The 909203-nt window shown below is 65.9% G+C and carries 799 protein-coding genes, 4 tRNA genes, 2 other RNA genes and 6 pseudogenes; 402 read left to right on the top strand and 409 right to left on the bottom strand.

What is annotated here, in order from left to right; translation table 11 throughout:
* Window positions 1-1958 (bottom strand): chemotaxis protein CheA (locus ACQR13_RS06970; protein WP_434862687.1); only part of this gene is annotated, 1958 nt, incomplete at its 3' end.
* Between the two features lie 243 nt (window positions 1959-2201).
* Window positions 2202-2864, bottom strand: coding sequence for a histidine phosphotransferase ChpT (gene chpT, locus ACQR13_RS06965; RefSeq protein WP_315752676.1), 663 nt, complete (start codon window positions 2862-2864; stop codon window positions 2202-2204).
* 232 nt (window positions 2865-3096) lie between these two features.
* Here chpT and cysQ point away from each other — a divergent pair, with 232 nt between their 5' ends.
* Window positions 3097-3930, top strand: coding sequence for a 3'(2'),5'-bisphosphate nucleotidase CysQ (gene cysQ, locus ACQR13_RS06960; protein WP_315714009.1), 834 nt, complete (start codon window positions 3097-3099; stop codon window positions 3928-3930).
* Window positions 3931-3945: 15 nt separating this feature from the next.
* Here cysQ and ACQR13_RS06955 read toward each other — a convergent pair whose 3' ends face one another.
* Window positions 3946-4452: a YHS domain-containing (seleno)protein gene (locus tag ACQR13_RS06955; RefSeq protein WP_315714008.1), complete on the bottom strand. Its 507-nt coding sequence runs from the start codon at window positions 4450-4452 to the stop codon at window positions 3946-3948.
* A gap of 119 nt (window positions 4453-4571) precedes the next feature.
* Here ACQR13_RS06955 and ACQR13_RS06950 point away from each other — a divergent pair, with 119 nt between their 5' ends.
* The 11 genes from ACQR13_RS06950 to ACQR13_RS06900 all read left to right on the top strand — a co-directional run bounded on the left by ACQR13_RS06950 (window position 4572) and on the right by ACQR13_RS06900 (window position 15885).
* Window positions 4572-5198, top strand: a complete 627-nt coding sequence (locus ACQR13_RS06950) for a DUF1134 domain-containing protein (RefSeq protein WP_315714007.1) — start codon at window positions 4572-4574, stop codon at window positions 5196-5198.
* Window positions 5199-5342: 144 nt separating this feature from the next.
* The gene (locus tag ACQR13_RS06945) at window positions 5343-6629 is read left to right on the top strand and encodes a hypothetical protein (RefSeq protein WP_315714006.1); all 1287 of its coding nucleotides are present in this window, start codon (window positions 5343-5345) and stop codon (window positions 6627-6629) included.
* Window positions 6630-6867: 238 nt separating this feature from the next.
* Window positions 6868-6942, top strand: a tRNA-Val gene (locus ACQR13_RS06940).
* A 171-nt stretch (window positions 6943-7113) separates the two neighbouring features.
* On the top strand, window positions 7114-7479 hold the full coding sequence (locus ACQR13_RS06935) for a hypothetical protein (RefSeq protein WP_315752732.1): 366 nt from the start codon (window positions 7114-7116) through the stop codon (window positions 7477-7479).
* A 95-nt stretch (window positions 7480-7574) separates the two neighbouring features.
* Window positions 7575-7967 carry a FixH family protein gene (locus ACQR13_RS06930; protein WP_315714005.1) on the top strand — a complete coding sequence of 131 codons (393 nt, stop codon included), beginning with the start codon at window positions 7575-7577 and terminating at the stop codon, window positions 7965-7967.
* 76 nt (window positions 7968-8043) lie between these two features.
* Window positions 8044-9468 (top strand): efflux RND transporter periplasmic adaptor subunit, encoded by a 1425-nt coding sequence (locus ACQR13_RS06925; protein ID WP_315826078.1) that lies wholly within the window; start codon window positions 8044-8046, stop codon window positions 9466-9468.
* Window positions 9465-12635: an efflux RND transporter permease subunit gene (locus ACQR13_RS06920; protein ID WP_315826077.1), complete on the top strand. Its 3171-nt coding sequence runs from the start codon at window positions 9465-9467 to the stop codon at window positions 12633-12635. The genes ACQR13_RS06925 and ACQR13_RS06920 overlap by 4 nt, the downstream gene beginning before the upstream one ends.
* A 153-nt stretch (window positions 12636-12788) precedes the next feature.
* Complete coding sequence (locus ACQR13_RS06915) at window positions 12789-13487, top strand: Spy/CpxP family protein refolding chaperone (RefSeq protein ID WP_316200323.1); 699 nt, start codon at window positions 12789-12791, stop codon at window positions 13485-13487.
* 218 nt (window positions 13488-13705) lie between these two features.
* Complete coding sequence (locus ACQR13_RS06910; protein ID WP_315714001.1) at window positions 13706-13984, top strand: metal/formaldehyde-sensitive transcriptional repressor; 279 nt, start codon at window positions 13706-13708, stop codon at window positions 13982-13984.
* Window positions 13985-13992: 8 nt separating this feature from the next.
* Window positions 13993-15063, top strand: coding sequence for a nickel/cobalt efflux transporter (locus tag ACQR13_RS06905; protein WP_316225862.1), 1071 nt, complete (start codon window positions 13993-13995; stop codon window positions 15061-15063).
* A gap of 63 nt (window positions 15064-15126) precedes the next feature.
* Window positions 15127-15885 (top strand): hypothetical protein, encoded by a 759-nt coding sequence (locus tag ACQR13_RS06900; RefSeq protein ID WP_316201371.1) that lies wholly within the window; start codon window positions 15127-15129, stop codon window positions 15883-15885.
* Window positions 15886-16004: 119 nt separating this feature from the next.
* Here ACQR13_RS06900 and ACQR13_RS06895 read toward each other — a convergent pair whose 3' ends face one another.
* Together ACQR13_RS06895 and ACQR13_RS06890 are read right to left on the bottom strand one after the other, a co-directional pair.
* Entirely contained in the window at window positions 16005-16520 is a 516-nt protein-coding gene (locus ACQR13_RS06895) for a hypothetical protein (protein ID WP_315752668.1), read from the bottom strand.
* A 138-nt stretch (window positions 16521-16658) separates the two neighbouring features.
* Window positions 16659-18206: an acetolactate synthase large subunit gene (locus ACQR13_RS06890; protein ID WP_315752667.1), complete on the bottom strand. Its 1548-nt coding sequence runs from the start codon at window positions 18204-18206 to the stop codon at window positions 16659-16661.
* A 278-nt stretch (window positions 18207-18484) separates the two neighbouring features.
* Between ACQR13_RS06890 and ACQR13_RS06885 the strand changes: the two genes are divergently transcribed.
* Both ACQR13_RS06885 and ACQR13_RS06880 read left to right on the top strand, forming a co-directional pair.
* Window positions 18485-19057, top strand: coding sequence for a L,D-transpeptidase (locus tag ACQR13_RS06885; RefSeq protein WP_315713996.1), 573 nt, complete (start codon window positions 18485-18487; stop codon window positions 19055-19057).
* 21 nt (window positions 19058-19078) lie between these two features.
* Window positions 19079-19921, top strand: a complete 843-nt coding sequence (locus tag ACQR13_RS06880) for a DUF2927 domain-containing protein (RefSeq protein ID WP_409998669.1) — start codon at window positions 19079-19081, stop codon at window positions 19919-19921.
* A gap of 267 nt (window positions 19922-20188) precedes the next feature.
* Here the strand turns inward: ACQR13_RS06880 and ACQR13_RS06875 are convergent, their stop codons facing one another.
* The 3 genes from ACQR13_RS06875 to ACQR13_RS06865 form a co-directional block, all read right to left on the bottom strand.
* The gene (locus ACQR13_RS06875; protein ID WP_315752666.1) at window positions 20189-21334 is read right to left on the bottom strand and encodes a M48 family metallopeptidase; all 1146 of its coding nucleotides are present in this window, start codon (window positions 21332-21334) and stop codon (window positions 20189-20191) included.
* Window positions 21309-22442, bottom strand: a complete 1134-nt coding sequence (locus ACQR13_RS06870) for a DUF898 family protein (RefSeq protein WP_315714374.1) — start codon at window positions 22440-22442, stop codon at window positions 21309-21311. Before ACQR13_RS06870 ends, ACQR13_RS06875 begins: the two co-directional genes overlap by 26 nt.
* A gap of 207 nt (window positions 22443-22649) precedes the next feature.
* The gene (locus tag ACQR13_RS06865) at window positions 22650-23822 is read right to left on the bottom strand and encodes an isovaleryl-CoA dehydrogenase (RefSeq protein ID WP_315752665.1); all 1173 of its coding nucleotides are present in this window, start codon (window positions 23820-23822) and stop codon (window positions 22650-22652) included.
* 217 nt (window positions 23823-24039) lie between these two features.
* Between ACQR13_RS06865 and ACQR13_RS06860 the strand changes: the two genes are divergently transcribed.
* From ACQR13_RS06860 to ACQR13_RS06815, 10 genes are all read left to right on the top strand, one after another.
* Complete coding sequence (locus ACQR13_RS06860; RefSeq protein ID WP_315752664.1) at window positions 24040-25335, top strand: cytochrome P450; 1296 nt, start codon at window positions 24040-24042, stop codon at window positions 25333-25335.
* Between the two features lie 183 nt (window positions 25336-25518).
* A complete protein-coding gene (locus tag ACQR13_RS06855; protein ID WP_315713991.1) occupies window positions 25519-26790 on the top strand; it encodes a cytochrome P450 in 1272 nt (423 codons plus the stop codon).
* A 276-nt stretch (window positions 26791-27066) separates the two neighbouring features.
* Complete coding sequence (locus ACQR13_RS06850) at window positions 27067-27606, top strand: thiamine pyrophosphate-binding protein (RefSeq protein WP_315752662.1); 540 nt, start codon at window positions 27067-27069, stop codon at window positions 27604-27606.
* Window positions 27606-28187, top strand: coding sequence for a thiamine pyrophosphate-dependent enzyme (locus tag ACQR13_RS06845; RefSeq protein WP_315752661.1), 582 nt, complete (start codon window positions 27606-27608; stop codon window positions 28185-28187). The genes ACQR13_RS06850 and ACQR13_RS06845 overlap by 1 nt, the downstream gene beginning before the upstream one ends.
* Before the next feature lie 162 nt (window positions 28188-28349).
* A complete protein-coding gene (locus tag ACQR13_RS06840; protein ID WP_315713988.1) occupies window positions 28350-29516 on the top strand; it encodes an acyl-CoA dehydrogenase family protein in 1167 nt (388 codons plus the stop codon).
* Window positions 29517-29525: 9 nt separating this feature from the next.
* Window positions 29526-30638 carry a CaiB/BaiF CoA transferase family protein gene (locus tag ACQR13_RS06835; RefSeq protein WP_315752660.1) on the top strand — a complete coding sequence of 371 codons (1113 nt, stop codon included), beginning with the start codon at window positions 29526-29528 and terminating at the stop codon, window positions 30636-30638.
* 2 nt (window positions 30639-30640) lie between these two features.
* On the top strand, window positions 30641-31489 hold the full coding sequence (locus ACQR13_RS06830) for an FAS1-like dehydratase domain-containing protein (RefSeq protein WP_315752659.1): 849 nt from the start codon (window positions 30641-30643) through the stop codon (window positions 31487-31489).
* A gap of 176 nt (window positions 31490-31665) precedes the next feature.
* A complete protein-coding gene (gene mdlC, locus ACQR13_RS06825) occupies window positions 31666-33288 on the top strand; it encodes a benzoylformate decarboxylase (protein WP_434862686.1) in 1623 nt (540 codons plus the stop codon).
* Between the two features lie 43 nt (window positions 33289-33331).
* Window positions 33332-33607 (top strand): hypothetical protein, encoded by a 276-nt coding sequence (locus ACQR13_RS06820; protein WP_315713984.1) that lies wholly within the window; start codon window positions 33332-33334, stop codon window positions 33605-33607.
* 4 nt (window positions 33608-33611) lie between these two features.
* The gene (locus tag ACQR13_RS06815; protein WP_434862685.1) at window positions 33612-35381 is read left to right on the top strand and encodes a hypothetical protein; all 1770 of its coding nucleotides are present in this window, start codon (window positions 33612-33614) and stop codon (window positions 35379-35381) included.
* Window positions 35382-35774: 393 nt separating this feature from the next.
* Here ACQR13_RS06815 and ACQR13_RS06810 read toward each other — a convergent pair whose 3' ends face one another.
* Window positions 35775-37469 carry an outer membrane beta-barrel protein gene (locus tag ACQR13_RS06810; protein ID WP_434862684.1) on the bottom strand — a complete coding sequence of 565 codons (1695 nt, stop codon included), beginning with the start codon at window positions 37467-37469 and terminating at the stop codon, window positions 35775-35777.
* 510 nt (window positions 37470-37979) lie between these two features.
* Between ACQR13_RS06810 and ACQR13_RS06805 the strand changes: the two genes are divergently transcribed.
* Complete coding sequence (locus tag ACQR13_RS06805; protein ID WP_409977923.1) at window positions 37980-38291, top strand: MarR family winged helix-turn-helix transcriptional regulator; 312 nt, start codon at window positions 37980-37982, stop codon at window positions 38289-38291.
* Window positions 38292-39056: 765 nt separating this feature from the next.
* Here ACQR13_RS06805 and ACQR13_RS06800 read toward each other — a convergent pair.
* Together ACQR13_RS06800 and trhA are read right to left on the bottom strand one after the other, a co-directional pair.
* Window positions 39057-39851 (bottom strand): SDR family oxidoreductase, encoded by a 795-nt coding sequence (locus ACQR13_RS06800; RefSeq protein ID WP_315752654.1) that lies wholly within the window; start codon window positions 39849-39851, stop codon window positions 39057-39059.
* A gap of 24 nt (window positions 39852-39875) precedes the next feature.
* The gene (gene trhA / locus ACQR13_RS06795) at window positions 39876-40571 is read right to left on the bottom strand and encodes a PAQR family membrane homeostasis protein TrhA (protein WP_315826059.1); all 696 of its coding nucleotides are present in this window, start codon (window positions 40569-40571) and stop codon (window positions 39876-39878) included.
* Between the two features lie 191 nt (window positions 40572-40762).
* Between trhA and ACQR13_RS06790 the strand changes: the two genes are divergently transcribed.
* The gene (locus tag ACQR13_RS06790) at window positions 40763-42226 is read left to right on the top strand and encodes a YcjX family protein (RefSeq protein ID WP_315826058.1); all 1464 of its coding nucleotides are present in this window, start codon (window positions 40763-40765) and stop codon (window positions 42224-42226) included.
* Window positions 42223-43248 (top strand): YcjF family protein, encoded by a 1026-nt coding sequence (locus ACQR13_RS06785; protein WP_315752651.1) that lies wholly within the window; start codon window positions 42223-42225, stop codon window positions 43246-43248. Before ACQR13_RS06790 ends, ACQR13_RS06785 begins: the two co-directional genes overlap by 4 nt.
* 6 nt (window positions 43249-43254) lie before the next feature.
* Here the strand turns inward: ACQR13_RS06785 and ACQR13_RS06780 are convergent, their stop codons facing one another.
* Window positions 43255-44760, bottom strand: coding sequence for a glycosyltransferase family 39 protein (locus ACQR13_RS06780; RefSeq protein ID WP_316201392.1), 1506 nt, complete (start codon window positions 44758-44760; stop codon window positions 43255-43257).
* 224 nt (window positions 44761-44984) lie between these two features.
* On the opposite strand from ACQR13_RS06780, the gene ACQR13_RS06775 reads away from it, so the two are divergent.
* The 3 genes from ACQR13_RS06775 to ACQR13_RS06765 all read left to right on the top strand — a co-directional run bounded on the left by ACQR13_RS06775 (window position 44985) and on the right by ACQR13_RS06765 (window position 48626).
* A complete protein-coding gene (locus ACQR13_RS06775) occupies window positions 44985-46712 on the top strand; it encodes an adenylate/guanylate cyclase domain-containing protein (protein WP_434862683.1) in 1728 nt (575 codons plus the stop codon).
* Window positions 46713-46964: 252 nt separating this feature from the next.
* Window positions 46965-47165, top strand: a complete 201-nt coding sequence (locus ACQR13_RS06770) for a cold-shock protein (RefSeq protein ID WP_315713975.1) — start codon at window positions 46965-46967, stop codon at window positions 47163-47165.
* Between the two features lie 252 nt (window positions 47166-47417).
* Window positions 47418-48626, top strand: coding sequence for a CaiB/BaiF CoA transferase family protein (locus tag ACQR13_RS06765; RefSeq protein ID WP_315713974.1), 1209 nt, complete (start codon window positions 47418-47420; stop codon window positions 48624-48626).
* A 1-nt stretch (window position 48627) separates the two neighbouring features.
* Here ACQR13_RS06765 and ACQR13_RS06760 read toward each other — a convergent pair whose 3' ends face one another.
* Window positions 48628-50148 carry a hypothetical protein gene (locus ACQR13_RS06760; protein WP_315752730.1) on the bottom strand — a complete coding sequence of 507 codons (1521 nt, stop codon included), beginning with the start codon at window positions 50146-50148 and terminating at the stop codon, window positions 48628-48630.
* 178 nt (window positions 50149-50326) lie between these two features.
* A pseudogene (locus ACQR13_RS06755) lies at window positions 50327-50506 on the bottom strand (hypothetical protein); the annotation flags it as partial.
* Between the two features lie 2756 nt (window positions 50507-53262).
* On the opposite strand from ACQR13_RS06755, the gene ACQR13_RS06750 reads away from it, so the two are divergent.
* On the top strand, window positions 53263-54123 hold the full coding sequence (locus tag ACQR13_RS06750) for a hypothetical protein (RefSeq protein WP_315752647.1): 861 nt from the start codon (window positions 53263-53265) through the stop codon (window positions 54121-54123).
* A gap of 117 nt (window positions 54124-54240) precedes the next feature.
* Here ACQR13_RS06750 and ACQR13_RS06745 read toward each other — a convergent pair whose 3' ends face one another.
* A complete protein-coding gene (locus ACQR13_RS06745; protein WP_315752646.1) occupies window positions 54241-54885 on the bottom strand; it encodes a glutathione S-transferase family protein in 645 nt (214 codons plus the stop codon).
* Between the two features lie 86 nt (window positions 54886-54971).
* Here ACQR13_RS06745 and ACQR13_RS06740 point away from each other — a divergent pair, with 86 nt between their 5' ends.
* Complete coding sequence (locus ACQR13_RS06740; RefSeq protein ID WP_315752645.1) at window positions 54972-55943, top strand: helix-turn-helix transcriptional regulator; 972 nt, start codon at window positions 54972-54974, stop codon at window positions 55941-55943.
* Window positions 55944-56063: 120 nt separating this feature from the next.
* Here the strand turns inward: ACQR13_RS06740 and ACQR13_RS06735 are convergent, their stop codons facing one another.
* The 6 genes from ACQR13_RS06735 to ACQR13_RS06710 form a co-directional block, all read right to left on the bottom strand.
* Complete coding sequence (locus ACQR13_RS06735; RefSeq protein ID WP_315713968.1) at window positions 56064-56561, bottom strand: TPM domain-containing protein; 498 nt, start codon at window positions 56559-56561, stop codon at window positions 56064-56066.
* Window positions 56562-56578: 17 nt separating this feature from the next.
* The gene (locus ACQR13_RS06730) at window positions 56579-57481 is read right to left on the bottom strand and encodes a TPM domain-containing protein (RefSeq protein WP_315752644.1); all 903 of its coding nucleotides are present in this window, start codon (window positions 57479-57481) and stop codon (window positions 56579-56581) included.
* Window positions 57482-57496: 15 nt separating this feature from the next.
* Window positions 57497-58108 carry a LemA family protein gene (locus tag ACQR13_RS06725; protein ID WP_315713966.1) on the bottom strand — a complete coding sequence of 204 codons (612 nt, stop codon included), beginning with the start codon at window positions 58106-58108 and terminating at the stop codon, window positions 57497-57499.
* A 290-nt stretch (window positions 58109-58398) separates the two neighbouring features.
* Complete coding sequence (locus tag ACQR13_RS06720; RefSeq protein ID WP_315713965.1) at window positions 58399-59415, bottom strand: ABC transporter substrate-binding protein; 1017 nt, start codon at window positions 59413-59415, stop codon at window positions 58399-58401.
* A gap of 40 nt (window positions 59416-59455) precedes the next feature.
* Window positions 59456-60322, bottom strand: coding sequence for an ABC transporter permease (locus ACQR13_RS06715; protein ID WP_315713964.1), 867 nt, complete (start codon window positions 60320-60322; stop codon window positions 59456-59458).
* Window positions 60323-60338: 16 nt separating this feature from the next.
* Window positions 60339-61118 (bottom strand): ABC transporter ATP-binding protein, encoded by a 780-nt coding sequence (locus ACQR13_RS06710; RefSeq protein ID WP_315713963.1) that lies wholly within the window; start codon window positions 61116-61118, stop codon window positions 60339-60341.
* Window positions 61119-61237: 119 nt separating this feature from the next.
* Between ACQR13_RS06710 and ACQR13_RS06705 the strand changes: the two genes are divergently transcribed.
* The 3 genes from ACQR13_RS06705 to ACQR13_RS06695 all read left to right on the top strand — a co-directional run bounded on the left by ACQR13_RS06705 (window position 61238) and on the right by ACQR13_RS06695 (window position 63831).
* Window positions 61238-61903 (top strand): response regulator transcription factor, encoded by a 666-nt coding sequence (locus ACQR13_RS06705; RefSeq protein ID WP_315713962.1) that lies wholly within the window; start codon window positions 61238-61240, stop codon window positions 61901-61903.
* The gene (locus ACQR13_RS06700; protein WP_434841699.1) at window positions 61878-63302 is read left to right on the top strand and encodes a sensor histidine kinase; all 1425 of its coding nucleotides are present in this window, start codon (window positions 61878-61880) and stop codon (window positions 63300-63302) included. Before ACQR13_RS06705 ends, ACQR13_RS06700 begins: the two co-directional genes overlap by 26 nt.
* A 211-nt stretch (window positions 63303-63513) precedes the next feature.
* Window positions 63514-63831: a DMT family transporter gene (locus ACQR13_RS06695; RefSeq protein WP_315713960.1), complete on the top strand. Its 318-nt coding sequence runs from the start codon at window positions 63514-63516 to the stop codon at window positions 63829-63831.
* A gap of 12 nt (window positions 63832-63843) precedes the next feature.
* Here ACQR13_RS06695 and ACQR13_RS06690 read toward each other — a convergent pair whose 3' ends face one another.
* The 4 genes from ACQR13_RS06690 to ACQR13_RS06675 all read right to left on the bottom strand — a co-directional run bounded on the left by ACQR13_RS06690 (window position 63844) and on the right by ACQR13_RS06675 (window position 70146).
* Window positions 63844-64962 (bottom strand): amidinotransferase, encoded by a 1119-nt coding sequence (locus ACQR13_RS06690; RefSeq protein ID WP_434841700.1) that lies wholly within the window; start codon window positions 64960-64962, stop codon window positions 63844-63846.
* 241 nt (window positions 64963-65203) lie between these two features.
* Complete coding sequence (locus tag ACQR13_RS06685) at window positions 65204-66265, bottom strand: linear amide C-N hydrolase (RefSeq protein WP_434862694.1); 1062 nt, start codon at window positions 66263-66265, stop codon at window positions 65204-65206.
* Between the two features lie 387 nt (window positions 66266-66652).
* Window positions 66653-68992, bottom strand: coding sequence for a xanthine dehydrogenase family protein molybdopterin-binding subunit (locus ACQR13_RS06680; RefSeq protein ID WP_315826047.1), 2340 nt, complete (start codon window positions 68990-68992; stop codon window positions 66653-66655).
* 278 nt (window positions 68993-69270) lie between these two features.
* Window positions 69271-70146, bottom strand: coding sequence for a dihydrodipicolinate synthase family protein (locus ACQR13_RS06675; protein WP_315752639.1), 876 nt, complete (start codon window positions 70144-70146; stop codon window positions 69271-69273).
* A gap of 491 nt (window positions 70147-70637) precedes the next feature.
* On the opposite strand from ACQR13_RS06675, the gene ACQR13_RS06670 reads away from it, so the two are divergent.
* Both ACQR13_RS06670 and ACQR13_RS06665 read left to right on the top strand, forming a co-directional pair.
* On the top strand, window positions 70638-71705 hold the full coding sequence (locus tag ACQR13_RS06670; RefSeq protein ID WP_315752637.1) for a J domain-containing protein: 1068 nt from the start codon (window positions 70638-70640) through the stop codon (window positions 71703-71705).
* A gap of 93 nt (window positions 71706-71798) precedes the next feature.
* A complete protein-coding gene (locus tag ACQR13_RS06665; RefSeq protein ID WP_315713953.1) occupies window positions 71799-72935 on the top strand; it encodes a GGDEF domain-containing protein in 1137 nt (378 codons plus the stop codon).
* A 16-nt stretch (window positions 72936-72951) separates the two neighbouring features.
* Here ACQR13_RS06665 and ACQR13_RS06660 read toward each other — a convergent pair whose 3' ends face one another.
* Together ACQR13_RS06660 and ACQR13_RS06655 are read right to left on the bottom strand one after the other, a co-directional pair.
* Window positions 72952-73881: a CobW family GTP-binding protein gene (locus ACQR13_RS06660; protein WP_315826046.1), complete on the bottom strand. Its 930-nt coding sequence runs from the start codon at window positions 73879-73881 to the stop codon at window positions 72952-72954.
* Window positions 73878-75371 (bottom strand): amidohydrolase family protein, encoded by a 1494-nt coding sequence (locus ACQR13_RS06655; RefSeq protein WP_315826045.1) that lies wholly within the window; start codon window positions 75369-75371, stop codon window positions 73878-73880. The genes ACQR13_RS06660 and ACQR13_RS06655 overlap by 4 nt, the downstream gene beginning before the upstream one ends.
* Window positions 75372-75587: 216 nt before the next feature.
* Between ACQR13_RS06655 and ggt the strand changes: the two genes are divergently transcribed.
* On the top strand, window positions 75588-77261 hold the full coding sequence (gene ggt, locus ACQR13_RS06650) for a gamma-glutamyltransferase (RefSeq protein ID WP_434862682.1): 1674 nt from the start codon (window positions 75588-75590) through the stop codon (window positions 77259-77261).
* Window positions 77262-77264: 3 nt separating this feature from the next.
* On the opposite strand, the gene ACQR13_RS06645 is transcribed toward ggt, so the two are convergent.
* From ACQR13_RS06645 to ACQR13_RS06630, 4 genes are all read right to left on the bottom strand, one after another.
* Window positions 77265-78815 carry a GMC family oxidoreductase gene (locus tag ACQR13_RS06645; RefSeq protein ID WP_434862681.1) on the bottom strand — a complete coding sequence of 517 codons (1551 nt, stop codon included), beginning with the start codon at window positions 78813-78815 and terminating at the stop codon, window positions 77265-77267.
* Between the two features lie 85 nt (window positions 78816-78900).
* Entirely contained in the window at window positions 78901-80235 is a 1335-nt protein-coding gene (locus ACQR13_RS06640) for an acyclic terpene utilization AtuA family protein (RefSeq protein WP_434862680.1), read from the bottom strand.
* A 113-nt stretch (window positions 80236-80348) separates the two neighbouring features.
* Entirely contained in the window at window positions 80349-81473 is a 1125-nt protein-coding gene (locus tag ACQR13_RS06635; RefSeq protein WP_434862679.1) for a diguanylate cyclase domain-containing protein, read from the bottom strand.
* Between the two features lie 186 nt (window positions 81474-81659).
* Window positions 81660-82493 carry a glucose 1-dehydrogenase gene (locus ACQR13_RS06630; RefSeq protein WP_315713946.1) on the bottom strand — a complete coding sequence of 278 codons (834 nt, stop codon included), beginning with the start codon at window positions 82491-82493 and terminating at the stop codon, window positions 81660-81662.
* A gap of 128 nt (window positions 82494-82621) precedes the next feature.
* Between ACQR13_RS06630 and xylB the strand changes: the two genes are divergently transcribed.
* The 5 genes from xylB (at window position 82622) to ACQR13_RS06605 (ending at window position 88594) form a co-directional block, all read left to right on the top strand.
* Window positions 82622-84067 (top strand): xylulokinase, encoded by a 1446-nt coding sequence (gene xylB / locus ACQR13_RS06625; protein ID WP_315752631.1) that lies wholly within the window; start codon window positions 82622-82624, stop codon window positions 84065-84067.
* 148 nt (window positions 84068-84215) lie between these two features.
* Entirely contained in the window at window positions 84216-85739 is a 1524-nt protein-coding gene (locus tag ACQR13_RS06620; protein WP_315713944.1) for a sugar ABC transporter ATP-binding protein, read from the top strand.
* The gene (locus ACQR13_RS06615; protein WP_315713943.1) at window positions 85732-86772 is read left to right on the top strand and encodes an ABC transporter permease subunit; all 1041 of its coding nucleotides are present in this window, start codon (window positions 85732-85734) and stop codon (window positions 86770-86772) included. Before ACQR13_RS06620 ends, ACQR13_RS06615 begins: the two co-directional genes overlap by 8 nt.
* 100 nt (window positions 86773-86872) lie before the next feature.
* On the top strand, window positions 86873-87820 hold the full coding sequence (locus ACQR13_RS06610) for an ABC transporter substrate-binding protein (RefSeq protein ID WP_315713942.1): 948 nt from the start codon (window positions 86873-86875) through the stop codon (window positions 87818-87820).
* Between the two features lie 435 nt (window positions 87821-88255).
* Complete coding sequence (locus tag ACQR13_RS06605; protein ID WP_315713941.1) at window positions 88256-88594, top strand: Rieske 2Fe-2S domain-containing protein; 339 nt, start codon at window positions 88256-88258, stop codon at window positions 88592-88594.
* 68 nt (window positions 88595-88662) lie between these two features.
* Here ACQR13_RS06605 and ACQR13_RS06600 read toward each other — a convergent pair whose 3' ends face one another.
* The 4 genes from ACQR13_RS06600 to ACQR13_RS06585 all read right to left on the bottom strand — a co-directional run bounded on the left by ACQR13_RS06600 (window position 88663) and on the right by ACQR13_RS06585 (window position 93583).
* On the bottom strand, window positions 88663-89973 hold the full coding sequence (locus ACQR13_RS06600) for a methyl-accepting chemotaxis protein (protein ID WP_434862678.1): 1311 nt from the start codon (window positions 89971-89973) through the stop codon (window positions 88663-88665).
* Window positions 89951-90472: a PAS domain-containing protein gene (locus ACQR13_RS06595; protein WP_434862677.1), complete on the bottom strand. Its 522-nt coding sequence runs from the start codon at window positions 90470-90472 to the stop codon at window positions 89951-89953. The genes ACQR13_RS06600 and ACQR13_RS06595 overlap by 23 nt, the downstream gene beginning before the upstream one ends.
* Window positions 90473-90916: 444 nt before the next feature.
* Window positions 90917-92434, bottom strand: a complete 1518-nt coding sequence (gene adh, locus ACQR13_RS06590) for an aldehyde dehydrogenase (protein ID WP_315713938.1) — start codon at window positions 92432-92434, stop codon at window positions 90917-90919.
* A gap of 147 nt (window positions 92435-92581) precedes the next feature.
* Window positions 92582-93583, bottom strand: a complete 1002-nt coding sequence (locus ACQR13_RS06585) for a helix-turn-helix domain-containing protein (protein WP_315713937.1) — start codon at window positions 93581-93583, stop codon at window positions 92582-92584.
* 328 nt (window positions 93584-93911) lie between these two features.
* Here ACQR13_RS06585 and ACQR13_RS06580 point away from each other — a divergent pair, with 328 nt between their 5' ends.
* Window positions 93912-96101, top strand: a complete 2190-nt coding sequence (locus ACQR13_RS06580) for a methyl-accepting chemotaxis protein (RefSeq protein ID WP_316201426.1) — start codon at window positions 93912-93914, stop codon at window positions 96099-96101.
* Window positions 96102-96185: 84 nt separating this feature from the next.
* On the opposite strand, the gene ACQR13_RS06575 is transcribed toward ACQR13_RS06580, so the two are convergent.
* Complete coding sequence (locus tag ACQR13_RS06575) at window positions 96186-97667, bottom strand: outer membrane protein (RefSeq protein WP_434862676.1); 1482 nt, start codon at window positions 97665-97667, stop codon at window positions 96186-96188.
* 885 nt (window positions 97668-98552) lie between these two features.
* Here ACQR13_RS06575 and ACQR13_RS06570 point away from each other — a divergent pair.
* Entirely contained in the window at window positions 98553-98696 is a 144-nt protein-coding gene (locus ACQR13_RS06570; RefSeq protein WP_315713934.1) for a hypothetical protein, read from the top strand.
* Window positions 98697-98776: 80 nt separating this feature from the next.
* On the opposite strand, the gene ACQR13_RS06565 is transcribed toward ACQR13_RS06570, so the two are convergent.
* Window positions 98777-99757, bottom strand: a complete 981-nt coding sequence (locus tag ACQR13_RS06565) for a catalase family peroxidase (protein WP_434841707.1) — start codon at window positions 99755-99757, stop codon at window positions 98777-98779.
* 284 nt (window positions 99758-100041) lie between these two features.
* On the opposite strand from ACQR13_RS06565, the gene ACQR13_RS06560 reads away from it, so the two are divergent.
* The 5 genes from ACQR13_RS06560 to ACQR13_RS06540 all read left to right on the top strand — a co-directional run bounded on the left by ACQR13_RS06560 (window position 100042) and on the right by ACQR13_RS06540 (window position 103702).
* On the top strand, window positions 100042-100569 hold the full coding sequence (locus ACQR13_RS06560; RefSeq protein ID WP_316193532.1) for a ParB N-terminal domain-containing protein: 528 nt from the start codon (window positions 100042-100044) through the stop codon (window positions 100567-100569).
* Window positions 100570-100701: 132 nt separating this feature from the next.
* Complete coding sequence (locus ACQR13_RS06555; protein ID WP_410052249.1) at window positions 100702-100950, top strand: DUF4396 domain-containing protein; 249 nt, start codon at window positions 100702-100704, stop codon at window positions 100948-100950.
* A gap of 258 nt (window positions 100951-101208) precedes the next feature.
* Entirely contained in the window at window positions 101209-101571 is a 363-nt protein-coding gene (locus ACQR13_RS06550) for a hypothetical protein (protein WP_315752625.1), read from the top strand.
* Window positions 101484-103139 carry a PQQ-binding-like beta-propeller repeat protein gene (locus tag ACQR13_RS06545; RefSeq protein WP_434862675.1) on the top strand — a complete coding sequence of 552 codons (1656 nt, stop codon included), beginning with the start codon at window positions 101484-101486 and terminating at the stop codon, window positions 103137-103139. Before ACQR13_RS06550 ends, ACQR13_RS06545 begins: the two co-directional genes overlap by 88 nt.
* On the top strand, window positions 103121-103702 hold the full coding sequence (locus tag ACQR13_RS06540) for a PQQ-binding-like beta-propeller repeat protein (protein ID WP_434862674.1): 582 nt from the start codon (window positions 103121-103123) through the stop codon (window positions 103700-103702). The genes ACQR13_RS06545 and ACQR13_RS06540 overlap by 19 nt, the downstream gene beginning before the upstream one ends.
* Window positions 103703-103886: 184 nt before the next feature.
* Here the strand turns inward: ACQR13_RS06540 and ybgC are convergent, their stop codons facing one another.
* From ybgC to ACQR13_RS06505, 7 genes are all read right to left on the bottom strand, one after another.
* A complete protein-coding gene (ybgC, locus tag ACQR13_RS06535) occupies window positions 103887-104336 on the bottom strand; it encodes a tol-pal system-associated acyl-CoA thioesterase (RefSeq protein WP_316165763.1) in 450 nt (149 codons plus the stop codon).
* Window positions 104337-104416: 80 nt separating this feature from the next.
* Complete coding sequence (locus ACQR13_RS06530) at window positions 104417-105337, bottom strand: metallophosphoesterase (RefSeq protein ID WP_434844583.1); 921 nt, start codon at window positions 105335-105337, stop codon at window positions 104417-104419.
* An 84-nt stretch (window positions 105338-105421) separates the two neighbouring features.
* Window positions 105422-106471 (bottom strand): Holliday junction branch migration DNA helicase RuvB, encoded by a 1050-nt coding sequence (gene ruvB, locus ACQR13_RS06525; RefSeq protein WP_315713926.1) that lies wholly within the window; start codon window positions 106469-106471, stop codon window positions 105422-105424.
* Complete coding sequence (locus ACQR13_RS06520) at window positions 106468-106887, bottom strand: cytidine deaminase (RefSeq protein WP_315713925.1); 420 nt, start codon at window positions 106885-106887, stop codon at window positions 106468-106470. Before ACQR13_RS06520 ends, ruvB begins: the two co-directional genes overlap by 4 nt.
* Window positions 106888-106932: 45 nt before the next feature.
* Window positions 106933-107550, bottom strand: coding sequence for a Holliday junction branch migration protein RuvA (ruvA, locus tag ACQR13_RS06515; protein ID WP_008961684.1), 618 nt, complete (start codon window positions 107548-107550; stop codon window positions 106933-106935).
* Window positions 107547-108074 carry a crossover junction endodeoxyribonuclease RuvC gene (gene ruvC, locus ACQR13_RS06510; RefSeq protein WP_315713924.1) on the bottom strand — a complete coding sequence of 176 codons (528 nt, stop codon included), beginning with the start codon at window positions 108072-108074 and terminating at the stop codon, window positions 107547-107549. The genes ruvA and ruvC overlap by 4 nt, the downstream gene beginning before the upstream one ends.
* Before the next feature lie 73 nt (window positions 108075-108147).
* Complete coding sequence (locus ACQR13_RS06505; RefSeq protein ID WP_316201434.1) at window positions 108148-108894, bottom strand: YebC/PmpR family DNA-binding transcriptional regulator; 747 nt, start codon at window positions 108892-108894, stop codon at window positions 108148-108150.
* A gap of 222 nt (window positions 108895-109116) precedes the next feature.
* Between ACQR13_RS06505 and ACQR13_RS06500 the strand changes: the two genes are divergently transcribed.
* Together ACQR13_RS06500 and ACQR13_RS06495 are read left to right on the top strand one after the other, a co-directional pair.
* On the top strand, window positions 109117-110865 hold the full coding sequence (locus ACQR13_RS06500; protein WP_316225849.1) for a methyl-accepting chemotaxis protein: 1749 nt from the start codon (window positions 109117-109119) through the stop codon (window positions 110863-110865).
* A 45-nt stretch (window positions 110866-110910) separates the two neighbouring features.
* Window positions 110911-112341 (top strand): methyl-accepting chemotaxis protein, encoded by a 1431-nt coding sequence (locus tag ACQR13_RS06495; RefSeq protein WP_315713921.1) that lies wholly within the window; start codon window positions 110911-110913, stop codon window positions 112339-112341.
* Between the two features lie 9 nt (window positions 112342-112350).
* On the opposite strand, the gene ACQR13_RS06490 is transcribed toward ACQR13_RS06495, so the two are convergent.
* The 3 genes from ACQR13_RS06490 to ssrS all read right to left on the bottom strand — a co-directional run bounded on the left by ACQR13_RS06490 (window position 112351) and on the right by ssrS (window position 114030).
* Window positions 112351-113175 carry a TIGR00282 family metallophosphoesterase gene (locus tag ACQR13_RS06490; RefSeq protein ID WP_434862673.1) on the bottom strand — a complete coding sequence of 275 codons (825 nt, stop codon included), beginning with the start codon at window positions 113173-113175 and terminating at the stop codon, window positions 112351-112353.
* Window position 113176: 1 nt separating this feature from the next.
* Window positions 113177-113758, bottom strand: coding sequence for a 5-formyltetrahydrofolate cyclo-ligase (locus ACQR13_RS06485; protein WP_315714372.1), 582 nt, complete (start codon window positions 113756-113758; stop codon window positions 113177-113179).
* A 110-nt stretch (window positions 113759-113868) separates the two neighbouring features.
* Window positions 113869-114030, bottom strand: a non-coding RNA gene (gene ssrS, locus ACQR13_RS06480) — 6S RNA.
* A gap of 1058 nt (window positions 114031-115088) precedes the next feature.
* Here ssrS and ACQR13_RS06475 point away from each other — a divergent pair.
* On the top strand, window positions 115089-115544 hold the full coding sequence (locus ACQR13_RS06475; RefSeq protein WP_315826031.1) for a DsrE family protein: 456 nt from the start codon (window positions 115089-115091) through the stop codon (window positions 115542-115544).
* A 116-nt stretch (window positions 115545-115660) separates the two neighbouring features.
* Window positions 115661-116908: a TAXI family TRAP transporter solute-binding subunit gene (locus ACQR13_RS06470; RefSeq protein ID WP_315713918.1), complete on the top strand. Its 1248-nt coding sequence runs from the start codon at window positions 115661-115663 to the stop codon at window positions 116906-116908.
* A gap of 318 nt (window positions 116909-117226) precedes the next feature.
* Here the strand turns inward: ACQR13_RS06470 and ACQR13_RS06465 are convergent, their stop codons facing one another.
* Together ACQR13_RS06465 and ACQR13_RS06460 are read right to left on the bottom strand one after the other, a co-directional pair.
* Window positions 117227-117868, bottom strand: coding sequence for a glutathione S-transferase family protein (locus tag ACQR13_RS06465; protein WP_316193527.1), 642 nt, complete (start codon window positions 117866-117868; stop codon window positions 117227-117229).
* A 3-nt stretch (window positions 117869-117871) separates the two neighbouring features.
* Complete coding sequence (locus tag ACQR13_RS06460; RefSeq protein ID WP_316193526.1) at window positions 117872-119140, bottom strand: serine hydrolase domain-containing protein; 1269 nt, start codon at window positions 119138-119140, stop codon at window positions 117872-117874.
* A 210-nt stretch (window positions 119141-119350) separates the two neighbouring features.
* Between ACQR13_RS06460 and ACQR13_RS06455 the strand changes: the two genes are divergently transcribed.
* Both ACQR13_RS06455 and ACQR13_RS06450 read left to right on the top strand, forming a co-directional pair.
* Complete coding sequence (locus tag ACQR13_RS06455) at window positions 119351-119554, top strand: hypothetical protein (protein ID WP_315713915.1); 204 nt, start codon at window positions 119351-119353, stop codon at window positions 119552-119554.
* Window positions 119555-119715: 161 nt separating this feature from the next.
* On the top strand, window positions 119716-120102 hold the full coding sequence (locus ACQR13_RS06450; protein WP_315713914.1) for an ester cyclase: 387 nt from the start codon (window positions 119716-119718) through the stop codon (window positions 120100-120102).
* 138 nt (window positions 120103-120240) lie between these two features.
* Here ACQR13_RS06450 and ACQR13_RS06445 read toward each other — a convergent pair whose 3' ends face one another.
* A complete protein-coding gene (locus tag ACQR13_RS06445; RefSeq protein WP_284423241.1) occupies window positions 120241-120624 on the bottom strand; it encodes a cell division protein ZapA in 384 nt (127 codons plus the stop codon).
* Window positions 120621-120971 carry a DUF4164 domain-containing protein gene (locus tag ACQR13_RS06440; protein WP_315713913.1) on the bottom strand — a complete coding sequence of 117 codons (351 nt, stop codon included), beginning with the start codon at window positions 120969-120971 and terminating at the stop codon, window positions 120621-120623. The genes ACQR13_RS06445 and ACQR13_RS06440 overlap by 4 nt, the downstream gene beginning before the upstream one ends.
* 268 nt (window positions 120972-121239) lie before the next feature.
* Between ACQR13_RS06440 and tkt the strand changes: the two genes are divergently transcribed.
* From tkt to ACQR13_RS06390, 10 genes are all read left to right on the top strand, one after another.
* The gene (tkt, locus tag ACQR13_RS06435; RefSeq protein WP_316201445.1) at window positions 121240-123225 is read left to right on the top strand and encodes a transketolase; all 1986 of its coding nucleotides are present in this window, start codon (window positions 121240-121242) and stop codon (window positions 123223-123225) included.
* A gap of 213 nt (window positions 123226-123438) precedes the next feature.
* On the top strand, window positions 123439-124446 hold the full coding sequence (gap, locus tag ACQR13_RS06430) for a type I glyceraldehyde-3-phosphate dehydrogenase (RefSeq protein WP_316201447.1): 1008 nt from the start codon (window positions 123439-123441) through the stop codon (window positions 124444-124446).
* Window positions 124447-124550: 104 nt separating this feature from the next.
* Window positions 124551-124694 carry a hypothetical protein gene (locus ACQR13_RS06425; protein ID WP_315713910.1) on the top strand — a complete coding sequence of 48 codons (144 nt, stop codon included), beginning with the start codon at window positions 124551-124553 and terminating at the stop codon, window positions 124692-124694.
* Between the two features lie 26 nt (window positions 124695-124720).
* The gene (locus ACQR13_RS06420) at window positions 124721-125911 is read left to right on the top strand and encodes a phosphoglycerate kinase (protein WP_315752611.1); all 1191 of its coding nucleotides are present in this window, start codon (window positions 124721-124723) and stop codon (window positions 125909-125911) included.
* A gap of 46 nt (window positions 125912-125957) precedes the next feature.
* On the top strand, window positions 125958-126209 hold the full coding sequence (locus ACQR13_RS06415; RefSeq protein WP_315752610.1) for a hypothetical protein: 252 nt from the start codon (window positions 125958-125960) through the stop codon (window positions 126207-126209).
* A gap of 196 nt (window positions 126210-126405) precedes the next feature.
* A complete protein-coding gene (gene fba / locus ACQR13_RS06410; protein WP_315752609.1) occupies window positions 126406-127473 on the top strand; it encodes a class II fructose-bisphosphate aldolase in 1068 nt (355 codons plus the stop codon).
* Between the two features lie 429 nt (window positions 127474-127902).
* On the top strand, window positions 127903-128925 hold the full coding sequence (locus ACQR13_RS06405) for a class I fructose-bisphosphate aldolase (RefSeq protein WP_315752608.1): 1023 nt from the start codon (window positions 127903-127905) through the stop codon (window positions 128923-128925).
* Complete coding sequence (locus ACQR13_RS06400) at window positions 128925-129602, top strand: thiamine phosphate synthase (protein ID WP_315752607.1); 678 nt, start codon at window positions 128925-128927, stop codon at window positions 129600-129602. The genes ACQR13_RS06405 and ACQR13_RS06400 overlap by 1 nt, the downstream gene beginning before the upstream one ends.
* 10 nt (window positions 129603-129612) lie before the next feature.
* Window positions 129613-130695 (top strand): tetratricopeptide repeat protein, encoded by a 1083-nt coding sequence (locus ACQR13_RS06395; RefSeq protein ID WP_315752606.1) that lies wholly within the window; start codon window positions 129613-129615, stop codon window positions 130693-130695.
* 129 nt (window positions 130696-130824) lie between these two features.
* Complete coding sequence (locus ACQR13_RS06390; protein WP_315713903.1) at window positions 130825-131616, top strand: inositol monophosphatase family protein; 792 nt, start codon at window positions 130825-130827, stop codon at window positions 131614-131616.
* A gap of 248 nt (window positions 131617-131864) precedes the next feature.
* Here ACQR13_RS06390 and ACQR13_RS06385 read toward each other — a convergent pair whose 3' ends face one another.
* The 5 genes from ACQR13_RS06385 to ACQR13_RS06365 form a co-directional block, all read right to left on the bottom strand.
* Window positions 131865-132371, bottom strand: a complete 507-nt coding sequence (locus ACQR13_RS06385; RefSeq protein ID WP_434862672.1) for an outer membrane protein — start codon at window positions 132369-132371, stop codon at window positions 131865-131867.
* Between the two features lie 274 nt (window positions 132372-132645).
* A complete protein-coding gene (locus ACQR13_RS06380; protein WP_316172627.1) occupies window positions 132646-135801 on the bottom strand; it encodes a multidrug efflux RND transporter permease subunit in 3156 nt (1051 codons plus the stop codon).
* 6 nt (window positions 135802-135807) lie between these two features.
* Window positions 135808-137004 (bottom strand): efflux RND transporter periplasmic adaptor subunit, encoded by a 1197-nt coding sequence (locus ACQR13_RS06375; protein WP_316172751.1) that lies wholly within the window; start codon window positions 137002-137004, stop codon window positions 135808-135810.
* A 294-nt stretch (window positions 137005-137298) separates the two neighbouring features.
* Window positions 137299-138327 carry an SAM-dependent methyltransferase gene (locus tag ACQR13_RS06370; protein WP_316172628.1) on the bottom strand — a complete coding sequence of 343 codons (1029 nt, stop codon included), beginning with the start codon at window positions 138325-138327 and terminating at the stop codon, window positions 137299-137301.
* 12 nt (window positions 138328-138339) lie between these two features.
* Complete coding sequence (locus tag ACQR13_RS06365) at window positions 138340-139152, bottom strand: DUF1295 domain-containing protein (RefSeq protein ID WP_316172629.1); 813 nt, start codon at window positions 139150-139152, stop codon at window positions 138340-138342.
* Between the two features lie 180 nt (window positions 139153-139332).
* Between ACQR13_RS06365 and ACQR13_RS06360 the strand changes: the two genes are divergently transcribed.
* The 3 genes from ACQR13_RS06360 to ACQR13_RS06350 are packed head-to-tail and all read left to right on the top strand — an operon-like array spanning window position 139333 to window position 141872.
* Window positions 139333-140322, top strand: a complete 990-nt coding sequence (locus ACQR13_RS06360) for a flagellar motor protein MotA (RefSeq protein WP_315826018.1) — start codon at window positions 139333-139335, stop codon at window positions 140320-140322.
* A 42-nt stretch (window positions 140323-140364) separates the two neighbouring features.
* Window positions 140365-141393 (top strand): peptidoglycan -binding protein, encoded by a 1029-nt coding sequence (locus ACQR13_RS06355; RefSeq protein ID WP_315734445.1) that lies wholly within the window; start codon window positions 140365-140367, stop codon window positions 141391-141393.
* Window positions 141390-141872 carry a GNAT family N-acetyltransferase gene (locus tag ACQR13_RS06350; protein WP_315713895.1) on the top strand — a complete coding sequence of 161 codons (483 nt, stop codon included), beginning with the start codon at window positions 141390-141392 and terminating at the stop codon, window positions 141870-141872. Before ACQR13_RS06355 ends, ACQR13_RS06350 begins: the two co-directional genes overlap by 4 nt.
* Window positions 141873-142099: 227 nt before the next feature.
* Here ACQR13_RS06350 and ACQR13_RS06345 read toward each other — a convergent pair whose 3' ends face one another.
* Together ACQR13_RS06345 and ACQR13_RS06340 are read right to left on the bottom strand one after the other, a co-directional pair.
* Window positions 142100-142300: a hypothetical protein gene (locus ACQR13_RS06345; RefSeq protein WP_434862671.1), complete on the bottom strand. Its 201-nt coding sequence runs from the start codon at window positions 142298-142300 to the stop codon at window positions 142100-142102.
* A gap of 147 nt (window positions 142301-142447) precedes the next feature.
* Window positions 142448-144304: an ABC transporter ATP-binding protein/permease gene (locus tag ACQR13_RS06340; RefSeq protein WP_316169477.1), complete on the bottom strand. Its 1857-nt coding sequence runs from the start codon at window positions 144302-144304 to the stop codon at window positions 142448-142450.
* A 223-nt stretch (window positions 144305-144527) separates the two neighbouring features.
* Between ACQR13_RS06340 and rpmE the strand changes: the two genes are divergently transcribed.
* Window positions 144528-144755 carry a 50S ribosomal protein L31 gene (rpmE, locus tag ACQR13_RS06335; RefSeq protein ID WP_012046762.1) on the top strand — a complete coding sequence of 76 codons (228 nt, stop codon included), beginning with the start codon at window positions 144528-144530 and terminating at the stop codon, window positions 144753-144755.
* A gap of 159 nt (window positions 144756-144914) precedes the next feature.
* On the opposite strand, the gene ACQR13_RS06330 is transcribed toward rpmE, so the two are convergent.
* Both ACQR13_RS06330 and ACQR13_RS06325 read right to left on the bottom strand, forming a co-directional pair.
* A complete protein-coding gene (locus ACQR13_RS06330) occupies window positions 144915-145427 on the bottom strand; it encodes a DUF1465 family protein (protein ID WP_315713893.1) in 513 nt (170 codons plus the stop codon).
* Window positions 145428-146041: 614 nt separating this feature from the next.
* Window positions 146042-146233: a DUF1192 domain-containing protein gene (locus ACQR13_RS06325; protein WP_315713892.1), complete on the bottom strand. Its 192-nt coding sequence runs from the start codon at window positions 146231-146233 to the stop codon at window positions 146042-146044.
* An 87-nt stretch (window positions 146234-146320) separates the two neighbouring features.
* Between ACQR13_RS06325 and ACQR13_RS06320 the strand changes: the two genes are divergently transcribed.
* Both ACQR13_RS06320 and ACQR13_RS06315 read left to right on the top strand, forming a co-directional pair.
* Window positions 146321-147319 carry an NAD(P)H-quinone oxidoreductase gene (locus ACQR13_RS06320; protein ID WP_316169478.1) on the top strand — a complete coding sequence of 333 codons (999 nt, stop codon included), beginning with the start codon at window positions 146321-146323 and terminating at the stop codon, window positions 147317-147319.
* Between the two features lie 169 nt (window positions 147320-147488).
* The gene (locus tag ACQR13_RS06315) at window positions 147489-150368 is read left to right on the top strand and encodes an EAL domain-containing protein (protein ID WP_315713890.1); all 2880 of its coding nucleotides are present in this window, start codon (window positions 147489-147491) and stop codon (window positions 150366-150368) included.
* Window positions 150369-150531: 163 nt separating this feature from the next.
* On the opposite strand, the gene ACQR13_RS06310 is transcribed toward ACQR13_RS06315, so the two are convergent.
* Window positions 150532-151011, bottom strand: coding sequence for a MarR family winged helix-turn-helix transcriptional regulator (locus ACQR13_RS06310; RefSeq protein ID WP_315713889.1), 480 nt, complete (start codon window positions 151009-151011; stop codon window positions 150532-150534).
* Window positions 151012-151299: 288 nt separating this feature from the next.
* On the opposite strand from ACQR13_RS06310, the gene ACQR13_RS06305 reads away from it, so the two are divergent.
* On the top strand, window positions 151300-153156 hold the full coding sequence (locus tag ACQR13_RS06305) for a feruloyl-CoA synthase (RefSeq protein WP_434862670.1): 1857 nt from the start codon (window positions 151300-151302) through the stop codon (window positions 153154-153156).
* 165 nt (window positions 153157-153321) lie between these two features.
* Entirely contained in the window at window positions 153322-155307 is a 1986-nt protein-coding gene (locus ACQR13_RS06300; protein WP_316204503.1) for a cache domain-containing protein, read from the top strand.
* A gap of 16 nt (window positions 155308-155323) precedes the next feature.
* Here ACQR13_RS06300 and ACQR13_RS06295 read toward each other — a convergent pair whose 3' ends face one another.
* The 7 genes from ACQR13_RS06295 to ACQR13_RS06265 form a co-directional block, all read right to left on the bottom strand.
* Window positions 155324-156322 carry an ABC transporter ATP-binding protein gene (locus ACQR13_RS06295; protein ID WP_315713886.1) on the bottom strand — a complete coding sequence of 333 codons (999 nt, stop codon included), beginning with the start codon at window positions 156320-156322 and terminating at the stop codon, window positions 155324-155326.
* Window positions 156322-157320, bottom strand: a complete 999-nt coding sequence (locus ACQR13_RS06290; protein ID WP_315826015.1) for an ABC transporter ATP-binding protein — start codon at window positions 157318-157320, stop codon at window positions 156322-156324. Before ACQR13_RS06290 ends, ACQR13_RS06295 begins: the two co-directional genes overlap by 1 nt.
* Window positions 157320-158261, bottom strand: coding sequence for an ABC transporter permease (locus ACQR13_RS06285; protein ID WP_315826014.1), 942 nt, complete (start codon window positions 158259-158261; stop codon window positions 157320-157322). The genes ACQR13_RS06290 and ACQR13_RS06285 overlap by 1 nt, the downstream gene beginning before the upstream one ends.
* Window positions 158227-159186 carry an ABC transporter permease gene (locus ACQR13_RS06280; RefSeq protein ID WP_315713883.1) on the bottom strand — a complete coding sequence of 320 codons (960 nt, stop codon included), beginning with the start codon at window positions 159184-159186 and terminating at the stop codon, window positions 158227-158229. Before ACQR13_RS06280 ends, ACQR13_RS06285 begins: the two co-directional genes overlap by 35 nt.
* Before the next feature lie 43 nt (window positions 159187-159229).
* Window positions 159230-161023 carry a peptide ABC transporter substrate-binding protein gene (locus ACQR13_RS06275; protein ID WP_316172635.1) on the bottom strand — a complete coding sequence of 598 codons (1794 nt, stop codon included), beginning with the start codon at window positions 161021-161023 and terminating at the stop codon, window positions 159230-159232.
* 508 nt (window positions 161024-161531) lie between these two features.
* Window positions 161532-161657 carry a hypothetical protein gene (locus ACQR13_RS06270; protein WP_410051199.1) on the bottom strand — a complete coding sequence of 42 codons (126 nt, stop codon included), beginning with the start codon at window positions 161655-161657 and terminating at the stop codon, window positions 161532-161534.
* Window positions 161658-161745: 88 nt separating this feature from the next.
* Entirely contained in the window at window positions 161746-162003 is a 258-nt protein-coding gene (locus tag ACQR13_RS06265) for a DUF7662 domain-containing protein (RefSeq protein WP_315713880.1), read from the bottom strand.
* 143 nt (window positions 162004-162146) lie between these two features.
* Between ACQR13_RS06265 and ACQR13_RS06260 the strand changes: the two genes are divergently transcribed.
* Window positions 162147-163655, top strand: coding sequence for a sensor domain-containing diguanylate cyclase (locus tag ACQR13_RS06260; protein WP_434862669.1), 1509 nt, complete (start codon window positions 162147-162149; stop codon window positions 163653-163655).
* A 46-nt stretch (window positions 163656-163701) separates the two neighbouring features.
* On the opposite strand, the gene galU is transcribed toward ACQR13_RS06260, so the two are convergent.
* On the bottom strand, window positions 163702-164583 hold the full coding sequence (gene galU, locus ACQR13_RS06255) for a UTP--glucose-1-phosphate uridylyltransferase GalU (RefSeq protein ID WP_316188045.1): 882 nt from the start codon (window positions 164581-164583) through the stop codon (window positions 163702-163704).
* 218 nt (window positions 164584-164801) lie between these two features.
* Here galU and ACQR13_RS06250 point away from each other — a divergent pair, with 218 nt between their 5' ends.
* The gene (locus ACQR13_RS06250) at window positions 164802-166196 is read left to right on the top strand and encodes a lytic murein transglycosylase (protein ID WP_434862668.1); all 1395 of its coding nucleotides are present in this window, start codon (window positions 164802-164804) and stop codon (window positions 166194-166196) included.
* Between the two features lie 139 nt (window positions 166197-166335).
* Window positions 166336-168090 (top strand): DUF459 domain-containing protein, encoded by a 1755-nt coding sequence (locus tag ACQR13_RS06245; protein WP_434862667.1) that lies wholly within the window; start codon window positions 166336-166338, stop codon window positions 168088-168090.
* 133 nt (window positions 168091-168223) lie between these two features.
* On the opposite strand, the gene ACQR13_RS06240 is transcribed toward ACQR13_RS06245, so the two are convergent.
* The 3 genes from ACQR13_RS06240 to ACQR13_RS06230 all read right to left on the bottom strand — a co-directional run bounded on the left by ACQR13_RS06240 (window position 168224) and on the right by ACQR13_RS06230 (window position 170668).
* Window positions 168224-168595, bottom strand: a complete 372-nt coding sequence (locus tag ACQR13_RS06240) for a CsbD family protein (protein WP_315713875.1) — start codon at window positions 168593-168595, stop codon at window positions 168224-168226.
* A 74-nt stretch (window positions 168596-168669) separates the two neighbouring features.
* Window positions 168670-169404, bottom strand: a complete 735-nt coding sequence (locus ACQR13_RS06235; protein ID WP_434862666.1) for an SDR family NAD(P)-dependent oxidoreductase — start codon at window positions 169402-169404, stop codon at window positions 168670-168672.
* 121 nt (window positions 169405-169525) lie between these two features.
* Window positions 169526-170668 carry a PQQ-dependent sugar dehydrogenase gene (locus ACQR13_RS06230; RefSeq protein ID WP_315826011.1) on the bottom strand — a complete coding sequence of 381 codons (1143 nt, stop codon included), beginning with the start codon at window positions 170666-170668 and terminating at the stop codon, window positions 169526-169528.
* 136 nt (window positions 170669-170804) lie between these two features.
* On the opposite strand from ACQR13_RS06230, the gene ACQR13_RS06225 reads away from it, so the two are divergent.
* Complete coding sequence (locus ACQR13_RS06225; protein ID WP_434862665.1) at window positions 170805-171584, top strand: SDR family NAD(P)-dependent oxidoreductase; 780 nt, start codon at window positions 170805-170807, stop codon at window positions 171582-171584.
* A gap of 136 nt (window positions 171585-171720) precedes the next feature.
* Window positions 171721-172608 carry a TauD/TfdA dioxygenase family protein gene (locus ACQR13_RS06220; protein WP_434862664.1) on the top strand — a complete coding sequence of 296 codons (888 nt, stop codon included), beginning with the start codon at window positions 171721-171723 and terminating at the stop codon, window positions 172606-172608.
* Between the two features lie 237 nt (window positions 172609-172845).
* Here ACQR13_RS06220 and ACQR13_RS06215 read toward each other — a convergent pair whose 3' ends face one another.
* On the bottom strand, window positions 172846-173496 hold the full coding sequence (locus ACQR13_RS06215) for a YqgE/AlgH family protein (protein WP_315713870.1): 651 nt from the start codon (window positions 173494-173496) through the stop codon (window positions 172846-172848).
* 136 nt (window positions 173497-173632) lie between these two features.
* Between ACQR13_RS06215 and ACQR13_RS06210 the strand changes: the two genes are divergently transcribed.
* The 3 genes from ACQR13_RS06210 to ACQR13_RS06200 all read left to right on the top strand — a co-directional run bounded on the left by ACQR13_RS06210 (window position 173633) and on the right by ACQR13_RS06200 (window position 176796).
* Entirely contained in the window at window positions 173633-174472 is an 840-nt protein-coding gene (locus tag ACQR13_RS06210) for a protein-disulfide reductase DsbD domain-containing protein (RefSeq protein WP_315713869.1), read from the top strand.
* 112 nt (window positions 174473-174584) lie between these two features.
* Window positions 174585-175961 carry a lipopolysaccharide biosynthesis protein gene (locus ACQR13_RS06205; protein WP_434862663.1) on the top strand — a complete coding sequence of 459 codons (1377 nt, stop codon included), beginning with the start codon at window positions 174585-174587 and terminating at the stop codon, window positions 175959-175961.
* A 175-nt stretch (window positions 175962-176136) separates the two neighbouring features.
* Window positions 176137-176796 carry a L,D-transpeptidase gene (locus ACQR13_RS06200; RefSeq protein ID WP_316188039.1) on the top strand — a complete coding sequence of 220 codons (660 nt, stop codon included), beginning with the start codon at window positions 176137-176139 and terminating at the stop codon, window positions 176794-176796.
* 14 nt (window positions 176797-176810) lie between these two features.
* On the opposite strand, the gene ACQR13_RS06195 is transcribed toward ACQR13_RS06200, so the two are convergent.
* The 13 genes from ACQR13_RS06195 to cysG all read right to left on the bottom strand — a co-directional run bounded on the left by ACQR13_RS06195 (window position 176811) and on the right by cysG (window position 188995).
* On the bottom strand, window positions 176811-177062 hold the full coding sequence (locus ACQR13_RS06195) for a SemiSWEET transporter (protein ID WP_315713865.1): 252 nt from the start codon (window positions 177060-177062) through the stop codon (window positions 176811-176813).
* A 113-nt stretch (window positions 177063-177175) separates the two neighbouring features.
* A complete protein-coding gene (locus tag ACQR13_RS06190; RefSeq protein ID WP_316165792.1) occupies window positions 177176-177967 on the bottom strand; it encodes a 3-hydroxybutyrate dehydrogenase in 792 nt (263 codons plus the stop codon).
* 4 nt (window positions 177968-177971) lie between these two features.
* Window positions 177972-179147 (bottom strand): patatin-like phospholipase family protein, encoded by a 1176-nt coding sequence (locus tag ACQR13_RS06185; protein WP_316172644.1) that lies wholly within the window; start codon window positions 179145-179147, stop codon window positions 177972-177974.
* A gap of 140 nt (window positions 179148-179287) precedes the next feature.
* The gene (locus tag ACQR13_RS06180) at window positions 179288-179803 is read right to left on the bottom strand and encodes a CAP domain-containing protein (protein WP_315714371.1); all 516 of its coding nucleotides are present in this window, start codon (window positions 179801-179803) and stop codon (window positions 179288-179290) included.
* 363 nt (window positions 179804-180166) lie between these two features.
* A complete protein-coding gene (locus tag ACQR13_RS06175) occupies window positions 180167-181204 on the bottom strand; it encodes a sulfate/molybdate ABC transporter ATP-binding protein (protein ID WP_315713863.1) in 1038 nt (345 codons plus the stop codon).
* Complete coding sequence (gene cysW, locus ACQR13_RS06170) at window positions 181194-182102, bottom strand: sulfate ABC transporter permease subunit CysW (RefSeq protein ID WP_315713862.1); 909 nt, start codon at window positions 182100-182102, stop codon at window positions 181194-181196. Before cysW ends, ACQR13_RS06175 begins: the two co-directional genes overlap by 11 nt.
* A gap of 8 nt (window positions 182103-182110) precedes the next feature.
* Entirely contained in the window at window positions 182111-182947 is an 837-nt protein-coding gene (gene cysT, locus ACQR13_RS06165) for a sulfate ABC transporter permease subunit CysT (protein ID WP_315713861.1), read from the bottom strand.
* Between the two features lie 206 nt (window positions 182948-183153).
* Window positions 183154-184146: a sulfate ABC transporter substrate-binding protein gene (locus ACQR13_RS06160; RefSeq protein ID WP_434841722.1), complete on the bottom strand. Its 993-nt coding sequence runs from the start codon at window positions 184144-184146 to the stop codon at window positions 183154-183156.
* Window positions 184147-184357: 211 nt separating this feature from the next.
* Window positions 184358-185083, bottom strand: a complete 726-nt coding sequence (locus tag ACQR13_RS06155) for a phosphoadenylyl-sulfate reductase (RefSeq protein ID WP_434862662.1) — start codon at window positions 185081-185083, stop codon at window positions 184358-184360.
* Window positions 185080-185598, bottom strand: a complete 519-nt coding sequence (locus tag ACQR13_RS06150; protein ID WP_434862661.1) for a DUF934 domain-containing protein — start codon at window positions 185596-185598, stop codon at window positions 185080-185082. Before ACQR13_RS06150 ends, ACQR13_RS06155 begins: the two co-directional genes overlap by 4 nt.
* Window positions 185585-187240, bottom strand: coding sequence for a nitrite/sulfite reductase (locus tag ACQR13_RS06145; protein WP_434862660.1), 1656 nt, complete (start codon window positions 187238-187240; stop codon window positions 185585-185587). The genes ACQR13_RS06150 and ACQR13_RS06145 overlap by 14 nt, the downstream gene beginning before the upstream one ends.
* 9 nt (window positions 187241-187249) lie before the next feature.
* Entirely contained in the window at window positions 187250-187564 is a 315-nt protein-coding gene (locus ACQR13_RS06140; protein ID WP_315713857.1) for a DUF2849 domain-containing protein, read from the bottom strand.
* A complete protein-coding gene (gene cysG / locus ACQR13_RS06135) occupies window positions 187565-188995 on the bottom strand; it encodes a siroheme synthase CysG (RefSeq protein WP_434842664.1) in 1431 nt (476 codons plus the stop codon).
* Between the two features lie 204 nt (window positions 188996-189199).
* Between cysG and cysD the strand changes: the two genes are divergently transcribed.
* The gene (cysD, locus tag ACQR13_RS06130) at window positions 189200-190024 is read left to right on the top strand and encodes a sulfate adenylyltransferase subunit CysD (protein WP_315826002.1); all 825 of its coding nucleotides are present in this window, start codon (window positions 189200-189202) and stop codon (window positions 190022-190024) included.
* 14 nt (window positions 190025-190038) lie between these two features.
* Complete coding sequence (cysC, locus tag ACQR13_RS06125) at window positions 190039-191955, top strand: adenylyl-sulfate kinase (RefSeq protein WP_316165800.1); 1917 nt, start codon at window positions 190039-190041, stop codon at window positions 191953-191955.
* Window positions 191956-192158: 203 nt separating this feature from the next.
* Here the strand turns inward: cysC and ACQR13_RS06120 are convergent, their stop codons facing one another.
* Complete coding sequence (locus ACQR13_RS06120; RefSeq protein ID WP_315713853.1) at window positions 192159-193151, bottom strand: cytochrome-c peroxidase; 993 nt, start codon at window positions 193149-193151, stop codon at window positions 192159-192161.
* 381 nt (window positions 193152-193532) lie between these two features.
* On the opposite strand from ACQR13_RS06120, the gene ACQR13_RS06115 reads away from it, so the two are divergent.
* The 3 genes from ACQR13_RS06115 (at window position 193533) to ACQR13_RS06105 (ending at window position 195492) form a co-directional block, all read left to right on the top strand.
* Entirely contained in the window at window positions 193533-194261 is a 729-nt protein-coding gene (locus ACQR13_RS06115; protein ID WP_315713852.1) for an MgtC/SapB family protein, read from the top strand.
* Window positions 194262-194436: 175 nt separating this feature from the next.
* Window positions 194437-194637, top strand: coding sequence for a hypothetical protein (locus tag ACQR13_RS06110; protein WP_315713851.1), 201 nt, complete (start codon window positions 194437-194439; stop codon window positions 194635-194637).
* 477 nt (window positions 194638-195114) lie between these two features.
* Entirely contained in the window at window positions 195115-195492 is a 378-nt protein-coding gene (locus tag ACQR13_RS06105; RefSeq protein ID WP_315713850.1) for a DUF1493 family protein, read from the top strand.
* A 318-nt stretch (window positions 195493-195810) separates the two neighbouring features.
* Here ACQR13_RS06105 and ACQR13_RS06100 read toward each other — a convergent pair whose 3' ends face one another.
* On the bottom strand, window positions 195811-196164 hold the full coding sequence (locus ACQR13_RS06100) for a hypothetical protein (RefSeq protein WP_315713849.1): 354 nt from the start codon (window positions 196162-196164) through the stop codon (window positions 195811-195813).
* A gap of 1043 nt (window positions 196165-197207) precedes the next feature.
* Between ACQR13_RS06100 and ACQR13_RS06095 the strand changes: the two genes are divergently transcribed.
* Window positions 197208-199370, top strand: a complete 2163-nt coding sequence (locus tag ACQR13_RS06095) for a malate synthase G (protein WP_434862659.1) — start codon at window positions 197208-197210, stop codon at window positions 199368-199370.
* Window positions 199371-199434: 64 nt separating this feature from the next.
* Here the strand turns inward: ACQR13_RS06095 and ACQR13_RS06090 are convergent, their stop codons facing one another.
* A complete protein-coding gene (locus ACQR13_RS06090) occupies window positions 199435-199590 on the bottom strand; it encodes a Thivi_2564 family membrane protein (protein WP_315713847.1) in 156 nt (51 codons plus the stop codon).
* Window positions 199591-199768: 178 nt separating this feature from the next.
* Between ACQR13_RS06090 and ACQR13_RS06085 the strand changes: the two genes are divergently transcribed.
* On the top strand, window positions 199769-201862 hold the full coding sequence (locus tag ACQR13_RS06085) for a methyl-accepting chemotaxis protein (RefSeq protein WP_434862658.1): 2094 nt from the start codon (window positions 199769-199771) through the stop codon (window positions 201860-201862).
* 13 nt (window positions 201863-201875) lie between these two features.
* On the opposite strand, the gene ACQR13_RS06080 is transcribed toward ACQR13_RS06085, so the two are convergent.
* Both ACQR13_RS06080 and ACQR13_RS06075 read right to left on the bottom strand, forming a co-directional pair.
* Window positions 201876-202535 (bottom strand): DUF2865 domain-containing protein, encoded by a 660-nt coding sequence (locus ACQR13_RS06080; protein ID WP_315713845.1) that lies wholly within the window; start codon window positions 202533-202535, stop codon window positions 201876-201878.
* A gap of 15 nt (window positions 202536-202550) precedes the next feature.
* The gene (locus ACQR13_RS06075) at window positions 202551-203300 is read right to left on the bottom strand and encodes a L,D-transpeptidase (protein ID WP_316194811.1); all 750 of its coding nucleotides are present in this window, start codon (window positions 203298-203300) and stop codon (window positions 202551-202553) included.
* Window positions 203301-203519: 219 nt separating this feature from the next.
* Here ACQR13_RS06075 and ACQR13_RS06070 point away from each other — a divergent pair, with 219 nt between their 5' ends.
* The 3 genes from ACQR13_RS06070 (at window position 203520) to ACQR13_RS06060 (ending at window position 205636) form a co-directional block, all read left to right on the top strand.
* A complete protein-coding gene (locus ACQR13_RS06070) occupies window positions 203520-204638 on the top strand; it encodes an AI-2E family transporter (RefSeq protein WP_434862657.1) in 1119 nt (372 codons plus the stop codon).
* 80 nt (window positions 204639-204718) lie between these two features.
* The gene (locus ACQR13_RS06065; RefSeq protein ID WP_315713842.1) at window positions 204719-205090 is read left to right on the top strand and encodes a DUF883 family protein; all 372 of its coding nucleotides are present in this window, start codon (window positions 204719-204721) and stop codon (window positions 205088-205090) included.
* A gap of 102 nt (window positions 205091-205192) precedes the next feature.
* Window positions 205193-205636, top strand: coding sequence for a hypothetical protein (locus ACQR13_RS06060; protein ID WP_316169505.1), 444 nt, complete (start codon window positions 205193-205195; stop codon window positions 205634-205636).
* A 91-nt stretch (window positions 205637-205727) separates the two neighbouring features.
* Here ACQR13_RS06060 and ACQR13_RS06055 read toward each other — a convergent pair whose 3' ends face one another.
* Window positions 205728-206168: a hypothetical protein gene (locus ACQR13_RS06055; protein WP_434862656.1), complete on the bottom strand. Its 441-nt coding sequence runs from the start codon at window positions 206166-206168 to the stop codon at window positions 205728-205730.
* Window positions 206169-206546: 378 nt separating this feature from the next.
* On the opposite strand from ACQR13_RS06055, the gene ACQR13_RS06050 reads away from it, so the two are divergent.
* A complete protein-coding gene (locus tag ACQR13_RS06050; RefSeq protein WP_315713839.1) occupies window positions 206547-207032 on the top strand; it encodes an energy transducer TonB family protein in 486 nt (161 codons plus the stop codon).
* Window positions 207033-207110: 78 nt separating this feature from the next.
* On the opposite strand, the gene ACQR13_RS06045 is transcribed toward ACQR13_RS06050, so the two are convergent.
* Window positions 207111-207914 (bottom strand): response regulator, encoded by an 804-nt coding sequence (locus ACQR13_RS06045; protein ID WP_315713838.1) that lies wholly within the window; start codon window positions 207912-207914, stop codon window positions 207111-207113.
* A 196-nt stretch (window positions 207915-208110) separates the two neighbouring features.
* Here ACQR13_RS06045 and ACQR13_RS06040 point away from each other — a divergent pair, with 196 nt between their 5' ends.
* Together ACQR13_RS06040 and ACQR13_RS06035 are read left to right on the top strand one after the other, a co-directional pair.
* A complete protein-coding gene (locus ACQR13_RS06040; protein WP_315713837.1) occupies window positions 208111-208347 on the top strand; it encodes a NepR family anti-sigma factor in 237 nt (78 codons plus the stop codon).
* Complete coding sequence (locus tag ACQR13_RS06035; RefSeq protein ID WP_006612137.1) at window positions 208348-208896, top strand: sigma-70 family RNA polymerase sigma factor; 549 nt, start codon at window positions 208348-208350, stop codon at window positions 208894-208896. It abuts the gene before it with no gap.
* A 130-nt stretch (window positions 208897-209026) separates the two neighbouring features.
* Here the strand turns inward: ACQR13_RS06035 and ACQR13_RS06030 are convergent, their stop codons facing one another.
* From ACQR13_RS06030 to urtA, 15 genes are all read right to left on the bottom strand, one after another.
* The gene (locus ACQR13_RS06030; protein ID WP_315713836.1) at window positions 209027-210682 is read right to left on the bottom strand and encodes a CHASE domain-containing protein; all 1656 of its coding nucleotides are present in this window, start codon (window positions 210680-210682) and stop codon (window positions 209027-209029) included.
* A gap of 293 nt (window positions 210683-210975) precedes the next feature.
* Window positions 210976-211599: an urease accessory protein UreG gene (ureG, locus tag ACQR13_RS06025; RefSeq protein ID WP_315713835.1), complete on the bottom strand. Its 624-nt coding sequence runs from the start codon at window positions 211597-211599 to the stop codon at window positions 210976-210978.
* A 68-nt stretch (window positions 211600-211667) separates the two neighbouring features.
* Window positions 211668-212390, bottom strand: coding sequence for an urease accessory protein UreF (locus tag ACQR13_RS06020; protein ID WP_316201597.1), 723 nt, complete (start codon window positions 212388-212390; stop codon window positions 211668-211670).
* Window positions 212377-212994, bottom strand: a complete 618-nt coding sequence (locus ACQR13_RS06015; protein WP_316201471.1) for an urease accessory protein UreE — start codon at window positions 212992-212994, stop codon at window positions 212377-212379. Before ACQR13_RS06015 ends, ACQR13_RS06020 begins: the two co-directional genes overlap by 14 nt.
* 42 nt (window positions 212995-213036) lie before the next feature.
* Window positions 213037-213336 carry a putative quinol monooxygenase gene (locus ACQR13_RS06010; RefSeq protein WP_315713833.1) on the bottom strand — a complete coding sequence of 100 codons (300 nt, stop codon included), beginning with the start codon at window positions 213334-213336 and terminating at the stop codon, window positions 213037-213039.
* Window positions 213337-213383: 47 nt separating this feature from the next.
* A complete protein-coding gene (ureC, locus tag ACQR13_RS06005; protein ID WP_316169510.1) occupies window positions 213384-215099 on the bottom strand; it encodes an urease subunit alpha in 1716 nt (571 codons plus the stop codon).
* Window positions 215100-215153: 54 nt separating this feature from the next.
* On the bottom strand, window positions 215154-215693 hold the full coding sequence (locus ACQR13_RS06000) for an HD domain-containing protein (RefSeq protein WP_315825987.1): 540 nt from the start codon (window positions 215691-215693) through the stop codon (window positions 215154-215156).
* A 4-nt stretch (window positions 215694-215697) separates the two neighbouring features.
* Window positions 215698-216003 carry an urease subunit beta gene (locus ACQR13_RS05995; protein WP_315713829.1) on the bottom strand — a complete coding sequence of 102 codons (306 nt, stop codon included), beginning with the start codon at window positions 216001-216003 and terminating at the stop codon, window positions 215698-215700.
* Window positions 216004-216133: 130 nt separating this feature from the next.
* The gene (locus ACQR13_RS05990) at window positions 216134-216436 is read right to left on the bottom strand and encodes an urease subunit gamma (RefSeq protein WP_315713828.1); all 303 of its coding nucleotides are present in this window, start codon (window positions 216434-216436) and stop codon (window positions 216134-216136) included.
* 48 nt (window positions 216437-216484) lie between these two features.
* Window positions 216485-217321: an urease accessory protein UreD gene (locus ACQR13_RS05985; RefSeq protein WP_434862655.1), complete on the bottom strand. Its 837-nt coding sequence runs from the start codon at window positions 217319-217321 to the stop codon at window positions 216485-216487.
* A gap of 58 nt (window positions 217322-217379) precedes the next feature.
* Complete coding sequence (gene urtE, locus ACQR13_RS05980; RefSeq protein WP_316169512.1) at window positions 217380-218075, bottom strand: urea ABC transporter ATP-binding subunit UrtE; 696 nt, start codon at window positions 218073-218075, stop codon at window positions 217380-217382.
* A 3-nt stretch (window positions 218076-218078) separates the two neighbouring features.
* A complete protein-coding gene (gene urtD, locus ACQR13_RS05975; protein WP_316169513.1) occupies window positions 218079-218840 on the bottom strand; it encodes an urea ABC transporter ATP-binding protein UrtD in 762 nt (253 codons plus the stop codon).
* A 4-nt stretch (window positions 218841-218844) separates the two neighbouring features.
* Window positions 218845-220008, bottom strand: coding sequence for an urea ABC transporter permease subunit UrtC (urtC, locus tag ACQR13_RS05970; RefSeq protein WP_316169514.1), 1164 nt, complete (start codon window positions 220006-220008; stop codon window positions 218845-218847).
* Window positions 220005-221618, bottom strand: coding sequence for an urea ABC transporter permease subunit UrtB (gene urtB, locus ACQR13_RS05965; RefSeq protein WP_410051224.1), 1614 nt, complete (start codon window positions 221616-221618; stop codon window positions 220005-220007). The genes urtC and urtB overlap by 4 nt, the downstream gene beginning before the upstream one ends.
* An 88-nt stretch (window positions 221619-221706) precedes the next feature.
* Complete coding sequence (gene urtA / locus ACQR13_RS05960; RefSeq protein WP_316169515.1) at window positions 221707-223029, bottom strand: urea ABC transporter substrate-binding protein; 1323 nt, start codon at window positions 223027-223029, stop codon at window positions 221707-221709.
* A 508-nt stretch (window positions 223030-223537) separates the two neighbouring features.
* Here urtA and ACQR13_RS05955 point away from each other — a divergent pair.
* From ACQR13_RS05955 to ACQR13_RS05945, 3 genes are all read left to right on the top strand, one after another.
* Window positions 223538-224947, top strand: a complete 1410-nt coding sequence (locus ACQR13_RS05955; RefSeq protein ID WP_434862654.1) for a DEAD/DEAH box helicase — start codon at window positions 223538-223540, stop codon at window positions 224945-224947.
* Between the two features lie 24 nt (window positions 224948-224971).
* Window positions 224972-225262, top strand: a complete 291-nt coding sequence (gene infA, locus ACQR13_RS05950; protein WP_315804701.1) for a translation initiation factor IF-1 — start codon at window positions 224972-224974, stop codon at window positions 225260-225262.
* A gap of 301 nt (window positions 225263-225563) precedes the next feature.
* Entirely contained in the window at window positions 225564-225776 is a 213-nt protein-coding gene (locus ACQR13_RS05945) for a cold-shock protein (protein WP_006612155.1), read from the top strand.
* A 196-nt stretch (window positions 225777-225972) separates the two neighbouring features.
* Here ACQR13_RS05945 and ACQR13_RS05940 read toward each other — a convergent pair whose 3' ends face one another.
* The 4 genes from ACQR13_RS05940 to ACQR13_RS05925 form a co-directional block, all read right to left on the bottom strand.
* The gene (locus ACQR13_RS05940; RefSeq protein WP_434862653.1) at window positions 225973-226557 is read right to left on the bottom strand and encodes a TadE/TadG family type IV pilus assembly protein; all 585 of its coding nucleotides are present in this window, start codon (window positions 226555-226557) and stop codon (window positions 225973-225975) included.
* 44 nt (window positions 226558-226601) lie between these two features.
* Window positions 226602-227147 (bottom strand): TadE/TadG family type IV pilus assembly protein, encoded by a 546-nt coding sequence (locus ACQR13_RS05935; protein WP_315713819.1) that lies wholly within the window; start codon window positions 227145-227147, stop codon window positions 226602-226604.
* A 301-nt stretch (window positions 227148-227448) separates the two neighbouring features.
* Window positions 227449-227949 (bottom strand): pilus assembly protein N-terminal domain-containing protein, encoded by a 501-nt coding sequence (locus ACQR13_RS05930; RefSeq protein WP_434862652.1) that lies wholly within the window; start codon window positions 227947-227949, stop codon window positions 227449-227451.
* 134 nt (window positions 227950-228083) lie between these two features.
* Window positions 228084-228911 (bottom strand): sterol desaturase family protein, encoded by an 828-nt coding sequence (locus ACQR13_RS05925; protein WP_316191680.1) that lies wholly within the window; start codon window positions 228909-228911, stop codon window positions 228084-228086.
* 462 nt (window positions 228912-229373) lie between these two features.
* Between ACQR13_RS05925 and ACQR13_RS05920 the strand changes: the two genes are divergently transcribed.
* The 11 genes from ACQR13_RS05920 (at window position 229374) to ACQR13_RS05870 (ending at window position 239623) form a co-directional block, all read left to right on the top strand.
* Complete coding sequence (locus ACQR13_RS05920) at window positions 229374-229538, top strand: Flp family type IVb pilin (protein ID WP_231317342.1); 165 nt, start codon at window positions 229374-229376, stop codon at window positions 229536-229538.
* An 82-nt stretch (window positions 229539-229620) separates the two neighbouring features.
* On the top strand, window positions 229621-229755 hold the full coding sequence (locus tag ACQR13_RS05915) for a hypothetical protein (RefSeq protein ID WP_316172662.1): 135 nt from the start codon (window positions 229621-229623) through the stop codon (window positions 229753-229755).
* Between the two features lie 109 nt (window positions 229756-229864).
* A complete protein-coding gene (locus ACQR13_RS05910) occupies window positions 229865-230389 on the top strand; it encodes an A24 family peptidase (RefSeq protein WP_315734617.1) in 525 nt (174 codons plus the stop codon).
* Between the two features lie 126 nt (window positions 230390-230515).
* Window positions 230516-231316, top strand: a complete 801-nt coding sequence (gene cpaB / locus ACQR13_RS05905) for a Flp pilus assembly protein CpaB (protein WP_315713815.1) — start codon at window positions 230516-230518, stop codon at window positions 231314-231316.
* Window positions 231317-231333: 17 nt separating this feature from the next.
* Window positions 231334-232815 carry a type II and III secretion system protein family protein gene (locus ACQR13_RS05900; RefSeq protein ID WP_315714366.1) on the top strand — a complete coding sequence of 494 codons (1482 nt, stop codon included), beginning with the start codon at window positions 231334-231336 and terminating at the stop codon, window positions 232813-232815.
* Between the two features lie 22 nt (window positions 232816-232837).
* Window positions 232838-233578 (top strand): CpaD family pilus assembly protein, encoded by a 741-nt coding sequence (locus ACQR13_RS05895; RefSeq protein ID WP_315713814.1) that lies wholly within the window; start codon window positions 232838-232840, stop codon window positions 233576-233578.
* Complete coding sequence (locus ACQR13_RS05890) at window positions 233575-234843, top strand: AAA family ATPase (RefSeq protein WP_315713813.1); 1269 nt, start codon at window positions 233575-233577, stop codon at window positions 234841-234843. Before ACQR13_RS05895 ends, ACQR13_RS05890 begins: the two co-directional genes overlap by 4 nt.
* Window positions 234844-234864: 21 nt before the next feature.
* A complete protein-coding gene (locus tag ACQR13_RS05885) occupies window positions 234865-236328 on the top strand; it encodes a CpaF family protein (protein ID WP_434862651.1) in 1464 nt (487 codons plus the stop codon).
* Between the two features lie 11 nt (window positions 236329-236339).
* Window positions 236340-237314: a type II secretion system F family protein gene (locus tag ACQR13_RS05880; protein WP_315713811.1), complete on the top strand. Its 975-nt coding sequence runs from the start codon at window positions 236340-236342 to the stop codon at window positions 237312-237314.
* Between the two features lie 8 nt (window positions 237315-237322).
* Window positions 237323-238297, top strand: a complete 975-nt coding sequence (locus ACQR13_RS05875) for a type II secretion system F family protein (RefSeq protein ID WP_315753445.1) — start codon at window positions 237323-237325, stop codon at window positions 238295-238297.
* Window positions 238298-238381: 84 nt separating this feature from the next.
* Complete coding sequence (locus ACQR13_RS05870) at window positions 238382-239623, top strand: Zn-dependent hydrolase (protein WP_315825980.1); 1242 nt, start codon at window positions 238382-238384, stop codon at window positions 239621-239623.
* A gap of 25 nt (window positions 239624-239648) precedes the next feature.
* Here the strand turns inward: ACQR13_RS05870 and ACQR13_RS05865 are convergent, their stop codons facing one another.
* Complete coding sequence (locus ACQR13_RS05865; RefSeq protein ID WP_316172663.1) at window positions 239649-240458, bottom strand: tetratricopeptide repeat protein; 810 nt, start codon at window positions 240456-240458, stop codon at window positions 239649-239651.
* A 193-nt stretch (window positions 240459-240651) separates the two neighbouring features.
* On the opposite strand from ACQR13_RS05865, the gene ACQR13_RS05860 reads away from it, so the two are divergent.
* The 5 genes from ACQR13_RS05860 to ACQR13_RS05840 all read left to right on the top strand — a co-directional run bounded on the left by ACQR13_RS05860 (window position 240652) and on the right by ACQR13_RS05840 (window position 248629).
* Window positions 240652-242031, top strand: a complete 1380-nt coding sequence (locus tag ACQR13_RS05860; protein WP_316172664.1) for a leucyl aminopeptidase family protein — start codon at window positions 240652-240654, stop codon at window positions 242029-242031.
* On the top strand, window positions 242024-242863 hold the full coding sequence (locus tag ACQR13_RS05855; protein WP_316172665.1) for an NlpC/P60 family protein: 840 nt from the start codon (window positions 242024-242026) through the stop codon (window positions 242861-242863). Before ACQR13_RS05860 ends, ACQR13_RS05855 begins: the two co-directional genes overlap by 8 nt.
* A gap of 1159 nt (window positions 242864-244022) precedes the next feature.
* Window positions 244023-245207 carry a hypothetical protein gene (locus tag ACQR13_RS05850; RefSeq protein WP_316172666.1) on the top strand — a complete coding sequence of 395 codons (1185 nt, stop codon included), beginning with the start codon at window positions 244023-244025 and terminating at the stop codon, window positions 245205-245207.
* Between the two features lie 38 nt (window positions 245208-245245).
* Window positions 245246-247735 (top strand): hypothetical protein, encoded by a 2490-nt coding sequence (locus ACQR13_RS05845; RefSeq protein ID WP_316172667.1) that lies wholly within the window; start codon window positions 245246-245248, stop codon window positions 247733-247735.
* Window positions 247736-247822: 87 nt separating this feature from the next.
* Window positions 247823-248629, top strand: coding sequence for a DsbA family protein (locus ACQR13_RS05840; protein ID WP_316172668.1), 807 nt, complete (start codon window positions 247823-247825; stop codon window positions 248627-248629).
* A 481-nt stretch (window positions 248630-249110) separates the two neighbouring features.
* Here the strand turns inward: ACQR13_RS05840 and ACQR13_RS05835 are convergent, their stop codons facing one another.
* The 7 genes from ACQR13_RS05835 to ACQR13_RS05805 form a co-directional block, all read right to left on the bottom strand.
* The gene (locus tag ACQR13_RS05835; protein WP_316172758.1) at window positions 249111-249392 is read right to left on the bottom strand and encodes a hypothetical protein; all 282 of its coding nucleotides are present in this window, start codon (window positions 249390-249392) and stop codon (window positions 249111-249113) included.
* 39 nt (window positions 249393-249431) lie between these two features.
* Window positions 249432-251069: an ABC transporter ATP-binding protein gene (locus ACQR13_RS05830; RefSeq protein WP_316169637.1), complete on the bottom strand. Its 1638-nt coding sequence runs from the start codon at window positions 251067-251069 to the stop codon at window positions 249432-249434.
* Window positions 251070-251074: 5 nt separating this feature from the next.
* On the bottom strand, window positions 251075-252253 hold the full coding sequence (locus tag ACQR13_RS05825) for an ABC transporter permease (RefSeq protein ID WP_316172669.1): 1179 nt from the start codon (window positions 252251-252253) through the stop codon (window positions 251075-251077).
* On the bottom strand, window positions 252253-253365 hold the full coding sequence (locus ACQR13_RS05820; protein ID WP_315713801.1) for a microcin C ABC transporter permease YejB: 1113 nt from the start codon (window positions 253363-253365) through the stop codon (window positions 252253-252255). Before ACQR13_RS05820 ends, ACQR13_RS05825 begins: the two co-directional genes overlap by 1 nt.
* Window positions 253366-253368: 3 nt before the next feature.
* The gene (locus tag ACQR13_RS05815) at window positions 253369-255354 is read right to left on the bottom strand and encodes an extracellular solute-binding protein (RefSeq protein WP_410051201.1); all 1986 of its coding nucleotides are present in this window, start codon (window positions 255352-255354) and stop codon (window positions 253369-253371) included.
* Window positions 255243-257150, bottom strand: coding sequence for an extracellular solute-binding protein (locus ACQR13_RS05810; protein WP_316172671.1), 1908 nt, complete (start codon window positions 257148-257150; stop codon window positions 255243-255245). The genes ACQR13_RS05815 and ACQR13_RS05810 overlap by 112 nt, the downstream gene beginning before the upstream one ends.
* A 327-nt stretch (window positions 257151-257477) precedes the next feature.
* Window positions 257478-258026 (bottom strand): c-type cytochrome, encoded by a 549-nt coding sequence (locus ACQR13_RS05805; RefSeq protein WP_315825971.1) that lies wholly within the window; start codon window positions 258024-258026, stop codon window positions 257478-257480.
* A gap of 240 nt (window positions 258027-258266) precedes the next feature.
* Between ACQR13_RS05805 and ACQR13_RS05800 the strand changes: the two genes are divergently transcribed.
* Both ACQR13_RS05800 and ACQR13_RS05795 read left to right on the top strand, forming a co-directional pair.
* Window positions 258267-259007, top strand: coding sequence for a 3-deoxy-manno-octulosonate cytidylyltransferase (locus ACQR13_RS05800; protein ID WP_315713798.1), 741 nt, complete (start codon window positions 258267-258269; stop codon window positions 259005-259007).
* Between the two features lie 21 nt (window positions 259008-259028).
* A complete protein-coding gene (locus ACQR13_RS05795) occupies window positions 259029-259889 on the top strand; it encodes a prephenate dehydratase (protein WP_434862650.1) in 861 nt (286 codons plus the stop codon).
* Here the strand turns inward: ACQR13_RS05795 and ACQR13_RS05790 are convergent.
* Window positions 259870-260793 (bottom strand): LysR family transcriptional regulator, encoded by a 924-nt coding sequence (locus ACQR13_RS05790; RefSeq protein ID WP_434862649.1) that lies wholly within the window; start codon window positions 260791-260793, stop codon window positions 259870-259872. The two genes, ACQR13_RS05795 and ACQR13_RS05790, sit on opposite strands and share 20 nt — an antisense overlap.
* A gap of 100 nt (window positions 260794-260893) precedes the next feature.
* Here ACQR13_RS05790 and ACQR13_RS05785 point away from each other — a divergent pair.
* Window positions 260894-261764: pseudogene (locus ACQR13_RS05785) on the top strand (SDR family oxidoreductase).
* Window positions 261765-261846: 82 nt separating this feature from the next.
* On the top strand, window positions 261847-262512 hold the full coding sequence (locus ACQR13_RS05780) for an NAD(P)-dependent oxidoreductase (RefSeq protein ID WP_434862648.1): 666 nt from the start codon (window positions 261847-261849) through the stop codon (window positions 262510-262512).
* A 382-nt stretch (window positions 262513-262894) separates the two neighbouring features.
* Here the strand turns inward: ACQR13_RS05780 and ACQR13_RS05775 are convergent, their stop codons facing one another.
* Window positions 262895-263914, bottom strand: coding sequence for an LLM class flavin-dependent oxidoreductase (locus tag ACQR13_RS05775; protein WP_315713793.1), 1020 nt, complete (start codon window positions 263912-263914; stop codon window positions 262895-262897).
* A gap of 371 nt (window positions 263915-264285) precedes the next feature.
* Between ACQR13_RS05775 and metF the strand changes: the two genes are divergently transcribed.
* The 5 genes from metF to ACQR13_RS05750 all read left to right on the top strand — a co-directional run bounded on the left by metF (window position 264286) and on the right by ACQR13_RS05750 (window position 272261).
* Complete coding sequence (gene metF, locus ACQR13_RS05770) at window positions 264286-265203, top strand: methylenetetrahydrofolate reductase [NAD(P)H] (RefSeq protein ID WP_315713792.1); 918 nt, start codon at window positions 264286-264288, stop codon at window positions 265201-265203.
* Window positions 265203-269069, top strand: coding sequence for a methionine synthase (gene metH / locus ACQR13_RS05765; RefSeq protein WP_434862647.1), 3867 nt, complete (start codon window positions 265203-265205; stop codon window positions 269067-269069). The genes metF and metH overlap by 1 nt, the downstream gene beginning before the upstream one ends.
* 323 nt (window positions 269070-269392) lie before the next feature.
* Window positions 269393-270526: an ABC transporter permease gene (locus ACQR13_RS05760; protein WP_434862646.1), complete on the top strand. Its 1134-nt coding sequence runs from the start codon at window positions 269393-269395 to the stop codon at window positions 270524-270526.
* Entirely contained in the window at window positions 270523-271242 is a 720-nt protein-coding gene (locus ACQR13_RS05755) for an ABC transporter ATP-binding protein (protein ID WP_434862645.1), read from the top strand. Before ACQR13_RS05760 ends, ACQR13_RS05755 begins: the two co-directional genes overlap by 4 nt.
* Entirely contained in the window at window positions 271239-272261 is a 1023-nt protein-coding gene (locus ACQR13_RS05750; RefSeq protein WP_434862644.1) for an HlyD family secretion protein, read from the top strand. The genes ACQR13_RS05755 and ACQR13_RS05750 overlap by 4 nt, the downstream gene beginning before the upstream one ends.
* A gap of 238 nt (window positions 272262-272499) precedes the next feature.
* Here the strand turns inward: ACQR13_RS05750 and ACQR13_RS05745 are convergent, their stop codons facing one another.
* Entirely contained in the window at window positions 272500-273132 is a 633-nt protein-coding gene (locus tag ACQR13_RS05745) for a glutathione S-transferase family protein (protein ID WP_434862643.1), read from the bottom strand.
* A gap of 60 nt (window positions 273133-273192) precedes the next feature.
* Window positions 273193-273786 carry a GNAT family N-acetyltransferase gene (locus ACQR13_RS05740; RefSeq protein ID WP_434862642.1) on the bottom strand — a complete coding sequence of 198 codons (594 nt, stop codon included), beginning with the start codon at window positions 273784-273786 and terminating at the stop codon, window positions 273193-273195.
* Between the two features lie 110 nt (window positions 273787-273896).
* Between ACQR13_RS05740 and ACQR13_RS05735 the strand changes: the two genes are divergently transcribed.
* Window positions 273897-274787 carry an alpha/beta fold hydrolase gene (locus ACQR13_RS05735; protein ID WP_434862641.1) on the top strand — a complete coding sequence of 297 codons (891 nt, stop codon included), beginning with the start codon at window positions 273897-273899 and terminating at the stop codon, window positions 274785-274787.
* A gap of 21 nt (window positions 274788-274808) precedes the next feature.
* Here ACQR13_RS05735 and glpK read toward each other — a convergent pair whose 3' ends face one another.
* The 7 genes from glpK to ACQR13_RS05700 form a co-directional block, all read right to left on the bottom strand.
* Window positions 274809-276311, bottom strand: a complete 1503-nt coding sequence (gene glpK / locus ACQR13_RS05730; RefSeq protein WP_315825959.1) for a glycerol kinase GlpK — start codon at window positions 276309-276311, stop codon at window positions 274809-274811.
* 278 nt (window positions 276312-276589) lie between these two features.
* On the bottom strand, window positions 276590-277363 hold the full coding sequence (locus tag ACQR13_RS05725; protein ID WP_315825958.1) for an SDR family NAD(P)-dependent oxidoreductase: 774 nt from the start codon (window positions 277361-277363) through the stop codon (window positions 276590-276592).
* A 275-nt stretch (window positions 277364-277638) separates the two neighbouring features.
* A complete protein-coding gene (gene pimD, locus ACQR13_RS05720; protein WP_315713781.1) occupies window positions 277639-278781 on the bottom strand; it encodes a pimeloyl-CoA dehydrogenase small subunit in 1143 nt (380 codons plus the stop codon).
* 161 nt (window positions 278782-278942) lie between these two features.
* Window positions 278943-280133, bottom strand: coding sequence for a pimeloyl-CoA dehydrogenase large subunit (gene pimC / locus ACQR13_RS05715; RefSeq protein WP_315825957.1), 1191 nt, complete (start codon window positions 280131-280133; stop codon window positions 278943-278945).
* Window positions 280134-280276: 143 nt separating this feature from the next.
* Window positions 280277-281464 carry an acetyl-CoA C-acyltransferase gene (locus ACQR13_RS05710; RefSeq protein WP_315825956.1) on the bottom strand — a complete coding sequence of 396 codons (1188 nt, stop codon included), beginning with the start codon at window positions 281462-281464 and terminating at the stop codon, window positions 280277-280279.
* A 19-nt stretch (window positions 281465-281483) separates the two neighbouring features.
* Complete coding sequence (gene pimA, locus ACQR13_RS05705) at window positions 281484-283148, bottom strand: dicarboxylate--CoA ligase PimA (RefSeq protein ID WP_316172676.1); 1665 nt, start codon at window positions 283146-283148, stop codon at window positions 281484-281486.
* A 178-nt stretch (window positions 283149-283326) separates the two neighbouring features.
* On the bottom strand, window positions 283327-285420 hold the full coding sequence (locus tag ACQR13_RS05700) for a 3-hydroxyacyl-CoA dehydrogenase NAD-binding domain-containing protein (RefSeq protein ID WP_316172678.1): 2094 nt from the start codon (window positions 285418-285420) through the stop codon (window positions 283327-283329).
* A gap of 212 nt (window positions 285421-285632) precedes the next feature.
* Between ACQR13_RS05700 and ACQR13_RS05695 the strand changes: the two genes are divergently transcribed.
* The 9 genes from ACQR13_RS05695 (at window position 285633) to ACQR13_RS05655 (ending at window position 295588) form a co-directional block, all read left to right on the top strand.
* The gene (locus tag ACQR13_RS05695; RefSeq protein WP_315713776.1) at window positions 285633-286517 is read left to right on the top strand and encodes an IclR family transcriptional regulator; all 885 of its coding nucleotides are present in this window, start codon (window positions 285633-285635) and stop codon (window positions 286515-286517) included.
* A 66-nt stretch (window positions 286518-286583) separates the two neighbouring features.
* Window positions 286584-287381, top strand: a complete 798-nt coding sequence (locus ACQR13_RS05690; RefSeq protein WP_315713775.1) for an ABC transporter ATP-binding protein — start codon at window positions 286584-286586, stop codon at window positions 287379-287381.
* Window positions 287378-288091, top strand: a complete 714-nt coding sequence (locus tag ACQR13_RS05685) for an ABC transporter ATP-binding protein (RefSeq protein WP_315713774.1) — start codon at window positions 287378-287380, stop codon at window positions 288089-288091. Before ACQR13_RS05690 ends, ACQR13_RS05685 begins: the two co-directional genes overlap by 4 nt.
* A 13-nt stretch (window positions 288092-288104) precedes the next feature.
* On the top strand, window positions 288105-288983 hold the full coding sequence (locus ACQR13_RS05680) for a branched-chain amino acid ABC transporter permease (protein ID WP_315713773.1): 879 nt from the start codon (window positions 288105-288107) through the stop codon (window positions 288981-288983).
* A 2-nt stretch (window positions 288984-288985) separates the two neighbouring features.
* Window positions 288986-290002 carry a branched-chain amino acid ABC transporter permease gene (locus ACQR13_RS05675; RefSeq protein ID WP_315713772.1) on the top strand — a complete coding sequence of 339 codons (1017 nt, stop codon included), beginning with the start codon at window positions 288986-288988 and terminating at the stop codon, window positions 290000-290002.
* 10 nt (window positions 290003-290012) lie between these two features.
* Window positions 290013-291236: an ABC transporter substrate-binding protein gene (locus tag ACQR13_RS05670; RefSeq protein ID WP_316172679.1), complete on the top strand. Its 1224-nt coding sequence runs from the start codon at window positions 290013-290015 to the stop codon at window positions 291234-291236.
* Between the two features lie 346 nt (window positions 291237-291582).
* The gene (locus tag ACQR13_RS05665) at window positions 291583-292806 is read left to right on the top strand and encodes an ABC transporter substrate-binding protein (protein ID WP_315825951.1); all 1224 of its coding nucleotides are present in this window, start codon (window positions 291583-291585) and stop codon (window positions 292804-292806) included.
* Window positions 292807-293055: 249 nt separating this feature from the next.
* Window positions 293056-294279, top strand: a complete 1224-nt coding sequence (locus ACQR13_RS05660) for an ABC transporter substrate-binding protein (protein WP_316172681.1) — start codon at window positions 293056-293058, stop codon at window positions 294277-294279.
* A 28-nt stretch (window positions 294280-294307) separates the two neighbouring features.
* Window positions 294308-295588 carry a glycerate kinase type-2 family protein gene (locus ACQR13_RS05655; RefSeq protein WP_316201486.1) on the top strand — a complete coding sequence of 427 codons (1281 nt, stop codon included), beginning with the start codon at window positions 294308-294310 and terminating at the stop codon, window positions 295586-295588.
* 18 nt (window positions 295589-295606) lie between these two features.
* Here the strand turns inward: ACQR13_RS05655 and ACQR13_RS05650 are convergent, their stop codons facing one another.
* Window positions 295607-296113, bottom strand: a complete 507-nt coding sequence (locus ACQR13_RS05650) for a MarR family winged helix-turn-helix transcriptional regulator (protein ID WP_315713766.1) — start codon at window positions 296111-296113, stop codon at window positions 295607-295609.
* A gap of 197 nt (window positions 296114-296310) precedes the next feature.
* On the opposite strand from ACQR13_RS05650, the gene ACQR13_RS05645 reads away from it, so the two are divergent.
* Genes ACQR13_RS05645 through ACQR13_RS05635 form a run of 3 tightly spaced genes read left to right on the top strand, consistent with a single transcriptional unit; the run spans window position 296311 to window position 299846 of the window.
* Window positions 296311-297351 (top strand): branched-chain amino acid ABC transporter permease, encoded by a 1041-nt coding sequence (locus tag ACQR13_RS05645; RefSeq protein ID WP_316174607.1) that lies wholly within the window; start codon window positions 296311-296313, stop codon window positions 297349-297351.
* Between the two features lie 3 nt (window positions 297352-297354).
* Window positions 297355-299124 (top strand): branched-chain amino acid ABC transporter ATP-binding protein/permease, encoded by a 1770-nt coding sequence (locus ACQR13_RS05640; RefSeq protein WP_315825947.1) that lies wholly within the window; start codon window positions 297355-297357, stop codon window positions 299122-299124.
* The gene (locus tag ACQR13_RS05635; protein WP_315713763.1) at window positions 299121-299846 is read left to right on the top strand and encodes an ABC transporter ATP-binding protein; all 726 of its coding nucleotides are present in this window, start codon (window positions 299121-299123) and stop codon (window positions 299844-299846) included. The genes ACQR13_RS05640 and ACQR13_RS05635 overlap by 4 nt, the downstream gene beginning before the upstream one ends.
* A gap of 29 nt (window positions 299847-299875) precedes the next feature.
* Here the strand turns inward: ACQR13_RS05635 and ACQR13_RS05630 are convergent, their stop codons facing one another.
* The 7 genes from ACQR13_RS05630 to ACQR13_RS05600 form a co-directional block, all read right to left on the bottom strand.
* Complete coding sequence (locus ACQR13_RS05630; protein ID WP_316201487.1) at window positions 299876-300682, bottom strand: shikimate dehydrogenase family protein; 807 nt, start codon at window positions 300680-300682, stop codon at window positions 299876-299878.
* Between the two features lie 96 nt (window positions 300683-300778).
* Window positions 300779-301924 carry an ABC transporter substrate-binding protein gene (locus ACQR13_RS05625; protein WP_315713761.1) on the bottom strand — a complete coding sequence of 382 codons (1146 nt, stop codon included), beginning with the start codon at window positions 301922-301924 and terminating at the stop codon, window positions 300779-300781.
* 214 nt (window positions 301925-302138) lie between these two features.
* Window positions 302139-302558 carry an acyl-CoA thioesterase gene (locus tag ACQR13_RS05620; protein ID WP_315825945.1) on the bottom strand — a complete coding sequence of 140 codons (420 nt, stop codon included), beginning with the start codon at window positions 302556-302558 and terminating at the stop codon, window positions 302139-302141.
* A gap of 258 nt (window positions 302559-302816) precedes the next feature.
* Window positions 302817-303581 carry an SDR family NAD(P)-dependent oxidoreductase gene (locus ACQR13_RS05615; protein WP_434862640.1) on the bottom strand — a complete coding sequence of 255 codons (765 nt, stop codon included), beginning with the start codon at window positions 303579-303581 and terminating at the stop codon, window positions 302817-302819.
* 26 nt (window positions 303582-303607) lie between these two features.
* Complete coding sequence (locus ACQR13_RS05610; RefSeq protein ID WP_434841738.1) at window positions 303608-305509, bottom strand: feruloyl-CoA synthase; 1902 nt, start codon at window positions 305507-305509, stop codon at window positions 303608-303610.
* Window position 305510: 1 nt separating this feature from the next.
* Window positions 305511-306314, bottom strand: a complete 804-nt coding sequence (locus tag ACQR13_RS05605; RefSeq protein WP_434841739.1) for a crotonase/enoyl-CoA hydratase family protein — start codon at window positions 306312-306314, stop codon at window positions 305511-305513.
* Window positions 306315-307044: 730 nt separating this feature from the next.
* The gene (locus tag ACQR13_RS05600; protein ID WP_316172685.1) at window positions 307045-307569 is read right to left on the bottom strand and encodes a hypothetical protein; all 525 of its coding nucleotides are present in this window, start codon (window positions 307567-307569) and stop codon (window positions 307045-307047) included.
* Window positions 307570-307822: 253 nt separating this feature from the next.
* Here ACQR13_RS05600 and ACQR13_RS05595 point away from each other — a divergent pair, with 253 nt between their 5' ends.
* Entirely contained in the window at window positions 307823-308149 is a 327-nt protein-coding gene (locus ACQR13_RS05595; protein WP_316172686.1) for a hypothetical protein, read from the top strand.
* 371 nt (window positions 308150-308520) lie between these two features.
* Here ACQR13_RS05595 and ACQR13_RS05590 read toward each other — a convergent pair whose 3' ends face one another.
* The 4 genes from ACQR13_RS05590 to ACQR13_RS05575 form a co-directional block, all read right to left on the bottom strand.
* Window positions 308521-309000: a DUF3237 domain-containing protein gene (locus ACQR13_RS05590; RefSeq protein WP_316206954.1), complete on the bottom strand. Its 480-nt coding sequence runs from the start codon at window positions 308998-309000 to the stop codon at window positions 308521-308523.
* Entirely contained in the window at window positions 309000-310319 is a 1320-nt protein-coding gene (locus ACQR13_RS05585) for a TRAP transporter large permease (RefSeq protein WP_315713755.1), read from the bottom strand. Before ACQR13_RS05585 ends, ACQR13_RS05590 begins: the two co-directional genes overlap by 1 nt.
* Window positions 310320-310325: 6 nt before the next feature.
* Window positions 310326-310835, bottom strand: a complete 510-nt coding sequence (locus tag ACQR13_RS05580; RefSeq protein WP_315713754.1) for a TRAP transporter small permease — start codon at window positions 310833-310835, stop codon at window positions 310326-310328.
* A gap of 231 nt (window positions 310836-311066) precedes the next feature.
* Window positions 311067-312083: a TRAP transporter substrate-binding protein gene (locus tag ACQR13_RS05575; protein WP_315713753.1), complete on the bottom strand. Its 1017-nt coding sequence runs from the start codon at window positions 312081-312083 to the stop codon at window positions 311067-311069.
* 412 nt (window positions 312084-312495) lie between these two features.
* Between ACQR13_RS05575 and ACQR13_RS05570 the strand changes: the two genes are divergently transcribed.
* Entirely contained in the window at window positions 312496-312909 is a 414-nt protein-coding gene (locus ACQR13_RS05570) for a PaaI family thioesterase (RefSeq protein ID WP_315713752.1), read from the top strand.
* A gap of 131 nt (window positions 312910-313040) precedes the next feature.
* Here the strand turns inward: ACQR13_RS05570 and ACQR13_RS05565 are convergent, their stop codons facing one another.
* Window positions 313041-313925: a LysR family transcriptional regulator gene (locus ACQR13_RS05565; RefSeq protein ID WP_315713751.1), complete on the bottom strand. Its 885-nt coding sequence runs from the start codon at window positions 313923-313925 to the stop codon at window positions 313041-313043.
* 120 nt (window positions 313926-314045) lie between these two features.
* Here ACQR13_RS05565 and ACQR13_RS05560 point away from each other — a divergent pair, with 120 nt between their 5' ends.
* Window positions 314046-314678: a pyridoxamine 5'-phosphate oxidase family protein gene (locus tag ACQR13_RS05560; protein ID WP_316201492.1), complete on the top strand. Its 633-nt coding sequence runs from the start codon at window positions 314046-314048 to the stop codon at window positions 314676-314678.
* Window positions 314679-314798: 120 nt separating this feature from the next.
* On the opposite strand, the gene ACQR13_RS05555 is transcribed toward ACQR13_RS05560, so the two are convergent.
* Entirely contained in the window at window positions 314799-315527 is a 729-nt protein-coding gene (locus ACQR13_RS05555; RefSeq protein ID WP_315713749.1) for a glutathione S-transferase family protein, read from the bottom strand.
* A gap of 218 nt (window positions 315528-315745) precedes the next feature.
* Between ACQR13_RS05555 and ACQR13_RS05550 the strand changes: the two genes are divergently transcribed.
* Window positions 315746-316444, top strand: coding sequence for a helix-turn-helix transcriptional regulator (locus ACQR13_RS05550; protein ID WP_315713748.1), 699 nt, complete (start codon window positions 315746-315748; stop codon window positions 316442-316444).
* On the top strand, window positions 316437-316757 hold the full coding sequence (locus ACQR13_RS05545) for a YkgJ family cysteine cluster protein (protein WP_315713747.1): 321 nt from the start codon (window positions 316437-316439) through the stop codon (window positions 316755-316757). Before ACQR13_RS05550 ends, ACQR13_RS05545 begins: the two co-directional genes overlap by 8 nt.
* 23 nt (window positions 316758-316780) lie before the next feature.
* On the opposite strand, the gene ACQR13_RS05540 is transcribed toward ACQR13_RS05545, so the two are convergent.
* The 4 genes from ACQR13_RS05540 to ACQR13_RS05525 all read right to left on the bottom strand — a co-directional run bounded on the left by ACQR13_RS05540 (window position 316781) and on the right by ACQR13_RS05525 (window position 319543).
* Window positions 316781-317173: a hypothetical protein gene (locus ACQR13_RS05540; protein WP_315714362.1), complete on the bottom strand. Its 393-nt coding sequence runs from the start codon at window positions 317171-317173 to the stop codon at window positions 316781-316783.
* Between the two features lie 141 nt (window positions 317174-317314).
* Window positions 317315-317665, bottom strand: coding sequence for a DUF3307 domain-containing protein (locus ACQR13_RS05535; RefSeq protein ID WP_315714361.1), 351 nt, complete (start codon window positions 317663-317665; stop codon window positions 317315-317317).
* 307 nt (window positions 317666-317972) lie between these two features.
* On the bottom strand, window positions 317973-318854 hold the full coding sequence (locus ACQR13_RS05530; protein WP_315713746.1) for a DUF6537 domain-containing protein: 882 nt from the start codon (window positions 318852-318854) through the stop codon (window positions 317973-317975).
* A gap of 20 nt (window positions 318855-318874) precedes the next feature.
* Complete coding sequence (locus ACQR13_RS05525; protein WP_315713745.1) at window positions 318875-319543, bottom strand: Crp/Fnr family transcriptional regulator; 669 nt, start codon at window positions 319541-319543, stop codon at window positions 318875-318877.
* Between the two features lie 294 nt (window positions 319544-319837).
* Between ACQR13_RS05525 and ACQR13_RS05520 the strand changes: the two genes are divergently transcribed.
* The 4 genes from ACQR13_RS05520 to ACQR13_RS05505 all read left to right on the top strand — a co-directional run bounded on the left by ACQR13_RS05520 (window position 319838) and on the right by ACQR13_RS05505 (window position 323399).
* Entirely contained in the window at window positions 319838-320950 is a 1113-nt protein-coding gene (locus ACQR13_RS05520; RefSeq protein WP_315713744.1) for a cyclic nucleotide-gated ion channel, read from the top strand.
* Complete coding sequence (locus tag ACQR13_RS05515) at window positions 320947-321741, top strand: enoyl-CoA hydratase/isomerase family protein (RefSeq protein ID WP_316193496.1); 795 nt, start codon at window positions 320947-320949, stop codon at window positions 321739-321741. The genes ACQR13_RS05520 and ACQR13_RS05515 overlap by 4 nt, the downstream gene beginning before the upstream one ends.
* Before the next feature lie 157 nt (window positions 321742-321898).
* The gene (locus tag ACQR13_RS05510) at window positions 321899-322633 is read left to right on the top strand and encodes a LuxR family transcriptional regulator (protein ID WP_315713742.1); all 735 of its coding nucleotides are present in this window, start codon (window positions 321899-321901) and stop codon (window positions 322631-322633) included.
* 82 nt (window positions 322634-322715) lie between these two features.
* Window positions 322716-323399, top strand: a complete 684-nt coding sequence (locus tag ACQR13_RS05505; protein WP_315713741.1) for an acyl-homoserine-lactone synthase — start codon at window positions 322716-322718, stop codon at window positions 323397-323399.
* 632 nt (window positions 323400-324031) lie between these two features.
* Here the strand turns inward: ACQR13_RS05505 and ACQR13_RS05500 are convergent.
* From ACQR13_RS05500 to ACQR13_RS05465, 8 genes are all read right to left on the bottom strand, one after another.
* Window positions 324032-324679, bottom strand: a complete 648-nt coding sequence (locus ACQR13_RS05500; protein WP_316172756.1) for a nitroreductase — start codon at window positions 324677-324679, stop codon at window positions 324032-324034.
* A 174-nt stretch (window positions 324680-324853) separates the two neighbouring features.
* Window positions 324854-326101, bottom strand: coding sequence for an acyl-CoA dehydrogenase (locus ACQR13_RS05495; protein ID WP_316167346.1), 1248 nt, complete (start codon window positions 326099-326101; stop codon window positions 324854-324856).
* Between the two features lie 123 nt (window positions 326102-326224).
* The gene (locus tag ACQR13_RS05490; RefSeq protein WP_315825935.1) at window positions 326225-327469 is read right to left on the bottom strand and encodes an acyl-CoA dehydrogenase; all 1245 of its coding nucleotides are present in this window, start codon (window positions 327467-327469) and stop codon (window positions 326225-326227) included.
* 156 nt (window positions 327470-327625) lie between these two features.
* Entirely contained in the window at window positions 327626-328753 is a 1128-nt protein-coding gene (locus ACQR13_RS05485; RefSeq protein ID WP_315825934.1) for an acyl-CoA dehydrogenase family protein, read from the bottom strand.
* Window positions 328754-328888: 135 nt separating this feature from the next.
* A complete protein-coding gene (locus ACQR13_RS05480; RefSeq protein WP_316172693.1) occupies window positions 328889-330757 on the bottom strand; it encodes an AMP-binding protein in 1869 nt (622 codons plus the stop codon).
* 41 nt (window positions 330758-330798) lie between these two features.
* On the bottom strand, window positions 330799-331605 hold the full coding sequence (locus ACQR13_RS05475; protein ID WP_316167344.1) for an enoyl-CoA hydratase/isomerase family protein: 807 nt from the start codon (window positions 331603-331605) through the stop codon (window positions 330799-330801).
* Window positions 331606-331759: 154 nt separating this feature from the next.
* Window positions 331760-332518 carry an SDR family NAD(P)-dependent oxidoreductase gene (locus tag ACQR13_RS05470; RefSeq protein WP_315825931.1) on the bottom strand — a complete coding sequence of 253 codons (759 nt, stop codon included), beginning with the start codon at window positions 332516-332518 and terminating at the stop codon, window positions 331760-331762.
* An 82-nt stretch (window positions 332519-332600) separates the two neighbouring features.
* Complete coding sequence (locus ACQR13_RS05465; protein WP_315825930.1) at window positions 332601-333260, bottom strand: TetR family transcriptional regulator; 660 nt, start codon at window positions 333258-333260, stop codon at window positions 332601-332603.
* Window positions 333261-333398: 138 nt separating this feature from the next.
* On the opposite strand from ACQR13_RS05465, the gene ACQR13_RS05460 reads away from it, so the two are divergent.
* The 4 genes from ACQR13_RS05460 (at window position 333399) to ACQR13_RS05445 (ending at window position 338074) form a co-directional block, all read left to right on the top strand.
* Window positions 333399-334571 (top strand): acetyl-CoA C-acetyltransferase, encoded by a 1173-nt coding sequence (locus tag ACQR13_RS05460; protein WP_315825929.1) that lies wholly within the window; start codon window positions 333399-333401, stop codon window positions 334569-334571.
* Between the two features lie 169 nt (window positions 334572-334740).
* The gene (locus tag ACQR13_RS05455; protein WP_434862639.1) at window positions 334741-336279 is read left to right on the top strand and encodes an acyl-CoA synthetase; all 1539 of its coding nucleotides are present in this window, start codon (window positions 334741-334743) and stop codon (window positions 336277-336279) included.
* 242 nt (window positions 336280-336521) lie between these two features.
* Complete coding sequence (locus ACQR13_RS05450) at window positions 336522-337592, top strand: alpha/beta fold hydrolase (RefSeq protein WP_315714359.1); 1071 nt, start codon at window positions 336522-336524, stop codon at window positions 337590-337592.
* Between the two features lie 95 nt (window positions 337593-337687).
* Window positions 337688-338074: a hypothetical protein gene (locus tag ACQR13_RS05445; protein WP_315713731.1), complete on the top strand. Its 387-nt coding sequence runs from the start codon at window positions 337688-337690 to the stop codon at window positions 338072-338074.
* 73 nt (window positions 338075-338147) lie between these two features.
* On the opposite strand, the gene ACQR13_RS05440 is transcribed toward ACQR13_RS05445, so the two are convergent.
* Entirely contained in the window at window positions 338148-338870 is a 723-nt protein-coding gene (locus ACQR13_RS05440) for a hypothetical protein (RefSeq protein ID WP_315713730.1), read from the bottom strand.
* 202 nt (window positions 338871-339072) lie between these two features.
* Here ACQR13_RS05440 and mbfA point away from each other — a divergent pair, with 202 nt between their 5' ends.
* The 3 genes from mbfA to ACQR13_RS05425 all read left to right on the top strand — a co-directional run bounded on the left by mbfA (window position 339073) and on the right by ACQR13_RS05425 (window position 342201).
* A complete protein-coding gene (gene mbfA / locus ACQR13_RS05435; protein ID WP_315713729.1) occupies window positions 339073-340044 on the top strand; it encodes an iron exporter MbfA in 972 nt (323 codons plus the stop codon).
* Window positions 340045-340122: 78 nt separating this feature from the next.
* Complete coding sequence (locus ACQR13_RS05430) at window positions 340123-340653, top strand: cytochrome b (protein WP_316172695.1); 531 nt, start codon at window positions 340123-340125, stop codon at window positions 340651-340653.
* A gap of 78 nt (window positions 340654-340731) precedes the next feature.
* Complete coding sequence (locus tag ACQR13_RS05425) at window positions 340732-342201, top strand: amidase (RefSeq protein ID WP_434841747.1); 1470 nt, start codon at window positions 340732-340734, stop codon at window positions 342199-342201.
* A 188-nt stretch (window positions 342202-342389) separates the two neighbouring features.
* Here the strand turns inward: ACQR13_RS05425 and ACQR13_RS05420 are convergent, their stop codons facing one another.
* Together ACQR13_RS05420 and ACQR13_RS05415 are read right to left on the bottom strand one after the other, a co-directional pair.
* The gene (locus ACQR13_RS05420) at window positions 342390-343478 is read right to left on the bottom strand and encodes a Zn-dependent alcohol dehydrogenase (protein WP_316172696.1); all 1089 of its coding nucleotides are present in this window, start codon (window positions 343476-343478) and stop codon (window positions 342390-342392) included.
* 41 nt (window positions 343479-343519) lie between these two features.
* On the bottom strand, window positions 343520-345304 hold the full coding sequence (locus tag ACQR13_RS05415; RefSeq protein ID WP_316200337.1) for an acyl-CoA dehydrogenase family protein: 1785 nt from the start codon (window positions 345302-345304) through the stop codon (window positions 343520-343522).
* Between the two features lie 110 nt (window positions 345305-345414).
* On the opposite strand from ACQR13_RS05415, the gene ACQR13_RS05410 reads away from it, so the two are divergent.
* Both ACQR13_RS05410 and ACQR13_RS05405 read left to right on the top strand, forming a co-directional pair.
* Entirely contained in the window at window positions 345415-346434 is a 1020-nt protein-coding gene (locus tag ACQR13_RS05410; RefSeq protein ID WP_316172698.1) for a glutathione S-transferase family protein, read from the top strand.
* A gap of 95 nt (window positions 346435-346529) precedes the next feature.
* A complete protein-coding gene (locus tag ACQR13_RS05405) occupies window positions 346530-347231 on the top strand; it encodes an SDR family NAD(P)-dependent oxidoreductase (protein WP_315713724.1) in 702 nt (233 codons plus the stop codon).
* A gap of 250 nt (window positions 347232-347481) precedes the next feature.
* Here ACQR13_RS05405 and ACQR13_RS05400 read toward each other — a convergent pair whose 3' ends face one another.
* Both ACQR13_RS05400 and ACQR13_RS05395 read right to left on the bottom strand, forming a co-directional pair.
* Window positions 347482-348102: a GNAT family N-acetyltransferase gene (locus tag ACQR13_RS05400; RefSeq protein ID WP_316172699.1), complete on the bottom strand. Its 621-nt coding sequence runs from the start codon at window positions 348100-348102 to the stop codon at window positions 347482-347484.
* A 77-nt stretch (window positions 348103-348179) separates the two neighbouring features.
* Window positions 348180-348383, bottom strand: coding sequence for a DUF1127 domain-containing protein (locus ACQR13_RS05395; RefSeq protein WP_315713722.1), 204 nt, complete (start codon window positions 348381-348383; stop codon window positions 348180-348182).
* A gap of 114 nt (window positions 348384-348497) precedes the next feature.
* Between ACQR13_RS05395 and ACQR13_RS05390 the strand changes: the two genes are divergently transcribed.
* The 3 genes from ACQR13_RS05390 to ACQR13_RS05380 all read left to right on the top strand — a co-directional run bounded on the left by ACQR13_RS05390 (window position 348498) and on the right by ACQR13_RS05380 (window position 351441).
* Complete coding sequence (locus tag ACQR13_RS05390) at window positions 348498-349418, top strand: transcriptional regulator GcvA (protein WP_316172700.1); 921 nt, start codon at window positions 348498-348500, stop codon at window positions 349416-349418.
* Between the two features lie 120 nt (window positions 349419-349538).
* Window positions 349539-350849, top strand: coding sequence for an MFS transporter (locus ACQR13_RS05385; RefSeq protein ID WP_315713720.1), 1311 nt, complete (start codon window positions 349539-349541; stop codon window positions 350847-350849).
* 109 nt (window positions 350850-350958) lie between these two features.
* Window positions 350959-351441, top strand: a complete 483-nt coding sequence (locus ACQR13_RS05380; protein ID WP_315713719.1) for a CinA family protein — start codon at window positions 350959-350961, stop codon at window positions 351439-351441.
* Window positions 351442-351655: 214 nt separating this feature from the next.
* Here the strand turns inward: ACQR13_RS05380 and ACQR13_RS05375 are convergent, their stop codons facing one another.
* The 10 genes from ACQR13_RS05375 to ACQR13_RS05330 all read right to left on the bottom strand — a co-directional run bounded on the left by ACQR13_RS05375 (window position 351656) and on the right by ACQR13_RS05330 (window position 362987).
* Entirely contained in the window at window positions 351656-352996 is a 1341-nt protein-coding gene (locus ACQR13_RS05375; protein ID WP_315825922.1) for an HlyD family type I secretion periplasmic adaptor subunit, read from the bottom strand.
* Window positions 352993-354735, bottom strand: coding sequence for a type I secretion system permease/ATPase (locus ACQR13_RS05370; RefSeq protein WP_316172701.1), 1743 nt, complete (start codon window positions 354733-354735; stop codon window positions 352993-352995). Before ACQR13_RS05370 ends, ACQR13_RS05375 begins: the two co-directional genes overlap by 4 nt.
* 194 nt (window positions 354736-354929) lie before the next feature.
* Window positions 354930-355199 (bottom strand): GlsB/YeaQ/YmgE family stress response membrane protein, encoded by a 270-nt coding sequence (locus ACQR13_RS05365; protein ID WP_315713716.1) that lies wholly within the window; start codon window positions 355197-355199, stop codon window positions 354930-354932.
* 124 nt (window positions 355200-355323) lie between these two features.
* Entirely contained in the window at window positions 355324-356307 is a 984-nt protein-coding gene (locus ACQR13_RS05360; RefSeq protein ID WP_316172702.1) for an ABC transporter ATP-binding protein, read from the bottom strand.
* 254 nt (window positions 356308-356561) lie between these two features.
* Window positions 356562-357974: an amidase gene (locus tag ACQR13_RS05355; protein WP_434862638.1), complete on the bottom strand. Its 1413-nt coding sequence runs from the start codon at window positions 357972-357974 to the stop codon at window positions 356562-356564.
* On the bottom strand, window positions 357971-358168 hold the full coding sequence (locus ACQR13_RS05350) for a hypothetical protein (protein WP_009026147.1): 198 nt from the start codon (window positions 358166-358168) through the stop codon (window positions 357971-357973). The genes ACQR13_RS05355 and ACQR13_RS05350 overlap by 4 nt, the downstream gene beginning before the upstream one ends.
* A gap of 28 nt (window positions 358169-358196) precedes the next feature.
* Window positions 358197-359246 (bottom strand): ABC transporter ATP-binding protein, encoded by a 1050-nt coding sequence (locus ACQR13_RS05345; protein ID WP_434842646.1) that lies wholly within the window; start codon window positions 359244-359246, stop codon window positions 358197-358199.
* A 5-nt stretch (window positions 359247-359251) separates the two neighbouring features.
* Complete coding sequence (locus ACQR13_RS05340; protein ID WP_315713712.1) at window positions 359252-360154, bottom strand: ABC transporter permease; 903 nt, start codon at window positions 360152-360154, stop codon at window positions 359252-359254.
* 2 nt (window positions 360155-360156) lie between these two features.
* Window positions 360157-361110 carry an ABC transporter permease gene (locus ACQR13_RS05335; protein WP_315713711.1) on the bottom strand — a complete coding sequence of 318 codons (954 nt, stop codon included), beginning with the start codon at window positions 361108-361110 and terminating at the stop codon, window positions 360157-360159.
* A gap of 230 nt (window positions 361111-361340) precedes the next feature.
* Complete coding sequence (locus ACQR13_RS05330; protein ID WP_409999209.1) at window positions 361341-362987, bottom strand: ABC transporter substrate-binding protein; 1647 nt, start codon at window positions 362985-362987, stop codon at window positions 361341-361343.
* A gap of 218 nt (window positions 362988-363205) precedes the next feature.
* Between ACQR13_RS05330 and ACQR13_RS05325 the strand changes: the two genes are divergently transcribed.
* The gene (locus ACQR13_RS05325; RefSeq protein WP_434862637.1) at window positions 363206-364801 is read left to right on the top strand and encodes an ABC transporter substrate-binding protein; all 1596 of its coding nucleotides are present in this window, start codon (window positions 363206-363208) and stop codon (window positions 364799-364801) included.
* A gap of 85 nt (window positions 364802-364886) precedes the next feature.
* Here the strand turns inward: ACQR13_RS05325 and ACQR13_RS05320 are convergent, their stop codons facing one another.
* The 3 genes from ACQR13_RS05320 to ACQR13_RS05310 all read right to left on the bottom strand — a co-directional run bounded on the left by ACQR13_RS05320 (window position 364887) and on the right by ACQR13_RS05310 (window position 375069).
* Window positions 364887-365918 carry a hypothetical protein gene (locus ACQR13_RS05320; RefSeq protein ID WP_316159349.1) on the bottom strand — a complete coding sequence of 344 codons (1032 nt, stop codon included), beginning with the start codon at window positions 365916-365918 and terminating at the stop codon, window positions 364887-364889.
* 520 nt (window positions 365919-366438) lie between these two features.
* Window positions 366439-368664, bottom strand: coding sequence for a CHASE2 domain-containing protein (locus ACQR13_RS05315; protein WP_316169570.1), 2226 nt, complete (start codon window positions 368662-368664; stop codon window positions 366439-366441).
* Window positions 368665-368772: 108 nt separating this feature from the next.
* Entirely contained in the window at window positions 368773-375069 is a 6297-nt protein-coding gene (locus ACQR13_RS05310) for an Npun_F0296 family exosortase-dependent surface protein (protein ID WP_434862636.1), read from the bottom strand.
* 606 nt (window positions 375070-375675) lie between these two features.
* Here ACQR13_RS05310 and ACQR13_RS05305 point away from each other — a divergent pair.
* The 3 genes from ACQR13_RS05305 to ACQR13_RS05295 all read left to right on the top strand — a co-directional run bounded on the left by ACQR13_RS05305 (window position 375676) and on the right by ACQR13_RS05295 (window position 378906).
* Complete coding sequence (locus ACQR13_RS05305; protein WP_434862635.1) at window positions 375676-376437, top strand: transglutaminase-like cysteine peptidase; 762 nt, start codon at window positions 375676-375678, stop codon at window positions 376435-376437.
* Window positions 376438-376633: 196 nt separating this feature from the next.
* The gene (locus ACQR13_RS05300; protein ID WP_315812507.1) at window positions 376634-377383 is read left to right on the top strand and encodes an ABC transporter ATP-binding protein; all 750 of its coding nucleotides are present in this window, start codon (window positions 376634-376636) and stop codon (window positions 377381-377383) included.
* Window positions 377380-378906 carry a permease gene (locus tag ACQR13_RS05295; protein ID WP_316169572.1) on the top strand — a complete coding sequence of 509 codons (1527 nt, stop codon included), beginning with the start codon at window positions 377380-377382 and terminating at the stop codon, window positions 378904-378906. The genes ACQR13_RS05300 and ACQR13_RS05295 overlap by 4 nt, the downstream gene beginning before the upstream one ends.
* Window positions 378907-378911: 5 nt before the next feature.
* Here ACQR13_RS05295 and ACQR13_RS05290 read toward each other — a convergent pair whose 3' ends face one another.
* The gene (locus tag ACQR13_RS05290; protein ID WP_434862634.1) at window positions 378912-379817 is read right to left on the bottom strand and encodes an alpha/beta fold hydrolase; all 906 of its coding nucleotides are present in this window, start codon (window positions 379815-379817) and stop codon (window positions 378912-378914) included.
* A gap of 110 nt (window positions 379818-379927) precedes the next feature.
* On the opposite strand from ACQR13_RS05290, the gene ACQR13_RS05285 reads away from it, so the two are divergent.
* On the top strand, window positions 379928-380746 hold the full coding sequence (locus tag ACQR13_RS05285) for an MBL fold metallo-hydrolase (protein ID WP_434862633.1): 819 nt from the start codon (window positions 379928-379930) through the stop codon (window positions 380744-380746).
* Here ACQR13_RS05285 and ACQR13_RS05280 read toward each other — a convergent pair.
* The gene (locus ACQR13_RS05280) at window positions 380743-381195 is read right to left on the bottom strand and encodes a cupin domain-containing protein (protein WP_316172711.1); all 453 of its coding nucleotides are present in this window, start codon (window positions 381193-381195) and stop codon (window positions 380743-380745) included. The genes ACQR13_RS05285 and ACQR13_RS05280 overlap by 4 nt on opposite strands.
* Before the next feature lie 327 nt (window positions 381196-381522).
* Between ACQR13_RS05280 and ACQR13_RS05275 the strand changes: the two genes are divergently transcribed.
* Window positions 381523-381987: a DUF4399 domain-containing protein gene (locus ACQR13_RS05275; RefSeq protein WP_434862632.1), complete on the top strand. Its 465-nt coding sequence runs from the start codon at window positions 381523-381525 to the stop codon at window positions 381985-381987.
* Between the two features lie 87 nt (window positions 381988-382074).
* Here ACQR13_RS05275 and ACQR13_RS05270 read toward each other — a convergent pair whose 3' ends face one another.
* Entirely contained in the window at window positions 382075-383331 is a 1257-nt protein-coding gene (locus tag ACQR13_RS05270; protein ID WP_315754977.1) for an aminopeptidase, read from the bottom strand.
* A 1103-nt stretch (window positions 383332-384434) separates the two neighbouring features.
* Window positions 384435-384830 (bottom strand): GFA family protein, encoded by a 396-nt coding sequence (locus ACQR13_RS05265; RefSeq protein ID WP_315825904.1) that lies wholly within the window; start codon window positions 384828-384830, stop codon window positions 384435-384437.
* A 346-nt stretch (window positions 384831-385176) separates the two neighbouring features.
* Between ACQR13_RS05265 and ACQR13_RS05260 the strand changes: the two genes are divergently transcribed.
* Window positions 385177-385743 (top strand): hypothetical protein, encoded by a 567-nt coding sequence (locus ACQR13_RS05260; RefSeq protein ID WP_315752152.1) that lies wholly within the window; start codon window positions 385177-385179, stop codon window positions 385741-385743.
* Between the two features lie 59 nt (window positions 385744-385802).
* Here ACQR13_RS05260 and ACQR13_RS05255 read toward each other — a convergent pair whose 3' ends face one another.
* Genes ACQR13_RS05255 through ACQR13_RS05235 form a run of 5 tightly spaced genes read right to left on the bottom strand, consistent with a single transcriptional unit; the run spans window position 385803 to window position 392304 of the window.
* Complete coding sequence (locus ACQR13_RS05255; RefSeq protein ID WP_315752153.1) at window positions 385803-388976, bottom strand: efflux RND transporter permease subunit; 3174 nt, start codon at window positions 388974-388976, stop codon at window positions 385803-385805.
* Window positions 388969-389952 carry a divalent metal ion exporter adaptor subunit IhpB gene (gene ihpB, locus ACQR13_RS05250; protein ID WP_315713695.1) on the bottom strand — a complete coding sequence of 328 codons (984 nt, stop codon included), beginning with the start codon at window positions 389950-389952 and terminating at the stop codon, window positions 388969-388971. The genes ACQR13_RS05255 and ihpB overlap by 8 nt, the downstream gene beginning before the upstream one ends.
* Window positions 389949-391217, bottom strand: coding sequence for a divalent metal ion exporter subunit IhpA (gene ihpA / locus ACQR13_RS05245; protein WP_434862631.1), 1269 nt, complete (start codon window positions 391215-391217; stop codon window positions 389949-389951). Before ihpA ends, ihpB begins: the two co-directional genes overlap by 4 nt.
* Window positions 391218-391275: 58 nt before the next feature.
* Window positions 391276-391695: a hypothetical protein gene (locus ACQR13_RS05240; RefSeq protein ID WP_315713694.1), complete on the bottom strand. Its 420-nt coding sequence runs from the start codon at window positions 391693-391695 to the stop codon at window positions 391276-391278.
* Between the two features lie 21 nt (window positions 391696-391716).
* Window positions 391717-392304, bottom strand: coding sequence for a LysE family transporter (locus ACQR13_RS05235; protein WP_316167309.1), 588 nt, complete (start codon window positions 392302-392304; stop codon window positions 391717-391719).
* 282 nt (window positions 392305-392586) lie between these two features.
* Here ACQR13_RS05235 and ACQR13_RS05230 point away from each other — a divergent pair, with 282 nt between their 5' ends.
* The 8 genes from ACQR13_RS05230 to ACQR13_RS05195 all read left to right on the top strand — a co-directional run bounded on the left by ACQR13_RS05230 (window position 392587) and on the right by ACQR13_RS05195 (window position 399779).
* Window positions 392587-394062 carry an amidase gene (locus ACQR13_RS05230; protein WP_316169576.1) on the top strand — a complete coding sequence of 492 codons (1476 nt, stop codon included), beginning with the start codon at window positions 392587-392589 and terminating at the stop codon, window positions 394060-394062.
* A 205-nt stretch (window positions 394063-394267) separates the two neighbouring features.
* Window positions 394268-394447 carry a DUF2256 domain-containing protein gene (locus tag ACQR13_RS05225; protein WP_315713691.1) on the top strand — a complete coding sequence of 60 codons (180 nt, stop codon included), beginning with the start codon at window positions 394268-394270 and terminating at the stop codon, window positions 394445-394447.
* 4 nt (window positions 394448-394451) lie between these two features.
* Window positions 394452-394904, top strand: coding sequence for a DUF3429 domain-containing protein (locus ACQR13_RS05220; protein ID WP_434862630.1), 453 nt, complete (start codon window positions 394452-394454; stop codon window positions 394902-394904).
* A 65-nt stretch (window positions 394905-394969) separates the two neighbouring features.
* The gene (locus tag ACQR13_RS05215) at window positions 394970-395719 is read left to right on the top strand and encodes an aspartate/glutamate racemase family protein (RefSeq protein WP_315713689.1); all 750 of its coding nucleotides are present in this window, start codon (window positions 394970-394972) and stop codon (window positions 395717-395719) included.
* 216 nt (window positions 395720-395935) lie between these two features.
* Window positions 395936-397021, top strand: coding sequence for an ABC transporter ATP-binding protein (locus tag ACQR13_RS05210; protein ID WP_434862629.1), 1086 nt, complete (start codon window positions 395936-395938; stop codon window positions 397019-397021).
* 25 nt (window positions 397022-397046) lie between these two features.
* On the top strand, window positions 397047-398093 hold the full coding sequence (locus tag ACQR13_RS05205) for an ABC transporter substrate-binding protein (protein WP_006615317.1): 1047 nt from the start codon (window positions 397047-397049) through the stop codon (window positions 398091-398093).
* Between the two features lie 4 nt (window positions 398094-398097).
* Window positions 398098-398967: an ABC transporter permease gene (locus tag ACQR13_RS05200; protein WP_315713686.1), complete on the top strand. Its 870-nt coding sequence runs from the start codon at window positions 398098-398100 to the stop codon at window positions 398965-398967.
* Entirely contained in the window at window positions 398964-399779 is an 816-nt protein-coding gene (locus ACQR13_RS05195; protein ID WP_315713685.1) for an ABC transporter permease, read from the top strand. The genes ACQR13_RS05200 and ACQR13_RS05195 overlap by 4 nt, the downstream gene beginning before the upstream one ends.
* Before the next feature lie 194 nt (window positions 399780-399973).
* On the opposite strand, the gene uraH (ACQR13_RS05190) is transcribed toward ACQR13_RS05195, so the two are convergent.
* Window positions 399974-400315: a hydroxyisourate hydrolase gene (uraH, locus tag ACQR13_RS05190; protein ID WP_316200373.1), complete on the bottom strand. Its 342-nt coding sequence runs from the start codon at window positions 400313-400315 to the stop codon at window positions 399974-399976.
* A 29-nt stretch (window positions 400316-400344) separates the two neighbouring features.
* On the opposite strand from uraH (ACQR13_RS05190), the gene ACQR13_RS05185 reads away from it, so the two are divergent.
* Both ACQR13_RS05185 and ACQR13_RS05180 read left to right on the top strand, forming a co-directional pair.
* On the top strand, window positions 400345-401538 hold the full coding sequence (locus tag ACQR13_RS05185; RefSeq protein ID WP_316200349.1) for an MFS transporter: 1194 nt from the start codon (window positions 400345-400347) through the stop codon (window positions 401536-401538).
* Window positions 401525-402877, top strand: a complete 1353-nt coding sequence (locus tag ACQR13_RS05180) for an amidase (RefSeq protein ID WP_434862628.1) — start codon at window positions 401525-401527, stop codon at window positions 402875-402877. Before ACQR13_RS05185 ends, ACQR13_RS05180 begins: the two co-directional genes overlap by 14 nt.
* On the opposite strand, the gene puuE is transcribed toward ACQR13_RS05180, so the two are convergent.
* The 3 genes from puuE to ACQR13_RS05165 form a co-directional block, all read right to left on the bottom strand.
* Entirely contained in the window at window positions 402868-404289 is a 1422-nt protein-coding gene (gene puuE, locus ACQR13_RS05175) for an allantoinase PuuE (protein ID WP_434862627.1), read from the bottom strand. The genes ACQR13_RS05180 and puuE overlap by 10 nt on opposite strands.
* A gap of 5 nt (window positions 404290-404294) precedes the next feature.
* On the bottom strand, window positions 404295-404651 hold the full coding sequence (gene uraH / locus ACQR13_RS05170) for a hydroxyisourate hydrolase (RefSeq protein ID WP_434862626.1): 357 nt from the start codon (window positions 404649-404651) through the stop codon (window positions 404295-404297).
* A gap of 81 nt (window positions 404652-404732) precedes the next feature.
* On the bottom strand, window positions 404733-405638 hold the full coding sequence (locus tag ACQR13_RS05165; RefSeq protein ID WP_434862625.1) for a LysR family transcriptional regulator: 906 nt from the start codon (window positions 405636-405638) through the stop codon (window positions 404733-404735).
* A gap of 131 nt (window positions 405639-405769) precedes the next feature.
* Here ACQR13_RS05165 and ACQR13_RS05160 point away from each other — a divergent pair, with 131 nt between their 5' ends.
* From ACQR13_RS05160 to ACQR13_RS05150, 3 genes are all read left to right on the top strand, one after another.
* Complete coding sequence (locus tag ACQR13_RS05160) at window positions 405770-406708, top strand: ring-cleaving dioxygenase (protein WP_316172720.1); 939 nt, start codon at window positions 405770-405772, stop codon at window positions 406706-406708.
* Entirely contained in the window at window positions 406705-407337 is a 633-nt protein-coding gene (locus tag ACQR13_RS05155) for an alpha/beta hydrolase (RefSeq protein WP_316172721.1), read from the top strand. The genes ACQR13_RS05160 and ACQR13_RS05155 overlap by 4 nt, the downstream gene beginning before the upstream one ends.
* A gap of 113 nt (window positions 407338-407450) precedes the next feature.
* Window positions 407451-408656 (top strand): amidohydrolase family protein, encoded by a 1206-nt coding sequence (locus ACQR13_RS05150; protein WP_316172722.1) that lies wholly within the window; start codon window positions 407451-407453, stop codon window positions 408654-408656.
* A 7-nt stretch (window positions 408657-408663) separates the two neighbouring features.
* On the opposite strand, the gene ACQR13_RS05145 is transcribed toward ACQR13_RS05150, so the two are convergent.
* The 4 genes from ACQR13_RS05145 to ACQR13_RS05130 form a co-directional block, all read right to left on the bottom strand.
* Window positions 408664-409896 (bottom strand): carboxylate-amine ligase, encoded by a 1233-nt coding sequence (locus ACQR13_RS05145; protein WP_434862624.1) that lies wholly within the window; start codon window positions 409894-409896, stop codon window positions 408664-408666.
* Window positions 409897-409916: 20 nt separating this feature from the next.
* Window positions 409917-411692, bottom strand: a complete 1776-nt coding sequence (locus ACQR13_RS05140) for an N-acetylglutaminylglutamine amidotransferase (RefSeq protein WP_316169579.1) — start codon at window positions 411690-411692, stop codon at window positions 409917-409919.
* 26 nt (window positions 411693-411718) lie between these two features.
* Window positions 411719-412546 carry a class II glutamine amidotransferase gene (locus ACQR13_RS05135; protein WP_315752171.1) on the bottom strand — a complete coding sequence of 276 codons (828 nt, stop codon included), beginning with the start codon at window positions 412544-412546 and terminating at the stop codon, window positions 411719-411721.
* Window positions 412547-412907: 361 nt separating this feature from the next.
* Window positions 412908-413789: a LysR family transcriptional regulator gene (locus tag ACQR13_RS05130; RefSeq protein ID WP_316172725.1), complete on the bottom strand. Its 882-nt coding sequence runs from the start codon at window positions 413787-413789 to the stop codon at window positions 412908-412910.
* A 110-nt stretch (window positions 413790-413899) separates the two neighbouring features.
* On the opposite strand from ACQR13_RS05130, the gene ACQR13_RS05125 reads away from it, so the two are divergent.
* The gene (locus ACQR13_RS05125) at window positions 413900-414319 is read left to right on the top strand and encodes a CidA/LrgA family protein (RefSeq protein ID WP_316172726.1); all 420 of its coding nucleotides are present in this window, start codon (window positions 413900-413902) and stop codon (window positions 414317-414319) included.
* A complete protein-coding gene (locus ACQR13_RS05120) occupies window positions 414294-415004 on the top strand; it encodes an LrgB family protein (protein ID WP_315825887.1) in 711 nt (236 codons plus the stop codon). The genes ACQR13_RS05125 and ACQR13_RS05120 overlap by 26 nt, the downstream gene beginning before the upstream one ends.
* Window positions 415005-415009: 5 nt before the next feature.
* Here the strand turns inward: ACQR13_RS05120 and ACQR13_RS05115 are convergent, their stop codons facing one another.
* The 4 genes from ACQR13_RS05115 to ACQR13_RS05100 all read right to left on the bottom strand — a co-directional run bounded on the left by ACQR13_RS05115 (window position 415010) and on the right by ACQR13_RS05100 (window position 418135).
* The gene (locus tag ACQR13_RS05115) at window positions 415010-415840 is read right to left on the bottom strand and encodes a type 1 glutamine amidotransferase (protein ID WP_434842631.1); all 831 of its coding nucleotides are present in this window, start codon (window positions 415838-415840) and stop codon (window positions 415010-415012) included.
* A 23-nt stretch (window positions 415841-415863) separates the two neighbouring features.
* Window positions 415864-416694, bottom strand: a complete 831-nt coding sequence (locus ACQR13_RS05110) for a hypothetical protein (protein ID WP_434862693.1) — start codon at window positions 416692-416694, stop codon at window positions 415864-415866.
* Between the two features lie 131 nt (window positions 416695-416825).
* On the bottom strand, window positions 416826-417290 hold the full coding sequence (locus ACQR13_RS05105) for a hypothetical protein (protein ID WP_316169582.1): 465 nt from the start codon (window positions 417288-417290) through the stop codon (window positions 416826-416828).
* Between the two features lie 149 nt (window positions 417291-417439).
* Complete coding sequence (locus ACQR13_RS05100) at window positions 417440-418135, bottom strand: HAD family hydrolase (RefSeq protein ID WP_434862623.1); 696 nt, start codon at window positions 418133-418135, stop codon at window positions 417440-417442.
* Between the two features lie 106 nt (window positions 418136-418241).
* On the opposite strand from ACQR13_RS05100, the gene ACQR13_RS05095 reads away from it, so the two are divergent.
* Both ACQR13_RS05095 and ACQR13_RS05090 read left to right on the top strand, forming a co-directional pair.
* Entirely contained in the window at window positions 418242-418928 is a 687-nt protein-coding gene (locus tag ACQR13_RS05095) for a hypothetical protein (protein ID WP_316169583.1), read from the top strand.
* Between the two features lie 132 nt (window positions 418929-419060).
* Window positions 419061-421085 carry a YgiQ family radical SAM protein gene (locus tag ACQR13_RS05090; RefSeq protein WP_316195705.1) on the top strand — a complete coding sequence of 675 codons (2025 nt, stop codon included), beginning with the start codon at window positions 419061-419063 and terminating at the stop codon, window positions 421083-421085.
* 882 nt (window positions 421086-421967) lie between these two features.
* On the opposite strand, the gene ACQR13_RS05085 is transcribed toward ACQR13_RS05090, so the two are convergent.
* The 3 genes and pseudogenes from ACQR13_RS05085 to ACQR13_RS05075 form a co-directional block, all read right to left on the bottom strand.
* Window positions 421968-422357: a hypothetical protein gene (locus ACQR13_RS05085; RefSeq protein WP_316172730.1), complete on the bottom strand. Its 390-nt coding sequence runs from the start codon at window positions 422355-422357 to the stop codon at window positions 421968-421970.
* Between the two features lie 14 nt (window positions 422358-422371).
* The gene (locus ACQR13_RS05080) at window positions 422372-422647 is read right to left on the bottom strand and encodes a hypothetical protein (RefSeq protein ID WP_316172731.1); all 276 of its coding nucleotides are present in this window, start codon (window positions 422645-422647) and stop codon (window positions 422372-422374) included.
* Between the two features lie 349 nt (window positions 422648-422996).
* Window positions 422997-423300, bottom strand: a pseudogene (locus tag ACQR13_RS05075) (HigA family addiction module antitoxin).
* A 326-nt stretch (window positions 423301-423626) separates the two neighbouring features.
* Here ACQR13_RS05075 and ACQR13_RS05070 point away from each other — a divergent pair.
* The gene (locus tag ACQR13_RS05070) at window positions 423627-424814 is read left to right on the top strand and encodes a TCR/Tet family MFS transporter (protein WP_316172732.1); all 1188 of its coding nucleotides are present in this window, start codon (window positions 423627-423629) and stop codon (window positions 424812-424814) included.
* 38 nt (window positions 424815-424852) lie between these two features.
* Entirely contained in the window at window positions 424853-425068 is a 216-nt protein-coding gene (locus tag ACQR13_RS05065) for a hypothetical protein (protein ID WP_315769653.1), read from the top strand.
* A 245-nt stretch (window positions 425069-425313) separates the two neighbouring features.
* Here ACQR13_RS05065 and ACQR13_RS05060 read toward each other — a convergent pair whose 3' ends face one another.
* Window positions 425314-425754 (bottom strand): hypothetical protein, encoded by a 441-nt coding sequence (locus ACQR13_RS05060; protein ID WP_316172733.1) that lies wholly within the window; start codon window positions 425752-425754, stop codon window positions 425314-425316.
* 326 nt (window positions 425755-426080) lie between these two features.
* Between ACQR13_RS05060 and ACQR13_RS05055 the strand changes: the two genes are divergently transcribed.
* Window positions 426081-426233 carry a hypothetical protein gene (locus ACQR13_RS05055; RefSeq protein ID WP_316172734.1) on the top strand — a complete coding sequence of 51 codons (153 nt, stop codon included), beginning with the start codon at window positions 426081-426083 and terminating at the stop codon, window positions 426231-426233.
* 278 nt (window positions 426234-426511) lie between these two features.
* Here ACQR13_RS05055 and ACQR13_RS05050 read toward each other — a convergent pair whose 3' ends face one another.
* Window positions 426512-427753 carry an NF038122 family metalloprotease gene (locus ACQR13_RS05050; RefSeq protein ID WP_316172735.1) on the bottom strand — a complete coding sequence of 414 codons (1242 nt, stop codon included), beginning with the start codon at window positions 427751-427753 and terminating at the stop codon, window positions 426512-426514.
* 252 nt (window positions 427754-428005) lie between these two features.
* Between ACQR13_RS05050 and ACQR13_RS05045 the strand changes: the two genes are divergently transcribed.
* Both ACQR13_RS05045 and ACQR13_RS05040 read left to right on the top strand, forming a co-directional pair.
* Window positions 428006-428956, top strand: coding sequence for an aldo/keto reductase (locus ACQR13_RS05045; protein WP_315715410.1), 951 nt, complete (start codon window positions 428006-428008; stop codon window positions 428954-428956).
* Between the two features lie 289 nt (window positions 428957-429245).
* Entirely contained in the window at window positions 429246-430409 is a 1164-nt protein-coding gene (locus ACQR13_RS05040; RefSeq protein WP_316172736.1) for a TAXI family TRAP transporter solute-binding subunit, read from the top strand.
* 31 nt (window positions 430410-430440) lie between these two features.
* On the opposite strand, the gene ACQR13_RS05035 is transcribed toward ACQR13_RS05040, so the two are convergent.
* Both ACQR13_RS05035 and ACQR13_RS05030 read right to left on the bottom strand, forming a co-directional pair.
* Window positions 430441-431889, bottom strand: a complete 1449-nt coding sequence (locus tag ACQR13_RS05035) for a sensor histidine kinase (RefSeq protein WP_316172737.1) — start codon at window positions 431887-431889, stop codon at window positions 430441-430443.
* Window positions 431886-432557: a response regulator transcription factor gene (locus tag ACQR13_RS05030; protein ID WP_315715407.1), complete on the bottom strand. Its 672-nt coding sequence runs from the start codon at window positions 432555-432557 to the stop codon at window positions 431886-431888. The genes ACQR13_RS05035 and ACQR13_RS05030 overlap by 4 nt, the downstream gene beginning before the upstream one ends.
* A gap of 414 nt (window positions 432558-432971) precedes the next feature.
* On the opposite strand from ACQR13_RS05030, the gene ACQR13_RS05025 reads away from it, so the two are divergent.
* Window positions 432972-434528, top strand: coding sequence for a glycosyltransferase family 39 protein (locus tag ACQR13_RS05025; protein WP_434862622.1), 1557 nt, complete (start codon window positions 432972-432974; stop codon window positions 434526-434528).
* Between the two features lie 102 nt (window positions 434529-434630).
* Here ACQR13_RS05025 and ACQR13_RS05020 read toward each other — a convergent pair whose 3' ends face one another.
* The gene (locus tag ACQR13_RS05020; RefSeq protein WP_434862621.1) at window positions 434631-434954 is read right to left on the bottom strand and encodes a hypothetical protein; all 324 of its coding nucleotides are present in this window, start codon (window positions 434952-434954) and stop codon (window positions 434631-434633) included.
* Between the two features lie 895 nt (window positions 434955-435849).
* Here ACQR13_RS05020 and ACQR13_RS05015 point away from each other — a divergent pair.
* The 10 genes from ACQR13_RS05015 (at window position 435850) to draG (ending at window position 447727) form a co-directional block, all read left to right on the top strand.
* Window positions 435850-437280, top strand: a complete 1431-nt coding sequence (locus ACQR13_RS05015) for an SWIM zinc finger family protein (RefSeq protein ID WP_434862620.1) — start codon at window positions 435850-435852, stop codon at window positions 437278-437280.
* A gap of 2 nt (window positions 437281-437282) precedes the next feature.
* The gene (locus ACQR13_RS05010) at window positions 437283-438677 is read left to right on the top strand and encodes a DUF5691 domain-containing protein (protein WP_434862619.1); all 1395 of its coding nucleotides are present in this window, start codon (window positions 437283-437285) and stop codon (window positions 438675-438677) included.
* Window positions 438678-438706: 29 nt separating this feature from the next.
* The gene (locus tag ACQR13_RS05005) at window positions 438707-439810 is read left to right on the top strand and encodes an ATP-binding protein (RefSeq protein WP_315715401.1); all 1104 of its coding nucleotides are present in this window, start codon (window positions 438707-438709) and stop codon (window positions 439808-439810) included.
* Window position 439811: 1 nt separating this feature from the next.
* Window positions 439812-442193 carry a DUF5682 family protein gene (locus ACQR13_RS05000; protein ID WP_315715400.1) on the top strand — a complete coding sequence of 794 codons (2382 nt, stop codon included), beginning with the start codon at window positions 439812-439814 and terminating at the stop codon, window positions 442191-442193.
* Window positions 442190-443380, top strand: a complete 1191-nt coding sequence (locus ACQR13_RS04995) for a vWA domain-containing protein (protein WP_315715399.1) — start codon at window positions 442190-442192, stop codon at window positions 443378-443380. Before ACQR13_RS05000 ends, ACQR13_RS04995 begins: the two co-directional genes overlap by 4 nt.
* Entirely contained in the window at window positions 443381-444463 is a 1083-nt protein-coding gene (locus ACQR13_RS04990; protein ID WP_434862618.1) for a M48 family metalloprotease, read from the top strand.
* A gap of 93 nt (window positions 444464-444556) precedes the next feature.
* A complete protein-coding gene (locus ACQR13_RS04985; protein WP_434862617.1) occupies window positions 444557-445111 on the top strand; it encodes a glycine-rich domain-containing protein in 555 nt (184 codons plus the stop codon).
* 2 nt (window positions 445112-445113) lie between these two features.
* Window positions 445114-445935 carry a TIGR04222 domain-containing membrane protein gene (locus tag ACQR13_RS04980; protein WP_315715396.1) on the top strand — a complete coding sequence of 274 codons (822 nt, stop codon included), beginning with the start codon at window positions 445114-445116 and terminating at the stop codon, window positions 445933-445935.
* A gap of 64 nt (window positions 445936-445999) precedes the next feature.
* Entirely contained in the window at window positions 446000-446824 is an 825-nt protein-coding gene (locus tag ACQR13_RS04975) for an NAD(+)--dinitrogen-reductase ADP-D-ribosyltransferase (protein WP_315715438.1), read from the top strand.
* A 12-nt stretch (window positions 446825-446836) separates the two neighbouring features.
* Window positions 446837-447727, top strand: a complete 891-nt coding sequence (gene draG / locus ACQR13_RS04970; protein WP_434862616.1) for an ADP-ribosyl-[dinitrogen reductase] hydrolase — start codon at window positions 446837-446839, stop codon at window positions 447725-447727.
* Window positions 447728-447814: 87 nt separating this feature from the next.
* Here draG and hisC read toward each other — a convergent pair whose 3' ends face one another.
* The 3 genes from hisC to ACQR13_RS04955 form a co-directional block, all read right to left on the bottom strand.
* Window positions 447815-448882, bottom strand: coding sequence for a histidinol-phosphate transaminase (gene hisC / locus ACQR13_RS04965; RefSeq protein ID WP_434862615.1), 1068 nt, complete (start codon window positions 448880-448882; stop codon window positions 447815-447817).
* A 93-nt stretch (window positions 448883-448975) separates the two neighbouring features.
* A tRNA-Arg gene (locus tag ACQR13_RS04960) sits at window positions 448976-449052 on the bottom strand.
* Between the two features lie 271 nt (window positions 449053-449323).
* A complete protein-coding gene (locus tag ACQR13_RS04955; RefSeq protein ID WP_434862614.1) occupies window positions 449324-450799 on the bottom strand; it encodes a sensor histidine kinase in 1476 nt (491 codons plus the stop codon).
* Between the two features lie 501 nt (window positions 450800-451300).
* On the opposite strand from ACQR13_RS04955, the gene rpmH reads away from it, so the two are divergent.
* From rpmH to dapE, 11 genes are all read left to right on the top strand, one after another.
* A complete protein-coding gene (rpmH, locus tag ACQR13_RS04950) occupies window positions 451301-451435 on the top strand; it encodes a 50S ribosomal protein L34 (protein WP_006609582.1) in 135 nt (44 codons plus the stop codon).
* 31 nt (window positions 451436-451466) lie between these two features.
* On the top strand, window positions 451467-451877 hold the full coding sequence (gene rnpA, locus ACQR13_RS04945; RefSeq protein WP_315715363.1) for a ribonuclease P protein component: 411 nt from the start codon (window positions 451467-451469) through the stop codon (window positions 451875-451877).
* Window positions 451878-451899: 22 nt separating this feature from the next.
* A complete protein-coding gene (gene yidC, locus ACQR13_RS04940) occupies window positions 451900-453765 on the top strand; it encodes a membrane protein insertase YidC (protein ID WP_315715362.1) in 1866 nt (621 codons plus the stop codon).
* Window positions 453766-453910: 145 nt separating this feature from the next.
* Window positions 453911-454570: a ribosome biogenesis GTP-binding protein YihA/YsxC gene (gene yihA / locus ACQR13_RS04935; protein ID WP_316192257.1), complete on the top strand. Its 660-nt coding sequence runs from the start codon at window positions 453911-453913 to the stop codon at window positions 454568-454570.
* A complete protein-coding gene (locus ACQR13_RS04930; protein ID WP_315752203.1) occupies window positions 454567-454938 on the top strand; it encodes a DUF423 domain-containing protein in 372 nt (123 codons plus the stop codon). The genes yihA and ACQR13_RS04930 overlap by 4 nt, the downstream gene beginning before the upstream one ends.
* Before the next feature lie 75 nt (window positions 454939-455013).
* The gene (argB, locus tag ACQR13_RS04925) at window positions 455014-455910 is read left to right on the top strand and encodes an acetylglutamate kinase (RefSeq protein ID WP_012047096.1); all 897 of its coding nucleotides are present in this window, start codon (window positions 455014-455016) and stop codon (window positions 455908-455910) included.
* 110 nt (window positions 455911-456020) lie between these two features.
* Window positions 456021-457085 carry a DUF1036 domain-containing protein gene (locus tag ACQR13_RS04920; RefSeq protein WP_316192256.1) on the top strand — a complete coding sequence of 355 codons (1065 nt, stop codon included), beginning with the start codon at window positions 456021-456023 and terminating at the stop codon, window positions 457083-457085.
* Window positions 457086-457305: 220 nt separating this feature from the next.
* A complete protein-coding gene (locus ACQR13_RS04915) occupies window positions 457306-457998 on the top strand; it encodes a pyrimidine 5'-nucleotidase (RefSeq protein WP_316192255.1) in 693 nt (230 codons plus the stop codon).
* Between the two features lie 215 nt (window positions 457999-458213).
* The gene (gene dapD / locus ACQR13_RS04910; RefSeq protein ID WP_015669883.1) at window positions 458214-459059 is read left to right on the top strand and encodes a 2,3,4,5-tetrahydropyridine-2,6-dicarboxylate N-succinyltransferase; all 846 of its coding nucleotides are present in this window, start codon (window positions 458214-458216) and stop codon (window positions 459057-459059) included.
* A 68-nt stretch (window positions 459060-459127) separates the two neighbouring features.
* Window positions 459128-459778 (top strand): DUF805 domain-containing protein, encoded by a 651-nt coding sequence (locus tag ACQR13_RS04905; RefSeq protein WP_316167274.1) that lies wholly within the window; start codon window positions 459128-459130, stop codon window positions 459776-459778.
* Window positions 459779-459795: 17 nt separating this feature from the next.
* Complete coding sequence (gene dapE, locus ACQR13_RS04900; protein WP_315825868.1) at window positions 459796-460950, top strand: succinyl-diaminopimelate desuccinylase; 1155 nt, start codon at window positions 459796-459798, stop codon at window positions 460948-460950.
* A gap of 83 nt (window positions 460951-461033) precedes the next feature.
* On the opposite strand, the gene truA is transcribed toward dapE, so the two are convergent.
* From truA to def, 3 genes are all read right to left on the bottom strand, one after another.
* Window positions 461034-461771 (bottom strand): tRNA pseudouridine(38-40) synthase TruA, encoded by a 738-nt coding sequence (gene truA, locus ACQR13_RS04895; protein WP_434862613.1) that lies wholly within the window; start codon window positions 461769-461771, stop codon window positions 461034-461036.
* Between the two features lie 120 nt (window positions 461772-461891).
* Window positions 461892-462827: a methionyl-tRNA formyltransferase gene (gene fmt, locus ACQR13_RS04890; protein WP_316227020.1), complete on the bottom strand. Its 936-nt coding sequence runs from the start codon at window positions 462825-462827 to the stop codon at window positions 461892-461894.
* A 141-nt stretch (window positions 462828-462968) separates the two neighbouring features.
* A complete protein-coding gene (gene def, locus ACQR13_RS04885) occupies window positions 462969-463496 on the bottom strand; it encodes a peptide deformylase (protein WP_315715353.1) in 528 nt (175 codons plus the stop codon).
* 169 nt (window positions 463497-463665) lie between these two features.
* Here def and ACQR13_RS04880 point away from each other — a divergent pair, with 169 nt between their 5' ends.
* Window positions 463666-464901, top strand: coding sequence for a DNA recombination protein RmuC (locus tag ACQR13_RS04880; RefSeq protein ID WP_434862612.1), 1236 nt, complete (start codon window positions 463666-463668; stop codon window positions 464899-464901).
* A gap of 117 nt (window positions 464902-465018) precedes the next feature.
* Window positions 465019-466404 (top strand): AmpG family muropeptide MFS transporter, encoded by a 1386-nt coding sequence (locus tag ACQR13_RS04875; RefSeq protein ID WP_316167268.1) that lies wholly within the window; start codon window positions 465019-465021, stop codon window positions 466402-466404.
* A 159-nt stretch (window positions 466405-466563) separates the two neighbouring features.
* Here ACQR13_RS04875 and ACQR13_RS04870 read toward each other — a convergent pair whose 3' ends face one another.
* From ACQR13_RS04870 to ffs, 5 genes are all read right to left on the bottom strand, one after another.
* On the bottom strand, window positions 466564-466989 hold the full coding sequence (locus tag ACQR13_RS04870) for a hypothetical protein (protein ID WP_315715350.1): 426 nt from the start codon (window positions 466987-466989) through the stop codon (window positions 466564-466566).
* Between the two features lie 20 nt (window positions 466990-467009).
* Window positions 467010-467609 (bottom strand): recombination mediator RecR, encoded by a 600-nt coding sequence (gene recR, locus ACQR13_RS04865; RefSeq protein WP_315715349.1) that lies wholly within the window; start codon window positions 467607-467609, stop codon window positions 467010-467012.
* A 25-nt stretch (window positions 467610-467634) separates the two neighbouring features.
* Window positions 467635-467955: a YbaB/EbfC family nucleoid-associated protein gene (locus ACQR13_RS04860; protein WP_315715348.1), complete on the bottom strand. Its 321-nt coding sequence runs from the start codon at window positions 467953-467955 to the stop codon at window positions 467635-467637.
* A gap of 103 nt (window positions 467956-468058) precedes the next feature.
* Window positions 468059-469897: a DNA polymerase III subunit gamma/tau gene (locus ACQR13_RS04855; RefSeq protein ID WP_316201553.1), complete on the bottom strand. Its 1839-nt coding sequence runs from the start codon at window positions 469895-469897 to the stop codon at window positions 468059-468061.
* 131 nt (window positions 469898-470028) lie between these two features.
* An RNA gene (ffs, locus tag ACQR13_RS04850) (signal recognition particle sRNA small type) lies at window positions 470029-470125 on the bottom strand.
* Window positions 470126-470270: 145 nt separating this feature from the next.
* Here ffs and ACQR13_RS04845 point away from each other — a divergent pair.
* The 5 genes from ACQR13_RS04845 to ACQR13_RS04825 all read left to right on the top strand — a co-directional run bounded on the left by ACQR13_RS04845 (window position 470271) and on the right by ACQR13_RS04825 (window position 474198).
* Entirely contained in the window at window positions 470271-470690 is a 420-nt protein-coding gene (locus tag ACQR13_RS04845) for an HIT family protein (protein WP_316201554.1), read from the top strand.
* 3 nt (window positions 470691-470693) lie between these two features.
* Window positions 470694-471638 carry an NAD(+) diphosphatase gene (nudC, locus tag ACQR13_RS04840; RefSeq protein WP_315752214.1) on the top strand — a complete coding sequence of 315 codons (945 nt, stop codon included), beginning with the start codon at window positions 470694-470696 and terminating at the stop codon, window positions 471636-471638.
* 130 nt (window positions 471639-471768) lie between these two features.
* Window positions 471769-472269 carry an Lrp/AsnC family transcriptional regulator gene (locus ACQR13_RS04835; RefSeq protein WP_315715344.1) on the top strand — a complete coding sequence of 167 codons (501 nt, stop codon included), beginning with the start codon at window positions 471769-471771 and terminating at the stop codon, window positions 472267-472269.
* Window positions 472270-472381: 112 nt separating this feature from the next.
* On the top strand, window positions 472382-472711 hold the full coding sequence (locus ACQR13_RS04830; RefSeq protein ID WP_316169643.1) for a hypothetical protein: 330 nt from the start codon (window positions 472382-472384) through the stop codon (window positions 472709-472711).
* A 20-nt stretch (window positions 472712-472731) separates the two neighbouring features.
* Window positions 472732-474198: a methyl-accepting chemotaxis protein gene (locus ACQR13_RS04825; protein WP_316167266.1), complete on the top strand. Its 1467-nt coding sequence runs from the start codon at window positions 472732-472734 to the stop codon at window positions 474196-474198.
* Window positions 474199-474251: 53 nt separating this feature from the next.
* Here ACQR13_RS04825 and ACQR13_RS04820 read toward each other — a convergent pair whose 3' ends face one another.
* The 4 genes from ACQR13_RS04820 to ACQR13_RS04805 all read right to left on the bottom strand — a co-directional run bounded on the left by ACQR13_RS04820 (window position 474252) and on the right by ACQR13_RS04805 (window position 480549).
* Complete coding sequence (locus ACQR13_RS04820) at window positions 474252-475751, bottom strand: phosphomannomutase/phosphoglucomutase (RefSeq protein ID WP_315825862.1); 1500 nt, start codon at window positions 475749-475751, stop codon at window positions 474252-474254.
* A 224-nt stretch (window positions 475752-475975) separates the two neighbouring features.
* A complete protein-coding gene (locus ACQR13_RS04815; RefSeq protein WP_315799204.1) occupies window positions 475976-476476 on the bottom strand; it encodes a TIGR02281 family clan AA aspartic protease in 501 nt (166 codons plus the stop codon).
* 161 nt (window positions 476477-476637) lie between these two features.
* On the bottom strand, window positions 476638-479112 hold the full coding sequence (hrpB, locus tag ACQR13_RS04810; protein ID WP_434862611.1) for an ATP-dependent helicase HrpB: 2475 nt from the start codon (window positions 479110-479112) through the stop codon (window positions 476638-476640).
* Window positions 479113-479229: 117 nt separating this feature from the next.
* Window positions 479230-480549, bottom strand: a complete 1320-nt coding sequence (locus tag ACQR13_RS04805; protein ID WP_434842090.1) for a UDP-glucose dehydrogenase family protein — start codon at window positions 480547-480549, stop codon at window positions 479230-479232.
* 151 nt (window positions 480550-480700) lie between these two features.
* Here ACQR13_RS04805 and ACQR13_RS04800 point away from each other — a divergent pair, with 151 nt between their 5' ends.
* Complete coding sequence (locus tag ACQR13_RS04800) at window positions 480701-481753, top strand: acyltransferase family protein (RefSeq protein ID WP_434848911.1); 1053 nt, start codon at window positions 480701-480703, stop codon at window positions 481751-481753.
* Between the two features lie 8 nt (window positions 481754-481761).
* Here ACQR13_RS04800 and ACQR13_RS04795 read toward each other — a convergent pair whose 3' ends face one another.
* A complete protein-coding gene (locus tag ACQR13_RS04795) occupies window positions 481762-482730 on the bottom strand; it encodes a quinone oxidoreductase family protein (RefSeq protein WP_434842088.1) in 969 nt (322 codons plus the stop codon).
* Between the two features lie 99 nt (window positions 482731-482829).
* Here ACQR13_RS04795 and ACQR13_RS04790 point away from each other — a divergent pair, with 99 nt between their 5' ends.
* From ACQR13_RS04790 to ACQR13_RS04775, 4 genes are all read left to right on the top strand, one after another.
* A complete protein-coding gene (locus tag ACQR13_RS04790; protein WP_316201558.1) occupies window positions 482830-483681 on the top strand; it encodes a LysR family transcriptional regulator in 852 nt (283 codons plus the stop codon).
* Window positions 483682-483753: 72 nt separating this feature from the next.
* Complete coding sequence (gene polA / locus ACQR13_RS04785; protein WP_434842087.1) at window positions 483754-486786, top strand: DNA polymerase I; 3033 nt, start codon at window positions 483754-483756, stop codon at window positions 486784-486786.
* A gap of 1007 nt (window positions 486787-487793) precedes the next feature.
* Complete coding sequence (locus ACQR13_RS04780; RefSeq protein ID WP_434842086.1) at window positions 487794-488993, top strand: glycosyltransferase family 87 protein; 1200 nt, start codon at window positions 487794-487796, stop codon at window positions 488991-488993.
* 84 nt (window positions 488994-489077) lie between these two features.
* The gene (locus ACQR13_RS04775; RefSeq protein WP_316193313.1) at window positions 489078-489713 is read left to right on the top strand and encodes a LysE family translocator; all 636 of its coding nucleotides are present in this window, start codon (window positions 489078-489080) and stop codon (window positions 489711-489713) included.
* 222 nt (window positions 489714-489935) lie between these two features.
* Here ACQR13_RS04775 and ACQR13_RS04770 read toward each other — a convergent pair whose 3' ends face one another.
* A complete protein-coding gene (locus tag ACQR13_RS04770) occupies window positions 489936-490562 on the bottom strand; it encodes a glutathione S-transferase family protein (RefSeq protein ID WP_315715332.1) in 627 nt (208 codons plus the stop codon).
* A gap of 168 nt (window positions 490563-490730) precedes the next feature.
* Here ACQR13_RS04770 and pyrE point away from each other — a divergent pair, with 168 nt between their 5' ends.
* Entirely contained in the window at window positions 490731-491288 is a 558-nt protein-coding gene (pyrE, locus tag ACQR13_RS04765) for an orotate phosphoribosyltransferase (protein ID WP_315752224.1), read from the top strand.
* 188 nt (window positions 491289-491476) lie between these two features.
* Window positions 491477-492298, top strand: coding sequence for a DUF2865 domain-containing protein (locus ACQR13_RS04760; protein WP_315752225.1), 822 nt, complete (start codon window positions 491477-491479; stop codon window positions 492296-492298).
* A gap of 95 nt (window positions 492299-492393) precedes the next feature.
* Here ACQR13_RS04760 and ACQR13_RS04755 read toward each other — a convergent pair whose 3' ends face one another.
* Window positions 492394-492825, bottom strand: coding sequence for a hypothetical protein (locus tag ACQR13_RS04755; protein ID WP_316193312.1), 432 nt, complete (start codon window positions 492823-492825; stop codon window positions 492394-492396).
* 138 nt (window positions 492826-492963) lie between these two features.
* On the opposite strand from ACQR13_RS04755, the gene ACQR13_RS04750 reads away from it, so the two are divergent.
* From ACQR13_RS04750 to ACQR13_RS04740, 3 genes are all read left to right on the top strand, one after another.
* Window positions 492964-493212, top strand: a complete 249-nt coding sequence (locus ACQR13_RS04750) for a hypothetical protein (RefSeq protein WP_315752226.1) — start codon at window positions 492964-492966, stop codon at window positions 493210-493212.
* A 218-nt stretch (window positions 493213-493430) separates the two neighbouring features.
* Window positions 493431-495938: a glycogen/starch/alpha-glucan phosphorylase gene (locus tag ACQR13_RS04745; protein WP_316193311.1), complete on the top strand. Its 2508-nt coding sequence runs from the start codon at window positions 493431-493433 to the stop codon at window positions 495936-495938.
* Window positions 495939-496043: 105 nt separating this feature from the next.
* Window positions 496044-496862 (top strand): acyl-CoA thioesterase, encoded by an 819-nt coding sequence (locus ACQR13_RS04740; RefSeq protein WP_316193310.1) that lies wholly within the window; start codon window positions 496044-496046, stop codon window positions 496860-496862.
* 161 nt (window positions 496863-497023) lie between these two features.
* Here the strand turns inward: ACQR13_RS04740 and ACQR13_RS04735 are convergent, their stop codons facing one another.
* Both ACQR13_RS04735 and ACQR13_RS04730 read right to left on the bottom strand, forming a co-directional pair.
* Complete coding sequence (locus ACQR13_RS04735) at window positions 497024-498637, bottom strand: phosphoenolpyruvate carboxykinase (protein ID WP_316201560.1); 1614 nt, start codon at window positions 498635-498637, stop codon at window positions 497024-497026.
* A gap of 680 nt (window positions 498638-499317) precedes the next feature.
* Window positions 499318-500043 carry a HugZ family protein gene (locus ACQR13_RS04730; RefSeq protein WP_316192234.1) on the bottom strand — a complete coding sequence of 242 codons (726 nt, stop codon included), beginning with the start codon at window positions 500041-500043 and terminating at the stop codon, window positions 499318-499320.
* Between the two features lie 218 nt (window positions 500044-500261).
* Here ACQR13_RS04730 and ACQR13_RS04725 point away from each other — a divergent pair, with 218 nt between their 5' ends.
* The 6 genes from ACQR13_RS04725 (at window position 500262) to ACQR13_RS04700 (ending at window position 504995) form a co-directional block, all read left to right on the top strand.
* Window positions 500262-500963 carry a response regulator transcription factor gene (locus ACQR13_RS04725; RefSeq protein ID WP_006611449.1) on the top strand — a complete coding sequence of 234 codons (702 nt, stop codon included), beginning with the start codon at window positions 500262-500264 and terminating at the stop codon, window positions 500961-500963.
* A 222-nt stretch (window positions 500964-501185) separates the two neighbouring features.
* Complete coding sequence (locus ACQR13_RS04720; RefSeq protein ID WP_316174523.1) at window positions 501186-502991, top strand: sensor histidine kinase; 1806 nt, start codon at window positions 501186-501188, stop codon at window positions 502989-502991.
* Window positions 502988-503449, top strand: a complete 462-nt coding sequence (locus ACQR13_RS04715) for an HPr kinase/phosphorylase (protein WP_316169611.1) — start codon at window positions 502988-502990, stop codon at window positions 503447-503449. Before ACQR13_RS04720 ends, ACQR13_RS04715 begins: the two co-directional genes overlap by 4 nt.
* 195 nt (window positions 503450-503644) lie before the next feature.
* Window positions 503645-504046, top strand: coding sequence for a PTS sugar transporter subunit IIA (locus ACQR13_RS04710; protein WP_006611446.1), 402 nt, complete (start codon window positions 503645-503647; stop codon window positions 504044-504046).
* Window positions 504043-504372, top strand: a complete 330-nt coding sequence (locus tag ACQR13_RS04705; protein WP_315715321.1) for an HPr family phosphocarrier protein — start codon at window positions 504043-504045, stop codon at window positions 504370-504372. The genes ACQR13_RS04710 and ACQR13_RS04705 overlap by 4 nt, the downstream gene beginning before the upstream one ends.
* Before the next feature lie 89 nt (window positions 504373-504461).
* Window positions 504462-504995 carry a putative immunity protein gene (locus ACQR13_RS04700; RefSeq protein WP_409998353.1) on the top strand — a complete coding sequence of 178 codons (534 nt, stop codon included), beginning with the start codon at window positions 504462-504464 and terminating at the stop codon, window positions 504993-504995.
* A gap of 47 nt (window positions 504996-505042) precedes the next feature.
* Here the strand turns inward: ACQR13_RS04700 and ACQR13_RS04695 are convergent, their stop codons facing one another.
* Window positions 505043-506647 (bottom strand): glycosyltransferase family 39 protein, encoded by a 1605-nt coding sequence (locus tag ACQR13_RS04695; RefSeq protein ID WP_316201565.1) that lies wholly within the window; start codon window positions 506645-506647, stop codon window positions 505043-505045.
* 116 nt (window positions 506648-506763) lie between these two features.
* On the opposite strand from ACQR13_RS04695, the gene lepA reads away from it, so the two are divergent.
* Together lepA and ACQR13_RS04685 are read left to right on the top strand one after the other, a co-directional pair.
* A complete protein-coding gene (gene lepA / locus ACQR13_RS04690) occupies window positions 506764-508575 on the top strand; it encodes a translation elongation factor 4 (RefSeq protein WP_315715319.1) in 1812 nt (603 codons plus the stop codon).
* 151 nt (window positions 508576-508726) lie between these two features.
* Window positions 508727-510694, top strand: a complete 1968-nt coding sequence (locus ACQR13_RS04685; RefSeq protein ID WP_315752234.1) for a methyl-accepting chemotaxis protein — start codon at window positions 508727-508729, stop codon at window positions 510692-510694.
* 125 nt (window positions 510695-510819) lie between these two features.
* Here the strand turns inward: ACQR13_RS04685 and ACQR13_RS04680 are convergent, their stop codons facing one another.
* A complete protein-coding gene (locus ACQR13_RS04680; protein WP_315752235.1) occupies window positions 510820-511218 on the bottom strand; it encodes a rhodanese-like domain-containing protein in 399 nt (132 codons plus the stop codon).
* A 99-nt stretch (window positions 511219-511317) separates the two neighbouring features.
* Between ACQR13_RS04680 and ftrA the strand changes: the two genes are divergently transcribed.
* Window positions 511318-512349, top strand: a complete 1032-nt coding sequence (gene ftrA / locus ACQR13_RS04675) for a transcriptional regulator FtrA (protein ID WP_316193309.1) — start codon at window positions 511318-511320, stop codon at window positions 512347-512349.
* On the opposite strand, the gene ACQR13_RS04670 is transcribed toward ftrA, so the two are convergent.
* The gene (locus tag ACQR13_RS04670; protein ID WP_434862610.1) at window positions 512323-514542 is read right to left on the bottom strand and encodes a putative bifunctional diguanylate cyclase/phosphodiesterase; all 2220 of its coding nucleotides are present in this window, start codon (window positions 514540-514542) and stop codon (window positions 512323-512325) included. The two genes, ftrA and ACQR13_RS04670, sit on opposite strands and share 27 nt — an antisense overlap.
* A 394-nt stretch (window positions 514543-514936) precedes the next feature.
* On the opposite strand from ACQR13_RS04670, the gene mepA reads away from it, so the two are divergent.
* Entirely contained in the window at window positions 514937-515878 is a 942-nt protein-coding gene (gene mepA, locus ACQR13_RS04665) for a penicillin-insensitive murein endopeptidase (protein WP_315715314.1), read from the top strand.
* 173 nt (window positions 515879-516051) lie between these two features.
* Complete coding sequence (locus ACQR13_RS04660) at window positions 516052-516570, top strand: hypothetical protein (RefSeq protein WP_315715313.1); 519 nt, start codon at window positions 516052-516054, stop codon at window positions 516568-516570.
* Between the two features lie 3 nt (window positions 516571-516573).
* Here the strand turns inward: ACQR13_RS04660 and ACQR13_RS04655 are convergent, their stop codons facing one another.
* Complete coding sequence (locus ACQR13_RS04655) at window positions 516574-518367, bottom strand: potassium/proton antiporter (RefSeq protein ID WP_315715312.1); 1794 nt, start codon at window positions 518365-518367, stop codon at window positions 516574-516576.
* 209 nt (window positions 518368-518576) lie between these two features.
* Between ACQR13_RS04655 and ACQR13_RS04650 the strand changes: the two genes are divergently transcribed.
* From ACQR13_RS04650 to ACQR13_RS04640, 3 genes are all read left to right on the top strand, one after another.
* Window positions 518577-519896: a mechanosensitive ion channel family protein gene (locus ACQR13_RS04650; RefSeq protein WP_315715311.1), complete on the top strand. Its 1320-nt coding sequence runs from the start codon at window positions 518577-518579 to the stop codon at window positions 519894-519896.
* Window positions 519897-519993: 97 nt separating this feature from the next.
* Entirely contained in the window at window positions 519994-520818 is an 825-nt protein-coding gene (gene map / locus ACQR13_RS04645) for a type I methionyl aminopeptidase (RefSeq protein ID WP_315715310.1), read from the top strand.
* A 96-nt stretch (window positions 520819-520914) separates the two neighbouring features.
* Window positions 520915-521718, top strand: a complete 804-nt coding sequence (locus ACQR13_RS04640) for an intradiol ring-cleavage dioxygenase (protein WP_315752320.1) — start codon at window positions 520915-520917, stop codon at window positions 521716-521718.
* Here ACQR13_RS04640 and ACQR13_RS04635 read toward each other — a convergent pair whose 3' ends face one another.
* Both ACQR13_RS04635 and mddA read right to left on the bottom strand, forming a co-directional pair.
* Window positions 521719-522909, bottom strand: a complete 1191-nt coding sequence (locus tag ACQR13_RS04635) for an MFS transporter (RefSeq protein WP_315752240.1) — start codon at window positions 522907-522909, stop codon at window positions 521719-521721. It abuts the gene before it with no gap.
* Window positions 522910-523118: 209 nt separating this feature from the next.
* Window positions 523119-523904, bottom strand: coding sequence for a methanethiol S-methyltransferase (gene mddA, locus ACQR13_RS04630; RefSeq protein WP_315752241.1), 786 nt, complete (start codon window positions 523902-523904; stop codon window positions 523119-523121).
* A gap of 148 nt (window positions 523905-524052) precedes the next feature.
* Between mddA and ACQR13_RS04625 the strand changes: the two genes are divergently transcribed.
* The 4 genes from ACQR13_RS04625 to ACQR13_RS04610 all read left to right on the top strand — a co-directional run bounded on the left by ACQR13_RS04625 (window position 524053) and on the right by ACQR13_RS04610 (window position 527454).
* Window positions 524053-525603, top strand: a complete 1551-nt coding sequence (locus ACQR13_RS04625; protein ID WP_315752242.1) for an alpha/beta fold hydrolase — start codon at window positions 524053-524055, stop codon at window positions 525601-525603.
* Between the two features lie 36 nt (window positions 525604-525639).
* Window positions 525640-525807 (top strand): hypothetical protein, encoded by a 168-nt coding sequence (locus tag ACQR13_RS04620; RefSeq protein WP_315752243.1) that lies wholly within the window; start codon window positions 525640-525642, stop codon window positions 525805-525807.
* A gap of 70 nt (window positions 525808-525877) precedes the next feature.
* On the top strand, window positions 525878-526591 hold the full coding sequence (radC, locus tag ACQR13_RS04615) for a RadC family protein (protein WP_315715434.1): 714 nt from the start codon (window positions 525878-525880) through the stop codon (window positions 526589-526591).
* A gap of 149 nt (window positions 526592-526740) precedes the next feature.
* On the top strand, window positions 526741-527454 hold the full coding sequence (locus ACQR13_RS04610) for a hypothetical protein (protein ID WP_315752254.1): 714 nt from the start codon (window positions 526741-526743) through the stop codon (window positions 527452-527454).
* 11 nt (window positions 527455-527465) lie between these two features.
* Here ACQR13_RS04610 and ACQR13_RS04605 read toward each other — a convergent pair whose 3' ends face one another.
* On the bottom strand, window positions 527466-528326 hold the full coding sequence (locus ACQR13_RS04605) for a DMT family transporter (RefSeq protein ID WP_315715304.1): 861 nt from the start codon (window positions 528324-528326) through the stop codon (window positions 527466-527468).
* A gap of 85 nt (window positions 528327-528411) precedes the next feature.
* Here ACQR13_RS04605 and ACQR13_RS04600 point away from each other — a divergent pair, with 85 nt between their 5' ends.
* The gene (locus ACQR13_RS04600) at window positions 528412-529887 is read left to right on the top strand and encodes a PLP-dependent aminotransferase family protein (RefSeq protein ID WP_316170953.1); all 1476 of its coding nucleotides are present in this window, start codon (window positions 528412-528414) and stop codon (window positions 529885-529887) included.
* A gap of 3 nt (window positions 529888-529890) precedes the next feature.
* Here ACQR13_RS04600 and ACQR13_RS04595 read toward each other — a convergent pair whose 3' ends face one another.
* From ACQR13_RS04595 to ACQR13_RS04565, 7 genes are all read right to left on the bottom strand, one after another.
* Entirely contained in the window at window positions 529891-530220 is a 330-nt protein-coding gene (locus ACQR13_RS04595) for a hypothetical protein (RefSeq protein ID WP_315715302.1), read from the bottom strand.
* A 107-nt stretch (window positions 530221-530327) separates the two neighbouring features.
* A complete protein-coding gene (locus tag ACQR13_RS04590; protein ID WP_315752256.1) occupies window positions 530328-531980 on the bottom strand; it encodes a PAS-domain containing protein in 1653 nt (550 codons plus the stop codon).
* A gap of 159 nt (window positions 531981-532139) precedes the next feature.
* On the bottom strand, window positions 532140-532736 hold the full coding sequence (locus ACQR13_RS04585; protein WP_315715433.1) for an AprI/Inh family metalloprotease inhibitor: 597 nt from the start codon (window positions 532734-532736) through the stop codon (window positions 532140-532142).
* A gap of 92 nt (window positions 532737-532828) precedes the next feature.
* Entirely contained in the window at window positions 532829-533812 is a 984-nt protein-coding gene (locus tag ACQR13_RS04580) for a 2-hydroxyacid dehydrogenase (protein ID WP_315752257.1), read from the bottom strand.
* Entirely contained in the window at window positions 533812-534540 is a 729-nt protein-coding gene (locus tag ACQR13_RS04575; protein ID WP_315715432.1) for an ABC transporter permease, read from the bottom strand. Before ACQR13_RS04575 ends, ACQR13_RS04580 begins: the two co-directional genes overlap by 1 nt.
* An 83-nt stretch (window positions 534541-534623) precedes the next feature.
* Window positions 534624-535424 (bottom strand): ABC transporter ATP-binding protein, encoded by an 801-nt coding sequence (locus ACQR13_RS04570; RefSeq protein WP_315752258.1) that lies wholly within the window; start codon window positions 535422-535424, stop codon window positions 534624-534626.
* Window positions 535425-535449: 25 nt separating this feature from the next.
* On the bottom strand, window positions 535450-536451 hold the full coding sequence (locus ACQR13_RS04565; RefSeq protein WP_315752323.1) for an ABC transporter substrate-binding protein: 1002 nt from the start codon (window positions 536449-536451) through the stop codon (window positions 535450-535452).
* A gap of 122 nt (window positions 536452-536573) precedes the next feature.
* Here ACQR13_RS04565 and ACQR13_RS04560 point away from each other — a divergent pair, with 122 nt between their 5' ends.
* The 6 genes from ACQR13_RS04560 (at window position 536574) to ACQR13_RS04535 (ending at window position 545153) form a co-directional block, all read left to right on the top strand.
* Window positions 536574-537404 carry a creatininase family protein gene (locus tag ACQR13_RS04560; RefSeq protein WP_315752259.1) on the top strand — a complete coding sequence of 277 codons (831 nt, stop codon included), beginning with the start codon at window positions 536574-536576 and terminating at the stop codon, window positions 537402-537404.
* A 146-nt stretch (window positions 537405-537550) separates the two neighbouring features.
* Window positions 537551-537832 carry a hypothetical protein gene (locus ACQR13_RS04555; protein ID WP_315752260.1) on the top strand — a complete coding sequence of 94 codons (282 nt, stop codon included), beginning with the start codon at window positions 537551-537553 and terminating at the stop codon, window positions 537830-537832.
* Between the two features lie 345 nt (window positions 537833-538177).
* Window positions 538178-540163 (top strand): carbohydrate porin, encoded by a 1986-nt coding sequence (locus ACQR13_RS04550; RefSeq protein ID WP_315825484.1) that lies wholly within the window; start codon window positions 538178-538180, stop codon window positions 540161-540163.
* Window positions 540164-540420: 257 nt separating this feature from the next.
* Window positions 540421-541731, top strand: coding sequence for a hemolysin family protein (locus ACQR13_RS04545; RefSeq protein WP_316170956.1), 1311 nt, complete (start codon window positions 540421-540423; stop codon window positions 541729-541731).
* Between the two features lie 371 nt (window positions 541732-542102).
* On the top strand, window positions 542103-543836 hold the full coding sequence (locus tag ACQR13_RS04540; RefSeq protein WP_315752263.1) for an ABC transporter permease: 1734 nt from the start codon (window positions 542103-542105) through the stop codon (window positions 543834-543836).
* Between the two features lie 15 nt (window positions 543837-543851).
* Window positions 543852-545153 (top strand): ABC transporter ATP-binding protein, encoded by a 1302-nt coding sequence (locus ACQR13_RS04535; RefSeq protein ID WP_315752264.1) that lies wholly within the window; start codon window positions 543852-543854, stop codon window positions 545151-545153.
* Window positions 545154-545164: 11 nt separating this feature from the next.
* Here ACQR13_RS04535 and ACQR13_RS04530 read toward each other — a convergent pair whose 3' ends face one another.
* From ACQR13_RS04530 to ACQR13_RS04505, 6 genes are all read right to left on the bottom strand, one after another.
* Window positions 545165-545482 (bottom strand): cupredoxin domain-containing protein, encoded by a 318-nt coding sequence (locus tag ACQR13_RS04530; protein WP_315715292.1) that lies wholly within the window; start codon window positions 545480-545482, stop codon window positions 545165-545167.
* Window positions 545483-545491: 9 nt separating this feature from the next.
* Window positions 545492-546013 carry a DUF4142 domain-containing protein gene (locus ACQR13_RS04525; protein WP_315752265.1) on the bottom strand — a complete coding sequence of 174 codons (522 nt, stop codon included), beginning with the start codon at window positions 546011-546013 and terminating at the stop codon, window positions 545492-545494.
* Window positions 546014-546109: 96 nt separating this feature from the next.
* Window positions 546110-546796, bottom strand: coding sequence for an RNA polymerase sigma factor (locus tag ACQR13_RS04520; RefSeq protein ID WP_315752266.1), 687 nt, complete (start codon window positions 546794-546796; stop codon window positions 546110-546112).
* 81 nt (window positions 546797-546877) lie between these two features.
* Window positions 546878-548503, bottom strand: a complete 1626-nt coding sequence (locus ACQR13_RS04515; protein WP_315752267.1) for an FMN-binding glutamate synthase family protein — start codon at window positions 548501-548503, stop codon at window positions 546878-546880.
* Between the two features lie 216 nt (window positions 548504-548719).
* Complete coding sequence (locus ACQR13_RS04510; RefSeq protein WP_315752268.1) at window positions 548720-550285, bottom strand: acyl-CoA synthetase; 1566 nt, start codon at window positions 550283-550285, stop codon at window positions 548720-548722.
* 210 nt (window positions 550286-550495) lie between these two features.
* Window positions 550496-551269, bottom strand: coding sequence for a ferredoxin--NADP reductase (locus ACQR13_RS04505; RefSeq protein WP_315715287.1), 774 nt, complete (start codon window positions 551267-551269; stop codon window positions 550496-550498).
* Window positions 551270-551557: 288 nt separating this feature from the next.
* Here ACQR13_RS04505 and ACQR13_RS04500 point away from each other — a divergent pair, with 288 nt between their 5' ends.
* The 3 genes from ACQR13_RS04500 (at window position 551558) to ACQR13_RS04490 (ending at window position 555373) form a co-directional block, all read left to right on the top strand.
* Window positions 551558-552511, top strand: coding sequence for an ATP-grasp domain-containing protein (locus tag ACQR13_RS04500; protein WP_316195474.1), 954 nt, complete (start codon window positions 551558-551560; stop codon window positions 552509-552511).
* A gap of 112 nt (window positions 552512-552623) precedes the next feature.
* A complete protein-coding gene (locus tag ACQR13_RS04495) occupies window positions 552624-553763 on the top strand; it encodes an FAD-dependent monooxygenase (protein WP_434862609.1) in 1140 nt (379 codons plus the stop codon).
* Window positions 553760-555373: a benzoate-CoA ligase family protein gene (locus ACQR13_RS04490; protein ID WP_316203041.1), complete on the top strand. Its 1614-nt coding sequence runs from the start codon at window positions 553760-553762 to the stop codon at window positions 555371-555373. The genes ACQR13_RS04495 and ACQR13_RS04490 overlap by 4 nt, the downstream gene beginning before the upstream one ends.
* A 38-nt stretch (window positions 555374-555411) precedes the next feature.
* Here ACQR13_RS04490 and ACQR13_RS04485 read toward each other — a convergent pair whose 3' ends face one another.
* Window positions 555412-555921 carry a MarR family winged helix-turn-helix transcriptional regulator gene (locus tag ACQR13_RS04485; RefSeq protein WP_315825490.1) on the bottom strand — a complete coding sequence of 170 codons (510 nt, stop codon included), beginning with the start codon at window positions 555919-555921 and terminating at the stop codon, window positions 555412-555414.
* Window positions 555911-556543 carry a maleylacetoacetate isomerase gene (gene maiA / locus ACQR13_RS04480; protein ID WP_315752324.1) on the bottom strand — a complete coding sequence of 211 codons (633 nt, stop codon included), beginning with the start codon at window positions 556541-556543 and terminating at the stop codon, window positions 555911-555913. The genes ACQR13_RS04485 and maiA overlap by 11 nt, the downstream gene beginning before the upstream one ends.
* Before the next feature lie 102 nt (window positions 556544-556645).
* Here maiA and gtdA point away from each other — a divergent pair, with 102 nt between their 5' ends.
* Entirely contained in the window at window positions 556646-557683 is a 1038-nt protein-coding gene (gtdA, locus tag ACQR13_RS04475) for a gentisate 1,2-dioxygenase (protein ID WP_316174497.1), read from the top strand.
* A 10-nt stretch (window positions 557684-557693) separates the two neighbouring features.
* Here gtdA and ACQR13_RS04470 read toward each other — a convergent pair whose 3' ends face one another.
* The 9 genes from ACQR13_RS04470 to ACQR13_RS04430 form a co-directional block, all read right to left on the bottom strand.
* Complete coding sequence (locus ACQR13_RS04470) at window positions 557694-558521, bottom strand: ABC transporter permease (RefSeq protein ID WP_316203042.1); 828 nt, start codon at window positions 558519-558521, stop codon at window positions 557694-557696.
* Window positions 558514-559287, bottom strand: coding sequence for an ABC transporter ATP-binding protein (locus tag ACQR13_RS04465; RefSeq protein ID WP_315752273.1), 774 nt, complete (start codon window positions 559285-559287; stop codon window positions 558514-558516). The genes ACQR13_RS04470 and ACQR13_RS04465 overlap by 8 nt, the downstream gene beginning before the upstream one ends.
* 42 nt (window positions 559288-559329) lie before the next feature.
* On the bottom strand, window positions 559330-560331 hold the full coding sequence (locus tag ACQR13_RS04460; protein ID WP_315715278.1) for an ABC transporter substrate-binding protein: 1002 nt from the start codon (window positions 560329-560331) through the stop codon (window positions 559330-559332).
* A gap of 482 nt (window positions 560332-560813) precedes the next feature.
* On the bottom strand, window positions 560814-561296 hold the full coding sequence (locus ACQR13_RS04455) for a hypothetical protein (RefSeq protein WP_315715276.1): 483 nt from the start codon (window positions 561294-561296) through the stop codon (window positions 560814-560816).
* Between the two features lie 107 nt (window positions 561297-561403).
* On the bottom strand, window positions 561404-562096 hold the full coding sequence (locus ACQR13_RS04450) for an alpha/beta hydrolase family protein (RefSeq protein ID WP_434862608.1): 693 nt from the start codon (window positions 562094-562096) through the stop codon (window positions 561404-561406).
* Between the two features lie 58 nt (window positions 562097-562154).
* Window positions 562155-564170, bottom strand: a complete 2016-nt coding sequence (locus ACQR13_RS04445) for a methyl-accepting chemotaxis protein (RefSeq protein WP_434862692.1) — start codon at window positions 564168-564170, stop codon at window positions 562155-562157.
* Window positions 564171-564205: 35 nt separating this feature from the next.
* On the bottom strand, window positions 564206-565183 hold the full coding sequence (locus tag ACQR13_RS04440) for a TRAP transporter substrate-binding protein (protein ID WP_434862607.1): 978 nt from the start codon (window positions 565181-565183) through the stop codon (window positions 564206-564208).
* Between the two features lie 241 nt (window positions 565184-565424).
* Window positions 565425-566069 (bottom strand): nucleoside-diphosphate sugar epimerase, encoded by a 645-nt coding sequence (locus tag ACQR13_RS04435; protein ID WP_434862606.1) that lies wholly within the window; start codon window positions 566067-566069, stop codon window positions 565425-565427.
* A gap of 150 nt (window positions 566070-566219) precedes the next feature.
* The gene (locus tag ACQR13_RS04430) at window positions 566220-568532 is read right to left on the bottom strand and encodes a Tex family protein (protein WP_315752276.1); all 2313 of its coding nucleotides are present in this window, start codon (window positions 568530-568532) and stop codon (window positions 566220-566222) included.
* A gap of 196 nt (window positions 568533-568728) precedes the next feature.
* Between ACQR13_RS04430 and ACQR13_RS04425 the strand changes: the two genes are divergently transcribed.
* Window positions 568729-570789, top strand: a complete 2061-nt coding sequence (locus ACQR13_RS04425; RefSeq protein ID WP_434862605.1) for an ATP-dependent helicase — start codon at window positions 568729-568731, stop codon at window positions 570787-570789.
* Between the two features lie 292 nt (window positions 570790-571081).
* Here ACQR13_RS04425 and ACQR13_RS04420 read toward each other — a convergent pair whose 3' ends face one another.
* On the bottom strand, window positions 571082-572041 hold the full coding sequence (locus ACQR13_RS04420) for a fatty acid desaturase (protein ID WP_434862604.1): 960 nt from the start codon (window positions 572039-572041) through the stop codon (window positions 571082-571084).
* A gap of 14 nt (window positions 572042-572055) precedes the next feature.
* Window positions 572056-573087, bottom strand: a complete 1032-nt coding sequence (locus ACQR13_RS04415; RefSeq protein WP_434862603.1) for an alpha/beta fold hydrolase — start codon at window positions 573085-573087, stop codon at window positions 572056-572058.
* A gap of 926 nt (window positions 573088-574013) precedes the next feature.
* On the opposite strand from ACQR13_RS04415, the gene ACQR13_RS04410 reads away from it, so the two are divergent.
* Window positions 574014-575051: an LLM class flavin-dependent oxidoreductase gene (locus ACQR13_RS04410; protein ID WP_434862602.1), complete on the top strand. Its 1038-nt coding sequence runs from the start codon at window positions 574014-574016 to the stop codon at window positions 575049-575051.
* Between the two features lie 238 nt (window positions 575052-575289).
* Window positions 575290-575676 carry a hypothetical protein gene (locus ACQR13_RS04405; RefSeq protein ID WP_434862601.1) on the top strand — a complete coding sequence of 129 codons (387 nt, stop codon included), beginning with the start codon at window positions 575290-575292 and terminating at the stop codon, window positions 575674-575676.
* A 38-nt stretch (window positions 575677-575714) separates the two neighbouring features.
* Here the strand turns inward: ACQR13_RS04405 and ACQR13_RS04400 are convergent, their stop codons facing one another.
* From ACQR13_RS04400 to ACQR13_RS04390, 3 genes are all read right to left on the bottom strand, one after another.
* Window positions 575715-577820 (bottom strand): tetratricopeptide repeat protein, encoded by a 2106-nt coding sequence (locus tag ACQR13_RS04400; protein ID WP_434862600.1) that lies wholly within the window; start codon window positions 577818-577820, stop codon window positions 575715-575717.
* Window positions 577821-577901: 81 nt separating this feature from the next.
* Window positions 577902-578594 (bottom strand): flavin reductase family protein, encoded by a 693-nt coding sequence (locus ACQR13_RS04395; protein ID WP_315825504.1) that lies wholly within the window; start codon window positions 578592-578594, stop codon window positions 577902-577904.
* Window positions 578595-578783: 189 nt separating this feature from the next.
* Window positions 578784-578860, bottom strand: a tRNA-Arg gene (locus ACQR13_RS04390).
* 394 nt (window positions 578861-579254) lie between these two features.
* Between ACQR13_RS04390 and ACQR13_RS04385 the strand changes: the two genes are divergently transcribed.
* Genes ACQR13_RS04385 through ACQR13_RS04375 form a run of 3 tightly spaced genes read left to right on the top strand, consistent with a single transcriptional unit; the run spans window position 579255 to window position 581762 of the window.
* Window positions 579255-580178, top strand: a complete 924-nt coding sequence (locus ACQR13_RS04385; protein WP_434842313.1) for a spermidine synthase — start codon at window positions 579255-579257, stop codon at window positions 580176-580178.
* Window positions 580175-580792 (top strand): fused MFS/spermidine synthase, encoded by a 618-nt coding sequence (locus ACQR13_RS04380; RefSeq protein WP_315715262.1) that lies wholly within the window; start codon window positions 580175-580177, stop codon window positions 580790-580792. Before ACQR13_RS04385 ends, ACQR13_RS04380 begins: the two co-directional genes overlap by 4 nt.
* Before the next feature lie 25 nt (window positions 580793-580817).
* Window positions 580818-581762 carry a M28 family peptidase gene (locus tag ACQR13_RS04375; protein WP_315752285.1) on the top strand — a complete coding sequence of 315 codons (945 nt, stop codon included), beginning with the start codon at window positions 580818-580820 and terminating at the stop codon, window positions 581760-581762.
* 28 nt (window positions 581763-581790) lie between these two features.
* On the opposite strand, the gene ACQR13_RS04370 is transcribed toward ACQR13_RS04375, so the two are convergent.
* Window positions 581791-583917: a phytoene desaturase family protein gene (locus ACQR13_RS04370; RefSeq protein WP_315752286.1), complete on the bottom strand. Its 2127-nt coding sequence runs from the start codon at window positions 583915-583917 to the stop codon at window positions 581791-581793.
* 370 nt (window positions 583918-584287) lie between these two features.
* Here ACQR13_RS04370 and ACQR13_RS04365 point away from each other — a divergent pair, with 370 nt between their 5' ends.
* From ACQR13_RS04365 to ACQR13_RS04355, 3 genes are all read left to right on the top strand, one after another.
* Entirely contained in the window at window positions 584288-584989 is a 702-nt protein-coding gene (locus ACQR13_RS04365; protein WP_409998663.1) for a hypothetical protein, read from the top strand.
* Window positions 584990-585089: 100 nt separating this feature from the next.
* Window positions 585090-585674, top strand: coding sequence for a YidB family protein (locus ACQR13_RS04360; RefSeq protein WP_315752288.1), 585 nt, complete (start codon window positions 585090-585092; stop codon window positions 585672-585674).
* Between the two features lie 34 nt (window positions 585675-585708).
* On the top strand, window positions 585709-585975 hold the full coding sequence (locus tag ACQR13_RS04355) for a GlsB/YeaQ/YmgE family stress response membrane protein (protein WP_315715257.1): 267 nt from the start codon (window positions 585709-585711) through the stop codon (window positions 585973-585975).
* Window positions 585976-586030: 55 nt separating this feature from the next.
* Here the strand turns inward: ACQR13_RS04355 and ACQR13_RS04350 are convergent, their stop codons facing one another.
* Window positions 586031-586810 (bottom strand): SDR family NAD(P)-dependent oxidoreductase, encoded by a 780-nt coding sequence (locus ACQR13_RS04350; protein WP_434845210.1) that lies wholly within the window; start codon window positions 586808-586810, stop codon window positions 586031-586033.
* A 233-nt stretch (window positions 586811-587043) separates the two neighbouring features.
* On the opposite strand from ACQR13_RS04350, the gene ACQR13_RS04345 reads away from it, so the two are divergent.
* The 3 genes from ACQR13_RS04345 (at window position 587044) to ACQR13_RS04335 (ending at window position 590245) form a co-directional block, all read left to right on the top strand.
* Window positions 587044-588108 carry an acyl-CoA dehydrogenase family protein gene (locus ACQR13_RS04345; protein ID WP_315715255.1) on the top strand — a complete coding sequence of 355 codons (1065 nt, stop codon included), beginning with the start codon at window positions 587044-587046 and terminating at the stop codon, window positions 588106-588108.
* A 19-nt stretch (window positions 588109-588127) separates the two neighbouring features.
* On the top strand, window positions 588128-589285 hold the full coding sequence (locus tag ACQR13_RS04340) for an acyl-CoA dehydrogenase family protein (RefSeq protein WP_315752289.1): 1158 nt from the start codon (window positions 588128-588130) through the stop codon (window positions 589283-589285).
* Window positions 589286-589438: 153 nt separating this feature from the next.
* Window positions 589439-590245, top strand: a complete 807-nt coding sequence (locus ACQR13_RS04335) for an enoyl-CoA hydratase/isomerase family protein (RefSeq protein ID WP_316166228.1) — start codon at window positions 589439-589441, stop codon at window positions 590243-590245.
* Window positions 590246-590354: 109 nt separating this feature from the next.
* Here ACQR13_RS04335 and ACQR13_RS04330 read toward each other — a convergent pair whose 3' ends face one another.
* The 3 genes from ACQR13_RS04330 to ACQR13_RS04320 form a co-directional block, all read right to left on the bottom strand.
* Window positions 590355-591128 (bottom strand): hypothetical protein, encoded by a 774-nt coding sequence (locus tag ACQR13_RS04330; protein WP_434845211.1) that lies wholly within the window; start codon window positions 591126-591128, stop codon window positions 590355-590357.
* 126 nt (window positions 591129-591254) lie between these two features.
* Window positions 591255-592049: an enoyl-CoA hydratase gene (locus ACQR13_RS04325; RefSeq protein WP_434845212.1), complete on the bottom strand. Its 795-nt coding sequence runs from the start codon at window positions 592047-592049 to the stop codon at window positions 591255-591257.
* A gap of 200 nt (window positions 592050-592249) precedes the next feature.
* Window positions 592250-593434: an ABC transporter substrate-binding protein gene (locus tag ACQR13_RS04320; RefSeq protein ID WP_434862691.1), complete on the bottom strand. Its 1185-nt coding sequence runs from the start codon at window positions 593432-593434 to the stop codon at window positions 592250-592252.
* Window positions 593435-593657: 223 nt separating this feature from the next.
* On the opposite strand from ACQR13_RS04320, the gene ACQR13_RS04315 reads away from it, so the two are divergent.
* Entirely contained in the window at window positions 593658-594434 is a 777-nt protein-coding gene (locus ACQR13_RS04315; protein WP_434862599.1) for a thermonuclease family protein, read from the top strand.
* Window positions 594435-594482: 48 nt separating this feature from the next.
* Window positions 594483-595949: a M48 family metalloprotease gene (locus ACQR13_RS04310; RefSeq protein ID WP_315715427.1), complete on the top strand. Its 1467-nt coding sequence runs from the start codon at window positions 594483-594485 to the stop codon at window positions 595947-595949.
* A gap of 15 nt (window positions 595950-595964) precedes the next feature.
* On the opposite strand, the gene ACQR13_RS04305 is transcribed toward ACQR13_RS04310, so the two are convergent.
* The 6 genes from ACQR13_RS04305 to ACQR13_RS04280 all read right to left on the bottom strand — a co-directional run bounded on the left by ACQR13_RS04305 (window position 595965) and on the right by ACQR13_RS04280 (window position 603581).
* Complete coding sequence (locus ACQR13_RS04305) at window positions 595965-596378, bottom strand: hypothetical protein (protein ID WP_315752294.1); 414 nt, start codon at window positions 596376-596378, stop codon at window positions 595965-595967.
* Between the two features lie 172 nt (window positions 596379-596550).
* Entirely contained in the window at window positions 596551-597381 is an 831-nt protein-coding gene (locus tag ACQR13_RS04300; RefSeq protein ID WP_315825512.1) for a CarD family transcriptional regulator, read from the bottom strand.
* A gap of 501 nt (window positions 597382-597882) precedes the next feature.
* Complete coding sequence (gene fdxA, locus ACQR13_RS04295) at window positions 597883-598221, bottom strand: ferredoxin FdxA (protein WP_315715248.1); 339 nt, start codon at window positions 598219-598221, stop codon at window positions 597883-597885.
* A 114-nt stretch (window positions 598222-598335) separates the two neighbouring features.
* Window positions 598336-598641 carry an RNA-binding S4 domain-containing protein gene (locus ACQR13_RS04290; protein ID WP_315752296.1) on the bottom strand — a complete coding sequence of 102 codons (306 nt, stop codon included), beginning with the start codon at window positions 598639-598641 and terminating at the stop codon, window positions 598336-598338.
* A 22-nt stretch (window positions 598642-598663) separates the two neighbouring features.
* Window positions 598664-602233 (bottom strand): helicase-related protein, encoded by a 3570-nt coding sequence (locus tag ACQR13_RS04285; RefSeq protein WP_434862598.1) that lies wholly within the window; start codon window positions 602231-602233, stop codon window positions 598664-598666.
* 571 nt (window positions 602234-602804) lie between these two features.
* Window positions 602805-603581, bottom strand: a complete 777-nt coding sequence (locus ACQR13_RS04280; protein WP_316166456.1) for a DUF3108 domain-containing protein — start codon at window positions 603579-603581, stop codon at window positions 602805-602807.
* Between the two features lie 615 nt (window positions 603582-604196).
* On the opposite strand from ACQR13_RS04280, the gene rpmB reads away from it, so the two are divergent.
* A complete protein-coding gene (rpmB, locus tag ACQR13_RS04275; RefSeq protein WP_172114511.1) occupies window positions 604197-604505 on the top strand; it encodes a 50S ribosomal protein L28 in 309 nt (102 codons plus the stop codon).
* A gap of 340 nt (window positions 604506-604845) precedes the next feature.
* Window positions 604846-606108, top strand: a complete 1263-nt coding sequence (locus ACQR13_RS04270; protein ID WP_316193287.1) for a T6SS phospholipase effector Tle1-like catalytic domain-containing protein — start codon at window positions 604846-604848, stop codon at window positions 606106-606108.
* Window positions 606109-606168: 60 nt separating this feature from the next.
* Here the strand turns inward: ACQR13_RS04270 and ACQR13_RS04265 are convergent, their stop codons facing one another.
* The 3 genes from ACQR13_RS04265 to ACQR13_RS04255 form a co-directional block, all read right to left on the bottom strand.
* Complete coding sequence (locus ACQR13_RS04265; protein WP_315715244.1) at window positions 606169-606417, bottom strand: hypothetical protein; 249 nt, start codon at window positions 606415-606417, stop codon at window positions 606169-606171.
* Between the two features lie 158 nt (window positions 606418-606575).
* A complete protein-coding gene (locus tag ACQR13_RS04260; RefSeq protein WP_315752299.1) occupies window positions 606576-606812 on the bottom strand; it encodes a transcriptional regulator in 237 nt (78 codons plus the stop codon).
* A 136-nt stretch (window positions 606813-606948) separates the two neighbouring features.
* Window positions 606949-607155 carry a cold-shock protein gene (locus ACQR13_RS04255; protein ID WP_315715242.1) on the bottom strand — a complete coding sequence of 69 codons (207 nt, stop codon included), beginning with the start codon at window positions 607153-607155 and terminating at the stop codon, window positions 606949-606951.
* A 458-nt stretch (window positions 607156-607613) separates the two neighbouring features.
* Between ACQR13_RS04255 and rpsU the strand changes: the two genes are divergently transcribed.
* Window positions 607614-607937 (top strand): 30S ribosomal protein S21, encoded by a 324-nt coding sequence (gene rpsU, locus ACQR13_RS04250; protein ID WP_315715241.1) that lies wholly within the window; start codon window positions 607614-607616, stop codon window positions 607935-607937.
* A 47-nt stretch (window positions 607938-607984) separates the two neighbouring features.
* Here rpsU and ACQR13_RS04245 read toward each other — a convergent pair whose 3' ends face one another.
* The 11 genes from ACQR13_RS04245 to cobS form a co-directional block, all read right to left on the bottom strand.
* Window positions 607985-608173 (bottom strand): hypothetical protein, encoded by a 189-nt coding sequence (locus ACQR13_RS04245; protein ID WP_315715240.1) that lies wholly within the window; start codon window positions 608171-608173, stop codon window positions 607985-607987.
* Between the two features lie 259 nt (window positions 608174-608432).
* The gene (locus tag ACQR13_RS04240) at window positions 608433-610043 is read right to left on the bottom strand and encodes an ABC transporter ATP-binding protein (protein WP_315752300.1); all 1611 of its coding nucleotides are present in this window, start codon (window positions 610041-610043) and stop codon (window positions 608433-608435) included.
* Between the two features lie 3 nt (window positions 610044-610046).
* On the bottom strand, window positions 610047-610886 hold the full coding sequence (locus tag ACQR13_RS04235) for an ABC transporter permease (protein ID WP_315752301.1): 840 nt from the start codon (window positions 610884-610886) through the stop codon (window positions 610047-610049).
* Window positions 610883-611854 (bottom strand): ABC transporter permease, encoded by a 972-nt coding sequence (locus tag ACQR13_RS04230; RefSeq protein ID WP_315735163.1) that lies wholly within the window; start codon window positions 611852-611854, stop codon window positions 610883-610885. The genes ACQR13_RS04235 and ACQR13_RS04230 overlap by 4 nt, the downstream gene beginning before the upstream one ends.
* A gap of 80 nt (window positions 611855-611934) precedes the next feature.
* Entirely contained in the window at window positions 611935-613482 is a 1548-nt protein-coding gene (locus ACQR13_RS04225) for an ABC transporter substrate-binding protein (RefSeq protein WP_315752302.1), read from the bottom strand.
* A 322-nt stretch (window positions 613483-613804) separates the two neighbouring features.
* Window positions 613805-614227: a hypothetical protein gene (locus ACQR13_RS04220; RefSeq protein ID WP_315715425.1), complete on the bottom strand. Its 423-nt coding sequence runs from the start codon at window positions 614225-614227 to the stop codon at window positions 613805-613807.
* A gap of 185 nt (window positions 614228-614412) precedes the next feature.
* Complete coding sequence (locus ACQR13_RS04215) at window positions 614413-615513, bottom strand: LLM class flavin-dependent oxidoreductase (RefSeq protein ID WP_315715235.1); 1101 nt, start codon at window positions 615511-615513, stop codon at window positions 614413-614415.
* A 217-nt stretch (window positions 615514-615730) separates the two neighbouring features.
* A complete protein-coding gene (locus ACQR13_RS04210; RefSeq protein ID WP_434862597.1) occupies window positions 615731-616843 on the bottom strand; it encodes an NADH:flavin oxidoreductase/NADH oxidase in 1113 nt (370 codons plus the stop codon).
* Window positions 616844-616946: 103 nt separating this feature from the next.
* Window positions 616947-618023, bottom strand: a complete 1077-nt coding sequence (locus ACQR13_RS04205) for an esterase-like activity of phytase family protein (RefSeq protein ID WP_315752304.1) — start codon at window positions 618021-618023, stop codon at window positions 616947-616949.
* A gap of 66 nt (window positions 618024-618089) precedes the next feature.
* A complete protein-coding gene (gene cobT, locus ACQR13_RS04200) occupies window positions 618090-619991 on the bottom strand; it encodes a cobaltochelatase subunit CobT (RefSeq protein ID WP_315715232.1) in 1902 nt (633 codons plus the stop codon).
* 144 nt (window positions 619992-620135) lie between these two features.
* Entirely contained in the window at window positions 620136-621134 is a 999-nt protein-coding gene (gene cobS / locus ACQR13_RS04195) for a cobaltochelatase subunit CobS (RefSeq protein ID WP_315715231.1), read from the bottom strand.
* Between the two features lie 295 nt (window positions 621135-621429).
* Between cobS and ACQR13_RS04190 the strand changes: the two genes are divergently transcribed.
* The gene (locus ACQR13_RS04190) at window positions 621430-622086 is read left to right on the top strand and encodes a DedA family protein (protein ID WP_315752305.1); all 657 of its coding nucleotides are present in this window, start codon (window positions 621430-621432) and stop codon (window positions 622084-622086) included.
* 14 nt (window positions 622087-622100) lie between these two features.
* On the opposite strand, the gene ACQR13_RS04185 is transcribed toward ACQR13_RS04190, so the two are convergent.
* The gene (locus tag ACQR13_RS04185; protein WP_315752306.1) at window positions 622101-623324 is read right to left on the bottom strand and encodes a citrate synthase family protein; all 1224 of its coding nucleotides are present in this window, start codon (window positions 623322-623324) and stop codon (window positions 622101-622103) included.
* A gap of 83 nt (window positions 623325-623407) precedes the next feature.
* Between ACQR13_RS04185 and ACQR13_RS04180 the strand changes: the two genes are divergently transcribed.
* Window positions 623408-624496: a citrate synthase/methylcitrate synthase gene (locus ACQR13_RS04180; RefSeq protein WP_315752307.1), complete on the top strand. Its 1089-nt coding sequence runs from the start codon at window positions 623408-623410 to the stop codon at window positions 624494-624496.
* A gap of 54 nt (window positions 624497-624550) precedes the next feature.
* Here the strand turns inward: ACQR13_RS04180 and ACQR13_RS04175 are convergent, their stop codons facing one another.
* A complete protein-coding gene (locus tag ACQR13_RS04175) occupies window positions 624551-625195 on the bottom strand; it encodes a J domain-containing protein (protein WP_315715227.1) in 645 nt (214 codons plus the stop codon).
* Between the two features lie 110 nt (window positions 625196-625305).
* Here ACQR13_RS04175 and ACQR13_RS04170 point away from each other — a divergent pair, with 110 nt between their 5' ends.
* A complete protein-coding gene (locus ACQR13_RS04170) occupies window positions 625306-625575 on the top strand; it encodes a BolA family protein (RefSeq protein WP_315752308.1) in 270 nt (89 codons plus the stop codon).
* Between the two features lie 7 nt (window positions 625576-625582).
* On the opposite strand, the gene ACQR13_RS04165 is transcribed toward ACQR13_RS04170, so the two are convergent.
* From ACQR13_RS04165 to ACQR13_RS04155, 3 genes are all read right to left on the bottom strand, one after another.
* The gene (locus tag ACQR13_RS04165) at window positions 625583-626887 is read right to left on the bottom strand and encodes an HlyC/CorC family transporter (RefSeq protein WP_315715225.1); all 1305 of its coding nucleotides are present in this window, start codon (window positions 626885-626887) and stop codon (window positions 625583-625585) included.
* A 73-nt stretch (window positions 626888-626960) separates the two neighbouring features.
* Entirely contained in the window at window positions 626961-628109 is a 1149-nt protein-coding gene (gene aroB, locus ACQR13_RS04160; RefSeq protein ID WP_434845221.1) for a 3-dehydroquinate synthase, read from the bottom strand.
* A complete protein-coding gene (locus ACQR13_RS04155; RefSeq protein WP_315715223.1) occupies window positions 628106-628771 on the bottom strand; it encodes a shikimate kinase in 666 nt (221 codons plus the stop codon). The genes aroB and ACQR13_RS04155 overlap by 4 nt, the downstream gene beginning before the upstream one ends.
* A gap of 156 nt (window positions 628772-628927) precedes the next feature.
* Between ACQR13_RS04155 and ACQR13_RS04150 the strand changes: the two genes are divergently transcribed.
* The 7 genes from ACQR13_RS04150 (at window position 628928) to ACQR13_RS04120 (ending at window position 636891) form a co-directional block, all read left to right on the top strand.
* Window positions 628928-629074 (top strand): histidine kinase, encoded by a 147-nt coding sequence (locus tag ACQR13_RS04150; RefSeq protein ID WP_315715424.1) that lies wholly within the window; start codon window positions 628928-628930, stop codon window positions 629072-629074.
* A 171-nt stretch (window positions 629075-629245) separates the two neighbouring features.
* Window positions 629246-630202: a site-specific tyrosine recombinase XerD gene (gene xerD / locus ACQR13_RS04145; RefSeq protein WP_315715222.1), complete on the top strand. Its 957-nt coding sequence runs from the start codon at window positions 629246-629248 to the stop codon at window positions 630200-630202.
* Window positions 630203-630420: 218 nt separating this feature from the next.
* Window positions 630421-631383 carry an acetyl-CoA carboxylase carboxyltransferase subunit alpha gene (locus tag ACQR13_RS04140; RefSeq protein WP_434862596.1) on the top strand — a complete coding sequence of 321 codons (963 nt, stop codon included), beginning with the start codon at window positions 630421-630423 and terminating at the stop codon, window positions 631381-631383.
* A gap of 294 nt (window positions 631384-631677) precedes the next feature.
* Window positions 631678-633165, top strand: a complete 1488-nt coding sequence (locus tag ACQR13_RS04135; RefSeq protein WP_434862595.1) for a L,D-transpeptidase family protein — start codon at window positions 631678-631680, stop codon at window positions 633163-633165.
* Window positions 633166-634149: 984 nt separating this feature from the next.
* A complete protein-coding gene (locus ACQR13_RS04130; RefSeq protein ID WP_315825527.1) occupies window positions 634150-634614 on the top strand; it encodes an Rrf2 family transcriptional regulator in 465 nt (154 codons plus the stop codon).
* Window positions 634604-635311 (top strand): class I SAM-dependent methyltransferase, encoded by a 708-nt coding sequence (locus ACQR13_RS04125; protein ID WP_434862594.1) that lies wholly within the window; start codon window positions 634604-634606, stop codon window positions 635309-635311. The genes ACQR13_RS04130 and ACQR13_RS04125 overlap by 11 nt, the downstream gene beginning before the upstream one ends.
* 260 nt (window positions 635312-635571) lie before the next feature.
* Window positions 635572-636891, top strand: coding sequence for a hypothetical protein (locus ACQR13_RS04120; RefSeq protein ID WP_434862593.1), 1320 nt, complete (start codon window positions 635572-635574; stop codon window positions 636889-636891).
* 56 nt (window positions 636892-636947) lie between these two features.
* Here ACQR13_RS04120 and ACQR13_RS04115 read toward each other — a convergent pair whose 3' ends face one another.
* The gene (locus tag ACQR13_RS04115) at window positions 636948-637841 is read right to left on the bottom strand and encodes a hypothetical protein (RefSeq protein ID WP_315715215.1); all 894 of its coding nucleotides are present in this window, start codon (window positions 637839-637841) and stop codon (window positions 636948-636950) included.
* Between the two features lie 320 nt (window positions 637842-638161).
* Here ACQR13_RS04115 and ACQR13_RS04110 point away from each other — a divergent pair, with 320 nt between their 5' ends.
* Complete coding sequence (locus tag ACQR13_RS04110) at window positions 638162-640234, top strand: putative bifunctional diguanylate cyclase/phosphodiesterase (RefSeq protein ID WP_434862592.1); 2073 nt, start codon at window positions 638162-638164, stop codon at window positions 640232-640234.
* A gap of 131 nt (window positions 640235-640365) precedes the next feature.
* Here ACQR13_RS04110 and ACQR13_RS04105 read toward each other — a convergent pair whose 3' ends face one another.
* Window positions 640366-641547, bottom strand: coding sequence for a substrate-binding domain-containing protein (locus ACQR13_RS04105; RefSeq protein ID WP_434862591.1), 1182 nt, complete (start codon window positions 641545-641547; stop codon window positions 640366-640368).
* A gap of 186 nt (window positions 641548-641733) precedes the next feature.
* Between ACQR13_RS04105 and ACQR13_RS04100 the strand changes: the two genes are divergently transcribed.
* From ACQR13_RS04100 to ACQR13_RS04090, 3 genes are all read left to right on the top strand, one after another.
* Window positions 641734-642177, top strand: a complete 444-nt coding sequence (locus ACQR13_RS04100) for a MarR family winged helix-turn-helix transcriptional regulator (protein ID WP_315715212.1) — start codon at window positions 641734-641736, stop codon at window positions 642175-642177.
* Between the two features lie 344 nt (window positions 642178-642521).
* The gene (locus tag ACQR13_RS04095) at window positions 642522-644429 is read left to right on the top strand and encodes an acyl-CoA synthetase (RefSeq protein ID WP_434862590.1); all 1908 of its coding nucleotides are present in this window, start codon (window positions 642522-642524) and stop codon (window positions 644427-644429) included.
* 62 nt (window positions 644430-644491) lie between these two features.
* Window positions 644492-645001 (top strand): GNAT family N-acetyltransferase, encoded by a 510-nt coding sequence (locus tag ACQR13_RS04090; protein ID WP_315715210.1) that lies wholly within the window; start codon window positions 644492-644494, stop codon window positions 644999-645001.
* A gap of 223 nt (window positions 645002-645224) precedes the next feature.
* Here the strand turns inward: ACQR13_RS04090 and ACQR13_RS04085 are convergent, their stop codons facing one another.
* Window positions 645225-646247: a glycerophosphodiester phosphodiesterase gene (locus ACQR13_RS04085; RefSeq protein WP_316203488.1), complete on the bottom strand. Its 1023-nt coding sequence runs from the start codon at window positions 646245-646247 to the stop codon at window positions 645225-645227.
* A gap of 210 nt (window positions 646248-646457) precedes the next feature.
* Here ACQR13_RS04085 and ACQR13_RS04080 point away from each other — a divergent pair, with 210 nt between their 5' ends.
* From ACQR13_RS04080 to ACQR13_RS04070, 3 genes are all read left to right on the top strand, one after another.
* Window positions 646458-647756 (top strand): flavin-dependent oxidoreductase, encoded by a 1299-nt coding sequence (locus ACQR13_RS04080; protein WP_434842297.1) that lies wholly within the window; start codon window positions 646458-646460, stop codon window positions 647754-647756.
* 74 nt (window positions 647757-647830) lie between these two features.
* Window positions 647831-648964, top strand: a complete 1134-nt coding sequence (locus ACQR13_RS04075) for a glycoside hydrolase family 3 N-terminal domain-containing protein (RefSeq protein ID WP_434842296.1) — start codon at window positions 647831-647833, stop codon at window positions 648962-648964.
* A gap of 1 nt (window position 648965) precedes the next feature.
* The gene (locus ACQR13_RS04070; RefSeq protein ID WP_315751946.1) at window positions 648966-650288 is read left to right on the top strand and encodes a caspase family protein; all 1323 of its coding nucleotides are present in this window, start codon (window positions 648966-648968) and stop codon (window positions 650286-650288) included.
* Between the two features lie 142 nt (window positions 650289-650430).
* On the opposite strand, the gene secA is transcribed toward ACQR13_RS04070, so the two are convergent.
* Window positions 650431-653283: a preprotein translocase subunit SecA gene (gene secA, locus ACQR13_RS04065; RefSeq protein ID WP_315751945.1), complete on the bottom strand. Its 2853-nt coding sequence runs from the start codon at window positions 653281-653283 to the stop codon at window positions 650431-650433.
* A gap of 392 nt (window positions 653284-653675) precedes the next feature.
* Between secA and ACQR13_RS04060 the strand changes: the two genes are divergently transcribed.
* Both ACQR13_RS04060 and argJ read left to right on the top strand, forming a co-directional pair.
* Window positions 653676-654575: a peptidylprolyl isomerase gene (locus ACQR13_RS04060; RefSeq protein ID WP_315751944.1), complete on the top strand. Its 900-nt coding sequence runs from the start codon at window positions 653676-653678 to the stop codon at window positions 654573-654575.
* Window positions 654576-654830: 255 nt separating this feature from the next.
* Entirely contained in the window at window positions 654831-656072 is a 1242-nt protein-coding gene (argJ, locus tag ACQR13_RS04055; RefSeq protein ID WP_315751943.1) for a bifunctional glutamate N-acetyltransferase/amino-acid acetyltransferase ArgJ, read from the top strand.
* Between the two features lie 9 nt (window positions 656073-656081).
* On the opposite strand, the gene ACQR13_RS04050 is transcribed toward argJ, so the two are convergent.
* Together ACQR13_RS04050 and ACQR13_RS04045 are read right to left on the bottom strand one after the other, a co-directional pair.
* The gene (locus ACQR13_RS04050) at window positions 656082-656453 is read right to left on the bottom strand and encodes a hypothetical protein (protein ID WP_434862589.1); all 372 of its coding nucleotides are present in this window, start codon (window positions 656451-656453) and stop codon (window positions 656082-656084) included.
* 91 nt (window positions 656454-656544) lie between these two features.
* Window positions 656545-657894: a TadE/TadG family type IV pilus assembly protein gene (locus ACQR13_RS04045; protein WP_315751941.1), complete on the bottom strand. Its 1350-nt coding sequence runs from the start codon at window positions 657892-657894 to the stop codon at window positions 656545-656547.
* Window positions 657895-658074: 180 nt separating this feature from the next.
* Between ACQR13_RS04045 and ACQR13_RS04040 the strand changes: the two genes are divergently transcribed.
* The gene (locus ACQR13_RS04040; RefSeq protein WP_172184528.1) at window positions 658075-658485 is read left to right on the top strand and encodes a (deoxy)nucleoside triphosphate pyrophosphohydrolase; all 411 of its coding nucleotides are present in this window, start codon (window positions 658075-658077) and stop codon (window positions 658483-658485) included.
* Between the two features lie 159 nt (window positions 658486-658644).
* Here ACQR13_RS04040 and ACQR13_RS04035 read toward each other — a convergent pair whose 3' ends face one another.
* Entirely contained in the window at window positions 658645-659493 is an 849-nt protein-coding gene (locus ACQR13_RS04035) for a methyltransferase domain-containing protein (protein WP_315751940.1), read from the bottom strand.
* Between the two features lie 78 nt (window positions 659494-659571).
* Here ACQR13_RS04035 and ACQR13_RS04030 point away from each other — a divergent pair, with 78 nt between their 5' ends.
* The 5 genes from ACQR13_RS04030 to ACQR13_RS04010 all read left to right on the top strand — a co-directional run bounded on the left by ACQR13_RS04030 (window position 659572) and on the right by ACQR13_RS04010 (window position 662606).
* Window positions 659572-660375, top strand: coding sequence for a ComF family protein (locus ACQR13_RS04030; RefSeq protein ID WP_434862588.1), 804 nt, complete (start codon window positions 659572-659574; stop codon window positions 660373-660375).
* Between the two features lie 29 nt (window positions 660376-660404).
* A complete protein-coding gene (grxC, locus tag ACQR13_RS04025; protein ID WP_315715197.1) occupies window positions 660405-660680 on the top strand; it encodes a glutaredoxin 3 in 276 nt (91 codons plus the stop codon).
* Window positions 660677-661555: a carbon-nitrogen hydrolase family protein gene (locus ACQR13_RS04020; protein ID WP_315715195.1), complete on the top strand. Its 879-nt coding sequence runs from the start codon at window positions 660677-660679 to the stop codon at window positions 661553-661555. The genes grxC and ACQR13_RS04020 overlap by 4 nt, the downstream gene beginning before the upstream one ends.
* Window positions 661552-662028 carry a DUF1178 family protein gene (locus ACQR13_RS04015; RefSeq protein ID WP_315751936.1) on the top strand — a complete coding sequence of 159 codons (477 nt, stop codon included), beginning with the start codon at window positions 661552-661554 and terminating at the stop codon, window positions 662026-662028. Before ACQR13_RS04020 ends, ACQR13_RS04015 begins: the two co-directional genes overlap by 4 nt.
* Window positions 662029-662168: 140 nt before the next feature.
* Complete coding sequence (locus ACQR13_RS04010; protein WP_315751935.1) at window positions 662169-662606, top strand: EamA family transporter; 438 nt, start codon at window positions 662169-662171, stop codon at window positions 662604-662606.
* On the opposite strand, the gene ACQR13_RS04005 is transcribed toward ACQR13_RS04010, so the two are convergent.
* Entirely contained in the window at window positions 662607-663506 is a 900-nt protein-coding gene (locus tag ACQR13_RS04005) for an EamA family transporter (protein ID WP_434862587.1), read from the bottom strand.
* 233 nt (window positions 663507-663739) lie between these two features.
* Between ACQR13_RS04005 and ACQR13_RS04000 the strand changes: the two genes are divergently transcribed.
* Window positions 663740-664021, top strand: coding sequence for a GIY-YIG nuclease family protein (locus tag ACQR13_RS04000; protein ID WP_316170998.1), 282 nt, complete (start codon window positions 663740-663742; stop codon window positions 664019-664021).
* Window positions 664022-664123: 102 nt separating this feature from the next.
* Here the strand turns inward: ACQR13_RS04000 and ubiG are convergent, their stop codons facing one another.
* Window positions 664124-664888: a bifunctional 2-polyprenyl-6-hydroxyphenol methylase/3-demethylubiquinol 3-O-methyltransferase UbiG gene (gene ubiG, locus ACQR13_RS03995; RefSeq protein WP_409977941.1), complete on the bottom strand. Its 765-nt coding sequence runs from the start codon at window positions 664886-664888 to the stop codon at window positions 664124-664126.
* Window positions 664889-664935: 47 nt separating this feature from the next.
* Complete coding sequence (locus ACQR13_RS03990) at window positions 664936-665403, bottom strand: PH domain-containing protein (RefSeq protein ID WP_316166266.1); 468 nt, start codon at window positions 665401-665403, stop codon at window positions 664936-664938.
* Between the two features lie 147 nt (window positions 665404-665550).
* Between ACQR13_RS03990 and ACQR13_RS03985 the strand changes: the two genes are divergently transcribed.
* The 5 genes from ACQR13_RS03985 to ACQR13_RS03965 all read left to right on the top strand — a co-directional run bounded on the left by ACQR13_RS03985 (window position 665551) and on the right by ACQR13_RS03965 (window position 672988).
* Window positions 665551-666807, top strand: a complete 1257-nt coding sequence (locus tag ACQR13_RS03985) for an aspartate kinase (protein ID WP_315715188.1) — start codon at window positions 665551-665553, stop codon at window positions 666805-666807.
* A gap of 302 nt (window positions 666808-667109) precedes the next feature.
* On the top strand, window positions 667110-669377 hold the full coding sequence (gene ptsP, locus ACQR13_RS03980; RefSeq protein ID WP_315715187.1) for a phosphoenolpyruvate--protein phosphotransferase: 2268 nt from the start codon (window positions 667110-667112) through the stop codon (window positions 669375-669377).
* Window positions 669378-669439: 62 nt separating this feature from the next.
* Window positions 669440-670525: a peptide chain release factor 1 gene (gene prfA / locus ACQR13_RS03975; RefSeq protein ID WP_315751933.1), complete on the top strand. Its 1086-nt coding sequence runs from the start codon at window positions 669440-669442 to the stop codon at window positions 670523-670525.
* 193 nt (window positions 670526-670718) lie between these two features.
* Window positions 670719-671606 carry a peptide chain release factor N(5)-glutamine methyltransferase gene (gene prmC, locus ACQR13_RS03970; protein ID WP_316226077.1) on the top strand — a complete coding sequence of 296 codons (888 nt, stop codon included), beginning with the start codon at window positions 670719-670721 and terminating at the stop codon, window positions 671604-671606.
* Window positions 671607-672157: 551 nt separating this feature from the next.
* Window positions 672158-672988 (top strand): DUF4167 domain-containing protein, encoded by an 831-nt coding sequence (locus ACQR13_RS03965; protein WP_315751931.1) that lies wholly within the window; start codon window positions 672158-672160, stop codon window positions 672986-672988.
* An 87-nt stretch (window positions 672989-673075) separates the two neighbouring features.
* On the opposite strand, the gene ACQR13_RS03960 is transcribed toward ACQR13_RS03965, so the two are convergent.
* Window positions 673076-673852 (bottom strand): class I SAM-dependent methyltransferase, encoded by a 777-nt coding sequence (locus ACQR13_RS03960; RefSeq protein WP_315751930.1) that lies wholly within the window; start codon window positions 673850-673852, stop codon window positions 673076-673078.
* Between the two features lie 193 nt (window positions 673853-674045).
* Between ACQR13_RS03960 and gloB the strand changes: the two genes are divergently transcribed.
* Window positions 674046-674813: a hydroxyacylglutathione hydrolase gene (gene gloB, locus ACQR13_RS03955; protein WP_316166271.1), complete on the top strand. Its 768-nt coding sequence runs from the start codon at window positions 674046-674048 to the stop codon at window positions 674811-674813.
* Between the two features lie 14 nt (window positions 674814-674827).
* Entirely contained in the window at window positions 674828-675262 is a 435-nt protein-coding gene (locus ACQR13_RS03950; protein ID WP_315715181.1) for a cupin domain-containing protein, read from the top strand.
* Between the two features lies 1 nt (window position 675263).
* On the opposite strand, the gene ACQR13_RS03945 is transcribed toward ACQR13_RS03950, so the two are convergent.
* The 4 genes from ACQR13_RS03945 to ACQR13_RS03930 form a co-directional block, all read right to left on the bottom strand.
* Window positions 675264-677273 carry a putative bifunctional diguanylate cyclase/phosphodiesterase gene (locus ACQR13_RS03945; protein ID WP_316193272.1) on the bottom strand — a complete coding sequence of 670 codons (2010 nt, stop codon included), beginning with the start codon at window positions 677271-677273 and terminating at the stop codon, window positions 675264-675266.
* 227 nt (window positions 677274-677500) lie between these two features.
* Window positions 677501-678373, bottom strand: coding sequence for an aromatic amino acid exporter YddG (yddG, locus tag ACQR13_RS03940; protein WP_315715179.1), 873 nt, complete (start codon window positions 678371-678373; stop codon window positions 677501-677503).
* 153 nt (window positions 678374-678526) lie between these two features.
* Window positions 678527-679252, bottom strand: a complete 726-nt coding sequence (locus ACQR13_RS03935) for a beta-ketoacyl-ACP reductase (protein ID WP_315715178.1) — start codon at window positions 679250-679252, stop codon at window positions 678527-678529.
* Window positions 679253-679523: 271 nt separating this feature from the next.
* Entirely contained in the window at window positions 679524-680702 is a 1179-nt protein-coding gene (locus ACQR13_RS03930; RefSeq protein ID WP_315715177.1) for an acetyl-CoA C-acetyltransferase, read from the bottom strand.
* Between the two features lie 382 nt (window positions 680703-681084).
* Between ACQR13_RS03930 and phaR the strand changes: the two genes are divergently transcribed.
* Complete coding sequence (gene phaR, locus ACQR13_RS03925) at window positions 681085-681678, top strand: polyhydroxyalkanoate synthesis repressor PhaR (RefSeq protein WP_315715176.1); 594 nt, start codon at window positions 681085-681087, stop codon at window positions 681676-681678.
* A 20-nt stretch (window positions 681679-681698) separates the two neighbouring features.
* Here the strand turns inward: phaR and ACQR13_RS03920 are convergent, their stop codons facing one another.
* Window positions 681699-683366 carry an EAL domain-containing protein gene (locus ACQR13_RS03920; RefSeq protein ID WP_434862690.1) on the bottom strand — a complete coding sequence of 556 codons (1668 nt, stop codon included), beginning with the start codon at window positions 683364-683366 and terminating at the stop codon, window positions 681699-681701.
* A 367-nt stretch (window positions 683367-683733) separates the two neighbouring features.
* Between ACQR13_RS03920 and ACQR13_RS03915 the strand changes: the two genes are divergently transcribed.
* Complete coding sequence (locus ACQR13_RS03915; RefSeq protein WP_315715175.1) at window positions 683734-683955, top strand: hypothetical protein; 222 nt, start codon at window positions 683734-683736, stop codon at window positions 683953-683955.
* A gap of 18 nt (window positions 683956-683973) precedes the next feature.
* Here the strand turns inward: ACQR13_RS03915 and ACQR13_RS03910 are convergent, their stop codons facing one another.
* The 3 genes from ACQR13_RS03910 to ACQR13_RS03900 form a co-directional block, all read right to left on the bottom strand.
* The gene (locus ACQR13_RS03910; RefSeq protein ID WP_315715174.1) at window positions 683974-684699 is read right to left on the bottom strand and encodes a hypothetical protein; all 726 of its coding nucleotides are present in this window, start codon (window positions 684697-684699) and stop codon (window positions 683974-683976) included.
* A 187-nt stretch (window positions 684700-684886) separates the two neighbouring features.
* Window positions 684887-685069: a 50S ribosomal protein L32 gene (gene rpmF / locus ACQR13_RS03905; protein WP_006610266.1), complete on the bottom strand. Its 183-nt coding sequence runs from the start codon at window positions 685067-685069 to the stop codon at window positions 684887-684889.
* Window positions 685070-685237: 168 nt separating this feature from the next.
* Window positions 685238-685909 (bottom strand): transglycosylase domain-containing protein, encoded by a 672-nt coding sequence (locus tag ACQR13_RS03900; RefSeq protein WP_315751924.1) that lies wholly within the window; start codon window positions 685907-685909, stop codon window positions 685238-685240.
* 185 nt (window positions 685910-686094) lie between these two features.
* On the opposite strand from ACQR13_RS03900, the gene ACQR13_RS03895 reads away from it, so the two are divergent.
* Window positions 686095-687018: a polyprenyl synthetase family protein gene (locus tag ACQR13_RS03895; protein ID WP_315751923.1), complete on the top strand. Its 924-nt coding sequence runs from the start codon at window positions 686095-686097 to the stop codon at window positions 687016-687018.
* 9 nt (window positions 687019-687027) lie between these two features.
* Window positions 687028-687720, top strand: coding sequence for a DUF1345 domain-containing protein (locus tag ACQR13_RS03890; protein WP_316171004.1), 693 nt, complete (start codon window positions 687028-687030; stop codon window positions 687718-687720).
* Here ACQR13_RS03890 and ACQR13_RS03885 read toward each other — a convergent pair whose 3' ends face one another.
* On the bottom strand, window positions 687721-689616 hold the full coding sequence (locus ACQR13_RS03885; RefSeq protein ID WP_315825546.1) for a caspase family protein: 1896 nt from the start codon (window positions 689614-689616) through the stop codon (window positions 687721-687723). It abuts the gene before it with no gap.
* A 219-nt stretch (window positions 689617-689835) separates the two neighbouring features.
* On the opposite strand from ACQR13_RS03885, the gene ACQR13_RS03880 reads away from it, so the two are divergent.
* Window positions 689836-690210: a nuclear transport factor 2 family protein gene (locus ACQR13_RS03880; RefSeq protein ID WP_315825547.1), complete on the top strand. Its 375-nt coding sequence runs from the start codon at window positions 689836-689838 to the stop codon at window positions 690208-690210.
* Window positions 690211-690240: 30 nt separating this feature from the next.
* Window positions 690241-691848, top strand: coding sequence for a Na+/H+ antiporter (locus tag ACQR13_RS03875; RefSeq protein ID WP_315751919.1), 1608 nt, complete (start codon window positions 690241-690243; stop codon window positions 691846-691848).
* A 143-nt stretch (window positions 691849-691991) separates the two neighbouring features.
* On the opposite strand, the gene ACQR13_RS03870 is transcribed toward ACQR13_RS03875, so the two are convergent.
* The 4 genes from ACQR13_RS03870 to ACQR13_RS03855 form a co-directional block, all read right to left on the bottom strand.
* Window positions 691992-692504: a GNAT family N-acetyltransferase gene (locus ACQR13_RS03870; protein ID WP_315751918.1), complete on the bottom strand. Its 513-nt coding sequence runs from the start codon at window positions 692502-692504 to the stop codon at window positions 691992-691994.
* A 456-nt stretch (window positions 692505-692960) separates the two neighbouring features.
* Window positions 692961-694262, bottom strand: coding sequence for a flavodoxin-dependent (E)-4-hydroxy-3-methylbut-2-enyl-diphosphate synthase (gene ispG, locus ACQR13_RS03865; RefSeq protein WP_315715167.1), 1302 nt, complete (start codon window positions 694260-694262; stop codon window positions 692961-692963).
* 13 nt (window positions 694263-694275) lie between these two features.
* Window positions 694276-695229, bottom strand: a complete 954-nt coding sequence (locus tag ACQR13_RS03860; protein WP_315751917.1) for a DMT family transporter — start codon at window positions 695227-695229, stop codon at window positions 694276-694278.
* A gap of 196 nt (window positions 695230-695425) precedes the next feature.
* Window positions 695426-695917 carry a Fur family transcriptional regulator gene (locus tag ACQR13_RS03855; RefSeq protein ID WP_315715165.1) on the bottom strand — a complete coding sequence of 164 codons (492 nt, stop codon included), beginning with the start codon at window positions 695915-695917 and terminating at the stop codon, window positions 695426-695428.
* A 173-nt stretch (window positions 695918-696090) separates the two neighbouring features.
* Here ACQR13_RS03855 and ACQR13_RS03850 point away from each other — a divergent pair, with 173 nt between their 5' ends.
* The 3 genes from ACQR13_RS03850 to ACQR13_RS03840 are packed head-to-tail and all read left to right on the top strand — an operon-like array spanning window position 696091 to window position 699281.
* Complete coding sequence (locus tag ACQR13_RS03850; protein ID WP_434842289.1) at window positions 696091-696570, top strand: MarR family winged helix-turn-helix transcriptional regulator; 480 nt, start codon at window positions 696091-696093, stop codon at window positions 696568-696570.
* Window positions 696563-697720, top strand: a complete 1158-nt coding sequence (locus ACQR13_RS03845) for an HlyD family secretion protein (protein ID WP_315715163.1) — start codon at window positions 696563-696565, stop codon at window positions 697718-697720. The genes ACQR13_RS03850 and ACQR13_RS03845 overlap by 8 nt, the downstream gene beginning before the upstream one ends.
* 4 nt (window positions 697721-697724) lie before the next feature.
* Window positions 697725-699281, top strand: a complete 1557-nt coding sequence (locus tag ACQR13_RS03840; protein ID WP_315751914.1) for an MDR family MFS transporter — start codon at window positions 697725-697727, stop codon at window positions 699279-699281.
* A gap of 264 nt (window positions 699282-699545) precedes the next feature.
* Here ACQR13_RS03840 and ACQR13_RS03835 read toward each other — a convergent pair whose 3' ends face one another.
* From ACQR13_RS03835 to pcaF, 6 genes are all read right to left on the bottom strand, one after another.
* A complete protein-coding gene (locus ACQR13_RS03835; protein ID WP_316171006.1) occupies window positions 699546-701237 on the bottom strand; it encodes a flotillin family protein in 1692 nt (563 codons plus the stop codon).
* Window positions 701238-701273: 36 nt separating this feature from the next.
* Window positions 701274-701924, bottom strand: a complete 651-nt coding sequence (locus ACQR13_RS03830; RefSeq protein WP_316195399.1) for an OB-fold-containig protein — start codon at window positions 701922-701924, stop codon at window positions 701274-701276.
* Between the two features lie 22 nt (window positions 701925-701946).
* Window positions 701947-703119, bottom strand: coding sequence for a PspA/IM30 family protein (locus ACQR13_RS03825; RefSeq protein WP_316226071.1), 1173 nt, complete (start codon window positions 703117-703119; stop codon window positions 701947-701949).
* A gap of 257 nt (window positions 703120-703376) precedes the next feature.
* Window positions 703377-704441, bottom strand: a complete 1065-nt coding sequence (locus ACQR13_RS03820; RefSeq protein WP_434862586.1) for a phosphotransferase — start codon at window positions 704439-704441, stop codon at window positions 703377-703379.
* A gap of 60 nt (window positions 704442-704501) precedes the next feature.
* Window positions 704502-705395 (bottom strand): dioxygenase, encoded by an 894-nt coding sequence (locus ACQR13_RS03815; protein WP_434862585.1) that lies wholly within the window; start codon window positions 705393-705395, stop codon window positions 704502-704504.
* 131 nt (window positions 705396-705526) lie between these two features.
* The gene (pcaF, locus tag ACQR13_RS03810) at window positions 705527-706735 is read right to left on the bottom strand and encodes a 3-oxoadipyl-CoA thiolase (RefSeq protein ID WP_434862584.1); all 1209 of its coding nucleotides are present in this window, start codon (window positions 706733-706735) and stop codon (window positions 705527-705529) included.
* Window positions 706736-707095: 360 nt separating this feature from the next.
* Between pcaF and mutS the strand changes: the two genes are divergently transcribed.
* Both mutS and ACQR13_RS03800 read left to right on the top strand, forming a co-directional pair.
* Entirely contained in the window at window positions 707096-709840 is a 2745-nt protein-coding gene (gene mutS / locus ACQR13_RS03805; protein WP_434844680.1) for a DNA mismatch repair protein MutS, read from the top strand.
* Window positions 709841-710078: 238 nt separating this feature from the next.
* Complete coding sequence (locus ACQR13_RS03800; RefSeq protein ID WP_316171311.1) at window positions 710079-711236, top strand: IS481 family transposase; 1158 nt, start codon at window positions 710079-710081, stop codon at window positions 711234-711236.
* Between the two features lie 47 nt (window positions 711237-711283).
* On the opposite strand, the gene ACQR13_RS03795 is transcribed toward ACQR13_RS03800, so the two are convergent.
* The 5 genes from ACQR13_RS03795 to ACQR13_RS03775 all read right to left on the bottom strand — a co-directional run bounded on the left by ACQR13_RS03795 (window position 711284) and on the right by ACQR13_RS03775 (window position 715810).
* The gene (locus ACQR13_RS03795) at window positions 711284-712084 is read right to left on the bottom strand and encodes a hypothetical protein (RefSeq protein ID WP_316174433.1); all 801 of its coding nucleotides are present in this window, start codon (window positions 712082-712084) and stop codon (window positions 711284-711286) included.
* A gap of 220 nt (window positions 712085-712304) precedes the next feature.
* On the bottom strand, window positions 712305-712814 hold the full coding sequence (locus ACQR13_RS03790; RefSeq protein ID WP_315715155.1) for an OsmC family protein: 510 nt from the start codon (window positions 712812-712814) through the stop codon (window positions 712305-712307).
* A gap of 57 nt (window positions 712815-712871) precedes the next feature.
* Window positions 712872-713657, bottom strand: coding sequence for an ABC transporter ATP-binding protein (locus ACQR13_RS03785; protein WP_315825555.1), 786 nt, complete (start codon window positions 713655-713657; stop codon window positions 712872-712874).
* Window positions 713657-714508 carry an ABC transporter permease gene (locus ACQR13_RS03780; RefSeq protein WP_315825556.1) on the bottom strand — a complete coding sequence of 284 codons (852 nt, stop codon included), beginning with the start codon at window positions 714506-714508 and terminating at the stop codon, window positions 713657-713659. Before ACQR13_RS03780 ends, ACQR13_RS03785 begins: the two co-directional genes overlap by 1 nt.
* Window positions 714509-714835: 327 nt before the next feature.
* Entirely contained in the window at window positions 714836-715810 is a 975-nt protein-coding gene (locus tag ACQR13_RS03775; protein ID WP_315751904.1) for an aliphatic sulfonate ABC transporter substrate-binding protein, read from the bottom strand.
* Window positions 715811-716006: 196 nt separating this feature from the next.
* Here ACQR13_RS03775 and ACQR13_RS03770 point away from each other — a divergent pair, with 196 nt between their 5' ends.
* Both ACQR13_RS03770 and ACQR13_RS03765 read left to right on the top strand, forming a co-directional pair.
* Complete coding sequence (locus ACQR13_RS03770; RefSeq protein ID WP_315768051.1) at window positions 716007-718802, top strand: [protein-PII] uridylyltransferase; 2796 nt, start codon at window positions 716007-716009, stop codon at window positions 718800-718802.
* A gap of 94 nt (window positions 718803-718896) precedes the next feature.
* Complete coding sequence (locus tag ACQR13_RS03765) at window positions 718897-719262, top strand: DUF1304 domain-containing protein (protein ID WP_315715150.1); 366 nt, start codon at window positions 718897-718899, stop codon at window positions 719260-719262.
* A gap of 83 nt (window positions 719263-719345) precedes the next feature.
* On the opposite strand, the gene ACQR13_RS03760 is transcribed toward ACQR13_RS03765, so the two are convergent.
* Entirely contained in the window at window positions 719346-720287 is a 942-nt protein-coding gene (locus ACQR13_RS03760; RefSeq protein WP_316192330.1) for a transposase, read from the bottom strand.
* A 464-nt stretch (window positions 720288-720751) separates the two neighbouring features.
* Between ACQR13_RS03760 and ACQR13_RS03755 the strand changes: the two genes are divergently transcribed.
* Window positions 720752-721978: an ABC transporter substrate-binding protein gene (locus tag ACQR13_RS03755; RefSeq protein ID WP_316226065.1), complete on the top strand. Its 1227-nt coding sequence runs from the start codon at window positions 720752-720754 to the stop codon at window positions 721976-721978.
* Between the two features lie 255 nt (window positions 721979-722233).
* Here the strand turns inward: ACQR13_RS03755 and ACQR13_RS03750 are convergent, their stop codons facing one another.
* From ACQR13_RS03750 to ACQR13_RS03735, 4 genes are all read right to left on the bottom strand, one after another.
* Window positions 722234-722851 carry an ATP-dependent Clp protease proteolytic subunit gene (locus ACQR13_RS03750; protein ID WP_315715148.1) on the bottom strand — a complete coding sequence of 206 codons (618 nt, stop codon included), beginning with the start codon at window positions 722849-722851 and terminating at the stop codon, window positions 722234-722236.
* Window positions 722852-722894: 43 nt separating this feature from the next.
* On the bottom strand, window positions 722895-723254 hold the full coding sequence (locus ACQR13_RS03745; protein ID WP_315715147.1) for an SRPBCC family protein: 360 nt from the start codon (window positions 723252-723254) through the stop codon (window positions 722895-722897).
* Window positions 723251-723565 carry an ArsR/SmtB family transcription factor gene (locus ACQR13_RS03740; RefSeq protein WP_315715146.1) on the bottom strand — a complete coding sequence of 105 codons (315 nt, stop codon included), beginning with the start codon at window positions 723563-723565 and terminating at the stop codon, window positions 723251-723253. The genes ACQR13_RS03745 and ACQR13_RS03740 overlap by 4 nt, the downstream gene beginning before the upstream one ends.
* 238 nt (window positions 723566-723803) lie before the next feature.
* Window positions 723804-724232, bottom strand: a complete 429-nt coding sequence (locus tag ACQR13_RS03735) for a DUF1330 domain-containing protein (RefSeq protein WP_315715145.1) — start codon at window positions 724230-724232, stop codon at window positions 723804-723806.
* A 154-nt stretch (window positions 724233-724386) separates the two neighbouring features.
* On the opposite strand from ACQR13_RS03735, the gene ACQR13_RS03730 reads away from it, so the two are divergent.
* Entirely contained in the window at window positions 724387-726585 is a 2199-nt protein-coding gene (locus ACQR13_RS03730; RefSeq protein ID WP_315715144.1) for a transglycosylase domain-containing protein, read from the top strand.
* Window positions 726586-726634: 49 nt separating this feature from the next.
* On the opposite strand, the gene ACQR13_RS03725 is transcribed toward ACQR13_RS03730, so the two are convergent.
* The 5 genes from ACQR13_RS03725 to ACQR13_RS03705 form a co-directional block, all read right to left on the bottom strand.
* Window positions 726635-729298 carry an EAL domain-containing protein gene (locus ACQR13_RS03725; RefSeq protein ID WP_316166290.1) on the bottom strand — a complete coding sequence of 888 codons (2664 nt, stop codon included), beginning with the start codon at window positions 729296-729298 and terminating at the stop codon, window positions 726635-726637.
* A 317-nt stretch (window positions 729299-729615) separates the two neighbouring features.
* The gene (locus ACQR13_RS03720) at window positions 729616-730455 is read right to left on the bottom strand and encodes a M48 family metallopeptidase (RefSeq protein WP_315715142.1); all 840 of its coding nucleotides are present in this window, start codon (window positions 730453-730455) and stop codon (window positions 729616-729618) included.
* Between the two features lie 208 nt (window positions 730456-730663).
* Window positions 730664-731992, bottom strand: coding sequence for a polyhydroxyalkanoate depolymerase (locus ACQR13_RS03715; protein ID WP_315715141.1), 1329 nt, complete (start codon window positions 731990-731992; stop codon window positions 730664-730666).
* A gap of 123 nt (window positions 731993-732115) precedes the next feature.
* Window positions 732116-732928, bottom strand: coding sequence for an ABC transporter permease (locus ACQR13_RS03710; protein WP_315715140.1), 813 nt, complete (start codon window positions 732926-732928; stop codon window positions 732116-732118).
* On the bottom strand, window positions 732925-733716 hold the full coding sequence (locus tag ACQR13_RS03705) for an ABC transporter ATP-binding protein (RefSeq protein ID WP_316171018.1): 792 nt from the start codon (window positions 733714-733716) through the stop codon (window positions 732925-732927). Before ACQR13_RS03705 ends, ACQR13_RS03710 begins: the two co-directional genes overlap by 4 nt.
* Window positions 733717-733813: 97 nt before the next feature.
* Here ACQR13_RS03705 and ACQR13_RS03700 point away from each other — a divergent pair, with 97 nt between their 5' ends.
* Together ACQR13_RS03700 and ACQR13_RS03695 are read left to right on the top strand one after the other, a co-directional pair.
* Window positions 733814-735169, top strand: coding sequence for an ActS/PrrB/RegB family redox-sensitive histidine kinase (locus ACQR13_RS03700; RefSeq protein WP_315751897.1), 1356 nt, complete (start codon window positions 733814-733816; stop codon window positions 735167-735169).
* 175 nt (window positions 735170-735344) lie between these two features.
* The gene (locus tag ACQR13_RS03695; protein WP_315715137.1) at window positions 735345-735899 is read left to right on the top strand and encodes an ActR/PrrA/RegA family redox response regulator transcription factor; all 555 of its coding nucleotides are present in this window, start codon (window positions 735345-735347) and stop codon (window positions 735897-735899) included.
* Window positions 735900-735922: 23 nt separating this feature from the next.
* On the opposite strand, the gene ACQR13_RS03690 is transcribed toward ACQR13_RS03695, so the two are convergent.
* From ACQR13_RS03690 to ACQR13_RS03680, 3 genes are all read right to left on the bottom strand, one after another.
* Window positions 735923-736288, bottom strand: a complete 366-nt coding sequence (locus ACQR13_RS03690; RefSeq protein WP_315715136.1) for a hypothetical protein — start codon at window positions 736286-736288, stop codon at window positions 735923-735925.
* A gap of 218 nt (window positions 736289-736506) precedes the next feature.
* Complete coding sequence (locus ACQR13_RS03685; protein ID WP_315715135.1) at window positions 736507-736803, bottom strand: hypothetical protein; 297 nt, start codon at window positions 736801-736803, stop codon at window positions 736507-736509.
* A complete protein-coding gene (locus ACQR13_RS03680; RefSeq protein WP_172115156.1) occupies window positions 736796-737065 on the bottom strand; it encodes a hypothetical protein in 270 nt (89 codons plus the stop codon). The genes ACQR13_RS03685 and ACQR13_RS03680 overlap by 8 nt, the downstream gene beginning before the upstream one ends.
* A gap of 504 nt (window positions 737066-737569) precedes the next feature.
* On the opposite strand from ACQR13_RS03680, the gene ACQR13_RS03675 reads away from it, so the two are divergent.
* The 3 genes from ACQR13_RS03675 (at window position 737570) to ACQR13_RS03665 (ending at window position 738431) form a co-directional block, all read left to right on the top strand.
* Window positions 737570-737707: a hypothetical protein gene (locus tag ACQR13_RS03675; RefSeq protein WP_172115158.1), complete on the top strand. Its 138-nt coding sequence runs from the start codon at window positions 737570-737572 to the stop codon at window positions 737705-737707.
* 117 nt (window positions 737708-737824) lie between these two features.
* Complete coding sequence (locus ACQR13_RS03670; protein WP_315751895.1) at window positions 737825-738067, top strand: hypothetical protein; 243 nt, start codon at window positions 737825-737827, stop codon at window positions 738065-738067.
* 103 nt (window positions 738068-738170) lie between these two features.
* Window positions 738171-738431 carry a DUF1488 domain-containing protein gene (locus tag ACQR13_RS03665; protein ID WP_315715133.1) on the top strand — a complete coding sequence of 87 codons (261 nt, stop codon included), beginning with the start codon at window positions 738171-738173 and terminating at the stop codon, window positions 738429-738431.
* Between the two features lie 156 nt (window positions 738432-738587).
* Here ACQR13_RS03665 and ACQR13_RS03660 read toward each other — a convergent pair whose 3' ends face one another.
* A complete protein-coding gene (locus ACQR13_RS03660) occupies window positions 738588-739070 on the bottom strand; it encodes an MmcB family DNA repair protein (protein WP_315751894.1) in 483 nt (160 codons plus the stop codon).
* 124 nt (window positions 739071-739194) lie between these two features.
* Between ACQR13_RS03660 and ACQR13_RS03655 the strand changes: the two genes are divergently transcribed.
* Complete coding sequence (locus ACQR13_RS03655; RefSeq protein WP_434842550.1) at window positions 739195-740916, top strand: alpha-amylase family protein; 1722 nt, start codon at window positions 739195-739197, stop codon at window positions 740914-740916.
* Window positions 740917-740943: 27 nt separating this feature from the next.
* Here ACQR13_RS03655 and ACQR13_RS03650 read toward each other — a convergent pair whose 3' ends face one another.
* The 3 genes from ACQR13_RS03650 to ACQR13_RS03640 all read right to left on the bottom strand — a co-directional run bounded on the left by ACQR13_RS03650 (window position 740944) and on the right by ACQR13_RS03640 (window position 743751).
* Window positions 740944-741600, bottom strand: coding sequence for a nucleotidyl transferase AbiEii/AbiGii toxin family protein (locus ACQR13_RS03650; protein WP_315825562.1), 657 nt, complete (start codon window positions 741598-741600; stop codon window positions 740944-740946).
* Window positions 741572-741913, bottom strand: a complete 342-nt coding sequence (locus ACQR13_RS03645) for a hypothetical protein (protein ID WP_315825563.1) — start codon at window positions 741911-741913, stop codon at window positions 741572-741574. Before ACQR13_RS03645 ends, ACQR13_RS03650 begins: the two co-directional genes overlap by 29 nt.
* A 239-nt stretch (window positions 741914-742152) precedes the next feature.
* A complete protein-coding gene (locus tag ACQR13_RS03640; protein WP_316174420.1) occupies window positions 742153-743751 on the bottom strand; it encodes an alpha-amylase family glycosyl hydrolase in 1599 nt (532 codons plus the stop codon).
* 151 nt (window positions 743752-743902) lie between these two features.
* On the opposite strand from ACQR13_RS03640, the gene ACQR13_RS03635 reads away from it, so the two are divergent.
* Window positions 743903-744571, top strand: a complete 669-nt coding sequence (locus tag ACQR13_RS03635) for an MBL fold metallo-hydrolase (protein WP_316174419.1) — start codon at window positions 743903-743905, stop codon at window positions 744569-744571.
* Window positions 744572-744615: 44 nt separating this feature from the next.
* On the opposite strand, the gene ACQR13_RS03630 is transcribed toward ACQR13_RS03635, so the two are convergent.
* A complete protein-coding gene (locus ACQR13_RS03630) occupies window positions 744616-746016 on the bottom strand; it encodes an extracellular catalytic domain type 1 short-chain-length polyhydroxyalkanoate depolymerase (RefSeq protein ID WP_434862583.1) in 1401 nt (466 codons plus the stop codon).
* A gap of 134 nt (window positions 746017-746150) precedes the next feature.
* On the opposite strand from ACQR13_RS03630, the gene ACQR13_RS03625 reads away from it, so the two are divergent.
* Together ACQR13_RS03625 and ACQR13_RS03620 are read left to right on the top strand one after the other, a co-directional pair.
* Window positions 746151-746432: a hypothetical protein gene (locus ACQR13_RS03625; protein WP_315751889.1), complete on the top strand. Its 282-nt coding sequence runs from the start codon at window positions 746151-746153 to the stop codon at window positions 746430-746432.
* Window positions 746433-746477: 45 nt separating this feature from the next.
* Complete coding sequence (locus ACQR13_RS03620) at window positions 746478-747719, top strand: LLM class flavin-dependent oxidoreductase (RefSeq protein WP_434862582.1); 1242 nt, start codon at window positions 746478-746480, stop codon at window positions 747717-747719.
* 175 nt (window positions 747720-747894) lie between these two features.
* Here ACQR13_RS03620 and ACQR13_RS03615 read toward each other — a convergent pair whose 3' ends face one another.
* Entirely contained in the window at window positions 747895-748305 is a 411-nt protein-coding gene (locus ACQR13_RS03615) for a response regulator (RefSeq protein ID WP_315825568.1), read from the bottom strand.
* A 289-nt stretch (window positions 748306-748594) separates the two neighbouring features.
* Between ACQR13_RS03615 and ACQR13_RS03610 the strand changes: the two genes are divergently transcribed.
* From ACQR13_RS03610 to ACQR13_RS03595, 4 genes are all read left to right on the top strand, one after another.
* On the top strand, window positions 748595-749413 hold the full coding sequence (locus ACQR13_RS03610; protein WP_434842547.1) for an outer membrane protein: 819 nt from the start codon (window positions 748595-748597) through the stop codon (window positions 749411-749413).
* A 115-nt stretch (window positions 749414-749528) separates the two neighbouring features.
* On the top strand, window positions 749529-749840 hold the full coding sequence (locus ACQR13_RS03605) for a hypothetical protein (RefSeq protein WP_315715122.1): 312 nt from the start codon (window positions 749529-749531) through the stop codon (window positions 749838-749840).
* A 216-nt stretch (window positions 749841-750056) separates the two neighbouring features.
* Window positions 750057-750215 (top strand): hypothetical protein, encoded by a 159-nt coding sequence (locus ACQR13_RS03600; protein WP_213737209.1) that lies wholly within the window; start codon window positions 750057-750059, stop codon window positions 750213-750215.
* 908 nt (window positions 750216-751123) lie between these two features.
* Window positions 751124-752500, top strand: coding sequence for a cytochrome P450 (locus ACQR13_RS03595; protein ID WP_315751885.1), 1377 nt, complete (start codon window positions 751124-751126; stop codon window positions 752498-752500).
* A gap of 173 nt (window positions 752501-752673) precedes the next feature.
* On the opposite strand, the gene ACQR13_RS03590 is transcribed toward ACQR13_RS03595, so the two are convergent.
* Window positions 752674-753516, bottom strand: coding sequence for an SDR family NAD(P)-dependent oxidoreductase (locus ACQR13_RS03590; protein WP_315715120.1), 843 nt, complete (start codon window positions 753514-753516; stop codon window positions 752674-752676).
* A gap of 181 nt (window positions 753517-753697) precedes the next feature.
* On the opposite strand from ACQR13_RS03590, the gene ACQR13_RS03585 reads away from it, so the two are divergent.
* The 10 genes from ACQR13_RS03585 (at window position 753698) to ACQR13_RS03540 (ending at window position 765657) form a co-directional block, all read left to right on the top strand.
* Complete coding sequence (locus tag ACQR13_RS03585) at window positions 753698-754666, top strand: sensor histidine kinase (protein ID WP_315715119.1); 969 nt, start codon at window positions 753698-753700, stop codon at window positions 754664-754666.
* Window positions 754667-754857: 191 nt separating this feature from the next.
* A complete protein-coding gene (locus ACQR13_RS03580) occupies window positions 754858-756636 on the top strand; it encodes a putative bifunctional diguanylate cyclase/phosphodiesterase (RefSeq protein ID WP_315751884.1) in 1779 nt (592 codons plus the stop codon).
* Between the two features lie 133 nt (window positions 756637-756769).
* Complete coding sequence (locus ACQR13_RS03575) at window positions 756770-757963, top strand: substrate-binding domain-containing protein (RefSeq protein WP_315715117.1); 1194 nt, start codon at window positions 756770-756772, stop codon at window positions 757961-757963.
* Window positions 757964-758029: 66 nt separating this feature from the next.
* Window positions 758030-758794 (top strand): ABC transporter ATP-binding protein, encoded by a 765-nt coding sequence (locus tag ACQR13_RS03570; protein WP_315751883.1) that lies wholly within the window; start codon window positions 758030-758032, stop codon window positions 758792-758794.
* On the top strand, window positions 758791-759513 hold the full coding sequence (locus ACQR13_RS03565; protein WP_315715115.1) for an ABC transporter ATP-binding protein: 723 nt from the start codon (window positions 758791-758793) through the stop codon (window positions 759511-759513). Before ACQR13_RS03570 ends, ACQR13_RS03565 begins: the two co-directional genes overlap by 4 nt.
* Entirely contained in the window at window positions 759510-760520 is a 1011-nt protein-coding gene (locus tag ACQR13_RS03560) for a branched-chain amino acid ABC transporter permease (protein WP_315715114.1), read from the top strand. Before ACQR13_RS03565 ends, ACQR13_RS03560 begins: the two co-directional genes overlap by 4 nt.
* Complete coding sequence (locus ACQR13_RS03555) at window positions 760517-761587, top strand: branched-chain amino acid ABC transporter permease (RefSeq protein WP_434841457.1); 1071 nt, start codon at window positions 760517-760519, stop codon at window positions 761585-761587. The genes ACQR13_RS03560 and ACQR13_RS03555 overlap by 4 nt, the downstream gene beginning before the upstream one ends.
* 203 nt (window positions 761588-761790) lie before the next feature.
* Window positions 761791-764892, top strand: coding sequence for a bifunctional diguanylate cyclase/phosphodiesterase (locus ACQR13_RS03550; protein WP_434862581.1), 3102 nt, complete (start codon window positions 761791-761793; stop codon window positions 764890-764892).
* Window positions 764893-765037: 145 nt separating this feature from the next.
* Window positions 765038-765442, top strand: coding sequence for a YccF domain-containing protein (locus tag ACQR13_RS03545; RefSeq protein ID WP_315715111.1), 405 nt, complete (start codon window positions 765038-765040; stop codon window positions 765440-765442).
* A 138-nt stretch (window positions 765443-765580) separates the two neighbouring features.
* A tRNA-Arg gene (locus ACQR13_RS03540) sits at window positions 765581-765657 on the top strand.
* A gap of 406 nt (window positions 765658-766063) precedes the next feature.
* Here the strand turns inward: ACQR13_RS03540 and ACQR13_RS03535 are convergent.
* Window positions 766064-767161, bottom strand: a complete 1098-nt coding sequence (locus ACQR13_RS03535; protein WP_316170073.1) for an IS256 family transposase — start codon at window positions 767159-767161, stop codon at window positions 766064-766066.
* An 814-nt stretch (window positions 767162-767975) separates the two neighbouring features.
* Here ACQR13_RS03535 and ACQR13_RS03530 point away from each other — a divergent pair.
* The 3 genes from ACQR13_RS03530 to ACQR13_RS03520 are packed head-to-tail and all read left to right on the top strand — an operon-like array spanning window position 767976 to window position 776361.
* Window positions 767976-769523, top strand: a complete 1548-nt coding sequence (locus ACQR13_RS03530) for a ShlB/FhaC/HecB family hemolysin secretion/activation protein (protein WP_434862580.1) — start codon at window positions 767976-767978, stop codon at window positions 769521-769523.
* Window positions 769523-774814: a filamentous hemagglutinin N-terminal domain-containing protein gene (locus tag ACQR13_RS03525; RefSeq protein ID WP_434862579.1), complete on the top strand. Its 5292-nt coding sequence runs from the start codon at window positions 769523-769525 to the stop codon at window positions 774812-774814. Before ACQR13_RS03530 ends, ACQR13_RS03525 begins: the two co-directional genes overlap by 1 nt.
* Window positions 774814-776361 carry a sensor domain-containing diguanylate cyclase gene (locus ACQR13_RS03520; RefSeq protein ID WP_316202436.1) on the top strand — a complete coding sequence of 516 codons (1548 nt, stop codon included), beginning with the start codon at window positions 774814-774816 and terminating at the stop codon, window positions 776359-776361. The genes ACQR13_RS03525 and ACQR13_RS03520 overlap by 1 nt, the downstream gene beginning before the upstream one ends.
* Before the next feature lie 787 nt (window positions 776362-777148).
* On the opposite strand, the gene ACQR13_RS03515 is transcribed toward ACQR13_RS03520, so the two are convergent.
* The 21 genes and pseudogenes from ACQR13_RS03515 to ACQR13_RS03415 form a co-directional block, all read right to left on the bottom strand.
* Window positions 777149-777550 carry a hypothetical protein gene (locus ACQR13_RS03515; RefSeq protein ID WP_316202466.1) on the bottom strand — a complete coding sequence of 134 codons (402 nt, stop codon included), beginning with the start codon at window positions 777548-777550 and terminating at the stop codon, window positions 777149-777151.
* A pseudogene (locus ACQR13_RS03510) lies at window positions 777543-777641 on the bottom strand (conjugal transfer protein TraD); the annotation flags it as partial. The gene ACQR13_RS03515 and the pseudogene ACQR13_RS03510, both read right to left, overlap by 8 nt.
* 67 nt (window positions 777642-777708) lie before the next feature.
* Window positions 777709-777900, bottom strand: a pseudogene (locus ACQR13_RS03505) (conjugal transfer protein TraA); the annotation flags it as partial.
* Window positions 777901-778202: 302 nt separating this feature from the next.
* Window positions 778203-778982 (bottom strand): GntR family transcriptional regulator, encoded by a 780-nt coding sequence (locus tag ACQR13_RS03500; RefSeq protein WP_316202437.1) that lies wholly within the window; start codon window positions 778980-778982, stop codon window positions 778203-778205.
* A gap of 12 nt (window positions 778983-778994) precedes the next feature.
* Window positions 778995-780272 (bottom strand): MFS transporter, encoded by a 1278-nt coding sequence (locus ACQR13_RS03495; RefSeq protein ID WP_316202464.1) that lies wholly within the window; start codon window positions 780270-780272, stop codon window positions 778995-778997.
* Between the two features lie 283 nt (window positions 780273-780555).
* Window positions 780556-781914, bottom strand: coding sequence for a sigma-54-dependent transcriptional regulator (locus ACQR13_RS03490; protein ID WP_315715081.1), 1359 nt, complete (start codon window positions 781912-781914; stop codon window positions 780556-780558).
* A gap of 18 nt (window positions 781915-781932) precedes the next feature.
* Window positions 781933-783774 (bottom strand): ATP-binding protein, encoded by a 1842-nt coding sequence (locus ACQR13_RS03485; RefSeq protein ID WP_316202438.1) that lies wholly within the window; start codon window positions 783772-783774, stop codon window positions 781933-781935.
* A 173-nt stretch (window positions 783775-783947) separates the two neighbouring features.
* Window positions 783948-784661 (bottom strand): GntR family transcriptional regulator, encoded by a 714-nt coding sequence (locus tag ACQR13_RS03480; RefSeq protein WP_315825600.1) that lies wholly within the window; start codon window positions 784659-784661, stop codon window positions 783948-783950.
* Between the two features lie 259 nt (window positions 784662-784920).
* A complete protein-coding gene (locus ACQR13_RS03475) occupies window positions 784921-787827 on the bottom strand; it encodes a helix-turn-helix transcriptional regulator (protein ID WP_316170070.1) in 2907 nt (968 codons plus the stop codon).
* Window positions 787828-788529: 702 nt separating this feature from the next.
* The gene (locus ACQR13_RS03470; protein ID WP_315751853.1) at window positions 788530-794169 is read right to left on the bottom strand and encodes a LysM peptidoglycan-binding domain-containing protein; all 5640 of its coding nucleotides are present in this window, start codon (window positions 794167-794169) and stop codon (window positions 788530-788532) included.
* A 266-nt stretch (window positions 794170-794435) separates the two neighbouring features.
* Entirely contained in the window at window positions 794436-795485 is a 1050-nt protein-coding gene (locus ACQR13_RS03465) for an EscU/YscU/HrcU family type III secretion system export apparatus switch protein (RefSeq protein ID WP_315751852.1), read from the bottom strand.
* Entirely contained in the window at window positions 795482-796300 is an 819-nt protein-coding gene (gene sctT / locus ACQR13_RS03460) for a type III secretion system export apparatus subunit SctT (protein ID WP_315751851.1), read from the bottom strand. The genes ACQR13_RS03465 and sctT overlap by 4 nt, the downstream gene beginning before the upstream one ends.
* 51 nt (window positions 796301-796351) lie before the next feature.
* Window positions 796352-796621, bottom strand: coding sequence for a type III secretion system export apparatus subunit SctS (gene sctS, locus ACQR13_RS03455; RefSeq protein WP_315715074.1), 270 nt, complete (start codon window positions 796619-796621; stop codon window positions 796352-796354).
* Window positions 796622-796645: 24 nt separating this feature from the next.
* Window positions 796646-797293 (bottom strand): type III secretion system export apparatus subunit SctR, encoded by a 648-nt coding sequence (gene sctR / locus ACQR13_RS03450; protein ID WP_315751850.1) that lies wholly within the window; start codon window positions 797291-797293, stop codon window positions 796646-796648.
* Between the two features lie 9 nt (window positions 797294-797302).
* Window positions 797303-798370, bottom strand: coding sequence for a type III secretion system cytoplasmic ring protein SctQ (gene sctQ, locus ACQR13_RS03445; protein ID WP_315751849.1), 1068 nt, complete (start codon window positions 798368-798370; stop codon window positions 797303-797305).
* Window positions 798367-798819 (bottom strand): hypothetical protein, encoded by a 453-nt coding sequence (locus tag ACQR13_RS03440; RefSeq protein WP_315751848.1) that lies wholly within the window; start codon window positions 798817-798819, stop codon window positions 798367-798369. The genes sctQ and ACQR13_RS03440 overlap by 4 nt, the downstream gene beginning before the upstream one ends.
* A gap of 32 nt (window positions 798820-798851) precedes the next feature.
* The gene (locus tag ACQR13_RS03435) at window positions 798852-800195 is read right to left on the bottom strand and encodes a FliI/YscN family ATPase (RefSeq protein WP_315729338.1); all 1344 of its coding nucleotides are present in this window, start codon (window positions 800193-800195) and stop codon (window positions 798852-798854) included.
* Window positions 800195-800812: a type III secretion system stator protein SctL gene (sctL, locus tag ACQR13_RS03430; protein WP_315715069.1), complete on the bottom strand. Its 618-nt coding sequence runs from the start codon at window positions 800810-800812 to the stop codon at window positions 800195-800197. The genes ACQR13_RS03435 and sctL overlap by 1 nt, the downstream gene beginning before the upstream one ends.
* Window positions 800809-801471, bottom strand: coding sequence for a SctK family type III secretion system sorting platform protein (locus ACQR13_RS03425; protein ID WP_315751847.1), 663 nt, complete (start codon window positions 801469-801471; stop codon window positions 800809-800811). The genes sctL and ACQR13_RS03425 overlap by 4 nt, the downstream gene beginning before the upstream one ends.
* 63 nt (window positions 801472-801534) lie before the next feature.
* A complete protein-coding gene (gene sctJ / locus ACQR13_RS03420; protein ID WP_434862578.1) occupies window positions 801535-802392 on the bottom strand; it encodes a type III secretion system inner membrane ring lipoprotein SctJ in 858 nt (285 codons plus the stop codon).
* Between the two features lie 2 nt (window positions 802393-802394).
* Window positions 802395-802832: a hypothetical protein gene (locus ACQR13_RS03415; protein WP_315751845.1), complete on the bottom strand. Its 438-nt coding sequence runs from the start codon at window positions 802830-802832 to the stop codon at window positions 802395-802397.
* A 343-nt stretch (window positions 802833-803175) separates the two neighbouring features.
* On the opposite strand from ACQR13_RS03415, the gene ACQR13_RS03410 reads away from it, so the two are divergent.
* The 9 genes from ACQR13_RS03410 to ACQR13_RS03370 all read left to right on the top strand — a co-directional run bounded on the left by ACQR13_RS03410 (window position 803176) and on the right by ACQR13_RS03370 (window position 812097).
* Window positions 803176-803772, top strand: a complete 597-nt coding sequence (locus ACQR13_RS03410) for a nodulation protein NolW (RefSeq protein WP_315751844.1) — start codon at window positions 803176-803178, stop codon at window positions 803770-803772.
* Between the two features lie 61 nt (window positions 803773-803833).
* Window positions 803834-804046, top strand: a complete 213-nt coding sequence (locus ACQR13_RS03405; RefSeq protein WP_315751843.1) for a hypothetical protein — start codon at window positions 803834-803836, stop codon at window positions 804044-804046.
* A gap of 263 nt (window positions 804047-804309) precedes the next feature.
* Window positions 804310-804825 (top strand): hypothetical protein, encoded by a 516-nt coding sequence (locus ACQR13_RS03400; RefSeq protein ID WP_316186535.1) that lies wholly within the window; start codon window positions 804310-804312, stop codon window positions 804823-804825.
* 513 nt (window positions 804826-805338) lie between these two features.
* On the top strand, window positions 805339-806328 hold the full coding sequence (locus ACQR13_RS03395) for a SctD/MshK family protein (RefSeq protein ID WP_316189443.1): 990 nt from the start codon (window positions 805339-805341) through the stop codon (window positions 806326-806328).
* A 54-nt stretch (window positions 806329-806382) separates the two neighbouring features.
* Window positions 806383-808398 (top strand): flagellar biosynthesis protein FlhA, encoded by a 2016-nt coding sequence (locus ACQR13_RS03390; RefSeq protein WP_316189442.1) that lies wholly within the window; start codon window positions 806383-806385, stop codon window positions 808396-808398.
* 76 nt (window positions 808399-808474) lie between these two features.
* On the top strand, window positions 808475-809167 hold the full coding sequence (locus ACQR13_RS03385; RefSeq protein ID WP_315784312.1) for a tetratricopeptide repeat protein: 693 nt from the start codon (window positions 808475-808477) through the stop codon (window positions 809165-809167).
* A gap of 2 nt (window positions 809168-809169) precedes the next feature.
* Window positions 809170-810516, top strand: coding sequence for a type II and III secretion system protein family protein (locus tag ACQR13_RS03380; RefSeq protein ID WP_315784314.1), 1347 nt, complete (start codon window positions 809170-809172; stop codon window positions 810514-810516).
* Window positions 810517-810539: 23 nt separating this feature from the next.
* Window positions 810540-811160: a hypothetical protein gene (locus ACQR13_RS03375; protein ID WP_316166316.1), complete on the top strand. Its 621-nt coding sequence runs from the start codon at window positions 810540-810542 to the stop codon at window positions 811158-811160.
* A 430-nt stretch (window positions 811161-811590) separates the two neighbouring features.
* Window positions 811591-812097, top strand: a complete 507-nt coding sequence (locus ACQR13_RS03370) for a hypothetical protein (protein WP_316166317.1) — start codon at window positions 811591-811593, stop codon at window positions 812095-812097.
* A gap of 13 nt (window positions 812098-812110) precedes the next feature.
* Here ACQR13_RS03370 and ACQR13_RS03365 read toward each other — a convergent pair whose 3' ends face one another.
* The 4 genes from ACQR13_RS03365 to ACQR13_RS03350 all read right to left on the bottom strand — a co-directional run bounded on the left by ACQR13_RS03365 (window position 812111) and on the right by ACQR13_RS03350 (window position 815598).
* The gene (locus ACQR13_RS03365; RefSeq protein WP_316166318.1) at window positions 812111-813307 is read right to left on the bottom strand and encodes an acyl-CoA dehydrogenase family protein; all 1197 of its coding nucleotides are present in this window, start codon (window positions 813305-813307) and stop codon (window positions 812111-812113) included.
* A gap of 105 nt (window positions 813308-813412) precedes the next feature.
* Window positions 813413-814426 carry a formamidase gene (locus ACQR13_RS03360; RefSeq protein WP_316166319.1) on the bottom strand — a complete coding sequence of 338 codons (1014 nt, stop codon included), beginning with the start codon at window positions 814424-814426 and terminating at the stop codon, window positions 813413-813415.
* A 133-nt stretch (window positions 814427-814559) separates the two neighbouring features.
* Window positions 814560-815123, bottom strand: coding sequence for a TetR/AcrR family transcriptional regulator (locus ACQR13_RS03355; RefSeq protein ID WP_434862577.1), 564 nt, complete (start codon window positions 815121-815123; stop codon window positions 814560-814562).
* A 13-nt stretch (window positions 815124-815136) separates the two neighbouring features.
* Window positions 815137-815598, bottom strand: a complete 462-nt coding sequence (locus ACQR13_RS03350) for a DUF1348 family protein (protein ID WP_434862576.1) — start codon at window positions 815596-815598, stop codon at window positions 815137-815139.
* 275 nt (window positions 815599-815873) lie between these two features.
* Between ACQR13_RS03350 and ACQR13_RS03345 the strand changes: the two genes are divergently transcribed.
* On the top strand, window positions 815874-817463 hold the full coding sequence (locus ACQR13_RS03345; protein ID WP_316183728.1) for an ATP-binding protein: 1590 nt from the start codon (window positions 815874-815876) through the stop codon (window positions 817461-817463).
* A 90-nt stretch (window positions 817464-817553) separates the two neighbouring features.
* The gene (locus ACQR13_RS03340; protein WP_316183727.1) at window positions 817554-818114 is read left to right on the top strand and encodes a hypothetical protein; all 561 of its coding nucleotides are present in this window, start codon (window positions 817554-817556) and stop codon (window positions 818112-818114) included.
* A gap of 27 nt (window positions 818115-818141) precedes the next feature.
* Here ACQR13_RS03340 and ACQR13_RS03335 read toward each other — a convergent pair whose 3' ends face one another.
* Both ACQR13_RS03335 and ACQR13_RS03330 read right to left on the bottom strand, forming a co-directional pair.
* Entirely contained in the window at window positions 818142-819503 is a 1362-nt protein-coding gene (locus ACQR13_RS03335; RefSeq protein WP_434862575.1) for a UDP-N-acetylglucosamine-peptide N-acetylglucosaminyltransferase, read from the bottom strand.
* A 152-nt stretch (window positions 819504-819655) separates the two neighbouring features.
* The gene (locus ACQR13_RS03330; protein ID WP_316166325.1) at window positions 819656-819925 is read right to left on the bottom strand and encodes a hypothetical protein; all 270 of its coding nucleotides are present in this window, start codon (window positions 819923-819925) and stop codon (window positions 819656-819658) included.
* A 331-nt stretch (window positions 819926-820256) separates the two neighbouring features.
* On the opposite strand from ACQR13_RS03330, the gene ACQR13_RS03325 reads away from it, so the two are divergent.
* The gene (locus ACQR13_RS03325) at window positions 820257-821078 is read left to right on the top strand and encodes an outer membrane protein (protein WP_434862574.1); all 822 of its coding nucleotides are present in this window, start codon (window positions 820257-820259) and stop codon (window positions 821076-821078) included.
* Window positions 821079-821159: 81 nt separating this feature from the next.
* Here the strand turns inward: ACQR13_RS03325 and ACQR13_RS03320 are convergent, their stop codons facing one another.
* The 9 genes from ACQR13_RS03320 to ACQR13_RS03280 all read right to left on the bottom strand — a co-directional run bounded on the left by ACQR13_RS03320 (window position 821160) and on the right by ACQR13_RS03280 (window position 831698).
* Window positions 821160-822284, bottom strand: coding sequence for an ABC transporter permease (locus ACQR13_RS03320; protein ID WP_315751829.1), 1125 nt, complete (start codon window positions 822282-822284; stop codon window positions 821160-821162).
* A 3-nt stretch (window positions 822285-822287) separates the two neighbouring features.
* Complete coding sequence (gene rbbA / locus ACQR13_RS03315) at window positions 822288-825035, bottom strand: ribosome-associated ATPase/putative transporter RbbA (protein ID WP_315825822.1); 2748 nt, start codon at window positions 825033-825035, stop codon at window positions 822288-822290.
* Between the two features lie 8 nt (window positions 825036-825043).
* A complete protein-coding gene (locus tag ACQR13_RS03310) occupies window positions 825044-826144 on the bottom strand; it encodes an HlyD family secretion protein (RefSeq protein WP_315825621.1) in 1101 nt (366 codons plus the stop codon).
* 152 nt (window positions 826145-826296) lie between these two features.
* Window positions 826297-828243, bottom strand: coding sequence for a tetratricopeptide repeat protein (locus ACQR13_RS03305; RefSeq protein WP_434862573.1), 1947 nt, complete (start codon window positions 828241-828243; stop codon window positions 826297-826299).
* 69 nt (window positions 828244-828312) lie between these two features.
* Window positions 828313-829056, bottom strand: coding sequence for a di-trans,poly-cis-decaprenylcistransferase (locus ACQR13_RS03300; protein WP_315751826.1), 744 nt, complete (start codon window positions 829054-829056; stop codon window positions 828313-828315).
* Window positions 829057-829092: 36 nt separating this feature from the next.
* Entirely contained in the window at window positions 829093-829473 is a 381-nt protein-coding gene (locus tag ACQR13_RS03295; protein WP_315715043.1) for a winged helix-turn-helix domain-containing protein, read from the bottom strand.
* Window positions 829460-830077: a hypothetical protein gene (locus ACQR13_RS03290; RefSeq protein ID WP_315715042.1), complete on the bottom strand. Its 618-nt coding sequence runs from the start codon at window positions 830075-830077 to the stop codon at window positions 829460-829462. The genes ACQR13_RS03295 and ACQR13_RS03290 overlap by 14 nt, the downstream gene beginning before the upstream one ends.
* 144 nt (window positions 830078-830221) lie before the next feature.
* Entirely contained in the window at window positions 830222-830515 is a 294-nt protein-coding gene (locus ACQR13_RS03285; protein WP_315715041.1) for a DUF3551 domain-containing protein, read from the bottom strand.
* Between the two features lie 208 nt (window positions 830516-830723).
* Window positions 830724-831698, bottom strand: a complete 975-nt coding sequence (locus ACQR13_RS03280) for a Bug family tripartite tricarboxylate transporter substrate binding protein (protein WP_316166327.1) — start codon at window positions 831696-831698, stop codon at window positions 830724-830726.
* A 112-nt stretch (window positions 831699-831810) separates the two neighbouring features.
* On the opposite strand from ACQR13_RS03280, the gene ACQR13_RS03275 reads away from it, so the two are divergent.
* A complete protein-coding gene (locus tag ACQR13_RS03275; RefSeq protein WP_315751825.1) occupies window positions 831811-832221 on the top strand; it encodes a VOC family protein in 411 nt (136 codons plus the stop codon).
* Window positions 832222-832239: 18 nt separating this feature from the next.
* Here the strand turns inward: ACQR13_RS03275 and ACQR13_RS03270 are convergent, their stop codons facing one another.
* Together ACQR13_RS03270 and ACQR13_RS03265 are read right to left on the bottom strand one after the other, a co-directional pair.
* On the bottom strand, window positions 832240-833568 hold the full coding sequence (locus ACQR13_RS03270) for a DUF2330 domain-containing protein (RefSeq protein ID WP_315715038.1): 1329 nt from the start codon (window positions 833566-833568) through the stop codon (window positions 832240-832242).
* Window positions 833565-834389, bottom strand: coding sequence for an RnfABCDGE type electron transport complex subunit D (locus ACQR13_RS03265; RefSeq protein ID WP_316226035.1), 825 nt, complete (start codon window positions 834387-834389; stop codon window positions 833565-833567). The genes ACQR13_RS03270 and ACQR13_RS03265 overlap by 4 nt, the downstream gene beginning before the upstream one ends.
* A gap of 155 nt (window positions 834390-834544) precedes the next feature.
* Here ACQR13_RS03265 and ACQR13_RS03260 point away from each other — a divergent pair, with 155 nt between their 5' ends.
* Complete coding sequence (locus ACQR13_RS03260) at window positions 834545-836119, top strand: AMP-binding protein (protein ID WP_434862572.1); 1575 nt, start codon at window positions 834545-834547, stop codon at window positions 836117-836119.
* An 8-nt stretch (window positions 836120-836127) separates the two neighbouring features.
* On the opposite strand, the gene ACQR13_RS03255 is transcribed toward ACQR13_RS03260, so the two are convergent.
* The 4 genes from ACQR13_RS03255 to ACQR13_RS03240 all read right to left on the bottom strand — a co-directional run bounded on the left by ACQR13_RS03255 (window position 836128) and on the right by ACQR13_RS03240 (window position 841637).
* Window positions 836128-837429 carry a cytochrome P450 gene (locus tag ACQR13_RS03255; RefSeq protein WP_316183721.1) on the bottom strand — a complete coding sequence of 434 codons (1302 nt, stop codon included), beginning with the start codon at window positions 837427-837429 and terminating at the stop codon, window positions 836128-836130.
* Between the two features lie 112 nt (window positions 837430-837541).
* On the bottom strand, window positions 837542-838651 hold the full coding sequence (locus ACQR13_RS03250; RefSeq protein ID WP_315715034.1) for an HD-GYP domain-containing protein: 1110 nt from the start codon (window positions 838649-838651) through the stop codon (window positions 837542-837544).
* A gap of 218 nt (window positions 838652-838869) precedes the next feature.
* Entirely contained in the window at window positions 838870-841152 is a 2283-nt protein-coding gene (locus ACQR13_RS03245; RefSeq protein WP_316166332.1) for a xanthine dehydrogenase family protein molybdopterin-binding subunit, read from the bottom strand.
* Window positions 841149-841637, bottom strand: a complete 489-nt coding sequence (locus ACQR13_RS03240; protein ID WP_315715032.1) for a (2Fe-2S)-binding protein — start codon at window positions 841635-841637, stop codon at window positions 841149-841151. The genes ACQR13_RS03245 and ACQR13_RS03240 overlap by 4 nt, the downstream gene beginning before the upstream one ends.
* Window positions 841638-841935: 298 nt before the next feature.
* Here ACQR13_RS03240 and ACQR13_RS03235 point away from each other — a divergent pair, with 298 nt between their 5' ends.
* Window positions 841936-842250 carry a hypothetical protein gene (locus ACQR13_RS03235; RefSeq protein WP_410051220.1) on the top strand — a complete coding sequence of 105 codons (315 nt, stop codon included), beginning with the start codon at window positions 841936-841938 and terminating at the stop codon, window positions 842248-842250.
* A gap of 31 nt (window positions 842251-842281) precedes the next feature.
* Complete coding sequence (locus tag ACQR13_RS03230) at window positions 842282-842953, top strand: dienelactone hydrolase family protein (RefSeq protein WP_316186526.1); 672 nt, start codon at window positions 842282-842284, stop codon at window positions 842951-842953.
* 99 nt (window positions 842954-843052) lie between these two features.
* Here ACQR13_RS03230 and ACQR13_RS03225 read toward each other — a convergent pair whose 3' ends face one another.
* The 3 genes from ACQR13_RS03225 to ACQR13_RS03215 all read right to left on the bottom strand — a co-directional run bounded on the left by ACQR13_RS03225 (window position 843053) and on the right by ACQR13_RS03215 (window position 845105).
* Complete coding sequence (locus ACQR13_RS03225; RefSeq protein ID WP_315715029.1) at window positions 843053-843769, bottom strand: polysaccharide biosynthesis/export family protein; 717 nt, start codon at window positions 843767-843769, stop codon at window positions 843053-843055.
* Window positions 843770-843946: 177 nt separating this feature from the next.
* The gene (gene msrA, locus ACQR13_RS03220) at window positions 843947-844603 is read right to left on the bottom strand and encodes a peptide-methionine (S)-S-oxide reductase MsrA (RefSeq protein ID WP_315751818.1); all 657 of its coding nucleotides are present in this window, start codon (window positions 844601-844603) and stop codon (window positions 843947-843949) included.
* A 184-nt stretch (window positions 844604-844787) separates the two neighbouring features.
* On the bottom strand, window positions 844788-845105 hold the full coding sequence (locus ACQR13_RS03215; protein ID WP_315715027.1) for a hypothetical protein: 318 nt from the start codon (window positions 845103-845105) through the stop codon (window positions 844788-844790).
* A 358-nt stretch (window positions 845106-845463) separates the two neighbouring features.
* Here ACQR13_RS03215 and rpsT point away from each other — a divergent pair, with 358 nt between their 5' ends.
* The gene (rpsT, locus tag ACQR13_RS03210) at window positions 845464-845730 is read left to right on the top strand and encodes a 30S ribosomal protein S20 (protein ID WP_315715026.1); all 267 of its coding nucleotides are present in this window, start codon (window positions 845464-845466) and stop codon (window positions 845728-845730) included.
* Between the two features lie 539 nt (window positions 845731-846269).
* Here the strand turns inward: rpsT and ACQR13_RS03205 are convergent.
* Entirely contained in the window at window positions 846270-846590 is a 321-nt protein-coding gene (locus tag ACQR13_RS03205) for a hypothetical protein (RefSeq protein ID WP_315715025.1), read from the bottom strand.
* A 490-nt stretch (window positions 846591-847080) separates the two neighbouring features.
* Between ACQR13_RS03205 and dnaA the strand changes: the two genes are divergently transcribed.
* The 9 genes from dnaA (at window position 847081) to ACQR13_RS03160 (ending at window position 860744) form a co-directional block, all read left to right on the top strand.
* On the top strand, window positions 847081-848520 hold the full coding sequence (dnaA, locus tag ACQR13_RS03200; protein ID WP_315715023.1) for a chromosomal replication initiator protein DnaA: 1440 nt from the start codon (window positions 847081-847083) through the stop codon (window positions 848518-848520).
* 311 nt (window positions 848521-848831) lie between these two features.
* Window positions 848832-849950, top strand: coding sequence for a DNA polymerase III subunit beta (gene dnaN, locus ACQR13_RS03195; protein ID WP_315751817.1), 1119 nt, complete (start codon window positions 848832-848834; stop codon window positions 849948-849950).
* Window positions 849951-850019: 69 nt separating this feature from the next.
* Window positions 850020-850307, top strand: coding sequence for a GIY-YIG nuclease family protein (locus ACQR13_RS03190; protein WP_315751816.1), 288 nt, complete (start codon window positions 850020-850022; stop codon window positions 850305-850307).
* A gap of 63 nt (window positions 850308-850370) precedes the next feature.
* The gene (recF, locus tag ACQR13_RS03185; protein ID WP_315751815.1) at window positions 850371-851507 is read left to right on the top strand and encodes a DNA replication/repair protein RecF; all 1137 of its coding nucleotides are present in this window, start codon (window positions 850371-850373) and stop codon (window positions 851505-851507) included.
* A 131-nt stretch (window positions 851508-851638) separates the two neighbouring features.
* Window positions 851639-853780, top strand: a complete 2142-nt coding sequence (locus ACQR13_RS03180; protein WP_434862571.1) for a hypothetical protein — start codon at window positions 851639-851641, stop codon at window positions 853778-853780.
* A gap of 282 nt (window positions 853781-854062) precedes the next feature.
* Complete coding sequence (gene gyrB / locus ACQR13_RS03175; RefSeq protein ID WP_315751813.1) at window positions 854063-856498, top strand: DNA topoisomerase (ATP-hydrolyzing) subunit B; 2436 nt, start codon at window positions 854063-854065, stop codon at window positions 856496-856498.
* Window positions 856499-856671: 173 nt separating this feature from the next.
* Window positions 856672-857967, top strand: a complete 1296-nt coding sequence (gene murA, locus ACQR13_RS03170) for a UDP-N-acetylglucosamine 1-carboxyvinyltransferase (protein WP_315751812.1) — start codon at window positions 856672-856674, stop codon at window positions 857965-857967.
* 142 nt (window positions 857968-858109) lie between these two features.
* Window positions 858110-858589: a DUF2867 domain-containing protein gene (locus tag ACQR13_RS03165; protein ID WP_315751811.1), complete on the top strand. Its 480-nt coding sequence runs from the start codon at window positions 858110-858112 to the stop codon at window positions 858587-858589.
* 769 nt (window positions 858590-859358) lie between these two features.
* Complete coding sequence (locus ACQR13_RS03160) at window positions 859359-860744, top strand: MATE family efflux transporter (RefSeq protein ID WP_315751810.1); 1386 nt, start codon at window positions 859359-859361, stop codon at window positions 860742-860744.
* A 5-nt stretch (window positions 860745-860749) separates the two neighbouring features.
* Here the strand turns inward: ACQR13_RS03160 and ACQR13_RS03155 are convergent, their stop codons facing one another.
* A complete protein-coding gene (locus ACQR13_RS03155; RefSeq protein ID WP_315751809.1) occupies window positions 860750-861892 on the bottom strand; it encodes an FUSC family protein in 1143 nt (380 codons plus the stop codon).
* Window positions 861893-862013: 121 nt separating this feature from the next.
* Between ACQR13_RS03155 and ACQR13_RS03150 the strand changes: the two genes are divergently transcribed.
* A complete protein-coding gene (locus ACQR13_RS03150; protein ID WP_315751808.1) occupies window positions 862014-863384 on the top strand; it encodes an MmgE/PrpD family protein in 1371 nt (456 codons plus the stop codon).
* An 8-nt stretch (window positions 863385-863392) separates the two neighbouring features.
* On the opposite strand, the gene ACQR13_RS03145 is transcribed toward ACQR13_RS03150, so the two are convergent.
* Both ACQR13_RS03145 and ACQR13_RS03140 read right to left on the bottom strand, forming a co-directional pair.
* Window positions 863393-864799 carry a serine hydrolase domain-containing protein gene (locus tag ACQR13_RS03145; protein ID WP_315751807.1) on the bottom strand — a complete coding sequence of 469 codons (1407 nt, stop codon included), beginning with the start codon at window positions 864797-864799 and terminating at the stop codon, window positions 863393-863395.
* Between the two features lie 141 nt (window positions 864800-864940).
* Window positions 864941-865993, bottom strand: coding sequence for a helix-turn-helix domain-containing protein (locus ACQR13_RS03140; RefSeq protein WP_315751806.1), 1053 nt, complete (start codon window positions 865991-865993; stop codon window positions 864941-864943).
* Window positions 865994-866131: 138 nt separating this feature from the next.
* On the opposite strand from ACQR13_RS03140, the gene ACQR13_RS03135 reads away from it, so the two are divergent.
* Both ACQR13_RS03135 and ACQR13_RS03130 read left to right on the top strand, forming a co-directional pair.
* Window positions 866132-867049, top strand: a complete 918-nt coding sequence (locus ACQR13_RS03135) for a pirin family protein (protein ID WP_315751805.1) — start codon at window positions 866132-866134, stop codon at window positions 867047-867049.
* 42 nt (window positions 867050-867091) lie between these two features.
* The gene (locus ACQR13_RS03130; protein WP_315715007.1) at window positions 867092-868006 is read left to right on the top strand and encodes a phosphoribosylaminoimidazolesuccinocarboxamide synthase; all 915 of its coding nucleotides are present in this window, start codon (window positions 867092-867094) and stop codon (window positions 868004-868006) included.
* 828 nt (window positions 868007-868834) lie between these two features.
* On the opposite strand, the gene ACQR13_RS03125 is transcribed toward ACQR13_RS03130, so the two are convergent.
* The gene (locus ACQR13_RS03125; protein WP_315751804.1) at window positions 868835-869227 is read right to left on the bottom strand and encodes a nuclear transport factor 2 family protein; all 393 of its coding nucleotides are present in this window, start codon (window positions 869225-869227) and stop codon (window positions 868835-868837) included.
* A gap of 136 nt (window positions 869228-869363) precedes the next feature.
* Here ACQR13_RS03125 and ACQR13_RS03120 point away from each other — a divergent pair, with 136 nt between their 5' ends.
* Window positions 869364-869657 (top strand): Lrp/AsnC family transcriptional regulator, encoded by a 294-nt coding sequence (locus ACQR13_RS03120; protein ID WP_316193237.1) that lies wholly within the window; start codon window positions 869364-869366, stop codon window positions 869655-869657.
* Window positions 869658-870542: 885 nt separating this feature from the next.
* On the opposite strand, the gene ACQR13_RS03115 is transcribed toward ACQR13_RS03120, so the two are convergent.
* Window positions 870543-871073 carry a 2'-5' RNA ligase family protein gene (locus ACQR13_RS03115; RefSeq protein WP_315751952.1) on the bottom strand — a complete coding sequence of 177 codons (531 nt, stop codon included), beginning with the start codon at window positions 871071-871073 and terminating at the stop codon, window positions 870543-870545.
* A 555-nt stretch (window positions 871074-871628) separates the two neighbouring features.
* Between ACQR13_RS03115 and ACQR13_RS03110 the strand changes: the two genes are divergently transcribed.
* Window positions 871629-871766, top strand: coding sequence for a hypothetical protein (locus tag ACQR13_RS03110; protein ID WP_315751802.1), 138 nt, complete (start codon window positions 871629-871631; stop codon window positions 871764-871766).
* 21 nt (window positions 871767-871787) lie between these two features.
* On the opposite strand, the gene ACQR13_RS03105 is transcribed toward ACQR13_RS03110, so the two are convergent.
* Window positions 871788-872246: a hypothetical protein gene (locus ACQR13_RS03105; RefSeq protein WP_315751801.1), complete on the bottom strand. Its 459-nt coding sequence runs from the start codon at window positions 872244-872246 to the stop codon at window positions 871788-871790.
* 250 nt (window positions 872247-872496) lie between these two features.
* Here ACQR13_RS03105 and ACQR13_RS03100 point away from each other — a divergent pair, with 250 nt between their 5' ends.
* Window positions 872497-872892: a hypothetical protein gene (locus tag ACQR13_RS03100; RefSeq protein ID WP_315715002.1), complete on the top strand. Its 396-nt coding sequence runs from the start codon at window positions 872497-872499 to the stop codon at window positions 872890-872892.
* Here the strand turns inward: ACQR13_RS03100 and ACQR13_RS03095 are convergent, their stop codons facing one another.
* From ACQR13_RS03095 to ACQR13_RS03065, 7 genes and pseudogenes are all read right to left on the bottom strand, one after another.
* Window positions 872893-873201, bottom strand: a complete 309-nt coding sequence (locus ACQR13_RS03095; RefSeq protein WP_315751800.1) for a DUF1833 family protein — start codon at window positions 873199-873201, stop codon at window positions 872893-872895. It lies immediately after the preceding gene.
* Window positions 873192-873745, bottom strand: a pseudogene (locus tag ACQR13_RS03090) (IS5 family transposase); the annotation flags it as partial. The pseudogene ACQR13_RS03090 and the gene ACQR13_RS03095, both read right to left, overlap by 10 nt.
* Window positions 873746-873889: 144 nt before the next feature.
* Window positions 873890-874975, bottom strand: a complete 1086-nt coding sequence (locus ACQR13_RS03085) for an alpha/beta hydrolase family protein (RefSeq protein WP_315751799.1) — start codon at window positions 874973-874975, stop codon at window positions 873890-873892.
* Between the two features lie 188 nt (window positions 874976-875163).
* A complete protein-coding gene (locus ACQR13_RS03080) occupies window positions 875164-875841 on the bottom strand; it encodes a nitroreductase (RefSeq protein ID WP_315751798.1) in 678 nt (225 codons plus the stop codon).
* A gap of 121 nt (window positions 875842-875962) precedes the next feature.
* Window positions 875963-876631, bottom strand: coding sequence for an HAD hydrolase-like protein (locus ACQR13_RS03075; protein ID WP_315751951.1), 669 nt, complete (start codon window positions 876629-876631; stop codon window positions 875963-875965).
* Window positions 876632-876635: 4 nt separating this feature from the next.
* A complete protein-coding gene (locus ACQR13_RS03070) occupies window positions 876636-877265 on the bottom strand; it encodes a glutathione S-transferase family protein (protein WP_315751797.1) in 630 nt (209 codons plus the stop codon).
* A 58-nt stretch (window positions 877266-877323) separates the two neighbouring features.
* The gene (locus tag ACQR13_RS03065) at window positions 877324-878007 is read right to left on the bottom strand and encodes a phytanoyl-CoA dioxygenase family protein (RefSeq protein ID WP_315751796.1); all 684 of its coding nucleotides are present in this window, start codon (window positions 878005-878007) and stop codon (window positions 877324-877326) included.
* Between the two features lie 298 nt (window positions 878008-878305).
* Here ACQR13_RS03065 and ACQR13_RS03060 point away from each other — a divergent pair, with 298 nt between their 5' ends.
* Window positions 878306-878908 (top strand): hypothetical protein, encoded by a 603-nt coding sequence (locus ACQR13_RS03060; RefSeq protein WP_315751795.1) that lies wholly within the window; start codon window positions 878306-878308, stop codon window positions 878906-878908.
* A 28-nt stretch (window positions 878909-878936) separates the two neighbouring features.
* Here ACQR13_RS03060 and ACQR13_RS03055 read toward each other — a convergent pair whose 3' ends face one another.
* Both ACQR13_RS03055 and ACQR13_RS03050 read right to left on the bottom strand, forming a co-directional pair.
* Window positions 878937-880430 carry an NAD-dependent succinate-semialdehyde dehydrogenase gene (locus ACQR13_RS03055; RefSeq protein WP_316202455.1) on the bottom strand — a complete coding sequence of 498 codons (1494 nt, stop codon included), beginning with the start codon at window positions 880428-880430 and terminating at the stop codon, window positions 878937-878939.
* A gap of 152 nt (window positions 880431-880582) precedes the next feature.
* A complete protein-coding gene (locus tag ACQR13_RS03050; protein WP_011942561.1) occupies window positions 880583-880903 on the bottom strand; it encodes a hypothetical protein in 321 nt (106 codons plus the stop codon).
* 341 nt (window positions 880904-881244) lie between these two features.
* On the opposite strand from ACQR13_RS03050, the gene ACQR13_RS03045 reads away from it, so the two are divergent.
* Window positions 881245-882438 carry a serine hydrolase domain-containing protein gene (locus ACQR13_RS03045; protein WP_315751793.1) on the top strand — a complete coding sequence of 398 codons (1194 nt, stop codon included), beginning with the start codon at window positions 881245-881247 and terminating at the stop codon, window positions 882436-882438.
* 210 nt (window positions 882439-882648) lie between these two features.
* Here ACQR13_RS03045 and ACQR13_RS03040 read toward each other — a convergent pair whose 3' ends face one another.
* Entirely contained in the window at window positions 882649-883650 is a 1002-nt protein-coding gene (locus ACQR13_RS03040) for an adenosine kinase (RefSeq protein WP_315751792.1), read from the bottom strand.
* A 70-nt stretch (window positions 883651-883720) separates the two neighbouring features.
* On the opposite strand from ACQR13_RS03040, the gene murJ reads away from it, so the two are divergent.
* The 16 genes from murJ to ACQR13_RS02960 all read left to right on the top strand — a co-directional run bounded on the left by murJ (window position 883721) and on the right by ACQR13_RS02960 (window position 899389).
* Complete coding sequence (murJ, locus tag ACQR13_RS03035; RefSeq protein ID WP_315716943.1) at window positions 883721-885280, top strand: murein biosynthesis integral membrane protein MurJ; 1560 nt, start codon at window positions 883721-883723, stop codon at window positions 885278-885280.
* Window positions 885281-885328: 48 nt separating this feature from the next.
* Window positions 885329-886381 (top strand): tryptophan--tRNA ligase, encoded by a 1053-nt coding sequence (trpS, locus tag ACQR13_RS03030; RefSeq protein WP_315716942.1) that lies wholly within the window; start codon window positions 885329-885331, stop codon window positions 886379-886381.
* Between the two features lie 190 nt (window positions 886382-886571).
* Window positions 886572-887066: a universal stress protein gene (locus ACQR13_RS03025; protein WP_315716941.1), complete on the top strand. Its 495-nt coding sequence runs from the start codon at window positions 886572-886574 to the stop codon at window positions 887064-887066.
* A gap of 108 nt (window positions 887067-887174) precedes the next feature.
* Window positions 887175-887744: a NifU family protein gene (locus ACQR13_RS03020; protein ID WP_434841473.1), complete on the top strand. Its 570-nt coding sequence runs from the start codon at window positions 887175-887177 to the stop codon at window positions 887742-887744.
* A gap of 574 nt (window positions 887745-888318) precedes the next feature.
* On the top strand, window positions 888319-889020 hold the full coding sequence (tsaB, locus tag ACQR13_RS03015; protein ID WP_315716939.1) for a tRNA (adenosine(37)-N6)-threonylcarbamoyltransferase complex dimerization subunit type 1 TsaB: 702 nt from the start codon (window positions 888319-888321) through the stop codon (window positions 889018-889020).
* Window positions 889017-889499 (top strand): ribosomal protein S18-alanine N-acetyltransferase, encoded by a 483-nt coding sequence (gene rimI / locus ACQR13_RS03010; RefSeq protein WP_316202458.1) that lies wholly within the window; start codon window positions 889017-889019, stop codon window positions 889497-889499. Before tsaB ends, rimI begins: the two co-directional genes overlap by 4 nt.
* Before the next feature lie 43 nt (window positions 889500-889542).
* Window positions 889543-889995 carry a Fur family transcriptional regulator gene (locus tag ACQR13_RS03005; RefSeq protein ID WP_315716937.1) on the top strand — a complete coding sequence of 151 codons (453 nt, stop codon included), beginning with the start codon at window positions 889543-889545 and terminating at the stop codon, window positions 889993-889995.
* Window positions 889988-890707: an HAD family hydrolase gene (locus tag ACQR13_RS03000; protein ID WP_434841474.1), complete on the top strand. Its 720-nt coding sequence runs from the start codon at window positions 889988-889990 to the stop codon at window positions 890705-890707. The genes ACQR13_RS03005 and ACQR13_RS03000 overlap by 8 nt, the downstream gene beginning before the upstream one ends.
* Window positions 890708-890763: 56 nt before the next feature.
* The gene (gene miaB / locus ACQR13_RS02995; RefSeq protein WP_315751787.1) at window positions 890764-892161 is read left to right on the top strand and encodes a tRNA (N6-isopentenyl adenosine(37)-C2)-methylthiotransferase MiaB; all 1398 of its coding nucleotides are present in this window, start codon (window positions 890764-890766) and stop codon (window positions 892159-892161) included.
* 64 nt (window positions 892162-892225) lie between these two features.
* Window positions 892226-893203 carry a PhoH family protein gene (locus tag ACQR13_RS02990; RefSeq protein ID WP_315716934.1) on the top strand — a complete coding sequence of 326 codons (978 nt, stop codon included), beginning with the start codon at window positions 892226-892228 and terminating at the stop codon, window positions 893201-893203.
* Between the two features lie 63 nt (window positions 893204-893266).
* Window positions 893267-893776 (top strand): rRNA maturation RNase YbeY, encoded by a 510-nt coding sequence (gene ybeY, locus ACQR13_RS02985; RefSeq protein ID WP_315751786.1) that lies wholly within the window; start codon window positions 893267-893269, stop codon window positions 893774-893776.
* Window positions 893777-893778: 2 nt separating this feature from the next.
* Entirely contained in the window at window positions 893779-894948 is a 1170-nt protein-coding gene (locus ACQR13_RS02980; protein WP_315751785.1) for a hemolysin family protein, read from the top strand.
* Window positions 894945-896555, top strand: a complete 1611-nt coding sequence (gene lnt, locus ACQR13_RS02975) for an apolipoprotein N-acyltransferase (RefSeq protein WP_315751784.1) — start codon at window positions 894945-894947, stop codon at window positions 896553-896555. The genes ACQR13_RS02980 and lnt overlap by 4 nt, the downstream gene beginning before the upstream one ends.
* A gap of 232 nt (window positions 896556-896787) precedes the next feature.
* Window positions 896788-897204, top strand: coding sequence for a helix-turn-helix domain-containing protein (locus tag ACQR13_RS02970; RefSeq protein ID WP_006615449.1), 417 nt, complete (start codon window positions 896788-896790; stop codon window positions 897202-897204).
* A gap of 323 nt (window positions 897205-897527) precedes the next feature.
* Entirely contained in the window at window positions 897528-898658 is a 1131-nt protein-coding gene (locus ACQR13_RS02965; RefSeq protein ID WP_315716930.1) for a M20 family metallopeptidase, read from the top strand.
* Complete coding sequence (locus ACQR13_RS02960) at window positions 898655-899389, top strand: tRNA (guanine(46)-N(7))-methyltransferase TrmB (protein WP_316173537.1); 735 nt, start codon at window positions 898655-898657, stop codon at window positions 899387-899389. The genes ACQR13_RS02965 and ACQR13_RS02960 overlap by 4 nt, the downstream gene beginning before the upstream one ends.
* A 21-nt stretch (window positions 899390-899410) precedes the next feature.
* Here ACQR13_RS02960 and ACQR13_RS02955 read toward each other — a convergent pair whose 3' ends face one another.
* Window positions 899411-900487, bottom strand: coding sequence for a DUF2336 domain-containing protein (locus tag ACQR13_RS02955; RefSeq protein WP_434862570.1), 1077 nt, complete (start codon window positions 900485-900487; stop codon window positions 899411-899413).
* A gap of 424 nt (window positions 900488-900911) precedes the next feature.
* Between ACQR13_RS02955 and rimP the strand changes: the two genes are divergently transcribed.
* The 7 genes from rimP (at window position 900912) to rpsO (ending at window position 908919) form a co-directional block, all read left to right on the top strand.
* Complete coding sequence (gene rimP / locus ACQR13_RS02950; RefSeq protein ID WP_315716927.1) at window positions 900912-901679, top strand: ribosome maturation factor RimP; 768 nt, start codon at window positions 900912-900914, stop codon at window positions 901677-901679.
* 14 nt (window positions 901680-901693) lie between these two features.
* Window positions 901694-903316 (top strand): transcription termination factor NusA, encoded by a 1623-nt coding sequence (gene nusA, locus ACQR13_RS02945; RefSeq protein ID WP_315716926.1) that lies wholly within the window; start codon window positions 901694-901696, stop codon window positions 903314-903316.
* 80 nt (window positions 903317-903396) lie between these two features.
* A complete protein-coding gene (locus ACQR13_RS02940; protein WP_434862569.1) occupies window positions 903397-904110 on the top strand; it encodes an RNA-binding protein in 714 nt (237 codons plus the stop codon).
* A 94-nt stretch (window positions 904111-904204) separates the two neighbouring features.
* Complete coding sequence (gene infB, locus ACQR13_RS02935) at window positions 904205-906964, top strand: translation initiation factor IF-2 (RefSeq protein WP_315716924.1); 2760 nt, start codon at window positions 904205-904207, stop codon at window positions 906962-906964.
* A gap of 160 nt (window positions 906965-907124) precedes the next feature.
* Window positions 907125-907541: a 30S ribosome-binding factor RbfA gene (gene rbfA / locus ACQR13_RS02930; RefSeq protein WP_315716923.1), complete on the top strand. Its 417-nt coding sequence runs from the start codon at window positions 907125-907127 to the stop codon at window positions 907539-907541.
* Entirely contained in the window at window positions 907541-908647 is a 1107-nt protein-coding gene (gene truB, locus ACQR13_RS02925) for a tRNA pseudouridine(55) synthase TruB (protein ID WP_434862568.1), read from the top strand. The genes rbfA and truB overlap by 1 nt, the downstream gene beginning before the upstream one ends.
* Window positions 908648-908649: 2 nt before the next feature.
* Window positions 908650-908919, top strand: coding sequence for a 30S ribosomal protein S15 (gene rpsO, locus ACQR13_RS02920; RefSeq protein WP_009025947.1), 270 nt, complete (start codon window positions 908650-908652; stop codon window positions 908917-908919).
* Window positions 908920-909203 lie beyond the last annotated feature (284 nt).

The raw sequence follows: 909203 nt of genomic DNA, 5'->3' as shown, positions 1-909203 counted from the left end.
AGCGAGGTGAGCTGCTCGCCGCCGATGGCGTGATGCGCGGCGTGCTCGTCGGACACCGCCTGCGAGGCCGAGCCGGCGGCGCCGAGCGCTTTCGCAATGCCGTTCGGATCGATGATCATGATCACGGCGCCGTCGCCCAGGATGGTGTTGCCCGAGAACATGTCGATGTGACGCAGCTTGGTCGACATCGGCTTGACCACGATTTCCTCGGTGTGGAACACGCAGTCGACCACGATGCCGAAGGTCTGGTTGCCGACCTGCGTCACCACGATGAATCCGTTCTCCGGATCGGTCGACGAGCCGTCGTCGATCTTCAGGAGCTTCTTCAGATGCATCAGCGGCAGCAGCTTGTTGCGCAAGCGCAAGACCGCGGTGTCCTTGATGCGCTCGATGCGGTGCTCGGAGTTGGCGCGCGCACGCACCAGCTCGACGACCGACAATTGCGGGATCGCGAAGCGGTCGCCGCCGGCTTCGACGATCAGCGCCGAGACGATCGCGAGCGTCAGCGGGATCTTGATGGTGACCGAGGTGCCCTCGCCGAGCACCGACTTGATGTCGATGGTGCCGCCGATCTGGTCGATGTTGGTGCGCACCACGTCCATGCCGACGCCGCGGCCCGAGACCGAGGTGACGGCGGCCGCGGTCGAGAAGCCCGGCTCGAAGATGAACTTGTGGATCTGCGCTTCCGTCATCTTCTCGAGCTCGGCCTCGGTGACGAGGCCGTTCGCCAAGGCCTTGGCCTTGATGCGCTCGGTGTTGAGGCCGCGGCCGTTGTCGGCGATGCAGATGATGATATGGCCGCCTTCGTGATAGGCGGACAGCCGGATGGTGCCCTGCTCGGCCTTGCCGGCCGCGGCGCGCTCGGCCATCGTCTCCAGGCCGTGATCGGCGGAGTTGCGCACCATGTGGGTGAGCGGGTCCTTGATCAGGTCGAGCACCTGGCGGTCGAGCTCGGTGTCGGCGCCGTGCATCTCGAGCTCGATCTGCTTGCCGAGTTCGGTGGCGAGGTCGCGGACGATGCGCGGCAGCTTCTGCCAGGCATTGCCGATCGGCTGCATGCGCGTCTTCATGACGCCCTCCTGCAGCTCGGCGGTGACGTTGGACAGCCGCTGCAGCGGCACCTTGAACTCGGTGTCCTCGTTGCGGCGGGCGATCTCCAGGAGCTGGTTGCGCGTCAGCACCAGCTCCGAGACCATCGTCATCAGATGTTCGAGCGTGTCGACGTTGACGCGGATCGACTGGTTGGCGACCTTGTCGTTCTCGTGCACCTCGCCGTCGGCATTGACCTTCGGCCGCGCCGCCTTCTTCGGCTCGGCCTTGGCCTCTGCTTCCGCCTTGGCAGGCCCGGCCTTGGCGACCGGCGCCGGGGCAGCGGCCTTGGGCTCAGGCGCCTTCTCATGCGCGGGCGGCAACTCGATCGCGGTCTCGCGGAAGGCCCGCTCGAGTTCGTCGAGCGACACTTCGCCCGGACGCAGCGGACGCTCCAGCGTCTGGTCGATCAAGGAGCCGTGCGTCACCGTGGGGGCCGGCGGCGCGGCCGGCACCAGCGGCGGGGCCGCTTCGCCCGCGGCCATGGCCGCCATGCCGCGCTCGACCATCGCCTCGAGCTCGCTGATGAGGTCGCGGTCCTCGCCCTCGGGCTCGGCCTCGTTGGCCTCGAGCTGTCCCAGGATGTCCTTGATGCGGTCGATCGTGGTCAGGATCAGCGTCACGGCCTCGCCGGTCACCGGCATGCCGTCGCGGAACTTGCCCATCAATGTTTCGGCGGCGTGCGCCAGTGCTTCGAGCCGCGGCAGGCCGAGGAAACCGCAGGTCCCCTTGATCGTGTGCACCAGCCGGAAGATGTTATCGAGGATCTTGGCGTTGTTCGGCTCCTGCTCGAACCGCACCAATTGATTGTCGACGGTATCCAGGCTCTCGCTGGTCTCCGTCAGGAACTCACGCAACAGGTCATCCATGAAACTGGCCTTCGCACGCAACGGAACGCGACATGACGCGCCCTTCAAACCGTGGCCAGTTTCGGTGCAAAGCGTTTAATATTAGTTGAGTAAGCGCAAATGAACGGACTCAACAAAGAGATAAGATGCATCCGGACAAGTTCGGACACATCGGCAAGGCTTGATTAACCATGGTGAAGGGATTGTTGCGTCTGTCCCACGACACGAGGCCGCAGGGACTGACGCGGCAGGACGTCCGCCCGATCAGGCCGCCTGCACGACCATCGCATTGCCGTCGGCGGTGAGCGTCACCTTGAGGCCGCAGGCATCGGCGAGCAGACGGGTGTAGTAGGGCTGCACCGCGTGGGCATCGATGGTCGATTGCAAGTCGCCACCGAGCAGATTGACGATGTTCTGCGGCAGCCGGGCATTGAGCCCGGTGGCGGCGACGCGGAAGCTCATGGTCTCGCCATCGCCGATCGGGTCGACGGTCAGCATGCCGCCGCGCGGGATCGTCTGCTGCGCCACCACCATCATGTTGAGCAGCAGCTTGACCCGGTTCTTGGGCAACAGCAGCCGCGGCAGATTCCAGGTGATCGAGGTCTTGGCGTCCTCGATGTGGCCGCGCGCCATGGTCTGGGCGTCGCCGAGATCGATCTGCGCGCCCGCAGAGCCGGCCGCACCAAAGGCGAGGCGGCAGAATTGCAGCCGGGCCGACGCCGTCTTGGCGCTCTTGCGGATCAGCTCCAGCGCGAAGTCGCGATCCTCCGGCTTCGGATTGTCGTCGAGCACCTCGAGCCCATTGACGATGGCCCCGACCGGACTAATCAGGTCGTGGCAGACCTTCGAGCAGAGCAGAGCGGCAAGTTCGAGCGTATCGGGAGCGGGAATCGGATTGGCGATCTCGGGAGAGGACGTGCCGGACATTCGATGTTCCTGAAATCCGCGAACCTGGGCGAATCATGCTTGCGCTAACGCTTGATACACTGCGAAAGCATGGACCGCCACCGAACTGAGAGCGGCACACGGGAAAGTACGTAGCGGTTTTCCCGGCAGCCGCAATGAACGTGCGAACGGCCGTACCCGGATGCGCCGGGCGCCAGAACAGGGATACGATGATGCCAGCTGCGTACGGAATGGCCGGAAGGAGCACCGCGCAATGACGACGGCACCGACTGCAGGAACCGTCGGGGTCGAGGCCGCCGCGGCGCTGATGACGCCCCTGACGGAGCTCGTCGTCGAGGCGGCCTACGCGATCCTCGCCGTCAACCGGCGCGCCATGGCCGTCACCGACAAATCCGACGGCTCGCCGGTCACCGAGGCCGATCTTGCCGCCGACCGGGTCATTGCCGAGGGGCTGGCGCGGCTGGCGCCCGCGATCCCCGCGCTGTCGGAGGAGCGGGTCGGAACGAGCGCAGGACCGTTCGAGGGCAGCTTCTTCCTGATCGATCCGCTCGACGGCACCAAGGAGTTCGTCGCCGGGCGCGGCGAGTTCACGGTCAATCTGGCGCTGGTTACCGACGGCAGCCCGCTGCTCGGCATCGTCTGCGCGCCGGCCATCGGCCAGATCTGGCGCGGCCTGGTCGGCCGTGGCGCCGAGCGGCTGTCGTTCACGGAGGCGGGTCTGGCGGCCGCCGAGCCGATCCGCACCCGGCCGATGCCGCCGCAAGGCGCGGCATGGGTCGCCGCGGTCAGCCGGTCGCATGGCGATGCCCGCACCGAAGCCTTCATTGCGGCGCGTCCGGGCGCGGTGCGCCTGCCGCTCGGCTCGGCCGTGAAGTTCGGGCGGCTCGCCGAAGGTCTGGCCGACATCTATCCGCGGCTCGGCCCGACCTCGGAATGGGACGTGGCGGCAGGCCATGCCGTGGTCGCAGCCGCCGGCGGCACCGTCACCAGCGAGACCGGCGCGCCGTTGCGCTATGGCGAGCGCCCCGACGGCTTCATCGTGCCGTCCTTCATCGCCTGGGGCGACCCGGCTGCGGTGAAGGTTTGAGACAGCGCTGCCGCGCTATTGCGGCAGGTCGCCCTCGAGCGCCGGCCAACGGGCCTCCGCACCCGGCAGATAGCGGCTCGGGTCGGCCGCGAAAGCGTCGCGGCTCTCTTCTCGGTTGAACAGGAACAGCCGTTCCTCGACCACGACGAAGAAGCGCGGGTTGCCGGCCACCGTTACGCCGCGAGCCACATCGGTCGGGTCGTAGCCGCCGAATTGCGGGCCGTAGACCTCCGGATGGGCCAGGAACGAGGCGCGATTGCCCTCGTTGCGAAACCGCCAGACCACTCCACCCTGGGACGCCTCGAAATCCGGCAGCCCCGGCATGGCCCTGCCATCCACGAAATAGGAAACAGGGTCGAAGCCGTCGATCGCCAGCCCGCTGAAGCGGTCGGAGATGATGCGCTGCGTCGTGGCCGCCGGCGCGCCGACCGGCGGCAGCCCAGCGAGCGCGATAGCGGCAATTACAAGGCGAAACAGCGACTTTGACCCGGTCTGGGGCGGTTGTTGCCGTTGTGCGGTCATAGTTGGTGCCGATAACATGAGAGTCGCAGGGGCATCGCCCCTCGCCCGACAATCGCCCGATGTGGTTGGCGTCAGGTTAAGGCGAGGCTCGGGCAGCCGATAGCAGGGGATTTCCATCGATGAGTTTCGCATCCCGCCTTGCCGCCACGACGTTCGCGGCCGTGCTGGCCATGACCGCGTCGGTCGCCGCGCAGCAGGCGCCCCCGCCTGCCGCGCCGCCGTATCAGCAGCCCGCACCCCCGCCGCGCCCTGCGCCGAGCCCGGACAGCTTCAACCCGGACGAGCTCGTCAATGCCGGCCACCGCTTCTTCGGCAACGTTTCGCGCGGCCTCGCCTCGGTGATCGAGCGCGCCGTCAGCCAATGGGGCCTGCCGAATGGCTACATCCTGGGTGAGGAAGGCGCCGGTGCCTTCGTCGCCGGTCTCCGTTACGGCGAAGGCACGCTCTACACCAAGAACGCCGGCGACCTCCGCGTCTATTGGCAGGGCCCCTCGCTCGGCTTCGACTGGGGCGGCGACGGCGCCCGCACCATGACGCTGGTCTACAACCTGCCGGCCACCAGCGCGATCTACCAGCGCTTCGTCGGCATCGACGGCTCGGCCTATATCGTTGGCGGCTTCGGCATGACGGCGCTCACCGCCAACAACATCGTGCTGGTCCCGATCAGGTCCGGCATCGGCCTGCGGCTCGGCGCCAATGTCGGCTACCTCAAGTTCACGCCGAGCGCGACCTGGAACCCGTTCTGAGGCCGCCGCCGATACCGCCAATTGATGCCGCGAGGACACGTTCTCCCGTGACGGATCAAGGTTAACACGGCATTGGGCTGGCGTTGAATCAGCCCGCCGTGCATTGTGATTCCGTTAATCATTTCTGACCGGGAGTTGTGCGTCATGGTCGAGCCGATCATGTATTTTGCGATCGGTTTTCTGATCGCCATGCTCTGTGCGCTGATGATCGTGCCGCTGGTGCACAATCGTGCGGTGCGGCTGACGACGCGCCGGCTCGAGGCGGCGACGCCGCTGTCGATGGCCGAGATCCAGGCCGACAAGGACCAGCTGCGCGCGGAGTTCGCGATGTCGGCGCGGCGGCTGGAGATGAGCGTCGACGCGCTCAAGAACAAGGCCACCGGCCAGCTCGCCGACCTCGGCAAGAAGACCGACGCCATCAACCGCATGAAGATCGAGCTCGGCGAGAAGAACGCCGCGATCTTTGCGCTGGAGGCGCGCGAGAAGGCGCTGAAGGATCAGCTGCGCGCCACCGAGGAAGAATTCGCCGCCAAGACGGAGGCGCTGCGCGCCGCCGAGCAGGCGCTGAAGGAGAAGCAGGCCGAGCAGGTGCGCCTGACTGCCGAGCTCAACGACAAGGCTTTGCTGGCCGACAGCCGGCAGGTCGAGCTGGTGTCGGTCAGGACCCAGGTCGAGGAGCTGCGCAGCCGCGTGGCCGACGCCGAGAAGGAATTCTCCGCGACCCAGACGCGGCTCGCGCTGGAGCGCGACGAATCCGACACCGCGACCAAGGCGCTCAACGACGCCCGCGCGCGGGTCGAGAATCTCAGCCAGCGCGTCACCGAGCTCGACCGCCAGCTGATCGTCCAGGTCAAGGAAGCCGAGATGCTGGCGAGCCGCGTCGCCGACCTCGAGGGCCGGCTGTCGACCCAGGGCAAGCTGCTTGCCGAACGTGATTTCGAGAACAACCAGCTGCGCGAGGCCAACGTGGCCGCCGACCGCGCCTTGAAGGAGCTGCGCGAGGAGCTGGCCGGCATGGGCAGCGGCAAGTCGGCCGCGTTCGAGCGGCTCAAATCCGAGAAGGCCGCCCTCGAACAGCAGCTGCAGGCCGCCCGCGACGAGCGCACCAAGCTGCAGCGCGAGATGAACGCCATCCAGCAGCAGGCCGAGAGCACCTGGGCCCAGGAGCGGATGGAGAACGCGCTGTTGCGCGAACGTATCAACGACATCGCCGCCGAGGTCGCCAAGCTCGCGATGCAGATCGAGGGCCCGAACTCGACGATCGAGGCCATGCTGGCCGCCGAGCCGGCCCCCGCCAAGCCTGCCAACGCCAATGGCGTCGCCGCGGCGCCGGCTGCTGCGGCCGGCGGTGCGCCCCAGGGCGGTACCCTGGCCGACCGCATCCGCGCGCTGCAGTCTCATGCCTCGCGAGCACGGCAGCTCGGGGCCTGAGGCCGCCGGATCGGAGCCGAGTGCGGCGGATATCTGCCCCTCTCTTCAGTATGGAGGCCGGCCCGCGAGAGGGCCGGTTTCGGCCCCGATCGAGGACGGGCCACCGCACCCCGGCAGTTTTCCTCGCCATCTCCGCCGCAAATCCTTGACACCCCCTGCCCGCGCTTCGTAAATCGCGGGCTCCGACGGACTGCTTCGGCGGCTCGCTGGCTCACAGCCACGACCGCCACCGGCAACCGGGCGCATAGCTCAGCGGGAGAGCGTTCCCTTCACACGGGAGAGGTCCAAGGTTCGATCCCTTGTGCGCCCACCATTTGCCGTCGCCATCCTTTTCCTTTCATGCGATCGCTTGTGCTGGTCTGGCCCGTCGTCATGCCTCCGGCGACGCGATGGTCACGCAGGATTGAGCGGGATCAACGACTGCGTCGGCGCCTGGCTTATGTTAGCTGTCTTGCTCTGCGACCGGAAAGGTAACTCCATCTCGATGCGGCTCGTCCGTACCATCCTGGCGTTCGCGATTGCCCTGTCCGTGGCGATGCTGCCGATCGGCGCATCGGCGGCTGTGATGGCGTCGTCGGACGAGATGCAGACGAGCATGCAGATGGACGACGGGGCCGGCATGTCGATGGACGAATGCTGCCCCGACGACATGAAGGGCACCGGCTCCCCGTCGCACAACACCAAATGCAGCATGGGTTTCTGCTGCGCGGGAGGGACGGTTGCGCTCGGCGATGTCAGGGCCGTTGCCTTCGCGCCCCTCGCCGTGAGCGCGACCAGGATCGCCATTCCCGCCGATCAGGTCGCTTCTCTTCACAGCGGCAGTCCTCCGTTCCGACCTCCTCGAGTCTGATCTCGCACGAGCCGACGCGCACAATGTCTGCGCGCCGATGACTGACGTGCGCGCCGCGGGCGCCACGGCCGAGATCCATTCATGAGGACAGGACCATGCTTTCCAGAATCAGCACCGCGGCCCTCGCCGCCACCCTTTCGCTCGCCGCACCGGCCGCCATCGCCGGCGCCGCCGACTACAGCTTCGAGCCCGTCACGGCCGAGATGAAGAAGGGCGACGACGTCACGGTCGCCGTTCGTCTCACCCATAAGCAGACCGGCAAGGCCGTAACTGACGCGGTCATTTTCAAGACACGCGTCGACATGGCGCCGGACGGGATGGCCGACATGGTGTCGGAGGTGGCGCCGCTGCCGTCCAAGGAGCCCGGCGTCTACGCCTTCAAGACCGACCTGCCGATGGCCGGGCGCTACCAGGTCACGCTCTCCGCGAAGGTGCAGGGCGAGCCGGAGACGGTCACCGGCAAGGTCGTCGTCAAGGCGACGAAGTGAGCCTGCGGGGCGCTCCCCGACGAGCGCCCCGCCCTTCCCAACGGATCGCGCGCGTCGCGCGCCTCACGGTGATGTCATGAACACATTGCGTCTGCTCGCGGCCGTTACGCTCGGCGCCGGCCTTGGTTTGGGTGGTCTCTGGTCGATCCAGACATCGCCGCCGTCGCTCCGCCCCCATCTTGCCGCCACGGCGGCGGAGCGGATGCCGCTGTATTATCGCGATCCCAGCGGCGCCCCTGCCTGGTCGGCAGGCCCCAGGAAGGACGAGCGCGGGCGGGACTACCTGCCGGTCTACGACGACGATCAAGCCGCGCCCGCCCCCGCCAAGCCGACGCAGCAGGCGGACTCCTCGCGCCGGATTCTCTACTACCGCAATCCCATGGGCCTGCCTGACACGTCGCCTTCTCCGAAGAAGGACCCGATGGGAATGGACTACGTTCCCGTCTACGAGGGCGACGATGCCGAGGATGGCGTGGTGAAGCTGTCGCCCGGCAAGATCCAGCGGACGGGCGTGAGATCCACGCCGGTCGAGCGGCGCACGCTCCGCATCGCCGTCAAGGCACCGGGAACGATCCAGCTCGACGAGCGCCGAGTCTCCGTGATCGCGATGCGGGCCGAAAGCTTCGTGCAGAAGGTCGCCGACGTGACCACGGGCACGCGCGTGAAGGCGGGCCAGCCGCTGATGGAGATCTACAGCTCGGCGATGGCCGCGGCCGCAGCCGAGTATCTCTCCACCATCAATTCCAGCATCGTCGGCGGCAACGCAACCTACGGCCGCGGCGCGCGCCAGCGCTTGACCAATCTGGACGTCCCGGAGCCGGTGATCATGGCGATGGAGAGGTCGCGCGTCGCACCGATCACGGTTCAATGGTCGGCGCCGCGCGATGGCGTCGTGCTGGAGCGCAATGCGACCGAAGGCATGCGCGCCAATCCGGGCGACGTGCTGTTCCGGATCGCCGACATCTCGACGGTCTGGGCCTTGGTCGATGTCGCCGAACGCGACCTCGGCAGCATCGCCGTCGGACAGCCCGTGACGATCCATGCGCGCAGCTTCGCGGGCCGAACCTTCGCCGGCTCGATCGCAGTCGTCTATCCCCAGGTGAACAAGGACACGCGGACGGCGCGCCTACGGATCGAGCTCGCCAATCCGGACCTCGCGCTGCTCCCCGACATGTATGTCGATGCCGAGATCGACACCGCGGACCCGGCGCCGCTCTTGGCCGTGCCCGCTGATGCCGTGCTCGACACCGGCAGGCGCCAGGCGGTCCTCGTCGACAGGGGCGGCGGCCGCTACGAGCCGCGCGCCGTGACGCTCGGCCGGCGCGGCGCCGGCTATGTCGAGGTGCGCGATGGCCTGTCGGATGGCGAGGCGGTCGTCACCTCGGCCAACTTCCTGATCGACGCCGAAAGCAACCTGAAGGCCGCGCTGAAGAGCTTCGCGGACTCCGACGAAGCGCAATCCGCCGGCAGCGACCACGCCGGCATGGGAGACCACAAATGATCGCCCGCATCATTGCCTGGTCGGCGCGCAACCTGCTGCTGGTCCTGTTCGGGACCGGCTTCGCCGCAGCAGCCGGGCTCTACGCACTCATTCACCTGCCGCTCGACGCAATTCCCGATCTGTCGGACACCCAGGTGATCGTCTACACCGAGTATCCCGGTCAGGCGCCTGAGGTCATCGAAGACCAGGTCACCTATCCCCTGACGACCGCGATGCTCACGGTGCCGAAGTCGAAGGTCGTGCGCGGCTTCTCGTTCTTCGGCGTGTCGTTCGTCTACGTCATCTTCGAAGACGGCACCGACATCTACTGGGCGCGCTCGCGCGTGATGGAGTTCCTGAACAGCGCCGCCTCGCGGCTTCCGGCGGGGGTCACGCCGACGATCGGGCCGGACGCGACCGGCGTCGGCTGGGTCTATCAATACGCCGTCATGTCGAAGGAGCTGAATCTCGCCGACACCCGCACGATCCAGGACTGGAACCTGAAGTTCGCGCTCGCCAAGGCCGAGGGTGTCGCCGAGGTCGCGAGCATCGGCGGCTTCGTCAAGCAGTACAACGTCGTGCTCGATCCGCAGCGCATGCGCGACCGCGGCATCAGCCTGCAGAAGATCCGCGACGCGATCCGCGCCAGCAATGCCGATGTCGGCGGCCGGACGGTCGAGCTGTCCGAGTTCGAATACGTCATCCGCGGCAAGGGCTATCTGAAGAGCATCAACGATCTCGGCAACATCGTGCTCAAGAGCTCAGGCGGCACGCCCGTGCTGCTGCGCGACGTCGCCAATGTCGAGCTTGGCCCCGACGAACGGCGCGGCATCGCCGAGCTCAATGGCGAGGGCGAGGTCGCCAGCGGCATCGTACTACAGCGCTTCGGCGTCAACGCGCTCGACGTGATCGAGAACGTCAAGAAGCGCCTGCATGAGATCGCGAGCAGCCTGCCCAAATCGGTCGAGATCGTTCCGGTCTACGACCGCTCGAACCTGATCTATGCCGCCATCGACACGCTGAAGCACACGCTGCTCGAGGAGAGCATCGTCGTCGCCTTCGTCTGTATCGTGTTCCTGCTGCACGTCCGCAGCGCCCTGGTCGCCATCCTGATGTTGCCGGTCGGCGTGCTGATGGCGTTCGGCGCGATGAAGCTGCTCGGACTCGGCTCGAACATCATGAGCCTGGGGGGCATCGCGATTGCGATCGGCGCCATGGTGGATGCCGCGATCGTCATGATCGAGAACGCCCACAAGCATCTGGAGCGTGCCGAGCCCGACGCATCACGCGTCCAGATCCTGATCGACGCGGCCGCGGAGGTCGGCCCCGCCCTGTTCTTCAGCCTGCTGATCATCACCGTGTCGTTCATGCCGATCTTCACGTTGGAATCGCAGGAAGGCCGGCTGTTCAGCCCGCTCGCCTTCACCAAGACGTTCTCGATGGCGGCAGCGGCGCTACTCTCGGTGACGCTGGTGCCGGCGCTGATGGTGATCTTCGTGCGCGGCAGGATCGTTCCCGAGCATCGCAATCCGATCAACCGCTTGCTGATCTGGATCTACCGGCCGGTCATCAAGGGTGTGCTGCGGGCCAAGACGCTCGTGATCCTCGCCGCGGCCGCCGTGCTCGCCATCACCGTCTGGCCGGCACGCCAGCTCGGCACCGAATTCATGCCGAGCCTGAACGAGGGCACGCTGCTCTACATGCCGACCACCCTGCCCGGCATCTCCGTCACCAAGGCCGCCGAGCTGATGCAGATGCAGGATCGGATCATCAAGTCGTTCCCCGAGGTCGCCTCTGTCTACGGCAAGGCCGGGCGAGCGGCGACCGCCACCGACCCTGCGCCGACAGAGATGTTCGAGACGGTCGTCAACCTCAAGCCCAGGGAGCAGTGGCGTCCCGGCGTCACGATCGACAGCCTCGTTGCCGAGATGGACAAGGCGCTGCAATTCCCCGGCGTCTCCAACGCCTGGACGATGCCGATCAAGGCGCGCATCGACATGCTCTCGACCGGCATCCGCACGCCGATCGGCGTCAAGGTAATAGGCACGGACCTGACCGAGATCGATCGTCTGGCCAAGCAGATCGAGCGGGTGATCAAGACCGTCCCCGGAACCTCCTCGGCCTATGCCGAGCGCGGCATCGGCGGCTATTACCTTGAGATCACGCCCGACCGCGAGGCCCTCGCCCGCTACGGACTCCTGGTCCAGGACGTCCAGGATACGATCGCGGCCGCCCTCGGCGGCCAGACGATCACCACGACCGTGGAGGGCCGCCAGCGCTTCAGCGTGAACATGCGCTATCCGCGCGATCTCCGCGACAATCCGAAGGCCATCGCCGGCGATGTCCTGGTGCCGATGCCCTCAGGCGGCGCCGTGCCGCTCGGCGAGGTCGCGAAGGTCGAGCCGGCCAGGGGCCCCACTTCGATCCGGACCGAGAACGGACAGCTCGCGACATACATCTATGTCGACATCCGCGACCGCGACATCGGCAGCTACGTCGCGGACGCGCAGCGCGCCGTCACCGAGAGCATCCAGTTTCCGGCCGGGACCTATGTACTCTGGAGCGGGCAGTATGAGTATCTGCAACGCGCGACTGCCCGGCTCAAGATCGTCATTCCCGTGACGCTCACCATCATCTTCCTGCTGCTGTATCTGAACTTCAGGGCCATGACCGAAACCCTGATCGTGATGCTGTCGCTGCCGTTCGCGCTGGTGGGCGGCATCTGGATGATGTGGTGGCTCGGCTTCAATCTGTCGGTCGCCGTCGCCGTCGGCTTCATTGCGCTTGCCGGCGTCGCCGCAGAGACCGGTGTCGTGATGCTGATCTATCTCGATCACGCGCTGGCCGCGGTGAAGGCGAGGCGCAGCGTCGAAGGCTGTCCGGTGAATCGGCAGGATCTCCAGGACGCGATCATGGAAGGCGCGGTCGAGCGCGTGCGCCCGAAGATGATGACCGTTGTCGCGATCATGGCGGGCCTGCTGCCGATCATGTGGAGTACGGGCACAGGGTCAGAGATCATGCAGCGCATCGCCGTGCCGATGATCGGAGGCATGATTTCGTCGACCCTGCTCACCCTGATCGTGATTCCGGCCATCTTCGGTCTGGTCAAGGGACGCAGCCTGTCGACCAGAACCGGGACGGCGGCAAGCGCTTCGAGCGGGTCGCAGGACGTGCAAAGGGCAGCTTGATCCACCGACAGCGAGAGGAGAGACGATGAGAAATTTCGCGACAGGAGCTCCGGTGGTCGCGGCGGCGCGGCGAAGGCGCCCGATCACGGTCAGCGACTAGCCGTACCGGCGCTGACAACGAACGATCGTCACCCCTGAGCCCGCCGACCGTTGATGTGGATCAACCTGAATGGCCCACGTCTGGCCATTGTTGATCGCCCCCTGAAGGAGGACTTGGTCATGCAAAAATTGCCCCTGGCTTTTCTGTTGGCGTTTTCTGCTTTGGCGCATCCCGCCTTTGCTCAATCCTCTAGTGACCATTCGGCCCATCATCCTGATCAGAAGGAAGCGCCAGCAACTGATGCCGGCAAATCGACCAGCGGGGCGAGTGGCGGCGGCATGATGAAGATGATGGACGGCATGCCGATGTCCAACATGATGCCGATGATGTCCGGCATGACGCGGCCGTCCGACGATTGTATGGGCGGCATGGAGGTGCTCGATCATGTGGAGGGACGGATCGCGTTCCTGCGGGCGGAGCTCAAGATCACGGACGCCCAGATGCCGGCATGGAACGGCTTCGCCGACGCGTTTCGCGCGCGTGCGAAGACGCTCGGCGATCTGCGGACTGCGATGATGTCGCAGGCCGGCTCGGAGACGGTGCTCGACCAGCTGACCGCACAGGAAAAATCGCTATCGGCTCGCCTCGACGCCACGCGAGCGATCAAGACCGCCCTGAGCGACCTCGTCGCAACCTTTTCCGACGAGCAGCGAAAGGTGGCCGACGAACTGCTCGCGCCCAATCTCGGCATGCCGCCGATGGGGATGCGGGGCGGCCGAATGAGCTCCATGCGGATGCAGCGGGGCCATTAGGAGAGGACCTGCTCCATGAAGCCGTCGACTCCGCCTCCGCCTGGCGGTCGTCAATCCGAACGGGGGATCCGCGGCGCTCGTCGGTTTCGTGCAATGACCGGTTACGACGGGGTTGCCTGGGGCCGATCGGCAAGCGGATACGCCGCGAGCGTCGCATTCGACGTCTGCGGTCGACATGGGAAGTTGACCTATATAGGGTACCCCCCTATATTATCCCGATGTCGCACACCATCAAACACAAGTCCAAGCTCCTCGCACGGGTCCGGCGCATCAAGGGCCAGATCGATGCGGTGGAGCGCGCGCTCGAAGCGGAGTTGGGCTGCGCCGACGTGCTCATGCTCGTCGCGTCGGTCAGGGGCGCAATCGGAGGCCTGACCACCGAGCTGCTGGAAGATCACATCCGGCACCATGTCGTGGACCCCGCGCACGAAAGCGATCCCGACAAGGCCAAGGGCGCCGCCGACCTGATCGAAGTGGTCCGGACCTATCTGAAGTGAGACTGGCATTGACCGATCTGTCTCAACTGCTCCAGCAAGGCAGCGCGCATGCGTGGCTGTTCGTGCCCAGCGCGATTGCCCTGGGTGCGCTGCATGGCCTGGAGCCCGGTCATTCCAAGACCATGATGGCCGCCTTCATCGTCGCAATCCGCGGCACCGTCCTGCAGGCCGTGCTGCTCGGCCTCTCGGCGACCATCTCCCACACCGCGATCGTATGGGTGATCGCACTCGCCGGTCTTCACTTCGGTCAGGAGCTTTCGGGCGAGCGCAGCGAAGCCCTTCTGCAACTGATCTCGGCCGTCGTCATCATCGGCATCGCGGCCTGGATGGTCTGGCGCACCTGGCGGGACCAGAGTGGACACCATGACCATGACCATCATCACCATCACGACGCGCTGCGATCGGTCGCGCTTGCCGGCCACGCGCTGTCGGTGGAGATCTTCGAAGATGGCGTGCCGCCGCGTTGGCGGATCCGGAACGAGACCGGCGCACTCCCACCCGCCGATACGCTCCACGTCACGACCGTTCGTGGAGACGGCCACGAGCAGCAGTTCAGTTTCCGGGCCAGCGGCGACGCCTTGGAGAGCATCGAGGAGATCCCCGAGCCGCACGTGTTCAAGGCACGCATCACGCTTGCTGGCGCCTCCGTCGAGATCCTGTTCGAGGAGCACACCCACGATCACATGGACCTCGGCGACGAGGACGATGCCCATGCGCGCGCCCACGCCGACGACATTCGACGGCGCTTCGCCGGCCGTACGGTCACGACCGCACAGATCGTCCTCTTCGGACTGAGCGGCGGTCTGATCCCTTGCCCCGCCGCCATCACGGTCCTGCTGTTGTGCCTTCAACTGAAGCAGTTCAGCCTGGGCTTCATCCTAGTGCTCTGCTTCGGCATCGGCCTGGCCATCACCATGGTGTCCGTCGGCGTTCTGGCCGCACTCAGCCTTCGGCATGTCGAGCGCCACTGGTCCGGCTTCAGCCGCCTCGCGCACCGGGCGCCCTATCTCTCGGCTGCTCTGATCGTACTGGTCGGGACCTATACGGGTTGGCTGGGACTGCACCAACTGATGACTTGAGGCGAAAGCGCGACCTAAGCCGATGCGGCGCCACAGAGGATTCATGGGCGAATTCGTCCGTGAATGGCGGCCGGACTAGCCTCTCATCGGCAGATCGAACCGCCGCCGATCGATCGCCTCGCGCTCCGACAGTCCCGCCGCCCGCGCAGAGATCCGGCTCTGACAGCGGCCCTCCTGGCTCTCCGTAGCGGCGTCGATGAGATCATCGATGTCGCGCGCAGCTTCCAGGCAGCGCCCGAGCTTGGCGAGAATGCCGAGGTCCTGGTCGTGGGCTCGAGCGACCTCCGCCAGGATCTCGGCACCGCGCTGAGGCCGATTGGCATGACATTCATTCCCATGACGCCGCGAGCCCACCGCATCGCGATGAGAGCCCGAAGCTCGCAGCCGCAGTTGGAGGCTGCTGCGTCGATGCACTGGGCCAAATTGGCCTCGCTCACCCGCGCATGGGCTCCCTGCGTCCGGCACAATCGTCACAGAATGCCCTCGCCGCTGCCCGTGCCGCCGGTGCAAGTCGGCTTTTGCGGGGCGGAACTCTCACGTTTTCCTGATTCCTGCGTCAGAACGCCGCTGGTCGAATTCGCCTATGGTCCGGCGCGTTTCCAACCCACGGAGGTTTTCCGCATGCGTAAACTGATCATCGCTACCGCCGCCCTCGCGTTCGTCTCGTCGGCCGCTCTTGCCCAGTCCACCGAGAAGCCGATGACGACCACCGGCCAGTCGGCGAAGAGCGGCGACGCCATGGGCGGGGGCGACGACATGAAGATGAGCAAGACGAAGAAGAAGTCGGCGAAGAAGTCGTCCGGCGACGCCATGTCGAAGTAAGGCGTGGGAGCGCCTGTCCGCAGGCTCCACATGCGCGACGAGATCGGGCCGCTCCTCTCAGGGGCGGCCCTTGTTCATTCGCGTCGACCGGCGATCGCGCACCTCTTCTGCGAGATGTCTCAGCCGGCGGCGAGTCCCATCTGCTGCAATCGCCCCGCGAACCAGGCCGACAAGACCGGATCGATCCGGGCGCCGACATAGACCTCGGGTGTGATCACGCTCCGGCGGTCGAGAATCACCAGCACGCCGATCCAATACGCAAACCACAGATGCGGGTCGGTCAGCGCCATCAGCTTGTGGCGGTCGTGCGCCAACGGCTGGTGGTTGCCGGCCTTGCGGACCTCGATCGCCAGCAGATTGTCGGGCACGGCGCGCTTGTGGACGACGATGTCCGGGTAGATCGATTTTCCCAGCTCGTCATCGGTCGAGACGATGGTCCCGCGCGGCAGCAGCATGGCGCGGTCGCCGAGCCGGTTGTAGTCGCAATCGACGTCCCAGCCGAGGAAGTTGCGCTCCAGATGCACCGCGAGCCGGTGCGTCAAAGCGCGCTCACCGAGATCGCGGTCGAGGATGAAGCGCTCGCGCGCATAGAACTCCTGCAACGCGGAGATCAGCCGGTTCAATTCGCTGTGCATGCCGCCCAAACAAAACAAACGGTGGAGACGTCACCATCAACACGCGATCGTGCTGAGTCGCCAACCACATAAATGCGGCGATGACGCTGCCATCAACCGGCGGCCGATTTACGGCCGCCGGGTTGCGGGCGGAGGAACCTACATCTGCACTTCGATCAGGCGCGGACCGTATTCGGCGTTCGCCTCGGCCAGCGCGGCATTGAACTCGTCGGCCGAGGTGACGGCGCGGCCGGGGACGCCCATGCCCTTGGCCATGGCGACGAAGTCGAGCGTCGGGCGGTCGATCTTGAGCATGTCCTGGGCGCGCTGGCCGGGCTCGCCGGCGCCGACGCCGTCGAACTCGCCGCGCAGGATCTGGTAGATCCTGTTGGCGAACACCACCGTGACGACGTTGAGGTTCTCGCGCGCCTGGGTCCACAGCGACTGGATCGTGTACATCGCGCTGCCGTCGCCCACGAGGCACATGACCTTGCGGTCCGGGCAGGCCACCGCGGCGCCGGTCGCGACCGGGGTCGAGAAGCCGATCGAGCCGCCCATGTTCTGCAGCCAGTCATGCGGCTTGGCGGCCGCTGTCGGCGGGAAGAAGCCGCGGCCCGTGGTGATGGATTCGTCGACGACGATCGCGTTCTCGGGGATCGCGTAGGCGATCGCCTGGGCGATGGTGGTGTGGTTGAGCGCCCCTAGCGGCTTGATCAGCTCGGCGAGCGGCTGCGGCTTCACGTCGGCCGGCTTGGCGCCGAGATGGCCGGCCAGCGCCTCGAGCGCCGCGGCCGAGTTCTCGCCCCAGGCGGTCATGCGGTGCACCTCGGTGCCCTCGGCCTTGAGCATGCTCGGCTTGTTCGGATAGGCGAAGAAGGCGACGGGGTCGTTGGCCTCGACCAGCACGATGTGCTTGTAGTTCTTCAGGATCGGCAGCGCCTGCTCGATCACGTAAGGGATGCGGTCGATCGAGAAGCGGCCGGCGCCGCGCGCCATGCGCGGGTGATAGGTCTGCCCCATCACGCGGCAGCCGGTCTTGCCGGCGATCTGCTGGGCGAAGGTCAGCGCCTGCTCGGTCAACGCGCCCGCGGTCATCAGCACCAGGGTTTCTGGGCCGTGGGCGTGCAGGATCTTGGCCGCCTTCTCCACCGCGTCAGCCGAATAGCTCGGGCGCTGCGCCTCTCCCGGAACCTGGGCAATGCCGTCGGCCTCGTTCCAGGCGGTGTCGGCGGGTAGGATCAGGGTGGCGATCTGCGGCGGCGCGCTCTTGGCGGCGGCGATCGCGGCGGCGCCGTCGGCGGCCACGGCCTTGGCGCTCGGCGAGGTCCGCACCCAGTCCGACATCGGCCGCGCCAGGCCCTCGATGTCCGAGGTCAGCGGCGCGTTGAAGCCGATGTGGTAGGTGGCGTGCTGGCCGACGATGTTGACGATGCCCGAGCGGGCCTTCTTGGCGTTGTGCAAATTGGCAAGGCCGTTGGCGAGGCCGGGGCCGAGATGGAGAAGCGTCGAGGCCGGCGTGCCCTTCATGCGGAAATAGCCGTCGGCGGCGCCGGTCACCACGCCTTCGAACAGGCCGAGCACGCAGCGCATGCCCTCGACACGGTCGAGCGCGGCGACGAAGTGCATCTCGGAGGTGCCCGGATTGGTAAAGCAGACGTCAACGCCGCCCGCGACCAGGGTCCGCACCAGGCTTTCCGCACCGTTCATCCTATTCTCCTGCTGATTCCGCGCGCCATTTGCAATGCTGGGCAGATCAATCATTGTTCGCCCGCGGCGTCAAAGGGGCTGGCCGCATTGCTGCCATCGCCGCGGTGCTCATGCGCGGGCTTGGCTAACAGGATGTTGGTCCAGGACGCGCGCGATTTTCCGTGGGATTTGGGTCACGGACCGTCGCCACATACCGGCCTCACGCCGCCGTGGGTTGCGAAGTGCAACCGTTTATGGCCTGTCTGCGAACGGAATTTGATGTTTGCCAGGGGATGGAAATGAAGCGCTGTTTGGCTTTGGGAATTGCTGCGGTCGCGTCGGTGGCAAGCGCCGGGATGGCGCGGGCGGAAATGTTCGACACCAGGGACCTCTTCGGCGGCGGGCCGAACTTCTACCAGAGCGGCGTGAGCCCGATTCCGCGCCAGACCGTGATGTTCCAGAGCCAGTATGCGCCCGGCACGATCATCGTGAACACCAGCGAGCGCCGGCTCTATCTGGTCCTGCCCGGCGGCCAGGCGTTGCGCTACGGCATCGGTGTCGGCCGTGACGGGTTCCGCTGGAGCGGAGTGCACCGCATCACCGCGAAGAAGGAATGGCCGGCCTGGACCCCGCCGTCGCAGATGCTGCGGCGCCGGCCCGACCTGCCGCGCCACATGGCCGGCGGCATCGAGAACCCGCTCGGCGCCCGCGCGATGTATCTCGGCTCCACGCTGTACCGCATCCACGGCTCGAACGAGCCCGAGACGATCGGCCAGGCGGTATCGTCGGGCTGCTTCCGCATGACCAATGACGACGTCGCCGACCTCTACGACCGCGTCTCGGTCGGCGCCACCGTGATCGTCAAGAACTGAGAGCCGCACGCGACCACGACGATGAGGCAATGTCACAGCGCGCATCCTCGCCGGCAGCACCGGTGCTCCGGGCGTCCCCTGCGGAGCGCGGTGGCTGCCGCGCTGGCTGCGCTCGTGACCGTGGTGGTCCCGCTGCCGGCGTCGGCCGCCGAAATTCCGGCGATCGCCGCCCGCCAGCGCATCGAGAAGAAGAGCTTCACCGACGCCGAGATCACCGACGGCTTCTTCAAGACCGCCTTCGGCGCCGAGTATCACCTGGCGGGCCGGGTTGACCGCATCCGGAAATACAGCGCGCCGGTGCGGGTGTTTGCCGACGGCCGCCGCGCCGACCGCAAGGCGCAGCTCGCCAAGGTCGTCAAAGATATCGCCGCCCGCATCCGCAACCTCGACATTGCGATGACCGAGACCGACGGCGACGCCAATGTCCGCGTCAAGCTGGTGCGCGACCGCGACCTCTACCACACCATCAGCCAAGCCTATGGCAGCGAGCGCGCGCGCGAGATCAAGACCTCGCTGGATCCGCAATGCCTGTCCGGCTTCCGCAAGAACGAGGCGTTCGAGATCGAGCGCTCCGACGTCATCCTCACCGTCGACAACGGCGATTTCGTCTTCCTCGATTGCGCCTATGAGGAGCTGCTGCAGTCGCTCGGGCCGATCAACGACACCTCGAGCGTGCCCTGGACGATGTTCAACGACAACGTCTCGATGGGCTATTTCGACGTCTACGACCAGTACATCCTCAACCTGCTGTACGACCCGCGCGTCAAGGCCGGCATGACGCTCGCCGACGTCAAGGCGGTGCTGCCGGACGTGCTGGCCGATGTGCGGGCCTGGGTGAGGAAGACCAACAATCTGGCGGAGTGAGCGGTCGGTTGATCCGAACGCGCTTTTGATCGCCTCATTGAGAGCCCGGACGCCGCCTCAGCCTCCGCTGTCGTCCCTGCGAACGCAGGGACCCATACGCCGCGGCCTCTGCAAGTGGCAAGCTGAGCGACGCCCGCTTCCAACAACAAGGTTCGGTGGTTATGGGTCCCTGCGTTCGCAGGGACGACACCGAATGTATGGCAACGCTGTCGGCACAAATCGACGCCAAGCGCAGCCGTCGCCCGAACGCCAAACGCGTCCCAATGCCTAGCGACAAATCCCCTTCAGCGCCCGCCACTCCTCCGCACTGAGCAGCGGCGGGCCGCTCGGCGGCCGGTCCTCGGCGCGCATGCGGGCGAGACGGTCCTCGCTGAGCGGATGACTGGCCCACAGCGACGGGCGCTTGCCGTCCTCCTTGCCGGTGATGCGGAACAGCAATTCGCCCATCGGGCGCGTCGGCCGTCCGAGCTTGTGCATCACCTCGATCGCGAAGCCGTCCGCGGCCGCCTCCGCCTCGCGCGAATAGGACGCGTTGATCATGGCCCGCGAGGCGAAGATCGCCGCACCCGCGCCGGTGACGTCGCCGAACAGCAGGCCGATCAGGAACGAGCTGCCGCCATTGTGGATCATCTGCCGCAGGTTGTCGCGGTGCTTGAGGTGGCCGAGCTCATGCGCCAGCACGCCGGCGACCTCGTCGGGGTCATTGGCCTTGTCGAGCAGCCCCCTGAACAGGAAGAATCGCCCGCCCGGCAGCGCGAAGGCGTTGGGGATCGGCGTGTCCAGCACCTGCGACGCGATGCTGTCGTCGAGGCCGGCGGGGCGGCGCAGCGCCGTGACTAGCTTGGCGAACGCGGCCTGCCCCGCCGCCTCGCTGCAGAGCTTGTCGCCGAACACGGTCTGGATCTGCACCACGGCGGCCTCGCCGAGATGCCGCTCCATGGTCGGCGGCACCAGGGGCGTCAGCCGGTCGGAGGCGAACGGAATCACCACCAGCACGACGGCGACGATCGAGGCGGCGGCGGCCAGCGACCAGCCGACGATGCGCGTGATGGCGCCGCGGGTCATCCTGTTCTGGTCGATGTGGCTGCAGCGCGCGATCAGCTCGGCCGACAGCGCTGCGTCGCGGATCTCCAGCCGCGCCAGCGGCGACGCCGACAGGCAGCTCACGCGCAGCGTGCCGCTCGGCCCATCGACGCGGCGGATGTCGGCATAGGGCCAGGAGACGAAATTGTCGGCGCTGCGCATCACCAGCTGATTGGCAAAGCCGATCGTGACCACCTGCCGCCGGTTGGACAGGCCGTCGAAATAGACCGCAGGGCCGCCGAGCGGAGCGGCAAGCTCGACCGGCGTGGCGGCGGCCGGCGCAGCAGCGCCCGCCGGCCCGGAATCAGAATCCGGCGACGTCGAGTCCATCGGCAAATCCTTCGCCGAGCGCGCTGGCCAGATCGCCCTTGGCGGCGACATTGGCCATGGCCTCGATGCCATGCACTTGAACCGACTGCAGCACGGTCGCCCACATGTCGCGCACCAGATAGAGCCGCATCACGACGTTGAGCGCCAGGATCCAGGCGACGTAGCCCAATCCGACCAGCACCAGCATCGGTATGTTGTCAGACAGCGCCTGCACCTGAGGCAGGCCGTCGCTTCCCGGCCCCAGCAGTTTGATCATCAGCGCGGCGACGCCACTGAAATAGGCGCCGGAGGCGACCGACAGCAGAAACCACCAGCCGATCACCTTCCAATACAGACCATAGAACGCGTTGCCGGGCAGGTCCGATTCCAGACGCACGCCGCCGAAGCGGATGCCCGACAGCCACCAGCGCCACTCGATCGCTTTGAACTGCGCATAGACGAACGGAAACAACGGAAACAGCAGCAGCGCAAACGGCGCGATGACCCACAGATACCAGGCGCGCTTGAAGAACTCCCAGCCGCGTCCCTCGAAGTCGCCGCTGAGATCGCCATAGTGCGAATGCCGCATCTTGTAGCGCTCGAGCGCGGCGGCGCGCCACGGCCAGGCCAGCCCCAGCGTGACCACCGTCAACAAGGTCCACAGCATGGCGCGCCCGGCATAGGCCCAGCCCGAGCCGGTCATCCAGAATCGGATGCCGCGCCAGACCGTGCGCGTCAGGCGGTAGCGGCGCGCGCGGAAGATCGCGAACTGGCCGAAGGCGTAGAAGGCGATCACCAGCGGCACGCTGGCGAAGGCCTTGAAGCGCTCGGCCTCGACGCCGACGAGGAAGTAGGCAAGGTAGATCGGGACCAGGATCGCCATCGCGAACAGGAAGCCAATCAGGAGCTCCTTGCCGCGGCCGGTATATTCGGCGGCATCACCGTCGACGGCCGTGTTGACCCAGAGATGACGGCGGATGTCGGTCGCAAGCCAGAACCGGTAGAAGCCCAGCGTGATCAGTTCGATGGCCGCCCCGCGGCTGACCAGCCGGAAGAACTCGCCACGCGCACCCGAGAAGGTGGCGGTGAGAGGCGGAAGCGGCGGCGGCTGCTCCGGAACGTAGCTCATCTGGTTCACGGCTCAAGCCTCCGACACCCGCAAAAGATCTACAATATACCTCGATGGTTCGTCGCCGGGACGACTTCGAGGTTCGACGTATTTTCTACGCAAGTCGGCCGGAAAAAAACACCGGCCTCGACGAGGATGACTAAAATATCTGCATCCGGCCGGTTGGCGAACGCATGTCCCGCATACGCCAACCGCTTGGTCTGCGCCTCAAGACGTCTTCTCGAACAATTCCCGCCCGATCAGCATGCGGCGGATCTCGCTGGTGCCGGCGCCGATCTCGTAGAGCTTGGCGTCGCGCAGCAGCCGCCCGGTCGCATAGTCGTTGATATAGCCGTTGCCGCCGAGCAGCTGGATCGCATCGAGCGCACATTGCGTCGCCTTTTCGGCGGCGAACAGAATCGCGCCGGCGGCGTCCTCACGCGTCGTCTCGCCCCGATCGCAGGCCTTGGCCACGGCATAGACATAGGCGCGCGCGGCATTCATCGTCGTGTACATGTCGGCAACCTTGCCCTGCACGAGCTGGAAGGTGCCGATCGGCTGGCCGAACTGCTTGCGCTCGTGCACGTAGGGTAGCACCGCGTCCATGCAGGCCTGCATGATGCCGAGCGGACCTGCCGCGAGCACCGCGCGCTCGTAATCGAGGCCACTCATCAGCACGTTGACGCCGCGGCCGACCTGCCCCAGCACGTTCTCCTCCGGTACCTCGCAATCCTCGAACACCAGCTCGCAGGTGTCGGAGCCGCGCATGCCGAGCTTGTCGAGCTTCTGCGCGGTCGAGAAGCCCTTCATGCCCTTCTCGATGATGAACGCGGTGATGCCGCGCGGGCCTCCTTGCGGATCGGTCTTGGCATAGACCACCAGCGTCTCGGCGATCGGACCATTGGTGATCCACATCTTGTTGCCGTTGAGGACGAAGCGGTCTCCCTTCTTGTCGGCGCGGGTCTTCATCGACACCACGTCGGAGCCGGCCTGCGGCTCGGACATCGCCAGCGAGCCGACATGCTCGCCCGAGATCAGCTTCGGCAGATATTTGCGCTTCTGCGCCTCGTTGCCGTTGCGGCGGATCTGGTTGACGCAGAGGTTGGAGTGGGCGCCGTAGGACAGGCCCACCGAGGCCGAGGCGCGCGAGATCTCTTCCATGGCGATGCAGTGCTCGAGATAGCCGAGGCCGGAACCGCCATACTCTTCCTCCACCGTGATGCCGTGCAGGCCGAGCTCGCCGATCCTGGGCCAGAGATCGCGCGGAAACTGGTTGGAGCGGTCGATCTCGGCAGCGCGCGGCGCGATCTGCTCTTGCGAAAAGCTCGCCACCGTCTCGCGAATCGCGTCTGCGGTCTCGCCGAGATCGAAATTGAACATGCGCTGCGCGTTGGCGATCATGGGGCGGCCTCCTGCTAGTCTTCTGCTTTGCAACAATCGCCCAAAGCCATATTCCGTGACGTGGCGCTTGTCACGCCCGACGTCCGGACAAATACCAGCGTTGCGACGCAAGACCGGCCCGGCGGCCCCACTCCGCGCTTGCCCCGCGCTCCCGGGCAGGATGTAATCGCACCCAACATCGCCGGACAGCTCAAATCCGGCCATCAGGGAGACGTCCATGCACGGGACCACCACGACGGCCGAGGCACAGCGACACGCCGCAGCAGGCGAGCGCGTCGACGACGCGGCCGCCCGCCGCGCCGCATCGTTGCCGCTCGCCGAATTCGACCCCGGTCATCCGGAGTTGTTCCGTACCGACACGCACTGGCCCTATTTCGACCGGCTGCGTCGCGAGGATCCGGTGCACTACTGCAAGGAGTCGATGTTCGGCCCCTACTGGTCGATCACCCGATACGACGACATCATGGAGATCGAGACCAACCACGCGGTGTTCTCCTCGGCGTCCGCCCTCGGCGGCATCACCATTCGCGACGTCGATCCTGACCTGCGCCGCGAGAGCTTCATCGCGATGGATCCGCCGCGCCATGCCGCGCAGCGCAAGACCGTGGCACCGATGTTCACGCCGACACATCTCGACGAGCTCGCGATCAACATCCGCAAGCGCTCCGCCGAATGCCTGGACAATCTGCCTGTCGGCGAGGTGTTCGACTGGGTCGATCGCGTCTCGATCGAGCTGACCACGCAGATGCTGGCGGTGCTGTTCGACTTCCCCTGGGAAGACCGCCGCAAGCTGACGCGCTGGTCGGATATCGCGACCACGATCCCCGGCCCCGATGGGCTTGTCGCGACCGAGGACGAACGGCAGGCCGAACTGATGGACTGTGCGCGCTATTTCGCCCGGCTCTGGCAGGAGCGCGTCAACCAGCCGCCGAAGAGCGACCTGCTGTCGATGATGGCCCACAGCGAGGCGACCCGGAACATGGACCCGAAGAACTTCCTCGGCAATCTCGTGCTCCTGATCGTCGGCGGCAACGACACCACGCGCAATACCATGTCCGGCAGCATCTATGCGCTCAGTCAGAACCCTGATCAGTACCGCAAGCTCAAGGACAACCCCGCGCTGATCGACAGCTTCGTCCCCGAGGTCATCCGCTGGCAGACCCCGCTCGCCCACATGCGCCGCACCGCGCTGGAAGACATCGAGTTCCGCGGCAAGCAGATCAAGAAAGGCGACAAGGTCGTGATGTGGTACGTCTCGGGCAACCGCGACGAAGCCGCCATCGAGCGTCCCTACGACTTCATCATCGACCGTGTCAGGCCGCGCCAGCATCTGTCATTTGGCTTCGGCATCCACCGCTGCGTCGGCTTGCGATTGGCCGAACTGCAACTCAAGATCATCTGGGAGGAGATCCTGAAACGATTCGATCATATCGACGTGATGGACGAGCCGAAGCGGGTCTATTCGAGCTTCGTGAAGGGATATGAGACGTTGCCGGTACGGATTGCAGTGTGAACTGATTGCGGTGCAGATCAACTTTGCCGTCATGCCCCGCGCAGGCGGGGCATCCCGTATTCCGGAGAACGATATTGCAATATGATTGACGTCTCGACGTACTGGATCGTCCGCCTTTGCGGAGGATGACGTGAGTACGATCGGTACGGCAGCAAGAAACAGCAGCAAGCAAAGGACCACCCCATGACCGTCCAGGCCGCGCTTCGCTCCGATAAGGCCGATCTGCTGCGCGACGCGCGCCTCGAGGCCTACTCGACGCCGATCGAGGACTTCCATCCCGGCGCGCCCCGGCTGTTCCAGAACGACACGATCTGGCCGTGGTTCGAGCGGCTGCGCAAGGAGGCGCCCGTGCACTACTGCACCAAGGCGCCGATCGAGCCCTATTGGTCGGTGACGCGCTATCACGACATCATGCATGTCGATACCAACCACGCGGTCTTCTCGTCGGACGTCAGCAATGGCGGAATCATGATCCGCGACGTGCCGCCGGGCTATGAGTGGCCGAGCTTCATCGCGATGGACGAGCCCCGCCATGGCGAGCAGCGCAAGACCGTGCAGCCGATGTTCACGCCGGACCATCTCGACGAGATGGCGGTGCTGATCCGGCAGCGCTCGGCCAAGGTGCTGGATTCGCTGCCGCGCAACGAGACCTTCAACTGGGTCGAGAAGGTCTCGATCGAGCTGACGACACAGATGCTGGCGACCCTGTTCGACTTCCCGTTCGAGGAGCGCCGCAAGCTGACGCGCTGGTCGGATGTCTCCACCGCCCTGCCCAAGAGCGGCATCGTTTCGTCGGAGGAGGAGCGCCGCCGCGAGCTCGGCGAATGCGCCGAGACCTTCGGCCGGATGTGGAAGGCGCGTCAGGCCGAGCCCGGCCGCGACCTGATCTCGATGATGGCGCACAGCGAGGCGACGCGGCACATGACGCCGGACAATCTGATGGGCAACCTGATCCTGCTCATCGTCGGCGGCAACGACACCACCCGCAATACGATGACGGCATCGGTGCTGGCGTTGAACGAGAACCCGGCCGAGTATCAGAAGCTGCGCGACAATCCGGCGCTGATCGAGACCATGGTGCCCGAGGTGATCCGCTGGCAGACGCCGCTCGCCCACATGCGCCGCACCGCGCTGGTCGATACCGAACTCGGCGGGAAGACGATCAAGAAGGGGGACCGCGTCGTGATGTGGTACGTCTCGGGCAACCGCGACGGGGAGGTGATCGAGAACCCCGACGCCTTCATCATCGACCGCAAGCGGCCGCGCATTCATCTCTCATTCGGCTTCGGCATCCACCGCTGCGTCGGCATGCGACTCGCCGAGTTGCAGCTGCGCATCGTCTGGCAAGAGATCCTCAAGCGCTTCGACCGCATCGAGGTCGTGGGCGAGCCGAAGCGGGTCTATTCCAGCTTCGTCCGCGGCTATGAATCGCTGCCGGTGCGGATCCCGGGGTGAGTTCCTGTTGCTCCCGCCACTCCACATGACGATCGCGTGGTCGGCCGCATGGGGCCTCATGGTTCGAGACGCGCCGCGAGCGGCGCTCCTCACCATGAGGGTGAGGAGCCGCGCACCGGCGTCTCGAACCATGAGGCCTCCCCAGCCGGACCACGAGGCCCTAGTCTGCCTATGAGAATCCGGCATGGCGGGTTGAACGAGATTCAATGGGCTTCGACGGTCGTTTCTGGCTAAATCATCCGCTGCACCATCGGTGCTCATGAACCTCAGGACGCCATGGCCGCTTCCGACACGCCCACCACCGACTGGCCGCTCGCCATCTACGAGGCGCTGAAGGCGGCCGACGTCCGTCAGCTGTGCTACGTCCCCGACGCCGGCCATTCCCGCCTGATCGGCCTCGCCCATGACGATCCCGCGATCGCCACCACGGTCCTGACCACCGAAGAGGAAGGTGTCGCGCTCTCCGCCGGCGCCTGGCTCGGCGGGCAGCGCGCAGTGCTGCTGATGCAGTCGAGCGGCGTCGGCAATTGCGTCAACATGCTGTCGTTGCTTCAGAGCTGCCGCTTCCCGTTCCTCGCCTTCGTGACGATGCGCGGCGAGTGGGCCGAGTTTAATCCGTGGCAGGTGCCGATGGGCAAGGCGACGCAGGCGGCCTTCGAGATCATGGGCGTCACGGTGTTCCGGCTGGAACGTCCCGAAGACGCCGGCGAGATGGCGGCCGCTGCAGCGAGGCTCGCGTTCGACAGCGATCAGCCGATCGCGGTGCTGATCTCCCAGCGCATGATCGGCGCCAAGAAGTGGACGGAGGCGAAGTGATGGGAGCACCGCTCGACCGCCGCACCGCCGTCAAGGCGCTGCTGCAGAACCGTGGCGACCTGCTGGTCGTCAGCGGCCTCGGCTCATCGTCCTACGACGTGTTCGCCGCGGGCGATCACGACGCCAACTTCTATCTCTGGGGCGCGATGGGCGGCGCGGCCACGATCGGCCTGGGTCTCGCACTGGCGCAGCCATCGCGCCCGGTCGTCGTCATCACCGGCGACGGCGAACAACTGATGGGGCTCGGCAGCCTCGCGACTGCAGCCGCGAAGAAGCCCAAGAATCTCTCGATCGTCGTGCTCGACAACGCCCATTTCGGCGAGACCGGGATGCAGATGAGCCATTCCGGGCTCGGCGCAAATCTCGAGCTGATCGCGACCGGAGCCGGCTTTCCCTCCGTCAGCACGCTCGAGGACAGCGCGGCGCTCGACGCCTTCCGGCCAAAGCTGCACGCGTTCTCCGGGCCGCACTTCGCCCGCGTCGCGATCTCGACCGATCACGTTGACCGCGCGCTGCCCGCACGCGACGGTGTCTTCCTCAAAAACCGTTTCCGCGGTCATCTCGGATTTCCCGTCAGCTAGAACGTCGCCGCAGGCGGCCTGCTCTGTCGCTCCGGCAAGGCTGCTCGGCTGCAACGCTGGCATTCCAAGCTTGCCAAGCGTGACCCGCTTGGTCATAGGCTATCAGGAAACAAGTCCAGGGAGAGAGCCCAGGCCGCGTCACGGCGGCCGGCGGAGCAACACATGACAGACCAGCATCAGCACGACGATTACGCCGATATCCGCGACGCGGTGGCCAAGCTGTGCGCGCAGTTCCCTGGTGAATATTGGCGCAAGCTCGATCGCGAGATGGCCTATCCCTCGGCCTTCGTCGATGCGCTGACCGAGGCGGGCTATCTCTCCGTGCTGATTCCCGAGGAATATGGCGGCGCGGGATTGAAGCTGTCGGCCGCTGCGGCGATCCTCGAGGAGATCCAGCGTGCCGGCTGCAATGGCGGCGGTTGTCACGCCCAGATGTACACGATGGGCACGGTGCTGCGCCACGGCTCCGCCGAGCAGAAGGCGAAGTGGCTGCCGAAGGTCGCCAGCGGCGAGTTGCGGCTGCAGGCTTTCGGCGTCACCGAACCCACTTCGGGCACCGACACGACGTCGCTGAAGACGGTCGCGAAGCGCGACGGCGACAGCTATGTCGTCAACGGCCAGAAGATCTGGACCAGCCGCGCGGAGCATTCCGACCTGATGATCCTGCTCGCGCGCACCACGCCGAAAGAGCAGGCGCAGAAGCGCACCGATGGTCTCTCCGTCTTCATCGTCGACATGCGCGAGGCCAAGAAGGCCGGGCTCACCATCCGCCCGATCCGGACGATGATGAACCACGCCACGACGGAAGTGTTCTTCACCGACATGCGGGTGCCGGCGGAGAACCTGATCGGCGAGGAAGGCAAGGGCTTCCGCTACATCCTCTCCGGCATGAACGCCGAGCGCATCCTGATCGCGGCCGAATGCGTCGGCGACGCCAAATGGTTCATCGCGAAAGCCACCGCCTATGCCAAGGAGCGCGTCGTGTTCGGCCGGCCGATCGGCCAGAATCAAGGCATCCAGTTCCCGATCGCCAAGGCCTATGCGTCGATGCGCGCGGCCGAGCTGATGGTCAAGGAGGCCACGCGCAAATACGAGGCCGGGCTCGACTGCGGCGCCGAGGCCAATATGGCCAAGATGCTCGCGGCCGATGCGTCGTTCGAGGCGGCCAATGCCTGCATCCAGACCCATGGCGGCTTCGGCTTCGCCGAGGAGTACGACGTGGAGCGCAAATTCCGCGAGACGCGGCTGTATCAGGTGGCGCCGATCTCGACCAACCTCATTCTCTCCTACGTCGCCGAGCACGTGCTCGGCATGCCGCGCTCGTATTGAGGTCGGGCCATGCTGCCGCTTGAAGGGATCATTGTCGTCGCCGTCGAGCAGGCGGTGGCCGCACCGTTCTGCTCGTCGCGTCTCGCCGATGCCGGCGCTCACGTGATCAAGATCGAGCGGCCCGAGGGCGATTTCGCCCGCGGCTACGACGCCGCCGCCAAGGGTCAGAGCAGCTATTTCGTGTGGCTCAACCGCGGCAAGGATTCCGTCGTCGTCGACCTCTCAAGGCCGGAAGGTCGCGCCGAACTGGAGAAGCTGATCGCCGGCGCCGACGTGCTGCTGCAGAACCTGAAACCCGGCTCGATGGACAGAATGGGCTTTGCCCGTGAGCGGCTGCGCAAGGACTATCCGAAGCTGATCTGCTGCACCATCACCGGCTATGGCGACTCCGGTCCCTACGCCGATCGCAAGGCCTATGACCTGCTGATCCAGGCCGAGAGCGGGCTGGCCTCGATCACCGGCGGGCCGGACGGCCCCTCCCGCGTCGGCATGTCGATCGTCGACGTCGCGACCGGCGCGACGGCGCATGCCGCGATCCTGGAGGCGCTGATCAGGCGCGGCCGCACTGGCGAAGGCGCCGACATCAGGATCTCGATGTTCGACGTGATGGCCGACTGGCTCACCGTGCCGCTGCTCAACGCGGAAGCCGGCAATGCGCCGAAGCGCATCGGCCTCGCCCACCCCTCGATCGCGCCCTATGGCGTGTTCACCTCGAAGGACGGCAAGGACATCCTGATCTCGATCCAGAGCGAGCGCGAGTGGAAGACGCTGTGCGCCAAGGTGCTGGACCAGCCCACATTGCCGGACGATCCGCGCTTCGCCAACATGGTCGAGCGCGTGCGCAACCGTGCGCTGACCGACGGCATCGTCGCGGAGCGCTTCGCGGCGCTGTCGCGCGATGAGCTGCTGGGCAAGCTCGCGAGCGCCGACATCGCCTTTGCCGAGGTCAACAGCATGGCCGACCTCGCGGTTCATCCGCATCTGCGGCGGATCGAGGTGAACACGCCGAACGGCGTCGTCAGCTATCCCGCGCCGGCGGCGATCGTGGTCGGCGACGACAGGCATTACGGCGCCGTGCCCGCGATCGGCGAGGCCGCCTCGCCGCATCAGCGAAAGGGATGATCATGACGGACACGCTCGATCTCGATCACCTCCGGCAATGGGTCGGCCGCAGCGCCGAGGCGACCGACCTCGTCACCCCGCAGCTCACCAAGGGGCTGCGCGCGACGCTGTTCCAGGAGATCGGCGAACCGACAGCCGGCGACATCGCGCCCTACACCGTGCACTGGTGTTTGGGCCAGCCGGTGTTTCCACACGATCAGCTCGGCCCCGACGGCCATCCGACCCGCGGCGACTTCCTGCCGCCGGTGCCGCTGCCGCGCCGCATGTGGGCGGGCGGCGAGGTGCAGTTCATCGATCCCTTGCGCGTCGGCGATGTCGCGACGCGCGTGTCGACCATCACCGACGTCACCCTGAAGAGCGGCTCGACCGGCCAGCTCTGCTTCGTGTCGGTGGAGCATGTCGTATCGACGCCGCGCGGCGTCGCGATCCGCGAGCGCCAGGACATCGTCTATCGCGACATGGGCGGCGCGCAGGCTGCGCCGGCGAAGGCGCCGCCGCCTCCGCCGGTCGCGCAGCACAGCGAGACGCGCGTCTCCGATGCCGTGCTGCTGTTTCGCTATTCCGCCCTGACCTTCAACGGCCATCGCATCCATTACGACCGCGACTACGTCACCAGGGTCGAAGGCTATCCGGGCCTGATCTTCCACGGACCTTTGCAGGCCGCGCTGCTGGTCGAGTTCGCCGCCAGACTCAAGGGCAAGCCGCCGGCCAAGTTCGCCTATCGCGGCGTGCAGCCATTGTTCGAGGGCAGCGCGTTCTCGGTGAATGCGAATGACAAGGATGGCGGCCTGGAGCTGTGGACCGCCAACGCCGAGCGGCAGCCGACGATGAAGGGCATCGCGAATTGGTGACATAGACTCTGTCGTTCCGGGGCGGTGCGTCGCAACAGAATGGCGAAGCCATTTTGGCGCAGAGCATCGAACCCGGAACCTCGAGGTGAGGGAGAAGAACCGCTCGAGATTCCGGGTTCGATGCTTCGCATCGCCCCGGAATGACGAACCCAAAAAAAGCACCCGAGGGAACGCCTTTGGCCAAAACAACGAAAACAACAACCAAATCCGTCACCGTCAAGCAGGCCACCTTCGAGCTGCTGCGCGCCTTCGGCATCAAAAAGGTGTTCGGCAATCCCGGCTCGACCGAGCTGCCGTTCCTCAGCGACTGGCCCGAGGACATCGACTACGTGCTCGGCCTGCAGGAGGCTTCCGTCGTCGGCATGGCCGACGGCTATGCCCAGGCGACGCGCAATGCCGGCTTCGTCAATCTGCATTCGGCGGCCGGCGTCGGCAACGCGCTCGGCAACATCTACACCGCGCACCGCAACCAGACGCCGCTGGTCATCACCGCCGGCCAGCAGGCGCGCTCGATCCTGCCGCTGCAGGCCTTTCTCTATGCCGAACGCCCGTCCGAATTCCCGCGCCCTTACGTCAAATACAGCGTCGAGCCGGCGCGGCCCGAGGACGTGCCGGGCGCGATCGCCCGCGCCTACTACACCGCGATGCAGCCGCCTTGCGGGCCGACCTTCGTCTCGATCCCGATCGACGACTGGATGCATCCGGCGCAACCGATCACCGCGCGCAAGGTAAGCCGCGAGCTCGGCCCCGATCGCGCCGCCATGGACGACCTGGTGAGCGCACTTGCCGCCGCGAAGAATCCCGCGCTCGTGGTCGGCCCCGGCATCGACCGCGCCGGCTGCGTCGAACTGATGGTCGAGGTCGCCGAGAAGGCCAAGGCCGCGGTCTGGGTCAGCCCGTTCTCGGCGCGCTGCTCGTTTCCCGAGCGCCATCCGCAATTCCAGGGCTTTCTGCACGCCTCGCCCGGACAATTGTCCGACGCCCTGAAACCGCACGACCTCGTCGTCGTGATCGGCGCGCCGGTGTTCACCTTCCATGTCGAGGGCCACGCCGCGATCTTCGACGGCGCCACCACGCTTTATCAGATCACCGACGACGCCGAAGGCGCCGCGGTGCCGCCGGTCGGCACCAGCATCATCGCCACGATGCGGCCGGCGCTGTCGCTGCTGCTGGAGCTGCTGCCGGAGACCAGGCGCGCGGCGCCGAAGGGCCGCGTGCTACCCGATGCACCGAAGCCATCCGATCCGATTCCGGTCGACTATCTCCTGCACACGCTGGCGCAGGCGCTGCCGGCGGGCAGCGCCGTGGTCGAGGAGATCCCCTCGCACCGGCCGGTGATGCACAAGTACATGCCAATGCCCGGCGCGGAGTCGTTCTACACGATGGCGAGCGGCGGGCTCGGCTACAGCCTGCCGGCGGCGGTCGGCATGGCGCTGGGCCGTCGCACCGGCCGCACGGTGTGCCTGATCGGCGACGGCTCGGCGATGTATTCGCTGCAGGCGCTGTGGACCGCCACGCAGCGCAGGCTGCCGCTGACGGTCGTCGTCATCAACAATTCCTGCTATGGCGCGATGCGCTCGTTCAGCCAGGTCATGCAGGTGCGCAACGTGCCCGGGCTCGAGCTGCCCGGCCTCGATTTCGTCAAGCTCGCGGACGGCATGGGCTGCGACGCAGTGCGCGTGAACCATGCCGCCGATCTCGCCGGTGCGCTGACGCGAGCCCTCGCCCATGCCGGCACGAGCCTCGTCGAGGTGATGGTCGACGCCGCTGTCCCGCTGCTCTACGCCCAGAAGGGCTGAGCCGCCGTTCGCACAGCGGACGACTTTCACGGCATATGCGACAATGCGTCGCATCTTCAATGGCGGCGGCATGGCTCGCCGCGAAATGCTCATCGGCCCGCCGCAACCGTGCAACCGGCGTTCCGACTGCAACCGTTTGTTTCAAAAGCTTTCTGTTCCCCTGCGCCATCTCGTCGCGGCCGGCTTGCCGCAAACATCGCGAAATCCTGCCGTCAGCTTGCAGGCAGACGCCTTGCTGCTTGCAAGGTCCGACCATTCTGCAAGCCAAAATCATTTTCAAAAGGTTCCATCATCCAATCCAGCGTACCAAGGGAGTTGAGCTGATGGCGGATAAGAAGAATCTTCAAACCGCGGCGTCGAGGACCGATCTCTATCGCCATGTCAGCGTGCTGGCCCTAATGTCCGCTCTGGCGGTGACGGCGCTGCCGCATCAGGCGGCCAATGCGCAGGCCATGACCACCGCCCTTGCCACTTCGGCCACCACCAACGCCGCCGCGAAGGCGGCGCAGGAGGCGGCGGCGAAGGCCGCGGCCCAGGCAGCCGCCAAGGCGGCCCAGGATGCCGCTGCCAAGGCTGCAGCCGCTGCCGCCGCCAAGGCCGCGCAGGACGCCGCCGCCAAGGCTGCGGCAAACGCTGCCGCCAAGGCTGCAGCGAATGCTGCCGCGAAGGCGGCGACCGACGCGGCAGCGAAGGCCGCAGCCAGCGCCGCTGCGAAGGCCGCCGCCAAGGCTGCGAACACCGCTGCGACCACGGCCGCCACCACCGCCGCGGCGACCGCGGCGAGCACCGCCGCCAAGACGGCGGCCGTAACGACCGGCACGGCTGCGGCCAAGCCCGTCGCTGCCGTCGCCACGGCCGCCGCCAAGCCCGCCGCTGCCGCCACCGCCGCAACGACGACGACCGGTACGGCCAAGACCGCAGCCGCGACCAGCACCACGACAAGCGCGGCGAAGCCGGCCGCTGCGGCCGCCGCGGCAGCGACCACCACCGTCGCGGTCGCCAAGGCCACCGCGACACCCGCAGCCGCAGCGACGCCGGCCAAGGCGGCTGCCGCGGCGTCGAGCAGCACCGATGCCGTCGCCAAGGCCAACGCAGCGGCCGCGGCCGCCGCGCAGACCGCCGCCGCCTCCGAGGCGCAGGTCGCTGCCGACCGCAAGGCAATCGACGTCGCGCGTCAGGCCGAGCAGAACGCACGCGGCGCCGCGATCGAGGCCCAGGAGCAGGCCGAGAAGAACCCGACCGCCGCCAACCAGGCCGCGGCGACCGCGAACGCTGCGAAGCTGACGGCAGCCTCGGCCGCGCTGCAGGCCGCGTTCCAGAAGCTCGACAAGGACATCGACGTCTCCAACGAGGCCAAGGAAGCCGCCAACGCCGCCAAGGACACCGCGCGCGAGACGGCCGAGGCCGCCGGCAAGGCGGCCCAGCAGGCCGGCCAGGCGGCCGGCAACGCCAACAATGGCGGCAATGCCAACAATGGTGGAGCGGCGGCCGGCAACGGCAACAACAACAATAACAACAACCAGCAGAACCAGGCGGCCCAGGAAGCCGCCGAGCAGGCCGCGCTGCAGGCGGCGTTGAAGACCGGCGAGCAGGCACGCGCGGTCGCCCAGCAGAAGACCCAGGCCGCGCAGGCGGCTGCGACCCAGAACCAGAAGACGGTCGAGGCCGCGCTGAACCAGAAGATCGGCACGATCGATGCGACGGTGGAAGCGGCCGAGCAGAAGGTGAACGCCGACAGGCAGGCGCTGGAGCAGGCGCGTCAGGCCGCGCAGCAGGCCAAGCAGGACGCACAGGAGGCCGCCGAGGTCCTCGAACGCGCCAACAATGCGGCCAACCAGGCCGCACTGGCGGCGGCCCAGGCCAAGGCGCAGACCACCGCCAACGCCTTCAACCAGGCCAATGCGACGCTGAATGCCGACAATCAGGCCCTGACCCAGGCCCGCGAGACCGGCGAGCAGCAGGAGCAGGCGCTGCGGGCCGCGGCTCAGCAGCAGATCCAGGCCGGCTACACCGCCGCCCAGCAGGCCACCCAGGCCGCCTGGGCCGAGGCGCAGCAGATCGGCAACGCTGCCCTGGCCGCGCTCGAACAGTGAGACCGCTGCGCTCCGCACCGCCTGTCGGCTTACGCCGGGCGGCGCGGACACGGATAACGATAACAAGACCATCACCAGCCGCATGCCGAACCAATCCGGGACGACCCACGCGTCGGCGACCTGACCTCATCCCGCCGCGTGAAACGCCCGGGTCTCCCCCCACCCGACCGGCATGCATTGCCTTCAAGCCCCGTCCCCTGCGGGGCTTTTCTTTTGCGCGCGACCAGCCGCTTGTGGTCGATGCAGACCAGCCGCGTCGTTCGCAATCCGGTCAGACATCCGTCGCGGCGTCTGGGTCCCCGTCGGCGTCGCACCCGCGCTGTCGCGCGGCTTGCCCGGGACGACGGCGGAGATGCAGGGCGGCGAAGGTGCGCCACCGGACCCGGCCGCTGCTCAATATTGGAATCGCACGCCGACGACGCCGACCACCGTCATGAAGTTGTTGAGCGCGATGTTGGAGCGGGTCCATTCGGTGCGGACCTCGCTCTTGAGCTGAACGTTGCGGTTCATCTTGTAGGTGCCGCCGGCGGCGACGAACATGCGCTGGTCGACGCGGCCGATGCCGACGAACTGATCCTGGCCGTAGCCGCCGCGCAGCGTGGCGATCAGCCACGGCTCGAACTGATGGTCCATCTGCAGGATCACGTCGCGCGACAGGATGCCCGAGACGTTCATCGCCGGCGTCTCCGATGCCTGCGAGCGCGCCACCAGCACGAAGGTCGTGGCGTCGGTCGCGGCCCAAGCGAGCGTCGCATCCGCGATCACGCCGTTGATGTTCGGCATCAGCGGCGAGTCCATGCGGCGCGAGAGATAGCCGACCGAGGCCTCGCCGGTCAGCGATCCCATGTTGACGACGGCGCCGCCGCGCGCGGTGATGCCGCTGGAATCGCGGCGCTGGCCGTTGAAGTCGACCTGCAGATCGTGGTTGCGCCGATCGAAGCTCATGTCGACGAACGGCGAGATGTTCGGCGTGAGCACATAGGTGACGCGGACCTGCGCGCCCGGCTGGGTGTAGTTGCGGTCCTGCGTCCGCAACGGCACGTTGGCCAAGATCAGCGCGTCGTTGAACATGACGCGGTCGGCCGATCCCTTGAATGCGATCTCGGCGGGACCGATCTTCTGCAGCACGCCGGCGCTGCCGCCGAACGTCGTGGCGCGGGGCAGCTTGAGCGCGCCCGGAAGCGCCAATGCATCGTTGACGAAACGCGCCTCGCCGGTGATCGCAGTGCCCTCGGTGACGTCGTAGCGTCCTTGCGCCCGCGCCTCGAACGTCGGATGGCTGAGCGAGCGGACGTTGCTGTCCTCGGTGTAGGCGCCGCGGAAATCGGCGTTGAGCTGATGCCGCTCCCATTGCGAGCGGACCGCGACCTCCGTCGCCACGATGGCGACCGTTGAGCCCTGCCCGCCGTTGCGCCGCGTGGGATTGGTGTCATAACCGGCCTGGATCTCGACGGCCGGTTTCACCAGGAACGACCCGACCGTCACGCCCGTCGGATCATAGGGCTTCGCGTCGGCGGTCACCGGCTGCGGCTTCACCGTATTCAGGTTGCGATCGGGAAGAACGTCACGGTTGCGCAGCACGGCCGCGGGCTGGGCGGTTGCCACGGTCTCGTCTGGCTTGGCCGGCGGCGCCTCGGCGGCTGCCGCGGGCTTTGCCGCGATCTGCCGCGCAGCCGGTTGCGGCGCGGCGCGTTGAGCGTCTCCCGCCGGCTCGGCCGCGGCCATGCGCGCGCCACGGGCGGGCTGAAACGCGGAGAATCCGAAGCTGCCGACCGGCGCGCCGGGCCTGCCCGGCGCGGCCAGCGACGGCGCACCGGCCTCGCGCACCGGACGCAGCAATGCGCTCACGCCACGCGGGTCCTGGCGCATCATCAGCGTCCGGCTGTCGTTGGTGATCCGCGGAACGTTGTAGTAGATGCTGCGCGCCGTCACGTGACGAAAGAACAGCCGGTCGGCGCGTCCCGGGACGACGTCCGTCGGCTTGGCCTTGATGGTCTGCTGCGCGGACGCGCCGTCCACCACCATCACGGTCAGCAGCAGCACCTCGACGAGCGCGAGCGTGACCCCGCGGTGGGATCGCGTCACCATGAGCCGCTTGGTCCGCACCGCGAACGCGCCGGTCTTGTGTGGTGAATGAGCCTGCAAAGCAAATGCCGGGGTATGCCAATATCACGCGACGAGGTCGGGTCAGGGCGCCGTCGCGATGAATACGCAGCGCATGCACGCGACGAAGCCCCTTGCCTTGGAGATAGCCGGCAAACGTCGGCGGAAGTTTTGCCGAGCTGGGAACATTTCAGGCGAGATTGAGAGCTGTTCGCAACGAGCCGCCGCGGAGCGGCGCCTAAGCATCTTCGCGTTCGTAGAAAGCACTAATTAGTTGAAACGGTGACGATCGCTGCGCGGCTTCGCGGAAGCTGGCGAAATTCCGACTTCAGCATGAAGCTGTTTCGACCACGATCGCTCGCGTCCGAGACCGCTCGGCGATCGCGGGCCTTGCGCCATCGGCGACAGCCGACGCCTTTCAGATTCAGACCGCGAGGAAGCCGCCGTCGGCCGCCAGGACGTGGCCGACGACGTAGGGCGACGCGTCTCACCGCGATGCAGCTCGGCGCGGTCCTGCACCTGGAAAAATCCGGCGTCAGCCGCATGGTCCGCAAGCTGATCGACAGCGGCGAGTTGCAGGAGACAATCGATTCCGGCGACGCCCGCATCAAGCCGCTCTGCCTCACCGCGAAGGGACGGAAGAGGGTGGCCACGCTGCACGCCTTCGGCCGCCAGCAGGTCCGCGGCGCCCTGTCGGCCCTGTCGAAGACCGAGCGGCGCACGGTGCGCGAGGGCCTGTTGCTGTACGCCCGCGCGCTCGAAGCCTGGCGCGCGGCAGAGCAGGACATGCAACCGTCGGAGCCATGAGGGCGCCCGACGGGCAGATTGCGCATACACACCATGACGAAACTGCCCGTCGTGTTGAAATGCCGCAGCATGCGGCCTTGCGCCGTCGGGCAAATCAGGACGATCTTTCCGCGCATCCCGCCTCACCACGGAGGGGCGTTGCGCGCGATCGTCACGACACGCGAGGCGGGATGCGATGGCCGTGGCCATGCCGCAGCGTAGCTTGCTACGCGGACGAACGGCGTGGCCGCGGACGTGAAGTCGCAGCGTCCTGACACCCCGATGCTGGTGTTACGTTCGCGATGGCGCTGATGCACCGCGCGGACAATGGTGGCCAACAGCCCGGCGCACCAGGGAGACTGCGTATAAGCGTGAAGACCATCGCGCAGGGAATGCCGGTGATCGGCTGCACCTGTGGTACCTGCCGCCTGCATTTTTTGCTGCAGGCGGGCCATGGGTGAGGCCTTCACCCGGCATTCCCTGCGCCCTTCGAATCTTGAAGGGACAAGTCAACTGTACAGCTCGGGCATGATGTGCCGCGAGAAGGCGCAATGATGTCTATCGATGTCGGATCAAGTCCGCTGCCCATGATGTCCGCACGATCTCTCCTTAGCGTCATTCCGGCGAACGCCGGATCCATACGCCGCGGTCGAAAACCTCGGGCGAGATGGTCGACGCGCGTGGCTCGAACTGCACCCTGGGACTATGGGTCTCCGTGGTCGCGGGGACGACCGCGGAGGGCGTTGAGGCCGGGCGCCGTCACGTCGACCGACGATGGTCGCAGACCTACTTCCCGAACTCCTCGCGCATCTTTGCCTGGATCTTCGCCATGCCGCCGAGCCAGCGGTCGTAATTCTCGGTCTTCTTGCGCATGTAGCCGAGGACCTGCGGATGCGGCAGGATCAGGAAGCTCTCCTCGGCAAGGCCTTTCAGCACGTCCTGCGCGACCTGCTCCGGTGTCAGATCGCCGTCGCCGGATTGCGGGCCCTTCGGAATCGATCGCAGCATGTCGGTGTCGACGCCCTGCGGACACAGGATCGAGACCTTGATGTTGTCGGCCTTGTGCGAGATCGCGAGATTCTCCGCAAATCCCACCGCGGCATGCTTGGTGGTGGAGTAAGGCGCGCTGCCGACCTGCGACAGCAGGCCGGCCGCCGAGATCGTGTTGAGGAAATAGCCGCCGCCGCGCGCCTTGTAGCGCGGGATCAGATGCCGCGCCGCGTAGACATGCGCCATCACGTGAATGGCCCAACTGCGCGCCCACGGCTCGTCGGAGGTGCCGCCGACATTGACCGACAGCGGGTCGAAGCCGCCGCCGATGCCGGCATTGGAGCAGAACAGCGCAATGGGCCCGAACTGCCGCTCGGTTTCCTCGATCACGTGCCGGATGTCGGCTTCCTGGGAGACGTCGCATCTGAAGGCGGCGCCGCCGATGCCATCAGCGACGGCCTTGGCGCCGGCTTCGTCGAGATCGGCTACGATCACCTTGGCCGCACCGGCGGCCGCGAAGGCCTCGCACAGCGCCTTGCCGATGCCGCGGGCTCCGCCGGTGACCACAACAATCTTGCCGGTCACCTGCATGCAAAGCCCTCCTCGTGGAATTTTCTAGGTCAAGACCAGGTCGAGCACTGCGGTATAATGAAAGCCGGCGCCCAGCAACACGAAACCATGCCAGATCGCGTTCTGGAAGCGCAAGCGCCGCCACGAGTGGAAGATGACGCCGAGGCTGTAGAGGATGCCGCCTGTGAGCACGCAGGCCAGGACCGAGGGCGGCATCACCGAGATCACCCGGTCGTACATCATGACGCCGCTCCAGCCGAGCGCGAGATACAGCCCGATCGAGAGCGCGTCGAAGCGGCCCGGCCAGCGCAGCTTCAGCACGATGCCGAAGATGGCGACGCCCCAGACCCCGAGCAGCAGCGCGGCCGAGAACACCGTATCCTTCAGGGCGGCGATGAACGGCGTATAGGTGGCTGCGATCAGCACGTAGATGGCGGAGTGGTCGAAGCGGCGCAGCACCCATTTGGTCGGCGACACCGGCCACAGATTATAGGTTGCCGACAGCGTCAGCATCGAGAGCAGTCCCGCGACGTAGATCGACACCACCACGATGTCGACGGCGCTGGCATAGATCGAGGTCAGCACGACGAGCACGGTTGCGGCGACCAGGCCGGCGGCGATGCCGACGACGTGGACGACGCCGTCCGCGATCATCTCGACCTTGTCGTAGTTCCAACGCATCGCGCCGGTGGCGGCATGGACGGAGGTCGAGGCGAACTGCTTCAGTTGAAATACGGTCATGTCAGAACCTGGTGCCGGTTTTCCGGGACAATTGTGCCGGAAGGATTATGGTTTCCAGTGGTCAACGTTCCGTTCAAAGTCTGGTTCTATCCGGAAACGGGCCGGAATTGTGAGCTTGAATCCGGCGTTTTGCATCGCCACCTGTCAAAAATCGCTCACGCCCTTTTCAACTGGCGAATTCCCCTCCTCCCATGGTGACCTTTTCCGAACTCGTCGAGGAAGCGCGGCTGTCGGCCCGTGCCCTGCTCGATTATGGCGAGAGCTTCCTCAACCCGACCGTCCGCCTTGGCGTCACCGGGCTGTCGCGGGCCGGTAAGACCGTGTTCATCACGGCGCTGATCCACGACCTCGTTCGCGGCGGGCGCATGCCGGTGTTCGAGGCCTTGGCATCGGGCCGCATCGCCCGCGCATATCTGACGCCGCAACCCGACGACGGCGTGCCGCGCTTTGCCTATGAGAGCCATATGCGGGCGCTGGTCACCGAGCGACGCTGGCCGAGCTCGACCGTCGACATCAGCGAGCTCAGACTGGTGATCGAATTCCAGCGCGCCAATGGCGCCGAGCGGACGCTCACGCTCGACATCGTCGACTATCCCGGCGAATGGCTGCTCGACCTGCCGCTGCTGAACAAGAGCTATGAGCAGTGGGCGCGGGAAAGCCTCGCGCTGTCGCGCAGCGAGCCGCGCGCGCATGTCGCCAAGGACTGGCACGCGCATCTGGCGACGCTCGCCCCCGAAGGCCGCGAGGACGAGTCGGCGACACTTGAGGCCGCACGGCTGTTCACCGACTACTTGCGTGCCTGCCGCGACGAGCGCTTCGCCATGAGCCTGCTGCCGCCCGGCCGCTTCCTGATGCCGGGGAATCTCGCGGGCTCGCCGGCGCTGACCTTCGCGCCGCTCGATGTCCCGGCCGACGGCCAGGCGCCGGCCGGCTCGCTATGGGCGATGATGGCGCGCCGCTACGAGTCCTACAAGGACATCGTTGTCAGGCCGTTCTTTCGCGACCATTTCGCCCGGCTCGATCGCCAGATCGTGCTGGTCGACGCGCTGGCGGCGTTCAATGCGGGCCCCGAGGCGCTGCACGATCTCGAGGCCGCGCTGACCGGCATTCTCGATTGCTTCCGCGTCGGACGCGGAAACATGCTGACGGCGCTGTTTCGGCCGCGCATCGACCGCATCCTGTTCGCGGCGACCAAGGCCGACCATCTGCATCACACCAGCCACGACCGGCTCGAAGCTGTGCTGCGGCGCGCGGTCAACCGCGCGGTGGCCCGAGCCGAGAGCACGGGCGCCGCAATCGACGTGGTGGCGCTGGCCGCCGTCAGGGCGACGCGCGAGGCGCTGGTCGCCCGCGGCCGCGACAAGCTGCCGTCGCTGCTTGGCACGCCGGCGGCCGGCGAAAGCGCCAATGGCGAGATCTTCGACGGCGACACCGAGGTGGCAACCTTTCCGGGCGAGCTGCCGGCCGATGCGGAGGAGCTGTTCAAGGGCGGCGCCTATCGCGGCCTGTCGAGCGCCGCCGCCGACGGCACCGACTTCCGCTTTCTTCGCTTCCGTCCGCCTTTGCTGGCCCCCGATCCTGGCGGCGAGCCCGCTTTGCCCCATATCCGCATGGACCGCGCCCTTCAGTTCCTGATCGGAGACCGGCTGCAATGAGCGAACGCGCCAAGCATCGTCGTCCCCAGACCTTCCGGCTCGATGATCCCGACGTCGTCGTGGTCGATGCCGAAGAGGCCGCCCGGCCGGGCCGCGGCACCATCCAGGTCACGCCAGAGGCTGATCCGGCGCAATTGCCGGTGCCGGTCGAGACCGTCCTGCCGGCGCGGCGCAGCTTCGGCTGGGGCGCACTTTTCTGGGGCTCGGTCGCAGGCCTCGTCCTGCTCGGCCTCGGCCTCGGCGTCGTCAGACTGATCGAGGATCTGTTCGCACGCAGCGAGGCCCTCGGCTATGTCGGCGCGGGGTTCGCGGCCGCAGCCGCGATCGCATTGGCGGCCGTCATTGCCCGAGAGACTTACGGGCTGGTGCGTCTCGCCACCATCGAGAAGCTGCACCAGCGCGCGGCCGCGGTGCTGCTGTCCGACGATCGCGCCGAGAGCCGCGAAGTGGTCGCCGAGCTGTTGCGGATCGCACATGCCAATCCCCGCCTGGCGCGTCCGCGTGCCGCGCTCGCCGGCCACGCCGACGACATCATCGACGGCGGCGACATGATCAAGCTTGCCGAGCGCGAGCTGATGGCGCCGCTCGACAGCGAGGCGCGGCGTCTGGTGTCGGTTGCGGCGCAACGGGTTTCCGTGGTCACGGCCGTGAGCCCGCGCGCGCTGATCGACGTGCTGTTCGTCTTCGTGGCAAGCTTGCGGATGATCCGGCAGCTCGCGCGGCTCTATGGCGGCCGTCCCGGCGCGCTTGGCATGATCAGCCTGTTGCGCCACGTCGTCGCGCATCTCGCCATCACCGGCGGCATGGCCGCGAGCGACAGCCTGATCCAGCAGGTGCTGGGCCATGGCATCGCGGCAAAACTGTCGCAGCGGCTCGGCGAAGGCGTGCTCAACGGACTGCTCACGGCGCGGCTCGGCCTCGCGGCCATCGACGTGACGCGGCCGATGCCGTTCGCCGCGCTGCCGCGGCCGGCGCTGGCGGATCTCGCCAAGGATCTGCTGCGCAAGCAGGACGACCAGTAATGAGGCTCAGGCCCGCGGCGTGGAATCGAGGGCGCCGGCGAGCCAGCGCCATTGGTACAATGGCGAGTCCGGTGGCGGCGCCAGTTCGGGAGTCCAGCCCGTCAGCCTGCCGAACGCGTAACTGTCCATGACGCGGCCGCGCCAGCTCCGCTCGACGTGTCCGAGCGGCTCGCGGTGCGCGGTCGTGTCCGCCAGCAGCGGGCCGGTATTGTCCGGCTCGCGCACGACATAGAGGCCGGCATGTCCTGCGATCAGGTCCATGCCAGGATCACGGAAGCCGATGAAGCGGGCCCGCTCGTTGATCTGGAGCACCGGCACGCGGCCGCGAAAGAACCACCGCATCATCGCATAGGTGCGATAGTCGGAGGTCGCGATCCAGGTCGCGCCGGTCTTTTGCAGCTCCTGCTCGACCCGCGCCGCCACCTGCTGATAGCCCGCCTCGGCGCCGATCGGATCGGCCCGCCCGAGAAAATTCCACGGCGCAACGACGTAGTAGAGAAAGATCAGGACCACCATGGCAATGCCGCTGACGACGGCGATCCGCGCCCAGCGCACGGTCGATCGGACGAACCAGGCGGACGCGCCGTCCTGCGGCAGCTTGACGATGTTGATCGCGACCGCCGCAAACCCGATCGGCCACATGAACATCGGCCAGGTGTCGCCGATCCGCAAGGTGAACGATTTCCAGAGGAAGTAGAGAAACGGCACCAGCACCGCCGTCGACAGCAGGATGGCGACCGGCTCACGCGTGCGGTAGCCGCGCCAGGCCGTGAAACTCAGCGCCGACAATGTGACCGGCAGCACGACGAAGCCGACCTGTCCGAACTGCAATCCGAGATAATCGCCAAGCGTCCGCAACGAAAACTCATGCGGCGCGGTGGCGCGAACGAACTGGAAGCGGAACGAGGCCCAGTCGTGCTGTACGTTCCAGATCAGCACCGGCGAGAACACCGCCAGCGCAATCAGTGCTCCGCACCATGGATAGGGACTGAGAAGCCAGCGGCTGCGCCAGGCCGGAACGAGCAGGAACGCCGCCACGCCCGGCAGCAGCATGACCACCGTGAATTTGGACAACAGCGCCAGTCCGCCGAACAGTCCGGCGGCGAGCCACCAGCGTTCATCGCCGCTCTCAGCGAGACGCACCAGCGCCCAGATCACCGCGAGTGCAAACGGGATCGCCGCGACGTCCGGCGCCACCTTGGCCATCAGCAGGCCATAGTAGAGCGCGGCCTCGGGCAGCAGCACCGCGAGGATCACGGCCCGCATATCGTGAGTGGTACGGCGAACGATGTCGGCGAGCAGGAGCTGCGTCACCCCCATCGCGAGGATGCCGGCAAAGCGAACGCCGAGATTGGTATCGCCGAACAGGGCAGTGCCCAGCCGGATGAACCAGGCGATCATGGGCGGATGATCGAGGAAGCAGAGCTGCAGCTCCTTCGACCAGGTCCAGTAATAGGCCTCGTCGGTGCGCAGATCGAGCGTCCCGGCATAGACGATGCGGATGATCGTCATGCTTGCGATCACGGCCGCAGCCATCAGCCACGCAGCGCGCGTGGATCGAGACTTTGGGCTGTCGATGCCTGGGGAAATGGCCGTCACGCGGTGCTTTTCCCCGACTCCACCGGGCGAGTCAACGTTCCCGCGCAGCTCGCGCCGCCGGATGACCGCCGCCACCAGCCCTCTAGGACAACAGGGAATAAATCTCTAGCATTGCGGCTCCAGATCATACGGGCCACATGACCATTTCGATTTACCATCGTTTGCGGTCGACCTGTCGCGGCATCGGTGTGCGGCAGGTGCGGCTGATCTGCGGCTTCATACTCTTCAGCTACCTGCTCAGTCATTTTCTCAACCATGCGCTCGGCAACATCTCGCTGCAGGCGCTCGCCGAGGGCGTGTCCTATCATGTGGCGTTCTGGCAGTTTCTTCCGATCGCCGTGCTGTTCTATGCGGCCGCTCTTACCCATGGCGGGCTCGGCGTATGGGCGCTTTATCAGCGCCGGCAATTCAGCCGCAACACCATGGAGCCGCTGCAACTGCTGCTCGGCCTAAGCATTCCGGCGCTGATCTTCAGCCACATCGCCGGCGTCCGCATCGGACAGACCCTGTACGGACAGGAGAAGCTGTACCCGCAGGTCCTGTACTCGTATTGGACCGGCCCATCCTGGCGGATCTGGTTGATGTCGGCAGCCCTGCTGACGTCATGGGCGCATGGCTGCATCGGGCTGCACTTCTGGCTGCGGCTCAAGCCGTTCTACAAGCGCGCAGCGCCGTGGCTGCTCGCCTGCGCCGTGCTGCTCCCGGCGCTGGCGCTGCTCGGCTTCTATCGTGGGGGCCGAGACGTCATCGCCGCCAACGCAACACCGCGGTGGCGCGCCGAAAATCTTTCATTAAGGCAGACCGGCACGCCATCTGAACAGGCGGTGCTGGAGACCATCATGAACGGCTTCCTGATCGGCTATGGCGGCCTGATCGGCTTGGCGCTCGCCGCGCGCGCCGTGCGCGCGGTGCATGAGCGACGTGGCGGCATGGTCACGCTATCCTACAACAATGGCCGCTCCATCCGGGTGCCAAAGGGTTTGTCCGTGCTCGAGGCCAGTCTGCGCAACAACGTACCGCATGCCAGCATGTGCGGCGGCCGCGCACGTTGCTCGACCTGCCGCATCAGGGTGATCGGAGATCCCGGCGCGCTGCCGCCGCCCTCGCCTCGCGAGGCCTTCGTGCTCGCGCAGATCGGCGCGGCGGACCCGTCGGTCAGGCTGGCCTGCCAGTTGCGCCCCACCGGCGATCTTTCATTCTTCCAACTGTTCATGCCGAACCCGACACCCGGCGAGCGCGGCAGCTCGCGCGCCGGAATCGGGCAGGAGCGCTACCTCGTCAGCCTGTTCGTCGACATGCGCGGTTCGACCGGCCTCGCTGAGAAACGGCTGCCGTTCGACGTGGTGTTCATCGTCAACCGCTTCCTCAGCGCCGTCTCCCAGGCCGTGCTGGCGAATGGCGGGCAGCCCAATCAGTTCGTCGGTGACGGTATGCTCGCGCTGTTCGGACTGGCCACCGATTCACATGTCGCCTGCGGCCAGGCGATCCAGGCGGCGCGTGACATCGCGGCCAATATCGCCGAGCTGAACGCGTTCCTCAGCCATGATCTGCATGACCCGATCCGCTTCGGCATCGGCATTCACGGCGGCGAGGTGATCGTGGGCGAGATCGGTTATCGCGACCACATGGTGTTCACCGCGCTGGGCGACGCCGTCAACGTCGCATCACGACTGCAGGACATGACGAAGACCCTCGGCTGCCAGGTCATCATCTCGGACGAGGTCTACGCGCGGGCGCGACTCGGCTCCGACGTGCTGCCGCAGCGCGAGGTCGAGATTCGCGGCCGCGCCGAGCCGATGCGCGTCAGGACGGCCATGGACGCCGCTGAACTCGCGATGCTCTCGGACGAGGGGACGGCTGCGTGACAAGTTGCGTTGAACCTATTTGCAGCCTGCGCTGTCATACCGAGAACGGTTGCAGCGGGTCCGCGGTGACTGGCGGAACGGTGGCACTGCGGTCAAAAGCCGCAAAGTCGCCACGATATCGATCATTTCGGGCCAAAACCGCCCGCTGTTTGCGCTATCACGCCTGTCACAACCGCAGTAGTCTCGAATTCCGGGCCTGACGGTTTGCGGGGACCGCGGCTCGTACTCGGATTGGTCCCGCGGAGGCGACGTATGGCTAAAGGTACGGTCAAGTGGTTCAACCCGACCAAGGGCTATGGCTTCATCCAGCCCGCGGCCGGGGGCAAGGACATTTTCGTTCACATCTCCGCAGTGCAGAAGGCCGGGCTGGCGACCCTCAACGAGGGCCAGACCATCGAGTACGACGAGATTGCCAACCGCGGCAGGAGTTCGGCCGAGAACCTGAAAGTGTAGCGGATCAATTGGCGCGCCATTCCGCCTCGCGGCTTTTCGGCGCGATCGTTTCCCTCACCAAACCAGCATGATTGTCGACACGTCGAAATAGACAGGAGCGGTGCCCGCTCCTGATCACATCTTTGCGTTTGTTTGTAGTTTCAGCTCCCTCCCCGCCATTGCCTCGCCCGCCCGACCCGGGTCAAATGCGCCTCGAACCGCGCCGTCAACGTAATTCCAGCGCGCGGAAACAAGCGACGGGAGCGACGCAACATGGACGACAAGGGCATTTTCCATGGCCTGAAGGTGCTGGACTGCGCGAGCTTCATCGCGGCCCCCGCAGCCGCCACCGTTCTTTCCGACTTCGGCGCTGACGTCATCAAGATCGAGCCGCCCGGCGCCGGCGATCCCTACCGCAACCTGCCGAACCTGCCGGGCTATCCGCGCAGCGAGCATAACTACGCGTGGTATCTCGAAGCCCGCAACAAGCGCAGCCTCGCACTCGACCTGTCGAAGCCGGAAGCGCAGACCGTGCTGCAACGGCTGGTAAGTGAAGCCGATGTCTTCATCACCAATTTCCCGCCGTCGGTCCGCGCCAAGCTCGGCCTCACCCACGAAAAGCTGGCGCCGCTCAATCCGCGGCTGATCTATGCGTCGTTCACCGGATATGGCGAGAAAGGCGAGGAAGCCGACAAACCCGGCTTCGACAGCAATGCCTATTGGGCGCGCTCCGGACTGATGGACCTGGTCCGTGCCGACGAGAGCACGACACCCGCCCGCTCCGTGGCCGGCATGGGCGACCACCCCTGCGCAATGGCGTTCTATGGCGCGATCGTCACGGCGCTTTACCAGCGCGAGAAGACCGGCAAGGGCTGCCATGTCGCCTCCAACCTGATGGCCAACGGGGTCTGGGCGGCCTCCGTGCTTGCTCAGGCCAAGCTTTGCGGCGCGACCTTCGTCGAGCGGCGGCCGCGCGAACGCGCGCTGAACGCGGTCGCCAATCACTATAAATGCCAGGACGGCCGCTGGATCATGCTGTCGCTCCTCAATGAGGAGAAGCAGTGGCCGATCCTCGCCCGCTGCCTCGGCCGGGAGGAGCTGATCGACGATCCGCGCTTCGTCACCAAGGCCGATCGTCACGCCCGCTCGGTCGAACTGATCCACGAGTTCGACGCGGTGTTCGCGACCAGGCCGCTGGCCGAATGGCGCCGGATCCTCGACGGCAGCGGGCTCGTGTTCGGGGTGGTCGGGATTCTCGACGACATTCCAAACGACAGGCAGATGATCGAGAACGAGGTGCTGGTGCCGTTCGAGAACGACACCATGCTGACGGTCAACAGCCCGATCTTCATCGACGGCCAGCGCAAGGTCACCCCGCGCAAGCCGCCCGGCATAGGCCAGCACAGCGACGAGATCCTGCGCAGCGCCGGCTTCGACGACGAGGCCATCCGCGACCTGCGCGCGCGCGGTGCGGTGGCCTGAGCTAGCGCGTCGCGATGAAGCACATGCCGAACCGCGTCGCCGGGCCGGTCTGACAGGACAGGTTCGCGGCGCAGGTCCAGCTCGAGAAGCTCTTGTCGTTGTCCGCGGCCGCGGCGTGGCTCGCGTAGCAATGCCCGCCCCAGCCGTCATTGTAGACCGTGCCGGCGAGCTCATCGCTGCCGCGCAATTGCGGGCGGCTGGCGAAGCCGCGCGAGAAATCCGGAGTCCGCCCCTCGGCAAAGGCGTTGAGGATGTCGCGTCGGCGGACCTGGTCGCCGAAGAAGTGCGGCGAGCCCGGCACCACGACGGTGTTGGACGGCTTCTCCGCCATCCAGTCGACGCCGGGAAAGTGAAAGCCGCCGATGCCGCGGGTCTGATGGCAGCCGCCGCAGCTCGAATCGTTGAGGCGTCGCTCGAAGCCCGCGACCGACCGGATGTTCTGCAGCACGATGCCCTGCGCGGCCGCCTTCTCCAGCGCACCGACCACGTCGGCCTCGGTGAACACCGCGCCCTGCCCGGCCGCGCTCCCCTGCACCAGCCCGTAGGCCGGCAGCAGATCGGAATTGACGAATCCGACCGGGGTCGGCGCCACCGCAACCTTGGCCAGGAACTGCTCGGGGATCACCGCGGTGCCGCGGTCGAGCTCACCGAGATGGACGGGGTCGAGCAGCCAGGCCTTGAACTCGCGCGCCAGCGCGGCATCCGCCAGCAGCCGGTCGCGATCGACCTGATCCTCCAGCACCGCCTCCTCGAACGTCCCGCTCGCGGCCTGATAGTCGAACACCTTCATCATGTAGTCGGTGCGGAAATCGCGGATCGCCGATTTCGGCGCATGCGCGATCTGCAGGTTGGTCTCGATGCGATGGATGTTCTCCGACCTGATCAGCGCCAGCGGGCCGTCCGGCGCCGTCAGCTTCGCGGCAAGCTCAGGCCCGGTCAGTTGCAGATCGGACGTCGCCAGCCACCGCTTGGCGATCTCGGCACAACTCGGCGAATTGCTCTTGGCCTCCGCATCGCTGCGCGCCTTGAGCACGATGTTGAGCGTCATCGGCAGCCGCGGCGAGGCGACCTCGCCATCTTTGGCCTCGGGCGGCGTGGTCCGCGTCAGGCGGTACAACAGCCGCACCTCGCCGCAATGGTCGGGATCGACGAAGGCGCGATCCATGCGATTGACGACGCCGGCCAGCACGAAGCGGGCATCGGGCGAATCGAGCACAGTGCGGTCGAACAGCTGGAACGCGTAGGACGTACCGATGCCGATGCTCTCGTTCGGCAACGTCGTCTTGTGCTTGTCGACGTAGCGGTCGAACTCCGTGTCGAGCGCCTTGCGTACGGGCATCATCGACGGCAGCGCAAACAACGCCGCGTCGGTCAGCGGCGCATCACTGGCGTGCGCAAGCATCTTCCCGAGGCCGAACGCGCCGTTGTCGAGCTCACGCAGCGCGAACGGCTCGAGGATGGCGGCGCCGCGCTCGACCGGCGGGCTCTCGTCCGCATGAGCGAGCGGGCCGCAGCACAGCATGACAAGGCCGAATACCGACAGTCGCAAGACGCGCCTCCTCACTTCCACGAACAATTGAGGGCCTGCTAGTCCTCGAAGATAGCCGAAAGGCGGGCGGCTTCGGACAATTGTGCGACGAGGCGCCTCACGTCGCGGTGAGGCGCCTCGTCCAGATTCGTCTCCAAAAACAGATAGTCCGTCAGCGTGCGACGACAAGCCCCTTGGTGGTGACGACCACCCAGCGACCGTCCTGCTTGCGAATCGCGTCGACCTTGCCGAGGCCCGGCACGGGATCGCCGGCATAGACCTCGTAGAGGCCACCGCGGCCCTCGATCAGCGCGCCGCCACGACCGACGTCGCGCAACACCCAGCCCTCGACGACCTTGGGCTTGGTGGCCTCCGTGCGGTTCGGCTCGGGGCGAGCGGTCTCCGCCCTGGCCGGCTCGGCCCGGCTCGCCTCGGTACGGACTGCCTCCGTCCTGGCTGCCTCGGTGGTCCTGGCCGCGTCGGCCCGGCTCGCCACGCCCGCGGGCGGCGCCGCCGCATTGATCGCACCCACCGCCTGCGGCGCGGACGCGGCGCTGTCACGCGCGGGGGCCTGCGCGGTCGCGGACGCCTGCGCGGCGCGCAGCCGGTCCACGGCCTCGCTCAGACGCTGCAACTCGCTCGGCTTGGCCGACGATTTCGTCGACAGGTCACCCAGGATCTTCTCGAGCCGGTCGAGACGCTCCGCGGACTTGTTGAGCTCGACGAGGCTCGTCTGATTGGTCTGGTCGAGGCTCGCCTTCAGCGCGGCGACATCATTGTCGATTCGCGCCACGGTCGCGCCAAGCGTGGAGTCTGCAGCCTCGCCGGCCGTCGCATCGGCCGCGTCGCCGCCGCCGGAGCGCGTGACGAATTTGGCCGTGACCAGACCACCGGCAACGCCGCCGACAACCATCGACAGCAGCAGGATCGCAGCCATGGCCGGTAGGCCGAGCCTGCCGTTTGCGGCATGCGGCGGCGGGGTCTGGCCCGGCTGCGGAGGTGGCAGCGTCGCTCCCGCAGCGGCCGTGCTGGCCGCCGTTGCGGCAGCGGCCGCCGGCTTGGACGCCGCATTGAACTTGAAGGGCTCGGTCTTGAACTTCGCTTTGGCCCAGGCCGCGGCCTTGTCGACCGCGGCAAAAGCACCCGCCCTGGTCGCCGGTCCGGCATCCGCCTGGACTGGCGTGACCGGGCGCGTCGCGGACGCCCCGGGTTTGGCCGCGGATGCCTGCTTGGCAACGGGCTCCGACTTGGCATCCGGTTTGGCATCCGACTTGGCAACAGTCTCCGGCTTGGCAGCCGGCTCAGGCCGAACGACGGCTTCTGTCTTGGTGGCAGCCACCGACTTGATCGGCGCGTCCGGCTTGATGGCCGTCTCCGGCTTCGGCGCGGCCGCTGCCATCGGGCCGACTTTCGGCGCATTGGCCGCGAGCATCGACAGCTTTGGTGTCTCGACCTTGAGGAGCTCACCGGCCGCAGCCGTCTTGATCGGGTCCGACTTGACCGGCTCCGTCCTGATCAGATCCAGGATCGTCGAGGGAGGTTTCGCAGCACTCGAGGCCACTGCAGCTTCGACTTTGCCCGGCGCCGCAACGTTGCCCCCCACCGCCTGGGGCTTGGTCAGCTCCGGCTTGACCTTGTCGGATTTGCCCTTGTCGGACTTGACCAGGTCGAGCCGCGCGGGCTCGGGTTTGGCTCGCTCCGGCTTCACCGCTTCGATCTTGGAGGGCTCGATTTTTTCCTGCTCGGCCGTGAGGGTTTCGACCTTGACCTGCTCGGGCTTGACCGGCTCGACCTTGGTCGTCCCGATCTCGGTGTCGGCCATCACCTCGGTCTTGATCTCGGACTGGCTGGCCTCCGGCTGTGGCCCGGGCGCGGTCACCGCTTCCACGATCTTCGCCTTCGGGTCGATGCCCGGACGGTCAGCCGCCGGCGCTTCGTGATCCGGCGCGATCATGGGCGGGGCGACGGTCGCGATCGCAGGCACGGCCAGATCGACTGCATCGGGGACTGCGGATGTCTTCGGCATCGCATCGACACTCGCACTGGCCTTGCCAGCGGTACCGGCCACGCCAAGGCTGGCCCGTTCGGGCTTTTGGTCGCTCACGTTCAGAGTCTCCGCATGACGTTGAGCACTTGGTAACCTTAGTTAGCGTTCGATTGATTGCCAAAATCTTACTTTTGGAAGGCTTACCTGAGTTTTAGGGATTCATACGGGGCGGATTTGCGCCGACAAAGTGGAGCAGATGTGGCGGACGGTGCCCGATTATTCAGCTCTGGCGGACGCGCCCGAGGGCAGCAAGCTCGATCGGCACGCGGCGCAGCGCGGTCGACGCGGCGTCAAACGGAGCCGCTCTCGCGGCGCGATTGCGCCCGAGCTTTGCCGATCATTCCCTCCTCGTCAGTCGGAGGGCGCAGGGAAGGCCGGGTGCCGACTGGCACCCGTGGCCCCCGTGCGGAAAGATTGCACGGGGCAGGAACCACAGGTTCAGCCGGAGCGACCCGGCCTTCCCTGCGCGATGGTGTTACGGCTGCTTCGTAGTCTCCCCGGTGCGCCGGGCTTTCTGGTCACCGTCATCCGCACGAGGCGAAGCCTGCATGCGAACTTGGCATCGGCATCGGGATGCCAGGACCCTACGACTTGACCGTCCGTACCTCGCTTGCTCGCCGGCCCGCTCGCGCAGAGCCCCAAGCCTGATACGGCCACCGCTCCCCGCTGCTACGCCTCGTGACGATCGGCCGAGCCGCCCCTCCTCATCGCGAACGGGATGGCCGGGATCATCGTCGTGATTTGCCCGACGCTGCAAGGCGGCACACATGCGACAAACTGGCTCGACGGGCAGTTGGCGCATGGACGGATTGCGGGAATTGCCCGTCGGGTGGGTGGGCGATGGGCGACTGCAGGCTCGCGAATGTTGTAGTCCTGCAATGCAATCGACAGATGGAAGGCATGAACCGTCAGCGAAATCACCTCCGGCCGAAGCGGCAACCACCGATTGCATAATGTCCCGTGCAGCCCGCCGTTTTCGATGAACGCTCTGGTTGCTTTCGTAGACTAATACTCTGCGTTCGGACTATTTTTTCATTTCCAGCATTTCAAGGGGAGCGCTCATGCGAAAGCTCATTTCTTCGATCGGATTTTTGTGCGCCGCGTTTTTGATCCTTGCCTCGCCAGGGGCTCACGCGCAGGCGACGCGGACCTGGGTGTCCGGCGTCGGCGACGACGTCAACCCGTGCAGCCGCACGGCGCCCTGCAAGACCTTCGCCGGAGCGATCTCGAAGACCGCCGCGGGCGGTGAGATCGACGTGCTCGATCCCGGCGGCTACGGCGCCGTCACGATCACCAAATCGATCACGATCGACGGCGGGGGGACGATGGCCTCGATCCTGGCATCGGCGACCAACGGCATCAACGTGAATGCCGGCGCCAACGACGTCATCATCCTGCGCAATTTGAGCATCAACGGCGCCGGCACGACCCTCGGCCTCAATGGCGTCAATTTCCTGGCCGGCCGAAAGCTCGTCGTCGAGAACTGTACCTTCGAGAACTTCTCGCAAAGCGCGATCTCGGTCGCGCCGACCGGTGCGGCCCAGGTGGTGATCGCGGACTCCTCGCTCAAGGCGTCCGCGTTCGGCGTCACGGTCTCGACCGCGAATTCGAGCAGCGCGATCAGCGTGCTCGTCTCTAACACCAAGGCCATCGAAAATGGCAATGCCGGGATATCCGCCACGGTCCCGGCCGGAAAGCCGGGGATGGGCGTGTTTCTCGACCGGCTGACCTCCGAGTTCAACAACACCGGCGTTCTGGCGAGCGGCAGCGGCGCCATCGTGACGTTGGGAAATTCCGTCATCCAGGGCAATTCCAACGGCGTCGTCCAGACCGGCGGCGGCTCCGTCTCGTCCTTCAAGAACAACGCAATCAGCAACAACGGCGTCGACGGCACGCCGCTCACGGGGATCAGCCTGAACTAGCGACGCCGCCGCGGGAAGCCCGGCATTTGGCGAGCTGCGCCTGCCGGACAACGTGCAATCACATCAGTGAGGTCCCGTTGCCGGCGGGACCTCGCTCGATTGCGTCGATGCTGGCGCTCAAACGCCGGGGGCGGCCGCGTGCTGGGCCGCCATCTCGGCATCCGCGGCGGTGACGCGCTGGAACGCCGGACGCTGGGTGATGCGCTCGGCGTAACGCGCGAACACGTCCTTGCGCGGCACGACGCCGAACATCATGGTCCAGTTGAAGGCGACGCCCCACAACACGTCGGCGGCGGTCATGCGCTCGCCGAGGAGATACGGCCCCTTGGCGAGCTGCTGCTCCAGCGCGCCCAGCATCGTATCGTAGTCGGCATAGGGTGACTGCGTGATCGGAGCCGGTTCGCGCTTCATGAAATGGTCGATCACGGCGGGCTCGAACGACGCACCGTAATAGGCGATCCAGCGCAGATAGGGCCCGCGCATGGCATCATCGAGCGCCGGCGTCAGGCCCGCTTGCGGAAACAGATCGGCGAGATAGATGAAGATCGCGACCTGCTCGGTCACGATCTGGCCGCGATGTCCGATCGTCGGCACCTTGCCGAGCGGATTGACGGCCAGGAACTCCGGCTTGCGCTGCTCGCCCGCCTTCATGTTGAGGACATGCAGATCGTAGGGCGCGCCCAGCTCCTCGAGCAGGACGCGGGTGCCGGCGGCGCGGGTCTGCGGCGAGTAATACAGCGTGATCTTGTCGTCGGCGGTCATGATGGTGTCCTCCCATTGCCGGCTGCGGTGCTGGCTTGTCGCACACCATACCTGACAAGGTGTGTCAGGTATGTTTAAAGAAGGGCATGCGCGCGAGCCGGCTGCTCTCCATCCTCACCACCTTGCAGGCCAAGGGACAGGTCACGGCGCCCGAACTCGCAGGCGCCTGCGAGGTCTCGGTGCGCACGATCTATCGCGACATCGACGCGCTCGCCGCGGCGGGCATCCCGGTCTATGCCGAGCGCGGCGCCGAAGGCGGATTCCGCCTGCTCGACGGCTATCGCGTGCGGCTGAACGGGCTGTCGCCGACGGAAACCGACGCACTGTTCATGGCGGGCCTGCCGGGCCCCGCCGCCGCGCTCGGGCTCGATGGCGCGATGAGCGCGGCGCAGACCAAGCTGGTGGCGGCACTGCCGCAAAGCCTGCGCGCCAATGCCGGCCGCATGCAGGCGCGCTTCCATCTCGACGCGCCTGGCTGGTTCGGCGAGTCCGAGGAGCCGACGCATCTGCGCGCCATTGCCGACGCCCTGCTCCGCGACGTCATGGTCGACGTCCGCTATCAGACCTGGCGTGCCGAGAAACGCCGCCGCGTCGCGCCGCTCGGCCTCGTGCTGAAGGGCGGCAATTGGTATCTCGCCGGGCAGGTCGAGCGCAGCGTGCGCACCTATCGCGTCGCGCGCATTCTCGACTGTGCCGTGACCGACGAGTGCTTCGCGCGACCTGCAGACTTTGACCTCGCCGCCTATTGGCGCGCCGCGACGGAGCGGCTGGAGGCGGAGCTGCATCCGAAGCAGGCGACGGTGCGCCTGTCAGCGCTCGGTGTGAAGCTGCTGGAGGTGTGGAGCCAGCCTTACGTGCGCGCCCGCACGCGCCTCGCCGACGACACCGATGCCGATGGCTGGCGCATCGTGACGATCCCGATCGGAACGACGCTGTGGCATGCCGCCGGCGAGCTGCTGCGCTTCGGGCCCGAGGCCGAGGTGCTCGACCCGCCCGAGCTGCGTGCGAAAATGGCCGAGCTGGCGCGGGCGATGGCGGAACGCTACGGCGGCGCATGAGCCGCGACGGCGTGAGTTGTGGACGTATTTTCCATCCGCATCATTGGCGAGAGGGGTGCGCGCTCACGTCCAGCCAGGATGAGCGCGACCGGCAAGTGAGCGCGACCGGTATGATCGGAGCTAAAGCACCACTGGTGTGTCGGGCAGCTCGTTGGGATCGCCGGCATGCGGCGGGTAGTGCCTGGCGAGCTCGCGTGACACCGCGGCAATGCCATCGACCACGCCCCGCTCAAAGCGGCCTGCGCGAAACTCCGCTTCCATCGCGCGGCAGATCGTCTCCCAGCCTTCGGCGCCGACATGTCGATGAATGCCGCGATCGGCGATGATCTCGACGTCGCGATCGGCCAAGAGCAGGTAGATCAGGACGCCATTGTTGTGCGCGGTGTCCCAGATCCGCAGGTTGGAAAAGATGTCCAGCGCGCGCTCGCGCGGCGGCTGGTCGCGCCACAACGGCCGGCCGTCGAGCGCGCCCTCGACGACGAAGCGAAGCTGGCCGGCATGGGTGCGCTCGCCGTCCTTGATCGCCTGCTCGATGCGTGCCAGCACAGCCGGCGTGAAGATGCGCTTCAGCTGCCAGTGATGATGCAGGAGATGCCGGCCGATCCGCCTGATGCTCATGGTCGCGCGCCTCGTCCTCACCAGTTGCCCGAGGCGCCGCCGCCACCAAAACTGCCGCCGCCGCCCGAGAAGCTGCCGCTGTCGCTCGAGCTGCCGCTGCTCCAGCCGCCGGATGACGAGCCGCTCGACCAGCCGCTGCCGCGGCGCCCGCCCGACGTCGGCATCGACGAGGACAAGCCGCCGGCGATGAAGGCAATGACGATGCCGGCCACGCTGGACAGCAGCGCAAGCGTGATCGATCCCACGAGCACCCAGGTCAGAATCCCCAGCGCGCCGCCGGTCGCAAGCGAACCCAGCAGCCGCCCGAACAAGGCCCGCAGCACGCCACCAATAAAGATCGCACCGAAGAAGGCGACAGGTGCGAACGAGGAGATGGTGTCGATATCAAGATCCGTGCCGTGCGAGGCCTGCGGCTGCGGCACCGGCAGACTCTCGCCATTGATCACGCCGATGATGCGGTCGACGCCGGCGTCGATGCCGCCGGCGAAATCGCCGCTGCGAAATCTTGGCGTGATGACCTCGTCGATGATGCGCCGCGCGGTGACGTCGGTGAGGCTACCTTCGAGGCCGTAGCCGACCTCGATGCGCAGCTTGCGGTCGTTCTTGGCGATCACCAGCAGCGCGCCGTCGTCGACCTTCTTGCGCCCGATCTTCCAGGCCTCGGCGACGCGGAGCGAAAACTGCTCGATGGTCTCCGGCTGCGTCGTCGGCACGATCAGCACCGCGACCTGGCTCCCCTTGCGGGTTTCCAGGTCCTTCAGCTTCTGCGTGAGGCCTGCGATCTCCGAGGAGGACAGCGTGCCGGTCTGGTCGACGACGCGGCCGGTGAGCTGCGGCACCGCGACGTCCGCCAGCACGATCGTCGCGAGGCAGACCAACAGCGTCGCAAGCAGCGCCTTGAGGACGGGCAGCGCGCGCACGATTCCCTGCTCCGGCTATTTCGACGGAGCAGGCGACGGCGCGTTGAAATCGACCTTCGGCGCGACCGATATCTCGCGCTCGTTCTCGACGGTGAAGTTGGCCTTTTCCTTGTAGCCGAAGACCATCGCGGTCAGGTTGTTCGGGAAGGTGCGGATGCCGACGTTGTACTCCTGCACCGCCTTGATGTAGCGGTTGCGCGCCACCGTGATGCGGTTCTCGGTGCCTTCGAGCTGGGACATCAGGTCGCGGAACAGCGCGTCCGATTTGAGCTGGGGGTAATTCTCGGTGACGACCAGCAGCCGCGACAATGCTCCGGTCAGTTCGCTCTGCGCCGCCTGGAACTTCTGCAGCGCCGCGGGATCGTTGACGACGTCGGGCGTGGCCTGCACGCTGCCGACCTTGGCGCGGGCGTTGGTGACGCCGAGCAGCACGTCCTTCTCCTGCTGGGCAAAGCCCTTCACGCTGTTGACCAGGTTGGGCACGAGGTCGGCGCGGCGTTGATACTGGTTGACGACCTCGGACCAAGCCGCCTTGACCTGCTCGTCATTGGTCTGGATGGCGTTGTAGCCGCAATTGGTCAGGCTCAGCGTCATCAGTGCCGCCAGCACGGTCAGCAATCTCCGCATCGCGCGTCCCCCTCTTCATCCGGTTGTACCGCCTTCACACAGCACAGCTTTGGCGACGGCGCAATGACAGCAGCCGGCCGCCGGACATGGGTCGCGGCGGCCGGTGCGTCGGTTCAGGGAGGTTCCGGGTCTGCCGCGGATGCGGGTCATTCGCGCGGAATGACCGGCGGAGAGAGGCAATGTCGTCTTTGCAGCGGGACTCGCGGCTGGATGAATGGGCCTGCGCCAACCACACACTCCGTCATTCCGGGGCATCCGCGCGCCCCGGACGACACCATAGGCGCTTACGCTCAACTGCCCTTGCGGTCGCGTAGCTGGGTCACGAACATGTCCTGCCAGCTCGCCGGCTTGACCTTGATCGAGCCGACGCCGTGCATGAACTCGGCGATCTTCAGCACGCCCTCCGGCGTCGACGAGAACCAGGTGTCCTTGTCCTGCAGCATCTCCAGCACGTCCTCCTTGGTGGTCTTCACCTTGGCGGTGCGGGCATAGATCTCGGCTGCGGCAGCCTTGTCGTTGGCGATCAGCGTGCAGGCCTCGTCGAGCGCATCGAGGAACGCCTGCACGACCTTGGGATTGGCGTCGACGAAGCGCTTGGGCGCGAACACCACGTCCATCGTCATCCGTCCGAGCACGTCGGCGGAATTGGCAACGCGGCGAATCTTCGAATCCTTCAGCTCGATGTAGGAGAACGGCGGCGAGGTGAAATGCGCCGTGATCTCGGTCTTGCCCGAGGTGAGCGCCGCCAGCGCCTCCGGATGCGGCAGGCCGACGGTCATCGGATCGAGCTTGGCGTAGTTCTCCTTGCCGAACTCCTGCGCCGCCATCATCTGCAGCATGACCGCCGAAAGCGAGGTCTTGATGCCCGGCAGGGCGATCTTGTCGCTCGGCTTGAAATCCTTCAGCGACTTGATCTCAGGATTGTTGGTGTTCATCCACAGCGAGGTCGAGCTGAGGCCGCTGACGCCGACCACCTCCACCGCCGGAATGCCCTTGGCCTTGGCCCACAGCGTGATGAAGCCGGGCGCGCCGGTGCCGGCGATGTCGAGCGAGCCGGCCATCATCGCGTCGTTGATGATGTTGCCGCCGTCGAGCATCTGCCAGTTCACCTTGAACGGACCGAGCCCGGCCTTCTCCGCCTGCTTCTCCATCAGCTTCTGATCCTCCATCACGATCAGCGGCAGATAGAGGATGCCGTAGCCCTTGGAGAGCCTGATCTCCTTGACCTCGGCCTGCGAAGCGCCGGTGGCGCCGAGCAGCGCGGTGAGGCCGAGCGCGGCGGCCGTGAATGATTTGCTCCAGGACATGGTCGTCTCCTTCCCTGTTGTTGTGCTTATAACTCGAAGTTCAGTGCTGCATGCCCCAGCGCCGCACCGTCTTGCGCTCGATGGTCGCGAACACGACGTTCTCGACGACGAGGCCGATGAAGATCACGGTGAACAGGCCCGCGAAGACGTTGGCCGTCTCCAACTGGTTGCGGTTCTCGAAGATGAACCAGCCGAGGCCGCCGGAACCCGAGGATACGCCGAATACCAGCTCGGCCGCGATCAGGGTGCGCCAGGCGAAGGCCCAGCCCACCTTCAGGCCGGTGAGGATGGCCGGAAATGCAGCCGGGATCAGGATGAAGCGCACCAGCTTCAACCCGCGCAGGCCGTAGTTCAGGCCGACCATGCGCAAGGTGTTCGACACCGAGCGGAAGCCGGAATGGGTGTTGAGCGCGATCGCCCACAACACCGAATGCACCAGCACGAAGATGATGCTGCCCTTGCCGAGGCCGAACCAGATCAGCGCCAGCGGCAGCAATGCGATCGCCGGCAGCGGATTGAACATCGAGGTCAGCGCCTCCAGCATGTCGGCGCCGATCCGCGAGCCGATCGCGATCGTGGTCAGCACGGCCGCCAGCGCGATGCCGATGCCGTAGCCGATCAGCAGCGTCTCCAGCGACACGAGGGTGCGCGCAGGGATGATGCCGTTGCCGATGTTCTCGAAGAAGGCTGAGAGCGTGTCGGTGAAGGTCGGAAACAACAGGGGATTGCCGAGCCACAGGCCATAGGCCTGCCACAGCGCGGCGAGCGCCACCAGGATGATGGCCTTGCGGACCGCACCGATATGGTAGATGCGTTCCAGCCAGGACAGGCTCGCCTCGACCTTGACGTCGCCGAGGGGCGTGTCTGCATTGACGATTTCGGGGCGCAGCGCCAGCGTCTCGCTCATGGATGCTCTCCTCGTCTCAGTGTTGGCCGAACAGCATGTCGTTGATGCGCCCTTCGAGGGCGACCTGTTCGGGCGAGCCCATCGTACCCGGCGGCACGCTGTTGAGCTCGGCGCGGACGCGGCCGGGATGCGGCGACAGCAGCAGGATGCGGGAGCCGATCTTGATCGCCTCCTCGATCGAATGCGTCACGAACAGCACGGTGAAGCGGGTGTCCTGCCAGAGCTGCAGCAGCTCGTCCTGCATCTTGCGCCGGGTCAGCGCGTCCAAGGCGGCGAACGGCTCGTCCATCAAGAGCACGTCGGGCTCCATCGCCATGCCCCTGGCGATCGCGACCCGCTGCTTCATGCCGCCGGAGAGCATATGCGGATAGGAGTCGATGAACTTGGTGAGGCCGACCTTGTCGATATAGGACTTGGCCCGCTCGTTGGCTTCCGCGGTGCCGAGCCGGCCGCTGGCGGTCAGCGCGAACACGACGTTCTCGCGCACCGTCTTCCACGGCAGCAGCTGGTCGAATTCCTGGAATACCATCATGCGGTCCGGACCGGGCTCGCTGACATCGTGGCCCTTGAGGCGGATGCGGCCCTCGGTCGGCTTCAGATAACCGCCGATCGCCTTGAGAAGCGTGGATTTGCCGCAGCCGGAGGGGCCGAGCAGCACGAAGCGGTCGGAATCGAAGACCTTGAAGTCGACCCGGTAGGTCGCCGTGACCAAGGTGTCCGGCGTCTTGTACTGGAGCGTCACGCCCTCGACCGAGAGCAGCGGCTCGAACTGAGATGGCGATTGATGGACGGTCATCGTCCTCCCCTCCTTTATATTGCAATGCGAAATTTCGCTCGGTGCACTTCGGCGCCCTTATTCGAAGTGATAGAGGAGGAGACTGACGCGAACCTGACTCCGAGGCGGACAACAAGACCTTGCGCATCCTGCTGGTGGAAGACACGCCCGAGATCGGCGCCGCCGTGACCAGCCGGTTCGAACGGATCGGCTATGCCGTCGACTGGGAAAAGGACGGCCGCACCGCGAGCGAGCTGATCGAGGTGCAGACCTATGATCTTATCGTGCTCGACGTGATGCTGCCGAACATGGACGGCTTTGCCGTGCTCAAGCACCTGCGCAAGCGCGGCCTGCGCACGCCGGTACTGGTGCTGACCGCGCGCTCGGCGGTCGACGACCGCATCGGCGCGCTCGACCTCGGCGCCGACGACTACCTGATCAAGCCGTTCGACTATCGCGAGCTGGAGGCGCGGGCGCGGGCGCTGCTGCGCCGGGCCGCCGGCCAGTCCGACAATCTGCTGACCCTGGGGCCGCTGGTGATCGACCGCGCCGGGCGCACCGCCAGCGTCGCCGGCCAGCCGCTGGACCTGACGCGGCGCGAGCTGACCGTGCTGGAAATCCTCGCCGCACGCCCTGGGCGTTACGTCGCCAAGGAGGAGCTGGTCGAGCAGCTCTTCAGCTTCGACCAGGATCCGAGCCCCAACGCCGTCGAGCAGTTCGTCGCGCGTCTCAGGCGCAAGCTGGCGGCGACATCCGTCGAGATCAAGACCGAGCGCGGCCTTGGCTATCAGCTCCACGCTTCGTGACCTCAGGACCTCGCTGCGCGCGCGGCTGCTGATCGCGATCGGCGCGATCCTGGCCGTCGGCGCCGTCGTGCTGAGCCTCGCCGCCCGGCAATATGCCGCCACCGCCGCGCGCGACGCCTATGACAAGCTGCTCGCCGGCGGCGCCGTGCAGATCGCCGAGAACATCTACATGCAGGGAGGCGTCGTGACGCTGGATCCGCCGGCGGCCGCGTTTGCGACATTGTCGGCCTATGACCTCGTGTTCTATCGCGTCACCGATCCGCGCGGCGTCGTCGTCGCCGGCTATGACGATCTCGCCGTCACCGCGCCCGCCAGGGCGCTGCGTGAGGGCGTCGTGCTGCGCGACGGCATCTATCGCGACCAGGCGGTGCGCATCGCGGCCGTGGCGCGCAAGCTCGACGGCGCGCCCGGCGACGGCTGGAGCGAGATCGTGCTGGCGCAGACCTTGCGCGCCCGCGACGCGCTGACCTGGGACCTCGCCTCCAAGGCGATCGGCCTGATCGCTGCGATGAGCCTGCTGGCGCTGGTGGCGACTGCGCTGTGCCTGCGGCTGGTGTTCGCGCCGCTGACGCGGATCGAGGCCGAGATCGTCAAGCGACGGCCGGACGATCTCAGTCCGATCGCGATCACGCCGCCGCGCGAGGTGCGCGCGCTGGTCGGCGCGATCGACGGCTTCATGCAGCGCCTCGCCGAGCGCATCGCGCTGATGCAGCGCTTCATCGCCGACGCCACCCACCAGCTGCGCACGCCGCTGGCGGCGATCGATGCCGAGGTCGAGCTGCTGAGCGATCAGACCAAGGACCCGAGGGCGTTCGACAGGCTGCGCGGCCGCATCGCGGATCTCGCCCGCCTCACCAGCCAACTGCTCGATCACGCCATGATCCAGCACCGCGCCCAAGCACCGCGCTTCGCCGCGGTCGATATCAACGCGCTGGCGAAATCGGTGCTGTCGCAGAGCGTGCCGCTCTCTCTCGATCGCGAGGTCTCCGTCAGCTTCGTGCCATCGGAGGACGAGGTGATGCTCGCCGCCGACGCCATCAGCCTGCGCGAGGCGCTTGCCAATCTCATTCACAACGCGCTGGCGCATGGCGCGCGGACCCGGCTGATGGTGACGGTGGAGCGAGCGGCGGCACATGTCGCGATCGTCGTCTGGGACGACGGACCTGGGATCGCAGCCGACGCGCAGCAACGCCTGCTGACCCCGTTCCAGAAGGGCGACGGCTCCCACGGCTCAGGCCTCGGCCTCGCCATTGCGAGCGAGGTCGCGCAGGCCCATGGCGGCCGTCTGCGGTTCAGCGGAGTGGCAGGCGACTTCAGTGTGCGACTGGAGCTGCCGGTCGATCGGTCGACGGCAGTCGATCCACGTCCAGATTCACAGCTCAAACAGCAGCAGACATGACGTCGTCGTCCCGCGGCGGACCACGCCCGGGTCTTGCGATCGACATGCCCTTTCGAAGATCGAGAGCGCGCAGGGAACGCCGGGAGCCTTCCAGCGTGCACTTGCAAAGTGTAAAGGCTTGGCGGAATGAGTTGGCAGAATAGCGAGACCGTGGAATTCTGACACGAACTCCGTCGAGGATCGTTAAGCCCATCTTTTGGGAGAACCTCTCATGGCCTGGGTGATCTTATTCATTGGCAGCCTTTGCGAGGTGGGTTGGCTGATCGCTCTCAAATATTCCGAAGGTCTCTCGCGCCTGCCGTCGATCCTGGTCACCGTGGGTTTTATGGGCGCCAGCGTCGGTTGTCTTGGCCTCGCCGTGAAGACGATCCCGATGGGCACGGCCTACGCCGCGTGGACCGGCGCGAGCATCGCCGTCGCCACTCTCTTCGGAATCTATCTGTTCGACGAGCCGACGACCGCGACCCGGCTCGCCTCGATTGGTCTCATTGTACTTGGCATCGTCGGACTGCGCCTCGAGTCCGGATAGGCGTGCCAATCCTCAAAAATAGCTCTCGAGCGTCCCGCGCCGCCTGATGTCGAGTGTCGCGCAATGGAATGCTCCGCCAAATGCGGCGTAATGCAGGAATTCGCAGGGGATCGGCTCGAAACCCCATTGCTCGATCGCACGCATCGTTCGCACATGATGCGGATCAACGATGATGCGCTTTTCGTCCACCATCAGTACATTCATGTTGAGCCATTTTCCGCAGAGCGACGTGATATTGAGCAAGCGATCGGTGATCGGATCAGGCTCGGGAGCGACGAGAATGTCCCATTTCTTCAGTATGTCCGGGAGGCGGCTGACGTCGATGTATTCGGGATTGATCAGAAGCCTGCCCGGCCCCAGCGGCAAAATGGTCGTGTCGATGTGCATCGGGCTACGACAGCGGCTCTCGATCTCGTGGATGCGATAGCCGTCGCCGAGATGGCGGCGCAGCCATTCGATGCCGGATGCATTGGTGACATTGCTGAGGGTTACAAACAGATCGCGCCCGCAGCGGACGAAATCGGCAGCGTCGAACACCGGTTCGAATTCAGTCAGAATATACGACATCGGCTCACCGTTTTCGGGCCGTCTGAAATCGGCGTTATACAGTTCGTCCGTGAGTTGCGGCCGTGGCGCGGCAGTCCAGCGGGCGCCGCGACGGAAATAGTCCTTCAGGACCGGACGAAAGGAATGGGTCTCGAAATAGCGGCTGGGCCACGCCATAGGCGTTTCAATGATTTCGTCTCCGATCACCAGCATGCTATCGCGCGGGCAGGAGTTGCAGAAGCCGCGCGAAGACCATTCGGGCGTGCTGAAGCGCTTCTTGAAATCAGCCGGTTCCGGCCGGGTGACCACCACGCCAAGCGACTGCAACAGCGCAATAAAGCCGTCGAGCTCGCGCTGAGCCGGTTCAATCATCATCCTTGGATAGCGGAAGCCCCCGAGCAGCGCTTGCGCCCGTGCAGCCATTCCCGGAATGTTACAGGCGACGACCGGATGAGCGGATGGAATCGTCGCGCCTTCGAGCCTTCCGACAATCACTTCCTCGAGTGGATCCCACTCATTGTGCGAGTTGACCGGAGAAATCCTTACCTTGCGGTCGGAATCCGGGCCGCTGTCGTGCGTGATCATGGCATGACCAAAGCAAGAGGTGCAGATGTGGCACGAATACTCTAATGCGGTAGCATCGCCGGCGCATAGCCTCAGTGCAGCAATGCACCACAATCCGTCCTTAACAAACGGCGCGGCGCTTCCAGCCCAGTGCGGTGGCAGGGCTTCACGGCGAGCGCTCCGCAGTCATGTCGCGCGGCGTGCGAGCGCCACAACGCGGATATAAAGATGACGTTGTATCTGTCCGTAGGGCTCTGCCCTGTCAGGAGCCGCCTTTCTTGAATTCCAGCGGCGCGGCCGGCTTGAACTGGCTGCTCACCTCGCCGACCAGATCCCTGTCCGCCCCGGACAGGTCGAGCTTGCGGATCGGAGCGCCGACGGAAAGGTCCAACAGCGGCAAGTTGACCCAGACGATGTTCGGGCTGAGGGTCGATTCGAAGAAATAGAGCCGGTCGGTCGAGTCGGCGACGGCGCGCCAGATCGTATGCGACGCCTCCGGTCGCTTCGGGTCTGGCCGCACGAAAGGCTGCGCCACGTTGCGCATGACCGACAACATGCGGGCCACGGTCTGGCGAGTGTCCGACGGCTTGGTCTGGTTCTGGATGTAATAGGCGGCGCGGACGAAGCGGTCGGCCGCTTCGCTCGTCCCCGGCAGCGCTTCGGTGCCGCCAAAGACGTGGTATTTCTTCAGATTGGCGAGCTGCTCGGGGAAGGGCGGCGAGTTCGTCATGACCAGATAGCGGCGGTCGTGATGAACGCGCACCTTGCCGCCATCGACGATCTCGATGATCGCCGAATCGCCCGTCGCGTCCGAAAGCGACAGATGCACGGTCGCCGTCGCGTATCCGGGCATGCCGGCGGCGATGAGTTGATAGCGACCGGTTTCGATGTCGGCCACCGCCTCGGCAACGGTGGCAAAGTTGTCGAGGTTGTATTGCGCCCATAGCGACAGCGCGAGGCCGGGGCGCTTGAGATCGCGCTTTCCGTAATCGCTCTCGGAGAGCCACAGCAGGTTGGCGACAAGACCTTTTTCATTCATGCCGTCGGCGATCGCCAGATTATAAACCGCCCCGCCGACGCTGCCGTATTTCGACGTCCAGCTCAGTTCGTTGTCGTCGCCGCTCTCGCCTTTGCGCGCAAGGCCGCGCGGAAAGGCCCAGAGATCGGTGCGCATGTCTTCGGGCCAATCCATGTTGCGCCCGGTGACAACGGCCTGACCATTATCGGCCCAGAGGACGCGCGAACACGCGTCCGCCAGAGATGATCCAAACGCGACGATTGCCAAAGCCATCGCCCCGCTCACCACGCCCGCACACCGCCGCATGGTCACGCTCCTCGTTGTGTTCAATACAATCTAGAGGCGAGTGCGAGTCGGCGACCTTGATCTGGGTCAATCATCGTCGGTCGCGGCGCCGCGACGATTCGCATGAGATCGTTGTCTTGCCGGGCTCGGCGGGGGCGATCCGACAGCATCGTCCCCTCAGGTGCGCAATTGCACCGAAAATCTCGAGATTCTGGATTCAGCCCTGACGGGCTGCCCCGGAATGGCGGGCTATGACGCAGCAAGATCAGTCGCCGCTGCGCATGCAGGGGGCGCGACCAGATGCGGGCGTGACCCTCGCCGCTCTCGTCACTGAACAGCTCGGCGTAGCTCGCGCGTTGAGCGACGCAACAGGAGCACGTCCGGCACGGGAGCGTCCCGCGCGCTCGCTCAGGCCGACGCTTTGGCCTTTGCCGCCTTCGCCTCGGAGATCGCCGCCCACACCTTCTCCGGCGTCAGCGGCGTCTGCAGGTTGGTGATCCCCAGCTCGAACAGCGCATCCATCACGCCGTTGGTGACGCAGGGCGGACCGCCGATGGCGCCGGATTCGCCGCAGCCCTTGGCCCCCAGCGGGTTGGTCTTGCACGGCGCGGAATCGTCGAGCGTGACCACGATCGGCGGCACGTCGTCGGCGCGCGGGATGCAATAGTCCTGATAGGTGGCGGTCAGGAGCTGGCCGTCGGCATCGTAGGCGACGTTCTCGTACAGCGCCTGGCCGATGCCCTGCGCGACGCCGCCATGGATCTGGCCGGCGACCAGCATCGGATTGACGGCGACGCCGACGTCGTCGACCGTGGTGTAGCGCACCACGCGGCTGATGCCGGTCTCCGGATCGATCTCGACCTCGCAGACATGCGTGCCGTTCGGCCAGCTCGGACCGTCGACCTCGCCCTCGCTGTCGACCGACAGCTTGGCGCCCTGCTCCTTCCCGGCGATGTCGAACAGGCTGATGCGGCGGTCGGTGCCGACGACGGTGAGGAAGCCGTCGCGATACTCGATGTCCTCGACCGCGGTCTCCAGCAGGTTGGACGCCTTCTCGCGCGCCTTGGTGATGAGGTCGTTCGACGACACCGCCACCGCCGTGCCGCCGACGAACAGCGAGCGCGAGCCGACGCTGCCGAAGCCGGTGGCGAGATCGGTGTCGCCCTGCACGACGTCGATCTTGTCCAGCGGAATGCCGAGCGTATCGGAGATCATCTGCGTATAGGTGGTCTGCAGGCCCTGCCCCATCGCCATGGTGCCGGAATGCAGGATGACGCGGCCCTCGGAGGTCGCGTGCAGCGATACCTTCTCGGTGTGGGCGCGGCCGCCGGTCCATTCGATGTAGCTGGTCAGGCCGCGGCCGTAGAGCATGCCGCGCTTCTTCGCCTCGCGCTTGCGCGCGTTGAAGCCGTCCCAATCGGCAAGCTTGGACGCGCGCTCCAGCATGTGGGCGAAGGCGCCGGAATCATACACCTGGCCGACGGCGTTGGTGTAGGGGAGCTGCGCCGGCTTGATGTAGTTGGTCTTGCGGATGGCGCGCGGATCGATCCCGATCTGGCGCGCGGCCGCATCGAACAGCCGCTCGACGATGAACACCGCCTCGGGGCGTCCAGCACCGCGATAGGCGCCGACCGGCGCCGTATGCGTCATCACGGTCTTCACCTCGAAATGCACCAGCGGCAGATCATAGACGCCGGTCTGCACGAACGGCCCGAGCACCAGCGGGATGATGTTGGCCGCACCCGACGAATAGGCGCCGGTGGCGCCGATCGAGCGCACCCGATAGGCCAGCACCTTGCCCTTGGCATCGAGCGCGAACTCGGCGGTCGAGGTGAGGTCGCGGCCATGGGTGCCGCCGACGAACTCGTCGGTGCGCTCGGCGCGCCAGCGGATCTTCTTGTTAAGCTTGGTCGCGGCATAGGCGACGATGCCGTCCTCAGGATAGAGGTTGGTCTTCTGGCCGAAGCCGCCGCCGATGTCGCCGACCAGCACGCGCACGCTCTCCTTCGGCCGCTTCAGCACGGCTTCCGCCAGCACGTCGCGTGTCGAGGCCGGGGTCTGCGATTGCACATGGAGCAGCAGCCGGCCGGTCTTCTTCTCGATCTCGGCGATGGTCGAGCGCGGCTCCATCGCCGAGGGCACCAGGCGCTGGCTCGTGATGTCGAGCGAGACCTTGTGCGGGGCGTTGGCGAAGGCCTCCTCGACCTTGGCGGCATCGCCATAGCTCATCGCGGCGACGATGTTGTCGGGCGCCTCCGCCCAGACCACGGGCGCACCGGGCGCGAGCGCCTTCACCGGATCGGTCACCGCCGGCAGCACCTCGTAATCGACGACGATCGCTTCCGCAGCCTCCTGCGCGACCGTGCGCGAGGTCGCGACCACGGCGGCGACCGCCTCGCCGGTGAAGCGGACGATCTCATGGGCAAGCAGGCGGCGCGGCGGCACCGTCATCGGCTTGCCGTCAGGACGCTTGAAGATTGCCAGGGTCGGAATGGTGCCGACATCGTCAGCGACGAGGTCCGCGCCGGTGTAAATCGCCTGCACGCCCGCGATCTCGCGGGCGGCGGCGGTGTCGATCGACAGGATCCTGGCATGCGCATGCGGGGAGCGCAGCACGTAGAGCCACAGCGCGCCGTCCTCCGCCTTGTCGTCGATGAACTGCCCCTTCCCGGTCAGCAGCCGCTGATCCTCCAGGCGCTTGAGGGGCTGCCCCGCACCAAACCGCATATTGTTGGGAAGAATGTTCATTCGTCAGTCCTTGGTCAGTTCAATGAATTTGGCAGGGTCTTAGCGGATCGGCATTGCGGTGGCCAACACGTGTTTAAGCTGGTGCGTCATGACGAACCGTCATTCCGGGGGCGCGCGCAGCGCGAGCCCGGATTCCATAACCACGACCGGTAGTTTGGAGGCTCGATGTCTCCATGTCTGCCCACCCGAGAGGCCGCGGAGTATGGATCCGGGCTCAGCCCTTTGGGCTGCCCCGGAATGACGATGAGGAGAGAGCGGGGGCCAAAGCCGGGGCTAGCTCACCCCAGGCTGCGCAGCACCTCTTCGACGACCTTGCGCTGCTCGGGCGAGAGCGGGGCCTGCGGCGGCACGGGATCGCCGACGTCGTAGCCCTGGATCGACAGGCCGGCCTTGATGCAGGCCGCGAGGTTGAAGCGGGCGAAGGCCTCGTTGACGCGCCACAGCTTCTTCTGCAGCAGCATCGCATCGTCCCAGCAGGACGCCTTGCACAGATTGTAGAGCGCGACGCTCTGGCGCGGGATGATGCAGGCCGGCCCGGCCATCCAGCCCTTGCCGCCGATCAGCATCACCGCGGCCGGAATGTGTGAGGACGCCGCGAACACCTTGATGGCGTCGCCGCAGCGATTGATGATCGACAACAGCCGGCCGGTGTTGGTCGAAGCGTCCTTGATGTAGTTGATGCGCGGATGCTCGGCGAGGCGCGCGATGACGTCGAGCGACAGGTCGGAACGCTGGAACTGGGGATTGGTGTAGATGACGACGGGAACGTCGACGGCATCGGCAATCGCCCGGAAATATGCCTCGATACCGGCGTCGTTGACCGGGAAATAGGCTTCGAGCACCGCCAGGATGCCGGTTGCGCCGCGCTTCTGGTAAGCCTTGGCCTGCGCCACCGCGTCAGCAATCGTAGTCGAGGCCACGCCTGCGATCACGGGAACGCGGCCCTGGGCAGCATCGATGGTTGTCTCCACGACGGTCATGCGCTGGGCACGATCGAGATAGGCGAACTCGCCGGTGGAGCCGAGCGGCGTCAGGCCGTGCACACCGGCAAGGATCAGATCGTCGCAAAGACGCCCCAGCACCTCCGTACGGATCGTTCCATCCGCGCCGATCGGCGAGGCCAGGTAGGGAAAGACACCATGAAATTCAGTCATGCGGCCGGTATAGCGGCCGGGTCGCTGGTTCCGCAAGGCGGCCGCCGAAGCGAGAGGCGCCCTTCTCAGGCCCGGCCTGTTGCCCGCAGCGACATCTGCCTCAGGGACCTGACACCAGCGGACAAGAGCCGGTGTGTAGCAGCGCCACACTGCCGCGATGGAATGCGGGGTGTTGCCGCAAACCGAGCTGCCAATCAGCTCACGTTAAATCCGGCTTCAAACTTTCTCTCCACCATAGGTGCATGTCCCGCGGCGGAGGCGGTCAGAGGGCAGCGATTCAATCTGGGATTGCGCGCACCGTGGCGAAGAAGGACGAGCGCGATGACCTCAAACACGGCAAAAATGGCTACGAACTTCGCCATTTTCAGTCATTTTTCCGCCGGATTGACCAACCATCATGCGAAGCGGAAAGAGTTAGTACGAGTGCTCCAGCGTAAATTCGCCGTAGGAATTTCGATCGGAGACGAGGGAAGCCTGCAGCGAGAACGACGATGAAGACGCTTTACGATTTACTCGGAGCTCTTCCGGACGATGACGCTGACGATATCCGGGCGGCCTTCCGCAAAGCGGTCAAAGAGAGCCACCCCGACGTCAATCCCGGCGATCCGGATGCCGCGCTGCGGTTTCGACAGATCATCCGCGCCAACGACATTCTCGGCGACAAGGAGCAGCGCACGGCCTATGACCGGCTGCTCGGCGCCGCGCAGGACGAGCATCAGCAGGATTCCAAGCTGGCCGTCGTCGCCAAGGTCCACAAGGTCGCGTCCGGCGTAATGGCGCTGGCCGGTGCGTCCGCCGTGGCGCTAACCGGCTACCTGCTGTTCACCCACATGTCGTCGGCTTCCGTCGCGCCGCTCAAGCCGATCGTGGTTGCGACCAACAAGGTCAAGCCGAACGAGGTTCCCGCCAAACCGATCGATAGCGCCACCGACGCGGCGACGACCGGCGATGCGGCCGCGAATTCCGGCGGCGAGACGGCTGCCAGCGCAACGGTCGGCAGCGCATCGGGCAGCAATGCCTCGGTATCCGATCCGCTTCCGCTACGCGTCAGCAAGATCGACACGGTCTATTCTGCCGAGCAGGAGCGTGCGCCCTGCGCGGCAGGCGCGACCGCGCCATGCACGGCGGATACAATGCTCGCCGGGGGTACGGCTTCGAACGAGGCCCAGGCCCATCACGATCGCGGCATGGCCGCGTTCCAGAAGGGCGACTTCGCGGCGGCGCTGGCCGATCTCGACGCGGCGATCCAGCTCGATCCCCGCTACCATGAGGCCTATATCGACCGCGGCATCGTGTTCTATCGCATGCGCAAGTTCGACCGCGCCTTTGCCGACGTCGCGGCCGCAAAGCGCATCGAGAAGACGAACCGCGCCGTACTCGACGCGATGGCGAAGCGTCAGCCGCTGCGGCCGCTGAAGCTCGAGCCGCCAAAGTCCGACATCAAGGCGGAGACGCCGAAGGCAGAGGCACCGAAAGTGGCGGCGGCGGCGCCGATGCCCTCGCGGATGTCGACGGCGACGCCGGTCTATCCAACCACCGACCCCAGCCGCGCCCCCTGAGCGATTGACGAAGATTTAAGGTAACTCCGAACCTTCGTCGCGCGAATCGTTCGCGCCCATCAACTGTTAGGAAAGGTGTCCCATGGTGTTCCCATGGGACATGGGCTGCTTTCCAGATTCATCCATCCGAACCCGGCGATCCGGCGCGAGCTCGTCGATCTGCTGTACACGTCTCTGCCGCAGGTCATGTCGATCAACGCGGCCGCCATCACCGGCTCGGTCACGCTTGCGGTCCTGCACGGCGATCCCGGCTACATCGCGATCACGTTCGCGATCATCGTCAACGCCATCGGTCGCGTGGTCAGCCTGCTGCGCTACAAACAATATGCGGGACGCCTGTCCGATCGCGACGTGATCCTCTGGGAGAAAGTCTACGCCGCGGGCGCCGCCGCCTTCGGCCTTGCGCTTGGCGCTCTCACCTTCCGCGCGTTCCAGCTCAACGATGCTCCGGGCGCATGGATCGCCTTCGGCCTGTCGATGTCCTATTGCGTCGGCATGGTGTCGCGCGCGGCGATCCGCCCGTGGGTCGTGCTGACGACAACCGCCGTGCTGCTCGCCCCGACGCTCATCGCCGGGTTGATGCGCCCGGAGCTGCCCTATCAGCTCGGGGCCGTCCTGCTGGTGCTGTTCTGGTTCTCGATCCGCGAAGCCTCGCGCCATCTCAGCACCGCGTTCATCGAGCGGCTCGAGGCCAAGCACGCGCTGGCCCGCCAGGCCAACCATGATTTCCTGACCGACCTGCCCAACCGGGCGGCCTTCCTGGCTGCGCTCGAACGCACGACCCGGACTGTCGCGATCATTGCCATCGATCTCGACGGCTTCAAGCCCGTCAACGACCGCCATGGCCACCACGCCGGCGACGACCTGCTGCGTCAGGTCGCAGCCCGGCTATCGAGCTGTGTCGGCCAGGGCGGTCTCGCCGCGCGCTTCGGCGGCGATGAGTTCATGCTGCTGAAGCCGGTGACGGGCGGCGCGGACGGACGCGACGAGGCGCTGGCGCTGGCGCGCGAAGCAATCCGCTCGCTGTCGATGCCATTCCTGCTGTCCGACATCCCCGTGGTGATCGGCGCCAGCGCCGGCCTGCTGGTGAACGACCGGCCGCTCACGGACGAGTCCATGGACGAGGTGCTGCGCCAGGTCGACAGCGCGCTCTATGCCGCCAAGCGCGCCGGGGGCGGCTGCTGTACCTGGGCCGAGGCCGCGGACGGCGCATTGCGGCAGGCGGGCTGACGCGCGGCCTTCGATCTCAGGCGACGATCACCTCGTGCAGCAGCGCGTCGATCTCGCCGGCGTCGAGCTCACCTTCGAGTCCGATCAGCACGAGCTGGGCCGTGAGGCCATCGGCGGGCGACACCGGCGACGGCGCCAAGGTGCCGCGCGTCGCCACCGACTGAAACAGGATCGGCTGTCCCGGATGGTCGGTGAACAGCAGGATGCCCTTGATGCGCAGGGTGCGCGGCGCGAGCTTTCCGATCACCTGCTGGAAGCGGGCCAGCGACAGCGGAGCACGGGAGGTCCAGGTGAGGGTTGCGAAAGGTTGCGACATCGTCGGCACCTGCTTGGGCAGCTCTCGCGGCGCGCGAATGTCGCGGCTGAACAGCAGGTCCGGCGCGACGACGCCATGCGCGATCTCGAAGATCGCCGATTGCGGCTTGGTGCCGCCGACGACGGCGCGGGCCGCATCGAGCGCGGCGCGGTCGAGCAGATCGGCCTTGGTCAGCAGCACGAAATCCGCGGCCCGTAACTGCGAGCGCCACAGCACATCCTGTTCGATCTCGGGATCATCGCGCAGCCGCTGCGGGTCGACCAAGGTGACGACGGTCTCGAGCGGCGCCACCTTGAAGATCACGGGATCCATTAGGCTGCGGATGATTTCGGCGGGATCGGAAATGCCCGATGTCTCGATCGCAATCGCGTCGGGTGCCGGATCGCGCTTGATGACGGAGGACAGCGTGCGCAGCAGGTCGCCCTGCAGCGAGCAGCAAATGCAGCCGTTCTTGAGGCTGATCACCTCCTCGGTGACGGTGCCGAGCAATTGCGCGTCGATATCGACCGCGCCGAAGTCGTTGACAACAGCGGCGATGCGCCGTCCGTCCGGATTGGCGAGCAGATGATTGAGCAGGGTCGTCTTGCCGGCACCGAGCGATCCGGCGACCAGCAGGACCGGGACGATCATGACAGGACCGGACGGCGTACCGCCTGCCCCGGCCGGACGTCGCGAACGAGCTCGCCATCGGTGATGACGGCGCGGCCATTGACGAGCAGATGCCGTACGCCCTCGGACGGCCGGTTCATGTTGAGGAAGTCGGCGCGGTCGCGCAGGCTGGCGAGATCGAGCACGGCGATGTCGGCGTCGCAGCCGGCCTGCAGCCGTCCCTTCTTGCGCATCGCGGGCGTCGACGGTTCCAGAATCCGGGCCGGGATCAGCGTGCACTTGGCGAGGCCCTCCATCAGCGGCACCGCCTTGCGGTCCAGCACCCATTCGCGCAGGAATTTCGTGAACGTCGCCGATGAGCGCGGATGCGACACCGCGTCATCCGGCAGCGGCCAGGCGTCGCCGGTGTAGTCCGTGCCGTTGGACAGGATCCACGGCATCGCATCGGAGGCGATGGCGCCGCCCGGAAACAGCACGGAGACGTCGAGCAGGTCGCGGTGGCGCTGGTTGACGGCGACATCGAGGAAATGGATCAGCACCAATGCGCCGGGATCGTCCTGCTGCCGCGCCAGCAATTCGTCACGGCTGCCGAGCCGATGGCGCTCGGCGACCATCTCGATTGCGTCATAGCCGGTACCCATGCGCTGGCAGAACGCGGGATCGGCGAAGAAGCCGGCGCCGACCACGGTCGAGCCGGTGCCGTAGGGATAGGCTTCGGTCGTGACCTTCAGGCCTTGCTTCTGCGCGGTCTGCACCAGCTCGGCGCAGCGCTCGACATCCTGCAGGCTGGTGCTGTTGAAATGGCAGATGTGCATGTGGGCGCCGGTCGAGCCGGCCAGCCCGATCAGCCGCGTGTAGGCATCGACTGAGCTGCGCGGATCGACGTTCGACATATAGGCGATGTGCGTGTAGGTCGGCACGTCGTGCTTGGCCGCCAGGCTGCACAGCTCCGACAGCTCCTTCATGCCGGTGCCGGGCGCGTAGGCGTTCGGGAAGGCAATGCCGAGACCGCCCTGCTCCAGACCCTGCCGCGTGCGCTCGACGATCTCGGCGGTCTCGGCAGCCGTGGCGACCTCCTCGACCCAACGCTTGTCGCGCATCGCCTCGCCCATGCCGGCGATGTTGGACGCGGTCTGCTGCGTCGTCATCGTCGCGATCCGCGCGAACACCCAGCCCGACGCTGCGCCGTAGTTCAGAAGGCGGCCGATCGCCGCCTGCTCGTCATACCAGCGCGCCACCGGCATCACGCCGATCTCGAGCTCGAGCGTGGTGGTGACGCCGTCGAAGGCCTGCATGCGGTCGGCCGGCAACGACTGGCCATGCGCGTGCAGATCGATGAAGCCGGGCACGACGGCGAGGCCGGCCGCATCGACCACCTGATCGGCGGCCCCGCCGACATCGCCCACGGCAGCGATCGCGCCATCCTTGATGGCGACATCGGCCGTGGCGTCGAGCTTCGTTTCCGGGTCGAGCACGCGACCGCCGCGAATGATCAGATCGTAGTGAGGCATGAAATCAGCTGGGCTCGCGAGGTGGAACTGCGCCCAGGCCTAACACAGATGCGCGGCGATGAGAACGCGGCGGGAGAGATCGATGCTCTCCGAGCCATGCGTGGCGCACTTATCAGTTCGTCGAGCTGGGGCGCCGCTCTTCCCCTTGCGCAAGGGATCGGGCAGGATTGCGAAAGACGACCTCTCGGCATCCGCCGTTCGACAGAGGAGACCCGAATGGCTTCGCACATACGGCGCATCGCCGACTTCACCTGCGAGAAGCAGCCGGCGACGGGCTCGCGCGGCATGGTGGTGACCAATCATCCGCTCGCCTCCAGCGCCGGTGCCGAGATGCTGATGCGTGACGGCAACGCGATCGATGCCGCGGTCGCCGCGCTGTTCGCGCTGACGGTGGTCGAGCCGATGATGGTCGGCATTCTCGGCGGCGGGCTGTCGCACATCCGCCTTGCGGATGGACGGCACATCGTGCTCGACGGATTGAGCACCGCGCCGCGGCGCGCCACGCCAGGAATGTATGATCCGGTCTCCGACGAGATCACGCTGGCGCGCGAGACCCGCGGCCGCCGCAACGTCGCAGGCGCGCTCGCGGTCGCCGTGCCCGGCGCGCTGAAGGGATGGTGCGAGGCCCTGTCGCGCTTCGGCCGGCTGCCGCTGGCCGAAGTGATGGCGCCGGCGATCCGGCTCGCTGAGCACGGCTTCATCGCCAGTCCCTATCTCAACGATTGCGTGCGGCTGGTCGCGGACGACCTCGCGGGCGATCCGCATCTGTCGACGCTGTTCGTGCCGGGCGGCGAGCCCGTCAGTCCAGGCACGCGCGTGATCCAGACCGACTATGCGGCATCGCTGCGGCTGATCGCGGAGCAAGGACCGGACGCTCTCTATGGCGGGCCGCTCGGGATCGCGCTGGCCGACTACATGGCCGACAATGGCGGGCTGATCGATGCGAGCGACCTCGCCGCCTACAAGGTGATCGAACGCGCGCCGATCCGCGGCCACTATCGCGGCCATGAGATCATCGGCCCGCCGCCGCCCTCCTCCAGCGGCGTGCACATCGTGCAGATGCTGAACATCCTCGAGGGCTTCGACGTCGGCGGGCTCGGCTTCGGTTCGGCCGATGGCGTGCACGTGCTTGCCGAAGCCTTGAAGATCGCCTTTGCCGACCGGGCGGTCGCCACCGCCGATCCCGCTTTCGTCGACGTGCCAGTCGAGCGGCTGACGTCGAAGGCCTATGCCGCGCAGCGGCGGGCGCAGATCGACATGAGCCGGGCCCGGAGCTTCGGCCCGGGCCTTGCGCCGACGGAGTCCGCCAACACCACCCATGTCACGGTCGCCGATGCCGAGGGCAACGTCGTCGCGGCGACCCAGACCATCAACGGCCTGTTCGGCGCCTGCGTACAGATCCCGGGCACCGGCATGACCGCCAACAACTACATGTACAATTTCGATCCGCATCCGGGCCGCGCGCTGTCGATCCAGCCGGGCAAGCGCGTCTTCACCTCGATGGCGCCGATGATGGCGCTTCGCGACGGCCGCTTGCGCTATGCGCTCGGCCTTCCCGGCGGCCTGCGCATCTTTCCCTCGGCCTTCCAGGCGCTGGTCAACCTGATCGACCACGGCATGTCGCTGCAGGAGGCCGTCGAGGCGCCGCGGCTCTGGACGCAGGGCGGCGTGCTCGAGCTCGAGCCGGCGTTTCCCGACCATGTGGCGCGGGAGCTCGCCGCACGCGGGCACGAGATCAAGCGCGAGCCGGTCGTGGCCGGCGGCATGAACGCGATCGCGTTCGGCGACGACGGCACGCTGACAGGAGCCGCGTGCTGGCGCGCCGACGGCACCCCGATCGCGATCTCCGGCGGGCGCGCCCGCGCCGGGCTTCGCTTCGCCATCGCGTGAGCTCTACAGGCGCTCTCGCATCATCCGCGCGATCGCCTCGCCGATCACGACGGTGGTGAAATGCGTGTTGGCGCGGCAATCGGACGGCATGATCGAGGCATCGGCGACGCGCAGGCCGGCAATGCCCTTCACGCGGCCGTCCGGATCGACCACGCCGTCGCCATCGTCGAATCCGCTCATGCGGCAGCTCCCCGCCGCATGCTGGATGTCGCCGGTGACCTGCCGCAGCAGCGCATCGAGCTCGGCCTCGGGCAGCGCAGCCGCCTGCGGCAGCGTGAACTCCGTATCGCCGAGGCGAATCCAGTCGGCGATGTCGCGCAGCGCCGGCTGCACCGTGATCACGGCCAGCCGCTTCACCGCGTCCCGCATTCGCGCCACGTCGCGCGGATCGGCCAGCATGTTCTCCTCGACGATCGGATCCACGCTCGGATCGGTCGAGGCGAGCCTGAGCGTACCGCGCGAGAAGGCGTTGAACAGTCCGGCGCCGATCGCGCCGGGCACGCCGATGCCCCGATGGTTGAACGCGATCAGGATCATGTCGCGCTTGCCGCCGCCGGCGAGGCCCGACGAGTAGGTGACGCAGCAATTGGTATGGCGCGTGTCGCGGTCGGTCGGACGCAGCGCCTCGCGGAGCTGGATGGTGGTGCGGAACAGCGGATGATCGAAGAAGTGCCGGCCGACCGGAAGATCACGCACGACCGCAATTCCCATCTCCAGCAGATCGGTCGCAGGGCCGATACCCGAGCGCAGCAGGATCGCGGGGCTGTGGATCGCGCCGGCGCACAGCACGACCTCGCGCGCCGCGACGTTTTTCACGCCTTCACCTTCGATGTGGACGCGCACGCCGGTCGCCCTGCCGTCGCTGATCAGCAGCCGATCGACCAGCGCCCGCCCCCGGATCTCCAGGTTCGAACGGCCGCGGGCCGGCTCGAGATAGCCCTCATTGGTGGAGATACGGCGGCCGTTGCGGCTGTTGATCGGATAGCAGGCGACGCCCTCGCCATCGGGCCCATTGAGATCGTCGCACCAGCGATAGCCGCTCGCCAGCGCGGCATCGCGCAAGCCACGATCGATCGGGCCCCATGTGTCAGGCGGTGCGCGAGTGACTGGAAGCGGGCCGCCGCGACCGTGCCCCTCGCGATCACCGAATGCGAGATCGTCCTCGATCACCGCGAACAGCGGCATGATGTCCTTGGCCGACCATCCCTTGCAACCATTGGCCGCCCATTCATCGAACGCATCGGCCACGCCGCGGATCGCGATCTGGCCGTTCATCATCGAGCTGCCGCCCAGCCCCTTTCCGCGCCAGTAGAAACGCATGTCCTGCCCGGCGACGCGGCGGGACATCAACTCCGGCCACTGCCATTTCTCCTGGAAGGCGCGATCATGGATGATCGGAATCGGGTTGGGCGTCACGATCTCCCACGGCGCGTCGTCCGCGCGCCAGTCCGCGCCGGCTTCGAGCAGCAGGACCCGCGTCCGGGGGTCTTCGGACAGGCGCGCAGCGACGACCGCTCCCGCGGAGCCGCCGCCGACCACAATGACGTCATACATGGACTGAATTCTCGCTGTTCTCAGGCACCGCAACCATGACGGCCAGCTTGCGCCGCCGAGAGCGATCCGTGAAGCCCTTGAAAACTCAGGCCGTCAGCATGCCGACGCAGAGCTGCGGCGCATCCTCGGCAACGAGACAGGAGGCGACGGCGATCACCTCGCGCGCCGATTTCCAGGCGCCGCCGCCACCTGCCGGGCCATTGGTGTAGAGCGTCTCGACCTCGTTGCCGATGCGGATCGCCTCCGCCATCGTCTCGGTCCGCCCGGCGACACGAACGCGCACCTCGTAGGGCTCGGCGCCCTGTGCGCGATCGTCGCCATGCAGCGCATTCAACCCGATCAGGTCGCAGCGCAGCTCGTTCACCGCCACGCCGGTGAGCGCGAGGCGCTCCCTGACGACATCGAGCGCAAGGCGGCCGCGCGTGACCGCGCCAGGGCCGGCATAGGAGATCTGACCCTCGCCGATATAGGAATCGAGATAGCCGACCGAGGTCTTCAGCAGTCCCGTCTTCGGCCGGCCGCGACCGCCGACCACCCTGACCCGGTCCGGACCAAGCTCCTCGACGGTCACCTGCGAGAAATCCGCCACGACGTCGGGTTGGAAATATTGCACGGGATCGTGGATCTCATAGAGCAGTTGCTCCTTCACGGTCGCCGGCGTGACGCAGCCGCCGGAGCCCGCGACCTTGGTCACGATCAGTTCGCCATCCTCGCGCACCTCGCCGATCGGAAAGCCGAGCCGGGCGAGATCGGGAACATCCTTCGCTCCGGGATCGGCGAAATAGCCGCCGGTGATCTGTCCAGCGCATTCGAGCAGATGACCGACGACGGTGCCCTGCCCGAGCCGGTCCCAATCATCCAGGGCCCAGCCGAACTCGTGGATCAGAGGTCCGAGAAAGAGCGCCGGGTCGGCGGCGCGCCCGGTGATCACGACATCCGCGCCGGCCGCGAGCGCCTCTGCGATCGCGCCCGCCCCGACATAGGCGTTGGCCGAGACGACCCGATTGCCGAGGGCCCGGATCGTGTCGCCAGTGTCGAGCACGACATCCGCTGTCTTCAACGGCTCCAGAACATCGTCGCCGGTCACGGCCGCGATCTTCAGCCCCGTCAGTCCAAGCCGGCGCGCGATGGTGCGGGTGGCTTCGGCCGCGGCGACCGGATTGGCCGCCCCCATGTTGGTGACGATACGGACGTTGTTGGCGCGGCAGATCGGCAGCACGGCCTGCATGCGCGCCGCCAGCAGCGGATCATAGCCGGCGGCCGGATCCTTCATGCGCGCCTGCTGCGCCAGCGCGATCGTGCGCTCCGCCAGGCACTCGAACACGAGATAGTCCAGGCCGCCCTTCGCCGCGAGCTCCACCGCAGGCTCGATCCGGTCACCGGAATAGCCCGCTCCGGCGCCGATCCTGATGCTCCGCATCGGCCGCTCCTCCTGACATCGTGCGCCGTTCGTCGGCTTCTGCCGGTTACATTAGCGGCCGCGGTCCGAGCTTGCCAGCGTCCGCGTGGAACGGTCAGGCTGCCATCGTGCTGCTAGTCCGCGAGCGCCAGCGTCGGCGCCTCGCTGCTCGCCGTGCATGCGACGGCAACGGCCATGTGCTCGTCGGCCCAGCACCAACGCTGGCCGCCGGCACGCTTGGCCGCATAGAGCGCGCGATCGGCCTGGTCGAGCAGCGCCTCGGTGTCCGCCTGCCGATCCTCGGTGACCAGGATGCCGGCGCTGGCGCCGATCTGAACGCGCGTTCCAGCCAGCGTGAAGGGTTGCGACAGCGCCGTCACCGCCGCTTGCGCGAACACGAGAGCGGCGTCACGTCCCACCGCGGGCAGCAGCAGCATGAATTCGTCGCCGCCGAACCGCGCCGCCAGGCCCGTTTCGCCGAGGCAATCCTGCAGACGTGCGCCGACCTGGCACAGCAGCTCGTCACCGGCCTGATGGCCGAACCGGTCGTTGACGAGCTTGAAGCCATCGAGATCGACCGCGATGATGGCGACGGGGCGATCGCACCGGCCGAGCGCGGCGATGAACGCGGCGCGGTTCGGCAGGCCGGTGAGGAAATCGCGCAGCGCCTGCCGCGCCAAGGCCTGCTGCGCCGTGATCCGCTCGGTGAAGGCGGCCGTGAGTCGATACGACGTGCCGCGCAGCGTGATCCAGAACAGCACCACCATGCCGGCGCCCATCCGGTACACCGGCTCGGGCTGCATCAGGCAGGCCACCACGGTCGGAATCAGCAGCACCGCCGAGGAGGTCATGACGATCCATGGGCTGACACGCGACACGATGCCGACGCAGAAGGCCATCGACAGGCCGAAGCACATCCAGATGCCCGGCCCGTCGCCGATCTGAAACGCGCGTGCCGACAACGCACCGACGGCCAGACCGAAGGCGGCGGCGCCGAGGCCGTAGAGGCGTTCCCAGCGAATGATCGCATCGTGATCGAGCCGATCGAAGCGCGCGGCGAACATCCGTAGCTTGAGAACACGAAGGGCGCCGATCACCAGCAGCACCACCGTGATCGCGGCGTAGCCCGGATCGCGCGCAACCCAGGCCATCACGCTGCCGATCACGACGGCGGCGGCCGAGATCGTCCCGACCAGCGGCATCGAGCTGTACAGCAGATGCGCAAGATCGCGACGAATGTCCAGGTCCAATCGATGCATCGCAATTCCAGTTCGCCAAGCGCGCGCACTCTCGTACCCACGCCTTAACGAAATCTCGCTGCACCCGCGAAGGGCTGCCATGCGCCGCGGATGCTTAAGAGATCCTCACTGCGACGATGACAATGCAAGTGGATAGAATGCGAATGATGGTACGCGCACGCGCGCATGAGCGATGCAGGGCCGGGATCAGCTCGCCCAATTGTCTCGGAATTCGCCGAACAGCGTGATGCCGCCGCATGCATAGATCGTCTGTCCGGTGATGTAGCTCGCTTCGGACGAGGCGAGAAAGGCGAACACGCCGGCGATCTCTTCCGGGCTCGCCACCCGCCCCATCGGAATGTGGGACTCGACCGCCGCGCGCTTGGCCGGGTCCCCGGTCCAGGCCGCGTTGATCGGCGTGTCGACGGCGCCCGGCCCGACCGAATTGACGCGGATGCCGCGCCCGGCGAATTCGAGCGCCAGGGTCCGCGTGAGGCCCGCCATCGCGCTCTTACTGATCGAATAAGCGAGATAGCCGGGCTTCGGAATGATCTGGTGCACGCTTGAGGTGTTGATGATGTTGCCGCCGCCGCGCGTGACGAAATGCGCCAGCGCGTGACGCGCGCAGAGCACGGCACCGTTGAGGTTGACCTCGAGGATCTTGCGATACGTGTCGACGTCGAGCGCCTCGCTGGGCGATTCCCGCTGAAAGCCGGCATTGTTGACCAGGCAGTCGAGCCGGGGCCAGCGCTTCAGCACCGTCTCGAACATCTCGGCGATCTCGGCCTCGACGCCGATGTCGGCCTTCACGGCAACGTGATCACGCGAGCCGTGACCATGCGCGGCAGAGGCGGCCTGCACCAGCGCCAGGGTTTCGTCGCCGGACGGCGACGGGCCGCCGAAATTGATCGCGACATGCGCACCCTCCTCGGCAAACCGCACCGCGATCGCGCGGCCGATGCCTTGCGTTGCGCCCGTCACCAGCGCGTAGTGTCCGACGAGACGCGACGCCCGTTCGGCTGGTTGGTCAGATGGCTCCATGTCTCGACTCCGTGAAAATGATCTCGCCTCAGCACGCTGCGATGACTCGCGTTCGGATGACAAGGCTATCAGGAGTCTGGTATCGCTCCACTCCGTATCCGTCGTTGCGCACGCAGGCGTGAGACGTCATGTATCTCGGCATCGATCTTGGAACATCCGCGGTCAAGACGATCATCGTCGATGACACGCAGCGCGTCGTTGCGAGCCGCAGCCACGCCTTGACGATGGACGTGCCGCGACCGGGCCGGGCCGAGCAGGACCCCGCCGCATGGATCGGCGCGGTATTCGCCACGCTCGATGCGCTGAAGGCGGATCATCCCGGCGCGTTGGCGGCGGTGGACGCCATCGGCCTGTCGGGCCAGATGCATGGCCCGGTGCTGCTCGATGCCGCGATGAATCCGTTGCGGCCCTGCATTCTCTGGAACGACGGCCGGTCGGAGCGCGAATGCGCTGCGCTGGAGCAGCGCTGGTCCGCCTTGCGCACGATCACCGGCAACAAGGCGATGCCCGGCTTCGCCGCGCCGAAGCTGATGTGGATCGCGGCGCACGAGCCCGAGATCTTCGCGGCCACGCGGCTGGTTCTGCTGCCGAAGGCCTATGTCCGGCTGGTGCTGACGGGCGATGCGATCGAGGACATGTCCGATGCGTCCGGCTCGCTCTGGCTCGATGTCACCAGGCGCGACTGGTGCGACGAGGGCCTCGCCGCCACCGGCCTCACCCGTGCGCAGATGCCGCGCCTCGTCGAAGGCTGCGCGCCGGCAGGCCGGCTGCGCAGTAACCTCGCGGAACGCTGGGGCATGACGAAGCGCCCAACCATCGCGGGAGGCGCCGGCGACAACCCGGCCGGCGCCATCGGCATCGGCGCGATCCGGCCGGGCGCCACGTTCATCACGCTCGGCACGTCCGGCGCCGTGATCTCGCCGGTCGACGCCGTCACGGCCAATCCCGAGCGCGTCGTTCACACCTTCTGTCATGCCATCCCGGCGATGTGGCTGCAGGCTGGCGCGATGCTGTCGGCGGCCTCATGCCTCGCCTGGGTCGCGCGGCTGCTCGGCGCGAGCGAGACCGAGCTGCTCGCCCCGCTGGGCGCGGGGCCCGCCGCGCCGTCGCCGGTCAGCTTCCTGCCCTATCTCGCGGGCGAGCGCACGCCGCATGACGATCCCCATGTCCGCGGCCTGCTCGACGGCCTGAGCCACGCCACCGACCGCAACGCCATCGTCCAGGCAGTGCTCGAGGGCGTTGCCTTCGCACTGGCCGACTGCCGCGACGCGCTGACGGAAACCGGGCTCGTCATTGCCGAAGCGGATGCGATCGGCGGCGGATCGCGCTCGGACCTTTGGCTGGCGATCCTGGCGAATGTGCTCGGCATTCCCGTTCATCGGCTGGCCGAGGGCGAGACCGGCGCCGCCTTCGGCGCGGCGCGGCTGGCACGTCTTGCCGTCACCGGTGAGGACATCGGCGCGGTCTGCACGCCGCCGGCGCGCGTGCGGACCTTCGCTCCGGACGTCGCGCTGTCGGCAGCCTATGCCGAGCGGCGGCCGCGCTGGCGACAGCTCTATCGTCGGCCGAGCTAACCGGATCTCCGAAAGGCATTCGTCGCGGCGACGTGTTGCGGCGGCGTCTCTTTCATATTGTATTCGGCAACAGCCTCTAGTTTAATGGCTTCCCGCGCCAGCGATCAACGAGCCGCGGACGACGAGACGACGTGCATTGGGAGGCACGATGAGCGGTCCGATCCTCGAGATGCGCGGGGTGTCGAAGTCATTCTTCACCATCAAGGCCCTGCACAAGGTCGACCTCACCGTCTACGCCGGCGAAGTCCATGCGCTGATGGGCGAGAACGGTGCCGGCAAATCCACGCTGATGAAGATTCTCTCCGGCGCCTATCGCCCGGATCCCGGCGGTGAGATCCGCATCGAGGGCCGGCCGGTGCGCATCGAAGGGCCGATGGGCGGCCGCAACGCCGGCATTTCGATCATCTACCAAGAGTTGTCGCTGGCGCCGAACCTGACGGTCGCCGAAAACATCTATCTCGGCCGCGAGCTGTCGCAGAGCGGCCTGCTCGCGCGCAGCACGATGCGCGAGGGCGTCGGACCGATCCTGGACCGGCTCGGCGCCGATTTCACGGCCTCCACCTTGGTGGCCGAGTTGTCGATGGGCCAGCGCCAGCTGGTGGAGATTGCCCGCGCGCTGCATGCACGATCCAAGATCCTGATCATGGACGAGCCGACCACCTCGCTGTCGGCCGGCGAGAGCGAGAAGCTGTTCGCGCTGATCCGCCAGCTCCGCGCCGAAGGGCTCGCCATCATCTACATCTCGCATCGCATGGACGAGGTCTATGCGCTCGGCGACCGCGTCACCGTGCTGCGCGACGGCCGGCTGGTCGGCTCGCTCGACAAGCCGGAGATCCGCGCCGACAGCATCGTCCGCATGATGGTCGGTCGCGACGTGTCGTCGTTCTACAAGAAGGACCACGACCCGCACGCCAAGCGTGATCGCGCGGTGCTCAGCGCCGTCGACCTCGGCGACGGCCATCGCGTCAAGAATTGCTCGTTGACCGTTCATGCCGGCGAGGTGGTCGGCCTCGCCGGGCTGATCGGCGCCGGACGCACCGAGCTCGCGCATCTCATCATCGGAGCCGCGCCGAAGACGACCGGACACATCGAGCTCGACGGTGAGAAAGTCAGCATCGACACGCCGCGCGATGCGCTCGATGCCGGCATCGCCTATCTGACCGAGGACAGGAAGGCGCTCGGGCTGTTCCTCGACATGTCCTGCGCCGACAACATCAACCTCGCCGTGATCGGACGGGACGCGAAGCCCGGCGGCATTCTCGACCGCGACAAGGCGCGCGCACGCGCCGACGAGGCGTTCAGCGCGCTCGGCATCCGCGCTCCCAATCCTGGCGTCACCGTCGGCGGCCTGTCGGGCGGCAATCAGCAGAAGGTGCTGCTGTCCCGCCTGCTTGCGACCGCGCCGAAGGTCCTGATCCTGGACGAGCCGACCCGCGGCGTCGATGTCGGCGCCAAGTCCGAGATCTATTCGATCATCGACAATCTCGCCAAGTCCGGCACCGCGATCCTGGTGATCTCGTCCGATCTGCCGGAGATTCTCGGCATCTGCGACCGCGTGCTGGTGATGCGCGAAGGGCATCTGGCCGGCGAGTTGCAGCAGAGCGCGACATCCCCCATCACCCAGGAAGACATCATGGCGCTGGCCACCGGGACGGAGCACGTCGATGCCTGACAACAGTTCGTCGCAAGCCAAGACCGCGCCTTCATCCGGCCTGCCGTCCGCATCGGACAACAAGCAGCAGCGGCTACGGCTGATGATCCGCGCCGCCGGCATGCTGCCGGTGCTGCTGATCCTCTGCGTCGGCTTCCACATGCTGTCCGACGGACGCTTCTTCTCAGGACAGAATCTCGGCATCGTGCTGCAGCAGGCCGCCGTGAATACCGTGCTCGCCGCCGGCATGACCTTCGTCATCCTGACCGGCGGCATCGATTTGTCGGTCGGCTCGATCCTCGCCGCGGCTGCCATGGCCGGCCTGACACTGTCGAAGATGCCCGATCTCGGCGCACTGTGGCTGCCGGCCGCGGTGCTGACGGGCCTTGCCTTCGGCGTCGTCAATGGCGCGTTGATCGCGCTATTGCGGCTGCCGCCGTTCATCGTGACACTCGGGTCGCTCACGGCGGTGCGCGGTCTCGCCCGCCTGATGGGTGGCGACACCACCGTGTTCAACCCATCGATTCCCTACGCCTTCATCGGCAACGCCTCGCTGACGATCATTCCCGGCGTCGTCTCGATCCCCTGGCTGTCGGTGATCGCGCTGCTGGTGATCCTGGGCTCCTGGCTGATCCTGCGCCGGACCGTGCTCGGCGTGCACATCTATGCCGTCGGCGGCAATGAGAGCGCCGCGCGACTCGCCGGCATCAAGGTCTGGGCGGTGCTGATCTTCGTCTACGGCATGTCCGGCCTGCTCGCCGGCCTCGGCGGCGGCATGCAGGCGGCGCGGCTCTATGCGGCGAACGGTCTGCAGCTCGGCCAGTCCTACGAGCTCGACGCGATCACCGCCGTCATTCTCGGCGGCACGTCGTTCGTCGGCGGCATCGGCTCGATCTGGGGCACGCTGGTCGGCGCGCTCATCATCGCGGTGTTGTCGAACGGGCTCATCTTGGTCGGCGTGTCCGACATCTGGCAATACGTCATCAAGGGCCTCGTGATCATCGGCGCCGTCGCGCTCGACCGCTACCGGCTGCAGGGCTCGGCCCGCACCTGAGACAACATGGCGGGCGCCACCGGGGCCCGCCACAACGCATTCTTCCACGGCCACTGGTCCGCCGTGCGTAGACGAACAGGAAGGACCAGGGAGGAAACACATGGTCAAGTCGATGTTATCAGCCGGTGCCGCGCTGGCGCTCGTGATGAGCTCCGCGCCGTCATCGGCCAAGGAGCTGAAATCGATCGGCGTGTCGCTGGGCTCACTCGGCAACCCGTTCTTCGTCGCGTTGTCGAAGGGCGCCGAGTTCGAGGCCAAGAAGACCAATCCCAACGTCAAGATCACCGCGGTCGGCTTCGAATATGATCTCGGCAAGCAGGTCACCCAGATCGACAATTTCATCGCCGCCGGCGTCGACATGATCCTGCTCAACCCGGGAGATCCCAAGGCGATCGGCCCGGCGATCAAGAAGGCGCAGGCGGCCGGCATCCTCGTCGTTGCGGTCGACACCGCCGCCGAGGGCGCCGATGCCACCGTGACGACCAACAACGTGCAGGCCGGCGAGATCTCGTGCCAGTACATCGTCGACAAACTCGGCGGCAAGGGTGACGTGATCATCGAGAACGGGCCGCAGGTGTCGGCGGTGATCGACCGCGTCAACGGCTGCAAGAGCGTGTTCGCCAAGGCCCCCGGCATCAAGGTTCTCTCCAGCGACCAGGACGGCAAGGGCTCGCGAGAGGGCGGCCTCACGGTGACGCAGGGCTATCTCACCCGCTTCCCGAAGATCGACGCCATCTTTGCCATCAACGATCCGCAGGCGATCGGCACCGATCTCGCTGCGCGTCAGCAGCAGCGCACCGGCATCATCATCACCGCGGTCGACGGCGCCCCCGACATCGAGGCGGCGCTGAAGGATCCGGCCTCGCAGCAGATCCAAGCCTCGGCCTCGCAGGATCCGTTCTTCATGGCCCGCCGCGCCGTGCAGATCGGCGTCGGCCTGCTCAATGGCCAGAAGCCGGCCTCGACGGTCGAGCTGCTGCCCTCCAAGCTGATCACGCGCGACAATGTCGGCGAGTACAAGGGTTGGACCTCGGAGCGGAAGGAATAGAGTTCGATCGTCGACCCGCATCTGATTGAAAGCATCGAGAAGCGCCGCCCTCTCTGGGGCGGCGTTGTGCTTGGAACCACATTCTGTCTCGTCGGCGTGCCCTCAACGACCGATCGCCGCGGACTCGCGCGTCGATGGCAGATGTGGCAATCAACGTTCTCGACGGCGGAATTCAACCTGCGCTGGTGGCATTGGAGCTGGCGGTTCCTCCCGGGGATGGCTGCCAAGCTCGACGATCTCGGCCGCGGCCTGGTGCGGGCGCAGGGCCTGTTCCATTCCACAGCAGGAATTCCTCGCCGCGCTCGGCCGCGCATAGGACCGCGCTCAATCAGCGCCCTGTCGCGTTTGCGACAAGACTCCCCTGTTTGTCCCCGCTTTCCGCTGGTCCGGAACTTGCGTGGGCCTGCCTGACGGCATCAATCAGCAGGCGATCCGATGGCTTTCACCGCAGTCTGTCCGACAAGCGCCATGACCGAAGGCGGCATGGGCCTGTACCAGGTCGGCAAGAAGAGCGTGCTGCTGCTCTGGCCCCGTGGCGGCGAGCTGAAGGCCTATCGCGGCCGCTGCCCGCATGCCGACGTGCCGCTGGCGGAAGCGACCTTCGACGGCCGGACGATCACCTGCCCGCACCATCAATGGGGCTTCGACGCCACCCATGGCAAGTGCGTCACCCATCTCGTCCGCAATGCGCTGCACGCCTACCCGCTGCAGGTCGAGGGCGATGAGATCCAGGTGGATGTCGGGCCGGTGAAGCCGGCGCGCGCCGCGAGCTGATCGGGCCCAGGCCGGCCGCGGGGCGCTCGACGGTCGCGCGGCAGACACCTGCCCGCACGCCGCCGCAGCTATCCCGTTGCCATCAGCCGCTTCATGAACTGGTCGACCTCGCGACGCAGCGTCTCGACCTCACCATGGACCCGCTCGGAGGCATTGTTGACCCGCGCCGCGATCCGGCCGGTGTCGGCGGCAGCGCTGCTGATCGCGCCGACATTGGACGCGACCCGTGCCGTGCCGGACGAGGCTTCCTGAACGTTGTGCGCGATGTCTCGCGTCGCCGCCGCCTGCTGGTCGACCGCGGCCGAAATGGCGGAAGCGATCTCGTCGATCTCGGCGATCGTTCGCGCGATCGCCTCGACCGACGCGACCGACGTGGAGGTCGAGTGCTGCATCTCGTTGACCTTGGCGCTGATCTCTTCGGTCGCCTTGGCGGTCTGATCGGCAAGACTCTTGACCTCGGCCGCAACGACGGAAAAACCACGCCCGGCGTCGCCGGCCCGCGCCGCTTCGATCGACGCATTCAGCGCCAGGAGATTGGTCTGTTCCGCGATCTCGCTGATCAGCTTGACCACGTCGCCGATCCGGACCGCGGCATCGGCAAGTTCGCGGATCTCCCCGCCGGCACGATTGGCCTCGCTGACCGCACGCCCGGCGCTTTCGGTGGAGCGTGAAACCTGCCGGCCAATTTCGGCGATCGAGGACGCGAGCTGATCGGCCGCGCCCGCCGCCGTCTGAACATTGGACGACGCGCGCCCCGAGGCGGCGATCACATCCTCGGTCTGGCGGCTGGTTTCCGTCGCGGCCGTCGCGACGTGGCCGGCATCGGACTCGAGATCCTCCGCTGCACCGACGAGGCTGACGACGATCTGGTCGAGTTGGGTGCCGAACTGCCGTGCCAGACCCGCAATGTCGACCACCCGGCGGCCGAGGCTGTCGGTGCCCTGGTTGATGATCGCCGCGGACCGGCGGAATGCGCCAGGCAGGCCTCGCGCCATGATCTTGCGGAAATGCTTGCCGCGGCTGGCATAGTCCATAGAGGCCGACGCTTCGCGCACGAAGGCGTCGGTGATGTCGAGCATGTCGTTGATCGATTTCTGCAACAAGCCGATGTCGCCGTGCTGGCGCCGGCTCAGCACCCGCGGCTCGAGGTTGCCTTTGGCCGCGCTGTGACACACCATGGCCGCCTCCGCGACCACGGCAGCCGCCAACCGCAGCTGCCACAGGGCAAGGCCGAGCAGCAGCGCGACCGCGATGAGCAGCGCTCCGCCTGCCGCGGGCGAGGTCGTGCCGGCGACGACGAGCCAGGCCAGCGCGCCGAGTGTCAGCAGCGCCGCCGCCGCGATCGCGATCTGCGCCTTAGAGAGAGAGCACGAACTCATCATATTCAACGCCTTGTTGTTTGATCGCCGCGACCATCATGTCAAAGCTTGCGCGCAGGCCATCCTTGGCATTGGCGTGGCGCGCCTCTTCGTCGCACAGCGCCTTGTAAATGGACTTGAGCCGCTCGATCGGCGCTCGCTCGGGTCTGCGGCGGTTGGAATGGTAGCCGATGATATTGCCCTGGTCGTCCAGCGTCGGCGTCACATGGGCGAGCACCCAATAATGGCTGCCGTCCTTGGCCAGGTTGACGACATAGGCGAAGATCTCGCGCTTGGCCTCCAGCGTGTCCCACAGCAGCTTGAAGACGCAACGCGGCATCTCGGGATGGCGGATCAGGCTGTGAGGCGCTCCCAGGAGCTCGTCATAGCTATACCTGGCCATGCGAACGAAGACGTCGTTGGCGTAGGTGATGCGTCCCTTGCGGTCGGTCTTCGAGACGATCAGGTCTTCTTCGCCGAGCATGTGCTCGATTCCCGTCGGCTTCACAACGTGGGCCATGGCTGGTCCTCCTTGCGGTCATCACGATGCGGGGCGGACAGACGGGATGTCCCGGCCTTCACGGACGGTCCGGTCGAGGCGCTGGCGGAACCGGCGTCGTCCGGCATGCGGCCGGGTGTCGCCGAGACCCCCATCGACCGGCTTTCGTCGGCTCAGGAAAAAGGCTGTCCGCCTCACCGGCCTCAATCTGACGTTAACTGTCAAACATCGCGTTAACCGGGAGGTCCGCCAAACTACAGAGACCGCCCGCGGCAGGGACGGGACGCGCCGGCTCGATGGTCGGCGTTGGGTCTGGACCGCTGGCCGGAGGATCGCATCGGCCGTCGCCTTGTCGGAAGATGTGGCACAAGGACCAGGAGGTGCGTACGTGACGCCACGCAACCTCGTGAGACGCGCACGGGCCGGTCGGGGCGCTCATGCCCGACCGGCCCGGCGCCCCCTGCCTCAGAAGAAGCCGAGCTTCTTCGGGCTGTAGCTGACCAGCATGTTCTTGGTCTGCTGGTAGTGGTCGAGCATCACCTTGTGGGTCTCGCGTCCGACGCCCGACTGCTTGTAACCGCCGAACGCCGCATGCGCCGGATAGGCGTGATAGCAGTTGGTCCAGACGCGCCCCGCCTGGATGTTGCGGCCGAAGCGGTAGCAGGTGTTGGCGTCGCGGCTCCACACGCCGGCGCCAAGACCGTAGAGCGTGTCGTTGGCGATCGCCAGCGCCTCGTCCTCGGTCTTGAAGGTGGTGACCGAGACGACCGGCCCGAAGATCTCCTCCTGGAACACGCGCATCTTGTTGTGTCCCTTGAACACCGTCGGCTTGACGTAATAGCCGCCGGCGAGATCGCCGCCGAGCATGTTGCGCTCGCCACCGATCAGGAGCTGCGCACCCTCGTTCTTGCCGATGTCGATGTAGGACAGGATCTTGGTGAGCTGCTCCGAGGAGGCCTGCGCGCCGATCATGGTGGCGGGATCGAGCGGGCTGCCCTGCACGATCGCTCCGACGCGCTTGAGCGCACGCTCCATGAAGCGTTCATAGATCGATTCATGGATCAGCGCGCGGCTCGGGCAGGTGCAGACCTCGCCCTGGTTGAGCGCGAACATCACGAAGCCCTCGATCGCCTTGTCGAGGAAGTCGTCGTCCTCGGCGCAGACGTCCTTGAAGAAGATGTTGGGCGACTTGCCGCCGAGCTCGAGGGTCACCGGGATCAGGTTCTGCGACGCGTATTGCATGATCAGCCGCCCCGTCGAGGTCTCGCCGGTGAAGGCGATCTTGGCGATGCGGTTCGACGATGCCAGCGGCTTGCCTGCTTCGAGGCCGAACCCGTTGACGACGTTGAGCACGCCCGGCGGCAGCAGGTCGCCGACGATCTCCATCAGCACGAGGATCGAGGCCGGTGTCTGCTCGGCCGGCTTGAGCACGACGCAGTTGCCGGCGGCGAGCGCGGGCGCGAGCTTCCAGGCCGCCATCAGGATCGGGAAATTCCACGGAATGATCTGGCCGACGACGCCGAGCGGCTCGTGGAAGTGATAGGCGATGGTATCGTGGTCGATCTCGGCGATCGAGCCTTCCTGCGCGCGGATCACGCCGGCGAAATAGCGGAAGTGATCGATGGCGAGCGGGATATCGGCGGCGGTCGTCTCGCGGATCGGCTTGCCATTGTCCCAGGTCTCGGCGAGCGCGAGCTTGTCGAGATTGGCCTCCATGCGGTCGGCGATCCGGTTGAGGACCATCGCGCGCTCGGTGACGCTGGCGCGGGCCCAGCCGTCCTTGGCGGCATGCGCGGCGTCGAGCGCGGCCTCGATGTCAGAGGCATCGGAGCGCGCGATCTGGCACACCGGCTGGCCGGTGATCGGCGAGATGTTGTCGAAATATTTGCCGGCGTTGGGGGCCTTCCAGGCGCCGCCGATGAAATTGTCGTAACGCGCAGCGAACGGCGGCTTGAACGCCGCATTGACGTCAACCTTGGTCATCTGTCTCTCCCATTCACGCCGATGCACACGGCGTTGGAGACAGGCTCGATCAAACCGACGCAACAGACCAGAGGCCGGAGCGAGCGCGTCCGAGGAAGTGTCGCAGTTCTGCGACATCTTGGCTGCGATTCGACAGCCGCGGCGCGTTCACCGCTCGAGCCCGAGCCGCTTCATCTTCCGGTGCAGGGTGGCGCGCGACATGTCGAGCTCCTTCGCCGCCTTCGAGACGTTGCCGCCGGCGCGCGCCAGCGCGCGCTTCAGAACAGCACGCTCGGCGGCGTCGATGTCGTCGCCCTCGGTGGTTGCGTCCTTGATCAGGTCGCCGGCTGGCACCGGGCGCGCCAGCGCGGACGAAGAAAGGTTGAGCGCACGGCGCGCCGCCCGTGTGGCACCGATGACGAGGTCGTTGCGATCGACTGCCAGCAGCGAGTTGATCTCGCGCTCGCTGTCCGGCGTGAGCACGATGCGGGCGTGCGGAAAGGCCTGGCGGAAATTCTCCGCCTCGATCAGGCGCGCGGCATCCGCGACGGTGGTCGCGATCAGCCGGCTGAAGCCTTCGGTGAGATCGGCACGACAGGAGGAGACGTCGAGCGCGGCCTTGAGCTGACCGTGCTCGTCGAAAATCGGCGCGGTGGTGCAGAACAGGCGCGCGTTGCGCGACAGGTAGTGCTGATCGCGGTCGATGGTCAGCGGCCGCTTCTCGACCAGGCAGGTGCCGATGGCGTTGGTGCCCTCGTGCCGCTCGCTCCACACCGCGCCGGTCCACAAGCCCCAGGATTCGAAAGTGGCGTCGTCCCCGCGGGCGCCGCGGCGCTCGAGCACGGTGCCGTCGGCATCGGCGAGCAGCACCGAGCAGCCGACGCCCCCAACCGCCAGGAACAGCCGGTCGAGGCTCGCCTGCGCGATCGCGAGCAGCCGCCCGAGCCGCGCGCGCGCGTCCGCGATTTCGGCGGCAGTCAGGCGAGCCGGCAGCTTCGGCGTGGCGGGATCGAGCGCATGGAGATGGCCGGAGCGGCGCCATGATGCCGCGAGCGCCGAGACCGCCGGCGCGCCTCTGTCGGCTCTGCTGTCAGCGTCAGCCTTCGCATCCCCCTTGGCCAAGGCCTCCAGGACGCGATCCGAATGGGCATTCCCGGGCGAACGCCCCATGTCCCTCCTCCCGGCTCTGCCCGCGTTGGCGCAGCTTACTGCTAGACTAGCGCAACTACAGCACCGCGGTTTGACCGGCGTCAAGGAACGCCGACCAGGCTGCAATCCTTCGCTCGCCGCCGGGGCCGCGACCGATGCCTCACTTTCCCCGGACGACTACGGGGGTGTCGCAACACTGCGACACTCCCTCGCCCGAACTGGTCCGTGCGCCCTGAAATGGAGCCGGTGCCTTAAAGCGCATTAATCCTCAGTCCGGATGGTTCCCGCACGCGCTTCGCACCGACGAACGTCATTGCCCGGTGTCGCGAGGCAACCATGAGAGGGAAACATGCGCCTATCCTTTGCGGCAATACGCTCCATCCAGACCAAGATCGCCTTGATCGCCGGCTTCTGCCTGGCGCTCACCTGCGTCATCCTGATCGGCTACGGTCTGTTCTCGACGCAGAGCATGAACCAGTACGTCAACCACGAGGTGATGCAGCTGGTCGATCGCCAGACCAAGGAGAGCCTGATGAACCGGGCCTCCACCGAGGCCAACGTCATCAAGGCCGAGCTGGAGGTCGGGTTCGACGCCGCGCGCACGCTGGCGCAGTCCTTTGCGGTGTTGGCTGACGCCAAGAACGGGACCGCCACGAGCGCCCGCCGCGCGCAGCTCAACGCCGTGCTGCGGCACGTGCTGGAGCTCAATCCCGCCTTCAACGGCACCTATTCGGCCTGGGAGCCCGACGGGCTGGACGGCAACGATGCGGCCTTCAAGGCCAACAAGGAAATGGGCTCCGACCACACCGGCCGCTTCCTCCCCTATTGGACGCGAAGCGCCGGCGGCGCAATCGCCGTGCAGCCGCTGGTCGAATACGACAGCAGCGAGCGCCATCAGAATGGCCTCGTGAAGGGCGCCTGGTACATCAACCCGAGCACCACCGGGAGGGAGAACATCCTAGGACCGCTGCCCTACATCGTCCAGGGCAAGCCGGTGTTCCTGGCCACGATGTCCGTTCCCGTCATGATTGACGGCAAATTCCGCGGTCTCGCCGGCGCCGACTACAATCTCGACTTCGTGCAGAAGCTGGCGGTCAAGATCAACACCTCGCTGTTCGACGGCAAGGGCAAGGTCGTGATCCTCAACGACACCGGCCTCGTCGTCGCCGACAGCGCCGACCAGAACGTCATCGGCAAATCCGCCGCCGAGGCCGACTCGCGCTGGGCCGACAGCGCCGCCATCGTTCGAACCGGCAAGGGCACCGTTCTCGACGAGCCCAACAATCCCAACGTCGACATCTACGCCCCGATCACATTCGGTCTCACCGACACGCCCTGGTCGGTCGTGATCTCCGTCCCGCGCGACGTCGTTCTCGCCTCCGCACGGCAGCTCGACGCCTCGCTCAGCGGCCGCTCGACCAACAACACGCTGTGGCAGCTCGGGGTCGGAACGGTGATCACGGCGCTTGCGATCTTCCTCATCTGGGTGGCGGCACGGGGCATTGCCCGTCCGATCCAGGATTGCGCCGTGTTTGCCAATGGCATCGCCAAAGGCGACTTCAACCAGACCCTCACCATCGAGCAGGCGGACGAGGTCGGAGCCCTCGCCACCTCCCTGAAAGCCATGCAGGGCGACCTGAAGCAGAGCATCGCGCAGCGCGCCGAGGACCAGGCCGCCGCCGACGCCCAGCGTCGCCACGCGATGAGCCAGATGGCGGATCAGTTCGAGGCGTCCGTCGGCGGCATCGTCGAAACCGTGTCGGCTGCCTCGAGCACGCTGGAGACGTCGGCCGGCTCGTTGAGCGCCACCGCGGAGCGGGCGCAGACGCTGGCTACGACGGTCGCCGCGGCATCGGAGCAGGCGTCCACCAACGTGCAGTCGGTGGCGTCCGCGACCGAGGAGATGGCCTCCTCGGTGACCGAGATCAGCCGCCAGGTGCAGCAGTCCGCGCGCATGGCCAACGAGGCCGTCACGCAGGCACGCTCCACCACGGGGCGGGTCGGCGAGCTGTCGAAGGCGGCCGCGCGGATCGGCGACGTCGTCGAGCTCATCAACAGCATCGCCGGCCAGACCAACCTGCTCGCCCTCAACGCCACCATCGAGGCGGCACGGGCGGGCGACGCCGGACGCGGCTTTGCCGTGGTCGCCACCGAGGTCAAGGCGCTTGCCGAGCAGACCGCGAAGGCGACCGGCGACATCGGCCAGCAGATCGCGGGCATCCAGACCGCCACCCAGGAGTCCGTCGGCGCGATCCGCGAGATCAGCGAGACCATCGAACGTCTGTCGGAGATCTCGGCCACCATCGCCGCCGCAGTCGAGCAACAGGGCGCGGCGACGCAGGAGATCTCGCGCAACGTCCAGCAGGCGGCCCAGGGCACGCAGCAGGTCTCCTCGAACATCACGGATGTGCAGCGCGGCGCAAGCAGCACCGGGACCGCGTCCTCCGAGGTGCTGTCGGCCGCGAAGCTGCTGTCGCGTGACAGTGGCCGCCTGAGGGACGAGGTCGGCAAGTTCCTGAGCTCGGTCCGCGCGAGCTGAGCGCCGGCCGACCAAAACCGAAAAGGCCGCCTGGATGAGCCAGGCGGCCTCGTCGTGTTGGATGCAATGCGTCTGCTGCTGATCTCAGCGGCCGCCGCGCGACAGCATCTCGAAGCGGTAGTTGACACCGACCATCGCCGTGTGGAGCTGGGTCTTCTGGCTGACGACGTTCGGCCCTCCGGTGATCGCGGCGGCGCCCGGCAGCGTGCCGGTCACGGTGCCGAAATCGGCGTAATCATATTCCGCGAAGGCCGACCAGTTGCGGGCGAACATCCACTCGACGCCGGCGCCGACCGTCCATCCGCTGCGGTTGAACGCCACGCTCGCCGACTGCCCGGTGGCGGTGTTGACGACCGAAACGTTGGTCCGTGTCCACGCCGCACCACCGCGCACGTAGGCCAGGATCTCAGGTGTCACGAGATAGCCGGCACGCACCGTGGCCGTGTAGAGGTTGCTCGTCCGCGTGTTCATCGTCAGCGCCGGCCCGAGCGGGCTCGACGCGTTGATGATGCCGATATCGGCCATGGCCTGGATGCCGACCACGAAGCGGTCCATCTGATAATCGCAGCCGAGCTGCAGGCCGCCGATGACGTCGCTGCCATTGCTCGAGATGGCGGTCGGAATCTGCACGGCAGCGACGGGCAGCGGCGCCACGTTGCCGCCGCCTGCCACCGGCGGCTGGTTCTGCGGCGGCGGGTTGCCATTGTTGCCCTGCGGCGGCGGGTTCGGCTGGCCGCCGCCATTGTTCGGCGGCGGATTCTTCGGCGGCCAGGGCTTGTCCGGATGATACGGCCATCCGCCATGATGGTCGTTGCCGCCCTGCTGCTGCCAATGATCCTTGTCGGGCTGCTTGTCGCCATAGCCGCCCTTGCCGTCATCATTGTCGCGCGGCTTGCCGCCCCAGCCATAGCCGCCATGCTTGTCGTCGTCGCGTTGATCCGGCTTCAGCCAGGCGTAGCTGTCACGCTCGCTCTTCAGCGGCTGCTTCGACCAGCCGAAACCGAGTGGCTTGTCGTATCCGTCGTCCTTCTTCCCACCCCATCCGGAAGCCGGCTTGTCGTGATCGTCCTGCCGATCACGGTGCAGCCAAGCCGATCTGTCGGAGTAGCCGCTCGAATGCAGCTGCGACCAGCCGCTCGACTTGTCATGGTCGTCGTCGTGATGCTTGTCGAACCAGCCGCCACCATATTTGACGTCGTTGTAGTTGTTGTCCTTGTTCTTGGATGGCGCCGACGGCCAGGACGACTTGTTGTCGCCGCCTTTCGATCCAACCTTTGGCCAGTCGTGATCCTTGTCGCCATACGGCTTGCCGGGCTGCCACCAGCCCTTGTCGCCGCGCTCACAGATCGGGGGCTTTTGCGGCGGCTTATGCGGCGGCTTCCACCCGCCGTTATTCCCGCCGGGGTTGTTCGGCGGCGGCGGGTTCGGCGCAGGGTTTGCAACCACAGGCGGCTTGACCACAGGCGGGTTGTTCGCATTGCCGACCGGTTGCTGCACGGGCTGAACGGGCGCGGCGGCGGCATTGGCGACCTGGCTCCACGTCTGCTGCTGGCGTGACCAGGCCATCCCGGCATTCGCGCCGGCATGGCAGCCACTCCACCTGTAGGCGAAGACGTCAGGCGGCGGGAGCGGGGGAGGCAGGGCGAGATCAGTCGCCCAGACCGATGTCGTACTTCCTGCGAAAGTAGATAGGCAAAGGCATACGCCAAATACGCGACGCATCGAACTCACAACTCCTGAACACGTGCCGCAACAAACGGCGGCCGCATCAGGAGGGTGAGATTGTGTCGCGAACTGAATTGAAAAATGTCATTCGGAAGGAATGCAGATCGGGCCCCCGACGCGATCGAGATTCGGCTTTGACTGTTGCACGCAAGATGCAGGATTCTGGCAAAAAGAAGCAGCGCGCGACACGATTGCGACAAATGGCGCGATGCGCGATGCCGTCGCGGCTCATGAGTTCATTCGTAGACGAACGTGCGCACCGAACTCACTGGATGCGCAGCGCGCGGCCCCGCGCTCGACGGCATGCTTCCTAATCGCGCGCACCTCGCGATCGTCGTCCTTCACATCTACTACACGTCTCGATTGCATCACATCGAGCAGGGCGGCATATCGGCTGCACGGTCGCCATCGTCTTCGACGCGCCGACGCTCGGCGGTCCATGCGTGTCGACAACCCCTGCTCTTGGTTTCGCCGTTATCGCGCAGCCTGTGCGACGTCATCGATCGGGAGAGAAAGCGGCGGACGCCGCCGTAATCGCACCGAATGAGGCGTGGCTCCGTCAACGTTGCGGCAACTCATCGGGGGCGCGTGCCGCGAAGCATCCATAATTGCGGCCGGTTGTGTCGTGCTCACTCGCCGGGCTCGAAGGCCCCGCAGAGGGTGTCGATCCGATCCTGCACTCCGCAGAGATGCACCCATTTCCGCTCGTTCTGGATTGCGATGAGGATGGAACGAAGCAAGGGCACGGCCGATCGCGACCGGAAATACGGATTTGAGCTCGCCGCCAAATCGTCCGGTCATCAGCACAAGCGCCGCCTGCGCCGCCCGCGCATCATGGCTGGGCTCGCCTCGGCCATGACGACAGACTGAGGCCCGTCGGGCGGATCAGCGCAGCGTGATCCGCCGCACCGCGCGGTGCGCACGGCACATAGCGTGTCATGCCACCATCATCACGGATTGCGCCGGGAGAACGAGATGGCATAGGCGCCGTTGCGGATGTCGATCATCGGATCGTCGGAGGCCTCGATGCCGTCGGTGAGCTGGCCCGGCAGGAACAGCAGCTTCTTCTGCGCGGCGTCACTGTCTTCGACCGCCTTGTCGATCGTCAGCACGCCGAGCTCGACCAGCTTGCGATCGTCAGGCCACGGCTTTGCCGGATCCTTGGTGTCGTCGCCGGCCGCGGCGAGCTGCGCCTTGAAGCGGAACGTCACCGGCCCCTGCTTCAGCCGCGCCGGCAGCTCGGCCATCAGGAAGTCCGGCGCGCGTTTCGCCGCGTCCTCCTGGTCGATATGCACGACCTTCTCCGGCAGCATCTGCCAGCGCACCGCCTGCTTCTCGCCGGCCTTGTTGACGAGGACGAAGGCGTTGACGCCGAAATAGGCCTCGTCGGCAAGACTGTCCGGCGTCGCGATGGTGCCGAGCGCCGCCGGCACCGAGGGATGGCTGGCGACGAACTGCTCGAGCCTGGTCGGCTTGGCCGCGTTCGGTCCAGAGTCCGCGATCGCCAGGAACAGATCGCGCAGCTCCGCACCGGTCGAGACGGGGAAGAATTTCAGCGAGTTGATCACGAGGTCCATGTCGCTGCCGTCGGCGAGATGAAACTTCACCGCCATGCCGTGCGGATTGGCGTCGCCGGATCCGTCCGGCAGGTTCGGCACGCCGGTGGAGTCCGAGAACCGCACCGTCACCGGAATCTCGCCGCCGCTGAACAGCGACGCCTTGCTCAAGGTCGCCGCCTCGGTCGACGGCTTGAACTTGCCCTCGACCACGACGCCCTTGGCGTGATTGGCGCGAAAGCCGGCGTGCACGCCGAACACCTTGTTCATCGCATTGACGAGTTGCTCCTCGACCGGCGGTTCCTGCGCGAGGGCAGCGGCGGGCAACGCGAGAGCAATCCCGGCCAGCGCGGCAACGAGTGTGCGTATCGTCATGAGCGGCGTCCTCCTGTATGAGCGATGCAGGATAGCAGCATGAATTGACGCGTGAGCGATTTTCGAGCGCGGCCGATTGGGCGCCCATCACAGCGGCATGATCCACCTTGCGGTCTGACAGGAGCCATCACGCCCCATCACCGCTCCTTGCGGCGAGATGGCGAATGTCTCTATTGTAGCCGCACGTGCCCGGTCTGCCTCCCTCCGCCCTGCGGTGCGGATCCGGGGATCGTGCCCCCTCCGACCCTGACGCCGGACGGCGCGCCCACGACGGAGTTTCGACTGTGTCCGCACCGGAAAGCTTCCCCATCGACAAGATCCACATCCCCGACAAGAAACGCAAGGCGCTGAAGCAGGACGCGGTCGACGCGCTGGCCGAAAGCATTTTGGAGGTCGGCCAGCGCGAGCCGATCCTCGTCCGCCGCGACAAGGACCATTTTGTCCTGGTCGAAGGTCTGCACCGCCTCGAAGCCTGCAAGGCCCTCGGCGAAAGCGCCATCATGGGTCTGCTGATCTCCGCCGAGGAAGCCCGCCAGCGCGAGCTGCCACCGCCGCCCGTCGATCCGGAGCGCGAGAAGATGGAGCGGCTGCGCAAGCTGCGGCTGGAGAAGGAGGAAGCGGAGAAGCTCACAACGGCGCCGAGGGGCGTCTCTGGCGCCCATGCCGCGACGCGCCCGCGCGGGCCGACGGAGACGACGAACCGGAGCAACAGGACTGCCACCGCGAAGCCATCGCGCCCCGGACAAGGATCGTCGCCCCGGACCTTGTCGGATTGGATCAAGCAACAAGAGCGCAGCGGCGGGCGATACTGACGGTTTCAACGCGCGAGTTCCTCCCCGGCCACGGTCTGATTGAGCGGCAGTCCGTCTGGCGGGTCAGCGCAGCGTGATCCCCGGCAGCCTCTCCGATGCGCCTTGCGCAGCGGGTATTTCACGATTGCGCCGATGCGAGGTCTGTCGCTCGGCCAGGGGCTTATCGCGGCCGCCAAGGCCGATACGATTTCGATCGCGTCTTGGCAGGTTGGAATGCACGGCGTCACACTTGCCATTTCCACGGCCTCCGACACGTGCTCGGCACGCGACTGGAGGTCTACGGCTCGTGAAGGTCAGCAGCCCGGAGTTCCGTGCTCCTGGGTTCCTTCCCACCCGGCGAACTGGTGGCTTCTGACTCGGGGCTCGAAGGAGAAGAAGTAGCGACCTCCGCGGCCGATCGAGGCCCGTTTGGTATTGAGCTGCGGATTGTCTCACGCCCCCCGCTATACCGACAGTGCCAGAGATAGTCCGCCATGCGCCGAGGAATTGGGTTGGCAAACCGGATGGGGGCCCTTCTCGGCCCCGAACGGGTACGGATGCGGCGCGTGGAACCCCTGCTTCGACGAGACATTCTTTTCTCGTCCGTTGAATCACCGCCGCTGCCCCGCGCTCGTCGGCCATGAATCTTGGAGCGTTGACTTGACCTCATTTGAGCAGAGGCCGCTCGGCCCGATCATCATCCTCGTGGCAGCCGCCGCCGGCACGCTGCTCGGCCTCTACGACTACCTAGCTCCTTTGACCGGGGTCACTGGCGCCCCGGGCGCGTTGCTCGTCATCGGATCCAGTCTGGCACTCGTCGTCGACGCCTTCGTCCTGTGGTTTGGTCGAAGCGGGTGGCTCTTCTGGGTGTTCTGGTCCCTCGGGCTGCTCGGCGCGCTCGGCACAATAACCGCCGCCTGCTTTCTGCATGCGTGGTGGCTGGCGGCGGCCACGGTCGTCGCACTCGTCGGATTGATTGTGACGCTTGCCGCCCCACCCCAGCCAAGAAGAGCCGTGGCATGAGAATCCGTTCATTCTGCCGTAGCGCCCCATTTGCGGCGCTCACGCTGGCGGTCATGGTCGCGCTGCCGCCGGCGATTGCACAGAACGACACTGCTCATCCGGCTGCCACCCCCGGAAGCATTCCAGGCCCAGAGCAGCATGGGCCTTCGAGCACTGACTCGGAGCAGCCCCACAGCAATGCCGGTCGCGCATCGTCAGCACCGGGCAACGAGCAATCGGGAGCTGCCGACGCAGGCGCTCAGCTGCCGTCCGGCAGCTTGCCCACGCCGAAGCCGATCCCGCTCGTCCCGACCCATGCCGTCTGGAATACGTTTCACGGTCAGCTCAATGCCCAGAAGTACTCTCCCCTGACCCAGATCACAGCCGACAATGTCCGATCGCTGGTAAAGGTGTGGGAGTATCACACCGGCGACGTTTCGGATGGGTCGGGCAAGCTGCCGACCAGCGTCTGGTCCGCCACGCCGATCTTTGCCAATGACACGCTCTACATCGGCACGCCGTTCTATCGCGTTGTTGCGCTGGAGCCCGCGACCGGAAAGGTCAAATGGACCTTCGACTCCAAATCGACGCTCAAGGCCTTGACCCAGCCGGCGCTGAAGAACCGCGGGGTCGCCTATTGGGAGGCAGCGAATCCCGTCGCGGGCCAGCCGTGCCAGAAGATCGTCTATCTCGGCACCATGGACGCGCAGCTCTTTGCCATGGACGCGGATACTGGCAAGCTCTGTCGTGATTTCGCGAACGGCGGCGTCCTCAACGTCGATCAGTGGAACGACGTGAACAACAAATATCCGCTTTCGTTGCTTCAGCCGCCGACGGTCGCGGGCAATCACGTGATCCTGGGCTGGGCCGGCAAGGACTGGGCCTATGCTGAAGCACCGCCCGGCACCGTATTCTCGCTCGATCCGCAAACGGGCAAGCGACAATGGTCCTTCGCTACGCTGCCGCCGAAGATCGCGTCCCGCACCGGCACCGCCAATGTGTGGACGGGCATGTCGGTCGACGAGGGACTTGGATTGGTCTATCTCCCGGTCTCCAGCCCCTCCCCGAACTACTGGGGCGGCAACCGCACCGAGCCGATCCCGTTGGCCACATCGACAACGGCCCTCAACCTCGAAACCGGCGAGGTCGTTTGGTCTCGCCAGTGGGTGCACCATGACATCTGGGACTACGACATCAACTCCGCGCCGACGTTGATGGACATCACCGTCGATGGGAAGCAGATCCCAGCGCTGATGCAGGCAACCAAGATGGGGTTCCTCTTCGTCGTCGACCGACGCACTGGCAAGGACGTCTGGCCGATCGAGGAGCGCAAGGTGCCTGGTGGCGACGGCTCGATCCAGGGCGAAATCTACGCGCCGACGCAGCCGTTTCCGATCAGGCCGGCGCCGCTGCTCGACCAGTCGAAGAAGCCTCCCATCTGGTGGGTCGCCGACGCCCTCGGGCTCGGCCAATGCTCGAGGCTCTGGAAGAGCCTCAATTACGCCGGCATGTACTCGCCGCCGACTCACAAGGACAGCGGCGTGCTCGCCTATCCGACTCGGCCGGCGGCGTGCAATGGGGCGGCGTAGCCTTCGATCCGCGCGGCAAGACCGCGATCGTCAACTTCTCGCACGTGGTGCAATCCATCAAGCTCTACCCCCGGAAAGAATATGAGCAGCGCGCAGCCGGCTCGGGCAACGAGCAAGGCTTCTATCCTCAAGAGGGTGCGCCATACGGCATGTCACTCGACAACGCGCTGAACTGGCTCGGCATGCCCTGCTGGAAGCCGCCATTCGGCGAGATCGCCGCCATCGACATGACCACCGGTGACATCAAATGGCGCCGTCCCATCGGCGCCTCCCAGAAGTGGGGCTTCTACATGCCGGAGTCGATGGGATCGGTGACGATCGGCGGCCCGGCGGTTACGGCCGGAGGCGTGATCTTCATCGGAGCCTCGATGGACGCCAAGGTGCGGGCCTACGCGCTGGCCGACGGCAAGGAGCTCTGGTCCGACATCGTCCAGGCCCCCGCGGTCGCCAATCCCGCCGTCTATGAGTACAAGGGCCGCGAATACGTCGCCTTCATCGCGGGCGGCAACACGATCCTCAAGGACCAGGTCGGCGATCAGGTCGCCGTCTACGCTCTACCGTAGTGCGGCGGTGCTCGCCAGCTGGCTTGCGCTGAACCGTAGCGGAATGGCTTCCGTGCCTACGCCGCGGCGATACAGCTGCCGTCGCATTCGCTGCGCAGATGGCGCGGCCGACTGGACCGCGGCGAGGTCGCGATCGCCGGCGGGCGCATCCTCATCCCTCCGCCCGCCCACCGTTAGGACGTCTTTAGGCGAGGTCCGCCTTCATCAGGTCGCGCAGCGCTTTCGGTATGGGCTGCGCCCTGCCGCCGCTGACGAACGCAACTCTCACGTCGGCCTTGACGAGCACCTCCTCGCCGCGCCTGACCTCCTGCGCCAGCGTGATCGACGCGCCCTTCACCGCCACGGGCCAGGTGACGACGTCGAGCACGTCGTCCATACGGGCCGGCCGCAGGAAGTCGAGCGTCATCGAGCGCACCACGAAGGCGAAGCCCGGGGCCTCGCTTGCCGCCTCCGCGAACAGCGCGTGCTGCTCGGCGCCCATCAGCCGCAGATGATTGGTGCGGCCGCGCTCCATGAAGCGGAGGTAGTTGGCGTGATAGACGATTCCGGAGAAATCCGTGTCCTCGTAGTAGACCCGCACCTGCATGTGGTGGCGGCCGTCGCGGATCGCGCCGTCGAGATGTCGTTGGGTCAAGGGAAGCCCTCGATAGCCGGAAATGGCGATCGTTTCGCCCAGTTCAACGGCCAACGCAAGAGCAGGCCAGCACGAGCCGGCTAGGACGTCACCTCGACGGGTTCCCTGCCGACGTTGACCAGCACGATCTCCGGCGGCATGCCGATCCGGACTGGCATGATGCTGCAGCCGAGGCCGCCGGAGACGATCACGTCGCATTGGGTGCGGATGTGGCCGTAGGCCAGATTGACGCCATTACGCGCGGGAACGGCCGGCGACCAGCCGAGCACGCGGATCTGGCCGCCATGCGTATGCCCCGACAGCTGCAGCGCCACGCGCGGCGGCACCCGGAGCGCGACGTCGGGCTCGTGCGCCAGTAGAATTACCGGGGCGCTGTCCGTCACCTTGCGCAGCGTCCCTGCGAGATCATCGATGCCGATCCGCGGCATCGGCCGGAAGCGCCGCGCTGGCATGTAGGCCAACTGATCGCCGAGGCCGGCAAGCCAGAAGGCATGGCCATTCTTGGTGAGACGCACGACGTCGTTCTCGTAGACGGGAATACCGGCGGCCTCGAGCGCCTTCTGGGCATACGGCGCGCCGCGGCCGTCGCGCTGCACGGTTCGATCATCCCAATAATCATGATTGCCCAGGATGGCGTGCACGCCCAACGGCGCCTTCAGGCCGCCGAGCACCGGCGCCCAGGCATCGGCGTCGATGCGTCCGATGTGATGACGATGACCGGCGACGTAGTCGCCGAGCAGAACGATCAGATCCGGCTGCAGCGCGTTGGTTCGCTGGACGATCCCGTCGATATGAGCGAGCGACATCCAGGGATCGCAGGCATGGATGTCGGCGATGGCCGCGATCTTCAGTCTTAGCCCAGCCGGCCAGTTGCGTGGATGGATGTGATAGTCGGTGACGCCCAGGCGGAGCGGCTCGACGCCGACGCCGTAGGTCGCGGTCGAAAAACCGGTGGCGGCAAGACCGCCTGAGAATGACAGAAAGCGACGGCGTGACAGCATCGATAAACTCCTCGCAGCGGCTCCCTTCTCCCCGATCATTGCAACCGATTTCGGGTGCGTCTGTGCAGATTGTCAGCAGTTTCGTTAATCATCGTCCTCGCTGCCGAACAGGCCGAACTGGCCGGGATCGCGGTTCGAGGGCTCGGCCAGGCCGAGATGCCTGAACGCGTGCGACGTCAGCAGCCGGCCGCGCGGCGTACGCTGCAGATAGCCGCATTGGATCAGATACGGCTCGATGATGTCCTCGATCGCATCGCGCGGCTCCGACAGCGCTGCCGCCATGGTCTCGACGCCGACCGGCCCGCCGCCGTAGTTCAGCGCGATGGTCGAGAGATAGCGCCGGTCCATCGCGTCCAGCCCGGCGGCATCCACTTCGAGCGCGCTCAGCGCGTGATCGGCGATGGCGCGATCGATCGCACTGGCGTTGGCGGCCGACGCGAAGTCGCGCACGCGGCGCAGCAGGCGGCCGGCGATCCGTGGCGTGCCGCGGGCGCGCCGCGCGATCTCGTTGGCGCCGTCGGCGGTCATGCCGACCCCGAGCACGCGGGCACCGCGCGTGACGATGCCTTCGAGCTCCTCCACCGTGTAGAAGTTCAGTCGGATCGGAATGCCGAACCGGTCACGCAACGGATTGGTCAGCAGGCCTGCGCGCGTCGTCGCGCCGACCAGCGTGAACTTCGACAGGTCGATCTTGACCGAGCGGGCCGCGGGGCCTTCGCCGATGATGAGATCGAGCTGGAAATCCTCCATCGCCGGATAAAGGACCTCCTCGACCGCCGGGCTGAGACGATGGATCTCGTCGATGAACAGCACGTCGCGCTCTTCGAGATTGGTCAGCAGCGCGGCGAGATCGCCGGCCTTGGCGATGACCGGGCCCGAGGTGGCGCGGAAGCCGACGCCGAGCTCACGCGCCACGATCTGCGCCAGCGTCGTCTTGCCAAGTCCGGGCGGACCGACGAACAGCACATGGTCGAGCGCCTCGCCGCGCTTGCGCGCCGCCTCGATGAAGATCGAGAGGTTGGCGCGCGCCTGCTGCTGGCCGACGAACTCCGACAGCTGCTGCGGACGCAGCGCAGTGTCGCCGACATCGTCGGAGCGCCGCTCCGGACTGACCATGCGCGCCGGCGGCTTCATTCGTTGCCGCGCCTGTATTTGTTCGGCAGCAATTCGCCGATGGTCACCGCCGCAGGCCCCTTGCCGTTCGACGGCACGATGACGCGCGCCTTGGCATCATAGTCGTGGATCAGCTCGCGGCAGGTGCCGCAGGGCGAGACCACGGCGACCTCGCCGGGCTCGCCGGGCTTGGGATGGCGCACGGCAACGATGGTCTCGATGCCGTGGTCGCCAAACTCGGTGATGGCGCGGCCGATCGCGATGGCCTCGGCGCAGACAGCGTTGCGGCCGAGATAGGCATCGATGTTGACGCCGGTGATGATGCGGCCGTCGCGCGTGCGCATGGCGGCGCCGACCTCCTGCCAATCGTTGCGATAGCGGCTCTTGACCGCTGATGCGGCCGCCTCGATCAGCTCCTTGTCCTTCTTGCTCACCATGGGGAAACGGATGTCCTTCTGCTCGCCCGGCCGGGCGACGATAGCCTATTTCGCCAGCTCCTTGAGGCCGAGGCGAATGAGTTGCGCGGTCTCGGCCTTGTCGCCGGCCGCGCGTGACGCGGCGGCAATGGCGGCAGCCGCCTGCGGCTGGCCATAGCCGAGATTGATGAGCGCGGAGATCGCGTCCGCGATCGGCTGCGGCGCGCGGGATTCTTCGATGGCGCCGGACAGCCTGACGACACCGGGATCGACATCGGCGAACGCCGGCGCCTTGTCCTTCAGCTCGGTGACGATGCGCTCGGCGACCTTGGGGCCGACGCCCGGCGTGCGCGCCACCGCGGCCTTGTCGCGCAGCGCGATCGCATTGGCGAGGTCCGCCGGCGGCAGAGTGCCTAGGACCGCGAGGGCGACCTTGGCGCCGACGCCCTGCACCGTCTGCAAAAGGCGAAACCATTCCCGTTCGACATCCGAGCGAAAACCGAACAGCTTGATCTGGTCCTCGCGCACATAGGTCTCGATCGACAATGTGGCGGCTTCACCGGGCGACGGCAAGGCCTGCAGCGTGCGCGCCGAGCAGTGCACCTGGTAGCCGACGCCGCCGACGTCGAGGATGACGAAATCCTCCGCGTAGGAATCGATCAGCCCCTTCAGCTTGCCGATCATAGCCCGGCCACCTTCATGCGCAGCGCCTGGCCCTGGCGGTGATGGGCGTGGGTGATGGCGATGGCGAGCGCGTCCGCCGCGTCGGCCGACGGCGGCTCGGCCTTCGGCAGCAGGATCTTCAGCATCACCGCGATCTGGCCCTTGTCGGCATGACCGGCGCCGACCACGGTCTTCTTGACCTGGTTGGGGGCGTATTCGGCGACCGAAATTCCGAACATCGCCGGCGCCAGCATGGCGATGCCGCGGGCCTGGCCGAGCTTCAGGGTGGCGACGCCGTCCTTGTTGACGAATGTCTGCTCGACCGCAGCTTCCATCGGCGCGAACCGGCCGAGCACCGCCGAGAGCCCCTCATGGATCGCCAGCAGCCGGCTCGCCAGCGGCAGATCATCGGGCGGCTCGACCGAGCCGCAACCGACATAGATCAGCCGGTTGCCCTCGCTCTCGATCACGCCCCAACCGGTGCGGCGGAGGCCGGGATCGATCCCGATGATGCGGATTGCTGCGCGAATCGGCTGGGCTTTCATGGATTAGAGATAGCCTCGCGCCGCACCGATGGAAACATAAACGGAACACACGAACGACGTGGTTGAGCGTCCGTCAACCGCCCATCTTCGCCATCAGGGCGTCCGAGATCTCGAAATTGGCGTAGACGTTCTGAACGTCGTCGTGTTCGTTCAGGAGGTCCATCAGCTTCAGCAGCTTCTCGCCGGTCTCGTCGTCGACCGCGACCGTGTTCTGCGGCTTCCAGGTCAGCGCCGCCTTGCGCGGCTCGCCGAACTTGGCTTCGAGGTTCTTGGCGACTTCATGGAAACTGTCCGGCGAGGCATAGACCTCGTGGCCGCCCTCGCCCGAGATCACGTCGTCGGCGCCGGCCTCGATCGCGGCGTCCAGCACGGCATCGTCGGAAGCGACGCCGCGGTCGAATTCGATGATGCCGACGCGGTCGAACATGAACGAGACCGAGCCGGTCTCGCCGAGGTTGCCGCCTGATTTGGTGAAGAAGGAGCGGATGTCGGACGCGGCGCGGTTGCGGTTGTCGGTCAGCGCCTCGACGATGACGGCGACGCCGCCCGGGCCGTAGCCCTCGTAGCGGATCTCGGCATAGTTGTCGCCCTCGCCGCCGAGTGCCTTCTTGATGGCCCGCTCGATGTTGTCCTTGGGCATGTTCTCGGCCCGGGCGGCGACCACGGCGGCGCGCAGCCGCGGGTTCATCGCCGGGTCGGGCGTGCCGAGCTTGGCGGCGACGGTAATTTCGCGCGCCAGCTTGCCGAACAGCTTGGACTTCATCGCATCCTGCCGGCCCTTGCGATGCATGATGTTCTTGAATTGGGAATGGCCGGCCATGCGAGGTCTCTTGCAATCGTAGGGGATCAGGTGGGGAAGCGCGGCCTTATAGGCCGGGAATCGTCAAAATCAAAGATTTGAGGTGGTTTCAGGGTGGCTGCCCCCTCCTCGGAGAGCCAGTTGGCTGCCCCGCACCATAAGCCAAATGTTAACCATGGCTTCACAGTCAAGTGCAACGATGCCGCCCCTCTGCACCTTTTCACCCGCACCGGGGCCTACCCCATGGCGTTTGGTTTCTTTGCAAGACGAGCCTCTGCGCCCGAGCCGGTGGCCGAACCGAAGCCGGTAGCCGCGCCGGAGCCGCTGGCGTCGTCGGATGCCGATTCGGCCAAGGCCATCCTCGACCTGCTGGAGCTGGAACTCGGCGGCATGATTCGCCAGCTGGAGCGCGCCGCCGATGCGGTCGCCAGCGGCGCCGAGGCGACGGCGGGGACGCTGACGGACATTCGCCAGCGCGCCGATGCGCTGAGCGGACGCAGCAGCACCGCGCAAGGAACGGCGGCGACGTTCGCCCACGCCGCAGAGAAGGTGACCCAATCCGCCCACGGTATCCGTGCCCAGGTCCAGGACGCCGGCCAGCTCGCCGACCAGGCCAGCGCCGCCGCCTCGGAAGCCCGGGCCAACGTCGACCGCCTGCGCGAATCCTCGGCGGCGATCGGCAACGTCGTCAACCTGATCTCCCAGATCGCGCGCCAGACCACCTTGCTCGCGCTCAACTCGACCATCGAGGCCGCCCGCGCCGGCGAGGCCGGCCGCGGCTTTGCCGTAGTGGCCACCGAGGTCAAGGCGCTTGCCGTCCAGACCCAGAACGCGACCGAGGAGATCACCCGCAAGATCGAGGCACTGCAGAAGGACGCCGCCGGCTCGGCCGACGCCGTCCACCGCATCGCCCAGGCGATCGAGGCGATCCGCCCCGTCTTCACCAACGTCAACGGCGCCGTCGCCGAGCAGAACCAGACCACCGGCGAGATGTCGAACAATGCGGCCCAGGCCTCGCAGTTCATATCCTCGGTGGTCGACAGCGCCGCCGACATCAGCAGCGCCACCCAGCAGGCCGAGAGCTATGGCGAGCGCGTCACGAACGCCGGCCGCGCCGTGACGATGTACGCCCAGAAGCTGAAGGCGCGCTGCGCCGTGCTGCTGCGGCAGGGCGATCGGCCCGTGCGCAGCGGCAGCGAGCGTCTGCCCTGCCACCTCAAGCTCGAGATCAAGTCGGGCGCACGCACGATCGGTGCGCCGGTCTATGAGATTTCCAACGACGGCCTTCTGATCACCGGCCCGGATGCGAGCCGCCTGCCCGTGAACGAGCGTCTCGACGCCGTGCTGGAGGACGTCGGTCCGTGCCGCCTGCGCGTCACCGAGCAGGTCAAGGCCGGCGCCCAGGCGCGGTTCGATGCGCCAAGCGCCGAGCTGCGCGAGAAGATCGAGGACAAGCTCTGGGCGCTGCACGAGGAGAACAACGAGTTCGTCACCCGCGCCATGGAAGCCGGCACCGAGCTGAACCGGATGTTCGAGAGCGCCGTTGCGCGCGGCGAGATCACGCTCGAGGACATGTTCGATACCAACTATGTCGAGATCCCCGGCACCAATCCGCAGCAGCACCGCAGCCGGATCCTCGACTGGGCCGAGCGCGTGCTGCCGTCGTTCCAGGAGGCCTTCCTCGCCAAGGACCAGCGCATGGCGTTCTGCGTGGCGATCGACCGCAACGGCTATCTGCCGGTGCACAACCGGATCTATTCGCATCCGCAGCGGCCGGGCGACACGGCCTTCAACACCGCCAACAGCCGCAACCGCCGCATCTTCAACGATCCGGCCGGGCTCGCGGCAGGCCGCAGCCAGCGGCCCTATCTGATCCAGAGCTACGCGCGCGACATGGGCAACGGCAACACCGTCATGATGCGCGAAATCGACGTGCCGATCCGGGTTCGCGGCCGGCACTGGGGCGGCTTCCGCACCGCCTACAAATTGTGAGCCAAGCCGTGATTTTCTGATCCTTTCAAGCCCGGGAGTCTGGACATGTCGGTCGCGCAACGCGCCATTCTGGAAAGTCACGACGCGCGCACCGGCGCCGAACGGCTGATGGACGAGATCGCCGACCGCATCGGCGGTCTCGGCGTCGAGCTCGCCGATGTCGCCGGCAACGTCCAGGAGGTCGCCAACCGCGTCAGCTACCAGTCGCAGCGGTTCGGGCATCTCCAGGCCACCGCCAAGACCATGGTCGCGGCCAATCACGACATCGCCACCGCCTCGCAGGCGGTGCAATCGGCCACGACCGCCGCGGTCGGCGACATCGCCCAGTCGCGCAACGTGGTCGACACCGCGGTGCGGCACATCGCCGAATTGGTCGAGTCCGTCGAGCGCATCGAGCAGCGGCTCGGCTCGGTCGGCGATGCGCTGTCGCAGGTCGCCAAGGTCTCGGTCGCGATCGAGGCGATCGCCAAGCAGACCAACCTGCTGGCGCTGAACGCAACCATCGAGGCGGCCCGTGCCGGCAGCGCCGGCCGGGGCTTCGCTGTCGTCGCAAGCGAGGTGAAGTCGCTCGCCGAGGCGACGCGGCAGGCCACCCAGGAGATCGGCGATACCCTGCGCGGGCTCGACTCGCAGGTGAAGAGCCTGCTCGGCGAGAGCGGCCAGGCCTCCTCCCGCGCCAAGACCGCGGGTGAAGGCGCCCAGCAGATCGGCGGCATCATCGTCCGCGTCCAGGACGGCTTCACCAGCGTCGGCCAGGAGATCGACGGCGTGGCGAAGGCCGCGACCTCCAACCTCGCGCATTGCGACGCCGTGATCAGCGAGCTCAACGAGCTCGCCAAGGGCGTCGACCAGTCCTCGGTCGAGCTCAAACAGGCCGACAGCCGGATCGCCAAGCTGCTCGATCATTCCGAGGCGCTGATCGGGCTGATCGCCGAGAGCGGCGTACAGACCGCGGACGCGCCGCTGATCAAGACCGTCGTCGACACCGCCCGGCAGATCTCGGCGACCTTCGAAACGGCGATCGACCGCGGCGAGATCACGCTCGCCGACCTGATGGACGAGAGCTATCGCGAGATCCCCGGCACCAATCCCAAGCAGTACATGACGCGCTACGTCGAATTCACCGACCGCGTCCTGCCGGCGATCCAGGACCCGATCCAGGGCAGCGATCCGCGCATCGTGTTCTGCGTCGCCTGGGCGCGCGGCGGCTACCTGCCGACGCACAATCCGAACTACCGCAAGCCGCAGGGGCCCGATCCGGTCTGGAACAACGCCAACTGCCGCAACCGCCGGCTGTTCGAGGACCGCGCGGTGAAGAAGGTCGCCGCCGCCAGCAACAAGCCGTTTCTGCTGCAGACCTACCGCCGCGACATGGGCGGCGGGCAGTTCGTGCTGATGAAGGACCTCTCGGCGCCGATCTTCATCAAGGGCCGGCATTGGGGCGCGTTCCGGATGGGTTTTCGGCTCAAGGCCTGATCCAGGCTCTCATCCTCCCCAGAACGAAGGCTTCGCCGGCGACAGCCGGCCGCCGATGCGCACCGGCGCGATCTTGATCGCAAGCCCGGTGCCGTTGTCGGTCTCGACCGCCACGCCGCTCAACGTCGCCTCGCCGGGGGCCGGCTCGAAGCGCGCCGACGGGATGCCCGACTGGAAGCGGCGCAGCGGCTCGTCCTTCTGCATGCCGATGATGGAGTCGTAATCGCCGGTCATGCCGGCATCGGTCATGTAGGCGGTGCCGCCGGGCAGGATCTGGTGATCGGCCGTTGGCACATGCGTATGGGTGCCGACGACGAGGCTGGCGCGGCCGTCGCAGAAATAGCCCAGGCCCTGCTTCTCGCTGGAGGCCTCGCAATGCACGTCGACCACGATCGCATCCGCCGCCTCGCGCAGCGGGCAGGCGCCGAGCTCGCGGCCGACAGCCGCGAACGGGTCGTCGAACGGCGTCATGAACACGCGCCCGAGCACGTTGACCACCAGCGCGCGGGCGCCGTTCTTGGCGTCGACCAGCGCCGCGCCACGGCCGGGCGTGCCCGCCGGATAATTCGCAGGGCGCACCAGGCGCGGTGCGCGCTCGATGAACACCAGCGCCTCGCGCTGGTCCCAGGAGTGGTTGCCGAGCGTGACCGCGTCGGCGCCGGCATCGACCAGCTCCTGATAGATCGCCTCGGTGATGCCGAACCCGCCGGCCGCGTTCTCGCCATTGACGATGACGAGATCGAGCGCCCAATCGCGGATCAAGCCTGGCAGGTGGTCCGAGACGGCGCTGCGGCCGGCCCGGCCGACGACGTCGCCGACGAAGAGAATTCGCAACTCAATTGCTCCGGAAATCCAAGGTCTCGCGCTCGGTTAGCACATAATCCAGCGCCGCGTCGTGGGCCAAGGCCGGGATCGCCTCGGTTTCCTGCACGGCAAAGCCGAGGCCGACGCCGATGAGGTGATGCGATTTACGCAAGTGCGAGAAGGTGTAGTCGTAGTAGCCGCCGCCGTAACCGATGCGATGGCCGGTGCGGTCGAAGGCGGCGAGCGGGACCAGCATCACGTCCGGCACCAGCTCGGCCGCAACGGGCGACGGCTCGGGGATACCGAGCGAGCCCAATGTCAGCCGATCACCCGGCGACCACGCCCGGAAGGAGAGCGAATGGCCGCGCGCCAGGATGACCGGCAGTGCCAGCCGCGCGCCCTTCGCCGCCAGCACGCGCATCAGCGGCACCGGATCGAGCTCGTTGCGAATCGGCGCATAGCCGGAGACCACCTGGCCCGGCTCCAGCGCGAAGGGGAGCCCGCGCGCCGCGATGGCCTGCGCGGCGGCGCTGCGCGCCTCGTCGCTCAGCGCGTCGCGCGCGGCGAGGGCTGCAGCCCGCAGCTGCTGCTTGGTGTGCTGGACGGCCTTCATCGGCATGCGGCGGGATCTCCGTCAAGAGCTCGCGGACGCGGGCACTCCAACGTTCTCAGAAACGCAGCAGATCGGCAATCAAGGGGACAGAACAGAGGGAGAGAGACAAGCGCGAAGCCGCAATCGCCGTTGAAACGCTCGATCCCGGAGTTCCCTACGAAAGTAGGTGGGCACCATATGTCCAGGTCCACGGACCTGGCCAGGGACAGTTCCCTAAAGGATCGATAAGGCCCCGGGGATATGTTGGTTCCGGACGCGCGTCGCAGCCTCGCTGACGCAATGTAACCATGGCGGGGTGATTTTGCCAGCGGTGGAAGCGGATTGACGCGCGCTGCCGTTGTCCAACCTCGGCGTCGTCGCCCGGCTTGACCGGGCGCCCCCGTACGCCGAGGCAGCAGTGGTTGAGCCGACAGGCCGCGGCGTACCGGATCGCCCGCTTTTCGCGGGCGATGACAGTTGTCGGGTGGTAGGAGCCGGGCCGAACACGGCAGAGCAGATCAGAATAGGCATGGCATCGCGTCCTCGTGGCGCTCGGCGTCCGAGTTGTTCATTTGGCTCGCCCTCTCGACACAGAGGGCACAGGGAAGGCCGGGCGTCGGCTGACGCCCGTGGCCCGCCTGCGTAAAAAATGCAGGCGGCAGGTACCACAGGTGCAGCCGGAAACACCCGGCCTTCCCTGCGCGACGGTTTGAACGGCTGCTTCGCGATCTCCCTGGTGCGCCGGGCTTGTTGGCCACCATGCGCGACAACGCGCTTGCGCGCGTTGCGCGGGACACCAGCATCGGGGTGTCAGGACCACGCGACTTGACCGTACGTGCATCGCCGTTCGTCCGCGCGATCAACTCACGCTGCGGCAATCCACGCCCATCGCATCCCACTGCCAACGCCTCGTGACGGTCGCGACACGCCCCTCATGCGGCAGCAGGACGAGCGGAAGCATCCGCCTGATTTGCCCGACACGGCAAGCCATGCGGCCTGCGACATCGTAACGCGACGGGCAGTTTACGCATGATCGACATGCGCGGTTTGCCCGTCGTGCAGTTTACGACGTGCATCTGCTCCCGTGCCGCCAGCTCAACATTCCGCCGTCGTCCCGGCCTCGCGCGCCCTTGCGCCGAGGCAATTCAGGATCTCTCCGCAGATGCAGCCTGGATTGCTTCGCCTCGCCACTGCGCTCGCAATGACGCCGTGGTGATGACGGCGCTCCCGCGGCAGCGCCGCGTCGGCAGCGCATAGTCTTGCCACGATTCAGGCTCATCGACTTGGAGCTGAGGTTGTGGCAGATCATGCCTACATCCCAATGCCCTGTATCGTACATTGGAGTCCTGGCATGCGCTTCGATCTCAAAACCGTCACGGCCGCCTGCGCGCTACTGATCGCGTCGGCTGCTGCGAGCCTCGCCGCCGACGTCAAGATTCATCGCGTCTCGATCCAGGTCGATCAGAACGATCCGGCGATCATGAATCTCGCGCTGAACAACGCCACCAACATCATGGAGACGTTCAAGGAGAAGGGCGAGGAGGTCGAGATCGAACTCGTCACCTATGGACCCGGGCTGAACATGCTGCGCGAGGATACCTCGCCGGTGAAGGACCGGCTCAAGCAGATCGCCGAGCTCAGCTTTCCCGCCAAGATCAAGTTCTCCGCCTGCAACATCACCAAGCGCGGCATGGAGAAACGCGAAGGACATCCGATTGCGATCGTCACCGAAGCGAGCCTGGTGCCATCGGGCGCCGTCAGGCTGATGGAACTGCAGGAGAGCGGCTGGAGCTACCTGAAACCTTAGGTAGTTTCTGCCCCAAAACTGCCAGCTTTAGGGCTCATTGAGATACGACCTTGGATTGAGCTGTGTCATCAGTCTGCTCGGGGGATGGCGAGCAGACGCGATCGGGGACTAGTCACATGCACAGAGTACTCGCCCGGCCGGCGCTGCTGGCGCTGGCAACGCTTTCGGCTGCCTTGCTCACCCCCGTCGGCGCGGTGCTTGCGCAAGGGCAGTCCGCCGCTCCGCTCTCGATCAAGCCTGCGCGCGCGTCGGAACGGCGGGCCGTCGAGCCTCGGGTCTCCGAGACCCGCGCGCCCGAGCCACGGAGCGCCTCGGACGAAGCCGCCATCAAGACGCGCATGAACCAATGGACCGTCGGCCTGGCCGCGGGCCTGCCCGACGGTGGCTTCGTGCGCTTCGCCAGCGAGATGGCGCGGACCATGGACGACGGCGACAACATGCGCCTGATCCCGATGGTGACGCGCGGCACCACCTCGAACATCGCCGACCTGCTCTATCTGCGCGGTGTCGACGTCGCGATCACCTATGCCGATGCATTCGACTTCTATGCCAGGCAGGCAGGCCTTTCCAACATCAACGACCGCATCCGCTACGTGCTGCGCTTCTTCATCTCCGACGTGCACATCTATGCGCGCGAGGAGTTCAAGTCGCTGCAGGACCTGAAGGGCCAGAAGGTCGCGGTGGGCACGGCGGGCGTGGCCGCCGCCCACACCGGCCCACTGATCTTCCGGCGCCTCGGCATCGACATCGAGCCGGTCGCGGTCGGTGGCCCCGTCGCACTGGAGAAGCTGCACAAGGGCGAGATCGCCGCGATGGTATATGTCGCCTCCAAGCCCGGCGAACTGTTCAGCGGCAAGAAGGCGGATCCTGGATTCCACTTCGTGCCGGTGCCGTACACGCAGCAATTCTCGGACTTCTACTATCCGACCAGCATCAAGGCCGACACCTATCCAGGGCTGGTCGCACCCGACACCGCCGTGGAAACCATCGCCGTGCCGTCGGTGCTGGCCGTCTACAACTGGAAGCCCGGCAGCGACCGCGCCGACCGCGTCAACCGCTTCGTCGACACGCTGTTCACCAACCTCGCGCGGCTGCAGCAGCCGCCGTTCCATCCGGGCTGGAAGGATCTCAATCTCGAGGCCCAGGTGCCGGGCTGGCAGCGCTATCCGTATGTCGACGCCGTGCTGGAGCGGATGAAGAAGGAGGCCAATGTCGGCCTGCCGCCCGCCGCGGCCGGCAGTCTCTCGCAGCAGGAGCGCTTCGATGCCTTTCTCGAATCGCAGGCCAAGGCGCCGACCTCGAAGGCGGAGAAGGAGGAGCTGTATCGCTCCTTCCTGGACTGGAGCCGCAAGCGGCAGAAGTGAGCAGGCGATGGGCTGATGACAGCGGGCGAGGTGGTGGGCTGTCGACCATAAGTTCATTTGCATTCTCGCCCTAACGCTGGCGTGTTGCGAGACGCTGAAAAATAGTGAGACGAGATATGGCGGCTCGGGCAGTCAGCTCTCTCTCCCTGTTCTCGCGGGGAGAGGGTTGGGGTGAGGGGCCGACGCACGGGGAGTGCACGTCGTGAGACCTGTACTCCCTCACCCGGATTGCATCTGACGATGCAATCCGACCTCTCCCCGCAAGCGGGGCGAGGTACACCGAGCAAGCCGCCAAAGCGATCTTCCGACCCGCGACGATCAGCTCAACAACAACGCCATCCCCGGATCCCCCTTGGCCATCGCGCGCTGATAGGCCGGGCGCGCAGCGATGCGGGCGAGATAGGCGCGGATGTTGGGGAAGGGTCCGAGATCGTAGGGCAGGAAGTAGCGCATGGTGGTAAGCGAGAACACGGTCATGATGTCGGCGGTGGTGAGCGCGTTTCCCGCGAGATAATCCACCTCGCCGCAACGCGCCTCGACCAGCGCGAAGGCACGGTCGAGCCTCGCCCTGATGGCGCCGAGAACCGGATTGTCGTCGGGCAGATGCAGCCGGTTGAGGATCATCAGTCGGCCCATCGCCGCCTGCAACGTACCGTTGGCGAAATGAAGCCAGTAGAGGAACGGCGCGAAGCTGGGATCATCAGGCCCAGGCCGCAAGCGGTCTTGGCCGTAGGTCGCGGTAACGTAGTCGACGATCGCGCCGGATTCGGCGAGCACGAGATCGCCATCGGTGATCACGGGCGCCGCGCCGATCGGATGCAGCGCCTTGTACTCGGGCGGCGCCAGCATCGTCCGGGCGTCGCGCGTGTAGCATTTCAGTTCGTACGGAATTTCCAGCTCCTCGCAGAGCCAGACGATACGTTCGGACTGCGACTTGCCGAGGTGATGAACCGTGAGCATGCGCTATTTCACCATCGCGCCATAGACGATGTCCTGCACCTGCTCGCGATAATATTTGCGCAAGTCCCCGGGCGCCGCCGTGCCGACCACGACGACGAGACGCTCCCTGGGATCGCAGAAGAACTGCGTGCCATAGGCGCCGTTCCAGCTGAACTCACCGGGATTGCCGGGCACCGCCGACAGGCCCTCGCTGACGCGCACGGCGACGCCGAGCCCGAAGCTGAAGCCGGCGCGATGCGGCTCCACATTGGCGACGGTGTTCTTGATCTCGGGCCCGAGATGGTTGGAGGTCATGTGGTGCACCGTCTTCGGACTCAGGATGCGCGCGCCGTCGAGCTCGCCGCCATTGAGCAGCATCTGGCCGAAGCGGACGTAGTCGCCGATGGTGGCGAACGAGCAGACGCCGCCGCAGTCCGACTTGGTCGGCGTGTCCAGCAGCTTGATCGCCTGCGGCTTGCCGGTCAGCGGATTGTTCGGAAACGGATGCGCCAGCCGCGGGCGCTGTGCGTCGGTCGGCGCGAACGTCGCATCGGCCATGCCGAGCGGCTTCCAGAGATTGGCCGACAGATATTCCCCGAGCCGCTGCTCGCTGACCTTCTCGATCACGGCGCCGAGCACGTCGATGGAGAAGCCGTATTCGAACTGCGTGCCGGGCTGATGCGCCAGCGGCAGCTTGGTGATGCGCTCGATGAACGCCTGGGTGTCGCCTTCGATCGCAGGCGCGGTGCCGTCGGGATAGAGCCGCGCCACCGCGCTCGAGCTGTCCGGCCGGCCGCCATACATCAGGCCCGAGGTGTGGCGGTAGAGATCATGGATCAGGATGGGGCGGGCCTGCGGCACCAGCAGCAGCGCTCCGTTCTCCTGGGTGACGCCGACCTTCATGTCGGCGAATGCCGGATAGTAGTCGGCGAGCCTGGCCTGCAGCGGCAGCCGCCCCTGCTCCATCAGCATCAGCCCGCCGACCGCAGTCATCGGCTTGGTCATCGAGGCCAGGGCGAAGATCGCGTCGAGCGGCATCGGCGTGCCCTTGACCGGATCGAGCTGGCCGTAGGCCTTGTAATGCACGAGCTTGCCGTCACGCGCGATCGCCACGACGGCGCCGGGCACGCGCTTGGCGGCGATCTCGCGAGCGAAGAAATCATCCATGCGTGCGAGACCCGCCGGCGAGAAGCCGACCTCGTCGGGCTTGGCTTCCGGCAGCGGCGCGGCCGCGAGCTGCGTGATGATCATGGTGAAGGCTGTGGCTACGGCCGCCTTGAGCAGCGTCTTCATGGGCACTCCCTGATGCGCGGGCGATCCCGTTTGTCGCCACGGGATTCAATGGCTCCGCCTGGACAATGAGTAGAGGACACAGGGAGGAACGACAAGCGGTCGCAACACGATCGCATCGCGATGACGTGATCGGCTTCGCTGCCGCACAACGGCGTATCCGCGCGACCAATCGGAGGGGACGGGTGAGACCGCTGACACGCGAGATCACGCATGCTGAGGACAATCGGACTCATCCTTCACACGCTCTGGGCCATTTGTACGCTTGCGACCGGAGCCTTCGTCGGCGCAGCCGTCGGCTTTCACTATCATGGCTGGATCGGCGCCATTGTCCTCGGCGTCATCGGCCTGGGCGTCGGTAGCCTGGCGGCGGCCTACCCGCTGGAGACGATCGCGACGCTGTTGGAGGGTCTTTGACGCGAGGGCCATGTAGCCCGCATGAGCGAAGCGACGCCCGGGAAAGCGCGGGCACCGAGATGGTCTCGGATATCGCTGACCTTCATTGAGGCTACGGGCTGGGAACCGCCATGCCGGCCCCGTGTTGTTCGATGCAACGCGTTCGTCCAAACAGCCGCGCCATGACCGGACCCGAGCTCGCCAATCACTATCGCGGCTATATCGTGTGCCTGAATGCGCAGGCTTGGCCGCAGCTCGGCGATTTCGTGCACGAGCACGTCGTTCACAACGGCCGGCAGCTCGGACTCTCCGGCTATCGCGACATGCTGATCGGAAACTTCGCCGACATTCCCGATCTCCGTTTCAACATCGGCCTGCTGCTATCAGACCCGCCCCGCGTCGCGAGCCGGCTGTACTTCGACTGCACGCCATCCGGCGAATTTCTCGGGCTCGCCATCGACGGCCAGCGCGTCGCCTTCACCGAGAACGTGTTCTACGAATTCCGCGAGCGCAAGATCGTGGAGGTGTGGTCGGTCATCGACAAGGCCGCAATCGAGGCGCAGCTGTGAATGCGAACGCGTGGCGGCACCAGCCGCCCCAATGGGCTCAAGGCCGGGACGACACCTTGGATGAGGCGGCAGGTCAGACAATCGCTGATGGAGAGACCCACAACACGATGATACGTTGTCGCGAGGGCTTGAATCGTCTCACCCGATCGCCACACCACCGCCGATGGTGCGGTTCAGCACCTGTGTGGTGCGCTCGATGCGCTCGGCGGCGGCGTTCAGCGCCTTCGCCACCGCGACCTGCGTGGCACGGGCGCGGTCGCTGGCCTGGTTGCGGACGTTGCGCAGGCCTTCGAGCTCCTGCTCCAGCACCTGGACGCGCTGATTGGCATCGATCAGCTCATCGCACACGGTGAGCGCCGCCATCACGGTGAGTCGGGCGTCGCCGATCTCGCCGAACTTGCCGCGCAGATTGGTGATGCGCGTCTCGAGACTCTCCGCGAGCTTCAGCAGCCGCAGCTCCTGGCCCTCCTCGCAGGCCATGCGATATTGACGGCCGTTGATGGTGACGTTGATGTGGCTCATTCCTCGTCCTCATCATCATGCGCGGCGTCCTGCCCGTCGCCGCCAGCGAGCACCGCGCGGATGGTGCCGATCGCGGTGTCCAGGCGTTCGGCGATCTCGCGGTTGGTGCGCTCGAGCCGGCGCGTCTTCATCAGGGAGCCGTCGAGCTCGTCGGCGAGACGCGAGCGGTCGGCGCCGAGCGCCTGGATGCGCGTCGCCAGCTCGTCCTCGTCACGATCCGCCTCGCGCCGCCGCTCGACCGCGCTCTCCAGCGCGTCGAGGGCCGTCATCAGTCGCCGCGTCGCCGCCTCGAGATCGGCGGCGCCGGGTTCCACCTGGCCGGTAAGATTGGCAGGGTGATCGTTCATGGCACGGATGCGAGGCCCTCGGAGCAAGCGGGATGCGACAAAAGCGCTGTCCGGCAAGCGGTTACGGGCAAAATCTTACGTGGTGGGCGAGCCAAGCGCAACGCTCGGCCGAAACTATGCACTACTAAGCAACTTTTGGGAGGTTCCCGGCGTTGCAGAACCTTTGATTCCCGGAACCGAGGTGCTAATCAGCCCGCAAAATCCCGGCCCGCCAGCAATACCGGCGGCGCTCCTGTCATCAGCATTTCACGTTTGGACGGATTCCAGCATGACGCAGGTCGATCACTCCCGCATGGCCAACGCCATCCGCGGGCTCGCAATGGACGCCGTCGAGAAGGCCAAATCGGGCCATCCCGGCCTGCCGATGGGCGCGGCGGACGTCGCCACAGTGCTGTTCACCCGCGTGCTGAAATACGATGCCGCAGCGCCCGCCTGGCCGGACCGCGACCGCTTCGTGCTGTCGGCCGGCCACGGCTCGATGCTGCTCTATGCGCTGCTGTATCTGACCGGCAACGAGGAGATGACGCTCGACCAGATCAAGCGCTTCCGCCAGGTCGGTTCGCTCACCCCCGGCCATCCGGAGAATTTCCGCACCAAGGGCATCGAGACCACCACCGGCCCGCTCGGCCAGGGCATCTCCACCGCGGTCGGCATGGCGCTGGCCGAGAAGATGCTGCAGGCGGAATACGGCAAGAAGATCGTCGACCACCACACCTATGTGCTGGCCTCGGACGGCGACCTGATGGAGGGCATCTCCCAGGAAGCGATCGCGATGGCCGGGCACTGGAAGCTCAACAAGCTGATCGTGCTGTGGGACGACAACGGGATCTCGATCGACGGCCCGCTGTCGATCGCCGACTCGGTCGACCAGGTGAAGCGCTTCAAGGCGTGCGGCTGGGCCGCCGAGCTGATCGACGGCCATGATCCCGAGGCGATTGCGGCCGCGATCGCGCGGGCGCAGAAGTCGTCGAAGCCGTCGCTGATCGCCTGCAAGACCACCATCGGCTACGGCGCGCCGACCAAGGCCGGCACCTCCAAGGTGCATGGCGAGGCGCTCGGCGCGGAGGAATTGAAGGGCGCCAAGGAGAAGCTCGGCATTTCGCAGGAGCCGTTCTCCGTGCCCGACGACGTGCTCGCCGCCTGGCGCGAGGCCGGCCGCCGCGGCGCAACCGCACGGGCGGAGTGGGAGACCCGGCTCGGCGAGATGGGCCCGCGCAAGCGCGCCGAGTTCGAACGGCGGCTGCGCCACGAGCGGCCCGCCGCGCTGGCGAAGGCGCTGAAGGACCACAAGAAGGCGCTGCTGGAGACCCCGCTCAACGTCGCCACCCGCAAATCGTCGGAGGCCGCGATCGAGGTGATCGCAGCCGCCATGCCGTTCGAGTTCGTGGCCGGCTCCGCCGACCTCACCGGCTCCAACAACAACAAGGCGAAGTCGGCCGTCTCGTTCTCGGCCAAGACGCCGAAGGGCCGCTTCATCCACTACGGCATCCGTGAGCACGGCATGGCCGCCTGCATGAACGGCATCTTCCTGCATGGCGGCTTCGCGCCGAACGGCGCCACCTTCCTAGTGTTCTCGGACTACGCGCGCGGTGCTATCAGGCTGTCGGCGCTGATGGGCGCGGGCGTCGTCTATGTGCTGACGCATGATTCGATCGGCCTCGGCGAGGACGGCCCGACGCACCAGCCGGTCGAGCATCTGGCGGCGCTGCGCGCGATCCCGAACATGCGCGTGTTCCGGCCGTGCGACGCGGTCGAGACCGCCGAATGCTGGGAGCTGGCGCTGAACCGCACCAACGGCCCGACCGTGCTTGCGCTGACGCGGCAGAACCTGCCGCAGCTGCGCACCAATGCGCCGACGGACAATCCGTGCAGCCGCGGCGGCTACGAGCTCGTCGCCGCGCAAGGCGAGGCCAAGGTGTCGCTGTTCGCGACCGGCTCCGAGGTCGAGATCGCCGTGGCCGCGCAGAAGCAGCTCGCCGAGCGTGGCATCCCAGCCCGCGTCGTCTCGGTGCCGTCGCTGGAGCTGCTGCTCGAGCAGCCGGCCGAGGCCAGGGCCAAGATCATCGGCAACGCTCCGGTCAAGATCGCCATCGAGGCCGCGGTGCGCTGGGGCTGGGATGCGGTGATCGGCCAGGACGGCATCTTCATCGGCATGCATTCGTTCGGCGAGAGCGGCCCGGCCAAGGAGCTCTACAAGCATTTCGGCATCACCGCCGAGGCGGCTGTCGCGGCGGCCGTACAGCGGCTGGCGTAAAGCCCACTCGATCCTGCGCGGCGGTTCACCAAATCAGGAGCGCCGCGCGAACATGATTCGCGACGGTTGAGCGAGCGCAAAAAAAGGACTACGAAAGGGCCATATCGTCCGCTCGCGCCCGGCAGAACCGGGCGTCAACAGGTCCAAACCCTCGTAGAGCCCTTGCCAGGGGCCGGCTGCGAGGGACGAGAAACGTCATTGAAGGAGACGAAAATGGCAGTCCGGGTCGGGATCAACGGGTTTGGCCGCATCGGCCGCAACGTTCTGCGCGCCATCGCGGAATCGGGTCGCAAGGACATCGTGGTGGTCGGCATCAACGATCTCGGCCCGGTCGAGACCAACGCCCACCTGCTGCGCTTCGACAGCGTGCACGGCCGCTTCCCCCATACCGTGACCGTCGACGGCGACACGATCGATATCGGCCACGGCAAGATCAAGGTCACCGCCGAGCGTGATCCGTCGAAGCTGCCCTGGAAGGACCTTGGCGTCGACATCGCGCTGGAATGCACCGGCATCTTCACCTCCAAGGACAAGGCCTCCGCGCATCTGACCGCCGGCGCCAAGCGCGTGCTGGTCTCGGCCCCGGCCGACGGCGCCGACGCCACCATCGTCTACGGCGTCAATCACACGACGCTGACCAAGGATCACCTCGTCGTCTCCAACGGCTCCTGCACCACCAACTGCCTGGCGCCGATCGCCAAGGTGCTGAACGACACGGTCGGCATCGAGACCGGCTTCATGACCACGATCCACGCCTACACCGGCGACCAGCCGACGCTCGACACCATGCACAAGGATCTCTATCGCGGCCGCGCGGCGGCGATGTCGATGATCCCGACCTCGACCGGCGCGGCCAAGGCGATCGGCCTGGTGCTGCCCGAGCTGAAGGGCAAGCTCGACGGCGTCGCGATCCGGGTGCCGACGCCGAACGTCTCGGTGGTGGATCTCAAGATCGTCGCCAAGCGCAACACCGATCCGAAGGAAATCAACGAGGCGATGAAGCGCGCCGCCGAGCAGGAGCTCAAGGGCGTGCTCGGCTACACCACCGCGCCGAACGTCTCGATCGACTTCAACCACGATCCGCACTCCTCGACGTTCCACATGGACCAGACCAAGGTCATGAACGGCAACCTCGTGCGCGTGATGTCCTGGTACGACAACGAGTGGGGCTTCTCCAACCGCATGGCCGACACCGCCGTCGCGATGGGCAAGCTGCTCTAACTCTCGCCCAGTCATTCCGGGGCGCCTTGCAGAGAGGCCCCCGGAATCTCGAGATCCGGGTGCGGTCCTGCGGACCGCCCCGGAACGACGGCTGAGGAAGCGCGATGACCCTTCCCAACTGGCTTGGAATCCCCGGCGCGCTGCTGCTGATCGGCCTGATTGCCTATGGTTTCCGCCAAGGCATGCGGGTGACGACGAAGCAGGAAGGCGATCCGCCGGAAAACACCAACGGCTACAATCAGCCCTGATAGTCCCTCGTTCAACGGTGGCTTCAATGAAACAATTCCGCACCCTCGACGACGTCGACGTCAAAGGCAAACGCGTGCTGCTGCGCGTCGACCTGAACGTGCCCATGGAGAATGGCCACGTCAGCGATGCGACGCGCCTGGAGCGCGTCGCGCCGACCATCAATGAGATCGCGACCAAGGGCGGCAAGGTCATCCTGCTCGCGCATTTCGGCCGGCCGAAGGGGCGCGATGCCAAGGACTCGCTGAAGCCGGTCGCCACTGCGCTCTCGCAGGTGATCAAGCGTCCTGTCGCCTTTGCCGACGATTGCGTCGGCGAGCCGGCGGCGACCGCCATCGCCGCGATGAAGGACGGCGACGTGCTGTGCCTGGAGAACACGCGCTTCCACAAGGAGGAAGAGAAGAACGATCCGGCGTTCGTCGCCGAGCTCGCCAAGCTCGGTGACATCTGGGTCAACGACGCCTTCTCCGCCGCGCACCGCGCCCACGCCTCGACCGAGGGCCTCGGCCACAAGCTGCCGGCCTATGCCGGCCGCACCATGCAGGCCGAGCTCGACGCGCTCGACAAGGCGCTGGGACGGCCGGCCAAGCCGGTCATCGCGATCGTCGGCGGCGCCAAGGTCTCGACCAAGATCGACCTGTTGGAAAACCTCGTCACCAAGGTCGATGCGCTGGTGATCGGCGGCGGCATGGCCAACACCTTCCTGCATGCCCAGGGCGTGCAGATCGGCAAGTCGCTGGCTGAGAAGGATCTCGCCGCCACCGCGCTCAGGATCATGGAGAAGGCCGAGGCCTCGAACTGCGCCATCATCCTGCCGGTGGATGCCACCGTTTCGTATCACTTCGCGGCCAACTCGCCGTCCTTCGCCTATGGCCTCGACGCCATCCCGCCGGACAGCATGATCCTCGACGTCGGCCCGCAATCGACCGCCCGCATCCATGCCGCGATCGACGACGCCGCGACGCTGGTGTGGAACGGTCCGCTCGGCGCCTTCGAGCTGACGCCGTTCGACCGCGGCACGATGGTCGCCGCCAAGCACGCGGCCGAGCGTACCAAGGCCAAGAAGCTGGTCTCGGTGGCCGGCGGTGGCGATACCGTCGCCGCGCTCAACCAGGCCGGAGTTGCCTCGGACTTCACCTATGTCTCGACCGCCGGCGGCGCTTTCCTGGAGTGGATGGAAGGCAAGCCGCTGCCGGGCGTCGAGGTGCTGAAGATCTGATTTCTTGAACGTTGTCGGCCATGGATGTTTCTGTTATGTTCCATCCATGGTCGAGACTCCGACAGACCATTCGATCCTGATCAAGATCCAGGAGAGCATTGCTGCGCTCCGGACAGAGGTCGGACAGTTCAGGCTGGATAATCGAGCCGAGCACGAGCGCATGGAAGCCTTGATCCGCAAGCAGCGTCGGGACTCTGCCGGCATGCTGGTGATGATGCGCGCGGCCGCCAGTGACTTCGACGAGCGTGTCACCGAGGTCGAGGAGCGCATCGCTGCTCTTGAAGCCAGGAAGACCTGATCTCCCATCGTTGAGCTACCGGCAACGCGCCGGCCCTACGCGCTAACCCTAGACATATCCTGACCGCCTCCTCCTCCAGGCTGCGTCGCCACTGCCCTTGGAATCCGCCCACCACCGCGTTATGCACGGTGCAGCAGTTTCGGCGCGTGCGCATCCTGCCGCACGGTCCAATCCTTAATCTCAGGGAGTTCCAGCCATGGCTCGTATCACGTTGCGTCAATTGCTCGACCACGCGGCGGAAAATGACTACGGCGTCCCGGCGTTCAACATCAACAACATGGAGCAGGCGCTGGCGATCATGGAGGCGGCCAATGCGGTCGACGCGCCGGTCATCATCCAGGCCTCGCGCGGCGCCCGCTCCTATGCCAACGACGTCATGCTCAAGCACATGATGGACGCGGTCACCGAGATCTATCCGCACATTCCGGTGTGCGTGCATCTCGATCATGGCAACGGTCCCGACACCTGCATGACCGCGATCCAGTCCGGCTTCACCTCGGTGATGATGGACGGCTCGCTGAAGGCCGACGGCAAGACCCCGGCTGACTGGGACTACAATGTCGGCGTCACCAAGACGGTCGCCACCATGGCGCATCTCGGCGGCATCTCGGTCGAGGGCGAGCTCGGCGTGCTCGGCTCGCTCGAGACCGGCATGGGCGACAAGGAGGACGGCCACGGCGCCGAGGGCAAGCTGTCGCACGACCAGCTGCTGACCAATCCGGACGAGGCCGTGAAGTTCGTGCGTGAGACGCAGGTCGACGCGCTCGCGATCGCGATGGGAACGTCGCACGGTGCTTACAAATTCACGCGCAAGCCGGACGGCGACATCCTCGCCATGAACGTGATCGAGGAGATCCACCGCAAGCTGCCGAACACGCATCTGGTGATGCACGGCTCGTCCTCGGTGCCGCAGGATCTGCAGGAGATCATCAACACCTATGGCGGCAAGATGAAGCCGACCTGGGGCGTGCCGGTCAGCGAGATCCAGCGCGGCATCAAGAACGGCGTCCGCAAGATCAACATCGACACCGACAACCGCATGGCGATGACCGGCCAGATCCGCAAGGTGCTGTCGGAGCACCCGGAGGAATTCGATCCGCGCAAGTACCTGAAGCCGGCGATGGAGGCGATGGCCAAGCTGTGCAAGCAGCGCCTGCAGGAGTTCAACACCGCCGGCCAGGCCTCGAAGATCAAGCGCGTGCTGACGACGGCCGAGATGGCCAAGCGCTACGCCAACGGCGAGCTCGCCCCGAAGGTCGCGTGAGCGTTCGTCGTGTAGTTCGACCTTCGCCCTGAACTCGGTGTGCTCCCCTCCCCCTTGCGGGTAGGGCTATCGCATCTGGCGCTTTACGTCTTGCGCCCGCCTTTTTCCACTTCGTCATGGCCGGGCTTGTCCCGGCCATCCACGTCGTCCGGCGACCTTGGAACGACGCGGATGCCGGGGACAAGCCCGGGCATGACGGAGTAGCTCGTTGGCGGCAGTTCGTGCCGCGATTGCCGAATTTCGTCAAATGCGATCGCCCTACCCGTGCGGGGAGGGGAGCCGACTGCCGCTGAGTTGACAAGGTTGCCCCATCAGCAACCTCCCCTTCACCTCTCCGAGAGTCCGCCTCACCTGCGGCCAATGTTTGCTCGGCAACCGCCCGAGAACCGTCTATTTTGATGGGCAGGGCAGGTGCGTCTGGAGCCAAGCATGAACCTCTCCGCACTGAACACCACGGCCCTTGCCATGGTCGCGCCGGGCAAGGGCATTCTCGCCGCCGATGAATCCACCGGGACAATCAAGAAGCGCTTCGATGCCATCAAGGTCGAATCGACCGAACAGAATCGCCGCGACTATCGCGAGATGCTGTTCCGCAGCGCAGGCATGTCGTTCATCTCCGGCGTCATTCTCTATGACGAAACCATCCGGCAGAACGCCGCCGACGGCACCCCGCTGGTGAAGCTGATCGGAGCGGCCGGCGCCATTCCCGGCATCAAGGTCGACGAGGGAACGCAACCGCTGCCCGGCTGCCCCGGCGAGCGGGTCACGGCCGGGCTCGACAGGCTTGCGGATCGGCTGGCGACGTACTACGCGCTGGGTGCGCGCTTCGCCAAATGGCGGGCCGTGATCGATATCGACAAGGACAATATCCCTTCGATGACAGCGATCCATGTCAACGCGCATGCGCTCGGCCGCTATGCCGCCCTGTGCCAGGCCGCGAACATCGTGCCGATCGTCGAACCGGAGGTGCTGATGGACGGCGATCATGACATCGCTCGCTGCTTCGACGTCACGCGCCGCGTCCTGAACGAGGTGTTTCGTGAATTGCGCATCCAGCGCGTCGCGTTGGAAGGCATGATCCTGAAGCCCAACATGGCGGTCCCGGGCAAGCAATCGCCGGACCAGGCCGGGGTGCAGGAGGTCGCCGAAAGGACCGTCCAACTGCTGAAGGAATGCGTGCCTGCGGCGGTGCCCGGCATCGCCTTCCTGTCCGGCGGACAATCCGACGAGAGCGCGACCGCGCATCTCGACGCGATGAACCGGCTCGGTCCGCTGCCCTGGAGGCTGACCTTCTCCTATGGCCGTGCGTTGCAGGCCGCGCCGCAACAGGCATGGGCCGGCAAGGCGGCGAACATCCCCGTCGGCCAGCGGGCCTTCACCCACCGCGCTCGCATGAACGCGCTTGCCAGCCGCGGCCAGTGGACCGCCGCGCTCGAGAAAGAGGCCGCCTAGTGTCCGGCAAGACGACATCCGCGCGGCCCGCGCCGCGCCTGTATCTGGCAACGCCGGTCGTGACCGACGCGGCGGCGCTGGCCGCCGGCCTGCCGGCGATCCTCGCCAGCGCCGATGTGGCGGCGGTGCTGGTGCGGCTGAAGGAGAGCGATCCGCGCAGCATGATCACGACGGTCAAGACGCTGGCGCCGGCGATCCAGGGCGCCGGTGCGGCGCTGCTGATCGACCGCCATCCCGACATCGTGGCCCGCGCCGGCGCCGATGGCGCGCATCTGACCGGCGTCGCCGCGCTGGAAGAGGCGCTGCCCGGCCTGAAGCCGGACCGCATCGCCGGCTGCGGCGGCCTGTCGACACGGCATGATTCGATGCGTGCCGGCGAGCTTGGCGCCGACTATGTGCTGTTCGGCGAGCGCGACCCGCAGGGCCGGCGGCCCTCGCCGGATGCCGTCAACGAGCGCCTGGCCTGGTGGGCCGAGCTGTTCGAGCCGCCCTGCGTCGGCTATGCGATCTCGCTCAAGGAGGCCGCGGACTTCGTCGCCGCGGGAGCCGATTTCGTGCTGGTCGACGACCTCGTCTGGAACGACGCCCGCGGTCCGGCCGCCGCTCTTGACGAGATCAGCGCCGCGATCCGGAGCGCGCATACGGCCGTGCCGGCCGACACGCCGGGACAGAGCTGAACGGCCGCCGATGACGATCCTGCGCCTGACATGTGTTGTTGCTGCGCTCGCCATGGCGACGACGGGCGCGGCCGCGCAGATCTCGTTGACGCCGCCTGCTCAGCAGCCGCCGACGGAAAAGCCCAAGCCGGTCGAAAGGCCGGCGGAGAAGCCCAAGCCGCCGGCAGCGTCCGCTGCGAAGAAACCTGCTCCTGCCCCGCCGGCCAAGCCGGCCGCCCCGGCGCCGGCCGCGACGCCACAGCCCGCCGCCAATGATCCCAATGTCGACGTGGTCTACGGCGCCTATCAGCGCGGCCAGTACAAGACCGCGTTCGATCTGGCGTCGCCGCGCGCCCAGGCCGGCGACCCCAAGGCCATGGCGATGCTCGGCCAGCTCTACGAAAACGCCATGGGCATCCGCCGCGACTACGACAAGGCGGCGATCTGGTACAAACGCGCCGCCGAGGCCGGCGACCGCGAAGCGATGTTCGCGCTGGCGATGATGCGGCTGGCCGGGCGCGGCGGCCCTGTCGACAAGCTCGAGGCGGTCAAGCTGCTGGCCTCCGCCGCCAAGCTCGGCGAGCCCAAGGCGGCCTACAATCTCGCGCTGCTCTATCTCGACGGCCAGACCTTTCCGCAGGACCTCAGACGCTCGGCCGAGCTGCTGCGCCTTGCTGCGGATGCCGGCAACGCCGAGGCGCAATACGCGCTGGCGACCTTCTACAAGGAAGGAACCGGCGTGCCGAAAGACCTCGAGAAGGCCGCCCAATTGCTGAAGGCGGCCGCGATCGCCGACAATATCGACGCCGAGGTCGAATACGCGATCGCGCTGTTCAACGGCACCGGCGTGCCGAAGGACCAGCCCGCGGCAATCGCGCTGCTGCGCAGGGCCGCGCGGCAGAACAGCCCGGTCGCCCAGAACCGACTGGCATGGGTGCTGCTGTATGGAATCGCCACCCAGATGGACAAGGTCGAGGCCTACAAATGGCACCTGGTGGCCAAGACAGCCGGCAAGGGCGATCCCAAGCTCGACGAGAAATTCGCCGACATGCCCCCCGAAGACCGCGCCAAGGGCGAACAGGCCGCCAAGCGCTGGCTGGGCACCATCAAGTGATCGGCCGCTGATCCGGCCTTGACGCGGCGGCCCCGGCAGGGCACCCACAGCCAGCCATTTCACCCGCCTTCGTCCGCTTCCGGGGAAGGCGCGCACCGCGAGGTGCGGTCAGCCCAGCGCATCGAGCTCATGATCCATTCCGCCCTCATCAATGTCATGGTCAAGGCCGCGCGCCGCGCCGGTCGCAACCTCAAGCGCGATCTCGGCGAGATCGAGCACCTGCAGGTGTCGCTGAAGGGCCCGGCGAACTTCGTCTCGCGCGCCGACAAGAAGGCCGAGGAGATGCTGTACGAGGACCTCTCGAAGGCCCGGCCCGGCTACGGCTTTCTCGGCGAGGAAGGCGGCAAGCGGGAAGGCAGCGACAAGTCGCACACCTGGATCGTCGATCCGCTCGACGGCACCACCAACTTCCTGCACGGCATCCCGCAATTCGCGATCTCGATCGCGCTCCAGCGCGAGGACACCGTGATCGCCGGCGTGATCTACAATCCCGCCAATGACGAGCTCTACATCGCCGAGCGCGGCAAGGGCGCGTTCCTCAACGACCAGCGGCTGCGCGTCGCCGCACGGCGCCAGCTCCATGAATGCGTCATCGCCTGCGGCCTGCCGCATATCGGCCGCGGCGACCACCAGCTGTTCCTGCGCGAGATGACCTCGCTGCAGGTCAAGGTCGCAGGGCTCCGCCGCTTCGGCGCCGCCTCGCTCGACCTCGCCTTCGTCGCCGCCGGTCGCTTCGACGCCTATTGGGAACGCGACCTGCAGCCCTGGGACATCGCGGCCGGCCTGATCATGGTGCGCGAGGCCGGCGGCACCGTGTCGGGCATCGACGGCAAGGAGGACGCGCTGGCGACCGGGCACGTCGTGTGCGGCAACGAGGTCATTCACCGCGAGCTCGTGAAGGTGCTGAAGGCGGCGGCGTAGCTTTGATTCTGCGCGGCCACGCCGTTCGCACCGCTCGCTTCACATACGGTGTCGTCCCGGCCTTGAGCCGGGACCCATAACCACCGGCTGTTCTGATGGAGCGAGATGGGGCGACCTGCGCGCCTCAGACATCTCCCTGGGGGTATGGGTCCCGGATCTGCGCGCATACGCGCGCTTCTCCGGGACGACGCCGAGGATGGAGTTGGCGGCCGAGCTCTACCGCCGGAAAGCTATCTACAGCCTGAACACTATCTGCGCCCGCTGGTGAACGCCTGCGGCGTCGCGCCGGGCAATGCCGGGGAATTGATGTCGCTGTCGACGCGGTCGGATGACTGGCCGGCATAGCTGAAGCCGAGCGACAGGCTGACATTGGATGTCGGCTTGAACTCGACGCCGCCATTGATCGCGTAGGCCGGCGTAGACGTCGAGCGTCCGTCGAATGTTGCGAACGGGCCGCCCAGGCCGGGATTGTATTTCAGCGTGTCGAAGCCGCCGTAGAGGCTGACGCCGCTCTTGAACGTGTAGCCGTATTGCGCGCCCTCGGTGGTATACGAGCCGAGTGCCCCATAGCGATTGACGATGTTCGGGCTCAGGCCGACTCCCGAAAGCGCCGCCCAATTGTTCGTCACGCTGTAGCGCCGCGAGAAGAAGCCGCTGTCGCTGCCGTTCGTCGTGAAGCTCGGAAAGTTGCCGTAGGAGTCGAGGCTGCCGGCATCGCTGAAGCCGACCGGCCAGCCCGGCAGCCAGTATTTCACGGGGCCCGACTGGGCGTGAGCCGCGTGGCTGACAAAGGAGAAACCAGCAAGCGCGATTGCGAAGACAGATTTGCGAGAGACCATCGACATGCCGTGACCGTTTACATGCTGTGGGAGCATACACGCGGAGAGTGGCGAACTCCAGCCGGCGTCGGTGGAGTTCCGTTCTCCCGGCACGAGCGGTGTGCTCCCCTCCCCCTTGCGGAGAGGGAAGCGGAGCGCCTGTGAGGCAAGACCGCGGCACAATCCTCCGAAAAGGCCTATTCAACCTCACTCACGGCTTCACCGGCGCCGGCGGCCCATAAGCCTCAAGCTCCGCTACCGGCTCCGTCTTCTCCCGATCCCCCGCGAGCACGCGCTGGACCGAGACGAAGAACACGGGGACCATCAACAGCGCCAGGATCACCACCGCGATCATGCCGCCCATCACGTTGGTGCCGAGCGCCTGCTGGCTGGCACCGCCGGCGCCCGTCGCCATCGACATCGGCAGCACGCCGCAGACGAAGGCGAGACCGGTCATGATGATCGGGCGGAAGCGCAAGGAGCAGGCCTCGATCGTCGCCGCGACCAGCGGCTTGCCGTGGGCGCGCAGATCCTTGGCGAACTCGATGATCAGGATCGCGTCCTTGGCGGCGAGACCGATGATGGTGATCAGCGCCACCGTGAAGTACACGTCGTTGGACAGGCCGCGCAGATTGGCGGCGACGACGGCGCCGAGTATGCCGAGCGGCACGGTCAAGAGCACCGCGAGCGGGATCGTCCAGCTCTCGTAGAGCGCAGCGAGACACAGGAACACGACCAGCGCCGAGAGACCGAGCAGCAGCGGCGCCTGCGAGCCCGACAGCTTCTCCTGCAACGACTGTCCGGTCCATTCATAGCCGAAGCCACGCGGCAGCTTGGCGGCGAGCCGCTCCATCTCCTTGAGCGCATCGCCCGAGGTGTAGCCCGGCTTGGCCTCGCCGGAGATGCGGATCGCCGGATAGTAGTTGAAGCCGGCGATCTGGCTCGGTCCCTTGGCCCATTGGATGGTCGCGAACGACGAGAACGGCACCAGCTGCCCCTTCGCGTTCTTGACGCTGTAGTTGAGGATGTCGTCCGCGTTCATGCGGCTGATGCGGTCGGCCTGCACGACGACGCGCTGCATGCGGCCGCGGTTCGGGAAGTCGTTCACGTAAGTAGAGCCGAGATTGGTCGAGATCGTGGTGTTGATGTCCTCGAAGGTGACGCCGAAGGCGCCGGCCTTCTCGCGGTCGATCATCAGATTGACCTGGGGTCCCGGCGGCAGACCCTCGACATAGACCTTCTGCAGCACCGGGCTCGCATTGGCCTCGGCGATCAGCTGGTCGGCGGCAGCGATCAGCGCAGCATAGCCCTTCTGGCCGCGGTCCTGCAGGCGGAAGCTGAAGCCCGAGGAGTTGCCGAGATTGTCGATCGGCGGCGGCTGCAGCGCCGTGATCTTGGCGTCGCGCAAGCCGGCGAGATCGCGATTGATGTCGGCGACCAGCGCCGCGGCACTGTCACGCTTGCCGCGCTCCGACCAGTCCTTCAGCGAAATGAAGGCCTGGGCGGTGTTGACGCCCTGACCGGCATAGCTGAAGCCGGTCAGGAAGGTGACGTCCTCGATCCCTTCGCGCTTGGCGAGATACTTCTCGACCGCCTCCACCGCGGCCTGCGTCCGCGCGTAGGACGAGTCCGCCGGCGTCTGGACGTCGGTGGTGATGAAGCCCTGGTCGTCGACCGGCAGGAAGCCGCCGGGCAACTGGATGAAGGCGAAGGTCAGCCCGACCAGGAAGATCGCATAGATCAGCATCAGCCGTCCGGTGCGCTTCAGCGCGCCGCCGACCACGCCGGTGTAGCGGTTGCGGCTGTTGTCCATGAAGCGGTTGAACCAGCCGAACACACCCTTCTTTGCGTGGCCGTGGCCGGCCGTGACCGGCTTCAGCAGCGTCGCGCACAACGCCGGGGTCAGCGACAGCGCCAGCAGCGCCGAGAAGCCGATCGCCGCCACCATGGTGACCGAGAACTGCCGATAGATGATGCCGACCGAGCCGGGGAAGAACGCCATCGGCACGAACACCGCCATCAGCACCAGCGTGATGCCGATGATGGCGCCGGTGATCTGGCCCATCGCCTTGCGCGTCGCCTCCTTCGGCGACAGCCCCTCCTCGGTCATGATGCGCTCGACGTTCTCGACCACGACGATGGCGTCGTCGACGAGGATGCCGACCGCGAGCACCATGCCGAACATCGTCAGCATGTTGATGGAGTAGCCGACCAGCATCAGCGTTGCGCAGGTGCCGAGCAGCGCCACGGGCACCACGATGGTCGGAATGATGGTGTAGCGGATGTTCTGCAGGAACAGGAACATCACCACGAACACCAGCACCACGGCTTCGACCAGGGTCATCAGCACCCGCTTGATCGACGCCTTCACCACCGGCGTGATGTCGTAGGGAATCTCATAGCTGATGTTGGAGGGGAAGAAGCGCGACAGCTCCTTCATCTTGGCCTCGACCGCGCTCGCGGTCGCCAGCGCATTGCCGGTCGGCGACAGCAGCACCGAGAGACCCGCAGTCGGCCTGCCGTTGAGGCGGGTGTTGAACTGATAGCTGAGGCCGCCGATTTCGACGCGCGCGACATCGCGCAGCCGCACCGTCGAGCCGTCGGGATTGGCACGCAGGATGATCGATCCGAACTCGTCGGGCGAATCGAGCTGGCCCTTGACCAGCACCAGCGCCGAGGTGCGCTGCGAGGTCGTCGCGGGCTCGGCGCCGATGCTGCCCGAGGCGACCTGCGCGTTCTGCGCGCCGATCGCCTTGGTGACGTCGTCGGCAGTGAGCCCGTAGCCGATCAGCTTGGCGGGATCGAGCCAGACGCGCAGCGAGCGCTCGGTCGAATACAGCGTGGCGCGGCCGACGCCGGGAATGCGCCTGACTTCGCCGAGCACGTTGCGGATCATGAAGTCGCCGAGGCCGACCTCGTCGAGGCTGCCGTCGGTCGACTGCAGCGTGATGATCTGCAGCACGGCGGCGGAGGCTTCCTCGACCAGGATGCCCTGCTGGATGACGGCGCGCGGCAGCCGCGCCTCGACACGCTTGAGGCGGTTCTGCACCTCGACCGAGGCGTCATTGGTCGACGTGCCCGGCACGAAGTTCGCGGTGATCTCGACCTGGCCGAGCGAGTCGCTGGTGGATTCGAAGTTGAGAATGCCGGAGGCGCCGTTGAGCTCCTCCTCGATCAGGCGCGTGACGCTGTTGTAGAGGTTTTCGGGCGAGGCGCCGGGATAGCTGGTCGAGATCGAGATCGAGGGCGGCGCGATGATCGGATATTGCGCCACCGCCAGCAGCGGAATCGCGATCGCGCCGATCAGGCAGATGAACAGCGCGACCACCCAGGCGAAGATCGGCCTGTCGATGAAGAAGCTCGGCATGGCGACTTACCGCGTCGCCGACTTCGATTCGAGCTGCGACGCGGCGCTGACCTCGGTCCAGAGCTGGGGCGCGACCCTGTCGCCGGCGGCGAACTTCTGGAAGCCGTCCACCACGACCTTGTCGCCGGCGCGCAGACCGTCGGTGATCAGCACCAGGCCATCCTGAGTCGGACCGGTGCGCACCGGCCTGGCGATCGCGCGGTTGTCGTCGCGGATGACGTAGACCTCGGACCCGCCGGCCGCGTTGCGCTGCACCGCCTGCTGCGGCACGCCGACGGAGTCGCTGTCGATGCCCTGCTCGATGCGGACGCGGACATACATGCCCGGCAGGAGCTCGCGCTTCGGATTGGCGAACTCGCCGCGCAAGGTGACCTGACCGGTGGCGGCATCGACCTTGGCGTCGGAGAACAGCAGCTTGCCCGGGATCGAATACGGCGTGCCGTCGTCGAGCACGAGACGAACCTTGATCGCGTCGGACGCGATCTGGTCGAGGTCGCCCGACTCGAACGCTCGGCGCAGGCGGTTGAGCTCGCTCACCGACTGGGTGAAGTCGGCATAGATCGGATCGAGCTGCTGGATCGTGACCAGCGAGGTCTCGTTCTGGACCGCGATGGCGCCCTCGCTGACCTGGGCCGCGCCGACGATGCCGTCGATCGGCGCGCGCACGGTCGCATAGTCGAGATTGAGCTGGGCACGCGCAAGATCGGCCTTGCGGGCCTCGATGTCGGCCGCTGCCTCGCGCTCGGTCGAGATCGCCTTCTCGTTCTCGACCGCCGGGGCTGCGCGCTCCTTGAACAGCAGGCTGATGCGGTGGGCCTGCTGCACCGCGCGCTCATGCACCGCCTCGGCCTTGGCCAGCGCTGCCCGGCTCGACAGGATCTCCACCTCGAACGGCTTAGGATCGATGCGATAGAGCGGATCGCCCGCCTTGACCTCGCTGCCCTGGCGGAACAGCCGCTCGACGATGATGCCCGAGACGCGCGGACGGACGTCGGAGACGCGGGTCGGCGCGATGCGGCCGGGCAGCTCGCGCACGATCGCTCGCGCCTTCTGCTCGACGGTCACGATGCCGACGTCCGGAATGACGATCTGCTCATTGGCGGAGGCCTGAGCCTGGATGGGGTCGTTACAGCCGGCCAGCAGCGGCGCGGCGGCCGCGAGCATCAATGCACTGCTGACCAGCGACGCGCGAAAACGTGACATGCGTGGAGGAGCCCCCTCGATGATGATGATGATGATGATGAAAACCAGTCGACTGGATGGCCCAGTCATGGCGCCATTCTGGCGCTCGCCTTGCTGCAACATAGAAAAGAGCTGCTGCGACGCAACGCGAAACCCGGGCGGCTTGATGTCACACGAACTACATAACTGATAGATCAAGCTTTTTCGGGACTCACCTAATTGTGAGTGCTTTGTGGCAGCAGGTTCCCAGCAGGTTCCGCGGAGCGAAACGCGAATCCCCCTCCAGCACTGCGGCATCCCGCCGCAGCGAACAAATTAGTTCGCCGGCCGCAGGCGGTAGTGACTGACGCCCCATTCACGGCCTTCGTCGTGCCCGAACAGACCCGCGGTGGCGAGGAAGAACCAGCGCCAGCGGCGCATCCACAGCGCCGTGTCGTCGCCATAGACCGGCTGCAGCACCTGCAGGATGCGGTTGTAATCGGCATCGAAATTGGCGAGCCAGTCCCGTGCCGTGCGCTGATAATGCGTGCCGCTCCAGCGCCATTCCTTCTCGACCGCGAACAGATCCGCGTACTGCCGGATCAGGCCGTGGCTCGGCATGATGCCGCCGGTGAAGAAGTGCTGCGCGATCCAGTCCTCGCGATCGTTGCGGTCGAACAGGTAGGATCCGGTGCGGTGGGTGAAGATGTGCATGAACAGGCGGCCGTCCGGCAGGAGCCATGACTGGACCCGCGACAGCAGCTCGCGCCAGTTCATCATGTGCTCGAACATCTCGACCGAGACGATGCGATCAAAGCGCGCGTCGGGAGCGAACCCGTTCATGTCGGCGGTGACGACCCGCAGGTTGAGCAGGCCGCGCGCGGCCGCCATCTCCTCGATCGCGCGGCGCTGCGAGTGCGAGTTGGAGACCGCCGTGATCTTCGCACGCGGGAACTGCCGGGCCATGAACAGCGACAGCGAGCCCCAGCCGCAGCCGAGCTCCAGAATGGTCTGGCCATCCTGGAGATCGGCATTGGCGACGGTCTGGCGCAGCGCCTCCTCCTCCGCCTCCCGCAGGGTCGAGACCGGCTCCTTGTAGAAGCAGCAGGAGTATTTGCGGTTCGGCCCGAGCACGCGGGCGAAGAACGCCGCCGGCACCTCATAGTGCTGGCTGTTCGCCGCGTCGGTATGCTCGGCGATGGGCCGCGTCGTCAGCAGGCGGGCGAACTCTGGGTCACCCATCGCATCGGCCCCGCCGAGCCGCGCCGCCGTGCGCGCGCACAATTCGGAGATCGCGGAGCGGATGACGGCATCGGGCAGCGGCACGCGCTCGGCGGCGCCGATGATGGTCGAGATGAAGCTCATGCGGTGGCTCCGTTACTTCGTAAAAGGATTTGGCGGCAGGGGAAAGAACGCGCTGGTGCGCGCCTGATAGGCCCGGTAGCGATCGCCGCGCGAGCGCAGCATCTGCTGTTCCAGCGGCGGGATGCCGGTGACGTGGACCAGGATCCAGTACATGAACAATGGCGCGAGCAGGCTGGCGAGGCCCCACGGATGGTCGAACGACAGCGCGATGAGCGGATAGGACAGCCAGCACACCCACTCGAAGAAATAGTTGGGATGGCGCGACCAGCGCCACAGGCCGACGTCGCACACCTTGCCCTTGTTGGCGGGATCGGCGCGAAACGCCTTGAGCTGAGCGTCGGCGACGCCCTCGCCGGCGATGCCTGCGAACAGCACGAGGATGCCGAGATAGTCCTGCAGCCGAAGCTCGGCGGCCGGCGCATGGGCGGCGACGAACATCGCGAACACCAGCGGGATCGAGCCCCAGGCCTGCTGCTGCAGGAACAGGAACATCTTTCGCGGTGCGGCCGCACCCCATTGCCGGGCAAACTCCGCGTAGCGCGGGTCGTCGGAGATGCCGCGGCTGCGCGCTGCGACATGGCCGCCGAGCCGCAGCGACCAGACCGCCACCAGCACCGCGACCAGCCACTGCCGCGCGTTGGGGGCGGCGCCGCCGGCGGGCCAGATCGCGCCGGCGGCGCCGACCAGCCCGACGGAAAATGTCCAGATCGTGTCGACCCAGCCGGAGTTGCCGGTGCGCTGCTGCACGACCCAGGCGAGCCCCATCAGCACCGACATCGCCACGGCCATCGCCAGCAGCGCCTGCAGATATTCAACGACGGTCATGACAAAGCCAGGGCGTTCCCGTTAGATATGAGCCACGGGACTAACTACGCCGCGGATGCCCGCCGGTTTCAGCCATAGTTCCGCGCAGGGACGGGATTGCGCTGATCGCGGCTTTTTTCCCGCCGCTGCTGTGCCATAGTGGATTTCAGGGACCGGTCCCCGCAACGGATGTCATCGACAATGCCTCAAGGCTCCCCTTCCCGCTCCGCGATGGATCTCGAACCGACCAAGCTGTCCACGCCCCGGATCTTCCTGGTGCGGATGCTGGTCTTCCTGGTGCTGTGCGCCCTGGTCGGTGTCGTGCTGTACAAGCAGATCATCCTGGCGTTCTTCGCCAATCCCGGCCTGAACGCGCTGATCGGGGCGGTACTGTTGATCGGCGTCATCCTGGCGTTCCGCCAGGTGGTCCGGCTCTATCCGGAAGTGTCCTGGGTCAACAATTTCCGCATCGCCGATCCCGGCCTGGCGGTGCCTCGCCACCCGGTCCTGCTGGCGCCGATGGCCGCGATCCTCGGCCGCGAGCGCTCGGGGCGAATGTCGATCTCGCAGCAGACCATGCGGCACCTGCTCGACTCGATCGCCACCCGGCTCGACGAGGCCCGCGACATCTCGCGCTACATGACCGGCCTCCTGGTGTTCCTGGGCCTGCTCGGCACGTTCTGGGGCCTGATCGAAACGGTCGGCTCGGTCGGCAAGGTGATCGAGGGGCTCAAGGTCGGTGGCGACGCCGGCGCGCTGTTCGATACGCTGAAGGGCGGCCTTGCCGCGCCGCTGGGCGGCATGGGCATCTCGTTCTCGTCCTCGCTGTTCGGCCTCGCCGGCTCGCTGATCCTCGGTTTCCTCGACCTGCAATCGAGCCAGGCGCAGAACCGCTTCTATACCGATCTGGAGGACTGGCTCGCCGGCACCGTGCGGGAATATGGCGGCAGCGGCGACACCGGTGCCGACCTCTCGGTTGCCATCGAGCGGCTGCGCACCGCGATGGAGGACGGCTCCAACCGCGGCGCCACCGCGGCGATGGCCAACCTCGCCGAGGCGATCCAGGGCCTGGTCGGGCACATGCGCACCGAGCAGCAGATGATCCGCGAATGGGCCGATGGCCAGGGCGAGCAGAACCGCGAGATCAAGCGGCTGCTGGAGCGGCTGGCGCGGCAGACCGAGAAGAGTTGAGCTGCTCGACCGGCCGGCCGAAGACGAACTAGGAGACGCTGAATGGCGCTTGCCCGTACCCGCCGTGGAGATTCCGGCCTCAACTACTGGCCGGGCTTCGTCGATGCGCTGTCGACGCTGGTGCTGTCGATCGTGTTCCTGCTGACCGTGTTCCTGGTGGTGCAGTTCTTCCTGTCGCAGGAGGTCACCGGCAAGGACAAGGCGCTGGAGCAGCTCAACGCCAAGATCGCGCAGCTCAACGAGATGCTGTCCCTGGAGAAGCTCGGCAAGCTCTCGCTGGACGACCAGGTTGCGCAACTGCGCGCCGGGCTCGCAAGCGCCGAAGCTGAGCGCGACCGCGTCAAGGGCCTCTATGACGGGCTCGCCAATGCCGGCAGCAATGCCGCCGGCCGCGCCAACGAACTCAACCGGGCACTCGACTCCGAGAAGCAGGTCACGGCGCGGGCGCTGGCCCAGATCGAGGTGCTCAACCAACAGATCAGCGCACTGCGCCGCCAGCTCGCCGCGCTCGAAGATGCGCTCGATGCCTCGGAGAAGCGCGACAAGGAATCGCAGAGCCGCATCGCCGATCTCGGCTCGCGCCTCAACGTCGCGCTGGCACAGCGGGTCCAGGAGCTGACCCGGTACCGCTCGGAGTTCTTCGGCCGGCTGCGCGCCATCCTCGGTAACCGTCCCGACATTCGCGTCGTCGGCGACCGCTTCGTGTTCCAGTCCGAGGTGTTCTTCGACACGGGGCAGGCCACCCTGCTGCCCGAGGGCCAGCAGGAGCTGAACTCGGTGGCGACGGCGCTGGTCGATCTCGACAAGCAGATCCCCGCTGAGATCTCCTGGGTGCTGCGGGTCGACGGCCACACCGACGTTCGTCCGATCAACAGCCCGGTGTTCAAGTCGAACTGGGAATTGTCCTCGGCGCGCGCCATCTCGGTGGTGCAGTATCTGATCTCGCTCGGCGTGCCGGCGCAGCGCCTGGTCGCGGCGGGCTTCGCCGAATTCCAGCCGCTCGACCCCGCGAACACAGAGGACGCCTTCCGCCGCAACCGGCGTATCGAGCTGAAGCTGACGGAGCGGTGACGTCGAGCTCCACCCTGCGCCCCTATCGCGCCGACGACGAGGACGCGGCAATCGCGCTGTGGCAGGAGACCTGGCAGCTCGCCTATCCCGCCATCGACTTCGCTGCGCGGGTGCCGTGGTGGCGCGAACGCTGGCGCAGCGAGCTGGTGCCGAAGGCCGATGTGATCGTGGCCGAGGCGGAGGGCGTGCTCGCCGGGTTCGTCACGATCGATGCGACGGGCTATCTCGACCAGCTGGTCGTCTCGCCCGAGCATTGGGGCTCGCCGCTCGCTACTCAGTTGGTCGATGCAGCGAAGGAGCGATCACCTCACGGCATCACGCTGCTCGTGAACAAAGACAACGCGCGCGCGATCCGCTTCTACAAGCGCAACGGCTTCATTGAAGCCGGCGAGGACGTCAACCCGACCTCGGGCCGTCCCGTGCTGCGGATGGTGTGGATGCCAACACAATCTGTTGAATCCGAGATGGTGCCGCAATGACGCTGCGCTCCCTCTCCCCGTTCTTACGGGGAGAGTGTTGGGGTGAGGGGCAGCCACGCGCACCGACCGTGCGGAGAGCCCCCCTCACCCGGATTGCATCTGACGATGCAATCCGACCTCTCCCCGCACGCGGGGCGAGGTGCACCGAGCGCGCCGCGATTTCTATTCACACAATTGCTGGCGCAGGGAGCTAACGACTTCTCTGCTCGACCCGTTTCGTATTGTCCTCAAACGCCGCGAAACAGCACGCCGATCGTCAGCACCACGAACGCGATCGCCAGCGCGTCGAAAGCGTGCGCTGCCGACAGCAGCGGCACCGAAGCATGTATGTAGTGCGCGAGCATCGCGACGAGGGCGAGCACCAGCGCAATTGCGAAGATGACGAACGAGGGCGGCGTGAAGGCAAAACTGCCACGACGATAAGGCATGTCCGTTGCTCCTGTTGGGACCCGGCACGCCTGCTACGAGCGGCGCGCCATCTGTTCCGGCAGGGAACGTACAAGGCGGGAGAAAGGTTGCAGGGGCGGGAACGAGAATTCCGAGGGTGTTGCCGCCCGTCCACGGTGTTGCAGGAACTACACGCCCTCGAACTGCAGCCGGGCCAGCCGCGCATAGAGGCCGTTGGCCGCAACCAGCGACGTGTGGGTGCCCTGCTCGACGATGCGGCCGCGATCCATGACCAGGATGCGGTCGCAGGACAGCACCGTCGCGAGGCGATGCGCGATCACCAGCGTGGTACGGTCCTTCATCAGCCCCTCGAGCGCGGTCTGCACCAGCGTCTCGCTCTCGGCGTCGAGCGCCGAGGTCGCCTCGTCGAGCAGCAGCAGCGGCGCATCGCGCAGGATGGCGCGCGCGATGGCGATGCGCTGGCGCTGGCCGCCCGAGAGCGTGACGCCGCGCTCGCCGAGCGAGGTGTCGAAGCCGTCCGGCAAGCGGCGGATGAATTCGCTGGCATGAGCGAGATCGGCGGCGCGCTCGACCTCGGCGTCGGTCGCCTCCGGCCGGCCGAAGCGGATGTTCTCGCGCGCACTGGCGGCGAACACCACGGATTCCTGCGGCACCAGCGCGATGCGCTCGCGCATCCTGCGCGGGTCGGCCGCGCGCACCGGCACACCGTCGAACGAGATCGAGCCGGAGGCGGGATCGTAGAAGCGCAGCAGAAGATGGAACAGCGTGCTCTTGCCGGCGCCGGAGGGGCCGACGATCGCGACCTTCTCACCGGCGCGGATCGCAAACGAAACGTCATCGAGGACGCGGACATCGGGGCGACCCGGATAGGCGAAGCTGACCCGCTCGAAGCCGAGGTCGCCACGCGCCGGCTCCGGCATCGGGCGCGGCTGCGCCGGCGCCGTGATTTCCGGCTGCACGTGCAACAGCTCGAACAGCCGCTCGGCGGCGCCGGACGCCGCCGACACTTCGCCCCAGACCTCCGAGAGCTGGCCGAGCCCGGCGGCGGCGAAGGCCGCGTAGAGCACGAACTGACCGAGCCGGCCGGCGCTGATCGCACCGGTCAGCACGTCGTGGGAGCCGACCCAGAGGATCGCGACGACGCTGGAGAACACGATGAAGATGATGATCGCGGTGAGCACGCCGCGCGCCTGGGTCGAGACCCGCGCCGCCTCGTAGGCCTGCTCGACCTCGCCGCCGAAACGCGCCGCCGCGAGCCTCTCGCTGGTATAGGCCTGCACCGTCCTGATCGAGCCGATCAGCTCGGACGCATAGGCCGAGGCGTCGGCGAGCGTGTCCTGGGCGTTGCGCGACAGCCGCCGGACCCAGCGCCCGAACGCCACCAGCGGCAGCACGATCAGCGGGATCGCCAGCAGCACGAAGCCGGACAGCTTCGGGCTCGTGATCACCATCATCGCGGTGGCGCCGATGAACAGCAGCAGATTGCGCAGCGCGATGGACACGGAGGCGCCCGCCGCCGATTTGATCTGGGTGGTGTCGGCGGTGAGCCGCGACACCAGCTCGCCGGAGCGCGCGGAATCGAAGAAGGACGGCGACAGCGACATCAGATGCGCGAACACGTCGCGCCGGAGATCGGCGACGATGCGCTCGCCGATCGTCATGACGAGGTAGTAGCGGGCCGCGCTTGCCAGCGCGAGCACCGCCACGACGGCGATCATGACGCTGAAATAGCTGTTGATCAGCTCGATGCCTTTCGGCGTGAAGCCGAAATCGATCATGCGGCGGACCGCGATCGGCACCAGAAGCGTGGTCAGGGCCGCGACCGTGAGCGCGATCAGCGCCAGCAGGGCGCGGCCGCGATAGCGCAGGACATAGGGAGACAGCGCCAGCAGCGGGCGCAGCTTCGAGCGCCGCACAGGGCTTGCCGGCTCGGCCAATGCCTCGACGGCCGCAACGGCATCTCCAACCGGATCCTGCCCTGGGGCAGCGCCCTGCCGCTCGTCAAGCCGTTCCACTGCGCTCATGGGCCACCTGAGAATTCTTCCAAATACCGATCTGCCGTCCTGATAGGCCCGCCGGGCCGGGCTTGGCAAATCCGGAAACGTACCAAGGTGTTCATCCGCGACCTTGGCTTGTTTTGGGCAGAACCTTGGGCTATAGAGCGCGCCAATTGTCCCCCTTCAGTGACGACAGGATCAGGCGCGGCCGCGTCGCATCATGTCTTCGCATCGTGCCGTAGGATCAGCCATGAAAGCCGACATTCACCCGAATTATCATACGATTACGGTCGTGATGACCGATGGCACCGAGTACCAGACCCGCTCGACCTGGGGCAAAGAGGGCGACAAGCTCAACCTCGACATCGACCCCAAGTCGCACCCGGCCTGGACCGGCGGCACCCAGCAGATCATGGATCGCGGCGGCCGTGTCTCGCGCTTCCAGAAGAAGTTCCAGGGCTTCCTCAAGAAGGATTGATGCCTTCTTGCCCTCGGCACCGGCCTTCCTGGCCTGCGCCTGATCGAGAGCTCACAGCAAAACGCCCCCGGAAACGGGGGCGTTTTTGTTTCTGAGCTGGTCGCAACGAGACCTTCGGCTGGGGGAGCGGCCCCGGCGGGGGCCGCCCGATGCCGGGGCCTACTGCTCGAACGCGGCCTTCAGCCGGTTGAGATGCGGCACCAGCGGATTGCCGATCGCGCTCTGGTCCGGCGGCGGGGAATGAATGGTCGAGTCGAGCCGGCGGACCCGCACCTGCAGGCTCATCGAGCGCGAGATCAGGCTCTGCAGCTGCTGCGGCAGCTTCTCCAGCAGATCATCCGGCCCGGGATCTGCGGCGGTGAGCTTGACCTTGGTCTTCTCGCGGTTGGCCTGGCTCAGGGTCATCTCGCCCTCCTTCACCGCGCGGTGCAGGAGCAGCCAGGACGCCAGTTGCATCAGGCGGGTGGTGAGACGCATGCTCTCGGTCGCGTAGGTCAGGCTGACGGCGCGGTCGAGCGCCTTGGCCTCGTTGCGGCCGTCGCCATCGAGATAGGCGGCGGTCTCCTCGACCAGATCCATGCCTTCCCGGAACAGCGCGCCGAATGCAGCAGAATTGGTGAGCCGCTCGTTGAACTGAACCAGAGCGCCATCGCCCAGCAAACGGTCCGACATGGTTAACGCCTCTTAAACGCGACTGTTTACGCAACCCGGCAACGTCGCCGGTATGATGAACAAATCATTGCGCGGCCGGTTTCGAGAGTCCAGCAGCAACGCCTTTTATGGTTTCCACGGCGTGGGCCATGCCGTGCCCTCGTACCATTTGCGACTGCAACACGGCCGATCGCGGCCGAGTCGCACGATCAGCTCAACTAGCAACCATGATCACGGCAATAGTTTGCAGTCGTCGAAACGAGGATCGTCACGCCTGCCGCGGCGCACAGGATTTTCGCGCCTGACCTGCTGGCGACCGAAGACCGGCACGGGCGCAATGAGCCGGCACGACGTTCGTTCCACGATCGCCGCCTGCGCATGGGGGAGCGCGCCACGGGCGACCGCCCGGTTCGCCCGGCTCGGCGCGGGCGCAAAAAAAGAGCCGCCGTTTCCGGCGGCTTTGAAGTTGATAACAGGGAGGCGTCAAACAGAGTGGACAGGAGCCACTCGGTGTCCAAACGAGGACGGTTCCGGTTGTAAACGCGAAAGCTTAATCAACCGTAAATGGCGAAAATTTTTCAATCTTCGTTAGCCATGTCGGCCACTGGCCGACCGCGTTTCTACGGCTGCGAGGTTCACGACTTGAAGATGCTGGCGGCGGCATCACGCGAGGCGCGCTTTTTCGCCACCGCCTGCTCGATGCGCTCGATCTCGGCCCGGAGCAGCGCCACCCGGCTGGTCAGCTCCTCGACCGACAGCATCGACAGATCCTGCCCGATCTCGTGCGAAACGGCCTTGCGGGGCCGATCGTCGTCCTCGTTCGCCATCTCACCCTCCTCCCGGTTGCCAGCCATGCCCCGGCTGGCTTAAGCACGCGGCAGCACCCGCTTTCAGCCCTCGCCGAAGGATTTCTCATGGAACAGCTGCCCGCGCAAATGACCGTGGTCGCCATCAGCCAGCCGGGCGGACCCGAGGTGCTCAAGCCGGAAACCCGGCCCGTGCCCAAGCCCGGCCCCGGCGAGATCCTGATCAAGGTGAAGGCCGCCGGCGTTAACCGTCCCGACGTCGCCCAGCGCTCCGGCAGCTATCCGCCGCCGCCCGGCGCCAGCGACCTGCCGGGGCTGGAAGTGGCCGGGGAGGTCGTGGCGCTCGGCGAGGGCGCCGTCCGGCACAAGCTCGGCGACACCGTGATGTCCCTGGTGGCCGGCGGCGGCTATGCGCAATACTGCATCGCACAAGATGCGCAGGCGATGGCGGTGCCGCCGGCGCTGTCCCTCCTGGAAGCCGGCGCCCTGCCCGAGACCCTGATGACGGTCTGGCACAACGTGTTCGAGCGCGGCGGCCTGAAGGCTGGCGAGACCCTGCTGGTGCATGGCGGCTCCTCCGGCATCGGCACCATGGCGATCCAGCTCGGCAAGGCATTCGGCGCCAAGGTGCTGGTCACCGTCGGCTCGCAGGACAAGGCCGACGCCTGCGTGAAGCTCGGCGCCGACCGCGCCATCAACTACAAGACGGAGGATTTCGTCGCCGCGGTCAAGGAAGCGACCGGCGGCAAGGGCGCCAACGTCATCCTCGACATGGTCGGCGGCGACTACATCGAGCGCAACTACGACGCCGCGGCCACCGATGGCCGCATCGTCCAGATCGCCTTCCTCGCCAGCCCCAAGGCGTCAGTCAATTTCGTCAAGCTGATGGTGAAGCGCCTGACCCATACCGGATCTACGCTGCGCCCGCGCAGCAACGCCGACAAGGCGGCGATGGTGGCGGCGATCGAGGCCAAGGTGATGCCGTTCCTGCGCGAGGGCCGCATCAAGCCATTGATGGACTCGACCTTTCCCCTCGCAGATGCAGCCAAAGCGCATGCACGCATGGAGACGAGCCAACATATTGGCAAAATTGTGTTGGAAATCTAGGCGCAGTCTAAACACAGCGTGTTTGGAAACTCTTTGATTCTCCTCGCTTTCGTGCCAATGATCGCGCACAGCTGAACCGTGCCTGGAACGGCTCCAATTAGCCCGGCGACGACCTCTTTCGATTTGGCTTGTTTCGCTTTGGATTGGTGTCGAACGCGGAGATTTGACATTGCGTCTGATCAGGTGCCTCGCGTCGTTGGCGGCGCTGGGCCTCGTGATGTGTGGTGCCGCTGCCCCCGCTCAGGCCGTTGACGCCGTCAGCGTTCGCAGCGACGCGCCTGCGATCGACCTCACGGGCATCCTCGATCATCAGCGCAGCGAGAACGACCGCATCCAGGTCTCGACCGCGCCCGGCACCGACGGCATCGTCCGCCGCATCGAGGTGCGGGCGCGCGAGGGCGGCCAGAACTGGATCGTGTTCGCACTGGCCAACAACACCGACGACCAGCTCGACCGCCTGATCGTGGCACCGCACTACCGCGTGGTCGGCTCCGGCGTGTTGTGGCCCGATCTCGGCCTGTCGCGCATCGCCACCATCACGCCCTCGGTCGGCGACCTGCCGGAGCGGCAGGAGAGTCCGACCGCCGACGTCTTCCGCGTCACCCTCGATCCGGGCTCGGTCGTCACCTTCGTGGCCGAGCTGCGCACGGACAAGCTGCCGCAGCTCTATCTGTGGGAGCCCGAGGCCTACAAGGACAAGGTCAACTCGTTCACGCTGTACCAGGGCATCGTGATCGGCATCTCCGGTCTTCTCGCCCTCGTTCTCACGATCCTGTTCGTGGTCAAGGGCAGTATCATGTTTCCGGCGGCCGCGGCGCTGGCCTGGGCGGTGCTGGTCTATATCGGCGTCGATTTCGGCTTCTGGGGCAAGGTCCTGGACATGTCGAACAATGCCGAGCGCGTCTGGCGCGCGGCGGGCGAGGCGATCCTCGCCGCGACCCTGCTGGTGTTCCTGTTCGCCTATCTCAATTTGTCGCGCTGGCACGTTCGCTACTCGCACATCACGCTGGGCTGGCTGTTCTTCCTGGGCTCGCTGGTCGCGGTGGCGCTGTTCGACCCGGCGGTGGCCTCGGGCATCGCGCGCATGTCGTTGCTCTTGATCGCCGTGCTGGGCTTTGCGCTGATCGTCTATCTCTCCAGCCACGGCTTCGACCGCGCGGTGCTGCTGATCCCGACCTGGTTCCTGCTCACGGTGTGGGTCGCCGCCGCCGGCATGACGGTCGCGGGCCAGGTCACCAACGACATCGTCGGCCCGGCGCTGCTCGGCGGCCTCGTGCTGATCGTGATGCTGATCGGCTTTACGGTGATGCAGCACGCCTTCGCCGGCGGCGGCGCCACCACCGGCATCGTCTCCGACGTCGAGCGCCGCGCGCTGGCGCTCGCCGGCTCCGGCGACCTGATCTGGGACTGGGACGTCTCCGCCGACAAGGTGTTCACCAGCCCGGAGACCGAGAGCCTGCTCGGCCTCAAGCGCGGCACGCTCGAAGGCCCGGCCGCGAAATGGCTCGAGGTGCTGCATCCGCTCGATCAGGACCGCTTCCGCGCCGCGCTCGACAGTGTCCTCGACCAGCGCCGCGGCCGCCTGGTGCAGGACTTCCGGCTGCGCACGCCCGATGGCCATTTCATGTGGTTCGCACTGAAGGCGCGCCCCGTGGTCGGCTCCGACGGCGAGGTCTCGCGCGTGGTCGGCACCTTGACGGACGTGACCGAGTTCAAGAATGCCGAGGAGCGCCTGCTCCACGACAGCGTGCACGACAATCTGACCGGCCTGCCCAACCGCAAGCTGTTCATCGACCGTCTTGCCGCCGTCGCCAATTTCGCCAAGTCGATGCCGGCCATGCGGCCGACCCTGATGGTGATCGATCTCGACCGCTTCAAGCAGGTCAACGACTCCGTCGGCATCGCGGTCGGCGATTCCATCCTGCTGACCCTGGCGCGGCGGCTGTCGCGCATCCTCAAACCCCAGGACACGCTGGCGCGGCTGGCCGGCGATCAGTTCGGCCTGATCCTGCTGTCCGAGCAGGACCCCGCCCGCATCACCGCTTTCGCCGAGACCATCCGCAAGACCATCCGCGCGCCGATCGCCTTCAACGAGCGCGAGATCTTCCTGACCGCCTCGATCGGCCTCGCTTTGTCCGATCCGCAGACGCAACTGTCGGAGGACATCATCAAGGATGCCGAGCTTGCGATGTATCATTCCAAGCGCATCGGCGGCGACCGCATCGACGTCTACAAGCCGGCGATGCGCGCGCGCAAGAACGACCGCCTGACCCTGGAGAGCGAGCTGCGCCGCTCGATCGAGCGCCAGGAGATCACCATCCTGTACCAGCCGATCGTGCGGCTGGAGGATCGCTCGATCGCCGGCTTCGAGGCGTTGGCACGCTGGGACCATCCGAAGCTCGGCCGGATGTCGCCGATCGAGTTCATCACCATCGCGGAAGAGATCGGCCTGATCGTCGATCTCGGCACCTTCGTGCTCGACCAGACGGCGCGGCAGCTCTCGGTGTGGCAGCGCGCGACACGGCTGCGCGAGCCGATCTTCGCCAGCGTCAACGTCTCCTCCCGCCAGCTCCTGCGCCACGACCTGATCCACGACATCCGCTCGGTGCTGGCGCGCTCTTCGGTGGCGCGCGGCTCGCTCAAGATCGAGCTGACGGAATCGCTAGTGATGGAAAACCCCGAGCACGCCGCGCAGATGCTGGCGCGCATCCGCGAGCTCGGCGTCGGCCTGTCGATCGACGATTTCGGCACCGGCCATTCCTCGCTGGCCTATCTGCAGCGCTTCCCGTTCGACACCTTGAAGATCGACCAGTCGTTCGTGCGCACCACCGCGCGCGGCACCCGTCCCGTCATCCTCAAATCGATCATCGCGCTGGCGCACGACCTCGGCATGGACGTGGTGGCGGAAGGCGCGGAGACCGACTCCGATGCCGTCGAGCTCTATCAGCTCGGCTGCGAATACGCCCAGGGCTACGCCTTCGGCGAGCCGATGGACGCCGACGCCGCGATGCGGCTTCTCACGGAAGAGCGGCTGGAAGCGGCGAGCTGAGGCTGCAATGCATCCAGGACGGCAACAGCCTCAGGATGCATCTTTCATTTTGCTTCGTTTGAGGTAGATTTACCGCGGTACCGCGTAAAGGGTGCCGTGTGAGTGATGACCGATGCGTGCTTGCGGGGCAGAAGGCTCGCGACATGGCCCGTTCGCGACGAGCCTAGTCCGTCTCGAACTGCGACAGCGCCGTGAGCGCGCGGCGATAATTGTCGCCCCCGAGCCGGCGTGCCACCCGCTTCTCGTGCGCGGCGACCAGTGCATTGGCCTTCTTGAGCATCAGGCGGCCACGCGGCGTCAGGCCGAGCGCATGGGCCCTGCGGTCGTGCTCGGAGCGCTCGCGCACGATCAGGCCGGCCTGCTGCAGGTCGTCGAGCAGCGCGACCATGCGCGCGCGCTCGATGCCCAGCGCGCCGGCGATCGCGATCTGCGCGGCGCCGGGATTGGCCGCGATCGTCTCCAGGATCGAATAGAGGATGACGTCGAGGTCGATCGTCGCGAGCGCGGCGTTGACGTCGCGGAAAATCCAGTGCTGCAGGCGGCGGACGAAATAGCCGAGATGGTTCTCGAGCTCACCGAGACCGATCCCGGAATCCTGGCTGGTTGCGTCTCGCTGCGCTCCGGTGCTCGCGCTCTTCGGCATGCTGGCTCGCTGACATGAGGCATCCCTGCCTAGACCGATGCCGTCGCAGGGGCAAGCCGCTCCAATCGGTCACATCCACAATAATTGCAAAGTACAACCATTCTGTTAGTCTCGCGGTCAACGAATACAACATGGGAGGGAAACGCATGCCGTCATCGATGGCGACGGTTGCCTGCACTGCAACCGCAATGCGGCAGCGCATTGCACCCGATCGCGGCGCCCGCCGCGCTGCGTGTTCCTCCCGCACTGCAGCTTCAGCGATCACCTCCCGCATCCCGGAGACACGCCATGGCTGATGCAGAACGCCGCGCCTCCGAGCCTGCGATGTTCGCCAAGCCGTCGATCGAGGCTGTCAGGCGCAACGACGGCGCGATCATCCTGCGCTCGCGCATGCCGCTGCAGCCGGCCGCGCGCTGCACCGGCGAATGGCTGGAGCATTGGGGCCGCCATTTCCCGGATCGCACGTTCCTGGCCGAACGTCGTGGCGACAACTGGACCTGGCTCACCTACGGCGAAACATTGATGCAGGTCCGCGCCGCCGCGGCCTGGATGCTCGCGCAGGGCCTCGGTCCCGAGCGTCCGCTGGCGATCCTCTCCGACAACAGCATCGCCCATGCCGTGCTGGCGCTCGCCGCGCAGCACGTCGGCATCCCCGTCTGCGCGATCTCCCCGGCCTATTCGCTGATGTCGACGGACCACGAGAAGCTGCGTGCGATGATCCGTCTGCTCGATCCCGGCGCCATCTTCGTCGCCCAGCGCGAGCCGTTCGCGCGCGCGCTCGCCGCCGTCGACGGCCTGCATCGGGCGACGGTCATCGCCGGCGACGGCGATGCAACGAGCGCGCTGTCGCTGCAGGCCCTGCTCGCGACAAAGCCCGGGCCGGAGGTCGACCGCGCCTTCGCCGCGGTCACGCCGGACACGGTGGCCAAGCTGCTGTTCACCTCCGGCTCGACCGGGCAGCCGAAAGCGGTGATCAACACGCACCGGATGCTGACCATGAGCCAGCAGGCCAAGGCGCAGTTGTGGACGTTCCTGCGCGAGGTCGAGGGCGGCCCCGTCATCGTCGACTGGCTGCCATGGAGTCACACCTTCGGCGCCAACCACAATTTCAACCTGGTGCTGAGCCACGGCGGATCGATCTACATCGACGGCGGCAAGCCTGCGCCGGGCCTGTTCGAGACGTCGCTCGCCAATCTGCGCAGCCTGGTGCCGACGATCTATTTCAACGTGCCGCGCGGCTTCGACATGCTGGTCGCGGCACTCAGGTCCGACGACGATCTGCGCCGCAGATTTTTCTCCGGCGTCAGGTGCATCCTCTATGCGGCCGCGGCCTTGCCGCAAAATCTGTGGGATGCGCTCAACGAGATGAGCCGGGCCACGATCGGCCGCCCTGCACCGCTGGTGTCGGCGTGGGGCGCCACCGAGACATCGCCGCTCGCGACCGACTGCCACTTCTTCGCCGAGCGCGCCGGCAACATCGGCGTGCCCATCCCCGGCACAGAGCTCAAGCTGGTGCCGACCGGCGAGAAGCTCGAGGTCCGCGTGCGCGGGCCGAACGTGATGCCGGGCTATTGGAAGGCGCCCGAGCTCACGGCCGCGGCTTTCGACGAGGAGGGCTTCTACAAGATCGGCGACGCCGTGAAGCTTGCAGATCCCGAGCATCCGGAGCGCGGCCTGTTCTTCGACGGCCGCATCACCGAGGATTTCAAGCTCAGCTCCGGGACATGGGTGAACGTCGGCGCGCTGCGCGTCGCCGGCATCGCGGCGCTGGCGCCGTTGGCGCAGGACATCGTGATCGCCGGCCACGGCACCGACGAGGTGCACTTTCTCATCGTGCCCAACATCGCAGCGTGCCGCGGCGCTGCCGGGATGACCGAGGCCGTCCCGGCCGGCGACGTTCTGGCGCATCCGTCGGTGCGCACCGCCATCGCGCGAGGATTGGCCAGGCTTCGCACCGAGGCGGTCGGCTCGTCGCGCTATGCGACCCGTGCGCTGTTGATGGCGGAGCCGCCCTTGCTCGATGCCGGCGAGATCACTGACAAGGGCTATATCAACCAGCGCGCAGTGCTCACCCGCCGCGCCGATCTGGTCGCACGACTGAAGGATGAAACCGCGACCGAGCTGATCAGGCCCGACATGTCCTGACCCAGAACTACGCAACTACTCAACTCACTCACAAGACGGCGCCCGTACTACTACGGGAACGCCTCGCGAGTGCGGCAATTGGTTACCATCCACACTTAACCGGGCATCAACTGCGAATCCTTAAAATCACTCGCATCTAGCTCCCTCATTTGCCCGGACCGCCCCATGGCTCAGCCGCGTTTCTCTCTCGCCTTCCGCATCTACGCGATCATCGGCCTGTCGTTCTGTGGACTGGTGGGGCTCGCCGCAACGCAGAGCCAGAACCTCGAGACCGCTCTCAAGGATCAGCGGCAGAGCGAGCTGAGCCATCTGGCGCAGACGGCAGTCAGCATCGCCCGCGAGGAATATGATGCGATCGCGCGCGACAAGGTGGCGCCCGAGGTCGCGCAGAAGAAGGCGGCCGAGCGGATCGGCAAGCTGCGCTACGGCAGCGGTGACTACTTCTGGATCAACGACATGGGTCCGAAGATGGTCATGCATCCGATCAAGCCGGAGCTGAATGGTCAGAACCTCGCTGACAACAAGGACCCGACCGGAAAGCGGCTGTTCGTCGAAATGGTCGACGTCGTCAAGCGCCAGGGCGCCGGCGTCGTCGACTACATGTGGCCGAAGCCCGGCAAGGATGCGCCACAGCCGAAGATGTCCTATGTCGCCGGCTTCGAGCCCTGGGGCTGGATCATCGGCACCGGCGTCTATGTCGACGATCTCGAAGCCCAGATGTGGGAGAGCAAGCGCAGCGTGTTCATTGCCGCCATGCTGGTGATGCTGATCATCGGATCGATCACGCTGATCATCGCGCGGCGGATGTCGTCGGCGCTGGCCGCGATGAGCGGCGCGCTGACCGAGCTCGGCAATGGAAACTTCGACATCAAACTGCCGGGCCAGAACCGCAGCGACGAGCTCGGCGACATGGCGCGCTCGATCGAGCAGTTCAGGCAGAAGACCGAGGAGAAGGCGCGGCAGACCGCGATGCTCGAAGACGAGCAGCGGCAGGTCGCAGAGCGCATCAAGACCAAGGCGCTGCAGGAGATGGCCGAAGCCGTCGAGCAGGCCGCCAGCAGCGCGGTCGGCGAGGTCGCGCAGGGAACCGGCCACATGGCCGACAATGCCAAGTCGATGACCGACAGTGCGCTGACGCTGGAGCGCAACTCGAGCAGCGTTGCGGCGGCGGCCGAGCAGGCCCTCGCCACCACCCAGACGGTCGCCAAGGCGTCGGCCCAGCTCGCCGCCTCGATCTCGCAGATCTCCAGCCAGGTCAGCTCGTCGCGCGAGCTCACGCGCAAGGCCGTTGCCGCCTCGTCCGACGCCCAGGCCACCATCGCGAAGCTGTCGGAAGCCGCCGACAAGGTCGGCGCCGTGACCAGCCTGATCAGCGAGATTGCCGGCCAGACCAACCTGCTGGCGCTGAACGCCACCATCGAGGCCGCCCGGGCCGGCGATGCAGGCCGCGGCTTTGCGGTCGTCGCCTCCGAGGTGAAATCGCTCGCCGAGCAGACCGCCAAGGCGACCAGCGAGATCGCGCAGCAGATTGCCGAGATTCAGGACTCGACCCGCGCCTCGGTCACCTCGATCGGGGCGATCGGCGAAGTCATCCGCAACGTCGAAGCCGTATCTTCCGGCATTGCCGATGCGATCCAGGCGCAGAACAGCGTGACCATCGAGATTTCGCGCACGGTCGAGGAGACGTCCGCCGCCGCGCGCGAGGTCGCCAGCCAGATCGCCGAGGTCTCTCGCGAAGCCAGCGAGGCCGGCCGGCGCTCGACCGACATCCGCGACGGCTCGACTGTTGTCGCCGACAAGGTGCAGCGGCTGCGCACCGAACTGGTGCGGGTGATCCGGACGTCGACTGCCGACGTCGATCGCCGGCTGTCGACGCGGCTCAACATCAACCGCCCGGGCACGCTGCAGGTGAACGGCGAAGCGATCCCTGTCACCGTGCGCAACCTCTCGCTCGGCGGCGCCCTGCTCGAAGCCGTTCCGGTTCGTCTGACGATGAACACGTCGGTGACGCTTGCCATCACCGGCATGGTGTCCGCTCTGCCGGGGACCGTGACCCGCGTCGGCGACCGCACCGCGTTGGTCCAGTTCGCACTGACCCCGGAGCAATCGGCGCGGCTGACGGCGCTGGTCTCGGACCGTCAGGCGGCGTAGCGCGCCGATCTCCGCCTCAACGGAAATGGCAGGCGACGAGATGCCCCTCGGCGCTTGCCTTCAATGGCGGCACTTCCTTGCTGCAGACGTCCTTGGCGATCGGGCAGCGGGTATGAAAGTGACAGCCCGATGGTGGATTGATCGGGCTCGGCACCTCGCCCTTGAGCCGCACGCGCTTGCGCTTGACACTCGGATCCGGGATCGGCACCGCCGACAGCAGCGCCTCGGTGTAGGGATGTTTCGGTGTCGAATAGAGCTGGCGTGACGGCGCGGTCTCGACGATGCGGCCAAGATACATCACCGCGACGCGGCGGCTGATGTGCTCGACGACCGAGAGGTCGTGGGCGACGAACAGATAGGCGATGCCGAACTTCTGCTGCAGATCCTCGAGCAGGTTGATGACCTGGGCCTGGATCGACACATCGAGCGCCGACACCGGCTCGTCGCAGATGATCAGCTTGGGCTCGACCGCGATCGCCCGCGCGATGCCGATGCGCTGGCGCTGGCCGCCCGAGAACTCGTGCGGATAGCGCGTCATGTGGTCGGCCTGCAGGCCGACGGTCTCCAGGAGATGAACGATGCGCGCCTCGTATTGCTGGCGTGAGGTCGCCAGCCCATGGATGGTCAGCGCCTCGCCGATGATGGCGCCGATGGTCATGCGCGGGTTGAGCGAGGCATAGGGGTCCTGGAAGATGATCTGGATGTCGCGGCGAAGCGCGCGCAGGCTTTCGCCGGACAGCGCGATGACGTCCTTGCCCTCGAAATTCAGTTCGCCCGAGCTCGGCTCGATCAGCCGGAGGACGCAGCGCCCGGTGGTCGATTTGCCGCAGCCGGACTCGCCGACGAGGCCGAAGGTCTCGCTCGGCTCGATGTCGAAGTTGACGCCGTCCACGGCCCGCACGCTGCCGATCTGGCGCTTCAAGAGCCCGCCCCGGATCGGGAACGCCTTGGTCAGGTTGCGTACGCTGAGCAGCGGCGCGGGTACGACGGGGGTGGCAATGGCAGCTTCGGTCATCACAGCAACGTCTCTTCGGCGCGGATGCACGCCACCTTGTGGCCGGGCTCGATCTCGCGCAGCAGAGGCTGCGCGGTCCTGCAATCGGGAATGGCGAAGCGGCAGCGAGAGGCGAAGCGGCAGCCCTCCGGCGGATTGACCAGCTTCGGCACGCTGCCGGGGATGCTTTCCAGCCGGCTCTTCCTGACCGCGTCGAGATCGATCCGCGGGATCGAGCGGATCAGGCCCTGCGTATAGGGATGGCGCGGATTGGCAAACAGCCGCTCGACCGGCGCCTCCTCCGCGACCCGCCCGGCATACATCACCACGACACGCTGCGCGACCTCGGCCACGACGCCCATCGCGTGGGTGATCAGCATGATCGACATGCCGAGCCGCTCCTTCATGTCGAGCAGCAGATCGAGGATCTGCGCCTGGATCGTGACGTCGAGCGCCGTCGTCGGCTCGTCGGCGATCAGGAGCTTGGGATTGCATGACAGCGCCATCGCGATCATCACGCGCTGGCGCATGCCGCCGGAGAAATGATGCGGATAGTCGTGCACGCGGGCTTTCGGATTGGGGATCTGCACCAGCGCCAGCATCTCGGCCGCCCGATCCATCGCCGCCTTGTTGGACAGGCCCTGATGCAGCCGGATCACCTCGGCGATCTGATCGCCGACGGTGTAGACCGGGTTGAGCGAGGTCATCGGCTCCTGGAACACGATCGCGATCTCGCTGGCGCGGATCTTGTTCATCTCGGACGAGCCGAGCGGCACCAGGTCGCGGCCCTGCCACAGGATCTGGCCGCCGGCGATGCGGCCGGGCGGCATCGCGATCAGCTTCAGCACCGACATCGCGGTGACGGTCTTGCCGGAGCCGGACTCGCCGACCACGCACAGGGTCTCGCCGCTGCCGATCGAGATGTCGACGCCGTCGACGGCCTGGACCTCGCCCTCGTCGGTGTTGAAATAGGTCTTCAGCCCCTTGATCTCGAGCAGCGGAGCTACGCGCGCGTCCATCACATCACCTTCCGCGGATCGAGCGCATCGCGCAGGCCATCGCCGATGAAGTTGATCGCGATGACCGTGAGGAAGATCGCGCCGCCGGCGAACAGCGCCCAATGCGGCGCGATGTCGAGATAGTCCTTGGCGTCGAACAGCAGCCGGCCCCAGGTCGGAATGTCCGGCGGGAAGCCGAGACCGAGGAACGACAACGTCGATTCCGCGATGATCGCGGCCGCGACGTCGATGGTGCCGGCGACGATCACCGGCCCCAGCGCGTTCGGCAGGATGTGGCGAACGACGAGACGGGTGTTGGAGGCGCCGAGCGCGCGCGCCGCCTCGACGAATTCCTTCTCGCGCAGCGACAGGAACTGGGCGCGGACCAGACGCGCCACATGCATCCAGCGAAAGCCGCCGATCACGAGCACGATGAGCACGAACACGCCGCCTTCCGGGCCGAGCCAGCCCTTGAGGAAATCGCGGAACAAATAGATGATCAGGAGCAGCAGCGGCAGTTGCGGCAGCGACAGAAACAGATCGGTCAGCCACATCAGCGCGGCATCCACCGGTCCCTTGGCCGAGCCGGCGATCGCACCGACGAGAATGCCGACGAACAGCGCCACGCCCATCGCGGCAAAGCCGACCGCAAGCGAGATGCGGCCGCCATAGATCATGCGCGCCAGCAGATCCTGGCCGAGATCGTCCGTGCCGAACGGGTGCTCCCAGGACGGCGGCGCGAGGCGTGCCGTGAAGTCGATCTCGTTGATCGGAATCCGCCACAGCCACGGGCCGAGCAGGATCGAGAGCGCGAGCAGCAGCAGCACGACGATGCTGGCCGCCGCGAGGCGGTGACGGAGGAAGCGGCGGAGCGCGTCGCGGCCCGGCGAGAAACGCCGTTTGGGCGATGCGACGACCGGCACCGTCTCAACGGAAGGAGATGCGTGGGTCAAGCCAGCCATACAGAATGTCTGCGATGAGGTTGAAGAGGACGACGAGGCAGGCGAACACGAAGGTCACCGCCATGATGACCGGCGTATCGTTGGCGAGGATCGCGCTGATCAGGAGCGAGCCGATGCCGGGAATGCGGAAGATCTGCTCGGTGACGATGGCGCCGCCGAACACCGTCGGCATCTGCAGCGCGACCAGCGTCACCACCGGGATCAGCGCATTGCGCACGACGTGCTTGACGATCACCTTGCGCTCGTCGAGGCCCTTGGAACGCGCGGTCGTGACGTAGTCGAGCTTGATGACGTCGAGCACGGCGGAACGGACATAGCGCGTATAGGACGCCGCCTGGTAGAGGCCGAGCACCATGACCGGCATGATCGCCTGCTTGATGCTCTCCCACCACCATTGCCAGCCGGTCGCCTGCAGGTCGGCGCGATAGACGAACGGCAGCCAGCCGAGATTGACGCTGAAGATCAGGATCAGCAACAGGCCGGTGAAGAAGGTCGGCAGCGAGAAGCCGATGAAGGCGAAGGTGTTGGCGATCTGGTCGAAGATCGAATACGGCCGCCGCGCCGCGAGCACGCCCACCGGCAGCGCCACCGCCAGCGCCAGGATCTGCGCGGTGCCGACCACGTAGAGCGTGGTCGGTATCCGCTGCAGGATCAGCGTGTCGACGTTGACGCGGCTGGCGAAGGAGAAGCCCCAGTCGCCCTGGAACATGGCGACCAGCCAGTGGACATAGCGCAACAGCACGGGATCGTTCATCCCGAACTTGATGCGCAGCGCCTCGCGCACCTCGGGCGGCACGTTCGGGTTGCTCGCGAGCTCGCCGAATGGATCGCCCGGTGCCAGCGCGAGCAGCACGAACAGAATGAGACTGATGCCGAGCAGGCTCGGCACAGCGACGATGAGGCGCCTGAGAAGATAGTTTCCCATCGCTCCACCCCTACAATGTCTGGCTGGTCATGCTGGCCGCGCGTCAGCTCGCCCGATACCAGGTGGCGATGAACGCCAGATCGTTGTCCCAGCCGCTCTTGTACAGCACCATGCCGTTCTTCACGCCGATCGCATTGAGCCGGTTGATCTCCGGCAGGACGTAGTTGTCACGCACGACGAGATCGTTGAGCTTGATGAACAGCGCGGCGCGCTTGACCGGATCGAGCTCGCTCTGGGCCAGCATGTAGGTCTCGTCATACTCCTTGTTCTGCCAGCGGCAGATGTTGCGGCCCTGCCACTTGTTCTCCTTGGTCGCGGCCTCGGTGGACACGAACTGGTTCATGAAGAACTGCGGATCCGCCTGCGGCATCGTGGTCTGATACATCTGCATGTCGCAGTAGAAATGCGAGTAGGTGTCGGGGTTCGCGACGTCCGAGGAGAAGAACACCGACGCGACCACCGACTTCAGCTCGACCTCGATGCCGGCCTTCTGGAACGCCTGCTTGATGATCGCCTGGTTCTTCTGGCGCGGGCCGTTGATCGAGGTCTGGAACACGAATTTGAGCGGCTTGCCGTCCTTCTCGCGGATGCCGGAGGCGCCCTTCTTCCAGCCGGCGGCGTCGAGGATCTGGTTGGCCTTCTCGATCGAGAACTCGAAAGTATTGTTCTTGGAGCGGAAGCGCTCGGGGTTGTTGAGAAAGTTGGGCGTCGCGACGCCGGCGCGTCCATAGATGAATTTCTGCACCGACGCACGGTCGATCAGGAGATTGATCGCCTTGCGCACCTCGGGATCGGAGAACAGCGGGTGCTTGGTCTTCAGGCTGGCGCGCTCGCCGTCGACCTCGACATTGGGGTCGGTGACGTTGAGGCCGATATACTCGATGTTGCCGGTCAGCGTCAGCTCGGTCTTGCCCTGGCCGCCCGCCTCGAGCTTGGTCAGGATCTCGTCCTCGACCTGCAGATTGTAGGCGTAATCGTATTCACCGGTCTGCAGCACTGCGCGCGCAGCGGAGACCGCGTCGCCGCCGCCCTTGATCTCGACCGTGTCGAAATAGGGCTGCGTCGGCACGTGATAGTCCGGAAAGCGCTTGCCGGCGACGGTGTCGCCCGGCTTGAAGTCCACGAACATGTAGGGACCGGTACCGACCGGCTTCAGGTTCGCCGGCGCCTCGCGCGACTTCGCGCCGATATAATCCGCGAAGTGATGCTTGGGGATGATGCAGCCGAACGAGGCGACGAAGGCATCGGCCCAGAACGGCGTCGGCTGCGGAAAGATCAGCTTCACGGTCAGATCGTCGATCTTCTCGATCGACTTGACGTTCTTGTAGCTGCCGATCGAGACCGCCGAGGTCTCGGGGTTGTTGGCGTATTCCCAGTTGAAGACGACGTCGTCGGCGGTGAACGGCTTGCCGTCGTGCCATTTGACGCCCTTCTTCAGCTTCCAGGTCACCGACATGCCGTCGGCGGCAAGACCGCCATTCTCCTTGCTCGGAATCTCGGCCGCGAGAATCGGCACCAGATTGCCCTCCTTGTCCCATCCGGCCAGCGGTTCGTAGAACAGGCGGCTGGCCTCCTGGTCCTTGGTGCCGATGGCGAAATGCGGATTGAGCAGCGTCGGCGCCTGCCAGAGCAGCAGCTTGAGCGGACCGCCGCCACCGGCCTTGGTCGGCTTGTAGGGGATGGCATCAGCAGCGACCGCGGCACCTGAGTAGGAGAGCATCGCGCCAGCCATCGGCGCGGTCAGCCCCACGGCAATCATCCGCTGCACAAATTCGCGCCGTGACAGGCGTCCTGCTTTGACATCAGCGATCTGGCTACGGAGGTCACGCTCGTTCATCCATCGACTCCAAAGGTGGTGCTGAATGCCAAAAACGCGTCCCCGTCCTGGATCGATCGGGAACTGCATAAAATTGGATCAGCCTTCGAAGCGACTGTCAAAGCAGAATCCGGGCCAATTCCGCAATAAAGAACGGATCGATTGTCGCACTTCGCAGATGCGGAAAGATTGACTGCGAGTCACATCCCGGAAAATGGAACTACGTCGCTCGCGACGGTCGCCACACACCGGAATGTTCTGCTTCGGAATGAACGCTCTCGATGTGCGCTCAGCTCTCGCGACACCAGTTCGGCAACTGCCAGATGTCATTGTCCCATTCCGAGGAATGGCTCGACAAACCTTTGCGGATGCCGCTGACGCGCGGACCCGGCGACGCCATCGTTGATCATCAGCATCTCCATGTCGCAGTAGACGTGCGTGTAGGTGTCGGAATTGGCGACGTCGCTGGAGAAGAACGCCGAGCCACCACCGACTTCGGCTCGAGCTCGATGCCCGCCTTCTGGCAGGCCTACGTGACGATGACATGGTTCTTCGGCCGCGGGACGTTGGTGGAGATCTGGACCACGAGCTTGAGCGGCTTGCCGCCCTTCTCGCGAATGCCGCTCGCGCCCTTCTTCCAGCCGGCGTTCTCCAAAACCTCGATCGCCTCGTCGACGTTGAGCGCGAAGCACTACCGCCGGAAAATCAGGACACAGCCCCAGTGCCGCGGACACAGATGCAGCTCAGCGCTCCGGCTTCAGCTTGCGGAAGCGGACGCCCTTGCCATCGGGCAGCCGGGTCGCGACATAGCCTGCCGCCAGGCAGGCCTCGCGCTGCGGCATCTTCTCCTGCGGACTTCGCAGGCTGTCCCACCACGAGGCGCGCTGCGCGGCGCGCGGCAGGCCGTCGCCGATCAGCTCCTCGATCTCGTCGAGGCTGAGCACCAGCTCGGGGCGGGTCTGCCGCTTGAGATAGTCTCGAAGCGCATCATAGTCCGGCAAGTCTCGACTCCATCGTACCAGCGCGTGTGCGGCCGCCTTGACGACAGGCGCGGCGAACGCAACGACTCGTTAACCTAACATGCGTTACTTCGGCTTTATCCGTCAGTCTACGGACGGGACTCCACGGGGGACGGGACGATCCGATGCGCTGGACACGCCGAACGGGCCGGGCGACGCAGCCTTGGCGGCTCTCGGCGCGCACGCTGATCACCTGCTCCATCTCGACCATCATCGGTTTCTCCGCCATCTGCGCCAGCGTCATGATCGACCTGCGCCGGAGCGAGGAAGTCCGCGCCCGGCAAGCGCTGGAGAACATGGCCGCCAGCATCGGCGCCGACATCAGCCGCACCGTCGAGCTCTACGATCTCTCGCTGCGGGCGGTGGCCAGCAACATGTTGCTGCCCGAAATCCACGAGGTCAGCAAGCACGTCCGCCAATTGATCCTGTTCGACCGTTCGTCCACCGCGAAGAATTTCGGCACCATCCAAGTCTTTGATGCCCGCGGGCGGCTGTCGCTCGAGTCGTCGACGCTCGACCCGCTGCCGGAGGACCGCAGCGACGCCGATTTCTTCCAGGTGCATCGCGACCGGCCCGACACCGGGCTCTATGTCGGGCGGCCCGCTCAGCATCATGGCCAATATTCCATCGTTCTCAGCCGCCGCATCTCGACGCCGGACGGACGCTTCGCCGGCGTCGTCGCCGGCTCGATCCGCCTCGGCTATTTCCGCGACCTGTTCGCAAGGCTCACGCTCGGGGCAGGCGACAACATCACCGTGCTCCGGCGCGACGGCACCGTCATCGTCAGCGCGCCGTTCGATTCCGGCGCGATCGGGCGCAACCTGGCGCGGGCGCCGGCCGTGACCCGCGCGCTCACCGAGCCGGCCGGCTGGTCGAGCAGCTATGGCGCGCTGGACGATCTGCCGCGGCTGCTGGTCTGGCGCAACGCCAATGAGCCGCTGGTCGTGATCGCCAGCAAGTCGTGGGACAGCGTCTATGCATACTGGCGCAACGAGGCTGCAGAGATCGGGGCGATGATGCTGGCGCTGATCGTGTTCGTCCTGGCCGCGACACAGGTCGCCGCGCGCGAGATCCAGCTCCGGGCGAAGGTCGAATCCAGACTGGAGCAGCTCGCGACCACGGATCCGCTGACGGGCCTGAAGAATCGGCGCAAGTTCGACGAGACCATCGAACTCGAATGGCGGCGGGCGCAGCGCACCGGCGCGCCGCTGGGGCTGCTGATGATCGATGCCGATCACTTCAAGAGCTACAACGACACCCATGGGCACCAGGCCGGCGATCAGGTGCTGGTCGGCATCGCCGTGTGCATCTCCGATTCGGTGCGGCGCGCCGGCGACTGCGCCGCGCGTTATGGCGGCGAGGAGTTCGCGGTGCTGCTGCCGGGGACCTCGGAAGCGGATGCGCTGCGCGTCGCGGAGACGATCCGCAGCAAGGTCAAGCTGTGGGCGGGAGAAGCGTGCACCACCTCGATCAGCATCGGCGCCGCCAGCGTCACGCCGTCGCGCGACACGGACTGGACCGGCCTGCTCAATGCCGCCGACCGCGCCCTGTACATGGCCAAGGCCGCGGGCCGTAACCGCTGCGCCAGCGCAGCGGTGCGTCATCCGTCACCCGCGGCCTCGCTGGCGGCGTGATGCCGCCAACCGCCTCGAAGGCGCGGCATTTCGCGCCGGCTTGGCCTCAGCCCCTGCCTTCGAGATAGCGCTTCATGTCCGCGCGCAGGCCATCGCGCAGGTCGGCTCGCGCCATGGCGAAGGCGATGTTGGCCCTCAGGAAGCCGGACTTCGAGCCGCAATCATGCCGCTCGCCGTCGAAGTCCACGCCGTAGAATTTCTGCGTCTTCGACAGGCCGATCATCGCGTCGGTGAGCTGGATCTCGCCGCCGGCGCCGCGCTCCTGCGTCGCGAGGATCTGGAAGATCTCCGGCTGCAGGATGTAGCGCCCGGTGATCGAGAAGTTCGACGGCGCGGTGCCCTTGGCCGGCTTCTCGACCATGCCGTCGACCTCGAACATCTTGCCGTCGCGCTTGCCGACGCCGCAGATGCCGTATTGATGGGTCTGGTCGGCTGGCACCTCCTGCACGGCGAGCACGTTGCTCTTTTCCGGCAGCTTGCTGGCGGCAGCAATCATCTGCGCCAGGCACCCCGGCGCGTTCAGCACCAGCTCGTCGGGCAGCACCACCGCGAACGGCTCGTCACCGACGATGTCGCGCGCGCACCACACGGCATGGCCGAGCCCGAGCGGCGCCTGCTGGCGGGTGAAGCTGACCGCGCCGGCCTCCGGCTGGTCGCGCGCGAGGATTTCCATCTCGGTCTTCTTGCCGCGCGCCGCGAGCGTCGCGTCGAGCTCGTACATGCGGTCGAAATGATCCTCGATCGCGGTCTTGTTTCGCCCGGTCACGAACACGAAATGCTCGATGCCCGCCTCCTTGGCTTCGTCGAAGACGTATTGGATGAGCGGCTTGTCGACGATCGTCAGCATTTCCTTCGGCATCGCCTTGGTGGCGGGCAGGACGCGGGTGCCGAGACCGGCGACCGGAAAAACGGCTTTGCGGATCTTCATGGGGATGACTAGACCTTGTGGCGATATGAATGCGAAATCGATCGCATTTTAGGTAGCTCGTTTGCAGCCGAGAACAAAGGCGGATGTTGGTCCAGTGTTCCGCTCGACACGGACCGAACGGCTAAATTTCGCTGCGGAAATCGTTAACCTTGTTAATCTCCCGTTAAGCAGGACCGGGCCTCGTGGAGGCCGATCTTCCATGCGATCTGGATCGAGACATGATGCGACGGAACGTGATGCTGACAGCTCTGAAGGCCGGTGCTGGCGCGGCGGTTCTGGTCACGGCGTTGACGGTGGTGTCTGGTTCCGCTGTCGCGCAATCCTCAGGCGGGCCGCTGAACTTTCTCGACGGCCTGTTCACGGGCACCCTGACGAAGGGCGACCCCGCCCCCAACCAGCCCCCTGCCGCCGGCGGGCCGCAGCCGTGGAGCGGCCAGGACGGCGCCTCCGGCCATCCGCTGATGACGGCGGCGGCGATCCGCGAAGCCGCCGGCAATTTCGACAATTGCGTCGCCGGCATGTGGCCAGATGCCGCACGGCGCAACATCACGCAGGACAATTTCCAGCGCTTTACCGCCGGCCTGTCGCCGGACCTGCGCATCATGGACCTGCTCGACGCGCAGCCCGAATTCACCAAATCGATCTGGGACTATCTCGACATCCTGGTGAACGACAACCGGCTGGCGAAGGGCCGCGAGGTGCTGGCGAAGTACAAGCCGCAGTTCGATGCGGCCGAGCGTGCCTATGGCGTCGACCGCTACATCGTCGCTTCGATCTGGGGCATCGAGTCCAACTACTCGACCCAGATCGGCGACCGCAGCGTGCTGCAGTCGACCGCGACGCTCGCCTGCATCGGCCGCCGCCAGGCCTATTTCAAGGATGAGTTCCTCTCCGCCCTGGAAATCCTCAATCGCGGCGATTTGCGCCCCGAGCAGCTGCGCGGCTCCTGGGCAGGCGCCTTCGGCCCGACCCAGTTCATGCCGACCGCGTTCAAGCGCTTCGCCGTCGATGCCGATGGTGACGGCCGCCGCGACGTCGTCGACAATCCGGCCGACCTGATCGCCTCGACCGCCAACAATCTGAAGAAGGACGGCTGGCAGAGCGGCCAGAGCTGGGGCTACGAGGTCGTGGTGCCCCAGGGCTTCAACTACATGCTCGCCGACCGCGCCAAGAGCATGAGCTTCGCCCAGTGGGAACAGCTCGGCCTGCGGCGGGCCAACGGTCAGCCGTTCCCGACTGGCGCCGAAAAGGCCTATCTGCTGGCGCCGGCCGGCGCCCAGGGCCCCGGCTTCCTGATGCTGCAGAACTTCCGCGTCATCATGAAATACAACCCTGCGGAAGCCTATGCGCTGGCGATCGGACACTTCGCCGACCGCCTCCGCGGCGCACCGCCGTTCGTTCAGGCCTGGCCGCGCGAGGAGCGAACGCTGTCGCGCGGCGAGCGGCTCGAGCTGCAGCAATTGCTCGCCGAGCGCGGATTTTACCGCGGAACGCCGGACGGCCAGTTCGGTGGCCAGACGCGCGAGGCGCTGCGGAACTTCCAGGCCTCGATCGGGGCGCCGGCGGACGGATTTGCCACCTCGGATGTGCTCGAACGGCTGCGGACGCGCTGATCGCAGCCCAATCTGCCCTGCCGGTAACCTTCTGGGGCGATTACCGGCGCCGTCAACACCATCCGGTGAATGCCCGTTTGCGGCCTGATTCGCGTCCTATTATATGAATCGTCACGATCACGCCGCGCGACGGGTGCGCATGTCAAAGCTGAAGTCCATCCTCAAGCTGTTGAACGAGCCCGGCCCGCTGGTCGTGCTGGCGGTCGTCATCGCCATGCTCGTCGGCATCGCCGGTCCCGCCTCGGCCCAGTTCTTCAACTTCAACCCGTTCGCTTCGCCCCGCCCGGCACCGCGCGGCGGTGGAGGTGGCGGAGGTTGGTTCGGCGGCGAATTCTTCGCTCCGTTCCCGCAGCAACAGCCGAAGAGGGTGATCCAGGACTATTCCAAGGCGCCGCCGCCGGAGAAGCGTGACGGCGCGCCGGACCGCTACGTGCTGGTGCTCGGCGACGCCATGGCCGACTGGCTCGCCTATGGCCTGGAAGAGGCCTATGCCGAGCAGCCCGACATGGGCGTCACCCGCAGGATCAGGACCACGTCGGGCCTCATCAAGTACCAGCCCAGGGGCGAGCCGGCCGACTGGGCCGCCGCCGCCAAGGGCATCCTGGCGACCGAACGCGCCGACGCCATCGTCATCATGCTCGGCCTCAACGACCGCATCTCGCTGCGCGAGCCCGCGATCGAGAAGACCGACGACAAGAAGGGCGACAAGGCCAAGAAGGATGCCAAGGCCAAGCCTGGTGAGACAAAGCCTGGTGAGACAAAGCCCGGTGAGGCCAAGCCGGGCGAAGCCAAGCCGGATGGCAAGGCCGACACGGCGGCCAAGCCCGACGACAAGGCTGCCGATACCGATCTGCCGCAGGACGAGGCCGACAACGACACGCCCGCGGTCGCGGCACCGGAGAAGGCCGCCCGCTCGCCGGGCGGCCTCTACGAGTTCCGGGACGAGCGCTGGGTCGAGCTGTATACGAAGAAGATCGACGAGATGATCGCGATCGCCAAGAGCAAGGGCGTGCCCGTGCTCTGGGTCGGCCTGCCCGCGGTTCGCGGTCCCAAGGGGACGGCGGACACGCTGTTCCTCGACTCGCTGTATCGCGATGCCGCCGGCAAGGCCGGCATCACCTATGTCGATGTCTGGGACGGCTTCGTCGACGAGGCCGGCCGCTTCCTGCAGAAGGGCCCGGACTTCGAGGGCCAGATCCGCCAGCTGCGCTCCTATGACGGCGTCTATTTCACCAAGCCGGGCGCGCGCAAGCTCGCCCATTATGCCGAGCGTGAGATCAACCGGCTGCTCGCGGCGCGTTCCGCGCCGCTCGAGCTGCCGAATGAGCCGGCCACGCCGGACGCCAATGCCGTACCGGGCCAGCCGGCGCCGCGGCCGGTCGCCGGCCCGATCCTGCCGCTGGTGGCGTCATCCGTCGGCACCGATCAGTTGCTGGGCGGCCCCGGCTCCCGACCTGCGGCGGTCGACGCGCTGGCGGCCCGAACCCTGGTCAAGGGCGAGGCGCTGAGCCCGCCGGCCGGCCGCGCCGACGATTTCGTCTGGCCTCGCCGCGAGGTCGGCCGCGAGCAGGCCAAGGAGCCGCCGAAGGAGCCGACCCGGCCCGAAGCGCCGATGGCCGCGACTTCGCCGGCGGAAGCGACGCCGGCAGCACCTGGGCCGGTGTCGCCGCCGCCGCGGCAAAGGCGGCTGACCACGCCGGGGGCGCCCACCCAGCAGCCGCCAGCCCAAACGCCGCAGCCGAATCAGGGCGTTCGTGAGTTTTTCGGCTTCGGCGCGCCTCAGCAGCAACAGCAGCCGGCGCGGCCGCCCGCCGCGCGCAATCCGAACGCGCCGCCGCGGCCGCCAGGATTGGTCGGCCGCTCGGCAGCATCGCTGGAGACCCAGGGCCGCTGATCGCGACCACATTTCGGCGCTGAGGGCGATCGACGCGGATCATTCCGGACCAAGGCGCCAATGACAAACCGGCCCGCATTCGAGAGCGAATGCGGGCCGATTGTCATCTGATCGTCAGCGGGTCTTGGCGGGCTCAGTAGCGCCAGCGCTGCGGCGGCTGCGGCCGGCTCGGCGAGCGCATCAACATCGCCAGCAGGAAGCCGATGCCGCCGGCGACCAGCAGCGCGCCCATCGGATTGTCCTGAACCCGCTTGGTCAGCGCCTGCGTGCCGTCACGCAGCGTCTCGGAGCCGTTGCCGAACGTATCCTTGGCGAAATCCATCGCCGCATCGCCAGCCTCGCGCGCCGCGTCCTTGGCCTGGCCATACATGTTCTGCACGACGCCCGAGGCCTCGCGTGCACGCCCCGACGCCTGCGTGCTCTTGTCGCCCAACATCTCGCCGACGCCGCCTTCGATCTTGCCTGCGACATCCTTGGCCGTACCGGTCAGCCGATCCTGATCCATTGCCGCTCTCCTTCTCTGCATTGTGCGGGATTGCTGGCCTGCTAACCGGCCAGCACGGCGCAGGTTCCGGATGACTACAAAATCAGGCCGCCGTCGACGACGAGGGTCTGGCCGATGATGTAGGACGACAGCGGCGAGGCCAGGAACAGCGCCGCACCGGCCATGTCCTGCGGCGTCCCCAGCCGCCGCAGCGGAATCCGCTGCAGCGCGCCCTCGAGGCGCTTCGGATTGGCGGTCGTCACCTTGGTCATCTTGGTGTCGACGAGCCCGGGCGCGATCCCGTTGACGCGAATGCCATCTTCCGCCCACGCCTCCGCCAGGGTTCGCGTCAATCCCATCGCGCCGGTCTTCGAGGCGTTGTAGGCCGGATTGCCCATGGTCGAATGATAGGCGGCGGTCGACGAGACGATGATGAGCGCGCCTCCGGCATCGCGCAGCAGGCCGTGAAATTTCGTCGCACAGGCCATCAGGCTGATGAGGTTGACCTCGACCACCTTGCGAAAGCCCTCCATGGCGAATTCGCCGCGCCGGTACAATACCGCGCCCTGCGCCAGCACCAGCACATCGAGCCGATCGAGCCGCGGCGCGAAGCTCTCGATCGCGCCGGGATCGCTCACATCGAGCTGATAGTAGTTCACCCCTGCGAGATCGGAGCCCTCACCTTCGGCATAATCGGCGGCGCTCGCCTGCGTGCCGCTGACGTCGACGCGCGCGCCCTGCGCGCGAAACGCCTGCGCGATGCCGTTGCCGATGCCGCTCGATCCGCCAATCACCAGCACCGAGCGTCCCGTGAAATCGAGCGCGTTCATCTCCCCACTCCTTCTCTTGTTGTTTGTCGGATGGTGTGGGGATCGGCGCAGGCCCTGTCAACGGCATCGCGGGCTGTGGCGACCCCGGCATCGGCGCCTTCGCATCAATGCTGCTGCGCAGCTACTTCATCGGTGTCAGCCGCAGCAGGCGGCCGGGCGAGTCGTCCTCGATGACCCAGACGGCGCCGTCCGGCGCCACGGCGACGTCGCGGATGCGCTCGCCCATGTCCCAGCGCTCGGCCTCGTCAGGCTGACCATCGGCCCGGAAGGCAACGCGGACCAGCGCGTGCACCCGCAAGCCTCCGATCAGCGCCGATCCCTTCCATTGCGGAAACATCGGACCATCATAGAAGACCAGGCCGGCCGGCGCGATCACAGGATCCCAATAGAGCGGCGGCGGCGCGAGGTCGGGCCGCGTCGCATGCCGCGGGATCGGCGTGCCGTTGTAATTGTCGCCGTTCGACACCAGCGGCCAGCCGTAGTTCTTGCCCGGCTCGATCAAGTTCAGTTCGTCGCCGCCGCGCGGTCCCATCTCGTGCAGCCAGAGCTTGCCATCTGATGCGAAGGCGAGCCCGTAGGGATTGCGGTGGCCGGTGGTCCACGTCTGGGCCGGCACGCCCTTGTCCTCGGCCATGGGATTGTCCGACGGAGTCGCGCCGTCGAGATCGAGCCTGAGCACCTTGCCGCGCGCCTGCCGTGGATCCTGGGCGCTGTTCGGCTGCATGCGGTCGCCGACGGTCAGGAACAGATGCGTTCCCGACGGATCGAACGCGATGATGCCGCCGGGCTGCCCGCCGCCGCCGGCGGGCGTCTGGCGCCAGATGACGGTGGGGTCGGTCAGCGTGGCGTTGTCATTCGAAACCGACAACACGGCACGGGTCAGGACGAGCCGGCTGCCCTCGCTGCTCGGCTCGGTGTAGGTGAGATAGATCTGCGACGTCGTCGCGAAGCTCGGCGACACCGCAATGTCCAGGAGGCCGTTCTGTCCGCGCGCCGCGACGGCGGGCACGTTGCCGATCTGGATCTTCTGCCCACCTTGCGTGACGAGAAAGATCCGGCCCGGCTTCTCCGTGACCAGCATCCGCCCATCCGGCAGGAAGGCGATGGCCCAGGGCGTATCGAACTCGGCAACGCTCCGCGCCTCGAACGGGCGCACGGCGCTTGCCTTGCGATCGCCGGCATTGATGCTCTCGGCTCGCGCAGCCGTGGTCGCAACGAGTCCCATCACCAATGCCAGGCGCATGAAGGTCGTGGAGAGCACCATGATCACTCCGGTTTGTTGATTTGTGTCGTCGGCAACGAGAATTCGGCCATGCCGGATCGGTGCCTACCGAATGCGTCCGATCAGTGATAATCCCGACGGCGAGCATGCGATCCGCATTTTTCCGTGAGCCGCAAATATGCACCAGCACAGGCAACTCAGCCGCTCGGTCAAGGGATTGACCGTCCTGATCACCGGCGCAGCGTCGGGGATGGGGCGCGCGACCGCGCGCGTGTTCGCCGATGAAGGCGCCAGGGTCGCAGTCACCGATGTCGATGAGAACGCGGCCCGCGCGGTGGCGGCAGACATCGAGGCCAGCGGCGGAACGGCGCGCGCCTGGCGGCTCGACCTCGTCGACCGCAACGCCATCGCGGCCGTCGTCGGCGATGCTGCGACGCATTTCGGCGGGCTCGACGTCATCGTCAACAATGCCGGCATCTCGGTGCATGTCGCGATCGACGACGAAGCCTACGACGAGGCCTGGGCAAGAGGGCTTGCCATCATGCTGACGGCGCAGCAGCGCGTCATCCGTGCCGCGCTGCCGCATCTGCGCCGTTCGAACAGCCCGCGCATCGTCAACATCGCTTCGACCGAGGCGCTCGGCGCAACCGCACGGCACAGCGCCTATTCGGCTGCAAAGGCCGGGGTGACCGGATTGACGCGCTCGCTTGCGGTTGAGCTCGGCCGCGATCGCATCACCGTCAACTGCATCTGTCCGGGCCCGATCACCACGCCGATGACCGCGCGCATTCCCGACGAGCAGAAGGCGGTCTATGCACGGCGCCGCACCGCGCTTGGCCGCTATGGCGATCCCGAAGAAGTCGCGCACATGACCTTGAGCCTGTGCCTGCCGGCGGCCTCGTTCCTCACCGGAGCGGTGATCCCCGTGGACGGCGGGCTGATGGCCCGCAATGCATGACGTCTGACGCGCCGGCATGACAGCCGTGCACGCCGCGATCCGCGCCTTGCGTTGACTTCGCGCATCGCCGGCGTAGCCTCGTCCATCAGAAGAAGCGGACAGGAGTCCGCCCTCTCGAGGACGCGAGGAGGACATCATGGCGATCGCCATCCGGCAGTTGCATCCGCATTTCGTCGGCGAAGTATCCGGTGTCGATCTGCGCAAGCCTCTCGCTCGGGACGAAGTCGCGCAGTTGCAGGCCGCGATCGATCACTACGCCGTTCTCGTATTTCACGATCAGGACGTCACCGACGAGCAGCAGCTCGCCTTCGCGCTCAGCTTCGGCGACCGCGAGCAGGCGCGCGGCGGCACCGTCACCAAGAAGGAGGATTACCGCCTCACCACCGGCCTCAACGACGTCTCCAATCTCGGCAAGGATGGCAAGCCGCTGCCATCAGACCATCGCACGCATCTGTTCAATCTCGGCAACTGCCTGTGGCACTCCGACAGCTCGTTCCGGCCGATCCCGGCGAAATACTCGATCTTCTCGGCGCGGATCGTGAACCCGAAGGGCGGCAACACCGAATTCGCCGACATGCGCGCCGCCTATGACGCGCTCGACCAGGAGACCAAGGCCGAGATCGAGGATCTCGTCTGCGAACATTCGCTGATGTATTCGCGCGGCGCGCTCGGCTTCCTCGACTACACCGACGAGGAGAAGGAGATGTTCAAGCCGGTCAGGCAGCGGCTGGTCCGCACTCATCCTGCCCATGGCCGCAAGTCGCTCTATCTGTCATCGCATGCCGGCGCCATCATCGGCATGAGCACGCCGGAAGGCCGGCTGCTGCTGCGCGACCTCACCGAGCATGCCACGCAGCCCGAGTTCGTCTACGTCCACAAATGGACGCTGCACGACCTGATCATGTGGGACAACAGGCAGACCATGCATCGCGTGCGCCGCTACGATCAGTCGCAACCGCGCGACATGCGCCGCGCCACGGTGGCCGGCACCGAACCGACGGTGGCGCAGCAGGCGGCGGAGTAGTTCGGCCTTCAGCAGAGATGCGCGGCCTCATCCCTCTCCATGTCGTCATTGCGAGGAGCGAAGCGCAGAGGCAATCCAGACTGCATCCGCGGTGGACATTCTGGATTGCTTCCGCCTTCGCTCTCCAAGCTTCGGCGGACAAGTCGCTACGCTCCCAATGACGGCGGAGAGGCAGAGCGCCCCATTAAGCCTTCTCTGATCCCAGCGAGCGCGGGGGCTCCAACCGGACGATAAGGCCTATGCGTGCCCGGCGGCGTTGGACAGCATGCCGGGATCAATGCCGATCTTGCGCAGCGCGAGATCGTATTTGGCGTCGACATTGTCGCCGAAAATCAGCTCCGGATCGGCGTCGCAATGCAGCCAGCCATTGTCCTGGATCTCTTCCTCCAACTGGCCGGCGCGCCAGCCGGCATAGCCGAGCGCGAGGATCGCGTGCTTCGGACCGTCGCCCTTGGCGATCGCCTTGAGAATGTCGATGGTCGTCGTCAGGCAGACGCCGTCGTTGATCTTCAAGGTCGCGTTGGCGATGAAGTAGTCGCTCGAATGCAGCACGAAGCCGCGCCCGGTATCGACCGGGCCGCCGCTCAGCACCTTCATCGTCTCGGCGCTGTCGGGCAGGCTGATCTGATCGCTCTTCTCGATGATATTCAGTTGCATCAGGAGCTGAGGGAAGTCGATGCTGCCCGCCGGCCGGTTCACCATGATACCCATGGCGCCCTCGGCCGAGTGCGCGCAGAGATAGATCACCGAGCGCTCGAAACGGGAATCGCCCATCACGGGCATGGCAACCAGCAGCTGACCGTCGAGGTAACCACCGTGAGAGGTGTGATCCCCGATCCCTGTCACTTTGCGGCGAATGTCGCCCAGCCTTTTTGCCTCAGGATTCATCCGCAAGGACTCTCATGATCATCGATATCCTGATATTGGGATGCGCATCTGTCAATCAAGGTTCAGGTCCTCGCGAGGAAATCTGCTCACAAGCATTTCAATGGTTTGCGCCCGAACCGCACTCTAAAGACGTCTCATGTCCGCCTTGGTTCCTCACCACTCTGCCACACTGCTCGTCGCGACCGTCGTATCATCCTGCCTTGCGTTCGGCGCGCAGGCGCAGGATTCCTCGCCCTGGCAGCGCGACAGCCACTCCGCGGTGCGCCTGCTCGCGGGCTCGCGCAGCGGTCCGGTCATGCTGGGCGGCATCGCCTTCGCGCTGCAGCCGGGATGGAAGACCTATTGGCGAACGCCCGGCGATTCTGGCGTGCCGCCGCGGTTCGACTTTTCCAAGTCGGAGAACGTCGAAGCGGTGACGGTTCTGTGGCCTGCGCCGACAAAGTTCGACGACGGCGCCGGCGGGCACTCGCTCGGCTATCATGATCAGGTCGTGCTGCCGCTGCGCATCGTCGCCAAGAACCCCGACAAGCCGATGACCCTGCGCGCCGACGTCAGCTACGCGGTCTGCGAGAAGATCTGCATTCCCGTCGAGGCAAAGGCCGAGCTCGCCTTCACCAGCGTCGCCAGCACCGAGGATACGGCGCTCTCGGCGGCCCTCGACACGGTGCCGAAGCCGGCCACTGTCGGCGACGCCATTCCCTTGACGATCCGCGACGTCAAGCGCGACGGCCCGAAGGACGTCGTCGTCGACGTCGCCGTCGCCGATCCGCGCGGCGTCCAGCTCTATGTCGAGGGGCCGACGCCTGACTGGGCACTGCCGATCCCGACCGTGCGCGACAGCGGCATGCCGGGCATCAAGCGCTTCGCCTTCGAGCTCGACGGCGTTCCGCCGGGCGTGAAGCCGGACGGCGCGGCCCTGAAATTCACGCTGGTCGGCCCCGACAAGTCTTACGAGTTCAACTTCACTCTGCCGTGACGGCTGTAGCGCCGCGCGACCGACGCGGCGCCGGCCCAACTCAATCTTAACGTTGCGTTGATAGGGAAGCACCATCGCCGCCATCCGCGCGGCCGTGGAGCCGGACCCCGCCGTGGCCGTGATGGATGCCCGCAACGCCCCCGCATCGAGCGGCCTCGCGGCCCGCCTGAAGGCGCGCCTGGCCGCGCTCGGCGGCAGCGGCGAGGCATCGCTGACGCGCCGCCTGGCCGGCACCATCTTCCTGATCCGCGTGCTCAGCGCGGGCCTCGCCTATCTCAGCCAGATCCTGCTCGCGCGCTGGATGGGCGGCTCGGACTACGGCACCTATGTCTATGTCTGGACCTGGGTACTGCTGCTCGGCAGCATGCTGGATGTCGGCATCGCCTCCTCGGCGCAGAAGATCATTCCGGACTACCGCACCTCGGGCCAGCAGGCGCTGCTGCGCGGCTTCCTCTCCGGCGGACGCTGGCTGACGCTGGCGACGTCCACCGCTGCGGCGCTGCTGCTCGCCGGCCTGATCGCGCTGCTGACGCCCTGGATCGACGCCGGCGAGCGCATGCCGCTCTACATCGGCTGCCTCACCTTGCCGGCCTTCGTCGTCGCCAACACCCAGGACGGCATCGCCCGCTCGCACGACTGGATGACGCTCGGCCTGATGCCGCAATTCATCATCCGCCAGACGCTGATCATCGGCTTCACGGCAGGCGCCTTCGTGCTCGGCCTCGATCTCGGCGCCACCGCTGCGATGGCCGCGAGCGCGGCCGCGGTGTGGCTCGCGATGCTCGGCCAGATGCTGGTGCTGAACAACCGGCTCCGCGGCCACGTCGAGCCAGGTCCCAAACAATATGATCTCCGCGGCTGGCTCGCGATCTCGCTGCCGATCCTCTTGGTCGAGAGCTTCTATCTGCTGCTGTCCTACACCGACGTGCTGGTGCTGCAGCAATTCCGCTCTTCCGAGGAGGTCGGCATCTATTTCGCGGTGGTGAAGACGCTCGCGCTGGTGTCGTTCATCCACTACGCGATGTCGGCGACGACGGCGCATCGCTTCGCCGAATACCACGCGCTCGGCGACAAGGCGCGGCTGTCGGCCTATGTCGCGCATGCGATCAAGTGGACGTTCTGGCCGTCGCTCGCAGCGACGCTGGTGCTGCTCGCGCTCGGCAAGCCGCTGCTGTTTCTGTTCGGCGCGCAGTTCACCGCCGGCTACGACATCATGTTCATCGCCGCAATCGGGCTCGTCGTACGCGCCGCGATCGGACCGGTGGAGCGGCTGCTCAACATGCTGGGCCAGCAGCGCGCCTGCGCCATGGCCTATGCGGCGGCCTTCGTCATGAACCTCGTGCTCTGCATCCTGCTGGTGCCGCAGTTCGGCGGCCACGGCGCCGCGGCGGCGACCTCGCTGTCGCTGGCCTTCGAGACCGTGCTGCTGTTCCGGATCGTCAAGCAGCGGCTCGGGCTGCATGTCCTCGCCTTCGGCAAGGCATCTTGAGGAAACCATATTGACGCATCTGTTGCGTCATCTTGGCCTCGCCTTGGCGGAACTGCGAGCGTCGTGCCGCCACGCCTCGTCTCGCCCGGCGATCACGCAAGTGTTGGGTGCAACGCCTTGATATTGGCGCGATCCTCCGGGCACATGATTTGAATGCGCGCTGGGGGAGAATGAGATGTCGAGACTGGGGGTCGCACTATCGCTGGCCGGAACCGTGATGCTGGCCGGCTGCATGGAAGCGACGCTGTCGCCGACGTCAGACGCGGCGTTGACGCCCCGCGACCGTCAGTTGCTGGCGCACGCGCCCTATGCCGAGGCGCAGATCCCGCAACAGTTCCAGCGCCACATCGTCGACTACACCCGGCAGGAACAGCCGGGCACGATCGTCGTCGATACCGATGCGCGCTTCCTGTACTACGTGCTGCCCGACCGCAAGGCGATCCGCTACGGCGTCGCCGTCGGCGAAGAGGCGATGGCCTTCTCCGGCGTCGCCACCGTCGGCAAGCTCGCGGAATGGCCGGACTGGGTTCCCACCGCGGACATCCAGGCGCGCCTCGGGCCGTATCCGAAGCGCGTCGCCGGCGGCCCGGCAAATCCGCTCGGCGCCCGCGCGATCTATCTGTACGAGGGCAACAAGGACACCCTGTACCGCATCCACGGCACCAACCAGCCCGAATATATCGGCCAGGCGATCTCGTCGGGCTGCATCCGCATGACCAATACCGACGTCGCCGACCTCTACAACCACGTCCAGCTCGGATCGACCGTGGTCGTGCTGCCGCCGGGCCAGAGCGTCGCGTCCACCACCGCGAACGTATTCGCCCGCCGCAGCTGATCGGCTGAGGTTTCCTAGCCGTAGCGCAGCTTCAGGCCGAGGATCGCCGCCACCAGGCCGAGCGTGATCGCGTTGGCGACGACCAGCGGCAGGTCGCTGATCAACGCGCCGTAGAGCAGCCACATCGAGTTGCCGGTGGTCTGCAGAACGAACATGCCCATCGAGATGTCATGGGTCGAGCGCGACCGCCAGGCCTTGATGACCTGCGGCAGGAACGAGCTCGTGGTGCAGATGGCGGCGCCGAGGCCGATGATCGTGGTCAGCAAGGTGGAGGGTCCGTGCGCTGGTCGTGGAAACGCACGCTTGTAGAATGGACCGCGCCGAAGCGAAACCCGCCTCGGCGCGAAACTGGCGCCTTGTTCAGCGCTCCCTGCGATCGTTACGCCGCCGTCCAACCGCCGTCGATCGAGAGGTTGGCGCCGGTGATCTGCGCCGCATCGTCGCCGCACAGGAACAGCGCCAGCGCCGCGACCTGCTCGGAGGTCACGAACTCCTTGGTCGGCTGCGCCGCGAGCAGCACGTCGTTGATGACCTGTTCCTTGGTGAGGTTGCGCGCCTTCATCGTATCGGGAATCTGCTTCTCGACCAGCGGCGTCCACACATAGCCCGGCGAGATGCAGTTGCAGGTGATCTTGAAGGTCGCGAGCTCGAGCGCCACGGTCTTGGTGAGGCCGGCGATGCCGTGCTTGGCCGAGACATAGGCCGACTTGAACGGCGAGGCGACCAGCGAATGCGCGGACGCCGTGTTGATGATGCGGCCCCAGCCGCGCTTCTTCATGCCGGGCACCGCGGCGCGGATGCCGTAGAACGCGGACGACAGGTTGATCGCGATGATCTGCTCCCACTTCTCCGGCGGAAAGTCTTCGACCGGCGAGACGAACTGGATGCCGGCATTGTTGACGAGGATGTCGACCGAGCCGAACGTGGTCTCGCCGAGCGCGATCATGCCGGCGATCTCGGCCGGCTTGCTCATGTCGGCCGGCGAGTGCACGGCCTTGACCTTGAAGTCGCTCTCGATCGCCGCACGCTCCTTCTCGATGTCGGCTGGCGCGCCGAAACCGTTGAGCACGATGTTCGCGCCGGCGGACGCGAAGGCGCGCGCATAGGCCAGCCCGATGCCGCTGGTCGAGCCGGTCACGACCGCGGTCTTGCCCTTCAGATTCGTCGTCATTGCTTCACTCCTTCTTGGCGGCAGCGAGACTGCCGTCCTGCGTGAGATCGTAGGTGACCATGGTCTCGCCGGACTGCGGCCGCTCCAGCCAGTCCTTGTGGCGCATCGACTGGTGGACATCGCGCACGCCCGCTTCCCAATGCTCGACCATCGCGACATGGGAAAAATCGTAGTCCTTGGAGGACGTCTCGTAGTTCTTGCTGCGATAGATCAGGTGCACCACCGTGACGGTGTTTTCCTGCGCCGCCTTGCACAGGACCTCGAGCGAGGGATCGTTGCGCAGCTCGTCGGGCAGCTTGGCATAGAGCTCGCGCAGCGCCTTGCGCGTGTTGTGGATCATGCGGTTCTTGTCGGTGTTCATCCGCGTCCGGCTGGAATAGCGGATGTCCTTCTCGCGCTCGGCGGCCTCCAGCAGCGTCCGCGGCAGATCGCCGCGCGCGGAGAACAGATCGACCTGGAAGATCAGCAGATCACGATCGGTCTCGGTATCGAGCACGTAGTCCAGCGGCGTGTTGGAGGCGATGCCGCCGTCCCAATAGTGCTCGCCGTCGATCTCGACCGGCGGGAAGCCGGGCGGCAGCGCGCCCGACGCCATGATGTGCTCGGGCCCGATCCGCTTGCCCTGCTTCCTGAATTCGACATTGTCGAAATAGGTGAAGTTGCCGGTGGTGACGCCGACGGCTCCGACGGAGAGCCGCGTCTTCAGATCGTTGATGCGGTCGAAATCGACCAGCCGTTCCAGGGTCCGCTTGAGCGGCGCGGTGTCGTAATAGCTGACCGATTGCAGCGTGCCTGACGGCCACAGCGGCGCCGGTGGGAAGCGCGGCGTGAAGAAGCCGGGCACGCCGAACGCCGCGATCAGCCCGGCGCTGACTTCGTTGAAGGCCGAGCGGTGATGATCGCCATTGAGCAGCGGCTTCCACGGCACCGGCGACGACACCATCTCCCAAAATTCCTTGAGACGGCCAATGCGTTTCTCCCGGTCGTTGCCGGCGATGATCGCGGCATTGATGGCGCCGATCGAGATACCGGCGACCCATTCCGGTTCGAAATCGAAATGGCACAGTGCCTGATAGGCGCCGGCCTGATAGGAGCCGAGCGCGCCGCCGCCCTGCAGGACGAGCACGCGTTGCGATTCGGCGGGGGTTGCAGGCAGCGGGGGAAATGGATGTTGCGTCATTACCGCGGTCATTAGCAAAGCAAGGCGCCACCGTGGCGTCACTTCGCGGTGACGTCAATCCACCCCAAGGGCTAGGCCGGCCTGACTCGCGCGCGAGCCATGCGCACGCGGCCTGCGCAGGGCGGCGGCAGCCCAGCCTGTCAGGAGGGCTTCTTGCCGTCCGGCGCGGCCAGGATCATGGTCCAGAACACTTTGTACTTGGTGTTCGGAGCATAGCTCGCTGCGATGCCTATTTTTGTGACACCGCTCTTGAGCATGTTGGCGCGATGCGGCGGCGAGTCACGCCAGCCGGAAAACGCTTCCGCCAGCGTGTGATAGCCGGCCGACACGTTCTCGACCGCGACGACAGCGTCATAGCCGGCACCCGTCAGGCGCTTCGCCAGCGGGGCGCGCACGTCATGATCGAGCTTGTTCTTGTCGGCCATCGCCTGCGACTGCGATTCCGCCAGCCGCATCAGCTCGGGGTCGACCTCGACCGTGCCGAGCCCGTTGTTCTGGCGGTATTGCGAGATCATCGTCGCCGCAGCCACCGCATCGAGCTTGGCGCCCGCGACCGCCATATCGGCATACATGGTCGGCGCCTGCACGACCGGCGTCTCGGCCGCACAGCCGGCGAGCAGGAATGCAATGGAGAGAGCGAGAGCCAGACGCTTCAATGAACCAATCCCTATGCCGATGCGAGAGGCGGGTTGTTGCACATCAACCGTGGCTGAAAGGTGAATCGGCGGTAAGTTCCGTCGCGACAATTGCGGCCATTCCTGCCGGCAACCGTTCGTCAACCATAGGAGCAGTTCGGTCAAGCCAGGAACGGCACGACGCCCTCGGTGTCGTCCTGGCCTTGAGCCGGGACCTTACTCCGCAGCGGTCGTGGTGAGACCCGATGCCGCTCCGGCGTGCCTCAAGCAAGCTTCACGGCGTATGGGTCCCGGATCAGCGCCCGCCAACGCTTTCGCGTTGCCGGGCTTGTCCGGGACGACACCGCATGTTTGGCAGCGATCCGGGACGAGCCCGAGCAGCCCCTACCCGGCCGCGAAAATCCGATAATGCCGCGGCTTCAGGCCGATGCGGTCGCCGATGCGGAGCTCGCGGTCGCGGGGGGCGTCGATCTCGATGGTCGAGCCTTCAGTCAGCGCGATCTCGGCGCGCTGCACTGGGCCGAAGCTGCGGACGTGGGTGACGGCGCCGTGCAGCGTGCCGCTGTCCGCGGAGCCGATCAGCATGTCGTGCCGGCGCACGAACAAGGTCGAGGCGCCCGCGGCCACGCCCTCTGCAGCCAGGTCCAGCGGCCGCCCGTTCAGATGCACGGCGCCGCCGGAGATCTCCACCGGCAGCATGATCGATTCGCCGATGAAGCCGTGCACGAAGGCCGTCGCCGGACTGTCGTAAACGTCGCTCGGCGAGCCGACCTGCTCGATGCGGCCCTTGTCCATCACCACGACGCGGTGCGCGACCTCGAGTGCCTCCTCCTGATCATGCGTCACGAAGATCGAGGTGACGTTGATCGAGTGATGCAGGGTGCGCAGCCATTGCCGCAGCTCCTTGCGCACCTTGGCGTCGAGCGCGCCGAACGGCTCGTCGAGCAGGAGGATGCGCGGCTGGATGGCGAGCGCGCGCGCCAGCGCGATGCGCTGGCGCTGGCCGCCGGAGAGCTGGCTCGGATAGCGATCGGCGAGCCAGTCGAGCTGGACGAGGTCGAGCAGCTCCTTCACGCGCGCGCGGATCTCAGCCTCGCTCTTGCGGATGCGGCGCGGCTGCACGCGCAGGCCAAAGGCGACGTTCTCGAACACGTTCATGTGCCGGAACAGCGCGTAGTGCTGAAACACGAAGCCGACGTGACGCTCGCGCGCGCCGCGATCGAGCGCGCTCTCGCCGTCGAACAGGATCTCGCCGGAATCGGGCCACTCCAGCCCGGCGATGATCCGCAGCAAGGTCGTCTTGCCCGACCCGGACGGGCCCAGCAGCGCCAGCAATTCGCCGTCGGCGACCTTGAGATCGACGCCGTCGAGCGCCTTGAACGTGCCGAACGTCTTGACGACACCCCTGACTTCAATGGTCACGCGGACCTCCCTCATCGAGTTGCCGTTCGAGGACGGTTTTGACGACCAGCGTGATCAGCGCGAGCATCGCCAAGAGCGAGGCGATCGCGAACGAGGCGACCATCTGGTATTCGTTGTAGAGGATCTCGACCAGCAGCGGCATCGTATTGGTCTCGCCGCGGATATGGCCGGACACGACCGAGACGGCGCCGAACTCGCCCATCGCGCGCGCGTTGCAGAGCAGCACGCCATACAGCACGCCCCATTTGATGTTCGGCAGGGTGACGCGGAAGAACGTCTGCAGGCCGGACGCGCCGAGCGAGATCGCCGCCTCCTCCTCCTGCGTGCCCTGCTCCTGCATCAGCGGGATCAGCGCGCGCGCCACGAACGGGAAGGTCACGAACACGGTCGCCAGCGCAATGCCGGGAAAGGCGAACAATATCTGCAGGCCATGGCTCTGCATCCACGGACCGAAGAACCCCTGCGCGCCGAACAGCAGCACGAACACGAGGCCCGATATCACCGGGCTCACCGAGAACGGCAGATCGATCAGGGTGATCAGGAACGTCTTGCCCGGAAAGTCGAACTTGGCGATCGCCCAGGCGGCGCACAGGCCGAACACGAGATTGGTCCCGACCGAGACCAGCGCCACCAGCAGCGTCAGGCGGATCGCGTCCCACGCCTCGGCGTCGGCAAGCGCGGTGAAATAGGCCGCGATGCCCTTGCCGAACGCTTCCACGAACACGACGATCAGCGGCAGCACCACGAACACCGACAGGAACGCCAACGCCAGCGTCGTGATAACGATGCGGACCAGGCGCGGCTCGGTGCGCGGATCAGGGCGGCCGGCCTGCGCGACGTGCGGGCTGGCCGCGGACGATGCCACGGATGGCGCCTGCAGGGTCATCTCCACGCTCATGTCGGGTCCTAGTTCAAGGGCGCCCGGCTCTGCGCCCAGCGCTGCAACCGGTTCACGGCAAAGATGATCAGGAACGCCACGACGAGCATCACCACCGCGATCGCGGTGGCATCGGCGTAGCGGAATTCGGACAGCCGGATCACGATCAGCAGCGGCGCGATCTCGGAGACGTTCGGCAGATTGCCGGCGATGAAGATCACCGATCCGTACTCGCCGACCGCGCGCGCAAAGGCGAGTGCGAAGCCAGTGAGCAGCGCCGGCGTCAGGCTCGGCAGGATCACGCGGGCCACGATCTGCCAGCGCCCGGCGCCGAGGCTCGCCGCCGCCTCCTCGATCTCCGGATCGAGATCGATCAGCACCGGCTGCACGGTGCGGACGACAAAGGGGATCCCGATGAAGATCATCGCAACGAAGATGCCGAGCGGCGTGAACGCCACCTTGATGCCCATTGCGGCGAGCGGCGCGCCGAGCCAGCCCTTCTGTGCGAACAGCGCCGTCAGTGCCACGCCCGCCACCGCCGTCGGCAGCGCGAACGGCACGTCGACGATGGCGTCGAACAGGCGGCGCCCGGGAAAGCGGTAGCGCACCAGCGCCCAGACGACGATGGTGCCCATCACCAGATTGACGCAGGCGGCGGCGAAGGCGAGCCCGAACGAGATCTTCAGCGCGCTCAAGGTGCGACGGCTGGTGACGATGCCCCAGAACTGCTCCAGGCTGAGATCGGTCGAGCGGACGAACAGTCCCGCCAGCGGAATCAGGACGATCAGCGACAGCCAGGTCAGCGTCAGCCCCATGGTGAGACCAAAGCCCGGCAAGGTGCTGCGACGTGGTGCAAGTACGTTCAAAAAAGGCCTGGTCCGTTGATGATCGGTGTCGATGGGCTTCAATCGATTGTGGTGTCCGCCCGCCGCCCCCAGCCTCGTCTCGGCAATCGAGACCGGGGACCGCGTCTCATGCGCGATATCGCAGATCGCCGCAACGCCAGCTTCTTGCCTTGTTGTCTCGAAGCCGTATCAGACCTGCGGTCACCAACTCGTTCCTTCTGATTCGATCAATTCTTGTAGATTTGATCGAAGATTCCGCCTTCCCCAAAATGCTCTTTCTGGGCCTTGGTCCAGCCGCCGAACACCTCGTCGATGGTGAACAGATCGACCTTGGCGAAGGCAGCCTCGTACTTCTTGGCCACCTCGGGATCACGCGGACGGTAGGAGTTGCGTGCGGCAATTTCCTGACCTTCCTTTGTATACCAGTATTTCAGGTAGGATTCAGCCACACTTCGCGTGCCCTTCTTGTCGGTCACCGAGTCGACCACCGCAACTGGCGGTTCGGCCAGGATCGACAGCTGCGGCGCGACGATCTCGAACTTGTCCTTGCCGAACTCACGCAGGGCCAGATGCGCCTCGTTCTCCCAGGCGAGCAGGACGTCGCCGACACCGCGCTCCACGAAGGTCACGGTGGCGCCGCGGGCGCCGGTGTCGAGCACAGGGACGTGCTGATAGAGGTCGCCGACGAACTGCTTGGCCTTGTCGGCCGAGCCGAACTTCTTCAGCGCATAGCCCCAGGCGGCCAGGTAGTTCCAGCGCGCGCCGCCGGATGTCTTCGGATTGGGCGTGATGACGTCGACGCCCTTCTTGAGCAGGTCGTCCCAGTCCTTGATGCCCTTGGGATTGCCTTTGCGCACCAGGAAAACGATGGTCGAGGTGTAGGGCGAGGCATTCTGCGGCAGTCGCTTTTGCCAATCCTTGTCGAGCAGACCCTTGCCCGCGATCGCGTCGATGTCATAGGCGAGCGCCAGGGTCACGACGTCGGCCTGCAGCCCGTCGATGACGCTGCGGGCCTGCGCGCCGGAGCCGCCATGCGACTGCTTGACCTCGACGCTCTTGCCGGTCTCCTTCTGATACGCGGCTGAAAACGCCTTGTTGAACTCGACGTAGAGCTCGCGGGTCGGGTCATAGGAGACGTTGAGCAGACTGATGTCCGCGGCATAGGCCGATCCTGCCCATGCCAGGCCTGCGACCGCTGCCAGAAGACGTCGCATCTTCATCCAAGCTCTCCGTTCCATTCACCGCCCAAAATGTTGCAGGCGCGCACTGCAGATCGCCAAATGTTCACGTCGGAGTCAACGGAACCGGATTTTCTTGTTTCCGGCCGGACATAGGCATTTTGCTACGAAGCGCTCGGCGTTGGGATAGCTGTTCTTGCCGCGGCACAATGTCGTCATGGGCTGCCAGGTCAGCCGGCCGGTGAGTTTCGAACTACACCGTCGAGGTCGCGACCGTGTGGATGCCGCATTCGGTCTTGTCGCGACCGCGCCAACGGCCGGCCCGCTCGTCCTCGCCGGAGTCGGCGCGGCTTGTGCAGGGCATGCATCCGATCGAGCGGAAGCCGGCGGCGACCAGCGGATGTTGCGGCAGATTGGCAGAGCGGTAGATCGCCGCGATCTCCTCGCGGGTCACATTGGCGAACGGATTGAATTTCACCCGCACGCCGTCCTGCTCGACGACCGGGATCGCCGCCCGCAAGCCGCCCTGGAAACGCTTGCGGCCGTTGATCCAGGCGGCGAACGGCGCCAGCGCGCGTGCCAGCGGCTCGACTTTGCGGATGCGGCAGCAGGCGTCGGGATCGGAGAACCACAGATCGTTGTCGGCGTCCTCGCGCTCGAGCGCGGCGGCGTCCGGCTTCATCGAGCGGACGTCTTGCAGGCCGAGGATCTCGATGAGCCGGTCGCGATAGGCCAGCGTCTCCGCGAACATGTGCCCGGTGTCGAGGAAGATCACCGGGATCGCCGGATCGACGTCGGACGTCACCTTCAGGAGCGCGGCCGACTCCGTTCCAAACGACGACACCACCGCCAGCCGCTCGCGACCGATCGCCGCGAGAGCAGCGGCAATGACCTCATGCGGCGCGGCGGTGCGCAGCGCGGCGTCGAGCGCCGCGACCGGGATCTCCGCAACGGAAGGCGATGCAGCCAGCGTGCTCACAGCCCGGCACTCTCCGAATGGCGCAGTTGCAGGCGCTGATGCAGCGCCGAGATCCGGCCGTCGCCGGTCGGCTGGTAGAACACCGAATAGCGCTTCACGGTCTCGGTGAAGGCCTCGGCATCCGCCTGCTTCTTGACCTCGAAGGCGTCGAAGCCGGCGCGCAGCATGAACACGAACTGATCGCGCAGCACCTGCCCGGTCGCGCGCAGCTCGCCGCGGAAGCCGTAGCGCTCACGCAGCAGACGCGCCTGGGTATAGGCGCGGCCGTCGCGAAAACTCGGGAACACCAGCGCGACCAGCGCGAGCCGGTCGAGATACGGCACGAGATCGTCGACGTCGCGATTGTTCGGCCAGATCACGCCGAGCTTGCCACTGGAGCGGCTGACCAGCGCGTCGGGGCCGGCGAGAAAACGCGTCTCGGAGACGAGGATCGCGCCCTGCGCCGGCAGCTCGGCATCGTCGGTGAGGCGGACGAACGCGTCCGCAATGATGTGTCCGCCCTTAACGAGTGGCATAGACCCGCTCCCTGAATGGTTCGACCCCGAGCCGCTTCACCGTGTCGACGAACAGCTCCTCAGGGCTCGCGCGCAGCGCAAGATAGGCTTCGACGATGTCCTCGACGACATCGGCAACTTCGGCATAGGGCACCGCGGGTCCGATCAGGGTGCCGAGCACGGCGCCCTCGTCGGCACGGCCGCCGATCGTGATCTGATAGAATTCCTCGTTGTTCTTCTCGACGCCGAGGATGCCGATATGGCCGACATGATGGTGGCCGCAGGCATTGATGCAGCCGGAGATGTTGATGTGCAGCCGGCCGATCAGGTTCGCCGTGTCGTGATTGGCGAAGCGGCGCGTGATCTCCTGCGCGATCGGGATCGAGCGCGCGTTCGCCAGCGAGCAGTAGTCCAGTCCCGGGCAGGCGATGATGTCGGACACGAGGTTGACGTTGGGAATCGCGAGGCCAATGGCCTCGAGCGCCTTCCACACCGCCGGCAGGTCGCGCTTGCGGACATGCGGCAGCGCCAGGTTCTGCTCATGCCCGACCCGGATCTCGCCGAACGAGTATTTGTCAGCGATGTCGGCCAGCGCATCCATCTGGTCGGCGGTCGCATCGCCCGGCGGCTTGCCGATCGGCTTCAGCGACACGGTCACGATGGCATAGCCCTGCACCTTGTGCGGGAAGACCGAGTTCTTGCGCCAGGCCTCGAACTTCGCATCATGCGCGGCCTGCTTCAGCTCCTCCGGCATGTGCGGCAGCGTCTCGTAGGCCGGATAGAAGAAGCGCGAGCGGATGTCCTCGATGATCCCCTGATCGAGCTTGAGCACGCCGTCGCGGATCTGCTGCCACTCCTCCTCGACCTCGGCGGCGAACTTCTCGATGCCGAGCTCATGGACCAGGATCTTGATGCGCGCCTTGTAGATGTTGTCGCGGCGGCCGTACTGGTTGTAGACGCGCAGGATCGCCTCGACATAGCTGAGAATGTCGTGGCCGTGGACGAGCGGCTTGATGGTCTTGGCGATGAACGGCGTGCGGCCGAGGCCGCCGCCGACCAGCACCTCGAAGCCGGTTTCGCCCTGCTCGTTCTTCTTGAGACGCAGGCCGATGTCGTGGATCTTGATCGCGGCACGGTCGTGGTCGGACGCCGTGATCGCGATCTTGAACTTGCGCGGCAGGAACGAGAATTCCGGGTGAAGCGTGGTGAACTGGCGCAGCAGCTCCGCCCAGATCCTGGGATCCTCGACCTCGCCCGGCGCGACGCCCGCCCACTGATCCGAGGTGACGTTGCGCATGTTGTTGCCGGAGGTCTGCATCGACTGGATGCCGACCTCGGCGAGGTCGGCCATCGCATCCGGCAGCTCGGCGAGCTTGATCCAGTTGAACTGGATGTTCTGCCGCGTCGTGAAGTGACCGTAGCCGCGGTCGTAGCGGCGCGCGACATGGGCCAGCCGGCGGAGCTGGTTCGACGCCAGCGTGCCGTAGGGGATCGCGATGCGATACATGTAGGCGTGGAGCTGCAGATAGACGCCGTTCTGCAGCCGCAGCATCTTGAACTCGTCCTCGGACAATTCGCCCGATAGGCGCCGCTTCACCTGGTCGCGGAATTCGGCGACGCGCTCGTTGACCAAGGTGCGGTCGATTTCGTCATAAGCGTACATGACAGGCCTTCAGACTTGAGCCGGGAGCGCGATGGAGGCGCCCGTGAGCCGGATGTGTTCGCGCATATTGCCGGGCTTGACCGCACCGTCGGCGCCCACCTCGACCGGCGCGATGTAGGGACCGATCGCACCGAGATCGTCGGCCACCGCTTCCGACAGCAGGGCGCGCGCCTCGTCGGCGGTGCGGACGATCGCCGCATCGGAGAGCTCATCCGACCAGCTCTTGGTGCCGGTGCGGTAGATCACCGCGCCATCCCAGGTCCGGTTCGCGGTGATGATCGAGGGACCGGTGATCTTGATCTTCTGTTGCAGCGGGGAGGTCATTCAGACGGGTTCCAGGAGTTGTGCGATCACGCCACTGATAGTCTGCTGACGCCACGGCGCGGAGTGCGCCACGACGTCACCGATGATGAGGATGGCCGGACCGCCATCGATTTGGCCGACGAGATCCGGCAACTGATCGAGCGTGCCGACCGCCGCCTGCGCATCGGGGCGCGTCACCTTCGCGAACACACCGACCGGCGTCTGCGGCGAGCGGCCCGCCGCGAGGAGCCCTGCGCGCACCGCCGGCGCCGCGGTCATGCCCATGTAGACGACGACGGTCATCTTGGTGTCAGTCAGCGCCGACCAGTCGACCGCCTCGGCATCGCGCTCCTTGTGCGCGGTGAGGAAGGTGATGCGCAGCGCCTTGCTGCGGAAGGTCAGCGGCACCTCGAACTGCGCGGCGGCGCCGAGGCCGGCGGTGATGCCGGGCACGATCGTGTAGGACACGCCCGCCTTGCGCAGCGCATCGACCTCCTCGCCGCCACGGCCGAACACGTAGGAGTCGCCGCCTTTCAGCCTGACCGCGCGCTTGCCCTCGCGCGCCGCCTCGATCAGGAGTTCGTTGACGGCGTCCTGGCCGATGCCGGGCTTGCCGACCCTGCGGCCGACCGGTACGCGCGCGGCGTCACGGCGGATGCGGTCGAGAATCTCAGGCGTCACCAGTTCGTCGTAGTAGACGACGTCCGCGTCCTGCAGCGCGCGCAGCGCCTTGATCGTCAGCAGGTCGGGATCTCCCGGACCGGCGCCGACCAAGGTCACATGGCCGTTGCTGCGGCCGGCATGATCGGCGCCCGCAAACGCCGTGGGATCGGCAATGCCATGCAGCGCCGCCTCCGCTTCCTGCTTGCGGCCCGCCAGCACCAGTGCACCGATCGGGCCGTCGACGATGCGCTCCCAGAAGCGGCGGCGCAGCGTCATCTCGGCGATCTGCGGGTTGATGGTCTTGCGGAAGTCGCCGATGAAGCTCGCGAGCTCGCCGATCCGCGCCGGCAGCAGCGCCTCGATGCGTTCGCGCACGCGGCGTGCCACGACGGGCGAGGAGCCGCCGGTGCCGATCGCCACCACCACGTCGCCGCGATCGACGATCGCCGGAAAGATGAAGCTGGAATGCGCCAGGTCGTCCATGACGTTGACGGGCAGACCAACGCTGCGCGCCCGCGCCGACATCGCAACGCCGATGTCGCCAGCGCCCGCGCACAGCACGGCGATGACGCCAGTGAGATCGGCGCTCAGCGGGTCGCCTTCGGCGCGCTCGATCTGGCCGTGCTGATCGCGCAGACCCGCGAGATCGAAGTCGCCGTCGGTGGCGAACCAGCGAATCCGTGCGCCCGCGGACAGCAACACGCGAAGCTTGGCGCGCACGAGCTCGCCCGCGCCGATCAGCAGCACGGGGCCGGTCTTCAGATCGAGAAACACCGGCAGATATTGCATTGCGTTCTTCAGCTTCGGCACTTGGGGGTTGACTGGAATTATTTTCTATATAAGTGTCCCGCCTACGACGTAAAGAGAAAATTATTCCTTGGCTCCGCCATAGAATTTTCTCCCAGGTAGGCGATGGCTGATAGCATGCACATTCTCACAAACGACGTTTCCAGAGATCGGTTGCCCTCCTCCGAGATCGAGCAAGCATCTTCCATGCCGCGCGTCCTCAACGCCGCACCGACGATGGACCATCTCGACGAGCTGGAGGCGCAGAGCATCTACATCCTTCGCGAGGCCTTTGCACGGCTGAAGAAGCTGGCGCTGCTGTGGTCGCTGGGAAAAGATTCCAACGTGATGATCTGGCTGGCGCGCAAGGCGTTCTTCGGCCGGGTGCCGTTCCCCGCCATGCATGTCGATACGGCCAAGAAGTTTCCCGAGATGTACGCCTTCCGCGACACCTACGCGAAGGAATGGGGCCTCGATCTCAAGGTCGAGCCGTGCCCGCCGATCGATGCCGTCGATCCCACCCTGCCGCCCGCCGCACGCTCGGCTGCACGCAAGACCGAAGGCTTGAAGATGGCGCTCGCCAAGCATGGCTTCGACGGCCTGATCGCGGGCATCCGCCGCGACGAGGAGGCGACGCGCGCCAAGGAGCGCGTGTTCTCGCCGCGCGGGGCCGAGGGCCATTGGGATGTGCGCGACCAGCCGCCGGAATTCTGGGATCACTTCAACGCCTCGCCGCCGCAGGGCGCTCACTTGCGCATCCATCCGATCCTGCATTGGACCGAGGCCGACATCTGGGCCTACACGGCGCGCGAGAACATTCCGATCATCCCGCTGTATCTGTCCAGGAACGGCAAGCGCTATCGCTCGCTCGGCGATCAGGACATCACCTTCCCGGTCGCATCGAACGCCTCGAACATCCCCGAGATTCTCGCCGAACTCGAAAGCACCAAGGTGCCGGAGCGTGCCGGCCGCGCGCTCGACCACGAGACCGAGGACGCCTTCGAGCGGCTTCGCGTCGCCGGCTATCTGTGAGGGGGGACGAGGCGATGAACATGCGAGTCCCGTCAGCCGCCCCCGCCACGCCGAACGGCACCACCCGTCCGCAGGTCCGCATCGTGATCGTCGGCCATGTCGACCACGGCAAGTCGACCTTGGTCGGCCGCCTGCTGCATGAGACCGGCAGCCTGCCCGAGGGCAAGCTGGAGATGCTGCAGGCCGTCTCCGCCCGCCGCGGCATGCCGTTCGAATGGTCGTTCCTGCTCGATGCGCTGCAGACCGAGCGCGACCAGGGCATCACCATCGACACCACGCAGATCCGCTTCCGCACCAATGCGCGCGAGGTCGTGCTGATCGACGCGCCCGGCCACGCCGAATTCCTGCGCAACATGATCACCGGCGCCTCGCAGGCCGATGGCGCGGTGCTGATCATCGACGCGCTCGAAGGCGTGCGCGACCAGACCCGCCGCCACGGCTATCTCCTGCATCTGCTCGGCGTGAAGCAGGTCGCGGTCGTCGTCAACAAGATGGACCGCGTCGATTTCGGCGAAGACCGCTTCGACGCGATCAAGGCCGAGATCTCGGCGCATCTCGAAGGCCTCGGCGTCAAGCCGGTCGCCGTCATCCCGATCTCCGCGCGCGACGGCGACGGCGTCGCCGAGCTGACCTCGCGGATCGGCTGGTACGACGGCCCGACCGTGGTCGAGGCGCTCGACGGGCTGGAGCCGGCCAAGCCGCTGTCGAGCCTGCCGCTGCGCCTACCGGTGCAGGCGATCTACAAGTTCGACGACCGCCGCATCGTCGCCGGCCGCGTCGAGGCCGGCGAGTTGCGCGCCGGCGACGAGATCGTGATCATGCCCGCCGGCAAGATCGCCAAAATCAGGACCGTCGAGGGCTGGCCGCAGACCCCGGTGACCACGGCGCAGGGCGCGGGCCGCTCGGTCGGCATCACGCTCGATCGCGAGCTGTTCATCGAACGCGGCGACGTCATCGCCCATGTCGGCCGCGAGCCGCAGGCGGCGCGCCGGCTGCATGCCCGCATCTTCTGGCTGCACGACCAGCCGCTGTCGAAAGGCGACAGCATCCTGGTCCGGCTCGGCACCCGCGAGGCGCGCGGCAGCGTCGTCGCGATCGCGAAGGCGGTCGACCCGGGCTCGCTGTCCAACGAAGAGAACGCATCGATCGCGCGCAACCATGTCGGCGAGATCGAGATCGCACTGACCCAGCCGGTCGCCGTCGATCCCTACACCGAGAATGCGCGCACCGGCCGTCTCGTCATCGAGGTGCAGGGCCGCATCGCCGGCGGCGGGCTGGTGCTGTCGATCGCCGCTGGCAAGCGCGCCGCACCGATCGACATCATGCCGGTGGAATCGGCGCTGCAGCCGCAGGAGCGCGCCGACCGCTATCGCCACAAGGGCGCCGTCGTGTGGATGACCGGCCTGCCCGGCGCCGGCAAGTCGACCCTGGCGCGCGCGCTGGAGCGGCGGCTGTTCAGCCGCGGCGGCGCCCCGGTGCTGCTCGACGGCGACACCGTCCGTGCCGGCCTCAACAAGGATCTCGGCTTCACGCCGGAGGACCGCGCCGAGAACATCCGTCGCCTCGCTGAGGTCGCGACCCATCTCGCCCGCAACGGCCACATCGCGATCGTCGCCGCGGTATCGCCCGCGCGCGAGGACCGCGCGGCTGCGCGCCGCGTCGCCGGCGACCTGTTCCGTGAGGTCTACGTCGCGACGGCCGCCGAGATCTGCGAGAGCCGCGACCCCAAGGGCCACTACGCCAAGGCCCGCGCCGGCAATCTGCAGAACTTCACCGGCATCGGCACCGACTACGAGCCGCCGCTCGATGCGGAGCTGGTGATCGACACCGCGACGCGCGGGATTGCGGACGCCACCGACGAGCTGGAGGCGCTGCTGTCGCGGACATCCGTGCTGTTCGACGACATCGCCGATCTCGGCGCGAATATCTGACGTCTGCTTCCAGACTTGTCATGCACTCCGTCATTCCGGGGCAAGGCCGCAGGCCTTGAACCCGGAATCTCGACATTGCCTTGCGCTCAATCCCCAATCACTTCGAGATTCCGGGTTCGATCGTCGACGCACAGCCGCTTCACGGCTGCGCATTGCCGATCGCCCCGGAATGACGGTGAAGCGCGACCCAGCTCAGCCGGACGCTACAGCGCGCCGACATAGGCGGTGAGATCGTCGAGCTCGGCCTCGGTCGGCAGTCGCGTCTCCATCTTCTTGGCATAGAACTCCCACATCAGCTTGACGGCGTCGCGCAGCGACGCCGTGCGGCCGTCGTGGAAATACGGCGCGGTCGACGCGGCCGCATGCAGGGTCGGCACCTTGAACTTGCCGCCGGTGCCGATGTCGTCTTTGCTCTTCTTGTCGAAGCTCGGCAATTGATGGCAGGTGCCGCAACCGCCGTCGCCGATATAGAGCTCATAGCCGCGCCTGACGGCCGCGCTGGCATCCTCCCTCGGCGTGCCGTCCCCCTTGACCTGCCAGTTCGCCGGATAGTTCAGCGTGCGCACATAGGCGACCAGCGCCGCCAGCGTCTCCGGCGACGGCTCCGGCCCCTTCATGCGATTGACGATGATGCCGCGGATGCTGTCCTCCAGGGTCGGCGCCTGGCCGGCCCAGCCGAACACCGCGCGCTCGCCGACGCCCCACAGCGTCGGCGTATTCCGGCCATTGGGATCGCCGTCGGCGACCACGTCGAGGCCGACATAGGTCTTGTTGTTGGTATGCCCGGTCGAGAAGTGGCAGGTCGCACAGGACGCCTTGCTGCCGCCGGAGAGGCTCGCGTCGTTGAACAGCTCCAGCCCCTTGGCGGCGAGTTCGGCTTCGGAGAGCTGGGCCGGTGGCGCCACGGCGGCGCCGACCGTGGTGGGCTCGGCCACCGGCGCCTCGGTCACAGCAGGTGCTGACGGCGCCTTCGGCTGCTTCCTCACCGCCGCGGTGGCGTGGCGGATTCTCGGCCTGTGCTCGGACGGCGCCGCGTGCGCCGATTTCGGCTTCAACGCTGAAGCCAGCATTTGCAGCAAGGTCGGCTTTTGCGGAGCCGCCGCGAGATAGGGCGCCACAGATTTGTCCGCCGCAAGCGCGGGCAGGGCGAGCAGGCCAAGACACAAGACGACTGACCGCAGCCCCGTGAACGACATCGCCCGTCTCCCCCCGACATCCCCTTGATGCAAATCGTTATCGATAGCTTTTACGTCCGAAGTGGGACTGTGCGGGGGCAATGAATCGGCGCAGGCGGGATTGAGCGGCGTCAGTGCGCCGGCCTGACCGTCATCGGCGGACGCGATGCCGGGTGCGTCGAGAACAGCCGGCGCGGCGAATGTGAGAACCTGCCGTCTCCATCGACGACGGCGCGCCGGCGCGTCAGGCGCTGCGCGCATCCTGGCCGGAGAACTACGGAGGAGTGCGCCGGCTCGTGCCTGGACAACAGTTTGCCCACGGCGCGGCCGCCGCATCGGCAAGCAGAAATTAGCACTTGATCCGCACAGTTCACGCCACCCGCAGCAACGCGGTCGAGGCGCATGATGGAGCATCTGGCGGCCTATTGGTCGACGGCCGAACTGGAGACGAACGGGATTCTGCTGCTGCACCTGATGGGTGCGGCGGCCGTCGGCCTGCTGCTGGGCTACGAGCGCACCTATCACGGACGCGCGGCCGGCATGCGGACCTACGCCCTGGTTTGCGTCGCATCGACCTTGCTGACGGCGATCAACGGCTTTCCCGGCAGCTGGTATGGCGGCATGGCGGTGTCGCCGACCGTCTCCGATCCGACGCGCGTGATCCAGGGCCTGATGACCGGCATCGGCTTCCTCGGCGCCGGCGTCATCATCAAGGACGGCTTCACCATCCGCGGCGTGTCGACGGCCGCCTCGATCTGGATGACGTCGGCGATCGGCATCATCATCGGCATCGGCTTCTACGGCACCGCGCTGTGCGCCACGGCATTGTCGCTGGCCGCGATGACCCTGCTCGGCCAAGTCGAGAAATGGCTGCCGCATCAGACCACGCTGTCGCTGTCGGTCGTCTACCGCCACGGCCTGCAGCCGAGCGAGGCCGAACTGCGCGAATGCATGCGGGCCTATGGCTTCGACGTGCTGGACTGGTGCTACGAATACAGCGAGACGAAGCGGCAATTCCATTTCGAGCTGGTGCTGCAGGCCGCCGGCCGGTTCGAGACCGCCCAGATGGCGCGCGATTTGTCGAGCGCGCAAGACGTGGTCGAATTCCGCTTGGCGCCATCAAGAGCGTGAGGGTAGCGCGTAGCCGGGATGAGCTCGGCGACATCCGGGACCGGTCCTGCCGTGTCGCGGCACGCTCAAGCAACACGCCTACGTCACATTCGACAACGCGATCCCTCAATGCCGTTTTATGGTCCCATCGGGCCCCCACCTTTTCGGCTTCAATGTTCAGTTCTATGTTCCCATCATGACAACCGCAGAAGAGATCGAAAAGGCCGTCCAACAGCTCAATCCAGACGAACTCGCGCGCTTTCGCGCATGGTTCGAACGGTTCGATGCTGCGTCATTCGATGCTGCGATCGAGCGTGATGCTCATACGGGGAAACTCGACGCCTTGGCGGACGAAGCTCTTGCCGCGCATCGGGCCGGCCGCTCCCGGCTATTGTGACCCATTTCGCATCCCCGAAATTTTGGGCGGCCTACGAGTTGCTGCCTGAAGCCATCAAAGGCTCGCCGATCAGAATTTCTGAGCTGCTGAAACGCGACCCGCGTCACCCTCTCTGCAGTTTAAGAAGGTCGGACGTTTCTGGTCGGCTCGGGTCGGACTCGCTACCGAGCCCTCGTGACCGAGATCGATGACGGCTACTTATGGTTCTGGATCGGCTCGCATGCCGACTACGACAAGCTCGTTGGATAGCCTAGGCGCGGACAAAGGAAAGCGCCATGCGGATTGATGGTTTGCTATTCATTCAGCGACGCGCCTGCGATCTTTTGCGACCATCGGGTGGGCAAAGCGGCGCGGGCAGGCGGCGCGTGCCCCCCATCTCAAACCGGTGAAGCATGGTGAGCACGGCGCTCCGCGCCTTTGCCCGGCCCACGAGCGACCTGCGCTTGCCTGCAGCAGAAGGTGTCGGATAGTTGGATGATGTCACAGACTTCAGACCAACTCCTTCAGAAGATTCTGGACTTCGTCAGGGCCGAGACCGGGATCCGCGAGCAAATCTCTGACGAGTCCGACATCGCCGGAGACCTCGGCGTCGACGGCGATGATGCGCGCGAATTCATGCTTGCATTCCAGCGGGCGTTCGACGTCGACCTGTCCGGCTTCGAATTCGACCGCCATTTCGGACCGGAGGGCCTGTCGCTGACCCGGCTTGTCCTGACCGTTCTTCGCCTGCGCCGCCCCCAGTTGCCGCTGACGATCGCCACACTCGTCGATGCCGCGAGACAGAAGCGCTGGCCCAATGAAGCGACATCGATCGCCGTCTCGCCGGAAGGCCGCACGGCACCGCCGGAGATGTGAGCCTGACCGCCGCGTTCCAAATCCAAGTCTGCCCCTATTGCGGAACGAGGCTATCGACCCTGGTCAAACCGTCGACCCTCAGGGCGTTCCGCGCATTAGCCCGGCTCTGAGCAGGCATAGCACGGACGGCCCGGATCGACGCAGCGACACGTCTGACGGTCACGAATGGCTTTTTGCATCCGCAAAACCCAACCGTTTCACGAATGCTGGCATTTGGGAGCACGGAGGGGAGTCGCTACCAAGTCAATTCCGGACGCCGCCATCGACCTGAGGAGCGGCCAAGCCCGCTTCCGGACCACGCCTACAGAGCACCCGCGCTCACGAGCGCGGTGCGGAGGTCGATCCGAGCAGCTTCCTCGCCTGGTCAGCGGCGCGATCCAATCTGATCCGGTCCTTGCCCTGGCCGATCTCATGGCGAAATTCCTTTAAGCTCTGAATTCTGACTCCCGTTAGAGTCATCGGATCACGCCCGCGCGGTACATCGAAGCTCACGACAGAATGATCATCGACAAGGATGGTATAGACGTCTTCAGCCTGCTCGGGGATATGCCTCAGCACATGATGGATTGATCCTCCCGGACAGAGGCGATCAATCAGTGTCAGGAGCTCCGCACGACGTGCATCTTCCGGCAGCAGCGCATTGAGTTCGTATCGATCTTTCAGGCGAGCCATCGACATGGGCTCCGTTGTGCGAACACTCTGCCGGCGCGGACGTCATATTCGAAGGTTCTCACAAAGCCAACAGGCAAGACCAGATGGAAGCTCGGTCGGCACTAGCTCGCCAGCTTGCCATGCCCCGAAGTCCACAAAATCTGCCTGCGCCGAAAAGCCGAATTGCTCAGCCCCATCAACCTGATTTGCCCTGTCCAGTCCTTGGCGCAAAAATATTCTTCTTTCTTTTTTTCAGAAATCACGATAGATCTATGTTCATCCCGTCCCACACGAGGGATGTTTCGCGACCGTCACGGACGTCGGGTGCGGGATGCGGTGGGCGCTTTGGGCTGCGGCGTGAGCGATCATGTCGACGGACAGTCCCGAGGCGCACGGCCAAGCCGTGGGGTCCTGGCATCCCGACGCTGATGCCACGCAAGCGGCAGCGCCAACGCGCTGCGCGGGCAACGGTGACCAGAAAGCCCGGCGCACCGGGGAGACCACGGAGCAACCGTAGAGCCATCGCGCAGGGGAGGCCGGATGTCCGGCTCGTACCTGTGGTGACTGCCGCCTGCATTTTTTTCTGCAGGCGGGCCATGGGTGCAGCCTGCACCCGGCCTTCCCTGCGCCTCTCGTTTTCGAGAGGCGGCATCCTGGCAAAGCTCGGACGCGATCATGCGCCGCGAGGCCGTTGGCGATTGTCCGCGAATGCATGATCCTGAGATGGGCAACGAGATGCAACCTCAGGCGTCATTGCGAGCGAAGCGAAGCAATCCAGACTGTTTCCACGGAGGTAGCCTGGATTGCTTCGTCGCTTCGCTCCTCGCAATGACGGCGGAGCCTGGAGCGAGCGTTTGCGGGCCTCAGCAACGTCGGATCGTCCCGCCCTCGGACCACCGCACCCGGAACCACCGGCCCTCCCCCCGACCAACTGCGATACCCCTCCCCCCTTTCGTGGCCCCCGCTTTGGCGCTAAATGCACTGCACACGCCGCCTTCGAGGCGGCCATTTCAGCACGCCCAAGACACGCGCAACGTCGCCCTATTCGAGAGAAACGTCTCATCATGACCCGTATCGACGCCCATGGACTGAAGATCGCCCCCGTTTTGTTCGACTTCATCGCCAAGGAGGCCGCGCCGAAGACCGGGATCGATCCGGACGCGTTCTGGGCCGGCCTTGCCGCGATCCTGCGCGATCTCGGCCCTAAGAACCGCGAGCTGCTCGCCGTCCGCGACGCCCTGCAGGACAAGATCGACGCCTGGCACCTCGCCAACAAGGGCAAGGCCTTCGACCTCGGCGCCTACACCGCATTCCTGAAGGAGATCGGCTACCTGCAGCCCGAGCCGGCCACGCACAAGGTCGAGACCGCCAATATCGACGAAGAGATCGGCAAGATCTGCGGGCCGCAGCTCGTGGTGCCGCTCACCAACGCCCGCTACGCGCTGAACGCGGCGAATGCGCGCTGGGGCTCGCTCTACGACGCGTTCTACGGCACCGACGCCATCCCGCACGATCCGAGCGAAGCGGGCAAGGGCTACAACAAGGCCCGCGGCGACAAGGTGATCGCCAAGGCCAAGGCCTTCCTCGACGCCGCCGTGCCGCTCGCCACCGGCAGCCACACCGACGTCACCGCCTACAGCGTCATTGCCGGCCAGCTCTCGGCCAAGCTGAAGAGCGGCAACGCCACTGCGCTCAAGAACGCCGACCAGTTCGCCGGCTATCAAGGCTCGGCCGACGCGCCCTCCGTGATCCTGCTTGCCAACAACGGCCTCCACGTCGAGGTCGTGATCGACCGCAGCCATGTCATCGGCAAGGACGATCCGGCCGGCGTCTCCGACATGATCCTGGAAGCCGCGGTCTCGACCATCCTCGACATGGAGGACTCGGTCGCCGCCGTCGACGCCGAGGACAAGGTGCTAGTCTACCGCAACACGCTCGGCCTGATGAACGGCACGCTGTCGGCCGACTTCGAGAAGGGCGGCAAGACACTCACCCGCGCGCTGAACAGCGACCGCAGCTACACCACGCCGTCCGGGGGCAGCCTCACGCTGCACGGCCGCAGCCTGCTGCTGATCCGCAATTGCGGGCATCACATGTTCACCGACGCGGTGCTCGACTCCCAGGGCAAGGAGGTGCCGGAGGGCATTCTCGACGCCGCGGTGACCGGCCTGCTCGCGATGCGCGACCTCAAGGGTCTCTCCAAGGTCAGGAACAGCCGCACCGGCTCGATCTACATCGTCAAGCCGAAGATGCACGGCCCGGACGAGGTGGCGCTGACGGTCGAGCTGTTCGCGCGCGTCGAGAAGATGCTCGGCCTGCCCGAGAACAGCATGAAGGTCGGCATCATGGACGAGGAGCGCCGCACCACGGTGAACCTCAAGGCCTGCATCCAGCAGGCGTCCAAGCGCATCGTCTTCATCAACACCGGCTTCCTCGACCGCACCGGCGACGAGATCCACACCTCGATGGAAGCCGGTCCGATGATCCGCAAGAACGAGATGAAGGCGCAGCCCTGGATCAAGGCCTACGAGGATTGGAACGTCGACAACGGCCTGACCTGCGGCCTGCCTGGCCATGCCCAGATCGGCAAGGGCATGTGGGCCGCGCCGGACAAGATGGCCGACATGCTGGCGCAGAAGATCGGCCACCCGCAGGCCGGCGCCACCACCGCCTGGGTGCCGTCGCCGACCGCGGCGACGCTGCACGCTTTGCACTATCACCAGGTCAACGTTCACGCCCGCCAGGCGGAACTCGCGAAGGGCGGCCCGCGCGCCAAGCTCGGCGACATCCTCACCATTCCGGTGTCGCAGTCGAACTGGGCGCCCGACGACGTGCGCCAGGAGATCGACAACAACTGCCAGGGCATTCTCGGCTACGTCGTGCGCTGGATCGACCAGGGCGTCGGCTGCTCCAAGGTGCCCGACATCCACGATGTCGGCCTGATGGAGGACCGCGCCACCTTGCGCATCTCGAGCCAGCATCTCGCCAACTGGCTGCACCATGGCGTGGTCAGCAAGGAGCAGGTGATGGATTCGCTGAAGCGCATGGCCGTCGTGGTCGACAAGCAGAATGCCGGCGACGCGCTCTATCAGCCGATGGCGCCGTCGTTCGACGGCGTGGCGTTCAAGGCGGCCTGCGACCTCGTGTTCGAAGGCCGCACCCAGCCGAACGGCTACACCGAATACATCCTCACGGCGCGGCGCCGCGAGGCGAAGGCAAGCGCCTGATGCGAAAAGCCCCGGCCATCCGCCGGGGCTTTTTTTGATCTGCCGAAGGTAACATGATGCTGGATCATATCACCGCGATGAATCGAAGCAGCGAGATCACGCCGAGCACGATGACGATCACACGGCAGATCTGCTTGGCCCGGCCGTCGATCGGCAGCAGGTTGATCAAATAGAGGATCAGGATGACGACGAGAAAGGTGACGAGAGCACTGACGAGCATGAATGAGCCCCTGAACGAGAGGAGGATGCGCTGGCGGTGATCAGCTAACACGCTCGGCGGCTGGTAGTTCCACTCCCGGAACCTGGGTGCTCAGCGACTGTCTCCGTAGTTCAACGGAGCCAGCCCTCATCCAGATTTTTACGGCTCTGCGGTCAAATGCGGTGAATCGGAGATCAACATGCTGAACCGCCTGACCATTTCCACGACCTTGAAGGCCATCATCCTGGTGACGGCATGCCTGTTTGTCGGCCTGTTCGCCTCGCGGGCCTACAATTCGTGGCAGCAGCTCGAGCTCACCGCGCGCATCAGCTCGATCGTCGATGCCTCCGAAAGCATGTTCAAGGCGATGGACAAGCTGCGGGCCGACCGCTCGACCTCGAACCGCATGGTGACTGTGGACGAGAAGGTCGAGCCAGAGACCGAGCGATACGTCCGCGGCCTGCGCGACGTCGCCATGCCCGCCATGGGCCGCGCGCTGGGCACCCTTCCGGGCATCGAGTTTGCCGACAAGGCGGCGCTGCTCTCGCAATTCCAGCAACTGCTGACAACGCTGAGCGATCAGCAGAAGGAATTCTGGCAGGAGGTCGCCAAGCCGAAGGCGTCGCGCCGATTGGCGCTCGGCAAGGAATACATGCAGACCGAGGACAGGCTGCTGGAGACGCTGGAGAAGATCCAGGCCATTCTCGCGGCCGAGGTCAACCATGCGGATCCGACCATCGATCAGCTGTTGCAGATCAAGCAGATCGCATGGCTGCTGCGCAACACCGCCGGCGACGCATCCTTCCTGGTTTCGAACGGCCTCGCCGCAGGCAAGATCACGCCCGAGGCGCGGCTGAACTATACCAAGGCGGTCGGCGGCGCCGAGGCCGCGTGGAAGGCGCTCGAACTCGCGACCACCGGCGCAAAATGGCCGGCCGCGATGACGGCCGCGCTGGAGGCCACGCGCAAGGCCTATTTCGAGACCGAGTACACGGCGCTGCGGGATCGCCTCGTCAACGCACTCGCGAGCGGCGAGACGCCGGAGATGGTCGCCAACAAATGGAGCCCGTTCACGGTCGGGCGCCTCAATGCGGCGGTTGCGGTCGCCGAGACCGCGCTCGAGACCGCAAGGACCTATATCGAGCAGCAGCATGCGGCGGCCATGCGGACCCTTGGGGTCGAACTCTGCCTCCTGATCGCGGCGACTGTGATCGGCGGCACCGCGCTGATGCTGGTGAGCCGCCGGGTGATCCAGCCCCTCAATAGGATGCGCGATGCCATGCTGGCGGTTGCGGGCGGCGACCTCAGCGTCGAGACGGGCTACATGCAGCGGCAGGACGAGATCGGTGCGCTGGCGGGCGCGCTCGAAACGTTCAAGCAGCAGGCCAAGGACAAGCTCGCGATCGAGGCCCAGGAGCGCCAACGCAACGAAACAACGGTCGCGCGCCAGCGGGCGATCGAAAGCTATGTGAGCGAGTTCGAGGGGCTGGTCCGCGACTCGCTCGAGCAGCTCGGCCGCGCCTCCACCGACATGCAGGCGACGTCCGCCGGACTGACCAACGTCTCGCGGCAGACCAATGCCCGCGCCGAGGAGGCCTCGAAGGCCTCCAGCGATGCGTCGATGAGCGTGCAGACGGTCGCCTCGGCCGCGGAGGAACTGAACGCCTCGATCGCCGACATCAGCAAGCAGGCGTCGCATGCGGCCGGCATCGCCAGCCGCGCGGTGGAGCAGGCCCGCATGACCGACGGCACGGTGCAGGGGCTGGCACAATCGGCCAATCGGATCGGCGAGGTGGTCGGGCTGATCAACAGCATCGCCTCGCAGACCAACCTGCTCGCGCTGAACGCGACCATCGAGGCAGCGCGCGCCGGCGAGGCCGGCAAGGGTTTTGCCGTCGTCGCCTCCGAGGTGAAGACGCTGGCGAGCCAGACCGCGAAGGCGACCGACGAGATTTCCGAGCAGATCGCCGACATCCAGCGCGTCGCCAACGACGCGATCGACGCGATCAAGCGCATCGGCGGCATCATCGGCGAGGTCAACGAGGTGGCGACCGCGATCGCCGCGGCGGTGCAGGAGCAAGGGGCGGCGACGCAGGAGATCTCGCGCAGCACCCAGTTCGCCGCCGACGGCACCAAGAACGTCTCCGACAACATCACCGGCGTCAAGTCGGACGCCGATGCCGCTGCGGCGGCGGCCGACAACGTGCGCTCCGCCTCAGAGACGCTGGAGAGCCAGAGCAGGAATCTCGGTCATCAGGTCAGGGACTTCCTCGGCAAGATCCGCGCCGCCTGACGACCTCGCAGGATCAGTCGGACGCCGTCACCGGCGCGCGCTCGTATTTCGCGCGCAACGCCGCGGGCGCCGGCGAGAAGTTCAGCTCGGCGCGCTTGCCGCTGCCGGTCCGGTTGGCGACCTTGAGGCCGTCGTCGCTGGCGACGACGTCGCCCTTGCGCAGGGTCGGATCGTTGTCGATCGACACCTTGGCAAGGCCGAAATGGTCCTTGCCGTTGCAGGTGCAGCCGTCGACAATCTCGGTGCGATACTTGAAGGCGTTGGGCAGCGCCGAATACGGCTTGCCGCCATCGGTCTCGGCACCGTCGATCGAGCTGCCATAGACAATCTCGGTCTTGGCCGCCGGGCAGAAGCTGTTGCAGGCGGCTTCCTTGCTCTGGTCGCCGGTCGCGCCGAGCGGGAAGTAGCGGCCATCACAGGTGCGGACACACCAGGCGACGCTGCTGCTGCCGCCGCGATAGGTGACGTCGCCCCGCGGGGCCGGCCGTGGCGCCGGTGGCGCCTCGTCGGCGAACGGCATCCGGATATAGGGCGCCTGACGCTGCGGTGCGTTGAAGCCGCCGAACAGCGCCGAGAAAAAATCCTGCGCGCCCGCTGTGGTCGGCGCTGCCAACGCACCCGCGGTTGCCATGGTTGCCACTGCAATGGCGGCGAGTGCACGTCGACCGTTCATCATTCCGCTCCCATATCAATTGACGGCCGAGACGGGCAGCGACATCGCCTGCCGCCCCGACGGCAGCGACGTCACGCGCGGCGTACGGCCGGCATTGGTGCGCGCCTGCAGCGAGCCGGCCTTCGGCAGCACCACGACCTTCGTCCCCACCTGCACGCGGCTGAACAGGTCGGAAACATCCTCATTGGTCAGGCGGATGCAGCCCGACGACACGAACTTGCCGATCGTCGTGGGGTCGTTGGTGCCATGGATGCGATACTCGCTGGACCCGAGATACATGGCCCGGGCGCCGAGCGGATTGCCCGGGCCGCCGGCCATGAAACGCGGCAGATAGGGCTGGCGCGCGATCATCTGCGCCGGCGGATGCCAGTCCGGCCATTCCGCCTTGCGCGTCACCGTCTGGACACCCGACCAGGTGAAGCCCTGGCGCCCCACGCCGACGCCGTAGCGCAGCGCGCGGCCGCCGCCGAGCACGTAGTACAGATAGGTATTGCCGGTATCGATGATGATCGTCCCCGGCGCCTCCCGCGTATCGAGATTGACGATCGTGCGCCGCAACCTGTCGGGCAGCCGGCTGTCCTCGTCCTGCTCCACGGCGGGTGCAGTCGCCTCGTCCGGCGGGAAGGCCTGCTGCTGTTCGACCGACGCATATCCGAGGCTCTGTGCGTGAGACGCGGTGGGACTAGCAACAAGAAGAACCGCGACGCCGGCGATCAGCGAAGCGGTCCGCGCAAAGCTGCGGTGATCGGAAACGAGCTGTGTCATGGAGTGCCCCTGTCAGACGAGCATCGCGGTACGATGCGTGATTGCTTTCCAAACGCCGAACGTCTCGCCGTAGTTCCGGCCCGGTGTGGTCGCCCTGCGTCAGTCAAGCGTATGAGTTCTCACGTTTGCGCGACGGAACCGGATGGCCCCCTCGGTTGTTGGATGACGAGAACGTCACCACGCGAGCTGTGCGCGAACGACTCGATCGGGAGATTCATGGTGCGTGTACTTCCCACCGAGCGGCTGCTCGCCAGCGGGAACGACGATTCAGCCCTGAATGAAAGTCACCAAGAAGCACCGCCCGTGATCAGGCGGGCTGACGTCGTCGCCATCGCTCTCGTCATCCTCACGGCCGTCTGCGTGACGGGTGTCCTCTATGTCGCCCGGGGGTTTTTCCTGCCGATCGTCATGGCCTTCGTGGTCGGCACCATGCTGTCGCCGGCCGCCAACTTTCTCGAACGCCATCACGTGCCGCGCGGCGTCGGCGCCGTGTTGATCGTGATCGCCGTTGCCACCGGGCTCGCCTTCATCATTGGCCTGATTTCGGCGCCTCTGCTCGACTGGACCAATCGCCTTCCCGAGCTTGCCACGACGCTCAAGGCCAAGCTGCACGTCTTCGATCGACCGCTGGCGCTGTGGCACGAAATGCAGGCGGCCGTCGGCGGCGGAAGCGCACAAGCCTCGGCCAGCCTGGAGCTCCCCAAGTTCGATTGGGTTCAGCCAACGATCGAATTCCTGTCGCCGACCTTCACCGAATTCCTACTGTTCTTCGCGACGCTCGTGCTGTTCATCGCAAGCTGGCGCGATCTCCGGCGAGCGCTGATCATGACCTTTGGTGATCACGAGGCACGGCTGCGGACGCTGCGCATCCTCAATGAGCTCGAGCTGCACCTCGGCAACTACCTCCTGACAGTGACGCTCATCAACACCGGTGTCGGTATTGCAGCCGGCCTCGCCTGCGCCCTCGCCGGCATGCCCAATCCCGCCGGCCTCGGGGCGCTTGCGGCAACGCTGAACTTCATCCCCATCATCGGGCCGATCGCGATGTTCGCGGTGCTCGTCCTGGTCGGCGCAATCGCATTCCCGACCTTGAGCGCCGGCATGGTCGCGCCCGCCATCTTCGCCGTGATCACCTTCATGGAAGGCCACTTCGTCACGCCGACCATCATCGGCAGGCGGCTGGCTCTCAACGCACTCGCGGTGTTCATCGCGCTGGCATTCTGGACCTGGCTGTGGGGCCCGATGGGAGCCTTCCTTGCCTCGCCGCTCCTGATCGTCGCCCTCATCGTCAAGGAGCATCTGCTGCCGGACGACTCGCCGCAACTGCCGGCAGACTAATTCGGTTTCCACCGTCGGAACTTCGGCTGAGACCCCGCGTTTGTCGAGCAGACGCAATCACCTTGCTCCGGGAGCTTGCCATGCCACCGACTGACGGTGAGACCGCCCTGAAAGATCTCGTCGACAAAGCGAACTACGAACGCCTGCAGAAGGATGTCCACGCCGTGAAAAACGATATCGCAGCTCTCACCGAACAGATCACCGACGCGCTCAATGCTTTCGCTGGGCAGGCCAGCAAGCAGGCCCGCAGCGGCTATCGTCAGGCACGCGAGAACGTAGACCAGACGTTCGACGACATGTCCGAGCGCGGCACTGCGATGTTTGGTGCAGCCCAGGATGCCGCAAACTCGCTGGAGGAGCGCCTCGAGGACGTGATCTCCCATCGCCCACTCGCCACTGTGGGTCTTGCGCTCGGACTCGGATTTCTCATCGGCGCCGCCTGGAGACGCTGAGGGTTGGCCCCTGAAATCCAGAGGTCGTCTTGTTTCGGCGCCGCGTTTTCGGCGCCGATTTGAGTTTGTTGCGCAGATGAACGAGACGAGGAGGAGAATGACATGCTGCAGCGCCTGATTGCGGACTTCCAGGAATCGACCGGGCATGCCGTTCGGCTCACATCGCTCGCAATCGCTGCAGCGGTCGGACTGTTCGTAACCACGAGCTTTCTGTGCGCCGCAGCTTTTGTCGCCGTCCTGGATCGTTACGGGCTCGTGGCCGCGTGCCTCACAGGTGCCGCCATCTTCTTCGTGGTGACGTTGATGGCCGCAATCAGCTACATGGCGCGCAAGCGCGCAATCGAGAGTCGTGCCGCGCGGACCGCGGAAACGGCGCGGTCGGCAGTCCAATCTGCTTTCGCAGACCCGATGTTGTTGGCAAGCGGCCTGCAGATCGTCCGCATGATTGGCATCAAGCGGCTGATTCCCATTCTGGCTGTGGGCGGTCTGGCGCTCGGATTCATGGTCAGCCGCCCAGCCGCGGAGGAGCAAACTCCCGCAGAGTGAGGACTGCCCCTGACCGTCATCGGACGGCTTTTATCATTTGCCAGGCGTTGATCCGCCGCTTGAGCCGCGGGCCTGGTGCGAGGGGCTGCAACTAAGTCACACACCGTCCCGGTTGCAGGCGCTTGGCGATCTCCGTCAGCACGGACACCGACGGCTCGCACGCCACCGGATGCTTGACGGCCTGCCGCTCGTTGCCGGTGGTGATGAGCTGCGATCCCTGCGGCGATGGTAACGAACTCGCGCTTACACCCGTGGGGTTGAAGGGAAGCCGCACCAAGAAGGAGGTCTCCGCGAAGGCTGCCAGCTTGATCGACACAGTCTGCGACGGCGCCGCAGTACCGTTTTGTTTGGCGCGGTCAGCTTTGGCGGCCCGGTTCACGTCATTCGCGGTTGCGACGATCGTCTCGCGAGCGGAGTTCTGAAGCGGCAGGTTGGCGCCAAGATCATGGCCGGAAGCCAGTTGCATTGCACCCACGAGCATCGCGGAAGCCGCAAGCGAACCCAAAACCATAACCTTCTTGGTCTGCGACATGTCTCTGCTCCCCTCGCCGCAAGGCGATCGGCATACCAACGTAAGTCGCAGGAACTGGGTTCTCGGTCGGGCAAATCACTTAACCGTGTGTAAACTGCGGCGACATTCTTCAAATTCATGGCGTCAAAAAATTCGATCTCACGCGGAACGACTTTTCGGGTCGCGCGTCATCTCGGCAGCCGGTTATTCCCCCTGCCCCATTGACCGGCGACGCGGGGCACCGCCGTGGTGATGCCGGCGGTGCCCCGCATTCTTTTCTGATCCGCCCTTCCGGTCAGATCGCGGCCCCGACATTCGCGGCGCTTTATCCCCTTTTCGTCCCGGTTATATGTTGAAGCAGCGCGGCTGCGTTCATGGTCCGCGCGCGTGGGGGCAGGGATGCTGAGCTCGCTGGATCGCGTCGGCGTATGGAGAGGGTTTGGACTGGCGCTGGTTCTCGTGTGCCTGTTTCCCGGGATTGCAGCGGCCGACGGCGCCAGGGACACTTGGATCAAGAACCTCGTCGCACAATTGAAGGTTCAGCGTCGCTATCCGCTGCAGGCCTCGGATCAGGGCGGGACGGCCAAGGTCCTGTTTCACATCGACCGCGAAGGCCACCTGATCTCGGCGGTGCTGGCCGAAACGACCGGTGACCCCGCGCTCGACCGGGAAGCGCTCGCCATGGTGGAGCGAGCCCAACCATTTGCGCCACCGCCGCCGGAACTGGCGGACGGCGATCTCACTTTTCTCGTGCCGATCGTGTTCGCGCCTCGACGGACGTCCGCAATCATCCGGCTTGAGGAGACAACGTTGAAGCTCCAAGAGACCAAGCCGAATGACGCGACGCTGAAGGCACGGCTCAACGGCGTGTGCCGCGGCTGCTGATCTCGTCTTCGATGCTGCAACGAAATCCGGCGCGCTCCGTGAGGAACGCGCCGGGGCGACGTTGTGCGCGCGGCTTGATCAGGCCGCCGGCTTCGGCATCCTGTTGCGCGAGTTGCGCTGGAAGAACAGAGCCTGGCTGGCGACTGCCGACACCATGGCCGGCTGGAACGGCTTTGAGATCAGGAACGCCGGTTCGGGCCGCTCACCCGTGAGGAAGCGCTCCGGATAGGCGGTAATGAAGACCACCGGCACTTCGAAGGTGCGCAGCAGCTCGTTGACGGCATCCAGGCCGGACGAACCATCTGCGAGCTGAATATCAGCCAGGATCAGACCGGGCTTCTTGTTCTTGGCCAGAGCCACCGCGTCGGCATGGGTGCGGGCCACGCCGATCACGTTGTGACCGAGGTTCTTGACGAGGCTCTCGAGGTCCATCGCGATGAAGGTCTCATCCTCGATGATCAGGACATCGGTGGCGATCTCGGCGGCGAGCTCACGTCCGGCTGCATCCGCCAGCCGGCGGGTTTCCGCGACGTCGATGTCGAGGATGAAGGCCACTTCCTCCTCGGGAAACCCCTCGAGCGAGAGCAGCAGGAAGGCCTGGCGGGGCAAGGGGGTGATGTTGGAGAGGCGCCGCTCCGGCGGCATCGGCAGAGTCGCCACTTCGGCGTCGTCGTTGAGCGCCACCGAGTTCCAGATCTGCGTGAACAGCCGGAACAGCGCAGCCCGCGGGCCATAGCGCTCGTCCAGCAGAGCGGGATCCTGAATCAGCGCCTCGAGCATCGCTCCGACATAGGCGTCTCCGGAACCCTGGCTACCGGTGAGGGCCCTCGCATACCGGCGCAACAGCGGCAAATGTTCAGCAACAAGCTGTGATCGGCTCATCCCCACTCCATTCGGTCATCTGGGCTTCCCGCCCGGGTTCCATGATGGGCTGATTACGCCCGAACCGACGAAAAGTTCCCCAAACGCGTGGAACTTTTATCGCCCCGTCGCATTAGTTCCCGACAGACCCTCTCGGTGGCGAGAATAATTCTTGAAGCTTCAGGGACTTAACTCTCGGGGAAACGTGGAAAAGGTCATGAAAGATGTAAAGTCTCAAGCCAGCAAGAATGCGGCACCGCGCAAGCCCGGCGGACTGAACGCGGAAATTCAATCCAGAATCGGTCATCAACTCCGCGCGATGTACGACGACGTCGTCCGTCAGGGAGTGCCGGACCGCTTCGCGGATCTGGTGCGGAAGCTTGATGCGCCGGCAGCACAGTCCCACGTGGAGAACGGCGGGGGATCCAACGACCAAACCGACGGGAGGGAGTGAATGCCTCTCACTGATTCCTTGCGGGACGATATCCTCGCGGCCGTCCCCAGCCTTCGCGCATTTGCGATTTCCTTGAGTGGTAACAGCGATCGTGCCGACGACCTCGTGCAGGAAACCCTGCTCCGGGCGTTGGCCAACATCGACTCGTTTCAACCAGGATCGAATCTGCCTGCCTGGCTGTTCACGATCCTGCGCAACCTGTTCCGATCCGACTACCGAAAACGCCGGCGCGAAGTGGAGGATGCCGAAGGGAACTACGCCAAGACGCTCAAGACGCATCCCTCGCAGGGCGCGCATCTCGAGTTCGAGGAGTTCCGCGCGGCGCTCGAGAAGCTGCCTCAGGACCAGCGCGAGGCGCTGATCCTGGTCGGTGCATCGGGCTTCTCCTACGAGGATGCGGCAGCGATCTGCGGCTGCGCGGTGGGCACCATCAAGAGCCGCGTGAACCGCGCGCGCTCGAAGCTGGCAGCGCTGCTCTATGTCGAAGGCGCCGAGGATTTCGGCCCGGACGAGACCGTGCGGGCGGTGATCGGCGGCAGCGGCGGCTGATCAGCCAAGCCGTCGCAAACGAACCAGCAAAGAGGCGGCTCGCGAAAGAGCCGCCTCTTCTTGTTGTTGTTGATCACTTGCACTCGGGCATCGTGCGCCCTGGCATCCTGTTTGCCGACGAGCGCTGCGGCTATCGCGCCGGATGCACCGGCGCGGAGAACTGCTCGGTGCGATCGCGCTCGGTCATGTCGATCACCGTCTCCATCGGAGCGGTCAGCTCATACACATAGCTCGCCTCGGTGAAGAAGCGCTTTGACGTGCCGCCGAGCGCCTCCGGTGCCACGCGATCGAGCAGGATCAGTCCGAAATCGCTGTCCGGCCGCCGCGTTGCTTCACTGGTGTTCAATTCCTCCCAACGGAAGTGGAAGACGGCATTCGGCTCCTCGCCGGTCACCTCCCATTTGGCGGTGATGTGCGGGTGCTTTCCCACGAGCGAGAGGCCTTCGTCCGAGTGCGAGGCGAGTTCGAAAAACAGCAGCGACAGGCTCTGCGCGGCACGCGCGCTCACGGTGATGTCGGGTCCGTTGACCGCAATCCTGTCCGCATGCGGGATCGCGCGAGCTTCGAACAGTCCGCGCAATTGCACGCCTTGCCATTGGCTCTCGCTGAGCAGCGTGACGACGTTCGACATCGCATGGATCCGTCCGATCAGCAGCTCGCGTGCGACGTCCATGTCGCTGCCATGACGCAGCGTGCGCGTCACGATGGACTGGATCACCGCCAGGATGTTCTTGACCCGGTGGTTCAGCTCGTCGATGACCGCCGTCAGTCGGCGCTCGAAGCCGATCCGCACCTGGATTTCGCGGCTCAGGCGCAGATTGTTGTAGGCGACGTAGCCGAACAGGCCGCAGATGATACCGGTCAGCGCCATCCCGATGACGCCGACGATCGCCGCGGTCTGTTGCGCGCGCCGGACCGCATTGCCCTTGGCGTAATAGACCAGCGACCAGTCGTGATTGCCGAAGGCCACGGTGCGGGTCGACGACGGAGCAGGATCGTCCGGCCTGCGGGTCCGGCTCGTCACCGCCCCCTGATCGTTGGCAACCAGCTCATCCGAGGCGTTGCGCGGATCCTTCAACGCCACCGAGAACAACGACAGATCGTCATTGGTGAGCAGCAGTGGCCCGATCTCGTAGGAAAACGTCACGAAGCCCGCCGGCGCAGTGGCACCTTGCGGGACGACCGGGGCTGCCAGCACGATCCCGATCGGACCATCGCTCCGCACCAGCGGAGTGGGATCGGATGCGACCGGCTTGCCCTCGGCCATGGCACGCGCGAGCATCGGTCCGACGATCGGCTGCCGGTCGAGTGCGATACCGGGAAGCTTCGAGGTCTCGGCATTGCGTGGCTCGAGATCCATCAGAACGTCCAACGGACGATCGACGTTCGGCCCGAGCGGCATGTCGTCGAAATTGCGAATGGTTGGATTCGGGAAGCCAGCCTGACGCAGCTCGGCTTGCGCGATGGGGAGCTCATCCGGCCGCAGCCGTGCGATCCACGATGCCACCACGAAGTCGGTCTTGAACGCGTAGATCGACGATCGCAGCGGCTCCAGCATATTTGCCTTGATCACGGAGGGAGCGCGGAACAGCCCGGAGGCCACCCGGGCCAGCAGCTCACGTTCGGTCAGCCGGTCCTGGACGAGGCTGGCATGGACGTCGATGGCACGGGCCAGCGCAATGCGATCGAGCGCCAGCTCCTGGTCGTGTACGCGATAGGCGGCCAAGCCGGACAGCGCCGTCCCGACCAGCGCGATCAAACCGATGATGACACCCAGCCGGAGCACTCGTTCACTCTGAAGTAAAGGGTTGGCGAAGGAGGAGACGAGTCATCCAATAACCGGGCCTGCAACTCAAGGACGCACCTCGGGGCGATCGGAAGTGATCGGAGCGATCAGCGGATAGCGATCCCAGGATACCGGTGCATCGGCGCCGAGACGCCTTGGGCAAGGCGCACCCCGGGTCGAGGCAACACCCGAGGGCTCAAGTTGTTCCGGCCGGATGAGGCTTTTTTGCGTCGGTCATTCCAGCAGACGCATCGAGCAACGAAGAGCCGTGCGACGCAGATCCGTCCCCGCGCTCAGGCCGACGGCTTCAGACCGCCCTTGGCTTCGATGAAGCCGATGATCCGGTCAAGCCCCTGGCTCTTCTTCAGGTTGGTCATGACGAAGGGCCGTGAGCCGCGCATGCGCTTGGCATCCGTCTCCATCTTCTCCAGAGAAGCGCCCACATGGGGTGCCAAGTCAATCTTGTTGATCACCAGAAGGTCGGAGCGGGTGATACCCGGTCCGCCCTTCGACGGGATCTTGTCGCCCGCCGCGACGTCGATGACGTAGATCGTGATATCGGCGAGTTCCGGCGAGAACGTTGCGGCGAGGTTGTCGCCGCCCGACTCGATCAACACCAGGTCGAGTCCGGGAAACTTGGCTCGCATGTCGGCCACGGCGGCGAGGTTCATGGACGCGTCCTCGCGGATCGCAGTATGCGGGCAGCCGCCGGTCTCCACGCCGGCGATACGATCCGGAGTCAGCGATCCCGAGCGAACGAGAAACTCCGCGTCCCACTTGGTGTAGATGTCGTTGGTGATCGCAGCGATGTCGTAGTGCTCCCGCATCGACTTGCAGAGCAGATCCATCAACGCAGTCTTGCCGGACCCGACCGGGCCACCGACGCCAACGCGGAGCGGACCGTGAGACGATGCCATGTCATTTATCCTTCTGCCGTGCGCGCGACCGCGCGGGGCCGTGATCGAGCAGCCGTTGCCCCGCTTCATCACGACCGAAACAGCCTTGTATATTGCGTCTCGTGATGAAGGCTTGCGAGATCGGAGCGGAACGTTGCGCCGCCGATGTGATCGAGCGAGGCGAGCAGAGCGCGGTCCGCCGTCGCGGCGACGACCGGTTCCAACGCGGCGAGCACGCGCTGGCTGTCGGTCTGCCCCAACGGTACGAGACGACTGCCGGCGGAAATCCAGTTCGACGTCAGGGCGTGCAGAAAGCCGTGCAGCAGGGGTCCCAGAGGAACGCCGTGAAGCGCGCCGACCAGCCCCACGGCGACCGGATAGACGATGGTCTCACAGCGCGCCACCGCCTCGTCGAGGCCTGCGCAGTTCCAGGCGGACCGCGCGATCTCGATGAAGGCCCGGCCCTGCGCGGTGGTCTCGAGCTGACGCTCGCGCGACGGTACGAACGCGGCCGCAAGCTCGGCCACCTCGCGGAGGCTGGCCATATCGTCGAGCTCGACCGCGCGATACGCGTGCGCGAGGAAAGCCGCGTCGCAGAAGCCGGAGCCGTTGGTCAGCATCGTCGCGAGCCAGCCGCGCAGCTCCCCCGCATCGCCGATGTCGCCTGCCTCCACGGCCCATTCGATGCCGCTCGAATAGGAGAAGCCGCCGATCGGAAACGCCGGCGACAGCCATGTCAGCAGCCGATACAGCGCAGCCGAATCCGCGGCCCTGATTGCAGCCGGCCGAGCCCCCTCCTCATTTGTGCCCATGAGCATGGGAATGACCGTGATCGTGATGGTCATGGCCGCAGTGCTCGTCATGCACGTGATGATCATGTGCATGGCCGTCGTCGTGGCCGTGATGCGCGTGATCGTGCCCGGCATGATCGTGATGATGATCGTGGCCATGGTGATCATGATCATCATGGCCGTGCGCATGGCTGGGCTCGGCGTAGGCGCCGCCTTCCGGATCGAACGGTGCCTCGATCTCGATGACGCGCGCGCCGAGACCCTTGACCATGGCCTCGATCACGTGGTCGCGGCGGATCCGCAGGCTCTTGGCCATGATCTGCGTCGGCAGGTGCCGGTTGCCGAGGTGCCAGGCCAGCCGCACCAGATGATGCGGATCGGAAGCCCGGATCTCGAGCAGCGGCTCGGCCGCCGCCACGACCTCGATCAGCCGGCCGTCCTCCAGCACCAGGGCATCGCCACCGCGCAATGCGGTAGCGTGCTCGAGGTCCAGCAGAAACTCCAGCCCACGCGTTCCGGTCATCACCAGCCGCCGCCGGTGCCGGTCATCGAAATCGAGCAGGACGGAATCGGCGGCAGCCTCCTTCCAACGATGCTGCCCGAGCACGCGTGTCGCGCGGATCATGCTGAAACTCTCATTCTCTTATTGCGCTCACTCTTATTCCGCTCAGCGGACATCGACCTTCTCAGGCGTGATGATCTCGATCTTCGGCGGGGCCGACATGCATTTGACCGCGACGCGCCCGAACGTCTTCATGTGCTCGGTCGCGCGGTGCGGCACCAAGGCCTCGGCGTTCTCCCACTGCTCGACGAAGACCATCTTGCTCGGGTCGGTGACGCTCTCATGCAAATCATAGGCGATATTGCCGGGTTCTTTGCGGGTCCCCGCAATGCAGGCAGCCGCAGCGGCGATGAATTCCGCACGGGTTTCGGGCTTGATGGTCAAGGTGGCAACGACATAGATCACGAACACGTCCTCCCGGTACTTTTCTGGTTCTGGTACCGGGCGGAAGCTTAGTACATGAAGTAGCGCTGCGCCATGGGCAGCACCTCGGCCGGCTCGCAGGTCAGGAGCTCGCCGTCGGCCCGCACCTCGTATGTCTCCGGATCGACCTCGATGTTGGGCGTCGCATCATTGTGGATCATGCTCTTCTTCGAGATCCTGCCGCGGGTGTTCTGTACCGCGTAGAGCTTCTTCGAAAGGCCGAGCTTGCGGGCGAGCCCGCCGGTGATGGCCGCCTTCGAGGTGAAGATCACGGACGAAGCCGTCAACGACTTGCCGAACGCGCCGAACATCGGCTGGTAATGCACCGGCTGCGGGGTCGGGATCGAGGCGTTCGGATCGCCCATGGGCGCGGCGACGATGGTGCCGCCCTTGATGACGCAGTCCGGCTTGACGCCGAAGAAGGCGGGCGACCACAGCACGAGGTCGGCGAGCTTGCCCTTCTCGACCGAGCCGATCAGCTTCGACACGCCATGCGCAATCGCCGGGTTGATCGTGTATTTGGCGATGTAGCGCTTGACGCGGAAATTGTCGTTGTCCTTGCCCTTGTCCTGCGGCAGCGCGCCGCGCTGCTTCTTCATCTTGTCGGCGGTCTGCCAGGTCCGGATGATGACCTCGCCGAGCCGGCCCATCGCCTGCGAATCCGATGACATCATCGAGAGCGCGCCGAGATCGTGCAGGATGTCCTCCGCCGCGATCGTCTCCTTGCGGATGCGGCTCTCGGCGAAGGCGAGATCCTCTGCGATCGACGGGTCGAGATGGTGACACACCATCAGCATGTCCAGATGCTCGTCGATGGTGTTGCGCGTGAACGGCCGCGTCGGGTTGGTCGAGGACGGCAGCACGTTCTTCAGGCCGGCGACCTTGATGATATCAGGCGCATGACCGCCGCCCGCGCCCTCGGTGTGGAAGGCATGAATGGTGCGGCCCTTGAAGGCCTTGATGGTGTCCTCGACGAAGCCGGATTCGTTGAGCGTATCCGAGTGCAGCATCACCTGGATGTCGTGATCGTCCGCGACCGAGAGACAATTGTCGATCGCCGCCGGCGTCGTGCCCCAATCCTCGTGCAGCTTCAGCGCACAGGCGCCGGCCTTGACCATCTCAACCAGCGCGGCCGGGCGCGAGGCGTTGCCCTTGCCGGAGATGCCGAGGTTCACAGGGAAGGCGTCGAACGACTGCATCATCCGCCCGATGTGCCACGGGCCGGGCGTGCAGGTGGTCGCGAAGGTGCCGTGCGACGGGCCGGTGCCGCCGCCGAGCAGGGAGGTGACGCCCGACATCAGCGCGTGCTCGATCTGCTGTGGGCAGATGAAATGGATATGGCTGTCGAAACCGCCGGCGGTGAGGATCTTGCCCTCGCCCGCGATCACGTCGGTCCCGGGGCCGATCACGATGGTGACGCCGGGCTGGATGTCCGGATTGCCGGCCTTGCCGATCGCGCTGATCATGCCCTCTTTGATCGCGACGTCGGCCTTCACGACACCCCAGTGATCCACGATCAACGCATTGGTGATGACCGTGTCCGCGGCGCCCTGCTTGTTGGTCGCCTGCGACTGTCCCATGCCGTCACGGATGACCTTGCCGCCGCCGAACTTCACCTCCTCGCCATAGACAGTGAAGTCCTTCTCGACCTCGATGATCAGGTCGGTGTCGGCGAGCCGGACCTTGTCGCCGGTCGTGGGACCGAACATGTCGGCGTAGACGGAACGCTTGATCTTGACGGACATCGGTGGCCCCCAATTAGCTCTACTTGTCGTGATGTCGAGACGCCGGCGATCCGCTCACAGCGTTCCCCGTGCATTCGCAACCGTCTCATCGAACAGCACATCGAGCCGCGCGTTGACACCGCGGCAGCCGGCGACGACTTGCTCGGCCCAGCCGAGATACTCCATCAGCTCGAGCTGCTGCTCCAGGTCCGGCTCGAAGAAGATGCGGGCGCGGATGTTGCTGATCTTGTCGGCGATCTTGATCTGCTTGGCACCAGCGGACTTGCCGGGCGCGGCGATGACCTGGACCTGGCGCCGCTCGCTCTTCGGCAGGGTCATGTCATCAGTGACTTCCACGACGAGGTCGGCGACACGACGCCCAAAGCGCTCCGCCAGCTCGTCAGCGGCCGTATCGGTGTCCTCGATGGTGTCGTGCAGCCAGCCTGCCGCGACGAGCTCGGCGTCCTCGCCGTCGCAGGTTGCCGACAGGATGTTTGCGACCTCGGCGAGATGATTGATGTAAGGCTCCTCGTCGCGGCCCTTGCGCTGCTGGCCGGCGTGACGGCGCGCCGCCAGCTCGGCGGCTTCGGAGACAAGGCGTAATCCGGTCAGCATCGGCTTACAACTTGCCCATGACGTCGCCGCGAAAGCCGTAGACCATGCGCTTGCCGGCGAGCGCCACCAGTTGCACGTCGCGGGTCTGGCCCGGCTCGAAGCGCACCGCCGTGCCGGCCGCGATGTCGAGCCGCATGCCGCGCGCGCGTCTGCGATCGAACTTCAGCGCCGGATTGGTCTCGAAGAAATGGTAGTGCGAGCCGACCTGGATCGGCCGGTCGCCGGTGTTCGCGACCGACAGGGTCACGGTCTTGCGGCCGGCATTGAGCTCGATCTCGCCGTCTTGGATGAAGAGTTCGCCGGGGATCATGAGTTACCTCGCAGGTTTCCATGCGTCATGGCCGGGCTTGACCCGGCCATCCACGTTTTTCCATTCAGATCGAACAGCGTGGATGCCCGGGTCAAGCCCGGGCATGACGACCGAAAGAGTTGGGCTCGCTTCACCGGATCGGCTCGTGCACCGTGACCAGCTTGGTGCCGTCCGGAAACGTCGCCTCGACCTGGATGTCGTGGATCATCTCGGGGATGCCGGGCATCACTTGGTCACGGGTCAGGACCTGGGCGCCGGCCTGCATCAGCTCGGCCACGGTGCGGCCGTCACGCGCGCCTTCCAGGATGAAGTCGGAGATGATCGCGACCGCTTCGGGGTGGTTCAGCTTGACGCCGCGATCGAGCCTGCGGCGGGCCACGATGGCGGCCATCGAGATCAGGAGCTTGTCCTTTTCGCGGGGAGACAGGTTCATGCGGACTCTCTGGTGATGGTCTTCTGGTAGTCATCAGTTGGTAAACGTCTAGTTGAGCCACAGCCGCGGCAGCGGTCCATTCGAAGCACAGCCGAGCACCGCCATCATGTCGGCGCGCAGGCTTGCGGCATCTTGGGCACAGAAGCGGGCCATTGCAAATCCATTCCAGGCCGACAGCGCGACCTCTCCCCGGAAGGCCGGCAGGCTCTCTCGGATGCGCTCGACCAGCGCGGCGTCGCCCGGCACGATCAGCGCGGTCCCGATGGCCGCGCCGCCGTTGGCGATGGCCGGCTGCGCCAGCTTGTCGCCGATGTCGCCGTCGAGGCGGACCGTCTCGGCGAACACCAGCTTGCCGCCGCGCCGCACCCGCCAGCGATCGACGAACTCGCCCTCGCGCATGCGCTCGCCCATGGCCGTGCGGCCGAGCACGACGATCTCGCACAACAACAGCGAGGCGGTATCGGCAAGGTCGATGTCGATCCGGCGATGGATGCGAGCGCGGTCGAACAGGATGGTCTCCTGCGGCAGCCAGGAGATGTGGGCACCCGCATGGGCGGTCAGCGCGATATCGAGCTCTGCGGGCTTGCCAGCGGCGCGATAGACCTTTTCGGCCGCGGCGCTCGACAGCGTGACGCGGCTGCCCTCGCCGGCCGCGACCTCGATCGCAAAGCGGTCGCCGCCGGCGATTCCGCCCGCGGTGTTGACGAACATCGCCGACAGACCGTCGTCCTCGGGCGAGGGAAAGCGCACCCGCAGCGAGCCGGATTCATGCAGATGATGGCGCCGCGTCATGCCATCCTGCAGCCGCACGTCGAAGCACACCGCGCCTCGGGCGCGGTTGGCCTCGAAGATGTCGGCAGCGGCGCTGGCGGGATCGGCCCGCATCGATCCCCTCCCCTGGGACCAGACGCGGGCGAGACCGCGTCGAGAAGTTACGTGATGATCACAGCGCCATCTGGCGGCTGATCTCGGCCTGATCGAGATCGGCGCGGGTGCAGGTGAACTTCACCGCGCCGCGATCCATGACGGCGAAGTTGTCGCCGAGTTCGCAGGCAAAGTCGAGATACTGCTCGACCAGGACGATCGCGATGTTGCCGAGATTGCGCAGATACGAGATCGCCCGGCCGATGTCCTTGATGATCGAGGGCTGGATGCCCTCGGTCGGCTCGTCGAGAAGCAGGAGCTTTGGCCGCATCACCATGGCACGGCCGATCGCAAGCTGCTGCTGCTGGCCGCCGGAAAGATCGCCGCCGCGGCGGCCGAGCATCGATTCCAGCACCGGAAACAGCGAGAACACGTCGTCCGGGATGCTGCGATCGCTGCGCTTCAGCGGTCCGAAGCCGGTCTTGAGGTTCTCCTCCACCGTGAGCAGCGGGAAGATCTCGCGCCCCTGCGGCACGAAGCCGATGCCCTTGCGCGCCCGTTCATAGGGCTTGAGATGGGTGATGTCGGCGCCATCGAAGGTGATGCTGCCGGAGGCCAGCGGATATTGTCCGACCAGCGCCCGCAGCAGCGAGGTCTTGCCGACGCCGTTGCGGCCGAGCACGCAGGTGACCTTGCCGGGCTCCGCCGCGATCGAGACGCCGCGCAGCGCCTGGGCGGCGCCGTAATAGAGGTTGATGTCCTTGACGTCCAACATCGCCTAGCGCCCCAGATACACTTCGATCACCCGATCGTTCGACGACACCTGATCGATGGTGCCCTCGGCCAGCACCGTGCCTTCGTGGAGGCAGGTGACCTTGACGCCGAGCTCGCGCACGAAGGTCATGTCGTGCTCGACGACCATGACGGTATGATCCTTGTTGATTTCCTTGAGCAGCTCAGCCGTCTGATGCGTCTCGACGTCGGTCATGCCGGCGACCGGTTCGTCGACCAGCAGCAGCTTCGGGTCCTGTGCCAGGAGCATGCCGATCTCCAGCCACTGCTTCTGGCCGTGCGACAGGCTGCCGGCGAGCTTGCGTCTGGCATCCTTGAGCCGCACGGTCTCGAGCACCCGGTCGATCTGCTCGGACTCGCTCCTCGAGCCGCGCCAGAACAGCGTGCCCTTGACGCTGTAATCGACATTGAGCGCGAGCAGCAGGTTGTCCTCGACCGACTGGCTCTCGAACACGGTCGGCTTCTGAAACTTGCGGCCGATCCCGAGCTCGGCGATGCGGGTCTCGTCGAGGCGGGTGAGATCCGTCTTGCCGTCGAACAGCACCGTGCCCTCGTCGGGCTTGGTCTTGCCGGTGATGATGTCCATCATCGTGGTCTTGCCGGCCCCGTTCGGGCCGATGATGGCGCGCATCTCGCCGGGCTCGAGCGTCAGCGAGAGATTGTTGATGGCGTGGAAGCCGTCGAACGAGACGTGCACGCCGTCGAGATAGAGCAGCGACGACGTCGCGCGGGTGTCCATCACGTTCATGCGCTCACTCCGCCATCTTGGGTTCGGTGACGCCGTCCTCGCGGGCGGCGCTCTCGGCGCTCAGCCTCCTGCTGCCGAGCTGATCCCACCAGGAATTGAAGGTGCCGATGATGCCTTTGGGCAGCAGCAGAGTGACGAGCACGAACAATGCGCCGAGCATGAACAGCCAGTAGGGCGCCAGCACGCCCGAGGTGAAGAACGTCTTCGCGTAGTTCACGACGACGGCGCCGAGCGCAGCACCTACCAGCGTGCCTCGGCCGCCGACCGCGACCCAGATCACGGCCTCGATCGAATTGCCGGGCGCGAACTCGGATGGGTTGATGATGCCGACCTGAGGAACGTAGAGCGCGCCTGCGACGCCGGCCATGCACGCCGACAGCGTGAACACGAACAGCTTGTAGGACTCGACGCGATAACCGAGGAAACGCGTCCGCGACTCGGCGTCGCGGATCGCGATCAGCACCTTGCCGAGCTTCGACGACACGACGGCCCGGCAGATCAGGAACGCCAGAATGAGCGCGAGACAGCTCAGTGCGAACAGCGCGGCGCGGGTGCCTTCCGCCTGGACGTTGAAGCCGAGGATGTCCTTGAAGTCGGTCAGGCCGTTGTTGCCGCCGAAGCCGAAATCATTGCGGAAGAAGGCAAGCAGCAGCGCGTAGGTCATCGCCTGGGTGATGATCGACAGATACACGCCGGTGACGCGCGAGCGGAAGGCGAGCCAGCCGAAGCAGAAGGCGAGCAGGCCGGGCACCACGAGCACCATCAAAGCTGCGAACCAGAACATGTCGAAGCCGTGCCAGTACCAGGGCAGCTTGGAATAATTCAGGAACACCATGAAGTCCGGCAGAATCGGATTGCCATAGACGCCCCGGGTGCCGATCTGGCGCATCAGATACATGCCCATCGCATAGCCGCCGAGCGCGAAGAACGCGCCGTGACCGAGCGAGAGGATGCCGCAATAACCCCAGATCAGGTCGATGGAGAGCGCCAGGATCGCGTAGCAGACATATTTGCCCCACAGCGCGACCAGATAGGTCGGCACCTGCAGCGCCGCGCCGGCCGGCAGCAGCAGGTTGGACAGCGGGATCAGCACGCCGCAGGCGGCGACCACGAGCACGAAGATGGTCGCAGCGCGGTCCAGCGACCGGGTGAGGACGTGCGGCATCATGCTTCCACCGCCCGGCCCTTGAGCGCGAACAGGCCGCGCGGGCGCTTCTGAATGAACAGGATGATCAGCACCAGAATCGCGATCTTGCCGAGCACGGCGCCGGCGACCGGCTCCAGGAACTTGTTGGCAATGCCGAGCGTGAAGGCGCCGACCAAGGTGCCCCAGAGATTGCCGACGCCGCCGAACACCACGACCATGAAGGAGTCGATGATGTAGCTCTGGCCGAGATTCGGGCTGACATTGTCGATCTGCGACAGCGCCACCCCGGCGATGCCGGCAATACCGGAGCCGAGCCCGAAGGTGAGCGCATCGACCCGCGAGGTCGCGATGCCCATCGACGCCGCCATGCGCCGGTTCTGTGTCACCGCGCGCATCTCCAGGCCGAGCGCGGTGTAGCGCAGCATCGCCAGCAGGATGGCGAACACGGCCATGGTGAAGCAGAGGATCCAGAGCCGGTTGTAGGTGACGGTGATCTGGCCGAGCTCGAACGCACCGCTCATCCAGGAGGGATTGCCGACCTCGCGGTTGGTCGGACCGAAGGCCGAGCGCACCGCCTGCTGCAGGATCAGGGACAGGCCCCAGGTGGCCAGCAGTGTTTCGAGCGGACGCCCGTAGAGGAAGCGGATGATGGTACGCTCGATCAGCACGCCGATCGCGCCGGCCACCAGGAAAGCAAGCGGGACTGCGATCAGCAGCGAGTAGTCGAACAGCGCCGGGTAGCGGGTACGGATCACCTCCTGCACCACGAAGGTGGTGTAGGCCCCCAGCATCACCATCTCGCCATGGGCCATGTTGATGACGCCCATGACGCCGAAGGTGATGGCAAGCCCGATCGCGGCGAGCAGCAACACGGACCCGAGCGACAATCCGTACCAGGCGTTCTGGACGCCGGACCAGACGGCCAGCGAACCCTGGATCGAGGAGATCGCACTCGCCGCAGCCTTGGTCACGGTTGCCGGCTGATCGCCGCCGCTGATTTCCGTCAGCAGCGCCAGCGCCTCCTGGTCGCCGCGTGACCGGATCGTGGCCACGGCGTCGAGCTTGTCGACCTCACTGGCGTCCGACTTGAACAGCAGGATGGCGGCACGCGCCTCGGTGAGCGCCTGCTTCACGGCGCGATTGGTTTCCTTGGCGAGCGCCGACTCCACCGTCGGCAACGTCGCCTCGTCATGCGACTTGAACACCGATCTTGCGGCGGTCAGGCGCGTGTTGGTATCCGGCGACAGCAGCGTCAAACCACCGAGGGCGGCATCGACGCTGCGGCGCAGCCGGTTGTTGAGGCTGACGGCGGCGGCATTGTCGGGCAGTTTGTCGACGGCGGCGCCGGTGGCAGCATCGATGATCTTGCCGTCGGCCTGCTTGATGAAGACCTTCTTGGTGTCGGCATCGAACATCAGCCGCTCGTCCTGGAGCGCGCTGATGATCGGGAAAGCCAGCGGGTTGCCCGACACGGCGATCTCGCCGACGGCCTCGTCCGTGTCCGAGAAATCATCGTTCGCGAACTTCGCGACGGACTCTTCGAAACTGGCTGCGAAGGCGGGAACGGAAACGGCGATCAGGGCGAGCAAAACAAGCAGACGGCGAATGATCGCCAGAAAAAAAGCAGGCACTGGACAACCCCGGCAGGAGTTCAGGAGGTCAGGAGAAGGCGGCAACATCACCGCCTTCTCCTGTCGTCGTGGTCGCGTCAGGTCGAGATCAGGAGCCCGAGCCCAGGCACTTGTTGGTCTTGACGTTGAAATTGCCGCACTTCTTGCCGACCCAGTCGCCGATCAGGTCCTTCGAGCCCTCGAGCTCCTTCGACCAGGCGTCGCCCGGGACGAGGTCCTTGGTCTTGTAGACGACGCTGAACTGGCCATCGCCCTTGATCTCGCCGATGAACACCGGCTTGGTGATGTGGTGGTTCGGCAGCATCTTCGACACGCCGCCGGTCAGGTTCGGGGCCTCGGTGCCAGGGAGGGCGTCGATGACCTTGTCCGCATCGGTCGACTTCACCTTCTCGACCGCCTTCACCCACATGTTGAAGCCGATCACATGCGCTTCCATCGGGTCGTTGGTCACGCGCTTCGGGTTCTTGGTGTAGGCCTGCCAGTCCTTGATGAACTTCTCGTTCGCCGGGGTCTTGATCGACTCGAAGTAGTTCCAGGCGGCGAGATGGCCGACCAGCGGCTTCGTGTCGATGCCGGCGAGCTCTTCCTCACCCACCGAGAATGCGACGACCGGAATATCCTTGGCCTTGATGCCCTGGTTGCCGAGCTCCTTGTAGAACGGAACGTTGGCGTCGCCGTTGATGGTCGAGACCACGGCGGTCTTCTTGCCGGCCGAGCCGAACTTCTTGATGTCGGCGACGATGGTCTGCCAGTCGGAATGACCGAACGGCGTGTAGTTGATCATGATGTCGTCCTGAGCCACGCCCTTGGACTTCAGGTAGGCTTCGAGGATCTTGTTGGTGGTGCGCGGATAGACGTAGTCGGTGCCGGCCAGCACCCAGCGCTTCACCTTCTCTTCCTTCATCAGGTAGTCGACCGCCGGGATCGCCTGCTGGTTCGGCGCCGCACCGGTGTAGAACACGTTGCGCTCGCTCTCCTCGCCTTCGTACTGGACCGGGTAGAACAGGATGCTGTTCAGCTCCTTGAACACCGGCAGCACCGACTTGCGCGACACCGAGGTCCAGCAGCCGAACACGACCGCGACCTTGTCCTTGGTGATCAGCTCACGCGCCTTCTCGGCGAACAGCGGCCAGTTCGAAGCGGGGTCGACCACGACGGCCTCGAGCTTCTTGCCGAGCACGCCGCCCTTCTTGTTCTGTTCGTCGATCAGGAACAGGATCGTATCCTTCAGCGTGGTCTCGCTGATGGCCATGGTGCCGGACAGAGAATGCAGAACGCCAATCTTGATGGTGTCGTCGGCGGCCTTGGCCGGGCCAAAGCCGGCTGCGCCGAGCGCCAGGCCGGCAGCAGCAGCCAGCCAGCGACGGCGGCTGAACGGCGCCGTTAATTCCTGAGTGAGTCGAGTAAGCATGAGGTAATATCTCCCTGACGCAGACGTGCTTCGCAGCCAAGGCGGCCGGCGGTCTGCGCAGGCAGAATCGCAAGAAGTGTGCCATGCCGTGCACATCTGCTAAGGCATTGACACAAAAGTGGAACTGGGCGTTCTCGTAGAGAGGCGCCGCGGCCTTCTGCTTCCGGATTGAGCAAGCTCGATGATTAATCAGATGGCATACAGCGCAGAATTTATGCACTTTGTTTCGAATGGCTAAATTTAAAGCAGCCGAGTACCACCCGGAAAGCCAATCCGTTGCGCACCGGCCTTGAAAGTGCCGTCCACCTGTTCCATATAGCTGGTAGATCAAGGCGAATCGGCCGGATCTTTGCAAGCCGCGTGTTCTTTAGCTCGACCAGAGCTTCTGGCTTCGCATTCTCACCCATCCAATCTAGGCGCTCCAAACACGCGGGTGTCTCTCAACCACCCACCCGCGTCCGGCTGCCTGCCGACACGGGCCTTATCCTCTTATGGAAAGCCCCATCTTTTGACATCCTTCCAGGATTTTAACCTCGCCGACGCGCTGACGCGCGCGCTGAAGGAAGAGAACTACACCACCCCTACCCCGATCCAGGCCCAGACCATCCCGCTCGCGCTCGAAGGCCGCGACGTGATCGGCATCGCCCAGACGGGAACCGGCAAAACGGCCTCGTTTGCACTGCCGATCCTGCACCGCTTGCTGCAGAACCGGATCAAGCCGCAGCCGAAGACGGCACGCGTGCTGGTGCTGAGCCCGACCCGCGAATTGTCGGGTCAGATCCTCGACAGCTTCAACACCTATGGCCGGCACATCCGGCTGAGCTCGGCGCTCGCGATCGGCGGCGTGCCGATGGGGCGCCAGGTCCGCGCTATCATGCCCGGCCTCGAAGTGCTGGTTGCCACCCCTGGCCGGTTGCTCGATCTGGTTCAGAGCAACGCTTTGAAGCTGACCCATGTCGAGTTCCTGGTGCTCGACGAAGCCGACCGCATGCTCGACATGGGCTTCATCAACGACATCCGGAAGATCGTGGCCAAGCTGCCGATCAAGCGGCAGACGCTGTTCTTCTCGGCCACCATGCCTAAGGACATCGCCGAGCTCGCGGACGCCATGCTGCGCGACCCCGCGCGGGTCGCGGTGACCCCCGTCTCCTCGACGGTCGAGCGCATTGCCCAGCGCGTCATCCACGTTGACCACTCGGCCAAGCCGAACCTTCTCGCTCAGTTGCTCAAGCAGGAGCCGGTCAACCGCGCGCTGGTGTTCACCCGTACCAAGCACGGCGCCGACAAGGTCGTGAAGAGCCTCGAAAGAGCCGGCATCCCCGCCCAGGCGATTCACGGCAACAAGTCGCAGAACCACCGCGAGCGCACCCTGGCGGCGTTCCGGACCGGCGAGATCCGAACCCTGGTCGCAACCGACATCGCGGCCCGCGGCATCGACGTCGACGGCGTCAGCCATGTCGTCAATTTCGACCTGCCGAACGTGCCCGAGACCTACGTCCACCGGATCGGCCGCACGGCGCGCGCCGGCGCCGAGGGCGTTGCGATTTCGCTCGTGGCGGGATCGGACGAGCTGTCCTACCTTCGCGACATCGAACGGCTGATCAAGATCTCGCTGCCGCGCGACGATCGCCGCACGCCCGGCCTCCGCGAGGCCGCTGCACCGGCCAAGCCGCCTCAGCGCGGTGGCCGTCCTGGCATGCAGAATGCGCGGACCAACGAGGGTGGCACCGCCGCAAAAGGCCCTCGCCGTCACCGTCGTTCCAATGCTAAGATGGCGTCTCTGCCAGGCAATCGTCAGGAGCCCCAGCGGCCGTCGCAAGGCGGCGCTAAGGCCGGGTCGATTCAAGGCGTTGCTTTCCTGCATCGCGAGGGCAGACCCAAAAACCACGCTCAAAACCGCAACCAACGGCCAAACTAGACGTCTATCGATCTGGAGAAAGACATGGCTAAGGAAGAGCTGATCCAGTTCGAAGGGCTGGTCACCGAAATCCTTCCCGACGCACGCTATCGGGTACAACTCGACGCGGGGCACGAGATCGTCGCCTACACCGCCGGCAAGATGAAAAAGAATCGCATCAAGACGCTCGCGGGAGACCGCGTGACGGTCGAGATGTCGCCCTACGACCTCGAAAAGGGCCGGCTGATCTTCCGCCACAAGGACGAGCGTCCCAGCTCGCCCGGCGGTCCTCCGCGTGGCGCAGCGCAGCGCGGCGGCCAGTTCCGTCGGCGCTAGGGGCATTGGGGCGGAGCAATGTTCCGCCCGGCCCGGCGGATTGATCAAGCCTTGCGCAATCAGCGACAATTCAGCGCGTCGGCGTCGAGCCGGCGCGTCAAAAAATCATGCACTCTCGCGCAGCTCAGGATTGTTTTGCGCGGGCATTTCCAATAATATATCCCGCAATCGATTTTCGGCCGGACGAGATTAGCTATTACCGGTACAGCCGGTTCAGACGCTGACGACCCTTCCAAAAATTCGATCTAACCAGCCCAGGAGACTGGGCTACGCATTTGGTATCTGAGAAGGGAACTACCCCGTGAGCATGGGAACCGTGAAGTGGTTTAACGCAACCAAGGGCTATGGCTTCATTCAGCCGGACGACGGCGGCAACGACGTGTTCGTGCACATCAGCGCCGTCGAGCGCGCTGGTCTCGGCACGCTGCGGGAAGGCCAGAAGATCTCCTACGAGATCGTGGCGGACCGCCGTTCGGGCAAGTCGTCGGCCGACAATCTCCGCGCCGCCAATTGAGCGACGCCCGGGCGATCGCGTATGCGATTGCCCATCTGGACAACGAAAGGCCGCCTTGCGCGGCCTTTTTTATTGCCTTGATATTTGCCGCCGAGTTCTGCTCGTCCGAAAGACCGTAGTGTCGGCCGCTCCGGTTCGCAGGCGCGTGCGACTGCGGCCCCGGGGCCGGGCGGGCTCCGTTGCGGCAGCCCTCACCTCAGCAGGAGGTCGCCGGGCTATACATCACACAGGTCGACTGCCGCGGGCGGGTATAGGCGACGTCGCTGAGATTGACGCCCGTCTTGCCCATGACGTAGCCGATCGTCGGAACGTACTGGTAGTTCACCTCGCTGAAGATCAGATAGGTGCCGGACACCAGCAATTCAGCCGGCACGCCGACCGTCATGCCGACGGTTCGCGGCGTCGATCCCTTGCTCCACTTCACCGTCGCCTGCTTGGTGGTGGGATCGACATAGAGCTCGGTGATCGTCGCATTCACCGGCGTCGTGGAATACGGGTACATGATGCCGGTCGAGGCGGCGAAGAAGTTCGACATGTCGCTGTCGCCGACCGAGGTCGATTGCGAGGTCAAATCCGACAGGGTGCGCGCCATCAGGGTGACCTTCCGGTCAACGGCGATGGCCGAGCAGAATTCGACCGTGCCGAAGAACATCACCAGCATCAGCGGCACGATGAATGCGAACTCGGTGGCCGCGACACCGCGACGATCGGCAGCGAAGGCGTCGATGCGACGCCACAGGCGCAGGCTCGAAAACATACCCGGCATTCTTCCCAACGGCATGATGAATTCCTGGTGTTCCTCAGACGCAGCTCGCGAGGTCAGTGTTATGAATACGGCTCGTTCTTGAATGCGGCCGTACCCACCAGCAGCCGCTTGCTGCCGCTCAGATTGGCGATGTTGTAGCCGAGCCCCGTCACGAAGATCGGCCATTGATAGAACAGCCTGACGACGACGATGTCTCCGGCGGCGCCCGGGCTGTAGGTCATGTTGTTGACGAAGTTGCCGCTGTTGTCGATCTGGTTGCTGATGGAGACGCTCCCGAACGAGGAGTAGCTCTTCACGTCGATATAGATCTTGTTGCAATCGAACAGCGCGGGAACCTGGGTGCAGACGTAGCTCGCGAACTGCGACTGCGTATAGGCGCCCTGTTGCGCCTGTCCGGTCAGGATCATGCGCGCCGAGTCCTGCGTGATCGTCTCGAGCACCTGGCCGGCAAAGAACATCAGCGCCGTTTCGATGATCGCGAACAGCAGCGCAAAGAAGACCGGCGCGACCAGCGCGAATTCGAGCGCGGCCGATGCCCGCCGGTTGCGCCGGAAGCGGCGCAACAGCCGGCGCATCGAAGCGGTCAAGGAGACGGGGGCTTGCATGGGGTCATCCGGACTGGGAAGGCACATCAACCTGAGTGAAACGAATAGCGGAAACTCCTTGGGAAAGAGTTTCCTACGATACGGACAGTATGGCCCGCCGCATCAACCTCCCGCTAACCATGCTTGGGGTTCGCTCGCAGCCAGCCCTTCGAGGCAGCGCGCTACCTGTCCGCCCCTCGAAACCAAACGAATCGGGCGATCCAGCCGCAGCACCGGCGGCAAGGCTCACCGCGGTGCGGAGGCGCGTGGAGATCCGGTCAGGCGCTGCCATCGACCCGGCCAAGCATGGCCAGGCCAGCGTTCAGTTGGTCTTCGAGGCCGCTGCCGCGTTGCCGCTCGCCGTGCTGGACATCGTTCCAGCCTGGTCGAGCACCGATTTGAAGTAGTTGTCGCCGTCGCCCAAGGTCACCCGGCGCTGGCAGATCGGCATGCAGCTGTAGGTCTCACGATCGACGCCCCGATACACCGTCACGAGCTGGTCGGTGGGTCCGGCGACCTGGATCTGGCGATCGATCAGAACCTGTCCGCCGCGATCCATCGCAATGAAGTTGGTGGCACCGTAGCTCTTGCCGGTGACGACGATGATGCCGCCGCTCTGCAAGGTCACATCGGCGATCATCGGATTGCCGACGACGAGCGTCGCGACCCGGTCGGGCAACTTGACCAGCTTGGCCTGGTCGACATTCACGGCGATGGCGGGATCAGGCTCCGCCAAGGCGGCAGCCGGCCACAGCAGCACCGCGGCGACAGCCGCCCGCAATGCGAGGGAAACACTAGAACGACGCGACACACAGAACGACATACTCAACCCCGGGACATTGACGAGCCGTCTCAAGCGATACGCAGCGGTGACGGCGCCCGACGCGGCAAATCTGCGCTCAATTGGTGAATGATCTGCAAACGTCGCGACGAAGCCTCGGGCGGTTGCAGAACACGTCATCTTCGGAACGGAAACGCGAGCTGACCGCCGAACTCACCGGGCATCGTCGCCTCGTCCTTGCCGTAGGCCATGGGCAACTGCCCCTCCGGCATCCGGAACGTGCCGAACAGGATGTCCCAGATCGGGAACGTGCCGGCGAAATTGGTGTTGCCGCCCTGCTCCATCGACGTGTGGTGCCAGCGATGGAAGACGGGTGTGGCGAGGACATATTTCAGCGGGCCCAGCGTCCAGTTGAGATTGGCGTGGACGAAGGCCGAATGGAACGTCGTGAACGGTCCGACCCAGATCATGACATTGGGCGAGATGCCGGCCATCAAGAGGATGACGTCGACCGCGATCGTGCCGAGGATCAGGTTGATCGGATGGAAGCGGGCCGCCGAAATCCACTCAAGATCCTCCGACGAATGGTGAACCGCGTGGTATTTCCAGAACTCGCCGCCATGGAACAGACGATGCATCCAGTACAGCATGAAGTCGGAGAGCACGAGGAAGAGCACCCCCTGCAGCCATTCGGGAAGCTGCGCCAGCGGACCGTGCCCGTTTTCATAGAAGGCGATCAACTCGTCGGCGTCGCGGATCTTGAAGACAACGCTGGCGCCGAGCACGAGAAAGCCGATGCGGAGCACCCGCGCGAACACCGGCACGAAGAACCAGTAGACCACGTCGGTGACGAGCTCGCGCTTCTGCCACCACGGCTTGCCGGGATTGCAGGCCCAGAAGTGACTGAGCACCGAGAACACCACTGCCAGCATCAAGGTGATCGGCAACACCTTCTCGATGGTCTGGCCGAGCATCAGCGCGACTTCCCATGGCAGACCGGACATCACATTCCTCATCTCATGAACTGTTCCGAGGGGTACTCCCTGGCGCTTAAGGAGCCGTGAACCTGCGCGCCCGCAGAACCGCCCTGCCGATCGGCCCAGCGCGATCGACCTCGAGCCACATGCTCCACCAGCCAGGTCGACACGGCCCCATGAATATCGTGTGGATAGTGTGGAATGCGGAGCAGGCCCGGCGATGGATGGGGCCGGGCATGACGGCCAAAACCCTGCGCTCGTCTTTTCAGCGAGACCGACTGCGGCGTGGCCATGCGTTATTTCGAATGGTCGTGCCGCGCTTCATCCAATGTTTACTCTGCACAATAACAGCCATTTGTCGCCGTGTTTCGGCGACCGAATTAACTACGCCGAAATTCCTGCCCCCTACGGTGGCCGCATGGTCACGGTGCTGAGAACGCCGCAACGACCAGAGTTTGTTCGACCAGCCACGTGTACATGGAGTTACCTATGAAGAATCTTCTTGCTCGCTTCGTGAAGGATGAATCCGGCGCGACCGCGATCGAATACGGTCTGATCGCCGCCGGCATCTCGCTCGCGATCATTGCCGCGGTGAACGGTCTCGGCTCCAGCCTGAGCTCCAAGTTCGGCGCGATCAACACCTCGCTGAAGTAAGCGGTCGTCACGGCCGAGCAAAAAAGGCCCCGGACATCCGGGGCCTTTATCATTTCCACATTCAGCTTCGCGGCGTTCAGTGATGCGTAACCACGTTTTGTCCGCAGCCGCGTCCCGGCCTCCGTCCAGCGGGGCCGACGTCGCCTTGCGCTGGATCTGCGGCGGCCTCGGCCTGTCCATCCTCGCTCTGGCGGCCCGCATCGTCAGCGTCTGGTGAGAACGACAACCAGCCGGCCATTCCGGCTGTTTCCCGATCGTTTATTTCTTGCAGCTAGGCTCTGGCGCAGCGGCGCACCCATGCCCCGCGTCGATGCCATTGAGAGCCCATGACCCTCGATCTCGCGCGCCTTCTGCTGTTTCCGGCCCTGATGGCCTTTGCCGCGGCGAGCGACCTGTTCACGATGACCATTTCGAACCGGGTCTCCCTGGCGCTCGTCGCCGGCTTCCTGGTTCTGGCGCCGCTGAGCGGGATGAGCATGGCTGACATGCTGATGCATCTGGGCGCGGGCGCGACCCTGCTGGTGATTGCTTTCACCTGCTTTGCATTCGGCTGGATCGGCGGCGGTGACGCCAAGGTCGCATCCGCCGCCGCCCTGTGGTTCGGCTTCGCCCACCTGATGAACTACCTGTTGTACGCCTCGATCTTCGGCGGCGTGCTCACCCTCGCCCTCATGCAGTTCCGGCAATGGCCGTTGCCCTACATGCTGGCGGGGCAACCCTGGCTTGCACGCCTGCACGCCAAGGAGAGCGGCGTGCCCTATGGCATCGCGCTCGCCCTGGGCGCTCTGATGGTCTATCCGGAGACCGATTGGGTGAAGGCGATCGACGCTGCGCGCCTTGCATTGCTCTGAACACACCGTGTCAACGCGGTGTTAAGGCGATTTAGATACGCCTCATTAACCATGCTTTGACGAATAACTGCTCAACTCCCATCACGGCGGCGGAAACGTCGCGGCGTCATGTGGAAAGTGAAGCGTATGAATACCGCACGCATTGTGGTTCTGACCATCGCTGTAGGCGCTGGCGGCGTGGCCGCATATCTCGCGAGCGGGTCCGACGACCGGCCGGCTCAAGTCGCCGCGCCCGCGCCGCAGATGCCGACCGTCGACGTTCTCGTCGCCAAGGGCGACATCGCCCTCGGCCAATCCCTCAAGCCCGAAGATCTGCAGTGGCAGAGCTGGCCGGCGGCCACGGCCAGTGCCAGCTTCATCCGCCGCAACGAGCGGCCTGAAGGACAGACGCAGATAACCGGCACGATTGCGCGGGCGCCGTTCATTGCCGGCGAGCCCATCCGCGAACAAAAGCTCGTCAAGGCCGACGGCTCGGGCTTCATGGCCGCGATCCTGCCGGCCGGCATGCGCGCCGTTTCCACCGAGATTTCTCCGGAGACCGGCGCCGGCGGCTTCATCCTGCCGAACGACCGCGTCGACGTGATCCTGTCCAAGCGCGAACGCAATCCGGATCAGCCCAACGCGGGCGACGTCGTCAGCTCCGATATCATCCTGTCGAACATCCGTGTGCTGGCGATCGATCAGGCCCCCAAGGAAAAGGACGGCCAGACCACGGTGGTCGGCAAGACCGTCACGCTGGAGCTGAAGCCGGAACAGGCCGAGACGCTCGCGCGTGCCCGTCAAACCGGAACGCTGTCCCTGGCGCTCCGCAGCATCGCCGACGTCAACGTGGCCGAGCGCCGCACGGACGAGACCAGCCGCAAGCGCAGCGACAGCGTTGCCGTCGTCCGCTTCGGCATTCCCAGCACGATGACGACGCAGAAGTGAGCAAGAGGACCACCCAGATGACCTGCAGCGAAAATCAGCGGAAGATGCGGACCCTGCTGGTCCGCGCGCTGTCGTTTTCGGCCGCCGCTGCGCTGACCCTCAATCCGGCGATCGCGCCGGTGATCGCGGCAGACTATCGCCCGGCGACTGCAGCCGCCGCCGCGGACGGCCAGATCAATGCACGTTTCCTTGCGCTCGGCATCGGCAAGTCCGTCGTCATCGATCTGCCGCGCGACATCAAGGACGTTCTTGTCGCTGATCCGAAGATCGCGAATGCCGTCGTGCGCTCCTCTCAGCGCGCCTACATCATTGGTGCGGCGATCGGTCAGACGAATATCGTCTTCTTCGACGCGCAGGGCCAGCAGATCGCGGCCTACGACATCGCGGTCAAGCGCGACCTGAACGGCGCCCGGGCGGCGCTGAAGCAGTTGCTGCCGAATGCCGATATCCAGATCGAGGGCCTCGCCGACAGCATCGTGCTGACCGGCTCGGCGTCGAGCCAGATCGAAGCCCAGCAGGCCGGCGAACTGGCCGCCCGGCTCGCCGGCGGCGCCGACAAGGTCGTCAACTCGATCACCGTGCGCGGCCGGGACCAGGTGATGCTGAAGGTGACGGTCGCCGAGGTGCAGCGCTCGGTCGTCAAGCAGCTCGGCATCGATCTCTCCGGCCAGCTCAACTACGGAACTGCTGTCGTCAAATTCGCGAACTCCAATCCGTTCACCGCCTACGGTAGCAATCTCGTCTCCAACAACGCCGTGACCGCAGCGTTGGGCGGGGCGACCCCGACGGTGCAGGCGACGCTGCGCGCGATGGAGAACGCGGGCGTGATCCGTACGCTCGCCGAACCCAATCTGACCGCCATCTCGGGCGAATCCGCGACCTTCATCGCCGGCGGCGAGTTTCCGGTTCCCGCCGGTTACTCCTGCGATCCGACGACCCATGTCTGTACGACGCAGATCAGCTTCAAGAAGTTCGGCATCTCGCTCAACTTCACGCCCGTCGTGCTCAGCGAGGGCCGGATCTCGATGCGGGTGATGACCGAGGTCTCGGAGCTCTCAAACGAGAACTCGATCACGCTGTCGCAAGCCGTCAGCTCGACGACGGTCAACTCGTTGACGGTTCCATCGATCAAGACCCGGCGCGCCGAGACCACGCTCGAAATTCCCTCCGGCGGCGCCATGGCGATGGCCGGCCTGATCCAGCAGCAGACCAAGCAGGCGATCAGCGGCATGCCGGGCCTGATGCAGCTGCCGGTCCTCGGCGCGCTGTTCCGCAGCCGCGACTACGTCAACAACCAGACCGAACTGATGGTTCTGGTGACGCCGTTCGTCGTCCGCGCCGTGGCACAGAAGGATCTCTCCCGCCCTGACGACGGCTTTGCGGCCGCGTCCGACCCCCAGGCCGATCTCCTGGGTAGCATCAACCGCATCTACGGCGTACCCGGCCGGGTCGAACCCGGACGCAACTATCGCGGCACCTATGGCTTCATCACGGACTGAGCCGGGACAAGGACCTGCAACGATGACCACCACATCCAGCCCCGCCCGATACCGACGCCTGCCCCTTGCCGCAGCGCTCGCCGGAGCCGCAGCCCTGCTCGGCGCCTGCAACTACACCAGAGACGCCGCCACCACGGCGAGCATCCCCGACGACTACCGGCTGCGCCACCCGATCGCGATCCAGGAGGCCCCGGACTCCCTGGTGGTCTTCGTCGGCCAGGGTCGTGGCGGCCTGACGGCCGAGCAGCGCGCCGACGTGATGGGACTGGCCCAGAGCTGGATTCGCCAAGGCACGGGCGCGATCAGCGCCGACGTACCGAGCGGCACCCCCAACGCACGGGCGGCCGCTGACTCGATGCGGGAGATTCACTCCCTGCTGGCCGCCGCCGGCGTCCCGCCGCACGGCATCACCGTACGCAACTATCAGCCGAAGGACCCGCGCCAGATGGCCGCGATCCGGCTGAGCTATCCAAAAATGTCGGCCACGGTGGGGCCCTGCGGGATCTGGCCGGATGACCTCGGGCCGTCGATCAAGAACAAGAACTGGTTCGACAACAAGCCTGACTGGAACTACGGCTGCGCCTACCAGCGCAACATGGCGGCAATGGTCGCCAACCCGTCGGATCTCGTGCAGCCGCGATCCGAAACGCCGTCCTATACCACCCGGCGCACGGCATTGTTCGACAAATATCGCAAGGGACAATCAACCGCGATCACGTATCCAGAGGCCGATAAGGCCAAACTCAGCGACACAGGCAAATGATCAGCTACGCCCGACAGACCCAAGAGGAGCAGCCTGACGTCGTGCCGCCGCCGGCCGACGATCACATCGCGCCCGCGCCGCGCGTGTCCGTGCAGGCGTTCTGTGAGACGGTGGAAACCGCCGCGACGGTTCAGGCCGCCGGTGAGGACCGGCGCCTCGGCAAGGCCCATCTGAAGGTTCAGATGGGTGGCATGGCGGCGGCGATCGAGGCCTACCGGTCTGCCCCGACCCCGAACGTCATCATCCTGGAGACGGATGCACGCACCGACATCCTGGCCGGCCTGGATCAGCTCGCGACGGTTTGCGACCCGGGCACGCGCGTCGTCGTGATCGGCCGCGTCAACGACGTCACGCTGTATCGCGAGCTGGTTCGGCGCGGCGTCAGCGACTATGTGCTGTCGCCAGTGACGCCGATCGACGTCGTCCGCTCGATCTGCAACCTGTTCTCCGCGCCGGAAGCCAAGGCCGTCGGGCGCATCGTTGCGGTCGTCGGCGCCAAGGGCGGCGTCGGAGCTTCGACCCTCGCCCATAACATCGCCTGGGCGATTGCGCGCGACCTGTCGATGGACTCCGTGGTGGCAGATCTCGATTTGGCGTTCGGCACCGCCGGCCTCGACTACAACCAGGATCCCGCGCAGGGCATCGCGGACGCCGTCTTCTCACCGGACCGGATCGACATCGCCTTCATGGACCGGCTGCTGTCGAAATGCACCGATCATCTGAGCCTGCTGGCCGCGCCTGCGACGCTCGACCGGGTCTACGATTTCGGCGCCGAGGCATTCGATGCGGTCTTCGACACGCTGCGGGCCTCGATGCCATGCATCGTGCTCGATGTTCCGCATCAATGGGCAGGCTGGACCAAGCGGGCGCTGATCTCCGCGGATGATATCCTGATCGTCGCGGCGCCGGATCTCGCCTCGCTGCGCAACACCAAGAACATGTTCGATCTCCTCAAGGCCGCCCGGCCGAACGATCGCATGCCGCTCTACTGCTTGAACCAGGTCGGCGTTCCCAAGCGGCCCGAGATCAATGCGAGCGAGTTCGCCAAGGCGATCGAAAGCCCGCCGATCGCAACGATCCCGTTCGAGCCGCAGATCTTCGGCGCGGCCGCCAACAACGGCCAGATGATTGCGGAGATGTCTCCCAGCCATCGGACGACGGAGATGTTTCTCCAGATCGCGCAGCGGCTCACCGGCCGCAGCGAGACAAAGAAGCCGAAAGGCTCCTTCCTGTCGCCTCTGCTGGACAAGCTGAGGGCGAAGTAAGCACGCGTGGAGTTCTAAGTCGTGTTTGGTAAGCGTAGCGGATTGGACAACGATACCAGGGCCCTCAGGCCGGCCGCGCCGGCGCCCGAGCCGGCGCCGGCTGCACCACGCGCGGCGTCTCCGGCCGTGCCGTCGCCACCTCTGGCTCCGACCCGGCAGGCTCCGCCGCCGCCACCACCGGTTGTCGAGACCCGGCGTTCGGACAGTTACTATCAGGTCAAGGCGACGATCTTCGGGGCGCTGATCGAGGCGATCGATCTCGCTCAGCTGGCCAAGCTCGACGGCGAATCCGCGCGCGAGGAAATCCGCGACATCGTCAACGAGATCATCGCGATCAAGAATATCGTGATGTCGATCGCCGAGCAGGAAGAGCTGCTCGACGATATCTGCAACGACGTGCTCGGCTATGGCCCGCTGGAGCCGCTGCTGTCGCGTGACGACATCGCCGACATCATGGTCAACGGCGCCGGTACGGTCTTTATCGAAGTCAACGGCAAGATCCAGCGCACGGGCATCCGGTTCCGCGACAACCAGCAGCTCCTGAACATCTGCCAGCGCATCGTCAGCCAGGTCGGCCGCCGCGTCGACGAATCGTCACCGATCTGCGACGCGCGTCTCGCCGACGGCTCGCGCGTCAACGCCATTGTTCCGCCGCTGGCGATCGACGGCCCCGCGCTCACCATTCGTAAGTTCAAGAAGGACAAGCTGACGCTCGATCAGCTCGTCAAGTTCGGCGCGATCTCGGCGGAGGGCGCGGAGATCCTGCAGATCATCGGTCGCGTCCGCTGCAACGTGCTGATCTCCGGCGGTACCGGTTCGGGCAAGACCACGCTGTTGAACTGTCTGACCAACTATATCGATCACGACGAGCGCGTCATCACCTGCGAGGACGCCGCCGAGCTCCAGCTGCAGCAGCCACATGTGGTGCGCCTCGAAACCCGGCCGCCCAACATCGAGGGCGAAGGCCAGGTGACGATGCGCGAGCTGGTGAGAAACTGCCTGCGTATGCGGCCCGAGCGCATCATCGTCGGCGAGGTCCGCGGACCCGAGGCCTTCGACCTGCTGCAGGCCATGAACACCGGTCACGACGGATCGATGGGCACGCTGCACGCCAACAACCCGCGCGAGGCGTTGTCCCGCTGCGAATCCATGATCACGATGGGCGGTTTCTCGCTGCCGTCGCGGACCATCCGTGAGATGATCTGCGCCTCGATCGACGTCATCGTCCAGGCGGCGCGCCTGCGCGACGGCTCCCGCCGCATCACGCACATCACCGAGGTGATGGGCATGGAAGGCGACACCATCATCACCCAGGACATCTTCCTCTACGACATGATCGGCGAGGACGCGAACGGCAAGATCATCGGGCGCCACCGCTCGACCGGAATCGGCCGGCCGCGGTTCTGGGAACGTGCGCGCTACTACGGCGAAGAGAAGCGGCTTGCGGCTGCACTCGATGCCGCCGAAGTTGCGAGCAAGGACTGAGGAGAGACCCCATGAAGCTTCAGGCTCTCGCCCTTGCCTTCCTCGCCGCCACCGCGATCGGCGGCATCGCCTGGGTGTTCCTTTATCCCCTGCTGTCGGGTGAGCGGAAGGCCGAGCAGCGGCGCAGCACCGTCGCCAAGTCCGAGCCGGTGGTCCGACAGGCCGAACGCAGCCAACGCTCGCGCCGCGAGCAGGTCGAGTCCTCGCTGAAGGATCTCGAGGCGAAGGCCCAGAAGCAGAGTAAAGTCCCGCTGAACATGCGGATTTCGCAGGCTGGACTCGACTGGACCGTGCAGAAATTCTGGATCGTTTCCGGTGTCCTCGGCTTCGTCGTCTGCGCCGTTGCCTTCTTCGCCGGTGGCGGCCCGCTCGGCGCGCTCGGGCTCGGCTTCGCCGCCGGTCTCGGTCTGCCGCGTTGGATCCTCGGCTACCTCAAGAAGCGGCGCGAGAAGAAATTCCTGGCGGCATTGCCGGACGCCGTCGACGTGATCGTGCGCGGCATCAAGGCGGGCCTGCCGCTGTTCGAATCCATCAAGGTCGTCGCCGCCGACGCGCCGGAGCCTTTGCGCAGCGAGTTCCTCGGGATCATCGAGACCCAGGCGATCGGCATGCCGCTCGGCGAGGCTTGTGCGCGGCTCTATGAACGGATGCCGCTTCCCGAAGCCAACTTCTTCGGCATCGTCATCGCGATCCAGCAGAAGTCGGGCGGCAATCTCTCCGAGGCGCTCGGCAACCTCTCGAAGGTGCTGCGCGACCGCAAGAAGATGAGCGAGAAGATCCAGGCGATGTCGATGGAGGCCAAGGCGTCCGCGGGCATCATCGGATCGCTGCCACCGATCGTGATGCTGCTGGTCTATCTGAGCACGCCCGACTACATCTCGTTGCTCTGGACCCATCCGACCGGCCAGTTGATGCTGGTCGGCTGCGTGATCTGGATGTCGATGGGCATCCTGGTCATGAAGAAGATGATCAATTTCGATTTCTGAGGTGGACCATGGTCGACATTCTGGTCTCCAAGCTGCACGACCCGCACTTCATGACGATGTTCTTCGCCGCCATCGCGGCGACGGCCACCGTCTATACGCTGATCATGCCGCTGTTTGCAGGCGAGAACCTGAACAAGCGCATGAAGGCGGTCGCCAGCGAACGCGAGCGGATCAAGCAGCGCGAGCGCGAGCGGTTGAACGCCGGCGAGAAGGTCTCGTTGCGGCAGACGCCGAAGCAGCTCATCTCTCGTGTGGTGGAGGATTTCAACCTCACCAAATGGCTCGCTCAGGAGGCGGCCCGCGAGAAGCTCATCATGGCGGGCTACCGCGGCCAGGCGCCCTACATCACCTTCCTGTTCGCGCGCCTGGTGACGCCGCTGGTTCTGTTCGTCGGTTCCGTGCTGTACGTCTTCGTGATCGCGCATCTGCAGAAATCGATGCCGGTCAAGATCGGCATCTGCGTCGGCATGGCCTATCTCGGCCTGCAGGCTCCGATGCTGTTCCTGAGCAACGCGATTTCCAAGCGGCAGCTGTCGATCAAGCGCGCGTTTCCCGACGCGCTCGACCTGCTGCTGATCTGCATCGAATCCGGCATGTCGATCGAGGCCGCCTTCCGCCGCGTGGCGATCGAGATCTCGAGCCAGTCGATCGCGCTGTCGGAGGAGTTCACGCTGACCACCGCGGAGCTCTCCTACCTGCAGGACCGCAAGGTGGCCTACGAGAACCTCGCCCGGCGCACCGGCCTCGAAGGCGTGAAGTCGGTCTGCCTCGCGCTCCAGCAATCGGAGCGCTACGGCACCCCGCTCGGGCAATCGCTGCGCGTGATGGCGCAGGAAAATCGCGACATGCGCATGAACGAGGCCGAGAAGAAGGCGGCCGCGCTGCCGCCGAAGCTGACGGTGCCGATGATCCTGTTCTTCCTGCCGGTGCTGTTCGTGGTCATTCTGGGACCGACCGGCATCAAGGTCGCGGCCATGCAGTAGAGGTAGACCGCTCGCGAAAAATTTCGCTTGCGGTCGCGGCTCTACGCTGGAAGCTAGGCGGCGCATGATCGAGGTCTCCGCCTGATGTCCGACAAGCTCCGCCGCGCCGATGGCGCCCGCGTCCTCGCCGATCTGAACGCACTGCGCGCCTTCGGCACCTACAAGACCGGCGTGCACCGGCCGACCTTCTCCGACGCCCATCGTCAATCGCTCGCTTGGCTCGCCGAGCGCCTGCCCGACGCGCAGCTGACGCCTGATATCGACGGCATCGGCAACGTGCTAGGCACCAGCGCCAAGCCAGGCCCCAAGCTGCTGGCCGGATCGCATCTGGAGAGCCAGAACCAGGCCGGCTGGCTCGATGGCCCGCTCGGTGTCGTCTACGCGCTGGAGGCGGCGCGCGTGCTCAATCCCGATCCGTCCATTGTCGGTGCGGTGGAGGTCGCCTCCTGGTGCGACGAGGAGGGCCATTTCGGCAGCATGCTCGGCAGCCGGTCCTATGTCGGCGACGTCAGCGAGGCCGAAATCGATGCTGCCCGCGACCGCAGCAGCCCGCGTACGATGCGGGAGGCGCTTGCCGAGATGGGCCTCGCCGGACGGCCGCGCCTGCAGGCCGAGCGCGGCCGGCATATCGGCTATCTCGAAGCTCATATCGAGCAGGGCGACACGCTCGAGGCGAGCGGGCTCAAGATCGGTGTCGTCACCTCGATCGTCGGCATCTGGCAATACCGCATCACCTTCACCGGCGAGCAGAACCATGCCGGCACGACGCGGATGGCGGTGCGCAAGGATGCCGGGCTCGCGCTCGCCAAGTTCTGTGTGGCGATCGATACGCGCTTTCCGGCCGCCTGCGGCCCGCGCACGGTGTGGACCACGGGACGCATCACGCTCGATCCGGGCGCACCGAGCATCATCCCCGGCCAGGCCGAGATGCTGTTCCAGATCCGCGACGACAATGCCGCCGTCGTCGACCGGCTCGAAGAGCTGCTGCGTGAGATGGCTGCGCAGGCGTCAGCGGCAGGTCCATGCCAGGTCGTGGTCGAGCGCATCCGGACCGGCGCGCCGGCCATGATGGACGGCACGTCCCAGGATGCGATCGAGGCCGCCAGCCGCGATCTCGCCGCCGGCAAGTCGCTGCGGATGCCGAGCGGCGCCGGACACGACGCGCAGGTGCTGGCCACCATCATGCCGGCGGGCATGCTGTTCGTGCCGTCGATCGGCGGCATCAGCCATCACTGGACCGAGAACACCTCCGATGCCGACATCGTCACCGGCGCCGCCGTGTTCGTCGACACCTGCCGCCGCCTGCTGACAGGAGCGACACGATAGGCCACGTCATCAGCGAGGCACGTCGTCAGTCCGGCTGGTTGAGCGCGGCCATCGGCGCGGCATTGCGCGCCTTGCCCTTGCCCTGGCTCTGCCCTTGAATCATCTGCTTGAGATAGGCGACGTTGGCGGCGGCCTCGTCCGGCGGCAGATCGGCCCGTGCGATCTGCTCGGCCTCCGCAAAGCGTCCCTGCAGGCCGACGACGAGCGCGAGGTTCTGGCGCACCCGCGCGTCCGCCCCCTGCGAGCCGTAGGCCTGCCGCAGCACCTCCTCGGCCTTCGGCAGCTCCCGCGTCAGCATGTAGGACAGGCCGAGATTGGACAGCACCGAGGGCTCGCCGGGCACGATCTTCAGCGCGCTATCGTAATAGCGCCGCGCCTCCTCGTGGCGGCCCATCTGGTCAAGCACCGTGCCCTGCACCGACAGCAGCTTCCAATCGGGATTGTCCGGCGAGTGCGCGCGCGACAGCACGTCGAATGCGAGCTTGAAATTGCCGTTGTCGGCCAGCGCTCGGCCATAGGCGGCGAGCACGGTCTTGTTGCCGGCGTTGGCGAGCGTCGCCTGCTCCAGCACCGCAACCGCCTGCTCGCGCTGGCCGTTGTTGCGCAGCGCCTGGCCGTAGGCGACCGCGATGGCCGCATCCTTGGGGTTGGCCCGGTAGCGCTCGCCATACACCTCGACCGCGCGCTGCGGGGTCGCGGGCGGCGGCGGCTCGGCCCGGCTGCGCAGCGAGCCCGTGACGTCGGACATGGTCTGGCAGCCGCCGAGGCCCGCAGCGACGAGCGCGGTGAGGGCAACGGACGCAAGCAGCCGGGGAATGGAAGACGATTGACGCATGTCACGTGGACTCGAACGAGCGAATTGAACGCGCCAGCAATAAACTGTTAACGCTAACAGCCGGTTAATGGCGCGATCCAGGCGCAGTCGTCACATCCGCGTCGGTTTGCGGGCCAGGCGGCCGGCGTGATTGCAGCGGCCTTCAAACTCTGCGAAGTCTGGCTGCCGCGCGCCAGTTAGGGAACCATTAGGCATGCCGTCGATGTTCGAGACCGCCTCCACAACGTCCGCCATCCCGATCACCTTCGTAACGAAGGCGAGCTGGCCGGGGATCAAGGAGAGCCTGTCGGCTGAAGCACGCAACTTCGCCGAGGCCAACGTCTACACCGCAAAGCCAGGCAGCTATCTGGCGTTGCCCGCCGCCGACGGCCACATCGCGCAGGTGCTGTTCGGCCTCGACGACGACGCCAAGCACCGTGACCTGTTCCGGCCGGGCGCCCTGCCCGGCCTGCTGCCCGCCGGCACCTACCGCTTCGCCAATGCGCCGCATGATGCACGGCTCGCCGCGCTCGCCTTTGCGCTCGGCAGCTACCGTTTCGGCCGCTACCGCAAGACCGAGACGCCGGAGGTCCGCCTCGTTCCGCCGGATGGCGTCGACGCCGCCGAGCTGAACCGCCTTGCCGACGCGGCGACATTGGCGCGCGACCTCGTCAACACGCCGTCCAACGACATGGGACCCGAGGAGCTCGAGGCCGCGGCGAAGCAGGTCGCCGACCGCTTCGGCGCGCGCTTCACCAGCATCGTCGGCGACGATCTGCTGCGCCAGAACCATCCGCTGATCCATGCCGTCGGTCGCGCCTCGACCCGCGCGCCGCGGCTGATCGAGCTCGTCTGGGGCGATCCATCGCATCCCAAGGTGACCCTGGTCGGCAAGGGCGTCTGCTTCGACACCGGCGGGCTCGACCTGAAGCCGTCGAGCAGCATGCTCTTGATGAAGAAGGACATGGGCGGCGCCGCCAACGTGCTGGCGCTGGCGCAGATGGTGATGGACGCCAAGCTCAAGCTGCATCTGCGCGTGCTGATTCCAGCGGTCGAGAACGCGGTCGCCGGCAACGCCTTCCGTCCGCTCGACGTGTTTCCCTCGCGCAAGGGCCTCACCGTCGAGATCGGCAACACCGATGCCGAGGGCCGGCTGGTCCTGGCCGATGCGCTGGCGCTGGCCGACGAGGAGAAGCCCGACCTGCTGATCGACATGGGCACGCTGACCGGCGCCGCGCGCGTCGCACTCGGTCCCGATTTGCCGCCGTTCTACACCCAGGACGAGGCGCTCGCCGCGGACGTCGCGCGCTGCGCGGCCGCCGAGAACGATCCGCTGTGGCGGATGCCGCTATGGGCGCCTTACGACTCGTGGCTCGACTCCAAGGTCGCGACCATCAACAACGCGCCCTCGGGCGGCTTCGCCGGCTCAATCACCTGCGCGCTGTTCCTGCAGCGCTTCGTCGAGCACGCGAAGAGCTGGCTGCATCTCGACATCTTCGCCTGGACGCCGTCGGCCAAGCCGGGCCGGCCCGAAGGCGGCGAGTGCCAGGCCGCACGCGCGCTCTACAAGCTCCTGAGCGAGCGCTATGGCTGATCCGCGCCTCACGCCCGCGCGCGGCGACATCGCGGCGAAGCATCTCCAGGGACAGGTGACGGCCGCGCGCTTCGTCGAGGGCGAGGCGCTGGTCGTCATCGATCCGATCGCGCCGCTGCGCCAGCAGCCATATTCGGGCGCCGAGCTGGCGACGCAGGCGCTGAAGGGCGAGCGCGTCATAGTCTACGATCGCAATGGCGAGGGCTGGGCCTGGGGCCAGCTTGCAGCCGATCAGTATGTCGGCTGGCTGCCGGAGGCGGCGCTGGCAACGCCGGCTGCGGCGCCAACGCACAAGATCAGCGCACTGCGCAGCTTCGCGTTCCCGGGTCCGTCGATCAAGCTGCCGCCGGTCGCGACGCTGCCGATGGGGTCCGCTGTCGCGGTGGTCCGCGAGGACGCGAGCTTCGCCGTGACGGCCGAGGGCTGGTTCGTGCCGAAGCCGCACGTGGCGCTGCTCGGTGCCATCGAGCCCGATTATGTCGCGGTCGCCGAGCGCTTCGTCGGTACGCCCTATCTGTGGGGCGGCAAGAGCAGCCTCGGCATCGACTGCTCCGGCCTGGTGCAGGTGTCGTTGAATGCTGCGGGTGTGCCGTGCCCGCGCGACAGCGACATGCAGCTCGCCGCGCTGGGGCGCTTGCTCGACGGGGGAGAGCCGCTTCGCCGCGGCGATCTGATGTTCTGGAAGGGCCACGTCGCCATCGTGCGCGATGCTGACACGATCGTCCACGCCAACGCGTTTCATATGGCCACGCAGATCGAGCCGATCGGCGAAGCGATTGCCCGTATCAAGGCGAGCGGGAGCGATGTGCTCGCGATCAAGCGGCTGGATTGACTCGCCTCATCGCGCTGGCGCGTCCTCCCGATGAGGTTTTGAGACGCAGGCTCCCTCCTCCGTCATTGCGAGCGTAAGCGAAGCAATCCAGAGTCCCGCCCACGACTCTGGATTGCTTCGCTGCGCTCGCAATGACGCGGAGAGAGCGGCGCAAGAGTCCGATATACCTATCAAACAGCAACAGGCCGCGCCAAACAGCAGGGCAAGCATCCGCATTCTCGCGGCCGCATCGGTCCGAGTCCTGCTGCAATCATCCGCCCTCGGCAACATGAGAGGGCGCAGGGAAGGCCGGGTGCCGACCGCACCCGTGGTTGCGTGCAACAAGCACGCGGTAGTCACCACAGGTACGGGCCGAACATCCGGCCTTCCCTGCGCGATGTTTTGCGACTTACTTCGTGATCTCCCCAGGGACCGGCTTTCTTGCCCCTGTCGGCCGCAGGCCTCATCGGCTCCCGCGACCTTGACGCCAGCATCGGGGCGCCAGGACCACACGACTTCGCCGTCCGCATGACGCCGTTCGTCGGTGCGCACATGCACACTGCAACATCATCGCGGCCATCGCATCCCGCACCCGACGTCCGTGACGACGCGTACGTCCCTCTCGTGGGGCAGGACGGGGCGGAGTATGCACGATTTCCGAAAAAAAGAAAGATGAATATTTTTCGCGAGAGGACTGGACAGGCGTTCGCGGACCGCGCCCGTCGGCCAAATCACCCGCAATCGCGTGGGTTCTCGCCGCAGCCCAAGAGAGCTGAGATTCTGACTGTCGGCGCTTTTGGTAATTCGCCCGATCTCGAGAGTATAGCGACAGATTCGTGGCCCGGCAGACGATTGCCGCTTCTGTGAAGGGTTTCGGATGCCGGCCGCACGATTGACGGCGCGGCATGTTCGGGCGGCCGGCGTCCGAAAGCTTCCAAGGGAGGAAGCCGCGCATGGTGGGCAGGACTGGTGCGGAGGCGCTTTCCACCGTGGCCGGTCGATGAGCGGCGGGCACGACGAGCAGCTTTGCAGAACGGCGGTCGTGCGGTGATGAGGTGTCGATCCTGATGGCGCCGGTTGGCGCAGTCGGTCGATGGCGCGGCTGCCGTCGCCTCTGTTGATCTAGCGCAAGGCTGGAATTGAGAAGAACGCCCACGTTGATGCGACAGAGGGGCGGACCATGGTGTGCGCAGGACGCTGGCGGGTTCAAGGAGCGGCCATCGTCGCCGCGATGATTCTGCTGGCATCGCCGGCGCGGGCGGGCTGCAGTCCAGAAGACATCGCGGATGCCTTTATCGGGACGCTGTCCGCCGCATATGAGTGCAAGTCGGTCTATGAGAATGACGCAAGCCGCTACGCAGCGATTGCACTGACCGCAGCACTCAGCGGCGTCGCCTTGTCAGGGTCGGACACGGGGAAAGGGCAAGCCCTGGTCAATCAATTCTGCGCAGAGGCGCAGGGCAACGCCGACCAAGTCGTCAGCAAGCTGAACACGATCTTTGGCAACGCGATCGCGGAAAATGTTCTCGGCGATCTTTCCAAGGAGCTCGCAGCCATTGGCGCGGCCGCAGACGTCGTGAAATGCGCCTGCAAGAGCGAGCAGAGCACCGTTGGATTGGGTTCCGAAATCGGCTCATGTCTTCAGGAGGCGCTGTGCTGGGGGCAGGAAAAGCTTGGCATGCAGTCCTGCGGGGATTGCGAGGTCCTTCCGCCTGTTCAAGCCACATGCGCAGCGATCAACGCGACGTGCGAAAAAGTACCTTACATGGAGTGGTGGAGGTACCCGGAATGTCAAGGCATCGGCGGTCCCGGCTCGATCTTCAGCCCTTCCAGCAAAGGCGTCTATCAGGATCAATACGATCGATATGGCGTGGGCATGGTGGAAACCGGCGACGGGACGCTGGTGGTCACGGATCCCGGCGCCTATGCCTGCCACACAGGGAGCAGTTACTGCACCTGTCCGAAACCGATGGTGCCGCACTGGCAACAGGTCCCCAACCCCGGATCCGGCGATAGCAAGTACGTGTTCTCGTGCGATTGCCCGAAGGACACCCATCCCGGCGCGTTGAAGTCGGACGGGCTCTCCGAGTGCCTGTGCGACGACACCAACCAGGTGGCGGTCTTCGGCTTTGCGCCCTACGGCATGTGTCCGCCCGCGGCCTGCCCGGCCGGACAGACAAGACTCGGCGGCGACAAGAACAGCCCCTGTGTCACGCCCTGCTCCGACAAGAGCCAGGGAATGGCCTTTGACGGGAGCTGCTGCAATCCCGCGCAGATGACCAATTGTGGAGAATGTTGCCCGCCGGACACCGTGCCCAACGTCAAGACCGGCTCCTGCGAGCCGCGGCCCAAGCAGCCGAAATGAGGCGGACCGACATGATGGAGCTTGGCCGACAGACGTCCATGACAGCCGCCGTCCGTGCGATGCGGCACCTCGCCTGGCTGCTGATCCTGCCTCTCGCACTCGGGGGGCCCGCGTCGGCGCAAACGCCGCCCGGCGTTTACACCCCCGGCGATGCTGCAGTCACCGGATTCTCCGGGGCTATTCGCCCGTTCGAGATCGAGCCCGGTCAGGATCCCGACGTTCGGACCATCATCAATCCTGGAGGGCCGTCGCTGCGCATCGTCGATCTAAGACGCATGGGCGGTCCGCCCCAGGCGCAATTGGTCGGTGCGCCGAAACCGTTCACCGTCAGCGCGAAGTCGATCGGGCAGGTGTTTGGCGTCGCTCTGGACGACAGTTCCCCCGCCAACATTTACGTCGCGGCGACATCCGCCTATGGTCTCTCGATCGTCGCGCCGGGACCTGAAGGTCGACCGCAACATGTCAGGCTCGGGACTAGCGGCGCGACCTTCATGCCGGCACAATGGGGTCCGGGCGGCGGTCCGGGATCGATCTGGAAGATCAATGGCGCCACCGGCGCGGTGACGCTGTTCGCGAATGTCACCACGGGCGACAAGGCCAATTCGGGCGCGGCGCTCGGGGGATTGGCCTATGATCCGGCGACCAAGTCTCTGTTCGTCGCCGACCGTGAGACCGGGCTGATCCATCGCTTCGGCCCGAACGGCGTCGACCTCGGTGTCTATGATCACGGCGTCGCCGGCAGCGCAGCCGCGGAACTTCCAACGGCGCCGGCGCCAGCCGGGCCAGGCGTCGATATTACGAGTCCTCAATTCGACAGCGCGCAGCCCGAGACCTGGGGCTACGCGGCACCGGATCGGCGAGTGTTCGGCCTCGCCATTCGCGACGGCCGGCTCTACTACGCGGTCGCCGAGGGCTTGCGGGTGTGGTCGGTCGGGCTCAACGCGAACGGCTCGTTCGGTGCGGACGCCAGAATCGAAGTCGTCGTACCGTCCGCCGCCGGTCCCACCGAGATCTCCAGGATCACTTTCGACGATGAGGGACGGATGTTTTTGGCCGAGCGGCCGGCGCCGACCGGGGCGCAGGATTTCGAGGCCTTGTCCGCGCCGTCGATCGGCCGCGTGCTGCGCTATACGCTGATCGGTGTCACTGAGATCAAGCAGCCGATCTGGCAGCCCTTGCCGGACGAATATGCGGTGGGATTCCCCGAACGTTTCCGCAATGGCAATGGCGGCGTCGCGATCGGCTACAGCTACGACATGGGCGGGACCATGAATCCGGCCTCCTGCGGCGGCTTCGTCTGGACCACCGGCGAACAATTGCGCAACGCCACCGATCCCAAGCTCGTGGCTCAACTCGGCCAGAACGACGCGCTTGCGATCGACGGACTGCAGGGGAATCCGATCTGGCGCATCCGCCGCGGCGATGAGCCACCGCTGCTCAGTTACTTCATCGACTATGCCGACGCGCCGCCCGATCTATCAGCTCGCGGGCACATGGGAGATATCGCCATCTTGCGCGCGTGTACAAGGGAAGCCGCACGGATACGGCTGGCGCCTCGTCCAGCCGGCGCGCCGCCTCCCGCCGGCATGCCGAGGCCGCCGGGTCTGCAGACCTGCAAGACCCATGTCTGCGGTTCGGACGGATCGGTTTGTCCGCCCAATCAGATCTGGATCATCAAGACCAAGAGCTGCGCGTCGAGCTGCGCCCCGCCCAATGTTCTGGTCAATGGCCAATGCTGCTCGCCCAAAGACCTGCAGCCGGGGGGCATCTGTTCGAACAACAATCCGTCGACTGATATCGCCAAGCCGATGTGCGGCGTCAACCAGACGGCGATCGGCCCGAACAATGAATGCTGCGAGAACAGCCAGATCTATTCCGGCCCGATTGGCCAACAACTTTGCTGCGGGACGACCGTGGTGAACGGCGTGTGCGATCCGTTGAAGCCGAAAATTCCGGACTGGAAATGCCCCGGCTGCTGTGCGCCCGGCTATATGAAGATCGCCGGCAAGTGCTGTCTCAAGAGCCAGGCGACATCGAAGGGACAGTGCTGCCCGGCCGGCCAGATTGCGAGCCCCGACGGCACGCTATGCATACCGCTGCACTGGCTGCCGAGACTTTCACAGTGTTGCGCCTCGGGCTTCGTGCCGACTGCGAATAGCAAATGCTGCGCGTCCGCGAATCTGACGACGAGCGGCGAGTGCTGCGCGGCCCCGGTCGACCCAAAGGATCGAAGCCAGTGCTCCAAGACGATCGAGAAGAAGTCCACCACGGTCGTCCCCGTGATTCCGAAGCTGCCGACGACGTGCCAACCTGGTGAGCGGCGCAATGCCGACGGCGTGTGCGTGGCCCGCAAGCCGGGGGTGACGCGGGACCGGCAGGCGCCGGATGTCGGTCGCCCGATCGTCTGCCCCCCCGGTTGGATTCCGGGGCCGCTTGGCGCGCGCTGCCGGCCGACCGGCCGATTTGCGCCGCGCATGCGGGGGGTCAGACCGGTCCCCCCGCCCGGCATGATGATGCCGCGACGATGAAGGAAGCAGCGATGCACGAGGACACGAATTCGCAAATCATTGCTGCACGCCAACTGCGGAAGTCGGCAGCCATATGGAGGATGACCGATGACCAATTTGATCCGTAGCGTTGCCACGGCGGCTGCCGTCTTCACGCTGTCTTTGCTTTGCGTGCAGCCCGGCCGAGCGGAGAGTTCGCGCAGCGACATCGAGGCGATCGTCAAGGACTACATAGCGACCCATCCCGAAGAAATCGAGCAGGTCGTGAAGGACTACCTCGCCAAGCACCCCGAAGCCGTGCAACAGGCCATCTCCGACCTGATCAAGAAGCGGCAAGCCGCGATGCCGGCGGCAGCGCCCGGCTCCGACAAGACCGCACTGGTCAAGCAAAATGCGCCGGCCTTGTTCGCGTCCGCGCACCAGGTCACGCTCGGCAACCCGCTGGGTGATGTCACCCTGGTCGAGTTCTTCGATTACAGCTGCGGCTACTGCAAGCGCGCGCTCGGCGAGATACTCGAATTGTTGAAGAGCGACCCCAAGCTCAAGATCGTGCTCAAGGAATTTCCGATCCTCGGCCCCGGCTCGCTGGAGGCGGCGCGCGTCGCGGTAGCGGTACGCATGCAAGACCCGACGGGCGCGAAATACCTCGACTTTCATCAGCGGCTGCTCCAAAGCAGCGGACCCGCCGACAAGGCGCGCGCGTTGGCCATCGCGCAGACGATCGGTCTCGACGTTGCTCAGCTTGAAAAGGACATGGACAGCCTGGAGGTGCGCCAAAGCCTCGATGAGAGCGGCAATCTTGCGCAGAAATTGGGATTGAACGGGACGCCGAGCTATGTCATCGGCGGCAATGTCATCGTCGGCGCGGTCGGACTTGCCACGCTGAAGGCCAGAATTCAGCAGGCTCGCCAGTAGTACGCTCCGATCGCGAAGATATGCATCGACGCCCGAGGTCTCGATTTGTGCAGCGCGCGAGTCCGCTGCTGTGAAGGGCTTCGGATGCCGGCAGCATGATTGACGGCGCGGCACATTCGGGCGGCCGGCGTCCGAAAGCCTCCAAGGGAGGACACCACGCATGGTGGGCAGGACTGGTGCGGCGGGCTCTATGGGGATTTGAGCGCCGCAGGCGATCTGGCTGATTGAGCTCGAAATGATGCAGCGAGCTTCGCGACGATGGCGCCGCGTTGCGCCTCGCGTGAAGTCGGTCTGCCTCGCGCTCCAGCAACCGGAGCGCTACGGCACCCCGCTCGGGCAATCGCTGACGACGCGTACGTCCCTCTCGTGGGCAGGACGGGGCGGAGCACGCACGACTTCCGAAAATAAGAAACAGAAATATTTTTTCAGGAGGGGCTGGACGGGCTTTCGCAGACACGACCCGTCGGGCAAATCATCACACCTATCCGCCGTCGTCGCCGGCGGCTTGGCTTTGATGGATCATGACTGCCCTGGCCGCGATCAGGCGATCCGCTTCAGGACGACCCGGAAGTGACATTCTGTCGGTGACGACTTCGGTGAGATAGTTCGCGATCGACTCGGCATCGGCACCATCGTCAAGCATGCTGAAGACCTGCAGAGCGTAGCGGTCATATTCGTCTTCGGCGCCCTCGCAGCCCGAAAGGCCGATCGGGTCCCACTCGGACAGCAGAAGAGCTCTGATGAGATCCAGCTTGGATGGCATTGTCTCGCGATTGCTCGGCTGCGGAGGTCCGCTGATCCTCTACGAAGCCGCCGCGCCGTTCCCCGCCGTCTCGTTCCGGAACGCCGCCGCAAACAGCGCGCGAGTGTAGTCGGTCTTCGGCGCCTTGAACAGCTCCACCGCCGGCCCCTCCTCCACCACCTTGCCGTGGCGCATCACGATCAGGTGGCTGGCGAGTGAGGCGACCACGCGCAGATCATGCGAGATGAACATGTAGGTGAGATCGAGCTTGCGCTGCAGGTCGCGCAGCAGCGCGACCATCTGCGCCTGAAACAGCATGTCGAGCGCCGAGGTCGGCTCGTCCAGCACGACGAAGCTCGGCTCGAGCACGACGGCGCGCGCGACCGAGATGCGCTGGCGCTGGCCGCCGGAGAATTCGTGCGGATAGCGGAAGCGCGTCGCCGGATCGAGCCCGACCTCGTTCAGCGCCTTGATGACCTTGGCCTCCCGCTCCTCTTCGCTGAGCCTGGGCTGATGCACGCTGATGCCCTCGGCGATGATGTCGCCGACCGACATGCGCGGGCTGAGCGAGCCGAACGGATCCTGAAACACGATCTGCATGTCGCGGCGGAACGGCCGGACATCCTTGAAGGACAGGCCCTGGATCTCCTTGCCCAGGAACACGATCGGACCGTCGGAGGAGATCAGCCGCAGCAGCGCCAGGCCCAACGTGGTCTTGCCGGAGCCGGACTCGCCGACGACGCCGAGCGTCTCGCCCTTGCGCACGGCGATGCTGACGCCGTCCACGGCCTTGATGTGGCCGACCGTGGAGCGGAACAGGCCGCGCTTGATCGGAAACCAGACCTTGAGGTCCCTGGCCTGCATCACGACCGGCTGATCGGGCCGCGGCGGCGCCGGGTCCGGCTTCGGCTCGGCCGCGAGCAGCGCCTTGGTGTAGGGATGGGAGGGCGCGGTGAACACCTGCTCCACCGGCCCCTGCTCGACGATCTTGCCACCGTTCATGACGCAGACGCGATCGGCGATGCGCCGGACGATGCCGAGATCGTGGGTGATGAAGAGCAGGCTCATGCCGAGCCGCGCGCGGATGTCGGCGAGCAGCGCCAGGATCTGTGCCTGCACGGTGACGTCGAGCGCGGTGGTCGGCTCGTCGGCGATCAGCAGATCCGGCTCGTTGGCGAGCGCCATCGCGATCATCACGCGTTGGCGCTGGCCGCCGGAGAGCTGATGCGGATAGCTGCCGAGCCGCGTTTCCGGCTCGGGGATGCCGACCTGCGTGAGCAGCTCGAGCACGCGCGCCCGCGCCGCGCCGTTCGAGATCGGTCGATGCAGATGCAGGATCTCGCCGATCTGCCGCTCGATCGTGTGCAGCGGATTGAGCGAGGTCATCGGCTCCTGGAAGATGATGGAGATGTCGCTGCCGCGGATGCCGCGCATCTCGCCCTCCGACAGCGGCAGCAGATCGCGGCCGTTGAAGCGGATGCTGCCCGACGGGTGCGAGGCGACCGGATAGGGCAGCAGCTTCAGCACCGACAGCGCGCTGACCGATTTGCCCGAGCCGGATTCGCCGACGAGGGCAACGCACTCGCCGCGCCTGATGTCGAACGAGACGTGGTCGACGGCGGTCGACACGCGGCCCTGCTGGTGGAAGGTCACCGAGAGATCGCTGACCGAGAGCAGCGGCTGGCTGATCGCATCCATGTCGGTCACCTGAACGTCTTGCGCGGATCGAACGCGTCGCGCACGGCCTCGCCGATGAAGATGAGCAGCGACAGCATGATCGCGACCGAGAAGAAGCCGGTCAGGCCGAGCCACGGCGCCTGCACATTGGCTTTGGCCTGCGACAGCATCTCGCCCAGCGACGGCGAGCCGGGCGGCAGGCCGAAGCCGAGGAAGTCGAGCGCGGTCAACGTCATCACCGAGCTCGACACGATGAAGGGCAGGAAGGTCATGGTCGCGACCATCGCGTTCGGCAGGAGATGCCGCCACATGATGACGGCATTGGAGACGCCGAGCGCGCGCGCGGCCTGGATGTATTCGAAATTGCGGCCGCGCAGGAATTCGGCGCGGACCAGGCCGACCAGCGACACCCAGGAGAACAGCAGCATGATCCCGAGCAGCGTGAAGAAGCCGGGCACCAGCACCGCCGACAGGATCAGGAGCAGATAGAGATAGGGAATCGCGTTCCAGATCTCGATGAAGCGCTGGAACAGGAGATCGACCCAGCCGCCGAAATAGCCCTGCACGCCGCCGGCGGCGATGCCGATGATCGAGGAGAAGAACGTCAGGGACAGGCCGAACAGGACGGAGATGCGGAAACCGTAGATCAGCCGCGCGACGACGTCGCGACCCTGATCATCGGTGCCGAGCCAGTTGTATTCGAGATCCCGGCAGCTCTTCAGCCCCTTTCTCTCGACCACCGCCTTGCACTGCGATTCCTTCAGCATCCAGGTCGGCGGCGACGGCGCGGGCGTCGGCAGGTCGAGATTATGCGTGGCGTAGGAATAGCGGATCAAAGGCCAGATCACCGTACCGCCCTTGTCGGCGATCAGCTTCTGCAAATAGGGATCGCGGTAGTCGGCCGCGGTCTCGAAGTCGCCGCCGAATGCCGTTTCCGGATAGGAGACGAACGCAGGGAAGTAAAGGTGGCCGTCGAACTTGATCAGGAACGGCCGGTCGTTGGCGATCAGCTCGGCGAACAGCGACACGACGAACAGGAACAGGAACAGCCACAGCGACCAGTAGCCGCGGCGGTTGGCCTTGAAGTTCTGCCAGCGGCGCTGATTGAGCGGCGACGGCCGGAAACGATGCCGCGTCGGCGGCACGGCCTCGCCGAGCGGGGCCTGCGTCGTGGTCTCGACCGGAGGGGGGGCTGTGATCGTCATCAGACCTCCCGCGCCTCGAAGTCGATCCGCGGATCGATCCACATGTAGGTCAGATCCGAGACCAGGTTGATGGCGAGGCCGAGCAGCGAAAAGATGAAGAGATTGCCGAACACAACGGGATAATCACGATTCAGAATGCTCTCGAACGAGAGCAGGCCGAGCCCATCCAGCGAGAAGATGGTCTCGATCAGCAGCGAGCCGGAAAAGAACGCGTGGATGAAGGTGCCCGGAAAGCCGGCGATCACGATCAGCATGGCGTTACGGAAGACGTGGCCGTACAGCACCTGGTTCTCGCTGCAGCCCTTGGCGCGCGCAGTCATGACATATTGCTTGCGGATCTCGTCGAGAAACGAGTTCTTGGTCAGCAAGGTCATGGTCGCGAAGGCGCCGAGCGCCATCGACACCAGCGGCAAAGTGAGATGCCAGAAATAGTCGATGATCTTCCAGTACCACGGGAAGTCCGACCAGCCATCCGAGGTCAGCCCGCGCAGCGGGAAGATGTTGAGGAACGAGCCGCCAGCGAGCAGGATGATCAGCAGGATCGCGAACAGGAAGCCCGGAATGGCGTAGCCGACGATGATCACGGCCGAAGTCCAGACGTCGAAGCGCGAGCCATCCTGCACCGCCTTGCGGATCCCCAGCGGAATCGAGATCAAATAGGTCAGCAAGGTCATCCAGATGCCGAGCGACATCGACACCGGCAGCTTCTCCTTGATGAGCTGCAGCACTGACGTGTCGCGGAAATAGCTCTTGCCGAAATCGAAGCGCGCGAAGTTCCAGACCATCAGCGCGAACCGCTCCGGCGCCGGCTTGTCGAAGCCGAACTGCTTTTCGAGCTGCTTGATGAAGGCGGGATCGAGCCCCTGCGCGCCGCGGTATTTCGAGTTCAGCTCGCTGCCGGATCCCACCTGTCCCGGCGGCCGCGCGCCGAAATCCGAACCGCTGCCGCCTGAAATCCGCGAGGTCCCGCCGGTGTCGGCGCCGGTCAATTGCGCGATGACGCGCTCCACCGGACCGCCCGGCGCGAACTGCACCACGACGAAGGAGATGAAGAGGATCCCGAGCAGGGTCGGGAGCATCAGCAAGATGCGACGGGCAATATAGGCAGCCATGAACTACTTCGCCTGCTCCAACTTTGCGGCCTTGGCGGCATCGTACCACCAGATGTCGGGAGCGCCGACGCCCGAGGCGTATTTCGGCGGCTTCGGCGGATGGTCGAACTGATCCCAATAGGCAATCGGGTGGGTCTGGCGATACCATTGCGGTATCCAGTAGTGGCCGGCGCGGAACACGCGGTCGAGCGCCCGGCAGGCCAAGGTCAGCTCGCTGCGCGTCTCCGCGGCGATGGCCTTGGCGACCAGCGCGTCGAGCGCGGGATTGCTGATCCCGGCGAGATTGTAGGAGCCCTTGGTCTTTGCCGTGTCCGAGGTGAAGTAAGCCCGGAGGCCGTCGCCGGGGGTCGGCGACATCGACATCCGCTGAATGGCGATGTCGAAATCGAAATCCTCGACCCGCGCGCGATATTGCACGGCGTCGACGATCCGCAACTCGGCGTCGATGCCGAGCGTCTGCAGGTTCTTGATCAGCGTGCCGTGGTGCGGCTTGAACGAGACCTCGTCGATCAGGAACTCGATCGCGAACACCTCGCCGGACGGCAGCAGCCGCTTGCCGTCCTTGACCGGCAGGCCGGCCTGCTGCAGCAGTTGCGTCGCCTTGCGCAGCAGCGCGCGATCCTGGCCGGAGCCGTCCGAGACCGGCGGCACGAACGGCTCGCCGAACACATCGTCGGGCACCTGGCCGCGGAACGGCTCGAGCAGCTTCAGCTCCTCGGGCGAGGGCGGCCCGACCGCGACCATGTCCGAGTTCTGGAACGGCGACACCGTGCGCGCATAGGCGCCGTACATGATGGTCTTGTTGGTCCACTCGAAGTCGAACGCGTAGGTCAACGCCTGGCGGACGCGGGGATCCTTGAACTTGTCGCGGCGGGTGTTGATGAACCAGCCCTGCCCGCCGGACGGCGTCTCGTCCGGCAAGAGCTCGCGCTTGACGCGGCCGTCCTTGATCGCCGGGAAGTCGTAGCGCGTGGCCCAGATGCGGGCGGTGAACTCCTCGCGGAACAGATAGCTCTTGGCCGTGAAGCCCTCGAAGGCGACGTCGCGGTCACGATAGAACTCGTAGCGCACGATGTCGAAATTATACATGCCGCGGCTGACCGGCAGGTCGGCCGCCCACCAGTCCTTGACACGCTCGAACTCGACGTAGCGGTTGATCTCGTATTTGCCGACCTTGTACGGCCCCGAGCCGAGCGGCACGTCGAGCGGACCCTCGTCGAACGCGCGGTTGGCGTACCAGGCCTTGGAGAAGATCGGCAGGGTCACGACATAGAGCGGCACGTCGCGCGCGCGCTTCTCGACGAAGCTCACCACGACGGTCGCATCGTCGATCGCCTCGGCCTTCACGAAGTCGCGCAGCTGAACAACGATCAGTGGATGGCCCTTCTCCTTCAGCGTGTTCAGCGAGAAGGCGACGTCTTGCGCGGTGATCCTGCTGCCGTCATGGAAGCGCGCCTCGGGCCGCAAGGTGAAGCGGTAGGCCAGCTTGTCCGCGGAGATCGCCACGGATTTCGCGACCAGCCCGTACACCGCGTCCGGCTCGTCGCTCGCGCGCACCATCAGGGTCGCGAACGTCATGTCCATGCCCTGCGCGCCCTCACCTTTCAGGACGTAGGCATTGAACGAATTGAAGGTCTGATAGGACTGGTTATAGGCGCGCACCGAGGGGATCAGCGAGAACAGCCCGCCCTTCGGCGCGTCCGGATTGACGTAGTCGAAATGGCGGAAGTCGGCCGGGTACTTCAAGTCGCCGAAGGCCGACATGCCGTGCGACTCGGCACCGAACTCCGCCGCCAAAACCGGCTTCAGAAGGGGAACGCTCAACGCGCCCAGGCCGAGCCCGAGCACGCTGCGACGGGACAGATCGCGATGGGTGCTCAAGAGCGTCCACCCGTCTTGGCCGCCTTCGCAGCGTCCCACCACCAGATGTCGGGAAACCCCGATAGGCCGAACTTGGGCAGTTGATCCGGGCGACCAAATCGGTCCCATCGTGCCGCCCGCAGTTTCGGGTAATTCCATTGCGGCACGACATAGTGATTCCACAGCAGCACTCGATCGAGCGCGCGCGTGGAAGCGATGAGGTCATCACGGCTCTTGGCGAAGATGACCTGTTCGATCAGCTTGTCGATCGCTGGATTCTTGATGCCAATGTAATTTTCAGACCCGCTGGCGTCGGCCGCCTGAGATCCCCAATATTCACGCTGCTCGTTGCCGGGCGAGAGGGACTCGCCCCACGAGTGGAGCGCGAGCATGTCAAAGTCGCGATTGCGCAGGCGATTTTCATATTGGATGGCATCGACGGCGCGAACGGAAACCGAGAAGCCAAGACGCTCGAGCGAAGGCTTGTAGAACAGCGCGACGCGTTCATACGCCGGATCATCGGTCAACGTGAGCAACTCGATGCTCATGGGTTGCCCCGTCTTCGCGTTCACGAGCTTTCGCTCGCGAACCTCATATCCCGCATCCTTCAGGAGGCGCAGGGCCTCCAGAAGGTTACGCCGAACGGCCTCCGGGCTGCCGCCCACCGGATTGCTGTATTCCGTCGTGAAAACCTCCGCAGGCACGTCGCTGCGGACCATCTCCAGAATCTCAAGCTCGCGCCCTTGCGGAAGCCCAGAGGATGCGAGCTCCGTTCCGTCGAAGTAACTCGATATCCTCTTGTAGGCGCCGTAGAAGAGTTGCTTGTTCATCTCCTCGAAGTCGAAAGCGAAATTGAGCGCCCGCCGGACACGAGGGTCCGTGAACTGACTCCGGCGGGTATTCGGTACAAACGCCTGCATCACGCCGGAGCTGCGATTGGGAAACTCCTCCAGCACCACACGCTTGTCCTTGACAGCCGGAAAGTCATAGGCCGTCGCCCAGTTCTTCGCCGAGCTCTCGGTCCGCCAATCGCATTGATCGCCCTTGAACGCCTCCAGTGCCACTAGGCTGTCGCGCACGTAGTCGAAGCGCAGCTCATCGAAATTATAACGACCGACATTGACGTTGAGGTTGCGAGCCCAGCAATCATTCACGCGCTGCAGAACGATCGTACGTCCGGCGACGAACTCCTTAATCCGGTAAGGCCCGGATCCGAGCGGCGGCTCCAAAGTGGTTGCGGAGATATCACGCTTCTGCCCGTTGCTGTTTGACCCTTCCCACCAATGTTTTGGCAGCACCATCAGTTCACCGACAATCTGCGGCAGTTCGCGATTGCCCGGTGCATCGAAAGTGAACTTTACGTCACGCTCGCCAACGGCCTCTGCTCCCACGACATGCTTGTAGTAGGCGCTATAGCGTGGATGGTGTGTCTTGAAGGATTGTAGCGAAAAGATCACGTCGGCTGGCGTGACCGGCCTCCCGTCGTGCCATTTGGCATCCGCCCGCAGACGGTAAATGACCCAGGAGTAGTCGCTGGGGTACTGCGCCGCCTCGGCCAGCAGTCCATACTCCGTGGCCGCCTCGTCGAGAGAACGCGCCATCAAGGTCTCGTAGATGTAGGCCGTGCCGACCCCGAGCGAACCTTTGACGCCCGAAACGACAGGATTGAAGTTGTCGAATGTTCCGGCCGGCGCCAACCTTACGGTGCCGCCCTTTGGGGCGTCCGGATTGACGTAGTCATAAAGCTTAAAGTTCACCGGATATTTGACATCCCCAAACAGCGACAGAGCATGCCGCCAGGCTGGATCTTCGCCGGCCTGCGCCTGCGCGGCGTCGAGCGGGGCAAGGCTGGCGGCGGTGCCGAGCGCCGGGGTCATCGCAGCGAAGACGCTGCTCTGCAGGAGCTGTCGTCGGGTAATCGTCAAATGAGACTTCCTCTGAATAAGACCGCTTGAAGCAGGTGGTCGGCCGTGGCCGCTGCTGCTCCCAGATCCAACGTTCGATCGTAACCCAATTCGCAAGGGCAGGTTTCGCCGGCCTCAGCCAGGGTGCTCCGGCCCCGCGAACCCGTTCCATTCAGGGGACCAATATACGGCAAGGTTTCGACCAATAACCTTGCTTTTTCCTCATGATACCGGGTTGTGAACGAGGTGGATGCGACCAAAGGTCCCAAATGCGGCGAATTTCGTCCCGCAAAGCAAAACGGCCGGGCTTGAGGCCCGGCCGTCGGAAATTGGGGGGTTAGCAGCCGATCACTTGGCTGCGGTCGGCAGCGGCGCCGGATTGTCCGACAGCGAGTTCAGGTAGGCCAGCACGTCGGCGCGCTCCGAGTCCTTCTGGATGCCGGCAAAGCCCATCGCGGTGCCCGGGATGTAGCCCTTCGGATTGGCGATGAAGTGGTTGAGATCCTCGATCGTCCAGGTGCCGCCCTTGGCCTTCATCGCGGCCGAGAAGTTGAAGCCGCGGCCTTCGCCGATCTTGTCGCCGACGATGCCGTAGAGGTTGGGGCCGACGGCATTCTTGCCGCCCTTGTCGAAGGTGTGGCAGGCCGCGCATTTCTTGGCGGCGGCAGCGCCCTTCTCAACCGAGGCGGTTTGCAGCAGCTTCTCGATCGGCTCGGCCGCGGCCGGCGCAGCGGCTTCCTTGCCTGCGCCCTGGGCCTCCTTCACGGCGATCTCGAACCCCGGTTTCTCCGGCATTTTCGGCGCGAAGATCGCGCCAGCGGAGAAGCTCGTGACCAGCACGACCAGACAGGCGGCCAGAACGGCGCCGAGGATTTTGTTCAGTTCGAAGGAGTCCATTTTGGAATCAGGCTCCGAGGGCGGATTTCATTGCTTGGAAGGCCGCGGGGCCGCGACCGTGAATCGCCCCAGGATTCGTCAAGGCATCGAGCGGAATCGAGCCGTCGCGCCTCCCCCTGCGGCAGAAGTGAGATATCGGTTTGCCCGTGCTCTGGCAACCCGTATAAGCGGGCCGCCCCTGCTGTCCCCATCCAGTCCGGCCCGCGCTGTTGCGACCGGCTCCGACCTGCCGTTTCCCGGATGACCAAGTCCAAAATCCTCGTGCTGATCCCTGCCCGCATGGCCTCGACCCGCCTGCCCGGCAAGCCGCTGCTCGACATCGCCGGCCAGCCGATGATCGTGCAGGTGCTCCGGCGCGCGCAGGAGGCCGCGATCGGCCGCGTGGCCGTGGCAACCGATACGCTGGAGATCGCGGACGCCGTGACGGCGGCGGGTGGCGAGGTGGTGATGACCAAGCCCGATCATCCCTCCGGGTCGGACCGCATCTACGAAGCCATGTGCAAGCTCGACCCTGCCCGCGAGGCCGAGATCGTGGTCAATCTGCAGGGCGATTTCCCGACCATCGACCCGCAGAACATCAGCGACGTGCTGCCGCCGCTGGACGATCCCGCCGTCGACATCGCGACCCTTGCCGCGCAGATCCATACCGAGGAGGAGAGCCTCAATCCGAACGTCGTCAAGGCGGTCGGCTCGCCTCTCGGCGGCCGGCGCATGCGCGCGTTGTATTTCACCCGGGCCACGGCGCCGTATGGCGACGGACCGAGGTACCATCACATCGGGCTCTACGCCTACCGCCGGGCGGCGCTGGAGCGCTTCGTCAGCCTGCCGCCGTCGCCGCTGGAGCAACAGGAAAAGCTGGAACAGCTGCGGGCGCTGGAAGCCGGCATGCGCATCGACGTGATGGTCGTCGACGCCGTGCCCCGCGGCGTCGACACCCCCGCCGACCTCGAAACCGCACGCCGGCTGCTGTCCAAGTCTTAAGCTGCTGCTACAAGGCCCCTCATGAGCAAGATCTTGAAAATCGCATTCCAGGGCGAGCCGGGAGCCAATTCCCACATCGCCATTTCCGAGGCCTATCCGACCGCCGAGGCCATGCCGTGCGCGACCTTCGAGGACGCGCTGAGCGCGATCTCCTCCGGCGAGGCTGACCTGGGCATGATCCCGATCGAGAATTCGGTCGCCGGCCGCGTCGCCGACATCCATCACCTGCTGCCGGCCTCCGGCCTCTACATCATTGGCGAGTGGTTCCTGCCGGTCCGCCACCAGCTGATGGCGCTGAAAGGCACCAGGCTCGCCGACATCAAGACCGTCGAGAGCCACGTCCACGCGCTCGGCCAGTGCCGCCGCATCATCCGCCAGCTCGGCGTCCGGCCGATCGTCGCCGGTGACACCGCGGGCAGCGCCCGGGACGTGGCGCAGCGCGGCGACAGGAGCGTGGCGGCGATCGCCTCGCGGCTGGCCGCCGAGATCTACGGCCTCGACATCCTCGCCGAGGACATCGAGGACGAGGCCCACAACACCACCCGCTTCGTCGTGCTGGCGCGCCAGGAGCAATGGGCCGAGCAGAACTCCGGGCCGCTGGTCACGAGCTTCGTGTTCCGCGTCCGCAACCTGCCGGCTGCGCTCTACAAGGCGCTCGGCGGCTTTGCGACCAACGGCGTCAACATGACCAAGCTCGAGAGCTACATGGTCGACGGCAATTTCTTCGCGACGCAGTTCTACGCCGACGTCGACGGCCATCCCAACGACAAGGGGCTGGCCTTCGCCCTGGAGGAATTGAAGTTCTTCTCGCGCGAACTGCGCATCGTCGGCGTCTATCCGGCGCATCCGTTCCGCGCGACCTTCAGCGAGCGGATGGAGTGATCGGACCGTCATCCCGCGGCTCCACATAGGCCGCCAGCTCGGCCGGCGTTCCCACCGGGAATGCCTGCTTCAGATGGTCGAGAAAGGCGGAGACGCGCGCGCTCAACAGCCGCCGCGACGGATACAGCGCCCACAGCGCAACCGCTGGCGCGTCCAAATCGCCCCAATGCGCCAGCCGGCCAGCCGCCAGATCGTGGCTGACGAGCGAGAGCGGCAGGCATGCGGCACCGACGCCGGCACGGACCGCATCTCGCACCATGATCAGCGATGACAACCGCAGGATCGGATCGATCGCGATGCGCGACGATCCCGTTGCAGCCATGACGTCCCACGCTGCGATCTGCTCGGTGCTACGAACAACCGCAGGAACGAACGCGCCGTCCGCCGGCCGCGTCAGGCTTGGGCTGGCCACGACCACCAGCTGATCGCGCAGGAAGATGCGGCCGACGAGGCGCTCATCGGGATCGGGATTGACCCGGATCACCAGGTCATAGCCCTCCTCGACCATGTCGACGGCGCGGTCGTCGGTCGTCACCTCGAGCCGGACCTTCGGATATCTGAGCGCGAATGTAGCGGCGAGCTTGCCCATCGCGGTCTGCGAGAACAGCAGCGGCGCGCTGATCCGCAACCGGCCGCGCGGCTGGTCGCCGCCTGAGGCTATCGCACCGACGGTCTCGTCGAGCTCGGTCAGCAGCGCGCCCGTGCGCTCGAACAGCGCCCGCCCTTCCTCGGTCAGCTTCAGTGTGCGCCCGCCGCGCTCGATCAGCCTGATGTCCAGGCTCGCTTCGAGCTCTGCGACGCGGCGGGACAGCGTTGCCTTGGGACGACCGCTGGCGCGGGCGGCCCGGCCGAAGCCGCCGTGGCGGGCGACGAGCGTGAAATCGGCGAGCGCAAGCAGATCCATTTGTTCCACCAATGAGACGACATGTCCAAATATAGCGCCTACTGGCTCGCATGTGGATCGATATCTTCCGGGTGTCTCAACACCAACCCGGAGTGATCCCATGACCATCCTCGTGACCGGTGCCACTGGAACCGTCGGCCGTCGCCGTCGTCGAACAACTCGTCAGGCGCGGGGCCGATGTCCGCGCCCTCGTCCGCGATCCTGGGAAGGCCAACCTTCCGGCGGGCGTTCAGATCGCCCAAGGCGACCTGCTCGACGTCGATTCGCTGCGCGGCGCGTTCTCGGGCGTCTCGACCCTGTTCCTGCTCAACGCCGTCACGCCTGATGAATTCACTCAGGCGCTGATCGCGCTCAATCTGGTTCGCGAGGCCGGCATCGAGCGCATCGTCTATCTCTCGGTGATCCACGGCGACGTCTACGTCAACGTGCCGCACTTCGCCGGCAAGTTCGCCGTCGAGCGGATGATCGAGCAGATGGGCCTGAACGCCACCATCTTGCGCCCCGCCTACTTCATGAACAACGATCTCGCGATCAAGGACGTCGTGCTCGACTACGGCGTCTACCCGATGCCGATCGGAGCCAAGGGCCTCGCGATGATCGACGTCAGCGACATCGGCGAGATCGCAGCGATCGAGCTGATCCGCAGGGAGCAGTCAGCCGTGCCGCTGCCGCTCGATCGCATCAACCTGGTCGGTCCGGACACGCTGACCGGCGCTGATGCCGCTGCGATCTGGTCTGACGTGCTGGGCCGCACGATCGCCTATGGCGGCGACAACACCGCGCAGTTCGAGACCAACCTCCGGCAGGTCATGCCGAGCTGGATGGCGTTCGACATGCGACTGATGGCCGAGCGCTTCCTGACCGACGGCATGGTGCCGGACGAGGGCGACGTCGCGCGCCTCACCACGCTGCTGGGCCGGCCGCTGCGCTCGTACCGCGACTTTGTCGCCGAGATCTCGGCCACGGCCTGAAGCCGAGCCGCTCATCATCCCCCGAAACCGAATTGCGCGGCGCGCTTCCGCGAATGCGCCCCCTCACACCATGGAGATGGTCATGACCAGTCAAGATAGCAGTGTCACCACACCCAAGTCTAACATCCTCGTGCTTGGCGCCACCGGCGGCACCGGGCGGCTGATCGTGCGCGACGCGCTGGCGCGCGGCCATCACGTCACCGCGCTGGTGCGCTCGCCCGACAAGGCCGGGGACCTGCAAGGCGCGCAACTGATCGTCGGCGATGCGCGCGACGAAGCCACGCTTCGCAAGGCGCTCAAGGGACAGGATGTCGTCATCAGTTCCTTGGGCACCTCGCTCAGCCCGTTTCGCGAGGTCACCACGCTCTCGACATCGACGCGGGCGCTCGTCAAGGCGATGGAGGCCGAGAATGTTGCGCGCCTTGTCGCCATCACCGGGATCGGCGCAGGCGACAGCCGGGGACATGGCGGCTTCGTCTACGACCGGCTGATCCTGCCGCTGCTGCTGCGCAACGTCTATGCCGACAAGAACCGGCAGGAGGCGATCATCCGCGACAGCGGGCTCGACTGGGTCATCGTCCGTCCCGCCATGCTCAACGACAAGCCGGGCGGCCAGACGGTCCGCGCGCTGACGGACCTCACAGGTTTTCACGGCGGCACGATCGCGCGGGCCGATGTCGCGCGCTTCGCGGTGGACCAGGTGAGCGACGACAGCTTCCTGCGCCGCTCTCCGCTGATCACATGGTGAGACCGGCACGGCGCGCTTCGAAGTCCAGATCGCGCCATTGTTCGCCTCAACTCTCTGCACGAACTCCGTTCGTCCAAGTAGGGGCTAGTTCGAGCACACATCTTCGCGGCGACGGGATTTTGCCTCGCCCCGCTTGCGGGGAGAGGTCGGATTGCATCGAAAGATGCAATCCGGGTGAGGGGGGCTCTCCGCGAAGGCGGTGCTCGCGGAGAGCCCCCCTCACCCCAACCCTCTCCCGCAAGCGGGGCGAGGGAGCCCACCGTCCGTGCCTTGAAGTGACTGGATCCGACTTCGAAATGCGTGCTCACGCTAGCCCGTCGGGGAGAGCTGAATCTTGATGCTGCACGATCCAGAACTCATCGGCTGCTGGGTTCGTGCGGGACTACGCCGCCGCCTTCCGCTCCAGGCCAAAGGCGTCGGCAAGCAGACTGTAGGAGCGCTTGCGGGCGTCGTGGTCGAAGGTCGCCGTGATCACCATCAGCTCGTCGGCCTGGCTTGCCGCGATCATCGGATCGAGCTTGGCTCGCACCGTCGCCGGGCTGCCCACGAACAGCCGCGACCGGTTGCGTGCGATCGAGGCGCGGTCGGCGTCTGTATACATGTACGCCGCGGCCTCCTCGGGGCTCGGCAGCGGCAGGAACTGGCCGCGGTCGCGCCTGAGGCGGTTGAGGTCCATCGACGACGCCAGCCGCTCCGCCTCGGCGTCGGTCTCGGCCGTCACCACCGCGACCGCCAGGATCGCATGCGGCTGTGTCCGCCAGCGCGACGGCGTGAAATGCGCGCGGTAGGTTCGCATCGCGTCGACAGCGTCGTGGCTGGCGAAATGATGCGCGAAGCCGAACCCCATGCCGAGCTGCGCCGACAGCTCGCTGGAATAGTCGCTGGAGCCGAGCAGCCAGATCGGCGGCAATGGCGCGTCGTCGGGCATGGCGATGACGTTGTTGTAAGGATGACCGGCAGGGAACTCGCGGGTCTCCCACAGCATCAGCTCATGCAGCCGCTCCAGGAAGTCGTCGCCCTCGCGGCGGTCGAGCCGGCTGCGCAGCGCATAGGCGGTGGTGCCGTCGGTGCCCGGCGCGCGGCCCAGGCCCAGATCGATCCGGCCGGGAAACAGTGCCTCCAGCATCTTGAAGCGCTCCGCGACCACCAGCGGCGCATGGTTGGGCAGCATGACGCCGCCGGAGCCGACGCGGATGTGCTGCGTCGCTGCCGCGATCTGCCCAATCATGATGTCGGGCGACGGGCTCGCCACCGACGGCAGGCTGTGGTGCTCAGCCAGCCAATAGCGGACGTAGCCGAGCTGATCGACATGGCGGGCCAGATCGATGCTGTTGCGCAGTGCCGCCGAGGCAGGCGTGGCGGTGGTCGTGACGGAGAGGTCGAGGACTGAGAGCGGGATCATGGCTTCAACCTAATGACTGCGCGGCGTGCCACAATGGGCCAACCGCGGCGGAGCCCTGCTGGAAATGCAGGGATCGACATCAGCCCGAGTTGGGACACGAACATTGTATACAACATCGTCCTCGACACGTCCCACACTCGATTTCGATCAAATCCGCTCACCCACGGCCAACACACGTTGAAACATCAACATTTTATCTGCCCATCACATAATCGATGATAGCGGACAAAAGTCATCAAAACACATACAAGTGGGCGAAATCCCATTTGGGGTGGGCTGTCTATTGCGACGCACTTCCCTTATCTTCCCACATCCAAAGAGCGATCCCCTCTTGAGTTGAAATTTACGCGCCACCGGGAACCTGCGCTGCCATGACCGACCTCGCCACCGCCATCGCCGACGGCCACTCCGCAATCATCCGGCCGAAGATCTCGTTCGAGTTCTTCCCGCCGAAGACCGAGGAGATGGACCGGACGCTGTGGGCCTCGATCGAGCGCCTCGCCCCTCTGGAGCCGAGCTTCGTCTCGGTGACCTACGGCGCGGGCGGCTCGACGCGCGAGCGCACCCACGCCACGATCGCGCGCATCCTGAAGGAGACCGCGCTGCTGCCGGCGGCGCATCTCACCTGCGTCGGCGCTTCGCGCCACGAGATCGACGAGGTCGTCGACCGCTATCACGAGGTCGGCGTCCGCCACATCGTGGCGCTTCGCGGCGATCCGCCCGGCGGCATCGGCACGCCCTACTACACCCATGCCGAGGGCTATCAGAGCTCGCCCGAGCTGATCGCCGGCATCAAGAAGCGCCATCCCGATATCGAGGTCTCGGTCTCCGCCTATCCGGAGAAGCACCCCGAGAGCCGCGACTTCGACGCCGACATCGACATGCTCGAGGCCAAGGTCGACGCCGGCGCCACCCGCGCCATCACCCAGGTGTTCTTCGACAACGATCTCTACTTCCGCTACCTCGACCGTGTCCGCGCCCGCGGCATCACGATCCCGATCGTGCCCGGCATCATGCCGATGCACAATTTCAAGCAGGCGCGTGGCTTCGTGACCCGCGCCGGCACGACGGTGCCGGACTGGCTGGCCGAAAAATTCGACGGTCTCGACGACGATCCCGAGACCCGCAAGCTGGTCGCGGCGACCGTCGCCGCAGGCCAGGTGCAAAAGCTCGCCAAGCATGGCGTCGACACCTTCCATTTCTACACCATGAACCGCGCCGACCTCGTGTTCGCGATCAGCCATCTGCTCGGCATCCGTCCGAAGTCCGCCAACAAGGCTGCCGCCTGATGTCCACCCCTGTATCTCCAGCGCGTGCCGCCTTCCTTGCCGCTGCAGCCAAGCGAATCCTGATCCTCGACGGCGCCATGGGCACGATGATCCAGGCGCTGCAGCTCGACGAGGCCGCCTTCCGCAGCGAGCGGTTCAAGGACTTCCATCGCGACCTCCGCGGCAACAACGACCTGCTGATCCTGACGCAGCCCGACGCCATCGAGGACATCCACGCGCAATATCTGCGCGCCGGGGCCGACATCGTCGCCACCAACACCTTCTCGGCAACCTCGATCGCGCAGGCCGATTACGACCTCTCCGACATCATCTACGAGCTGAACCGCGAGGGCGCCCGGCTCGCCCGCAATGCCGCGACCCGCGTTGCGGCCGAGGACGGCAAACAGCGCTTCGTCGCCGGCGCAATGGGCCCGACCAACCGCACCGCCTCGATCTCGCCCGACGTCTCCAACCCCGGCTACCGCGCCGTGACCTTCGACGACCTCCGGCTCGCCTATGGCGAGCAGGCGCGCGGGCTCCTGGACGGCGGCGCCGACATCCTGCTGCTCGAGACCATCTTCGACACGCTCAATGCCAAGGCGGCGCTGTACGCCATCGCCGAGCTCTGCGAGGAGCGCGGCACCGACGTGCCCGTGATGATCTCGGGCACCATCACCGACAAGTCCGGCCGCCTGCTCTCGGGCCAGATGCCGGAGGCGTTCTGGAATTCGGTCCGCCACGCGAAACCGCTGACCATCGGCTTCAACTGTGCGCTCGGCGCCGAGGATCTGCGCGCCCATGTCGCCGACATCGGCCGCGTCGCCGACGCGCTGGTGTGCGCCTATCCCAATGCCGGCCTGCCCAACGAGTTCGGCCAGTATGACGAGACGCCGGCCTACATGGCGCGACTGATCGGCGAATTTGCGCGGGACGGCCTCGTCAACATCGTCGGCGGCTGCTGCGGCACCACGCCCGAACATATCGCGGCGATCGCCGCCGCCGTCGCCCCGCACAAGCCTCGCGCCGTGCCGGAGATCGCGCCGCGGCTGCGGCTGTCGGGCCTCGAGCCGTTCGAACTCACGCCCGCGATTCCGTTCGTCAATGTCGGCGAGCGCACCAACGTCACGGGCTCGGCCAAATTCCGCAAGCTGATCACCGCCGGCGATTACACCGCGGCGCTGCAGGTCGCGCGCGACCAGGTCGAGAACGGCGCCCAGGTCATCGACGTCAACATGGACGAGGGCCTGCTGGATTCGGAAGCCGCGATGCGGACCTTCCTCAACCTCGTCGCCGCCGAGCCGGACATCGCCCGCGTTCCCGTGATGGTCGATTCCTCGAAATTCCACGTCATCGAGGCCGGCCTGAAATGCGTGCAGGGCAAGCCGGTGGTGAACTCGATCTCGCTCAAGGAAGGCGAGGAGAAGTTCATTCACGAAGCGAAGATCGCGCGTCGCCACGGCGCCGCCGTGGTCGTGATGGCGTTCGACGAGACCGGCCAGGCCGACACCTACAAGCGCAAGACCGAGATCTGCGCCCGCGCCTACAAGATCCTGGTCGAGCAGATCGGCTTTCCGCCTGAGGACATCATCTTCGATCCCAACATCTTCGCCATCGCGACCGGACTTGAGGAACACAACAATTACGGCGTCGACTTCATCGAAGCGACACGCTGGATCCGCTCGAACCTGCCGCACGCCCACATCTCGGGCGGCGTCTCCAATTTGTCGTTCTCGTTCCGCGGCAACGAGCCCGTGCGCGAGGCGATGCACTCGGTGTTCCTGTATCACGCCATCAAGGCGGGCATGGACATGGGCATCGTCAATGCCGGTCAGATGATCGTCTATGACGACATCGATCCGGAGCTGCGCCAGGTGTGCGAAGACGTCGTCCTCAACCGCGACCCCGGCGCGTCCGAGCGGCTGCTGGCGCTGGCCGAGAAATTCCGCGGCCAGGGCAAGCAGACCAAGGAGGCCGATCTCGCCTGGCGCGAATGGCCGGTCGACAAGCGGTTGAGCCACGCGCTGGTGCATGGGATCACCGAGTTCATCGAGCAGGACACCGAAGAGGCGCGCGCCGCGTCGACGCGGCCGCTCGACGTCATCGAAGGCCCGCTGATGGCCGGCATGAACGTGGTCGGCGACCTCTTCGGCGACGGCAAGATGTTCCTGCCGCAGGTCGTGAAGTCCGCGCGCGTGATGAAGCAGGCGGTGGCCTATCTGATGCCGTTCATGGAGGCGGAGAAGGCTGCCAACAAGGGCCGGGCCAACGAGCGCTCCAACGCCGGCAAGATCGTGCTCGCCACCGTCAAGGGCGACGTCCACGACATCGGCAAGAACATCGTCGGCATCGTGCTCCAGTGCAACAATTTCGAGGTCATCGACCTCGGTGTCATGGTGCCCGCGGCCAGGATCATCGAGACGGCCAAGGCCGAGAACGCCGACATCATCGGTCTCTCCGGCCTGATCACGCCCTCGCTCGACGAGATGGCGTATCTCGCCTCGGAGATGGAGCGCCAGGGCCTGAACGTGCCGCTCCTGATCGGCGGCGCCACGACGAGCCGTGTCCATACTGCGGTCAAGATCGATCCGAACTACCAGAATGGCCCGGTCGTTCACGTCAACGACGCCAGCCGCGCCGTCGGCGTCGCCTCCTCGCTGCTGTCGCCGGAGCGCAAGGATACCTACGCCACGGAGGTTCGCAGCGAGTATCAGAAGATCGCCGCTGCGCATCTGCGCGGCCAGGCCGACAAGAAGCGGCTGAAGCTCGCGGACGCCCGCGCCAACGCGCCGAAGATCGACTTCGCCAAGGCGAAGCCGGTCAAGCCGACCTTCCTCGGCACCAAGACGTTCGTCGACTACGACCTCGCCGAGCTCGTGCCCTATATCGACTGGACGCCGTTCTTCCAGACCTGGGAGCTCGCCGGCCGTTTCCCTGGCATCCTCGACGACGCCAAGGTCGGCGAGGCCGCGCGCGCGCTGTATGACGACGCGCTGAAGATGCTGAAGCGCATCGTCGACGAGAAGTGGTTCACGGCGCGCGCCGCGATCGGCTTCTGGCCGGCAAATGCGGCCGGCGACGACATCGTGCTCTATGCCGACGAGGGCCGCACCAAGCAGATCGCGACGCTGCACACGCTGCGCCAGCAGCTCGAGAAGCGCGAGGGTCGCTTCAACACCGCACTCTCCGACTTCATCGCGCCTGTGGGTTCCGGCGTGCCGGACTATGTCGGCGGCTTCGTCGTCACGACAGGCCTCGGCGAGGATGCCGTCGCCGACCGCTTCAAGAACGCCAATGACGACTATTCCTCGATCCTGGTGAAGGCGCTGGCCGACCGCCTCGCCGAGGCGTTCGCCGAGCGCCTGCATGCCCGCGTCCGCCGCGAGTTCTGGGCCTACGCTCCGGACGAGGCGCTCTCGCCGGACGATCTGATCCTGGAGAAGTATCACGGCATCCGTCCCGCGCCCGGCTACCCGGCGCAACCCGACCACACCGAGAAGGCGACCTTGTTCGAACTGCTCGACGCCGAGAAGAATGCCGGCGTGCGGCTGACCGAGAGCTTTGCGATGTGGCCGGGCTCGTCGGTGTCGGGCCTCTATTTTGCCTCGCCGGAGAGCTTCTATTTCGGCGTCGGCAAGATCGAGCGCGATCAGGTCGAGGACTACGCCGCGCGCAAGGGCATGACCGTCGCCGAAGTCGAGCGCTGGCTGGCGCCGATCCTGAACTACATTCCGGCAAGGGGCGGCCAGCAGGCGGACGCGGCAGCGCGCGCCGTCGCTTCGCCCGCTCCGGCCAACGACGCCGCCCCCGCCGAGCTCGCGAGCCATCCGGTGGGCTGCACCTGTGCCGTTCATCTCGCCTGGCGCAAGAAGGCGGTCGGCGCGAAGTAGCCGGCGCGGTCGCCCCATCCACAGCTGTCGTCCCCGCGAACGCGGGGACCCATACCGCGTGATCTACCCGTCGTCCGCGGGGCTGATATCGCGCAAAACAACATCTCCCTGTGGTTATGGGTCCCTGCGTTCGCAGGGACGACAGCGGTTATGACGCCCCCTGCTCGGCTCACACGCTGCACTTGGACGCCCCTGCCCGTGTCCCCCGCGCCACGGCCGCCGCGAATGACAATGCGCCACAGCCGGCGCCATGCGATGCAGCGTGGACTTATCCCCGCTAACCGGCTGAAATGCCGCCGGGGCCTCCGGGTGGTTTTTCGTTCATGTCGTTGCAGTTCAGGCTTGCGTCCCGAAACCTGTTCCATGACAGGCTTCGATTCATTGCCACCATCATCGGCATCATCTTCTCGATCGTGCTGGTGACCGTGCAGATGGGCCTCTATGTCGGCTTCCGCCGGATGGTCACGACCATGATCGACCATTCCCCGGCCGAGCTCTGGATCATGCCAGTCGGCACCAAATGTTTCGAGGACCCCTCGCTGCTCGACGAGCGGCAGCGGTTCCGCGCGCTTGCTGTTCCCGGCGTGGCGGAGGCGACGCCGCTGGTGATCGGCTATGCGCAATGGCGGCTGCCGCAAGGCACCACGACGCCCGTCTTCGTGGTCGGCTCGGAGCTGCGCGGGCTCGGGCTGCATCCCTGGAACGTGGTGGAGGGGCGGCTGGACGACCTGTCCGTGCCTGGCGCGGTCGCCGTCGACCAGACGTATTTCGAGCGGCTCGGCATCACCGGCGTCGAGCAGGCCGCCGAGCTGCGCGATCGCAAGGTGCAGGTGATGGCGGTGAGCAAGGGCATCCGCTCGTTCACGACGACGCCTTACGTTTTTACCGACGTGGAGCGCGCGCGGACCTATACCGGCATCGCGCCGAACAAGGCGTCCTATCTGCTGGTGAAGCTGACGCCCGATGCCGATCCCGGCACGGTGCAGCAGGCGCTGCGCGACAGCCTGTCCAATGTCGACGTGCTGACCGCAGCCGAGTTCGCGAGCCGCAGCCGCTCGTTCTGGCTGTTCGGCACCGGCGCGGGTGCCGCGCTGTTCGCCGGCGCCCTGCTCGGCCTCATCGTCGGCACCGTGATCGTGGCGCAGACGCTCTATTCCAGCACCAAGGATCACATCAACGAGTTCGCGACCCTGCGCGCGATCGGCTCGTCCAGCCGCTACATCTACACCGTCATCATCTGGCAGGCGCTGCTCAGCGCCATCGTCGGCTTCGCCGGCGCTGCGGCGATCGGCAGGATCGTGGCGGCCGCGACCGCGGAATCGGCGCTGCCGGTCATCATGACCCCGACGCTGACGGTCGCGCTGTTCGTGCTGACGTTGACGATGTGCGTCGGCTCGGCGATCGCGGCGATCCTCAAGGTCATGCGCATTGATCCGACCCTGGTGTTCTCGCGATGACCGACACCGTGCTCGAGGCCACCGATCTCGTGCATCACCTCGGCCAGGGGGCCGGAAGGGTGCAGGCGCTGAAGGGCGTGAGCCTGTCGCTGAAGGGCGGCGAGCTGGCGCTGCTGATGGGCCCCTCTGGCAGCGGCAAGACGACGCTGCTGTCGATCCTGGGCTGCCTGATGACGCCGGATGGCGGTGCCGTGCGGGTTGCCAACCAGCCGGTCGCGGGGCTCGATCCCGAGGCGCTGGCGAAGCTGCGCCGCGAGCGCATCGGCTTCATCTTCCAATCCTATCATCTGTTTCCGACGTTGAACGCCGAGGACAATGTGCGGCTCGCGCTCGACGTGCGCGGCGAACGCGCGCGGGCCGCGAAACTGGCGGCGCGCGAGGTGCTCGAGCGGGTCGGCCTCGGCTCGAAGAAGCGGTCGTTCCCGCGCCAGCTCTCGGGCGGCGAGCAGCAGCGCGTCGCGATCGCCCGCGCCATCGTCGGCAAGGCGCAGGTCATTCTCGCCGACGAGCCGACCGGCGCACTCGATACCGCCAACGGTCAGGCGATCATGACCCTGCTCGCCGATATCGCCAAGGATCCGTCGCGCGCGGTGCTGGTGGTGACGCACGATCCGCGCATCCTGCCGTTTGCCAATCGCGTCATTCACATCGAGGACGGCCGCATCGTCCGCGAGGAGAGCGGCGGCGAGTCCATGAAGAAAGTCTCGCACGCATGATATCGGGAATTCCAGAACGCGCTCACCTGCTCGGGCTCGTCGCCGCGGCTGCATTGGCTATCATCGTCACGCCGACCTCGATTCCACCGACAGCGCGTGCCGCCAATGCCCAGGAGGAACGCTGGCTGGCCGTCGCACCCGGCCGGGTCGAGCCGGCATCCGGCCTGATCAAGCTCGGCGCGCCGGTGGTTGGGCTGATCCAGGAGGTGCTGGTCAGGCCAAACGAGACCGTGTTCGCCGGCCAGGTCCTGGTGCGGCTCAGCGATGGCGAAGCTCGCGCGCAGCTCGCCAGCGCCGAGGCGCAGGTCGCGATGCGCAAGCGCGTGCGCAACAAGGAGTCGACGCCGTCTGGCGCGGGTCCCCGGCGCCGCGCCGAAGACGGCCTCGCCGATGCGCAGGCGGCGGTGTTCGACGCGCGTGCTGCGCTCGACAAGGCCGTGACCGAGCGGCGCGCCGGGCGCGGCACCGATGCCGATGTCGACACCGCACGCACGCAATTGACAGCCGCGCAGGCGAAGCTGGAGCAACAGGCCGACGAGCTGCGCAAGGTCACCGCGGATGCGCCGCTGCCGGTCAGCGCCGAGGGCCAGCTCAACGTCGCCCGCAGCGAACTGCAGGGCGCCCGCGCCACGTTGGAAAGGCTCACCATCCGCGCGCCGCTCGACGGCACGGTGCTGCAGGTCAATGCGCGCACCGGCGAGATCGCTTCGCCGCAGACGACGCCACCGCTGGTGCTGCTCGGCGATACGTCCTCGCTGCGCGTGCGCGCCGAGCTCGACCAGCGCGACCTCGACAAGATCAAGGTCGGCCAGCAGGCGGTGGTCCGCTCCGACGCCTTCCGCGGCCGCGACGTCGCCGGCAAGGTCGCCGCCATCGCCCCACTGGTCGAGAGCAGCCGCACTGCTGCGCTCAGCCAGCGCAACATGACCGACGTCGACGTGGTGGAAGTGCTGGTCGATCTCGCCGAGCCGGGCCCGTTCGCGGTGGGTATGAAGGTGGACGTGTATTTCAAGCCGTGAGGGGCGCGCCGCTCGGCCCACGCCTCGTGCGCTGCTGCCCACCCTCCCCTTGAGGGGGAGGGTCGCTCGCCCGCGCAGCGGGCGAGCGGGGTGGGGCGAAGCCACGAGCACTGCTGCTGATGGAGAGATCACCCCACCCCGCCTCACGTTTCGCTTCGCTCATCGTGAGGCGCCCCTCCCCTCCAGGGGAGGGTGAGCACCGAGCAAGCGGCACGGTCTGGCGTCTCGATGGACTCCATCAATCCCCGCTCGGCGGGGCCAGCGGCTGGACGATCTCCTGGAATGGCGGCAGCGCCTCGCACCTTGCGGCGTGGGCCGCCAGCGCCGGATAGCGCGCGGCGTCGAACAGATGCGGATGCGCCTCGCGTGTGAAGCGCAGCGCGCAGGCGACGGCGATGTCGGCGTGGCCGATGTTGTCGCCATACCAATAGGCGCTCGTCGCATCTGCGCGCTCGGCCTCCAGCATTGCCAGCACGCCGGAGATCTGGGCCTCGCAGCGCGCGACCCACAGCGCGAGGCGGTCCTTGCGCAGCACGCGCTCGTAGATCAGGCTGACGGCCTTGTCGCCGAGACCGGTCGCGAGCGCGATCGTATGCAGCTGCTGGCGGCGCAGCGCGCCGCTCCGCGCCAGCATCGCGCGCTCGGGCCCGACGGTCTCGTCGAGATGATCGAGGATCGCCACCGAGTCGATCAGCGCCTCGCCGTCATCCAGCACCAGCACCGGCACGCGCAGCAGCGGATTGTACGGCGCGATCTTGTCGGCATCGCCGAAGGTCGACCAGGGCTTGTGCTCGAACGGCACGCCGTAGAGCTTGAGCGCGATCGCGGTGCGGCGGACGAAAGGCGAGTCGTATTGGCCGATCAGGAACATCGGTTATCCTCCTGTGCGGCGCATTGAAGCGCCGTTCGGCGCCGTTGTCAGCTCCGATGTTCAGGCCAACAGCGGCACATGCGCTGCGACGTCGCGCGGCAGCGTGCCGTCGAGGCGCGGGTCGGGGGCGATCTCGATCTGCCGCCGGAAGGGACGGAAGCCGGAGCGCTGGTAGAAGGCCAGCGCACGGGGATGATCGAAGCTGCAGGTGTGGACCCAGAGCCGCGTCAGCGGCTGCGCCCAGGCGCGGCGCAGCGCGTGGTTCATCAGCAGCCGTCCGGCGCCGGTGCCGATCAGCTTCGACGTGACGCCGAACAGCGCCAGCTCGCAATCGGTCTTCTTGCGGAAGTCGAGCTCCAGCAGGGCTTCATCACCGCCGCCATGCGCCAAGGTGTAGATCTCGACTCCGTCAGCGCGAATCGTCTTGGCAAGCTCCGCATCGCTCATCCGCGTGCGCTGCGACCACAGCCACTCCCAGCCGACGCGGGCATAGAGGTCGCGGTACCAAGCGAGATCGGGCTGCGCGACGCGGCGAATGCTCCAGTCGCCGATCGGATCGGGCGGCAGCACCGGCGGCGCCAGCATTTCCAGCGAGGTCACCACGGCCGCGACCTTGCCGGGCGGGACGTCGAAATATCCGTCGGGAATGGTCACTCAAGACGACCTGATTGAAGAGTGATCGGCAACCTGCTTACCCCGGACGTAATTGGAACCGCACAGCGGTCCCGGCATGGTCGGCGCATTCAACATCAGGAGCCATGCCCATGCAACGACGAGACGTGCTGCTGACCGCGGCAGCAGCCAGCTTCGCGGCGACGGGAGCGGGCCTCGCCGCCGCACCGACCGCGGCGCGCCCGCGTATCCGCTGCAGCGACGGCGTGACGCTCTATCACGAGGAGTGGGGCAGCGGCCGGCCGGTGCTGTTCGTACATGCCTGGGCGCTGACCAGCGCGATGTGGACCTACCAGATCTCAGATCTCAGCCGGCGCGGGCTGCGCTGCATCGCCTTCGACCGCCGCGGCCATGGCCGCTCCGACGTGCCGGGCAGCGGCTACGAGCTCGACCGGCTCGCCGACGACATCGCCGAGGTGATCGCGCAGCTCGACCTCGATGAGGTCGCGCTGGTCGGCATGTCCATGGGCTGCAACGAGATCCTCAACTACATCGCGCGGCACGGCACGCAACGCATCGCGCGGATCGCGATGCTCGGCCCGACGACGCCGTTCCCGCTGCAGACGCCGGACAATGCGCTCGGCGCGCCCCGTGGCTATTTCGAGCAGTGCTGGGCGGCATGGCAGAGCGACTTCCCGAAATGGATCGAGGACAACAAGCTGCCGTTCTTCACGAAGGACGCCTCGCCGCAGATGATGGAATGGGTCGCGGCGATGATGCGCCAGATGCCCATTCCCGTCGCGGTCGCCACCAACCGCGCGCTGATCGCGACCGACCTGCGGCCGGTGCTTGCGAAGATCGACCGTCCCGTGCTGATCCTGCACGGCGACAAGGACGTCTCAGCGCCGCTCGACATGACGGCACGGCCGACCGCCAAGGGCATCAAGGGCGCCGAGCTGAAGGTCTATCCCGGCGGCCCGCATGGGCTATTCGTGACCCACATGAAGCAGGTCAATGCCGACCTTGCTGCGTTCCTGGCTTAGCTGCTGTGGGAGGCGAGCGCCCTACTCGCCCTCGTCGCTCGCCAGCACCCCCTTCACGGCGCGAGCCCAGCCGGCGAGCTTGCGCTCTCGCGTCGCCGCGCTCATCGCCGGCCGGAAGCGGTGCTCGAGCCGCCAATTGTCGGCGAACTTTTCCGGCTCCGGATAGACGCCCGCGTGGAGGCCGGCGAGATAGGCGGCGCCGAGCGCGGTGGTCTCCTGGATCATGGGACGGTCGACTGGTGCGTCGAGCAGGTCGGCGAGACGCTGCATGGTCCAGTCCGAGGCGGTCATGCCGCCGTCGACGCGCAGCACGATCGTGGCGGCGGACGCATCGGGCCAGTCGGCGCGCATCGCGGCCCACAGATCGTAGGTCTGGTAGCACACGCTCTCCAACGTGGCATGCGCGAGCTCGGCCGGGCCGGTATTGCGGGTCAGGCCGAACAGCGCGCCGCGCACGCGCGGATTCCAATACGGTGCGCCGAGGCCGACGAAGGCCGGCACCAGATAGACCGACTGCATCGAGTCGGACTTGTCGGCGAGCGGGCCGGTTTCGGCGGCATGCTTGATGATGCCGAGCCCGTCGCGCAGCCACTGCACGGCCGAGCCGGCGACGAAGATCGAGCCTTCGAGCGCGTAGGTCCTGACGCCGTTGAGCTGATAGGCGATCGTCGTCAGCAGCTTGTTGTTCGATTTCACCGGCGTGGCGCCGGTGTTGAGCAGCGCGAAGCAGCCGGTGCCGTAGGTCGACTTCATCATGCCCGGCGTGAAGCAGGCTTGGCCGATGGTGGCCGCCTGCTGGTCGCCGGCGATCCCCGCGACCTTGATCGGGCCGCCGAACAGATCGGGCGTGGTGGTGCCGAAATCGGCGGAGGAATCCTTCACCTCGGGCAGCATCGAGCGCGGCACGCGCAAGAGCTTCAGCAGCGTCTCGTCCCACGCACCGGTGTGGATGTTGAACAGCAGCGTGCGCGAAGCGTTGGTGGCATCGGTGGCATGCACCTTGCCGCCGGTCAGCCGCCACAGCAGGTAGCAGTCGACGGTGCCGAACATCAGTTCGCCGCGTTCGGCGCGCTCGCGCGCGCCCGGCACATGGTCGAGAATCCATGCCACCTTGGTGCCGGAGAAATAGGGATCGATGATCAGGCCGGTTTTGGCGCTGACATCCGGCTCGTGGCCATCGGCCTTGAGCTCGGCGCAGATGTCGGCGGTGCGGCGGTCCTGCCAGACGATGGCGCGGTGGACGGCCTGGCCGGTGGCGCGGTCCCATACCACGGTGGTCTCGCGCTGGTTGGTGATGCCGATCGCCGCGATGTCCTTGGCCGTCAGTCCCGCCTTCTCAAGCGCATCGCGGCAGGTCATCACCGTCGAGGTCCAGATGTCCTCCGGCTCGTGCTCGACCCAGCCGGAGGCCGGGAAATGCTGCGGGAATTCCTGCTGCGCGACCGCGGCGATCGAGATGTCGGAGCGGAACACCATCGCGCGCGAGGACGTGGTGCCCTGATCGATGGCCAGCACGAAGGACATGGGTTTTCTTCCCGGTAGGTTGACGACGTTGGGCCGACAAGCAAGCGGATCGGGCGGGCGAGGTCAAGGTGGAGCGGCACGTGTCTATCCACCCTCCCCTGGAGGGGGAGGGTCGCCCGCGCAGCGGGCGAGCGGGGTGCGGTGAGCCACGGGCGATGGCGATTGTGGAGAGATCACCCCACCCCGCCTCACGTTTCGCTTCGCTCGTCGTGAGGCGACCCTCCCCCTCCAGGGGAGGGTGAACACCCGCGATCAGCTCCGCCGCTCGGATACGAAGGCTACACCGCGGCCGTTGTCACGCCGCCGTCGACGACGATGGTCTGGCCGGTCATGAAGGTCGACGCGTCCGAGGCGAGGTAGGCGACCGCGCCGGCGATCTCGTGCGGCTCGCCGATGCGACGCAGCGGGGTGGTGGCGCAGCGCTGCTTCAGGCGGGCTTCGTCCTCCCACAGCGCGCGGGCGAAATCGGTCTTGATCAGGCCGGGCGCGACGCAATTGATGCGCACGCCGTGCGGCCCCCATTCGCCGGCAAGGCTGCGGCACAACGCGAAGTCGGCGGCCTTGGAGATGCCGTAGGCGCCGATCACGGTCGAGCCGCGCAGGCCGCCGATCGAGGAGACGATGATGACCGAGCCCTTGCCCCGCGCGGCCATCGGCGGGATCGCCTTGGCGCAGAGCCAGAGATTGCTCTTCACGTTGGAGGCCATGATCTTGTCGAAGGCCTCGTCGGTGATGTCGAGCAGCGGACCGTAATACGGGTTGACCGCAGCATTGCAGACGAGGATGTCGACCTGGCCGCAATGCTTCACGGCGCCGTCGATCAGCGCGTCGACCTCGGCCCGCCGGGAGATGTTGCAGGGGATGACGTGGGCCTCGCCACCATTGGCGCGGATGGCGCTCGCAACCTCCTCGCATGCGTCCGGCTTGCGGCTGGAGATCACCACCTTGGCGCCGAGTTGCGCGAGCAGCTCCGCCGACGCCCGGCCGATTCCGCGGCTCGAGCCGGTGATGACGGCGACCTGACCGGAGAGGTCGAAGGGATTGGGGGTCATGTCTGCTTCCTCCGCGTCATTGCGAGGAGCGAAGCGACGACGCAATCCAGATCAAGCATACCGCCCTGGATTGCTTCGCTTCGCTCGCAATGACGGCTCGATTGATCAAATCACTCCGGAGCCGCTCGACACCGGCAGCGTAGCCCTCTCAAATCCGTCATGCGCGGGCTTGACCCGCCTGCGGGGCCGAAGCCCCTTCGGCGCGGCGAAGGCCCGCGCATCCATCTTCAGAAAGCGATGGGTTGCCGGGTCAAGCCCGGCAACGACAAAGCTTTCTAGATCAACCCGCCCGCCTCGCTGACGCGGCGCATGTGGTAGTCGGTGTCGCCGAAGGTGCTCTCGATCATCGTCAGACGCTTGAAGTAGTGGCCGATCTTGGCCTCCATGGTCATGCCGATGCCGCCATGGAGCTGGATCGCCTGCTGGCCGACGAACTTAGCCGACTTGCCGATCTGCACCTTGGCCGCGGCGATCGAGGTGGCGCGCTCCTTGGCGTCGTCGAACTCGGCGGCCATGGTCGCGAACATCGACATCGAGCGGGCCTGCTCCAGCGCGACGAACATGTCGGACGCCCGGTGCTGCAGCGACTGGAACGAGCCGATCGCGACGCCGAACTGCTTGCGCGTCTTGATGTACTCGACCGTGGTCTTCAGCGACTCGTCCATCAGGCCGACGGCCTCCGCGCACAGCGCGATGCGGGCCTCGTCGACAACGCGCTCGATCAGCGGCAGGGCATTGACCGGATCGCCGATCGCGGCGTCGGCGCCGACTTCCACACCGGTGAAGGTGATGTCGGCGGCATGCAGACCGTCCTGGGTCGGATAGCCCTTGCGGGTGACACCCTTGGCGTCGGCCGGCACGATGAACACGCCGATGCCCGACTTGTCGCGCTGGCCGCCCGAGGTGCGCGCGGTCACGATCAAGGTGTCGGCGTTCTCGCCGTTGAGCACGACGAACTTTTCGCCGTCGATGACCCAGCCATCGCCCTTCTTCTTCGCAGACGTCGCAACGTCGAACAGGTCATAGCGCGACTGCTTCTCGAGCTGGGCGAATGCAAACGTCCTGCTGCCGTCGATGATCCCAGGCAGATGCGCGGCCTTCTGCGCCGCCGAGCCGCCATGACGGAGGAAACCGCCGGCCAGCACCACGGTTGCGAGATACGGCTCGAGCACCAGCGCGCGACCCATCGCCTCCATCACGATCATGGTCTCGACGCCGCCGGCGCCGAAGCCGCCGTCGTCTTCCGAGAACGGCAGACCGAGCAGGCCCTGCTCGGCGAGCTTGGACCACATCGCGCGGCTCCAGCCGCCCTTCTCCTTCATGTACAGCTTGCGCTTGTCGAAATCGTAGGCATCCGCCAGCAGGCCGTCGATGCTGTCCTTGAGGAGACGCTGCTCCTCGGTGAGATCAAAATCCATGCTCTCTATCCTCGTACCCGGAATTCATCATCGGCGTCATTCCGGGACGCGCCGCAAGGCGCGGGCCCGGAATCCATACTCACGATGGTGGTTATGGATTCTCCGACGCGCAACTGCGCGTCGTAGCTCGCCGCTTCGCGGCGCCCCGGAATGACAGCAACTCAAAGCCCCAGCACCGCCTTGGCGATGATGTTGCGCTGGATCTCGTTGGAGCCGCCGTAGATCGAGACCTTGCGGTTGTTGAAGTAGCTCGGCGCGATCTGCGCGGTCCAATCCATGGTCTCGTTGCTGTCGTCGTCGCCATGGACGTCGTAGGGCGCGGCAAACGGGCCGATCACCTCCATCAGCAGCTCGGTCGTGGTCTGCTGGATCTCGGAGCCCTTGATCTTCAGCACCGAGGACGCCGGATTGGGCTTGCCCTTGCCGTGCTTGCCCTCGTCGGCGACGACGCGCAGTTGCGTCAGCTCGAGCGCCTTCAGCTCGACCTCGCAGGCCGTGAGCTTCTCGCGGAACGACGGGTCCTCCAGCACCGGACGGCCGCCGGATTCGATCTTGCCGGCGAGCTCCTTGATGCGGCGGATACGCTCCTTGGAGACGCCGACACGGGCGATCCCGGTGCGCTCATTGCCAAGCAGGAACTTGGCGTAGTCCCAGCCCTTGTTCTCCTCGCCGATCAGGTTCTCGATGGGCACCTCGACGTCGTCGAAGAACACCTCGTTGACCTCGTGGCCGCCGTCGATGGTCTGGATCGGACGCACCGTGACGCCCTTCGACTTCATGCTGAACACGATGAAGGAGATGCCCATCTGCTTCTTCGCGGACGGATCGGTGCGGCACAAGCAGAAGATCATGTCGGCGTGCTGCGCGAGCGTGGTCCAGGTCTTCTGGCCGTTGATGATCCACTTGTCGCCGCGGCGCTCGGCCTTGGTCTTCAGCGATGCGAGGTCGGAGCCCGAGCCCGGCTCGGAGAAGCCCTGGCACCACCAGTCGTCGACATTGGCGATGCGCGGCAGATACTTCTTCTTCTGCTCCTCGTTGCCGAAAGTGTAGATGACGGGGCCGACCATGCTGACGCCGAAGGCGAGCGGCTGCGGCGCCGGATAGGCCTGCAACTCCTCGTTGAAGATGTAGTGCTGCACCGAGGTCCAGCCGGTGCCGCCATATTCCTCCGGCCAGTGCGAGACACCCCAGCCCTTCTTGTTGAGGATGCGCCACCAGGTCACCATCTCGTCCTTCGACAGATGGCGGCCTTCGATCATTTTGCGCCGGGTCTCCGGCGGGACATTGTCCTTGAAGAACTGCCGGACTTCCTCGCGGAACGCCTGCTCTTCCTTCGTGAATGCAAGATCCATCGGATCCTCCCGTGTGTATATATTCGTCGACAAATCGAGCTGTCATTCCGGGGCGCCTCGAAGAGGCGAACCCGGAATCCATAACCACCATCGTGAGTATGGATTCCGGGCTCGCGCTCCGCGCGCCCCGGAATGACGAAGACCTATTGCAGCACCTCGAACAGGCCGGCGGCGCCCATGCCGCCGCCGACGCACATCGTCACCACCGCGTACTTGGCCTTGCGGCGGCGGCCTTCGATCAGCGCGTGGCCCGTGAGCCGCGCGCCCGACATGCCGTAGGGATGGCCGACCGCGATGGCGCCGCCATTGACGTTGATCTTGTCGGGGTCGATGCCGAGCTTGTCGCGGCAGTACAGCACCTGCACGGCGAACGCCTCGTTGAGCTCCCACAGGCCGATGTCGTCGACGGTCAGGCCATGGCGCTTCAATAGACGCGGCACCGCGAACACCGGGCCGATGCCCATCTCGTCGGGCTCGCAGCCATGCGCGACGAAGCCGCGGAAGATGCCGAGCGGCTGCAGGCCGCGCTTCGCCGCGGTGGCGTCGCTCATGATCACGCAGGCGGAGGCGCCGTCGGAGAGCTGGCTGGCATTGCCGGCGGTGATCGAGAAGCCGTCGCCGCGCACGGCCTTGAGGCCGGCGAGACCTTCGGCCGTCGTCTCGGGGCGCGGACCTTCGTCCTGCGACAGGGTGACGTCCTTGAACGAGACGTTGCCGGTGGCCTTGTCGGTGACCGCCATCTTGGTCGAGATCGGCGCCAGCTCGTCGTTGAACTTGCCGCCCTGCTGCGCGGCAGCGGTGCGGCGCTGGCTCTCCAGCGCATATTCATCCTGGCGCTCGCGGGAGATGCCGTAGCGCTTGGCGACGATCTCGGCGGTGTCGATCATCGGCATGTAGACGTCGCCCTTGATCTCGAGCAGCGCCGGATCGGTGGCCTGGAACGTGTTCATCTTGTCGTTCTGGACCAGCGAGATCGATTCGCCGCCGCCGCCGACTGCGATCTCGACACCGTCGAAGATCACCGAGCGCGCCGCGAGCGCAATCGCCTGCAGGCCGGAGGCGCACTGGCGGTCGATGGTGGTGCCGCCGACCGACACCGGCAGGCCGGCACGCAGCAGCGCCTTGCGCGCGATGTTGCCGCCGGTCGAGCCCTGCTGCAGGGCTGCGCCCATCACGACATCCTCGACCTCGGCCGGATCGACCTTGGCGCGCTTGACCGCCTCGCCGATGGCGTGGCCGAGCAGCGTCGCGCCGCCGGTGGCATTGAGCGCGCCGCGATAGGCCTTGCCGATCGGCGTGCGGGCGGTGGAAACGATGACGGCATCGGTCATGGGCGACCTCCTGTTGTTGTTACGGATGTTTGCTGTGAGACGTGGGTGATTGCTGCTGGCGCAGTTCGTGACGCGACAGCTTGCCGACCGGCGTGCGCGGCAGCTCGTCGACGAACTCGACCGCCGCCGGCAGCTCGTGCTTGCCGAGCTTGCCGGTGAGGAAGGCGCGGAGATCCTCGACCGGGAACGGCGCGAAGCCGTCGCGCAGCTTGATGAAGGCCTTGGCCGCCTCGCCGCGATAGGCGTCGGGAATGCCGATCACGATGACCTCCTGCACCGCCGGATGGGTGTAGATCGCCTGCTCGATCATCTGCGGATAGACGTTGAAGCCGCCGGAGATGATCATGTCCTTCTTGCGGTCGACCAGGAAGTAGAAACCGTCGGCGTCGACATAGCCGATGTCGCCGGTCAGGAAATGATCGCCGACGAACGACTGCGCCGTTTCGTCCGGCCGGTTCCAATAGCCCTTGGTGACGTTCGGCCCCTTGATCCGGATCTCGCCGACCTCGTTCACGCCGAGCACCTTTGCGGGATCCTCGAGCGACACGACGTCCATCTCGATGCCGGGCAGCGTGATCCCGATCGAGCCGGGCTTGTCCGGGCCACCCTTGGGATGGGCGGTGCCGGGCGAGCAGGTCTCGGTCATGCCCCAGCCGCTCTTCAGCTTCATGCCGACGCGGCGCTCCAGGATGCGCGCGACCTCGACTGGCAGCGGCGCGCCACCGGAGCCAACGCTAGTCAGCGACGACAGATCGCGCGTGTCGAGATCGGGCAGGTTGGCGATCGCGATCCACATCGTCGGCACGCCGGGAAAATAGGTCGCGCGCTTGACCTCGATGTCGCGCATCACGGCTTCCAAGTCGAAGCGCTGGTGCAGCGAGATCAGGCTGCCGAGACGCAGCGAGGTCAGCAGCACCACCGTCAGTGCATAGATGTGGAACAGCGGCAGCACGCAGATGACTCGGTCGGAGCCGTTGCCGTTCGCGCGCGTCGCGCGGCCCCAGATTTCGGCGATCGACACTGCCGAGGTGAGATTGCCATGGGTCAGCATCGCGCCCTTGGGCAGGCCGGTGGTGCCGCCGGTATATTGCAGCAAGGCGACGTCGTCGGGCGAGATGGCCGGCCACGCTGCCGGCGCCACGGCGCCCTCGACGAAGGCACGATGGGTGGTCACGGCGGAGCTATCCGGCAACGGCGTCTGTGACGTACCGACCTTGCCCCAATGATCATCCTCGCAGACGATCAGGCGGTCGAGCAGGCCCTTCTCGAGGAACTTCAGCGCCGTCGGCAGCAGCGCCGACAGGTTCGAGGTGACGAGAATGCGTGCGCCGGAATCGCTGAGCTTGTGCGACAGCGCGATCTCGCCATCGAGCGGCGACAGGTGCACGACGCGGGCGCCGGCCTTGAGCGCGCCGAAGAAGTTGATCGGATGATCCGGCGTATTGCCGAGGAACAGCGCGATCGACGCGCCCTTGCCAAAACCGGCTCGCAGGAACGCGGCGGCAGCCTGGTCGACGAGCGCCGCGAGTTGCTTGAAGGTGACGGGGCGGTCGCGGAATTCCAGCGCGTCGCGATCGCCGAAGTCACTGACCGCCTTTGCCAGCAGATCTGGCAAGGTGCCACGCGCGATCGGCGCGTCCCAGCGGACGCCTTCGGGATAGAACTGTTCGCCAGGATGGGTCATGCGGACTCTGTGTTTCTTGCCGTAAGGCGGCCCCGCTCTTCCCGTTCCCTCTCCTCTTGTGGGGGAAGGCCAGGGAGGGGGGTGGCTCCGGGCGAGACTGCCGTTGCGGCCCCCCACCCCCAACCCCTCCCCGCAAGGGGGAGGGGGGCGCAGCTGTGCACGGAGCTAGGGCAAAGCCTCAAGCGGCCTTCCCCTGCGCCAGCGAGGCGAACGTCTTGCCTTCCTCCGCGAGCTGCTTCAGCAGCGGCGCCGGCTCGAGCGAGGGATCATTGGTCTCCTTGGCATAGAACGCCAGCCGCTCGGCGATGTGCTTCAGGCCGACGCTGTCGGCCCAGTACATCGGGCCGCCGCGATAGATCGGCCAGCCATAGCCGTACAGCCAGACCACATCGATGTCGGACGGACGCGCGGCAATGCCTTCGGCGAGGATCTTCGCGCCCTCGTTGATCATCGGATACATCATGCGCTCGAGGATCTCCTCGTCGCTGACCGCGCGCCGCTTGAGGCCGAGCTTGGCGAGCGTCTCGTCGATCAGCTTCTCGACATCGGGATCCGGCAGCGGCGCGCGCGAGCCCGCCTCATATTTGTAATAGCCCTTGCCGGTCTTCTGGCCGAAGCGGCCGGCCTCGCACAGCGCATCCGCGATCTCGCTCTTGATGCCGCGGTCCTTGCGCGAGCGCCAGCCGATGTCGAGACCGGCGAGATCGCCCATCGCGAACGGGCCCATCGGCATGCCGAACTTGGTGACGACCGCGTCGACCTGCTGCGGCAGCGCGCCTTCGAACAACAGCTTCTCGGCCTGCTTGCCGCGCTGCGCCAGCATGCGGTTGCCGACGAAGCCGTCGCAGACGCCGACCACGGCCGGCACCTTTGCGATCTTGCGCGCGATCGACACCGCGGTGACGAGCGCATCCGGCGCCGTCTTCTCCGCACGCACGATTTCGCACAGCTTCATGACGTTAGCCGGCGAGAAGAAATGCATGCCGAGCACGTCCTGCGGCCGGCTGGTCTCTGCGGCGATCGCGTCGATGTTCAGATAGGACGTGTTCGAGGCCAGCACCGCGCCCGGCTTTGCATATTGATCGAGCTTGCCGAACACTTCCTTCTTCACCGCCATGGTCTCGAACACCGCCTCGATGACGAGGTCGGCGTCCTTGACGTTCTCGAGACCGACCTTGCCGTCGATCAACGCCATGCGCTTGACCGGTGCATCCGCCGGGATGCCGCCGCGCGCGGCGGTCGCCTCCCAGTTCTTCTGCATGACGCCCATGCCGCGCTTCAGCTGCTCCTCGGCGGTCTCGATCAGCGTGACCGGAATGCCAGCATTGGCGAACGACATCGCAATGCCGCCGCCCATGGTGCCGGCGCCGATGATCGCGACGCGCTCGACCTTGCGGCCCTTGGTGCCCTCGGGCACGCCGGCGATCTTGGCGGCCTCGCGCTCGGCGAAGAACGCATAGCGCTGCGCCTTGGACTGATCGCTGGTGAGCAGCTTGAGGAAACCTTCGCGCTCCTTCTTCAGGCCCTCGTCGAACGGCAGGTCGATCGCATAGCCGACCGCGTCGGCCGCTGCGAACGGCGCCTCGAGCCCACGCGACTTCTTGGTGATCGCCGCCACCGCACTGGTGAAGATCGTGCGATCGGCCTTGGCGGCCGCCAGCTTGGAATCGTCATCGCGCAATTTGCGCAGCGGACGGTTCTCCGCCACCACCTTGCGCGCGAAGGCTTCGCCGCCCGATGCCGGCCCCTCGACGATCTCCTCGATCAGGCCCGCCTTCAGCGCTTCCGCTGCGCCGATCGGGTCACCGCCGACGATCATCTTGACTGCGAGCTCGGGGCCTACGGCGCGCGGCAGGCGCTGGGTGCCGCCCGCGCCCGGCAGCAGGCCGAGCTTCACCTCGGGCAGTCCGAGCTTCGCCTCCTTGGTGGCGACACGATAATGACAGGCGAGCGCCACTTCGAGACCACCGCCCAGGGCCGTTCCATGAATCGCCGCAATGACCGGCTTGGGGCTGTTCTCGATCGTGCTCAGCACGTCGTTGAGCGCCGGCGGCTTCGGCGGCTTGCCGAACTCGGTGATGTCGGCCCCGGCGATGAAGGTACGGCCGCCGCAGGTCAGCACGATCGCCTTGATCGCGGGATCGGCGATCGCCGCCTTGACGTTGTCCAGGATGCCGCCGCGAACTGCGGCACTCAGCGCATTGACGGGCGGGCTGTCGATGGTGACGATGCCGATGATGTCATGACGGTCAAGCTTTGCCACTTCGCTCACGCGTAAGCTCCTTGGATGTCGTTTCTTTGCGGCCGGTTAACGCACCGGCCAATTCTTGGCTCTTCATTTGCGCAGAGTATCAGCCTTGCTTGCGTCTACCCGCTGCCGAACATCAATTCCGCAGTGCGAAATCTAATTCCACATCTTGACATCCAGGGTTATTTTGAAGCACGAGCGTTGTCAACGAGGCTCATCAATCAACAGCCGATGACATGAAACGCCCAGGGAAGAAACCCGCGACCGATCGGAGCTTCGTCGTCGCGCTGGCGCGCGGCCTCGACGTGCTGCGGGCGTTCCGGCCGAATGACGGCCTGCTGGGCAATCAGGAAATCGCCGCGCGCACCAACCTGCCGAAGGCGACGGTCTCGCGCCTCACTTACACGCTCACCAAGCTCGGCTATCTCACCCCGGTGCCGCGCTTCGAGAAATACCAGCTGGCCCCAGCGGCGCTGGCGCTGGGCTACGCCGCGCTCGCCAATCTCGGCATCCGCCATCTTTCCGAGCCGTTCCGCGAGCAGCTGATGCGCGAGACCGGCGGCGCGGTGGCCATCGGCGGCCGCGACCGGCTGAGCATGATCTATTTCGGCCAGAGCCGTCACGGCGTCATCAACGTTCAACTCGACGTCGGCTCGCGCATTCCGATTGCAACGACCGCGATGGGCCGCGCCTACATCTGGGCGCTGCCGGACGAGGACCGCGCCGCGTTGATGCGGGAGATGCGCGAGCATTACGGCAGCCGTTGGCCGAAGATCCGCGACGGCATCGAGCGCGCCGGCGAGACCGTTGCGAAATATGGCTTCACGATCTCCGCCGGCGAATGGCAGGACGACGTTCATGCGGTCGGCGTCGCGTTGCGGCTGAACGACGGAACCGGTCCCTACGCCGTGAATTGCGGAGCACCGGCATTCCGCTTCACGGAAGAGCGCTTGCGCACCGACATTGGACCTCGTCTCGTCGCGATGGTAAGGAACATCGAAGCGGCGCTCGGCGGCCTCGCGCCGTCAACTAATCAAACAAGCAGCCCATCAAACAAAGAACTCAATAAAAAGCCGAAGCCAGGAGGAAAAGTTGCCCGTGTTGCCGAGGGTATCAGATAGCCTGCATCATCGCGGTCGGCTGGCGCCGCGTCCTGACCTGAACGATTTGGGGAGGGGCGAGACGAGATGACGCAGGCACAACTCGCCCAGACCAACGATCCGCTGCTCGTCGTCCGCGACGTCAGCGTCGTGTTCGGCGGCATCGTGGCGCTGAACGGCGTCTCGTTCGAGATGCGCGAGGGTCAGATCCTCGGCCTCATCGGCCCGAACGGAGCCGGCAAGACCACCCTGTTCAACTGCCTCAGCCGGCTCTACCAGCCGAGTTCCGGCGACATCCTGATGGAAGGCCACAGCATCCTGAAGCGGCCGCCGCACCGCATTGCCGAGATCGGCATCGGCCGCACCTTCCAGAATGTCGCGCTGTTTCCCAATCTCTCCGTGCTCGACAACGTCCGCGTCGGCACCCATGCGCGCACCTCCAGCGACATCATCTCGGATTCGCTGCGTCTGGCCTGGGTCCGGCGCAGCGAGAATTCCGTCAACACCAAGGTTCACGAAATTCTCGCCTATCTCGACCTCGAGGAGGTCGCGCACAAGACCGTGTCCGGGCTGCCGTTCGGCACCCAGAAGCGCGTCGAGCTGGCGCGCGCGCTCGCCGCCGATCCCAAGATCCTGCTGCTCGACGAGCCCGCCGGCGGGCTCAATCATGAGGAAGTCCATGTGCTGGGCGATCTGATCCGGCGCATTCGCGACGACCGCAAGGTGACCGTGCTGCTGGTCGAGCATCACATGGGACTGGTGATGTCGATCGCCGACCACGTCGTGGCGCTGAATTTCGGCCGCAAGCTCGCCGAGGGCACGCCCGCCCAGGTGCAGGCCGATCCCGACGTCATCAAGGCCTATCTCGGGAGCAAGGATCAATGACGCCGCTGCTCAACGTCAAGGACCTGCGCGCCTATTACGGCCAGGTCCAGGCCCTGCACGGCCTCTCCTTCTCCCTCAACGAGGGTTCGCTGACGACCCTGCTCGGCGCCAATGGCGCCGGCAAGACCACCACCCTGCGCGCCATCTGCAACATGGTGCGCTCGACCGGTGCGATCGAGTTCGAGGGGAAGCCGCTCAACAACAAATCGACCGAGAGCATCGTGCGCTTCGGCATCGCGCACGTGCCGCAGGGCCGCGGCACCTTCACCAACATGACGGTGGAAGAAAACCTGCAGCTCGGCGCCATCACGCGCAGCGACAAGGCGGGCATCGTCGCCGACATCGAGCGGATGTACTCCTACTTCCCCAAGCTGAAGGAACGCCACACCCAGCAGGCCGGCACCTTATCCGGCGGCGAGCAGCAGATGCTGGCGGTGGCCCGCGCGCTGATGCTGCGACCCAGGCTGATGCTGCTCGACGAGCCGTCGTTCGGCTTGGCACCGCTGGTGGTCCGCGACCTTTTCGGCATCCTCGGCAAGATCAACCGCGAGGAAAAGGTCTCGATCCTCGTGGTCGAGCAGAATGCGCAGCTCGCGCTCGAGCTCGCCGATCGGGCCTATGTGATCGAGACGGGCCGCATCGTCATGTCGGGCGCGGCCTCGGACATCGCGAAAGACGAGAACGTCCGCAAATCCTATTTGGGCTACTAACGGAGGCGGGACAATGGAGCTCTTCACCAACCAGGTCCTGGCCGGCATTGCGACGGGCGCGATCTACGCCTGCATGGCGCTCGCCGTCGTGATGATCTACCAGGCCATCGACCATCTCAACTTTGCGCAAGGCGAGATGGCGATGTTCTCGACATTCATCTCCTGGCAGCTGATGCAATGGGGCCTGCCCTACTGGGTCGCCTTCGTGGTGACGCTGGCCTTCTCCTTCGCCGGCGGCATCGTGATCGAGCGGGTGCTGTTCAAGCCACTGACCAAGGCGCCGATCCTGACCCAGGTCGCCGGCTTCATCGCGCTGTTCTCGATCATCAACTCCTGCGCCGGGCTGATCTGGGACTTCACCATCAAGCAGTACCCGACGCCGTTCGGCTCCTCGCCGTTCCTGGGCAGCCAGCTGATCTCGACCCATCAGGCCGGCATGATCGGCATCACCCTGCTGCTCCTGATCGGGCTGTACTTCTTCTTCCAGTACACCCGTGTCGGACTTGCGATGCGCGCGGCCGCAGCCTTGCCGGAATCGGCGCGGCTGGTCGGCATCAACACCTCCTGGATGATTGCGCTCGGCTGGGGCATGGCGGCCGCGATCGGCTCGATCGCCGGCATGCTGATCGCGCCGGTGGTGTTCCTCGAGCCCAACATGATGGGCGGCGTGCTGATCTACGGTTTCGCCGCGGCCGTGCTTGGGGGCCTCACCAGCCCCTTCGGTGCGGTGCTCGGCGGCTTCCTGGTCGGCATCTTCGAGAATCTCGCCGGCACCTACATTCCCCACGTGGGCAATGAGATGAAGCTGCCGATCGCACTGGCCCTCATCATCTCCGTCCTAGTCATCAAACCGGCCGGCCTGTTCGGCCGCAACATCGTGAAGCGAGTCTGATCATGAGCGCAGTCGAGGACATCGCATCCCAGGCGCCCGCGGTCGATGCCGTTCCGAAGCGGGCCATGACCTTGAGTTCCGGCACCACCTTCGTCGTCGTGCTTCTGCTTCTCGTGGTTCCGCTGTTCGTCAAGAACTTCATCATCTTCCAGATGACGATGCTCCTGATCTACGGACTCGCCGTGCTGGCGTTGAACATCCTGACCGGCGGCTCCGGACAGTTCTCTCTCGGGCAGAGCGCGTTCTATGCGGTCGGCGCCTATACGTCGGCGATCCTGATGGAGCAGTACAATGTCAACTACGCGCTGACCCTGCCGGTCGCCGGCGTCATCTGCTTCGGCTTCGGCTTCCTGTTCGGCCAACCGGCGCTGCGGCTCTCGGGCGTGTATCTCGCGCTCGCCACCTTCGCGCTCGCCACCGCGATGCCGCAGATCCTCAAGCTCGGCTTCTTCGAGGAATGGACCGGCGGCGTGCAGGGCCTCGTCGTCACCAAGCCGGACGCGCCGTTCGGCCTACCGATGTCGCAGGACATGTGGCTGTACTACTTCACGCTGGCGATCACGATCGCGATCTACGTATTCTCGGTGAACCTATTACGCTCGCGTTCGGGGCGGGCTTTCATGGCGATCCGCGACAACGAGATCGCAGCGTCCGCCATGGGCATCGACGTCGCGACCTACAAGACGCTGGCGTTCGGCGTCAGCGCCGGCATCACCGGCGTCGCCGGCGGCCTCGGCGCCATCGCCGTGCAGTTCGTGGCACCCGACAGCTACACGATCGTTCTCGCGATCTCGCTGTTCCTCGGCATGGTCGTCGGCGGCGTCGGCTGGCTGCCCGGATCGTTCGTCGGCGCGGCCTTCATCATCTTCGTTCCCAACATCGCCGAAGGCATTTCGAAGGGCCTGTCCGGCGCGGTGTTCGGCGTGCTGCTGTTCCTCGTCATCTTCCTCGTGCCGCACGGCTCGCGGCAGGTGGCGATGGTGGCGCAGCAGCTGCTCGGCAAACTCAGAAAGAACTAAGGAGGAACTCTTGCAGGTCGTTCAACAACTACGAATCGCCGCGATCGCGACGGCGGTCATCGCCCTCACCTCGGGCGCAGCACTCGCCCAGAAGAAATACGACGCCGGCGCGTCGGATACCGAGATCAAGATCGGCAACATCATGCCCTATAGCGGGCCGGCGTCCGCCTACGGCGTGATCGGAAAGACCGAGGAGGCGTATTTCAAGAAGATCAACGCCGAGGGCGGCATCAACGGCCGAAAGATCAACTTCGTCAGCTATGACGACGCCTATTCGCCGCCCAAGGCGGTCGAGCAGGTGCGCAAGCTGGTCGAAAGCGACGAGGTCCTGTTCGTCTTCAACCCGCTCGGCACGCCCTCGAACTCGGCGATCCAGAAATATCTCAACGGCAAGAAGATCCCGCAACTGTTCGTCGCCACCGGCGCAACCAAGTGGAACGACCCGAAGAACTTCCCCTGGACCATGGGCTGGCAGCCGAGCTACCAGAGCGAGGGCCGCATCTATGCGAAGTACCTGCTCAAGGACAAGCCCGGCGCCAAGGTCGGCGTGCTGTTCCAGAACGACGATTTCGGCAAGGATTATCTGAAGGGCCTCAAGGATGGCCTCGGCGACAAGGCCGCGTCCATGATCGTCATGGAAGAGAGCTACGAGACCTCCGAACCCTCGATCGACGGCCACATCGTCAAGCTGAAGGCCTCCGGCGCCGACGTCTTCTTCAGCGTCACGACGCCCAAGTTCGCGGCGCAGGCGATCAAGAAACTTGCCGAGATCGATTGGCATCCGACGCATCTGGTCGTCAACGTCTCGGCCTCGGTCGGCAGCGTGATCAAGCCGGCCGGCTTCGAGAACTCGCAAGGGATTCTTTCGGCCGCCTATGCCAAGGACGCTGCGGATCCGCAGTGGAACGATGATCCCGGCATGAAGAAGTTCTTCGACTTCCTCGCGCAGTATTATCCCGACGCCAACAAGCTCGACAGCTCGACCGTCTATGGCTACGGCGCCGCACAGACGCTCGTGAAGGTGCTGCAGATGTGCGGCGACGACCTCACCCGCGCCAATGTGATGAAGCAGGCCGCCAGCCTGAAGGACTTCGCGCCCGACACCTTGCTGCCGGGCGTCAAGATCAACACCTCGGCTACCGACTTCGCGCCCATCGAGCAATTGCAGATGATGCGGTTCAAAGGCGAGAAGTGGGAGCTGTTCGGCGAGGCGATCAGCGGCGCCATCGATTAATCGTGCAATCGAGCATCGCCGCCGAGAGCGGTGCCGATCTCAACCTCGCCCTCCGCGCCATCCGCGCGGAGGGCTTTTTCGTAGGTCGCACCGACGATGCCATGAACGGTGGACAGACACCGTTTGGCTGATCTCAGGCTGTTCTCGCAGAGCAATCACCCGCCCAAATTGTGCGCACTTCTCGCAACTGCGCAGATGTTGCGCGGACGCGGACCGATAAAACACGGACCGTGCCGTGATGTCGCAACCACGCCGCGGCGGCTCTGCTATAGTCCCCCGACACACGAGAGCTTCCGTCAAGGAGGCCACGGCACGTCATCCAGAACCAACACGGGAGAAACGCACCATGATGATCACGCGACGGGCCGCCCTTGCCTCGGCTGCCGCCATCGTCCTCGCCTCGAGTTCCGCGATCGCCGCCGACAAGAAGTACGACACCGGCGCCTCCGACACCGAGATCAAGATCGGCAACATCATGCCCTATAGCGGGCCGGCCTCTGCCTACGGCATCATCGGCAAGACGGAAGCGGCCTACTTCAAGAAGATCAACGCCGAGGGCGGCATCAACGGTCGCAAGATCAACTTCATCTCTTATGACGACGCCTATTCGCCGCCAAAGACGGTCGAACAGGCGCGCAAGCTGGTCGAGAGCGATGAAGTGCTGTTCATCTTCAATTCGCTGGGCACGCCGCCGAACTCGGCGATCCACAAGTACATGAACTCGAAGAAGGTCCCGCAGCTGTTCGTCGCCACCGGCGCCACCAAGTGGAACGATCCGAAGGATTTCCCCTGGACCATGGGCTGGCAGCCCAACTACCAGAGCGAATCCCGAATCTACGCAAAATATCTGCTGAAGGAAAAGCCGGACGCCAAGATCGCGGTGCTGTATCAGAACGATGATTACGGCAAGGACTATCTGAAAGGGCTGAAGGATGGGCTTGGCGCCAAGGCCGCCTCAATGATCGTCATGGAGGAGAGCTACGAGACCGCCGAACCCTCGATCGACAATCACATTGTCAAACTCAAGTCCACCGGGGCCGACGTATTCGTGAACATCACCACGCCGAAATTTGCGGCGCAGGCGATCAAGAAGGTCAAGGAGATCGACTGGAAGGCGCTGCATATCCTCAACAACGTCTCCGCCTCCGTCGGCAGCGTGCTGAAGCCGGCCGGCTATGAGAATTCGCAGGACATCATCTCGGCGGCCTATCTCAAGGACGTCTCCGATCCGCAATGGAAGGATGACGCCGGGATGAAACAGTTCCTCGACTTCATGGCAAAGGATTTCCCCGAGGGCGACAAACTCGATGGCGGCACCGTCGTCGGCTACAGCGTGGCCCAGACGCTGGTGCAGGTGCTGAAGCAATGCGGCGACGACCTCACTCGCGAGAACGTCATGAAGCAGGCCGCATCGCTGCGCAACTTCCGCACCGAGATGCTGCTGCCTGGCATCACGATCAACACCTCGGCGACCGACTTCGCACCCGTCAGCCAGCTGCAACTGATGCGCTTCAAGGGCGAGAAGTGGGAGCTGTTCGGCGACGTGATCTCCGCCGACGTCGGCGGCTAACGACGAGACGCAGTTGAAACCGCCGCCTGCGGCCTCGCGCCGCAGGCGGCGCTCTCTCCAAGCATCTTTGCTGTCTTTGCCAAGAATTTCTTAAGCTAGGAGTTGAAAGAGAGGCGGTCATGCAGCGGCGGCGGTTACGCCGAGTGCGCGGCTGCGCTATGGGGACTCGTCCGGAGTGAAACGAGTCGCCCGCCTTGCGGGCGGATCCAACAACAAGGCCAAGCTCCAAGGCCGAGAAGGAGTCCCCACGTGACCACTGCCCTCACCCGCCGCACGCTCTCCAGCATGCTCGGTCTCGCCCTGGCTGGCGCAGTTGCCGGCAGCGCCCATGCCGACAAGAAATACGACACTGGCGCCAGCGACACCGAGATCAGGATCGGCAACATCGTGCCCTATAGCGGCCCCGCCTCGGCCTACGGCTCGGTCGGCAAGGCGATGTCGGCAGTGTTCAAGAAGGTCAACGACGAGGGCGGCATCAACGGCCGCAAGATCAATTTCATCTCCTACGACGACGCCTATTCGCCGCCAAAGACCGTCGAGCAGGCGCGCAAGCTGGTCGAGAGCGACGAGGTGCTGTTCCTGTTCGGCGTGCTCGGGACTGCGCCCAACACGGCGATCCAGAAATACATGAACGCCAAGAAGGTGCCGCAGCTGTTCGTCGCGACCGGCGCCACCAAGTGGAACGAGCCCAAGACCAATCCGTGGACCATGGGATGGCTGCCGAGCTATCAGTCGGAAGCCCGTATCTATGCCAAATATCTCACCGCGCAGCAGCCGACCGGCAAGATCGCGGTGCTCTACCAGAACGACGACATGGGCAAGGACTATCTGAAGGGTCTCAAGGACGGCCTTGGCGACACCTCCCGTGTGGTGCTGGAGGAGAGCTATGAGATCGCCGAGCCCACGATCGAGTCGCACATCGTCAAGATGAAGTCGGCCAATCCGGACATCGTCGTGCTGTTCACCACACCGAAATCCGGCGCACAGGCGATCAAGAAGCTCGGCGAGATGAACTGGAAGCCGCTCACCATCATCTCGAACGTCAGCGCCTCGACCGCGGCGGTGATGCGGCCGGCCGGCGTCGAGAACTCGCAAGGGGTGATCTCGGCCGCCTATGCCAAGGATGCCTCCGATCCGCAATGGGCCAACGACCCCGGTCTTGGCGCGTTCAGGGAGCTGCTCGCCAAATATCTGCCGGAAATCAACCCCGTGGATTCGTCGGCGCTGACCGGTTACAACATCGCCACCACAATGGTCGAGGTGCTGAAGCGATGCGGCGACGAACTGACCCGCGCCAATGTCATGAAGCAGGCGGCAGGCCTGAAGCAGTTTGCGCAGGGCGGGCTGTTGCCCGGCATCACGCTGACCACCGGTCCGGACGACTTCCAGCCGATCGAGCAGCTGCAGCTGATGCAGTTCAAGGGCGAGCGCTGGCAGTTGTTCGGCGAGGTCATGAGCGGCGAGCTCAAATAGGCTCTGCACGGCAGACGGGCGGCGCCGCATGACCAGCCGCCGTCCGTTGTTGCGCTCGATCTTCGATGCCGCCGTCGCCGCGGCGCATCCCGACATCGTGCTGCCGGCATTCCTGCCGGCGGCTCCCAAAGGACGAATCATCTGCCTCGCCGCCGGCAAGGGCGCGGCCGCGATGGCGCTCGCGGCCGAGCGCCATTACCTGGACACGCTCGGGTTCGATCCCGCGAAGCTGACCGGCATCGCAACCACCCGCCACGGCCATGGTGTGCCGACCCGGCGGGTGAAGGTGATCGAGGCCGGACATCCGATGCCGGACGAGGCCGGGCTGAAGGCCGCCGACGAGACGCTGCAATTGGCGGCAACCGCCGAGCCCGGCGACCTGATGCTGGTGCTGCTCTCCGGTGGTGGGTCCGCCAATTGGGTCGCGCCGGTGAACGGTGTCAGCTTCGCGCAGAAGCAGCAGCTGACCCGCGCGCTGCTCCGCTCGGGCGCACCGATCGGCGAAATGAATACGGTCCGCAAGCATCTGTCGCGAATCAAGGGCGGCCGGCTGGCGCGGGCCGGGCAGAATGCCGAGATCGTGACGCTGGCGATCTCCGACGTGCCGCATGACGATCCCTCGGCGATCGCATCGGGTCCGACGGTGCCCGATCCGACCACGCTGGCCGATGCCCGCGGCATCGTCGCCAAATACAAGCTCGAGGTCGACCCGGCGATCGGCCGGGCGCTCGATGATGCCGCCAATGAGAGCTGCAAGCCCGGCGATGCCGCCTTCGCCCGCGCCTCGTTCGAGCTGATCGCGCGCCCCGCCAGCTCGCTGGAGGCGGCCGTGGCCAGCGTCAAGGCCGCGGGCTACGACGTGCTCGATCTCGGCGCCGATCTCGAGGGCGAGGCCCGCGAGGTCGCGGCCGATCACGCCAAACTGGCACGCGAGGCCCGCGCGCTCGGTCGCCGCATGGCGATCATTTCCGGCGGCGAGCTCACCGTGACGGTGCGCGGCCAGGGCCGCGGCGGCCCGAACCAGGAATATGCCCTGGCGCTCGCCGGCCTCCTCAAGGACATGGAGGGCGTCGCGGCGCTCGCCGGCGACACCGACGGCGCCGATGGCGGCGGCGGCAGCGCCTCCGATCCGGCCGGTGCGCTCGTCGATGCCGAGGTCATCGCCGCGATGCGGGCGCAGGGGCTGAATCCGCAGGCCTATCTCGCCAACAACGACGCCACCGCGTTCTTCGCCGCGACCGGCGGCCTGCTGCAGACCGGACCGACGCTCACCAACGTGAACGACGTCAGGGTCATCCTGGTCGATTGAAGGGCGCGACTGCGTCCTTCAGAACTCCTCCGCGATCTTGGTGAGCATCGCCAGCAGCGCGTCGCGACCATCCGGGCCCAGCAGCTCGTTGAGCCGCGCCTCATGCTTCGACACCACCAGCTTCTTGGCGCGGGCCAGCACGGCGCGGCCCTTCTCGGTCAGCATCAGGATGTGCGAGCGCCGGTCGTTGGCCGAACGCACCCGCGCACACAGGTCGCGGCTCTCGAGGCTGTCCAGCAAGGACACGAAGTTCGGCCGCAGGATGCCCAGGGTGTTGGCGATCTCGGTCTGGTTACGGCCCGGATTGGCGTCGAGCAGCAGCAACACCGAGAACTGGGCCGGCGTCAGTTGCAGCGGCGCGACGCAGCGCAGGAAGTCCTCGAACACCTTCAACTGCGCCCGTTTCAGCACATAGCCAAGCAGATCCGACAGCTCGCCGAGCTGGACCGCTTGCGTCTCGTCGGCCGCTACGGCAGCTTCCTTGCGGCTTTCCCTCTTGCTGACGGGCTTGGCGCTATCGGCCATCACGGTCCGCCAAATTCATCGCATTTGCTTCCATCCCTGGTCTCGAATGCCGCAGCCGGAACAGCGGCCTTGAGATTATAATCGATAATTGTTATCCACTATATCAAACACGGGCAGCCCAATTCAACTGCCCAAGACCGGCGGACGGCGCAGGGCGCCGGCCGCGCCCGGTCACCACAGAGGGGGAGCGTCCTGTCTTGAACACAACGATCTTGCTGTTCCTGTTGCAGGACGGCATTACCAATGGCGCGATCTACGCGCTGCTCGGGCTGGCGCTCGTGCTGGTGTTTGCCGTCACCCGGGTGATCCTGATCCCGCAGGGCGAATTCGTCACCTACGGCGCCCTCACCTATGCCTCGCTCGCGGCCGGCCAAATGCCGGGCACCGCGAAGCTCGCCGTCGTGATCGGGCTCGCGGCCTTCGCCTTCGACCTCTACGCCATGCGCAAGACGCTGCACGCGCCGAAGATCGCGCGCACCTTCGGCCTCAACGTCGCCCTCCCTGTCGTCATTCTGCTCGCCAGCATGTGGGCGGCGAACCAGCGCATGCCCGCCGGCGTCAGCCTGGTGCTGTCGCTGCTGATCGTGGCCAGCATCGGCCTGTCGCTCTACCGCATCGTGTTCCAGCCGCTCGCGCACACCTCGGTGCTGGTGCTGCTGATCGCCTCGGTCGGCGTTCACCTCGCACTGCAGGGCCTCGGCCTGCTGTTCTTCGGCGCCGAGGGCCAGCGTGGCCCGACCCTGCTCAATGCCACGGCGACGCTCGGCTCGCTGCGCTTCACCGGGCAGGGCATGGCGGTCTACGGCATCACCATCGCCTTCATCGTCGGCCTCTGGCTGTTCTTCGGCCTGACGCTCTACGGCAAGGCGCTGCGCGCCACCGCCGTCAACCGGCTCGGCGCCCGCCTCGTCGGCATCCGCACCACGCTGTCGGGCCAGATCGCGTTCCTGCTGGCCTCCACCATCGGCGCGCTCTCGGGTATCCTGATCGTCCCGATCACGACGCTCTATTACGACACCGGCTTCCTGATCGGCCTCAAAGGCTTCATCGCCGCGATCATCGGCGGCCTGATCAGCTATCCGCTGACTGCGGTCGCCGCGCTCGTCGTCGGCATCGTCGAGGCGTTCTCCTCGTTCTATGCCTCCAACTTCAAGGAGGTGATCGTCTTCACGCTGCTGATCCCGGTTCTGCTGCTGCGTTCGCTCGCCGCGCCCGCGGTCGAAGAAGAGAAGGATTGAGCCGTGCGCGAGCGTTGGCCTCTCATCATCTTTGCCGTCATCGTCGCGGCGATCCCGTTCATCCCGGGCATGCCGCCGTTCTGGATCGTGCTGCTCGACAATATCGGCCTGTCGGCGCTGGTCGCGATGGGGCTGGTGCTGCTGACCGGCGTCGGCGGTCTGACCTCGTTCGGCCAGGCCGCTTTTGTCGGCTTCGGCGCCTACACCACTGCGGTGCTGTCGGCCAATTACGGCGTATCGCCGTGGCTGACCCTGCCGCTGTCGCTGCTGGTGTCGGGCCTCGCCGCCGTTCTGCTCGGCCTCGTCACGGTCAGGCTGTCCGGCCACTATCTGCCGCTCGGCACGCTCGCCTGGGGCCTCGGCCTGTTCTATCTGTTCAGCAAGCTCGCCTTCCTCGGTCGCAACGACGGCATCTCCGGCATCCCGCCGCTGTCGATCGGCAGCCTCAAGATGCTCGATCCCGGCACGATCTATTTCGCGATCTGGGCCGCCGTTCTGATCTCCGCACTGTTGACGATGAACCTGCTGGACTCCCGCACCGGCCGCGCCATTCGCGCGCTGCGCCGCGGCCACATCGCGGCGGAAGCGTTCGGCGTCTATGCACCTCGCGCCAAGCTGCTGGTGTTCATCTACGCCGCCGTGCTCGCCGGCCTCTCGGGCTGGCTCTATGCGCACTTCACCCGCGCCGTCAACCCGACGCCGTTCGGCGCCCAGGCCGGAATCGAATATCTGTTCGTCGCCGTGGTCGGCGGCGCCGGCTATGTCTGGGGCGGCGTGCTCGGCGCGGCGATCGTCGTCGTGCTGAAAGAGGTGCTGCAAAGCTACCTCCCGCTGCTGCTGCATGGCGAGGGCCAACTCGAGACCATCGTGTTCGGCATTCTCCTCGTCACGCTTCTCCAGCTCGCCCCGACCGGCCTGTGGCCGTGGCTGACGGCGCGGCTGCCTTTCAAGCCGGTTGCCAAGCAGCCGGACACGTCGGTCAAACTGCCGGCGCGGGAGCGATCTGCGACGACTCCAAACGTGCTGCTCCAGGTCGACAACGCGCGTAAGCAGTTCGGCGGCGTGGTCGCGGTCAACAACGTCTCGTTCGATGTCCAGTCCCGCGAGATCGTCGCGCTGATCGGCCCGAACGGCGCCGGCAAGAGCACGACCTTCAACCTGATCACCGGCGTGCTGCCGCCGACCTCCGGCAACATCTCGGTGCTCGGCAAGGCCGTCGGCAACGCCCCGCCGCAGGACGTCGTCAAGCTCGGCATTTCCCGTACCTTCCAGCACGTCAAGCTGGTGCCGGACATGACGGTGCTCGAGAACGTCGCGATCGGCGCGCATCTGCGCGGCCATTCCAACGCGCTCACGAGCATGTTCCGGCTCGATCGCGGCGACGAAGCCAAGCTGCTCGCGGAAGCCGCGCGGCAGATCGAGCGCGTCGGGCTCGGCGACCAGATGCACCAGCTTGCCGGCTCGTTGTCTCTCGGCCAGCAGCGCATCGTCGAGATCGCCCGCGCGCTGTGCGTGGATCCGATGCTGCTGCTGCTCGACGAGCCGGCCGCCGGCCTGCGCCACATGGAGAAGCAGCGCCTCGGCGCGCTGCTGCGCGACCTCCGCGCCGGCGGCATGTCGGTGCTGCTGGTCGAACACGACATGGGATTTGTCATGGACCTCGCCGACCGCATCGTGGTGCTCGATTTCGGCACCAAGATCGCCGAGGGCACACCTGCCGCGATCAAGACCAATCCGGAGGTCATCAAGGCGTATCTCGGAGCCACCGCATGAGCACGCTGCTGGAAGTCACCGACGCCCATGTCTCCTACGGCAAGGTCGAGGCGGTCCGCTCGGTCTCGCTCACCGTGGCCGAGAACGAGATCGTCACCATCATCGGCGCCAATGGCGCCGGCAAGACCACGCTGCTCAGTGCCATCATGGGCGTGTTTCCGCTGAAGGGTCGCGTCTCCTTCCTGGGCGAGGACATGGCCCGGCTGGAGATCGAGGACCGCGTCGCGCGCGGTCTCTGTCTGGTGCCGGAGCATCGCGAGCTGTTCGCCACCATGAACGTCGAGGACAATCTGCAGCTCGGCGCTTTCAGAATGTCGAAGGCCCACGCCGCACGCGGCTTCGAGCACGTCTACACGCTGTTTCCGAAGCTCAAGGAGCGGCGCAAGCAGCTCGCCGGCACGCTCTCCGGCGGCGAGCAGCAGATGCTGGCGATGGGGCGCGCGCTGATGGGCGCGCCAAAGATGCTGATGCTGGACGAGCCCAGCCTTGGCCTGGCGCCGATCATCGTCGCCGGCATCTTCGAAATCGTCGCCAAGCTGCGCCAGGAAGGCGTCTCGGTGCTGCTGGTCGAGCAGAACGCCAAGGCCGCGCTCAAGGTCGCCGACCGCGCCTATGTCATGGAGCTCGGCGAGTTCGTGCTCAACGGCAAGGCCAGCGAGATCGCCACCGACGAGCGCGTAGCGGCGAGCTATCTCGGCTTTGCCGAGGCGGCTGCGAGCTGAGCCTGATGTCGATGGGGTGAGGCGCTGCTTCAGGAGGGCGCCTCCTTCGACAGCAGGAAATCGACCATCACGCGCTCCAGCGCCCGGTACATGTCGGTGCCGGTCGCCGTCAGGCAGCCGCGCTGGCGCGCAGCGGCGATGAAGGGCGAGACCTCGGGCCGGGTGATGACACAGCCGCAATAGGCCGACGGGCTGACGGTCGTCATGTCGACCGGCAGAGGATCGCCGGGCTGCATGCCTGCCGGCGTGACGTTGGCAACCATGTCGAAGCCTGTTGCGTTCATCGAGCCGACAAAGGCGCGGCCTTTGCCCCGCTCGTTGAGGCGCGCGATCAGCACATCGCGGCGTCCGGCATCGCTGTCGTGAATGGCAAGCTCGCGCACGCCGGAATCGATCAGCGCCAAAGCGATTGCCGAGCCCGCACCGCCCGCGCCAATCTGTAGCACGCGGCAGCCTGCAGGATCGAAGCTCGCCCCCTTCGCAGCGCCGATGAAGCCAAGGCCGTCGACCATGTCGCCATGCCAACGGCCGTCAGGACCACGCCGCATCAGATTCACGGCGCCGATGAAATGCGCGCGCTCGGTGGCCGTCGCACAGGCGCGGTAGCAGGCGAATTTGTGCGGGATGGTCGCGACGATGCCGTCGAGATTCTTCACCCGTGTCATCGTCGCCAGGAAGTCAGTCAGGTCACCCGGCGCGACTTGGACCGCAACCAGGATCGCATCGCTGCCGCGCTCCGAGAACGCCTGGCTGACGCCGGCCGGCGCGCGCACCTGCGCGACGGGATCGCCGATGATGATGTGGAGCCGCGTGGCTCCGCTGGGGGCGGGAATCATGGTGGGGCTTCCAAAACGACAAAGATCATCGTCCAAATGGCCGAAAGGCCGGCTCACCGAGCCGGCCTTCCTCACTCGAAGATATCGTCCGTCCGGTTACTTCGCCGGGACGTATTTGCCATCCTTCACCGTCAGGATGATGCGGGCGCGGTCGTCGAGGCCGGAGCGGTCCTTTTCGGTGAAGTTGTAGACGCCCTGCGAGGCCGCCAGGTCCTTCTCGGTCAGCAGCGCCTGGCGGATGGCCTCGCGGAACTCCGGCGTGCCGGGCTTGGCGGTCTTCAGCGCCACCGGGATGATGCGCTTGAGGATCTCGAACGCGTCGAACGAATGGCCGGCGAACTGGCTGCGGCTGTTCGGGCCATACTTGCCCTCATACGCCTTGTTCAGCTCCATGCCCGGCTTCTTGGTCAGCGCGCTGTCGTCCTGCGTCTCCGGCGACATCACCGGACCTGACGCCATGATCACACCCTCCGCCGCCTTGCCGGCGATGCGGATGAAGTCCATGCTCGCGGCGCCATGGGTCTGATAGATCAGGCCGGTGTAGCCACGCTCGCGCAGCTCGGTCTGCGGCAGCGCCGCGGCGGTGCCGGAGGCGCCGACCAGGATGGCGTCCGGATTGGCGGCGACCAGCTTCAGCACCTGGCCGGTGACCGAGGTGTCGGGACGCGCAAAGCGTTCCTCGTCGGCGATGGTGATGCCCATCGGCACAGCCTGATTCTTCAGATCGTTGAACCAGAGGTCGCCGTAGGAGTCGGAGTAGCCGATATAGCCGACGGTCTTGATGTTGTGCGCCTTCATGTGCTCGTACAGCACCTTGCCCATGATCGGCACCGGCTGCGGCATCACAACCGACCATTTCATCCGCTCCGGCGTGACCGGGAACGGCGCCAGGCCGAAATGCGGAATGCCGGCCTCGTTGGCGACGTTGGACACCGCGATGGTCGGCGGCGTCAGCGCCGAGCCCATGATGATATCGGCCTTCGATTCCGTCACGAAGCGACGGGCGTTGGTCGTGGCCGTGGTCGGATCGCCGCCGTCGTCGAGCACGATCACCTTGAGCGGCACGCCGCCGATCTCCTTCGGCACGAACTCGAGCGCATTGCGCTCGGGGATGCCGAGCGCCGCGCCCGGCCCCGTCGTCGTCGTGGTGATGCCGATGGTGATCTCGCTGGTCTGCGCCAGCGCCGGCGCTGATGCCAGCATCGCGATGACGCCAGCCGCCGCCAGATAGGCCTTCCTCATAAAATCCTCCCTCAATCTTTTCGGTTCAGCTCGTGATCCGCCGATCCTGTTTGCAGTCGCGCCCCCGTCTGGGGCATCTTCCAACACGACCGGCCGATATGTGTCCAAACGTGATCATAGCATTGAACACGAGAAGATCACTCCTCACCAGTCGACCAAAGCACGACAGCTGAACATCCTTAAGACGGCCGCATGTCGCACCCATTTCCGCGCCTCATTCCCCGAGAAACTTGGCTCGCATCTCCTCCGGGAAAGGTGCCGATTTCAGCTTGTCCGGGTCGGCCGGATCGCGCCCGACCAGCACCCGGGTCTCGAACCCTTCGATGGCCAGCGCCTCACCCTTGAACACCTTGTGGGTGACGTCGAAGGACGAGCGCTTGATGCTCTCGATCCGGCTCTCGATCGTGATCCAGTCGCCATAGGTCGAGGGGATGTAGAACTTGGCGCGGGTGTCGACCATGGGGATGCCGACCAGGCCGTAGCGGCGGACGATGTCCTGCTTGGAGAACCCGGCCGCCTCGAACATCACCGAGGTCGCATCATCGAACATCGCGAAATAGCGCGGGTAGTAGACGATGTTGGCGGGATCGCAGTCGCCCCACTGGATCTGCACGTCGCGGCGGTGAACGAACATGTCTTGAAAGCCTCACACCATCGCCGATAGCGATCTGGAGAGTGGGCAACGGCGCGCAGCGCCGAGCCCACCATTTTCAGCGGCGGTGGGCACGCTACGCTTTGCCCACCCTCCGTTTCTCTACGTCGTCATTCCGGGGCGCGCGGAGCGCGAGCCCGGAATCCATCTCTCAGCAGTGCTAGACGCCGAATGGATTCCGGGCCCGACGCTGGCGCGTCGTCCCGGAATGACAACCACGTGGACGTCGGCGCGCGGCACTTACTTCGGCGCCATGCGCAGCGAGCCGTCGAGGCGGACGACCTCGCCGTTGAGGTAGGCGTTCTCGACCATGTGCAGCGCCAGCGCGGCGAACTCATCGGCATGACCCAGACGGCGGGGGAACGGGATCGCGGCGGCGAGCGAGTCCTGGGCCTCCTGCGGCAGGTTGGCGAGCAGCGGCGTCAGGAACAGGCCCGGCGCAATGGTCAGCACGCGGATGCCGAACTGCGCGAGCTCGCGCGCGATCGGCAGGGTCATGCCGACGATGCCGCCCTTGGAGGCCGAATAGGCCGACTGTCCGATCTGGCCGTCATAGGCGGCGACGGACGCGGTGTTGATGACGACGCCGCGCTCGCCGGTCGCCTGCGGCTCCAGCTTGGTCATGCCGTTGGTGACCAGACGCAGCATGTTGAACGAGCCGATCAGGTTGACCTTGATGACCTTCTCGAAATCGGCCAGCGGCATCGGGCCGTCACGTCCGACGACGCGCTTGGCGACGCCGATGCCGGCACAGTTCACCAGCACGCGCGGCTGCTGGCCGAGCGCCTCGACGGCCTTGGCAACGGCCGCTTCCGCGCCGGCGGCGTCCGAGACGTCGCAGACCACCGGCACGCCCTTGATCTCGGCCGCGACCTCCTCCGCCAGCTTGGCATTGAGATCGAACACCGCGACCTTGGCGCCCTGCGCAGCGAGCTTGCGGGCGGTGGCGGCCCCGAGGCCGGAGGCGCCGCCGGTGACGATGGCGACCTGGTCCTTCAACAACATTGTCGTTTCTCCCTTGGATGCGTCGATCAGCCGGCGATGATGATGTCGTCGTCCGGCGTCGCGGCGTAGATGCGTTCGATCAGGTCCTTGCGGTTCTCCAGCACGGCGCGCTGGTTGATCGATCCCTTGTCGGTGACCTCGCCCTTGTCGATCGACAGCGGCTCGCCGAGCAGGACGGCGCGCGTGATGCGCGTCGACGAGCCGGTCGCGGTCTGCAGGAATTTTGCGAAGCGCTGACGGAAGGCCTCGATGATCAGCGGATCAGCCGCCGTGGCGGCGAGGTCGTCGAACGGCAAGGTCGCGTTGATCAGGCGGCAACCATCGAGATCGAGCACGACGATTGCGGCGATCTCGTCGCGGTTGATGCCGGCGATGATCACGTCGCGCGCCAGCGGCGCGCACGCAGCCACGAAGCGGGCCCGCAACGGGCCGACGGAAACCCAGGTGCCGCTCGCCAGCTTGAAGTCCTCGGCAACACGGCCGTCAAAGTCGAAGCCGGCATTGAAGTCGTCGGGATCGACGGGCTTCAGCGCGTCGCCCATCTTGTAGTAGCCTTCGTCATCAAAGGCCGCGGCCGAGACCTCCGGCAGGCGCCAATAGCCCGGCGTCACGTTCGGCCCCTTGGCGCGCACTTCCATCTTGCCGTTGTTGGGAACGAGCTTGGCCTCGTTGCCGGAGACCGGCAGGCCGACATGGCCGGAGCGGCTGGTGCGCGGATTGACCGACATGAAGAACGGCGCGGTCTCGGTGGAGCCGAGGCCCGTCAGCATCGGCACGCGAGTGCCCGTCTCGGCCACCGAGAGCTCGTCGAGCTCGTTCCAGACATGCGGCGCCAGTGCGGCACCGGAGAAGAACATCGCGTGCAGCCGCTGGAAGAAGGACTTCCGCAGCGCCGGGTCCTCGCGGAAATAGGGCAGCAGCGACTCGTAGCCCTTGGGGACGTTGAAATAGACCGTCGGCGAGATCTCGCGCAGGTTTCGCACGGTCTCCTCGATGCCGCCGGGCACCGGCTTGCCCTGGTCGAGATACATCGAGCCGCCGTTGAACAGGGTCAGGCCGATGTTGTGGTTGCCGCCGAATGTGTGATTCCAGGGCAGCCAGTCGATGATCACAGGCGGCTCGTCCTTGAGGAAGGCGAGCGTCTCGCGGATCATCACCTGATTGGCGCAGATCATGCGCTGGGTGTTGATCACGGCCTTCGGATTGCCGGTCGAGCCCGAGGTCAGCAGGAATTTCGCGATCGTGTCCGGGCCGATCTTGTCATGGGCGGCGTCGAGGCCAGGAAACAGCGGCGATGCGATCAGATCGGCGAGCATCGTGATCTTGCGGCCCGGCACCGAGCCGAACGACGCCACGATCTCGGTGCCCTCGGGCACGTTGGCGATGAGCGCGTCGGCGAACTTGTCGGCGTCGTCGACGAAGACGAGGCCCGGCGTCAGCAGCTTCATCAGGTAGGCGAGCTTGCCGTAGTCGCGCGACACCAGCGAATAGGCCGGCGACACCGGACAGAACGGCACGCCGGCATAGAGCGCGCCGAACGCGACCAGCGCATGGTCGATCGAATTGCCCGACAGGATCATGACCGGCCGGTCTGGCGACAGCCCGCGCGCGAGCAGCCCGGACGCGATGTGCCGGCTCGCCGCCAGCAGCGTGGCATAGCTCAGCTCGCGCCAGCCCTCCGGGCCAACGCGCTCGGCCATGAACACGCGCTCGGGCGTGGCTTTGGCGAAGTGATGCAGCCGGTCGGTGATCCGCGGCGGATAGTCGCCGAGCGGCTGCTTCGGACGGAGATAGATGGTGCCGTCGTCTCGGCGGTCGACCGTGACGACCGGGTCGTTGAACGAGATCGCGCGCAACGGATGAACACTGGCGCGGCGCGCCGTGTCGTCCGTTCCTCCCTGTGTGCTTGTTATTGTTTGTGCGGTCATGTCACGTCGGCTTCACTTTGGCGGTCTTGTGATCGAGGAAGGCGCGGATGCGATTCTTGGCCTCCTTGTCGCTCTGCGCGACGGTGGCCATCAGCGATTCCATCAGCAGGCCGGTCTGCGGATTGGCCTCGGCGATCATCGGCAGCGCCTGCAGCACCGCGAAATTCGTCAGCGGCGCGTTGTTCGCGATCTTCGCCGCCAGCTCCATCGCCTTGGTCATCGAGGCGCCGGCCTCGACCAGATATTGCGCGAAGCCGTAGGACGAGCCTTCGGTCGCCGAATAGACCCGGCCGGTCAGCATCATGTCCATCATGCGGGCGACGCCGATCAGGCGCGGCAGCCGCACCGAGCCGCCGCCGCCGACGAAGATGCCGCGCTGGCCCTCGGGCAGCGCGAAGTAAGCCGACGGCTCGGCAACACGGATATGCGCGGCGCAGGCGAGCTCGAGACCGCCGCCGATGACGGCCCCCTTCAATGCGGCGATCACCGGCACGCGGCAATACTGGATGCGGTCGAACACGCGATGCCACATCTGCGAGTGCACCAGGCCTTCGGTGGCGTCACGTTCGCGCAGCTCGGAGAGATCGAGGCCGGAGGAGAAATTGTCGCCGATCCCGTGGATCACGATGCAGCGGACGCCGTCAGGCAGGCTGGTGAAGCACTCGCCGATGGCGAGGATGATGCCGTCATTCAGCGCGTTGCGCTTGGCCGGGCGGTTGAGCCCGATCGTCAGGACGGCGCCCTGCTGTTCGATCTGCAGCAGAGACGGATCGCCCGCTGGCGTGGCGGTGTCGGCGTTTCCCATCGCTTGATTGTGTCCTGTTCAGAATAGTTATGTTTTATAACGATCTCGGCAGGAGTCAATAAGCGGTGGCCGAGATCGTATTGTGCAATGCGAAACGAACGGCGCCGGAATGAACGATGCGGGGGCGGCGCATGTCGCATCGTAAGGCGCGTCAGCACAAAGGCAAATGACGTGATGCGGCGTTCCCGCGGCGGATTCGCGCCCGGGGCTTGCTGATCACGTTCACCCTCAAATGCAGAGGGCGCAGGGAAGGCCAGGCGCCGGCTGACGCCTGCGGCCCGCCTGCTGAAAAAATGCAGGCGGCAGGTACCACAGGTGCAGCCGGGAACGCCCGGCCTTCCCTGCGCGATGGTCTTCACGCTTATACGCAGTCTCCCTGGTGCACCGGCTTGTTGGCCACCATGATCCGCGCGGCGCGTTGGCGCCATCGCGAACGTAACACCGGCAACGGGGTGTCAGGACGCTGCGACTTCACGTCCGCGACACATCGTTCGTCCGCGCGCCCGAAGACACGCTGCGACATGATCGCGGCCACCGCTCCCCGCCCCGCGTGTCGTGACGATCGCGCGCTACGCCCCTCGGCTTGGGACGGGATGGCGGAGATAAGATCACAAATTCTGAAAATACGCAAGGCCTTTTCTTTTTTGCAGAATCGAACTCAGCCATAGCGGCCGTTCGCACTGCGTCGGATTCGCGATCCGTCGCTCCGTTCGATCGCGAGCGCAGTAGATCAGCTTCTGGCCGCCGCCGCGCGACACCGTGCCAAGTCTTGCAAGAGTTGCTGCGTCGTGACCCGCTGCTCGCCCGCCTCGGACGAGTCCAGAACGTCCACGATCAGAACCGACTCTCCATCGGCCTGGAGGGACAGTTCAAAGCGATTGAACTCGAAGTGCCATCGAGATGCCGAAGCCTCGGCCATTGCGCGCGTCAAAAGATCCTTCACATGGGGTGTGCATTCATCCGTCAGAAACTGCTCGAGGAGACTAGGGGGGCCTTTGATCTGCCTGAGCATCTCAGCGGCCGACTGTTGTTCATCACAGTCGCGCTTCGGGCCGAGTTCAGTTGCAAGCTTCCTTGCCATCTCGACCGACCCGCCTGCATGGAATAAGACGGATATGCGCTCATCTTCCCACGCGGGTCCATTGATATAGACGGCCCAGCGCCATTGCCCGTCGTCACAGGTCCCGATGATGCGTCGTCCATTGATTGGGTGCGTGACGCATAAGGGCCCCTCCCACCAGATTTCGTCTTGCATCGCGCGACCCGCCGATTGAGATCGTTCTTATAGCATCTCGCTCCGACGATGTCGTCCGCCTGCCCAGGTCGCGTGGATGCCGATTCCGGATGTCCAGGCGGAAGACCGCTTATCGCGGCCCACCGCTCCGCAGTCCTCATGCTGCAGCAACGCGATGTCAAAAGTGAACGGCCGGCAACGTCGCATTCAGCGTGGCTTCAAAGCACGCGCTGTAGAACGTTGACCGTCACCACACTTCGCAATGGAGGGGACCATGGTTTCGCTGAAGACATCTCTCGCCGGCGGCGTTGCCGCGCTCGCCGTGACCGCAACCCTGTTCGCCGGCGCGGCGCCCGCTCAGGCGCATGATGGCCGCAACGCGGCGCTCATCGGCGGCCTGGTGGTCGGAGCTCTCATCGGTGGTGCGCTGGCGTCGGACGCGCAAGCCTATGAGCCCGCGCCGGTCTACCGATCCCACTACCGCGACGCGGCGTATGACGGCTACGGTTACGAGCGCTACCGTTACGTGCCGGCTCGCCACTACCGCCCTTGCGACCACGACGGCTACGGCCGGACGTCGAGCTGGGACGACGAGGACTAGTCGTCAACCTCACAGGAATTCGGGCGTCCCGGTTGTCTTGCTGAACGCCGGGGCGTCCGGACGGCGCTGCTCCAAGCTCCGCCGTCGTTTGTGGCGACCGCCCGCGGCCACAAATTCCGCTGTCGTCCCTGCGGACGCAGGGACCCATACCGCGGAATTTATCGGTGAAGCATAACTGCCAGTCATCGTCCCATTGAAGCCAGTGGTTATGGGTCCCTGCGTCCGCAGGGACGACGGCGGTGATTGGAGCGACATCTCGCGGCATACCGTCATTGCGAGGAACGCAGCGACGACGCCATCCAAGGCTCGGGTGGGATTCTGGATTGCTTCGCTGCGCTCGCAATGACGGAGTTTGTCGCAGGCAGCCGGGCCTACAGCACCACGTGCACGTCGATGATGACGCGATCCGCGTGCCGCGCGGCGGAGCCGACGAAGACGTGCTCCATCAGCCAGCGATACTTCTCGTGGCCGGTCTCGAAGCGCGGGTGGGTGCGGAAGTAGATCAGCCTGGGGTCCACCGGCTCGCCGCGCTTGAGCTTCTGCAGCAAGTCGACCGGCCCGAAGCGGATGCCGCGGTTCTCGACATAGATGGTCGCGCCGTCGTCGGTCTCGAAGGCGTATTTGGCCTCGAGGTCGATCAGCTCGTTGGGGCGGATGATCTGGAAGTCGGCGCCGAAGTTGCAGATCCTGCCGCTGATGCCCTCACCGGCGCGGCCGGGGCCCTTCACCTCTCCGCCATGGATCGGGATGATCCGGCGCACGCCGATGCCGGTCTCGCCGGCACTGGTGACGTCGCCGATCATCACGGTGAGGGTGAAGACGTAGCGAGTCTCGAGGATCGGAGTCGTCATCAGCGGGCCATCATCTGTTGCGGCAGCCAGGTGGCGAGGAGCGGGAAGGCGATCAGGATCACCAGCCGGATCAGGTCGGTCGCGACGAACGGCAGCACGCCCTTGAAGATGGTCGAGAACGACACGTCCTTCACCACGCTCTTGATCACGAACACGTTCATGCCGACGGGGGGATGGATCAGGCCGAGCTCGACGGTCATCACGATGATGACGCCGAACCAGATCGGATCGAAGCCGAGATGCGAGATCACCGGGAAGATGATCGGCACGGTCAGGATGATCATCGCCATCGCGTCCATCAGGCAGCCGAGGACGAGGTACATCACCATGATCAGCGCCAGCACCCCGTAGGGCCCGAGGCCGAGACCGGTGAGGAACTCCGTCACCTTCTGCGGCGTCTGCGTCACCGTCAGGAAGTAGCCGAAGATCAAGGCGCCGATCAGCACCGTGAACACGGCCGCGGCGGTGCGCGTCGCCTGCAGCAGCGAAGCCAGGATCTTCTCCTTGTTCAGCCGGCCGGTGAACACGCCGATCAGGAACGCGCCGGTGGCGCCGACGCCGCCGGCTTCCGTCGGCGTGAAGCGCGGCAGGAACGGAAGACCATAGAGACCGCCGATCACGAACAGGAACAGCAGCACCGGCGCCCAGATGCCCTTCAGGCCCGCGATGCGCTCGCGCCACGGCGGCGCCTCGCCCCTGGGCAGGAAATCCGGCCTGACACGGCCGATCACCGTGATGGTGATCATGTACATGGTCATCGCCAAGAGGCCGGGGATGATGCCGGCGATGAACAGCTTGCCGATGTCCTGCTCGGTGATGATGCCGTAGACGGCGAGCACGGTCGACGGCGGCAGCATCGCGCCCAAGGTGCCGCCAGCGGCGATGACGCCGGTGGCGAAGGATTGCGGATAGCCGAAGCGGCGCATCTCCGGATAGGCCACGGCCGAGAAGGTCGCGGCGGTCGCCACCGACGAGCCGCAGATCGCGGCGAAGCCGCCGCAGGCCGCCACCGTGGCGATGCCGAGCCCGCCGCGCAGATGGCCGACGAAGCCGTTGGCGGCGCGGAACAGCTCGCGGCTCATGCCCGAGTTGGACACGAACGTTCCCATCAGCAGGAACATCGGGATCACGCCGAACGTGTAGTCCGTGACCGTGCGCATCGAGGTCTGGCCGACCAGCTTCAGCGCCGCCGTACCGTTGACGAGATAGGCGAAGCCGGACACGCCGACGAGTCCCATCGCCATGCCCACCGGCACGCGCAGCAGCATCAGCGCAAACAGCGCAACGAAGCCGATGACGGCAACCGCATCCGTGCTCATGCGGCACTACTCCGTGGGCTTGACTTGAGGGTCATGAATCTCCTCGGGGTGGAAGATCAGGCGATAGGTCCGGATGGCGATCAGCAGCACCGCCGAAACGTCGCCGATCCAGGCGACGGCGAAGAACGGCCAGGTCGGCATGTGCAGATCGAAGGTGAGGACGTTGTCCTCATAGGTGCCGCGCACCTTGTCGAACAGGGTCCAGGTCTGCACCGTGACGACGAACAGCAGTACCAGCGTTGCGAAGATGTCGATCCAGCGCTGATAGCGCGGGCCGACATTGCCCCAGATGAGATCCACGGTGATGTGGGTGCCGCGGTATGACGTCGCAGCGATGCCCCAGAAGATCAGGATGCCGAGCAGCATGCGCCCGATGTCGAAGGAATCGGGGATCGAATAGTTCAGCGTGTTGCGGAGTAGCACCGACAGGAAGATGTCGAGCGCGACGATGCCGACGAAGAACGCGGCGATCCACTCGATCCCGTCGATGATCCGGTCCATGAAGGCGCGCTGCATGGCGTCCCCGTGTCAGAAAGCTTGGTGGTTATGGTGGATGCGAAGCGAGCTGCTGCGTAGCAGTCGGTGGGCCCCCTCGCCCCGCTTGCGGAGAGAGGGTTGGGGCGAAGAGGTACAAGTCTAACGGACGACACCACCCGTGCGTCTGCCCTCACCCCGGCCCTCTCCCCGTAAGAAACGGGGAGAGGGAGCGCACCGTCCGCCGCGCAAGAGCTTGGGTATGAAAAGAAGCTACTGTGCCAGCGCCTTGTACTTGGCGAGCGAGGCCTTCAGCTCGGTCATGGCGGCCTCGGCATCGACGCCGGTCTTCTTGACGCCATCGGCCCAGGTCTTGAACAGCGGCTCGGAGGCCTTTTTCCACAACGCGGTCTGCTCCGGCGTCAGCTTGTAGACCTCCTGGCCGGACTCGGCCTTGATCTTGTCGACGCCGGCATCCTCAAACTTGCCCCAGGGCTCGCCGACCTTGCCGGCGGCCTCCGTGTTGCAATTGTCGTCGATCGCCTTCTTCTGCATCGCCGACATCTGGTTGTACTTGTCCTTGTTCATGACGAACACGAAGGTCGTCACGTAGAACGGCGCATCCATGTGGTACTTCGTGACCTTGTCGACTCCGAACAGCACCAGCGAGCCCGCCGGAAAGGTGACGCCGTCGGCGACGCCGCGCTCGATGATGTCGCGCACTTCCGGCGCCGACGACTGCACATTGGTCCCGCCGAGCAGGGTGACGAAATTGGCGATCGTCGCATCGGCCGGGCGGATCTTCATGCCCTTGACGTCCTCAGGCACGACGACCTTCTTGGTGCGGGTGTGGAAGGCCGACGGCGTGTGGACGAAGGCGAGGCAGTACTTGACGTCCTTCATCTCCTTCTCGGCATATTTGCGATACCACGCGTCCAAACCTTCCGAGCCGCCCTTGGCGTCGGAAATCAGGAACGGCAACTCGCCGGCGCCGATGATCGGGAAACGGCCAGGCTGATAGCCGGGATTCACATAAGTGACATCGGCGATGCCGTCGCGCGCCATGTCATAATGGTCGAACGCCTTGCCGAGCTGCTGGGCCGGGAACACCTTGCCCTTGATGGTGCCGCCCGAGGCCTTTTCGACCGACGCGGCCCAATCCTCCAGCGCCTTCTGCAGCGGATGGCTCGCCGGCACCCAGTGCGAGATCTTCAATTCGAATGTCTTGTCCTGCGCGAGCGCGGGGGTCACACCGGCGGCCAGAGCCAACGCCAGAAGCGTCTTCCTCATCGGGATCGTCTCCTCCATCAGTGGGCCTTCGAGGGCCCTTTGCTTCATTGTTATAGCATATAAGCATCATTGCAAGCGCGGCAGCAGGTTGGCCACCAGTGCACGCGCCAAGCGGAGCCTAGCGCGCCCGCCAGCGCAAGTCTGGCAGACGAAAGTTGCAGGCCCGTGGCCATTTCATTAACACGTTAAGGATCTCGCCTGCACCCGAAATTGCACGGCGGGAGCATCGCACCACGAAATTGCCGCAGGGCCGCACCGGACGCCCGGCGACATCGCGCGCGACCCATCCGCGTGCATCCGATGCGCAACGTGTCAAACGCCCGCGCAAAAGACGTTTGGAACTTTGTAGGCGGTGCAAAATCCGCGCTGATGTCGTTGACTGCGGACATCGCCAGCAACGATCGAGACACTCATGAGCAGCGTCCCCGCCGGATTCGAACCGCATTTCCGCAAGAGCCCGTTCACCGATCCCTGGGAGCCGCTCTACGCCAAGAAAACCGACAAGGCCGTCATCCTCGGCCTGCGGCTCGCCACGCCGCACACCAATTCGCGCGGGCTGATCCATGGCGGGCTGATCGCATCGCTGGCCGACAATGCGATGGGCTATAGCTGCGCCCAGGCGCTTGGCTGGAAGGCGTCGCTGGTGACGATCAACCTCGCGGTGGACTACATCGGCAGCGCCGGGACCGGACAGTGGCTCAGCGTCGAGAGCGACGTCATCAAGAGCGGACGCACCGTCTGCTTCGTCCAGAGCCTGGTGCTGGCCGACGACGCCGTGATCGCGCGTGCAAACGCGACCTTCCGGGTGGTGCCGAAGAAGGGGTGATCGAAACCGCCGTTCTTTCGCATCAAGACCAGTATCGCACCAAGGTCGGCGCAATCGCATCCACTCGTCATTCCGGGTTCAAGGCCTTCGGCCTTGCCCCGGAATGACGGGGTGTGGCGTCGTAGTCGCTTTCAGTCGAAACGCCAGTCGCAGGTTGCGGTGATCAGGTCGATGAAGGCGCGCACTTTGGCGGAGAGCAGGCGGGAGCTCGGAAATACGATGTGGATCGGGAGCGGCGGAGGCTCGTATTTCGCCAGCACCCGCTTGAGACGGCCGCCGCGCAGCGTGTCCGCGGCCTGATAGGCCATCACCCGTGTCACGCCGCCGCCCGCCTCGGCATACTGGATCGCGGCGTCGGCATTGTTGGTGACGAGCCGCGGGCTGACCGCCATCCGCAGTTCCCTGCCGTCCTTGACGAAGCGCCATTCGTCGGACGGACCGAACTGGATGGTCTGGTGCTTCGTCAGCGCCTCGGGCGTCCGCGGCTCACCATGGACCTTGAAGTAGGCGGGAGCTCCGACCACGATCCGGCGCATGCTGCCGACCTGGCGGGCCACGAGCGACGAATCGCCGAGATGCCCGATACGAACGGCACAGTCGACGCCGTCCTCCACCAGATTGATCTGGCGGTCCTCGAGGCGCAGCTCGGCCGCGACCTCGGCATAGCGGCTCAGATACGCGGCCATGACCGGACCGACATGGAGCCGGCCGAAGCCGACGGGCGCCGAGACCACCAGCCGCCCCACCGGCTGCAGGCGCTCGCTCTCCGCGGCGCGCTCCGCCTCCGCCAGATCGGCCAGGATGCGGCTGGCGCGGTCGAGATAGCGTCGTCCGGAATCGGTCAGCGTCACCGAGCGCGTCGTCCGCTGCAGCAGGCGGACGCCAAGATGCGATTCGAGCGCGGCGACCAAACGGGTGACCGCCGATGGCGACAGCTTGAGCCGGCGCGCCGCCGGTGCGAAGCCGTTCAGCTCGGCGACGGTGACGAAAGCCTGCATGGCATCGATGCGGTCCATGGGATTATTGCAGCATCTGCAACGATCCAATGTCAACTGGCCAGATTATTTCCGAAGAGGATTGGGACCATATTGGCTCCACGGCGGCAGTCACTGCCGCAGCGACAAGGAGTCATTGCGATGACCCAGACAACCATCCAGGCACCCGGCGACGTCATGTTCTCACCCGCCGCCAAGGCGATCCAGGCGCGCAAGGGGTCGCGCGAGAGCTACGCGCATGTGGAGCAGAGCCGCGGCTTTCGCCACGAGGTCGACGCCGATCTCGCCGGCCGCCTCGCCGAGGCCACGAGCTTCTATCTCGCGACCGCCTCGGCCGACGGCCAGCCCTATATCCAGCACCGCGGCGGACCGAAGGGCTTTCTCAAGGTGCTCGACAGCCACACGCTGGCCTTCGCCGACTTCAGCGGCAACCGGCAATATATCACCCAGGGCAATCTGTCGGAGAACCCGCACGCCTACATCTTCATCATGGACTACGCGCATCGCCGCCGGGTGAAGATCTGGGGGACGGCGCGGGTGGTGGAGGATGATGCCGCGCTGACGGCCTCGCTGATGCCGAGAGGCTACAAGGCGCGGCCCGAGCACGTCATCCTGTTCACGATCAGCGCGTGGGACACCAACTGCCCGCAGCACATCCCGCAGAAGTTCGACGCGGCCGACGTCGCGGAAGCGCTGGCCGTTCGCGATGCTCGCATCGCGGAGCTCGAGGCCGAACTGGCGCGGTTGAAGGGCGAGAGCAAGCCCTCCGCCTAGGTCCTGCGCGCTGCGGGCCGCGCCTTTGGCTTGTTAGTCATTCCGGGGCAGTCGCCAGTGCGCAGCGGCGCACTGGCGATTGAACCCGGAATGACGGTGAGTGGGACTCGACTGATCAGCTCACGCCGCCTCGGCCGCCCTGCCCCATTCGAACTCCGGAAAATATTGCGCCATCATGCGCTCGGCATAGGCGACCAGATTGCCGAAGCTTTCGGTGCGGCGGCGTAGCTCGGACTCGAAGAACGGCGTGAGGATGCCGGCGACGACGGCGAACGCCGTCGCGTCGGTGCCGCAAGGACGATCGCCCATCAGATAGGGCCGGTCGCCGAGCTGCACCGACAGCGCGCGCAGCGAGCGTGCGGCGAGATCGACGTCCTCGTCCGGCGCGTGGCGGCCGAGCCCGGAGATCAGATAGTTCTCGGCGACGCGAAACTGCGCGTCCTCGCGCAGCTTCTCGCGCTTGTCGGCCGGCACGCCGTCGAAGAAGTGGGCCGGCCCCTTGGCGAAGTTGACCGGATCGACCCAGCGCGCCCCGACCAGCGCGAAATACAGGTGATGCTCGATCATACGCTCGAACCCCCAGGCCTGCGCCCGCGCGCGCACGTCGAGCCCATGATCGAAGTCGAAGCCATATTTGCGCTCGACATGGGCGCGGATGAAGGTCGAATCGGCGATCAGCTCGCCGCTGTCGTCGATGAAGGGCAGCTGCCCCTTCGGCGATGCCGGCGGCATCGCCCGCTGCTTCCGAAAAGCGAGGCCCGCCATCTTCAATTGCACCTCCGTCTTGGTGACGAAGGGGCTGATCTCCGGCAGGCCGAAGCCCGCGCCCAAACCGAACAATGTGATCATGACAGCACTCCCGACTTCCTGAGCAGACGCCGGACGCTACGAGCATGCTGCTGCCACCATGGTGTCAGCAGCGGCAGTAGCGTGGTGGCAAGGCCAAGGCCATAAAACATCATCATCGACATCACCCCTTCAATCTCGTTGTTGGCCCGGTATAAGGACAGGCTGCTGCCAGCATCCTGTCAGCATCGGCGGGGGTGCTCGCCCATGCAGGACACACCATGAGACGCGCCGACCGGCTATTCCAGATCATCCAGGTGCTGAGACGCACGCGCCGCCCATTGACGGCGGATGCGATCGCGGCCGAGCTCGAGACCTCGAAGCGCACGATCTATCGCGACATCGCCACCCTGATCGGCCAGCGCGTGCCGATCCGCGGCGAGGCCGGCATGGGCTACATCCTGGAGAAAGGTTTCGATCTGCCGCCCTTGATGCTGACGCCGGACGAGATCGAGGCGGCGGTGCTTGGCGCGCAATGGGTCGCGGTCAACGCCGACCCGGTGCTGGCGCGCGCGGCGGAGGACCTGATGGCCAAGATCGCCGACACCGTGCCGGAGCGGCTGCGGCCATTCGTGCTGGAACCGGCGAGCCGCGCGCCGCGGCCGTGGATGCGCGAGCCGGACCGCATCGACATGTCGCGCACGCGCTCGCAGATCCACGAGGGACGCAAGATCAGGCTGCGCTATCGCGACGAGCAGGGCCGCGACAGCGAGCGCGTGATCTGGCCGATCGCGATCGGCTATCATGACGCGGTGCGCATCCTCGCCGCCTGGTGCGAGCTGCGCCGCGACTTCCGCAGCTTCAGGACCGACCGTGTCGTCGAGGCGGATTATCTCGACGATAAATATCCCGAAAGGCGCGAGGCGCTGCGCGCCAAATGGCGGCGCAGCCTGGTGTGGGAGGTTCCCAAGGATGTCTGAACCGATGTCTGGCGAGACTGACAGCAGCCCCTGTCAGAGCTGCGGCGCGTGCTGCGCCTATTCGTCGAATTGGCCGCGCTTCACGATCGAGGAGGATGCCGCGCTCGACCTGATCCCGGCCGAGCTGGTCAACGAGCGGCTGTCGGGCATGCGCTGCGACGGCAACCGCTGCTGTGCGCTCGATGGCGAGATCGCGCGCGCCGTGGCGTGCCGGATCTACGCGATCCGCCCCGAGGTGTGCCGCATTTGCATGCCGGGTGACGCCGAATGTGCGATGGCCCGGCGCAAGTTCGGGCTGCCCGTGCTCGCCTGAGCAGAGGCAAGGAAGACGGGGAGTCAGGCCGTGACCGGCTCGGGGCTGTCGTCGAGATCGTCCTCGAACGGCTTCATCACCGAGAGTGGCTTGGTCGACAGCGAGATCGGCTTGCGGCTCGAGGTCGCGCCGGCCGGACCCGCCCGACCGCCGCGGGACTGCGCATACAGCGCCGATCCGACCCGGCCACCGAACTGCGACAGGACCTGCTCGCTGCACGTGGATGCAATCGCAAGCGCCAGCGGGTGAAGATGCGTGCGCCGGTAACAGAATAGCGCCAGCATGGCCCTCACATCGGCGGAGACGCTCTCGACCAGCGCGGGTAGCCCGTTGGCGTCGGCACGGTAGAGTTCACCGAGAAGCTCGTCGCCGACCGGGCACGAATCGCTGTCGAACGCATCGCGGCTTTGAAGCATCGGTTTGATTGCCATGACGCGACGATGCAGCGCGAATCGCTAATGACCGGTTAACCAAACCGAACGGTCGTCCCACCCCCGGCTTGACACGGGACTGCCGCGGTCGGTGCGGCTTCGCCGCGACGCACCGTGGCCGAACGCTCAGCCATTTGCGGCCATGAAGATCGAGAGCCCGAATCCGGTGAGGTGATGCAGCGCCTGGTCGACGCCGATCAAGGTCCAGAACCAGGGGTGCTCGGTGTTCATGCCGAACCGCGACGAGCAGATGCCCTTGATGCGATCGATCGTGATGTGAATGGCGAAGTCGATCACGGCGACGAACCAGAATCTTGGCGCGACGATCAAGATCAGGACCATGGCGACGGCGAGATGGATCAGGCAGTGCACCAACAGCGGCAGCGCCCAGCCCTTCCGCTGGTCCTTGCCATAGGCCATCCAGGCGTTCTGCAGCACGAAGTCGCCAATGATGTGCTTGAAGGTCAGCAGCAGCATCCAGCCGACCAGCGCACCAACCGGAACCTGCGACGACAAAGAGGGAAAAGACAAAGCTGACGCTCTCGCTACGACTAACCCTTGGAACCAACCTTGGACGCACGGGGAACTGGAGGCGTTCAGCGCAATCTGATGAGAATACCCGGCCAATTCGACGCGTATGCGACGCTTATGACATCTCCGGTAGCGAATTGCACGCGAAAGGGAACTTCAAATCGCACCTTGCTACCCTTCGCGGCAATCCCGCCGGGGGTAAGGTTACCCACGCCGCGCGGCGCATCCGGCGGCAACCGTCGCAGCGGCGGCGTCATTCCGCGGCGTTGGTCTTCGGCACTGAGAGCGCCCTCGCCCGGATCTGCGCGATGGTCCGCTTCAGCGCCCCCTGTCCCGGCTCTGCCAGCGCAACGGCGCGCGCCTCGGCGATGGCGGAGGCGAGATCCGAGATCGGCAGGACGCCATCGAAGGTGGGCTTGGCCAGGCCATCGATGATGGCATGCCAATCAGCGAGACCCTGCCGGTAGCCGTCGCCCTGCCCCTGGATCATGGTCGCCGTCGCGATCACGGCGGGCGCCGCCGCAGGCTGCTTGTCCAGCGCGCGCGCGATCATGTGCAGCCACCGCTCGGCCCAGGCGCGCTCCTCGCCATAGCGCACCGACTGCAGCCGCCAGCGCCGCAGGCCGGCCATCAGCTTGAGGCGGCGAATGGCCAACCGCGATCGGACCGAAAAGCGGACCTTGACCCGGCGCCGACCTAACCAGCCGATCTGCTCGAAGGCTGCCAGCAACGATTCCGCCACGGCTTGCGGCAGCGCACCGATCAGCTCGTCGAGGCGAAACCTCCTGACGTCGTCGCTCTCGCGTCCCTCCGGCCGCTTCCCCATGTCGAGGCTGATCAATCTGAGCTGGGCGATCCGGATCGGATCCTCGTAGGCCATGCGGGCAGCCAGCAGCTGCGCGATCTGAGACAGCATGCCGGCATCGACGTTCGATCTGCGCACGAACCGCTTGATGCGATCGACATAGAGCTGCGCGTAGCTCGCGCCCTGATACTCCATCAGCAGATGGATGCCATCGCTCACCGCCGGCACGGCGGCGTCAGGAAGGCCCTGAGGCAGAAAAGGCGGCTCGCCATCGTCGACGCCGATGACGTCGGCGAACAGATATCGCAGCGAGGACCGGACGCTTTCCACTGGGCTTCAGGCTCCCCGGATCACGCCGGCTTGGCGACGGGCGCCGGCGCGGTGGTCTGTTGCGCCAGCCGCCGCTCGAGCGTTTCGATGTTCTGGAACAGCCGGGCGCTGGCGAGGCGCAGGAAGTAGAAGGCGAAGGCGGGGTTCTGGACGTAGAGCTGCTCGACCTGGTCGTAGGAGACCGACAGGATCAGACCGCCCTCGACGCATTCCAGCGTCTGCGTGCGCGTATTGGACGGCGAGATCATGCCGAACTCGCCGACGATCGCACCGACCGGCAGCTCGATACCGGATTCGACCAGGCGGAAGCGGCCGCTGACGATGTAGTACATGCTGTCGGCCTTCTCGTCCTTGTAGAACAGCACCTCGCCTGGACCGCATTTGCGCTCGGTCATGAACGGCTTCAGCCATTCCATGGAGAGGTCGCTGTTGACCGACTGCTTCACGTCGCGGACCAGCTGCAGCATCTGGTGGAGCCGGTAGCTGTTGAGCGGCAGCAGCACCCCGTGCAGGATCAGGACCGGGTAGTTGTGCATCGGCACCGCGGTCGCGATCAGGACGATATTGGTGAGGATGGCGAATACCCGCAGCGGAATCATCGTCCGCATCGACAGCGTGGCGACCACGAAGATCGAGGCGAAGAGGCTGCCGGCGGCGCCCGCATGTTCGACCAGGTGTGAGGTATCCATCGGGATCAACCAGACTCTTGGGACGCAGGAGGGCGGACGCTCGGTTCCGAGCCTCCTTTTGCCTAATTTAGCGTGTCCATGCCGACCTCTGATATACGGCGAACAGACGACGTTTGAACCGGTATTTGAGCCGGTACGGAAAAATTCCCCGGTCGAAGTAGAACGGTTGGACCTGCCGGATGACGCTGCAAAACCGATCCACCCGCATCGTTGACGGGATTCCCCCGATCGGGGCACCTTGACGCCGCCGCGATCTCCTGCGGCTCTGAGATCAGCGACTGACGCCCGCCCGCAATGACCAAACCGCAGCACCCTGCCCTGGCGGCATTCGTCACCGCGCTGACCGGACGCAACATGACCAGAGCGGCCTATGTGGCCGTGGCGCTCGGCATGAGCGCCATGGTGTTGTTGACGATGGACCCCGCCTACGAGGCCGGGGGGCGCTGGATCATCGCCCTGCTGTGGGGATGCCTTGTCTTTTTCGTCGTCGAATGGGCCGCTCGGGTTCAGCAGGCGGTGCGGGCGCATCGCGCCGCCACCTACCTGATGTCGGGCCGGGGACTGCTGGACACGCTCTCCGCCCTCGCCGTGCCGGTTGCGCTGGTCTCGGGCATGGAGTCGCGCGCCGCGTGGCTGCTGGCGGTCATCTGGGTGCTCAAGGTGATCCCCGGCGTGCCTGGCCTGCGCCAGCTCCGCCGGGTGCTCGTGGTCGAAGCACGCCCGCTGCTGTCGGTGCTGGTGCTGTTCCTGCTGGTGCTGTTTCTCGGATCGGTCGCCGAATACGCGCTCGAACATGACGAGCAGCCGGCCACCTTCGGCACCATCCCCTCCGCGCTATGGTGGGCCGTCGTGACCCTCACCACCACGGGCTATGGCGACGTGGTGCCGATCACGCCGCTCGGGCGGGTGGTTGCCGCCACGGTGATGATCTCCGGCCTCGGCGTGTTCGGCCTATGGACCGGCATCCTGGCGACCGGCTTCGCCGCGGAAACCCGGCGCGACAACTTTCTGAAGACCTGGGAATCGGTCAGCAGGGTACCGTTCTTCGCCAGCCTCGGGCCCGCCACGATCGCCGACGTCGCGCAGATGCTGCGCACCATCGACCTGCCGCCGCGCGCCACCGTGATCCGCAAGGGCGAGCCGGGGGACTGCATGTATTTCATCGCCGCCGGCGAGGTCGAGGTCGACCTTCCCGGCAAGAAGGTCCGGCTCGGCGAGGGCGCGTTCTTCGGCGAGATGGCGCTGCTCGGGAACAACCTGCGTTCGGCCGACATCAGCACGACCGGACTGTCGAAGCTGCTGGTCCTCGACCTCGTCGATTTCCGCGTGCTGATGGCACGCCACCCCGATCTGGCGCAGAGCATCGATGCCGAGGCCAGGCGCCGAACCATGGAGAACAGGACATGACGACAGGACGGACCACCCAGGCCGATGACGCACCGAGCATGCCGCTCCTGACCATCGACGGCGCACGCGCCACCATTCGGCTCAATCGTCCGCAGCATCTCAACCGGCTCCAGCCGGAGGATCTCGGCGAGCTGCTGGCGCTGTTCGACCGGGTCGAGGCCAACGCCGCCTTGCGCGTGCTGGTCCTGACCGGCACCGGGCGGGCGTTCAGCGCCGGCTTCGACCTTGGCGCCATCGGCGCAACGCCGGCGGATACGGCCGAGGCTTCCAGCCCGGCATTCGAGGAGGTCGTCGACCGGCTGGAGGACCTCGCGCTGCCGACGATCTGCCGGCTCAACGGCGGGGTCTATGGCGGCTCGACCGATCTGGCGCTGGCCTGCGATTTCCGGATCGGGGTCGATACCAGCGAGATGTTCATGCCGGCAGCGCGGCTCGGGCTGCACTACTACCCGAATGGCATCAAGCGCTACGTGTCCCGCCTTGGTATCGACAATGCCAAGCGTCTGTTCCTGACGGCGGAGAAGATCGACGCGGCCGAGATGCTGCGCATCGGCTATCTCACCGGCGTGGCGACGGCCGATGCGCTCGACGCGGAGGTCGACCGGCTGGCGGCCATTCTGGCCGGCAACGCCCCGCAGGCCATGCGCGGCATGAAGCGCGCCATCAACGAGTTTGCACGCGGAGCCCTCGACGATGCGGCGGCTCGTCGCAGGCATCGGGACAGCATGAGCGGCGCCGAAATCCAGGAAGGCATGAAATCGTTTGCAGAGAAGAGAACGCCGAAATTCTGAGCGCAGCCGCGCCCCGAACTGATAAATTTTGCATGCAAACGTCTGTATCCAGCCGGTGTTCTGACACACGCTCAACGAACTATCGACCTGAATCTCCAATTTGCGGTTGACAGCCTTTTGTCCGTGGCTAGCTTGAACCACGGGCGGAGACTTTCACATGCAAGTGATGGACGCGTATTGGGGACGACGAGCTCTGGAGTACGTCGATGCGATCGAAGCGTCGAAGACCAGCGCGAGCGTGCTCTCCCAGTTCGAGAAGATGATCAGCAACCTGGGCTTTCACGCCTACATCATGGCCGGCGTGCCGACCTCGGGCCAATCGCTGCAGCAAACCATTCTCGCCAACGGCTGGCCGCGGGAATGGTTCGACATGTATGCGCGCGAGCAGTTTCACCGCTGCGATCCGATTCCGCGGCACTGCATCTCGACATTGAATCCATTTGCGTGGTCGGAGGCTCCCTATGACCGCGAGGACGAGCCCGGCGCGCACGAGGTGATGACGCGCGCGAAGGACTTCCGATTGAACGAAGGCTTCTGCGTTCCCATCCACTACGACGATGCCGTGGGCGCCGTCAGCATTGCAGGCGAAAATCCGAATCTCGCTCCCGATGCGCGGGGCGCGCTGCACCTGATCAGCATCTTCACGCACAGCAGGCTTCGCGCACTGGCGCGCTCCGCCGCGAGCAACCAGAGCCGACGCCTGTCGCGAATCGAGGCCGAGGTGCTGGGCTGGGCGGCGCGCGGCAAGACCGCGTGGGAGACGGCGCGCATCCTCGGTGTCTCCGAACGCAACGTCCGGTGGCATCTGGAAGAAGCACAGCGCAAGCTAGCAACCAAGAACAAGACGGCGACGGTTGCGACCGCTCTTGTCAACGGCGAGATCTCGATCTGATCTGTCGTTTCTCCCACTGGATCAATTCGAGCGCATCGGCAATCTGCAAACCCCAATTTGATTCAGACGACCGGGGGTTTCGATGCCTGAGATTCATGTCGTTCGAAAAGATAATCGCGCTCTGTACGAGAAATATTTCGATCCGTATTACCGGCTGCGCCACGAGATCTACGTCAAGCAACGCAAGTGGATGGCACTCGATCGTCCCGACGGGCGCGAGATCGATCAGTTCGACACCGAGGATTCGGTCTATCTGTTCTGCATCGACAACGGCCAGTTGATCGGCTCGATGCGCGCGGTGCCGACGCAGTTGCCGACGCTGATGAGCGACATCTTCCCGTATCTGAATCTGCGCGGCCCGATCCAGCGCCCCGACGTCTACGAACTGTCGCGCATCTTCGTGATCCCGGAGCGCCGCGGCGAGCATGCCGGCCCGCGGATCGACATGCTGCTGCTCACCGCAATCATGGAGTACGGCATCTCGATCGGGTTGACCGGCTTTTCGATCGTGCTCGAAACCTGGTGGCTGCCGCGGTTCGAGAAGTGCGGCTGGAAGGCGCGGCCGCTCGGCGTACCTCACATGATGGACGGGATGTCGGTGATGGCCGTGCTCGTCGACTGCGACGAAACGACATGGAAGTCACTCTGCGAGCAGATCGGCCTGACGCGGCCAACCCTCACGTGGCAGGGGCTCGAAGACGTCAGCCGCCAGGCCCTGCCGGATATCTTTCTTCATCTTCCACCAGCCGCTCAGCCAGCGCAATGATCTGTTCCCTGTGCCGCTTCAGCCTGAGCTTATGGAAAGCCTTCAAGAGGCGGTGACCAAGGAGCGTCGCCTCGTCCACCTCGAGGGCATAAAGGTTGGACGGCGTGTTCATGGAATCCATCGCTGACACTTCAGGTTTTGAGCCGTGACTGAACCTTCAATCGAGAAGATCATCGAGCGTCTGCAATTTTGCATCGTTGACGCTCGGGCGATGCAACTCAAAATGTTAGAGAGAATTTTGTCAATATCATTGCTTGAAGCCCACGAGCTGAAGGAAAAGTGCGCGCCCAATTCGACCAACAGCAGCCATTAGCGCTCCTGCACCGACTCTCGCAACACGTCCGGTCCTGCAGCGGCGCGTCTCGACTGGTGCATCGCAGACACAAACTGTTGATTTCAGGGCGGCTTTCGATGTGAAGGTCGGACAGGAGAGCACGAGCATCGTTGCCGAAACGCGCTCGCCGAACGTGGACGACACCTCGGCAAAATCATGGCGCCGCCGCCGGAGCTGCTCCCTGTTCAGCAAACTCGGTTTACAAAAATGGACTCGTGGGGCGTCTCGCCCCTCCGGAGTCCCGGATAACGGAACTCCGCCGGCAACAAATACGCGCGTGCGACCGACGGACGGGAAGTCATTCGTCGTGAAAGCGGACCGTTTCGGCGACCGTGGCGCGGCTGGTGCGGTAGGAGTTGGCCTTGTCACCGAGATCGGGACAACCGAACGAGATGCCGCAGACCACCTTGCGGTCGGCGCCAAGCCCGAAGTGCTGCCGCACCACGTCGGAGTGAAACGCGAGCGCCGCCTGCGGCACGGTGGCAATGCCGAGCGCCTGCGCCGCCAGCATGAAGCTCGTGACGTAGCCGCCGCAATCGATCGCGCCATAGGTGCCGAGCGCCTCGTCGCTGTGGATGACCGCCACATGCGGCGCGCCGAAGAAATTGTAGTTCTCCAGCGCCTGCCGGGCATAACCCGCCTTGTCGCCGCGCGGGATGTCGAGCGCGTTGTAGAGCTGGAAACCGCTCTCGCGCCGCCGTTCCAGATAAACGCCGGTGTATTCGCGCGGGAAAGGAAAGTCGCCCGACGCCGCCTTGCCGCTGGAGGCCGCCGCATACATCACCTTCCGGAAAGCCTCGGTCGCCGCACCAGAGGTGATCTCGACACGCCACGGCTGGCTGTTGCACCAGGACGCAGTTTTTTGCGCCGCCGTCAGGATGCGCTCGATGGTCGCGCGCGGCACGGGCTCGGGCCGGAACCTGCGGCAGGAGAAGCGCGCGGCCATCAGCTCTTCGAGAATGGTGATGGGATCCTGCTCTGACTTTGGCGCCGCAGATGACATGACAACCTTCCGTACGACCGGCGACGCTCGCTTTGTGCTCGCCCTCCACCCCCCGTCTTTCCGGACCGGTCGCCACAGCGACCGCCCCCGGAAGACGGCCGTCGTGATGCCGTCGGATCAGCTGCGCCCCTTGGTCGGCACCTTGTTGAACGGCACGTCCTTGTCGACCCGGATGTCACCGGGCAGACCGAGCACGCGCTCGGCGATGATGTTGCGCAAGATCTCGTCGGTGCCGCCGGCGATGCGCATCGAGGGCGAGGTCAGCAGCATCTGCTGAAACTGGCCCTGCGTCACCGTCTCGTCCGCGCCGGTCAGCACGCCAGCGCCGCCTTCGAGATCCATCGCGTAGGTTGCGATATCCTGCAGCATGACGCCGGCGACCAGCTTGCCGATGGAATTCTCAGGTCCGGGCCGCTCGCCCTTGGACAGCGCCGAGATCGCGCGGTAGCTCGTGTATTTCAGCCCGCTGGCCTTGACCGCCCACGACGCCAGTTTCGAGCGCGTGGCGCGATCGTCGATGGCGAGTCCGCTCTCGGTCATCAGATTGGCGCAGAACTCGAACATCTCCGGGAAGCCGGTGGCGAGCCGCGCGCCGATCGACATGCGCTCGTTCATCAAGGTGGTCAGCGACACGTTCCAGCCGTCGCCGACCGCGCCAAGGCGCTGCGAGTCCGGGATCACGACGTCGGTGAAATAGACCTCGTTGAACTCCTGCATACCGTTGGCCTGCTTGATCGGGCGGACCTCGACGCCCGGGCTCTTCATGTCCAGGAAGAACATCGTCAGGCCCTTGTGCTTGGGCACATTGGGATCGGTGCGCGTGATCAGCAGGCCGTAATCCGAGTAGTGCGCCCCCGACGTCCAGATCTTCTGGCCGTTGATGAGCCAGTCGTCGCCGCGCTTCTCGGCGCGGGTGCGCAGGCCAGCGACATCGGAGCCGCCGGCGGGCTCGGAGAACAGCTGGCACCAGATCTCCTCGCCGGAAGCGAGCTTCGGCAGATAGCGCCGCTTGTGCTCTTCGCTGCCATAGGCCATCACGGTCGGGCCGCACATGCCCTCGCCGATCTGGAACGGCTGCGTCAGCTTGCCATAGACGCCCTCCTCCTGCTGCCAGATCACCCGCTCGATCGGCGTCGCGCCGCGGCCGCCATACTCCTTCGGCCAGTGCAGGCAGGCCCAGCCGGCATCGGATTTCTTCTTCTGCCAGGCCTTGCCGACCTCGACGATGTCGGCGTGCTTGAGCCGGATGCGGCCGAGCGAGGAGCTCGCGAGCTCCTCCTCCAGCTCCCTCGGCGCGTTGGCCGCGATCCAAGCGCGCGCGGTGTCGCGAAAAGCGGCTTCCTGCGGGGTGTCGTCAAAGTTCATGCCTGACCCTCACTTGATATGCGTAGGGCGGGGGTTGGCCGAAGGCGTAACCCGCCACTTGATCAGCGTTGTACGAGCTAGCGGCGGGTTACGCTGCGCTAACCCGCCCTACGACTGCACTTGTTAGCTTCGTCCCTTGGTCGGAACCTGGTTGAACGGCAGGTCCTTGTCGACGCGGATGTCGCCAGGAAGACCCAGCACGCGCTCCGCGATGATGTTGCGCATGATCTCGTCGGTGCCGCCTTCGACGCGGGTGCCGGGCGCGCGCAGCAGCATCGCCTGGAATTTTCCGGCGAGCTCGGCCTCGGGACCGCTGAGCACGCCGGCGGCGCCCTGCAGGTCGAGCGCGTAGGTCGCGACGTCCTGGATCATCGGTCCTGCGACCAGTTTACCGATCGAGTTCTCAGGTCCCGGCCGCTCGCCCTTCGACAGCGCCGAGATGGCGCGGATGCTGGTGTATTTCAGCCCGCTCGCCTTCACCGCCCAACTCGCGAGCTTCGAGCGCACGTTGCGGTCCTCGATCGCGGGACGATCGTCCAGCATCAGGTTGGAGCAGAAGTCGAACAGCTCCGGGAAGCCGGTGGCGACGCCGGCGCCGATCGACATGCGTTCGTTCATCAAGGTGGTGAGCGCGACGTTCCAGCCGTCATTGACCGCGCCGAGACGCTGCGAGTCCGGGATCACGACGTCAGTGAAATAGACCTCGTTGAAATCCGAGTGCCCGCTCGCCTGCTTGATCGGCCGGACCTCGACACCCGGGCTCTTCATGTCCAGGAAGAACATGGTGAGGCCCTTGTGCTTCGGCACCGTCGGATCGGTACGCGTCAGCAGGATGCCGTAGTCGGAATAATGCGCGCCCGAGGTCCAGATCTTCTGGCCGTTGATCACCCAGTCGTCGCCGCGCTTCTCGGCGCGGGTGCGCAGGCCGGCGACGTCGGAGCCACCGGCCGGCTCGGAGAACAGCTGGCACCACACCTTCTCGCCCGAGGCCAGCGGCGGCAGATACTCTCTCTTATGCTGCTCGGAGGCATAGGCCATCATCGTCGGGCCGCACATGCCGTGGCCGATGATGAACATGCCGGACAGCTTGCCGTAGGGCCCCTCCTCCTGCTGCCAGATCACGCGCTCGATGGGTGAGGACCCGCGACCGCCATATTCCTTTGGCCAGTGCAAGCAGGCCCAGCCGGCCTCGGCCTTCTTCTTCTGCCAGGCCTTGGCGACGTCGAGAATGCTGGCGTTCTTCAGCGCGGTGCGGCCAAGCGAGGACGCGCGCAGTTCGTCCTCGTACTGCTTCGGCGCATTGGCGGCGATCCACGCGCGCGCCTCGGCGCGAAACGCGGCCTCCTGCGGAGTGTCATCGAAGTTCATGAGAATTCCTTTCAGATCGTCATTCCGGACGACCCGCAACGCGGGTCGATCCGGAATCCAGAGGTGAGTCATCTCGAGATTCCGGGTTCGCTCACTCCGCGCAAAATGGCATGGTCATTTTGTCGCGCGCGAGCGCCCCGGAATGACGGGCTTGGGTCACGCCGCATTGCGCTTGCGCATGCGGTCGATCAGTTGGTCTTCCCAGTAAGAGAGGCTGCCGAGGCCGAGCGCGAGCGCGTTGGCGCGTCGGTAGTACATGTGACAGTCGAACTCCCAGGTGAAGCCCATGCCGCCATGGACCTGGATGTTGTTCTTGGCGCAGTGTTGAAAGGCTTGCGTCGCGCTGATGCGCGCTGAGGCCGCGGCCTCCGGCAATTCCGGCGCATTGGTCGAGAGCGCCCAGGCGCCATAATAGGAGTTGGAGCGCGCCAAGGTCGCCGAGACGTACATGTCGGCCAGCATGTGCTTGACCGCCTGGAACGAGCCGATCGGACGGCCAAAGGCGATCCGGTCGAGCGCGTAGTCGCGGCCCATCTCCAGCGCGCGGTCGGAGCCGCCAACCTGCTCGAACGCCGTCAGCACCGCGGCGCGATCGAGCACCTGGGTGATGATGCTCCAACCCTCGCCGGCGGCGCCGAGCGGCTCCGCCTTGCAGTTCTTGAAGGTGAGCTCGGCCTGGCCGCGCGTCGGATCGAGATTGGTCAGCGCCTTGGCTTCGACGCCGCCCGCCTTGGGGTCGACCAGGAACAGCGAGATGTCGCCGTCGCGGCCGGTCGAGCCGGTACGCGCGGCAACGATGATGAGATCGGCGATGGCGCCGTCGGCGACCGGCTTCTTGGTGCCGTTGAGCACGCCGTTGGCGGCCTCACACTTGATCGCTTTGGGCGACGGATTGCCGGTGCCCTCGAACAACGCCAAGGTGCCGATCGCCTCGCCATTGGCGATCTTCGGCAGCCAGGCCTGCTTCTGCGCATCGCTGCCGGCCAGCATCAGGGCCTCCGCGGCAAGATACACGGTCGACGAGAACGGCACCGGCGCCAGCGCGCGGCCGACCTCTTCGGCGATCACGCAGAGCTCGAGATGACCGGCGCCCGCGCCGCCGTACTCCTCAGGAATGGCGACGCCGAGGAAGCCCATCTCGGCGAAGCCTTTCCACAGCGCTCGGTCATACGGCTCCTTGCCATCGAGCACGACACGCACCGCCTTGGGCGGACACTTCTCGGCGAGGAATTTCCGCGCCTGGTCCCGCAACTGCTTCTGGTCGTCGGAGAAATCGAAGTTCATGGCCTCACCTGCTTCCTGATCGTCATTCCGGGGCGATGCGCAGCATCGAACCCGGAATCTCGATCTGATTTATCTCTGGATTCCGGGTTCACTCGCTTCGCGAGTGCCCCGGAATGACGGTTTCAAAATGCGTCGTCACAGCACGATCACGTCGCTGTCGGGCTCGGCCGCGTAGAGCCGCTCGACCAGCGCGGCACGGCGTTCGAGACCGGCGCGCTGGTTGATGTAGCCCTTGTCGGTCAGCTCATGGCCGTCGATCGAGGGCGGCTCGACCATCAGCATGGCGCGGCCGATGCGCCGGCTGGTCGCGCCCTCGCACTCTTTATTATGGGCTTCGAGACCACGGCGGACGCAGTCGATGACGGCCGGATGCTTCACCACGTCCTCGAACGTCGCGTTGGGATCGCCGACCAACTGGCGGCAGGCGTGCAGATTGGGCCAGGCCAGGAGACCGACATATTCGCGGTCCTGCCCGGTCACCAGTGCATCGTGGATCGCCGGCGTTGCGGCTGCGATCGCATCGGTGCGAAGCGAGCCGACATGGACGAAGGTGCCTGTCGTGAGCTTGAAATCCTCGACCACGCGGCCGGCGAAGATGATGCCTTGCGCCGGGTCATTGGGATCGACGAACACGCCGGCATCGCCGATGCAGTAGAACCCTTCCTCGTCGAACGCCTTCTTCGTCAGCTCGGGCTGGCCGAAATAGCCGGGCATCACGTTGATGCCGCGCAGGCGCAGCTCGTATTTGTCGCCGGTCGGCACCATCTTCAGCTCGACGCCGGGGAACGGCAGGCCGATGAGCCCGACCCGCTCCGTGTTCCAATAGGTGCCGGTCGAGGTCGGCGCCGTCTCGGTCGAGCCCCATCCGGTGTAGAACACGATGCGCTCGCCGGTGGTCTTGACCGCCAGCGCCTGCATCCGCTCGTACAGATCGTCCGGCAGCCGCGCGCCGCCATAGGCCATGATGCCCAGATCCTTGAAGAAGGAGCGGCACAGCGCATCGTCCTTCTCCATCGCCGCCGCCAGCGCCGCATAGCCGGCGGGCACATTGGCGTAATAGGTCGGCGACACCTCGCGCAGGTTCCGGATGGTCTCGTCGAACATGCCGGGCATCGGCCGGCCGTCGTCGATGTAGAGCGTGCCGCCCTCGATCAAGAGCGGATTGAACAGCGCATTGCCGCCCATGGTGTGATTCCATGGCATCCAGTCGAGCACCGTCGAGATCGGCGCATCAGGCCCGCGCGGCCGCGTCTGCATCATCATCGCTGCATTGGCGCACATCATGCGCTGGGTGTTGATGACCGCCTTGGGCATGCCGGTCGAGCCGGAGGTGAACAGGAGCTTGCCGACCGTGTCCGGTGTGATCTGCGCAATCGACGCGTCGACCGCGCCGGTGACCGGCGTCGCGGCGAGATCAGCGAAGCTGATGCTCGCAATGCCCTCGCACGGACGCGCGACATGAACGACGGTGACGCCGTCGAGATCGAGCGCCTTGAGCGCCTTCTCGAAGGTCGGGCCGTCCTGCACCATGACCACGCCCGGCTTCACGAGGCCGAACAGATATTTGAGCTTGAGATGATCGTGGCTCATCAGGGAATAGGCCGGCGACACCGGAGCGGCCGGCGAACGGGCCTGCATCGCGGCCATGGTGATGAGCGCATGCTCGATCGAATTGCCGGAGAGGATGGCGACGGGGCGGCCGTCCAGCTTCAAATCGAGCAGGCCCTGCGTCAGCCCATCGACGGTGCGCTTGGCCTCGGCATAGGACAGCTTGCGCCATTGCCGCTCGGCTCCGCTGCGTTGCGCGAGCCAGGTCCGCGTCGGCGCCTCCTTAGCCCAGCGGGCGAGCGGCGCCGCCAAATGCGGCTCATAGGCCTGCAGCGGAATGCGCGATTTGATGACGATGACGCCGTCACCGCGTCTCTCGATATCGATGTCGCGCGCCAGCCAGTTGACCTTGCGGAATGCCGGCTTCTCCAACACCTTCGCTGCCGTCCCGTCCATTTTGCGTCTCCCGAAATATCGTCCTTTGCGGATCTTGATATCTAGCGGTTGGTATAGACCGGCTTGCGCTTCTCGAGGAAGGCTTGAATGCCCTCCTTGAAATCCTCCGAGCGGCTGCACAGCACCTGGTTGCGATCTTCCATCGCGATGACGGCTTCGATCGACGACGCATCGACGCTCATGTTGAGACATTCCTTTGAGAGTCGAAGTCCGACCGGCGAGGCCGTCATCATCGCATCGACGAAGGGCGCAGCCGCGCCCTCGAGCATATCGTCCTCGACGATTTCCGACACCAGCCCGACCATGAGCGCGCGCTCGGCTCCGATGAAGCGGCCGGTGAGGATCAGCTCCGATGCGACGGAGACGCCGACGAGGCGCGGCAGGAAATAGCTGGTGCCGATGTCGCAGCCCCCTAAGCCAAGCTTGATGAAGGCACAGTTCATCCGCGCCGAGCGGCTGGCGATGCGGATATCGGCCGCGAGCGCCAACGCAAAGCCGCCGCCGGCGGCTGCGCCCTGCACCAGCGCAATGATCGGCTGCGGGCAACGCCGCATCAGCATCACGATGTCGGCGATGCGGCGCTGCGAGTCCAGCGACTCGGTCACGCTGGGCGGCTCATTGACGCCGCCGCGCCGCTGCATCGCGGCCTTCAGATCGAGCCCCGCGCAGAAGTTCTTGCCGGCACCCTTGAGCACGACGACTCGCGTGGTGCGATTGCGCTGCAGGCTTTCGAAATAAGTGTTGAGCGCGTCGATCAGCGCCGGGTCGAGCGCGTTCAGGCTCTCCGGGCGATTGAGCGTCACCCGGTCGACGCCATTGTCGTGTTCGATCAGCAGCGGTTGGGACATGGCGCGCGCTCCACCCTCAGTGTCATCCCGGCGAACGCCGGGATCCATAGCCACCGGCTTGATTGGTAAGAGTGCGGCGTCTGCCAGTCTGCCTATCACAGACGCCGCGGAGTATGGGTCCCCGCGTTCGCGGGGACGACGGCGGAGGTTGCCGTCAGCGCGGGGCCATGCGGATGGCGCCGTCGAGGCGGATGGTTTCGCCGTTCAGCATCGGGTTCTCGACGATGTGGACGGCGAGGTTACCGTACTCGGAGGCGTCGCCGAGCCGGGCCGGATGCGGCACCTGGGCGCCCAGGCTCTTGCGCGCTTCTTCGTTCAGTCCCATCAGCAGCGGTGTCAGGAACAGGCCGGGCGCGATGGTGTTGACGCGGATTTTCTGGCTGGCGAGATCGCGCGCAGCGGGCAGGGTCAGGCCGACGACGCCGCCCTTCGAGGCCGAATAGGCGATCTGGCCGATCTGGCCTTCATAGGCCGCGACGCTGGCGGTGTTGATGATGACGCCACGCTCCTCGCCGACCGGCTCGGCGGTGACGAGGCGCTCGGCAAACAGCCGCAGCACGTTGAAGGTGCCGATCAGGTTGACGTTGATGATGCGCGCGAACTTGGCGAGCGGATAGACGCCGTCCTTGCCGACGATGCGCTGCGAGCCGCCGATGCCGGCGCAATTCACCAGCACGCGGGCGATGCCGTGGGCCGCCTCGGCCTTGGCGAGGCCGGCCTTGACCTGATCCTCATTGGTGACGTCGGCATGCAGCGCGACGCCCTTGATCTCGGCGGCGATCTTCTCGGCGTTTTCCAGGCTCTGATCGAGCACGGCCACCTTGGCCCCCTTGGCCGCCATGGCGCGCGCCGTAGCTGCGCCGAGACCCGAGCCACCGCCGGTGATGAGAACGGCAACGTTGTTCAACTGCATGTCAGGTTTCCTCCCTAGACGTTTTTGCTTGCGAATAGCGAATAGGGAGTAGCGAATAGAGGCTTCCCCCATTCGCGACTCCCTATTCGCCACTCGCCCGTTTCAATATTCCACCGCAGATCAGCGCCTCCATATGGGCGATGTACTGACGGCAGACATCATCGGTGACCGGGCCGACGCCGATCGCGCGCGACATCGCGTGGCGGCCGAAGAACAGGTGATCGCAGGCGCCGATCAGGCTGGTGTAGAACAGCACCGGATCGACGGCGCGAAACTCGCCCCTGGCGACGCCCTCCTCGATGAGCCGGCGATGGAAATCGAGCAGCGGCGCCACGAAGAACTTCGACACTTCGTCGGCCGCCTCCGCGCTGCTCTCATGCAGCAGATAATGGATCAGCCGGTTCATGTAGGGAAACCGGTGATAGGCGCGGATGATGCCGCTGATGTGCAGCTTCAGCTTCGCCGTCGGCGGCAGCGGCTGCGCCAGGAGATATTCGAGATTGGCCACCTCGGTCGCCGCGTCGCGGGCGAGCAGCGCCAGCAGCAGGCCGTCCTTGTTGCCGAAATGATATTTCACCAGCGCTGCATTAGAGCCGGACTTCTGCGCGATGTCGCTGAGCGAGATTTCGATCGAGGACCTCGCGATCATCAGCTCGCTGGCGGCGTCCAGCAGCTTCTCCGCCGTCGCATTCCGCCCCGCGGGAAGTTTCTCTGGCACGCTGTTGTGAAGCTGAGGTCCCAAGACATGTCTCGCGCTTGATCGAGGCAGATAAGCCGAAGCCGGAGTTGATCTCAAGAGTTAATTGATCGATTGACTAACGCTCGATCGGGCATTTAAATCGCCGCCAATCACGAACACCAAGTCTAGGGAGGATACGTCATGGCGGAAGCCTACATCGTCGCGGCCGCACGCACGGCCGGCGGCCGCAAGGGAGGACGGCTGGCCGGCTGGCATCCGGCCGACCTCGCGGCGAAGGTGCTGGACGCGCTGGTCGATCGCTCCGGCGCCGCGCCGGACCAGGTCGAGGACGTGATCATGGGCTGCGTGATGCAAACCGGCGAGCAATCGAACAACATCGCGCGCAATGCGGTGATGGCCTCGAAGCTGCCGGAGAGCGTGCCGGGCACCTCGATCGACCGGCAGTGCGGCTCGTCGCAGCAGGCGCTGCATTTCGCCGCGCAGGCAGTGATGTCGGGCGCGATGGATGTCGTGATCGCCGCCGGCGTGGAGTCGATGACCCGGGTGCCGATGGGTCTCTCCTCCACGCTTCCGGCGAAGAACGGCTTCGGGCACTACAAGAGCCCTGGCATCGAGAGCCGCTATCCGAACATCCAGTTCAGCCAGTTCACCGGCGCGGAAATGATGGCGGAGAAGTACGGTCTCTCCAAGGATGAACTCGACGAATATGCCTATAACAGCCATCAGCGCGCGATTGCCGCCACGCAGGCAGGCCACTTCAAGGACGAGATCATCCCGCTCGAGATCACCCGTGCCGACGGCTCGACCGACACCCACCACATCGACGAGGGCATCCGCTTCGACGTCAGCCTCGACGGCATCAAGAGCGTCAAGCTGATCGCCGAGAACGGCAAGCTGACGGCGGCCACGGCCAGCCAGATCTGCGACGGCGCGTCCGGCGTCATGGTCGTCAACGAGCGCGGCCTGAAGTCGCTCGGCGTCAAGCCGCTGGCCCGCGTCCATCACATGACCATGATGGGCGGCGACCCCGTCATCATGCTGGAGGCGCCGCTCCCGGCGACGCAGCGCGCGCTGCAGAAGGCCGGCATGTCGATCGACGAGATCGATCTCTATGAGGTCAACGAGGCGTTCGCTTCCGTGCCGACCGCCTGGCTGAAGACCATCGGCGCCGATCCGAACCGCCTCAACGTCAATGGCGGCGCGATCGCGCTCGGCCATCCGCTCGGCGGCTCCGGCACCAAGCTGATGACCACGCTGCTGCATGCGCTGAAGGCCCGCAACAAGCGCTATGGGTTGCAGACGATGTGCGAAGGCGGCGGCATGGCGAATGTGACGATCGTGGAGCGGCTGTAGATCGCGCAACAACAACGGTGTCGTCCCCGCGAACGCGGGGACCCATAACCACCGCGCTACGTTTTGCGCGAGCTGTTGCGGCAGCTCGTTATCACCACAGGATCCTGTGGTTATGGGTCCCGGCGCGAGGCCGGGACGACACCTTGTTCCTGATCAGCGGTGAGCTCTCATGACCCACCCCTCCATTCACGCCCGCAGCCATCCCGACAAGATCGCCTATCAGATGGCCGGCACCGGCAAGGCCATCACCTATCGTGAGCTCGACGAGCTCTCGAACCAGGGCGCTCATCTATTCCGTGCGCTGGGGCTCAAGGCCGGCGACCATATCGCCTTCCTGATGGAGAATCGGCTGGCTTTCATGGAAATCGCCTGGGCGGCGCAGCGCTCCGGCCTGTACTACACCGCGATCAGCCGCTATCTCACCAAGGACGAGATCGCCTACATCATCAGGGATTGCGGCGCCAAGGTCTTCATTACCTCGCCGAAATGCGCCGAGCAGGTGCGCGATCTCGTGAGCGCCACGGACGGCCCGCTGTTCTTCATGGTCGACGAGCCCGAGCCCGGTTTCCGCTCCTGGGACAAGGAGGCCGGCGCCCAGCCCAAGACGCCGATTGCCGACCAGGTCGCCGGCTACGACATGCTGTATTCGTCGGGCACCACCGGACGGCCGAAGGGCATCAAGAAGGATTTCGAAGGCAATCCGATCGATCAGCCGAACCAGTTCCTGCGCGTGCTGTGCGCCGACATGTGCGGCATGAATGCCGAGAGCACCTATCTGTCGCCGGCGCCGCTCTATCATGCAGCTCCCTTGCGCTTCAACATGATGGTCTCAGTGCTCGGCGGCACCTCTATCATCATGGAGCATTTCGACGCCGAAGACTTCCTGAAGCTGGTCGAAAAGTACAAGGTCACGCAGTCGCAGCTTGTGCCGACCATGTTCGTGCGCATGCTGAAACTGCCGGAGGATGTGCGCAAGCGCTACGACGTGTCGACCCTGAAGAGCGCGATCCACGCCGCTGCGCCCTGCCCGGTCGACGTCAAGGCCAGGATGATCGAGTGGTGGGGTCCGATCCTGATCGAGTATTATGCCGGCTCCGAAGGCAACGGCGTCACCGTCTGCACCTCGAAGCAGTGGCTGGAGCATCGTGGCAGCGTCGGACGCGCCGTTGTCGGCAAGATCAAGATCCTCGGCGAGAATGACGAGGAGCTGCCGACCGGCGAGATCGGCACGGTGTATTTCGCCGACGCGCCGGTGTTCTCCTATCACAACGATCCGGAGAAGACGAAGCGGGCCTACAACGACAAGGGCTGGTCGACGCTCGGCGACGTCGGCTATCTCGACGCCGACGGCTTCCTCTATCTGACCGACCGCAAGTCCTACATGATCATCTCCGGCGGCGTGAACATCTACCCGCAGGAGACCGAGGACGTCCTCATCACGCATCCCGACGTCGCCGATGTCGCCGTGTTCGGCGTGCCGAACGAGGAGATGGGCGAGGAGGTCAAGGCGGTGGTGCAGCCGCACGACATGGCGCGCGCCGGCAAGGCGTTCGAGGAGCAATTGATCCTGTTCTGCCGCCAGCATCTGTCGCCGATCAAGTGCCCGCGCTCGATCGATTTCGAGCCGGAGCTTCCGCGCACGCCGACCGGCAAGCTGGTCAAGCGCCACCTGCGCGAACGCTACTGGCCGAAGAAGGGCGCGGCCTAGCACGCGATCATTCCGCAAAATTCAGTCATGCCCGGCCTTGTGCCGGGCATCGGCGTCTTTCAAGCTGGCACAAGAGAAGACGTGGATGGCCGGGCCTTCGCCGCGCTGAAGGGGCTTCGGCCCCGCAGGCCGGTCAAGCTCGGCCATGACGAGGAGACGTTCGAATGTCGACTTCCCTTCCCCCGCTTCCCCTCCCACCCACGATCCGGTCCCGCTTCGTCGACGGCATCAACGGCCTGCGCATGCACGTGCTCGAAGCCGGCTTCGAGACGCCCGGCCGTCCCTGTGTGCTGCTGCTACACGGCTTTCCCGAGCTGGCCTATAGCTGGCGCAAGGTGATGCCGGCGCTGGCCGCCGCCGGCTACCACGTGCTGGCGCCGGACCAGCGCGGCTATGGCCGCACCACAGGGTGGAGCGCCGACTATGACGGTGATCTCGCGCCGTTTCGCTTCACCAATCTGGTGCGCGATGCGCTCGGCGTGGTCTATGCATTCGGCCATCGCCATGTCGCGTCTGTCGTCGGCCACGACTTCGGCAGCCCCGTCGCGGCGTGGTGCGCGGTGATCCGCCCCGATGTCTTTCGATCGGTCGTGATGATGAGCGCACCGTTCCCGGGGCCACCCGCAGCACCGTTCGACATCGCCAGCCATCCCCTCGCGGCGCAGGAGGATCCCGTGCATCGCGAACTGGCTGCGCTGCCGCGTCCGCGCAAGCACTATCAATGGTACTACGCGACGCGGCAGGCCAATGCGGACATGCATCATCCCCCGCAGGGGCTGCATGAATTCCTGCGCGCCTATTACCATCACAAGAGCGCAGACTGGGCGGCCAACGCCCCTTCTCCTCTGCAGGCCTGGGACGCGGCCGAACTCGCCAAGCTGCCGACCTACTACGTCATGGACCTCGACAAGACGATGGCCGAGACCGTCGCCGAGGAGATGCCGGATGCGGCGGCGATCGCGGCGAATCGCTGGCTGCCGGACCATGAGCTCGCGGTCTATACCGCCGAATATGAACGAAACGGCTTCCAGGGCGGGCTGCAATGGTACCGCTGCGGCACGTCTGGTCTATTCGACGCTGAATTGCAGACCTGGTCGGATCTCACGATCGACGTTCCGTCCGCATTCATCTCCGGCCTGCAAGACTGGGGCATCTACCAACGGCCCGGTGTGTTCGAAGCGATGCAGTCCCGAGTGTGCACCAACATGATCCTGTGCGAGCTGATCGATCGCGCCGGACATTGGGTGCAGCAGGAGCAACATGAACGAGTCAATGAGCTCCTGTTCACGTTCCTGAACAAATCGACAGCCTGATTTCGGACGCCGTTCCGACGTATTAGGCGAATCGAGGAACGAACATTCGGGGTTGACGTTTTTGCATCCGGGCAATGCGCATCAGGAGAAGATTTATGGATAAGAAGATCGCAGGCTTGTTGGGCGCGGTCGCCGCTGTCGGCGCGCTCGGCACGGCGCAGGCGTCAGCGGCTCCGGCCCCGAGCGACGTGCTGAAGGCCAACTCCTACGCCGACCTGCTCGAGCCGATCCCGAATGCGGCCAAGGTGCTGCAGGCGCTCGACGAGCAGGCGCCGCCGGAGGCCGAACCGAAGGTGCAGCTGGCGCAGTGGTACCATCACCACCACCATCATCACCACCATCACCATGGCTACTGGCGCGGCTATGGCTACGGTCCTGGCTATGGGTACGGCTACGGCCCCCGGGTCTATGTGGTGCCGCGCCGGTACTACCATCACCACCACCATCATCACCATCACCACTGGTACTACGATCGCTACTGATCGTTGAGAGGTGAAAGCTCGGGGGGCGCCGACCGTGAGGTCGGCGCTCTTTCGTTTGAGAAAGACGGAAGCGTCAGGACTTGCGCGCCTTGTCCTTCGCCGCGCGATGCAGGTGGCGGTAGGTGCCGTCGAACACCGTGTCGGTGCTCGACACCCATTCGGTCTCCTTGGCGAGCACCGGACGGCTGGCGTGGATGCGGCGCGACTGCAACTCGCGCTCGGCCGCCTCGTCCGGAGTCATGGGCTCGACCGTGAAGTTTGCCTCCTCCGGAATCACGATCACCTGAGCGAACGGCTCGCCCGGACGGAAGATATGCGTCCGCCCTTCCGCGGGCGCCTTGAACACGCAGAAGAACAGCATCGGCCAGAAATTGCGCACCAACGCCGGCACCGCGATCGGGCAGGTATCGCTGCGGTCGGTATAGAAGCGCGGATGCGGCTCGGTCCGGATCGCGAAGCCGTTGGGCACCTTGAGATCGAGCAGGATCTGGTAGGTGTAGAAGGCATCGCCAAAATTGCGGAACGGCGGCCATTGCAGGCTCGGGCTCGGCGGCTCGCCCCAGTCGCCGGACAGCTCCAGCTTGCCGTCGCGCGTGGTGACGTGCAGCTCGAAGTCGTACGGATAAAATAGCTCGATGCCATATTGCGCACCTTCCGAGAATGGTACGCAATGCCAGACCTGCTCATGCGAGCCATTCGCTCGTGGCTGGCGTTCGCCTGCCCAGCCCGGGATATCCATCCGGGTGCGGCGCGGCGCCAACCCTGGATCGTTGAGCCGATATTTGACGCTATCCATGAGAACTCCTTAGGTGGCTGAGCGGAACGCGAACGACGGACTATCCTCGCAGTTCCATGACTGGAGCTTGAATGCGCTGTCACCGAAGGGTTTCGCGACCAATCAGCGGCCGGAGTTTGACCGCGGTGCGGCAAATCCATATAGACTTTAGAACCGTTCTAAACACTCGAATGTTGAGAGCGAGAGATCCGGGGACCTTGGAATGAAGAACTTCGCCGACCTCACCGAGCGCGAGATCCTGGCAATCGCGATCTCGGCCGAAGAGGAAGACGGCCGTATCTATATGAGCTTCGCGGAGGATCTGGCGGAACGTTATCCGGATTCAGCCAAGCTGTTCGAGCAGATGGCCGAGGAGGAGAAGGGCCACCGCCACATGCTGCTCGAACTCTATGAGGAGCGCTTCGGCAAGAACCTGCCGCCGATCCGGCGCGAGAACGTCAAGGGCTTCATGCAGCGCCGGCCGATCTGGCTGACCAAGAACCTGTCGCTCGACGCCATCCGCCGCGAGGTCGGCACGATGGAGTTCGAGGCCGAGCGCTTCTACGCCAAGGCGGCCGAGCAGGCCAAGGACGTCGGCGTGCGCCGGCTGCTCGGCGATCTCGCCGAGGCCGAGAAGGGCCACGAGAAGGTCGCGGCGAAACTGACCGACAAGATCCTCAGTCCGGACGTCCGGCACAAGGAGGACGAGACGCGGCGGCGCGTGTTCGTGCTGCAATATGTCCAGCCCGGTCTCGCCGGCCTGATGGACGGCTCGGTCTCGACGCTGGCGCCGCTGTTCGCCGCCGCCTTCGCCACGCATCAGAACTTTCAGACCTTCCTGGTCGGCCTTGCCGCCTCGATCGGCGCCGGCATCAGCATGGGCTTTGCCGAGGCGCTGTCCGACGACGGCTCGCTGACGGGCCGCGGCTCGCCGTGGCTGCGCGGCGCCGTCTGCGGCGCGATGACGACGCTCGGCGGACTGGGGCACACGATGCCCTATCTCGTCCCGGACTCCTGGACCAACGCGTTCTGGATCGCGACCGCGATCGCGAGCCTCGTCGTGTTCTTCGAGCTGTGGGCGATCGCCTATATCCGCGCGCGCTATATGGACACGCCGTTCCTGCAGGCGGTGTTCCAGATCGTGCTCGGCGGCATCATCGTGCTCGGCGTCGGAATTCTCATAGGAGCGGCCTAGCATCCGCACCCCCGCGTCTTGCGAAACGCTCAGCCGCGAGGCTGATGGCGCCGGACCGATCACAACGGAAAACTCGTCATGACGCCACGCCTGCAATACGGCACGCCCGCGAAGATCCTGCACTGGCTGGTGGTGGCGCTGCTCGCCATCCAGTATCCGATCGGCTGGCTGATGCCGGACCTGCATGCCAATACACCCCCCGGCGCGCCGATGATCCTGCACATTTCATTCGGCCTCACCATTCTGGCATTGATCGCCGTGCGCTTCGTCTGGCGGCTCACCCATCCGGTCGCACCGGAGAGCTCGCTGCCGCCCTGGCAGCGGCTGAGCTCGGAGGTCGTGCACTGGATGCTCTATGTGATGGTGCTGGCGAGCACCATCACCGGCTGGCTGTTCGCCTCCTTCCGCGGCTGGAGCGTATCGTTCTTCTACCTGTTTCCATTGCCGATGCTGGCCGCGCGCAACCCGGCCGGTAACCGCGCCATCGACGGGCTGCACCAAGCCTCCGAATGGCTGCTGCTGATCCTGATCGTCGTTCACGTCGCCGCCGCACTCGCGCACGTCTTCATCTATCGCGACCGTGTCATGCAGCGGATGCTGCCGGGCTAGAATCCGCAATTTTGGTCAAGCGATCGCCATCCGCATCGGTTAGGACTCCCGGCAAACATCTCACCGGGAGGATCGACCTTGGCCGCACCGCAATGGACGTTCGCAACCGCCGTCGACACGGCGAAGGCGTTGGCAGATCGTGAGATCTCGTCGGTCGAGCTGACCAAGCTCGCCATCGACCGCATCGAACGTCATGACCCCGAGATCAACGCCGTCTGCGTGCGCGATTTCGAGCGCGCGCTCGCTGCCGCCGACGCCGCCGACGCCGCGCTGGCGCGCGGCGAACGGCGGCCCCTGCTCGGCCTTCCGCTCACGGTGAAGGAATCCTACAACGTCGCCGGCCTGCCGACGACCTGGGGTTTTCCGCAGCACAGGGATTTCATCGCGGCCGAGGATGCGCTGACGGTGACGCGCGTGAAGGATGCCGGCGGCATCGTGCTCGGCAAGACCAACGTGCCGCTCGGGCTCGGCGACTGGCAGAGCTACAACGACATCTACGGCACCACCAACAATCCCTACGATCTCGGCCGCACGCCGGGCGGTTCGTCAGGCGGATCGGCCGCGGCCCTCGCGGCGGGCTACGGCTCGCTGTCGCTCGGCTCCGATATCGGCGGCTCGCTCCGGGTGCCGGCGTTTCATTGCGGCGTCACCGCGCACAAGCCGAGCTACGGCCTGGTGGCCTCGCGCGGCCATACGCCGCCGCCGTTTCAGCCGCTGCCGGGCGAGGCCGACCTCGCCGTCGTCGGCCCGATGGCGCGCTCGGCCGCCGATCTGTCGCTGCTGCTCGATGTGATCGCAGGCCCCGACCCGCTCGAGGCCGGCAAGGCATATCGCCTCGACCTGCCGCCGCCGCGCCACGGTCGCCTGCAGGATTTCCGCGTGCTGGTGGTCGCGAGCGATCCGCTGCTGCCGACCGACAGCGCCGTGCGCGGCGCGATCGAGCGGCTGACGGCCGACCTCGCACGGGTCGGCGTGAGCGTCACGACGGACAGCCCGCTGCTGCCGGACTTCGCCGCATCGAGCCGGCTCTACATGCGCATGCTGCTCGGCTTCATCGGCGCCACCATGCCGGCGGAGGTCCACGCCGGCGCCAGTCACGCGGCCGCGCAATTGCCGAAGGAGGCAGCGAGCCTCGCGGCCGAGCGGCTGCGCGGCATCGCGCTCAGCCATCGCGACTGGGTGCAGGCCGGCGGGGCGCGGGCGCGGCTGCGCGCGCAATGGCGAACGCTGTTCGAGCAATTCGATGCCGTGATCTGCCCGATCATGCCAACGCCGGCCTATCCGCACGACCATTCGCCCGACCAGGAGCAGCGCCGCATCAGCATCGACGGCGTCGAGCATTGCTACACCGATCAGCTCGCCTGGCCGGGCATCGCCACCTTGCCCGGACTGCCCGCCACCGCGATTCCGCTTGGACTCGCCGACGGCCTGCCGGTCGGGGTGCAGATCGTCGGCCCGTTCCTCGAGGACCGCACGCCGCTCAAGCTCGCCGACCTGATCGAGCGCGAATTCGGCGGCTTCGTCCCGCCGCCGCGGTTCGCGAACTAGTTCGCGATCGGGCTTATTCAACAACGCCTCGCCAAATTCCGCCGTCGTCCTACATCGTCATGGCCGGGCTTGACCCGGCCATCCATCTTGCAGAGAGGCTGGATGCCCGGGTCAGGCCCGGGCATGACGGGTAACTAATAGGCAGACCCGCCGAACCTCATCACCTGCCTCACACCCGACCACCCACCTCACGCATCGAACATGATCACGCTGCGCAGCGTCTTGCCTGCCTTCATGTTGGCAAAGCCCTCGTTGATCTCCGACAGCTTCAGCTTGGTGGAGATCCAGTCCTCCAGATGCAGCTTGCCGCGCAGATAGAACTCGACGAGGCGGGGCATGTCGACGCGGAAGTGGTTCGAGCCCATCGACGAGCCCTGGATGCGGCGCTCGCGCAGGAAGTCGAAGCCGTGCAGCTCGATCTTCTGGCCGAACGGGATCATGCCGACGATGGTCGCGGTGCCGCCCGGCGCCAGCATCGCGAACGCCTGCTCGGCGGTCTCCTTGCGCCCGAGCACCTCGAAGGCGTGGTGCACGCCGCCCTTGGTGAGCTCGCGCACCTGGGCCACGACGTCGCCCTCAGTGGGATTGATGATGTCAGTCGCGCCCAGTTTCGTCGCAAGCTGCAGCTTGGCCGGATTGGTGTCGATGGCGATGATGCGGCCCGCGCCCGCGATCTCGGCGCCGTTGATCGCAGCCATGCCGACGCCGCCGCAGCCGATCACGGCCACCGTCTCGCCGGCCTGCACCCGCGCCGTGTTGACGACCGCGCCATAGCCGGTGATGACGCCGCAGCCGATCAGCGCCGCGAGATCGAGCGGCATGTCCGGGCGGATCTTCACGATCGCGTTCTCGTGCACCAGCATCTGCTCGGCGAAGGACGAGAGGTTGAGGAACTGGTGCAGCTTCTCGCTTCGTCCCCATGACAGCCGGTTGGAGGCGCCGGGCGGCATCTTCACCGTCGTATCGGTGCACAACACCGGGCGGCCCGTGGTGCAGTTGTCGCAGGTGCCGCAGAACACGGACAAGCACGTGACGACGTGATCGCCCGGCTTCACATAGGTCACGTCGGCGCCGACCTGCTCGACGATCCCAGCCGATTCATGGCCGAGCACGGCGGGCAGCGGATGCGGATACAGGCCTTCGATGAAGTGCAGGTCGGAATGGCAGAGACCGGCAACCGCCGTGCGGATCAGCACTTCCCGCGGCCCCGGCTTGGGCACACTGATGTCCTCGATCACCAGCGGCTTGTTGACCTCCATCAGCACGGCGGCTTTCATTGGCGTTCTCCCGATCTTGTTTGTTGTTGGTCGCGGCAAGCCTACGCCGCTGACAGCAGTTCGCCAACCTCCTCCATGTCAGCGGTACGTTCGCCGAGCAGCAGTGTCGCGATGGCATCATCCATCCTATTTTCCGCGAGCCGGAACGGATCGGACGGCGTCAGCCGGTGCGCGACGATGAGCTTCGCCAGCAACAGCCTGCGCGCGTCGCCGCGCATCGCGTGGATGCGCCCGCTTTCCCAAGTCGTCGAGACGGCGCTTGCCACGTGATACAGCAGGCTGGTGGCGCGGCGCGCTTCGGACTCGTTGTCGGCGCGTCCCGCGACCTCGCGCGCAAAGCCCACGGCACGATCCACGAGTCGATGCAGCTGATCGCGCCAGGCCTGCGGCACGACGGCGCTGTCGTCGAGCCGCGCATGCAGGTCGGCTGCCAGCGCGGCCTCCGCACCGTGCCGGCCCACGGCGCGCTTCAGCGCATCGAGCGCGACGATGTTGCCGGTGCCTTCCCAGATCGAGCCGAGATGGGCGTCGCGCAGCAGCCGCGCGGTCACGAACTCCTCGACATAGCCGATCCCGCCGCGCATCTCCAACGCATCGCCGCAGACCTTGCGCGCGTCGCGCGTGGCGCGGAATTTCAATGTCGGCGTCAGAATGCGCAGCAGCGCCGCGGCATCCTGGCTGCCGGCCTCGGCACGGTCGAGCGCGTCGGCGGTGAGGAAGCTCAGCGACAGCGCCTGCTCGGTCGCGAGCAGGATCTTCAGCAGTTGCCGCCGGCCGAGCGGCAGGTCGACGATGCGTTTTCCGAACACCACGCGGTTGCGCGCGACCGTAATTGCGTCGTGCCAGGCCCGCCGCATCAGCGCCGTCGACTTGACGCCGTTGGAGAGACGCGACGAGTTGACCATCTCGGCCATCTGCACGAAGCCGCGATCGAGCCTCCCGACCGCATAGGCGACGGCGCCCTCCAGCTTGATCTCGCCCGAGGCCATCGAGCGCGTTCCGAGCTTGTCCTTCAGGCGCACGATCCGATAGTGGTTCTGGCTGCCGTCATCGAGGAAGCGCGGCATCAGGAACAGGCCGACGCCGCGCGTTCCCGCTTCGGCACCTTGCGGCCGCGCCAACAGCATCACGACTTTCGCATCGGCATTGGAGCAGAACCATTTCTCGCCATGCAGGCGCCAATGGTCGCCCTCCGGGACGGCGACCGTCGTCAACGTGCCGACATCGGAGCCGCCCTCCTTCTCGGTCATGAACTGGCCGCCCTGGGTCAGCTTTCTCATGTCGGTCTGCGTCAGGCCATCGAGGTACTTGGCCTTGAGCCCGTCGCTGCCGAAGCTCGCCAGCAGCTTGGCGCATCCGTCGGTGACGTTGATCGGACAGCCCAGCCCGAACTCCGCCTGGTTGAACAGGTAGGTGAAGGCGTGCTTGGCCGTGACCGGATACTTGGTCGGCCAGCCGAGAATGCCCTTCCGGATCGACATCGCGTGAATGCCGAACTCGCCAAAGGCGGCGCGCTCGAGCTCGCGATAGGCCGGATGGTACTCGACCCACTGCACGTCGCGGCCGAAGCGGTCGCGCTGGTGCAGCACAGGGCCATGGCGGTCAGCCAAGCGGGCGCATTCGTCGAGATAGGAGCCGGCGAGCTCGCCGAGACGGTCGAGATGCGGCACGAGGTGCCGAAACAGCGCTTCGGGCAGATGGATGCGCAGGAGATCGGCGAGCGCGGGGTCGGCGCGATAGAAGTTCAGCCCGGTGGTATCGGGCGCCAGCAGCTCCGGCCTTGCGCCGCCGGTCATCACGTCATCGCGCCTCAGGAACTGATGCATGATCGTTAAGCCCTCGTTCGTTTCCGCAAGTCTCTGATGGACTCTTCGACAGGTTGCGCCTGATCGGATACACAACAGGCAGCGGCGTGCGCCGAACCGGGAGCAGATCCATGACCAATCAGCCGACGGAGGTTTATCGCATCTTCGGGGCGGAGATGTCGCCCTATTCGGTCAAGGTGCGATCGTATCTGCGTTACAAGGGCATCCCGCATCACTGGATATTGCGCAATGCGGAAAGCGAGGCGGAGTTCGCGCGGCACGCCAAGCTGCCGATCATTCCGCTGGTGGTCGCCCCCGACGAGGTGCCGATGCAGGACTCGACGCCGATCATCGACGCACTGGAGCTCGACTTTCCGCAACCCACGATTCATCCCGGCGACGCGCTGACGAGCTTCATCTCGGCCTTGATCGAGGAGTTCGGGGACGAGTGGGGCAACAAGTGGATGTTCCATTATCGCTGGGCGCGCGATCTCGACCAGCGCGCCTCGGCCGGACGCATCGCCCGCATCCGCACCCCCAGGGCGGACGAGGCCGAGTTGGGCGAGCTGGCCGAGAAGATCCGCGCGCGCATGGTCGAGCGGCTGTGGTATGTCGGCTCCAACGAGATCAACGCGCCGCAGATCGAGCAGGGCTTTGCCGAAATGCTCGACCTGCTCGAACGGCATCTCTCGGTCAGGCCATATCTGTTCGGCCACCGTCCGGCCTACGGCGATTTCGGACTGTGGGGCCAGCTCTACGAGCTGTGGACCGATCCGACGGCCGGCGCCCTGATCGAAGGCCGCGCGCCGCATGTGCTGGCCTGGATCCACCGCATGCTATGGCCGCGCGCCGAAGGTGAGTTCGAGCTGTGGCCGGAACTATCACTGACCTTGATGCCGATCCTGACCCGCCAGGTCGGCGCGCTGTTCATGCCATGGACGCTCGCCAACGAGCAGGCGCTGGCCGAGAACCGCAGCGTCTTCCGCGTCCAGTTCGGCGACTTCACATGGATGCAGAAGCCGCAGAAATATCACGCGCGCTCGCTGGCGATGCTCCGCGGCAAATACGCTTTCCTGCACGATCGCAGCCGGCTCGATGTCGTGCTGGAGGAGATCGGCTGCCTCGCTGGATTGCAGCCGCGTCCCACCTGAGGACGCGCGGCAAAAATGTGGGGACGAGCCGTAGGAAGTCGGCCGCCGGTGCACTAGCTTGATGTCTGCGGACGCTTTGGCCCAAGGACATGCCCATGGACATCCCTGCCTACAAGATCGCCCTCATCGTCGGTGCCGGCGAGGGGCTCTCGGCCTCGCTGGCGAGGCTGTTCGCGCGCGAGAAGATCCGCGTGGCGCTTGCCGCCCGCAAGATCGAGAAGCTCGGCGCGCTCTGCAACGAAACCGGCGCCCGCGCCTACCCCTGCGATGCGACCAATCCGGAGGAGGTCGAGCGGCTGTTCGGCATCGTCGAGCGCGAGATCGGCGCGCCTGATCTCGTGGTCTACAATGCCAGCGCGCGGGCGCGCGGAGCGCTCACCGATCTCGTGCCGGCCGACGTGCAGCAGTCGATTGCCGTCAGCGCCTTCGGCGGCTTCCTGGTGGCGCAGCAGGCGGCACAGCGCATGCTGCCGAACAAGCACGGCGCCATCCTGTTCACCGGCGCCTCCGCCAGCGTGAAGGGCTACGCCCAGTCGGCGCCGTTCGCGATGGGCAAGTTCGCGCTGCGCGGCCTCGCCCAGAGCATGGCGCGCGAACTGTCGCCGCAGGGCATCCACGTCGCGCATTTCGTCATCGACGGCGCGATCAAGAGCGCAGAGCGTCAGGAAGCCGCGGAGCGCCCGAATTCGATGCTCGATCCGGATGCCATCGCCGCAAGTTATTGGAGCGTGCTGCAGCAGCCACGGAGTGCCTGGAGCTGGGAGATGGAGCTGCGGCCGTGGGTGGAGACGTTTTGAGAAGTTGATGTTCCGTATGACGTGGGCAAAGACGCACCACGATCACCGTCATTGCGAGCGAAGCGAAGAATCCAGGGCGGAGCAAGGACTCTGGATTGCTTCGCTTGCGCTCGCAATGACGCGGATCGGTGGTCGCCTCATAGCAACTGTGATCGCCCGGCTCGACCGGGCGATCCAGTACACGCAACTGACAGCTGGTGACACGGTGAGGCCGCGGCGTACGGGATGCCCCGCCTTCGCAGGCATGACGTCATTTGATCTCGGACGTGGCGACTTGCGGCGCGCGACCGACCACGCGCAAATCTGGCCCCACTGAATGAGTCACCACTCCGCTTAGACCCTTCTCGAACCGCACCAGGGTCCAATCGTCCGCATGCGGCTTGATCGTGAAACCGGCCTTGCGGGCCAATGCAATCATTACGTCGTTGGTACGCAGCGCATCGCCCGAGAGGGTCACGCCACCCAACGCGAGCGCGCGTCCTTCCAGATTCGCGATGAGCGCCGGGCCGATGCCGTGGCCTTGCCAGCGGTCATGGACCGACAGGCCAAACTCGACACGACCGACGCCGCGATCGAATGCGTAGCGCGCCTCGGCCACGATGGCTTCGACACCTTCATGGTCCATCGTCGCGATCAGGCTGTAGCGGTCGTTGCGGCCGAGCGCGACGAAATCCTCGAGCACCGCCTTTGGCAGCTCGTTGAGTGCGCCGAGGAAACGCTTGTGGCGCGAGCGTTGGCTCAAGGACCGGACATAGCTCTGCAGCGCCTCGGCGTCGTCAGATGTGACGAAGCGCAGGCGCACCTCCTCGCCACGCCGCGTGTGAATGATGTTGGAGCCGGCAGCGAGATCGGCAATGGCGGGCGTCGGCATGCGCGGCTCCAACCGGGAAGCTTGCCGGCGCCCTCCTTTGCGGAGCGGCACCGGCGCGGCGGGATGAGTAAGGGGGATCAACCCCGCCAGAACGGCTTGTCGATCTCGGCGGCGATATCGCTGCGGGACAGACCGAGGTCGTGCAGGTCGCGCTCCGACCATTGCGCCAGCTCGTGCCGCGTGCGGTAGCGGAAGCGCCAGGCGGCGAGCAGCTCCACGACGCCGGACCAGAACCCCGGGCCATGATGTTTCGTCATTGACGAGGAGACGTAGATGGACATGAAGGCCTCCTGAAAATTCCTTGAGGCTGCAATATCGAGCGCTTGCGCTTCATCCACAAACGACATTTACTACCGTTTCGGATGAAATAACGTCATGAACCGGGGAGGCCGTGAATGGCCCGACTGCCGTCGCTGAATGGATTGCGGGCGTTCGAGGCTGCGGCGCGGCATCTGAGCTTCACCCGCGCGGCCTCCGAGCTGAACGTGACGCAGACCGCAATCAGCCATCAGATCAAGCGCTTGGAGGACGAGCTCGGGCTGCGCCTCTTCGTCCGCCAGAACCGTAGCCTGGCGCTGACGCCGCAGGCCCGCGACTATCTCCCGCTGGTGCGCGCCGCGTTCGACGATCTCCGGCTGGCAACGGAACGGCTGGTCCGCAAGGACAACGCCAAGGTGCTGACGGTTTCCACCATCGCCTCGCTGGCCGCCAAATGGCTGCTGCCGCGGCTGACGGCCTTTCAGGAGGCCCATCCCGGCATCGACGTGCGGATCACGACGTCGACCGGCCTGGTCGATTTTCGCAAGGACGACGTCGACGCCGCGATCCGCTATGGCCGTGGCCATTGGCCGGGCGTGCGGGCGGAGTGGCTGATGGCCGACGAGCTGTTTCCGGTGTGCAGCCCGGCGCTGCTGCAGGGCGACAAGCCACTACGCTGTCCGGAGGACCTCGCACATCACACGCTGCTGCAGGTCAGCGGCGGCTATGACGACGACTGGCGGCTATGGCTGACCGCGGCGGGTCTGCCGGTGGAGATGTCGAGGCAGGGTCGGCTGAGCTTCGACCTGTCGCTGATGACCGTTCAGGCCGCGATCGACGGGCTCGGCGTCGCGATCGGGCGTACGGCCTACGTCCAGGACGACATCGCCAAGGGCCGGCTGGTGGTGCCGTTCAAGATGACGCTGCCGAGCGATGCCGGGTTCTATCTGGTGACGCCGGAGGGCCGGACCGATCCGCCGAAGCTGAAGGCGTTCCGGCAATGGCTGAAGGGTGCAATGCAGCAGAAGTCGGCCGCCGGCAATTCTGTTCAGGCCTAGGGCGCCTTGAGCGCAAAGCTATTGGCCGCCAGGGCTTGGCGTGGCAGATTGTCGCACCTTTCCCCTCGGCCGGCGTAGAAATCCTCCGCACGAGCCTCTCGACGGTAGGAGTTTCCCCGCGTGTCCTCAACGTCAATCCCGCAGCCGGCTACGATCCATTCGCGCATCGGCGCGATCCTGCGCGCCACCAGCGGCAATTTCCTCGAGCAGTTCGACTTCTTCCTGTTCGGCTTCTACGCCCCGATCATCGCCAAGGCGTTCTTCCCATCGGAGAACGAGACTGCATCTCTGCTCAATGCCTATGGCGTGTTCTGGCTCGGCGCCCTGATGCGACCGGTCGGCGCCATCGTGCTCGGCGCCTATGTCGACAAGATCGGCCGGCGCCAGGGCCTGATCGTGACGCTCGGCATCATGGCGATCGGCACGATCGTCATCGCATTCTGCCCGACCTATGCGACGATCGGCATCGCGGCCCCGATCATCGTGCTGCTCGGGCGGCTGTTGCAGGGCTTCTCGGCCGGTGTCGAGCTCGGCGGCGTGTCGGTCTATCTGTCCGAGATCTCCACGCCCGGCAATCGCGGCCTCTACACCTCGTTCCAGTCGTCCAGCCAGCAGGTCGCGATCTTCGTCGCGTCGGTCATCGGCTACGTGCTCAACCAGGCCATGCCGGCGGACATGGTGGCCGCCTGGGGCTGGCGCATTCCCTTCTTCATCGGCTGCCTGATCATTCCGCTGATCTTTTTCCTGCGCCGCACGCTGGAGGAGACGCCGGCCTTCCTCGCGATGAAGAAGCACCCGACCGCGCGCGAAGTATTCGCCTCGGCGCTGGAGAACTGGCGCATCGTGATCCTCGGCATGATGATCGCGGTGCTGACCACGACGATGTTCTACTTCATCACCGTCTACGGTCCCGGTTTCGGCAAGGAACTGAAGCTGTCGGCGGCGGATTCACTGCTCGTCACTTTGCTGGTCGCCGTGACCAACTTCTTATGGAATCCGGTCGGCGGCGCGGTGTCGGATCGGATCGGACGCAAGCCGGTGCTGGTGACCATCGCGGCTCTGGCGTTGCTGACCGCCTATCCCGCCTTGCACTGGCTCGCGGCGGCGCCGAGCTTCGGCAAGCTGCTCGCGGTCGAAATGCTGTTCTCCTTCTATTTCGGCGTCTATAGCGGCACCATGCTGGGCTGCCTGGTCGAGATCGTGCCTGCGCATGTCCGCACCACCTGCTTCTCGATCGCCTTTGCGCTGGCGGCTGGGCTGTTCGGCACCGCGACGCCGGCGGTATCGACCTGGCTCATCAACAAGACCGGCGACAAGGCCTCGCCCGGCTACTGGCTGATGTGCGCCGCCGTGCTCGGTATCATCGCAGCGATGACCGTCTATCGCGGCGGCCGCCAGGCCGTCGCGGCGCGCGAGCCGATCATTGCGTGATCGCTGCGAGGGGCAGCGCCTTCCTTGGCGCGCGCTTTCGGCGCATGATGGTGGGGAATGAACAGCAGCCGGCAGCGGCGGGTGTCGACGCTGCCGAAGGATGACCGCCATGCAGCACCTCATCGCTGTCGCCGAGAAGGTCGCGGCGCGGCTGATCGCCAAAAAGCAGACCATTGCCGTTGCGGAATCCTCCGCCGGCGGCCTGATCGCGGCGGCGCTGCTCGCGGTGCCCGGCGCATCCGCCTATTTCCTCGGCGGCGCCGTGGTCTATACGCGCGACGCCCGCCGCGTGCTGATGGACATTCCGGACGAGGCGATGAAGGGCATCCGCTCGGCGTCGGAGCCTTATGCGGAGCTGCTGGCGCGGCAGATCAGGACGCGCTTTGCGACTGATTGGGGAGTGTCGGAGACCGGTGCCGCGGGTCCTGCCGGCAATCGCTATGGCGACGCGGCGGGACATGCGTGCTTCGCTGTTGCGGGGCCCGCGACCGCAGTCGTCACTCTGGAGAGCGGCCACAGCGACCGTTTTGCCAACATGCAGCTGTTCGCGAAGAGCGCGCTGGAGCTGTTACTCAAGAAACTCGACGAATAAACCGCTGTCGTCCCGGGCAAGCCCGATGACGCGCAGCGTCGGCGGGCGCCGACCCGGGACCCAAACTCCGCAGCAGAAATGGGGCGCGACGCGAGACGTCACGAGCATCTCGCGCCACGACTGCTCCCTGTGGTTATGGATCCCCGCGTTCGCGGGGATGACAGCGAGATTGGAGCGCTGCCCGCGGTCTCCGCAGGGACGGCAGCCGGGCCCCTCACTTCTCCCGGAACGCACGCATCAGCTGGTCGTGCAGCGGCTTCATCAGGTAGGAAATGACAGTGCGGTCGCCGGTCTGCACGAATGCCTCGACCGGCATGCCCGGAATCAGCTTGACGTCGCCGAGCCTCGCGATCTCCTCGGGCGGCATCGAGACGCGGATGGTGTAATAGCTCTGGCCGGTGCGCTGGTCGGTGGTGACGTCGGGCGAGACGCGGCTGACGACGCCGTTCAGCTCCGGCGTGGTGCGCTGGTTGAAGGCGGACAGCCGCAGCAACGTCTTCTGGCCAACCTGCAGCTTGTCGATGTCCTGCGGATTGACCTTGGCCTCGACCTGGAGATCGTCGCTCTGCGGCACGATCAGCATGATGGTGTCGCCGGCGGTGATGACGCCGCCGACGGTATGGACGCTCGACTGCAGCACCATGCCGTCCTGCGGCGCGCGGATGTCGACGCGGCGAAGCTGGTCCTCGGCGGTGACCTTGCGCTCGACGAACTCGCCGATCTTGTCGGTGGTCTCGCGCAGATCCTTGGACACCTCGCTGACCATGTCCTTGTCGACCTGGATGATCTGCAGCTCGGTCTCGCTGATCTTGCCCTTGGCCTGGGCACGCGCGGCGATGAATTGCGCGCGCTCGCCGTTGAGGCGGGCGGCGTCGCGCTCCAAGGTGGTCAGGCGCGACAGCTGCACCAGATGCTGCTCATAGAGCTGGCGCACGCCGTCGAGCTCCTTCTGGACCAGCGCGATCTCCTGGTCCTTGGCGCTGACCTGCGCCGCGAGTCCCTCGATCTCCTCGTTCAGTTGGGTGACACGCTCGCGCAATTGCGCTTTCTGGCCGATCCGGCCGTTGACACGGACCTCGAACAGCTTGGTCTCGCTCGCCGTCAGGCTCTTGACCTCGGGATCGCTGATGCGCTGCAGTAACTGCGGCGGAAACAGGATCTTGGCCCAGCCGCGCTGCTCGGCCTCCAGCCGGGCGGCGCGCGCCTGCAGCGCATCGAGGTTCTTGGTGACGATGGCGAGACTTGCCTTGGTCACGGTGTCGTCGAGCCGCACCACGATGTCGCCGGACTTGACGACGTCGCCGTCGCGCGCCCGAAGCTCGCCGACCACGCCGCCGGTCGGATGCTGCACCTTCTTGACGTTGGATTCGACCACGATCTGGCCGGGCGCGATCAACGCGCCGGAAATCTGCTGCGTCGCGGCCCAGCCGCCAAGCCCGCCGGCGACCGCAACGACGACGCCCATGCCGATCAGCAGGTGGCGGCGGATCGACTCGCGCACGCTCTCCGTCTTGCGGCCGCCAGGAAGTGGACCGGCAACGACCTGACTGCTCATGGCTTTGCCACTCCGGCTTCCGAGACGATCTTGATCGGCGACGGCGCACGCGGCTGCAGCACCTGCGCCAGCACCGTCTCCTTCGGACCGAACGCCTGGGCACGGCCGTCCTTCATGACCAGCACCTGGTCGACCGCCTCGATGCCGATCGGCCGGTGCGCGACGACGACCACGATCGCGCCGCGCGCCCGCGCTGAGCGCACCGCGCGTGACAGCGCCTCGTCGCCTTCGGTATCGAGATTGGAGTTGGGCTCGTCGAGCACGATCAGGAACGGATTGCCATAGAGCGCGCGCGCCAGCGCCACGCGCTGCGCCTGGCCTGCCGACAGCGCGGCACCCTGCTCGCCGATCTCTGTGTCATAGCCGTCGCGCATCTTGATGATCATGTCGTGCACGCCGGCTTCCTTGGCGGCGGCGATGATGCCGTCGGCGGAGGCCTGCGGATCGAAACGGCAGATGTTCTGCGCGACGGAGCCTGCGAACAATTCGACATCCTGCGGCAGATAGCCGATGTGACGGCCGAGCTCGTCCGTCGACCATTGGTCGAGCGCCGCACCATCGAGCCGGACATGGCCGCGCACCGGACGCCAGACACCGACCAGCGCCCGCACCAGCGACGACTTGCCCGACGCGCTCGGACCGATGATGCCGAGGCCATTGCCGGCCGACAACGCGAAGCTCACGTCCTGCACGATCGCCTTCTGGTCCCCCGGCGCGACGATCGAGATGGCCTCGACCGAGAGCTTGCCGACCGGCGGCTGCAGCAGGGTCGGCGCCGGTCGCTGCGGCATCGTCTGCAACAGATGGCTGAGACGGCGCCAGCTCTGGCGCGCGGCAACGAAGCTCTTCCAATGTGCGATCGCGAGATCGACGGGCGCCAGCGCCCGCGCGCTCAGGATCGAGCCGGCGATGATGATGCCCGCGGTCGCCTCCTGATGGATCACGAGATAGGCGCCGACCGCGAGCACCGCGGACTGCAGCATCATGCGCAGCACCTTGGCGATGGCGCCGAGGCCGCCGGCGACGTCGCTGGCGCGCTGGTTGCCGGCGAGATATTTTTCGTTGGTCTCGCTCCAGCGCGACAGCATGCGCCCGGTCATGCCCATCGCGACCAGGACCTCGGCGTTGCGGCGACTTGAGGTGGCGAGATCGTTGCGGCGGGCGGCGAGCCCCATCGCCTCCTTGGCCGGCGTGCGGGTGAGGAATTCGGTGATCAGCGTCAGGGCGACGAGGATGATGGCGCCGGCCAGCGCGGTAACGCCGAGCATCACGTGAAAAGCGAAGCAGATCGCCAGATACAGCGGCAGCCACGGCAGATCGAAGAACGCGCCCGGCCCCTGGCTGCCGAGAAAGCTCCTGATGTTATCGAGGTCGCGCAGCGGCTGCAGGCCCTCGTTGCGGCCGCCGGCGGACAGCGGCAGCCGCACCACGGTGTCGAACACCCGCGCGTTCAGGCTCTCGTCCAGCGCGGTGCCGATCCGCCCGAGAATGCGGCTACGGATCATGTCGAGCGCGCCCTGGGCGGCGTAAAGCCCCGCGGCGATGATGATCAGGCCGATCAGCGTCGGCACGGACCGGCTCGGCAGCACCCGATCGTAGACCTCGAGCATGAAGATCGAGCCGGTGAGATACAGCAGGTTGATGATGCAGCTCATCACCCCGACGCCGATGAAGGCGCTACGGCAACCGCGCAAGGCATCGCTGAGCTCGGATTGCCTCACGTGAGGTGCAGCCGCCATCACCACCATCTCTTCAATTGATCAAATGAGCTACGTGGCCGCCGACCAAAAGCACAAACTGGCGGCAAACAAGGCGAAATATACTGATTCCCGCGGTGAGCGTCCAACGATGCTCACTTTAGCGTAAATTAGCTATGTGCTGGGGTATGTCGCGTGGCGCGGTGCAAACGTTCAGCCACGCCGGATCGCAAGTCCTAGAGCCGCCCGCCGGTCCGCACCAGCCGCACCACCAGCAGGAGAATGATGGCGCCGAGCGCGGAATAGACGATTTCCGACACGAGGCCGGTGCCGATCCGGACGCCAAGCCGCGGGAAGATCAGGCTTGCGACCAAGGCGCCGAGCACGCCGATCACGATGTCGCCGACCAGCCCGAAGCCGGTGCCGCGGACGATCTTGCCGGCCAGCCAGCCTGCAACCAGGCCAACGAACAGAATGACCAGGATACCTTCGTTCGATACGTGCATGGCGTGTCCTCATCCAGCGCGGACGATCGGTCCCACGCGTGGCAGCACCTTAGCGAGGCCGTTGCGACGCTTCGACACGCGATGGACGGTTTCGGCCGGTGAGGAGCGCGTTTCGGGCGAACCGTTACGTTGCCGCCACACTTGCCGGCGCCTCGGCCAGGACGCAGCGCGCCAGCCGCTGTGGTCCGAGCGCAATGTTCGGCGGCATCGCCTCCGAGCAGCGCGGCTGCGCCAGGCCGCAGCGCGGTGCGAACGAGCAGCTCCGCGGCGCCCGGTCGAGCGAGGGTGGCGTGCCCGGAATGGTCTGCAGCCGCTCGCCGCGCCTGGCACCATGGATCGTCGAAGCCAGCAGGCCGCGCGCATAGGGGTGCACGGGTTGGCGCACGATTTCGCGCAAGCTGCCCTGCTCCACGATCTCTCCGGCATACATCACGGCGAGGCGGTCGCAGATCTCGATCGCGACGCCGATGTCGTGGGTGACGAAGATGACGGACATGCCGAACTCGCGCTGCAGTTCGCGCAACAGCAGCAGGATCTGGATCTGGACGGTGGCGTCGAGTGCGGTGGTCGGCTCGTCGGCCAGCAGCACTTTCGGCCGGCACGCCAGCGCCAGCGCGATCATCGCGCGCTGGCGCATGCCGCCGGACATCTCGTGCGGATAGGACTCCAGGCGACGCTTCGCCGAGGGAATCCTGACGACGTCGAGCATCTCCAGCGCCCGCGCCTGCGCTTCCGCAAAACTCCTGCCCTCGTGCCGCATGACGGTCTCGGCGATCTGCCGGCCGATGGTGTAGACCGGATCGAGCGCAAGCCCCGGCTCCTGGAAGATCATCGACACGGAGCGGCCGCGAAACTGCGACAGCTCGTCGTCGTTCATCGCCAGCACGTCGCGGCCCAGCACCTTGACACTGCCGGAGATCTGCGTCCGCTTGTTCGGCAACAGCCGCATCAGCGCCCGCATGGTCACGCTCTTGCCCGAGCCGGACTCGCCGAGCAGGCCGAGCACCTCGCCATCGCCGAGCGACAGGCTGACATCGTTCACCGCATGCACGGTGCGCTCGCCGGTGAAGCGGATGGTGAGATTGTCGATCTCGACGAGGTTGGTCATGGGGAGGCTATCTCACCTTGCCGTCAGGAACACCGTGGCCAATTGCGAAGTGAGCTGCGACCCTCCCCTGGAGGGGGAGGGTCGGCTCGCATGAAGCGCAGCGGAATGCGAGACGGGGTGGGGTGACAGCCCCTCCATGGACTTGCTTCCAAGGGGAGAGACCGTCACCCCACCCCGATTGCGCATGAGATGCGCAATCGACCCTCCCCCTCCAGGGGAGGGTGAGACCGTCGGACGGTATGCACAGGTCTCCCTCATGGCAGCGTCGGCACCCTGGCGTGGAAATCAGTCGCGCGCTGGAAGGCGGCGCCGATGGTCAGAATCGTAGCCTCATCGAAGGAGCGGCCGATCAGTTGCATGCCGACAGGAAGCCCCGTCGACGTGAAGCCGGTCGGGATCGCCAGCGACGGCAGGCCGAGATAGTTCACCGGGCGGGTGAAGCGGGTGATGCGCTGGATCACAGCTTCCGCACCCGGCGCGCCGCCGACATCGCTCTCGGCGATCGAGGGCGTCACCAGCGGCGACACCGGCGCGATCACGGCATCGACGCCAGAGGTTGCCGCGACATGCGCCGCCAGCGCCGCACCGCGCCAACGCAGCGCTTCGAGATAGGCGACGCCGGAGACGGCCAGAGCGTTCTGCAGCCGCATCAGCACCTGCGGGCCATAGTCCTGCGGACGCTCGATCATCCAGCGCTTGTGGAAGGCGGCCGCCTCGACCGCTAGCACGAGCTGGCAGGCTGCGGTGAGCTGGCGCTGATCCGGCAGCTCGACCTGAACCACATCGGCGCCCTCGGTCTTCAGCACCGCGATCGTCGCATCGAGACAGCGCGCCACCTCAGGATCGAGGTCGTCGACATAGAACGCCTTGGGCACGCCGATCCTGAGACCCTTGATCGAGGCCTGGGTGGCGGCGACATAGTCCGGCACGGGTGCCGCGCTGGCGGTAGGATCCTCGGAATCGGGACCAGCCATCAGCCCAAGGATCAGCGCACAATCCTCCGCGGTCTGCGCCAGCGGCCCGACCGTGTCGAGCGACTGCGACAGCGGCATCGCACCGGCGCGGCTGACGCGGCCCCAGGTCACCTTCAGGCCGGTGACGCCGCAGAAATTCGCGGGCATGCGGATCGAGCCGCCGGTATCGGAGCCGAGTGCCGCGAAGGTCAGGCGCGCGCCGACCGCCGAGCCGGAGCCGGACGACGAGCCACCGGTGACGTAGCCGAGCTTCCAGGGATTGTGCACCGGACCGTAATGCGCGTTGTGTCCCGTCGGGCCATAGGCGAATTCGGCCATCTGCAGGGTGCCGAGCCGGATCGAACCGGCATCCTTCAGCCGCTGCAGCGCGGTCGAGGTCGTCGTTGCGACGAAGTCGCGCCGAATCAGCGAGCCGCAGGTCGAGATGTGGCCGGCCTTGTAATACATGTCCTTGTGCGCAAGCGGAACGCCGTGCAGCGGGCCCTTGGGGCCGTCCTTGGCGAGCGCTGCATCGGCTTCGGCGGCGGCCTTCAGCGCCGGCTCGGATTCGATCGCCATGAAGGCGTTCAGCTTCGGCTGCCACTGCGCGATGCGATGCAGGCAGGAGCGCGTCACCTCGACCGAAGAGAGCTTCCTGTCCGCAATCGCCTTCGCGACGTCGGTCAGGGTCATCAAGGCAGGTTCGGTGCTCATCGGCCCACCTTCAGCGTCTGCGCCAGGACGTAGCTCGCCGGCTCCAGGTCGAATGGGAGTGTACCGGCAACCGCGGCGAAGTTGTCGAAGGCCGGTCCGATCGAGTCGGCGATGCGGGTGGCAACCTCCTTGTCGACCGGCAGGCCGGAGGCCTCCGCGATGGCACTGACTTGCTGGGGCGTGGGTCTGGTCATTCCGCTTCTCACTGCTGGTGTCTGCCCGTCAGGCGGCCGGCGCCCGGCTGTGTCCCGAGCCTGGGATCGCCATGTGGCAGGCGGCCTGATGGCCCATTGTATCCAGCTCCGTCAATCTTGGCGCGACATTCGCGCATGGCGCCTCGGCAAATGGACAGCGGGTGTGGAAGCGGCAGCCGGCGGGCGGATCGATCGGGTTGGGTGGATCCCCAGACAGCGGCGGCTCCTCCGTGCGCCTGTCGGGATCGGAGGACGGCATCGCCGCCAGCAGCGCCCGTGTATAGGGATGCGCCGGCCTGGCCCAGACCTCCTCGACCGGACCGAGCTCGACGACCTCGCCGAGATACATCACCAGCACGCGGTCGGAGATGTAGTTGATGACGTTGAGGTCGTGGCTGATGAATAGATACGTCAGGCCGAACTCGCGCTTCAGGTCCATCAGCAGGTTCAGCACCTGCGCCTCGACCGACTTGTCGAGTGCCGACACCGCCTCGTCGAGGATCACCAGCCGCGGCGACAGCGCGAGCGCGCGGGCGATGTTGACGCGCTGGCGCTGGCCACCGGAGATCTCGTGCGGATAACGGTTGGCGAAGGTTTCGGGCCTCAGGCCGACCTTGCCGAGCAGCTCGCGCGCCAGCGCACGCGCCGCAGTGTCGGTCATGCCGTGCACCTTCGGCCCGAATGCAATCGACTCCTCGATCGTCAGCCGCGGATTGAGCGAGGCATAGGAGTCCTGGAACACCATCTGCATGCCGCGCCTGAGCTCGCGCAACGACATCTCGTGGCCGACCTGCCGGCCGTCGAAGATGATCTCGCCGGCATCGCGGTCCATCAGATGCATCAGGAGCCGCGCCGTGGTGGACTTGCCGCAGCCGGACTCGCCGACGATGCCGACCGTCTCGCCCTTGCCGATGACGAACGAGACGTCGTCGACGGCGCGCACCGTCTTGCGCACACCGAACAGGCCGCCACGGACCGGGAAGTGTTTCGTCAGGCCATCGACCCGCAGCAGCGGCTGCGCCTTGCCGCCGAGGTCCTCGATCGGCTGCAGTCCGGTGACTTCCGATGCTTCATTCATGCCTCTCAGCTCCGGATGTCCATCGCGCTGCGCAGGCCGTCGCTGAGCAGGTTGAAGCAGATGGAGACAGCGAAGATCATCACGCCCGGCAGCGCCGCCACCCAGGGATTGACGTAGATCGCCGTACGCAAGGTGTTCAGCATCAAGCCCCATTCCGGCTCCGGCGGCTTGGTGCCGAGACCAAGGAACGAAAGACCGGCCGCGAGGATCATCGACACCGAGATCAGCCCCGTCGCATAGACGAAGATCGGTCCGAGCACGTTGCCGAGCATGTGCGCGCGCATGATCGTGAACGCGTTCGCGCCCGAGGCGCGCGCGGCCTCGACGAAATCGCGATTGCGCACGCCCGTCGTGACGCTCTCGGCGACGCGGGTGATCTGCGGCACGAACACGATGGTCAGCGACACGATGGAGTTGGTGATCCCTGCGCCGAGCGCGCCGGAGATCGCGATCGCCAGCAGCACCGAGGGGAAGGCGTAGAACACGTCGATGGTGCGCATGATCGCGGTGTTGACCCAGCCGCCGACATAGCCGGCGACGAGGCCGAGCATCGTGCCGATGCCGAAGGCGAGAATGACCGGCGAGATGCCGATCAGCAGCGACAGCCGGCCGCCATAGATCAGCCGCGCCAGCATGTCGCGTCCCAGCTCGTCGGTGCCGAGCGGATAGTTCGGCGTGCCGATGTGGCGCAGGCGCCGAATCATCGAGCCCTGATAGGGATCCGCGAGATGCAGATAGGGCGCGAGCAGCGCGGAGAGAAAGATCAGCAGCAGGATCGCGACGCAGACCATGCTGAGCTTGTCGCGGACGATCCGGCGACCGACGGTCGCCCAATAGCCGCGTGCGTTCGCGATCGGCGCGGCCTGCAGCGAGGCGTCGTTGAGGGCGCCGGGGGTACTGACGCTCATCGTTAGCCTCGCTTGATGCGCGGATCGATCGCGGCCTGCGCGATGTCGACCACGAGATTGAGGATGACGAAGAACATCGCCAGCACCAGGATCGTGCCCTGCAAGAGCGGCAGGTCACGCTGGAAGATCGCCGAGTTCAACAGCAGACCCGAGCCGGGCCACGAGAACACAGTCTCGATCAGGATCGATCCGCCCAGCATGTAGCCGAGCTGCAGGCCCATGACCGCCAGGGCGGTCGGCGCGGCATTCTTCAGCACGTGGCGGAACACCTGGGTTTCGCGCAGGCCCTTCGCGCGCAGCGCCTCGACGAAATCCTGGCTGAGGATGTCGCCGGTCAGCGCGCGCACGGTGCGCGTGATGATGCCCATCGGAATCACCGAGGTGGTGATCGCGGGCAGGACCAGGAAGCGGATATGGGCCCAGTCCCACGACCATGCGCCCGAGCCGGACGGACCGGCGCCAACCGCAGGCAGCCAGTTCAGCTCGACCGAGAAGATGATGACGAGCACCATGCCGAGCCAATAGTGCGGCAGCGATACGCCGGCGATCGCAATGGACGTCGCCACCTTGTCGATCCAGCTGTCGCGGAAATAGCCGGCGACGAGGCCGAAGAACAGGCCGAGCGAGAATCCGATGATGGCGGCTGCGATCGCCAGGGTCACGGTGTTGGAGACTGCGCGCAGCACCTCGGCGAGCACGGGACGGCCGGTGGCGATCGAGCTGCCGAGATCGCCATTGACGGCGCGCCACAACCACAGCCCGAACTGCACCGGCAGCGGCTTGTCGAAGCCATAGGCCACGCGCAGCTGCTGTGCCAGCTCCTGCGACGCGTCGGCCGGCAGCACCGCAACGAGCGGATCACCCGGCGTGATGTGAACGAGCATGAAGCAGACGAGCGCGACGCCGATGATGATCGGGATCGCATAGACCATCCGCCTGGCAGCATAAGAGAGCACGAGTCACCTTCATAAGCCTCTCCTCATCGGCGGAGAGTCGCGAGATACAAGCGGCACCAAGAAAGCTCCCCTCCCCCTTGCGGGGAGGGGTGGGGGGTGGGGGTCCACACAAAAACTGCCGCCGGAGTACCCCCCTCCCCACCCCTCCCCCACAAGGGGGGAGGGAGCGCAGCGGGGCAAGCGGCGAGATCAGCCTGCGAACGTGGACAAATACTCCACCACGCGAACGGCTACTCCACCGAGATCGGCGAGAAGTCGATGAACCAGCTCTTCGGCTGCACCACGCCCTTCACCTTCGGGCTCATCGCGCGCGGGCCGACGTCGTGCGCCACGTAGAGGAACGCCGCGTCATCGACCGACGCCGCATGCAGCTCCGCCAGCGCCTTGTCGCGCTCGGCCGGATCGAAAGTCTGGCGCGCCTTCTTCACCAGCTCATCGAACTTCGGGTTGTTGATGAAACCCCAGTTGTTGGAGACCGGCGGCGCCATCGAGGACTGCAGGAAGCGCACCAGCGCAAAGAAGGGGTCCATCGCCGCGTAGGTGACGTTGGTGGCGCTGGCGCCGTTGGCGGACGGATCCTTGGCGCCGCGGCGCCAGTTGGTGAACAGCGTGTTCCACTCGATGACGTCGAGCTTGACGTCGAAATAGCACTCGGCCAGTGCCTGCTGCAGATATTCGTTCATCGGCAGCGGCTGCATCTGGCCCGAGCCCGACGCCGACGTCTGCGTCTTGACCTCGAGCTTCTTGTTCGGGCCGTAGCCAGCCTCCTGCATCAGCTTCTGCGCGGCCGCCTTGTCGTACTTGATCTCGAAGGTGACGTTGCCGCGCCAGGGATGGCCCTTCTCGAAGGTTCCGGTCGCCGGCACCATCAGTCCGGCAAGCAGGCCGTCGCGCAGGCCCTCGCGATCGATGCAGAGGTTGGCGGCCTTGCGAACGCGGATGTCGTTCCACGGCGAGCCTTCGACGCGCGAGAACTGCCAGGGCCAGACATGCGGCTGCTCGTTGGCGTAGAGCTTGAAGCCGCGCTGCTTGATCTCCGGCAGCGCATCTGGCGCCGGCGCCTCGACCCAGTCGACCTGTCCGGACAGCAGCGCCGCGGTGCGCGCGTTCGCCTCGGGCATCGGCAGCAGGATCATCTTGTCGGCCTTGGGCACACGCGCCTTGTCCCAATAGGCATCGTTCTTGACCAGCTCCAGCCGCTCGCGCGGCGTGAACTTCGCCATCTTCCACGGACCGGTGCCCGAGGCATCCTTGGCGAAGGCGGCCCAGGCGGCTTGCGACTTCGCCTTGTCGTCGGCGCCGGTCGCGGACTCATAGAGTTTCTGCCACTTCGTCGGGCTCGCCATGAACAGATTGGTGAGGTTGATCGGCAGGAAGCTGTCCGGCTCCTTCGTCGTCAGCTCGACGGTGAGATCGTCGATCTTGCGCGCCGATGCCAGCGTCGGCATGCGCGAGGCGGTGACGCCGACCTGGCTCGGATCGAACTGCGGCGCGTCCTGCTTCAGCACCTTCTCGACGTTCCACACCACGGCGTCGGCATTGAACGGCGCGCCGTCATGGAAGGTGACGCCGGGACGCAGCTTGAACGTCCACTTGGTCTTGTCGGCATCGTCGACCTTCCACTCGGTGGCAAGGCCGGGAATGACGACGCTCGGCTTGTCCTCCGACGACAGGTCCCACATCGTCAGCGCGTCGTACATCGTAAGGCCGGTGAAGCGGTTGCCCTCGAAGCCCTGATCGGGCTGGCCGAGCGTGCGCGGAATGTCTGCGGCAGTCATGCCGATGCGCAATACGGTTTCCGCGCCCGCCTGCGCCGGCAGCACGAGGATGGCAGCGCTGGTCATCATGGCGGCCGCAACGGCCACGCGCGTCGTCATTGAGGTCGCAATACGCAAAAGCACGATCAAGGTCTCCGATCAGCTGGCTAAATTCTGGGCAGCATTATGCAACGCCTATGCCAGCGGTGCTCCCGATCTCGTGCCTGCGACGCGAGGTCACAACCGTTTGTGCTCGAACGATCCGGTCAGAGGCTTGGCACCCCGATTGCAGGTCTTGCGCGTCGAATTTGATCCGGTTTCAACGGAGCTTCATCTTCATGCGTATCCGATTCTCATTACTCGCCACTGCGCTCGCGCTCAGTCTTTCCGCGGTCGCGGCGCGGGCCGAAACGGTTCTGCGCTACGGCATCTCGATGGCGGACATTCCGCTGACGACGGGCCAGCCCGATCGCGGCGCCGGCGCCTATCAGTTTACCGGCTACACGATCTATGATCCGCTGGTGGCCTGGGACATGAGCATCGCCGACAGACCGGGCAAGCTCATTCCCGGCCTCGCCACCGAATGGAAGATCGACGAGGCCGACAAGACCAAATGGCGCTTCACCCTGCGCAAGGGGGTCAAGTTCCACGATGGCAGCGACTTCAATGCCGATGCGGTGATCTGGAATCTGGACAAGGTGCTCAACGATAAGGCACCGCAGTTCGACAAGCGGCAGAGCGCGCAGGTCAAAACACGCCTTCCCTCAGTCGCGAGCTACGCCAAGATCGACGACTCCACGATCGAGATCACGACCAAGACGGTCGACTCGTTCTTCCCGTATCAGATGCTGTGGTTCCTGATTTCGAGCCCGGCGCAATATGAGAAGCTCGGCAAGAATTGGGACAAGTTCGCCAGTCAGCCCTCCGGCACGGGACCATTCAAGCTGACCAGACTGGTGCCGCGCGAGCTCGCGGAGCTCACCAAGAATTCCGAATATTGGAACAAGGACCGGCTGCCGAAGACGGACAAGCTCGTGCTCGTGCCGATGCCGGAAGCGCTGACCCGCACCAACGCGCTGCTCGCCGGCCAGGTCGATCTGATCGAGACGCCGGCGCCGGACGCCGTGCCGCAGCTCAAGGCGGCCGGCATGAAGCTCGTCGACAACGTCACACCGCATGTCTGGAACTATCATCTCAGCGTGCTGCCGGGCTCGCCCTGGACCGACATCCGCCTGCGCAAGGCGCTCAATCTCGCGATCAATCGCGACGAAGTGGTCGGGCTGATGAACGGCCTCGCCAAGCCCGCCAAGGGCCAGGTCGACCCGTCGAGCCCGTGGTTCGGCAAGCCGAGCTTCGAGCTGAAATACGATCTCGCCACCGCCAAGAAGCTGGTCGAGGAAGCCGGCTATTCGCCAGCCAAGCCGCTGAAGACGACCTTCATCATCGCGCAGGGCGGCACCGGCCAGATGCTGTCGCTGCCGATGAACGAATATCTGCAGCAGAGCTTCAAGGAGATCGGCATCGACATCGACTTCAAGGTCGTCGAGTTGGAGACGCTGTACACGCATTGGCGCAAGGGCGCCGCCGACGAGATGAACGCCGGCATCACCGCCAACAACATCGCCTATGTCACATCGGACCCGCTCTACGCGATCGTCCGCTTCTTCGCCTCCGACCAGATCGCGCCCGTTGGCGTCAACTGGGGCGGCTACAAGAATCCCAAGGTCGATGCGCTGATTGCTGAAGCCAAGCAGACGTTCGATCCGGCCAAGCAGGACGAGTTGATCGCGCAGGCGCATGCGGCCGTGGTCGACGATGCGGTGCTGGTCTGGGTCGTGCACGACACCAACCCGCACGCGCTATCGCCGAAGGTCAAGAAGTTCGTGCAGGCGCAACACTGGTTCCAGGACCTGACGACGATCGGGGCGGAATAACTGACCGGGCCGGCTGCCGTCGCGCTCGCAAAGAAAGAAGCCCGGCGTTTTGCCGGGCTTCCTCTTCAGCACGATAGCCAGTATTTCATTTCCCGAAGGCGCCCGAGTCAAACTTGTAGGAGGCCTGGAGAAAGCCGCCGTACCGCTCGTAGCTGAAGGTCGTGGGCGACCCCGGGACTCCAGGAAATTGGGTGGTCCCACTGGTCGTCCGGGCGTACCAATAGCGGCCACCGACGCCGACGCTGAAATTTCTCGTCACGTCGTATGACACAATGCCCTCGAGTTGGTAGCCCCAGCCATTTCCAGATTGCGGAAGCGGATTGATGTCGGGGCGCAGCCAGTGATTGTCGAATCCGCTCAGCCGGACATAGGGCAGAACGGCGCCATCGAGGGTGACGTTCCAGTTCTGGCCGAGCTTGAAGACGCCGTTCAACCCCACACGGAGCGAATCCCAGTTCTCGGTCTTGCTGAGCACCAGCACGCCCCCCGCAACAGGATCGAGACCACAAATAAACGGATTGGTCGCGACCTGGGTACATCCGTATGCGTTGACGGTTTCGTAGAAATGGTTGTAGCCGACGAAGCCGCCGACCTTGAACGCCGGCCCCCTCCAGAAATTGTAGCCGGCGTCGATCGTGCCGTACCAAAGCCTGCCGCTGTTCACGCTGCTGTCCGTATTCGAGTACGGAATGACGGCCGGCGGGAAGTCTTCGTCGTTGAGCCTGCCGCTGAAGATGTTGCCACCGCCCGCAAAGCCCTTGGCGAAGAAACCCAAACTGTGATCGGCCCTGGCGAACCCCTCGCCGGCATGGCTGTTGAGATTCTTGTAGGTCAGCAGAGAATTGGTTTGGCCAGCGACGAAAGGATCGCCCAACGTGTAGCGGGTGCGGCCCGAACTGTAGAAATAGCGGGCGCCGACCTCGAACTCCCACAACGAGACCGGCGGAGGCGGCGCCTTGACCGGGAGATCCGCGGCCGACACCGCGCCCGCCCCGAGCACACAAGCCACAGCAGCAATGAGGCTGCCCGCAACTGGTAGAGTGAAACGCTTGATCGCACCCCGTGCCGGCCTGCCCTGCGTCAAACCGGCCGCACTCCCGTCCTCAGAAGACTGCATCGATGCCCCCCATCTGCATGCACTTTCTATCTTGAGTAGAAAAATGCTACAAGCACGCGCAGATTCATGCAATCGACGTCACATGACACAAGTTGCTTCTTATCCCGCTGTTGCAACCTCGCAACAAACGCGATGCGCTCGACGCCTGCTCGATTGCGCTATCCTTGTACCCGTCCCGCAGACTGGAGCGCGCTATCGTTCGGTCAAGCTCGTCATCCTGTCGCTCGCATTCATCGGCAAGCTCGCGGCGGTGGACGCCCAGACATCATCCAATGGGCCTGTAAACCCCTTCGTCCCATCGTCATCGAAGCAGGATGCGGGCAAGCTGCCGCGTGCCAAGCGAAGTCTCCCGCCACGGCATTCCACCCGCCCCGTCCCCGGCACGGATGAGCGCAGCAAGCGTTGCCCGCCCTATTCGGCTTATGTGGTCTGCAAATGATGAGCATACTCATCGCGCGGGCACCGGACCAAGCCAACGAGGCCGCCGCGACATGATGCGAACTCGGGAACGGACCACCGGCTACTTCGTCAGCAGTGCGTACGCCCCGTTCCAATCCTCGGGCGGCGGATTGACCTGGTAGTTGCGGATGCGTGCGTCATAGAGATCATAAAGCTTGGCCAAGTCTTGTCCCTGGTCGCTCTTGCGGCCGCGCTCGATCGCGGCCAGCGCCCCTTCCCAATCGCGGCTGCGATAGCTCGCCAGCATCTCGATGGTGAGGTTGCGGAGCAACTGGAAGCGCTCGGAGTACATCACGTCCTCGCGGCCGGCGATGGCGTAGATCACCTCCGGTTCGGTCTTACCCTTGACCATGATGAAGTCGAGCTCGAGAATCGCGAGCCGGTCCTTCACGGCCATCGCAGTCGCCGAGCCGACGATGATCGGAAAGCCGTACTCCTTGGTCTGGCCCTCCAGGCGCGACGCGAGGTTGACGCTGTCGCCAAGCGCCGAATAGTTGAACTTCAGGTCGGAGCCCATGTTGCCGACCACGCCGATGCCGGTGTTGAGGCCGATGCCGACCTTGAGCGGAATGTAGACGTGGCCGCCATGCTCGGCCTCCTGCTCGCGTTCGCCGTTCACCTGATCGATCCGCTCGAGCATGTCGAGCGCCGCCTCGCAGGCATTGATCTGATGATCCTTGTCGGCGAGCGGCGCGTTCCAGAACGCCATGATGGCGTCGCCCATGTATTTGTCGACATAGCCCTTGCGGGCGATGATGGCGTTGGTCAGCGGCGTGAGGAAGCGGTTCATCAGCTGCGTCAAGCCCTGCGGATCGTGCTTGTAGCTCTCCGAGATCGTGGTGAAGCCGCGCACGTCCGAGAACATCACCGTGATCTCGCGCTCCTCGCCGCCCAGCGTCGGCGGCGATTGGGCAAGCTGCTCGACCAGCACCGGCGACAGATATTGCCCGAACACCGAGCGCATCTGCCGGCGCTGATTCTGCTCGCGGACGAAATTGGCGAAGATCAGCGTCAGATAGATCGCCGTCGTCGACAGCATCGGATAGGTGAAGTCGATCAGGAGCCGGTGCTGGGTGTAGAAGTACCAAGACAGGCCAAGCAGCGCGCTCGCGAACACCGCTCCCACGATCACCAGCGTAATGGCGCCGAGCTGCGGAGCGAAGACGATGACGAGCAGCCCTAGCAGGAGCGCGCCAAAGAACTCGACCACGACGCCCCAATAAGGCCGCGCCAGGATCGACCCGGTGAGCACCGACTCCAGCACCTGGGCGTGCACCTCGACGCCCGGCATCGCCGAATAGACAGGTGTTGTCTTGATGTCATTCAGGCCAATCGCGGATGGCCCGATCAGGATCAGCTTCCTCGCGATCTTCTCCGGTGGTACGCGGCCCTCGAGCACGTCGATGGCGGAGACATAGATGGATGGGTCATGATTGGCGTAATGGACCCAGATCTTGCCGTTGCCGTCAGTCGGAATGTGAACGCTGCCCAGCCCGATGCTGGTGATACCGCCTGGATCGGCCTTGACCAGAACAGTGCCGGACCCGGTCAGGACCCGCAGCATTTCGAAGCTCAGCGCCAGCATCTTGATGTCCTGGGCTCGCATGACCATGGGCACCCGGCGGACGATGCCGTCGCGCTCCGGCTCGATCGTGAACAGGCCCCGGCCGGCCGCCGCATGCTCGATCAGCGGCACGTTGCGCAACAGCCCCGGGAACGGCTCCATGAAGGGGATGGGCTCCCCTACCATCGCAAATCCGGTCTCCGGCAGCGTCTTGTCGGGTTCGGCCCGCACGTCGCGGCTCGCCGTCTCGCCGAGGACGACGCGCGACCGGCGCAGGGAATCGGCGAGCACCTGATCGTTCGACGGCAGCGCCCTCAGCTTTTCGCGCGTCGCTTCGTCGAGGCTGGGAAAGGTCTCAGCTGCAATCGCGGGATTCAGCCGGTCCGGCTCGGCGAACACGACGTCGAAGGCGATGACAAGCGCGCCGAGCTGCGTCAGTTTGTCGACGATCTCGGCGATTCGCGTCCGCGGCCATGGCCACTGACCGAGCTTGGGGTCGGCGACACTCTTCTCATCGATGTCGACGATGGTGACCGGGCGCATCGTCTTGACCCGGGGGCTGAACGCCTGGAAGTTGTCGAAGGCGCGGAGGCGTAGCTCCTGCATCGGCGCGGGATCGGCAGCGCGCAGCGCCGCGAAGGCGACCAGCAGCACCAGGCACATCAGGCGCGCAAAGCCGAACTTGCGTGCGAACCATCGAGGAACTGCTCTCAATCGCTTCATGCAGCATCCGATATCACGCCGAGGCGGGCGATCCGAGGCGTCTGATCGTCTCCAAAGAGCGCTCGGCTTGGCAACGCCGGCGCCCGCATCGCAGACGGACGTGCGGGCTCAGACGAGGTGGAAACCGTCGTGATGCGCCTTGAATTGATCCAACGTCACCCCCTTGAGCGTGAGCGTATCATGCACCGCATCGGTGATGACGGTGTCGTGGCCGCCATTGGCCGACTGCGCGGCAGCGACCACCGCTTCGACGCTGGCAAACAGCGAACGATCGAGCTCGACGATGTCCTTGTTGAGATCGAAATCGCCGATCGTGGCGCTGCCGAAATGCGGGTTGAAGACGAAGGTGTCGTTGCCGTCCTTGCCGAAGATCGTCACGCCGCCGCCGACATTGACGAAATTGTCGTTCTGGTCCGTGCCGTTGATCGTCGATGCGCCGTTGCCGGCCAACGTGACGGTCAGCGCCTTGGTCGCAGTTCCGCCTCGGCCGTCGCTGACGTCCGCCTGATAGGTCACGGTCAGCGTGTCACCGGGATTGAGAAAATCCAGGTTCACATCGGCCGGATGATATGTCCAGTGCAGCACCTCGGAGCCGCCATCGGATATCGCGCGGTCGAAGGTGATCGCGTGGGCATCGGCCAGCGCCTGGACATGGGCGTTCGAGGGCAGGCTCGGCAAGCCATTGTATTTGATCACGCCGTTCTGGACCACCGAAGCGGTCAGCGTGTCGCCGACATCCCTGTCGAGCACCGTCAAGGTGCCGGACATGCCGCTCGTCAATTTCACCGGCTGATCGGCGATGAAGCCGGCCGAAACATTGTCGAGCTCGAACGCATTCTGGCTGCTGGCGAGCACCACCTTGTTGAACGGCGACAGGCCGAGAAACTCGACATAGCCGTTCGAGGCCAGCGACGCCTGCCCGCCATTGGCGAGCAGCGGCGCGACGTCGCTGCCCGTGTAGGACGCCACCAGCTTGTTGCCGTTGTAGAAGGAGATGCTGTTGTAGCTGTCGACCGAGCCCCAATACAGCCCGAAGCTGTTCTTGACGCTGTCGAAGGTGATGGTCTCCTGCGCGTGGCTGCCGACGCTGAGATAGTTGGTCTTGTCGGCGCCGTCGGCCATGTAGGGCGCCGCCGACACCGGGGAGGAGCCGTGCACGATTCCCGCATTGCCGCTGGCCGTGAAGGTTGCGTGCAGCGCCTCGCTGTAGAAGCTGCCGTGACCGCGCCCGTTGTCGGAGATCGAGCCCTCCGACACGCGATCGAACGTCTCGGTCGGCATGCCCTCGGCATTGGTCTTGGCGGTGCTCGCCAGCACGGTCGCCCGCTCGGCCAGGACGACGGTCTGCACGGTCGGATTGGTCTCGCCGGTGATGACGGGCGCGTCCTCGGCGCCATTGACCGTGATGGTCACGGGCACGTTCTGAACGCCGCCGTGGCCGTCGGCGATCTCGATTGTGTAGGTCAGCGTCACGTGCTGGCCGGCTCCGAGATAGTCGAACGCCTTGTCGCTGGCAGCGAAGCTCCAGGCCTGCGATCCCGCACCGTTGCCGGACTCGGTGAGCGCACCGAGTGACAGCCAGCTCTTGAGCACGGTCATGTCCGACGGCAAGCCGCCGTCGTTGCCCGAGGTCGCGACGTCGCCGATCACCTTCAGGACATGCGTGTCGGTGACATCCGCGTCCGTGAAGGTGATGGTGCCGCTCGCGGTGTCGGGCAGATCCGAGCCGGACTTGGCCGCACGCTCGGCGACGTCGGCCGCCTGCGCATCGCTCGTCACGACCGGCAGATCGTTGGTGCCAGTGATGGTGATCACAATGTCCGAGGCCACCATACGGCCCTGGTGATCATCGACCTGAACCGTGGTGGTCACCATAACGGTCTGGCCGGCGCCGAGAAAATCCAGCTTCCCGTCCGCAATGGCATAGGTCCAGTCGATCTTGCCATTGTTGGCGTTGCCGCCCTGGCTGAGCTGCAGGGCGTGTTCGAGCGCAGCGATCTGATCCGAGTTCAGCTGATTCGACAGATCGGTCTGCTGGTCAGACGCAGTCCAGGTCACGCTTTGCGTACCGATCGATGCGGTCGGCCGATCGGTCAGGTCGACATCGGCGAAATGAATGCTTCCGCTGGCGCTCTGCGGATCGGACGCGCCCGTCTGCGCTGCCGCTTCCGTGATCGCACCCGGCCGGCCGGCATCTGTGATCACCGGCGCAGTGTCATCAGCGATCAGGGTGATCAGAGTGCCACCATTCGCGTCTTTGCTACCGGCGAAATGCAAGTCGCTGAAATCGCCGACAAGTGTGAGGGCGATGCTGTGCCCTTGGCCATCGACGACGGTAAGCACGCCCGTGTCCGCATCGTAAGACGCCGTCGTGGCCTCCGTCCATTTGATCGTCTGCAGGTCGATCTTGTCGCCTACTCCGAGGCCGGCGAGTTTGGCGGAGAAGCTGGCGTCGTCGATGACGATCTCGCTGCTTCCCTTGCTGCTGAAGTCGATCGTCTGTTCGATATGGCCGTCGATCTTCAGGATGGCGTCGGCATCGACCTTGATCTGGCCGGAGCCTTGGACATCGCCAGTGATCTCGAACGTACCGCCCGTGATCTCGATCGTGCCGTCGTTGTAGATCGTTCCACTGAGGCCGCTCGTGCCGCTCGCCGTGATCGTGCCATGGACATGCAGCTCACCATCGCCGCTCACCTTGGTGTCGGCGAGATCGAGGTAAGCGCCGAGATCGACGGTGAAGACGTGGAGATTCTCGACGTCTACCCCGCTCAGCGTCACGTGACCGGCGATCTCCAGCGTGCCCGCGATCTGGATCTTCAAGGTGCCGCCCGTGAGCGTCGTGCTCCCGTCGAGCACCAGCGTCGACGGGACCGGCATCTCACCATCCTCATCGATGATGATCTGACCGTCCGTGTTATCGATGGTGACATTGTCGAACGTGGTCGCCACCGCAGTCTCGACATGCACGATGCCGTGGTTGACGAGATCGCCGCCGGTGATCGTGCTGCTCTCGATCACTAGCACCGCGCCGTCGTCCACCTGGACTGTGCCGGAATTGTCGACGGTGACACCGGCCAGGGTCGCGGTCTCGTCTGCAGCGACCTCGAGCGTCGAGCCGTCGCCGATCGTGATGCCGACGTCGGTCAACGACGCGCCGCCCTGAACGGTCAGGATCGCCGTCATTTCCGCAAGCGGACCGGTCTCGCCGATCAGCAGTTCTCCGCCAGCGACGGCGCTGCCGTCGATCGTGCTGTCGCCGTCGACGGAGATCGTCCCATGGCTGGTGATAGCGCCGCCGGCGATGCTCGTGCCGCTCAGAGAGAGAGCACCAGCCAGCGCAATGGTGATCGCGGCGGCGTTCGCATTGGTGATCGTCTCGTCCTCGAACGCATTGCCGCTGCCGGACACGGCGATCGTGTCGAAATTGTCGAGCGTCCCGCCGATCAGCGCGGCGTGGCCGATCAGGGCCACCGCTCCGCCGGACTCGTTGATCAGCGTGCCGCCGCTGACGCGCGCCTGTGACAGGGTCAGCGTTCCGGCGTCTTCGACCGTGATCGTACCATCGGTATTGTCGATGCTGGTGTCGTTGGCGAGCGCGAGCGCGCCACCCGCCTTGATGTCGATCAGGCCGACGTTCGTGACGATCTCGTTCGAGATGGCATTTCCGGCGCCAGACACATCGACCGCGCCGAAATTGGTCAGCTGGCCATTGCTGATGTCGGCTCCGCCTTTCAGGACGAGCAGACCGTTGGCTTGCGGCGGCGTTTGCCCGTCGTTCTCCAGCGTGCCAAAATTCTGAACGATCGGCATTCCCTGGATCAGAATGGTGCCGCCATCGATGCTGCCACCCTCCAGGGTCAGCGTCGCGCCCTGGTCGACCTGGATGAGGCCGGAGGAGTCCTCACCGCCGTTGGTGACGTCGCCGTGCACGGTCAGCGTACCGCCGGACAGCTCGATCGTTCCGGTGTTGAAGATGCCGGCGCTCGCCCCGAACACGCCGCCACCAGCCAGCAGCACGGTGCCGGCATTGTGAAACTCGCTTTGCTCGAGGATCTGCACCGAGCCGCCGACGGTGATCGTCGCACCCGAGAAGTTGTAGATGAGCGAGTCGGCCTTGGCCGTCAGCGCGCCGCTGATCGTCAGCGTGCCGTTATTGTCGAGCTCCGGAACGGCGCCGCCGCCGAAATCATTCAGCGTGACCGATTTGGCATAGGCGTAGGCGTCGTCATCGATCGTCACCGGAAAGGCCGGCGTCAGGCCGTGCAGCTGATCGGTGATGATGATGACGTCATCATCGGCGGTCGGAGCCAGACCGGTTGCCCAGTTCGCGCCGTCGCTCCACAGATGAACCTGCCCCCCGCTGCTCTCGCCAGGCTGCGTCGTGGCGATCCAGACCACCGCCGGATCGTCGGTGCCGGTGATCGTCACCGTGACCGTCTGCGTCGATGTCGCGCCTTGCGAGTCCGTCACGGTCACGGTGTAGGTGAGCGTCAGCGTCTGGCCTGCGGGAATGAAATCCGCGACATAGACCGGCAGGTTGGCGAAGCTCCAATTGATCTTGCCGGTGCCGCTTCCGGTGCTGTCGGAGGCCAGAGACGCAGTCAGGGCCTGTTCGAACAGCGCGAACGGGGCCGGCGGAATGCTGCCGCCGCCCTCCAAAACCGCGCTGGTCAGCTTCGCCGAGACGGTATGGCTGTCCGTGAGATCAACGTCCGTGAAGGTCAGCGTGCCTGAGGTCGGATCGTCCGATGTCAGCGGGCCGCCGGGCACGCTGGTGCCGCCCTCGAACGCGATGGTCTGGACGCTCGCGACGATCTCGGGCTTGTCGTTGGTCCCCGTCACGGTGATCGTGATCGGGACCAGAGCGAATTCGTTGGACGGCGCAAAGTTGTTGTCGACGCGGACGATGTAAGTCAGCGTCAGCGTTTCACCTGCCGCCAAAAAATCGAAATACTTGTCGGGAACGCTGTAGGTCAGCGTCGCCGTGCCGAAATTCTTGTTGTTCGGATCGGGCGTGACCGTGATCTTCACCGCGGTCGCCAGGACGTCCTGCAATTGTAGGGCATTCAACGAGGCCGTGACGTCGGCCTGCTGCGCGCTCTTATAGGCGTAGGAACTGAAACTGACGGACACCGTCGGCCGGTCGATGCCATTGACGTCGACGAAATTGACGCGACTGAGCACGGCGTCGAGATCGGCGCCGTTCCCGGTCTGACCGGCGCGCTCCATAATTCCGAAAGCCGTCGTCAGCCGGCCGCCGGTATCGAGAATCCTGACTTCCGGCGGACCCGGGATGTGCGACAGCTGCTCGCCGGTCTGGCCAGTCCCGGTCGTCGCGCCGGTGTCGTCGACCACGCGGATGATCGGCGTCGCGCTGGTGCCATTGGGCAAGGTCAGCGGCGTCAGCGTCTGCGGCACCCCGATGTCGGTGAAATGGGTCGTCGACTTCGGATTGCTGTTGTCGGTGAACTTCAGCGTGAAGACGTCATTGATGAGCTTCTGGATGTCCGGCGTGAGCGGGACAGCGCTCTGATTCACGATTCCGTTGCTGATCTGGATCTGCTGTCCGGCCTGATTCACCACAGCGATCGGCTGCAGCGTCGTCTTGTCGAACAGAACGTAGGAGCCGGTGTGGCCATCGGGCTCGACCAGCACCTGGAACTTGGCATCGGGCAGACTGCCCTGCCCCGGCACCGTGAAGTCGATCTCGACCAGCACGGCCGTGCCGCGAATGCCCATGGTCGCCACGGGCGTGTCGACCTTCATGTCGCCATGCTTGGCGGTCTCGCCGGCCACGAACGAGATCGTGCCGGCGACGAGGCTGATCAGCGAGGAATTGTTCGACCCGTTGGGGTCGTACACCATTTCATTCAGCACCATCCGCGCATTCGACGACAGGCCGAACACGGTGCCGTCGATGAAGGTGATGCCGAGCGTCGAATCCGAGCCGGACTGGACGACGTCGCCCTTCTCGACGTTGTCGCCGTTGTGAAGGAGGATCGAAACGCCGTTGCGGATGACCGTCGCGGTGCCCTGCAGCTTGGTCACATGGCCGATGACCTTGCTCACGCTCGCGGCCGCCCCGGCCTGGCTGACCTGCACCGCGCCGGAGAGCGCGTTGACGAGGTCGCCGTTCAGATGCGCGCCGTCCGGCGAGGCCAGCGGCGCGCGTTTCTCGCCCTTGAAATAGTCCGGCAGCACCATCTCGCGTCCGTCGGACGACAGGATCAGGTCGAGACCAGACCGCTTGAAATCGGCATTGAACAGAAAATGCGCGTCCGGAACGACGATCGCGTCGGTCGGCGCATGGGCATGCGGCGTCTCCAGCCGCACGTGACCGTGCGAAGAGGCGCCCCGGCCTTCGGAGAAAAGCGCGGCGTCAAAATTGCCAGCGTAATTCAAGGGGCCACCGACTATGGTTAATGAATACATAAGAATGAGTGTTCAAGGCGTGCATATCACTGGCAAGTGTCTGGCGGAACCACCTTCAGCTTGTGCTTCAGGTGGCCAAAAACGGCGGCTTCCGCGGGATCGCTACGATGTTGTCGAGTTTCTGCCCTCTTTAAAGCTGACCCCGGCCGAGACCTGCCAAGTCAAAATTCACGTCGCTTCAGAAAATCAAAGTAATTCTAAGTATTCATAGGCCATCCAATACCTTTGCCGACATCAACATCCGCACCGGCTTACCCCTGACAACGGATTTCAAGTGGAGGACTGCGGGTGGGAGAACAAGAATCGACGAATTGCATCAATTTGGCAGGAGCTGCGGATGGGTTCGAAGCACAACTTCACCGCGAACCCTCCAGACCTTCGCGACCATCGTTCAGCTTTCGCTAGGATTTGTCGCATCGGAGCAACACAACGTTCAGCGTAAATCCTGCGATTTGGTCGCCGGATTGCCGGTTTTAAGCAGAGGCCAAGCCTTCGCACCCATGCTGACCCCCAACAAGCATCCGGTTCCGTCAGGCGCTGCGTCGCGCCGGCCGAGATCCGGGCACGGGGCGTCACATGAATTTTCTCGCGCTGATGCGCGCATCGCTGGCGGTCGCGGCCGCCAGCGCCGCCATATGGATCGGCAGCCCAGCGGGCGCCGGTCCTGTCGCGCAGCCATTGGGGTTCGCAACCGCCATCGAGGATACGGCCGAGCCATTCGGCCTGCCGCGGGTCGGCCTGGAAGCAGGCCCGTTGCGCGACAAATGGTTGGCGCTCGCGCGCAAGCTCGAAGACGAGCGCGTGCAGCTTGCGCTGTGCGATGGCGACCGCGAGCGCTGCGTCTCCCCTGCCGCCCTCAGCCTGCTGGCGATCATCGATCAGGGCCGTCTCCGGGCGGGACGGGCAAGGCTCGGCGAGATCAATCGGGCGGTCAATCTGGCCATCCGGCCGGCCAGTGATCTCGCTCAATATGGCCAGGTGGACGTGTGGGCCTCCCCTCTCGCTACCTTCGAACGCCGTGCCGGCGATTGTGAGGACTACGCGATCGCCAAGCTCGTCGCGCTTCGGATGGCCGGCGTTGCCATCGACGATCTGCGGATCGTGATCCTGCACGATGTCGTCCGGGACGAGGATCACGCCGTCGCGGCGGCGCGCCTCGACGGGCATTGGCTGATGCTCGACAATCAGCGGATGGCGATGATCCAGGACAGCGATGCGCGGCAGGTGCGGCCGTTGTTCGTGATCGACGAGATCGGCATCTCCCGGTATCAGGCCTTGCCCCTGATGGCGGAGGTCCGGGCGCTGTCGCCTGAGGGGACGGCTTCCGTGAACTATTGACGATCGCGCATCGTTGCCGCGTGCCCACAACTTGAGACGTGGCCGGGAGTTCACGGGACGAGGACGGCAGGAATGCGGCCAGTGCGCCGACGGAACCGGCCGGCACCGAAGGACATGATGCTGCGGCTCGTTCACCGCGCCGCAACGAGTTGCATCCACATTGCAGACGCGAACCGAACGAGGCGATAGTGCCGTCATGACCCCAGGCAGCCCCGCCCTCGCCGTGCGAGGACTGACGAAATGTTTCGAGCGGCCGGCGGTCGATGCGCTCGACCTCGTGGTGCGCTCGGGTGAATTCTATGCACTGGTCGGCCCGAACGGCGCCGGCAAGACGACGACGCTGCGCATGGTCGCGGGCCTGCTGCGGCCGGATGCCGGGCGGATCGAGATCTTCGGCATCGATGCACTGCGCGACCCGATCGCCGCCAAGCAGGTGATGGCCTGGGTCTCGGACGAGCCCATGATCTACGACAAGCTCACGCCGCTCGAATATCTCGAGTTCGTCGCCGGACTGTGGGGCATCGATCCGGCGACCTCGAGTAACGCGGCAACCGAACTTCTGGTCTCGCTCGGGCTGGAGCCGCATCTGCACGAGCGCTGCGAAGGCTTTTCCAAGGGCATGCGCCAGAAGGTCGCGCTCGCCGGCGCGCTGATCCACGACCCGCGGCTGATCATCCTGGACGAGCCGCTGACGGGCCTGGACGCGGTGTCGGCGCGGCACGTCAAGGGCCTGCTCGCCGAGCGCGTCCGCCGCGGCGGCACGGTGATCATGACCACGCACATTCTCGAAGTCGCCGAGCGCATGGCCGACCGGATCGGCGTGATCGCCGCCGGGCGCGTCGTCGCCGAAGGCACTCTGGCCGAGCTGCGCCAGCAGAACGGTCGCACCGACACCAGCCTGGAGGAGTTGTTCATCGCACTGGTCGACGTCGAGTCCGCGGCATGACGCGGGCGGCGACGCTCGCCTGGTTCGCCCGTCACGAGCTCCGGCTCGCCTGGCGGGAATGGCTCGGCATGATCACGGCCGGCAGGCGCCGCCGCACGCGGGCCGCCATCATCGGTCTCGTGCTGTTCGGCGCCCTCATGCATCTGCCGGCCTGGGTCGTGGTCGGTCGCTACGCCGATCTCGAGCTGCCGCTCGACAAGACCGCGCTGATCGTCATCACCGCGACCATCATGCTGTCCTGGGCGCTGATGCTGTCGCAGGCGATCGAATCCGTCACACGCGTGTTCTACGCCCGTGCCGACCTCGATCTCATCATGTCGTCGCCGGTGCGGCTGGCCGAGATCTTCTCCGTCCGGATCGCGGCGATCGCGCTCTCCGTGACCAGCATGGCGCTGCTGCTCGCGACCCCCTTCGTCGACGTGCTGCTGATCGAGGGTGGCACGCGCTGGCTCGCGGCGTTCGTCGTGGTCGCGGCCGTCGGCCTGTCGGCGGCCGCGGTCGCCATTGCCATCACGATCGTCCTGTTCCGCCTCATTGGTCCGGCGCGAACGCGGCTGGTCGCCCAGATCCTGGCGGCCGTGATCGGCGCCGGCTTCGTCATCGTGCTGCAGATCGCGGCGATCGTGTCCTATGGCACGCTGTCGCGCTTCGCCATCCTCACCTCGGATGCCGCGGCCGCCATCGCGCCCGATCCCGACAGTCTTGTTTGGCTGCCGGCTCGAGCGGCGCTCGGCGACGGCCAGGCGCTGCTGATTCTGCTGGCAGCCGGACTGTTGTTGCTCGGCGTCGTCATGATGGTGTTCTCGCCGCGCTTCGCCGACACCGCGATCAGCGCCGCGGCCCAGGGCATCTCCAGCCGCGCCGGCGCACGCCTCAGGTCGTTTCGGGGCGGCTCGCGGCAGCAGTCGCTGCGGCGCAAGGAGTTCATGCTGCTGCGGCGCGATCCCTGGCTGATCTCGCAGACGCTGATGCAATTGCTCTATCTGGTGCCTCCGGCGCTGCTGCTGTGGCGCAGCTACTCCGACAGCTCGCAGGCGGTGTTCCTGATCACGCCGGTCGTCGTGATGGCGGCGGGCCAGCTCGCGGGCGGCCTCGCCTGGCTCACCATCTCCGGCGAGGACGCGCCCGAGCTGGTGGCGACGGCGCCGCTGCCGGCGACGCGCATCGTGCGCGCCAAGGTCGAGGTCGTGCTGATCACGATCGCGATGATCTTCGCTCCGCTCGTGCTTGCGCTCGGTTGGGGCGCACCGGCGCAGGCGGTGGTCACAGCCGTTGCCGTTCTGGTCGCGACCGTCTCCTCCACGGCCATCCAGCTCTGGTTCCGGATCCAGGCGCGTCGCAGCCAGTTTCGCCGCCGCCAGACCTCGTCGCGGCTGGCGACCTTTGCCGAGGCGTTCTCCTCGATCGGCTGGGCGGCGACCGCGGCGCTGGCGCTCGCGCTGCCCGAGGCCGCCATCGTCTGCGGCCTGATGACCGCGGGCCTGTTGCTCGCGGCCTGGAAGCTGAGCCCGGCGCGGGCCTGAAGCGTTCAGCGCAGCAGCTCCGTCACGGCGGCGGCGAACGCCTCCGGCTCTTCCTGCGGCAAATTGTGGCCGGCCCGCGCGATCACGCGATGGCCGATCCGGTTGCCGAACTTCGCAGCATGCGCCTGGCCGTCCGTCGCCGGGATCACGCCGTCGGCGTCGCCATCGAGCGTGATCGTAGGCACGGTGATGACGGGCAGGGTCGCCAATCGCCGCTCCAGCTCCTGATAGCGCGGATCCCCATCGGCCAGCCCGTAGCGATGCCGATAGCTGTGGATCACGACATCGACGTGATCGGGATTGTCGAACGCGTCCGCCGCGCGCGCGAAGGTCGCATCGTCGAAGCGCCAGTGCGGCGACCATTGCTGCCACAGCAGCCGTGCGATGTCGGCGCGGTGGGCGGCGAGCCCGGCGCGGCCGCGCTCGGTCTGGAAGTACCACTGATACCAGAACGCGAACTCGCGCGGCACCGGCGCCGGCTCCAATGCCCGCGCGATGTCCTGGATCAGATAGCCGTTCACGGAGACCAGGCCCGTGCAGCGCTCGGGCCACAGCGTCGCGCCGACGCAGGCGGCCCTGCCACCCCAATCATAGCCGGCGAACACGGCGCGCGGGATCGCCAGCGCATCCATCAGCGCGACCAGATCGGCGCCGACCGCGGCCTGCTGGCCCGAGCGCGGCGTCGATGCGTTGCGGAAACGAGTGGGTCCATAGCCGCGCAGATAGGGCACGATGACGCGGCAGCCCTGCGCGGCGAGGCGCGGCGCGACCTCGACATAGGAGTGGATATCGTAGGGATAGCCGTGCAGCAGGATGACGACGGGGCCATCGGCCGGCCCGCTCTCGACATAGGCAATGCGGAGCACGCCTGCGTCGATCTCCCGCAACGGCTGCAACACCCGATCCGTCATGCCATCTCTCCACGTCGTCGCGCCGCGCTCTCGAGCCGGGCGTTGCGCCGAGGATAGTTCTGATCCGGATTCCCCGCTACACTCACACGCGCTGTCGAAGGGGAACTGCCATGCTGCGCTCGCTGGTCTCGCTGCTTGCCGTCCTGGTCGCGTTCGCATCGCCCGCTCTGGCGCAATCGGGGCCGCGCACCAGCGAGTGCCTGGCGATGGCCGGCGACCAACCGCGCGCGATGCCGGTCAGCCTGCGCCGGACGGCGTCTGCCGGCAACGAGGTGACGATCACCTATGCCGGCCACTCGACCTACTTCATCGACACGCCGATGGGCATCCGCATCGCGACCGACTACAGCGGCGCCTATCAGGTCGGACGGCTGCCCGACGTGATCACCATGAACCGCGCGCATTCGACGCACTACACGCTGGCCCCCGATCCGCGCATCCCGCATGTGCTGCGCGGCTGGGGCGACGACGGCAAGCCGGCCCAGATCTTCGAGCGAATCGGCGACGTGCTGATCCGCAACATCACCACCGACATCCGCCGCTATTTCGGAGATTCCATCGGCATCGACATGATCAAGGACGGCAACTCGATCTTCATCTTCGAGGTCGCCGGCCTGTGCATCGGCCATCTCGGCCACCTGCACGTCAAGCTCGACGAGACGCATTTCGCCGCGATCGGCCGGCTCGACGTGGTGATGGTGCCGATCGACGGCACCTACACGATGTCGCTCGACGGCATCTCGGAGATCACCAAGCGTCTGCGCGCCTCGGTGGTGCTGCCGATGCACCGCTTCGCGACGCCGCTCGACGAGTTCATGCGCAAGATCGGCCAGCAGTTCGAGATCGACCGCCGCGCCGAGCGCACCTTGAAGATGTCGCGCGAGCTGCTGCCACAGGTCCCGACCGTGATCATCCTCGACGGCGTCTAGGCGCCCGCAAGGCTGGTGCCGCGGCGGCCTTCCGGCGTCAGGAACATGCGCTTGAGCTTGTTGATGATCCGCACCGCGAGGCCGAGCACGTAGGGCTGCGTCTTCAGGCAGAAAGCGAGCTTCTTGACGTGGCCCTCGACATGCCATTTGGCATGCGCGCCGTCGCGGAAGAAGATCACGTCGCCCGGCCCGTAGCGCTTCGCCGGCATGCCCTCGCTCTCCAGCGTGATCGCGCCTTCGAGGATCAGGATGGTCTCGTCGAAATCGTAGTACCAGTTGAACTTGCCCTCGGTGCAGTGCCAGACGATGGTCGAGCCCAGCCCGTCGCTGCTGCGCGCGATGGTGCAGGAGGTCGCGGTCGGATTGCCCTCGATGATCCAGGACGGCTCGATCGGAGCGGGCGCCAGGTCGACGGCGAGATTGGCGGTTTCGATCAAGGACGGAGACATCTTGGACCTCAAATGCATGGGACTGAAATGACCGGGCGAACGCCGGCACGAGCCTGCGACCGTAGCCGATTGCACCTAATGGCTGCTTTCCGCGATCGTTAAGATTTGAACAGACCACCGCGACCAGCCGTCGCATCACAAACACGCAAGCGCTATAAACTTCACGCGAACGCCGCAATTTGTTCGCGGCCTCGCCAAACCTGCTGATCTACTGTTTGCTCGCACTGCAAGATGCGGACAGGCGCCCCTCCGGTCGCCCTGCCTATCCTGCGCCGTGCCGTCACCTTTAAAGATTTTCCGCCTTCGCAGAGATAAGGATTTCCCAGGATGCGCCGACTGAGCCTCGCACTCGCCCTCACGCTGTCCGCCGCCGCCCTTGCAACCAGCAGTCTCGTCATGGCGGGCGAAACGCCCGCCCCCGAAAACGCCAAGGCCTACTTCATCAACCTGAAGGACGGCGACACCGTCTCCTCGCCGGTCCTGATCCGCTTCGGCCTGTCCGGCATGGGCGTCGCGCCGTCCGGCACCGAGGCTCCCAACACCGGGCACCACCACCTGCTGATCGACGCGCCCACGCTCGAGGGCGACGCACTCAACGAGGCGATCCCGGTCGATGCCGGCCACGTGCATTTCGGCAAGGGCCAGACTGAAGCCTCGGTCAATCTCACGCCGGGCAAGCACACCTTGCAGCTCGTGCTCGGCGACTGGAGCCACATCCCCCACAACAAGCCGGTGATGTCGGAGCGGATCACGATCGACGTGCAGGCCACCACCGGCAGCGCCAAGCAGTAGGCAGGTTCGATCGACGACGACACCGCCGCGAGCATCGCTCGCGGCTCGCTTCGGGCCGGTGCACGCGTGGCGCCGGCCCGTCATGCGTCAGGCCCACTCGCCCTTGCGGAACACCGGGACGCGGCGGCCATCTTCATGGAGGCCGTCGATGTCGGTGTCGGCCGCGCCGATCATCCAGTCGATGTGGATCAGGCTCTGGTTGCCGCCCTGGGCGGCGATCTGCTGCGGCGACAGCGACGTGCCGTTGACGAAGCATTTGGAGTAGCACTGGCCGAGCGCGATGTGCGAGGCCGCGTTCTCGTCGAACAGCGTGTTGTAGAACAACAGGCCGCTCTTGGAGATCGGCGAGGAGTGCGGCACCAGCGCGACTTCGCCGAGCCGGCGCGCGCCCTCGTCGGTGTCGAGCACTTTGTTCAGCACCTCCTCGCCCTTCGAGGCCTTGGCCTCGACGATGCGGCCCTCCTCGAACTTCACCTGGATGTTGTCGATCAGCGTGCCCTGATAGGACAGCGGCTTGGAGCTGACGACGTGGCCCGACACGCGACGGCAATGCGGCGTCGTGAACACTTCCTCGGTCGGGATGTTGGCGTTGCAGGTGATGCCGTTCTTGGCGGTCGAGGCGCCGCCCTCCCATTCATGGCCGTCGGCGAGACCGATCGTCAGGTCCATGCCGGGTCCGGTGTAATGCAGCGCGCTGAAGCGCTGGCCGTTGAGCCATTCGGTGCGCTCGCGCAGCACCGCGTTGTGGCGCTCCCAGGCGGACACGGCATCCTCGCGGTCGACACGCGACGCTGCGAAGATCGCGTCCGCGAGCTTCGCCACCGCGACCTCCTCCGGCACGTCCGGGAAAACCAGCTTGGCCCAGGACGGGCTCGGATAGGCGATGATGTTCCAGTTGGTCTCGAAATTGGTGATCTTTTCCAGCGCCGGCTGATAGGCCTTGGAGTTGGCCTTGCTGGCGCGCGCCACCTTGGCCGGATCCTGGCCGGACAGCAGCATCGGATTGTCGCCGACGATGGCGAGCCGCGCGGTGTTCTCCGAGAACGCCTTGGCCATGCCCTGATAGAGCCAGTCGGCGGCGCGATCGAAGCTGTTGTCACGGCCAAAACGGTAGCGCGCCAACGTCAGTTCCTCGTCGGAGAAGAACGAGGTCACGATCCCAGCGCCCGCCTTGTAGGCGTGTTCGGCGACCTTGCGCGCCAGCGGCAGCGCCATCGAGGGCGCAGTCAGCAGCAGATCCTGACCCGGCTGCAATTGCAGGCCCACCTTCACCGCCACCTCGGCCAGGCGGTCGAGCTTCACGGGATCGATGGCGGTATCGAAGCTGCTGAAATGTGCGGTCATCAGGGGATCCAGTTCCGTTTCTTTGCGGTGTTGAAGAGATAGGCCAATCGATGGGGCGGTCAATGGCGAAGGGGAGACGGCTCCTGCATCGCCTCTCCGCCCTCGTCGCCGTGCAGGGCGTGGCCCGGACAACTGCCGTGAAGGTGTTCGGAAACATAGCCGACACCTCAAAACGGGCCCTATGGATCCGCATCAGTCGCTCTCCAAAGCTAAGCCGCGAGCTCGGTGCCCGCCCTCCCCTGGAGGGGGAGGGTCGCCTCGTGGTGAGCGAAGCGAAACGTGAGCCGGGGTGGGGTGATCTCTCCACGTGCACAAGCGCTCGCGGAGAGATCACCCCACCCCGCTCGCCCGCTTCGCGGGCGACCGACCCTCCCCCTCCAGGGGAGGGTGGGCACCGAGCCATTGGCGCCGTCGTGATCAACAATTTTGAGGCATATGGGATGTGCATATGGGGATGTGCGTCCTTAGCCTCGCGGCGCCCAGGCGTCCGAGTGATACAGTGGTCTCACCCTCTTCAAACGAGAGGGTGCAGGGAAGGCCGGACCTCGACTGAGGCCCGTGGCCCGCCTGCTCGAAAAACGCAGGCGGCAGGTACCACAGGTCCAGCCGGAACGATCCGGCCCTCCCTGCGCGATGGTTTTCACGGCTGCTTCGCGTTCTCCCCGGTGCGCCGGGCTTGTTGGTCACCGTCACCCACGCGGCGCTGTCAGCGCCGGCGCAGGCTTGATACCGGCATCGGGGTATCAGGACCACGCGGGGTATCAGGACCACGCGACTTGACCGTACGAGCCGGTGTTGTTCGTCGGCGCGAATGACCACGCTGCAAACCGGCCCGCCCATCACATCCCGCACTCCACGCTTCGTGACGACCGCGCAGCGCCCCTCGTCGATGAGGCGGGACAGCGACAAACAATCATGATTTTCCGAAATCGCCAAGCAGGATATTTTTTCTGCCGGGACTGGACAGCCCAAATCAGCCTGAACTTGCTCGTGAAATCGGATTCCGGACGCAGCGGCGGTCGGGCGGATATGAAGCCTCGACAGGCTTGTCCGATCTCGGCGTGAGGGGCATGAGTCGCCCGACGAGCGGCATTCTGATTGCGTCAGTCCTCGACGCGCAGCCCGTCACCATCAACGTACCAGTCGGCACGTGACGCCCAATGCACGTGTCGATCGGGAGCGGCGCCGAGCGGCTCGTCGAAGCTCCCGGCGGGAATGATCACCTCGCGGCCGCTGCGCGTCAGATGCGGCATCGGGCTGCCGCAAGTGCTGCAGAAGGCGGTGGCGAAGCTGCGCGCCTGCGGCAGGTCGAACCGTGTGACGTTCGCCTTGCCCCGCATCCAGCGCAGCGCCGACGCCTTGACGATGACCTCACAGGAGTGCGCCGTGCCGCTGGCCTTGCGACAGCGCGAGCAATGGCAATTGAGGAAGTTGTCGAACGGCCCATCGACCTCGAAGCCGACCCGGCCGCAGAGGCAACTGCCGCGGAACGTGGTCATGACGATCTCCTGTCGTGGTCTGGAACGGAATGCCCAAGAGCGCGGCACGCGTGGAGGATGTTACTTATCCTGATTGCATCTTTGTGGCTATTAGGACGACTGAAGGCCAGCCGCGGTCGCCGCGCTGTTAGTAGGTAGTCTGATCTTCCCAAGGCGGAACATTCATTTGTTGTGAGTCATCCTCGACGCCGAGAGTCAATCATTTCGAATGATTTGGAACCAGTCCGAGCGGGCAGCGCCGTCCCGCATTTGCATGGCTCGGGGGCGATTCGGTCACTTTGAGGACATGTTTGGACGTTGATTGGCGCGCGGCAGGGGGATTTCACAGTGTACAGGAGTCCTCCGAATGTACCGCGTTGTAATTGTCGTCGCCGCATTGCTGGCTCTCTCCGTTCAAGCCGAGGCCCGTCCTCGTCACAATCATCATCACTACTCGTACCGACACCATCACTCCTTCATGAACGCCATGGCCTCGATCCCCGGCGAGGGCCGCGTCGTCGGTGGCCGGCCGTCGGGATGCCCGCATGCCTTCTGCGGCTGCGAAGCGTCGCTCTACACGTTCGGCCGGGTCATTCCCGAGTTGAATCTCGCATCCAACTGGCGTCGCTTTCCACGCGCGGCTCCCGCACCGGGCATGGCGGCGGTCCGCTCCGGCCACGTCATGATCCTGCAGCAGCAGGTCGCCGGCAATGTCTGGTATGTGCATGACGGCAATTCCGGCGGTCACGTCACCCGCGAGCATCCGCGGTCGATCGCCGGCTACGCGATCGTGAACCCGAACGGCGGTTCCACGATGTTCGGCGCAGCGGCTCGTGTCACGCGCGAGGCCCGTGCGCCGAGATATCAGCGGTTCGCCCGCAATGCACGCTCCGACGGCTGGATGGCCAGCGCGGCGCCGATGGCCTTCAACTAGGTCCCGACGCCGTCGCGGGCGGGCGGCATGCAGCTATCAAGTCGGGAACTGCATGCCGCTTATGCCGACGCGGACCGCGCCTCGCGTCTGAACAGCACGTAGAGCGCCGGCAGCACCAGCAGCGTCAGCATCGTCGACGAGATGATGCCGCCGATGACGACGGTGGCGAGCGGGCGCTGGACCTCGGCGCCGGCGCCGGTCGCGATCGCCATCGGCACGAAGCCGAGCGAGGCGACCAGCGCCGTCATCAGCACCGGCCGCAATCGCGCCAGCGCGCCCTCCTCCACCGCGGCCCGCACCGAGCGTCCCTCCCGGCGTAGCCGTTCGATGAAAGCGATGATGACCAGGCCGTTGAGCACGGCGACGCCTGACAGCGCGATGAAGCCGACGCCGGCCGAGATCGACAGCGGCAGGCCGCGCAGCAGCAGCGCCGCGATGCCGCCGGTCAGCGCCAACGGCACGCCGGAGAACACCAGCGCGGCATCGGCGAACGAACCCATGCTCATGAACAGCAGCAGGAACACCAGCGCGAGCGCGATCGGCACCACGATCGTGAGACGCTTGGTTGCCGACACCAGTTGCTCGAACTGTCCGCCCCAGCCGATCCAATAGCCTGGCGGCAGCTTGACCTTCTCCGCGACGGCGGCCTGCGCCTCGGTCACGAACGAGCCGAGGTCGCGGGCGCGAACATTGGCTGACACGACGATCCGCCGCTTGCCGTTCTCGCGGCTGACCTGGTTCGGCCCCGGCGCCGAAGCCACGGCCGCGACCGACGACAGCGGCACGTAGCGCGGCTGTGCGGCCGAGGAGAAGGCGGTGCGCAGCGGCGCGGCATTCGCCTCCTCACCCGCCGGCAGTGGAATCGGGATCGCGCGGATCGCATCGAGATTGCCGCGCAGACGCTCGGGGAGGCGGACGACGATGTCGAAGCGGCGGTCGCCGTCGAACAGCTTTCCGGCCGCCTTGCCGCCGATCGCGATTTCGACCACGCTCTGCACCTCGGCCACGCTGAGGCCGTAGCGCGACAGCGCCTGGCGGTCGATCCTGACCGTCAGGATCGGCAGCCCCGCGACCTGCTCGGTCTTGACGTCGGTCGCGCCATTGACGCCGCGGATCGCGGCTTCGACCTGGCGCGCCGCGCCCTGCAGGATATCGAGATCGTCGCCAAAGATCTTGATACCGACGTCGCTGCGCACGCCGGAGATCAGCTCGTTGAAGCGCAACTGGATCGGCTGCGAGATCTCGTAGTTGCTGCCGGGGATCTCGTCGGCCGCCGCCTCGATCTCGGCGACGAGCTGCGCCTTCGGCTTCGCCGGGTCGGGCCACGCCTGGCGCGGCTTCAGCATGATGTAGCCGTCACCCTGCGACGGCGCCATCGGATCGGTCGCGACCTCGGCCGTGCCGATGCGGGTGAACACGTCCTTCACCTCCGGGATGCGTCGCAGCCGCGCGTCCAGCGCCTTCTGCAGGTCGACCGAGAGGGTGAGGCTCGTTCCGGGGATGCGCAGGGCCGCGAGCGCGACGTCGCCCTCGTCAAGGCTCGGAATGAACTCGCCGCCCATGCGCGTCGCGGCAAAGCCGCTCGCCGCGACGATCACCACGGCCAGGGCTACGACCATCAGGCGGTGCGCGATCACGCCGCGCAGCAGCGGCGCGTAGACCCGCCGCGCGCCGCGCATGATGAGGTTCTCCCGCTCGGATACCTTGCCGGTGACGAAGATCGCGACCGCTGCCGGCACGAAGGTGATCGAGAACAGCACGGCGGCACCGAGCGCCATCAGCACCGTCAGCGCCATCGGCGTGAACATCTTGCCCTCGACGCCGGTCAGCGTCAGCACCGGAAGATAGACCACGGCGATGATGCCGGTGCCGAACAGGCTCGGCCCGATCACCTCGCGCGCGCCGCTGATGATGGTCTGCAACCGCTCGGCGGTCGTGAGCAGTCCGCCCTTGCGATGCTGCGCCTGGGCCAGCAGCCGCAGGCAGTTCTCGACGATGATGACGGCGCCGTCGACGATGATGCCGAAATCGATCGCGCCGAGGCTCATCAGGTTGGCGCTCACCCTGCTCTCGACCATGCCGGTGATGGTCATCGCCATCGACAGCGGGATGATGCAGGCTGTGACCAGTGCGGCCCGGATGTTGCCGAGCAGGAGGAACAGCACGACGACGACCAGCGCGGCGCCTTCGAGCAGGTTCTTCTCCACGGTGCGGATCGTCGCTTCGACCAGATGGGTGCGGTCATAGAGCGTGCGCGTGACCACGCCCTCGGGCAGCGACTTCGCGATGTCGTCGAGCCGGGCGGCGACGCGGCGCGCAACGGCGCGACTGTTCTCGCCGATCAGGAGCATCGCCGTGCCCAGGATCGCCTCCTCGCCGTTGAGCGTCGCCGCCCCCGTGCGCAGGTCGCGCCCTTCGGTCACCTCGGCGACGTCTCCGATGCGCACCGGCGTGCCGCCGCGGGCGCCGATCACGATGTCCTTCAGCTCGGCGGCGCTGCCGACCTGGCCGGGCGCGCGCACCAGATATTGCTCGCCATTGCGCTCGATATAGCCGGCGCCGACATTGGCATTGTTGGACGCCAGCGCCGCGATCACGTCACGGAAGCTGATCTTGTAGGCCATCAGACGGCCGGGATCGGGCAGCACGTGGAATTGGCGCTCGAAGCCGCCGATCGTGTTCACCTCGATCACGCCCGGCACGCCGCGCAGTTGCGGTCGGATGATCCAGTCCTGGATGGTGCGCAGATCGGTCGGCGAGTAGTCGGTGCCATCAGGCGTCTTGGCGCCGGGCTTGGCTTCGACCGCATACATGAAGATCTCGCCGAGCCCGGTCGAGAGCGGTCCCATCGCGACCTCGACGCCCGGGGGCAGCTGATCCTTGATCTGCTGGATGCGCTCGTTGACGAGCTGGCGCGCGAAATAGATGTCGGTGCCGTCCTGGAACACGACGGTGACCTGGCTCAACCCATAGCGCGACAGCGAGCGCGTGTAGTCCAGCTTCGGCAGGCCGCCCATCGCGGTCTCGACCGGAAAGGTGATGCGCTGTTCGGTCTCGAGCGGCGAGTAGCCGGGCGCCTTGGTGTTGATCTGCACCTGCACGTTGGTGATATCGGGCACGGCGTCGATCGGCAGCCGGGTGAAATTCCAGGCGCCGAATCCGGCGGCGGCGAGCGCAACGATCAGCACCAGCCAGCGCTGGCGCACGGCAAATCCGAGGATCGCGTCAATCATGCTCGGCCTCCCCCTTGCCCATCTCCGCCTTCACCACAAAGCTGTTCTCGGCAACGTAGTGTTCGCCGGCGGCGAGGCCATCGCGGATTTCGACATAGGTCGGGTCGGACTCGCCGGTGACCACGGGGCGCGCCTCGATCTTGTCGCCCTCCTCGCGCACGAACACGACGGTCTTGTTCTCCAGGGTCTGGATCGCGCTCGCGCGGACCGCCACGGCGACGCTGCGCTTGGCGAGAACCAGCCGCGCGGTGACGAACAGGCCCGGGCGCAGCCGGCCGTCGGGATTGGCCAGCACGACGCGGGCAAGCGCGGTCTGCGTCTCGCTGGCGCCGACGGGGGCGATGTAGGACACGTGGCCGCGGATCGCGCCGCGTCCGTCATCTGGATCGATCAGCACCTCGTCGTCGAGGCGGACGCGCCGGAGATCCTGGCGATAAATCGACAGGTCGACCCAGATCGTGGAGAGATCCGCGACCACGAAGGCCGGCTTCTGCTCGGAGGCGTATTCGCCGAGCGAGATCTGGCGGTCGATGATGGTGCCGCCGATCGGCGCCTTGAGATCATACGAGGTCAGGCTCTGATTGCTCTCGATCGCGGCGAGCAGCTCGTCCTTGGCGACGGTGTCGCCGATGCGCTTTTTGATGGCACGGACGATGCCCGGAAAGCGCGGCGTCACCTGCACCAGCGCTTCCTGATTGGCGCGCAGCACGCCGTTGAACGCCAGCGTATCCGACAAGGTCGCAGGGCCGGCTTCGGCGAGCGCGACGCCGGCCGCGGCGAGCTTCACGTCGCTGATGCGGATGCGGTCGGCGCCATGCTCGTCCTGCTCGACATGGTCCTTCGGTGCCTTCTCGGCATGATCGGCATGGCCGACGGTTGCCTGGGCCTGCGGCTCCGCCTCGACCAGCAGGCGCGATGCGCCGGCGCCGGCGGCGGCCGCCAGGATGACAATGAGGATGACGGTGGATGGTCTCATCGCGCAGTCTCCCGTTCCAGGGTGAAGGGACGGCCGACCAGGCCTTCGATCGTCGCCACGGCGACATGGATGTTCTGCAGCGCCTCCTGCTCGCGCAGCCGCGCCTGCGCCACGCTCGCCTGTGCGTCCAGCACCTCGAGCAACGAGAAGCGGCCGGCGCTGTAGCCCTGCGCGATCTCGTCGGCGGCCTCCTGCGCCTTCGGAATTGCGATCTCGCGCAGCACGGACAATTCCCGCAGCGAGCCCTGCAGCGAGTCGTAGGCGCGGCCGGCGATCACCAGCAGCGCGTTGCGGTTGGCCTTGCGCTCGGCTTCGGTCTTGGCGAGGCTTTCCTGCGCCGAGAGGATATTGCCCTGGTTCTGGTCGAACACCGGGATCGGCACGGAGACGCTGAGCCTGACGGCGTCGTCCTGCGTGTCGTTGAAATGCCGCCAGCCGGCACCGATGCGGACGTCGGGGTACCGCTTCAGCCGCGCCAGCAGCAGCTCGGCATTGCGCTGCGCGTAGACCGCGGTCCAGCGGACGAGCTGCGGATTGGCATCGATCGCCGCGATCACGGTCTGGAACGCCGGCGGCTGGCCGGTCGCATCGAACCGACCGGTGACGGCCGGGAGCTTCGCCGAGCTGTCGCCGATCAGCACGGCGAGCTCGCGGCGTGCGCTCGAAAGCGTCGCCTTGACGCGCTCGCGATCGGCGCGCACCAGCGCCGAGGCGACCTCGGCGCGGCCGGTCTCCGCCGGCGACGACGCGCCCGCCTCGACGCGACGGCGCAGCAGCGGCGTCAGGCGATCGAGCGCTGCGACCTGATCGTCGAGGATCCGGATGCGCCGCTGCGTGGCGAGCACCGTCACGAAGGCGATCGCGGTCTCCGACAAAATCTCCAGCCGCACCGCCTGGCGCTGGATCTCGGCGACGCGCACACCGGCCTGGCCGGCGGCGATGCGGGCGTCGCGCTTGCCGAACCACTCGAACACCTGGCTGATCTGCAAGGTCGTCTCGGCCGATCGCGTGCCGCGATATTGACCCGAGCCGAATGAATTGTCCTGCTCGTAGGACAGCTCCGGATTGAGCAGCGCGCCGGCCTGGAGCCGCTGGCCGGAGGCGATGCCGATGTCGCGGTCGGCGGCGGATAGCCGTGGATTGGCGGCGAGGGCGCGCGACAGCGCCGCGCGGAGGGTCAGCGTCTGCGCCGCGGAGGCGTGCACGGACAGAGCGAGCAGGGCTGCGGCGCCGATGGCACGCGCAGCCATCCCGGGGAATGGCATGAGATGAACCTGTCTGGACGGGCAAGGATGGACGGCATCGGCCGTCCGGCACGTTGCGTCAGCTCAGGCGTTTTGGCGGCGGAGACTCGGACTCGGGGAGGACGCCTGCACTGAGCAGGGGAACGGCCCAGCCGGTTGCGGCGACGACCTCGGCCGGGACGGCGGCGAACTGCGGCTGCGGCACGGCCACCGAGAAGCAGCCATGGCAATGATGGTCGGCGATGCCGCGCTGATCGGTGTGGCCCGCTCGGTCGAGCAGCGACGCGATCTCCGGCTTGCCCGCGGAGGGATGGGCGACGTCGATGTCACAAGCGCCGTGCAGCGCGCCCGCGAGGACATAGGCGAGCATCAGGCAGGCAGCCACGATCCGGCGCAGCATGCGCGGACGGCTCGTGATGTCTCGTTTGCCAATGCTGCGCACCGCGCCCCCTGTTCGGCGAGCGGATAGCACGTGGCCGGCGCGGTTGTCGATCAGCAACAATGTAACAAGCGGAACCGCTCACGGCGCGCCAAGGGCGGGCGCCAGGATCACGCAGGCGAGCAGCGCCAGGGCCGCAGCGCTGCAGCGATAGCCGAGCCACGCCGGCACGACATGTCCGAGACCGCAGCGCAGCGTCGCGCCGAGCACGATCCAGGCTCCTCCGATCGTCGCGGTCGAGAGCCCGAGCACGACCAGGAACGGCCATAGGCTCGCCGCATCGCCTTCCGGCGGCAGCAAGGTGAAGGCGAAGATGATGGCCTTTGGATTGAACAGCGTCGTGATGAACACGCCGCGCAGGGTGACCGGCGCCGCATCGCTTGCGCCGCTGCTGCTGCCATGGCGCCAGAGCGCGGCCGCGAGGTGCAGCAGATAGAGGACGACCACGACACGGAGAGCATGTCCGACCAGCGGCGCGGTCGCAACGAGCGGACCGAGCGTGATGCGCAGCGTCGCGATCGCGAGCAGATAGCCGGCAAGCTCGGCGAGCAGCAGATGAACGGAGGCGCGCACGCCACGACTCGCACCGGCAGTGGCGAGCAGCGTGTTGGTTGGGCCGGGCGTGACGAGCAGCGCGGCGCCCGCCGCGCCGAAGGTCAGGATATCCATGACCGCATCAAGCACGCGCGCCATGCGCCGGCCTTGACGAGCGTCAACGTCCGGCGCCGCGGGCCGCAGTCCCGTTTTCCGGAACGGCTCGTATGTCGGCTTCATTGCGGACGATGGTCGGCCGCGCCGCATGATAGGATCGTATGGCAGCATGCAGGGCGATTGATTGACTTGGCTCTCGTGCAAACTAAGGTTCGCGGCGCCGGAAGTGGAACAGCGCCTGATCATCGCACCGTTCGGACGCGTAGCATCGATGGTCGGCGCGCAAGGATCGGAAGACAGATGACGTTGGCGATGAGCTGGGACGAGTGGGCCCGGCATGATGGCATGGCGCTGGCGGCGCGCGTTCGCAGCGGCGAGCTGACGGCGGCGGAGCTGGCGCGGCAGGCGGCTGAAGGCATTGCCCAGGTGGATCCCGCGCTATCGGGCGTGGTCGAAGTCTTCGCCGACGCCGTCGAAGATCCCATCAAGGCGGGCGCCAATGCCGACGGCGCCTTCGCCGGCCTGCCGTTCCTGATGAAGGATCTCGGGCCGACCATGGCCGGGCGCCTGCAGGAGCAGGGCTCGCTGTTCATGCGCGGCAACCGTCCCGCCGCCGACACGCACCTGACGGCGAAGATGCGCAAGGCCGGCCTCAACCTGATGGGCCGCACCACCACGCCGGAGTTCGGCGTCTGCAGCTCGGCCGAGAACCCGGCCGTCTATGTCACGCGCAATCCGTGGAATACCGACTACACGACCTGCGGCTCGTCGGCCGGCAGTGCCGCCATGGTCGCGGCGGGCGTGGTGCCGATCGCGCATGCCACCGATGGCGGCGGCTCGATCCGGATTCCCGCGGGCGTCAACGGCAATATCGGGCTGAAGGTCTCGCGCGGCGTGTTCTCGATCGCGCCGCATCTGTCGGATCTAAGCGGCCTGGTCTCGATCCAGGGCTGCCAGTCGCGCAGCGTGCGCGACACCGCGGCGTTCGTCGACCATTGCCGCGGCGGCGCGCCGGGCGAGTTCATGCCGTACTGGACCACGCCGGAGCCTTACGTCGAGCTGATCAAGCGCGATCCCGGCAAGCTCAGGATCGCGCTGTCGCATCAATGGGGCGACTATCGCGCCGCGCCGCACATCGCTTCAGAGCTGGCGCGTGTCGGCAAGTTCCTCGAGGGCCTCGGCCACCACGTCGACTACGCGCTGCCCGACCTGGATTATCGCGCCGCATTCGCGGCGCAGACCACCTGCTACATCTCCAACTTCGCGATCGTCATCAACAACCTGCTCGCGTCGCGCAAGCTCGAGCGGCCGCCGGCCGAGCTGATCGAGCCGATCAACATCCGCATCTGGGAGGCCGGCCGCGATACCAGCTTCGCCGAGCGCGCGGCGATGCAGGCGGTGTTCAACACCACCTCGCGCGCCTTCGGCGCCTTCTTCGAGGACTGGGACATCATCCTGACGCCGATCACGGCGCTGCCGACCCCGAAGATCGGCACCACCGAATATCTGACGATCAGCGACAATCCGGACGTGCTCGACTGGTTCGAGAATCTCTGGCGCAACTTCGCGTTCACGCCGCTCGCCAACCTCTGCGGCATTCCGGCGATCTCGCTGCCGCTCGCGACCAACGAGCACGGCCTGCCGCTCGGCATCCAGGCGATCGGCAAGCAGGCCGACGACGGCCTGCTGCTGCAGTTGGCCGCCCAGATCGAGCGCGCGATCGAGGGCAAGTGGAACGGCGGTACCACGCCCGCCGTCCACGTGACCAAAGCCTGAGCCGCAACCACGAGCGCCCCGCCGGCCACTGATCCGGCGGCGCCCATCGATCGTTGTTCAGCGTGGACGGTGCCGGCCGGAGCCGGCGCGTCGCACTGATCGGCGAGGGCGAACGTGACGGACGAGCGGACCGCGACGCGTTCCGGCAGGGAGGCGGCAGATGCCGCCCTGCCCCGGCGCGGCATGCGGGTCCCGTGGTGACGCCATGCCGAAGATGCGGCGCAAGGCCGACTTGCCGACCAGGATATGCGCTGCGTGCGGCCGCCCGTTTGCGTGGCGGCGCAAATGGGCACGCGACTGGAACGAGGTGAGATACTGCTCGGACCGCTGCCGATCCGACCGCGGCCGGACGCCCACTGCGATCGCCAGGAGCCGCGGAGGCTAGCGTCATGATGTCCGGCGTCCCCGCTCCGATGCGCATTCTCGGCCTCGCCGGGCTGATTCCGTTCGCGGGCCTCGCCGGATTGGTGATTGCAGGTGACGATCCGATCCGGCTGGCCGCGCTGCGCGCGCAGATCGGCTATGGCGCGGTCATCGTGAGCTTTCTCGGCGCGATCCATTGGGGCGTCGCCGTGCAGACGCCGGCGCTGGCAGTCTGGCCGCGCATGAGCTGGGGGGTGACGCCGTCCCTGCTCGGCTGGGTCGCGCTGTTGCTGCCGCCGCTGCCCGCGTTGGTGCTGCTCGAAGCCGCGCTGCTGACCGCGTTGGTCTACGATGAGTTCAGCTTCGGCGGCGACGATCGACGAGCCTGGTTCCTGAAGCTGCGGCGGCTGCTCAGCCTTGGTGCAATACTGTCTCTGCTCGCCACGCTGATAGGCATCGTGGTCAAGGGCGCGCTCTGACGGCCACCGTTGTGGACAATGCGGCAATCCCTCGGGCAAGCTCGCATATCCACTCGCGAGGCGCCATGAACATCCTGCTGCTCAATCCCAACATCCGCACCGACATCACCGACCTGATGCTGCAGGTCGGCCGGGAGGCTGCTGCGCCCGGCACCACCCTGATCCCCTGCACCGCGCCGCGCGGCGTGCCCTACATCGCCACCCGCGCCGAGGCGCAGATCGGCGGCGCCGTCGCACTGGAGATGCTGGCGGAGCGTCACGGCACCTTCGACGCTGCGATCATCGCCGCGTTCGGCGATCCCGGCCTGTTCGCGGCGCGCGAGCTGTTCGACGTGCCGGTGATCGGGCTTGCGGAGGCCGCGATGCTGACGGCCTGCATGGCCGGACGGCGCTTCGCGATCGTCACCTTCGCGCAGGCGCTCGGCCCCTGGTACGAGGAGTGCGTGCGCATGCACGGGCTGATGGAGCGCTGCGCCGGCATCCGCATGCTCGACGGCAGCTTCAAGCAGATCTCCGACGTGCAGCACGAGAAGGAGGAGCTGCTGGTCGAGCTGGCGCTGCGCGCGGTCGAGGAGAACGAGGCCGACGTCCTGATCTTCGCCGGCGCGCCGCTGTCCGGCCTCGCGGCCCGCGTCGCGCATCGTATCCCGGTGCCGGTGGTCGATCAGGTGATCGCGGCGGTGAAGCAGGCCGAAGCACTGCTCGCCTTGAAGATGCGCAAAGCCACCGCCGGCACCTTCCGCCGCCCCGCCGCGAAGCCGACGACGGGCTTGCCCGCGGCGCTGGCCGCACGGCTGGAGCATCGCGACGGTTAGCTGGACGGCACTGTTAGTGGGCTTGCTCGATCCGTGCCTCTCCCCGCAAGCGGGGCGAGGGAGCGCATCGCCGTCGGCGCACGCCCGTGCCTCCTAGCTGGAATGGCATCTTAATACTGGCGTACCTGTCACACCCTCTTTTGTACACAAGCAGCCGCCACTGCCTGAAAAGGCGGCACGCTTCTTGCTTTTTCAAACGAATAGAGCAGGAAGCCCATGGCCAGCGTATCGGAAGCCAAGTCGCTCGTTCTGGATCGGATCACGCACCGCTTCGCCAGCGGCACGATGGCCGTCTCCGACATCAATCTCGATGTGAAAGGCGGCGAGATCATCGCCCTGCTTGGGCCCTCGGGCTGCGGCAAGACCACGCTGCTTCGCATCATCGCCGGCTTCATCGGCCAGAGCGAGGGGCGCGTCATCATCGGCAACGACGTCGTCGACGCGCTGCCGCCCAACCGCCGCGCCGTCGGCATCGTGTTCCAGAACTACGCCCTGTTTCCGCATCTCTCGATCACCGAGAATGTCGGCTACGGCCTCGCCGCGCGCGGCGTCGACAAGGCGACCCGCAACAAGGAAGCGCAGCGGCTGCTCGACATGGTGCAGCTCGGCCCGTTCGGCGAGCGGCTGCCGCGGCAGTTGTCCGGCGGACAGCAGCAGCGCGTGGCGCTGGCGCGCGCACTGGCGATCAAGCCGTCGATCCTGCTGCTCGACGAGCCGTTCGCTGCGCTCGACAAGAATTTGCGGCTCGACATGCAGATCGAGGTCAAGCGGCTGCAGCGCATGGCGGGCACCACAACCTTGATCGTGACGCACGACCAGGAGGAGGCGCTGTCGATGGCCGACCGCGTCGCCGTGCTGAGCCATGGTCATTTCGAGCAGTTCGGCACGCCGTCCGAGATCTACGACCAACCGCAGACGCTGTTCGTGAACAGCTTCGTCGGCACGGCGAACAAGATGAAGGGGACCGTGATCGCGACCGACGCGGGCAGTGTCAAGGTTGGTCTGGAGGCCGGCGGCGAGATCATCGCGCGCGCACCGCATCCGGTCAGTGCCTCAGACAAGGTCACCGTCTGCCTGCGTCCCGAGCACCTCACCTTCGTCAGCGACGACACCGGCTTTGCGGGCGAGATCGGCATGGCGTTGCCGCTCGGCGCCACCGTCGTCCACGAGATCAAGGCCAAGGACGGATCCAGCATCAAGATCTCGCAGGCCCGCACCGGCGGCACGCCGCTGCGCGAGGCCGGCGCCCCGGTGCGGGTCGCACCGATCGCACCCGGCCTCGCCACCGTCTTCCCGCAATAGACCAACAGACACATCGGAGTGGAACATGATGCTTGATCGCCGCCGGCTCCTGACCAGCGCCTTGACGCTGGGAGCCATGCACGCCTTCCCGGGCTTGAGCCTCGCGCAGGCGCGGCCGCTGGTGTTCGCGACCTTCACCGGCAGCTGGGAAGAAGCACATAAAGCCGTGCTCGTCCCTGCCTTCCGCAAGGCCAACGCCGATGCGGCGATCGTGCTCGATCCGATGCTGTCGGTCGACCAGATCGCCAAGGTCAACGCCGCCAAGGCCAATCCGCCGATCGACGTCATGCTGCACGACCCGGGTCCGGCGCTGGTCGCGATCGGCCAGGATCTCGTCGAGCCCTACCCAGCCGACAAGAGCACCTATTTCAAGGACCTGATTCCGGAAGCGCAGGACGCGATGGGCCCGGCGCCGTTCTTCCAGGTCGTCGGCCTCACCTACAATCCAGAGACGGTGAAGACGCCGCCGACCTCGTGGGCCGATCTGTGGAAGCCCGAGTTCAAGGGCAAGGTCGGCATCACCAATCTGAACTCCACGCTCGGCACCGGCTGGCTGGTCGAGATCGCGCGCATGCGCGGCGGCTCGGAAGCCAATGTCGACGAAGGCTTCAAGGCGCTGGAGGAGCTGAAGCCGAACCTCGCCGCCGTCGCCGCCAATCCCGGCGCGCTGGCGACCCTGTTCCAGCAGGGCCAGATCGACATCTCGCCCGGCAACTTCAACGCCATCCAGATCCTGAAAGCGCGCGGCGTGCCCGTCGAGTTCGTGGCGCCCAAGGAAGGCGCGATCGCCTTCAAGACCACGATCCACATCGTCAAGAACTCACCGAACAAGGAGCTTGCCTTCAAGCTGATCGAGGCGGCGCTGTCACCGGAGGTGCAGACCACGCTGATGAACTCACCGTATCTGATCGTGCCGACCAACACCAAGGTCGCGATGTCCGGCGAGATCGCAAAGGTGCTGGCCAAGGACACCGCGGAGCTGAAGAAGAAGTTCGTGTTCCAGGATTGGAAGAAGATCAACGAGCAGCGCGCGTCCTGGATCGAGAAGTTCAACCGCGACATCAAGATCTGACGCGATGAAGAGCGCCACGACCGCACCTGGAGACGTGACCAGCTTCAGCCTAGGGCTTGCTCTGCCCTTGGGCCTGGTGTTCGCGATCTTCTTCGTGCTGCCGCTGGCGCAACTTCTTTTTCTCTCGCTGCACAACGACACCGCGGCGACGGTGTGGGGGCTCGGCCAGTACGTCAAATTCCTGACCGACCCCTTCAGCCTCGCCGTGCTCGGCTCGACGCTTCTGCTCGGCGCCGAGGTGACGCTCGCCTGTCTCGTGCTCGGCTATCCCATCGCCTGGCTGTACCAGCGCTCCGGCAGCCGGGTGCAGACCCTGATCATCATGATCGTGCTGCTGCCGCTGCTCACCAGCGTCGTCGTCCGCACCTTCGCCTGGATCGTGATCCTGGGCCGGCAGGGCATCATCAACTCCGTGCTGCAATCGCTCGGGCTGATCGGCACGCCGCTGCGCATGATCTACACGCAAGGCGGACTGGTCGCGGCGCTCGCGCAGGTACAGATGCCGCTGATGGTGCTTCCCCTGATCACCGCGATCGGCCGCATCGATCCCAATCTCTCCGACGCCTCGGCCTCGCTGGGCGCCGGAAGCTGGCGCACCTTCGTCAAGGTGATGCTGCCGCTGTCGATGCCAGGCATCATCGCGGGCTGCACCCTGACCTATGCGGCTGCGATCACCGCTTTCATCACGCAGTCGCTGGTCGGCGGCGGTCAGATGCTGTTCATGCCGATGTATCTGTATCAGCAGGCCTCGACCTTGCAGAACTGGCCGTTCGCGGCGGCGATCTCGATCATCTTCCTGTTCGCAGTGCTCGCCATCGTCGCGCTGTTCTCGACACTCGGGCGGCGTGCGCGCGGCTATGGAGACGCCAGATGAGCCAGCGCCAGCGCAACTGGGAAGCGCTGAGCTTCCAGATCGTGATGACGGTGGTTGCCGTGCTGGCGCTGATCCTGATCGTGTCGCCGTCGCTGGTCGTGGTGATCGTCTCCTTCACGTCCGGCTTCTCGCTGAAATTCCCGCCGCCGGGCTATTCGACCCGCTGGTACGTCGAATTGTGGAACGCCTGGCAGCTGCAGTTCGCCGCACGCAACAGCGTCGTCGTCGCGCTATGGTCGACGGGTCTGTCGATCATGCTCGGCGTCGCCGCGGCGCTGGCGATCTCGCGCTCGAAGACGCTCACGGCGAAGCTCCTGGACTCGTTGTTCATGTCGCCGCTGGTACTGCCGGCACTCGCCTTCGGCTTGGCGGCGCTGATGTTCTTCTCGCTGATCGGCCTACCGGTGTCGCTGCTGACACTGGTGATCGGCCACACCATCGTCTGCGTGCCCTATGTCGTCCGCAACACCGTCGCGGCACTGGCCCAGCTCGAGCCGACCCTGCTGGAAAGCTCGGCGATCCTCGGCGCCTCCAGGCTCTACACGTTCCGCCGCATCGTCTTGCCGCTGATCCGCCCCGGCATCATCTCCGGTGCCTTCATCGCCTTCATGTCATCGTTCGACAACGTGCCGGTGTCGCTGTTCCTGCGCGACGCCGCCACCGACATGCTCCCGATCCGCATGTGGCAGGACCTCGAAGGCAAGCTCGACGTCACCATCGCCGCGCTGTCGAGCGTGCTGATCATTGCCACGATCGCGCTGATGACGATCATGGAGCGCACCACCGGACTGTCGAAGCGGCTGACGGGTTGAGGCTGAGTGCCCGTTCCTGAAATTGGGAGTTCGTGCCCGTCCAACTCCAAGCCGTCATGGCCGGGCTTGTCCCGGCCATCCACGTCGGCCGGCGATCGTGGATGGACGTGGATGCCCGGGACACGGGCATGACGAGTATTTCCTTGGCAGGCAGGATCGTCCAACCATCAGCGTACGACGGCGCGAGCTGTACCTCAGGCCCCACGGAAGATCGAATAGCCCCAGGGAGTGAATTTGAGCGGCAGATGAAAGTGCTCCTCGACCTTGTCGATCGCGAAGCGAAACGGCACTGTGGTGAGGAATTTCGTCTGAGCGCCAGTCCCGAAGAACTCGCCGACATGAAACAGCACCTCATACTCGCCGGCGGTCACGCCGTGGCCCTCGACGACCGGCGCCTGCAGAGTGCCATCGGCGCCGAGCTGTCCCTCCGCGAGCAGCGTGCGATCGGGCGTCACGCGCCAGATCGCGACGCGCAGGCCACGCGCGGGGCGCCCGTTCGCCACATCAACCGCATGAACCGAGATTCCACCGGCCATTTCGTGCTCCGCCATCAGGTTGTCGCGGCATGATAGCCGCGAAGCAAGCATCAACGCCAGCGCCGCCGCTGTGGCCTGCAGTCGCTGCGATGACCGCGCTGCAGGCCCTGGTGTCGCTGGCGCTGTTCGCGCCGGGCGTCGTGGCGCCGCGCGCTGGACTGAGCATCGAGCAACTGTCGCTGTTCTCCACCACAGCCTTCACCATCAGCCTCGTCTCCTCGTTCTGGGGCGGCACGCTGGTCCAGCGCGTCGGCTCGCTGCGCGTGGCGGCCCTGTGCGCGGTCGCCGTCTGCGCTGGCATGTCGCTGGCGCTGTTGGAGAGCGGATGGGCGCTGCTCGGGGCCGGGCTGATGCTCGGCCTTGCGGTCGGACCGGAGACACCGGCAAGCTCGGCGCTTCTCGGACGGCTCGTGCCGGCCGAGAAGCGCGCGATGGTGTTTTCGATCCGGCAGACCGGCAACCAGATCGGCGCCGTCGTCGGCTCGCTGCTGCTGCCGCCGATCGCCGTGCTGCTGGCGCCGAGCTCCGCCTATGCCGCCGTGATCGTCTGCGCCGCCATCGCCGTCGCCGGCTTCGAGCGTCTCAGACCGGCCTATGCCATGACGCCGCCAACCATGCCGCGGCTCGGCCTGTTCGATCGATTGCGACTGATCAGCGCCGACCGCCGCATGGCCGCGCTCGCCGTCGCCTCGATTCCGTTCAGTGGCATGCAGGTCATCCTCAATACCTGCTTCGTCAGCTTCGGCACGTCAGAGCTCGCGCTGAGCCATGTCGAGGCCGGCTGGGTGCTGGCGTCGGCGCAAGGCGCCGGCCTGATGGGACGGCTGGGCTGGGGCGTGGTCGCGACGCGCCTGCGCTCGGCGCGCGCCGTGCTGGTGATGGCGGGCGTGGGCATGGCCGTCTGCGCGATGCTGCTCGGTCTCTGCGGGCCACTGCTGAGCCGATCGATCCTGATCCTGCTCACGATCGTGTTCGGGCTGACGGCGAGCGGCTGGAACGGCGTGTTCATCGCCGAGATCGCCAATCTCGCCAAGCCCGGACGCGTCGCCGAGGCGACAGGCGCAGTGCTCACCGCCTCGTTCCTGGGCCTTGTCGCCGCACCGCTGCTCGTCGCGCTGCTGACTCCCCGCGTGGGACTCGGCGGCAGCTTCGTCGCACTCGGATTGACGGCGGCCGCAGGCACAGCCGTACTGCTGATGGAGCGATCCCATGCGCGCAAGTGACATCGCACGCGCCGTCATGGCGCGGCAAAGCACCGCCAGAGAGATGGCCGAGCAGGCGCTGGCGCGGATCGCGGCGGCCCATGACCTCAACGCCGTCGTCACCACAGATCCGGCGCGAACGAGCGCCGAGGCCGATGCCGTCGATGCGCGCGTGGCCGCCGGCGAAGCAATGCGGCTCGCCGGCGTGCCGATCGTGGTCAAGGACAACATCTGGGTCGAGGGCTGGCGCATCACGCAGGGCTCGCGGCTGTTCGCTGATTTCATCGCGCCCGAGGATGCGATCGCGATCGCGCGGTTGCGCCGCGCTGGCGCCGTGATCGTTGGCATCGGCGCAACTTCCGAGTTCGCCTGCAAGGGCGTGACGACCTCGCGGCTGTTCGGACCGACCGTTCATCCGCAGGACCGGCAGCTCACGCCCGGCGGCTCGTCGGGCGGTCCCGCCGTTGCGGTGGCGGCTGGGCTCGTGCCGCTCGCGATCGGCACCGATGCCGGCGGCTCGAGCCGCCGGCCGCCGGCCCATGTCGGCGTGGTCGGCTTCAAGCCGTCGTTCGGCGCCATTCCCTACGGCCCGGGATTCCCCGAGCCATTCTGGCGCATCTCGGTGATTGCGCCGATCGCGGCCGATGTCGGCGATGCCAGGCTTGCGTTCGAGATCATGGCCGGCGCCGACCCGCGCGATCCTGATACGTTCGATGTGGCCGCGGCGGATCATGCAACGCCGCCGCGCGTGGCGTTCTCGCCGCGGCTCGGGCTGGACGTCGCGGTCGATGACGACATCAGCGCTGGCCTGCGGCGGGCGGTCGACCGCCTCCGCGCCGGCGGCATGCCGATCGTCCACAAGGATCCCGTCTGGCCGGCCGGCCTTGCCGAGGACGCGGTGATGCCGCTCCAGCATGCCGGGCTGGCCGCGCTCTACGGCGATGCCTTCCACAATGATCCGGCGCAATTCGATCCAGATATCGCCAAGCAGATCGAGCGCGGGCTCGGCCTGAGCGGCGCCGACGTCGCGCGTGCGCTCGAGGCAAGCGCGCAGATCGCGCGGGCCTTCGCAAGCTTCTTCACACAGGCCGACGTGCTGCTGGCGCCGACCGTGCCCTGCGTCGCCTGGCCGTTCACGCAGCTCGGCCCGTCCGAGATCGGCGGCAAGCCGGCGAGCCCGCGCGCGCATGCGGTGTTCACGCCTTACGCCAATCACGCCGGCGTGCCGGCGATCTCGATCCCCTGCGGCGCCAACGTTCACGGGCTGCCATTCGGTCTGCAACTCATCGCGGCCCGCGGCCACGACCGCCTGCTGCTCGATGTCGCTGCCGACGCCGAGCGGATCCTTGCTCAGTCCTGATCGAACTTCTTCGCCAGCCGGGCCCGGGTGATGTGACCGATCTGGTCGATGGCGTTGGCGATCTCGGTGTCCGGGTCGTTGCCGATGCGACGCTCCATCTCGGCGATGACCGAGGGGCGGTCGGCGTGCAGCGCCAGAGCGACGATCAGCGGCATGCCGAACTTGTCGCGATAGCGGCGGTTGATGTCGGCGACGCGCTCGAACTCGGCGCGCGACAGCGAGGTGAAGCCGAGCCGACCCTGCTCGCCGATCGAGTCGTTCGTCATCTCACCCGCCAGCGCCTCGCGGCCGGCGAGCTCCGGATGGGCGCGGATCAGCTTCAGCTTCTCGTCGCGGCTCATGGCACGGACGACGTTCATGAGCGTCGTATGCAGCGCATCCGCGGCGTCGTCGAATGCGGACAGGCCGGCGCGATAGGCACGGTCGGCAATCTCCGGGGAGTGCTCGAAGATGTCGCCATAGCGCTCCACGAACAGCACGCGCGACATCTGCGAGGGCCGCCACGCACCGGCCGGCGGATGCGTCCGGATCCAGTGCCGGGCGATGTCGAGCCGGGTCGCGACCCAGACCTTGTCATGACCCGTGATGTAGTCGAGGAAGCGCGCCAGCGCGGCCGCGCGCCCGGGGCGGCCGACCAGCCGGCAGTGCAACCCGACCGACATCATGCGCGGGCTCTCCGCGCCCTCCGCGTAGAGCGTATCAAAACTGTCCTTCAGATAGGCGAAGAACTGGTCGCCGGAATTGAAGCCCTGCGGGGTGGCGAAGCGCATGTCGTTGGCATCGAGCGTATAGGGCACGATCAGTTGCGGGCCGTGCGGCCCTGCGATCCAGTACGGCAATTCGTCCGCATAAGAATCGGCGCTGTAGACGAAGCCCTGCTCGTTCAACACGATGTCGAGCGTGCGCTCCGACGTGCGGCCCTGGTAGAAGCCGAGCGGCCGCTCGCCCGTCAGCTCGGTATGGAGCCGGATAGCCTCCTCGATATCGGCGCGCTCGTCGACCTCGGGGACATCGCGGTAGTCGATCCATTTCAGGCCGTGGGAGGCGATCTCCCAGCCGGCTTCCTTCATCGCAGCAACAGCATCCGGATTGCGCGCCATCGCGCTCGCGAACACCGTCACCGGCAGCTTGCGCGCGGTGAACATCCGCCACAGCCGCCAGAAGCCGGCGCGCGAGCCGAACTCGTAGATCGACTCCATGTTCATGTGGCGCTGGCCAGGCCACGGCTGGGCGCCCACGATCTCGGAGAGGAAGGCTTCGGAGGCAGCGTCACCGTGCAGGATGTTGTTCTCGCCGCCCTCCTCGTAGTTGATCACGAACTGCACCGCGATGCGGGCATCGCCGGGCCAGCGCGGATGCGGCGGCGTGCGGCCGTAGCCGACCATGTCGCGCGGATAGACGTCAGCACTCATCCGGATCAGCTCCCGCGATAGGTCTGGTAGCTCCAGGGAGTCGCGAGCAGCGGCACATGATAGTGCGCGCCGGCATCGGCGACGGAAAAGCGGAGCGGGATCAGATCGAGAAACAGCGGGTCGCCCAAGGCGAGGCCATGGGCCTTGAAATAAGCTCCCATATGGAAGGTCAGCATGTAGGTGCCGATGGCGAAGTCATCGTCCGCCAGCACCGGCTGGTCGGTGCGCCCGTCGGCATTGCTCCGGACCTGCTTGACGCGGCGCCAGGAGCCGTCCGGCTCGAGGACATCGAGATCGATCGCGACGTCGGCCGCGGGCTTGCCCCTGACCGTGTCCAGAATATGCGTGCTCAGCCGCCCCATGCATCGTTCCCTCTGCTGCCGGTTCGGAACACTATCAGCGCCCGGTTAAAGGTTCGAGGCGATTTGCAGTTCAATTGCAGCCTACGGGCTGGTCACGTCGCGCTCCTTGCCGAAGCGCTCGACCAGAAAGTCGATGAACAGCCGCACCTTCACCGAGAGGTGCCGCGTCGGCGGATAGATCGCATAGAGCGCGAGCGGCGGCGCGGCGTAATCGGCGAGGATCGCGGTCAGCGCGCCGCTCTCGAGCGCGTCCGCGGCGATGAAGCGCGGGATCAGCGCAATGCCCTGTCCCATGATGGCGACGTCGCGCAGCACCTCGGCATTGTTGACGCACAACGACCACGCCGGCTGGACCCAGTGGTCGCCGTCGCGGCCGGTGAGCTTCCACTGATTGCCAGTCAACAGGAAGCCGTAGGTCAGCGAGGTGTGGCGGCGCAGCTCCTCCGGGCTGCCAGGCGTGCCGTGCCGCGCCAGATAGGCCGGCGCGGCGCAGATGACGCGCTCCACCGGCATGATCCGCCGCGCCACCAGGCTCGACGATTCCAGCTCGGCGATCCGCAAGGTGACATCGAAACCGTCCTGGACCGGATCGAGCAGGTCGTCGCTCAGCACGATCTGCAACTGCAGCTCGGGATAGCGGGCCATGAAATCGGCGACGACGGGACCGAGCCGCATGGTGCCGAACGACATCGGCGCATTGACGCGCAAGAGCCCGCGCGGCGCGGCCTGCGACTGGCTGACGGCCTGATCGGCGGCGTCGAGCTCGGCGAGAATCGAGACTGCACGCTCGAAATAGAGCTGGCCGGTCTCGGTCGGGCTGGCATGGCGGGTGGTGCGGACGATCAACTGCACGCCGAGGCTCTGCTCAAGCTCGCCGATATATTTCGAGATCGCCGAGCGCGACAGCCGCAACTGCCGGCCGGCCTCGGCGAAGCTGCCGCTCTCGACCACCTTCACGAAGGCCCGCAGGCTGCTCAGCTTGTCCATAGGCCCGCCATTGTCGCCAAATCGTAGACAGAGACGTCACAAGAGCACGGATTGTCTCCAAATCAAAGCCGGCCAATATTGTGCCCAGGAAATCAACGGCCCTTTCGGCGGCCCATCGACAGGAGACCCACATGCCCGGACTGCACCACGTGACTGCGATTGCCGGCGATCCGATCCGCAATTTCGGCTTCTACACCCGCGACCTCGGGCTGCGCTTCGTCAAGAAGACGGTCAATTTCGACGATCCCGGCACCTATCATTTCTACTACGGCGATGAGACCGGCCGCCCCGGCACCATCCTGACCTTCTTCCCCTGGGCCGGCGTGCGGCCGGGCCGCCGCGGCGTCGGCGAGACCCACCAGACCGCGTTCCGGGTTCCGCAGCGCTCCCTTGGCTACTGGACGCAGCGCCTGACCGAGAAGGGCATCGCCTATGAGGCGCTGGAGAAGCGCTTCGGTGAATCCGTGCTGCCGTTCGCCGATCCGGACGGCATGGCGCTCGCGCTGGTCGGCGTCCCCGGCGCGGAGAACGAGCCCGGCTACAGCAATGGCGACATTCCGGCCGAGCACGCGATCCGCGGCTTCCACGGCGTGACCCTGCTGCTCGACTCCGCCGAGAAGACCGCCGCCGTGCTGACCGATGTGTTCGGCTTTGCAGAGCAAGGCCGCGAAGGCTCGGTCATCCGCTTCAAGGCGCCGGGCGACGCGCAGGGCAGCGTGGTCGACATCTACGAGGCCAAGGGCTTCCTGCGCGGCGCGCAGGGCGCCGGGTCGGTGCATCACATCGCCTTCCGCGCCGCCGATGACGCCGCACAGGGCGTGATGGCGCAGCGGCTGGTCGATCGCCACGGCCTGCATCCGACCGAGCAGAAGGACCGCAACTACTTTCGCTCGATCTACTTCCGTGAGCCTGGCGGGGTGCTGTTCGAGATCGCGACCGATATCCCGGGCTTCGCGGTCGACGAGCCGGTCGCCGAGCTCGGACGAAACCTGAAGCTGCCCGCTTTCCTCGAATCGCACCGCAAGCAGATCGAAGGCGCGCTGCCCAACCTCGAAGAGGCCGCATCATGACCGTGGCATTGTCCTTCACCCACCGCTTCCAGCCCGGACGCACACCGGGAGCAGCTCCACTGCTGCTCCTGCACGGCACCGGCGGCGACGAGAACGATCTGCTGCCGCTCGGCGCCACGCTGTCGCCCGGCGCCGCCCTGCTGTCGCCGCGCGGCCAGGTGCTCGAGCATGGCATGCCGCGCTTCTTCCGCCGGCTTGCCGAGGGCGTGTTCGACGAGGACGACGTCCGCCGACGCGCGCTGGAGCTCGGCGCCTTCATCGGCGAGGCGCGTCAGCACTACGGGATCGGAGCGCCGGTCGCGGTCGGCTATTCCAACGGCGCCAACATCGCCGCCGCGCTGCTGCTGCTGCAGCCGGAAGCGCTGACCGGTGCAGTGCTGTTCCGCGCCATGGTGCCGCTGGCGCATCCTCCGGCCGCCACGCTCGCGCGCCGGCCGGTGCTGATGCTGTCGGGGCTCGCCGATCCGATCGTACCCGCCAGCAATTCGGCGAAGCTGTGCACGCAGCTCACCGAGGCCGGTGCCGACGTGACCCACACGACGCTTCCGGCGGGGCACCAGTTGTCGCAGGCGGATGTGACGCTGGCGCGCGACTGGCTCGCCGGACTGCCGCAGGCGATCGCCGCCTGAAGACGCTTGCGGCTGTCGCGGCTCCTGGCCAAGAATGTGGTCTCATCGGCACCAGCATCGGACCGCCCTCCGGCGGCTCCGATGCTGGCGGATAGATGGGAAGGATGTTGCGCATGGCCGTCGACAAGCTGTTCATCAATGCGCGGCTCGACCGCGGCGCGCGCCATGCGATCACGGTCGACGGCGGCCGCATCAGCGGGCTTCTCGCTGAGACCGAGCGCCCTGAGGCGCGCGAGGTGATCGATCTCGGCGGCGCGCTGGTCGTGCCCGGCTTCGTCGAGGGCCACGTCCATCTCGACACCAGCTTCTACGGCGATGCCTGGAAGCCGCACAAGCCCTGCACCAACGGCTTCGACGTGCATGAGCGCGTCACGTTCCAGGCGCAGAACATGGCGGCGGCGGCGCCGATGGACGTGCGCGCCCGCAACCAGCTCGATCTCTGCATCGGCCACGGCACGACACGGATGCGCAGCCACGTCATGGTCGACGGCTCCGTCGGCCTCACATCGCTGGAAACGATCCTGCGCGTCCGCGACGAGTATCGCGAGCTGATCGAGATCCAGCTCGTCGCCTTTCCGCAGAGCGGCATCCTCAAGAGCCCGGGCACGCGCGAGCTGCTCGACGAGGCCATCAGGCTCGGCGCCAACCTCGTCGGCGGGCTCGATCCCGCGAGCTTCGACCGCGACGTCGAAAAGCACCTCGACGTCGTGTTCGGCACAGCCCACAAGCACGGCGTCGATGTCGATATCCATCTGCACGATCCGGGCATGCTCGGCCTGTTCGAGCTGGAGCAGATCGCGGCGCGCACGCGCGCCCTCGGCATGCAAGGTCGCGTCGCGGTCAGCCACGCCTACGCGCTCGGCGACCTGCCTGCTGACCCGCTGAAGAAGATTGCCGACGTCCTGGCGGCGTCTGGCGTCGCCATCATGACCAACGCTCCGGGCGCGCGGCCCTTCCCGCCGGTGGCGGTGCTGCGCGCGGCGGGGGTCACCGTGTTCAGCGGCAACGACAACATCCGCGATTCCTGGTGGCCCTATGGCGACGGCGATCTGTTGAACCGCGCCATGATGGTCGGCTATCGCTCCGGCTTCTATGTCGATGACGAGTTGCGGATGGCCTTTGACCTCGTCACCGAAGCCGGCGCCAAGGCCTTGAGGCTTGCGGACTACGGCCTGCGCGTCGGCGCGCGGGCCGACTTCGTCACCCTCGATGCCGAGCACGTGCCGGAGGCCGTCGTCGCCGTGCCAAAGGGCCGCTCAGTCTACAAGGACGGCCGCCTCATCGCGCGCGACGGCCGTGTGATCAGGCAGCCGACCTAGGCCCGCGTCATTGTGCCGGCTCGACCGGTGCCTGTGAGCGCGGCGGCTCGGCGCGCGACACCGTCGCGGCCTCGATCCAGCGCGTCACGGCCGACAACTGTCCGCCGGACTCGCGATAGGCCTGCAGCTGATAGTCGGCCGAGCTGCCGAACTGCATGATGATGCGGCAGTGCTCGACCTCGGCGAGACATCCAAGAGCCTCCGCATGCGGTGCGACATCCGCGATCATGCGGTTGAGGATCTCCTGGCCCGTCACGGGACCGTCCTCGGTCACGAACAGACAGTCGGTGCCATAGCGCTGCGCCCGCCACTTGTTCTCGACCGCGATAGCGCGCTCGACATTGCCGACGGTCTCCGCAAGATCGGGATTGAGATAGAGGTAGCGTGCCAAAGCGCGATAGAGCGAGGCAATCGCCACGGCGTCATCCATCGACGTGCAGACGTCGGGCGCACGCAACTCCAAGGTCGGATGCCGCAGCGACGGCCGCATCGCCCACCAGACATGGCTCTCGTCCGGCATCACGCCGGACTTCGTCAGCGCCGCGACATAGCGATCATATTGCTGCTTCGAGGTGAAAAGCTCGGGCAGGCCGCTGCGCGGCAGCTCGTCATAGGCGGCGAGCCGATAGCCCTTCAGGCCCGTCTCGCGCGAATTCCAGAACGGCGAGGACGCAGACAGCGCGACGAACACCGGGATGTGAGGGAGCATCGCCCGCATCACCGCGAAGCGCAGGTCCGGGTCCGGCAACTGGACATGCACGTGCATGCCGCATAGCATGTTGCGCTGGCCGACGATGCGGAGGTCCTCCATCATCTCCGCGTAGCGCGGCTTGGGGCTCGGCTGTGAGCTGCGCCACGTCGCGGTGGGATGCGTGGAGCAGGCCAGGATGGTCAGGCCATACTGACTCGCCACGCTGGCAACCTCGCGCCGCAGGAATTTCAGCTCCTCGCGCGCATCGCCGACATCGACATGCACGTTGGTGGCGACCTCGAGCTGCGCCTGCAGCATCTCGCGCATGGCCTGCCCGCCGGTCGACCAGTTGGCGGCCTCGAACAGATCGTCCGGCGTGCGGATCGCGACATCGCGCGTCTGCGCATCGACGAGAAAGTACTCCTCCTCGATGCCGAACGAATATTCCGTGACTTCCTCGCTGCCGGTGGCCGAGCGGATCACCAGACGACGCTCGTCATCGCTCAGGCCGAGCCGCAGCTTCTCCAAGATGCGTGGATCCAATCCCATGTGATCAATCCTGTCAGACGTCAAATGCCGTGAGTCTGAAGCCATGCCTCGAGCAGGGCCGCCTGCCACAGCCGCGAATGTCCCTTGGGGCTCATCTCGGTTTCGGGGTTTTGCAACATGTGGTCGATAAAGTCGCGCTGGTAGAGACCGCGTGCGCGCGCCTTCTCGTCGTTGAGCACGTCGCGGACATAGTCGAGAAACGGGCCGCGCAGATAGCGCAGCGACGGCACCGGAAAGTATCCCTTGGGACGGTCGATCACCTCCGCCGGCACGCAGCGGCGGGCCGCCTCCTTGAGAATGTGCTTGCCGCCGTTCTTCACCTTCAGCTCGGCGGGCATGCGCGCGGCGAGCTCCACCACGTCGTGATCGAGGAACGGCACGCGGGCCTCCAGCCCGAACGCCATCGTCATGTTGTCGACCCGCTTCACCGGGTCGTCGACCAGCATGATCTCGGTGTCGATCTGCAGCACCTTGTCCACCGCCGAGGCGCCAGCGTGAGCTGCGAAGAAGCGCTCCACGAATGCCAGGCTCTCGTCGTCTTCGCCGAGCAACTCCGGCGCCAGCAGCCGCTGCAGATCCGAATGCGTCCAGTCGAAATAGGCATTTTGATATTGCTGAACGGGATCGTTGGCCGAGAGAAAGCCCGGATACCAGCTGTACCCGCCGAACACCTCGTCCGCACCCTGCCCGCTCTGCACCACCTTGACACGCTTGGCGACCTCGGACGACAGGAGATAGAATGCGACCGCGTCGTGGCTGACCATCGGCTCGGACATGGCGGCGATGGCATGGGGCAAGGCGTCGAGCGCGCAGGTGCCGCCTATCCTGATCTGCTCGTGGTTGGTGCCGAACGTCCGTGCAATGATGTCGGAGTAGTGGAATTCATCGCCGGCGTGCTTGCCCACAGCGTCAAAGCCGATCGAGAAGGTGCGGATGTCCTCGTGGCCCAGCTTGGACAGCAGCGCGACCAGCAGCGACGAATCCAGCCCGCCCGACAACAGCACACCGACGGGCACGTCGGCGACGCGGCGACGGTCCACCGCCGATGTCATCGCGTCCAGCAATGCATCCGACCATTCTTCCTGACTCATGGCACGATCGGTGGAGCGCGACGCGCCGACGCTGAACTGCCAGTACCTTTCGCGGCGCTGCGTTCCATCGGGCTCGATCGTCAGCAACGTCGCCGGCTCGAGCTTCTTCACGCCATTGAGGATCGTACGCGGCGCCGGAACGGCGGCGTGAAAACTGAAGAAATGATGCAGCGCCGTTCGGTCGATCGAGGTGTCGACATCACCACCGGCGAGCAGCGCCGGCAGGGACGAGGCAAAGCGGAGGAAGCCCGGCCCCTCGGTGTAGTACAGCGGCTTGATGCCGAGACGGTCGCGCGCGATCACGACGCGTCCGCTGTCGCGCTCCCACAGCGCGAAGGCGAACATGCCCTTGAAGCGCTGAACGCAGGTCTTGCCCCAGGCATGATAGGCCTTGAGGATCACCTCGGTATCGCCGTCGGAGAAGAAGCGATAGCCCTTCGCCTGCAGCTCGGCGCGCAGCTCGCGGAAATTATAGATGCAACCATTGAACACGATGCCGAGGCCGAGCGCGGCATCGATCATCGGCTGCTGCGCGGCGGCTGATAGATCGAGAATGCTGAGACGACGGTGGCCCAGCGCGATTCCGCCCTGCACGTAGAGGCCAGCGGCGTCGGGACCGCGCGCCTGCATCGCATCGTTGACGCGGCCGAGCGCCGCGAGCGCGGGCTGTCCGGAAATCCTGACTTCACCACAAATGCCGCACATCGCGGATCATCCAGTTCCTGTTGTTCTTAGGTGCCGCCGACAACCCTCTGTCTTCGTTTGTGTTCCGCGGCGAAACCGGCAGAGTCTGCGTCAAATAGCGGAACGATTTCAGCGCGTCTGGACGCGCGCGCGACCAGCACGTGATCGGGCGGAACCTCGATCCAGTCCGGCTCCTTGTCAAAAGGCTCGGAGACGGCGATGACCTGATCACCATCTTCCCGGTAGTAAAGCGAGTTGGCGCGATCATTCGCAGCGAAGCGAAATGCGTAGAGATCGTGGCCGTTCGACAGGGCGGACGTGAAGCGCAGGTGCTCACGCAGACCGTCCTCGTTGACCAGCTGGCGGAGCGCGCGCAGCACGTTCGATGTCGCACCGATCGGGTCCTGATCGATGCCGGCGCCGACGATGGCGAGGAACACGGCTTCGGAATCGGTGGTGCCGAGCCGCGATGGATACAGCGCGTCCGGAATCATTGCCTCGACCTTGCGGCGCAGCCTGTTCCAGCTACCGACGAAGCCGTTGTGCATGAACAGCCAGCGGCCGCAGGCAAACGGATGGCAGTTCTGACGGGTCACGGCCGTGCCGGTCGCTGCGCGCACATGCGCGAAGAACAGATGTGAATGCAGGTGTCGGCAGAGATAGCGGAGGTTCTCATCGGACCACGCCGGGCGTGTCTCGCGATACAGGCCGGGCTCAGGATGATCCCCATACCAACCCAGACCGAAGCCATCGCCATTTGTGCCTGCGGTGGATTCCAGCGCGCGGATGCTCTGCGTCACCAGGGAATGTTCCGGCTCGGTCACATAGTGCTCGAAGGCGGTCGTCTCACCGCGGTACGCGATCCAGCGGCACATCCTGCCCCTCCGGTTCAATCAATGGGCTCGCGGCACGCCTGCGCGTGTCACGTTCTTTCGGAGCAGGCGGAAACGCGTCAAAGCACCACTGGTTCCCGCGCACTCAGTTACGCACGGGACGTCGGCCTGTGGGAGCGCAGATCAACGAGTCAGCGCGCAGAGGCAACCTTCGTCAGCTCCTGCCGTTCCCATCCGCACGTCCGAGGGTCGCCTCTACTGGCTCGCGCTTTCGCGGCGTTGCGACAGGTGTTCGATCGTTGCGCGTTGTGCGTAGAGCTCAGGTCCTCGCCAATCGCCATGGCGACACCGACCGTCTCGCTGCACGTTCCTCACAGATGAAGCGACATCGTCGCACTCATGTTCACGCCTCGCCGCGCTCGCGCACCAGCCGGAGCCACGCCGCCGCGGCCGGCGAGAGATAGGCGCCACGACGCCAGGCCATCGCCAGCGTCCATTCGGTGCCGGGCTCGTCGAGCAGGACGAGACTGATCGGCACCTGCGTGCGCTGGGTCGCGATCATGCGCGGCAGAAAGGCAACCCCGAGACCGGCACCGGCGAGTTCGGCGATGAAATCGATCTGCGTGCTGCGCGCGGCCACGACCGGCTCGAAGCCGTTGCGGCGGCAGGCCTCGCGGAGGATACGGTTGAGCGCGAAGCCGGCCTCGAACAGCACGAACGGCGTGTCGCGCAGCTCGGCGAGCATGATCGTCTCGCGGCGGGCCAGCGGATGCTCGACGGAAACGAGCGCCATCAGCGGCTCGCGGCGCACGATCTGCGCGGCGAACTCATCGGCGATCGGCGGCAGCAGGCCGGCAAAATCGATGTCGCCTGCAGCCAGCAATTCGCTGAGCCGGTCGCTGCCGTGCTCCACCAGCCGGATCTCGATCTCCGGATGAAGCTGGCGGTAGAGCGCGAACAATGGCGCGAACAGCGTGCTCGATCCGATCGGCGGCAGGCCGAGGCGCAGCACGCCGCGCTTCAGGCCGCGCAGCTCGGCGAGCTCCGCCTGCAGATCATCGCGCTCCGTCAGCAGCCGGATCGCACGGCGATAGACGATCTCGCCAGCCGCTGTCATGCGGCTCTTGTGGCCGAGCCGGTCCAAGAGCGGCAATCCGAGCTCGTCCTCAAGCTGCTTGACGGCCTTGCTCACGGTCGACTGGGTCGCAAACACCACCTTGGCGGCCTGGGAGAAGCCGCCTTGCCGGACGACCTCGACGAAGGTCCTGAGGGTACGGAGTTCCATAATCGCCCCTTAGTATTCCATTTTGGACTTATTATCATTCAATCAATTCGCTTTCTACATGCTGCGATGCGACATACCTTGAAGGCGCAATCACTTCTCGGACGCGTCGCATGATGCATCGCAACATTTCCATTGGGGTCCATCGCCTGCTCCGCCGCAACCGACTGGTGCAGATCGGCCTGCTCGGCCTGTTCTGGGCTGTCGGCGAGGCGCTGGCCCGGACGACCGGCCTGCCATTGCCCGGCGGCATCATCGGAATGGCACTCGCGCTCGCCCTGTTCCTGGCCGGCGGGCTGAAGGTCGCCAGCATGAAGCGCGGCGCGAACTGGATGCTCGCCGAGATGCTGCTGTTCTTCGTGCCGGCGGTGCTGGCGCTGCTCGACCATCGCGAGCTGTTCGGCCTGCTTGGCCTGAAGATCTTTGCCTTGATCGTCGTCAGCACCACCGCCGTGATGTGCGTGACCGCGCTCACGATCGACCTCTGCTACCGTTGGACCGAGCGTCATGACCCTCGCCGCGCTGTGGCGTGAGCCGCTGATCCAGGCGGCTGTCTGGTCGCTCGCGACGATCCTGCTCTATGTGCTCGCCAAGCGCATGCACCGGCGCTGGCCGCGCTGGTGGCTGATGCCGCTCGCGGTGGCACCAGCACTGCTGATGATCGCAGCGCTCGCGCTCAACGTCTCCTATCGCGACTACATCCGCGGCACGCATTGGCTGGTGGCGCTGCTCGGCCCGGCCACCGTCGCCTTCGCCGTGCCGATCTACGAGCAGCGGGCGCTGATCCGCCGCCGCTGGCCGCTGCTGCTGGCCGGCATGGTCGCGGGGAGCCTCACCGCGGTGGCGACCAGTTGGGCACTGGCCTATGTCCTCGGCATCGATGGCGAGCTGCGTCTGAGCCTGTTGCCGCGCTCGATCAGCACGCCGTTCGCGATGGAAGTCTCCGGCGAGATCGGCGGCATCCCCGATCTCACCGCCGTGTTCGTCGTGCTTACCGGCATCATCGGAGCCGCGGTCGGCGACCTCGTGCTCGCGCGGCTGCCGCTGCGCTCGACGCTGGCCAAGGGCGCGCTGTTCGGCGTCGGCGCGCACGGCGCGGGCACCGCGCGCGCCAACCAGATCGGTCGCGAGGAGGGCGCGGTCGCCGGCCTCGTGATGGTGCTGGTCGGGCTGATGAACGTGGCGCTGGCGCCGCTCATCATTCAGTTCATGCGGTAGCGCGCTCAGCCCCGTGCGAGCGAGGCGATCCAGTTGCTGATCTCTGTCTGCCGCATCCCGTCATTCGCCACGTCCTGGTCGAGCCCCAGCCGCCACAGAATGTCGCGCCGGGCACGGTCGTGGTGCAGGATCGCGAGATCGGCGGCGTAACGCTCGAGCTCGGCCGGAGCGGCGAAGAAGCCCTCCTCGACCAGCGGCTGGCCGATGCGGCGGAGCACCCAGGCGACGTCCTGCAGGCTGAATTCGGGATGATACTGCACGCCCCAGAACCGGCCGCGGCCGCTGCGGATCTCCGCGGCCTGCACCTCGCTCATCGCGTTGCGTGCGGTGACCGTCGCATCCGGCGGCAGCCTGGTGACGATGTCGCTATGGATCGCCGGGGCATCGAACACGGCGCCCCGCGCCGCATGCATCGGATGATCGCGGCCCGCCTCCGTCAGCGCGATCTTGCGCGCGAAGCCGACCTCGCGGCCGGCCGGATTGAGCGACACCTCGCCGCCGGCCGCGACGCAGGCGAGCTGAAGCCCCCAGCATGAGCCGAACATCGGCACGCCCTGCGTGAAGATCGCGCGCACCAGCTCGATCTGACGCAGGGATTCCGGCTCGCGCTGATAGATATTGAGCGTCGATCCCGTGATGACGATGCCCTGATAGGCCTCGATCGGCTGCGGCAGGCGCGCATCGGCATCGGCGGGCGTGGCGATGTCGATCGCCGCGTCCGGCGCGAGTGCGCGCAGCACGGCCGCGTAGCTCTCCGACGGCGTGGCGCCTGCGACCTCGGCCCAGCGGCGCCGGCCGTCCAGCGAGTTGCCTTCGAGCACGAGCAATCTCAGCACTCGTCAAACCTCCGCCCGCCCGATCACGGATCCAACACGCCGCGCAGGAATCGCGCGCTCCGCTCGTGCACCTCCGGCCGGTTCAGGATCGTATGGACGTCGGCATCGATCACCATCACCTCCGCCTTCGCATCGTCCTTGAGCGCGGCGGCGCAGGAGCCGGTGACGGCGCGGTCCTTGTTCCAGGGATTGGCGGCCGAGAAATAGGGATCGCGCGCCGAAATCGCGTTCAGCACCGGCTCGGTCGGGCCGATGCCGAGCCCGGGCGCGGTGACGAAGTAGTTGTCCTCGCACGACCACGAATAGATCAGCCGCGCCGCCACGTCCTTGCCGGCGTAGCGGCCGACCGCCACCGCGCCCTCGCTGGTGCCCGCCAGCACGATCCGCAGCCGGTCGACCCAGCTCCAGTCGCGCGACGCCTTCAGCGCGTTCTCCAGCTCGGCCAGCCGCAAGGCGTGGACGTGCTCATAGGTCGCGACGTCGACCGGCGAGGTGTAGGTCAGCCGGTCGGGAATCGCGAGGCTGTCGGGCGCCACCGATGCCACTCCGAGCTCGTCGGCGAGCCAGGCCTGGAACTCCTTCACCGCCGGCGCGACGCCGCTCGACCCGTGCATCATGATCACGAGCGGCGCGATCCCGATCACGTCGGGCGCGTCCTCCGCACGGCCCTCCCAGCGCCGTCCGCCGGCGAGTGTCGCCGGCAACACCAGGTTGGCCCGGCTCCAGGTCAGCGCAAGATTGGCCGGCGACGGCTCCAGCACCGTACCCCTGGTGTCGCCGGGCTTGTCGGCCGCGAGGGCGGCGGTCGCGCAGAGAAAGGCGGCGGCCATCGGCAGGAAACGCGCCACGAACATGATCGATCCGTCCTCCTGCGAGGCGAGCACAGCGAGCCTGGCGCGCACCGTCCGTTTCAATCACGGCATCGGGCTGCGGACAAGCAAGGTGCGACGGACGGTGCATGCAGGGCACCCATGCGGTGATGCGATCAGCAGGCGCGCAACCGCCGGCGCTGGGCACGCGGCGTCTCCATCGACCGGACGTGATGGCGCGGCGTGGCCGCAGTGCAGACCATCGCATTGAGCGCGCCGGCCGGCACGGCGGCGACCTCGCGCGCTCCTCCGCAGCCGCTGACGGCGCGGAGCCGCGGCACAACCGGCGACATGTCCCGCAAGGCCTCCTGCCGTACGCTCACATCGCTCCGGATCTCCACGGGAGAGAGCGCCAGCAGCGTCGCCCGCAAGCCGCGAAGGATGGCGGCCATTGCGCGCGACGGCCGCGCCCAGCGAAACGGCCGGGCCGAACGCTTGGCGCGGCCATCGGCGCGCTTGGCTCGCCCGGCTCCGCTGGCGCGACGGCCGCGCTGATTGGATGCTGATCCCTCGTCATCGACCTGCAACATCAGCCGGAACGGCTGTTCCGAGGGGCCGGCCGCGATCAACAACTTGCGCATGCGTCTCACCTTGATCTCGTCACGGCCAACCCGGCGGCCGCGTTCATCGACACCATGGCGCAAGCGCGGTGACCGCAAGCTGTTGCCGGATGTCAGCGACATGTCAGCTCCGCCGCAGGCGGCATTATCGCCGGATGGCGACGCGTCGCTCACAATCTCCCTCCCAGCCGCGCCATCACCAGATCCAGCACGTCGGCGTCGTCGAACGCCGCCGCGGTCAGCGCCGCGCCGGCCGCGATCAGCTCGTCGTGACCGAGATTGGTGCGCATGCCGACGGTGGCGATGCCGGCCGCCGTCGCCGCCGCGATGCCGGCGCGGGAATCCTCGAAGGCGACCGACCGTTCCGGCACGGCATCGATCGCGCGCAGGCCTTCCAGATAGGGCAGCGGGTGCGGCTTGCCGTGCGGCAGCTCGTCGCCGATGACCACGGCGCGAAACCGGTCCATCAGGCCGAGCCCGTGCAGGATCAGCTCGGCATTGGCCCGCGGCGCGTTGGTCACGGCCACCACTGGAATCGCCGCCGCCCCGGCCCGATCGAGCAGCGCCATCAGGCCCGGCAGCGGCTGCACCGCGCCGGCGGCGAGGCTGCGAAACACCTCCTCCTTCTGCGCCATGACCGCCGCGCGCCGATCGGGCGGCTGATCGGGCAGAAATTGGGCGGAGATCGACAAATTGGATCGGCCGAGCAGTTCGCGTGCCGCCCGCGCGCGGTCGAACACATGACCATATGGCCCGAACACCGCGTTGAAGGCCTGCAGATGCAGCGCATCGGTATCAGCGAGCGTGCCGTCGATGTCGAACAGCAAAGCCCGCCCCCTTTTATTGATAACGCCTCGCATCAGCAAATTGACCTCAACTCATCCGGATGTTGACGCGATCTGATCCAACTCTCGACCAGACCAGCTGTCGTTATTCCTCAAACGGCGTGAAACCGCGACGGGGGAAATTGCGATGATCGGCCAGTTGAGCGCATTGCCTGTTTTGACATCGTCGAGGCTCGGAGCGGCCGCCGCGCTGGTCTCCGTCATCTGCATTGCCGCGCCCGGCGCCGCGCAGGCCGGCCCCGCCAACGGCGACATGGTCAACGGCCAGTACTGCAACGATCTCTGCAAGGCCTATATGGCCTGGTCCGACCGCATGCTGGCCGTCACCCAGCCGGCGTCCTACTCGCGGCCGCAGGTGCGGGTCGCGGTGCCGCAGAGCATGACGCCGAAGAAGATGGACAAGGCCGAGAAGCCGGACCGGATGGCGCAGCACGGACCGAAGCCGCATCGGCCGGCGAACCTGAACTCCTTTGCGCAGCTGCCCTCCGGCACCCAGGCCGCGCAGTCTTCGATGGAGCCGCCGCCGAGCGACCTCGCCGCGTCCGACGCGCCGGCGACAGGTCGGCTGTTCGCCGCCGACCCGCTGCCCCACTCCGCCATCGCCGACATGCGGCGCGCGACCGACGCCGCCGGCCTGCGGCTGGTGTCGATGACCGAGCCCGGCATGGCCCCCGTCACGGTCGGCGAGGCCGGCGGCAGCCCGCGCTCGAAGATGCCCTCGATGTGGATCATGCTTGCCGCAGCCGCGCTGCTGGCCTATTTCGGCCATGGCTGGCTCAAGCGCCGCAACGGCGCGTCGCATCACCTCAACTGAGACGGCAGGAACCGCGACGTCAGGTCGCCCGCGCAACGCCGCGGGAACCATTCCGGACAAATTGACCACCTGCCCTCGCCTGCGACCGGGGCTTCGGTTGAACTCGCAGCGCTGCGGCTCTATGCGTGGGCGATGAACATCGCCCTCACCGCCCCACCGCTGAGTTCCTGGCCGCGCCATCGCGCGGACCTCAAGCCTGCGCCGTTCCTGCCGATGAGCCGCAAGGAGATGGACGCGCTCGGCTGGGACGCCTGCGACATCGTGCTGGTGACCGGCGACGCCTATGTCGACCATCCTTCTTTCGGCATGGCGATCATCGGCCGGCTGCTCGAGGCCCAGGGCTTTCGCGTCGGCATCATCTCGCAGCCCGACTGGCACTCCGCCGAGCCGTTCAAGGCGCTCGGTAGGCCGCGCGTGTTCTTCGGCGTCACCGGCGGCAACATGGACTCCATGGTCAACCGCTACACGGCCGATCGCCGCATCCGCAGCGACGACGCCTATACGCCCAATGGCGAAGGCGGCAGGCGGCCGGACCGCTGCACGCTGGTCTATGCGCAGCGCTGCCGCGAGGCGTTCAAGGACGTGCCGGTCGTACTCGGCGGCATCGAGGCGTCGCTGCGCCGCATCGCGCATTACGACTACTGGTCCGACAAGGTTCGCCGCTCGGTGCTGGCCGACGCCAAGGCCGACATCCTGATCTACGGCAATGCCGAGCGTGCGGTGATCGAGGTCGCGCATCGGATCGCCGGCGGCGAAGCGCCGAAGGACATCCAGTCGGTGCGCGGCACCGCGCTGTTCCGGAAAGTGCCCGAAGGCTTTGTCGAGCTGCATGCCGACGATCTCGACTCCGCCGACGAAGGCGCTGCGCGCGAGAAGGGCGACGTCGTGGTCCGGCTGCCGTCCTGTGAGCAGGTCGAGGCGGACAAGGAAGCCTATGCCCGCGCCTCGCGCGTGCTGCACCGGGAGAGCAATCCGGGCAATGCGCGTCCCCTGGTGCAGCGTCATGGCGACCGCGACCTCTGGCTCAACCCGCCGCCGATCCCGCTGACCATGGCGGAGATGGACAGCGTCTACGATCTGCCCTATGCCCGCGCGCCGCATCCGTCCTATGGCGACGCCAAGATCCCGGCCTGGGACATGATCAAGTTCTCGGTGACGATCATGCGCGGCTGCTTCGGCGGCTGCACCTTCTGCTCGATCACCGAGCATGAGGGCCGCATCATCCAGAGCCGCTCGGAAGGCTCGATCCTGCAGGAGATCGAGCGCATCCGCGACAAGACGCCGGGCTTCACCGGCGTGATCTCCGACATCGGCGGCCCGACCGCCAACATGTACCGTATGGCGTGCAAGGACCCCAAGGTCGAGGCCGCGTGCCGCCGGCCGTCCTGCGTGTTTCCCGAGATCTGCCCGAACCTCAACACCTCGCATGACGACCTCATCCGGCTCTATCGCAAGGTGCGCGAGGTCAAGGGCATCAAGCGCGTGATGGTCGCCTCCGGCGTGCGCTACGACCTCGCGGTCGAGAGCCCGGCCTACATCAAGGAGCTGGTCACGCATCACGTCGGCGGCTATCTGAAGATCGCGCCGGAGCATACCGAGCGCGGCCCGCTCGACAAGATGATGAAGCCGGGCATCGGCACCTATCACCGCTTCAAGCAGATGTTCGATGCGGCCGCGGAGCAGGCGGGCAAGAAGTACTACCTGATCCCCTATTTCATCGCCGCGCATCCCGGCACGTCAGACGAGGACATGATGAACCTCGCGCTGTGGCTCAAGCGCAACCGCTACCGCGCCGATCAGGTCCAGACCTTCCTGCCGTCGCCGATGGCCACCGCGACGGCGATGTACCACACCGGCGTCAACCCGCTGCGCGGCGTGCGTCACGGCGGCAGTGACAAGGTCGAGGCCATCAAGGGCCTCAAGCAGCGAAGGCTGCACAAGGCGTTTCTGCGCTATCACGATCCGGACAATTGGCCGGTGCTGCGCGAGGCGCTCCGCGCGATGGGCCGCGCCGATTTGATCGGCTCGCGCCCCGAGCAACTGGTGCCGGCGCATCAGCCGCCGGGCACCGGCAAGGCCGCAACGACACGGCGGCCGGTGCGCCCGGAGCAGCGACCGCAGCGGTTCACGACCAAGGGCGTGAAGATCATGAAGTAGTTGGTAGGTCGCGGCCTTGTCATGGAGTCCCGCCCTAACATCCTCTCCGCTGTCGTCCCGGGCTTGACCCGGGACCCATAACCACAGGGAGACGTGTTGGGCGCGCCCTGAGCCACTTGCCTGCCTCACACCTCCGCCGGTGGTTATGGGTCCCGGCTCAGGGCCGGGACGACATCGAGTTTGTCGTGAGGCCGTTCCAACTCACAGGCGTGATGCGCATCGCTTAATGCGTGCACCTCCGCCTCCGTCCACTCCACGATCTTCCCAAACAGCCCGCCGCAGCCCCGCGACGCACCCGCGCCCGGGTCATGCTGCCGACATCGCCCTCGACAAACGAGAGGGCGCGGGGAAGACCGGACCTCGACTGAGGCCCGTGGCCCGCCTGCAGAAAAAAATTCAGGCGGCAGGTACCACGGTTCAGCCGGACGACCCGGCCTTCCCCGCGCGCTGGTTTTAACGGCTGCTTCGCGATCTCCCTGGGGACCGGGCTGTCTTGCCCCCATCACAGGCGAGACGCGTCTGACGCATCATCGACCGGCTTGACCTCAGCATCGGGAGGCCAGGACCACGCGACTTGACCGTACGCACCAGGCCTGCTCGCCGGCTCCGCAAATGCAGAGCCCCAAGCCCGACACGTCCACCGCTTCCCGCTTGCTACGCTCCGTGACGATCGGCCGAAACGCCCCTCTTCATCGCGAGCGGGATGCCCGGAAACATCGTTCTGATTTGCCCGACGGTGCAAGCCGGGAAGCGTGCGACAAACTGGCTCGACGGGCAGTTTGCACATGCGGGGATGCGGGAAATGCCTGTCGGGCAGCGACGGCGCCAAGGCTTTAAGTCCAACAAGACAGTTTTCGCATACTGTCCCTGTAACAAAGGCATCTAAAAAGGGGCAGACTGTTTTAGTGGACCGGTCAACGCTACAACACTCTTGATCTCACTCGATGGAATATATGCTACTCTGTCATTTACATAGATAAGAAAGCCGCTCGATGACGAGCGCAATATCTTGGCATTTGCAAATACACGCTCTTTTGTCGCAACTTCGAAGACCTCAGTACTCTTCATTTGAAGAGTGCAAACCCACGCACCTATCAAAACAAAAAACAGCATCGCTGCCCAAGATGAAAAGAAGATGCCACTTGAGTTTACCGACCCAGCACTGACCAAATCATCATAGCTAAATGCGGCCATGTAGATCGAAATAGCTGCCACCCACACGATGGCCGACGGCAAGGTGACGCCGTAGATATGACCGGCCATCATGCCCAATGGCGCACTCAAGATTAAAAGAGCCGCAAAAACCTTACACCGATCCCTCTTTTCCTTAGTTGCGCCATCACGCTGGGGCCGGACTCCTGAATAACTCCAAATATCGTTGGCCCAAGAAGAAGAATCAGAACAATCACCAAACCGAAAGAATAGGCAATGTTGGTGATGTCCACAATTCCGATGAAATGAATGCCAATTGGCATAAAATAGCCGATGTTGAATAGCGATACGATTGCGATCGCAATCGCGGTGAAGATTGGCCAATGTTTCGAGATGCGTTCAAGCACCATCTTCCCCCATTCGCCGGATTTGCGCTACGCCGAACCATAACACGGCGCGACGCCGGTCCCATCGACAATCACACAAGATTCCGTAACAGGCGAACCTTGTATTGCAGGCCGTCATGCCACGGTCCTCAGACCCTCGACGACAACTGCTCAAGCTTACCTCAGCTATCATGTACACACGCCGGACCCACAGTTGCCGGATTGCCGCTCGCCGCCGTTCAGGCCGCGACGGCTAGTCTCAAGGAACTGCGATGACATTGTATATGGCAAAACGCCTTGCCGGCTCATGACCCGCTGGGCAGGAGCCGGCAAAGGCACCACCGTCGCCAACAGGCCTATGTCGTCTCCCGAGCTAGACCGCTTGCGGCTTATTCACCGTCTCGATGCGATCGAGAACCCTGCCAAGCTTTCGCTTGGCGATCTAGACATCATAACCCGTCTGCAGATTGAGCCAGAGCTCCGGCGTCGTAGCGAGCGCCTTGCGAGCGGGAGCGCGGTGTCGGCCGTGATGCCGGTCTGCTCGCTGGCGATCCGCTCGATGCGGGTTCGCGGCAGGCCGCAGACCTTGGCGACAGCACCGGCCGACATTTCGATCGGAATAAGGAATTCCTCGCGCAGAACCTCGCCAGGATGCGAGGCTTGAGCTTCTTGGTCATCGCCGCGGCCGATCTCGGCGACTTGAGATCGCTCCCGGCAGTCCCTGCTCCGGCGGAGGCGCCCACTGACCGGCCTTCGCTCGACTATGCATTGAATGCACCGATCGTCGTTCGGAAAAGGCGGCTTGCGCCGCCCGATCTCGGCGTGTAGACGGCGCCTGTCGCGAAAAGCGGTCGTTGCCTGCGGCCGAGTACAAGCCGTCCATCTGCCTTTTGGCATGGACCGGCCCAGCGTCTCCCACACATCGATCGCCTGACGGATCGTCAGGCTCCAGCGAGCGGTCGCGCGTGTTTGCGCCATCGGCTCGCGTGGACCGGAGCGCGCCATGACCAGGGCTGTTGCCGTCATCTATCTCACCATCGTGCTCGATGCCGCCGGCATCGGGCTGATCTTTCCGATCCTGCCGTCGCTGCTGCACGACGTGACCCACACCGACGACGTGGCGTTCCTTCTCGGCGTCATGACGGCGCTCTACGCCGCGATGCAGTTCATCTGCGCCCCGGTGCTGGGCTCGCTGAGCGATCGGCTCGGCCGGCGCCCGCTGCTGCTGGTCTCGCTGGCCGGCGCCATCGTCAACTACCTGTTCCTGGCCGCTGCGCCCGATCTCTGGATGCTCCTGCTCGGCCGCGCCATCGCCGGCGTCACCAGCGCCAACGTCTCGGTGGCCACCGCCTACATCACCGACGTCTCGCGCGAGGACGAGCGGGCCCGCCGCTTCGGCCTCCTCAATGCGATGTTCGGCATGGGATTCATCATCGGGCCCGTGCTCGGCGGCGCGCTCGGCGACCATTGGCTGCGGCTGCCGTTCGTCGTGGCGGCGGCCTTGAACGGATGCAACGTCCTGCTGGCGTTGCTGATGCTGCCGGAATCGCGACCGCCGGGCCCTGGCAAGATCGAGATCGCAGTTCTGAACCCGCTGCGGCCACTGCGCTGGGTGTTCGCCGTCAAGAGCCTGCTGCCGGTCGTTCTCCTCTTCTTCCTGTTCAGCGCGACCGGCGAGGCCTATGGCGTCTGCTGGGCGCTGTGGGGCGGCGACACCTTCCACTGGAGCGGTCTTTGGATCGGCCTGTCGCTCGGCACCTTCGGGGTGTGCCAGATGCTGGCCCAAATATTCCTTCCCGGTCCGGCCGTGAGATTGCTGACCGAGCGCGGCGCCATCCTGACCGGAGTGACCTGTGTCTGCACGGCCCTCACCGCCATGGCGTTCGCCAACCAGAGCTGGATGGTGTTTGGCGCGATGCCGCTGTTCGCGCTCGGCGGCATGGGCATGCCGGCCCTGCAGTCGATCGCCACCCGTCAGGTCGACGCACATTTGCAGGGCCAGTTCCAGGGCGTGCTCGCCGCCACGGTCAGCCTCGCCTCGATCGTTGCGCCGCTCGGCTTCTCGAGCCTGTACTTCGCCGTCAGGGACGAATGGCCCGGGGCGATCTGGCTGTCGGTCGTCGCCATCTACGCGATCGCCATTCCCGTCGTCGTCACGCTGCGCCCGGCCAAGCCGGCGTCTGCGCCCTGATGCGTCGGAACCATCGCCGTCGCCGCTCGTTGGCCCGGATGCCTGAGATCGAACTCGCAAAGCCGCTCGTTCGAGCGATGCAGATCTATCGTCGCGTGGCCAGACACGATCTGGACCAGGGAGCGCGGCGCGCCCTGGCGCGGCATATCCGCGGACTGGCCGAACAAGGCGTGCATGATCCCGGCCGGCTGACCGTGTGCGGCCTCAGCTATCTGCGCAAGCTCGACCGACAACGCGGCTCCGACCAATCCTGATCTGCCGTGCCGGGACGCGGCGGGCGATCGGCCAGCTCGCCGCCCCGCGGTCACGGTGACAGTGCACGAAGCTTGAGATCCCCCTGCCCGCCGACACGCCAAGCCTCCGGTCCTCAAGCCGCCCGGAATCTTGGCGAGAGCGCCCGCTCACATCTCGAGCGTAACCAGGAACTCCTCGCGCAGAACTCTCCGGGATGCATCGGCTCGAGCTTCTTGGTCATTACGGCAGCTCTTGAAGCTCGGAGCTAGCAGCTCGAGTCCCCACCGGCCCAGCGGTAGATACGGTCGCTCAGGGGGCCTGCTCCCATGGGGTTGCTGACCTTGATGGTGACGCGCGAGCCGGAGCCGGACTTTTCGATGCGCGCCGCGACGAAGTAGTTCATCCGGACCCCATAGCTGCCTGCGACCAGGCGAAACTCCGCAAAGCCGCGGTCGCGGTGTAGCTCGCCTTCAGATTCGATCTGTCCCCCGCCCGGGTTGCCCGGATTGCCAAAGACCCGGACGGGCGGATAACAGCGCTTGCCGGTCTCGCTCAAGCGGCGGAAGATCTCCTCGTAACTTTCGGAAAAGCTTTTGCTGTCGGCGACGTCGCGCGAATTCAGGCCCTCCGGCGACATCGCACATCCACCGAGTAGCGCCATGGCAGCCCCCATCAGCGCCGCACGCAAAGCGAACTTCATTTCCATGAACGATCCCCCAGCGCCCAACGATCGCCTCGCCCCCGAGTAATCACCGTCGTATTCGCGCTACCTGAAAGATACGCGAGTTCCCGTGAACCGTGCAATATGCGACGCGTCCAGACTTGGTGCTTTTGCCCCGGAGATGTCCTGACATGGCGGTCGGAGACTGAGGTCGAGGTCAACCCGCCAGCAGGGGTCGTCGTCTATCGGTAGGAGCCGAACGCGGGGACCATCCGCATCGTTTGCGCGTGAGCGAAAATCAGCGGCGCACCAGTTGGCTCCGATGATGGGCCGGCATTCGGAACGATCGCCGCCAGCTTCCGTTGACTTCGATGCCTCGGATCGAACTTGCCAAGCCGCTCTCGCGAGCGATGCAGATCTATCGCCGCATGGCCAGACACGATCTGGACCAGGGGACGCGGCGCGCGCTGGCGCGGCACATGCGCGGGATGGCCGATCAGGCGTGCATGATCCCGGCCGGCTGACCGCCTGCGGCTTGAGCGATTTGCGTCAACTCGACCGACAACGCGACCGCGAGCGATCCTGACCTGTCGCGTCGGACACATGGCGATCGATCGTGAGCAGACCGCACCTCCGATCCGCCCGATCGCCTGGCTACATCACGCCTTTCAGTTCAGGCGAGTGCGACGGAGATGGCCGGGGCAAGCCCGGCCATGACGACGATGAAATGGCGGGCATGACTTAGATCGACTACGCGATGGCCTTCTCGCGCCCAATCAATCCTCTGCTGGTAGCGACCGCCTCAGTTCGCACTGATCGCGTGCAGATGCATCGCGAGCATCATCGGATCGTGGTGCGGCTCGGCGGAATAGGACGCATGGGCCGTTGCTTGGTCATGGTTCGCGCCGGCATCGGCGCCATTCAGCGCAGCAGCGTCGGCCTGGACATTCGCCAGCACCTGCGCGGCGCCGGCGGCATCACCCAGCTTGGTGAGGCTGGCGGCCGTCTCGGCGGCCACCGCGGAGGCGATCGCGACGGCCTGCTGCGGCGTCTGCACCGGTGCGGCGACCCCGGCGGCGTGCGGGATCTGGGCGAGCAGGGCCTGCGTGTCGGGAGTCGAGATATTGTAGCCGAGCGTCTCCAGCACCACGAGATCGATCGGCGACAGCGTCTGCGACGTGGTCGGATTGTAGAATTCGTTCAAGGGATCGCGGGCGCCCTGGATGCCGGTGTTGAGGAAGTCGGCCGGGTCCGACATCTGGCCGTAATCGGCGATCTTGGTGAGCCCGCCGTCGAGCGAGAAATACGCGGGAGGCGCCGAGCTGATGCTGTTGTTGATCAGATGCTGCCCCGGCTTGGTGAAGTCGAACAGGTCGAAGATGTCGAGATTGCCCGGCGACGGCACCCGTCCCAGCGCATGCGACAGTTCGTGCAGCGCGACGCCGACCAGCGACTGCGTCGGGATGTCGGTGTTGAAGACGGCGAAGCCGTCCTCAGTCGTCGTGCTGTTTGGATCGATGAGCCCGAGCACCTTGGCCTGAGCATTGGCGACGAACACCTGGGAATGGCCCTGCACTGCCCGCCCCGTCGGCAGGTTGTCGAACACCGTGTCGCCGGCCGCCGCGTGGTCCTGCAGATCGGTTCGGAGCTGCGCGTAGCTGGTGAGCACGCCATTGGAGACATTGGCGCCGGCCCCGCCGCCGGTGCCGGCGAAATCGATCGCGAGGTTGACCGTGGCCTGATCGGTGATCGCCGAGGACAGGATCGCCGCCGCCTGCTCGACGCCGGCGCGGAAGCTTTCGGGCGCGGCCGCGGCGGCGGCATCGAAGGTGAGGTTGAAGGTGAGCCCGCCGGTGTGAACCGAGACGGTCTCGGAGCCGTCGGCGTGTACCACCGGATCCGACACCGCGCCGGGCGGCAGCAGCACGACAGGCGAGGCAGCCGCAGCCATATTGGTCGTCGTGTTCTTCGCCGCCGCGGCCGGATCGGGCATCATGAGGCCATCTGAGCTCAGCCCGAGCTGGTCATGGGTCAGCGTGTTCATCAGACGGACTCCTTGATCATGGCCCCCCGCGTCTCCAGCTGCGAGGCGTTCGCAGGCTGCGACCATCATCGGCAAGTGAGTGAAAAGTCTGACGCTGCCGGACCCACTTCGGGGCAGCCGTGCCACGGTTTGGATGCGGCCGGGCGGGCCCGCCATGCTCCTGCCGCGCTGGTCTCGCGCGACGAATGACGGCAATCTGCGGCAGGCGTCCGCGACGGATGCAGCCAACATCATTCAGATCGAGAGCCTCCCATGAAGATGCGCCCGCTCGGCCGTTCCGGCCTCAACGTTCCGCCCCTCTGCTTCGGCTGCAACGTGTTCGGCTGGACGGTGGACGAGGCGGCCTCGTTCCGCCTGCTCGACAAGGTGCTGGAGTCCGGCATCAACTTCCTCGACACGGCGGACGTCTATTCGCGCTGGGTGCCCGGCCACAGCGGCGGCGAGTCCGAGACCATCATCGGCAAATGGATGAAGCTGCGCGGCAATCGCGATCGTGTCATCCTCGCCACCAAGGTCGGCATGGACATGGGCGACGGCAAGGTCGGGCTGAAGGCCGACTACATCGCGCGCGCGGTGGAGGACAGCCTGCGCCGGCTGCAGACCGACGTGATCGATCTCTATCAATCGCACAAGGACGACGAGACGACGCCGCAGGAGGAGACGCTGGCGGCCTATGACAGGCTGATCAAGGCCGGCAAGGTGCGGGTCATCGGCGCCTCGAACTTCTCGGCGGAGCGGCTGCAGGCCGCGCTCGAGCTGTCGGCGAAGAGCGGCTTGCCGCGCTATGAGAGCCTGCAGCCGGAATACAGCCTCGCCGAGCGCGCATCCTACGAAGGCGCGCTGCAACGCGTCTGCGAGAACTACGGCGTCGGCGTCATCACCTTCTTCTCGCTGGCCGCCGGCTTCCTCACCGGCAAGTATCGCTCGGAGGCCGATTTCGGCAAGAGCCCGCGCGGACAGCGCGGCATCCCGAAATACATGAACGAACGCGGCATGCGCATCCTCGCCGCGCTGGACGCGGTCGCAAGGGAGACCGGAGCGCAGCAGGCCTCGATCGCGCTGGCGTGGCTGCTGGCCAAGCCCTCGGTGACGGCGCCGATCGCCAGCGCCACCAGGCCCGAGCACGTCGACACGCTGGTGGCGGCGACGGAGCTCGCGCTGACCGCGGACCAGGTCGCGCGGCTCGACGCGGCGAGCGCGTGAGCGCCGGCGCGCGGCGCCACCATTCAGCGCCGAGCGTGCGACGTTTCGACACGCACGCAGGACGGTCGTTCTCCACCGAACACGGCCTGTGATCGAGGATTCGGCGCGCTCAGCGCCGGTCCTCGATCGCAACACTCGATCACGCTCCTGCACCGCATTTTCAGCACAGCGGTGAAGCGGGCCGGGCGACTTTGCAGCATCTCGCGGATCGCCACCTCACGGCCAAACTTCGGCCGGGATCGAACTGCTAAGTCCACTGTCAATTTAGAATGTATCGAGGAAGCGTTCGGTGAATCGTGTCGCGCGCGTAACTGTTGGCGCATTCGTATTTGCATGTGTTCTGTCATCCCTCGTGGCGCTGTCTGGCAGCGCCCGAGCGCAGCAATTGCCGCAGCGCCCGCCGACCGGCGGCGCCGTCGGTACGCTGCCGGACCGCGAGGCGCTGAACTCCGGCACCGTCACCGTGATCACCGCGCCGATCGGCGGGCCGATGTCGGTCATGGGCTCCGACATGGCCGCGGTGCTCGACGAGGGCGAGAGCCTGCGCGTGCTGCCGATCCTCGGCAGGGGCTCGGCGCAGAACCTCATCGACATCATCATGTTGAAGAACATCGACATGGGCTTCGTCACCACCGACGCGCTGGAATTCGTGAAGACGGAATACAACATTCCAGACATTGCCCAGCGCGTGCGCTACATCGCGCAGCTCTTCCACAACGACGTCCACATCGTCGCGCGGCGCGAGATCCGCTCGCTGGAGGATCTCAATGGACGGCGGGTGTTCGCCGAGCGCTCGATCGGCCTGCCGGCGGCGCGCACGATCTTCCGCCGGCTCGGCATTCGCGCCGACATCGACTCCCAGACCGATCCGACCGGCGGACTGCAGAAGCTGATCGACGGCCAGGGCGACGCCTGGATCGCCTCGGTGTCGAAGGACGCGCCGATCATCAAGGGCATCAAGAACGAGGGCGGCCGGCTGCATCTCTTGACGATCCCCTATGACCACGCGCTGCAGGACATCTATCTGCCGTCGTCGTTCTCGTCCGAGGAATATCCGAACCTGGTGCCGCCGGGCACCAAGGTCGAGACCGTCGCCGCCTCGACCGTGCTGATGGTCTACAATTGGCCGGAGAACAGCGAGCGCTATCGCCGCACGGCGCGGTTCGTCGACGCGCTGTTCGGCAAGATCCAGGTGCTGCAATCGCCGCCGCGGCATCCGAAATGGCGCGATACCGTGCTGTCGGCGCCGGTGCAGGGCCTGGTCCGCTTCAAGGCGGCGCAGGAATGGCTCGATGGCGCTCGCGCCATGCAGTCGCCGGGCCAGGATGCCAACCCGGCCGAATTCCGCAAGTTTCTCGACGAGCGCAAGGCGCAGGCGAGGATGTCGCCGGACGAGGCCGCGCGACTCTACAGCGACTTCCTGAAGTGGCAGCGGAGCAGGGAGCCGCGCTGAGCGCCGAACCGCCGGAAGGAATGTCTCGACATCAGGAGCGCGGCGGCAATCCCGCCTGCTCGGCCGTGCGCCGGACGGCCGGCAATGTCGCATCCGCAGCGCCGCCTTGCGAAGGCGCGGCGCGCGCGAAGCTGAGCTCGACCGTGGTGCCGCCGCCCGGCGTCTCGCGCAGCGCGACGCCGCCCTGATGCGTCGCCATGACCTGCGAGACGATCGAAAGCCCGAGCCCCATGCCTTCGCCGCGAGCGTGGCCGCGCTCGAACGGCCGCAGCAGGCGTTCGGGCTGATCGGATTGCAGGCCGGGCCCCGAATCGATCACGCGCAGGCGCGCCGCGGCGTCGACCTCGACGAGGATCGGACCGCCCGCGCCGGCATGCGCGACCGCATTCCTGATCAGGTTGGAGAGCGCGACCGCGATCGCTGGCTCCGAGCCGCGGATCCGGACCGGCGCATCGCAGCCGGCGAAGCCGATCTCGAGCCCGGAGTGCAGCGCCATCGGCACGTGCTCGGCGGTGACGCGCCGCGCCAACGCGACCAGGTCGATCTCGCCCAGCTCGTCCGGCTCCAGCGAAATCCGCGCCAGTTGCAGCAGCATGGTGACGATCGACGACAGCTTCTGGTTCTCGCCGACCAGTTTCGCGCGCAGGCCGGCATCCGGCACCGCCTCCAGCATGGTGCGGGCGTTGGTCAGCGGGGTCCGCAGCTCGTGGGCGGCATTGGACAGGAAGTTGCGCTGCGCCTCGGCGGCGTGGTCGATGCGCGACAAGGCGCGGTTGAAGGCGGTGACCAGCGGCAGCAATTCGGCCGGCGCGTCCCGCTCGGGCAGCCTTCGGCCGTCGGGCACGCCGTCGATCATCTCGGCCGCGCGTGCGACCGCACGCACCGGGCGGGCGATCAGCGTCGGCACGAACAACAGCGCCGCCAGCACCGTCGCGACCAGGACCAGGATGATCGGAAGCGCGACGATGGTCGCGTCGGTCAAGGTGCCCGTCATCAGCTGCGTCGACGTGTAGGCGACGCCGCCGGTCTCGATCAAGACCTCGCCGACCGGCGTATTGCGGACCGCCATCATCCGTTTCAGGCGCCGGGTCTCGCCGTCGATCGCATAGGCCAGGAAGCTGGTGCCGTTCTGCGACGACGGACCCTTGTGCGGCCGCCATTTCGGAATCGGCCCGTAGCTCACCTCGCCGCTCTTGTCGGAGACGACGTACCAGAACGTCGGGAAGTCCTGCATGATCGTGTCGAGCCGGGGCGTCTGCTTCACGAGCAATTGGCCGCCAGCATCGCGAGCCACGGCCTCCTTCAGCGCATCGGCAACGTCGGCCGCGCCCCACGTGCCGTCATCGTCGCCGCCGAAGCGGATCAGCAAGGCAGCGGCGCAGATCAGCATGATGGTGGTGACGACCGCAATCAGCGTCGCGGAGAGCAGCGTGATGGAGCGGCGGATACGGCTGAGCTTCTGCCACCTCACCTGCGTCACTCGCCGCTCAGGAGATAGCCGAGGCCGCGCACCGGCCTGATCGTCGCCCTGCAATTGGCTTCGCGCAGGCGGCGGCGCAGCCGCGACACATGGGCCTCGATCGCGTTCGACTGGATCTCGTCCTCGAAGCCGTAGGCCGCGGTCTCCAACGTCTCGCGCAGCACCACCCGCCCGCTGCGGCGAACCAGCGCCTCGAGGATCGCCAGTTCGCGCCTGGGCACCACGATCGGCGCCTGGTCGACGCAGACCGCGCGATTGACGATGTCGAAGCCCAGATTGGCGATCGAGACCATCGCGCCGCGGTCGAGAAACAGCCGGCGCAGCACCGCCCTCGCCCGTGCCACCAGCTCGATCGGCTCGAACGGCTTGGCGACGTAGTCGTCCGCGCCCTCGTCGAGCGCACGCGCGATGTCGGCGGGATCGTCGAGCGCCGTCAGCACCACGGTCGCGGGGCTCGGCTTCTGCTGCCGCAGGTCCGGCAATAGCGCCAGCCCGTCGCCGTCCGGTAGTCCGCGGTCAATCACCACGAGCTCGAAATTGCGCACCGCGATCGCCGCCCGCGCCTCGTCGAGCGTCGTGACGATGTCCGACGAGCCGAACGCCGTCGCGAGTGCATCCCGCAGCCAGAGCCCGAGCTGGGGATCGTCCTCAACGACCAGAACGCGCACGCCATCCTCCCGCAACATCGACAATCGGCTGTTCCTATCATTACAGACGGATTACAATAGGATTACGTCGACGGCATTTTGATACCGTTGTTTTTTTCAGCGCTCAATCGAAGTCGACCCGATCTGCTAGGGCTGATCGAGCCTCCATCGCGATATCTCAGTTGCAAGCTGAACGACTTCTCGGCCGGCGCGATTGCAGTGGTATGACGTGCCATGCCGCGATGATCCGATTTTCGACGTCAGCCTTTCGTAATCGTCTCGGCCTAGACTGGCATTCAAATACGCGCCGAGGATTCGCCCGCATGAAGCCTGCCGCATGATCGACCGGACATACCGGGCGATCCGCCATTCTTTGTCGGCCGCGGCTGCCGATCGCGCGTCACATCCGTCGCCTCATCATTGATCAACATCGACATGTTCCATGGCTTTGCGTTCTCGACCGTCGCCGAACGGTCGGACTGTCATCCGGCGGCCTGGCGCCGTCCGTTCCTGCGCTGGCTCGACGGCATCGAGGCCGGCTGGGCCGTGCCGCTGCTGCTGGTGTGCTTCGTGGCCGTGTGGACGGCCTATCTCTCGATCGCCTATGCCGGCGCGGGCCTGCATCCCGACGTGATCGAGACCTGGACATTCGGACGGCAGTTCGCCTGGGGCTACGACAAGCATCCGCCACTGATGGGCTGGATCGCCGGCGCCTGGACCGCCGTCTTCCCTCTTTCCGACTGGTCGTTCCACCTGATGGCGATGACCAATGCGGCGCTGGCGCTGTGGTTCGTCGACCTGATTTCGCGCCGCTTCGTCGTCGGGGACAAGCGGGTGATCGTGCTGCTGCTGCTGATGCTGACGCCGGCCTATCAGTTTCACGCGCAGCGCTTCAACGCGAACTCGGTGCAATTGGCGACGTGGCCGCTCGCCACCTACTGCTTCCTGCGCGCGTTCGAAACGCGAACGATGCCCTGGGCGGCGGCCGCCGGCCTGACGGCCGCGCTCGCGCTGCTCGGCAAGTACTACTCGATCTTTCTGGTGATGAGCTTCGCATTCGCCGCCATGGCGCATCCGCAGCGACGCGCCTATTTCACCTCGGCGTCGCCATGGATCTCCACGGCCGCAGGCCTCGCCGCGCTGTCGATGCATCTCGACTGGCTCGTCGGACATGACGCGGCGCCCATCCAGCACGCGCTGATGCACGCGCGCTCCACCCTGGCGACATCGTCGCGGGATGCCCTGTTCTTCGTGCTGGGGCTCGCGGCCGCGATGGCCGTGCCGGCTGCCACCTGGCTGATCGTCGCCGGCGCCAGGATCAGGTCTTTCGCCACGGAGATGGCCGCGCTGAACGGCGGCCTCCGGCTGTTGTCCTATATCGCCATCGGCACGGTCGGCCTGCCCGTCGTCAACGCGCTGATCATGGGCACCGACCTGCCGTCGCTATGGGCGCTGCAGGGGCTGTTCCTGTTCGTCGTGGTGATCGTCTGCGGCGCAAGCTATCCGATCGCGCGCTTCCACACCGTCAACATCGCGGTGCTGACGGCCGGGATCGCCGTCCTGGCTGCGATCGTCGCGGCGCCGCTCCACGCCTTCTACCGCAACAGGCACGGCTATGAGGAAGGTCGCACCTTCTACCAGCAGACCGCGCGGGAAGCGACGCGCCAATGGCGGGAGTTGACGGGGAAGCCGCTCGAGCATGTCGGCGGCACCGAGAGTCTCGCGCTCGCAACCGCCTTCTACAGCGCTGATCATCCCGCTTACGGTCTGCCCGTCTCGATCCACGAGACCGGTGCGGACTCTGGCAGCGAAGGCTGGATTTCGTTGTGCTTCCGTGACCAGGCGGATTGCATCGGCGCCGCGGAAGCGGTGGCCGCCCGATCCGGCACCTACGTCAAGCGCGAGTTCGCGGTGCAGGCGCGGCTGCTCGGCTGGACAGGATGCACACGAACGGTGGTGGCATTCCTGGTGACACGGCCGAAGGAACCATAGGGTTGAGGCAACGCTGGACGCGGCAGCCTCGTCAACGGATCCGAACATTCGGATCAAGGACAAGGTCCCGTATCGGCGGGACCTTGCGCTCGGGCGGCGGTCTCAGTCGTTGTCCCAGGATCCGTCGGAATAGCCGTCCCGGTAGCCGGACAAATAGCCGTCGCCATAGTTGCCGTATTCCGCGTCGTACTCATAGACGCGGTGACGACGATAGACGACCCGCGGCGGCGGATAGTCCTCGTAGCTGTAGACATAGGTTGGCGCGGAACGGGCGGTTGCCGCCGAACCGATCAGGGCTCCGATCGCCAGACCTCCGACGACGCCGGCGGCGACCGCCGCTCCGCGATTCCCGCCAGCGTTGGCCGGCGTGGCGATCGTGCCTGCGATGGTCGAGGCCATGATCATAAGCGCGCAAATTCGTTTCATTGGGTTCTCCTTGCGATCGGCTCGGCCGTCGCTGCGAGAGCCTCGTGGCTGCGGCTTACCGCATCATTACAGACGGCGGATGGCAGATGCACAACGAACATGTGAGCGCGAGCACCGCCCCGAGCTCCATCATCGCAGGCCGTTCGGACGTGTGGGGCTGGGACACAAACCGAACGGCCTGCTCACTGGACTCCGACGACGTTCGAAGCCATGCGGCGCCAGATCATGATGGAAGGTGCCGCAGGTGGGACGGAGCCGACCTGATCAGGCCGGGCTTTCGGGTCTGCGGCGGCGCTCCAATGTCCTTCCGATCGAACGCCACATCGAGAGACGGCGAGCAATGGCTCATCATGACACGCTGTCGATGGCAAACCGATCTGACCTCGATCAAGGACGCGTTGAAGCTAGCGTCACGGCCTTACCGCAGGATTACAGTACGACGCGGATGATCCGGGCATCTCACCAGTGCATGGCCGGGAAAAATTCCAAGGGCGGCCATGCTGATGGCCTCCGTGCTGAACACAGCGCGCGCGAGCAGCGGGGTTCGATGTGATGGAAGACAACGGGCCCGACAGCGCGCTGATGTGCTTCACGGACGAGCCGTTCCGACGGCGAAACGGCGATGTAGTTCCGTATGAGCGGCGGCGATTTCAGAGCGTCCGGTGCGCGAGCTCGCCGCGGCGTCGGAGATATCGCGCCCGCCTCATGCCCGCCCAGGAAACTCCGCAGTTCCGCCGGCGTGCGCGTGACGCGACGAGCGTTGCGCAGATCGCTCAGTTTCTTTCCCGCGCGACGCGAAGCGAAATCAGCAGGCATCGCGCTGGAATTGTTGTGCGGCTCCGCCGCCATCTGCTAGGGAGTGCGGCATCGCGCGATCAGCCGGTTGGGAGAGTGGGTGTCTCTGACACGCGAACGAATCGAAGGGCTCGCGCCTGATCAGGCCTCACTCGCCGCAGCGCTGAAGCTCGTGAAGCCTGCCAACTGGCCAATGCTGGCCGCGAGCAGCGATGCCGAGGTGCTGTGGGGCGAATGCCAGGGCTCCGGCGCGACGCCGTATCGCGTGGTCGCCGCGGCCGACGGCAGCGGCTACAAATGCACCTGCCCGAGCCGCAAGTTTCCCTGCAAGCACGTGCTGGCGGTGCTGTGGCAGCGGGTCGACAAGCCCGAGCGGTTCGAGACCACCAACCCGCCGCAATGGGTCGAGGATTGGAGCGCGCGGCGGCGCGGCTCGAGCGGCCGCGCGCCGGGCAAGCCCAAGCCGGAGGGCGACGATGCGGGCGCGCCACCGTCGCTCGATGCTGCCCTGGCAGAGGCCGCGACGATTGCTCCCGCCGACCCAAAGGCTGCCGCGCGCGCCGAGGCGCAGCGCGAGCGGATCAGGGCCGAGCGCGAGGCGGCGATCCTCGCCGGACTCGACGAGCTGGAGCGCTGGATCGCGGATCAGCTCACCCAGGGGCTTGCCGATTTCGCCGCCCGCGGCGCGTCCGCCGCGCGCACGCTGTCGACGCGACTGGTCGACGCCAAGGCCGGCGGCCTCGCTGCGCGGCTCGACCAGCTCTCATCCGAACTGTATCGCGTCGGAGAGGATCGCCGCGCCGATCTCGCCATCGAGCAGCTCGGCATCATGTCCCTGATCGCCTCGGCCTACCGGCATCAGGACCGGCTGCCGGCACCGCTGCGCGAGGATGTCCGACGCGCGGTCGGCTGGTCGCTGCGCCGCGAGGAGCTGCTGGCGGACGCCACGGCCCCGCGCGCGAGCAGCGTGTGGATCGTTGCCGCCAACCTGTCCGAAGTGCAGCCGGACAAGCTGCGCAGGCTGGAGACGTGGCTCGTCAACACGGGCGATGACCCCGGCCAGCCGCGCGCCGCGGTGCTGATCGATTTCGTGCCGGTGTCCGGCGGCGGCGCCGGATTTCCGTTCGCGCCGGGGGAGATCATCGACGGCGAGGTCGTGTTCTATCCGTCGGCCGCGCCGTTGCGCGGGCTGCTGGCGAGCCGCAAGACGGCGGCGACCGCGACCTGGCCGCGGCCATCGCCGGGGCTTGCCCCAGCGCTGCAGGACTACACGGCGCGGCTCGCCGCGCTGCCGTGGCTCGATCGCTGGCCGCTGCTGCTCGCGGGCGTCACGCTTCACACCGCGGGAAAGGGTGCGCTCGTCATCGCCGACAAGGCCGGAGCTGCGATCGCGGTGGAGCGCGGCCAGTTCGACCAACTGACGCCGCTGCTCGGCCTCGAGGACCTGTCGCTGCTGTGTCTGTGGGACGGCCGCATTGCGCAGGTGCTGGCCGCCGAAACGGCGCTCGGCCGCTGGCATCACGAGAGCTGACGATGGCGAGCGCGATCGATCCCCAGAGCCATGCCCGCCTGCGCCAATCCTTCCTGCTCGGCCTGGCGCGGCAGCCCTTGACGACGCCGCCGGCGCTGGCCGAGCTGTTGCCACGAGGACGCGAGCCTGCTCTGCCACTGCTGGCGCTGGCCGCACAATGGCAGCGCTTCGCCGGCGCGACGGCGCCCGTCGCCGATCCCGTCCCGGACGCCGCCCTGCGGCTGCACCAGGACGCGCGGCCCATCCTGCCCGAGGCGGCGCGGCGCGCGCTCAAGGCATTGGCGCGCAGCGTCGAGAAGTCGCTGGCGTCGAGCGCCTTGCCGCTCGCGCTGCGCCGTATCCAGGCCGCCGGCTGCCGGCTGCATCCGTTCGATCTGCCGGATTTCGTGCCGCACATCAAGGCCAATGCCGAGGAGCAGGGCCTCGCCGAGCGCGCCTATCTGGCGCTGATCGCCTCCGACGCCGATGACGATGCCACCAAGGGCCTGTTCTTCGAACGCATCACCATGGAGAACTGGACCACCTTCCCGAAGACGCAGCGCCGCGCCTTCGTGGCGGAGCAGCGCCGCAACAATCCCGCCGACGGCCGCGCGCTGATCGAATCGGTCTGGAAGAGCGAGCCCGCGCCGGTCCGCGCTGCGCTGCTCGATGCACTGATGGTCGGCCTCGGCCCCGATGATCGGCCGTTTCTGGAGAGCCTGAGCGCCGATCGCGCCGACAGCGTCAAGCAGATCGCCGCACAGCTCCTGACCCGGATCGCCGAACGCACCGAGCACGGCGCCCGGCTGACCGAGGCCGCGCGATGCTTCCAGCGCGCGGGCTCGTTGCTGGCCAAGATCGGCCTCGGCGCGGCGTCGACAGTGACCTTCAAGCTGCCGGCCGACGGCCTGAAATGGCAGGAGGCCGAGGCGTTGCGCGAGCGGCTGTTCGGCGGGCTGCGGCTCGCCGCGCTCGCCACGGCGGTCGGCGCGCCGCCCGAGGCGCTGATCGCTTCACTGCCGCCGTCCGAGCACCGCGTGCTCACGCTGCTGATGGATGCCGCCGCGGCCGAGGGCGATGACGACACCGTGCTGCGCATCATCGGCGCGCGCCTCTGCGGCGGTGACGCACTGCACGGATATGCGCTGATGTCCTTGGCGGCGAAGGCCCGCCAGCCACTCGCGCCGCAGGTCGCCGAACGCGTGCTCGCATCGCCGGCCTGGCAGAAGGCGATTCAGGACCTCGCCGACGCGACGACGCCGGCGGCGCAGAAGGACGACGGCCGGTTGGTGCTCATGGCTGCGCTGATGCCGCGCGCGACGATGCCCGCCTTCGTCGCCACGCTCACCCCGCTGTCCCCCGCGACCGCGCGCGCGGCCAAGGATTTCACCGACCTCGTTCTCGCGTTGCCGACGTAACGCACCATCAAACAGTCCGGAGCACGCCCATGACAAACGCTGATGCGAGCCCAAGCGACGGCCAGCTGCGCCGCTCCGCGGAAGCATTGCATGCCCACGAGCTCGAGGCGCTGGCGCAGGAGGACACGCGGGCGCGGCCGGCGCAATGGCGGCTGTCGCCACAGGCGGTCGTGACCTATCTGATGGGCGGCCGCACCAAATCGGGCGTCGAGATCACGCCGAAATATATCGGCAACCGCCGGCTGATCGAGACCGCGGTGGCGACGCTCGCGACCGACCGCGCGCTGCTGATCCTCGGCGTGCCCGGCACGGCGAAGTCGTGGGTCTCCGAACATCTCGCCGCCGCGATCTCCGGCTCGTCCGAGCTGATCGTGCAATGCACGGCCGGCACCGACGAGAACCAGATCCGCTACGGCTGGAACTACGCGCTGCTGCTCGCCAAGGGCCCCTCGCGCGAGGCCATGGTGGCGACGCCCTTGATGCGCGCGATGGAAGCGGGGCGGATCGTACGCTTCGAGGAGCTGACCCGCATGCCGTCGGACGTGCAGGACACGCTGATCACGGTGCTGTCGGAGAAGCTGATGCCGATCGCGGAGATCAACGACGCCGTTCACGCCCGGCGCGGCTTCAACATGATCGCGACGGCGAATGCGCGCGACAAGGGCGTCAACGAATTGTCCTCGGCGCTGAAGCGGCGCTTCAACGTCGTGGTGCTGCCGCTGCCGGCCGACCTCGATGAGGAGGTGAGGATCGTCACCAAGCGCGTCGGCGAAATCGGCGGCGGCCTCGAGCTGCCGAAGATCGCGCCGGCCGACCAGGAGATCATGCGCATCGTCACGGTGTTCCGCGAGCTGCGCGACGGCCAGACGCTCGACGGCCGGCTCAAGCTGAAGTCGCCGTCGGGCTCGCTGTCGACGGCGGAGGCCATCGCGGTGACCATCGGCGCCTGGGCGGAAGCCGGCCATTTCGGCTCCGGCGTGATCGATGCGCAGAGCATGGCGGCGAACCTCGTCGGCGCCATCGTCAAGGATCCGGTGCAGGACAAGGTCGTGCTGCAGGAATATCTCGAGACGGTGGTGCGCGACCGCAAGCCGTGGGCCGATCTGTACGGCGCGATCCGCGACGTGATCTGACATGGCCGCGCCGCAGCACGATCGCCTGCATCTGCTCGGCATCCGGCATCACGGGCCGGGATCGGCGCGCGCCGTGCTATCAGCGCTCGACGCGGCCGATCCGGCCGTGGTGCTGATCGAAGGACCGCCGGATGCCGATGAGCTGATCGCGTTCGCCGCCTCGCCCGCGATGGTGCCGCCGATCGCGCTGCTGGTCCACGCCCAGGACGATGCCGCCAATGCGAGCTTCTTTCCGTTCGCGCTGTTCTCGCCCGAATGGCAGGCGATCCGCTGGGCGCTGGCGAGGGGACGGCCGGTCCGCTTCATCGACCTGCCGGCGTCGTACCGCCTCGCCGAGCGGGCCAAGCCGAAGCAGCCGGAGGGCAATGAAAGCGAGGCCGCGCCGGAGGACACTCGTGCGCCTGCGCCAGATGAGCCGGACACGGTCGATCCTGAGCTGGCGCAGATCCGGCGCGATCCGCTGGCCTATCTCGCCACCCTTGCCGGCTATGACGACAGCGAGTCCTGGTGGAATGCGATCGTCGAACAGGGGGCGCATGGGCCGGAGATCTTTGCCGCGCTGGAAGCCGCGATCGCGGCGTTGCGCGAGAAGATCGATCCGCTGCCCTACCAGCCTGCCGATGAAGCCCAGCGCGAGCTGCGCCGCGAAGCGCATATGCGCCTGGAAATCGCGGCGGCGCTCGGCGAGCAGGACGGGGCCGTCGCCGTCATCTGCGGCGCCTGGCACGTGCCGGCGCTGCGGCGGAAAGTGGCGCTGAAGGACGATCGCGCGCTGCTGAAGGGGCTGCCGCAGGTCAAGGTCACCGCCACCTGGGTGCCGTGGACGGAGACGCGCCTCGCCGCCGCGTCCGGCTATGGCGCCGGCGTAATTTCGCCGGGCTGGTACGCGCATCTGTGGCAGGGACTGCAGCACGGCCAGGCCGCCGCGCTCGACGCCACCGGCTTCACGACCCGCTGGCAGGCCCGTGTCGCGGAGCTGCTGCGGCGGAACGGGCGGCCGGCATCGACGGCATCTGTCATCGAGGCGTCCCGGCTCGCGATCACGCTGGCCGCGTTGCGCGACGTCGCTTTGCCGGGATTGGCCGAGATGCGCGAGGCGAGCCTTGCGACGCTCTGCGAGGGCGAGACGGCGCCGTTCCGCCTGATCGAGCAGCAGCTCATCATCGGGCAACGTGTCGGCGAGATCGACGACAGCGTGCCGCAGATGCCGCTCGCCGCCGATCTCGCGCGCTGGCAGCGCAAGCTGAAGCTGAAGCCCGAGGCTCTCGACACCGACATCGCGCTCGACCTGCGCAGCGAGGCCGGGCTTGCCAAGTCGCAGCTCCTGCACCGGCTGGGCCTGATCCAGGTGCCGTGGGGACGGTTGCAGGGATCGGGACAGAGCCGCGGCACCTTTCGCGAGAACTGGCGCCTGCGCTGGGAGCCGGAATTCTCGGTGCGTCTCGTCGAGGCGCTGGTGCACGGCACCACCGTCGCGCAGGCTGCGGGCAATGCCGCCGTCACCAACGCACAGGCGGCGACCTCGTTGAACACCGTCGCGGCCATCGTGCGCGGCTGTCTCGAAGCGGGTCTGAGCGAGGCGGCCGAGACGACGATCGCGCTGCTGCAGCAACGCTCGGCCGCGACAAGCGATGTTGCCGATCTCACCGAGGCCGTGCCGCCGCTCGCCGAAATCCTGCGCTACGGCACCGCACGGGCGCTGCCGACCGAGACGCTGCGCCTGCTGGTGACCAGCCTCGTCGAGGCGATCTGTGCCGGCCTCGTCTATGCCTGCCGCAGCCTGCAGGCCGACGTCGCCGCCGATCTCCGCGGCAGGCTGGCGCGGCTCGACGTCGCGATCGGACTGATCGAGGATCGCGGCCTGCGCGACGGCTGGAGCCGCGCGCTGTTGCACGTCGCCGCCGATGCGGCGGCGCATCCGCTGTTGAAGGGCCTGGCGAACCGCGTGCTGTACGATCAGGGCATCGTGTCACCGGAGCAGACCGCGCTGGCGCTGTCGCGCGCGCTGTCCCACAGCGTGCCGACGCTGGAGGCCGGCGACTGGCTCGACGGATTTCTCGGCCAGAGCGGCCAGGTGCTGCTGCACGACCAGATGCTGCGCCGGATCATCGACGGCTGGCTGGCTGCGATCGACGACGAGGCGTTCAACAACCTGCTGCCGGTGATGCGCCGTGCCTTCGCGAGCTTCGACCGCAACGAGCGGCGGCGCCTGCTGGACGAACTGGCCAGGCAGCGGCCGCTGGCCGTCGGCTCCACCTCCGACGCCAGCCCGCTGCTGCCGCCCGCGCCGCTGCCGGCCACCGCCGCCGGCTTCGACGCGGCCGTGCCCTTGCTGCTGACCATCCTCGGCGCCGACCGGCCGATCAAGGAGGCCAATCGATGAGCGACGACGCTGATGCCGAGCGCAACCGCCGCTGGCGCCTCGTGCTTGGCGGCGACGACCAGGCCGGCCTGTCCGATCGCGATCGGCGCCTCGATGCGGCGCTGGCCGGACTCTATGACGCCGGCTCCGGCGGCAAGCGCGGCGGCGGCCGACGCGGCGGTCTCGGCGGCTCGGCGCCGCGCGTCGCGAGCTGGCTCGGCGACATCAGGGAGTTCTTTCCGGCACCGGTCGTGCAGGTGATCCAGAAGGACGCTTTCGAGCGGCTCGGCCTGAAGGAGATGCTGCTGCAGCCTGAGTTTCTCGCAGCCCTCGAAGCCGACGTGCATCTCGTCGCCGACCTCATGGCGCTGCGCTCGGTGATGCCGGAGAAGACCAAGTCGACGGCGCGCCAAGTCGTCGCCAAGGTCGTCAAGGAGCTGATGGAAAAGCTCGATGCCCGCACCACCGAGACGATCCGCGGTGCGGTCGACCGCCGCCGCCGCACCCGCCGACCGCGCGCCGGCGACATCGACTGGCCGCGCACGATCGGCAAGAACCTGCGCCACTGGCAGGCCGAGCATCGCACCATCGTGCCGGAGACATTGATCGGGCACGCGCGCGCCGCGCGCCGGACCAATCTTGAGGAGGTGATCCTGTGCGTCGACCAGTCGGGCTCGATGGGCACCTCCGTCGTCTACTCCTCGATCTTCGCCGCGGTGCTGGCCTCGATCCCGGCGATCGCGATGAAGCTCGTGGTGTTCGACACCAACATCATCGACCTCACCGAGGAGCTGGCCGATCCGGTCGAGGTGCTGTTCTCGGTGCAGCTCGGCGGCGGCACCGACATCAACCAGGCGCTGGCCTATTGCGAGCGCCTGGTGCGCGAGCCGGCGCGCACGCACATGGTGCTGATCAGCGACCTCATCGAGGGCGGCATCGCCGAGCAGATGCTGGCCCGCGCCAGGGCGCTGGTGTCGTCGGGCGTCAACCTGATCGTGCTGCTCGCGCTCAACGACGACGGCCGCCCGGCCTACGACGCCAAGCACGCCGCGATCCTGGCCGCGCTCGGCTGTCCGGTGTTCGCCTGCACGCCGCATCAGTTTCCGGAGTTGATGGCAACCGCGCTGAAGCGCCAGGACATCTGGTCGTGGGCCGCAGCACAGGACATCAAGCTGGTGCGGCCGGAGGACGGCGTACCGGGCGTGTGAATGAAGCGTCTCGTTCTGTCATGCATCCTGCTGCTCGGGCGCTACGCTGTTCTGCCGGTCGTCGCGCTGGCCGCCGGATTGCTGTTCATCTGGCTGATCACGCTGGACGACTACACGAGAATTGCGCTCATCACCGCCCCCATCATGTTCTGCGTGGTCGCGGCCGCCGTCGCGCTGGCGCTCGGAATTCTTTTCGTGCCGGCCCGGCGCGAGCGGAGCAACGTCCTGGACGAAGCAATGGCGCCCGCGCTCTGGCGGATCTGGCAGGAGCTCGATCCAGCCTTCGCCAAGCCGGCGCGCACGCTGCGGTTCGACGCCGAGTTCAATGCGTCGATCAGCGAAGCGCGCGGCTATGCCGGCATCTTCCGCCAGCACGTCACGATGACCGTCGGACTGCCGCTGCTGATGATCCTCGACGAGCGGGCCATCCGCGCCACCATCGCCCACGAGGTTGCCCATGCCGAGCTGCGTCACATCACCGGCGCCGGCAATCTGTTCGACTTTCTGCGCGCCTGCGAGAACGTTCTGCATTATGCGAACCCCGATCGCACCATCACCGGCCGGATTGCAGCACGGCTGCTGCGTGCAGTGCTTGGATGGGTCAACAGGGAGTATCTCGCACTCTCACGTCAGAATGAGCTGGCCGCCGACCGGCGCGCGGCCGCGCTTTTGGGACCATCCGAGATGGCGCGATCGCTCGTGCTGATCGCCGGTGGCGTGGCGCGACTGCGCGAGCTGGTGTTCTCTCCCTTGGAGACCGACATGCTCGGCGCCATCAGCCTGCCGGCGACGCCGCTGCAGCGCATGTCGACCCATCTCGTCGACATCCGCGACCATGATGCGCTCACCGCTGCTGCGGCCAAGACGATCGAGGAGGAGTCCATGGAGGACCCGAACTCGACCCACCCGCCGCTCCGTGCGAGCCTTGCCAATCTCGGCTGTGCCACGCTCCCCGCAGTCGATCCGATCGAGGCCCCGGCCATCGAGCGACTGCTCTCACCGGATGCGGCGCGCGACCTTTCGGCCCAGCTCGACGCCGAGTGGCGCAAATTGGCACAGACCAGGGTCCGTCTTGGAGGCTGATATTCAGCACACCTGCCGGCGACGCCTGCCCCCGTGGAACTCGGCGCGCATCTATGCTAAGGTGCTGCCGTGCACGATCTCCGGGAGCCTTCGGTGCGACGCGCGCAGGTCAAGGTCGATGTCCAGGCCGACGAGCCGGACTGGGCACCTGCGCGACAGGACTTATGGCAGCGCATTGCCGCGCATGATTTCGAGCCGGATACGCCGTTCAACTTCACCCAGCGGTTGGCGCGCGACCATGGCTGGAGCCTCGATGAGGCCCGGGCCGCGATCGAGGCCTATCGCCGCTTCTGCTTTCTCGCGATGGTTTCGCCGACGCCGGTGACGCCCAGCGAGGTGGTTGACGAGGTCTGGCACCAGCATCTGATCTATTCGCGCGACTATTGGGTGATCTGGTGCGGCGAACGGCTCCAGGCCCCGCTGCATCATGATCCGACGCCCGGCGGACCGCATGCGCAGATGACCTACCGCCGGCAATATGCCGAGACGCTGGCACTGCATGAACGCTTCTTCGGTCCGCCCAGCACCGATCTGTGGCCTGCGACACACATCCGCTTCGCCGGACCGCGCTATCACGTCACCGACCTCACCCGTTGGCTCATTCTGCCCCGGCCCCGCGCATGGCTGCGGCGGCTGTTCAGGAGATGAATATGGCGCTCAATCCGTTCGACTGGACGGCCGGCCCATTCCTACTCGTCTACATCGTTCTCGGCGCCATCATTTTCCTCAAGGCCTTCGCCCTACGCGGCACGATCGGCCCGGCCGCGGCCAAGCCCCAGCCGCCTTTGAACGAGCTCGAGCTGGCCTATCTCGCCGGCGGCGCGCCACGTTTCGGCGATACCGTGCTGCTCGGCTTCGCTGCGAACGGCGCAGCAACCTTCACCGCCCGCGATCACAAGATAACAGTGACTGATCAGACGGCGCTGGCGGCGCTGATGGACCGTCCGCCGCGGCTTGCATTCCGCCCGGAGATGACACGGCAGGAATTCCAGCAGGCGCTTGCGCCACTTACGGCGCGCATTCAGGCGCGGCTGGAGGCTCTCGGCTATGCACCGACCGACAGCCAGATGGTGGCATTCCGCAAGACCGTGTTGCCGTTCGTCGGCGCGCTCATCCTGTTCGGACTGATCAAGGTCCTCGTCGGCGCTTCGCGGCAACACGACGTAGGCTTTCTAATACTACTACTCGGTCTTACGGCGCTGGGCGCGGCGATGATCGCAAAGGCGCCCTCCCGCACATACGCCGGCAACGAGGTGCTGCGGAGCTATCAGGCGACCCATGCGCGCGCAGCCCGCGCCCCGCGCGAGCATGAATTGCTACTGGCCGTCGCACTGACCGGCGCGGCGGTGCTGTCCGGCACCGCCTACGCTTCGGTGCTGGCAACATCCAAGGCGCTGAGCAGCAGTGGCGGTGGTTGCGGCGGTGGCGGTTGCGGAGGTGGTGGTGGCGGCGGCTGCGGCGGCTGCAGCTGACAATCAATCGCTCTTCGCCGGTGTCACCGCCGTAGGCTTTCCTGTTCGCATCCGACGCGGCATCATGCGCGTCATGAACGACGAAGCACGGCGCGGCATCGGCCATTCGACCAATCTCGTGGGACGTCCCTCGGAATGGCTGGCGAGCTGCGCCTTCAACGACAGCGCGGTGCCGCTGCACATCTGGGGCGTCACCGAGATGAACCCCAGCCTGTTCACGATGCTCGCGCAGGCGGAGCATCTCAACGAGGCCGGCCAGGCCTTCTCGACCTACATGATGGCGATGTTCGGCCTCGATCCCGAGCAACGCGCCGCGACGTCCGGCGGCCAGCGGCGTTTCCGCTCGTCCTTCCTGCGGCTGATCCAGGGCTGGGGCTTCGACAGCAACGGCCCGGAGGGCGCCGTGCTCAAGGGCTGGGTCGAGAGCCGGTTCGGCCTCGGTCCGTCCTACCACAAGGAGATCATCGAACGCGTGGCAAGCCGGGCCTGGACGACCTATGTCCAGGAGAAGATGTCGAGCCGCTTCCACAACAATGCGATCTGGGTGCAGCTCGATCTGCTGTTCGAATTCTGCCAATGGGCGATCCGCCGCTTCGCCTTTCCAGGCGAGACGCATCTGACGCTGCATCGCGGCGTCAATTCGTTCGACGAGCATTGGATCGTGGCGCGAACAACGCGGCGCGAGGCGGTGGTCCGGCTCAACAACCTCGTCTCGTTCTCCTCCGACCGCGACACTGCGGGCTGCTTCGGCGACATGATCCTCACCGCGAGGATTCCCGTCAGCAAGATCGTGTTCTTCAACGGCCTGCTGTCGTCACATGCGCTGAAGGGCGAAGGCGAATACCTCGTGATCGGCGGCGACTACCGCGTGAGCGTCGACTATGTGTGAGCGGATCGCAGCATGACCGCACCCGATGTCGAGGAACGCGCGCTCGCGGCCTATCTCGGCTTTGCCATCGGCGACGCGCTCGGCGCCACCGTCGAGTTCATGACCCGAGGCGAGATCGTCGCGCAATACGGCGTGCATCGCGACATCATCGGCGGCGGCTGGCTCAAGCTCAGGCCGGGGGAGGTCACCGACGACACCGAGATGTCGCTGGCGCTGGGACGCTCGCTGATCCGCAAGCGCGGCTTCGACGCGCGCGACGTCTGCGAGGAGTTTGCCGCCTGGCTCCGGACCGGGCCGGCCGATGTCGGCAACACCTGCCGCCGCGGCATCCGCCGCTACGTCGTGCACGGCACGGTCGAAGGCGTCTACGCCGAAGGCGACGCCGGCAATGGCGCGGCGATGCGCGTGCTGCCGGTGGCGCTCGCGACGTTGGAAGCACCGGACAACGCCGAGACCTGGACGCTGGCGCAGGCACGCGCCACGCACCATCATCCGCTGTCGGACGACGCCTGCATCGCGCTGGTGCGCATGACTCACGCCTTGCTGCTGGGTGAGGGCCAGGACGCCGTCCGCCGCGAAGCCGATGCTCTGATCGGCAAGCACCGCGCCTTCAGCTTCGTCCCCTATCCGGGGCAGAGCTCGGCCTTCGTCGTCGACACCATGCAGACCGTGCTGCACCACTATCTTGCCGCCAACTCGTTCGCCGAATGCCTCGTGCAGACCGTCAACCAGGGCGGCGATGCCGACACGACGGGTGCGCTCGCGGGCATGCTGGCCGGCGCCACCCATGGGCTGGCGGCGATTCCTGCGCGCTGGCGCGACAGGCTCGACCGCGACGTGGCGGCGGACATTGAGGTGCAGGTGCCGCGGCTCTTGGCGATTGCGCGCGCGATTCGGGCCTGATGTCTTGGAGCAATGGCATCCAGACGTCGCAGAGTGTGCCGGCTGTGGCGGATCGGCTCCGACCGATCGTCGTCTCAGCCACGGCCCTCAACCATTCTGCGCCAACACCTCGCGCAGCGCGTCCGTCAGCCGCGCGAGCTCCGTCTCCGAGCCGATGGTGATACGCAGATAGTCCACGATCCGCGGGGCGATGAAATGGCGGACGAGCACGGCGCGCTGGCGCAAGGCTGCGGACAGCGCCTGGCCGGAATGGCCCGGATGCCGGGCGAAGACGAAGTTGGCGCTGGACGGCAGCACCTCGAAGCCGAGACGAACCAGCGCGGCGGTGAGGTCCGCACGGTTCTTCATGATGACCGAGCGCGCCTGCTGGAAATGGGCGTCGTCCTCGATCGAGGCGATCGCGCCGGCCTGGGCGGGGCGGCCGAGCGGGTAGGAGTTGAAGCTGTCCTTGACCCGCGTCAGGCCTTCGATCAGCGCGGCGTCGCCGATCGCGTAGCCGACGCGGAGTCCTGCGAGCGCGCGCGATTTCGACATCGTCTGCACTACCAGCAGGTTGGGATGCTCGGAGATCAAGGGGATCGCGGTCTCGGCGCCGAAATCGACATAGGCCTCGTCGATGACGACGGCCGCGTCGCTGCGGGCAGCAACCAGCCGTGCGATCTCGGCACGCGACAGCGCAATTCCGGTCGGTGCGTTCGGATTGGCGATGATCACCGGGCCGGGACGGCCGACATAATCGTCGATACGCACGCGCATCTCGGCATCGAGCGGAACGGTCGTGGAGTCGATTCCGAGCAGCCGGCAGTAGACCGGATAGAAGCTGTAGGTCACGTCAGGGAACAGAAGCGGCGCCGGCTGCTTCAGGAGCGCCGCGAAGGCATGCGCCAGCACCTCATCCGAACCGTTGCCGACGAACACCTGCTCGGGTGAGACCTTGTGATAGGCCGCGAGGGCCTCGCGCAGCCGCGTTGCCTGGGGATCGGGATAGAGACGCAAGGTGTCGGCCGCGGCGGCCCGTATGGCCCCGATCGCCTTCGGCGAGGGCCCGAACGGACTCTCATTGGTGTTGAGCTTGACCAGGCCCGGGATCTGCGGCTGCTCGCCGGGCACATAGGGCGACAGCCCATGAACGAACTCGGACCAGAAGCGACTCACGATTGTTCTCCTGCGCACCCGAGATCCGCCGATCGACGCATCGATCGGAAGCGATGGACGTGCGAACTGAACGTGGTGTGGATCATCGGCAAATGGCGCGCCCGGAACGATTCGAACGTCCGACCCTCAGATTCGTAGTCTGATGCTCTATCCAGCTGAGCTACGGGCGCGTTTTTCGCATTTGGCAGGCTCCAGGCCAGGGGCCGGATCCCGGAAGGCCGGAGCGGCAAACGCCGGCAGGCCTCGCGAAGGGCCCCTGACTAACGGCTCGGAGACCGCTTGGCAAGGCTGGAGCGGGACATTTTGCGACCATTTTTCCGCAGACGCGCCGGCGCGGTTCGGCATGGCCGGAGCGGACGGGCTTCGTTCCGACACGCCAGGAGTTCCGGGCTCGACGCCTGCGGCATCGCCCGCCGGAATGGCAGGTGAGGCCGATCGGGTTCAGGCGCTGGCGCGCTCGGTCCAGAAGGTCTGCAGCTCGACAGGACGGTCAGGGATCGTGATTCGGAAGGTCGCCCCCAGGGTCCCTTCGACCAGTTGGATGTCGCCATCATGGGCCCGGACCAATTCGGCCGCAATCGCAAGGCCCAGCCCCGAGCCGCCCGGACGACCGGCACCGCGGAAGGCCTCGAACAGGTGCTCCCGCACCTTCGCCGGGACACCGGGACCCGTGTCCGAGACCTCCAGGATCGCCACCCCGCCCTCGCGGCGGCCGGTGATGCGGATCTGGCGCACGCCGGCGTCCGCCGCGAGGCTGTCCAGGGCCTGGGCGGCATTGCGCACCAGGTTGAGCAGCACGCGGAACAGCTGGTCGGGGTCGGCATCGATCTTCAGCCCGCGCTCGATCGCCGCGATCCAGGTGATCGATGCATCCGGCGACAGGCCGGCGGTCTCTCGCACCTCGGCGACGACGGGCTCGACCACCACCATGCGGCGGTCCGGCGCCGGCTCCTGTACCTTGCCGTAGGACAGCGTCGACTGGCAGAACGCGATGGCGCGCTCCAGCGAGCGCATCAGCTTCGGCGCGAAGCGCTGCACCCGCGGATCGGGAACGCTGGCGAGCTGATCCGACAGCAGTTGCGACGAGGCCAGCAGGTTGCGGAGGTCATGGTTGATCTTGGACACGGCGAGGCCGAGCGCGGCGAGCCGGCTCTTTTGATGCAGCATCGAGACGAGGTCGCGCTGCATGTCGGCGAGCTCGCGCTCGGCGACGCCGATCTCGTCGGAACGCTGGCTCGGCACGATGATTCGCGCCACGCTCTCCGGATTTTCGTGGAAGCCGACGAGGCTCGCGGTGAGGCGCCGCATTGGCCGCACGAACAGGAAATGCAGAGCAAGATAGACCAGCGCCGCGGTCAGCACCGCCAGCAGCAGCGACACGCCGAGCAGATTGCGCGAGAAGCGATACATCGCCTTGCGCAACGGCTTCTCGTCGGTCACGACCTCGATGAACTGGGCGCGGCCCGGCGACGGCCCGATCACGCGCATGGTGTGATCGCCGGTCTCTGCCATCATCGTCAGCGAGTTCACGATCGACGACCACACCGTCATGTCGCGCATGTCGAAGTCGTGGTCGATCGAGGCGGGCAGGTCGGCGCTGGCGAGCAGGCGGCGCTGCTGGCCCATCTTGATGGCGACGCCGCGCGCGTTGATGGAGGTGAGGATCTGCCGCGCCAGCGAATCCGGCACCATGCCGGACGGCGCCGCATCAAGCACCAGCGCAGCGGTATTGGCGGCCGCCAGGCGATCGTTGAGCCGGTTGGTCCAGAAATTGGCGATCGCCGGCACGTAGATCAGCACCTCCGCGATCATCACCAGCGGAATGGTCAACAGCAGCAGCTTTCCAGACAAGCCGAGCCGGCGCGACCTTTTCGGTCGCAGGCGCTCCAGGATTGGCTGGTTGTCGCTCTCGGTCACGTATCGCCCTTGTAAGAGACACCCCCACCCTTACGGGACCGCAAGATGGGACTGCACCGGAGTCCGGTCAAATTACGGATCGCTCATGTTCCGGTTTCCAAATCGTTCATAATGGAACCCAGAACTGCACGACCTTTGACGTTTTCAACCCCGCCGTGCCGAGGCTATTCTTGCCCTCGTCTTGCGCCCAGGGTCTTGCGTTCTCGTCTTGCTTCGTCTCATTCGCCACGCCGACGCACGGCCGGTGACGAAGGTCTTTACGAGATCTTGGCGCCGTCGATCGCCTGCACCGCCTAGGACGCCTTGCCGCGATTGACGAAGGCGGGACGCTCCCTTATAAGCCGCGCCAACCGTCCGCGATGACCCGGCCCGCCCGGGAGCGGCTCGATTTCAGGGCCGGCAGCGGTCCATTTCGGGCCCGTAAACATCACCGGACATCAATCGACATTTCAAGCAGGCAAGTTGTCAACTGGCAAATTGCCCGTCAGCGGAGAACGACCCGTGAAGCGGACTTATCAACCCAGCAAACTGGTGCGCAAGCGCCGTCACGGCTTCCGCGCCCGCCTCGCCACCACCGGCGGCCGCAAGGTCCTTGCCGCGCGTCGCGCCCGGGGCCGCAAGCGTCTCAGCGCCTGAAGCCAGGGCGTCTGTCCCGGAGATTTCCATCATGGATCGGCTACGGCAGCGGGCGGACTTCCTCGCCGTTGCCGATGGCGTGCGGGCGAACAGCCCTGCCTTCGTCGTCCAGCGCCGGGAACGGCCGGACCGGGGCCCGGTCCGGATCGGCTTTACCGTCACCAAGAAGAATGGCACCGCCACGGAGCGTAATCGCATCCGTCGGCGGCTGCGCGAGCTTGTGAAACGGCTCGATCCCCTGTCGATGCGGCCGCACACTGACTACGTGCTGGTCGGCCGGCGGGATGCCTTGTCACGCGACTTCCAGACCATGCTCGCCGATCTCCAGGCGACGCTCCGCCGCCTCGACCGGCCGCAGGCCAAGCCGCAGCCGCGCAAGCCGTCGGATGCGGACAAGCCAAACGCTCCCGCACCGGACGCGCATTCCCGCAAACCGGATTGAACGACGAGACGATAAGAAAACGATGACCGACAATCGCAACACCATCCTCGCCGTCATTCTGTCCGGCCTCGTGCTGATCCTTTGGCAGGTCTTCTACAACGGACCGCAGATGGAGAAGCAGCGCGCGCAGGCCCAGATGCAGGCCGAGCTCGCCAAGAAGCAGGCGCCGGCAACGCAGCCTGACAGCGCCGCGCCGTCGGCCACCCCGCAGCCGGGTGCGGCCGCGACCGGCAGCCCGAGCGCGCCGGGCGGCGCCGTGACCAGCACCGGCGTGATGCCGCGCGACACCGCCATCGCCGCCACGCCCCGCGTCAAGATCGACACGCCGCGGCTGACCGGCAGCATCTCGCTCAAGGGTGCGCGTATCGACGATCTGGCCTTCGTGCAGTACCGCGAGACGGTCGATCCGAAATCGCCGGCGATCGTGCTGTTCTCCCCGTCCAACACCGCCGAGCCCTATTATGCCGAGTTCGGCTGGGTGAACGCCGCCGGCGCCAAGGTGCAGGTGCCCGACCAGAACACGGTCTGGCAGCAGGACGGCTCGAATGCGCTGACGCCGTCGACCCCGGTGAAGCTGACCACCACCAACGGCGACGGCCTGACTTTCCAGCGCACCATCAGCGTCGACGATCACTATCTCTTCACCATCAAGGACGACGTCACCAACGCCGGCAACGCACCGGTGACGCTGTATCCCTACGGCCTGATCTCGCGTCACGGCACGCCGCACGTGTCAGGCTATTACATCCTGCACGAAGGCCTGATCGGCTATCTCGGCGAGAAGGGCCTGCAGGAATTCACCTACAAGAAGATGGACGACGAGAAGGCGGCGAAGTTCGACGTCACCAATGGCTGGCTCGGCATCACCGACAAATACTGGGCGGCGGCGCTGCTGCCGATGACCGATGCGCGGCTGCAGGCGAACTATTCGTCGAAGCTGGTCGACAACCAGCACCGCTACCAGACCGACTATGTCGAGACCCCGCAGACCGTGCCGGCCGGCGGCTCGGCGTCGGTCTCCACCCGGCTGTTCGCCGGCGCCAAGGAAGCCGGCGTGGTCGGCATCAACTTCCCGATCGGCGGCCTCGGCGGCTACAATCAGAAGCTCGCGCTGAACCATTTCGATCTCCTGATCGACTGGGGCTGGTTCTACTTCCTGACCAAGCCGATGTTCCTGGCGCTCGACTTCTTCTTCCGCTTCTTCGGCAATTTCGGCGTCTCGATCCTGCTGGTGACGGTGCTGGTGAAGGCCCTGTTCTTCCCGCTGGCCAACAAGTCCTATGCCTCGATGGCCAAGATGAAGGCGATCCAGCCGCAGCTCCAGGCGCTGAAAGAGCGCTATCCGGACGACCGGATGAAGCAGCAGCAGGAGATGATGGAGATCTACAAGAAGGAGAAGATCAACCCAGTCGCCGGCTGTCTCCCGGTCGTGCTGCAGATCCCGGTGTTCTTCTCGCTCTACAAGGTTCTCTTCGTCACGATCGAGATGCGGCACGCGCCGTTCATCAGCTGGATCAAGGACCTCTCGGCGCCGGATCCGACAAACCTGTTTACGCTGTTCGGCCTGATCCCGTTCGATCCGACCCAGCTGCCGCTGTTCGGCCACTACCTCGCGCTCGGCATCTGGCCGATCATCATGGGCATCACGATGTGGTTCCAGATGAAGCTGAACCCGACGCCGCCCGACCCGACCCAGGCGATGATCTTCAACTGGATGCCGCTGATCTTCACCTTCATGCTCGCGGGCTTCCCGGCCGGCCTCGTGATCTACTGGGCCTGGAACAACACGCTTTCGGTGCTGCAGCAGGGCTTCATCATGCGCCGCAATGGCGTGAAGGTGGAGTTGTTCGACAACATCCGCGGCACGTTCAAAAAAAAAGCGGCGTGACGAGTAAGGCGGCGTGAGCCGCTGAAGCAACCAACCATCTACCGTCATGGCCGGGCTTGTCCCGGCCATCCACGTTTTGATATCCCGCGCAATGGGCGTGGATGCCCGGGTCAAGCCCGGGCATGACGAAGAGCGAGGCCTTGTCATGACCACCAGCCACGACACCGACGAGCGCCTGATCGAAAAAGGCCGCAAGCTGTTCGCCCAATCGTGGCGCTTCACCCATGCATCTCCCTCGATCGAAAGCCTGCCGCCGATGGGGGCGATCGAGGTCGCCTTCGCTGGCCGCTCCAATGTCGGCAAGTCCAGCCTGATCAACGCGCTGACCGGCCAGAACGCGCTCGCGCGCACCTCGCATACGCCGGGCCGCACCCAGGAGCTGATCTTCTTCGAGGGGCCCGAGCATGCGCCGCTGCGGCTGGTCGACATGCCCGGCTATGGATATGCCGCCGCGGCGAAGACCAAGGTCGCGTCCTGGACCGAGCTGATCCACAAATTCCTGCTCGGCCGCGCCTCGCTCGCCCGCGTCTATGTGCTGATCGATGCCCGTCATGGGCTGAAGGAAGTCGATCAGGAGATCCTCAAGACGCTGGACCGGTCCGCCGTCAGCTATCAGCTCGTCCTCACCAAGGCCGACCAGATCAAGCCGGCTGAGCTCGCAAGCCGGATCGCCGAGACCGAGGCCGCGCTCGCCAAGCATCCGGCGGCGTTTCCTCAGGTGCTGGCGACGTCGTCGCGATCCGGCACCGGCATGCCGGAGCTGCGTGCCGCCATGGTGCGGCTGCTGGAAGAGCGCAGCACATGATGACGCCGTGGCGAATCCTGGTCGCAATGGCCGGGCTGATGGGCGCCGCCGGCGTCGCGCTGGCGGCCAAGGCCGCGCACGAGCCCGACGCAGCGCGGCTCGCGACCGCCTCCACCATGCTGCTGTTCCACGCCTGCGCCCTGCTCGGCACCATCGCGCTGGCAGAGCGCGGCGTGGTTCATCGGCGCATCGGCCTGGTCACGGCGATCGGCTTCGTGCTCGGCCCGGCCCTGTTCGCCAGCGACCTCCTGATGCGGCAGTTCACCGGCGACCGGCTGTTTCCGTTCGCGGCGCCGATCGGCGGTAGCTTGCAGATCGCGAGCTGGCTCGCACTCGCGGTCTGCGCGCTGTGGCCGCGGCGGGCGTGATCCGGCGCTTTGCGCCGCGGGCGGCAATCGGCTAGAACGCGGCGCGACGCCCCCGACAGCCGAGACCTCCCAGACATGACCGACGCGACCACCATCAGCCCGCTCGATCAGGCCCGCATCCTGTCCGAAGCGCTCCCGCACATGCAGGAGTACGACGACGAAACCATCGTCATCAAATATGGCGGCCACGCCATGGGCGACGAGGACACCGCAAAAGCGTTCGCGCGCGACATCGTGCTGCTGGAGCAGACCGCGATCAATCCGGTGGTGGTGCATGGCGGCGGCCCGCAGATCGCGACCATGCTCAAGCGCCTCGGCATCGTCTCCGAATTCGCCGCCGGCCTGCGCATCACGGACGCGGCGACGATCGAGATCGTCGAGATGGTGCTGGCCGGCTCGATCAACAAGCAGCTGGTCGGCTACATCAACGAGGCCGGCGGCAAGGCCGTCGGGCTGTGCGGCAAGGACGGCAACATGGTGCGCGCGGTCAAGGCGACCCGCACCATGGTCGATCCCGACAGTCACATCGAGAAGGTGGTCGATCTCGGCTTCGTCGGCGAGCCGGACAAGGTCGATCTGACGCTGCTGAATCAGCTGATCGGCTACGAGCTGATCCCGATCCTCGCACCGCTGGCGACCTCGAAGGAAGGCCAGACCTTCAACGTGAACGCCGATACGTTCGCCGGGGCCGTGGCCGGTGCGCTGAAGGCCAAGCGCCTCCTGCTGCTCACCGACGTGCCCGGCGTGCTCGACAAGTCGAAGAAGCTGATTCCGGAATTGTCGGTGAAGGACGCACGCAAGCTGATCGCCGACGGCACCATCTCCGGCGGCATGATCCCGAAGGTCGAGACCTGCATCTACGCACTCGAACAGGGCGTGCAGGGCGTCGTCATCCTGGACGGCAAGGTGCAGCATGCCGTGCTGCTCGAGCTGTTCACCAACCAGGGCACGGGCACGCTGATCCACAAGTGAGCACTTCCCGCCAACTCTCTCCGTCATGGCCGGGCGAAAGCGCGGAGCGCGTCTTCGCAATGCAGACAGCCCGGCCATCCACGTTGTTCGGCGAGTTCGGAGCGAGAAACATGGATGCCCGGGTCAAGCCCGGGCATGACGATGGGGAGAGAGCGGGGCGTATCAAACCCTTCCGGACTCGCGCTCCGCTCAGCCTCACTGTGATCCTTCTGGCCTTGTTCGCCTCCCTCACCCCCGCCCGCGCCGACCTCAAGCTCTGCAACCGAATGAGCTACGTCGTCGAGGCCGCAATCGGCATCGACGAGAAGGCGGCAACCGCGACCCGCGGCTGGTTCCGGCTCGATCCGGCGACCTGCCGCGTGGTGCTGCAGGGGACGATGACCGCCGACCGCATTCTCCTGCATGCACGCGCGCTCAGCCTCTACGGCGCGTCGCCGCTCGCCGAGAACGGCAACGATCAGCTGTGCGTGGCGGCGGACAATTTCGTCATCGCCGCCGCCCGCCAGTGCCGCACCGGTCAGACGCCGGCGGCGTTCACGCAGGTGACGCCGAGCAAGGCCGACGACGGCACCCTGATCGCCTATCTCGCCGAGAGCGCCGAATATGACGACGAGCAGGCGCGGCTCGCCGGCATCCAGCGGCTGCTCGGCATCGCCGGCTATGACGCCTCGCCGATCGACGGCGTCGACGGGCCGAAGACGCAAGCCGCGCTCGCGGCGTTCCTGAAAAGCCGCGGGCTGTCATCCGACGTCGTGTCGCAGCCGAATTTCTTCGCGACCATGGTGGACGCGGTGCAGACGCCCTCACCCACCGGGCTGACCTGGTGCAACGACACCCCGCACAAGGTCATGGCGGCGGTCGGCACCGACGACGGCCGCACCGTGGTCAGCCGCGGCTGGTACCGCATCGATGCCGGCAAATGCCTGCATCCCGACATCACCGGGCAGCCGAAGAAGGTCTACAGCTTCGCCGAGGCGGTCGACGATGAGAACCGCACCATCAAACTGAAGAACAAGCCGCTGAACTGGGGCGGGCTGGTGCAGCTCTGCACCCGCGAGAACAAGTTCGAGACATCAGAGCAGGGCGACTGCCCGAGCCGCGGCTTCACCGCCACCGGATTCACCGCCGTCGACATCACCCGCGGCGGCAAGACGCTGCGCTTCGGGTTGCCGTGATGGGCATAGCGATGTTGCCCACGTTGCCACCACACCCACAGCTGTCATCCCGGCGAACGCCGGGATCCATAACCACCGGCCGAGGTTTGGGCCATCGGCATCAGCCATCATGCCGCAAGATAGCTTCCGCGGTATGGGTCCCGGCGTTCGCCGGGACGACAGCGGAATATGCCGCCCTAGCCGGGCATGATGACCGAAGGCAGGATGGACCGACGCCCACATGACAAAATCCCCTCGCGCCTTCGATCACGTCGACACCTGGGTGTTCGACCTCGACAACACGCTGTATCCGCATCACGTCAATCTGTGGCAGCAGGTCGATGCCAGGATCGGCGAGTTCGTCTCCAACTGGCTCAAGGTCGATGCGGAGGAGGCGCGCCGCATCCAGAAGGACTACTACCGCCGCTACGGCACCACGATGCGCGGCATGATGACCGAGCACGGCGTGCACGCCGACGACTTCCTCGCCTACGTGCACAAGATCGACCACTCGCCGCTGGAGCCGAACCCGGCGATGGGCGCGGCGATCGAGAAGCTGCCGGGGCGCAAGCTGATCCTGACCAACGGCTCGCTCGACCACGTCGACGCGGTGCTGGCGCGGCTCGGCATTGCCGCGCATTTCCACGGCGTATTCGACATCATCGCCGCCGAGTTGACGCCGAAGCCGGCGCGCGAGACCTATGACAAATTCCTCAAGCTCCATGACGTCGATCCTGCCAGGGCCACGATGTTCGAGGATCTCGCCCGCAATCTCGTCGTCCCGCACGACCTCGGCATGACGACCGTGCTGGTAGTGCCCGACGGCACCAAGGAGGTGGTGCGCGAGGACTGGGAGCTGGCGGGGCGCGACGATCCGCATGTCGATCATGTCACGGACGATCTGACCGGGTTCTTGCAGCGGCTGGTGGGGTGAAACCCGCCACGCATTGAGCTGTCATTCCGGGGCGATGCGAAGCATCGAACCCGGAATGACGGAGCATGATAAGCCGCACCTCCCGCGCGGACGGCCCCCGCCACCGATGCGTCCTTGACTCTCCGGGTCCAAATCCCGAAAAAGCCGCCCTGCCCACCATGCTCGTACACGGCCGTCCCCGGCTTTCTGCCCAGGGACCAAGCGAGGATCGACCGATGTCACTGTCCGCCCTGGAATCCACCATCAACAGCGCCTTCGATGCCCGTGATGGCGTCTCGACCACGACCAAGGGCGAGGTCCGCGACGCCGTGGAGAGCGCGCTCGAGCTGCTCGACAAGGGCGAGGCCCGGGTCGCTGAGCGCGGCACTGACGGCAAGTGGAGCGTCAACCAGTGGCTCAAGAAGGCCGTGCTGCTGTCGTTCCGCCTCAACGACATGAGCGTGATCCCCGGCGGCCCCGGCCAGGCGTCGTGGTGGGACAAGGTGCCGTCGAAGTTCGAGGGTTGGGGCGAGAACCGCTTTCGCGACGCCGGCTTCCGCGCCGTGCCCGGCGCGATCGTGCGCCGCTCGGCCTTCATCGCCAGGAACGTCGTGCTGATGCCGTCCTTCGTCAATCTCGGCGCCTATGTCGACGAGGCGACCATGGTCGACACCTGGTCGACGGTCGGCTCCTGCGCCCAGATCGGCAAGCGCGTGCACATCTCCGGCGGCGTCGGCATCGGCGGCGTGCTGGAGCCGCTGCAGGCCGGCCCCGTGATCATCGAGGATGACTGCTTCATCGGCGCGCGCTCGGAGGTTGCCGAGGGCGTGGTCGTCCGCAAGGGAGCGGTGCTGTCGATGGGCGTTTTCCTGGGCGCGTCGACCAAGATCGTCGACCGAGAGACGGGCGAGGTTTTCGTCGGCGAGGTGCCGGAATATGCCGTCGTGGTGCCGGGCGCGCTGCCGGGCAAGCCGATGAAGAACGGCCAGATCGGCCCGTCCACCGCCTGCGCCGTCATCGTCAAGCGCGTCGACGAGCGCACCCGCTCCAAGACCTCGATCAACGAGCTGTTGCGCGACTGATTGAACCGCGGCTGCGGCCGCAGCAACGAATCTCCGGGCCGGCCAAGCCATCGGTCCGGAGGACGTCCATGGACTGGACCTGGTTTCTGTTTCGCTTCCACGGCCGGATCAACCGCGCCAAGCTCTGGCTGTCGTTGCTGGTGGTGCTCTGCTGGATGGTCTTTGCCGCCGCGCTGGCGGCGGGCGCGAGCAGGCTGCTGGGCGGCCCGACGGCCTTCAGCTTCAATCTGACCGACATCTTCGCGGTCCTCGACCCGGACACCTTTCGCGGCCTGACCCGCGCCGATATCGTCCACGCCACCTTCCACGTCATCCTCACCCCCGTGTTCGTCTGGGTGTTTGCCGCAGGCGCCATCAAGCGGCTGCATGACCGCGACAGGAGCGGCTGGTGGACGGTTCCGTTCTTCGTCGTGCCCGGGCTGGTCAACCAGTACGCGGAGCGCATTCCCGGGACGGTCATTCCCGCGATCGTGGGCGGCGCTGGTGCGCTGCTCTCGCTGTGGGCCTTCATCGAATTGTACTGCCTTGCCGGCGATCCCTGGACCAATCGCTTCGGGCCCAATCCGTTGCCGAAGGTCCGATCCAGCGAACGCTCCCGCCAGCCAAGACCGCCCGCGCCCGCCTGGAACCAGCACAAGGAGCTGGAGTTCACCCCGCACGTTGCGAGCCCGCCGCGAGGGGAAGCGGCAATCGGCAGCACTAGCCCGCCGGCAAAATAGCATGTTAAGCGAAAGGCATGACCGATGCCCTCGCCATCACCCGCGACCTGATCCGCTGCCCCTCCGTGACCCCGGCCGATGCCGGCGCGCTCGGCGTGCTCGAGGCCCTGCTGAAGGACGCGGGCTTTACCACGCATCGCGTGACGTTCTCCGAAGCAGGCACCGCCGACATCGACAACCTCTATGCCCGCATCGGCACCGACGGGCCGCACATCACGTTCGCCGGCCACACCGATGTGGTGCCGCCCGGCGATGAAGCGGCGTGGAGCCTGCCGGCGTTCTCGGGCGAGGTGAAGGACGGCTACATCTATGGCCGTGGCGCCGTCGACATGAAGGGCGGCATCGCCTGCAGCGTCGCGGCTGCACTCGACTATCTGCGCGATCACAGCGGACAGCCGAAGGGCTCGATCTCGTTCCTGATCACCGGCGACGAGGAGGACGTCTCGATCAACGGCACCATCAAGCTGTTGAAGTGGGCGGCCGAGCGCGGCGAGCGGTTCGACCATTGCGTGCTCGGCGAGCCGTCCAATCAAGAGGTCATGGGCGACTGCATCAAGATCGGCCGCCGCGGCTCGCAGTCCGGCACCTTGATCGTCGAGGGCAAGCAGGGCCACGTCGCCTACCCGCACCGCGCCTCCAACCCGGTGCCGGACATCTCGCGCCTGATCGTGGCCTTGTCGGACGAACCGCTCGACAACGGCAGCGCGCAGTTCCAGCCGTCGAATCTCGAATTCACCACCGTCGATGTCGGCAACACCGCCAGCAACGTCATTCCCGGACTGGCGCGGGCGAAGTTCAACATCCGCTACAATGACTGCCATACGCAGGAGACGCTGCGCGCGCTGGTCGAGGAGCGGCTGACGAAGGCCTGCGGCAATCGCATCCGCGCCCGCATCGACTGGCTGCCGTCGAACTCCAACGTGTTCCTGACCAAGCCCGGACCGTTCACCGACCTCGCGGTTGCGGCGATCGAGAGCGTGACGGGCCGCAAGCCGGAGCTCTCGACCACCGGCGGCACCTCCGACGCGCGCTTCATCTCGAGCTACTGCCCGGTGATCGAGTTCGGCCTGGTCGGCCAGACCATGCACCAGATCGACGAGCGCGCCTCGGTCGCCGACATCGCCACCCTGACGAAGATCTATCGCGGCATTCTCGATCGCTACTTCGCGTGACCCCCTATCTGCGCATCATTGCGAGCGCAGCGAAGGAATCCAGGACGTCTCCGCGGCAGCGATATCGAGTGGAGCGGCCGCAATTAGTAGTCGACCTTCACGAGGTAAAGCCCTTCCGGCGGCGCGACGACGCCGCAGGCGGCGCGATTGCGCGCGGCGAGCGCGGCGGCGAGATCATCGGCGGTCCAGCGACCCTGCCCGACCCACACCAGTGAGCCGACCATCGAGCGGACCTGGCTATGCAGATAGGAGCGGGCGGAGGTGAGGATGGTGATCGCATCGCCGTCCCTCACGACGTCGAGCTGATCCAGCGTCTTCTCCGGCGATTTCGCCTGGCATTCGGTATCGCGGAACGTCGTGAAGTCGTGCTTGCCGATCAGCCGCTGCGCGGCTGCATGCATTGCATCGGAATCGAGCCGCTGCGGCACCCGCCAGACGCGACCGACCTCCAGCGCGAGGTTGGAGCGGCGATTGACGATCCGGTAACGGTAGTGCCGCCTGCGCGCGGAGAACCGCGCTTCGAAGGTGTCGGGCACGATCTCGGCGGCGAGCACCGCGACCGGGTTCGGCCTCAGATGCGAGTTGAGCGCGTCGCGCAGCTTGTCCGGGCGGAACTCCTTGGCGATGTCGCAATGCGCGACCTGGCCGGTGGCGTGGACGCCGGCGTCGGTGCGGCCTGAGCCGTGCACACGCGTGGGCACGCCGCAGGTCGCCTGCACCGCGGCTTCGAGCGCGCCCTGCACCGACGGCAAGGTCTCCTGCAGCTGCCAGCCGCAGAACGGCGCGCCGTCATATTCGATGGTGAGCTTGTAGCGGGGCATTCGGTCTATTGCTGCCGTCATCGCCCGCGCAGGCGGACGATCCAGTATTCGCCGACGTCTCGGCGCGACAATGCACGTCTCGGCGTACTGGATACCCCGCTTTCGCGGGGTATGACAGCGTTACGAAAAACGAGCACCGCGATTCAATGGGGTGCCGCGCAGGAAATCCGCGGCCTTCATCGGGCCCTTGCCGGCGCGCTGCAGCTCGGTGATGCGGATCGCGCCGTCGGCGCAGGCGATGGTGAGCTGCTCGTCGAGCACGGCGCCCGGCTCGCCCGCGCCGCTGGCGAGCGCGCAGCGCAGGAACTTCAAACGCACCGCCTCGCCATCGAGCGTGACCTCGCTCCAGGCGCCGGGGAACGGCGACAGGCCGTGGATGTGCCGCAGCACCGTATGCGCCGGCTTCGTCCAATCGATCCGCGCCTCCGCCTTCTCGATCTTGGCAGCGTAGGTGACGCCCTCCTCGGCCTGCTTCGTCAACGTCAGCCCGCCGCGCTCCAGCGCCGCCATCGCGCGCACCATCAGGTCGGCACCGATCCGCGAGAGGCGATCGTGCAGATCGGACGCCGTCATCGCGTCAGTGATGGGTAGACGCTCGGCCATCGCAACGTCGCCGGTGTCGAGACCGACATCCATCTTCATGACCATCACGCCGCTTTCAGCGTCCCCTGCCATGATGGCACGGTTGATCGGCGCGGCGCCGCGCCAGCGTGGCAGCAACGAGGCGTGGAGGTTGTAGCAGCCGAGTTTCGGTGCATCGAGAATCGCCTGCGGCAGGATCATGCCATAGGCGACGACAACGGCGGCATCGGCCTCATGGGCGCGGAACGCAGCCAGCGCGTCCTCGGTCTTCAGCGTCTTCGGCGTGAGCACGGGAATGCCGAGCCGGCGCGCCTCGGTCTCAATCGGCGTCGGCACCAGCGCCAGGCCGCGGCGGCCGCCGGGCTTCGGCGCGCGCGTATAGACCGCCGCGATCTCGTGGCCGTGGCCGGCGAGTTCGAGCAGGGTCGGCACGGCGAAATCCGGCGTGCCCATGAAGATCAGGCGAAGCGGCATCTGGTGGAAGATCCTGCATTGCCGAATCCTCCGCGTCATGGCCGGGCTTGTCCCGGTCATCCACGTCGAGCTGCCTGTAACGCGCGGCGCGACGTGGATGCCCGGGTCGAGCCCGGGCATGACGGAGGAGAGAGTTGATCGTTACTCGCTGGCGCGCTTGGCGGCCTTGGCGAACTTCTTCATCACGCGGTCGCGCTTGAGCTTCGACAGATAGTCGATGAACAGCACGCCGTTGAGATGGTCGATCTCGTGCTGGATGCAGGTGGCGTAGAGCCCCTCGGCATCCTCCTCGCGAACCAGCCCGTCGAGATCGGTGAAGCGCACGCGCACGCGCGCCGGCCGCTCGACCTCCTCGTAATATTCGGGGATCGACAGGCAGCCTTCCTCGTAGACCGACAGCTCGTCCGACTTGGCAACGATCTCCGGATTGATGAAGACGCGCGGCTCGCGCTTGCCTTCGCCGTTCGCGTCGGGCTTGGCCAGATCCATGGTGATGACGCGCAGCGGCTGCGCGACCTGAATCGCTGCGAGCCCGATGCCAGGCGCGTCGTACATGGTCTGAAACATGTCGTCGACCAGCTGCCGGATCTCCGGCGTGACCTTCTCGACCGGCTTGGACACCAGCCGCAACTGCCGGTCCGGCAGGATGATGATTTCTCTTAGGGACATGGCGCGCGATTTAAGCCGCGGAACCGGCGCGGTCAATGTGATGGCTCGCGGTTAAGACTTCGCTAACCATGAATTTCAATGCCTTGTTAACCATGATTCTTAACCCGGCCTTAACCATAAATGTTCTCTCTTCGTTCGCGAGCTTGTGCGAATCGGATAGACGGGCGTGATGACCGCCGCCAGCCAGTCCCTCAATCCTGTCGTCATCATGATCGGCGACCTTCCGGTCCGCGCCAGCGATGCGCTGATCGGATTTGGCTTGCTGGTGGTGCTGCTGCTCGTGATGATCGTGGCGGCCGTGGTGCGTTCCGGCCGGCGCGGCGCCGAGCTCGCGGCCCAGCAGGCGATGCGCAGCGATGAGATCGAACATCGGTTCAGCGAGATGATCCGCGTCCAGAGCGAGGCCTCCGGCCGGGTCGACGCGATGGCGCAGCTGCTCGCCGGCCGGCAGGTTGATCTTGCCCGCAGCGTCAACGAGCGGCTCGATGCGGTGACTCATCGCGTCGGACAGTCGATGGAGCAGAGTACGCGCCACACCATGGATAGTCTGCGCGTGCTGCACGAGCGGCTCGGCATCATCGACAATGCCCACCGTGATCTCAGCGAGCTGACGACCCAGGTCACGACCCTGCGCGACGTCCTCGCCAACAAGCAGTCGCGCGGCGCGTTCGGCCAGGCGCGGATGGAGGCGATCGTGCAGGACGGACTTCCGAAGGGCAGCTACGCGTTCCAGTACACGCTCGCCAGCGGCAAGCGGCCGGACTGCGTCGTGTTCCTGCCCGACGCGCGACCGCTGTGCATCGACGCCAAGTTTCCGTTGGAAGCCGTGACCGCGCTGCATGATGCGGAGACGGACGAGGAGAAGCGCACCGCCGCACAGCGCCTGCGTACCGACGTGCTGCGTCACGTCAACGACATCGCGGAGAAATATCTGGTGGTCGGCGAGACGCAGGACACCGCGCTGATGTTCGTGCCGTCGGAATCGGTCTATGCCGAGATCCATGATGGCTTCGACGACGTCATCCAGAAAGCGTATCGCGCGCGCGTCGTGCTGGTGTCGCCGTCGCTGCTGATGCTCGCGATCCAGGTCATGCAGCAGATCATGAAGGACGCACGCATCCGCGACGCCGCCGACCAGATCCGCAACGAGGTGATCCATCTCGGGGACGATCTCGGCCGCCTGCGCGAGCGCGTGCTCAAGCTGCAGAAGCATTTCGGCGATGTCGGCGAGGACATCCGCCAGATCCTCATCTCGGCCGACAAGATCGAGAAGCGCGCCGCGCGGATCGAGGAGCTCGACTTCAGCAAACAAGACACGCCGGTGGAGTCGCCACGCATCGCGCCAGCTACGGGCACCGCGCCCGATTTGTTTCCGCTGGCGGGACGCATGCAGGCGGGGGAGTGATTGGGTAGCTCGCCCTTGTCGCAGCTTGAATTTTGCCAAGACTGTCATCGCCCGGCTCGCGGACGATGACAGCTGAGATGGGGAGCGTTTCTTGCGCAAATCTGCTACCACCCATCCATGACCGTACCTGAGGCTTCTTCCGACATCACCGCGACCGGCGCAAAGCCCGAGGCTGCGCCAAAAGCCCCCACCTGGCGCGAGAGCATGGCCGTCTATCTGCAGCCGCGCGTGCTCGTGGTGCTGTTCCTCGGATTTTCGTCGGGGCTGCCGCTGGCGCTGTCCGGCTCGACCTTGCAGATCTGGATGCGCGAGCTCGGCGTCGACCTCGGGACCATCGGGTTGTTCGCGCTCGTCGGCACGCCCTACACGCTGAAATTCCTCTGGGCGCCGCTGGTCGACGCGCTGCACGTGCCGCTGCTGACGCGCGCCTTCGGGCGGCGGCGCGGCTGGCTGGTGTTCGCGCAACTGCTGCTGATCGCCGCCATCCTGCTGCTGGCGTTGACCGATCCGGCGCACGCGCCGTTCATGGTGGCGCTGGCCGCGCTGCTGGTCGCCGCGATGTCGGCGACCCAGGACATCGTGGTCGACGCCTTCCGCGTCGAGAGCCTGCCGGAGAGTGAGCAGGCCGCGGGCATGGCGGCGTATGTCGCCGCCTACCGCATCGGCATGCTGGTCTCGACCGCCGGCGCACTGGTGGTGGTCAGTGCATTCGAGAACTCGGGGCTGACGCGTCCGTCGTCCTGGATGTGGGGCTATGTTGCGATGGCCGGACTGGTGCTGATCGGCACGATCACGGCCCTCGCGGCGACCGAGCCGGCCCAGTCGCAGCAGGCGGAGGCCGCGATGGGGGCGGACACCGCGCTCACCCGCGTGATGCATGCGGCTGCCGGGGCCTTCGTCGAGTTCCTCGGCCGACGTGATGCGCTCACGGCGCTCGCCTTCGTCGTGCTGTTCAAGTTCACCGACGCCTTCTCCGGCACGATGACCGCGCCGTTCGTGATCGATCTCGGCTTCAGCAAGGTCGACTACGCCGCGATCGTGAAAGGCGTCGGCCTCGCCGCCACGCTCGCCGGCGGCTTTGCCGGCGGTTTCGTCGCGCGGCGCTATTCGCTCGCCATCAGCCTGTGGATCGGCGGCATCGTGCAGGCGCTGGCCAACCTGTCGTTCTCATGGCTCGCCATCGTCGGCGTCAATCAGTGGGCGCTGGCGCTGGCGATCTCTGCGGAGAACCTCACCAGCGCGATCGGCACCGTGATCTTTGTCGCCTATCTCTCTGCGCTGTGCCAGAACCCGCTGCACACCGCGACCCAATATGCGCTGCTCACCGCGCTCGCCGCGGTTGGACGAACCTATCTGTCATCGGGCGCGGGCTATGTGGCGAAAGCGACCGGCTGGCCTGCATTCTTCGTCATCTGCGTGCTCGTCGCGATCCCGAGCCTCGTGCTGCTCGCTTGGCTGCAACGGCGTGGGCATTTCGATGATTTGGGGCCGGTGAAGTTGTAGCTGCCGCCTCACCGTCAACTGTCGTCACTCGCGAAGGCGGATGACCCAGTATTCCAGAGACGTCAGCTATCAACCGAGGGCCGCGGCGTACTGGATCGCCCGGTCGAGCCGGGCGATGACTGCAGAAGTCAGGAGGCGGCGCTCGCAGCGTCCCAAGTGTCACCGCTTCACCAAGCTCCACTTGGTCACGACCGCCTCGCTCATCTGCCCCGCATCCTGGGCGCAGGCGATCTCGTCGACCTTGACCGCGATCTGCTTGCCGAGCAGGCCCTTGAGCTGCGAGGCCTGCGCCGTGTTCGCGGTGACGAGCTGGAACGTCTCCGGTCCGGTCTCGAGATTGCACAGCCCGCTCGGCGGCGGCAGGCGGCGCGGCTCGCTGGTGATCTGATAGGCGGCGGAGGGCTGGCCCGATTTGGCGCCTTTCAGCTTCAGCGCCGTCAGCTCGCCCGACAGCACGTCACCGGCATTGAGCGGACGCCCCGCCTTCTGCGGTGCCTCGCTTTGCTGCGCCAGCACCGACGGCGCCGAGAGTGCCGCCAGAATCGCGCCCAAAGCCAGCCGTTTGCCGAATCCGCGTTTCGTCATCAATTCACTTCCGTCTGTGCTTAGAACAAGGTCCGCTGCCGCATCGCGGCCGAGAGCGTGCCTTCGTCGAGATAGTCGAGCTCGCCGCCGACCGGCACGCCATGCGCCAGCCGCGTGACCTTGACGTTCGCCTCCTGCAGGAGGTCGGTGATGTAGTGCGCCGTCGTCTGGCCGTCGACCGTCGCGTTCAGAGCGAGGATGATCTCCTGCACCTCCGGCGCATGCGCGCGCTGCACCAGCGCGTCGATGGTGAGATCCTGCGGACCGACTCCGTCGAGCGGCGACAAGGTGCCGCCGAGCACGTGATAGCGGCCGTTCGAGGCCTTGGCGCGCTCCAGCGCCCAGAGGTCGGCGACATCGGCGACGACGACGATCATCGCGGGATCGCGCCGCGGATCGGTGCACACCGTGCAGGGATTCTGCGTATCGATGTTGCCGCAGGTCTTGCAGACCTGGATGCGATCGATCGCGACCTGCAGCGCCGAGGCAAGCGGCACCATCAGCGCCTCGCGCTTCTTGATCAGATGCAGGGCGGCGCGCCGCGCCGAACGCGGCCCGAGGCCGGGCAGGCGCGCGAGCAGCTGGATCAGGCGTTCGATCTCAGGACCAGCGACGGCCATCAGTTCACGAATGTCATCAGGTCAACTAACCAAAACCGAAGCCGGGCGGCAGGCCGAGCTTGCCGGTGATGGCCTGCATCTTCTCCTGCATCGCGGCTTCCGCCTTGCGCCGTGCATCGCCATGCGCGGTCACCAGCAGGTCCTCCAGGATCTCGGCCTCCTCCGGCTTGAGCAGCGACGGATCGATCTTGATGCTCTTCACGTCCATCTTGGCGGTCATGCGCACGGCAACCAGACCGCCGCCCGAGATGCCCTCGACCTCGACGTTGCCGAGTTCCTCCTGCATCTCCTGCATCTTCGTCTGCAGCTGCGCCGCCTGTTTCATCATGCCGAGAAAGTCAGCCATCGGAGCACCTCATCATCAGCCACCTTGTTGAGCATGATCTCCGCGCAAACGCCTCTGGCGTTTGTCGCGAGGAAAACCGGTTTCCACTTTTCCGGATCATGCTCTAGAAATCATCATCGTCGGACTCGTCGGGCGGCTCGACAGCACTGGCGTCCGATTCGGGCGGCTCGGGGGCGAGCCGGCGCACTTCGACCACCTTGGTGCCCGGGAACCGCGCCAGGATCTCCTGTACGCGCGGATCGGCCTCCGCCGCCGCCTCTCGCTCGCTCTTGGCGCGCAGATTCTGCTCGCGCAAGGTCGCCTGACCCGGCTCGTTGGAAACGATCACCGTCCAGCGCCGGCCGGTCCAGTCTTCCAGCTTGCGGCCGAGGTCCGAGACAAGCGAGCGCTGCGCCGTCCGTTCCAGCGCGATCTCCAGCCGTCCCTCCTCGAAGCGGACCAGCCGCACGTCCATCTCCAGCGCGCTCTTGGTGATCAGGTCACGATTCTTGCCGGCCAGCGCGACGAGTTCCTGAAAGCTCGCGATGCGTAGCGCGGGCTGGTCGTGTGTTGCCGGCGCCGGCTGTGACGACATCGCCTGCGGGCGCATCGAACCGCCGACCGCGGCGAGCGTCGGGCCTTGCGCGCGCGGCGCCTGCATCGGCGCCGACGTCATCACAGGCGGCGTTCCCGCGCTCATGGTGGATGCCGGCGCAGCACGCGCTCCGCCGCCGTTCGTGACAACGGGAGATCCGCCGCCGTTCTGGTCGATCATCCGAATGGCTTCGTCGGGCGTCGGCAGATCGGCCGCGTAGGCAATCCGTACCAGCACCATTTCCGCGGCGGCGGCCGGGCGCGTCGCACCTTGGGTCTCGGCGATGCCCTTGAGCAGCATCTGCCACATCCGCGACAGCACCCGCATCGACAGCTTGGTGGCGAAGTCGCGCGCGCGCAGCCGCTCGGTCTCGCTGAAGGCGACGTTGTCGGCCGTGGCCGGCACGACCTTCACCCGGGTGACGAAGTTCACGAACTCGGCCAGATCCGACAGCACGACCACGGGGTCGGCGCCGACGTCATATTGCTCGCGGAATTCCTTGAAGGCGGCGGCGATGTCGCCGCTGGCGAGATGGTGGAACAGGTCGATCACGCGGGTGCGGTCGGCGAGGCCCAGCATCTGACGGACATCGTCGGCGCGGACTTCGCCGGCGCTGTGCGCGATCGCCTGATCGAGCAGCGACAACGAATCGCGCACCGAGCCTTCGGCGGCGCGCGCGATGATGCCGAGCGCCTCGGGCTCGATCGTCACGCCTTCCTTGGTCGCGATGCCCGAAAGATGCTTCATCAGCACGTCGGCCTCGACGCGGCGCAGATCGAAGCGCTGGCAGCGCGACAGCACCGTCACCGGCACTTTGCGGATCTCGGTGGTCGCAAACACGAACTTGGCGTGCTCCGGCGGCTCCTCCAAGGTCTTCAGGAAGGCGTTGAACGCCGCTGTCGACAGCATGTGGACTTCGTCGATGATGTAGACCTTGTAGCGCGCGCTGGCCGGCGCATAGCGGACGCTGTCATTGATCTGGCGGACGTCATCGACGCCGGTGTGGGACGCCGCGTCCATCTCGAGGATGTCCATGTGCCGGCTTTCCATGATCGCCTGGCAATGGGTGCCGAGCACCGGCATATGGATGGTCGGCCCCTTCACCGAGCCGTCCGGCAGCTCGTAATTCAATGCGCGGGCGAGAATGCGGGCGGTGGTCGTCTTGCCGACGCCGCGGACGCCGGTCAGAATCCAGGCCTGCGGAATCCGGCCGGTCTCGAACGCGTTCGAGACGGTGCGCACCACGGCCTCCTGGCCGATCAGATCTGCGAAGCTGGAGGGGCGGTATTTGCGCGCCAGCACCCGGTAGGGCTTGGCGGGAGCGTCGGCGCTGTCAGGCGGAACAGGTGGGGCGCCAGCGTCGGTCATCGAGCGATCCGCAAGTGAGCATTCCAGGCCGGCATCGATCGCGATCGTCGACGCAATCAGCCGGAGCGCGGTCGAGCGCCCGCCCTGCGCGGGGTCCCCGCCATCTTTGCGCGATTCGCTCGAGAAAACAGGTAGGAGACTGACGAGCGACCCGATCCGGACCTCGTTAGGGCTGCTTCCTTCCGGACCTGACCCGGTTGGCGAGTGGCTCGTCCACCGCCAATCTCCCGCTGCCTATTTGGGGCCAAATGGTCCGGAAAGCAAGCGCGAGCTTCGCCGGCCTAGTCTACCGCCCCGCGGGCTTGTGCCGCAGCTCGGAAAGGCTTTAGGTGCCCGCGAGCTCCCCACCTGACCATCCGCCAGGAACCGCCGCATGCCCGAATCATCCTGGTCGCTGCATCCGCAACTTGCGAAGGATACGATCGACATTGGCGACCTGCCGCTGTCCCGCGTGCTGGTGATCAAGGACGCGAACTATCCTTGGCTGCTGCTGGTGCCGCGGCGCGAGGGCGCGGTCGAGATCATCGATCTCGACGAGGTCGCGCAGGCGCAGCTGATGACCGAGATCACGCGGGCGTCACGCGCGCTCAAAGAGATCACCAAATGCGACAAGCTCAACGTCGCCGCGCTCGGCAACATGGTGCCGCAGTTGCACGTCCACATCATCGCGCGACGCACAAGTGACGTGGCCTGGCCGCGACCGGTGTGGGGCGCCGCGCCGCCTGTGCCCCACGATGCGCAGGAGGTGCAGCAGTTCATCAGCGCTATCAGGCGCAAGATCTGGCTAGGGTGAGAGATGTCGCCATTCGACTTGTTTCCGTTGGGCAAGCCGGCCTTCGTCGGCCATCCGATCGATCGCGCCGCCCATCTGCGCTTCCATGACGAGAGGCTGCTCGGCTTCGAGAGCAAGCCGTCGACGCGGGCCTATGTCGTGCATCGCGATTCGCTGGTGCTGAAGCGCGAGGGCGACAAGCTGCGCGCGCTGCTGTCGATCGACGAGGCGCTGAAGTTCGGTGCCAATCCGGGAACGATCTTCCTCGGGCTGCAGGACGGCGCGGCGGTGTTCGGCATGGGCATCTCGCCGGCGGCCGTCGAGAAGCTCGCCGGGCGCGACGATGTGGCGGTCACCGAGCTGCGCGGGGTGGCGATGCAGGGCGCGATCCCGGTCGACCAGTTGGCGACGATCGCGATGGCGAAGTCCCTGGTATCATGGCATCAGCGCCACGGCTTCTGCGCAAATTGCGGCGCCAAGACCGCGATGCGCGAGGGCGGCTGGAAGCGCGAATGCCCGAGCTGCAAGACGGAGCATTTCCCGCGCACCGATCCGGTCGTGATCTCGCTGGTCGCCTCGGGCGACAAGTGCCTGCTCGGGCGGCAGAAGCAGTTTCCGGCCGGCATGTATTCCTGCCTCGCCGGCTTCGTCGAGGCGGCTGAGACGATCGAGGACGCCGTCCGGCGCGAGGTGTTCGAAGAATCGGGCATTCGCTGTACCGACGTGACTTATTACATGACCCAGCCTTGGCCCTATCCGTCGTCGTTGATGATCGGTTGCAGCGCCCGAGCGCTCAACGAAGACATCGTCATCGACCGCACCGAGCTCGAGGACGTGCGCTGGTTCAGCCGCGACGAGGCCCGGCAGATGCTACTGCGGCAGCATCCGGATGGCTTGGCGGGACCGCATCCGTTCGCCATTGCTCATCATCTGGTCGGCCGCTGGCTGAAGGAGAACGACGAGCGGTAACAGGAAACCAGCCCGGCCCTCTGCGGAAACGGCCAGACCCGGCCGCAAAGGGCTGAACGGCCGATCCTTGCCTTGGAACGATTTTCTCTATATGAGGGTTTTATAGCCTTCCTATGGAACAAGTTTCTCCATGACCGATGTCGCCGCCCAAGGCTCCGAGGCCAATCGCCGGCTCGATGCCATTGACCGCAAGATTCTGATGGTCCTGCAGGAGGACGCATCGCTCTCCGTCGCCGAGATCGGCGATCGGGTCGGATTGTCGTCGACACCGTGCTGGAAGCGCATCCAGCGGCTGGAGGCCGATGGCGTGATCCTGCGCCGGGTGGCCCTGGTCGATCAGAACAAGATCGGGCTCGGCATCTCCGTGTTCGTGTCGGTGGAGAGTGCCGACCATTCCGAGGCCTGGCTGCGCAAATTCGCCGAGGCGGTCAGCTCGATGCCGGAGGTGATGGAGTTTTACCGGATGGCCGGCGACGTCGACTACATGCTGCGCGTCGTCGTTGCGGACATGCAGAGCTACGATGTCTTCTACAAGAAGCTGATCAGCGCGGTGCCCCTGAAGAACGTCACCTCGCGCTTCGCCATGGAGAAGATCAAGTCGGTCACGGCGCTGCCGGTGCCGCCGGTCTGAGCCGAGCATTCCGGGCCGCTTGGACGTTGCAGCGCCGGCGTCCCGAACTCCAGTCGTCATCCCTAACGAACGTTTACCGGAAGTTATTCCCATCCCTCTATTCTTGGATGTGATGACGTCCGGTGCAACCATACCTCCGTCTTCGCGCCCGTGGCTCAATGCCACGGCGCTTCTGATCGCGAGCTTTGTCGCGGTCGCAGCGCTGTCACTCCAAGTGCGCGCGGGGAGCGAAATCGTGGCCGTCGCTTTCCCACCTTGGTGGAGCGCGCAACACGCGATGCTCGCTGCGGCCTCGGCTGACGCCGCGCTCGTGCGCACAACGACCATTTCATCGCTGCTGGTCGTTCGTCCCGGCGAACACGACGGCTCGGCGCGGCTGCGCGAGGCCGGAGCCTGGCTCATCATCGATCCGCAGGCGGTCTCCGCCTGCCTTGCAAAATGATCTCTTTGGGGGAATCGGAAATGAACGTCGAGACCAGCGATCTGGCAACCCTCCGGCACACGACCAGCAAGCTTCTGCTGGCGGTACTCTGGGTTCACGTTCCGCTCTCCCTCATCATCGGGCTGTCGCGCGGCGACTGGCTGATGCCGACCATGCTCATGGTCGTCATGGCGGTGGTGGCGACCCTTTCCTGGCGCAGCGCCGGCGACACCTTGTCGACCCAGCTCACGGTCGCGGTCGCCGTCATGGGCGGTGTATCTGTGCTTGTCTACCAGATGTCCGGACATGCCTGGCAGATCGACATGCACATGTATTTTTTCGCCGCGCTCGCCTGTCTGGTCGCATATTGCGACTACCGGCCGATCCTGGCCGGCACCGTCGCCGTCGCGCTTCACCATCTGGTCCTGAACTTCGTCTTTCCTGCAGCGATCTACCCGGGCGGCGCTGATTTCGGCCGCGTTGTGCTGCATGCGGTCATCCTGCTGATCGAGGCCGGTGTTCTCATCGCCCTTGCGCTCAAGCTGACGCAGTTGTTCGAAACCAGCGCGCGCAAGACCGCGGAAGCCGAATCGGCGATCGCTGCCGAGGCGCGCGCCACCGCCGAGCGGTTCGAGGCCGAGCAACGCGTCAAGCAGCAGGCTGATCTTGCCCGTCGCGAGCTTGCGGAAGGCTTCGAGCGCAAGATCGGCGGCATCGTCGAGGCGGTGGCCGTCGCCGCCAACGAGATGCAGAGCCTGTCCTCGTCGATGAGCCGGAGCAGCGCGGAGTCCTCGCGCCAGACGTCGGCCGCGGCCGGCGCCTCGCAACAGGCGTCGACCAATGTCGAGACGGTCGCTGCCGCAACGGAAGAGCTGACTGCGTCGATCAACAGTATCTCACAGCAGGTGACGCGGTCGGCGGAGATCGCCGCGAAAGCGGCGGACGAAGCTCGCCGCACCAACACCGTGGTCGCGAGCCTGGCTGCCGGCACTCAGAAGATCGGCGAGGTGGTGACGCTGATCCAGACGATCGCCAGCCAGACCAACCTGCTGGCGCTGAACGCCACCATTGAGGCGGCGCGCGCCGGCGAGCACGGCAAGGGCTTTGCCGTCGTGGCAAGCGAGGTCAAGGCACTCGCCAACCAGACCGCGAAGGCCACCGAGGAAATTTCCAGCCAGGTGCAGAGCATCCAGAGCGCAACGGGTGACGCCGTCTCCGCCATCCAGGCGATCGGGGGAACGATTGCCGAGATCGACGACATCTCCAAGGAGATCGCCACCGCGGTCGAGCAGCAGGGCCTCGCCACCGGAGAAATTTCCGGCAACGTGCAGCAGGCGGCCGAAGGCACGCGGCTGGTCAGCCAAAGCATGGGCAGCGTGACCCGTGCCTCCGACGAGACCGGCAGCGCCGCCTCGCGCCTGCTGGAGTCCGCGACCGGACTCACCTCGCAATCGACCCGGCTCAAATCCGAGGTCGATCAGTTCCTGAGCTCCCTGAGGGCCGCTTGATCCCATCGAGTAGGATGGGATCAGCGCCCTAGCGCGACATCATCGACGCGGCCTCAGATCGTCTGGTTGTAGGCGCCGACTTCGGGATGCGTCCGCAGCACCTCGTTGACCGCCTCGAACATGTCGTGCATGCGCTGCTCGGACACCGGGCTTTCGACCACCACCACGAGCTCGGGCTTGTTGGATGACGCTCGCACCAGACCCCAGCTGCCGTCCTCGACGGTGACGCGGACGCCGTTGACGGTGACGAGATCGCGGATCTTCTGCCCCGCCACCTTGCCGCCCTGCTGCTGCAGCGCCTGGAAGTGCTTCACGACAGCGTCGGCGACGCCGTATTTGACCTCGTCGCCACAATGCGGCGACATGGTCGGCGACGACCAGGTCTTTGGCAGCGCGTTCTTCAGGTCGGCCATCGACTTGCCCGGCGCCCGGTCGAGCATCTCGCAGATCGCGATCGCCGAGACCAGACCGTCGTCATAGCCTCGCCCGAACGGGCGGTTGAAGAAGAAGTGGCCCGACTTCTCGAAGCCGGCGAGCGCACCGAGCTCGTTGGTGCGGCGCTTCATGTAGGAATGGCCGGTCTTCCAGTAGGCGGTCTTCGCGCCCTGCGCCTGCAGCACCGGATCGGTCATGAACAGGCCGGTTGACTTCACGTCGACGACGAACTGCGCGTCCTTGTGGATCGCCGACATGTCGCGCGCCAGCATCACGCCGACCTTGTCGGCGAAGATCTCCTCGCCGGTATTGTCGACCACGCCGCAGCGATCGCCGTCGCCATCGAAGCCGAGGCCGACATCGGCCTCGTGCGCGAGCACGGCATCGCGGATGGCGTGCAGCATCTCCATGTCTTCGGGATTGGGATTGTATTTCGGGAAGGTGTGATCGAGCTCGGTGTCGAGCGGGACAACCTCGCAGCCGATCGCCTCCAGCACCTGCGGCGCGAACGCGCCCGCGGTGCCGTTGCCGCAGGCCGCGACCACCTTCAGCCTGCGCTTCAGCTTGGGACGGCTGGTGAGGTCGGCGATGTAGCGCGCCGGATAATTCTCATGGAACTGATAGGAGCCGCCGCTGCCATTCTTGAACGCGGCCTCGAGCACGATCTCCTTGAGCCGGGTCATCTCTTCGGGGCCGAAGGTGAGCGGGCGGTTGGCCCCCATCTTCACGCCGGTCCAGCCGTTGTCGTTGTGCGAGGCGGTCACCATGGCGACGCAAGGCACGTCGAGGTCGAACTGGGCGAAATAGGCCATCGGCGTCACGGCAAGGCCGATGTCATGCACCTTGCAGCCGGCGGCCATCAGGCCCGAGATCAGGGCGTATTTGATCGAGGCGGAGTAGCCGCGGAAATCGTGCCCGGTCACGATCTCCTGCTTGACGCCGCGTTCGGCGATCAGCGCGCCCAGCCCCATGCCGAGCGCCTGCACCCCCATCAGATTGATCTCCTTGTTGAACAGCCAGCGCGCGTCATATTCGCGGAAGCCCGTCGGCTTCACCATCGGCTCGGATTCGAAGGCGTAGGTATTGGGAACCAGGACGGGCTTGGGTTTCGGAAACATCTGGAGACGGCCTCGGCAATATCACATCAATGGAAGAAGGCATTCGTGCTTAGCACGACGTCAGACAACAGTGTCAGAAGGCAGAGGAATGCAGGCAACAATCGGGCAGGACCGCTCGAGTAGGCCACCCGACGAACTATTCAATGACTGCGACTCGGGATCGGCCTGCCTGCCGGTATGTGGGGGCCGGTGACGCGCGAAACAACATTCCGCTTCGGTGCAGCCTACTGCTCCAGCACCATCTGGCCGTTGGCGTAGGCGAAACGCTTCAGCTTGGACAGGAAGGACAGGCCGAGCAGATTCTCCGACAGCGCCGTATCGGGCAGCACCAGGGCATCGACGTCACGCACGGTGAGCTCACCGAGCTCGACCATCGCAAGCCTGGCCCGGGCGGCCTTCACGGTGCCGTTGGCCGTGGTGACGGTGGCGGTGTAGTCGCCGCGCGCCGGACGCAGGCCGAAACGGGCGGCCGAGCTCTCGTTCAGCGCGACCATCGAGGCGCCGGTATCGACCATGAAGCTGATGCGCTGACCGTCGATGCGGCCATCGGCGCGGAAGTGACCGCGGCGGTCGGTCGGAATGCTCAGGCTGCGCTGGCCCGCAGCAGACGGTTCCGCCGTGGCAACCCGCGCGGACGGCGTCGCGGATGCCGACGCGGGGGTCAGGCGATCGGCCAGTTGCGCCATGAAGGTGCCGAGACCGACGAGAACGGCCGCGAAGATCATTATGTTACGCATGACGCAAACGCCCGACTTTACCCCGCAACCGATTTGACCATCAAAGCCGCTGACGGGCGACTGCGAGCGACCGGCTGCCGCCGCCATTTTGGCGAAAACGATGAGTGAAGCGTTAACGACAACGACGGCGGCGGTACAATTTGCATGAGCTACGTCCCCCGCGGCTTGGCCCGCCGGGTCGGCTCGGCATGGGCCGGATCGTCGGGCCAAGGATGGCGCGGATAGCGGCCGCGCAGGTCGGTGCGGACCGCGGCATAGGAGCCGCGCCAGAAGCCGGGCAGATCGCGCGTCACCTGCACCGGCCGCTGCGCCGGCGACAGCAGCTCCAGCACCAGGGGCACCGCGCCGCGCGCGATCGAGGGATGGACGTTCAGGCCGAACAGCTCCTGCAGCCGCACCGCGATGGTGGGCCCCTGCTCGGCCTCGTAGTCGATCGCCAGCATGGTGCCGGTCGGCGCCTCGAAATGGGTCGGCGCCTCCCGGTCGAGCCGGGCGCGGAGATCCCAGGGCAGCAGCGCCATCACGGCGTCGGAGACGTCGCCGGGCGAGACATCCTTGAGCGAGGTCTTGTCGGCGAGCAGCGGCACCAGCCAGTCCTCGCGCCGCTCGGCGAGGCCCGCCTCCGACAGGTCCGGCCAACTGTCGCCTTCCGCCTTGCGCAGGAAGGTGACGCGGTCACGCCACTGCCTGGCGGCCTTCGACCAGGGCAGCCGGTCGAGCCCAGCCGCGCAGATCCCCTCCGCGAAGATGCGCGCGGTCTCCTCCGACGGCGTCAGCGCGACTGGCGCATCGGCCATGGTGATCGCATGCAGCTTGCGCCGGCGGCGCGCCCGCAACGCCATCGCGTTTTGATCGAAGCTGACCTCGTCTCTCGCTTCGATATGTGCAGCAAAGTGCCGCTCGATATCCTCGATCGCCAGCGGCGCCGCCAGCAGGATGCGGCCGCTGGCCGCCGTTCCCGTCAGCTCACCGACCGCGATATAGGGCACGCGCGCCAGCGACGAGGCGGGGTCGACGGCGGCGCCGCGGCCATTGGCGAGCACGAAGCTGCCATTGCCGCGATTGCGCGCGACCCGGTCGGGAAAGGCGAAGGCGAGCATCAGGCCGGTGGAGATGTCCGCGTCTCCGGCGCGGGCGGACGCGGACGACACCTGCTGCGCCCACCGCCGCGCCAGATCGCGGGCACTTTGCGCGCGCGGCGAGCGGTCGCGGCGGAACTGATCGAGCCGCACCTCGAGATCAACGCTGTCGCCGCCCAGCCCGCGCTCGGTCAGGATGGCAGCGATGTCGGCGGCCTGCGCCGCCGCGCCGTGGTCGGCGGCATCGACGATCATCCGCGCCAGCCGCGGCGGCAGCGCCAGCGCCCGCAGCCGCCGGCCCTCGTTGGTCAGCCTGCCATCGGCATCGAGCGCATCGAGCTCGCGCAGCAGGTCCCTTGCCTCCTTCCAAGCCGGTTGTGGCGGCGGATCGAGGAAGCTCAGCGCGGAGGGGTCATTGACACCCCATTGCGCCAGGTCGAGCACCAGCGAGGACAGGTCGGCGCTGAGGATTTCCGGCTGCGTATAGGCCGCCAGCGAGGCCGTCTGCGGCTCGTCCCATAGCCGGTAGCAGACGCCAGGCTCGGTGCGGCCGGCGCGGCCGCGGCGCTGATCGACAGCGGCGCGCGAAGCCCGCACCGTCTCCAGCCTGGTGAGGCCGATGTCCGGCTCGTAGCGCGGCACCCGGGCGAGACCGGAATCGACCACGATGCGCACGCCCTCGATGGTCAGCGAAGTCTCGGCAATCGAGGTCGCCAGCACCACCTTGCGCTGCCCGTTTGGGGCGGGCGAGATGGCACGATCCTGCACGGCGGCATCGAGCGCGCCGAACAGCGGCACGATCTCAACGCTGGCATCGTGGACGCGCTCGGCGAGCATGGTGTGGGTGCGGCGGATCTCGGCGGCGCCTGGCAGGAAGGCGAGCACGGAGCCGGCATCGGCGCGCAGCGCGCTGGCGATGGTTTCGGCCATCTGGCGCTCGACCGGCGCATCCGGCTTGCGGCCGACATAGCGGGTCTCGACCGGATAGGCGCGGCCCTCGCTCTCGACCACCGGCGCATCGCCGAGCAGTCTGGCGACGCGGGCACCGTCGAGCGTCGCCGACATCACGAGGATACGGAGATCCTCGCGCAGCCCCTGCTGCGCATCGCGCGCCAAAGCGAGGCCGAGATCGGCATCGAGCGAGCGCTCGTGGAATTCGTCGAACAGCACGGCAGCGACGCCGGTCAGTTCGGGATCATCGAGAATCTGCCGGGTGAAGATGCCCTCGGTAACGACCTCGATGCGGGTCGCGCGCGAGACCTTCGAGCCGAAGCGCACGCGATAGCCGACGGTGTCGCCTACGCGCTCGCCGAGCGACTTCGCCATGCGCTCGGCCGAGGCGCGGGCCGCGATCCGGCGCGGCTCCAGCACGATGATCTTCTTGTCCCCAACCCAGACTGCATCACGCAAGGCCAGCGGCACCCGCGTGGTCTTGCCGGCGCCGGGCGGCGCCACCAGCACGGCGGTGTTGCTGCGTTCGAGCGTGCCGGACAGTTCGTCCAGCACGGCATCGATGGGCAGCGGTGTGTCGAAGCGAAGGGGCAATAGCAGTAACCCGTCATCACCCCGCGAAGGCGGATGATCCAGTAAGCGCAAATCTCGCGGATCACGAAGATCGGGCGTACTGGATACCCCGCCTGCGCGGGGTATGACAATGCCATGTCAACCGCCCTTCACCGACGGCCTGCCGACGCTCTCGTAGACGAAGCCGTGGGCGGCCATCTCGTCGGGGCGGTAGACATTGCGCAAGTCGACGACGACCGGATGAGCCATCACCTCCTTGAGGCGATCGAGATCCATGGCGCGGTACTGCACCCACTCGGTGACCAGCACGATCGCATCGGCGCCGGTCGCGCACTCATAGGGATCGTCGTAGTAGGCGATCTCCGGCAGCTCCTTCTTGGCCTGCTCGATGCCGACGGGATCATGCGCGCGGACCTTGGCGCCCATGTCGAGCAGACCGGTCACCAGCGGGATCGACGGTGCCTCGCGCATGTCGTCGGTCTCCGGCTTGAAGGTGAGGCCGAGCACCGCGACCGTCTTGCCGCGCAGATTGCCGCCGACGGCATGCGCCACCTTGCGCGCCATCGCGCGCTTGCGGTTGTCGTTCACCGCCAGCACGGATTCGACGATGCGCAGCTGCGTGTCGTAGTCCTGCGCGATCTTGATCAGCGCACGCGTGTCCTTCGGGAAGCACGAACCGCCGAAGCCCGGACCGGCATGCAGGAACTTGGAGCCGATGCGGTTGTCGAGACCGATGCCGCGCGCCACCTCCTGCACGTCGGCGCCGACCTTCTCGGCGAGATCGGCGACCTCGTTGATGAAGGTGATCTTGGTGGCGAGGAACGCATTGGCGGCGTATTTGATCAGCTCGGCGGTGCGGCGCTCGGTGTACATCATCGGCGCCTGGTTCAACGACAGCGGGCGATAGATGTCGCCGAGCACCTTGCGGCCACGCTCGTCCGCGGTGCCGACGACGATGCGATCCGGCCATTTGAAATCGCGGATCGCAGCACCCTCGCGCAGGAATTCCGGATTGGAGGCGACGACGACATCGGCCGTCGGATTGGTCTCGCGGATGATGCGCTCGACCTCGTCGCCGGTGCCGACCGGCACCGTCGACTTCGTCACAACCACGGTGAAGCCGGTGAGCGAGGCCGCGATCTCGCGCGCGGCGGCATAGACGTAGGTGAGGTCGGCGTGTCCGTCGCCGCGCCGCGACGGCGTACCAACCGCGATGAAAACGGCGTCGGCCTCCGCGACCGGCTGCTTGAGGTCGGTGGTGAAATCGAGCCGCTTGGCCTTGACGTTGGCCGCGACCAGCGCATCCAGGCCGGGCTCGAAGATCGGGATTTCTCCGCGATGCAGCGCGGCGATCTTGCTCTCGTCCTTGTCCACGCAGGTCACCTGGTGACCGAAATCGGCGAAGCAGGCACCGGACACCAGACCCACATAGCCCGTGCCGATCATCGCAATTCGCATCGAAACCCATCCTTCAAGGTTAATACTTTCGCGTCTTAAACCATTTGCGGTTCAAGGGGAATTTAGAAAACGGCATGACGTTTGGATGACAAGGAGGAGTATTAACGGCTCTGCCCGACAATGCGGCAGCTCCGCGCCAAAGAGGGACAGCATGACCGCGAATGGTACGCCGAAAACGGCCGGAACCGAGACGCGCATCGACTGGGTGGACTACGCCAAGGGTATCTGCATCATCATGGTGGTGATGATGCACTCGGTGCTCGGCGTCGAGCTCGCCGCCGGCGAGACCGGCTTCATGCACGCCGTCGTCGCCTTCGCCAAGCCGTTCCGGATGCCCGACTTCTTCCTGATTTCCGGCCTGTTTCTGCCACTGGTGATCGACCGGGACTGGCGTACCTATCTCGACCGCAAGGTGGTGCATTTCGCCTACTTCTACGTGCTGTGGGTGACCATCCAGTTCGGCTTCAAGGCGCCCGGCTTCGCCGCCGCGTCCGGCTGGCCGCACGCCGGCTACCTGTACCTGGAATCCTTCATCGAGCCGTTCGGCACGCTGTGGTTCATCTATCTGCTGCCGATCTTCTTCGTCGTCATCAAACTGACACGAAAGCTGTCGGCGCCGGTGATCTGGGGCATCGCGGCCGGCCTCGAAATGGCGCACATCGTCACCGGCTGGACCGTGATCGACGAATTCTGCGCCCGCTTCGTCTACATCTATTCGGGCTATCTGTTCGCGCCTGCCATCTTCGCGCTGTCGGATCGCGCGCGGGCGCAGCCGATGCTCGCCATCGTCGGCCTGCTCGCCTGGGCGGTGATCAACCAGTCGCTGGTGAACCTCGGTGTCAGCGAGTGGCCGGCTGTCTCCCTCATGCTCGGCTATGCCGGCGCCGTCGCCATCATCATCGCCGGCACGCTGCTGGCGCGCGCGCAGCTCCTCAACGCATTGCGGTTCTGCGGCGAGCATTCGATCGTGATCTATCTCGCCTTCTTCCTGCCGATGGCGGCGACGCGCACCTTGTTGCTGAAGACGGGCGCCATCGCCGACATCGGCACGATCTCCCTGCTCGTGACCGTCGCCGGCGTGCTCGGCGCGCTCGCGATCTGGCGCCTCGCGCTGCGCCTCGGCGCACGCTTCCTGTTCGAGCGCCCGATCGCATTCTGGATCGCGCCGCCGAAGCCAAGAGCCGTGTTGCAGCCGGCGGAGTAGCGTCACCGTCAGGGCACCAGAAGCAGCGCGCCACGGCTGCGGCCGCTCTCCAGATCGATATGGGCCTCGACGACCCGCGCCAGCGGATACACGGTGCCGTGGCCGACGAGATCGCCATTGGCGAGCGCGGCGAGAACCGTCGCCGCATCCCTGCGATAGTCGGCGACATCGTTGACATGGGCCATCACGCTCGGGCGTGCCAGCGACAGGCTGCGGCGCGGCCCCAGCTCCTCGACGGCAAGGCTTGGAATTGGACCGCCGGACTGACCGATGCTGGCGACCGTCCCGAACGGCCTGACGCAGGCGAGCGTTTGCGCAAGCGTCTTGCCGCCGACGCCATCGTAGGCGACATCGACGCCGCGCCCGTCGGTCAATCGCTTCACGGCATCGACGAAGTCAGCATCCCGGCCGACGATCAGATGGCGCGCGCCGGCGGCACGCGCGAGCTCCGCCTTGGCCTCCGAGCTCACCGTGCCGATGACGGTCGCGCCGCGCAGCCGAGCCAGTCGCGTCAGCACCTGGCCGAGCCCGCCGGCGGCACTGTGCACCAACAGCGTCGTTCCGGCTCCGACGGCATAGGTACGATTGAGCAGCATCACCGCGGTGATGCCTTTCAGCAGGGTCGACGCAGCGCTCGCTTCAGACACGGCGTCGGGCAGCGGCATCGCGCGCCAGGCGGGCAGATTTCGCTCCGAGGCATAGGCGCCGACCGGGGCGCCGGCATAGGCGACGCGGTCGCCGACGGACAACTCTGTCACGTCCGCGCCTTTCGCCGTCACGATCCCCGCCCCTTCGACCCCAGGAATTCCATCGGGCAGCGGATAGAGGCCGCTGCGCTGATAGATATCGATGAAGTTCACGCCGATCGCGGTGTGGCGCAGCCGGATCTCGTTGGCGCACGGCGCCGGCAGCTCAACATTCTCCAACACCAGATTCTCCGCGCCACCCGGTGCCTTCAGTCGAACGATAGCAACCATGCCCGTCTCCACACATCTTGCCTTGATCCGGACAGTGTGGTCAGCGTTGGCATTCTGCGGAATTGCCCAATTTGGCTCCCCTATTGTGAATATTCGAACATGCGGATCGACTGGACCGACCTTCACCACTTCGTGACCCTGGCCCGCGAGGGCACGCTGTCGGCCGCCGCACGTGGTCTCGGCGTCGATCATGTCACGGTGGCCCGCCGGGTCGCGGCCCTGGAACGGGCCACCGGGCTGAAGCTGGTCGACCGCCGAGCGCGGGCCTATGAGCTGACCGAGGACGGCCGCCGCCTCGCCGCGGCCGCCGGCCCGATGGAGCAGGCCGCGTTCGCGATCGAGCGCGCCGTGGTCGCATCGCGTCCCGGTCTGGCCGGTGAGGTCTCGGTCAGCGCGCCGCCGACGCTCGCCAACAGGCTGATCGCGCCACGGCTGGTCGAGCTGCACCGGCGGCATCCCGCCATCATCATCAAGCTGATCGGCGAGAAGCGCAGCGCCTCGCTCAACCGACGGGAAGCCGACGTCGCTCTGCGACTGTCCCGTCCCGACGAGCCCGGCCTGATCGCACGCAAGATCGGCCGCTTCGGCTTCAACCTCTACGGCGCGCCGCACTATCTCAAGGAGACGCCGCAGCATGCGCTCGGATTCATCGCCTATGATGCCAGCATGGACTCGGCACCCCAGCAGCAATGGCTGAAGGCGGTCGCCGGGCAGCGCCCGATCGTGTTTCGGAGCAGCGATCTCGAGAGCCAGGCCGCAGCAGCGCGCGCAGGGCTGGGGCTCGCCGCCCTGCCGCATTTTGTCGGCGATCATGATCCCGACCTCACCCGCTTCGAAGCCGGCGCGGCCATCAGCAGGGACATCTGGCTCATCGTTCATCGCGACCTCAGGCGCACGCCCCTCATTCGCGCCGTCATGGAGTTCCTGACCCGCTGCGTCCGACCGGACTGAGGGGCGGAAAAATCCGGTGCGCATGGCGTCGTCACGGCTGTCAATGCGAGCGAAAATCCCTACATTGCGGCCATGCCCAAAGCTCCCCAGAAAGCCGCCGCCACGCCCGCCGCCCCTGTGCCTGCCGCCGCCAAGAATTTGGCGAAGGGCGCGGCCAACGGCGACCATGTGTTCCTGGTCGACGGATCGTCCTACATCTTCCGCGCCTATCACGCGCTGCCGCCGCTCAACCGCAAGTCCGACGGGCTGCAGGTCAATGCCGTGCTCGGCTTCTGCAACATGCTGTGGAAGCTGCTGCGCGACATGCCCGAGACCGACCGACCGACGCATCTGGCCATCGTGTTCGACAAGTCCGAGGTCACGTTCCGCAACAAGATCTACGCCGACTACAAGGCGCACCGGCCGCCGGCGCCCGACGACCTGATCCCGCAATTCGCGCTGATCCGCGAGGCCGTCCGCGCCTTCGACCTGCCGTGCCTGGAGCAGTCGGGCTTCGAGGCGGACGACCTGATCGCGACTTATGCGCGGCTTGCCTGCGAGCGCGGCGCCACCACCACCATCGTGTCCTCCGACAAGGATTTGATGCAGCTCGTCAACGACTGCGTCACGATGTACGACACGATGAAGGACCGACGCATCGGGGTCGCCGAGGTGATCGAGAAGTTCGGCGTGCCGCCGGAGAAGGTGGTCGAGGTGCAGGCGCTGGCCGGCGATTCCACCGACAACGTGCCGGGCGTGCCCGGCATCGGCATCAAGACCGCCGCGCAGTTGATCACCGACTATGGCGATCTCGAAGGCCTGCTGACGCGCGCGGGCGAGATCAAGCAGCCGAAGCGGCGCGAGGCGCTGATCGAGAACGCCGAGAAGGCGCGGATCTCGCGCCAGTTGGTGCTGCTCGACGACAAGGTCGTGCTCGATGTGCCACTCGACGACCTCGCGGTGCACGAGCCCGATCCGCGCAAGCTGATCGCCTTCCTCAAGGCGATGGAGTTCACCACGCTGACGCGCCGCGTCGCCGAGTATTCGCACATCGATCCGGCCGACGTATCGGCGGATGAGCAGTTGAAGGTGGGATCGAGTCCGGCCGCAGCCCCCACCCCGCCCTCCCCCGCAAGCGGGGGAGGGAGCACACTGAGCAAGCCAGCCGCCGCTCCTCGCAGCGGTGACCCGCGCACCGACAAGTCGGCGATGAGCAAAGGCACACCCGCCAGCCTCGCCGAGTCCAGGGCCGAGGCGGCCAAGAGCGCGCGGATCGATCGCGATAAATATCAGACCGTGCGCACCGTACCGGAGCTGAATGCGTGGCTCGCCCGCGTCCATGACTTCGGTCGGGTCACCATCGACGTCAAAGCCAGCTCGATCGATCCGATGCAGGCCAGCCTGTGCGGCATCGCGTTGGCGCTGGCGCCGAACGACGCCTGCTACATCCCGCTGGCGCATCGCCAGGCCGGCGATGGCGGCGGCCTGTTCGATGCCGGGCTCGCACCTGGCCAGATCAGGGACAGCGAGGCGCTCGCTGCCCTGACGCCCATCCTGGAATCGGCCGGCCTGCTCAAGATCGGCTTCAACATCAAGTTCACGGCCGTGATGCTGGCGCAGGCAGGCATCACCCTGACCAACGCCGACGACGTGCAGCTGATGAGCTACGCGCTGGACGCCGGACGTGGATCGCAGAAGCTCGACTCGCTGTCCGAGCACGTGCTCGGACACGCCATGATCAGTGAAGGTGAGCTGATCGGGAGCGGCCGGAACAAGCTGACCTTCGAGCAGGTCGCCATCGATCGCGCGACCGCGCATTCCGCGGAAGCCGCCGATGTCATCCATCGGGTCTGGCGCGTGCTGAAGCCGCGCCTCACGGCGGAGCGCATGACCGCGGTCTACGAGACCCTGGAGCGGCCGCTGGTGTCGGTGCTGGCGCGCATGGAGCGGCGCGGCATCTCGATCGACCGCCAGGTGCTGTCGCGCCTGTCCGGCGACTTCGCCCAGACCGCGGCGCGCGTCGAGGCCGAGTTGCAGGAGCTGGCCGGCGAGCCGATCAATGTCGGCAGCCCGAAGCAGATCGGCGACATCCTGTTCGGCAAGATGGGCCTGTCGGGCGGCACCAAGACCAAGACCGGCGCCTGGTCGACCTCTGCCTCCATCCTCGATGATCTCGCCGAGCAGGGCAACGATTTCGCGCGCAAGATCCTGGAATGGCGCCAGGTCTCGAAGCTGAAATCGACCTATACCGATGCGCTGCCGACCTATGTCAACCCGCAGACGCATCGCGTGCACACCACTTACGCACTGGCGGCGACCACCACCGGCCGGCTGTCGTCGAACGAGCCGAATCTGCAGAACATCCCGGTGCGGACCGAAGATGGCCGCAAGATCCGCCGCGCCTTCATCGCGACGCCGGGCCATAAGCTGGTGTCGGCCGACTACTCGCAGATCGAGTTGCGGCTGCTCGCGGAGATCGCCGACATCCCCGTGCTGAAGCAGGCGTTCAAGGACGGGCTCGACATCCACGCGATGACGGCATCCGAGATGTTCGGCGTGCCGATCAAGGACATGCCGAGCGAGGTGCGCCGCCGCGCCAAGGCGATCAATTTCGGCATCATCTACGGCATCTCCGCGTTCGGCCTCGCCAACCAGCTCGGCATCGCCCGCGAGGAGGCCTCGGCCTACATCAAGCGCTATTTCGAGCGCTTCCCCGGCATTCGCGACTACATGGACGCGACCAAGGAGTTCTGCCGCAAGCACGGCTATGTCACCACGTTGTTCGGCCGCAAGTGCCATTACCCCGAGATCAAGGCCTCCAACGCCTCGGTGCGCGCCTTCAACGAGCGCGCCGCGATCAATGCGCGGCTGCAGGGCACCGCGGCCGACATCATTCGGCGCGCCATGATCCGCGTCGAGGAGGCCCTGGCGCAAAAGAAGCTGTCGGCTCAGATGCTGCTGCAGGTGCATGACGAACTGATCTTCGAGGTACCGAACGACGAGGTCGCCGCGACCTTGCCGGTGGTGCAGCACGTCATGCAGGACGCCCCCTTCCCGGCGGTGCTGCTGTCGGTGCCGCTACATGTCGACGCGCGGGCCGCCGACAATTGGGACGAGGCGCATTGAGCTGATCGCGGTGATCTCTGCTTCGTCATCGCAAGCGCCGAAATCCGTCCACGAGCGAGATGCCACCCTCCCCTGGAGGGGGAGGGTCGATCGCACGCGAAGCGGGCGAGCGGGGTGGGGTGAGCCGCGGGCGCTGGCGCCTGTGGAGAGATCACCCCACCCCGCCTCCCATTCGCTGCGCTCATGAGAGGCGACCCTCCCCCTCCAGGGGAGGGTGGGCAGCGTGCCTCGCAACGCAGCCCTCATACGCATCCGTTTGATGCTCCCCAATACGATGATCATTGGCTGCAACGCGAGCCGTAGACATGCCTCAGCCTTCTCGCAGCATGATTTTGCTCGAGGGATGCATGTCGTTCGCCCTCTGAATTTTGCAGAGGGCGCAGGGAAGGCCGGGCCTCGGCTGAGGCCCGTGGCCCGCCTGCTCAAAAGAATGCAGGCGGCAGGTACCACAGGTTCAGCCGGACAGACCCGGCCCTCCCTGCGCGATGGGCTTAACGTCTGCTCCGAGCTCTCCCCGGGGACCGGCTTGTTTGCCCCCGTCACCAGCGCGACACGTGATGTCACGCAGGCTTGGCGCCAGCTTCGGGGCGCCAGGACCACACGGCTTGAACGTCCGCGAGCTGCCAATCGTCCAGCGCATCAGCACCTGGCAGGCCCGCGGCCACCGCTCCCCGCCTCAACGTATCGTGACGACGCGTACGCCCCTCTGCATGAGGACGGGATGGCTGAATAGAGCATGACTTCGGAAAAATAGCAATACAAATCTTGACGAGCGCGTTGCCCGATGCGGAGCGATGACGCCGTCCCCTGTTCACGGTCACTCGGAACGCGGCGATTTTACCCCTCGTTAGGCACGATGAGATCGCGCCTGGCCGGATGGACGGACGGTAACACGACGTGCAGCGCACCCTGGCAAGGTTGGAGAGGCACCGCACGCGAGCGATCGCTGACAGCTCCGATCATCCCCCATGCCACGACTGCGCCGAGGGCGCAGAACGAAGAGCTCCATGACCGCGACCTCATCCGCAGCTCACCCCAAGACGCGCGACCGGCGCGCGGTGCTGATCCTGCTGGTCGCGATGGCGCTCTACAACGGCGCCTATCTCGTCGGCTGGGCGCTGTCGTCGCCGCAGCCGGCGTTTGGCGACTTCTTCGGGCTATGGTCGTTCGGCAGATTTGCCGCGCTGTCCGGCGCCAGCATCTACGATCCGGTTGCGCTCGCGCGCTATCAGCAGACGCTGGATCCGACGCTGGGCGGCGGCGGCTTTCCCTATCCCTATCCGCCGACCTTCCTGCTGGTGCTGATACCGCTGGGCATGCTGGCGCTGCCGGTAGCCTATGTCTGCTGGATCTCGGTCACCTTCGCGCTTTATGGCTTGGCGACGCTGGGGCGCGATTGGCGCTCGTTAACCTCTCTGGCGCTGCTCGCGGCGCCGACCACGCTCATCAACGCGATCACCGGCCAGAACGGTTTCCTGTCGGCGGCCTTGCTGATCGGCGGATTGCGCCTGCTCGCGCGCCACCCGATCGTTGCCGGCACGCTGCTCGGCCTGCTCGCCTACAAGCCACAATTCGTGCTGCTGATGCCGGTCGTGCTGCTGGCGTCACGCAACTGGCGCGCCATCCTCTCGGCCATCGCCACGACCGTGATCGTCGCGGTCGTCACCAGCGCTGCGCTCGATCCGTGGATCTGGCTCGAATGGATCGTGAAATTTCCGAGCTATCAGGCGCAATTGCAGGCCAACCAGGTCAGCCTCGATCACATGATGCCGACGGTCATCGCTGGCTTGCACGCGCTCGGCGCGCCGCCGCCGATCGGCTACCTGGTTCAGCTCCTGTTGTCCTGCTCCGTCGTCGTGATGGTCTGGGATGCCTGGCGACGCGGCTCAACGCAGCAGGCGATCGCGCTGGTCGCGGTCGGCAGCATCATCGCCACGCCCTATGCGATGATCTACGACATGCCGATGGTGGCGGCGGGGATTGCGATCCACTGGAAGGCGCGGAGCGACGCCGGCGAGCCGATCGCGCCGCTGGAGATCGGCCTCGTGATCGCGCTGGGAGCCTGCCTGCTCGCCATGATCGGGCACTCCGTGCCGTTCGCGGCGGCCATTCTGCTGGTCCTGCTGGCGTTGAGCATCGCCGGTGTGTTCGACCGCTCCGGCCGGAGCGCGCCTGCATTGAACATGACGCCGCCCGCCGCGGGTTGATTGTTCTCGGTGCAATTGACCGGATGACGATCGGCGATCGGCTGCGCTAAGCAGGCGGAGGAGATCCCCATCGTCACGCCGGTCATGCCCCCCGCATCTTCCCTGCTCGCTTTCGCCCTCGTCTCGCTCGGCATGGTGCTGACACCAGGGCCGAACATGATCTATCTGATCTCGCGCGCGATCACGCAGGGTCACGTCGCGGGCCTGGTCTCGCTCGGCGGCGTTGCCGTCGGCTTTCTGGTCTACATGCTGGCGGCGGCGTTCGGCATCACGGCGCTGCTGTTTGCCGTGCCGTTCGCCTATGACGCGCTGCGCCTCGCCGGCGCTGCCTACCTGCTCTATCTGGCGTGGCAGGCGGTGAAGCCGGGTGGACGCTCGCCCTTCCAGGTGAGGACGCTCGCCATCGACAGCCCACGCCGGCTGTTCCTGATGGGGCTCGCCACCAATCTGCTGAACCCGAAGATCGCGATGCTGTATCTGGCGCTGCTGCCGCAGTTCATCGATCCCGCTGTCGGCAGCGTACTGACGCAGTCGGTGGTGCTCGGCGCGATCCAGATCGTGATCAGCGTCAGCGTCAACGCCATGATCGCCATGGCGGCAGGATCGATTGCCCTGTTCCTGGCGACACGGCCGAGCTGGGCGCTCGTGCAGCGCTATCTGATGGGCACGGTGCTCGCGGGACTTGCGGTGCGCATGGCGCTGGAGGCGCGGCGGGGGTGATTTCCATCGGCTCCCCCGCCTTGTCCGCCGAAGCTCCTTTTGGCGGCGGCGGGAATGGAGCAGGTCGGCTCACCCGCCGGCATGAGACGGGTCGGGGCGTGTTCTCGCTAAAGCGGTACGGTCGGGTGTGGCTCCTCTCCCCAGCCCTCCCCCGCAAGCGGGAGAGGGAGCGCAGCGCCAACGCGGAAGACAGCGCCGCCATGATCGACGGAGCAGCAGTCGTCAGTCCAGCTTCGCCTCCATGCCGCGCTTCACGGCGGGGCGGGCCATCAGGGTGTCGTACCAGCGCTTGACGTTCGGAAAGTCGGCGAGATCCACCTTGTGGCGCGGGTGGCGCCAGGCCCAGCCGACGATGGCGAAGTCGGCGATCGAGAGAGCGCCTGCGACGAACTCGTGCTGCGCCAGCCGGCGGTCGAGCACGCCATAGAGCCGGACCGTCTCGGCCATGTAGCGCTTGAGCCCGTAGGCACGGTCCTGTTCGTTGGTCAGCGCGATGAAATGGTGCACCTGGCCGGGCATCGGGCCGAAACCGCCCATCTGCCACATCAGCCATTCATAGACCGGGATCCGCTCGGCGAGGGATTTCGGCAGGAACTGGCCGGTCTTCTCAGCCAGGTAGAGCAGGATGGCGCCGGATTCGAACACGCTGACCGGCTTGCCGTCGGGGCCGTCGGGATCGACGATCGCCGGGATCTTGTTGTTGGGGCTGATCGCCAGGAATTCCGGCGCCATCTGGGCGCCCTTGGTGATGTCGACCGGAACGACGCGGTAGGGCAGCCCCATCTCCTCCAGCGCGACCGAGATTTTGCGCCCGTTTGGGGTGTTCCAGGTGTACAGCTCGATCGTCATGCGGGGCATCCTTCCCAACCGTCCTTGCTTGGTCGCGGGCTCCCATTAGCTCGAAACTGCATCCGGCTTCAAACGTACCGTTGTTGATGGGACATCGTGGCGGCTGGTCTCCGCCGCCCGCCCCCGATAGATTGCGCCACCCAAGAATCCACCCTCAGGGGAAACGCCGTGTCCAAATCCGCCTCCCGCGCCCGCCTCCTCGAGATCATCCGCAGGCGCTCGTTCGGCCGTGGCGAGGTCACGCTGGCCTCCGGCCGCAAGAGCGATTTCTATTTCAACCTGAAGCCGACCATGATGGACCCGGAGGGCGCCACCTTGCTCGCCGAGCTCACCTATGAGGCGCTGAAGGACGAGGGCTTCGATTATATCGGCGGCCTGGAGATGGGCGCGGTGCCGCTCGCCGGCGCGATCGCCCAGATCTCCTGGATCAAGGGCCATCCGATCGCGGCCTTCTTCGTCCGCAAGAAGCCGAAGGAGCACGGCGCCAGGCTCGCGATCGAGGGCCTGACCCGCGACGAGACCCTGGCGGGAAAACGCATCGTCGTGGTCGAGGACGTCACCACCACCGGCGGCTCGGCGATGAAGGCGGTGGAAACCCTGCGCGAGGCCGGCGCCGAGGTGGCGCTGGTGTTCACCATGGTCGACCGCGAGGAAGGCGCCGCCGAGACCTTCGCCCAGGCCGGCCTGCCGTTCCGGGCGCTCTACAAGGCGCACGAATTCCTCTGAGGCGCCTGGCGCGCGGCGCAATTCGCGACCCGCGCATACCGCTCATTTACCAACGCCCGTTAAGGTTACCGCAAAGCTGATGGCGCCATGCCTTGGGCAAGGCGCGTTCGATCGCACATGATCGAGCGACGCGGGTTGCCGCGTCACGGCGTGGCTTTGCGGTGAAGATCCTGGCGATGGAGCGGGCGTTGCGTAGCGTGTTGTCGTTTCGGCGGAGGTCCCGCCACGTCGCTGTCGCGGCGACGGTCGGCCTCGTCGCGGCCGGCGCGCTGGCGCCGCGAATGGCGTCGGCCCAGGGCCTGTTCGACTTCCTGTTCGGCGGCTTCAACAAGCCGCAATCGCAGCGGCCGGCGCAAGGCGGCTTCTTCGCCGATCCGTTCGGCACCAACCCGCAGGCCCCCGCCCAGCCGCGCACCGCGAGCGGCGGATCGGGCGCGGCGTTCTGCGTGCGCACCTGCGACGGCCGCTATTTTCCGTTGACGCGGGGCCTCGCCTCGCCGGCCCAGATGTGCCAGGCGTTCTGCCCGGCCAGCCCGACCAGGATCTATTTCGGCTCCAACATCGACTACGCCACGGCGGCGAACGGCGAGCGCTATGCCGACAGCGAGAACGCGTTCGCCTATCGCCAGGCGCTGCGCGCCGACTGCACCTGCAACGGCCGCGATCCGGCCGGGCTGGCGCCGGTCGACCTGTCGCTCGACACCTCGCTGCGCCCCGGCGACGTCGTCGCCACCAGCGACGGCCTCGTCGCCTATTCGGGCACGCGCGGCAGCGGCGGCCAGCCGGCCGATTTCAAGCCGGTCGCCTCCTATCCCGGGCTGAACTCGGACATGCGGGCCAAGCTGAGCGAGATGAAGGTCGCACCGGTGCGCGCCGAGATGCTGGCGGCCGATGCGCTCGCCGCGATGCCGCCGCCGGAGGCCAGCGCCAGCAATGTCAGCGTCGCGCCGCCGCTGACGATCGCGCCGAAGCCGGCCACCGGCCGCGCCAAGCGCGCGGATGTGGATTGAGCCCGGACTCGTCATTGCGAGCGCAGCGAAGCAATCCAGAGTCCCGCACACCACCCTGGATTGCTTCGCAGCGCTCGCAATGACGGAATGCTGACCTAGCGCGCGACGATCACGCCGATGACGTTCGGCGCTTCCAGATATTTCTCCTCGATCGCCGCCCGCGCGGCGGCGCGGTTGTCCGGCGTCAGCAGGCCGCGTTTCTCGGCCAGGATCATCCAGCAGAAGCCCCACCAATCGGTCAGCATGCCCTCGTCGTCGACCAGGTCGTAGCCCTGCTCGGCGGCGAAGATGCGCGCCCGCGCCTCGTCGAGGCCATCGAGGAAGGTGTGGTCGGTGGCCGAGAACAGATCGTCGGAAATGTCGTCGGTGGTGTAGCCCCAGACCGACATGCAGACGGCGTTGAAGGCGCGGTCGATCTGGTCGTCGTCCACCGCCCGCCGGCGAGCCGTCTTGTGCAGCCGCGTCAGGCTGCGCGCAAAATCGGCAATGCGGGTCAGGGCCAGGGGATCGAAGGCGATATTGGACATGGGTGTCCTCGCGGGATGCACTGATGCCGGGGGCTGGCGGATCGAATCGCTGTCAGGATAAACGATCGCTTGCTAAATTGTTCTTAATTTGTTCCTAGCCGATTGTCCATCCCTTCTCAAAGGAGGCGCGCCGCTCTCATGGAGAATTCCAACACCGAAACCGATGCAGCCCTGCGCAAGCGTCTCGACTGGCTGCTGCGCGACCTATGCGTGGACTGGGGCTTTTGCAGCCGCCTCACCGCGGACGACCTGATGCTGGACGGCCAACCGCCCTCTCCGCAGGCGTTCGCCGCGGCCGTGCTGCGGGCCGAAGGCATGAACGCGGAGTACGAGCCGGATTGGCGCCGTCGGATCGAGCAGATGTTCGTCGCTCGCCTCACAACGTGAGTCTGGATCCCGGCTTTCGCCGGGATGACGATGGGGAGAGCCCTCAACTCCACGACGCACCTGCACCATCCTGGCGCGTTCCGCCCCCGGAACTCCGGCCCCGTTTTTGCATCATTTTCCATCACCTTGCTGTGCGGACCAGCCTTTCCCCGGGTTTCGGACCGCGCGCAACCATCGTATGCTTTTACCGGTTCCTCGTAGCATCACAGGTTTCCAAGGTGACAGATCAGCCGTCCCAGCGCAGCTTCGTAAGCACCGGCCAGCCCGTCGACGAATTGGCGGTCGCGGAGATCAAGAGCGACATCCTGGCCAAGCTTCGCCTCGCCATCGGCAAGGAGGCGAGCCAGGCGACGCCGCAGGACTGGTACCACGCCGCGGCGCTGACCTTGCGCGACCGCATCGTGCATCGCTGGCTGACCGCGGACAAGGAGAGCTACGACGCCGGGCGCAAGCGGGTCTACTATCTCAGCCTCGAATTCCTGATCGGCCGCCTGTTCACCGACGCGCTCAACAACATGGGCCTGATGAAGGTGTTCGAGACCGCGCTCGGCGATCTCGGCGTCGGCCTGATGGACCTGCGCAAATGCGAGCCGGATGCCGCGCTCGGCAATGGCGGCCTCGGCCGGCTTGCGGCCTGCTTCATGGAAAGCATGTCGACCTTGCAGATCCCGGCGATCGGCTACGGCATCCGCTATGATTTCGGCCTGTTCCGCCAGGTCATCGTCGACGGCTGGCAGCACGAATATCCCGACGTCTGGCTGTCGTTCGGCAATCCCTGGGAGTTCCAGCGCCCCGAGGTGGTCTATCACGTTCATTTCGGCGGCGGCGTCGAGCACATCGACGACAAGGGCCGGGCCCGCGCGATCTGGCATCCCGGCGAGACCGTGCAGGCGGTGGCCTATGACACGCCGATCGTCGGCTGGCGCGGCCAGCACGTGAATGCGCTCAGGCTATGGTCGGCGCGCTCGCCCGATCCGCTGAAGCTCGACGTGTTCAACTCCGGCGACTATCTCGGCGCCTCGGCGGAAGAAGCGCGCGCCGAGGCGATCTGCAAGTTCCTGTATCCGAACGACGAGAGCCCGGCGGGACGCGAGCTGCGGCTGCGCCAGGAATATTTCTTCGTCTCGGCTTCGCTGCAAGATCTCGTCAAGCGCCATCTCGGCTCCGACGGCCAGTTGCGCAGCCTGGCGCAGAAGGCCGCGGTGCAGCTCAACGACACGCACCCCTCGCTCGCCGTGGCCGAGCTGATGCGGATCCTGGTCGACCTGCACAATTTCCGCTGGGACGAGGCGTGGAAGATCACCATCGCGACCTTGTCCTATACCAACCACACGCTGCTGCCCGAAGCGCTCGAGACCTGGCCGGTCGAGCTGTTCGAGCGGCTGCTGCCGCGCCATCTCGAGATCATCTATCGCATCAATGCGCAGCATCTCGCGCTCGCCGAGCAGCGCGCACCGGGTGACATCGACTACCGCGCCTCGGTGTCCCTGATCGACGAGAAGAGCGGCCGCCGCGTGCGCATGGGCCAGCTCGCCTTCGTCGGATCGCACCGCATCAACGGCGTCTCGGCGATGCATTCCGACCTGATGAAGGAGACCGTGTTCCACGATCTCAATCATCTCTATCCCGGCCGCATCACCAACAAGACCAACGGCATCACTTTCCGCCGCTGGCTGATGCTGGCCAATCCCAAGCTGACGAACCTCTTGCGCGAGGCCTGCGGCGACGCCGTCGTCGACGATCCGACCTTGCTCTCGAGCCTCGAGAGCTACGTCGCCGACGCCGGCTTCCACCAGAAGTTCCGCGCGGTGAAGCACCACAACAAGGTGCAGCTGGCGCGTCTGATCGGCGAGCGCATGAACGTGCGCCTCGATCCGGGCGCGCTGTTCGACGTGCAGATCAAGCGCATCCACGAATACAAGCGCCAGCTCCTGAACATCCTCGAAGCGGTGGCGCTGTATCTGGACATCAAGGACGACCCGCAAGCCAACTGGGTGCCGCGGGTGAAAATCTTCGCCGGCAAGGCGGCGGCGAGCTACCGCTATGCCAAGCTGATCATCAAGCTGATCAACGACGTCGCGGAGGTCGTCAATAACGATCCCGCGATCGGCGGCAAGCTGAAGGTCGTGTTCATGGCCGACTACAATGTCAGCCTGGCGGAAACGATCATTCCTGCGGCCGACCTGTCCGAGCAGATCTCGACCGCCGGCATGGAGGCGTCCGGCACCGGCAACATGAAGCTGGCGCTGAACGGCGCGCTTACCATCGGCACGCTGGACGGCGCCAATATCGAGATCCGCGACAATGTCGGCGCCGACAACATCGCGATCTTCGGCATGGAGGCCGACGAGGTCATGCTCCGCCGCAAGCAGGGACTGGACGCGTCCGACGTGATCCACCAGTCACCGCGGCTGGCGCGCGCGATCGATGCGATCGCGTCCGGCGCGTTCTCGCCGGACGAACCCGGCCGGTTCGAGCCGATCGCCCATGCGCTGCGCCATCTCGACCACTACATGGTCTCGGCCGATTTCGATTCCTACTACGAGGCCCAGCGCGGCATCGATGCACGCTGGCAGACCGTGCCGGCCTGGACCCGCGCCTCGATCCTCAACGTCGCGCGCATGGCCTGGTTCTCCTCCGACCGCACCATCCGCGAATATGCCGACGACATCTGGAACGTGCCGGTCGGACTGGCGATGGCGCCGGTGCAAGCGCAGCGGGCGTGACGGGCCCTTCCCCTCGCCTTCAGCAATGACCCATGACGTCATTGCAGAGGCCTTCCATTGCGTTTCATCTGACGGCCATCATACGATGACCGTCGGGAGGAATGCATGACCGAACCGCCAGCTCACCTGTTCGACGAGGCCACCCGCGTCACCGCCGGCGACAGCCGCTGGCAGGGACGGACCAGCCCGGATTACTGGGCGTTCGTCGGCCCGTTTGGCGGCGTCACGGCGGCGACCGTGCTGCGCGCGTTGATCCAGCATCCGCAAATTCAGGGCGATCCGCTGGCGGTGACGGTGAACTATTGCGCGCCGATCGCGGAAGGGCCGTTCGATCTCGACGTGCGGCTGGTGAAGGCCAACCGCTCGTCGCAGCATTGGTGCGTCGAGCTGAGCCAGGGCGACTCTGACGCGGCGACGCTCGCCACCGCCGTGTTCGCCGAGCGCCGGCCGTCCTGGTCGCATCAGCCGGCCACAAAGCCCGAGGCGCCGCCGTTCGATCAGGTCAAGCGACATCCCGACACGAACATGTCCTGGACCAAGCAGTACGATTTCCGCTTCATCGAGGGCCGTCCGGCGTTTGGCGCATCGTCGTCGGGGGAGCCGCACAGCAGCTATTCCCGGCTGTGGATCTCCGACCGCAAGCCGCGCAAGCTCGACTGCCTATCGGTGCTGTCGATGTCGGACGCCTTCTTCGGCCGCGTCTTCCACGCCCGCGGCGAGCTGGTGCCGTTCGGCACGGTGTCGCTGACGACCTATTTCCACGTCAGCCGGGAGGAGCTGGCGACCGAGGACATCACGCATGTGCTCGCGACCGCCGACGCCAAGATCTTCAACCGCAGCTATCAGGACCAGCATGGCGAGCTGTGGTCACCGTCCGGCCGGCTGCTCGCGACGACGACGCAGATTGCGTATTTCAAGGCGTGAGGGCCGGGACGCAAGCCAAGAAAACGGCGTCGTCCCGGCCTTGAGCCGGGACGACAGCTGTGGGTATGGCTTGAGCTCGCGCCTCTCGTGCATTGAACGGGGCGGAGCGGGAAAATGTGGGGTCAGCCGCAACGCGACCGCCCCCCTTGACGTTTGCAGCCCTACTCCGCCGCCAGCTTCAGATCCGGCGCGGCGGCGCGGACCTCGGCGTCGACCTGGGCTTCGAACTTGGCGAAGTTCTTCTGGAACATGCCAACCAGCGCGCGCGCGGTCTTGTCGAACTCGGCCTTGTCCTTCCAGGTATTGACCGGATCGAGGATCTCGCTCGGCACGCCCGGCAGCGCGGTCGGCACCGCGAAGCCGAAATATTTGTCGGTGCGGAACTCGACGTTGCGCAAGCTGCCGTCGAGCGCCGCCGTCAGCAGCGCGCGCGTCACCTTGATCGGCATGCGCGAGCCCGTGCCATACTTGCCGCCGGTCCAGCCGGTGTTGACCAGCCAGCAGTCGACATTGTGCTCGGCGATCAGCTGCCGCAGCATGTTGCCGTAGACGGACGGATCGAGCGGCAGGAACGGCGAGCCGAAGCAGGTCGAGAATTCCGGCTGCGGCTCGGAGCCCAAGCCGCGCTCGGTGCCCGCGACCTTGGCGGTGTAGCCGGACAGGAAGTGGTACATCGCCTGCGCCGGCGAGAGCTTTGCGATCGGCGGCAGCACGCCGAAGGCGTCGGCGGCGAGCATCACGACGTTCTTCGGATGCGGCGCGCGGCCGGTGCGCGAGGCGTTCGGGATGTAGTCGAGCGGATAGGCCGAGCGGGTGTTCTCCGTCTTGGAGCCGTCGTCGAAATCGGGAACGCGCGTATCCTCATCGAGCACGACGTTCTCGAGCACCGCACCAAACCGGGTCGACGCCGCATAGATCTGCGGCTCGGCTTCCTGCGACAGCTTGATGCACTTGGCGTAGCAGCCGCCCTCGAAGTTGAACACGCCGGACGGTCCCCAGCCATGCTCGTCATCGCCGATCAAGGTGCGGTTCGGATCGGCCGACAGCGTCGTCTTGCCGGTGCCGGACAGGCCGAAGAAGACAGCGGTGTCGCCGTTCGGCCCGACATTGGCCGAGCAGTGCATCGGCATCACGCCGCGCTCGGGCAGGTAGTAGTTGAGCGTCGTGAACACGCTCTTCTTCATCTCGCCGGCATAATAGGACCCGCCGATCAGGACGATCTTGCGGGCGAAATCGATCGCGACGACGTTCTGCGAGCGCACGCCGTGGCGTTTCGGGTCGGCACGGAAGCTCGGCATGTCGATGATCGTGAGCTCCGGCACGAAGGTGTCGAGCTCGATCTTCTCGGGGCGGATCAGAAGCGTGCGGATGAACAGCGAATGCCACGCGAGTTCGGTGAAGACGCGCGTCTTGATGCGGAAGCTCGGATCGGCGCCGCCATAGAGATCCTGCGCGAACAGGGTCTTGCCTTCGGCGTGCTTGATGAAGTCCTGATGCAGCGCCTCGAACTGCTCGGGCGTGATCGCCTGGTTGCCCGCCCACCACATCTTTTCGGTGGAGGCGTCGCGCACCGTGAACTTGTCCTTCGGGCTGCGGCCGGTGAACTCGCCAGTATCCGCGCACAGCGCCCCGTCGGCCGACAGCACCGCCTCGCCCGCCGCCAGCGAATACTGATAGAGCTGGGGAGCGCCGAGATTCCAGTGCACCTGCTTGAGGTTCTTTAAGCCGAACTTGTCGGCACCGAAGGCGCCGTTGCGAATACCCGTCTCTTGCACGAAGATCCCTCCTGAGAGCCCGCATCTGTTGCGCGCAGTCGCGCGCGTTGCGCGGTGACCGTTGCCGTTACATCGCCTTATCGAAGCGCGGTCGCCGACCTAATACTGATCAACGCTGGTCTTGCCAAGACGATCCGGCCCAATTGGTTATTGGCAAACCGTGATGTACGTAGCTCATGTTTTGCCGCGCCATGCACATTCCAGCAGCAGCCGCCTGCGCCCCGCGGAGTTGCTGCAACGCAACAGATATATCAGCGCGGTTGGGTTTCACGAGAACGACGAACGACGCTCAAATCGACGAATTCGCGCGGGCAAGCGAAGACCAAGGCGAAGACCGAGCATCCGGCCAACGCCCGTCGCACCGCCTCGCTGCTACCGATCAAGGGACGCCGCCCGAGCCGACGGAATGCGTCGGTGATCAGCCGTGTCGCCGCCACACCCGATCAGCCAGCTTCCATTCACGATTGCCTCGCGCTTGCGGGATCACTTAATCCGATTCTCCCGGCCGCGACGTCAATGAGCTCACTCGCGCCCACGCCATGGGTTTGCGCGGCGCTCACCTTCTGCTGGACGGGGAGCGTGCACATCGAGCTTCACCGCAACTGCGTTCATGCGTGAACGTCGTCGTCTTTCGTCACGAGAGGATGAGCACAGCCATCAAAGCGGGCTCGAACTACACCTCACTTCGCGCGTGCCTCGTCAGCAAGCCGCACAAGCATCTTGCGCAACGCCCCGGGCGTGGTTACGCGCTCGGGAAACCCGAGCCGTAGCGTCTTGCCGTCGGCCATCAGATCCAATCCTTCCGGGTCACAGCCGCTACACCGCCACTCCGCGGCTTCGGCGCCGAGCAGCTTCGTCGCGTAGAGGGCGAGCGCCTCACGGTGATCTTCGTTCATGTGATCGACAGCGCCCTGCTCTGCCAGAATCAGTTCATCAGCATCGGAGATATCCGTGAGAAACTGCTCGGGCTTGAGATCGACGATGCGGCCGAATCCGGCGACGAGATGCGCGCCTGACGGACGAATCACGAAGAACGAGAAGTCGGCGAAATCCGCATAGTCCGCAGCGGACGGATGCGCATTGAGATACCGACGGCGCATCATCTCGCGATTGTCGTCGGTGGCCTGCTCGGCCTTGCCCGACAGCATGATGCGAGTTCCCTCGAGCGGATCGCCCGGCGCCCGTTCATCGAGCATCAGCGATACGCGCGAATCGGCAAGTACATTCCTGGTGTGTACAGCTAATCGCGAGATCAGGATGATCGGAGCACCATCGGACGCGGTGGCGACGTTGACGAGGGAGCAGTAGGGATCGCCCGTACCAACCATCAAGGTCGCAAGTGCGCCCTGCCGGCTTCGGCGCAGCAGGGATTGCGTCACGCGGTTAGGGTTAAAGCTCGCAGACATCGTCTTTTCCCTCGTCCATCCAGTTGCAATGAAGGCCTTTTTTCGGCTAAACGGGCCACAAACCTGGGCGCGGCACAAGACTTTGCCATGGTATTTGTGGAACTCGGTCACACTTCAGCCCAGCTTGCATTGCTCGTTGACCATGTTCGAAGCCCAAATATGCGGCCCTTATCTTGATTCTCGAAGTCTCGGCGTAACCAGACTCTGAAAGCAGGCTCATGCCCACAATCGCCTTGGTCGATGACGACCGCAACATTCTGACATCCGTCTCCATCGCGCTCGAGGCCGAGGGTTATCGGATCATGACCTATACCGATGGTGCGTCGGCGCTCGACGGTTTTCGGACCAGCCAGCCTGACCTCGCCATCCTCGACATCAAGATGCCGCGCATGGACGGCATGGAGACGTTGCGGCGGCTTCGCCAGAAGTCCGACCTGCCGGTGATCTTCCTCACCTCCAAGGACGAGGAGATCGACGAGCTGTTCGGCCTGAAGATGGGCGCGGACGACTTCATCCGCAAACCGTTCTCGCAGCGCCTGCTGGTGGAGCGCGTCAAGGCCGTGCTGCGCCGCTCGCAGCCGAAGGATCCGACGGCGCTGCCGAAGGAGAACGACGCCAAGGCGCTCGATCGCGGCCTGCTGCGCATGGATCCGGAGCGTCACACCTGCACCTGGAAGAACGAGCCGGTCACGCTGACCGTCACCGAGTTCCTGATCCTGCAGGCGCTGGCGCAGCGTCCGGGCGTGGTCAAGAGCCGCAATGCGCTGATGGACGCGGCCTATGACGACCAGGTCTATGTCGACGACCGCACCATCGACAGCCACATCAAGCGGCTGCGCAAGAAGTTCAAGATGGTCGACGAGGAGTTCGAGATGATCGAGACCCTCTACGGCGTCGGCTATCGCTTCAAGGAAACCTGAAGCCCTGCAGCAAGGGACCTGAAGCATTGCCTTGCGCGACGTCATGCGAAATTGCGCGCTGACGTCGCGGTCTCGATTGGATAGGCTACGCCTCCTGCGCGTTTGTCCGAGCGCAGATGCCGGAACGGGGCCATTGTTGCGGCGAATTCGGGTGCGGCAAGTCGAGTTCTCGCGGGAATTCGCCGCACAACCCCTACGAAATTCGGAATCGGAGCACTCACATTGCTCGATCGCACGCAGCTTGACCCAGCCGTGAATGCCCACGACGCCGCCGCCGCGATCGCGTCCGAGGCGGCGGACGAGACCCCGCACGTCTCCGGCTGGCAGCGTCCGCTGAGCTGGCTGCGCCGCGCCGGACAGTTCCTGTTCGCGCTGTCGTTCTCGAGCCTCACCCGCCGCATCGTCTCGCTGAACATCGCCGGCCTGCTCGCACTGGTTGCAAGCATCTTGTACCTGTCGCAGTTCCGCGCCGGCCTGATCGATGCGCGTGCGCAGAGCCTCCTGGTGCAGGCCGAGATCATCGCCGGCGCCATCGCCGCCTCGGCCACGGTGCAGACCAACACCATCACCATCGATCCCGAGCGCCTGCTCGATCTCAAGCCCGGCGAGAGCTACGGCGCGCCGGACGAATATTCGCCGCTCGACTTCCCGATCAATCCGGAACGCGTCGCGCCGGTGCTGCGCACGCTGATCTCGCCGACCAAGACGCGCGCGCGCATCTATGATCCGAATGGCGGGCTCCTGCTCGACAGCCGCAACCTGGAGAACGTGCTGCGCTTCGACCTGCCACCGCCGTCGAGCGAGAAGCCCGGCTTCGTCGAGCGTGCGCTGATCTCGGTACGCACCTGGCTCAATCGCGGCGACCTGCCGCTGTACCGCGAATATGGCCCCGAGAACGGCAACGGCTACGAGGAAGTCGCCGACGCGCTGAAGGGCCAGAAGCGCAGCATGGTGAGGGTCAATTCGCGCGGCGAAGTGATCGTCTCGGTCGCGGTGTCGGTGCAGCGCTCGCGCACCATCCACGGCGCCCTGATGCTGTCGACGCAGGGCGACGACATCGACCAGATGGTCACCGCCGAGCGTCTTGCCATTCTGAAGGTCGGCGGCGTCGCCTCCGCCGTCATGATCGTGCTGTCGCTGCTGCTCGCCAGCACCATCGCCGGTCCGGTGCGCCGGCTCGCCGACAGTGCCGAGCGGGTCCGCCGCCGCATCAAGACCCGCGTCGAGATCCCCGACTTCACCCGCCGCCGCGACGAGATCGGCCATCTCTCCGGGGCGCTGCGCGACATGACGGACGCGCTCTACAACCGCATCGAGGCGATCGAGATGTTCGCCGCCGATGTTGCCCACGAGCTCAAGAACCCGCTGACCTCGCTGCGCTCGGCGGTCGAGACGCTGCCGCTGGCGCGCAACGACAACAGCCGTGCCCGCCTGCTCGCCGTGATCGAGCACGACGTGAAGCGGCTCGACCGGCTGATCTCCGACATTTCCGACGCCAGCCGGCTCGATGCCGAGCTGCAGCGCCAGGACATGACCCTGGTCGATCTGCGCCGGCTGCTGAACACGCTGACCTCGGTCGCCAACGAGACCAAGCTCGGCACCGACGTCACCGTCGAGGTCCGCTTCGAGGGCCGCGGCGCCAACGACACCTTCTCGGTGCCCGGGCATGATTCGCGGCTCGGCCAGGTGATCTCCAACCTTCTGTCGAACGCGCAATCGTTCTCCGCGGCCGGCGGCAAGGTCCGCATCACCTGCCGGCGCGTGCGCTCGGAGATCGAGATCACCGTCGATGATGACGGCCCCGGCATTCGCGAGGACGCCCTGCAGCGCATCTTTGAGCGGTTCTATACCGACCGGCCGCACCAGGGCTTTGGCCAGAATTCCGGGCTGGGCCTGTCGATCTCCAAGCAGATCATCGACGCCCATGGCGGGCGGATCTGGGCCGAGAACCGGCCCGGCCCTGTTGACGCCGACGGACATCCGACCTCGGCCGGGGCTCGCTTCGTCGTCCGGCTGCCGGCGTCGTGACGAACGAAACGGCGAGCATCCATGCGTCTGCCGTCCAGGTTGGGGAGCAGGCCGTCCTGATCCGGGGCCCCTCCGGTTCCGGTAAATCCCGACTCGCCTTCGATCTGATCCTCGCCGGACGCGCGGGACAGCTGCCGCCAACGGTTCTGGTGGGCGACGACCGTGTTCATCTCGCCACACGCGGCGGGGAAATGTGGGTGAGCCCCGCGCCCGCTCTGGCCGGGCTGATCGAGATCCGCGGCCTTGGAATCCGCGCCTGCGACCATGTGTCGGAGGCGAAACTTGGGCTTGTGGTTGACCTGATGGCCGAGGACGCTGCCCGCCTGCCGAACGCCGAATCGCTTCGGATTCATCTCAACGGTATCGAATTGCCACGGATACCTGTCGGCCCGGGTTTCTCACCCCTCCCGCTGGTTGTAGCGGAACTAATTACCACTCAAGCTTTCATGTTCCGGTAATCTTTCGGCCGATTGTGTGGGGCAAATTGGTAACCATATCAGCCCCACTATCGCGACCGAGTAGACCGCCGCCCCCTCCCATTCTGTATGCCAGAATCCGGGAGACTCGCGAATATGCCCTCTTGCGCGAGGGCTCCGGATGGTCAAAGTGGCGCGTTCGTGCGGTGCACCCAAGGCGCCCGCGAGGAGTATCCGATGATTGGCCTGGTACTGGTGACCCATGGGCGCCTCGCCGACGAGTTCAGGGCGGCGCTGGAACACGTCATGGGTCCTCAAAAACAAATCGAAGCGGTCACGATTGGCGCCGACGATGATTCCGATCTCTGTCGCAGCGACATCATCGAAGCCGTGAACCGCGTCGACACCGGCGACGGTGTCGCCATTCTCACCGACATGTTCGGCGGCACGCCGTCGAACCTCGCCATCTCCTGCATGAGCCGGCCCAAGGTCGAGGTGCTCGCGGGCATCAACCTGCCCATGCTGGTGAAGCTCGCCAAGGTGCGCGAGGAGCGCTCGCTGCCCGACGCCATCGCGATGGCGCAGGAGGCGGGACGCAAATACGTCACCATCGCCAGCCGGGTGCTCGCCGGCAAATGAGCGACGAGGATGCTCAGCAGGACAACGTCGCCGGCCCGGCTGTCCCTGCCGGAGCCATCTCGCGAGAGCTGCTGATCACCAACAAGCGCGGCCTGCATGCGCGGGCCTCGGCGAAATTCGTGCAGATGGTCGAGAAGTTCCAGGCCGAGGTCTGGGTGACGCGCGGCGGCGAGACCGTCGGCGGCCGCTCGATCATGGGCCTGATGATGCTGGCGGCGGCGCCGGGAACCAAGATCCTGGTCTCCGCCACCGGGCCCGAGGCGGAGGCCGCGCTGCAGGCGATCACCGACCTGGTGAACGACAAGTTCCACGAAGAAGGCGTGTAAGGGCCTCCCGAAACGCGTTTCGCCATGCCGCAATGGGGCATTCTACCCGATTTGCGCCTATCCTCGCATAGCGACGCGGTAAGGATGGCATGTCCAGTAGCACTATTCGGCTGAGCGAGGCAGACCTGCGAGCCGTGGCTGAATACGCGGCCCTCTCTGCACATCCGGCGCTGGCGATCTTCGAACGCGACCGACCGGATGATCTTCGTGCACGAGCCGCAATACAGGCCGCCCGAAGCTTTGCGAGCGGCGGGAGTCGGAGCAAATCCCTACGGGATAGCGCGTGGGCGGCGCAGCGGGCGGCAATCGAAGCCCGCGATGAAGGGTTGCGCGCGGCCTATGAGGCCGCTCGCGCCGCCCTTGCCGCGGCGGGCGCGGGCTTCCTTCATCCCCTCGCGAACCCTTCCCAGGTCAAGCACATCCTCGGAGCTGCCGGCCACGCGGCGCGAGCTTTCGAAATCTCGGCCGGAGACGTTCCCGCCGTCGGCGCTGACTACCTCGCGCGATCACGGCTCCTTGCTTCTCGAGAGGTCGTGGACGTCCTCAGGCGTTATCCTGGTCCGCCGCCCGGAGGAGGCCGGGTCGGAGAGCTGATCCGCCAGCTCGATTCCCTGCTCCGGTGATCGGGAGGCCTCGCGCGCAGGAGCGCTTGGCCGGGACGACCGCGGAGCTATCCCCCCGATGCCTGAATATACACCTTCCAAACGATTGCAGGGCCCGCCTGGCCGTGGAAGAAGCGCTGCGTGGTCATAACCAGCGGCTCGGCTGTCGGGGCCTCCTTGGCCATCCAGGCATCGCAGGCCGCGATCCGGTTGTCGGTGGTGTCGCAGATGCCGATGAACCCCTCGCGCTTGAGGTCCTCCAGCGCGCTCAGGCCGGAACTCCAGGTCTCCTCGGGCGTGGTGGGCACCGTGAACGGCCTTGGGTGGTCCGGGCTGTAGAAGGTCATCGGCGTGTTCATCTCGGCAAAGCCGGCCACCAGCGGCCAGGGCGAGCCGAATCGGGCATGCCAGGCCTTGGTCAGCTCCCGCGCCAGCTCCGAACGGGCGCCATAGCCGGTGGCGCCGTTCGGATTGGCGGCCATCTCGCGCCGGGCAATCCAGGGCGAGGCGATCAGCGTGAGCAGCGACAGCACGAGCCAGACGGCGGCGAGCCGCGGCAGCATGACCGATCGCAGCCGCAGCGCGGGAATTGCGACCAGTGCCAGCGGCACCAGGAAGAACAGCGAGATGCCCCAATCGGTCTTCATGTAGATCGTGAAGGCGAGGCCGCCGAGCGGCGGCCCGACGGCAACGATCGCCTGCACCAGCCAAACATTGATCGCCTGGCTTACATTCACGCCGGGATTGGGACCGCCGCGCCAGTTGCGGAAGGCGAATCGCGGCGGCCAGGCCATCACCAGCGCCGCCAGCGCCACCGGCAAAGCCAGCAGCGCAAGATTGTGGCCGACATAGCCGAGCACGAGCTCGGCGGCGCGGCCGCGGTCCGACAGCGTATAGACATCCCCGGCATAGGTGATGGCGACGAAATCGACCCGCCACAGCCACACCAGATGCGGGATCATCGCCACCAGCATGGTGACGATCGCGACCCACGGCGCGGGCGACGCCAGAAAGCGCAACCGTTCCGGGTGCAGCAGCGCCGCAAGGCCGATGGCGCCGATCATGGTCAGCACCCAGTATTTGGTCATCAGCGCCGCCGCGCCGGCGAGGCCGAGCCACAGGCCGGAGGCGGCGCTGCGCTTTTCGAACGCGTTGAGATAGGCCAGCACCAGCAGCGGCAGGGTCAGCAGCTGGACCAGGTCGGCGTTGTACTTGAAGCCCTTGAAATTGAAGATCGGGTACAGCGCGACCATCACCACGACGAAGAAGGCGCGGCGGCGGTCGACCACCTTGAGGCTCGCGAGCCAGACGATGACGAGACCGCTGCCGTTCACGGCCATCGCCAGCGCATAGGTCGCCCAGTCCTTGACCGGAAACACCGCGAACCACAGCCCCGCGATCCAGCCCGACAGCGGCGGATGCTTGCCGTAGCCGAGCAGGAAGCGGCTGCCCCAGGCATAGGCCTCGGCGACGTCCATATGGACGTCCTGCGCCGCCTTCAGATTGGTCAGGATCGCCGTCCACAGCACGGCATGGACGACCGCGAAGGTGACGACGACCCAGAGCGACGTTGCCGGCGCCGTGGCGCGCGCCACCAGCCAGGCGGAGATTCGCCGCGGTCCGAGACGGCCGCGCATGCGCGCCGCGAGAGGCGGAAGAGAGGTACTCGACATCCGCCCTCGGTAGCCTGTTTTGGCGGCGCGGGGAATCAGCTTGCCGTGAAGAAAGCCCCTGGAAATTCAGCAATATGGTTGCTGGTGAGGGGCTTGGGGTGCTATCTGCGCGACCCATGACGACCGCCCCCATTCCCAACATCCGCAACTTCTCCATCGTCGCCCATATCGACCATGGAAAGTCCACTTTGGCCGACCGCCTGATCCAGATGACGGGCGGGCTGTCGGACCGCGAGATGGCGGGCAAGGAGCAGGTGCTCGATTCGATGGACATCGAGCGCGAGCGCGGCATCACCATCAAGGCGCAGACCGTGCGCCTGCGTTACCATGCCAAGGACGGCAAGGATTACATCTTCAACCTGATGGACACGCCCGGCCACGTCGACTTCGCCTACGAAGTCTCCCGGTCGCTGGCGGCCTGCGAGGGCTCGCTGCTGGTGGTCGACGCCAGCCAGGGCGTCGAGGCGCAGACGCTCGCCAACGTCTATCAGGCGCTCGACAACAATCACGAGATCGTCCCGGTCCTCAACAAGATCGACCTGCCGGCGGCCGAGCCCGAGAAGATCAAGCAGCAGATCGAGGACGTGATCGGTATCGACGCCTCCGACGCGGTGATGATCTCCGCCAAGACCGGCCTTGGCATTCCCGACGTGCTGGAGGCGATCGTCACCCGCCTGCCGCCGCCCAAGGGCGACCGCGAGGCGACCCTGAAGGCGCTGCTGGTCGACAGCTGGTACGACGTCTATCTCGGCGTCGTCGTGCTGGTGCGCATCGTCGACGGCGTGATGAAGAAGGGCCAGCGCGTCCGGATGATGGGCACCGGGGCCGCCTATGACGTCGAGCGCGTCGGCTTCTTCACGCCGAAGATGACGCAGGTCGACGAGCTCGGGCCCGGCGAGATCGGCTTCATCACCGCCGCGATCAAGGAGGTGGCCGACACCCGCGTCGGCGACACCATCACCGACGACCGCAAGCCGGTCTCGGAGATGCTGCCGGGCTTCAAGCCGGCCATCCCGGTCGTGTTCTGCGGCCTGTTCCCGGTCGATGCCGATGATTTCGAAACATTGCGCGCCGCAATGGGCAAGCTCCGGCTCAACGACGCCAGCTTCTCGTTCGAGATGGAAACCTCGGCCGCGCTCGGCTTCGGCTTCCGCTGCGGCTTCCTCGGCCTCTTGCATCTGGAGATCATCCAGGAGCGTCTCTCCCGCGAGTTCGATCTCAACCTCATCGCGACCGCGCCGAGCGTCATCTACAAGATGAAGCTGACCGACGGCGAGGAGATCGAGATCCACAACCCGGTCGACATGCCCGACGTGGTCAAGATCGCCGAGATCCAGGAGCCCTGGATCGAGGCGACGATCCTGACGCCGGACGAATATCTCGGCAGCGTGCTCAAGCTCTGCCAGGACCGCCGCGGCAATCAGAAGGAGCTGACTTACGTCGGCAGCCGCGCGATGGTCAAATACGACCTGCCGCTCAACGAGGTGGTGTTCGACTTCTACGACCGGCTGAAATCGGTCTCCAAGGGCTACGCCTCGTTCGACTATCATTTGACCGACTACAAGCCGGCCGATCTCGTCAAGATGCAGATCCTCGTCAACAACGAGCCGGTCGATGCGCTGTCGATGCTGGTGCACCGGACCCGCGCCGAAGGCCGGGGACGCGCCATGGTCGAGAAGATGAAGGACCTGATTCCGCCGCACATGTTCCAGATCCCGATCCAGGCGGCGATCGGCGGCAAGGTGATCGCGCGCGAGACCGTGCGCGCGCTGCGCAAGGACGTCACCGCGAAGTGCTACGGCGGCGACATCACCCGCAAGCGCAAGCTTCTGGAGAAGCAGAAGGAAGGCAAGAAGAAGATGCGGCAGTTCGGCAAGGTCGACATCCCGCAGGAAGCCTTCATCGCCGCCCTCAAGGTGGATAGCTGAGGCGCGGGCCCGCCCCCTTCTCTGGTTTCATCAGCACGATAGGCTGAAGAAAATCCGGATTCCAAAGCGGAACCAGCGCTCCCGTGCAACTACGGTATCTGTTCCTTAATGGTATCCTGAGACCCTTGCTGCAAAGCAAGGAATGCCCCGAATGTCCCGCCTCCGGTCGATCTCCGCCCGCCTGATCATCGCGCTCTCGCTGACCGTCGCCATCGCCTGTGCCGTGCTCGGCACCTTCTCCGTCATCCAGCAGCGCGCTCTGACCCGACTGGCGCTGGAGCAGCAACTCAAGCTGCAGTTCGACAGCGTGTCGGCCGGCATCGACTATGAAGGCCGCGCCGCGCTGGCGGTCAGCTCCACCCTGGCGGCGCTGCCCCCGATCGCCGACGCCTACCTCAAGGGCGACCGCGACGCGCTTGGCGCCCTGCTCGGCGGCGCCATGACGTCGCTGAAGGCGCAGGGCATTCCGCTGGTGAACGTATGGGCGCCGCCGGCCACCAATTTCTATCGCGTGCATGAGCCCAAGGTGTTCGGCGACGACACCTCGAAGCGCCGCATCACCGTGGTGCAGGCCAACCAGACCGGCCGCCTGATCGCCGGCGTCGAGCAGAGCCGGCTGTCGCTCGGCATCTTCGGCATGACCCCGATCGTGCGCGACGGCAAGGTGATCGCGACCGTCGACGTCGGCGCCGCCTTCGGCAAGGAATTCGTCGAGCGCGCCAAGCAGCGCTTCGGCATCGATCTCGCCGTCTACTGGATCAACGACGGCCAGCCGAAGCGGCTGTCCTCGACGTTCGGCGACGAGACCGTCGCCACCCCGGACGAGGTGCTCGCGGTGTTCAAGGGCACGGCGCTGCTGCGCGATGCCACCCTGGCCGGCAAGCCCGCCGCGGTCTATGCCGGGCAGATCAGGAACTACGCCGGCGACCCGATCGCCGTGCTGGAGCTGATCAAGGACACAACCGCCTATGAGGCCGCCGCCGCCAGCGCGCAGCAGCAGCTGATCATCGGCACGGTCGTAATCCTGCTGCTCGCCGTCATCGTCGCGCTGTTCGTCGCCCGCGGCATCTCGCGCCCGCTGGTCGCCATCACCGCCGTCATGCACCGGCTGTCGAGCGGCGACACCGAGGTCGCGATCCCCGGCGGCCAGCGCAAGGACGAGCTCGGCACGATGGCGCAGGCGGTCGACGTGTTCCGCCGCAACATGATCGAGACGGCCAGCCTGCGCGAGGCGCAGGAGGCGACGCAACACCGCGCCGAGCAGGAGAAGCAGGCGCTGCAGCGGCAGATGGCCGACCGGTTCGAGGCCGACGTCAAGGGCGTGGTGTCCTCGGTTGCCAAGGCCACGGCGGACATGGAGCGCGTCGTCCACGAGATCACGGTCAGCGTCAACGGCACCTCGCAGCGCGCAGCGGCCGCCGCTGCTGCGTCCGAGGAAGCCTCGAGCGGCGTGTCGACCGTCGCTGCGGCCTCCGAGGAGCTCGCCTCCTCGGTGACCGAGATCGGCCGCCAGGTCGCGCATTCCAGCAAGGTGGCCGATGCCGCGGTCGTCAAGGCGCGCCAGACCACCGAGATGGTCGGCAGCCTCGCCGCAGCCGCCGAGAGGATCGGCGACGTGTTGCGCCTGATCGACGCGATCGCGAGCCAGACCAACCTGCTGGCGCTCAACGCGACCATCGAGGCGGCGCGTGCCGGCGAGGCGGGCCGCGGCTTCGCGGTCGTGGCAGCCGAGGTCAAGGAGCTGGCCGGACAGACCGCCAAGGCGACGGAGGAGATCGCCGGCCAGGTCACCTCGATCCAGGCCGCGACGTCCGACTGCGTGACCGCCATCGGCGGCATCAGCACAACGATCCAGGAGATCAGCGGCATTGCCGCGACCATCGCCGCCGCCGTCGAGCAGCAAGACTCGGCGACGCGCGAGATCGCGCGCAGCGTCCAGCAGGCGGCGTCCGGGACCAACGAGGTGTCGCAGAACGTCGTCGGCGCCAGTGACGCCGCCGAGCAGTCACGCGAGCTCGCCGACCACGTCATGGTCGCCACGCGCGACCTCGGCAAGCGGGCGAACGACCTGTTCAAGAGCGTCGACACCTTCCTCGCCGGCCTGCGCAAGGCGGCGTAGCGGGCGACTTTCGCCATCCCGCCCTCTTGGCTCGCAGCCTTCCAAGGCGGCGAGCTCCAAAATCGGTGTCGTCCCCGCATTCGCGGGGACGACGCTGGTGATGAGGTAACAGCCGGGCCTCCGCTTCAATCGCCGGTCGCGAGTGCAAAGCCCTCGTCGAGCCAGCCGGTGATGCCGCCGATCATCATCTTCACGGGCCGTCCCAGCCGCGCAAGCCGGATCGCGGCGCGGTTGGCGCCGTTGCAGTGCGGGCCGGCGCAGTAGACCACGAACAGCCTGTCCTTCGCGTACTCGGCCATCCGCTCCGCGGTCATGGTCCGGTGCGGGATGTTGATGGCGCCGGTGATGTGCCCCTTGGCAAACGAGGCCGGGCCCCTGACATCCACCAGGATGAAGTCCGGAGCTGCTGCATGCAGACTCTCGTGCACGTCCCAGCAATCGGTCTCGAATGAGAGCATCGCCTCGAAATGGGCGAGCGCCTGGGCTGACGGGGCTGCGGGCACCTCGGTGACATGGGTCGTCATCGTCTCTCTCCTGCGACGTTGCGTGAGCTCCTCCAATCTCGCGCGCTACGCGGGGCGACCCAAGTGACGGATCGGACAAAGTTCGGTAAGTTTCCGCCAATGCCCCGCGCCGCAACCCATGCTCCACACCCGAATCCGGGATTGGTCGCCGTCATCACCTATGACGGGCTGTGCACGTTCGAGTTCGGCATCGCGGTCGAAGTCTTCGGGCTGCCGCGGCCGGAGTTCGACTTCCCTTGGTACCGGTTCACGGTGGTCTCTGCCGAAGCGCGGCGTGCCCGCGCGACCGGCGGCATCGTGGTCGAGGCCGGCGCGCCCCTGTCACGCCTGAAGCAAGCCAGCACGATCATCGTTCCAGGATGGCGCGATCGCACCGAGCGGCCGCCCCAGCGCCTGCTGCGCGCCATCGCGCAGGCGGCCGCGCGCGGCGCGCGGTGCTTGTCGATCTGCTCCGGCGTGTTCGTTCTGGCCGCCGCTGGCCTGCTCGACGGCAGGCGCGCCACCACGCATTGGCGGCACATTCCCGACCTGAAGCGGCTCTATCCGAATATTCGCGTCGAAGAGGACACGCTCTATGTCGACGAGGGCAATGTCATCACCTCGGCCGGCAGCGCTGCGGGCATCGACGCCTGCCTGCATCTGGTCCGGCGCGATTTCGGCAGCAAGGTTGCGAACAGCGTTGCCCGGCGGCTGGTGATGCCGCCGCACCGGGACGGCGGGCAGGCGCAATACGTCGTCGCACCGGTCCAGGCCCGCCCGGGACGGACGATCGGCGCCGTCATGGATTGGGCACGGGGGCGACTGGCGCAGCCGATTGCGGTCAGCGCGATGGCAAAACGCGCCGGGATGAGCGAGCGGACCTTGCTGCGGTCGTTCCAGGACAGCACGGGCGCGAGCCCTACGGCCTGGCTGCAGCAGGAGCGCATGACGCGGGCGCGGGAGCTGCTGGAGAATGCGACGCTCTCCCTGGCGGACATCTCGGCGCAGTGCGGCTACCGGTCGCTCGAAACGTTTCGCGTCGCTTTCCGGCGCATCGTCGGAACGTCGCCCGCGGCCTATCGGCGGCGCTTCGAGGCGCGTCCAACAGCGGCCAACGTCGCTCGCTCAAGCCACCAGCGCGTTGCCGGGTGAGGTGCCGTCCATGGCATCCCGCTGCGCCTGCAAGAGCCGGACGATGTCGACATTGGGCCGGGGCCGGCTGAACAGATAGCCCTGCCCTTCATGGCAGCCCTCGGCGCGCAGACAGCGCAGCTCCGCCTCGGTCTCGACGCCCTCGGCCGTGATGATGACGCCGAGCCCCTTGCCCAGGCTGACGATCGAGCGGACGATCGCCTGCGCCTCGCGATTGGCCGCGAGACCGCGGATGAAGGACTGATCGACCTTGATCTTGTCGAACGGAAAGCTGCGCAGATAGCTCAGGCTGGAATAGCCAGTGCCGAAATCGTCCATCGAGATGCGCACGCCCAGCGCGCGCAGCGCATGCAGGGTGGCCAGCACCTGGCCGCTCTTCTCCAGCACCAGCGTCTCGGTGATCTCGAGCTCGAGTCGGCTCGGCGGCAGGCCCGACTGCTTCAGCACGTCCATCACCAGCGACAGCACGTTGCCGACGCGGAACTGCAGCGGCGACATGTTCACGGCGACACGGACGTCGTCCGGCCATTTCGCGGCGTCGTTGCAGGCGTGCCGCAACATCGCGCGGCCGAGCGCCGAGATCAGGCCGGTCTCCTCGGCGACCGGGATGAACTCCGACGGCGGGATCATGCCGCGCTCTGGATGCGGCCAGCGCGCCAGCGCCTCGAAACCGGTGATGCGTCCGGTCGAGAGGTCGATCAGCGGCTGATAATGCGGCTGCAGCACGTCGCGCTGGATGGCCTCGCGCAGCTCGGATTCGATCTTGCGCCGGCTCTGCGCCCGCGCATCCATGCCGGATTCGAAATAGCTGAAGGAGCCGCGCGTCTCGTTCTTCGCGCGCGACAGCGCCATGTCGGCATTCTTGAGCAGCTTCTCGGCGTCGTCGCCATCGTTCGGCGCCATGGCGATGCCGATCGTAGCGCCGATCGTCACCGAGCTGCCGTCGATGAGATAGGGATCGGCGATCGCCTCCAGCAGCCGGCGGCAGAGCTGGGCCGCATCCTCCGGCCGCGCCTGCCCGCCCTGCACCACCGCGAACTCGTCGGAGTTCAGTCGCGCGACGATGTCCTCCTGACGCAGGACCGAGCGCAGCCGCTTGCCGACCCCGCGCAACAGCCGGTCGCCGACCGCGTGGCCGAGGGTATCGTTGATCGACTTGAAACTATCGAGGCCGAGCACCAGCACGGCGATCTTCTCGGAGCCGCGCCGCATCTGGGTGAGCTTGTCATCGATCTTCTGGCGCAGCAGGTTGCGGCTCGGCAGGCCGGTCAGTGCGTCGTGCTGGGCCAGGAAGGCGAGCCGCGCCTCGGCGCGCTTGCGTTCGGTGATGTCCATCAGCGCCAGCAGCACCGCGGGCTGGGCGTTGTGGACGAGATGGCGCGAATAGATCGCGAGATCGATCAGGGCGCCATCGGCGCGGACATGCTTCCAGGTGCGCGCCGCCTGCTCCTCGCTGGACTGCTCGCCTGCCCAGGGCGGCTCGCTATCATAGGCCTGCAGGCTGCGGATGCTGAGCCGCTCGAAGGCGTCCCGGCTGTAGCCGTAATGCTGGGCCGCCGCTTCGTTGACGCCGAGCACGCGCCCGTCATCCGTCGCGCAGACGATCATCGGCACCGGATTGCCGTCGAACAGCAGGCGGAACGACTCCTCGCGCTGCTTCAATTCGGTGATGTCGACGCGCAGGCCAACGATGCCGCCATCGCCGGTCAGACGCTCCTCGATCAGGATGGTACGGCCGTCCGACAGCTTCTGCTCATGGCGACCGCTCGGATGAAACAGCTTTTCGAGCCGCTCGGCGATCCACTCCTCCTCGCGGCCCGCGGCTTCCGGATAGTCGCCGCGGGCAACGCCGATCCGGATCGTATCCTGCAGCCGGGCGCCGGATTCGAACAGGTCCGAGCTGCGGTTGTAGATTTCGGCGTATTTCTTGTTCCAGAGAATGTAGCGGCCGTCGGCGTCGAGGAACACGATCCCCTCGGGAAGAATGTCGATCGCTTCGATGAGCCGATCATGCGCCTTCTTCGCCTCAGCCATCGCCACTTCGGCGCACTTGCCGCCGATCTCATCGACGGGGGCGAGCTTGCGCAAATTGTGCCAACGCAATCTCGGGCTTGGCTTGACCGGGTGAACTGCATCGCGGGCGCTTGGCACGCGATTGCGCTTTTTTGCCGTGGGTGGCCGAACGGGCCGCATCGCGTGCCTCACTCTCCTTCTCGAACGGCAGTTTTCGGCCACGTTTCTGAAAAAATGGTATCTTGATGCAGGGCGCGACAGCCACTGGTTACGGGAACAGGTGGATGCACTCGCGCATTTGGAGAGTTGAGACTTGCGCGGAGGATCAACCAAGGGCTGCTGTACAACCAGCGATAAGTGACGTCGGTTGCCACGGGCCAGAAAAGACCCGCATACCGTGCAATGGCCCTGCGCTTATTGTTCATTTACCGAACGAACTCACGCAATTGAGCCGTGTTCAGCCGGTTCCGCCAATCCGGCAGCAGGGTTAGAGCCAGGTTAAAACGGCCCGAATGACCCGCTGTTGACGTAGAATTGGGCAACTCGGCCGGTCGGCAGACGCTACACTGGCGCCATGCATGTCCGCCTGATTCTGGTCGCCATCATCAGTTCGGCCGTCATTGCCGTGGCGGCCCCGGCCCATGCCCAGGACAAGGGCAGCGTCGAGCCAAAGGCCCTGCCGCCATTGGCGCATCCGGACGATCCGAATACGCCGGCCAAGGAGCTGTTCGCCCGGAGGATCCTGCCGTCGGCGCAACCGACCAGGGTGATCGGCACCTATAACCGCGGCTGCATCGCCGGAGCCGAGCGAATGCCGGTCAACGGCGAGGGCTGGCAGGTGATGCGGCTGTCGCGCAACCGCAATTTCGGCCATCCCAACCTGATCGCGCTGCTGAAGCGGCTGGCGACCCGCGCGCACAAGGATGCCGGCTGGCCCGGCATCCTGGTCGGCGACATCGGCCAGCCGCGCGGCGGACCAGCGCTGTCCGGCCATGCCAGCCATCAAATCGGGCTCGACGCCGACATCTGGCTGACGCCGATGCCTGACCACAGGCTGTCGCGCAACGAGCGCGAGGAGATGTCGGCGGTCATGATGGTTCGGCCTGATCGCCTCGATGTCGATCCGCGGGTGTTCACGAAGGGCCACGTCGCCGTGATCCGCGCCGCGGCCCAGGAGCCGTCGGTGCAGCGCATCTTCGTCAACGCCGCGATCAAGAAGGCGCTGTGCCGGGACGCGAGGGGGGACCGTAGCTGGCTCACCAAGGTGCGGCCGTGGTGGGGCCACGACTATCACTTCCACATCCGCATGGTGTGCCCGCCGGGCAATCCGGACTGCCACGGCCAGACCAACCAGGAGGGCGGCGATGGCTGCGGCGACCTCGACTATTGGTTCTCGGATGCGGTGCTGCATCCGCTGCCGCCGAAAGAGCCCCCTAAGCCGCCGCAACCGCTGACGATGGCGCAACTGCCGCCTGGCTGCCGAGCGGTGCTGCATGCGCCGGACGCCAAGAATTGATTCGGCCGACGCTGCCGTGATTGGGAGTCGCAGCGGCGGGACGATTGCCATAGGATGATATTGCTCGCGCCGTCAGCGCGGCGATCGAAGGGGATGACGGTCCCTCCACCTCCTGTTATCGCGGTATCAAGATGCCGCGCGCCGCTGCGCGGCGTAACAGTCGCGAGTCCGTCATGATCCTGATCCGTCCCGCCACGACCGCCTTCCTCGTTACGGTGGCCGCGAACTCGGCTGCGGTTGCCGCCGAACCGAGCGGCTGCGACAAGTTCAAATGGGACATCGCGCGCGAGCACGCCGCGCTGACCGCAGCCGACCGCGAGAAGCTCGTATCTGGCGCCGAGATGGCCGTTATTCCCGCGACCGGGATTGTGCTGGAGCTGCGTCCGACGGCTGACGCCAAGCTGGCGATGCCGCCGGAGCGCGCGCCCAGGGACGGCAGCTTCGCCGGCCTCACGCGGATCGCCGGAGCGCCCAAGGCCGGCGTCTACACCATCAGCCTGTCGGCCGCGGCCTGGATCGACGTGGTGCAGGACGGCAAGATCCTCAAGCCGGCCGGCTTCAGCGGCGCCACCGATTGCGACGGCATTCGCAAGACCATGAAGTACGAGCTGGGATCAAAGCCTTTCGTGCTGCAGGTCAGCGGCGCGCCGGAGAATGCGATCTCGATCGCCGTCCTGCCGGCGGCAGAATGACGCTCACACCCCTGCGACCGACGACCAGACACTGGCCAGCTTGCGCTTCATCCGCTCCTTGCGCGTCAGCACCGGCACATCCTCCTCGTCCTCCGGCAGACGCAGTCCGACCACGTTGACGCGGCCGCCGGAGATCGAGCGGGCGACAAGCACGATGGTGTCGAGCGCCACGGTCGCGCCTTCCTTCGGCGCGTTGTCGAGATGGATGTCGAAATAGTCGGCGAGCGTCAGCTTGTCCTCGCCCTCGCCGAGCTTGACGCCGTAGATGCCGGCGACCTCGTCGAGCGTATGCTCGGCCGAGACCATGAAGTCGCCGAGCAGATGCGGGTCGGGCGCGGCCGACGGCGGCATGTCGACGAAGAAGCGGTCGAGCGACTCGGCCTTTTCCGGCGGCGCCAGCAGATAGAGATAGTCCCCCGGCGCGATCGGCTCGGCCTCGGGCGGCGACAGAATCTGCTCGTTACGGATCACCAGGGTCGGCTTCGACCAGGACGGGATCAGGCCGCGGCGGAAGTACAGGCTCTTGGAGCGGATCGAATAGCCGACCAGCTGCTGCTCGAGCTGGCCGGGCAGATCGAGCTCGATGCGGCGCGGGCCCCGATCCGTGCGCGGCAGCGCCACGTGCAGCTTGCGCGCGGCCACGCCGAGCGTCCAGCCCTGCGCCAGCAGCGAGATGATCACGACCACGAACGCGACGTCGAAATAGAGATAGGCGCTGGACAGGCCGACCAGCAGCGGGATCGAGGCGAGGAAGATCGCGACCGCGCCGCGCAGGCCGGTCCAGGCGATGAACGCCTTCTCCCGCCAGTTGAAGCGGAACGGATAGAGGCAGACAAACACCGCAACGGGTCGCGCCACCAGCATCAGCATCAGCGCAACAGCAATCGCCGGCAGGAGGCTGTCGAGCAGCCGCTGCGGCGACACCAGCAGCCCGAGCAGCACGAACATCACGATCTGGGCGAGCCACGTCGCGGCGTCGAGGAAGGTGACGACAGAGTTGTGCGCGCGGGTCGGCCGGTTGCCGACGATGAGGCCGGCGAGATAGACCGCGAGGAAGCCGGAGCCGTGGGCGATCTGCGCCATGCCGAAGATCACCAGCGCGGCCGTGGTCACGAACGGCGCGTGGAGGCCCTGCGGCAGCGCGACCTTGTTGAGGCCGATGACGACGAGGCGGCCGCCGACGATGCCGAACAGCGTGCCGAGCACCGCCTCGCGGATCAGCTCGAACACGAAATGTCCGAACGACCCGTGACCGACCGAGATCAGCTCGACCAGCATCAGGGTGAGGAACACCGCGAACGGATCATTGCTGCCGGACTCCGCCTCCAGCGTGGCACCGACACGCGGGCGCAGCCGCAGGCCCTGGGCGTGGACCAGCAGGAACACGGCCGCCGCATCCGTCGAGGCGATGACGGCGCCGACCAGCATCGCCTCGGTCCAGCCGAGGTCGAGGGCATATTTCGCCACGGGCGCGGTGATGAAGGCGGTCATCAGCACACCGACGGTCGCAAGCACCATCGAGGGCGCCAGCACGGTGCGGATGCTCTGGAAGCGCGTACGCAGACCGCCGTCGAACAGGATCAGCGCCAGCGCGACGGAGCCCACCAGATAGGTGGTACGGACGTCCTGAAATTCGATATGACCAGGGCCGGAATCGCCCGCCAGCATGCCGATCACCAGGAACACCAGCAGCAGCGGTGCGCCGAAGCGCAACGCCAGCAGGCTCGACAGGATGCCGGCCATCACGAGGACCGCACCGAGGAGGATCGCAATGCTGACGGCGTCGAGGGATGACATGAAAAAACGTTGATGGATCCGAGTTTTACATCCTTATCGTCGCCACACTTGCACGCCAACCGGATTTGCTCTTATCGCGGCGATATGCCCATTTTTCCATCCTTGCCCGCGTTCGGGGTATATTTCGCGGCAATCGCCTGTGACGAAAACGAACTAAATTCCGCTGATCCGGCCAACCCGCGCCACTGTTCCCCTCCGAGACCCCGCTGATGGACCTCGACCTGAAAGACGTTCTCGACTTCCTGCAGACCGTTGGCCGCTCGATCGGCGCCGAGGTCACCTCGCCGTGGTTCTATCTTCAACTCGGACTGGTGCTGAGCGGCGCCGGCATCGCCTTTGCGGCGAGCGCCGCCGTGCGTGCGCGCATCGACCTGACTTCGCTGGCGATGGGCTGGCCTGGCCCGCTGCGGCAGCTGCTACGGGTGCTGCTGGAGAGCGTCACCACGGTCGTGTTCGTGATCCTGATGCGGATCGCCCGCACCGGCATGTTGCTGTGGACCTGGCCGAGCCGCAGCTACCTGCTCGCCGTCGCGCTCAAGCTGGCGCTCGCCTGGCTCGTGATCCGGCTGATCACCTCGGTGATCCGCAGCACCTTCATCGTGCAGATCGTGTCGATCTCGGCCTGGCTGGTGGCCGCGCTCAGCATCATCGGCCAGCTCGACAACGTCGTCGACGCGCTCGATTCCATCTCTGTCGTGCTCGGCGGCCTCAGGCTGACGCCGCTGCTGGTGATCAAGCTCGGCGTGCTGCTGCTCGCGGTGCTGTGGCTGACCAACATCGCCAGCAATTTCGTCGAGAGCCGCATCACGCGCTCGACGGACCTGACGCCGTCGATCCAGGTGCTCCTGATCAAGATGGTCCGCATGGGCCTGATGATCCTCGGCGTCGCGATTGCGATCAGCGCCGTCGGCATCAACCTGTCGGCGCTCGCGATCTTCTCCGGCGCCGCCGGTGTCGGTATCGGCCTCGGCCTGCAGCGCATCGTCGCCAATTTCGTCGCGGGCATCATCCTGCTGGCCGACAAATCGGTGAAGCCGGGCGATCTCGTCACCATCGGCGACAGCTCGGGACGCATCAGCGCGATGAACACGCGCTACATCTCGGTCGCCGCCGGCGACGGCCGCGAGTTCCTGATCCCGAACGAGGACCTCGTCACCCAGAAGGTGACCAACTGGACCTACACCGACAAGAACACGCTGGTGAAGGTCAATTTCGGCACCAACTACGACGCCGATCCCCGGGTCGTCTGCAAGCTCGCCACCGAGATCGCGGCCGAGACGCCGCGCACCTTGAAATCGAAGGCGCCGAACTGCCTGCTGACCGAGTTCACCGAGGCCGGCATGAAGTTCTCGCTGACCACATGGATCGCCGACCCCAGCTACATGGACAGCGTCAAGAGCGAGGTGATGCTGGCGCTGTGGGAGGCCTTCAAGCGCGAGGGCATCAGGGTGCCGTATCCGGTGCGAGAGCTTCGCGTTCGCGGAGGTGCGCTGCCGGTGGAGACCACGCTGGAGGTGCCGACCGGCTAGGCGGCAGATCCGGCCGTGCACACCCGGCTTGCACCGGCCGGCACGATCATTAAATTAGGCGATCACCCTGCGACACCCCTGAGAACGAAACAGGCCCATGAACTATATCGAAGCGACCGACACCGCTGCGCGCAAGAACGGCCAGATCAAGCTGCACGGCCCGAGCGGCTTTGCCGGCATGCGCAAGGCCGGCGCGCTGGTGTCGAAGTGCCTCGATGCGCTCACCGACATCGTCAAGCCGGGCGTGCCGACCTCGCGGATCGACGATTTCGTCCGGGACTTCGCCTTCAGCCACGGCGCCTATCCGGCGACGCTGATGTATCGCGGCTATCGCTACTCGACCTGCACGTCGATCAACCACGTGGTCTGCCACGGCATGCCGAACGACCGGCCGCTGAAGGAAGGCGACATCATCAATGTCGACGTCACCTTCATCGTCGACGGCTGGTACGGCGATTCCAGCCGCATGTATGCGATCGGCCCGATCGCGCGCAAGGCCGAGCGGCTGATCGAGGTCACCTACGAATCGATGATGCGCGGCATCGCCGCGGTGAAGCCCGGCGCCACCACCGGCGACATCGGCCACGCAATCCAGAGCTTCGTCGAGCCGCAGGGCATGAGCGTGGTGCGCGACTTCTGCGGCCATGGTCTCGGCCGGCTGTTCCATGACGAGCCGAACATCATCCATGTCGGCCGTCCCGGCGAGGGCGTGCTGCTCAAGCCCGGCATGTTCTTCACCATCGAGCCGATGATCAATCTCGGCAAGCCGCATGTGAAGATCCTGTCCGACGGCTGGACCGCAGTGACGCGGGACCGCTCGCTGTCGGCGCAGTTCGAGCATTCGGTCGGCGTCACCGCCGACGGCGTCGAGATCTTCACGCTCTCGGAGCGCCATGGAGAGAAGCCGCTGACGCAGGTGTGAGCGGGCTCCTGGCCGAATGGCCGCCGGGCGTCCGATTGTTGCCATGCCCGGCTGATCGACTGCCGCTTCCGTCGCATGCGACTGCGGGAGGCTGCTCTGACCAACGCAACACGCCGTGGCGTTCTCGGCCTGCTCTCGGCGGGCGCAGCGCTGCTGACGCCGCCGGCGCGCGCAGCGTCGGAGACAGCTCCCGCATCGGCGAATGCCGACGACGCCTGCATCCTGACGCCGCAGTCGGAATCCGGTCCCTATTATCTCGATCCCAAGCTGGTGCGCGCCGAGATCGCCGAGGACCGGCCGGGCGTGCCGCTCAGGCTGCGCCTTCGCGTCATCGAGGCCGGCTCCTGCGCGCCACTCCCCGGCGCGCGCGTCGACATCTGGCACTGCGATGCCCGCGGCATCTATTCGGGCTATCCCGGCCAGAGCGACACTCACAAGCTCGACCAGAGCGGAAAGACGTTCCTGCGCGGCACGCAGATGGCCGACGCCGCCGGCTGGGCCGGCTTCAGGACCATCTATCCCGGCTGGTATGCCGGCCGCGCCACCCACATCCACTTCAGGGTGTTTGTCGACGAGGCCACGGTGCTGACCGGACAAACCTTCTTTCCCGAGGCGCTGAACGAGTTCATCTACACCAACGTGCCCGACTACACGGGACGGCCGAAGCAACGGCTCGTCATCAATGCCAACGACCGCGTCGCGACCGAGGCCGATCCCGAACACCGCGCGCATTGCGCGGTGAAGGAGGAGCGCGATCACTATCTGGCGACCCTCACGTTGGCCGTAAGCCGTAACCCGGCCGCCGCCGTCGAGATGCCCACTGGCAAGTTGCCGCCCGCACCCTGGATCAAGGACCGGCTGGCGGCGCTGGTGCCCGGGCTCAAGCGCAGCCCGTTCTGATCATTTCGGCTCGGTGAACTGATAGGCCAGCGCCGCGAGCGGCAGCGCCGTGCCGAGCGCGGCGGCGGCCGTCCAGCCGCCATGCGCATATGCCCAGGCACCGAGGCCGGAACCCGCCGCCCCGGCGACGAAGAAGGTGGTCATATAGAGCCCGTTCAGCCGGCTGCGCTGGCCGGCGCCGAGCACGAACAGCACGCGATAGCCGAGGATGAGGCTGAGCTGCGCGCCGCAATCGATGGCGATGGCGGCGATCACCAGCGTGGCCAGCGACCCGTTCGTTCCGAGTGGAACCGAAAGCGTCAACGCGAAGCCGATCGCGCACATCAGCATCGATGCGACCGTCGCCGGTCGCGTCCAGCCGCGATCGGCGATGCGGCCGGCGACCGGCGCCATGATCGCCCCGGCGACGCCGGCCAGCGCGAAGAGGGCGATGCCGGTCTGCGACATCCGGAAATCGGACCCGGCCAGCAGCAGCGGGGACGTGGTCCAGAACACGCTGAAGCCGCCGAACAGCGCGGCCTGGTAGAGCGCGCGGCGGCGCAGCGCCGGCGTGTCGCGATAGAGCTCGACCATCGAGCCGAGCAGCTGGCCGTAGCTCAGCCGCGCCTGCGGCTCACGCGGCGGCAGGGCGAGGCGCAACACCCCGGCCAGGATCACCATGGCGAGCGCCGAGGCCGCATAGATCACGTGCCAGGAGGCATGCGCCGCGACGAAGCTCGCGAGCGGCCGTGCCAGCATGATGCCGAGCATCAGGCCGGTGGTGACGTTGCCGACGGCGCGGCCGCGGATCGCCTCCGGCGCCATGTGCCCGGCATAGGGGATCAGGATCTGCACCGCGACCGAGCCGAAGCCGATCAGCAGCGCCGAGAGCAGGAATGTCGACGGGCTCGTCGCCAGGGCCGCACAACCGAGCGCGGCCGCGCCGACGATGATGGTCATGATGACGAGCTTGCGGTTCTCGATGAGATCGCCGAGCGGCACCACGAACAAGAGACCTGCGCCGTATCCGATCTGGCTCATCGTCACCAGCAGTCCCGCGAGCTGCGGCCGCAGCCCAAGCTCGGCGCTGATCGGCCCAATCAGCGGCTGCGCGTAATAGATGTTGGCGACGATCAGCCCGCAGGAAAAGGCCAATAACAGCGTGATCCAGGCCGACAGCGAGTCGCCGGAATCGGACGTGATGGTGGTCAACGCGGATCTCTCTCGGACTGAACAGGCAGGCCATAGGGCCTTATGAGAACGGAGGCTGTCGAGCTGTGATTTTGCATCGCAGCATTCAAGCCCGACATAGGTGCTGAGGTCCCCGCACCAATTCACGTCTGCGTGGGCGCGGCACCGGGCAAGCCGTGATCAAAAGCGAGCGTGCCCGACGAGCCCTGCGGACGTCGAGCCGGCGCCGGCTACTGCGCGCCGCGCGCCTCCGCCTCCGTCTCCGTCTCGGCGGTCCGCCGGCCGCCGATCAGTCGCGGCAGCAGCATCGGCACCCGCCGGCGGTAGCGCTGGTAGGTGTCGCCGAACTGGGCGATCAGATCGCGCTCCTCGAGCTGCAGCCCGACCAGGATGTAGGCCGTGCTGAGGGCGGCGAACAGCAGGTGGCCGACCGACATCTCCGGCGTGGCCCAGAAGGCGAGCAGGAAGCCCAGCATCAGCGGGTGGCGCACCAGCCGATACAGCAGCGGCGTTCTGAAAGGCTGCGCCGTCCCGGCGCTGCCGCGGAGGGCGAGCACGGCCTGGCGGAGGCCGAACAGATCGAAATGATCGATCATGTAGGTCGAGGAGAGCGCGATCAGCCAGCCGAGCCAATGCACGCCGGTCAGCACGCCCGCTGCGACACCCTCGACGTGCCAGACCGGATTCGGGATCGGACGCCATTGCCAGAACAGCAGCAGCAGGATCAGGCTGGACAGCAGCACATAGGTGCTGCGCTCGGCCGCCGCCGGAATGATGCGCGTCAACGCGCGCTTGAACGCCGGCCGCGCCATCACGCTGTGCTGGATCGCGAACAGCGCCAGCAGCAGCGCGTCGACGACGACGGCCTCGGTCACGGCGCTGGACACGCCCACATCGATCGACTTGGCCGTGAGATAGTTGTAATTGCCGACGAAACCGACCGCCCACACGAACGACCCAAGAAAGACGGCATAGCTCGCGACGGCGTAGAGCATGATGAGGAGACGCCCGGACATGAAGGTTTCCTTGTTGCTGCGAGGACGGCGTGGCCGTGATCGAGACGCCAGATCCTGGGATCGGTCGCGTCTCGCGCGAGCCTGAGCCCTTACCAATCGACCGTCCCCCGAGCGTCCCCCGAACGCAGCCACCCAGGTCGCACCCCCGATGGTTCAGTTCCGCGTCCGGACATTAGGCTTTCCCGAGCTGCATCGCGACGGCCAGCCGTGCCCGCTGGCGCTGCGCAAGGGCCTCGCTCTGCTGGTCTATCTGGCGGAGGCCAAAGGCCCTGTCGCGCGGGACGTCCTGGCGACGATGCTCTGGCCGGAGTGTTCCGAGGAGGTCGCGCGGGCGCGGCTGCGCCGCCTGCTGCACCGGCTCCAGCTCACACTCGGCGACGGCTGCCTCACCATCGATCGCGCGACGATTCGGTGGGCGGAAGCGGTCGAGCTGGAGGTCGAATCCCGGCTGTTCGAGGCGGCGTGCGACCGCGGCGAATTCGAGCTGGCCTGCCGCCTCTATTCCAGTGACTTCCTGGACGGCTTCGCGCCCGGCGACTGTCCGCAGTTCGAGGAATGGGCGTTCTTCCGGCGTGAAGCCTTGCGCGGCCGGGCGGTCCAGGCGCTGGAGCGCGTGGTGCGGGATCGCAGCGCGGCCGGCGACCATGCCGCGGCGGCGGTCCACGCCGGACGCCTCGTCGCGTTCGACCCGCTCAGCGAGGTCTATGGCCGCGCCCTGATCCGCAGCCTGATGCTGGCCGGCGACCGCGCCGCCGCCCAGCGCCATCTCGACGCCCTGACGCAGCGCCTGCGCGACGAGCTCGGCGTCGCCCCCGAAACCGACACGCTGGCGCTGCTGGCGCAGGGCGTTGCGGCGCAAGGCGACAGCGCACCGCCGACGCGCTATGTCCTGGGCGACGGCGTTCATCTCGCCTATCAGACCTACGGCACAGGTCCGCAGGACATTCTGCTGCTGCCCGGCTTCGTCTCGCATGTCGAGCGGATCTGGGAGGAGCCGCACTGCCGGGCCTTGCTGTCCGCGCTCGCCAGAATCGGCCGCCTGATCCTGTTCGATCGCCGCGGCATCGGGCTCTCCGACCGGGTCGGTTTCAGCCCCAGCGTGGAGGCGACGGCGCGCGACATCGCGACCGTGCTCGACGCCGCCGGCAGCCGGCGCACGGTGCTGCTCGGCGCCTCCGAGGGCGGACCGGCCTGCATCACCTTCGCGGCCGACCATCCCGAACGAGTCGCCGGGCTGATCCTGTTCGCCTCGCTCGCCAAGGGCAGCGCCGCGCCCGGCTATCCGCATGCGCTGCAGGCCAGCCAGTACGGCATCTGGCTGCGGCAGCTGGTGGCCGAATGGGGCGGCCCCGCCGGCATCGAAACATTCGCACCGAGTCTGGCTGGCGATCCCCAGGCGCGCGCCTGGTGGGCCGGACTGCTTCGCGCGGCATCCAGCCCCGGCGCCATCAAGGGCCTGCTCGAAGCCTTCAGGGATACGGACGTCCGCCACCTGCTCGCCCGGGTCGCTGCACCGACCCTGGTGCTGCACCGTCGCCACGATCGCGCCGTGCTCGTCGGGGCCGGGCGGCATCTCGCCAGCCATATCCGTCACGCGCGCTTCGTCGAGCTCGACGGCGCCGACCATTGGATGTTCGCCGGCGACCAGAGGCCGGCCCTCGCCAGCATCGACGCCTTCATCGGCAGTCTGCAGCCATAAGCAGGATCGCCCGACGGACGAGAAGGACGTCGTCCGGTGCTGCTCACGCTCGTGATCCTGTTCGGCCTCGGGTGGGTGCTGTTCTGGCTCGGCTATGCCAGCGGCGGCGCGGGCCGCGCCTTCGGCTTTGCGCTCACCTTCTACCCCACCGCGTTTTCTCTCATCGTCGGCCTCGCCATCGTGCTGACCGGACGCGCGGCCTAGCAAGGCGCGCCCTGCGGGGCGCGAGCACTTCGAGGTTGCAAAAATGCGGCGTCACGGCATGCTGACGCCGATGCCCGAGAAAGCCCCTCCTCCCAACGATACGCCGCCGGACACGCCGCACTATCACGGCCACCGTCAGCGGCTGCGCGAGCGCTTTCACAGCGCCGGTCCCGACGCGCTCAACGACTACGAGCTGCTGGAGATGGTGCTGTTCGCCGCGCTGCCGCGGCGCGACGTCAAGCCGCTGGCGAAGGCGCTGCTCAAGACGTTCGGATCGTTCGCCGAGGTGATCCACGCGCCGGAGCCGCGGCTGCGCGAGATCGACGGCGTCGGCGACGCCTCGATCACCCAGCTCAAGCTGATCGCCGCCGCCGCGCACCGCATCGCCAAGGGCGAGGTGCGGCAGAAGCACGCGCTGGCGTCATGGCAGGACGTCATCACCTATTGCCGCACCAGCATGGCGTTCGCCGACAAGGAGCAGTTCAGGCTGTTGTTTCTCGACAAGCGCAACCAGCTGATCGCCGACGAGGTGCAGCAGACCGGCACCGTCGATCACACGCCGGTCTATCCGCGCGAGGTGATCAAGCGCGCGCTCGAATTGTCGGCCACTGCGATCATCCTGGTGCACAATCACCCTTCGGGCGATCCGACGCCGTCGCAGGCCGACATCCGGATGACCAAGACGATCGTGGAGATCGCCAAGCCGCTGGGCATCACGGTTCACGACCACATCATCGTCGGAAGGAATGGCCACACCAGCCTGAAGAGCATCGGGGTGATGTGAAGGCGCGACGCCGACGAGACGACGCATGCAGCGTGCTGCGGTCGGAGCTGCCAAAAGATCGCCGCGGGATGGACGAAACGTCGGGCCGGTTTGAACCGGACGTCTTCCCGCGCCGGCTAATGCGGGCGAAGCGTGGAGAGGAATGACGGATGCGCGCGCCCTTCATCGGACTGATCCTGAGCGTCCTGACCGTCACGGCGGCGGCTGCCTACGACGCCAACGATCCCGCCAATTGCAATGGCATCGGCTGGGACGATGCGCGGCCGCTCGTCGTCGCCAAAGTGAGCGGCCAGCCACGCGTGAACTTCGTCAAGAGCCCCTATGACGATGACTTCAAGGCCGCAGGCTGTCCCGCTGCGACCGACGCCTGCCGGAAGAAGGCTTACCTCGTCCGCGACGACCTCGTGCTGATCGGAAGGACCCGCGGCGATTTCGTCTGCGTCAGCTACCAGCAGCCGCATGCGAAGGCCCAGATCTGGACCACCGGCTGGTTGCCGCGCGCAGCCCTCACCGCTGTCGAGCCGATGGCCGCGCCGGCGACGGCCGACTGGTCCGGAAGCTGGGAGCACCCTGGAGGGGGACTGACGATCAGGAAGGAGGCCGGCAACCGGCTCAGGATCGAAGGCGATCAGGTGTTGCCGGCCGGGCGCGAGTTGCGCAACGGATCGCTCGGCGCGACGGCAGAGCCCAAGGGCGGCCTGATCGCCTTCGTCGACGACGGCAGCACACCGTTCGAGCGGCCGAATGCCGGCGACGAGTGCCGCGTGCGCCTGCAGCGAATCGGCGCGCTTCTGCTGGTCGAGGACAACAATGATTGCGGCGGTGCCGGCGTCAGCTTCACTGGACTCTATCATCGCAAATAGCCGCCGACGGCTCATGCCCAGCGGCGCGCCATTGCCACACAGAGGACGACGATTCCGGCTGCGGCAATCATCGTTGCCGACACCGGCTCATGCAGCAGCAGGCTCGCGAAACCGAGGCCGAGGAAGGGCTGCAGCAGTTGCAGTTGGCCCACCGTCGCAGTGCCGCCGCGCGCGAGCCCGCGGTACCAGAAGGCGAAGCCGACGAACATGCTGAAGACGGAGACGTAGGCGAGGCCCAGCCACGCCGCGGCCGTGATGTCGTGTGACGCGCCGGGCAGCGTCAGCACCGCCATCGACAGCATCAGCGGTGCAGACAACAGCAGCGCCCACGAGATCACCTGCCAGCCGCCGAGCCGGCGGGTGAGCATGGCGCCCTCGGCATAGCCCAGGCCGCAGACGACGATCGCAGCGATCATCGCGAGATCGCCGATCGGCGCCGCGACGCCGTCCCGCGACAGGGCGAAGCCCGAGACCGCCGCAGCGCCAAGTGCTGCGAACAGCCAGAACAACGGCCGCGGCCGCTCGCCGCCGCGCAGCACGCCGAACAAGGCGGTCGACAACGGCAGCAGACCGACGAACACGATCGCATGGGCCGAGGTGATGTGCTGGAGCGCCAGGGCGGTGAGCAGCGGAAAGCCGATGACGACACCGAGCGACACGACCGCCAGCGACATCAGGTCGCGCCGGCCGGGAAGCGGCTGCCGCAACAGCGTGAGACAAAGCGCGCCCAGCACGGCCGCGAGTGTCGCGCGTGCGCCCGTCAGGAACAGCGGCGAAAAACCCTCCAGTGCCGCCCGCGTCGCCGGCAGCGAGCCGCTGAAGATCGTCATGCCGATGATGCCGCTCCCCCAGCCCTCGATCGATCCCTTCATGCACGGCTCCTCCTTGCAGATCCCATAGCCCGATCGGGCTTGTTGCGGCAGCGACAGACCGATACAATTTTGACAATCTGTACTGATGCAAAGGGCAACACACTTGGGACCAGGGACGCCCGATTCCCGCCGAGGCGGCTCGCGGACCATCGCCGTGGTCGATGCGATCCGGCAGCGTCTGGCGACGCGCGCGCTCAGCGCCGGCCAGCGCCTGCCCTCGATCCGCGCCTTCGCCGCGGCGATGGGCGTGTCGCCGGCCACGGTGGTCGAGGCCTATGACCGGCTCGCCGCCGAGGGCGTGATCCGTGCCCGGCGCGGCTCCGGCTTCTATGTCGCCGACACGGCGCTGCCGCCGCTGGCCCTCGCCGATCGCGAGCCGCGCCGTCCGCGCGCGGTCGACCCGTTCTGGGTGTCGCGGCAGTCGCTCGACGCCGGACCGGGAACGCTGACGCCCGGCTGCGGCTGGCTGCCGGCCGAGTGGATGCCGCAGGACGCGCTGCGGCGCGCGGTCCGCGCGCTGGCGCGCAGCGCCGGCCCTGTTCTGAGCGATTATGGCGGAGCGCGAGGATCGCCGGCGCTACGACGGCTGCTGCAGGGCCGCCTTGCCGGCATCGGCATCGACGCGTTCAGCGAGCAGTTGGTGCTGACCTCGTCCGGCACGCAGGCGATCGACCTGATCTGCCGCATGCTGCTGGGTGCCGGCGACGCCGTGCTGGTCGACGATCCCTGCTATTTCAACTTCCTCGCGCTGCTGCGCGCGCATCAGGCGCGGATCATCAGCGTGCCGATGACGCCGGGCGGACCCGACATCGCGCAGTTCGAGGCGATACTCGCGGCCGAGCGCCCGCGGCTCTACATCACCAATTCCGGCCTGCACAATCCGACCGGGGCGACGCTGTCGCTGCAGACGGCGCACCGGCTGCTCAACGCCGCGTCGGCGCATGACACGATCATCGTCGAGGACGACATCTACGGCGATTTCGAACCCGAGCCGTCGCCGCGGCTCGCCGCACTCGACGGGCTGACGCGGGTGATCCTGGTCGGCAGCTTCTCCAAGACACTGTCGGCCTCGGTGCGCTGCGGATACATCGCGGCGCGCGCGGACTGGATCGAACCGCTGATCGACCTGCAGATCGCGACCGGCTTCGGCGGTCCCGGACAATTCGCCGCGGAGACCCTGACCCAGGTGCTGACCAGCGGCAGCTACCGCAAGCACGTCGAGGAGCTGCGCGCACGGCTTGGGCGAGCACGGCCGCGCGTGGCGGCACGGCTGCAGCGCATCGGTATCGCCCCATGGCTGATGCCGCGCGGCGGCTTTCATCTGTGGTGCAGGTTGCCGGACGGCTGTACGGCAATCGAGGTGGCCCAGGCCGCGCTCGATGAACACGTGGTGCTCGCGCCCGGCGACGTCTTCAGCGCGGCGCAATCCGCCGCGACGATGATGCGCTTCAACGTCGCGCATTGCGAGGATCCGCGCGTCATCAACGCGCTGGAGCGCGCGACAAAGCCACCGGCCGCGCGTTCGTTGCGCCGCCAAGCGGCCGATTCGACCGGCGGATAAGGCTTAGTAGCAGTAGCGCGGGTGTGCGCGGACCCATGAGCCGTCGCCGCGCTGCAAATAGCAGCCATTGCGATAGGAATAATAGCCGCCACGACGGCGCTCGCCATCGGCCGCGATTGCAGCTCCGGTACCGGCCCCGATCACGGCGCCGATCGCAGCGCCCCGGCCGCCGCCGATCGCGCCGCCCAGGATCGCTCCGCCGGCGCCGCCGAGGATCGCTCCGCCGAGTACGTCCTGCGCGGCAGCCTGATGCACCGGCGCGACGACGGCGAGCGTGAGCAGCGCCGCAGCGCCGAGGCGGGTAGCAAAGGGAATCCCCAGACGTCGGATCATGGACAGGCCTCCGTTCCGGGCACGCTAGTCCGCCCGGCGTGGCCGTTCTTGATGCAGATCAAGGCGACGTCAAGGCAGGGCAATCCACGGCCTTGCCACGTGACGCATCATGCCGCCACGCGCTGATCCTGGGTGCGGTCCTCGATGATGCTGAGGAGATATTTCGGCTCGCCCTCGCCGATCGAGACCGGCAGCCGGCGCACGACGATGTCGCGCGGACCGTTCCCGGGTGTGAGGATGCTATGGGCTCGCGGCTCATCGTCGCCGCGCCCTGCGAGCTGGTCGCGGGCGGCTTCCTCGAGGATTGCGCCGGTCGGCGCGGAGAACAGTTCGCCCGGCGTGCGGCCGATGATGTCGGTGCGTGGCACGCCGAACAGGCGCTCGGCGGCGCGATTGACGAACATGTAGCGCAGCGACTGCGCATCCTTGGCCAGCACCGCCTGCGGGATGTTCTCCAGCAATGCGGCGAGGAAATATTCGGCGCGCGCGAGCTTGCGCTCGGCACGGCGCTGCGCGGTGAAATCCTCATGAGTGGCGATCCAGCCGCCGCCGTCCATCGGACGCTCCGAGATGCGGATGATGCGGCCGTCGGCGAGCTCGACCTCGACGATCTCGGCCCGTCGCGCCTTCATGCGCTCCCGTAGCGCGGCGAGGAACTCCGACGGCTTCTCGCGCAGCAGGCCCAGCTTGGCGCGATGTGCGAGAATCTCGCGTACATGCGCACCGGGCTTCGCAACCGAGGCAGGAAGGCCGTAGAGCATGCGGTACTGCTCGTTGACGATCAGCACGTAGCCGAAGCTGTCGAGCATGATCAGGCCCTGGGCCATGTTGGCGACCGCGGCATCCAGACGCTGCTGGTTGCTGAGCGCGCCCTGCTCCAGCCGCTCGTGCTCGCGCAGGATGTCGGCGTGCTGGCGCTCGATCTCGACCTCGTGCTGCTCGAGCTCCTGAATCCGGAAGGCGCCGTTCTGGAAAGTCTCCACCGCATGGGCGACCCGTCCGATCTCGTCATGGCGCCGCGCATGGGGAATCTTGAGCTTGATGCGGCCGGCGGCGATGCGGTCGGTGACGCGGGCGATGTCCAGCAGCGGCATCAGCACGCCCCAGCGCAGCGCCAGCGCCGCGGCCGCGATCAGCACGATGATCACCGCCCCGAGCGCGCCCAGATAGAACGCGGCCATGCCGCGCGCGTCGGCCGCCTCGCCGAGCTCGCGGGTGCGGTCGGCATAGAGCCGCGACAATTTCTCGAGGTCCTCGTTGAGCGCGGTGCGCACCGCGCGATTCTCGTCATTGTCGCCGAGCTCGCGCGCCGCCGACGATCCGACCGAGATCGTCTGCCGCGCCATCTCGGTGCGGAATGCGACGAACTGATCGATCCGCTTCCTGAACGGGGCGAACAGCGCGGCGTCGTCATCTGTGACCCGGCTTTCCCATTCGTCGACCACCTTGCTCAGCTGCGCGATCTTCGCAAGCTGCGAATCGGCGTAGCGCCGCGCGACGGTGCGGTCCAACGACATGTAGATGCCGCGCGATTCCATCACGACCGCGTAGATCAGCGCGTTGGTGCGCTCGATGTTGCGGGCTGCAATGGAAAGCGCTTCGAGCCGATCGTAGAACAGGCGCTGCTCGCGCAGCGCCGACAGCGCGCCCAGTGTCGACAGCATCACCAGGACGGCGAACGCGGCCGCAGCCGCAGAGATCTTGTCGTTGAGGCTGAACGACGGCAGCGACCTGTTGAACCGGCGCAACAACTCACGCATGGCGGTCCCCCTCGATGGAGTACAACCATCAGACGCAAGATGCGTAAACAACAAGTTCCAATCAGTGGAACAGGCGTGTAACCGGCCGTTAACCAAATCCGATGCCGGAAGAAGCTTGCCCGCCGCGCGGCAAGGGCGCTCAACGGCGCGCGTCTCGTCCTACTGCCTGAGCATGATCAGCGGATTGGCGCTGTCGGGCACCAGCCGCCACTGCGCATTGTCGTCCGCCTCGAACCGCCAGGTCTCGCCGCGGTCCGACATCAGCATCATCTGGCCGTGCTCGAGCCGCCACTGGCTCGGCGCGAACGCTGCGATCATGGGGTCGCATTTCGGCTTCACGAACACTTGGAAATTGTCGTGGCCGGCGTCGTTGTTGGTCAGCACCAGGCTGCAGATCGTGGCGCCATTGCCGCGGACCATCGCCCAGTCGCCGATCATCTGGTCCATCGATTTCGCCAGCGACCGCGCCGCCGCCAGGTTCTGCAGGATGTAGACGCCTTCGCCCTGGCGCAGTCCCTCGAAGATGCCGGCCTCGACCTCGGTGAAGTCGATCACCGCTTCGCCATTGGCGGCCTGGAGACTGACGATGTCGAGGCCCTTCACGTTCCAGCCGGCGATGTCCTTGGTGAAGGGCAGCGCGGCGGCGCAGCTCGGCTCCAGCTCGAGCTTCTGCCCGCGCGGCGCCGCGTCCGGCTTCAACGTCACGACGCAGGTCTTGCTGCGCTCGGTGGTCGCAAGCTCCCACTGCCCGATCATCGCTTTCTTCAGGCCGGCGGCGTCCTGCGCGACGGCAGGGACGCTCGCCACTGACGACAGCAGCGCGATCAGCATTGGGAGCGAGCGTTTCATCAGCGGCCTTTCACCGGCGTTTCCGGAACGGGCGTCAGCGGCGGCTTGCCGGCAAACCAGACCTTGAGATTGTCGACCACCAGCTGATCCATCGCGTTGCGGGTTACGATGGCAGCCGAGCCGATGTGTGGCAGCAGCACGACATTGTCCATCGCCTTGAGCTCGTCGGGTACCGCCGGCTCCTTCTCGAACACGTCGAGGCCGGCCCCGAGAATCGTGCCGGACTTCAGCGCCGCGACCAAAGCCTGCTCGTCGATCACCGAGCCGCGGGCGACGTTGACGACGACGCCCCGCGGCCCCAGCGCCTTCAGCACCTCGGCGTTGACGATTTTGTTGGTGCCGGCGCCGCCGGGCACGATCACGATGAGCGTGTCGACGTCCCTGGCCATCGCGAGCAGGTCGGGATAGTGCTTGTTGGTGACGCCCGCCGCCGGGTTGCGCGAGTGATAGACCACCGGCACCAGCGAGGCTTCGAGCCGGCGCGCGATCGCCTGGCCGATGCGGCCCATGCCGACCATGCCGACGGTGCGGTCGCGCAGCGAGCCGACGCTCAGCGGATAGGGCTTCGACATCCACTCGCCGGAGCGCACGAAGCGATCGGCCTTGATGAACTCGCGGCAGGTGGCGATCAGCAGGCCGAGCGCGACGTCGGCGACCTCCTCGGTCAGCACGTCCGGCGTGTTGGTGACGATGATGCCGTGCTGGCCGGCATGGGCGGCCGCGATATGGTCATAGCCGACGCCGAAGCTTGCGATCATCTCCAGCTTCGGCAGCATCGCCATCACGGCGGCATCGGTCTTCACGGTGTGGAAGGTCACGGCGACGCCGCGGATCCGCCCTTTCACGTCCGCCGGCAGCGCTTCGAGATCGGCCTGCGTCGTCGCATGGTGCACGGTGAAGCCGTCCGGGAACCCTTTCTCCAGGATCGGCCGCAGCGGCCCATAGATCAGAACATCGATCTTGTCAGACGAAGTAGCCGCCATCAGTTGTCCTTTCCAAGCGCGCTCTCGTGCCAGCGCCGCAAAACGAGGTGCGAAACTAGCGCCAGCAAGCCATAGATGACAATCCCGGCGACCGACAGCAGCACCAGCGCTGCGAACATGCGGGGTATGTTGAGACGATAGCCGGATTCGGCGATGCGATAGGCGAGCCCTGAGCCCGCGCCGGCGCTGCCCGCGGCGATCTCGGCGACGACGGCGCCGATCAGCGACAGGCCGCCGGCGATGCGCAGACCGCCGAGAATGTAGGGCAGAGCGGCGGGCAATTTCAGATAGCGCAAGGTCTGCCAGCGCGAGGCGCCGTAGAGCTGGAACAGGCCGGCGAGATTGCGATCGACCGAGTTGAGCCCGAGCGCGGTGTTGGACAGCACCGGGAAGAAGCCGACGATCCAGGCGCATACGACCACCGCGGTCTGCTGCGGCAGATAGATCAGGAGCAGCGGCGCGACCGCGATCACGGGGGTGACCTGCAGCACCACGGCATAGGGAAACAGCGCCCATTCCAGCCATCTCGACTGGTTGAACAACAGCGCCAGCGCGATGCCGCCGAGCGCGGCAGCGATGAAGCCTTCGAGCGTGGTGACCAGTGTCGTCAGCAGCGACTGCGCCAGAATGTCCCAGTCGGCAACCAACGTCTTCAGGATGAGCAGCGGGCCCGGCAGCACATAGGGCTGGATGCCGTTGACGCGCACCACCAACTCCCACGCCGTCATCGCTGCGACGAAAACCAAGGCCGGAAAGGCGAGGCTCGCCAGCCGCTCGCCCGCAACGGATGTCGCTCGCTCGGAGGCACCGCTCACAGCGCATGCACTCCGGTGTAGGCCGGCGCCAACGCGTCGGAGACGCGACGGCAGTATGCGGCGTAGTCCGGCGAGGCCCGGAACGCATCATCGCGCGAGTCGACGTCGATCCGGATTTCGGCACTGAGCCGGCCGGGCCGCGCCGTCATCACCAGCACGCGCTGCGACAAGTAGACCGACTCGAACACCGAATGGGTGACGAACAGGACGGTCATGTTCAGGCTGCGCCACAGCGCCAGCAGGTCGTTGTTGAGGCGAAAGCGCGTGATCTCGTCGAGGGCCGCGAACGGCTCGTCCATCAGCAGGATGTCGGGCCGCGTCACCAGCGCCCGCGCCAGCGAGGCGCGCATCTTCATGCCGCCGGACAATTCGCGCGGGAAAGCATCGGCAAAATCCGACAGGCCGACCTGCGCCAAGGCCGCATCGATCCGCGGCCGCGCCTCCATGGCCGGGACATGCGCAAGCTTCAACGGCAATCCGACATTGTCGCGCACGCTGGTCCAGGGCATCAAGGTCGGCTCCTGGAACACGAAGCCGATGCGATGGCCCGGATGCGTCTCGGACGCGGACGCCGCGACATCGACCGCGCCGCCGCTCGGGCGCGCGAGGCCTGCGATCAGCCGCAGCGCCGTCGACTTGCCGCAGCCGGAGGGGCCGAGCAGCGAGACGAACTCGCCTTTGGCGATGGTCAGATCGATCGGCCCCAGCGCGGCGACGCCGGACTCGTACACCTTGGTGACGCCGCGCAGGCGTACCGCGGTCGCGACGGCGCGCTCGGACGAAAGGGGTGAGCTCATTTGCTGAAAGTGCCGCTCAAGCGTCCTACTTCTTCGGCCGGAGATCGATGCCGACGCTCTTGTTGACGAAACGCAACGTGTAGGACTTGCGATAGTCGATCGTCGACTTGACCACGCCGGCCCGCACCATCTTGTCGAAGAAGCTGGCGATGCGCTCCTCCGTCATGGCGCCGATGCCCTTCTCCACGCTGTCGCCGGAATCGACGATGCCGTACTCCTTCATCTTGGCGACCGAATAGGCCAGCAGGTCGTCGGTCATCTCCGGGTTCATCTTCTTGATCAGCGCATTGCCCGCGGAATTGTCGCCGTAGATGTAGTTGTACCAGCCGATGATCGAGGCATCGACGAAACGCTGCACCAGGTCCGGCTTGCTCTCGATCAGGTCGCGGCGCGTCTCGATCAGGGTCGAATAGGTGTTGAAGCCGTTGTCTGCGAGCAGGATCACGCCGGGCTTGAAGCCGGCGGCGCGCTCGACCGCGAACGGCTCCGACGTGACATAGCCCTGCATTGCGCTCTGCGGCGTGGCGATGAAGGGCTGCGGATTGAACGTGTAGGGGCGGACGTTCTTCTCGGAGAAACCGTATTCCGATTTCAGCCATTGATAGTAGCTGGAGATGCCTTCCTTGGAGACGAACAGGGTCAGCGGCTTCAGCTCGTCGAGCTTGGTGATCCTGGACTCCGGGTGGGTCAGGAACACCTGCGGGTCCTTCTGGAACATCGCCGCGATCGACACCACCGGCACGTTGTTGGCGACCGCGTCGAACGACATCAGCGTGTTCGCGGCCATGAAGAACTCGATCTTGCCCGAGATCAGCAGCATGCGGTTGTTCTCGTTCGGACCGCCCGGCACGATCGTCACGTCCAGACCGTAGCGCTTGTAGGTGCCGTCGGCGACCGCCTGGAAGAAGCCGCCATGCTCGGCCTCGGCGACCCAGTTGGTGCCGAACGAGACCTTGTCCAGAGTCTGGGCATGGGCCGCCGAGATCATCCCGCCCAAAGTCCCGCCGAGGACCAGCAATGCCGCCATTAACGTTCGCGGCAGAAGCGCCTGCGCCATGTCTGGTCTCCCCGGTTCTTTCTGGCTGAACATGTTAAGATCGTTCGAGCGATACCTACCCTGCCCCACGGACGAAGGAAACTGCCCGCGCGATGACCCTGCCGCCCCGCGACTGGACCGAGCTGCACTGGCCCGCTTTGGCAACGTCCGAGGCGGGAACGCCCGAGAGCGCGCGCTGGATCGCAGTGCTGCCGCTCGCCGCCACCGAGCAGCACGGCCCGCACCTGCCTCTCGGCACCGACGTCTACATCGCCGAGGCCTATCTCGCCCAGGTGCGGGCGCTGTTGCCGCCGGCGCTGCCGGTGACGGTCCTGCCGGTGCAGCCAGTGGGGATCTCGACCGAGCATATCGACTATCCGGGCACGCTGACCATGCCGACCGAGGTCGCGCTGCGGAGCTGGCGTGCGCTCGGCGACAGCGTCGCGCGCGCCGGGATCAGGAAGCTCGTGATCGTCACCAGCCATGGCGGCAACAGTGCCGCGATGACCCTGGTCGCACAGGATCTGCGCGCTGATCACCGCATGCTGGTGGTGACGACGTCGTGGTCGCGCTTCGGTGCGCCCGACGGCCTGTTCTCGCCCGATGAGCTGCGGCACGGCATTCACGGCGGCGCCGTCGAGACCTCGATCATGCTGGCCCGCCATCCCACGCTGGTGCGCAGCGATGCGATCGCCGCATTCTCCTCGCGCGGCGCTGAGATGGAAACGACCTACAAGGTGCTCTCGACGCAGCGGCCGGCGCCGATGGCCTGGCAGACGCAGGACCTGAATGCGGGCGGCGCGGTCGGCGATGCCACGCAGGCGTCGGCGGAGAAGGGCGAGCGCGTGCTCGACCACGGCGCGCGGGCGTTCTGTGCGCTGCTGGACGACATCGATAACTTCGACGTGAACGCGCTTGGCCGCGGCCCCCTGTCGGGCGGCTGAGCCAGAGATAACACTCTGGATCTTCTGATGAATCTTCGAACGGCGTCGATCGCGATCAGGCGATTCGAACCGGTTTCGAAAAGGCTCCGTCCAATTTGGCAAGCGGCCGACGCCGGCCGCCGCAACAACAAACAGGAGCCTTCACCATGTCGATCAAGACCAAGATTGCCGCCCTCGCGCTGACCGCTCTCGCCGTGACCGGCAGCATCGCCGCAACGTCGACGCCTGCCGCGGCCAACGGCTTCCATCATCACCATTGGGGCTGGGGCGTCGGTGCCGGCCTCGTCGGCGCCGCCGTCGTCGGCAGCGCCATCGCCGCCAGCAACGACGGCTACTACTATGGCGGTGGCTATCGGTACTGCCGCTGGGTGCCGCAGTACAACGTCTACGGCCAGTATGTCGGCCGGGTCAGGGCCTGCGGCTATTGATGCTGGGCTTTCGTCGCGCCCCGCCCAGCCGCGGCCAAGGCTCGCCTCGCCAAATTCGCCAAGGCCGGGCGTCTACCTGCCCCGATCTGCGATCTCGACAGCCCGCCCGGCCGCCCGGGCGGGCCGATTGTTGCGTGGGCGCAACACCCTCGATCAGAAACCGGGTCAGATCGCCCCACGCTTGCTCTTGCGAATTAATCGCAATATAAATCATCCCTGAATTGCCGCGTGTCATCCACACTTCCGATCAAACATCGACGACTCCGTAATCTTCTCGTGACTGTGCGCGGGCAATCAGTTGTGACGTTGCCTGTGTCGTTTGCCTTGCCTTGGGAATCCGCCGCCATGATCCGTTCGAACTGCACCCGGGAAGTGATCGCGGCCGGCGCCATGATCGCCGCGCTCGCTGCCCCCGCCGCTGCCGCCGACCTGCCGGTCAAGGCCCGGATGGCGCAGACGGTGTTCGACTGGACCGGCCTCTATGTCGGCGTCCATGCCGGCTATACACGTGACCACGGCCGGGCGACCCTGACGGACCCGAGCGGCACGGTCAGCACCGGCAGCCCTTTCAGCGGTCTCACTGGCGGCGTTCAGGCGGGCTACAACTGGGTCACCCGCTCCGGGCTCTTGCTCGGGCTCGAGGGCGATTTCAGCTTTCCGAACTATCTCACCTCCAACCACACCGTCGCGATGCTCGGCACGCCCGGCTCGAACGTCTCGGAGCTGTGGGACTATGTCGCCACCGCCCGCGGCCGCGTCGGCTACATCAGGGGCGACTGGCTGGTCTATGCCACCGGCGGACTTGCCTGGACCGGCGGCCGCTTCATCAACACCAATGCAGCCGGCGACACCGAGAAACTGCTGACGACGCGGCTCGGCTGGGCCGCCGGCGCCGGCATCGAACGCAGCTTTGCGCCGCATTGGAGCTGGCGCCTCGAATATCTCTACAGCCATTTCGAGAACGGTGGCGTCCGCTTCTCCAACGGCGCCAGCTACAATTCGCAACTTGACTTCCAGACCCTGCGGGTCGGGCTCAACCGGAAGCTCGACTTCGCCAGCGGTCCCGACCTGAAGCTCAAGAGCGATCCGTCCGATCCCGAATCCGACCGCTGGGAGATCCACGGCCAGGCGACCGTGATCGGCCAGGGCTATCCGGCGTTCCGCGCCGCCTACACCGGCGCCAACAGCCTGACACCCGCGCGCCAATTCCAGGAGACCTGGAGCAACAGCCTGTACATCAACGCGCGGCTGTGGGACGGCGGCGAGGTCTACTACAATCCCGAGCTGCTGCAGGGCTTCGGCCTCAGCAACACCGTCGGACTCGGCGGCTTCCCCAATGGCGAAGCGCAGAAGTCCGACTTCCCCTATCCGCACTACAACACCTCGCGGCTGTTCCTGCGCCAGACCTTCGGCTTCGGCGGCGAGCAGGAGCAGCTCGGCAGCGGCCAGCTGCAGCTGTCCGGCAAGCAGGACATCTCGCGTCTCACGGTGCAGATCGGCAAATTTCCGGTGCTCGACGTGTTCGACGGCAACGCCTACGCCAAGGATGCGCGCAAGGACTTCATGAACTGGTCGATCTGGGCGCCCGGCGCCTTCGACTACGCCGCCGACAAGCTCGGCCTGACCTATGGCGCCACCGCCGAGCTGAACCAGAGGAACTGGGCGCTGCGCGCCGGCTATTTCCTGGTCGACGCCACCTCGAACTCCAACAATTTCGACACGAACGTGTTCAGGCGCGGCAGCTATGTCGTCGAGCTGGAGACGCGCTATCAGCTGTTCTCGCAGCCGGGCCACCTGCGCACCATCGGCTTCTTCAACAACACCTTCTCCGGCAGCTACCGCGAGACGCTGGACAATCCCGCGCTCAATGCCGACATCACCCAGACCCGCCGCGGCCGCCCCAAATACGGCTACGTCGTCTCTTTCGACCAGGCGCTGTCAGACGAGCTCGGCCTGTTCGGCCGCTGGAGCTGGAACGACGGCAAGACCGAGATCATGGCCTTCACCGACATCGACAACAGCCTGTCGTTCGGCACCTCGATCAAGGGCACGCGCTGGGGCCGTCCCGATGATACGATCGGCCTCGCCGGCGTGACCAACGGGCTGTCGCGCGACCACCGCGCCTTCCTCGCCGCCGGCGGCCTCGGCCCGCTGATCGGCGATGGTGCGCTGAACTATCGGCGCGAGAACATCATCGAGGCCTACTACGCCTACTCGATCAACAAATACCTGACCTTCACGGCGGACTACCAGTTCGTCAACAACCCCGCCTACAACGCCGACCGCGGCCCGGTGTCGATCTTCTCCGGGCGGTTGCACGGAGATTTCTGAGGGCGACAGGCTGCGCCGCCGTCGAGGCCTGCAGTCGAGCGCCGATGAGAGCCACAATTCGCGCCAAGAATGGGTGTCGTCCGGGCTCAAGGCCGGGACGACAGCGGAGGATGATGCGCCCGTCGGTGCGCCAAGCTGACCTGCCGCCAGGGTGCAGTCCCCCATGCGCTTACCGCAATGCGGCATTGGGCGCTTGCCATCCCCATATGCTAGGACCTGTCTCCATTCCCCGCCCCTTCGGGCGCTCACAGGTCGAAATGCTCTCAGTCGAACTCGCCATCATCGTCGTCCTCATCGTCGTCAACGGGCTGTTGTCGATGTCCGAACTCGCGATCGTCTCGTCGCGGCCGGCCCGGCTGGCCATGCTGGCCGAGAAAGGCGTGTCCGGCGCGCGGCGGGCGCTGACGCTGGCGTCCGACCCGGGGCGGTTCCTGTCGACGGTGCAGATCGGCATCACCCTGGTAGGCGTGCTCTCCGGCGCGTTCTCGGGCGCCACGCTCGGCCAGCGCCTGACGCAATCGCTGCTGGAGCTCGGCCTGTCGGCTTCCGTCGCCGACATCGTCGGCGTCGGCCTGGTCGTCACCATCATCACCTATGCCACGCTGATCGTCGGCGAGCTGGTGCCGAAGCAGCTCGCGCTGCGTGATCCCGAGGCGATTGCCGTCCGCGTCGCGCCGGCCATGCAGGTGCTCGCCAAGGTGTCGCTGCCGCTGGTGGTCCTGCTCGACCTTTCCGGCAAGCTGATCCTGACGCTGCTCGGCCGTTCCGGCGAGGCCGAGGAGAAGGTCTCGGAGGCGGAGATCCATCATCTGGTGCGCGAGGCCGAGACTGCCGGCGTGCTCGAGCCGGGCGAGAAGGAGATGATCGCGGGCGTGATGCGGCTCGGCGACCGCCCGGTCGGCGCCATCATGACGCCGCGTCCCGAGGTCGACGTCGTCGACCTCAACGACGATCCCAAGACCATTCGCGAGCTGCTCGCCAGGAGCCCGCATTCGCGCCTGCCGGTGTCGGACGGCGAGCGCGACCGTCCGATCGGCGTGCTCCAGGCCAAGGACCTGCTGGCGGCCTATCTGCGCGACGAGACGCCGGACCTGCGCAACCTCGTGCGCGAGGTGCCGATCATTCCCTCCACCGTCGATGCGCGCGACGTGATCGCGATCCTCAAGGTAGCGCCCGTGCATATGGGGCTGGTCCACGACGAATACGGCGCGTTCGAAGGCGTCGTGACCGCGGCGGATATTCTGGAGTCGATCGTCGGCGCATTCTCGTCCGAGCAGGGTCCCCCCGAGCCCGCCTGCGTCCGCCGCGACGACGGCTCGCTGCTGGTCTCCGGCTGGATGCCGCTCGACGAGTTCGCCGACGTCCTCGCCATCGAGGTGCCGCCACATCGCGGCTATCACACCGTCGCCGGCCTGGTGCTGCAGCACTTCGGCAGCGTGCCCGAGGTCGGCCAGAGCTTCGAGCTGCAGGGGTGGCGCTTCGAGATCATCGACCTCGACGGCCGCCGCATCGACAAGATCCTGGCGACCAGGCTCGCGCCGGAGGGCGGCGAGCCGAATGTGGGGTAGCTGAACCCGTGCTGTCGCCGCAACGACAGTGCGCCCCGCCGGAGCATTCTCGCACCCGCTTCGCATCTGCCATGCGATGCGACCTCCCTCGCACGCGGCGGAGGCGCAGATCGAGCGAGTGGCGCGCGATCAGGCATACCCCGGACAGCCGATGTCGCGGGAACGTGAAGACGCGGCCTGCGTATCCTTTGATAGGCCGACATGTGGTACCGGATCCCGGCCGCCGCCGCTTGATATCAAACCATCACACAGGGCACTTAGGGTACGGATTCGGTCGGCAGCCCCAGCCGGCGCGAACCAGCCCATACGCCATGACAAGCACCGTCCGCAGCCACCGCCGATGGCTGCGGACGACGAGACGAGACACGCCGATGATGCTTCAGGAGCTCCGGACCACAGTGCTGCGCGACGCCGTCCGTCCCAACATCTGGGACGTGGTCGCGCTGGTGATCGTGGTGGGCGCGATGGTGCTGATCGTCTATGGCGGCGAGCAGACCACCCAGCCGCTGTCGGCGCTGGATACCGCCCCGGTGTCGCTCGATCCGGCCAACCTTCCGCTCTACGCGCTGCGCACGACCTTGCGCATGCTGCTCGCGATCGCGTGCTCGCTCGTGTTCACCTTCGTCTACGCCGCGCTGGCGGCCAAGAGCCGGCGCGCCGAGATCGTGCTGATCCCGCTGCTCGACATCCTGCAGTCGGTGCCGATCCTCGGCTTCCTCACCTTCACCGTCGTGTTCTTCATGAACCTGCTCCCCGGCAAGGTGCTCGGCGCCGAGCTCGCCTGCGTGTTCGCGATCTTCACCAGCCAGGCCTGGAACATGACCTTCAGCATGTACCAGTCGATGCGCAACGTGCCGAAGGATCTGGAGGAGGCGACGCGCAGCTTCCACCTCTCCGGCTGGCAGCGCTTCTGGCGGCTCGACGTCCCCTATGCGATGCCCGGCCTGATCTGGAATGCGATGATGTCGATGTCCGGCGGATGGTTCTTCGTCGTGGCCTCCGAGGCGATCACGGTCGGCAACACCACCGTCACCCTGCCCGGCATCGGCTCCTACGTCGCGCTGGCAATTCAGCAGAAGGATCTCGCCGCGATCGGCGCCGCGCTGCTGACCATGCTGCTGGTCATCACCGCCTACGATCAGCTGCTGTTCCGTCCGATCGTGGCCTGGGCCGACAAATTCCGCTTCGAGCAGACCGCCTCGGGCAATCCGCCGAGCTCGTGGATGCTCGACCTGTTCCGGCGCACCCGCGCGCTGCGCTCGCTGTCCGTCCCGTTCGCCGCGGTCAATCGCGCCGTCTCGAACCTGCGGATCAACTGGCCTAAAACCTGGAGCGGCCCGGCGCGGCACGCGCCACCGTCGCAGCTCGTCGACGGCCTCTGGCTCGCCGTCGTCGTTCTCGGTTGCGCCTATGCCGGCTGGAAGACGTATCTCTACCTCTCGGCCACGCTGGCGCCCGCCGATGTCCTCTCCGCCATCGGCTATGGCCTGATCACGCTGATCCGCGTGGTGGTGCTGATCGGGCTGGCGTCGCTGATCTGGGTCCCCGTCGGCGTCTGGATCGGGCTGCGGCCCAAGCTCGCTGAGCGCATCCAGCCGCTGGCGCAGTTCCTCGCCGCCTTCCCGGCCAACCTCGCCTTCCCGGTGTTCGTCGTGCTGATCGTGCGCTTTCGCCTCGACGCCAATGTCTGGCTGAGCCCGCTGATGATCCTGGGCACGCAATGGTACATCCTATTCAACGTCATCGCCGGTGCCAGCGCCTTCCCGACCGACCTGCGCGAGGCGGCCGCGAGCCTGCACCTGACCGGCTGGCGCTGGTGGTTCAAGGTCGTGCTGCCCGGAATTTTCCCCTATTACATCACCGGCGCCATCACCGCCTCGGGCGGCTCATGGAACGCGGCGATCGTCGCCGAGGTCGCGAGCTGGGGCGACACGCATCTGACGGCGTCGGGGCTCGGCGCCTACATCGCCGCGGCGACGGAGCGCGGCGACTTTCCGCGCGTGGTACTCGGCATTGCCGTGATGTGCATCCTCGTCACTCTGTTCAACCGGCTGCTGTGGCGGCCGCTCTATGCCTTCGGCGAGCGCCGGCTGCGGCTCGGCTGACCGGGAGAGATCATCATGCGCGACCAGGTCAAGGACACATCGCTGATCGAGATCAAGAGCGTCAGCCGGCTCTTCCCGAAGGGCAGCGGCGAGGATCTCGTCGTGCTGGAGAAGGTCGACCTCACGATCCGAGCCGGCGAAATCGTCGGCCTGCTCGGACGCTCCGGCTCGGGCAAGTCGACCCTGCTGCGGATCATCGCCGGCCTGGTGTCGCCATCCTCAGGCGAAGCACGATGCCGCGGCGAGATCATCGCCGGCCCCCCTGTTGGCGTCGCCATGGTGTTCCAGTCGTTCGCGCTGTTTCCCTGGCTCACCGTGCTGCAAAACGTCGAACTCGGCCTGGAGGCGCTCGGTGTCGACAGTGCCGAGCGGCGCAAACGCGCGCTGGCCGCGATCGACCTGATAGGTCTCGACGGTTTCGAATCGGCTTTTCCGAAGGAGCTGTCCGGCGGCATGCGCCAGCGCGTCGGCTTCGCCCGCGCGCTCGTCGTGCATCCTGACCTCCTGCTGATGGATGAACCGTTCTCGGCGCTCGACGTGCTCACCGCCGAGACGCTGCGCACCGACCTCGTCGATCTCTGGACCGACGGCCGGCTGCCGATCAAGTCGGTGCTGATGGTGACGCACAACATCGAGGAAGCGGTGCTGATGTGCGACCGCGTCCTGGTGTTCTCGTCCAATCCCGGCCGCGTCGCCGCCGAGTTCAGGATCGACCTGCCGCATCCGCGCAACCGGCTCGATCCCGCGTTCCGCCAGCTCGTCGACAGTCTCTATGCCCGCATGACGCAGCGGCCCGAGCCGAAGCTGCCGAGCACCGCCAGCGCCGGCGTCGGCATGGTGCTCAACCACGTGTCGTCGAACTCGATCTCCGGCCTGATCGAGACGCTAGCCGGCGAACCCTATAATGGGCATGCCGACCTGCCGGTGCTGGCGGGCCATCTGCAGCTCGAGGTCGACGAGATCTTTCCGCTGGCCGAGGCGCTGCAGCTCTTGCGCTTCGCCCAGCTCAGTGAAGGCGACCTGACCTTGACCGAGGACGGACGGCGGTTCGCCCATCAGGAGACCGACGAGCGCAAGAAGCTGTTCGCGAAGCATTTGATGGAGAACGTGCCGCTGATGGGGCTGATCCGCCGCGTGCTCGACGACCGCCCCTCGCACGCCGCCCCGGCTGCGCGCTTCCGCATCGAGCTCGAGGACTACATGTCCGAGCACTACGCCGACGAGACCTTGCACACCATCGTGTCATGGGGCCGCTATGCCGAGCTGTTCGCCTATGACGAGCAGTCCGAGACCTTCAGCCTGGAGAACCCGCATTGAGGCCAACGGCGTCACGGCGCGATGGTCAGTGTCGCCTTCATGTTGGGATGAAAGCGGCAGTAGTAGTCGACCGTGCCCGCCTTCTTGAGGACCGAGCTCACCGTCTTGCTCGGCGGCAAAGTGACATCGAAGGCGCCATCCCGCGCCGTGGCCGTATGAGCCAGCGCATCCTTGTTGACCCATTCGACGGTATCGCCGACCTTGGCCGAAGCCGCGGCCGGCGAGAATTCGAGCTTGTCCACCAAGATCCGGATCGTGGCAGCGCGCGCCGGAACGCTCATGGCGGCGAGCACAACCACACTCACGAGAGTGATGCGTCCTGACAGCATCGGATCGTCCTACTTCAGATCCGCCGCGACATGCTCGGCGTGCTGCTCGTGGCCCTGGAAGAGCTTCAAGCCGGTCTGCAGCAACTCCTTCAGCTCGGCGTTGGTTGCGGACGGAATGAGCTGCGTCTCCAGCGCGCCGTTCACCGTCTTGTGGTAGGCGACCTCGTTGGCGATATAGGCCTTGTCGAATGCCGCGCCCTTGAGCTTGCTGAGCTCGTCGAGCTTCTCGCTCGCCTGCTTCGACAGCGCGCGGCTGGTGTCGTTGTCTTCCGGCGTCACTTTCAGCTTCTTGACCAGGGCGAGGGCCTGCTTGTTGACCGCCTCGTGGTCCCGCACCATGCCTTGCGCGAACTCCTTGACCTCCTTGCTGCCGGACTTGTCCAAGGCCTGCTTCGCCGCCTTGATGTCGATTTCGCCGGCGGTGTAAGCGATATGCGCGATCTGCGGATCGCTGAGCTTGGCGCCCTGCGACAGGGCGACGCTGCTCGTGAGGCAGAGCGCGAGGGCGATCGTACCGATATGCTTGAACATGGTTCTGATCTCCTGTGCCGCCGGACCTCGTGGCCGGCGGGTGAATGACTGCACAGGGATTGGATGAAAAGCGGGAGCCGACGTTCCCGGGAATCTTCAGGTCGGACGTCGAAGACGATCGAGCACGGCCTCGGTCAGCCGCTCGCAACGCGGGCCGGCGAAGGGAAACGCGTCCAGAAGGACGGGACCGATCTCTTTTTCGACGTTCTCGCGCAACATGCCGCGGGCGCGATGCAGGCGCGTCTTCACGGTCTCGGGCTTCAATCCGAGCAAGTCCGCCGTCTCGTCGATGCTCATCTCCTCGATCACGCGGGCGATGAACACCAGGCGAAACGGCTCGGACAGGTCATCGATCGCCCGCTCGACGACGGCCTGGATCTGGCGCTGTGCCACCGACTTCTCCGGATCGCTCGACGTGGCGGGAAATTGGATCACCTCGGCCCGAGGCTTGTTCTCTCGCTCCGCATCCAGTTGCAGTGCCGGTCGCCGCCCGCGCAGCCGCCCCATCGCCTCGTTCATCGCGATGCGAACCAGCCACGTCGACAGGCTGGACTGGCCGCGAAACGCGTCCAGGTGGGTGAGTGCCCGGACATAGGTTTCCTGCACGACGTCCTCCGCCTCGCTGTCGTTGCGCAGGATGCCGCGGGCGATCCGGAACAGGCGGCGGTTGTTGGCCTGCAGGATGGCCCGAATGGCCGCCTCGTCGCGGGCTTTCGCCCGTCGGATCAGGTCATCCTCGCCGCTCGTCGCCGCGGAGACCGTGGTCGCTGTGGTCCAAGGCATTGTCGATCATCCAAGCTGAGTACACGTGGCTTAGATGGAATTGGAGCCGGAAAGTTCCCAAGAACGATCACGCAAGGCGTTTCACTGCACCGCCGCAAACGTATCGGCTCGCGCCATCGCCCAGGCGTCGCGGAAGCGGACGTCCTGGGTGCCCTCGAGCAGTTCGCCCGGCCGCAGCGATGGATACAGCTTGGCAAAGGAGGAGACATCGGTGGTCGACGTCCGCTGTGAGAAGTGGATGGGCCGCAGATCCTGCGGATGCTCGAGGCCGGCGGCGGCGAGCAGCTCGGCCAGCGCATGCAGGGTCGCGTGATGATAGTTGTAGACGCGGTCGAGCTTGTGCGGCACGACCAGCGCGCGGGCGCGCGTCGGATCCTGCGTCGCGACGCCCGTCGGGCAGCGGTCGGTGTGGCAGCTCAAGGACTGGATGCAGCCGAGCGCGAACATGAAGCCGCGCGCCGAGTTGCACCAGTCGGCGCCGATCGACATCGCGCGCGCCATGTCGAAGGCGGTGGCGATCTTGCCGGAGGCGCCGATCTTGATACGATCGCGGACGTTCAGCCCGACCAGCGCATTGTGCACGAAATTGACGCCCTCGCGCATCGGCATGCCGAGGTGGTCCATGAACTCCAGCGGCGCCGCGCCGGTGCCGCCCTCATTGCCGTCGACCACGATGAAGTCGGGATAGATGCCGGTCTCCAGCATCGCCTTGCAGATCGCAAGGAACTCCCAGGGATGGCCAATGCACAGCTTGAAGCCGGCCGGCTTGCCGCCCGACAGCCGCCGCATCTCGCCGATGAACTGCATCATCCCGATTGGCGTCGAGAACGCGCGGTGCGCCGCCGGCGAGATGCAGTCCTCGCCCATCGCGACGCCGCGGATCTTGGAGATCTCCTCGGACACCTTCGCCGCCGGCAGCACGCCGCCGTGGCCGGGCTTGGCGCCCTGGCTGATCTTGAGCTCGACCATCTTGATCTGCTCGGCGGCTGCGACCCGCGCGAACGCGTCGGGGTCGAACGTGCCGTCATGGCGGCGGCAGCCGAAATAGCCGGATCCGATCTCCCAGATGATGTCGCCGCCCATCTCGGCATGGTACGGGCTGAAGCCGCCCTCGCCGGTGTCGTGCGCGAAGCCGCCGCGCTTGGCGCCACCATTGAGTGCGCGCACCGCATTCGGGCTCAGGGCGCCAAAGCTCATCGCCGAGATGTTGAACACCGAGGCGGAATAGGGTTTTGCGCAGTCGGGGCCGCCGATGGTGATGCGGTATTTTTCCTCCGCACGCGGCTTGGGCGACATCGAATGGTGCATCCATTCATAGCCCTCGCGGTAGACGTCTTCCTGGGTGCCGAACGGGCGCTTGTCGAGCACCATCTTGGCGCGCTGATAGACCACCGCACGGGTGTCGCGCGAGAACGGCATGCCGTCCTTCTCGCTCTCGAAGAAATACTGCCGCATCTCAGGCCGCATCTCCTCGAGCAGGAAACGCAGGTGTGCCGCGATCGGGTAGTTGCGCAGCACCGCGTGGCTCTTCTGCATGAGGTCGCGCACGCCGAGCAGGGTGAGCGCGCCGAAGATCAACAGCGGGATCAGGACGAGATCGAAGATCTTGCGGTCGTAGATGCCGAGGATCAGCAGCAAAGCGGTCGCCGTGGCGCAGATCGTCAGCACGATGAAGCGCGGCGAAAACGGGAGCAGCAGCGTATCCATGGAAGGCCTCGGGGCGGCTCGTGGAAGATCGATGATCACGATACTACTGATATCGCGAAGCAATCGTTACACAAGCGCGCGCAATCGGCCATCGATCATATCACAACGTCGATAGCCGCCTTCTATCGACTGCCGCGCTGCGGGATCGAGCCGCAGCGCCGGGCCGGCCTCCGGGACTCCCGGCGCCGCTACGCGTTGCTCGACGACGGCAGCCGCTTACCCCTGCGCAAACAGCCCCGAATGCGTCTCGCGCAACTGCCGCTTCAGCAGCTTGCCGCTGGGGTTCTTGGGCAGCGCATCGACGAACACGATCCGCTTCGGCGTCTTGAACGAGGCCAGCCTGGCCGAAGCCTGCTCGAGCACGGCCGCCTCGGTCAGCTCACAGCCGGACTTGACCACGACCATCGCCACAACGGCCTCGACCCAGCGCGGATGCGGCAGGCCGACGACGGCGACCTCCGACACTTCCGGGATCAGATAGAGCGCCTCCTCGACCTCGCGGCTGGCGACGTTCTCACCGCCGGTCTTGATCATGTCCTTCTTGCGATCGACGATGGTGATGTAGCCTTCCCCGTCGATGGTCGCGAGATCGCCGGAGTGAAACCAGTCGCCCTGGAAGGCGGCGGCGGTGCGCTCGTCGTCGTGGAAGTAGCCGAGCATCAGATGCGGCGAGCGGTGCACGACCTCGCCGACCTCGCCTGGTGCGACATCATTCATGTCGTCATCGACGACCCGCGTCTCGACGTTGAGCACGGCGCGGCCGCAAGAGCCCGGCTTGCGCAGTTGATCCTCGGGTCCGAGCATCGTCGCCAGCGGAGCGATCTCGGTCTGGCCGTAGAGATTCCACAGCCGCACCTTGGGCAGCCGCTGCGCCAGCTCGCGCAGCACCTCGACCGGCATGATCGAGGCGCCGTAATAGCCCTTGCGCAAAGTGGATACGTCGGTGGTCTCGAACAGCGGCGAGCGCAGGATCGAGATCCAGACGGTGGGCGGCGCGAAGAACGATGTGATCCGATATTTCGCGATCAGCGGCAGCAGATTGTCGGGCGTCGGAAACGCCGTGATGATGTTGGTCGCGCCGACATAGATCGAAGGGCCGAAGAACACGTCGAGCTGCGCGCAATGATACAGCGGCAGCGCGTGCAGGGTGACGTCATCGGCGGCGATGCCAGCATCGACGATACAGCTCACATACTGCCAAATGACGGCGTCATGGGTGAGCATGGCGCCCTTCGGCAGCGACTCCGTACCAGAGGTGTAGACGATCTGCGCGACGTCGCTTCCGGCGATCTCGACGGCAGGCACCGTCGCCGTCGACGCCGCGAGCTCCGCAAAGTCGATCATGTCGCTTTGCCGCTCGCTCGGACCTTCCGACGGCAGCCAGATCATCTGCTCGACCGCCGGCACCAGCGTCTTGGCGGCGCGGGCCACGCCGGCAAAGCCGCTGTCGGTCGCCAGCAGCCGCGCGCCGGCATGCTTGAGGATGTAGGCAACCTCCTCGGGCTTGAGCATGAAGTTGATCGGCACCAGCACGGCGCCGAGCCGCGCCAGCGCGAAGCGCAAGGCCGCGAAGGCATGCGAATTGCGGGCGAGGATGGCCACGCGCTCGCCCTTGCCGACACCGCGGGTGGCGAGGCCGGCCGCGAGGCGGTCGACGATGGCGTTGAACTCGGCGTAGGTCCAGCTGACCTCGCCGCAGATCACGGCCGTCTTTCCCGGCGTGCGCGCCGCGCTCCGCCGCAGGAGGTCACCGAGCGTCTGCCTGCGAACGATGGAATCCATGGCCGTACCCCTTATTGTATCGGGGATGGCCGCCGCTCAGGCAATCCAAGTCCCCTCCCTGTGTCGCGCCGGACGTCTGCAGGTCCGGTCTTGCTGCCGAAAATCGCACAGCCGCTTCGAAACGCGCAAGGAGGATATTGCCAACGAAAAGAGCGCCCCGATTGCGTCGAGGCGCTCTTTCAGAAAAGTCGGAGACGAAGGGGCGACGGCTCAGCGCTCGACGAAGGCCTTCTCGATCACGAAATGGCCCGGCTCGTTGCCGCTGCCTTCGAGGAAGCCGCGCGACTCGAACATGGTCTTGAGCTCCTCCAGCATCGCCGGGCTGCCGCACATCATGATACGGTCCTTGGCGATATCGAGCTCATGCTGGCCGATATCGTTGAACAGCTGCTGCGACGAGATCAGGTCGGTGATGCGGCCACGGTTGCGGAACGGCTCGCGTGTGACGGTCGGATAATACTGCAGCTTGCCGTCGAGCAGTTCTCCGAACAACTCGTCCTCGCGCAGCTTGGCGACGACGCTCTCGCCATAGGCGAGCTCGGCGACCTGGCGGCAGCCATGGACCAGCACGATGCTCTCGAACCGCTCGTAGACGTCGGGGTCCTTGATCAGGCTGGCGAACGGGGCAAGGCCGGTGCCGGTCGACAGCAGCAGAAGCCGGCTGCCGGGCAGCAGGTTGTCGGGGATCAGCGTGCCGGTCGCCTTGCGGCCGACCAGGATGGTGTCGCCTTCCTTGATCTTCTGCAGCCGGGAGGTCAGCGGGCCGTCTTGCACCTTGATGCTGAAGAACTCGAGTTCCTCCTCGTGATTGGCGCTGGCCATGCTGTAGGCGCGCAGCAGCGGGCGGCCCTCGACCTCGAGGCCGATCATCGCGAACTGACCATTCTGGAAGCGGAAGCCCGCATCGCGGGTGGCTCGGAAGGAGAACAGGGTGTCCGTCCAGTGGTGAACGGAAAGAACTTTCTCTTTATAGAACGCGCTCATGTCGTTTGTTTTTTCACGTGGGCTGAAGTTGGAAGAAACAAGTCGTGACGGAGGCAGGACCGCAAAACCCCTATAGATCCAGCGATTTCGGCGCCTGATGTACGTGAAAACAGCGAATAATCAACCCGCATGGACGCACCATTGATCACGATCAAATGCATGCCGGCTGATGTCCGGATTCGCCTCGATCGGCTGTTCGTTCGTACACAAACGATATGGGTAATTTACTTGCCGATATTCCGATTTTCCAGCACTTTAATTCCGCATCTCTGGCCCAATCCTTGAGCAATGATTAACCATCCGCAGGCCCAGCTCGCCGCCATCACCCGCTACTGCGCCGAACGAGGCATCGCGCTCGACGTGCGGGAGGACGGCTGGCTGCTGGTGCTCGAGGATGCCACCCGGCGTCACCTGATCTTCGGCTATGATCTCGGCCTGAACAGTGCGGTGGCGCACAGACTGGCCTGCGACAAGGCGGCGACCTCGGCGCTGCTGAGAGCCGACGGGATTGCCGCGGTTCCACACGCATTCTTTCTGGCGCCGGCCCTCGGCGGCCAGTCCGGGCAGACGGCTGAGGCCGCGCTGGCGCTGCTCGAAACGCATCCGCGCGGGCTGGTGGTCAAGCCCAACGAGGGGACCTCGGGACGGTCGGTGGTCCGCGTCACGGCGAAGGATGACCTGCTGCGCGCAGCGAACAGCATCTTCGAGACCGGCGCGAATGTCGCGATCGCGCCGCTCATGGACATCGTCGACGAAGTTCGTGTCGTGCAGCTCGATGACGCGTCCCTGATCATCTACCGCAAGCAGCGCCCCATCGTGACCGGCGACGGCGTGCAGCCGCTCCTCGACCTCGCGCTGGCGGCCACTCCGGCCACGGGGCACGCGCAACTCCTGCGACGCCTCGATGCGGAATTCGACGCGTCGGCCTTGCGCGCCGTCGTGCCGCGCGGCGAGCAGCGCCTGCTGAGCTGGCGGCACAATCTCGAATTCGGAGCTCAGCCCGTGCTGCTCGAACCAGGCGCGGAGCGGGACCTTTGTGCCGCACTCGCCACCGCGGCGGCAGGCGTCATCGGCATCCGCTACGCATCGGTCGACCTCGTGCTGGCCGATGGACGCTGGCAGGTGCTCGAGATCAATTCGGGCGTGAAGATGGAGGCGCTCGGCCGGCATGCGCCGGAGCTGGTCGAAAGCACCTATTTCGCCGCGCTCGACGCGATCTTCGGCAGAGGCCCGCCGAAATGACCTGCGGCCGGCGACCCGATCTCCAGCAATAAGATTTCCCTGGCCTCGATCGAGATGAGGGATTAGTCTCCGATCCAAAATAAACAGTATACTGTCAATTCGGAGGACGCCCTTGCGCATCGCCGTGCTCGGCGGCGGCCCTGGCGGGCTGTATTTCGCCTATCTTTGGAAGAAGCGGCACCCCGCCGCCGTGGTCGATCTGTTCGAGCAGAATCCGGCCGGGGCGACCTGGGGCTTTGGCGTCGTGTTCTCCGATCAGGCGCTCGAATTCCTGCGCGCCGACGATCCCGACACCGTGGACGCGATCGCGCCGCACATGGAGAGCTGGCGCAACATCACGCTCAATCTGCGCGGCGAGACTGTCGAGATCGACGGCGTCGGCTTTTCCGCGATCGGCCGGCTCGAGCTGTTGAAGCTGCTGCAGGCCCGCGCCGAGAGCGTCGGCGTCGTCGCCCGCTACGGCACGACCATCCAGTCGCTGGACCAGCTCGCAGGCTACGACCTCATCATCGCTGCCGACGGGCTGAACTCGCTGGTTCGCCGCAGCTTCGAAGGCGATTTCGGCTTCTCCGTCTCCTACTCCAGCAACAAGTTCGCATGGTACGGCACGTCGAAGACCTTTGCCACGCTGTCGCAGACCTTCGTCGCGACCGACCGCGGCAGCTTCAACGCGCACCATTATCGCTATTCGCCGGACATGAGCACGTTCCTGGTCGAATGCGATCGCGCCACGTGGCACGCCCATGGCTTCGCCGAGATGTCGGTCGATGAATCCCGGCGCGTTTGCGAGCAGGTGTTCGCCGCCACGCTCGACGGTCACGCGCTGGTCTCCAACCGATCGGTATGGCGCAATTTCCCTTGGGTCTGGAATGAGCACTGGTGGCACCGGAACATGGTGCTGATCGGCGACGCGCTGCATACGGCGCACTTCTCGATCGGCTCCGGGACGCGGCTGGCGATCGAGGACGCGATCGCGCTCGCCAAGGCGCTCGATGCCGAGACCAGCCTCTCGGACGGCCTCGCCCGCTATCAGGCCGAGCGCCAGCCGATCGTAAAGAAGCTGGTGACGGCGGCCCGGACCAGCAGCGACTGGTATGAGTCCTTCCCGGCTCACATGACGCTCGGCCTGTTGGATTTTGCCCACAGCTACATCACCCGGTCCGGGCGCATCGATGATACCAGGCTGCGCGCGATGGCTCCGCGGTTCATGGCCCGCTACGAGGCATCTCGGAACACGGGAGCGCGCGCATGACCAGAGAGATCGCCGACCAGGTTCCGCGCGACAGCGCCGGCGCGCGCGAGATCGGCTTCGCAATTCCCGCCCGCTACAATGCCAGCCGCGTGCTGTTCGACAACCTCGCCAAGGGCAACGCCAACAAGACTGCGCTGATCGGTCCGGCCGGCCAGCGCAGCTATGCCGAGCTGTGTGCCGACGCCTGCCGTTGGGGCAACGGCTTCACCGCGCTCGGGCTCAGCCGCGGCGACCGGGTCCTGCTGTTCCTCGACGATACACCGGCCTATCCGGCCGCGTTCTTCGGCGCAGTGCGCGCCGGCTTCGTGCCGCTGCTGATCAACACATTGACGCCGCCGGATCTGCTGCAATTCTATCTCGCTGATTCCGGCGCCAAGATCGCGGTCGCCGACGCCGAGTTTGCCGCACGGTTCGACGCACAGGCCTGCGCCGAGACCGCGCTGCGCACACTGGTCGTCGTCAATGGCGAGGCGCCGGCCACCGCCGTCGCAACGACGGTCGCGGTCGATGCGTGGCTGTCCAACTTCACCGATCAGTTGGCGGAGGCCGACACCCACCGCGACGAGATGGCATTCTGGATGTATTCGTCCGGCTCGACCGGACGCCCCAAGGGCATCGTCCATCTGCAGCACGACATGGCCTATAGCGAGCAGGCGTTCGCCCGCAACGTGCTGCGGCTCAAGCCGGACGACATCTGCTTCTCGGTGCCCAAGATCTTCTTCGCCTACGGCTTCGGCAATGCGATCACTTTTCCATTCTCGGCCGGAGCGACGACGCTGCTGCTGCCCGGCCAGCCGAAACCCGCCGCCATCTTCGATGCGATCGGCCGCTTCCGACCGACCGTGTTCTTCGGCCTGCCGACGCTCTACACCGCGCTCACCAAGGCCGAGGGTGCGAAGCAGGCCGACGTCTCGTCACTGCGGCTCGCGGTTTCCGCGGCCGAGGTGCTCTCGGCGGAGGTCTTCAACGGTTGGAAGAGCCTGACCGGCTTGGAGATCGTCGAAGGTCTCGGCTCGACCGAGGTTCTCCACGTCTATCTCTCGAACCGCGAGGACCGCAAGAAGCTCGGCGCCGCCGGACTGCGCGTTCCCGGCTACGAGATCGCGCTGCGCGACGGCGAAGGACGCGAGGTCGCCACCGGCGAAGAGGGCATTCTCTGGGTACGCGGCGACTCCAACACGCCGCTCTACTGGAACCGTCCGGACAAGACCGCGGAGACGATCCGCGATGGCGGCTGGATCTACACCGGCGACCGTTTCGTGCGCGATGCCGACGGCTTCCATTTCTTCCGCGGCCGCGCCGACGACCTGGTCAAGATCTCCGGCCAATGGGTCTATCCGCTCGAGGTCGAGCTCTGCCTCGCCGAGCATCCCGATATCAGAGAATGCGCCGTGTTTGCGCACGAGCTGCCGGATCGTCGCATGAGCCTGAAGGCCGTGGTGGTCACCAACGGCGGATCCCCCGACCAAATCCCGACCGTCAAGGCGCTTCAGGACTACGTGAAGACGAAACTGCTGCCCTACAAATATCCGCGCGAGATCGTCTTCATCGACGAATTGCCGAAGACGGGCACCGGCAAGATCGATCGTCAGGCGGTGATGCGGCTGTGAGCCTACGCCTTGCGCCCGACAACCGCGGAGTTCCGCGATCAGCCGGTCTTGCCGAGATGCTCCAGCGCATCCTCGGCGCGCAGCGGCACCCGCGACACCTCGTTGTTGAGATCGACGAGCTGCGCCAGCAAAGCCATCAGCATCTTGCGATCCGCGGCCTTCAGCGGCGCCAGCATGCGTGCCTGGGCGCGATCGACCGCCGGCATGATCGCACGGAGCAGTGCTCCGCCCGCCCTGGTCAGATAAAGCAGCTTGACGCGCTTGTCCTCGGCCGACGGCCTGCGCTCGATATGGCCCTTGCTCTCCAGCCGCTCGATCACGCTGCCGAGCGTCGAACGGTCGAAGGCGATCACCGCCGACAGCCTGGTGGCATCGATGCCCGGATGCGTCTGGATCGCGACCAGCGCTGCATATTGCACCGGCGTCAGGTCGAACTCGCGGCACTCCTCAACGAAGATGGACACGGCAATCTGCTGCATCCGCCGGAACAGATAGCCCGGCTTGGTGTAGACTGCGTCCATCGTGATGTCGGGCGGCCTACTCGGCATCGGGCTGACGCTCCGGAGCAGCAGCGGCGAAGGCCGGCAGCGCCTTCGCCGCGGCTTCGGCCTGCAGCAGGCGCGGAAACGCTGCGACATCGACGCCAAAGCGGCGTGCATTGCCGAGCTGCGGCACCAGGCAGAGATCGGCCAAGGTTGGCGCCGCACCGAAACAGAATGGGCCAGGCTCATGCTTGATCAGCGCTTCGCAGGCAGCGAGCCCCTCGCGGTTGGCCCAGCCGGCCCAGGCCGTGACCTTGTCCTCGGGCAGGCCGAGCTCCCGGAGCCGCGCCAGCACCTTCAGGTTCTGCACCGGATGGGTGTCGCAGGCGAGCACCTGCGCGAAGGCGCGGACCTGGGCGCGTCGCAACGGATCCTTCGGCAGCAGCGGCGGCTCGGGATGAGTCTCGTCGAGCCATTCGATGATCGCAAGCGACTGGATCAACGTGGCGCCGCTGTCGTCCTCGAGCGCCGGGACCAAACCCTGCGGGTTGAGCGCGAGATAGGCGGGCGCGCGCTGCTCGCCCTTGCGGAGGTGATGCGGCAGATGCTCGGCCGTGAGACCCTTGAGGTTGAGCGCGATCCTGACGCGATAGGATGCGCTGCTGCGGAAATAGCCGTGCAGCTTCATCATGGCAGTCCTCCCGATGCGACAGCTCTGGTTGTATTTGACGGTAATCAAATTGGCAGTATACTGTCAATCAAGAACGACATCTGATCATGGGAGGCGCGCATGGCCGCGGTTTCGACACCGGAGCGCGAGGCGTTCTACAAGAAGATCGACGGCGAAAACATGACGGCGCTGTGGACCGTGATGAGCGATCTCATCACGCCCGAGCCGAAGAGCGCCTGCCGCCCGCATCTGTGGCAGTTCGCGGCGATCCGCGACTACATGGTCGAGGCCGGGCGGCTGATCACGGCGAAGGAAGCCGAGCGGCGCGTGCTGATCCTGGAGAATCCGGGACTGCGCGGGCAGTCCAAGATCACCACATCGCTCTATGCCGGCGTTCAGATGGTGATCCCAGGCGATGTTGCGCCCGCCCATCGGCACAGCCAGTCCGCATTGCGCTTCGTGCTGGAAGGAAAGGGAGCCTTCACGACCGTCGAGGGCGAGCGCACCCTGATGGAGCCGGGCGACTTCATCATCACCCCGTCGATGACTTGGCACGATCACGGCAATGAGACCACCGAGCCGATGTTCTGGCTCGACGGCCTCGACATTCCCCTGGTGCAGTTTCTCGACGCGTCGTTCGCGCAAGGCGCGCAGGAGGACCAGCAGAAGGTCGCGCGCCCCGCGGGCGACAGCTTCGCCCGCTACGGCCACAATCTGCTGCCGGTCGATGCGAAGCGCAAATCCAGGACATCGCCGATCTTCAACTATCCCTACGCCTATACGCGCGAGGCGCTGGAGAACGCGAAGCGGAGCGAGGAATGGGACGCCTGCCACGGGCTGAAGCTGAAATTCTCCAACCCGGAGACCGGTGATTTCGCGATGCCGACGATCGGCACCTTCATCCAGCTGCTGCCGAAGGGCTTCAAGACTGCGCGCTATCGCTCGACCGACGCGACCGTGTTCACCGCGATCGAAGGCAGGGGCCGCAGCCGCATCGGCGACCATACCTTCGAATGGGGCCCGCGCGACCTGTTCGTCGTTCCGAGCTGGCAATGGGTCAGCCATGAGCCGGACGAGGATGCGGTCCTGTTCTCGTTCTCGGATCGCCCGGTGCAGGAGAAGCTCGACTTGTTCCGGGAAGACCGCGGCAACGCCTGACACCGCCGGATCAGCGCCAGCGCAGGAGCTGCGCTTCGAGCATGCTGATCAGCCGGCCGACGGCGAGACCGAACAGCGACAGGATCAGGATCCCCGCCATCAGCTGATCGGTCTGCATCAGATTGCCGGCCTGCAGCACGAAGGTGCCGATGCCGGTCTCGGCGCCGATCATCTCCGCCGAAACCACGAGCATCAGCGCGACCGACGCGGTGATGCGGAAACCGGCGAGGATCGACGGCAGCGCGCCGGGCCAGATCACGCGGCGGACGATGGTCGGGAATGGCACGTTGAAGCTCTGCGCCATGCGGATCAGGTTGCGCGGCACCGCATCGACGCCGCTATAGACCGAGATCGTGGTCGAGAAGAACACGCCCAGCGCGATCGTCGCGATCTTCGGCTGCTCGCCGATGCCGAGCCAAAGAATCAGCAGCGGCAGCACGGCGATCTTCGGAATCGGAAACAGCGCAGAGACGAACGTGATGCCGATGCTGCGCGCAATGCGCCAGAGGCCGATCGCGAAGCCGACGACGATGCCGGTGGCCGTGCCGAACGCCCAGCCGGATACGATGCGCACGAACGAGGCCGAGACATGCTGCCAGAGCGCGCCGCTTTCGGCCAATCGATACAGGGTGCGCAGGATCATCAGCGGCGCCGGCAGGAACAAGGGATTGACCAGCCCGAGGCTGCCGATCAATTGCCACAGGCCGAGAGCCGCCGCGAGCGCGAGCCAGCCGGCCCATCGGCTTGCGGCCGGCGTGAAGCCGCCGCCCCGGAACGGCACTTTCCGGCTCTGCTTGCCGACGACCTCAGGCAGTTCAGCCGGGGAGCGCTCAAGCATTCTGAACCTCGCGCTCGGCATCGATTGCCTCGGTCCGGATCAGCCCCCAGAGCTCGTTCTGCAGGTCCAGCAGTTGCGTGCGTACTACGGCATCGCCGCGGCTGCGCCGCGTCGCCGGGATGCTGACGACCTTCCGGATGCGGCCGGGACGACGCGACAGCACGACGATGCGGTCGGCGAGCCGCACGGCCTCCTCGAGATTATGCGTGACATAGACCGCGCCCATGGTGCCGTCGGCGAGCAGATCGACGAAGTCCTCCATCAGCAGCTCGCGGGTCTGCGAGTCCAGCGCCGACAACGGCTCATCCATCAGCAGGATCGCCGGGCGGACCGCCAGCGCCCGGGCAATCCCGACCCGCTGGCGCATGCCGCCCGACAACTGCTTGGGATAGACGGTCCGGAAGTCTGCCAGGCCGGTTCGCCGCAACGCATCGTCGACGGCGGCGGCGCGCTGCTGCGTCGACAGAGATGTATGGAGGAGCGGAAAGGCAACATTGTCGGCGACGCTTGCCCACGGCAGCAGCGCGAAGTCCTGGAACACGAACGTCAAGGGGTTGAGGCTGCCGGGCGGCGGAGCTCCGCGCAGCACCGCCTGTCCCTTGCTTGGCTGCAACAACCCTCCGAGGATTGCCAGCAGCGTGCTCTTGCCGCAGCCGGACGGCCCAACGAGGGCGACCACCTCGCCGGCTCCGACCGTGAACGACACGCCATCGAGCACATCGAGCGCGTCGAAACGGTGGCTGATGGTCTCGGCGATCAGGTCCATATCAAGCGATCCCGCTGCAGGCCCGCGCTGCGCCTGCCTTCATCAATCCGGCTTCACGAAGTCTTTGGCGATGATCGCGGCCGCATCATAGCCCTGGTCCGCGAACCCCTGAGCCTGCAGCCATTTGATCTGGCTCTCGATGTTCTTCACATCGAGCTTGCCGTCGGGATCGATGTAGGCGCAATTGCCCACGACCTGCTCGACCGGCAGGTTCGTGTACTTGCCGATGATCTCGAGCAACGGCTTGGTCTTGTCGTCGATGGCGGCGGTGCCGTCCTTGACCGAGGCGAGCACGACATCATGATACTCGCGCTCGGCGCGCTGAAGCGACGCCAGCAGCTTGCCGACCAGCGCCGTGTTGGCAAGTGTCTTCGGCCCCGCGAACACGCCGCTGACCTGCCACGGCGTCTCGTCGCCGACCCAGCCAAGATGCTTGACGGCGCCCTCCTCCATCAGCTTGCGCGCCACCGAAACCGGCATCAGCGCCGCGTCGACGGTTTCCCCTTTGATGGCCGCCGACATGTTGGACATCGACTGCAGCGGCACGATCTTCACGTCGGCGAGCTTGAAGCCATATTTATCGGCCAGCAGCCCCACCGAATAGTGAAAGCTCGACCCGACCTGGGTCATCGCCACGCGTTTGCCGGCAATGTCCTTCGGCGTCCTGAGACCTGCCTCATAGGCCTTGTTGCTGGCAAAGTAGCCAATCAGCGGAAAGCCCGGGCGGTCACGGCTCATGCCGGCGATGATCTTCAACGCGCCCTTGCCTGCGAGGTTATACAGTCCTGCGGTGAAGGCGGTCACCCCGACGTCGACGTCGCCGGTGGCCGTCGCCACGGCGATCGGTTGCGCTGCATCGAAAAACTTCAGCTCGACGTCCAGTCCAGCTTCGCGGAAGTAGCCTTTGTCCAACGCGATGAACACTGGCGCGGACGAGGACAGCCGGAGAACGCCGATCCGGAGCTTGGCGTCGTCGGCCAGCGCGGTGCTGATCGATACGAGGCTCCAGAGCAGCCCCAGGACGACGCCAACGTATCGGAACATCACACTCTCCAAGATCTGGCGACCCACACACCCGGCCTCACCCACGACGCCGACTTGTTGCAATATTTCGCGCTTGATGTCGCGCCAAATTTTCGGGAGTCGGGAGATCGCAGCCTCAGAGGCGGGGCGTCTTGCTCCAAGCCGCCTCCGTCCATCACTGGAACGCGTATTGAGCTAAACGCCCTTGCAATCGGCGGTCCGGTCCTTTGCCGCGACCGTGAGCTTCCTGCAGGGGCCGTGAAACGTCTCGATCCCCTTCAATCCGTCCTCTACACGGACCGACATGGCCGGCAGGCTCGCCGCGCCGAGGGCCAGCAGCCAAACGGATGAAGCTGTCTTTCTCATCGCGATCTTCTGACAAAGTGGATATTGCCGAGCGGGCCGGATTTGCCGCGTGGACTGTACGATGGCGAGTGACGACCGGCGACGCCGCGACGAACTCTCCTGCTGGCCCATCCTGCTTGTGCACAGGGGTCACGGCCTCAGAAGGTCTGCATCACCGGCTTCTCGCCATTGGACAGAAATAGCCCTTCAAAACGGCCGATCTCGCTGTCGGCTGTGCATTCGAGCAGGTCGGGTCCCTTGAATGGATTGCCGTGGCGGCATTGCCCCTTGGCCGTCACCTTGTTGATCGTCTTGCGACTTTGGCCAATGATCATCATGTCGACCGGCGTGACGAACTTGTCAGGCCCCGGTTGCTCTTGCAGATCGCCGCGGTTCGAGAACGTGACCACGCTGCCGTCGAGCAAGGTGAAGTAGAAGCCGGTGCGCTGATCGTCATAGTCGGTATTGAGCAGCGCGCCCTTGCATTCCGAGCTACGATCCTTTCCCGCGACGATGAGCTTCTGGCAAGTTCCCTTCACGACCACCATGCCGGTCAGCCTGGCATCGGCGAGCGATGGAGCTGCAGAGATCATCAGCACGCCAAGCGCGCACACCGATAGCGCCACCACTGCTGACTTCATCGAACCCCCTCCCTACCTTTCAATATGACTATGCCTCAACCTCCGGTGACAGAAAAGTTCTGTTTTTGTTCTCATGCCATTTTTCTCCGAAGGAGGCGCTCGGCGCGTCAGCCGGCACACGCTTCGAGAGTCTCCAGCCACGCCGCAAACGCCTCCGTCAGGTCCTCCATGACGGCCTGATCATTCCGGCCGGAGCGCGCAGGCACGTGGAAGGCGTGGTCGGCCTGATCGATCCAATGCAAGGTCGCGCGCGGTCCCAGCCGCTTCACGACGGGCGCGAGCAGCTCCATCTCCGCCAGCTTGTCGCGCGTCCCCTGCAGGAACAGCATCGGGACCTCGATCGCATCGAGATGATCGGCGCGCGCGATGGAGGGCTTGCCGGCGGGGTGAAGCGGAAAGCCGAGAAAGGCGAGCCCGGCTATGCCTGGCAGCGGCGCTGCACTCTGCGCCTGCGACGTCATGCGCGCCCCGAACGACTTGCCGCCCGCGACGAGCGGCAGCCCCGGACAGAGCCGCGCGGCCTCCGCCACGGCAGCCCGCACCGCGGCGTGGGCGAGCGCGGGCGGATCAGGGCGCTTGCTGCCCTTCTCCATGTAGGGAAACTGGAAGCGGAGCGTCGCGATGCCGCGCGCGGCAAGGCTTGCGGCCGCTTGGTTCATGAAGACGTGGGTCATGCCGGCGCCCGCGCCATGGGCGAACACGAAACAGGCGCGCGGCCGCGGCGGGGCCATGAACAGCGCGGACACGATGTCCGCGCCGTCGACGGGAAACGCAAGGGAACGCGGCTGGTGCTCGGTCATGCGCCAGAGTGTGAGCCTGCGTCCCCTGCGTCAACTCCACTCGCCACCGGTTTGCGGCTCACGCCGCCGTTCGGATCGTCTGCAGGAAGTCGGCGACATTGCTCTTCAGCGAAGCGGCCTGCTGCTGCAGCGCCGCGGCCGCCGCCAGCGCAGCTTCAGCGCCGGCATCGGTCTGCCCGGCCACGTTGCGCACGTCGCCGATCTCCTGCGTGACCGCCGCCGTACCGCTGGCCGCCTGCTCGACGTTGCGTGCAATCTCGCTGGTCGCCGCTCCCTGCTGCTCCACCGCGGCGGCGATCGCATTGGAGATCTCGGCAATCTCCCGCACGGTCGTGCCGAACTGGGCGATCGCGCCGACCGTGTCCTGCGTCGCGCTCTGGATGGTCGCGATCTGGCTCGAGATCTGCTCCGTCGCCTGCGCGGTCTGCGACGCCAGGTTCTTCACTTCGCTCGCGACGATCGCAAATCCGCGGCCGGCCTCGCCGGCGCGCGCCGCCTCGATGGTGGCGTTGAGCGCCAGCAGGTTGGTCTGGCTCGCGATCGCCTGGATCAGCTGCACGATGGTGCCGATCCTCTCCGCCGCGCTGGACAGCCCGTCGATCAGCTCGGATGTCCGCTGCGTCTCGTGCGTCGCCCGGGTCGACACCGTGACCGAGCGCTGGACCTGGGAGGAGATCTCCCTGATCGAGGCCGCGAGCTCCTGGGTCGCCGAGGCCACGGTCTGCACATTGACGGAGGCCTGCTCGGCCCGGCTGGCGACCGCTTCCGCAAGGCCACGGCCGCGTTCGGCGACGCGCGCCAGCTCGCTGGCGCTCTCGCCCATCTCAGTCGCACGCCCGCCGACGCCGGTGATGACACCCTGCATGCCCTGCTCGAATCGACCAGCCAGATCGGACATCATGCGGGCGCGCTCGGCCTCCGCAGCTTCACGCTGTGCCGCAGCCTCCTGCTCCATGCGGCGCACGGCAAGCGCGTTGTCACGGAAAATCTCCACGGCGCGCGCCATCCGGCCGATCTCGTCGCGCTGCTCGCCGCCGGGAATCGGCTGATCCAATTCGCCGGCCGCCAGCGACTGCATGCGGTCGGTCATGCCGCGGATCGGGGTCGACACGCTGGCGCCGATCAGCCAGGCCAGCACCGCTCCGAATATCACCGCTGCGGCTGCGGTCACGATCACGGTCTGCTTGGTATCTTCGACCGCGACGCCGGTCCTCGCGGCCTGCTCTGCACGCGCGGTACCAAGCTGCCGGTTGATCTGGCTGACCTGGGTATCGATCGAGGCGCTCGCCTTGGCGAGCTCCGCCTGCTTGGCGCGCAGGTCAGCGGCCACCTTGATCACCTCCTCGAGCGCGGCGGCATCCGCCGTGAGAGCCTCTTTCAGCGCAGCAACCAGCGCATTCAGCTTGGCATCATCGACACCCGCGATCTCGGCCTCCGTATCGGCAATCGCGAGCTTCGCATAGACGAAGGTGAGCCTGGCATCGTCGGCATCGCCATTCGATAACGTGTTGGTATAGCGCATCACCGCGATGCGAACCGCGTCGACGACGCTGGCCAGACGTAACGGATTCATCAGCGGCTCGCTGCCCGCACGATTGGCAAGGGCAACCTGGATGCCGCCCATGTTGATGCCGGCAACGGCGCCCAATGCGTCGGTCTTGGTCGTCGCCGCCCGCAGGCGGTCCACGGCCTCGGCCGCGGCAGCGAACGATGAGCGGTAGGCCGCCAGCGCGCTCCGTACCGGCCCAACGCCGTCAGCCAGCACCTTCAGGCTGCCGGACTGCTTCTCGACCTGATCGGCGAGACCGCCGACGGCGTCGATGGCCTTGCTGGCCGCATCCTTGTCACCGACGTTCCAGGTCCGGACGAATCTCTCGACCGCGCCGTTGGCGCCGAGCAGCGCGGCACGCACCTGCGACATGCCGGCGTCCCCGGCCGCGCTGGTAACGAGTTCATCCACGGTGCCGCCGATGCGGCCGACCTGGACCATGGCGAAGCCGCCGAGCAACACCAGGAAGCTCAGGATCAGGGCGAAGCCGCCGAAGATGCGCGGGCGGACGCCGATCCAAGACATCAGAGAAGACAATTTCATCGGTTTGCCCGGCTGTTTCACGGAGTGGACCTGATGGTGGCGAGCAGCTCCTTGCCGAAGCGCTTCTCGAAGTCGGCATCGAGCGGCCTGACCGCATCGACGAAAGTCTTGCGGTCGAACGTCTCGATCACCTCCATGCCGGTCTTGCGCAACTCATCGAGCTTCTGCGCATCGAGCTGGGCCTGCCAGGTGACTTCCGCAGCCGCCTTGGCGGCGGCAACCAGCGCATCTCGATCCGCCGCATCGAGATGGTCGAACATCGCGCGGTTGGCGACGAAGGCGATCGGCGCGAAGAAATGCCCGGTGAGCGTCAGATATTTCTGCACCTCGTCGAAGCGATTGGCCGCGATGGTGGCAACCGGATTTTCCTGGCCGTCGAGCCGACCGTCCTTGAGCGCGGCATAGACCAGCGGGAAATCCATCGGCATCACGTCGGCGCCGAGCGCCTTGAAGGTCATCTGGTAGACCGGATTGGGGATCACGCGGATCCTGAGGCCCTTGACGTCATCGACGGTACGGACCGGGCGCTTCGAGTTGGTGAGATTGCGAAAGCCCTGCTTGCCCAGCGCCAGCAGCACCAGTCCCTTGTCGGCGAACTTGGCGCCGATCGCGGCGGCGACCGGCCCTTGCGCAACCGCCTTGGCATGCGCGGTGTCACGGAACAGGAACGGGATGTCGAAGACGCCAAGCTCGGGGACCACCGCGCTGGCGATGCCGCCGGACACCACGGCCACGTCCACCGCGCCGCTCCGGGTTGCAGTCAGCACCGCCGCCTCGCTGCCGAATGCGTTGCCCGCACGCTCATCAATGATGAGCCGCTTGCCGGCCAGCGCCTGCAGCTTCACGCGAAATTCGTCCGACCCGACCTGCTGCGGGTTCTGAATCTGCGAGTTGTAGACCAGCGACACCATTCGCGGAGACGCCGTCGCCGCTTGGGATCCGAGCAGGGTTCCCACCAATGCCAAGAAACAAAATTCAAGCAGCTGTCTGCGCATGAAACACCGGGCTGTTTTTCCTCGATGCACAACTAACAGCGAGATATGGTTAAGATGTTAAGATGCGATTCCCGTCTTGCCCGCTCCAGCCATTCACTCGCTGATAGTCGTATGCGAGAGAGCCGTAAAACTACGGAGGGGCGTCGACCAGTCGATCCGAGCCTGAGGCGCGGCGCGATATCAGATTTCGATTTATCGTAAATAGCGAGACCCGGCCGCTACGCAAGAGCGGCAGGCTCGATCATCGGCGCATGGCCCCTGACAGCATCACTCGCTTGCCGGCAACCGTAGGAACAGCCATCAGCAGCGCGTTGGCGACGTCCGCCGCCGCGATGGGCTTGTAGTTCGCCGGGATCAGGAAGCCGATGATGTTGTTCAGCCTGTTGCCCCATTCCTCGCCCGGACGACTCGGCTGTCCGAGCTCCTCCCGCGGGCCGACCAGCAGCGAAGGCCGCGCGATCACCAGTCCCTCGAAGGGCAACGCGGTCAGATCGTCCTCGAGCTCGCCTTTCACCCGGCTATAGAAGACGCGCGACCTGCTGTCGGCCCCCATCGCGCTGACCAGACCAACGCGCCTGGTGCCGCTCGCGAGCGCGGCCTTGGCGACGGCGAGGTTGGCGTCGTGATCGATGGCGCGGAAGGCGGCCTGGCTTCCGGCCACCTTGATCGTGGTCCCGAGAGCCAGATAGAGCTCGTCGGCCGGCGGCAGGGACGGCAGCGCGGTGAAATCCACGACATGCGCCGTCAGCTTGGGCGAATGGTCAGTCGGCGCGCGGCGGCCGACGACATGCACATGATCCACGGCCGGGTCGGCAAGCAGACCGCGAAGCAGCTCCCGTCCCACCAGCCCAGTCGCGCCGGCAATGATCACGGTCCGGTTCGTCATGCGCGGTCCCCACTCACAACTCGCCGCCCAAGGTAAGCCTGGCCGCGGAGATAGGGAAGACCGCAACGACACGACGCCGAATGCCATGGCGCCGCAGATATGACGCCGCAGACGAGACATTCCCTCCGCGGCGCCTCGTGACCATTCGCCTCAGGCGCCCTTGCGCCGCTCTGCGGCCTTGGCCATCGCCGCGGCGAACGCGCCGCCGCCAGACGGCTTCTCCTCACGCGAGGTCATGCGCCCCGCGGGCGGCCGTGCGCTGGTCCGCTTCTCGCCCTTGGCCGGCAGCGGATCGGACAGCCGAAGCGTCAGCGAGATGCGGTTGCGCGGCACATCGACGTCGAGCACCTTGACCTTCACGACCTGCCCCGGCTTCACCACCTCGCGCGGATCGTTGATGCGCTTCTCCGACATCGCCGAGATGTGGATCAGGCCGTCCTGGTGCACGCCGATATCGGCGAAGGCGCCGAAGGCCGCGACGTTGGTGATGGTCGCCTCCAAGATCATGCCGGGCTTGAGATGGGTGATCTTCTCGACGCCCTCCTGGAAGGTCGCGGTCTTGAACTCCGGGCGCGGATCGCGGCCGGGCTTCTCCAGCTCCTTGATGATGTCGGTCACGGTCGGGACGCCGAAGCGCTCGTCGGCGAATTTCGCCGGATTGAGCGTCTTCAAGGTTTTGGTGTCGCCGATCAGCACCTTGATGTCGCTCTTGGTCGTCTCGAGAATCTTCTTCACGACCGGATAGGATTCCGGGTGGACGCCGGAGGCATCGAGCGGGTTGTCGCCATCGCGGATGCGCAGGAAGCCGGCGCACTGCTCGAACGCCTTCGGTCCGAGCCGCGGCACCTCCTTGAGCTTGTCGCGGGTCGGGAACGGACCGTTGGCGTCGCGATGCGCGACGATGTTCTGAGCCAGGCTCTCGCCGATGCCCGACACCCGCGCCAGCAGCGGCGCCGAGGCGGTGTTGAGATCGACGCCGACGGCATTCACGCAGTCCTCGACGGTGGCATCGAGCGCGCGGGCGAGCTCATACTGGTTGAGGTCGTGCTGATACTGGCCGACGCCGATCGAGGCCGGCGGCACCTTGACGAGTTCGCCGAGCGGATCCTGCAGGCGGCGCGCGATCGAGACGGCGCCGCGGATCGAGACGTCGAGATTGGGGAATTCCTTCGCGGCGAACTCCGAGGCCGAATAGACCGACGCGCCGGCTTCCGACACGATCGCCTTGGTCAGCTTGAGATCCGGCTTCAGCTTCATCAAATCGTTGACGAGCTTCTCGGTCTCGCGCGATGCCGTGCCGTTGCCGATCGCGACGAGATCGATGCCGTGCTTCACGCAGAGCTGCGCCAGGGTCAGCATGCTTTCGTTCCACTGCCGCTGCGGCTCGTGCGGATAGATCGTGGCGTGATCGACGAACTTGCCGGTGCGGTCGATGACCGCGACCTTGACGCCGGTGCGGAAGCCCGGATCGAGCCCGAGCGTGGCGCGGCCGCCGGCGGGAGCTGCGAGCAGCAGATCGCGCAGGTTCGCGGCGAACACGCGGACCGCCTCCTTTTCCGCCTCCTGCCACAGCCGCATGCGGATATCGAGCGCCAGCGAGGTCTTGATGCGGGTGCGCCAGGCCCAGCGCACGGAGTCCGACAGGAACTGATCGGCCGGGCGGCCCTGGCGCGAAATGCCGAAGGTCACGGCGATACGGTTCTCATACAGCGTCGGATCCTTGGAGTCCTCCGGCTCGCCATCGCCGAAATCGAGCTGCAGCACCTCTTCCTTCTCGCCACGCAGCATCGCGAGGATGCGGTGCGACGGCAGCTTGGTGAACGGCTCGGAGAAATCGAAGTAATCGGCGAACTTCGCGCCCTCGGTTTTCTTGCCATGGCGAACGGACGACTTCACGGCGCCGCGGGTCCACATCTCCTCGCGCAGCGAGCCGACGAGGTCGGCATGCTCGGCGAAACGTTCGACCAGGATCGCGCGGGCGCCGTCGAGCGCGGCCTTGACGTCCTTGACCGGGTTGTCGCCATCCTTCTTGATGAAGGCCTTGGCCTCGACCTCCGGCGCCTTCATCGGATCACCGATCAGCATGTCGGCGAGCGGCTCGAGCCCGGCTTCCTTCGCGATCTGCGCCTTGGTGCGGCGCTTCTCCTTGAACGGCAGATAGATGTCCTCGAGCCGGGCCTTGGTGTCGGCGGTCGCCAGCGCCAGCTCGATCTCGGGCGTCATCTTGCCCTGCGCCTTGATGCTCTCGATGATCGCGGTGCGCCGTGCATCCATCTCGCGCAGATATCGCAGCCGTTCCTCCAGCGTACGCAGCTGCGTGTCGTCCAGCATGCCGGTCGCCTCCTTGCGATAGCGCGCGATGAACGGCACGGTCGCGCCGCCGTCGAGCAGGTCGATCGCGGCCTGGACCTGGGCATCCTTGACTGAGAGCTCAGCAGCGATGATGGAGGCAAAATTCGACACGGTGTTCTTCCGAGATTCGTGACGGGGCTGATTGGATAGGAGTGCACGCGCGCCAGCGCAAGCGGCTGGCAGACGCTCTGTGGGCAACCGTGACAAAAAAGACCGGTTGCGAATCATGTAAAACGCTGCCGCGACCGGGCCATCGCGTTGCACATGCGGCGCAAATCACTGATTCTTGCAGGCTGAGGGACGATTCGTGCAGGCCACGGCTGCGACATATCTTGACGATCTCAATCCGGAGCAGCGCCGCGCCGTCGAGCATGGCGGTGCCTGCGCCGCGCCCGGCCCGCCGCTGCTGATCATTGCCGGCGCGGGCTCGGGCAAGACCAACACGCTCGCGCATCGCGTCGCACATCTGCTCGTCAATGGCGCCGATCCGCGCCGTATCCTGTTGATGACGTTCTCGCGCCGCGCGGCGAGCGAGATGAGCCGCAGGGTCGAGCGCATCGCCCGCAAGGTGCTGGGCGGCAAGGCCGAGCCGATCACGGCCGCGCTCACCTGGGCCGGCACGTTTCATGGCCTGGGCGCGCGGATGCTGCGCGACTACGCCGAGCGCGTCGGCCTCGACCCTGTGTTCACGATCCATGATCGCGAGGATTCCGCCGACCTGATGAATCTGGTGCGGCACGAGCGCGGCCTGTCCAACACGCAGCGACGCTTCCCGACCAAGGGAACCTGCCTTGCGATCTATTCGCGCTGCGTCAACGCCGACATGCCGCTCGACGAGGCACTGGTGCGGCATTTTCCGTGGTGCGCGGAATGGGCCGGCGAGCTGAAGGGCCTGTTCGCGGCCTATGTCGAAGCCAAGCAGGCCAATGCCGTGCTCGACTACGACGACCTGCTGCTGTACTGGGCGCAGATGATGGCGGACGAAACCATCGCACGCGAGATCGGCGATCGCTTCGACCACGTGCTGGTCGACGAATATCAGGACACGAACCGGCTGCAGTCGCAGATCCTGCTCGGCTTGAAGCCCGACGGCGCGGGACTGACGGTGGTCGGCGACGACGCGCAGTCGATCTACGCCTTCCGCGCCGCCACCGTGCGCAACATCCTGGAATTTCCCGATCAGTTCAGTCCGCGCGCCGACATCATCACGCTGGACCGCAACTACCGCTCGACGCAGCCGATCCTCACGGCCGCCAACGGCGTGATCGGGCTGGCGCGGGAGCGCTTCACCAAGAATCTGTGGACCGACCGCACGAGTTCGCGCAAGCCGCAGCTCGTGACCGTCAGCGACGAGACCGATCAGGCGCGCTACATCGTCGAGCAGGTGCTGGCGAAGCGCGAGGAAGGCATCGTGCTGAAGCAACAGGCCGTGCTGTTCCGCACGTCGTCGCACAGCGGTCCCTTGGAATTCGAGCTCACGCGCCGCAACATCCCGTTCGTGAAGTTCGGCGGGCTGAAGTTCCTCGATGCCGCCCACGTGAAGGACGTGCTGGCCTGCTTGCGCTTCGTGGCCAATCCGCGCGACCGCATCGCCGGCTTCCGCGTGCTGCATCTGATCCCGGGCATCGGCCCGGCGTCGGCGCAGCGTCTGCTCGATGCCATCAGCGCCAGTGCCGATCCGATCGCGCGCCTCTGCGAGCAGTCCGCACCGGCGCGCGCCGGCGATGACTGGACCGCGTTCGTGCGCACATTGGAGCAGCTGCGCGTCTCGGAATGGCCCGGAGATATCGAGCGCATCAGGCACTGGTATCAGCCGCATCTCGAGCGCGTTCATGAGGATGCGGAGGCGCGAACCGCCGACCTGCTGCAGCTCGAGCAGATCGCGAGCGGCTATCCGTCGCGCGAGCGTTTCCTCACCGAGCTGACGCTCGACCCGCCCGACGCCACCTCCGATCAGTCCGGCGTGCCTTTGCTCGACGAGGACTATCTGATCCTCTCCACCATCCATTCCGCCAAGGGCATGGAGTGGAATTCCGTGCACGTCCTCAACGTCGTCGACGGCTGCATGCCGTCCGATCTCGGCGCCGGCTCCAGCGCCGAATTGGAGGAAGAACGGCGGCTGCTCTATGTCGCGATGACCCGCGCCAAGGACGATCTGCATCTCCTGGTGCCGCAGCGGTTCTTCGTCCACGGCCAGCCGGTGCGCGGCGATCGTCACGTCTATGCCTCGCGCACGCGGTTCATTCCGGAGGCGCTGGTGCCGCTGTTCGAACGCGCGAGCTGGCCGCGGGTGCAGCCGGGGTCGGCATATGCGCGCTCCGGGCCGCGCATCGATCTCGGCGCGCGGATGCGCGAGCGATGGCGGTGAGCCAGCGTCGCTGCGACCATATCAACACGACGCCAATCACTGCACTTCTCCCACAAGGGGCGTGCCGGGAGGACGCGCACCGGTCGGGCACGATGGCTTGCTGACATCCCTGGCGACGTGGTCGGTCTGCGCCTCCCCCGCTTGCGGGGGAGGTCGCATCGCATCGAGAGATGCGATGCGGGTGAGGGATGCTCTGGAAAGACTGCCGTTGTGGCGCCCCCACCCCAGCCCTCCCCCGCAAGCGGGAGAGGGAGCGCACCGGCCGAGCGGCGATAACTCGGATCCAAACTCATCATGGATGAGACTTCGTTTCCTTCCACTGCGCGCGAAACCACGCCCAGGTCTGCCGCGTCACGGCGACGTATCCCTGCCCGCGATATTTGATCTCGCCGTCGACGATCGCGTGCAGCTTCGGCAGCGCATGGAACGGCACCGCCGGATAGGCATGGTGCTCGACGTGATACGGCATGTTCCAGGCCAGCCAATGCACAAACCGCGTGGTGAGGGTGGTCCGCGTGTTCTGGAAGGCGCTCCTCGCATGATCGCAGCCGGTGTGCTCGGCGTAGAGATAGGGCCGCAGGATCAGTTGTCCGACGAGCAGCGGCAGCACCCAGACCCACAGCAGCAGCGCGCTGTGCAGCGCCAGCGAGGCGATGAGCAGCAGTGCATAGCCCGCGACATAGGCGCGCGCCTCCCGCACGACGATCGCCCGGCGGCCCGCGGGGACCCACGGCACCGTCACCTCGCCGGTCACCGCATGTTTCAGCAGCAGCCTGAGACGGCCGGCCACCTGGACCAGGCCGGAATAGGCAATCGCGAGTTGCGTCTCCGAGCGCGGTTTGGGGCCGACGATCAGCTCCGGATCGCGCAGGGGATCCTGGGTGTGGCGGTGATGCTCCCAATGGAACAGGCAGTAATATTCATAAGGCAGTCCGATCAGGAAGCCGGAGAGATAGCCGACCGCGAGGTTGAGTCTGCGGCTGTCGAAGGCGGTCTTGTGCGCGGTCTCGTGCACCGCCATGAACAGGAACGCGATGAGCACGCCCTGCACTGGCAGCAAGGGCAGCGCCCACAGCACACCATGCGTCGATGCGATCGCTCCGATCAGCGCACCCACGCCGATGATCGCGCCGTAATGGCTGAGCGTGCGTAGCGCGCCCTGCATGTTGGAGCGCGTGCAGAGCTGCTGCAGCACCGGCGGTGTCAGCAGCTTCGGACGGGGCGCGAATTCGTCGGTGGGCACGTCGGTCATGTCGAACTCAAGTGTCAGCTCTGGAGAAGGGCGGAAACGTTGGCTTTGATGAAGTCGCGATCGGCCGGGATGCGGACAGGATTGCCGGCCCGGTGGCCGTGGATCGACGGAATCGGCCGCAGCACGGCGGAGCGCGCGTTGACCAGCCCGGGCAGTTCGCGCTCATTGTCGCGCCAGTCGAAATAGCGGTCGGTCCGGCCCGGCATCAGCAGCATGTGCGCGGCGATCGCCGACAGCGCCCGATCCAGATCGCCACCGAACGCCGCGCAGTTGCTGATATCGCCGCCCTGCCAGATCGCGATCTGCGCCAGCAGGTTGTCGGCATCGCGATGCGCGAAGGCTAAGTCCCAGGTGGCGGCGAGATAGTCCTCCTGCGAGCCAAAGCCCTGCTCGCGCCAGACCTCGTCGCGGTAGAACTCGTAGGACATCGCCCAGCCCGCATAGATCCGCCCCATCGCGCGCAGGCCGGCCACCGGCTTCTCGGCGAAGCGGCCGTTGCGAAACGCGGGATCGGCCATCAGCGCCGCCTTCACCGCGTCGAGAAACAGGTGATTGTAGGGCGAGCAGCGCGCGCTGCCGCACACCAACGCCGCACGCTCCACCATGTCCGGATGACAGGCGGCCCAGTGATAGGCCTGCATGCCGCCCATCGACCAGCCATAGACCAGCGCGATCCGGCTGATCCCGAACTGTTCCTCAACGAGCCGGCGCTGCACCGCGACCGCGTCGTGATAGCTGATGGCCGGGAACGGCGCATCGCCGAACAGCTCGCGCGTGTTCGAAGGCGACGACGACAGCCCATTGCCGAACAGGTTCGGAATGATGACGAAGTACTTGGTGGGGTCGAGCGCGCCGCCGGGCGCGATCAGCCATTCGGTGTCGATATGCTGGGCACCGAACGAGGTCGGATAGAGGATGACGTTGTCCTTGGCCGCATTCAGCGTGCCGTAGGTCTTGTAGGCGAGCCGCAGCGACGGGAACGTCACGCCCGATTGCAGCACGACGTCGCCCGCCTCGAAGATCTGATAGTCGCTGCCCGCCGCCATGCACGTGTGTCCGGGTGAGAGGTGCCTTGAGCCTACGTGATGCGTCACCGGCTCACACGCCCATTTTTTGGCATGGCATGACCGCGCAAGAGGCGCGGGCGGCAATCGCATCAGCCGAGGCCATGGGTTCGTACCCTCGCGGCCGCTCAAGCCCGAGCTTTGTCCGGATCGCGTGCCCTCTGAAACGTGAGGCGCAGGGAAGACCGGGAGCTCGCCGCCCCCATGGCCCGCCTGCGAAAAAAAATGCAGGCGGCAGGAACCACAGGTTCGGCTGGGACATCCCGGCCTTCCCTGCGCGATGGTCTTAACAGCTGCTTCGCGCTCTCCCTGGGGACCGGCTGTGTTGCCCCCATCGTCGGCGTGATGCGCTTCCGCACCATCATCCGGCTTGACCTCAGCATCGGGAGGCCAGGACCACGCGATTTGACTGTCCGCATCGGATCGTTCGTCGGCGCGACACCGCGCTGCGACCCGCTACGGCCACCGCATCCCTGCCTCGCGTCTCGTGACGACCGCGCGTACGCCCCTCATCGATGAGGCAGGATGAACGCAGTAGAGCATACTTTCTGGAAAAACGAAAGCAAAATTTTTGTCGGTCGTCCGGACAGTCTGATCCGCCCGGTATCACGACCACCGTCATTCCGGGGCAAGGCCGAGAGGCCTTGAACCCGGAATCTCGATATTGTCTTGCGTCCGTTCTGAACGACTTTGAGATTCCGGGTTCAATCGTCAACACGCCGCCGCTCCGCGCCTGCGCATCGACGATTGCCCCGGAATGACGGAGAATGGCGACGGCCCAACCTTCTCATGATGCGCTCAAGCTCACGGAAACCTTGTGTTTCGCTTTCCTCCGCTTGCAATCCGGTGCGGCCCCTTCCAGCTGACGAGCAGAGGCCGTATGACGGCCCGACGCAACGGAATGAGACATGAGCACAGCGATCGAATTCGGCCTGGACACGTTCGGCGACGTCACCCGCAACGCGGAGGGCGCGATGGCCGCCCATGCCCAGGTGATCCGCGACGTCGTCGGGGAGGCGGTGCTCGCCGACCAGCTCGGGCTCGATTTCATCGGGCTCGGCGAGCACCATCGCGGCGATTTCGCGATCTCGGCGCCGGAGGTGGCGTTGGCGGCGATCGCCGCGCGCACCACGAAGATCAAGCTCGGCTCGGCGGTGACGGTGCTGAGCTCGGATGACCCGATCCGCGTGTTCCAGCGGTTTTCGACGCTGGACGCGGTCTCGAACGGCCGCGCCGAAGTCATCCTCGGCCGCGGCTCGTTCACCGAGTCCTTCCCGCTGTTCGGCTTCGATCTCAAGGACTACGAGGCGCTGTTCGAGGAGAAGCTCGATCTGTTCGTCAGCCTGCTGCCGCAGCAGCCACTGACCTGGCAGGGCCGGTTGCGCCCGCCGCTCAGGGATCAACTGGTCTATCCGCCGGTCGAGCATGGACGGCTGAGGGCCTGGATCGGCGTCGGCGGCAGTCCCGAGTCCGTGGTGCGCGCCGCGCATTACGAGCTGCCGCTGATGCTCGCGATCATCGGCGGCGACCCGAAACGGTTCGGGCCCTATGTCGAGCTGTATCATCGCGCGCTCAAGCAGTTCGGCCGCGAGACGAAGCCGATCGGCGTGCATTCGCCGGGCTATGTCGCCAACACCGACGAAGTGGCGCGCGAGGAGCTGTGGCCGGACTACAAGACCATGCGCGACCGCATCGGCCGCGAGCGCGGCTGGCCGCCGATGGGCCGCGACGAGTTCGTCCAGGAGGCCGATCACGGCTCGCTCTATGTCGGCTCGCCGGAGACCGTGGCGCAGAAGATCGCCGCGACGATCAAGGCGCTCGGCCTGTCGCGGTTTCAGCTGAAATACTCAGCCGGTCCGCTGCCGCATGCGAAACTGATGCGGAGCATCGAGCTGTATGGCAAGGTGGTGGTGCCGAGGGTGAGGGAGTTGCTGGGGGAGCAGTAGGCCGGACACGCGGTCCTTTACCATGTCCGCAACCGCGCCTGGCCCTTGCATCACGGGACCTGGATCAAAGGCGCGAGCAAAACGGCTCGTTCAGGACAATCCAAGCGAGCCGATTAACAGAGCCTTCGTGACACGCATCGTAAGCTCGATGTCGCGCGTGCCTGCTCCGATCAAGGGGGCGCAATCCGATCGGTTGCCCGGAGGCAGACGACAAGCTCGCGAGCCTGGGAACGAACTGATGTTGCTGAAGATCGTCGCGGTGGTCTACGGACTCTGGTTCGTCCAGGCCGCGTTGGAGCCCGGCTTCTACGACACGCCGTCTCACATGGCGAGCTCGACGCTCGCGCTCGGCGGATTGCTCGCGCTGTTCGATCACGCCTTCAGGATGGGCTGGCTGTCCACCAACATCTGGCGGACCGTCGCGCTTGTCTACGTCGCCGACGGCCTGGTCCACGTGGTCCCGAGCGCCAAGGCCCTGATCGAGGCACAACGTTTCGAGGTGCTGGCGGGCGCTGCGGCGATCAGCTTCGTTTTCCAACTCCCGATGCTCTTCAGCTTGTGGCGATTGTCGTTTCCGTCCACGCGCTCGGATCAGACCGGTCTCGCACGCATGGCCATGCGATAAGCGTCAGGCCCTGTCAGCCTTCGACATCGCTCACCGCCTCATACCAGCCCGGGCAACAACGGCCCGCGCTCACCTGCCGCCAGCCGCGCAAGCTCCCCTGCCGTCCGCGCCAGCACACCGTCCCAAGCCATGGGCTTCTCCTGCCTGAATAGCCGCATGGTCGGATACCACGGGGTGTCGGCGCGATCGCGCAACCAGCGCCAGTCGAGCGCATAGGGCAAGAGCACCCAGACCGGACGGCCGAGCGCGCCGGCGAGATGCGCCACCGACGTGTCGACGGAGATGACGAGATCGAGCGCGGCGACGGCGGCCGCGGTCTCGGCGAAGTCGCTCAGCAGCGGCGCGAGATCGATGACGTCGGTGCCAAGCTCGGCGAGCCCTAGCGCATCGTCCGGCCGCGGCTCCTTCTGCAAGGAATAGAGCTGCACGCCCGGCATCACCAGCCGCGGCAGCACCGCCTGCGCGGTGAGCGAGCGCTGGCGGTCGCCCTTGTGCCTGGGATTGCCGGCCCAGACGACGCCGACCTTCAACGACGGCGCGCGCCCGAGCACGTTGCGCCACGCGGCCATCTTGATCGGATCGGCCGCAAGATAAGGCACCTCGGCCGGGATCGTCTCCAGCGTGGTGCCGAAGATGCGCGGCAGATCCATCAGCGGTGCCTGCAGATCGAATGGCGGCAGCGGCGCGCCGCGTGGCACCACGGTCACGCCCTCCAGACGGCGCAGCAGCGGCGCGATCGCCGGCTGCACCTGCAGCACGACCGGTCCCCCCATCATCCTGACGCGATCGATGTAGCGCACGAATTGCAGCGCATCGCCGATGCCATATTCGGCGAACAGCAGCAGCGTGCGTCCGTCGAGCGGCGCGCCCTGCCATTCCGGCGCGTCGAAGCGCGGCATGCCCGCGGAGAGGTCCGGACAGTCGCGGCCCCAGCGATGCTCCGCAAAGCCGTTCACGAGGTCGCCGCACATCAGCAGGAAATGCGCGTGATTGTAGCGGGCGAGCGCATTGTCGGGCGCCAGCGCGATCGCACGATGCGAGGCGGCCAGCGCCGCGTCGATGTCGCCGGCGTTGCGCAGCGCCACCGCGAGGTTGGCGTGACCCTTGGCGTAACCGGGATCGGAGGCGACGGCGCGGCGATGCGCCGCGACGGCCTCGATGGTCTCGCCGCGCATCTCATGGATGATGCCCAGATTGGTATGCGCCGGGGCGTGATCGGGCTGCAGCGCCAGCGCGTGCTCGCAGGCGGCAATCGCCGCATCGAGCTGGCCTGTCCCGCACAGGCAGGCTGCGAGATTGCTGAGCACGACCACATCGGCGGGATCGAGCATGGCGGCGCGCCGATAGGCCTCGACGGCCTCGGCCGGACGGTCGGCCTCATGCAGCGCGTGCCCGAGCAGCCGTGCAGCGTTGGCATCGCCGGGCGCGAGATCGCAGGCCTGACGATACTGGACCGCGGCCTCGGCAAAGGCGCGCTGCTTGTAGAGCACATCGCCCAGGCTGAGATGCAGGCCGGCATCGGCCGGCTGCGCCGCCAGCGCATGCAGATAGGCGGGCACGGCCTCGTCAGATCTGGCCTGGTCGGCGAGCACATGCGCCAGCGCCCGGCATGCACCGGGATAGGAGGGCTCGCGCTCGAGCAACGCGCGATAGGCTGCTTCCGCCTCGGCAAGCCGCCCCTGCCGGTTGAAGGCGAGCGCGAGATTCCAGCGCGCGTGCAACAGCGCCGGATCGAGCGCCAGCGCGTGGCGATAGGCGGCCTCGGCCTCGGCGAAGCGCGACAGCTCGAGCAGCGCGCTGCCGAGCCTGCTGTGAATCGCCGCATCGAGCGGCCGCAAAGCCGCTGCGCGCGCGAACGCATCGGCGGCGCCCTTGCGCTCGCCTTTCACGGCGAGCGCATCGCCGAGCGTGACATAGGCCGGCGCATGGTGGGGATCGCGGGCGAAGACGCGCCCGAGCAGCTCCGCACCCTCCGCCATGCCGCCGTCGGCGAAGGCGAGGATCGCGGACAGATGCAACGCCGGCAGATGATCCGGCACCGCTTGGAGGATGTCGCTGCACAGCGCCTTGGCCGGACCGGCGCGCCCCGCATTGTAATGATCAGCCGCCTCGATCAGCAGCCGGTCGACAGCCACAGCCCCCATGATGTCCCCACCTCTCGCACTCGAATGCAAGCTTCAACGTGCGGCCGGGCGATTTCAGGCGAGACTCCAGGCCGAGCCGGCTCAGCCTGCCGCCACCTCCATCCGCATGGCCGCCTCGCGGGCGCGCTCGACGTCGGGCGTGCGATAGGCCGCCTCCGGAATGGTGCCCAGCCGCGACTCGTGAAGGCGCGCGCCCAGGCCATAGAACTGCTGGAAGCTCATGATCAGCGGCCGCCATTTGTCCGGGTCGATGCGGTCACGCGTACCGTCCATCAGGATGGCCTCGTCGACATGGACCCGCTGCACCCGCACCTCGAAGCACTGGATGTGCCCCTTCAGGATCGCGTCGTCGGCGGCGATGCCATGCACCGACTCGATGCGGGCTTCGAGCTGCACCGCGCATTCCGCGACGCGCGGAGCCGCAACGGTTTCCGACGCCGTTGCGGTCAGCCCGGCGGCGGCGAACTTGTCGGACACGTGGCGATAGCCCTTGCGCTGCTTCATCGCCGGCACCGGGTCCGATCCCGTGGTCAGCGCCAGGCGATCGACCGCGGCGACGAGATCGACCGACGGCAGGTTCAGCACGCACTCGCCGGTGCGGCGCATGTTCTGCGGCGTCTTCGATCCGGCGGCGAGGCCCAGCATGCAGCGCCAGCCGAGCCAGAATGCCGACGACATCGGCGCGAGATTGAAGCCGCCATCCTCGTTGACGGTGCTGATGAGGACGACCGGCGTCCCGAAATAGAGGATGCCCGGCTCGATGGTCGTATGCATGGAAAGCTCTCCAGGGTGATGCATCTCGGCGGCGATTGCGCGCGCCGCGCGGACGGGGCTCAGGCCGCCGTCTCACCCGAAGAAGTTCCTCGATGGCAGCGAAGCGCTCCACCCGATTCCCGAACGGGCCGGATCAGGCGCGCCCTGGGTTTGATCTGGAGATGTCTGCGCGTGCAAGGCTGCGGCAGATGGCGATCCCGGCATGACTCGAACATGCGACCTACGGTTTAGGAAACCGCCGCTCTATCCAGCTGAGCTACGGGACCGGAGCCTGCACCGAAGTGCACCTGCTTCGCCGCCTCCATAGCAGACCCGGCCACCGACCGGAAGCCTCTCCGGTCGGAGCCTGGACCGGGCGGCCGACCGGGGCACAACGATGTTCGGGTCCCCTGAGGGGACGGCGACGGGAACGCAGCCGCGCGATCCCGGTTAGAGCGGGGCCGCTCATGCCCGATCACACCCCCGTTTGGGAGGGGCGGTTTGACTATCCGGACGGCAGCCGATGGTCTAAGAGAACGGCGCCAATCCGGAACCCGGCCTCGGGATTGCCGTATTGGTCGTGCCTGAGCGCATCTCGTGGCCGGGCCAGGCGTCCGGCGCCACGAGATCCGCTTGATTCAGCGCGCCTGCCCATTTCAGCCGAGGGACACAGACAAGTCGATGCTCATCCGGTCGGTCATTTCAGGCGTGTTCGCAAGCTTCCTCTCCATCGCCGCCGCAAGCGCGCAGGACACCCGCCACCTGCTGGAGTCGAAGGAGTCGCTCTACAACAACATCTATGTCTATGAGCAGGCGCCCTACCGCAGCATGACGTTCGGTCACAACCGGCGCATCTATACCGAGAGCGTCTACAACACCCAGGACGAGCTCGATCTGCCGGTCGACTATACCCGCTTCATGACCGCGAGCGTCATGTACGCAAAGAATGTCGGCTCGGTCCTGGAGATCGGCTTCGGCGGCGGCCGCACCGCCTGGTACCTGCACCGCTTCCTGCCCAAGGTGCAGGTGACGTCGGTCGAGCTCGACCCGACCGTGCTGGAGCTCGCCAAGAAATATTTCGGCATCAAGGAGGAGCCGAACTTCCACGTCGCCAACCGCGACGGCCGGCTGTTCGTGCAGGAATCCAAGGAGCGCTACGACATCATCCTGATCGACGCCTATCGCGGGCCGTTCGTGCCGTTCCACCTGCTGACCAAGGAATTCTACCAGCTCGTCAAGGAGCATCTCGCCGAGGGCGGCGTGGTGGCGCAGAACGTCGAGCCGTCGACCATGCTGTTCGACGCCGCGGTCAAGACCATCCACAGCGTGTTCCCGCAGGTCGACTTCTACGAGGCCGGCGGCAACATCGTGATGGTCGCCTATCCCGGCGACGAGCGGAAGCCCGAGGATCTCGCCGCGACAGCGCAGGAGCGCGACAAGGAATTCGGCTTCCGCTACAAGCTCGCCGACATGCTGGCGCAGCGCAAGCGCATCGACATCGATAACGGCCAGGTGATCGACGCCAAGGCCAAGGTGCTGACCGACGACTTCGCGCCGGTCGAGGCGCTGAAGAGCATCGAGCGCCACAACAAGAAGCTGCCATGAGCGCGCCGGTGTCCCGCGCCGGCATGCTGGCGATCTATCTCTGTTCGTTCCTGGTCGGCTGCGTGCTGATGGGCTTCGAGATGCTCGGCAGCCGCTACCTCAACCCGTATTTCGGCAGCGGCATCGGCGCCTGGGCCAGCCTGATCTCGACCGTGCTATGCGCGCTCGCGATCGGCTATTTCGCCGGCAGCGCCATCGTCGATCGGCAGCCGACGACGCGCACCATCGGCACCATGATCCTGATCGCCGCCGCCTACATGGCGCTGGTTCCGGCGACCGCCGACACCGTCATGGCCGACATCCTCGACAGCATCGGCGACGGACCGATGGCGACGCTGATGGCCTCGACCGCGCTGCTGCTGGTGCCGCTGACCCTGCTCGGCACCTTCTCGCCGATCGCCGTCAGCCTGTTGACGCGCTCGGCCGGCGAGGCCGGCCGTGTCGCCGGATTGGTCTATGGCGTCTCGACCATCGGCAACGTCGTCGGCACGCTCGTCACGACGTTCGCGCTGATTCCGACGATCGGCTCGCGCGCGATCACCTATTATTTCGCCGTGGCGCTGGCTGGCTGCGCCGGCATCCTGTTCATTCCCTTCGGCAAGAAGACGTCCTGATTTTCATCATTGAAGAGCTTTGCGGATGACTGAGTTCTGGCCTCGCCTCGCCGCCACCGCGACAGCGGCCGTATTGCTGCTGATATCGCCGACCGCCTACGCCGCGGACGCGCAGATCGAATTGTGGGACGGTCAGCGCGCAATGGCTGTCATCGCCGATCTGCTGCGGTTCACGCCGCGATCGATGGGCGAGCCGGGACATCAGAAAACGATCGACTACATCAAGGCAGCGATGGCCAAGAGCGCGGCGGACGCCGTGCTCACGCAGAGCTTCACCGCCAAGGGCGATGACGGCAAGGCGATCCCGCTGACCAACATCATCGCCCGCTTCCAGGTGCAGAACCCGCGGCGCGTCATCGTCGCCACCCATTACGACAGCATCATCAAGGCCTATCGCGATCCCAAATCGCCGGACGCACCGATGCCGGGCGCCAACAACTCCGCCTCGGCGGTGGCGCTGCTGCTCGAGACCGCACGCGTGCTGTCGCTGTCGCCGAAGCCCGACGTCGGCATCGACATGATCTTCTTCGACGGCGAGGAGGGGCCGAAATCGCTCGGCGCCGGCGATCCGACCTGGCGCCCGCTGGGCTCGCCGCATTTCGCGGCCAACCTGAAGACCTATTATCCGACGCACAAGCCGGAGAAGGCAGTCGATTTCGACATGGTCTGCGACAAGGATCTCAAGCTGCAGCCGGAGCCGTCGTCGCTGGCCTCGGCGTTGCCCGAGGTCAAGAGGTTCTGGAGCATCGGCAGCCGTATCGCGCCATCGGCGTTCTCGCCGGAGCCCACGGCGTATCCGATCAGCGACGACCACACGGCGCTGCAGCAGGCCGGCATTCCGAGCTTCCTCGTCATCGACTTCGACTACGAGCCCTATTTCAACACCACGCAGGATACGATCGAGCAGTGCTCGGCGCAGAGCCTGGAGACCGTCGGCCGCACCCTGCTGCGCTACCTCTATACGCCTTGATACGCCCGAGCTGCGGCAGGCGCCGCGCTCAGGCCGCCCGCGGCCGCGCCGTCACCGCGTCCGACGCGACTGCCGATGCGCGCGCCAGCAGACCCGGCACCAGCGCCTCGGCCGCCTCCGCGCCCGAGATCACCACGGCCTCGACGCCCGCTCCGGCATTGCCGCCGCCGGCGATGACGAGATTGCGCACCGGCGCCTTGGCGCCCTTCAGCCGTCCCGACTGCGCCACGCCATAGATCGCGCCGGCGCTGGCGAGATCATAGCGTGCATAGGTCACCGGGCTGGCGTCGGTCCGATAGACGATATGCCTGGACAAGTCGGGAATGACGGTCGCGGCAGCGGCAACCATGGCATCGCCGAGCTGCTGCTTGCGGGCCTCGTAGTCCGGCGAGCGCCGCCACGCCTTCCAGTCGTCGCCGCCCTCGCCCGGAAACCAGCGCGTGGCCTGATCGTGCGGCACGAGGGTGATGATCGTCATCGTGGCATGGCCTTCGGGCGCCGCCGACGGGTCGAGCTTGGACATCACGGCAAGGCCGATTCCCATCGGCGTATCGAGATGCGTGGCGGGCGCGATGTCGGGCACGATGTCGAGGCCGAGATGCACCGAGAAGCACGACGTCGCCGGCGCGAGGGTGCGGGCACGCTCGCGAAAACCGGCGGGCAGATCGTCGGGACTCAGAAGCTCGGTGAAGGTACGGCCGAGATCGGCATTCGAGACCACCGCCTGCGCGCGAACCGTGCGGCCGTTGCCGAGCACGACGCCAACGGCGCGGCCCTCCTCGACCAGGATGCGCGTGACCCTGGATTTCAGATGCACCTCGCCCCCCCTGGCGGTGACCGCCTCGGCGAGCACGTCCGCGAGGCGGCCGGAGCCGCCGACCGGATAGAAGCCGCCCTTGAAATAGTAGCCGAAGATCGGGACCATCTGGGCGCAGCTCAGCGTCTCGCTGCCGTCGCCGAGATAGCCCGACAGCGCATTGAGATAGGCGATGAGTTCGGGATCGGAGACATGGGCGGCGACGAGCTCGTCGAACGGCCGGTTCATCCACCTGAACGCCTGCGGATGCTTGCGCGGGAAGGCCAGCATCTCCTCCAATGTGGCGGGCATGCCGGGAATGCCGCTGCGACCCTGCCCCGTCGCGTACATGCTTTCGAAAATGGCATGGATGGTGTCGAACAGCCGGGTGAGCCCGTCCGCGCTGGCGGGAAACATCTCGCAGAGCAGTCGGACATAAGCACGCCAGTCCGCTGGCACGTCGACGCGGCGGCCGGCGAGACGGTAGGAGTGGGTGACCCGCCGCCACTGGATGCGGTCGGCGACGCCGAGCCGGCGCAGCACGCTGTCGACAGGCCCGCCCGGCCAGACGCCGGAGAAATCGTGCGGCCCTGCATCGAAGCGATACAGCACCGGCTTGTTGTCGTGGTGAGCCTTGCGAAGATAAGTGTGGCAGAAGCCGCCCGGCACCACGTGGTGATCGAACACCTTCACCTTCAACCCGGACTCCGCGAGCAGGGCGGCGGCCGTCAGCCCGCCGATTCCGGCGCCGATCACCGCGACGTCGCAGTCGACGCCGGCCGCGGGGGTGAAGCCCGGTGCCGGCCAATGGCACTCCTCGCGCGCGGCCCGCATGCGCAGCAAGGCCTGGCGAATTGCGAAGCGCGGGCCGAAGATCGAGATCAGCGCGCCGCCGACGACGATCATCGTCGCGATCCAGGAGGCGACGCCGGCCCAGCGGCACAGGCCGAGGACCAGGAACAGGACGCCCCAGAGCCCGGTCATCATCATGTTGATCAGGTGGAATTGGGGCGTCGAGGCGCTGTCGGCATAGGCCGAGCGGGAATAGTCCGCGGTCCAGGGACGGCCGACGGCGAGCGAAGCGAAGCTGATGAGGCCGAGCCCTGCGAAGGACAGCCACAGCGCGTTGCCGGCCGTCCAATTCGGCGCGACGTCGTTGGCGATCGCCAGCACGACGAAAAGGGCGAGGCTTCCGAGCTCCAGCAGCGCGAGCTCGCTCCGGGAGGCTCGCCAGACGTTGGCGGCGAGCGCCAGGGCCAGCGCGGACCACACCGCCCATGCCGGCTGATGCCAGGCCAGCAGGGTCCAGAACGCGACGAACGGCAACAGCGCCAGCTTGACCGTGAGGAACACTTTCATCGCAGCCTCTCCTCCGCACCGGGCGGCGCAGCTCATCTTTCCATTGTCAAGATATTCATAGGAGCGCTTGCCCGGTCTCGTCAACACCAATCTTTCCAACGTCAAGATTAGTTTCGTCAACTACGGCGGGATGAAAATGGTGGAAAAATGCTGCGTATCGTTCCGGCGCCACAGCAAGGCGCGATTCACGAACGGCGCTGCCGTCATTGCCGGCCCGACTGTGGCAACGAGATCACGGAACCACGGCAGATAAAGAAGAAAGTCTCAATTTACGCAGCATTGGAGTCACACCCCGCCGCAAAATGGCGACAATCTCCCGTCATCTGAGGCGGGGAGCCGCTGAGGATTACCGTTCGTGTACCCACCCCGCCTGCCAGTACTGGTCTTTGCAGCGATCACCTGCCTGCCTGCCGTGCAACCTCAACGCGCGCATGCGGAATGGTGGAGCCGCTCCCCGACGGATTTCGAGGAGTGTGCCGACGCTGCCGAGAAGTCCGCCTCCAAGGAGGAGAAGACGGCGGCGCTGGCGCAATGCAACGCGAAATTTGCCGGGAGACGGAAGCCGGGCGGCGGCTACGTCTATTACGACTTCATGCAGGATCGCAGCTTCGACATCGCCGGCCCCAATCCCACGGCCGAAGAGCAGAAGTTCATCGACCAGCAGTATACGCAATACCTCGAGCGCCAGCGCCACGCCAACATGAGCTCGGCGATGATGTCGCGGCCGCAAACGCAGGACCTCCAGCCCTCGCTCCGGGACATGACGGCGCGGGCCGCGATCGAGCCGCCGAAGCCGGCCATGCCGGCCCCGCCGCCGCAACGGCCGAACAAGCCCCCGGCCGCGACCGCGCAGGGCGGATTGCCATCGCCGGCGTCGAACGTGGAGGCACGCGCCCGCATCAAGGCAGCGCAATGCGCCAAGGACGGCTGGCGCCGCGATTCGTTCTCGTGCAACTTTCCAGTCCTGTCGGAGAAGCTCGACGAGCTGAAGCGGATGTTCACCGGCCCGAGCCAGGCCGCAGCCGCACCGCCCGGAGCCAAGGCGCCGAAACGGGCCGAAGCCCGGAACTGAGCCGCGCGCGACACGTTCCCCTGTGCGACGAATCTGACCGCGGCTTGTAACGCCGCGTGCAAGCCCATAGGTTTGTCGGCGCGGGGCGCAGGAGCAGGTCATGGGTCTACTCGATATCCTCAACGGCATGCAGAACGGCCCGAGCGGGCCGAGTCATCCGACCACGCAGAAGAACGGCGGCATGTCGCCGATGACGATGGCGATCCTCGCTTTGCTGGCGTGGAAAGCGGTGAAGCATTTCTCGCAGAATGGACAGCAGCCGAACGCGGCGCCTGCGCCAGTCCCGCCGCCCCAGCCGACCGGGAATCAAGGCGGACCGCTCGGCGGTGCGCTTGGTGGCGGCCTCGGCAACATCATCGCCGGCGGCCTGGGCGGCCTGCTTGCGGGCGGCGCGGCCGGCAGCGTGTTGTCGGGCGGGCTCGGCGATCTCCTGCGCCAGTTCCAGGACAAAGGCCATGGCGACACCGCGAACTCCTGGGTCTCCCCCGGCGAGAACAAGCCGATCTCGCCCGGCGATCTCGCCAATGCGCTCGGCGCCGATCAGATCGATCAGCTCACCGCGCAGAGCGGGCTGTCGCGCGACGAGCTGTTGAACGGGCTGAGCCAGTACCTGCCGAAAGTGATCGATCAGCTCACGCCGGACGGTCGGCTGCCGACCGAGCATGAGTTGGCGGGCCGGATCTGACGCTCCGCGATCGTTGACGGGAAGGACGAGACTCATGCTGCACATTCTGATCGTCGGGCTGGTCGCCGGCTTCCTGGCGCGGCTTCTATCGCCGGGTCCCAACAATCCCTCCGGCTTCATCCTGACCATCGTGCTCGGAATCGTCGGCGCGTTCATCGCCACCGCCATCGGGCAGGCCATCGGCCATTACAGCCCCGACCAGGGCGCGGGCTACGTGACCGCAACCCTCGGCGCGATCGTGGTGCTGTTCATCTGGAACAGGCTGGTCGCGAGCGGCACGATCCGCGATTTCAATCGGTAACGGCCTCGCGCCACGTCATCGCGAGCCACCACAGCGGCCGCTCGCCATGACGATTTCACCCCAACAGATGCATCCCCGCATCCATGCGCACGACCTCGCCGGTCATGTGGCCTGACGCCGGGCTCGCCAGGAACGCCACGAGCTGCGCGATGTCCTCAGCGGATGAAGCCGCGCGCAGCGGCACCCGCGCGACCACCGCATCGCGCACCTGCTTGGCACCGGCCTCGCCGCGGCCCTTGGTGAACCAGGGCGTATCGATGTAGCCGGGGCAGACGGTGTTGACGCGGATCGCAGGCGCCAGGGCGCGCGCCAGCGATAGCGTCATCGTGTTCAGCGCGCCCTTGCTGGCGGCGTAGGCGACCGACGAGCCGATGCCGCTGATGCCGGCTACCGACGAGACGTTGACGACCGCGGACGCACGCGCCGTCGCCTTGGCCGCCGCTTCCAGCAGCGGCCGCGCGGCGCGCACCATCTGGAAGGGGCCGATGGTGTTGACTGCGAAGATGCGCTGGAAATCCTCCGCCGAAAGGCCATCGAGCTGATTGTGCGGCACGTGCTTGGTGGTGCCGGCATTGTTGACGAGGGCATCCAGCCGGCCCCAAGCCGCAGCGGCGGCGACGATCTTGCGGCAATCCTCATCGCGCGACACGTCGCCTTGAATGACGACGACCTCGACTCCTTCCTTGCGGCAGAGATCAGCGGTCTGCTCGGCTTCACTCTTGCTGTTCGAATAGTTCACGACGATGCGCATGCCGGCCTTCGCCAGCAGCAACGCGGTCGCGGCTCCGAGGCCGGACGCCGACCCCGTCACGACCGCGCACAGACCTTCAGCCATTCCGCACCTCCCTGTTTGCCTTGCTTGTTCTTAGCCAACATCGCTGCATCTGCAAAATCGGCACAATCTCCGCAGCGCGGAAATCGCTCGCCTCCATGCGGCGAGCGGACGGGGCCCTGCAGCGGGCTACGCTTGTCAGGGCCGTCGCTTGCGCTCATCATGCCGGCAAAACATCGCCGGCGCGCGCAGGACATGGCGCGCCGAGACCGACGACAACGAGGGCGAGGAGCGCTGTGGCGGAAGCTGAGAACATCGTCGTTGCGACCGCGGAAAGGATCTTCGCCGATCTCGCCGACCCGCAGACGATCAACCACGACAAGGACGGCCGCTGGACGGCGCCGCTGTGGCGGGCGCTGAGCGAGGCCGGCCTGACGCTCGCCTGGGTGGGCGAGGAGTTCGGCGGCGCCGGCACTGACCTCGCCGATGGCTTTGAGATCATCAATGCCGCCGGCCGTTTTGCGATTGCGGTGCCGCTGGCCGAGACGCTGCTCGCGGGCTGGCTGCTGCAACAAGGCGGCATTGCCTCCCCCGACGGCGCCATGACGATCGCGCCGGCTCATCCGAGAGACCGGATCACGCTCGACACTGACGGCACCTTGTCCGGCCGTGCCCGCGGCGTGCCGTTCGCAAGGACGGCGCAGCACGTTGCCGTGCTCGCCGAGGGCGGAGACGGCGTGTCGATCGCGCTGGTCGAGACCGCGCGGCTGCGCATCGACGCGGGCCTCAACCTCGCCAACGATCCCAGCGACACGGTGACGTTCGACAAGATCATGCCGCTGGCATGCCGGCCGGCACCGGCCGGATTCGACGCCACCACCTTGATGCTGATGGGCGGCGTCGCCCGCGGACTGCAGATCGCCGGCGCGCTGGATCGGCTGCTCGCGATCAGCGTCAACTATGCGGGTGAGCGCGTCGCCTTCGAGAAGCCGATCGGCAAATTCCAGGCCGTGCAGCACAACCTGGCACGGCTGGCCGGTGAGAGCGCCGCCGCGAGCGCGGCCGCGACATCCGCCGCGGATGCGATCGCGCGGGCCGCCGCATTCGACGAGGCGGTGTTTCTCGAAGCCGCCGCGGCCAAGATCCGCTGCGCCGAGGCCGCCGAGAAGGGCGCGGCGATCGCGCATCAGGTCCACGGAGCCATCGGCTTCACCACCGAGCACATCCTGCACCGCTTCTCGCTGCGCGCGCTGGCCTGGCGCGACGATTTCGGCTCCGAGAGTCATTGGGCCGTCGAGCTCGGCAAGCGCGTCGCTGCGCGCGGCGCCGATGAGCTGTGGCCGCTGGTCGCCTCGCGCTGACCACGAAGAGGATTGTTGCATGAGCGCACTTCGTTTCGATCCGATCCGGCTGCCGAGGGAATGCGAGGAGCTGCGCAAGGAGGTGCGCGCCTTCCTCGCTGATGAGATCGCGGCCGGCACCTTCAACCCGTACCAGCCCAAGCGCGAGGACGCCGACGCGCGCGAGTTTGCAGCCCGCGTCGGCGCGCGCGGCTGGATCGGCATGACCTGGCCGAAGCAATATGGCGGCCACGAGCGCTCGTTCCTGGAGCGCTACGTCGTGACCGAGGAAATGCGCGTCGCCAACGCGCCGGTCAGGCGCTTCTTCGTCGCCGACCGGCAGAGCGGGCCGATCCTGCTGCGCTACGCGCCCGAGCATATCAAGATGGACATCCTGCCGCGCATCTGCCGCGGCGAGCTGTGCTTCGCGATCGGCATGAGCGAGCCGAACTCGGGCTCCGACCTGTTCGCCGCCAAGACACGCGCGACGAAGACCGAGGGCGGCTGGCTGATCAACGGCTCGAAGATCTGGACCACGTCGGCGCACATGGCCGACTACATGATCGCGATCTTCCGCACCTCGCCGTCGACCAAGGAGAACAGGCGTCATGGCTTGACGCAGTTCCTGGTGAACATGAAAACGCCCGGCATCAAAGTGAACCCGATTGGGCAGATCACCGGGCAGAAGGAGTTCAACGAGGTCGTCTTCACCGACGCCTTCGTGCCGGACGATCATCAGCTCGGCGAGATCGACGGCGCCTGGAAGCAAGCGACCTCCGAGCTCGCCTATGAGCGCTCGGGACCGGAGCGCTTCCTCGAAACCTATTACGTGCTGACCGAGCTGGTGCGCGCGGTCGGTCCCAACCCCGACACGCGCAGCGCGGAGGGCATCGGCCGGCTGGTGGCTCAGCTGCACACGATGCGGCGGATGTCGGTGTCGGTCGCCGGCATGCTGCAGGCCGGCAAGGAGCCGGTGGTCGAGGCCTCGATCGTCAAGGACGTCGGCACGATCTGGGAGCAGCAGCTGCCGCACCGCGTCCGCGACCTCGCCGCGTTCGTCGAGGAGAACGCAGGAAATCGCGAAACCTTGGAGAACCAGCTGACCTTTGCGATGCAGACCGCGCCGAAGCTGACGATCCAGGGCGGCACCACCGAGGTGCTGCGCGGCATCATCGCGCGCGGGCTGGGATTAAGGTGAGGGTCGACGACACGCCGCGATCATCGCAGCCGCACGCGCGGGGAAGTAGCTCCGTCATCGCGAGCGCAGAGAGCGATCCAGGACCGCACCAACAGTCTGGATTGCTTCGCTGCGCTCACAATGACGCTGGAGAAGCAGAATCGGAGACCCACCATGACCCACTTCCCTGACATCGGCGTCGAGATCCACGGCCATGTCGGCCTGATCGAGATTCGCCGGCCGCCGCTCAATTTCTTCGACATTGCGCTGATCAACCAGATCGCCGACGCGCTCGAAGGCTTCGACCGCGACATCGAGATCCGCGCCTCGGTGCTGGCGGCGCAGGGCAAGGCGTTCTGCGCCGGCGCCAATTTCACCGATCCGGCGCGCCAGGCGCAGGAAGCGGCCGGCGCCAAAGGCGATCCGGCCGACAGCCTCGGGGCGATCAACCATCTCTACATGCAGGCGGTGCGGATCTTCCGCTGCAAGAAACCGGTGGTCGCCGCCGTGCACGGCGCCGCCATCGGCGGCGGGCTCGGCCTCGCCGTCTCGGCCGACTTCCGCGTCACCTGTCCGGAAGCGCGCTTCTCCGCCAATTTCACCAAGCTCGGCTTCCATCCCGGCTTCGGGCTGACGGTGACGCTGCCGGAACTGGTCGGCAAGAACAACGCCGAGCTGATGTTCTACACCAGCCGCCGCGTCACCGGCGAGGAAGCGCTGAGGATGGGCCTCGCCAATGAATGCGTGCCGCAGGACCAGGTGCGGACAGCTGCGATGAAGCTCGCCGCGGAAATCGCCGAATGCTCGCCGCTCGGCCTGCTATCGACCCGCGCCACGATGCGCGCCAATCTCGCCGACCGTGTGATGACAGCAACCGAGCACGAGCTCGCCGAACAGACCCGGCTGCGCGCGACCGAGGATTTCAAGGAAGGCGTCAAGGCAACGGAGGAGCGGCGCTTCGCGAACTTCAAGGGGCGGTGACCAACCGCGAGCTCCGATCGACGTCATGGCCGGGCTCGTCCGGCCATGACGTCTTGATACGAGGAAAGAAGAACGTCGTTGCCCGGTCAAGCTCGGGCATGTCGATCGACTAATTGGCGACCGCCCCCTGCAACGCGAAGGCAACGCCGCCAGTTGTGAAGCAACTGCTTGAAACCGCATAGCCACGGGCGCGCGCAGCGTCGGCCACACGTGCAGCATCGGCGACGCGGAACGTCAGGCCGCTCATGAGCTCGCGCTCGCCGGGTTCGACACGGATACGGGCGTTCGGCAAGTACAACTGCTCAACACCATCGCTGCCGGCCGCCGGCACCACATCGAGAATGCGCCCCCAATGCGCGGCAAGTGAAGCCGGCGCGGGGCTCTGCAGCACCACCTCGGTCAGCGCCGACGTCACGTCGCTGCGGATCGCGCGCGTCCAATCCGGCCCGGCGGGCGGATACGGGCCGAGCACATCGTCGCTGCCCTCGGTGTGATTGAGCTCGATGAAGGCGGCGCGGCAGTCGCGGGGATGCAGTTGCACCCCGTGATAGGGCGGATGATCGATGGCGTTGGCGGTCCGCACACCCATCTCGTTGGCACGGGCGGCACGGCCATCGGGATCATCGCAGGCGAAGATCGCCATGTAGCCACCGCGGCCGCCGGTCTTGTCCAGGAAGCGTCCCGCCGCGGTGTCCTCGCGGGTCGGCGCGATCACCTCGAGCAGGATCGGCCCGACCGGCAGCAGCGCATTCTCCAGCCCGTATTTGCCGACATGCGGATCGCGGTAGCAGACCTCCAGCCCCATGATCGCGGCGATGTCCGAGACCACCGGCTCGAGCCGGGGCGCGACCAGGCAGATCTGACGGAGGTGGAGGTAAGCCATCGCAGCCCTCTTTGCGGAATCCCCTGTTCACACGAGCCCGCGGCGTCATTGCGAGCGACGCGAAGCAATCCAGAGCTCAGGCCATAACCCTGGATTGCTGCGCTCGCAATGACGGAGAACGCGGAGCTATCGGCCCTGAAACACCGGCGCGCGCTTCTCGACGAACGCCCTGGCCGCCTCCTTGTGATCCTCGGTGTCGCTGCAGCGCGAGTGATGCATCGCCTCGGCGTCGAAACAGGCCTCCAGAGTCATCGTCTCGGCATTGTTGATGTTGCGCTTGATGTAGCCGAGCGTCACGCTCGGCCCCTGCGCCAGCGACATCGCCAGCGCGCGCGTGGCCGCTTCGACCTCGGCGTCGGGCACGACCTTGGTGACCAGGCCCAGGGTGAGCGCCTCCTGCGCCGTCAGGACTGGCGAGGTCAGATACAGCTCCCGCGCCTTGGCGCTGCCGAGCAGTTGCGTGAGGAAATAGGTGCCGCCGAAATCGCCCGACAGCCCGACCTTGGCGAAGGCCGTCGTGATCTTGGCCGACTCGCCGGCCACCCGCAGATCGCAGGCCAGCGCGATCGACAGGCCGGCGCCGGCGGCCGCGCCGTCGATCTGCGCCACCACCGGCTTCTGCATCTGGTGCAGCAGCCGCGACACCTCCATGCGCTCGCGCAAGGTCGTCACCTTGGTCTCGAACGAGGGCGCGGTCTTGGCTTCGGCCATCGCCTTGACGTCGCCGCCGACGCAGAACGTGCCGCCGGCGCCCTTGAGCAGCACCGCGCGCACATCCGGATCATTGGCCGCACGATGCGCCGCCTCGACCAGGCCCTTGGTCAGGTCGCTGTTGAGCGCGTTGCGCCGCTCCGGCCGGTTCATCGTGATCGTGAGCAGGCCGGACTCGAGGTGCTGCAGAACTGTGGTGTTGGTGGTCATGGCCGGCGCTCCTTGTTGTTTCCCGGTGTTATGTCTCCGTCATTCCAGGGCGACGCGTCAGCGTCGAACCCGGAATCCCGAGCTGATGGACTCACATCGAGGTTCCGGGTTCAACGCTGCGCGTTGCCCCGGAACGACGGATGTCGCGGCAGCGTTTGCGCCTTGCTCAGGCGCGCCCCGGAATGCCGTCGCCCCGGCCGTCACTTCTTCACCAGCGGGCAGCGCGACGCTTCCAGCGGCTGGAACGCCTCGTTGCCAGACACGGTCGCGAGCAGCTTGTAGTCGTCGGACCTGCTCTTCGATTCCGATGGCTGCTTGACCTCGAACAGATACATGTCGTGCACCATGCGGCCGTCCTCGCGGATGCGGCCGCCCTTGGCGAACATGTCGTTGATCGGGGTCGCCCGCATCAGCTTCATGACGGCGTCCGCATCCGTGGTGCCCGCGGCCTTCACGGCTTTCAGATAGTGCGTGACGGAGGAATAGACGCCGGCCTGGGCCGAGGTCGGCACGCGCTTGGTGCGCTCCATGAAGCGCTTGGTGAAGGCGCGGGTGTCGTCGTTGAGATCCCAGTAGAACGCTTCCGCAACCAGCAGCCCCTGCGCCGTCTCGAGCCCGACGCTGTCGATGTCGGAGACGAAGGCGAGCAGCGGCGACAGCTTCTGGCCGCCCTTGGTGAGGCCGAATTCGGCGGCCTGCTTGATCGCGTTGATGGTGTCGCCGCCGGCATTGGCGAGCCCGATCACCTTGGCCTTGGAGGCCTGCGCCTGCAGCAGAAAGGAGGAGAAGTCCGAGGTGTTGAGCGGATGACGCACGCTGCCGAGCACCTTGCCGCCCGACTTCACCACCACGGCGGTGGTGTCCTTTTCCAGATCCTGGCCGAACGCGTAGTCCGCGGTCAGGAAGAACCAGGTGTCGAGGCCAGACTTCACCGCCGCCAGGCCCGTGACGTTGGCCTGCGCAAAAGTGTCGAACACGTAGTGCACGGTGTACGGGCCGCAGGCCTCGTTGGAGAGCCTGACAGAGCCGGGGCCATTGAAGATGATGATCTTGTTGCGCGCCTTGGCGATCTCGCCGGCGGCCAGCGCGGTGGCGGAGGCTGCGACATCCCAGATCATCTCGACGCCCTGGTTGTCGAGCATGTCGCGCGCGATGTTGGCGGCGAGATCAGCCTTGTTGAGATGGTCGGCCGCGATCACCTCGATCTTGCGGCCCAGCACCTCGCCGCCGAAATCCTCCACCGCCATCTTCGCCGCGGTCTCGCTGCCGGGACCGGTGATGTCGGCGTAGAGGCTCGACATGTCGAGAATGCCGCCGATCTTCAGCGGCGGCTTGCTCTGCGCATGCGCCACGCCTGCGGACAACGTCAGCGCCGACGCCAGCATAAACAACGACGCCGCCGCGCCGCGGATGGTTCTGCTCATCGATATCCTCCCTGCCGGGCGCTTCGCTACATGGCGACGGCCTCTTTGATAGTTCGCATCATGGCGCACGCTTTCGCATGCGGCAAGCGCTCAGCACGCTCAGCAAAAGCGTCGCCGGTCGCCGCTTTCCGCTCAGTGGAATGGAAATTTCGTGCGATGATGCAGCATGACGAGAGAGCGCAGGATGCGGAGCAGACGGAGGCTGATCGCGCTCGGCGCGAGCGTCGCGACCATCGCGATGATGTCGGCGAGTCACGCCACACCGTGCATGTTCGCGGAGCTCGGCGAAGGCCACGTCAGCGAGATCATCGATGCACGCAGCTTCCGTCTCGACGACGGTCGCGAGGTCAGGCTCGCCGGCATCGAGGTGCCGCCGGAGGAGCTCCGCGTGACGTCGATGGATGCGTTGGGCGTGCTGCTGCGCGGCCGCGACGTCGTGCTGCGCGGAGAGGACGACACCCCTGACCGCTATGGCCGGCAGCGGGCCTTCGCGTTCGTGGTCGGTGCAGACCAGCCGGTGCAGAGCGAGCTGCTCCGGCAGGGCGCCGTGCTGCGCGGGGTCGACCTGCCCGACCGGGATTGCGCCCTCAGCCTGGGCGCGGCGGAAGCCGAGGCACGCAGCGCCGGGCGCGGCCTCTGGAAGATTGGGACCGTCATAAAAAACACGGAAAGTCCAGACGATATTTTGTCTCGCGTAGGGCTATTTACGGTTGTCGAAGGGAAGGTGTTGTCCGTACGACAGACGGGGACAACAACTTATCTGAACTTCGCTCGTAGCTGGACACGGGGCTTCGCGGTGATTATTCCAAAGCGTATGATGGCGGTATTGGAAGGTGCCGGTATCGACGTCAAATCACTTGCGAATCGGCAGGTTCGCGTGCGCGGTTGGGTTGAGGCGCATGCGGGTCCGAGACTGGAACTGACACAGACTGCCCAGATCGAGATTTTGAGCGGAAATTGACCGCTGAGGTACGTGAGTAGCGACGTGAACCTGTCTGTTCGAAAGCGCATGACGGTGATGAACTGCGGTTCGCGGATCGCACCGGCGCTGCTGTGCCTGGGACTGGCGTTGGCCGGTTGCAGCGACATGGGCAAGTTGCAGCAGGCGACGGCGCCGATGCCGACGCCGCGGCCGAAGCCGGCGATGGTGCAGACGACGCCGGCGAGTGATCGCGAGCACGAGCGCATTCTAGCAACCTATGGCGGCGCCTATGAGGATCCCCAGCTCGAGGGCCTGATCGGCAAGATCGTCGACCGGCTCGTGGCCGTGTCCGATCGCCCCGACCAGGGCTACAAGGTCACGATCCTGAATTCCGGTGCGGTCAACGCCTTCGCGCTGCCGACCGGCCAGCTCTACGTGACACGCGGCTTGATTGCGCTCGCCAACGACACCTCCGAATTGTCGTCGGTGCTGAGCCACGAGATGGCGCACGTGCTGGCGCGCCATGCCGCGATCCGCGAGGACCAGGCGCGGCAGGCCGCCGTGGTGACCCGCGTCGTCTCAGACATGGGCAACGATCCGGACCTGACGGCGCTGGCGCTCGCCAAGACCAAGCTGACGATGGCGAGCTTCTCGCGCACTCAGGAGTTCGAGGCCGACGGCATCGGCGTCGGCATCTCCGCCAAGGCGAAGTTCGATCCCTACGGCGCGGCGCGCTTCCTGAGCTCGATGGAGCGCAATGCCGAGTTGAAGGCCGGTAAAGTCGCAATCGACCCGCGCGCGCAGGACTTCCTGTCGTCGCATCCGGCGACGCCGGAGCGGGTGCAGAACGCCGCCGCCATCGCCAAGCAATACGTCTCCCCCGAGGCCAGGGAGCATGACCGCGAGACCTACTTGGCTGCAGTCGACAACATCGTCTACGGCGAGGACCCGAGCGAGGGCTTCGTGCGCGGCCGGCGCTTCCTGCATCCGAAGCTCGGCTTCACCTTCCAGGCGCCGGAGAACTTCACGCTCGACAACACCGCGCAGGCGGTGATCGGCGTGCGCGAAGGCGGCGCGCAGGCGATGCGCTTCGACGTGGTGCGCGTGCCGGCCCAGCAGACGCTCGGCGACTATCTGAATTCCGGCTGGATGGAGAACGTCGACAAGTCGGCGACCGAGGAGCTGACGATCAACGGCTTCCCGGCGGCCTCGACCACGGCGAGCGGCGATCCCTGGCAGTTCAAGGTCTACGCGTTGCGCGTCGGCAGCGACGTCTACCGCTTCATCTTCGCCTCGCGGCAGAAATCCACCGAGAGCGAGCGCAATGCGCGGGAGACGGTGAACTCGTTCCGCCGGCTCAGCCTGGAGGAGATCCAGTCGGCCCGGCCGCTGCGCATCAAGGTGATCACCGTGCAGCCGGGCGATACCGTCGAATCGCTTGCGCACCGCATGACCGGCGTCGACCGCCCGGTCGAGCGCTTCCGCGTTCTCAACGGCCTCGACGCCCGCGCCCAGGTCAAGGTCCGCGACCGCGTCAAGATCGTGGTGGAGTGACGGGGCTGCGGCGGCTCAGCTCGGCCAGCTTTCCGGAGGACGTCGTTCCAGCTGGGAAGTAGGAAAAACCGGCTCACGGCGCCGAATGTAGCCTATCATCTTTACGAGACGAGCAAGCGCGCCGACATCGCAGCCGGAGCCGTGGCCGACCACGAATTCGTCGAGGCGATGTAGAACATCCTGCTCTTCCGCACTGCCTATGGCCACCGGCTGGAGATCGTCCGGGTCCTGCTGTCCGTCGTGGACGAACAGCTCCCGGTGGTGCAGCCCCTCAGCATCGGGCATCCTCGATCGCTGCAGCCAGAGCGCGATCGGCTGACCGTCCACGGTCTCGAAACGGGCATCGTATGAACCGCCGTCGCGATACACGTCGACGAATACGAGCTCAGCAAGAGGGCTGGATGCCAGTCCAAGCACCGGATTTGACATGGCGTCCCCCTATGTCGAGGCAAAGCATGGGACGCCCGCTGCGCAGACACCCCCGCAGCTGACGATCCAAGAACAGTAGCGGGACGTCGTCAAGGCGACACGCCCAAACAAAAAAGCCCGACCTTGCGGCCGGGCTTTCGTAAGCAACTAATTCGAAAACGCAAACGGTCGATCAGGCGGCCTCGTCGGCCACGGCGGTGTCGTCGCCATCGATGTCGTCACCCTCGCCTTCCGCATCACCTTCGGCGACCGCATCGGCTTCGGTCTTGGCACCGCGGCGCGGGCTCTTGGCGAGCTGCGTCTCGATCTCCTTGACGGCCTCGGTCTCGGTCGAGTGCTGCACGACGGCGATCTCGCGCGACAGACGGTCGAGCGCCGCTTCGTAGAGCTGGCGTTCGCTGTAGGACTGCTCGGGCTGCGACTCCGAACGGTAGAGATCGCGCACGACCTCCGCGATCGCGACGATGTCGCCCGAATTGATCTTCGCTTCGTATTCCTGGGCGCGACGCGACCACATGGTGCGCTTGACGCGGGCACGGCCCTTCAGGGTCTCCAGCGCCTTCTTCACCAGCGCCGGGTCGGACAGCTTGCGCATCCCGACATTGGCGACCTTGGCGGTCGGCACCCGCAGCGTCATCTTGTCCTTGATGAAGTTGATGACGAACAGCTCGAGCTTGGCGCCCGCGATCTCCTGCTCCTCGATGGCCAGGATCTGGCCGACGCCGTGAGCCGGATAGACGACGAATTCGTTGGTCTTGAAGCCCTGGCGCTGGGTCGGCAGCTTCTTTTCCTCGACGCGCGGCGCGGCCGCGGCGGGAACAGCCGGCTTGGCGGCGACGGCGGGCTTGGCAACAGGGGCAGCGGCCGCGGGAACGGCGGTCTTGGTGGCAGCCTTGGGCGCAGCGGCGGCCTTGGCAGGCGCAGCCTTGGCAACAGAGTCCTTTGCAAGAGTGGTCTTCGCGGCGGATGCTTTCGCGGCAGTCTTGGCAGTCTTTTCAGGCATTGCGCTTCTTTTGTTCTTGGTGGACTTGGCAGCCGAGGCCTTCGCGGCAGCCCGAATCTCCTTTACAGGAGCCCGGGCACGGCCCTTGGAAACGCTGCGGCTGGCCGCGGCGGCTTTTTTTGTACTCTTGGAAGCACTCTTTTTACGCGTTTTCTGTGACACAGCCTGCGCGCGGAACTGCCACGCCCCTGTTTGATGTTGCGGGAACCTAAAAGGGCGGCCAAAAAAGGTTACGCATGGCCGGGTTCGGCTCTGAGAATGTGCTATATATAGCACATTTGCCGCAAAAATCAATGATTTAGAGGCCGCAGGGGCGGTATTGTGACGGATCCACGAAGTTAGGGTTAAGTGCAACGTGCCGGAATAGAACAACTCATGCAGCGGTTCCCGCTCACCGCATGAGGTGTTCTAGGCCATTGTTTCCGCGCAACGATTTCGATCGGCGCGATGGCGCCCCGCAGGACGGGGCGCGCTGGTGCCGCGCAGGTAGCGAGACGACCGTCAGTCTCCGGCGCCGGGCTTCGACGAAAAATATTTCTGGAACTTTCCATCCTCGCCGTCGTGCTCCTTGGCGTCGGCCGGCGGGTCTTTCTTCTGGGTGATGTTGGGCCAGGACTTGGCATATTCGGCGTTCACGCCCAGCCACTTCTCCAGCCCCGGCTCGGTATCCGGCTTGATCGCGTCGGCCGGGCATTCCGGCTCGCACACGCCGCAATCGATGCATTCGTCCGGATGAATGACCAGCATGTTGTCGCCCTCGTAGAAGCAGTCTACCGGGCAGACCTCGACGCAATCGGTGTATTTGCACTTGATACAGTTTTCGGTGACGACGTAAGTCATCCAAGGCTCCGGAACGGATCGACAATTCGGCTGGCTTGGACTAGCGCAGGACGTGGTGTGCCGCAAGTGAAGCGGGGCGAAGAACTGAACCGGACATTGCTCTGGCGCAATCGATCAGGATCGTCCGCCATCCAGATCATCGTACAGTCCGCGCACCGAGGCAGCATCGCCGCGACGCTCGGCAAAGCCGGTCACCTTGAGAACGCGCACGCTGCGATCGAGCGCGATGGTCAGCACATCACCGGTCTTCACCCCATGGCCCGGCGAGGTCTCGCGCACACCATTGACCCGGACGTGCCCCGACGACACCAGCGCCGCGGCGCTGGTGCGCGCCTTCACCAGCCGCGCATGCCACAGCCATTTGTCGAGGCGCTGGCGCTCTGACGGGGTGTCGGACGTCGGCGTTGTCCTTCCAACCAATCTTGCCAACCGATCTTGCCGCTCAGTCCTTGCGGTTGTTCCCCGCGAGTTGCTCCTTGAGCGCGGCGAGCTTGGCGAACGGCGAATTGGGATCGACCGGACGGTCGCGATCCCGGCCGCCGCCGCTGCTCGATGCGTAGGGCCGCAGCGCCGGGCCGCTGTCGCGCTTGTCGCGCCCCCCCTTGCCGAAGTCGCGGCCGCCGCGCCCCTCGCGGTCACCGCCGAACTTGCCACCCTTGTTGCGATCACGGTTCTGGTCGCGCCCCTTGGCATCATGATCGCGGCGCGGCCCGCGATCCTCGCGCGCCGGAGCCGATGCGCCCTCGGCTGGTGGAGCCGCACCAGCCTCCGGCGGGCCCTTGCGGAAGTCCTTGCCGAACTCCTTCATCCGGTCGCGCCGGCCATGGCCGCGGTGATGGCGCTCACGCGCCTCGCCGCCCTCGGCCGGAGCGGTCCCGGCCGGTGCCTGACCGCCGCCGGCAGCCTGCCCGCGCTCATGCTGCGGACGGTTGGGCCGGCCGCGATGATGATGGTCGTGGCGCGGCCGGCGCTCCTCCGAGCGCCCGCCCGGCCGCCAGACCTCGACCAGGACGGGCTCGGCAGCAGGCGCGGCCTCGGCGGGAGAAGCCTCGGTAGCGGTCGATCCAGCAGCAGTTTCCGCCGCGGCAGCTTCAGCCGAAGCGTCGCCGATGCTCGTTGCCTCGTTCGCGACGGCCTCGGCGGCTTCGGGCTGCGGCGCATCCGCAGCGACGGCGGTTTCCGCCTCGGCGACGCCGCTTTCGGCGGCCGTCTCGGCCCCGGACGCCTCGTCCGCCACATCCGGCGTGACGAAATCGACGGTTGGCAGCGATGCCAGGGCCGACACCGACGCGGTTTCCGCCTGCTCCTCACCAACCACCGCGGGCACGGCGACGGCCTGCTCGGTCACCGGAGCGACGGCGGCCTCCGCGACGGTGGGAACCTGCTCCTCGGCCGGCTCGCCGGCGACAACTGCGAGGTCCTCGGCCGGCACGGCCTGCGCATCTGCCGGCTCAGCAGGAGCGGCTTCCGCAGCGGCAGCCTCCGCGACGGCAGCAGCCTCGACGGGCTTCTCAATCGGCTTGGGCGGCAGCGGCGGGCGCTTCTCCATGCGATAGCCGAGCGCGCGCAGGATCGAGGCGAAGTCCTCGCCGGCCGAGCCGGTGAGCGAGGTCATCGCCTGCGTCACCACGAAGCCACGGCCGTCGAAGGCGCCGGCCGGCTTTTCGCCCGGTGCATTGTCGCGCCAGGCCAGGGCGGGACGAATCAGGTCGGCCAGCCGCTCCAGGATGTCGACGCGCACGGCGCGCTCGCCCGCCTGCTTGTAGCCGAGCACGCGATAGGCATCGCGCGGCAGCGCCTTGTCGACCGGGAACGAGGTCCGGCCCGAGCTCGCCAGATGCTGCGCGCCGGTCAGCGCGGACATGTCGACATTGCCCTGCTTCTCGGCCCACAGCAGCGCAGCGAGCGCGCGCGCGGCGGGCTTGAGCAGCGCCGGGACGTAGATGTGGTAGGCACCGAAGCGGACGCCGTACTTGCGCAAGGTGGCGCGCGACGGCTGGTCCAGATCCTTCATCTCGGCGGCGATCTTGGCGCGCTCGATGACGCCGAGCGCCTCCACCAGCTGGAACGCGATGCCGCGGCCGATGCCGGTGATGTCCTCGGCCTTGGACAACTCGAACAGCGGGCCGAGCAGCTTCTCGATATGCGTCTTCAGCCACAGATCGAGCCGCGCCTGGACCTTGTCGCGCGCAGCACCGGTCAGCCGCTCGTCGGCGATGATGCGCAGGCGCGGATGCAGCGCGTCGTCGGCCGCGACCAGCTTGGCGACCGCGTCGCCGGTCCAGCGCACCGTGCCGTCGGCGGTGAGCACGATGTGCTCGTCGGGCGCGCTGGACAGCTTCTCGGCGCGCGCCTCGATCTCGCCGGCCAGCGCCTTCTGGGCAGCAGCCTGCAAGGCCTTGGCCTCCGAGCCGGCTTCGGCGGCGTCGGGCGCGAAGGTGAATCCATCCAGGCGGCCGATCGCGTGCCCTTCAACGATCACTTCGCCGGTCTTGCCGATTTCCGTATTCAAAACACTGTTCTCCCGCAGGCGCCGCATCAATACACTGGTACGACGATCAACGAAACGCTCCGTGAGCCGTTCATGAAGGGCGTCTGACAATTTATTTTCGAGTTCGCGGGTAATCCCCTGCCAATAATCAGGGTCGCGCAGCCAGTCGGGCCGGTTGGCCACGAAGGTCCAGGTACGGATCTGTGCAATCCGCCCCGACAGCGTATCGATGTCGCCATCGACGCGGTCGGCCTGATCGACCTGGGCCGCGTACCAGGCGTCCGGAATACGCCCCTTCTGCATCAGGAAGCCGAACACGGTGGTCACCAGCTCCGCATGGGCGGCCGGCGACAGCCTGCGATAGTCGGGAATCTGGCAGGTTTCCCACAGACGCTCGACCGCGGCCGCGCCGTGAGCCATGTCGCGCACCTCGGCATCGCGCGCGGCGTGATCGAGCACGCGCAGATCCTCCGCAATCGGCGCGCGCGTCAGCGCCTCATGCGCCGGCGCGACCGCCAGGGAGACCTGAAGCGCGCTCAAGGACGCGAAATCAAGCCGGGAGTTGCGCCATTGCAGCACCTTCACGGTATCGAAGGCATGGTTCTGGAGCGCATTGACCAGCTCGGGCTCGAATGGCGCACAACGTCCGGTGGTGCCGAACGTGCCATTGCGCGTCGCGCGTCCGGCACGGCCGGCGATCTGGGCAAATTCCGACGGCGTGAGCCGGCGGAACTGATAGCCGTCATATTTGCGGTCGGACGCGAAGGCGACGTGATCGACGTCGAGGTTGAGCCCCATGCCGACCGCATCGGTGGCGACGAGATAGTCGACGTCGCCGTTCTGGAACATCGCCACCTGCGCGTTGCGGGTTCGCGGCGACAGCGATCCCAGCACGACAGCGGCGCCGCCATGCTGGCGGCGGATCAGCTCGGCGATGGCGTAGACCTCGTCGGCCGAGAACGCCACGATGGCGGTCCGGCGCGGCTGTCGCGTGATCTTGCGATCACCGGCGAATTCGAGTTGCGACAATCGTGGCCGTGTCACCATCGACGCGCCCGGCAGCAGGCGCTCGATGATGGGGCGCATCGTCGCAGCACCCAGCAGCAGCGTCTCGTCGCGACCGCGGCGATTGAGGATGCGGTCGGTGAAGACGTGGCCGCGCTCGAGATCGGACGCGATCTGGATCTCGTCGACGGCCAGGAACGACACGTCGAGATCCCTGGGCATCGCCTCGACGGTCGACACCCAGTAGCGCGGATTTTTCGGCTTGATCTTCTCCTCGCCGGTGATCAGCGCGACGGCCTCGCTGCCGACGCGATCGGCGATCTTGTTGTAGACCTCGCGCGCGAGCAGCCGCAGCGGCAGTCCGATGATGCCGGAGGAATGCGCGAGCATGCGCTCGATCGCCAGATGCGTCTTGCCGGTGTTGGTGGGGCCGAGCACGGCGGTGACGCCGCTTCCGGGAGCGCGGTCGGACGTGCGCTCGAAAGGCGAGGCAGCCGAAGGGGACGAAAAAGCCATTCGTTAAATGTGGGTCTCGAAGCCGGCGTTGGAAGCGCGCCGTTCACGCGCGACGGATGCGGAATAATCGTGTGTCTGGAGAGGCTGCGATGCTGACCCCTGTCTCACATTGTGACGCATATAGTGACGCAGCTTAAGCTTCGGAACGCCTTGAGAACGAATCGCGAAGGAATCGCTGACTCCGTCGGCTTTCCGGCTTCGTTCACCGCAACATCTCGCGCTCTGCCATCAAGCCAGCACTAGATCAAGTTTTCGCGGGCTCCACAAGCAACGCTTTCGCGATGGAACTGGCGCGCGTTCAGCGCGTCCCGAGTCGAATCAGAATCAGGGAAGAGTCAAACGGATTCACGCGCAGCAGACAGTATCGATAGGGGGTCCCGACAAATCGGAGCTCATGAGCCCGTCAGTCCGGAGATCATGCAGCGCGAACCCCGAATCTCCATCGGATTCAAGCGATAGCGGACGGCATGCCGTCAGACCATCACGCCACGGCCGCTGTCGCGGCCCAGCCGCTGACGGCGCTGTGCCGCAACGACGAGATTCCGATGTGGAGGAGCAGAGAAACGACGCACTACTGGGTCTTGGCGACGTGCGGCGCCGCCTGGGTGATGAACGACGTCGCTTCCAGCATCGCGGTCCCCAGCGGGGTCGGGATCACCATCTTGAACGGCACCAGCACACGGGTGCCGGCGATCGGCACGAAGAAGATCTCCATGTTGCGGGCCTGAGCCAGATATTTGATCACCGGCCGGTCCGGGATGTAGCCCGCGACTGGCGTGAAGTAGATCGCGCAGACCAGCGCCGGGCCACGATAACCCTTGTCTGCCTTGACGTTCTCCATGCGCTTGTAGTCGAGCTTGAGCTCGTAGCGCATGCGGCCGTCGAACACGGGCGCAGCGCCGCGGCACGAGTCCGGCGACAGCAGCTCGCCGTTGCCCGGCACGCGCACCAGAGAGGCCGTCATCGGATCGAGCACGCCACGCTTGTGGGCATCCGTCACCGGAATGCGGTCGGGATCGACCGGAGGCGCCGGCTCGATGGCGAAGTCCTTCACAGTACCGTTCTGCAGATTGATGCGGATCTGCTCGGATTTCTTTCCCGTCGTGGTCGAGGCCTGGTAGCTCTGGCCGACCAGGGCGCCGTTGACGACGCGCCCCTGCACCGAGCCGGTGCCTGATCCTTGCGAGAAGCTCTTGAGCAGGCCGGCGGTGCCGCCCTGAGCCGCGGCACCATACTGATCATCCCCGATCTCGACCGCCCAGGTGCCCTTGCCGACGGGGATGCCAGCCAGGGAAGCCTCGTATTGAGCGTCCAACCGAGCCTGCGCCTGGGCGTTTTGCGCCAGCAACAACAGGCAGAGCGCTGCCCCGGCCGCGGCCAGGCGACAGGAGAGAAATGAGGGAACCGAGATGATGGTCACGTGACGAATGATCCTACCGATCCGCCTGCCTGAGCGCCGGACCGATCCGGCGCGCCGTCCTTGCTACTTAAGCCAAAAACGCCTTCAAACAACGCGAACCGTCCGACAATGGCGGTTTGTCCAGCGCTTTGCGGCTGAACAGCACTCAGACCGTCGTCCGCAACTCTGCCGGAACCGAGCCGCGAACCTCCGACCGCGCCAGCATGCCGCCATTCCGGCATTTCGGACTGTTCGCGGGATATCCATCCATCACGTCCGAATGCGCCCTTTATATGGTCTAAACTATCGGCTATACTATTGATTATACGCCTGCTTTTCTGCTGGTTGGCGATTTCGGCCCGATCAGGAGGATGCACGGGTCGCGCCGTTCGGGTTCGCCGGCCCGGCTCCCTCTATTTGCTGCGTCCTTCAAAACCTTGACGAAAAGCCGCATCCCCCCTATACGACCGCATCTCCCAGAGACGAGCTGGACGAGTTTTGGACCCCCGCGGCCCGCCGACACAGGCGGACGAAGGGTGCGGGGATGAGAGAGGATTTATTGCCATGTCGCGGCGCTGTGAACTGACGGCCAAGGGTCCCCAGGTTGGCCACAAGGTCAGCCACTCCAACATCAAGACCAAGCGGCGCTTCCTGCCGAACCTGTGCAACGTGACCTTCATCTCGGATGCACTCGGCCGCAACGTGCGCCTGCGCGTCTCCACCAACGCGCTCAAGAGCGTCGACCACAATGGCGGCCTCGATGCCTATCTGCTCAAGGCCAACGCCGCGACCCTGTCGCCGCGCGCGCTGGAGCTGAAGCGCGCCATCGAGAAGAAGGCGGCGGACGCTGCCCCGGTCGCCAAGGCGAGCTGAGAGAGCAAGCCGAAATTCAGGATTGATGCAGAAGCCGGACGCGTCACGGGCGGGGCTTCAAGCTGAACGAGATGTCGAAACGGCCGGGTCGAGAGATCCGGCCGTTTTGCTTGCGGATGCCGTGACCAACTGACAACTCTGGACACGGGCAGCAGGCGCGGGGCGGCAGGACACGGGTGACCATCCGTTCGTACAACGGCGCCCTGCAGTCACTTCGCGATGTCCGCCGCGCCGCGCGCAACAGCGACCCAGACGAAGTGCCATAGGGAACCGACCTCCCCAACACCAGCCGGATGCTCTACACTCGTTGCGGTAGCATTATTGCGGACATTCCTTTGCCATGAAGAATATTGTCATCTGCTGCGACGGCACCGGCAACGAGATCAGCGAGAACATCTCGAACGTGCTCAAGCTTTATCGGTGCCTGCGCAAGACCGACAAGACGACACCGCATCAGGTCGTGTTCTACGATCCCGGCGTCGGCACGTTGACGCAGCCCGACAGCTGGCATCGCTTCAAGGCCAATTTCAACATGGTGCTGGGGCTCGCGACGGGCTACGGCCTCGACGACAACGTCATCAACGCCTACTCTTTCCTGACCACGCAGTACCAGGACGGCGATCGCATCTTCCTGTTCGGCTTCTCGCGGGGCGCCTACACCGTGCGCGTGCTGGCCGGGCTGATCCACAAGATCGGGCTGATCTCGCCGGGTCAGATCAATCTCGTCGGCCCGGGCGTGATCGCCTACAAGAAGTACTCCTCCGACAATCCGAAGGCCGGGCGCGGCATCACCAAGGAGCTCGAGAGCACCGAGGAGGACGGGCCGATCCCGGAGAGCCGCGCCGACCAGGCCGCGCAGTTCGCACGGATTACCTCGACGCGCTGGCCGACGATCCATTTCGTCGGCGTGTGGGACACGGTGGCGAGCGTGATCGTGCCGCGCACCGACCGGCTGTTTGCGCTGCCGAGCCTCGAGGAGCTCGCCTTCACGATCGAGAACCCGAGCGTGAAGATCTTCCGTCAGGCTGCGGCGATCGACGAGCGCCGCTGCATGTTCCGGCTGAAGCCGTGGGGGATGCCGCAGACCTTCACGCCGAACCGCTTCAACAAGGCGCAGGCGCGACCGCAGGACGCCAAACAGGTGTGGTTCGCCGGCGTGCATTCCGACGTCGGCGGCGGCTATCCCGAGGTGCGGTCGGCGGCTTCGAAATATCCGCTGCTGTGGATGATCGACGAGGCGGTCGAGGCCGGGCTGACGGTCAATCCGCGCACGGTGAATCAGCTCGCCTGGGGCGTGCAGCGCAAGAACAGTCCATTCTCCTACGTGGCGCCGAGCGTCCAGGGCCCGCTGCACGATTCGATGACGCCGGCCTGGCGGCTGCTGGAATGGCTGCCGAAGGGCGCGACGTACAAGGAGTGGCCGGAGCGCAAGGCGCATTTCGGATTGTACATTCCGAATTGCGAGCCGCGCTTCATTCCCGAGGGCGCGTTCGTCCACGAGAGCGTGCTGATGCGGATCGCGGAATCGCAGGACTACCGGCCCGTCAATCTGCCCGCGTCCTATGAGCGCGTCCCGCTTCCGGTCAAACAGAAGGCGGAGTAGCAGCAACGGCGCGTTGCGCGTCGGGCAGCGTCTTCAGAGGCCCGCGTGTGGCGGATCGCCTCAGATCATGCGCAGATGGATGACGCCGTCGGTCACCTCGCCACGGGCGAACTGCTCGCGCGCCATCTGCTCGAACGCCGTGCGGTTTCGCTGCAGATAGGCGAACGCCTGGTTGCGGGTGCAAAAGCAGGTCTCGAGATGACAGACCTGCCGCGTGGCGCCGATTGCGAGCGCGAATGCGATCGTCTGGCCTCCACGCTGCGTCTCGTCCTTGGCGATGCGAACGTCTGTAGCTGTCGACTTGGCCACGTCAGCCTCCTCGGTACGAAGGTCGGGTCTGTACGCGGGACGCGGTTGAGACGTAATGATCAGGCATGGATCGCCCGTCTGTTCGAGCACCGGCAACGGATCTGAAGTTCCGATAGTTCCACCGGGCAGTCGACGTCGGAAGGCGAGACGAAACCGCGCTAGCGAGCGGCCTTCTTCCGCCGCTTCGGCGCAGGCGCCGCGTCAGAACCCGCTTGCGCAGCTTCCGCTTCCTTGGCGAGCCGCAACACGCGCAGCCGCTCCATGTTCTTGCGGACCGCCGTCGCGCGCTGATCCCATTCGGCGCGCGCCTTCGCCCCGTCCTCGGCGGCGACGCGCTGGCGCTCCGACCGCGCAATGCTTTCGGGGGAGCGTTCTGACATCTTCTTGGTGGCCATCGACTGATCCTTCCGGAAACGCGGGTTACCGTCGAGACGCAGAAAGCCCGCTCAATACAGGATCGAGCGGGCAAACCGGCCATTTCAGTACATCCGTGAAATGGCCCAAGACGTCAGAGACGTCAGATCAGTGCGATCAGACCAGCGCGAGATTTTCTGCGCTGGTTTTACCGCGCATCTTGTCCGTCTTGACCTCAAAACTGACTTTCTGGCCTTCAGCCAGACCGGCGAGACCAGCGCGTTCAACAGCGCTGATGTGAACGAACACGTCGTTCCCGCCATCCTGCGGCTGAATGAAACCAAAGCCCTTCTGGCCATTGAACCACTTGACCGTACCCTGCATGTCTATCTCCAAATCATTCACCGCGCGACCATCACGCGATCTCATTCAACTGAGCGATGACTTTTGGAAATAGCCCACAGGCACATTCAGAAAGGCACAGCGGCTAATCGAACTACCTCAAGGTAGAGATTTTCTGGGGGATTACAAGGCCGAGCGGCAAATATAGTTTGCCGAGGGCCGGAACCGTTGAGTCGGCTGGCGCTGGCAATATCAGCAGATTGCCCTTATCTTCACAGCACCATCGGTAACGGCTTGGCCATCGATGGCTGAGAGACACTCGTGCTCCCGCCTTCCGACGAAGGGGATCACCGTGTCTCGCACGTATCGTGACTCATAACATTGTGAGCAACACGTTTCATTGACGCCGCTCTGCTGAGCGCGCCGCTCTCCCCGCCGCAGCGCCGATCGGCTTTGCCAACCGAATTTCATCGATAGAGATGAAGACAAGGAGGACACTTTTGCAGGTTCTTGTTCGTGACAACGACGTCGAGAAGGCGTTGCGCATCCTGAAGCGGAAGATGCAGCGCGAAGGCGTATTCCGCGAGATGAAGCGCCGCAGGTCCTATGAGAAGCCATCGGAACGCAAGACGCGCGAGAAATCCGATGCGATCAGGCGCCACCGCAAAGTCGCGCGCAAGCAGGCCATTCGCGAAGGGTTGCTGCCGGCGCCGGTCAAGAAGGTACCCGCAGCGCGGCCGGGCGCGCTCCCCTCAACGACCTCGACGCACACCGATCGTGAACGGCCGCGGGACCAGCTTACCGCTACGCCCCCGCGCAGCTGAGCAAGCGACGGCATGCCCGCCGAAATCGACGGGAAGAGGCTGGCGGTTCACGCCAGCTTCTTCGGCTGTTTGCCGGCGCCGTCAGCCGCTTCACGCGCCAATCGCTCGGCCTTCAGTCGCTCGCGGTTCTGATCGAAGGCGCTCTGCGCCTTTTCATAATCGCTTCTCGTCGGCTCGGCCGGCTTGAAGGCTTTTTGAGCCTCGCGCACGGCGGCCGTTGGCTTGCGCTCCGACATGATGAGAGTCCTCGTTGGGATGGTGAACGCCGCTGCGACATCCTGTCGAGACTGGCGCAGCACGGCACGGTTCAATGAAGGCCGCGGGTAGAGGGAGCACGAGCCCGCTGTCTTGGCGCGTACCAGCTCGGGCGACCACCCTGCGGCCCCATCGGGGTCCAGTCTTATTATAATCCAAATACGCCGAAGATGTTGCAAGCATTTGAACCCGACCCGGCACGATGCTCCATGGTTCCGACCGGCGGCCGGCTTACGCAAATCACGCCGTACCGTGCTTGCGGCCGGGAACGGCAGCGAGCAGCTCGCGCGTATAGGCGTGTTCGGGATTGGCGAACAGCGCCGCGGTCGGCTTCAGCTCGACGATCTCGCCCTTTTGCATGACGGCGATCCGATCGCAGATCTGCGCGGCCACCCGCAGGTCATGCGTGATGAACAGCATCGACAGACCAAGGCGCGCCTTCAAATCCTCCAGGAGCCGCAACACCTGCGCCTGGACTGACACATCGAGCGCCGACACTGCTTCGTCCGCGACGATGATCTCCGGATCCAGCGCGAGCGCGCGCGCAATGCCGATGCGCTGACGCTGGCCGCCGGAGAACTCGTGCGGATAGCGGCCGATGGCGCCGGCGTCGAGCCCGACCATGCCGAGCAGCTCCTGGGCGCGCTTCAGCGCCGCGTCGAGCGGCGTGCCGCGCGCGACCATGCCGTCGGCAATGATGCGGCCGACCTTGCGGCGCGGGTTGAGCGAGGCGAACGGATCCTGGAAAATCATCTGGATGCGATGACGCTGCGCGCGCAAGGCGCGCCCCTCCAGCGCCGTGAGATCGACATCGCCGATCCGCACCGTGCCGCGATCGGCCTCGATCAGCCGCATCACCAGACGCGCAACGGATGACTTCCCCGAGCCGGACTCGCCGACGAGTCCGAGCGTCTCGCCCTGGTGGATCGCGAAATTGACCGCATGCGCGGCGCGCGTCTCGCGCTTCGGGCGGAACCAGCCGGTCGGCGTCACATAGGTCTTGTCGAGGCCGATCACCTCCACCGCCCGAGGAGCAGCCTCGCGTGATTGACGCGGTGGCGGGTCGAACGACGGCACGGCCGCGAGCAGCGCCTTGGTGTAGTCGTGCTGCGGCTGGCCGAGCACGGCGGCGGCCGTGCCCTCCTCCACCACCTTGCCATGGCGCAGAACAACGACCTGGTCGGCGATGTCGGCGACGACGCCGAAATCATGGGTGATGAACATCACCGCCATGTTGTGGCTGGCCTGCAGGTTGCGGATCAGCTTGAGGATCTGCGCCTGCGTCGTGACGTCGAGCGCGGTGGTCGGCTCGTCCGCGACGAGCACCGCAGGCTCGAGCGCGAGCGCCATCGCGATCATCGCACGCTGGCGCTGGCCGCCGGAGAGCTGATGAGGATAGGCGCGGATGATCCGTTCGGGATCGGGCAGGCCGACCTCGCGCGCCAGCGCCAGCGCCTTGGCGCGGCGCTCGCGGGGGCTCAGCAGATCATGCGCCTCGAACACCTCCATCAGTTGCTCGCCGATCCGCATCAAGGGATTGAGCGCGGTCATCGGCTCCTGGAACACCATCGCGATGCGGCGGCCGCGCAGATCGCGCCAGCCGTCCTCATCGACGGCAAGCAGGTCGCGCCCCTCGAAGCGCATCTCGCCGCTCTCCACTTTCACCGTATCGGGCAGCAGCCCGAGCAGCGCATGCGCGCACATCGACTTGCCCGAGCCGGATTCGCCGACCACGCAGACGATCCTGCCCGCGGTAAGATCGAAGGAGACGCCGTCGACGGCGTGGGCGCGCTCGGCGCCCGGCGGCAAAGCGATACGGAGGTTGCGGATGGCAACGACGGGATCAGCCACGGCTCACCTGCCCTCGCGCGACAGGCGCGGGTTGAGCGCATCGTTCAGGCCCTCGCCGATCAAATTGAGGCCGAGCACCGACAGCAGGATCGCGACGCCGGGAAACACCGTGATCCACCACGCCTGACGAATGACGGTGCGGCCGGCGCCGACCATGTAGCCCCAGGAGATCAGGTTGGGATCGCCGAGGCCGAGGAACGACAGCGAGGACTCCAGGAGGATCGCCGTCGCGACCATCAACGAGGCCAGCACGATGACAGGCGACAGCGCGTTGGGCAGGATCTCGCGCCAGATGATCCAGGCATTGCTCTGGCCGGTGACGACCGCGGCCTGGACATATTCGCGGGTCCGCAGGCTCAGCACCTCGCCGCGGACGAGGCGCGCCACCGGCGGCCAGCTGACGAGGCCGATCGCGGCGACGATCGAATAGATCGACGGCTGCAGGATCGCGACCAGCACGATCGCGAGCGCGAAGCTCGGGATGGTCTGGAAGAACTCGGTGAAGCGCATCAGCGCGTCATCGACGCGGCCGCCGAAATAGCCGGCGATGGCGCCGAGCGGCACGCCGACTATCAACGCCATCAATGTCGAGACGAGGCCGACCAGCAGCGAGACGCGCGCGCCGAAGATCAGGCCGGCGAGCACGTCGCGTCCCAGCGCATCGGTGCCAAGCGGGACCTTCGACAGCGTGAACGGCGGAACGAACGGCCGCTGCACCATGCGCCACGGCGAGTTGGGAAAGTAGAACGGGCCGGCCACCGCGACGGCGATCGCCAGGGCGAGAATGATCAGCCCGATGATGCCGCTCGGGCTGCGCAGCATGGTTCGCCAGAACTGCCTCATGACGCGTACTCGATGCGCGGATCGACCAGGCGATAGACGAGGTCGGTGACGAGGTTGAAGATCAGCACCATCGCGGAGGAGACCACGAACACGCCGAGCAGGAGATTGTAGTCGCGCTGGATCAGCGCGTCATACATCAGCCGGCCGATGCCGGGCCACGCGAACACGGTCTCGGTCAATACCGCGCCGCCGACCAGCGTTCCGGCGTGGACGCCGGCGAGCGTCACCACCGGCAGCAGCGCGTTGCGTAGCACGTGGCGGCGCAGGATGACGCCGTCACGCAGGCCCTTGGCGCGCGCGGTCTTGACGAAGTCGAGCCGCTTGACCTCGAGCATCGAAGCGCGGGTCATGCGGGTGTAGGTCGCCATGAAGAACAGGCCGAGCGTCGCAGCCGGCATCGCGAGATGTGCGGCGACGTCGAGCGCGTGGCGGACTCCCGTATAGCCGGCACCGACCGTTTCATAGCCGAAGCTCGGCAACCAATCGACCCAGACCGAGAACAGCAGGATCGCGATCAGCGCGATCCAGAACAGCGGCGTTGCGTAGAAGATCAACGCGAGCACGGTAATTGCAGTATCGAGGATCGTGCCGGCGAAGCGCGCGGCGAGCGCGCCGAACAGGATGCCGAGTCCGAGCGAGATCGCGAACGCCGTGAGCGTCAGCAGCAGGGTCGCCGGCAATCGCTCGGCGATCAGCCTGGCGACCGGCGCCTGCTGGCGGAACGAGAAGCCGAGATCCAGGCTGGCGATACCCTTGACGTAGATGAGGAGCTGCTCCGGCAGCGGACGGTCGAGGCCGAATTTTTCGCGCAACTGCGCCACGAAGATCTGGTCCGAGGCACCGGCCTCGCCGGCCATGACCACGGCCGGATCGCCCGGCGCCAGCCGGATCAGGAAGAAATTCAGCACGATGATGGCGAGAAGGACGATGACGCCTTTCACGACGCGCTGGGCGATGAAGGAGAGCATGAAAGGTCCGTGAAGGTCAGCTCGGCAGGACAGCGAAACACCGGAGCGCGGGGATCATGGCCGTGCCCCGGAGTGCACCACTATTTGTCGAGCCAAGCGTCTCGGAAGCCGTCGTTGACGCCGATGCCGGTGGTGATCAGGTTCTTCACCTTGCACTTGGTGATGGTCGGGAACTGGAGCTCGAGCAGCCAGGCCACCGGCACGTCCTCAGCCAATATCTTCTGCACCTTGTCATAGGCCTCCTTGCGTTTGGCGTCGGTCGGCGCCGTGGCGCCCTCCGCGAACAGCTTGTCGACCTCCGGGTTCGAGTAGCCCTCGACATTGTTGAAGAGCTGGCCCTTGGCGATCGCCGAGGTGATGTAGTTGCGGGACACGCCGAGCGCGGGATCGCCGTACTGATACAGATAGGTGAAGGCGATGTCGTAGTCCCACTCCATGATCTTCTGGTTGCCCCCGGGCACGTCGGTCGCAATCGTCTCGATATTCATGCCGACGTCTTGAAGGTTCTGCTTCACCGCCTCGCCCCAGCGCTGCCAGGTCTCGCCATAGGCGAGCGGCAGCATGCGAATCTTTTCGCCCTTGTAGCCGGCCTCCTTGAGCAGCGCCTTGGCCTTGGCCGGGTCGTACGAATATTTCGGCACGTCGTCGGAATAGTACTTGATGGTCGATGCCGAAGGTCCGGTTGCGACCTTGCCGAGGCCGTTCCAGATCACGTCCTTGGCGAAGTCGCGATCGATGGCATACATGATCGCCTGGCGCACACTCTTGTTGGCCAGGATCGGATTGCGGTTGTTGAGCCACATCCACGACAGCGGCGAGAAGAACTCCCAGCCGGCCCCGGTGACGCAGACGCCCGGCAGCTTGGAGACGCGCGGCACGTCGAAGTTCTCGATCGAGCCGCCCGGCAGCACGTCGACCTTGCCGGTCTCGAAGGCAACCGCGCGCGCGGCGGCGTCGGGAATGATCTGCCAGTAGACCTCGTCGAGATAGGGCTTGCCCTTCTCGTGGTAGTTCGGATTTTTCACCATCCGGATGAAGGATCCCTTCTGCCATTCCTTGAACATGAAGGGGCCGGTGCCAACAGGCGCGTTGTTGTTCGGATTGGTCTTGTAGTCGGTGCCTTCATACAGGTGCTTCGGCACCATCGGCATCGAGCCGACCTCGAAGATGCCGATGAAGGGACCGAACGGCTCCTTCAGCGTGAACACCACCGTGAGATCATCCGGCGCCTCGACCTTCTCGACAATTGCGAGGTTGTTGCGAGCGCGCGCATGCGTTTGCTTCAGCATGTCGATCGAGAACAGCACGTCGGCCGACGTGAACGGCTTGCCGTCGTGCCAGGTCACGCCCTTCTTGAGCTTGAAGGTGTAGACCTTGGCATCCGGGCTGATGGTCCAGCTCTCGGCGAGGCCGGGCAGCGGCTCCAGCTTGGGACTGTAGCGCAGCAGGCCTTCGAAGATGTTGCCGGACACCATCTGCGTCGGGCCGTTCTGGACCATCGCCAGCATCAGGCCGGGCGGCTCGGGCTGGATCACCGCGTTGACCACGCCGCCGATCTTCGGCTCCTCCGCTTGCGCCGCGGACAGTCCGCAGCCAATGACCACACCCAGCAGCACCCGTTTCAACATGATGAACTTCCCAAATGTCATTGCCGGCCGCGATGCATCAAGCGCGCCAAGGTGCGCGATATCGCCATGCAGCTTCTGATGTGATGCCTGCTCTGGGCGCATGGACTGTTGGATCGTCCGCGCGCAGCGCTGTAGAACGGCTCCAATACGACTGCGGGCAACGCTTTGGAAACGTCGCCAGGACCTGTGTCAGTCGCGCAATGCGTCCACGAACGACGCGGCATCACAGGTCGAGCCCCTGATGCAAAGGCTCACACGATCATAATCGCCGCCGCAAGATGAAACTCGCGACAGCGTTAGCCCAAAAATTGAACAGGGAAAATCAGCGCCGCAGACGGGCGATCGCGCCGGAAACGATCTGCATGATCACGCCGATGATCCAGCCGACCATGATCAGCGACGTCCAGACGATGTGCGGATCTTCGCGCAGGATGATGATGGCAACGGCGAAGAACGCCGTGAGGGTTGCGAGGAAGGTCCCGAAGGCGCTCAAGAATTCGGCCGTATCGATCTTCGCCTCCGGCGAGTTCTCCTCATGAGGATGAAAAGGCAGTTGCGGCGTGTCGATGCCGAGATAGAAGCCCAGTGCCCCAGACAGCATCATCACGATCAGGAAGCCCTGTGTGGTCAGCAACGGAACGCTGGAGCCGACATGGGCCCCGACGAAGACGCCGCAGGCGGCGCCCGCCAGAGCCAGACCCGAGCGTTCGAGGATATGGGCAAACTTCCTGACGCGAAACCGCATGACCTGCCCCCAAATGTCAGACCCGCCACACGCATGCGGCGGATTCGACGCCTGGATCCGTCCTAACGGCAAGACCGTCACCCAAACGTCAAATCTGAAGCTGCACTCGCGCGAAAATTTTAGCTACATTTCTTTTGACGCCAGCATTGCCCGAAAGGGAGGGTGAATGCTGGCGCCAAGAGAGACTAGGCGGCCTTGGTGAGGCCGGCATTGAGGTGGCTCAATCTCGGCATCACCTCCTGCTTCAACAGGCGCAGCGAGTTGTGCCAGGCTTCCGGCCTGTGCTTGTAGTCGAAGCCGAACACGCACAGCGTGCCGAAGCCGCCGACCTCATGCCAGATCTTCTCGATCTTCTCGGTCACCGTCGCCGGCGAGCCGACGATCCAGTTGCGCCTGGCGCAATAGTCCACCGTCACGTCGGAATCGGGCACGTCGGGTGAGTGCTTCAGATAGTCCTTGAAGCCGAAATGACCGAGCAGGGGCAGGAAGTACTCGCCCATCATCCGTCCCATCATGTCGCCGGAGGACAAACGCCAGGCTTCCTCGTCCGTATCGGCGACGAACACCTCGCGCACCAGCCGCCAATCGCTGCGGCTGGGCTTGCGACCGGACTTCGCGGCGCCGGCCTCGACGGAGTCCCAGTGCGACGACACATAGGCGGGGTTGAGGTTGAGGCTCATCGGGATGAAGCCACGCTCACCGGCGAGCTTCAGCGTATCGGAGTTCTTCGACAGGCCGGCGACGCCGATCGGCGGATGCGGCGCCTGCACCGGCTTGATGTGCGGCTTGAGGAAGTCGAACATCACGTCGGGCTTGGTCACCGTCCAGTACTTGCCCTTGTACGTCCATGGCGCGTCCTCGGACCACATCTTCAGGATGATCTCCAGCGCCTCGCGCGTCATCTCGCGGTTCTGGCCGCTCATGCCGTCGACGTTGAACATCGCCCAGTCGCTCGGCAGGCCGGATGCGGCAATGCCGAAATTGAGCCGGCCGTCGGAGAGGTGATCGAGCATCGCGACGCGATTGGCGAGCTCGGCCGGGTGATGATAGGGCAGCAGGAAGCCGCCGGGCCCGAGCCGGATGTTCTTGGTTTCACGGAAGGCCTGCGCCAGAATCAGGTCGGGCGCCGGATGCGGCTCCCAGGGCGCGGTGTGATGCTCGCCGATCCAGGCTTCCTGATAGCCGAGCTCGTCGAGCCACCGCAGGACCTGCAGATCCCATTCCTGCCCCTCCTTCAATCCGCACTCCGGCGGATGCGAGGGCATCGTGAAATATCCGATTTCCATGGCGCTTTCCTCTCGCGTTTGTATTGCGGCGCATCTTCGTGATGCGCTCATCGTCACGCGAGACGAAACACGACCAGACGAGTCGGCATCGCCGCACGTGGTCTGCGAAGTCTAGCACTTCGTCGGACAGCGACAATCGTCAGCCGTGTCGCGGGCGGAATGATGACCGCAGAATTTTGCAGCGCTGATGCGCAACATTGCGGTCATCAATTGCACGTCAGCGTGCGCCGAACGTCGTCTTGCCGAACAGCTCCTTCTGCGTCGACGGCTGCGAGCGCCAATATTGCGGAGGTGCGGCGACTTGTCCGCCGAGCTCCGCTGCCGCGTGCCAGCCCCAGCGCGGGTCATAGAGCATGCCGCGGGCCAGCGCGACCATGTCGGCCTTGCCCGAGGCCACGATCTCCTCGGCCTGCTGCGCCTGCGTGATGAGACCGACCGCGATGGTGGGAAGCCCCGTCGCCTGTTTCACGGCCGCGGCGAACGGTACCTGATAGCCGGGTCCGAGCGTGATCTTCTGCAACGGCGACACGCCGCCCGAGGAGACGTCGATCCAATCGGCGCCGCGGTGCTTCAGCGCTTGCGCAAATATGATGGTCTGATCGAGATCCCAGCCGCTGTCGACCCAGTCGGTGGCCGAGACACGCATGCCGACCGGCTTGTCCGCAGGGAAGACGGCGCGCACCGCATCGTAAACTTCGAGTGGAAAGCGCATGCGATTCTCCAGAGACCCGCCATAGCTGTCGGTGCGCTGGTTGGCGATCGGCGACAGAAACTGATGCAACAGATAGCCATGCGCGCCGTGGAGCTCGATCGCGTCGATGCCGAGCCGCGCCGCCCGCTGCGATGCGGAAACGAACGCATCGCGAATGCGGGCCAGGCCCGCGAGATCGAGCGCCTCCGGCGCGAGCTCGCCCTCCTTGTGCGGCAAGGCCGACGGCGCGACCGTCTGCCATCCGCCGTCCGCGAGCGGAATCTGCTGTCCGCCATCCCACGGCTTGTGGCTGGAGCCCTTGCGGCCGGCATGGGCGAGCTGCATCGCAACCGCAGCCTTCGAATGTTTGCGAACCGAGGCCAGGATCGGCTTCAGCGCAGCTTCCGTCACGTCGTCCCACAACCCGAGACAGCCGGGAGTGATGCGCCCGATCGGCTCGACATGCGTCGCCTCGATGCAGAACATCGCCGCGCCCGACAGCGCCAGCGTGTTGACGTGGGTGAAGTGCCAGTCATTGGCCGCGCCATTATCGGCCGAGTACTGGCACATCGGCGACACCATGATGCGGTTGGCGAGTTCGAGACTGCGCAGCTTGATCGGAGTGAACAGGGCGCTCATGCTGAGTTCCAGGCTGTGACCGTTGACGCGATGATCTGATGGCCGCGAGTGTCGATCATGGACGAGCCGCGGTCAACGCGAGCCGCCGCAGCGGTGTCGCAGCTCACTCCATCAGCGTGAACTGCAGCAGGAGCGTGCGCTGGATCATCGAGAAGTTGTCGTCGGACACCAGCGTCAGCACGGTCTCGCCCTCCGGCGTCACATGCGCATCGATGCCCTCGAGATTGTCGATCTCCTGGCCGAGATCGGCGGAGAAGATCGCCGGACCATCGACCAGCGCGCCCGGCGCAATCTGCGCCAGCGTCAGCCGGCGGATTCGAATGCCGACCCCGTTGAACAGCGAGAACTTGCGTTCGAGTACCAGAAGATCGCCCGACGGCAGCAGCACGGCATCGCTGACATCGAAGTCGTTGCTGCGAACGATGCTGAACTGTCCCGCGGCCGGTCCGCCGATCAGGAAGGCCAGCAGATTGCCGTTCGGGTCCAGACCGCGCTCGGAGAGCGCGATCAGGGTGCCGGCGAGCGGCAGGCCCTTCGGCACGACCACCAACGCCTCCAGTCCCTTGTTGTGGGGTAGCCGCTTGGCGGCCGGCGGCAGCGGCACGATCTCGCCGCGCGCGCCGGTTCCACCCTTGGCGAAGTCGTAGCGCAAGAGCTGGTTGACGCGTTCGAGGCCGACATAGACGATGTCTCCATCGCGCGCGAGCGACTCGGAATCATACCAACCGCGATCGGTGATGGGACGTCCGTCCAGACCAAGCAGCGGCGCCGCTTCGACATCGGCGAGCCCCGCGATCTCGCGGCCGGAATAGGCAATGCGGCCAGTGAACCAGCCGCCCTTGTCGCTGACCGCGAGGAAGCGTTCACCCTTGGCACCGAGCCGGATGCCGGACAGGCCGCCAAAGCCGGGAAAGGACGAGGTCAGCGCCACGCCGCTGCGATATTGCAGCATCCCGAAGCGCAGATGCGTCCGATCGCGGAGGTCGAACGAGGGCAGCGGTCGCGCGTTGACCTCGATCTTGACCGCCGATGTGACGGAGTGCTCGTCAATGGTGACGCGTCTGCGAACCGGCGCCGGCGCAAGCTGCGCAACAGCCGTCCTGGACCATGCGAATGCCGACACTCCGCCGATGGTCAGCGCAAGAAAGCGCCTGCGGTCAGCAATCGCCTGCAGCGACATCGTTAGCGGAGCCCCCTCCCCCACCTCCTCCGAGCCGGAGGAGGGACGCAGCCGGCCGACGGCCGCTTACGAATGCAGCCTGCGCTTTTGCCCCGGCGCAGGCTGCGGTGCGGCGTGGGTCTCCGTGAACAATTCGGCGAGCTTCTCGGTGATGGCGCCACCGAGCTCCTCGGCATCGACGATGGTCACCGCGCGACGGTAGTAACGCGTGACGTCGTGGCCGATGCCGATCGCGATCAGCTCGACCGGCGAGCGGGTCTCGATCTCCTCGATGATGTGGCGCAGATGCCGCTCGAGATAGTTACCGGGATTGACCGACAGCGTGGAGTCATCGACCGGCGCACCGTCCGAGATCATCATCAGGATCTTGCGCTGCTCGGCACGCCCGAGCAGGCGCTTGTGCGCCCAGTCGAGCGCCTCGCCGTCGATGTTCTCTTTCAACAACCCCTCGCGCATCATCAGACCGAGATTCTTGCGCGCCCGCCGCCACGGCGCATCGGCCGATTTGTAGATGATGTGGCGGAGGTCGTTGAGGCGGCCGGGATTGGCCGGCTTGCCGGCGGCAAGCCACGCCTCGCGCGACTGTCCGCCCTTCCACGCCCGCGTCGTGAAGCCGAGGATCTCGACCTTGACGCCGCAGCGCTCCAGCGTGCGCGCGAGAATGTCGGCGCAGGTCGCGGCCACCGTGATCGGCCGCCCACGCATCGAGCCGGAATTGTCGAGCAGCAGCGTCACCACGGTGTCGCGGAAGGTCGCTTCCTTCTCGCGCATGAACGACAACGGCTGATAGGGGTCGATGACGACGCGCGACAGCCGCGCCGGATCGAGGATGCCCTCCTCGAGATCGAACTCCCAGGCGCGGTTCTGCTGCGCCATCAGCCGGCGCTGCAGCCGGTTGGCGAGCCGCGCCACGATGCCCTGCAGATGCGCGAGCTGCTTGTCGAGATAGGAGCGCAACCGCTCCAGCTCGTCATGGTCGCACAGGTCTTCCGCGGCAATGACCTCGTCGAATTTCGGCGCGAAGGCGTGATATTCGGGGCCGCGCGGCTCGTTGGCGCCGCCGCGGTTCGGACGCGTCGCCTCGCCCGGCGTCTCGTCGTCGCCGAGTTCGCCGTCGTCGAGCGTGTCAGACGCCGAGGCCTGGGCCGCCTCCATCGCGCTCTCCGACATCTCGTCCGACGTCGTCTGCGCCTGGTCGGCGCTCATCTCCTGGGCAGCGTCGGAATCCGGCGAGCCCTCGGCGCCGGACTGCTCATTGTCGCCATCGCGATTGTCGTCGTTGTCCTCGTCCTCTTCCGAATCCGCGTTGCGCTCGTCGCCGAGATCCAGCGCCGAGAGCAGATCGTGAACCAGGTCGCCGAACTTGGCCTGGTCCTCGGTGAAACGGCCGAGCTCATCGAGACGCTGGCCGATCCTGTCCTCCAGGAACGGACGCCAGAGATCGACCACCTTGCGCGCCGCGTTCGGCGGCGCCATGCCGGTCAGCCGCTCGCGCACCAGCATCGCCAGCGCATCCGACAGCGGTGCGTCGGCGCGGTCGGTGATCTCGTCATACTTGCCGCGATGGAAATGGTCGTCGAGCATCGCCGTGAGATTCTTGGCGACGCCGGCCATGCGTTTTGCACCGATCGCCTCGACACGCGCCTGCTCGACCGCCTCGAACACGCCACGCGCCTGCGGATTGCCCGGGATCAGCTTGCGATGGATCTTCGGATCATGGCAGGCGAGCTTCAGCGCGATCGAGTCGGCATGGCCGCGCACGACGGCGGCGTCGCGCTTGGTCATCTTGCGCGCCGGCTCCGGCAGCCGGGCCTTGCCCGGCGCGAGGCCGGGACGCTCGGCCGCGAAGGAGACTTCGAGCTCAGGCGCCCTGGCGATCGCGCGCAGGCACCCCGTGACCGACCTCTTGAAAGGTTCGGTCGGTGCTTCCTTGACGCCAGGACGGGGCTTGTTGCTCGGTGTGGTCATCTGATTCCTGCGGCTATCGTCCCGGCGAACGCCAGGCCCGATAACCACCGGCGTTCGTTTGTTCGCACTCGCTCTTCCGTATCACCCGACGAGAGAGGCCGCGGCGTATGGGTCCCGGCCCGAGGCCAGAACGACGCCGGTGTGTCAGCTCAGCGCCACGTTGATGGAGGATTCCGGCAGCTCCGCATTGAAGCAGCGCTGATAGAATTCCGCGACCAGCGGACGCTCGAGCTCGTCGCACTTGTTGAGGAACGTCACACGGAAGGCGAAGCCGATGTCGCTGAAGATCTCGGCGTTCTCGGCCCAGGTGATCACCGTGCGCGGGCTCATCACCGTCGACAGATCGCCATTGGCGAAGGCGTTGCGCGTGAGGTCGGCGAGCCGCACCATCTTGTTGACGGTGTCGCGGCCCTGTGGGTTCTGATAGTGCTTGGCCTTGGCCAGCACGATCTCGACCTCCTCGTCATGGGCGAGGTAGTTGAGCGTGGTGACGATCGACCAGCGATCCATCTGGCCCTGGTTGATCTGCTGGGTTCCGTGATAGAGGCCCGAAGTGTCGCCGAGCCCGATGGTGTTGGCGGTCGCGAACAGACGGAACGCCGGGTGCGGCTTGATGACCTTGTTCTGGTCGAGCAGGGTCAGGCGGCCCGACACTTCGAGCACGCGCTGGATCACGAACATCACGTCGGGGCGGCCGGCATCATATTCGTCGAACACCAGTGCGACGTTGTGCTGCAGCGCCCAGGGCAGGATGCCGTCGCGAAATTCGGTGACCTGCTTGCCGTCCTTCACCACGATCGCGTCCTTGCCGACGAGGTCGATGCGGCTGATATGGCTGTCGAGGTTGACGCGCACGCAGGGCCAGTTGAGTCGCGCCGCGACCTGCTCGATATGGGTCGACTTGCCCGTCCCGTGGTAACCAGTCACCATCACGCGGCGGTTCTTGGCGAAGCCAGCCAGGATCGCAAGGGTGGTGGCGCGGTCGAAGCGGTAGTCGGCGTCGACTTCGGGAACATGCGGGTCGCTTGCGGAAAAGGCCGGCACCTCAAGGTCGCTGTCGATCCCGAACACCTGCCGCACCGACACCTTCATGTCGGGCACACCGGTCATCTCCTGCGCATTGGTCGTAGCGGCGGTCGTCATTCATCCTCCGAGGTCCCGGGCATTCCCGAAACCAGATTTCATGTTTGGCTGCGGTTGAAGGGCTTCGACGCCAGCCTAGCAGAGAGCACGCGCGGGCAGAAGCCTAAGCCTTGATCAAAGTTCCGTCGTTATATCATCGAGATAGGCATGAGTGGCCGTTTTCGAAAGGCTGCCCTGCGAATCGTGCCACCTTTTCGCCCACCGGCTCTTCCCAGGATCTCGACGTGGCACCCCGAGCCGGGGTTCCTACTTATCGAGGAGCTCCCCGCCCACCCTCTGCACCAACAGGAACCGCGTGGCCCATCTGCTCGATCCCCTCATTGCCTTCGTCTCAGCGCATGCGGGACTGGCTTATCTCACCCTGTTTCTGGCCGCCCTGCTGGAGGCGATCCCGATCGTGGGCTCGGTGGTTCCAGGCACGACCATCATCCTGGCGCTGAGCGCATTGATTCCGGGCGGCGAGCTGACCCTGCAATGGGTGCTGGCGGCGGCGATCCTGGGCGCGGTGCTGGGGGACGGCGGGGCGTTCTGGGTCGGCCATCGCAGGCAGCGCGAGATCTTGACGAGCTGGCCGTTCTCGAACTATCCGCGCCTGGTGGCGCAGAGCGAGGCCCTGTTCCACCGTTTCGGCACCCTGGCGATCTTCTTCGCCCGCTTTATCGCGCCGATCCGCGCCGTCGTACCGATCACGGCCGGCGCGCTCGACATCCCTCCGCCCCGCTTCTACGCCGTGAACATCCCTGCCATCGTGCTGTGGGCCTGCGCCCATGTCCTGCCCGGAGTATTCGCCGTGCAGCTGTTGCACCGTTATGGCGGCATTCCGCATCATAGCCATATCGCCAAGTCCACCTGGATCATCGCGACTGTCGCGGGCACGATCGTGGTCTGGCTCGTGCTGTGGCTCGTGCGGAAGCGACGCGAAACGCAGCTGGCGGCCGGCACGGCGGAATAGGCGGACGGCGGTCGCTAGAGCGTCTCCAGGGTAGCGCCGCGCCCCGGGATGGGTCCGGTGTAGCGGGCGCGCGGCCGGATCAGGCGGCCGAACTGCAGCTGCTCGCAGGCATGGGCGATCCAGCCGACGCAGCGCGCCATCGCGAACAGCGCCAGCTCGCTTCCCGCGGGCAGCCGCAGGCTGTGAACCAGCACGGCCAGCGCGTAATCGATGTTCACGAATTCACCGGTCGCTTCCGCGATCCGCTCGGGCACCTCGCGGGTGAATTTGCGCGGCGCACCGGCGCGCGTCAGCGCCTCCAGGAGCGAGATGGCGCGAGGGTCGCCGTGCTTGTAAACGCCGTGGCCGAAGCCGGCGAAGCGCTCGCCGAGCGCCACCCGCTCGCGGATCAGCGGCGCGACATCGCGATCGATGAGTGCCTTCACCAGTTGCGACGCCAGGACGCCGGCGCCGCCGTGCTGCGGTCCCTTGAGCGCCGCAAGACCCGCGATGACGGCATCGTAGAGGCTGAGGCCCGTCGACGCCGCACAGCGGACGGTGAAGGTCGACGCGTTCAGCTCATGATCGGCCAGCAGCACCAGGGTGCGACGGATCAGGTCCGGCGCATGTTCATGTCCGGGCACCCAGCTCCGCGCGACCTGAACATGGAGCGGATCGGCTGACGCTGGCTGGTTCAACATGGTTGCGACCACAAGCCGAACGATGCGCGCGCCGACCAGCGCCCGACCGTCGGGAGCGCGGTTGAAAGCCGCGGGATCAGCATGTGTCGCCAGCGCCAGTACCGCGATGGCGCGGTCGATCGGCGCCGCGCGCCGCGCAGCATCGGCGATGAAACCCATCTCCTCCGACACGGCCGGAAGGTTGCCTGGCGCAAACGGATCGAGCGCGGTCACGTCCCACAGCAGCGTCGCAGCATGCTCCAGCGTGCCGCGCACGGCCAGGTCGACGCAATTGACGCCGCGATAGATCGGACCGGCTTCGGTGATCGTCGACACGGCGGAATCGAACACGGGGAGGTCCGCATCGAAGCTACGGAAGGCGCGCGGCTCGGGGGCCGGTGCGCGCCTTTCCTTCAGGGCTCGGATGTCCTCGGCGCGATAGCGGTTGCTGCGCGAATTCGGAGACGGCTCGGAGCGGACCAGTCCGCGGCTGACATAGGCGTAGAGGGTGGCCGGCGAGATCGCGAGTTCCGCCGAAGCTTCACGAGCAGATAGGTAAAGACCGCTGTCTTTTTTCATATTGATCAGCTTAATCAAGATTGATCAAGTTGTCGACTGGGCGGATCTTGTCAGCGTGATCATTCTCGAAGGAGACCCTCGCCATGACCATCCAGCTCGGCAAGACCCCGATCGGCCTCGACGGCATCGCCGCCGCCGAGACCGTGCTCAGCCACGTCGACGGCCAGCAGGGGGAGCTCATCATCGCCGGAGCGCGTGTGGCCGATCTCGCCGCCGCCAGCGGCTTCGAGGGCGTGACCGCCCGGCTATGGAGCGCGGCGACGAAGCGCACCGTCGGCGAGGCCGAGGTCCGCGCCAGCCTTGGCCGTGCCCGCGAGCGTGCCTTTGCCCGGCTGCCCGAGCTGCTCGCCGCGACCTCCGGCCTGTCGATCATCGACGGCTTCCGCGCCGCCGTCGCGGCGCTGCGGTCCGAACCCGGGCTCGACGACGAAGCCACGATCGTCGGCGCCTGCCCGGTGATCGCCGGCGCCCTGGTCCAGCGCGCCCAGGGAACACAGCCGATCGCGCCCGACCCTGACGCCGGTCACGCCGCAGACACGTTGCGGATGGTCCGCGGCGACACGCCCGAGAGCGGCGAGGTGGCGGCGCTGGACACGTATCTCGTCACCGTCAGCGATCACGGCATGAACGCCTCGACCTTCGCCGCGCGCGTCGTCGCCTCGACCCAGGCCGACCTGTTCGCGTCAGTCACCGCCGGCTATTGCGCGCTCACCGGCCCGCTGCATGGCGGCGCGCCGGAGCCGGTGCTGGAGATGCTCAACGCGATCGGCACGCGCGACAACATCAGGCCGTGGGTCGACGCGGCGCTCGGCCGTGGCGAGCGGCTGATGGGGTTCGGGCATCGGATCTATCGCGTGCGCGATCCGCGGGCCGACGTGCTCAAGGGCGCGATCGAGCGGCTGGCGGGCAGCGGGGCTGATCTGCCTTTTGCGAGCGAGGTAGAGGCTTACATTCGCCAAGCGCTGCGGCGGAAGAATCCGGAGCGCGTGCTCGACACCAATGTCGAGTTCTTCACCGCCATCCTGCTCGATGCGCTGAAGATTCCGCGCCAGGCGTTCACGCCGATCTTCGCGGTGGCGCGTGCCGCCGGCTGGACGGCGCATGCCCGCGAGCAACAGCGCACCGGGCGGTTGATCCGGCCGAGCTCGGCCTATATCGGGCCGAAGCCCTGATACCTTCAACATACCTTCAACGCGACGTGCGGCAGCCTCGCGCGCTGCCGCGCGTCAGCCCTTCACCACCGTCTTCAGGTAGTTGTAGGCCTTGATGATCTCGATCAGGCGATCCTCGGTGGAGCGGTCGCCGCCATTGGCATCGGGATGGTGCTGCTTCACCAGCGCCTTGTACTTGACCTTGACATCCTCGAGCGTCGCGTCGGGACCGAGGCCCATCACCTGCAGCGCCTTGCGCTCGGCGTTGAAGACCTTGCGCGTCTCGGCCTTGGGAGCCGAGCGCGGATCCGGACGCCAACTGCCGCGGCCGTTGATCTCGGCGAATACGCTGAACGGATCGGCGGCATCGCCGAGATCGCCCTCGGCGCTGCCGGTGCCGCGCTTGGCCGACGTGTTGGCACCCATCTTCCAGGTCGGGCGGTGTCCGGTCAGCGCATCCTTCTGATAGCGCGCGACCGCTTCGGCGTTCATCCCCGAGAAGAAATTGTAGGACTGGTTGTACTCGCGCACGTGATCGAGACAGAAGTGCCAATACTCGCGCGCGTTCTCGCGTCCCTTGGGCGCGCGATGCGAGCCCTTGTTCTTGCAGTCCGGCCACTGACAGGGCTGGGCCTCCTCGCGCACCACCGGCTGCCGCGCAGCCTGCTTCTTGGGCTTGATGCGGATGGAGTCGAAGAATTTGTTTGAATCGATCGGCATGGCGGACTTTGACTACGCAACGCGAAAAGCTTCAAGTCTTGACATTGCGAATACCTCAGGCGGGGACCGCCGATTGACGAAAAATAATTTGATGCGTATTTCCAGAGACCATGCGGACCCGAGATGCTATCATCAAAAAGTTGCGCGAAGCTTTCTCGCCCGAAAGCCTCGATGTTCAAGACGAATCACATCTGCATGAAGGCCATATGGGCCATCAGCCGAGCGGTGAGACCCATTTCCGCGTGTATATTGTGTCGCAGGCCTTCGCCGGCAAGAGCCGTGTCGATCGCCACCGCCTGATCAACGCCGCATTGGCAGCGGAACTTGCCGGCTCGGTGCACGCGCTCGCGCTGCATGCGAAGGCGCCGGGCGAGGCTTGATCCCCAATTAGAACGCCGTGCCCGCACGGCGCGGCCGCGCCTCCTCGGTTTCGCCGCGCGGCACCGGTACGATACGCAGCGCGGTGATGCGATTGCGCTCCCGGCGCAGCACGCGAAAGCGGAAGCCGTGGAACGTGAAGCTCTGGCCGCGCTCGGGGATCGAACGCGCCTCGTGAATGACGAGACCGGCAACTGTCGTTGCTTCCTCATCGGGCAGCGTCCAGTCCATCGCGCGATTGAGATCGCGGATCGGCACTGAGCCATCGACGACGACGGACCCGTCCGGCTGCAGGCGCACACCCGCGACCTGCACATCTTGCTCGTCGGAGATGTCGCCGACGATCTCCTCCAGAATATCCTCCAGCGTGACGATGCCTTCGACCTCGCCATACTCGTCGACCACGAGCGCGAAATGCGTCTTGCGCCGGCGGAACGCCTTGAGCTGTTCCGACACGGAGCGCATCTCCGGTACGAACCACGGCGGGAGCGCCAGTGAAGCAACGTCGATGTGCGACACATCGCCCTCGGCGGCGCGGATCGCACGCAGCAGGTCCTTCGCATGCAGCACGCCGATGATGTTCTCCGGCGTGCCGCGCCACAGCGGGATGCGTGTGTACTCGGTGGCGAGCACCTCGCGCACCAGTTCCTCCTGCGGCAGGTCCGCATTCACCATCACCATTTCGGTGCGGTGGACCATCACGTCGGACACCTGCAATTCGCGCAGATCGAGTAGGCCGCCGAGCATGTCGCGGTCCTGCTTCTCGACCTTGCCTTCATGATGCAACAGATCGACCGCGCCGCGCAGGCGTTCGGTCGGCGACAGGATCGGCTGATTGGCCCCGACCTTGAAGCCGATCAGCCGCATCAGCCCGCGCACGATCGCCTCGATCACGGCAAGCACCGGACCGAGCACGAACACAGTCGCGCGCATCGGCCTGGCGACCGCGAGCGAGACGCGATCCGGCGCATTGATCGCGATCGTCTTCGGCAGCACCTCGGCAAAGATCACGACCAGCGCGGTCATCACGCCGGTCGCGTAGAGCACGCCGACCTCACCGAACCAGGCGGTAAAAATACCGGTCGCCAGCGCGGAGGCGCCGATATTGGCGATGTTGTTGCCGAGCAGCAGGGCCCCGATCAGCCGTTCGCGCATGTCGAACAGGCTCGACACCACATCGGCATCGCGATTGCCCTGCTTCGACAGCCGCAGCATCGAGGCGCGGGAGGCACCGGTCAGCGCGGTCTCGCTCAGCGCAAAGAAGGCCGAGGCGGCGAGGAGGAGGATGACGACGGAGAGTGTGAACCAGTCCATGACGCCGATGTCGCTCTGTAGGGAGGCCGCCGATGATCCGTTGGCACTGCTCAATACGGCGTAAAGCCCGGGATCAGCTTCTGCTGCGCAATTTGGCCTGGAGAAAGTCGCGGACGCGCGCCGGATCGACGTCCTTCGCGATGACGGCGCGGCCGATGGCTTCCATCAGGATGAAGGTGAGCTTGCCGCGCTTGACCTTCTTGTCCTGCGCCATCAAGGCCAAGAGCCGATCGGCGTCGCCGATCCCCTCCTGGGCGAAGCCGGCGATGTCCTGCAGATGGGTCGGCAGACCGACCGCGGCAAGGTGACGCTCGATGCGTGTGACGTCGTCGGGCGGCAGCATGCCGAGCTCGGCCGAGAACTGCGCCGCCAGCACCATGCCGACCGCGACGCCCTCGCCGTGGAACAGCCGGTCGGAGAAGCCGGTCACGGCCTCCAGCGCATGGCCGAAGGTGTGGCCGAGATTGAGCAGCGCCCGGTCGCCGGTCTCGCGCTCGTCGCGGGCGACGATCGCCGCCTTGGCGCGACAGGAGGTCGCGACCGCGTGCTCACGCGCCGCACCGCCCTTGACGATGTCGGCATGGTTGGCCTCGAGCCAGGCGAAGAAGCTGGCATCGCCGAGCAGGCCGTATTTGGCGACCTCGGCATAGCCGGCGCGGAACTGGCGCGGCGACAGGGTGTCGAGCACGGCCGTGTCGGCGATCACCAGCACCGGCTGGTGGAAGGCGCCGAGCAGGTTCTTGCCCTGGGGCGAATTGATGCCGGTCTTGCCGCCGACGGAGGAATCGACCTGCGCCAGCAGCGAGGTCGGCACCTGCACGAAATCGACGCCGCGGCGCAGGATGGCGGCCGCGAAGCCGGCGAGATCCCCGACCACCCCGCCGCCGAGCGCGATGACGAGATCGTTGCGCTCGATCCTGGCAGCGATCAGCGCCTCGCTGACCTTCTCCAGGCCGGCATAGGTCTTGGAGCCCTCGCCCTCATCGACCACAATCGTGGACGCCGGGATGCCCGCCTCCGCCAGGATCGCTTCGGCCGGCTTCAGCCAATGCGCGGCCACGGTACGGTCGGTGACGATGGCGGTGCGCACGCCGGGCCGCAGCGCCGCGATCCGCTGGCCGAGTGAAGCCAGCACGCCGCGGCCGATGACGATGTCATAGGCGCGCTCGCCGAGCGCGACGTCGACGATGATCGGATCGGAATGCTTCAGTGGTGCTGTCATCGGAGCGCGCCCATCGCCTGCGGAGGATCGGGTTGAACTGGATCGGGTTGTGGTCCGGCCGGCCCCGCCTCGGTCTCCGGTGGCGAGAAGAACGCCTGCAGCGCCTCCATGCAGTCCTCGACAACGCGATCATGCGGCACATCGCGCGAGCAGATCGTGAGATCGGCAAGCTGGTAGACCGGCTCGCGCTCGACGAGCAGGCGAGCGACCGTGCCTTCCGGATCGGCGGTCTGCAGCAGCGGCCGGTCGGCCCGCCGCCGGACGCGGCGCATGATCACGTCGGCATCGGCCTTGAGCCACACCGAGACCGCCTTCTCCTGGATGCGCCGCCGCGTCTCCTCGCGCATGAAGGCGCCGCCACCGGTTGCCAGCACGGCCGGACCATTTTCGAGCAGGCGGGCGATCACCCTGGCCTCGCCGTTGCGGAAATAGTCCTCGCCGCGCGACTCGAAGATTTCCGGTATGGTCATGCCGGCCGCGGTCTCGATCTCGGTGTCCGCATCGACGAAGGGCAGCCGCAACCGCGCCGCGAGCCGCCGGCCAACGGTCGACTTGCCGACACCCATCATGCCGACCAGCACGATCAGCCGCTTGCCGAGGCCTGCGAGAATCGCGGCCTCCGGAGCGGCTGGGCTGGGTGCGGGTTGCGTCGTGTCGGTCATCTCCAGGCTTCTAACCCAGCCCCTGCTGCTTTCAAAGGCATCCTGTTCCGTCCCCCCAAGCCAAGGCGAGCTGCCCGGTCTGCCCGACGGGCTTGCAAGGCCGATGCGAACATGTTGGATGAAACTGTTCCCTTTCTGGTGGCCTGCGCGACCGACATGCCCAGCCTGTTCCGCTTCCTGACCGTCATCGCCGTCATCGTCGGCGTGGTCTATGGCGCGATCTACGCGCTGGCGAATTTCGTCAATCCGAAGCCGCGCGAGATGACGGTGACGATCCCGCCCGACAGGTTCCAGAAGAGATGAGCGGCGCCGCTGCGACGAACCGAAAAGCCACAGGGCATTGATTAAGAATTTTGCGGTTGTCTGAGGCGGCCGGGCGCCGCGATATCGGCCAGATTTGCAGTCACCGCTCGCCGTGCCGGCACGAATACCTCGTAGTGATTCGATCGCCTCGGACGCAGCGGATTTCACGACATGAAGGTCAAGGCCTCCGACGCCGGGCTGATGAGCCTGTTCCTCGACATGATGGCCGCCGAGCAGGGCGCCGGTCAGAACACGCTGGACGCCTATCGCCGCGACCTCACCGATCTCTCCGAATTTCTCGGCGGCAAGGCCAACGGCTTCGCCACGGCCGACACCCAGGCATTGCGCGACTATCTCGCCGATCTCGACACCAGGGGTTTCAAATCCTCCAGCGTGGCGCGGCGGCTGTCGGCGATGCGGCACCTGTTTCGCTTCCTGCTGAGCGAGCGCATCCGCAGCGACGATCCCGCTGCCATCCTGTCGGGCCCGAAACGCGGCCGGCCGCTGCCCAAGGTGCTGTCGATCGGCGATGTCGACCGGATGCTGACCCGCGCCAAGGAGCTGAGCGAGGGCGCGGACGCTTCGCCGGCGCAGCGGCTGCGCGCGCTTCGCCTGTATTGCCTGCTCGAGGTGCTCTACGCGACCGGCCTGCGCGTCTCCGAGCTGGTAGCGCTGCCGCGCACCGCGGCGCGCAACGACGCCCGCATGATCGTGGTGCGCGGCAAGGGCAACAAGGAGCGGCTGGTGCCGCTGAACCAGGCCTCGCGCCAGGCGATGGCCGACTATCTCGCCGCCCTGGATGCGCTGAAGCCCGAGAAGAAAGCCAGTGCGACATTCGGCAAATGGCTGTTTCCGTCGTTCGGCGAGAGCGGCCACCTCACCCGCCAGCACTTCGCCCGCGACCTCAAGGAGCTCGCGGTGGCGAGCGGCCTACCGGCCCGGCTGGTGTCGCCGCACGTGCTGCGCCACGCCTTCGCCAGCCATCTGCTGCACAACGGCGCCGACCTGCGCATCGTCCAGACCCTGCTCGGCCACACCGACATCTCGACCACCCAGATCTACACCCACGTGGTCGAGGAGCGCCTCAAGAGCCTGGTGCGGGACCTGCACCCGCTGGCCGAGACCTGACCTCGCTTCACACCTTCCCGAAACCAAATCCGCCGGCGTGACGCCCGGCCGGCTTGACTTCGCGCCCGTCTGCCCCGAAAGAGCGCCATCCTGCCCGCGATCCCGGCGCGATGCCTGGAGGCTGGGCACCGATCGTACCCTAAGCTCCTGAAGTCCTTCGGCTTCGGGTCGAAGGCCGAACCGATTCCGTCTCCCAGCGCTCTTCCTTCAGCTCTTCCATGCCGGATCCCATGCGCAGCTACCTCGATTTCGAAAAGCCCGTTGCCGAGCTCGATTCCAAGGTCGATGAACTCCGGGCGATGGCCGCCTCCGGCACCGACATCGGCGAGGAGGTCAGCCGGATCGAGGAGAAGGCCGGCCAGGCGCTGGCCGAGCTCTACGCCAACCTGACGCCCTGGCAGAAGACGATGGTCGCGCGCCACCCGCAGCGGCCGCATTTCACCGATTTCGTCAGCGGGCTGATCACCGAGTTCACGCCGCTGGCCGGCGACCGCAAGTTCGGCGAGGACGCCGCCTTGCTGGGCGGCTTCGGCCGCTTCCGCGGCGAGCCGATCTGCGTGATGGGCCAGGAAAAGGGCGCCACCACCGAATCCCGCCTCAAGCACAATTTCGGCATGGCCCGCCCGGAGGGCTATCGAAAGGCTGTCAGGCTGATGGAGATGGCCGAACGGTTCGGCATCCCCGTGCTGTCGCTGGTCGATTCCGCCGGCGCCTATCCCGGCATCGGCGCCGAGGAGCGCGGCCAGGCCGAGGCGATCGCCCGCTCCACCGATGCCTGCCTGGCGCTCGGCGTGCCGAACGTGGCGATCATCACCGGCGAGGGCATGTCGGGCGGCGCCATCGCGCTGACCACCGCCAACCGGGTGCTGATGCTGGAGCACGCGATCTACAGCGTCATTTCGCCGGAGGCCGCCTCCTCGATCCTGTGGCGCGACGGCACCAAGGCGCAGGAAGCCGCCAACAGCATGAAGATCACCGCCCAGGACATGCTGCGCTTCGGCGTGGTCGACACCATCCTCAAGGAGCCGGTCGGCGGCGCCCATCGCGATCCCGCGGCGATGATCGCCGCCACCGGCGAGGCGATCGCCCAGGCGCTCGACGAGCTGAAGGGGCTCGACGCCGACGCCATCCGCAAGCAGCGCCGGCAGAAGTTCATCGAGATCGGCCGCAAGCTCAGCTGACCGGGCCGGAGCCGAGCTCCCGGCGCTCGCGGTTTTGTGAGTCTTTCCAGCCGTTTGGCCGCATTTCGGCCCCGCCGGCGGGGTCTGCTGTTTAGGAGTTGTTGACCAAAGCGGCCGGGGCCTTTCGGCATCGCCGGAGCGCGGGTTGCGAGGCTTGGGGTCAAAGGCTACAATTTTAATCAATGGTTTGACGGCATGACGCAGGGTCGACCCGTGATTTATCCAGCTTTCGGGCCGATCGCGTGAGATGAGACTGGGGTGTTGCGGCATGCCGGGTTTGCGGGGAGCTTTGCTTTGATCAACCGCGCTTTCGTCCGGGTTCTGATGACCTCGGCAGTGTTGGCCGCCGGCGCGCTGCTGACGGGTTGCAACAGCGATCAGGTCGCGCTCGCCACCAACGCCAAGGCCAACCAGCCGGTGCCGCCGAAGCTCGTCGCGACGATGGGCGAGAAGGACATGGATCTGCAGTCGCCGATCCTGGTCCGCGTGTTCAAGCAGGAAGCCGAGCTCGAGGTCTGGAAGCAGGACCGCTCGGGCAAGTTCGCGCTGCTCAAGACCTATCCGATCTGCCGCTGGTCCGGCGATCTCGGACCGAAGGTGCGCGAGGGCGACCGCCAGGCGCCGGAGGGCTTCTACTCGATCAATCCGAGCCAGATGAACCCGCAATCGGCCTACTATCTGTCCTTCAACACCGGCTATCCGAACGCGTTCGACAAGGCGCTCGGCCGCACCGGCTCGCAGCTGATGGTGCATGGCGACTGCTCCTCGCGCGGCTGCTTCGCGATGACCGATGAGCAGATCGCCGAGATCTATGCGCTCGGGCGCGAGTCCTTCTTCGGCGGCCAGCGCGCCTTCCAGTTCCAGGCCTATCCGTTCCGGATGACGCCGGTGAACATGGCCAGGCACCGCAACAATCCGAACATGCCGTTCTGGCGCATGATCAAGGAAGGCTACGACCATTTCGAAGTCACCCGGCAGGAGCCGAAGGTCGACTTCTGCGAGAAGAAGTACGTCTTCGACGCCCAGAAGCCGCCGGGCGCGACGCACGATCCGGTATTCGACGCCTCCGCCAAGTGCCCGGCCTACGTCGTGCCCGACGAGATCACCGCCGCCGTGCGCGACAAGCAGCAGGCGGACGAGGCGGAATATGCCAAGCTCGTCGCCAAGGGCACGCCGGTCGCCAAGCTCAACACCGGCATCGATGGCGGCATGAACCCCATCTTCGCCAGCCGCGTGCCAGGGGCCTCCACCGGCCTGTCCGATGCCGGCGAAGCGCCGGGCCTGTCGCTCGCCAATTTCACGCCGGCGCCAGGCACGATCCCCGGTCATGTCAACCCGCCGCGCGCGCCCGGCGCCGACGAGGTCGCCGCGATGCCGGCCGGTGCGGCTCCGGCTCCCGCAGTGGCGCCCTCCACCCGGGTGGCGGCCGTCAGTGCGCCGGAGAAGCCGAGCTTCATGTCGAGCCTCGCCCGCAAGGTCGGGATCGGCGGCAATGCCGCGGCCGACACCAAGGCTGCGACCGCGAAGCCCGAGAGCAAGACCGCGGACGCCAGGCCCTCGGAGATCAAGCCCGCCGAGATCAAGCCTGCGCCCAAGCCGGTCGCGGCGAAGCCCGCCGAGACCCGGCAGGCCGCCGCGCGGCCGCCGTTCAAGCCCGCCGCCGGCGACGCGCCCGCCACCACGGCCTCGGCCCCCGCGCAGACCCAGACCGCGCTGGTCTCCGGCGCCGTACCAGTGCTGCAGTCGAACTCGTTCGACAGCCGGTTCGCAGGATTCAAATAGTAAGCCGTCCATCGAGCGCCGCTTTTTTTGGCGAGATACCGAGGGCCGCCGGACGCTAGCCGCGCGCTCGGGTGCCACCCTCCCCTGGAGGGGGAGGGTCGATCGCACGCGAAGCGGGCGAGCGGGGTGGGATGATCTCTCCACGCATGCTTTTGCGCGCGGAGACATCACCCACCCCGCCTCACGTTTCGCTTCGCTCCTCGTGAGGCGACCCTCCCCCTCCAGGGGAGGGTGAGCATCGCGTTTGTGGTGCCGTCGTGGTCAGCAATCTCAAACTGCATTTGGGGACGCGCGTCATTGTCCTCGCGACGCTCTTGGCGTCCGAGTGATGCATCGATCTCACCCTCTTCCGAAGCGAGGGTGCAGGGAAGGCCGGACCTCGACTGAGGCCCGTGGCCCGCCTGCGAAAAAAATGCAGGCGGCAGGTACCACAGGTCCAGCCGGACGACCCGGCCCTCCCTGCGCGATAGTTTTAACGGCTGCTTCGCGATCTCCCTGGGGACCGGGCTGTGTTGCCCCCATCACCGGCGAGATGCGCGGGGCATCAACAGCCGGCTTGACCTCAGCATCGGGAGGTCAGGACCACGCGACTTGACCGTGCGAGCCGATGTTGTTCGTCCGCGCGAATGATCACGCTGCAAACCGGCCCGCCCATCACATCCCGCACTCCACGCTTCGTGACGACCGCGCAGCGCCCCTCGTCGATGAGGCGGGACGGACGGAATAATTCACGAAATTCCGAAATTGAGAAGCGGCATATTTTTACTGATGGGACTGGACAGCCCAAATCAGCTTGAACGCGCGGGCAAATTCAGTTTTTCCGCGCAGCGCGTTTCTCATCGTTGGGAGGCATGGACCCGCCCGCCGCACGCGGGATGCAGGACCGAATCGCCCGACGGGCAGAGGCGCCAGCGTCGGCGCCCAAGCCTTCATGGCCGGGCCGGCCGGTTGACGGCTGGAATATCATGTCATATTAAAAGTTACATGAGACCCAACAGCCAGTTGTCCGGCATCCTGCACGTCCTGCTCCACATGGCGGAGCACGACGGTCCGGTCACGTCCGAGGCCCTCGCAGCGATGATGCAGACCAATCCGGTCGTGATCCGCAGAATCATGGCGGGCCTCCGGGACAGCGGCTATGTGCGCTCCGAGAAAGGCCATGGCGGCGGCTGGACGCTCGCCTGCGATCTGGCGACCGTCACCCTGCGCGACGTCTACGATTCACTCGGGCGTCCATCGCTGTTCGCCATCGGCCATCGGAGCGAGACTCCCGACTGCCTCGTCGAGCAGGCGGTCAATGCGGCGCTCGACACCTCCATCCGGGCCGCCGAGACCTTGCTGCTGTCCCGTCTCGGCGCCATCACGCTGGCGGCGCTGAGCGCTGATTTCCACGAGCGCCTCGAACGACGCAAGCGACCTCGCAAAGGAGACATTTGTCATGCCGGCTGACATTGCCGACGGCGCTCAGCAGTTCATCCGCGCGTTTTCCGATCCCGAATTCGTCGCGCGCTACACGGATGGTCCACGTCGCTTCGTGCCCGGTCTCGACGGGCTGCACCGGATGACGGCGGTCCTGCTGGCCGAGCGGGCGCCCGAATATGCGAGGGTGCTCGTGCTGGGCGCGGGCGGCGGGCTCGAGCTCAACGCGTTGGCGGAAGCGCAACCATCGTGGACCTTCGTCGGCGTCGATCCGGCGCCGCAGATGCTGCGACTCGCCGAACGCACGCTCGGCGCGCGGACGAGCCGGGTCGAACTGATCGAGGGCACCATCGACGATGCGCCGGCCGGCCCGTTTGACGCGGCGACATGCCTGCTGACGCTGCATTTTCTGGCAGCATCGGAACGGTTGCGGACAGTCCGCGCCGTGCACGACCGGCTCCACCCTGGAGCGCCTTTCGTGGTGGCCCATAGCTGCCTGCCCAACGAGCCAGTCGAGAGGTCGCTGTGGCTGGATCGGTATGCGGCCTATGCCGTTGCGTCCGGCACAGACCCCGAGCAGGCCAGGACGATGCGCGCGACCGTCGATGCCAGCGTCAACATGCTGAGCCCAGGGGAGGATGAAGCCATCCTGCGTGACGGCGGCTTTCGCGATGCCCGTCCATTCTTCACAGCGCTGACCTGGCATGGCTGGATCGGCCACGCCTGAACCGCCGCTGAGCATCACCGATGCCCCCTGAACGAACGCGATCAGGGCCTGCTAATTAGTTGCCCGGCCTGCGCCGGCATCCACGCATGTCCCTTCCCGCGGCCCCCGAAGAGGTGGATGACGCGGCTTGCGGACAAGCTTCGCGCCGGAGCCGTGCCACGTCTCAGCCTGCGTGATGTCGCGCACGGAGCGCGGGGACGCGATCTGCGACAAACGGCGCGTCACCCGAGGCGAGGTGACGCAACCGAGAGGAGCAGGTCATGAGCTTTTGGGATGATATCGGAGATGCCGTCAGTTCCGCCGTGGACGACGTGAAAGACGTCGCGAAGGATGTGGCGGGTGCGGTCGGCGGTGCGGCGGGCGCCGTGGTCGATACGGTCGAGCACGTCGCCGGCGATGCGGCCCATGCCGTGGGCAGCGTGGTGCATGGCATCGGCGCGCTCGGCGGCGAGGCCATCCATACCGTGGGCGGCGTACTCGGCGCGATCGGGCACGGTGCCGAGGCGATCGGCGGCGGCCTGCTTCACACCGTAGGCGACGTCGCGTCGACCGTGGTCCATGTCGGCGGCGACGTCCTCCATACCGGGATCAACGTCGCCGGCGACGTGGCGTCCGGGGTCGGCCACCTGGTGCATGGCGACATCGACGGCGTCATCAACGACGTCAAGCATATCGGCGGCGACATCGTCGACGGCGGGCTCAAGGTCGGTGGCGACGTGGCGCATGGCGCCCTCGACGTCGCCGGCGACCTCGCACACACCGCGGTCGGCCTCGGCGAGGCCGGGCTGGAGGCGGCCGGCGCAGTCGGCCACGGCGCGCTCGGCATGGCCGGCACCATCGTCGGAACGGCCGGCGAGGTCGGCATGGACGCGCTCGACGCTGCAGGCGCCGTGGTGAAGGGCGGCTTCGACGCCGGCGTGGTGGTGGCCGACGGCGCCATCGGCGTGGTCACCGACACGGCGTCGGCGGCGGGCCACCTGATCGGCGGACCGATCGGCGAGGCGATCTCCGGCATCGCCCACGGCGCCGATGCGGTCGGCACCGGCATCGTCGATGGCGTCGGCCATTTCGTCGGCGAGGGTCTCAACGGGCTGGCACAGACCGCCGGCGAGTTGAGCCACTCTCTGGGGCAGCAGCTCGACGCGATCGGCCACGACCTGGGCTCGCTGGTCAACGACCTCAGCCATGGCGATCTCGGCGCGGCGATCGGCGACGTCTTCAAGCTGGCCCAGGACGGCCTGCGCAGCGACGGCAGCATCCAGATCGCTCATGCGGGACAGGACGGCGGCAGCCATGGCGGGTTCTGGGACTCGATCGCGCAGGCGATCCATCAGTCCGCCGACAACGCCCAGGGCGGCCAGGGCCCCGGCCCCGGCTTCCCCGGCCCGTTGCACGGCGAGGGCTCGTCGCACAACCCGATCATCGTCGACAATTTCGGCGACCATGGCCATGCGGGCAACACCGGCATCGTACCGCCGAATTTCGACCACGCGCCGGTGGCCGTGCACGACGCGCCGCACGCCGACTACAGCCACATCGTCCAGATGGACGACGCGCATCACTTCGCGATGCATGGCTGAGGCAACGCGCTCGGCCGGCAGGCATCCCGCCGTGATCGTCACGGCGGGATGTCGCGTCAGGATCGATCGGCGTCGTGCTGGACGATGGCCGGCGGTGCACCGGTGGCCTGCGCGCGATCGCGCGGCAGGGGATCGTTCATCGCCGAGAGCGCGCATAGCGCCAGCGAGCCCCAGACGGCGGCGCTGAAATACAGCGACATCCAGGCGATCTCTTCCTTCCAGTGCTCGAACTCGTGGGTGACGGTCCAACGCGTGGCGGAGTCGCGCAGACCGGCGAGCGGATGCAGGAGTGGCGTGCCGGCGGCGCGCTCGATGCGCCAGCGCTTCACATACATCGGGACGTCGATCACGACCAGGAAGGCGAGATAGCAGGCGATGCCGACGAGGCCCGCGATCAGAAGGCCGCGCACCAGGCCGTCGAACTCCGGCAGCAGCCGGCCGAGGCCGATGCCGACGAACAGGAAGGCCACCGCCCACAGCGAGTTCTCGATCGCGTTGTAGAGGAAATTCCGGGTGACGACGGCGTACCAGGAACAGATCTCCGCGACGACGATCAGCGGCACGATGATGCGGGCCATGTTAACCGCGGTCTCGGCATCGGCGATCGCGCCGAGCTGCGCGAGGATGATGGCCCACTGCGCCGCGAAGGCGATCTCGGCGATGGTCGCGACGGTGCGGCCGATGAACACGCTCGACAGCCAGCTGTCGACCAGGCAGATGCGCTGCACGTCGGCGCGCGGCAGCACCGAGCGGAAGGCGCAGCCGAACACATAGGCCGCCGACAGCGCCAGCATCGAACTGGTCTGGGACGCCTGACCCGACGAACTGCTGCCGCCGTTGAGCTGCCGGTACAGGATGAACCAGAACACGATGTTGGCGAGGCTGACGAGCGTCAGCATCGCCCACCACAGGGCGACCGGGTTCGACAGGGCTCGCGACTGCGCACGCATCCGGGCACTCCAAATTTCATGTGAACGACATCGGATCGTATTAATTCCGTCATGGAGCGGCAACCCATTCCGGCCACGGAGGATCGCAAAAGGCCGTGTGCCGGCGAGCCCTGCGGCCTGCACTGGGAGTTTCGTCACGATGTCCCGAGTTCCCTGCAGCGGGGCGGCCCTTGCGCCTCGATGGTCGGATTCCAAACCTCTTCATGGATCGGCGCGGGCGGAGGTGCTGCCCGCGTTGACGCTTCGCTAACCGCGAATCGCGCGTGCCAAAACCGGTCCCGCCGCGGACCGTAGCTCGGCTGAGCGAGGGTACATTGCCGATGTTGACGATCCTGTCCTGCCTGCCCGCCGATCATGATCTGCGCTACGTCGCCGCCGCACTGCTCGTCTGCGTGCTCGGCTCGATTCTGTCCATGCGGCTGCTCGCGCGGGTCCGTCGCAACGCCGGCCTCCGCCGCTTCCATCTGCTGTTTCTGGCCGGCCTCGTGGCCGGTGGCACGGTCTGGACCACGCACTTCGCCGCGGTCCTCGGCTACGACACGCCAGGATACCGCTCGTTCGAGCCGGCGATGACCGTCGCCTCGCTCGGACTGGCCGTGGCCTTTGCGTGGCTCGGCTTCTTCATCACGACACGCACCCAGCGCGGCCCGCTGATCGAGGCCGGCGGCGCGGTGTTCGGCTTCGGCATCGCCGCCATGCATTACAGCGGCATGAGCGCGCTCAAGCTCGACGGCGTGCTGACCTGGAACGTGCCGATGGTGTGGCTCTCGATCGCGCTTGCAACGGTGTTCGGTGCCGTCGCGGCGAACCGCATCGCGCGTCCCGTCACGCGCTTCTGCAAATATGGCAGCTCGCTCGCGATGGTGCTTGCGATCCTGAGCCTGCACTTCACCGGCATGCTCGCGTTGACCCTGGCACCCATGGCGGCCAGCAGCGCGCCGGTGCAGTCGCTGTCGGACAGCCTGATGCTGGTCACGGTCGTCACCGGCATCGGCCTGATCATGGCGATGGCCGCCTCGGCCTACATGATCGACATGCAGGCGACGCAGGAAGCGGTCGAAGGCTATCGGCAATTGGCGCTGCAGGACCCGCTGACCGGCCTGCCGAACCGCAGCGGCCTCGGCCAGCGGCTCGCGCCGCTGCTGACCGAGGGCGACGAGACCGCGCATCTGGCGGTGCTCGCGATCGACCTCGATCGCTTCAAGGACGTCAACGACGCGCACGGCCATGCCGCGGGCGATGCGGTGCTGACGGTGATCGCACAGCGTATTGCATCGACGCTGCAGCCGGGCGAGTTCCTGGCGCGAATCGGCGGCGACGAGTTCGTCGCCGTCAAGAGCGAGATCTTCGCGCGCACCGAGGCGGCGAAGTTCGCCGAGCGGATGCGCGCGCTGGTGCTGGCGCCCGTCGAGTGGGAGGAGCGCAGCCTCTCGGTCGGCTGCAGCATCGGCATCGCGCTGCATCCCGACCACGGCCTGACCTCGGACGAGCTTCTCACCCGCGCCGATCTGGCGATGTACCGCGCCAAGAGTCTCGGCCAGGGCAAGATCTGCACCTATGAGCCGTCGATGGACGAGGCCAGCCGGCGCCGCGCCGAGCTCGCGATCGACCTCAAGCGCGCGCTGGTGCGCAACGAGTTCGAGCTGCACTACCAAGTTCAGAACGACACGCAGAGCGGCGGCATCGTCGGCTTCGAGGCGCTGCTGCGCTGGAACCATCCGGTGAAGGGCCGCGTGCCGCCGAACGATTTCATTCCGATGGCCGAACAGACCGGGCTGATCGTCGACATCGGCGACTGGGTGCTGCGCACCGCCTGCGCCACCGCCGCGACCTGGAGCCAGCCGTTCAAGGTCGCCGTCAACGTCGCGCCGATGCAGCTCAACCACGACCTGCCGAAGCGCGTCGCCGAGGTGCTGCGCGAGACTGGATTGGCGCCGGAGCGGCTGGAGATCGAGCTGACCGAGACCGGTATCATCGCCGACCGCCAGCATGCGCTGCAGGTGATGCAGGCCTTGAAGGCGATCGGCGTCACCGTGGCGATGGACGATTTCGGCACCGGCTATTCGTCGCTGTCGACCCTGCAGGTGTTTCCATTCGACAAGATCAAGGTCGACAAGAGCTTCATCCAGTCGGTCGAGACCAGCGTGCACGCCGCGGCGATCGTCAAGGCGACCCTGCTGCTCGGGCGCAGCCTCAACATCCCGGTGCTCGCCGAAGGCGTCGAGACCGAACAGCATCTCGCCTTCCTGCGCGAGGAAGGCTGCAGCAGCGTACAGGGCTTCCTGTTCGGCAAGCCGATGCCGCAGGAGGCGATCAGCCGGATGATTCGTGAGGTCGGAGGTACGCCGGCGGCTGCCGTCGACGTACAGGCCAAGAAGGCTGCGGCCGCGTGAGGGCAGATCTTGTCATCGTGATTGCCTTGCGGCTGAACTGAACAGGCGGCCGCGAATGTGATGGCTCACCCTCCCCTGGAGGGGGAGGGTGACCGCGGCACGCAGCCCGGCCGAGCTCGGCGCAGCGTTACTCAGAACGTGCGGATGATCTTGAAGTCCAGCCCGTCGGCCGCGGCGAGATGCATCGCCATGTCGGCGCGGCCCTGCCGGATCGTCACCTCGCCGCGCGCGCCGGAATAGACGATGTTGCGGCCGGCGGCAGCGAGCGGTCGCAGGGACAGCGAGCCGGCGCGCTCGGCCGCCGCCTTGAGAAAGCGCAGGCCCTCGTAGTTCGACTGGCCGACCGATCCGACCGGCGGCGCATCGGCGCCGAACATCGCGGTGTAGCGGCTCATGAACGCGTCATTGGCCTTGGAGCCGATGCAACAGAAATAGCCGGAGGCCGAATACAGGTTCTCGGTGTTGTCGGCGCCGATGCCGAGCAGCACCGTTTCGTCCACCGCGCCGGCGAGACGCAGGGTGGTCGCGGCGAGGCCCGACTCGCCGAAGGCGCGATTGAAGGTAATGCTGTCGGTGCCGATCAGCGAGATCAGCACGACGTCGGGCCTGGCGGCGCGGATCCGCGCCAGATGCGCCTCGTGATCATCCTCGCCCACCGGCACGAACTCCTCGCCGACCACCTGGCCGCCGGCCTCGGTGATGAAGGTCTTGGTCTGGAGGTGCGACTGCCACGGCCAGACATAGTCGCTGCCGATCAGATACCAGCGCCGGGCGCGCTTGTTCTCCGCCAGCCAGTGGATGGCGGGGCGCGTCTGGCTGTGCGGCGTCTCGCCGATCGCCATCACGCCGGGCGTGCGCTCGCCGCCTTCATAGACCGGCGTATACACATAGGGGATGCGTCCGCGGGTGAGCCGGCGCAGCGCCAGCCTCACCGCGCTGATATGCGAGCCCATGAGCACGTCGATGTCGTCGAATTCGAGCGCGTCCCTGGCGCGCTCGGCCACCTCGTCCGCCGGCCCGCCGGAATCGTAGAACGACAACTCGATCTCGCGCCCGAGAATGCCACCGTGGCGGTTGATGTCGGACACCGCGAGCAACGCGCTATTGGTCGCGGCCGGGCCCCAGATGCCGGGTGACCCGGAGAAGGTGAGGAAGTTGCCGATGCGCAGCCTGTTCTGGGAGCCGCGCCGCTGGATACGGTCAGGATCGAAGGGGGCGAGTGCAGGAAGGCCGGCCCGCCGGGGCGGGCTCCTGAACAGCAGGGATGGCGGCAGACGGAGACGCCCGGCCGTGACAGATCCTGTCGAGAGCACACCCACTCCTTGGCCGCAACCGTGTCTGGCCCATTGTGGGCCGGCGGTCATACGCCGTCAAAAATCAGCACGCGTTCGGCAAATATCCTATTCGAAAATGTTGAATGTTCAAGAATTGGGATGCATATAGATCGGGCAGCTACTGCCGGACATTCATTCAAGTCGGGACCGCAAGCGAAGTTCACCGTGGCCAAACCGCCCCATCCCAACAGCCCCCTCACCGAACATCTCGCCTACCTGCTCGCGCAGGCCAACCGGGAGATCAACCGGCAGCTGGAGTCGCGCCTGAGCACCGAGGGCGTGCCCGTCGAGCAGTGGCGCATCCTCAAGGTGCTCTCCGACGGCGAGGGGCACTCGATGGGCGATCTCGCCGACGCGGTCCTGCTGAACCACCCGACCCTGACCAAGATGATCGACCGCATGGTCTCGGACTCGCTGGTCTACCGCCGCCAGGACGCCCACGACCGGCGCAAGGTGCTGATGTTCATCAGCGATCATGGCAAGGCGCTATGCAAGCGGCTGAACTCGCTGGCCGCCAGCCAGGAGGCGCACATCCTGGAGAACTACGGCGACAAGGCCACCGGCGAGCTGAAGCGGCTCTTGGAAAATCTGATCGACGCGGCGAGCTGAGGCACGCTGCGCTGCCGACATTCAGGGCTAAGCTCTATCCTCCCGTCATTGCGAGCGCAGCGAAGCAATCCAGGGCCCCGCCCACCACCCTGGATTGCTTCGCTGCGCTCGCAATGACGCGGAAATCGGAGCGGTCTTCGCGTCGCATTAAGACGACTTGACCACGCCTCGTCTCCTCGCCTGCGGCAAATCGGTCGGCTCGCCCGGCAACGCCGGGATAGACGCAAGACGAATCCTCCCTCATCCTGTCCTGTGACGATCGCGACGAACGGGCCGCATAGAGCCCGCGCGCGGTCGCCGGCCGCAATCGACCGGACGAGGACACGACACAGGGAGGACAGGCCATGGGCATTCACCTGCTCGATCGCGCCATCGGCAGCGATTATCCGACATTCGCAAGCACCGCTGACATCCGCGCCTTCGAGCAGACGCCGTATGGCGAACGGATCGCCGCGCAGAGCACCTATGAGGCGTTGAAGTGCGGCGCCTCGGTCAACCCGGATGCGCCGGCCATCCAGTTTCTGCCCAACGCCGATCCGGCCGACACGCCGGTCGTGATCTCCTATCGCGACTTCATCGCCCGGGTGACGCAGGCGGCGAACATGTTTCATGCGCTCGGCGTCGGCCCCGATGACGTCGTCAGCTTCATGCTGCCTTTGGTGCCCGACGCCTTCGTCACGCTGTTCGGCGCCGAGGCCGCCGGCATCGCCAACCCGGTCAATCCGCTGCTCGAGCCGCACCAGATCGCCGAGATTCTCGATGCCGCCAGGACCAAGGTGCTGGTGGCGCTCGGCCCCCTGCCCGGCACCGACATCTGGCAGAAGGTCGAGAAGGTGCGCGGCGGCCTCAAGCACCTCAAGGCGATCGTGCAGGTGCATGGCGGCGGCGGGGACCCCGCCAACGGCATTCACGCGTTCAATGACCTGATCGGAGCGCAGCCGAGCGACCATCTCGTCAGCGGCCGGCAGATCAAGGCCAGCGACACCGCCGCCTATTTCCACACCGGCGGCACGACCGGCACGCCGAAGCTGGTGCGCCACAGCCATGGCAACCAGGTCTATCAGGCCTGGGGGATCAACCTGGTCCTGAAGGCCAAGCCCGGCGGCACCTTGCTGTTCGGCATGCCGCTGTTTCATGTCGGGGGATCGCTGACCCAGGCGCTGCAGACGCTGTCGGCGGGCGGGTCCCTCGTCGTGCTGTCGGGCGCCGGCTGGCGCAATCCGAATGCGGTGCGCAACATCTGGGGCCTGGTCGAGCGCTTCAAGCCGGAGACGCTGTCGAGCGTGCCGACCGTGCTCGCCGCGACTCTGGCTGTGCCACAAGGCGCCGCCGACATCTCCAGTCTGCGCTATGCCGCGGGCGGCGGCTCGGCGATTCCGGTCGCCGTGGGGCAGGCGATCATGGACAAGCTCAAGCTGCCGGTGATCGAGGTCTACGGCATGACCGAGACCGCGAGCGTGCACACCATGGCCTATCCGGACCAGCCGATCCGGCTCGGTTCGGTCGGCCTGCCGCTGCCCTACGCAAAGGTGCGGATCGTCAAGCTCGATGCCGATGGCCGTTACGAGCGCGATTGCGCAACGGATGAGATCGGCGTCGTCATCATGGCCGGGCCCGGCGTGTTCTCCGGCTATCTCGACGACGCCCACAACAAGGGCGCCTTCGTCCAGGGACATTGGGTCAATTCCGGCGATCTCGGCCGGCTCGATGCCGACGGCTTCCTGTGGATCACTGGCCGCGCCAAGGACCTCGTGATCCGCGGCGGCCACAACATCGATCCGGCGCCGATCGAGGAGATCCTGTTCCAGCATCCGGCCGTGGGCTTCGCCGCGGTGGTCGGTCAGCCCGACGCATATGCGGGCGAGCTGCCGATCGGCTATGTGCAGCTCAAGCCCGGCGCGAGCGTGCAACCGGGCGAGCTGGAGGACTGGGTACGCGCCCGCACTCCGGAGCGCGCCGCGGTGCCGGTGCAGATCATCCCGATCGATCCGATGCCGGTGACCGGCGTCGGCAAGGTGTTCAAGCCGCAACTGCGCTGGGACGCCGCGACGCGGGTGTTCGCCAAGGTGTTGTCGCAACTGACCGACCGCGGCATCGATTGCAGCGTGAAGGTCGGACCGCACGGCAGCCACGGCAGCATCGCGACGGTGACCTTGCGCAACGTGCCGGCGGAGAGCCGCGAGGCGGTCGAGAACGAGGTGCACACATTGCTGGCGCCGTTCGTTATCCGGCACGAGGTGGTGATGGAGTGAGCCGCGATTCCGGGTGAGACAGCCGTCTCGGCATTTGATCGGGACGGTGGTGCTCTGGCACGATGCTGACGCGTTTCGTCACGTTTGCCAGGCCGGGACGGATGAACCCAACCGACATCACCATCGCGATCGAAGATGCCAGACAGGCTGATGTGGCCGACCTCATCGCGGAGGCCAATGCCTTTCTGCGGACGCTATACCCTGCTGAAAGCAATCATCCCGTCGATGCCCACGCGCTTTCGGTGCCCGGGGCCGCATTTTTTGCCGCCCGTCGTGACGGGACGCTGCTCGGGTCGATCGCCCTTCGGCTCATTGGTCCAGGACACGCCGAGATCAAGCGATTGTTCGTCCGCGAAACCGCCCGCGGCTGTGGGCTCGGACGCAGGCTCCTCATGACGTTGGAAGACGAGGCCCAAGGTCGCGGGCTTGGCCGCGTGAGCCTCGAAGTGGGCATCAGACAGCCGCAGGCGATCCAGCTCTATCGCAGCTCCGGCTATCAGGATTGCGGGCCGTTCGGGATCTACCGACTCGATCCGCTCAGCCTGTTCATGACCAAACGGCTGGTGGCTTGACCAGGCTGGCGCGAACGGTGCTTGGGTGTCCGGATGCATCGAACGTGCAGTCAGGGGGAGTGACGACAGGTCGGACAACAAAGTATCCCCGCGCGGCGGCGCCTCACCCCGGCCTCCTCCCTCGTCAGAACGAGGAGAGGGAGCCGACTGTCTATGCCGCGCCTCATCGCCTATGATCCTGTCAGGAGCCACGGATTCCGACGCGTGAGAGCTCTCGGCTCCGCTAGTCCGGATGCGCCCTTGGCTTCGTCGATTGCAGCCGCAGCTCCCCCGTTGGATTTGCCACCCCCTTGTCGGCAGCAACCTTGCGCAGCACATCCGGCCGATCGGAAATGATGCCATCGACGCCGGTGTCGATCAGCCGCGCCATGTCCTCCAGCTTGTTCACGGTCCAGACCACGACCTGCAGCCCGAGCGCATGCGCTTCGGCGACCAACTCCGGCGTGACGTCGGCGAAATAGGGCGACCACACCTTGCCCCCGGCCGCTTTGATCGTGCGCGGCAGCGAGCCGCCGTGATCGGCAGGATTGAAGCCGGCGGTCCAGCGGGTGGCCGCGGTCAACGACACCGTCGGCGCCTTGCCCCGCTGCAGTGACAAATAGACGGTTGGAATCCGAGGTGCGCGTTGCTGTACCAACTGCAGGGTGCGCCAGTCGAACGACTGGATCATGACGCGATCCGCGAACTGCTCAGCATCGATCAGGCCGAGCAGCAGGCTGACGAACCGCGCCGGGTCAGGCGCTTCGTTGGGAAACGCCGGATCGAGCTTGGTCTCGATGTTGAGACGCACATGGTCGTCTCCCGAGCGCCTGACGAGATCGAACAGCTGCTTCAGGGTCGGAATGCGCGGCGGCACGTCGCCTGCGAGCGGCTGCGGCTCCGGAAACTGCCTGGCATAGTCGCTGCCGGGGCGAATCCGGCCGACATCGTAGGACTGCACCTCGGCCAGCGGCAGGTCGATCAGCAGCGGTCCGGGCGGCGCGACGTAGTTGCCGGAAGCGTCGCGGGCGAGATCGGGATTGAGCCGCCGCTCGTGCGAGACGACCAGCACGCCGTCGGCCGTGGCGCCGACATCGAGCTCCAGCGTATCGACGCCCAACGCGAGCGCTGCGGCGAAGGCCTGCAGCGTGTTCTCCGGATGCAGTGCCCGCCCGCCGCGATGAGCCTCGACGTCGAAGGCTGTCGCGGGACTCGCCAGACCGGCCAGCAACAGGGCCGCACAGAGGGAGAGAGTTGGACGGTGCATGGCACCAGCCTACCATGACGGCGCGGATTGCCCATTCCCCTTGTTTCGGCTGGCCTTCTGAATTAGGCCTTTGCCACAGACCGGCGGATAACGCTGGCCACGGATGGATCGAGGGAGGCGATCCGCGCGCTGCACGCGTCGTGCCAGCATCCCTATCGACCCTCCTTTCGAGCTTTGTTTCCCGAGTTCAGGCGCGACGGACCCATGCCCATGACCGACCTTCCTGTCATCATCGCCGGCGGCGGCATCGGCGGCCTGGCGACCGCGCTCACCCTGCAGCAGATCGGCGTGCCCTGCGTCGTCTACGAGAGCGTGCGCGAGATGCGGCCGCTCGGGGTCGGCATCAACCTGCAGCCCAATGCCGTGCGCGAGCTGTATGATCTGGGCATTGGCGCCGACGATCTCGATCAGGTCGGCGTGCCCGCGAAGGAATGGGCGCTGGTCGGGCTGAACGGCAACGACATCTATTCCGAGCCGCGCGGGCTGCTTGCCGGCTACAACTGGCCGCAATATGCGGTTCACCGCGGCAAGCTGCACATGCTGCTGTACAGCCGGCTGGTGCAGCGGGCTGGCGCTGATTGCGTGCGGCTCGGCAGCCGCGTCAGCGGCTATGAGAAGCATGCGGACGGCTCCGTGACCGCACGCGTCGAGCATGCCGATGGGTCGCGCTCCGAGCAGCGCGGGCGGCTCCTGATCGGCGCCGACGGCATCCACTCGGCGGTGCGCGCGCAGATGCACCCGGCGCAGCCGCCGATCCATTGGGGCGGCGCGGTGATGTGGCGCGGCGTCACCTGGGCGAAGCCGATGCGCACCGGATCGTCCTTCGTCGGCCTCGGCACCCATCGCCACCGCGTCGTGGTGTATCCGATCTCGCATCCCGACCCGAAAACGGGGCTGGCGCTGATCAACTGGATCGCGGAAGTGACGATGGACAACACCGAGGGCTGGAAGCAGACCGGCTGGTTCCGCCAGGTGCCGGTCAAGGAGTTCGCGCATCATTTCGCCGGCTGGACCTATGACTGGCTCGACGTGCCCGCGCTGATCGCCGGCGCCGATGGCGCCTATGAGAATCCGATGATCGACCGCGATCCGGTGCCGACCTGGGTCGACGGCCCGGTGGCGCTGATAGGCGACGCCGCGCATGCGATGTATCCGACGGGGAGCAACGGTGCGAGCCAGGCGATCGTCGACGCCCGCGTGCTCGGCGCCTCGCTGCTGGCGCACGGCGTGACCCCGGCCGCGCTCGCCGCCTATGACGAGAAGCTGTGCGGTCCGATCTCGCAGGTCATCCTGCGCAACCGCGGCGCCGGGCCGTTCGGATTGCTCAACCTGGTCGACGAGCGCTGCGGCGGGACTTTTACCAACATCGATGAAGTGATCCCACCCGCCGAGCGCGATGCGTTCATGGCGGGCTACAAGAAGGCCGCAGGCTTTGCGATCGAGCAGCTCAACGCGGCGCCGCGGACGATTGCGGAGGGGGCGAAGGTCGGCAGTCTGGCGACGATCTGAGCCGCTTTTGTCAGCGGCGCGATCCGAACCGGTGTAGACGAGCCGGTCGCCGAAACAGCCGCCCGGGGACCGCCATGCTCCGACGAATTGGCCGACTTTCCCTGGCCACCGTATTGCTGATGGTGTCGAGCCACGCCGGCCTTGCTGCCGGCTGCCACAACACAGCGGCAACGTCGCGGCTCGTTGGCGCGATGATCATGGCCGGCTTCTTCGGGACCAAGGCTTCCGATGCTGGATTTCAGCAGGTCCTGTCCGATCTCGAGGAGGGACTGATCGGCGGGGTCGTCATCCTCGGCCGCAATGTCGGCACCCGCGGTGATCTCGTTGGGATGATCGAGCGGATCCGAGGCTGCAAATGCGCGGCTCCTCCGTTCATTGCCATCGACGATGAGGGCGGCACGGTGGAGCGGCTCGGACCCAACATCGGCGTTGCGGCGACGCCGTCGGCCGCGGAGATCGCCCGCGGCTCCGTCGCGGCGGCGCGCGGGACTTACGCAACTCTCGCCGAGAAGCTCGCGGCGCTGCACATCAACATGAACCTCGCGCCGGTGGTCGACCTCGACACCAACCCGTCGAACCCGATCATCGGGCAGCGGCAGCGCAGCTATGGCAGCGACGCCGGCGCGGTCGCGCGCTATGCGACGGCGTTCATCCAGGCGCACCGGAAGCAGGGCATCATCACGGTGCTCAAGCATTTTCCGGGCCATGGATCGTCCACCGCCGACAGCCACGCCGGCATTGCCGACGTCACGACCACCTGGTCATCGGCGGAGTTGAAGCCGTACAAGCGGCTGATTCGGCGGGGGATGGCCGAGGCGATCATGGTCGGCCATCTCGCCAATACCCGCCGCTGGGGCGGTGTCGCAACGCAGAATGGCGCGCACGCGATCGACCGTCTTCTGCGCCGCGAGCTCGGCTATGACGGCGTGGTCATGACGGATGACCTCGCCATGAAGGCCATTCTCGACGCCAAGCCGCCGGCCACCGCCGCCATCGATGCCGTCAAGGCAGGCGCCGATATCATCATGTTCACCAAGCTGAGCGACGAGGACCAGACGTCCGACGTCGGCCGCGAGATCAACAGCGCGTTGACAGCAGCCGCTTGCTCACGTGAGCTCCCGTTGGATCTGGTCAAACGGTCGTATGCCCGTGTTCGTGGACTAAAGGCGATGAGCATCCAGCGAGATCGAAGCGGGGGGAGTCATTAACTTGTGTCTAAGCGCCAGATTTTTGTTGATCTGCTTAGCGGTATGTGCGTGGTCGGCCGCTGTATGCTCAGTACATGCGCGGCCTATCGAGAGCGATGCTTGGAAACGCTGCCAATCGTCGGATGCCGACCAGCGGATATCCGGCTGCAGCGAAGTAGTCTCTCAAGGTAGAAGTCCTAAGTCTCGGCTTGCCGACGCTTTGGACGGGCGCTGCTGGGCATACCACGTCAAGGGACTGTATGAACTGGCCGTTGCAGACTGCAGGGCAAGCATATCGCTTCGACCGAACTATTCGTACTCCTACAACAATCTGTCCTCGGCTTTCCTGGGATTGAAGAATTTTGGGGAAGCTGCCAACGCCGCGAGGAAGGCTATCGAGCTAAAGCCTCGGTTCTTTTGGTCCCATCTAAATCTGGCCCGATCACTCGCTGGGCTCGGTGAGCTCGATCGAGCCAGAGCGGAATACCAAATAGCTCTCGCTATTGAACCGAGCAGCTCAGAAGCCACCGAAGAGCTGAGAATTCTTTCAGCTCAGACAGCAGAAAAGTTAAATCAACCTTCTTCTTCTGAAACCTCTACGAGGCCTTCCGGTGGCGCCTCTCTACCTATTTGGTCTAAACCCAGCCGTCGGGTTGCCCTCGTGATCGGCAACTCGAAATACAGTTCCGTTCCGGAGCTTCCAAATCCTGTGAGAGACACAGACCTCATTTCACAAACGCTGAAGTCTATCGGGTTTGACGAGGTAATCGCAGGAAAGAACCTGTCGCGCGATGCTTTACACAAGTTGTTGTTGGAGTTCTCGAAGAAGTCTTCGGAGGCCGACTGGTCGGTCATCTACTACTCGGGACATGGCATCGAAGTGGGTGGCGCCGACTACATGATCCCCGTTGACGCTCACCTCGAATCTGACAGAGATGTAGATTTTGAGACCGTTCCACTCTCCTTGGCAATCTCTGCTGCGGACGGTGCAAGGAAGCTGCGCATGGTGATCATGGATGCCTGTCGCAGCAATCCGTTTCTGAGTCAGATGAAACGGACCATCGCCACCCGCTCGTTAGGGCGCGGCTTGGCTGCCGTCGAGCCGGAGCCGGGATCGCTAGTTATATTTTCGGCAAAGCACGGAGAGACTGCCCTCGACGGAGATGGCTCCAACAGCCCGTTTGCGATAGCGCTCGCAAGCCGGCTGAAAGTCGCCGGTCTTGAGGTCCGTCGCTTGTTTGATCTCGTGCGAGACGATGTGCTCCTAGCGACCAATCGCCGGCAACAGCCGTTCTCTTATGGCTCGCTCTCAGGTAACGAAGACTATTTCTTTGTTGCCAAATGAACTGACTGAATCAAGGGCAGTTTCGGAACTCGACGGCTCTTAAATCTAGCTCGATCGGCGGAGCGACATTCGGGTCTTTCCACCCATCCGTCGCTTCGCTCCTTTCACGCGAGCACGTCGAATGTTACTGCCCGGCCCGCGCTTACGCGTAGCGGCCGTGGCAGTGCTTGTACTTCTTGCCGGAGCCGCAGGGGCAGTCCTCGTTGCGGCCAATCTTGCCCCAGGTCGAGGGATCGTTCGGGTTGCGCGCTTCGGCCGGGACCGGGGCGGCGCCCGAAGAGGGCACGAGTGACACGTTGGCGAAGGCCATCTCGTCCTCGCCGGTGCTGGGATCGGCGTGGTGCGCCTGCATCGGCGGCAGCACCGGCTGCTGCTCCTCCGGTGGCACGATCTCGACCCGCATCAGCTGCGCGGTGACGGCCTCGCGCAGATGCGCGATCATCGCCTCGAACAGCGTGAAGGCTTCCGACTTGTACTCCTGCAGCGGATCGCGCTGGCCGTAGCCGCGCAGGCCGATGACCTGGCGCAAATGGTCGAGCATCACCAAGTGCTCGCGCCAGAGGTGGTCGAGCGTCTGCAGCAGGATGGTCTTCTCGACGTAGCGCATCACGTCGGGGCCCCATTGCGCGACCTTGGCGGCCATGCGCTCGTCGGCGTGGGTCTCGATGCGCTTGAGCAGCTCCTCGTCGGCGATGCCCTCTTCCTTCGCCCATTCGTCGACCGGCAGGTCGATGTCGAGCACGCGCTTCAGCTCTTCTTTCAGGCCGGCGACGTCCCACTGCTCGGCATAGGCGTGCTCGGGAACGTGCTTGGCGACGAGATCGTCGATGAAGGCGTGACGCATGTCGGTGATCGTCTCGACCACGCTCTCGTCCTGCATCAGCTCGACGCGCTGGTCGAAGATCACCTTGCGCTGGTCGTTCTGGACGTTGTCGAACTTCAGGAGGTTCTTGCGGATGTCGAAGTTGCGCGCCTCGACCTTCTGCTGCGCCTTCTCCAGCGCCTTGTTGATCCAGGGATGGATGATGGCCTCGCCTTCCTTCAGGCCGAGCCGGGTCAGCATGCTGTCGAGCCGGTCGGAGCCGAAGATGCGCATCAGGTCGTCTTCCAGCGACAGGAAGAATTTCGACCGGCCGGGGTCGCCCTGACGGCCGGAGCGGCCGCGCAGCTGGTTGTCGATGCGGCGGGATTCGTGGCGCTCGGAGCCGATGATGTAGAGGCCGCCGGGCTTGGTCACGGTCTTGGCCGGCTTGGAGCCCTTGGCGGGCTCGATCTCGACCGTCTCCTCGGCCTTCAGCACGATCTCGCGGAAGCGGGCGATGTCGGCCTTGATCTGTTCGATCTTGGCGGCCTTCTCGGCCTCGTCGGTGATCCCGGCGGTCTCCTGCTGCAGGCGCATCTCGAGCGAGCCGCCGAGCTTGATGTCGGTGCCGCGGCCGGCCATGTTGGTCGCGATCGTGATCGCGCCGGGCACGCCGGCTTCGGCCACGATATAGGCTTCCTGCTCGTGGAAGCGCGCATTGAGCACCGCGAACAGTTTCGCGGGCTTGCCGGCGCGAGCCGCCGCATAGAGCTTGTCGAGCGCGCGCTCGCTGCCGAAATCGATCTGCTTGTAGCCGTGCTGCTTGAGATAGGCGGCCAGCACCTCGGACTTCTCGATCGAGGCGGTGCCGACCAGCACCGGCTGCAGGCGCGAATTCGCCCGCTCGATCTCGGCGAGGATCGCGGCGTATTTCTCCTGCTGGGTGCGATAGACCTCGTCGTCCTCGTCGAGACGCGCGACCGGCAGGTTGGTCGGGATCTCCAGCACCTCGAGCTTGTAGATGTCGAACAGCTCGTCGGCCTCGGTGGCCGCCGTGCCGGTCATGCCGGCGAGCTTCTCGTACATCCGGAAGTAGTTCTGGAAGGTGATCGAGGCCAGAGTCTGGTTCTCGGGCTGCACCGGCTGGTGCTCCTTGGCCTCGAGCGCCTGGTGCAGGCCTTCCGAATAGCGCCGGCCCGGCATCATGCGGCCGGTGAATTCGTCGATGATCACGACCTCGCCGTCGCGGACGATGTAGTCCTTGTCGCGGGTGAACAGCGTGTGCGCGCGCAGCGCCTGGTTGATGTGGTGCACGACGGAGACGTTCTCGACGTCGTAGAGCGACTCGCCCTTGAGTTGGCCGGCATCGCGCAGCAGGGTCTCGATCTTCTCCATGCCGGCTTCGGTGAGCGTCACCGTGCGCTGCTTCTCGTCGACCTCGTAGTCGGTCTTGTCGAGCTTCGGCACGAAGGTGTCGATGGTGTTGTAGAACTCCGAGCGATCGTCGAGCGGGCCGGAGATGATCAGCGGCGTGCGCGCTTCATCGATGAGAATGGAGTCCACCTCGTCGACGATGGCGAAGAAGTGCCCGCGCTGGACCATGTCCTCCAGCCGGTACTTCATGTTGTCGCGCAGGTAGTCGAAGCCGTATTCGTTGTTGGTGCCGTAGGTGATGTCGCAGGCATAGGCCGCCTTGCGCTCGGCATCGTCGAGGCCGTGCACGATCACACCCGTGGTCAGGCCGAGGAAGCCGTAGATCTGGCTCATCCAGCCGGCGTCGCGGCGGGCGAGGTAGTCGTTCACCGTCACGACGTGGACGCCCTTGCCGGCGAGCGCGTTGAGGTAGACCGCGAGGGTCGCCACCAGCGTCTTGCCTTCGCCGGTCTTCATCTCGGCGATGTCGCCCTCGTGCAGCACCATGCCGCCGATCAGCTGGACGTCGAAATGGCGCTGGCCGAGGGTGCGCTTGGAGGCCTCGCGGACGGTGGCGAAGGCCGGGACCAGGATGTCGTCGAGCGTCTTGCCGTCGGCGAGCTGCTTCTTGAACTCCTCGGTGCGAGCCTTGAGCTGCTCGTCGGTCAGCTTGGCGAGCTCCGGCTCCAGCGCATTGATGGCATTGACACGGGACTGGTAACCCTTGACGCGACGGTCGTTGGCGGAGCCGAATAGCTTACGGGCGAGCGCGCCGATCATTGCTGAAATCCTGCCTCTATGGGTCTGCGTTGCAGCCGTAACTCATGGTTTGGGTTTGCTGTTCCCGACGTGATGCACCGCAGCACCCGCGCCAGCCTCGACCTTCGGCGCCGGGCGGCGTCCGCCAGATGAGTGGGAGACAGGCAAACCAGGGTTCAACGGCCAAAAACGCAGCAAAATAAGCGCCATCGCCCTTGAAGCGACCGCGCAGAGATATGGCTGGGGGGGAACGTTGTCAACGGCGCCCGACAGCGGGGCCGTCGTTGCCAACCTGTCGCCGATTTCACGAAATTGACAGACTTTTCGCGTTGCCAAGGCACGGCGATTGGGCGAGTGTCCCGGCCGCCCTGAGGCCTCCCCCTCGAGCCCCCTCTTCTCAACAAGGATTTTCCATGACCACGTCGTTCCCGGTTACGAAAACCGGCCTGCGCCTCGGCCTTGCCACCGCTCTCGCCGGAAGTCTCGCGTTGTCCCTGCTTGCCGCGCCCGCACGCGCCGCCGACGATGCCAACCCGGTGCTGGCCAAGGTGAACGGCGCCGAGATCCGCAAGAGCGACGTGACGCTCGCCGAGGAGGAGCTCGGACAGAGCCTCGCGCAGATGGATCCGGCGACCAAGGACGAGAACGTGCTGTCGTTCCTGATCGACATGAAGCTGGTCGCCAAGGCGGCCGAGGACAAGAAGGTCGCCGACAGCGAGGAGTTCAAGAAGCGCCTCGCCTTCACCCGCAACCGGCTGCTGATGGACAGCCTGCTGGCCAGCGAGGGCAAGGCCGCGACCACGCCGGACGCGATGAAGAAGGTCTATGAGGAGGCCGCCAAGCAGATCGGTGGCGAGCAGGAGGTCCACGCCCGCCATATTCTGGTGGAGACCGAGGACGACGCCAAGGCCGTCAAGGCCGAGCTCGCCAAGGGCGCCGATTTCGCCGAACTCGCCAAGAAGAAGTCCAAGGATCCCGGCGCCTCGGACGGCGGCGACCTCGGCTTCTTTACCAAGGAGCAGATGGTGCCGGAATTCGCCAACGTCGCCTTCTCGCTCGAGCCGGGCAAGATCTCCGATCCGGTGAAGACCCAGTTCGGCTGGCACGTCATCAAGGTCGAGGAAAAGCGCAGCCGCAAGCCGCCGGAGTTCGACCAGGTCAAGGGCCAGATCGAGACCTACGTCACCCGCAAGGCCCAGGCCGACTACGTCGGCAAGCTGCGCGAGGCCGCCAAGATCGAGCGCCTGGACAAGCCGGCCGCCGACGCCGCCAAGCCGGCGGACGCGAAGCCGACCGAGCCGGCGAAGAAGTAAGCGGCTCGGCTACTTGGCTCGAGACAGGACATGGTCGCGTCATAAATGGTGTCGTCCCGGCGAAAGCCGGGACCCATACCGCGTGATGTTTGAAACAGGCACGCGGCCGATACCGGGGCTCCCAACTGGACCCTGTGGTTATGGATCCCGGCGTTCGCCGGGATGACAGCAGCGGGTGCAGTGACATCCACTCCCACAACGACGACCGAGATGATACAGAGCGCTTCCCGCTCATTCCTGCCGGAAGCCTCTCCGATGTCCTCAGCCGTCTCCCCGCTCGCCCCCACCGATGTCCCCGACATGCCCGCCGTTGCGGGCGTCAAGCTCGCGACTGCGGCGGCCGGCATCCGCTACAAGAACCGCACCGACGTGCTGCTGGCGCTGCTCGATCCCGGCACCACCGTGGCCGGCGTGTTCACCCTGTCGAAATGCCCGTCGGCGCCGGTCGAATGGTGCCGGGCCAAGCTGAAGGGCGGCAAGGCACGCGCGCTGGTGGTCAACTCCGGCAACGCCAACGCCTTCACCGGCAAGACCGGCAAGCAGTCGACGGCCCTGACGGCGGCGATCGCCGCCAAGGCGGTCGGCTGCAAGCAGGACGAGATCTTCCTCGCCTCGACCGGCGTGATCGGCGAGCCGCTGGATGCGACCAAGTTCGACGGCGTGCTCGAAGGGTTGGCGGGCACCGCGGCCCCTGAGGACTGGATGGGCGCAGCGCGCGCCATCATGACCACCGACACCTTCCCCAAGGTCGCCACCGCCACCGTCAAGCTCGGAAAGGCCAAGGTGACGATCAACGGCATGGCCAAGGGCGCCGGCATGATCGCGCCCGACATGGCGACGATGTTGTCGTTCATCTTCACCGATGCGCCGATTTCGGCCCCCGCGCTGCAGGCCCTGCTCAAGGCCGGCGTCGAGGACACCTTCAACGCGGTGACGATCGACGGCGACACCTCGACATCCGACACGCTGCTCGCCTTCGCCACCGGGGCCGCCGCGGCGAAGGGCGCACCGAAGATCAGCCGCGCCAGCGATCCGCGCGCGAAAGCGTTCGTGAAGGCGCTCAATGCCGTGCTGGCCGACCTCGCCGAGCAGGTCGCGCGCGACGGCGAGGGCGCCCGCAAGCTGGTCGAGATCATCGTCGAGGGCGCCAAGAGCAAGCCGTCGGCGCGCAGAATCGCGATGTCGATCGCCAACTCGCCGCTGGTCAAGACCGCGATCGCGGGCGAGGACGCCAATTGGGGCCGCGTCGTGATGGCCGTCGGCAAGGCCGGCGAGCCGGCCGACCGCGACAAGCTCTCGATCTCCTTCAACGGCATCCGCGTCGCATCGAAGGGCGCGCGCGATCCGTCCTATGACGAGACGGAAGTCTCCGAGGCGATGAAGGCGCAGAAGGTGCAGATCAAGGTGGCGCTCGGCCTCGGCAAGGGCCGCGACCGCGTGCTGACCTGCGACCTGACCAAGGAGTATGTCGCGATCAACGGCGACTACCGCTCGTAGCCGCCGGGATCAGAGCTGCTGGCTGACATGGACGGTGACCTCGACGCCCTTGGTCACCGGCCGATTGAGCATATCGGCCCCGTGCCGGACGTAGGCAAAGTGGTCTTCGCCGACGAAGCCCGGCTTCGAGACGTACACGACCTGCGCCCCCTGCACGGAGACCACGCCGTGGCTCGCAGCAGACAGCACGCGGACGCCGAAAATCGGTCCGCGCGAGTGCAGGACTGCGATCCTGCAGCGCTTGCCGGTTTTAGCGTACATGTGCCCTTGAGCCGTCTGGTTTTCCAGCGTCGAGAACGGCGGTACGATGCAATTGGCGGCCGAAGCCCCCGCCGAGAACGCCACAGTCAGCACACATGCCAGCGCAGCAGCCTTGATCACGCGAACCTCCCATCGGGTCGAGCACCCGATGGGATTTCACCTCAGGTCGTGACGGCGATCAACGCCATTTTTGATTGCAATCCGCGCCAACTCAACCCGCGATCCGTGCGTCGGCGACCGCCCTGTCGAACAATTTTTGCATCGCATCCGAGATGCCCTGGGTCGGCGACACCTCGAAATAGAACCCATCGGACGCGCACGCCTGCATGTTCTGCGCAATCTCGCTGTTCGGCGAGGGGCCGAACGGCCCCTTGTTGAACGGATCGATCCAGTTCATGTACCAGTTGTTCGTCGGCAGCTGCAGGTAGGTCGTGTAGAGCACGGCGATCTTGATGCCGCGGCTCTTCAGCGCCGTGCACAGCGCCGGATTGATCGGCGACTGGCAGCGGTTGCCGCCGGCCTTGGGCTTCAGGCACGCGGCATTGCTCTCGTCGGCGACGCCATCGGAGACGAAGAACAGGTATTTCAGCGGCGAACCCGACGTGCCGTCGCCCGGTGTCGCAATCTCGTTGTTGATCGCCGGCAACACGCTGGTGAACGGCGTATCCTTGTCTGCCGTATAGGAATCGTTGTTGCCATACACGCCCATCAGGTCGATGTTCCCGGCGGCACTCTTGGCGCTGGAGAGGCTCGACGAGAGCGAGAACAGCGACCGCAACCCGATCGTCTTCGACGCCGCACCGAAATCATAGATCGCCATGCGGAACTGGTTCGGATAGGTCTGGGTCTGCTGCGCCTTGTCCATCAGCTGCTGGGTGGCGCTGCGCAGCACGTCGATCCGGGTGGTGACGCCGATGCTCTTCGCGAGGTTATAGAAGTTGTTCGAATCATTGTAGTCGTGGCAGGCAAAGGCGCAATAGCGGTTGCTGCCGTATCTTGAGTCCGATGTCGCATTGACCATCTTGGTCACGTCCGCCGGCGTCGCCGCCACGCCCATCGACGGCGAGTTGTCGAGCAGCAGGTAGAAGTCGATGTATTTCGGCATCGAGGCCTTGGCCGTCGACGAGCCCTGCAGGGTCATGGTCTTGAACCCGACGATGTTCATGAACATCATCGGCACGGTGGCCGTGAACGACACGGTGGCGCTCAGCACCGAGCCGGCCTTCTTCACCTCCGGCGTCAGGCTGGTCAGCGTATAGCCTGAGGTGCCCGACATGTTGCCGTTGAAGATCTTCGCCGCGTCGTCATTGCCGGCGGCGATCACGCCGTCCGAGGTCATCGTGCCTGCGGCGATGAAGGCCGGCGAGGTCCGGGACACCGCGCCGACCGAGGCGGCGTCGACCGCCGCCTGCAGCTTGGCGCGCATCTGGTTGGCGCGGCTGTAGTCGACGCCGCAGCCGACCGCGGTGATCAGCGGGACGCAGACGATCGCGAACGTCACCGCGACGTTGCCGCTGACGTCGTGCCGCAGGCGGCCGAGCAGGCTGGATAAAATTCGCATGAATGATGCCTAACAAACCATGAGGAGGCCATGGCGTTCACCCGTGAAAATACGCGGCCGGCCATTAAGGTTGGCTTATTTCGACCGTGGAAACCGGGCTCGAAACGGCCTAGGTTAAGATTCCCTCAACAGGCGCACCTGGTTCTCGGACCGGCGCATCCCTCTCAAACCGATCGGATCATGCCGGACCTGAAACTCACGCTCGTGGTCGCCTGCGCGCTCGTCGACGCCGACAATCGTGTGCTGCTGGCGCAGCGGCCGCCCGGCAAGACGCTCGCGGGACTCTGGGAGTTTCCCGGCGGCAAGCTCGAGCCCGGCGAGCGCCCCGAAGCCAGCCTGATCCGCGAGCTCGACGAGGAGCTCGGCATCACCGTGCGCGAGGCCTGTCTCGCGCCGCTGACGTTTGCCAGCCACGCCTATGAGACGTTCCATCTGTTGATGCCGCTCTACATCTGCCGGCGCTGGGAAGGCGTGGTCACCGCGCGCGAGGGACAGCAACTGGCCTGGGTGCGGCCGAACAAGCTGCGCGACTACCCGATGCCCCCGGCGGACATTCCGCTGCTGCCGCATCTGATCGATCTGTTGATGTGAGGCGCCGCGATAGCCTCACGCTCACTCGTCATGCGCGGGCTTGACCCGCCTGCGGGGCCGTAGCCCCTTCGGCGCGGCGAAGGCCCGCGCATCCATCTACATTTCGGACTCTTCGAGAGGGATGGATCGCCGGGTCAAGCCCGGCGATGACGAGCGGTTTTATTCCCCGCGCGGGCTCCGCTTCACTGCCGCCTCGAGGCTCGTCGTCGCCGAGCCCGGCTTCAGCGGCTTCTGCTGGCTTTCGTGCGGGGCCCAGCCGGATAACCAGATGATGTCGAAGGTGGCGCGGATGCGGCCGTCGGGATCGGCGAAGCGCTCGGCATAGATGTGGGCCATGCGCAGCAGGGTGGCGCGGCGCAGCGGCGTGCGGCGCCGCTCGACCAGGCTGTTGGTCGCGCCCATGCGGCGGAGATCCTGCATCAGGCCAAGCGCGCTGGCATAGCGGACCACGACGCGGTCGACGTCGGTGACGGGCAGCGCGAAGCCGGCACGCTGCAACAGCCCGCCGATGTCGCGCAGATCGGCGAACGGCGCGACGCGCGGCGAGACGCCGCCCTCGCATTCGGCTTCGGCCGCCGCGAAGCTCTGCCGGAGCTCGGTCAGCGTATCGCCGCCGATCATCGCCGCCAGCAGCAGACCATCGGGGCGTAAGGCCCGGCGAATCTGCACCAGCAGTCCGGGCAGATCGTTGACGAATTGAAACGCCAGCGCCGACAGCGCGAGATCGAGCGATTGCGCGGCCAGCGGCAGCCGCTCATCTGCCGTTTCCGGCGCAGCGATATGTGCGAGCTGCGAGAGGCGTCCCGAAAGATACGGCTTCAAGCCCGCGGCCGGCGTCCAGACGTCGGCAGCCGCGGTGAAGGACCGGTTCACTGCCGCAAGCCGATCCTCGATGTCCTCCGCAACGCGCTCCAACAGGAAGGTCTCCGGCGCTGCCGCAGCCCGCCGCTGCCTGAGCGCGAGCAAGCTGCGATCGAACAGAACGGGAGTGGTGACGGACTGGACCATTGGGGCTGGTTACGCCGATCCTCGCGGCCGGGCAATGGACCGCTTGAGCCGCGTGGCTTGCGGCGCTAGCCTCAATACATGGGTGTGACGTTTGCTCCAATCAGCGTCGGACGACTTCGTGCAGCCGTGGGCGCCCTGCATGGCAGTCTCGCGCACGTTGCGAAGCTCGCACTCGACGTCGCGCTTCCCACCCTGTGCATCGCCTGCCGCGAGCCGGTCGACGGCGAGGGCGTCTGCGCGGCCTGCTGGGGCAAATTGTCGTTCATCGAGCGGCCGTATTGCCCGAAGCTCGGCATCCCCTTCGTCTACGATCCGGGCCCCGAGCTGCTCTCGATGGAAGCGATCGCGGCGCCGCCGGCGTACGCCCGGGCCCGCGCCGCCGTGCGCTATGACGAGGTCGCCCGCACCCTGGTGCATCAGCTCAAATATCAGGACCGCACTGATCTGGCGCCGATCATGGGCCGCTGGATGGCGCGCGCCGGCCGCGAGCTGCTGGCCGAGGCCGACCTCGTGGTGCCCGTGCCGTTGCACTGGCGGCGCGGCTTCAGCCGCCGCTACAACCAGTCCGGCGCGCTGGCGCGGGCGGTCGCCCGGTCCAGCGGCGTCCGCATGCAGGGTGATGCGCTGCGCCGCGTGCGGGCGACCGAGCAGCAGGTCGGGTTGTCGCGCGCCCAGCGCACCAGCAATGTGCAGGGAGCATTCCAGGTATCTTCAGATCGCCTGCATGACGTGCAGGGGCGCCGCATCGTCATCGTCGACGACGTGCTGACCACCGGCGCGACGGTGGATGCCTGCGCCCGCGCTCTGCTGCGCGCCAAGGCGGCCGAGGTCAGCGTGCTGGTTTTCGCCCGGGTTGTCGATGCGCCCCGCGCTCCCATATAATCTATCGTTCTGAAACAGCTGAGCGCGACATGACCGCTGCGATCGAAATCTATACCCGTCCGGGGTGCGGCTACTGCACGGCCGCCAAATCGCTTCTGACCCGCAAGAACGTTGCCTTCACCGAGCATGACGCGGGCAAGGATCCGACGATTCGGCAGAAGATGTATGATCGTGTCGGCCCGGGCTCGACCTTTCCGCAGATCTTCATCGGCCACACCCATGTCGGCGGCTGCGACGACCTCTATGCGCTCGATCGCGAGGGCAGGCTCGACGCCATGCTGGCGGGAGACAAGGCGACATCATGAGCAACGACCGCAGCTTTACCGCCGCCATGGTGCAGATGCGCACCTCGCTCCTGCCCGAGCCGAGCCTCGAGCAGGGCATCAGGCTGATCCGGGAAGCGGTCGCGCAGGGCGCGGAGTACGTCCAGACGCCGGAAGTGAGCAACATGATGCAGCTCAACCGGACGGCGCTGTTCGAGCAGCTCAAGAGCGAGGCGGACGATCCCTCTCTCAAAGCCTATCAGGCGCTCGCCAAGGAGCTGGGCATCCATCTGCACATCGGATCGCTGGCGCTGCGCTTCTCGGCAGACAAGGCCGTGAACCGCTCGTTCCTGATCGGGCCCGAGGGCAACGTGCTGGCGAGCTACGACAAGATCCACATGTTCGACATCGACCTGCCGGGCGGTGAGAGCTATCGCGAGTCCGCCAACTATCAGCCGGGCGAGACGGCCGTGATCTCGGATCTGCCCTGGGGTCGTCTGGGGCTGACGATCTGCTACGACGTGCGCTTCCCGGCGCTGTATCGCGCGCTGGCCGAGAGCGGCGCCTCCTTCATCAGCGTGCCCTCCGCCTTCACCCGCAAGACCGGCGAGGCGCACTGGCACACGCTGCTGCGCGCCCGCGCCATCGAGACGGGATGCTTCGTGTTCGCCGCCGCCCAGTGCGGCCTGCACGAGAACAAGCGCGAGACCTTCGGCCACTCGCTGATCATCGATCCATGGGGCGAGATTCTCGCCGAGGGCGGCGTCGAGCCCGGCGTGATCATGGCGCGCATCGATCCGTCGCGGGTCGAGAGCGTGCGCCAGACCATTCCTTCGCTGCAGCACGGCCGCCGGTTCGGCATCGCCGACCCCAACGCGGGTCCGGACTATCTGCACCTGGTGCGGGGCTCGGCATGATCCGCTATGCGCTGCGCTGCGAGCGTGACCATACGTTCGAAAGCTGGTTCCAGAGCTCCTCGGCCTACGATTCGCAGGTGAAGCGCAAGCTGGTGGAATGCCCGACCTGCGGCTCGACCAAGGTCGAGAAGGCTATCATGGCGCCGCGCATCGTCAGCAAGAAGGGCCGCGAGGCCGTGCCGGTACCGGCCTCACCGACGCCAGCGCAGGAAGTGATTCCGCCGGGATCGACCGCGCTGATGATGGCGCAGGAGCGCGAGCTGCGCGCCAAGCTCAAGGAGCTGCGCGACCACATCGTCAAGAACGCCGACGATGTCGGCGAACGATTCCCGACCGAAGCCCGCAAGATGCATTACGGCGAGACCGAGCACCGGCCGATCTATGGCGAGGCCTCGCTCGACGAGGCCCGCGAACTGATCGAGGAAGGCATCGAGGTCGCGCCGATCCCGGTGCTGCCGGACGACCGGAATTGAGCAATAGAGACGCCCTCTCCGTCATTGCGAGCGAAGCGAAGCAATCCAGCGCCGGGCAAAGATTCTGGATTGCTTCGCTTCGCTCGCAACGACGGGAGAGAGATCTCGGCCTGCACTCTCTCTTTCGCCGGTGTGACGACATGTCCCCCCTCTCCTCGTCCTGGCAGCTCTGGGCCCTCCTCTCCGCGCTGTTCGCGGCCCTCACCGCCATCTTCGCCAAGGTTGGCGTCGAAGGTCTCAACTCCGATCTTGCCACGCTGATCCGCACCGCGATCGTGCTGGTGACGCTGGCGCTGATCCTGTTTGCGACGGGCCAGCTCACCAGCCCGGGACCGATCTCGACCAAGAGCTGGGTGTTCCTGACGCTGTCGGCGCTCGGCACCGGCGCCTCGTGGCTGTGCTACTTCCGCGCCTTGAAGCTCGGACCAGCGACGCTGGTCGCGCCGATCGACAAGCTCAGCGTCGTGCTGGTCGCCTTGTTCGGCGTCGTGTTTCTCGGCGAACGACCGAGCCTGCAGGGCTGGATCGGCATCGCGCTGATCGCGGCCGGCGCCGTGCTGATCGCGATCAAGGGCTGACTACACGGCGACCAGCAGCGCCACGCCGGCGACGATCAGCGTGATGCCGCCGATCTCGCGCAGCGAAACCGGCTGCTTGAACGAATAGTACGACACGCCCTGCGCGAACAGTACCTCGATCAGCGCGAGCGTGCGGACGTTGGCGGCCGCGGTCAGCGCGAACGCCAGGAACCAGAATTGCGATGCGAAGGCGCCGACGAAGCCGGCCATCATCGATGGCCGCCACAGCGACAGGATTCCGCGCAGGATGTCGGGCGCGCGCGCCAGCAGATAGACGGTGAGGAGCGCCGTCTGCACGAATAGGCCCCAGACCAGCGTGTACGACGCGGCGGTGACGAAGGACACGCCGTCGACGGTGATGATGGCGCCGCGGAAGCCGACGGCCGACAAGGCGAACGACGCCGCGGCAACCAGGCCGGTTACGGTCGGCCTCAACTCGGCAAAGCTCTTCTCACCGCCGGGCCTGAGGGCGGTGATGACGACGCCGACGGTGGCGATCAGGATCGCGATCACCTTTGGAAGCGAGAGCGGATCGCCGAGAAAGATGAAGCCGAAGATCGCGGTCTGGATCGCCTCGGTCTTCAGATAGGCCGTGGTGACGACGAAGGAGCGGTCGGTCATCGCCAGCAGCATCAGCCCGGTGGCGATGATCTGGCTGAGCGCACCGAGCAGCAGCCACGGCCAGAACACCGCCGGCGGCCACGGCAGGTGGTCGCCGGTGGCCAGCAGCACCGCGGTCAGGAACACCAGCGAGAACGGAAAGCCGAACAGGAAGCGGATATTGGTCGCGCCCCAGGTGCCGAGCTTCGCCGTCAGCGACCGCTGCATCGCATTGCGCGCGACCTGGCCAGCGGCGGCGACCAGCGTAAAGGGAATCCAGAGCGAGGTGATGGAGAGCATGCGGCACAATGCAGTAGTGAGATTGGCACCGTGACGACCACGGGGCGCTGGGTCAACAGCGGTGAGGCGGTTCAGCCGCATGTCAGGATTGCAGCTCTCGCCGGAAGGGCCAGGACGGATTGCGTCTTGTGGTAACCTCGCGCCACACATCCGGTGTCGTCCCTGCGAACGCAGGGACCCATAACCACCGGCTTCAATTGGGTTAGGCGATCCATCCACGCGATGGTGCGGCGATGTACTATGTCTATATTCTCGCCAGCGGCCGTCACGGTACGCTGTACATCGGTGTGACCAACTCGTTACGGACGCGGCTCGAGCAGCATCGCAAGGGCGAAGGCTCGGAGTTCGTGAAGAAGTACGGGGTGTTTCGGCTGGTCTACGTCGAAATCTACACTGTTGCTGCGGAAGCGGTCACCCGCGAGAAGCAGCTCAAGCGCTGGAAGCGTGATTGGAAAATCGAACTGATCGAGCGCGACAATCTTGAATGGCGCGATCTCAGCGACCTGATCTCCTAGCGTGCCTCAAACCCCTCCCTGTGGTTATGGGTCCCTGCGTTCGCAGGGACGACACCGGTTATGGAGCGGCAGACGGGTCAAGCCGATGAATGGCCGCGCGCGCTACACCATCTGCTCGGCGACCATCATGTAGTTCACGTCCATGTCGGTCGACAGGCTCCAGCGGTCGGCGAACGGGCTGTAGACCACGCCGCTCTGCTCGGTGATGACCAGACGGTTGTCGAGCAGGTATTTGGTCAGCTCGTCCGGCGTGACGAACTTGCTCCACTCATGCGTGCCGCGCGGCAGCCAGCGCAGCACGTATTCGGCGCCGACGATGGCGAGCGCAAAGCTCTTCCAGTTGCGGTTGAGGGTCGAGACCACCATCATGCCGCCCGGCTTCAGCACCGCGGCACAGCGGCCGAGGAAGGCGCTGACGTCGGTGACGTGCTCGACGACCTCCATCGCCAGCACGATGTCGAAGCGCTCGCGCGGGTCCATCTCCTCGATCGTGGTGCAGCGGTAGTCGATCGACAGATGACCCTTCTCGGCATGCAGCCTGGCGGCGGCAATGTTGCTGGCCGAGGGGTCGACGCCGACGACCTGCGCGCCCAGCCGCGTGAACGGCTCGCACAGCAGTCCCGCGCCGCAGCCGATGTCGAGCATGCGCAGCCCCGACAGGCAGTTGAGGCTCTTGGCGTTGCGCTCGAATTTCCGGCAGGCGGCATCGCGGATATAGGTCAGGCGCAGCGGGTTGATCTTGTGCAGGGGCGCCATCTTGCCCTTGGGGTCCCACCACGTCTCGGACAGTTTGGAGAACTTCGCGATCTCGGCCGGATCGACGGTCGAGCCGGAGGGAACAGAAGTGCTGCGGGAATCCTGAGGCATTGTCATCGCTGAATACTCAATGATCGAAGCTGCGGCGCCGTACCGGGCTAACGCGCCGTGATGGCGTTCCGGAACGCCAGCGGCTCCGCGATGGTCGAAATGGTTTCCTTGCCCTCGCCCACACCCAAGATGGTGACATCGCCGTAATTGAGAACCCGTCCCATGATGGTCTGGTTGACGTCGACGCTCTCGACCTTGTCGAGAGCCATCTCGAAGGTACGGCGCTTGATGAAACCGGTTTTGTGCACGACACGGCGATTGGTGACGTCCGTCTCGGTGGTGAGGCGATGGAACCAGGCCCGAACCGTCCAATACAGGGCAACAATGGCGATGACGGCGGCGGTGGCCAGGCACAGCATGACCAGATTGTCGTTCACGGTCATGCGGGAGAGGACGAGCAATCCAAACACGACGATCCAGGCCCCGATCGCCGGCAGGTAGAACATCCAATGTGCATTGGTCGAATACAGCACCTTCTCGCCGGGTTGCAGGATTTCGTCGATGTAACGCGCCATTCCAAAGCCTCTACCTGACCCTGTCACCACAAGGAACCGTCTTGCCCCCAGCCGCGGCGCTATGTATACGCGCGTTTCGGCTGGCGCGCCTCCGGTTTCGCGCCCAGCCGGTCAACTTATCCTCCTGATGGGAATGAGCGCGTCGTCATGGGTCGCCTCGTGCTGAAATTCGGCGGCACATCCGTCGCCAACATCGACCGCATCCGCAACGTCGCGCGCCACGTCAAGCGCGAGGTCGACGCCGGTCATGAGGTCGCCGTCGTGGTCTCGGCCATGTCCGGCAAGACCAACGAACTGGTCGCCTGGTGCACCGAGGCGTCGCCGATGCACGATGCGCGTGAATACGATGCCGTCGTGGCCTCGGGCGAGCAGGTCACGTCCGGCCTGCTGGCGATCGTGCTGCAGAGCATGGGCATCCAGGCCCGCTCGTGGCAGGGCTGGCAGATCCCGATCAAGACCAGCGATGCCCATGCCTCGGCGCGAATCGTCGATATCGACGGCTCCGAGCTGATCCAGCGCTTTCGCGACCGCAAGGAGGTCGCGGTCATCGCCGGCTTCCAGGGCATCAACGCCGAAACCGGGCGAATCACCACGCTCGGCCGCGGCGGCTCGGACACCTCCGCGGTGGCGATCGCGGCCGCCATCAAGGCCGACCGCTGCGACATCTATACCGACGTCGACGGCGTCTATACCACCGACCCCCGGGTGGTGCCGAAGGCCAAGCGGCTCGACAAGATCGCCTTCGAGGACATGCTGGAGCTGGCGTCGCAGGGCGCCAAGGTGCTGCAGGTCCGTTCGGTGGAACTGGGCATGGTGCACAACATGCCGATCTTCGTCCGCTCCTCATTCGACAAGCCCGAGGATATCGACCCGCACGCCAACCAGCCGCCGGGGACGCTGATCTGCAGCGAGGAACAAATCATGGAAAATCACGTCGTGACCGGCATCGCCTTCTCCAAGGACGAGGCCCAGATCTCGGTGCGCCAGATCGAGGACAAGCCGGGCGTCGCCGCCTCGATCTTCGGACCACTGGCGGATGCCAATATCAACGTCGACATGATCGTCCAGAACGTCTCCGAAGACGGCAAGACCACCGATCTCACCTTCACGGTGCCGGCCACCGATTACAATCGCGCGCGCGAGACCATCACCGCGGCCAAGGACAGGATCGGCTATCAGCGCCTGGATACCGCGACCGACGTCGCCAAGGTTTCGGTGATCGGATCGGGCATGCGCAGCCATGCCGGCGTCGCCGCCAAGGGATTCGCCGCGCTCGCCGCCCGCAACATCAACATTCGCGCGATCACGACCTCCGAGATCAAGTTCTCGGTGCTGATCGACGCCGCCTACACCGAGCTCGCCGTCCGCACGCTGCATACGCTCTACGGACTGGACCAGGCCTAGAAAATCCTCCTCCGCGACCACACCTGTCCCGTTCTGTGACAGCGGGACGGGCCGGAGATCGTTCGAAAGCCGTTGACGCCGCCCGCGGTGGCAGGCGTTTTGCTTGGCAAAACAAGCCCTAATTCGCTATACGCCATCGCAGGATGGCAGCCGCAAACTGTGCTCCAGTGATGGTTGTTCTGGTTCGGGCCGGCACTCTGAGCGTGCGATAGTGCCGAATCGAGAAAGCTGTTCGATGCCGCGAGTTTAGCGCCAGATCCGGCCGCGTGCCGGGCTGGCCCCAGGAAGGGGGATTGTGCCACATGCGAAGCGCGTCGGGAGGCCCCCGCGTCCTGCTCAGACGGCTTCGCGAGACCATGGCGGAGCAGGTCTCGGCACAGGAGCGGCTCGACAAGATCGTGGTGCTGATCGCGGCCAACATGGTCGCGGAGGTCTGCTCGGTCTATGTGCTGCGCGTCGACAACACGCTCGAGCTCTATGCCACCGAAGGTCTGAACCGCGACGCCGTGCACATGACCGTGCTGAGCGCGCATGAAGGCCTCGTCGGCCTCGTCGCCAGCGAAGCGACGCCGCTCAACCTGAACGACGCGCAGAGCCATCCCGCCTTCTCGTATCGGCCGGAGACCGGCGAAGAGATCTACCACTCCTTCCTTGGCGTGCCGATCCTGCGCGCCGGCAACACGCTCGGCGTGCTGGTGGTGCAGAACCGCGCCAAGCGCACCTATGTCGAGGAAGAGGTCGAGGCGCTGCAGACCACCGCGATGGTGCTCGCCGAGATGATCGCCTCCGGCGAGCTCGCAGCGCTGGCGCAGCCCGGCGCCGAGCCGGCGGCGCGGCACTCGATCCACAAGACCGGCACGGTGCTGTCCGATGGCATCGCGCTCGGCCATGTCGTGCTGCACGAGCCGCGCGTCGTCATCAACAACTACATCGCCGAGGACCTGCCCAAGGAGATCAAGCGGCTCGACGCCGCGCTGCTCAAGCTGCGCGCCGACCTCGACCGCATGCTGGAGCGCGGCGACGTCGCCGATGGCGGCGAGCACCGCGAGGTGCTCGAAGCCTATCGCATGTTCGCCAACGACCAGGGCTGGTCGCACAAGCTGCACGAGGCGGTGGCGACCGGCCTCACGGCGGAAGCCGCCGTCGAGCGCGTGCAGTCCGACACCCGCGCCCGCATGCTGCGCTCGACCGATCCGTATCTGCGCGAGCGGCTGCACGATCTCGAGGATCTCGGCTACCGTCTGCTGCGTCAGCTCGTCGGCCAGGACCACGCGCCGCGGCGCGAGCACCTGCCGGACAACGCCATCCTGATCGCACGCGCGATGGGTCCGGCGGCGCTGCTCGACTACGACCGCAAGCGGCTGCGCGGCCTCGTGCTCGAGGAAGGCACCGCCAATTCGCATGTCGCGATCGTGGCGCGCGCACTGGGCATTCCCGCCGTCGGCGAGGTGCCGAACGCGCCGGGCATCGCCGATCCCGGCGACGCCATCATCGTCGATGGCACCTCAGGCTCGATCTATGTGCGCCCGTCGTCGGAGATCGAATCCGCCTATGCCGAGCGGGTGCGCTTCCGCGCCCGCCGTCAGGCGCAATATGGCGAGCTGCGCAACAAGCCCTGCGTGACCAAGGACGGCCAGCCGGTCGAGCTGATGATCAATGCCGGCCTGGTCATCGACCTGCCGCATATCGAGGACACCGGCAGCGCCGGCATCGGCCTATTCCGCACCGAGCTGCAATTCATGGTGTCCGCCAGCCTGCCGCGCTCGAGCGACCAGCTGGCGCTGTATCGCACGGTTCTCGACGCCGCCGGCCACAAGCCGGTCACGTTCCGCACCTTGGACATCGGCGGCGACAAGGCGCTGCCGTACATGGAGACCGTGATCGAGGAGAATCCGGCGCTCGGCTGGCGCGCGATCCGCCTCGGCCTCGACCGTCCGGGCCTGCTGCGCGGCCAGATCCGGGCGCTGCTGCGCGCCGGCGGCGGCCGCTCGCTGCGCATCATGTTCCCGATGATCTCGGAAGTCGCCGAGTTCGACACGGCCAAGGCGATCGTCGAGCGCGAGCTGACCTATCTGCGCCAGCACGGCCATACGCTGCCGGAACGCGTCGACGTCGGCACCATGCTCGAGGTCCCGGCGCTGCTGTATCAGCTCGACGAGCTGCTTTCGAAGGTCGACTTCATCTCGGTCGGCTCGAACGACCTGTTCCAGTTCCTGTTCGCGGTCGATCGCGGCAATGCCAAGGTCTCCGAGCGCTTCGACACGCTGTCGACGCCGATCCTGCGGGCGTTGCAGCAGATCGTGCACAAGGCCAAGGCCGCCAAGCGGTCGGTGTCACTGTGCGGCGAGATGGCCTCCAAGCCGATCGGCGCATTGGCACTGATCGCGCTCGGCTACCGCTCGCTGTCGTTGTCGGCCACTGCGCACGGCCCTGTGAAGGCGATGATCCTCGAACTCGACGCCGGCAAGGCGGCGACGAAGATGGCCGAATGGCTGGCCGCGCCGGCCGGCAGCTTCTCGATGCGGCAGAAGCTGACCGAGTTCGCCGAGAGCGAAGGCCTCGCGCTGTAGCGGGTCTGTCGCGGCCTGCGCGTCTTCCGTTCGTATCGTTTGCTCCTAGAACAGATTGCATCATGTCGTCGCTTCCCCAAGCCAAACTGGATATCCTGCTCGCGCATCACGCCTCGCTCGAGGCGGAGCTGCTCGGCCAGGTCAATTCCGACCGCTACGTGCAGATCACCCGTGAGCTGGCCGAGCTCAATCCGCTGATCGACGCGGTCAAGGCCTATCGCGCCGGCGTCAAGGAGCTCGCCGACACTGAGGCGCTGATCGCCGATCCCGCCACCGATGCCGAAATGCGCGCGATGGCCGAGGCCGAGCGCGACGAGCTGATCGCGCGCCGCGGCGAGCTTGAGCAGAAGATCCGCGTCGCGCTGCTGCCGAAGGATGCGATGGACGACCGCAACGTCGTGCTCGAAATCCGCGCCGGCACCGGCGGCGACGAGGCCTCGTTGTTCGCCGGCGACCTGTTCCGGATGTATGAGCGCTTCGCCGCCCTGCAGGGCTGGAAGGTCGAGGTGGTCTCGGCCTCCGAAGGCACCGTCGGCGGCTACAAGGAGATCATCGCCGAGGTGCAGGGCCGCGGCGCCTTCGCCAAGCTGAAATTCGAATCCGGCGTGCACCGCGTGCAGCGCGTGCCCGACACCGAGACGCAAGGCCGCATCCACACCTCGGCGGCGACAGTCGCCGTGCTGCCCGAGGTCGAGGATGTCGACGTCGACATCAAGCCGGACGACCTGCGCATCGAGACCATGCGCGCGCAAGGCGCCGGCGGCCAGCACGTCAACAAGACGGAATCGGCGATCCGCATCACCCATATCCCGACCGGGATCGTCGTGATGATGCAGGACAGCCGCTCGCAGCACAAGAACCGCGCCTCCGCGATGAACATCCTGCGCTCGCGCATCTACGACGCCGAGCGGCAGAAGGTCGACGCGGCCCGCTCGGCCGAGCGCAAGGAGAAAGTCGGCTCGGGCGACCGCTCGGAGCGCATCCGCACCTATAATTTTCCGCAAGGGCGCGTCACCGACCACCGCATCAACCTGACGCTCTACAAGCTGCCGCAGGTGATCGCCGGCGAAGCGCTGGGCGAACTCATCGACGCGCTGACGACCGAGCACCAGGCCGCGCAGCTCGCCGCGCAAGGTGCTGCGGCGTGATGCGCACCGGCGCATTGCAGGAGGCGATGCGACGCTGCCCCGACACAAACGGTGTCGTCCCGGCGAACGCAGGGACCCCTAACCACCGGCCTTCGTGGCTGTCACAGAAGGCAACTCCGACCGCCCGTCCCGCCACGGCACGGCGTATGGCTCCCCGCGTTCGCGGGGATGACGCGTGGAGGGAGTTTGCGCGATGACCGGCCTCATCGCCGGCGTGACGATCGATGCCGCCCGCCGTGCCCTGGCCGCGCGCTTTGCAGATGCGGGCCTCGACTCGCCCGAGCTCGATGCGCGGCTGCTGGTCGGCCATGCGCTGCAGCTCGACCTCACCGGGCTCGTGATGCACGGGAGACGACAGCTCTCCCATGACGACGCGCAGCGCCTGGAAACGCTGGTGCAGCGCCGGCTGGCCGGCGAACCGGTCGCCCGCATCCTCGGCACCAAAGAGTTCTGGGGCCTGGACCTGCGATTGTCGGCCGACACGCTGGTGCCGCGGCCGGACACAGAGACTGTCGTCGAGCTGGCACTGGAACATCTCGCGGCCGGCGGCGACCTGAAGCGTCGCTTGCGCATCGCCGATCTCGGCACGGGCTCCGGCGCGATCCTGCTGGCGCTGCTGTCCGAGCTGCCGCGGGCCTTTGGACTCGGTACCGACATCAGCTTGGCCGCGCTGACCACCGCGCGGGATAATGCGCGCGCGCTCGGATTAGCCGACCGCGCCGGCTTCGTCGCCTGCTCCTACGCCGCAGCGCTGTCTGCGGGTTTCGACCTGATCGTGTCGAACCCGCCCTACATCCCATCGTCCGAGATCGGTGCGCTCGACGTCGAGGTGCGCACTCATGATCCGCTGCGCGCCCTGGACGGGGGCAAGGACGGGCTCGACGCCTACCGCGCGCTGATCCCGCAGGCGGCGGCCCTGCTGCGGCCGGACGGCGCTGTCATCGTGGAGGTCGGGCTTGGCCAGAGTGACGAGGTCGCTGCATTGATGGTGAGGGGTGGCCTGACGGCCGATTCCTCGACGATCCGGGCCGATCTGGCCGGTATTCCCCGAACCGTCATGGGCCTAAAAAAGCTCCGGTAAAGGTCGGGGAATGCAGAAAAAGCTCTTGGAATATCCCCCGGGAGCGACTACGTTCCATCCATAGCACCGGTGCAGGCCACGACGAGCGGTATTCACGGAACACCGCCGCGGTCAGATGCCAGAGAGCCGCGCCGGGCGATAGGTTCCAGAACGCAGATCTGCTGAGCGCGAGAGCCCGGATGGCTGCGCAGCCCGCGACTGCAAAGCGAACGAAAGCCTGACTTTGCACTTGAGGTCTTACGCTAAGCAAACTGGGTCGGTCGTGGCGCATGTCGCCTTGGCTGGCTGAATGACGTGGTTCGCCGGTCCCAGGGGCTGGCGGGTGGGGAACGCGTTTTGAACGCGCTTTTGTCGAGAGAATCGGCTGTCGATCACATCGGCATGGGTCAAACCGGCATGTCGGAACCGACATGGGTCGGATGGGACCATTTGGACCGCGCGCGAGGCGTCCGAGCCCGGCGAAGGTATTTCAATACACTCTCGGTATTCCGATAACAATCAGTGCTCAGACAATCGGTGCTCCTAACGCAGGGTTGGAATAAAGGCAGGACATGAGAAACGGTCAGAACAACAAGCGGATGCGCAACCGGAACAGCGGCGGTAACAACAACAATAACCGGCGCGGCCAGAATCCGCTGACCCGGGTGTTCGAGTCCAATGGACCGGACATCAAGATCCGCGGCACTGCCTCTCATGTCGCCGAGAAATATGTCCAGCTTGCCCGCGACGCCCGCTCTTCGGGTGACCCCGTAGCCGCCGAGAACTACTACCAGCACGCCGAGCACTATTTCCGCCTGATTGCCGCCGCGCAGGAGCAGTTCCGCCAGAATCAGCCGCAGCAGCCGCGCAACACCGAGGACCTGACCGTCGACGACCTCGACGATGACGGTGAGAGCTTCTCGCATTTCGGCCAGGAGCCCGGCTTTGTTCCGGCCCAGCCGCAGCCTCAGCCCCAACCCTTCATGCGCGACCGCGAAGGCGGCCAGCGCGAGCGCGGCGACAACCAGCCCTATCAGCGCGAGCAGCAGCCGCGCGAGCACCGCGAAGCGCGTGAGCATCGCGAGCCGCGCGAACACCGCGAGCCGCGGGAACACCGTGAACCCCGCGAACATCGCGAGCGGGAGCCGCGCGAGCACCGGGAGCGGCCGCAGCCCGTCCAGTACCAGCCGCAGCCGCAACCCCAGCCCGTCATCGCCGACAGCGGCGTCGATCGGCTGCCGTCCTTCATCACCGGTCCGCAGCCGCAGATCGCCAATCCCCCGGCCGCCTTCGAGGGCGCTGCCGAGCGCTATCCGCGGCGCCGCCGGCGTCCGCATGGTCCGCGCGCTGAAGCAGCCGCTGCTGCACCGGCGCCGAGCGAGGACCTCAATCCGGGCGAATAGCGATTACCCTCCATCATGACGAAACGGGTGGGCTCTTGAGCCCACCCGTTTTTTTGCGCGGGAAGCGCGCAGGAAAACGGCCCGGGATCATGCTTCGCGCGACGGCGGACCGACCTCGCGGCGACCGGCGCCACCGGATCCGGGGGCCGACGGTGACGGCGCCAGCACCGGTTCGAGCCGCGGGATCAGCCGAATGCGCTCGCGGCGCGCCGGGATCACCCGGTAGACCTGCTTGGTCGCCTCCACGATGTGGACACCGGCGAACGGCAGCGACAGCGCCGCGCCGACGCGCTCCCAGGCCATCGCCGATTTCAGGAACCAGCCGCCGACCGGAGGCATGAACAGCGCCTCGCCCCAGCCGGTCGGCGTGAACCAGGTCTGCCGCAGCAGTTGCGTGATCTGCGAGCGCGAATAGGGCCGGCCATGGCCGAACGGCGTGTTGTCGGTCCGCGTCCAGACGCCGCGCCGGTTCGGGATCACGATGATCATGCGTCCCGCCGGCGCCAGCACCCGCCACATCTCGCGCAGCAGCCCGGCCGGGTCGTCCGACATCTCCAGCGCATGCACGATCAGGATGCGGTCGATCGCCGCATCGGGCAGCGGCAGCGAGAACTCGTCCACCAGCGAGGCCAGCGTCGGCCGCGCCGTCGGCCATTTCAGCACCCCCTGCGCCGCCGGCATGAAGGCGATGCAGCGTTCGGAATCCTCGCGGAACAGGCCAAGATAGGGCGTGGGATAGCCGACGCCGAGCACCCGCTGCCCGGCCGCGCTCGGCCAGCGCGCGCGGATACCGCGGTTGATCAAGAGCCGCGCGACGATCCCGAGGCGACCCGAATAGAAATTTCGCAGATCGATCACGTCCATGACGTCAATGTATCATGCGAGCGCGCGCTGCCGCGCGCCGAATATTGCGTTGCGCCTCCAGCGTTAACGCCATATCTCTGCGCGGGACATCGGAGGCCGCCCCGCAGCGCTGCGCCCGGGCTCCGCTTCCACGACCTTCTGGCATCGCGAGCGCGACCATCGTGCCTCGCCCGGTCCCGCCGACGGAGACATCATGGCCGCCGACATCCGCGCCTTCACCTGCCTGTCCGACAATTTCGGCTATCTGATCCATGACCCCGCGACCGGTGCGACTGCCTCGATCGACGCCCCCGAGGCCGGACCGATCGTCCGGCAATTGGACGCCGAAGGCTGGAGGCTCACCGACATCCTGATCACGCATCATCATCACGACCATGTCGGCGGCGTCGCCGAGCTCAAGCAGAAATATGGCTGCCGGGTGGTCGCGCCCCACGACAAGACGACGGCGATCGCCAACGTCGATCTGCGAGTCGCCCATGGCGATGTCGTGAAGATCGGCGAGTTGCTCGCGCGCGTGCTGGAAACGCCGGGCCATACGCTCGACCACGTCTCCTACGTGTTCGATGCCGACAAGGCGCTGTTTGCGGCCGACACGCTGTTCTCGGTCGGCTGCGGCCGCGTGTTCGAGGGCACCTATCCGATGATGTGGGACTCGCTTCTCAAGCTGCGCGCGCTGCCGGACGACTTCCGGCTCTATTGCGGCCACGAATACACAGCCTCGAACGTCAAATTCGCCCTCACCGTCGACGGCGACAACGCGGCGCTGAAGGCTCGCGCCGAGGAGGTCACGCGGCTGCGTGCCGCCAACCGGCCGACCATTCCGTCGCTGCTGGGCGACGAGAAGACCGCCAACGTGTTCCTGCGCGCCGACGATCCGGCCGTCGCAGTGCGGCTGCGCATGAAGGGCGCCAGCGCCGAGCAGGTATTCGGCGAGTTGCGCGAGCGCAAGAACAAGTCGTAACGGCGAGGACGACGATGGCCACGCTCTCGGCTGCCGACATCATCGCGCGTCTCGGCCTGCAGCCTCATCCGGAGGGCGGACATTTTCGCGAGACCTTCCGCGATCCGGCCGTCGACGCCTCCGGCCGCGCCGCATCGACCTTGATCTATTTCCTGCTCGCGCGCGGCGAGCGTTCGCATTGGCACAGGGTCGACGCGGTCGAGACCTGGCACTTCTATGCCGGTGCGCCGCTGACCTTGCGGATCGCCGCCGAAGGCCAGGCGCCGCAAACGACGACGCTGGGCATCGACCTCGCAGCCGGCCAGCAGCCGCAGGCGGTGGTGCCCGCCCATGCCTGGCAGGCCGCCGAGAGCGCCGGCGATTGGACGCTCGTCGGCTGCACGGTGGCGCCGGGCTTCATGTTCGAAGGATTCGAGCTTGCGCCGCCCGGCTGGGAGCCGGAGGTCTGAGTCAGGCGCTCGCGCCGGCGACCTTCGCGGCCGGCTCGGCGAAGCGCTGGCGCTCCTGGGCGAGGAAGCCGGAAATCGCGTCGGCCGGCATCGGCTTCGCGAAGTAGTAGCCCTGGATGTAGTCCGCGCCCAGACGTCGCAGGCTGTCGAGCTGCTCCTTGGTCTCGACACCCTCGACGACGCACGAAATTTCCATGTCGGCGCAGAGGCCGGTCAGCGACTTGATGATCTTGTGGCTGATCGGGTTGGCGTTGACGTCGCTCACGAAACTGCGGTCGACCTTGAGCTTGTCGAGCGGCAGCCGGTGGACGTGACTGAGCGACGAGTAGCCGGTGCCGAAATCGTCCAGCGAGATGCCGCAACCGATCGCCTTCAATGCCGCGATCGACTGCTCGGCGCGGGCGAAGTCGAAGGTGACGGCGGTCTCGGTGATCTCGAACTCGATGCGGCGCGGCGGCACGCCGCTGGCATGGATGACCGCCAGCAGCGGCAGGACGCCATCCGGCGAACAGATGTCGTGCGCGGAGAGATTGAACGACACGCGAATGTCGTCCGGCCAGGTCCGCGCGGCGGCGAGCGCCTTGACCAGCAGACAACGCGTCAGGCTGCGGATGACGCCGATCCGCTCGGCGGCCGGGATGAAGCTTGCGGGCGACACCGTACCCAGCTTGGGGCTGTGCCAGCGCGCCAGGACCTCGAATCCGGTGGTGCGCGAATTCATCGCGTCCATGATCGGCTGAAACGCCAGGTCCATCTCGGCGTCGAAATCGGCCGTGCGCAACAGGTGCTCGATCACGCTGCGGCTACGGATCTCCGCCTCGAGCTCGGTCGAGAAGATGATGGCCTGGCCGCGGGCGCGGCGCTTGGCGTGGTAGAGCGCATAGTCGGCGCATTCGTACAGCGCATCCGCAACCATGGCCGAGCGCGGATACAACGCAAAGCCGGTCGAGCACGACAGGCCGGTATGGGTCGTGTCGAACTGATAGGGCAGCTTGATGAGGTCGGTGATCTGCCGTCCGAGGTTGAGCAGATCGTCGTCCGTGGGATTGCCGGCGACCACCAGTCCGAACTCGTCGCCGCCGAGCCGGGCGAGATGGACCTGGCCGCCATGGCCGGCACAGGCGTCGCGGATGCGGCGCGCGGCCTCGATCAGCACGCGGTCGCCGACCGTGTGCCCATAGGTGTCGTTGATCGGCTTGAAGCCGTCGAGATCGATGATGCCGACGGCGAGCCGCGTGCCGTCCCGGTCGGCCTCGGCGAAAGCTTGCGTGAGCTCCGAGAAGAAGCGACGGCGATTGGGCAGATCGGTCAGCGAATCCAGATTGGCGAGGCGGAAGTTTTCATCCGACAGCGCTTGCGTCGCCGCCTGCTCCGCGAGCAGCGATTTGCGGCTGGCGACGAGCGCGGCGAAATCCCGATAATAGATGAACAGCACCGTGACCATCGCGCCGGACACGAGCAGCTGATTGACTGCGATCGCCCGCAGCGCGTGAACGCCCGTGGACATGAAGAAGATGACATAGGGCACGATGACCACGAGGGTCACGATCAGGGCTGCGGAGCGCAGGTGCATCAGGCAGAAGATGATGCCGATGACCGTGACCGCCATGTAGAACGCGACCTGCCCTTTGGCGAATGGGTCGCCGTAGGGGAACAACGCGAAGGACCAGACGACGAACAGCGCCCCGATCGGGCCGGCAATCCGGTTGGTGACACGCAGGTTGCGCAGCACCTCGGCGTCGCTGCTGGCGGCCTCGCCCTGCCGCAGCCACCACAGCATGCGCGCGCCGGTAATCGTCGATAGCAACGCCGGCACCGAAATCGTGAGCCACGTCGGCGCCAGCGGCAGGAATGTGTAGGCGAGCGCCAGGCTGTTGGTGATGAGAATGAAATAGAGCAGCGGCACCTGCTTGGAGAACGCCTGGAACTGCGCGCGCGTCAGCTCGGGACTGTCGGCGGGAACGCGAAACAGCTCCCCTGCGCGGGCCATGTAACGTCTCACGTCCGGCATTGCCGCCCCGTTGTCAGCACCATTTCGCAGGGACTATCGCTCAGCACGGGTAAAGGGCGGGTTAGGTGCAGACCGCGCCAAACTGTAATCGGCGGTTGTAAGCTACCGGCCGGCGTGCCGGTTTTGCGCACGGTTAAGTGCGCAGCAAGGATAACCGGCGGATTCGGACCGCCGTGCCGAGTCCGCATGCGAGCCGGCCCCGCCTGACGTCGCTCGACCTGACGCGGTCAGCGCTTGCGCAGGAGGAACATGTCCTTGGCCGCGACCAGACCGCCGCCGGCAATCAGCAGTGCGGCCACCGCCAGGGCGGCGCTCGGGCGGGCATAGCCGGCAACGATCAGGAAAGCCGTCGACAGCAGCGGCGTCGCATAGGATGCGGCACCGAGCACGCGAATGTCTCCGCGCTTCATCCCGATGTCCCAGGCATAGAACGCGGCGCCAACCGGGCCGATGCCGAGACCGGCAACAGCGAGCCACTGCGTCGGGCCGTCGGGCCAGACCGTTCGCTCGACCGCAACATGGACCAGGGCCGCGAGCGCGGACGTCGCCATGCAGAAGCCGGCGACGGCATCGGTCGGCACCGCCTTCAGACGGCGCGAGAGCACCGAATAGATCGCCCACACGAACGCCGCGACGAAGGCGGCCGCGAGCCCCGGCAACTGGCTCGCAGCGAAGCTCGCACCGTTGCCGAGCAACAGCAGCGCGGTGCCGACAAGCCCGATCACGGCGCCGGTCACGTGATGAACCGCGAGCCGCTCCCCCGGCAGAAAGGCCGAAAATAGCACGATCAGCAGCGGCCAAAGATAGTTCAGCAGCCCGGCTTCTGCCGGCGGCGCGAAGCGCAGCGCCAGGAAGTACAGCGCGTGATAACCGAACAGCCCACCGACGCCCACGGCCCACGCCGTCAGCGGCTGCCGCAGCACCCGTAGCCCGTCCGGTCGGCGGACCAGACTGAGCAGGCCGACCGCGCCGCCGATCGCGAAGGTCATCGCCGCAAGCTGGAAGGCGGGGATCGTGCCAGTTGCCACCGTCAACAAGGCGAGCAGCGACCACATCAGGATCGCGGTCAGACCGATCAGGGTCGCATTGCGCTGGGACATCAGGCGGCAGGCTCCGTCACGGCCGGCTCATGCCGGCCACCCACGCCTGCGTCCGTGCGGGGAGCGTCCAAGACGTGAATGCCCGCGGCGAGCGCGGGCATCAGGTTTTCCTTAACCGCAGATGGTGGCCGGAGGCAACGCCGCCGGCGAGGCTCACACCATGTACTGGCCGCCATTGACCGACAGCGTCGAGCCGGTGATGGCTCCGGCCTCATCAGCCGCGAGGAACACCACGGCGCGCGCGATCTCCTCGGGCTCGCCGAGGCGCCCCACCGGAATCAGCGGCAGGATGGCTTTCTCGAGCACGTCCTTCGGCACCGCCTGCACCATCTCGGTGTTGATGTAGCCCGGGCAGATCACGTTGACGGTGATGCCGGCCTTGGCCGTCTCCAGCGCGAGCGCCTTGGTGAAGCCGATGTCGCCGGCCTTCGCCGCGGAGTAGTTGACCTGGCCGAACTGGCCCTTCTGGCCGTTGATCGAGGAGATGTTGATGATGCGGCCGAACTTGCGCGCGCGCATGCCCTCGATGACCGGGCGGGTCATGTTGAACAGCGAGCCGAGATTGGTGTTGATCACCGCGCTCCACTGCTCGAGCGTCATCTTGTGGAAGGCCGTATCACGGGTGATGCCGGCATTGTTGATCAGCACATCGATGGGACCGAGATCGGCTTCGACCTTCTTGATGCCTTCGCCGCAGGCCTCGAACGAGCTGACGTCCCATTTGTAGACGGGGATCTCGGTCTCGCTCTTGAACTTCTCCGCCGCGGCATCGTTGCCGCCGTAATTCGCCGCGACCTTGTATCCAGCCGCCTTCAGCGCCTTGCTGATCGCCGCTCCGATACCGCGCGTTCCCCCCGTCACCAACGCTACACGTGCCATGTCGAATCCTTCCCTCGATGACTGATCGCACAGGACAACCTCTGGCTGTCGCCGCGCTTGCCGTTGTTATTGGATCATGAACCTCCGCGCGACGATCAACTTGCCGCACGACCGTCCATGCTCGCTCAACTCCATTTTTTTAGTGGTCGATTATGCGACGTGTTTGACGGACATCAAGAACAAAACGCCCGGCGAGATCGCCGGGCGTTGATCTTTAGTTGAGCTGGACGCGATTGCGAAGGCTGAACGGTTCGCAGTCACTGCCGGCTTTTTAGTCGCGTGCAACGCACAGCGCGATGCCCATGCCGCCGCCGATGCACAGCGTGGCAAGACCCTTCTTCGCGTCGCGCTTCTGCATCTCGTGCAGCAGAGTCACGAGCACGCGCGCGCCGGACGCACCGATCGGATGGCCGATCGCGATCGCGCCGCCGTTGACGTTGACCTTGGCCGGATCCCAGCCGAGATCCTTGTTCACCGCGCAAGCCTGCGCGGCGAACGCCTCGTTGGCTTCGATCAGGTCGAGGTCGGCGATGTTCCAGCCGGCCTTCTTCAGCGCCGAACGCGACGCCGGGATCGGGCCGGTGCCCATGATCTTCGGGTCGACGCCGGCCTGGCCCCAGGACACGATCCGCGCCAGCGGGGTCTTGCCCTCCTTGGCCGCCTGCTTGGCGGTCATCAGCACCACGGCAGCCGCGCCGTCATTGATGCCCGACGCGTTGCCGGCCGTGACCGTGCCGTCCTTCTCGAACGCCGCACGCAGCTTGGCCATGGCCTCGATCGTCGCGCCATGACGCGGATATTCATCGGTGTCGACCACGGTGTCACCCTTGCGGCTCTTGACCGTCACGGGTGCGATCTCGTCCTTGAACCTGCCGGCCTTCTGAGCCGCCTCGGCCTTGTTCTGCGATGCAACGGCGAACTCGTCCTGCTGCGCGCGCGTGATCTGATATTGCTTCGCAACGTTCTCGGCGGTGTTGCCCATGTGATAGCCGTTGAAGGCGTCCCACAAGCCGTCCTTGATCATCGTGTCGACCAGATCGAGCGAGCCCATCTTCACGCCGGCGCGCAGATATTGCGCGTGCGCCGCCATGCTCATCGACTCCTGGCCGCCGGCGACCACGATGTCGGAGTCGCCATTGACGAGCGCCTGGTAGCCGAGCGCCACGGAGCGCAGGCCGGAGCCGCACAGTTGGTTGATGCCCCAGGCCGGACTCTCGACTGGAATGCCGGCGGCGATCGAAGCCTGGCGCGCCGGGTTCTGGCCCTGCGCCGCAGTCAGGATCTGGCCCATAATGACCTCCGAGACGCGGCCCGGCTCGACGCCGGCGCGCTCCAGCGCGGCCTTGATGGCCACCGCCCCCAATTCATGAGCCGGGACACTGGCGAAGGCACCGTTGAAACTTCCAACCGCGGTGCGGGCGGCGCTGACGATGACGACATCGTCTGACATGAGCATCTCCTGGGGTTCTTGATCTTGGACGTGAAAGCGAGGGCTTGAGACTCGAGGGTATTTGAAATGAAAATGATCTTTTCAGTTCACGGTCGTGCCGGCCCTCCGCAAGCCCCGGATTGGCGAGTGCGCAACCTTCGTCCTTCATCCTGTTAACGTCGTTGCGACATGTCAATTGGCGGCATCAGCAATTCCTGTTGCAGCGCATTCAAATTGGGATGCTTGGCCGTTTCGTGGGCAAGATTTCTGCTGCGGGATTAACCGTTCCGCACAAAACCGTAGCCGAACTCGCTCGAAAGTGATTACGTTATTGCATTGCGTAGCTCTTCGCCCTGCGGCGACGCCGCCGGGTTCCCTGTTCTCGGTTTGCATGTGTGAGCTCATGGCGAAATCTGACCAACCCACCACAATCAAGAAATACGCGAACCGGCGGCTCTACAATACCGGGACGAGTACCTACGTGACCCTCGAAGATCTGGCCTCGATGGTTAAGAACGGGGAGGATTTCCTGGTCTACGACGCCAAGACCGGCGACGACATCACGCGGTCGGTCCTCGCGCAGATCATCTTCGAGCAGGAGAACAAGGCCGGTCAGAACCTGCTGCCGACCACGTTCCTGCGCCAGCTGATCCGCTTCTACGGCGACAGCATGCAGATGGTGGTGCCAAAGTACCTTGAGCAGTCGATCGATACCCTGACCCGGGAGCAGGAGAAGTTCCGCAAGCAGATCGCCGACACCTTCAGCGGGACGCCGTTCGCGCCGCTCGAGGAGCAGGTGCGCCGCAACATGGAACTGTTCCAGCAGACGTTCTCGATGTTCAAGCCGTTCACGCCGCCGGTGCGCGCCGACGAGAAGGCCGCCGAGCCGGCCCCGGCCGCCGACGACAACATCGACGAGCTGCGCCGTCAGATGAAGGAAATGCAGGACCGGCTCGATCGCATGTCGGAGCCGAAGAAGGACGAGCAGCAAGGCTGACGCCGAAGGCCGGCGGCTGATCAACCCGCCGCCGGCAGCTCCACCCTGCCGTTACCGATCCACGGCCGATCGACCGAGGCGAGGCCAATCACCCGGCCCTGGATGTAATCGCAGCCCCAGTCGCGCAGCAGCCCGACCGACGCCTCGTCCTGCACCCATTCCGCGACCGTCTTGATCTGCAGCCGTCGCGCCAGCTCGACCAGCGTCTGCACGAAGGCGCGGTCGTCAGCCGAGCGCACGAGATTCTGCACGAAGGCGCCGTCGATCTTGACGATGTCGACGCCGAGCTTGCGCAGATTGCGGAACGAGGTGTGCCCGGCGCCGAAATCATCGATGGCGATTCGGCTGCCGAGATCTTTCAGCCGCGTCACGAAGCCGCGGAGATCGTCGACGTCCTGGATCTCGACCGTCTCGGTGATCTCGACGATCAGCCGTTCGGCGACCCCAGGATGGGCGCGCATCATGGACTCGATCGAGGCCCACCAGTCCGGATCCATGGTGGTCTCAGGCGAGATGTTGAGGCTCAGGGTGACGTCGGGCGTGCTCGCGAGCTCCGCCACCACCAGCTCCAGAATGCGGTGATCGACCAGACGGATCAAACCGAGCCGTTCGGCGACTGGGACGACGTCCGGCGCCAGCAAGGCCCGGCCGTCATCCTGGCGCATCCGCACCAGGCATTCATAGAAGGCGGGCGCAAGTGTGTTGGCATTCACCACGGGCTCGAACGCTGTGACGATGCGCCGCTCATTGAGCGCGGTCACGATCTCGTCGGTGACGCGGATGTTGACCTTGCGCTGTGCGTCGCGCTCCACGTTCGGCCGCCAGGTCGAGAACGATCCGATGCGGCGGCGCTTGGCGGCGTCGAGCGTCTCATGGGCGCGGTTGACCGCTTCCTCGACCGAGCGCGCGTGACGGGGAACGCTCACGGCGCCGATCGTCGCGGTGACGGCGACCGGACCTGACTTGGTCGGCACCACCTCGTCGCGCACGGTCGCGAGAAAGCGCTCGGCCGCGGTGGTCATGTCGTCCATCGTGCAGTTCTTCAGGATCAGCCCGAACTTGTTGCCCGAGAACCGCCCGAGCGTGTCGCCACCGCGGAGCCGGCCCCGGATGCGCTGGGCGATCTCCAGCACGACGCCGTCGGCGACGTCGAAGCCGAAGGCGTCGTTGATGCGCGCGAGATGATCGATGCCGACCAGCATGAAGGCGCAGGAGAAGCGGAACCGCTGCGACTCCTCGATCACCTCGGCAAGCGTCGCCAGCAGATGCGTTCGGTTCAGCTCGCCGGTCAGCGGATCGTGCCGTGACAGCTTGAGCAGCTGCTCCTCGCGGGCGTGGCGCTCGTTGTTGATCCGCACAATGCCCTGGGCACGCAAGGGCCGCCCATCGGGGCCGGCGAACCAGCAGCCGGTCTCCTCGACCCAGATCAATGGCGCACCGGCGTGGGTGCGCACGCCATATTCGATCCGGTACGGCGTGCCGGCGGCGCCATGCAGCGGCGCCGCCTGGTGCAGGATCTCGGAGCGGATGCTGCGGTCCGGCTCGATGAGCTTGCTGAATTCGGCGCCGTTGCAGAGTTGCGGCAGCGGAACGTCGGCAAACACCGCCCCGACGTGATCGCTCCAGACGATCACGTCGCTCGCCAGATCCCAGACAAAGGCAGCTTGGCCCAGGGACGCCAGGATCATCGCGGTCTGTGGCAATTCGGATGTCAAGGTCGCCTCGTTTCGGCACAGGCCGGCAGGACCGGCGCTGATTTGGGAACGGCCAGCGCGCATCCGCGCGAGCGGCGGCGGCCGAGTTCGCGAATCAGACTACGCATCTCTGGTTAACGGAGAGCATGCCGAGGCGACGAGCGCGTGTCGGAGACGCGTCAACCATGTTTGGAACATGCAGCGCTCCAGAGCGCTTGGAACGGCATTGCTCTTGCGAGATCGAGGAGCGAAAGGCTCCGGCGTCCCAGAACGTGACAATCGCGCCGGCGGTGGTTGGACAATGTTAACGATTGATCAGGACGGCGATCGCCTGGATGGGTCGGAGGAGACCTCCCGCTCCGTGACGCTGCTGCCGAGCGATGCGAGCCATGACCTTCGCGCGCGGATCGTTCGCGCAGCACGCCCCGACGCCGGCTTCGTGACCCATCTGATCGCGACCGCCGAGCAGCTGCCGCAAACCCGCACGCTCAGGCGCGCGGCGGTTGCCGACGTCCACAGTGCCTATGCGGCGAGGCTTCAGCCGGTCACGCGTGCCGGCGGCCGGACCCGAGAAATGATCTGAGCGGCGCGCTCCTGCGCCTCAGGGCTTCGGCGCGTCGGGTTTGGGCGGCTCTGGAGCGCCCGGAGAGGCGGTCTCGGTCTCCTTTGCCTCCGCGACCCAGCCGGTCGTCGGAGCGGGAGCCGGCCGGGGGACCGAGCGGTCGAGCAGCACGGACTCGGCGACCGAAGCAGCAGCCGGCACGGCATCGATCGGCTCTTCAACGACGGGCGCGGCAGCATCCGCCTTCTGAACCTCCGCCTGCTCAACCTCCGCCTTGGCCGGTTCTTTGACCGATTCTCTGGCCGGCTCCTCGATCGGCTGAGGTTCCGGATCAGGCACGGTCGCTTCGGCCGGCGCGGGCATGGAAGCGGGAGCTGCGACGACTGAGCGGGCGGCGCGCTTGGTGCGCAGCGAGACTCCGCCGAAGAAATCGACCATCGCCAGCAGGGTCAGCAGCAGGAAAGTCGAATTCCCGAACTTCTGCCACATCGCGAATTCCGCCGCGGCGCCGCCGAAGACCAGCAGGGACAGCAGATGATCGGTCAGATATTTCCCGTTCGGCTTCGCCGCCTTGATGATTTCGAGCAGCAGCAGCAGCACGCCCAGGGCCAGCAGCATGTCGCCGAGCGAGATCGTCCAGACCTCGCCCGACGGAAGCTGAAGGCGCAGCAGCGTCTCGCTGAACGCGACCCCCGGCATCAGGAAGACGATCATGTTGTAGATCGCCAGCGGGATCAGCAGCAGCGGGAAACCGACCATGGACATCGGTTGAAGCCTTGGATGGCGCGGGCGGCGGCCCGGCGCAAAATCAATCGGTGCGAAGATGAGACAGCGAGACGGGATCACGCGACACAGATACGCAACGGTCCCGGCGAATCACGTCGCACGGGACCGCTTTCAACCCCATCGATGGCCGAATTCGGGCAGCTTGGAAAGCGGCCCGCGCGGACAATCAGGCGTCTTTCTTCTTCAGGACCTGGCGGCCCTTGTACATGCCGGTCTTCAGGTCCAGGTGGTGCGGACGACGCAGCTCGCCGGAATCCTTGTCCTCGACATAGGTCGGCTTCTTGATGGCGTCAGCCGAGCGGCGCATGCCGCGGCGCGACGGCGAAGTTTTTCTTCTGGGGACGGCCATATCGGTATCCTCTAGGGTATTTTTGCAAGGCATCGTCCGCAAAGGACGGCTGCAGCCATGAAGCTGGCGAGCCCGGATGCCGATCAAGGCCGCGCTTATAGAGGAAGGGGTGCGGCATGGCTAGGGCTCTCCGAGGCATTTTTGGCCAAAATTGCGCCCGCTCGGACCTCACCGCCGCTCCCCCCAGCAGGCCTGCAGGCTGGAGGCCTGGGCCCGCACCATGTAGGTCGCCGACAGCCGCCGCACACCCGGCCCCGGGGCCCGGGCGCTGCGCCGGACGGGGTTCGGCAGGATCGAGGCCATCAGCGCCGCCTCGCGCGGCCCTAAGCCAGCTGCCGAGCGGTTGAACGCGTAATTGGCGCCCGCCTCCACCCCGAACTGGCCGCTGGGACCGAGCTCGGCGATGTTGAGGTAGATTTCGAGGATGCGCCGCTTGCCGAGGACGAGGTCGATCCACAGCGCCAGCGGCAGTTCCAGCGCCTTGCGAACATAGCTGCGGCCCTGCCACAGGAACAGGTTCTTGGCGACCTGCTGGGTGATGGTCGAGCCGCCCCGCGAGACCTCGCCGTCCTCGGCATCGTCCATGACCTCGCGCAGCGCGCCCCAGTCGATGCCGTGATGGCTGCAGAATTTGGCATCCTCCGCGGCCACCACCGAGCGCGGCAAATACGGCGACATCGCCGAGAGGTCGATCCAGTGCCGCGTCACCGGCTGCCCCGTCACCGACCGCCACAGCATCAGGGTCGAGACGGGGTGACCCACGGCATAGAACGGCGTCAGCGCATAGGGCACGAGCAGCACCAGCACGGCGATCACGAGGATGGTTCTGACGGTACGCAAGGGCAGGCGTCGCTCGGTTGGGACCGCCGCGGGGGCGGACAATTGGCCGGGATTATCCGACATCTCGATGTGGTTTCCTGCTTTTTTCCGCCGTTACGGCCGAAAGCCGCCACCGCTCCGGCAATTGACGAAGTCGCCGCCATCAACGATTGTCCGGCGAATTTTGCCCCTGGAGCTCTTGTTAAATGACTGCGACGGCCCTCACCGACTTCACCCAACGCCTGGACAAGACCGCGGAAGAGACCGAAGCCCTGCTCGGCGAGCTCCTCGGCGATGCGCCGCTGGCGGACGAGATCATCAGGCCGAAGCGGCTGATCGAGTCGATGCGCTATTCGAGCCTGAACGGCGGCAAGCGGCTGCGCCCGTTCCTGGTGGTCGAGAGCGCCGCCGTGTTCGGCGTCCCGCGCAAGGGCGCGCTGCTGACCGGCGCGGCGCTCGAATGCATCCACTGCTACTCGCTCATCCACGACGATCTGCCGGCAATGGACAATTCCGACCTGCGGCGCGGGCGTCCGACCCTGCACAAGGTCTATGACGACGCCACCGCGATCCTGGCCGGCGACGCGCTGCTGACCATCGCCTTCGACATCATCACCCGCGACGAGATCCATCCCGATGCCGGCGTCCGCCTCGCTTTGACCCGGGCGCTGGCCCGCTGCGCCGGTGTCGGCGGCATGGCCGGCGGCCAGATCCTCGACCTCGCCGGCGAGGGCCGGTTCGGCGACAGTGGCCCGGTCGACGTCGCCCGCGTCCAGCAGATGAAGACCGGCGCCCTGCTCCGCTTCGGCTGCATCGCCGGCGCCCTGCTCGGCCAGGCCTCGGCGGCCGAGTACCAGGCGCTCGACGACTACGGCCGCGCGCTCGGCGAAGCCTTCCAGATCGCCGACGACCTGCTCGACGTCGAGGGCGATGCCGCCACCCTCGGCAAGCCGGCCGGTGCCGACGCCGAGCTCGGCAAGACCACCTTCGTCACCCAGCTCGGCGTCGAGGGCGCCAGGCAGCGCGTCCGCGACCTGCTCGCCCGCGGCGATGCCGCGCTATCGGTCTTCGGCGCCAAGGGCGACGTGCTGCGGGCCGCCGCGCACTTCGTCGCCGAACGCAAGAGCTGAGGCGAGGCATTGGGCGGAGTCCATCCCGACGATCCGGACCTCGCCCGCTTCACGCGGCTGCCGGCTGCGCTGCGCGTCATCTATGCGCGGCCGCGCACCTTCATATCGCTGGGCCTCGCGATCGTTGCGTTCTTCCTGCTGCCGCCGGCACTCCGCCTGATCACGCGGCTCCTGATCAGCTGGGACATCTTCACCGCGCTCTACCTCGTGCTGGTCGCGGCGATGATGCTGCGCAGCGAGCATCATCACATCCGCCGCAAGGCGGTCATGCAGGACGACGGCCGTTTCGTGATCCTGCTGGTCACGGCGCTCGGCGCCTTCGCCAGCATCGCCGCGATCGTGCTCGAGCTCGGCGCTTCCAAGCGCGACGCTCCGGCGCTGACGCTGGCGCTGCTCACCGTCTCGCTGTCCTGGGCCGCGGTGCATGCGACCTTCGCCCTGCACTACGCCCATGACTACTACCGCGGCGCCAAGCCCGGCGGCCTGCAATTCCCCAGCGGCGACAAGGACGAGCACGCCGATTACTGGGACTTCGTCTACTTCTCCTTCATCATCGGCATGACCGCCCAGGTCTCCGACGTCGGCATCACCGACAAGATCATCCGCCGCACCGCGACCGTGCACGGCATCATCTCGTTCGTCTACAACACCGCGCTGGTCGCCCTGATGGTCAACATCGCCGCCAGCGTAATCTCGTCCTGATCAGTTGCACACCTCGACGCTGGCATTGTTGGCCGGGCCGCCGCCGCCGCGATATTCCAGCCGGCAACCGGGCCTGACGGCGCGGCACAGATAAGCGTCGCAATAGATCTGCCCGCCCGACTTCGGCCGGGCGGCTTGCGTCTGCGGCCTGGTGTAGCCCGGAGCCGCCCCGACGCCGAGACCGCCACCACCTCCGATCCCAACCCCGACGCCCGCACCGGGAGCCGGCATCGGCAGCCCGGCCTCCGGTGCCGCACGGGCGCGGCGGCGCGACGGCACATCTTCGTCGCTGCCATCGCGCTTGGCGACCGGCTTCCTGTCGCGCCGCTTCTCGCACTCATTGTCGTCGTTGACGAACGAACCCTCGGCGCAAACGATGCGGGTGCAGCGGTCGCCGTCCGGCTTGGTGCCATGCTGGCAGACCAGCGGGCAGACGCGCGCCTGCTTGAGCTTGATCGCCTGGAGCGCATCGGCCGAGGCGGCCTGGGTATCGAGCTTGGTGCCGGCATAGCGGTTGAACTGCGACAGCGAGCGGCGCGAGGCCGAGCCCCAGTCGCCATCGGCATCCTCGGTGAGGCAGCCGACGCGGCGCAGCTCGAGCTGCACCGACTTGGCGAGATCGGCGGGCTGCGCGGCCGGGGTGAGCGAGGCGACCTGGCCCTGCTGCGGTGCTGCGGGCGTGGGCGCGCCGGGCGAGGTCGCCGCGCGCGGATTGTCGACCGCCGCGAGCTGCTGCTCACCGCGCTTCTTCTCGGCGTCGGCCGCCTGCTGCTGCGCCACCTGATTAGCCTTCTCAGCGACAATCCGAGCCTGCTCCGCCGCCCTGGCCTCGGCCTCCGCCTTGGCGAGGGTCTCCTTGCGCGCGCCCTCGGCGGCGAGCCGCGCCCGCTCGGCCTCGGTGGCGCGGGCCTTCTCGGAAGCGGCGGCGCGATTCTCCTCGGCGGCGAGCTTGTCGAGCTGCAACTTGGCGAGGCTGGCGTAGAACCCGTCGGGATATTGCGCCAGGAAGGCGTTCAGCGCGCCCTTGTTGCCGACCTGCATCGCGAGCTCGTAGTCGCGCCGGATGTCGGCCTGCGGGCTCGGCGGCGGCGTCACCGGCATCTGTGTCACGACGCGCGGCACGCCAGGGACCAGCGGCACGTCCTCGCCGCCGAGCGAGCCGTACACGAACGGCTCCTGGCGGTTGGCGGTCGCTTTCAGCACCTCGTCGCGGACGAAGCCGAACGCCTTGCGGACGTCGAGGCCGGGGGTCGCGATATGCCGCGACAGCGCTAGCGTGAATGGCGAGTTCTTGCCGTCGCCGTCCTGCGCGGTCGAGCCGGCCTTGGCGGAATAGGCGATCAGCGTATTTGGGCTGGTCGGCTCGACCTTGGCGAGGCCGCGGCCGAGGCTGCGGGTCGCCACCGTCCGCTGCATGTTGCGGGTGAACGGGTTGTCGCGGCAGGCGTCGAGAATGACCAGGCGCAGCTTCTTCGCCGGCTCGACGGCGACCAGAATACGGTCGAGCGACAGCGTCTCGTCATAGACGTCGGTGTCACGCTCGAGCCGGGCGTCGATCGGGATCAGATAGTTCGCCCCTTCGACCTCCATGCCGTGGCCGGCGTAGTAGACCACCGCAATATCGGCATCGCGGGCGGCGTCGGCGAAATCGCGCAAGGCTCGCCTGGTCTCCCGCGCGGTCAGATCGCGCCGGTAATCGACGACATCGAAGCCCGCGCTCTTGAAGGTCGCCGTCATCACCGCGCCGTCATTGGCGGGGTTCGTCAGTTGCGGCACGTTCTGATAGGCGGAATTGCCGATGACGAGCGCCACCCGCTTGTCGGCGAGCGCGGGGTGGCCGACCAGCAGCAGCGCTCCCGCCAGGATGTAACCGCCCAATCGAAGTGACCAAGACATCGTACCTACCCCATACCGCTGGGAGACCTGCTGGGACCTGCCTATCAGAGTGCAGCCCATTGGGCTTGTGACCGGGATCACGCAGATTTATTCCCGATCGACCTGGCCTCGGCCATTATAGTCTGTCGCTGGCGCAATGACGCCAGTTCATGCCTTGCCAAGCGCTGTTTTGCATCGAAAATGCGATCCTTGTTTGTCCAGGTTCCCAGGGAGTTGGCCGTGAGCACAGACCGTTCCACCGTCGAGGCCGTCGTTCAGGGCTATTTCGATGCGCTCTACGAGGGCGACGCCGACAAGCTCGGTGCCGTGTTCCACCCCACCGCCGACCTGCGCTGGGTCGAGAATGGCGAACTCAAGATCCTGACCGTGCCGGACTGGCTGGCCTGGGTGCGCAAGCGCCCATCGGCCAAGGCTGAGGGCAAGCCGCGCGAGGACTTCATCGTCACCATCGATCGTTCGGACGACAAGACGGCCTTCATCAAGGTGCGCTGCCAGCTGCCGCCGCGCTTTTTCACCGATTATCTCGTGGCGATGAAACTGAAGGACGGCTGGCAGATCGTGTCGAAGTCCTACCGCTACGACCTCCGGGATTGACGCCGGCGCGACGACGCCAAGCCCCCAGCCATGGAAGCTCACTTTCAGATATTCCTGATCCTGCTGGCCGTGTTGGCGGGAACCGCACTTCTTGCACGGCGGGCCAACCTGGCGCCGGCGATCCTCCTGATGCTCGCGGGCATCGCGCTCGCCTTCGTGCCGACGATGCCGGCGTTCGCGCTGCCCCCCGAGCTCGTGCTGCTGGTGGTGCTGCCGCCGCTGATCTATTCGTCGAGCGTCGCGATGAGCTGGCGCGAGTTCAAGCGCAATCTGCGGCCGATCGTGCTGCTCGCGGTCGGCTGCGTGATCTTCACCGCCTCCATGGTGGCCACCGCGACCCACTATCTTCTCGGCCTGCCCTGGAGCCTCGGCTTCCTGCTCGGCGCCATCGTTGCGCCGCCAGACGTGGTGGCGCCGCTCGCCATCGCCCGCCGGCTGCACCTGCCGCGCCGGGTCATGGTCATTCTCGAAGGCGAGGGCCTCGCCAATGACGCGACCGCGCTGATCCTCTATCGCTTCGCGGTGGCCGCCATCACCACCGGCGCCTTCTCCTTTCCGGTCGCGGCCGGCGAGTTCGGCCTGATCGTGGTCGGCGAGATCGCGTTCGGCATCGGCGTCGGCTGGCTGATGCTGCGCGCCCGTCACTATGCCCGCGACCCGCAGGTCGAGATCACCCTGTCGGTGCTGACGCCGTATCTGGCGTTCTGGATCCCCGAGCATGTCGGCGGCTCCGGCGTGATCGCGACGGTGGCCTGCGGCCTCTACATGAGCTGGAACGGACCGCTGTGGATCTCCTCGGCGACCCGCCTGCAGGGCATCTTCTTCTGGGACCTGATGATCTACCTCATCGAGGGCATGCTGTTCCTGCTGACCGGCTTCCAGATGCGGCTGATCTACGAGAAGTCGAAGGTCTTTCCGCTCGACGACATCATGATCGCGACCGCGCTGGTGCTCGCCATCGTCGTGATCGCGCGCTTCGCCTGGACCTTCCCGGCGACCATCCTGCCGCGTTTGCTGAGCTCGTCGCTGCGAGCCCGCGATCCCTTGCCGCCCTGGCGGCAGACCTTCATCATCGGCTTCACCGGCGTGCGCGGCACGGTCTCGCTCGCCACCGCGCTGGCGCTTCCGCTGACGCTGTCGACCGGCGACGCGTTTCCCTATCGCGACCAGATCCTGTTCATCGCCTTCGGCGTGATCTTCTTCACCCTGATCGGCCTCGGCCTGACCCTGCCGGCCGTCGTGCGCTGGCTCGGGGTCGGCAACCAGGGTCGCGCCGAGCATCAGCGCGAGCATGAGCAGGAGATCGCGGCCCGGCGCGAGGCGCTCGACAGCGCCTTGCGGTCGCTGGAGACGATGACCAGCGATCGCGAGCTGTCGGACGAGGTGGTGCGGCTGCTACGGGCGCGCCACGAGGTCCGGACCAACCAGCTCCCGGAAGGTCTGAAGCCCGAGGACAACGACGCATCCGCGCTCGGCATCGAGCTGACCCGCGAGCTGATCACGGCAGAACGCAAATTCATCCACGTGATGCTGCGCGACGGCAAGATCACCGACGAGACCCGCCGCCGCATCGAGCGCGATCTCGATCTGGAGGAAGCGAGCCTCGCCAATCGCTCGTATGGTGAGTTGCCGCTGTAGGAGCTGAGAGCTGGTCACGCGGTTGTAGGACGCGATGTTGCGGCAAACGCCGTCATTGCGAGCGCAGCGAAGCAATCCAGAAATCCTTGCGCGGCCCTGGATTGCTTCGCTGCGCTCGCAATGACGTGGAGGGGAGCCTCACGTCACCGTTCGATCATCCAGCGCGTCACCGCCTGGTGGTAGTTCATCGGACCAGGCACGGTCTTGTAGGTCTTCAAGTAGCGGAAGCCGGCCTTCTGCAGCGCGCGGTTGGGGGCGGTATTGTAGGCGTGCGGCTCGCAGAACAGCTGCTTGAGCCGCAATCTCTCGAAATAGAAATCGATGCTGCGGCGGACGCATGCGGTGCCGAGGCCGCGGCCGCGCAGCTCCGGTTCGGTGACGTGCAGGTGCATGTGGGCGCGGTTGCCGTAGACGATGCGGTCGCAGCTGGAAAAGCCGATGGCGCGGCCGTCGAGCCGCCAGATCACCAGCAGCGCCGCGCGCTCGGCCAACGGCGTCTCGTACAGTGTCTGGAAGAGTCCGGCCCACACCGGCCTGGTCGGCATCCGCGTCGGGTCGATGCCCATCAGGTCGAGTTGCTCGATGCTCGACGAATAGAAGTAGTCGATGACCAGCGAGGTCTCGGCAAGTTCCATTTCGCGGATATCGAGATTCATCGAGGCGTCCTCTTCAGCAGGCCTCAAGGTGCTGATCATGCGGGCGGCAGTGGGGCGGCGCCGGCGCGTCCGATTACGTCGGCTGCAGCCGATCCGCGCGCGAAAATTTCAGACCGCGGCGCGCGGCACAAGCAGCCGTCGGTTGCAGGTCGGCAGTCGCTCTCACGGCAGGCCGATTGGACATGGAATCTAGCTGAGGACTCTCAAGCTCCCCGCCTGCGACAGAGCGATCGCATATGACGATCGGAGTTGTGCGCCCGTCTGCTGCCACATCGTCATGGCCGGGCTCGTCCCGGCCATCCACGCCGCTCGGCATCCTCGGAACGACGTGGATGCCCGGGACAAGCCCGGGCATGACGGAGTAACGAATGGTCAGGCCTTCTCGCCGCAAGCAACCGCGCGATCAACCCAGCGGACAGGAGGCGCCGCTGGCTGAGCCGGGACCAGCGTGCCGCCCTACTCCGCCGCGGTCACGTTCTCCGGCGCTTTCGCGCCGCTGCCGTAGCGCTGGTCGATGTAGTCGATGACGAGCGCCTTGAAGTCGGCGGCGATGGTCGGCCCGCGCAGGGTGCGGAACTTCTTGCCGTCGACGAAGACCGGCGCGGCCGGGGCCTCGCCGGTGCCCGGCAGGGAGATGCCGATATTGGCATGCTTGGATTCGCCGGGGCCGTTGACGATGCAGCCCATGACGGCGACGTTGAGCGCCTCGACGCCGGGATATTGCGTCTTCCAGGCCGGCATCTCCTCGCGGATGAAGTCCTGGATCGAGCGCGCCAGCTCCTGGAACGTGGTCGAGGTGGTGCGGCCGCAGCCGGGGCACGCCGCAACCAGCGGCACGAAGGTGCGGAAGCCCATGGTCTGCAACAGCTCCTGCGCGACCTGAACTTCGAGGGTGCGGTCGCCGCCGGGCTCGGGGGTCAGCGAGATGCGGATGGTGTCGCCGATGCCCTGCTGCAGCAGGATGCCGAGCGCCGCCGAGGAGGCGACGATGCCCTTCGAGCCCATGCCGGCCTCGGTGAGGCCGAGATGGATGGCGTAGTCGGAGCGTGCGGCGAGGTCCTGATAGACCGCGATCAGGTCCTGCACGGCCGAGACCTTGGCCGACAGGATGATGCGGTCCTTCGGCATGCCGAGCTCCTGGGCCCGGGCGGCCGACAGCAATGCCGACTGCACCATGGCTTCGCGCATCACCGCGCGCGCATCGCGCGGGTTCGCGGAAGCCGCGTTCTCGTCCATCAGCTTGCTGAGCAGCTCCTGATCGAGCGAGCCCCAATTGGCGCCGATGCGGACCGGCTTGCCGTATTTGTTGGCGAGCTCGATGATGGTCGAGAATTGCGTGTCCCGCTTGTCCTTGAAGCCGACATTGCCGGGATTGATGCGGTATTTCGCCAGCGCCTCGGCGCAGGCCGGATAGTCGGTCAGCAGCTTGTGGCCGATATAGTGGAAGTCGCCGATCAAGGGCGTGGTGATGCCGCGCTTGTCGAGCTGCTCGCGGATCTGCGGGACGGCCGCGGCGGCCTCCTCGCGGTCGACCGTGATGCGGACCATCTCGGACCCGGCGCGCGCCAGCGCTGCAACCTGGGCCACCGTCTGGTCGACGTCGGCGGTGTCGGTGTTGGTCATCGACTGCACCACGATCGGGGCGCCGCCGCCGACGGCGACGTTGCCGACCATGACGCGGGTGGTCCGATGCCGGGGAGCGGGTCCGGCGACATCGGACGCTGAAGTGTTCTCGGTCAGGATCTCGGGCTTGTTCATGGGCGCTCGGATATCAGGTTTTGGTGACATTCAGCAATGGATCAGTCGCGGCCAGGACCACGCGGTTCGGGCGGTTTACGAGAAAAAGCCCAACGATCACAAGCACGGCAGCCAGGCCAAAGGCCAGCGTCAGGGCGTCATGCAGGATGAAATAGCTCGCCACCACCCCGAATAAAGGGGTGATGAAAGTAAATGCCGACAATTTGCTGGCCGAGTAGGCCTTGATCAGGGCGAACCAGACCGTGAACGTGGTCCCGACCACCCAGATCGACTGGTAGGCCATCAGGCCGATCACGAACGGGCTGGGAACCTGGGTCAACCGCTCCCCGGCAATGAGGGCCGCCACGGCCATGATCGGGACGGAGACCGCCACCTGGTACCCCAATGCCCGCTCGGGCGCGATGAAGCGCAGCCGGGTGCCTTTGACGAACACCGTGGTCACGCCCCAGAGCAGGCCGCCGCCGACCACCAGGAGATCGCCGAGCAGCACGCGGCCGTCGACATCGGCCTGGGGAATGCCGATCGCGAGCGCCACACCGGTGAAGCTGAGCGCCAGCCCGCCCCATTGCGCCGGGCCCATCCGTTCGCCGAGGAAGCGGAACGAGCCGAGCGCGACGAAGAACGGCGCGGTATACAGGAACACGATGGCGCGCGACGCCGAGGTCAGCAGCAGGCCCTGATAGATCAGCACGAATTCCAAGCCGAACAGCAGGCCTGCCACCAGGCCGAGCCCCAGCGTGCCGTCGCGCTCGAACATCTTCACGCCGCGCACCCGCGCGAACACCAGCAGCACCGGCAGCGCACCGAGCGAACGGAAGGTGGCCTGCAGCAGCGGCGGAATTTCAGGCAGCGCGAGCTTCACGGCGATCTGGTTGAACGCCCAGGACAGGCACAGCACGAGGATGACGGCGATCGCGCCCAGGCCGAGCGGCCGGGTCGCGGCGGATGAGGTTGGCGTTGCGGACACGAGGACGTTGGCTCCCTGGCGCGTTTCGTTTTCTGGACCGCCATCAAGGTGTGGTCAGCTTTGTCTTGGTCGGTCGGAGATGATGCGGAGGTAGAGCGGCGGTGCTGGCCTCTCCCTGCGCGCGCACCGGTCTCGCGCAGAAACTCGAATACGACGGTCATTCACACGTGTACAGCTTGCGCCGCAGTGAGCGTTCTCACGCCGCCTTCTGGCAATGGGCGCACAGCCCGGTGATCTCGACGACCGACAGTTTCGGCGTGAAGCCCGATGCCGCGGCGGCCAGCTTCAGGCTTTCGGCGATCGGCGCTGCCGGAACCTCGCCGACGGCGCCGCAGCTCTCGCAGATCAGGAACGCCACCAGCGCGGTCTGCTCGTGGTCATGGGCGCAGGCGAGGAAGGCATTGCGGCTCTCGATGCGGTGCACCAGGCCGTTCGCCATCAGGAACTCGAGCGCGCGATAGACTGTGATCGGCGCCGGCCGCGCGGCGACCTTGGCAAGTTCCTCGATGATCTCGTAGGCGCCGAGCGGCCGGTGGCTCGACAGCAGCGCCTCCAACACCTGGCGGCGCTGCTGCGTGAACTTCTGGCCGCGCTGGGCGCAGATGCGCTCGGCATGGTCCAGGGCATCGGCCGCGCAGCGGCCATGGTCGTGGTCCGGCGCCGGGAAGGTGGGCTTTGCGAGGGTCATTGCTGACAATCTAGCATCTCGGGCCGGTCTCGCCAAAGGCCGCGGCCGAGCCATGCATCTGCGGCGGGGCGGGTGCGCTCGGCAGGGCCATCAAATATTCATAAGCTTGCTTATCATATCCGAGGCTCATTACAGCCAAAGCTTAGTTCCCCCTCTTGGAATCGAGATCAGCCATGACCCGCACGTCGGTAGACGTGAACTTCCTGTTTACGCTCGGCGAGCTGCAGCGCCTGGTGCGCGCCTATGCCGACAAGGAGGCGGCGCGCTTCGGCATGACCCGGGCGCAATGGGCCGTGCTGGCGAAGGTCGAGCGCAACGAGGGGATGAAGCAGTCCGAGCTCGCCGAGCAGATGGAGATGCAGCCGATCACGCTGACACGGCTGATCGACAAGCTCGCCGAGGCCGGGCTGATCGAGCGGCGCGGCGACGACAGCGACCGCCGCGTCAACCGGCTCTATCTGAAGAAGGCCGCGCGCCCGCTGCTCGCGAAGCTCGCGGTGCTGCGCAGCGATCTGACCGACACCGCCCTCCAGGGCATCAGCGCCGGTGATGCCGAGCGGCTGATGACCCATCTCGAAGCCATCAAGGAAAACGTGAGAAACGCCCTGCAGTCGCTGTGCGACGAGCAGCGAAAGGAGCAGCGCTATGGCTGAGCCCGCCCTGAAACTCGCCCCCGACCAGAAGGCCAGCCCGGATGCGGCGCCGCCCGCGGCCGCCGACGCGAAGCCGGCGCGCCCCGGATTGCTGCGCCGCTACCGTCGCACGCTGCTGCTGGTCGTGCTGCCCCTTGTCGCCGCCATCGGCGGCCTCGTGCTGTATCTCAATGGCGGCCGCTACGTGACGACCGACGACGCCTATGTCGGCGCCCAGAAGGTGCTCATCACCCCCGACATCTCCGGCAAGATCGTCAAGGTCGTCGTCAAGGAAGGCCAGCAGGTGCAGAAGGGCGACGAGCTGTTCGAGATCGACCCCGTGCCCTATCGCCTGGCGGTCGACCAGGCCAAGGCGGCGCTGGAGCAGGCGCGCATCAGCTACGACAACCTCACCGCCAACATCAAGATCTACGGCCAGATGCTCGATCTCGCGCAGCAGGGCATCGACCTGAAGCAGAAGGACGTCGAGCGCAAGCAGACGCTCGCCAAGAGCAATTTCGGCTCGCAGCTCGACCTCGACAATGCCGCGAATGCGCTGGTGACCGCCGGCGCACAGGCGCAGTACATCAAGCAGCAGCTGTCGAACGCGAAAACGCAGCTGCTCGGCAATCCCGATCTGCCGCTGGAGCAGTTCCCGCCTTACGTCCAGGCAAAGGCCAAGCTGGACGACGCGCAGCGCGACCTCGACCACACCACCTTGCGCGCGCCGATGCCGGGCATCGCGACCCAGGTCGACCAGATCCAGCTCGGCCGCTTCGTGGCCGCGGGCACGCCGGTGTTCTCGGTGATCGACATCAGCAATCCCTGGGTCGACGCCAACCCGAAGGAGAGCGACTTCACCTATGTCGCGGTCGGCCAGCCGGTCGAGCTCGACGTCGATGCCTTCCCCAACCACCGCTTCAAGGGCACGGTCGGCTCGCTGTCGCCGGGCACCGGCGCGCAGTTCGCGATCCTGCCGCCGCAAAATGCAAGCGGCAATTTCGTCAAGGTCGTGCAGCGCGTGCCGGTCCGGATCTATTTCGACAAGGCCGACAGGTTCGTCGCGAAGCTCAAGGCCGGCATGAGCGTCAACGTGTCGATCGATACCGGCCACGAGCGCACGCTGGCCGGGCTGTTCGGATCGGCGCACGCGGCGGACAAGGACGAGTAGCGTCATGACCGCGCCTGCGGCCTCATCAGCAGTTCCGGGCCTCCGCCGGAACATGGTGACGATCTGCGCCATGACGGCGACGATCATGCAGGCGCTCGACACCACCATCGCCAACGTCGCGCTGCCCTACATGCAGGGCACGCTGTCGGCCTCGCAGGACCAGATCAACTGGGTGCTGACGTCCTACATCGTCGCGGCCGCGATCATGACCGCGCCGGTGGGATGGATCGCCAACCGCTTCGGCCGCAAGCGCACCTTCATCGTCTGCTCGGCCGGCTTCACCATCGCCTCCGTGATGTGCGGGCTCGCCCAGGACATCACCCAGATGGTGCTGTTCCGCCTCCTGCAGGGCGTGTTCGGCGCCTCGCTGGTGCCGCTGTCGCAGGCGGTCATGCTCGACTCCTACGCGCTGCATGAGCGCGCCAAGGCGATGGCGATCTGGGGCATGGGCGTGATGCTCGGCCCGATCATGGGGCCGTCGCTCGGCGCCTGGCTGACCGAGACCTATTCCTGGCATTGGGTGTTCTTCGTCAACCTGCCGTTCGGCGCCGTGACCGTGCTCGGCCTGATGGCGTTCATGGAGGAGACCAAGCCGAACGCGGAGCTGACCTTCGACTGGTTCGGTTTCGCGGCGCTCGCCATCGGCATCGGCTCGCTGCAGATCGCGCTCGACCGCGGCGAGGACCAGGGCTGGCTGGAGAGCAACGAGATCATCATCGAGTTCATCATCGCCGCCGTCGGCTTCTATTATTTCCTGGCGCATTCGCTGACGACGCAGCGGCCGTTCATCCAGTTCGCGCTGTTCAAGGACCGCAATTTCGTCGGCGGCTGCGTGTTCATGACGGTGATGGGCCTCGTGCTTTTCTCGACCATGGCGCTGTCGTCGCCGTTCCTGCAGAACGTCATCGGCTATCCCATCATCACCGCCGGCGTGCTGCTCGCGACCCGCGGCTGCGGCACCTTCGTCGCGATGATGCTGGTCGGGCGTCTCTTGCGCTATATCGAGGCGCGCACGCTGATCATCGTCGGCCTGGCGCTGACCGCAGTGTCGCTGTTCCAGATGACGGCGTGGACCGACCAGACTGGCGTGCCCGAGATCATCACCATCAGCATCATGCAGGGGTTCGGCTTCGGCCTCGTGTTCGTGCCGCTTTCGACCGTGGCATTCCTGACCTTGCCGGGCGAGTTGCGGACTGATGGAACCTCGATGCTGACCCTGGTGCGAAATGTCGCAAGCTCGATCGGCATCTCGATCGCGATCGCGCAGCTCACCGAGGGAACACGGCGCAACCACGCGATCCTGGTCGAGCACATCAACCCGTTCAATCACGCGCTGCAGATGCCCAATGTTGCCGGCCTCCTGAACCTGTCCACCGATGCCGGGCGCGCGATGGCCGACGCGATGGTGACCGTGCAGGCGCAGATCCTGGCATTCTCGCACGACTACCAGCTGGTCATGACGTTCATCCTGGTCTCGATCCCGCTCGCGGTCATGATCGGCTCGACGCGCACCGCGTTGCGCGCGCAGTCCGCCCCGGCCGACCACGCCGTCATGGAGTGACCGCTTCCCCCGCGACGGAAAATGCGCGCGCTGTCGAGACAGGGTGGGGGCGGGATAGCAAAAAGGTGACCGCGACGTGATGGATTTGTAACTTCAATCCGGCGCGTTTCCGGCTATCTTCTGCTCACCCCACTCGGTTCTCTGCGTATGAGTTGCGCGCAGGGACTGCACCTCATGAGCGCCCCACTCGTGATGTGCCGGGCGGGGGCGGTGGCTCCTCCAGCGCCGCCCCCAGCCCCGGGGCCTCCCTTTTCACATTTTGGCCTACGGCTTCTGCAGCGGCTCGATCTTCGCCGGTGCGGCAGCGGGCCTGGCCTCGGCCGTCGGCAGGATCACGCCGGCCAGCGCCTGCACCGGATCGTCGCCGGGCTTGAAGCCGGACTGCACCAGGATCTCGTCGATCAAGGGCTTCAGCGCGTGCACGCGCAGCAGTTCGCCGGCGAGGCCTTCGCCGAAGCCGACATTGCCGCCGGCACCGCCGTTGCCGCCGAACGCGCCGCCGGTGTGCAGGATGCGCACGTCCTTCAGATTGGCGATCGGCTTGACCATCTCGCCGAGCGCGGCCGGCATGGTCGCGATGCGCTGCTTGGCGAGCTCGAAATCGATCACGTTGCTGCCGAGCTTGTTCTGGGCTTCGTTCTTCATCAGGATGACCGCGGCTTCCGCCTCGCCGATCTGGCGCACGCCGACGGCCTTGATCTTGTTGGCCTCGGCCTCCGCCTCGGCCAGGGTCTTGGCCGCCTCGCCGCGATCGACCGCGGCGCGCTTTTCTGCCTCGGCGGCAACGGTAATGCCGGTCGAGCGCTGCTCGGCCTCTTTCCGCGCCGCCATGACCGCGGTCTGACGTTCGCGGTCGGCGATTTCGATGGCGCGCGCCGTCGTCACCTTTTCCTCCGCGGAGACCGCAAGCGCCTCGGCCGCCTTGGCGACCGCGCGCGCTTCCGAGGTTTCCTTGCTCTTGGTCGCGATCTGGATGTCGTTGTCCTGCGTCGCGATCTGGATCTCGCGGTCGGCGTCGGTCTTGCGGCGGTTGATCGCGAGATTGCTTTCGATCGCCGCGGTCTCTCGCACCTTCAAGGCTTCCGCCTCGCGCTGCGCGATCTTCTGCTGCGCCTCGATGCGCGCATTCTCCTCGGTCTGCCACGCCGTCTGCGTCGCGCTTGCGACCTCGGCGCGGGTGCTCGCGGTCTTGTTGGCGATGTCGCGCTCCTGGCTGAGCTCGGCCTCCTTCTTGGTGCGCTCGATCTGGAGCGTGAGCTGGCGCGCCTCGAGGTCCTTCTGCGCGATCGCGACCTCATTGTCGCGTACGATCGCGTTGCGGTCGCGGCGCCGCGTCTCGGTGACCGTCTTCAACAGCGTCAGGCCTTCGGCGTCGAAGAAGTTCTCGGCGTTAAAGAACGAGATGTCGGTCTGGTCGAGCTTGGTCAGCGAGACCGATTCCAGCTCCAGGCCGTTGGACTGCACGTCGGCCTCGACTGCGGCCTGGACGTGCTTGACGAAATCCGAGCGCTTCTCCTGCAGGTCCAACAGCTCCATCGTCGCCGCGACCGAGCGCAGGCCGTCGACGAACTTGGCCTCGACCTGGTCGCGCAGCAATTCGGCATTGTTGGTGACGGCGCCGAGCGTCTGCGCCGCCAGTGCGATCGAATCCACGTCGGGCTTCACGCGCACGTAGAACTCGGCGTCGATGTCGACGCGCATGCGGTCCTTGGTGATCAGCGAATCCTTCTTCGAGCGCTCGACGCGGAGCCGCAAGGTCTTGAGGTTGACGCGCGCGATGGAGTGGAAGATCGGCAGCACCACGGCGCCGCCGTCGAGCACCACCTTCTTGCCGCCCAGGCCGGTACGCACGAACGCCTCGTCGCGGGTGGACCGATGGTAGAGAACGGCAAAGACAGTGCCGAGAACGACCAGCAGCACAACGCCGATCGACGCAGGCAGAACCAGATCAAACATGGGATTTACTTTCGGGTTGAGGAAAGTGTCTTGGAACTAAGGTGTCTTGGAGTTCGTGAGCTCGTCGGCTGCGGCGATCGCGATGAAGCGGCCATCCTTGCGGTCGACGAGGAGAACCGACGCGCCCACCGGCAAGGACGGCGAGCCCGGCGCGGCCGAGGCCGTCACCATGTGCCAGTTGCCGTGGACGTCCTTGACGCGGACGCGGCCGGGCAGCCCGCCATCGAGCGGGCCGACCGCCACCTCGCCGGTGCGGCCGACGAGATCGGACAGCCCGACCGCATAGCTCTCATCCTGCGGCACCAGCCGCGCCGCGTAGCGCGTCGAGCGCCGCAGCAGCGGCACCGTGACGACGGCGGCGAGCACGCCCGCGGCCGTTGGCGGCAGCGCCACCGCCACCAGCCGCGCGGCATCCTGGATCAGAAAGCCCGTGATCGAGAAGATGCCGAGCGCGAGCAGGATGCAGATCATCAGCGGCACGCCGCCGACATTGATCCAGGACAGCACGTGGCCGACGCTGGTGCTGTGGCCGTCGTGACCGAGATCGACGGTCTGGCCGAGCAGCTCGCTGATCGACAGGCCGATCAGCATCGAGCCGATCTCGACGCCGCCGACCAGAACGATCATCACGGCGGCAATCGCGAACGGCCGCACCTCGGGTTGCATGAAATGGTCGACGATGGTCATGGGACGACGCGCCCCCGCCCGTTCAATTCTGCGATTTCAGCCGCGCCAGCCGCTCGGCGATGTCCTTGTCACGCTTCAGCTTCGACAATTCGTCGATGTCGGGCGACGGCGGGATGCCTTCCGGCACGCCGGTGGCGCGGGCGATGACGCGGGAGGCGCGCGCGGCCTTGGCGAGGCCGGCATCCGGCCCCTTGCGCGATGTGGCCTTCGGCTGGTCGGCGAGCGCCTCGCTGCGTTCGAGTTCGGCGAGACGCGCCTGCGCGTCCTGCAGGCTCGACAGAATCGCACGCAGGGTCGTCAGCACCGCATCGATGCGCTCGGCATTCTCGTCGATCGCCTTCGACAGCACCTCGAACTGGGCTTCGAGATCCATCTGCCGGGCGATGCCGGCGCGGGCGAGATCGTCGCGGTGCTCGACGATGGCGACGCGGATCTGCTCGGCCAGCACGGTCGTCTCGCGCTCGATCTCGGCGCGGCGTGCATTGAGCCGATATTCCTCCGCGCGCGCATGCGACAGGCTCTCGCGCGATTCGCGCTCGGCCTGCTCGATCTCGCGGATCGCCTGGCTGACCAGCGCGACCCGGTTCTTGTCCTCGGCCTTTTCGATCGCTCCATAGGCGATCCCGGCGATGAGGCGCCCGGCGCGTGACAGGAGCGTGTCGGGAGCCGGCGCGTGTTCGGCGAGCATGACGTGGTCCTTTCGTGGGCTGACTGTTGGGCTGAGACGAGCGTGTGACGTTGCGGTAACGCCGAAATGGACTTCGAAGTCATCTTGGTCCGTGCGCACGAGCTGCGCCGGCGTCGCGTGCGGCCAGCCCGCGACGTAGCCGGTCACCTCGAACGGGATCGCGAAGCGACCGCGCGCGGTGCCGAGCGACAACATGCCGGCATTCCTGACATTCACCAGACGGTCGTCGAGCGGCAGCCGCGGGTTCGAGGCGGCGCGATAGGCGGCACGGTCGCGCAAGCCGAGCGTGACGAGGCGCGACGGCAGCCGCGTGGCCTTGCGGATCGGGTCGTAGGCATGGCCGTGCAGCGTGACGAGATTGGCGCCGATGCCTTTGCCAGCAGCGATCTCGTCGAGCATGTCCATCATCCGGGCATAGTCGGCGAAGGTCGCCTCGATCGCGTCCCGCGCCTCGGGGGAGAGGAGCAGACGGTAGCGAACAGCCTGATCGTAAGTGCTTCCGGCCATCGGGAACGTTAAAGCACAATATCCGTGCTTTAGCAAGCCAGCTCCCGTCCCGAGAACGCCGCTCCCGTCCGTGACCATGTCGAACGCCATGCCCATGCCGATATGTCGCGCCGATGCTGGCCGGCGGTTTAAGGCCGGCGAACAATCTCTGGTGATCGTTAAGGGGGCTGCTAGCGACGCCGGCAAATGCACCGCAGTGACGTGTAGCGACAAAGACCTCGCCGCGCGCGTGCGGCCCTGTCGCGAGGGAAGCGCCGTCAGTCCAGCAATTCGCGGCAGCCGAGATCGTCGAACGCAAGGAAGATGCGCTCGAGATTATTCCACCAGATCACCGGCGGGAGCTGGATCGCCCATTGCCAGACCGGCTGGGCGATGTGCCAGAGCACGGCGAGACGATAGTCCTGATCCAGCGCCGCCCTGTCGTAGCCGGTCACACCGCCTGCGACCAATGTCTGATGATAGCTGTCGAGCAACGGCCGCTCGATCCGCGCCCGACGGTCGGGATAGATTTGCAGCGCGATCATGTAGGCGAGATCGTTCGCGGGCACGCCGATCCGCCACTGGTCGAAATCAAAGGCGCGCACGTCGTCGCTGTCGGCGGCCTTCGGCACCAGAAAATTCCAGACATGCGCGTCGCCATGCGCAATGCTGAGGTTTCGCCGCGACAGATAGCGTTCCGAGAGCCGCGGCGTCGCCGCCATCAGGCGTTCGTAGACCGCGCGCCGGTCCGCGCTCAGGCGGTCTCCCAACTGATCGGCGAAGCGCTGATAGTGGCCGGCAAAGGTCCTGCTGCGCTCGGCGCGCTCGTCCGCGGTCGCGAAGCTGCCGATGGACACGCCGAGCCGCGGATCGTCCCACCACGCCGCATGCAGCCGCGCCAGCGCCCGCACGATCCCCTCGGCCTGGGGCAGCGCGGGCGGCAGCGGCCATGGCGTCGCCGTCTGGTGCGTGTCGGTGAGATCCTCGAGCAGCAAGTGCCAGGTGAGCGCGGCTTCGTCCCACGCGCCGCCGTAAGAGCCGGGCACCAGGCCCGTCGGCATGAGCCGCGCCAGTCCGCGATAAAAATTGACCTCGTGGCGCCCGCCCCGCCACAGCGTCTTGGCGAAGGCCGGCATCGGGATTTTCAGGATCAGCGCCTTCGGCGCGTCCGGGGCCGCGCCGTTATAGGACAAACCAAGACGGATGATGCGCGACACCAGCATCGGCCGGTCGCTGATCACGGCGACGTCGGAGACCGCGCCGGACTGGAGCACACCCGCCTCGCGCATCGTCGCCGTCAACGCGGCGGGCTCGGCGACGGACGGCAAGTCGGTGGAGGACATGTGGGCGCCGTCCCTTCAGGGTTGCAGCTTAGCCCACACTAGCATGGATATTCCGAATCGCTACTTGATCGGCGCGCGCGGCAGCACGGTGTCGCCGATCTCCATCCGGTAGACGTGATCGAGCGAATACCAGGGCGTGGTGACGTCGGCGTCCGTCGGATGCGGCTCGTCGTGGCGGACGAAATTGCCGAGCAGCGCCTTCGTGACGCCGAACTGCACGTCGCTGTCGATGTGCGGGTCGTTGGGGTCGTAGACCTGCGAGATCAGGACCTTGAATCCCGGCTTGACGATCAGCGCATGCAGATGCGCCGGGCGATAGGGATGGCGGCCCTGCGCCTTCAGCAGGCGGCCGACGACACCGTCGGTCGGGATGGGATAGCCGACCATCATCACCGAGCGAAACCAGAAGCGGCCATCGGCATCGGTCACGAGCTTGCCGCGTAGGTTCATGTCGGCCTGATGGGGATCCTGGTTCTCGTAGTAGCCGACCGGCGAGGCGTGCCAGACGTCGACCTCGGCGCCGGCGACCGGCGCGCCGTTCGGATCGACCACGCGACCGTGCACGAACAGCGCCGGGCCTGATGTCGCCGAGCGCACGATCGAGCCGCCGTTATCAGTGCGCGGCGAGTTCAACCGCCAGAACGGGCCGAGCAGCGACTGCGCGGTCTCGGTGTTGCCGCCATCGCCATTGTTGAGCAGGCAGACCAGCGGCGAGACGCCGAGCGAGCCGGCCATCAGCACGACTTCGTTGTGGCTGTCGTTGGTGCGCTGACCGAGTTCGGCGATGATGGCGGCGGCTTCGCGAAATTCGACCTCGGTAAGCCTGACATCGCGGACGAAGCCGTGCAGGTGCTTGATCAGCGACACCATGATCTCGCGCAGCCGCGGGTTCTCGGTGCGCTCCATCACCGCCAGCACCGCCGGCGTGACGTCCTGTTCGCGGGAGATGGTCATCGTCAGGACTCCGTCATTCCGGGGGCGACGCGCCAGCGTCGAACCCGGAATCTCGATATTGCAGGACTCATCTCCAGATTCCGGGTTCAGCCCTGCGGGCTGCCCGGAATGACGAAGCGCTCAGCGCGTCGTCAGTTGATCGTCTCGATCGCCAGCGCGACGCCCTGGCCGACGCCGACGCACATCGTGGCGAGCGCACGCTTGCCGCCGCGGACCTCGAGGCCGTGCACCGCGGTCATCGCGATGCGCGCGCCGCTCATGCCGAGCGGATGACCGAGCGCGATGGCGCCGCCATGCGGGTTGACGAAATCGGCGTCCTCGGCGACGCCGAGCTGGCGCAGGCAGGCGATGCCCTGGGACGCGAACGCCTCGTTCAGCTCGATCAGGTCGAAATCGGTGATCTTGAGGCCGAGCCGCTCCATCAGCTTGCGCACCGCCGGCACCGGGCCGATGCCCATGATGCGGGGCGGCACGCCGGCCGAGGCGAGGCCGAGAACGCGCGCGCGCGGCGTGAGGCCGTGCTTCTTCACGGCGGCTTCGGAAGCGAGGATCATGGCGGCGGCGCCGTCATTGACGCCCGAGGCGTTGCCGGCGGTGACCGTGCCCGGATTGCGCACGATCGGCTTCAGTTTGGCCAGACCTTCGAGCGTGGTCTCGGGGCGCGGATGCTCGTCCTTGTCCACCGTCACAGGGCCGGCCTTGCCGCCGGGCACCATGACCGGCGTGATCTCGGCGGCGAAATAGCCCGAGGCGATGGCCTTTCCGGCGCGCTGCTGGGAGCGGATCGCGAACGCGTCCTGGTCGGCGCGCGAGACCTGGAATTCCTCGGCGACGTTCTCGCCGGTCTCCGGCATCGAATCGACGCCATACTGCTGCTTCATCAGCGGATTGATGAAGCGCCAGCCGATCGTGGTGTCGAAGATCTCGGCCGAGCGCGAGAACGCCTCCGTCGCCTTGCCCTGCACGAACGGCGCGCGCGTCATGGATTCGACGCCGCCCGCGATCGCGAGAGCGACCTCGCCGGCGCGGATCGCACGTCCCGCCGCGCCGACCGCGTCGAGACCGGAGGCGCAGAGACGGTTCAAGGTCTGGCCCGGAATTGAATCCGGCAGGCCCGCGAGCAGCAGCGCCATGCGCGCGACGTTGCGGTTGTCCTCGCCGGCCTGGTTGGCGCAGCCGAAGAACACCTCGTCGACGGCAGCCCAGTCGAGATTGGGATGCTTCGCCTTGAGCGCCTTGAGCGGGGTGGCCGCGAGATCGTCGGTGCGCACCTTGGCCAGCGCGCCGCCGAACCGGCCGATCGGAGTCCGCACCGCATCACAAATGAACACGTCTCGCATCGCTTTCTCCCGAACTTTCGTGTTTCTGGTCAGAATTGACGGCGGTTTTAGGAGTGCGATCGGGGCAGGTCAAATGACGGGAGCGCGGGGTGGCATGCGCGGCGCTGTCGTATGCGACGCTCTCTCAACGCGAGCGGTGCGCCCCCTCCCCCGCTTGCGGGGGAGGGTTGGGGTGGGGGCCGCCCCAAGCGAGAATCCCCGTGAGGAGAGACTTCCCCCACCCGTATCGCATCTCCGATGCAATACGACCTCCCCCGCAAGCGGGGGAGGTGCAACAGCAGGCACCGCTCATCGTGGAAAACCGGGACATCGCCTGCAAAGCGGTAGGACCGTCCGGGCAAATTGGCTAGTTTCCGCGCCATGACGATCCAGCAGCCCATCTCCGCCCCGGTTCCGCAAGAATCAGTGCCTGCGGCCGCGCCCGCCGAGGCGCCGGCCAAGCTCACGCCGATGATGGAGCAGTATCTCGACATCAAGGCAGCGCATCCGGGGCTGATGCTGTTCTACCGGATGGGCGACTTCTACGAGCTGTTCTTCGAGGATGCGGAAGCCGCCTCGAAAGCGCTCGGCATCGTGCTGACCAAGCGCGGCAAGCACCTGGGCCAGGACATCCCGATGTGCGGCGTGCCGGTGGAGCGCTCCGAGGACTATCTGCATCGCTTGATCGCACAGGGCATCCGCGTCGCCGTCTGCGAGCAGATGGAGGATCCGGCGGCGGCGCGGGCGCGCGGCAACAAGAGCGTGGTCAAGCGCGGCGTGGTGCGCGTGGTCACGCCGGGCACGCTGACGGAAGACAATCTGCTCGATGCGCGCGCCAACAACTATCTGCTGTCGATCGCGCGCAGCCGCGGCTCCTCCGGCGGCGACCGGCTCGGGCTTGCCTGGATCGATATCTCGACGTCGGACTTCATCGTCACCGAATGCGCGTTCGCCGAGCTGACGGCGACCTTGGCACGGATCAATCCCAACGAAGTCATCGTCTCCGACGCGCTGTACTCGGACGAAGCGTTCGAGCCGGTGCTGCGCGAGCTCGCCGCGGTGACGCCGCTCACGCGCGACGTGTTCGACGGGGCCACCGCCGAACGGCGGCTGTGCGACTATTTCGCCGTCGCCACCATGGACGGCCTCGCGGTGCTGTCGCGTTTGGAAGCGACCGCGGCGGCCGCCTGCGTCACCTATGTCGAACGTACGCAAGTGGGGCAGCGCCCGCCGCTGGCGCCGCCGGCGCGCGAGGCGACCGGCAGCACGATGGCGATCGATCCGGCGACGCGCGCCAACCTCGAACTGACGCGCACGCTCGCCGGCGAGCGCCGCGGCTCGCTGCTCGACGCGATCGACTGCACGGTGACCTCGGCCGGCTCGCGCCTGCTGGCGCAGCGGCTCGCCGCGCCGCTGACGGAGCCGGTGCAGATCGGCCGGCGGCTCGATGCCGTCAACGTCTTCGTCGCCGACAGCGCCGCGCGCGAGGACATCCGCTCGATCCTGCGCGGCGCGCCCGACATGACCCGTGCTATGGCGCGGCTGTCCGTCGGCCGCGGCGGTCCGCGCGATCTCGCCGCTCTGCGCGACGGTATCGTTGCGGCCGACCAGGCGCTGGCGCGGCTGTCGGCGCTCGACCAGCCGCCGCAGGAGGTGGCGTCGGTCATGTCCGCGCTGGCGCGGCCGGCGCGCACGCTCGCCGAGGAGTTCGCCCGTGCGCTCGACGAGCAGCTGCCGCTGATCAAGCGCGACGGCGGCTTCGTCCGATCCGGCTATGATGCGACGCTCGACGAGACACGCAATCTGCGCGACGCCTCGCGGCTCGTCGTCGCCTCGATGCAGGCGCGCTATGCCGACCAGACCGGCGTGAAGGCGCTGAAGATCCGGCACAACAACGTGCTCGGCTATTTCGTCGAGGTCACCGCGCAGCACGGCGACAAGCTGATGTCGGCGCCGTTGAACGCGACCTTCATCCACCGCCAGACGCTGGCGGGCCAGGTGCGCTTCACGACATCAGAGCTCGGCGAGATCGAGGCCAAGATTGCGAATGCCGGCGAGCGCGCGCTCAATCTCGAGCTCGAGATCTTCGACCGGCTGTGCGCACAGGCGCTCGCGATCGGCGACGATCTGCGCGCCGCCGCGCACGGCTTCGCGATGCTCGATGTCGCCACTGCGCTGGCGAAGCTCGCGGTCGACGACAATTATGTGCGCCCGGAGGTCGACGGCTCGCTGGGCTTCGCCATCGAGGGCGGCCGTCATCCGGTGGTGGAGCAGGCGCTGAAGCGTGAGGGGCAGCCGTTCATCGCCAATTCCTGCGACCTGTCGCCGACGCCGGGGCACAAGAGCGGTCAGCTCTGGCTGCTCACCGGCCCCAACATGGCGGGTAAGTCCACTTTCCTGCGCCAGAACGCGCTGATTGCCCTGCTCGCCCAGATCGGCTCATTCGTGCCGGCGAGCCGTGCCCGCATCGGCATCGTCGACCGGCTGTTCTCGCGCGTCGGCGCCGCCGATGATCTGGCGCGCGGACGCTCGACCTTCATGGTCGAGATGGTCGAGACCGCGGCGATCCTCAACCAGGCCGGCGAGCGCGCGCTGGTGATCCTCGACGAGATCGGGCGCGGCACCGCGACCTTCGACGGCCTCTCCATCGCCTGGGCGGCGATCGAGCACCTGCACGAGAGCAACCGCTGCCGCACGCTGTTCGCCACGCATTATCACGAGCTGACGGCGCTCGCCGCCAAGCTGCCGCGGCTGTTCAACGCCACGGTGCGGGTCAAGGAATGGCAGGGCGACGTCGTGTTCCTGCACGAGGTGCTGCCCGGCTCCGCCGACCGCTCCTACGGCATCCAGGTGGCGAAGCTCGCCGGCCTGCCGCCGGCCGTGATCAGCCGCGCCAAATCGGTGCTGGCGAAACTGGAGGCCGCCGACCGCGGCCAGAACGCCCGCGCGCTGGTCGATGATCTGCCGCTGTTCGCGGTGCCCTCGCGCGCGGCGGTCGAGCCCACCATGTCGAAGGAAGCGGAAGAGCTGATCGCCGCGGTGAAGGCGCTGCATCCGGACGAGATGACGCCGCGCGAGGCGATCGACGCGCTGTATGCGCTGAAGGCGAAATTGCCGAAGTCGTAGCTGGGTGTCATTCCGGGGCGCGCAAAGCGCGAGCCCGGAATGACACCGAGTGTGGCGAGGTCAATCGATCAACAACCGCCGTCATTGCGAGGCGCCTTTGCGCCGAAGCAATCCAGAGTCCCGCCCGCAGCCCTGGATTGCTTCGCTTCTGTTCAGCCCGGGGACATAGCTGACGGGTGTTCGGGGAGATGGTTGACACTTCAAAATCGGCTCGATTCGTCAAGCAGAGGGGCGAGCGATGCCGTGGCGAGAGGTGTCTGTCATGGACCAGCGACGAGAGTTTGTGATGCTTGCCAAGCAGGAAGGGGCGAACCGGCGGGAGCTGTGTCGGCGGTTCGGCATCAGCCCTCAGACGGGCTACAAATGGATCCAGCGGCATGACGCTGGGGACACGGCGCTGGCGGATCGGTCGCGGCGGCCTCATCGAAGTCCGGAGCGCACCGCGGCTGCGACCGAGCAGCAGATTGTCGCATTGCGCGATGCTCACCCGGCCTGGGGCGCGCGCAAGCTCGCACGGTGTCTTGAGCGTGATGGTCAAGCTGTCCCGGCGATATCCACCGTGCACACCATCCTGCGCCGCTACGATCGAGTGGTCGAGCCTGCAGGCGCGCCCGGACAGCCCTACACGCGGTTCGAGAAGGATGCGCCCAATCAGCTGTGGCAGATGGACTTCAAGGGGCACAGTGCGCTGGAGAACGGTGTGTCCTGTCATCCGCTGACAGCGTTGGACGATCACTCCCGCTTCTCGTTGTGCCTGGCGGCTTGTGACAACGAGCGCGGCTCTACGGTCAAAGGACATTTGGAGACGACGTTCCGCCGTTATGGACTGCCGGATGCGATGTTCGTCGACAATGGTGGCCCCTGGGGATTTACCCTCGAAGACCCCTGGACCGCGTTGACGGTCTGGCTTCTGAAGCTCGGCGTTCGAACGATCCACAGCCGGCCCTACCATCCTCAGAGCCGCGGCAAGAACGAACGCTTCCACCGTAGTCTGAAGGCCGAGGTGTTTGCCTTCAGGCGCTACCGTGATCTTCCCGATGTCCAGCGGGCACTCGACGGATGGCGCTCCATCTACAATCTCGACCGGCCGCACGAGGCCTTGAACTTCGACGTGCCGGCAAGCCGCTATCAACCGAGCCAACGTGCGATGCCAGACCGGCTTCCGATCGTCGAATACGACGAGGGTGAGAGCATCCGTTCCGTGTCGAGCACGAAGGCCTACGTCAGTTTCGAGGGGCGGCTCTGGAAAGTCCCGCAAGCCTTCCGAGGTGAGCGGCTGGCTATCCGGCCACTCAGTGCCGACGGAAAGTTCGGAATTTTCTTTGCCGCACATCAGATCGCAGCGATTGATCTGCGCGACCCCAAAACTGTCAACTATGTCCCCGAACAGGTGTAAGCTATGTCTCCGGGCTGAACACTTCGCTCGCAATGACGTGGAGAGACCTATCGGACCGCAGCGACCTTCCGTCGCCCCAGCCACCATAGTCCGAGATTCCAGCCGACGCAGGTCGCCAGCGCACCACTCAGGCCGGCGACGGCGCCCAGATGCAGGCTGCCGAGATGCAGCACGACCACCGCGAGCGAGAAGCCGATCAGGCCGTAGGCGCCGTTGGCCAGCACGGCCGCCGTCGCGGGCCCGCCGATGCGCGGCTGCAGGATCAGCATCATCGAGGTGAAGACGATCGGAAACAGCGCCAGGATGCCGGAGACGCTGGGGCCGGCCCAGCCGGACACCGAGGTGACGGTGGCGACGAGCGTTGCCACCAGCGAAGCGCGCAGCGGCACGTCGTACCAGCGCCGCGTGATCAGCGGCATCTTGGCATGGCGATAGCGCTGCAGCAGCGGCAGGCAGATGGCGAAAGTGATGATGTTGGCGACGATGCCCATCAAGAGCGTCCATTGCACGCTCTTGATCAGCGCGGCGAGACCGAGCCACACCGCCACCGCGGTGGCGCTTGCCACCAGCACGCTGCGGCGCTGCGCCAGCACGGCGTAAGCGAGACTGAGGAAGATCGTCGCGGCATTGATCGGCAGGCTGGTCAGCGCGCCCTGCGCGATGAACGCGGCATCGTGATCCAGCGCCAGGAAGACGTAGGTCGGGCCGGCCGAGATCGGCAGGGTCGCGACCAGCGCGCCGATCACCGGGCCGGTGCGCTCGGCGATCATCGACGCCGACACCACGAACGACGCCGCGATCGCCATGCGCAGAGCCAGCAGCAGCAGGAAGGAGGGATCGAGGGACATCAGTTCATGCTGCGCAGGCGGTGGGCTCCCTCCCCCGCCTGCGGGGGAGGGCTGGGGTGGGGGCGCGGCTCGGGTGGCGATGATGGGGTGTGCCGTGTGGAGAGAAGTCCCCCACCCGCCTCGCATCGGCGATGCGAGGCGACCTCCCCCGCAGGCGGGGGAGGCGCAGACCGAGCGAGCCTTAACAGCTTGTCTCCTCAGCGGCAGCGCCGCCGTGCAACTACACCCGCTTCAAGCTGACAGACACCTTCGGGCCGTTCTTGATGGTCTGATAGACCACGCAATAGCGCTCGGTGAGCTTGAGCAGGAGGTCGAGCTTGTCCTGCGGCGCGTCGGTGTCGACCTCGAAGCGCAGACGGATTTCCTGGAAGCCGACCGGCGCCTCCTTGTCGACGCCGAGCGTGCCGCGGAAATCGAGATCGCCTTCGGCGAACACGTGGCCGCTCTTGAGCGGCACCTCGACGGCGGTCGCGACCGATTTCAAGGTGACGCCGGCGCAGGCCACCAGAGCCTCCAGCAACATGTCGCCGGAGCACAGCTCGAGCCCCGAGCCGCCAGTTCCGGGATGCAGGCCGGCCACCGCCATCGCGCGCCCGGTCTCGAGCTTGCAGGTCAGCCCCTCCTGCCCGACCTCGCCCTTGGCCTTCAAGGTGATCACGGCGGCGGACGGGTCGGCCTTGTAGCGTTCCTTGATCGGCGCCTGCATGGCGCGCAGCTCGGCAGCATCCATTTGTCGTTCTCTCCCGGATTTATTTCAGACGAGATGTACCGGGCCGGGCCGCCAAAGTCACCACCACAGGCCGCCGCCGGGCTCACGCCTGCCCTGCGTGTCCGGCATCGTCCGGTCGAGCGAGCGGTCCAGCGCGGTCAAGACATGCCGCTTGAACTGCTCGAACAAGGGCGCGTTGCGGTCGCGCGGCCGCGACAGATTGATGGTGATCTCCTCGAACAGCCGGCCCGGATGCGGCCGCATCACCAGCACGCGGTCGGCCAGCACCACGGCCTCCTCGACGTCGTGGGTCACGAGCACCAGCGTCGGGCGCGTATCGGCCCAGAGATCGAGCAGATGATCCTGCAGATCCTTGCGGGTGAAGGCATCGAGCGCAGAGAACGGCTCGTCGAGCAGGAGCACCTCCGGCTGCGCCACCAATGCGCGGGCGATCGCGACGCGTTGCGCCTGGCCGCCGGACAGTTCGCGCGGCCAGACCTTGGCCTTGTCGGCGAGGCCCACACGTTGCAGCGCGCGGGCGACACGGTCGCGACGCTCGGCTGCCGGCAGCTCGGACAGGCCGAAGCCAATGTTGTCGGCGACCGTGAGCCACGGCAGCAGCCGCGGCTCCTGGAAGATGATGCCGACCTTGGGATGCGGCGCAATGATCGCCTCGCCGTCGAGCGTCACGGCGCCGGCGCTGGCGCGGTCGAGCCCGGCGATGGTGCGCAACAACGTCGACTTGCCGCAGCCGGAGCCGCCGATGATGGCGATGATCTCGCCGAGCTGGATCCCGGCCGAGAACCGCTCCAGCGCGTGGACACCGTTGGGATAGACCTTGGTGACGGATGCGAGCTGCAGCATCAGGCCGCCCCGCTCTGGCGCGCGAAACTGTCCTGCCAGCGCAACAGCGGCGCGGTTGATATCTCCAGGAGCCAGTCGGTGACCTTGCCGATGATCGCGAAGATGACGATGGCCGCCACGATCTGCGCCGGCTTGCCGAGCTGCTGGCCGTCGATCAGGAGGTAGCCGAGCCCTTCGGAGGCGCCCATGAACTCGGCGGCAACGACGAACATCCACCCCAGGCCGAGGCCGACGCGCAGCGCCACCACATAGGCCGGCAGCACCGCCGGCAGCAGGATGCGGCGGATCATGGCCGGTCCGGACAGGCGGAAAACGCGGCCGACCTCGACGATCTTGCGGTCGACCGAAAGAATGGCACCGGTCAGGCCGAGATAGACCGGGAAGAACACGCCGACTGCGATCAGCGCCACCTTGGAGGTCTCGAAGATGCCGAGCCACAGAATGAACAACGGCACCCAGGCGATCGACGGAATCGCACGCAGCGCCTGGATCGTCGGATCGACCAGCCGGCGCGCGAAACCCCAATAGCCGCAGATGCCGCCGAGCAGCGTGCCGGCGGCGACGCCGAGGCCGAAGCCGATGCCGACGCGGGTCAAGGTCATCGTGATGTGGCGGGAGAGTTCGCCGGAGCGGGCGAGCTCGGCGATGGTGGTGAAGACCTTCGAGGGCGGCGGCACCAGCCGGCCGTTGGACCAGCCGGCCCGGACGGCAAGCTCCCAGGCGAGTGCGAGCGATAGCGGCAGCAGCAGGCCCACCAGCGGCCGCGCGAAGCGTGCGAGCCGCGGCGTGGTAGCGGTCTGGGATGTCGGGGCGGCCGAAGCGGGTGCCTGCAATTCGACGGTCATGGTCATAGTGAGAACAGTGTCTCGCGCGGGAATGCAAGGCGTGGCGTTGGCGGATAGTCGTGGTGGCCGATCAGCATGGTGACCAAGGACGGCGCCCAGCAATCGCTGTCGTCCCGGCCTTGGGCCGGGACCCATACTCCGCGGCCGTCGTATTGAAGCGAGATGCCGCTCCAGCTTTGCCTCACAACAGGCGTCACGGATTATGGGTCCCGGATCTGCGCCCGCCAACGCCATCGCGTTGGCGAGCTTGTCCGGGACGACACCGGTTTTTGATCGCCGGCTCTTGGCATAGGCGATTTGGCGCAGCGGCCTATTGCCCGAGCCGCGCAAGTCCTAATTCGTCGGCAACGGGACCTGGTCGTCGATCAGGGCGTCCAGCGTGGCCTTCACATCCACCTTGGCATCGACGACACCGGCCTGCTGCAGCGCCAGGCCCGCAGCCAGAATCGACTCGCGCTGGGGTGCGCCGATGCGGCTATGGGTCAGCTCGGTGCGCTCCTTGAGCTGCTTGTCGACCACCGTCTCAGGCAGCTTCGTGACGGCGATGAAGGTCTTCTTGAGGTCGTCGTAGTTGGCCAGCGCGTCCTTGCGCGCGACCTCGTAGGTGGCGAGCACGCGGCGGACGATCTCCGGATTATCCTTCAGGAACTGCTCGCGCACGTTCAGGATGCCCCAGGTGTTGGCGTCGGCCTTGCGGTAGAACAGCCTGGCGCCCTCCTCGACCTCGGCCTGCGCCATCATCGGATCGAGCCCGGCCCAGGCGTCGACGTCGCCGCGGATCAGCGCCGCCTTGCCGTCGGCGTGCTGCAGCAATACCGGCGTGATGTCCTTGTCGGTGAGGCCCGCCGACAGCAGCGCGCGCACCAGGAAGATGTGCGGATCGGTGCCGCGGGTCACCGCGACCCGCTTGCCCTTGAGGTCGGCCACGGAGGCAATCTTGGAATCCTTGGCCGTGACCAGCGCGGTCCATTCGGGCCGCGAATAGACGTAGACCGACTTGATCGGGTTGCCGTTGATCCGGGCGACAAGCGCGGCGGAGCCGGCGGTCGAGCCGAAATCGAGCGAGCCGGCGTTGAGGAATTCGAGCGCCTTGTTGGAGCCGGCCGACTGCACCCAGACGATGCTGATGCCGTCCTTGGCGAACTCCTTCTCCAGAAGTCCTTTCTGCTTCAGCACCAGCGACACCGGATTGTAGGTCGCCCAATCCAAGCGGATCTCCTTCACCGGCTCGGCCGCGCGTGCAGCGCCGCATCCCAGTAGAACCACGGCCGCAACCGCAGCAAATCCGCGCCTCGACAATCCACCCATCGTCACCCCTCCAACCCTCAAGAAACATTGCTGTTGTTTCAATGAGTTATGCCAGGGGCGCGCGAGAATTGCTTTTCCTTTCGACGGCGCCGTTCAGAACGATCATCATCCCGTGAGCACCGATGACAGCATGGATCGATTGTTGCATTGGAAGTTTCGTGACAGCACAGGCCTTGTTCGATATCCGGTTGCATCCATGGACAGCGTCGCCCCCCATTCCCACCCTGATAGCCTTTCCGATTTCGACAGCGCCGGCATCGCGGCTGCGGTCGACGCGTTGGCCGCGCAGCATTCGGGACGCGAGGACATGTTCCGCGCCGCCGTGGTGCAATTCCTCAAGGCCGAGCTGGTCAAGGCGCGCGCGGCGGCCCAGGCGCAACTGTTGAAGGACCGCCACGGCCGGCGCTGCGCCGAGCAGCTCTGCTTCGTGCAGGACGAGATCATTCGCATCCTCTACGCCGCCGCCACCCAGCACCTCTATCGCTCGCAGGTGCCGAGCGGCGCCGAGCGCATGGCGGTGGTCGCCACCGGCGGCTATGGCCGCGGCCTGATGGCGCCGGAGTCCGACATCGATCTCCTGTTCATCCTGCCCTACAAGCAGACCGCCTGGGGCGAGCAGGTCGCCGAAGCCATTCTGTACTCGCTGTGGGACATGGGATTGAAGGTCGGCCACGCGACCCGCTCGGTCGACGAGTCGATCCGCCAGGCGCGCGGCGACATGACCATCCGCACCGCCATCCTGGAGACGCGCTATCTCGCGGGCGACCGGCCGCTCTATGACGAGCTGGTCGCGCGCTTCGACAGCGAGGTGGTGCAGGGCACCGCAGCCGAGTTCGTGGCCGCCAAGCTCGCCGAGCGCGAGGAGCGGCACCGCCGCGGCGGCCAGTCGCGCTATCTCGTCGAGCCCAACGTCAAGGACGGCAAGGGCGGCCTGCGCGACCTGCACACGCTGTTCTGGATCGCCAAATACGTCTACCGCGTGCGCGAGACCGCCGAATTGGTCGAGCGCGGCGTGTTCGACGCGCATGAATACCGCACCTTCCGGCGCTGCGCGGACTTCCTGTGGTCGGTGCGCTGCAACCTGCATTTCGTCAGCGGCCGTCCGGAAGAACGGCTGTCGTTCGACCTGCAGCGCGAGATCGCGGTGCGGCTTGGCTACACCAGCCATCCCGGCATGCAGGATGTCGAGCGCTTCATGAAGCACTACTTCCTGGTCGCCAAGGAGGTCGGCAATCTCACCGCCATCCTGTGCGCCAAGCTCGAGGACCAGCAGGCCAAGCCGGCGCCGGTGCTGAGCCGGATGATCTCGCGCCTGACCACCGGCGCCACCTGGCGGCGCGTGCCGGAGAGCGACGACTTCATCGTCGACAACAACCGCATCAACCTCGCCGCGCCCGACGTCTTCAAGCACGATCCGGTCAATCTGATCCGCATCTTCCGGCTGGCGCAGAAGCACAACCTCGCCTTCCATCCCGACGCGATGCGCGCGGTCACGCGCTCTTTGAACCTGATCAACACCGAGCTGCGCGACGATCCCGAGGCCAACCGGCTGTTCATGGAGATCCTGACCTCCAACGATGCCGAGGTCGTGCTGCGGCGGATGAACGAGACCGGCGTGCTCGGCCACTTCATTCGCGCCTTCGGCCGCATCGTCTCGATGATGCAGTTCAACATGTATCATCACTACACGGTCGACGAGCACCTGATCCGCTGCATCGGGTTCCTGCAGGAGATCGAGCGCGGCGGCATCGACGAGTTCACCCTGGCCTCCGACCTGATGCGCAAGATCCGGCCCGAGCACCGCGCTGTCATCTACATCACCGTGCTGCTGCACGACGTCGCCAAGGGGCGGCCCGAGGACCATTCCATCGCCGGCGCCAAGATCGCGCGCCGGCTGTGCCCGCGGCTCGGCTTCAACAATGCCGACACCGAATTGGTCGCCTGGCTGATCGAGGAGCATCTGACGATGTCGACGGTGGCGCAGTCGCGCGACCTGTCGGACCGCAAGACGATCGAGAATTTCGCCGCCGTGGTGCAGTCCGTCGAGCAGATGAAGCTGCTGACCATCCTGACCACCGCCGACATCCGCGGAGTCGGGCCCGGCGTCTGGAACGGCTGGAAGGCGCAGCTCCTGCGTACGCTGTATTACGAGACCGAGCCGGTGCTGACCGGCGGCTTCTCCGAGGTCAACCGCGCCAAACGCATCACCGCGGCGCAGGCCGAATTCCGCAACGCCTTCACCGACTGGCCCGAGGACGAGCTCAACACCTATATCGGCCGGCACTATCCGGCCTACTGGCTCAAGGTCGAGCTGCCGCGCAAGATCCGCCATGCCCGCTTCGTGCGATCGAGCGAGGATGCCGGCCACAAGCTCGCGATCAACGTCGGCTTCGATCCGGCGCGGGGCGTGACCGAGCTGACGATCTTCGCGATGGACCATCCGTGGCTGCTGTCGATCATCGCCGGCGCCTGCGCCTCCGCCGGGGCCAACATCGTCGACGCCCAGATCTACACCACGACCGACGGCCGCGCGCTCGACACCATCGCGATCTCCCGCGAATATGAGCGCGACGAGGACGAAGGCCGGCGCGCGACGCGGATCGGCGAGACCATCGAGCAGGTGCTGGAGGGCAAGCTGCGGCTGCCGGACGCCGTGGCGCGGCGGACCACGCGGGGCAAGCAGCACAAGGCATTCTCGGTCGAGCCGGAGGTCACCATCAACAATCAATGGTCGGAGCTCTACACCGTCATCGAGGTCTCCGGCCTCGATCGCCCCGGCCTGCTGTACGAGCTGACCACCGCGATTTCGAAGCTGAATCTCAACATCGCCTCGGCCCATGTCGCCACCTTCGGCGAACGCGCCCGCGACGTGTTCTACGTCACCGACCTGCTGGGCGCGCAGATCAACGCGCCGACCCGGCAGGCCGCGATCAAGAGCGCGCTGCTGCATCTGCTGGCGAACGACGACGCGGCCGCTCAACCGGCGGCATGAGCGACCATCGCGCGGCCCTGAGCCGCTCGGAGCTCGATTTGAACGAGGGGACCGGCACCAGCGCCGGCCCACGCAGGCTTGGGGGAGCCGAACCATGGCATTGATTGCAGACATCGTCGTCGGGCTGATCGGCCTGCTGCACGTCTATATTCTCGTACTCGAGATGTTTCTCTGGACCAAACCGGCCGGCTTGAGAGCGTTCAACAACACGCCGGAGCGCGCGGAGCAGACCAAGGTGCTCGGCGCCAATCAGGGCCTCTACAACGGCTTCCTCGCCGCCGGCCTGTTCTGGGGCCTGGCGCACCCGACGCCGGCCTTCGCGTTCCAGATCAAGATCTTCTTCCTGCTCTGCGTGCTCGTCGCCGGGCTCTATGGCGCCGCCACCGCCAGCCGCAAAATCCTGTTCATCCAGAGCGTGCCGGCCACGATCGGCCTTGTGCTGGTTTGGCTCGCGGGCTGAGCCGGGCTGTATCTCCATCCTCTGTGTCGTCCCGGACAAGCCGTGACGCGCACAAGCGCGTCGCGGCGCCGATCCGGCAACTGTTATGTTGATGGAGTGATCGCATAAGGTTTTCGGTCGCGCATCATGGCATTCAGGATGGTTAGAAGCTTCCTGGCGACGGCGATGAGGGCGAGCTTGGCGGGTTTACCGGCTTGGCGCAGACGGTTGTAAAAGATCTTGAAGCGATCGGCGCGGCGGACGGCGTTGAGGGCGGCCATGTAGAGGGCGTCGCGGACACGCTTCCGGCCGCCGCCGATCTTGCGCTTGCCACGATACGCCCCGCTATCGCGATTGAAGGGAGCCAGGCCCGCAAGAGCGGCTACCTCCTTTGGCCCGAGATGGCCGAGTTCCGGCATCTGGGTGATGAGTTGCATGCAGGCGACGGGTCCCACACCGGGCACGGAGCGCATCAGCTGTGCCTGCTCCGCAAGCACCGGCTCGGCTTTGATGAGCGCGTTGATCTCGGCCTCGATCTCGACGATCTCGTCATTGAGGACCTCGATCAGGCGGCTGATGCGTTCGGCCATGGCGCGGTCCTCGGCCTCGCTGCGGCGGTTCTTTTCCTGGGCGCGCATGGCAACCAGTTGATCCCGCCGTTTTGCAAGCTTGGCGAGGGCGCTTTGGGCAGGCGTCATGGCCTGCTCGGTGGCTGGCTGCATGGCGCGCCCAAAGGCTGCCAGCGTTCGCGCGTCGATCGGATCGGTCTTGGCGAGTTGGCCGCTAGCGCGGGCGAAATCGCGAGCTCGAGCCGGGTTGATCCGCGCAAAGCGGATGCCCGCCCGACGCAGGGCCTCGCGCAGTTCGAGGTCGTAGACGCCCGTGGCCTCAAAGACCACCAGAACATCGCATCGCCAACGCGCCACCAGCTGTGTGATGGCCTGTGGCCCGTTGGCGATGCGCTCCGGCGCCCCCACGGCTTCATCAAAAATATCGAGATAGGGTTTGCAAACGTCGATTCCGACGCAACGAAAAGGTACGATCACGGTGCCTGTCCCTGTGATGCGAGGTCTGTTGGCGCAGCCTCGTGCAACTGTTCAGGTTGATAAATGGAACGGGCGGGAGACCGAGCCGGCTCACGGCGTCTAGCGCCAAGGACCCAACGGCTTCCCGCCCACCATCATCATGGCAGACTTTCCAGACACAGGGACCCATAATCCCAGGCAGCGTTTTGGGGCAGGATCGCCACGCCGAGCCGTAGCCACACGACGGCCTGTGGCTATGGATCCCGGCTCTGCGCCCGACGTCGCTGCGCGACGCCGGGCTTGGCCGGGACGACACCGAACTTGTTGAGCCAGTTGGGCTCATCATAGCGACATCGACGGAACCGCCGCACCCGTGCTCCCCTCGCCTTGCGTCCGCCCAGCCCTTCCTCCACACTCCCTCCCAGCGATGGCGCCCCGGTCGGGCAGACCAGCCGCATAACAAATCAGGAGGAACGATAGACCCCATGCGACAGGGATATTTCCGTCTTGCAGGGGCGGCCGCTTTGGCCGTCACCCTCTCCGTCACGTCAGCCTCGGCCCAGAAGAAGTACGACCCCGGCGCCTCCGACACCGAGATCAAGATCGGCCAGACCGTGCCGTTCTCGGGTCCCGCCTCGGCCTATGCCTCGATCGGCAAGACCCAGGCCGCCTATTTCAACATGATCAACGAGCAGGGCGGCATCAACGGCCGCAAGATCAAGCTGATCCAGTATGACGACGCCTATTCGCCGCCCAAGGCCGTCGAGCAGGTCCGCAAGCTGGTCGAGGACGACGGAGTTCTGCTGACCTTCCAGATCATCGGCACGCCGTCCAACGCCGCGGTCCAGAAATACCTCAACGCCAAGAAGGTGCCGCAGTTGTTCGCCGCCACCGGCGCCACCAAGTTCACGGACCCCAAGAACTTCCCGTGGACCATGGGGTACAATCCCAACTACTTCACCGAGGGCCGCATCTACGGCCAGTATATTCTGAAGGAGCATCCCAACGCCAAGATCGGCGTGCTCTATCAGAATGACGATCTCGGCAAGGACTACCTGAACGGCATCAAGGCCGGCCTCGGCGACAAGGCGTCGACGATGATCGTGTCCGAAGCCTCCTATGAGGTTTCCGATCCGACCATCGACTCGCAGATCCTGAAGGTCAAGTCGGCGGGAGCCGACCTGTTGTTCTCGGCCGCGACGCCGAAACAAGCCGCGCAGGCGATCAAGAAGCTCCATGAGCTCGATTGGCACCCCGTGCACATTGTCGACATCAACGCGACCTCGGTCGGCGCGGTCATGCAGCCTGCGGGCCTCGACGCTGCCAAGGGCGTCATCTCCGTCAACTACGGCAAGGATCCGCTCGACCCGCAGTGGAAGGACGATCCGGGCCTGAAGCGCTATTTCGATTTCATGGCCAAGTATTATCCCGAGGGTGACAAGAACTCGAACTTCAATACCTACGGCTATTCGACCGCGCAGCTCCTGGTCACCGTGCTGCAGATGTGCGGCGACAACCTGACGCACGAGAACGTCATGAAGCAGGCGGCGTCGCTGAAGGATGTAACCGGCGACTTCTCGCTACCGGGAATGAAGATCAACACCTCGCCGACCGACTATCGCGTCAACAAGCAACTGCAGATGATGAAGTTCAACGGCGAGCGCTGGGAGCTGTTCGGCCCGATCCTGGAGGACAAGGGCGCGGCGGGCTAGCTGCACTCGACGTCGTTCCAGGGCGTCGCGACAGCGACGAACCAACCTCGAGATTCCGGGTTCGATGCTGCGCTTCGCCCCGGAATGACGCGGTCAACATCGATGGTACGGGGCTGCGCGATGGCGCGGCCCCGTTCTGCATTGCGGCACGGGTTGCGCCCGTTCGCCGCTGCGTGCGCTCGCCGACGGTCATTCGACCGCATCGCGGGTGACGACGGCTGTTGCGGCAGGATCCGCCGTCGCGTCGAGGGAGTATCAGTCGTTGATGACGTCACCCAGGTCGCGTTGCTTGACGACGCGGTCGATCAAGCCCCACTGCAAGGCTTCGTCCGCGGTCATGAAGTGATCGCGATCCAGGGTGCGCTCGACGTCCTCATAGCTGCGCCCGCAATGCTCGGCGTAGAGCCTGATCATGCGGTGCTTGGTCTGCTCCATCTCCCTCGCGTGAATCAGGATGTCGGACGCCTGGCCCTGAAAGCCACCGAGCGGCTGATGGACGTGAAGGCTTGCATTGGGCAGCGCCGTCCGCTCGCCGGGCTCTCCCGCCATCAGAAGAAACGAGCCCATCGAACGCGCCGTTCCCATGCAGAGCGTGTGCACCGGTGCTTTGACGAATTGCATCGTGTCATACATCGCCAGGCCGCTGGTGATCACGCCACCGGGTGAATTGATGTAGAGATGGATCGGCCGCTTTGGGTTCTCCGCCTCGAGGAAAAGCAGTTGCGCGCAGACCAGGGCGGAGACCGTATCGTTGACCTCGCCGTTGAGGAAGACGATCCGCTCGCGCAGCAGCCGCGAATAGATGTCGAAGGATCGCTCTCCCCGGCTCGACTGCTCGATGACCATAGGGACGAGTTGCATCGTGTCGCGCATGCGCGAGCTCCCGGTTTCAGTGAGGTGTCGGTGACTTGGAGAATCAGGCCGCGCGCATCAGGCTGCGCCTGTTGCTGTTCGCCGCCGACGGCGTCCGCCGCATCAGCGTCGTGGCGACCAACCCGTGAATGATTCTGAGCCTGGTGCCGCCCTCGGCATTGGGCATGACCTGGAACGTCACGATGCTCTCCAGGAACGGCGGTTCGTGGTCGCGCATCCGGTAGCGGACTTCTTCGCCGGGCGTCGCGGAGATTGGCGCAGCATCGGCGAGGTCGCCGCGCGGCAGCCAGTTCTCGCGCAGCGCAGGAATGCTGATGGCACGCCAGACCTTCTCCGGCGGCGCGTCCAGTTCGTAGTCGAGCACCAGATCGTCGCTCTGCAGGTCAGCCTTGATATCGGTCATTGGTCCATGTCCTTCAGCACGGCCTTCAACGCATCGACCCGCGACGGCCAGTAGGCACGGTACTTCGCCAGCCAGCGCGCGATCTGCGCCAGGCCCTCCGGATCGACCTCATAGTTGACGAAGCGACCCTGCCGTTCTTCCCTCACCAATCCCGCGCTTCGGAGAACCGCGAGGTGCTGGGACATCGCCGGCTGGCTGATCGTCAGACCCTCGCGAAGCGCGCTGGCATTCATGCTGCCGTTCGCCAGCTTCTCGAAGATCGCGTATCGCGTCGGATCAGCCAGGGCCCTGAAGATGTCACTCTCGATCATGCCAACACATAAGCATAAACTTATGTGTCGTGCAAGCGGCACTGGATCAGCATTCGCTCTCACCCAGCCCACTGCCGCGCTCCCTCCCCCCTTGTGGGGGAGGAGGGTTCGGGAGGGAGTAGCCACGGAGACGGTCGCCCGGAGCGCCCCCTCTCCCTAGCCCTCCCCCACACAGGGGGAGGGAACGTACCTTTTGCTTGGCGACTGCGGACTACCAATCTTGCGGGTGTAGTCAGACTTACACCGCCGGCACCTCGCCAAAGTTCTTGCCCACCGGCAGCACGGCGTGGCGGATCAGGCGCGAGTCTTCGACCGCCGCCTGGCGATGCTTCACCGCCTCGCGATAGACGGGATCGCGGATCATCTCGACGAAGGCTTGCACGCTCGGATATTCGGCGATGAAACAGTGGTCCCAACGTTCGTCCTGCGGACCGATCAGCATCAGCTCGAAGCGGCCCTGCCAGACGATGCGGCCGCCGAGGCGCTCGAACACCGGGCCGCTCTCGCGGCCATAGGCGGCATAGGCTTCCGCGCCGCTGACCTTGCGTCCATCGGGATAGGCTGCCTCCCTGCGCAGCCGCACCAGGTTCAGCATGTGGATCGGCCCCGGGCGGTCGTTCTCCCGAAACTGCGCGAACACCTCCTTGGTGGGATCGATATGGCCCATGAACTCCCTCGCCTGTTGTTGTTTACCTTGGCTTAACCATAACGCGGCGTTAGCGGCGCGAAACTCCTAATCACGCGTTAAGGTCTTTCTAACTGCCCCTTAAACTCCGGACGTTACCGTGGTCGGACGGCGGGGTCGCGGGCTCGGGTTGCGTATGGCGCGGGGACGGAAACAGGGCGGCGGACGCAAGGAGCCGCGATTCGGTCTTGCGGCCGCGATGGCCGATCTGCGCCTCGACCCCAAGGATCGCATTCCCTCCGACGACACGCCCAAGAAGTCAGTTGCAAAGACTGCAAAGAAAAGGCCGGTCGAGCCCGACGACGAGGACGATGTGCCGGCGCGCGAGCCGAAGGCCTCGACACCGAAACCAAAGCCGAGACGTGGCAAGTCGCGCTGGGGAATGTCGATCGGGCGCATGTTCTACTGGGCGCTGGTCTGCGGCCTGTGGGGCGTGATCGCGCTGGTCGGCGTCGTGATCTGGGCCGGCGCGCATCTGCCGCCGATCCAATCGCTGGAGATCCCCAAGCGGCCGCCGACGATCGAGATCGTGGGCTATGACGGCACCATGCTGGCGCAGCGCGGCGAGATGGCCGGCGCCAACGTCGCGCTGAAAGATCTGCCGCCCTATCTGCCGAAGGCGTTCATCGCCATCGAGGACCGCCGCTTCTACCAGCATTTCGGCATCGACCCGATCGGCATCGCCCGCGCCGTCGTCGCCAACATCCTGCATCGCGGCGTGTCGCAGGGCGGCTCGACCCTGACGCAGCAGCTCGCCAAGAACCTGTTCCTGACCCAGGAGCGCACGCTGGCGCGCAAGCTGCAGGAGGCGGAGCTGGCGCTGTGGCTGGAGCGCAAATATTCCAAGCGCGAGATCCTCGAGCTGTATCTCAACCGGGTCTATTTCGGCTCGGGCGCCTACGGCGTCGAGGCCGCAGCGCAGCGCTATTTCGGCAAGTCGGCGCGGCAGGTGACGATCGGCGAAGCCGCGATGCTCGCAGGTCTCGTCAAGTCGCCGTCGCGGCTGGCGCCGAACCGCAACCCGGAGGGCGCGGCCAAGCGCGCCCAGACCGTGCTGGCGGCGATGGCGGAGGCCAAGTTCATCACCGAGGCCCAGGCGCAGGCCCAGATCGCGCATCCATCCGTCGCGGTGAAGCCGGCCGGCGCCGGCACCATCAACTACGTCGCCGACTGGATCGGCGAGGTGCTCGACGACCTCGTCGGCCAAGTCGAGGAGTCGATCGTGGTGGAGACCACGATCGATCCGAAGCTGCAGAGCGTGGCGGAAGCGGCCATCATCGACGAGCTCGCGGCGAAGAGCGTCAAGTTCAACGTCAGCCAGGGCGCGCTGGTGGCGATGACCCCCGACGGCGCCGTGCGCGCCATGGTCGGCGGCCGCAATTATGCCGACAGCCAGTTCAACCGCGCCGTAACCGCCAAACGCCAGCCCGGCTCGGCGTTCAAGCCGTTCGTCTATCTCACCGCGCTCGAGCAGGGCCTGACGCCGGACACGGTCCGCCAGGACGCGCCGCTCGATCTGAAGGGCTGGAAGCCGGAGAACTACACCCGCGAATATTTCGGCCCGGTGACGCTGACCCAGGCACTGGCGATGTCGCTCAACACGGTCGCCGTGCGCGTCGGCCTCGAGGTCGGACCGAAGAACGTGGTGCGGACCGCACACCGGCTCGGCATCGCCTCCAAGCTCGATCCCAACCCGTCGATCGCGCTCGGCACCTCCGAGGTGTCGATGATCGAGCTGGTCGGCGCCTACGCGCCGTTCTCCAATGGCGGCCTCACCGTCTCGCCGCATGTGGTGACGCGGATCAGGACGCTCGACGGCAAGCTGCTCTACATGCGCCAGACCGAGCAGCCGGTGCAGGTGATCGAGCCGCGCAACGCGGCGATGATGAATCAGATGATGCAGGAGACGCTGATCTCCGGCACCGCGAAGAAGGCGGAGATCCCGGGCTGGATCGCTGCCGGCAAGACCGGCACCAGCCAGGATTTCCGCGACGCCTGGTTCATCGGCTACACCGCGCATCTCGTCACCGGCGTCTGGCTCGGCAATGACGACAACTCGCCGACCAAGAAGGCGACCGGCGGCGGCCTGCCCGTCGAGGTCTGGACCCGCTTCATGCGATCAGCGCATCAGAGCGTGCCGGTCGCGGCGCTGCCGAACGCGCAGGGCTCGGGCCTGGTCCCGACCCTGGCGCAGATCGCCTCACAGATCACGGCGCCATCTGCGCCGGCACCGAGCGCACGCTCGGCGCCGCCGAGCCGCGGCAACGCGCGACCGGAAGCCGCCGCGGGTCTCGACGGCTGGCTGGTGGATCGCTTGTTCGGTGGAAAGCGCTGAGCCGGCGAAGATGAGGTGAGAGGCGCATCCGCGAGGGGATGCACCCTTCTCAGCTGGCGGCTGCGGCGATGGGACGCGCTGCCGGCTCGGCGGTTGCCGCGCCGGACGCTCGGGCCAGTTTGCGCCCGATCTGCCGCAGCATCAGGCTCGCCCGCAGCGCGCTGTAGTCCAGCAGCCAGCGGCTGAAGGCACTGGCGGCCATCGGCCGCGCGAACAGGAAGCCCTGCATTGCATCGCAACCGAGCTCGGCCAGCAGCTTGCGCTGCGGCTCGGTCTCGACACCTTCGGCGACCACCGCCACGTCGAGGCTCTGGCCGACGCGCACGACCGCGGTCACGATCGCCCGCGTGCCGCTGTCGTTCTCGAAATCGCGCATGAAGCTGCGATCGATCTTCAGCTCGTCGATCGGCAGCTGGGCCAGCCGGCTCAGGCTCGAATAGCCGGTGCCGAAATCGTCCAGCGACAGGCCGACGCCCATGTTGCGCAGCTCGTTCATGGTCGCGATCACGGTGGCGCGCTCGTTGAGGATGACGCCTTCGGTGATCTCCAGCATCAGCATCTTCGCCGGCAGGTCGTTGGCGGCCAGGATCTGCGCCACCATCGCCGCCAGGTTGACGTTCTGGAAGTTGATCGGCGACAGGTTCACCGAGATGCAGGGGATGTCGAGACCGGCGCGGCGCCACGACGCCATCTGCTGGCAGGCCAGCTTGATCGACCACACGCCGATCTGCTCGATCAGGCCGCATTCCTCGGCGAGCGGAATGAACTTGGCGGGCGAGACCTCGCCGAGCACCGGATCGTGCCAGCGCGCCAGCGCTTCCACGCCGTGGATCGCGCCGTCGCGGGTGCGGATCTGCGGCTGATAGTGCAATGTCAGGGCCTCGCTGGCGATCGCCTCGCGCAGCGCGGTCGAATGCATCAGCCGTTCTTCGGCGAGCTTGTCGATGTCGGCGCTGAAGAAGCGGTAGGTCGCCCGGCCGCCGCGCTTGGCCTTGTACATCGCCGCGTCGGCCTGCTTGATCAGGGTCTCGATGTCCTTGGCATTATCAGGATAGAGGCTGAGCCCCATGCTCGCCGACATCGGCACCTGGCGCTTGCCGATCGTCAGCGGCATCGCCAGCGCGGCGGTGATGCGCGCGGCCGCGAGCGAGGCTTCCAGGGCATCGCGGTTCTGCAGCACGATCACGAACTCGTCGCCGCCGAGCCGGCCCAGCATGTCGCCGGGGCGGATCTGCGCTCGCAGGCGGTTGGCGAAGCCGACCAGGAACTCGTCACCGGCGGCATGGCCCAGCGTGTCGTTGACGTCCTTGAAATTGTCGGCGTCGAGGAAGGCCACGGCGACGTGTCCGCCGTCCGGACACGCCTTGATGGCTTCGGCGATCAGCGACGGGATGCGGGCCCGGTTCGGCAGGCCCGTCAGCATGTCGTGATAGGCGACCTGTGAGATCGTCGAGCGGACCTCCTGGCGCTCGATGGCGAGCGCACCGAGCTGGACGCAGGCGGCGACGATCTGCTCGTGCCAGGGACTGGGGCCGCGGCATTCACGGAAGTAGAAGGCAAAGGTGCCGATGACGCGGCCATCCTTACCCTTGATGGGCGACGACCAGCAGGCACGCAGGCCGGCGGCGAGCGGGCCGGCCTTGTAGGGTTGCCAACGCGGATCATTATCGATGTCGTGCGACAGCACCGGCTCGCAGAGATAGGCGGCGGTGCCGCAGGAGCCGACGTCCGGCCCGATCGCGACGCCGTCGAGGCTGGCCGAATAAGCGGGCGGCAGGCTGGGGCCGCCGAGCGGATGTACGTGCCCATCGGAATCGACGTGCAGGATCGAGCAGACGGCGTCCGGAGCGAGCTCTTCGACCCGGCGGCACAGCTGATCGGCGATGGTCGTGATCGAAACGTCGGACGCCAGCGACGCCATGATCAACTGCTGCAGCGAGCGCAACTGCTTGGTCTCCCGGATGTCCGTGAGCAGCCCGAACAGATATCTGACCTTGCCCCGCTTGGTCCGGTGCGCCTTGACATAGGCGGTCGTCCAGATCTCGCGGCCGTCCTTGTCGTAGACCAGCACGTCCTCTTCGATGCCACGGTCGTCCTCGAGGCATTGTCTCAGCCGGTCGACGATGGCGGGATCGGTGCAGGGGCCGATCAGCAGCTCCTCGGCGCGGCGCCCGATCGCCTGTTCAGGCGCGTAGCCGAACAGGCTGGCAAAGGCGGCGTTGGTGTAGAGGACGTTGAGATCGCGATCGGTGACGATGACGGCCCGGTTGGTCCGGTCGGCGACCGACGTCAGCAGCGCATTGCGCTCGCGCATGTCGACTTCGGTGGTCACGTCACGAATGAACAGCAGCGAACGGACCGGCTGATCCTCCCGGCCCGGCGGGAGCGCGCACAGCGACAGGCGGAGGCGGGTCCACCCGCCGTCGGCATGGCGCATCGTCATTTCGCGGGCGTCGGACTGGTCCGCCTCCTGCTGCGCGTCGGTCGTCTCGTCGCACGCGATCGCCGGGATCAGATCCGCGGGCAGACCCAGACTTTCGAGGTCGGCGCCGACCAGAGCGGCCGGCTCACGCCGCAGCAGCACCGACGCCGCCCGATTGGCGTGCTGGACGTGGCCCTGCGCGTCGAGAAAGAGAATCGCCTCGGAAACACCGTCGAGCGCGGCCGAGAGCAATTGTGTGGATGCGGCCGGTTGGAACTCGCTTGCAAGCATCGTTCGATTCGAGGCGCGCTGCACGTTTCGAGAGAAACGATCTGCGCTTTGGTTGCAGCGAACGACCCGGCAGCTCGCTGGGACGTCACCTTGGGTTTGATTGCGGTAAATCTGGCGAGCGCAGCGTTACAGCCACGTTAAAGCGCCGCCGAATTGGGCAATATCCTCCGACTGCAGGCGAGAAGGCTTAAGAATTCGATAGTCCGCAGGCGGGTTCTGAGTTCATCGTTGCAGATTGGAACCCTACGAAGAAATGGCCCGGACCAGACGGCCGGGCCATTGGGATTCACATCGTCGAGCGGTCCGTCGTCGATACCTCAATCGTCGATGCCGTAGCGATGCAGGTCGTTGCCGCAGGTGTCGAGCCACTTCTTGGCGCGCTCGACCGAGGCGCAGATCCGGCCACACACCTTCCAGAACCGCGGCGAGTGGTTCATCTCGATCAGATGCGCGACCTCGTGCGCGGCGAGATAATCGAGCACGAAGGGGGGCGCCAGGATCAGGCGCCACGAGAACGACAGCGAGCCGGCCGAGGTGCACGAGCCCCAGCGGCTGGACTGGTCGCGGATCGACAGCCGCTTGACCTTGACGCCAAGCTGCTCGGCATAGGCGTCGGCCGCCTTCTGCAGGTCACGGCGCGCCTCGCGCTTCAGGAAGTCGAGCACGCGGCGTTCAGTGTGCTCGATCCCGCCGGCCACGCACAGGATCTTCTCGCCACTGTCTCGCGTCTCGGTCCACACCGTGCCGCGTTCGCCCGCGCGATGCACGATCTTGTGCGGCACGCCGCGAAGCGGCACCAACGTGCCCGGCAGGAACGGCGCCGCCTTCGGCAGACGTCCTAGACGGGCTGCGATCCAGGCGCCGTGACGCTGCGCGAAGTCTTTCGCCTCGATGATGGTGCCGCGCGGCGGCATCGTGAGGATCGCCTCGCGATCCGACGGATGAATTCTCAGGGTATAACGTCGCGCACGACGGTGACGCCGCAATCTAATCGAGTAGATTTGCGAGCCATGCTTGACGAGAAGACGCGAGGGTTCGGCGGGCCGCCGATAGAGTAGCGCGCGAGTGGCCATTTCTGTCAGTCCGGGGGGTAAGAGCTCGCCCGGATTTTGCCATATCCACCGCCAGGGAAAGCGCTCGGCGCAAAAACAAATCATTTGCCCAACATACAGGGGTTCAGAAGGTTCCGCACCCTAGCAGTTGGGCCTCGCGCGCCCCCGAAAACATGAATTCAGATTCAAAAGCATCGCTCAAGAAGCGACGCCACATTCACTGCTTGAGTCACTCCTGAGTTTCGGTTTCGACCGTCCCTTCAAAGGGTTACCGCGCAGCCGGATTCGGATGCGCGGTGACCATCGTCTTCGCTCATTCAGCCGCAATGGCGAGCAGCGACTTCGGATCGGCTGCCGACAACATGAAATCGTTGATGCGCGGCACGATCTCCGACTTGAATCGCGAGCCGTTGAACACGCCGTAGTGACCGACACCCGGTTGCACGTAGTGAACCCGGCGGTGATCCGGGATCGACGAGCAGAGTCCGTGCGTCGCCTCGGTCTGACCGAGACCGGAGATATCGTCCTTCTCGCCTTCGACCGTCATCAACGCCACACGCGTAACCTTCGACGGATCGACCAGGGTGCCGCGATGGGTCATCTCGCCCTTCGGCAGCGCGTGCTTGATGAACACCGTCTCCACCGTCTGCAAATAATATTCCGCAGCCAGGTCCATGACGGCGAGATACTCGTCGTAGAAGTCGCGATGCTTGTCGACCTGATCGCCATCGCCCTTCACCAGGTTGGCGAACAGCGCCTTGTGGGCGTCGACATGGCGGTCGAGATTCATGCTGATGAAGCCGTTCAGCTGCAGGAAGCCCGGATAGACGTCGCGCATAACGCCCGGATGCGGGAACGGCACCTTGGTGATGACGTGGTTGCGGAACCAGTCGATGCCGCGCTCCTGGGCGAGATTGTTCACGCCGGTGGGGTTGCGCCTGGTGTCGATGGGGCCGCCCATCAAGGTCATCGAGATCGGCGCAAACGGGTCACGCTCGGCCTCCATGACCGAGACCGCCGCCAGCACCGGCACCGCCGGCTGGCACACCGCCATGACGTGCATGTTGGTGCCGAGAAAGCGCAGCATCTCGATGACATAGTCGATGTAGTCGTCGAGATCGAAGCGGCCTTCGGCCAGCGGGACCATCCGCGCATCGGACCAATCGGTGATATAGACCTCGTGGGTCGGCAGGAACGCTTCCACCGTGCCGCGCAACAGGGTGGCGTAATGGCCGGACATCGGCGCCACGATCAGCAGCCGGGGCTGCGGCGCGCGCAAGGGGCGGGTCAGCTTGCGGTCGAAATAGAGCAGCCTGCAGAACGGCTTTTCCCAGATCGAGCGGACCTCGACCGGGGTCCGGATGCCGTTGACCTCGGTCTCGTCGAGTCCCCATTCGGGCTTGCCGTAGCGGCGTGTGGTGCGCTCGAACAGTTCGCAGGCCGCCGCGACCGATTTGCCCATCTGGGTGTGGGCCCAGGGATTGAGCGGATTCTGAAACAGGATCTTGGTGGCGTCGGTGACGGCGCGCGCCGGATTGAGCGAGGCATGCGCCATTTCGTACATCCAGTACATCGGCGTCGTCAGGACCGGACTGCCTTCCGACGCCAGGGGCGGTGCACCGCCAAACTCACCTATCGGCATTCTCGTTCAACCTCTCTGCAGCGCAGCATACTGCCGAATGCGCAATTATGCGTCAATGCGGTGGTGTACGAGAAGGTGCCTCAAAGCGACGAAAAAGCCCGGAAATCCACGGGAAAAGCGCAATTATTCCCCTGCCGCCAGCAGCGAGCCGGCGCGGCGTGCGCTGCGCAAGAGAGCAATGAATGCCGCAAACGACGCCAGCAGCAGGGCGGCATTGAGCCCGAGCGCGGTCAGCATCAGGTCGGACCGGAAGACGTGATCCGCCAGCAGCGCGCGCATGCCCTCGAACACGTAGGTCGGCGGCAGGGACCAGGCAACCAGTTGCAGCCAGTGCGGCAGCACCTGAACGGGATAGTACACGCAGGCCAGCGGCATCAGCGCGAACATCAGTGTCCAGACGATGCTTTCGGCGCCGAGCCCGTTGCGCAGCACCAGCCCCGACACGAAGATGCCGACCGCCCAGGAGGTGAAGATCAGGTTGCAGAAGAAGGCGATCAGCGGCAGGCCGATGCTGTAGAAGTTGAAGTCGAAGAACCAGACCGCGATCAGGGTCATCGGAATGATGCCGATGGCCAGCCGGATCAGGCTCATCGTCATCAGCGCCAGCAGGAATTCGATCGGGGTCAGCGGACTCATCATCAGGTTGCCGATGTTGCGCGCCCACATCTCCTCCAGGAAGGAGATCGAGAAGCCGAGCTGTCCGCGGAACAGGATGTCCCACAGGATCACCGCGCCGATCAGGGTGCCGCCGGCGCGGGCGAAGAAGCCGGCATTGGCGGCGATGTAGGTCTGCAGAAACCCCCAGGTGATGATCTGCAAGGTCGGCCAGTACATCAGCTCCAGCAGCCGCGGCCAGGACGACAGCAGCAGATACCAGTAGCGCAGGATCATCGCGCCGATCCGGTGCGGGGCGATGCGGAGCGAAAGATCGTTCATTGCGCCGCCTCCCGGTCGCGGCCGCGGGCGACGTCGAGAAAGACCTCCTCGAGCGTCGAGCGGTTGTAGCGCGCCATGATCTGCGCCGGGCTGTCGTCGTCCTCGATGCGGCCGCGCTTCATGATGATGACGCGGTCGCATAGACGCTCGACCTCGAGCATGTTGTGGGAGGCGAGCAGGATGGTGGCGCCGCGGCGCTGTCGGTATCGCTCAAGATGGCCGCGCACCCAGTCGGCGGTGTCGGGATCGAGCGAGGCCGTCGGCTCATCCAGCAGCAGCAGCTCGGGATCGTTGATCAGCGCCTTCGCCAGCGCCACGCGGGTCTTCTGCCCGGCCGAGAGCTTGCCATTGGCGCGATCGATGAAGTCGCTCAGGTCGAGCTGCGCCGCGAGCTCGGCGATCCGCTCCTTGAGGTGGTCCACCGCATAGAGTCGGCCGAAGATGGTGAGGTTCTGCCGCACCGTGAGCCGCATCGGCATGTCGACATAGGGGCTCTCGAAATTCATCCGCCCCAGCACGGCCGCAGCCTCGTCCGGCATCCTGTGGCCGAGCACGGCGACCTCGCCCGAGGTCGGCTGCACCAGCCCCATGATCATCGCAATCGTCGTGGTCTTGCCGGCACCGTTGCCGCCGAGCAGCCCGGTGATGCTGCCCCGGCGGATCGCAAACGAGACGCCGTCGACAGCGGTCGTCGTCTTGTAGACCTTGGTCAGCCGCGACACGGCAATCGCGGGGGAAACCGAGCTGGAATCGGATGAGAGGGTCGGCACTGCGTCATCTTGCGTCATGGGAGGGGTTCATTGAGGCATTGTGCCGCAAACCGCAACAGGCCACCAACGGCGGGCCAGATTTGTCGCCGTGCTTGCGCGGCATTAGGTTCCCGTCATGACCGACGACGCCCTGATCATCGACACGCCCGACACCGACTATCGCCATCCGCGACAGCGCGTCCGGCTCGACACCATCCTGCGGCTGCGCTGGCTGGCCGCGCTCGGTCAATTGAGCGCGATCTTCATCGTGGTGCAGGGCCTGGAGTTCGACCTGCCAGTGGTGCCCTGTCTCGCGGTGATCAGCATCTCGGCGCTGCTCAATCTCGGCCTGCAGATCGCCTTCAACCCGATGCAGTTGCTGGAGCCGGCCCACGCCGGCGGCCTGCTCGCGCTCAACATCATCGAGCTGACGGTGCTGCTCTATCTCACCGGCGGGCTGGAGAATCCCTTCTCCTACATGTTCCTCGCCCCGGTGCTGATCTCGGCGACCGCCCTCCCCGTCCGCCTGACGATCATGCTCGGCCTGCTCGCCGTCACCTGCGCCACCGCCTTGTTCTTCATGCATCTGCCGCTGCCGTGGGAAGGCGAGGAGCCGCTGATCTTCCCGCCGATCTATCTGTTCGGTGTCTGGCTCTCGATCGCGCTCGCGATCGGGGTCACCAGCCTCTATGCGTTCCAGGTGACCGAGGAGGCGCGCAAGCTGTCGGACGCGTTGGCGGCGACCGAGCTGGTGCTGGCGCGCGAGCAGCACCTCACCCAGCTCGACGGCCTCGCGGCGGCCGCCGCGCACGAGCTGGGCACCCCGCTCGCGACCATCGTGCTGATCTCGCGCGAGTTGGAGCGCGCCCTGCAGGACAACAGCCAGGTCACCTCCGACATCAAGACCCTGCGCGAGCAGGCGCAGCGCTGCCGCGACATTCTCGGCAAGATCACCCAGCTGTCCTCGATCGGGTCGATGTACGACCGGATGAAGCTGTCGACCTTGATCGAGGAGACGGTCGCACCGCATCGCGACTTTGGCGTCGACATCAAGGTGCGCGTCGCGGTCACCGCGGCCAAGGAGCCGGTCGGCTCGCGCAACCCCGCAATCCTCTATGGCGTCGGCAACATCCTGGAGAACGCCGTCGATTTCGCGCGCAACGCCGTCGAGGTGAACGCCTGGTGGAACAACGAGACGGTCGAGATCGTGGTGTCCGACGACGGCCCCGGCTTTGCGCCTGATATCCTGAAGCGGATCGGCGAGCCCTATCTGTCACGCCGGCCCAGCGTCGAGGACGGCCCGGGAGGTAACCAGGGCGGCGGCCTCGGGCTCGGCGTGTTCATCGCCCGCACCCTGCTGGAGCGGACCGGAGCCAAGGTCTCGTTCAGCAACCGCACCTTCCCCGACCATGGCGCCGTGGTCCAGATCGTCTGGCCGCGGCGGCGCTTCGAGGCCAGCGAGGACGATGATGGCGAGGCGGAGCCGGAATGAAACCTCCGGGGCAGCCGCCGCTGGCGCGGTCCTGGCATACAGCAAACCGGCCCCGCGCGGCGTCACGCCGCAGACTGCGGCAACCCGCGATCTTGGCAGCGGCGACTCGGCAGACCATATGAGGATGGACCAGATCGTCTCGCAACCATCGAGCCTTCTTCTCAAGGATATGACCGTGGGCGCCATCGCCGAACTGACGAACCATCCGGACCGCTCTCTCCTCATCGTGGAGGACGACAAGCCGTTCCTGGAGCGCCTGTCGCGCGCCATGGAGACCCGCGGTTTCACGGTGACCTCCTGCGAGAGCGTCGCCGAAGGTATTTCACAGATCGGCAAGGCGGCGCCGGCCTTCGCCGTGGTCGACCTCCGGCTGGGCGACGGCAACGGCCTCGACGTGGTGTCGGCGCTGAAGCGCAAGCGTCCCGAAGCGCGCGCCATCGTGCTGACCGGCTACGGCAACATCGCCACCGCCGTGACGGCGGTGAAGATGGGCGCCGTCGACTATCTCGCCAAACCGGCCGATGCCGATGACGTCGTTGCAGCGCTGCTGTCGACCACCAGCGAAAAATCCGAGCTGCCGCAGAATCCGATGTCGGCCGACCGTGTCCGCTGGGAGCATATCCAGCGCATCTATGAGATGTGCAACCGTAACGTCTCGGAAACGGCGCGCCGGCTCAACATGCACCGCCGCACCCTGCAGCGCATCCTCGCCAAGCGCGCACCGAAATAGGCGGATTTTTTGTTCGCCGCGGGTCAATGCGACTTCACGAACGCCTGCAACGCATGGAAGACGGTGCGCCGCGGGTTGCGGCTGCACCAATTGCGCATCCAGCTGTCGACCTCGGTCAGATCGAGCTTGATCTGCCGGCCCTCATCGCCGCGATCCGCGTTGATGGCGGACACGTAGCCCATCATCCACTGCTGATATTTTGAGATGGCGTTGACGTAGGGGCCGTCGCCACTGGTGATGGCCTTGTAGGTGCCGGGTGGCTGCTCCTCGGCGGCGGCGATGAAGCGCTCGCAGGAATCGGCGCCCACGCCCAGGACGTAGAACGCCATTTCCTCCGCGCGGACTCCGGTCGCGAAGAGCAGTGTCAACGCCAAGACCACCCGTCGCATCTGTCGTCCCTGTCCGCACCCCTGGGCTGGATACCGCTCGAGCCTTAAAAATGTTCCGGCATGTTGCGCCCCATGCGGGGCAATTGTCGGGCAGAGCCGGGGAAATTGCCAGGAGGCCGGGACGAGCGGATGTTGTCGCGCGCTGGCAACGGTCCTGAATCGGGCGCGGGCGGATTCACAGGTGGATCTGGAAGGCGCCACGATGCGCCGGCCCGACGTCAGCTCTCCCCCGTCAGCCGGGAGAAATCGGCCAGGACAGCAGCGATCAGCTCCCGATGCCTGGTATCCTGTTCCGCAAGGCTCGCGGCGTAGATGTTCAGGAGATAGCGCGCCTTCGCGGCGGCTTCCGGCCACGACTCGGCCGCGTTGGCGAGCAGGTGCTGCTCGAGAACAGCCTGCCGATCGCGCAGCTCCCGCGCATGACTTTCGGCCTCTGCCAACGCGCGACGGAGGTCCACGGCCTTCTGCGCGCTCATCCCGCGGTGCCTGTCGAGATCGAGCGGCTCGTCAGTCATCCGACGCACTCGCGTCGACACGCTGCGCGTCTGCAAGATCGACCGAGCTGATGGACAGCATCTCGACGGCAGCGGAGCGCGAACCGGCGACCGGGACCATCATCATTGTCGCAACCCGGCGGTAGGCAGCAAAGGACAATCCCTCGATCAGTTCCTCGTCCGTGACCACCTCGTAGGTGCCCTCGGGCAAGAGACGCTCGATGCTCCTGATCCGGAACGGGTGTTTGAATGTGACGAATTCGCGCCGCGAGCGGATGCTCATCTGCGCCTACCTTTCGCAACGGCTGTCGCTGTCGCGACTTCGAAGTCTTTCGAAGCATGCGCCTTGCGGCCGGCAATAGCCACCGCTTTCTCATCAGCACGACGTGATGAGCGGCGTGGCGTCATCGGACCGTGTCGCTGCGCTTTGGTGCTCGCTATTGCAGGAGCCAGGGTGTATCAATGGCGATCACCGCCATTCCGACGGCATTCACCGGTGACTGAGGGTCACGAGCGCTCCCGCCGCAAACCACGCGAGGGGTAGCCAATGCCGCAGTTTCGTCTGAGCGAGTGGATCGTTCCACCCATTATCGTGCCGCTTCTGCTGATCCTTCTCGCGCTCGCAGTTGCCGCACTGCATTCGTAGATCCGACCACCGCGGCGCCCGCATCGGCAACCGGTGGACGACGGCCGCCCGGCCGACCGGCAGTGACGCTGCGCACGCAGGATCGACGGGGCGCTCGTCCGATGCGTTGAACCAGCTCCAACCCGAGTCGAGGAGACCGACATGGCCAAAGGTCAGCAAAAAGGCAATCGCGAAGCCAAGAAACCCAAGAAGGAAAAGCCCAAGAGCATTGCCGCAGCGCCGAGCCAGAAGGCCGGAGCATGGCAGCCGGATTTTTCCAGCGACAAGAAGAAGCGCTAGGGGATTTCCGGTCCTCATCAGTCTGGATGGTCTCCCGCACGCAAGGCCGTGCGCAATCAAGGCCGCGCGCAAGCAGCGACGACGCGGCCGACCGGTAGACAGCCCAAAGGACAGAACATGGCGCGCGAAACGATCTATGTCGTTCAGGCGTTCAGCGCCGGCCGGGGCGGACGCGCGAAAGCCGAGACGCCGATCGCCTGCAAGACGGAAGCGAGCGCGCTCCGGACTGCGGAACGGCTGGTGTCCAGCAAGGCAGGCGTCGTCGCGTTCTCATCCTCGGGCGATCCCGACATGGGCGACTATGACGATGAGCCGACGATCTTCTTCCGCCACGGTGAGTTGCCGTCGGCCTTCGATTGAGATGCGCGCAACCCCTTTGTCGCCGGCGACCATTGCCGAACGACGCCCCTTGGATGACGTCCGCCCTCACCGCGGTGTCCTCCGAACCTGATCGGTCACACACATGATTGAGTTTCCAAATCACAGCCGCTCCTATGACCGCACGCGACGTGCCGTACGGTTCTGGGGCTATGACAGCGCGATGGAAGCGTCGTTCTTCGTCGACGAGGGTGCGTTGAGACGCCTTCAGCCCGACGCCCGCCCCGACGAGTCGGGCTTTCTGACCGCATTCGATTCCAACCGCGAGCGGATCTGCGCCGCCGCCGCCCGGCTCTATGTCCGCGGCAGCCGGGGCTCCTACGATCTCGTCGCCGCCAATTTCTGAAGGCGATGCCTGCCGGCGATCGGCCAGGCCGGCGGTGATGCGGATCGGTTCTCAGCGATGCTGATGTCTCTCATCTCGAGACTCGTGACCTGACGGAGCCTCTGTCACCTACCTAGGCGGGGAAACCCCGTCCAGTGGAGCGCATTTGAGGATTGTCTAGCGGTCCGCGTGGCCCTGCGGGTCGATCAGCCGGTTGATCCGCTGCGCCGCCGCGAGCCCGAAGCGTACCGTCATCAACTTGCGCGTCGGTGCCGGCAATCTGTGCTCAGGCGCCTCGCAGTGCAGGTGGGCGCCATAGGCATCGGCGACGATCAGGCCGGTGTCCTGCGGAAAGATCTCGCACGGCAGATCCTGCGTGAAGGCGAAGAACAGCCGGTCGCAATGGGCACGGTAGTCCTCCCATTTGTGATCCGCGCGCAGATCCTCGACCGACGACTTGATCTCGACGATCCAGATCTCGCCGCGCTCGTTCAGCGCCACCAGGTCGGCGCGACGGCCCGACGGCAGCGGCAGCTCGCTGATGGTGGCAAAGCCGAGCGAGCGCAGCAGGCGCGAGGTGCCGCGCGCGATCGCCAGCGCCGTCTCCGACTGGCGGCGGTCGGTGGGAACGAGGCTGATCCTGGCGGCGGACGATTCCATTGCCGCAGCATAACCGATTCCAGGCGTCGCCCAAGCCCGCCGATCACCCGGGAACCGGAACCTGACGCCGGCCTTCCGCTTAACAAGCCGGCCGCCGGCCGGGCGGCGCAGCGAGGCGCCGTCCATGATCGACGATCTCTGGTACAAGAACGCGGTGTTCTACTGTCTGTCGGTCGGCACCTATATGGACGCCGACGGCGATGGCATCGGCGATTTCAAGGGGCTGACGCGCCGGCTCGACTATCTGCACGGGCTCGGCATCACCGCGATCTGGCTGATGCCGTTCCAGCCCTCGCCGCAGCACGACGACGGCTACGACGTCGCCGACTATTACGGCGTCGACCCGCGCTACGGCACGCTCGGTGATTTCGTCCAGTTCACGCATGGCTGCAAGCAGCGCGGCATCCGGGTGATCATCGACCTCGTCGTCAACCACACCTCCGACCGGCATCCCTGGTTCGTCGACGCCCGCAGCTCGAAGAGCGCCCGCTACCGCGACTGGTATGTCTGGTCGGACAAGAAGCCGGCCAATGCCGACAAGGGGATGGTGTTTCCCGGCGTGCAGAAGTCGACCTGGACCCGCGACAAGGAATCGGGCGCCTGGTACTTCCACCGCTTCTACGACTTCCAGCCCGATCTCAACACCTCCAATCCCGAGGTGCAGGCAGAGATCCTGAAGATCATGGGCTTCTGGATCCAGCTCGGCGTCTCCGGCTTCCGCATGGACGCGGTTCCGTTCGTGATCGCGGCCAAGGGCGCCGATGTCAGGAAGCCGGTCGAGCAGTACGACATGCTCAGGACCTTCCGCGAATTCCTGCAATGGCGCCAGGGCGAAGCGATCATCCTGGCCGAAGCCAACGTGCTGCCGGAAACCGACATGGAGTATTTCGGCGACGACGGCGACCGCATGCACATGATGTTCAACTTCCACGTCAACCAGCATCTGTTCTACGCGCTGGCGGCCTCCGACACGCGGCCGCTGGCCGAGGCGCTTTATCAGACGAAGGCGCGGCCGGCCTCGGCGCAATGGGGCCTGTTCCTGCGCAATCACGACGAGCTCGATCTGGGACGCCTGACCAAGCCGCAGCGCGCGGCGGTGTTCGCGGCGTTCGGCCCGGACAAGAACATGCAGTTGTACGATCGCGGCATTCGGCGGCGGCTGGCGCCGATGCTCGGCGGCGACCGCCGCCGCATCGAGCTCGCCTACAGCCTGATGTTCACCTTGCCCGGCACGCCCGTGATCCGCTATGGCGACGAGCTCGCGATGGGCGACGATCTCAGCCTGGCCGAGCGCAACTGCGCGCGCACCCCGATGCAATGGTCGACCGAGCCGCATGGCGGCTTCACCAAGAGCGACGCGCCGGCGTCTCCGGTGATCGATCACGGCCCCTATGGCTATGATCACATCAACGCCGCCCGGCAGCGGCGTGATCCGAATTCCATGCTGAACTGGACCGAACGCATCATCCGCATGCGCAAGGAGGTGCCGGAAGTCGGCTGGGGCGATTTCGAGGTGATCGCGACCAGGGATCCGGCCGTGCTGATCATGCGCTACGACTGGCGCAACAACTCGGTGCTGTTCGTGCACAATCTCGACGAGAAGCCGCGGGAGATCAGCTTCGATGCCGGACTGCCGGACGATGGCGGGAAGCTGCTGATCAATCTGCTGTCGGAGGATCACAGCCAGGCCGACGACCGCGGCCGCCACACCCTGGTGCTCGAGCCCTACGGCTACCGCTGGTACCGCGTCGGCGGATTGGACTATCTGCTGCGGCGAAGCGATATCGAGACGAAGAGCCCGGTGAAAAAGCGGCGGAAGACGCGGCGGCGATCGACGACCAACTGATGACGGGCGTCTTCAAGGAGAACGGCTTCAGCCGCTCGGCTGCGCATCTCGTTCGTGAACGAGGCGCTGAATTTCGACCAGCGCCTCCAACGCCATTTCGCAGGAGGTGTCGACGAACTGCTCTCCGCGAGCCGTCAAATTGATGAGGTCTCGCATTTCCGCCTGGAACTGATATCTTGCCAGACTTAAACGATTGTGTGCGGCCGATACGACATCGCGGGTCATTGCCGGAGATTGCGCGATCTCGCCGAGCGCCGGTCGATCATAGAGATAGACCGCGGCAAGGTCGAACGTGTCGCGCGCCGTGTAGGTCGATGCACGATAGATCAACTTTTTCGTCGCAATCTCTGCCGGTCGCTCCGCCGGTATAATCCGGCCGCCGAAGCTCAACGGATACGTCGGATGATCCGTAAAGGTGGGCGCATTCAAGAAATCGATCTCACCTACGTCCCGGAGAATCAGCTTCAGATATTTGCCCGGCCATTGCCACGTATCGCAAAGGGCCTTCGTGACAGGATTCATGTTCGGCGCGAGCCGCTTCAGGGCCGTGCTCGAATCCAGAAAGATGTCGACGTCGTAGCTGATGCGATGATCGAAGCTCTGCGCCAGGGCCGTGCCGCCCCCGAACGTCCACGCCCCAGGGCCGCCCTCCAGGCTATCGAGGGACAGCAGCGCCTTCTGCATGAGGTCTTGCCACCTCGAAGGCCGCCATTTCCCTGACCCATCTCTCATTTTCGGACCCCACAACCTGCCAAGTGTCGATCGCCTTCGATAGTTCTTCGAACGTCACAGCCTTGTCGAGGACGAGATGATGGATCACAGAGGCATCAATTTCGTCAAAGAACGCCTGCACGTGGACACGCCATTTCGGCTCCAGTTTCTCGGCTTTGAGGCAGGCCAGCAACGTCGCCTCGCCAATGCGGACCGGCAGCGGCGTATTGATCGTGGTCACGGCCGCGGTGAGACTGTCAGACGTCGTCGGCGGCGGCGTATTCATCAGTTCGAACTCCCGCGAAGTACCGGTTTCGGAGACCAGTACACGTCATCTCCTTGAAGGCCGAAGATTCCCCGGCATCTGTCGCGCAATATGGCGCCGTTCGGTGGGAACCTCAACAATTCCGGGGACACGGCGGCACGGAAGACCCGAGCAATACGGCTGAAGGCGTCCAGCGAAGCCCTGCGATCGGGCCTCAACGACATCGATTGCGACGCGCCGCCCCCTCGCCGGAGAAGTGGCTACGTCCTCCTGCCGACGACCACGCCCTCATTGCCGCGCAGATCCAGCGTGCCGTCGATGCGCTCGCCGCCGCGGTCGAGCCAGGTCGAGAGCAGGATCTCGCCGGTAAGGCCGCCTGCTTCGGTCGCGATGGAAACCGGCTCGCCGCCGAGATTGAGCGCGATGGTCAGCACCTCGCCGTCGTCTTCGCGGCGGTAGAGCAGGAGATCGCCTTGCGCCGCGACCGACCGATAGGACCCGGTGACGAGCACGCGGTGCTGCTTCCGCAGACGAATGAGCGCACGGGTGAGATTGAGGATCGAGCGCCGGTCGGCGGTCAGATTGACGACATTCTCATGCATGTAGTCATCGGCAACCGGCAGCCACGGCGCGGCTTGGCTGAAGCCGGCCTGCGGCAGCGCGCTCCATTGCATCGGGGTGCGGCAGCCGTCGCGGCCGACGCCGATGCCGGGCACGTTCTTCTCGAAGGGATCGCGCACCTGCTCCGGGCTGATGGCGACCTGATGCATCCCGATCTCGTCGCCGTAATACAGCGTCGGCGTGCCGCGCAAGGTCAGCAGCAGCATCGCCGCTACCCGCGCCTGCTCGGGCCCGACACGGCTCGCCACCCGGGGCCGGTCGTGGTTGCCGAGCACCCAGTTGGGCCAGGCGCCCGGTGGCAGCGCGGCTTCGTAGTCGGCGATGATCCTCTCGATCTCGCGCGCATGCCAGGGCGCGGACAGCAGCGCGAAATTGAACGGCAGATGCGCGCCGCCGAGATCCTTGCCGTAATAGGTCATCAGCCGCTCCAGCGGCAGGTAGATCTCGCCGATCAGCACGCGGTCGTCGAATTCGTCGATCACCTGCCGCATCTCGGCGACGACCTCGTGCACGTCCGGTTGGTCGGCGGAGTAGCGCGACAAGATCTGCTCATGCGGCGGCCTTCCGCCGTGATAGTCGGGATTGGCCGGGTTGTCGCGAAACTCGGCGTCCTTGATGAGGTGCCAGATCACGTCCACGCGAAAGCCGTCGACGCCCTTGCGCAGCCAGAACCGCATGACGTCATAGATCGCCGCCCGCACCTGCGCATTGCGCCAGTTCAGGTCCGGCTGCTGCGCCAGGAAGGCGTGATAGTAGTACTGCCCGGTCTGGGACTCGAACTGCCAGGCGCTGCCGCCGAACTCGGACAGCCAGTTGTTCGGCGGCCCGCCATCGGCGGCGGGATCGCGCCAGATGTACCAGTCGCGGTGCGGGTCGTCGCGCGAGTGGCACGCCTGCAGAAACCAGGGATGCTGATCGGAGGTGTGGTTCGGCACGAGATCGAGAATGAGCTTGAGGCCGCCGTCATGCGCGGCCTTCACCAGCGCGTCGAAATCCTCCATCGTCCCGAACAGCGGATCGATACCGGTGTAGTCGGCGATGTCGTAGCCGAAATCGGCCATCGGCGAGGTAAAGATCGGCGACAGCCAGATCGCATCGACACCGAGCGTCAAGAGATAGGGCAGGCGATGGATGATGCCGGTGAGGTCGCCGACCCCATCGCCGTCGCTGTCCTGGAACGAGCGCGGATAGATCTGGTAGAAAATCCCCTCGCGCCACCAGGCGCCCTGCTCCGCCATGTCGACCGCTTTCTGCTCGCAACGTGCGGCCCAACGCAGGAACCGGCGGCAGGTTCACAAGCCCCCCTTGGTCGCCCTGGCCGGGACGTCGAGCCGCCGCCCGCAGGTGTTTTTCACTTGGCGCATTGCGAAAAATCGGCATGCTGGCGCCATGACCGAGCAGAACCAGACCAGGGCGAAGGCCGGCGCGATGATCGTGCCCGTGACGCCGTTCGAGCAGAACTGCACCATCCTGTGGTGCGAGGCGACGAAGAAGGCGATCGTGATCGATCCCGGCGGCGACGTGCCGAACATCCAGGCGGCGATCGCGCAGGCCAATGTCACCGTGGAGAAGATCTGGCTGACGCATGGCCATATCGATCACGTCGGCGGCGCGGCCGATCTGCGCGATCAGCTGAAGGTGCCGATCGAGGGGCCGCATGTCGCCGACAAATTCCTGCTCGACAACGTCGTCGCCAGTGGCGCGCGCTTCGGCATCACGGGCGTGCGCGACGTGACGCCCGACCGCTGGCTCGAGGAAGGCGATAGGGTCGAGATCGGCGAGCTCGTCTTCGACATCCTGCACTGCCCCGGCCATTCGCCGGGCAGTGTCGTGTTCTTCAACAAGGAAATGCGCTTCGCCCATGTCGGCGACGTCTTGTTCAACGGCTCGGTCGGCCGCACCGACCTGCCCGGCGGCAGCCACGACACGCTGATCCGCTCGATCAAGGACAAGCTGCTGCCGCTCGGCGACGACGTCGGCTTCATCTGCGGCCATGGCGCCGGATCGAGCTTCGGCCAGGAGCGGATGACGAACCCGTTCCTGACGGGGACCGTCTGACCCGCGCGTCTCTCGCGCGCGAGCCATGAACGGCTGCGGCGCGTCTACTTCAGGCCGGCCGCTTGCAGGGCACGGTCGATCACGGCGGCGACGTTGATGGTCCGGCGCCGCGGCTTGGCGGTCGCGCCACTGCCGTTGATCGAAGATTCGCCGGTCGACGACTCCAGCCGTTTCGGCTCTGGGGGCTTGGAGACGGCCACGGGCTTGGACTCCGGCGCGACCTTGGGCTGCGGGACCGCAGCGGATGCCGGTGCAGAGAGCAACATGCCGGTCGGCGACATTCGGGGCTCGACCACTTTGATCTCGGCTGGCTTGACGTCGACCGGCTCCGCAGCGGGGGATGGGGCGTCCGCCGCGCGTCGCAAGATCTTGGTCAAGGCCGGCACCGCCGAGATCGGCGACACCTGCGGGATCAGCTTCGTGCTCGGCGACGTCGTGGCCGCCTTGAGCGGACGAATCCAATCGGTGACGCCGAAGAATTTCGCGATGTGATAGGACGAGGAAATGCCGGCCTCGAGCAGGAACGGTCCGGCCTTGCCATAGCGCTTGTCGTTGGCCGCGAGCCCGATCGGCGTGCCATGCGCCATGTTGGAAATCGTGAACGATTCCACGACGGTCTCGCCGTCGGCATTCCACCATTGCTCATGCGGATAGCCGTTCACCTCGGCTGCGGCCATTGGCGCCAACGGCAGATGGTGCAGGTCCAGCCACTGCTTGACGATCTCGCCCGCATTGTCGGGATGCACCGTGTAGTCCGCTGTGCCGTGCCACACCGACAGCTTCGGCCACTTGCCGCGGTGGTTCGAGGCACGGCGAACGAGATCGCCGAGCTCGCCGGCGGGGCGCGCCGGCGGCATCCGCATCTGCAGGATCGCGTCGCGCATGCTGCGCGCGGTGCCGAACGGCAGCCCGGCGATGACGGCGCCGGCAGCGAACAATTCGGGATGCGCGGAGAGCAGCGCCATGGTCATCGCGCCGCCCGCCGACAGGCCGGTGACGTAGATGCGCCTGGGATCGATGGCATAGTCCGCCACCATGCGCGCGATCATCTCACGGATCGAGGCGACCTCGCCCTGGCCACGTGTGATGTCCTCCGACTGAAACCAGTTGAAGCAGCGCTGCGGATTGTTGACCCGCTGCTGCTCCGGCAACAGCAGCGCGAAGCCGAAATGCTTGGCGAGCGTCGACCAGCCGGCGCCGAGATCGTACTCGGCGGCGCCCTGCCCGCAGCCATGCAGCACGACGACCAGCGGCGCCAGCGGCTGACGCTGCGCCGGCACATGGGCGAACATCTTCAGGCGCCCAGGATTGGTGCCGAAATGCTCGATCTCGATCAGCGGAGTCTCCGGGGCGCGACGCGGCTGACGATGAAAATCGGCAAATCCGGTGATGCTGTTCAGCTCGCGCAGCCTTCGCAAGTACTCAACATTTTCAGCGAGGGACAACGGCAAGCTCCTTAGGCATTCACGTATTCACGTCAGCGGGTAGACAATCCACCATCACCCAGATGGTTGCTGCAGTGCAAAAGAAAAAGCCCGCGAGACTGCGGACCTCAGCAATTTGATTGCGAATTTCGTTCTTGCTGCGATCTAAATGCCACGCCGAGGCGGCACTTCACGCAGCAATCACCGAAACGCGAACCGCGGGGCACGTCAATCGCCGCGAACGTGAGAGCGAGGCGCGCCGCAACCAGCAAGACCCGCACCACGCGCTCGACGGCATCATTCTTCATCACATGGCGAATCGCTCCGCGCGAATGAAGTGTGAGCACCGATCGGCGATCAGTAAACAAACAAATGGCAGCCATGCACCGGTCGCCGTGCGCGGCAAGATGATTGCCTCACACCGAGGCGCCAACTAGCCTGATCGGCAAGCAACAACGAATTCCGCTTGGGAGAAAACACACATGGCGCGGCTCAAATTTGGCGCTTTCCTCGCTCCGCATCATCCGATCGGCGAGCATCCGATGCTGCAATTCCGCCGCGACCTCAATCTGGTTTCTCAGCTCGACGAGCTCGGCTATGACGAGTTCTGGTGCGGCGAGCATCATTCCAGCGGCTGGGAAATGATTGCCTCGCCCGAGATGTTTCTCGCCGCAGCCGGCGAGCGCACCAAGCGCATCAGACTCGGCACCGGCGTCATCTCGCTGCCCTATCATCATCCCTACAACGTCGCGCAGCGGATGGTGCAGCTCGATCACATGACCGGCGGCCGCGCCATCTTCGGCTCGGGCCCGGGCGCGCTCGCCTCCGATGCCCACACGCTCGGCATCGATCCGATGACGCAGCGCGATCGTCAGGACGAGGCGATCGCGATCATCCGTCGCCTGTTCAACGGCGAGCGCGTCACCGCCAAGAGCGACTGGTTCACGATGAATGACGCAGCGCTGCAGATCCTCCCCTTGCAGGAGGAGATGCCGTTCGTCGTGGCATCGCAGATCTCGCCGTCCGGCATGACGCTCGCGGGCAAATACGGCATCGGCATCATCTCGCTCGGCTCGATGTCGACGCAGGGCCTGATGGCGCTGCCGCAGCAATGGGAGTTCGCCGAAGATGCTGCGAAGAAGCACGGCACGAGCGTGAGCCGCGCGAACTGGCGCGTGCTGTTGTCCTGGCACATCGCCGAGACGCGCGAGCAGGCGCGCCGCGAGGCGGGCCCCGGGCTGATGCGCTGGCACAACGAGTATACCGTGGGCACCCTGATGCGGCCGGGCCTGAAGCCGTTCTCTTCGCCCGATGAAGCCGTCGACAAGACCGCCTTCGTCGACGGCGCGGCGTCGACGATCGGCACGCCCGACGATCTCGTCAAGACGATCAAGAATTTGATGCAGGTGTCGGGCGGCGTCGGTCACATCATCGGCTTCGTGCACGACTGGGCCAATCCGGAGAACACGCGCCGCAGCTGGGACATGGTCGCGCGCTACGTCGTGCCGGAGATCAACGGCTACATCGACGGGCTGCGCCGCTCGCAGAAATTCGTCATCGAGAACCGCGCCATCTTCGAGCGCGCCGGCCAGGCCGTGATGGCCAAGATCATGGACAACGACAAGGCCGCCGCGGCGCTGTCGCAGACGGGACCCGGCCGCGTCGCGATTCCCGCGGTGAATGCGCCGGACCTGCAGCAGGCCGCGGCGAAGCAGCGGGGGTGAATCAACGACGGTGCGTAGGGCGGATTAGCGCAGCGTAGTCCGCCGACCCTCACGAGAGACTTCATCAGGTCGTCGTCGGTATCACGATCGAGCATCGTATATGCCAGGTGGGCAGGTCACTACGCCGTACCCTGACGGCGGATTACGCTGCGCTAATCCGCCCTACCCATGGCCCTCACCTCACCGCCGCGACCAGCCTCTCGCAGTCGGCGATGGTCGCGATCTGCTTCAGTGTCTCGCGGAGCGCCGGCAGGTCGACGGGCTTCTGGAATTGCGGATAGACGACGAGCCCGAGCACGGTCGCGAGCCGGACGTGCTCCTCGCGCGTGGCGTCCTCGGCGCCGCTGATGAAGATCACCGGCGTGCGCGATTTCAGCTCGTTGAGCAGCAGCAGGATATCGGCGCCGCAGCGATCGCCGAGCGACAGATCCAGGGTGATGCAGTCGAAGGTCCGCTGGCGCAGCACCTCCGCCGCAGCCCCGACCGAGGTCACGCAGGTCGCCTCGTAGCCGCACTGCGCGGCGATCTTGCGCAGGATCGACAGATGCACCTCGGCATCCTCGATCACCAGCAACTGATTGCTCATGCCCTTGCCCTCGTTGTCTGCTGACCAGACGTCAGGTCTGGCCGTTGCTAGATGAGGCCGATGGCCGGGTGGTAAACATTTGGCTCCGTGGATTTACGGGTCAAGAGCACGCGGGGGCCGACCTCGGGCGGGGTGGACCGTCCAACGTCGCTTCGGCCAAGTCGACGTATCCCACCAGCAACACCGCGAACTTTTTGGCTCAGCCGATCGCGATGCAATTGCCGCGTTCGATGCAACCGGCGATGGTGCCGCAACCATGTCGAATCGACGTCGCGCGCTAGGGCAGAGCATGACGAAATCTGGAGTAGCGGCGATTGCGTTCGCGTTCGCGAGCATCGCGCTGGCGGGAGCGGCGAAGGCGGCCGACCTGCCGGTGAAGGCACCGCCGGTTGTCGCCGCGCCGTCGTGGACCGGCGTCTATGCCGGCGTGTCGGTCGGCGCCCGCTGGGCGGACAATGATTGGCGGACCAGCGACATCTCCCCGAACTTCGGTGCCGGCGTGTTCGTGCCGACGGCCGGCACCGGCGGGGCGATGGACAGCGTCGCCGCCAGGATCGGCGGCTATCTCGGCGTCAACTGGCAGTTCGCTCCGTCATGGGTGGCTGGCGTCGAGGGCGACTTCGGCTGGGCCGACAACCCCAAGCGGGCGAGTGCGCTGCCGGGCACGGCCGGGCTGTTCTTCGGCATCCCGCTGGTCGGCCTTCCGTCCGGCTCAGTGAAGGAAACATGGGACGGCAGCGTGCGCGCCCGTCTGGGTTATCTGATCGCGCCATCTACGCTGGTCTATGGCAGCGGCGGCGTGGCATGGCAGCGCCTCGAGCTGAACGCCAGTTGCACCATCGTTCCCGGCAACCCGTTCTGCTTCGGCAGTCCGCACGATGAGACCTACGCCTCGACCCGGGTCGGATGGACCGTCGGCGGCGGCATCGAGCACATGATCGGCGGCCGCTGGCTGGTGCGGGCCGACTACCGCTACGCCGATTTCGGCACCTGGACTCAGCCCTTCTTCGTCGCCGGCGGCGTCGGGGTCGGGTTCGACGACCGCTTCACCGCGCACGTGACGACGCGAACTCATACGGCGACGATCGGCCTCGCCTACAAGTTCTGAGGCGCGGCTGGTCCTGACGCGCACTGTCATGCGCTCGCCGATGAGAGTGAGCACCGTCAAACCATAGGGCCGGCGAGGCTTGGCTCCAAACTGCCCGGGCGCTACTTTGAGCGGCATGCCTGCTGCCAAACCTCAATGCTTTCCACGGCCGCCCGCCCCCGTGTCTGCTGATGAAATCATCTTCATCAAGGACACGATCAAGCGATTCTATGGCGACGACGCGATCGTGCGCAACTTCGGCCCAGACCCGGCTCGCCTACAGCTGCACGTCGAAACCAGCCGCGACATTGGAGCGGCGAGATATGACTGCCTCGGCGTCTTGATGACCCGAATCGACCGCGATCAGATCGCCCTTGAGGTGACGCGGCGGGGCACACGGATATACGGCCACGCGAAACTCGCCTACCGTCATGGCGTCGCACTTTGAAAATCGGCGCCTTGGGACGAACCGACGCGTGCGCGACGCGGCTACGCGCGCAGCCGAGGACGCATCGGCGCTCGGGTGTCACGAGGATTTTCTTAACCCCGGCCTGCCATGTTCGCCGCCAATCGCGCACGGTCCGCGGGGGACCGCTCGCGCGTAGGATGCGCCAGGCAGCCCGCCGTCTCGACCCGGCAGGTTTTTCCGCGAGAAAGGTCGCAAATGTCGCTCTCCTCAGCCAAGAACTACGCGCTGCGCGCCGAACGTTCGCAGGACCCCAAGGAGGCCGCCGACCTCCTGGCAAAGGCGATCCTGGAGCTGGCGGCCTCGATCGAGGCAACCGACGCCAAGGTGAAGAAGATCAACAAATCGGGCGGCTGATGGACTTGGCTCCAGGTCGGAACGCGTGGCGGCTTCTGCCTGCGGCGAGGCTTGCCCGCCTCGAAAGATGATCCGCTGACCCTGCGCGGATTGACCGCCGAAATCGCGGCATCACCGGCGAGCGACAGCAGGACGTATTGGCGACCGTCGGGGCCGACGGGCAAATCGCTTCCAGCAAAGCGCCTTTGAGAAGGCGAAACCGCACCGCGCCGGCCTGTCGATCACAGGCTCATCACCATGAAGCGGTGCGCGCCGAAAAACTCATTTCACGAAACACCTCAATCACATCATCCCTGTCCAGTCCTGCGCGCAAAAATATTCTGCTTTCGTTTTTCCGAATCAAGCATACCTTAACGCAGTCCCGTCTCGATTAAGAGGGGCGCTTCGCGGTCGTCACGAACGTTGAGGCGGGATGCGGTGGGCGTGTCGATGTCGCAGCGTGGTTATCCCGCGCGGACGAACGGCGGCGATGCGCACGGTCAAGTCGCGTGGTCCTGGCACCCCGATGCTGGTGTTACGCTTGCAGCGGCGCTCACGCGTCGCGCAGGCAACGGTGGCCAAAAAGCCCGGCGCACCGGGGAGAACGCGAAGCAGCCGTGAAAACCATCGCGCGGGGAATGCCGGGATGCCTCGGCTGAACCTGTGGTACCTGCCGCCTGCATTTTTTTCTGCAGGCGGGCCATGGGTGCGGCCAGCGCCCGGCATTCCCCGTGCCCTCTGCTTGGGGGGGCAGCAAGTCCAGCAGGACTCGGACGCATGAAGCGCGTCGCGAGATCGCCAACGCGTGCGATGCAGCACAACTACACCGAGACGAAATAACGCAGCGTATTGCATGATGGCTGCAACCGCCCTTCAATGTGTGCCGGCGCGTCGCCGCGCCCCGCCGCCTCGAAAACGGAGCCTCCTTGATGTCGATGCAAAGTGTGGCCACGCCATCGTTCCGCCTGACCTCGCCGCGGCGCAACTCACTGACCCATATCCCCGGCGACGAAGGCTGGCCGATCATCGGCAAGACATTCGAGACCCTCGCCGACCCCAAGGGTCACGTCGAGCGCAACGCCAGGAAGTATGGCCCCGTCTACCGCACCCACATGTTCGGCGAGGTCAACGTCGTGCTGCTCGGCCCCGAGGCCAACGAGCTGGTGCTGTTCGACCAGGCCAAGCTGTTCTCCTCGGCGCATGGCTGGGGCCACATCCTCAACCTGCTGTTTCCGCGCGGCCTGATGCTGCTCGATTTCGACGAGCACCGCATGCACCGCAAGGCGCTGTCCGTCGCCTTCAAGGCCGGGCCGATGAAGTCCTATCTCGCCGGCCTCGACCGCGGCATCGCCGCGCGCATCGCGCAGTGGAAAGCAAATCCGGGCGAGATGCTGTTCTATCCGGCGATCAAGCAGCTCACGCTCGACCTCGCCGCGACGTCCTTCCTCGGCACCGAGATCGGGCCGGAGGTCGACGCCATCAACCGCGCCTTCGTCGACATGGTCGCGGCCTCGGTGGCGCCGATCCGCAGGCCGCTGCCAGGCACGCAGATGGCGCGCGGGGTCAAGGGCCGGCAGCGCATCGTCGCCTATTTCTCCGAGCAGATCCCGTTGCGACGTGCGAAAGGCGATGGCGACGATCTGTTCTCGCATCTGTGCCGCGCCACCGATGACCACGGCGCGTTGCTGTCGACGCAGGACATCGTCGACCACATGAGCTTCCTGATGATGGCGGCGCACGACACGCTGACCTCGTCGCTGACCTCCTTCGTCGCCCAGCTCGCCGCGCATCCACAGTGGCAGCAGAAGCTGCGCGACGAGGTGACGAGCCTCGGCCTCGCCAAGGACGAACCGATGAACTCGGAGCATCTGGAGAAGATGAAGCTGACCGAGATGGCGTTCCAGGAGACCCTGCGGCTGATGCCGCCGGTGCCGTCGCTGCCGCGCCGGCCGATCCGGGATTTCACCTTCAAGGGCTACGCGATTCCCGCCGGCACCGGCGTCGGCATCAATCCGATGTACACCCATCACATGCCGGAGATCTGGCCCGAGCCGGAGCGGTTCAACCCGATGCGCTTCACCGACGAGGCCCAGCGCGGCCGCCACCGCTTCGCCTGGGTGCCGTTCGGCGGCGGCGCGCACATGTGCCTCGGCCTGCACTTCGCCTACATGCAGGTGAAGTGCTTCGCGCGGCACTTCCTCGCCAACCTTGAGGTCTCTTTCGCCCCCGGCTATCAGCCGAACTGGCAGGTCTGGCCGATCCCGAAACCGCGCGACGGGCTGAAGGTGATGCTGAAGGCGGTGTGACCCGCGCGCATTGATACAGCGAGGGCGCCAAGTATCTTGGTTTGTTGCGGACTCTTTCCCCCTCGTCTTCCTCCTCGTCATGGCCGGGCTTGACCCGGCCATCCATCCTGCTGCAACGCGCGGATGAGAGACGTGGATGTCCGGGCATGACGAAATGTATACTTCGCCGTCCCCTACTCCACCGCATCCCCCAGCAGCTTGCGCATCGCCTGATAGCCCTGCTGCTGCTGGCTCCAGTTGCGGCCGCCGGTGATGGCGCCGTCGATGACGAGATCATGGCCGTTGATGAAGCTCGATTCGTCGCTGGCGAGAAACACTGCAGCGTAGGCGATGTCGTCGGGCAGGCCGGCACGCGGAATCGGCTGCGCCGTGGCATAGGCGTTGCGGATCGTCTCCGGCGTCTTCTCGGCCGCCTCGGTCGACAGGCCCAGCGCCTTGCCGAAGATGCCGGTGGCGATCAGTCCGGGCGAGATCGAGTTGACGCGCACGCCGGACTCGCCGAGCTCCATCGCCACGCATTTCGTCAGATGGATCACCGCCGCCTTCGCCGTGCTGTAGACCACCGAGGTGGAGAAGCCGGCGAGCCGGCCGGCGATCGAGCCGTTGTTGATGATGCTGCCGGAGCCTTGCCGCTTCATGTGGGGCGCGGCGTATTTCATGCCGAGCATGACGCTGCGCACCAGCACCGCCATGGCCTGGTCGAACCGATCGGCGTCGAGGCCTTCGATGCCGCCGGTCTGCGCCGGACCGCCCGCATTGTTGAACACGCAATCGAGCCGGCCAAAGCGCTCGACCGCGCCATCGATCAATGCCCGCATCTGCCCGTCGACCGTGACGTCGGTCTGCCGGAACACGCAGCTCGCGCCGAGCCTGCTCGCCAGCGCCTCGCCCTCGGCGCTGCGCCGGCCCGCGACGACGACCTTCGCCCCCTCGGCTACGAAGATTTCCGCCGTGCGCAGGCCGATGCCGCTGGTCGCGCCCGTGATCACGGCGACCTTGCCCTCCAACCGTCCCATTCCCTGCTCCTTCCTTTGCTGCTGCGTGCTCGTTCTGGGCGGCGGAATAACAAGCGCCTGAGTTCCGCCGCGGAACCATCATCCTGCGCGCCAGGTTGCAACACACGCAAGACGGCCTCCATCAACCGGACAAATTACCGCCACGTCGGCCTTAATTTGGTTGCGCAGTTGAGGCTCATGGATGTCCATGACGCGACTCATCGACGACATCAAGCGGATCTGGCGCGGCGAGCAGCAGCCTTCCCTGACATGGAGCTGCATGTTTGCAGCGATGTGCCTGCTCGCAGCCACGGCGATCCGCTACGGCATGGCGCATCTGCGGCCCGACGTGTTCTTCACGCCCTACCTGCCGGCCGTCTTCTTCGCCACCGCGATGGGCGGATCGGGCGTCGGCCTGGCGACGGCGATCGCAGGCGCGGCGCTCGGCCTGACGCTCGATTTTGGCGGCGGTCCGGCCGATGGCGCCCGGCTCGCGCTGATGGCGATGTATATGGTCGTGGCGCTGCTGGTGATCTGGGGCGTCGATCACTACCGGCGCCTGGCCGCCAAGCAGCGCGAGATCGCCCGGCGGCTCACCCAGGAGGAGCAGTATCGCAAGCTCCTGGTCGACGAGCTGCACCACCGGCTCAAGAACAAGACCTCCACCATTCACGCCGTGCTGCATCAGGTGCTGTACGACCAGCCGCAGGTGTGGAGCCGCATCGACCAGCGCATCCGCGCGCTCGCGACCGCGGACGACCTGATCGCGCGCGCCGACGGACAGGGCTGCGACCTGAAGGATCTGCTGGTCTCGGAGCTCGGGCCATATGGCCATGTCCGCTTCGAGCTCCACGGCCCGCCGCTGTTCCTGCCTGCCAAGCTCGCCGTCAGCCTCGCTTTGATCTTTCACGAGCTTGCGACCAATGCCGGCAAGTACGGCGCCTTTGCCTCGCCGCGCGGCTTCCTTCAGGTGTCATGGACGATGCAGGAGGACCGCCTCCATCTGACCTGGGACGAGGCCGCGGGTCCGCCGATCGGTCCGATCGGCAAGCCCGGTTTCGGAAGCAAATTGCTGAAGTCCGTGCTGTCGTCGTTCGATGGCAGGACCGAGACCAGATTTCTCGAATCCGGCCTTCACTGCACCTTGCAGTGTCGCGTGCCACCAAGCTGAACCGGCTGCCGGACGGCCATTCCTGCCTACCACTTTCGCCGCATGCGCGCGGCCGCGTCGCTGCTCCGATTCAGGAACGGTTAATGACGCCGCGGCACAAAGCTCCGTCATTCCCGAGACTTGGCTCGCGCGTTCCGGGTTTCTACGTAGCGCTTAACTAAAATGAAGCGGGAACTTTGCACAATCGGCGCATGTACAGCAGCGACCGATTCAACTTTTCCCCCGGGCCGAACGAGGGGCTGGGCTCGACCGAGGCCGAGCTGCGCTTCCTGCGCAGCGTCCTCAGCCAGCTGCCGTCGGGCGTCACGGTCCAGGACGAGCACGGTCGCTTTCTGCTGGTCAACGATACGGCCGCCGTCCAGCTCGGCGCCGCCGCCAACAGCATCGACGGCCTCTCGGCGCCGCATCTCCATAACCGGCGCACGGCCTGCCGCGAGATCCTCGGCCGGGGTCGAACGGTGATCGGCGAGGAAAAAGTGGCAGGCGAGCGCGGCGCGCAGACCCTGCTGACCGCGCATCGGCCGGTTCGCATCGGCGACCAGGCCGTCCTCATCTCCAGCTCGGCCGATATCAGCGAGCAGAAGGAGTTCGAGGACCAGCTGTTTCGCGCCGCCTATTACGACGAGTTGACCGGCCTGCCGATGCGCCGCGTGGTCGAGCATCGCGCCGACCTGCTGGTCCGGCGCGGCCGCGTCGACGGACGCTTCGCACTCGCCTTTCTCGACCTCGACAATTTCAAGTACATCAACGACTATTACGGCCACGCCACCGGCGATGCGCTGCTGGTCGAGCTCGCCAAGCGCATCAGCCGCGACCTGCGCGAGTCGGACCTGCTGTCGCGCATCAGCGGCGACGAGTTCCTGCTGCTGCTGCATCCGATCGAGCGCGCCGAGGAGGTCGCCGAATTCCTGCACGCGATGCTGGAACGCCTGAACGCGCCCTTCTTCATCGACGGCGCCGAGGTGTTCGCCTCCGCGTCCGTCGGAGTCAGCCTGTTTCCCGAGCACGGCGCAAGCTACGACGTGCTGCGCCAGAACGCGGATCTGGCGATGTACCGCGTCAAGAACAGCGGCAAGGGCACGCTGGCCTTCTTCTCCAGCGCGATGGAGCACGAGGCGCTGGCGCGCATGAAGGTCGAGCAGTCGCTGCGGCTCGCGATCCTGGAGAAGCGCTTCTGCTGCGCGTTCCAGGCCAAGGTCGACATCCGCACCGAGGAGATCAAGGGCATCGAGGCGCTGGTGCGGCTGCGCGACAATGAAGGCGTGATCCAGGCACCCGGATCGTTCATCAACCTCGCGGTCGAGCTCGGTCTCATCGACGAGCTCGCCCATCTCGTGCTCGACGAGATCGTCAAGTCGATCGACCTGATCAACGACGCGTTTGGGCCGGAGGCGACGATCAGCATCAACGTCGCGGCCAAGCAGGCGTCGAACCCGGACTTCATGCAGCCCTTCGCGCGGGCGATCGAGGCGACGGGCTTCCCCAAGCGGTTCATGATCGAGGTCACCGAGGACGCGTTCGTGACCCGCAGCCATTTCCAGGACGAGATCGTGCCGCTGCTGCGCGGGATCGGCGTCGGCATCTCGATCGATGATTTCGGCATCGGCTATTCGTCGCTGTCGGCACTCGCCGACATCACGGCGGACGAGATCAAGATCGACCGCTCCTTCATCACCGACATTCATAAGCGACCGCGCAGCCAGGGCATCCTGCGTGCTATCGAATCCCTGAGCGAGGCGCTGGGCATGACGGTGATCGCGGAGGGCATCGAGTCGTTCGAGGAGCTCGCCTATCTGCAGGCCGCGACCAAGATCCGCTATGCGCAGGGCTACTACTTCTCGCGTCCGATCTTCCTGGAGGAGCTGAAGCCGGCGGCCCCGCTTGCAAGCGAAGCGCGCATCAGTCTCGCCAGTCGCCCTGTGCAGGAAAATCGCCAGGTCTATGCGCGCAGCAGCCGCTATCGGCGCTGAGCTTTTGGAGGACGACACCCTTCGACCCAAGGTATGAGCCGTCACGGGCTGCCGCCGAAAGCGCCTTGACCCAGGCCGAGCCTGCACACTATCAGTTGCAGGCAACAGCCGCCAGTAGCTGGGAGGAAGGCTCGTGAAGACGTCACATATTCTCAAAGGTATTGTTTCATCATTGACCGCCGCCCTGCTGGCGACCGCCGCCCAGGCCGATGATCTGAAAATCGCTCTCATCTACGGCAAGACCGGCCCGCTCGAGGCCTATGCCAAGCAGACCGAAGCCGGTCTCCGCCTCGGCTTCGAATATGCCACCAAGGGCACCAACATGATCGACGGTCGCAAGATCGTCATCATCACCAAGGACGACCAGGGCAAGCCCGACCTGTCGAAGGCCGCGCTCTCCGAAGCCTATCAGGACGATGGCGCCGACATCGCGATCGGCACGACCTCCTCGGCCGCAGCGCTGGCCGATCTGCCGGTCGCCGAGGAGAACAAGAAGATCCTCATCGTCGAGCCGGCGGTCGCCGACCAGATCACGGGCGAGAAGTGGAACCGCTACATCTTCCGCACCGGCCGCAACTCCTCACAGGACGCGATCTCCAACGCGGTCGCGATCGGCAAGCCCGGCGTCACGGTCGCCACCCTTGCGCAGGACTATGCCTTCGGCCGCGACGGCGTCGCTGCCTTCAAGGAGGCGCTGGCCAAGACCGGCGCGACGCTGGGCGCCGAGGAATATGTGCCGACCAGCACCACCGACTTCACCGCCGTCGGCCAGCGCCTGTTCGACGCGCTGAAGGACAAGCCCGGCAAGAAGATCATCTGGGTGATCTGGGCCGGCGCCGGCGATCCACTGACGAAGCTGCAGGACATGGATCCGAAGCGCTACGGCATAGAGCTGTCGACCGGCGGCAACATCCTGCCGGCGCTTGCCGCCTACAAGCGTCTGCCCGGCATGGAAGGCGCCACCTACTACTATTATGACATTCCCAAGAACCCGGTGAACGACTGGCTGGTGGCCGAGCACCAGAAGCGCTTCAACGCGCCGCCGGACTTCTTCACCGCCGGCGGCTTCTCGGCCGCGATGGCCGTCGTCACCGCCGTAACCAAGGCCAAGTCGACCGACACCGAGAAGCTGATCGCGGCGATGGAGGGCATGGAGTTCGACACGCCGAAGGGCAAGATGATCTTCCGGAAAGAGGATCACCAGGCGCTGCAAAGCATGTATCACTTCCGCGTCAAGGTCGATCCGAACCTTGCCTGGGCCGTCAACGAGCCGGTGCGCGAGATCAAGATCGACGAGATGGCGGTGCCGATCCGCAACAAGCGGTGAGATAATGGATCGCGTGCCCGGCCCTCGCGCCGGGCACATTCTTACTGGCAGTGACAAGCTGGCGACATGGCCCTTACCCTCGAAACCCGCGACCTCACCATCCGTTTCGGCGGTCATGTCGCGGTCAACAGCGTCAGTTGCAGCTTCAGGCCCGGTGAGCTGACCGCCATCGTCGGCCCCAACGGCGCCGGCAAGACCACCTATTTCAATCTGATCTCCGGCCAGCTGACGGCCTCCTCGGGCTCCATCCTGTTCGACGGCCGCGACATCACCGGTCTCTCGGCGCCGCTGCGCACCCGCGCCGGCTTGGGACGCGCGTTCCAGCTCACCAACCTGTTTCCCAATCTCAGCGTCGAGGAGAACGTGCGGCTCGCTGTGCAGGCGCAGAGCGGCGTGCACTATGACCTGCTCCGCCCCTGGATGGCGCGGCGCGACCTGATTGCGCGCGCGGACGCGATCCTCGACCAGGTCGCGCTTGGCGGCCGCCGCAGCGTCACCGCGACGACGCTGTCGCATGGCGACCAGCGCAAGCTCGAAGTCGCGCTGATGATGGCGCTGGAGCCGAAGGTCTTCATGTTCGACGAGCCCACCGCCGGCATGAGCATCGACGAGGTGCCGGTCGTGCTCGACCTCATCGGCAGGCTCAAGCAGGACACGAGCAAGATCATCCTGCTGGTCGAGCACAAGATGGACGTCGTGCGCTCGCTCGCCGACCGCATCATCGTGCTGCACAACGGACAGCTGGTCGCCGACGGTCCGCCCGCGGAGGTCATCGCCTCGCCAATCGTGCAGGAAGCCTACCTTGGCGTGGCGCCGCGGAGTGCGGCATGAGCACGCTACTGAAGCTTGCGGGCGTCGAGACCTATATCGGACGCTATCACATCCTGCAGCGCGTCGACTTCGAGGTGCCCGAGGGCCAGACCACGATGCTGCTCGGCCGCAACGGCGCCGGCAAGACCACGACCTTGCGCACCATCATGGGCCTCTGGCAGGCCAGGAACGGCACCATCTCACTCGCCGGCGAGCCGATCGAGAGGCTGGCAACGCCCGACATCGCGCAGCGCGGCGTCGGCTACGTGCCCGAGAGCATGGCCGTGTTCTCCGACCTCACGGTGAAGGAGAACCTGATCCTGGCGGCGCGCAACGGCCCGCTCGACGATGCCCAGCTCGCCTGGATCTTCGGCTTCTTTCCCGCCTTGAAGAAGTTCTGGCTGTCGCGCGCCGGCAGCCTGTCCGGCGGCCAGAAGCAGATGCTGTCGATCGCCCGCGCCATCGTCGAGCCGCGCAAGCTGCTCCTCATCGACGAGCCCACCAAGGGCCTGGCGCCGGCGATCGTGGTGTCGCTGATCGAATGCCTCAAGGAGATCAAGCGCCGTGGCGCAACCATTCTCCTCGTTGAACAGAATTTCCACGCCGCGCGCGAGCTCGGCGACCAGGTGCTTGTGATGGACAATGGCACCATCGTCCATCGCGGCGAGATGGCCGCGCTCGCGGCCGACGTGCCGTTGCAGGAGCGCCTGCTCGGCCTCAGCCTGGAGGCGCATCAATGAGCGAGATCGCTGCGACCGAGGCACTGCCGAAACCGAAGCGCGACATCGCGCCGCTGCTGCTGCCGGTCGTGCTGGCGCTCCTGATGATCCCGCTGGTCGGGTCAGCGAGCTCCTGGGTGACCCTGACGGTCGCGAGCCTCGCGATGGGCATGATGATCTTCATCATGGCCTCGGGCCTGACGCTCGTCTTCGGCCTGATGGACGTGCTCAATTTCGGCCACGGTGCCTTCATCGCCGTCGGCGCCTACGTTGCGACGCTGGTGCTGCTGCCACTGGCGGGCTGGGCCCAGTCCGACTCGCTGCTGACCAACCTTGCCGTCCTCGTTCCGGCGGCGCTGCTGTCGATGGGCGTGACCGGCGCACTCGGCCTCGTGGTCGAGCGCGTGCTGGTGCTGCCGGTCTACGGCCAGCACCTCAAGCAGATCCTGATGACCACCGGCGGACTCATCGTCGCCGAGCAGACGCTGTATGCGCTGTTCGGTCCGCAGATCATTCCCATGCCGCTGCCCGCGGCGTTGCGCGGGTCTTTCATCATCGGCGACGTCGCGATCTCGAAATACCGGCTGCTGGCCATGCTCGTCGGCTTCGCGATCTTCGTCGCCATCGAGCTGGTGCTGAACCGGACCAAGATCGGCCTGTTAATCCGCGCCGGTGTCGAAAACCGCGAGATGGTCGAGGCGCTCGGCTATCGCATCCGCCGGCTGTTCCTCGGCGTGTTCATGACCGGCTCGGCGCTGGCCGGCCTCGGCGGCGTGATGTGGGGGCTGTATCGCGAGCAGGTGCATGCCTCGATCGGCGACGAGCTCACCGTGCTGGTGTTCATCGTCGTGATCATCGGCGGGCTCGGCTCGATCACCGGCTGCTTCATCGGCGCGGTCCTGGTTGCGATGGTCGCCAACTATGGCGGCTTCCTGGTGCCCAAGCTCGCCCTCGTCTCCAACATCCTGCTGATGGTCGCCGTGCTGATGTGGCGGCCGCGCGGTCTCTATGCGGTGACCAGCCGATGATGATCCTGTCCGGCGATCCGCCCCGCAGCCGCGCGCTGTCCATCCTGCTCACCGTCATCATCCTGGCGCTGCTGGCGACGCCCTTCATCTTCCCCGGCGCCAAGGCGCTCAACGTCGCCGCCAAGATCTGCATCTTTGCCGCGCTGGTCGCCTCCTACGATCTGCTGCTCGGCTATACCGGCTCGGTGTCGTTCGCGCATACGATGTTCTACGGCATTGGCTCCTACGCGGTCGCGATCGCGCTCTATGGCCTCGGTCCCAACTGGTCATCGGTGGCAATTGCCGCCGCCGCCGGGTTGCCGCTCGCGCTGCTGCTGGCGCTCGCGATCGGCCTGTTCTCGCTGCGGGTCGAGGCGATCTTCTTTGCCATGATCACGCTCGCGGTCGCCTCGGCCTTCCTGGTGCTGGCATCGCAATTGTCGTGGCTGACGGGCGGCGAGGACGGCCGCAGCTTCCAGCTGCCCGAGCTGTTGCGCCCGGGCACGGTGTTCATCGGCAAGGACTGGTTCGGCTTCCCGATCAACGGTCGCATCCTGACCTATTACCTGGTGCTGTCGGCCTGCGCGCTGATGATCCTGGCCCTGCTGCGCGTCGTCAACTCGCCGTTCGGCCGCGTGCTGCAGGCGATCCGCGAGAACCGCTTCCGCGCCGAGGCGCTCGGCTATCGCACGGTCTTTCATCTCACCTATGCCAACTGCATCGCAGCCATGATCGCGGCCTGCGCGGGGATGCTGAACGCACTCTGGCTGCGCTATGCCGGCCCCGACACGTCGCTCAGCTTCTCGATCATGCTCGACATCCTGCTGATGGTCGTGATCGGCGGCATGGGCACGATCTACGGCGCCATCATTGGGGCTGCCATCTTCATCCTGGCGCAGAATTATCTGCAGGCCCTGATGGGGATCGTTTCGACCGCGGCGGCGGACGCCGGACTGCCGCTGCTGCCCGGCCTGCTGCACCCCGACCGCTGGCTGCTGTGGCTCGGCCTCCTGTTCATCGCCAGCGTCTATTTCTTTCCGACCGGCGTCGTCGGCCGCCTTCGCAACAAGCCGGGCGCGGCGCGCTGAGCTGCAAGTACCCCCGAAATTCTGCGCGGCGGCGCCGGAGCAGCCTCGGCCGCACGGTATCCACATGCGGAAATTATCGTTTGCCGCGAAGTTTCGACGCGCGCTTAAGCGACGGCTAACCGCATTTCCTAACCGGACCGGCACCAGTGCCTTGTTATCAAGCGAGCTTGCAACAAGTCATTTCCTCCCGGGTCGATCAAGGCATGCAAGGCGCAGCAGACACGTCAGGGACCGGCGGTAGCGAGCCGGAATGGATTGGCACGTCCCTCTGGCGCGGTCCGGTGCCATGGCTGATCGCGTGCGGAGCGCTTCTGATCGCAGCCATCGTCATCGGGACGATCGTCATGGCCAGCGGTTTTCGGGCGCGTGCGATCGCCAACAACGAGCGCGAACTCGAAAACACCGTACTGCTGTTGAGCCGGCATTTCGCGCAGCAATTCGAAGACGCCGAGACCGCGGTTTCGCATGCGATCCGCCGCATGCAGCTCGAGTCGATCGGTTCGCCGGAGGCGTTCCGGTCCGAGATGGCAAGACCCGAGATCAGCGAGATGCTGCGCTCTCAGGTCAGCGGCCTGTCCTATATGGGAGACCTCACGATCGTCGACGTCGACGGCAATTTCGTGAACTGGTCGTCCAGCGACCCACTGCCGCCCATCAACGTCGCGGACCGCTCCTACTTCAAGGACCTGCAATCGGCATCGCGGCCGGACAGCTTCGTGATCCTGCCGGTCATGAGCCGCGTCACCGGCGGCTGGGCGACCATCGTCGCGCATCGCCTGAACGGCGCCAACGGGGAATTCCTCGGCTTGCTGACCCGCCGCGTGGATCCGCACACCTACGAGACGTTCCTGGAATCGATGGCTCTCGGGAAGGGCTCGTCGATCATGCTGGTCCATTCCGACGGCGCCGTGCTGGCGCGCTACCCGCACGCCGAATCCCTGATGGGCGCCAGGATAGGGAACGACGAGTTGCTGAAGGGGGGCGCCGAGAGTGGCCTGCGCACGACCCTGCTCACGAGCTCCGTCGACAACCTGGAGAAGATCGCGTCGGCTTCCAGGATCGGGCGCTTTCCGCTCGTCATCTCGGCCAATAGGCCGGTCGACGATGCGCTCGCGGACTGGCGATCGCAGATGGTGCTGATCGTGGGTGCGGCGGTGCTTGCGATCGCCGTCATCGCCGTGACGTTCACCCTGATGATCCGGCAGATCGTGCGACAGGGGCGTGCGGCAACGCGTCAACTGGAGACCGAGAAGCAAAGGGTCGAGACTGCGCTGGACAACATGACGCAGGGGCTGATCTCGTTCGACGCGAACGCATGCGTCGTGATGTTCAATCAGCGCTTCATCGACCTGCTCGGCCTGTCCACGGACGTGATCAGGCCCGGCGCCCACCTCAGCGAGGTCATCGCGCACTGCAAGGCGCGCGGATCCTTCAACGGCGACGTGACCGACTTCTGCGCCGACATCATCGACAGAGCCGCGGCAGGCGGCACGTCGCAGATGATCGCGGAGGGCGGAGCCGGCCGCTTCTTCAACATCATCGACAAGCCGCTGGCCTCGGGCGGATGGGTCACGACGATCGAGGACATCAGCGAGCATCGCAGGCTCGAGCAGGAGCGCGACCGCAACTACGCATTCCTGCGCGAGATCATCGACCACATCCCGTCGCACATCATGGTCAAGGACGTCCGCGACCGGCGCTATGTACTGGTCAACCAGTCGACCGAGCAGCGCTTCGGCGTGCCGCGCGAGGACATCGTCGGCAAGACGGCGTTCGACCTGCTGCCGCGACCGGTCGCGGAAAAGGTGACCGCGGACGACGACCGGGCTCTGGAGCAGTCGGACGGGCTGTTTCTCGCCGAACATCCCTGGCAGAGTCCGGGGCTGGGATTGCGTTACATCACGTCACGGCGCATCGCCATCGCGGATGATGCGCAGCGGCCGCGCTATCTGATCAACGTGATCGAGGACACCACGGAGCGGCGGCTGGCCGACGAGAAGATCGCCCATCTCGCGCATTTCGACGCGTTGACCGAGCTGCCGAACCGCGTGCTGTTCCAGGAGCGCATCGACGAGGAGCTGGAACGCGCGCGCCACGGCACCTTCTTCGCGCTGCTCTATATCGATGTCGACGAGTTCAAGGGCATCAACGATTCGCTCGGCCATCATGTCGGCGACGAGCTGTTGAAGACGATCGCGCGGCGCATCGAGAGCTGTCTCGCGCCGGAGGATATGGTGGCCCGGCTCGGCGGCGACGAATTCGCGGTGCTGCTGACCACCGTTGCGGACCGGGACGAGGTCATCGTGGCCGTGAAGGAGATCCTCGACGCGATCCGCAAGCCCTATAAATGCCTGGGCCACCAATTGTCGACCGATGCCAGCATCGGCATCGCGCTGGCGCCCCATGACGGCGTCGAGCGCGACCAGCTGACCAAGAATGCCGACCTCGCAATGTATGCCGCCAAGGCCGGCGGCCGCCGCACTTTCCGTTTCTTCGAGCCCGCGATGGATGAAACCGCGCGCGCGCGGCTGCAGTTGCAGCAGGACCTGCGCCGGGCGATCACCGAAGGCCAGTTCGAGCTGCATTACCAGCCGCTGCTCGGCTTCAGCGAGAACGTCATGACCGGCTGCGAGGCGCTGTTGCGCTGGCGTCATCCGGAGCGAGGGATGGTGCCGCCGCTCGACTTCATTCCGCTCGCCGAGGACACCGGGCTCATCAACGAGATCGGCGACTGGGTGTTGCGCACCGCCTGCGCCGAGGCCGCGCATTGGCCCGCCGGCATCCGCATCGCCCTGAACGTCTCGCCGGTGCAGCTCAAATCGCCGACCCTGGCGCTGCGGATCGCAGGCGCGCTGTCGGCGGCCGGCCTTGCGCCCGAACGGCTCGAGGTCGAGATCACCGAGGCGGTGCTGATCAGCGACGACGACGTCGCGCTCGGCATCCTGCACCAGTTGCACGACATGGGCGTGCGTATCGCACTCGACGATTTCGGCACCGGCTATTCGTCGCTGAGTTATCTGAAGCGGTTTCCGTTCGACAAGATCAAGATCGACCGCTGCTTCGTCAGCGACATCGGCGCCGGCAGCTCGTCGGCGATCGTCCAGGCGGTGGTGAGCATCGCCACCGCCAGCAACATGACGACCACGGCCGAGGGCGTCGAGACCGGGGCGCAGCAGACGGCGCTGCGCCAGCTCGGCTGCACGGAGATGCAGGGCTACCTGTTCAGCGCCCCGAAGCCGGCGGCCGAGCTGCGCAAGCTGTTCGGTCCGGAAGCGGCGGCAGGGAGCTTGCAGGCCGCCGGCTGAGCCCGCTTTGCGGCGCCGTCAACGCCTGGCCGCCCCGGCCGAGCCTGCGGCGCGAGGCCACGCAGATTTCGACGACCGGCCCGCTACCGGCCTTGGCGCCGCGTTCCTATATCCGGAGCGGCAACAACGGAGTTGGCAGGTCGTCATGCAGCCGGTTTCCATGCTTCTGAACATCCTCTGGATCCTGTGCGGCGGCGCCTACATGGCGTTCGGCTGGCTGGTCGCCGCGGTCGTCATGGCGATCACGATCGTCGGGCTGCCCTGGTCCCGCGCCGCATTCAACATCGCCGCCTATACGCTGCTGCCGTTCGGCTCGCGCGCCGTCCGCCGCGACCAGCTCACCGGCATGGAAGACGTCGGAACCGGCGTTCTCGGGCTGCTCGGCAACATCATCTGGTTCGTGCTGGCCGGCTGGTGGCTGGCGCTCGGCCACCTCCTGACCGCAATCGTGCTCGCGGTAAGCATCGTCGGCCTGCCCTTCGCCTGGGCCCATCTGAAGCTCGCCGGGCTGGCGTTGTGGCCGATCGGCAAGACCATCGTGCCGGCGTAAGGCGGGTCGGCGGGAGCGGTCCGGCCGCGCACCCCGCCGAACTGCCGCCTCGCGGCGCGAGCGGCCCGTCCGCCTGGTCCGGGGAGCATCCAAGGCCGTTGCCGTCGCCCAGGCAATCGGCTAAACGATTTGCCGTACGCACCCGTAGCTCAGCTGGATAGAGCGTTGCCCTCCGAAGGCAAAGGTCACACGTTCGAATCGTGTCGGGTGCGCCAGTCCTGGCTTGGTCCCGTGACGCGGTTGGACAGCCTGCTGGCTTTTGCCTCGCCTGCGCATCGGTCCGCAGCGCATTCTCTCCCGGCCCTGCTCAATATCCCCGGCGAGCATTCTGATCGTCGCGTGCCATTATCGCAGCAGCCCTAGCTAGCTGGTCCAATCGGGTTGCTGGTATGAGGACGACCTCGCCGAAGCGGTGCGTTCCTATTTTCCGGTTACGCACAACGTTGCCGATGGCGCGGGTGGCGCTCCGCTTGCCGGGCTTTTGCAAGAGCGCGCCCGCTTGGCCGGAAAGAAGGTCGGGGTGATTTTGTCGGGCGGCAATATCGATGCGTCGGGATCGTGTCCCATTGCGTGGTGTAGCTAGCGGTGGGGCAGCGCGTTCGCCGGGGAGAGCTGGGCAGGTCAGCTGGCGATCGCCGGAAGGCTGACGGTGGGATCATCGCTCAACGGCGCGATTGTTTCCAGTGTCATGTAGCGGGCGCGCTGGACGGCCCATTCATCGTTTTGCTCAAGCAGGATCGCGCTGATGAGGCGGACGATGGCGTCTTCATTGGGGAAGATGCCGACAACCTCGGTCCGGCGCTTCATCTCGCCGTTGAGGCGCTCGATCGGATTGGTCGAGTGCAGCTTGGTCCGGTGCTGCGGTGGGAACGTCATATAGGCCAGCACATCGGTCTCGACCTCGTCGAGGAAGCCAGCAAGCTTAGGCAGTTTGGGGCGGAGTTGATCGGCGACCTTCCGCCACTGCGCTTGTGCAGCCTCGGCATCGTCCTGGGCAAAGGCGGTGGCGATGAAGGCGGAGACCACGCGCCGGCCGCTCTTGCCGGCATGCGCCAGCGCGTTGCGCATGAAGTGCACGCAGCACCGCTGCCAGCTGGCGTTGAGCACCTTGGCGACGGTGGCCTTGATACCTTCATGGGCGTCGGACACGACCAGCTTGACACCGCGCAGGCCGCGGCGGGCGAGCTTGCGCAGGAAAGCGGTCCAGAACGTCTCGGCTTCAAAGGGACCGATGTCCATCCCGAGCACCTCGCGTCGGCCATCGCTATTGACGCCGACCGCAACAATCACCGCGACCGACACGATGCGCCCGTTCTGACGCACCTTCACGTAGGTGGCGTCGATCCACAGATACGGCCAGTCGCCTTCGATCCGACGGGCGAGGAACGCCTTCACCTTGTCGTCGATCTCCGCGCAGAGCCGGCTCACTTGGCTCTTCGAAATACCGGTCATGCCCATGGCCTGCACCAGATCGTCCACCGAACGGGTCGAGACGCCCTGCACATAGGCTTCCTGAACCACGGCGGTGAGCGCCTTCTCGGCCATCCGGCGCGGCTCCAGGAAGCCGGGGAAGTAGGAGCCCTTGCGCAGCTTGGGGATGCGAAGCTCGACCGTGCCGGCACGAGTCTCCCAGGTCCGGTCGCGATAGCCGTTGCGCTGGGCCAGGCGCTCGGGGGTCTTATCCACGAGCGTGCGCAGGTTCATCATTTCGTCGGTCATCGGTGGTTCCTCGGTTGCGTTGGCGTGTCGCAACCCGATCCTACCGGAGAACTGCCGGTGACCACCGCAAAGCCGCCCGCCCGCTACGGCGCTATCGGAGGCGCGCGTCCGAGCGGCTTTGCTCTACCGAGCTACACCACCACCGGGGACACGACCACGCGCCCCAGCCCATCGCTCAATCGCCGGGTGGTCAAATATGGCATAATGGTCAATCAAACTGCACTTTAGTGAGGCTTACATCTGCGGATTGTTCGCGGCGCCTAACGCCGGTCTCGGCCAGGGCGCCGGCGTCCTGCGAGACGCTCAGCACCCTGCCGTAGACAAGGCCGTAATGGGTGAAGTTGAAGGTGTCGATCTTTATCTCGGCCGCCTCGCCGAAATTGACGAAGCCGAAGTCCCAATGAGATCATGGCTGCGGAATAGCCGTGCGTCTCATGGAGCGTGTACCTGTCGGCGAGGAGGACGGCTTGGCGCTGGCTGGCTCATGATCGCTCCGTGGAATTACTGGCTGGCCCCGCAGAGAGCTCCACTTCAACGTCCCATTAAGCATGAAGCGCTTAGGTCGTTGGGCTGAAAGAAGTGCGCGCGCCTCGGACAACACCGTTGGCTCGCGGAGTGACATGAGTCGAAGCGGCATATGGCGAAGCCTGTCAGCTCCCTTCTATGTGCCGCAGCCAGTATCGGGGCGCTGATGTACTCCTCGTCCGCGCTATCCCAGATCGCAGCTCCCAGTCAGGTGACTCCGCCGAGCCTGCGACCTCAATTCCCGGCGGGCGAGCAGCCGTTGCGACTACCGGGGCCGCTGGAAACGGCCGTGCCGCCCGGTAACGCAGCCATGGCCGTCGTGGTCGGCGAGGCGCAGCTCGATGGCGCGTTTCCCGAGCTTCGCACGCTCACCGACCCCCTGATCGCTCGCGTCAAGGGCCAACGTGTCAGCGTTGCCCAGATCTATGCGCTCGCGACCAACCTCGAAGGCCTCTATTCGCGCGCCGGCTATCCGCTGGTGCGGGTCAGCGTGCCGCCGCAACAGCTGGTCGACGGCGGGACACTTCGCCTTGTTGTCATCGACGGCTTCATCGAAGCGATCGACGTCAATACGCTTCCTGAGCGCGTGCGAAACGTGGTCGCCGGCCGGACCAACTTGCTGCTGGGGCGGCCGCATCTCACGACCGAACAGATCGAGCGTGCGCTGCTGATCGCGGGCGACGTTCCCGGCTTGAGGCTGCGCAGCACCCTGGTGCGCGGCACGCGCGAAGGCGGGGTACGGCTCGTGCTCGAGGGCGAGCATCGGCTGATCTCGGGCTCGGCCGGAGCCGACGATCGCCTGTCGCGTTCGCTCGGCACTTGGCAGCTGCGCGGCACGCTGGCGCTCAACAGCGCGCTCGGCGCTGGCGAGCAGATCTACGGCACGGCCGGACTCAGCACGGATTTGCGTGCGGCCTCGGCAGGCGACGCGCCGGTCTCGCTCTACGGCGGCGGGGCCGTCGTGCCGATCGGAGCGGACGGCATCACGGTCAATCCGGAATACACGCATTCGCGGACGGTCACGAAGCAGACGCCCGGCGCCCCCGCTTCGCTCGGCAGCTTCGACCGGTTCGCGCTACGCCTGCGCGGGCCGATCGAGCTGTCGCGAAAGGCGTCGCTCTACGCCAACCTCGCCGTCGAGGATGTCGAGCAGCAGATCTCGGCGCCGGATTTCGGGGTGGCGCTCAGCCACGATCATTACCGCGTGCTTCGCGGCGGCATCGACTACGCCACGACGTTGCCGTCGCAGGCAGGGCTGCAGCTCGGAGCGCAGCTCTCGAAGGGGCTCGGCGGACGCAATGCCGAGGACGCGATCACCTCGCGCGTGCCGTTGTCGCGGATCGGCGCGACGCCCGACTTCGTCAAGCTTGCGGCCACCGCGCGCCTGTCGCAACCTTTGCCCGCCGGCTTCCGCTTCGATGTCATCGGCACCAGCCAGATCACCGGCGGCAAGGCCATGCTGCGCTCCGAGCAGCTGTCGCTCGACGGAAGCGACGCGCTGTCTGCCTTCGCGTCCGGCACGTTGAATGCCGATGAGGGCTTCACCTTGCGCGGAGAGCTGGCCTACCCGTTCGTGTTCAATGCGTTCGGCACGGGGGCCGCCGCATCGCCCTATCTGTTTGCAGCCGGCGGCCGGGGCTGGATCGCGAGTCCCTCGGCCGTCGAACAAGCCGCCCTCAACGCGGGAGCCGTGGGGACCGGCGTCCGCAGCAGCGTCAGCATTCCCGGCAGCTCCGCCGATGCGAGCCTTGCAGTCGAGATCGCGCGCGGCTTCACCGACGTCAGCGGCGTGCGGCAGGGCTGGCGGGCCAATGTCCTGGGCACGGTGAGCTTCTGATGCGCGCGTTCGACCACGCACGAAACGCGCGAGCGGCGAGCGGATGGCGCAGACGCGCTGCCCTCTTGCTCGGCTGCACCTCTCTGCTCGCCATATCATCGCGCGCGCTGGCGCAGGCCGGTCTGCCGCAGGGCGGCAGCGTCGTGTCAGGTCAGGCCACGATCGGCGCGCCGGCGGGCAATACCCTCACGATCAACCAGACATCCTCCAGGGCGATCGTCGACTGGAACAGCTTCTCTGTCAGTGCCGGAAACAGCGTCAACTTCGTCCAGCCGAACTCGAGCGCAGCCATCCTCAATCGGGTCACGGGGACGACGACCTCGACCATTGCCGGCCAGGTCAGCGCAAACGGGCAGGTGTTCCTGGTCAATCCCAACGGCATCGCAATCACGCCAACTGGGTCGGTGCAGGTTGGCGGCGGCTTCGTGGCCTCGACGCTCGACATCGGCAATGCCGATTTCAACGCCGGCCGCCTGATCTTCACCGGCAAGGGCGCTTCGGCCGCCGTCAGCAATGCCGGCGCGATTTCCGGCGCGAGCGGTGCATTTGTCGGGCTGATCGGCGGGACCGTGTCCAACAGCGGCACGATCACCGTGCCGCTCGGCCGCGTCGGGCTCGGCGCCGGAGAGGCGATCACGCTCAATCCGACAGGCGACGGCTTCCTGCAGGTCGCGCTTCCCACCAAGTCCACCACCGCCGATGGCAAGGCGATCATCGACATCGCCGGCAGGATCAAGGCGGCGGGCGGCGCGATCGAGATCAAGGCGGCGGCGGCCCAGCAGGCCGTGCGCGACGTGGTCAACGTGTCCGGCGTGCTCAGCGCCCGCTCGCTGTCGGGCCGCTCCGGCCGCATCGTGCTCGGCGGCGGAAGCGGCGCGGTGACCATATCAGGACGGCTTGCGGCCAATGGCGGCCGCAGCAATGCCGGCGGCACCATCGTGGTGACCGGGAAGAAGGTTGCGCTGACCGCGACCGCGAAGGTGAGCGCCGACGGCAAGAGCGGCGGCAAGGTGCTGATCGGCGGCGATATGCGCGGCGACCGGGATCCGTCCGCGAAGCTGGTCGCCGATGACGTGCCGACGGCCGAGACCACTTCGGTCGCGCAGGGCGCGACCATCTCGGCGAAAGGCAGTGCCGGCGATGGCGGCAAGGTCGTGCTGTGGTCGGAGCAGACGACCGACTTCCGCGGCAGCGTCGTTGCGACCGGCGCTGATGGCGGCAATGGCGGCGGCGCCGAGGTCTCGAGCCACGGCCTGCTGGACTTCCGCGGCAGTGTCGACCTGACCGCCACGGGCGGCAAGACCGGCACGCTGCTGCTCGACCCCTATGACGTGACCATCTCGACCGCGGCCGATAGCAACATGTCGAGCAGCGGCAACACCTACTCGCCGACCGGCAACAGCTCGGTGCTGTCGGTCGCCACGCTGCAAGGCGCGCTGGCGACGGCAAATGTCACCGTCGACACCGGAAGCGGCGGGTCACAGAGCGGCGACATCACCGTGGCGAACGCAGTGACCTGGGCCAGCGGCCACTCGCTGACGTTGAACGCCGCGCGTGACGTCAACGTCAATGCGGGCATCAGCACCAGCGGCGGCGGGACATTCTCGGTGTCGGCCGGCCGCGACGTGAATGTCAGCAGCAGCATCACGGCCACCGGCGGAGCCCTCAACGTCAATCTGGCTGCGTCCGGAAGCTCGGGCTCGCTCGTTATCAACGGCGCAACCATCGACACGAATGGCGGCGCGCTGACCGGGTCCGCAGTTCAGGCGGGGAGCAACGCGGCTGTCTGGCTGGCCAATAGCACCCTCAACGTCGGCGCTCTGACGCTCACGGGCACCTCGGCCTCCGGCAACGGGGTCGTATTCGCCGGATCGAACGCCATCACCAACACCGGCGGCGGCGCGTTGAGCATCAGCGGAAGCAGCCCCACATTGCCGGCATTCGTGCTGCAGGCCGGTGCGAGTCTGGATACCGCCGGCGCAGTCAGCATCACCGGAACGTCGAACAGCAGTGTCGGCGTCTATCTGCTGGGCAACAACACCATCACCGATCATTCCGACGGTCTGACCCTGAGCGGGACGACGTCATCCAACGTCGGATTCTGGATCAACAGTGGCAACAACACCTTCACCAACTCTGGTGGCGGCACGCTCGCGCTGAACGGCACGGTCACGACCTCATCCGGATCCCAGGGCATCGCATTTAACTCAGGCGTGGGCCTGACCACGTCGGGCACGGTCACGCTCACCGGCACATCGATCACCTCCAACGGTGTCGAATTCCAAGGCTCGAACCTCGTCACCGACACTGCCGGAAACCTTACCGTCAGCGGAGCCAGTACCACCGGCATCGGCGTCTTCTTTACCGCCACACCAACAACGCTGACCAATTCCGGGACGGGAGCTATTTCGATCTCAGGCAGTTCGGCTGCGGGCGCGGGAGGGGGATTTGGCGCGGCCATCAATTCCGACCTGACGACGTCGGGCAACATCTCGATCTCCGGCACCGACACCGGCACCTCCTACGGCCTGTACCTGAACGGCTCCGCGATCACCAGCAACTCGGGCAATCTCACGCTGAGCGGCTCCTCGACGGGTTCGAATGGCGTCTGGGATCAGGGCAACGGCACCTTGGCGCTGACCAACGCGGGGACCGGCACATTCCAGCTGATCGGCAGCACACCCAGCGCCAGTCGTGGCATCCGCTTCAATACCGGCAGCAATCTGACCACCCTGGGCTCCGTCTCACTGAACGGGTCGTCGGGAAGCGGTGAAGGCCTGTCGTTCAAAGGCAGCAACATCGTCACGATTCTGAACGGCACGCCGAGCTTTGCAGGCAGCTCGACCTCCGGCAGCGGCGTCTTCTTCCAGGGCGCCACGACCATCGATAACCAGGGGACCGGCACGGCGACGTTCTCGGGCACGTCAAACAGCGGCTTTGGCGTGAACTTCACCGGGACGAACACTGTGTCCGGCAACGTATCGTTCGCGGGCATCTCGACGGCGAGCGACGGCGTCAGCTTTGGATCAGCCTCGAGCCTCGCCGTAACGGGCGGGAACGTCGCCGTCAGCGGCATCTCCACCGCCACGAGCGGGTCGGGCTCGACGGTCGGCACTTACTTCTCCGGTGCGACGGTCAGTAACTCGGGCAGCGGATCGCTGACCATCACTGGAACCTCCAACGACACGGGGCCGACGAACAGCGGGAGCGCCGGCGTGCTCTTTGCCGGCACCGACGCCATCAGCAATTCCGGCGCTGGCACGCTGGCCATTTCGGGATTCAATCCGTCCGGCTACGGACTCCAGTTCCGGAATTTCTCTGCTGTAACTACATCTGGCACCATGTCGCTGGCTGGAACGTCGAGCACGGGTTATGGCGTGTTGGCATCGCTCGCCAGCTTCACCGCAACGGGAAGTGTGACGCTGACCGGCACCTCGAACAGCAATGTCGGCATGGTCGCCAACGGAGGCAACACGCTGACCGCGACGAGCGGCGCTTTGATCCTGCAAGGCACTTCGGTGTCCGCTGATGGCCTGCAACTGCGCGGGACGCTCGCCACCAGCGGCTCGGGGCTTGTGTCGATCAGCGGAACGAGTAGCGGCGGAAGCGGCATCGCGGTCAACGCCAATGTGACCTCCTCCGGCACCACGTCGATCTCAGGCAGCTCGACCAGCGGCAACGGCATCTATTTGCGGGGCAGCACCACGATCGACAATCTGAGCGGAACCGCCGTGACGTTCGCCGGCACGAGCACCAGCGGGGCCGGAGTGACGATCGATCAAGGCAGCACGCTCACAACCTCAGGCGACCTGCAGCTGAGGGGGACGAGCAGCACCGCATCCGGCCTCGTCGCCAGCGGTAGCAACGCCATTACGGCCAACTCGGGCGCGGTCACCCTTGTAGGCAGCACCTCGTCCGCCTCGGCTGTCGGAATCGACACGTCTGCAGCCGGGGTTGCGATCACCAACAACGGCACCGGCACCCTCATCCTCGACGGTCGCGGCGGCGACCGGCTCGGCGCCACGATCACCTCAGGCGCGGCGCCGGTGGTGATCAGTGACACTGGTGCGGTGAGCCAGATCGGCGGCGCCATCGCTGCTACGGCGCTGCGGCTGTCGGGCGGAACGAGCTACGTGCTTGGCGCCGACAACACTGTCGGCACGCTTGCCGCCAGCGGTATCGGCGCGCTCACCTTCAACAACGCACAGAGTTTGACCATCGGTGCGGTACAGGGGATCAGCGGAATCAGCGCCAGCGCCAACGCGACGATCCTCTCGGCCGGCGACCTGACGATCGCAAGCGGCAGCGCGGTGGTCGCCGCAAGCCCGGTCCTATCGGCAGCTCGTGCCTTCATCAACAATGCCGGCAGCGGCGCGGTGAGCGCGACGTCCGGCCGCTGGCTGATCTATTCGGCCGCACCCGGCGCCGACAGTTTCGGCGGATTGGACAGCGGCAATCCTGCGATCTGGAACGCGACCTACCAGTCGGTGCCGCCGGGGAGCGTGAGTGCGCCGGGCAATCGTTACCTGTTTGCGGCTGCCGCGCCCGGGACGGCCGGCAATGGCTCATCGTCCGCGAACACGGATCTCATTCCGGCCCCATCGACGCCCGCTCTGATTCCCCCCTCGCCGTCCTCCACGCCCGATTCCGGCGTCTTGAACGGCTTTGGAGCCGCAGCTGAGTCAGTGAACAATGGAAGGACCAGCGGCGGTGCTGGAGGTGGCCATGGCGGCTTGGGCGGTGCAGCCTCTGCCTCGAGCGCTTCCCAGAGTTCGGCAGGCCAAGGCCCTGCAGCCGGCCCGGCAAAGTCCGCAGCCGAGCATGCCGCTGCGGCTCCGCCGGCCGCCGCACCCGTGCCGCCGCCGAGCCAACCCGCCCAAGCTGCCCCCGAGCCACCGATCTTATCCGCGCCGCCCACCACGATCGCGCCTGCGCCAGCCCGAAGCATGGTCGATCTTGCGCTGTCGCGCCTCAATCGCGAAGCGCTCGCGACCACCATTGCCGAGGAAATTTCGCGTGTGGCCCGCTCCGCCGCGAGGTCATTGAGGGCCGCCGAATTCACCATTGCGGCCGCAAGCTCGGTCCTGACCGTCGGCTTCATCGCTTGGCTGCTGCGCGGCGGGACGCTGCTCGCCGCGTTCCTGGCCTCGGTCCCGCTGTGGCGCGGCTTCGATCCTTTGATGGTGGTGCTGCGGCCGCGGAGGACGGAAAGGACCCGCGCCACGTCCGAGGTTGATGCGATGTTCGAGGGCGGCCAGGGAGCCAGTCGATCGCTCGCGGACGTCACGTGATGAAGCGATGGCTGTCCCCCAAACTCCAGCTCAGCCTCGGTCTGGTATCCTTGACCGTCAGCCTAATTCTCGTCGCCGCCTCGCTTGGCTTGCTGCCAAACGAGGAGAGAGCCGAGCTGGAGCAGCGCGGCGTCACCGCAACCGCGATGGCGGTGCAACTCGCCGTCCTCGCCAGCCGCAATGACACGGCCGCGATCAAGGACACGATCGACGTCGTGGTCAGCCGCAGCCCAGCCATCCTCTCCATTGCCATCCGCGACGCGCATGGCAATATCCTCGCCGGATCCGATCGCCACCTGACCCACTGGCGCGAGCTGCCCGACGGCAAGTCGACCGCGACGCATATCCAGGTGCCGCTGTTCAATGATGACACGCCTGCCGGTCGGATCGAGATCGCCTTCAGGCCGCTCACCAGCGGAGCGAACCCGCTCGATCTGGGGCCGGCCCTGTTCGCGTTCGTGGGATTCATGGCGGTTACGGGCTTTGCCGGCTTCTACCTGGTGCTTGGCCGCGCCCTGCGCGAGCTCGATCCGAGTCGCACGATTCCGAAGCGGATCGAGGCGGCGTTCGATACCCTCGCTGAGGGCGTGCTGATCATTGACGACGACGAGCGCGTGCTGCTCGCAAACCGGGCCTTCAAACACAACGTTCTGACCGGTGGCGAACTTGAGCTCGGCTCTCCGGCCAGCGGATTGCCGTGGCTTTCGTCGGTGGCGGCTCCGGTTGCGCCAAGCGATCTGCCGTGGCGTGTCGCCCTGGAACATGAGCATCCGGTGCTCGGCGCGGAGCTGAGCATTCGCGATGCCGGCGGCGGCATGCACCGGCTCGTCGTCAACGCGACCCGCATCCTCGACGGCAGCGGGACGGCACGCGGCGCCATCGTCACGTTCACCGACGTGACGGCCTTGCATGAAACCAATATGCGGCTGAGCGCCTCGGTCGAGGAGCTGCGCAAGGCACAGCGGCATATCTCCGATCAGAATCTCGAGTTGCAATATCTTGCCTCGCGCGACCCTCTGACCGGCTGTCTCAACCGTCGCACCTTTTTCGAACAGGCGGAAGCACTGCTGACCGAAGCAATCCGCACTCGGCGTCCGTTCGTCTTCATGATGGTCGACGCCGACCACTTCAAGCGGATCAACGATCGGTTCGGCCATGCCTTCGGCGACAAGGTGCTGGTCGGGCTCTCCGACCAGTTGCAGACATTCTGCGGCGGGCCGCATCTGGTCGGCCGTTACGGCGGTGAAGAGTTTTGCGTCGCGCTGATCGGCCTGAGCAAGACCTCGGCCGAACACGTGGCCGAGCAGGTGAGACGGTCGGTGTCGAACGTCGGGACTTGGCTGCCGGGCAGCGAACGCGTGACCGTCAGCATCGGGCTCGCGCCTCTCGACGATCCGCGCGACAAGCTCCTCGATCTGGTCAACCGCGCAGACAAGGCGCTTTACGCAGCCAAGACGGCGGGCCGAAATCGCGTGGTCGTGGAACGCACTAAGGATGCGGCGCCCACGTCGTGCGAGAGCGGCTTCCCGGGCCGGTTGGCGCTGTGATCCCTAACGAACGACGCAGGCGGTCGGCCTTAGATGCCCTACCGTATCGGGGCGGACGCCGTCGCAGCGCTCGGCCAGCGGGCTCGCCGGACGACGGAATGCCAGCAATGGCTGATACGCAAGCCCTCGCGATCGCCGGTTCGTAGGTCGTGGGCCATGCTGCGCTCATCGGTACCCTTGATGGTGGTGACGCTCGGCGAAACGCCGACGCAGCGGGTCGGCATGGTCGACACCTCAACGACCCGATTTGCGAAATCAAGGTCGTCTTGGATGTTGCACGACGAGCAGTGACCGATGATCGTTCAGATCAAAGCGGTGGTTCTCAAAGAGCCGGGCCCGTCATGGATTAGGACGTTCCGGGATAACGTTCCCGTCCCGATACTACTTTCACATCCCGAGCGCACCAAGCAGGCGCGGCGGGGTCGCCGAAGAATATGCGAGCATGAGCGAGAACTGCAGCGCAAGCTTCGTCGTAAGGCGGACTGAGGTTGCCTCGACTGAAGGACCCTTGCGCCGGAGAGCTCCGTGCAAGCCTACGCCGCGCTTGCCACAACGACTCTCGGTCGAAGGAGTCGACGTAGTTAGTTCGGGTGGAGTTCTTGTAAGATGGCGTTACAGGGTCGTTGGTCAACATTGAACGGCACCAAGTTACGGTGGCCAGGACAGATTCTAGAAACACCGTCCCAACGGCGTTGGGGCGGCCCTGGAGCGCCTGGACCATCCCGAGATCGGCGGACGGCTCCTGAGCATCGTCTGCGCGAGGCGGCGCGCAGACGACTTGCCGATCTCAGCTCAGCCCGATCATCCGTGCGAAGCGGGTTGCTGTCCTCACCTCCGGCTGCTGTTCAATCTCCGGCTGTTCCGACCGGTTCAGCTCCGCCAGGGAGATCAGGACGATCTGGGCGACATATTCGATCACCATCGAGAACAGCTCACCGTCCGGGCTGTGATAGTCGATCCGCGTTGCCTGGCCATCCTGCACGGTCTTGACGACCGTCCAGCCCAGCGGATTGCTGGTATGTCGGATCAGTTCGCCGATGGTGTGAATCTGAAAACGTGATGGGTCCTGCCGCAGGATCTCGCGCGCCTTTGCGTTCATCGTCAGGATGCGCGCGCTCTCGACCCTGTTCTGACCATCCATGACCGGCACGGCCGCGATGATCCCGAGCGGCGATCGGTCCGCGATCATCGCCGGTCAAGTCCACGACACGAGCCTTGACGACGAGGCCGCCGAGTTCAATGAGATGCCGCGTGCGCTTGCGGCGCACGACCTGCCGCATATCATGCCGCACCCTTGCTGCCTGTTGAGGATTGCGCGCCGCCCGGTTGCGCCCGAGAGCCGCCAGCGAAGCGGTCGGCGCGGCGGCCCGAATCGATGCGCAGTTCGGTCTCGAGCTGGAGCGCGCGGCTGGCGCGGTTGACCCGGCTGCCAGCCGCTTCGCGGGCAAGCTCAGCGTTCTTGTAGGCGGCTTCGGCATCGAGCGAGCCATAAGGCCGCACCTCCTCGAATACCCGGCGGATCTTTTGTAGTTCATCAATACCGGCTTAGCTCCACTTCCTCATAGCGCTCCAGGGCCTGGATGCCCGGGATGCTGAGGTAGCCCTCAAACCGCGGCCGCTGCTCGTCGACCGTGAACGGTTCGAGCGCAACCATCAGGAGCGGCTCCTTGCGGTCGGCTGCACACGTCCGCAAACGTCGAGTTAGGTCGGCACGAGACTGCAGCTAAAGACCAGTTTGCCGGTCCACACGAACGCAAACGACCCACCAGCTCGATCGATGGCAACGATCGACCGTCGAACTTCGCGGGCGCCGTGAGCGCGAGACCACCAGGTGGGATGGTTCAGCCTGCAGCGGCGGCAATGGCCCAGCGCGATCTGGCCTCCCGCATCAATTCTGGCAAATTTGCGATCGTTCGGTGCATGTGGGCTTCCAGGCGCGCGCACGCGCGCGCGGCGTTCTGGCTGCGGACGCCGTCCGCGATATCAAGACAGTCACGGAGCTCGGAGTCCGGATCGGCGTCTTGGGAGATGACGAGGCATCGAATATACCGGCTGCGGTCGTTGAAGTTTTTTATCATTCGCAGCATCTCCTCGTTCCTCGATATCTGCGCGATCTGCTCGAACACACCCTCGATGGCGGCAGCATAATGCTTGGCGCGATTCCTTGCCGAATTCGCGGGCGGAAGCGCCGCCACTCTCATCGCGCTTCGGCCAAAGCGTACGGCCGACGACGACTCCAAAGCCTTCCTGAGATTATACGCGAGTACCAGCCGAGCAAACTCATAGAGGTCCTGCAGCTCCGCTGCGTCCGGGACCCTCGAGAAGAAGCCTCGCTTCGGAACGATATCAATCAACCCCTCGCCATGAAGACGCTCGAGAGCTTGTCTCACCGGTGTCGCGCTCGCCCTGACATAGTCAGCAAGCTCGTCGATGCGCAGGTGCTCGCCTGGCAAAATGATCTTCGACTCCGACGTCAACTCGTAATGTGTGACCAATTCCTTGATTCGGGCGTAGGCAACATCGACTCGATTGAATTCGCTGTCCATATCGATACCTGCTGCGCGAGGATTGCTGATCCGGCGGGCTTGAGCCGAAGGCTGCGCGGCGCGTCGCGCGCTCATGCGACGCGCCGCTCATCTCGCTTCCTGCTCACGATCGATCGCCGAGTGCCGCCGGGTGTCGCGCATGGCGAGATAGACGACAAGAGAGGTCGCAATGCAGCCGGTGAGGTAGAAATAGAACCAGCTTTCGTGACCGATCGACTTGAACCAAAGCGCGATCGACTCTGCCGTGCCGCCGAAGATCGAGACGGTCAATGCATATGGCAGCGCTACGCCCGTTGCTCGAATTGCAGTTGGGAACAGTTCGGCCTTGACCACCGCATTGATCGAGGTATAGCCGGATACGATCAACCACGCCGCCGCGATCAGGAGGAATGCGGTAAACGGATCGTGGACTCCCTGCAGCGTGTTCAGAAGCGGAATCGTGAACAGAGTTCCGCCCAGTCCGAACCCGATCAACAGCCATTTGCGTCCGATGCGATCGGAAAGGGCGCCATAGAGCGGCTGCAGCACCATTGCGAAGATCAGGCTACAGGCGGTGACCATGGTCGTTTGATCATCGGTCAGCTTGACGGAGAGCTTCAGGTATTTCTGCATGTAGGTGGTATAGGTGTAGAAGGCCGCAGTCCCGCCCGTGGTTAGTCCAACAACAAGCAGGACTTCACGTCGGAACTGACTCAGCGCACGCAGCGAACTCCCCTGTCTTGCCGCCTTCGCGCGGGTGAATACATCCGTTTCGTGCAGATTGCGACGCATGACGGCGGCCACGACGGCCAGCAGCGCGCCGATCACGAACGGAATACGCCAGCCCCATCCCCGAAGCTGCTCCTCCGTCAGGAGCACCTTCTGCAAGACCAGGAGAACGACGATCGCGCAGAGCTGGCCGCCAATCAAAGTCACATATTGGAAGCTGGAATAGAATCCGCGGTTCTTTTCGTCCGCGACCTCGCTCAGGTAAGTTGCGCTGGCGCCATATTCACCGCCAAGGCTGATTCCCTGCACGATTCGCGCGAAACCGAGCAGGACCGGCGCCGCAAAGCCGATCGACGCATAGGTGGGCGTCACGGCGATGATCAGAGAGCCGAAGCACATCATCAAGACCGACAAGGTCAGGGCATTGCGGCGGCCATGATGATCGGCAAAATGGCCGAATAGCCAGCCTCCGAGTGGGCGGACGAGAAAGCCGGCGGCAAACAGCAGCGCGGCGTTCAACTGCTGCACGACCTCGTCGCCCTCAGGAAAGAACGATTTGGCGAAATACAACGCAAACGCAGCATAGGCGTAGAAGTCATACCATTCCACCAGATTTCCGATCGAGCCGACGAAGATCGCGCGCAAGCGGCTACCCATCCCAAGGCCGTCACGGCGTGCTTCATCGGCGGCCGCAACGAGGGTGGGGTTGATAGCTCGCTCAAAATTCATGGCGTCCTCCGAGTGCACGTTTTCTTAGGCTCTAAGGCCAATCGTGCTCATGCCTGAGCAACCCGCGTGCCAGCCGGCCGCGGCCGCCGACCGCGCCGGCAAACAAAGCGATTTCAGATGGTTGCATTGCGCCCCGCGTGAAACGGGCTCGCGGCGCTCAGCGGAATTCCGCCGATCCGCGTCGGCGTGTGAGCGGGAATCCGCCTCGTGCCTAGCAGGAGGTTCGGCTGGGTCGCAGCAAGCCGTACCTTGCCATTTTTTCGTTGAGCGTCCGCCGTGGCACGCCGAGACTTTCCATGACCGCCACAACCGACCAGTTGTGCTCCAGCAAAGACGCCTCGATCAGCATGCGCTCATAAGCTGCGACACGCTCGGAGAGCGAGCGCCTTGCGCCCGCTCCTTCGGCCCGCCGCAGAATTTCCGCGACGCGGCGACCCGTTGCGGCCAGGCCGAGCGCGTAGCGTTCAGCCACGTTCTTCAATTCCCGAACGTTGCCTGGCCAGTCATGGGTCAGCAGCGCATCGAAATCCTCGGCTCCGAGTGGGGTCAAGTCACGGCCGCTGCGCCGGGCGGCTTCCGCGGCGAAATGCTGGAATAGCAGCAGCACGTCGTTGCCCCGTTCGCGCAGCGGCGGCAGACGGATCTCCGCCGCGGCCAAGCGGAAATAGAGATCGGCACGAAAGCGGCCGCTGCGGCTGTCGGCCGCGAGATCGGCCTTCGCGGCGGCGATCACACGGACGTCGATCGGGATCAGCCGGTTCGATCCCACCCGCTCGACCACGCGCTCCTGAAGAACGCGCAGGATCTTGACCTGAAACGCGTGTGGCATGCTTTCAATTTCATCGAGCAGGAGGGTTCCGCCGCTGGCATGTTCGAACTTCCCGATGCGAGCCCCGCGTGCGCCGGTAAACGCCCCCGCCTCGTGACCCAGCAGTTCGCTCTCGAACAGCTCGGCGGGGACGGCCGCGCAATTCACCGCAACGAAAGGAGCTCGTGCCCGCGGACCAAGGTCGTGCAGTGCGCGAGCGACGACCTCCTTTCCCGTGCCGCTCTCGCCGAAGAGGATCACGTCCCTGTCGTGCTCGGCGAGCTCGCCAACGGACTTTCGCAGCGTGGCCATCGCTGGCGATGTCCCGAGGAGACGTCGCTCCAGCTCACCTTCGGCGCCGAGCCGGCTCGTGAGTTGCCTGAGTTGACGCTTCAATCCTGATTGTTCTGCCGCCCGTGCCAACACGGCAGACATATGATCCGGGTTGGCAGGTTTCTGCAAAAAGTCGTAGACGCCCTCGCGCATGGCCGCTACCGCGAGTGCAACGTCGCCGTGAGCAGTCAGCAGTATGACCGGAATGTCGGGATCGATGCGCTGCACGTCGCGCATCAGTTCGATGCCGGATCGATGCGGCATCCGGAAGTCGGTCAGTACCACGTCGGGCAGCTCGGCCTGAAGCATCGAAAGCGCCTCGTCCGCATTTCGGGCGGTGCGCACGTCGAAGCCGCCCAGCTCCAGCCATTGTCTGATCGAGCTGCGAACGATCTCCTCGTCGTCGACGACAAGAATCGATTTGCTCATCCACATACCCCGATAGATCTAGGCCGGCGCGGACGGCGCCGGCAGGGTCACCCAAAACCGGCTTCCGATTTGCGGTTCACTCTCAACCGAAATCGTGCCTCCGAGCTCCCTCACGATTCCATAGCTGATTGAAAGACCGAGGCCGAGCCCTTCACCGATTTCCTTGGTGGTGAAGAACGGATCGAACAGCGACTTCATGTGATCCGCGGAGATTCCGCTCCCGGTGTCTGCGACCTCGGTCGTAACGGTGCTCCCCGCACGACGGATGGAGACCGTGAGAACTCGGCGCGGGCGATCACGCATCGACTGGACCGCGTTCGAGAGCAGGTTGACGAAGACCTGCTCCAGACGGATCGGGTTCGCTTCGACGTGAGCCGGCTCCGCGGGCAAGTCCAGGACAACCTCGATACCTTCATTTCTGATCCGGTACTGCAGAAGCCGCATCGCATTGCCAAGTGTCACACCGACATCAACTCTGCTGGTTGCCCCTGTCTCCTTGCGCGCGAACATGCGCAAGTGACCGATCAATGCCATCATTCGCTCGGCTATGGACGACATCAAGTCGAGGTTCAAGGCCGTTCGTTCGATCTCGTTGCGCTGCAACAAGACTCGGCTGCTTGCGATGTAAGTGGTGAGTGCCGCGAGTGGCTGGTTGATTTCATGCGCCACCCCGGCCAGCGCCTGTCCAAGACTGGCAAGCTTCGCACTCTGCACCAAGCTCTCGTGGGTTTGTCGCAACTCCTGTTCGGTGCGCGTCCGTTCCAGGACTTCGCTCGTCAGCTGACGATTGGCTTCGCGAAGCTCCATCGTGCGCTCCGCAACACTTCGTTCCAGCAGCTCGTTTGCTTCGCCCTTGGCTTTCATCGATTGCCGCCATTGATAGGCTACAAGTCCAAGCAGCTGTACCGTGAGAACGGCAAAACCGGCTGTGGCGGCGACCGTCATTGCATGCCGTCGCGCGTCTCCGATATCCGAGAAGATCAGGAGCTGCCACCCATGCGCCGGCAGATGCCGCGCACGCAGCGCATATTCGTGGACGTCATTGTCGTCGCCCAGTCCGACCGATACGTTGCCTGATGCCGCCGAGGAATGCAGGATCGGGGCATTCTCGATCGTGTCGCCGAACTGCCGGGACTTGTTGAGACGCGCGACCGCGCTCGAGGGCAGCGTTTGCAGCGGGTGATATTTCCACCGCGCGCGGCTGGCCAGGATCACCACACCTCCTTCATCTTCCATGGCCACCAGATCACCGGCCCTGACCCAATCGGCTTCCAGCGGCGTCAAATCGATCTTCACGACGGCGACCCCGATCGTAAGCTCGCCTTCCGTGATCCGTTGCGACAAGAAGTAACCAGGCAGGCCGGTCGTCACCCCGACGGCATAGAGCTGCCCTTCCCCGTCACGGATTGCGCTCTGGAAATAGGGGCGAAAGTCGTACGCATGCCCGACGAAGCTCTTTGCTCCATCATAGTTGCTTGCTGCCAGCGCCACCCCTGCCGTGTCCAGCACGTAGAGCTCGGCCGATCCCGCGGCCTGATTTAGCGACTTGAGATAGCGGTTAGCGGCTTCGACGACTGCCCCGTCGCCCGGTGTCCGGAACAGCCCGCGCACCGGGTCGGCGAGTGAAAGAACCGTGGGCAGATATCGGAAGCGGGCAACGGTTGCATCGAACGTGCTGCCGATCAACGTGAGCCGATCATCGGAATCGCGGCTCATCTGCGCGAGCCCAGCGCTCAGGGCCAATCGGTAGGACAGCAGCGCGACTCCCACGATTGCCAGGATGGCAATGGCCGCGATAACCGGCCAAGCCCTTGAGAGCTCACGCGGCAGTTCCAGTCGGCTCGAAAACCACGCCGACATTGATACACTCCCGCTCACGCCAGGGCTCGAATGATGGACCTGACCTACGCTTCGGTCACCTCGCGAATTCTCCCCCCGCATGCCGGATCCAGAGCTTCACCCGCAACCGGAGTCTTGGACCCTCTTACAGGTCGAAGGTCGATGTGCCCCAGGCATTACGGTCAAAATGAGATCTATATGGCCGCGGCCATCGTCCAGCGTGACCTGGCCTCCCTGATGAGCTCAGGCAGATCGACGATCATCCGGCACATGTGCGTTTCCAATTTGGCACACGCACCTTTCGGATCTTGATCGCGGAGCAATTCGATCAACTCGAGACATTCGCGTACCTGGGCGCCTTGATCCGGGCTTTGCAGGATCGAGAGGCATCGGACATACCGGCTGCGATCATTGAAGTTCCGCATCATTCTCAGCATCTGCTCGTTTCGCGACAGCTGCGTGATCTGCTCGAAAACGCTTTCGATGGTCATCGCATGATGTTTGACGCACTTCGTTGCCGAGTGGCCCACTGCAACGGCTTCCACTTTCATCAAACCCCGGCCGAGACGCGCGACCGAGGACGGATCGAGTGGCCTCGTGATATTGTGCTCAAGAACCAGCCGGGCAAATTCATACAGGTCCTGCAGCTCGGACGCGTTCGGAACCTTGGAAAAGAAGCCTCGCTTCGCGATGCTGTCGATCAGTCCCTCGCCTTGCAGGCGCTCCAGCGCTTGGCGCACAGGCGTTGCGCTCGCATTGACGCGATCCGCCAGATCGTCAATGTGCAGATGCTCTCCCGGAAGCACCCGGACCTTGCTGTCAGGGACCAGATCATAGTGGATGACGAGGTCCTTGAGCTTAGTGTAAGCGGTGTCTACCTTGCTGATATCCCCGTCTGTATCACGCATGCCACGTCCCCTTGAACCACCCTAGGCGGACGCAACTTGCCGGCCGCAGACGTAGCACCGGAGAGGCGTATGCCTTGTTCCCGGAATGCTCCGACCGCGCCGACGAGCACGCATGAACGGGTTCGGCGACGCCCGACGTCGAACCCTTGCCCTGCTACTCGTTGTCCGCCCATGACTGTCATTTTTTTACACACTGTAAGCTTACGCACTCATTGCAGCCGTCACCATCATAAAAACTATGCAATCGATGTGTACTGGTTCACTGGAGCATGCTGAGACGGTGTCTCATCGCGTAAGCGGTTGCAGCGGCGCGCGAGCTCACGCCGATCTTCATATATATGTTCGCAATGTGTCTGTTGACGGTCGGCACACTAAGGCGTAGTTCCGCGGCAATGGCCTTGGAGCGGCTGCCGGCAGCGAGCTTGCTGAGGATCTCCATTTCTCGCGGCGAAAGATCATCAGGGCCTCGCGCGTATAAGTTGCGCGGCCCGACCTCGACTCCCTCTATCCGTGCTCGATCGACACGCTCCTGCCAGCTTCGCATGCCGAGTGCTACGAACTGCTCGCGTCCCCGCTGCAGCAGCGCATGCGAGGACGGCTTGTCGCCTGAAGTTCCCGTCACGATCGCCTCGTCAAGATCGACGAGCGCTCGGAGGCAGACCTGGCCTGCCCGCTCAAGGTCGCCGCGGGCCTTTGCGAAGTGTGTGCATGCCGCAACCGTGTGACCCTGAAGGGCGGCCAGACGTCCGAGGATGAATTCACGGCATTCACCGGCTGCACCGATCGTGCTTCCGTGTTTTGGAGTGCGGACCAACGCTTCGAACCGGCGCGCGCGCTTGACGTCCTCACGCTGCCAGGCGGCGCAGACCCCGAGCCCAAGTGCATCATCCGACAGTTGTCTGTCGCAATTTGTGTTCTCCAAGGATCGGAGCAGCGCCTCGATGCGAACGTCATATTCGTTTTCGCCAGGCAAGAACGCTTCAGTCAGAGCGGCGAAGCCGAGCACGATCTGTCCAAGGCGCACCGGATGATCCTTGACGATCTGCAGCGCACGCGAAGCGATTCTGCCGATTGCCGTCCAGTCGCCACCATACAAATAGGCCCGCCATGCGACCGCGGAAAGCTCCAGGGCGAGATGCAACCGGTGCCACGGTCCCAGTCGGACAGCCAGCGCACGCGCGTCGCGCAGCGCCGCGTCGGAGCTTGTCAAATGGCCCAGGCTCGCCTCGGCAATCGCGAGAGAGGTTAAGGCCTCGATCTGGCCAGGAAGCGACCCGAAACACTTGGCATCCCGCAACAGGTCGTGCGCAGTTTCGACCCCCATGGCGAGTTGTCCATGCCGATAGATCCAATCATGGGTGACGACCTCTCGAGCCCGGATGATGGCCGCCGGACTCTGCCATTCGGCGGCCCAACGTTGCACCTGCTCTGTCTGTTCGATTGATCGAGGAGCATACAGGTCGAGCGCCGAGGCACGGTCCTCTTCGTCTCCAAGCTGATGAACGAGATCGAGCGCACGCGGATCCGGCGCGTGGTAGATCGTCTCAAACGTCCCGTCATTCCATCGGCATCGCCAGTGCTGTCGGAGCACCTCCAATCGGGCCCAGTGCAAATCTCGGCGAGCACCGCAGGCCTCCAGTCCGCGCTCCACCAGAGGCTGCCACATCTCGGTGGGAGCGCCGGCGTCGCGCAGCCTGCGGGCAATCGTCACCAAGAAACTCATGATCCATGATGGCTGCCGCTCCCAGCATCGGCCGAACAGAAGGCGCGACGTCGCGTCGGCGGCTTCGACATCGAGTGATGCGGCCTGGGCAAGCGCGAGATCACGAAGCATCTCGTCCGAGACAGCATCGCCTGCGAGATCGCAAGCGATCCGAAGGAATGCAGCTTCGTGCTCGCTGATATAGTTCGCTCGCGCGCGCTCGGCTGCCTTCAGTGCGAAGACCCGGCCGATCTCGGCACCCGCGATGCGCTGTGAAGCGTGATACTGATGTGCAATCTCTCCGGGATCGGCATCGAGCTCGGCGAGACGCGTCGCCGCGCGCCGATGCAAGATCGCTCGCCGGTCGGGGTTCAGTTCGTCGTACATGGCACGCCGCAGCAACGCATGCGCAAAGACGTAGCCATCACCTCGCACGACGAGGACCCCGGCCCTCATCGCCTCGTCGATATGGTCGAGAATCGTCTCTTCGGAATCCGATATCAGAAGCTGCAATCGGCCGAGATCGAAGCCTTCCGGAAATATCGCAGCGATCCGTAGCATCCCCAGGGTCGGCCCCGAGAGCCGCGCGAACCGTCGCGACAGCAGCGGACGCAATCCGGCCGGGATGCCGACACCGTTGGTCACGAGATCGGCGGGCCATTGGCCCTGGCGCCCCGGAAATCTTCCCTCCTCGACGAGGTGGTTGAAGAGCTCGCGCACATAGAACGGATTGCCGCCAGTCTCACGATGAATTGCCGTCGCAAGCGATGCGGGAAGCCGCTCGCCAGCCAACGACTCAAGCATGCGCATCGTGTCCGCAGGCTCGAGCGGCCGAACCGCGATCCGGTGAAGTTCGCTCTCACGCGCCATCGCACTGAGTTCCAGCGGCTCGCCACCGGTCTCGTCGGGACGGAGGGTCATGACGGTTAGCAAGGGGAGAGATCGCGTCGAGCGTAAGCAATGCAGCAACATCGACCAGGATTCGCGATCGGCCCAGTGCAAGTCCTCCAGCACGAGCAACAGTGGAGATTCGACTGCAACCGCATGAAGCAGATGAACGGCGGATTCGAACAGCCGAAACCGCTCGTCCGGTCCGGAGAGTCCTTTGAGAGCAGGAAGATCCGCAGCGGCCGCGAACGCCGGCACCAGGCGAGACAGCGGCCGAATCATATCATTGCGAGCATGGTTGAGGAGTGTCGGCTGCTCGCGAGCCCATTGGGAGAAAGTGTCGGCGAACAATCCATAGGGCAGAGGTTCGGCCATCTCGTAGGCGGCCCCCCTCGCGACACAGAAACCGCGCTGCTTCGCAGTTAGGGCCAGTGCCTCGACCAGACGGCTCTTGCCGATACCAGCCTCTCCTATCAGGACCGCGCCGACAGCGCGTCCATTCGTGCTCGGGAGAAGCTCGCGAAGCCGGTTCGACTCCTGGTCCCTTCCTATAAGCGGAACACCGCTATCCTTCATGCGCTAACCAATGGCCAACCTACACGATACTCTTTCATGGCTGCGGCACGACGCACTGCCGCCCGTGCGATTCAACCGTCTCCGACAACTTAAGATTGCTTTGAGAAAATATCAGCTCGGCACGATAATACCAAGCGTCAAATCAATGTTGCGCTGCGCATATGGGACTCATCTCGCGAAGACTGTCGCGCAATCGCGACCGGCGAGACCCGAAGGACTCAGATCGATCACGATCTCCATGGCCAGTTCAGCCAATGATTGCTTGCCCTAAAAGACACACAACCATCATGAGGTGCAACTACAAAACTCAACCGAAGCATGAAACATCATTGAGTCGTTTTCTTGACGAAATTCCCCTGGCCCAACGAGCTGGCGATCGAGGAATCGCGGCGACGCCGTTCTCGACTACTCGGCGTCGGAGGCGACGCACACATGGGCCAAGCATCTGCTGCAACGCCGGAGAGAACCATGCGTTCGCATACAGGCTCAGGAGATGGCGATGGCCTCAGGAGATCGCGGGTCCTTCATATCGTCCAACAACGCACCTTCAGCGTTCGGCGGCTTGGTGCCGAACCCCGACGCGCGAATCATTTCGGAGCGTCGGATTGCGCGCATCGGAGCCGCGGCAAACCAGTGACGAGTGCGGCTTGGCACATGACATCCGGCACGCAGATCTACTGAACCGAATGTCAGAACCGTTCCTTAGGGCCGGAACGATTCGATGTACTTGATCAAACCCTTGGCGCCGAAAGAAAGTCCGGAGGTCCACGCGTCGCGGGGACGGGCCCTCGCCCATTTCTTTGCTGCACCACTCTTCGCAACGGACCCGACCGCTGAACGCGTTGCAGCAAGGCCGACCCCGACAGCGACACCGACATCGGGACCAATGAGCGCCCAGTTCCCCGCGTGAGCGTGTACATCAGCCGCTACCAGATTGCCCGGAACGAGCCCAATCGCGCCGACAAATTGAAGGCCTTTTCCGGATTTGGTTGATGTTTCCCAACTTGACTTGGTGGGAATATTTACAGTTGGAGGAGCCAAGTCCTTCTTGTTTGCAGAGCTGGCCTTATTGTAGCTCATCAATTCTTTCGTCGTGCGCCCCGTTCTCCGCGCCACCTGCACCCATGTCAGCCTGCCCTTCGACGGATCTTGGACGTCACGATTATCGTAGACGCGGTCGACCGAGAGCTTGTCACCGACCCAAGCCCCGGCCCGCGGAAGCTCGTAAGTCTGGGGGATCCAAGTCCGGTTCTCGGACACGATCTTTCTGACTGTTGTGCCATGCTCCTTTGCGAGATCTCTCAGAGATTGTCCCGGCTGGAGATCGACGGCTTGCTTTTGCCCGGGAACGTGCAGATTCTGGCCGCTCATCGACAACAGACGTCGGAGAGGCACACCGGTTTTTTTGGCGATCTGTTCCCATGTCACGGCTGTTGGGTTGCTGGCCGACGAGGCTTGGCCCGGAACGTCAATCCGCAAAGGTGCACGACTGTCCTTGTTTGCCGTGATCAGCTTCTTGATCCCGACACCATGCCTGCGAGCGAAACTCTCCAGTGACTCGCCTGGTTGCAAGCGATCGGTCGTTGCCCCGCGAAGCACGCGGCCACCGCTCGCTGCATCATAAACCCGTCGTGGTGGGATGGACAAACCACGGTGCCCGTTCGCCTCCAACAGCCGCTTCAGGCTGAGTCCCTGATCGGTTGCAAATTCCCCGTAGGTCACGCCATTCGTGACCTGACGAAGCCGCTGAGGAACCAGGATCTCGGCGGGCGCTACATTCTTGGCGTTGGCCTTGGCGATCGATCGCAGCGAGGTGCTGTGGCTGTCGAGAAACTCCTGCGGGCTTTGACCGGCTTGCACGCGTGCGTCATCGACTGCCGGAACGGATGCGCCTGCGGAATCCTTCCGAGCGGGGATCGACCATCCATGCCGATCCAGGTTCAGCGCCACGAGCGTCTTGACATCGACCCCCTCGCGCTTCGCAATCTCGGCCCATGTCGCACCAGAACTGTTGAGAGCGGTAACTGTCGGATTGATGTCTTGAACGCCAGGATTGCTTCGCGTGAGGTCGCGCGGTATGAGGCCAAGCCTTTGGGCAATGCTGACCATCGTATCGCCTGGCAGAACGTCGACTTTCGTCCCGCGCGAGCGCATCAGCGCTTGGGAGCTCACACCATTGCGCAAGGCGAAAGCTGCCTGCCCAAGACCGAGCAAACCGTCCGATATGGCGGCGGCCCTGTCTGTATGCCATCCACTCGCAGCCTTCATGAAATTGATCGAGGCGTTGGTCCCGAAACTCGAGGCGACGACGGCGCGAGCCGCCGCTTCACGAGACGACCCGAGCCACGTCCTAACCCGCGCATGCGCCAGGGGACTGTTGAAAAACGCGCGACCTACTGGATTAAGATCAGCGATGGCCTCGCTCAATGCCGGCGCACCATGCGTGGCCAACACCAGTTCGCCGGCAACGGCTGCCGATGCTGCGGCCGGCGGAGCGGCAGCGACCCATTCTCTCAATCGATTCGCGATGCGCTTGGCGCCGCCTCCCGCCTGAGGTGTCGTCGAGGCGGCCAGAGCCCAATCGGCCGCGTGATCTTGGCTGATTGGCGTATCCTGCAACCCCAAAGCGGTCTGCCGGAACGATGCGAGTGCCGCTGGATCGCCTCCGAAAACCGCCTTGTGGAAGTCGGTCTCCCCCATCCGGTCGCGAATGGCCTCCGCGATCTTTGCCTCCGTCGCATAGGGCGATGTGCCGCGGCGCGGCACGACCTGCGAGGCGAGAAACTCGGTCACACCTTCGTTCAAGTTCGAATGTGGCCGGCTTGAATCAACGACCAAGGTGCTTGCGAGCTTCTTGAACGATTCCGAAGTCAGTGCATGCACCGCCTCGTGCGCGACCACGTCCGGGCTCAATCTGTCGGTCCGCACATAGACGCGATGCCCCCGATCCGATGCGATGCTGAAAGCATCGACGGCCGCCGGATCGTGCTGGCCGCCGGCTTTTTGATATGCACGGGCGAAATCGGCAGGATCCATGGCCTGCTGCCGGATGCCATTCGGCGCTGAGCCGCTCGTCCGACCTTGATAGGCGTCAAACACCTTCCTTCCCGCGTCGAACGCAGCGGGCTGTCCGGCGAGGCCCGCTTCGGTCGCGGTGCGGGATCTGCTCTGCTGATAGTGATGAGAAGCCACACCGGAAACTGTATTGAGTCCGATGGACAGATAGTCTTGCGTGGTCGGCGCCTTGCCTGACAGGAGGCCGGGACCCGCAGTCAGCATGGTGTTCGCGCCCAGCTGGGAGGCTGTCTGATAAAGCGGGTTCGACACGAGGCCATTCGGCCGTGCCGCGCTTGAGGTCCGCACGGCGACCTTGCCGTCGACGAACTTCGTCAGACCGCCAGTCACGCCGGCCATCGCGACATTCTTGAAGTACCCCGAGAATGCGTCCTTCATCTGCGCGTTGGCTTCGTCCTGCGTGAGCCGTCCCTCGGAGAGCTGATACTGGGACTCGACGTAGGTCCCCGCGACGTTGCCGAGGCCCATGACCCCCTGATTGGCGACCATGACCGTTGATCCGGTTGCCAGCTTCGAGACGACCGAGCTTGCAGCCTGGTCGAGGCCGCGCGTAACGAAGGCCTCCGTCGCTCCGCCCGTCAACGCCCCGCCTGCTGCGCCCAGGGACTGCACGCCCGATACGGTCGCATCGACGCCCGCCTGCTTCACTTCATCCCAGCTGCCGCCACCTTGGAAGAAGTTGTTGGTCAGCGCCGCATCGAGGGAGACGTGAGAGCTGCTGTGAATGTCGCCGCCACCGAACACAGTCGCTGCATTCTGGGCCGTGTCGATGGCTTCTGCCGTTCCCGTTCCTACCAAGGTGCCCGCTGCGAGGGCGGCCAAGACAGGCGCGCCGGCTCCGGCCGTGGCCATGGTGACAGCGGTCGCAGCCGCGGCGATCGCGACGTCGCGCACGACTTCCTGTGCACTCGACCAATTGGCGTCGGTCTTGCGCTCGTTCTCGAACATCCGGTCATTCTGGGTGGCCAGATTACCCATGATTTTCAGATACTCGCCGTTGACCTCCTGGGCAGTCATCCCTCCCTGATTTTTCTGCAGGGCCGTGAGCGCCTCTTTCTTGTCCTGCAGATCCGACTCGAGCTCAGACCGGTTGGCACCGAACAGCCCCCCGACCCAATCGCCGCCCTTCTGCAGAAGGCTGCGGTTGCCGAGCGCTTTGTCTTCCCTGTCGATGGCATCCTGCAGCTCATGCAGCCCTTGACCGATATCCACTCGCGCGTTCGCGTCCTTGAGGCTCGCAAGCTGCTCAGCGACCGCGCCATCGCTCAAGGCACCCGGATGCTGCGCAAAGAATGTATTGTACGCATGCGAGAGCGCGCTCTGGTCAGCGGCCGTTTGCGGATCAAGTAGATTTTGCGGCAACGTCAGCCGAAACTGGGAGTCCAGCAGCTGATATTGAGCCAGCTTCTGTTGAAGTTGTGCATATTGAAGCGATTGCTGAGCCGTCGTCAGGGCGCTGCCCGCTTTGGTGAAACCCACAGCCTGTACATTGCCAGCTTGTACCAAATCAGTGTTGGCGGACTGCCGCGCGGTTGCGACCGCCGCCTCGCTCTGTGTGACACGATAATCCTGAACCAGCCTGTTGGTCGTTGCAGCCAGCTCTTTCGTGATCAGGCCGGCCGATGCCGCATCAGTTCTTGCCTGCGCTATCTGCTGCAACACCGGCGAGTTTGAGGGCAAGGGAACATGGCTATAGGTCTGCTCCAGATTAGCCAATGTCGTATTGCGCCGGTCGGCGTAGGCAAGCCCGGTTGCCGACTTGAAGCCCGCCGTCGCAATGTCGGACATTGTCGAGAGCTCGCGCAACTGATGCTGCGCTTGGTTCAGCTTGAGCTCCGTGGCGGCCGTCGGATTCTTGATATAGGCGGCCTGCGCATCCGAGACGGCCTGGTGGCCCTTGATCAGGGCGAGGTCGGTCCCGACTTTGTTCTGATAGGCGCTTGCCTGATCGTAGTCGATCTTCGCCGTGGTAGCGGTCTGCCGGGCTTGCGGGGACAATTTGGCAAGATCGGAGTCCTGCGCTGCCTCAAGATCGGTCTGCGCTGCCGCCGCAAATGCCACTCGGTGCTGAGCCGCGGCCCAGCCTGCATTCTGGTAATCAGCGTTCCCGTTCGCGAGCTTGAGATCGAGCGATGCCTGCTGCGGATCGCTGCCGCGCGTTGCACGTACGGTGTACCCCAATGGATGCAGAGCGTCGTTCACCCGATCCTGGGCATCCTTCGCAACCGTCCCGTATTTCTCGGAATTCGAAGCATAATACTGGAGCTGGGCCTTGCCCTGCGCGACCATGCCGACATCGGCGTTGAGCTTGCTCCGCGCCACGGTGAAGTCGTCATAGGCGCGCAGCTGCGATGGCGTCAAATTCGCCTGGGTCGGATTTTCGTTCTGGTCGATCGTGACACCGGCTTTCTTCAGCGCTGTGGAAGCGCTCTCGAGCTCTTTCTTGTCCGCCGCGGCCTGCTGCCCGTAGACGACGCTTTTCCCTGCCGCAAGGTCGGCGCTCGCGGCATCAAGCTTGCGCTGGTCCGTCGCCAGCTTGTGTTGCTGCGCATCCTGCTGCTGATTCAGCAACGACAGACGGTGCAATGTTCCGGCGCTGATCCCCCGGTCCATCTCGGTGTCCAGACGGCCGAGCTGCGATTTGGTCTGCTCGAGAGCAGCCGTATCGGCGGTGACCTTGGCCTTTCCCGCGGAAACCTGGGCCGAGGCCGCGTCGACGAGCGGGGCAACTTTCCGCGCGACTGGATCTTTCACGGTGACCGGCGGCGGTGCCGGCTTGTAGTTCGCTGCGGCGGCGTCGATGCGTTGTGCAGCACTCAGATTGCTCTTGGCCGAACTCAACACCGCCTGGTCGGCGGTGACTTGCTGCTGAGCGGCCGCAACCTGCTTCTTCAGATCGCTGATATGGGCTTGATGCGCAGCCGCCGCGGCGCCCGCGCCGCGACCGTACCCGATCGGAGCCTTCGTTCCCTGCGCATCATTCAGTTCGGTCTGCAGTTTATGCAGCTTTCCAGCATCACCGTCGAGAGTGGTCTGCGCTTTTGTCTGAACAGATTTTGCCTGCGAAACGGCGTCCGGGACCGGCGCCGCCGGCGCCGGGGCGGGAACTCCCGGACATGTTGCCGCCGCTTTCGGCGGAGCAGGCGGGCCAAGCAACACAGGCGTCGGCTGCAGAACCGGACCTATGAAAGGCCGAAGGGGCTGAAAGAGCGGCGAAGGTGCGGTCGATGATGATCCAACGCTGCGCGCCGAATTGCGATCGAGCATGCCCGACGATGATGCCGCGGACTTCGGCCGCGGAGGTGGCGGGGGTGGGGGCGGAGGAGGAGGCGGACTGGCGACAACCGAGCCACCTGCGTCATCTATCCGCATTCGTGCGTCTCCCCGTTAGCGGCGGCGGCTCTGCTCTGGCAGACGCAGTTCGTCAGCCATGCAGCCCGCTCGGCGATCATGTCCGAGCGACAGTTTAGGGCATCAGCCGGCGGCCGATCCGAAATATATTGTGAAAATACTGTCGGGCAGCACGGCTACACTCAGGATATGCCGCTCGCGCGCAAGGCCGACACCACCGGCTGGAAAAACTCCTCGGTGATGTAATGGTCCTGAGCGATGCGGCGATCGAGTTCCTCTGCGAGGTCTGGATTGCGGAAACGAGGAATGCCAAGCTCAGCCGCAGCTTCGGTGAGATTGTGCGCACGGACGGAACGTCCTTTGCACACGAGCCTTGGGACCTGTGTCTCACCCGGAACATAGCGCAACCCGACCATCACATCGTCGCCCTCAATGACCAGTGTTGCGCTTTCGATTCCTCCCCGCCCTCCCCCGTGCGCCAGCGATTGACGCTGACGGCGTTGTGCGGAGCGCACCTCCGGCAGGCCCTCCTGGTCTCTCCGCTCGCGCTTCGCCTCGCTTCGTGTCATCCGCATCTCGCGCATGAACAGTCCGCGCTGCAAGAGAACGTCGATAAGGCCGCCCACCATCAGCACGACGATTGCCGCGACGACGAGCGGTGCCATCACCGCCCCGATCACCGGCGCGAGGCACGAAAGGCCGCATCCTGGCGTGTGAACCAAGGAGTTGAGCGACATCTCGAGGACGAAAACCGAGATCGTGACGAGCAGGGTCGTCTTGACCAGACTCTTCACCAGCTCGATCAGGCTCTTGAGCGCGAAAATTCGCTTCAAACCCTTTGTGGGATGCAAGCGCTCTGCGCGGGGCTTGATAGGGTCAAGGCTGAAGACGATCCCCTTGGTGACGGCGACGTTGACGACGAGGGACATTAGGACGACGATGGCCGCCCCCCTTGCAAGGTATGGCACGGCGGCTTCGTACATCATCGTTCCGATCGTGCCCGCAGCTTCCCGAAACGGTTGCCCGCCCGCATCGCCCACGAGCATCATGGCTCCCCGTAGCCGCGCGAAAAGCTCCGGCAAGGTCAGCCAGAGATAGAGCAGCATGGACGACAGGCATGCACCGGCGACCATATCGGTGCTGCGAAAGACCTGTCCCTTTTCGCGCGCCTTACGTAACTTCCGCTCGCTCGGAGGCAGCGTCCGCTCCTCAGTGCCGCCATCCTCGCTCATCGCAGGAACTGCCCTAGCTGGTCCAGGATTCCGGTCAACTCTCCAAGCTGAGTACCGAAGTGATCGAGCAGAAAGGCCGCATAGAGCGGCAGAACCAGGAAATAGACCAAGTTGCGCGCCGCCATCGAAAGATCGAACACATTCAACTGCGGTGCGAAACGGGCAATCACCATCAGCGCGAACATCGCAACGAACATGGCCGCCAGCACTGGGAATGCCAGGATCAATGCCAACTGCAGCACGCGGACGAGCATTTCCAGCGCCAATAGGCCGCTCTCCGCGCGTAGCAACGGCGCGAGCTCAATGACCGGCCAGAGCCTGTAGCTGCCATAAAGGGCTTCGACGACGCTATGAAAGCCGTCGGCTGCGACGAACAGAACCACCGCAGCGAGCATAAAAAGCGTGCCAGACGCGGTGGACTCGGTCATGGCGTTGGGATCCTGAAGCTGGGCATCGGGGGCCTGACGTTCGTAGTCGAGCAGGTCGCCCGCGACCTCGGCGGCCCAGAACGGGATCCCAAGCAGCAGACCAAGGAGCCCTCCGATGATCGCTTCCTTGAACCCGACCGCGACCAATCGCAATGTTTGCGTGCCGATCGGAGGAAGCACCTCAACAAGTCCGGTCATGACCGGTAGCGAGATCGCGACCACGAAGGCACCACGAATCAAGCCGGTCAGCCCGAGGCGAACAAACACCGGAAAGGTCATGACGAAGGCGCTGGGACGCGCGATGGCGAGCGCCAACGAAAGAAGATGACGGAAGACGAGATTGGCCCCCGCCTCGATGCTGTCCAACGGCATGAGGTCAAGCCCCATCGCCACTCCGCGTCGCCCATGTCCCTCCGAGCACGATGAAGGGAAGGCCCGTCAACGCGTCAGTGCAGGAAAATCCGCAAGGATCTGATCGGCATATTGGATCAGCGGTGCCGCCAACACTGCGCCGAACACCGCCAGCGTGGCCACGACGGCAATCAGTTTGATCGTCTGCGGCAGCACCTGATCCTGAATCTGGGTTGCGGCCTGAAGAATTGAGACGAAGAGGCCAACAACCATCGCCACACCCAGGGGAGGCATGGCAAATATGAGAACGACCGTCAGACCCCTGACCAGATGATCGACGATTGTCGCTTGGCCCATTGCTTCCCCTCCCCATCTCGCAGGCTATCCGTAACTCAACACCAGGCCATGCATCAGCTTCGACCAGCCCTCGACCATCACGAACAAGAACAACTTGAATGGGACGGAGATCGTCGATGGCGGCACCATCGACATGCCAAGGGACATCAAGACCGCGGACACCACGAGATCAATCGCGATGAAGGGCAGATAGAGCAGGAAGCCGATCTCGAAGGCGCGCTTGAGCTCCGAGCTCATGAAGGAGGGAACGAGGATAACGAGATCTTCGCTCGATAGCTTGGCTCTGCTGCTATCGGGCCACAAGCTGCCAGTGGCCGTGACGAAAAAATCTCGCTCCGCGACCGTCGTGAACCGGCTCAAATGTTCGCGAATTGGCTGGCCTGCCCGCTCAGCAGCATCTTTCCAGTCGGTAAAAGTTTGAAACTCGCTGGGCCGATCATTGACGCGCTCATACACGGCCTGCACCAGCGGCGCGCTGACATAGGCCGTCAGAACCAGCGCAATGGCATAGAGCACGAGGTTTGGAGGCGTCTGCTGCACTCCCAGCGCATTCCGAATCAGGAACAGCACCACGGCGATCTTGACGAACGATGTCATCGTCACGACGGCAAAGGTGACAAGGCCAAGCCCGGCGATGACCGCGAGAACAGCGAACAAATTGAACTGGGTCACGGCTTCAGCTCATTCGTGATTGAACAATCTGTTGATCCGCACGCCGATTGCCTCGCCGATCCTGACGATCTCGCCCTGCCCGATCCGCCGATTCCCCGCGTGAATCTCAATTGCATGTCGCGGATCCCGACCGAGATTGAAGACATAGCCGGGCGCGATCATGCGCAACTCGCCGAGAGGTATCTCGAGCTGGCCGATCTCAAATAGGAGCTTGATCTGGAGGTCGTCCAGGCTCACATCGTCTGCGCCTGTATCGACGCTTTCATGTGCAGTCATGTCCACAGCCGTCCAATGATGATGAAGATCGCCTCTTATCTGGTGCAACGTGTCCACCACTGTCGCGTCGCTTCCCTCGAAGCGACATGAGGTGAGACGACGCTCGCCGAAGACGGCGGCGACGCGTCCATCCGGCATCGCGTGTTCGACGATCACGACGTCTCCCGGCCGTAAGCTCGCAAGCAAGCGGGCGCTGACGCGCGTAGCACCAAGCCGGAAAGCCGCGCAGATCGGAACTCCGGCGGCAGCAGCCGGACCCAATGCTTGAACTTGATTTGCCAAGCGGGATTCGTATGGCTCTGGTAAAGACAGGTAAGCACTGAACGATCGTTCGCCAAACCTGCCGCGACACAGGATTCCAATCGAGTCCGGAACGCTGCCATCGAAGGAAGCATGCGTGAGGATGACGGGGAGGCCGAGCGTCTCCTCGATTGAATCAAGTATGGCGGCGCAGGCGAACTCGATCAGAAGCAGCAGATCGGGCTCGGCAAGCGTAGTTCGAGGCGGACCATCAATCGCCTGCAGCGTTGCATCGATCACCTCGACAGGCAGACTTACGGCGCATGGATCACCGCCGATCGTAAAATGAAGACGACACGCCGGCCGGCTCGAAACGCCCGAGGAGGCGCCCGAGAAGGAAATCCGCAGCGGCAGACCTGCCAACTCGCAGGTGAGTTCAGCCAGCCGCCGACACCAACGACGGGCACGTAGAACATCAGCAATGGATAGCGCGTCCGGATGAAATTCGGTGATCTCACCGTCAGGCGCTCCGCGCCTGCGAGCGGGGAATGGCGCGTTCATGCTTGCCGCCCCGCCGCCCTGCCGTCCGAATTAGCCATCTCCTCTAGCAACGTCTCACGGTCCTCGCGACGGCGACGTGATTGCTGCGATAACTCATCCCACTTGCGACGCCTCCGATGAGCCTTCACGAATTCGAGGCGTAGACCCTGAACTTCGTTACGCGCATGGTCGAGCGTACGGATGCTCGCAAGGCGCTGCTCGGCAAGCGCCATTGCCAGCGACTCGAGGCGCCTGAGTTGCGCGTCAAGTTGGGTGATCTCCCGCGCGGAAATTGGACGCCCTACCATCTGCTGGTAGATCTGACGTTCGCGTGCGCCACGCGCCGCTGCTTGCAACGCAAGCGCATGATTGATCTGCGTCAGTTCTGCAGTCGCTTCGACCTGTGCCTCCACGCCGCGCTGAAGCGCGGAATTCGCCCGCCGCTCCCTCTCTCCGAGAACGATCCGCATCCTGCGTATGCGCGTGAGCAGTGGATCGTACCTCATGACGCGAGCTGCTCGAGTTGATGGATCGTGCGATCCCACGGAACGACCTCGCCGAGGCCCTGCCGCAGAAAGGACTTGATAGCATCCTGCTTGGCGATCGCCTCATCGGCGATCGGATCGGATCCGGCCTTGTACTCCCCAACCTGCAGCAGGAACTCAAGCTCTGCATAGCGAGCTATGAGTTCACGCACCCTCCTGGCTGCAGAGCGATGACGGCTCGTCACGACCTGATCCATGACGCGGCTGAGGCTGGACACGATGTCAATCGCAGGGAAATGCGCCGACTGTGCGAGCTTAGGTGACAACGCGATGTGCCCGTCCAGAATGCTGCGCGTCTCCTCCGCGATCGGATCCGCGGTACCATCCCCCTCAACCAGCACGGTGTAAAATGCAGTGATTGAGCCGGCGACTCCGGGACCGGACCGCTCGAGCAACTCGGGCAATGCCGCAAACACCGACGGCGGAAAGCCCCGGCGCGTCGGCGGCTCGCCCGCGGCCAGTCCGATCTCACGCAATGCCCTCGCAAAGCGAGTGACACTGTCCTGCACTAGGAGCACGCGTGCGTTGCAATCCCGGAAGTACTCCGCGATCGTCACGGCGACATAGGCAGCCGTGACGCGCTCCGTCGGCGGCCGGTCGGAGGTTGCGACAATCACGACTGATCGCGCCCGAGCCGCTCCGGCCAGGCAGCGCTCGACCATTTCTCGAACTTCGCGCCCACGCTCGCCAATCAGTGCGACAACGCAGACGTCGACGTCCGCGTTCTGGACGATCTGGGCGACAAGCGACGATTTGCCCGCGCCGGGTTCGCCATAGATGCCGATCCGCTGCCCCTCGCCGCAGCTGAGCAGACCATCGATCGCCCGGATACCAAGTGACAAAGGGCCGTCAACGAGCCGCCGTGCCAAGGGCGCCGGCGCAGCTCCGCGGACTCGTCGAATCTGGTCGAACTCGGGCCATCCTCGTTCCTGAACGTCGAGAGGGCGCCCGAGCCCGTCGACGACGCGGCCGAGCAGCGCTGGCCCAACCATGATGCCGAGGGCCTGCCTTGTCGAGACGACTTCCGTTCTTGTTGAGAGACCCGCCACGTCTCCGAGAGGCGTCAGCAACGCGACTCCGCCTTCGATGCCCACGATCTCGGCCCGCAGATCAGGCGAGGCATGGGCAGAACGGAGCAAACAGATATCGCCAACACGCGCATCGGGAACGATCGCCCTGATGAGGGTCCCCGACACCTGAATCACGCGCCCGCGGATCGGGCGCAGTTGCGAACGGCCTGCAGCTTCACGCAACTGCGGCAGGATTCGCGCGAGTCGGTGCGTGGCAGAGCCTGCCGGCATCATGGCTCCACGCCCTCGAAACCGGCACGCAGCGCCAAGGCGAGCTGCTCCAGTTGAGCGTCAACGGAAACATCGATCTGCCCGAACTCGCTCCAAAGCATACAGCGCCCCGGCGCAAACTGCGGGTCGGACACGATGGTGAGCTGGTCGGCCCCATCCTCCAGCAGCGTCGCCACTCGTACACGGATGGACTCCATCTCCTGCGGCGCAGTCATCAGCACGAGGGCCGTACCGGAACGGATCTCTTCGAGTGCTCTGGTGATGGCGCGCGCGGCGAGATCGTCCGGCTCAAAACTTCCGAGGATCTCCCTGATGATCTCGACGACGAGCGTGATAAGTTCGTCTTGCAGATCGGCGACGAAATCATCAACCGTGACCTTCGTTTCCGCAATCAGGCGAGCCGCCTCCTCAACTCCCGCGAGACGACCATCCTCAAAGCCTCTCATGCGCTGCTCTTCGAACGCGAGCCGGGCCTGCGCGGCGATCTGCTCGCATTGCCGCCGGGCGTCGGCAAGAGAGGCAGCCGCGGAAAACCAGGTCTCCGCCTCTTCGGCTCGAACCACGGGTCCGAGCGGATGGAACGTGCCGACAGGCTTGTCACTCTCGCGGGCTTTCACGGCACCATCCCATCGGCTAGAACGCGATCAACAATCTCCGGACCAAGCTGCTGGTGTCGCCGCGAGACCGAGGAGCCCAGCGGCGAGTTAATCGGAAATCGAAGAAGGATGCGGCTGCGCAAGGTGGCGGGGAGTCGCCAGATTGCGGCATTGAGACATTGCATCCCATCACCTCGGATGAGGTCCGCAAGCGCAGATGGATTCGGGGGGCGATCGGGTTTGGGCGACAGATCGATATTGGCGAGCGCGACCTTGTGGAGTCGGGAATCGAATTCTCCGAGATGCTCCCGGAGCGTAGTCTTGAGGACCGTGGAACGAATTGCGTGGGCATGCCAAACACCGCCGGCCAGCTCACCGACGCGGCATAGTTGCTCGCAGTCGAGAAACGCAATGCGACTGCGCGTGTCAGCGACGTCGGCTGCCGTGCAGCAATCAAGCTCGTAATGCACAACGATCCGCTCTGAGATATCTCGGTGGAGTCGGTCGCAGGCGAGTATCCGTGCGGCAAGCCCGGGCGAAACGCCCGGTACGCACGCGAGAAATCGTTCAACGTGGATGTAGCGTGCCGGTAATCGACAAAACGTGTCCATATCCATCACCGGCCAATGCCCCACCGGCGCGCCGGGTTCGCAGCCACCGCCGACCTTCGGAGCACGCAAACCAAGGGATGCTCCAGGTTGCACAAGCCTACTCATTTGCCGGCCAAGCCCACTTCAATCGCACTAGGATACGACACGCAGCGGATCACGCGCCGGCATTCGCGCCTCACGACGCGGCGCGTTGCGTTGCGCATATCCCACGCGTGCCCGGCGCCAGAGCTGGAAGATTCCGATCGATCCCAGCAGCCCCACCCCTACCGCGGCTGACACCTGCAGGATGAGCGGACGGTCACGCAGGGCAGATCCGTCGTGAGATAGAACGGATGCCGTCGTCTCGATCGACGTGGAGGGGCTGACTTCGACGGGATCCGAACTGCCACGCACGAAAACCACGGCCACCCTGTCGTACGTCAGTCCTTCGACACTGTTGGCAATGAGGGTCTTGATCTGCGGTAGGAGCACGGCGATTTCGGCGCGCGCGTCGTGCTTGATGAACACCGATGCCGCCGACGACGGAATCTGATCGTGACGCAACGGGTCTATCTTAGGCAGCACCACGTGGACTCGGGCAGAGATGACTCCGTCGATCTCCATGATCGTCCTTGCCAACTCTTGATTGAGCGCGTGAATCAACCTGACTCGCTCCTCTGTGGGTGACGACACCAGACCATTGCTTGAGAATATGCTGCCCATGTCTTCGAACTTCGCGTGCGGCAACCCGGACGCATTCAGCAGCGTCACAGCGTCGGCAAATCGCTCCTGCTCGACCCTGACAGTATTGCTACCGTCCTTTGCCTGGAGTCGGTCGGCGGCGATGCCGTGGTGCAGCAGAAGGGCCACCATCAGATTAGCCTCCTTCTCGCTCAAGCGGCTATAGAGCTCACCCTTGCAACCGCTCAGCATGAACGCCAAGCCCAGCACCAGCGCCAAATTCAATCCGCGCCCTCGAGCGGCCAGCCATTGTTTGCCGCAACCGGCCATTCTCATTGTCCCTTCAAGAACGTGTTGAAGATCCGGGTCGACTCGGTCGAGATTTTCGACATCAGCGTCGCCTCAATGGCAAACGAGAATGCGTGCTCCAGCATTTGCAGGGCCTGACGGCCCGCGTCTGGCTTGTCCGCTCCCAGGGCCGTTCCGCCAATGTTGGAAGACGCTGGACCGGATGCTGCCGGCTCCGGCATGAGATTGAGCTCGGGCGCGACATTGCGCTGGACCCGCTCGTACGAACTCTCCATCCACTCCATCACCTTGCCGCCGAGTTGGTCGACGGCGTGCTCAGGCTCCATAGGCAGTTTAGTGACCGATCTATGCAGAGCGTCCTGAAACGACTGCTGGGCGGCCGCTCCGGGCTCAACGGCTCCGAAACTGACACCAACTGTTCCGGAAGCTGTGACGCCACCCAACGGCGCAATCGTCGTCATGTCACCGCTCCATGCCGTCTCAGGACCCCTCGTGCTCTCGCCATTGCTCACTCCAAACAAATAATGACTCACAAGGACAGCCGGACCATGGCTTGCACAACGGATCAGACAGAGCTTTGCACGGCGCCCAGCGGGGCAGAGCATAATATTTTCCTAATATATTCTCCGACGCACCCGCGACCGCTGTGATTGAATGAGATGAGCTTGATAGCAACAAGTACATGTGAGTCTGCTCGTGGGTACGCGCGATCAACTACACGATTGCCACGATTGTTCCGCGACAAGGCCGCACGAAGGCCACGTTTTCCCATGCGACCCTTTGGCATCTCGGGTTCTGGTCCCATTGCGCAGCGGGGCTGCGATCGCGACCGTCTGCCTGACGCTCTCGGCGGCTGCAATCCACACCACGTCCGCAGACGCGGGTGAACCTGCTTGGCCGACCGAGTCCTACAGGTACACCATCGTCGACCAAGACCTTGGCAACGTTCTTCAGGAATTCGGACGAAATACCGGCCTGCGGTTAGAGGTGAGCCCGGAAGTACGGGGACGTGTGCGCGGGCCTCTGCCTGAACTCAAGGCAAGAGAATTCATCGAGCATCTATCCCGGAACTACGGACTCGACTGGTATTTCGACGGCTTCCGGATTTATGTCACTAGCAACAAGGAAGCTTCGAGCAGGCTCGTTCAACTCGGTGCCGTGCCGCTCCAGCGTCTCGAAGCCGCACTTCGCGATCTCGCGCTCTCCGACGCGCGATTCTCACTCAGATCCATCAAGCAGGCCGACATGGCCCTGGTCTCGGGTCCCCCGCAATACATCCAAGCGGTGGAGCGTACGCTCGCAGCACTGAAGCCTCGAGCTGACCAGCCATCGTCCGTCACCGTCTATCGCGGGGAGCACGTCCAAGTGGTCAAGCTCAACGCCCCAGGCGACGTGCCATGACGCAGATCAACGGGTTCGCAAGTCCTGCCAGATCGACCGGACGGATCAAAGGAGGGTCAGAATGGCCGTAGAAGCATCGAGCATGACGACCGCGATGGCAAGCGCCTCGAGCAGCAGCGAGGCAGTCTCGGCTGAGGATCAAGCAAAGTTCGAGGAGGCGTTTCTCAGCGCAATGCCGCAGGCGGCCGCGTTCATGCTCATGACTGTTGCTCAGGACGGTATTCAGGAGATGGCATCCGTTGGCGACGAGAATAGTGCAACCCCGGATCCGTGACGGAGCCTGCCGACTGACGCCTCGTTAGACCCTTTGCTCAGAACAAGACAGATAAGACATCGGATCGCAAACAAGGAGAGAGTTGCATGTCTAGGGTCAGCTCCCACGCATCATCCTCACGTGAAGCTCACACCGGTCACATGATGGGTCCGCACGGACACGCGTCGTCCTGGCCCGGCTTTGCAGGATTTCAGCCCACGCTCGGCGGGTCGTCAGCTCATCCGGCTCATCGCTGTGATGCGGGGGATTGGTGGCAGTCGTCGATGCCGCCCGCTTCGCAGCAGCAAGATCCGCGGACGTCTTCCATAGCATCGGACGTTCTTGGATTGGTCGCGGACGCAAAGACACCTGCAGACAAGGCGGCTCTGATCTCGGCGGCCATCAGCATCCTGAGGGGCGGACCGAGCCAGTGCGACGCGCGGAACAACGGCCGCGTTGCCAAGATCCTTGGTGACCTGACCCATCAGATCACGAATTCCACTGGGCCCAGCGATCCCGCCAAAGGTCAGCTGCTCGACGGGATCGCGAAGATCCTGAAGCAACTCGTGTCCGGCCCATCCCATCAACCCGGCGCGAACAGCTCGATACTCAAGACGCTGAATCAGCTCGTCAGCCAAGTCTCAGAGGCAAAGGGCCTTGACCAAGCGACGAAGAACAACATCCTCGACAAGCTTTCCTCGATCATTCTGCAACTCGCGGATTCAAGCTCGGGATCGCCATGCGACCGCTCCGCGGGACACCTCTCGGCCGACAACCATATCACCGACAGAGCTGAGTAAAGCAACGAGGCCTCATTCTCGCAACGCGACGAGAGCGATGAGACCAGGACGTTGAAGGAAGCGCGAGAGGCGTACCTCACAAGGTGCGCCTCGGGACGGGATCCAAGCCGCCGCTTCAGCCGAGAGGTGATCAGCGTGGACAACGCTAACGATCACTTCCCGGCTGGAGGGCATTCCCCGACAGCCCAATCCTCAACGCAACACGAACATAGAGAGATAAAGCGATGTCCCATTCAACAGGCTCCGTTTCTTCGACGACGTCATCGAACTCGAGCATCGATAGCGCGATCGCGAAGATGAAGAGTGCCTTCGACGAAGCGATCAAGACGAATGCCGAGATCACGACCAAGAAGACGCACTGGGGATCGATCGAGACGGTCGCGCAGCAGCGCCCGAACGTCGGCTGATCCAGCGATCGCCCTCGGACAGCTACCAACCGCTTACGGCACGGGGCGTTCGTACCGAGCGCTCCGCTGCCAACATGGCTGCTAGGCCCTGATGGAGAGGCAGAGAATGCCGGCATCACCGTCCCCATTCGAACTCACAATCCGATCGGGCCTTCATGCCGGGGTCAGGCAAGAACTCGACGCCGGGACCTATCTGGTGGGTCACTCGATGGACGCCGATGTCGTTCTCATGGATGACTGTCTGGCTCCTTTGCACGCGCGGTTCGCGCTAGAGGCGGACTGTTGCGAAATCGAAGGCACCGCAGATAATGTTCTGCTGAACGGCACCCTGCTCGGTGCCGGAGAAGCACGGATCAGTCGTTATCCGGCCGATGTCGTTCTGAATGGAATTCAGCTCCGCTTCACCCGCAAGCGCAGAACGACCCGCTATACCTTCTTGAGGTATGGACTCGGCACCGCCGCGATCCTGGTCTGTCTAGCCCTGCTTCTGCAGGGATTTCCCGCTGGTGCGGACAAGGTGCCCGGCGATGGCGGCTATGCCACAGCTGAGCGGCTGAGATCCCCCCGCTGCGACTCCGACTGTTCGACGAAATATCCGAGCAGGCACGCGCCCAATTCGCCCGCCCCCACCCTTACGCCCGCACGACTGCCCGGCCAGGACAGAACGGGACGGGCCGGCGCGGAGCCCGGCGCGCCGGTGGCGGATTTGAACAGCGCGGCGGACGCGCTGCGCCAGCGATTGCTGACTGCGGGCCTCACGACCGTCGAGATTGTCAGCGACTCAAACGCCATCACGGCGAGAGGAAGCATTGAACCCGCGGCGTTAGGCAGGTGGCGCGACATTGAGCGATGGTTCGACGGCACGTTCGGCATTGCCATCGTGTTGACGAGCCAGGTCGAGGCGAAATCTGTAAAGCGTAGCGCCCCTTTGACCGTTCAGGCGATTTGGGCCGGAAATGGGCCGTATGTCATTGATGGACGCGGTCAGAAGCTGTTCGCAGGCGCCGTTATCAGCGAAGGGTGGATCGTCGATCGAATTGAACAAGATCGGGTCGTATTGCGTCGCGGCGCAGACCTGCTCGCCGTGAGCTTGTAAGACCATGCCGCTCTGCGTTTCGATCAATGTGACGAAGGTTTCGATCCCGCTTGGATGGAACCGCAGATTATGACGGCCATTGTCGAGAGCTTGACCCGCTGGTCGAACGACAAGCGCGAGCTTCTCGTCGTCATCCTGATCGTCAGCACGATCATGGCGATGATCCTGCCGATTCCGACGGCGCTCGTCGACGTCATGGTGTCCGTCAACATCGGCGCGTCGATTCTGCTGCTGATGGTGGCGTTCTACTTGAACGCCGCGGTCGAATTCTCCGCACTTCCGGCAATCATTCTCATATCCACGGTGTTCCGGCTCTCGATTTCCATCACCATTACGCGCCTAGTGCTCAGCCAGGCCGATGCCGGGTCCATCGTTCAGACCTTTGGCGAGTTCGTCGTTTCCAGCAATGTCGTGGTTGGGCTCGTGGTGTTCCTGATCATCACGATCGTCCAGTTCGTCGTCATCACCAAAGGATCTGAACGGGTCGCCGAAGTTGCTGCCCGATTCACGCTCGATGCGCTGCCGGGGAAGCAGATGAGCATCGATGCCGACCTTCGCAACGGCGACATCAACCAGGCCGAGGCCCGGCGCCGCCGACGCCGGCTGGAGCGCGAGAGCCAGCTCTACGGAGCGATGGACGGCGCCATGAAGTTCGTCAAAGGTGATGCGATCGCCGGTCTCATTATCATCGCCGTCAACCTCGTTGGCGGCATCGTTGTCGGCACCGTGCAGCACAGGCTGCGTATCAGCGAAGCGATCCAGCTCTACTCGTTGTTGACGATCGGCGACGGCTTGGTCTCCCAAGTCCCGGCGCTGTTCGTGTCGATGGCGGCGGGAACGGTCGTGACCCGGGTTGCGACAGAAGCGCCGAGCAATCTTGGTTCCGAGATCATGGAGCAGATCACGTCGCAGCCGCAATCCCTGCAGCTGGCCGGTCTCATGATGCTCGGGCTGGCGTTCGTACCGGGTTTTCCGGCGCCGATTTTCCTTTTTATGGCCACCGTGTTCGGCGGCTCCGGCGTTGCGATGCTCTTGGCTCGACGGCGAGCCCAACGAACCTCCGGCACGGCGCAACCGTCCGACCCGTCAGAGCCCACGAGAAGTTCGCGGATCGCTATCCCGGCGGCCAAGTCTGCACCGATCATGATCCTCGCGGAAGCCGCCTTGTGCGATGAACTGCGGAGAGCCGGCATTCATGATCGGATCAGGCGGACGCGACAGGACGTGGCAGACTGGCTCGGATGCGCCTGTCCAGGGGCGGCAGTCGACGAAAGCAGCGCCCTGGCGCCCGGTCATTTCAGGATCGAGCTGCATGGCGTGCCTCTTCTGCTCTCGTCCGGTGAACTGGATCAGCCGACAACCCGAACGGCGGGGGGAGCGGCCATCTCCGCAGTCGATGCCGAGCTGCGGCGCGTTCTTGTCCGCTATGCGCCGGAGTTCCTCGGCATACAGGAGACCAAGCGCCTGCTCAACCAGTTAGAGGCTGACTACGCCGACTTGGTGCGCGAGGCCTTGCGTGTGGTCCCTACACAGCGCATCACCGATGTCCTTCGCCGGCTGCTCGACGAGCGGGTGTCCATCCGCAATCTGCGGCTGATTCTTGAGACGCTGGCCGAGTGGGGAATGCGGGAGCAGAGCAGCGTCATGCTGGTCGAGCACGTGCGGCTGGCGCTGCGCCGGCAGATCTGCTTCGAAAGCTCAGGATTTGATCGGACCTTGCGCTGCTTCGTGCTTGATCGACAGACAGAGGAAGCGATCCGAACGGCCGTGCACGCCCTCGATGAAAACGCTCAGACGTCTCTCGATCCTGCCGTCAGCACGCGCCTGCTTGATGCGTTGACCCGGCAGCTTGCCGACGTCGATCATCTTGCCGCATCGCCGAGTATTGTACTGGCCTCCGCCGACCTGCGCCGGGTGGTCTGGACGCTGCTTGCGCCGTCCGGTCTCAATGTGGTCGTGCTCTCCTATCAGGAAATCTCAAAGGACTTTCGGGTCGAGCCGATCGCCGTCCTTGGATTGGATGAATCACGCGAGCAGGCTGAACCTTCCCCGATCCCGGCGATGCAATGAACCAGTCAACCCGCGACGACACCTGCGAGGTTTCGAGACCTGAACTATAAGACAGTGCAATATACGTAGGAAGTACATGCGTAGCTCTGAAGGCCGGGAAACCGCGTTCAACAACCATCTGAAACCAAGTGCCGGTGTTTGCAGGCGAATGGCGCTGGCTGGCAGCATCGCCGGTCTGCTCTGCGCCTGTTCGTCGCTGAGCCCAGACATTGGCGGACCGGTGCCGACGCCCACGACCGCACGCGCCTCGGTCGAGGGTCGCAATCTCCCGGCCTCCACGGCAGCCGCAGCAGCTCCCGCCAACCAAGTCGCCGGGATGGAAGACAAGGACGATCGAATCAGAAAAGCGCGAAGCGAGCTCGCCAGACATCAAGCCGAGCCTGCCCTGGCAATCTTTACCAGCGTGCTCACCTCGGACCCCGAGAACATTCCGGCGCTCAACGGCCTCGGAGTGGCTCTCGACATGCTCGGCCGCCATGACGAAGCTCAGACAGCCTATCGTCAGGTGCTCGCAATCGCCCCCGCCGACATGATCGCAAGCAACAATCTGGGCCTGTCGCTTACCTTGACGGGCCGGTACGCCGACGCGATGACGGTTCTGCGGCCGATCGCGCTCGGTGAGAGCGCCTCGCCTCGTGCACGCCAGAACCTCGTGATCGCTATGGCGCTGAGCGGAGATCGCGATGGCGCCGCCAAGCTTGCGCGGGTCGACCTTCGGGAAGAGGACGTGAGGCTCAATCTCGAGATGCTTTCGGCGATGCGGCGCTGACGATGGGACCGTTTCGAATTTCGCCATCCGCCTGGCTGACCTCGATCGTGGTGATCCTTACGATGCTGGTTCATTGCGCGCCGGCATCATCCAACGCGCGGCAACAGGTGCGAATCTACGCGTCTCAGGGCGAGATGCTGACCTTGCCCCGTCCGGCTTCCAAGGTCTTCGTCGCCGAGCCGGCTGTTGCGGACGTCCAGGTCGCGGCCGCCAACCGCGTCTTCGTTTTCGGCAAAAAGCCCGGCCGTACGACGCTCTTCGCGCTCGACGATTCCGGCGCGACCGTCGCGACGTTCCGGATTGCGATTGCCTATGACGAGAGTGATCTACGGCAGCTGCTGCGAGCTCAATTCGCAGACCTCGACGTCAGGCTGTCGCGGACGCCGCGCGGCGCGGTGCTGAGCGGGCTGGTGCCCAACGCCGACATCGCCGAGAAGGTCCGCTCCACCTGCGCGCAGTTCCTCGGCGAGGACGAGGTGCTGCTCAATCAGTTGAAGATAGGCGGTAGCACGCAGGTGAACCTGCGGGTCCGTATTGCCGAAGTCTCGCGCAACGCGGTGAAGCAACTCGGCGTCAACTGGGAGGCCGCAGGCTCGGCCGGTGGCTTCAGCTTTGGGCTCTCGTCGGCGGCCTCAGGGAGGATCAATACGCCGGCAAACGGCAGCTACAGTGTGACTGCCATCGTGGATGCGCTCGCTCAGGAGGGACTGGTTTCAATCCTGGCAGAACCGACGCTCACCGCTGTTTCGGGTCAGAAGGCGAACTTCCTGGCAGGCGGCGAATTTCCGATCCCCGTCGCCCAAGGGCTGGACCGCATCTCGATCGACTTTCGTCGCTACGGCGTGGGACTGGAGTTCACACCGACGGTACTCTCCGATCGTCTGGTCAACCTGCAGGTCAAGCCCGAGGTCAGCGAGCTCTCGAACGAAGGCGCCCTGATCATGAACGGCGCCCGCGTCCCGAGCCTGATTACCCGGCGGGCGGAGACCACAGTCGAGCTCGGCAGCGGGGAGAGCTTCGTAATCGCCGGACTGCTGCAGAACAAGTTCAACACCGGCCTGGACATGTTGCCGGGGCTGGGCGACCTGCCGGTACTGGGCGCTCTGTTCAGGTCGACACAGTTCCGGAAGAACGAATCCGAACTGATCATCATCGTCACGCCGACAATCGTTCGCCCGATCAGCGAATCGGCACGCATACCGGTCCCGACCGACTTCGTCGGGCCGCCTTCCGAGCTTGAGCGCATCATATTCGGCCGTCTTGGAACGACTCGCCCCGGGGCAGGCCCGATCGAGGTGCCGGTGCCGGGCCGGAGATTGCGTGGCGATGCCGGCTTCCTGATCGAATGACGGTCCTCCAAGGAGCGATAAACATGGCACCGATCAGAAGCGGCCTCGCCATTGCCCTCGCGGTGCTGGCTGCAGGCTGCGCTGTGGACCGGACGGCACCGCCACCGCAGCTCGCAGGTGAGACCGTTCATTACGTCTACGATGTACCTGCAGGACGCTGTTCTGCGGCGAGTTCCGGCGTCGAACACTTCGTGGCCGCGACGGCGAATGGCCGCCCTGAAAGCGTCCGTGCCTGGATCGAAGGACCGCCGGGGCCATGCACGGCGGCGATCGAGCATTCCATCATCCGAGCCGGCGTGGATCGCTCCCACGTCAGGCACGACGTTGCCTCGGCAGTGCACCACGCGACGCGTGTTCACATCGATCGCCTGCTCATCAGCTCCGTTCGCTGCCATCTGTCGGATGGCTTCAATCGCGGCATCTTCGCCGACAATGATGCCGATCCGGCCCTCGGCTGCAGCACGGCTGCGGCCTTTGGCGGCATGGTTGCGGATCCGGAGGATCTTCAAGCCGGAAAAGGACGTAGCCGCGCGGAAGGGGAACCGGCCACCCGCGCGGTCGCGAATTTGCGCGGGGAGCAACCAACCCGTGCCGAACCAACCGGCGAGGACCACCCGCAGACCACGGCTCATCCCGCGCAATGATTGTTCAAGCCGGAGAGCTCAGCCAGTCGCCATTCCGACCTGGAGAAACTTCAGCGTCGCACGTTGCTCAAGGATAAAGCGGAAGCGATGGTGCCGTTGATCCGCAGATTTCTTGATCGCAAGCCCTCGGAGAGCTCTAATATTTTCCTGCGAAAGAGGTCGGGGGCGAAGTATCCAGAGGAGGTACGCCTCCGACTTCCACTTGAAGACGCGGTCGGGTTCGAGACAGCGGATCTCGACGTCGCAGCGTCACGGCGCGTTGGCTCAGCTATCAAGTTGTCCGTGTTGGATTACGCGGCTAAGTCGCTCTCTCCATCGGTCTCTTCGAGTTCGCTGCACGAAGACGTCGCTCCCCCCCAAAGGACTCTTTTTCGAGCCTGTCCGCGGCGACATAGATGACATCGGCTTTTGCAGCGGCCTGGATCGGGCTTTGACGCAGCGACCGCCGCGCCACGACATCGTCCCTTACAATCACATGTGTTCGGACCGCTTCTTCTCTTTTCGGCCGGACGAGAGCGGCAGCGCACTGGGCAGCGTCGAGGTGAAGGAGGCACTGGTCTACGATCAGTACATGCGCGGCGACATCGACTTCACGGGCTTCAGGGTGACCATCTCGCTACGAGAGCAGGCCTGCCAAGCCTATCTGAGTCACGTCGGCATGCGGCAACCTGAGCTGCGCGATCGCGAGTCCCGGGATGGCCGCCTTCTCTTCCGCATCCCCTCGCGTCCTTTCGCGTTTCCCATGCCGCGCGGAAACTCCGATCCGTGGACGTTCGGAAAACGGGTGGTCGACCCATTGCAGGCGATCGCCCGGTTCGCCTTCGACGAGATCGAAATCCAACTGCTGCGTGACGACCGAGGCCGCCGCGTGACCATGGGCGAGGCTGCGTGCGACAGAGATCCCGGCTGGCACGCGCCCTTGCGTCTGCGGGCCTGACGCGCAGCGCGCCTCAGCCGCGCACCACGCCGGCCCGCGACTTCAGGAACTCGCGCGCGACGATCAGCTTCTGCACTTCGGTCGCGCCTTCATAGATGCGCAGCGCGCGGATCTCGCGGTAGAGGCTCTCCACGATCTCGCCCTTGCGGACGCCGCGGCCGCCGAACATCTGCAGGGCACGGTCGATGACGCGCTGGGCGGTCTCGGTGGCCGTGAGCTTGGCCATCGCGGCCTCGCGCGTGGTCGGCAGCTTCTGCACGTCGCGGCGCCAGGCCGCGCGGTAGGTCAGGAGCGCGGCGGCATCGGTCTCGGTCGCCATCTCGCCGAACGCCGCCTGCGTCATCTGCAAGTCCGACAACGTGGCGCCGAACATCTTGCGGCTCTGCGCATGCGCCTGCGCCTCGTCGAGCGCGCGACGGCCGAAGCCGAGGGCGGCGGCCGCCACCGAGGCGCGGAAGATGTCGAGCGTCTGCATCGCCAGCTTGAAGCCGCCGCCGGGCGCGCCGAGCCGGCGGTTGGCCGGGATGCGGCAATTCTGCAGGCGGAGCGTCGCCAGGGGATGCGGTGCGATCACCTCGATGCGCTCGGCCACGGAGAACCCCGGATCGTCGGGAAACACGACGAAGGCGGAGATGCCGCGCGCGCCGGGCGCCTCGCCGGTGCGGGCGAACAGCGTGTAGACGTCGGCGATGCCGCCGTTGGAAATCCAGGTCTTCTCGCCATCGAGCACGTAAGTATCGCCGTCCAGCCGCGCCGCGCAGGCCATCGCGGCGACATCGGAGCCCGCCTCCTTCTCCGACAGCGCGAAGGCCGCGAGCCATTCGCCGGCGCGCACCTTGGGCAGCACACTGGCGCGCAGCTCCGGCGAGCCGCCGAGCGCGATGGCGCCGGAGCCCAGTCCCTGCATGGCGAAGGCGAAATCGGCGAGGCCGTCGGCATAAGCGAGCGTTTCGCGCGACAGGCAGATCGCGCGCGAGTCGATCGCGCCGGCATCCGCATCGGGCGCCACGACGGCGCTGTCGAGCAAGCCTGCGGCACCAAGCGCGCGCACGATCTTGCGGCAGGCGGTGTCAACGTCGTCGTGATCGACGTCGTCGAGGACGCCGGAGCCGACGAAGCGATCGAGCGCCTCGCACAGCCGATGATGCCGCGGCTCGAAGAACGGCCAGTCGAGCCAGTCGCGCGGGATGACCTTGGCCGATGCACTCATGATGGATCTGTCCGCCATATTATTTTAAGTATAAAATAATTGGCGATCGATCGGCTTGTCAAGGTTCCGGCAGCGTCATCCGCGACCCGCCGCGTCCGGTGCGCTTCACTCCGCCGCCTTGCCGAGCTTGCCGAACACGCGCGTCGGCGCCGGGAAGCCGCAGGAGGTGCCGTCGGTGATCTTGACATGATCCTCCCACGGCAACCGATAAGTGCCGGCGACCATGTCGTGCATGAAGGTGTAAGGGCAGTCCATCGCGCCACCTTTCACCGCGACATAGCCGCGGTGCCAGAGCTGGTAGATGTTGTTCTCGACGCCCCAGTTGATGCGAGCCTCGCGCACGAGATCGGGGCGCACCTCGGCGGTGATGATCTCGTCGGCGCGCCCCGTCGTGCCGTGCGCGATGATGCTGCCGTCGAAATTGACGATCATGCCCTCGCCCATCGAATCGAACGAGCCGTCGGAGCCGCACATGCAGACATTGGCCGTCACCATCAGGTTCTGGAACGCATTGGCCTGATTGGTGAAGCGCCAGCTGTCGCGGATCGGCGCGGTGTAGCCGGCGGTGCGAATCATGATTTCGGCGCCCTTGTAGGCGCATTCCCGCGCCATCTCCGGGAACATGCCGTCATGGCAGATGATGAGCGCGATCTTGGCGCCGCGCGGTCCCTCGATCACGGGTATGCCGAGATCGCCGGGCTCCCACGGCTCGACCGGAATCCACGGATGCAGCTTGCGGTAATACAGCTTGATGTCGCCGTGGTCGTCGATGATCAGACCCGAATTGTAGGGGTTGCCGTCGGGGTTGTGCTCCATGATCGAGAAGCAGCCCCAGATCTTGTTGTCGATGCAGGCCTGCCTGAACGCGGCGACCTCCGGCCCGTCGAGCCGGCACATGATCTCGGGATTGGTGTCCATCGACAGCCCGTGTAGCGAGTATTCCGGGAACACCACGAGATCCATGGTGCCGAGATTCCGCCGGGCCTTGCCGACCATCCAGACGATCTTCTCGGTCTGCCGCGCGAGGTCGTCCTTGCTCACAACGACCGGCAGCTGCAGCTGCACCAGGCCGATGACCACGCCGTTGTCGGATTTATTGAGACCGCCTAACCCGTTCATGCCGGACCTCCCTGGATGTCGCCGCTGCTCGAGACGTTGCTCGAGACAACCACGATTTCACGAGGGCCGCGCGCCGATATTTCAGCCCGCCATTTGCCGCTTGCTGAGGCAGCGGTCGCCGGCGCTTCGGGAATCAGACGCCGGATGATCGTTGCAGGCGCGCTTGGAACCGCGTCAGCGCGCGGCCGAAAACGGCCGCCTCACCGGTTGCGCGCGCCAGCACCAGTGCACCCTGGATGCCGAGCACCACCTCCTCGGCGCTGTCGGCGGCCTGTGCCGCCGGCCAGCCGTCGCGGATCAGCGCCTCGCGCAAGGCCTCGATCCAGCGCGTGAAGTAGCTGGCGATGGCGGCGGCGAAGCGATCCCGCGTCTCGTCGAGCGCGAACGCCCCGACGAGGCAGACGCGGCGGCCGGAGCGGAAGTAGTCGTCGACGCCACGCCACATCCGCGCGATCGACTGCTCCGGCGGATCATCGCGCAGCGGCGCATAGATCTCGCGATCGAACCAGGCGTCGACATGCGCCAGCACCGCCCGCCCCATCTCGTCCTTCCCGCCTGGAAAGAAATGATAGAGGCTGCCTTTGCCCAATCCCGTCATCTCGGTGATCCGGCTGAGCGAGGTGCCCTCGAAGCCGAACTCGCGGAACACCTCGGCAATCAGCGGGATGACGTCGGCGCGCTCGTTGAGCGTCCGCATGGCTCTCCCTGCGTCAAAGTCCCAAGTCGGTCAGTCCGGGATGATCGTCCGGCCGGCGCCCGAGAGGCCAGTGGAATTTGCGATCGACCGCCTTGATCGGCAGGTCATTGATGCAGGCGTAACGGCGCTGCATCAGTCCCTGCGCGTCGAACTCCCAGTTCTCGTTGCCGTAGGAGCGAAACCAGTTGCCGCTGTCGTCGTGCCACTCATAGGCGAAGCGCACCGCGATCCGGTTGTCGCTGTGGGCCCAGATTTCCTTGATCAGGCGGTAGTCGAGCTCCTTGGCCCATTTGCGGGAGAGGAAGGCGACGATCTCGGCGCGGCCGGTGATGAACTCGGCCCGATTCCGCCACCGGCTGTCGGGCGTGTAGACCAGCGACACGCGCTCGGGGTCGCGACTGTTCCAGCCATCCTCGGCCATGCGCACCTTCTGGGTGGCGGTCTGCAGCGTAAATGGCGGGGCGAGAGTGCTCACGGGACATCTCCTTGTGTACCACTTCGCATATACTGTACCGATTGGTACAGTACGTCAAGCCGCCTATGTCGAACGGAGCTCCCGGCACAAGCTCGGCCGCATGCAATCCGGCGGACGTGCGAAGGCCCATGCCTGCGGTGCCCCTCTACCAAATGTGCGCGTCGCGACAGTCAGGACCCTTGTGTGCTCAACGGAAATTCGATGATCTGCTAAGGGAACCGACCGCGCCGCGGGGGCGACACGGTCCGTCGGCCACACTTTTGGGGATATCGGACATGTCGATGCTCACGCCGCATGGCGAGTGCCTGCTGTGGACACCTGAGCTGATCTGGGTGAACACGGTGTCCGACATCCTCATCTCCTTCGCCTTCTTCACCATCGCGTTTGTGCTCGCCTTCATCGTCTATCGCCGCCGCGACTTTCAGTTCAGCTACATCTTCTGGGCCTTCGCGCTGTGGGTGTCCGTCTGCGGGCTGACACGGCTGATCGAGGTGCTCACGATCTGGGTTCCGGCCTACAGCCTGGAGGCGGCGACCAAGGGCTTCCTGGCCTTCATGTCGGTCGGCATCGCCGCCGCGCTGCTGCTGCTGCTGCCGCGGGTGCTGACGATGCCGTCCCGCGCCGAGCTGCGGAACGCCTATGCGCAGCTCGAGGAGGAGACGCGGCAACGGCGCAGTGCGGAAGCCATGGTCCGGCGGTTCCAGGAGATCGAGGCCACCGAAGCGCAGGTGCGGCAGGCGCAGAAGATGGAGGCGATCGGGCAGCTCACCGGCGGCGTCGCCCACGACTTCAACAACATCCTCACCGTGATCACCGGCACCATCGAGATCCTGGCCGAGGCGGTGAAGGACCGGCCGCAGCTGGTGCAGATCACCAGCCTGATCAACTCGGCGGCGGCGCGCGGCGCCGACCTGACGAAGCACCTGTTGGCGTTCGCCCGCCGCCAGCCGCTGCAGCCGCGCAGCGTCGACATCAACGGCATGGTGGTCGACACCGCGCGCCTGCTGCGCCGGACGCTCGGCGAGCAGATCGAGATCGAATCCATGCTGGCGCACGATTCGGCGCCGGCGATGATCGACCCCAGCCAGCTGTCGACCGCGATCCTGAACCTCGCGCTCAACGCGCGCGATGCCATGCCGAACGGCGGCAAGCTCACGCTGGAAACCAAGAACGTGCTGCTCGACGCCGCCTATGCGCGCATGAACCCGGAGGTGATCCCCGGCAACTACGTGATGATCGCGGTCAGCGACACCGGCGAGGGCATTCCCGCCAACCTGCTCGACAAGGTGTTCGAGCCGTTCTTCACCACCAAGGACGTCGGCAAGGGCGTCGGCCTCGGCCTCAGCATGGTCTACGGCTTCGTCAAGCAATCCAACGGTCACATCAAGATCTACAGCGAGCCGGGGCACGGAACCTCGGTCAAGCTGTACCTGCCGCAGGCCAATGCCGATGCCGATGCCGCACTGTCGACCATCGGCGCCGAGGGCATGGAGCGCGGCGACGAGACGATCCTGATCGTCGAGGACGATTCGCTGGTGCGCGAATATGTCATCGCCCAGATCAAGCGGCTCGGTTACACGACGCTCGCGGCCAGCAAGGCCGACGAGGCGCTGGCGCTGATCGACAGCGCGACGCGGATCGATCTTTTGTTCACCGACATCATCATGCCTGGCGGAATGAACGGCCGCCAGCTCGCGATCGAGGCGCTGAAGCGGCGTCCCAGCCTCAAGGTGCTGTACACGTCGGGCTATACGGAGAACGCGATCGTTCACCACGGCCGCCTCGATGCCGGTGTGCTGCTGCTCACCAAGCCGTATCAGAGCGCCGATCTCGCACGCATGCTGCGGACCGCACTGAACTCTTGACCGTGCGATGCGCGACGCATGATCCGGCCTGCAGGGGCGCGCGTTTCCGGGCCGGTGATGCGCACCTTCTTGCGGAGCTGAGGGACTTGAATGGCTCAGATGTTTTCACGCGGGCTGGCCGCCGTGCAGGCCTATGCGTCGGCCGATGACCCGCAGTCCGACATCGCCGCCAAGGTCGCGCTGGTCATCGTCTCCAACCAGCCGTTCTATCCGCTCTATCTCCATGCCATCGTAGGCACGGCGGCGTGGCCGGCGTGGCTGACGCTGCTTACGACGCCGTTGTTTGCCAGCGTGCCCATGCTCGCGCGGCGCAATCCGTTCGCCGGCCGCGCCCTGATGGTCCTGACCGGCACGGCCAACACGGTGTTCTCCGTCAAGCTGTTCGGCGCGCAGAGCGGCGTCGAGCTGTTCCTGCTGCCTTGCGCTCTGCTCGGCGCGCTGCTGTTCCGGCCAGCGGAGCGCCTGATGTCGTTGCCTTTGCTGGGACTGCCTTTCGTGTCCTATCTGCTGATCGATGCCCGCCTTGGCGCGCCGCTGATGAAGGTCGCCAACTCCAATTACGGGTCGCTCGTCGCAATCAACGCGACCAGCGTCGGCGCGCTGACGGCCCTGATCGGGATCCTCGCTGCCGGACGCATGGCGACGCAGTAAGGCGCAGCAGGCCCGCCTCGTCCCTGCTCAAGACTTCGACGCCCAGATCGGCCCTGGCGCGCCGCCGCTGCTGCGGCGGTGCCACATCTGGTCGTAGAGATCCTGCAGCGACCGGGCATAGGCGGCAGCGTCGAACAGCGGCGCGGCCGGCCGGTTGCGCCAGAGCCTGGCCTTGGCCGCCCGCAGCAGATCCGGCTCGGCGGCGAGCGTCAGCGCCACCGCCAGATAGTCGGCCTCGTCCGATGCAATGAGCTCGGGACATCCGACCGCATGTAACAGGCTGCCAGCCACCCGCGAGGCAAACGTATCCCCGGCGCAGCTCACGATCGGCACGCCGGCCCACAGCGCGTCGCTCGCCGTGGTGTGGGCGCCATAGGGCGCGGTGTCGAGCACGAGATCGGCGAGCTGGAGCCGGCGCAGATGCTCGCCTTGCGTCGTTTCCGGCGCGAACACCAGGCGACCGGGCGCCACGCCGCGCCGAAGCGCCTCGCCGCGCAGATTGCCCTCGGCCCGATCGGACGCCAGCAGCCACAGCACGCTGTCCGGCGTCGCGTCGAGCAGGCGGCACCACAGGTCGAACACCGCGGGCGTGAACTTGTAGGCCTGGTTGAAGCAGCAGAACACGATGCCGGCGTCCGGCAGGCCGACCTCCGCACGGGTCGGCGCCGCGCCCAGCGCCGCCCGGCCGTGCGGCTGGTACGAATGCGGCATGTAGGCAAAACTCTCCGAATAATCGCCCGCAACGGCCAGCGGCGTCATGAACGGATCGGTGATGATGTAGTCGCAGATGTCGCCGCCCAGCGTCCCGGGATAGCCGAGGAAATTCACCTGGACCGGCGCCGGATGCAGCATCAGGATGCCGGTCCGGGCGCCGCGCGTATAGCCCTTGAGGTCAACCAGAATATCGATCTGCGCGGCATGCACCGCGGCCGCAGCGGCGCTGTCGCTCAGCGCGGTCACATCATGGAAGCCGTCGAAGACGGCGTGCAGCCGGCCCCGCATGGCGCCGCGATCGTCGGCGCCGAACGAGAACGCATGCAGCTCGCAGCGATCGCGGTCATGCGCCTCGAGCGCTTCGATCAGCAGATGCGCCGTGGCGTGGTCGTGGAAGTCGTTTGAAAGGTATCCGACACGAAGCTTGTCGCGGAATGTCAGATCGAAGCGAAAATCCAGCCGCGCCCGCTCGGCGCTGCTGGCGGCGATCCGGTCGCGGGTCCACAGCTCGGAGCAAAGGCGATGCTCGCCGGCGCTCATGCCGGGCACCGATAGCAGCAGGAATGGCGGAATTTGCCCCGATCGCGCCTGCGCCAGCGACAGCCGGGCATCGGTCGACGACCGGGCGAAATCGTCCCAGGCACACATGCCGCGGTCGCGCCCGAGCGATCTCATTCAGGTCCATCCATGGCGGAGCTGACATCAGACCCAGCAAGTCCTGCGCCAGACCCCGGCCTTCGGATGAAATGGAGACGCGCTGTGACAACTCCCTCGCTGTCGCTCGGGCGCCGATCGCGCCGCAGGAATGACGCGCTGTGTCCGAAGAACTACGCGGCCGCCATCTGCCGGTGCGACGGCCGGTAGGAGGCCCCGTGATGGCCAATATTGTAGTTGATGTTCGCCGGCGGTTGCGATGGTGCCTGGCGAGCGACGAAATAATCCTCGAGCTCGGCGACCGCACGGCTTTCCCATTCGGCCGCCTGCGCCAGCAGCGAGTCACGCTGATGTGGGCGAAATGCCGCAGTCTGGCGGTACAAGGAGGCGATGGTCCGATAGCGCCGCACGTTCTCGAGAACCGCTTCCCCATTCATCATCATGATGCTCTCCCCTCTCCGTCCCCCAGGACGCGCCGAAGGTGCACGCGCCCGATTTGCGAAATCGTTAGCGGGCAAGACCGCGTGCCCGGATGGTTGGCGAATCCTTGACTAACGCGGTGCGGCCGATTGTCCGCTTCGTCGAAACGGCTCGGTATCAGTTGACCGCCTCGTCGGATTTACAATGACTTAAGGTTAAGACCACACGCGCGGAAAGTGACGTCGTCACAGATACTTACGCTCACGAGTGTTGTAGTTGAACTACAGCCTAATCGGCCGAATTGTGAGAAAAGCTTGTCTCAATGTTGCTGATTTTGATTGAGGATTGTGACCGATGAAGACTCTTGCCTCAGCCGTCTCTTTGCTCCTCGCCAGCTCGCTCGGCGCATTCGCCGCGGATCTGCCGGCCCGCTACACCAAGGCTCCCCCTCCGGTCGCGATCTACAACTGGACCGGCTTCTACTTCGGCGGCAGCGTCGGCTACGGCTGGGGCCGGTCGAACTTGAACACGACGCTGGACCAGACCAGCAGCTGGGCGGTCGAGGGCGCCGCCTTCCAGAATGAGTTCGTCAACATCAGCAACAACCGGCTCAATCCGGCCGGCGTGCTCGGCGGTCTCCAGGCCGGCTACAACTGGCAGAGCGGCGCCGGCGTCTTCGGCATCGAGGCCGACATCAACGGATCGGACCTCAACAAGCGGACTGTCTACACGGCGGCCAACCCGCCCACGACCCGCACCTTCAACGAGAGCATCCGGAACGACTGGTTCATGACCCTGCGCGGCCGCGCCGGTTACGCGGTCGATACGACGCTGTTCTACGTCACTGGCGGTCTCGCGGTCGGCAATGTCAAGGGCAGCTGGGATCTGACCTCGGCAAACGGCTACACCAAGACCGCCTCGGCCAACGAGACCCGGGTCGGCTGGACCGTCGGCGCGGGTGTCGAGCATGCGTTCGCACCGAACTGGACCGTCAAGGCAGAGTATCTCTACACCGACCTCGGCAGCATCAACTACACCTCGGCCTACGTCCCGGGCAGCGCCTTCGCCCCGCCCGGCTCGAACTACGTCGAGCGCCTGTCCCAGGACTTCTCATTCCACACGGTCCGGGTCGGCGTGAACTACAAGTTTGGCGGCCCGGCGGCCGCGCGCTACTGATCGCCGTCATCCATAGCGACGCCATTCAAGGAAGAGCCTCGGCCCAGTGCCGAGGCTTTTTTGTTAGGGTCGAGGGCGGGCTCAGGCCGCCGCGATCGCCGCCCGGAAGCGGCGCAAGGTCAACGCCAGGACCACCGCGCCGATCGCCGCCACCGCTACGAATTGCGGCCAGACGACATCGATGCCGGCGCCGCGATAGAGGATCGACTGGGCGAACGACACGAAATGCGTCGACGGCGACGCCTTCATGATGGTGGCGAGCCACACCGGCTGGCTTTCCACCGGCGTCATCCCGCCCGACAACAGGTTCATCGGCACGGCGACGAGGATATAGAGCAGACCGAGCTGGGGCATCGACCGCGCGATGGTGCCGAGAAACAGCCCGACGGCGGTCGCGAAGAACAGATACAGCACGGTGCCCACCATGAACAGCGGGATCGAGCCCATGATGGGCACGCGCAGATACCACCGCACGACGGCGTAGAGCGCGATGGCGACGGCGACCGCGATCACCAGCGCATTGGCCCAGATCTTCGACATCGCGATCTCGAAGGGCGACAGCGGCATGACCAGCAGATGATCCATGGTGCCATGTTCGCGCTCACGCACCAGCGCCGCGCCGGCCAGGATGATCGCGAGCATGGTGACGCTGTTGATGATGCCCATCACGCCTTCGAACCAGGCCGTCGTGACGTTGGGATTGAACGCGATCCGCGTCACCAGGTTGACCGGGGCGGACGAGGATGTCTCGGAGCGGGCGACGAACCAGGCGACCTCCGTATTGATGATCTGCAGCGCATAGCCGGATCCGATTCCCGCCTGGATCATCGCGGTCGCATCGACGTTCACCTGCACCGACGGCTTGCGCCCGGCAAGGACGTCACGCTGGAAATTCGGCGGGATGTCGAGCACGAACGTGAAGCGGCCGCTGTTCATGAGCCGCTCCACCTCGCCTTGGCTGATGTAGACAGGCGGCTGGAAGTAAGGCAGCTGGAATACGCTGGCGATCCGGCGCGACAGCTCGGAGCTGTCCTCGTCGACGACGGCGATCGAGGCGCGATGCAGCTCCTGCGAACTGCTCTGCGCCTGGCTGATCACCGCCACGGTGAACGAATAGATCACGAGCCCGATCAGCACGACGTCGCCGAACAGGCTACGCAGCTCCTTGGTTCCGAGCCAGAACACGTTGGAGAGCGAGCGCATCATGGCTCACGCCTCCTGCTTCGGCAGCATCGCCAGGCTGAACCCGGTCAGGACGGGAATGAAGATCAAAAGGATCAGGATGTCGGCGCCGACATCGGCAAAGCCCAGCCCCTTGGTGAAGGTGCCGACCGCGATCGGGCGGTAGTACGTCATCGGGAAGACCATGCCGATCAGCTTGGCCACGCCGGACAGCGACGACACCGGGACCAGCATGCCCGAGAATTGCGTGGCCGGCAGCACGGTCAGGATCGCGGTCCCGAACAGGGCCGCGATCTGGGTGCGGCAGAAGGTCGAGATCAGCATGCCGAAGCCGGTCGTGGTGACGACGTAGACCAAGGTGCCGACCATCAGCGGCAGAAAGGCGCCCTTGAGCGGGACTCGGAACAGGACCATCGCCATCACGTACATCAGCGCGAAATTCACCAGCGCGACGGCGATGTAAGGCAGCTGCTTGCCAAGCAGGAATTCGAGCCGCGTCACCGGCGTGACATAGAGATTGGTGATCGACCCCAGCTCCTTCTCGCGCACGACCGCGAGCGCCATCAGGATGGCCGGAAACAGCGCGAGCAGCAGTGCGATCGTGCTTGGGGCCATCGCGTAGATGCTGTCGAAGGACTGGTTGTACTTGAACCTGATCTCGACATTGACCGGCGAGGCCGGCAACGGCTGCGTCGTCTTGACGGCGGGATCGGAGAGATAGAGCTGATGCGTGCCTTCGAGGTAGCCTCGGATGGTCTCGGCGCGGAACGGCATCGCGCCGTCGATCCAGGCCGACACGAAGGCCGGCCGGCCGCGCTTGATGTCGACACCGAAGTTCGGCGGGATCTCGATCGAGGCCTTGATGTCGCCGCTCTTCATCCGCCGTTCGAGCTCGGCATAGTTGGCGAGCGGTGGCCTTTCGACGAAATAGCGCGAGCCTCTGAGCTCCGACAGATAGGCGCGACTCTCCGGCGACTGATCGCGGTCGAGCGCGGCGAAGGTCAGGTTGTTGACGTCCGTGGAGATGCCGAAGCCGATCACGATCATCAGGAACGCCGTTCCGAACAGCGCGAACATCAGCCGGATCGGGTCACGGATCAGCTCGAGACCTTCGCGGATCGTATAGGCGAGCAGCCGCCGCGGGCTGACGGCGGCCTGCCGTTGCTCGTCCCGCGGCCGATCGGCGGGGCGTGGATAGGGTCGCGCCTGGGTCAGCGTGACCGGCGGATCGGCGACGCCGGCATCCTGCTCGAGGAAGGCGATGAACGCCTGCTCCAGCGTCTGCGCGCCCTTGGCGCGGATCAGGCCGTCCGGCGTGTCGGTCGCCAGCACCCGCCCCTCATGCATCAGCGACAGCCGGTCGCAACGCGCCGCCTCGTTCATGAAATGCGTCGAGACGAAGATCGTCATCTCATCTTGACGCGAAAGTTCGATCAGCAGGCGCCAGAACTGATTGCGCGCGACCGGATCGACGCCCGACGTCGGCTCGTCCAGGATCAGCAGATCGGGTCCGTGGACGATCGCCACCGCGAGCGACAGGCGCTGGCGGATGCCGAGGGGAAGATCGGCCGCGAGGCTGTCGATATGGTCGGTGAGGTCGCAGCGCTCGACCAGTTCGGCAATCCGCTTCCCGGCAGCGGCCAGCGGCAGATGGAACAGCCGCGCATGCAGCACCAGGTTCTGCCGCACGGTGAGCTCGCCATACAGCGAGAACGCCTGCGACATGTAGCCGACGCGGCTGCGCGATTCATGATTGCCGGCCTCCATGGAGCGGCCGAAGATCAGCGCCTCGCCGGCGCTAGGAGGCAGCAGCCCCGTCAGCATCTTCATCGTCGTGGTCTTACCGCAGCCGTTGGAGCCGACGAAGCCGAAGATCTCGCCCTTGCGGATCTGGAAGTTCACGCCGTCGACCGCGGTGAAATCACCGAAGCGGCAGGTCAGGTCGCGCGCGACGATCACGGTCTCGTGGCTGCCGTCGAGCTCGGACTTGGCCGGCATCTCGGCGCGGTCGCGCGCCGGCCGGTCGGGCAGCAGCGCGACGAACGCGTCCTCGATCGACGCCGCGTGGGTCTGCGCCTTGAGCTCCGTCGGCGTGCCGGTCGCGAGGATGCGCCCGTCGTTCATCGCGATCAGCCAGTCGAAACGCTCCGCCTCCTCCATATAGGCGGTGGCGACGATGACGCTCATGCCCGCCGCGCTGCGCGCGCGCAGACGGTCGATCAGGTCCCAGAACTGCCGGCGCGACAGCGGATCGACGCCGGTGGTCGGCTCGTCGAGGATGAGCAGATCGGGATCATGGATCAGCGAGCAGCACAGGCCGAGCTTCTGCTTCATGCCGCCGGACAGCTTTTTTGCCGGCCGGTCGGCGAAATCGGACAGCGCCGTCGCCTCCATCAGCTCGGCGATGCGCCAGTCGCGCTCGGACCTCGACTGGCCGAACAGCCGGGCAAAGAACGCGATGTTCTCGCGCACGCTGAGATCGGGATAGAGATTCTTGCCGAGACCCTGCGGCATGTAGGCGATCCGCGGACACACCTGCGTGCGGGCGCGCCGGTCCGCCATGTCGGCCCCGAGCACGCGCGCCTGCCCGTCCTGGATCGCGCGCGCGCCGGCCAGGATCGACAGCAGCGACGACTTGCCGACGCCGTCCGGGCCGATGAGCCCGACCACGCGGCCGGCGGGAATGTCGATCGAGACGTTGTCGAGCGCGATCACGCCGCGATAGCGCTGCGAGACGTTCCTGACCATCGCGACCGGAGACGCATCGCCGATCATGTCGGCCATCATGGCGAGACTTGCAGACGCGCCGGCCATGCGACGTCGGGATTCCACCTGACATACGCCACGCCCGGCAATCCGCTCCTCACGGCATCGGCATGCGCAGCCAGTCTATCCGGATCGACGCGTACACGGATGCGAAACATCAGCTTGTCACGCTCGCTGCGGGTCTCGACCGTCTTCGGCGTGAACTGCGCCTGGCTCGCCACGAACGCAACTTTCGCCGGGATCGGACGATCCGGATAGGCATCGAGCACGATCCGCGCTTCGGTGCCGATCTTGACCTTGCCGACCTCCTCGGTCGGCAGGAACACGTCCATGTAGACATAGCCGATGTCCAGCATGGTGAAGACCTTGCCGCCGGCGGCGAGAACTTCGCCGACATTGGCGAGACGATATTGAATGCGGCCGGGCTTCGGCGCGATCAAGGAATTGTCGGCGATCTGAACGGTGTAGAGCGCGACGTCGTGACGAACCGCTTCGAGCCCGCGTTCGGCTTCGAAAATCCGCGCCTGCGCGCCGGCAAGGCCGGCGGTCGCATTGTCGAGCGCCTGCTGGCGCTGATCGGCCAGCTCGCGTGTGGTCCAGCCGCTCTGCAGCAGGCTGCGGGTGCGCTCCATCTCCTGCTCGGCGAGCGTCTTCTGCGCCTGCAGTTGCGCGAGATTGGCACGGGCCTGGTCGACGACGTGCTGCGCCTGCTCGGCCTGGGCTTGCGCCTTCGACAGCGATTGCTGCAGCTCCTTCGTGTCCATCCGCGCCACGATCTGCCCGGCCTCGACGCGATCGCCGATATCGGCGCGCAGCTCGGCAACGCGCCCGGCATATTTGGTCGCGATGTCGATCTCGTCAGCCTCGATGCGGCCGTTGCTGACGCTGATGCCCACCGGCAGCGGCGGATGCAGGCGCTGCCACCAGACGTAGCCGCCACCACCGGCCGCCCCGACGGCGAGCACGAGCAGCAGAAACGGCCACAACGCCCACCTGCGCCGCGGCTGATGGGACACGGGAACAGACACCGCCGACGAGGGAACGACAGCGCCGGGCGCAGCATGCGTATCCCGAACAGGCCGGATGTCACTGACAAGCTCGGATTCCTGCTGATTCATTCCAAAAACGCCTTCGTCGCTGAAGCAGGCGTACCGTGTGCCATACGCACGCAGAAATCCGTTGACGCAGCTCAATCGCCATCGGGCGGCACGTGCCGGCGGCTCAGCCAACCGATCACGTTTCAGTTATGGCGTCGTTGGTGCTCAAACGTTCAGCACACGCTGACCGTCGCGAGCTGTGCGGCGAGCGCCTCGCGCACGCGCGCGACGACGTCGGCATAGTCACGTCGCGTGTCCTGGCGGAACAGCCGCACGCTCGGATACCAGGGACTGTCGTCACGGCCGAGCAGCCAGCGATAGTCCGGCGTGAAGGGCAGCATGATCCAGGTCGGCTTGCCCAGCGCGCCGGCCAGATGCGCCACGCTGGTATCGACGGTGATGACCAGGTCGAGATTGTCGATCAGCGCCGCCGTATCGACGAAGTCACGGATGTCGGCGGTGAGATCGAGAATGTCGTCGCGCGCGGCGAGCGCGGCCTTGTCGGACGGCCGAGGCTCCTTCTGCAGACTAACGAACCGCGCGCCGGTCTCAAGCAGCGGCGCGAGCGTCGGCAACGAAATCGAACGGTTGTGATCATTGAGATGCGCGGGGTTGCCCGACCAGACCAGGCCCACCCGCAAGCGGTCATGCGGACCGAGTCGCTGTTCCCAGATCGCCCGGCGCGCCTTGGGAGGGCGCGGCAGATAGCACGGCGCAGCAGGGATGGTGTCGAGCCGGGTGGCGAAGGCGAGCGGCAGGCTCGACAGCGGGCAGTGATAGTCGATGGCAGGCAGCGCATCGATGCCGCGGGCAAGGCACTGCGCCACGCCATCCAGGCCGGACAGAAGCGGCTGCAGCGGCGCGTCCACCTCGAGCACGACGCGCGCGCCCTGCGCGGCCACCAGGGTGGCGTAGCGCGAAAACTGGATCGTGTCGCCGAGCCCCTCGTCGCTATGGAGCAGGATCGTCTTGCCGGCGAGGGGCGCGTCCGCAAGCCACAGCGGCGCCTCGAAGCTGCGCTCGACGAAGCCGACGGCGCGACATTTTCGTCCCCATTCGCGCGCCGCCCAGCCGCGGGCGAAGTCGCCGGTCAGCAGCCGGAACAGCGCCGCGTTCCAATGCGCATCGGCCAGATCAGGCTTCAGCGCGACGGCGCGATCGAAGCTTTCGAACGCCTCTGCAAAGCGATGCAGCTCGGCCAGCGACGTGCCGCGATGATTGTGGAAATCCGCGGTCTGCGGCCGGAGCGCGATCGCCTTGTCGAACATGGCGACGGCGTCATCGTGACGGCCGAGATTCTGCAGGATGCATCCATAGCCATTGGCGAAGTCGGGATTGTCAGGCGCCAGCACCTGCGCGCGATGGCCGAGAGTCTCGGCTTCCTGGTAGCGGCGCAGCCGCCGCAGCGCGATGCCGTTCAGGTACAGCACACCCGCCTGATCCGGCATCACTGCCAGCGACTGCCCGAAGCGCGAGATGGCCTGCTCGTAATGGCCAGCATCGAAATGAAGCGCTCCGGCCTTGTTGGCCGCCTCGAGGTGATCGGGCCTGAGCTGCGCCACCTGATCGAAGGCCAGCGCCGCCTCGTCGCGCCGGCCCTGGGCTTCCAGCACCTCGCCGAGACGAAACCAGGTCGCAGCACGATCGGGCGCGAGCTGCAGCAGCCGGTCACAGGCCAGCGCCGCCTCGGCGTGTCGCTGCCTTAGTTGCAGCAGTTCGCCAAGCGCATCCCAGCTCTCGATCGCGTCCGGCTGCAGCTGCAGCGCGCGATCATAGGCCTTGATCGCTTCATCGGTGCGGCCAGCGAGCCGCAGCGCCTGCGCCAGGCCGACGAAGGACTCCGCTGCGGACATGTCCTGCCGAACGGCGCGGGCAAACCACTCGATCGCATCATCGGCGCGCTTGAGCGCCAGGCAGACCTGCCCCATCGCACGCAGCGCGTCGAGCGAGGCCCCGTCCAGCGTCAACGCGCGGCGGCACGCATCCTCGGCCTGCGCGAGCTGGCCGGCGCGCAGCAGCCGCAGGGCGGCGGCGCACAGCGCATCGGGCGTATCGGTGTGGCCCATCGATCCGGATCTGACCGGAGGCTTGCCGGCAGGCCGGCGCTGCTTGTGCTTCATCAGGGGATCTCTGCGCTCGTGCTGCGAGCGGTAGATGATTCCCCGATGTGCGGAAAGATTGGGCCGTCGTCAGGCGACCGGTGCCGGCGCCAGCGGCACCGCCTCGAGTCCTCCGAAGCGGCGCTCGCGGCCGCGGAACGAGGCGAGCGCCTGCGCCAGATCTGCGGCATCGAAATCGGGCCACATCCGCTGGGTGAAATGCAGCTCGGCATAGGCGCCTTCCCAGAGCAGGAAATCGGACAGGCGCTGCTCGCCGGAGGTGCGGATGATCAGGTCAACGTCGCGCAAGCCGGCTTCGCCGGTCACGAGGTCGGAGAACGCCGCACGCGTCAGGCCGTCGATTTCGCGGGCTTTCGCCGCGGCCTCGAGGATCGCGTCGCGCGCCGAATAGTCGACGGCGATGCGCAGATGCAGGGTGCTGCCGTCGCGGGTTGCCGCTTCGGCCCGGCCGATCGCATCGGCGATGCCGCCGGGCAGCCGGTCGCGACGGCCGATCACGGTGAGGCGGACGCCGTTGCGTACCAGCGACTCCACCTCGCTGGCGAGATAGACCCGCAACAGCGCCATCAAGGCGGCGACCTCGGCACGCGGGCGTCGCCAATTGTCGCTGGAGAACGCATACAGCGTCAGGGTCCCAATGCCCTGGTCGGGCGCGGCTTCGACGACGCGCCGGATCGCCTCGACCCCCGCCTCGTGCCCGCGCAGCCGCGACAGGCCCTTGCGCGTCGCCCAGCGGCCGTTCCCGTCCATGATGATGCCGACATGCAGGCCATCCACCACAGCAGGCGATTTAGGTTGCAGACTACTTTGCATTGCAAAGCTCCAGGTCAAAAAAGTGCGATGCGCGATTCAGATGCGGCCCGGGATCAGGCCGACCGACGATGGCGTATGCTCTTTGCCGGCAGCGGCCGCGGCGTCGCGGACGAGGCGCTCGAGCACGGCGAGATAATCGAGGAAGCGGCGGCGTCCCGCCTTGGTCAGCCGGCAGGTGGTATGTGGGCGATTGCCCTCATAGCCCTTGGTGACCTCGACGAGACCGGCTTCCTGCAGCACCTGCAGATGGCGCGACAGATTGCCGTCCGTCAGCCCGCAGAGCTGCTTGAGGTCGGCAAAAGCGAGACCCTTCGGGTGCGCCATCAGCGAGGTGAGCAGGCCGAGCCGTGCCTTCTCGTGGATGACGCGATCGAGGCCGTCATAGGAGAACGGCGCGCTGCCGTCAGTCTTCGACATCGGACTCTCCGGTCGCAAAATACAGAATGCCCGCCATCAGCCCCTGTCCGATCGCGAACGGAAGCCCCATCGTCCAGGGCGACAGCGCATGCGTGGCGCTGCCGACCAGCAGCACGGCGAAGCCGGCCATGAAATAGAACGCCCCGGCAAGCGCCACCGTGCGTGGCAGCGAGCGCACCGACGCGAACACGCCGAGCGACATCAGGATCTGCCACAGGCCCGGCAGCATCCACAGCGCCTCCGGCGCGAACTTCCACAGCAGCACCGCGAGCAGGACGCCAGCGATGCCCGCTGGCAGGAACTGCTCGACCGCCTGATGAATCATCGCGTCCGCAAGGCCGGAATGATGCCGGCGCGACCGCGCCCGCATCTCGAACCAGATCATCGTCAGCGACACGCAGGCTGCCGCCGCCCATCCGAGCAGGAACGTCCACGCGTCGGCCGTCGGGTCGCGCAGAAACAGCTGCTGAAGCAGCGCAGTGACCAGCGCTACGGCCGAGGTCGCGGCCATCGTCGCCGGCCCGTAGCCGCGAAATGCCGTGCCCGCCGCAAGCTGGCTGCGGATCGCGATGATGTCCGCCAGCGCCTTATCGAGGTCGCGCATGTCTCACCTGAGGCCCGGAACGGCTCGTTTAACTTTGCAATACAAAGTATATACGAACGCAAAGTCGATGCAAGCCCGCGCGATTCCGGAAGCGCGCCTGCGTCAGCCGCTGGGCCGCGCGTGCCAACCCGCTCCGTAGAGGCGTCAGTAATACTGATACCGGTGCACGCGGCGCGGCGGCGGCATGTCGACATAGACCGAGGGGCCGCGGCGGGCAGGATCGAACGCGACGCGCGGATTGATGCCACAGCCTGCATTGCGCCCGGAGGCACTCGCCCGGCATTGCTCGAAGGTCTGATAGGAGCAGTCGCCGGGGTAACCGACGCCTCGGCCCTGCACACACCAGGGATAGTCGTAACCGCCTGCGGAGGCCGGCGCGATACCGCCACCAAGTGCAACGCCGACGAGGCCGGCTGCCATCATCATAACCTTGCGCATGATCTGTTCCTCTTTTGGCCGGAGGGTTGCACCACACCGGCATGGTCAAAAAACGACAAATCGGCGGAACGGATCACCAACCAAGGCCGTGACGTGTCGCATGCGCGGCACGTCACCTTCAGCCCTCGACGCCCGTCTCGCGGGCCGGCGCCTCATCGAAGACCCGTCGCGGCACGCGGCCCAGCGATTGCGGCGTCGCCAGGTCGTCTCATTCGACCTTCAGGCCGGCGAACTCGACGACCTTCTTCCACTTCTCGGTCTCGGCGGCGATCTGGGCGCCGAACTGCTCCGGCGACTGGATCAGCGGCTCGCCGCCGAGATCGACCAGACGGGCCTTGATCTCGGGCTCGGCCAGGATGGTGTTGACCTGCTTGTTGAGCTTCTCGACGATCTCCTTTGGCGTGTTCTTCGGCGCGCCGATGCCGAACAGCGCGCTCGCCTCGTAACCGGGTACGGTCTCGGCGACGGCCTGGACGTCCGGCAATTGCGGCGAACGCTGCTGCGTGGTGACGCCGAGCGCTCGCAACGAGCCGGAGCGGATGTGCTGGATGATGGAGGGCATGTTGTCGAAGATGACCTGCACCTGGCCGCCGAGCATGTCGGTGATCGCGGGCGCCGCGCCGCGATAGGGCACGTGTTGCATCTTGGTTCCGGTCATCGCCATGAACATCTCGCCCGACAGATGCACCGAGGTACCGTTGCCGGACGAGGCCATGTTCACCTTGCCGGGGTTTGCCTTGAGATAGGCGATGAACTCGGCGACGTTCTTGGCCTCGATGTCCTTGTTGACGGTCATCACGTTGGGGACGCGGTTGAACGAGGCCACCGGCGCGATGTCGCGGACGAAGTTGAACTTGAGATTGGTGTAGAGGCTCGCATTGATGTAGTTGGCCGGATTGACCAGCAGCACGGTGTAGCCGTCGGCCGCCGCGTTCACGACGGCATCGGTGCCGATATTGTTGCCGGCCCCCGGCTTGTTCTCGACGATGAACTGCTGACCGAGCGTCTCGGACAGCCGTTGGCCGATCAGCCGCGCCAGGATGTCGGTCGCGCCGCCCGGAGGATAACCCACCACGAAGCGGACGGGACGGGTGGGATAGTCGGCCGCGGACGCCTTGCGAACGCCAGCGATGGACGGGACGGCGGAGGCGATCAGACCAAGCGCGGTACGACGTGAAATCATGCGTTTCCTCAGGCATTATCGTTGAGCGGCGGTTAACGAGCCGCCGGGATCGATTGTAGCAGAGTGCCGCGATTGCGGCGAGATCGATGCCCCATCAGGAGGGAAGAGCCCCATGCCGGTCAAGGTCGATGCGCTCGATCATCTGGTCATCAATGTCGCCGACGTGGACCGCACGACGGCGTGGTACCAACAGGTGCTGGGCATGACGGTCCAGGTGTTCGATCCCGGACAAGGCAAGGCGAGGCGCACGTCGCTGCTATTCGGGAACCAGAAGATCAACGTGCGACCGAAGGACGCGGACAAGGTCGATTGGTTCACGGCCGACCATGTCGCGGCCGGCAGCGACGACGTTTGCTTCCTCACCACCAGCACCCCCGACGAGGTGGTGGCGCATCTCGAGGCGCTCGGCATTGCCATCGAGGAGGGCCCGGTCGCCAAGCAGGGCGCGCGCGGCACGCTGCGCTCGGTGTATTGCCGCGATCCCGACGGCAGCCTGATCGAGATCTCCTCGTATCAGGATTGAGCCGAGGCCGCCCTTAGGTCATTTCGTCACGGTCTCGCCGCTCTTGTCCATTTTCGCGATGATCTCGCTGCGCGACCATCCGGTCAGTTGCGCGAGATCCGTCGCCTGCGTGGCGAAACGTGCGGCGAGACTGTCCCGGTAGGTCTTCGCCGCGGCACAGGACGCCTCGCCGCGCCAGGGATGGTGCTGGACATAGCGGCCCTGGAAATTGCTGCGGTCCTTGGTCTCGGCGAAGACGATGTCCTCGGGGAAGGACTTCGCATCGTAGCGCACGTGCAGCCGGGTCACGAAGGCGCTGGCTCCGGCCGTGCCCCGGCGGAGACTGAAGGCGGTGTCATCGTCGCTGCCGATCCAGCGCGCGCCGAGCTCGACCAGTTCCTTGTTGCTCATGGGATCGGCGGCGCAGGGGTCGCACCATCCCATGTCCCAGGCATATTCCACGAACACCGCCTGCATGTTCTCGCGCGCGACCGCCCGCTCGAACAGCGCCTTGTAGAACGGCCCGAACTCGTCCTTCACATAGAGCGGAACATCGATATCGGATGGGATCTTCACCGTTCGATAGTTGGCCGCCTCGATGCGGCCGCTCCTGGTGAGCGCATAGATGATCAGGTCCTGCGGTCCCCTGGCGTTGACCGTGCCGAGCCGCAGCGGCACCATGAACTTGGCGCTCCGGTAGCGCACCTGCAGGGGCCGCAGGGAGCCGTTGCCGATCCCCTTCATCCGCTCGACATTGACCTTCGCGACGAAGAACCGCATGCCCTGCCTGATGTAGCTGCCGAGCACGGCCTCGGCGCCTTGCGGGATGCGATAGTCGTTGTCGGTCAGCCAGCGCGTCAGTCCGTCGCTCTCCTGCGCCGACAGGATCAGCACGTCGTATTCGGCGACGTCGTAGCTGGCCTCGACGGTGACGCCGTAGTTCCGCCGGGTCATTTCGTAGACAGCGCCTGCCATCATCGGCGCCGCCGGCATCGCCCGCGCCGCAACGACGACCGGCGCGCATGGATCGGCATCATGATATTCGACCAGCCGCGGCGCGGTGTATTTGTCGAGATGGTCGATGGTCTTCGGCTCGACCACGCCGATCTGCTTGCGCTCGATGAAGGTCGGCACGGGGACGACCACCGCGAACTCCTTCACGTCGCCCTCGAAGTCGCTGGCCATCGTGATCGCCGTCTGCTCGCCGTCGCGGGCCAGCACGACCTTCGATGACTGGTTGAACAGCTTCGCGTCGGCCTGGGCGACATAGAAGCCGCAAAAGGCATTCGCGGGCGCCATCGCTGCGTTCGCCAGGATCGCGGCGGCCGCGACGCCGGTGCGGAAGAGCTTGCTGTAACGCAGGGTCATGTCGACACTCCTTCGGGAACGGGCGAACGCCAGGAAAAGCGGGTCTCAGGGACGAGCCGGTCGAGCAGCAGCGTGAGCGGCGACAGCGCGATCAGCGACACGTAGAGCGCCGGCCGCATCTGCATGGCGAAGGTGAGGTAGTGCGCCGCGACCGCAACGCTCAGCGCGAACAGCAGCCGGCCGACGCGCGAGTCCGGCGAGGTGCGCGGGTCGGAGATCATGAAGAAGGTGAAGATCAGCAGCGAGCCGCTCTGCAACTGATGCAGCGGAATCGCCAGGGGATCGCCGAGCCAGGCGGCGCGCAGCAGCAGCAGTGCGGCATGGCTGGCGAAAAAATAGAATGCGATGTCCGCGCGTCGAGAGGCGCCGAGCACCAGGATCGCGAAGAAGCCGGCGAGGCTCGCGAACCAGATCTCCGTCCCCCATTGGCCGGGCGAGATCCACACGCCCTTGGAGCTGAACAGCAGCACCACGATCGCCAGCCCCGCCGGGTTGAACACGTGCTTGCCGTCGACGCGCAGCACGAATTTCGAGCCGATGGCGATCACGGCTGCCGCCGCATGCAGCCACAGCGCGTCGGCGCGCAGCAGCAGGCTGAGCGACAGGCCGGTGATCAGCGGTGACTTGAGATCGAGCGGCGCGCCGGAGATGCGGCAGCAGACCACTTGCGTGAGCAGCGCCATGGCGACCGCGACCACGCTCGCTGCGGGACGCGCGCCGAAATCGATCATGGCGAAATTGATCGCCAGCAGCGTCGCCAATGCCGCGATCTGGAAATAGCGGGCATCGGGCAGCCGCCATGGTCGTGGCTCGGCCTGCATGCAAACCTCCGGGCGTGTCTTGCCGCGCCATTGGTCGCCCGCGAACGGAGACGGGTTCAATCCCGATTTGATCGCGACGGCGCAAGGTGGCAGAAGATGACGACGAGAACGAAGCGGCCGGAGACAGGCCGTACTCAAGAACGACGGGAGCGAAGATGACGGGAACGACGATGGCAGCGGGCACGGTGACGCCGTTCGACGGCATGGACGTGCCGTGGCTGTTGAAGCTGCGCAGCGAGACCCGGCGCGATCATCCGTTCCTGATCTCGGCGCCGTTCGAGGCACCGGCGCGCCGCTGGACCTATGGCGAGTTTCACGAGCGTGTCGGCGCATTGGCGGCCGGGCTGGTCAAGCGCGGCGTCCAGCCCGGCGATGCCGTGCTGATCCATCTCGACAATTGCGTCGAGGCGATGCTTGCCTGGTTTGCCTGCGTCGAGCTGGGCGCGCTCGCCGTCACGACCAACACGCGCTCGGCAGCCGCCGAGATGAGCTACTTCGCGGAGCACTGTCGCGCGGTGGCTGCGATCACGCAGCCGGCCTATGCCGAGATGATCGCAGCGCATTGCCGCGGCCTCAAATGGATGGCCGTGATCTCGCACGATCCGGGTCAGGCGGAGGCGTCGGCCGTCGAACGAGGCGAGCGCTTCGAAGCGCTGTTTGCCGACAGCGCCGATCGGCCGCGGCGGCCGGCCGATCCGCTGGCGCCGTGCAGCGTGCAGTACACCTCGGGTACGACGTCTCGGCCGAAGGCGGTGCTGTGGACGCATGCCAACGCGCTGTGGGGCGCCAAGGTCAACGCCGTCCATGAGGACCTGCATCAGGGCGACGTGCACCAGACCTATCTGCCGCTGTTCCACACCAACGCGCTGGCCTATTCGATGCTTGCCACACTCTGGGTCGGCGCGACCTGCGTGATCCAGCCGCGCTTCTCCGCGAGCCGGTTCTGGAGCGCGGCGCTCGAGCATGGCAGCACCTGGACCTCGACCATCCCGTTCTGCATGAAGGCGCTGCTCGACCAGGACGTGCCGAAGCATCACAAGTTCCGGCTGTGGGGCACGGCGGTGTCCGAGCCGCCCGCCTTCGCCAAGTTCGGCATCAAGATCATCGGCTGGTGGGGCATGACCGAGACCATCACCCACGGCATCGTCGGCGAGGTCGATCAGCCGAACGCGCCGATGTCGATCGGCCGCGCGGCGCCGGAATACACCATCCGCATCACCGACGATGACGGCCGGCCGACCGAGGTCGGCGCCACCGGCAATCTCGCCATCAAGGGCGTGCCCGGCCTGTCGCTGTTCGCCGAATATCTCTACAACGACGAAGCGACGCGCACGAGCTTCGATGCCGACGGCTTCTTCCTGACCGGCGACCGCGTCACGCGCCTGGCCGACGGCTTCATCAAGTTCGGCGATCGCACCAAGGACATGCTCAAGGTCGGCGGCGAGAACGTCGCGGCGTCCGAGATCGAGCAGGTCATCATCACCGTGCCCGGCGTACGCGAGACCGCCGTCGTCGCCAGGAAGCATCCGATGCTGGACGAGGTGCCGGTCGCGTTCGTGATCCCGCAGCCCGGGATCGCGCGCGAGGAGCTGCCCGACAAGGTGCTGGCCGCCTGCCGCGCCGGGCTCGCCGACTTCAAGGTGCCGCGCGAGGTCAAGCTGGTCGACGAGATGCCGCGCTCAACCTTGGAGAAGGTCGCAAAGGCCGAGCTGCGCAAGCTGCTGGATTGAGCGCCGCGTCAGCCCATCGTGACGCGGATCGGCAGCTTCTTCGGTCCGTTCACGAACGTTGCCCGCGTCATCAGCACCGGCCCTGCCGGCGACAGCGATGTGAGCCGCGGCAGCAGTTCCTCGAACAGGATGCGCATCTCGAGCTTGGCGAGATGCTGGCCGAGGCAGAGATGCGCGCCATAGCCGAACGCGACGTGGCGGTTCGGCTTGCGGTCACAGCGGAACGTGTCGGGCTGCTCGAACACCGCCTCGTCGCGATTGCCGGACGCGTAGCACAGCATCAGCCAGTCGCCCTTGGCGATCCTGCGTCCGCCGAGCTCGGTGTCGGCGGTGGCGCTGCGCATGAAATGCTTGACCGGCGTCATCCAGCGGATCGCCTCGTCGACGAGGCCCGGGATCAGCTCGGGATTGGCCTTGACGCGCGCGAACTGCTCGGGATCTTCCGCCAGCGCCCAGATCGCGCCTGCCGTGGACGACGACGTCGTGTCGTGACCCGCGGTCGCCACGATCATATAGTAGCTGGTGCGGTCGTGCAGCGGCATGTCCTCGCCATTGATCCTGGCGTTGGCAATGACGGTGGCGAGATCGTCGCGCGGATGAGCCTTGCGGTCTTCGGTGATGCGCTGGAAGTAGGCGGCGAAATCGGCCACCACCGCCTGCAGCATCGCCGCGAACACCTCGGCCGACAGCGCCTCCCGCACCCGCGCCGTGTCCGGATCCTGCGGGCCGAACAGCTCCTGCGTCAGCTTGAGCATGCGCGGCTCGTCCTCCTCCGGCACGCCGAGAATCTCCATGATCACGTGCAGCGGATAATGGAGCGCGACGTCGGCGACGAAATCGCAGACGCCGCCATTCGCCGCGGCCTTCGCCGCCATGCGGCCGACGGTCGCCCGCGCGATCTCGCGAATGCGCGGCTCGAACTTGGCGATGTTGGCCGGCATGAACCAGCCCTGCGTCAGCGCGCGATATTTCGGATGGTCCGGCGCATCCATCTGCACCAGCGAACGCACGAGATTGGGCTGGCCGGTAATCTTGTGAACGCGCTCCAGCACCGCCTTGTTGGTCAGCGTGGTCGCACGGTCGGCATTGTGGAACAGATCGTTCTGACGGCTGATGGCGAGAATGTCAGCGTGCCGCGTCACCACCCAGAACGGATCGAACGCATCGAGCTCGGCCCGCCCGAGCGGATTGTTGGCGCGCAGCCAGCGATAGGCATCATGGATGCGGTGGTCGGCATAACAGGCCGGATCGACCAGCGCGGCGGCGATGTGCCCGGGAATGACCTCGCCGGCCTGTTCGGCTGCGCCCATGCTGCTCCTCCCGCCTTTCACCGATTGGCGGGTAGGATAGTGCGCCTCGGCCGAGATGCACTTGCGTCGAGCGGCTACCCTCGGGCGATGGATGCGCTCTCAGGCGATCGCGTCAATGCGCGCCCATCGCGACCGGGCGGAACGCCTGTAGCAGCTGCTGGTCGAGCTTCGGGCCCATGTTCTCCATGATCTGGAACGCGCGCGCATGGGTGAAGGCCGGCCGATAGGCGCGGTGCTCGATCAGCGCGGCGTAGATGTCCACGATCGTGGTGAGGCGCACGATGTCGCTGATCTGCTCGTTGTGCAGCGCGTCGGGATAGCCGGAGCCGTCGAGGAATTCGTGGTGATGCAGGATGACGTCGAGCATCTCCGGCGGGAAGCCGCCCTGCCGCCACAGCGCCTCGTAGCCGCGGCGCGGATGCTGGCGCAGCAGCGCGATCTCTTCCGCCGTCAGCTTGCCCTGCTTGTCGAGGATCGCGACCGGGATGAATGCCTTGCCGACGTCGTGCAGCAGCGCCGCGCGGACCAGCCGGCGCTGGTCGTCGTCGCGCATGCCCAGATGAATCGAGAAGCCGACCGCAAGGCCGGTCACGAACAGGCAATGCCGATAGGTGTCGTTGTGATGACAGCCGACCACGGTCATCCATTCGCGCAGCGAGGAGTGCTTGATCGCCTTCAGGATCTTGTTCTCGGCCGCGACGATGTCCTCCATCGTCAGATGCGCGCCGGTGGGCAGCTTCTCGAAGATCTTGACCATGATGGCCTGCGCGGCCTCGACGCCGCGATTGAGCAGCTTGCCGCGATCGGTCTCGTCATAGCCGTCGTCGGCGGGAAGCGCCGAGCGGATGCGCTGCAGCACGTCGGCGGGGCTGAACGGCCGCGCGATGGTATCGGTGGCGCCGAGCGCCCATGCCTGCATGGTGGCGTGGTGCAGCGCCTCCGCGAGCACGAACAGCCGCGGCACGTCGCTATAGGCGCGTGACGACAGCTTCTTGCGCACCCGCTGCACGCTCTCGGGCGAACGCAGGTTTATGTCGACGATGACGCCGGAGAAGCGGTTGCCGGGGTTCTCGGGGATTTCGGTGGTCGGCATCATGTCGACGTCGCCGACCGAGCGCAGGATGCGCGCCAGCTCGCTGCTCTGGTCACCGCGATCCGACGCGAGCAGGAGATGGCGCCTGTTCGCGGTCTGGGTCACGGTCTGCTTGGCTGTCGCGCTCATACGTGCTCGCCCCCTGCGGTTTGCTGCCCATGCAAGTTACCGGGATACGGGTTCGTCGCGGCTTAAGCCGATCATTCAAGCTGTATCGTTTCAGGTGAGCGAGACGTTAAGAGGATCATTCAAATCGTGCCGCGCGAGAACCTGACCGCAGCGCAAAAAAGACCCGCCGGAGACGAGCTCCGGCGGTTCCCAGATACAGGAATGGTCTCGCGACGACGCTAGGCCCTCATCGCCGCCTTGACCGCTGCGGCGGTGATCGGCAGCGAGCGCAACCGCGCGCCACAGGCGTTGTAGATGGCGTTGCCGAGCGCTGGCGCGACCACGGTCACCGCGGGCTCGCCGACGCCGGTCGCCTTCTCGCCATTGGCGATCACGGCGATCGCGACCTCCGGCACCTGGCTCATCCGCAGCGGCGTGTAGCTGTCGAAGTTGGTCTGCTCGATGCCGCCGTCTTTCAGCGTCGCCTTCTCGTACATCGCCAGCGACAGCCCCCACAGCGCCGCGCCCTCGACCTGGGCGCGGATGTTGTCGGGATGCACCTGGGTGCCGACATCGGTCGCCACGGTGAGCTTCTTCACCGTGACCGCGCCCGTGGGCGCAACCGCGACATGGGCGACGCACGCCGTCCAGCTCGCCGTGGCACGCTCCTGCGATGAAACGCAGGAGACGCCCATGCCTTCGCCTTGCGGGAGCTTCCTGGCGCCGTAGCCGGACAGGCCCATCGCTGCCAGCAGCGTGTTGCGCAATCGCTGCGCGCCGCCGTCGTTCTTGCCCTTGCCGTCGAGCAGCGCAATGCGGAACTGCGCCGGGTCCTGCCCCGAGGCCACCGCGATCTCGTCGATCATGCTCTCGACCGCCCAGAACGTCCAACCCGGCGCCACCGAACGGAGTTGTCCCGATGGCGTCGCATTATGCGCGAGTTCGTTCTTGATCGCGCGCACATGATGATTGGGCACGGTGTAGAAGAAGTCGGCGCCATTGACCGTGAACGAGTCGAGCGGGCCCTTCTTGTCGACCGAGGGCGACAGGAAGTCCGGGATGCCCCAGCGCGCCGTCGGCCAGGCCGAGACGACGTCATGGCTGAGCGCGATCAGCTTGCCGTTGCTGTCGAGCCCGGCCTTGACCTTCTGGTAAGTGAGCGGCCGCGAGTAGTCCATCGTCATGTCGTTCTCGCGCGAGTAGATCACCTTGACCGGCTTGCCGACCGCCTTGGCCGCCTGCACCGCCGGCACCATCATGTCAGCATCGAGCCTGCGGCCGAAGCCGCCGCCGAGCCAGGCCTGGTGCATCACGACGTATTTCGGATCGATCCCGGCCGCAGCCGCCGCGATCGCGCCGGAACGGGTCGCGAACTGATTGCCGGTGTAGATGTGCAGGATGTCACCCTTGAACTCGGCGGTCGCGTTCATCGGCTCCAGCGGCGCATGGATGTTGATGCTGGTGGTGTACTCCGCCTCCAGCACCTTGGCCGCGCCCGACATCGCTGCAACGGGATCGCCGTCCTTGACGAAGAACTGCCCGGCATCGTCCTGCGCCTGCAGCCGCATCGCCTCGGTGATGATGGTGTCGGTGCTGACATTGGCATAGGGGCCTTTGTCATAGCTGATCTTGAGCGCGTCCGCCGCCTTCCTGGCGTTGGCATAGGTGTTGGCGACCGCCACCACCCAGCCCGAGGTCGAGCCGGTCTTGTCGTCGAGCGTCACCGCCTTGATGAAGCCCGGCACCTTCTTGGCCTCGGAGTCGTCGACCGCCGTGACCGTCGCGCCGAAGCGCACCGGCGGCGTGACGACCTTGCCGTAGACCATGCCCGGCAGCATCGTATCGATGCCATATTTCGCCGTGCCGTTGGTCTTGGAGGGAATGTCGAGCTGCGGCACCGAGACGCCGATCATCGTGTACTGATCGGGCGTCTTCAGCGTCAGCGCCTTCAATTCGTCAGGCGTGAAGCTCTTGGTGATCTTGCCGCTCCTGACGATCTCGGCGTAGCTCATCTGCTTCTTGGACTTCGGATGCATCACGACGCCGTCGCGCACCACGAGTTCGTTGGCCGGCACGCCCATCGCGGTCGCAGCGGCTTCGGTGAGCGCGATGCGGCCCGCGGCGCCGGCGCGGCTCATGGCATCGAAGTTCATCATCGTGCTCCAGCTGCCGCCCGTGATCTGGGCGCCGAGCACGGGATCGTTGAACTTCGGATCGTTGGAGGCGAGCTGGACCCGCATGTCCTTCCAGGCCGCGCCGAGCTCCTCGCAGACGATCTGCGCCATGGTGGACGCAATGTGCTGGCCCATGTCGGCCTTGCCGCAGGTCACTGTGACCAGGCCATCCGGCGCGATCGCATACCAGACGCTGGGTTCGAAATTGGCCGGCGCCGCGGCCGCCAGTGCGCTGTCGGCGAGGCCGGCATAGCCGAGCACGAGGCCGGTGGCGGCGGTGCCGACCAGGAAGGAGCGGCGGCTGAGATCGGTCGCGACCGAGGAATTGGTTTTGACGTGCTGGTTCATGTCGCTCTCCGGTCGCTCGAGTTGGACGCGGTGCGCATTTCGGACGCGGCGCGCTGGATCGCCTTCTGAATCCGCGAATAGGTCATGCAGCGGCAGAGATTGCCGTCCATATGCGCGACGATCTCCTCCTTGGTCGGGCTCGTGGTCTTGGCGAGCAGCGTGGCCGCCTGCATGATCTGGCCGGACTGGCAGTAGCCGCATTGCGGCACCTGCTCGGCGATCCACGCCTTCTGCAAGGGATGATCGCCCTTCTGCGACAGCCCCTCGATGGTCGTGATCTTCTTGTTCGCGACGTCGCCGACCATGGTCTGGCACGAGCGCACGGCCTCGCCGTTGACATGCACGGTGCAGGCGCCGCACAGCCCGGCGCCGCAGCCGAACTTGGTGCCGGTCATCTGCAACTGCTCGCGGATGACCCATAGCAGCGGCGTGTCGTGCGCCGCGTCGACGGACATGGTCCGCCCGTTGATGGTGAGATTGGGCATTTGGTTTCTTCCCCGCCCGGCGTGCGACTTCGCTTACGGCGAAGTTCGGTTTTATCGATTCGCTGGGACCCACCGGATAGATGCCAGCCATCATAAGAATGATCGCGTTGCGACGGCGACGCAACGGGATTTGAACGCCGGCCTGCCACATGAAACGGCATTTGTGTTGTGCAGCGCGAACGATGCTGGGCTGGTGACGCCGGGCACGCTAAGAAGAGATGCAGCCAACGCCGACAGCGAAAGGAGATTTCGGCCCATGAGACCATCCGTACGCATGACGCTGTGCCTGGTTGCGGCCATGCTGCCGAGCCTGTCGGCCGTAAGCCCTGCTGCGGCGGGGCAGACGCTCGGCGTCGCCGACGCGCCTTTCACAGCGATGTTATCCAACGTCACGCCGCTTGCCTTCGGCATGGATGTCGGTGAGACATCGCGCGTGCTGGAGCAGCCGTTGATCTATCTGAACGGCGCGCCCGGCAACGAGACCTTTCTGGCACTGCGTAATCTCGGCGGCAGCGGACTGGTCCCGCACCATCACCGCCTCTACCTGAAGTTCCGCAGGGGACGGCTGACCGGCTGGAAAGAGGACTACGGCACCAACTGGATGTGGCGTTGACGCGCGCCTGACGACCGCAAGAGGACAGAACGTGGGACAAGATATCAAGCTGACGGCATCCGACGGCTTCCAGCTCGGCGCCTATCGCGCCGATCCGACGGGAACTGCAAAGGGCGCGCTGGTCGTCATCCAGGAGATCTTCGGTGTCAACCATCACATCCGCAACGTCTGCGACCGCCTCGCCGCCGCGGGTTACGTTGCCATCGCGCCGGCGATCTTCGACCGCGTCGAGCCCGGCTTCACCTCAGGCTATTCGCCCGACGAGATCGCGGTCGCGCGCAAGTTCGTCGCCAATCCGGATTGGGCGGCCTTTTTGCGCGACACCCAGGCCGCAATCGACGGCGTGAAGAATGTCGGGCCGGTCGGCATCATCGGTTTCTGCCTCGGCGGCAGCATCGCCTATGCGGCTGCGACCAAGCTGTCGGGCCTCCGCGCTGCCGTCGGCTATTACGGCGGCGCTGTCGCGCGGTTCGCCGACGACAAGCCGACGGTGCCGACCCAGCTACATTTCGGCGAGAAGGACGCGGGCATCCCCTTGCGCGACGTCGAGGCCATCAAGGCCAAGCGGCCGGACGTCGAGATCTTCGTCTATCCCGGCGCACAGCACGGCTTCGGTTGCGACGAGCGCGCCAGCTACGACCAGCCGAGCGCCGATCTCGCCTGGACGCGCAGCCTGGCGTTCTTTGCGCAGCACCTGCGCTGAACGTCCAACCACCGTCATTGCGGGGAGCCTCGCGTCACTCAGCGTCGGGTCGACGCAGGTGCTCAGGTAGGCGTTGAGCCGCAATCACTCGTGCGGAGATCAGAACCAGCGCTCGCCGACCTGGATGGTGTCGCCCGGCTTGAGCGAGGTGCCGAGCGGCACCTCGTAGCGCGCGGCTCCGGAAGCATCGGTGTGGGTCAGGGTGACGACGTCGCGCCGCGCCCGAGGCGAGAAGCCGCCGGCGATCGCGATCGCGCTCTCCACCGTCATATTGGGCACGTAGGGGTATTGGCCGGGCGCCTGCACCTCGCCGAGGATGAAGAACGGGCGATAGGCTTCGATCTCGACGGCCACCGAGGGCTCGCGGATGTAGCCGTTGCGCAGCTTGGCGGTGATCTCGGCAGCGAGGCCGGCGGTGGTGCGGCCGCGCGCCGGCACGCTGCCGATCAGCGGCATCGTGATCGATCCGGACGCATCGATCGCATAGGTGTTGGTCAGGCCCTCCTGGCCGTAGACGACGACGCGCAGCTTGTCGCCAGCGTCGAGATGATAGGCGGAGTCGCGGCGCGCCGGCGCATAGCCGGCGGGAACGACATAGGCGCCTGCGCCGGTGGCGGCAGCGAACGAGTTGCGCAGCGCCGGGATCGCCCCGCCCTGCCCGGTGGCGGCAACCGGGCCGGTGGAAGGCGTTCCATAGGCCATCGCGTCGAGATCGCTCTGCGGCTGGACGGCAGCGACGGGGGAGATCGTCTGCATGCAGCCCGACAACAGGATCGCGGACAGGACGGCAATGACCGGAACAAACAACGCGCGCACTCGAACAATCCTTGAATGAGGATGTGCGCTAGTCATGCGCGGTTAAGGTTAACAAACCGTTGGCGCGTGTAGTCCCCGTCGCAAGCGGGCGACGGTCAAAGCCGCCCGAAAAAATCCCCCTCCCACGGCGTGGGAGAGGGATCCAATGTTCACCGTGATCGGGCGCGCTCAGCCTGCCTATGCGCTCACGCCGACTCCGATCGGGCACGCGACGCCCGTTCCGCCCAGGCCGCAATATCCGGCCGGATTCTTGGCCAGGTACTGCTGATGATAATCCTCGGCGAAATAGAACGGCCCTGCCGGGACGATCTCCGTCGTAATCGCTCCGAGCCCCTTGGCGCGCAGCGCCGACTCGTAGGCCGTCTTCGACGCCTCGGCCGCCTCGCGCTGCGCGTCGCTGAACGTGTAGATCGCCGAGCGATATTGCGTGCCGACGTCGTTGCCCTGACGCATGCCCTGGGTCGGGTCGTGGCTCTCCCAGAACGTCTTCAGGAGGCGCTCGTAGGACATGATCTTGGGATCGAACACCACCAGCACGACTTCCGTGTGCGCCGTCTGCCCCGAGCACACCTCCTCGTAGGTCGGGTTTGGCGTATGGCCTCCGGCATAGCCGACGGCGGTGACGTGGATGCCGTCACCGAGCTGCCAGAACTTGCGCTCCGCGCCCCAGAAGCAGCCGAGCCCGAACACGGCCTGCTCGAGGCCGTCCGGATAGGGCGGCAACAGGCGGCGACCGTTGACGAAATGCGTCGCGGCGGTGGGGATCGGCTGGGCGCGGCCGGGCAGCGCCTCGGCGGCAGACGGCATGACAGGGGCTTTGCGCATGAAGAACATGGGATGTCTCCGCTCATGGCCAGCGCCCGCGGGACGGCCCACGGCGCGATGACCTCTTGTCAGGGGAATATATAGGGCTCTACGGGTCCGGCAGTAGCGCTGTTACGCCGCGCCAGCGGTTCCCGCGCCGCGCTGCCAGCGGAATCCAAGACAGCTGCCGGCGCGGCGAGACGAACAGCCGCGCTCAGTCGCGCCCGTAGCCGATGAGCGGCTTGCGCGGCCGGAACAGCAGCATCAGCAGGATTCCGAGCAGGCCAAGCACCGCAAACACTGGCTGGTCCAAAAATACCTTGACGATCCACTCCCACAGGAACGGGGCCTTGGCCTCGATCCAGGCCTTGAAGGCGGCCTGGCTCGCCTGGTGGACGTCGTTCCAGAGCTGGCCGAAACGGGTGAACTGCAGGGTCTGGTCGGCCACCCAGCGCGCGCCGTCATAGACCAGGAAGATGAAGCTTCCGGCCAGCAGCAACAGCCCTACCAGACGGAAAAAACCGCGGATCATGCCTCACCTGCCCTCTCTCGCTCGCCCTTGCGGGCAGCAAGGCCATAGCGGGGGCCCCGCAGAAATTCAACCTCGTCAGGGGCTTAGAACCGGGTTTTGGTCGATTCCGGCCGCCGCGGGCCGCTCCGAGACCGTTGACGCTCGGCAGGGCTGCCCCTATAAGGTCGCCATTGGCGGTGGGCGCAATCCCGCCGCCGCTGTTCTTTGAGCAGCGCCGATCCGCCGAGCACCCGCTCCGGTCATGGCATTCTCAGAGAGGCGTCCGAACAACCCACCGCGTCGATGGGGCCGCGTCAAGCGGGCCGCGCGCGTACCCGCAAGAGCGGCGACTGCTCGCCGCCGAAGGATATTTGAGAGCATGGCCAACACGACTTCCGCGAAGAAGGCGACGCGCAAGATTGCCCGCCGCACCATCATCAACAAGTCGCGCCGCACCCAGATGCGCGGCGCGGTTCGCTCCGTCGAGGACGCGATCAAGAAGGGCGATCGCGACGCCGCGCTGAAGGCGATGGCCAATGCCGAGCCGCAGCTGATGCGCGCCGCGCAGCGCAACATCATTCACAAGAACAACGCGAGCCGCAAAGTGTCGCGCCTCACGCATCAGATCGCCAAGCTCGCGAAGTGACGCTGACGATCGGCTGACGAACTATCAAGATGCAAACAGCCCGGCTCGCGCCGGGCTTTTCTTTTGTACCATCTTCAATTGCGCGTTCGGCTGTCGCGCATCCCTCCATCGCTCGCCGCGCCTTCTCCATTTGATGGTCACATCTTGATGGTGATATCGCATCGCGAATACGATCTTCGCGCGTGGTGGAACCCGCGCGATGTCGTGCGCGCCTGACACATGTTCCGTCGGAACTACACGAAGTTCCGTATTTTTACGCAGTGACAATATTGTCTCATCTGAAACAGCTGCGAATCTGCGCGCCGCGCTTGCGCATCGATGTCAAGAGCGCGCGATGCGCCGCTCACTTTGCGCACCGCGCATCGCGGGAGTTACCCGCTTCGAGCAATCGCGAAAAACATCGTTTCGAAAATGACTTAAGTGCATAGCGCGACCAAGTGATTGGAAAAGCGGGTGAGGCCGGTCGAAACATAAAAAAATTATGAAGAAATTTTGGGCAGACGATGTTGTTTGTCACATCCGAGATTCCTCGCGATGATTCAAAACGTTGCTTTCTTAACGCGCAACACCGCGTCGCAACCGCTGCGAAGACTCGTAACGCGTGCTCCGATCTTATGGATTGCGAGTCCTGACGCATCGTGTATTTCTTTAATCACTCGCGGCGCCCACGATCTTGAGACCAGCGCGGTTTTAGAAACGGGGCGGACGTGCAAATCGGCGGCGGTGTGCGCGTTGGCGACGCTTTCCAAAGCGATGGCCGGATCTGTACCCATAGCAATATGGGGAACGATCGAACTTTGTCGAAATTTCTCGGGCGCAGCATCATCGTTGCGCCGCTTTGAACAAGAGAAATACGACATCGGTCGACCCGGCTGGAGCTCGTGGCGGCTTCGCTCACCGAGTGGACAAGTTGGACGGGGATGTACGGCGGTGCGGCTGAATCTTGGGGTTCGGGCGCGGCGGCATTGGGATGACAACTTGCCGTGAGCAATCACGGCAGGGCGGGGAGGTTGCATGTTTTACGGACACATTGCGAGCACACACTATAGGCTGGTTCCGGACAACGCACCCTTGGCGGTCAACACTGAAGTGATCGACATCTCCAGCCCGGCCATTGCCAGCACGGCGATCGGCCCTCCCGCGTCCATCGCGCATCTGAGTATGCGCTGACCTCGCGGAGAAGCTTCTTCCACCAGCATTGATGGCCCGACGGCGTCCACGCCGAACGGCGAGCCATGTCTGGAGTTGAGCCTCCGCTCGAGGTCTCGCTGCGGCACACGTGTCCTTTCACGGGACGTCTGCCCGGCGATCACACGACACCACCACTCAATTCGAAAAGTTGCGACTGCCATGACAAATTCGGAACAGGAACGCTGGTCTCGCGTGAAGGGTCGGCTGCGCTCGACCGTCGGCGAGGACGTCTATACGAGCTGGTTCGCGCGGATGGACCTCGAAGCCGTCCAGGACGAAAGCGTTCATCTGTCGGTGCCGACGCGTTTCCTGAAGAGCTGGATCCAGGCGCATTATGCCGAGCGCGTGCTGTCGTGCTGGCAGGCCGAGATGCCGGAGGTGCACCGTATCGATCTGTCCGTTCGCACCGCGATGCGCTGCGCGGCGCCGGTCAAGGAAGCTCCCGTCGCCGTCGAAGCCCGCCGCGCCGAACGCAACGACGCCAGGCCGGCGACCAGCGCCGACGCGCGAACGGCGTCGGCTGCGGCTTCGCTCGCCACGAGCCATGATGCGCTCGGCGGCTCGCCGCTCGATCCGCGGCTGACCTTCGCCAGCTTCGTCGTCGGCCGCGCCAACACGCTGGCCCATGCGGCGGCGCGCCAGGTCGCCGACGGTCGCCGCGGCGATCCCGTGATGTTCAACCCGCTCTACATCCATGCCGGTGTCGGGCTGGGCAAGACGCATCTGCTGCAGGCCGTGACCTGGGCCGGCAACGCCGGCGGCGAACGGAAGGTGCTGTACCTCACCGCCGAGAAATTCATGTACGGCTTCGTCGCAGCGCTGAAATCGCAGACGGCGCTGGCCTTCAAGGAGGCGCTGCGCGGCATCGACGTGCTGGTGATCGACGACCTGCAGTTCCTGCAGGGCAAATCCACCCAGGCGGAGTTCTGTCATACGCTGAATGCGCTGATCGACGCGGGGCGTCAGGTTGTGATCGCAGCCGACCGGCCGCCGTCCGACCTCGAAAGTCTCGATGATCGCGTCCGCTCGCGGCTTGCCGGCGGCCTCGTCGTCGAGATGGCAACTTTGGGCGAGGATCTGCGCCTCGGCATTCTCAAGTCGCGCGTCGCGGCGGCCCGCGCCCATCATGCGAGCTTCGACGTGCCGGAGCCGGTGCTCGACTATCTCGCCCGCTCCATCACCCATAACGGCCGCGATCTCGAGGGCGCGATCAACCGCCTGCTGGCGCATTCCAAGCTCAACAACCAGCCGGTCACGCTCGACATGGCCGAGCGCGAGGTGCGTGACCTGGTGCGGCCGCAGGAACCGAAGCGCATCAAGATCGAGGACATCCAGCGCGTCGTGGCGCGGCAGTACAACGTCAGCCGCTCCGACCTCCTGTCGTCGCGCCGCACCGCCAACGTGGTGCGCCCGCGCCAGGTCGCGATGTACCTCGCCAAGACGCTGACCCTGCGCTCGCTGCCCGAGATCGGCCGCCGCTTCGGCGGGCGCGACCACACCACCGTGCTGCATGCGGTGCGCAAGATCGAGGCGCTCGTCGGCAAGGACGTCGCGCTGAACGACGAAGTCGAGTCGCTGAAGCGCCAGTTGCAGGATTAGAGGGCACGCACGGCCAGGGGAGCGGACAGAAGGTTCGCCCCCAGCCGGGCCGTTGTCCCGGCCGTTCGACGCTGTCCTCGGACGTCATGCTCGGCCCCCGCCTCCGGGTCACGGAAGAGCCTGCCGAAACATGGGAAATCGGCTCCGCATCCCTTGCGCTTGAGCCCCATCCGCGCCACTTTACGCCTCCCCCTCACGCTCCTGGACGCTGGCCAAGCGCCGTTCGGGCGCGAGGTGCCATCGGCCGCGGCGCTGCTATAGCCCGCCGGCATTCCAGGACAAGCTCAGTTGGAACGGGCGGGTATAATACAATGAAGGTGACCGTCGAACGCGCACAGCTCCTGAAGTCGCTGGGCCACGTCCATCGTGTGGTCGAGCGCCGCAACACCATCCCGATCCTGGGCAATGTGCTGGTGCGCGCCGAGAATGCCCGGCTGTCGCTGCGCGCGACCGATCTCGATCTCGAAGTGACGGAAACCCTGGCTGCCGAGACCGCCACCGCGGGCTCGACCACAGTTCCGGCGCACATGTTCTACGACATCGTCCGCAAGCTGCCGGACGGCTCGCAGATCGTGCTGGAGAGCGACGGCGAGCGCGCGGTGCTCGCGATCCGCGCCGGCCGCTCCAAGTTCACCTTGCAGACGCTGCCGGAGAGCGACTTCCCGGATCTCGCCGCAGGCGACATGACGCATGCGTTCGGGGTTCCCGCCAAGGACATCAAGAGCCTGATCGACCGCACGCAGTTCGCGATCTCCACCGAGGAGACGCGCTATTACCTGAACGGCATCTATCTGCACGCCGGCGGCACCGCCAAGCAGCCGACCTTGCGCGCCGTCGCCACCGACGGTCACCGCCTCGCCCAGGTCGACCTGCCGCAGCCGGCCGGCGCCGCCGAGATGCCCGGCGTGATCGTGCCGCGCAAGACCGTCGGCGAGGTGCAGCGGCTGATCGAGGACAATGACAGCGAGATCAGGATCGAGCTGTCGCAGGGCAAGATCCGCTTCACCTTGGGGCAGGTGGTGCTGACTTCGAAGCTGATCGACGGCACCTTCCCGGATTACGGCCGCGTCATTCCGCAGAACAACGACAAGGAGCTGGTCGTCGACAAGGCCGATTTCGCCGCCGCCGTCGACCGCGTCTCCACCATTTCCTCCGAGCGCGGCCGCGCCGTGAAGCTGGCGCTGGCGCCCGGCAAGCTGGTGCTGTCGGTGACCAATCCGGATTCCGGCAGCGCGACCGAAGAGCTCGAGGTTGAATACGCCGCCGACGCGCTCGATATCGGCTTCAACTCGCGCTATCTGCTCGACATCGCTGCCCAGATCGAGGGCGAGGTCGCCGTGCTCCGGCTCGCCGATCCAGGCTCGCCGACATTGATCCAGGACCGCGACAACAGGAATGCGCTGTACGTGCTGATGCCGATGCGGGTGTGAGGCGAGACTTCTGCGAGATCGAGTTTAACCCGTCATGGCCGGGCTTGACCCGGCCATCCATCCTTACAAATGGCCTACTGGGTTTACATCCTCGCGAGCAAGCCGGGCGGCACGCTGTATGTCGGCGTGACCAATGATCTCGTCCGGCGCGTCTATGAGCACCGCGAAGGTCTCGCCGAGAGCTTTACGCGCCGCTATGGCATCGAGCGCCTCGTCTATTTCGAGGCGCATGAGACGATCGCCGCAGCATTGCAGCGTGAGAAGAACATCAAGCACTGGTCACGCGAATGGAAGGTCGACTTGATCGTCGCAAACAATCCGGACTGGCGCGATCTCTATGATGAAATGGTCCGCTGACGCGGACGATGGATTGCCGGGTCAAGCCCGGCAATGACAGAACTGGGCTTGCAACTCCACCCCATGACCCCCTCCCGCATCCACCGTCTCGCGCTGACGCATTTTCGCAGCTATCGCGCTGCCAGCGTCAGCGTGCAGGCGGACATGGTCGCGCTGGTCGGGGCCAACGGCGCCGGCAAGACCAATTGCCTGGAGGCGATCTCGTTCTTCGCGCCGGGCCGCGGCCTGCGCCGTGCCACCCTGGAGGACGTCGCCGACAACCAGGGCGACGGGTCGTGGGCGGTCTCGGCGGAGGTCGAGGGCGCGCTGGGGCTGACGACCTTCGGCACCGGCATCGAGCCGCCGCGCAGCGATGCGAGCACAACACGCCGCTGCCGCATCGACCGCGAACCGGTCGGCTCGGCGGCCGCCTTCGGCGATCACATCCGCATGGTGTGGCTGACCCCTTCGATGGACGGCCTGTTCATGGGCGCGGCCTCGGAGCGGCGGCGCTTCTTCGACCGCCTGGTGCTCGCGATCGACAGCGAGCATTCGAGCCGGGTGTCGGCGCTGGAGCGCTCGCTGCGCTCGCGCAACCGGCTGCTCGAGGTCCGCAATTTCGACGATCATTGGTGTGACGCGATCGAGCGCGAGACCGCGGAGCTCGCGGTCGCCGTCGCCGCGAGCCGCGGCCAGACCGCGGTGAAGCTCGCCGCGATGCTGCGGCAGCGCGGACAAGCCTCGGCGTTCCCGTCCGCCGAGATCGCGCTCGACGGCTGGATGGAGAATGCGCTGCTGAGCGAGCCGGCCCTCGCCGTCGAGGACCGTTATCGCGCTGTCCTGCGCGACAATCGCGCGCGCGATGCCGCCGCCGGCCGCACGCTCGACGGTCCGCATCTCACCGATCTCCATGTCGTCTATGCGCCGAAGAGCATGCCGGCGCGCGACGCGTCGACCGGCGAGCAGAAGGCGCTGCTGATCGGCCTCATCCTTGCGCATGCGACCTTGGTCGCCGAAACCACCGGCATCGTGCCGATGCTGCTGCTCGACGAGATCGTCGCCCATCTCGATCCCGGCCGCCGCACCGCTTTGTTCGCCGAGCTCGGCACGCTCGGTGCCCAGGTATGGCTGACCGGCGCCGATCCCGCGGCGTTTGCCGAACTACGCGAGCTCGGCGAGATCTTCGACGTCGAGGCGGGGCGGATCAGCGCGCGGCGGTAGCTCATTCCGCCGTTGAACCTACCAGTTCGCCGGCTCGACTAGTTGTCGTTGGATGGCACGCCGGCGCCAACCGCTCTCCTCCAGCGCCCGAGGGCACAAGCGCCCCGAACTCGAAATCCCGGAGATCGATGATGTCAGAGCTTTGGCAGCAGGCCATCGCCGCGCCGCGGCTGAGTCGGTTTGCGTGCGGGCTGTTGCTGCTCGCGAGCTGTGCCGGACCTGCGCGCGCCGACGACGCCATCGTCGACGTCCACGCGCTGCCGCGGCTCGAGGGTGCGGTGGAAGACACGTCGCATCCCGATCGCTACCGCGCCATCTATCGTCTGCCGGCGCCTGTCGCAGCGGCCAATGCCGCCACGCAGCAGTTGCTCGGCGCCGACGGCTGGGTGCGCTATGTCAGGCCGCTCGAAGAGCGCAATCCGACGCTCAGCTACAAGAAGGACAAGCAGGGGCTCCTGGTCTTCTTCACAGGCAGCGCCGGCCGCGCCGGGCAGTCGGAGGTGACCTACTCGCCGCAGCGGATCTACGCCAATTTGCCGTTCCCCGATGGCGCTGCTGACATCGTGTTCGACGAGACGCGGCCTTATCTGTCATGCATCGCGCCGATGACGCTGGATGCGGCGCTGACCTTGTTCCGCAAGGAGATGTCCGCCCTCGGCTGGGAGCCGCTGACGGCCGAGGCCGCCGCGCGCTGGCGCAATGCCGATCTGGGCGAGACCGCGCCGGGCGGCGTGCGCGCCTTCTACGGCCATGACGACGGCGACGGTTATCGCCGGCAGAATCCGGTGATGCTGACGCTGACCCGGCGCGACGACGGCCGGACCCATGTCGAGATCCGGATCGCGCCATTCGCGCTACCCTCCACCCTCGAAGCCGGCGACGACCACGCCGGCCTGCCGATGCCGAAGCCGACCAAGTGGTCGCAAAGCCTCGGCAGCGCGGCCTCGTCGAGCCGCCAGGCCAATGGCGCCGTCATCGCCGAGCTGCCGGCCGTGCTCGCCTTCTACACGCGGCAGATCCCCGCGCGCGGCTGGCGGATCGAGACGGCCGGTCCGGGAACGCCGGACGAGGTCACGCTCAAGGTCGTCGCGCCCGAGGACAACGGGACCTTGAAGCTGTCCCGCAAGTACGATCTCACCATGGTCGAGCTATCGATGCGCACCACCGAAGCCGCCCTGGCCGCCCGCGCCAAGGCGAAGAAGGACGCCGACGACAGGTTCATGGCGGATGCCGCCGCGATGGCCAAGCAGGTGATCGCCGCCGACGAGGCGCGCCGCGCCGTGCAGGCCGGCGCCATGTCGGATGCGCCCGTGAAGCCGCTGGCCGGCAATCCGGCGCCGATCGCGCTGCCCGAGACCGCCGAGGCCGTGAGCTTCGATGGCGACCGGGGACAGCTCGCGTTCAAGTCGGCTTCGTCGGTGAAGACACTCGCCGGCTTCTTCCGTTCCACGTTGAAGACGGCCGGCTGGAAGGAGGCGCCGACCGTGATCGACAATCCGACCATGGCGCGCCTGGAGTTCTCGGCGAAGGGCAAGTCGGTGGCGTTCACGATCATGCAGATGGGCCCCAAGGTGAACGTCACGGCCGACGGCACCGGCCTGCTCGCCGCCGCCAGGCCTTCGGCCGCGGCCCGACCGGCCAAGGACGCGACGCCGCTCGAGGCCGATCCCGACTCGGCGCTGCCGGTGCCGAAGCAGCACAGCGCGACCGCGCTGTCGCGGTCCAGGGCGCCGGGAATGGACACGCCGCTGCGGCTGGAGCTGGAGGCCAGCGTCCCGGCCGAGCTCGGTGCCGTCACGGCCTTCTACCGCGCCGAGCTGACCAGGCTCGGCTGGCGGGAGAAGCCCGAGGACGCGCAGGCCAGCCCCGATCGGGTCCGGCTCACCTTTACCTCGTCGCAGGGACCCGCCGTGCTCACGCTCGGGCGCGCCAAAGGCGAGACCTCGGTCAACCTGGTGCAAAGGAATGCAGAAGCGGCGGCCAAGGCCGGCATCCTGCCGAAGCCTGGCCGGGCCAAGCTGATGCTCGGCAATATCGGCGACACCGACGCCGTGCTGACCATCAACGGGCAGACGATCAGGATCGCGGCCGGCACCGGCAGCCCGCAATCGCCCAAGGGCCCGCTGCTCGACCTGCCGCCAGGCAAGCACCGCTACGAGCTGAAGATCGCCCGCCGGCCCGCCGTGATCGACACGCTGGAGCTCGCCGCCGGCGATGCCTGGGGCCTCATGGTTGGCCCGGGTGGCACCGCCCTGCCGCTCCCGCTCTACTGAGGCGGCACCTGCCGCGTCACGCGTGACTCGTGCCCTGAATCGCACGCGAAAGCGCCCCGCTGCACGCCTCAAAACCAGCCGCGGGAATGGCCTGAATCCGGCTTTCGGAGGGGACGAAAACGACCCTCGCCAGGCCTTGAAAAACCGTTAAAAAGCGCTATCTCTTCAATGTCTTACGACGGGCCACTTTGCGCTAGGCGCGTGGCTTCTTTCGTGAGAGAAAGAGCGCTCTCGGCATGCGATCTGCAATGCCGATTCGACCACCCCTTCCGAAGGCCCCACATGACCGAACCCGCCCGGCAAACCATCGCCGACAACGAGCCTGCAACCGCGAACGAATACGGCGCAGAATCGATCCGGGTGTTGAAGGGCCTGGATGCCGTGCGCAAGCGCCCGGGCATGTATATCGGCGACACCGATGACGGCTCCGGCCTGCATCACATGGTCTACGAGGTCGTCGACAACGCGATCGACGAGGCGCTGGCTGGTCACGCCACCGCGGTCGAGGTGGTGCTCAATCCGGACAATTCGGTCACCGTGCGCGACGACGGCCGCGGCATTCCTGTGGACATTCACAAGGGCGAAGGCGTGTCCGCCGCCGAGGTCATCATGACCCAGCTGCACGCCGGCGGAAAGTTCGACCAGAACTCCTACAAGGTGTCCGGCGGACTGCACGGCGTCGGCGTCTCCGTCGTCAACGCGCTGTCGAGCAAGCTGCAGCTTCGGGTCTGGCGCGACGACAAGGAGCATCTCATCGAGTTCGCCCATGGCGACGCGATTGCGCCGCTGAAAGTGGTCGGCGAGGCCAAGGGCAAGCGCGGCACCGAGGTGACGTTCCTGGCCTCGACGGAGACCTTCAAGAACGTCGAATACGACTACGCGACGCTCGAGCATCGCCTGCGCGAGCTCGCCTTCCTCAATTCCGGCGTCAACATCGTGCTCTCCGACATGCGCCACGCGGTCGAGAAGCGCGAGGAGATGCATTACGACGGCGGCGTCGAGGAGTTCGTCAAATATCTCGACCGCAACAAGAAGGCGATCGTTCCGGCGCCGATCATGGTGCGCTCGGAGGTCAACGGCATCACGGTGGAAGCTGCGCTGTGGTGGAACGACAGCTATCATGAGAACGTGCTGTGCTTCACCAACAACATCCCGCAGCGTGACGGCGGCACCCATCTCGCCGGCTTCCGCGGCGCGCTGACGCGCCAGGTCAACGGCTACGCCGAGGCCAATGCGAAGAAGGAGAAGATCGCGCTGACCGGCGACGACTGTCGCGAGGGTCTCACCGCCGTCCTTTCCGTGAAGGTGCCGGATCCGAAATTCTCGTCGCAGACCAAGGACAAGCTGGTGTCCTCGGAAGTGCGTCCCGTGGTCGAGAACGTTCTGAACGAGGCGCTCGCCGCCTGGTTCGAGGAGCATCCGGGCGAGGCCAAGACCATCGTCGGCAAGGTGATCCAGGCCGCAGCGGCACGCGAGGCCGCGCGCAAGGCGCGCGAGCTGACCCGCAAGAGCCCGCTCAGCGTCTCCTCGCTGCCCGGCAAGCTCGCCGACTGCCAGGAGAAGGATCCGGCCAAGTCCGAGCTCTTCATCGTCGAGGGTGACTCGGCCGGCGGCAGCGCCAAGCAGGGCCGCAACCGCGAGTTCCAGGCGGTGCTGCCGCTGCGCGGCAAGATCCTCAATGTCGAGCGCGTGCGCCCCGACAAGATGCTGTCGAGCGAGCAGATCGGCACCCTGATCACCGCGCTCGGCACCGGCATCAGCGACGAGTTCTCGATCGACAAGCTGCGCTATCACAAGATCATCGTGATGACGGACGCCGACGTCGACGGCGCCCACATCCGCACGCTGCTGCTGACCTTCTTCTACCGGCAGATGCGCGAGATCATCGATCGCGGCCACCTCTACATCGCCCAGCCGCCGCTCTACAAAGTCACGCGCGGCAAGTCCGAGCAGTATTTGAAGGACGAGCGCGCGCTCGAGGACTATTTGATCGGCACCGGCCTCGACGATTGCGTGTTCAAGACGGCGGAAGGCGAGGAGCGCAAGGGGCGTGACCTCCTGGCGCTGGTCGAGGAAGCGCGTCTCGTCCGCAACATCCTGCGCAACCTGCACACGCGCTACGACCGCAAGGTCGTCGAGCAGGCCGCGATCGCCGGCGTGCTGCGCCCGGACATCACCCGCGACATCCCGACGGCGGACGCCGCGGCCGCCTACATCGCAAAGCGGCTCGACGTGCTGGCCGACGAGGTCGAGCGCGGCTGGATCGGCCACTTCGTCGAGGGCCAGGGCTTCACCTTCGAGCGCACCGTGCGGGGCGTCAAGGACGTCGCCGTCATCGACGACGCATTGCTCGCGTCCGTCGATGCCCGCAAGCTGGACGAATATGCGGCCCGCCTGCAAGAGGCCTATGCGAAGCCCGGCGCCTTGCGCCGTGGCGACGTCCAGACCGTGATCCATGGCCCGGTCGATTTGTTCGAGGCGGTCACCGATGCCGGCCGCAAGGGCATCAACATGCAGCGTTACAAAGGCCTCGGCGAGATGAACCCGCAACAGCTCTGGGAGACCACGCTCGACACTGAGGCCCGTACGCTGCTCCAGGTGAAGGTCAAGGAGGTCGACGAGGCCGACGACATCTTCACCAAGCTGATGGGCGACGTGGTCGAGCCGCGCCGCGAGTTCATCCAGGACAACTCGCTGTCGGCCAACGTGGACGTGTAGTCGCGACGTCCAGCCCGAGTCTACCTCGCACTGGCGCGATAGACGACCAGGCGCACCCTGAGTCTGCGGAGCAGTGGCCTGCCCGTGCCTTCCGTGTTAATTCCGTTGAAGATCGATGTTCCGCTTTCGCCGGTCCCCGGGCGAATCACCATCTCAGAACGGACTTTTCGCGCATGGCGCCCATTCAATACATCGTCGAGGGCGGTCACCGGCTCAAGGGCGCGATCGAGCCGTCCGGCAACAAGAACGCCGCGCTGCCGATCATCGCCGCCGCACTGCTGACCGAGCATCCGGTCACGCTCGACAACGTGCCGCGCATCCGCGACACCGAGACACTGGTCGAGCTGGTGCGCTCGGTCGGCGCCTCCGCCGAATGGCGCGGCCGGAACAGGCTCACGATCCATGCCAAGGAGATCCGCGCCGCGGACCTCGATCCGGACCTCTGCGCGCGCATCCGCGCGTCGATCCTGCTGGCAGGGCCCCTGCTCGCCCGCTGCGGCGAAGTGGCGCTGCCGCCGCCAGGCGGCGACGTCATCGGCCGCCGCCGGCTCGACACCCATTTCCTCGCCTTCGAGCAGCTCGGCGCCACCGTCACCGCGACCGACAGGATCGAGCTGCGCGCCTCCGGCCTCAAGGGCGCCGACGTCTTCCTGGACGAGCCCAGTGTCACCGCGACCGAGAACGCGTTGGTGGCCGCGGTGGCCGCGCATGGCACGACTTACTTGCGCAACGCCGCCTCCGAGCCGCACGTCCAGGATCTCGCCCATTTCCTGGTCGCGCTCGGGGCCAACATCGAGGGCATCGGCACCAACACGATGGTGATCCATGGCGCCAGCACGCTGGGCCAGGCGAGCTACTCGATCCAGCCCGATCACATCGAGGTCGGCTCGCTGATCGGGCTCGCCGCGGTGACGCGCTCTCCCTTACGCATCGTGCGCGCCGGCACCGAGCATCTACGCTCGATCCGCATGGGCTTCGAGCGGCTCGGCATCGTCTGCGAGGTTGCCGGCGACGATCTCATCGTGCCCTCGGAGCAGACGCTGCGGATCAAGGACGATTTCGGCGGCCGCGTGCCGAAGCTGGAGGACCAGCCCTGGCCGGCCTTTCCCGCCGACCTGATGTCGATCGCACTCGTCACCGCCACGCAATGCGAGGGCGTGATCCTGATGTTCGAGAAGATGTTCGAGTCACGGATGTTCTTCGTCGACAAGCTGATCTCGATGGGCGCGCGCATCGTGCTGTGCGACCCGCACCGCGCCATCGTCGCCGGCCCGAGCCGCCTGCGCGGCGCCCGCGTCGTCTCCCCCGACATCCGCGCCGGCATGGCCATGCTGCTGGCCGCGCTGTGCGCCGAGGGGACCTCGTATATCGACAATGCCGACCAGATCGAGCGCGGCTACGAACGCATCGACGAGCGGCTGAATGCGCTGGGCGCCAAGATCACGCGCGTTCCGGAACGCGGACGGTAGCGCTATTCGCGCAGGATCTCTCCGCCGTCATTGCGAGCAGCGCTATGGCATTCGCGTGCTGGCTTCGCGGACATCCGTGTGCGATGATGCTTCGTATCGCGCACAGCGCGGGAACAACCGTGACATGTGAGGCTCATTGCACATGGCCATCAGCGAGATCACTCCCAACGTCGACCGTACCAGATGGCTCGCCGGCGCGGAGTTCGCTGATGCATTTCGCATCGCGATTGACGAGCCGGCCATCGATGCCCGCACGGCGGCCGAGCGCATGCTCGGTCACGCGCCCTGGTGGATGGCGGCGCTCCTGAAGCTCCGTAACCTGCTGGTCAGACCCTTCGGTCTGAAGACCTCGGGCGCGGACCCAGGCAACCCACGTCCTCTGATCGGGATGTTTCCTGTCGTGGACGAAACGCCGCAACGAATCGTGCTCGGCTTCGACGACAAGCATCTGGATTTTCGTGTCCTGGTCGACGTGGTCTCTCATCGCGCGACCACGCAAGTAACAGCGAGCACTCTGGTGCAGACCCACAACGCTCTCGGCCGCGTCTATCTCGCCGTGATAAAGCCGTTTCACCGCCTCGTCGTGAAGGCGATGCTCCGGCAGGTCGCAACGGCCGCCTGATTCCGCGCAAGTCTTCGACCCGCTGCCGCGCCGGCTCTCCGTCCCCGGATTGAATACTCCGCAAGCAATGACGGAGAACGCATCGAACCGCGCGGCAGCCCAGCCGAGCCACCACGTTGCGTTTTGCCGGTTTTCAGAATTTTTCGCTTGCTTCTATTTCGAAAATCAGAAACAATGCACCCGTCCCGTCCTCATGAGAGGGGCGCTTCGCGATCGTCACGGACCGTTGAGGGTGGGATGCGATGGATGCGGCGGCTCACAACGCGCACTCAGGTTCTCTTGAGGCTGGCGCGTGGACGAAGGGGCTGTCGCATACGGCGAAATCGTATGGTCCTGGCCTCCCGATGCTGAGGTCAAGCCGGCGAGCGATCTGCAGGTGACGGGGGCAAACAAGCCCGGTCCCCGGGGAGAGTACGTATAAGCCGTTCCAACCATGGCGCAGGGAAGGCCGGATGTGCGGCCCACCTGTGGTGACTGCCGCCTGCTACTTCTTTTGCAGGCGGGCCATGGGTGTGGTCAAGCACCCGGCCTTCCCTGCCCCTCTTCCTGTTCGAGGGGAGCAAATCGAGCATCACCCGGGCACGCCGTGTCGCGGGAACGTGTGTGGCCGTCCGATCCGATCTGGTTCGGCACGAGAGCAGTCCGCGATGGCCGACGTCGCGAACCCAAGCTCCAACGATGATGTTGCCGCGACGCTCGCATCTCGCACGGCCCATGACGACGACGGCGTGATGTGCACGACACTGCGGGGACTGCTATAGCCTCGATCATGACCTCCACAGCCGGAACCGACCACGCGCCGCCGCCGGCGGCGCCGACACCTTCTCTCGCGCTCGACCTCTGGGAGACGGTCCGCCTCGCCGCGCCGATGGCGCTGACGCAGCTGTCGCAGATCGCGATGATGTCGACCGATCTCGCCTTCATCGGCCGTCTCGGCGGCGATGCCGTTGCAGCGGCCGCGTTAGCGGGCACCGTCTACTTCGTCGGCTCGACCTTCGGCATGGGTCTGATGTCCGCGGTGGCGCCGCTCGCCGCGCAGGCGTTCGGCGCGGCCGATGCCGGGCTGGTCCGGCGCGCGCTGCGTGTCGGGCTGTGGGCCGGGCTGTTCATCGCGTTGCCGATCATGCTGATCGCGCTGAACGGCGAGATCATCCTGCTCGCACTCGGACAGGCGCCGGACGTGGCGCATCTCGCGCAGGACTATCTCGCCGGTCTCGCCTGGGGGATCGCGCCGATGCTGTGGTTCCTGGCGCTGCGCAGCTTCATGGGCGCCGTCAACCGCCCCGAGCCGGTGCTTTGGATCACCTTGGCCGCGATCCCGCTCAACGCGCTGCTGGTCTATCCGCTGCTCTACGGCCACTGGGGTTTTCCGCAGCTCGGCCTGACCGGCGTCGGCCTCGCCACCTCGACCGTCAACCTCGGAACGTTTCTTGCCGGTCTGTGGTTCGCCGCGTTGCGCCCGCCGTTCCGCGACTATCATGTCCTGGCCCGGCTCGGGCGCATCGACTGGCGGCTGATGCGGCAGCTCCTGATCATCGGCGCGCCGATCTCGCTGTCGTTCCTGCTCGAATATGGCCTGTTCTCGGCGGCGGCGATCCTGATGGGACTGATCAGCACGGCCGCTCTCGCCGCGCATCAGATCGCGCTGCAGATCACGGCGATCCTGTTCATGGTGCCGTTCGGCATCAGCATGGCTGCGACCGTGCGCGTCGGCCACGCCGCCGGACGTAACGATGCGGCCGGAGTCCGTCGCGCCGGACTGATGGCAATGTCGCTCGGCCTAGGTCTCGCAATGCTGTTCACGCTCGGCATCGTCATTGCCCGCTATGACATCGTGCAGCTGTTCCTCGGCGCCGGCATCGCCGATGCGGAAGCGACGGCGGCGCTCGCCGCGATGCTGCTTCTGATCGGCACGACCTTCTTCATCACCGATGCGCTGCAAACGATCGCGGTCGGCGCGCTGCGCGGCATCAAGGACACGCGCATCCCGCTGCTGCTCGCCGTGCTCGGCTACTGGCTGATCGGCTTTCCCGCCTCCTATGCACTCGCCTTCCACACCGCGCTCGGCGCGACCGGGATCTGGATCGGCCTGTCGGTCGGCACCGCCATATATGCAGCCCTTCTGGTGCTGCGCTTCCTGCGGTTGTCACGATGAGGAGATCAGGCCCCCGCTGTATCCGGCGTCTCGTCGCGCTCCGGTCGATGCGGTTTCCCGGTCGACGCTCCCGCCCATTCGGCGACGACGCGCTCGAGATCGATCAGGTTCTGGCGCATCTGCTCCAGCGAGAAGCCGAGCGCGAAGAAGCGCTCGGCGGCGTCACCCGGCAGGCCCCGCGTGAGACCGTCGCTGCGGACGGCGGCGACCTCTTCCGCATAGGCCTTCACCGCGACGTGGATCGGCCAGATCGCCGGCGGGCCGGAACCGTTGCGGATGGCTGCGGCACAGCCGCGCAGATAGCTCGCGATGGCATCGCTGACGCGCGCCACCGGTCCCGACAAGCGCGCCTGCAGCTCGGATGGCAGCGGCACTACGCTGGCACGGCCGATCATCACGACGTCGTGGCGCAGGCGCAGGATCGTCCGCAGCAGCGGGCCGGTATCGGCGCCGGAGGACAGCCGCGCCGAGCGCTCCCGCTCGGCCTCCGCTCCTGTCGCATTCAATTCGGTGAGCGCGGTACCGATGCCGTCCTGGATCCGATGCAGCGCGTCGTTGTCGCGGCCGCGCGACAGGCCGGCCAGCAGCTCGGTGAAGGCGGCTGCGATCAGTTCGAGCAGACGCCCCGCCGCGCTACGCATCTGCACATGCGCGCGCGACGGCAGCACGATGAACGAAACGGCGAGCCCGGTCAGCGCGCCGACCGCGACCTCGAACACACGGTCGATCGCCGATCCCAGCGGATCGAGATGGCCCATCGTGGGCACCAGCAGCACGATCACGGCCGTCACCGTCGCCGCGTTGAGACTTGGATTGATCGCGGCGATGAAGGCGAGCGGCGTCACCGCCAGGATCAGCATGCCGAGCAGTTGCAGCTCGCCCGAATGCGGGATGAAGACCGTGATGGCGCCGCCATAGATCGCACCGCCGATGGTACCGAACATGTAGTCGCGCGTTGCCTTCAACGAGCGCCCGACGCTGCCTTGCGTCACGATCAGCGAGGTCAGCACCGCCCACAGCGGCAGCTTCAGGTGGAAGGCCGTGGCGATCGCGAAGGCAAGCGTCGCCGCCACCGTGCCGCGGACCGCCAGCGACATCGGCGCCTTGCGGGCGCGCAACCGGCCGAACAGCCGTTTCAAGGACACCATCAGTCGCTCACCTCGAAAAGCACCAGCGCGATCGCGGCATGGCAGCTCCCCACCGGGCCGAACCGGCTTGAAAGGCGGAATCGGCTTGCCTACGGTCATTGCAACGATGCGAGGAAACACGATGGCCCAGGAAACCGCAACGCTCGCCGCCTATGTCGCGGAGCTGAAATATGACGATATCCCGCCCGAGGTGCTCGACCGCGCCAAGGTGCTGACGCTCGACTTCCTCGGCAGCGCCATCCGGGCCCGGCGCGAGGCGGAATCGACGCCGTCGGTGGTGAAGATGCTGGCGGCGCTGAAGCTCGATGCGGCGGGCGAGGCGACCGTATTCGGCGACGGCAGAACCTGGACGCCGGCGGTGGCGGCGCTGCTCAACGGAACGATGGGCCATTCGCTCGATTTCGACGATACCCACGCCGATTCCTCGCTGCACCCGAGCGCGCCGGTGGTGCCGGCCGCCTTCGCCGTCGGCGAGATGGTCGGCGCCTCGGGCCGCGAGGTGCTGACCGCGATCGTCGCCGGTTACGAGGTGTGCTGCCGGCTCGGCAACGCGCTCGATCCGACCTCGCATTATGCCCGCGGCTTCCACCCGACCGCGACCGCAGGCACCTATGGCGCGGCGGCCGCCGCCGGCAAGCTGTTCGGCCTGTCGGAGCAGCAATTGATCTACGCTTTCGGCGTGTCCGGCAGCCAGGCCGCGGGCTCGCTGCAGTTTCTCGTCAACGGCGCCTGGAACAAGCGCTATCAGGTCGGGGCGTCGGCGATGAACGGCGTGATCGCGGCGACGCTCGCCAAGAACGACTTCGTCGGCGCGATCGAATCCGTCGAGGGCAAGCACGGCCTCCTCGTCGGCTACACCGACACGCCGCATCACGACAAGGCGGTCGCAGGGCTCGGCTCCACCTATGAGACGATGAAGATCGGCGTGAAGCCGTATCCGAGCTGCCGCTATACCCATGCTGCGATCGACGCCATCATCGCCCTGCGCCGCGAGCACAATCTGACGCCGGACCAGGTCAAGCGCGTCGAGATCGGCCTGCATCGCAACGGCATCACCCTGACGGGCGATGCCGCCACCAAGCGCCATCCGACCTCGATCGTCGGCGGCCAGTTCTCGATGTTCTTCACCGGCGCGCTTGCGCTCGACCAGGGCCGCTTCGGCTGGGACGACTACACGCGCCTTGGCGACGCCGCGATCAATGCACTGGCCGACAAGTTCGACGTCGTGCAGGACGACAAATTGGAGATCGGCCGCAGCCATCCGTTCGGCGCGCGCGTCACCATCACCACCGCGGATGGCGTGCACGAGCGGCTGCACGACGATCCCTCCGGCGAGCCGACCTCGTTCCCGACTGCGCAGGCGATGAGCGACAAGTTTCTGACGCTGGCGCGGCCAGTGCTGAGCAGCCGGGCACAGAGCTTCGCCGACGCGATCCTGTCGCTGGAGCGATTCGAACGTGTCGAGCAGGCCACCGCTTTGGGAAGAGCGTAACGCATGCGTCATTCTCCCTGCGTCGCCGCGATCACGTCGCTCACGAGCTGCGCCACGCCATCGGCCTCCGGCGGCCAATTCACGGTGCGGCCGAAACGCGTGATGACGAGACGCTCCGACGGGACGACGATGACATATTGGCCGAGCGTGCCCTTGGCGAAGAACGCGTCGCGCGGCCAGCCATGGGAGGTGCGGTAGTTGGCGCCAAAGCTGTCGCCACTGTTGGTCCAGAAGCCAGCGCCGAGGCCGACGAACGCGCCGGGCGTCGGCGCGCTGGCATACGCGACCCAGCCCGCGGGCAGGATGCGCCGGCCGGCGACGACGCCGTCGTCGAGATAGAGCTGGCCGAGCCGCGCCCAGTCGCGCGCCGAGGCCAGCATCTGGCTCGATCCCTCCGGTGTGCCGGCGGCATCGAATTCGAGGGTGACGCTGGTCATGCCGAGCGGATCGAACAGCTCGCGATGCGCAAAGCGCAGCACATCCGCAGCGCTGCCGCCGACGGCGTCGCGGATGAGATGAGAGAGGATGACGGTGTTGCCGTCGTGATAATTGCTGACCGCGCCCGGCGTGGTTTCGAGCGGCATGGTTTCGGCGAAGGCGGCGCGGTCCGTTTCGACGAATTTCATGCGGTTGACAGGCTCGAGCACAGAGAACAGCGAGGCCTGCAGCGAGCTGCCGAGCGCGAGGCCTGCGGTGTGGCGCAAGAGGTGATCGACGGTGATGGCGTGGCGCGGATCTTTGTCGTCCCGCCACGCCGCGATGGGCGCGGGCGTATGCAGCGCGAGCTTGCCCTGGCGGACGAGAATGCCGATCAAGGTCGCGGTCATCGACTTGGTCGCAGAGAAGCCGAGCAGCGGCGTGTCGAGCGTGAAGCCCTGGGCGTAGCGCTCGGCGATCACCTTGCCGTCCTTCATCACCAGGACAGCATGGGTATGCCGGAACGGCGGCGAGTCCGGCTCGGCAAAGGCGCGATCCAGCGCTGCCGCGAGGGCCGGAGTGACCGGCGCGACGACGCGTGGCGGAGCGACGTCGGGCAGCAAAGCGGGGGTTGGCGCAGCGGGCCGGATGGCCGGCCAATCCGCCGCTTCGCCATGGTCCATGTGGCAGCCGAGCCCGTCGCGATACACGGCCCGGCTCTGCCCGATCCCGAGCAGCGTCACGGTGACGTCCTTGGCGGCGCGATCGACGCGGACGTCCATCGCCCAGCTCAGCAGGCCGGCGCCGGGCATCGCGGCCCGGGTCTCGGAGAGCGTGCGGTCCGGGTCGAGACCGGAGACGAAGGTCTCCGAGCACAGGAGGCTGGCGATGAAACCGGTTGCCACCTTCGGCACATCGCGGGCGCGGGCGCCGCCGACCGCCAGGGCGGTCAGCGCGGTGGTGGCAACGAGAGCAAGCAGCAGGCGACGTTTGGTCATGAGGAGCTCCGGCAGTTGGATCTGCCGGACCAGACTGCGGCCGCGGCCCGGACGCTCGCCGATTTCGGAAATCATCCCAGCCGAGAATCGTCGGGATCTCGCCGATTCTGGAATTCCTTTGCAGTTTCAAGGCTGAACAGATCACGCCGCCGACAGCCTCATGCGCCGGTATTCGGTCGGCGTCACCCCGGTCACCGCCTTGAAGGCGCGGTTGAAGGGCCCAAGCGACTGGAACCCAGCGTCCATCGCGATGGTGATCACGGGCACCTCGGCCTGGGCAGGATCGGCGAGCGCGGCCTTGGCCTCCTCGATGCGGTGGGTGTTGAGGAAGGTGTTGAAGTTGCGGTAGCCGAGCTCGCCATTGATCAGCCGCCGCAGCCGGTATTCAGGAATGGAGAGCTTCGTCGCCAGCATGCCGATCGTGACGTTCTCCTGACGATAGATCCGCTCGTCCGCCATCAGCCGCATCAGCGCGTCCACCAACCTGCGGTCGGCGGCTTTCGGAGCCATCGCTTCGAGCGCCGCGGCCGGTGGCGCCTCCGGCGCGAGCACATCGCCGGCACCGACCTTGAGCAGCATCAGCGCAACGGCGCCGACCACGACCAAGAACATCGCCGCATTGACCACATTGGCAAGCTCGGACGGGCCGCTGCCGGCGGACGCCATCTGCAGCAGCGCATTGACGCCACCGTAGGACAGCGCCGCGATCACGACGAAGGCGCGGATGCGCCGCCGTCCCTCGACGAGATCCGCCGCCCAGGAACGGATGGTCTGCGCCAAGGTCAGGCCGAGGAAGCCGAGAGCCAGCACATTATTGGCGACGATCACGAGCCGTCCATGTCCGGCAGGCCCCAGCACGAGACAGCTCAGCAGGCTGAAGCCGAACACCGCGAGCCAGATCAGGCCGTGCAGCCAACGCAACGCAAAGCCGTCGTCGAACAGCGCGCGGCAGAACAGCCAGAGCACGACGATATCGGCGGTCGCCACCGCAATCAGCGGCGCGGAAGCGAGCGATGGCGCGGCCGTGCCGCCGATGTTGAAGGTCGCGGCATGCGCGGCCGAGCCCAGCGCCAGCGCGATCGCGAGCCGGCCGCGCCATTGCCTGCCGAGATCGCGTCCCAGCGCGACGGCGAGCACGGCCAGCAGCGCGATGGCGGCGGCGCGAAGCGCGAGATCGAGGCTTTCGAGCGTCATCGTCACGGGTCCGTTGTCAGCGCCGGAACTCTAGGCCGGAGCTTCGCTTCGTTCAAATCGCGGATGCCGCGACCTCGTGCCCTGCCCTCGCCTTCGTGAAGCTGCTAAGCTCGCGCGACCACATTGCAGGAGCGCCCCATGAGCTGGCAGCCATCGATCGATCCCGAGTTCGGCGATCCCACCTCGTGCGATGCGCTGGAGCACGTCATCGTGCCGCGCACCCGCGATCTCGGCGACGGTTTTGCGGTGCGCCGCGCGCTGCCGCACGGCCGACGCCAGATGGTCGGCCCGTTCATCTTCTTCGATCATTTCGGCCCGGTGCAGTTCATGTCCGGCAAGGGCATGGACGTGCGGCCGCATCCGCATATCGGGCTTGCCACCGTCACCTATCTGTTCGACGGCGCCATCATGCATCGCGACAGCGAGGGCAACGTGCGGGAGATCCAGCCCGGCGCGATGAACCTGATGACGGCGGGCCGCGGCATCGCCCATTCCGAGCGCACGCCCGACCTGCAGCGGCAGAACGGGCAGAGGATGCTGGGCCTGCAGAGCTGGATCGCGCTGCCGGTCGAATCGGAAGAGATCGCGCCGAGCTTCCAGCACTACGCGGCGGACGCGCTGCCGACGGTCAGCGACACCGGCTTCTCCGCGCGCGTCATTGCCGGCAAGGCTTTCGGCGCGACCTCGCCGGTGACGATGGTCTCGCCCTGGTTCTATGTCGAGGTCACGGCGCAGGCCGGCACGGTGGTGCCGCTCGATCCCGATCACGAGGAGCGCGCCATCTATATCGTCGATGGCGAGGTCGAGATCGCGCGCGAGCGCCACGAGGGCCCGCGGCTCCTGATCTTCCGCCCGGGCGACGCCATCAGCGTGCGCACGGTGAAGCCGACCCGGATGATGTTCCTTGGCGGCGACGCCCTGGAAGGGCCGCGGCACGTGTGGTGGAATTTCGTCTCCTCCAGCAAGGAGCGCATCGAGCAGGCCAAGCAGGACTGGAAAACCGGCCGCTTCGCCGCCGTTCCGCAGGAGCACGAGTTCATTCCGCTGCCGGAATAGGCTATTGCGGTCGCAACGCTCCCGTTTCGAAGGCTCTGCACGATGACCACGCTTCTCGCCAGCAATCTGCCGCTCCCGAAGATCGGCCGCGGCAAGGTCCGCGACATCTATGCCGTCGGCGACGACCGCGTGCTGCTGCTGACCACCGACCGCATCTCGGCCTTCGACGTCGTGATGAACGAAACCATCCCGATGAAGGGCGCGGTGCTGACGCAGATCTCGGCCTACTGGTTCAACGCGCTCGAAGGCGTGGTGCATCACCACATGATCTCGGCCGACACCGACACGATCATCGCGGAGGTGCCAGCGCTGGCGCCGCATCGCGACGAGATTCTTGGGCGCGCGATGCTGTGCAAGCGCACCACCGTGTTCCCGATCGAATGCGTGATCCGCGGCTATCTCTCCGGCTCGGCCTGGAAGGAATATGCGGCCCATGGAACGCTGGCCGGCGAGCAGCTTCCCGCCGGCCTCGTCGAGAGCCAGAAGCTCGACCCCGCGATCTTCAGCCCCGCGACCAAGGCCGAGACCGGCCATGACGAGAACATCACCATTGCGCGAATGCGCGAGGTGGTCGGCGACGACACCGCGTATACGCTGGAGAGCATGACGCGCGCGGTCTACACGCTGGGTGAAAAGCTGGCGCGCGAGCAGGGCATCATCATCGCCGACACCAAGTTCGAGTTCGGCCGCGACAAGGACGGTCACATCATCCTGATCGACGAGGTGATGACGCCCGACTCGTCGCGCTTCTGGGCGGTCGATGCCTATCAGCCGGGCCAGCCGCAGCCGAGCTTCGATAAGCAGCCGCTGCGCGACTATCTCGATGCCGAGCGCCGTGCCGGCCGCTGGAACGGCGACGCCCCCCCGCCGCCCTTGCCGCAGAGCGTGGTGGATGCGACCAGCCAGCGCTATCTGGAGGCGTTCCGGCGGGTGACGGGCAGCGAGCTGAAGATCTGAGCACTGCACGTCTCTCGCCGCGATGACGGATCCGAAGGCAGTATTTTCTTCGGAGTGGGAGTCGAACTGGTACCGTATCGGCGGTGCGCTCCCCCGCCCCGCTTGCGGGGAGAGGGCTGGGGTGAAGGGGACTCTCCATGCACACCAGACTCGCGGAGAGCCCCCGTCACCCGGATTGCATCTTCGATGCAATCCGACCTCTCCCCGCAAGCGGGGCGAGGTGAGAACTGATCGTTCTGCGAGGCGCGTGCTCACATCAGCCAAGGCATCGTTGATCATCGGAGAGTTGCTAACGAGACGCGCTGCGTCGATCTCGCGGCCATGCTTGCCCGAGCTATGCTGATCGATCTCGCCCTCTTAAAATGCGAGGGCGCAGGGAAGGCCGGGAGCTGGCCGCCCCCATGGCCCGCGTGCGAAAAAAAATGCACGCGGCGGTCACCACAGGTTCAGCCGAGACATCCCGGCCCTCCCTGCGCGATGGGTTTAACGGCTGCTCCGTACTCTCCCCGGGGACCGGCTTGTTTGCCCCCGTCGCCCGCCACGACGCACGAACGTCATCGCGAGCTTGGCGCCAGCATCGGGGCGCCAGGACCACACGGCTTGACCGTCCGCGCGCTGCCGTTCGTCAGCGCAAGAGCGCCTGACAGGCACGCGGCCACCGCTCCCCGCCTCTACGTATCGTGACGACGCGTACGCCCCTCTGCATGAGGACGGGATGCACGGATAAGAGCACGACTTCGGAAAAATAGCAATCAAAATCTCATGCGACAGATTAGCCCGACGGGCTATCTGCAGGCAGCGGATATGCGGCGCGGCACCAGACCGAGATCACTCTCCGTCCGTAAAGCGCCGCTCGACATGAAACGACTTGGCCGTGACCAGCCACTCGCCATCGATCAGGTGAAGGCAGAGATAGTCGAGATAGAGGATCGGATCGATCCTGACGCGCACCTTCACGACCGCCTGCGAGAGCGACGCGAAGTCGATCAGCAGAATCTCCTGTTGGCGGAGCGCTCCCTTCGACTGCGGAGAGGGAGTGGTCGCCAGCAGCTGACGATAGTCGGTCGCGGTCAGAACGCGCAGAGCCTGGTCACGCAGACCATGCAGTTGCGCGGTCGGCGCAAACACGCGGTCAAACCGGTCGACGTCGGAATCGAACATCAGGTCGAAGTATCGCTCGACGGCGGCGAACAGTCCTTGATGGGTAGCAGTATCGGTCATGTCGAGGGATCTCCGGGCGGGTTGATCTCACCTCATCTTCGCTCCGGACCGGCGGGCATGTCCTTGCGAACTGTGCTACCATAACGGCCTGCCGCGCAATAAACCGTCCTCCCGGCGCGCCCGGATTGTCAGAAATATGCCAAAAGCCAAGCTCGATGCGATCGACCAGCGCATCATCGGGGAATTGCAGGCCGATGCGCGGCTCAGCAATGTCGAGCTTGCCGATCGGGTCGGTCTGTCACCCTCGCCCTGCCTTCGGCGTGTCAAGCGGCTGGAGCAGGAGGGCATCATCCAAGGCTATCGCGCCGTCCTGAATCGCGATGGCGTCGGTCTCGGCTTTTCGGCGTTCCTGGCGATCAAGATCGAAGGACACGCCAACGAGCACGCCCTGGCGTTCGAGGAGACCGTCTGCGCCATGCCGGAAGTCTGAGTTCGCTTTCCCCATACCAGCTTCCAGCCTTCTGCAGACCGAGTCGCTTGGGCTTCTTGCTCGAAGGATCCGTCGTGATCACTAACGATGACTTTGAAGTTGATTAGTTCATCTCCGACCCATGTGAAGATGTTCCAATTTTCGTACCGCTTAGCTGTGTATTTAAGCTGTTGTGTCGGCGGATCGGAATCGGTTGACCAAATCGAGACGTCGTAGGGACGACTGCATTCGTCGCTCCGATCAATGGATACCAGATACCGGCCGTTCGGTGACTGTACCGGCCTCGTGGCATTGGACATTTGGACGATACTGCCGGTCTTGCGGCTAATGAACTCATAGTGCCCCGCAGTCGCCCAGAATTGCCTCAATCAGGAGCGAGTTCTGCGAAGGATATAGTGCGTCTAGCCGGAAGACGACGCACCTCTCGCCGTTTGGATCTCGCCGACATGCCTCTCGATCACTCCTGTAGGTCTTAATTTGCCTATTCTCTAGCAGCAGCAGCAGATCGCCCTTTCGCGAGGCAATCCCCTGAAAGCGTTTCAAGCAAGAGGGATCTTCCGCTAGGGCGCTTTGATCGGCCTCGCAAACTATTGGCAGTGGAGCTAGCTGGCCATCGTTGGCAAGGGAGAGATAGGGTACCGCCCCGGCAGCGACCAGAACGGATGCGGTCGTAATTCGACGAACTTTTCCAGCAACGCCAGGGAATATTAGATCGATTTTGCAAGGCAACTACGCCTCCTTTACGTACCGACCAACTTACTGAGCCAGCGACCGACCTTCGGTTGCAACCGAAACCCGATATTTGCGTTCGAGACCTTCTGCGATGGCCCAACGAGTGAGCGACCTGCGGCCGAGAAGAAAGTGACCTAAAATGGCCTGAACAAATTAATCGCTGCCACGGCACGCCGAACTCAGCAGCACTTCAACTGGACGGAAGCTGACCAATTCGACACGATCAAGAAAACCGGTGATCGGTTCCCAACCGGACAGGAGGGCCTTGAGAGCCGCCCCCGGGTCATGCAAGGCACCCGATAACGTCACGTGTGGCACCCACGCTCCTGGTCGATAGTGCTCGTGCACATTAAGATCGCCCAGTGCGGAGTGGATAGCGTCATGACGAGCAAGCAAACCGGCCGTCACTACTGGTACTGCCCATAGAACGGCGCCGTCTCCGGGAAACACACCCAATCCGCTCAGGCGAACAGGGAGCGGCTCCCAGTTTCGGCACGTATCTTCAATAGCGCTGCGCAGCCTGTTAAGAGGTGTTTCGTCCGGATAGATGGCAACGGTGACGTGTGGAGCGTAGCCAAGCTGATGCCGATCGGCGTCGATTCCGTCGGCGGCGAGATGACGCCACATGGCTTGGATCTTGCTAGCGCTGATGTGGTCGAACGGAAGTGTGATTGCGAACGGCATGGACACGAGATTTACTCTGCCCCCCTCGTCCATGGCAATTGATCAGTGCTCGCTCCAACGTCTGCGTCCGCCGACTTTAAAACTGACATTCCTCTCGAGGTGAGCAAGTTGGCCTCCGCCCGTCGGTTGTAGTGGGTCACAAGCCCTAATAACTCTCGGGAATCGCATGGATACGGGTTGTGACCCACTCGGCGCTAACACCTTTGATCCGGATCCTCCGGAGAGCCTTGCTGGGATCGCCAGTCGTCATCGTTGAAAACCTGGAAAAATAGATGTTTGCGAGCACCATCGCGTCTGGGTCTCATCGAACTCTCGCGAAACAAATGAGGATCAAAGTGGACATTCCGGGACCGATGTCGATGAAAAGTCCCGGAACACGTCCCGGACCGGAACGCCACATTGCGGTCGAAAAACTACGAACGCGACGCTGATGAAATTCGCCTCTCCCCGCCCCTATGCCGCCCCGGAGACCGCCGCGCGCGAGCTGGTTAGGATTTCAGCCGGCATCGAGCCGGCTCAGACGGCCGCGTCCACATCGAGAAGATCAACTGGCCGATGCTGGCCGACCTGAAAGCCACGCCGGCGGAGTACAAGGCCGGCCTCGACCTGGCGGTCCCTCGGGGCTGGCTCTGGCTGCACGAGAGCGGCACCTATGTGAAGCTGACCGAGGCGGGCAAAGAGATCCTCGCCTGAGGTCAGACTTGCGCGACATCTTCACATGCAGTTCGTGAAGCGCCCCGTCGTGACGCAGTGCACCGGCGGGCGCGAAGGATACGAGGCTTCCGGGATCGGCGGCGGGCTGGATGGCGGAGGCGCCGCAGCCTGGACGGCGTCGGCCGTCTCGTGAGCAGATGCGCGCGTCGCCCGGCATTGAACATAGGCGTCCGTGCCCGGCTGCGCGCCGTAGCTCCGGCAGTCCTGGTCATCCTTGGCGGCGATTTCGGCGCACGCTTGCGACGCGCAGTCGGGCGCGGCCGCGCGAGCGGCATGGCCGGCGAACTCCTCGATCACCCAGCGCCGCGAAAAGCCGGTGGGCACGCCGACATGCGGCGGCTCGCGGCCGAACAGCTCGCGCTGCACCGCCGCCGCAAACTGCCAGCAATTGTGCTGGGCCCAGGCCCAGGGCTCGCCGATCAGGAGGCTGAGAAAGGCCGCTCGGTCGCCGCGTCCCATGTCAGTTGAATTCTCTCGGCCACGCTGTCATATTGCGCCCTGCAATTGGAGGTTGCGACATGGTCGATAACCATAAGCCCGACACGCCGACGGCATTCGTGGAGAAGCCAAAGGTGGAATCCGTGCACCGCAAGAGGCGATGGTGGGAAGACCTCTTCAGAGGTCCGACAGCCGGGCGCGGTTCTTTAGAGGCAAAACAAAGGGAGCGGTTTGGTCGCCTGAAGATCTTCAGCCGTGACTCGAAAACACGATGAACCTTCAGGACTGCCGAGACGCGTTCGCGACGTACTCCGGCAAGGTAAGCGACATCTGTCGTCATCTGGGCCTGACAGGCGTTGTTATCATTTGGACGTTCAAGAAGGACGTCACAGGACGATCCGCTATTCCGCGCGAGCTATTGATTCCGCTCCTTCTGATTGCGTGCGGTCTACTGGCTGATCTCCTCCAGTATTTCCTCGGAGCAATCATCTGGTTCTTGTACTATCGGAAGCAGGAGATCGTTGGCATCAAGGAGAACGAGGATTTCCGTCACACACCGCTGCTCGATCTTCCCATGCACATTCTGTTCCTGCTGAAGGCCGTCCTGCTCGCTGTCGCTTATGGATACATCGCGAGCTATTTCTATCGAGCCATCTCATTTTCATGATCAGGACAACAGGCTCGGAAACTGCTGATAGTCGTAGTTCTTGGTGATGCGCGGAAAGCGCTTGTTCTGCAGATTCTTCGCGATGACCGTGCCAGTCACGGTGGTCCCCGTCATCTGATTGTTGCGCAGCTCGAACTGCACGGGACCATAGGCCGGGCCGGTCAGGTCGCTGCCGAGATATTCGCGGTAGAGCACATCGATATAGGCGCGCACCCCAAGCGCAGCGCGGATCTGCGGCACCACATCGCGCGCGACATTGTCGATCGAGATCCTGCAGAAAGGCGGCTGGCCCTCGCGCTGTTTGCCCACGCGCCCTTCTTCATGGCAAGCTCCCTGATCCAGTCGGCGTCATAGCCACGGTCCGCAAGCAGCATTGATCCGGATTTCAGACGAGACAGCAGTTTCCCGGCAAGTCGAACGTCGTGAGCTTCGCCGGGGCTCAACGCAAGCCGTACCGGCAGATCATTGCTATCGACAACCGCGTGAATTTTGCTCGTCAGGCGGCCGCGTGACCGTCCCATCGATTGACGCTGGTTCTTTGTGATGCAAGCTCCATGCTGATGGACGCGGACGATGGAGGTGTCGATCATCTGGACAGCGGCATCATGGGCGCCTGCCAGTGCGTTCAGAATCTTGGCCCAAACACCGACTTGTCGCCAACGAACAAAGCGATTGTAGCAGGTCGTGTACGGGCCGTAGGCGTCTGGCAGGTCGCGCCATGGCGCTCCAGATCGCAAGACCCAGAAGATGCCATTAAGGACCCGACGGTCGTTCACCCGAGGAACGCCACGCGGCTTGTTGGGCAGCATGGCTTGATGGCAACCCATTCATAGTCGGCGAGTTCGTAGCGCATGATTCGCTCCCCAGTTTGGGAGTTCGAATCACATGCACCCCGCCAAACACAATGCCCACAGCCTAGCACGACAACGGATCGCTATTAGGACTAAACACAAGCCAGCAGATAAATTGCAGTCGAGAAGACCAACAATGAAAGCGCTCAGCGCAGATACGTGGTGAAGAAATCGACCGCAAGTCTGATCGTCTCGGCATGAACTGCCTCACGGTCGGCGCCATCGGGATCGCGGCACGTGCTCCGAAAGAATGCGCTTCCGACCAGAGTGCACGTGTCCAGAAATATGAAGTGGCCGGCCTTCGGAAATATCTTCAGAGTCGAATGCGGGATCAACCTAGCGAATGTCTCGGCAGCGGCGGGTGTCGGGACAATTTCGTCGGCGCTTCCGGCGACAATCGCAACGGGAATCGAGATTTTCTCAAGGCTGTTCGGTGCGAAGATCGGGCCTGGCCCGGGCGCCATGGCGAAGGCCGCGCGGATGCGTTCGTCCCGATAGGACTTGCCGGCCTCGCTGTAGCGTTGCCGGAAATTGGGATCGACGCTCAGACGTGCTAGGGTCTCCCGGCGCATGACGGCAGCGGGCGGCGGCGGTTTGCATGACGCGTCGGCCGCAGGCGAGCGGCAAAACACCTGCAGCAGTTCCGGATTGCTGATGCCACCGGCGGCCGCGAGGACAGTGTAGCCACCGAGCGAATGACCGGCGGCACCGATGCGCGCGGGATCGACTCGGCTGCCAAATGTCTTGTCGACGAGCATCGCATCGATGACGGCGCTAACATCCACAGCTCGCAGCCACCACAATGACATACCCTCGACGGTATAGTCCTCGAGAGCGCTATTGCCGGGATGATTGACTGCGACGACGATAAAGCCAGCCCCCGCCAGTGCTGCGCCGAGCCAAGCGATTTGGAACGCTGCGCCGCCGTTACCGTGGGACAGGACGACGAACGCACGCCGGGGTCCCGATGCCGGCTCCGCATCGGGCGCGGCGCTGCCGGCGCTGAAGAACGGGATGATGCGCGGCCCGATCCACTGCGGTCTCTCGGGCGCATCCGCTGCGGCCGGATACCATATCGTTGCGCGGAGCGCATGTGTCTGGGCGCCGCGCCAATTGTAAGGCTCAGCAGGAACAAAATCACGCTCGGTTACACCGACCCTAAAGACTGCTCCTTCTGCGCAAGCACCATTTGGCGCTGCGAGAAGGGCCAGCAACAGGGCCAGAAATTTCATCAGATGTCCGATCCTAGACGCGCAAAACATGTAGGCCGGCAACGCAATGACCGCTGCGAAGTCGGCCAGCTCTTGATACCACGAGGCCCTTCAGCTTCGAAATACTATCGCGTCACTTCGATGTCGCGCAGCAGCCAGGTTGGCCTTACCTCCAAAGTGGACCTGATCGAGCTTTATGAGTACGCGCTCTAGTCCTCGAACCCCACGAACACCGTCGCTTCCTTCACCGGCTTCCGCTCCGACACCACGGCATTGGCGGGGAAATCGTGATCCGGCCAGCCCAGCGCGATGCTCTTCATGATGACCTGGTCGTCGGCGATGCCGGCGTGCTCGCGGACCACGGGCGATTGCATGATGCCCTGGCTGTTGATGACGGCGCCGAGGCCGCGCGACCAGGCGGCGTTGACCAGCGCATTGGTGACGGCGCCGCAGTCGAACGGCGTGTCGTCGCTGCCGTCGAGCGCACGATCATAGGTCACGATGATGCAGACCGGTGCGTCGAACTGGCGGAAGCCGCGCAGCACCCAGTCCTGTCGCTTGTCCTTGTCGTCGCGCGCGATGCCCATGGCGGAGAACAACTGCTTGGCGACCTGCACCTGGCGCTCGCGATGCGCGCCCGCGAAGGGCTGGCCGATACGGAATTCACGCGACTGCGGGACGCCGGCGACCATCCGCTCGGTGTTGCCGGCGCGGATGCGGTTCAGCGGCTCGCCGGTGATGACGTAGAAATTCCAGGGCTGGCTGTTCATCGACGACGGCGCGCGCATCGCAAGCCCGATGATCTCCTCGATCAGCGCCCGCGGCACCGGATCGGGCTTGTAGCCGCGGATGCTGCGGCGGCCGAGGATGACGTCGTCGAACTGCATGTGTGTGATAGTCCCGTGATGACAACTGACCTGCCGCGAATATTCGCGGCTTTCCGGTTCCGGTGCAAGGTTGACGCGCGGACCGATCGGGGTGTCGCGAACACAGGAGGTTGTGATCGAGCTAGACCTTCAGCATCGACAGCACGGCGCGCGCGAGATCGGCCGGACATTCCACGAGGCGGTCGGCGCCGGCCATCTCGAGCTCGTCGCGGCTGCCATAGCCCCAGAGCACGCCGAGGCTGCGCATCCTGACGGCATGGGCGCCGGCAATGTCGTGGCGGCGGTCACCGACCATGATCGCGTCGGAGGGTGCGATATTCCGCTCGGTGAGAATATGCGCGAGCAGCTCCGGCTTGTGGTCCAGCAGGCCTGACGGCACCGAGCCGTGGATGGCGTCGAACAGCGACGCGAGATCGAGATGCTCGAGGATGCGGCGCGCAAACACCTCCCGTTTGGATGTCGCGAGATAGAGCCGCACCCCCGCGCCATGCATCTCGTGCAGCGCGTCCCGGATGCCAGCATAGAGCGCGCTGCCGAACAGTCCGCTCTCGCCGTAATGCTGGCGATAGGCGGTCACCGCTTCGTCGACCCGATCGTCGTCATAGGCCTGCAGCAGCGCCCGCAACATGTCCTGCAGCGGCGGCCCGATGACACGGCGGATATCGAGCGTCTCGTCCGGTGCATGCCCGAGCGCGCGCAACGCCGCTAGGGCGCTCGCGGCGATGCCGGGCTGGGAGTCGATGAGAGTGCCGTCGAGGTCGAGCAGGACGGAGTGACGACCGAGGCTCATCATATCAAGCCTTCGCACTGGGACGGCTCGAAACTACACCATACCACCGCGCGAGATGGTGGAGGTGATCCGGCGGATCGAGCTTGGCGCGGACCGCGAAATCCACCGTCACCATGGCGCTGATGTCGGCAATGGTGAAGTCGGGTCCGCAGACGAAGGCGTGATCGGCCAGCCGCGCATCGAGCCACGCGAAGTAGTGCGTGGCGCGGAGACGCCCGCGCTCCGCCAGCGCCGGAATCTGCTCGAGCGGCAACGGGCCGGGCAGAGCGCGGCTCTCCAACCCTGGCGCACTGTTCCGGAACGCTTCCTGGATGGCGTAGATGCCATCCCATTCGATCCGCCGCACCCAGCATTCGATCAGCGCGCGTTCCTCCGCACTCCGCCCCATCAGGGCCGGCTCAGGATGCAGCTCCTCGAGGTAGCGGCAGATCGCGATGATGTCGGTGATCGCAGCACCGCTGTCGAGCTGCAGGACCGGCACCGTGCATTGCGGGTTCAGCGCGCGAAATTCCGGCCGGAACTGCTCGCCGGCGCGCAGGTCGAGCTGAACGGTGGGAATCGTGAGGCCCTTCTCGCTGAGGAAGATGCGCACGCGGCGCGGGCTTGGCGCCGTCGCGGAATCGTACAGCCTCATGAGCGTCCTCTCTGCGGGATTTGGGCTGGAAGCTTGGCAGCTTCGGCGGATGGCGCAGCTACTCCGCGCCGAAGATTTCGTCCTGGTCCATGCGCACCGCGCGCAAGGCGCGGGTCCGTCGCCACGCGTCCAGCTGCACCGAGGTGGCGTAGGTGATCAGCAGCGAGCGACGGCGGGCGCCGCTGCGGTTGCGGGTCGCGCCGTGCAGCAGGTTGACGTCGAACAGCAGGATGTCGCCGGCTTCGCCTGTCGTGACGAACGGGGCGGCCTGCGCATCATCCGTGTCGCGGCGATGCGTGCCCGGCGCCACCTGCGTCGCGCCGTTGTCGGGGCCGAACGGATCGAGGAAGGCGAGCGCCGAGACGGCGTCGGTACGGAACCGGTCGACGCCGTCGCGATGCAACGGCTGCTGGCCGCCATCGGCGAGCGGCTCGCGGCCCTCGACTTGGCCGAGGAAGAACGGCGCCTTGAGAATGTGAGACACGGCCGCGAGCATCACCGGCAGCCGGCAGGCGCGCTGCACCCTGGCATCGAGATCGACCATCGCGTGGCGCCAGTCGCGGCCGCGCGGCACCGGCCATTGCTCGGATGGCAGCGTGCCCGCCTCGAACGCATCGCGCAGCGGCGGGAGCCAGTCCGCCGGAATCGCGCCGCGCAGCAGCAGATAACCGTCCGCATCGAGGCGGCGCGCATCCGCGTCCGGAAGCTGGCCGACACCGACGCGCGTGAAGGCTGCGGTCATGGTGAGCTCGCACATTGAAAGGTCGTGGTTCGCCGCGTCATGGTCGACGATCCGGCGCGTCTGGGCAAGCGGCTCGCTTGCGCCCGTGCAGCCCGGTGGGGCTTCGCGCCGTCGCATTCATCCGAGGGCTATTCGTCGCCACAGGAAGACGCTGAGACGATGGGCCGCAGCGCGGAACGGGCGGCTCGTAGCCGCAGTTCACCGTTCGTTAACCCCCTCGACCTACGTCTCGTTAGCAACACTCTGCAACGATCCGACACACGGGGTAAACGAGCAGTCGAGCTCCTTGGAAGCACACATGGTCGCCATCCAAAGCACCAACCAGATCTCGCCCGCCAACGAGCGGGTCTATCGCCAGAGCAACCTGCTGGGCGAGTGGAAGGGCAGTTGGACGGCCAACGGCCAGGCCGTGAGCTTCAAGGTCGTCAACATCAGAGGCGCCGCCGCCACGGTGGAATACACCCATAACGGCCGCACCGAACGCGGCATCGGCCAGGTCAACGGCTCGACCATCGACTTCGGCGCGGTCACGCTCGGCACCAAGAACGGCAAGAACGCGGTGCTGCTGTTTTCGGCCGGCGGCGGCAAGGCCACCGCGATGCTGGAGAAGCAGGCGCCTCCCGCCGACGAGAGCAATCTGGTCGGCAGCTGGGCCGGCTATAACGGCGAAAACGGCCAGAGCGCGAGCTTTCGCGTGCTGTCCGTCAGCGGCAAGGAGGCCCAGGTCAGCGTCACGACCAACGGCGTCACGCGCCAGGGCACGGGGATCGTCTACAACAACGTCATCATGTTCGGTCAGTCGCAGATCTCGACGACCGACGGCAAGAGCGGCAAGGTCATCTTCCAGGTCGGCAACAAGTCCTATCTTGTGCCAGTGGACAAGCTGCCCAAGACTGCTTGAGCTCGGCCTGAGCCCAGGCGTCCAGAGCTCAGACGCCCGCCATCATCACGTATTTGATCTCGAGGTATTCCTCGATGCCGTGATGCGAGCCCTCGCGGCCCAAGCCGCTCTCCTTGACGCCGCCGAACGGCGCGACCTCGGTGGTGATCAGACCGGTGTTGACGCCGACCATGCCTGATTCCAGCGCCTCCGCGACGCGCCAGACCCGGCCGAGATCGCGGGCATAGAAGTAGGACGCGAGACCGAACGGCGAGGCGTTGCACATCGCAATGACGTCGGCCTCGTCCTTGAAACGGATGACGGGGGCGAGCGGGCCGAACGTCTCCTCCTGCGCGACCAGCGCGTCGGCCTTGACGTCCCGAAGGACGGTCGGCTCGAAGAAGGTGCGGCCGAGCGCATGGCGCTTGCCGCCGGTCACGACCTTCGCCCCGCCCTTGACCGCGTCGGCGATGTGGCGTTCGACCTTCTCAACCGCCTCTTCGTTGATCAGCGGCCCCTGGGTCACGCCGGCCTCGGTGCCCTCGCCGATCTTCATCGCCGCGACCTTGGCGGCGAGCTTCGCGACGAAGGCGTCGTAGATGCCGTCCTGCGCATAGAGGCGATTGGCGCAGACGCAGGTCTGGCCCATGTTGCGATATTTCGAGACCATGGCGCCTTCGACAGCCGCATCGACATCGGCATCGTCGAACACCACGAACGGCGCGTTGCCGCCGAGCTCGAGCCCGAGCTTCTTCACCGTGCCGGCCGACTGGCGATAGAGAATCTTGCCGACCTCGGTCGAGCCGGTGAAGCCTATGAAGCGCACCGACGGATGCTCGCACAGCACCTTGCCGATGTCAGGCGCGTCGCCGGTGACGATGTTGAGCGCGCCCGCCGGAATCCCGGCGCGTTCGGCCAGCACGGCGAGCGCCAGCGCCGACAGCGGCGTCTCGTTGGCCGGCTTCAGCACCACGGTGCAGCCGGCGGCGAGCGCAGGCGACACCTTGCGGGTGATCATCGAGTTCGGGAAATTCCATGGCGTGATGGCGCCGCAGACGCCGATCGGCTGCTTCAGCGCCAACAGGCGCGCATCCGGCTTCTGGGTCGGGATGGTCTCGCCATAGACGCGACGCGCCTCCTCGGCGAAGAACTCGATATAGGCGGCGCCGATATCGACCTCACCGAGCGCCTCCGTCAGCGGCTTGCCCTGCTCGGAGGTGAGGATCAGCGCGAGGTCCTCGCGGTTGGCCGTGATCAGCTCGAACCATTTGCGCAAGGTATTGGAGCGCTGCTTGGCGGTCAGCCGGGCCCAGGACGGGAACGCGCGCGCGGCGGCCTCGACGGCTTGCGTGGTCTCCGCCGCACCGAGTTGCGCGACCTTGGCGAGCTCGGCGCCGGTGGCCGGATTGTTGACCGGGAGCACCGGCGTACCGACCCACGCACCATCGATGTAGCACTGCTCGCGCAGCAGCGACGGATCCTTCAGGCGGTCACGCAGGCTCGGGGCGGCAGTGGAGGCACGGGCGGCGGCGGGCGGTGTCATCGGGCTACTCCTCGAAAGCGAGCGATCGTCTCCGAATATAGCCACGCCCCGGCGGCGGCGCACGGCGCGTGCGCCTCCTCAACGGTACATTCGATCCGGCGATCCGTGCCTGTACGGCACCAAATGCTGAATGCTGACGAGCCGACCCGGGATCAGGCCGCGCCGCTCATATAGGTCTCGCGCCGGCCGATCATGCGCTCCGCCGCCGCCTTGGCGTCGGCCTTGGTCGAGGTCGCGCAGGTGCGGTATTCCAGGTCCGGCAAGGCGGCGGGATCACGGCGGCCGAACCATGATTTCTGCCCCACGGGCAGCAGCGCCAGGGCCTGCGCCACATTGTCGACCGCGCCGAACGCATACAGCGCTCCGGTCGCCGCAATGCGCACTTCGTAGATGCCGGGCGTGATCGGCGCCTCGATATTGTCGCCGCGCCCCGGGCGGGGATACCGCTTCCACTCGCTCCACGTTGAAATCATATCGCCCCCAACGGCGGACATTGCCGCCAAAGCCATGCCATCGGCTCGAAAAAGCCGGTTCTTCAACCCTTTAATGCAAAAATGGTTGCAACTCACAACAGTCGCAAGCCCGTGGTGGGAACATGGCCCCCATGTGTCGGACTCGCGACTGAGTGGAACTAATCATGATTCTGGCGAGAAATTGAAGCGCTGTGGCCTCCGCGGCGCTGTTGTCCCCGCCTGCTTCGTTCGCGCCGCATCATCACGAGATCGCGACCGGCCGTGAGACCGGCGGTCCTTGCTGCCCAGGCCGGCCCGAGAAACAATCGCCTACCGTCATCAAGAACGGAACGGAGGAGACCATGCAGAACAAGACCGACATCGACGGCGTGCTGCGGCAGAAGGCGGAGGCGGGAGAGATTCCCGGCGTCGTCGCCTTTGCCGCTGACAGCAACGGCATCATCTATGAAGGCGCCTTCGGCAAGCGCGACCTCGGCCGCGACGACCCGATGACCACCGACAGCGTGTTCTGGATCGCCTCGATGACCAAGGCCATCACCTGCGCGGCCGGGATGCAGCTGGTCGAGCAGGGCCGGTTGTCGCTGGATGCGCCGATCGGCACGGTGCTGCCGGACCTCGCCGCGCCCAAGGTGCTCGACGGTTTCGACGCCAATGGCGAGCCGATCCTGCGGCCGGCGAAGACCGCGATCACGCTGCGCCATCTGATGACCCACACCGCCGGCTTCTGCTACGACATGTGGAACGGCGATATGGCCACCTATGTGCAGAAGGCCGGAACGCCCGGCATCATCACCTGCAAGAACGACGCTCTCAAATTGCCGCTCGCCTCCGATCCGGGCACGCGCTGGGAATACGGCATCAACATCGATTTCGTCGGCAAGGCGGTCGAGGCCGCCAGCGGCCAGAAGCTCGACGCGTACTTGCGCGACCATCTGTTCGCGCCGCTCGGCATGGACGATACCGGCTTCAAGCTCGGTCCGTCGCAGCGCGCACGTCTGGTCGGCATGCATGCCCGCGGCGAGGACGGCAGCCTGGCGCCGATCCCGTTCGAGCTCGAGCAGGAGCCGGAATTCCACATGGGCGGCGGCGGGCTCTACGGCACGGCCGGCGACTACATCCGCTTCACCCGGATGATCCTCAACAATGGCCGCGGCAACGGCAACCAGGTGCTCAAGCCCGAGACGGTCGCGGCGATGCGCGACAACCATATCGGCGAGCTCGAGATGACGAAGATGGCCGCGGCGGTGCCCGGCGTGACCAACGACGTCGATCTCTATCCCGACATTGTCAAGAAATGGGGCTTGAGCTTCATGATCACGACGGCGCAGACCCCGGAGGGCCGCAGTGCCGGCAGCCTCGCCTGGGCCGGCCTCGCCAACACCTACTACTGGATTGATCCTGCGCGCGACGTCACCGGCGTGATCCTGATGCAGCTCCTGCCGTTCGCCGACCGGCTGTGCCTGGAGACCTTTGCCGGCTTCGAACGCGGGGTCTATGCCGGGCTCGATGCCGCGGGCGGACAGAAGGCGGCGTGATCAGATTGATAGCTCGGTCCCGCTCCGAGCGGACTCGTTGTTAGTTCGACGTCATGTCCGGGCTCGGCCAGGGCATCCTCGTCTTTCACGACGACAACTCAAGAAGCGTGCATGGCCGGGTCAATCCCGGCCATGACGGTGCAGAGATATCACGGTGCAGAGAGTGGTGTCGGAAGCGCAAGAGAACGGCTGCGTGACCACAGCTTCGACCTACACCTTCAGTCCGTTCTGAGCCGCCAATTCCTTCAGCGACACCTGCGGCCTTGCACCAATGTGCTGGATCACCTCGGCGGCGGCGAGGCCGCCGAGGCGGCCGGCCATCTCATAGCCGGTCTTGCGCACCAGCCCGAACAGGAAGCCGGCGGCGAACAGATCGCCCGCGCCGGTAGTATCGACCAGGCTCTCGATCGGATGCGCCGGCACCGAGATCACGCCGTCATTCGACACCACGACGCAGCCTTGTTCGCTGCGGGTGACGATGCCGAGCGTGGCGTCCTCACGCAGCTGCTTCAGCGCGCCGTCGAAATCCGAGGTCTGGTACAGCGAATGCAGCTCGGCCTCGTTGGCGAAGACGAGATCGACGGTGCCGCCGCGCATCAGGTCGAGAAACTCCTCGCGATAGCGATCGACGCAGAACGAATCCGACAAGGTCAGCGCGACCTCGCGTCCGGCGTCATGCGCGATCGCCGCCGCCTTCACGAACGCATCCTTGGCGTCCTTCGGGTCCCACAGATAACCTTCGAGATAGATGATGCGCGCCGCCGCAATCTGCGCGGGATCGATGTCCGCGGCGGTGAGATTTTGCGCGGCGCCGAGATAGGTGTTCATGGTGCGCTCGCCGTCCGGCGTCACCAGGATGTAACAGCAGCCGGTCGCCGGGCCGTCGGCAGCGGGCACGGTATCGAAGGTGACGCCGGCGGCGCGGATATCATGCCGGTACATCCGGCCGATCTGGTCGTCCTTGACCTTGCCCACGTAAGCGGCACGCGCGCCCAGGCTGGCGAGGCCAGCGATGGTGTTGGCCCCCGAACCGCCGGACATCTCGGTGGCCGGACCCATATCGGCATAGATCGCGGCCGCGCGGGCCTCGTCGATCAGCGCCATGCTGCCCTTGGTCATGCCGTGCCGGGTGAGAAAGGCTTCATCGGCATGCACCAGCACGTCGAAGATCGCGTTGCCGATCCCGAGAACATCGTATTTCGCGTCAGTCATCCACTGGCCCCGTTTACGGCGTTTTGCAAACGCTGCGGCCTATCACAAGCGGCGCTGCTATAGAAGCCTGATGATCCGCTCATTCGTGACTGTGTTGTCAGGAACACTGGCCTCGCGCCTGCTCGGCTTCGTCCGGGATGCGCTGATGGCCGCGCTGCTCGGCGCCGGTCCGGTCGCGGACGCATTTCTCGCGGCGTTTCAGCTCGTCAACGTCGTCAGGCGATTGCTGACGGAGGGCGCGCTCAATGCAGCCCTGGTGCCGGCCTGGCTGCGAATATACCAGCAGTCTGGTAGGACACATGCGGCAGCTTTTGCCGGCCGCGTGCTCGGCACCGTCAGCGCCGGCCTGCTCGCCGCCACCTTGGTGCTGGCGCTGCTGATGCCGTTCGTGATGACCGTGCTCGCGCCGGGCTTCGCCGGTGAAGAGACGCTCACCCTGGCCGTCAACGATGCCAGGCTGATGCTGCCCTATCTCGCCTTTGCCGGCCCCTCGACGGTGCTGCTCGCACTGTCCAGCGCGCAACGACGCTTTGCGCTCGCGGCCTTCGCCCCGCTGCTGTTCAACGTGGCATTGATCAGCGTGACCATCGTGCTGCTGATGCAACATCCGGACCCTGGAAGCGCCGCGCTGCTGCTCGCCGCCACGATCGGTGTCGCCGGGCTGCTGCAGCTCGCGATGCTCGCGCGGCGAGGCCGCGACGGCCCCCTCGCCTCGCCGGTGCGCGTCACCTTCCATGGCGAAATGCGCGGCTTCTTCGCCAAGGCGCTGCCCGGCATGGTCGCCAGCGCCGGCCCGCAATTGCTCGCGGTCGGCGGCGCGGTCATCGCCTCCACCTCGCCTTCCGCGGTGTCGTGGCTGTATTTCGCCAACCGCCTGATCGAGCTGCCGCTCGGGCTCGTCGGCGTTGCCATGGGCACGGTGCTGGTGCCGGAGCTGACGCGCGCGCTGCACGAGGGCAACGAGGAGGCTCTGGCGGAGGTGCAATCGCGCGGCCTCGAGCTGACGATCGGGCTCGCGCTGCCTGCGACGCTCGGACTCATGATCCTGAACGAGCCGATCATTCGTTTGCTGTTCGAACATGGCGCATTCAGTTCGGACGATGCCGCCGCGACGGCGCAGGTGCTGACCTGGCTCGCGGCAGCGTTGCCGGCGCAGGTGCTGACCAAGGCGCTGCAGCCCGCCTTCTTCGCGCGCGAGGACACGCGGACGCCGCTGCGCGCGACGTTGATCGGATGCGGTGTCGCGATCGCGCTGGCGTTCCTGCTCGCACAATTGTTTGCGGCAAGTGGCATCGCGGCAGGGCTCGCGCTCGGTGCCTGGGCCAATGCGGCGGTCCTGATCCGGCGTGGCGCCACGCGCTTCGGTTTCGCGCTTCCCCCTGCCTCGCGGCGCCGGCTGCCGCGCATCACGTTGGCTGCGATGGTCATGGGCGCGGTCCTCTGGACCGTCGCCGGACGCTTCGCCGGCACGTGGAGCAGCAGCCATCTCGGCGCGGCCGCCCTGCTCGCCGCCCTGATCAGCGGCGCCATCATCCTCTACGGCGTGCTTCTGTTGTCCCTGGGCGCCGTAAGCTGGCGCGAAACCGTCCGGGCGATCCGGCAAAAGCCCGCCGGCGACTTGCACCTTTGAGGCGCACGTGCCAAACGACCCCAAATCCATTCATCCGGAACAGTGACCATGGCCTTCGTGGAACGGGTTTTCTCGGGCGTCCAGCCGACCGGCAACCTGCATCTCGGCAACTATCTCGGCGCGATCGTCAACTTCGTGAAGATGCAGCAGACCCACAACTGCATCTATTGCGTCGTCGACATGCACGCGATCACCATGCCGATCGATGTCTGGGGCGGCCCCGCCGAACTCGCGCGCAACACCCGCGAGGTCACCGCCGCCTTCATCGCCGCCGGCATCGATCCGAAGAAGCACATCGTTTTCAACCAGAGCCAGGTCTCAGGGCACGCGGAGCTCGCCTGGATCTTCAACTGCGTTGCGCGCATCGGCTGGCTGAACCGCATGACGCAGTTCAAGGAGAAGGCCGGCAAGGACCGTGAGAACGCATCGGTCGGTCTGTACGACTATCCGGTGCTGATGGCCGCCGACATCCTGCTGTACCGCGCCACCCATGTTCCGGTCGGCGAGGACCAGAAGCAGCATCTCGAGCTCTCCCGCGACATCGCGCAGAAGTTCAACAATGACTACGGCGACTCGATCCGCAGCCACGGCTTCGGCGACGGCCTGTTCTTCCCGCTTCCGGAACCCTTCATCACCGGTCCCGCGACGCGCGTGATGTCGCTGCGCGACGGTACCAAGAAGATGTCGAAGTCCGATGCCTCGGACTATTCGCGCATCAACCTGACCGACGATGCCGATACGATCGCGCAGAAGGTCCGCAAGGCCAAGACCGATCCGGAGCCGCTGCCGACCGAGGAAAAGGGGCTGGACGCGCGTCCCGAGGCCGACAACCTCGTCGGCATCTACGCGGCGCTGTCGGACCGCAGCAAGGCCGATGTGCTCAGGGATTTCGGCGGCGGCCAGTTCTCCAGCTTCAAGAACGCGCTGGTCGAGCTGTGCGTCACCAAGCTCGGGCCGATCGCCGCGGAGATGAAGCGCCTGACCGCCGATCCCGGCTACGTCGAGTCCGTGCTGGTCGACGGCGCCGACCGCGCCCAGGCCATCGCCGCGGAGACCATGAAGACGGCCAAGGACATCGTCGGCTTCATCCGCAAGCCCTAAGCAGCACGGCGCGCGCTCCGGAGTCGGCCTTGCGGCCGTAGCCAGGATGAGCGAAGCGACATCCTCGCTACTAGAAGCCGCACCACCGCTGTCGTTGCGGGCGCGATGGAACCCGCAGCCCTCTCCCCAACGGAGATGGGCTGTGGCAGCATCGCGGCCGGATCGACTCGCAGCAGCAGGCGGGAACGCGATGGCGGCGCAGCGGCAGAGCTACCAGACCGGCCATGCGCCGAAATGCCTGGTCGTGGTCGACGACAGCGAGGAGTGGGACCGCGCGGTCCGCTATGCCGGCCGCTGGGCGGTCCGTTCCGGCGGCCGTATCGTCATGCTGCACGTCATCGAAACGGAGGACCAGAACCAGCAATGGCTGGGGGTCGCCGATCTGATGCGGGCCGAGGCGCAGGAGCAGGCGCATGCCGAGCTCGACCAGGCCGCGGCGCTGCTGTCGGCGATCGGCGTGACCGCGCCGGAACGGGTGATCCGCGAGGGTGAGCCGACGGCGCAGATCCTGGAGACGATCGAGCACGACAGCGACATCGCGCTGCTGGTGCTCGCCGCCCATTCCGGCCCCGAGGGCCCCGGCCCGCTGGTCACCCATGTCACCAAGACGAGCGGTGCCTTCCCGATCCCGCTGGTGATCGTGCCGGGCGATCTCGGTGACGCCGATCTCGACGCTCTTTCATAGGCTTAGATCGGAAACGCCGGCCATGCCCCCTTGATCGTGCGCGCGTTCGCGCCATCTGCTATGAGGACACCACAGGCCGGCCTTGAACCGGCGCTGCCGGAGAAAACCATGTTCATCCAGACCGAAGCCACCCCCAATCCCGCCACCTTGAAGTTCATCCCGGGCCGCGTCGTGTTGCCCGCGGGCACGATGGAGTTCGGCAGCCGCGACGCCGCCGCACGCTCCCCGCTGGCCGAGCGCCTGTTCGCCGTCGACGGCGTCAGCGGCGTGTTCTACGGCGCCGATTTCATCACCGTCACCAAGAGCGGCGGTGAGTGGCAGCACCTCAAGCCGGCGATCCTCGGCGCGATCATGGAGCACTACATGTCGGGCGCGCCGCTGCTCGCCGACGGCAGCGCCGCCAATGACGAATCCGCCGACGAGGACGACGAGTTCTACGACGAGGCCGACACCGAGACGGTCGGCATGATCAAGGACCTGATCGAGAGCCGCGTCCGCCCGGCCGTAGCCAATGACGGCGGCGACATCACCTTCCGCGGCTTCAAGGACGGCATCGTCTATCTCAACATGAAGGGCGCCTGCTCGGGCTGCCCGTCATCGACCGCGACCCTGCAGCACGGCATCCAGAACCTGCTGAAGCACTTCGTGCCTGAGGTGGTTGAAGTCCGGCCGATGTAGGAAGGCAATGGCGAATGGGGTTGGCGAACAGATCTGCGCGCTAATCATCATTTGCCTCTGCTCACGCTGCGCTGCCGAGGGTGGCGGCCACGGCCGCCCCCACCGCATGCTCGACGGTATCTCGCTCGTCACCGCGCTCGGCGCGCCGACCGGCTTCGCCGGCGCCGCCCAGACTTGCGCCAATCGGTACTTTCGCCGGACCTGTTCGTCGCCCCCCACTGCGCTCGAACTTGACCGAGCGGAATTGGGCGTTTGAGGCTGGTCCGGATGAGGCGGCGACCCCCATGCCATCGGTGCCGAACCCGAGCACCGGCTTGCGAGCGATTGATCGCCTCGACCCGGCCCCATCGCGCCGGCATCGCCTTTGCCACCGGGATGGCGCGGCGGCCTGAACGTCGAACCGGACGATCAATCCAACAGCCCGGAAAGATTTGCTTGAATGAGCGCCAATTCAGTAGTTTGCGGTCGTGCGCCGTGATGCGTTTTTCCCGATCAGGATGTAAGAAAGCGGCAACCGACTTTATCAAAGCCCCAAAAAGGTATTCGGCGCTCCTTTCAATGTGAATCTGACCGGATGTTGATCCTCGCCATCGATACTGCCCTCGACCATTGCGCGGCTGCCGTTCTGGACACTGATTCGGCCGCGATGCGCGCCGAGGAAACGCTGCCGATGAAGCGCGGCCACGCCGAGGCGCTGATGCCGCTGATCGCGCGCGTGATGCGCCAGTCGGGCGTCGGCTTCCACGAGCTCGACCGCATCGCGGTGACGACGGGTCCTGGTAGTTTCACCGGGCTGCGCGTCGGCCTCTCCGCCGCGCGCGGCATTGCCTTGGCGGCGCACAAGCCGGTCGTCGGCGTGACCACGCTGTCCGCCTACGCGGCGCCGATCGTCAGCGAGGACCGCGCCAACCCGGTGATCTCGGCGATCGATGCCCGGCACGACCATGTCTACTACCAAGTCGTGAGCGGCAGCGGCGAGGAACTGGTCGCGCCCCAGGTCGCTGCGACAGACGACGTCCTGGCGGCCGCGCGGCTCGGCGCCCCGCACCTCGTCGGCAACGCCGCGGCGCTGCTGGCCGAGCGGTGGCCCAAGGACGCAGCCGCGCCAGTTGCGGTCGACTCGCAAGACGGGCCCGACATCGGCTGGGTCGCCTGGCTCGGCGCGGCCGCCGACCCGGCGCACGCGCCGGCGCGGCCGTTCTATCTGCGCGCGCCCGACGTCAAGCCGCCCGCCGGTGCGGCGCGTCAACCGGCGCAGACGGCCGTCTCGTCATGAACATGTTCTTCCGCTGGCTCGGCAGCCCCAAACCGTTGATCGAAGCGGCCGCGCCGCGCGACGCCGCCCGGCTCGCCCTGATCCACGCCGCCTCGTTTCACCGCGGCTGGGGCGAAGGCGAGTTCGAGGCGATGCTGGCCGAGCGCAACACCATGATCCATCGGCTGCGGCTCGGGCGGAAGCTCATCGGCTTCATCGTCTCGCGAATCGGCGCGGACGAAGCGGAAATATTGTCAGTTGCACTTGACCCAAATCAGCGCGGCCGCGGATTTTCTCGTGATCTGTTGCTGCAGCATCTCGGGCACCTCGCGGGGCGCGGGGTCCGGACGGTCTTTCTCGAAGTGGAGGAAAACAACCAGCCGGCCCGCCGACTCTATGAACGCGCCGGATTTGCGACCGTGGGCCGTCGGGAACGCTATTACCTTCAGCCCGGCGGGGAACAGTTGAATGCGCTTCTGATGCGCCGGGACTTGTCGTAACCTGCGCTTGGTGGCAGAAAGCGCATCCTTGAGGCGAGACACGATGACCTCCTTGAAAACCACGCCAGCGCTCAATTCCACCGGAATCGAGGCCCGCTGTGCCGCCACCGGCATGCGCATGACCGAGCAGCGCCGGGTCATTGCCCGCGTGCTCGCGGAAGCCTGCGACCATCCCGACGTCGAGGAGTTGTACCGGCGCTGCGTCGCCGTCGACGACAAGATCTCGATCTCCACGGTCTATCGCACCGTGAAGCTGTTCGAGGATGCCGGCATCATCGAACGCCATGATTTCCGCGAGGGCCGCGCCCGCTACGAGCAGATGCGCGACAGCCATCATGATCATCTGATCAATCTGCGCGACGGCAAGGTGATCGAGTTCACCTCCGAGGAGATCGAGAAGCTGCAGGCCGAGATCGCCCGCAAGCTCGGCTACAAGCTGGTCGATCACCGGCTGGAGCTGTATTGCGTGCCGCTCGACGAAGAGACGAATGGCTGACGCGGCGCCGGCTTCGAACCTCGATCTCGTCATTTTCGATTGCGATGGCGTGCTGGTCGACAGCGAGGTGATCTCCTGTCAGACGCACGCCGACGTGCTCAGCCTGTGCGGCTATCCGATCACGACCGAGCAGGTGTTCGCGCGGTTCCTGGGCCGCTCCCTGAAACAGGCGAAGCTCGAGGTCGAGGCCGAGCTCGGTCGTTCCCTGCCCGACGATTTCAACCCGAAACTGCAGGATCGCCTGTTCCGCGCCTTCGAGCAGGACCTCGCGGCCATCGACGGGATCGCGGAGGCGCTCGACGCCATCGACGCGCCGGTGTGCGTCGCCTCCTCCGGCTCGCATCAGCGCATGCGCGTCAGCCTTGGCGCCACCCGGCTCTACGATCGCCTCGCCCCGCACATCTTCTCATCCTCCCAAGTCGAGAACGGCAAGCCCGCGCCCGATCTGTTCCTGTTCGCGGCAGCGCAGATGAAGGCGCGTCCCGCGGCCTGCGTGGTGGTCGAGGACAGCACGGCCGGTATCCGGGGCGGTGTCGCGGCCGGCATGACAGTGCTCGGGTTTCACGGCGGCAGCCACTGCCGGCCCGGGCACGCCGACGACCTGCGAGCGGCCGGCGCCACCGTGGTTTTCGACGACATGCGGCAGTTGCCGGCGATTCTGAGCCGGCTGGCCGAGAAAAAGCCCGCGATCGCTGGATTTTCGGCCCCCTAGCCTATATCTGAGCGCGGCGCCGAATTGGGCGCGCCTCCGACTGCATGCAAGGGTTCATGACGCCGCCGCGCAAGCTGCACATCAAGTCCTATGGCTGCCAGATGAATGTCTACGATGCCCAGCGCATGGTGGACACGCTGGGGCCTGAGGGCTTCGTCGAGACCGCCGAGGCCGGCGACGCCGATCTCGTGATCCTCAACACCTGCCACATCCGCGAAAAGGCCTCCGAGAAGGTCTATTCGGAGCTCGGGCGGCTGCGGGTCGCGAAGGAGGACGCCGCGCGGGCCGGCCGGACGATGCAGATCGCCGTGGCCGGCTGCGTGGCGCAAGCGGAAGGCGAGGAGATCATCGCCCGCGCCCCCACCGTCGACGTCGTGGTCGGCCCGCAGAGCTACCACCATCTGCCGCAGCTCCTGGCCCAGGCCCGCCGCGGCGAGCGGGCGATCGAGACCGAATTCCCGGCCCAGGACAAGTTCGGCTTCCTGGCGAAGCCCAGCCGCGAGGCGATCCGCGCCCGCGGCGTCTCGGCCTTCGTGACCGTGCAGGAAGGCTGCGACAAGTTCTGCACCTTCTGCGTGGTGCCGTATACGCGCGGCAGCGAGATGTCGCGTGCGGTGACACGCATCGTCGACGACGTGACGCAGCTCGTCGACAATGGCGTTCGCGAGATCACCCTGATCGGCCAGAACGTCAACGCCTATCACGGCGAAGGCCCTGACGGCCGGCCCTGGACGCTGGGGCGGCTGCTCCATGGGATCGCCGAGATTCCGGGCGTGGCGCGGATCCGCTACTCGACCAGCCATCCCAACGACGTCGACGACAGCCTGATCGCGGCGCATCGCGATCTCGAAGCGGTGATGCCGTTCGTGCATCTGCCGGTTCAGTCGGGATCTGACCGCATCCTGAACGCCATGAACCGCAAACACACGGCGACTGACTATCGCAAAGTCGTCGACCGTTTTCGCGCCGCCCGTCACGACATTGCATTCTCTTCGGATTTCATCGTCGGGTTCCCGGGCGAGACCGAGGAAGATTTTCGCGCCACCCTCGCCCTGATCGACCAAATCGGCTACGCTGCGGCGTATTCGTTCAAGTATTCGCCGCGCCCGGGAACTCCGGCAGCGGACATGCCGGAGATGGTGTCAGCGACCGAGATGGACGAGCGATTGGAGCGCCTCCAGAGCTTGATCGACAGCCAGCAAGCAGCCTTCAACAAGGCCGCGATCGGCCAGGTCGTCGACGTGTTGTTCGAGCGGCCAGCGCGCAAGCCCGGGCAACTGGTCGGACGGACCGCGTATCTGCAACCGGCCCACGTCATGGCGTCCGACGACATCATCGGCCAGGTTCTGCCGGTGCGGATCGACAGTCTCGAACGCTACAGCCTGCTCGGCGAGCTCGTCACGGCCGCGCCGGCAGTGATCTCCCCCACGCCCCTCGTGTCCATCGGAGGCTGAGCACTTGCCCAAGAGCGCATCGGATCCGTCTTCCCTCGCTCCCAGCCGCAAGTACGACCGCGACATGTCCATGCCCCCCGAGACCCAGGTCGTCATCGATTTCGACGACAACCGTGCCGCCTCCGCCCTGGTTGGGCCTTACGGCCAGAATCTGGCCCTGGTCGAACGACGGCTCGGCGTCGTCGTCGATTCCCGCGGCAACCACATCACCATCGGCGGAACACGCGACGGCTGCGATGCCGCGCGGCGCGTGCTCGAATCGCTTTATGCGCAGGCCGTGAAGGGCCACGATCTGGCGCAGGGCGACGTCGAGGGCGCGATCCGCGCCGTGGTGGCGCAGGGCTCGCTGTTCGAGTTCGACGCCAAGAACGCCAAGAACGCGTTCGAGAGCATCAACCTGCGCAAGCGCCCGGTGCGCGCCCGCACCGCCGCGCAGGATTCCTACATCCGCGCGCTGAAGCGGCACGAGCTCGTGTTCGGCATCGGCCCGGCCGGCACCGGCAAGACCTGGCTTGCGGTCGCGCATGCCGCGCAGCTCTTCGAGCGGAAGGAAGTCGACCGCATCATCCTCTCACGCCCGGCGGTCGAAGCCGGCGAGCGGCTCGGCTTCCTGCCTGGTGACCTCCGCGAGAAGGTCGATCCCTATCTGCGCCCGATCTACGACGCGCTGTACGATCTGATGGACGCGCGCATCGTCGAGCGCGCGCTGCAGGCCGGCGAGATCGAGATCGCGCCGCTCGCCTTCATGCGCGGGCGCACCTTGACCAACGCCGCGATCATCCTCGACGAGGCGCAGAACACCACATCGATGCAGATGAAGATGTTCCTCACGCGTCTCGGCGAGAACAGCCGCATGATCATCACCGGCGATCCCTCGCAGGTCGATCTGCCGAACGGCCAGACCTCCGGACTCGCCGAAGCCGCGCGCCTGCTCGACGGTGTCGAGGGGATCGCACAGGTCCGGTTCACCGGCGAGGATGTCATCCGCCACGAATTGGTGGCGCGCATCGTCGCCGCCTATGAGGGGCCGAAAGCCCGCTGACGCGAGAGCAAGCACGCCGATGGTCGCGTCGTTCCAGCGCCATCCGCACAGATATCGACCAGGATGCCACAAAGTCCCATTCCAACGACCGAGGTGATCGTCGCAGCCGATTGCTGGCAGGACCAGCCTGACGCCGAGGACGTCATACAACGTGCCATTCTCGCCGCGGCCGAGATGGTCGATGCCGATGTCGGCGACGCCGAGATCGCCGTCATGTTGACGGACGACCAGGGCATCCGCACCCTGAACAGCAATTGGCGCGGCATCGACAAGCCCACCAACGTGCTGTCGTTTCCGGCGCTGCAGCCGACCGGACCGCGCGGCGAGGATGATGCCCCGCGCATGCTCGGCGACATCGCCATCGCCTATGAGACGATGCGGCGCGAGGCCGACGACGAACAGAAGCCGTTCGAGCATCATCTCAGCCATCTCGCCGTGCACGGCTTCCTGCATCTGATCGGCTACGATCACGAGACCGATGACGAGGCCGAGGAGATGGAGGCGCTGGAGACCGAGATCCTGGCCCATCTCGGCATCCCCGATCCCTATGCCGATCGGGAACGGATGACCTGACCATGGCCGATTCCGAGCCCATCCATGACAATCCGCGCCAGACGCGCAATCTGCCGGCCGTGGTGCCGCCGGCCGAGCTCGGCCGCTCGCCGGGCGAGAACTGGCTGATTCGCGCGCTGCGCAACCTGTTCGGCTGGAAAGGCGGCGGCTCGGTTCGCGACGACCTGCAGGTCGTGCTCGATGCCTCGACGCCCGATGACATCGGCTTCTCCGCGGTCGAGCGCACGCTCCTGCGCAACATCCTCGATTTGCACGAGCGGCGCATCGCCGACGTGATGGTGCATCGTGCAGATATCGTCGCCGTCCGGCGCGACATCACGCTCGGCGAACTGATGAGCCTGTTCGAGAGCGCATCGCATTCGCGCCTCGTCGTCTACAACGACACGCTCGACGACCCCGAAGGCATGGTGCACATCCGCGACCTGCTTGCCTTCACCACGGCGCAGGCCCGGGTCTCCGACGAGGTGAAGGCGCGGCGCAAGAAGCCGCTGCCCGCCGGCCTCGATCTCAAGGCCGTCGATCTGTCGATGCCGCTGTTCGAGGCCAACATCATCCGCAAGCTGCTCTACGTGCCGCCGTCGATGCGCGCGATCGACCTGCTGGCGCAAATGCAGGCCTCGCGCATCCATCTGGCGCTGGTCGTCGACGAATATGGCGGCACCGACGGGCTGGTCTCCATCGAGGACATCGTCGAGCAGATCGTCGGCGAGATCGACGACGAGCACGACAGCGACGAGCCGCCGGCGATCGTGCGGCAGGCCGACAACGCCTTCATCGCGGACGCCCGCGCCAGCCTCGACGACGTACGCCGGGTGATCGGCGAGGAGTTCGTGACGGGAGAGGCGGGCGAAGGGGTGGAGACGCTCGGCGGCTATCTCGTCAACCATGTCGGCCGGCTGCCGGTGCGCGGCGAGCTGATCTCCGGCCCCGGCAATTTCGAGGTCGAGGTGCTCGATGCCGATCCGCGCCGGGTCAAGCGCCTGCGCATCGCGCCGCGCAAGGAACGCCCGACGCCCCGCCCGCAGCGCGAAAGCCGGCGTCGAGACGTTGCGCCGGAAGTGACCCCGGCGGACACGGACGTCCCGGCCGAGCCGCCGCCGACAGAGGCCGGCCCTGCGCCGGTCCACGACGATAGCAGCCCGCCACGGGGCGATGGAGCCAGCTCACAGTGATCCGCCCATCGACGATTCGCGGCCTCGCCATTGGCGTTGTCCTGGCCTGGGGCTGGAAGCGTGCGGCGATCGCGCTCGCCGCCGGCGCGCTCTCCTCGCTCGCGATGGCCCCGTTCAACGCCTGGCCGGTGCTTGCGATCACCTTCCCTGTTCTGGTCTGGCTGATCGATGGCGCCGCGGCGGGACGGCGGCGCGGCATCCCGGCTGCCGCCTTCACCGGCTTCTGCTTCGGCATGGGCTATTTCGTGCCCGGCCTTTACTGGATCGGCAACGCGTTCCTGGTCGATGCCGACACCTTCGCCTGGCTGATGCCGTTCGCCGTGCTGGGCCTGCCGGCCTATCTCGCGCTGTTTCCGGCCCTAGGCTTCGCCTTGGCCCGGTTGATCTGGACGCGTGATGCAACCCGCATCCTGGCGCTCGCCGTCTGCCTGACCGCGAGCGAATGGCTGCGCGGCCACGCGCTCACCGGCTTCCCCTGGGACACGTTCGGCTATGCCCTGTCGCAGCCGCTCGCGCTGGCGCAGACGGCCTCGCTGATCGGGATCTGGGGCATGACGTTCCTGGCGATCGCGATCTTTGCCAGCCCCGCGGTGCTGATCGACGGCAAGACATGGCGTGAGCGCTGGCGGGCGCCGGCCGCGGCCGCCGCCCTGCTCGTGATGATGGGCGTGTTCGGCGCCATCCGGCTCGGCCTGCATCCGACAGCCTTCGTCGCCGACCTCAAGCTGCGGATCATGCAGCCGAATCTGCAGCAGGACGTGAAGTTCAACTATGGCGCCAAGGCCGATGTCATGCGCCGCTATCTGGCGCTGTCGGACCGCGCCTCGGGCCCGAACGCCACCGGCGTCCGGGACACCAACGTCCTGATCTGGCCGGAATCGGCGTTCCCGTTCTTCCTGACCCGCGAGGCGGACGCGATGGGCCAGATCGCCGACCTGCTGTCGCCGGGCACGGTGCTGATCACCGGTTCGGTCCGCGCCCCCGACGCGCCTCGCAACACCCCCATCACCCGGGCCTACAATTCGATCTACGTGATCGATCACGACGGCACCGTGCTGTCGGTCTACGACAAGCTCCATCTGGTCCCGTTCGGCGAGTTCCTGCCGTTCCAGAATCTGCTGGAGCGGATCGGGCTCGAGCAGCTCACGCGGGTGCAGGGCGGCTTCATCCCCGGCACGGCGCGACGCAACCTGGACGTGCCACACGCTCCGCGTGTTCTTCCCTTGATCTGCTACGAGGCGATCTTTCCGAGTGACAGCGTGCCGACCGAAGAACGACCGGGCTGGATCGTCAACTTGACGAACGATGGCTGGTTCGGCATTTCGACTGGGCCTCATCAGCATCTGCAGCAAGCGCAGTGGCGCGCGATCGAGCAAGGACTTCCATTAGTTCGATCTGCGAACACCGGCATCTCCGCAGTGATCGATCCCGTCGGCCGTATCGTTAAGCAATTGCCTCTCGGCGCAGAGGGCGTGCTGGATTCCGCGCTGCCTGTTGCGTTGCAGCCGACAGCTTATGCAAGGCTCGGCGACATTCCGGTTGCGATCCTGTTAGTGATCGCCCTGAGCACCGTCGTTCGCAGACGTGTTGCTCAAAAGCTTCCCTGACGACAGCAAGATCTCGATTCTTTCCGGGTCCGTAAGATTTTTTTTGACAAGCAAAACCCCAAGTGTTGACAGATAGCTGCTGCAATTCGCATTCTCGCGCGGCAGCATGAGCCGTCCAGTTCGTTGCTCGGCCGTCTTCGTTAGTACGACATGCGAACATAAATTGACGGTGTGAGCGCCTGAGGCATACTGCGACCGCCTCGTTCCGAGGCCCATTCTAAGGAGTTGAGAGATGTCGACGAAAGCGCCCAACCCTGTTGACAAGCATGTCGGCAGCCGGGTGCGGATGCGCCGTATCATGTTGGGCATGAGCCAGGAAAAACTTGGCGAGGCTCTCGGACTCACGTTCCAGCAGATACAGAAGTACGAAAAAGGCACCAATCGAGTCGGCGCCAGCCGGATTCAGCAGATCTCGGAGGTTCTGCAGGTCCCGGTCTCCTTCCTGTTCGAAGGGGTCCCGAGTGGCGGGACCAACGGTGAAGCTTTCGGCGAAGGCGCTTCGCCCGCCTATGTGTCTGATTTCCTGGCAACCTCCGAAGGACTGGCGTTGACCCGCGCATTCACGCGGATCCACGATTCGAAGCTTCGTCGCAGCATCGTCGACCTGGTCGAGCAGATCGCTGATCGTGAAGCTCCGGAAGAAGGCTAGCTGATGCGCCGGCGCTGACATTCCTATCGTGATCACTCTCATAGGAATGTCAGCGCCCTCGGGGGGCCATCAGCGGGGCACGTTTGCGGACGACGCGCTGGGCACGCTGCGTTCCGCCAGACGAATGAGCCGATAGACAGGTTGGATCACGACCAATAGAGCGCGATGGCTCCCCTTCGGGAAAGGCTATCGCGCTCTAAATCTTTTTATGCACATGTGGCCTGGAACTCCGGCGTCCCAGCCGCCAACCCGCCCAGCGACGCGCCAAGCGCGTCCACCGCCTGCTACCACTTCGTAACCATCGAGAACGATTTACAAAGCTCATGACCGCCAGCAGCAGCCCGTTCGATAGTCGCACAATTCTCGAAGGCATCCGCCAATGGGTCGAGATCGAGACCCCGACCGAGGCGCCTGATCAGGTCAACAAGCTGGCTTCCCTTGTCGCGGATGGCTATCGCGGGCTCGATGCCACGATCGAACGGATCGCCGGACGCGACGGCTGCGGCGACCACCTCGTCGCACGGTCGTCGTGGGGACAGGACGAGCCGGGCATCCTGGTCCTGAGCCATCTCGACACGGTACATCCGATCGGGTTCATCGCGCGGCTGCCGTTCGCAGTCGACGGCGACGTTGCGTACGGTCCCGGGATCTACGACATGAAGGGCGGCGCCTATCTCGCCTTTCACGCCTTTCGTCAGCTCTGCGCAGAGGGTCAAAAATCGCCCCTCGGCATTACTCATTTGTTCGTCTCGGATGAAGAGATCGGCAGCCCGACCTCGCGCGCGCTGATCGAGGAGGAAGGCCGCAAGGCCAAATACGTCCTCGTCACCGAGCCGGCGCGCGACGGCGGCAAGATCGTGACCGGACGCAAGGGCGTGGCGCGGTTCGACGTGGCAATCCGCGGCGTGCCCGCGCACGCCGGCGCGCGTCCACAGGATGGACGCAGTGCGATCCGCGAACTCGCCAACGTCATCCATGCGCTCGAAGCGCTCAACGACCCCGCCCGCGGCATCACCGTGAATGTCGGCGTCGTGCGTGGGGGCACCCGTCCCAACGTGATCGCTGAGGAAGCTTATGCCGAGGTCGATGCACGGCTGCCGACGCCTGCCGATGCCGAGGAAATCCTGCCCAAGATCCTGGGGCTGACCTCGCGCAGCGATGGCGTCACGGTCGAAGTGAGCGGCGAGGTGAACCGGCCGCCTTACGTCAAGGGCAACGCCGGCGCCGCCCTGTTCGAGCATGCGAAATCCCTGGCCGACGAGATCGGCTTCGAGCTGGTCGACACCTATACCGGAGGCGGTTCCGACGGCAATTTCACCGCACCGTTCACGGCGACGCTCGATGGGCTCGGCGTCGATGGCAAGGGCGCGCATACGCATTACGAGCAGATGTACATCTCCTCGATCGAGCCGCGGACAAGGCTGCTCTACCGTCTCTATCAAACCCTGCGATGAGCCCCGCGATCAACATGCCCGTCGACGACGATCACACCGGCACCGAGGCCCTGCACGGTCAGGGCTCGTTCTTCGGCCGGCGCAAGGGCCACAAGCTGCGGGCGCATCAGGCCGGCCTGGTCGACAACCTGCTGCCGCACCTCGCGCTCGATCTCGCCGCGCCCGCGGAAGCCGTGCTGCCCACGCTGTACCATCCGCCGGTCGACGCGCTGCGGCTGGAGATCGGGTTTGGCGGCGGCGAGCATCTTGCCGCCGAAGCGAAGGCGTTTCCGACCACCGGCTTCATCGGCTGCGAGCCCTATGTCAACGGCATGGCCAAGATCCTGTCGGCCATCGAGGCCGACAACATCGGCAATATCAGGCTGGTGGCGGGTGACGCCGCCGAGCTGTTGGCCTGGCTGCCGCCGCAGTCGCTGCAGCGGATCGACCTGATCCATCCCGATCCCTGGCCGAAGCGGCGGCACTGGAAGCGGCGTTTCGTGCAGGATGCGACGATCGCAGCGATGGCGCGCGTCCTGAAGCCCGGCGGCGAGTTCCGCTTCGTCAGCGACATCGCCGACTATTGCGCCTGGACGCTGTGGCATCTGCTGCGTTCGCCGGAGTTCGCCTGGACGGCCGAGCGCGCCGACGACTGGCGTCTGCCCTGGCCGGGCTACACCATGACGCGCTACGGGCGGAAGGCCACGCGCGAAGGCCGCGTCGCCAACTATCTGATCTTCAGCCGGCGCTGACCGCTGCGCCGGCGAGGTCACTCAGTGTCGTGTCTTCCAGAACGCGACGACGCGTTCGGCGGTCGATGGCAGCAGGCGCGCGTAGTTGACCCTGATCGCATCGATATCGCGCTGCGCCGGCACGCGTTTCGGTCCGAGGCGCAGCAGGATCAGTGAGTGCACGGTGCGCCAATCGAGCCCGATCATGCGCCCCAGGATCAGCAGCGGATCGTGACGATCGCCCGACACCAGTCGGTCGAGCGTCGCGATCTTCAATCCCGTCATTGCGGCGAGCGCCGCGATGACCTCCTCGTATTTGTGCTCGGATGCGAAGCCGAACAACGCCGACTGGTCCAAGGCACCGGCTTCATACAGCGACAGGATGGTCCGCTGCGCCGGCACGAAATCGCGCGTGCTATGCGCTGTACGCGCCGCATCGGCGAGTTCGGCGAGAGCCTGCCTGATCCTCGCCTGCTTGTCCGGCGGCACGACATCGAACAGCCGCCGCCTGATGACATCGAGCGAGCCGGCCAGCAGTTGTTTCAGATGATCGTCGGAAACATCTGCGCGCCGGCCGACCGTGAGCGTCAGCACGCCGTCTGAACTCGCGCGGTGGATCAGCGCGGCATAGCCGCGCGGGGAAAACGCTGCGCCGTCATTGGCAGCGGTCCGCCGCACCACGTCGCGATCCCCTCGGCGCACCAGCACATCGGTCGTATCGGCCGATAGGCGCGTCCGCTCTGCCATCGCGAGCAAATGACCCTGGCTCTTGTCGCGCGCAATAGCGATGAGCACGGGATCGTCGAGCACGAGCGAACGGCGCAACAGCGGACCCGCCACCGCAACCTCGTCGTCGCGCGCCAGCCGGCTGACGACGGCACGGGGCGCCTTGAGGAGCCGCGACAACCGCTCCGCCAGATCGATCCGCGTCGGCAGATCCGCGAACGGGACCAGATCGATCAGGAGACCGTCGAACAGATTGATATGCTCGGGACGCAGCTTCGTCGCATCCTCGAAGAACAGGTCGGCGATGCGGCGCGTGGCCTCGAGGCCGCGTTCAGCATTGCCCTGCCTGACGATCCCGCCAAGGCCGGGGATCAGCGCGGTTGCCGGGGTCATGACGTCTACTCGATACGCAACACGACACGTTTCCGTGCGCTCCACTCCGTGCGGCACGACGACGGGGGCGAAAAGCACGAACTCAGCTCATTTTTAAGCGATCTTGGTGAATGAAGGGTTAGACCCTGCGGCATTCGGCCGTTCCCGGTCAGGGAAAACGATCCGATCCGCAGTCCGGGCGCGGAGCAAATTCCCAGTTCCAGGCGCCGTTTGAGGCGACACGACCCTTGCCGTCAGGCGGCAAAGCGGCTATATGAGCGCCATCAAACATCATCTCATATACGATCGCGTAGTGAGGGTGGGCCCTTCCGGACCCGCTCTTTTTTGTTACCTGGATCGCTCCGCCACGGGCGGGATCGGTCCGGTGAGCGCGATCGAACAGGCCCGACGGCCCAACCAAGCAAGACACGCGATCGACGCCTCGATGACGGAACCTACGTTCGCAACCGCTGACACCGACCTCCTGACCGAGCCCCGCCTCGTCGTCGAGCCGGGCGTCGCGGCGCGCGTGGCGGCGGTGGCCGACCCGGTGCTGCAGGGAATGGGGTACCGCCTGGTGCGGATCCGCATTTCGGGCGAAGGTGGTTGCACGGTCCAGGTGATGGCCGAGCGTCCCGACGGCACGATGCAGATCGAGGATTGCGAGGCGGTGTCGCGGGCGCTGTCACCGGTGCTGGACATCGCCGATCCGATCGACCGCGCCTACCGCCTCGAGATCTCCTCGCCGGGCATCGACCGGCCGCTGGTCCGCCGCTCCGATTTCGAACGTCACATCGGTCATCTCGTCAAGATCGAGATGGCGGTGGCGCATCAGAACCGCAAACGCTTCCGCGGCATCATCGCCGGCGTCGAAGGCGACGGCGTGCGCATCACCCGCGATGACGTGGCCAAGGACCAGGAGCCGGATGTCGTGCTGCCGATGGCCGACATCGGCGACGCCAAGATGGTGCTGACCGACGAGCTGATCGCCGAATCCATGCGCCGCGGCAAGGCGGCCGAGCGCGAGAAGAAGCGCGAGCTTGGAATCGTCCCACCGCTGGCGCCGCACGCCAAGCCGGCGGCCCAGGCGAAGCCCAAGCCGAAGCCGAAAGCAAAAGACGACAAGCCGGCCAAGAAGCCGCTGCCGACCAATACCAAGAAACATCGCCTCGCCGCCGATCGCGCGCGCAGAGGCGAGATCGATCCTGATTAGAGGAGATTTGAGCCATGGCCGTCAGCGCCAACCGGTTGGAACTGCTGCAGATCGCCGACGCCGTCGCGCGCGAGAAGTCGATCGACCGCGGCATCGTGATCGCGGCGATGGAAGACGCGATCGCCAAGGCCGCCCGCGCCCGCTACGGCAGCGAGACCGACGTTCATGCCGAGATCGATCCGAAGAAGGGTGAGCTGCGGCTGTCGCGCCACATGCTGGTGGTCGAGAAGGTCGAGAACCCCTCGAACCAGATCTCGCTGGATGATGCGCGCCGCGCCAACCCGGGCGCGCAGATCGGCGACACCATCGCCGACACCCTGCCGCCGCTGGAATATGGCCGCATCGCCGCGCAGTCGGCCAAGCAGGTCATCGTGCAGAAGGTGCGCGAGGCCGAGCGCGACCGGCAGTACCAGGAGTTCAAGGACCGCATCGGCGACATCGTCAATGGCGTCGTCAAGCGCGTCGAATATGGCAGCGTGATCCTCGACCTCGGCCGCGGCGAGGCGATCATCCGCCGCGACGAGATGCTGCCGCGCGAGGTGTTCCGCAACGGCGACCGCGTCCGCGCCTACGTCTTCGACGTCCGCCGCGAGACCCGCGGCCCGCAGATCTTCCTGTCGCGCACCCATCCGCAGTTCATGGCCAAGCTGTTCGCGCAGGAGGTGCCGGAGATTTATGACGGCATCGTCGAGATCAAGGCGGTCGCTCGCGACCCCGGCTCGCGCGCCAAGATCGGCGTTGTCTCCCGCGACTCCTCGGTCGACCCTGTCGGCGCCTGCGTCGGCATGCGCGGCTCGCGCGTGCAGGCGGTGGTGAACGAGCTGCAGGGCGAGAAGATCGACATCATTCCGTGGTCGCCCGACATCGCGACCTTCGTGGTCAACGCGCTGGCGCCGGCCGAGGTCGCCAAGGTCGTCATCGACGAGGACCGCGAGCGCATCGAGGTCGTGGTGCCCGACACCAACAACCAGCTCTCGCTGGCGATCGGCCGCCGCGGCCAGAACGTCCGCCTCGCCTCGCAGCTGACCGGCTGGGACATCGACATCCTGACCGAGCAGGAGGAATCCGAGCGCCGCCAGGCCGACTTCGAGAATTCCACCCGCGTGTTCATGGAATCGCTGAACGTCGACGAGGTCGTCGGCCAGCTGCTGGCGTCCGAAGGCTTCACCTCGGTCGAGGAGCTCGCCTTGGTCGACCTCAAGGATCTCGCCGGCATCGAGGGCTTCGACGAGGAGACCGCGACCGAGCTGCAGACCCGCGCCCGCGAATTCCTCGAGCAGCAGGAAGCCGAGCTAGAGGCCAGGCGCAAGGAGCTCGGCGTCGAGGACGCGGTGAAGGACGTGCCCGGCGTCACCACCAAGATGCTGGTCAAGTTCGGCGAGAACGACATCAAGACGGTCGAGGACCTCGCGGGCTGCGCGACCGACGATCTGGTTGGCTGGACCGAGCGCAAGGAGGGTGGCGAAGCCACCAAATTCCCCGGCATTCTCGACGGTCTCGATATCTCCCGCGACGATGCCGAGGCCATGGTCATGCAGGCCCGCGTCAAGGCCGGCTGGGTCAGTGAGGCTGACCTCGCCAAGGCCGAAGCCGAACCCGAGAATGAGGACGAAACGACCGAAGGACAGCCCGCCTGACCCGCTTGGCTCGTCCCATGGACACCACGATGACCCCCTCCCTGACCCAGCTCGCTTGAGATGAGGAGCCGCATCACCGCATGCTCGCTTTGGCCGACCCCGAGCTCGACAATGGACCGCGGACCGAGAAGTCCGCGACCATGCGCATGTGCGCGGTCAGCCGCGAAGTGCGGCCGATCGGCGAGCTGATCCGCTTCGTCGTCGGCCCGTCGGGCGAGGTCGTGCCCGACATCAAGCGCAAGCTGCCCGGACGGGGCTTGTGGATCACCGCCTCGCGCCAGGCGGTTGCGGAGGCGGTGCGGCGTCACCATTTCAGCCGGGGCTTCAAGACCAACGTCCGCGTCCCGCCAACCCTTGCCGCAGACCTGGAAGCCTTGCTGGCCCGTAGCGCGATCGAAGCGCTGGGGATTGCCGCCAAGGCCGGTCAGGTCGTCTCCGGTTTCTCCAAGGTGGAAGCGGCGCTGTCGCAGCGGCCATCACGGTCGACATTGGCAGCCCTCGTCCATGCCGCGGACGGCGCAGCCGACGGGATCCGCAAGCTCGACGCGCTGGTGCGGCCGAACGACGGGGGTCAGGACCAAGCCCCGACAATTCCGATCATCTGCTGTCTCACTTCGGCAGAATTGGATTTGGCACTTGGGCGCTCAAATGTGATACATGCTGCCGTGCTCGCAGGCCCGGCGAGCAGGACATTCCTGTCGCGCAGCCAGACACTGGTCCGATACCGGTCGGCCGACGCTGACAAGATTGCCGGAACCGCGGCCACGAAATCTGCTTCGACTTCGAAGACATAGCACTTTGAAGCCATAGCTACGAAGACATCGCGACGATTGCACGAATGAGACGGTGCGGTAGCCCGCACGCTGGTAACGAGATTAGGACGACTGAATGGCCGACAACAACACTCCGGGCGACAAGAAACTGAGTGTCCCGAGCAAGACCTTGACGCTGAAGCCGCGCGTCGAGACCGGCACGGTACGCCAGAGCTTCCCACATGGCCGGAGCAAGCAGGTGGTGGTCGAGAAGCGCGGCAAGCGCCGCGTCGGCGATGGGGGGCCCGATGCGCCGCATGCGCCGGAGCCGACCGTCGCCAAGGCGCCGCCGCCCCCGCCATCGCCGCGCTCATCCGGACCGCGCCCATCCGGCTCGTCGCAGCGCGGCGGGTCCGGCGTCGTGCTCCGCACCCTGACCGAGGACGAGCGCTCGGCGCGCGCCAGCGCGCTGGCCGATGCCCGCGTGCGCGACATCGAGGAACGCCGCCAGGCCGAAGAGGAAGCCCGCCGCCGCGCCGAGCGCGAAGCCGCCGAACGCGCCGAGCGCGAGGCTGCCGAGGCGCGCCGCAAGGCCGAGGAAGAGCGGCACCGTCACGAAGAGGAAGCCAAGCGCAAGGCCGAGCTCGAAGCCAAGAAGCGGTTCGGTGAAGGCGAGGCGCCCCGTCCGGCGACATCCGCGCCCCAGCCCGCCGCAGCCGCACCGGCCCGCTCGACGCCCGCCCCCGGCAGGCCCGTCGGCGCACCGGGCAGCCGGCCGCAGCAGATTGGTGGTCCGAGCTCGCGGCCCGGTGGCGCTCAGCCGGCGGGCGCACGCCCGGCCGGCGCCCGTCCTGCCGCCGGCGGTCCGCTCGGCCGCGCGCCGGCGGCGGTTGCCGCCGGTCCGGACGAGGATGAGGGTCCGCGCCAGATCCGCAGGGGTCCCGGCGGAGCCGCACGTCCCGCGCCGCCGCCGAAGACCACGCACAAGCCGGGCCCGCAGAAGCAGCGCGGCCGCCTGACGGTGGTCACGGCGCTCACGGCCGACGATGTGCGCGAGCGCTCGATCGCGTCGTTCCGCCGCCGCACGCAGCGCCTGAAGGGCCATGCCGCCAACGAGCAGAAGGAGAAGCTCGTCCGCGAGGTGACGATTCCGGAAGCCATCACCATCCAGGAGCTGGCGAACCGCATGTCGGAGCGCGCGGTCGACGTGATCCGTCTGCTGATGCGCCAGGGCGCGATGCACAAGATCACCGACGTGATCGATGCCGACACCGCGCAGCTGATCGCGGAAGAACTCGGCCACACCGTCAAGCGCGTCGCCGCCTCGGACGTGGAGGAGGGCCTGTTCGACGTCGTCGACGATTCGACCGACACCGAGCCGCGCTCGCCGGTCGTCACCGTCATGGGCCACGTCGACCACGGCAAGACCTCGCTGCTCGACGCGCTGCGCCACGCCAACGTGGTCTCGGGTGAAGCCGGCGGCATCACCCAGCACATCGGCGCCTATCAGGTGACCGCGCCGGATTCCGGCAAGAAGATCACCTTCATCGACACGCCCGGCCACGCCGCGTTCACCGCGATGCGCGCCCGCGGAGCCAAGGTCACCGACATCGTCGTGCTGGTGGTCGCGGCCGATGACGGCGTCATGCCGCAGACGATCGAGGCGATCAATCACGCCAAGGCGGCGAAGGTGCCGATGATCGTGGCGATCAACAAGATCGACAAGCCCGACGCCCGTCCCGAGCGCGTCCGCACCGAGCTGCTCCAGCACGAGGTGCAGGTCGAATCGCTGGGCGGCGAGGTCGTCGACGTCGAGGTGTCCGCCAAGAACAAGACCAATCTCGATCGTCTGCTCGAGATGATCGCGTTGCAGGCCGACATCCTCGACCTCAAGACCAATTCGGATCGCCCGGCCGAAGGCACCGTGATCGAAGCCAAGCTCGATCGCGGCCGCGGCCCGGTCGCCACCGTGCTGGTTCAGCGCGGCACCTTGCGGGTCGGCGATATCATCGTCGCCGGCGCCGAGATGGGCCGCGTCCGCGCGCTGATCTCGGACCAGGGCGAGACGCTGCAGGAGGCAGGCCCGTCGGTGCCGGTCGAGGTGCTCGGCTTCAACGGTCCGCCGGAAGCTGGCGATCGCCTCGCCGTCGTCGAGAACGAAGCCCGTGCCCGCCAGGTCACCAGCTACCGCGCGCATCAGAAGCGCGAGAACGCGGCAGCCTCGATCTCCGGCATGCGCGGTTCGCTCGAACAGATGATGTCGCAATTGAAGACTGTGGGCCGCAAGGAATTCCCGCTGATCATCAAGGCCGACGTGCAGGGCTCGCTGGAAGCCATTCTCGGCTCGCTGGAGAAGCTCGGCACCGAGGAGGTCGCCGCCCGCATCCTGCATGCCGGCGTCGGCGGCATCAGCGAGTCCGACGTCACGCTGGCCGAAGGCTTCAACGCCGCGATCATCGGCTTCTCGGTGCGAGCCAACAAGGAAGCGGCCGCACTCGCCAAGCGCAACGGCATCGAGATCCGCTACTACAACATCATCTACGACCTCGTGGATGACGTGAAGAAGGCGATGAGCGGCCTCCTGGCCCCCACGCTTCGGGAAACCATGCTCGGCAATGCGCAGATCCTGGAGGTGTTCAACATCTCCAAGGTCGGCAAGGTCGCCGGCTGCCGCGTCACCGACGGCACTGTCGAACGCGGCGCCAATGTCCGCCTGATCCGCGACAACGTCGTGGTTCACGAGGGCAAGCTGTCGACCCTGAAGCGCTTCAAGGACGAAGTGAAGGAAGTGCAGGCCGGCCAGGAATGCGGCATGGCCTTCGAGAGCTACGGCGACATGCGTGTCGGCGACGTCATCGAGTGTTATCGCGTGGAGACCATCCAGCGCTCGCTGTAAGTCCGAATCCTACAGAGCGCTGCAATTCGAGCGAGCAGCGATTCCGTGCACCTGCGGAATCGCCGCGCCTCTTGAACTTAACGAAGCGTCGTTGAACTCAATCAGAATGATCCTCTCGCCCGTGCTCACGCCGGGCGACGATCCATTGGATTTTTGAAAAATGCCTCGCCATCACCAGAGGGGAAGCGCCGCTTCCGGCGGCTCGCAGCGTCAGTTGCGCGTGGCCGAGACCGTGCGTCACGCTGTCGCCGACATTCTCAGCCACGGTGACGTGCACGACCCGGACCTGGAGGGACACATCATTACGGTGCCCGAAGTCCGCATGTCGCCCGATCTGAAGCTCGCCACGATCTACATCATGCCGCTCGGCGGACAGGATACGGACGTGGTGCTCACGGCGCTGGAGCGCAACAAGAAGTTCCTGCGCGGCGACATCGCGCGGCGCGTTAACCTGAAATTTGCACCTGACATCCGCTTCCGCGTCGACGAGCGATTCGACGAAGCGGAACGGATCGAGAAATTACTGCGAACACCCGCGGTGCAGAGAGACCTCAATTCGGATTCGGAAGAGAGCTGATGACCATTCCCCCCGAAACCGGCACTGTCGACGCGCCGAGCGCCGAACCGACCGCGGCCAAGACGATCCATTCTGCCGACGGACGCCCGCCGCGCGACAACAACGATCCGCGCAACAAGCCGCGCCAAGGGAACGGTCAGGGCAGCCAGCCGCGCCGCGATCGTCGCGACGTCCATGGCTGGGTCGTGCTCGACAAGCCGATCGGCATGACCTCGACCCAGGCCGTGGCGGTGGTGAAGCGCCTGTTCCAGGCCAAGCGCGCCGGCCATGCCGGCACGCTCGATCCGCTCGCCTCCGGCGGCCTGCCGATCGCGCTGGGCGAAGCCACCAAGACGGTTCCCTTCGTGATGGACGGCCGCAAGCGCTACCGCTTCACCGTGACCTGGGGCGAGGAGCGCGATACCGACGACACCGAAGGACGGGTCGTCGAGACCAGCGACGGCCGGCCGGATGCCGCGGCGATCCGGGCGCTGCTGCCGCAATTTACCGGCCGGATCGAGCAGACGCCGCCGCGCTATTCCGCGATCAAGATCCAGGGCGAGCGCGCCTATGATCTCGCCCGCGACGGCGAGGTCGTCGAGCTCCAGCCGCGCCCGGTCGAGATCCATGAACTGACCCTCGTCGACCAGCCCGACCCCGACCATTCGGTATTCGAGGCGGAATGCGGCAAGGGAACCTATGTCCGGGCGCTGGCCCGCGACATGGGCCGCCTCCTCGGCTGTTACGGCCATATCAGCGCGCTCCGGCGGACCCTGGTGGGTCCGTTTACCGAGAACGACATGATTCCGCTGGAACAGTTGGAGGCTTTGTGCAATAGAGCCGCGTCCGGTGAGGGAAGCCTCGCCGACGCACTCCTGCCCGTTGAGACCGCGCTGGACGACATCCCGGCACTGGCCGTCACTCGGGCTGATGCGGCAAGGCTCCACAGGGGCCAGGCCGTTTTGTTGCGCGGACGGGATGCGCCCAATAGTAGCGGCACAGTCTATGTCACGGTCGCAGGCCGCCTTCTGGCGCTTGCCGAAATTGGCAATGGCGAACTCATCCCCAAGCGCGTGTTCAACCTGACCGGACTGACTGCCAGCTCCGGTCGCAACGAAAGAGACTGACGATGTCGGTGACCGCAGAGCGCAAGGCGGAAATCATCAAGGCGAATGCCACCAAGGCCGGTGATACCGGTTCTCCCGAGGTGCAGGTTGCGATCCTGTCGGAACGCATCAACAACCTGACCAGCCATTTCAAGACCCACGGCAAGGACAACCACTCCCGCCGCGGTCTCCTGAAGCTGGTGTCGACCCGCCGTTCGCTGCTGGACTATCTGAAGAAGAACGACGAGGCGCGCTACAAGGCGCTGCTCGAGAAGCACAACATCCGTCGTTGAGCTTCGCGTTGGAATGAGCGCGCGCGGTCCAGCGCGCGTTGATGGCATGATGCCGAGGACGCCGCTTCGATCGCGGCGTTCGCGAGTCCGGGATCATGCGGTCTGGCTGGATCTGGAAAGAGGCAGATACGCTCTTCGACTGATCCTGCCCGGACCATGCAGTACGCCTCAGCAGCAATCCGGCCGCTGGGCGTAACGGGCAAGGTGCCCGTTATTTACGAGAAGGATGGACGCCATCCGAAATAAGAAAACCATGGCAGGATCGCAGGGCGCTGATCGTTTTC

The sequence above is a fragment of the Bradyrhizobium sp. HKCCYLRH3059 genome (assembly GCF_051168035.1).
In the GTDB taxonomy this organism is placed as follows: Bacteria; Pseudomonadota; Alphaproteobacteria; order Rhizobiales; family Xanthobacteraceae; genus Bradyrhizobium.
This window is presented reverse-complemented; position numbering and strand designations above follow the sequence as displayed.

What these genes read in the sequence shown, in the direction of transcription:
- ACQR13_RS04550 (WP_315825484.1), top strand. Translation starts at nt 538,178, where the DNA reads ATGATCCGTTCGAACTGCACCCGGGAAGTGATCGCGGCCGGCGCCATG.
- ACQR13_RS05400 (WP_316172699.1), bottom strand. Translation starts at nt 348,102, where the DNA reads ATGCCGACGCCCGCCATTGCCGATCTCGCTGCCGGCTCCAACATCATT.
- ACQR13_RS03345 (WP_316183728.1), top strand. Translation starts at nt 815,874, where the DNA reads ATGTCGATGCTCACGCCGCATGGCGAGTGCCTGCTGTGGACACCTGAG.
- ACQR13_RS03820 (WP_434862586.1), bottom strand. Translation starts at nt 704,441, where the DNA reads ATGTCCTCCACCGACTTGCCGTCCGTCGCCGAGCCCGCCGCGTTGACG.
- ACQR13_RS03585 (WP_315715119.1), top strand. Translation starts at nt 753,698, where the DNA reads ATGTCCATGACGCGACTCATCGACGACATCAAGCGGATCTGGCGCGGC.
- ACQR13_RS04405 (WP_434862601.1), top strand. Translation starts at nt 575,290, where the DNA reads ATGTTGCTGAAGATCGTCGCGGTGGTCTACGGACTCTGGTTCGTCCAG.
- ACQR13_RS04120 (WP_434862593.1), top strand. Translation starts at nt 635,572, where the DNA reads ATGAGCTTTTGGGATGATATCGGAGATGCCGTCAGTTCCGCCGTGGAC.
- ACQR13_RS04335 (WP_316166228.1), top strand. Translation starts at nt 589,439, where the DNA reads ATGACCCACTTCCCTGACATCGGCGTCGAGATCCACGGCCATGTCGGC.
- ACQR13_RS06150 (WP_434862661.1), bottom strand. Translation starts at nt 185,598, where the DNA reads ATGCCACTCGTTAAGGGCGGACACATCATTGCGGACGCGTTCGTCCGC.
- ACQR13_RS03325 (WP_434862574.1), top strand. Translation starts at nt 820,257, where the DNA reads ATGAAGACTCTTGCCTCAGCCGTCTCTTTGCTCCTCGCCAGCTCGCTC.
- ACQR13_RS03275 (WP_315751825.1), top strand. Translation starts at nt 831,811, where the DNA reads ATGCCGGTCAAGGTCGATGCGCTCGATCATCTGGTCATCAATGTCGCC.
- ACQR13_RS03280 (WP_316166327.1), bottom strand. Translation starts at nt 831,698, where the DNA reads ATGATTTCACGTCGTACCGCGCTTGGTCTGATCGCCTCCGCCGTCCCG.
- ACQR13_RS06355 (WP_315734445.1), top strand. Translation starts at nt 140,365, where the DNA reads ATGGCGCTTGCCCGTACCCGCCGTGGAGATTCCGGCCTCAACTACTGG.
- ACQR13_RS05875 (WP_315753445.1), top strand. Translation starts at nt 237,323, where the DNA reads ATGGTCGACATTCTGGTCTCCAAGCTGCACGACCCGCACTTCATGACG.
- ACQR13_RS05710 (WP_315825956.1), bottom strand. Translation starts at nt 281,464, where the DNA reads ATGACCGATGCCGTCATCGTTTCCACCGCCCGCACGCCGATCGGCAAG.
- ACQR13_RS05795 (WP_434862650.1), top strand. Translation starts at nt 259,029, where the DNA reads ATGAGCAAGATCTTGAAAATCGCATTCCAGGGCGAGCCGGGAGCCAAT.
- ACQR13_RS04245 (WP_315715240.1), bottom strand. Translation starts at nt 608,173, where the DNA reads ATGTCGGAGCGCAAGCCAACGGCCGCCGTGCGCGAGGCTCAAAAAGCC.
- ACQR13_RS06085 (WP_434862658.1), top strand. Translation starts at nt 199,769, where the DNA reads ATGCTGAACCGCCTGACCATTTCCACGACCTTGAAGGCCATCATCCTG.
- ACQR13_RS03270 (WP_315715038.1), bottom strand. Translation starts at nt 833,568, where the DNA reads ATGACCCTGCGTTACAGCAAGCTCTTCCGCACCGGCGTCGCGGCCGCC.
- ACQR13_RS04580 (WP_315752257.1), bottom strand. Translation starts at nt 533,812, where the DNA reads ATGGCGGCTACTTCGTCTGACAAGATCGATGTTCTGATCTATGGGCCG.
- infB (WP_315716924.1), top strand. Translation starts at nt 904,205, where the DNA reads ATGGCCGACAACAACACTCCGGGCGACAAGAAACTGAGTGTCCCGAGC.
- ACQR13_RS04920 (WP_316192256.1), top strand. Translation starts at nt 456,021, where the DNA reads ATGGATGCCCGGGTCAAGCCCGGGCATGACGATGGGGAGAGAGCGGGG.
- ACQR13_RS03235 (WP_410051220.1), top strand. Translation starts at nt 841,936, where the DNA reads ATGCTGCCGAGCCTGTCGGCCGTAAGCCCTGCTGCGGCGGGGCAGACG.
- ACQR13_RS06655 (WP_315826045.1), bottom strand. Translation starts at nt 75,371, where the DNA reads ATGCCTCACTACGATCTGATCATTCGCGGCGGTCGCGTGCTCGACCCG.
- ACQR13_RS03180 (WP_434862571.1), top strand. Translation starts at nt 851,639, where the DNA reads ATGTCAGAGCTTTGGCAGCAGGCCATCGCCGCGCCGCGGCTGAGTCGG.
- ACQR13_RS03520 (WP_316202436.1), top strand. Translation starts at nt 774,814, where the DNA reads ATGAAGCGATGGCTGTCCCCCAAACTCCAGCTCAGCCTCGGTCTGGTA.
- ACQR13_RS05510 (WP_315713742.1), top strand. Translation starts at nt 321,899, where the DNA reads ATGCAAGTGATGGACGCGTATTGGGGACGACGAGCTCTGGAGTACGTC.
- nudC (WP_315752214.1), top strand. Translation starts at nt 470,694, where the DNA reads ATGTCGCCATTCGACTTGTTTCCGTTGGGCAAGCCGGCCTTCGTCGGC.
- ACQR13_RS04560 (WP_315752259.1), top strand. Translation starts at nt 536,574, where the DNA reads ATGACCCTGCCGCCCCGCGACTGGACCGAGCTGCACTGGCCCGCTTTG.
- ACQR13_RS03965 (WP_315751931.1), top strand. Translation starts at nt 672,158, where the DNA reads ATGAGAAACGGTCAGAACAACAAGCGGATGCGCAACCGGAACAGCGGC.
- ACQR13_RS03295 (WP_315715043.1), bottom strand. Translation starts at nt 829,473, where the DNA reads ATGTCGAAGACTGACGGCAGCGCGCCGTTCTCCTATGACGGCCTCGAT.
- rbbA (WP_315825822.1), bottom strand. Translation starts at nt 825,035, where the DNA reads ATGATCGGCGATGCGTCTCCGGTCGCGATGGTCAGGAACGTCTCGCAG.
- aroB (WP_434845221.1), bottom strand. Translation starts at nt 628,109, where the DNA reads ATGACAGCACCACTGAAGCATTCCGATCCGATCATCGTCGACGTCGCG.
- ACQR13_RS04395 (WP_315825504.1), bottom strand. Translation starts at nt 578,594, where the DNA reads ATGCATACGACCATCGAGCCGGGCATCCTCTATTTCGGGACGCCGGTC.
- ACQR13_RS04175 (WP_315715227.1), bottom strand. Translation starts at nt 625,195, where the DNA reads ATGCCGATCGATTCAAACAAATTCTTCGACTCCATCCGCATCAAGCCC.
- ACQR13_RS04375 (WP_315752285.1), top strand. Translation starts at nt 580,818, where the DNA reads ATGACTGAGTTCTGGCCTCGCCTCGCCGCCACCGCGACAGCGGCCGTA.
- ACQR13_RS05265 (WP_315825904.1), bottom strand. Translation starts at nt 384,830, where the DNA reads ATGACCACGTTCCGCGGCAGTTGCCTCTGCGGCCGGGTCGGCTTCGAG.
- ACQR13_RS03645 (WP_315825563.1), bottom strand. Translation starts at nt 741,913, where the DNA reads ATGAATACGCCGCCGCCGACGACGTCTGACAGTCTCACCGCGGCCGTG.
- ACQR13_RS03165 (WP_315751811.1), top strand. Translation starts at nt 858,110, where the DNA reads ATGGCCATCAGCGAGATCACTCCCAACGTCGACCGTACCAGATGGCTC.
- ACQR13_RS06690 (WP_434841700.1), bottom strand. Translation starts at nt 64,962, where the DNA reads ATGATCACGCACGACAGCGGCCCGGATTCCGACCGCAAGGTAAGGATT.
- ACQR13_RS05600 (WP_316172685.1), bottom strand. Translation starts at nt 307,569, where the DNA reads ATGCAAGACGAAATCTGGTGGGAGGGGCCCTTATGCGTCACGCACCCA.
- ACQR13_RS03135 (WP_315751805.1), top strand. Translation starts at nt 866,132, where the DNA reads ATGAGCTGGCAGCCATCGATCGATCCCGAGTTCGGCGATCCCACCTCG.
- cpaB (WP_315713815.1), top strand. Translation starts at nt 230,516, where the DNA reads ATGAATACCGCACGCATTGTGGTTCTGACCATCGCTGTAGGCGCTGGC.
- ACQR13_RS05575 (WP_315713753.1), bottom strand. Translation starts at nt 312,083, where the DNA reads ATGAGGAAGACGCTTCTGGCGTTGGCTCTGGCCGCCGGTGTGACCCCC.
- ACQR13_RS06670 (WP_315752637.1), top strand. Translation starts at nt 70,638, where the DNA reads ATGAAGACGCTTTACGATTTACTCGGAGCTCTTCCGGACGATGACGCT.
- ACQR13_RS06080 (WP_315713845.1), bottom strand. Translation starts at nt 202,535, where the DNA reads ATGAACGGTCGACGTGCACTCGCCGCCATTGCAGTGGCAACCATGGCA.
- ACQR13_RS06870 (WP_315714374.1), bottom strand. Translation starts at nt 22,442, where the DNA reads ATGAGCTACGTTCCGGAGCAGCCGCCGCCGCTTCCGCCTCTCACCGCC.
- ACQR13_RS05495 (WP_316167346.1), bottom strand. Translation starts at nt 326,101, where the DNA reads ATGAACTTTGACGACACCCCGCAGGAAGCCGCTTTTCGCGACACCGCG.
- fdxA (WP_315715248.1), bottom strand. Translation starts at nt 598,221, where the DNA reads ATGACTTACGTCGTCACCGAAAACTGTATCAAGTGCAAATACACCGAT.
- ACQR13_RS06580 (WP_316201426.1), top strand. Translation starts at nt 93,912, where the DNA reads ATGCGCCTATCCTTTGCGGCAATACGCTCCATCCAGACCAAGATCGCC.
- ACQR13_RS06945 (WP_315714006.1), top strand. Translation starts at nt 5,343, where the DNA reads ATGGTCGAGCCGATCATGTATTTTGCGATCGGTTTTCTGATCGCCATG.
- ACQR13_RS04150 (WP_315715424.1), top strand. Translation starts at nt 628,928, where the DNA reads ATGCCCAGCCTGTTCCGCTTCCTGACCGTCATCGCCGTCATCGTCGGC.
- ACQR13_RS06360 (WP_315826018.1), top strand. Translation starts at nt 139,333, where the DNA reads ATGCCTCAAGGCTCCCCTTCCCGCTCCGCGATGGATCTCGAACCGACC.
- ACQR13_RS03545 (WP_315715111.1), top strand. Translation starts at nt 765,038, where the DNA reads ATGCAGCCGGTTTCCATGCTTCTGAACATCCTCTGGATCCTGTGCGGC.
- ACQR13_RS03075 (WP_315751951.1), bottom strand. Translation starts at nt 876,631, where the DNA reads ATGAGCCTCGGTCGTCACTCCGTCCTGCTCGACCTCGACGGCACTCTC.
- ACQR13_RS06365 (WP_316172629.1), bottom strand. Translation starts at nt 139,152, where the DNA reads ATGACCGTCGTTGAATATCTGCAGGCGCTGCTGGCGATGGCCGTGGCG.
- recF (WP_315751815.1), top strand. Translation starts at nt 850,371, where the DNA reads ATGACCCCCTCCCGCATCCACCGTCTCGCGCTGACGCATTTTCGCAGC.
- ACQR13_RS03950 (WP_315715181.1), top strand. Translation starts at nt 674,828, where the DNA reads ATGGCCACGCTCTCGGCTGCCGACATCATCGCGCGTCTCGGCCTGCAG.
- ACQR13_RS04530 (WP_315715292.1), bottom strand. Translation starts at nt 545,482, where the DNA reads ATGCTGTCAGGACGCATCACTCTCGTGAGTGTGGTTGTGCTCGCCGCC.
- ACQR13_RS06220 (WP_434862664.1), top strand. Translation starts at nt 171,721, where the DNA reads ATGGCGATCGCCATCCGGCAGTTGCATCCGCATTTCGTCGGCGAAGTA.
- ACQR13_RS04870 (WP_315715350.1), bottom strand. Translation starts at nt 466,989, where the DNA reads ATGACGAAACGCGGATTCGGCAAACGGCTGGCTTTGGGCGCGATTCTG.
- ACQR13_RS03850 (WP_434842289.1), top strand. Translation starts at nt 696,091, where the DNA reads ATGACCCGCACGTCGGTAGACGTGAACTTCCTGTTTACGCTCGGCGAG.
- ACQR13_RS06415 (WP_315752610.1), top strand. Translation starts at nt 125,958, where the DNA reads ATGGTCGAGACTCCGACAGACCATTCGATCCTGATCAAGATCCAGGAG.
- ACQR13_RS03740 (WP_315715146.1), bottom strand. Translation starts at nt 723,565, where the DNA reads ATGATCGAGAGTGACATCTTCAGGGCCCTGGCTGATCCGACGCGATAC.
- dapD (WP_015669883.1), top strand. Translation starts at nt 458,214, where the DNA reads ATGTCACTGTCCGCCCTGGAATCCACCATCAACAGCGCCTTCGATGCC.
- ACQR13_RS06380 (WP_316172627.1), bottom strand. Translation starts at nt 135,801, where the DNA reads ATGCCGAGCTTCTTCATCGACAGGCCGATCTTCGCCTGGGTGGTCGCG.
- ACQR13_RS03935 (WP_315715178.1), bottom strand. Translation starts at nt 679,252, where the DNA reads ATGGCACGTGTAGCGTTGGTGACGGGGGGAACGCGCGGTATCGGAGCG.
- ACQR13_RS04510 (WP_315752268.1), bottom strand. Translation starts at nt 550,285, where the DNA reads ATGGATTCCATCGTTCGCAGGCAGACGCTCGGTGACCTCCTGCGGCGG.
- ACQR13_RS04490 (WP_316203041.1), top strand. Translation starts at nt 553,760, where the DNA reads ATGACCAGAGAGATCGCCGACCAGGTTCCGCGCGACAGCGCCGGCGCG.
- ACQR13_RS05760 (WP_434862646.1), top strand. Translation starts at nt 269,393, where the DNA reads ATGTCGTTGCAGTTCAGGCTTGCGTCCCGAAACCTGTTCCATGACAGG.
- ACQR13_RS03485 (WP_316202438.1), bottom strand. Translation starts at nt 783,774, where the DNA reads ATGTCGGCGTGGTTTTCGAGCCGACTGGAACTGCCGCGTGAGCTCTCA.
- ACQR13_RS05420 (WP_316172696.1), bottom strand. Translation starts at nt 343,478, where the DNA reads ATGAAAGCCGCCGTGCTGATGGAGGTCAACAAGCCGCTGGTGATCGAG.
- gap (WP_316201447.1), top strand. Translation starts at nt 123,439, where the DNA reads ATGGCAGTCCGGGTCGGGATCAACGGGTTTGGCCGCATCGGCCGCAAC.
- ACQR13_RS06405 (WP_315752608.1), top strand. Translation starts at nt 127,903, where the DNA reads ATGAACCTCTCCGCACTGAACACCACGGCCCTTGCCATGGTCGCGCCG.
- ACQR13_RS03020 (WP_434841473.1), top strand. Translation starts at nt 887,175, where the DNA reads ATGTTCATCCAGACCGAAGCCACCCCCAATCCCGCCACCTTGAAGTTC.
- ACQR13_RS05050 (WP_316172735.1), bottom strand. Translation starts at nt 427,753, where the DNA reads ATGAACACGCTGACCCATGACCAGCTCGGGCTGAGCTCAGATGGCCTC.
- ACQR13_RS03050 (WP_011942561.1), bottom strand. Translation starts at nt 880,903, where the DNA reads ATGATTTCAACGTGGAGCGAGTGGAAGCGGTATCCCCGCCCGGGGCGC.
- ACQR13_RS04165 (WP_315715225.1), bottom strand. Translation starts at nt 626,887, where the DNA reads ATGGACTGGTTCACACTCTCCGTCGTCATCCTCCTCCTCGCCGCCTCG.
- ACQR13_RS05845 (WP_316172667.1), top strand. Translation starts at nt 245,246, where the DNA reads ATGACAGCCGCCGTCCGTGCGATGCGGCACCTCGCCTGGCTGCTGATC.
- ybeY (WP_315751786.1), top strand. Translation starts at nt 893,267, where the DNA reads ATGCCACAAAGTCCCATTCCAACGACCGAGGTGATCGTCGCAGCCGAT.
- ACQR13_RS03400 (WP_316186535.1), top strand. Translation starts at nt 804,310, where the DNA reads ATGCCGCCCGCTTCGCAGCAGCAAGATCCGCGGACGTCTTCCATAGCA.
- ACQR13_RS04805 (WP_434842090.1), bottom strand. Translation starts at nt 480,549, where the DNA reads ATGCGAATTGCGATGATCGGCACGGGCTATGTGGGTCTGGTGTCCGGT.
- ACQR13_RS05340 (WP_315713712.1), bottom strand. Translation starts at nt 360,154, where the DNA reads ATGAGCGTCAGTACCCCCGGCGCCCTCAACGACGCCTCGCTGCAGGCC.
- ACQR13_RS05865 (WP_316172663.1), bottom strand. Translation starts at nt 240,458, where the DNA reads ATGCGTCAATCGTCTTCCATTCCCCGGCTGCTTGCGTCCGTTGCCCTC.
- truA (WP_434862613.1), bottom strand. Translation starts at nt 461,771, where the DNA reads ATGCCCCGCTACAAGCTCACCATCGAATATGACGGCGCGCCGTTCTGC.
- ACQR13_RS04180 (WP_315752307.1), top strand. Translation starts at nt 623,408, where the DNA reads ATGACCATCCAGCTCGGCAAGACCCCGATCGGCCTCGACGGCATCGCC.
- ACQR13_RS04705 (WP_315715321.1), top strand. Translation starts at nt 504,043, where the DNA reads ATGAGCGACGAGGATGCTCAGCAGGACAACGTCGCCGGCCCGGCTGTC.
- ACQR13_RS03300 (WP_315751826.1), bottom strand. Translation starts at nt 829,056, where the DNA reads ATGCAAAGTAGTCTGCAACCTAAATCGCCTGCTGTGGTGGATGGCCTG.
- ACQR13_RS04235 (WP_315752301.1), bottom strand. Translation starts at nt 610,886, where the DNA reads ATGAGGCAGTTCTGGCGAACCATGCTGCGCAGCCCGAGCGGCATCATC.
- ACQR13_RS03920 (WP_434862690.1), bottom strand. Translation starts at nt 683,366, where the DNA reads ATGATCCTGGCGTCCCTGGGCCAAGCTGCCTTTGTCTGGGATCTGGCG.
- ACQR13_RS05540 (WP_315714362.1), bottom strand. Translation starts at nt 317,173, where the DNA reads ATGCTTCAAAGCCGCGATGCGTTCGACAGCGATTCGTGCCCGGTCGGC.
- ACQR13_RS04465 (WP_315752273.1), bottom strand. Translation starts at nt 559,287, where the DNA reads ATGGACCTGATCGCCGAGACCATCAGCCACCGTTTCGACGCGCTCGAT.
- ACQR13_RS03615 (WP_315825568.1), bottom strand. Translation starts at nt 748,305, where the DNA reads ATGAGCAATCAGTTGCTGGTGATCGAGGATGCCGAGGTGCATCTGTCG.
- ACQR13_RS02960 (WP_316173537.1), top strand. Translation starts at nt 898,655, where the DNA reads ATGAGCCCCGCGATCAACATGCCCGTCGACGACGATCACACCGGCACC.
- ACQR13_RS06865 (WP_315752665.1), bottom strand. Translation starts at nt 23,822, where the DNA reads ATGATCGCCAACGCGCAGCGCATGTTCAATTTCGATCTCGGCGAGACC.
- truB (WP_434862568.1), top strand. Translation starts at nt 907,541, where the DNA reads ATGACCATTCCCCCCGAAACCGGCACTGTCGACGCGCCGAGCGCCGAA.
- mutS (WP_434844680.1), top strand. Translation starts at nt 707,096, where the DNA reads ATGACGATCCAGCAGCCCATCTCCGCCCCGGTTCCGCAAGAATCAGTG.
- ACQR13_RS04500 (WP_316195474.1), top strand. Translation starts at nt 551,558, where the DNA reads ATGATTAACCATCCGCAGGCCCAGCTCGCCGCCATCACCCGCTACTGC.
- ACQR13_RS06465 (WP_316193527.1), bottom strand. Translation starts at nt 117,868, where the DNA reads ATGCTCACGGTTCATCACCTCGGCAAGTCGCAGTCCGAACGTATCGTC.
- ACQR13_RS05615 (WP_434862640.1), bottom strand. Translation starts at nt 303,581, where the DNA reads ATGTTGTTGAAGGACCAGGTCGCCATCGTCACCGGCGGCGCCTCCGGC.
- ACQR13_RS06915 (WP_316200323.1), top strand. Translation starts at nt 12,789, where the DNA reads ATGTGGATCAACCTGAATGGCCCACGTCTGGCCATTGTTGATCGCCCC.
- ACQR13_RS06880 (WP_409998669.1), top strand. Translation starts at nt 19,079, where the DNA reads ATGAGGCAATGTCACAGCGCGCATCCTCGCCGGCAGCACCGGTGCTCC.
- ACQR13_RS06955 (WP_315714008.1), bottom strand. Translation starts at nt 4,452, where the DNA reads ATGACCGCACAACGGCAACAACCGCCCCAGACCGGGTCAAAGTCGCTG.
- ACQR13_RS03590 (WP_315715120.1), bottom strand. Translation starts at nt 753,516, where the DNA reads ATGGGACGGTTGGAGGGCAAGGTCGCCGTGATCACGGGCGCGACCAGC.
- ACQR13_RS06420 (WP_315752611.1), top strand. Translation starts at nt 124,721, where the DNA reads ATGAAACAATTCCGCACCCTCGACGACGTCGACGTCAAAGGCAAACGC.
- ACQR13_RS03565 (WP_315715115.1), top strand. Translation starts at nt 758,791, where the DNA reads ATGAGCACGCTACTGAAGCTTGCGGGCGTCGAGACCTATATCGGACGC.
- ACQR13_RS04170 (WP_315752308.1), top strand. Translation starts at nt 625,306, where the DNA reads ATGCGGACCCGAGATGCTATCATCAAAAAGTTGCGCGAAGCTTTCTCG.
- ACQR13_RS05630 (WP_316201487.1), bottom strand. Translation starts at nt 300,682, where the DNA reads ATGATTCCCGCCCCCAGCGGAGCCACGCGGCTCCACATCATCATCGGC.
- ACQR13_RS06805 (WP_409977923.1), top strand. Translation starts at nt 37,980, where the DNA reads ATGCAGCTCGGCGCGGTCCTGCACCTGGAAAAATCCGGCGTCAGCCGC.
- ACQR13_RS03830 (WP_316195399.1), bottom strand. Translation starts at nt 701,924, where the DNA reads ATGACCATCGTCGACCATTTCATGCAACCCGAGGTGCGGCCGTTCGCG.
- ACQR13_RS05475 (WP_316167344.1), bottom strand. Translation starts at nt 331,605, where the DNA reads ATGTCCCAACCGCTGCTGATCGAACACGACAATGGCGTCGACCGGGTG.
- ACQR13_RS03055 (WP_316202455.1), bottom strand. Translation starts at nt 880,430, where the DNA reads ATGACACCGCCCGCCGCCGCCCGTGCCTCCACTGCCGCCCCGAGCCTG.
- cysD (WP_315826002.1), top strand. Translation starts at nt 189,200, where the DNA reads ATGCCGCGCGTCCTCAACGCCGCACCGACGATGGACCATCTCGACGAG.
- ACQR13_RS04410 (WP_434862602.1), top strand. Translation starts at nt 574,014, where the DNA reads ATGAGCACAGCGATCGAATTCGGCCTGGACACGTTCGGCGACGTCACC.
- ACQR13_RS03870 (WP_315751918.1), bottom strand. Translation starts at nt 692,504, where the DNA reads ATGAATCTCGATATCCGCGAAATGGAACTTGCCGAGACCTCGCTGGTC.
- ACQR13_RS03800 (WP_316171311.1), top strand. Translation starts at nt 710,079, where the DNA reads ATGCCGTGGCGAGAGGTGTCTGTCATGGACCAGCGACGAGAGTTTGTG.
- ACQR13_RS05690 (WP_315713775.1), top strand. Translation starts at nt 286,584, where the DNA reads ATGACGCAGGCACAACTCGCCCAGACCAACGATCCGCTGCTCGTCGTC.
- ACQR13_RS05505 (WP_315713741.1), top strand. Translation starts at nt 322,716, where the DNA reads ATGCCTGAGATTCATGTCGTTCGAAAAGATAATCGCGCTCTGTACGAG.
- ACQR13_RS05665 (WP_315825951.1), top strand. Translation starts at nt 291,583, where the DNA reads ATGATGATCACGCGACGGGCCGCCCTTGCCTCGGCTGCCGCCATCGTC.
- ACQR13_RS05355 (WP_434862638.1), bottom strand. Translation starts at nt 357,974, where the DNA reads ATGAGCACCGAACCTGCCTTGATGACCCTGACCGACGTCGCGAAGGCG.
- ACQR13_RS05395 (WP_315713722.1), bottom strand. Translation starts at nt 348,383, where the DNA reads ATGTCCATCTACGTCTCCTCGTCAATGACGAAACATCATGGCCCGGGG.
- ACQR13_RS06845 (WP_315752661.1), top strand. Translation starts at nt 27,606, where the DNA reads ATGGGAGCACCGCTCGACCGCCGCACCGCCGTCAAGGCGCTGCTGCAG.
- ACQR13_RS06610 (WP_315713942.1), top strand. Translation starts at nt 86,873, where the DNA reads ATGGTCAAGTCGATGTTATCAGCCGGTGCCGCGCTGGCGCTCGTGATG.
- ACQR13_RS04030 (WP_434862588.1), top strand. Translation starts at nt 659,572, where the DNA reads ATGGGTGTGACGTTTGCTCCAATCAGCGTCGGACGACTTCGTGCAGCC.
- ACQR13_RS05065 (WP_315769653.1), top strand. Translation starts at nt 424,853, where the DNA reads ATGCCTGAGATCGAACTCGCAAAGCCGCTCGTTCGAGCGATGCAGATC.
- ACQR13_RS03310 (WP_315825621.1), bottom strand. Translation starts at nt 826,144, where the DNA reads ATGAATCAGCAGGAATCCGAGCTTGTCAGTGACATCCGGCCTGTTCGG.
- ACQR13_RS05185 (WP_316200349.1), top strand. Translation starts at nt 400,345, where the DNA reads ATGATAGCCGCGAAGCAAGCATCAACGCCAGCGCCGCCGCTGTGGCCT.
- ACQR13_RS06240 (WP_315713875.1), bottom strand. Translation starts at nt 168,595, where the DNA reads ATGGATCAGGATCGGCTGACCGGTACGGCCAAGGATGTCGCAGGCAAG.
- ACQR13_RS05590 (WP_316206954.1), bottom strand. Translation starts at nt 309,000, where the DNA reads ATGACGACTCCGATCCTCGAGACTCGCTACGTCTTCACCCTCACCGTG.
- ACQR13_RS05055 (WP_316172734.1), top strand. Translation starts at nt 426,081, where the DNA reads ATGCCTCGGATCGAACTTGCCAAGCCGCTCTCGCGAGCGATGCAGATC.
- ACQR13_RS06735 (WP_315713968.1), bottom strand. Translation starts at nt 56,561, where the DNA reads ATGAGCATCAGGCGGATCGGCCGGCATCTCCTGCATCATCACTGGCAG.
- ACQR13_RS05850 (WP_316172666.1), top strand. Translation starts at nt 244,023, where the DNA reads ATGGTGTGCGCAGGACGCTGGCGGGTTCAAGGAGCGGCCATCGTCGCC.
- gyrB (WP_315751813.1), top strand. Translation starts at nt 854,063, where the DNA reads ATGACCGAACCCGCCCGGCAAACCATCGCCGACAACGAGCCTGCAACC.
- glpK (WP_315825959.1), bottom strand. Translation starts at nt 276,311, where the DNA reads ATGTCCTTCGTGCTGGCCATCGATCAGGGCACCACGTCCTCGCGCGCG.
- ACQR13_RS04330 (WP_434845211.1), bottom strand. Translation starts at nt 591,128, where the DNA reads ATGGCTTACCTCCACCTCCGTCAGATCTGCCTGGTCGCGCCCCGGCTC.
- ACQR13_RS04915 (WP_316192255.1), top strand. Translation starts at nt 457,306, where the DNA reads ATGACAAAATCCCCTCGCGCCTTCGATCACGTCGACACCTGGGTGTTC.
- ACQR13_RS04485 (WP_315825490.1), bottom strand. Translation starts at nt 555,921, where the DNA reads ATGCCGAGTAGGCCGCCCGACATCACGATGGACGCAGTCTACACCAAG.
- rbfA (WP_315716923.1), top strand. Translation starts at nt 907,125, where the DNA reads ATGCCTCGCCATCACCAGAGGGGAAGCGCCGCTTCCGGCGGCTCGCAG.
- ACQR13_RS05895 (WP_315713814.1), top strand. Translation starts at nt 232,838, where the DNA reads ATGACCACCACATCCAGCCCCGCCCGATACCGACGCCTGCCCCTTGCC.
- ACQR13_RS04515 (WP_315752267.1), bottom strand. Translation starts at nt 548,503, where the DNA reads ATGGATACGCTGCTGCTCCCGTTTTCGCCGCGCTTCATCGTGCTGACG.
- ACQR13_RS04075 (WP_434842296.1), top strand. Translation starts at nt 647,831, where the DNA reads ATGCTCCGACGAATTGGCCGACTTTCCCTGGCCACCGTATTGCTGATG.
- xerD (WP_315715222.1), top strand. Translation starts at nt 629,246, where the DNA reads ATGAAGGTCAAGGCCTCCGACGCCGGGCTGATGAGCCTGTTCCTCGAC.
- ACQR13_RS06520 (WP_315713925.1), bottom strand. Translation starts at nt 106,887, where the DNA reads ATGGTGAGCAAGAAGGACAAGGAGCTGATCGAGGCGGCCGCATCAGCG.
- nusA (WP_315716926.1), top strand. Translation starts at nt 901,694, where the DNA reads ATGGCCGTCAGCGCCAACCGGTTGGAACTGCTGCAGATCGCCGACGCC.
- ACQR13_RS05725 (WP_315825958.1), bottom strand. Translation starts at nt 277,363, where the DNA reads ATGACCCCCAATCCCTTCGACCTCTCCGGTCAGGTCGCCGTCATCACC.
- gloB (WP_316166271.1), top strand. Translation starts at nt 674,046, where the DNA reads ATGGCCGCCGACATCCGCGCCTTCACCTGCCTGTCCGACAATTTCGGC.
- ACQR13_RS06770 (WP_315713975.1), top strand. Translation starts at nt 46,965, where the DNA reads ATGGCTAAAGGTACGGTCAAGTGGTTCAACCCGACCAAGGGCTATGGC.
- ACQR13_RS03290 (WP_315715042.1), bottom strand. Translation starts at nt 830,077, where the DNA reads ATGCGCGACCTCGATAAGGCGCTGGCGGACATCATCGCGATCCGCAGC.
- ACQR13_RS04790 (WP_316201558.1), top strand. Translation starts at nt 482,830, where the DNA reads ATGCGGATCGACTGGACCGACCTTCACCACTTCGTGACCCTGGCCCGC.
- ACQR13_RS06250 (WP_434862668.1), top strand. Translation starts at nt 164,802, where the DNA reads ATGATGCGACGGAACGTGATGCTGACAGCTCTGAAGGCCGGTGCTGGC.
- ACQR13_RS04685 (WP_315752234.1), top strand. Translation starts at nt 508,727, where the DNA reads ATGTCCCGCCTCCGGTCGATCTCCGCCCGCCTGATCATCGCGCTCTCG.
- ACQR13_RS04140 (WP_434862596.1), top strand. Translation starts at nt 630,421, where the DNA reads ATGCCGGATCCCATGCGCAGCTACCTCGATTTCGAAAAGCCCGTTGCC.
- ACQR13_RS05120 (WP_315825887.1), top strand. Translation starts at nt 414,294, where the DNA reads ATGACCCTCGCCGCGCTGTGGCGTGAGCCGCTGATCCAGGCGGCTGTC.
- ACQR13_RS05855 (WP_316172665.1), top strand. Translation starts at nt 242,024, where the DNA reads ATGGCTGATCCGCGCCTCACGCCCGCGCGCGGCGACATCGCGGCGAAG.
- ACQR13_RS03910 (WP_315715174.1), bottom strand. Translation starts at nt 684,699, where the DNA reads ATGTCCATGGTCGGTTTCCCGCTGCTGCTGATCCCGCTGGCGATCTAC.
- ACQR13_RS03765 (WP_315715150.1), top strand. Translation starts at nt 718,897, where the DNA reads ATGGCATTGATTGCAGACATCGTCGTCGGGCTGATCGGCCTGCTGCAC.
- ACQR13_RS05685 (WP_315713774.1), top strand. Translation starts at nt 287,378, where the DNA reads ATGACGCCGCTGCTCAACGTCAAGGACCTGCGCGCCTATTACGGCCAG.
- ACQR13_RS04610 (WP_315752254.1), top strand. Translation starts at nt 526,741, where the DNA reads ATGCGCGCGCCCTTCATCGGACTGATCCTGAGCGTCCTGACCGTCACG.
- ACQR13_RS05680 (WP_315713773.1), top strand. Translation starts at nt 288,105, where the DNA reads ATGGAGCTCTTCACCAACCAGGTCCTGGCCGGCATTGCGACGGGCGCG.
- gtdA (WP_316174497.1), top strand. Translation starts at nt 556,646, where the DNA reads ATGGCCGCGGTTTCGACACCGGAGCGCGAGGCGTTCTACAAGAAGATC.
- ACQR13_RS03825 (WP_316226071.1), bottom strand. Translation starts at nt 703,119, where the DNA reads ATGGCCGGAAGCACTTACGATCAGGCTGTTCGCTACCGTCTGCTCCTC.
- urtE (WP_316169512.1), bottom strand. Translation starts at nt 218,075, where the DNA reads ATGTTGGACGTCAAGGACATCAACCTCTATTACGGCGCCGCCCAGGCG.
- cobT (WP_315715232.1), bottom strand. Translation starts at nt 619,991, where the DNA reads ATGACCACACCGAGCAACAAGCCCCGTCCTGGCGTCAAGGAAGCACCG.
- ACQR13_RS03415 (WP_315751845.1), bottom strand. Translation starts at nt 802,832, where the DNA reads ATGACGACGATTGCGCCGTTGGGTGGCGTCACAGCTTCCGGAACAGTT.
- ACQR13_RS06160 (WP_434841722.1), bottom strand. Translation starts at nt 184,146, where the DNA reads ATGAAGATGCGACGTCTTCTGGCAGCGGTCGCAGGCCTGGCATGGGCA.
- ACQR13_RS04565 (WP_315752323.1), bottom strand. Translation starts at nt 536,451, where the DNA reads ATGGCGGCATTGCTGGTCCTCGGCGGGACTTTGGGCGGGATGATCTCG.
- ACQR13_RS03580 (WP_315751884.1), top strand. Translation starts at nt 754,858, where the DNA reads ATGTACAGCAGCGACCGATTCAACTTTTCCCCCGGGCCGAACGAGGGG.
- ACQR13_RS06855 (WP_315713991.1), top strand. Translation starts at nt 25,519, where the DNA reads ATGACCGTCCAGGCCGCGCTTCGCTCCGATAAGGCCGATCTGCTGCGC.
- cobS (WP_315715231.1), bottom strand. Translation starts at nt 621,134, where the DNA reads ATGACGACCGCCGCTACGACCAATGCGCAGGAGATGACCGGTGTGCCC.
- ACQR13_RS03985 (WP_315715188.1), top strand. Translation starts at nt 665,551, where the DNA reads ATGGGTCGCCTCGTGCTGAAATTCGGCGGCACATCCGTCGCCAACATC.
- ACQR13_RS06840 (WP_315713988.1), top strand. Translation starts at nt 28,350, where the DNA reads ATGACAGACCAGCATCAGCACGACGATTACGCCGATATCCGCGACGCG.
- ACQR13_RS06095 (WP_434862659.1), top strand. Translation starts at nt 197,208, where the DNA reads ATGACCCGTATCGACGCCCATGGACTGAAGATCGCCCCCGTTTTGTTC.
- ispG (WP_315715167.1), bottom strand. Translation starts at nt 694,262, where the DNA reads ATGAACAAGCCCGAGATCCTGACCGAGAACACTTCAGCGTCCGATGTC.
- ACQR13_RS04310 (WP_315715427.1), top strand. Translation starts at nt 594,483, where the DNA reads ATGACGGTGATGAACTGCGGTTCGCGGATCGCACCGGCGCTGCTGTGC.
- ACQR13_RS02965 (WP_315716930.1), top strand. Translation starts at nt 897,528, where the DNA reads ATGACCGCCAGCAGCAGCCCGTTCGATAGTCGCACAATTCTCGAAGGC.
- ACQR13_RS03320 (WP_315751829.1), bottom strand. Translation starts at nt 822,284, where the DNA reads ATGATGCGCTCGCTCTCCAACGTGTTCTGGCTCGGAACCAAGGAGCTG.
- ubiG (WP_409977941.1), bottom strand. Translation starts at nt 664,888, where the DNA reads ATGCCTCAGGATTCCCGCAGCACTTCTGTTCCCTCCGGCTCGACCGTC.
- ACQR13_RS05570 (WP_315713752.1), top strand. Translation starts at nt 312,496, where the DNA reads ATGAGCAGCGTCCCCGCCGGATTCGAACCGCATTTCCGCAAGAGCCCG.
- ACQR13_RS03775 (WP_315751904.1), bottom strand. Translation starts at nt 715,810, where the DNA reads ATGGGTGGATTGTCGAGGCGCGGATTTGCTGCGGTTGCGGCCGTGGTT.
- ACQR13_RS05260 (WP_315752152.1), top strand. Translation starts at nt 385,177, where the DNA reads ATGTACCGCGTTGTAATTGTCGTCGCCGCATTGCTGGCTCTCTCCGTT.
- ACQR13_RS05675 (WP_315713772.1), top strand. Translation starts at nt 288,986, where the DNA reads ATGAGCGCAGTCGAGGACATCGCATCCCAGGCGCCCGCGGTCGATGCC.
- secA (WP_315751945.1), bottom strand. Translation starts at nt 653,283, where the DNA reads ATGATCGGCGCGCTCGCCCGTAAGCTATTCGGCTCCGCCAACGACCGT.
- ACQR13_RS04740 (WP_316193310.1), top strand. Translation starts at nt 496,044, where the DNA reads ATGACCGAACCGCCAGCTCACCTGTTCGACGAGGCCACCCGCGTCACC.
- ruvA (WP_008961684.1), bottom strand. Translation starts at nt 107,550, where the DNA reads ATGATCGGCAAGCTGAAGGGGCTGATCGATTCCTACGCGGAGGATTTC.
- ACQR13_RS06460 (WP_316193526.1), bottom strand. Translation starts at nt 119,140, where the DNA reads ATGAAGACGCTGCTCAAGGCGGCCGTAGCCACAGCCTTCACCATGATC.
- ACQR13_RS06015 (WP_316201471.1), bottom strand. Translation starts at nt 212,994, where the DNA reads ATGATCCGCGCGACACGCGTGCTCGGGCAGCATCGTTGGAAGGAGGCT.
- ACQR13_RS06930 (WP_315714005.1), top strand. Translation starts at nt 7,575, where the DNA reads ATGCTTTCCAGAATCAGCACCGCGGCCCTCGCCGCCACCCTTTCGCTC.
- ACQR13_RS03685 (WP_315715135.1), bottom strand. Translation starts at nt 736,803, where the DNA reads ATGACTGACGAGCCGCTCGATCTCGACAGGCACCGCGGGATGAGCGCG.
- ACQR13_RS06750 (WP_315752647.1), top strand. Translation starts at nt 53,263, where the DNA reads ATGCGAAAGCTCATTTCTTCGATCGGATTTTTGTGCGCCGCGTTTTTG.
- ACQR13_RS04315 (WP_434862599.1), top strand. Translation starts at nt 593,658, where the DNA reads ATGCGGAGCAGACGGAGGCTGATCGCGCTCGGCGCGAGCGTCGCGACC.
- ACQR13_RS06505 (WP_316201434.1), bottom strand. Translation starts at nt 108,894, where the DNA reads ATGGCCGGCCATTCCCAATTCAAGAACATCATGCATCGCAAGGGCCGG.
- ACQR13_RS04205 (WP_315752304.1), bottom strand. Translation starts at nt 618,023, where the DNA reads ATGTCGCTGCAGGCGATTGCTGACCGCAGGCGCTTTCTTGCGCTGACC.
- ACQR13_RS05000 (WP_315715400.1), top strand. Translation starts at nt 439,812, where the DNA reads ATGGCCGCGCCGCAGCACGATCGCCTGCATCTGCTCGGCATCCGGCAT.
- ACQR13_RS04770 (WP_315715332.1), bottom strand. Translation starts at nt 490,562, where the DNA reads ATGACGATCGAGCTGTACACCTGGAACACCCCAAACGGGCGCAAAATC.
- ACQR13_RS05020 (WP_434862621.1), bottom strand. Translation starts at nt 434,954, where the DNA reads ATGAAACGAATTTGCGCGCTTATGATCATGGCCTCGACCATCGCAGGC.
- ACQR13_RS06395 (WP_315752606.1), top strand. Translation starts at nt 129,613, where the DNA reads ATGACGATCCTGCGCCTGACATGTGTTGTTGCTGCGCTCGCCATGGCG.
- ACQR13_RS06100 (WP_315713849.1), bottom strand. Translation starts at nt 196,164, where the DNA reads ATGGCTCGCCTGAAAGATCGATACGAACTCAATGCGCTGCTGCCGGAA.
- rpmE (WP_012046762.1), top strand. Translation starts at nt 144,528, where the DNA reads ATGAAAGCCGACATTCACCCGAATTATCATACGATTACGGTCGTGATG.
- cysW (WP_315713862.1), bottom strand. Translation starts at nt 182,102, where the DNA reads ATGAGCGTGGAGATGACCCTGCAGGCGCCATCCGTGGCATCGTCCGCG.
- ACQR13_RS06090 (WP_315713847.1), bottom strand. Translation starts at nt 199,590, where the DNA reads ATGCTCGTCAGTGCTCTCGTCACCTTTCTCGTCGTCATCCTGATCCTC.
- ACQR13_RS06325 (WP_315713892.1), bottom strand. Translation starts at nt 146,233, where the DNA reads ATGGCGAACGAGGACGACGATCGGCCCCGCAAGGCCGTTTCGCACGAG.
- ACQR13_RS04080 (WP_434842297.1), top strand. Translation starts at nt 646,458, where the DNA reads ATGACCGACCTTCCTGTCATCATCGCCGGCGGCGGCATCGGCGGCCTG.
- ACQR13_RS06760 (WP_315752730.1), bottom strand. Translation starts at nt 50,148, where the DNA reads ATGCTGTGCTGCGGCCCGCTCGCTCATGCGGACGAGAGCCCGCCGGTC.
- ggt (WP_434862682.1), top strand. Translation starts at nt 75,588, where the DNA reads ATGGCTTCGCACATACGGCGCATCGCCGACTTCACCTGCGAGAAGCAG.
- ACQR13_RS03105 (WP_315751801.1), bottom strand. Translation starts at nt 872,246, where the DNA reads ATGGGACGCGGCGACCGAGCGGCCTTTCTCAGCCTCCTGATCGGCGAG.
- ACQR13_RS03215 (WP_315715027.1), bottom strand. Translation starts at nt 845,105, where the DNA reads ATGATCCGCGGTTTTTTCCGTCTGGTAGGGCTGTTGCTGCTGGCCGGA.
- ACQR13_RS04435 (WP_434862606.1), bottom strand. Translation starts at nt 566,069, where the DNA reads ATGACGAACCGGACCGTGATCATTGCCGGCGCGACTGGGCTGGTGGGA.
- ACQR13_RS02955 (WP_434862570.1), bottom strand. Translation starts at nt 900,487, where the DNA reads ATGACCCCGGCAACCGCGCTGATCCCCGGCCTTGGCGGGATCGTCAGG.
- ACQR13_RS03620 (WP_434862582.1), top strand. Translation starts at nt 746,478, where the DNA reads ATGGCGCGGCTCAAATTTGGCGCTTTCCTCGCTCCGCATCATCCGATC.
- dnaN (WP_315751817.1), top strand. Translation starts at nt 848,832, where the DNA reads ATGAAGGTGACCGTCGAACGCGCACAGCTCCTGAAGTCGCTGGGCCAC.
- ACQR13_RS04040 (WP_172184528.1), top strand. Translation starts at nt 658,075, where the DNA reads ATGCCGGACCTGAAACTCACGCTCGTGGTCGCCTGCGCGCTCGTCGAC.
- ACQR13_RS03125 (WP_315751804.1), bottom strand. Translation starts at nt 869,227, where the DNA reads ATGACCGATACTGCTACCCATCAAGGACTGTTCGCCGCCGTCGAGCGA.
- mbfA (WP_315713729.1), top strand. Translation starts at nt 339,073, where the DNA reads ATGAAGAACTTCGCCGACCTCACCGAGCGCGAGATCCTGGCAATCGCG.
- ACQR13_RS05595 (WP_316172686.1), top strand. Translation starts at nt 307,823, where the DNA reads ATGGTTTCGCTGAAGACATCTCTCGCCGGCGGCGTTGCCGCGCTCGCC.
- yihA (WP_316192257.1), top strand. Translation starts at nt 453,911, where the DNA reads ATGACCACCAGCCACGACACCGACGAGCGCCTGATCGAAAAAGGCCGC.
- ACQR13_RS06055 (WP_434862656.1), bottom strand. Translation starts at nt 206,168, where the DNA reads ATGTCGCAGACCAAGAAGGTTATGGTTTTGGGTTCGCTTGCGGCTTCC.
- draG (WP_434862616.1), top strand. Translation starts at nt 446,837, where the DNA reads ATGACCGCACCCGATGTCGAGGAACGCGCGCTCGCGGCCTATCTCGGC.
- ACQR13_RS05525 (WP_315713745.1), bottom strand. Translation starts at nt 319,543, where the DNA reads ATGGATACCTCACACCTGGTCGAACATGCGGGCGCCGCCGGCAGCCTC.
- ACQR13_RS05925 (WP_316191680.1), bottom strand. Translation starts at nt 228,911, where the DNA reads ATGTCCGGTCTGCCATGGGAAGTCGCGCTGATGCTCGGCCAGACCATC.
- ACQR13_RS03665 (WP_315715133.1), top strand. Translation starts at nt 738,171, where the DNA reads ATGATTGAGTTTCCAAATCACAGCCGCTCCTATGACCGCACGCGACGT.
- ACQR13_RS03435 (WP_315729338.1), bottom strand. Translation starts at nt 800,195, where the DNA reads ATGCCGGCAGGCTCTGCCACGCACCGACTCGCGCGAATCCTGCCGCAG.
- ACQR13_RS02970 (WP_006615449.1), top strand. Translation starts at nt 896,788, where the DNA reads ATGTCGACGAAAGCGCCCAACCCTGTTGACAAGCATGTCGGCAGCCGG.
- ACQR13_RS03080 (WP_315751798.1), bottom strand. Translation starts at nt 875,841, where the DNA reads ATGCAGTTCGACGACGTCATCCTCGGCCGCCGCAGCATCCGCGGCTAC.
- ACQR13_RS04980 (WP_315715396.1), top strand. Translation starts at nt 445,114, where the DNA reads ATGGCGCTCAATCCGTTCGACTGGACGGCCGGCCCATTCCTACTCGTC.
- ACQR13_RS03600 (WP_213737209.1), top strand. Translation starts at nt 750,057, where the DNA reads ATGTCGCTCTCCTCAGCCAAGAACTACGCGCTGCGCGCCGAACGTTCG.
- ACQR13_RS03735 (WP_315715145.1), bottom strand. Translation starts at nt 724,232, where the DNA reads ATGGGCCATATCGATCCCACCAAGGAGGTGTTCGCGCAGTTTCGGGAG.
- ACQR13_RS05800 (WP_315713798.1), top strand. Translation starts at nt 258,267, where the DNA reads ATGACCAAGTCCAAAATCCTCGTGCTGATCCCTGCCCGCATGGCCTCG.
- ACQR13_RS05375 (WP_315825922.1), bottom strand. Translation starts at nt 352,996, where the DNA reads ATGAGCAGTCAGGTCGTTGCCGGTCCACTTCCTGGCGGCCGCAAGACG.
- ACQR13_RS02980 (WP_315751785.1), top strand. Translation starts at nt 893,779, where the DNA reads ATGGCCGATTCCGAGCCCATCCATGACAATCCGCGCCAGACGCGCAAT.
- ACQR13_RS03675 (WP_172115158.1), top strand. Translation starts at nt 737,570, where the DNA reads ATGGCCAAAGGTCAGCAAAAAGGCAATCGCGAAGCCAAGAAACCCAAG.
- ACQR13_RS05010 (WP_434862619.1), top strand. Translation starts at nt 437,283, where the DNA reads ATGGCGAGCGCGATCGATCCCCAGAGCCATGCCCGCCTGCGCCAATCC.
- ACQR13_RS03885 (WP_315825546.1), bottom strand. Translation starts at nt 689,616, where the DNA reads ATGTCTTGGTCACTTCGATTGGGCGGTTACATCCTGGCGGGAGCGCTG.
- ACQR13_RS06190 (WP_316165792.1), bottom strand. Translation starts at nt 177,967, where the DNA reads ATGACGACGAATCTGAAGGGCAAGACCGCGGTCGTGACCGGCTCGACC.
- grxC (WP_315715197.1), top strand. Translation starts at nt 660,405, where the DNA reads ATGACCGCTGCGATCGAAATCTATACCCGTCCGGGGTGCGGCTACTGC.
- ACQR13_RS06440 (WP_315713913.1), bottom strand. Translation starts at nt 120,971, where the DNA reads ATGAACGATCACCCTGCCAATCTTACCGGCCAGGTGGAACCCGGCGCC.
- ACQR13_RS03465 (WP_315751852.1), bottom strand. Translation starts at nt 795,485, where the DNA reads ATGAGCGAGGATGGCGGCACTGAGGAGCGGACGCTGCCTCCGAGCGAG.
- ACQR13_RS06895 (WP_315752668.1), bottom strand. Translation starts at nt 16,520, where the DNA reads ATGCACAGCGAATTGAACCGGCTGATCTCCGCGTTGCAGGAGTTCTAT.
- ACQR13_RS03945 (WP_316193272.1), bottom strand. Translation starts at nt 677,273, where the DNA reads ATGCCGGACGTGAGACGTTACATGGCCCGCGCAGGGGAGCTGTTTCGC.
- ACQR13_RS04230 (WP_315735163.1), bottom strand. Translation starts at nt 611,854, where the DNA reads ATGCTCTCCTTCATCGCCCAGCGCGTCGTGAAAGGCGTCATCGTCCTT.
- ACQR13_RS03480 (WP_315825600.1), bottom strand. Translation starts at nt 784,661, where the DNA reads ATGCGTGATACAGACGGGGATATCAGCAAGGTAGACACCGCTTACACT.
- ACQR13_RS04695 (WP_316201565.1), bottom strand. Translation starts at nt 506,647, where the DNA reads ATGTCGAGTACCTCTCTTCCGCCTCTCGCGGCGCGCATGCGCGGCCGT.
- ACQR13_RS03475 (WP_316170070.1), bottom strand. Translation starts at nt 787,827, where the DNA reads ATGAAGGATAGCGGTGTTCCGCTTATAGGAAGGGACCAGGAGTCGAAC.
- ACQR13_RS06950 (WP_315714007.1), top strand. Translation starts at nt 4,572, where the DNA reads ATGAGTTTCGCATCCCGCCTTGCCGCCACGACGTTCGCGGCCGTGCTG.
- ACQR13_RS06060 (WP_316169505.1), top strand. Translation starts at nt 205,193, where the DNA reads ATGCTGCAGCGCCTGATTGCGGACTTCCAGGAATCGACCGGGCATGCC.
- ACQR13_RS05300 (WP_315812507.1), top strand. Translation starts at nt 376,634, where the DNA reads ATGACCCCAGGCAGCCCCGCCCTCGCCGTGCGAGGACTGACGAAATGT.
- murJ (WP_315716943.1), top strand. Translation starts at nt 883,721, where the DNA reads ATGATCCGCTCATTCGTGACTGTGTTGTCAGGAACACTGGCCTCGCGC.
- ACQR13_RS06555 (WP_410052249.1), top strand. Translation starts at nt 100,702, where the DNA reads ATGCGAGGTCTGTCGCTCGGCCAGGGGCTTATCGCGGCCGCCAAGGCC.
- ACQR13_RS04005 (WP_434862587.1), bottom strand. Translation starts at nt 663,506, where the DNA reads ATGCTCTCCATCACCTCGCTCTGGATTCCCTTTACGCTGGTCGCCGCC.
- ACQR13_RS04780 (WP_434842086.1), top strand. Translation starts at nt 487,794, where the DNA reads ATGACCGCGACCTCATCCGCAGCTCACCCCAAGACGCGCGACCGGCGC.
- cysG (WP_434842664.1), bottom strand. Translation starts at nt 188,995, where the DNA reads ATGCAATATCTGCCGGTGTTTCTCGATCTGAAGACCGGCCCCGTGCTG.
- ACQR13_RS05900 (WP_315714366.1), top strand. Translation starts at nt 231,334, where the DNA reads ATGACCTGCAGCGAAAATCAGCGGAAGATGCGGACCCTGCTGGTCCGC.
- pimD (WP_315713781.1), bottom strand. Translation starts at nt 278,781, where the DNA reads ATGGATTTTGATCTCACCGAGGAGCAGCGTCTCCTCAAGGACAGCATC.
- ihpB (WP_315713695.1), bottom strand. Translation starts at nt 389,952, where the DNA reads ATGAGACCATCCACCGTCATCCTCATTGTCATCCTGGCGGCCGCCGCC.
- ACQR13_RS03635 (WP_316174419.1), top strand. Translation starts at nt 743,903, where the DNA reads ATGACCGAGCAGAACCAGACCAGGGCGAAGGCCGGCGCGATGATCGTG.
- ACQR13_RS03730 (WP_315715144.1), top strand. Translation starts at nt 724,387, where the DNA reads ATGGCGCGGGGACGGAAACAGGGCGGCGGACGCAAGGAGCCGCGATTC.
- rimI (WP_316202458.1), top strand. Translation starts at nt 889,017, where the DNA reads ATGAACATGTTCTTCCGCTGGCTCGGCAGCCCCAAACCGTTGATCGAA.
- ACQR13_RS06820 (WP_315713984.1), top strand. Translation starts at nt 33,332, where the DNA reads ATGCGTCGCATCTTCAATGGCGGCGGCATGGCTCGCCGCGAAATGCTC.
- ACQR13_RS05360 (WP_316172702.1), bottom strand. Translation starts at nt 356,307, where the DNA reads ATGACCAACCTCGTCGAGATCGACAATCTCACCATCCGCTTCACCGGC.
- ACQR13_RS04270 (WP_316193287.1), top strand. Translation starts at nt 604,846, where the DNA reads ATGAAGAATATTGTCATCTGCTGCGACGGCACCGGCAACGAGATCAGC.
- ACQR13_RS04210 (WP_434862597.1), bottom strand. Translation starts at nt 616,843, where the DNA reads ATGAGCGCCCTGTTCACTCCGATCAAGCTGCGCAGTCTCGAACTCGCC.
- radC (WP_315715434.1), top strand. Translation starts at nt 525,878, where the DNA reads ATGCCCGAGAAAGCCCCTCCTCCCAACGATACGCCGCCGGACACGCCG.
- ACQR13_RS03150 (WP_315751808.1), top strand. Translation starts at nt 862,014, where the DNA reads ATGGCCCAGGAAACCGCAACGCTCGCCGCCTATGTCGCGGAGCTGAAA.
- ACQR13_RS04525 (WP_315752265.1), bottom strand. Translation starts at nt 546,013, where the DNA reads ATGTTCAAGCATATCGGTACGATCGCCCTCGCGCTCTGCCTCACGAGC.
- ACQR13_RS05105 (WP_316169582.1), bottom strand. Translation starts at nt 417,290, where the DNA reads ATGCGCAAGTTGTTGATCGCGGCCGGCCCCTCGGAACAGCCGTTCCGG.
- ACQR13_RS04300 (WP_315825512.1), bottom strand. Translation starts at nt 597,381, where the DNA reads ATGCCTGAAAAGACTGCCAAGACTGCCGCGAAAGCATCCGCCGCGAAG.
- ACQR13_RS06310 (WP_315713889.1), bottom strand. Translation starts at nt 151,011, where the DNA reads ATGCCGAAGAGCGCGAGCACCGGAGCGCAGCGAGACGCAACCAGCCAG.
- ACQR13_RS03355 (WP_434862577.1), bottom strand. Translation starts at nt 815,123, where the DNA reads ATGCGGACGCTCAACGAGCGCGCCGACGTCATCCCGCTGATTGCCGAG.
- ACQR13_RS06695 (WP_315713960.1), top strand. Translation starts at nt 63,514, where the DNA reads ATGGCCTGGGTGATCTTATTCATTGGCAGCCTTTGCGAGGTGGGTTGG.
- ACQR13_RS06800 (WP_315752654.1), bottom strand. Translation starts at nt 39,851, where the DNA reads ATGCAGGTGACCGGCAAGATTGTTGTGGTCACCGGCGGAGCCCGCGGC.
- ureC (WP_316169510.1), bottom strand. Translation starts at nt 215,099, where the DNA reads ATGTCCGTCAAGATCAAGCGTTCCGTCTACGCCGACATGTTCGGTCCC.
- ACQR13_RS03205 (WP_315715025.1), bottom strand. Translation starts at nt 846,590, where the DNA reads ATGTCGTATTTCTCTTGTTCAAAGCGGCGCAACGATGATGCTGCGCCC.
- ACQR13_RS05365 (WP_315713716.1), bottom strand. Translation starts at nt 355,199, where the DNA reads ATGCACGTATCGAACGAAGGTATCCTGGTCATTCTGTTCGTTGGCCTG.
- ACQR13_RS05275 (WP_434862632.1), top strand. Translation starts at nt 381,523, where the DNA reads ATGCGCCGACTGAGCCTCGCACTCGCCCTCACGCTGTCCGCCGCCGCC.
- ACQR13_RS03715 (WP_315715141.1), bottom strand. Translation starts at nt 731,992, where the DNA reads ATGCCGATAGGTGAGTTTGGCGGTGCACCGCCCCTGGCGTCGGAAGGC.
- ACQR13_RS06765 (WP_315713974.1), top strand. Translation starts at nt 47,418, where the DNA reads ATGGACGACAAGGGCATTTTCCATGGCCTGAAGGTGCTGGACTGCGCG.
- ACQR13_RS05350 (WP_009026147.1), bottom strand. Translation starts at nt 358,168, where the DNA reads ATGACCAGACCCACGCCCCAGCAAGTCAGTGCCATCGCGGAGGCCTCC.
- ACQR13_RS05775 (WP_315713793.1), bottom strand. Translation starts at nt 263,914, where the DNA reads ATGATCCCGCTCTCAGTCCTCGACCTCTCCGTCACGACCACCGCCACG.
- ACQR13_RS03930 (WP_315715177.1), bottom strand. Translation starts at nt 680,702, where the DNA reads ATGTCAGACGATGTCGTCATCGTCAGCGCCGCCCGCACCGCGGTTGGA.
- ACQR13_RS05180 (WP_434862628.1), top strand. Translation starts at nt 401,525, where the DNA reads ATGCGCGCAAGTGACATCGCACGCGCCGTCATGGCGCGGCAAAGCACC.
- ACQR13_RS03025 (WP_315716941.1), top strand. Translation starts at nt 886,572, where the DNA reads ATGGCGGCGCAGCGGCAGAGCTACCAGACCGGCCATGCGCCGAAATGC.
- ACQR13_RS03725 (WP_316166290.1), bottom strand. Translation starts at nt 729,298, where the DNA reads ATGCTTGCAAGCGAGTTCCAACCGGCCGCATCCACACAATTGCTCTCG.
- ACQR13_RS04370 (WP_315752286.1), bottom strand. Translation starts at nt 583,917, where the DNA reads ATGAAAGTGTTCCTCACGGTCAAGCTGGCGCTGTTGCCGTTCGTCGCG.
- ACQR13_RS06485 (WP_315714372.1), bottom strand. Translation starts at nt 113,758, where the DNA reads ATGAAGGCCGTCCAGCACACCAAGCAGCAGCTGCGGGCTGCAGCCCTC.
- ACQR13_RS06020 (WP_316201597.1), bottom strand. Translation starts at nt 212,390, where the DNA reads ATGGGCACAAATGAGGAGGGGGCTCGGCCGGCTGCAATCAGGGCCGCG.
- ACQR13_RS04555 (WP_315752260.1), top strand. Translation starts at nt 537,551, where the DNA reads ATGTCGATCAAGACCAAGATTGCCGCCCTCGCGCTGACCGCTCTCGCC.
- ACQR13_RS05830 (WP_316169637.1), bottom strand. Translation starts at nt 251,069, where the DNA reads ATGGATGCGATCAGCCAGCCGCTGCTCTCGGTCAGCGATCTCTCGGTG.
- ACQR13_RS03145 (WP_315751807.1), bottom strand. Translation starts at nt 864,799, where the DNA reads ATGACCAAACGTCGCCTGCTGCTTGCTCTCGTTGCCACCACCGCGCTG.
- ACQR13_RS05755 (WP_434862645.1), top strand. Translation starts at nt 270,523, where the DNA reads ATGACCGACACCGTGCTCGAGGCCACCGATCTCGTGCATCACCTCGGC.
- ACQR13_RS05985 (WP_434862655.1), bottom strand. Translation starts at nt 217,321, where the DNA reads ATGCGGGCCGATCCCGCCAGCGCCGCTGCCGACATCTTCGAGGCCAAC.
- ACQR13_RS06675 (WP_315752639.1), bottom strand. Translation starts at nt 70,146, where the DNA reads ATGACTGAATTTCATGGTGTCTTTCCCTACCTGGCCTCGCCGATCGGC.
- ACQR13_RS06040 (WP_315713837.1), top strand. Translation starts at nt 208,111, where the DNA reads ATGAAAGATGTAAAGTCTCAAGCCAGCAAGAATGCGGCACCGCGCAAG.
- ACQR13_RS05160 (WP_316172720.1), top strand. Translation starts at nt 405,770, where the DNA reads ATGCCCGGACTGCACCACGTGACTGCGATTGCCGGCGATCCGATCCGC.
- ACQR13_RS05635 (WP_315713763.1), top strand. Translation starts at nt 299,121, where the DNA reads ATGAGCACGCTGCTGGAAGTCACCGACGCCCATGTCTCCTACGGCAAG.
- ACQR13_RS03065 (WP_315751796.1), bottom strand. Translation starts at nt 878,007, where the DNA reads ATGACCGCAGCCTTCACGCGCGTCGGTGTCGGCCAGCTTCCGGACGCG.
- ACQR13_RS05735 (WP_434862641.1), top strand. Translation starts at nt 273,897, where the DNA reads ATGCAACGACGAGACGTGCTGCTGACCGCGGCAGCAGCCAGCTTCGCG.
- murA (WP_315751812.1), top strand. Translation starts at nt 856,672, where the DNA reads ATGGCGCCCATTCAATACATCGTCGAGGGCGGTCACCGGCTCAAGGGC.
- ACQR13_RS03365 (WP_316166318.1), bottom strand. Translation starts at nt 813,307, where the DNA reads ATGAGTGCATCGGCCAAGGTCATCCCGCGCGACTGGCTCGACTGGCCG.
- ACQR13_RS05130 (WP_316172725.1), bottom strand. Translation starts at nt 413,789, where the DNA reads ATGGAACTCCGTACCCTCAGGACCTTCGTCGAGGTCGTCCGGCAAGGC.
- ACQR13_RS03305 (WP_434862573.1), bottom strand. Translation starts at nt 828,243, where the DNA reads ATGAAGCACAAGCAGCGCCGGCCTGCCGGCAAGCCTCCGGTCAGATCC.
- ACQR13_RS03700 (WP_315751897.1), top strand. Translation starts at nt 733,814, where the DNA reads ATGACCGACGACGCCCTGATCATCGACACGCCCGACACCGACTATCGC.
- ACQR13_RS05695 (WP_315713776.1), top strand. Translation starts at nt 285,633, where the DNA reads ATGAAACGCCCAGGGAAGAAACCCGCGACCGATCGGAGCTTCGTCGTC.
- ACQR13_RS04060 (WP_315751944.1), top strand. Translation starts at nt 653,676, where the DNA reads ATGACCACGTCGTTCCCGGTTACGAAAACCGGCCTGCGCCTCGGCCTT.
- ACQR13_RS05610 (WP_434841738.1), bottom strand. Translation starts at nt 305,509, where the DNA reads ATGACCGCACAAACAATAACAAGCACACAGGGAGGAACGGACGACACG.
- ACQR13_RS05820 (WP_315713801.1), bottom strand. Translation starts at nt 253,365, where the DNA reads ATGGCTGCCTATATTGCCCGTCGCATCTTGCTGATGCTCCCGACCCTG.
- ACQR13_RS03500 (WP_316202437.1), bottom strand. Translation starts at nt 778,982, where the DNA reads ATGAGCGCGCGACGCGCCGCGCAGCCTTCGGCTCAAGCCCGCCGGATC.
- ACQR13_RS06105 (WP_315713850.1), top strand. Translation starts at nt 195,115, where the DNA reads ATGTCACAGACTTCAGACCAACTCCTTCAGAAGATTCTGGACTTCGTC.
- ACQR13_RS03255 (WP_316183721.1), bottom strand. Translation starts at nt 837,429, where the DNA reads ATGGGCGCAGCCGAACAGGCCGGCGAGGTCATTCCCGGGCACATCGCC.
- ACQR13_RS04350 (WP_434845210.1), bottom strand. Translation starts at nt 586,810, where the DNA reads ATGGCTGAAGGTCTGTGCGCGGTCGTGACGGGGTCGGCGTCCGGCCTC.
- ACQR13_RS04085 (WP_316203488.1), bottom strand. Translation starts at nt 646,247, where the DNA reads ATGCACCGTCCAACTCTCTCCCTCTGTGCGGCCCTGTTGCTGGCCGGT.
- ACQR13_RS06850 (WP_315752662.1), top strand. Translation starts at nt 27,067, where the DNA reads ATGGCCGCTTCCGACACGCCCACCACCGACTGGCCGCTCGCCATCTAC.
- lepA (WP_315715319.1), top strand. Translation starts at nt 506,764, where the DNA reads ATGACGACCGCCCCCATTCCCAACATCCGCAACTTCTCCATCGTCGCC.
- ACQR13_RS06570 (WP_315713934.1), top strand. Translation starts at nt 98,553, where the DNA reads ATGGAACGAAGCAAGGGCACGGCCGATCGCGACCGGAAATACGGATTT.
- ACQR13_RS03155 (WP_315751809.1), bottom strand. Translation starts at nt 861,892, where the DNA reads ATGGTGTCCTTGAAACGGCTGTTCGGCCGGTTGCGCGCCCGCAAGGCG.
- ACQR13_RS06885 (WP_315713996.1), top strand. Translation starts at nt 18,485, where the DNA reads ATGAAGCGCTGTTTGGCTTTGGGAATTGCTGCGGTCGCGTCGGTGGCA.
- ACQR13_RS03100 (WP_315715002.1), top strand. Translation starts at nt 872,497, where the DNA reads ATGAACCTTCAGGACTGCCGAGACGCGTTCGCGACGTACTCCGGCAAG.
- ACQR13_RS02940 (WP_434862569.1), top strand. Translation starts at nt 903,397, where the DNA reads ATGCTCGCTTTGGCCGACCCCGAGCTCGACAATGGACCGCGGACCGAG.
- ACQR13_RS05485 (WP_315825934.1), bottom strand. Translation starts at nt 328,753, where the DNA reads ATGAACTTCGATTTCTCCGACGACCAGAAGCAGTTGCGGGACCAGGCG.
- ACQR13_RS05990 (WP_315713828.1), bottom strand. Translation starts at nt 216,436, where the DNA reads ATGAACCTGTCTCCCCGCGAAAAGGACAAGCTCCTGATCTCGATGGCC.
- ACQR13_RS03265 (WP_316226035.1), bottom strand. Translation starts at nt 834,389, where the DNA reads ATGCAGGCCGAGCCACGACCATGGCGGCTGCCCGATGCCCGCTATTTC.
- ACQR13_RS05490 (WP_315825935.1), bottom strand. Translation starts at nt 327,469, where the DNA reads ATGAACTTCGATGACACTCCGCAGGAGGCCGCGTTTCGCGCCGAGGCG.
- ACQR13_RS06785 (WP_315752651.1), top strand. Translation starts at nt 42,223, where the DNA reads ATGAGCGAACGCGCCAAGCATCGTCGTCCCCAGACCTTCCGGCTCGAT.
- ACQR13_RS05345 (WP_434842646.1), bottom strand. Translation starts at nt 359,246, where the DNA reads ATGAATGAAGCATCGGAAGTCACCGGACTGCAGCCGATCGAGGACCTC.
- ihpA (WP_434862631.1), bottom strand. Translation starts at nt 391,217, where the DNA reads ATGCCATTCCCCGGGATGGCTGCGCGTGCCATCGGCGCCGCAGCCCTG.
- ACQR13_RS03660 (WP_315751894.1), bottom strand. Translation starts at nt 739,070, where the DNA reads ATGGAATCGTCCGCCGCCAGGATCAGCCTCGTTCCCACCGACCGCCGC.
- ACQR13_RS06815 (WP_434862685.1), top strand. Translation starts at nt 33,612, where the DNA reads ATGGCGGATAAGAAGAATCTTCAAACCGCGGCGTCGAGGACCGATCTC.
- ACQR13_RS03070 (WP_315751797.1), bottom strand. Translation starts at nt 877,265, where the DNA reads ATGAGGCTGTACGATTCCGCGACGGCGCCAAGCCCGCGCCGCGTGCGC.
- ACQR13_RS05550 (WP_315713748.1), top strand. Translation starts at nt 315,746, where the DNA reads ATGAGACGCGCCGACCGGCTATTCCAGATCATCCAGGTGCTGAGACGC.
- ACQR13_RS05125 (WP_316172726.1), top strand. Translation starts at nt 413,900, where the DNA reads ATGATGCATCGCAACATTTCCATTGGGGTCCATCGCCTGCTCCGCCGC.
- ACQR13_RS03190 (WP_315751816.1), top strand. Translation starts at nt 850,020, where the DNA reads ATGGCCTACTGGGTTTACATCCTCGCGAGCAAGCCGGGCGGCACGCTG.
- yddG (WP_315715179.1), bottom strand. Translation starts at nt 678,373, where the DNA reads ATGTCCCAGCGCAATGCGACCCTGATCGGTCTGACCGCGATCCTGATG.
- ACQR13_RS04540 (WP_315752263.1), top strand. Translation starts at nt 542,103, where the DNA reads ATGATGCTTCAGGAGCTCCGGACCACAGTGCTGCGCGACGCCGTCCGT.
- ACQR13_RS05150 (WP_316172722.1), top strand. Translation starts at nt 407,451, where the DNA reads ATGGCCGTCGACAAGCTGTTCATCAATGCGCGGCTCGACCGCGGCGCG.
- ACQR13_RS06810 (WP_434862684.1), bottom strand. Translation starts at nt 37,469, where the DNA reads ATGGTGACGCGATCCCACCGCGGGGTCACGCTCGCGCTCGTCGAGGTG.
- ACQR13_RS05545 (WP_315713747.1), top strand. Translation starts at nt 316,437, where the DNA reads ATGTCTGAACCGATGTCTGGCGAGACTGACAGCAGCCCCTGTCAGAGC.
- sctT (WP_315751851.1), bottom strand. Translation starts at nt 796,300, where the DNA reads ATGGGGCTTGACCTCATGCCGTTGGACAGCATCGAGGCGGGGGCCAAT.
- ACQR13_RS05835 (WP_316172758.1), bottom strand. Translation starts at nt 249,392, where the DNA reads ATGCCATCCAAGCTGGATCTCATCAGAGCTCTTCTGCTGTCCGAGTGG.
- ACQR13_RS03560 (WP_315715114.1), top strand. Translation starts at nt 759,510, where the DNA reads ATGAGCGAGATCGCTGCGACCGAGGCACTGCCGAAACCGAAGCGCGAC.
- ACQR13_RS06780 (WP_316201392.1), bottom strand. Translation starts at nt 44,760, where the DNA reads ATGACGATCATCCGCATCGTCTATGCCGGGACGCTCGATCTGCGCACC.
- ACQR13_RS05890 (WP_315713813.1), top strand. Translation starts at nt 233,575, where the DNA reads ATGATCAGCTACGCCCGACAGACCCAAGAGGAGCAGCCTGACGTCGTG.
- pcaF (WP_434862584.1), bottom strand. Translation starts at nt 706,735, where the DNA reads ATGCGAGACGTGTTCATTTGTGATGCGGTGCGGACTCCGATCGGCCGG.
- ACQR13_RS03815 (WP_434862585.1), bottom strand. Translation starts at nt 705,395, where the DNA reads ATGACCATCTCCCGCGAACAGGACGTCACGCCGGCGGTGCTGGCGGTG.
- uraH (WP_434862626.1), bottom strand. Translation starts at nt 404,651, where the DNA reads ATGGGGCGGCTGAGCACGCATATTCTGGACACGGTCAGGGGCAAGCCC.
- ACQR13_RS06925 (WP_315826078.1), top strand. Translation starts at nt 8,044, where the DNA reads ATGAACACATTGCGTCTGCTCGCGGCCGTTACGCTCGGCGCCGGCCTT.
- ACQR13_RS05745 (WP_434862643.1), bottom strand. Translation starts at nt 273,132, where the DNA reads ATGTTCCTGATCGGCCAATACGACTCGCCTTTCGTCCGCCGCACCGCG.
- phaR (WP_315715176.1), top strand. Translation starts at nt 681,085, where the DNA reads ATGGCGAAATCTGACCAACCCACCACAATCAAGAAATACGCGAACCGG.
- ACQR13_RS04505 (WP_315715287.1), bottom strand. Translation starts at nt 551,269, where the DNA reads ATGAGCGCGTTCTATAAAGAGAAAGTTCTTTCCGTTCACCACTGGACG.
- ureG (WP_315713835.1), bottom strand. Translation starts at nt 211,599, where the DNA reads ATGGCATCGTCTCACGGTCCGCTCCGCGTTGGCGTCGGTGGCCCGGTC.
- ACQR13_RS06645 (WP_434862681.1), bottom strand. Translation starts at nt 78,815, where the DNA reads ATGTATGACGTCATTGTGGTCGGCGGCGGCTCCGCGGGAGCGGTCGTC.
- ACQR13_RS03755 (WP_316226065.1), top strand. Translation starts at nt 720,752, where the DNA reads ATGCGACAGGGATATTTCCGTCTTGCAGGGGCGGCCGCTTTGGCCGTC.
- ACQR13_RS05920 (WP_231317342.1), top strand. Translation starts at nt 229,374, where the DNA reads ATGAAGAATCTTCTTGCTCGCTTCGTGAAGGATGAATCCGGCGCGACC.
- dnaA (WP_315715023.1), top strand. Translation starts at nt 847,081, where the DNA reads ATGACAAATTCGGAACAGGAACGCTGGTCTCGCGTGAAGGGTCGGCTG.
- ftrA (WP_316193309.1), top strand. Translation starts at nt 511,318, where the DNA reads ATGCCCCGCGCCGCAACCCATGCTCCACACCCGAATCCGGGATTGGTC.
- ACQR13_RS04595 (WP_315715302.1), bottom strand. Translation starts at nt 530,220, where the DNA reads ATGATCCGACGTCTGGGGATTCCCTTTGCTACCCGCCTCGGCGCTGCG.
- def (WP_315715353.1), bottom strand. Translation starts at nt 463,496, where the DNA reads ATGTCCCTAAGAGAAATCATCATCCTGCCGGACCGGCAGTTGCGGCTG.
- ACQR13_RS03140 (WP_315751806.1), bottom strand. Translation starts at nt 865,993, where the DNA reads ATGACGCTCGAAAGCCTCGATCTCGCGCTTCGCGCCGCCGCCATCGCG.
- ACQR13_RS03570 (WP_315751883.1), top strand. Translation starts at nt 758,030, where the DNA reads ATGGCCCTTACCCTCGAAACCCGCGACCTCACCATCCGTTTCGGCGGT.
- ACQR13_RS05205 (WP_006615317.1), top strand. Translation starts at nt 397,047, where the DNA reads ATGATGCTTGATCGCCGCCGGCTCCTGACCAGCGCCTTGACGCTGGGA.
- ACQR13_RS06260 (WP_434862669.1), top strand. Translation starts at nt 162,147, where the DNA reads ATGCGCTGGACACGCCGAACGGGCCGGGCGACGCAGCCTTGGCGGCTC.
- ACQR13_RS05415 (WP_316200337.1), bottom strand. Translation starts at nt 345,304, where the DNA reads ATGCATCAGTTCCTGAGGCGCGATGACGTGATGACCGGCGGCGCAAGG.
- ACQR13_RS04755 (WP_316193312.1), bottom strand. Translation starts at nt 492,825, where the DNA reads ATGTCCAATATCGCCTTCGATCCCCTGGCCCTGACCCGCATTGCCGAT.
- ACQR13_RS06830 (WP_315752659.1), top strand. Translation starts at nt 30,641, where the DNA reads ATGACGGACACGCTCGATCTCGATCACCTCCGGCAATGGGTCGGCCGC.
- trhA (WP_315826059.1), bottom strand. Translation starts at nt 40,571, where the DNA reads ATGACCGTATTTCAACTGAAGCAGTTCGCCTCGACCTCCGTCCATGCC.
- ACQR13_RS04625 (WP_315752242.1), top strand. Translation starts at nt 524,053, where the DNA reads ATGGTTCAGTTCCGCGTCCGGACATTAGGCTTTCCCGAGCTGCATCGC.
- ACQR13_RS03060 (WP_315751795.1), top strand. Translation starts at nt 878,306, where the DNA reads ATGGTCGCCATCCAAAGCACCAACCAGATCTCGCCCGCCAACGAGCGG.
- ACQR13_RS06275 (WP_316172635.1), bottom strand. Translation starts at nt 161,023, where the DNA reads ATGAACGAGCGTGACCTCCGTAGCCAGATCGCTGATGTCAAAGCAGGA.
- ACQR13_RS04155 (WP_315715223.1), bottom strand. Translation starts at nt 628,771, where the DNA reads ATGACCGACACGACGCAACCCGCACCCAGCCCAGCCGCTCCGGAGGCC.
- ACQR13_RS05910 (WP_315734617.1), top strand. Translation starts at nt 229,865, where the DNA reads ATGACCCTCGATCTCGCGCGCCTTCTGCTGTTTCCGGCCCTGATGGCC.
- ACQR13_RS06110 (WP_315713851.1), top strand. Translation starts at nt 194,437, where the DNA reads ATGACAACCGCAGAAGAGATCGAAAAGGCCGTCCAACAGCTCAATCCA.
- maiA (WP_315752324.1), bottom strand. Translation starts at nt 556,543, where the DNA reads ATGAAGCTGCACGGCTATTTCCGCAGCAGCGCATCCTATCGCGTCAGG.
- ACQR13_RS04115 (WP_315715215.1), bottom strand. Translation starts at nt 637,841, where the DNA reads ATGCGTGCGCAGTCGCGAGCCCTGTCGAACCCGGTCGCCCTGTGGTGG.
- ACQR13_RS06140 (WP_315713857.1), bottom strand. Translation starts at nt 187,564, where the DNA reads ATGACCTCCCCGCTGCAACAGAAGATCAAGATCACCGGTCCCTCGATC.
- ACQR13_RS04585 (WP_315715433.1), bottom strand. Translation starts at nt 532,736, where the DNA reads ATGATCGGGCAGTGGGAGCTTGCGACCACCGAGCGCAGCAAGACCTGC.
- ACQR13_RS04445 (WP_434862692.1), bottom strand. Translation starts at nt 564,170, where the DNA reads ATGTCTTGGATCGGCGTCCGCCCGCGCATCTTCGGCGGCTTCGCCCTG.
- infA (WP_315804701.1), top strand. Translation starts at nt 224,972, where the DNA reads ATGGCTAAGGAAGAGCTGATCCAGTTCGAAGGGCTGGTCACCGAAATC.
- ACQR13_RS05200 (WP_315713686.1), top strand. Translation starts at nt 398,098, where the DNA reads ATGAAGAGCGCCACGACCGCACCTGGAGACGTGACCAGCTTCAGCCTA.
- ACQR13_RS05270 (WP_315754977.1), bottom strand. Translation starts at nt 383,331, where the DNA reads ATGACCGCACATTTCAGCAGCTTCGATACCGCCATCGATCCCGTGAAG.
- ACQR13_RS05940 (WP_434862653.1), bottom strand. Translation starts at nt 226,557, where the DNA reads ATGCCGTTGGGAAGAATGCCGGGTATGTTTTCGAGCCTGCGCCTGTGG.
- ACQR13_RS05460 (WP_315825929.1), top strand. Translation starts at nt 333,399, where the DNA reads ATGGCGGAAGCCTACATCGTCGCGGCCGCACGCACGGCCGGCGGCCGC.
- ACQR13_RS03670 (WP_315751895.1), top strand. Translation starts at nt 737,825, where the DNA reads ATGGCGCGCGAAACGATCTATGTCGTTCAGGCGTTCAGCGCCGGCCGG.
- ACQR13_RS06640 (WP_434862680.1), bottom strand. Translation starts at nt 80,235, where the DNA reads ATGCGGAGCATCAGGATCGGCGCCGGAGCGGGCTATTCCGGTGACCGG.
- ACQR13_RS04185 (WP_315752306.1), bottom strand. Translation starts at nt 623,324, where the DNA reads ATGAAAAAAGACAGCGGTCTTTACCTATCTGCTCGTGAAGCTTCGGCG.
- ACQR13_RS06215 (WP_315713870.1), bottom strand. Translation starts at nt 173,496, where the DNA reads ATGAATCCTGAGGCAAAAAGGCTGGGCGACATTCGCCGCAAAGTGACA.
- ACQR13_RS06715 (WP_315713964.1), bottom strand. Translation starts at nt 60,322, where the DNA reads ATGAGCGAGACGCTGGCGCTGCGCCCCGAAATCGTCAATGCAGACACG.
- ACQR13_RS05470 (WP_315825931.1), bottom strand. Translation starts at nt 332,518, where the DNA reads ATGCAGTTGAACAACGTTGCCGTTCTCATCACCGGCGGTGGCTCGGGT.
- uraH (WP_316200373.1), bottom strand. Translation starts at nt 400,315, where the DNA reads ATGGCCGGTGGAATCTCGGTTCATGCGGTTGATGTGGCGAACGGGCGC.
- ACQR13_RS03390 (WP_316189442.1), top strand. Translation starts at nt 806,383, where the DNA reads ATGGAACCGCAGATTATGACGGCCATTGTCGAGAGCTTGACCCGCTGG.
- ACQR13_RS06290 (WP_315826015.1), bottom strand. Translation starts at nt 157,320, where the DNA reads ATGGACGCGCGCGTAGCTCCGCTGCTCGAGATCAAGGGGCTGAAGACC.
- ACQR13_RS03110 (WP_315751802.1), top strand. Translation starts at nt 871,629, where the DNA reads ATGCTGGCCGACCTGAAAGCCACGCCGGCGGAGTACAAGGCCGGCCTC.
- ACQR13_RS03405 (WP_315751843.1), top strand. Translation starts at nt 803,834, where the DNA reads ATGGCCGTAGAAGCATCGAGCATGACGACCGCGATGGCAAGCGCCTCG.
- ACQR13_RS06340 (WP_316169477.1), bottom strand. Translation starts at nt 144,304, where the DNA reads ATGAGCGCAGTGGAACGGCTTGACGAGCGGCAGGGCGCTGCCCCAGGG.
- ACQR13_RS03770 (WP_315768051.1), top strand. Translation starts at nt 716,007, where the DNA reads ATGGACAGCGTCGCCCCCCATTCCCACCCTGATAGCCTTTCCGATTTC.
- ACQR13_RS04875 (WP_316167268.1), top strand. Translation starts at nt 465,019, where the DNA reads ATGACCGTACCTGAGGCTTCTTCCGACATCACCGCGACCGGCGCAAAG.
- pimC (WP_315825957.1), bottom strand. Translation starts at nt 280,133, where the DNA reads ATGGATCTTGCATTCACGAAGGAAGAGCAGGCGTTCCGCGAGGAAGTC.
- ACQR13_RS05145 (WP_434862624.1), bottom strand. Translation starts at nt 409,896, where the DNA reads ATGGGATTGGATCCACGCATCTTGGAGAAGCTGCGGCTCGGCCTGAGC.
- metF (WP_315713792.1), top strand. Translation starts at nt 264,286, where the DNA reads ATGACCGACCTCGCCACCGCCATCGCCGACGGCCACTCCGCAATCATC.
- ACQR13_RS04015 (WP_315751936.1), top strand. Translation starts at nt 661,552, where the DNA reads ATGATCCGCTATGCGCTGCGCTGCGAGCGTGACCATACGTTCGAAAGC.
- ACQR13_RS04535 (WP_315752264.1), top strand. Translation starts at nt 543,852, where the DNA reads ATGCGCGACCAGGTCAAGGACACATCGCTGATCGAGATCAAGAGCGTC.
- ACQR13_RS06305 (WP_434862670.1), top strand. Translation starts at nt 151,300, where the DNA reads ATGGCTGATGCAGAACGCCGCGCCTCCGAGCCTGCGATGTTCGCCAAG.
- ACQR13_RS05480 (WP_316172693.1), bottom strand. Translation starts at nt 330,757, where the DNA reads ATGGACGGGACGGCAGCGAAGGTGTTGGAGAAGCCGGCATTCCGCAAG.
- ACQR13_RS04655 (WP_315715312.1), bottom strand. Translation starts at nt 518,367, where the DNA reads ATGTCATCCCTCGACGCCGTCAGCATTGCGATCCTCCTCGGTGCGGTC.
- argB (WP_012047096.1), top strand. Translation starts at nt 455,014, where the DNA reads ATGACCGACGCGACCACCATCAGCCCGCTCGATCAGGCCCGCATCCTG.
- ACQR13_RS04700 (WP_409998353.1), top strand. Translation starts at nt 504,462, where the DNA reads ATGTCCAGTAGCACTATTCGGCTGAGCGAGGCAGACCTGCGAGCCGTG.
- ACQR13_RS06035 (WP_006612137.1), top strand. Translation starts at nt 208,348, where the DNA reads ATGCCTCTCACTGATTCCTTGCGGGACGATATCCTCGCGGCCGTCCCC.
- ACQR13_RS06710 (WP_315713963.1), bottom strand. Translation starts at nt 61,118, where the DNA reads ATGACCGTCCATCAATCGCCATCTCAGTTCGAGCCGCTGCTCTCGGTC.
- rpmB (WP_172114511.1), top strand. Translation starts at nt 604,197, where the DNA reads ATGTCGCGGCGCTGTGAACTGACGGCCAAGGGTCCCCAGGTTGGCCAC.
- ACQR13_RS04380 (WP_315715262.1), top strand. Translation starts at nt 580,175, where the DNA reads ATGAGCGCGCCGGTGTCCCGCGCCGGCATGCTGGCGATCTATCTCTGT.
- ACQR13_RS03875 (WP_315751919.1), top strand. Translation starts at nt 690,241, where the DNA reads ATGGAAGCTCACTTTCAGATATTCCTGATCCTGCTGGCCGTGTTGGCG.
- ACQR13_RS06615 (WP_315713943.1), top strand. Translation starts at nt 85,732, where the DNA reads ATGCCTGACAACAGTTCGTCGCAAGCCAAGACCGCGCCTTCATCCGGC.
- yidC (WP_315715362.1), top strand. Translation starts at nt 451,900, where the DNA reads ATGACCGACAATCGCAACACCATCCTCGCCGTCATTCTGTCCGGCCTC.
- ACQR13_RS05090 (WP_316195705.1), top strand. Translation starts at nt 419,061, where the DNA reads ATGAACATCGCCCTCACCGCCCCACCGCTGAGTTCCTGGCCGCGCCAT.
- ACQR13_RS03750 (WP_315715148.1), bottom strand. Translation starts at nt 722,851, where the DNA reads ATGCGCGACACGATGCAACTCGTCCCTATGGTCATCGAGCAGTCGAGC.
- ACQR13_RS03710 (WP_315715140.1), bottom strand. Translation starts at nt 732,928, where the DNA reads ATGAACGATCTTTCGCTCCGCATCGCCCCGCACCGGATCGGCGCGATG.
- ACQR13_RS04095 (WP_434862590.1), top strand. Translation starts at nt 642,522, where the DNA reads ATGGGCATTCACCTGCTCGATCGCGCCATCGGCAGCGATTATCCGACA.
- ACQR13_RS04815 (WP_315799204.1), bottom strand. Translation starts at nt 476,476, where the DNA reads ATGATCTTCGCGGCCGTTCTCGTCGGTCTCGGCACCTTCATGGCGCAA.
- ACQR13_RS05255 (WP_315752153.1), bottom strand. Translation starts at nt 388,976, where the DNA reads ATGATTGACGCGATCCTCGGATTTGCCGTGCGCCAGCGCTGGCTGGTG.
- ACQR13_RS06495 (WP_315713921.1), top strand. Translation starts at nt 110,911, where the DNA reads ATGTCGGTCGCGCAACGCGCCATTCTGGAAAGTCACGACGCGCGCACC.
- ACQR13_RS03160 (WP_315751810.1), top strand. Translation starts at nt 859,359, where the DNA reads ATGACCTCCACAGCCGGAACCGACCACGCGCCGCCGCCGGCGGCGCCG.
- ACQR13_RS06860 (WP_315752664.1), top strand. Translation starts at nt 24,040, where the DNA reads ATGCACGGGACCACCACGACGGCCGAGGCACAGCGACACGCCGCAGCA.
- ACQR13_RS06685 (WP_434862694.1), bottom strand. Translation starts at nt 66,265, where the DNA reads ATGCGGCGGTGTGCGGGCGTGGTGAGCGGGGCGATGGCTTTGGCAATC.
- ACQR13_RS06065 (WP_315713842.1), top strand. Translation starts at nt 204,719, where the DNA reads ATGCCACCGACTGACGGTGAGACCGCCCTGAAAGATCTCGTCGACAAA.
- ACQR13_RS06390 (WP_315713903.1), top strand. Translation starts at nt 130,825, where the DNA reads ATGATCCATTCCGCCCTCATCAATGTCATGGTCAAGGCCGCGCGCCGC.
- ACQR13_RS02990 (WP_315716934.1), top strand. Translation starts at nt 892,226, where the DNA reads ATGTCCATGCCCCCCGAGACCCAGGTCGTCATCGATTTCGACGACAAC.
- ACQR13_RS06425 (WP_315713910.1), top strand. Translation starts at nt 124,551, where the DNA reads ATGACCCTTCCCAACTGGCTTGGAATCCCCGGCGCGCTGCTGCTGATC.
- ACQR13_RS06600 (WP_434862678.1), bottom strand. Translation starts at nt 89,973, where the DNA reads ATGAGTTCGTGCTCTCTCTCTAAGGCGCAGATCGCGATCGCGGCGGCG.
- ACQR13_RS03440 (WP_315751848.1), bottom strand. Translation starts at nt 798,819, where the DNA reads ATGCGGATCGTTCTCGGAGAGAGGGAGCGGCGGGCGAATTCCGCGCTT.
- ACQR13_RS03550 (WP_434862581.1), top strand. Translation starts at nt 761,791, where the DNA reads ATGCAAGGCGCAGCAGACACGTCAGGGACCGGCGGTAGCGAGCCGGAA.
- ACQR13_RS04880 (WP_434862612.1), top strand. Translation starts at nt 463,666, where the DNA reads ATGACCGCCGCCAGCCAGTCCCTCAATCCTGTCGTCATCATGATCGGC.
- ACQR13_RS05840 (WP_316172668.1), top strand. Translation starts at nt 247,823, where the DNA reads ATGACCAATTTGATCCGTAGCGTTGCCACGGCGGCTGCCGTCTTCACG.
- ACQR13_RS03490 (WP_315715081.1), bottom strand. Translation starts at nt 781,914, where the DNA reads ATGAGCAAATCGATTCTTGTCGTCGACGACGAGGAGATCGTTCGCAGC.
- ACQR13_RS05410 (WP_316172698.1), top strand. Translation starts at nt 345,415, where the DNA reads ATGACCAATCAGCCGACGGAGGTTTATCGCATCTTCGGGGCGGAGATG.
- ACQR13_RS03245 (WP_316166332.1), bottom strand. Translation starts at nt 841,152, where the DNA reads ATGAACCAGCACGTCAAAACCAATTCCTCGGTCGCGACCGATCTCAGC.
- ACQR13_RS06375 (WP_316172751.1), bottom strand. Translation starts at nt 137,004, where the DNA reads ATGTCACGTTTTCGCGCGTCGCTGGTCAGCAGTGCATTGATGCTCGCG.
- ACQR13_RS06330 (WP_315713893.1), bottom strand. Translation starts at nt 145,427, where the DNA reads ATGTCGGACCGTTTGCTGGGCGATGGCGCTCTGGTTCAGTTCAACGAG.
- ACQR13_RS04045 (WP_315751941.1), bottom strand. Translation starts at nt 657,894, where the DNA reads ATGCGAATTTTATCCAGCCTGCTCGGCCGCCTGCGGCACGACGTCAGC.
- ACQR13_RS03115 (WP_315751952.1), bottom strand. Translation starts at nt 871,073, where the DNA reads ATGCCGTTCGCAATCACACTTCCGTTCGACCACATCAGCGCTAGCAAG.
- ACQR13_RS03000 (WP_434841474.1), top strand. Translation starts at nt 889,988, where the DNA reads ATGGCTGACGCGGCGCCGGCTTCGAACCTCGATCTCGTCATTTTCGAT.
- ACQR13_RS03120 (WP_316193237.1), top strand. Translation starts at nt 869,364, where the DNA reads ATGCCAAAAGCCAAGCTCGATGCGATCGACCAGCGCATCATCGGGGAA.
- ACQR13_RS06605 (WP_315713941.1), top strand. Translation starts at nt 88,256, where the DNA reads ATGGCTTTCACCGCAGTCTGTCCGACAAGCGCCATGACCGAAGGCGGC.
- ACQR13_RS03005 (WP_315716937.1), top strand. Translation starts at nt 889,543, where the DNA reads ATGACCTCCTTGAAAACCACGCCAGCGCTCAATTCCACCGGAATCGAG.
- ACQR13_RS05005 (WP_315715401.1), top strand. Translation starts at nt 438,707, where the DNA reads ATGACAAACGCTGATGCGAGCCCAAGCGACGGCCAGCTGCGCCGCTCC.
- ACQR13_RS05330 (WP_409999209.1), bottom strand. Translation starts at nt 362,987, where the DNA reads ATGACGACGCGCGTGGCCGTTGCGGCCGCCATGATGACCAGCGCTGCC.
- ACQR13_RS06635 (WP_434862679.1), bottom strand. Translation starts at nt 81,473, where the DNA reads ATGCATCGATTGGACCTGGACATTCGTCGCGATCTTGCGCATCTGCTG.
- ACQR13_RS06470 (WP_315713918.1), top strand. Translation starts at nt 115,661, where the DNA reads ATGCACAGAGTACTCGCCCGGCCGGCGCTGCTGGCGCTGGCAACGCTT.
- ACQR13_RS06000 (WP_315825987.1), bottom strand. Translation starts at nt 215,693, where the DNA reads ATGCTGACCGGATTACGCCTTGTCTCCGAAGCCGCCGAGCTGGCGGCG.
- ACQR13_RS05995 (WP_315713829.1), bottom strand. Translation starts at nt 216,003, where the DNA reads ATGATCCCCGGCGAACTCTTCATCCAAGACGGCGAGATCGAGCTCAAT.
- ACQR13_RS05620 (WP_315825945.1), bottom strand. Translation starts at nt 302,558, where the DNA reads ATGTTCGTTCACCGCCGCGACGTGCAGATCCAGTGGGGCGACTGCGAT.
- urtA (WP_316169515.1), bottom strand. Translation starts at nt 223,029, where the DNA reads ATGCTTACTCGACTCACTCAGGAATTAACGGCGCCGTTCAGCCGCCGT.
- ACQR13_RS05500 (WP_316172756.1), bottom strand. Translation starts at nt 324,679, where the DNA reads ATGGCCGCGCGCTTCTCCTGCCGCAGGTTCCGGCCCGAGCCCGTGCCG.
- ACQR13_RS06890 (WP_315752667.1), bottom strand. Translation starts at nt 18,206, where the DNA reads ATGAACGGTGCGGAAAGCCTGGTGCGGACCCTGGTCGCGGGCGGCGTT.
- ACQR13_RS04220 (WP_315715425.1), bottom strand. Translation starts at nt 614,227, where the DNA reads ATGCGGTTTCGCGTCAGGAAGTTTGCCCATATCCTCGAACGCTCGGGT.
- ACQR13_RS04710 (WP_006611446.1), top strand. Translation starts at nt 503,645, where the DNA reads ATGATTGGCCTGGTACTGGTGACCCATGGGCGCCTCGCCGACGAGTTC.
- ACQR13_RS05555 (WP_315713749.1), bottom strand. Translation starts at nt 315,527, where the DNA reads ATGATCACATTGTTCGGTTTGGGCGCGGGCTTCGGCCTGCCGGAGATC.
- ACQR13_RS04545 (WP_316170956.1), top strand. Translation starts at nt 540,421, where the DNA reads ATGCTCTCAGTCGAACTCGCCATCATCGTCGTCCTCATCGTCGTCAAC.
- ACQR13_RS06745 (WP_315752646.1), bottom strand. Translation starts at nt 54,885, where the DNA reads ATGACCGCCGACGACAAGATCACGCTGTATTACTCGCCGCAGACCCGC.
- puuE (WP_434862627.1), bottom strand. Translation starts at nt 404,289, where the DNA reads ATGAGTGCTGACGTCTATCCGCGCGACATGGTCGGCTACGGCCGCACG.
- ACQR13_RS05750 (WP_434862644.1), top strand. Translation starts at nt 271,239, where the DNA reads ATGATATCGGGAATTCCAGAACGCGCTCACCTGCTCGGGCTCGTCGCC.
- ruvC (WP_315713924.1), bottom strand. Translation starts at nt 108,074, where the DNA reads ATGAAAGCCCAGCCGATTCGCGCAGCAATCCGCATCATCGGGATCGAT.
- ACQR13_RS04285 (WP_434862598.1), bottom strand. Translation starts at nt 602,233, where the DNA reads ATGGCTTTTTCGTCCCCTTCGGCTGCCTCGCCTTTCGAGCGCACGTCC.
- ACQR13_RS03990 (WP_316166266.1), bottom strand. Translation starts at nt 665,403, where the DNA reads ATGGCGCGTTACATCGACGAAATCCTGCAACCCGGCGAGAAGGTGCTG.
- ACQR13_RS04800 (WP_434848911.1), top strand. Translation starts at nt 480,701, where the DNA reads ATGACCGCGAATGGTACGCCGAAAACGGCCGGAACCGAGACGCGCATC.
- ACQR13_RS06285 (WP_315826014.1), bottom strand. Translation starts at nt 158,261, where the DNA reads ATGGCTGGCTTGACCCACGCATCTCCTTCCGTTGAGACGGTGCCGGTC.
- ACQR13_RS03395 (WP_316189443.1), top strand. Translation starts at nt 805,339, where the DNA reads ATGCCGGCATCACCGTCCCCATTCGAACTCACAATCCGATCGGGCCTT.
- ACQR13_RS04795 (WP_434842088.1), bottom strand. Translation starts at nt 482,730, where the DNA reads ATGGTTGCTATCGTTCGACTGAAGGCACCGGGTGGCGCGGAGAATCTG.
- ACQR13_RS05215 (WP_315713689.1), top strand. Translation starts at nt 394,970, where the DNA reads ATGAACATCCTGCTGCTCAATCCCAACATCCGCACCGACATCACCGAC.
- ACQR13_RS04470 (WP_316203042.1), bottom strand. Translation starts at nt 558,521, where the DNA reads ATGCTTGAGCGCTCCCCGGCTGAACTGCCTGAGGTCGTCGGCAAGCAG.
- trpS (WP_315716942.1), top strand. Translation starts at nt 885,329, where the DNA reads ATGGCCTTCGTGGAACGGGTTTTCTCGGGCGTCCAGCCGACCGGCAAC.
- ACQR13_RS04995 (WP_315715399.1), top strand. Translation starts at nt 442,190, where the DNA reads ATGAGCGACGACGCTGATGCCGAGCGCAACCGCCGCTGGCGCCTCGTG.
- ACQR13_RS05445 (WP_315713731.1), top strand. Translation starts at nt 337,688, where the DNA reads ATGGATAAGAAGATCGCAGGCTTGTTGGGCGCGGTCGCCGCTGTCGGC.
- ACQR13_RS05565 (WP_315713751.1), bottom strand. Translation starts at nt 313,925, where the DNA reads ATGGACCGCATCGATGCCATGCAGGCTTTCGTCACCGTCGCCGAGCTG.
- ACQR13_RS05390 (WP_316172700.1), top strand. Translation starts at nt 348,498, where the DNA reads ATGGCCCGACTGCCGTCGCTGAATGGATTGCGGGCGTTCGAGGCTGCG.
- mddA (WP_315752241.1), bottom strand. Translation starts at nt 523,904, where the DNA reads ATGTCCGGGCGTCTCCTCATCATGCTCTACGCCGTCGCGAGCTATGCC.
- ACQR13_RS03595 (WP_315751885.1), top strand. Translation starts at nt 751,124, where the DNA reads ATGTCGATGCAAAGTGTGGCCACGCCATCGTTCCGCCTGACCTCGCCG.
- ACQR13_RS05070 (WP_316172732.1), top strand. Translation starts at nt 423,627, where the DNA reads ATGACCAGGGCTGTTGCCGTCATCTATCTCACCATCGTGCTCGATGCC.
- ACQR13_RS05220 (WP_434862630.1), top strand. Translation starts at nt 394,452, where the DNA reads ATGATGTCCGGCGTCCCCGCTCCGATGCGCATTCTCGGCCTCGCCGGG.
- ACQR13_RS06280 (WP_315713883.1), bottom strand. Translation starts at nt 159,186, where the DNA reads ATGGGAAACTATCTTCTCAGGCGCCTCATCGTCGCTGTGCCGAGCCTG.
- ACQR13_RS06720 (WP_315713965.1), bottom strand. Translation starts at nt 59,415, where the DNA reads ATGTCCTGGAGCAAATCATTCACGGCCGCCGCGCTCGGCCTCACCGCG.
- tsaB (WP_315716939.1), top strand. Translation starts at nt 888,319, where the DNA reads ATGTTGATCCTCGCCATCGATACTGCCCTCGACCATTGCGCGGCTGCC.
- ACQR13_RS06450 (WP_315713914.1), top strand. Translation starts at nt 119,716, where the DNA reads ATGACCGGACCCGAGCTCGCCAATCACTATCGCGGCTATATCGTGTGC.
- ACQR13_RS05135 (WP_315752171.1), bottom strand. Translation starts at nt 412,546, where the DNA reads ATGTGCCGCTGGATCGCGTACCGCGGTGAGACGACCGCCTTCGAGCAC.
- ACQR13_RS06665 (WP_315713953.1), top strand. Translation starts at nt 71,799, where the DNA reads ATGGGACATGGGCTGCTTTCCAGATTCATCCATCCGAACCCGGCGATC.
- ACQR13_RS03130 (WP_315715007.1), top strand. Translation starts at nt 867,092, where the DNA reads ATGACCACGCTTCTCGCCAGCAATCTGCCGCTCCCGAAGATCGGCCGC.
- ACQR13_RS05585 (WP_315713755.1), bottom strand. Translation starts at nt 310,319, where the DNA reads ATGAGCACGGATGCGGTTGCCGTCATCGGCTTCGTTGCGCTGTTTGCG.
- ACQR13_RS05290 (WP_434862634.1), bottom strand. Translation starts at nt 379,817, where the DNA reads ATGACGGATCGGGTGTTGCAGCCGTTGCGGGAGATCGACGCAGGCGTG.
- ACQR13_RS03250 (WP_315715034.1), bottom strand. Translation starts at nt 838,651, where the DNA reads ATGAGCGCGACAGCCAAGCAGACCGTGACCCAGACCGCGAACAGGCGC.
- ACQR13_RS05210 (WP_434862629.1), top strand. Translation starts at nt 395,936, where the DNA reads ATGGCCAGCGTATCGGAAGCCAAGTCGCTCGTTCTGGATCGGATCACG.
- ACQR13_RS04930 (WP_315752203.1), top strand. Translation starts at nt 454,567, where the DNA reads ATGATGACGCCGTGGCGAATCCTGGTCGCAATGGCCGGGCTGATGGGC.
- ACQR13_RS06075 (WP_316194811.1), bottom strand. Translation starts at nt 203,300, where the DNA reads ATGACACAGCTCGTTTCCGATCACCGCAGCTTTGCGCGGACCGCTTCG.
- rpsO (WP_009025947.1), top strand. Translation starts at nt 908,650, where the DNA reads ATGTCGGTGACCGCAGAGCGCAAGGCGGAAATCATCAAGGCGAATGCC.
- rnpA (WP_315715363.1), top strand. Translation starts at nt 451,467, where the DNA reads ATGGATCGGCTACGGCAGCGGGCGGACTTCCTCGCCGTTGCCGATGGC.
- ACQR13_RS03330 (WP_316166325.1), bottom strand. Translation starts at nt 819,925, where the DNA reads ATGATGATGAATGGGGAAGCGGTTCTCGAGAACGTGCGGCGCTATCGG.
- ACQR13_RS03855 (WP_315715165.1), bottom strand. Translation starts at nt 695,917, where the DNA reads ATGACCCTCGCAAAGCCCACCTTCCCGGCGCCGGACCACGACCATGGC.
- ACQR13_RS04600 (WP_316170953.1), top strand. Translation starts at nt 528,412, where the DNA reads ATGCAAAGGGCAACACACTTGGGACCAGGGACGCCCGATTCCCGCCGA.
- ptsP (WP_315715187.1), top strand. Translation starts at nt 667,110, where the DNA reads ATGCGAAGCGCGTCGGGAGGCCCCCGCGTCCTGCTCAGACGGCTTCGC.
- ACQR13_RS04905 (WP_316167274.1), top strand. Translation starts at nt 459,128, where the DNA reads ATGGACTGGACCTGGTTTCTGTTTCGCTTCCACGGCCGGATCAACCGC.
- prmC (WP_316226077.1), top strand. Translation starts at nt 670,719, where the DNA reads ATGACCGGCCTCATCGCCGGCGTGACGATCGATGCCGCCCGCCGTGCC.
- ACQR13_RS05370 (WP_316172701.1), bottom strand. Translation starts at nt 354,735, where the DNA reads ATGGCGGCTGCACCTCACGTGAGGCAATCCGAGCTCAGCGATGCCTTG.
- ACQR13_RS04320 (WP_434862691.1), bottom strand. Translation starts at nt 593,434, where the DNA reads ATGCTGGCGTCGGCGCTGACGTTGTCCGCAGGCGTGGCGCATGCGCAG.
- ACQR13_RS05805 (WP_315825971.1), bottom strand. Translation starts at nt 258,026, where the DNA reads ATGGACTCCTTCGAACTGAACAAAATCCTCGGCGCCGTTCTGGCCGCC.
- chpT (WP_315752676.1), bottom strand. Translation starts at nt 2,864, where the DNA reads ATGTCCGGCACGTCCTCTCCCGAGATCGCCAATCCGATTCCCGCTCCC.
- ACQR13_RS06455 (WP_315713915.1), top strand. Translation starts at nt 119,351, where the DNA reads ATGCTGAGGACAATCGGACTCATCCTTCACACGCTCTGGGCCATTTGT.
- ACQR13_RS04605 (WP_315715304.1), bottom strand. Translation starts at nt 528,326, where the DNA reads ATGAAGGGATCGATCGAGGGCTGGGGGAGCGGCATCATCGGCATGACG.
- ACQR13_RS05165 (WP_434862625.1), bottom strand. Translation starts at nt 405,638, where the DNA reads ATGGACAAGCTGAGCAGCCTGCGGGCCTTCGTGAAGGTGGTCGAGAGC.
- sctS (WP_315715074.1), bottom strand. Translation starts at nt 796,621, where the DNA reads ATGGGCCAAGCGACAATCGTCGATCATCTGGTCAGGGGTCTGACGGTC.
- ACQR13_RS04520 (WP_315752266.1), bottom strand. Translation starts at nt 546,796, where the DNA reads ATGCCTTGGACCACAGCGACCACGGTCTCCGCGGCGACGAGCGGCGAG.
- ACQR13_RS06900 (WP_316201371.1), top strand. Translation starts at nt 15,127, where the DNA reads ATGGCGGCCGGACTAGCCTCTCATCGGCAGATCGAACCGCCGCCGATC.
- dapE (WP_315825868.1), top strand. Translation starts at nt 459,796, where the DNA reads ATGACCGATGCCCTCGCCATCACCCGCGACCTGATCCGCTGCCCCTCC.
- ACQR13_RS03375 (WP_316166316.1), top strand. Translation starts at nt 810,540, where the DNA reads ATGGCACCGATCAGAAGCGGCCTCGCCATTGCCCTCGCGGTGCTGGCT.
- ACQR13_RS06475 (WP_315826031.1), top strand. Translation starts at nt 115,089, where the DNA reads ATGCGCTTCGATCTCAAAACCGTCACGGCCGCCTGCGCGCTACTGATC.
- ACQR13_RS05025 (WP_434862622.1), top strand. Translation starts at nt 432,972, where the DNA reads ATGTTCCATGGCTTTGCGTTCTCGACCGTCGCCGAACGGTCGGACTGT.
- ACQR13_RS04340 (WP_315752289.1), top strand. Translation starts at nt 588,128, where the DNA reads ATGAGCGCACTTCGTTTCGATCCGATCCGGCTGCCGAGGGAATGCGAG.
- ACQR13_RS05080 (WP_316172731.1), bottom strand. Translation starts at nt 422,647, where the DNA reads ATGGTGCTTGAACGCATCTCGAAACATTGGCCAATCTTCACCGCGATT.
- ACQR13_RS06230 (WP_315826011.1), bottom strand. Translation starts at nt 170,668, where the DNA reads ATGGTGCTCTCCACGACCTTCATGCGCCTGGCATTGGTGATGGGACTC.
- ACQR13_RS04680 (WP_315752235.1), bottom strand. Translation starts at nt 511,218, where the DNA reads ATGACGACCCATGTCACCGAGGTGCCCGCAGCCCCGTCAGCCCAGGCG.
- cysC (WP_316165800.1), top strand. Translation starts at nt 190,039, where the DNA reads ATGAACATGCGAGTCCCGTCAGCCGCCCCCGCCACGCCGAACGGCACC.
- ACQR13_RS05110 (WP_434862693.1), bottom strand. Translation starts at nt 416,694, where the DNA reads ATGTTCGTGGCGCGTTTCCTGCCGATGGCCGCCGCCTTTCTCTGCGCG.
- ACQR13_RS05195 (WP_315713685.1), top strand. Translation starts at nt 398,964, where the DNA reads ATGAGCCAGCGCCAGCGCAACTGGGAAGCGCTGAGCTTCCAGATCGTG.
- ACQR13_RS06045 (WP_315713838.1), bottom strand. Translation starts at nt 207,914, where the DNA reads ATGAGCCGATCACAGCTTGTTGCTGAACATTTGCCGCTGTTGCGCCGG.
- ACQR13_RS03895 (WP_315751923.1), top strand. Translation starts at nt 686,095, where the DNA reads ATGACTGCGACGGCCCTCACCGACTTCACCCAACGCCTGGACAAGACC.
- ACQR13_RS03605 (WP_315715122.1), top strand. Translation starts at nt 749,529, where the DNA reads ATGCCTGCTGCCAAACCTCAATGCTTTCCACGGCCGCCCGCCCCCGTG.
- ACQR13_RS06050 (WP_315713839.1), top strand. Translation starts at nt 206,547, where the DNA reads ATGCTGAGCTCGCTGGATCGCGTCGGCGTATGGAGAGGGTTTGGACTG.
- ACQR13_RS06935 (WP_315752732.1), top strand. Translation starts at nt 7,114, where the DNA reads ATGCGGCTCGTCCGTACCATCCTGGCGTTCGCGATTGCCCTGTCCGTG.
- rimP (WP_315716927.1), top strand. Translation starts at nt 900,912, where the DNA reads ATGACGGAACCTACGTTCGCAACCGCTGACACCGACCTCCTGACCGAG.
- ACQR13_RS03040 (WP_315751792.1), bottom strand. Translation starts at nt 883,650, where the DNA reads ATGACTGACGCGAAATACGATGTTCTCGGGATCGGCAACGCGATCTTC.
- ACQR13_RS03690 (WP_315715136.1), bottom strand. Translation starts at nt 736,288, where the DNA reads ATGCGACGGGTGGTCTTGGCGTTGACACTGCTCTTCGCGACCGGAGTC.
- ACQR13_RS04020 (WP_315715195.1), top strand. Translation starts at nt 660,677, where the DNA reads ATGAGCAACGACCGCAGCTTTACCGCCGCCATGGTGCAGATGCGCACC.
- ACQR13_RS03785 (WP_315825555.1), bottom strand. Translation starts at nt 713,657, where the DNA reads ATGCTGCAGCTCGCATCCGTCACCAAGGTCTATCCCAACGGTGTCCAC.
- ACQR13_RS03535 (WP_316170073.1), bottom strand. Translation starts at nt 767,161, where the DNA reads ATGACCGACGAAATGATGAACCTGCGCACGCTCGTGGATAAGACCCCC.
- ACQR13_RS04360 (WP_315752288.1), top strand. Translation starts at nt 585,090, where the DNA reads ATGGGTCTACTCGATATCCTCAACGGCATGCAGAACGGCCCGAGCGGG.
- ACQR13_RS06875 (WP_315752666.1), bottom strand. Translation starts at nt 21,334, where the DNA reads ATGGACTCGACGTCGCCGGATTCTGATTCCGGGCCGGCGGGCGCTGCT.
- ACQR13_RS06145 (WP_434862660.1), bottom strand. Translation starts at nt 187,240, where the DNA reads ATGTACGCTTATGACGAAATCGACCGCACCTTGGTCAACGAGCGCGTC.
- ACQR13_RS06790 (WP_315826058.1), top strand. Translation starts at nt 40,763, where the DNA reads ATGGTGACCTTTTCCGAACTCGTCGAGGAAGCGCGGCTGTCGGCCCGT.
- ACQR13_RS05790 (WP_434862649.1), bottom strand. Translation starts at nt 260,793, where the DNA reads ATGGATCTGCTTGCGCTCGCCGATTTCACGCTCGTCGCCCGCCACGGC.
- ACQR13_RS06835 (WP_315752660.1), top strand. Translation starts at nt 29,526, where the DNA reads ATGCTGCCGCTTGAAGGGATCATTGTCGTCGCCGTCGAGCAGGCGGTG.
- ACQR13_RS06585 (WP_315713937.1), bottom strand. Translation starts at nt 93,583, where the DNA reads ATGGGGCGTTCGCCCGGGAATGCCCATTCGGATCGCGTCCTGGAGGCC.
- ACQR13_RS04590 (WP_315752256.1), bottom strand. Translation starts at nt 531,980, where the DNA reads ATGCGTGAGTTGTTGCGCCGGTTCAACAGGTCGCTGCCGTCGTTCAGC.
- ACQR13_RS06320 (WP_316169478.1), top strand. Translation starts at nt 146,321, where the DNA reads ATGGAACAGCTGCCCGCGCAAATGACCGTGGTCGCCATCAGCCAGCCG.
- xylB (WP_315752631.1), top strand. Translation starts at nt 82,622, where the DNA reads ATGTATCTCGGCATCGATCTTGGAACATCCGCGGTCAAGACGATCATC.
- ACQR13_RS05780 (WP_434862648.1), top strand. Translation starts at nt 261,847, where the DNA reads ATGACCAGTCAAGATAGCAGTGTCACCACACCCAAGTCTAACATCCTC.
- ACQR13_RS05230 (WP_316169576.1), top strand. Translation starts at nt 392,587, where the DNA reads ATGACGTTGGCGATGAGCTGGGACGAGTGGGCCCGGCATGATGGCATG.
- ACQR13_RS05825 (WP_316172669.1), bottom strand. Translation starts at nt 252,253, where the DNA reads ATGACGATCACAGCCCCCCCTCCGGTCGAGACCACGACGCAGGCCCCG.
- ACQR13_RS04125 (WP_434862594.1), top strand. Translation starts at nt 634,604, where the DNA reads ATGCCGGCTGACATTGCCGACGGCGCTCAGCAGTTCATCCGCGCGTTT.
- ACQR13_RS03335 (WP_434862575.1), bottom strand. Translation starts at nt 819,503, where the DNA reads ATGAGATCGCTCGGGCGCGACCGCGGCATGTGTGCCTGGGACGATTTC.
- ACQR13_RS05045 (WP_315715410.1), top strand. Translation starts at nt 428,006, where the DNA reads ATGAAGATGCGCCCGCTCGGCCGTTCCGGCCTCAACGTTCCGCCCCTC.
- recR (WP_315715349.1), bottom strand. Translation starts at nt 467,609, where the DNA reads ATGGCCGTCGCTGGTCCTGAGATCGAACGCCTGATCCAGCTGCTCGCG.
- ACQR13_RS05430 (WP_316172695.1), top strand. Translation starts at nt 340,123, where the DNA reads ATGACGCCACGCCTGCAATACGGCACGCCCGCGAAGATCCTGCACTGG.
- ACQR13_RS03085 (WP_315751799.1), bottom strand. Translation starts at nt 874,975, where the DNA reads ATGAAATTTCTGGCCCTGTTGCTGGCCCTTCTCGCAGCGCCAAATGGT.
- ACQR13_RS04415 (WP_434862603.1), bottom strand. Translation starts at nt 573,087, where the DNA reads ATGGCGGCGGGCAGCGACTATCAGATCTTCGAGGCGGGCGACGTCGTG.
- ACQR13_RS05060 (WP_316172733.1), bottom strand. Translation starts at nt 425,754, where the DNA reads ATGGAAATGAAGTTCGCTTTGCGTGCGGCGCTGATGGGGGCTGCCATG.
- ACQR13_RS06370 (WP_316172628.1), bottom strand. Translation starts at nt 138,327, where the DNA reads ATGAGCTTCATCTCGACCATCATCGGCGCCGCCGAGCGCGTGCCGCTG.
- ACQR13_RS05535 (WP_315714361.1), bottom strand. Translation starts at nt 317,665, where the DNA reads ATGCTGCTGCTGACCTTCAAGCACATCATTGGCGACTTCGTGCTGCAG.
- ACQR13_RS05315 (WP_316169570.1), bottom strand. Translation starts at nt 368,664, where the DNA reads ATGAAGCGATTGAGAGCAGTTCCTCGATGGTTCGCACGCAAGTTCGGC.
- ACQR13_RS06630 (WP_315713946.1), bottom strand. Translation starts at nt 82,493, where the DNA reads ATGGAGCCATCTGACCAACCAGCCGAACGGGCGTCGCGTCTCGTCGGA.
- ACQR13_RS04385 (WP_434842313.1), top strand. Translation starts at nt 579,255, where the DNA reads ATGCTCATCCGGTCGGTCATTTCAGGCGTGTTCGCAAGCTTCCTCTCC.
- ACQR13_RS04460 (WP_315715278.1), bottom strand. Translation starts at nt 560,331, where the DNA reads ATGTTCCGATACGTTGGCGTCGTCCTGGGGCTGCTCTGGAGCCTCGTA.
- ACQR13_RS03790 (WP_315715155.1), bottom strand. Translation starts at nt 712,814, where the DNA reads ATGGATGCTGCCGAGCTGCGCGCCATGCAGGCGCCGATCAAGGAACGC.
- ACQR13_RS03260 (WP_434862572.1), top strand. Translation starts at nt 834,545, where the DNA reads ATGACGGGAACGACGATGGCAGCGGGCACGGTGACGCCGTTCGACGGC.
- ACQR13_RS06115 (WP_315713852.1), top strand. Translation starts at nt 193,533, where the DNA reads ATGATGGAGCATCTGGCGGCCTATTGGTCGACGGCCGAACTGGAGACG.
- fmt (WP_316227020.1), bottom strand. Translation starts at nt 462,827, where the DNA reads ATGCCGCTTCGCCTGATCTTCATGGGCACGCCGGATTTCGCCGTGCCG.
- ACQR13_RS04420 (WP_434862604.1), bottom strand. Translation starts at nt 572,041, where the DNA reads ATGACCGACGTGCCCACCGACGAATTCGCGCCCCGTCCGAAGCTGCTG.
- ACQR13_RS03655 (WP_434842550.1), top strand. Translation starts at nt 739,195, where the DNA reads ATGATCGACGATCTCTGGTACAAGAACGCGGTGTTCTACTGTCTGTCG.
- ACQR13_RS05405 (WP_315713724.1), top strand. Translation starts at nt 346,530, where the DNA reads ATGGACATCCCTGCCTACAAGATCGCCCTCATCGTCGGTGCCGGCGAG.
- ACQR13_RS04860 (WP_315715348.1), bottom strand. Translation starts at nt 467,955, where the DNA reads ATGGCTGACTTTCTCGGCATGATGAAACAGGCGGCGCAGCTGCAGACG.
- ACQR13_RS06725 (WP_315713966.1), bottom strand. Translation starts at nt 58,108, where the DNA reads ATGCGGAGATTGCTGACCGTGCTGGCGGCACTGATGACGCTGAGCCTG.
- ACQR13_RS05915 (WP_316172662.1), top strand. Translation starts at nt 229,621, where the DNA reads ATGCGTAACCACGTTTTGTCCGCAGCCGCGTCCCGGCCTCCGTCCAGC.
- ACQR13_RS06185 (WP_316172644.1), bottom strand. Translation starts at nt 179,147, where the DNA reads ATGACGCAACATCCATTTCCCCCGCTGCCTGCAACCCCCGCCGAATCG.
- ACQR13_RS05235 (WP_316167309.1), bottom strand. Translation starts at nt 392,304, where the DNA reads ATGGATATCCTGACCTTCGGCGCGGCGGGCGCCGCGCTGCTCGTCACG.
- miaB (WP_315751787.1), top strand. Translation starts at nt 890,764, where the DNA reads ATGACGCCGCCGCGCAAGCTGCACATCAAGTCCTATGGCTGCCAGATG.
- ACQR13_RS05650 (WP_315713766.1), bottom strand. Translation starts at nt 296,113, where the DNA reads ATGGCCGATAGCGCCAAGCCCGTCAGCAAGAGGGAAAGCCGCAAGGAA.
- ACQR13_RS06245 (WP_434862667.1), top strand. Translation starts at nt 166,336, where the DNA reads ATGTCAAAGCTGAAGTCCATCCTCAAGCTGTTGAACGAGCCCGGCCCG.
- prfA (WP_315751933.1), top strand. Translation starts at nt 669,440, where the DNA reads ATGTCGTCGCTTCCCCAAGCCAAACTGGATATCCTGCTCGCGCATCAC.
- ACQR13_RS03385 (WP_315784312.1), top strand. Translation starts at nt 808,475, where the DNA reads ATGCGTAGCTCTGAAGGCCGGGAAACCGCGTTCAACAACCATCTGAAA.
- ACQR13_RS06225 (WP_434862665.1), top strand. Translation starts at nt 170,805, where the DNA reads ATGCACCAGCACAGGCAACTCAGCCGCTCGGTCAAGGGATTGACCGTC.
- ACQR13_RS04845 (WP_316201554.1), top strand. Translation starts at nt 470,271, where the DNA reads ATGCCCGAATCATCCTGGTCGCTGCATCCGCAACTTGCGAAGGATACG.
- ACQR13_RS06345 (WP_434862671.1), bottom strand. Translation starts at nt 142,300, where the DNA reads ATGCCTTATCGTCGTGGCAGTTTTGCCTTCACGCCGCCCTCGTTCGTC.
- ACQR13_RS03835 (WP_316171006.1), bottom strand. Translation starts at nt 701,237, where the DNA reads ATGTTTGATCTGGTTCTGCCTGCGTCGATCGGCGTTGTGCTGCTGGTC.
- ACQR13_RS06210 (WP_315713869.1), top strand. Translation starts at nt 173,633, where the DNA reads ATGTCCGCCTTGGTTCCTCACCACTCTGCCACACTGCTCGTCGCGACC.
- sctQ (WP_315751849.1), bottom strand. Translation starts at nt 798,370, where the DNA reads ATGAACGCGCCATTCCCCGCTCGCAGGCGCGGAGCGCCTGACGGTGAG.
- ACQR13_RS04325 (WP_434845212.1), bottom strand. Translation starts at nt 592,049, where the DNA reads ATGACCACCAACACCACAGTTCTGCAGCACCTCGAGTCCGGCCTGCTC.
- ACQR13_RS03705 (WP_316171018.1), bottom strand. Translation starts at nt 733,716, where the DNA reads ATGACGCAAGATGACGCAGTGCCGACCCTCTCATCCGATTCCAGCTCG.
- ACQR13_RS05625 (WP_315713761.1), bottom strand. Translation starts at nt 301,924, where the DNA reads ATGAGGAAGGCCTATCTGGCGGCGGCTGGCGTCATCGCGATGCTGGCA.
- msrA (WP_315751818.1), bottom strand. Translation starts at nt 844,603, where the DNA reads ATGTTCTTCATGCGCAAAGCCCCTGTCATGCCGTCTGCCGCCGAGGCG.
- ACQR13_RS06595 (WP_434862677.1), bottom strand. Translation starts at nt 90,472, where the DNA reads ATGGCCCACGTTGTGAAGCCGACGGGAATCGAGCACATGCTCGGCGAA.
- ACQR13_RS03720 (WP_315715142.1), bottom strand. Translation starts at nt 730,455, where the DNA reads ATGATTTGTTTTTGCGCCGAGCGCTTTCCCTGGCGGTGGATATGGCAA.
- ACQR13_RS06235 (WP_434862666.1), bottom strand. Translation starts at nt 169,404, where the DNA reads ATGAACGCGCTCGATTTCACGGGACGCTCGGTGCTGGTGATTGGCGGA.
- ACQR13_RS03285 (WP_315715041.1), bottom strand. Translation starts at nt 830,515, where the DNA reads ATGCGCAAGGTTATGATGATGGCAGCCGGCCTCGTCGGCGTTGCACTT.
- ACQR13_RS03045 (WP_315751793.1), top strand. Translation starts at nt 881,245, where the DNA reads ATGCAGAACAAGACCGACATCGACGGCGTGCTGCGGCAGAAGGCGGAG.
- fba (WP_315752609.1), top strand. Translation starts at nt 126,406, where the DNA reads ATGGCTCGTATCACGTTGCGTCAATTGCTCGACCACGCGGCGGAAAAT.
- ACQR13_RS03745 (WP_315715147.1), bottom strand. Translation starts at nt 723,254, where the DNA reads ATGACCGATATCAAGGCTGACCTGCAGAGCGACGATCTGGTGCTCGAC.
- ACQR13_RS04130 (WP_315825527.1), top strand. Translation starts at nt 634,150, where the DNA reads ATGAGACCCAACAGCCAGTTGTCCGGCATCCTGCACGTCCTGCTCCAC.
- ACQR13_RS05815 (WP_410051201.1), bottom strand. Translation starts at nt 255,354, where the DNA reads ATGGGACCGATTTGGTCGCCCGGATCAACTGCCCAAGTTCGGCCTATC.
- ACQR13_RS06500 (WP_316225849.1), top strand. Translation starts at nt 109,117, where the DNA reads ATGGCGTTTGGTTTCTTTGCAAGACGAGCCTCTGCGCCCGAGCCGGTG.
- polA (WP_434842087.1), top strand. Translation starts at nt 483,754, where the DNA reads ATGCCCAAAGCTCCCCAGAAAGCCGCCGCCACGCCCGCCGCCCCTGTG.
- ACQR13_RS03525 (WP_434862579.1), top strand. Translation starts at nt 769,523, where the DNA reads ATGCGCGCGTTCGACCACGCACGAAACGCGCGAGCGGCGAGCGGATGG.
- ACQR13_RS04255 (WP_315715242.1), bottom strand. Translation starts at nt 607,155, where the DNA reads ATGCAGGGTACGGTCAAGTGGTTCAATGGCCAGAAGGGCTTTGGTTTC.
- ACQR13_RS06910 (WP_315714001.1), top strand. Translation starts at nt 13,706, where the DNA reads ATGTCGCACACCATCAAACACAAGTCCAAGCTCCTCGCACGGGTCCGG.
- ACQR13_RS04730 (WP_316192234.1), bottom strand. Translation starts at nt 500,043, where the DNA reads ATGTCTGCGAGCTTTAACCCTAACCGCGTGACGCAATCCCTGCTGCGC.
- ACQR13_RS03610 (WP_434842547.1), top strand. Translation starts at nt 748,595, where the DNA reads ATGACGAAATCTGGAGTAGCGGCGATTGCGTTCGCGTTCGCGAGCATC.
- ACQR13_RS06565 (WP_434841707.1), bottom strand. Translation starts at nt 99,757, where the DNA reads ATGACGATACGCACACTCGTTGCCGCGCTGGCCGGGATTGCTCTCGCG.
- mepA (WP_315715314.1), top strand. Translation starts at nt 514,937, where the DNA reads ATGCATGTCCGCCTGATTCTGGTCGCCATCATCAGTTCGGCCGTCATT.
- ACQR13_RS03640 (WP_316174420.1), bottom strand. Translation starts at nt 743,751, where the DNA reads ATGGCGGAGCAGGGCGCCTGGTGGCGCGAGGGGATTTTCTACCAGATC.
- ACQR13_RS05860 (WP_316172664.1), top strand. Translation starts at nt 240,652, where the DNA reads ATGCCGTCGATGTTCGAGACCGCCTCCACAACGTCCGCCATCCCGATC.
- rpmF (WP_006610266.1), bottom strand. Translation starts at nt 685,069, where the DNA reads ATGGCCGTCCCCAGAAGAAAAACTTCGCCGTCGCGCCGCGGCATGCGC.
- ACQR13_RS06775 (WP_434862683.1), top strand. Translation starts at nt 44,985, where the DNA reads ATGACCATTTCGATTTACCATCGTTTGCGGTCGACCTGTCGCGGCATC.
- ACQR13_RS04775 (WP_316193313.1), top strand. Translation starts at nt 489,078, where the DNA reads ATGCCCCCCGCATCTTCCCTGCTCGCTTTCGCCCTCGTCTCGCTCGGC.
- ACQR13_RS04215 (WP_315715235.1), bottom strand. Translation starts at nt 615,513, where the DNA reads ATGGAAATCGGATATTTCACGATGCCCTCGCATCCGCCGGAGTGCGGA.
- cysQ (WP_315714009.1), top strand. Translation starts at nt 3,097, where the DNA reads ATGACGACGGCACCGACTGCAGGAACCGTCGGGGTCGAGGCCGCCGCG.
- ACQR13_RS06620 (WP_315713944.1), top strand. Translation starts at nt 84,216, where the DNA reads ATGAGCGGTCCGATCCTCGAGATGCGCGGGGTGTCGAAGTCATTCTTC.
- ACQR13_RS05450 (WP_315714359.1), top strand. Translation starts at nt 336,522, where the DNA reads ATGCACGTGCTCGAAGCCGGCTTCGAGACGCCCGGCCGTCCCTGTGTG.
- ACQR13_RS03845 (WP_315715163.1), top strand. Translation starts at nt 696,563, where the DNA reads ATGGCTGAGCCCGCCCTGAAACTCGCCCCCGACCAGAAGGCCAGCCCG.
- ACQR13_RS03340 (WP_316183727.1), top strand. Translation starts at nt 817,554, where the DNA reads ATGGCTCAGATGTTTTCACGCGGGCTGGCCGCCGTGCAGGCCTATGCG.
- ACQR13_RS05655 (WP_316201486.1), top strand. Translation starts at nt 294,308, where the DNA reads ATGACCAGCCGCCGTCCGTTGTTGCGCTCGATCTTCGATGCCGCCGTC.
- tkt (WP_316201445.1), top strand. Translation starts at nt 121,240, where the DNA reads ATGACGCAGGTCGATCACTCCCGCATGGCCAACGCCATCCGCGGGCTC.
- ACQR13_RS05280 (WP_316172711.1), bottom strand. Translation starts at nt 381,195, where the DNA reads ATGTCTCCGTCCTTGATCGAAACCGCCAATCTCGCCGTCGACCTGGCG.
- adh (WP_315713938.1), bottom strand. Translation starts at nt 92,434, where the DNA reads ATGACCAAGGTTGACGTCAATGCGGCGTTCAAGCCGCCGTTCGCTGCG.
- ACQR13_RS05095 (WP_316169583.1), top strand. Translation starts at nt 418,242, where the DNA reads ATGATCGGCCAGTTGAGCGCATTGCCTGTTTTGACATCGTCGAGGCTC.
- ACQR13_RS03470 (WP_315751853.1), bottom strand. Translation starts at nt 794,169, where the DNA reads ATGCTCGATCGCAATTCGGCGCGCAGCGTTGGATCATCATCGACCGCA.
- ACQR13_RS03360 (WP_316166319.1), bottom strand. Translation starts at nt 814,426, where the DNA reads ATGAACGGGTTAGGCGGTCTCAATAAATCCGACAACGGCGTGGTCATC.
- ACQR13_RS04820 (WP_315825862.1), bottom strand. Translation starts at nt 475,751, where the DNA reads ATGTTTCCGAAACCCAAGCCCGTCCTGGTTCCCAATACCTACGCCTTC.
- ACQR13_RS03240 (WP_315715032.1), bottom strand. Translation starts at nt 841,637, where the DNA reads ATGCCCAATCTCACCATCAACGGGCGGACCATGTCCGTCGACGCGGCG.
- ACQR13_RS04855 (WP_316201553.1), bottom strand. Translation starts at nt 469,897, where the DNA reads ATGACCGACGCTGGCGCCCCACCTGTTCCGCCTGACAGCGCCGACGCT.
- ACQR13_RS04750 (WP_315752226.1), top strand. Translation starts at nt 492,964, where the DNA reads ATGGAGAATTCCAACACCGAAACCGATGCAGCCCTGCGCAAGCGTCTC.
- ACQR13_RS04010 (WP_315751935.1), top strand. Translation starts at nt 662,169, where the DNA reads ATGTCCCCCCTCTCCTCGTCCTGGCAGCTCTGGGCCCTCCTCTCCGCG.
- ACQR13_RS04575 (WP_315715432.1), bottom strand. Translation starts at nt 534,540, where the DNA reads ATGACGGCGTGGGAGTTGGTGGTGCGCGTCAACGGCATCCAGCCCTAT.
- ACQR13_RS03840 (WP_315751914.1), top strand. Translation starts at nt 697,725, where the DNA reads ATGACCGCGCCTGCGGCCTCATCAGCAGTTCCGGGCCTCCGCCGGAAC.
- ACQR13_RS05140 (WP_316169579.1), bottom strand. Translation starts at nt 411,692, where the DNA reads ATGTGCGGCATTTGTGGTGAAGTCAGGATTTCCGGACAGCCCGCGCTC.
- ACQR13_RS06740 (WP_315752645.1), top strand. Translation starts at nt 54,972, where the DNA reads ATGCGCGCGAGCCGGCTGCTCTCCATCCTCACCACCTTGCAGGCCAAG.
- ACQR13_RS04660 (WP_315715313.1), top strand. Translation starts at nt 516,052, where the DNA reads ATGATCCTGATCCGTCCCGCCACGACCGCCTTCCTCGTTACGGTGGCC.
- ACQR13_RS03960 (WP_315751930.1), bottom strand. Translation starts at nt 673,852, where the DNA reads ATGGACGTGATCGATCTGCGAAATTTCTATTCGGGTCGCCTCGGGATC.
- ACQR13_RS05295 (WP_316169572.1), top strand. Translation starts at nt 377,380, where the DNA reads ATGACGCGGGCGGCGACGCTCGCCTGGTTCGCCCGTCACGAGCTCCGG.
- ACQR13_RS04825 (WP_316167266.1), top strand. Translation starts at nt 472,732, where the DNA reads ATGAACGTCGAGACCAGCGATCTGGCAACCCTCCGGCACACGACCAGC.
- ACQR13_RS04305 (WP_315752294.1), bottom strand. Translation starts at nt 596,378, where the DNA reads ATGTCAAATCCGGTGCTTGGACTGGCATCCAGCCCTCTTGCTGAGCTC.
- ACQR13_RS04225 (WP_315752302.1), bottom strand. Translation starts at nt 613,482, where the DNA reads ATGTTGAAACGGGTGCTGCTGGGTGTGGTCATTGGCTGCGGACTGTCC.
- galU (WP_316188045.1), bottom strand. Translation starts at nt 164,583, where the DNA reads ATGAAGATCCGCAAAGCCGTTTTTCCGGTCGCCGGTCTCGGCACCCGC.
- ACQR13_RS05225 (WP_315713691.1), top strand. Translation starts at nt 394,268, where the DNA reads ATGCCGAAGATGCGGCGCAAGGCCGACTTGCCGACCAGGATATGCGCT.
- ACQR13_RS04570 (WP_315752258.1), bottom strand. Translation starts at nt 535,424, where the DNA reads ATGAGCTCACCCCTTTCGTCCGAGCGCGCCGTCGCGACCGCGGTACGC.
- ACQR13_RS06920 (WP_315826077.1), top strand. Translation starts at nt 9,465, where the DNA reads ATGATCGCCCGCATCATTGCCTGGTCGGCGCGCAACCTGCTGCTGGTC.
- ACQR13_RS05285 (WP_434862633.1), top strand. Translation starts at nt 379,928, where the DNA reads ATGCTGCGCTCGCTGGTCTCGCTGCTTGCCGTCCTGGTCGCGTTCGCA.
- ACQR13_RS06295 (WP_315713886.1), bottom strand. Translation starts at nt 156,322, where the DNA reads ATGACCGAAGCTGCCATTGCCACCCCCGTCGTACCCGCGCCGCTGCTC.
- ACQR13_RS05380 (WP_315713719.1), top strand. Translation starts at nt 350,959, where the DNA reads ATGCAGCACCTCATCGCTGTCGCCGAGAAGGTCGCGGCGCGGCTGATC.
- ACQR13_RS04650 (WP_315715311.1), top strand. Translation starts at nt 518,577, where the DNA reads ATGGACCTCGACCTGAAAGACGTTCTCGACTTCCTGCAGACCGTTGGC.
- ACQR13_RS05870 (WP_315825980.1), top strand. Translation starts at nt 238,382, where the DNA reads ATGTCCGACAAGCTCCGCCGCGCCGATGGCGCCCGCGTCCTCGCCGAT.
- ACQR13_RS04990 (WP_434862618.1), top strand. Translation starts at nt 443,381, where the DNA reads ATGAAGCGTCTCGTTCTGTCATGCATCCTGCTGCTCGGGCGCTACGCT.
- urtC (WP_316169514.1), bottom strand. Translation starts at nt 220,008, where the DNA reads ATGATGCCGCACGTCCTCACCCGGTCGCTGGACCGCGCTGCGACCATC.
- ACQR13_RS04400 (WP_434862600.1), bottom strand. Translation starts at nt 577,820, where the DNA reads ATGGGGGCTGTGGCTGTCGACCGGCTGCTGATCGAGGCGGCTGATCAT.
- ACQR13_RS04000 (WP_316170998.1), top strand. Translation starts at nt 663,740, where the DNA reads ATGTACTATGTCTATATTCTCGCCAGCGGCCGTCACGGTACGCTGTAC.
- ACQR13_RS03650 (WP_315825562.1), bottom strand. Translation starts at nt 741,600, where the DNA reads ATGCAGAAGGCGCTGCTGTCCCTCGATAGCCTGGAGGGCGGCCCTGGG.
- ACQR13_RS05155 (WP_316172721.1), top strand. Translation starts at nt 406,705, where the DNA reads ATGACCGTGGCATTGTCCTTCACCCACCGCTTCCAGCCCGGACGCACA.
- pimA (WP_316172676.1), bottom strand. Translation starts at nt 283,148, where the DNA reads ATGACCCATCCTGGCGAACAGTTCTATCCCGAAGGCGTCCGCTGGGAC.
- ACQR13_RS06200 (WP_316188039.1), top strand. Translation starts at nt 176,137, where the DNA reads ATGTCGAGACTGGGGGTCGCACTATCGCTGGCCGGAACCGTGATGCTG.
- ACQR13_RS05520 (WP_315713744.1), top strand. Translation starts at nt 319,838, where the DNA reads ATGACCAAACCGCAGCACCCTGCCCTGGCGGCATTCGTCACCGCGCTG.
- ACQR13_RS06445 (WP_284423241.1), bottom strand. Translation starts at nt 120,624, where the DNA reads ATGAGCCACATCAACGTCACCATCAACGGCCGTCAATATCGCATGGCC.
- ruvB (WP_315713926.1), bottom strand. Translation starts at nt 106,471, where the DNA reads ATGAAGCCGCCGGCGCGCATGGTCAGTCCGGAGCGGCGCTCCGACGAT.
- ACQR13_RS06300 (WP_316204503.1), top strand. Translation starts at nt 153,322, where the DNA reads ATGGCTCAGCCGCGTTTCTCTCTCGCCTTCCGCATCTACGCGATCATC.
- ACQR13_RS04355 (WP_315715257.1), top strand. Translation starts at nt 585,709, where the DNA reads ATGCTGCACATTCTGATCGTCGGGCTGGTCGCCGGCTTCCTGGCGCGG.
- ACQR13_RS05605 (WP_434841739.1), bottom strand. Translation starts at nt 306,314, where the DNA reads ATGGGAAACGCCGACACCGCCACGCCAGCGGGCGATCCGTCTCTGCTG.
- ACQR13_RS06660 (WP_315826046.1), bottom strand. Translation starts at nt 73,881, where the DNA reads ATGATCGTCCCGGTCCTGCTGGTCGCCGGATCGCTCGGTGCCGGCAAG.
- sctJ (WP_434862578.1), bottom strand. Translation starts at nt 802,392, where the DNA reads ATGGCCGGTTGCGGCAAACAATGGCTGGCCGCTCGAGGGCGCGGATTG.
- ACQR13_RS03795 (WP_316174433.1), bottom strand. Translation starts at nt 712,084, where the DNA reads ATGTCCCTCGATCCCTCCTTCCTGCTGCTGCTGGCTCTGCGCATGGCG.
- ACQR13_RS06530 (WP_434844583.1), bottom strand. Translation starts at nt 105,337, where the DNA reads ATGCTGTCACGCCGTCGCTTTCTGTCATTCTCAGGCGGTCTTGCCGCC.
- ACQR13_RS04110 (WP_434862592.1), top strand. Translation starts at nt 638,162, where the DNA reads ATGTTGACGATCCTGTCCTGCCTGCCCGCCGATCATGATCTGCGCTAC.
- ACQR13_RS05930 (WP_434862652.1), bottom strand. Translation starts at nt 227,949, where the DNA reads ATGTCGTTCTGTGTGTCGCGTCGTTCTAGTGTTTCCCTCGCATTGCGG.
- ACQR13_RS03680 (WP_172115156.1), bottom strand. Translation starts at nt 737,065, where the DNA reads ATGAGCATCCGCTCGCGGCGCGAATTCGTCACATTCAAACACCCGTTC.
- ACQR13_RS05455 (WP_434862639.1), top strand. Translation starts at nt 334,741, where the DNA reads ATGACCCACCCCTCCATTCACGCCCGCAGCCATCCCGACAAGATCGCC.
- ACQR13_RS05515 (WP_316193496.1), top strand. Translation starts at nt 320,947, where the DNA reads ATGACGACAGGACGGACCACCCAGGCCGATGACGCACCGAGCATGCCG.
- ACQR13_RS04670 (WP_434862610.1), bottom strand. Translation starts at nt 514,542, where the DNA reads ATGCGGCCCGTTCGGCCACCCACGGCAAAAAAGCGCAATCGCGTGCCA.
- ACQR13_RS06575 (WP_434862676.1), bottom strand. Translation starts at nt 97,667, where the DNA reads ATGGCCTGGTCACGCCAGCAGCAGACGTGGAGCCAGGTCGCCAATGCC.
- ACQR13_RS04975 (WP_315715438.1), top strand. Translation starts at nt 446,000, where the DNA reads ATGCGCGTCATGAACGACGAAGCACGGCGCGGCATCGGCCATTCGACC.
- ACQR13_RS06120 (WP_315713853.1), bottom strand. Translation starts at nt 193,151, where the DNA reads ATGTCGTTCACGGGGCTGCGGTCAGTCGTCTTGTGTCTTGGCCTGCTC.
- map (WP_315715310.1), top strand. Translation starts at nt 519,994, where the DNA reads ATGAACTATATCGAAGCGACCGACACCGCTGCGCGCAAGAACGGCCAG.
- ACQR13_RS03555 (WP_434841457.1), top strand. Translation starts at nt 760,517, where the DNA reads ATGATGATCCTGTCCGGCGATCCGCCCCGCAGCCGCGCGCTGTCCATC.
- ACQR13_RS04260 (WP_315752299.1), bottom strand. Translation starts at nt 606,812, where the DNA reads ATGGCCACCAAGAAGATGTCAGAACGCTCCCCCGAAAGCATTGCGCGG.
- ACQR13_RS05560 (WP_316201492.1), top strand. Translation starts at nt 314,046, where the DNA reads ATGACCCAGACAACCATCCAGGCACCCGGCGACGTCATGTTCTCACCC.
- ACQR13_RS05880 (WP_315713811.1), top strand. Translation starts at nt 236,340, where the DNA reads ATGAAGCTTCAGGCTCTCGCCCTTGCCTTCCTCGCCGCCACCGCGATC.
- ACQR13_RS05325 (WP_434862637.1), top strand. Translation starts at nt 363,206, where the DNA reads ATGCGTATCCGATTCTCATTACTCGCCACTGCGCTCGCGCTCAGTCTT.
- ACQR13_RS03780 (WP_315825556.1), bottom strand. Translation starts at nt 714,508, where the DNA reads ATGACCATGACCGTCGAATTGCAGGCACCCGCTTCGGCCGCCCCGACA.
- argJ (WP_315751943.1), top strand. Translation starts at nt 654,831, where the DNA reads ATGTCCTCAGCCGTCTCCCCGCTCGCCCCCACCGATGTCCCCGACATG.
- ACQR13_RS03380 (WP_315784314.1), top strand. Translation starts at nt 809,170, where the DNA reads ATGGGACCGTTTCGAATTTCGCCATCCGCCTGGCTGACCTCGATCGTG.
- urtD (WP_316169513.1), bottom strand. Translation starts at nt 218,840, where the DNA reads ATGAACGTGATGGACACCCGCGCGACGTCGTCGCTGCTCTATCTCGAC.
- ACQR13_RS06680 (WP_315826047.1), bottom strand. Translation starts at nt 68,992, where the DNA reads ATGAACATTCTTCCCAACAATATGCGGTTTGGTGCGGGGCAGCCCCTC.
- ACQR13_RS04035 (WP_315751940.1), bottom strand. Translation starts at nt 659,493, where the DNA reads ATGGTCCAGTCCGTCACCACTCCCGTTCTGTTCGATCGCAGCTTGCTC.
- ACQR13_RS05580 (WP_315713754.1), bottom strand. Translation starts at nt 310,835, where the DNA reads ATGCAGCGCGCCTTCATGGACCGGATCATCGACGGGATCGAGTGGATC.
- ACQR13_RS05935 (WP_315713819.1), bottom strand. Translation starts at nt 227,147, where the DNA reads ATGCAAGCCCCCGTCTCCTTGACCGCTTCGATGCGCCGGCTGTTGCGC.
- ACQR13_RS05320 (WP_316159349.1), bottom strand. Translation starts at nt 365,918, where the DNA reads ATGCAGTCTTCTGAGGACGGGAGTGCGGCCGGTTTGACGCAGGGCAGG.
- ACQR13_RS05440 (WP_315713730.1), bottom strand. Translation starts at nt 338,870, where the DNA reads ATGGATAGCGTCAAATATCGGCTCAACGATCCAGGGTTGGCGCCGCGC.
- metH (WP_434862647.1), top strand. Translation starts at nt 265,203, where the DNA reads ATGTCCACCCCTGTATCTCCAGCGCGTGCCGCCTTCCTTGCCGCTGCA.
- ACQR13_RS04725 (WP_006611449.1), top strand. Translation starts at nt 500,262, where the DNA reads ATGCCCACAATCGCCTTGGTCGATGACGACCGCAACATTCTGACATCC.
- ACQR13_RS04830 (WP_316169643.1), top strand. Translation starts at nt 472,382, where the DNA reads ATGACGTCCGGTGCAACCATACCTCCGTCTTCGCGCCCGTGGCTCAAT.
- rpsT (WP_315715026.1), top strand. Translation starts at nt 845,464, where the DNA reads ATGGCCAACACGACTTCCGCGAAGAAGGCGACGCGCAAGATTGCCCGC.
- ACQR13_RS05305 (WP_434862635.1), top strand. Translation starts at nt 375,676, where the DNA reads ATGAATTTTCTCGCGCTGATGCGCGCATCGCTGGCGGTCGCGGCCGCC.
- ACQR13_RS04440 (WP_434862607.1), bottom strand. Translation starts at nt 565,183, where the DNA reads ATGCGCAGACAGCTGCTTGAATTTTGTTTCTTGGCATTGGTGGGAACC.
- ACQR13_RS04450 (WP_434862608.1), bottom strand. Translation starts at nt 562,096, where the DNA reads ATGACCGAGCACCAGCCGCGTTCCCTTGCGTTTCCCGTCGACGGCGCG.
- ACQR13_RS04455 (WP_315715276.1), bottom strand. Translation starts at nt 561,296, where the DNA reads ATGAAGTCAGCAGTGGTGGCGCTATCGGTGTGCGCGCTTGGCGTGCTG.
- ACQR13_RS03515 (WP_316202466.1), bottom strand. Translation starts at nt 777,550, where the DNA reads ATGATCGCGGACCGATCGCCGCTCGGGATCATCGCGGCCGTGCCGGTC.
- ACQR13_RS04090 (WP_315715210.1), top strand. Translation starts at nt 644,492, where the DNA reads ATGCTGACGCGTTTCGTCACGTTTGCCAGGCCGGGACGGATGAACCCA.
- ACQR13_RS04835 (WP_315715344.1), top strand. Translation starts at nt 471,769, where the DNA reads ATGACCGATGTCGCCGCCCAAGGCTCCGAGGCCAATCGCCGGCTCGAT.
- ACQR13_RS03495 (WP_316202464.1), bottom strand. Translation starts at nt 780,272, where the DNA reads ATGGGTAGCCGCTTGCGCGCGATCTTCGTCGGCTCGATCGGAAATCTG.